At 40.5% G+C, this 922,746-nt stretch carries 924 protein-coding genes, 24 tRNA genes, 3 rRNA genes, 1 other RNA gene, 5 pseudogenes, 6 riboswitches and 12 other annotated features (2 of these 975 running past the window's edge); of the genes and pseudogenes, 176 read left to right on the forward strand and 781 right to left on the reverse strand.

Annotated features, from left to right (window positions below):
- The 15 genes from K7887_RS12925 to K7887_RS12995 form a co-directional block, all read right to left on the reverse strand.
- Positions 1-167, reverse strand: partial view of a stage V sporulation protein AB gene (locus tag K7887_RS12925; protein ID WP_223493647.1) — the 5' end (the start) only. Its footprint begins 256 nt before the window's first position; the window shows 167 of its 423 coding nt (coding positions 1-167); the start codon lies at positions 165-167; its stop codon lies off the left edge, out of view.
- Positions 157-777 (reverse strand): stage V sporulation protein AA, encoded by a 621-nt coding sequence (locus tag K7887_RS12930; protein ID WP_223489695.1) that lies wholly within the window; start codon positions 775-777, stop codon positions 157-159. Before K7887_RS12930 ends, K7887_RS12925 begins: the two co-directional genes overlap by 11 nt.
- Positions 778-904: 127 nt before the next feature.
- A complete protein-coding gene (gene sigF, locus K7887_RS12935) occupies positions 905-1,660 on the reverse strand; it encodes an RNA polymerase sporulation sigma factor SigF (RefSeq protein WP_010194391.1) in 756 nt (251 codons plus the stop codon).
- A 12-nt stretch (positions 1,661-1,672) separates the two neighbouring features.
- Positions 1,673-2,113 carry an anti-sigma F factor gene (spoIIAB, locus tag K7887_RS12940; protein ID WP_223489696.1) on the reverse strand — a complete coding sequence of 147 codons (441 nt, stop codon included), beginning with the start codon at positions 2,111-2,113 and terminating at the stop codon, positions 1,673-1,675.
- A complete protein-coding gene (gene spoIIAA / locus K7887_RS12945) occupies positions 2,113-2,463 on the reverse strand; it encodes an anti-sigma F factor antagonist (RefSeq protein ID WP_060667032.1) in 351 nt (116 codons plus the stop codon). The genes spoIIAB and spoIIAA overlap by 1 nt, the downstream gene beginning before the upstream one ends.
- A 130-nt stretch (positions 2,464-2,593) precedes the next feature.
- Positions 2,594-3,757, reverse strand: a complete 1,164-nt coding sequence (locus K7887_RS12950) for a D-alanyl-D-alanine carboxypeptidase family protein (RefSeq protein WP_223489698.1) — start codon at positions 3,755-3,757, stop codon at positions 2,594-2,596.
- Between the two features lie 145 nt (positions 3,758-3,902).
- Entirely contained in the window at positions 3,903-5,207 is a 1,305-nt protein-coding gene (locus K7887_RS12955; RefSeq protein WP_223489700.1) for a pyrimidine-nucleoside phosphorylase, read from the reverse strand.
- Between the two features lie 32 nt (positions 5,208-5,239).
- Positions 5,240-6,055 (reverse strand): purine-nucleoside phosphorylase, encoded by an 816-nt coding sequence (locus K7887_RS12960; RefSeq protein ID WP_223489702.1) that lies wholly within the window; start codon positions 6,053-6,055, stop codon positions 5,240-5,242.
- 13 nt (positions 6,056-6,068) lie between these two features.
- The gene (gene deoB / locus K7887_RS12965; RefSeq protein ID WP_223489703.1) at positions 6,069-7,253 is read right to left on the reverse strand and encodes a phosphopentomutase; all 1,185 of its coding nucleotides are present in this window, start codon (positions 7,251-7,253) and stop codon (positions 6,069-6,071) included.
- A gap of 219 nt (positions 7,254-7,472) precedes the next feature.
- Entirely contained in the window at positions 7,473-8,363 is an 891-nt protein-coding gene (xerD, locus tag K7887_RS12970; protein WP_223489705.1) for a site-specific tyrosine recombinase XerD, read from the reverse strand.
- Between the two features lie 6 nt (positions 8,364-8,369).
- Positions 8,370-8,597: a YqzK family protein gene (locus tag K7887_RS12975; protein ID WP_010194376.1), complete on the reverse strand. Its 228-nt coding sequence runs from the start codon at positions 8,595-8,597 to the stop codon at positions 8,370-8,372.
- A 127-nt stretch (positions 8,598-8,724) separates the two neighbouring features.
- Positions 8,725-9,192: a ferric iron uptake transcriptional regulator gene (fur, locus tag K7887_RS12980; RefSeq protein WP_223489707.1), complete on the reverse strand. Its 468-nt coding sequence runs from the start codon at positions 9,190-9,192 to the stop codon at positions 8,725-8,727.
- 109 nt (positions 9,193-9,301) lie between these two features.
- Complete coding sequence (gene spoIIM / locus K7887_RS12985; RefSeq protein ID WP_223489709.1) at positions 9,302-9,943, reverse strand: stage II sporulation protein M; 642 nt, start codon at positions 9,941-9,943, stop codon at positions 9,302-9,304.
- Between the two features lie 98 nt (positions 9,944-10,041).
- On the reverse strand, positions 10,042-11,208 hold the full coding sequence (locus K7887_RS12990) for an endonuclease Q family protein (protein ID WP_223489710.1): 1,167 nt from the start codon (positions 11,206-11,208) through the stop codon (positions 10,042-10,044).
- Positions 11,209-11,217: 9 nt separating this feature from the next.
- Positions 11,218-11,769, reverse strand: coding sequence for an NUDIX hydrolase (locus K7887_RS12995; protein ID WP_223493648.1), 552 nt, complete (start codon positions 11,767-11,769; stop codon positions 11,218-11,220).
- Positions 11,770-11,842: 73 nt separating this feature from the next.
- Here K7887_RS12995 and mciZ point away from each other — a divergent pair, with 73 nt between their 5' ends.
- The 3 genes from mciZ to K7887_RS13010 all read left to right on the forward strand — a co-directional run bounded on the left by mciZ (position 11,843) and on the right by K7887_RS13010 (position 13,375).
- Positions 11,843-11,974: a Z-ring formation inhibitor MciZ gene (gene mciZ, locus K7887_RS13000; protein ID WP_223489712.1), complete on the forward strand. Its 132-nt coding sequence runs from the start codon at positions 11,843-11,845 to the stop codon at positions 11,972-11,974.
- Positions 11,975-12,089: 115 nt separating this feature from the next.
- On the forward strand, positions 12,090-12,950 hold the full coding sequence (locus tag K7887_RS13005) for an aldo/keto reductase (RefSeq protein ID WP_263290355.1): 861 nt from the start codon (positions 12,090-12,092) through the stop codon (positions 12,948-12,950).
- 110 nt (positions 12,951-13,060) lie between these two features.
- On the forward strand, positions 13,061-13,375 hold the full coding sequence (locus K7887_RS13010; RefSeq protein WP_223489717.1) for a hypothetical protein: 315 nt from the start codon (positions 13,061-13,063) through the stop codon (positions 13,373-13,375).
- A gap of 57 nt (positions 13,376-13,432) precedes the next feature.
- On the opposite strand, the gene K7887_RS13015 is transcribed toward K7887_RS13010, so the two are convergent.
- Positions 13,433-13,687, reverse strand: a complete 255-nt coding sequence (locus tag K7887_RS13015) for a YqkE family protein (RefSeq protein WP_223489718.1) — start codon at positions 13,685-13,687, stop codon at positions 13,433-13,435.
- A gap of 198 nt (positions 13,688-13,885) precedes the next feature.
- Here K7887_RS13015 and katA point away from each other — a divergent pair, with 198 nt between their 5' ends.
- Positions 13,886-15,343, forward strand: coding sequence for a catalase KatA (katA, locus tag K7887_RS13020; RefSeq protein ID WP_223489719.1), 1,458 nt, complete (start codon positions 13,886-13,888; stop codon positions 15,341-15,343).
- 107 nt (positions 15,344-15,450) lie between these two features.
- On the opposite strand, the gene K7887_RS13025 is transcribed toward katA, so the two are convergent.
- The 6 genes from K7887_RS13025 to K7887_RS13050 form a co-directional block, all read right to left on the reverse strand.
- Entirely contained in the window at positions 15,451-15,765 is a 315-nt protein-coding gene (locus tag K7887_RS13025) for a hypothetical protein (RefSeq protein WP_223489720.1), read from the reverse strand.
- A 175-nt stretch (positions 15,766-15,940) separates the two neighbouring features.
- Positions 15,941-17,662, reverse strand: a complete 1,722-nt coding sequence (locus K7887_RS13030) for a WG repeat-containing protein (protein WP_223489721.1) — start codon at positions 17,660-17,662, stop codon at positions 15,941-15,943.
- A 61-nt stretch (positions 17,663-17,723) separates the two neighbouring features.
- Positions 17,724-18,236: an NUDIX hydrolase gene (locus K7887_RS13035; RefSeq protein WP_223489722.1), complete on the reverse strand. Its 513-nt coding sequence runs from the start codon at positions 18,234-18,236 to the stop codon at positions 17,724-17,726.
- 15 nt (positions 18,237-18,251) lie between these two features.
- Entirely contained in the window at positions 18,252-19,385 is a 1,134-nt protein-coding gene (locus K7887_RS13040; RefSeq protein ID WP_223489723.1) for an SMP-30/gluconolactonase/LRE family protein, read from the reverse strand.
- A 231-nt stretch (positions 19,386-19,616) separates the two neighbouring features.
- Complete coding sequence (locus K7887_RS13045) at positions 19,617-20,171, reverse strand: dihydrofolate reductase family protein (protein WP_223489724.1); 555 nt, start codon at positions 20,169-20,171, stop codon at positions 19,617-19,619.
- Positions 20,172-20,251: 80 nt separating this feature from the next.
- Complete coding sequence (locus K7887_RS13050) at positions 20,252-20,785, reverse strand: C40 family peptidase (protein ID WP_223489725.1); 534 nt, start codon at positions 20,783-20,785, stop codon at positions 20,252-20,254.
- Positions 20,786-20,962: 177 nt separating this feature from the next.
- On the opposite strand from K7887_RS13050, the gene K7887_RS13055 reads away from it, so the two are divergent.
- On the forward strand, positions 20,963-21,265 hold the full coding sequence (locus K7887_RS13055; protein ID WP_223489726.1) for a hypothetical protein: 303 nt from the start codon (positions 20,963-20,965) through the stop codon (positions 21,263-21,265).
- A gap of 26 nt (positions 21,266-21,291) precedes the next feature.
- Here the strand turns inward: K7887_RS13055 and K7887_RS13060 are convergent, their stop codons facing one another.
- Entirely contained in the window at positions 21,292-22,587 is a 1,296-nt protein-coding gene (locus K7887_RS13060; RefSeq protein WP_223489728.1) for an MFS transporter, read from the reverse strand.
- A 139-nt stretch (positions 22,588-22,726) separates the two neighbouring features.
- Here K7887_RS13060 and K7887_RS13065 point away from each other — a divergent pair, with 139 nt between their 5' ends.
- The gene (locus K7887_RS13065; RefSeq protein ID WP_223489730.1) at positions 22,727-23,437 is read left to right on the forward strand and encodes a vanadium-dependent haloperoxidase; all 711 of its coding nucleotides are present in this window, start codon (positions 22,727-22,729) and stop codon (positions 23,435-23,437) included.
- A 63-nt stretch (positions 23,438-23,500) separates the two neighbouring features.
- On the opposite strand, the gene K7887_RS13070 is transcribed toward K7887_RS13065, so the two are convergent.
- Entirely contained in the window at positions 23,501-24,328 is an 828-nt protein-coding gene (locus tag K7887_RS13070; RefSeq protein WP_223489731.1) for an EcsC family protein, read from the reverse strand.
- A gap of 108 nt (positions 24,329-24,436) precedes the next feature.
- On the opposite strand from K7887_RS13070, the gene K7887_RS13075 reads away from it, so the two are divergent.
- Positions 24,437-24,748 carry a hypothetical protein gene (locus tag K7887_RS13075; RefSeq protein WP_223489732.1) on the forward strand — a complete coding sequence of 104 codons (312 nt, stop codon included), beginning with the start codon at positions 24,437-24,439 and terminating at the stop codon, positions 24,746-24,748.
- 12 nt (positions 24,749-24,760) lie between these two features.
- Here the strand turns inward: K7887_RS13075 and K7887_RS23105 are convergent, their stop codons facing one another.
- The 11 genes and pseudogenes from K7887_RS23105 to K7887_RS13125 all read right to left on the reverse strand — a co-directional run bounded on the left by K7887_RS23105 (position 24,761) and on the right by K7887_RS13125 (position 32,928).
- Positions 24,761-25,195 (reverse strand): YunG family protein, encoded by a 435-nt coding sequence (locus K7887_RS23105; protein ID WP_455755443.1) that lies wholly within the window; start codon positions 25,193-25,195, stop codon positions 24,761-24,763.
- Positions 25,175-25,891 (reverse strand): annotated as a pseudogene (locus K7887_RS13080) (alpha/beta fold hydrolase); the annotation flags it as partial. The pseudogene K7887_RS13080 and the gene K7887_RS23105, both read right to left, overlap by 21 nt.
- Positions 25,892-25,902: 11 nt before the next feature.
- Positions 25,903-26,727, reverse strand: a complete 825-nt coding sequence (locus K7887_RS13085) for a DUF4037 domain-containing protein (protein ID WP_223489733.1) — start codon at positions 26,725-26,727, stop codon at positions 25,903-25,905.
- A gap of 53 nt (positions 26,728-26,780) precedes the next feature.
- Positions 26,781-27,218: a pyridoxamine 5'-phosphate oxidase family protein gene (locus tag K7887_RS13090; RefSeq protein ID WP_223489734.1), complete on the reverse strand. Its 438-nt coding sequence runs from the start codon at positions 27,216-27,218 to the stop codon at positions 26,781-26,783.
- 12 nt (positions 27,219-27,230) lie between these two features.
- Positions 27,231-27,713, reverse strand: a complete 483-nt coding sequence (locus K7887_RS13095; RefSeq protein ID WP_223493649.1) for an NUDIX domain-containing protein — start codon at positions 27,711-27,713, stop codon at positions 27,231-27,233.
- A 26-nt stretch (positions 27,714-27,739) separates the two neighbouring features.
- The gene (locus tag K7887_RS13100) at positions 27,740-28,549 is read right to left on the reverse strand and encodes a PP2C family serine/threonine-protein phosphatase (protein WP_223489735.1); all 810 of its coding nucleotides are present in this window, start codon (positions 28,547-28,549) and stop codon (positions 27,740-27,742) included.
- A 15-nt stretch (positions 28,550-28,564) separates the two neighbouring features.
- Positions 28,565-29,260, reverse strand: a complete 696-nt coding sequence (locus K7887_RS13105; protein WP_223489736.1) for a Type 1 glutamine amidotransferase-like domain-containing protein — start codon at positions 29,258-29,260, stop codon at positions 28,565-28,567.
- 222 nt (positions 29,261-29,482) lie between these two features.
- Entirely contained in the window at positions 29,483-29,716 is a 234-nt protein-coding gene (locus K7887_RS13110; protein ID WP_223489737.1) for a hypothetical protein, read from the reverse strand.
- A gap of 636 nt (positions 29,717-30,352) precedes the next feature.
- Positions 30,353-31,015, reverse strand: coding sequence for a CoA transferase subunit B (locus tag K7887_RS13115; protein WP_223489738.1), 663 nt, complete (start codon positions 31,013-31,015; stop codon positions 30,353-30,355).
- An 18-nt stretch (positions 31,016-31,033) separates the two neighbouring features.
- Positions 31,034-31,723, reverse strand: a complete 690-nt coding sequence (locus K7887_RS13120) for a CoA transferase subunit A (RefSeq protein ID WP_223489739.1) — start codon at positions 31,721-31,723, stop codon at positions 31,034-31,036.
- A 20-nt stretch (positions 31,724-31,743) separates the two neighbouring features.
- Positions 31,744-32,928, reverse strand: coding sequence for an acetyl-CoA C-acetyltransferase (locus K7887_RS13125; protein WP_223489741.1), 1,185 nt, complete (start codon positions 32,926-32,928; stop codon positions 31,744-31,746).
- A gap of 147 nt (positions 32,929-33,075) precedes the next feature.
- Here K7887_RS13125 and K7887_RS13130 point away from each other — a divergent pair, with 147 nt between their 5' ends.
- Positions 33,076-33,996, forward strand: coding sequence for a hydroxymethylglutaryl-CoA lyase (locus K7887_RS13130; protein ID WP_223489743.1), 921 nt, complete (start codon positions 33,076-33,078; stop codon positions 33,994-33,996).
- 408 nt (positions 33,997-34,404) lie between these two features.
- On the opposite strand, the gene K7887_RS13135 is transcribed toward K7887_RS13130, so the two are convergent.
- Positions 34,405-34,731, reverse strand: a complete 327-nt coding sequence (locus tag K7887_RS13135; protein ID WP_223489745.1) for a YnfA family protein — start codon at positions 34,729-34,731, stop codon at positions 34,405-34,407.
- 146 nt (positions 34,732-34,877) lie between these two features.
- On the opposite strand from K7887_RS13135, the gene K7887_RS13140 reads away from it, so the two are divergent.
- On the forward strand, positions 34,878-35,093 hold the full coding sequence (locus K7887_RS13140) for a hypothetical protein (protein WP_223489746.1): 216 nt from the start codon (positions 34,878-34,880) through the stop codon (positions 35,091-35,093).
- 205 nt (positions 35,094-35,298) lie between these two features.
- Here the strand turns inward: K7887_RS13140 and K7887_RS13145 are convergent, their stop codons facing one another.
- Both K7887_RS13145 and K7887_RS13150 read right to left on the reverse strand, forming a co-directional pair.
- Positions 35,299-36,207, reverse strand: a complete 909-nt coding sequence (locus tag K7887_RS13145; RefSeq protein ID WP_223489747.1) for an aminoglycoside phosphotransferase family protein — start codon at positions 36,205-36,207, stop codon at positions 35,299-35,301.
- Positions 36,208-36,275: 68 nt separating this feature from the next.
- Complete coding sequence (locus K7887_RS13150) at positions 36,276-36,827, reverse strand: hypothetical protein (protein WP_223489749.1); 552 nt, start codon at positions 36,825-36,827, stop codon at positions 36,276-36,278.
- A gap of 164 nt (positions 36,828-36,991) precedes the next feature.
- On the opposite strand from K7887_RS13150, the gene K7887_RS13155 reads away from it, so the two are divergent.
- Both K7887_RS13155 and K7887_RS13160 read left to right on the forward strand, forming a co-directional pair.
- A complete protein-coding gene (locus tag K7887_RS13155) occupies positions 36,992-37,327 on the forward strand; it encodes a hypothetical protein (RefSeq protein ID WP_223489751.1) in 336 nt (111 codons plus the stop codon).
- 37 nt (positions 37,328-37,364) lie between these two features.
- The gene (locus K7887_RS13160) at positions 37,365-37,550 is read left to right on the forward strand and encodes a hypothetical protein (protein ID WP_223489752.1); all 186 of its coding nucleotides are present in this window, start codon (positions 37,365-37,367) and stop codon (positions 37,548-37,550) included.
- Positions 37,551-37,604: 54 nt separating this feature from the next.
- Here K7887_RS13160 and K7887_RS13165 read toward each other — a convergent pair whose 3' ends face one another.
- A complete protein-coding gene (locus K7887_RS13165; RefSeq protein ID WP_223489753.1) occupies positions 37,605-37,976 on the reverse strand; it encodes a VOC family protein in 372 nt (123 codons plus the stop codon).
- Between the two features lie 131 nt (positions 37,977-38,107).
- Between K7887_RS13165 and K7887_RS13170 the strand changes: the two genes are divergently transcribed.
- Together K7887_RS13170 and K7887_RS13175 are read left to right on the forward strand one after the other, a co-directional pair.
- Positions 38,108-38,653: a GNAT family N-acetyltransferase gene (locus K7887_RS13170; RefSeq protein WP_223489754.1), complete on the forward strand. Its 546-nt coding sequence runs from the start codon at positions 38,108-38,110 to the stop codon at positions 38,651-38,653.
- The gene (locus tag K7887_RS13175; protein ID WP_223489755.1) at positions 38,646-39,407 is read left to right on the forward strand and encodes a class I SAM-dependent methyltransferase; all 762 of its coding nucleotides are present in this window, start codon (positions 38,646-38,648) and stop codon (positions 39,405-39,407) included. The genes K7887_RS13170 and K7887_RS13175 overlap by 8 nt, the downstream gene beginning before the upstream one ends.
- 29 nt (positions 39,408-39,436) lie before the next feature.
- Here the strand turns inward: K7887_RS13175 and K7887_RS13180 are convergent, their stop codons facing one another.
- Positions 39,437-39,835, reverse strand: a complete 399-nt coding sequence (locus tag K7887_RS13180) for a VOC family protein (RefSeq protein ID WP_223489756.1) — start codon at positions 39,833-39,835, stop codon at positions 39,437-39,439.
- 45 nt (positions 39,836-39,880) lie between these two features.
- Complete coding sequence (locus K7887_RS13185; RefSeq protein ID WP_223489757.1) at positions 39,881-40,618, reverse strand: nucleotidyltransferase domain-containing protein; 738 nt, start codon at positions 40,616-40,618, stop codon at positions 39,881-39,883.
- 175 nt (positions 40,619-40,793) lie between these two features.
- On the opposite strand from K7887_RS13185, the gene K7887_RS13190 reads away from it, so the two are divergent.
- The 3 genes from K7887_RS13190 (at position 40,794) to K7887_RS13200 (ending at position 43,121) form a co-directional block, all read left to right on the forward strand.
- Positions 40,794-41,690, forward strand: a complete 897-nt coding sequence (locus K7887_RS13190) for an alpha/beta hydrolase (RefSeq protein WP_223493650.1) — start codon at positions 40,794-40,796, stop codon at positions 41,688-41,690.
- 108 nt (positions 41,691-41,798) lie between these two features.
- On the forward strand, positions 41,799-42,221 hold the full coding sequence (locus tag K7887_RS13195; protein WP_223489758.1) for a ferritin-like domain-containing protein: 423 nt from the start codon (positions 41,799-41,801) through the stop codon (positions 42,219-42,221).
- A 129-nt stretch (positions 42,222-42,350) separates the two neighbouring features.
- Positions 42,351-43,121 (forward strand): alpha/beta hydrolase, encoded by a 771-nt coding sequence (locus K7887_RS13200; protein ID WP_223489760.1) that lies wholly within the window; start codon positions 42,351-42,353, stop codon positions 43,119-43,121.
- A 51-nt stretch (positions 43,122-43,172) separates the two neighbouring features.
- Here the strand turns inward: K7887_RS13200 and K7887_RS13205 are convergent, their stop codons facing one another.
- Both K7887_RS13205 and K7887_RS13210 read right to left on the reverse strand, forming a co-directional pair.
- Positions 43,173-43,799, reverse strand: a complete 627-nt coding sequence (locus tag K7887_RS13205) for a nitroreductase family protein (protein WP_223489762.1) — start codon at positions 43,797-43,799, stop codon at positions 43,173-43,175.
- A 201-nt stretch (positions 43,800-44,000) separates the two neighbouring features.
- Entirely contained in the window at positions 44,001-45,077 is a 1,077-nt protein-coding gene (locus tag K7887_RS13210; RefSeq protein WP_223489764.1) for a YqcI/YcgG family protein, read from the reverse strand.
- Positions 45,078-45,205: 128 nt separating this feature from the next.
- On the opposite strand from K7887_RS13210, the gene K7887_RS13215 reads away from it, so the two are divergent.
- Positions 45,206-45,835 carry a LysE family translocator gene (locus K7887_RS13215; RefSeq protein ID WP_223489766.1) on the forward strand — a complete coding sequence of 210 codons (630 nt, stop codon included), beginning with the start codon at positions 45,206-45,208 and terminating at the stop codon, positions 45,833-45,835.
- Positions 45,836-46,187: 352 nt separating this feature from the next.
- On the opposite strand, the gene K7887_RS13220 is transcribed toward K7887_RS13215, so the two are convergent.
- Entirely contained in the window at positions 46,188-46,643 is a 456-nt protein-coding gene (locus tag K7887_RS13220; protein WP_223489767.1) for a GNAT family N-acetyltransferase, read from the reverse strand.
- Positions 46,644-46,687: 44 nt separating this feature from the next.
- Positions 46,688-47,023, reverse strand: a complete 336-nt coding sequence (locus K7887_RS13225) for a zinc ribbon domain-containing protein YjdM (protein ID WP_223489768.1) — start codon at positions 47,021-47,023, stop codon at positions 46,688-46,690.
- Positions 47,024-47,165: 142 nt separating this feature from the next.
- Here K7887_RS13225 and K7887_RS13230 point away from each other — a divergent pair, with 142 nt between their 5' ends.
- The 3 genes from K7887_RS13230 (at position 47,166) to K7887_RS13240 (ending at position 48,870) form a co-directional block, all read left to right on the forward strand.
- Entirely contained in the window at positions 47,166-47,786 is a 621-nt protein-coding gene (locus K7887_RS13230) for an alpha/beta hydrolase (protein WP_223489769.1), read from the forward strand.
- 123 nt (positions 47,787-47,909) lie between these two features.
- On the forward strand, positions 47,910-48,125 hold the full coding sequence (locus K7887_RS13235) for a helix-turn-helix transcriptional regulator (protein WP_010194276.1): 216 nt from the start codon (positions 47,910-47,912) through the stop codon (positions 48,123-48,125).
- Positions 48,118-48,870 (forward strand): hypothetical protein, encoded by a 753-nt coding sequence (locus K7887_RS13240; RefSeq protein WP_223489770.1) that lies wholly within the window; start codon positions 48,118-48,120, stop codon positions 48,868-48,870. The genes K7887_RS13235 and K7887_RS13240 overlap by 8 nt, the downstream gene beginning before the upstream one ends.
- Positions 48,871-48,889: 19 nt before the next feature.
- Here the strand turns inward: K7887_RS13240 and K7887_RS13245 are convergent, their stop codons facing one another.
- Genes K7887_RS13245 through K7887_RS13255 form a run of 3 tightly spaced genes read right to left on the reverse strand, consistent with a single transcriptional unit; the run spans position 48,890 to position 50,299 of the window.
- On the reverse strand, positions 48,890-49,585 hold the full coding sequence (locus tag K7887_RS13245) for a hypothetical protein (protein WP_223489771.1): 696 nt from the start codon (positions 49,583-49,585) through the stop codon (positions 48,890-48,892).
- Positions 49,586-49,609: 24 nt separating this feature from the next.
- The gene (locus tag K7887_RS13250; RefSeq protein ID WP_223489772.1) at positions 49,610-50,002 is read right to left on the reverse strand and encodes a DUF2085 domain-containing protein; all 393 of its coding nucleotides are present in this window, start codon (positions 50,000-50,002) and stop codon (positions 49,610-49,612) included.
- Positions 50,003-50,014: 12 nt separating this feature from the next.
- Positions 50,015-50,299 (reverse strand): hypothetical protein, encoded by a 285-nt coding sequence (locus K7887_RS13255; protein ID WP_223489773.1) that lies wholly within the window; start codon positions 50,297-50,299, stop codon positions 50,015-50,017.
- Positions 50,300-50,523: 224 nt separating this feature from the next.
- On the opposite strand from K7887_RS13255, the gene K7887_RS13260 reads away from it, so the two are divergent.
- Positions 50,524-52,005 (forward strand): esterase/lipase family protein, encoded by a 1,482-nt coding sequence (locus K7887_RS13260; RefSeq protein ID WP_223489774.1) that lies wholly within the window; start codon positions 50,524-50,526, stop codon positions 52,003-52,005.
- Between the two features lie 42 nt (positions 52,006-52,047).
- Here K7887_RS13260 and K7887_RS13265 read toward each other — a convergent pair whose 3' ends face one another.
- Entirely contained in the window at positions 52,048-52,512 is a 465-nt protein-coding gene (locus K7887_RS13265; RefSeq protein WP_223489776.1) for a YjdJ family protein, read from the reverse strand.
- Positions 52,513-52,635: 123 nt separating this feature from the next.
- Between K7887_RS13265 and K7887_RS13270 the strand changes: the two genes are divergently transcribed.
- Positions 52,636-53,355, forward strand: a complete 720-nt coding sequence (locus K7887_RS13270; protein WP_223489778.1) for a DUF459 domain-containing protein — start codon at positions 52,636-52,638, stop codon at positions 53,353-53,355.
- Between the two features lie 29 nt (positions 53,356-53,384).
- Here K7887_RS13270 and K7887_RS13275 read toward each other — a convergent pair whose 3' ends face one another.
- The 6 genes from K7887_RS13275 to K7887_RS13300 all read right to left on the reverse strand — a co-directional run bounded on the left by K7887_RS13275 (position 53,385) and on the right by K7887_RS13300 (position 59,928).
- The gene (locus K7887_RS13275) at positions 53,385-54,140 is read right to left on the reverse strand and encodes a DUF5694 domain-containing protein (RefSeq protein WP_223489780.1); all 756 of its coding nucleotides are present in this window, start codon (positions 54,138-54,140) and stop codon (positions 53,385-53,387) included.
- 54 nt (positions 54,141-54,194) lie between these two features.
- Complete coding sequence (locus tag K7887_RS13280) at positions 54,195-54,956, reverse strand: Nif3-like dinuclear metal center hexameric protein (protein ID WP_223489781.1); 762 nt, start codon at positions 54,954-54,956, stop codon at positions 54,195-54,197.
- Positions 54,957-55,378: 422 nt separating this feature from the next.
- On the reverse strand, positions 55,379-57,361 hold the full coding sequence (locus K7887_RS13285) for an ABC transporter permease (protein ID WP_223489782.1): 1,983 nt from the start codon (positions 57,359-57,361) through the stop codon (positions 55,379-55,381).
- Positions 57,351-58,121 carry an ABC transporter ATP-binding protein gene (locus K7887_RS13290; protein WP_223489783.1) on the reverse strand — a complete coding sequence of 257 codons (771 nt, stop codon included), beginning with the start codon at positions 58,119-58,121 and terminating at the stop codon, positions 57,351-57,353. Before K7887_RS13290 ends, K7887_RS13285 begins: the two co-directional genes overlap by 11 nt.
- Before the next feature lie 105 nt (positions 58,122-58,226).
- Entirely contained in the window at positions 58,227-59,228 is a 1,002-nt protein-coding gene (locus tag K7887_RS13295; protein WP_223489784.1) for a sensor histidine kinase, read from the reverse strand.
- The gene (locus tag K7887_RS13300) at positions 59,221-59,928 is read right to left on the reverse strand and encodes a response regulator transcription factor (RefSeq protein ID WP_223489785.1); all 708 of its coding nucleotides are present in this window, start codon (positions 59,926-59,928) and stop codon (positions 59,221-59,223) included. Before K7887_RS13300 ends, K7887_RS13295 begins: the two co-directional genes overlap by 8 nt.
- Before the next feature lie 221 nt (positions 59,929-60,149).
- Here K7887_RS13300 and K7887_RS13305 point away from each other — a divergent pair, with 221 nt between their 5' ends.
- Positions 60,150-62,087: a S8 family serine peptidase gene (locus K7887_RS13305; protein ID WP_223489786.1), complete on the forward strand. Its 1,938-nt coding sequence runs from the start codon at positions 60,150-60,152 to the stop codon at positions 62,085-62,087.
- 171 nt (positions 62,088-62,258) lie between these two features.
- Here the strand turns inward: K7887_RS13305 and K7887_RS13310 are convergent, their stop codons facing one another.
- The 15 genes from K7887_RS13310 to K7887_RS13380 form a co-directional block, all read right to left on the reverse strand.
- Positions 62,259-62,405, reverse strand: a complete 147-nt coding sequence (locus K7887_RS13310; RefSeq protein ID WP_223489787.1) for a hypothetical protein — start codon at positions 62,403-62,405, stop codon at positions 62,259-62,261.
- A 142-nt stretch (positions 62,406-62,547) separates the two neighbouring features.
- Entirely contained in the window at positions 62,548-64,479 is a 1,932-nt protein-coding gene (locus tag K7887_RS13315; RefSeq protein ID WP_223489788.1) for an endonuclease MutS2, read from the reverse strand.
- 412 nt (positions 64,480-64,891) lie between these two features.
- Entirely contained in the window at positions 64,892-65,563 is a 672-nt protein-coding gene (locus K7887_RS13320; RefSeq protein WP_223489790.1) for a DUF421 domain-containing protein, read from the reverse strand.
- 63 nt (positions 65,564-65,626) lie between these two features.
- Positions 65,627-66,091: an NUDIX hydrolase gene (locus K7887_RS13325; RefSeq protein ID WP_223489792.1), complete on the reverse strand. Its 465-nt coding sequence runs from the start codon at positions 66,089-66,091 to the stop codon at positions 65,627-65,629.
- A gap of 1 nt (position 66,092) precedes the next feature.
- Positions 66,093-66,542, reverse strand: coding sequence for a hypothetical protein (locus K7887_RS13330; protein ID WP_223493735.1), 450 nt, complete (start codon positions 66,540-66,542; stop codon positions 66,093-66,095).
- Positions 66,526-67,020 (reverse strand): GNAT family N-acetyltransferase, encoded by a 495-nt coding sequence (locus K7887_RS13335; protein WP_223489794.1) that lies wholly within the window; start codon positions 67,018-67,020, stop codon positions 66,526-66,528. Before K7887_RS13335 ends, K7887_RS13330 begins: the two co-directional genes overlap by 17 nt.
- Positions 67,017-67,796: an aminoglycoside adenylyltransferase domain-containing protein gene (locus K7887_RS13340; RefSeq protein ID WP_223493651.1), complete on the reverse strand. Its 780-nt coding sequence runs from the start codon at positions 67,794-67,796 to the stop codon at positions 67,017-67,019. The genes K7887_RS13335 and K7887_RS13340 overlap by 4 nt, the downstream gene beginning before the upstream one ends.
- Position 67,797: 1 nt before the next feature.
- On the reverse strand, positions 67,798-68,418 hold the full coding sequence (gene lepB, locus K7887_RS13345) for a signal peptidase I (RefSeq protein WP_223489796.1): 621 nt from the start codon (positions 68,416-68,418) through the stop codon (positions 67,798-67,800).
- A gap of 82 nt (positions 68,419-68,500) precedes the next feature.
- Positions 68,501-69,166 (reverse strand): HAD hydrolase-like protein, encoded by a 666-nt coding sequence (locus K7887_RS13350; RefSeq protein ID WP_223489798.1) that lies wholly within the window; start codon positions 69,164-69,166, stop codon positions 68,501-68,503.
- A 24-nt stretch (positions 69,167-69,190) separates the two neighbouring features.
- Entirely contained in the window at positions 69,191-69,544 is a 354-nt protein-coding gene (locus tag K7887_RS13355; RefSeq protein WP_223489800.1) for a cupin domain-containing protein, read from the reverse strand.
- Between the two features lie 18 nt (positions 69,545-69,562).
- Positions 69,563-70,348 carry an ABC transporter permease gene (locus K7887_RS13360; RefSeq protein ID WP_223489802.1) on the reverse strand — a complete coding sequence of 262 codons (786 nt, stop codon included), beginning with the start codon at positions 70,346-70,348 and terminating at the stop codon, positions 69,563-69,565.
- Complete coding sequence (locus K7887_RS13365; RefSeq protein ID WP_223489804.1) at positions 70,349-71,113, reverse strand: ABC transporter permease; 765 nt, start codon at positions 71,111-71,113, stop codon at positions 70,349-70,351. It lies immediately after the preceding gene.
- A 5-nt stretch (positions 71,114-71,118) separates the two neighbouring features.
- The gene (locus K7887_RS13370) at positions 71,119-72,069 is read right to left on the reverse strand and encodes an ABC transporter ATP-binding protein (protein ID WP_223489806.1); all 951 of its coding nucleotides are present in this window, start codon (positions 72,067-72,069) and stop codon (positions 71,119-71,121) included.
- A gap of 182 nt (positions 72,070-72,251) precedes the next feature.
- Complete coding sequence (locus K7887_RS13375) at positions 72,252-72,500, reverse strand: DUF2552 family protein (RefSeq protein WP_223489808.1); 249 nt, start codon at positions 72,498-72,500, stop codon at positions 72,252-72,254.
- Positions 72,497-72,832: an iron-sulfur cluster biosynthesis family protein gene (locus K7887_RS13380; protein ID WP_223489809.1), complete on the reverse strand. Its 336-nt coding sequence runs from the start codon at positions 72,830-72,832 to the stop codon at positions 72,497-72,499. The genes K7887_RS13375 and K7887_RS13380 overlap by 4 nt, the downstream gene beginning before the upstream one ends.
- 166 nt (positions 72,833-72,998) lie before the next feature.
- On the opposite strand from K7887_RS13380, the gene K7887_RS13385 reads away from it, so the two are divergent.
- Positions 72,999-73,211 (forward strand): CDGSH iron-sulfur domain-containing protein, encoded by a 213-nt coding sequence (locus K7887_RS13385; RefSeq protein ID WP_063560517.1) that lies wholly within the window; start codon positions 72,999-73,001, stop codon positions 73,209-73,211.
- Between the two features lie 82 nt (positions 73,212-73,293).
- Here K7887_RS13385 and K7887_RS13390 read toward each other — a convergent pair whose 3' ends face one another.
- On the reverse strand, positions 73,294-73,911 hold the full coding sequence (locus K7887_RS13390; RefSeq protein ID WP_223489811.1) for an HAD family hydrolase: 618 nt from the start codon (positions 73,909-73,911) through the stop codon (positions 73,294-73,296).
- Between the two features lie 144 nt (positions 73,912-74,055).
- Here K7887_RS13390 and K7887_RS13395 point away from each other — a divergent pair, with 144 nt between their 5' ends.
- The gene (locus tag K7887_RS13395; protein WP_223489813.1) at positions 74,056-74,571 is read left to right on the forward strand and encodes a hypothetical protein; all 516 of its coding nucleotides are present in this window, start codon (positions 74,056-74,058) and stop codon (positions 74,569-74,571) included.
- Between the two features lie 65 nt (positions 74,572-74,636).
- Here K7887_RS13395 and K7887_RS13400 read toward each other — a convergent pair whose 3' ends face one another.
- Positions 74,637-75,464, reverse strand: a complete 828-nt coding sequence (locus K7887_RS13400) for an SPL family radical SAM protein (RefSeq protein WP_223489815.1) — start codon at positions 75,462-75,464, stop codon at positions 74,637-74,639.
- A gap of 100 nt (positions 75,465-75,564) precedes the next feature.
- On the opposite strand from K7887_RS13400, the gene K7887_RS13405 reads away from it, so the two are divergent.
- Positions 75,565-75,804: an HPr family phosphocarrier protein gene (locus K7887_RS13405; RefSeq protein WP_010194213.1), complete on the forward strand. Its 240-nt coding sequence runs from the start codon at positions 75,565-75,567 to the stop codon at positions 75,802-75,804.
- A 47-nt stretch (positions 75,805-75,851) separates the two neighbouring features.
- Here the strand turns inward: K7887_RS13405 and K7887_RS13410 are convergent, their stop codons facing one another.
- Both K7887_RS13410 and K7887_RS13415 read right to left on the reverse strand, forming a co-directional pair.
- Positions 75,852-76,175 carry a YolD-like family protein gene (locus K7887_RS13410; protein WP_010194209.1) on the reverse strand — a complete coding sequence of 108 codons (324 nt, stop codon included), beginning with the start codon at positions 76,173-76,175 and terminating at the stop codon, positions 75,852-75,854.
- A 41-nt stretch (positions 76,176-76,216) separates the two neighbouring features.
- The gene (locus K7887_RS13415) at positions 76,217-77,473 is read right to left on the reverse strand and encodes a Y-family DNA polymerase (protein WP_223493652.1); all 1,257 of its coding nucleotides are present in this window, start codon (positions 77,471-77,473) and stop codon (positions 76,217-76,219) included.
- A gap of 184 nt (positions 77,474-77,657) precedes the next feature.
- On the opposite strand from K7887_RS13415, the gene K7887_RS13420 reads away from it, so the two are divergent.
- Together K7887_RS13420 and K7887_RS13425 are read left to right on the forward strand one after the other, a co-directional pair.
- Positions 77,658-77,855: a YqzH family protein gene (locus tag K7887_RS13420; RefSeq protein WP_223489817.1), complete on the forward strand. Its 198-nt coding sequence runs from the start codon at positions 77,658-77,660 to the stop codon at positions 77,853-77,855.
- Positions 77,856-77,936: 81 nt separating this feature from the next.
- Positions 77,937-78,452, forward strand: a complete 516-nt coding sequence (locus K7887_RS13425; RefSeq protein WP_223489819.1) for a hypothetical protein — start codon at positions 77,937-77,939, stop codon at positions 78,450-78,452.
- Here K7887_RS13425 and K7887_RS13430 read toward each other — a convergent pair.
- From K7887_RS13430 to K7887_RS13445, 4 genes are all read right to left on the reverse strand, one after another.
- Positions 78,428-79,186 (reverse strand): ankyrin repeat domain-containing protein, encoded by a 759-nt coding sequence (locus K7887_RS13430; RefSeq protein WP_223489820.1) that lies wholly within the window; start codon positions 79,184-79,186, stop codon positions 78,428-78,430. The genes K7887_RS13425 and K7887_RS13430 overlap by 25 nt on opposite strands.
- A gap of 82 nt (positions 79,187-79,268) precedes the next feature.
- Positions 79,269-79,871: a DUF3221 domain-containing protein gene (locus K7887_RS13435; RefSeq protein ID WP_223489822.1), complete on the reverse strand. Its 603-nt coding sequence runs from the start codon at positions 79,869-79,871 to the stop codon at positions 79,269-79,271.
- Between the two features lie 51 nt (positions 79,872-79,922).
- Positions 79,923-80,714, reverse strand: a complete 792-nt coding sequence (locus tag K7887_RS13440) for an SDR family NAD(P)-dependent oxidoreductase (protein ID WP_223489824.1) — start codon at positions 80,712-80,714, stop codon at positions 79,923-79,925.
- Between the two features lie 3 nt (positions 80,715-80,717).
- The gene (locus tag K7887_RS13445) at positions 80,718-81,695 is read right to left on the reverse strand and encodes an MBL fold metallo-hydrolase (protein WP_223489825.1); all 978 of its coding nucleotides are present in this window, start codon (positions 81,693-81,695) and stop codon (positions 80,718-80,720) included.
- A gap of 551 nt (positions 81,696-82,246) precedes the next feature.
- Between K7887_RS13445 and proC the strand changes: the two genes are divergently transcribed.
- Complete coding sequence (gene proC, locus K7887_RS13450) at positions 82,247-83,095, forward strand: pyrroline-5-carboxylate reductase (protein ID WP_399208375.1); 849 nt, start codon at positions 82,247-82,249, stop codon at positions 83,093-83,095.
- Positions 83,096-83,166: 71 nt separating this feature from the next.
- On the opposite strand, the gene K7887_RS13455 is transcribed toward proC, so the two are convergent.
- The 3 genes from K7887_RS13455 to K7887_RS13465 form a co-directional block, all read right to left on the reverse strand.
- Positions 83,167-83,490, reverse strand: coding sequence for a hypothetical protein (locus tag K7887_RS13455; protein WP_223489829.1), 324 nt, complete (start codon positions 83,488-83,490; stop codon positions 83,167-83,169).
- A gap of 297 nt (positions 83,491-83,787) precedes the next feature.
- Positions 83,788-84,300, reverse strand: a complete 513-nt coding sequence (locus K7887_RS13460; protein ID WP_223489831.1) for an NUDIX hydrolase — start codon at positions 84,298-84,300, stop codon at positions 83,788-83,790.
- Between the two features lie 508 nt (positions 84,301-84,808).
- On the reverse strand, positions 84,809-86,410 hold the full coding sequence (locus tag K7887_RS13465; RefSeq protein ID WP_223489833.1) for a M20/M25/M40 family metallo-hydrolase: 1,602 nt from the start codon (positions 86,408-86,410) through the stop codon (positions 84,809-84,811).
- Positions 86,411-86,548: 138 nt separating this feature from the next.
- Here K7887_RS13465 and namA point away from each other — a divergent pair, with 138 nt between their 5' ends.
- Entirely contained in the window at positions 86,549-87,565 is a 1,017-nt protein-coding gene (gene namA, locus K7887_RS13470) for an NADPH dehydrogenase NamA (RefSeq protein WP_223489835.1), read from the forward strand.
- Positions 87,566-87,601: 36 nt separating this feature from the next.
- On the opposite strand, the gene K7887_RS13475 is transcribed toward namA, so the two are convergent.
- The 3 genes from K7887_RS13475 to rnz all read right to left on the reverse strand — a co-directional run bounded on the left by K7887_RS13475 (position 87,602) and on the right by rnz (position 90,580).
- Positions 87,602-88,543: a hypothetical protein gene (locus tag K7887_RS13475; RefSeq protein WP_223489836.1), complete on the reverse strand. Its 942-nt coding sequence runs from the start codon at positions 88,541-88,543 to the stop codon at positions 87,602-87,604.
- Between the two features lie 74 nt (positions 88,544-88,617).
- The gene (locus tag K7887_RS13480) at positions 88,618-89,319 is read right to left on the reverse strand and encodes a class I SAM-dependent methyltransferase (RefSeq protein WP_223489838.1); all 702 of its coding nucleotides are present in this window, start codon (positions 89,317-89,319) and stop codon (positions 88,618-88,620) included.
- Positions 89,320-89,659: 340 nt separating this feature from the next.
- A complete protein-coding gene (gene rnz, locus K7887_RS13485) occupies positions 89,660-90,580 on the reverse strand; it encodes a ribonuclease Z (RefSeq protein WP_223489840.1) in 921 nt (306 codons plus the stop codon).
- Between the two features lie 107 nt (positions 90,581-90,687).
- On the opposite strand from rnz, the gene K7887_RS13490 reads away from it, so the two are divergent.
- The 3 genes from K7887_RS13490 (at position 90,688) to K7887_RS13500 (ending at position 92,024) form a co-directional block, all read left to right on the forward strand.
- Complete coding sequence (locus K7887_RS13490; protein ID WP_223489842.1) at positions 90,688-91,524, forward strand: HAD family hydrolase; 837 nt, start codon at positions 90,688-90,690, stop codon at positions 91,522-91,524.
- 106 nt (positions 91,525-91,630) lie between these two features.
- Positions 91,631-91,837 carry a hypothetical protein gene (locus K7887_RS13495; RefSeq protein WP_060666442.1) on the forward strand — a complete coding sequence of 69 codons (207 nt, stop codon included), beginning with the start codon at positions 91,631-91,633 and terminating at the stop codon, positions 91,835-91,837.
- A complete protein-coding gene (locus K7887_RS13500) occupies positions 91,827-92,024 on the forward strand; it encodes a hypothetical protein (protein WP_223489844.1) in 198 nt (65 codons plus the stop codon). The genes K7887_RS13495 and K7887_RS13500 overlap by 11 nt, the downstream gene beginning before the upstream one ends.
- Here the strand turns inward: K7887_RS13500 and yunB are convergent, their stop codons facing one another.
- The 3 genes from yunB to K7887_RS13515 all read right to left on the reverse strand — a co-directional run bounded on the left by yunB (position 92,025) and on the right by K7887_RS13515 (position 94,829).
- Positions 92,025-92,822 carry a sporulation protein YunB gene (gene yunB, locus K7887_RS13505; RefSeq protein WP_223489846.1) on the reverse strand — a complete coding sequence of 266 codons (798 nt, stop codon included), beginning with the start codon at positions 92,820-92,822 and terminating at the stop codon, positions 92,025-92,027.
- A 304-nt stretch (positions 92,823-93,126) separates the two neighbouring features.
- Positions 93,127-94,380 (reverse strand): DNA polymerase IV, encoded by a 1,254-nt coding sequence (locus K7887_RS13510; RefSeq protein ID WP_223489848.1) that lies wholly within the window; start codon positions 94,378-94,380, stop codon positions 93,127-93,129.
- Positions 94,381-94,409: 29 nt separating this feature from the next.
- Entirely contained in the window at positions 94,410-94,829 is a 420-nt protein-coding gene (locus K7887_RS13515; RefSeq protein WP_223489850.1) for a MarR family winged helix-turn-helix transcriptional regulator, read from the reverse strand.
- Between the two features lie 171 nt (positions 94,830-95,000).
- Between K7887_RS13515 and K7887_RS13520 the strand changes: the two genes are divergently transcribed.
- A complete protein-coding gene (locus K7887_RS13520) occupies positions 95,001-95,423 on the forward strand; it encodes an organic hydroperoxide resistance protein (RefSeq protein WP_223489852.1) in 423 nt (140 codons plus the stop codon).
- 73 nt (positions 95,424-95,496) lie between these two features.
- Here the strand turns inward: K7887_RS13520 and K7887_RS13525 are convergent, their stop codons facing one another.
- From K7887_RS13525 to mce, 5 genes are all read right to left on the reverse strand, one after another.
- Positions 95,497-95,964 carry a chemotaxis protein CheW gene (locus K7887_RS13525; RefSeq protein ID WP_223489854.1) on the reverse strand — a complete coding sequence of 156 codons (468 nt, stop codon included), beginning with the start codon at positions 95,962-95,964 and terminating at the stop codon, positions 95,497-95,499.
- A gap of 82 nt (positions 95,965-96,046) precedes the next feature.
- Entirely contained in the window at positions 96,047-97,165 is a 1,119-nt protein-coding gene (locus K7887_RS13530; RefSeq protein WP_010194167.1) for a tripeptidase T, read from the reverse strand.
- Between the two features lie 74 nt (positions 97,166-97,239).
- The gene (locus tag K7887_RS13535; protein WP_223489856.1) at positions 97,240-97,728 is read right to left on the reverse strand and encodes a GNAT family N-acetyltransferase; all 489 of its coding nucleotides are present in this window, start codon (positions 97,726-97,728) and stop codon (positions 97,240-97,242) included.
- Between the two features lie 66 nt (positions 97,729-97,794).
- On the reverse strand, positions 97,795-99,342 hold the full coding sequence (locus K7887_RS13540; protein ID WP_399209707.1) for an acyl-CoA carboxylase subunit beta: 1,548 nt from the start codon (positions 99,340-99,342) through the stop codon (positions 97,795-97,797).
- Positions 99,338-99,757 carry a methylmalonyl-CoA epimerase gene (gene mce, locus K7887_RS13545; protein ID WP_223489860.1) on the reverse strand — a complete coding sequence of 140 codons (420 nt, stop codon included), beginning with the start codon at positions 99,755-99,757 and terminating at the stop codon, positions 99,338-99,340. Before mce ends, K7887_RS13540 begins: the two co-directional genes overlap by 5 nt.
- A gap of 160 nt (positions 99,758-99,917) precedes the next feature.
- On the opposite strand from mce, the gene prli42 reads away from it, so the two are divergent.
- Positions 99,918-100,013, forward strand: coding sequence for a stressosome-associated protein Prli42 (gene prli42, locus K7887_RS13550; protein ID WP_223489862.1), 96 nt, complete (start codon positions 99,918-99,920; stop codon positions 100,011-100,013).
- Between the two features lie 48 nt (positions 100,014-100,061).
- On the opposite strand, the gene K7887_RS13555 is transcribed toward prli42, so the two are convergent.
- The 23 genes and pseudogenes from K7887_RS13555 to K7887_RS13665 form a co-directional block, all read right to left on the reverse strand.
- The gene (locus K7887_RS13555) at positions 100,062-100,427 is read right to left on the reverse strand and encodes a DUF4181 domain-containing protein (protein WP_223489864.1); all 366 of its coding nucleotides are present in this window, start codon (positions 100,425-100,427) and stop codon (positions 100,062-100,064) included.
- Positions 100,428-100,442: 15 nt separating this feature from the next.
- Positions 100,443-100,976, reverse strand: coding sequence for a hypothetical protein (locus K7887_RS13560; protein WP_223489865.1), 534 nt, complete (start codon positions 100,974-100,976; stop codon positions 100,443-100,445).
- A 115-nt stretch (positions 100,977-101,091) separates the two neighbouring features.
- Positions 101,092-102,372, reverse strand: coding sequence for a TRAP transporter large permease (locus tag K7887_RS13565; RefSeq protein WP_223489867.1), 1,281 nt, complete (start codon positions 102,370-102,372; stop codon positions 101,092-101,094).
- The gene (locus K7887_RS13570) at positions 102,369-102,848 is read right to left on the reverse strand and encodes a TRAP transporter small permease (protein WP_223489869.1); all 480 of its coding nucleotides are present in this window, start codon (positions 102,846-102,848) and stop codon (positions 102,369-102,371) included. The genes K7887_RS13565 and K7887_RS13570 overlap by 4 nt, the downstream gene beginning before the upstream one ends.
- A 24-nt stretch (positions 102,849-102,872) precedes the next feature.
- Positions 102,873-103,880 (reverse strand): TRAP transporter substrate-binding protein, encoded by a 1,008-nt coding sequence (locus K7887_RS13575; protein WP_223489871.1) that lies wholly within the window; start codon positions 103,878-103,880, stop codon positions 102,873-102,875.
- Between the two features lie 21 nt (positions 103,881-103,901).
- Positions 103,902-104,093, reverse strand: a complete 192-nt coding sequence (locus tag K7887_RS13580; RefSeq protein WP_223489872.1) for a 2-hydroxymuconate tautomerase — start codon at positions 104,091-104,093, stop codon at positions 103,902-103,904.
- Between the two features lie 12 nt (positions 104,094-104,105).
- Positions 104,106-104,879: a 2-keto-4-pentenoate hydratase gene (locus K7887_RS13585; RefSeq protein ID WP_223489874.1), complete on the reverse strand. Its 774-nt coding sequence runs from the start codon at positions 104,877-104,879 to the stop codon at positions 104,106-104,108.
- Positions 104,880-104,893: 14 nt separating this feature from the next.
- Positions 104,894-105,907 carry a 4-hydroxy-2-oxovalerate aldolase gene (gene dmpG / locus K7887_RS13590; RefSeq protein ID WP_223489876.1) on the reverse strand — a complete coding sequence of 338 codons (1,014 nt, stop codon included), beginning with the start codon at positions 105,905-105,907 and terminating at the stop codon, positions 104,894-104,896.
- A gap of 19 nt (positions 105,908-105,926) precedes the next feature.
- A complete protein-coding gene (locus K7887_RS13595) occupies positions 105,927-106,826 on the reverse strand; it encodes an acetaldehyde dehydrogenase (acetylating) (RefSeq protein ID WP_223489878.1) in 900 nt (299 codons plus the stop codon).
- An 18-nt stretch (positions 106,827-106,844) separates the two neighbouring features.
- Positions 106,845-107,588 carry a 2-keto-4-pentenoate hydratase gene (locus K7887_RS13600; RefSeq protein WP_223493653.1) on the reverse strand — a complete coding sequence of 248 codons (744 nt, stop codon included), beginning with the start codon at positions 107,586-107,588 and terminating at the stop codon, positions 106,845-106,847.
- 58 nt (positions 107,589-107,646) lie between these two features.
- Positions 107,647-109,122, reverse strand: coding sequence for an aldehyde dehydrogenase (locus K7887_RS13605; protein ID WP_223489880.1), 1,476 nt, complete (start codon positions 109,120-109,122; stop codon positions 107,647-107,649).
- A 61-nt stretch (positions 109,123-109,183) separates the two neighbouring features.
- Positions 109,184-109,645, reverse strand: coding sequence for a RidA family protein (locus K7887_RS13610; protein WP_223489881.1), 462 nt, complete (start codon positions 109,643-109,645; stop codon positions 109,184-109,186).
- Entirely contained in the window at positions 109,563-110,642 is a 1,080-nt protein-coding gene (locus K7887_RS13615) for an amidohydrolase family protein (protein ID WP_223493654.1), read from the reverse strand. The genes K7887_RS13610 and K7887_RS13615 overlap by 83 nt, the downstream gene beginning before the upstream one ends.
- Complete coding sequence (locus tag K7887_RS13620) at positions 110,633-111,172, reverse strand: 3-hydroxyanthranilate 3,4-dioxygenase (protein WP_088018722.1); 540 nt, start codon at positions 111,170-111,172, stop codon at positions 110,633-110,635. The genes K7887_RS13615 and K7887_RS13620 overlap by 10 nt, the downstream gene beginning before the upstream one ends.
- A 33-nt stretch (positions 111,173-111,205) precedes the next feature.
- Positions 111,206-111,955, reverse strand: a complete 750-nt coding sequence (locus tag K7887_RS13625; protein ID WP_088018723.1) for an IclR family transcriptional regulator — start codon at positions 111,953-111,955, stop codon at positions 111,206-111,208.
- A 93-nt stretch (positions 111,956-112,048) separates the two neighbouring features.
- Positions 112,049-113,524: a 4-hydroxyphenylacetate 3-hydroxylase family protein gene (locus K7887_RS13630; protein WP_223489883.1), complete on the reverse strand. Its 1,476-nt coding sequence runs from the start codon at positions 113,522-113,524 to the stop codon at positions 112,049-112,051.
- Between the two features lie 221 nt (positions 113,525-113,745).
- Complete coding sequence (locus K7887_RS13635; RefSeq protein ID WP_399209709.1) at positions 113,746-114,246, reverse strand: L,D-transpeptidase; 501 nt, start codon at positions 114,244-114,246, stop codon at positions 113,746-113,748.
- 63 nt (positions 114,247-114,309) lie between these two features.
- Positions 114,310-115,275 (reverse strand): aromatic acid exporter family protein, encoded by a 966-nt coding sequence (locus K7887_RS13640; protein WP_223489887.1) that lies wholly within the window; start codon positions 115,273-115,275, stop codon positions 114,310-114,312.
- A 94-nt stretch (positions 115,276-115,369) separates the two neighbouring features.
- Complete coding sequence (gene pepF / locus K7887_RS13645) at positions 115,370-117,247, reverse strand: oligoendopeptidase F (RefSeq protein ID WP_223489889.1); 1,878 nt, start codon at positions 117,245-117,247, stop codon at positions 115,370-115,372.
- Positions 117,248-117,988: 741 nt separating this feature from the next.
- Positions 117,989-118,558: pseudogene (locus K7887_RS13650) on the reverse strand (peptide-methionine (S)-S-oxide reductase MsrA); the annotation flags it as partial.
- Between the two features lie 174 nt (positions 118,559-118,732).
- Positions 118,733-119,455 (reverse strand): amino acid ABC transporter ATP-binding protein, encoded by a 723-nt coding sequence (locus K7887_RS13655; protein ID WP_223489891.1) that lies wholly within the window; start codon positions 119,453-119,455, stop codon positions 118,733-118,735.
- Complete coding sequence (locus K7887_RS13660) at positions 119,448-120,074, reverse strand: amino acid ABC transporter permease (RefSeq protein WP_223493656.1); 627 nt, start codon at positions 120,072-120,074, stop codon at positions 119,448-119,450. Before K7887_RS13660 ends, K7887_RS13655 begins: the two co-directional genes overlap by 8 nt.
- 118 nt (positions 120,075-120,192) lie before the next feature.
- Positions 120,193-120,984 carry a transporter substrate-binding domain-containing protein gene (locus K7887_RS13665; protein WP_223489892.1) on the reverse strand — a complete coding sequence of 264 codons (792 nt, stop codon included), beginning with the start codon at positions 120,982-120,984 and terminating at the stop codon, positions 120,193-120,195.
- A gap of 267 nt (positions 120,985-121,251) precedes the next feature.
- Here K7887_RS13665 and K7887_RS13670 point away from each other — a divergent pair, with 267 nt between their 5' ends.
- On the forward strand, positions 121,252-122,091 hold the full coding sequence (locus K7887_RS13670; RefSeq protein ID WP_223489894.1) for a hypothetical protein: 840 nt from the start codon (positions 121,252-121,254) through the stop codon (positions 122,089-122,091).
- A gap of 133 nt (positions 122,092-122,224) precedes the next feature.
- Here K7887_RS13670 and K7887_RS13675 read toward each other — a convergent pair whose 3' ends face one another.
- The 8 genes from K7887_RS13675 to K7887_RS13710 form a co-directional block, all read right to left on the reverse strand.
- Positions 122,225-122,731, reverse strand: coding sequence for an RNA polymerase sigma factor (locus K7887_RS13675; RefSeq protein WP_223489896.1), 507 nt, complete (start codon positions 122,729-122,731; stop codon positions 122,225-122,227).
- Positions 122,732-124,972, reverse strand: coding sequence for a sensor histidine kinase (locus K7887_RS13680; protein ID WP_223489899.1), 2,241 nt, complete (start codon positions 124,970-124,972; stop codon positions 122,732-122,734).
- Entirely contained in the window at positions 124,950-125,642 is a 693-nt protein-coding gene (locus K7887_RS13685) for a response regulator transcription factor (protein ID WP_223489901.1), read from the reverse strand. The genes K7887_RS13680 and K7887_RS13685 overlap by 23 nt, the downstream gene beginning before the upstream one ends.
- Positions 125,643-125,848: 206 nt before the next feature.
- Positions 125,849-127,363, reverse strand: coding sequence for a glycosyl hydrolase family 18 protein (locus tag K7887_RS13690; protein ID WP_223489903.1), 1,515 nt, complete (start codon positions 127,361-127,363; stop codon positions 125,849-125,851).
- A gap of 486 nt (positions 127,364-127,849) precedes the next feature.
- The gene (locus tag K7887_RS13695) at positions 127,850-128,287 is read right to left on the reverse strand and encodes a BrxA/BrxB family bacilliredoxin (RefSeq protein WP_223489905.1); all 438 of its coding nucleotides are present in this window, start codon (positions 128,285-128,287) and stop codon (positions 127,850-127,852) included.
- A 175-nt stretch (positions 128,288-128,462) separates the two neighbouring features.
- Positions 128,463-129,488 carry a methylmalonyl Co-A mutase-associated GTPase MeaB gene (meaB, locus tag K7887_RS13700; protein ID WP_223489907.1) on the reverse strand — a complete coding sequence of 342 codons (1,026 nt, stop codon included), beginning with the start codon at positions 129,486-129,488 and terminating at the stop codon, positions 128,463-128,465.
- Complete coding sequence (gene scpA / locus K7887_RS13705; protein ID WP_223489908.1) at positions 129,481-131,661, reverse strand: methylmalonyl-CoA mutase; 2,181 nt, start codon at positions 131,659-131,661, stop codon at positions 129,481-129,483. The genes meaB and scpA overlap by 8 nt, the downstream gene beginning before the upstream one ends.
- The gene (locus K7887_RS13710) at positions 131,651-133,510 is read right to left on the reverse strand and encodes a methylmalonyl-CoA mutase family protein (RefSeq protein ID WP_223489910.1); all 1,860 of its coding nucleotides are present in this window, start codon (positions 133,508-133,510) and stop codon (positions 131,651-131,653) included. Before K7887_RS13710 ends, scpA begins: the two co-directional genes overlap by 11 nt.
- A gap of 205 nt (positions 133,511-133,715) precedes the next feature.
- Here K7887_RS13710 and K7887_RS13715 point away from each other — a divergent pair, with 205 nt between their 5' ends.
- Positions 133,716-134,144 (forward strand): hypothetical protein, encoded by a 429-nt coding sequence (locus K7887_RS13715; protein ID WP_223489912.1) that lies wholly within the window; start codon positions 133,716-133,718, stop codon positions 134,142-134,144.
- A gap of 64 nt (positions 134,145-134,208) precedes the next feature.
- Here K7887_RS13715 and K7887_RS13720 read toward each other — a convergent pair whose 3' ends face one another.
- The 9 genes from K7887_RS13720 to K7887_RS13760 all read right to left on the reverse strand — a co-directional run bounded on the left by K7887_RS13720 (position 134,209) and on the right by K7887_RS13760 (position 145,943).
- Positions 134,209-135,183: an NAD(P)-dependent alcohol dehydrogenase gene (locus tag K7887_RS13720; protein WP_223489914.1), complete on the reverse strand. Its 975-nt coding sequence runs from the start codon at positions 135,181-135,183 to the stop codon at positions 134,209-134,211.
- A 283-nt stretch (positions 135,184-135,466) separates the two neighbouring features.
- Complete coding sequence (locus K7887_RS13725; RefSeq protein ID WP_223489916.1) at positions 135,467-136,813, reverse strand: dihydrolipoamide acetyltransferase family protein; 1,347 nt, start codon at positions 136,811-136,813, stop codon at positions 135,467-135,469.
- 45 nt (positions 136,814-136,858) lie between these two features.
- A complete protein-coding gene (locus K7887_RS13730) occupies positions 136,859-137,842 on the reverse strand; it encodes an alpha-ketoacid dehydrogenase subunit beta (RefSeq protein WP_010194911.1) in 984 nt (327 codons plus the stop codon).
- A gap of 12 nt (positions 137,843-137,854) precedes the next feature.
- The gene (locus tag K7887_RS13735; RefSeq protein ID WP_010194908.1) at positions 137,855-138,847 is read right to left on the reverse strand and encodes a thiamine pyrophosphate-dependent dehydrogenase E1 component subunit alpha; all 993 of its coding nucleotides are present in this window, start codon (positions 138,845-138,847) and stop codon (positions 137,855-137,857) included.
- A gap of 217 nt (positions 138,848-139,064) precedes the next feature.
- A complete protein-coding gene (gene lpdA, locus K7887_RS13740) occupies positions 139,065-140,489 on the reverse strand; it encodes a dihydrolipoyl dehydrogenase (protein WP_223489918.1) in 1,425 nt (474 codons plus the stop codon).
- A gap of 16 nt (positions 140,490-140,505) precedes the next feature.
- Positions 140,506-141,633, reverse strand: a complete 1,128-nt coding sequence (gene buk / locus K7887_RS13745) for a butyrate kinase (protein WP_399208396.1) — start codon at positions 141,631-141,633, stop codon at positions 140,506-140,508.
- 77 nt (positions 141,634-141,710) lie between these two features.
- The gene (bcd, locus tag K7887_RS13750) at positions 141,711-142,814 is read right to left on the reverse strand and encodes a branched-chain amino acid dehydrogenase (RefSeq protein ID WP_223489922.1); all 1,104 of its coding nucleotides are present in this window, start codon (positions 142,812-142,814) and stop codon (positions 141,711-141,713) included.
- 42 nt (positions 142,815-142,856) lie between these two features.
- Positions 142,857-143,756: a phosphate butyryltransferase gene (gene yqiS / locus K7887_RS13755; RefSeq protein WP_223489924.1), complete on the reverse strand. Its 900-nt coding sequence runs from the start codon at positions 143,754-143,756 to the stop codon at positions 142,857-142,859.
- Between the two features lie 135 nt (positions 143,757-143,891).
- Complete coding sequence (locus tag K7887_RS13760) at positions 143,892-145,943, reverse strand: sigma 54-interacting transcriptional regulator (protein WP_223489926.1); 2,052 nt, start codon at positions 145,941-145,943, stop codon at positions 143,892-143,894.
- Between the two features lie 189 nt (positions 145,944-146,132).
- Between K7887_RS13760 and K7887_RS13765 the strand changes: the two genes are divergently transcribed.
- Complete coding sequence (locus K7887_RS13765; RefSeq protein ID WP_223489928.1) at positions 146,133-146,375, forward strand: DUF2627 domain-containing protein; 243 nt, start codon at positions 146,133-146,135, stop codon at positions 146,373-146,375.
- Between the two features lie 28 nt (positions 146,376-146,403).
- Here K7887_RS13765 and K7887_RS13770 read toward each other — a convergent pair whose 3' ends face one another.
- Positions 146,404-147,129 carry a glycerophosphodiester phosphodiesterase gene (locus K7887_RS13770; protein WP_223489930.1) on the reverse strand — a complete coding sequence of 242 codons (726 nt, stop codon included), beginning with the start codon at positions 147,127-147,129 and terminating at the stop codon, positions 146,404-146,406.
- Between the two features lie 92 nt (positions 147,130-147,221).
- Here K7887_RS13770 and K7887_RS13775 point away from each other — a divergent pair, with 92 nt between their 5' ends.
- A complete protein-coding gene (locus K7887_RS13775) occupies positions 147,222-147,377 on the forward strand; it encodes a YycC family protein (protein WP_010194889.1) in 156 nt (51 codons plus the stop codon).
- Between the two features lie 95 nt (positions 147,378-147,472).
- Here the strand turns inward: K7887_RS13775 and spo0A are convergent, their stop codons facing one another.
- The 25 genes from spo0A to K7887_RS13900 all read right to left on the reverse strand — a co-directional run bounded on the left by spo0A (position 147,473) and on the right by K7887_RS13900 (position 169,638).
- Positions 147,473-148,264 (reverse strand): sporulation transcription factor Spo0A, encoded by a 792-nt coding sequence (gene spo0A / locus K7887_RS13780; RefSeq protein ID WP_088018747.1) that lies wholly within the window; start codon positions 148,262-148,264, stop codon positions 147,473-147,475.
- 273 nt (positions 148,265-148,537) lie between these two features.
- Complete coding sequence (gene spoIVB, locus K7887_RS13785) at positions 148,538-149,833, reverse strand: SpoIVB peptidase (RefSeq protein ID WP_223489932.1); 1,296 nt, start codon at positions 149,831-149,833, stop codon at positions 148,538-148,540.
- A 393-nt stretch (positions 149,834-150,226) separates the two neighbouring features.
- Positions 150,227-150,418 (reverse strand): hypothetical protein, encoded by a 192-nt coding sequence (locus K7887_RS13790; protein ID WP_223489934.1) that lies wholly within the window; start codon positions 150,416-150,418, stop codon positions 150,227-150,229.
- Between the two features lie 108 nt (positions 150,419-150,526).
- Positions 150,527-152,233, reverse strand: coding sequence for a DNA repair protein RecN (gene recN, locus K7887_RS13795; protein WP_223489936.1), 1,707 nt, complete (start codon positions 152,231-152,233; stop codon positions 150,527-150,529).
- A gap of 22 nt (positions 152,234-152,255) precedes the next feature.
- On the reverse strand, positions 152,256-152,705 hold the full coding sequence (gene ahrC, locus K7887_RS13800) for a transcriptional regulator AhrC/ArgR (RefSeq protein ID WP_010194884.1): 450 nt from the start codon (positions 152,703-152,705) through the stop codon (positions 152,256-152,258).
- A gap of 92 nt (positions 152,706-152,797) precedes the next feature.
- The gene (locus K7887_RS13805; RefSeq protein ID WP_223489938.1) at positions 152,798-153,634 is read right to left on the reverse strand and encodes a TlyA family RNA methyltransferase; all 837 of its coding nucleotides are present in this window, start codon (positions 153,632-153,634) and stop codon (positions 152,798-152,800) included.
- A 6-nt stretch (positions 153,635-153,640) separates the two neighbouring features.
- Positions 153,641-155,533 (reverse strand): 1-deoxy-D-xylulose-5-phosphate synthase, encoded by a 1,893-nt coding sequence (gene dxs, locus K7887_RS13810; RefSeq protein WP_223489940.1) that lies wholly within the window; start codon positions 155,531-155,533, stop codon positions 153,641-153,643.
- A 22-nt stretch (positions 155,534-155,555) separates the two neighbouring features.
- The gene (locus K7887_RS13815; protein WP_223489942.1) at positions 155,556-156,155 is read right to left on the reverse strand and encodes a hypothetical protein; all 600 of its coding nucleotides are present in this window, start codon (positions 156,153-156,155) and stop codon (positions 155,556-155,558) included.
- Between the two features lie 768 nt (positions 156,156-156,923).
- The gene (locus tag K7887_RS13820; RefSeq protein ID WP_223493657.1) at positions 156,924-157,808 is read right to left on the reverse strand and encodes a polyprenyl synthetase family protein; all 885 of its coding nucleotides are present in this window, start codon (positions 157,806-157,808) and stop codon (positions 156,924-156,926) included.
- A 12-nt stretch (positions 157,809-157,820) separates the two neighbouring features.
- Positions 157,821-158,057: an exodeoxyribonuclease VII small subunit gene (locus K7887_RS13825; protein ID WP_223489944.1), complete on the reverse strand. Its 237-nt coding sequence runs from the start codon at positions 158,055-158,057 to the stop codon at positions 157,821-157,823.
- Positions 158,050-159,405, reverse strand: coding sequence for an exodeoxyribonuclease VII large subunit (xseA, locus tag K7887_RS13830; RefSeq protein WP_223489946.1), 1,356 nt, complete (start codon positions 159,403-159,405; stop codon positions 158,050-158,052). The genes K7887_RS13825 and xseA overlap by 8 nt, the downstream gene beginning before the upstream one ends.
- Positions 159,406-159,489: 84 nt before the next feature.
- Positions 159,490-160,365, reverse strand: coding sequence for a bifunctional methylenetetrahydrofolate dehydrogenase/methenyltetrahydrofolate cyclohydrolase FolD (gene folD, locus K7887_RS13835; protein ID WP_223489948.1), 876 nt, complete (start codon positions 160,363-160,365; stop codon positions 159,490-159,492).
- Positions 160,366-160,392: 27 nt separating this feature from the next.
- The gene (nusB, locus tag K7887_RS13840) at positions 160,393-160,794 is read right to left on the reverse strand and encodes a transcription antitermination factor NusB (protein WP_223489950.1); all 402 of its coding nucleotides are present in this window, start codon (positions 160,792-160,794) and stop codon (positions 160,393-160,395) included.
- A 379-nt stretch (positions 160,795-161,173) separates the two neighbouring features.
- Positions 161,174-161,578 (reverse strand): Asp23/Gls24 family envelope stress response protein, encoded by a 405-nt coding sequence (locus K7887_RS13845; RefSeq protein ID WP_223489952.1) that lies wholly within the window; start codon positions 161,576-161,578, stop codon positions 161,174-161,176.
- A gap of 21 nt (positions 161,579-161,599) precedes the next feature.
- Entirely contained in the window at positions 161,600-162,952 is a 1,353-nt protein-coding gene (gene accC, locus K7887_RS13850) for an acetyl-CoA carboxylase biotin carboxylase subunit (protein WP_223489954.1), read from the reverse strand.
- A 16-nt stretch (positions 162,953-162,968) separates the two neighbouring features.
- Positions 162,969-163,475: an acetyl-CoA carboxylase biotin carboxyl carrier protein gene (gene accB / locus K7887_RS13855; RefSeq protein ID WP_223489956.1), complete on the reverse strand. Its 507-nt coding sequence runs from the start codon at positions 163,473-163,475 to the stop codon at positions 162,969-162,971.
- Between the two features lie 356 nt (positions 163,476-163,831).
- Positions 163,832-164,494, reverse strand: a complete 663-nt coding sequence (locus K7887_RS13860; protein WP_223489958.1) for a SpoIIIAH-like family protein — start codon at positions 164,492-164,494, stop codon at positions 163,832-163,834.
- A 3-nt stretch (positions 164,495-164,497) separates the two neighbouring features.
- Positions 164,498-165,166, reverse strand: coding sequence for a stage III sporulation protein AG (gene spoIIIAG, locus K7887_RS13865; protein ID WP_223489959.1), 669 nt, complete (start codon positions 165,164-165,166; stop codon positions 164,498-164,500).
- Positions 165,167-165,172: 6 nt separating this feature from the next.
- Entirely contained in the window at positions 165,173-165,793 is a 621-nt protein-coding gene (spoIIIAF, locus tag K7887_RS13870) for a stage III sporulation protein AF (RefSeq protein ID WP_223489960.1), read from the reverse strand.
- Positions 165,794-165,805: 12 nt separating this feature from the next.
- Entirely contained in the window at positions 165,806-166,978 is a 1,173-nt protein-coding gene (gene spoIIIAE, locus K7887_RS13875; protein WP_223489961.1) for a stage III sporulation protein AE, read from the reverse strand.
- Between the two features lie 27 nt (positions 166,979-167,005).
- On the reverse strand, positions 167,006-167,395 hold the full coding sequence (gene spoIIIAD, locus K7887_RS13880) for a stage III sporulation protein AD (protein WP_083800911.1): 390 nt from the start codon (positions 167,393-167,395) through the stop codon (positions 167,006-167,008).
- A 16-nt stretch (positions 167,396-167,411) separates the two neighbouring features.
- A complete protein-coding gene (gene spoIIIAC / locus K7887_RS13885) occupies positions 167,412-167,615 on the reverse strand; it encodes a stage III sporulation protein AC (RefSeq protein WP_010194848.1) in 204 nt (67 codons plus the stop codon).
- 219 nt (positions 167,616-167,834) lie between these two features.
- On the reverse strand, positions 167,835-168,350 hold the full coding sequence (spoIIIAB, locus tag K7887_RS13890) for a stage III sporulation protein SpoIIIAB (protein WP_223489962.1): 516 nt from the start codon (positions 168,348-168,350) through the stop codon (positions 167,835-167,837).
- Positions 168,347-169,279: a stage III sporulation protein AA gene (gene spoIIIAA / locus K7887_RS13895; RefSeq protein ID WP_223489963.1), complete on the reverse strand. Its 933-nt coding sequence runs from the start codon at positions 169,277-169,279 to the stop codon at positions 168,347-168,349. Before spoIIIAA ends, spoIIIAB begins: the two co-directional genes overlap by 4 nt.
- Before the next feature lie 77 nt (positions 169,280-169,356).
- Positions 169,357-169,638, reverse strand: coding sequence for a YqhV family protein (locus K7887_RS13900; RefSeq protein WP_223489964.1), 282 nt, complete (start codon positions 169,636-169,638; stop codon positions 169,357-169,359).
- Between the two features lie 153 nt (positions 169,639-169,791).
- Here K7887_RS13900 and K7887_RS13905 point away from each other — a divergent pair, with 153 nt between their 5' ends.
- Together K7887_RS13905 and K7887_RS13910 are read left to right on the forward strand one after the other, a co-directional pair.
- Positions 169,792-171,297: a glycine betaine uptake BCCT transporter gene (locus K7887_RS13905; RefSeq protein WP_223489966.1), complete on the forward strand. Its 1,506-nt coding sequence runs from the start codon at positions 169,792-169,794 to the stop codon at positions 171,295-171,297.
- A gap of 39 nt (positions 171,298-171,336) precedes the next feature.
- On the forward strand, positions 171,337-171,510 hold the full coding sequence (locus K7887_RS13910) for a hypothetical protein (RefSeq protein ID WP_223489968.1): 174 nt from the start codon (positions 171,337-171,339) through the stop codon (positions 171,508-171,510).
- A 50-nt stretch (positions 171,511-171,560) separates the two neighbouring features.
- Here K7887_RS13910 and K7887_RS13915 read toward each other — a convergent pair whose 3' ends face one another.
- The 3 genes from K7887_RS13915 to K7887_RS13925 form a co-directional block, all read right to left on the reverse strand.
- Positions 171,561-172,268 (reverse strand): nitroreductase family protein, encoded by a 708-nt coding sequence (locus K7887_RS13915; RefSeq protein ID WP_223489969.1) that lies wholly within the window; start codon positions 172,266-172,268, stop codon positions 171,561-171,563.
- Between the two features lie 110 nt (positions 172,269-172,378).
- Positions 172,379-172,792, reverse strand: coding sequence for an RrF2 family transcriptional regulator (locus tag K7887_RS13920; RefSeq protein ID WP_223489970.1), 414 nt, complete (start codon positions 172,790-172,792; stop codon positions 172,379-172,381).
- Between the two features lie 426 nt (positions 172,793-173,218).
- Positions 173,219-173,647: a hypothetical protein gene (locus K7887_RS13925; RefSeq protein WP_223489971.1), complete on the reverse strand. Its 429-nt coding sequence runs from the start codon at positions 173,645-173,647 to the stop codon at positions 173,219-173,221.
- A gap of 74 nt (positions 173,648-173,721) precedes the next feature.
- Here K7887_RS13925 and K7887_RS13930 point away from each other — a divergent pair, with 74 nt between their 5' ends.
- Positions 173,722-174,045, forward strand: a complete 324-nt coding sequence (locus K7887_RS13930) for a hypothetical protein (protein WP_223489972.1) — start codon at positions 173,722-173,724, stop codon at positions 174,043-174,045.
- Between the two features lie 61 nt (positions 174,046-174,106).
- Here the strand turns inward: K7887_RS13930 and K7887_RS13935 are convergent, their stop codons facing one another.
- Positions 174,107-174,691, reverse strand: a complete 585-nt coding sequence (locus K7887_RS13935) for an NAD(P)H-dependent oxidoreductase (RefSeq protein ID WP_223493658.1) — start codon at positions 174,689-174,691, stop codon at positions 174,107-174,109.
- Between the two features lie 82 nt (positions 174,692-174,773).
- Here K7887_RS13935 and K7887_RS13940 point away from each other — a divergent pair, with 82 nt between their 5' ends.
- A complete protein-coding gene (locus tag K7887_RS13940) occupies positions 174,774-175,844 on the forward strand; it encodes an AraC family transcriptional regulator (RefSeq protein WP_223489973.1) in 1,071 nt (356 codons plus the stop codon).
- A 449-nt stretch (positions 175,845-176,293) separates the two neighbouring features.
- Here the strand turns inward: K7887_RS13940 and K7887_RS13945 are convergent, their stop codons facing one another.
- The 8 genes from K7887_RS13945 to lysS form a co-directional block, all read right to left on the reverse strand.
- On the reverse strand, positions 176,294-176,530 hold the full coding sequence (locus K7887_RS13945; protein ID WP_223489974.1) for a hypothetical protein: 237 nt from the start codon (positions 176,528-176,530) through the stop codon (positions 176,294-176,296).
- Positions 176,531-176,816: 286 nt separating this feature from the next.
- Positions 176,817-177,278, reverse strand: a complete 462-nt coding sequence (locus K7887_RS13950) for a DUF4871 domain-containing protein (protein WP_223489976.1) — start codon at positions 177,276-177,278, stop codon at positions 176,817-176,819.
- Positions 177,279-177,406: 128 nt separating this feature from the next.
- Entirely contained in the window at positions 177,407-177,805 is a 399-nt protein-coding gene (locus K7887_RS13955; protein WP_223489978.1) for a hypothetical protein, read from the reverse strand.
- A gap of 176 nt (positions 177,806-177,981) precedes the next feature.
- Positions 177,982-178,713, reverse strand: a complete 732-nt coding sequence (locus tag K7887_RS13960; RefSeq protein ID WP_223489980.1) for a class I SAM-dependent methyltransferase — start codon at positions 178,711-178,713, stop codon at positions 177,982-177,984.
- Positions 178,714-178,727: 14 nt separating this feature from the next.
- Positions 178,728-179,435 (reverse strand): DUF2711 family protein, encoded by a 708-nt coding sequence (locus K7887_RS13965; RefSeq protein WP_223489982.1) that lies wholly within the window; start codon positions 179,433-179,435, stop codon positions 178,728-178,730.
- 27 nt (positions 179,436-179,462) lie between these two features.
- Positions 179,463-179,918, reverse strand: a complete 456-nt coding sequence (locus K7887_RS13970; RefSeq protein WP_223489984.1) for a GNAT family N-acetyltransferase — start codon at positions 179,916-179,918, stop codon at positions 179,463-179,465.
- 24 nt (positions 179,919-179,942) lie between these two features.
- Positions 179,943-180,155: a hypothetical protein gene (locus K7887_RS13975; protein WP_223489985.1), complete on the reverse strand. Its 213-nt coding sequence runs from the start codon at positions 180,153-180,155 to the stop codon at positions 179,943-179,945.
- A 493-nt stretch (positions 180,156-180,648) separates the two neighbouring features.
- A complete protein-coding gene (gene lysS / locus K7887_RS13980; RefSeq protein WP_223489987.1) occupies positions 180,649-182,106 on the reverse strand; it encodes a lysine--tRNA ligase in 1,458 nt (485 codons plus the stop codon).
- Between the two features lie 90 nt (positions 182,107-182,196).
- Positions 182,197-182,462: a binding site (T-box leader), on the reverse strand.
- Between the two features lie 150 nt (positions 182,463-182,612).
- Here lysS and mraY point away from each other — a divergent pair.
- The gene (gene mraY / locus K7887_RS13985; RefSeq protein WP_223489989.1) at positions 182,613-183,569 is read left to right on the forward strand and encodes a phospho-N-acetylmuramoyl-pentapeptide-transferase; all 957 of its coding nucleotides are present in this window, start codon (positions 182,613-182,615) and stop codon (positions 183,567-183,569) included.
- 511 nt (positions 183,570-184,080) lie between these two features.
- Here the strand turns inward: mraY and K7887_RS13990 are convergent.
- The 23 genes from K7887_RS13990 to K7887_RS14100 form a co-directional block, all read right to left on the reverse strand.
- Positions 184,081-184,542: a DIP1984 family protein gene (locus K7887_RS13990; RefSeq protein ID WP_223489991.1), complete on the reverse strand. Its 462-nt coding sequence runs from the start codon at positions 184,540-184,542 to the stop codon at positions 184,081-184,083.
- Between the two features lie 32 nt (positions 184,543-184,574).
- Positions 184,575-184,940, reverse strand: a complete 366-nt coding sequence (locus K7887_RS13995) for a hypothetical protein (RefSeq protein ID WP_223489992.1) — start codon at positions 184,938-184,940, stop codon at positions 184,575-184,577.
- A 127-nt stretch (positions 184,941-185,067) separates the two neighbouring features.
- Positions 185,068-185,415, reverse strand: coding sequence for a hypothetical protein (locus K7887_RS14000; RefSeq protein WP_223489994.1), 348 nt, complete (start codon positions 185,413-185,415; stop codon positions 185,068-185,070).
- Positions 185,416-185,451: 36 nt separating this feature from the next.
- Entirely contained in the window at positions 185,452-186,417 is a 966-nt protein-coding gene (locus tag K7887_RS14005) for a quinone oxidoreductase family protein (RefSeq protein WP_223489995.1), read from the reverse strand.
- A gap of 24 nt (positions 186,418-186,441) precedes the next feature.
- A complete protein-coding gene (locus tag K7887_RS14010; RefSeq protein WP_223489997.1) occupies positions 186,442-187,164 on the reverse strand; it encodes an alpha/beta fold hydrolase in 723 nt (240 codons plus the stop codon).
- Positions 187,165-187,526: 362 nt separating this feature from the next.
- Entirely contained in the window at positions 187,527-187,943 is a 417-nt protein-coding gene (locus K7887_RS14015; protein ID WP_223489998.1) for a flavoprotein, read from the reverse strand.
- Between the two features lie 31 nt (positions 187,944-187,974).
- Complete coding sequence (locus tag K7887_RS14020; protein WP_223490000.1) at positions 187,975-188,193, reverse strand: hypothetical protein; 219 nt, start codon at positions 188,191-188,193, stop codon at positions 187,975-187,977.
- Between the two features lie 61 nt (positions 188,194-188,254).
- Positions 188,255-188,704 (reverse strand): hypothetical protein, encoded by a 450-nt coding sequence (locus K7887_RS14025; protein WP_223490002.1) that lies wholly within the window; start codon positions 188,702-188,704, stop codon positions 188,255-188,257.
- Positions 188,705-189,004: 300 nt separating this feature from the next.
- Complete coding sequence (locus K7887_RS14030; RefSeq protein ID WP_223490004.1) at positions 189,005-189,466, reverse strand: SRPBCC family protein; 462 nt, start codon at positions 189,464-189,466, stop codon at positions 189,005-189,007.
- 242 nt (positions 189,467-189,708) lie between these two features.
- Positions 189,709-190,140, reverse strand: coding sequence for a hypothetical protein (locus tag K7887_RS14035; RefSeq protein WP_223490005.1), 432 nt, complete (start codon positions 190,138-190,140; stop codon positions 189,709-189,711).
- 25 nt (positions 190,141-190,165) lie between these two features.
- The gene (locus tag K7887_RS14040; protein WP_223490007.1) at positions 190,166-190,888 is read right to left on the reverse strand and encodes a hypothetical protein; all 723 of its coding nucleotides are present in this window, start codon (positions 190,886-190,888) and stop codon (positions 190,166-190,168) included.
- A gap of 53 nt (positions 190,889-190,941) precedes the next feature.
- Positions 190,942-191,478: a DUF3267 domain-containing protein gene (locus K7887_RS14045; RefSeq protein WP_223493659.1), complete on the reverse strand. Its 537-nt coding sequence runs from the start codon at positions 191,476-191,478 to the stop codon at positions 190,942-190,944.
- A gap of 260 nt (positions 191,479-191,738) precedes the next feature.
- Positions 191,739-192,209, reverse strand: a complete 471-nt coding sequence (locus K7887_RS14050) for a hypothetical protein (protein WP_223490009.1) — start codon at positions 192,207-192,209, stop codon at positions 191,739-191,741.
- Between the two features lie 50 nt (positions 192,210-192,259).
- Positions 192,260-192,865: a lysozyme inhibitor LprI family protein gene (locus tag K7887_RS14055; protein WP_223490011.1), complete on the reverse strand. Its 606-nt coding sequence runs from the start codon at positions 192,863-192,865 to the stop codon at positions 192,260-192,262.
- Between the two features lie 42 nt (positions 192,866-192,907).
- Entirely contained in the window at positions 192,908-193,465 is a 558-nt protein-coding gene (locus K7887_RS14060) for a hypothetical protein (protein ID WP_223490013.1), read from the reverse strand.
- A gap of 38 nt (positions 193,466-193,503) precedes the next feature.
- Positions 193,504-194,034, reverse strand: coding sequence for a hypothetical protein (locus K7887_RS14065; RefSeq protein WP_223490015.1), 531 nt, complete (start codon positions 194,032-194,034; stop codon positions 193,504-193,506).
- A gap of 67 nt (positions 194,035-194,101) precedes the next feature.
- Positions 194,102-194,284 carry a hypothetical protein gene (locus tag K7887_RS14070; RefSeq protein WP_223490017.1) on the reverse strand — a complete coding sequence of 61 codons (183 nt, stop codon included), beginning with the start codon at positions 194,282-194,284 and terminating at the stop codon, positions 194,102-194,104.
- Between the two features lie 183 nt (positions 194,285-194,467).
- Positions 194,468-194,776 (reverse strand): DUF4190 domain-containing protein, encoded by a 309-nt coding sequence (locus tag K7887_RS14075; protein WP_223490019.1) that lies wholly within the window; start codon positions 194,774-194,776, stop codon positions 194,468-194,470.
- A 46-nt stretch (positions 194,777-194,822) separates the two neighbouring features.
- On the reverse strand, positions 194,823-195,479 hold the full coding sequence (locus K7887_RS14080) for a Type 1 glutamine amidotransferase-like domain-containing protein (RefSeq protein WP_223493660.1): 657 nt from the start codon (positions 195,477-195,479) through the stop codon (positions 194,823-194,825).
- A gap of 517 nt (positions 195,480-195,996) precedes the next feature.
- Positions 195,997-196,209, reverse strand: coding sequence for a PF20097 family protein (locus tag K7887_RS14085; RefSeq protein WP_223490022.1), 213 nt, complete (start codon positions 196,207-196,209; stop codon positions 195,997-195,999).
- Between the two features lie 237 nt (positions 196,210-196,446).
- On the reverse strand, positions 196,447-197,001 hold the full coding sequence (locus K7887_RS14090; protein ID WP_223490024.1) for a hypothetical protein: 555 nt from the start codon (positions 196,999-197,001) through the stop codon (positions 196,447-196,449).
- Positions 196,970-197,296, reverse strand: coding sequence for a hypothetical protein (locus tag K7887_RS14095; RefSeq protein WP_223490026.1), 327 nt, complete (start codon positions 197,294-197,296; stop codon positions 196,970-196,972). Before K7887_RS14095 ends, K7887_RS14090 begins: the two co-directional genes overlap by 32 nt.
- A gap of 339 nt (positions 197,297-197,635) precedes the next feature.
- Positions 197,636-198,133 carry a DinB family protein gene (locus tag K7887_RS14100; RefSeq protein ID WP_223490028.1) on the reverse strand — a complete coding sequence of 166 codons (498 nt, stop codon included), beginning with the start codon at positions 198,131-198,133 and terminating at the stop codon, positions 197,636-197,638.
- A 303-nt stretch (positions 198,134-198,436) separates the two neighbouring features.
- Between K7887_RS14100 and K7887_RS14105 the strand changes: the two genes are divergently transcribed.
- A complete protein-coding gene (locus tag K7887_RS14105; protein WP_223490030.1) occupies positions 198,437-198,643 on the forward strand; it encodes a hypothetical protein in 207 nt (68 codons plus the stop codon).
- A 25-nt stretch (positions 198,644-198,668) separates the two neighbouring features.
- Here K7887_RS14105 and K7887_RS14110 read toward each other — a convergent pair whose 3' ends face one another.
- From K7887_RS14110 to K7887_RS14150, 9 genes are all read right to left on the reverse strand, one after another.
- Positions 198,669-199,166: a GNAT family N-acetyltransferase gene (locus tag K7887_RS14110; RefSeq protein WP_223490032.1), complete on the reverse strand. Its 498-nt coding sequence runs from the start codon at positions 199,164-199,166 to the stop codon at positions 198,669-198,671.
- A 119-nt stretch (positions 199,167-199,285) separates the two neighbouring features.
- Positions 199,286-199,570 (reverse strand): hypothetical protein, encoded by a 285-nt coding sequence (locus tag K7887_RS14115; protein WP_223490034.1) that lies wholly within the window; start codon positions 199,568-199,570, stop codon positions 199,286-199,288.
- 259 nt (positions 199,571-199,829) lie between these two features.
- Positions 199,830-200,498 (reverse strand): DNA alkylation repair protein, encoded by a 669-nt coding sequence (locus tag K7887_RS14120; RefSeq protein ID WP_223490037.1) that lies wholly within the window; start codon positions 200,496-200,498, stop codon positions 199,830-199,832.
- A gap of 225 nt (positions 200,499-200,723) precedes the next feature.
- Positions 200,724-201,008: a hypothetical protein gene (locus K7887_RS14125; RefSeq protein WP_223490039.1), complete on the reverse strand. Its 285-nt coding sequence runs from the start codon at positions 201,006-201,008 to the stop codon at positions 200,724-200,726.
- A gap of 983 nt (positions 201,009-201,991) precedes the next feature.
- The gene (locus K7887_RS14130) at positions 201,992-202,462 is read right to left on the reverse strand and encodes an RNA-binding protein (RefSeq protein WP_223490041.1); all 471 of its coding nucleotides are present in this window, start codon (positions 202,460-202,462) and stop codon (positions 201,992-201,994) included.
- A 90-nt stretch (positions 202,463-202,552) separates the two neighbouring features.
- Positions 202,553-203,485, reverse strand: a complete 933-nt coding sequence (locus tag K7887_RS14135) for a hypothetical protein (protein ID WP_223490043.1) — start codon at positions 203,483-203,485, stop codon at positions 202,553-202,555.
- An 81-nt stretch (positions 203,486-203,566) separates the two neighbouring features.
- A complete protein-coding gene (locus K7887_RS14140) occupies positions 203,567-204,001 on the reverse strand; it encodes a hypothetical protein (protein WP_223490045.1) in 435 nt (144 codons plus the stop codon).
- 139 nt (positions 204,002-204,140) lie between these two features.
- Positions 204,141-204,458: a hypothetical protein gene (locus tag K7887_RS14145; protein ID WP_223490047.1), complete on the reverse strand. Its 318-nt coding sequence runs from the start codon at positions 204,456-204,458 to the stop codon at positions 204,141-204,143.
- A gap of 461 nt (positions 204,459-204,919) precedes the next feature.
- Positions 204,920-209,053: a S8 family serine peptidase gene (locus K7887_RS14150; RefSeq protein ID WP_223490049.1), complete on the reverse strand. Its 4,134-nt coding sequence runs from the start codon at positions 209,051-209,053 to the stop codon at positions 204,920-204,922.
- Positions 209,054-209,242: 189 nt separating this feature from the next.
- On the opposite strand from K7887_RS14150, the gene K7887_RS14155 reads away from it, so the two are divergent.
- Positions 209,243-209,776 carry a hypothetical protein gene (locus K7887_RS14155; RefSeq protein WP_223490050.1) on the forward strand — a complete coding sequence of 178 codons (534 nt, stop codon included), beginning with the start codon at positions 209,243-209,245 and terminating at the stop codon, positions 209,774-209,776.
- A gap of 76 nt (positions 209,777-209,852) precedes the next feature.
- On the opposite strand, the pseudogene K7887_RS23080 reads toward K7887_RS14155, so the two are convergent.
- From K7887_RS23080 to K7887_RS14190, 8 genes and pseudogenes are all read right to left on the reverse strand, one after another.
- Positions 209,853-209,955: pseudogene (locus tag K7887_RS23080) on the reverse strand (SAM-dependent methyltransferase); the annotation flags it as partial.
- A 2-nt stretch (positions 209,956-209,957) separates the two neighbouring features.
- Positions 209,958-210,248 carry an RNA polymerase alpha subunit C-terminal domain-containing protein gene (locus K7887_RS14160; RefSeq protein WP_223490051.1) on the reverse strand — a complete coding sequence of 97 codons (291 nt, stop codon included), beginning with the start codon at positions 210,246-210,248 and terminating at the stop codon, positions 209,958-209,960.
- Positions 210,249-210,306: 58 nt separating this feature from the next.
- On the reverse strand, positions 210,307-211,179 hold the full coding sequence (locus K7887_RS14165) for an alpha/beta fold hydrolase (protein ID WP_223490052.1): 873 nt from the start codon (positions 211,177-211,179) through the stop codon (positions 210,307-210,309).
- A 239-nt stretch (positions 211,180-211,418) separates the two neighbouring features.
- On the reverse strand, positions 211,419-212,633 hold the full coding sequence (gene tyrS / locus K7887_RS14170) for a tyrosine--tRNA ligase (protein WP_223490053.1): 1,215 nt from the start codon (positions 212,631-212,633) through the stop codon (positions 211,419-211,421).
- A gap of 86 nt (positions 212,634-212,719) precedes the next feature.
- Positions 212,720-212,972 (reverse strand) — a binding site (T-box leader).
- 87 nt (positions 212,973-213,059) lie between these two features.
- Complete coding sequence (locus K7887_RS14175; RefSeq protein ID WP_223490054.1) at positions 213,060-214,061, reverse strand: ABC transporter permease; 1,002 nt, start codon at positions 214,059-214,061, stop codon at positions 213,060-213,062.
- Positions 214,051-215,565: a sugar ABC transporter ATP-binding protein gene (locus K7887_RS14180; RefSeq protein ID WP_223490055.1), complete on the reverse strand. Its 1,515-nt coding sequence runs from the start codon at positions 215,563-215,565 to the stop codon at positions 214,051-214,053. Before K7887_RS14180 ends, K7887_RS14175 begins: the two co-directional genes overlap by 11 nt.
- 60 nt (positions 215,566-215,625) lie before the next feature.
- Positions 215,626-216,738 carry a sugar ABC transporter substrate-binding protein gene (locus K7887_RS14185; RefSeq protein WP_223490056.1) on the reverse strand — a complete coding sequence of 371 codons (1,113 nt, stop codon included), beginning with the start codon at positions 216,736-216,738 and terminating at the stop codon, positions 215,626-215,628.
- 102 nt (positions 216,739-216,840) lie between these two features.
- Positions 216,841-216,946, reverse strand: a riboswitch (SAM riboswitch).
- 136 nt (positions 216,947-217,082) lie between these two features.
- Positions 217,083-218,753, reverse strand: coding sequence for a glycoside hydrolase family 13 protein (locus K7887_RS14190; RefSeq protein WP_223490058.1), 1,671 nt, complete (start codon positions 218,751-218,753; stop codon positions 217,083-217,085).
- A 228-nt stretch (positions 218,754-218,981) separates the two neighbouring features.
- Between K7887_RS14190 and K7887_RS14195 the strand changes: the two genes are divergently transcribed.
- Entirely contained in the window at positions 218,982-220,229 is a 1,248-nt protein-coding gene (locus K7887_RS14195; RefSeq protein ID WP_223490060.1) for a TolB-like translocation protein, read from the forward strand.
- Positions 220,230-220,871: 642 nt separating this feature from the next.
- Here the strand turns inward: K7887_RS14195 and efp are convergent.
- The 4 genes from efp to K7887_RS14215 all read right to left on the reverse strand — a co-directional run bounded on the left by efp (position 220,872) and on the right by K7887_RS14215 (position 223,783).
- Positions 220,872-221,429, reverse strand: a complete 558-nt coding sequence (efp, locus tag K7887_RS14200) for an elongation factor P (protein ID WP_060664926.1) — start codon at positions 221,427-221,429, stop codon at positions 220,872-220,874.
- A 94-nt stretch (positions 221,430-221,523) separates the two neighbouring features.
- The gene (locus K7887_RS14205; RefSeq protein ID WP_223490062.1) at positions 221,524-222,585 is read right to left on the reverse strand and encodes a M24 family metallopeptidase; all 1,062 of its coding nucleotides are present in this window, start codon (positions 222,583-222,585) and stop codon (positions 221,524-221,526) included.
- A gap of 4 nt (positions 222,586-222,589) precedes the next feature.
- Entirely contained in the window at positions 222,590-223,027 is a 438-nt protein-coding gene (aroQ, locus tag K7887_RS14210) for a type II 3-dehydroquinate dehydratase (protein ID WP_223490064.1), read from the reverse strand.
- A 225-nt stretch (positions 223,028-223,252) separates the two neighbouring features.
- Complete coding sequence (locus K7887_RS14215) at positions 223,253-223,783, reverse strand: YqhR family membrane protein (RefSeq protein WP_223490066.1); 531 nt, start codon at positions 223,781-223,783, stop codon at positions 223,253-223,255.
- Positions 223,784-223,962: 179 nt separating this feature from the next.
- On the opposite strand from K7887_RS14215, the gene K7887_RS14220 reads away from it, so the two are divergent.
- Together K7887_RS14220 and K7887_RS14225 are read left to right on the forward strand one after the other, a co-directional pair.
- Positions 223,963-224,910, forward strand: coding sequence for a DUF1385 domain-containing protein (locus K7887_RS14220; protein ID WP_010194737.1), 948 nt, complete (start codon positions 223,963-223,965; stop codon positions 224,908-224,910).
- Positions 224,911-225,010: 100 nt separating this feature from the next.
- Positions 225,011-225,403 carry an SA1362 family protein gene (locus tag K7887_RS14225; protein ID WP_223490068.1) on the forward strand — a complete coding sequence of 131 codons (393 nt, stop codon included), beginning with the start codon at positions 225,011-225,013 and terminating at the stop codon, positions 225,401-225,403.
- A gap of 24 nt (positions 225,404-225,427) precedes the next feature.
- Here K7887_RS14225 and K7887_RS14230 read toward each other — a convergent pair whose 3' ends face one another.
- From K7887_RS14230 to K7887_RS14260, 7 genes are all read right to left on the reverse strand, one after another.
- The gene (locus K7887_RS14230; protein WP_223490070.1) at positions 225,428-226,312 is read right to left on the reverse strand and encodes a patatin-like phospholipase family protein; all 885 of its coding nucleotides are present in this window, start codon (positions 226,310-226,312) and stop codon (positions 225,428-225,430) included.
- A 136-nt stretch (positions 226,313-226,448) separates the two neighbouring features.
- Entirely contained in the window at positions 226,449-226,874 is a 426-nt protein-coding gene (gene mntR / locus K7887_RS14235) for a transcriptional regulator MntR (protein ID WP_223490072.1), read from the reverse strand.
- 110 nt (positions 226,875-226,984) lie between these two features.
- Positions 226,985-228,130 (reverse strand): Ger(x)C family spore germination protein, encoded by a 1,146-nt coding sequence (locus K7887_RS14240; protein WP_223490074.1) that lies wholly within the window; start codon positions 228,128-228,130, stop codon positions 226,985-226,987.
- On the reverse strand, positions 228,127-229,311 hold the full coding sequence (locus K7887_RS14245) for a spore germination protein (RefSeq protein ID WP_223490076.1): 1,185 nt from the start codon (positions 229,309-229,311) through the stop codon (positions 228,127-228,129). Before K7887_RS14245 ends, K7887_RS14240 begins: the two co-directional genes overlap by 4 nt.
- 238 nt (positions 229,312-229,549) lie before the next feature.
- Positions 229,550-230,671: a GerAB/ArcD/ProY family transporter gene (locus tag K7887_RS14250; RefSeq protein WP_223490078.1), complete on the reverse strand. Its 1,122-nt coding sequence runs from the start codon at positions 230,669-230,671 to the stop codon at positions 229,550-229,552.
- Positions 230,672-231,179: 508 nt separating this feature from the next.
- Positions 231,180-233,747: a vitamin B12-dependent ribonucleotide reductase gene (locus K7887_RS14255; protein ID WP_223490080.1), complete on the reverse strand. Its 2,568-nt coding sequence runs from the start codon at positions 233,745-233,747 to the stop codon at positions 231,180-231,182.
- 434 nt (positions 233,748-234,181) lie between these two features.
- Positions 234,182-235,018 (reverse strand): lipoate--protein ligase family protein, encoded by an 837-nt coding sequence (locus K7887_RS14260; RefSeq protein ID WP_223490082.1) that lies wholly within the window; start codon positions 235,016-235,018, stop codon positions 234,182-234,184.
- Between the two features lie 229 nt (positions 235,019-235,247).
- Between K7887_RS14260 and K7887_RS14265 the strand changes: the two genes are divergently transcribed.
- Positions 235,248-235,571 carry a rhodanese-like domain-containing protein gene (locus tag K7887_RS14265; protein ID WP_399209713.1) on the forward strand — a complete coding sequence of 108 codons (324 nt, stop codon included), beginning with the start codon at positions 235,248-235,250 and terminating at the stop codon, positions 235,569-235,571.
- A 47-nt stretch (positions 235,572-235,618) separates the two neighbouring features.
- Here K7887_RS14265 and K7887_RS14270 read toward each other — a convergent pair whose 3' ends face one another.
- From K7887_RS14270 to gcvT, 4 genes are all read right to left on the reverse strand, one after another.
- Positions 235,619-236,113: a DinB family protein gene (locus K7887_RS14270; protein ID WP_223490086.1), complete on the reverse strand. Its 495-nt coding sequence runs from the start codon at positions 236,111-236,113 to the stop codon at positions 235,619-235,621.
- 326 nt (positions 236,114-236,439) lie between these two features.
- Positions 236,440-237,906 carry an aminomethyl-transferring glycine dehydrogenase subunit GcvPB gene (gene gcvPB / locus K7887_RS14275; protein ID WP_223490087.1) on the reverse strand — a complete coding sequence of 489 codons (1,467 nt, stop codon included), beginning with the start codon at positions 237,904-237,906 and terminating at the stop codon, positions 236,440-236,442.
- Positions 237,903-239,249: an aminomethyl-transferring glycine dehydrogenase subunit GcvPA gene (gene gcvPA, locus K7887_RS14280; RefSeq protein ID WP_223490089.1), complete on the reverse strand. Its 1,347-nt coding sequence runs from the start codon at positions 239,247-239,249 to the stop codon at positions 237,903-237,905. The genes gcvPB and gcvPA overlap by 4 nt, the downstream gene beginning before the upstream one ends.
- A gap of 18 nt (positions 239,250-239,267) precedes the next feature.
- Entirely contained in the window at positions 239,268-240,371 is a 1,104-nt protein-coding gene (gcvT, locus tag K7887_RS14285) for a glycine cleavage system aminomethyltransferase GcvT (protein WP_223490091.1), read from the reverse strand.
- A gap of 103 nt (positions 240,372-240,474) precedes the next feature.
- Positions 240,475-240,567: riboswitch (glycine riboswitch) on the reverse strand.
- 3 nt (positions 240,568-240,570) lie between these two features.
- A riboswitch (glycine riboswitch) is annotated at positions 240,571-240,670 on the reverse strand.
- Between the two features lie 268 nt (positions 240,671-240,938).
- Here gcvT and K7887_RS14290 point away from each other — a divergent pair.
- The gene (locus tag K7887_RS14290) at positions 240,939-242,636 is read left to right on the forward strand and encodes a DEAD/DEAH box helicase (RefSeq protein WP_223490093.1); all 1,698 of its coding nucleotides are present in this window, start codon (positions 240,939-240,941) and stop codon (positions 242,634-242,636) included.
- Positions 242,614-243,432, forward strand: a complete 819-nt coding sequence (locus K7887_RS14295) for a YqhG family protein (protein ID WP_223490095.1) — start codon at positions 242,614-242,616, stop codon at positions 243,430-243,432. The genes K7887_RS14290 and K7887_RS14295 overlap by 23 nt, the downstream gene beginning before the upstream one ends.
- A 21-nt stretch (positions 243,433-243,453) precedes the next feature.
- Here the strand turns inward: K7887_RS14295 and K7887_RS14300 are convergent, their stop codons facing one another.
- The 35 genes and pseudogenes from K7887_RS14300 to K7887_RS14470 form a co-directional block, all read right to left on the reverse strand.
- Positions 243,454-243,756, reverse strand: coding sequence for a DUF5658 family protein (locus K7887_RS14300; protein WP_223490097.1), 303 nt, complete (start codon positions 243,754-243,756; stop codon positions 243,454-243,456).
- Positions 243,757-243,989: 233 nt separating this feature from the next.
- A complete protein-coding gene (locus K7887_RS14305; RefSeq protein ID WP_223490099.1) occupies positions 243,990-244,211 on the reverse strand; it encodes a hypothetical protein in 222 nt (73 codons plus the stop codon).
- 68 nt (positions 244,212-244,279) lie between these two features.
- Positions 244,280-244,525 carry a cytoplasmic protein gene (locus K7887_RS14310; protein ID WP_223490101.1) on the reverse strand — a complete coding sequence of 82 codons (246 nt, stop codon included), beginning with the start codon at positions 244,523-244,525 and terminating at the stop codon, positions 244,280-244,282.
- A gap of 73 nt (positions 244,526-244,598) precedes the next feature.
- Complete coding sequence (locus K7887_RS14315; RefSeq protein ID WP_223490103.1) at positions 244,599-245,465, reverse strand: AraC family transcriptional regulator; 867 nt, start codon at positions 245,463-245,465, stop codon at positions 244,599-244,601.
- A gap of 28 nt (positions 245,466-245,493) precedes the next feature.
- Positions 245,494-245,961: an NUDIX hydrolase gene (locus tag K7887_RS14320; RefSeq protein ID WP_223490105.1), complete on the reverse strand. Its 468-nt coding sequence runs from the start codon at positions 245,959-245,961 to the stop codon at positions 245,494-245,496.
- Positions 245,962-245,972: 11 nt separating this feature from the next.
- On the reverse strand, positions 245,973-246,725 hold the full coding sequence (locus tag K7887_RS14325) for a class I SAM-dependent methyltransferase (protein WP_223490107.1): 753 nt from the start codon (positions 246,723-246,725) through the stop codon (positions 245,973-245,975).
- Between the two features lie 7 nt (positions 246,726-246,732).
- Positions 246,733-247,209, reverse strand: coding sequence for an aminoglycoside 6'-N-acetyltransferase (aac(6'), locus tag K7887_RS14330; protein ID WP_399209715.1), 477 nt, complete (start codon positions 247,207-247,209; stop codon positions 246,733-246,735).
- A pseudogene (locus K7887_RS14335) lies at positions 247,201-247,650 on the reverse strand (GNAT family N-acetyltransferase); the annotation flags it as partial. The pseudogene K7887_RS14335 and the gene aac(6'), both read right to left, overlap by 9 nt.
- Positions 247,647-248,111, reverse strand: a complete 465-nt coding sequence (locus tag K7887_RS14340) for a hypothetical protein (RefSeq protein WP_223490109.1) — start codon at positions 248,109-248,111, stop codon at positions 247,647-247,649. The gene K7887_RS14340 and the pseudogene K7887_RS14335, both read right to left, overlap by 4 nt.
- Before the next feature lie 209 nt (positions 248,112-248,320).
- Positions 248,321-249,547, reverse strand: coding sequence for an aminopeptidase (locus tag K7887_RS14345; RefSeq protein WP_223490111.1), 1,227 nt, complete (start codon positions 249,545-249,547; stop codon positions 248,321-248,323).
- A 275-nt stretch (positions 249,548-249,822) separates the two neighbouring features.
- Positions 249,823-251,541 carry a phosphoenolpyruvate--protein phosphotransferase gene (ptsP, locus tag K7887_RS14350; RefSeq protein WP_223490113.1) on the reverse strand — a complete coding sequence of 573 codons (1,719 nt, stop codon included), beginning with the start codon at positions 251,539-251,541 and terminating at the stop codon, positions 249,823-249,825.
- Positions 251,541-251,807, reverse strand: a complete 267-nt coding sequence (locus K7887_RS14355) for a phosphocarrier protein HPr (RefSeq protein WP_204415634.1) — start codon at positions 251,805-251,807, stop codon at positions 251,541-251,543. The genes ptsP and K7887_RS14355 overlap by 1 nt, the downstream gene beginning before the upstream one ends.
- 410 nt (positions 251,808-252,217) lie before the next feature.
- Positions 252,218-252,406, reverse strand: coding sequence for a YqzE family protein (locus K7887_RS14360; protein WP_223490115.1), 189 nt, complete (start codon positions 252,404-252,406; stop codon positions 252,218-252,220).
- Positions 252,407-252,437: 31 nt separating this feature from the next.
- Positions 252,438-252,953: a shikimate kinase gene (locus tag K7887_RS14365; RefSeq protein ID WP_223490117.1), complete on the reverse strand. Its 516-nt coding sequence runs from the start codon at positions 252,951-252,953 to the stop codon at positions 252,438-252,440.
- Positions 252,954-253,065: 112 nt separating this feature from the next.
- Complete coding sequence (locus tag K7887_RS14370) at positions 253,066-253,296, reverse strand: YuzF family protein (protein ID WP_223490119.1); 231 nt, start codon at positions 253,294-253,296, stop codon at positions 253,066-253,068.
- Between the two features lie 62 nt (positions 253,297-253,358).
- Positions 253,359-253,787: a competence type IV pilus minor pilin ComGG gene (gene comGG, locus K7887_RS14375; RefSeq protein ID WP_223490121.1), complete on the reverse strand. Its 429-nt coding sequence runs from the start codon at positions 253,785-253,787 to the stop codon at positions 253,359-253,361.
- Entirely contained in the window at positions 253,741-254,187 is a 447-nt protein-coding gene (gene comGF / locus K7887_RS14380) for a competence type IV pilus minor pilin ComGF (RefSeq protein WP_223490123.1), read from the reverse strand. The genes comGG and comGF overlap by 47 nt, the downstream gene beginning before the upstream one ends.
- Positions 254,171-254,506: a prepilin-type N-terminal cleavage/methylation domain-containing protein gene (locus K7887_RS14385; protein ID WP_223490125.1), complete on the reverse strand. Its 336-nt coding sequence runs from the start codon at positions 254,504-254,506 to the stop codon at positions 254,171-254,173. The genes comGF and K7887_RS14385 overlap by 17 nt, the downstream gene beginning before the upstream one ends.
- Positions 254,490-254,948 (reverse strand): competence type IV pilus minor pilin ComGD, encoded by a 459-nt coding sequence (gene comGD, locus K7887_RS14390; RefSeq protein WP_223490126.1) that lies wholly within the window; start codon positions 254,946-254,948, stop codon positions 254,490-254,492. The genes K7887_RS14385 and comGD overlap by 17 nt, the downstream gene beginning before the upstream one ends.
- Entirely contained in the window at positions 254,935-255,270 is a 336-nt protein-coding gene (comGC, locus tag K7887_RS14395) for a competence type IV pilus major pilin ComGC (RefSeq protein WP_223490128.1), read from the reverse strand. The genes comGD and comGC overlap by 14 nt, the downstream gene beginning before the upstream one ends.
- A complete protein-coding gene (gene comGB / locus K7887_RS14400) occupies positions 255,271-256,308 on the reverse strand; it encodes a competence type IV pilus assembly protein ComGB (RefSeq protein ID WP_223490130.1) in 1,038 nt (345 codons plus the stop codon).
- A complete protein-coding gene (gene comGA, locus K7887_RS14405) occupies positions 256,292-257,362 on the reverse strand; it encodes a competence type IV pilus ATPase ComGA (protein WP_223490131.1) in 1,071 nt (356 codons plus the stop codon). The genes comGB and comGA overlap by 17 nt, the downstream gene beginning before the upstream one ends.
- A gap of 227 nt (positions 257,363-257,589) precedes the next feature.
- Positions 257,590-258,417, reverse strand: a complete 828-nt coding sequence (locus K7887_RS14410; RefSeq protein ID WP_223490133.1) for a serine hydrolase — start codon at positions 258,415-258,417, stop codon at positions 257,590-257,592.
- A complete protein-coding gene (locus K7887_RS14415) occupies positions 258,404-259,423 on the reverse strand; it encodes an ABC transporter ATP-binding protein (RefSeq protein ID WP_223490135.1) in 1,020 nt (339 codons plus the stop codon). The genes K7887_RS14410 and K7887_RS14415 overlap by 14 nt, the downstream gene beginning before the upstream one ends.
- A gap of 2 nt (positions 259,424-259,425) precedes the next feature.
- Complete coding sequence (locus K7887_RS14420; RefSeq protein WP_223490137.1) at positions 259,426-260,349, reverse strand: C40 family peptidase; 924 nt, start codon at positions 260,347-260,349, stop codon at positions 259,426-259,428.
- The gene (locus K7887_RS14425) at positions 260,342-261,442 is read right to left on the reverse strand and encodes a dipeptide epimerase (RefSeq protein WP_223490139.1); all 1,101 of its coding nucleotides are present in this window, start codon (positions 261,440-261,442) and stop codon (positions 260,342-260,344) included. Before K7887_RS14425 ends, K7887_RS14420 begins: the two co-directional genes overlap by 8 nt.
- Before the next feature lie 14 nt (positions 261,443-261,456).
- Positions 261,457-262,401, reverse strand: coding sequence for a S66 peptidase family protein (locus tag K7887_RS14430; protein ID WP_399209717.1), 945 nt, complete (start codon positions 262,399-262,401; stop codon positions 261,457-261,459).
- Positions 262,402-262,507: 106 nt separating this feature from the next.
- The gene (locus tag K7887_RS14435; RefSeq protein ID WP_223490142.1) at positions 262,508-264,136 is read right to left on the reverse strand and encodes a peptide ABC transporter substrate-binding protein; all 1,629 of its coding nucleotides are present in this window, start codon (positions 264,134-264,136) and stop codon (positions 262,508-262,510) included.
- 194 nt (positions 264,137-264,330) lie between these two features.
- On the reverse strand, positions 264,331-265,341 hold the full coding sequence (locus K7887_RS14440; protein WP_223490143.1) for an ABC transporter ATP-binding protein: 1,011 nt from the start codon (positions 265,339-265,341) through the stop codon (positions 264,331-264,333).
- Between the two features lie 8 nt (positions 265,342-265,349).
- The gene (locus K7887_RS14445; RefSeq protein ID WP_223490145.1) at positions 265,350-266,300 is read right to left on the reverse strand and encodes an ABC transporter permease; all 951 of its coding nucleotides are present in this window, start codon (positions 266,298-266,300) and stop codon (positions 265,350-265,352) included.
- A gap of 1 nt (position 266,301) precedes the next feature.
- Positions 266,302-267,234 (reverse strand): ABC transporter permease, encoded by a 933-nt coding sequence (locus K7887_RS14450; RefSeq protein ID WP_223490147.1) that lies wholly within the window; start codon positions 267,232-267,234, stop codon positions 266,302-266,304.
- A 57-nt stretch (positions 267,235-267,291) separates the two neighbouring features.
- On the reverse strand, positions 267,292-268,116 hold the full coding sequence (locus K7887_RS14455; protein WP_223490149.1) for a M55 family metallopeptidase: 825 nt from the start codon (positions 268,114-268,116) through the stop codon (positions 267,292-267,294).
- Between the two features lie 160 nt (positions 268,117-268,276).
- Positions 268,277-268,792 carry a type 1 glutamine amidotransferase domain-containing protein gene (locus tag K7887_RS14460; protein WP_223490150.1) on the reverse strand — a complete coding sequence of 172 codons (516 nt, stop codon included), beginning with the start codon at positions 268,790-268,792 and terminating at the stop codon, positions 268,277-268,279.
- 191 nt (positions 268,793-268,983) lie between these two features.
- On the reverse strand, positions 268,984-270,276 hold the full coding sequence (locus K7887_RS14465; RefSeq protein ID WP_223490152.1) for a lysine N(6)-hydroxylase/L-ornithine N(5)-oxygenase family protein: 1,293 nt from the start codon (positions 270,274-270,276) through the stop codon (positions 268,984-268,986).
- 216 nt (positions 270,277-270,492) lie between these two features.
- Positions 270,493-271,761 (reverse strand): ATP-binding protein, encoded by a 1,269-nt coding sequence (locus tag K7887_RS14470; protein ID WP_223490153.1) that lies wholly within the window; start codon positions 271,759-271,761, stop codon positions 270,493-270,495.
- A gap of 292 nt (positions 271,762-272,053) precedes the next feature.
- On the opposite strand from K7887_RS14470, the gene K7887_RS14475 reads away from it, so the two are divergent.
- The gene (locus K7887_RS14475; protein WP_223490155.1) at positions 272,054-272,206 is read left to right on the forward strand and encodes a hypothetical protein; all 153 of its coding nucleotides are present in this window, start codon (positions 272,054-272,056) and stop codon (positions 272,204-272,206) included.
- A 52-nt stretch (positions 272,207-272,258) separates the two neighbouring features.
- On the opposite strand, the gene K7887_RS14480 is transcribed toward K7887_RS14475, so the two are convergent.
- The 7 genes from K7887_RS14480 to K7887_RS14510 all read right to left on the reverse strand — a co-directional run bounded on the left by K7887_RS14480 (position 272,259) and on the right by K7887_RS14510 (position 277,822).
- Positions 272,259-273,308 carry a TolB-like translocation protein gene (locus K7887_RS14480; RefSeq protein WP_223490157.1) on the reverse strand — a complete coding sequence of 350 codons (1,050 nt, stop codon included), beginning with the start codon at positions 273,306-273,308 and terminating at the stop codon, positions 272,259-272,261.
- Positions 273,309-273,834: 526 nt separating this feature from the next.
- Positions 273,835-275,192, reverse strand: a protein-coding gene (locus tag K7887_RS14485) for an IS3 family transposase (RefSeq protein ID WP_223490159.1) whose coding sequence is annotated in 2 segments (ribosomal slippage) — positions 273,835-274,721 and positions 274,721-275,192 — 1,359 coding nt in all. Because the reading frame shifts where the segments join, the coding sequence is not laid out codon by codon here.
- A 178-nt stretch (positions 275,193-275,370) separates the two neighbouring features.
- Positions 275,371-276,441 (reverse strand): undecaprenyldiphospho-muramoylpentapeptide beta-N-acetylglucosaminyltransferase, encoded by a 1,071-nt coding sequence (locus tag K7887_RS14490; protein ID WP_223490161.1) that lies wholly within the window; start codon positions 276,439-276,441, stop codon positions 275,371-275,373.
- A 157-nt stretch (positions 276,442-276,598) separates the two neighbouring features.
- Positions 276,599-276,763: a YvrJ family protein gene (locus K7887_RS14495; RefSeq protein WP_223490163.1), complete on the reverse strand. Its 165-nt coding sequence runs from the start codon at positions 276,761-276,763 to the stop codon at positions 276,599-276,601.
- Positions 276,764-276,830: 67 nt separating this feature from the next.
- The gene (locus K7887_RS14500) at positions 276,831-277,046 is read right to left on the reverse strand and encodes a DUF2922 domain-containing protein (RefSeq protein WP_223490164.1); all 216 of its coding nucleotides are present in this window, start codon (positions 277,044-277,046) and stop codon (positions 276,831-276,833) included.
- A gap of 38 nt (positions 277,047-277,084) precedes the next feature.
- Complete coding sequence (locus tag K7887_RS14505; protein WP_223490165.1) at positions 277,085-277,300, reverse strand: DUF1659 domain-containing protein; 216 nt, start codon at positions 277,298-277,300, stop codon at positions 277,085-277,087.
- A gap of 132 nt (positions 277,301-277,432) precedes the next feature.
- The gene (locus K7887_RS14510) at positions 277,433-277,822 is read right to left on the reverse strand and encodes a Spx/MgsR family RNA polymerase-binding regulatory protein (RefSeq protein ID WP_317849256.1); all 390 of its coding nucleotides are present in this window, start codon (positions 277,820-277,822) and stop codon (positions 277,433-277,435) included.
- Positions 277,823-278,163: 341 nt separating this feature from the next.
- Between K7887_RS14510 and K7887_RS14515 the strand changes: the two genes are divergently transcribed.
- Positions 278,164-278,409: a DUF2626 domain-containing protein gene (locus K7887_RS14515; protein ID WP_010194612.1), complete on the forward strand. Its 246-nt coding sequence runs from the start codon at positions 278,164-278,166 to the stop codon at positions 278,407-278,409.
- A 48-nt stretch (positions 278,410-278,457) separates the two neighbouring features.
- Here K7887_RS14515 and K7887_RS14520 read toward each other — a convergent pair whose 3' ends face one another.
- Positions 278,458-279,573, reverse strand: coding sequence for a class I SAM-dependent methyltransferase (locus K7887_RS14520; RefSeq protein ID WP_223490167.1), 1,116 nt, complete (start codon positions 279,571-279,573; stop codon positions 278,458-278,460).
- 2 nt (positions 279,574-279,575) lie between these two features.
- Positions 279,576-280,208 carry an MBL fold metallo-hydrolase gene (locus K7887_RS14525; RefSeq protein ID WP_223490168.1) on the reverse strand — a complete coding sequence of 211 codons (633 nt, stop codon included), beginning with the start codon at positions 280,206-280,208 and terminating at the stop codon, positions 279,576-279,578.
- An 83-nt stretch (positions 280,209-280,291) separates the two neighbouring features.
- Here K7887_RS14525 and K7887_RS14530 point away from each other — a divergent pair, with 83 nt between their 5' ends.
- Positions 280,292-280,777, forward strand: coding sequence for a hypothetical protein (locus K7887_RS14530; protein WP_223490169.1), 486 nt, complete (start codon positions 280,292-280,294; stop codon positions 280,775-280,777).
- A 113-nt stretch (positions 280,778-280,890) separates the two neighbouring features.
- Complete coding sequence (locus tag K7887_RS14535; RefSeq protein ID WP_010194607.1) at positions 280,891-281,064, forward strand: DUF2759 domain-containing protein; 174 nt, start codon at positions 280,891-280,893, stop codon at positions 281,062-281,064.
- A gap of 374 nt (positions 281,065-281,438) precedes the next feature.
- Here the strand turns inward: K7887_RS14535 and K7887_RS14540 are convergent, their stop codons facing one another.
- The 13 genes from K7887_RS14540 to K7887_RS14600 all read right to left on the reverse strand — a co-directional run bounded on the left by K7887_RS14540 (position 281,439) and on the right by K7887_RS14600 (position 296,319).
- Positions 281,439-281,753: an MTH1187 family thiamine-binding protein gene (locus K7887_RS14540; protein ID WP_223490170.1), complete on the reverse strand. Its 315-nt coding sequence runs from the start codon at positions 281,751-281,753 to the stop codon at positions 281,439-281,441.
- Positions 281,754-281,770: 17 nt separating this feature from the next.
- A complete protein-coding gene (locus tag K7887_RS14545; RefSeq protein ID WP_223490171.1) occupies positions 281,771-282,901 on the reverse strand; it encodes a YqgU-like beta propeller domain-containing protein in 1,131 nt (376 codons plus the stop codon).
- Between the two features lie 131 nt (positions 282,902-283,032).
- A complete protein-coding gene (locus K7887_RS14550; RefSeq protein ID WP_223490173.1) occupies positions 283,033-284,232 on the reverse strand; it encodes a M14 family metallopeptidase in 1,200 nt (399 codons plus the stop codon).
- A 120-nt stretch (positions 284,233-284,352) separates the two neighbouring features.
- Positions 284,353-286,248 carry an LTA synthase family protein gene (locus K7887_RS14555; RefSeq protein WP_223490175.1) on the reverse strand — a complete coding sequence of 632 codons (1,896 nt, stop codon included), beginning with the start codon at positions 286,246-286,248 and terminating at the stop codon, positions 284,353-284,355.
- A gap of 382 nt (positions 286,249-286,630) precedes the next feature.
- Positions 286,631-287,590 (reverse strand): ROK family glucokinase, encoded by a 960-nt coding sequence (locus K7887_RS14560; RefSeq protein WP_223490176.1) that lies wholly within the window; start codon positions 287,588-287,590, stop codon positions 286,631-286,633.
- 16 nt (positions 287,591-287,606) lie between these two features.
- Positions 287,607-287,798 (reverse strand): YqgQ family protein, encoded by a 192-nt coding sequence (locus K7887_RS14565; protein ID WP_223490178.1) that lies wholly within the window; start codon positions 287,796-287,798, stop codon positions 287,607-287,609.
- Between the two features lie 846 nt (positions 287,799-288,644).
- Positions 288,645-290,081 carry a spore germination protein gene (locus tag K7887_RS14570; protein WP_223493662.1) on the reverse strand — a complete coding sequence of 479 codons (1,437 nt, stop codon included), beginning with the start codon at positions 290,079-290,081 and terminating at the stop codon, positions 288,645-288,647.
- Positions 290,082-290,264: 183 nt separating this feature from the next.
- Complete coding sequence (locus K7887_RS14575) at positions 290,265-291,776, reverse strand: rhomboid family protein (RefSeq protein WP_223490179.1); 1,512 nt, start codon at positions 291,774-291,776, stop codon at positions 290,265-290,267.
- A gap of 74 nt (positions 291,777-291,850) precedes the next feature.
- Positions 291,851-293,569 carry a methyl-accepting chemotaxis protein gene (locus K7887_RS14580; protein WP_223490180.1) on the reverse strand — a complete coding sequence of 573 codons (1,719 nt, stop codon included), beginning with the start codon at positions 293,567-293,569 and terminating at the stop codon, positions 291,851-291,853.
- Between the two features lie 125 nt (positions 293,570-293,694).
- A complete protein-coding gene (locus tag K7887_RS14585; protein ID WP_223490181.1) occupies positions 293,695-293,874 on the reverse strand; it encodes a hypothetical protein in 180 nt (59 codons plus the stop codon).
- Positions 293,875-293,938: 64 nt separating this feature from the next.
- Positions 293,939-294,883 carry an L-lactate dehydrogenase gene (locus tag K7887_RS14590; protein WP_223490182.1) on the reverse strand — a complete coding sequence of 315 codons (945 nt, stop codon included), beginning with the start codon at positions 294,881-294,883 and terminating at the stop codon, positions 293,939-293,941.
- A gap of 88 nt (positions 294,884-294,971) precedes the next feature.
- On the reverse strand, positions 294,972-295,766 hold the full coding sequence (locus tag K7887_RS14595) for a DUF92 domain-containing protein (RefSeq protein WP_223490183.1): 795 nt from the start codon (positions 295,764-295,766) through the stop codon (positions 294,972-294,974).
- Positions 295,744-296,319, reverse strand: a complete 576-nt coding sequence (locus K7887_RS14600) for a 5-formyltetrahydrofolate cyclo-ligase (RefSeq protein ID WP_223490184.1) — start codon at positions 296,317-296,319, stop codon at positions 295,744-295,746. The genes K7887_RS14595 and K7887_RS14600 overlap by 23 nt, the downstream gene beginning before the upstream one ends.
- A 200-nt stretch (positions 296,320-296,519) precedes the next feature.
- Between K7887_RS14600 and rpmG the strand changes: the two genes are divergently transcribed.
- Positions 296,520-296,669: a 50S ribosomal protein L33 gene (rpmG, locus tag K7887_RS14605; protein WP_010194590.1), complete on the forward strand. Its 150-nt coding sequence runs from the start codon at positions 296,520-296,522 to the stop codon at positions 296,667-296,669.
- Between the two features lie 38 nt (positions 296,670-296,707).
- Here the strand turns inward: rpmG and K7887_RS14610 are convergent, their stop codons facing one another.
- Positions 296,708-297,769 carry a nucleotidyltransferase family protein gene (locus tag K7887_RS14610; protein ID WP_223490186.1) on the reverse strand — a complete coding sequence of 354 codons (1,062 nt, stop codon included), beginning with the start codon at positions 297,767-297,769 and terminating at the stop codon, positions 296,708-296,710.
- Positions 297,770-297,783: 14 nt separating this feature from the next.
- Positions 297,784-299,520: a glycosyltransferase family 4 protein gene (locus K7887_RS14615; RefSeq protein WP_223490188.1), complete on the reverse strand. Its 1,737-nt coding sequence runs from the start codon at positions 299,518-299,520 to the stop codon at positions 297,784-297,786.
- A gap of 235 nt (positions 299,521-299,755) precedes the next feature.
- Here K7887_RS14615 and K7887_RS14620 point away from each other — a divergent pair, with 235 nt between their 5' ends.
- Both K7887_RS14620 and K7887_RS14625 read left to right on the forward strand, forming a co-directional pair.
- The gene (locus K7887_RS14620) at positions 299,756-300,136 is read left to right on the forward strand and encodes a hypothetical protein (RefSeq protein ID WP_168864076.1); all 381 of its coding nucleotides are present in this window, start codon (positions 299,756-299,758) and stop codon (positions 300,134-300,136) included.
- Positions 300,126-300,632 (forward strand): endolytic transglycosylase MltG, encoded by a 507-nt coding sequence (locus tag K7887_RS14625; protein ID WP_223490190.1) that lies wholly within the window; start codon positions 300,126-300,128, stop codon positions 300,630-300,632. The genes K7887_RS14620 and K7887_RS14625 overlap by 11 nt, the downstream gene beginning before the upstream one ends.
- 316 nt (positions 300,633-300,948) lie before the next feature.
- Here K7887_RS14625 and K7887_RS14630 read toward each other — a convergent pair whose 3' ends face one another.
- The 12 genes from K7887_RS14630 to K7887_RS14685 form a co-directional block, all read right to left on the reverse strand.
- A complete protein-coding gene (locus K7887_RS14630; RefSeq protein ID WP_223490192.1) occupies positions 300,949-303,072 on the reverse strand; it encodes a heavy metal translocating P-type ATPase in 2,124 nt (707 codons plus the stop codon).
- Positions 303,062-303,457: an ArsR/SmtB family transcription factor gene (locus K7887_RS14635; protein WP_317849211.1), complete on the reverse strand. Its 396-nt coding sequence runs from the start codon at positions 303,455-303,457 to the stop codon at positions 303,062-303,064. Before K7887_RS14635 ends, K7887_RS14630 begins: the two co-directional genes overlap by 11 nt.
- Before the next feature lie 85 nt (positions 303,458-303,542).
- The gene (locus tag K7887_RS14640) at positions 303,543-304,409 is read right to left on the reverse strand and encodes a permease (RefSeq protein WP_223490194.1); all 867 of its coding nucleotides are present in this window, start codon (positions 304,407-304,409) and stop codon (positions 303,543-303,545) included.
- A 72-nt stretch (positions 304,410-304,481) separates the two neighbouring features.
- Positions 304,482-304,928, reverse strand: coding sequence for a MarR family winged helix-turn-helix transcriptional regulator (locus K7887_RS14645; protein ID WP_223490196.1), 447 nt, complete (start codon positions 304,926-304,928; stop codon positions 304,482-304,484).
- Positions 304,929-305,032: 104 nt separating this feature from the next.
- Entirely contained in the window at positions 305,033-306,073 is a 1,041-nt protein-coding gene (locus K7887_RS14650) for a zinc-binding dehydrogenase (RefSeq protein ID WP_223490198.1), read from the reverse strand.
- A gap of 138 nt (positions 306,074-306,211) precedes the next feature.
- Complete coding sequence (locus K7887_RS14655; protein WP_223490200.1) at positions 306,212-306,385, reverse strand: hypothetical protein; 174 nt, start codon at positions 306,383-306,385, stop codon at positions 306,212-306,214.
- Positions 306,386-306,531: 146 nt separating this feature from the next.
- The gene (locus K7887_RS14660) at positions 306,532-306,960 is read right to left on the reverse strand and encodes a protein-tyrosine phosphatase family protein (protein WP_223490202.1); all 429 of its coding nucleotides are present in this window, start codon (positions 306,958-306,960) and stop codon (positions 306,532-306,534) included.
- A 13-nt stretch (positions 306,961-306,973) separates the two neighbouring features.
- The gene (gene arsA, locus K7887_RS14665; RefSeq protein ID WP_223490204.1) at positions 306,974-308,716 is read right to left on the reverse strand and encodes an arsenical pump-driving ATPase; all 1,743 of its coding nucleotides are present in this window, start codon (positions 308,714-308,716) and stop codon (positions 306,974-306,976) included.
- 12 nt (positions 308,717-308,728) lie between these two features.
- A complete protein-coding gene (gene arsD / locus K7887_RS14670) occupies positions 308,729-309,097 on the reverse strand; it encodes an arsenite efflux transporter metallochaperone ArsD (RefSeq protein ID WP_223490205.1) in 369 nt (122 codons plus the stop codon).
- Positions 309,098-309,168: 71 nt separating this feature from the next.
- Complete coding sequence (arsC, locus tag K7887_RS14675; protein WP_223490206.1) at positions 309,169-309,588, reverse strand: arsenate reductase (thioredoxin); 420 nt, start codon at positions 309,586-309,588, stop codon at positions 309,169-309,171.
- Positions 309,589-309,617: 29 nt separating this feature from the next.
- Entirely contained in the window at positions 309,618-310,916 is a 1,299-nt protein-coding gene (locus K7887_RS14680) for an arsenic transporter (RefSeq protein ID WP_317849212.1), read from the reverse strand.
- 16 nt (positions 310,917-310,932) lie between these two features.
- Complete coding sequence (locus tag K7887_RS14685; protein WP_223490207.1) at positions 310,933-311,274, reverse strand: ArsR/SmtB family transcription factor; 342 nt, start codon at positions 311,272-311,274, stop codon at positions 310,933-310,935.
- Between the two features lie 208 nt (positions 311,275-311,482).
- Between K7887_RS14685 and K7887_RS14690 the strand changes: the two genes are divergently transcribed.
- Entirely contained in the window at positions 311,483-311,635 is a 153-nt protein-coding gene (locus tag K7887_RS14690; protein WP_223490209.1) for a hypothetical protein, read from the forward strand.
- A gap of 83 nt (positions 311,636-311,718) precedes the next feature.
- On the opposite strand, the gene K7887_RS14695 is transcribed toward K7887_RS14690, so the two are convergent.
- The 12 genes from K7887_RS14695 to K7887_RS14750 all read right to left on the reverse strand — a co-directional run bounded on the left by K7887_RS14695 (position 311,719) and on the right by K7887_RS14750 (position 326,018).
- Positions 311,719-313,173, reverse strand: a complete 1,455-nt coding sequence (locus K7887_RS14695; RefSeq protein WP_223490211.1) for a SulP family inorganic anion transporter — start codon at positions 313,171-313,173, stop codon at positions 311,719-311,721.
- A gap of 291 nt (positions 313,174-313,464) precedes the next feature.
- On the reverse strand, positions 313,465-314,124 hold the full coding sequence (phoU, locus tag K7887_RS14700; protein ID WP_223490212.1) for a phosphate signaling complex protein PhoU: 660 nt from the start codon (positions 314,122-314,124) through the stop codon (positions 313,465-313,467).
- A 24-nt stretch (positions 314,125-314,148) separates the two neighbouring features.
- Complete coding sequence (gene pstB / locus K7887_RS14705) at positions 314,149-314,973, reverse strand: phosphate ABC transporter ATP-binding protein PstB (protein WP_223490215.1); 825 nt, start codon at positions 314,971-314,973, stop codon at positions 314,149-314,151.
- 18 nt (positions 314,974-314,991) lie between these two features.
- Entirely contained in the window at positions 314,992-315,876 is an 885-nt protein-coding gene (gene pstA, locus K7887_RS14710) for a phosphate ABC transporter permease PstA (RefSeq protein WP_223490217.1), read from the reverse strand.
- A gap of 1 nt (position 315,877) precedes the next feature.
- The gene (gene pstC / locus K7887_RS14715) at positions 315,878-316,837 is read right to left on the reverse strand and encodes a phosphate ABC transporter permease subunit PstC (protein WP_223490219.1); all 960 of its coding nucleotides are present in this window, start codon (positions 316,835-316,837) and stop codon (positions 315,878-315,880) included.
- Positions 316,838-316,933: 96 nt separating this feature from the next.
- Positions 316,934-317,905, reverse strand: coding sequence for a PstS family phosphate ABC transporter substrate-binding protein (locus K7887_RS14720; protein ID WP_223490221.1), 972 nt, complete (start codon positions 317,903-317,905; stop codon positions 316,934-316,936).
- Positions 317,906-318,148: 243 nt separating this feature from the next.
- Positions 318,149-320,314, reverse strand: a complete 2,166-nt coding sequence (locus K7887_RS14725) for a peptidoglycan D,D-transpeptidase FtsI family protein (RefSeq protein WP_223490222.1) — start codon at positions 320,312-320,314, stop codon at positions 318,149-318,151.
- Positions 320,315-320,464: 150 nt separating this feature from the next.
- Positions 320,465-321,751 (reverse strand): MFS transporter, encoded by a 1,287-nt coding sequence (locus K7887_RS14730; protein WP_223490223.1) that lies wholly within the window; start codon positions 321,749-321,751, stop codon positions 320,465-320,467.
- 284 nt (positions 321,752-322,035) lie between these two features.
- Positions 322,036-322,644, reverse strand: a complete 609-nt coding sequence (locus K7887_RS14735) for a superoxide dismutase (RefSeq protein WP_148987616.1) — start codon at positions 322,642-322,644, stop codon at positions 322,036-322,038.
- A gap of 141 nt (positions 322,645-322,785) precedes the next feature.
- The gene (gene pfkA, locus K7887_RS14740; protein ID WP_223490224.1) at positions 322,786-323,745 is read right to left on the reverse strand and encodes a 6-phosphofructokinase; all 960 of its coding nucleotides are present in this window, start codon (positions 323,743-323,745) and stop codon (positions 322,786-322,788) included.
- Positions 323,746-323,823: 78 nt separating this feature from the next.
- The gene (locus tag K7887_RS14745) at positions 323,824-324,303 is read right to left on the reverse strand and encodes a DUF456 domain-containing protein (protein ID WP_223490225.1); all 480 of its coding nucleotides are present in this window, start codon (positions 324,301-324,303) and stop codon (positions 323,824-323,826) included.
- Between the two features lie 74 nt (positions 324,304-324,377).
- Positions 324,378-326,018 (reverse strand): Na/Pi cotransporter family protein, encoded by a 1,641-nt coding sequence (locus K7887_RS14750; RefSeq protein ID WP_223490226.1) that lies wholly within the window; start codon positions 326,016-326,018, stop codon positions 324,378-324,380.
- Positions 326,019-326,255: 237 nt separating this feature from the next.
- On the opposite strand from K7887_RS14750, the gene K7887_RS14755 reads away from it, so the two are divergent.
- From K7887_RS14755 to ispG, 3 genes are all read left to right on the forward strand, one after another.
- Complete coding sequence (locus K7887_RS14755) at positions 326,256-327,041, forward strand: DUF1189 domain-containing protein (protein WP_223490227.1); 786 nt, start codon at positions 326,256-326,258, stop codon at positions 327,039-327,041.
- A 109-nt stretch (positions 327,042-327,150) separates the two neighbouring features.
- A complete protein-coding gene (locus tag K7887_RS14760; RefSeq protein WP_223490228.1) occupies positions 327,151-327,501 on the forward strand; it encodes a hypothetical protein in 351 nt (116 codons plus the stop codon).
- A 345-nt stretch (positions 327,502-327,846) separates the two neighbouring features.
- Positions 327,847-328,953, forward strand: coding sequence for a flavodoxin-dependent (E)-4-hydroxy-3-methylbut-2-enyl-diphosphate synthase (ispG, locus tag K7887_RS14765; RefSeq protein ID WP_148987621.1), 1,107 nt, complete (start codon positions 327,847-327,849; stop codon positions 328,951-328,953).
- 58 nt (positions 328,954-329,011) lie between these two features.
- On the opposite strand, the gene K7887_RS14770 is transcribed toward ispG, so the two are convergent.
- On the reverse strand, positions 329,012-329,422 hold the full coding sequence (locus tag K7887_RS14770; RefSeq protein ID WP_223490229.1) for a DUF4190 domain-containing protein: 411 nt from the start codon (positions 329,420-329,422) through the stop codon (positions 329,012-329,014).
- 183 nt (positions 329,423-329,605) lie between these two features.
- On the opposite strand from K7887_RS14770, the gene K7887_RS14775 reads away from it, so the two are divergent.
- Positions 329,606-330,187 (forward strand): hypothetical protein, encoded by a 582-nt coding sequence (locus tag K7887_RS14775; protein WP_223490231.1) that lies wholly within the window; start codon positions 329,606-329,608, stop codon positions 330,185-330,187.
- Between the two features lie 50 nt (positions 330,188-330,237).
- Here K7887_RS14775 and K7887_RS14780 read toward each other — a convergent pair whose 3' ends face one another.
- From K7887_RS14780 to K7887_RS14800, 5 genes are all read right to left on the reverse strand, one after another.
- The gene (locus K7887_RS14780; protein ID WP_223490232.1) at positions 330,238-330,402 is read right to left on the reverse strand and encodes a hypothetical protein; all 165 of its coding nucleotides are present in this window, start codon (positions 330,400-330,402) and stop codon (positions 330,238-330,240) included.
- Positions 330,403-330,522: 120 nt separating this feature from the next.
- Positions 330,523-330,933 carry a Fur family transcriptional regulator gene (locus tag K7887_RS14785; protein WP_010194526.1) on the reverse strand — a complete coding sequence of 137 codons (411 nt, stop codon included), beginning with the start codon at positions 330,931-330,933 and terminating at the stop codon, positions 330,523-330,525.
- Positions 330,930-331,769 (reverse strand): metal ABC transporter permease, encoded by an 840-nt coding sequence (locus tag K7887_RS14790; protein WP_223490233.1) that lies wholly within the window; start codon positions 331,767-331,769, stop codon positions 330,930-330,932. Before K7887_RS14790 ends, K7887_RS14785 begins: the two co-directional genes overlap by 4 nt.
- On the reverse strand, positions 331,769-332,545 hold the full coding sequence (locus K7887_RS14795; RefSeq protein WP_223490234.1) for a metal ABC transporter ATP-binding protein: 777 nt from the start codon (positions 332,543-332,545) through the stop codon (positions 331,769-331,771). The genes K7887_RS14790 and K7887_RS14795 overlap by 1 nt, the downstream gene beginning before the upstream one ends.
- A 111-nt stretch (positions 332,546-332,656) precedes the next feature.
- Complete coding sequence (locus K7887_RS14800) at positions 332,657-334,066, reverse strand: two-component system sensor histidine kinase NtrB (RefSeq protein ID WP_223490235.1); 1,410 nt, start codon at positions 334,064-334,066, stop codon at positions 332,657-332,659.
- Between the two features lie 142 nt (positions 334,067-334,208).
- Here K7887_RS14800 and K7887_RS14805 point away from each other — a divergent pair, with 142 nt between their 5' ends.
- Both K7887_RS14805 and K7887_RS14810 read left to right on the forward strand, forming a co-directional pair.
- Positions 334,209-334,466, forward strand: coding sequence for a DUF2624 domain-containing protein (locus tag K7887_RS14805; protein ID WP_223490236.1), 258 nt, complete (start codon positions 334,209-334,211; stop codon positions 334,464-334,466).
- Between the two features lie 371 nt (positions 334,467-334,837).
- A protein-coding gene (locus tag K7887_RS14810; protein ID WP_223490159.1) for an IS3 family transposase occupies positions 334,838-336,195 on the forward strand; the annotation gives its coding sequence in 2 pieces (ribosomal slippage) (positions 334,838-335,309 and positions 335,309-336,195; 1,359 coding nt in all).
- A gap of 166 nt (positions 336,196-336,361) precedes the next feature.
- Here K7887_RS14810 and K7887_RS14815 read toward each other — a convergent pair.
- Both K7887_RS14815 and K7887_RS14820 read right to left on the reverse strand, forming a co-directional pair.
- Entirely contained in the window at positions 336,362-337,261 is a 900-nt protein-coding gene (locus K7887_RS14815) for a deoxyribonuclease IV (protein ID WP_223490237.1), read from the reverse strand.
- A gap of 72 nt (positions 337,262-337,333) precedes the next feature.
- Positions 337,334-338,641 carry a DEAD/DEAH box helicase gene (locus K7887_RS14820; protein WP_223490238.1) on the reverse strand — a complete coding sequence of 436 codons (1,308 nt, stop codon included), beginning with the start codon at positions 338,639-338,641 and terminating at the stop codon, positions 337,334-337,336.
- A 293-nt stretch (positions 338,642-338,934) separates the two neighbouring features.
- Here K7887_RS14820 and K7887_RS14825 point away from each other — a divergent pair, with 293 nt between their 5' ends.
- Positions 338,935-339,657: a YqfQ family protein gene (locus tag K7887_RS14825; protein WP_223490240.1), complete on the forward strand. Its 723-nt coding sequence runs from the start codon at positions 338,935-338,937 to the stop codon at positions 339,655-339,657.
- Positions 339,658-339,769: 112 nt separating this feature from the next.
- On the forward strand, positions 339,770-340,720 hold the full coding sequence (locus K7887_RS14830) for a 4-hydroxy-3-methylbut-2-enyl diphosphate reductase (protein ID WP_223490242.1): 951 nt from the start codon (positions 339,770-339,772) through the stop codon (positions 340,718-340,720).
- A 199-nt stretch (positions 340,721-340,919) separates the two neighbouring features.
- On the opposite strand, the gene K7887_RS14835 is transcribed toward K7887_RS14830, so the two are convergent.
- The 29 genes from K7887_RS14835 to K7887_RS14975 form a co-directional block, all read right to left on the reverse strand.
- Positions 340,920-341,144 carry a hypothetical protein gene (locus K7887_RS14835; RefSeq protein ID WP_223490244.1) on the reverse strand — a complete coding sequence of 75 codons (225 nt, stop codon included), beginning with the start codon at positions 341,142-341,144 and terminating at the stop codon, positions 340,920-340,922.
- Between the two features lie 66 nt (positions 341,145-341,210).
- The gene (locus tag K7887_RS14840) at positions 341,211-342,332 is read right to left on the reverse strand and encodes a Nif3-like dinuclear metal center hexameric protein (RefSeq protein ID WP_223493665.1); all 1,122 of its coding nucleotides are present in this window, start codon (positions 342,330-342,332) and stop codon (positions 341,211-341,213) included.
- Positions 342,316-343,035, reverse strand: coding sequence for a tRNA (adenine(22)-N(1))-methyltransferase (locus K7887_RS14845; RefSeq protein ID WP_223490246.1), 720 nt, complete (start codon positions 343,033-343,035; stop codon positions 342,316-342,318). The genes K7887_RS14840 and K7887_RS14845 overlap by 17 nt, the downstream gene beginning before the upstream one ends.
- 115 nt (positions 343,036-343,150) lie before the next feature.
- Complete coding sequence (gene cccA, locus K7887_RS14850) at positions 343,151-343,522, reverse strand: cytochrome c550 (RefSeq protein WP_010196297.1); 372 nt, start codon at positions 343,520-343,522, stop codon at positions 343,151-343,153.
- 387 nt (positions 343,523-343,909) lie between these two features.
- A complete protein-coding gene (locus tag K7887_RS14855; RefSeq protein ID WP_223490248.1) occupies positions 343,910-345,049 on the reverse strand; it encodes an acyl-CoA dehydrogenase family protein in 1,140 nt (379 codons plus the stop codon).
- 148 nt (positions 345,050-345,197) lie between these two features.
- On the reverse strand, positions 345,198-345,725 hold the full coding sequence (locus tag K7887_RS14860; protein ID WP_223490249.1) for a hypothetical protein: 528 nt from the start codon (positions 345,723-345,725) through the stop codon (positions 345,198-345,200).
- 126 nt (positions 345,726-345,851) lie between these two features.
- Positions 345,852-346,976 (reverse strand): RNA polymerase sigma factor RpoD, encoded by a 1,125-nt coding sequence (gene rpoD, locus K7887_RS14865; protein ID WP_010196287.1) that lies wholly within the window; start codon positions 346,974-346,976, stop codon positions 345,852-345,854.
- Positions 346,977-347,021: 45 nt separating this feature from the next.
- Positions 347,022-348,836 (reverse strand): DNA primase, encoded by a 1,815-nt coding sequence (gene dnaG / locus K7887_RS14870; protein WP_223490250.1) that lies wholly within the window; start codon positions 348,834-348,836, stop codon positions 347,022-347,024.
- A 31-nt stretch (positions 348,837-348,867) separates the two neighbouring features.
- A complete protein-coding gene (locus K7887_RS14875) occupies positions 348,868-349,338 on the reverse strand; it encodes a YaiI/YqxD family protein (protein ID WP_010196275.1) in 471 nt (156 codons plus the stop codon).
- Between the two features lie 669 nt (positions 349,339-350,007).
- Positions 350,008-350,817 (reverse strand): pyruvate, water dikinase regulatory protein, encoded by an 810-nt coding sequence (locus tag K7887_RS14880; protein WP_223490251.1) that lies wholly within the window; start codon positions 350,815-350,817, stop codon positions 350,008-350,010.
- Between the two features lie 14 nt (positions 350,818-350,831).
- Entirely contained in the window at positions 350,832-351,461 is a 630-nt protein-coding gene (locus K7887_RS14885) for a transcriptional regulator CcpN (RefSeq protein WP_223493666.1), read from the reverse strand.
- Between the two features lie 193 nt (positions 351,462-351,654).
- Positions 351,655-353,736, reverse strand: coding sequence for a glycine--tRNA ligase subunit beta (glyS, locus tag K7887_RS14890; RefSeq protein ID WP_223490252.1), 2,082 nt, complete (start codon positions 353,734-353,736; stop codon positions 351,655-351,657).
- Entirely contained in the window at positions 353,729-354,616 is an 888-nt protein-coding gene (gene glyQ / locus K7887_RS14895) for a glycine--tRNA ligase subunit alpha (RefSeq protein ID WP_148987640.1), read from the reverse strand. Before glyQ ends, glyS begins: the two co-directional genes overlap by 8 nt.
- A gap of 266 nt (positions 354,617-354,882) precedes the next feature.
- Positions 354,883-355,060 (reverse strand) — a binding site (T-box leader).
- 40 nt (positions 355,061-355,100) lie between these two features.
- Positions 355,101-355,877 carry a DNA repair protein RecO gene (recO, locus tag K7887_RS14900; RefSeq protein ID WP_223490253.1) on the reverse strand — a complete coding sequence of 259 codons (777 nt, stop codon included), beginning with the start codon at positions 355,875-355,877 and terminating at the stop codon, positions 355,101-355,103.
- A 111-nt stretch (positions 355,878-355,988) separates the two neighbouring features.
- Positions 355,989-356,129 (reverse strand): YqzL family protein, encoded by a 141-nt coding sequence (locus tag K7887_RS14905; protein ID WP_082380828.1) that lies wholly within the window; start codon positions 356,127-356,129, stop codon positions 355,989-355,991.
- A gap of 146 nt (positions 356,130-356,275) precedes the next feature.
- Positions 356,276-357,193 carry a GTPase Era gene (gene era / locus K7887_RS14910; protein ID WP_223490254.1) on the reverse strand — a complete coding sequence of 306 codons (918 nt, stop codon included), beginning with the start codon at positions 357,191-357,193 and terminating at the stop codon, positions 356,276-356,278.
- Entirely contained in the window at positions 357,186-357,584 is a 399-nt protein-coding gene (locus tag K7887_RS14915; protein WP_223490256.1) for a cytidine deaminase, read from the reverse strand. Before K7887_RS14915 ends, era begins: the two co-directional genes overlap by 8 nt.
- Positions 357,585-357,694: 110 nt before the next feature.
- Positions 357,695-358,090 carry a diacylglycerol kinase family protein gene (locus K7887_RS14920; protein ID WP_223490257.1) on the reverse strand — a complete coding sequence of 132 codons (396 nt, stop codon included), beginning with the start codon at positions 358,088-358,090 and terminating at the stop codon, positions 357,695-357,697.
- Positions 358,065-358,538, reverse strand: a complete 474-nt coding sequence (gene ybeY, locus K7887_RS14925; RefSeq protein WP_399208470.1) for an rRNA maturation RNase YbeY — start codon at positions 358,536-358,538, stop codon at positions 358,065-358,067. Before ybeY ends, K7887_RS14920 begins: the two co-directional genes overlap by 26 nt.
- Positions 358,535-360,748 carry an HD family phosphohydrolase gene (locus K7887_RS14930; RefSeq protein ID WP_223490258.1) on the reverse strand — a complete coding sequence of 738 codons (2,214 nt, stop codon included), beginning with the start codon at positions 360,746-360,748 and terminating at the stop codon, positions 358,535-358,537. The genes ybeY and K7887_RS14930 overlap by 4 nt, the downstream gene beginning before the upstream one ends.
- Positions 360,749-360,826: 78 nt before the next feature.
- Positions 360,827-361,792 carry a PhoH family protein gene (locus K7887_RS14935; RefSeq protein ID WP_168864381.1) on the reverse strand — a complete coding sequence of 322 codons (966 nt, stop codon included), beginning with the start codon at positions 361,790-361,792 and terminating at the stop codon, positions 360,827-360,829.
- Between the two features lie 3 nt (positions 361,793-361,795).
- Positions 361,796-362,983: a sporulation protein YqfD gene (gene yqfD / locus K7887_RS14940; protein WP_223490259.1), complete on the reverse strand. Its 1,188-nt coding sequence runs from the start codon at positions 362,981-362,983 to the stop codon at positions 361,796-361,798.
- Between the two features lie 15 nt (positions 362,984-362,998).
- The gene (gene yqfC / locus K7887_RS14945; protein WP_010196237.1) at positions 362,999-363,283 is read right to left on the reverse strand and encodes a sporulation protein YqfC; all 285 of its coding nucleotides are present in this window, start codon (positions 363,281-363,283) and stop codon (positions 362,999-363,001) included.
- A 565-nt stretch (positions 363,284-363,848) separates the two neighbouring features.
- The gene (locus K7887_RS14950) at positions 363,849-364,466 is read right to left on the reverse strand and encodes a hypothetical protein (protein ID WP_223490260.1); all 618 of its coding nucleotides are present in this window, start codon (positions 364,464-364,466) and stop codon (positions 363,849-363,851) included.
- 75 nt (positions 364,467-364,541) lie between these two features.
- Positions 364,542-365,531 carry a flotillin-like protein FloA gene (gene floA, locus K7887_RS14955; protein ID WP_223490261.1) on the reverse strand — a complete coding sequence of 330 codons (990 nt, stop codon included), beginning with the start codon at positions 365,529-365,531 and terminating at the stop codon, positions 364,542-364,544.
- Positions 365,532-365,551: 20 nt separating this feature from the next.
- The gene (locus K7887_RS14960) at positions 365,552-366,889 is read right to left on the reverse strand and encodes an NfeD family protein (protein WP_399208476.1); all 1,338 of its coding nucleotides are present in this window, start codon (positions 366,887-366,889) and stop codon (positions 365,552-365,554) included.
- A 228-nt stretch (positions 366,890-367,117) separates the two neighbouring features.
- Complete coding sequence (locus K7887_RS14965; protein WP_010196220.1) at positions 367,118-367,561, reverse strand: GatB/YqeY domain-containing protein; 444 nt, start codon at positions 367,559-367,561, stop codon at positions 367,118-367,120.
- A 15-nt stretch (positions 367,562-367,576) separates the two neighbouring features.
- Positions 367,577-367,750, reverse strand: coding sequence for a 30S ribosomal protein S21 (rpsU, locus tag K7887_RS14970; RefSeq protein ID WP_010196218.1), 174 nt, complete (start codon positions 367,748-367,750; stop codon positions 367,577-367,579).
- 156 nt (positions 367,751-367,906) lie between these two features.
- The gene (locus tag K7887_RS14975; RefSeq protein ID WP_223490262.1) at positions 367,907-368,470 is read right to left on the reverse strand and encodes a flavin reductase family protein; all 564 of its coding nucleotides are present in this window, start codon (positions 368,468-368,470) and stop codon (positions 367,907-367,909) included.
- A 68-nt stretch (positions 368,471-368,538) separates the two neighbouring features.
- Between K7887_RS14975 and K7887_RS14980 the strand changes: the two genes are divergently transcribed.
- Entirely contained in the window at positions 368,539-369,465 is a 927-nt protein-coding gene (locus K7887_RS14980; RefSeq protein WP_223490264.1) for a Na/Pi symporter, read from the forward strand.
- A 527-nt stretch (positions 369,466-369,992) separates the two neighbouring features.
- On the opposite strand, the gene deoC is transcribed toward K7887_RS14980, so the two are convergent.
- The 13 genes from deoC to gpr form a co-directional block, all read right to left on the reverse strand.
- Entirely contained in the window at positions 369,993-370,664 is a 672-nt protein-coding gene (gene deoC / locus K7887_RS14985; protein ID WP_148987651.1) for a deoxyribose-phosphate aldolase, read from the reverse strand.
- A gap of 150 nt (positions 370,665-370,814) precedes the next feature.
- Complete coding sequence (gene mtaB, locus K7887_RS14990; RefSeq protein WP_223490265.1) at positions 370,815-372,179, reverse strand: tRNA (N(6)-L-threonylcarbamoyladenosine(37)-C(2))-methylthiotransferase MtaB; 1,365 nt, start codon at positions 372,177-372,179, stop codon at positions 370,815-370,817.
- Between the two features lie 10 nt (positions 372,180-372,189).
- Positions 372,190-372,942 carry a 16S rRNA (uracil(1498)-N(3))-methyltransferase gene (locus tag K7887_RS14995; protein ID WP_223490266.1) on the reverse strand — a complete coding sequence of 251 codons (753 nt, stop codon included), beginning with the start codon at positions 372,940-372,942 and terminating at the stop codon, positions 372,190-372,192.
- Positions 372,943-372,957: 15 nt separating this feature from the next.
- Positions 372,958-373,899, reverse strand: a complete 942-nt coding sequence (gene prmA / locus K7887_RS15000) for a 50S ribosomal protein L11 methyltransferase (protein WP_010196205.1) — start codon at positions 373,897-373,899, stop codon at positions 372,958-372,960.
- A gap of 45 nt (positions 373,900-373,944) precedes the next feature.
- Complete coding sequence (gene dnaJ, locus K7887_RS15005; RefSeq protein WP_223490267.1) at positions 373,945-375,072, reverse strand: molecular chaperone DnaJ; 1,128 nt, start codon at positions 375,070-375,072, stop codon at positions 373,945-373,947.
- Positions 375,073-375,392: 320 nt separating this feature from the next.
- On the reverse strand, positions 375,393-377,231 hold the full coding sequence (dnaK, locus tag K7887_RS15010; protein ID WP_223490268.1) for a molecular chaperone DnaK: 1,839 nt from the start codon (positions 377,229-377,231) through the stop codon (positions 375,393-375,395).
- 188 nt (positions 377,232-377,419) lie between these two features.
- Positions 377,420-378,022 carry a nucleotide exchange factor GrpE gene (gene grpE / locus K7887_RS15015; RefSeq protein ID WP_223493669.1) on the reverse strand — a complete coding sequence of 201 codons (603 nt, stop codon included), beginning with the start codon at positions 378,020-378,022 and terminating at the stop codon, positions 377,420-377,422.
- 48 nt (positions 378,023-378,070) lie between these two features.
- Positions 378,071-379,102 carry a heat-inducible transcriptional repressor HrcA gene (gene hrcA / locus K7887_RS15020; protein ID WP_223490269.1) on the reverse strand — a complete coding sequence of 344 codons (1,032 nt, stop codon included), beginning with the start codon at positions 379,100-379,102 and terminating at the stop codon, positions 378,071-378,073.
- 81 nt (positions 379,103-379,183) lie between these two features.
- The gene (gene hemW, locus K7887_RS15025; RefSeq protein ID WP_223490270.1) at positions 379,184-380,323 is read right to left on the reverse strand and encodes a radical SAM family heme chaperone HemW; all 1,140 of its coding nucleotides are present in this window, start codon (positions 380,321-380,323) and stop codon (positions 379,184-379,186) included.
- A gap of 108 nt (positions 380,324-380,431) precedes the next feature.
- Entirely contained in the window at positions 380,432-382,267 is a 1,836-nt protein-coding gene (gene lepA, locus K7887_RS15030) for a translation elongation factor 4 (RefSeq protein ID WP_223490272.1), read from the reverse strand.
- A 168-nt stretch (positions 382,268-382,435) separates the two neighbouring features.
- Positions 382,436-382,786, reverse strand: a complete 351-nt coding sequence (locus K7887_RS15035; protein ID WP_223490273.1) for a DUF3679 domain-containing protein — start codon at positions 382,784-382,786, stop codon at positions 382,436-382,438.
- 25 nt (positions 382,787-382,811) lie between these two features.
- Positions 382,812-384,002, reverse strand: a complete 1,191-nt coding sequence (gene spoIIP, locus K7887_RS15040) for a stage II sporulation protein P (protein WP_223490274.1) — start codon at positions 384,000-384,002, stop codon at positions 382,812-382,814.
- A gap of 69 nt (positions 384,003-384,071) precedes the next feature.
- Complete coding sequence (gene gpr, locus K7887_RS15045) at positions 384,072-385,268, reverse strand: GPR endopeptidase (RefSeq protein ID WP_223490275.1); 1,197 nt, start codon at positions 385,266-385,268, stop codon at positions 384,072-384,074.
- Between the two features lie 219 nt (positions 385,269-385,487).
- On the opposite strand from gpr, the gene rpsT reads away from it, so the two are divergent.
- Positions 385,488-385,754: a 30S ribosomal protein S20 gene (rpsT, locus tag K7887_RS15050; protein WP_010196181.1), complete on the forward strand. Its 267-nt coding sequence runs from the start codon at positions 385,488-385,490 to the stop codon at positions 385,752-385,754.
- A gap of 152 nt (positions 385,755-385,906) precedes the next feature.
- On the opposite strand, the gene holA is transcribed toward rpsT, so the two are convergent.
- Entirely contained in the window at positions 385,907-386,932 is a 1,026-nt protein-coding gene (gene holA / locus K7887_RS15055; protein ID WP_223490276.1) for a DNA polymerase III subunit delta, read from the reverse strand.
- A 322-nt stretch (positions 386,933-387,254) separates the two neighbouring features.
- Between holA and K7887_RS15060 the strand changes: the two genes are divergently transcribed.
- Positions 387,255-387,389, forward strand: coding sequence for a YqzM family protein (locus K7887_RS15060; protein WP_010196171.1), 135 nt, complete (start codon positions 387,255-387,257; stop codon positions 387,387-387,389).
- Positions 387,390-387,528: 139 nt separating this feature from the next.
- On the opposite strand, the gene K7887_RS15065 is transcribed toward K7887_RS15060, so the two are convergent.
- From K7887_RS15065 to K7887_RS15075, 3 genes are all read right to left on the reverse strand, one after another.
- The gene (locus tag K7887_RS15065) at positions 387,529-389,838 is read right to left on the reverse strand and encodes a DNA internalization-related competence protein ComEC/Rec2 (RefSeq protein WP_223490277.1); all 2,310 of its coding nucleotides are present in this window, start codon (positions 389,836-389,838) and stop codon (positions 387,529-387,531) included.
- 6 nt (positions 389,839-389,844) lie between these two features.
- Positions 389,845-390,417: a ComE operon protein 2 gene (locus tag K7887_RS15070; RefSeq protein ID WP_223490278.1), complete on the reverse strand. Its 573-nt coding sequence runs from the start codon at positions 390,415-390,417 to the stop codon at positions 389,845-389,847.
- A gap of 72 nt (positions 390,418-390,489) precedes the next feature.
- Positions 390,490-391,152, reverse strand: coding sequence for a helix-hairpin-helix domain-containing protein (locus K7887_RS15075; RefSeq protein ID WP_223490280.1), 663 nt, complete (start codon positions 391,150-391,152; stop codon positions 390,490-390,492).
- Positions 391,153-391,234: 82 nt separating this feature from the next.
- Between K7887_RS15075 and comER the strand changes: the two genes are divergently transcribed.
- On the forward strand, positions 391,235-392,053 hold the full coding sequence (comER, locus tag K7887_RS15080; RefSeq protein WP_088018914.1) for a late competence protein ComER: 819 nt from the start codon (positions 391,235-391,237) through the stop codon (positions 392,051-392,053).
- A 137-nt stretch (positions 392,054-392,190) separates the two neighbouring features.
- Here comER and ltrA read toward each other — a convergent pair whose 3' ends face one another.
- From ltrA to K7887_RS15125, 9 genes are all read right to left on the reverse strand, one after another.
- On the reverse strand, positions 392,191-393,465 hold the full coding sequence (gene ltrA / locus K7887_RS15085) for a group II intron reverse transcriptase/maturase (RefSeq protein ID WP_223489544.1): 1,275 nt from the start codon (positions 393,463-393,465) through the stop codon (positions 392,191-392,193).
- A 527-nt stretch (positions 393,466-393,992) separates the two neighbouring features.
- Positions 393,993-394,745 (reverse strand): class I SAM-dependent DNA methyltransferase, encoded by a 753-nt coding sequence (locus tag K7887_RS15090; protein WP_223490281.1) that lies wholly within the window; start codon positions 394,743-394,745, stop codon positions 393,993-393,995.
- Between the two features lies 1 nt (position 394,746).
- Positions 394,747-395,097, reverse strand: coding sequence for a ribosome silencing factor (gene rsfS, locus K7887_RS15095; protein WP_010196154.1), 351 nt, complete (start codon positions 395,095-395,097; stop codon positions 394,747-394,749).
- On the reverse strand, positions 395,098-395,676 hold the full coding sequence (yqeK, locus tag K7887_RS15100; RefSeq protein WP_223490282.1) for a bis(5'-nucleosyl)-tetraphosphatase (symmetrical) YqeK: 579 nt from the start codon (positions 395,674-395,676) through the stop codon (positions 395,098-395,100).
- Positions 395,669-396,235: a nicotinate-nucleotide adenylyltransferase gene (locus K7887_RS15105; RefSeq protein ID WP_317849213.1), complete on the reverse strand. Its 567-nt coding sequence runs from the start codon at positions 396,233-396,235 to the stop codon at positions 395,669-395,671. The genes yqeK and K7887_RS15105 overlap by 8 nt, the downstream gene beginning before the upstream one ends.
- Before the next feature lie 18 nt (positions 396,236-396,253).
- Positions 396,254-396,547 (reverse strand): ribosome assembly RNA-binding protein YhbY, encoded by a 294-nt coding sequence (yhbY, locus tag K7887_RS15110; RefSeq protein WP_223490283.1) that lies wholly within the window; start codon positions 396,545-396,547, stop codon positions 396,254-396,256.
- Positions 396,541-397,377, reverse strand: coding sequence for a shikimate dehydrogenase (gene aroE, locus K7887_RS15115; RefSeq protein WP_223490284.1), 837 nt, complete (start codon positions 397,375-397,377; stop codon positions 396,541-396,543). The genes yhbY and aroE overlap by 7 nt, the downstream gene beginning before the upstream one ends.
- A 16-nt stretch (positions 397,378-397,393) precedes the next feature.
- On the reverse strand, positions 397,394-398,497 hold the full coding sequence (gene yqeH / locus K7887_RS15120) for a ribosome biogenesis GTPase YqeH (protein WP_223490285.1): 1,104 nt from the start codon (positions 398,495-398,497) through the stop codon (positions 397,394-397,396).
- Between the two features lie 5 nt (positions 398,498-398,502).
- Positions 398,503-399,018, reverse strand: coding sequence for a YqeG family HAD IIIA-type phosphatase (locus tag K7887_RS15125; protein WP_223490286.1), 516 nt, complete (start codon positions 399,016-399,018; stop codon positions 398,503-398,505).
- Positions 399,019-399,494: 476 nt separating this feature from the next.
- Here K7887_RS15125 and sda point away from each other — a divergent pair, with 476 nt between their 5' ends.
- A complete protein-coding gene (gene sda / locus K7887_RS15130) occupies positions 399,495-399,635 on the forward strand; it encodes a sporulation histidine kinase inhibitor Sda (RefSeq protein ID WP_010196138.1) in 141 nt (46 codons plus the stop codon).
- A 203-nt stretch (positions 399,636-399,838) separates the two neighbouring features.
- Here sda and K7887_RS15135 read toward each other — a convergent pair whose 3' ends face one another.
- The 5 genes from K7887_RS15135 to K7887_RS15160 all read right to left on the reverse strand — a co-directional run bounded on the left by K7887_RS15135 (position 399,839) and on the right by K7887_RS15160 (position 404,589).
- On the reverse strand, positions 399,839-400,621 hold the full coding sequence (locus tag K7887_RS15135) for a phosphatidylserine decarboxylase (RefSeq protein ID WP_223490288.1): 783 nt from the start codon (positions 400,619-400,621) through the stop codon (positions 399,839-399,841).
- Positions 400,622-400,765: 144 nt separating this feature from the next.
- A complete protein-coding gene (locus K7887_RS15140; protein WP_223490289.1) occupies positions 400,766-402,541 on the reverse strand; it encodes a M3 family oligoendopeptidase in 1,776 nt (591 codons plus the stop codon).
- Positions 402,542-403,093: 552 nt separating this feature from the next.
- Positions 403,094-403,807, reverse strand: coding sequence for an RNA polymerase sporulation sigma factor SigK (sigK, locus tag K7887_RS15150; protein ID WP_010196129.1), 714 nt, complete (start codon positions 403,805-403,807; stop codon positions 403,094-403,096).
- 229 nt (positions 403,808-404,036) lie between these two features.
- Positions 404,037-404,273: a hypothetical protein gene (locus tag K7887_RS15155; RefSeq protein ID WP_223490291.1), complete on the reverse strand. Its 237-nt coding sequence runs from the start codon at positions 404,271-404,273 to the stop codon at positions 404,037-404,039.
- Positions 404,274-404,325: 52 nt separating this feature from the next.
- The gene (locus K7887_RS15160) at positions 404,326-404,589 is read right to left on the reverse strand and encodes a hypothetical protein (protein WP_223490292.1); all 264 of its coding nucleotides are present in this window, start codon (positions 404,587-404,589) and stop codon (positions 404,326-404,328) included.
- A 414-nt stretch (positions 404,590-405,003) separates the two neighbouring features.
- Between K7887_RS15160 and K7887_RS15165 the strand changes: the two genes are divergently transcribed.
- Entirely contained in the window at positions 405,004-405,891 is an 888-nt protein-coding gene (locus K7887_RS15165) for a helix-turn-helix domain-containing protein (RefSeq protein ID WP_223490293.1), read from the forward strand.
- Positions 405,892-405,928: 37 nt separating this feature from the next.
- Here K7887_RS15165 and K7887_RS15170 read toward each other — a convergent pair whose 3' ends face one another.
- Together K7887_RS15170 and K7887_RS15175 are read right to left on the reverse strand one after the other, a co-directional pair.
- Entirely contained in the window at positions 405,929-407,452 is a 1,524-nt protein-coding gene (locus tag K7887_RS15170; RefSeq protein ID WP_223490294.1) for an ABC transporter permease/substrate-binding protein, read from the reverse strand.
- Positions 407,452-408,405, reverse strand: a complete 954-nt coding sequence (locus K7887_RS15175; protein WP_223490295.1) for an ABC transporter ATP-binding protein — start codon at positions 408,403-408,405, stop codon at positions 407,452-407,454. The genes K7887_RS15170 and K7887_RS15175 overlap by 1 nt, the downstream gene beginning before the upstream one ends.
- A gap of 159 nt (positions 408,406-408,564) precedes the next feature.
- On the opposite strand from K7887_RS15175, the gene K7887_RS15180 reads away from it, so the two are divergent.
- Complete coding sequence (locus tag K7887_RS15180; protein ID WP_223490296.1) at positions 408,565-409,404, forward strand: thermonuclease family protein; 840 nt, start codon at positions 408,565-408,567, stop codon at positions 409,402-409,404.
- Between the two features lie 189 nt (positions 409,405-409,593).
- Here K7887_RS15180 and K7887_RS15185 read toward each other — a convergent pair whose 3' ends face one another.
- The gene (locus K7887_RS15185; RefSeq protein ID WP_223490298.1) at positions 409,594-409,827 is read right to left on the reverse strand and encodes a YrhC family protein; all 234 of its coding nucleotides are present in this window, start codon (positions 409,825-409,827) and stop codon (positions 409,594-409,596) included.
- 251 nt (positions 409,828-410,078) lie between these two features.
- Here K7887_RS15185 and K7887_RS15190 point away from each other — a divergent pair, with 251 nt between their 5' ends.
- Positions 410,079-410,261 carry a putative periplasmic lipoprotein gene (locus tag K7887_RS15190; protein WP_223490299.1) on the forward strand — a complete coding sequence of 61 codons (183 nt, stop codon included), beginning with the start codon at positions 410,079-410,081 and terminating at the stop codon, positions 410,259-410,261.
- A 46-nt stretch (positions 410,262-410,307) separates the two neighbouring features.
- Here K7887_RS15190 and K7887_RS15195 read toward each other — a convergent pair whose 3' ends face one another.
- From K7887_RS15195 to K7887_RS15215, 5 genes are all read right to left on the reverse strand, one after another.
- On the reverse strand, positions 410,308-411,843 hold the full coding sequence (locus K7887_RS15195) for a carboxypeptidase M32 (RefSeq protein WP_223490300.1): 1,536 nt from the start codon (positions 411,841-411,843) through the stop codon (positions 410,308-410,310).
- 140 nt (positions 411,844-411,983) lie between these two features.
- Positions 411,984-413,120, reverse strand: a complete 1,137-nt coding sequence (locus K7887_RS15200) for a bifunctional cystathionine gamma-lyase/homocysteine desulfhydrase (protein ID WP_223490301.1) — start codon at positions 413,118-413,120, stop codon at positions 411,984-411,986.
- Position 413,121: 1 nt separating this feature from the next.
- Complete coding sequence (locus tag K7887_RS15205) at positions 413,122-414,045, reverse strand: PLP-dependent cysteine synthase family protein (protein WP_223490302.1); 924 nt, start codon at positions 414,043-414,045, stop codon at positions 413,122-413,124.
- A gap of 33 nt (positions 414,046-414,078) precedes the next feature.
- Positions 414,079-414,780: a 5'-methylthioadenosine/S-adenosylhomocysteine nucleosidase gene (mtnN, locus tag K7887_RS15210; RefSeq protein ID WP_223490303.1), complete on the reverse strand. Its 702-nt coding sequence runs from the start codon at positions 414,778-414,780 to the stop codon at positions 414,079-414,081.
- An 80-nt stretch (positions 414,781-414,860) separates the two neighbouring features.
- Positions 414,861-415,502, reverse strand: a complete 642-nt coding sequence (locus K7887_RS15215; RefSeq protein WP_223490304.1) for a class I SAM-dependent methyltransferase — start codon at positions 415,500-415,502, stop codon at positions 414,861-414,863.
- A gap of 213 nt (positions 415,503-415,715) precedes the next feature.
- Here K7887_RS15215 and K7887_RS15220 point away from each other — a divergent pair, with 213 nt between their 5' ends.
- Positions 415,716-415,928 (forward strand): YrzA family protein, encoded by a 213-nt coding sequence (locus K7887_RS15220; protein ID WP_010196105.1) that lies wholly within the window; start codon positions 415,716-415,718, stop codon positions 415,926-415,928.
- A gap of 193 nt (positions 415,929-416,121) precedes the next feature.
- Here K7887_RS15220 and K7887_RS15225 read toward each other — a convergent pair whose 3' ends face one another.
- From K7887_RS15225 to mltG, 8 genes are all read right to left on the reverse strand, one after another.
- Complete coding sequence (locus K7887_RS15225; RefSeq protein ID WP_223490306.1) at positions 416,122-416,841, reverse strand: YrrS family protein; 720 nt, start codon at positions 416,839-416,841, stop codon at positions 416,122-416,124.
- A 93-nt stretch (positions 416,842-416,934) separates the two neighbouring features.
- Complete coding sequence (locus K7887_RS15230) at positions 416,935-418,710, reverse strand: peptidoglycan D,D-transpeptidase FtsI family protein (RefSeq protein ID WP_223490307.1); 1,776 nt, start codon at positions 418,708-418,710, stop codon at positions 416,935-416,937.
- A 53-nt stretch (positions 418,711-418,763) separates the two neighbouring features.
- Positions 418,764-419,237 (reverse strand): transcription elongation factor GreA, encoded by a 474-nt coding sequence (gene greA, locus K7887_RS15235; RefSeq protein ID WP_010196096.1) that lies wholly within the window; start codon positions 419,235-419,237, stop codon positions 418,764-418,766.
- Positions 419,238-419,399: 162 nt separating this feature from the next.
- On the reverse strand, positions 419,400-420,035 hold the full coding sequence (gene udk, locus K7887_RS15240) for a uridine kinase (protein ID WP_223490308.1): 636 nt from the start codon (positions 420,033-420,035) through the stop codon (positions 419,400-419,402).
- Positions 420,036-420,039: 4 nt separating this feature from the next.
- Positions 420,040-421,311 carry a peptidase U32 family protein gene (locus tag K7887_RS15245; protein WP_223490309.1) on the reverse strand — a complete coding sequence of 424 codons (1,272 nt, stop codon included), beginning with the start codon at positions 421,309-421,311 and terminating at the stop codon, positions 420,040-420,042.
- A gap of 22 nt (positions 421,312-421,333) precedes the next feature.
- On the reverse strand, positions 421,334-422,260 hold the full coding sequence (locus K7887_RS15250; protein WP_223490310.1) for a peptidase U32 family protein: 927 nt from the start codon (positions 422,258-422,260) through the stop codon (positions 421,334-421,336).
- Positions 422,257-422,919, reverse strand: a complete 663-nt coding sequence (locus K7887_RS15255) for an O-methyltransferase (RefSeq protein ID WP_223490311.1) — start codon at positions 422,917-422,919, stop codon at positions 422,257-422,259. The genes K7887_RS15250 and K7887_RS15255 overlap by 4 nt, the downstream gene beginning before the upstream one ends.
- A 164-nt stretch (positions 422,920-423,083) precedes the next feature.
- Positions 423,084-424,223: an endolytic transglycosylase MltG gene (mltG, locus tag K7887_RS15260; protein WP_223490312.1), complete on the reverse strand. Its 1,140-nt coding sequence runs from the start codon at positions 424,221-424,223 to the stop codon at positions 423,084-423,086.
- A 244-nt stretch (positions 424,224-424,467) separates the two neighbouring features.
- Here mltG and K7887_RS15265 point away from each other — a divergent pair, with 244 nt between their 5' ends.
- A complete protein-coding gene (locus K7887_RS15265) occupies positions 424,468-424,944 on the forward strand; it encodes an RrF2 family transcriptional regulator (RefSeq protein WP_223490313.1) in 477 nt (158 codons plus the stop codon).
- A gap of 20 nt (positions 424,945-424,964) precedes the next feature.
- Here K7887_RS15265 and K7887_RS15270 read toward each other — a convergent pair whose 3' ends face one another.
- The 18 genes from K7887_RS15270 to K7887_RS15355 all read right to left on the reverse strand — a co-directional run bounded on the left by K7887_RS15270 (position 424,965) and on the right by K7887_RS15355 (position 443,914).
- Positions 424,965-425,249 carry a DUF1292 domain-containing protein gene (locus K7887_RS15270; RefSeq protein ID WP_223490314.1) on the reverse strand — a complete coding sequence of 95 codons (285 nt, stop codon included), beginning with the start codon at positions 425,247-425,249 and terminating at the stop codon, positions 424,965-424,967.
- Positions 425,250-425,265: 16 nt separating this feature from the next.
- Positions 425,266-425,682 (reverse strand): Holliday junction resolvase RuvX, encoded by a 417-nt coding sequence (gene ruvX, locus K7887_RS15275; RefSeq protein WP_223490315.1) that lies wholly within the window; start codon positions 425,680-425,682, stop codon positions 425,266-425,268.
- Positions 425,683-425,685: 3 nt separating this feature from the next.
- Positions 425,686-425,952, reverse strand: a complete 267-nt coding sequence (locus K7887_RS15280) for an IreB family regulatory phosphoprotein (RefSeq protein ID WP_223493670.1) — start codon at positions 425,950-425,952, stop codon at positions 425,686-425,688.
- A gap of 82 nt (positions 425,953-426,034) precedes the next feature.
- The gene (gene alaS / locus K7887_RS15285; RefSeq protein WP_223490317.1) at positions 426,035-428,668 is read right to left on the reverse strand and encodes an alanine--tRNA ligase; all 2,634 of its coding nucleotides are present in this window, start codon (positions 428,666-428,668) and stop codon (positions 426,035-426,037) included.
- A 198-nt stretch (positions 428,669-428,866) separates the two neighbouring features.
- Positions 428,867-429,079 (reverse strand) — a binding site (T-box leader).
- 46 nt (positions 429,080-429,125) lie between these two features.
- Entirely contained in the window at positions 429,126-430,184 is a 1,059-nt protein-coding gene (locus K7887_RS15290) for an AI-2E family transporter (RefSeq protein WP_223490318.1), read from the reverse strand.
- A 57-nt stretch (positions 430,185-430,241) separates the two neighbouring features.
- Complete coding sequence (locus K7887_RS15295; RefSeq protein ID WP_223490319.1) at positions 430,242-431,603, reverse strand: aspartate aminotransferase family protein; 1,362 nt, start codon at positions 431,601-431,603, stop codon at positions 430,242-430,244.
- Between the two features lie 186 nt (positions 431,604-431,789).
- The gene (locus tag K7887_RS15300) at positions 431,790-433,256 is read right to left on the reverse strand and encodes a CoA-acylating methylmalonate-semialdehyde dehydrogenase (RefSeq protein ID WP_223490320.1); all 1,467 of its coding nucleotides are present in this window, start codon (positions 433,254-433,256) and stop codon (positions 431,790-431,792) included.
- Between the two features lie 165 nt (positions 433,257-433,421).
- Positions 433,422-435,029: a PucR family transcriptional regulator gene (locus tag K7887_RS15305; protein ID WP_223490321.1), complete on the reverse strand. Its 1,608-nt coding sequence runs from the start codon at positions 435,027-435,029 to the stop codon at positions 433,422-433,424.
- Positions 435,030-435,196: 167 nt separating this feature from the next.
- Positions 435,197-435,430 (reverse strand): hypothetical protein, encoded by a 234-nt coding sequence (locus tag K7887_RS15310; protein WP_010196066.1) that lies wholly within the window; start codon positions 435,428-435,430, stop codon positions 435,197-435,199.
- 72 nt (positions 435,431-435,502) lie between these two features.
- Entirely contained in the window at positions 435,503-435,733 is a 231-nt protein-coding gene (locus tag K7887_RS15315) for a hypothetical protein (protein ID WP_010196064.1), read from the reverse strand.
- Positions 435,734-435,754: 21 nt separating this feature from the next.
- Positions 435,755-437,218, reverse strand: a complete 1,464-nt coding sequence (locus tag K7887_RS15320; RefSeq protein ID WP_223490322.1) for an NCS1 family transporter — start codon at positions 437,216-437,218, stop codon at positions 435,755-435,757.
- Between the two features lie 172 nt (positions 437,219-437,390).
- Positions 437,391-438,815 (reverse strand): dihydropyrimidinase, encoded by a 1,425-nt coding sequence (gene hydA, locus K7887_RS15325; protein WP_223490324.1) that lies wholly within the window; start codon positions 438,813-438,815, stop codon positions 437,391-437,393.
- Between the two features lie 15 nt (positions 438,816-438,830).
- The gene (gene preA, locus K7887_RS15330) at positions 438,831-440,117 is read right to left on the reverse strand and encodes an NAD-dependent dihydropyrimidine dehydrogenase subunit PreA (RefSeq protein ID WP_223490326.1); all 1,287 of its coding nucleotides are present in this window, start codon (positions 440,115-440,117) and stop codon (positions 438,831-438,833) included.
- Positions 440,118-440,141: 24 nt separating this feature from the next.
- Positions 440,142-441,500: an NAD(P)-dependent oxidoreductase gene (locus K7887_RS15335; RefSeq protein ID WP_223493671.1), complete on the reverse strand. Its 1,359-nt coding sequence runs from the start codon at positions 441,498-441,500 to the stop codon at positions 440,142-440,144.
- A 131-nt stretch (positions 441,501-441,631) separates the two neighbouring features.
- Positions 441,632-442,522 (reverse strand): nitrilase-related carbon-nitrogen hydrolase, encoded by an 891-nt coding sequence (locus K7887_RS15340; protein ID WP_223490328.1) that lies wholly within the window; start codon positions 442,520-442,522, stop codon positions 441,632-441,634.
- Between the two features lie 530 nt (positions 442,523-443,052).
- Positions 443,053-443,208: a YrzQ family protein gene (locus K7887_RS15345; protein ID WP_010196047.1), complete on the reverse strand. Its 156-nt coding sequence runs from the start codon at positions 443,206-443,208 to the stop codon at positions 443,053-443,055.
- 22 nt (positions 443,209-443,230) lie between these two features.
- Positions 443,231-443,425: a hypothetical protein gene (locus K7887_RS15350; RefSeq protein ID WP_047969446.1), complete on the reverse strand. Its 195-nt coding sequence runs from the start codon at positions 443,423-443,425 to the stop codon at positions 443,231-443,233.
- A gap of 15 nt (positions 443,426-443,440) precedes the next feature.
- Entirely contained in the window at positions 443,441-443,914 is a 474-nt protein-coding gene (locus K7887_RS15355) for a PRC-barrel domain-containing protein (RefSeq protein ID WP_223490330.1), read from the reverse strand.
- Positions 443,915-444,100: 186 nt separating this feature from the next.
- Between K7887_RS15355 and K7887_RS15360 the strand changes: the two genes are divergently transcribed.
- Positions 444,101-444,727 (forward strand): hypothetical protein, encoded by a 627-nt coding sequence (locus tag K7887_RS15360; RefSeq protein ID WP_223490331.1) that lies wholly within the window; start codon positions 444,101-444,103, stop codon positions 444,725-444,727.
- 85 nt (positions 444,728-444,812) lie between these two features.
- Here K7887_RS15360 and recD2 read toward each other — a convergent pair whose 3' ends face one another.
- From recD2 to K7887_RS15390, 6 genes are all read right to left on the reverse strand, one after another.
- Positions 444,813-447,215 carry an SF1B family DNA helicase RecD2 gene (recD2, locus tag K7887_RS15365; RefSeq protein WP_223490333.1) on the reverse strand — a complete coding sequence of 801 codons (2,403 nt, stop codon included), beginning with the start codon at positions 447,213-447,215 and terminating at the stop codon, positions 444,813-444,815.
- Between the two features lie 18 nt (positions 447,216-447,233).
- Positions 447,234-447,890 carry a tetratricopeptide repeat protein gene (locus K7887_RS15370; protein WP_223490335.1) on the reverse strand — a complete coding sequence of 219 codons (657 nt, stop codon included), beginning with the start codon at positions 447,888-447,890 and terminating at the stop codon, positions 447,234-447,236.
- An 87-nt stretch (positions 447,891-447,977) separates the two neighbouring features.
- A complete protein-coding gene (gene mnmA, locus K7887_RS15375) occupies positions 447,978-449,093 on the reverse strand; it encodes a tRNA 2-thiouridine(34) synthase MnmA (protein WP_223490337.1) in 1,116 nt (371 codons plus the stop codon).
- Between the two features lie 238 nt (positions 449,094-449,331).
- Positions 449,332-450,483 (reverse strand): cysteine desulfurase family protein, encoded by a 1,152-nt coding sequence (locus K7887_RS15380; protein ID WP_223490339.1) that lies wholly within the window; start codon positions 450,481-450,483, stop codon positions 449,332-449,334.
- Positions 450,484-450,530: 47 nt separating this feature from the next.
- Positions 450,531-450,947 carry a cysteine metabolism transcriptional regulator CymR gene (cymR, locus tag K7887_RS15385; RefSeq protein ID WP_088018959.1) on the reverse strand — a complete coding sequence of 139 codons (417 nt, stop codon included), beginning with the start codon at positions 450,945-450,947 and terminating at the stop codon, positions 450,531-450,533.
- 32 nt (positions 450,948-450,979) lie between these two features.
- Complete coding sequence (locus tag K7887_RS15390) at positions 450,980-451,654, reverse strand: YczE/YyaS/YitT family protein (protein ID WP_223490341.1); 675 nt, start codon at positions 451,652-451,654, stop codon at positions 450,980-450,982.
- Positions 451,655-451,826: 172 nt separating this feature from the next.
- Between K7887_RS15390 and K7887_RS15395 the strand changes: the two genes are divergently transcribed.
- Positions 451,827-453,098: a replication-associated recombination protein A gene (locus K7887_RS15395; RefSeq protein ID WP_223490343.1), complete on the forward strand. Its 1,272-nt coding sequence runs from the start codon at positions 451,827-451,829 to the stop codon at positions 453,096-453,098.
- A 17-nt stretch (positions 453,099-453,115) separates the two neighbouring features.
- On the opposite strand, the gene K7887_RS15400 is transcribed toward K7887_RS15395, so the two are convergent.
- Complete coding sequence (locus K7887_RS15400) at positions 453,116-453,457, reverse strand: VOC family protein (protein WP_223490345.1); 342 nt, start codon at positions 453,455-453,457, stop codon at positions 453,116-453,118.
- A gap of 147 nt (positions 453,458-453,604) precedes the next feature.
- Here K7887_RS15400 and K7887_RS15405 point away from each other — a divergent pair, with 147 nt between their 5' ends.
- Positions 453,605-454,297, forward strand: a complete 693-nt coding sequence (locus tag K7887_RS15405; RefSeq protein ID WP_223490347.1) for an RsfA family transcriptional regulator — start codon at positions 453,605-453,607, stop codon at positions 454,295-454,297.
- A 49-nt stretch (positions 454,298-454,346) separates the two neighbouring features.
- Here K7887_RS15405 and K7887_RS15410 read toward each other — a convergent pair whose 3' ends face one another.
- Positions 454,347-455,114, reverse strand: coding sequence for a tRNA threonylcarbamoyladenosine dehydratase (locus K7887_RS15410; RefSeq protein ID WP_060665145.1), 768 nt, complete (start codon positions 455,112-455,114; stop codon positions 454,347-454,349).
- 200 nt (positions 455,115-455,314) lie between these two features.
- On the opposite strand from K7887_RS15410, the gene K7887_RS15415 reads away from it, so the two are divergent.
- Positions 455,315-455,770 carry a sunset domain-containing protein gene (locus K7887_RS15415; RefSeq protein ID WP_223490349.1) on the forward strand — a complete coding sequence of 152 codons (456 nt, stop codon included), beginning with the start codon at positions 455,315-455,317 and terminating at the stop codon, positions 455,768-455,770.
- 118 nt (positions 455,771-455,888) lie between these two features.
- Here the strand turns inward: K7887_RS15415 and ssrS are convergent.
- From ssrS to K7887_RS15435, 4 genes are all read right to left on the reverse strand, one after another.
- Positions 455,889-456,078, reverse strand: a non-coding RNA gene (gene ssrS / locus K7887_RS15420) — 6S RNA.
- Between the two features lie 64 nt (positions 456,079-456,142).
- Positions 456,143-457,915, reverse strand: coding sequence for an aspartate--tRNA ligase (gene aspS, locus K7887_RS15425; protein WP_223493672.1), 1,773 nt, complete (start codon positions 457,913-457,915; stop codon positions 456,143-456,145).
- A 3-nt stretch (positions 457,916-457,918) separates the two neighbouring features.
- Positions 457,919-459,199 carry a histidine--tRNA ligase gene (gene hisS / locus K7887_RS15430; RefSeq protein ID WP_223490350.1) on the reverse strand — a complete coding sequence of 427 codons (1,281 nt, stop codon included), beginning with the start codon at positions 459,197-459,199 and terminating at the stop codon, positions 457,919-457,921.
- Positions 459,200-459,344: 145 nt separating this feature from the next.
- Positions 459,345-459,618, reverse strand: a binding site (T-box leader).
- 81 nt (positions 459,619-459,699) lie between these two features.
- Positions 459,700-459,876: a hypothetical protein gene (locus K7887_RS15435; protein WP_010196002.1), complete on the reverse strand. Its 177-nt coding sequence runs from the start codon at positions 459,874-459,876 to the stop codon at positions 459,700-459,702.
- A gap of 133 nt (positions 459,877-460,009) precedes the next feature.
- Here K7887_RS15435 and K7887_RS15440 point away from each other — a divergent pair, with 133 nt between their 5' ends.
- A complete protein-coding gene (locus tag K7887_RS15440; RefSeq protein ID WP_223490351.1) occupies positions 460,010-461,791 on the forward strand; it encodes an N-acetylmuramoyl-L-alanine amidase family protein in 1,782 nt (593 codons plus the stop codon).
- A gap of 281 nt (positions 461,792-462,072) precedes the next feature.
- Here K7887_RS15440 and dtd read toward each other — a convergent pair whose 3' ends face one another.
- The 8 genes from dtd to K7887_RS15480 form a co-directional block, all read right to left on the reverse strand.
- Positions 462,073-462,513, reverse strand: coding sequence for a D-aminoacyl-tRNA deacylase (gene dtd, locus K7887_RS15445; RefSeq protein WP_223490352.1), 441 nt, complete (start codon positions 462,511-462,513; stop codon positions 462,073-462,075).
- Positions 462,514-462,529: 16 nt separating this feature from the next.
- Complete coding sequence (locus tag K7887_RS15450; protein ID WP_223490353.1) at positions 462,530-464,728, reverse strand: RelA/SpoT family protein; 2,199 nt, start codon at positions 464,726-464,728, stop codon at positions 462,530-462,532.
- Positions 464,729-465,108: 380 nt separating this feature from the next.
- Positions 465,109-465,621 carry an adenine phosphoribosyltransferase gene (locus K7887_RS15455; RefSeq protein ID WP_010195994.1) on the reverse strand — a complete coding sequence of 171 codons (513 nt, stop codon included), beginning with the start codon at positions 465,619-465,621 and terminating at the stop codon, positions 465,109-465,111.
- A 14-nt stretch (positions 465,622-465,635) separates the two neighbouring features.
- On the reverse strand, positions 465,636-467,981 hold the full coding sequence (recJ, locus tag K7887_RS15460; protein WP_223490354.1) for a single-stranded-DNA-specific exonuclease RecJ: 2,346 nt from the start codon (positions 467,979-467,981) through the stop codon (positions 465,636-465,638).
- 176 nt (positions 467,982-468,157) lie between these two features.
- Entirely contained in the window at positions 468,158-468,481 is a 324-nt protein-coding gene (locus tag K7887_RS15465; RefSeq protein WP_223490355.1) for a LapA family protein, read from the reverse strand.
- Positions 468,482-468,498: 17 nt separating this feature from the next.
- Positions 468,499-469,389 (reverse strand): cation diffusion facilitator family transporter, encoded by an 891-nt coding sequence (locus K7887_RS15470; RefSeq protein ID WP_223490356.1) that lies wholly within the window; start codon positions 469,387-469,389, stop codon positions 468,499-468,501.
- Positions 469,390-469,506: 117 nt separating this feature from the next.
- Positions 469,507-471,756 (reverse strand): protein translocase subunit SecDF, encoded by a 2,250-nt coding sequence (gene secDF, locus K7887_RS15475; protein ID WP_223490358.1) that lies wholly within the window; start codon positions 471,754-471,756, stop codon positions 469,507-469,509.
- 177 nt (positions 471,757-471,933) lie between these two features.
- A complete protein-coding gene (locus K7887_RS15480; protein ID WP_169292471.1) occupies positions 471,934-472,215 on the reverse strand; it encodes a post-transcriptional regulator in 282 nt (93 codons plus the stop codon).
- Positions 472,216-472,380: 165 nt separating this feature from the next.
- On the opposite strand from K7887_RS15480, the gene spoVB reads away from it, so the two are divergent.
- The gene (gene spoVB / locus K7887_RS15485) at positions 472,381-473,937 is read left to right on the forward strand and encodes a stage V sporulation protein B (RefSeq protein WP_223490360.1); all 1,557 of its coding nucleotides are present in this window, start codon (positions 472,381-472,383) and stop codon (positions 473,935-473,937) included.
- Positions 473,938-473,986: 49 nt separating this feature from the next.
- Here spoVB and K7887_RS15490 read toward each other — a convergent pair whose 3' ends face one another.
- Positions 473,987-474,649, reverse strand: a complete 663-nt coding sequence (locus K7887_RS15490; protein ID WP_223490362.1) for a DUF421 domain-containing protein — start codon at positions 474,647-474,649, stop codon at positions 473,987-473,989.
- A 131-nt stretch (positions 474,650-474,780) separates the two neighbouring features.
- Between K7887_RS15490 and K7887_RS15495 the strand changes: the two genes are divergently transcribed.
- Positions 474,781-475,170 (forward strand): TIGR04086 family membrane protein, encoded by a 390-nt coding sequence (locus K7887_RS15495; RefSeq protein WP_223490364.1) that lies wholly within the window; start codon positions 474,781-474,783, stop codon positions 475,168-475,170.
- Between the two features lie 46 nt (positions 475,171-475,216).
- Here K7887_RS15495 and yajC read toward each other — a convergent pair whose 3' ends face one another.
- The 14 genes from yajC to nadB form a co-directional block, all read right to left on the reverse strand.
- Positions 475,217-475,480: a preprotein translocase subunit YajC gene (gene yajC, locus K7887_RS15500; protein WP_010195975.1), complete on the reverse strand. Its 264-nt coding sequence runs from the start codon at positions 475,478-475,480 to the stop codon at positions 475,217-475,219.
- Positions 475,481-475,524: 44 nt separating this feature from the next.
- A complete protein-coding gene (gene tgt, locus K7887_RS15505) occupies positions 475,525-476,664 on the reverse strand; it encodes a tRNA guanosine(34) transglycosylase Tgt (protein ID WP_223490366.1) in 1,140 nt (379 codons plus the stop codon).
- A 215-nt stretch (positions 476,665-476,879) separates the two neighbouring features.
- The gene (queA, locus tag K7887_RS15510) at positions 476,880-477,908 is read right to left on the reverse strand and encodes a tRNA preQ1(34) S-adenosylmethionine ribosyltransferase-isomerase QueA (RefSeq protein ID WP_223490368.1); all 1,029 of its coding nucleotides are present in this window, start codon (positions 477,906-477,908) and stop codon (positions 476,880-476,882) included.
- Between the two features lie 180 nt (positions 477,909-478,088).
- Entirely contained in the window at positions 478,089-478,289 is a 201-nt protein-coding gene (locus K7887_RS15515) for a DUF2905 domain-containing protein (protein ID WP_034774776.1), read from the reverse strand.
- On the reverse strand, positions 478,286-479,287 hold the full coding sequence (ruvB, locus tag K7887_RS15520) for a Holliday junction branch migration DNA helicase RuvB (RefSeq protein ID WP_223493673.1): 1,002 nt from the start codon (positions 479,285-479,287) through the stop codon (positions 478,286-478,288). The genes K7887_RS15515 and ruvB overlap by 4 nt, the downstream gene beginning before the upstream one ends.
- 43 nt (positions 479,288-479,330) lie before the next feature.
- The gene (gene ruvA, locus K7887_RS15525; RefSeq protein WP_223490370.1) at positions 479,331-479,942 is read right to left on the reverse strand and encodes a Holliday junction branch migration protein RuvA; all 612 of its coding nucleotides are present in this window, start codon (positions 479,940-479,942) and stop codon (positions 479,331-479,333) included.
- A 166-nt stretch (positions 479,943-480,108) separates the two neighbouring features.
- Positions 480,109-480,675, reverse strand: coding sequence for an intercompartmental signaling factor BofC (locus tag K7887_RS15530; protein ID WP_223490373.1), 567 nt, complete (start codon positions 480,673-480,675; stop codon positions 480,109-480,111).
- 170 nt (positions 480,676-480,845) lie between these two features.
- Entirely contained in the window at positions 480,846-481,598 is a 753-nt protein-coding gene (locus K7887_RS15535; RefSeq protein ID WP_223490375.1) for a YhcN/YlaJ family sporulation lipoprotein, read from the reverse strand.
- A 100-nt stretch (positions 481,599-481,698) separates the two neighbouring features.
- Entirely contained in the window at positions 481,699-482,439 is a 741-nt protein-coding gene (gene nadE / locus K7887_RS15540; protein ID WP_088018981.1) for an NAD(+) synthase, read from the reverse strand.
- 32 nt (positions 482,440-482,471) lie between these two features.
- On the reverse strand, positions 482,472-483,494 hold the full coding sequence (locus tag K7887_RS15545) for a phosphotransferase (RefSeq protein WP_223490377.1): 1,023 nt from the start codon (positions 483,492-483,494) through the stop codon (positions 482,472-482,474).
- A complete protein-coding gene (safA, locus tag K7887_RS15550; protein ID WP_223490378.1) occupies positions 483,436-484,917 on the reverse strand; it encodes a SafA/ExsA family spore coat assembly protein in 1,482 nt (493 codons plus the stop codon). The genes K7887_RS15545 and safA overlap by 59 nt, the downstream gene beginning before the upstream one ends.
- 172 nt (positions 484,918-485,089) lie before the next feature.
- Complete coding sequence (gene nadA / locus K7887_RS15555; RefSeq protein WP_223490380.1) at positions 485,090-486,193, reverse strand: quinolinate synthase NadA; 1,104 nt, start codon at positions 486,191-486,193, stop codon at positions 485,090-485,092.
- 4 nt (positions 486,194-486,197) lie between these two features.
- The gene (gene nadC / locus K7887_RS15560) at positions 486,198-487,040 is read right to left on the reverse strand and encodes a carboxylating nicotinate-nucleotide diphosphorylase (RefSeq protein ID WP_223490382.1); all 843 of its coding nucleotides are present in this window, start codon (positions 487,038-487,040) and stop codon (positions 486,198-486,200) included.
- Positions 486,997-488,628, reverse strand: a complete 1,632-nt coding sequence (gene nadB / locus K7887_RS15565; protein WP_223490383.1) for an L-aspartate oxidase — start codon at positions 488,626-488,628, stop codon at positions 486,997-486,999. The genes nadC and nadB overlap by 44 nt, the downstream gene beginning before the upstream one ends.
- Before the next feature lie 133 nt (positions 488,629-488,761).
- Between nadB and K7887_RS15570 the strand changes: the two genes are divergently transcribed.
- Positions 488,762-489,904 (forward strand): IscS subfamily cysteine desulfurase, encoded by a 1,143-nt coding sequence (locus tag K7887_RS15570; RefSeq protein ID WP_223490385.1) that lies wholly within the window; start codon positions 488,762-488,764, stop codon positions 489,902-489,904.
- Positions 489,905-489,908: 4 nt separating this feature from the next.
- A complete protein-coding gene (locus tag K7887_RS15575) occupies positions 489,909-490,445 on the forward strand; it encodes a transcription repressor NadR (protein ID WP_223490387.1) in 537 nt (178 codons plus the stop codon).
- A gap of 593 nt (positions 490,446-491,038) precedes the next feature.
- Here the strand turns inward: K7887_RS15575 and pheA are convergent.
- The 12 genes from pheA to K7887_RS15635 form a co-directional block, all read right to left on the reverse strand.
- Complete coding sequence (pheA, locus tag K7887_RS15580; RefSeq protein WP_223490389.1) at positions 491,039-491,899, reverse strand: prephenate dehydratase; 861 nt, start codon at positions 491,897-491,899, stop codon at positions 491,039-491,041.
- 56 nt (positions 491,900-491,955) lie between these two features.
- Positions 491,956-492,399, reverse strand: coding sequence for an ACT domain-containing protein (locus K7887_RS15585; RefSeq protein WP_010195933.1), 444 nt, complete (start codon positions 492,397-492,399; stop codon positions 491,956-491,958).
- Between the two features lie 69 nt (positions 492,400-492,468).
- A complete protein-coding gene (gene obgE / locus K7887_RS15590; RefSeq protein WP_223490391.1) occupies positions 492,469-493,752 on the reverse strand; it encodes a GTPase ObgE in 1,284 nt (427 codons plus the stop codon).
- 56 nt (positions 493,753-493,808) lie between these two features.
- Entirely contained in the window at positions 493,809-494,339 is a 531-nt protein-coding gene (locus tag K7887_RS15595) for a Spo0B C-terminal domain-containing protein (RefSeq protein ID WP_223490393.1), read from the reverse strand.
- A gap of 207 nt (positions 494,340-494,546) precedes the next feature.
- A complete protein-coding gene (gene rpmA, locus K7887_RS15600; protein ID WP_010195927.1) occupies positions 494,547-494,837 on the reverse strand; it encodes a 50S ribosomal protein L27 in 291 nt (96 codons plus the stop codon).
- Positions 494,838-494,849: 12 nt separating this feature from the next.
- On the reverse strand, positions 494,850-495,176 hold the full coding sequence (locus K7887_RS15605; protein WP_223490395.1) for a ribosomal-processing cysteine protease Prp: 327 nt from the start codon (positions 495,174-495,176) through the stop codon (positions 494,850-494,852).
- Positions 495,177-495,191: 15 nt separating this feature from the next.
- The gene (gene rplU, locus K7887_RS15610) at positions 495,192-495,500 is read right to left on the reverse strand and encodes a 50S ribosomal protein L21 (protein WP_010195925.1); all 309 of its coding nucleotides are present in this window, start codon (positions 495,498-495,500) and stop codon (positions 495,192-495,194) included.
- A gap of 15 nt (positions 495,501-495,515) precedes the next feature.
- Positions 495,516-495,604, reverse strand: a sequence feature (ribosomal protein L21 leader region).
- 58 nt (positions 495,605-495,662) lie between these two features.
- Positions 495,663-497,114, reverse strand: coding sequence for an Rne/Rng family ribonuclease (locus tag K7887_RS15615; protein ID WP_223490397.1), 1,452 nt, complete (start codon positions 497,112-497,114; stop codon positions 495,663-495,665).
- Positions 497,115-497,145: 31 nt separating this feature from the next.
- Positions 497,146-498,015 (reverse strand): M50 family metallopeptidase, encoded by an 870-nt coding sequence (locus tag K7887_RS15620; RefSeq protein ID WP_223490399.1) that lies wholly within the window; start codon positions 498,013-498,015, stop codon positions 497,146-497,148.
- Complete coding sequence (locus K7887_RS15625) at positions 498,008-498,790, reverse strand: M23 family metallopeptidase (RefSeq protein WP_223490400.1); 783 nt, start codon at positions 498,788-498,790, stop codon at positions 498,008-498,010. The genes K7887_RS15620 and K7887_RS15625 overlap by 8 nt, the downstream gene beginning before the upstream one ends.
- A gap of 102 nt (positions 498,791-498,892) precedes the next feature.
- Positions 498,893-499,852: a hypothetical protein gene (locus K7887_RS15630; protein ID WP_223490401.1), complete on the reverse strand. Its 960-nt coding sequence runs from the start codon at positions 499,850-499,852 to the stop codon at positions 498,893-498,895.
- 17 nt (positions 499,853-499,869) lie between these two features.
- Positions 499,870-500,355, reverse strand: a complete 486-nt coding sequence (locus K7887_RS15635; RefSeq protein ID WP_223490402.1) for a prepilin-type N-terminal cleavage/methylation domain-containing protein — start codon at positions 500,353-500,355, stop codon at positions 499,870-499,872.
- A gap of 71 nt (positions 500,356-500,426) precedes the next feature.
- Between K7887_RS15635 and K7887_RS15640 the strand changes: the two genes are divergently transcribed.
- On the forward strand, positions 500,427-501,704 hold the full coding sequence (locus K7887_RS15640; protein ID WP_223490403.1) for a PulJ/GspJ family protein: 1,278 nt from the start codon (positions 500,427-500,429) through the stop codon (positions 501,702-501,704).
- Between the two features lie 292 nt (positions 501,705-501,996).
- Here K7887_RS15640 and K7887_RS15645 read toward each other — a convergent pair whose 3' ends face one another.
- The 18 genes from K7887_RS15645 to K7887_RS15730 all read right to left on the reverse strand — a co-directional run bounded on the left by K7887_RS15645 (position 501,997) and on the right by K7887_RS15730 (position 519,134).
- On the reverse strand, positions 501,997-502,965 hold the full coding sequence (locus tag K7887_RS15645) for a glycerophosphodiester phosphodiesterase family protein (RefSeq protein WP_223490404.1): 969 nt from the start codon (positions 502,963-502,965) through the stop codon (positions 501,997-501,999).
- A gap of 64 nt (positions 502,966-503,029) precedes the next feature.
- Positions 503,030-503,830 (reverse strand): septum site-determining protein MinD, encoded by an 801-nt coding sequence (gene minD, locus K7887_RS15650; protein ID WP_010195909.1) that lies wholly within the window; start codon positions 503,828-503,830, stop codon positions 503,030-503,032.
- 3 nt (positions 503,831-503,833) lie between these two features.
- On the reverse strand, positions 503,834-504,553 hold the full coding sequence (minC, locus tag K7887_RS15655; RefSeq protein ID WP_317849214.1) for a septum site-determining protein MinC: 720 nt from the start codon (positions 504,551-504,553) through the stop codon (positions 503,834-503,836).
- A gap of 98 nt (positions 504,554-504,651) precedes the next feature.
- Entirely contained in the window at positions 504,652-505,176 is a 525-nt protein-coding gene (gene mreD / locus K7887_RS15660; RefSeq protein ID WP_223490406.1) for a rod shape-determining protein MreD, read from the reverse strand.
- Positions 505,173-506,066: a rod shape-determining protein MreC gene (gene mreC / locus K7887_RS15665; RefSeq protein WP_223490408.1), complete on the reverse strand. Its 894-nt coding sequence runs from the start codon at positions 506,064-506,066 to the stop codon at positions 505,173-505,175. The genes mreD and mreC overlap by 4 nt, the downstream gene beginning before the upstream one ends.
- 14 nt (positions 506,067-506,080) lie before the next feature.
- The gene (locus tag K7887_RS15670; RefSeq protein WP_223490410.1) at positions 506,081-507,097 is read right to left on the reverse strand and encodes a rod shape-determining protein; all 1,017 of its coding nucleotides are present in this window, start codon (positions 507,095-507,097) and stop codon (positions 506,081-506,083) included.
- Positions 507,098-507,290: 193 nt separating this feature from the next.
- Positions 507,291-507,989, reverse strand: coding sequence for a RadC family protein (radC, locus tag K7887_RS15675; RefSeq protein WP_223490412.1), 699 nt, complete (start codon positions 507,987-507,989; stop codon positions 507,291-507,293).
- 49 nt (positions 507,990-508,038) lie between these two features.
- Positions 508,039-508,596, reverse strand: a complete 558-nt coding sequence (locus K7887_RS15680; RefSeq protein WP_223490414.1) for a Maf family protein — start codon at positions 508,594-508,596, stop codon at positions 508,039-508,041.
- A gap of 162 nt (positions 508,597-508,758) precedes the next feature.
- Positions 508,759-509,877: a hypothetical protein gene (locus K7887_RS15685; RefSeq protein ID WP_223490416.1), complete on the reverse strand. Its 1,119-nt coding sequence runs from the start codon at positions 509,875-509,877 to the stop codon at positions 508,759-508,761.
- A 165-nt stretch (positions 509,878-510,042) separates the two neighbouring features.
- Entirely contained in the window at positions 510,043-510,753 is a 711-nt protein-coding gene (locus K7887_RS15690; protein WP_223490418.1) for a pilus assembly protein PilO, read from the reverse strand.
- Positions 510,750-511,403, reverse strand: a complete 654-nt coding sequence (locus K7887_RS15695) for a PilN domain-containing protein (RefSeq protein WP_223490420.1) — start codon at positions 511,401-511,403, stop codon at positions 510,750-510,752. Before K7887_RS15695 ends, K7887_RS15690 begins: the two co-directional genes overlap by 4 nt.
- Complete coding sequence (gene pilM / locus K7887_RS15700) at positions 511,400-512,383, reverse strand: type IV pilus biogenesis protein PilM (RefSeq protein ID WP_223490422.1); 984 nt, start codon at positions 512,381-512,383, stop codon at positions 511,400-511,402. The genes K7887_RS15695 and pilM overlap by 4 nt, the downstream gene beginning before the upstream one ends.
- 29 nt (positions 512,384-512,412) lie before the next feature.
- Positions 512,413-513,165, reverse strand: a complete 753-nt coding sequence (locus K7887_RS15705) for a prepilin peptidase (RefSeq protein ID WP_223490424.1) — start codon at positions 513,163-513,165, stop codon at positions 512,413-512,415.
- Between the two features lie 35 nt (positions 513,166-513,200).
- Complete coding sequence (locus K7887_RS15710) at positions 513,201-513,611, reverse strand: type II secretion system protein (protein WP_223490426.1); 411 nt, start codon at positions 513,609-513,611, stop codon at positions 513,201-513,203.
- Between the two features lie 96 nt (positions 513,612-513,707).
- A complete protein-coding gene (locus K7887_RS15715) occupies positions 513,708-514,916 on the reverse strand; it encodes a type II secretion system F family protein (RefSeq protein ID WP_223490428.1) in 1,209 nt (402 codons plus the stop codon).
- Positions 514,909-515,955 carry a type IV pilus twitching motility protein PilT gene (locus tag K7887_RS15720; protein ID WP_223490430.1) on the reverse strand — a complete coding sequence of 349 codons (1,047 nt, stop codon included), beginning with the start codon at positions 515,953-515,955 and terminating at the stop codon, positions 514,909-514,911. Before K7887_RS15720 ends, K7887_RS15715 begins: the two co-directional genes overlap by 8 nt.
- A gap of 10 nt (positions 515,956-515,965) precedes the next feature.
- The gene (locus K7887_RS15725) at positions 515,966-517,633 is read right to left on the reverse strand and encodes a GspE/PulE family protein (protein WP_223490432.1); all 1,668 of its coding nucleotides are present in this window, start codon (positions 517,631-517,633) and stop codon (positions 515,966-515,968) included.
- Between the two features lie 22 nt (positions 517,634-517,655).
- A complete protein-coding gene (locus K7887_RS15730; protein ID WP_223490434.1) occupies positions 517,656-519,134 on the reverse strand; it encodes a VanW family protein in 1,479 nt (492 codons plus the stop codon).
- Between the two features lie 229 nt (positions 519,135-519,363).
- On the opposite strand from K7887_RS15730, the gene K7887_RS22980 reads away from it, so the two are divergent.
- From K7887_RS22980 to K7887_RS15740, 3 genes are all read left to right on the forward strand, one after another.
- A complete protein-coding gene (locus K7887_RS22980; RefSeq protein WP_263290306.1) occupies positions 519,364-519,495 on the forward strand; it encodes a hypothetical protein in 132 nt (43 codons plus the stop codon).
- A gap of 378 nt (positions 519,496-519,873) precedes the next feature.
- Positions 519,874-520,380 (forward strand): sigma-70 family RNA polymerase sigma factor, encoded by a 507-nt coding sequence (locus K7887_RS15735; protein ID WP_223490437.1) that lies wholly within the window; start codon positions 519,874-519,876, stop codon positions 520,378-520,380.
- On the forward strand, positions 520,373-521,497 hold the full coding sequence (locus K7887_RS15740; RefSeq protein ID WP_223490439.1) for an anti-sigma factor: 1,125 nt from the start codon (positions 520,373-520,375) through the stop codon (positions 521,495-521,497). The genes K7887_RS15735 and K7887_RS15740 overlap by 8 nt, the downstream gene beginning before the upstream one ends.
- A gap of 69 nt (positions 521,498-521,566) precedes the next feature.
- Here K7887_RS15740 and K7887_RS15745 read toward each other — a convergent pair whose 3' ends face one another.
- Entirely contained in the window at positions 521,567-523,300 is a 1,734-nt protein-coding gene (locus K7887_RS15745) for a sensor domain-containing diguanylate cyclase (RefSeq protein ID WP_223493674.1), read from the reverse strand.
- Between the two features lie 126 nt (positions 523,301-523,426).
- Entirely contained in the window at positions 523,427-524,689 is a 1,263-nt protein-coding gene (locus K7887_RS15750; protein ID WP_223490441.1) for a bifunctional folylpolyglutamate synthase/dihydrofolate synthase, read from the reverse strand.
- A 65-nt stretch (positions 524,690-524,754) separates the two neighbouring features.
- Between K7887_RS15750 and K7887_RS15755 the strand changes: the two genes are divergently transcribed.
- Genes K7887_RS15755 through K7887_RS15775 form a run of 5 tightly spaced genes read left to right on the forward strand, consistent with a single transcriptional unit; the run spans position 524,755 to position 530,387 of the window.
- On the forward strand, positions 524,755-526,599 hold the full coding sequence (locus K7887_RS15755) for a hypothetical protein (RefSeq protein ID WP_223490443.1): 1,845 nt from the start codon (positions 524,755-524,757) through the stop codon (positions 526,597-526,599).
- A 21-nt stretch (positions 526,600-526,620) separates the two neighbouring features.
- Positions 526,621-527,277, forward strand: coding sequence for a hypothetical protein (locus K7887_RS15760; RefSeq protein ID WP_223490444.1), 657 nt, complete (start codon positions 526,621-526,623; stop codon positions 527,275-527,277).
- Positions 527,274-528,185 (forward strand): ATP-grasp domain-containing protein, encoded by a 912-nt coding sequence (locus K7887_RS15765; RefSeq protein WP_223490446.1) that lies wholly within the window; start codon positions 527,274-527,276, stop codon positions 528,183-528,185. Before K7887_RS15760 ends, K7887_RS15765 begins: the two co-directional genes overlap by 4 nt.
- Positions 528,175-529,056: an ATP-grasp domain-containing protein gene (locus K7887_RS15770; RefSeq protein ID WP_223490448.1), complete on the forward strand. Its 882-nt coding sequence runs from the start codon at positions 528,175-528,177 to the stop codon at positions 529,054-529,056. The genes K7887_RS15765 and K7887_RS15770 overlap by 11 nt, the downstream gene beginning before the upstream one ends.
- A complete protein-coding gene (locus tag K7887_RS15775) occupies positions 529,053-530,387 on the forward strand; it encodes a bifunctional folylpolyglutamate synthase/dihydrofolate synthase (protein ID WP_223490450.1) in 1,335 nt (444 codons plus the stop codon). Before K7887_RS15770 ends, K7887_RS15775 begins: the two co-directional genes overlap by 4 nt.
- Positions 530,388-530,431: 44 nt before the next feature.
- Here the strand turns inward: K7887_RS15775 and K7887_RS15780 are convergent, their stop codons facing one another.
- Positions 530,432-530,605, reverse strand: a complete 174-nt coding sequence (locus K7887_RS15780; protein ID WP_223490451.1) for a hypothetical protein — start codon at positions 530,603-530,605, stop codon at positions 530,432-530,434.
- Positions 530,606-530,775: 170 nt separating this feature from the next.
- A complete protein-coding gene (locus K7887_RS15785; protein ID WP_223490453.1) occupies positions 530,776-533,424 on the reverse strand; it encodes a valine--tRNA ligase in 2,649 nt (882 codons plus the stop codon).
- A gap of 50 nt (positions 533,425-533,474) precedes the next feature.
- Positions 533,475-533,720, reverse strand: a binding site (T-box leader).
- Between the two features lie 181 nt (positions 533,721-533,901).
- Here K7887_RS15785 and K7887_RS15790 point away from each other — a divergent pair.
- Together K7887_RS15790 and K7887_RS15795 are read left to right on the forward strand one after the other, a co-directional pair.
- On the forward strand, positions 533,902-534,090 hold the full coding sequence (locus K7887_RS15790; RefSeq protein ID WP_010195840.1) for a hypothetical protein: 189 nt from the start codon (positions 533,902-533,904) through the stop codon (positions 534,088-534,090).
- 148 nt (positions 534,091-534,238) lie between these two features.
- Entirely contained in the window at positions 534,239-535,546 is a 1,308-nt protein-coding gene (locus K7887_RS15795) for a globin-coupled sensor protein (protein WP_223490455.1), read from the forward strand.
- Positions 535,547-535,566: 20 nt separating this feature from the next.
- Here the strand turns inward: K7887_RS15795 and ysxE are convergent, their stop codons facing one another.
- The 8 genes from ysxE to hemA form a co-directional block, all read right to left on the reverse strand.
- On the reverse strand, positions 535,567-536,607 hold the full coding sequence (ysxE, locus tag K7887_RS15800; RefSeq protein ID WP_223490456.1) for a spore coat protein YsxE: 1,041 nt from the start codon (positions 536,605-536,607) through the stop codon (positions 535,567-535,569).
- 83 nt (positions 536,608-536,690) lie between these two features.
- A complete protein-coding gene (spoVID, locus tag K7887_RS15805) occupies positions 536,691-537,950 on the reverse strand; it encodes a stage VI sporulation protein D (RefSeq protein ID WP_223490458.1) in 1,260 nt (419 codons plus the stop codon).
- 447 nt (positions 537,951-538,397) lie between these two features.
- Complete coding sequence (gene hemL, locus K7887_RS15810) at positions 538,398-539,687, reverse strand: glutamate-1-semialdehyde 2,1-aminomutase (protein WP_223490460.1); 1,290 nt, start codon at positions 539,685-539,687, stop codon at positions 538,398-538,400.
- Positions 539,688-539,871: 184 nt separating this feature from the next.
- Positions 539,872-540,852 (reverse strand): porphobilinogen synthase, encoded by a 981-nt coding sequence (gene hemB, locus K7887_RS15815; protein WP_088019025.1) that lies wholly within the window; start codon positions 540,850-540,852, stop codon positions 539,872-539,874.
- A 1-nt stretch (position 540,853) separates the two neighbouring features.
- Positions 540,854-541,600: a uroporphyrinogen-III synthase gene (locus tag K7887_RS15820; RefSeq protein WP_223490462.1), complete on the reverse strand. Its 747-nt coding sequence runs from the start codon at positions 541,598-541,600 to the stop codon at positions 540,854-540,856.
- Entirely contained in the window at positions 541,600-542,532 is a 933-nt protein-coding gene (gene hemC, locus K7887_RS15825) for a hydroxymethylbilane synthase (RefSeq protein WP_223490464.1), read from the reverse strand. Before hemC ends, K7887_RS15820 begins: the two co-directional genes overlap by 1 nt.
- A 38-nt stretch (positions 542,533-542,570) precedes the next feature.
- Positions 542,571-543,404 carry a cytochrome C assembly family protein gene (locus K7887_RS15830; RefSeq protein WP_010195815.1) on the reverse strand — a complete coding sequence of 278 codons (834 nt, stop codon included), beginning with the start codon at positions 543,402-543,404 and terminating at the stop codon, positions 542,571-542,573.
- Between the two features lie 15 nt (positions 543,405-543,419).
- The gene (hemA, locus tag K7887_RS15835; protein WP_223490466.1) at positions 543,420-544,790 is read right to left on the reverse strand and encodes a glutamyl-tRNA reductase; all 1,371 of its coding nucleotides are present in this window, start codon (positions 544,788-544,790) and stop codon (positions 543,420-543,422) included.
- A gap of 250 nt (positions 544,791-545,040) precedes the next feature.
- Here hemA and K7887_RS15840 point away from each other — a divergent pair, with 250 nt between their 5' ends.
- Entirely contained in the window at positions 545,041-545,523 is a 483-nt protein-coding gene (locus tag K7887_RS15840; protein ID WP_223490468.1) for a LiaF transmembrane domain-containing protein, read from the forward strand.
- Between the two features lie 271 nt (positions 545,524-545,794).
- Here the strand turns inward: K7887_RS15840 and K7887_RS15845 are convergent, their stop codons facing one another.
- The 22 genes from K7887_RS15845 to K7887_RS15950 all read right to left on the reverse strand — a co-directional run bounded on the left by K7887_RS15845 (position 545,795) and on the right by K7887_RS15950 (position 568,625).
- Positions 545,795-546,526: an amino acid ABC transporter ATP-binding protein gene (locus tag K7887_RS15845; RefSeq protein WP_223490470.1), complete on the reverse strand. Its 732-nt coding sequence runs from the start codon at positions 546,524-546,526 to the stop codon at positions 545,795-545,797.
- An 11-nt stretch (positions 546,527-546,537) separates the two neighbouring features.
- Positions 546,538-547,200, reverse strand: coding sequence for an amino acid ABC transporter permease (locus K7887_RS15850; RefSeq protein ID WP_223490472.1), 663 nt, complete (start codon positions 547,198-547,200; stop codon positions 546,538-546,540).
- Between the two features lie 119 nt (positions 547,201-547,319).
- Complete coding sequence (locus tag K7887_RS15855; RefSeq protein WP_223490473.1) at positions 547,320-548,099, reverse strand: transporter substrate-binding domain-containing protein; 780 nt, start codon at positions 548,097-548,099, stop codon at positions 547,320-547,322.
- 297 nt (positions 548,100-548,396) lie between these two features.
- Positions 548,397-549,599, reverse strand: a complete 1,203-nt coding sequence (locus K7887_RS15860; RefSeq protein WP_223490474.1) for an alanyl-tRNA editing protein — start codon at positions 549,597-549,599, stop codon at positions 548,397-548,399.
- Between the two features lie 73 nt (positions 549,600-549,672).
- Entirely contained in the window at positions 549,673-550,257 is a 585-nt protein-coding gene (gene yihA / locus K7887_RS15865; RefSeq protein ID WP_064100159.1) for a ribosome biogenesis GTP-binding protein YihA/YsxC, read from the reverse strand.
- A complete protein-coding gene (gene lon / locus K7887_RS15870) occupies positions 550,254-552,578 on the reverse strand; it encodes an endopeptidase La (RefSeq protein WP_223490475.1) in 2,325 nt (774 codons plus the stop codon). The genes yihA and lon overlap by 4 nt, the downstream gene beginning before the upstream one ends.
- A 244-nt stretch (positions 552,579-552,822) precedes the next feature.
- The gene (gene lonB / locus K7887_RS15875) at positions 552,823-554,508 is read right to left on the reverse strand and encodes an ATP-dependent protease LonB (RefSeq protein ID WP_223490476.1); all 1,686 of its coding nucleotides are present in this window, start codon (positions 554,506-554,508) and stop codon (positions 552,823-552,825) included.
- A gap of 160 nt (positions 554,509-554,668) precedes the next feature.
- Positions 554,669-555,937 carry an ATP-dependent protease ATP-binding subunit ClpX gene (clpX, locus tag K7887_RS15880; protein ID WP_148979770.1) on the reverse strand — a complete coding sequence of 423 codons (1,269 nt, stop codon included), beginning with the start codon at positions 555,935-555,937 and terminating at the stop codon, positions 554,669-554,671.
- Between the two features lie 306 nt (positions 555,938-556,243).
- Complete coding sequence (gene tig, locus K7887_RS15885; protein WP_223490477.1) at positions 556,244-557,530, reverse strand: trigger factor; 1,287 nt, start codon at positions 557,528-557,530, stop codon at positions 556,244-556,246.
- 219 nt (positions 557,531-557,749) lie between these two features.
- Positions 557,750-558,766 carry a tetratricopeptide repeat protein gene (locus K7887_RS15890; RefSeq protein WP_223490478.1) on the reverse strand — a complete coding sequence of 339 codons (1,017 nt, stop codon included), beginning with the start codon at positions 558,764-558,766 and terminating at the stop codon, positions 557,750-557,752.
- A 501-nt stretch (positions 558,767-559,267) separates the two neighbouring features.
- Positions 559,268-559,344, reverse strand: a tRNA-Arg gene (locus tag K7887_RS15895).
- Between the two features lie 181 nt (positions 559,345-559,525).
- Complete coding sequence (locus K7887_RS15900; protein WP_223490479.1) at positions 559,526-560,029, reverse strand: metallophosphoesterase; 504 nt, start codon at positions 560,027-560,029, stop codon at positions 559,526-559,528.
- A 10-nt stretch (positions 560,030-560,039) separates the two neighbouring features.
- A complete protein-coding gene (locus K7887_RS15905) occupies positions 560,040-560,642 on the reverse strand; it encodes an XTP/dITP diphosphatase (RefSeq protein WP_223490481.1) in 603 nt (200 codons plus the stop codon).
- A gap of 1 nt (position 560,643) precedes the next feature.
- A complete protein-coding gene (rph, locus tag K7887_RS15910; protein WP_223490483.1) occupies positions 560,644-561,405 on the reverse strand; it encodes a ribonuclease PH in 762 nt (253 codons plus the stop codon).
- Positions 561,406-561,500: 95 nt separating this feature from the next.
- A complete protein-coding gene (locus K7887_RS15915; RefSeq protein ID WP_223490485.1) occupies positions 561,501-562,592 on the reverse strand; it encodes a GerMN domain-containing protein in 1,092 nt (363 codons plus the stop codon).
- A gap of 142 nt (positions 562,593-562,734) precedes the next feature.
- A complete protein-coding gene (racE, locus tag K7887_RS15920; RefSeq protein ID WP_223490488.1) occupies positions 562,735-563,544 on the reverse strand; it encodes a glutamate racemase in 810 nt (269 codons plus the stop codon).
- Between the two features lie 9 nt (positions 563,545-563,553).
- Complete coding sequence (locus K7887_RS15925) at positions 563,554-564,009, reverse strand: MarR family winged helix-turn-helix transcriptional regulator (protein ID WP_063560031.1); 456 nt, start codon at positions 564,007-564,009, stop codon at positions 563,554-563,556.
- 215 nt (positions 564,010-564,224) lie between these two features.
- A complete protein-coding gene (gerE, locus tag K7887_RS15930; protein WP_047972062.1) occupies positions 564,225-564,449 on the reverse strand; it encodes a spore germination transcription factor GerE in 225 nt (74 codons plus the stop codon).
- 117 nt (positions 564,450-564,566) lie between these two features.
- Positions 564,567-565,031, reverse strand: a complete 465-nt coding sequence (locus K7887_RS15935; protein ID WP_223490490.1) for an acyl-CoA thioesterase — start codon at positions 565,029-565,031, stop codon at positions 564,567-564,569.
- A gap of 432 nt (positions 565,032-565,463) precedes the next feature.
- The gene (gene sdhB / locus K7887_RS15940) at positions 565,464-566,231 is read right to left on the reverse strand and encodes a succinate dehydrogenase iron-sulfur subunit (protein WP_223490492.1); all 768 of its coding nucleotides are present in this window, start codon (positions 566,229-566,231) and stop codon (positions 565,464-565,466) included.
- Positions 566,228-567,988 carry a succinate dehydrogenase flavoprotein subunit gene (sdhA, locus tag K7887_RS15945; protein WP_223490493.1) on the reverse strand — a complete coding sequence of 587 codons (1,761 nt, stop codon included), beginning with the start codon at positions 567,986-567,988 and terminating at the stop codon, positions 566,228-566,230. The genes sdhB and sdhA overlap by 4 nt, the downstream gene beginning before the upstream one ends.
- A gap of 28 nt (positions 567,989-568,016) precedes the next feature.
- Positions 568,017-568,625 carry a succinate dehydrogenase cytochrome b558 subunit gene (locus K7887_RS15950; RefSeq protein WP_223490495.1) on the reverse strand — a complete coding sequence of 203 codons (609 nt, stop codon included), beginning with the start codon at positions 568,623-568,625 and terminating at the stop codon, positions 568,017-568,019.
- 352 nt (positions 568,626-568,977) lie between these two features.
- Here K7887_RS15950 and K7887_RS15955 point away from each other — a divergent pair, with 352 nt between their 5' ends.
- Positions 568,978-569,409, forward strand: coding sequence for a YslB family protein (locus tag K7887_RS15955; RefSeq protein ID WP_223490497.1), 432 nt, complete (start codon positions 568,978-568,980; stop codon positions 569,407-569,409).
- A 317-nt stretch (positions 569,410-569,726) separates the two neighbouring features.
- Here the strand turns inward: K7887_RS15955 and K7887_RS15960 are convergent, their stop codons facing one another.
- The 15 genes from K7887_RS15960 to zapA all read right to left on the reverse strand — a co-directional run bounded on the left by K7887_RS15960 (position 569,727) and on the right by zapA (position 587,397).
- Positions 569,727-570,968: an aspartate kinase gene (locus tag K7887_RS15960; RefSeq protein WP_223490499.1), complete on the reverse strand. Its 1,242-nt coding sequence runs from the start codon at positions 570,966-570,968 to the stop codon at positions 569,727-569,729.
- A 152-nt stretch (positions 570,969-571,120) separates the two neighbouring features.
- A riboswitch (Lysine riboswitch) is annotated at positions 571,121-571,307 on the reverse strand.
- A gap of 70 nt (positions 571,308-571,377) precedes the next feature.
- Entirely contained in the window at positions 571,378-573,150 is a 1,773-nt protein-coding gene (gene uvrC / locus K7887_RS15965) for an excinuclease ABC subunit UvrC (RefSeq protein WP_223490502.1), read from the reverse strand.
- Between the two features lie 345 nt (positions 573,151-573,495).
- A complete protein-coding gene (trxA, locus tag K7887_RS15970; protein ID WP_010195744.1) occupies positions 573,496-573,810 on the reverse strand; it encodes a thioredoxin in 315 nt (104 codons plus the stop codon).
- A gap of 399 nt (positions 573,811-574,209) precedes the next feature.
- On the reverse strand, positions 574,210-575,187 hold the full coding sequence (locus K7887_RS15975; protein WP_010195742.1) for an electron transfer flavoprotein subunit alpha/FixB family protein: 978 nt from the start codon (positions 575,185-575,187) through the stop codon (positions 574,210-574,212).
- 195 nt (positions 575,188-575,382) lie between these two features.
- Complete coding sequence (locus K7887_RS15980) at positions 575,383-576,156, reverse strand: electron transfer flavoprotein subunit beta/FixA family protein (protein WP_223490505.1); 774 nt, start codon at positions 576,154-576,156, stop codon at positions 575,383-575,385.
- A 65-nt stretch (positions 576,157-576,221) separates the two neighbouring features.
- Positions 576,222-576,995 carry an enoyl-CoA hydratase gene (locus K7887_RS15985; protein WP_223490507.1) on the reverse strand — a complete coding sequence of 258 codons (774 nt, stop codon included), beginning with the start codon at positions 576,993-576,995 and terminating at the stop codon, positions 576,222-576,224.
- 33 nt (positions 576,996-577,028) lie between these two features.
- Positions 577,029-577,616 carry a fatty acid metabolism transcriptional regulator FadR gene (locus tag K7887_RS15990; protein ID WP_060664841.1) on the reverse strand — a complete coding sequence of 196 codons (588 nt, stop codon included), beginning with the start codon at positions 577,614-577,616 and terminating at the stop codon, positions 577,029-577,031.
- Between the two features lie 157 nt (positions 577,617-577,773).
- On the reverse strand, positions 577,774-579,462 hold the full coding sequence (locus K7887_RS15995) for a long-chain-fatty-acid--CoA ligase (protein WP_223490509.1): 1,689 nt from the start codon (positions 579,460-579,462) through the stop codon (positions 577,774-577,776).
- Between the two features lie 132 nt (positions 579,463-579,594).
- Positions 579,595-580,773 (reverse strand): cation:proton antiporter, encoded by a 1,179-nt coding sequence (locus tag K7887_RS16000; protein ID WP_223490511.1) that lies wholly within the window; start codon positions 580,771-580,773, stop codon positions 579,595-579,597.
- Complete coding sequence (locus K7887_RS16005) at positions 580,773-581,267, reverse strand: cation:proton antiporter regulatory subunit (RefSeq protein ID WP_223490513.1); 495 nt, start codon at positions 581,265-581,267, stop codon at positions 580,773-580,775. Before K7887_RS16005 ends, K7887_RS16000 begins: the two co-directional genes overlap by 1 nt.
- A 652-nt stretch (positions 581,268-581,919) precedes the next feature.
- Positions 581,920-582,327, reverse strand: coding sequence for a DUF350 domain-containing protein (locus K7887_RS16010; protein WP_223490515.1), 408 nt, complete (start codon positions 582,325-582,327; stop codon positions 581,920-581,922).
- A 14-nt stretch (positions 582,328-582,341) separates the two neighbouring features.
- Positions 582,342-584,699 carry an endonuclease MutS2 gene (locus K7887_RS16015; RefSeq protein WP_223490517.1) on the reverse strand — a complete coding sequence of 786 codons (2,358 nt, stop codon included), beginning with the start codon at positions 584,697-584,699 and terminating at the stop codon, positions 582,342-582,344.
- Between the two features lie 28 nt (positions 584,700-584,727).
- The gene (gene polX / locus K7887_RS16020) at positions 584,728-586,449 is read right to left on the reverse strand and encodes a DNA polymerase/3'-5' exonuclease PolX (RefSeq protein WP_223490519.1); all 1,722 of its coding nucleotides are present in this window, start codon (positions 586,447-586,449) and stop codon (positions 584,728-584,730) included.
- Between the two features lie 127 nt (positions 586,450-586,576).
- Positions 586,577-587,122, reverse strand: a complete 546-nt coding sequence (locus tag K7887_RS16025; RefSeq protein ID WP_223490521.1) for a CvpA family protein — start codon at positions 587,120-587,122, stop codon at positions 586,577-586,579.
- Between the two features lie 5 nt (positions 587,123-587,127).
- The gene (gene zapA, locus K7887_RS16030; protein WP_399208543.1) at positions 587,128-587,397 is read right to left on the reverse strand and encodes a cell division protein ZapA; all 270 of its coding nucleotides are present in this window, start codon (positions 587,395-587,397) and stop codon (positions 587,128-587,130) included.
- Between the two features lie 94 nt (positions 587,398-587,491).
- Between zapA and rnhC the strand changes: the two genes are divergently transcribed.
- Positions 587,492-588,448 (forward strand): ribonuclease HIII, encoded by a 957-nt coding sequence (gene rnhC, locus K7887_RS16035; protein ID WP_223490524.1) that lies wholly within the window; start codon positions 587,492-587,494, stop codon positions 588,446-588,448.
- Positions 588,449-589,070: 622 nt separating this feature from the next.
- On the opposite strand, the gene pheT is transcribed toward rnhC, so the two are convergent.
- The 3 genes from pheT to K7887_RS16050 form a co-directional block, all read right to left on the reverse strand.
- Positions 589,071-591,485: a phenylalanine--tRNA ligase subunit beta gene (pheT, locus tag K7887_RS16040; RefSeq protein ID WP_223490526.1), complete on the reverse strand. Its 2,415-nt coding sequence runs from the start codon at positions 591,483-591,485 to the stop codon at positions 589,071-589,073.
- A gap of 14 nt (positions 591,486-591,499) precedes the next feature.
- Complete coding sequence (pheS, locus tag K7887_RS16045; protein ID WP_223490528.1) at positions 591,500-592,534, reverse strand: phenylalanine--tRNA ligase subunit alpha; 1,035 nt, start codon at positions 592,532-592,534, stop codon at positions 591,500-591,502.
- A 230-nt stretch (positions 592,535-592,764) separates the two neighbouring features.
- Positions 592,765-593,009, reverse strand: a binding site (T-box leader).
- A gap of 51 nt (positions 593,010-593,060) precedes the next feature.
- Positions 593,061-593,819, reverse strand: coding sequence for a TrmH family RNA methyltransferase (locus tag K7887_RS16050; protein ID WP_223490529.1), 759 nt, complete (start codon positions 593,817-593,819; stop codon positions 593,061-593,063).
- A gap of 118 nt (positions 593,820-593,937) precedes the next feature.
- Between K7887_RS16050 and sspI the strand changes: the two genes are divergently transcribed.
- Complete coding sequence (gene sspI / locus K7887_RS16055) at positions 593,938-594,144, forward strand: small acid-soluble spore protein SspI (RefSeq protein WP_010195705.1); 207 nt, start codon at positions 593,938-593,940, stop codon at positions 594,142-594,144.
- A 240-nt stretch (positions 594,145-594,384) separates the two neighbouring features.
- Here sspI and K7887_RS16060 read toward each other — a convergent pair whose 3' ends face one another.
- Both K7887_RS16060 and K7887_RS16065 read right to left on the reverse strand, forming a co-directional pair.
- Positions 594,385-595,470: a M42 family metallopeptidase gene (locus tag K7887_RS16060; protein WP_148965736.1), complete on the reverse strand. Its 1,086-nt coding sequence runs from the start codon at positions 595,468-595,470 to the stop codon at positions 594,385-594,387.
- A gap of 72 nt (positions 595,471-595,542) precedes the next feature.
- Positions 595,543-596,031: a dUTP diphosphatase gene (locus tag K7887_RS16065; RefSeq protein ID WP_223490531.1), complete on the reverse strand. Its 489-nt coding sequence runs from the start codon at positions 596,029-596,031 to the stop codon at positions 595,543-595,545.
- 114 nt (positions 596,032-596,145) lie between these two features.
- On the opposite strand from K7887_RS16065, the gene K7887_RS16070 reads away from it, so the two are divergent.
- Positions 596,146-596,538 (forward strand): hypothetical protein, encoded by a 393-nt coding sequence (locus tag K7887_RS16070; RefSeq protein WP_060664827.1) that lies wholly within the window; start codon positions 596,146-596,148, stop codon positions 596,536-596,538.
- 76 nt (positions 596,539-596,614) lie between these two features.
- On the opposite strand, the gene K7887_RS16075 is transcribed toward K7887_RS16070, so the two are convergent.
- From K7887_RS16075 to nagE, 3 genes are read right to left on the reverse strand one after another with little or no spacing between them, the layout of a single operon-like run.
- Positions 596,615-596,827 carry a DUF6440 family protein gene (locus K7887_RS16075; RefSeq protein ID WP_223490533.1) on the reverse strand — a complete coding sequence of 71 codons (213 nt, stop codon included), beginning with the start codon at positions 596,825-596,827 and terminating at the stop codon, positions 596,615-596,617.
- 20 nt (positions 596,828-596,847) lie between these two features.
- Positions 596,848-597,051, reverse strand: coding sequence for a hypothetical protein (locus K7887_RS16080; protein WP_223490535.1), 204 nt, complete (start codon positions 597,049-597,051; stop codon positions 596,848-596,850).
- A 12-nt stretch (positions 597,052-597,063) separates the two neighbouring features.
- On the reverse strand, positions 597,064-598,419 hold the full coding sequence (gene nagE, locus K7887_RS16085) for an N-acetylglucosamine-specific PTS transporter subunit IIBC (protein ID WP_223490537.1): 1,356 nt from the start codon (positions 598,417-598,419) through the stop codon (positions 597,064-597,066).
- A 201-nt stretch (positions 598,420-598,620) separates the two neighbouring features.
- Here nagE and nagA point away from each other — a divergent pair, with 201 nt between their 5' ends.
- The 4 genes from nagA to K7887_RS16105 are packed head-to-tail and all read left to right on the forward strand — an operon-like array spanning position 598,621 to position 602,053.
- Complete coding sequence (gene nagA / locus K7887_RS16090) at positions 598,621-599,811, forward strand: N-acetylglucosamine-6-phosphate deacetylase (protein WP_223490539.1); 1,191 nt, start codon at positions 598,621-598,623, stop codon at positions 599,809-599,811.
- A gap of 6 nt (positions 599,812-599,817) precedes the next feature.
- Positions 599,818-600,555, forward strand: a complete 738-nt coding sequence (gene nagB, locus K7887_RS16095; RefSeq protein WP_223490541.1) for a glucosamine-6-phosphate deaminase — start codon at positions 599,818-599,820, stop codon at positions 600,553-600,555.
- Between the two features lie 19 nt (positions 600,556-600,574).
- A complete protein-coding gene (locus K7887_RS16100) occupies positions 600,575-601,303 on the forward strand; it encodes a GntR family transcriptional regulator (RefSeq protein WP_223490543.1) in 729 nt (242 codons plus the stop codon).
- A gap of 15 nt (positions 601,304-601,318) precedes the next feature.
- Positions 601,319-602,053, forward strand: coding sequence for a sugar isomerase domain-containing protein (locus K7887_RS16105; RefSeq protein WP_223490545.1), 735 nt, complete (start codon positions 601,319-601,321; stop codon positions 602,051-602,053).
- 64 nt (positions 602,054-602,117) lie between these two features.
- On the opposite strand, the gene K7887_RS16110 is transcribed toward K7887_RS16105, so the two are convergent.
- From K7887_RS16110 to K7887_RS16125, 4 genes are all read right to left on the reverse strand, one after another.
- Positions 602,118-602,351 (reverse strand): DUF6440 family protein, encoded by a 234-nt coding sequence (locus K7887_RS16110; RefSeq protein WP_223490547.1) that lies wholly within the window; start codon positions 602,349-602,351, stop codon positions 602,118-602,120.
- 134 nt (positions 602,352-602,485) lie between these two features.
- Positions 602,486-602,776, reverse strand: a complete 291-nt coding sequence (locus tag K7887_RS16115) for an RNA polymerase alpha subunit C-terminal domain-containing protein (protein ID WP_223490549.1) — start codon at positions 602,774-602,776, stop codon at positions 602,486-602,488.
- A 225-nt stretch (positions 602,777-603,001) separates the two neighbouring features.
- Complete coding sequence (locus K7887_RS16120) at positions 603,002-604,438, reverse strand: spore germination protein (protein ID WP_223490551.1); 1,437 nt, start codon at positions 604,436-604,438, stop codon at positions 603,002-603,004.
- A 217-nt stretch (positions 604,439-604,655) separates the two neighbouring features.
- Positions 604,656-605,942 carry a helix-turn-helix domain-containing protein gene (locus K7887_RS16125; protein ID WP_223490553.1) on the reverse strand — a complete coding sequence of 429 codons (1,287 nt, stop codon included), beginning with the start codon at positions 605,940-605,942 and terminating at the stop codon, positions 604,656-604,658.
- Between the two features lie 218 nt (positions 605,943-606,160).
- Here K7887_RS16125 and K7887_RS16130 point away from each other — a divergent pair, with 218 nt between their 5' ends.
- Complete coding sequence (locus K7887_RS16130; RefSeq protein WP_223490555.1) at positions 606,161-607,390, forward strand: helix-turn-helix domain-containing protein; 1,230 nt, start codon at positions 606,161-606,163, stop codon at positions 607,388-607,390.
- A gap of 291 nt (positions 607,391-607,681) precedes the next feature.
- Here the strand turns inward: K7887_RS16130 and K7887_RS16135 are convergent, their stop codons facing one another.
- The 5 genes from K7887_RS16135 to K7887_RS23020 all read right to left on the reverse strand — a co-directional run bounded on the left by K7887_RS16135 (position 607,682) and on the right by K7887_RS23020 (position 619,591).
- Positions 607,682-611,857 (reverse strand): S8 family serine peptidase, encoded by a 4,176-nt coding sequence (locus K7887_RS16135; protein ID WP_223490557.1) that lies wholly within the window; start codon positions 611,855-611,857, stop codon positions 607,682-607,684.
- Positions 611,858-612,332: 475 nt separating this feature from the next.
- Entirely contained in the window at positions 612,333-613,052 is a 720-nt protein-coding gene (locus K7887_RS16140; protein WP_223490559.1) for a hypothetical protein, read from the reverse strand.
- Positions 613,053-613,070: 18 nt separating this feature from the next.
- Positions 613,071-613,610, reverse strand: coding sequence for a signal peptidase I (locus K7887_RS16145; RefSeq protein WP_223490560.1), 540 nt, complete (start codon positions 613,608-613,610; stop codon positions 613,071-613,073).
- Between the two features lie 422 nt (positions 613,611-614,032).
- Positions 614,033-615,268, reverse strand: a complete 1,236-nt coding sequence (locus K7887_RS16150; protein WP_223490562.1) for a helix-turn-helix domain-containing protein — start codon at positions 615,266-615,268, stop codon at positions 614,033-614,035.
- A gap of 222 nt (positions 615,269-615,490) precedes the next feature.
- A complete protein-coding gene (locus K7887_RS23020) occupies positions 615,491-619,591 on the reverse strand; it encodes a S8 family serine peptidase (protein ID WP_317849215.1) in 4,101 nt (1,366 codons plus the stop codon).
- Positions 619,592-620,073: 482 nt separating this feature from the next.
- Here K7887_RS23020 and K7887_RS16170 point away from each other — a divergent pair, with 482 nt between their 5' ends.
- Positions 620,074-624,141: a S8 family serine peptidase gene (locus K7887_RS16170; protein ID WP_223490564.1), complete on the forward strand. Its 4,068-nt coding sequence runs from the start codon at positions 620,074-620,076 to the stop codon at positions 624,139-624,141.
- Between the two features lie 124 nt (positions 624,142-624,265).
- Here K7887_RS16170 and K7887_RS23025 read toward each other — a convergent pair whose 3' ends face one another.
- From K7887_RS23025 to K7887_RS16245, 11 genes are all read right to left on the reverse strand, one after another.
- Positions 624,266-628,294 carry a S8 family serine peptidase gene (locus K7887_RS23025; protein ID WP_317849216.1) on the reverse strand — a complete coding sequence of 1,343 codons (4,029 nt, stop codon included), beginning with the start codon at positions 628,292-628,294 and terminating at the stop codon, positions 624,266-624,268.
- Between the two features lie 222 nt (positions 628,295-628,516).
- The gene (locus K7887_RS23030) at positions 628,517-632,629 is read right to left on the reverse strand and encodes a S8 family serine peptidase (protein ID WP_317849217.1); all 4,113 of its coding nucleotides are present in this window, start codon (positions 632,627-632,629) and stop codon (positions 628,517-628,519) included.
- Positions 632,630-633,137: 508 nt separating this feature from the next.
- Positions 633,138-633,974, reverse strand: a complete 837-nt coding sequence (locus K7887_RS16205; RefSeq protein ID WP_223490565.1) for a tyrosine-type recombinase/integrase — start codon at positions 633,972-633,974, stop codon at positions 633,138-633,140.
- A 14-nt stretch (positions 633,975-633,988) separates the two neighbouring features.
- The gene (gene xerA / locus K7887_RS16210; RefSeq protein WP_223490567.1) at positions 633,989-634,870 is read right to left on the reverse strand and encodes a site-specific tyrosine recombinase/integron integrase; all 882 of its coding nucleotides are present in this window, start codon (positions 634,868-634,870) and stop codon (positions 633,989-633,991) included.
- Positions 634,871-634,882: 12 nt separating this feature from the next.
- Positions 634,883-635,713, reverse strand: coding sequence for a tyrosine-type recombinase/integrase (locus tag K7887_RS16215; protein ID WP_223490568.1), 831 nt, complete (start codon positions 635,711-635,713; stop codon positions 634,883-634,885).
- Positions 635,714-635,719: 6 nt separating this feature from the next.
- The gene (locus tag K7887_RS16220; protein WP_223490570.1) at positions 635,720-636,598 is read right to left on the reverse strand and encodes a tyrosine-type recombinase/integrase; all 879 of its coding nucleotides are present in this window, start codon (positions 636,596-636,598) and stop codon (positions 635,720-635,722) included.
- A 413-nt stretch (positions 636,599-637,011) separates the two neighbouring features.
- Positions 637,012-640,695, reverse strand: coding sequence for a YobI family P-loop NTPase (locus K7887_RS16225; RefSeq protein WP_223490572.1), 3,684 nt, complete (start codon positions 640,693-640,695; stop codon positions 637,012-637,014).
- A gap of 1,016 nt (positions 640,696-641,711) precedes the next feature.
- Complete coding sequence (locus tag K7887_RS16230) at positions 641,712-642,275, reverse strand: hypothetical protein (protein WP_223490574.1); 564 nt, start codon at positions 642,273-642,275, stop codon at positions 641,712-641,714.
- A 60-nt stretch (positions 642,276-642,335) separates the two neighbouring features.
- Positions 642,336-642,527, reverse strand: coding sequence for a hypothetical protein (locus K7887_RS16235; protein WP_223490576.1), 192 nt, complete (start codon positions 642,525-642,527; stop codon positions 642,336-642,338).
- Positions 642,528-642,562: 35 nt separating this feature from the next.
- Complete coding sequence (locus K7887_RS16240) at positions 642,563-642,778, reverse strand: hypothetical protein (protein ID WP_223490578.1); 216 nt, start codon at positions 642,776-642,778, stop codon at positions 642,563-642,565.
- A gap of 146 nt (positions 642,779-642,924) precedes the next feature.
- Complete coding sequence (locus tag K7887_RS16245; RefSeq protein WP_148966328.1) at positions 642,925-643,194, reverse strand: hypothetical protein; 270 nt, start codon at positions 643,192-643,194, stop codon at positions 642,925-642,927.
- Positions 643,195-643,481: 287 nt separating this feature from the next.
- On the opposite strand from K7887_RS16245, the gene lepB (K7887_RS16250) reads away from it, so the two are divergent.
- Positions 643,482-644,093 carry a signal peptidase I gene (gene lepB, locus K7887_RS16250; protein ID WP_223490580.1) on the forward strand — a complete coding sequence of 204 codons (612 nt, stop codon included), beginning with the start codon at positions 643,482-643,484 and terminating at the stop codon, positions 644,091-644,093.
- Positions 644,094-644,612: 519 nt separating this feature from the next.
- Here lepB (K7887_RS16250) and K7887_RS16255 read toward each other — a convergent pair.
- The 16 genes from K7887_RS16255 to K7887_RS16330 all read right to left on the reverse strand — a co-directional run bounded on the left by K7887_RS16255 (position 644,613) and on the right by K7887_RS16330 (position 660,071).
- On the reverse strand, positions 644,613-645,173 hold the full coding sequence (locus K7887_RS16255; protein WP_223490583.1) for a hypothetical protein: 561 nt from the start codon (positions 645,171-645,173) through the stop codon (positions 644,613-644,615).
- 213 nt (positions 645,174-645,386) lie between these two features.
- Positions 645,387-645,848, reverse strand: coding sequence for a DUF4871 domain-containing protein (locus K7887_RS16260; protein ID WP_223489976.1), 462 nt, complete (start codon positions 645,846-645,848; stop codon positions 645,387-645,389).
- 282 nt (positions 645,849-646,130) lie between these two features.
- A complete protein-coding gene (locus K7887_RS16265; RefSeq protein ID WP_223490584.1) occupies positions 646,131-647,240 on the reverse strand; it encodes an SAVED domain-containing protein in 1,110 nt (369 codons plus the stop codon).
- On the reverse strand, positions 647,237-647,713 hold the full coding sequence (locus K7887_RS16270; protein WP_223490585.1) for a Mov34/MPN/PAD-1 family protein: 477 nt from the start codon (positions 647,711-647,713) through the stop codon (positions 647,237-647,239). Before K7887_RS16270 ends, K7887_RS16265 begins: the two co-directional genes overlap by 4 nt.
- A complete protein-coding gene (locus K7887_RS16275; protein ID WP_223490586.1) occupies positions 647,710-649,524 on the reverse strand; it encodes an E2/UBC family protein in 1,815 nt (604 codons plus the stop codon). Before K7887_RS16275 ends, K7887_RS16270 begins: the two co-directional genes overlap by 4 nt.
- 9 nt (positions 649,525-649,533) lie before the next feature.
- A complete protein-coding gene (locus K7887_RS16280; protein ID WP_223490587.1) occupies positions 649,534-650,571 on the reverse strand; it encodes a nucleotidyltransferase domain-containing protein in 1,038 nt (345 codons plus the stop codon).
- A 249-nt stretch (positions 650,572-650,820) separates the two neighbouring features.
- Positions 650,821-652,011 carry an ABC transporter permease gene (locus tag K7887_RS16285; RefSeq protein WP_223490588.1) on the reverse strand — a complete coding sequence of 397 codons (1,191 nt, stop codon included), beginning with the start codon at positions 652,009-652,011 and terminating at the stop codon, positions 650,821-650,823.
- Between the two features lie 304 nt (positions 652,012-652,315).
- Positions 652,316-652,867: a nucleoside/nucleotide kinase family protein gene (locus K7887_RS16290; protein WP_223490589.1), complete on the reverse strand. Its 552-nt coding sequence runs from the start codon at positions 652,865-652,867 to the stop codon at positions 652,316-652,318.
- Positions 652,857-653,663, reverse strand: coding sequence for an alpha/beta hydrolase (locus tag K7887_RS16295; protein WP_223490590.1), 807 nt, complete (start codon positions 653,661-653,663; stop codon positions 652,857-652,859). The genes K7887_RS16290 and K7887_RS16295 overlap by 11 nt, the downstream gene beginning before the upstream one ends.
- Before the next feature lie 86 nt (positions 653,664-653,749).
- The gene (locus K7887_RS16300) at positions 653,750-654,508 is read right to left on the reverse strand and encodes a serine hydrolase (protein ID WP_223490592.1); all 759 of its coding nucleotides are present in this window, start codon (positions 654,506-654,508) and stop codon (positions 653,750-653,752) included.
- 21 nt (positions 654,509-654,529) lie between these two features.
- Entirely contained in the window at positions 654,530-655,153 is a 624-nt protein-coding gene (locus K7887_RS16305) for a nucleotidyltransferase domain-containing protein (RefSeq protein ID WP_223490594.1), read from the reverse strand.
- Between the two features lie 181 nt (positions 655,154-655,334).
- Positions 655,335-656,531 carry an MFS transporter gene (locus K7887_RS16310; RefSeq protein WP_081728169.1) on the reverse strand — a complete coding sequence of 399 codons (1,197 nt, stop codon included), beginning with the start codon at positions 656,529-656,531 and terminating at the stop codon, positions 655,335-655,337.
- Between the two features lie 697 nt (positions 656,532-657,228).
- On the reverse strand, positions 657,229-657,483 hold the full coding sequence (locus K7887_RS16315) for a hypothetical protein (protein ID WP_223490596.1): 255 nt from the start codon (positions 657,481-657,483) through the stop codon (positions 657,229-657,231).
- A gap of 189 nt (positions 657,484-657,672) precedes the next feature.
- Positions 657,673-658,428, reverse strand: coding sequence for a hypothetical protein (locus K7887_RS16320; RefSeq protein ID WP_223490597.1), 756 nt, complete (start codon positions 658,426-658,428; stop codon positions 657,673-657,675).
- Between the two features lie 241 nt (positions 658,429-658,669).
- The gene (locus tag K7887_RS16325) at positions 658,670-659,119 is read right to left on the reverse strand and encodes a hypothetical protein (RefSeq protein ID WP_223490599.1); all 450 of its coding nucleotides are present in this window, start codon (positions 659,117-659,119) and stop codon (positions 658,670-658,672) included.
- A gap of 448 nt (positions 659,120-659,567) precedes the next feature.
- Entirely contained in the window at positions 659,568-660,071 is a 504-nt protein-coding gene (locus K7887_RS16330) for a GNAT family N-acetyltransferase (protein ID WP_223490601.1), read from the reverse strand.
- Positions 660,072-660,374: 303 nt separating this feature from the next.
- On the opposite strand from K7887_RS16330, the gene K7887_RS16335 reads away from it, so the two are divergent.
- Both K7887_RS16335 and K7887_RS16340 read left to right on the forward strand, forming a co-directional pair.
- Positions 660,375-660,971: a winged helix-turn-helix domain-containing protein gene (locus K7887_RS16335; protein WP_223490602.1), complete on the forward strand. Its 597-nt coding sequence runs from the start codon at positions 660,375-660,377 to the stop codon at positions 660,969-660,971.
- Between the two features lies 1 nt (position 660,972).
- Complete coding sequence (locus K7887_RS16340) at positions 660,973-662,262, forward strand: MFS transporter (protein ID WP_223490604.1); 1,290 nt, start codon at positions 660,973-660,975, stop codon at positions 662,260-662,262.
- A gap of 478 nt (positions 662,263-662,740) precedes the next feature.
- Here K7887_RS16340 and K7887_RS16345 read toward each other — a convergent pair.
- From K7887_RS16345 to K7887_RS16380, 7 genes and pseudogenes are all read right to left on the reverse strand, one after another.
- Positions 662,741-663,222 (reverse strand): annotated as a pseudogene (locus K7887_RS16345) (DinB family protein).
- A gap of 659 nt (positions 663,223-663,881) precedes the next feature.
- Positions 663,882-664,400 (reverse strand): DUF2269 domain-containing protein, encoded by a 519-nt coding sequence (locus K7887_RS16355; protein WP_205825355.1) that lies wholly within the window; start codon positions 664,398-664,400, stop codon positions 663,882-663,884.
- Positions 664,400-664,597, reverse strand: coding sequence for a hypothetical protein (locus K7887_RS16360; RefSeq protein WP_168865123.1), 198 nt, complete (start codon positions 664,595-664,597; stop codon positions 664,400-664,402). Before K7887_RS16360 ends, K7887_RS16355 begins: the two co-directional genes overlap by 1 nt.
- A gap of 298 nt (positions 664,598-664,895) precedes the next feature.
- Positions 664,896-665,657 carry an HNH endonuclease signature motif containing protein gene (locus K7887_RS16365; RefSeq protein ID WP_205825350.1) on the reverse strand — a complete coding sequence of 254 codons (762 nt, stop codon included), beginning with the start codon at positions 665,655-665,657 and terminating at the stop codon, positions 664,896-664,898.
- A 419-nt stretch (positions 665,658-666,076) separates the two neighbouring features.
- Positions 666,077-667,027 (reverse strand): metal ABC transporter solute-binding protein, Zn/Mn family, encoded by a 951-nt coding sequence (locus K7887_RS16370; protein ID WP_168865124.1) that lies wholly within the window; start codon positions 667,025-667,027, stop codon positions 666,077-666,079.
- An 83-nt stretch (positions 667,028-667,110) separates the two neighbouring features.
- Complete coding sequence (locus K7887_RS16375) at positions 667,111-667,845, reverse strand: urease accessory protein UreH domain-containing protein (protein ID WP_168865125.1); 735 nt, start codon at positions 667,843-667,845, stop codon at positions 667,111-667,113.
- A gap of 78 nt (positions 667,846-667,923) precedes the next feature.
- A complete protein-coding gene (locus K7887_RS16380) occupies positions 667,924-668,823 on the reverse strand; it encodes a cupredoxin domain-containing protein (protein WP_168865126.1) in 900 nt (299 codons plus the stop codon).
- A 217-nt stretch (positions 668,824-669,040) separates the two neighbouring features.
- On the opposite strand from K7887_RS16380, the gene K7887_RS16385 reads away from it, so the two are divergent.
- The 6 genes from K7887_RS16385 to K7887_RS16410 all read left to right on the forward strand — a co-directional run bounded on the left by K7887_RS16385 (position 669,041) and on the right by K7887_RS16410 (position 674,846).
- Positions 669,041-669,325 carry a four-helix bundle copper-binding protein gene (locus tag K7887_RS16385; protein ID WP_168865249.1) on the forward strand — a complete coding sequence of 95 codons (285 nt, stop codon included), beginning with the start codon at positions 669,041-669,043 and terminating at the stop codon, positions 669,323-669,325.
- A gap of 184 nt (positions 669,326-669,509) precedes the next feature.
- Positions 669,510-670,865 carry a sensor histidine kinase gene (locus K7887_RS16390; protein ID WP_223490606.1) on the forward strand — a complete coding sequence of 452 codons (1,356 nt, stop codon included), beginning with the start codon at positions 669,510-669,512 and terminating at the stop codon, positions 670,863-670,865.
- A complete protein-coding gene (locus K7887_RS16395; RefSeq protein ID WP_168865128.1) occupies positions 670,866-671,561 on the forward strand; it encodes a response regulator transcription factor in 696 nt (231 codons plus the stop codon).
- A gap of 21 nt (positions 671,562-671,582) precedes the next feature.
- A complete protein-coding gene (locus tag K7887_RS16400; RefSeq protein WP_168865129.1) occupies positions 671,583-672,515 on the forward strand; it encodes a F510_1955 family glycosylhydrolase in 933 nt (310 codons plus the stop codon).
- Entirely contained in the window at positions 672,508-673,158 is a 651-nt protein-coding gene (locus tag K7887_RS16405; RefSeq protein ID WP_168865130.1) for a hypothetical protein, read from the forward strand. The genes K7887_RS16400 and K7887_RS16405 overlap by 8 nt, the downstream gene beginning before the upstream one ends.
- A gap of 122 nt (positions 673,159-673,280) precedes the next feature.
- Entirely contained in the window at positions 673,281-674,846 is a 1,566-nt protein-coding gene (locus K7887_RS16410) for a multicopper oxidase family protein (RefSeq protein ID WP_168865131.1), read from the forward strand.
- Positions 674,847-674,948: 102 nt separating this feature from the next.
- Here K7887_RS16410 and K7887_RS16415 read toward each other — a convergent pair whose 3' ends face one another.
- The gene (locus tag K7887_RS16415; protein ID WP_223493679.1) at positions 674,949-675,665 is read right to left on the reverse strand and encodes a YwmB family TATA-box binding protein; all 717 of its coding nucleotides are present in this window, start codon (positions 675,663-675,665) and stop codon (positions 674,949-674,951) included.
- A 160-nt stretch (positions 675,666-675,825) separates the two neighbouring features.
- Between K7887_RS16415 and lgt the strand changes: the two genes are divergently transcribed.
- On the forward strand, positions 675,826-676,644 hold the full coding sequence (gene lgt, locus K7887_RS16420; protein WP_168865133.1) for a prolipoprotein diacylglyceryl transferase: 819 nt from the start codon (positions 675,826-675,828) through the stop codon (positions 676,642-676,644).
- A 54-nt stretch (positions 676,645-676,698) separates the two neighbouring features.
- Here the strand turns inward: lgt and K7887_RS16425 are convergent, their stop codons facing one another.
- The 7 genes from K7887_RS16425 to K7887_RS16455 all read right to left on the reverse strand — a co-directional run bounded on the left by K7887_RS16425 (position 676,699) and on the right by K7887_RS16455 (position 683,744).
- Positions 676,699-677,283, reverse strand: a complete 585-nt coding sequence (locus K7887_RS16425; protein WP_168865134.1) for a YdhK family protein — start codon at positions 677,281-677,283, stop codon at positions 676,699-676,701.
- Positions 677,284-677,420: 137 nt separating this feature from the next.
- Complete coding sequence (locus K7887_RS16430) at positions 677,421-678,728, reverse strand: murein hydrolase activator EnvC family protein (RefSeq protein ID WP_168865135.1); 1,308 nt, start codon at positions 678,726-678,728, stop codon at positions 677,421-677,423.
- Positions 678,729-679,072: 344 nt separating this feature from the next.
- The gene (gene spoIIP, locus K7887_RS16435) at positions 679,073-680,230 is read right to left on the reverse strand and encodes a stage II sporulation protein P (protein WP_223490608.1); all 1,158 of its coding nucleotides are present in this window, start codon (positions 680,228-680,230) and stop codon (positions 679,073-679,075) included.
- A gap of 173 nt (positions 680,231-680,403) precedes the next feature.
- On the reverse strand, positions 680,404-680,745 hold the full coding sequence (locus K7887_RS16440) for a hypothetical protein (RefSeq protein ID WP_223490609.1): 342 nt from the start codon (positions 680,743-680,745) through the stop codon (positions 680,404-680,406).
- Between the two features lie 74 nt (positions 680,746-680,819).
- The gene (locus K7887_RS16445; RefSeq protein ID WP_223490611.1) at positions 680,820-682,253 is read right to left on the reverse strand and encodes an MATE family efflux transporter; all 1,434 of its coding nucleotides are present in this window, start codon (positions 682,251-682,253) and stop codon (positions 680,820-680,822) included.
- A 72-nt stretch (positions 682,254-682,325) separates the two neighbouring features.
- On the reverse strand, positions 682,326-683,204 hold the full coding sequence (locus K7887_RS16450) for a hypothetical protein (RefSeq protein WP_223490613.1): 879 nt from the start codon (positions 683,202-683,204) through the stop codon (positions 682,326-682,328).
- A 156-nt stretch (positions 683,205-683,360) separates the two neighbouring features.
- Positions 683,361-683,744, reverse strand: coding sequence for a hypothetical protein (locus tag K7887_RS16455; protein ID WP_168865138.1), 384 nt, complete (start codon positions 683,742-683,744; stop codon positions 683,361-683,363).
- Between the two features lie 204 nt (positions 683,745-683,948).
- Here K7887_RS16455 and K7887_RS16460 point away from each other — a divergent pair, with 204 nt between their 5' ends.
- Positions 683,949-684,632 (forward strand): multicopper oxidase domain-containing protein, encoded by a 684-nt coding sequence (locus tag K7887_RS16460; protein ID WP_223490615.1) that lies wholly within the window; start codon positions 683,949-683,951, stop codon positions 684,630-684,632.
- Here the strand turns inward: K7887_RS16460 and K7887_RS16465 are convergent.
- The 27 genes from K7887_RS16465 to K7887_RS16595 all read right to left on the reverse strand — a co-directional run bounded on the left by K7887_RS16465 (position 684,543) and on the right by K7887_RS16595 (position 712,492).
- Positions 684,543-685,295, reverse strand: coding sequence for a C39 family peptidase (locus tag K7887_RS16465; RefSeq protein ID WP_223490616.1), 753 nt, complete (start codon positions 685,293-685,295; stop codon positions 684,543-684,545). The two genes, K7887_RS16460 and K7887_RS16465, sit on opposite strands and share 90 nt — an antisense overlap.
- A 486-nt stretch (positions 685,296-685,781) precedes the next feature.
- Entirely contained in the window at positions 685,782-686,369 is a 588-nt protein-coding gene (locus tag K7887_RS16470; RefSeq protein ID WP_223490618.1) for a TVP38/TMEM64 family protein, read from the reverse strand.
- A gap of 64 nt (positions 686,370-686,433) precedes the next feature.
- Positions 686,434-686,700: a DUF1294 domain-containing protein gene (locus K7887_RS16475; protein ID WP_223490620.1), complete on the reverse strand. Its 267-nt coding sequence runs from the start codon at positions 686,698-686,700 to the stop codon at positions 686,434-686,436.
- A gap of 120 nt (positions 686,701-686,820) precedes the next feature.
- The gene (gene rplT / locus K7887_RS16480; protein WP_010195693.1) at positions 686,821-687,180 is read right to left on the reverse strand and encodes a 50S ribosomal protein L20; all 360 of its coding nucleotides are present in this window, start codon (positions 687,178-687,180) and stop codon (positions 686,821-686,823) included.
- Between the two features lie 23 nt (positions 687,181-687,203).
- Positions 687,204-687,404, reverse strand: coding sequence for a 50S ribosomal protein L35 (gene rpmI / locus K7887_RS16485; protein WP_010195692.1), 201 nt, complete (start codon positions 687,402-687,404; stop codon positions 687,204-687,206).
- A 21-nt stretch (positions 687,405-687,425) separates the two neighbouring features.
- The gene (gene infC / locus K7887_RS16490; RefSeq protein WP_083800939.1) at positions 687,426-687,944 is read right to left on the reverse strand and encodes a translation initiation factor IF-3; all 519 of its coding nucleotides are present in this window, start codon (positions 687,942-687,944) and stop codon (positions 687,426-687,428) included.
- Between the two features lie 56 nt (positions 687,945-688,000).
- Positions 688,001-688,139 (reverse strand) — a sequence feature (ribosomal protein L20 leader region).
- A gap of 290 nt (positions 688,140-688,429) precedes the next feature.
- Positions 688,430-690,361, reverse strand: coding sequence for a threonine--tRNA ligase (thrS, locus tag K7887_RS16495; protein WP_223490622.1), 1,932 nt, complete (start codon positions 690,359-690,361; stop codon positions 688,430-688,432).
- Between the two features lie 218 nt (positions 690,362-690,579).
- Positions 690,580-690,813 (reverse strand) — a binding site (T-box leader).
- A 69-nt stretch (positions 690,814-690,882) separates the two neighbouring features.
- A complete protein-coding gene (gene ytxC / locus K7887_RS16500; RefSeq protein ID WP_223490624.1) occupies positions 690,883-691,719 on the reverse strand; it encodes a sporulation protein YtxC in 837 nt (278 codons plus the stop codon).
- Positions 691,720-691,841: 122 nt separating this feature from the next.
- Positions 691,842-692,741: a diacylglycerol/lipid kinase family protein gene (locus K7887_RS16505; RefSeq protein ID WP_223490625.1), complete on the reverse strand. Its 900-nt coding sequence runs from the start codon at positions 692,739-692,741 to the stop codon at positions 691,842-691,844.
- A 129-nt stretch (positions 692,742-692,870) separates the two neighbouring features.
- A complete protein-coding gene (locus K7887_RS16510) occupies positions 692,871-694,325 on the reverse strand; it encodes a replication initiation and membrane attachment family protein (protein WP_223490627.1) in 1,455 nt (484 codons plus the stop codon).
- A gap of 90 nt (positions 694,326-694,415) precedes the next feature.
- Positions 694,416-694,877, reverse strand: a complete 462-nt coding sequence (gene nrdR / locus K7887_RS16515; protein ID WP_223490629.1) for a transcriptional regulator NrdR — start codon at positions 694,875-694,877, stop codon at positions 694,416-694,418.
- A gap of 24 nt (positions 694,878-694,901) precedes the next feature.
- On the reverse strand, positions 694,902-695,306 hold the full coding sequence (locus K7887_RS16520; RefSeq protein WP_060664818.1) for a hypothetical protein: 405 nt from the start codon (positions 695,304-695,306) through the stop codon (positions 694,902-694,904).
- A gap of 114 nt (positions 695,307-695,420) precedes the next feature.
- On the reverse strand, positions 695,421-695,795 hold the full coding sequence (speD, locus tag K7887_RS16525) for an adenosylmethionine decarboxylase (RefSeq protein ID WP_010195679.1): 375 nt from the start codon (positions 695,793-695,795) through the stop codon (positions 695,421-695,423).
- A gap of 325 nt (positions 695,796-696,120) precedes the next feature.
- Entirely contained in the window at positions 696,121-697,152 is a 1,032-nt protein-coding gene (locus K7887_RS16530; protein ID WP_223490631.1) for a glyceraldehyde-3-phosphate dehydrogenase, read from the reverse strand.
- A 112-nt stretch (positions 697,153-697,264) separates the two neighbouring features.
- Entirely contained in the window at positions 697,265-697,867 is a 603-nt protein-coding gene (coaE, locus tag K7887_RS16535) for a dephospho-CoA kinase (protein ID WP_223490633.1), read from the reverse strand.
- A gap of 56 nt (positions 697,868-697,923) precedes the next feature.
- Entirely contained in the window at positions 697,924-698,565 is a 642-nt protein-coding gene (gene ytaF, locus K7887_RS16540) for a sporulation membrane protein YtaF (RefSeq protein ID WP_223490634.1), read from the reverse strand.
- A gap of 83 nt (positions 698,566-698,648) precedes the next feature.
- The gene (gene mutM / locus K7887_RS16545) at positions 698,649-699,479 is read right to left on the reverse strand and encodes a DNA-formamidopyrimidine glycosylase (protein WP_223490636.1); all 831 of its coding nucleotides are present in this window, start codon (positions 699,477-699,479) and stop codon (positions 698,649-698,651) included.
- Positions 699,480-699,503: 24 nt separating this feature from the next.
- Positions 699,504-702,137: a DNA polymerase I gene (polA, locus tag K7887_RS16550; RefSeq protein ID WP_223490638.1), complete on the reverse strand. Its 2,634-nt coding sequence runs from the start codon at positions 702,135-702,137 to the stop codon at positions 699,504-699,506.
- 145 nt (positions 702,138-702,282) lie between these two features.
- The gene (gene hflC, locus K7887_RS16555) at positions 702,283-703,215 is read right to left on the reverse strand and encodes a protease modulator HflC (protein ID WP_223490640.1); all 933 of its coding nucleotides are present in this window, start codon (positions 703,213-703,215) and stop codon (positions 702,283-702,285) included.
- Positions 703,208-704,176: an FtsH protease activity modulator HflK gene (gene hflK, locus K7887_RS16560; RefSeq protein ID WP_223490642.1), complete on the reverse strand. Its 969-nt coding sequence runs from the start codon at positions 704,174-704,176 to the stop codon at positions 703,208-703,210. The genes hflC and hflK overlap by 8 nt, the downstream gene beginning before the upstream one ends.
- 634 nt (positions 704,177-704,810) lie before the next feature.
- Positions 704,811-706,580, reverse strand: coding sequence for a two-component system histidine kinase PnpS (pnpS, locus tag K7887_RS16565; RefSeq protein ID WP_223490643.1), 1,770 nt, complete (start codon positions 706,578-706,580; stop codon positions 704,811-704,813).
- Positions 706,573-707,298 carry a response regulator transcription factor gene (locus tag K7887_RS16570; protein WP_223490644.1) on the reverse strand — a complete coding sequence of 242 codons (726 nt, stop codon included), beginning with the start codon at positions 707,296-707,298 and terminating at the stop codon, positions 706,573-706,575. Before K7887_RS16570 ends, pnpS begins: the two co-directional genes overlap by 8 nt.
- Before the next feature lie 127 nt (positions 707,299-707,425).
- Complete coding sequence (locus K7887_RS16575; protein WP_223490646.1) at positions 707,426-707,902, reverse strand: MaoC/PaaZ C-terminal domain-containing protein; 477 nt, start codon at positions 707,900-707,902, stop codon at positions 707,426-707,428.
- 103 nt (positions 707,903-708,005) lie between these two features.
- Positions 708,006-708,944 carry a malate dehydrogenase gene (gene mdh / locus K7887_RS16580; protein WP_223490648.1) on the reverse strand — a complete coding sequence of 313 codons (939 nt, stop codon included), beginning with the start codon at positions 708,942-708,944 and terminating at the stop codon, positions 708,006-708,008.
- A 230-nt stretch (positions 708,945-709,174) separates the two neighbouring features.
- Positions 709,175-710,443, reverse strand: a complete 1,269-nt coding sequence (icd, locus tag K7887_RS16585) for an NADP-dependent isocitrate dehydrogenase (RefSeq protein WP_060664806.1) — start codon at positions 710,441-710,443, stop codon at positions 709,175-709,177.
- Between the two features lie 115 nt (positions 710,444-710,558).
- On the reverse strand, positions 710,559-711,677 hold the full coding sequence (gene citZ, locus K7887_RS16590; RefSeq protein WP_223490650.1) for a citrate synthase: 1,119 nt from the start codon (positions 711,675-711,677) through the stop codon (positions 710,559-710,561).
- Between the two features lie 353 nt (positions 711,678-712,030).
- A complete protein-coding gene (locus tag K7887_RS16595) occupies positions 712,031-712,492 on the reverse strand; it encodes a DUF441 domain-containing protein (RefSeq protein ID WP_060664804.1) in 462 nt (153 codons plus the stop codon).
- A 179-nt stretch (positions 712,493-712,671) separates the two neighbouring features.
- On the opposite strand from K7887_RS16595, the gene ytvI reads away from it, so the two are divergent.
- Positions 712,672-713,793: a sporulation integral membrane protein YtvI gene (ytvI, locus tag K7887_RS16600; RefSeq protein ID WP_223490652.1), complete on the forward strand. Its 1,122-nt coding sequence runs from the start codon at positions 712,672-712,674 to the stop codon at positions 713,791-713,793.
- A 411-nt stretch (positions 713,794-714,204) separates the two neighbouring features.
- Here the strand turns inward: ytvI and K7887_RS16605 are convergent, their stop codons facing one another.
- From K7887_RS16605 to dnaE, 16 genes are all read right to left on the reverse strand, one after another.
- Complete coding sequence (locus tag K7887_RS16605; protein WP_223490654.1) at positions 714,205-714,492, reverse strand: hypothetical protein; 288 nt, start codon at positions 714,490-714,492, stop codon at positions 714,205-714,207.
- Between the two features lie 402 nt (positions 714,493-714,894).
- Positions 714,895-715,452 carry a YdcF family protein gene (locus K7887_RS16610; RefSeq protein ID WP_223490656.1) on the reverse strand — a complete coding sequence of 186 codons (558 nt, stop codon included), beginning with the start codon at positions 715,450-715,452 and terminating at the stop codon, positions 714,895-714,897.
- 409 nt (positions 715,453-715,861) lie between these two features.
- Positions 715,862-716,293 carry an NUDIX hydrolase gene (locus K7887_RS16615; RefSeq protein ID WP_223490658.1) on the reverse strand — a complete coding sequence of 144 codons (432 nt, stop codon included), beginning with the start codon at positions 716,291-716,293 and terminating at the stop codon, positions 715,862-715,864.
- Positions 716,294-716,404: 111 nt separating this feature from the next.
- A complete protein-coding gene (locus K7887_RS16620) occupies positions 716,405-716,863 on the reverse strand; it encodes an NUDIX hydrolase (protein WP_223490659.1) in 459 nt (152 codons plus the stop codon).
- A gap of 93 nt (positions 716,864-716,956) precedes the next feature.
- On the reverse strand, positions 716,957-717,424 hold the full coding sequence (locus K7887_RS16625; RefSeq protein ID WP_223490661.1) for an SMI1/KNR4 family protein: 468 nt from the start codon (positions 717,422-717,424) through the stop codon (positions 716,957-716,959).
- A 146-nt stretch (positions 717,425-717,570) separates the two neighbouring features.
- The gene (locus tag K7887_RS16630) at positions 717,571-717,804 is read right to left on the reverse strand and encodes a hypothetical protein (RefSeq protein ID WP_223490663.1); all 234 of its coding nucleotides are present in this window, start codon (positions 717,802-717,804) and stop codon (positions 717,571-717,573) included.
- A 181-nt stretch (positions 717,805-717,985) separates the two neighbouring features.
- The gene (locus K7887_RS16635; RefSeq protein ID WP_223490665.1) at positions 717,986-718,291 is read right to left on the reverse strand and encodes an immunity 53 family protein; all 306 of its coding nucleotides are present in this window, start codon (positions 718,289-718,291) and stop codon (positions 717,986-717,988) included.
- Positions 718,292-718,657: 366 nt separating this feature from the next.
- Positions 718,658-719,572: a DUF1002 domain-containing protein gene (locus K7887_RS16640; RefSeq protein ID WP_223490666.1), complete on the reverse strand. Its 915-nt coding sequence runs from the start codon at positions 719,570-719,572 to the stop codon at positions 718,658-718,660.
- Between the two features lie 38 nt (positions 719,573-719,610).
- A complete protein-coding gene (locus K7887_RS16645; protein WP_223490668.1) occupies positions 719,611-720,006 on the reverse strand; it encodes an FxsA family protein in 396 nt (131 codons plus the stop codon).
- 125 nt (positions 720,007-720,131) lie between these two features.
- The gene (gene pyk, locus K7887_RS16650; RefSeq protein WP_223490670.1) at positions 720,132-721,886 is read right to left on the reverse strand and encodes a pyruvate kinase; all 1,755 of its coding nucleotides are present in this window, start codon (positions 721,884-721,886) and stop codon (positions 720,132-720,134) included.
- Between the two features lie 133 nt (positions 721,887-722,019).
- Positions 722,020-722,979: a 6-phosphofructokinase gene (gene pfkA, locus K7887_RS16655; RefSeq protein ID WP_223490672.1), complete on the reverse strand. Its 960-nt coding sequence runs from the start codon at positions 722,977-722,979 to the stop codon at positions 722,020-722,022.
- A 350-nt stretch (positions 722,980-723,329) separates the two neighbouring features.
- The gene (gene accA / locus K7887_RS16660) at positions 723,330-724,316 is read right to left on the reverse strand and encodes an acetyl-CoA carboxylase carboxyl transferase subunit alpha (protein ID WP_223490674.1); all 987 of its coding nucleotides are present in this window, start codon (positions 724,314-724,316) and stop codon (positions 723,330-723,332) included.
- Positions 724,310-725,173, reverse strand: coding sequence for an acetyl-CoA carboxylase, carboxyltransferase subunit beta (gene accD / locus K7887_RS16665; protein ID WP_223490676.1), 864 nt, complete (start codon positions 725,171-725,173; stop codon positions 724,310-724,312). Before accD ends, accA begins: the two co-directional genes overlap by 7 nt.
- A gap of 186 nt (positions 725,174-725,359) precedes the next feature.
- The gene (locus K7887_RS16670) at positions 725,360-725,974 is read right to left on the reverse strand and encodes a FadR/GntR family transcriptional regulator (RefSeq protein WP_317849218.1); all 615 of its coding nucleotides are present in this window, start codon (positions 725,972-725,974) and stop codon (positions 725,360-725,362) included.
- Between the two features lie 3 nt (positions 725,975-725,977).
- The gene (locus K7887_RS16675; protein ID WP_010195629.1) at positions 725,978-727,216 is read right to left on the reverse strand and encodes an NADP-dependent malic enzyme; all 1,239 of its coding nucleotides are present in this window, start codon (positions 727,214-727,216) and stop codon (positions 725,978-725,980) included.
- 120 nt (positions 727,217-727,336) lie between these two features.
- Positions 727,337-730,663 carry a DNA polymerase III subunit alpha gene (gene dnaE, locus K7887_RS16680; protein WP_223490678.1) on the reverse strand — a complete coding sequence of 1,109 codons (3,327 nt, stop codon included), beginning with the start codon at positions 730,661-730,663 and terminating at the stop codon, positions 727,337-727,339.
- Positions 730,664-730,814: 151 nt separating this feature from the next.
- Between dnaE and K7887_RS16685 the strand changes: the two genes are divergently transcribed.
- Together K7887_RS16685 and ytrI are read left to right on the forward strand one after the other, a co-directional pair.
- Positions 730,815-731,150 (forward strand): sporulation membrane protein YtrH, encoded by a 336-nt coding sequence (locus K7887_RS16685; RefSeq protein WP_010195627.1) that lies wholly within the window; start codon positions 730,815-730,817, stop codon positions 731,148-731,150.
- Between the two features lies 1 nt (position 731,151).
- The gene (gene ytrI / locus K7887_RS16690) at positions 731,152-731,652 is read left to right on the forward strand and encodes a sporulation membrane protein YtrI (protein ID WP_223490680.1); all 501 of its coding nucleotides are present in this window, start codon (positions 731,152-731,154) and stop codon (positions 731,650-731,652) included.
- Positions 731,653-731,701: 49 nt separating this feature from the next.
- On the opposite strand, the gene K7887_RS16695 is transcribed toward ytrI, so the two are convergent.
- On the reverse strand, positions 731,702-732,652 hold the full coding sequence (locus tag K7887_RS16695) for a DHH family phosphoesterase (protein ID WP_223490682.1): 951 nt from the start codon (positions 732,650-732,652) through the stop codon (positions 731,702-731,704).
- A gap of 181 nt (positions 732,653-732,833) precedes the next feature.
- Between K7887_RS16695 and K7887_RS16700 the strand changes: the two genes are divergently transcribed.
- On the forward strand, positions 732,834-733,166 hold the full coding sequence (locus K7887_RS16700; RefSeq protein ID WP_223490683.1) for a YtpI family protein: 333 nt from the start codon (positions 732,834-732,836) through the stop codon (positions 733,164-733,166).
- A gap of 50 nt (positions 733,167-733,216) precedes the next feature.
- On the opposite strand, the gene K7887_RS16705 is transcribed toward K7887_RS16700, so the two are convergent.
- The 4 genes from K7887_RS16705 to K7887_RS16720 form a co-directional block, all read right to left on the reverse strand.
- Entirely contained in the window at positions 733,217-734,185 is a 969-nt protein-coding gene (locus K7887_RS16705; RefSeq protein ID WP_223490685.1) for a nuclease-related domain-containing protein, read from the reverse strand.
- 383 nt (positions 734,186-734,568) lie between these two features.
- A complete protein-coding gene (locus K7887_RS16710; RefSeq protein ID WP_223490686.1) occupies positions 734,569-735,876 on the reverse strand; it encodes a CBS domain-containing protein in 1,308 nt (435 codons plus the stop codon).
- A gap of 69 nt (positions 735,877-735,945) precedes the next feature.
- Positions 735,946-736,188, reverse strand: coding sequence for a hypothetical protein (locus K7887_RS16715; RefSeq protein WP_399208588.1), 243 nt, complete (start codon positions 736,186-736,188; stop codon positions 735,946-735,948).
- A 94-nt stretch (positions 736,189-736,282) separates the two neighbouring features.
- Entirely contained in the window at positions 736,283-736,966 is a 684-nt protein-coding gene (locus K7887_RS16720) for a metal-dependent hydrolase (protein WP_223490689.1), read from the reverse strand.
- 172 nt (positions 736,967-737,138) lie between these two features.
- Between K7887_RS16720 and K7887_RS16725 the strand changes: the two genes are divergently transcribed.
- The gene (locus K7887_RS16725) at positions 737,139-738,242 is read left to right on the forward strand and encodes a M24 family metallopeptidase (protein ID WP_223490691.1); all 1,104 of its coding nucleotides are present in this window, start codon (positions 737,139-737,141) and stop codon (positions 738,240-738,242) included.
- Positions 738,243-738,297: 55 nt separating this feature from the next.
- On the opposite strand, the gene ald is transcribed toward K7887_RS16725, so the two are convergent.
- Both ald and K7887_RS16735 read right to left on the reverse strand, forming a co-directional pair.
- Positions 738,298-739,419, reverse strand: a complete 1,122-nt coding sequence (gene ald / locus K7887_RS16730; protein WP_010195501.1) for an alanine dehydrogenase — start codon at positions 739,417-739,419, stop codon at positions 738,298-738,300.
- A 161-nt stretch (positions 739,420-739,580) separates the two neighbouring features.
- Positions 739,581-740,345, reverse strand: a complete 765-nt coding sequence (locus K7887_RS16735) for an SDR family oxidoreductase (RefSeq protein WP_223490693.1) — start codon at positions 740,343-740,345, stop codon at positions 739,581-739,583.
- A gap of 132 nt (positions 740,346-740,477) precedes the next feature.
- Between K7887_RS16735 and K7887_RS16740 the strand changes: the two genes are divergently transcribed.
- Positions 740,478-741,782: a purine-cytosine permease family protein gene (locus K7887_RS16740; RefSeq protein WP_223490695.1), complete on the forward strand. Its 1,305-nt coding sequence runs from the start codon at positions 740,478-740,480 to the stop codon at positions 741,780-741,782.
- 29 nt (positions 741,783-741,811) lie between these two features.
- On the opposite strand, the gene K7887_RS16745 is transcribed toward K7887_RS16740, so the two are convergent.
- Complete coding sequence (locus tag K7887_RS16745; protein ID WP_010195497.1) at positions 741,812-741,979, reverse strand: hypothetical protein; 168 nt, start codon at positions 741,977-741,979, stop codon at positions 741,812-741,814.
- A 152-nt stretch (positions 741,980-742,131) separates the two neighbouring features.
- On the opposite strand from K7887_RS16745, the gene K7887_RS16750 reads away from it, so the two are divergent.
- Positions 742,132-742,446, forward strand: a complete 315-nt coding sequence (locus K7887_RS16750; RefSeq protein ID WP_223490697.1) for a hypothetical protein — start codon at positions 742,132-742,134, stop codon at positions 742,444-742,446.
- A gap of 35 nt (positions 742,447-742,481) precedes the next feature.
- On the opposite strand, the gene K7887_RS16755 is transcribed toward K7887_RS16750, so the two are convergent.
- From K7887_RS16755 to sppA, 8 genes are all read right to left on the reverse strand, one after another.
- A complete protein-coding gene (locus tag K7887_RS16755) occupies positions 742,482-743,342 on the reverse strand; it encodes an EcsC family protein (RefSeq protein ID WP_223490699.1) in 861 nt (286 codons plus the stop codon).
- Between the two features lie 113 nt (positions 743,343-743,455).
- Positions 743,456-744,643: an acetate kinase gene (locus tag K7887_RS16760; RefSeq protein WP_223490701.1), complete on the reverse strand. Its 1,188-nt coding sequence runs from the start codon at positions 744,641-744,643 to the stop codon at positions 743,456-743,458.
- Between the two features lie 429 nt (positions 744,644-745,072).
- Complete coding sequence (locus K7887_RS16765; RefSeq protein ID WP_223490702.1) at positions 745,073-746,068, reverse strand: class I SAM-dependent methyltransferase; 996 nt, start codon at positions 746,066-746,068, stop codon at positions 745,073-745,075.
- Positions 746,069-746,192: 124 nt separating this feature from the next.
- The gene (tpx, locus tag K7887_RS16770) at positions 746,193-746,693 is read right to left on the reverse strand and encodes a thiol peroxidase (protein WP_223490704.1); all 501 of its coding nucleotides are present in this window, start codon (positions 746,691-746,693) and stop codon (positions 746,193-746,195) included.
- A gap of 351 nt (positions 746,694-747,044) precedes the next feature.
- The gene (gene ytfJ / locus K7887_RS16775) at positions 747,045-747,524 is read right to left on the reverse strand and encodes a GerW family sporulation protein (protein WP_223490706.1); all 480 of its coding nucleotides are present in this window, start codon (positions 747,522-747,524) and stop codon (positions 747,045-747,047) included.
- A 20-nt stretch (positions 747,525-747,544) separates the two neighbouring features.
- Positions 747,545-748,246 carry a DUF2953 domain-containing protein gene (locus K7887_RS16780; RefSeq protein WP_223490708.1) on the reverse strand — a complete coding sequence of 234 codons (702 nt, stop codon included), beginning with the start codon at positions 748,244-748,246 and terminating at the stop codon, positions 747,545-747,547.
- 86 nt (positions 748,247-748,332) lie between these two features.
- Positions 748,333-748,878 carry an RDD family protein gene (locus K7887_RS16785; RefSeq protein ID WP_223490710.1) on the reverse strand — a complete coding sequence of 182 codons (546 nt, stop codon included), beginning with the start codon at positions 748,876-748,878 and terminating at the stop codon, positions 748,333-748,335.
- Positions 748,879-748,890: 12 nt separating this feature from the next.
- A complete protein-coding gene (gene sppA, locus K7887_RS16790) occupies positions 748,891-749,901 on the reverse strand; it encodes a signal peptide peptidase SppA (protein ID WP_223490712.1) in 1,011 nt (336 codons plus the stop codon).
- Between the two features lie 177 nt (positions 749,902-750,078).
- On the opposite strand from sppA, the gene K7887_RS16795 reads away from it, so the two are divergent.
- Complete coding sequence (locus K7887_RS16795; RefSeq protein ID WP_223490714.1) at positions 750,079-750,879, forward strand: NAD kinase; 801 nt, start codon at positions 750,079-750,081, stop codon at positions 750,877-750,879.
- A 223-nt stretch (positions 750,880-751,102) separates the two neighbouring features.
- Here the strand turns inward: K7887_RS16795 and K7887_RS16800 are convergent, their stop codons facing one another.
- The 5 genes from K7887_RS16800 to K7887_RS16820 all read right to left on the reverse strand — a co-directional run bounded on the left by K7887_RS16800 (position 751,103) and on the right by K7887_RS16820 (position 757,373).
- On the reverse strand, positions 751,103-752,695 hold the full coding sequence (locus K7887_RS16800) for an amidohydrolase (protein WP_223490716.1): 1,593 nt from the start codon (positions 752,693-752,695) through the stop codon (positions 751,103-751,105).
- A gap of 148 nt (positions 752,696-752,843) precedes the next feature.
- Entirely contained in the window at positions 752,844-754,436 is a 1,593-nt protein-coding gene (gene mbcS / locus K7887_RS16805) for an acyl-CoA synthetase MbcS (RefSeq protein ID WP_223490717.1), read from the reverse strand.
- Between the two features lie 291 nt (positions 754,437-754,727).
- Complete coding sequence (locus tag K7887_RS16810) at positions 754,728-754,931, reverse strand: alpha/beta-type small acid-soluble spore protein (RefSeq protein WP_010195477.1); 204 nt, start codon at positions 754,929-754,931, stop codon at positions 754,728-754,730.
- 91 nt (positions 754,932-755,022) lie between these two features.
- Positions 755,023-756,231, reverse strand: a complete 1,209-nt coding sequence (thiI, locus tag K7887_RS16815) for a tRNA uracil 4-sulfurtransferase ThiI (RefSeq protein ID WP_223490719.1) — start codon at positions 756,229-756,231, stop codon at positions 755,023-755,025.
- A gap of 5 nt (positions 756,232-756,236) precedes the next feature.
- A complete protein-coding gene (locus tag K7887_RS16820; RefSeq protein WP_223490721.1) occupies positions 756,237-757,373 on the reverse strand; it encodes a cysteine desulfurase family protein in 1,137 nt (378 codons plus the stop codon).
- 312 nt (positions 757,374-757,685) lie between these two features.
- On the opposite strand from K7887_RS16820, the gene brnQ reads away from it, so the two are divergent.
- On the forward strand, positions 757,686-759,020 hold the full coding sequence (gene brnQ, locus K7887_RS16825) for a branched-chain amino acid transport system II carrier protein (protein ID WP_223490723.1): 1,335 nt from the start codon (positions 757,686-757,688) through the stop codon (positions 759,018-759,020).
- Between the two features lie 44 nt (positions 759,021-759,064).
- Here the strand turns inward: brnQ and K7887_RS16830 are convergent, their stop codons facing one another.
- A complete protein-coding gene (locus K7887_RS16830) occupies positions 759,065-759,373 on the reverse strand; it encodes a hypothetical protein (protein ID WP_223490725.1) in 309 nt (102 codons plus the stop codon).
- 3 nt (positions 759,374-759,376) lie between these two features.
- Positions 759,377-761,068 carry a septation ring formation regulator EzrA gene (ezrA, locus tag K7887_RS16835; RefSeq protein ID WP_223490726.1) on the reverse strand — a complete coding sequence of 564 codons (1,692 nt, stop codon included), beginning with the start codon at positions 761,066-761,068 and terminating at the stop codon, positions 759,377-759,379.
- A gap of 220 nt (positions 761,069-761,288) precedes the next feature.
- Here ezrA and hisJ point away from each other — a divergent pair, with 220 nt between their 5' ends.
- Positions 761,289-762,092 (forward strand): histidinol-phosphatase HisJ, encoded by an 804-nt coding sequence (hisJ, locus tag K7887_RS16840; protein ID WP_223490728.1) that lies wholly within the window; start codon positions 761,289-761,291, stop codon positions 762,090-762,092.
- Between the two features lie 261 nt (positions 762,093-762,353).
- Here hisJ and refZ read toward each other — a convergent pair whose 3' ends face one another.
- Entirely contained in the window at positions 762,354-762,983 is a 630-nt protein-coding gene (gene refZ / locus K7887_RS16845) for a forespore capture DNA-binding protein RefZ (RefSeq protein WP_223490730.1), read from the reverse strand.
- 152 nt (positions 762,984-763,135) lie between these two features.
- On the opposite strand from refZ, the gene K7887_RS16850 reads away from it, so the two are divergent.
- The gene (locus K7887_RS16850) at positions 763,136-763,624 is read left to right on the forward strand and encodes a GAF domain-containing protein (RefSeq protein WP_223493681.1); all 489 of its coding nucleotides are present in this window, start codon (positions 763,136-763,138) and stop codon (positions 763,622-763,624) included.
- 50 nt (positions 763,625-763,674) lie between these two features.
- On the opposite strand, the gene megL is transcribed toward K7887_RS16850, so the two are convergent.
- The 3 genes from megL to K7887_RS16865 all read right to left on the reverse strand — a co-directional run bounded on the left by megL (position 763,675) and on the right by K7887_RS16865 (position 767,510).
- Positions 763,675-764,862, reverse strand: a complete 1,188-nt coding sequence (gene megL, locus K7887_RS16855) for a methionine gamma-lyase (RefSeq protein WP_223490731.1) — start codon at positions 764,860-764,862, stop codon at positions 763,675-763,677.
- A 151-nt stretch (positions 764,863-765,013) separates the two neighbouring features.
- Positions 765,014-766,819, reverse strand: a complete 1,806-nt coding sequence (locus tag K7887_RS16860; RefSeq protein ID WP_223490733.1) for a sensor domain-containing diguanylate cyclase — start codon at positions 766,817-766,819, stop codon at positions 765,014-765,016.
- A 70-nt stretch (positions 766,820-766,889) separates the two neighbouring features.
- Positions 766,890-767,510: a hypothetical protein gene (locus K7887_RS16865; RefSeq protein WP_223490735.1), complete on the reverse strand. Its 621-nt coding sequence runs from the start codon at positions 767,508-767,510 to the stop codon at positions 766,890-766,892.
- Between the two features lie 336 nt (positions 767,511-767,846).
- Here K7887_RS16865 and rpsD point away from each other — a divergent pair, with 336 nt between their 5' ends.
- Positions 767,847-768,449 carry a 30S ribosomal protein S4 gene (gene rpsD, locus K7887_RS16870; protein ID WP_223490737.1) on the forward strand — a complete coding sequence of 201 codons (603 nt, stop codon included), beginning with the start codon at positions 767,847-767,849 and terminating at the stop codon, positions 768,447-768,449.
- A gap of 45 nt (positions 768,450-768,494) precedes the next feature.
- Here the strand turns inward: rpsD and K7887_RS16875 are convergent, their stop codons facing one another.
- Both K7887_RS16875 and tyrS (K7887_RS16880) read right to left on the reverse strand, forming a co-directional pair.
- Positions 768,495-769,160 carry a GNAT family N-acetyltransferase gene (locus K7887_RS16875; RefSeq protein WP_223490739.1) on the reverse strand — a complete coding sequence of 222 codons (666 nt, stop codon included), beginning with the start codon at positions 769,158-769,160 and terminating at the stop codon, positions 768,495-768,497.
- A gap of 334 nt (positions 769,161-769,494) precedes the next feature.
- Positions 769,495-770,754, reverse strand: a complete 1,260-nt coding sequence (gene tyrS, locus K7887_RS16880) for a tyrosine--tRNA ligase (RefSeq protein WP_223490741.1) — start codon at positions 770,752-770,754, stop codon at positions 769,495-769,497.
- Positions 770,755-770,983: 229 nt separating this feature from the next.
- Positions 770,984-771,216: a binding site (T-box leader), on the reverse strand.
- Between the two features lie 158 nt (positions 771,217-771,374).
- Between tyrS (K7887_RS16880) and K7887_RS16885 the strand changes: the two genes are divergently transcribed.
- The gene (locus K7887_RS16885) at positions 771,375-774,335 is read left to right on the forward strand and encodes a transglycosylase domain-containing protein (RefSeq protein WP_223490743.1); all 2,961 of its coding nucleotides are present in this window, start codon (positions 771,375-771,377) and stop codon (positions 774,333-774,335) included.
- A 61-nt stretch (positions 774,336-774,396) separates the two neighbouring features.
- Here the strand turns inward: K7887_RS16885 and K7887_RS16890 are convergent, their stop codons facing one another.
- Complete coding sequence (locus K7887_RS16890; RefSeq protein ID WP_223490744.1) at positions 774,397-775,620, reverse strand: MFS transporter; 1,224 nt, start codon at positions 775,618-775,620, stop codon at positions 774,397-774,399.
- A gap of 387 nt (positions 775,621-776,007) precedes the next feature.
- Positions 776,008-777,726 (reverse strand): acetate--CoA ligase, encoded by a 1,719-nt coding sequence (gene acsA, locus K7887_RS16895; RefSeq protein ID WP_223490745.1) that lies wholly within the window; start codon positions 777,724-777,726, stop codon positions 776,008-776,010.
- Between the two features lie 231 nt (positions 777,727-777,957).
- Here acsA and K7887_RS16900 point away from each other — a divergent pair, with 231 nt between their 5' ends.
- From K7887_RS16900 to K7887_RS16910, 3 genes are read left to right on the forward strand one after another with little or no spacing between them, the layout of a single operon-like run.
- Positions 777,958-778,590, forward strand: coding sequence for a GNAT family N-acetyltransferase (locus K7887_RS16900; protein WP_223490746.1), 633 nt, complete (start codon positions 777,958-777,960; stop codon positions 778,588-778,590).
- A 45-nt stretch (positions 778,591-778,635) separates the two neighbouring features.
- Entirely contained in the window at positions 778,636-779,280 is a 645-nt protein-coding gene (locus K7887_RS16905; protein ID WP_223490747.1) for an acetoin utilization AcuB family protein, read from the forward strand.
- On the forward strand, positions 779,250-780,455 hold the full coding sequence (locus K7887_RS16910) for an acetoin utilization protein AcuC (RefSeq protein ID WP_317849219.1): 1,206 nt from the start codon (positions 779,250-779,252) through the stop codon (positions 780,453-780,455). The genes K7887_RS16905 and K7887_RS16910 overlap by 31 nt, the downstream gene beginning before the upstream one ends.
- A 50-nt stretch (positions 780,456-780,505) precedes the next feature.
- Here the strand turns inward: K7887_RS16910 and motS are convergent, their stop codons facing one another.
- From motS to K7887_RS16930, 4 genes are all read right to left on the reverse strand, one after another.
- Entirely contained in the window at positions 780,506-781,270 is a 765-nt protein-coding gene (motS, locus tag K7887_RS16915; protein ID WP_223490749.1) for a flagellar motor protein MotS, read from the reverse strand.
- Positions 781,267-782,082 carry a flagellar motor protein MotP gene (gene motP, locus K7887_RS16920; protein ID WP_223490750.1) on the reverse strand — a complete coding sequence of 272 codons (816 nt, stop codon included), beginning with the start codon at positions 782,080-782,082 and terminating at the stop codon, positions 781,267-781,269. Before motP ends, motS begins: the two co-directional genes overlap by 4 nt.
- A 293-nt stretch (positions 782,083-782,375) precedes the next feature.
- Positions 782,376-783,374, reverse strand: a complete 999-nt coding sequence (gene ccpA, locus K7887_RS16925) for a catabolite control protein A (protein WP_088019215.1) — start codon at positions 783,372-783,374, stop codon at positions 782,376-782,378.
- 229 nt (positions 783,375-783,603) lie between these two features.
- Positions 783,604-784,680: a bifunctional 3-deoxy-7-phosphoheptulonate synthase/chorismate mutase gene (locus tag K7887_RS16930; protein ID WP_223490751.1), complete on the reverse strand. Its 1,077-nt coding sequence runs from the start codon at positions 784,678-784,680 to the stop codon at positions 783,604-783,606.
- A gap of 139 nt (positions 784,681-784,819) precedes the next feature.
- Here K7887_RS16930 and K7887_RS16935 point away from each other — a divergent pair, with 139 nt between their 5' ends.
- Positions 784,820-787,012 (forward strand): cell division protein FtsA, encoded by a 2,193-nt coding sequence (locus K7887_RS16935; protein WP_223490752.1) that lies wholly within the window; start codon positions 784,820-784,822, stop codon positions 787,010-787,012.
- 38 nt (positions 787,013-787,050) lie between these two features.
- On the opposite strand, the gene ytxJ is transcribed toward K7887_RS16935, so the two are convergent.
- The 3 genes from ytxJ to K7887_RS16950 form a co-directional block, all read right to left on the reverse strand.
- Complete coding sequence (ytxJ, locus tag K7887_RS16940) at positions 787,051-787,377, reverse strand: bacillithiol system redox-active protein YtxJ (protein ID WP_223490754.1); 327 nt, start codon at positions 787,375-787,377, stop codon at positions 787,051-787,053.
- Between the two features lie 251 nt (positions 787,378-787,628).
- Positions 787,629-788,141: a YtxH domain-containing protein gene (locus K7887_RS16945; RefSeq protein ID WP_223490756.1), complete on the reverse strand. Its 513-nt coding sequence runs from the start codon at positions 788,139-788,141 to the stop codon at positions 787,629-787,631.
- Positions 788,142-788,154: 13 nt separating this feature from the next.
- On the reverse strand, positions 788,155-788,589 hold the full coding sequence (locus tag K7887_RS16950; RefSeq protein WP_010195430.1) for a DUF948 domain-containing protein: 435 nt from the start codon (positions 788,587-788,589) through the stop codon (positions 788,155-788,157).
- A gap of 225 nt (positions 788,590-788,814) precedes the next feature.
- Here K7887_RS16950 and K7887_RS16955 point away from each other — a divergent pair, with 225 nt between their 5' ends.
- Positions 788,815-789,930 (forward strand): aminopeptidase, encoded by a 1,116-nt coding sequence (locus K7887_RS16955; protein WP_223490758.1) that lies wholly within the window; start codon positions 788,815-788,817, stop codon positions 789,928-789,930.
- Positions 789,931-790,333: 403 nt separating this feature from the next.
- Here K7887_RS16955 and murC read toward each other — a convergent pair whose 3' ends face one another.
- The 5 genes from murC to K7887_RS16980 all read right to left on the reverse strand — a co-directional run bounded on the left by murC (position 790,334) and on the right by K7887_RS16980 (position 797,336).
- Positions 790,334-791,644, reverse strand: a complete 1,311-nt coding sequence (gene murC / locus K7887_RS16960) for a UDP-N-acetylmuramate--L-alanine ligase (protein WP_223490760.1) — start codon at positions 791,642-791,644, stop codon at positions 790,334-790,336.
- Positions 791,645-791,968: 324 nt separating this feature from the next.
- Positions 791,969-793,054, reverse strand: a complete 1,086-nt coding sequence (locus K7887_RS16965; RefSeq protein WP_223490761.1) for a nicotinate phosphoribosyltransferase — start codon at positions 793,052-793,054, stop codon at positions 791,969-791,971.
- 129 nt (positions 793,055-793,183) lie between these two features.
- Positions 793,184-795,610 (reverse strand): DNA translocase FtsK, encoded by a 2,427-nt coding sequence (locus K7887_RS16970; RefSeq protein ID WP_223490762.1) that lies wholly within the window; start codon positions 795,608-795,610, stop codon positions 793,184-793,186.
- Positions 795,611-795,718: 108 nt separating this feature from the next.
- Positions 795,719-796,330, reverse strand: a complete 612-nt coding sequence (gene ytpR / locus K7887_RS16975) for a YtpR family tRNA-binding protein (RefSeq protein WP_223493682.1) — start codon at positions 796,328-796,330, stop codon at positions 795,719-795,721.
- Positions 796,331-796,526: 196 nt separating this feature from the next.
- Positions 796,527-797,336 (reverse strand): DUF1444 domain-containing protein, encoded by an 810-nt coding sequence (locus tag K7887_RS16980; protein ID WP_223490763.1) that lies wholly within the window; start codon positions 797,334-797,336, stop codon positions 796,527-796,529.
- Between the two features lie 659 nt (positions 797,337-797,995).
- On the opposite strand from K7887_RS16980, the gene K7887_RS16985 reads away from it, so the two are divergent.
- Positions 797,996-802,375 carry a S8 family peptidase gene (locus K7887_RS16985; RefSeq protein WP_223490764.1) on the forward strand — a complete coding sequence of 1,460 codons (4,380 nt, stop codon included), beginning with the start codon at positions 797,996-797,998 and terminating at the stop codon, positions 802,373-802,375.
- A 57-nt stretch (positions 802,376-802,432) separates the two neighbouring features.
- Here K7887_RS16985 and K7887_RS16990 read toward each other — a convergent pair whose 3' ends face one another.
- Together K7887_RS16990 and K7887_RS16995 are read right to left on the reverse strand one after the other, a co-directional pair.
- Positions 802,433-802,744: a thioredoxin family protein gene (locus tag K7887_RS16990; protein ID WP_223493683.1), complete on the reverse strand. Its 312-nt coding sequence runs from the start codon at positions 802,742-802,744 to the stop codon at positions 802,433-802,435.
- 7 nt (positions 802,745-802,751) lie between these two features.
- A complete protein-coding gene (locus K7887_RS16995) occupies positions 802,752-803,765 on the reverse strand; it encodes a PTS sugar transporter subunit IIC (protein WP_223490765.1) in 1,014 nt (337 codons plus the stop codon).
- Positions 803,766-803,968: 203 nt separating this feature from the next.
- On the opposite strand from K7887_RS16995, the gene K7887_RS17000 reads away from it, so the two are divergent.
- Positions 803,969-806,134 carry a methyl-accepting chemotaxis protein gene (locus tag K7887_RS17000; protein WP_223490766.1) on the forward strand — a complete coding sequence of 722 codons (2,166 nt, stop codon included), beginning with the start codon at positions 803,969-803,971 and terminating at the stop codon, positions 806,132-806,134.
- A gap of 481 nt (positions 806,135-806,615) precedes the next feature.
- Here the strand turns inward: K7887_RS17000 and K7887_RS17005 are convergent, their stop codons facing one another.
- Positions 806,616-807,134, reverse strand: coding sequence for a hypothetical protein (locus tag K7887_RS17005; RefSeq protein WP_223490767.1), 519 nt, complete (start codon positions 807,132-807,134; stop codon positions 806,616-806,618).
- Between the two features lie 169 nt (positions 807,135-807,303).
- Between K7887_RS17005 and K7887_RS17010 the strand changes: the two genes are divergently transcribed.
- Positions 807,304-807,744 (forward strand): YtoQ family protein, encoded by a 441-nt coding sequence (locus tag K7887_RS17010; protein WP_223490768.1) that lies wholly within the window; start codon positions 807,304-807,306, stop codon positions 807,742-807,744.
- An 11-nt stretch (positions 807,745-807,755) separates the two neighbouring features.
- On the opposite strand, the gene K7887_RS17015 is transcribed toward K7887_RS17010, so the two are convergent.
- Together K7887_RS17015 and K7887_RS17020 are read right to left on the reverse strand one after the other, a co-directional pair.
- Positions 807,756-808,295: a DUF84 family protein gene (locus K7887_RS17015; RefSeq protein ID WP_223490769.1), complete on the reverse strand. Its 540-nt coding sequence runs from the start codon at positions 808,293-808,295 to the stop codon at positions 807,756-807,758.
- 469 nt (positions 808,296-808,764) lie between these two features.
- Positions 808,765-809,835 (reverse strand): M42 family metallopeptidase, encoded by a 1,071-nt coding sequence (locus K7887_RS17020; RefSeq protein WP_223490771.1) that lies wholly within the window; start codon positions 809,833-809,835, stop codon positions 808,765-808,767.
- A 244-nt stretch (positions 809,836-810,079) separates the two neighbouring features.
- Here K7887_RS17020 and K7887_RS17025 point away from each other — a divergent pair, with 244 nt between their 5' ends.
- Entirely contained in the window at positions 810,080-810,391 is a 312-nt protein-coding gene (locus K7887_RS17025) for a PepSY domain-containing protein (protein WP_223490772.1), read from the forward strand.
- 37 nt (positions 810,392-810,428) lie between these two features.
- Here the strand turns inward: K7887_RS17025 and K7887_RS17030 are convergent, their stop codons facing one another.
- Positions 810,429-811,277: a YtnP family quorum-quenching lactonase gene (locus tag K7887_RS17030; protein ID WP_223490773.1), complete on the reverse strand. Its 849-nt coding sequence runs from the start codon at positions 811,275-811,277 to the stop codon at positions 810,429-810,431.
- A gap of 94 nt (positions 811,278-811,371) precedes the next feature.
- Entirely contained in the window at positions 811,372-812,013 is a 642-nt protein-coding gene (trmB, locus tag K7887_RS17035; protein WP_223490774.1) for a tRNA (guanosine(46)-N7)-methyltransferase TrmB, read from the reverse strand.
- Between the two features lie 143 nt (positions 812,014-812,156).
- Between trmB and K7887_RS17040 the strand changes: the two genes are divergently transcribed.
- Positions 812,157-812,435: a YtzH-like family protein gene (locus K7887_RS17040; RefSeq protein WP_010195396.1), complete on the forward strand. Its 279-nt coding sequence runs from the start codon at positions 812,157-812,159 to the stop codon at positions 812,433-812,435.
- On the opposite strand, the gene K7887_RS17045 is transcribed toward K7887_RS17040, so the two are convergent.
- From K7887_RS17045 to thpR, 6 genes are all read right to left on the reverse strand, one after another.
- Entirely contained in the window at positions 812,430-813,230 is an 801-nt protein-coding gene (locus tag K7887_RS17045; protein ID WP_223490775.1) for a phosphotransferase family protein, read from the reverse strand. The genes K7887_RS17040 and K7887_RS17045 overlap by 6 nt on opposite strands.
- A gap of 170 nt (positions 813,231-813,400) precedes the next feature.
- Entirely contained in the window at positions 813,401-815,551 is a 2,151-nt protein-coding gene (gene pulA, locus K7887_RS17050; protein WP_223490776.1) for a type I pullulanase, read from the reverse strand.
- A gap of 105 nt (positions 815,552-815,656) precedes the next feature.
- A complete protein-coding gene (locus K7887_RS17055; RefSeq protein WP_223490777.1) occupies positions 815,657-816,592 on the reverse strand; it encodes an NERD domain-containing protein in 936 nt (311 codons plus the stop codon).
- Between the two features lie 16 nt (positions 816,593-816,608).
- On the reverse strand, positions 816,609-817,298 hold the full coding sequence (locus tag K7887_RS17060; protein ID WP_223490789.1) for an LrgB family protein: 690 nt from the start codon (positions 817,296-817,298) through the stop codon (positions 816,609-816,611).
- Positions 817,288-817,674 (reverse strand): CidA/LrgA family protein, encoded by a 387-nt coding sequence (locus K7887_RS17065; RefSeq protein WP_223490790.1) that lies wholly within the window; start codon positions 817,672-817,674, stop codon positions 817,288-817,290. Before K7887_RS17065 ends, K7887_RS17060 begins: the two co-directional genes overlap by 11 nt.
- A 24-nt stretch (positions 817,675-817,698) precedes the next feature.
- Positions 817,699-818,256 carry an RNA 2',3'-cyclic phosphodiesterase gene (thpR, locus tag K7887_RS17070; RefSeq protein WP_223490792.1) on the reverse strand — a complete coding sequence of 186 codons (558 nt, stop codon included), beginning with the start codon at positions 818,254-818,256 and terminating at the stop codon, positions 817,699-817,701.
- 182 nt (positions 818,257-818,438) lie between these two features.
- On the opposite strand from thpR, the gene cysK reads away from it, so the two are divergent.
- Positions 818,439-819,377, forward strand: coding sequence for a cysteine synthase A (gene cysK, locus K7887_RS17075; protein ID WP_223490794.1), 939 nt, complete (start codon positions 818,439-818,441; stop codon positions 819,375-819,377).
- 47 nt (positions 819,378-819,424) lie between these two features.
- On the opposite strand, the gene K7887_RS17080 is transcribed toward cysK, so the two are convergent.
- The 4 genes from K7887_RS17080 to K7887_RS17095 form a co-directional block, all read right to left on the reverse strand.
- On the reverse strand, positions 819,425-820,603 hold the full coding sequence (locus tag K7887_RS17080) for an MFS transporter (protein WP_223490796.1): 1,179 nt from the start codon (positions 820,601-820,603) through the stop codon (positions 819,425-819,427).
- A gap of 107 nt (positions 820,604-820,710) precedes the next feature.
- A complete protein-coding gene (pepV, locus tag K7887_RS17085; RefSeq protein WP_223490798.1) occupies positions 820,711-822,126 on the reverse strand; it encodes a dipeptidase PepV in 1,416 nt (471 codons plus the stop codon).
- Positions 822,127-822,138: 12 nt separating this feature from the next.
- Positions 822,139-823,269, reverse strand: coding sequence for an ABC transporter permease (locus K7887_RS17090; protein ID WP_223490800.1), 1,131 nt, complete (start codon positions 823,267-823,269; stop codon positions 822,139-822,141).
- Complete coding sequence (locus K7887_RS17095; RefSeq protein ID WP_223490802.1) at positions 823,266-823,979, reverse strand: ABC transporter ATP-binding protein; 714 nt, start codon at positions 823,977-823,979, stop codon at positions 823,266-823,268. Before K7887_RS17095 ends, K7887_RS17090 begins: the two co-directional genes overlap by 4 nt.
- 297 nt (positions 823,980-824,276) lie before the next feature.
- Here K7887_RS17095 and K7887_RS17100 point away from each other — a divergent pair, with 297 nt between their 5' ends.
- Entirely contained in the window at positions 824,277-824,498 is a 222-nt protein-coding gene (locus tag K7887_RS17100; protein WP_010195377.1) for a DeoR family transcriptional regulator, read from the forward strand.
- Positions 824,499-824,571: 73 nt separating this feature from the next.
- Here the strand turns inward: K7887_RS17100 and K7887_RS17105 are convergent, their stop codons facing one another.
- The 3 genes from K7887_RS17105 to K7887_RS17115 all read right to left on the reverse strand — a co-directional run bounded on the left by K7887_RS17105 (position 824,572) and on the right by K7887_RS17115 (position 827,407).
- The gene (locus K7887_RS17105; protein WP_223490804.1) at positions 824,572-825,282 is read right to left on the reverse strand and encodes a pseudouridine synthase; all 711 of its coding nucleotides are present in this window, start codon (positions 825,280-825,282) and stop codon (positions 824,572-824,574) included.
- 50 nt (positions 825,283-825,332) lie between these two features.
- Positions 825,333-826,949 carry a putative polysaccharide biosynthesis protein gene (locus K7887_RS17110; RefSeq protein ID WP_223490806.1) on the reverse strand — a complete coding sequence of 539 codons (1,617 nt, stop codon included), beginning with the start codon at positions 826,947-826,949 and terminating at the stop codon, positions 825,333-825,335.
- 77 nt (positions 826,950-827,026) lie between these two features.
- The gene (locus K7887_RS17115) at positions 827,027-827,407 is read right to left on the reverse strand and encodes a hypothetical protein (RefSeq protein ID WP_223490808.1); all 381 of its coding nucleotides are present in this window, start codon (positions 827,405-827,407) and stop codon (positions 827,027-827,029) included.
- Positions 827,408-827,535: 128 nt separating this feature from the next.
- On the opposite strand from K7887_RS17115, the gene K7887_RS17120 reads away from it, so the two are divergent.
- Positions 827,536-828,813, forward strand: coding sequence for a BaiN/RdsA family NAD(P)/FAD-dependent oxidoreductase (locus tag K7887_RS17120; RefSeq protein WP_223490809.1), 1,278 nt, complete (start codon positions 827,536-827,538; stop codon positions 828,811-828,813).
- Here the strand turns inward: K7887_RS17120 and K7887_RS22985 are convergent.
- Both K7887_RS22985 and K7887_RS17125 read right to left on the reverse strand, forming a co-directional pair.
- Positions 828,799-828,921, reverse strand: a complete 123-nt coding sequence (locus K7887_RS22985) for a hypothetical protein (protein WP_262372513.1) — start codon at positions 828,919-828,921, stop codon at positions 828,799-828,801. The genes K7887_RS17120 and K7887_RS22985 overlap by 15 nt on opposite strands.
- A 157-nt stretch (positions 828,922-829,078) precedes the next feature.
- A complete protein-coding gene (locus tag K7887_RS17125) occupies positions 829,079-829,258 on the reverse strand; it encodes a sporulation protein Cse60 (RefSeq protein ID WP_010195371.1) in 180 nt (59 codons plus the stop codon).
- A 205-nt stretch (positions 829,259-829,463) separates the two neighbouring features.
- Between K7887_RS17125 and K7887_RS17130 the strand changes: the two genes are divergently transcribed.
- Together K7887_RS17130 and K7887_RS17135 are read left to right on the forward strand one after the other, a co-directional pair.
- Entirely contained in the window at positions 829,464-829,925 is a 462-nt protein-coding gene (locus tag K7887_RS17130; protein WP_223490810.1) for a hypothetical protein, read from the forward strand.
- 16 nt (positions 829,926-829,941) lie between these two features.
- Positions 829,942-830,553: a hypothetical protein gene (locus K7887_RS17135; protein WP_223490811.1), complete on the forward strand. Its 612-nt coding sequence runs from the start codon at positions 829,942-829,944 to the stop codon at positions 830,551-830,553.
- Positions 830,554-830,592: 39 nt separating this feature from the next.
- Here K7887_RS17135 and K7887_RS17140 read toward each other — a convergent pair whose 3' ends face one another.
- The 29 genes from K7887_RS17140 to K7887_RS17280 form a co-directional block, all read right to left on the reverse strand.
- Entirely contained in the window at positions 830,593-831,231 is a 639-nt protein-coding gene (locus K7887_RS17140) for a hypothetical protein (RefSeq protein WP_223490812.1), read from the reverse strand.
- Positions 831,232-831,306: 75 nt separating this feature from the next.
- On the reverse strand, positions 831,307-832,245 hold the full coding sequence (locus K7887_RS17145; RefSeq protein ID WP_223490813.1) for a nuclease-related domain-containing protein: 939 nt from the start codon (positions 832,243-832,245) through the stop codon (positions 831,307-831,309).
- A 497-nt stretch (positions 832,246-832,742) separates the two neighbouring features.
- On the reverse strand, positions 832,743-833,048 hold the full coding sequence (locus tag K7887_RS17150; protein WP_223490814.1) for a rhodanese-like domain-containing protein: 306 nt from the start codon (positions 833,046-833,048) through the stop codon (positions 832,743-832,745).
- Between the two features lie 107 nt (positions 833,049-833,155).
- Positions 833,156-835,573, reverse strand: coding sequence for a leucine--tRNA ligase (leuS, locus tag K7887_RS17155; protein ID WP_223490815.1), 2,418 nt, complete (start codon positions 835,571-835,573; stop codon positions 833,156-833,158).
- 51 nt (positions 835,574-835,624) lie between these two features.
- Positions 835,625-835,872, reverse strand: a binding site (T-box leader).
- 100 nt (positions 835,873-835,972) lie between these two features.
- The gene (locus K7887_RS17160; protein WP_223490817.1) at positions 835,973-836,113 is read right to left on the reverse strand and encodes a hypothetical protein; all 141 of its coding nucleotides are present in this window, start codon (positions 836,111-836,113) and stop codon (positions 835,973-835,975) included.
- A 49-nt stretch (positions 836,114-836,162) separates the two neighbouring features.
- On the reverse strand, positions 836,163-836,354 hold the full coding sequence (locus tag K7887_RS17165) for a hypothetical protein (protein WP_223490819.1): 192 nt from the start codon (positions 836,352-836,354) through the stop codon (positions 836,163-836,165).
- A gap of 178 nt (positions 836,355-836,532) precedes the next feature.
- Positions 836,533-837,309: a 3-hydroxybutyrate dehydrogenase gene (locus K7887_RS17170; RefSeq protein WP_223490821.1), complete on the reverse strand. Its 777-nt coding sequence runs from the start codon at positions 837,307-837,309 to the stop codon at positions 836,533-836,535.
- 27 nt (positions 837,310-837,336) lie between these two features.
- Positions 837,337-838,659, reverse strand: a complete 1,323-nt coding sequence (locus K7887_RS17175; protein ID WP_223490823.1) for a GntP family permease — start codon at positions 838,657-838,659, stop codon at positions 837,337-837,339.
- Positions 838,660-838,912: 253 nt separating this feature from the next.
- Positions 838,913-840,280, reverse strand: coding sequence for a sigma-54 interaction domain-containing protein (locus K7887_RS17180; RefSeq protein WP_223490825.1), 1,368 nt, complete (start codon positions 840,278-840,280; stop codon positions 838,913-838,915).
- Between the two features lie 160 nt (positions 840,281-840,440).
- Positions 840,441-840,836, reverse strand: a complete 396-nt coding sequence (gene gvpU / locus K7887_RS17185; protein ID WP_223490827.1) for a gas vesicle accessory protein GvpU — start codon at positions 840,834-840,836, stop codon at positions 840,441-840,443.
- Positions 840,837-840,893: 57 nt separating this feature from the next.
- Complete coding sequence (gene gvpU, locus K7887_RS17190; RefSeq protein ID WP_223490828.1) at positions 840,894-841,583, reverse strand: gas vesicle accessory protein GvpU; 690 nt, start codon at positions 841,581-841,583, stop codon at positions 840,894-840,896.
- A 21-nt stretch (positions 841,584-841,604) separates the two neighbouring features.
- Positions 841,605-842,405, reverse strand: a complete 801-nt coding sequence (locus K7887_RS17195; protein ID WP_223490829.1) for a YtxH domain-containing protein — start codon at positions 842,403-842,405, stop codon at positions 841,605-841,607.
- Positions 842,406-842,432: 27 nt separating this feature from the next.
- On the reverse strand, positions 842,433-842,765 hold the full coding sequence (gene gvpJ, locus K7887_RS17200; protein WP_223490830.1) for a gas vesicle protein: 333 nt from the start codon (positions 842,763-842,765) through the stop codon (positions 842,433-842,435).
- Positions 842,766-842,796: 31 nt separating this feature from the next.
- Positions 842,797-843,081: a gas vesicle protein K gene (locus K7887_RS17205; protein WP_047971041.1), complete on the reverse strand. Its 285-nt coding sequence runs from the start codon at positions 843,079-843,081 to the stop codon at positions 842,797-842,799.
- The gene (locus K7887_RS17210) at positions 843,047-843,322 is read right to left on the reverse strand and encodes a gas vesicle protein (RefSeq protein ID WP_223490831.1); all 276 of its coding nucleotides are present in this window, start codon (positions 843,320-843,322) and stop codon (positions 843,047-843,049) included. Before K7887_RS17210 ends, K7887_RS17205 begins: the two co-directional genes overlap by 35 nt.
- A gap of 16 nt (positions 843,323-843,338) precedes the next feature.
- A complete protein-coding gene (locus tag K7887_RS17215) occupies positions 843,339-844,145 on the reverse strand; it encodes a GvpL/GvpF family gas vesicle protein (RefSeq protein WP_223490832.1) in 807 nt (268 codons plus the stop codon).
- A 10-nt stretch (positions 844,146-844,155) separates the two neighbouring features.
- A complete protein-coding gene (locus K7887_RS17220; RefSeq protein ID WP_063559820.1) occupies positions 844,156-844,410 on the reverse strand; it encodes a gas vesicle protein GvpG in 255 nt (84 codons plus the stop codon).
- The gene (locus K7887_RS17225; protein ID WP_223493684.1) at positions 844,411-845,178 is read right to left on the reverse strand and encodes a GvpL/GvpF family gas vesicle protein; all 768 of its coding nucleotides are present in this window, start codon (positions 845,176-845,178) and stop codon (positions 844,411-844,413) included.
- Between the two features lie 17 nt (positions 845,179-845,195).
- Positions 845,196-846,110, reverse strand: a complete 915-nt coding sequence (gene gvpN, locus K7887_RS17230; RefSeq protein ID WP_223490833.1) for a gas vesicle protein GvpN — start codon at positions 846,108-846,110, stop codon at positions 845,196-845,198.
- A gap of 25 nt (positions 846,111-846,135) precedes the next feature.
- On the reverse strand, positions 846,136-846,402 hold the full coding sequence (gene gvpO / locus K7887_RS17235) for a gas vesicle protein GvpO (protein ID WP_223490834.1): 267 nt from the start codon (positions 846,400-846,402) through the stop codon (positions 846,136-846,138).
- Between the two features lie 67 nt (positions 846,403-846,469).
- The gene (gene gvpA / locus K7887_RS17240) at positions 846,470-846,730 is read right to left on the reverse strand and encodes a gas vesicle structural protein GvpA (RefSeq protein WP_010195314.1); all 261 of its coding nucleotides are present in this window, start codon (positions 846,728-846,730) and stop codon (positions 846,470-846,472) included.
- Positions 846,731-846,755: 25 nt separating this feature from the next.
- Positions 846,756-847,202, reverse strand: coding sequence for a gas vesicle protein GvpQ (gvpQ, locus tag K7887_RS17245; protein WP_223490835.1), 447 nt, complete (start codon positions 847,200-847,202; stop codon positions 846,756-846,758).
- Between the two features lie 37 nt (positions 847,203-847,239).
- The gene (gene gvpT, locus K7887_RS17250; protein WP_223490837.1) at positions 847,240-847,710 is read right to left on the reverse strand and encodes a GvpT/GvpP family gas vesicle accessory protein; all 471 of its coding nucleotides are present in this window, start codon (positions 847,708-847,710) and stop codon (positions 847,240-847,242) included.
- 40 nt (positions 847,711-847,750) lie between these two features.
- Entirely contained in the window at positions 847,751-848,005 is a 255-nt protein-coding gene (gene gvpA / locus K7887_RS17255; protein WP_010195308.1) for a gas vesicle structural protein GvpA, read from the reverse strand.
- A 391-nt stretch (positions 848,006-848,396) separates the two neighbouring features.
- Positions 848,397-848,777 carry a VOC family protein gene (locus K7887_RS17260; RefSeq protein WP_223490839.1) on the reverse strand — a complete coding sequence of 127 codons (381 nt, stop codon included), beginning with the start codon at positions 848,775-848,777 and terminating at the stop codon, positions 848,397-848,399.
- A 183-nt stretch (positions 848,778-848,960) separates the two neighbouring features.
- Positions 848,961-850,841, reverse strand: a complete 1,881-nt coding sequence (htpG, locus tag K7887_RS17265; protein WP_223490841.1) for a molecular chaperone HtpG — start codon at positions 850,839-850,841, stop codon at positions 848,961-848,963.
- A gap of 170 nt (positions 850,842-851,011) precedes the next feature.
- Positions 851,012-852,211, reverse strand: coding sequence for an MDR family MFS transporter (locus K7887_RS17270; RefSeq protein WP_223493685.1), 1,200 nt, complete (start codon positions 852,209-852,211; stop codon positions 851,012-851,014).
- Between the two features lie 161 nt (positions 852,212-852,372).
- Complete coding sequence (locus K7887_RS17275; protein ID WP_148966909.1) at positions 852,373-852,537, reverse strand: glycogen biosynthesis protein GlgD; 165 nt, start codon at positions 852,535-852,537, stop codon at positions 852,373-852,375.
- A gap of 15 nt (positions 852,538-852,552) precedes the next feature.
- Positions 852,553-852,816 (reverse strand): YtzC family protein, encoded by a 264-nt coding sequence (locus K7887_RS17280; RefSeq protein WP_010195299.1) that lies wholly within the window; start codon positions 852,814-852,816, stop codon positions 852,553-852,555.
- A gap of 158 nt (positions 852,817-852,974) precedes the next feature.
- On the opposite strand from K7887_RS17280, the gene K7887_RS17285 reads away from it, so the two are divergent.
- Together K7887_RS17285 and K7887_RS17290 are read left to right on the forward strand one after the other, a co-directional pair.
- Positions 852,975-853,943 carry a tRNA modification radical SAM protein MnmL/YtqA gene (locus tag K7887_RS17285; protein WP_223490843.1) on the forward strand — a complete coding sequence of 323 codons (969 nt, stop codon included), beginning with the start codon at positions 852,975-852,977 and terminating at the stop codon, positions 853,941-853,943.
- Positions 853,940-854,512: a tRNA 5-(aminomethyl)-2-thiouridylate-methyltransferase MnmM gene (locus K7887_RS17290; RefSeq protein WP_223490844.1), complete on the forward strand. Its 573-nt coding sequence runs from the start codon at positions 853,940-853,942 to the stop codon at positions 854,510-854,512. Before K7887_RS17285 ends, K7887_RS17290 begins: the two co-directional genes overlap by 4 nt.
- Before the next feature lie 98 nt (positions 854,513-854,610).
- On the opposite strand, the gene K7887_RS17295 is transcribed toward K7887_RS17290, so the two are convergent.
- Together K7887_RS17295 and K7887_RS17300 are read right to left on the reverse strand one after the other, a co-directional pair.
- Complete coding sequence (locus K7887_RS17295; protein WP_223490846.1) at positions 854,611-855,681, reverse strand: tetraprenyl-beta-curcumene synthase family protein; 1,071 nt, start codon at positions 855,679-855,681, stop codon at positions 854,611-854,613.
- 2 nt (positions 855,682-855,683) lie between these two features.
- Positions 855,684-856,475 (reverse strand): alpha/beta hydrolase, encoded by a 792-nt coding sequence (locus K7887_RS17300; protein ID WP_223490848.1) that lies wholly within the window; start codon positions 856,473-856,475, stop codon positions 855,684-855,686.
- A gap of 81 nt (positions 856,476-856,556) precedes the next feature.
- Between K7887_RS17300 and K7887_RS17305 the strand changes: the two genes are divergently transcribed.
- The 5 genes from K7887_RS17305 to abc-f all read left to right on the forward strand — a co-directional run bounded on the left by K7887_RS17305 (position 856,557) and on the right by abc-f (position 861,381).
- Positions 856,557-857,075, forward strand: a complete 519-nt coding sequence (locus K7887_RS17305; protein WP_223490850.1) for a gamma carbonic anhydrase — start codon at positions 856,557-856,559, stop codon at positions 857,073-857,075.
- A gap of 344 nt (positions 857,076-857,419) precedes the next feature.
- Entirely contained in the window at positions 857,420-857,959 is a 540-nt protein-coding gene (locus tag K7887_RS17310; protein ID WP_399208625.1) for a phosphatase PAP2 family protein, read from the forward strand.
- 20 nt (positions 857,960-857,979) lie between these two features.
- The gene (locus K7887_RS17315) at positions 857,980-859,122 is read left to right on the forward strand and encodes a glycosyltransferase family 4 protein (protein ID WP_223490852.1); all 1,143 of its coding nucleotides are present in this window, start codon (positions 857,980-857,982) and stop codon (positions 859,120-859,122) included.
- 89 nt (positions 859,123-859,211) lie between these two features.
- A complete protein-coding gene (locus tag K7887_RS22990) occupies positions 859,212-859,343 on the forward strand; it encodes an RAxF-45 family protein (protein WP_263290307.1) in 132 nt (43 codons plus the stop codon).
- A 151-nt stretch (positions 859,344-859,494) separates the two neighbouring features.
- Positions 859,495-861,381, forward strand: a complete 1,887-nt coding sequence (gene abc-f / locus K7887_RS17320) for a ribosomal protection-like ABC-F family protein (protein ID WP_223490854.1) — start codon at positions 859,495-859,497, stop codon at positions 861,379-861,381.
- Positions 861,382-861,451: 70 nt separating this feature from the next.
- Here the strand turns inward: abc-f and metK are convergent, their stop codons facing one another.
- A complete protein-coding gene (gene metK / locus K7887_RS17325; RefSeq protein WP_223490856.1) occupies positions 861,452-862,651 on the reverse strand; it encodes a methionine adenosyltransferase in 1,200 nt (399 codons plus the stop codon).
- 177 nt (positions 862,652-862,828) lie between these two features.
- A riboswitch (SAM riboswitch) is annotated at positions 862,829-862,996 on the reverse strand.
- A 408-nt stretch (positions 862,997-863,404) separates the two neighbouring features.
- Here metK and pckA point away from each other — a divergent pair.
- Positions 863,405-864,991 (forward strand): phosphoenolpyruvate carboxykinase (ATP), encoded by a 1,587-nt coding sequence (gene pckA / locus K7887_RS17330; protein WP_223493687.1) that lies wholly within the window; start codon positions 863,405-863,407, stop codon positions 864,989-864,991.
- Between the two features lie 516 nt (positions 864,992-865,507).
- On the opposite strand, the gene K7887_RS17335 is transcribed toward pckA, so the two are convergent.
- Positions 865,508-866,278: an alpha/beta hydrolase family protein gene (locus K7887_RS17335; RefSeq protein ID WP_223493688.1), complete on the reverse strand. Its 771-nt coding sequence runs from the start codon at positions 866,276-866,278 to the stop codon at positions 865,508-865,510.
- A gap of 123 nt (positions 866,279-866,401) precedes the next feature.
- Here K7887_RS17335 and K7887_RS17340 point away from each other — a divergent pair, with 123 nt between their 5' ends.
- From K7887_RS17340 to K7887_RS17350, 3 genes are read left to right on the forward strand one after another with little or no spacing between them, the layout of a single operon-like run.
- Positions 866,402-867,397 carry an ABC transporter substrate-binding protein gene (locus K7887_RS17340; RefSeq protein ID WP_223490858.1) on the forward strand — a complete coding sequence of 332 codons (996 nt, stop codon included), beginning with the start codon at positions 866,402-866,404 and terminating at the stop codon, positions 867,395-867,397.
- Between the two features lie 11 nt (positions 867,398-867,408).
- The gene (locus K7887_RS17345; protein WP_223490861.1) at positions 867,409-868,188 is read left to right on the forward strand and encodes an ABC transporter ATP-binding protein; all 780 of its coding nucleotides are present in this window, start codon (positions 867,409-867,411) and stop codon (positions 868,186-868,188) included.
- Entirely contained in the window at positions 868,166-868,972 is an 807-nt protein-coding gene (locus tag K7887_RS17350; protein WP_223490863.1) for an ABC transporter permease, read from the forward strand. Before K7887_RS17345 ends, K7887_RS17350 begins: the two co-directional genes overlap by 23 nt.
- A gap of 17 nt (positions 868,973-868,989) precedes the next feature.
- Here K7887_RS17350 and ytkD read toward each other — a convergent pair whose 3' ends face one another.
- The 3 genes from ytkD to K7887_RS17365 form a co-directional block, all read right to left on the reverse strand.
- Complete coding sequence (gene ytkD / locus K7887_RS17355) at positions 868,990-869,463, reverse strand: RNA deprotection pyrophosphohydrolase (RefSeq protein ID WP_223490865.1); 474 nt, start codon at positions 869,461-869,463, stop codon at positions 868,990-868,992.
- A 104-nt stretch (positions 869,464-869,567) separates the two neighbouring features.
- Positions 869,568-869,888, reverse strand: coding sequence for a hydrolase (locus K7887_RS17360; RefSeq protein WP_223490866.1), 321 nt, complete (start codon positions 869,886-869,888; stop codon positions 869,568-869,570).
- Positions 869,889-869,960: 72 nt separating this feature from the next.
- On the reverse strand, positions 869,961-870,359 hold the full coding sequence (locus K7887_RS17365) for a phage holin family protein (protein ID WP_223490868.1): 399 nt from the start codon (positions 870,357-870,359) through the stop codon (positions 869,961-869,963).
- A gap of 147 nt (positions 870,360-870,506) precedes the next feature.
- Here K7887_RS17365 and K7887_RS17370 point away from each other — a divergent pair, with 147 nt between their 5' ends.
- Positions 870,507-870,743 carry a DUF6154 family protein gene (locus tag K7887_RS17370; RefSeq protein ID WP_223490869.1) on the forward strand — a complete coding sequence of 79 codons (237 nt, stop codon included), beginning with the start codon at positions 870,507-870,509 and terminating at the stop codon, positions 870,741-870,743.
- Between the two features lie 64 nt (positions 870,744-870,807).
- Here the strand turns inward: K7887_RS17370 and K7887_RS17375 are convergent, their stop codons facing one another.
- Positions 870,808-871,248, reverse strand: a complete 441-nt coding sequence (locus K7887_RS17375) for a Dps family protein (protein ID WP_223490871.1) — start codon at positions 871,246-871,248, stop codon at positions 870,808-870,810.
- A 166-nt stretch (positions 871,249-871,414) separates the two neighbouring features.
- Between K7887_RS17375 and ytzI the strand changes: the two genes are divergently transcribed.
- A complete protein-coding gene (gene ytzI, locus K7887_RS17380; protein WP_223490872.1) occupies positions 871,415-871,570 on the forward strand; it encodes a YtzI protein in 156 nt (51 codons plus the stop codon).
- 124 nt (positions 871,571-871,694) lie between these two features.
- Here ytzI and K7887_RS17385 read toward each other — a convergent pair whose 3' ends face one another.
- Positions 871,695-872,693, reverse strand: a complete 999-nt coding sequence (locus K7887_RS17385) for a TIGR03943 family putative permease subunit (RefSeq protein WP_223490873.1) — start codon at positions 872,691-872,693, stop codon at positions 871,695-871,697.
- Between the two features lie 18 nt (positions 872,694-872,711).
- Complete coding sequence (locus K7887_RS17390) at positions 872,712-873,722, reverse strand: permease (protein WP_223490874.1); 1,011 nt, start codon at positions 873,720-873,722, stop codon at positions 872,712-872,714.
- Between the two features lie 225 nt (positions 873,723-873,947).
- Here K7887_RS17390 and K7887_RS17395 point away from each other — a divergent pair, with 225 nt between their 5' ends.
- Positions 873,948-875,123 carry an FAD-dependent oxidoreductase gene (locus K7887_RS17395; RefSeq protein WP_223490875.1) on the forward strand — a complete coding sequence of 392 codons (1,176 nt, stop codon included), beginning with the start codon at positions 873,948-873,950 and terminating at the stop codon, positions 875,121-875,123.
- A 53-nt stretch (positions 875,124-875,176) separates the two neighbouring features.
- Here K7887_RS17395 and K7887_RS17400 read toward each other — a convergent pair whose 3' ends face one another.
- The 3 genes from K7887_RS17400 to K7887_RS17410 form a co-directional block, all read right to left on the reverse strand.
- Positions 875,177-876,565 (reverse strand): MATE family efflux transporter, encoded by a 1,389-nt coding sequence (locus K7887_RS17400; protein ID WP_223490876.1) that lies wholly within the window; start codon positions 876,563-876,565, stop codon positions 875,177-875,179.
- Positions 876,566-876,578: 13 nt separating this feature from the next.
- On the reverse strand, positions 876,579-876,884 hold the full coding sequence (locus tag K7887_RS17405; protein WP_223490877.1) for a metal-sensing transcriptional repressor: 306 nt from the start codon (positions 876,882-876,884) through the stop codon (positions 876,579-876,581).
- A gap of 80 nt (positions 876,885-876,964) precedes the next feature.
- Positions 876,965-877,438: an S-ribosylhomocysteine lyase gene (locus K7887_RS17410; RefSeq protein WP_010195244.1), complete on the reverse strand. Its 474-nt coding sequence runs from the start codon at positions 877,436-877,438 to the stop codon at positions 876,965-876,967.
- Positions 877,439-877,578: 140 nt separating this feature from the next.
- Between K7887_RS17410 and yidD the strand changes: the two genes are divergently transcribed.
- A complete protein-coding gene (gene yidD, locus K7887_RS17415) occupies positions 877,579-877,806 on the forward strand; it encodes a membrane protein insertion efficiency factor YidD (protein WP_223490878.1) in 228 nt (75 codons plus the stop codon).
- On the opposite strand, the gene K7887_RS17420 is transcribed toward yidD, so the two are convergent.
- Positions 877,803-878,369 (reverse strand): beta-class carbonic anhydrase, encoded by a 567-nt coding sequence (locus tag K7887_RS17420; protein WP_223490880.1) that lies wholly within the window; start codon positions 878,367-878,369, stop codon positions 877,803-877,805. The genes yidD and K7887_RS17420 overlap by 4 nt on opposite strands.
- 169 nt (positions 878,370-878,538) lie before the next feature.
- On the opposite strand from K7887_RS17420, the gene K7887_RS17425 reads away from it, so the two are divergent.
- Entirely contained in the window at positions 878,539-879,723 is a 1,185-nt protein-coding gene (locus K7887_RS17425) for a GTP-binding protein (RefSeq protein ID WP_223490881.1), read from the forward strand.
- 93 nt (positions 879,724-879,816) lie between these two features.
- Entirely contained in the window at positions 879,817-881,052 is a 1,236-nt protein-coding gene (locus K7887_RS17430) for a metal ABC transporter solute-binding protein, Zn/Mn family (protein WP_223490883.1), read from the forward strand.
- A gap of 79 nt (positions 881,053-881,131) precedes the next feature.
- Here the strand turns inward: K7887_RS17430 and K7887_RS17435 are convergent, their stop codons facing one another.
- Positions 881,132-882,097 carry a CobW family GTP-binding protein gene (locus K7887_RS17435; protein ID WP_223490885.1) on the reverse strand — a complete coding sequence of 322 codons (966 nt, stop codon included), beginning with the start codon at positions 882,095-882,097 and terminating at the stop codon, positions 881,132-881,134.
- A gap of 269 nt (positions 882,098-882,366) precedes the next feature.
- Between K7887_RS17435 and K7887_RS17440 the strand changes: the two genes are divergently transcribed.
- Together K7887_RS17440 and K7887_RS17445 are read left to right on the forward strand one after the other, a co-directional pair.
- The gene (locus K7887_RS17440) at positions 882,367-883,719 is read left to right on the forward strand and encodes a cytochrome ubiquinol oxidase subunit I (RefSeq protein WP_223490887.1); all 1,353 of its coding nucleotides are present in this window, start codon (positions 882,367-882,369) and stop codon (positions 883,717-883,719) included.
- Positions 883,720-883,733: 14 nt separating this feature from the next.
- Positions 883,734-884,762, forward strand: coding sequence for a cytochrome d ubiquinol oxidase subunit II (locus tag K7887_RS17445; RefSeq protein WP_223490888.1), 1,029 nt, complete (start codon positions 883,734-883,736; stop codon positions 884,760-884,762).
- A 29-nt stretch (positions 884,763-884,791) separates the two neighbouring features.
- Here the strand turns inward: K7887_RS17445 and K7887_RS17450 are convergent, their stop codons facing one another.
- Positions 884,792-885,076 carry a DUF2325 domain-containing protein gene (locus K7887_RS17450; RefSeq protein WP_010195229.1) on the reverse strand — a complete coding sequence of 95 codons (285 nt, stop codon included), beginning with the start codon at positions 885,074-885,076 and terminating at the stop codon, positions 884,792-884,794.
- Positions 885,077-885,262: 186 nt separating this feature from the next.
- On the opposite strand from K7887_RS17450, the gene K7887_RS17455 reads away from it, so the two are divergent.
- A complete protein-coding gene (locus tag K7887_RS17455; protein WP_223490889.1) occupies positions 885,263-885,418 on the forward strand; it encodes a DUF1540 domain-containing protein in 156 nt (51 codons plus the stop codon).
- Positions 885,419-885,888: 470 nt separating this feature from the next.
- On the opposite strand, the gene K7887_RS17460 is transcribed toward K7887_RS17455, so the two are convergent.
- The 10 genes from K7887_RS17460 to K7887_RS17505 all read right to left on the reverse strand — a co-directional run bounded on the left by K7887_RS17460 (position 885,889) and on the right by K7887_RS17505 (position 897,783).
- Positions 885,889-886,782: a metal ABC transporter permease gene (locus K7887_RS17460; RefSeq protein WP_223490890.1), complete on the reverse strand. Its 894-nt coding sequence runs from the start codon at positions 886,780-886,782 to the stop codon at positions 885,889-885,891.
- Positions 886,782-888,137 carry a metal ABC transporter permease gene (locus K7887_RS17465; RefSeq protein ID WP_223490891.1) on the reverse strand — a complete coding sequence of 452 codons (1,356 nt, stop codon included), beginning with the start codon at positions 888,135-888,137 and terminating at the stop codon, positions 886,782-886,784. Before K7887_RS17465 ends, K7887_RS17460 begins: the two co-directional genes overlap by 1 nt.
- 10 nt (positions 888,138-888,147) lie before the next feature.
- Positions 888,148-888,894, reverse strand: coding sequence for a metal ABC transporter ATP-binding protein (locus K7887_RS17470; RefSeq protein WP_223490892.1), 747 nt, complete (start codon positions 888,892-888,894; stop codon positions 888,148-888,150).
- A 47-nt stretch (positions 888,895-888,941) separates the two neighbouring features.
- Entirely contained in the window at positions 888,942-889,868 is a 927-nt protein-coding gene (locus K7887_RS17475) for a metal ABC transporter solute-binding protein, Zn/Mn family (protein WP_223490893.1), read from the reverse strand.
- A gap of 400 nt (positions 889,869-890,268) precedes the next feature.
- Positions 890,269-891,393 (reverse strand): o-succinylbenzoate synthase, encoded by a 1,125-nt coding sequence (menC, locus tag K7887_RS17480; protein WP_223490895.1) that lies wholly within the window; start codon positions 891,391-891,393, stop codon positions 890,269-890,271.
- The gene (locus K7887_RS17485; protein WP_223490896.1) at positions 891,380-892,876 is read right to left on the reverse strand and encodes an o-succinylbenzoate--CoA ligase; all 1,497 of its coding nucleotides are present in this window, start codon (positions 892,874-892,876) and stop codon (positions 891,380-891,382) included. The genes menC and K7887_RS17485 overlap by 14 nt, the downstream gene beginning before the upstream one ends.
- A 97-nt stretch (positions 892,877-892,973) precedes the next feature.
- Entirely contained in the window at positions 892,974-893,795 is an 822-nt protein-coding gene (menB, locus tag K7887_RS17490) for a 1,4-dihydroxy-2-naphthoyl-CoA synthase (RefSeq protein ID WP_148988000.1), read from the reverse strand.
- Between the two features lie 24 nt (positions 893,796-893,819).
- Positions 893,820-894,629, reverse strand: coding sequence for a 2-succinyl-6-hydroxy-2,4-cyclohexadiene-1-carboxylate synthase (menH, locus tag K7887_RS17495; protein ID WP_223493689.1), 810 nt, complete (start codon positions 894,627-894,629; stop codon positions 893,820-893,822).
- Positions 894,629-896,392 (reverse strand): 2-succinyl-5-enolpyruvyl-6-hydroxy-3-cyclohexene-1-carboxylic-acid synthase, encoded by a 1,764-nt coding sequence (gene menD, locus K7887_RS17500; RefSeq protein ID WP_223490898.1) that lies wholly within the window; start codon positions 896,390-896,392, stop codon positions 894,629-894,631. The genes menH and menD overlap by 1 nt, the downstream gene beginning before the upstream one ends.
- Positions 896,389-897,783 (reverse strand): isochorismate synthase, encoded by a 1,395-nt coding sequence (locus K7887_RS17505; RefSeq protein WP_223490899.1) that lies wholly within the window; start codon positions 897,781-897,783, stop codon positions 896,389-896,391. The genes menD and K7887_RS17505 overlap by 4 nt, the downstream gene beginning before the upstream one ends.
- A 264-nt stretch (positions 897,784-898,047) precedes the next feature.
- On the opposite strand from K7887_RS17505, the gene K7887_RS17510 reads away from it, so the two are divergent.
- Together K7887_RS17510 and K7887_RS17515 are read left to right on the forward strand one after the other, a co-directional pair.
- Positions 898,048-898,986 carry a 1,4-dihydroxy-2-naphthoate polyprenyltransferase gene (locus tag K7887_RS17510; protein ID WP_223490901.1) on the forward strand — a complete coding sequence of 313 codons (939 nt, stop codon included), beginning with the start codon at positions 898,048-898,050 and terminating at the stop codon, positions 898,984-898,986.
- 111 nt (positions 898,987-899,097) lie between these two features.
- Positions 899,098-899,841 carry a TraR/DksA C4-type zinc finger protein gene (locus K7887_RS17515; RefSeq protein ID WP_223490903.1) on the forward strand — a complete coding sequence of 248 codons (744 nt, stop codon included), beginning with the start codon at positions 899,098-899,100 and terminating at the stop codon, positions 899,839-899,841.
- 47 nt (positions 899,842-899,888) lie between these two features.
- Here K7887_RS17515 and K7887_RS17520 read toward each other — a convergent pair whose 3' ends face one another.
- Positions 899,889-900,314, reverse strand: a complete 426-nt coding sequence (locus K7887_RS17520; protein ID WP_223490904.1) for a DUF1801 domain-containing protein — start codon at positions 900,312-900,314, stop codon at positions 899,889-899,891.
- A 163-nt stretch (positions 900,315-900,477) separates the two neighbouring features.
- Here K7887_RS17520 and K7887_RS17525 point away from each other — a divergent pair, with 163 nt between their 5' ends.
- Positions 900,478-901,215 (forward strand): lipase family protein, encoded by a 738-nt coding sequence (locus tag K7887_RS17525; RefSeq protein WP_223490906.1) that lies wholly within the window; start codon positions 900,478-900,480, stop codon positions 901,213-901,215.
- A 444-nt stretch (positions 901,216-901,659) separates the two neighbouring features.
- Here the strand turns inward: K7887_RS17525 and K7887_RS17530 are convergent, their stop codons facing one another.
- The 30 genes from K7887_RS17530 to K7887_RS17675 form a co-directional block, all read right to left on the reverse strand.
- Positions 901,660-904,065, reverse strand: coding sequence for a glycogen/starch/alpha-glucan phosphorylase (locus K7887_RS17530; protein WP_223490907.1), 2,406 nt, complete (start codon positions 904,063-904,065; stop codon positions 901,660-901,662).
- On the reverse strand, positions 904,055-905,506 hold the full coding sequence (glgA, locus tag K7887_RS17535) for a glycogen synthase GlgA (RefSeq protein ID WP_223490909.1): 1,452 nt from the start codon (positions 905,504-905,506) through the stop codon (positions 904,055-904,057). Before glgA ends, K7887_RS17530 begins: the two co-directional genes overlap by 11 nt.
- Positions 905,503-906,519 carry a GlgC family sugar phosphate nucleotidyltransferase gene (locus K7887_RS17540; protein ID WP_223490910.1) on the reverse strand — a complete coding sequence of 339 codons (1,017 nt, stop codon included), beginning with the start codon at positions 906,517-906,519 and terminating at the stop codon, positions 905,503-905,505. The genes glgA and K7887_RS17540 overlap by 4 nt, the downstream gene beginning before the upstream one ends.
- Before the next feature lie 36 nt (positions 906,520-906,555).
- Positions 906,556-907,713, reverse strand: coding sequence for a glucose-1-phosphate adenylyltransferase (locus K7887_RS17545; protein ID WP_223490912.1), 1,158 nt, complete (start codon positions 907,711-907,713; stop codon positions 906,556-906,558).
- A gap of 4 nt (positions 907,714-907,717) precedes the next feature.
- Complete coding sequence (gene glgB, locus K7887_RS17550) at positions 907,718-909,601, reverse strand: 1,4-alpha-glucan branching enzyme (protein ID WP_223493690.1); 1,884 nt, start codon at positions 909,599-909,601, stop codon at positions 907,718-907,720.
- 539 nt (positions 909,602-910,140) lie between these two features.
- A tRNA-Glu gene (locus K7887_RS17555) sits at positions 910,141-910,212 on the reverse strand.
- An 8-nt stretch (positions 910,213-910,220) separates the two neighbouring features.
- A tRNA-Ser gene (locus tag K7887_RS17560) sits at positions 910,221-910,311 on the reverse strand.
- Positions 910,312-910,316: 5 nt separating this feature from the next.
- Positions 910,317-910,391 (reverse strand) — tRNA-Asn (locus K7887_RS17565).
- Between the two features lie 16 nt (positions 910,392-910,407).
- Positions 910,408-910,484 (reverse strand) — tRNA-Ile (locus K7887_RS17570).
- Positions 910,485-910,491: 7 nt separating this feature from the next.
- Positions 910,492-910,565, reverse strand: a tRNA-Gly gene (locus K7887_RS17575).
- Positions 910,566-910,572: 7 nt separating this feature from the next.
- Positions 910,573-910,645, reverse strand: a tRNA-His gene (locus K7887_RS17580).
- Positions 910,646-910,670: 25 nt separating this feature from the next.
- Positions 910,671-910,746, reverse strand: a tRNA-Thr gene (locus K7887_RS17585).
- Positions 910,747-910,773: 27 nt separating this feature from the next.
- A tRNA-Phe gene (locus tag K7887_RS17590) sits at positions 910,774-910,846 on the reverse strand.
- Between the two features lie 17 nt (positions 910,847-910,863).
- A tRNA-Asp gene (locus K7887_RS17595) sits at positions 910,864-910,939 on the reverse strand.
- Between the two features lie 3 nt (positions 910,940-910,942).
- Positions 910,943-911,019: transfer RNA gene (locus tag K7887_RS17600), tRNA-Met, on the reverse strand.
- Between the two features lie 47 nt (positions 911,020-911,066).
- A tRNA-Ser gene (locus K7887_RS17605) sits at positions 911,067-911,159 on the reverse strand.
- Between the two features lie 15 nt (positions 911,160-911,174).
- Positions 911,175-911,251, reverse strand: a tRNA-Ile gene (locus K7887_RS17610).
- A 4-nt stretch (positions 911,252-911,255) separates the two neighbouring features.
- Positions 911,256-911,332: transfer RNA gene (locus tag K7887_RS17615), tRNA-Met, on the reverse strand.
- A 23-nt stretch (positions 911,333-911,355) separates the two neighbouring features.
- A tRNA-Ala gene (locus tag K7887_RS17620) sits at positions 911,356-911,428 on the reverse strand.
- Positions 911,429-911,448: 20 nt separating this feature from the next.
- Positions 911,449-911,525 (reverse strand) — tRNA-Pro (locus tag K7887_RS17625).
- Positions 911,526-911,529: 4 nt separating this feature from the next.
- Positions 911,530-911,606, reverse strand: a tRNA-Arg gene (locus tag K7887_RS17630).
- A gap of 37 nt (positions 911,607-911,643) precedes the next feature.
- Positions 911,644-911,732, reverse strand: a tRNA-Leu gene (locus tag K7887_RS17635).
- 8 nt (positions 911,733-911,740) lie between these two features.
- Positions 911,741-911,815: transfer RNA gene (locus K7887_RS17640), tRNA-Gly, on the reverse strand.
- A gap of 16 nt (positions 911,816-911,831) precedes the next feature.
- Positions 911,832-911,912 (reverse strand) — tRNA-Leu (locus K7887_RS17645).
- Between the two features lie 8 nt (positions 911,913-911,920).
- Positions 911,921-911,996, reverse strand: a tRNA-Lys gene (locus K7887_RS17650).
- A gap of 5 nt (positions 911,997-912,001) precedes the next feature.
- Positions 912,002-912,077 (reverse strand) — tRNA-Thr (locus K7887_RS17655).
- A gap of 38 nt (positions 912,078-912,115) precedes the next feature.
- A tRNA-Val gene (locus K7887_RS17660) sits at positions 912,116-912,191 on the reverse strand.
- Positions 912,192-912,199: 8 nt separating this feature from the next.
- Positions 912,200-912,316 (reverse strand): 5S ribosomal RNA (rrf, locus tag K7887_RS17665).
- Between the two features lie 124 nt (positions 912,317-912,440).
- A 23S ribosomal RNA gene (locus tag K7887_RS17670) occupies positions 912,441-915,372 on the reverse strand.
- A gap of 224 nt (positions 915,373-915,596) precedes the next feature.
- A 16S ribosomal RNA gene (locus K7887_RS17675) occupies positions 915,597-917,148 on the reverse strand.
- The 16S, 23S and 5S rRNA genes sit together here with 22 tRNA genes alongside, the layout of an rRNA operon.
- A 405-nt stretch (positions 917,149-917,553) precedes the next feature.
- A riboswitch (TPP riboswitch) is annotated at positions 917,554-917,655 on the forward strand.
- A 62-nt stretch (positions 917,656-917,717) separates the two neighbouring features.
- On the opposite strand from K7887_RS17675, the gene thiT reads away from it, so the two are divergent.
- Both thiT and K7887_RS17685 read left to right on the forward strand, forming a co-directional pair.
- The gene (thiT, locus tag K7887_RS17680; protein WP_223490914.1) at positions 917,718-918,305 is read left to right on the forward strand and encodes an energy-coupled thiamine transporter ThiT; all 588 of its coding nucleotides are present in this window, start codon (positions 917,718-917,720) and stop codon (positions 918,303-918,305) included.
- Between the two features lie 101 nt (positions 918,306-918,406).
- Positions 918,407-918,589: a hypothetical protein gene (locus K7887_RS17685; RefSeq protein WP_223490915.1), complete on the forward strand. Its 183-nt coding sequence runs from the start codon at positions 918,407-918,409 to the stop codon at positions 918,587-918,589.
- A 40-nt stretch (positions 918,590-918,629) separates the two neighbouring features.
- Here K7887_RS17685 and K7887_RS17690 read toward each other — a convergent pair whose 3' ends face one another.
- Entirely contained in the window at positions 918,630-919,511 is an 882-nt protein-coding gene (locus tag K7887_RS17690) for a DMT family transporter (RefSeq protein WP_223490917.1), read from the reverse strand.
- A 124-nt stretch (positions 919,512-919,635) separates the two neighbouring features.
- Between K7887_RS17690 and K7887_RS17695 the strand changes: the two genes are divergently transcribed.
- Positions 919,636-920,337: an MgtC/SapB family protein gene (locus tag K7887_RS17695; RefSeq protein ID WP_223490918.1), complete on the forward strand. Its 702-nt coding sequence runs from the start codon at positions 919,636-919,638 to the stop codon at positions 920,335-920,337.
- 62 nt (positions 920,338-920,399) lie between these two features.
- Positions 920,400-920,471, forward strand: a tRNA-Ala gene (locus K7887_RS17700).
- A 126-nt stretch (positions 920,472-920,597) separates the two neighbouring features.
- On the opposite strand, the gene K7887_RS17705 is transcribed toward K7887_RS17700, so the two are convergent.
- Positions 920,598-920,795: a ChaB family protein gene (locus K7887_RS17705; RefSeq protein WP_223490920.1), complete on the reverse strand. Its 198-nt coding sequence runs from the start codon at positions 920,793-920,795 to the stop codon at positions 920,598-920,600.
- Positions 920,796-920,922: 127 nt separating this feature from the next.
- Here K7887_RS17705 and K7887_RS17710 point away from each other — a divergent pair, with 127 nt between their 5' ends.
- Entirely contained in the window at positions 920,923-921,618 is a 696-nt protein-coding gene (locus tag K7887_RS17710; RefSeq protein WP_223490922.1) for an N-acetylmuramoyl-L-alanine amidase, read from the forward strand.
- A gap of 42 nt (positions 921,619-921,660) precedes the next feature.
- Here the strand turns inward: K7887_RS17710 and K7887_RS17715 are convergent, their stop codons facing one another.
- Both K7887_RS17715 and K7887_RS17720 read right to left on the reverse strand, forming a co-directional pair.
- Positions 921,661-922,611: a TRM11 family SAM-dependent methyltransferase gene (locus K7887_RS17715; protein ID WP_223490923.1), complete on the reverse strand. Its 951-nt coding sequence runs from the start codon at positions 922,609-922,611 to the stop codon at positions 921,661-921,663.
- A gap of 29 nt (positions 922,612-922,640) precedes the next feature.
- Positions 922,641-922,746: the final stretch of a glutaredoxin family protein gene (locus tag K7887_RS17720; RefSeq protein WP_223490925.1), read on the reverse strand. 134 nt of this gene lie beyond the right edge of the window; the window shows 106 of its 240 coding nt (coding positions 135-240); its start codon lies beyond the right edge, outside the window; the stop codon is at positions 922,641-922,643.

Genomic DNA, 922,746 nt, shown 5'->3' on the forward strand with positions numbered 1-922,746 from the left:
CCTCCAATCACTCCCCATTCATAGCCATAGACAAATTTCGTTGTCTTGGTCAATTGTGTTAACCTCGGAATGATTCCCAGTACAGCAAGAAACGCAACAAAACCTGAACCAACAGCAAGCCCCCCGGCCAAACCGAGAAATACGACAAAAACAATATTAATCGTCATCAATTTTCTTCGAGCTCTCCTTGTTTTCATGCATGATTACATATTGATCCAAATCCTGTTGATAGTTGAACATTTCTACTTCTAGGGGGCTGGGCTCTTCATTAATTCGTTTACGGAAAACATGATTGAAGAATAAAATCATCCCTAAGCCCAAACCAATGGAATAAGGAATCTGGAGAAGAAGCGGCTTGTCATCCTCAAGGCCAGTGATGGTTTTGAAAATCTTCTGATGGACGATCCGCATGCTGACATCTTCATGAAAATTCATGATGGCCAATGCTGCACCTAAAAATAATAGAAGCCAAACACCGATAAAAAACATCGGGCGGAATCGTCTCTTTTTATACACAACCTCCACAATAGTCTGAGCAGGCCCAAAGGTTTGGATATCCAGTTCTCCATCTACTTTCCTAATCTCTTTAATCATCCGCATTACATCCAACACGACGATGGATTTATCACTCATGTTTATTTGATGTATAGAAATGTTTCGAACTTTATCTAAAATCTCCGTATCTGCAACTAACTGTGCGATATCTTCTATTTTTATCATTTGATTTGGACGAGCTTGAATCCGGTGACGAAGGCGAACATATAGTGATTTATCCATCTTCCAAACACATCCTGGCAAAAGATATTGTATATGTAGTATGGATTAGTGGGAGATTTACCATGCAAAGGAAAAAAGAACACCAAGAATTACCACGTTTTCTCCAACAAAAAAAACCGTACGGACATCATTCATCCATACGGTCTTTCATTTGTTGCAATATTTTCTTTTCCAGTCGACTCACCTGCACTTGGGAGATACCAAGACGCTGGGCAACTTCGGTTTGAGTCTGGTCTTTATAGTAACGTAGATATACAATCAGCTTTTCCCGTTCATCCAGCTCTTCAATAGCCTCTTTCAAGGCAATCTTATCAAACCAGCGATGCTCGGAATGATCAGCGATTTGATCCAATAGGGTAATAGGGTCTCCATCATTTTCATAGACGGTTTCATGGATAGAGGAAGGTGCACGTGCAGCCTCTTGCGCAAGCACCACTTCTTCTGCCGTGATCTCCAAAAATTCCGCTATTTCATTAATGGTCGGTACTCTTCCATACCTTTTGGATAACTCATCTTTCGCTTTCCTGATTTTGTTTGCCACTTCCTTCAACGAGCGGCTAACCTTCACACTTCCGTCATCCCGGATGAATCGCTGAATTTCCCCAATGATCATCGGAACGGCGTAGGTTGAAAATTTCACGTCATAAGAAAGGTCAAACTTATCGACTGATTTTAAAAGGCCGATGCAGCCTATCTGAAACAGGTCGTCAGGTTCATAGCCCCGGTTCATAAAGCGCTGAACCACAGACCAGACAAGCCTCATGTTTTTTTGCACAATCGTATCCCGTGCTTCTTGTTCGCCGGATTGACTTCTTTTTATCAGTTCTTTCACTTCATGATCTTTTAGGTATGTTTGTGTTTGGTTCTTGACCTCAACATCCATAGGCTTAGCTCCTTAATTACAAAGCGCTTTGCTCTTAGCTAAATACTTGGTCATACGGATTGAGGTGCCTGTTTCTCTAGATGAATGAATTTCTACATAATCCATAAAGTTTTCCATGATGGTAAACCCCATACCAGAACGCTCGAGCTCAGGCTTAGTAGTGTATAACGGCTGTCTAGCTTCCTCTACATCATCAATTCCCATACCTTCATCCCTGATGGTGATATGGACAGCTCCGTCTTCTAGTTCAACAGAGATGTAAACTGTGGCCTTAGGGTCATTGTCATAACCATGAATGATAGCATTTGTCACTGCCTCTGAAACGACTGTTTTGATTTCAGTCAATTCATCCATAGTCGGGTCCAATTGCATGATGAAAGCCGCTACTGTTACCCTTGCGAACGATTCATTTTGGCTAAGGGCAGAAAATTGAAGATTCATGTGATTTTTCATTATGCCACCCCCAATTTTTGCAGGGCGTTTTCTTCACTTTCTTCTAAACGGATAATTTTAAATAGCCCGGACATTTCAAACAGACGCTTAACAGCAGGTGAAATGGAACAAACCACCATTTCTCCCCCATTATTTTTAATTTGTTTATAACGCCCCAATATAACACCGAGCCCTGAGCTGTCCATGAAAGACAATTGCTCCAAATTTAAAATAATATGAGTGATCTGATGTTTTTCGATTATAGCTGTAGCTTGATTACGCAAATTTTCAGCTGTATGGTGATCCAATTCACCTGCTAAACGTACACAAAGAACATTTTGTTTGACTTCCAAATCAACGGTAAGACTCACTGCACTTTCCCCCTTGTGGAAACTTTGTTCAGTGAGTCAATTTCTATATTTGATTTCCGTTTTCCTGCCTGCAGACAAAACTAGTGTTTATTCGCTAAAAAAACAGGTTCTATACTTGTGATTATTTAAATCAACCTAGTTTGGAGAAGTGACCCATGGAACGTTTGAAAAGTTGCCACCAGCTTGCTTCCATACTGTCTTTTGCAGCTACCAGGTCACTTTCCGAAAGAACCTTTCCGCCTTTTTTAAGGACAATCTTACCTACTTTGTCTCCTTTTTTAACTGGCGCCTTCACATTTTCATCTACAGTGATTATTTTCTCCACATCATCTGTATTTTCACCTTTCTTCGTTAAAACAGAAATCGGTTCGCTTGTTACGGCATCTACTTCTTTTTCAGAACCTTTACTGATTTCCACTCTTCCTACTGCTACGTTTCGTTCATACATCGGGTGTGTTTTATACTGACTGAATGCAAAATCCAACATATTCGTAATCTGAGCATTTCGGTCTTTCGGTGTCGGTGCACCAAATACTACAGCTATCACACGCATATTGTCTTTTTTGGCAGTAGCAGTCAAACAATACTTTGCTTCTTGTGTAAATCCTGTTTTCACTCCATCCACACCAGGATAGAATCTAACAAGTTTGTTTGTATTAACCAACCAGAATTTCTTCTCTGAATCTTGTCGGAGATAGTCTTCATATTGGCCTGTATATTTAGTAATTCCTTCATATTTCAACAGTTCTTTTGCCATCACAGCCATGTCGTTTGCAGTGCTGTAATGATTTTTAGCCGGTAAACCTGTTGGGTTTTGGAATAGTGTGTTTTCTAGACCAAGGTCTTTCGCTTTGGCATTCATTCTATCTACAAATGCAGCTTCAGATCCTGCGATACGTTCAGCCATTGCGACAGAAGCATCATTACCTGATGCGATCGCAATACCGCGAAGCATTTCATCTGTCGTCATTTCTTCACCAGGCTCGAGAAAAATTTGCGATCCTCCCATAGAGGCAGCATATTCACTTGTCCTGATTTTTTCATCCCACGTAAGTTCACCTTTATCAATAGCTTCCATAATCAAGAGCATCGTCATGATTTTTGTCATACTCGCCGGGGGCAATTTTTCGTGTCCGTTTTTTTCATACAGTACTTGACCAGTGTCGCGTTCAATCAATATAGCAGATCTAGCATTTTCAGTAAGTTGAACACTTTTTTCTTCCGCCCCTACAACAGGACTAAATGCGGAAAAAGTAAAAGCAATTGCAATTATTGCGGTGATTAACTTTTTCATCCTTAGACCTCCATTCATATTCCTACTTCACATTTTTTCCAAAATGTTAATTTTTATACTAAGTATTGGTAATGGAGGGAAATAATTTTGCATAGTAAAAACAGCCCTACCAAAAAGGCAGGGCTGCTCTCAACGCAATTCATTATTATTCAGAAATCGTATCATAAACAAGTGGGGGAACTTTCACTTCGCCACTTACCACTTTAATGCTCTCATATAATGCTTCTTTTACTTTTGTAAGATCTTCTTGGTTACTGTGGATTGTTGCAAGTGACTCGCCTGCTTCCACTTTGTCACCAATCTTTTTGCGCAGAACAATTCCTACTGCAAGATCGATCTCAGAGTCTTTAGTTGCACGGCCAGCACCAAGCAACATCGCAGCAGTTCCAACAGAATCAGCCACAATCTCAGATACTACACCAGCTTCTTTTGCTTCAAGCTCCACCACATGCTTAGCTTGAGGTAATTTCTCAGGGTTATCGACAACAGAAGCGTCTCCACCTTGTGCTTCCAAGAATGTCTTTAATGTTTCGATTGCTGCGCCAGAGCGGATAACTTCTTCCAGCATTCCGCGTGCTTCTTCCAATGTAGAAGCTTTTTCTGCTAAAAGAACCATGTAGCTACCTAGCTCCAAGCAAAGCTCTTCTAAATCTTTTGGACCTTCGCCACGCAAAGTGTCGATAGCTTCTTTAATCTCTAATGCGTTACCGATTGCAAATCCAAGTGGCTGGCTCATATCAGAGATGACTGCCATTGTTCTGCGGCCAACATTGTTTCCGATATCAACCATTGCTTTTGCAAGCTTTTTCGCTTCGTCCAAGTCTTTCATGAATGCACCGGCGCCAGTTTTTACATCCAATACGATTGCGTCTGCTCCAGCGGCAATCTTTTTGCTCATGATGGAGCTTGCAATCAACGGAATGCTGTTTACAGTAGCTGTTACATCACGCAAAGCATAAAGCTTTTTGTCAGCAGGAGTCAGGTTACCACTTTGGCCGATAACGGCAACTTTATTTTTGTTTACATAGTCGATGAATTCTTGGTTGTCGATTTCTACGTGGAAGCCTGGTACAGACTCAAGTTTATCGATTGTCCCACCAGTGTGACCAAGGCCACGGCCACTCATTTTAGCAACCGGAACTCCAACAGCCGCTACAAGTGGTGCCAACACTAATGTTGTAGTGTCGCCAACTCCGCCAGTACTGTGTTTATCAACTTTGATACCTTCGATAGCAGATAGGTCAATGGTGTCTCCAGAGTGAACCATTGCCATTGTTAGGTCTGCGCGTTCTTGGTCACTCATTCCTTGGAAGAAGATGGCCATGGAGAAAGCGCTCATCTGATAGTCAGGAATGGATCCGTCTGTGAATCCGTTTACGATGAATTGGATTTCTTCTGTTGTTAGTTCTTTTCCGTCACGTTTCTTTTGTATAAGGTCTACCATTCTCATGCCGAAACACCTCTTATTTTCTATAAAATAAATTACATACCTTTAACAATTGTTTTTACGAATTGAAGGAAGTTTGCTTTTACCATTTCTGTTGTTTCCATTACTTCGTCGTGTGTTAATGGCTGGTCAAGGATTCCCGCTGCCATGTTGGAGATGCAAGAGATTCCAAGCACTTTCATGCCGCAATGACGGGCAACGATAACTTCCGGTACAGTGGACATTCCCACTGCGTCTCCACCAAGAGTACGAAGCATTCTAACTTCAGCTGGTGTTTCATAGGAAGGTCCTGTGTTCCCTACATACACACCCTCTTGAACTTTAAGACCGATTTCTGCTGCTACATCTTTAGCCAATTTACGAAGCTGTTTGCAATATGGCTCTGACATGTCAGGGAAACGTGCGCCAAGCTCATTGTTATTTGGTCCAATTAGCGGATTCGTTCCCATGTTATTGATGTGATCAGTTAAAATCATTAAATCTCCTGCTTCGAAGCTTTCGTTCACGCCTCCAGCAGCATTTGTTACGATTAATTTCTCTACACCGATATACTTCATAACACGAACTGGGAACGTCACTTTTTCCATGGCATAGCCTTCATAGAAGTGAAAGCGTCCTTGCATGGCAATTACAGTTTTCCCTTCTAATTCACCAATCACCAGTTGGCCTGCATGGCCCTCGACAGTTGAAACAGGGAATTCAGGAATCTCTGCGTATGGAATCACGACAGGGTTTTGAATTTCTTCTGCTAACACACCAAGTCCAGATCCAAGGATTAGGCCGATTTCTGGTTTGTTAGATAATTTCGCATTAATATATTCAGCTGATTTTTTAATAGCTTCTAAATTCATTTAATAACTCCTCCTAGTTCAAATCTTGTAAAAAGCTTTTTCCGTGCTTAGGCATTCTTGTATTAAAGTTGTCTGCAATCGTTGCGCCGATATCTGCAAATGTTTTACGGATATCTAACTGCTTTCCTTCTTTATGCTGAGGAGAGTAAGCTAATAATGGCACATATTCTCTAGTATGATCTGTTCCTGGTGCTGTTGGATCGTTTCCATGGTCAGCAGTAATGATTAATAGATCATCTTCTTTTAAGTTGGCAAACACATCAGGAAGGCGTGCATCATATTCTTCCAATGCTTTTCCATAACCTTCAGGATCTCTTCTGTGACCATATACTGCGTCAAAATCAACCAGGTTTAAGAAACTGATACCTGTAAAGTCCATAGCTGTTGTTTCCACCAATTTGTCCATTCCATCCATGTTAGAGACAGTGCGGAGTGATTTCGTCACTCCCTCCCCATCATAGATATCGGAAATTTTCCCAATGGAAATAACATCATAGCCACTGTCTTTCAGTTCATTCATTACTGTACGTTCAAATGGTTTTAATGCATAATCATGACGGTTGGATGTACGTTTCCAGTTACCTGCTTCACCAACAAACGGACGTGCAATAATTCGTCCCACCATGTACTTTTCATCTAAAGTTAATTCACGTGCAATTTTACAAATGTCATATAATTCTTCAATAGGAACAACATCTTCGTGTGCTGCAATTTGAAGAACGGAATCTGCAGAAGTATAAACAATCAATGCTCCTGAATCTACGTGTTCCTGCCCTAGTTGATCAAGAATCTCCGTTCCGCTCGCAGGAATGTTCCCGATGATTTTACGGCCTGTACGTTCTTCCAACTCTTGAATAAGCTCATTTGGAAATCCGTCAGGAAATACACGGAAAGGTGTATCGATTCGCAAGCCCATGATCTCCCAGTGACCTGTCATGGTATCTTTTCCGCTTGAAGATTCTTCCATTTTCGTGAAGAATGCTAGGGGCTTTTCTGCTTTTGGAACACCCTTTACTTCTTCAATATTGCTAAGACCAAGCTTTGCCATATTTGGCATGTTCAGCCCGTTCATGTGTTCAGCTATATGTCCTAAAGTATCGGCACCCTTATCACCGAATTTTTCAGCATCCGGTGCTTCTCCGATTCCAACAGAATCCATTACTACTAGAAACACTCTTTTATATGTATAAGAACTCATTTTATAACCTCCTACTAACTTTCGATCTGATTTTACCTCTTGTATTTTCCCCTTTTTTACTTAGGATAGTCATACAAGACCACACTTCTACTTGTCAGAAGTCTGACATCTGATTCTAGTATAAACAAGCGCTTTCAAAGTTGCAATTAAAATGATAAAAAAAGACTGTTCAGATAGTTCGAACAGCCCTACTCCTGTTCCCGCTATAAGAATCTAACTTTATGCTCTTGGGTGGAACATCGAGTAAACATCCTTCATGCGGGTTTTCGTGACATGCGTGTAAATTTGGGTGGTAGAAATATCGGCGTGTCCAAGCATTTCTTGGACTGCACGAAGATCTGCCCCATTTTCTAAAAGATGTGTGGCAAAAGAATGTCGCAACGTATGCGGAGTCAATTCCTTTTCAATACCGGCTTCCTTTGTCAACTTTTTTAGGATTTTCCAAAAACCCTGTCTTGTTAAGCGGTTACCATAAAGATTCACAAACAACGCATCCGTGGTCTTCTTTTTTAACAGTTGACTTCGACTTTCTTCTATATAAGTGGTGATGGCATTTTGGGCCATTGTTCCAAGCGGAATGATTCTTTCTTTGTTTCCTTTTCCTACGCAACGAACAAACCCCATGGTTAAATGTACATCGCTGAGATTCAGGGATATCAGCTCGGAGACACGCATTCCTGTAGCATATAATAGTTCTAGCATCGCTTTATCACGCATGCCAAACACTTTACTCGTATCAGGCGAATCTAGTAATGCTTGCACCTCTTCTACAGACATAACCTGTGGAAGCTTTTGTTCTTGTTTAGGACGGTCAATATGTACTGTCGGGTCTTGAGTTGTGACCTTTTCCCTTAATAAAAATTGATGAAATGAGCGTATGGAGGCAATATGTCTGGCTATTGTTTTGGACGACTTTCCATTTTCCGTCAGAAACTTTAAAAACTGTATAATGGTAGACCGTGAAACTGCATCCAACGAAGATATTTCCTCTACTTTACTTACATACAAAAGATAAGACTTTAAGTCTCGCTCGTAGGAAACTACCGTGTTTGACGCCAGGCCTTTTTCGACTACTAAAAAATGAATAAAATCTTTTAATTGATCCTGCAATACCCTCTACTCCCCGTAATGATAAAAGAATACCAAGCGCTGCAGCCAGCCCTCATCCCTTTCTTCTACCATTTTTGTCACTTTCACCGCTGCCCCTTCAGGCTCGTCATAACGATGATAATTCTGATACTCTTGATTAATCCACATAATTCCATAGTAAAATAAGACCGTACAACCAGTGAATAAAATAAAAACTTTAAATGTATTATAGCATGAATCTATAATATTCTTCATAAAAGTCAACCTCCAAATATGCAAGTTATCCCAATAAACTTGTCTTATTAGAAGGTATGACAAATTAAAGCAGAATTATACCTTTAAAACCAAAATAAAAACCTTTCCCATCTTTATTGGAAAAGGTTTATGTATTCTCTTCTTCCGTTTGATCATCAGGATCTTGGCATCGATGACAAACTCCATGAAAGGTTAAACGGTGGTCCTTTATTTTGAAGTTCCAATCACGTTCTACGATTGCTTCCACATCTTCTAGTAGGTCGTCTTGAATCTCATCAACCGCCCCACACTCTATGCAAACTAAGTGATGATGGAAATGCTTGGCACCTTCTTGACGAAGATCATAGCGTGATACTCCATCGCCAAAATTTATTTTATCGACAATTTTCAATTCCGTCAGTAATTCCAATGTTCGATATACAGTAGCCAGTCCAATCTCAGGTGACTTTTCTTTCACGAGGAGGTATACATCTTCCGCGCTCAAATGGTCCTCTTCATGTTCCAGCAAGACTCGGACTGTTGATTCTCGCTGAGGAGTTAGCTTATAGCTTGCGGAATGCAGTAGCTTTTTTATGCGGTCTATCCTATTTTCCATTTCGTTCCCTCCCTCGCTTTACCACTTTATTTTATCGAAAGCGCAGGGAACTGTCAAAGAAAAAAATAATCATTATAAATAAGTGAAAATAATCATTATTATATTGGTTTTATTCTAATATGGAAATAACAGATTTCATGAACACTGGAGATGCCAATGCTTCTATTAATGAAGCTCCCACAAGCAGTAAGCAAATGAATCCCATCGCGACCGTATATCTCATAAACTGTTGAAAAAACGGCTCCTGTATTCTTTTTACAAACTGCTGCCTGATCATCTTCAAGGAAAAAGCCACCGATAAAGTTCCAATGATAATGTATGCAGGAATCGCAATCATATTTTGTGGAAGGATGGCCACAAAGGAAAAAAGGAACCCTTTCCAGCTTAGTTGATTTACTAAGAATCCCACCGTAAATCCAACTACCACTCCTTTTAAGAACAGTAGTATTAAAATTACCGGAAGTCCAATAATGGATATACCAAGCACCCACATTAAAAGAACGTATTTAATATTATGGAAATAACTCTGAAAGAATATGTCTTTCGAGCTTGCAAACTGTCCTTCTTCCACCTGACCAAAGAAGCGGCTCAGATAGACAAACAGATCCTGTTTTTGTGAAAAGTTCATACTATTGACCACGATGGCCCCGAAGATAACTCCCATAAAAAAAAGCACCACTATAAACAAATATAGAGAGGAGTGTTCTTTTATATGCCCTAGTAAAATAGTAAACCGCGACTGTTTTTTCATCCCTCTTCCTCCTATCACTCTCTTACTAGAGTGTATGATAGAGGAGGGGAAGTATGACTTGTTTTAGGATAGAAATTTCAAAGGGTGGGTTTTCCATATTATTCATCACTTACCTTACCAAACCTGCCCCCACCGCCAGCTTTAAACGCCAACCTTCCGCTTCGAGCAGCCACAATCAGAGACGCGACCTTCTCACCTACGACTTCCACCAATTCTTCGTGACTTGCATCATGGAGGATTCCCATTTCGGTTCCGAACACTCCTCGTAATTTGATCAATGTTTTCGGCCCTACACCAGGTATGAAGTCCAATGGGACCTGATGTATATATGGCGGGCGGTTTCTTAACGGTTCCTGATTATCAGCTAATTCTTCAATCCGATCAGAAACACCTTTAATAAATTTGGTGTGGGCACAACTGTTACAACTATTATCCTCCTGTACGAAAGGAGTAAAGCACTTTTCGCAAACTGTCGTATAGTACTTTCCTAACTGTGGACTCAAGCCGTAATTACTAACCACGCCTCGCCCATCCACTTCCCTCAAGGCTAGACGCAACTCTTCAAAACTTGGTTCCTTCATGTGTATCTTTTGATACTCTCTCGCTATTTTACCAACGGAATGAGCATCAGAATTTGAAAGAAATGTATACCCGCCCAACTCACTTAATCGACTGGCCATAGATGTATCCGCACTTAACCCAAGCTCGATTGCATCAATTAGGTCTGGATCGAATACTTCCGACAAACTCTTTTTCACTCCCTTGCCATACAGACTCTTAAACGGTGTAAAAACATGTGCGGGGATGAGCAAGCCGCCAAGCCGGTTTACCTCACGCTGAATAGCAACCGCATTCTCATACACACGCTGAGTGGACAAGGTGACATTTTTCATACGCTTGCTTAGCCAGTTTGAGAACTCCACCATTTTCTCCACTGTCTTCATATAACAAAGTGCATGTATTAAGCCCTGACAGTTCTCATCATAAATTTCGATTTCCGCACCAAGAATCAATGTAATATCTCCCATGCGTACACCGCCGTCTTCGAGCTCCACCAACTCACCAGCTGCAATACGATTACGAAGACCGATAAGCACTTCAGGTACCTGGCAATCGATGACACCTACCATATCTAAGCCCTTTTTAAAGCGCGCCTCTTCCAAAACAGCCTCCAAAGTTAACTTATTGGAGGCTGTAATTTTTACCGGCTTACCACTGGCTGTCCGGCCCAAATGTATATGTAAATCAACAAAAAATTCTTGCATGGCCGTCCCCTACTTTCGAAGCAATGTTTGCATTTGCAAATACTGCACGGCATAAGCAGTCTTCGCATCATAAATTTCCTTCTTTTCAATAAGTTCGAGTGCCTCATCTAATGATACTTCCAATAGGTCCACAAACTCATCCTCATCTAAGTGATGTTCTTCCGTGTCTTTGCGCAACCCCTTTGCAATAAATAAGTGAACCAATTCATCTGCAAAACCAGGTGAAGTGTAAAAAGAAATCAAAGGTTGCAATTCATCACAAGTATAGCCAGTTTCCTCTTGAAGTTCCCGTTTTGCGGTGACAATCGGCTCTTCCCCTTTTTCTAGCTTTCCAGCTGGAATCTCGACCAATACACGTTCCATCGCCTTTCGGTATTGACGGACCATGATTATCTTATTTTCGTCCGTTACTGCTATTACCGCCACTGCACCAGGGTGTTTAACAATCTCCCTTTTACTTGTTTTTCCATTTGGAAGTTCCACATCCTCTAAATATAAATCAATGATTCTTCCAGAGAACAATTTTTCACTATGTAAAGTTTTTTCTTTTAAATGATTCATCCCGACCGCTCCTTGTTCTGTAGTCATCCATTTCTTCATACATTCTACCATACAAGGGTTAGGAGGGAGCAAATTGAAGGTCTATGTCCGCCCAAACAATATCGTATTGGTAGGAAAGGCTTGGGAAATCCGAAACAAGCTTAGGGAATATTCCCTTCATCACGTGTATGTAAAAACATGGATTAATTCTTTAAAAGATGAATGATTTGTAGCAGAACCCTCCTTTTCGGTAAAATGGGGAAAAAGGAGGGTTTTTCTTGTTACCTAAAAACCGACTTGGCAAATCAGATTTATATGTAAGTAAATTGGGACTTGGTTGTATGTCCCTTGGTACGGAAGAAACGAAAGCAATAGATATTGTGAAAAGAGCGCTTGATTTAGGTATCAATTATTTAGATACTGCAGATCTGTACGATTTTGGACAAAATGAGGAACTGGTAGGAAGAGCTTTAAAGGGGCAACGCGACAAAGTAGTGCTTGCCACAAAAGCCGGGAACAAATGGACTCAAGGAAAAGAAGGCTGGGAATGGGACCCTTCTAAACAGCATATTCAATCAGCAGTAAAAGATAGCCTGCGTCGCCTACAAACAGATTACATCGATTTATATCAGCTTCACGGCGGTACGATAGAGGACCCGACCGAAGAAACGATTGAGGCATTTGAGGAGTTAAAAAAAGAAGGGTACATCCGAGAATACGGGATCTCTTCCATTAGACCGAACGTTATTAAGCGGTTTGTAGAAAACTCCTCGATCGTATCGGTTATGATGCAATACAGTCTTCTCGATACACGACCGGAAGAATGGTTGGATTATCTCCACGAAAACAATGTTAGTGTAATAGCTCGAGGCCCACTAGCAAAAGGACTATTGTCCGACAATGCTCTCAATAAGCTTCAAGACAAGTTTAAAGGAAAAGATTTTCTTGATTATAGTCACGAGGAGTTGGAGAATCTCTTACCAAAACTTATGGATTTTACTGGTGAGAAGCCGCTTCAAACAACTGCTATCCACTATTGTTTTGCACACCCTGCCGTCGCAGCAGTTATCCCTGGTGCAAGCTCCATTGAACAATTGGAAGCGAACGTCCAAGCCATGAAGAAAAATGCACTTTCAGAAGAAGAATACGCAACAATAAAAGAAATCGTCAAGCAGTCTACTTACGTCGCACATCGCGACTAACACCATGCAGTCTCCCGCTTAGGGATACTGCTTTTTTATTTCGAAAATTTGAAACTTATTCCATTTTGTTACGTAGAATAATTTATCTATGTACCGAAGGGGGAAACTTGATGATTAAATACCTTATGACATTAATCATTGTGCTGGCAGTAGAAATCGGAATCCTACTCGGAATCTCCACCTACTTTGACTTTAACCTCTTAAGCACCATGTTTTTCGGCTCTCTTGTCTTTGTCTTCCTTGCATTCTTCACAAGCTCTTCTGGAGACATTTTCACGAAAAATTCAGAAGCAGCCGTTTTTGATTCCATGGCTGGTCGATACACCCCGCAACAACAAAAACCAACATTACATATCGGTCCATTTTTGCTTGGATCCCTACTATGTTTGGCTGTCTACTTCATCATGGCATTCTTCCTCTCATAAAAAAAAAGAGAATGGTTATGTTAGCGGACCATTCTCTCTTTTATTTCCTCTCCATTCTTACTTGAATTCTTTCCAATTTTGATTACTTTCTTCAAACAGTTCTTCAAAGGATTTATTCTTCTCTTTTAATCGTTTTTCTTCTTTTTTTCTTTCCGCTTCTTCCGCTTTTTGTTTTTGTTCTGTTTGAACAAGTTGATCTTTCATCGACTTTAATTTCGAATAAACATCCCCCTCTAACTGATCTTTTAATGATACTTTCTCTTCCTTCTTATTCGTCAAAGGCCTTTGATTATTCTTATGCTTTTTCTTCACGGCAAGCACACTCCCATAAACACGTTTTCTAGTAGTATAGCAAATTACGATTTATCCATAAACAATCATTAAAAATATATTTGTTTCTTAAAGATAAATATTATTACTTTATAATTATTATAAAAAAGTATTGATTTTCGTCTAATAACTGTTATTATTATAAACGTAATCTTACTTTTTAATTTGAGGTGAAGGATTTTGACAACTAATAATAGACTCACAACTAGCTGGGGGGCTCCTGTTGGAGATAACCAGAATTCCATGACTGCCGGTTCCAGAGGACCTACTCTCATACAAGATGTACATCTACTAGAGAAACTCGCACATTTCAACCGAGAACGTGTACCTGAACGTGTTGTTCACGCAAAAGGTGCAGGTGCACACGGGTATTTCGAGGTAACCAATGATGTAAAAAAATACACCAAGGCAAAATTTCTTTCCGAAGTAGGAAAACGCACGCCACTTTTTGTCCGATTTTCCACGGTAGCTGGTGAGAACGGGTCTGCAGATTCAGTTCGTGATCCACGTGGTTTTGCGGTGAAATTTTATACAGAAGACGGCAATTATGATCTTGTCGGAAACAATACACCGGTTTTCTTCATCAGAGATGCCATTAAGTTTCCTGACTTTATTCATACACAAAAACGTCATCCTAAAACACATCTGAAAAATCCTAATGCCGTTTGGGATTTCTGGTCACTTTCACCTGAATCCCTGCATCAAGTGACCATCCTGATGTCTGATCGTGGTATTCCTGCTACTTACCGTCATATGCATGGGTTTGGTAGCCATACGTTCAAATGGGTAAATGAAGATGGTGATGGTGTTTGGATCAAGTATCATTTTAAAACAGAACAAGGCATCAAGAATCTGACTGAAGAGGTTGGAACGAAGATTGCAGGTGAAAACTCTGATTATCATACAGAGGATCTGTTTAATGCCATTGATAAAGGCGATTATCCGGCATGGAAGGTTTATGTACAGATCATGCCGATGGAGGATGCTGATACTTACCGATTTGATCCATTTGATGTGACCAAAGTATGGTCTCAAAAAGATTATCCTTTGATGGAAGTTGGACGAATGGTATTGGATCGAAATCCGGAGAATTATTTTGCAGAGGTAGAGCAGGCAACTTTCTCTCCAGGCACACTTGTCCCTGGGATTGATGTCTCTCCAGACAAAATGCTGCAGGGACGCCTTTTTGCCTACCATGACGCGCATCGCTACCGTGTTGGAGCGAACCACCAGGCTCTACCTATAAACCGAGCACGAAATGAAGTGCACAACTATCAAAGGGATGGCCAAATGAGGTTTGACAACAATGGTGGAGATTCCGTCTATTATGAACCGAACAGCTTTAATGGTCCAACTGAAACGGCTGAAAATAAACCAGCTTCCTTTGCTGTTTCTGGAATGGCAGACAGTGTATCTTTTGATCATCATGATCACTATACACAAGCTGGAGATTTATATCGCCTGCTTAGTGAGGAAGAACGTTCCCGCTTGGTTAAAAATATCGTGGCGGCGATGATGCCGGTTGAAAACGAGGAAATCAAGCTTCGCCAAATCGGACACTTCTATAAAGCTGAACCGGAATACGGTATTCGCGTTGCAGAAGGACTTGGGTTGCAAGTCCCTCAGAAAGTACGCTAGTTATATAGTTTACTAACTTTACATTTCTCTTTTATTCTCACTTCTGTCAAGCAGGCACTGATTATTGGTGCCTGCCTTTAATAAACATTCAATCAGTTTCCAATGGCTTAACTCCCTACCTTCTCCAGATAAACGAATTTATTCTCTTTTGACATGGAAACAGAAGATAAAAGGATCCTCCATCCTTTTAAGGGACTTCCACATTTAAAGTGCATCGTATCTGTTCCCCCAAGTTCCACTGTGTAGGTTCTACTAACGCACCAGTCCACTTTAATTTGGAAGGTGTATGTTCCAGGCTCCAGCTCGATAGTTTCTTTGCCCCCATTTGCAATTTCACCGATAATTTTTTCATTAGCTAGGATCTGATAGTTTCTCATTTTGTTTGCAAATTGATCTTCTCGCTCGAAAACTACTTTTGCCATCTCTCTTCCTCCTAATCTTTCCAAAAATTCACACCAGAATTTTTCTACCCGTTTACTAAATTTTACAAACCTATCCACCGACTGGCTGAATATTAATATCAAAATGAAAAAAAGGCAGCCTGTATGAAAGCTACCTTACTTTTCTACATTTATTAATGTATTTCCTTGCCTCATCCTAGTGAAAAGAACGCCAAAAAGCTCCTTTTTTATCAATGATACTGTTAATCTCTTTAAAAGGTATTTCAAAAGTCGGAAACCCTGCTGCATATGGCGCTATTTCATATGGCGTAAAATACAAGAATAACGCATCACTCGACACATAGAAGGGCTGATCAGGTTGAATCCCCTTAAAAGAATCCGGGAAGTAGTTGTCAGGGTTTTCCTGTATTTGTTTCGCCACCAAATCGCTTAACACCTTGACATAGTCACTGTCCGCCTTGAATAAATCTTTTAACGTGTAGATTCTACCGGAATCAATATCTATCGGCACCATGATTTGTGTCGGCATCCCGTGTGCTGCTCCAAACGGGTAGTTGTAGCCGTTAAGCTCTAAGATTAGTAAGTTCTTTTTATAAAATTGTACAGAAAAATCACCTGTGTAATTATAATCGAGCTGTTTATCCGGCGGAATGGGAATAATTTGAGATTGAGTGCGTAACACCTCGTTCACTTTTTTCTCTGCTTCTTTATTCTTCATTCCTTGTATCTGTGGAAAATACACCAGATAATCCTTGTTCGGCCGGTACTTTTCCTCCCGGATAGAAACATTTCTGTTTACCGGAATAACCGAATTTTGTGCATAGACCAGGTTCCCGCTTTTGTCGTAATAAGATAATCTTTGATCTACAAATGCTTTTACCAACTGCCCTTCGATGGACAGCGTTCCAACCCCATCTATAACCGGAAGTTCTTTTGCCTGTCTGCCACTTTTGTTGATAAAGAAGCTTTTAAGCCCTTGCGTCACAGAGCTATATTCTCCCTTATAGTTGTTAACTGCATCATATTGAAAATCCGTGATCATCTGCCCGCTCACCGTATCTGCAATGGCATATGTGGAGCCTGTGTATGGCTCTTCAGGGTTAATTGCTCTACCGACTGCTGCCCTGTTCCCACCAAGTTGGTTAATATCATTGTATCTTGGTGGAATAATATAGTTTCCACTCTTATCAATTAAACCGTATTTATTTCTATAGTCACTTGAAGCATTGACAACAGCCCTTCCTCCTTGAAAAGGTAAAGCCATCCCAAATTGGGGTTTAATAACGACATTCCCCAACTCATCTACATACCCTGCTTTATCCTGGTAGGTTCTCTTGAAAGAAATTAGCCCTTCACTTAACCCATTCATCTGTTCATATGGATAAGTTTGGAGCTGAGTTCCTGTTGAATTTAACAAAGCATACAAGCTATCTTTTACCTGAACAAGTGCTTTTCCCTCACTCATATCAAAGGCATATTGATATTGGGGAGGTATCGCTACATTTCCGTTAAGATCTAAGTATCCATAAAGTGTGGTACCATCATTTTTGGAATCTTGGAAAACCGCACGGCCTCCCTGATAAGGACTGATGAATGAGTACGGTCTTTGCGTCAATACTTTTCCCTTCTCATTAATGACAACGGAACCACCCTCATTTAACATAGCAATGGCACGGCCCTCTGTAAAAGGGAAAATGGAGCTGTACTTAGGGCGAACCACAAATTTACCGGTTTGTGTAATAACTCCTGCCCCACCCTTGCGAACAATCGCCAGCCCATTTTGCTGGAATTCACCGGCATCTTCAAAGGTTGGCTTTAACACAAACTTCCCTTTTTCATCTATATATCCCCACTTTGTTCCTTCAACTGTTCTAACGGAAGCAGGAAACAAACGCGGTTTAATTATTCTTCCGAACATATATGTGGTCACCCCATTAGTTTTTGATATCTTATGGGGGAATGCCTTGATGGGTGAAGACCTAGCTTCCTCTTTTACTAAACTTCATTAAATTACGTAATACGTAGGTCTCCCTCTCGATCCAACCATTGTGGCCACTTAGTTTTTGTGCACGCTCGTTTTGCGATATAGCATCTTCTATCAAAATCCATTTAGCGGTAAAACCCTGTTCTATCTCATATCCCTCTAACTGTTGAGCAACTGTTTCTCCCCTGCACTCACACAGGTAATAATGGGAGTTCATTTCAAACAGAATATCTTGATTGAAAACATCCTCTCTTCTTTCCACAAACACACCGAATTTTTCTCCTACAGTCGTATCCACATAGCCCGTTTCTTCTAATACTTCTCGAATGAGGCCTTGTTTATGGGGTTCTCCAGATTCGACACCCCCACCCGGAAATTTGAAATCTCCTTTGTTGGAGTGGAGCATCAATATTTTCCCGTCGCGGATAACGACAGCCCTAACCACTTCCCTTACTTTTACATGTTTGTTTTCTACTTTCTCTATCCCTATAAATTTATTGAAATACATATTTAACACCTTTCTTTAATCTTCTTTTATTAACCATCCAATGGCATTTATATCATTAAGATGGTGGAAAAACAGAGCATCCTCTGTCTCCATTACTCCCGTTATATTCGTAAATGGTATGGAATCACTTTGCATATCTTCTAGTACTTCGCCTGATTTATTAATCGCGATAACGTGGGAGTAACCTGCCCCTTTAGGCAACATTTTAGCTGGAAGGCGCATTGCCATTTTCCTTAATAACGGCTTATCGGAACTAAATTCTAAGAAATCATTTCTGGGCATGATTAGTCCAATCCAGAATTTTCCGTTCTCTCCTGCCATCATATTATCCGGTAATCCAGGTAGATTATCTAGGAGAACTTCTGCAAATTCACTTTCTTCTTTTGTAGTTAGTGTCTGATCTGTTTCGAGGTTTAACTTCCAGACGCGGTATTTTCCCGTTTCATTTATTAGGAGATATTTTTCGTCAGTACTTAGTGCTATTCCGTTTGCAAAGCTAATATCTTTCATTAGAACTCTAGTTTTTTTCGTAGCCGGATTATACTCCAATACTCTACCTGTGCTTCTATTTTCAAGAATATCTATTTCTCCAGCGCGGCCAACATCACCGATTTCTTTCGCTTTTGTCCTTTGAGAAGCATCCGTAAAATAAATGGTTCCATTATTAGAAACTACTACCGCATCAATAAAATTTAAGGGTTTCTCTTCCACGGTGTCTGTTAAAAGATCAATCTCCCCGTCACCATCTTCATAATTGCTTATTTTAAGTAACCCGCCATGGTTACCATAAAGTGGGTCAGCAACTATGATTGATCCTTCGTTATCAAAGTCAAAGCCTAAAGGCCTGCCTTTCGTATTTGCGATTTCTTGTAATCCTGTACCATCCTCACGTACACGAATGATTGCACCAGTTTTTGTGGCTGCGTACAACCATCCTTCACGATAGACGATATGCTCCGGCTCTGCATATTCTCCAATAGACAGATATTCCATCCCACTTAATCTATTATTTTTCTCAAAGGTACCTGTATATCCATGGGATTTTGGAGATTCCCATGCAACAGGATCAATGGAGACAGGCCAAAATAATAGATATAATATTAATACTGTACAGAGAAATGCAAGCACTTTGATGATTTTGAGTTTCATAGTTATTCCTCGACCTCCAATAAATACCATATATTACTTATTATCTACTAAAAAATTGCAACAGTCTATGCGAAATTGTAGAAGGTTAGAGATTAATGGTAGAAGTTCGTCTGGGAAATGTAGAAGGTGGTCCGGGAAATGTAGAAGTAAGCATTTAAACAGTCGAAGCGGACGTATTTATGGTAGAAGCTCCTATTTTCCAAACAAAAAACAGGTGCACTCTCCAAAGAGTTACACCTGCTTATCTTCCTCTCTTACCACTATATATCGATTTTGAACAAGTCCGGTTGGGAACGAGTTGCTCTCAACAAGCTCAAGCTTATTTTCTCGTTCTGATCCTTTAAATAATCTTACGCCATTCCCTATTAGAATCGGAACGGTGGAAATAACATACTCGTCAATCAGATCTTGTCTGACAAATTCTTTTATTACTTCTGCTCCTCCATCAACAAAAATATGCTTCCCACTAGTTGACCGAATGTTATTAATTAACTCTTTTACATCGCCAGAATAGTATTCAACATTTTCATCTGAACCTTCTTTAGAATTGGAGAGCACATAGGTTTTTCTTTCCTTGTGAGGGAACTCCATGCCAAAAGACAGGACTTTCTCATAAGTTCTCCTACCCATAATTACTGTATCGACACTTTCTACAAATTCCATATATCCATAATCTTCTCCGGGAGTATCCACTATGGAAAGCCAGCTGATATCATCATCTTTCTTTGCTATAAATCCGTCCACACTCTGGGCTATGTATACAATTACTTTTCTTGAGTTTCTCATTTGTTTTGCTCCTCTATCACATCATTTATTTCTTGATAGTAGCATTTTAACAAAACAGGAACAAGCACCTGGATATAGTCTCATCCGCTTTTTTTAAAACTCCCTTTTTCTATCAGGGAATCCTTGATTCTATATATGGAAGAGACGAATTCAATACGTTCCGATCTCATAATATCTATTGGTGTTACGTCCCCTGTAACCAAATCCTCGACCAAATCTATGCCAATATGCTGAAATGCTTTGTCAATTATTTCAGAACAGATGTAACGATCCTGTTCATGAATAATGATGTTCCAACGAAAATAACGTTTCACGCATAATGAAATAAGCCGCCACCAATCGTACCCTTTAGAGGTGGAAACTTTTTTATGAAGAAAATGAAGTAATTCTTTTTGTTGGTCTTCCGTCAAATTCACTTTTAGTCTATATAAGTCGTATTCTTTGTACGGATTCTTCATGATCTCCATTTTACGATATAAATCAACTTCACAAATTTGCTCTTCATCCACTGCTATGGTCACATGGGTGTATTCAGATTTCAGAAAAAAACGGATAAAAGGACTGAAATTGCAATTTCCTTTGACAAAAAGTAAATCACCGACTGCCATTTTCATCGTTCCACCCCACTAACTTTAAAATCAGGTAAAATATCCCTATATGTACTTACCTTATTATATAACAAACTCTATGTCTTTTTTACTAATTCTTCAAATTCTTTAAAAAGAACGAGTTGGTTCAAAAGTGGAATTAGATTATAATGAGAGTACTAGAATTAAAGGAGTTAAAAGGCAATGGAGAAAAAAGATTTGGAACAAGCAATCATACAAAACTACCAAAAAGAAGAAAATATGATGATATTGGTCTTTGCTCAATGGTGTATCAATCATGACCTCGATCCATTTACTCTTTATACAAAGGCATACCCTGATCAGGCAAATAACCCAGCACTTGCTCAAGCCTTGGAATTGACAGTGTCGAAGGAAGAGGCCGGGGATATTTCAAATGATACGGTATTAGGGGTGTTAGCTATGTTTGGGAATGATGACTTAGCATTTGTCGTGTCTGAAGAGATAGAAAAAACAAAAGGAAAATAAGAAAAACGGCGTTTGCATATTTCTGCTTACGCCGTTTTTTTATTTTTCTCCCGTTTGACAGCTACGTTACCTCTACTTGCCCAGATAATCAAAGGCAATAATAAAAGAGACAAGAGACCGCCACCTATAGAAAGCATAGAATAACTTGTATGAGAGACTACCATTCCTGACAACATGCCCCCAGTTGCTCCTGATAATGCGACCAACACATCCATAGAGCCTTGAACCTTTGCGCGTGTGGAAGGAGTCGTGGCATCCACGATTGTTGCCGTGCCACTTATCAAACCGAAGTTCCAGCCTAGGCCGAGTAGTGCCAAAGCCAAGATCAATACAAATAAATTATCACCAGGAGCAGTCGCCGCCACAATCCCCGCAAGCAGCAATGTTACACCCGCTGCTGAAGCCATAGCCGTACGCCCGACCTTATCGACCAGAACCCCCGTAACTAATGAGGGTAGATACATGGCACCAATGTGAATTCCGATTACAAGTCCAATAGCATCCAGGCCGTGTCCATGGTGACCCATATGAATCGGTGTCATCGTCATGATTGCGACCATCACCATCTGAGTCAACACCATTACAGATCCACCGATGATGATTCCTCGGTTATTCTTTACATTGGTTGGAGTAGGTGTTGTAACTGAATCCGCCCATTCCTCAATTTCCAACGCTTTAGAAACCATTAAAGGATCTGGTCTCATGAAGACAAGTAATATCAGCCCAGCCGTAATGAAAGCTGCCGCTCCTAAAATAAAGGGACCAGCCAATGATGGTACACCTATTGAAACTGCAAAATCTCCCATAACACCCACTAGATTGGGTCCCGCTACTGCTCCAACTGTAGTCGAAACTAGTGCAATACTAATTGCTTTACCTCGTTGTTTAGCAGATGCCAGGTCTGTACCGGCATATCTTGCTTGAAGATTAGATGCCGTACCTGCCCCATAGAATAGGAGGGAGAAAAACAGCAACCACACATTGTCGGTGACTGCCGCAAGCACAACACCCAGGGCACTAATTCCTCCGGTTAGGAATCCTCCTGCCAAGCCAATCCGGCGACCAAAATTTTGCGATACACGACCAATCAAGTAAGCCGCTCCTGCTGAACCTAACGTCAATAACGCTACAGGAACACCAGAATATGCATCAGTACCAAGCATATCTTGAGCCAGCAAGGCGCCTACTGTAACACCAGCTGCTAGACCTGCCCCACCAAAAATTTGTGAAAGAACGACAATAATAAGTGTTCGTCGATATAATTGATTTATTTTTTCAGGGGAAGCGTCTATCTCTTCTGAAACCCTTTTTTGTTCGTTCATTTTACTCTCCCCTTCATTCATTAAAAAACATTTATTCCTATTTTAGCATGCTTCCATCAAGAGAGCTTTTTATTTTTTAACATATATTTGATTAACTAATCATAAAAAATTTAGAAGAACACTATGAGGGGTTGAAAACATGCGGACAGAATATAGGCGATGGTCCCAGTATCCATATCAAGGAGAGCGAACTCCCCCAGTTGGAAATCCTAATGCTGGCTTTTGGCCAATGTTTTTTATCAGGCGAGAAGGAGCCAACAGATTCCTAGATCCTTTCGGGAAAGAAATTACTTGGCAAATAAGAGAACCTTTATCCATAGATTGGAGCAACGAATTACAGATCGTAGAACAAACGATGAGTGTTCTAACCCCACAACAGATACAAAGCGCGCAATATTGGGCTACCGGTGAAATTGCGGAAAGATTTTCAACCATGCTGTATGATTTCGCTGAGCAATATCCGATGGGATCACCAAACTGTGCCCGCATGCAGGGATTTTTCCATGCAACCATGAATGACGTTTTTGTCGTTTGCTGGTATTTAAAGTATTTATGGGATGTTGCCCGCCCCAACCAATATGGGAGAAATATTAGAAGGCTGATGGATACACCCAGATTTCCTGCATACCCCTCTGCACACGCAACCTTAGCAGGAGCAGCTCAAGAAATAATGACGTACTATTTTCCGCAAGAACAAGCCCGAATTAATTCTACTACTGAGGCTTCTGCTCAATCCCGATTGTATGCGGGGGTTCATTTTAAAGTGGACAATGATGAAGGGTTAAGACTTGGTCGGCAAATTGGCAGGATGATCGTGGCAGTGTTAAAGGTTCAGAATGTGAAGCAATGATAATTCATCGAAAGCCTACTGACTTATACGACAAAGTTAGTAGGCTTAAAATTCGCAAAAGGTTTACAATCCTTTTGATTCCTCGGTTTGAATTTCTAAACGTTCTACTCTTTCCATAATCCTTCTTTTTTGATAGAGCATAGTGCCAGCTTCCGTTAGATCGCTTACCATAGTACGATTGGCGAACGCTCCAAAAAGTATCCCTGCTACCGGTACCAATTGGAAAAGCTTCTTCCAACCAAAGGACTCTGTGAATGTCACGGTTACTTCTCTCCATCCTTGTAGTTGGGAGAATACCTCTTTAGATTTCATTTCTTCATTCGAAAAATCAGCCAGTTCATTCAAAATTGCCTGCTTCCCAACAATATCTGCCGATGTAAATTGCAAGCATTTCAGGATAAATATCCTCTCCGTTTTTTCTTTCGGATCATATCCATGCAGAATCGCTATTTCCTGTAATGTTTTTAAAGATATAGCCAAGATGGCAGGAATATCAATAACTAAAGTGAAGATCCCCCCGATACCAGTACTTGCTCCTTGGAGGGTAGCTGCGTTTTTACGTGTACTGCCCAATGCGAGAGAAGCTTCTTTCATTTCAACTACAGGTACATCTTGAAAATCTTTTAATTCAGTAATTGTTCTGCCGGTTTTTTTCTCAAAATAATGAAACACACTCTTCTCGTTTGAGAGATAACTCCCTCCGTTCTGAATAAAGCTCCCCAGTTCATCAAGCAGGCTTCCTATCTTCCCTTGAATAAATTTTGGAGTCAATCTATCAAGCAATTTAAAAGGGATGCGGCCAATCCGTTCCCAAAACCATAGCCCCTTCTGATCCTTTTCCCATTTTTCTATTACTTTCAGTTCATTTTGCAGTGTTTCTTTTGTTTCCACGTGAGTTTCTCCTTTGGATTTATGAGGTTGGGTTATCTTCTGTTTATTTTTGAAACTTTTACTTTCAGCATACGTAAAGAGATTACCATAACTATTCAGGAGGCAACGATGAAAAAAGAATTAACTATGAAACGTTTATTAAATATCATAGGACTCTTTATTTTTCTAGGCATGATTATCATGGCCCTTACAAACCCATTAACTATAGATCCAAACTTAGGAATCTATCAAATTGATAAGGCTGTTATTAAAGGAAAAGAGCTATACAACTTTGCAATTTTTCTACTAATATCTAGCATCACTTATTTTCTTCTGGTTCAATTATACTTTTCATCTGCTATAGGACGAAAGGTATTTTTCATTGTTCTTTCTGTTTTAGCCATCGCGGCACCAATGGTTGCTATCTACCTTGAAAGTTGATTATTTGTTAGATCACTTTTTTTGACATTGAGAATGTGTTCTTTTATTTTCCAAGCCTTTTATCGCTTTTGAAACATTTTCTTTTAATTTTAGATACTGATTTAAGTTTGTATCTTGAAATGCTTCTGCTCTGTTGGAAAAAATATCGGAATATTGTATATCATTTTCAAATTGTGAAACTGTAAAATCATAGCGAATTCCATTTACCCTGTTATAAAAATGCCACCCTTCTGGCATTCGGGTCTTTAGTATTTCTCCGCCTAAAAAATCTTGTACTATTAGGGAAGTAACTCCACATTGCCCTTTTGCAGGATTTTCTGGACTCCACTTTGAGCTTGTACTATTAGACCAAGATTTTAATAAAGCATCTATTAATGTATCTTTGTCGATAATTTCTTGTTCATTTGCGTAATCAATAGCCGGCAGTGATTTTATCAATCTCTCCATTGTGTTTATTACTAGTTGCGGTTCATCATTCTGTATGTAATGGGCACTATTTTCAGCAAGTATAAATTGACCATTTGTTGTAAATCTTAGTATCTCCTCTTGCATACTATTCCATAAAGCTTGAGATTCCTTGGAGTAATGCGCTTTTTTCCCTGCTGACACCACGAGTGTTGGTGTATCTAAAATTCTATTACTTATTTTAAGTTGGTCCAAACTCTCCATAAACTCTTGGAAGTCCCCTTCATGAGTGAACTGTTTACTATAGGCTTCTTTGAATTCTTCAGACATCGTGGGGAGAAACCTTTCCGGATATTCTTCGGGAGTAGAATCTATGAAAACTAATCCAGCTACCTCATGAGGGTACATATTATTAAATAAACGCATGTTCACACCACCGTATGAATGACCAACGAGAATATAGGGTGGCAAGACATTCTTTCTCTTTAGGAGTTCTCTTAGTTCCTCTACCATAAATAGGCTGGTCCTGGGATTAGAGCTTCTTTCGCTTTTCCCAAGGCCAGCTCTGTCATATAGAATGACCTGAGTTAATTTAGAGATAGCAGGATAGATTGATTTCCAGGATTTTGAATAATCTCCATAACCAGCGTCCATGATAACAGTTGGAAATTCACTTATTTCCCCATAGATTTTACAATTCAAGTGAAAATTGTTAGTAATTAATGGACCTATATTCATTTCAAATCCCCTTACTTTGCATAGCTAATATTGTGCTTTTGTTTTTCGATATTAATTTTGGGCTGATAAAGTTCCACCAGTTTAATAACCTCGTCTACTAATTGTTCTAAACTCGAAAGACTTTCACTCGGATTCCCTAGTAAGATGTTATTCATTCTTGAAAGAAAGTCATCGGGTTTTATATGCATTTCTTTTATTTTATGCGACATCCACTTATATGCGGGGTGATGCATATATATGGAGTTTAATCCAAACAGAACCCCCATCAACTTCTTTTGCACCTCACACAGTACATTGTAAAGCATAAGCCAATCCTTTCGTTCTATGAGAGCACGGCGGTTATTCCACCTGGCTCCAAGATCAAGATTGTCTGAAATCATCTTGGCTGCGAGTTCACTTGGATATTTAACCACACTTTTCTTAAACACATCTATTACACTATGGCCATACAAACCTACCCCATTTTGAATGGAAGCAATTAGACACTGTTTATCAAAACTAACGTCAGATTTCACCATTACATCTTCTATGTGAGATTGTATGGATGAGGTTAGAAAACTACTAATCTCCAATTTAACTCCATCCTGTGTTACATATGACTCTGACCATTCTTCGTCTTCATAAGGATGGTAGGTAAGTATTCTCCCTTCTACAGATTGGATAGGCACTTTTCTATCGTCATCAGTAGGAGCTTCTTTCCAAATAATATGTAATTCAATATCTGAAAACTCATCTTCCCAACCTAACGCCACGGACCCGGCCAGGAGGATCGCATCTACCTTTGAGTTTGTTTTATAAATGGTTGCCATTTCTATGGCTTTTTGTTTCAAGTCCATTAATATTTACCCCAATCAGTTTTTTTCTATTTCATCTTACATGTTCCCCTTGCCTAAATATGATAGGACTGATCCCTGACCACAACTGTTTTAGGTTGAAATCTAATTAACACATTAGACGAATCTAGGTTTTGAAACCTCTGGTTCCATTTAGTTTCATCTTCCCCAAGATATTTCGAAATGATTTTATATGCTATAACTGAGTTAAAAGGCTCTAGAATACCATTTCCGCGGAATCCTGCATGGTGCACTTTACCGGTAGTAAAATCAAAGTCAACTATCCCTATTGCACACTTTGAGTTATTCTGAATTCTTTTCGGAAAAGTATCCTTGGCAGTTCCAATTATCCATAATTCATTTTTCTCCCAATGAAACCAAACAGGAGAATCTTTAGGAATATCCCCCTCAACAGTTGCCAGATGAGCAAACAAAGGTTTTCCTAGCATTGCTTCAAGGTCAAAGCTTCTCTTTTTATCTCGGATAATTTGCAAATCTACCGACTCCTATTTATCTTTTAGGTACTCCTCCAAATCTTGCTCTTCTATAATTTCAACGCTGCGTTTATTCTCTGCATAAGCAAGAATGTGTTCCTTAATATTCGGATATAGAATCACTTTATCCAATTCGGTTAAAGGAATCCATTTTACTCCTGTCTGATTAGGATCTGGGTCAGCTGGCATTCTTGGTTTACAACCTTCTTTTATATTGCATTCAAACATCAATCCCAAAGAATGCGTGTCTCCATACTTATTATTGTTTAAGTGAGGGGCATATTCATAAACAAAGGCCAATGGGCCAACTTCCACATCTAAGGACGCCTCCTCTTTCGCTTCTCTTCTTACAGCTTCCTTTACCGTCTCCCCTGGCTCTGTACCTCCAGCAGGCAAATTATAATGCAATCCATTTTCATCATGAAATTCAATCAATAAAATAGAGTCGTCCTGTATTATCAAAGCGCCAGCTCTTACTCTAATATGAAATGACATCAATGAAGTACCTACCTTTTTTAATATTATTTTAAGTCGCTTGGAATGGTTGCCATTAGATTGTTATGTATAATCCAAGAAACAATTGTTGTACTATCTCTAACGTTTTTTGATTGAATATCCTCCAGTAGTTTCCTGACTCCTATCTCACATGTAGCGACACCTTGAAATATGCGGTAAATATTTTCGGGGCTGCTATAGGAAGTATTTGGGCATTCCACTAACCCGTCAGTAGTCATGAAAATATGATTTTCACCAGTTCGCAGTTCCTTCACACCCGTGCTATAGCAAGGAACGTCCTTGTTGAATGTACTTTCTCTACCCACCCATTCATAAAAGCTGCGGTGGTTCTGTTGGTATTCGCCTAACTCTTCAAGTTCAGGATGATGTAAAAGCAACAGACAGTCCCCTATTGAGAACCACCATAAATACTTCTCTTTGCGCAATGCAAATAAACAAGCTGTCTCTCCCTGAACATTCTCACACTCCAGTATGAAACTCTCGCTTTGAAAGATATCCAAGATCAAAGCATTCAGACTTGTAAATAAACGTTTTACTGGCAATGTAAAAATGTCCAAAAACCTTTGTTCATTCTTTTCAATTGTTGAAATAACCAACTCAGAACTTTCCGCTGTAAAATGAGCATCTAGTAAAATCACAAACTCCCAATCTTGTTTATCATCACACCAGATTAAACACCCATCCTCATTTTTGTATTGTCCTGCGGTGGAATTCCCGCCAAAACGACCGAGAACTACCTTTTCACCAACTTTCGATACATTAATTTCGTCCACGAAATGTTTATTGCTTCCTACCCAACTCAGTTTGTTTACCACTGTTGCATCCCTCTCTTAACTCCCTAAATACTTTGTTGGAAGCTCTTCTTCAATAAGTTTTTCATTGAAAAAAACTTTGTATGCTTTTGCACTTGGTCTTGAACTAACAATATGCTCGAGTTTATTGTTCACATAATGAAGGGCAACACCATCATCGGTTGCAATACCTGGAATGATTTTTTTACTTGCCACCAATTCTTGATAAGACGGTTTCCTTTTAACTTCCCGATCATAATGAGGACAATTGCTACCTTCTAAGAGGCCTAAGCACTGAATAGGTTCTAATACATCCCCAAAGGAATCAGTCACACCTTCTTGAAACCAACAAATGGACCCTGCACTAATACCGGCAAGTAAGACACCTTTGTCATATGCCTTTTTCAGAATGACGTCTAGTCTCCATTCTTTCCACAGTATTAATAGATTTCGAGTGTTGCCACCTCCGACATAGATAATATCTTTTTCTAATAAAAAAGTTTCAAAGTCTCTCGTAGGAGGGTTAAAAAGAGAAAGATGGGACGGTTCACATACCTGCTTCTCAAAAAACTGATAAAACCTAGCAATATAATTATCCGCGTCACCGCTTGCAGTGGGAATAAAGCATATCTTAGGTGTGGGCTTACCTGATTGTTGGAGGATATAACGATCTAACAATGGGTTCTCAGGTTCCATTGAAAAGCCTCCTCCACCGAGGGCGATCAGTTGTTTCATAATCAATTCTCTCCTTTGAAAGTGTTCCGAGTCATTTATGGTATATTGTACCATATAGTAAACCTAGATAATTTAGAATTATCTCATTATAGAGCAATGTGCGCAAAAAAACACCGAAACTATGTCCGGTGTTCTAACTAGTTAAATGATATTTTGTGCTAATGAAGATATTATGCTAGAGGTGTAATTTTTAGGGGGGGATGTTAAGAAGCTTTTTGATGGTTATCTTACTTTGGCGTTCTTCTCAATTAGAAGATCTGTATCAAATTTAAATGAATCAAGTCTTTCGTTTGTGGCATTAAGACGTAAATCGATCTTTTTCATATCACGACGGTATTCATCTTTATAATCTTTGAACTCAGTTTTTAACGTATCAACGTCATTCTTTAACGTGCTTATGTCTACCTTCATCTCATTGATTCCTTGCAGGATTTGTTTCAAAAGTTCATTTTCCACTTTAGCTCACCTCCCTTTTTGTTATTATAGCATGTCTATAAGATATCATGTACAAATCATCATTATTTTATAGGTGAAAAGACCCGAATGCAACTTTCAGAATAATACAAGATCAAGTTAACATAGTGTTTTATAAGGAGTTATTCCTTCCTAATCATTACCCAAGCTTCAACCAAGGGGCTGATTGCTTTGTACAAGAATAATCATAATCAAATTATCCTATTGTTAGGTGTAATCTTATTGCTATTCGTTGTTGTTAATGTTGTACGTCACGTTAGGATTTATGTTGTTTATAGTTCTGGTGTAGGTCCATTCTTTATAGGAGGACTAATAATTTTGGCCATAGTGGTTCTTTATGCTAGAAGATGGAGGTATTAATTCAAGAACAATATAGCTAACGGGACCCAAAACCTTGTCCTAAGTAAGATTTTAATCTCTTGGGACGATTTTGAGGACCTCTCTCCTCCTGATCTCTTGTCAGTGAAGTCTTCATAACAGCTATGAGGACTTCTCTTCTCCTTTTTCCTCGTCACCGAGGTCTTCATCCCAACGAATCCAGCATTGCACCATCTAATATTTCTCAAACAATAAAAAAACAGGAAGGATTTGTGCTCCCTCCTGTTTATGTTATAAATCTTAAAAAGCCTCAAGTTTCACATGCTCATCCACAATCAACGTAGGCTCCGTCGTGTTCTGGATATCCTCGACAGTATAGCCGCTTGCGACTTCCACAAGCTTTAAACCTTGCTCGGTTACATCCATTACTGCCCGGTCTGTGATGATACGGTCCACCACACCTTTACCGGTCAAAGGCAATGTGCACTCTTTTAAGATTTTTGCTTCTCCTGCTTTGTTGACGTGATCCATAATGACGATGATACGCTCGGCACCATGCACAAGGTCCATTGCGCCTCCCATGCCTTTGATCATTTTGCCTGGGATCATCCAGTTGGCAAGGTCACCGTTTTCGCTCACTTCCATGCCACCTAAGATTGCGATATTAACATGGCCCCCACGAATCATTGCGAATGATTCTGCGCTATCAAAATAGGCTGCTCCAGGGATAGCCGTTACGGTTTCTTTTCCGGCATTGATTAGATCTGCATCCACATTTTCCTTTGTCGGGTATGGACCGATGCCTAAAAGGCCGTTTTCTGATTGCAGGACTACCTGTTTGTTATCGGATATGTAATTCGCCACAAGAGTGGGCATTCCGATTCCAAGGTTCACATAGTAGCCGTTCTCTATTTCTTTTTCTGCTCTTTTTGCTATTTTTTCGCGGTTATTAATAGTTGTCATCGTTTGTTCCCCTCCTTGCTAGTCTCTTGTGGTAACACGTTCGATTTTCTTTTCTTGCTGACCTACTATTAGTCGTTGAACATAAATACTTGGTGTCTGTATTAAGTTTGGATCTAAGTCACCGATTTCTACAAGCTCTTCCACTTCAGCAATGGTCACTTTTCCTGCTGCAGCAATCATCGGGTTAAAGTTGCGAGCCGTTTTGTTATAGATGAGGTTCCCCATTTTGTCTGCTTTGGTTGCTCTCACTAAACTAAAATCAGCGCTGTATGCTTCTTCAAGTAAGTATTCTTTTCCGTTGAATTCACGGACTTCCTTGCCTTCCGCAATCGGTGTTCCAACTCCTGCTGGTGTGTAGAATGCAGGTATTCCCGCTCCGCCCGCTCTTATTTTCTCCGCAAGTGTACCTTGTGGTGTTAGCTCTACTTCAAGCTCACCAGACAATACTTGACGCTCAAATTCTTTGTTTTCGCCAACATAGGAGCCGATCATTTTTTTAATTTGTTTGTTTTTCAATAGGAGTCCTAGACCCCATTCATCAACACCGCAGTTATTGGAAATGACCGTTAAATCTTTTACTCCTGTTTCCACAAGTGCAAGAATTAAGTTTTCCGGTATGCCGCATAATCCAAATCCTCCGACCATGATGGTAGCCCCATCATGGATGTCTTTCACCGCTTCCGTAAAGGATGTATAAACTGGTTTCATCTTAAGTTGCACCTCTCTCTTTATATGTTTTCTACTATGGTAGCGACACCTTGTCCGCCGCCGATACATAATGTTGCAAGACCTTTTTTCGCTTCACGGCGTTTCATTTCATGGATAAGTGTTACCAAGATTCTTGTCCCGCTTGCACCAATCGGGTGACCTAAGGCAATTGCACCGCCATTAACATTCAGCTTTTCTGGATCAAACTGCAATTCTTTTCCTACCGCCAGTGCTTGAGCTGCGAAAGCTTCATTTGCTTCCACCAGGTCCATTTCTTCCATGGACTGGCCGCCTTTTTCCATCGCTTTTTTTACGGCAGTAACAGGACCGATTCCCATGATGCTTGGATCCACCCCACTGCTTGCATTTGCAACGATTTTTACGAGTGGTTTAATTCCAAGCTCTTCTGCTTTTTCCTTGCTCATTACCACTACTGCCGCAGCTCCGTCATTTATCCCGGATGCGTTACCAGCTGTAACAGAACCATCCTTTTTAAAAGCAGGACGCAATCCGCCAAGCTTTTCTGCTGTGGTTCCTTTTCTAGGATATTCGTCTGTATCTATCGTCAGAATTTCTTTTTTCTTTTTCACTTCTACAGGAACAATCTCGTCTTTGAACTTGCCGTCTTCGATTGCTTGAACTGCTTTCTGTTGGCTGTTTGCAGCAAATTCATCTTGTTCTTCACGCGTTAATTCGTATTGAGTGCAGAGGTTTTCAGCTGTCACTCCCATATGGTAATCATTAAATGCGCAAGTCAATCCATCCGCCACCATGGTGTCGACTAACTTCTGATCGCCCATTTTGAACCCATCACGAGCACCTTTTAATAAGTAAGGAGCTTGAGACATATTTTCCATCCCACCGGCAATGACAATATCTGCATCCCCAGCTAGGATTGCTTGTGTGGCAAGGTGAACTGCTTTCAACCCCGATCCACAGACTTTATTGATTGTCATGGAAGATACTTCTTGAGGAAGGCCAGCTGCCATCGCCGCTTGTCTTGCAGGATTCTGACCAAGACCTGCCTGCAGAACATTTCCCATGATTACTTCATCTACACTATCTGGTGCAAGCCCGGCTTTCGCGAGCGCTTCTTTAATGACAACGGATCCTAACTGTGGAGCGGAAACATCTTTAAATGCCCCACCAAAACTTCCAATCGCTGTTCTGACAGCGCTTACAATAACTACTTCTTTATTCGACATAATTTCCTCTCCTCTCGACTGATTAATTTCTAGATTCATGTCGAAAATCCTTCTTTTTTTATAAAATTTCTATTATTCTTGCTTTTAGTACCCTCTATTCCATAAAATTAAAGATGGGAGAAATTATTCGTGAAGGGGGAAACAACTATGAACTTGCCGTCCAAAGCCACAATTATCGAAGTCGGCCCTCGTGATGGGTTACAAAATTTGAAAACATTTGTACCAACGGATGCGAAAATTGAATTCATAAGAGAATTGAAAAAAGCAGGAATTCCGGAGATGGAGCTAACCTCCTTTGTCTCTCCAATGTGGGTACCACAAATGTCAGATGCCGCTACTATCATTGAAAGTTGCAATGACAGTGAGACCAGAAATTTTGTGTTAGTACCAAACCAGAAAGGGATTGAGAGATTAAGAAGCACTTCATGTAAAAATGCCGCTGTTTTTGTAGGGGTAAGCGATACATTTAATAAAAAAAATATTAATAAAACTACCGAGGAAAGCTTGGTGGAATTGGAACCTTTAGTAAAAGAATTAAAAGATCAAGGGTATTTTGTGCGTGCATGTATTTCAACTTCATTTTATTGTCCTTATGAAGGGAAAGTAGCCATGGAGGATGTCCTTGCTTTGTGTAAGCGCTTTGTTGCTTTTGGTGTGGATGAATTGAGCGTTGCAGATACAGTTGGAATGGCGAATCCAAAGGAATCTTTTGACCTTTTCACTTTGTTAAAAGAAGTACTTGAAGAGGTAATGTTAACCGCCCATTTCCATAACACGCGTGGTATGGCTCTGGCAAATATTTTTGCTGCGCTTCAAGCTGGTGTGAACCGTTTTGACACCTCAGCAGGCGGGCTTGGTGGCTGTCCTTTTGCACCGGGAGCATCCGGAAATGTGGCAACAGAGGACGTCGTCTATATGCTTGAGCATATGGGCATTGAAACTGGGATCAACTTGAAGCGTGTCGTAAGAGCATTAGAGAACCTCTTACCACATTTAGATAAGCAATATGAAAGCCAATATTATAAACTTGTACAAGCAAATGGAACAGCTGTCCCTCCTGGTGTATAAATTTTTGCTCCCTTACTCACATTAATTAGGGAGAATAAGGAAGGGAGAGTCCTATATGTCCAAGCATAATAACCATAATGGTCCCAGCCAAAAGGGTCAGCCTAACGCTGAGAGCGCGAAGCAAGTTGTTTCTGCTGAAGAAGTGGAACGCGCGAGCCATCCGACTAAGCGTCAGAATTCGGAGCAATAATTTTTTGAAGGAAACTGCAGCGGTTTTTTTGCTAGCAGTTTCTTTTTTTGGATATTTACTATGTATAAATAACGCTGATTGAATTTTAATAGGAACATTGTCTTCATAGACTCTCTATGAACCCTGGTAACTCAGAATTTAACCAACATTGTCCTCATTGAACTGCTATGAACCCCTCTAAGTCAGAATCCCCCCAAACATTGTCCCCATACCAATCCTCAACTCCTAGGTGCAAATAACATGACACCCACTCCGACCAAACAAAACGCCGCTCCAACCCAATCATAAAAATCTGGTGTCTTCCTATCAACGCCCCATCCCCACAGTACCGAAAGAATAATGAACACTCCTCCATATGCAGCATATACCCTACCAAATGAAGGGAAACTTTGAAACGTTGCTAAGACACCGTATAGAGCTAGGGCAATCCCTCCAGCCAATCCCAAATAAGCAGATTTCCCTTCCCTCAGCCAAAGCCATATTAAATAGCCACCACCTATTTCAGCTATTCCAGCCCCAATAAACAAAGCAAAAGCATGTATCAATCTAAACACTCCCTAAGTAATCAATTCAATTCTATTTACCATACTTCCAAATGAGGTCTAAATCAATGCACACAAACATATTTTGTAAAAAGCGTTATAAGAGCGAACTCCTATAACCCATTCTAAATGAAACAGGTGAGATCTCTATGTATTTCGTTTATTTTATGGAAAATAAGAACGTTGTATTAAGTCAGTACCGGAAAGAGTTTCCGAATGTGGATGAGGAATTAAGGATAAAGGGAAGAAAAGGGAGAGTCTTAAGTGTGACTCATGTTGATGACCGTCACATTAATGTTCATGTAGCCTTAGAGAAAGTAGTGAAAAAAGGATTTGTAGACTTATCAAAAAAGAAGAAGAAATAAGTTCAAAACATGGAGGTTCTCAATGGAAGAACCTCTTTTTTGATACTATTTGACCGAAGCACCTTCCGATCATGTTGAATTGTCCTATAGAAGCGTTCTATTCGACCGAAGCATCACCAAAACGTAGCGTTCTGTCCAATAGAAGCGCCCTATACGACCGAAGCACGACCTGAACCTAATACTCTGTCTAATAGAACCTCTCTCCCTACCTCATATCCCTATACCAACGAGGCATATTCTCCCTAAAATCATCATGATCCCCCAAGACATCCATCGCATATCGGGACAATAGATCATACTGCTCGTCTCCCATCTTCTTTCCCCACACGAATGATGAAACTACATGCATCGCACTATAAAGAGCAAATAGCTGCCAAAACTCCTCACTAATTTTCTCTCCACCATTATATCCATCAAGGGCACCAATGGAAAAAGGAACACTAACCTTTATTCCAAAGAAGCCTAGTTTCTGTAAGTCATGTATGGGGTCTCCCCAGTCCATTCTCTGAAAATCAATAAACCCATTGAATTCCTTCCTCTCTACAATAATATTACTAGGGTGAAAATCATCATGCTGGAATCTGTTAGGGCGGCCTTCCATTAAGTACTCATTTAATTTTATATAGCTTATGAGTTTATTGACAACTCTCGTGTCTAAATCCTCTAGTAGCTTTAATTCTTCTATGTATCTGTCACTTTTTCTTTTCTTATGTATGTTCCATGGTTCGGTTCCTTCAGGAGCAGGATATTCATGCAATTTTTTTAGTTCATTCCCCGCTTGAAAGCCAACATGATACTGCTCGCTTTCTGACAAACTACTTAACGCCTCTTCTCCATCTTTACCTGGCAGATATGACAATACCATATAAGCTAATCCTAGGGCTTCCTGTACACCAAATTCTATTGCTTCTGGCACCAAATCCGAGAGTGAGGATAACATAGAGATTGTTTCAAATTCTTTCCTTCTATGATTAGCATCTTCTATAGGAAAAAGACGGATAAGGTACTTATCATCAATTACGAACTTCTGATCATCAGAAAACCCCTTGGTAAGTTGCTGTACACTGTTTGCTTCTCTCATGAACGGAATTTCTTGCTCAATAATTTTAACCAATTAGCCACATCCCCTTTAATAACGCGTATGGACATTATATTATCCCTTATAACTTTATATCGGTCCCCTTATTCCTTCTCCCATTCTAAATCCCGTTCCAACTCTTTGATTGTCTTTAGATGATCCTTGTCGCTCACTATTTGATAATAATCATCAATATACTCTTCTCCTACTGTAATCTGGATATTGCTTGTTTCAATCAAATTATCTTTTGGATTAGATACCAGCAAATTTAGCACATACTCCGCTCCACCTGGTTCCATGTTGAGTTCCTTTTTTAACTCCAGACCTGACAAGTCTTTTAATATCTCTCGAATCGTCTCCTCTTCTTCAATCAGAATCCTTTTCTTGAATGAATATGTACTTGTCTCAAATTCTAGCTTTCTAATTTCCAAATGCCGTATCTCACTATCCTCATGAACTTCGTCAAGCACCGTAGCATCAGACGTAGTGGATATCATTTGGTCATACAGATAGTAACCTCCTACAAGTGTTACCAAAGCTACAGATATTGGTCCGAACCGGCTTTTGCGTAGTAGTAGCTTAACCGCACCGACTAGTAATACTCCAAATACAATCAAACTAATTAGAAACTTTAAGGTAAGAACACCGTCAACCATCCAAACTCCCCTTTTTAATTCTTTTTCTATTAATCTATAACAATTTTAACATAAAATTACATATTTTTTTATTTTCACGACAGTCTTCTTCTGATATTGCCTTCTGCATTTTATGGGAGTAAAATTATCCTTAAATAAAAATTAACCTAACAAGGAAAGTGATTATGATGGAAAAACGCCTTTACATAATTATAGCTATCTTATTTCTATCCTTTCCTTGTTTGGCGTATGGAGAAGTTGCACACTCTTTTCCTTTATCCAGTGACACCATTTCCGCTCATAATGATATGCAAATTGAACCAGCAGTTCAGGCTCCTAGTACAAATGGCTGGCAAAAAAAGAAGAAGGACATTACCTCTGAATCCTCATCTTCTTTTTCAATAGATATTCATCATTTTCCATACAAGCATTCAATCAGAGAAGATATTTCGGCAAAACCCCACCTATTCCTTACGCCATACTTTTACCAAGGTGGCTATCTCTCTTTTACAGTGATTTAGATATTTATTAGACACTAAATCACAGAGAAGAGGAAAGATGATGAATCAGAAAACTGAGTTACAAAAATCCTTAGAAACTTATGCGTTTTTAATTGTAATAACAGGTTTCTTTTTAACGTCAATTGTAGTTGCAGCCATGGTAACCGACCAAAATATATTTTCAACGTTGCCGAAATTTTCTTGGGATATGGTAAATAGTTGGGACGAAATTTTTAATCGGTAAAATAACAAAGTCGACTTGTTTGAGGGATAAACTCTCCATACAAGTCGACCTTTTTTATCTATGCTGATCAATTAAGATAGGGTTGCCATCTGGATCTTCTATTGTGAGGCTGGCCGGTCCCTTAGTTGATTCATCTGCTTCTGTCAGGATTTTAATTCCTTTTTCCTTAAGGTTCTTTTGAAGGACTCTGACATCTGTAAATTCATCCAAGTTCTCTGCATTTTGATTCCAGCCTGGATTAAATGTCAAAATATTTTTCTCAAACATCCCTTGGAAAAGCCCAATCACACAACTTTCATTCTTCATAATCAACCAATTTTGGCTGATTTCCCCTCCCAATACTTCAAAGCCGAGACACTCATAGAATTCTTTTGATTTATGGATGTCTTTAACTGTTAAACTAACTGAAAATGCGCCTAGTTTCATCGTTCCTCCCCCTGGATAGGAATATCCTAGCCGTTTAAGATTTTCCACTCTATTATATCAATAATACGGAAAGAGAAAGTAGAGAATTTTCATTTAATTTATTTTATAATAATCTATAGGGGGAGATATAGATGAATTTTACATATGAAGAAGTACCTAGTGATAGATTAGAAATTTGCAAAGAAATATGTAATGAGTTAATGGTATACCAGAAATCATTGGCGTATATTACACCTGAACGTTTCGATAACATGACATATGAAACTAGGTTAGTTCCCTCTGTAGAAAAAGCTCAACACAATTTTGTGTTAGTAGTCAAAGATGAGGATGAAGTCATTGGCTATGTTTATTCAAACATTTCTCCAAAAGAGGTCTATTCCTCTGATTTCGCCACTTTTTTTGACATGAATACTGTTAAAAAAACTCATGTTGGATGTTTGTCTCAATTCTACATTAAGGATAAATATCGCCAATACGGAATTGGTTCAAAGCTGTTTTCAATGTCCATGGATTGGCTACAAAACTTTGATCAAGTAGAAGATTATTTTATTTTTGTTTCAAATGGGAATGAGCAGGCACTTGAGTTTTATAAGCGAAAGGGCTTTTTTGTAAGTCATGAGATTTTAGATGGGTTTATTACAGTTTTAAGAAACAAAAAGGCGGAAAACAATGAATAATATTTACAGTGATAATCTGGAAAAATATGCAGATGCAAATGAATATGACCATAAACACGAGAATTTTTTAATAGACTTACCTTTAATTCTTGAATGGGCACCTGCAGATGGACCGATAGTTGAATTAGCGTGCGGAACGGGTAGATTGACAGTTCCAATAGCAGAACTAGGGCATGAAATGATAGGAGTGGACATTCATGCAGGCATGCTCGAACAGGCAAAGGCCAAGGCTATTGATAAAAATTTAACCATTCAATGGTTCTTACAGGATTGCACTCAGTTATCTCTTAAACAATCCACTAAGTTAATGTTCATGTGTGGTAACTCCTTTCAACATTTCTTGACCAATGAGGTACAAGATGCACTTTTCCAATCCGTCCACCGACACCTAGAAGATGGAGCGATATTCATTTTTGATACAAGAAATCCGATTATGGAGGAGTTATCAAAAGTGGATGAGTATGAAGAGCATTTTAAGCATTCTAATGGTTTGCGGGTGAGAGAGTATCATAAAGAAACGTATAATCCTATGACACAGATACTTCACTGCGAGACAGAAAGAAGATTTTTCAAAGGCACAAATGTAGCATCGGTAGAGAACGATAAAATATCATTGCGTTATGTTTTCCCATTGGAAATGCGACGTCTTATTAATGTGCATGGATTTAGGATATTACATGAATATGGGGACTGGAAGAAGGGTTCATTAACTCCTAAAAGTCCCCAAATGATCTATGTTTGCCGAAAAATATAGTTTAAAAAGGAGTAGCAACTAATCGTTGGCTACTCCTTCTCCGTAAGGTCTTTCTGGTCTACATTAAATTCAATTAAATTATTGGAAGGATCCATACAAAAGATTTGTGCAAAACCGCTTTTGCTATGAGGTTTTTGTACTATTTCAATGCCTTTACTTTCAAGGAATTCCACCGTTTGATAATAATCTTCTACTCTGATGGCAAAATGACCATCTCTACTGTCGATATGATCTTTGTGCCTCAAGGTTTCTGCCTGTTTATTTTCTATTAAATGAAGCTGAGAATTCCCAACCTCATACCATGCACCAGGAAAGTCAAAGTCTGGTCTTTTTAACTCAGGAAACCCAAGGAGTGTTCCGTAGAAGTTTTTTGCTTCTTCCACATCATTTACTGCAAGGCTGACATGATGTAAGTCTGATATTTTCATCTTGGTTACACGACCTCTCTAATGTAATTTAGCACTAGTATATCACTAGTTGTCTGAGCTTCCCTTTCCTAAAGAGAACCCAGCAAAAAACCTACCACCTTGAGGTTCCAATATTTCCTCTACAATATGTATAACTTTGCTCTTATCATTGGTGGTATAAAATAAATCAAACGCTTCCGTAAATGCTCCTGCAAAGTCAACATCAAATTCTACAAGAGAACGATGAATCCATTTGGAAGAACCGATCCATCTATTATTAGTTCTTAAAACAAATTCTGCTGCAAGTTCAGCAAGTGTTCCGGCTATAAATACTCCCTCAGACCGATTCGTAGTCCCTATAAAGTCATCTAAAACATCGGTAAGGAAATATCGTTTCAACTTAATTGTTGATACGTCCCATTTTTCTGGTCCAGCATGTAAAAGTGTTTTTGCCTCTTGTTTTATATCATCTAAAATACCCTTATCCTTTAGAACAATCCCCTCTGCAATCATTCTTGGCAAGCATGGTCGTGCCCTTTCGCAATCGCTTTTAAGAAATGCTTGATAGGACTCTAGGTTATGGCAGAATAACTCAACCGGCCATCCTAATTCTTCGAAGGATTCCCTGTATGAAGCGGGTAACTTTTGATCAAAGACCACAATATCCAAGTCTGACGTGGGACTCTCCTGTCGACGGACCACGCTACCCGCGAGTATCGCCCCATTACAATCAGGAAAAAATTTTTTTATGATTTTCTTTGCAGCTTCCATTGCAGGTAATCGTTGTAGATGATCTACTTTCATCCTTTAATCACCTCTTTTCCCAAAAGCATATCATAAAAATACATCCATTATTAGATAAAATTTCTCTCTCTTCTCCCCTCTCATTTCCCATCCGGCTTATCCAAATGTTAAACTATGGTTATATATCCTTTTGGAGGTTTTTACGGTGAAACAGCTAAAACGCGTATTGATTGTTATGGGCATTTTACTTTCCTATATCCTGTTTGTCGGTATTTTTTTCACCAATAAAGTAATGTACATTCGTAAAAAAACAAACGAAGAAATTCTCCAGCGTGAAAAACTGCTCGGCCACTTTAAAGAAGATGTTTATTTGAAGTTACCTAAAAGAGAACTTACCATCCCCTCCCCACTTGGATACAATATTTACGGGGAAATGTTTGATGTACCAGGTTCAACCCGTTATATGATTTTCAGTCATGGTGTTACACAGAACACCCTCAATTCGATTAAATACATGAATATCTTCCTTGAAAGAGGCTGGAATGTCGTATTATATGATCATCGTAGACATGGTAAATCCGGTGGGAAGACAACAAGCTATGGCTTTTATGAAAAGCATGATTTAAAAGCGGTCGTAGATTGGGTTCGGGAACATGCAGGAAGTGAAGCAACCATCGGGATCCATGGGGAATCCATGGGTGCTGCAACACTGCTCATGTATGCTGGAGGAATTGAAGACGGTGCAGATTTCTACATCGCTGATTGTCCTTTTTCTGATCTTGAGGAACAGCTGACCTACCGTTTGAAAGCAGATTTCAAAATTCCCAAGCAGCTTGTCATGCCAATTGCCAATACTTTTTTACGCATAAGAGATAAGTACTCCATCCGGGATGTCTCACCCATCAATGTTATTGAAAACATCGAGAATCCAGTCTTATTTATCCACAGTGAACCTGATGACTTTATTCCGATTATGATGACACAGCAACTTTTTGAAAAGAAAAAAGGCAAAAAGCAGTTGTATGTTGCTAGAAACGGAATGCATGCGATGAGCTACACGGAAAATCGCGAGGAATACGAAAAAGCGATTGATGAATTTTTGGAGGAAATTGGTTTTGGCATGAAAGAGTAATACGTAAGGAGCAACCATACCGGTGGTTGTTCCTTTTTTGTTCTTAGAATAATTTCCTATTGTTAATTGAATCATAAAGATAGCGACAATTTTGAAGGAGTGAAAGGAATGGACGAGCAAATCAAGGAATTAAACGCCTTTTTGGAAGGTGAATTCATGGGCATTCATGCGTATGAACATTATATTAAAAACACACAGGATGAAGCGATAAAGAAAGATTTGCAAACGATCCAGCAAAACCATAAGATGCATGCCATATTTGTTGCAGAAAGAATTCAAAACTTGGGTGGCGAAGCGATCGATGATGTAGGCCTGGTAGGAGCTTTTCAGGAGAGAGTACAACAGGTAAAGGGCTACCCGAAGGATTCTCGAGCCATTATTGAAGGCGCTATCCATGGCGAGGAATTCGGCTCCGATATGATGGCAGAGTTTGTGAAGGGTGACCTTGATTTGGAGAGTAAGAATATGGTCCAGTCCATATTGAAGGAGCATATGCAGCATATTGAATTATTGAAAAAACACTTGAAATAGGGAACGAACGAGGACGGTGCGGTTGCGACTGTCCTCTAATTTTTTAGAAATCTGTTTTAAAATCCCCTACCCTACTCCAATATTTACTAATATAATAAAAGAAATAAAAATATGAAGGAGTAGTTAAGCATGCTGGAATATTTCACCGTAACTATCACCCCTTTTCAATCAGAGCGACGAGTAAGTGTCCTGTTACCAAAAGGTTATGAAAAAACGGACAAGCGATATCCTGTATTGTATATGCACGATGGACAAAATTTGTTTATCGATAGCGAAGCAAGCTTTGGGGTCAGCTGGGGGATCAAAGACTTTTTAGAACAAGAGTCAGATCTTGAGATTATTGTGGTGGGTATAGATTGCAACCATGAAGGTTTTGAACGTTTCAACGAATATGCACCATGGGAAAATAGAGAGTTGGGACAAAAGCTCCTCAATGATGAGAACCTTACAGGTGGTAAAGGAAAAGAATATATTGATTACTTAACTTTTGAGTTAAAGCCTTTGATTGATGAAAAATACCGTACACTACCAGAAGAAACGGCAATGGCCGGAAGTTCCATGGGTGGACTTATTTCAACATATGCGGCATGCAAATACCCTCATATCTACAAACGGATTGCATCCCTGTCCTCTGCCTATTGGATTAATCAACGTGAAATAGAAGCATACATACGAGAAAGTGATTTAAATGAGGTTGAACGATTTTATTTAGATGTCGGAACGAAAGAAGATACTTCTTTTATCAATCATCAAATATATATCGACTCCAGTCAAAGTGTATTTGATTTATTGGTAAAGAAGGTCGGGAAGGTACGCTTTGATGTGGTAGAGGATGCAGTTCATAACGAGGCTGCTTGGCGCAAGAGGCTTCCTGCCATGTTTGAGTTTTTGTATAACTAAAACGAAAAGGACTCAACCGGTGAGTCCTTTTTGTCCTTTTCATATTGTTATTTAAAATGTTTCATACGTTACAACTTCATCTAATGGGAAACGTAATGTTCCATGTGCCTCTGCAGCTGAATTACCAACAGAGATTAACATAATAGGGACATAACGCTCAGGGATGTTAAATTCTTTTCTGAAAGCTACTTTATCAAATCCACCCATTGGCACTGAGTCATAGCCTTTTTCTTTGGCTGCAAGCATCAATTGCATAGAGGCTAGCGACGCGTTCATTACCGCTTCATCACGTGCAAACTGGTCATTTGTATAAGCACCGTGAATCTGGTTTGTTAATATTTCTTTTACCTCAGGAGTCATAAATCCTTTGTTCACCACTTCCCCATACACTCTTTCCGCGTTGTGGTTTGCTTCAAGATCACCTAACACCGCAATTGTGACGGAACTGTCGACTACTTGTTGCTGGTTGTAGGCAATTGGTAAAAGCTTCTCTTTCTGACTGTCAGATTGAATGACAAGGAATTTCCAATGCTGCAGATTCCATGAAGATGGTGCAGTAATGGTTGCCTCTAATATGTCTTGAAGATCCTTTTGAGGCATATCGTATTGCGTGTATTTACGCACAGAATGACGTTCTTTCATCGTTTCGATTGCTGATTTAGTAGTTGTGTTATTCATGAAGAAATCACTCCTTCTTCTAGTTGAGTTTGATTACTTTATATTTTTATCACAAGAATATCTCAATGTCAAAATGTATGCATTCGAGATAACTGGAAGTTTCATCTACCATTTGAAAGTAATGGAATAACTCCAATCATTTTATATTTTTCCCCTTTCAACAAAAAAAACTCCATCCCGAAAAAAGAATGGAGTTAGCGATTATTTTAATACTGCAATGACATACAAACATCCATCAATGCCGGCTAAAGATCCGTGTAACGTTTCTTTTGGTAAGTAAATCCGGTCCCCTTCCTGACAGGTAATAAGCTCGCCTCCCACTTCCATTGATACACTCCCACTCAAAATATGTAAGACCTCATTTGTTGGGTGGGTATGAGTAGGATGGGCTTTGAACGGTTCGTCTTTCTGTACTTCCACATATCCTGTTCCCTTGATCGGTAATAGTTCCATTGTTATTTTTTCAAGACTACCTCCTACCCCTCTTTCTACTCGAAACTCTTTAAAGTCTGAAGGGAATGAATAAGTAACCCCTGACGTATTATTATTCTCCTTTTCCAACGACGCGTGAAATGGGCATTTTGATGTCTCCACATTATTATCATCCATTAAGAAGTACTGCCTCCATTCTCTCGTTTCTGTTTTACCATACCAGTTAAGCGAAGGATGAGCCGATACACTATCATACACTTCCAAACGATCCCTGACTGTTTTTTGAAATAACTTACCAATTTGCGTCTCGCCATTTATACCGTCAAACACCCATCTAGGCTGGAAAGTGATCATAAACGTTGAAGCTCTCCTACTTGCTCGTTTTTCATGTGCAGGAGTGTTGCAAACAACGAATATTGGTTCATCATGAAAAGAAAATTCCCATAGATAATGATTTGGATCTGTTGGGATATTTTCCGGCCATTCCTTTTCATCCAGCTGATGTAAGTGTTGGAGTATATTCCAAAATTGTATTTCATACTGTTCTAACGTTTTTTTCTCCTCCGGCTTAAAGAATGCAACAAACGATGTATTCTTCCCGAGTTCCCTCGCTTCTTCAAGATATAATTTTAAAGCATCTGCCAAGTCCTCCATTGCATTTGAACTTGTTGGACTTTCAATAAAAGCAAAACGAAGCGAGCCCTGTTTAAACCCTTCTACCCCGAATACACATGGAAACGGCCGGGTTTCAGACAACATATCGTTTGAGAATTCCGAGAAAACTTGCCTCCCCCATGGAGGAACATTCTTTAATGAATAAAGTACTTCCAGGTCTAATTGCTGCATCCATTCTCCCCCCTTTAGTTAAGCAAAGACTAATTATAAATACGAACAAATCTCTCCATCTATGCATGAAACTGCTCTTCTTCTACATATAAATTTATGGACAAGTCTTGTTGTTAGGAGTAATTAACATGGAAATAATATGGATAATCCTTCACTTTATTGTACTTGGTATCAGTTTGGCTGCTCCGGTGGGTCCAATAAATTTAGAAATGATCAAACGAGGAATTTCTTCTGGGTTTTATGCCTCCTGGCTGGTAGGACTGGGGGGAATGACTGCTGATATTATATTTTTATTAATCATCTTAATTGGAATGGCACCTTATCTTCAACTCCAATGGGTGGAAATATGCATGTATGGAATAGGTGGTACTCTATTGCTATACCTTGGGATAACGACTATCTACAGCTCTTTTACAAAGAGGAAAATTCTCGAGATTGGACAACCTATTCAGAGGAATTCATATGTGGTTGGATTTAGCATTGCTGCTTTTAATCCAATCAATTTTGTTTTCTGGTTCGGCATTTTCGGTTCCTCTATTCACGCTCTTTCCGAGAAAAGTTGGATAGTTGCATTACTAGGTTGCTTCTCCTTATTACTCGGGATTTTTTTGTGGAACTTGAATATCGCCTTTACGGTTCACTTTGCACGCGCGTTTATTAAAGAAAAAATCCTTAAAACCGTTAATCTTGGGGCAGGGATATTTTTGACGGTATCTGCTTTTCCGTTTTTGTTTAGGTTTCTGAAGCTGATTTTATAAAGATGGTGATGGCCCTCTGGGGAATAGGGGGATGATTGGGGGATGCGGGTTTTTCCTGCATACAAAAGAGGTGTTCTACCGTTTGGTGGAGACCTTCTACAACTTTGAGCTTATGTTCTACCCTTTAGTGCCGACCTTCTACATTTCCCAGACTACCTTCTACATTTCCCAAGTCAACTTCGACAATTAAAGCAATTTACCACAAAAAAAACACTCCCCGTTTAAAGATTTTAAAGCAGGTGAGTGTGTATGACAGTACTATACAACTATTCAAGATTTTTTTACAATAACAGTTTCCGTTCTATGTACTCTCGATATATGCGCAATTGCCCCTTTCCTATTATTTCTAAATTTATAATTTCTTCATCATGAAAACACAATTAGGATCTTCTTCGTAATCGGCAAACGGCTCACAATAGTCAAATCCAAAACTTTTATAGAGTTTCTGCGCAGGATAAAAAGCCTCCATGGAACCTGTTTCAAGATATAAATTCTGATAACCACGTTCTTTTCCAGCTTGAATAATGGATTGAAGGATTTGCGCGCCTATACCTTTTCTTAAATGCAACGCTGAAGTTCTCATGGATTTCACCTCACCACTCTTGGCGTCCAACTCCTTAAGCGCTCCACAACCAACAACCTCAGTTCCTTCCCACACGCTCCAAAAAGTAACATCCGGTTTTCTCAAAGCATCTAAGTCCAAATAATGGTTGCTTTCTGGTGGAGAGAGCAGATTTAAATTTCTCATATGCTCCTCAACAAACGCTATGACCGCTGGGTGTGTAACATCATCAATCTTAATTTTCATTTATTATCGCTCCTCTAAAAAAATGAACCCCAAAAGGATTCACTTTACACTTTTTTAACAAACTCCGTCTTTAGCTGCATAGCACCAAACCCATCAATTTTACAATCAATATCATGATCGCCTTCAACAAGACGGATATTTTTCACTTTTGTTCCCTGTTTCACAACAGAAGAACTACCTTTTACTTTTAGGTCCTTTATGACTGTGACCGTATCTCCGTCATTAAGGATATTTCCATTTGCATCCTTGTACACTTTTTCTTCTTCCATTCCCTCCGAACCAGGCGTCCATTCGTAAGCACATTCCGGGCAGACTAGTTGGTTTCCATCTTCATATGTATATTCAGAATTACATTTTGGACAGTTTGGTAATGTTGACATTTATAGGGTTCCTCCATTTACGTTCAATTTTCCGCTCACTATAGAATAGCATAAATTATTCTTAAAATTAATTATACATTTTTTCCCTTTATTGATAATTTACATGATATAATTCTTTAAAATTCATTTCCGGGGTGAAACCATGATAAACCAGAAATCAGAAGTTAAAATGTTTCTTACTAATTTAATGAAACAAAAAGCCACCACTACTAAACTTGCCATCATTCTTCCTGGAGCCGGCTACACATCTCAAGGTCCTTTGTTGCATTTTTCTTCAGGACACTATTACAAACAGGGATTTGATGTCCTTCAAGTCAATTACCGGTTTAGCGATGCGGAACTTAATCCCTTTGATGCAGAAGGGTTTTCTGCAAATGTTTTACATACGTTGGAAGAAACTCTAAAAGAAACAGCTTATGATCAATGTTTTATTGTGGCAAAATCAATCGGGACCATAGCATTTGCAAATCTATTGAAACACCCCACCTTCCATAATGCTTCTGCCATATGGTTGACTCCACTGCTGCATCGGGATGATGTGTATCAAGCAATGCTAAAGAGTGAAAATAATTCATTCTGTATAATTGGAGATAAAGATTTCTGTTATCGTGAAGACCGATTTGCAAACCTAGAATCTAATCCATCATTAAAAACACTACTTATACCAAATGGAGATCACAGTCTTGAAAATAAAGAGGATATACTAGGTTCTATTGATATGCTTAAGAATGTTATAGATGGTGTAATCCAATTTTCAAACTAAATACCTCACAGTACAAGGCGCTTCTTGTGCTGTTTTTTTATGAGAAACTAGTAAAGTATTATTGACACTATGTTAATAATACTTTACATTTAGTATATAAAATTTAACACAGAGGAGAACCATATGCTTTGTAATCGGGTGAAGGAATTAAGGGCTAGACACGGCTTTTCTCAATCAGATTTAGGTAGCTTAGTCGGCGTAACTAGGCAAACAATCGGTTTTATTGAAAAAGGAGAATTTTCGCCATCCATTGCTTTGTCTTTAAGGCTTGCCAAGCATTTGAAAGTAAAAGTGGATGAGTTATTTTGGTTAGAAGGAGAGGATGAAGAAAATGAATAAAGATTTACGGATACAGCTTCCACTTTGGACAATCGCATTTTGCATTCTTTTGATGCCTTTAACATTTAGTCTGGTTCATTTAATTGATTTAATGATAAATAATTTTGATGCTTTTTTCGTTGTAAACGGCTCAGAAACTTCCTTTAATTGGGGCTTATTTTCCATTCAACTCTTCATGGTCAGTATCTTATTAGTTATCTTCTTCTATATTGCATTTTATCGTAGGTATAGAAAACATAATAAGGAGAATCCTAGTGAAAAACTGTCCTTCTTTGTTTTATATAAACCTGGTGAGATACTTGAAGATGATGAAATGCTTCAACAAGTATCCAAAAATGCAACGAAAAAGGTATACATACTTTTTGCAAATGCACTTCCGATACTTGCCTTTCTGATGGTTATCCCTCTTCACCGATCTGTATTCATTATGGCGATCTTGCTTGTTATTATCTTTCAGAACCTTCTTTTTTACAATGAAATCAATCAATACTATTCTGGCAATTATACATTCGGCAAAAAAGATAAAAAGACAGATCAAGAACTCTCGAAAGCGAATAAAAGAGTTGTTCGAGGGATTGCGATTGTTAGTCTTACTATTGTAGCTTTATCTATAGGCAGAATAGCTCAAATTCATTCTAATTCTCAAAGTATCCTACCTCAGATGGAAGCTTGTATGGATGAAGGTGGCACCGCTGTTGTTGAAAGTGGCAGCATATGGAGCCTAACGAAATTCACATGCGAATAGGCATTGCTCAGCGCAAAGCCTATTTTCTTTCCAATATGCTTTTTATTTGATCTGTATACATTCTATCTAAACTTTCCGTTGTGTAATGGAAATTCTCCATGCTTGATTCTTTAGTAATCCCCATTTTTATTAAACGGGTATCAAGCTTATTCAGAACAAAGGTCGGATGTTCATCTTCATTGTCATAACCGCCGGCTTCATCATTTAAATCTATTATTTTTCCATCCATTAACTCAACCTTGTAATAGAAATCACCTCTATTGTGTGTGAAAGGAAGGTAAAATTTATACCCTCGAACGCCAGCATCTATTTTCACTACATCACTAAAATCATACTTCTTGCCTTGTGGGTGCAGGAATGAATAATCAATGATATTCTCCTCTGTTATTACGGTGACTGAGGAAAAAACAATATAGAAACCTATAATATTAGTTGCAATGAAACCAATCCTTAGAGCCTTACGTTTTCGTGTGATCTGGGTCTTTTTCCTATGTTTTCTAAAGAAAAAATAGAAGAATACTAGAAATAGATAAAGGACTATAATAATGATAAATCTAGAGTATGGATATTTAAAAATCCATAAAATATAGTTATCAGGTACAAAAATTGTGTATTGAAGAAATCCTATTAAGATAAATATAGAAAAACTTAAAAATAGAACCAATATAAATCCTAATATGTATACTAAAACTCCACCCGCTACTTTCAATTTCATTTCCCCATTCTAAAAAAATCAATATCAACCAATAAAGGAACCAATAAAATTAGCCAACCCCTGAATCCCCCGATGAAATTGAATAGAACCTGCTACGATGATACAAGACATACCTATGCCACTCATCAGGCCCGTAAATATTCGGAGGAAATTGTTGCTTACTCTCCAGCCCCGGACCTGTGAGGAACCATCCACAACCATTGGAATGTTCAGTAAAATACCGAATAGAATCATTTTAAAAAATGCGATGTCTGCTGCTAGCCATAGTAATGGAATCACAGCAAGGTAACCGAGCAATATCGACATACACCTGTAGCACATAGGGAATTGCCTGCCCCCTATGACAAGTGAGCGATCTTTTCTTTTATGGCACGGAAAAAAACGCAAAGTGATAACTGCATGAATGTATTCATTCATATGCTTTAACCCTTAATTAAATGGATTGCAATCACAGTCTGTGCAATCCAACCCGCTTGATTTGCCTGAAGACGTTGGAAATGGAATATCACAATAGAGACAATCCCATACCCCGCCACTTTTCTTTTTCTTATCTCGTCTTTTCATATAGTAATGGATGCTCGCAAACAGTCCGATCATACTAAGTACAAGAAAAATGATACTAGCTATCATCTCTGCTGTTGAACTGGCTACAACAATGCCATAAATACTACCAATTGAAGTTATACTTAATAAAGCCCATAGAATAAAAATCATCTGCAACCCTCTTTTTGTAATTAGTTGAACCCCACTCCATACAATTCTTTTCTTATCTTGAAAATCCTGCTTCTATTTGTCGAATATGTATCTTTCTTCCTATTATTTTAGTTCGTACTCCAAGTCCTTCCGCTCATTTTTTGAAAATCTATTCTGAAAGCGTTCCCTTTTCAGATAGAATAGATGGGGAGATATCTCCTAATTTATTCAAAAGGAGTGTTGAAATGAGAAGGTTGGTGATTTTATTGTTAGTAGCATTGCTAGTTGTACCAATATCCGTGAATGCTGGCACGATTGGTGGGAAAGACAATCCAGGTGGTGTGCCAGGTCAGTGGTATGTGGGGGATACACCAAGTAACGTCGATCCAAACAAACCGGTTCTTGTATTTGTTCACGGAATTAACAGCTCATCAAAGACTTGGTGGGAAAACAATAATATGTATAAAACAGCCTTGAATAACGGATATGAAACGGCGTTCATTGATGTTCATCCTGATAAGAATATGTGGGACAATGGTGCCATCATTAATAGTCGAATCCGTGATATATCCAATCATTTCAACCAAAAGAAGATAGTGATAGTTGCGCATAGCAAAGGCGGAATTGATGCTCAGAACGCCCTTGTTCATTATGGAGCGCATCCTTATGTTTCGAACCTCATCACTCTGTCCACCCCTCATTATGGCTCACAGCTTGCAGACCTCGCTTACAGTGGCTGGGCTGGTTGGCTTGCAAGTATTCTTGGAAGTAAAAATGATGCAACCTACTCGCTTCAGACCGGTTATATGAATAGCTACCGACCTCAAATGGATAATCATGCAAATAGAAACCGAAATAAAATTTATACCCTAGCAGGAACTAGTTGGGGCGGGTTCGGATCTGCTCTTTATTGGGGTGGATTATACTTAAGTTCATATGGATCTAATGATGGTGCTGTCACAGTTAATAATTCCCGTTTAACCTATAGCACACAAGTCAGGGTAAGCAACTGGAACCATACCACAGTCCGTGAAGGAGGTACCTTCCAATACTTCCGCCCGTATTTGACTACTACACAAACAGCCGGCTTTGCACTTGGAGAGGCAGCGGCAACAGTCGAACCGATGGAACAGGAGCCAATCAACATAAGTGCCCTTCACCGTGGCGGCCAGTTCCAAAAAGAAGTGAAACAAACCTTTACAGTGGAGGAAAATGTACAAAAAATCGACCTAGATTGGCTGAGCGACAAGCAGACGAAAGATATTGAGGTGATTAGTCCCTCAGGAAAGGTGTATTCGACCTTTGTACATTCCATCGATCAGGAAATTTTCAAGGGTGGCCACCACCACACTTTCCAAATCCCATCACCTGAAAAAGGACAATGGACCGTTAAAGCTAAAAAAGATAAAGCTGCCTATTTAATGACTGTTGGCTTCCATACAGATCTTAATGAGGAAGTAGTACTAGAAGATTCTACCTTTGAACTGAAGAATAAAGGGCAGAAAGTGAAAAATATGAATGTGGATGTCAAAATCAATAAAGACGGGAAGGCTAAAGCAGAATTCGGGATGAAGGTTGCCAATAAAGGGAAGGTTGATGTGGACTTTAAAGAAGAAGGTGTCTACACTATCACGCTTGATGTCAAAGGTACCACAAAAGACGGAAATCCATTTGAACGGACAATCGTGAAATCTGTTTATGTTGATAAGAACGGCAATCGATATTGATTTGACAAAGTGCTCTTCCTCATTGGGAGAGCACTTTTTACATTAATCTAATTGTACTTTTCGAAATTGATGGAAGACTGCTAGACCAATAAGTAAGATCCCCACCAATAATTGTGACATCATAAAAACCTTTGCACCAGAGGTTGGAGATCCGGATAGTAACCCTGCTCCGACAAGTAAAATAACGCCTAGGATACTAACAAATAAATTCTGTTTTAATCCGGGCTTGAGCAAATTCTGACCAATTGCAAAAATCATATAAATAAAACTTACCATCATGATTATTGGAAAAATCGGCTTGAATTTAATAGAGTATACAAAGTAATCTAGTTGAGAAATATTTCCCCTCTCCACTTCCCCATCATGTATCCAAGAGGTAAATACTGCAGTGTGTTTCCATTCAAAAGAATTATCTACCAACTCGCTCCCTTCATACCATGAAGCAAAAATCGCGATACAAAAAAACATTATTGCTAAACCAAATGGAATGGTTCTTTTATAACTCATAAACATCCCCCTTTTTTCAAATGTTCCTATAAAAATAAACGAATCTGATAATGAAAAAGTTCAATTGTGCTGTTTAATTATTTTTGCGATAGGGAACTACTACAACATTGAGGAGGTTCACCTATGAAGAAAACAATCATCTATGCTGCCGCCTTAATTGTGGTTGCTCTTATCGGGGTAGATTTTTATAGTGGCTATCAAGAAAATACAGAAACAAACGAACCTGATCATTCACCAAAGACGATGGTCACTCTAGGTGACTCATTAACATATGGAGTCGGGGACAAGTCCGGTGAAGGATACGTGGATAATTTGGAGAAGCTAATCCAGGAAGAGAAAGACGCAAACGTTAAAGTGAAAAACTACGGAATCCCGGGTCAAGAGTCAGACGGTGTTGTAAAACAAGTGAAACTTACAAACATTCAAAAGGACATTCGCAATGCTGATTATATTATTCTCTTTATTGGCACCAATGATCTAATTCAAAGCAATGGCGGTGACTTAAAAGGAATCAATGAGGAAAAAATCAAAGAAGGCGCTGTAAAATACGAAAAGAATGTTAAAGAAATACTAAAATCAATTCGTCAAGAAAACAAAGACGTTCCGATATTATTTCTCGGGCTATATAACTCCTATCCAGATTCTACTGAACATGAAAATATCATTGTCAAGTGGAATGAAAATAGCCAAAAGATGGTCGATGACTATGAACGCATTAAATTCATTTCCACCAATGATCTTTTCAAGGAAAAATCAAAAGAATATTACAGTGATTCCTTGCATCCTAACAAAAAGGGATATGATTTAATTACTAAAAAGATTATTGATGAATATGACTTTTAAGATTGAAAACGCTCAGGATTGAGCGTTTTTTAATTAGTGCTCATACAGACTAAGTAATCCCTCACATTTGCAATAGTGAAGCTGTCCCCTTCAAGAACTAATTGATTTAACAGGTGAACATGCCCTACCCCATATATGACTAATAAAAGATCATTATCGCAAGCTAGACTTTTTATGTTTTTATAGATTAGTAAATTGCGATAATACCAGTAATTGGCGACCCACTTAGCGCCAATTGGATTGTCATTCTCTCCTATCATCGCAATATCCATATATAATTGATGATTGTTTCTCACTTGTTGAGTTTCATTCAAAAATAAAAGATATTCCCTTATTGTTGTAGTATGAGATTTTTCATTGGCTTTCGCTATCATTTTTTCTATATCTCTGAATATTTGCTTAGAACTATGCGTTTCATGCTTTTGCATGTATCCGAATATATCTAGACCACTTTCCTCTTCGTTCCAATCTACTGCAAATACATTTGAGTGACCTAACTCTTTTGCTAGTTGAAACCCGATTTGATGTCGTTCATTAGCCGATAATTCAAAGTTTCCAGCTAAGTATTCTCGATACTCTTCTGTTAATTTAAAGTGGTGTTTTAACGGATACTCTAATACTATTTTGGTAGGAGAGTATCCTTTAAGGCAAGTTATAACGTTACCTATCTCCAGTTGTTTACGTTGGGAGAAAATGTCCAACTCTTCCGTTTTTCCATAATCATGTACAGCAGACTTTTCAAAATGATCGGTTCCTAATATCATGATTGAAGGTTTATTGACCATTAACTTTCTCCTTTACCTGTTTTAGTTTCATTGCTATTAAATAAAGCTTTATCACTATCCGTGATTCAATTCAAAGTGTTCTTCATGTAGCTGAATGAGGGTTAAATCTTTGTTTAGCTCCTTAATCTTTAATGCTAAACTTTCCACCCCAAATATCTCAGTAAAGGTATGGCTTCCAACAAGTAGATTTACACCTGCAAACTTGGCATATTGAATGGTATATAAACTTGACTCTCCAGTTATGTATGTATCGCAACCATAATCAAGGGCAAATTTTATATGGTCAGTTGAATGACCTGCGCCAGTTAACACCCCTACTTTCTTTACCTTATCCTCATGATTTTTCCACGCTCTTACAGGCTCGTCCAACTCCGTGCTCATTCTTTCTACAAGGCACTCAAAACTTTTAGCTTCGTTAAACTCACCGATACCAGGTACACTAAAATTCTTGTACTCGGAAAAACGAATGATGTTATCAATACCAATTTTATTCATCAATGAAGTGCATGTACCAAAATCAATGTAATCCAGTGGACCATGGATCCAGAAATGGCTGATGTTATACTCTTTTAATCTCTTTATACATTCCTCTTTTAACCCATATATAAAGTCCCATGTGTCATGGTGAGTTATGATTAAATAGACCTTTGCGGCTTTTGCCTGTTCAATCACTTCGATTGAAAGATTGGTCGAATACCCAATTGTCTTTATTAAGGTATTGGAGGTATTAGTGAATCCGTAATCGTCATCAAACTCCTCCAATAACTCTCTAGGAAAAAGCTCATGAATCATAGTTTTAAATTTTGTGATTTCCATAAAATCCCTCCCTCTGCATATACCAATTATTTCAAATTATAGTCATTAACTCAATACTAATTTCCCAAAATCATAATCTCTTGTCATTAATTGTCATTCGGATTTTCATATTGGCGATGAGGACCTCTCTCCTCCTTATTTTTCTTCACCGAGGTCTTCATAACGTCAATGAGGACCTCTCTCCTCCTAATTTATCGTCACTGAAGTCTTCATAACGGCGATGAGGACCTTTCTCTTCCTAATTCCTTGTCACTGAGGTCTTCATTACCGCGATGAGGGACCTTTCTCCTCCTGATTTCTTGTCACCAAGGTCATCATCGCGTCGATCCAGTATTACCTTGAAGACTAACCACTATTAAACAATTAAAAATTTAAAAGCAGGCTTCATTCGTAATGGAATAAAACCTGCCACGATCATTATTTTAAATTTCTAACTCACGTAACATCTTTTTCCTTGAATAAAAGTAATACACCGTCTGTATTAGTAAGTAAACTCCAGAGATGCTTGCAAAATGAACTAGAAATTGCGGATTCTCCATGATTCCACCAATATCCTGTGCAAAGGAGAAAACATAAACATACGCCAAACTGCATCCTAGTAGCGGAGTAAAGAAGAACAGCACACTCATTTCCTTTGAAACAAGCTTCCTTATCTCTCTTTTAGTTATCCCAATCTTAAATAGCTTTTTATATTTGGCTTTCTCCTCTTCTGTGTTGGAGAAGATGTTCAGGTATAAAAGGATGAAGGATCCAAAGAAGAAAAGAATGCTGATGAAGGTGGTGACAAAGAACATGATTTTCGAAGAGCTTCTAAGGTGATTGTAATCTACCACTTTGGATACTGGCTTCAAAATCTGTTTTGTTTCTTCCACATCATAGACCTCTCGTACACTTTCCAATGGAGGGGTAGACTTGTTGATTTCCTCCAATCTGTTTTCCAAGTCCTCTGAAATTGCTTCTGTTAATTTCCAGTCGGCAAAGTTTAAAAGATGCATCTTAACCTCATCTCCAATTAGATCCTTGCTTAACTGTTGAAACACCGTATCATTGACAACCAATATGGAATAAGGTGTATATCTATGAAAGTTTAACTGCTTATCAATGATAGTTTTTTTAAGAGAATATTTAAACTGAGCATCTCCATCTTTAAATTCAAGACCGTTATCATATATGCTATCGCCTGAAGTAGCTCTTGAATCCATATTAATCCAATCAATGAACTGATCCTTATTTAGCACCTCTTTGGTTCCAATAATTCTATTAAAATCAGATACTGGCATAAAGGTATGTTCATAATAAGCATCATCCAAGTATGGGTCATCCTGATAGTAAATGTACATTTCCACCGTGTCATATTTTTTGACTGGGTTTTCAGGCTTATTCACTATTTCATACAATGCTTCTTTGGAGAGTTTATTTTTTGTTTCTGTTTCAACATACGCCATATCATATGGATGGTCATCCATCACCTGCTGCTCTCCCATGGAATTAATGATCAATATGGTCGTGCTGTAAAAGATGGTAACCATGCTCATAATTGTCACAAGAAGCATGATGGCCGTAAGCTGTTTGAATTTATATTCCAAACTACTTAAAGTAAGGAGCTCATTGTAATAATAAGGTTTACGCTTCCTTGCTAACTTCATAAAGAAACTCATTCCTTGAGACAGTGCTACATAAAGGCCCATTAGTATGCCTAAGGTACTCATGAGAAGGTATCCACCCGCATCCACAGACATGGATGGTATGGAAAATGTACAATAAAGCAGCACAGCACTGCCACTCACCATAATTACTCCCAGCAGACCAAACACCGGACTCCGATGCTTGATGGTGTCTGCCACTCGATTACTTTTCATAATTTGGGATAACGTCTTTGTTAGTGTCAGGTAAAGCGTGATGAAAACCGAAATGAGGAAAATACCAAGGTAAGCACCGATCGAATAAATAAACATATCCACCGAAAGATTAAATGGGATCTCGCCTAATCCGGTTATATTTATGAAAAGCAAAAAAATCAATCGAGAAAACACCATCCCAGATACAATTCCAGTAACGATGGAAGCAACGGCAATCAAAGCGTTCTCTAATAATAAAAGCCTGGCTATATCCCATTTCGACATTCCAAGTGTCATCAGAAGACCAAATTCTTTCTTCCGTCTACGTGTAAAAATCCGATGGGCATAGGTAATGAAAAATACGGTAAACAATACAAGTCCCACACCAGGGATAGTGAGAATATCTCTTATACCTTCCATTACTTTAACCCCTTCATTCGCTTGATTAAAATAAATGGTGGAATACATGAAAAAGAACAACACCGCAAAGCTGTTACACAAGTAATAAAATAAGTACTTGCCCCTGTTACCTTTTGCCATTTTCCAAACGAGTTGATTAAATGTCATGGCTCCTTCCTCCCAATACGGCAAGATTGTCCATGATTTGGTTTAAAAATTCTTTTCTGTCCCCTTTTCTTACTATATAGGAATCTATTTTTCCGTCTTTAATAAAGACAACCTTCCGGCAATAGCTTGCAGCGAATACATCATGCGTTACCACAACGACTGTCGTTTGTAACTCGGCAACAATCTTTTCGAAGCACTCCATAATAACAGTGGAAGATTTGGAATCTAAGTTACCAGTAGGTTCATCTGCGAAAATGATGGTTGGGTCATTCACTAGTGCACGGCTGACTGCCGTCCTTTGCTGCTGCCCGCCTGAAATATTAAATGGATATTTGTTTAAAATACTTTTAATGCCAAACAACTCGGACAATCCCTTAACCTGTTCCTCCATTTCCACCACTGATTTCTTTTCCAACACCATTGGAACAAGCATGTTTTCTTTTACGGTCAAACTGTCTAATAGGTTGAATTCTTGAAAGACAAACCCCAGTTGTTTTCTTCTGAATAGGGCTAATTCATCTCCGTTCATTTCACCAATTTCTTTTCCAGAAATATGAACCTTCCCAGATGTTGGGGCGTCTATTCCACTCATCATATGAAGCAGAGTCGTTTTCCCGCTACCCGACGGACCCATGATGGCTATGAATTCCCCCTTGTTTATGGAAAGGTTTACACCATCGATTGCAGTTGTTGCTCCTTCCGCACCGGCATCCCCATATATTTTCACTAATTTACTAGCTTCTAAAATTGTTTCCCCCATATTAAACCCTCCAAAAATCAAATAAGGATGTAAACTCATCCCTTTCTATATCTCAATTTTACTGAGTACCCAAAACATTTGCCTTAGAACAATACGAAAAATACCTTACATTTTTGTAAGGTATCGAATCGTGACGGTTGTGCCTTTTGATACTTCCGATTCTATCGTAATCCGGTGGTTCAAGCGGTCTGCAATTCTCTTGCAAAGGTATAGCCCAATTCCCGATGAATTCTGATAGTCCCTTCCGTTTTCACCAGTAAAAAATGCCTCCAACACTCTTTCCAAATCATATGACGGAATCCCGACCCCTTCATCTGTAATAGAAAGAATGGTAACCTCTTCTTCTTGTTTTACATGAAATCTTATCTTTTTGCTTCCGTCTTTTCCGCTACAGTATTTAATGGCATTGGAAATGATTTGATCAAGCATGGTTTCATTCCATTTCTGATCCGTAATAATGAAAGCAGCTTCTTCCTCACTATCAAGAACTGGGAAAGCAGATTGATAGATAAACTCACTTTTTCGATTATTGATCAACTTCCGTAATGTTGAGATAAGGTTCATTGTTTTTATATCCAAATCATTCTCAAAGCTGTCCATTCGAATCATGGTCAATCCTTGTTCAATGGCTGAATGAAGTCGTTTATTTTCATGTTGTAACTTTTGGAAGACTTCTCGATCACCTTGTAACTTCTTCTCATTCTGAATGATTAAATCCGTGACAGATACTGGAGTCTTCAGATGGTGCATCCAGTGGGATAAGAAATACAGCCTTTCCTTATTCTTTTCGTTCTGCTCATTTTTTTCTCTGGTATGTTCATGGTTTAGTTTCTTAATCCACTTATAAAAAGCCCTTTGTTCTTCTGTGTATATTTTAAACTCAGCATGCTGGTTTTCTATCGCTCCATTTACCTGATAATAGCGGGATCCATCAATGAGAAGGTAAACAATTAGAAGAAATATCCCTACAGAAAAAGGATACAGGATCTCTGTGTTTGCTGGCTCACTCAAATGAAAAAAAGTGATGACAGAAGCCATATTAAAGAGATAGAACGAAATCAGCAGCGATCTATCTTTGAAGAATCTCTTTAGTATCCTCTTATCCATTTGTTTTGCCTAACCGGGACGGAATACTCAGCATATAGCCAACGCCTCTTTTACTTGTAATGACATTTGGAAGTCCAAGAGAAGCAAGTTTTTGTTTGATTCGCGTAATATTAACCGTCAATGTGTTGTCATCGACAAAGGTTAACGAGTCCCATACTGCTTCTATCAGTGCTTCTCTAGGGATATAGGTATTGTGTTGTTCCATTAATTTTTTCAACAATATGTATTCATTTTTACTCAACTCTTGCCTCTTCCCTTCAAATTGGACTGCAAGAGTTTGACTATCTAGTTTCAAGCCATCAATAGATAATTCACCTGTATCTGTTGCTGCGTATTCTCCGTACACCCTTCTAATCGTTGCTTTTACTTTTGAATGTAACAGTTCGAATGTAAAGGGTTTTGTTATGTAATCATCCGCTCCAAGTTCCATCGCCATAATTTGATCCATCTCAGTACTTCTTGCAGAAATGATAATGATTGGCACAGTCGATTGTTGGCGGATGCTTCTGCACAAAAAATAGCCGTCATAGTATGGTAGATTGATATCTAATAAAACAAGGTCGGGCTGTGCTGTCGCAAAACTTTCCATAATACGTTGGAAATCTGTCGGCTGGTCTATCGTGTAGCCATATCTCTCCAAATGGTCTCCTACAAGCTCACTTAACTGCCTATCGTCTTCAATAAGCATGATCTTATGCATATTTCAAAATCCCCTTTTATTTAGCTGTAGCTATTTTATCTATATTTTACCATAGAAAATATCAGCGGCTCGTTTTATAAAGAATCTACATTTCTTTCCATTGGGAAAATGAATGCTTTTTTCTATTATAATTGCAGTCTTTTATTCTGAATTTTCCCAATATAAATTCTTCTTTTAATATGCTAAATTATTCTTGTGTTACCAATTGAGAGGAGATGAGCATGAGGATGAAGAAAAAGAATCAATCCAAGAAAGTATTTTTATCCGTTTTATCAGCAGCAACTATTCTATCAACTGTTGCGCTAAGCAGTCCATCAACTGGGGGAGCTAGCAGCTTTGAACTAGATTTCAAGGGAGTCAGCAAGATAACAGAAATCAAGTCGGTTTCTAAAAACGGCAAAACTGGTGAAGCTTCTTTTCTAGCAGATACTGAGAGTGTCAAAATACCAAAAGGTCTTCAAAAGAAATTAGAAGTGGTGCCGAAAGACAATAGTCTTTATATTGTTCAGTTTGATGGTCCTATTTTAGAAGAGACAAAAAAAGAGTTGGAGTCTACTGGAGCTACAATCGTTGATTACATACCAGACTATGCTTACATTGTGGAATATAAAGGTGATGTTGCAAAGGCAACAAACGGCATCGCTCATTTAGAATCGGTAGAGCCGTATCTTCCTCTTTATAAAGTAGATCCACTATTGTTCACGAAAGGCGCTTCTGCTTTAGTAAAAGCTGTGGCACTTGATGCAAAACAAAACAATAAAGAAATCAACTTTAAAGGCATAGACGAAATTGTAGAATACGCTGCTAACAATAATGTTCTTTATATCTCTCCTAAGCCGGAGTATAAGGTGATGAATGATGTCGCGAGAGGGATTGTTAAAGCCGATGTTGCCCAGAGCAGCTATGGATTATATGGACAAGGACAAACCGTCGCGGTGGCCGATACAGGTCTTGATACCGGTCGTAACGACAGCTCTATGCATGAGGCTTTCCGCGGAAAAATTACCGCTTTATATGCATTAGGAAGATCCAATAACTCCAACGATCCAAATGGTCATGGAACGCACGTTGCCGGATCCGTACTTGGAAACGGTACAAGCAATAAAGGGATGGCACCGCAAGCAAATCTAGTATTCCAGTCCATCATGGATAGTAGTGGCGGATTGGGCGGCCTTCCATCCAACCTGAGCACATTGTTTAGCCAAGCGTACAGTGCCGGAGCAAGAATTCATACGAACTCATGGGGTGCTGCGGTAAACGGCGCTTACACGACAGATTCTAGAAATGTCGATGACTATGTTCGTAAAAATGACATGGCCGTTCTTTTTGCAGCTGGAAATGAAGGGCCAAACAGCGGGACTATCAGTGCACCGGGTACTGCGAAAAACGCAATCACAGTCGGAGCTACAGAAAATTATCGTCCAAGCTTCGGATCTTATGCAGACAACATCAATCATGTGGCACAATTCTCTTCCCGAGGACCTACTCGTGACGGTCGTATCAAGCCGGACGTAATGGCGCCAGGAACATTTATTTTATCCGCACGTTCTTCCCTTGCACCGGACTCCTCGTTCTGGGCAAACCATGACAGCAAATATGCCTACATGGGCGGAACTTCCATGGCAACACCGATTGTAGCTGGAAACGTGGCTCAATTACGTGAACACTTTATTAAAAACAGAGGCATCACACCTAAGCCGTCTTTATTGAAGGCAGCTCTTATCGCTGGTGCAACCGATGTGGGTCTTGGATTCCCGAATGGCAACCAAGGTTGGGGACGTGTAACGCTGGATAAGTCTTTAAACACAGCATTTGTGAATGAGACAAGCTCCCTGTCGACAAGCCAAAAGGCAACCTATTCTTTCACAGCAACTGCAGGCAAGCCACTTAAGATCTCTCTAGTATGGTCTGATGCTCCTGCAAGTACATCCGCTTCTGTGACGCTAGTAAATGACCTTGACTTGGTGATTACTGCTCCGAACGGAACGCAATATGTAGGAAACGACTTTACGGCTCCTTACAATAATAATTGGGACGGCCGTAATAACGTAGAAAATGTGTTTATCAATGCTCCACAAAGTGGAACATACACGGTAGAGGTTCAGGCATATAATGTACCTCAAGGACCACAGGCGTTTTCATTGGCGATTGTGAACTAAATTTGAAATTCTGGGTAGACCACTGCGACCGAGAGGCTAAGGACTTTCGGTTGCGGTGGTTTTTTCGATTTTTCTTTCACTAACACCATCTACCAAAATAAAAAAGCACCTGGGAGCATGACGACTCCTAATAAAAGAGCCGCTCCTCCCAGATACTTTCATTCAATCAACCTATTCTTCGTTTGATTCCTCAGTATTCGTTTCGTTTTGTTCCATATTCGTTTCGTTGTTGTTCATTTCTTCATTCTCAGCGGCGCATCCAGTTGCAAGAGCTAGTAATAAAACGGAAGATGATAAAGCCAATAACATTTTTTTCATGATTGAACTTCCTCCTTGAGCTATGCTTGTTTTAGTGGACTACAAGATTAATCTTACAAGAAATCCGAACAAAAGGAAGTTAATTTACCAATAATTCACAACAATTAAACATTGTTTACGCACGCTTTACATCCCCTAAATATCAGTCGTCTGACTCCTCTAAAATCACCTCGTCCACATGATGTTTCTTCATTTTATTTCGAAGCTTGCGATTTTCTTTGGATTCAAACACTATGTCCATATCATAGTCTTCTGTATATAAATCCTCCGCTTTGATATAGAGGGAAAGTCGCTTATGGTTAAAGGTTTCTAAGCGTCCTTTTACCATTACTTGCACATCCCCTTTCTCATCAGCAGGTTTATAGACGATACCGAACTCACCAATAGATGGGATCTTTACATTGTCTCCTTTCTTAAAAATGATTTCCGGTTTTGTTTTTTCTTTTTCTGGATGCTTCATTTTTCTCACATACTTTTGATTCATCGCTAGTTGTCTGTCTAGCTCATGTCTTGACCTATCCGATTTGTCGCTGTAATTTTTTGTTTCTTTATACGTTATTTGGTGTGCCCGTTCAATCAACTTGGGATGCATGCCGAGACGCAATGCAATGGCAAATGCCTGACTTTCCCCACCTTTTCCAACGATAAGTCGATAGGTTGGTTTAAGTGTCTCTACATTAAATTCCATCGAACCGTTGCAGAAACCTTCCTGTTCATTCGCAAACTCCTTGATTTCACTATAGTGGGTGGTGGCTAGCATCGTGGTCCCTTTGTTATATAGCTCTTCTAAAATAGAGGTTGCAAGACCCATCCCTTCTGCCGGGTCTGTTCCGGAACCGAGTTCATCAAGCAACACTAATGTCTGAGGTGTAGACTCTGCCAAAATTCCAATGATGTTTTTCACCCTGGATGAAAAGGTACTTAAAGACTGTTCAATACTCTGTCCGTCCCCGATATCAACCAACACTTTATGAAAAATTGCTATCTCGCTCCCTTTTTCAGCAGGGATATGCATGCCACATTGGGCCATTAGCGTCAAAAGTCCAACAGTTTTAATCGTCACCGTTTTTCCGCCAGTATTGGGACCTGTAATAACGAGCGCATCGTAATCCTCACCAATCACTAAGTTTAAAGGTACTGCATTTTTTCCTAGTAACGGATGTCTCGCGCCTTCCAAGCGAATTACATGGTGTTCATTTATCTGCGGTGCTGTTCCGTCAAGCATTAAGCTGTGCTTCGCTTTGGCAAAAATCACATCATAGCTGACCATTAAATCCATCGCCAATTTAATTTCTTTTTCATGCTCATGGACCAATCCAGTCAGCGCAAAAAGGATTTGCTCTTCTTCTGCCTCTTCTTGGAACTTCAGCATACTGATCGAATCTTGGATGATGCTGATTTCTTCTGGCTCCATATACACGGTGGAACCGGAAGCAGATACATCGAGAACCGAGCCCTTTATATTGTTTTTGTACTCTTTTCTTACCGGTATGACATACCTGCCGTTCCTGGTACTTACCAGGTTTTCTTGTAGGTACTTACTGTATTTGATCGACTTGACAAGCTGCTCGATGCGGCTCTTAATGCGCTCTTCCAAAGTAGCTATCTGCTTTCTTACTTTCAGCAGCTCCTTACTCGCATAATCGTCTACCCTTCCATTTCGAATGCATCGGATTATTTCTTCTGCTACATGAGTGAGCTCGGTAACAGAGTAAATGTAACTTGTGATGACTGGGGCTGCGTACTCCTTGTCTTTCATAAAACGTTTGAGTTTTTCAATGGTATCCAGGAAATCATGTAGACCCATCAGCTGATCTGGCCTGAATGCAATTCCCTTGTGAAGATTTTTAAGAATATACTCAATTCCATGAAGACCGTGAATGGGTACGCTTGAACTAATGGCAAGTATCTTCTTTCCTTCTGTTACTTCGTTCAACCATGCTTCAATCTGTCTTTTATTTATGGATGGTTCCAATCCCAAGACAGCGTTTTTCCCAGGCTCTGATATTGCAAAGGATGCCACGTCTTTCTTTAAATCTGTAAATTGTAAAGCTTTCATTGTTTCGTTATTCACTGTTTTTTTCCTCCTAGTAATTAGTAAGCAGTTTGGTGGATGTAGCCACTAAAACCGTGCGAGGAAATGATAAGAGCAGGGCTATAACTATTTTTGCATATAAAAAACACAAAGAACAACACTCGTCCTTTGCGTTTTGAATGGTAGTTTTTAAAATTGAATGCACGATAGGTAGAAAAATACCTATACTGATGCTGTAACTATCATTTTATGGAGCAGGCGCAAACCCGTGTTCTTAACATTTCGCTATGAGAAAAAAAGCGTACTCAAACAGAGCTCGACGCTGTCGAACTTTTCTCTCATATCGCACGTATTTGATTACGTTTAGTTAAGAACTACCTTTTCCATAAAACAAACTCCTTCTTGTTTGAAGATACTTCCATTATAATGGATGCGCTTTTGAAAGTCACGCCTAATTTTGTATGTCGTTCCGCTTATTAATGATCAATTTCTTTGTTTTCTCATTAACATAGGCGTAGAGGATGTCCTTGACATCAATTTGTCGAATCGTTAAATGGTCGATCAGCCACTCCTTGGATCTCTCCAGTAGCTTTAGATTTTTATCTTGAATTTTCCCATCAATGATAACCGAAATAGGTAATCCCTCATCATCAATAGATATTTCAAGATGCTGGACTGTCACAGGAGTGTTTTCCGGCTTTGGAATAATGCTTATCTCTCCAATCGGTTCTAAAATAGCATAGTCAATGTCAGAGATTTTCGGATACCCTTTACTTCTTAGGATGGAAAGCATCTGGGCGATGGAAACCATTGATTTTTCCATATTATCCTCTACTATTTGTCCGTGCTTAATCAGGATTGTCGGCTCTCCCAGAAAGAAACGGTTGCCCCATTGCCAAAGTGTCAGCTTCGAAAAAACTATGTGAATGGTAACGAGCACAGCAAGAGCACCGAGCGTCGGTAGGTATTCTGTACTGATTAGTGGTTCTGATGCTACCGTTCCCACGATAATAATCGCTACCAGGTCATACGGAGTCATCTGTACGATCGTGGATTTCCCCATTAATCTCATAATGGCAATCGTAATTATGTATATCGTCAATATTTTCAAGATTAAAATCATGGTTAACTCCTCATATCTCTTTTCGAAATATGATGTCCTGATTTCCTGATAATATCCTCGGATTTAGTTGCTTACTATAAGATGTTCCGTGGTTTCAGGTATTTCTTTTAACGCCTTCTTCAAAAATTCGGGGTATAAGAGTACATCTTCTAGCTCAGAGATTGGTACCCATTCATAAACCAATCTTTCTCCTTCTATCCCATGAAACTGCCCTTTAGTAAGGTCTTGTTTATCCTCGGTTGAAACAAGATAGTAAAGGCCTATTTCGTGCACTTTTTTCTCGCGGTATTCAAAGAAATTTTCAACGATCCAAACCAATCTTTCAATATTTACGGATAGATCCAGTTCTTCTTTAAATTCGCGTTGCAGACTGAGGGGGGATGCTTCGTTCATTTCCACTCTTCCTCCTGGCAGCGACCAAATTTTGTCCCCGCTTGCTCTGTGCACGAGGATATGTCCGTCCTGTATCCAGACTCCTGCCACTCTGTAATTGAAAACAGCTTTTTCTGTATGGAAAACAACATCCATTCTATTCGCCTCCTTTGAGATCATTTATTATGGTTGCAATTTGTTCAGTCAGTGTTACTTGGCTACTAATAATCCAAACCAAAAATGCGATTAAAACAATTGAATAGAATGTTACGTACCTTTTCCAGTTATTTTCAGGTCTAAATGACTTATAAGCGTTTTTGAATAACAACGCAAAAAACACCAAGCAAAATACATAGGTCACATTCCAATAAGCATCTGCTTTTGATATCAGCTCAATTGCTTGTATTGCTTCATTGGTAGGAGTGTTTATTACTTGATCCTTTATTAGGTATCCTTTTTCAATGGTCAGTTCTTCATTTTCATGGAATTGATACGAATATCCTGTTAAATTGAAGTTGGTCACTGTAGTAAATAGTATGAGGCTAAGGGAACTAAGTATATATACAATAAAAATATGTTTGATTTTAATTTTAGTAATGAGTATCACTCCAAGTTTCTAATGGCTTAACGAATACCACCCGATCCTGCCCGAGCCCATCATAGTTCTGATGAATGGGAATTCCGTTCATTACCACATCCCCATCCTTCATGGTAAAACCCATTTTTGTATGGAATTTAATGGAGGCGGTATTCACAGGCGAGGTCACACAGCTCACTTGTGTACAGCCTTTTTCCTTAACCTTCTGAAAAAAATGTTGATAGAGCGTTCTTCCTATATTTCTCTTTCGAACTTTGGGGTTCACCCCCACAAAATGTATGTATGCTTGGTGTGGATTGGATGGAGAAATAAAGCCTATAACAAATCCGATTGTCTCTCCATTTTCTTCTATAATAAAACTCGTGTTTTTAAAATGATGAATGAATAATCGTGGCAGCATGTCGACCATATCCCGACCGCCCCACCATGTGTTAAGATTTGTGGATAGGCGGAGAAAATCTTCGTCTTGTATGTTTCTTATTTTCATACGCTTGATCCTCCCACTCGTTTTTCTACCTCACTTTGTATGTAATCTCGTATACTCGTTAACTCTTCCTTGTGAAATTCCCTTACTCTATTACCCTGATAGCTCTCTACCACTTTTCGGATGGTCTCCTTGTACTCCTGTGGAAAGGAAGTCAGCCCATATTCTCCTGCTTCTAGTTTGGAAGAAATCACTTCCTCTTTTACGTACCAATACACTCTTATCAAGTTCAGCACACAATAAACCGGCTCCGCCTCCACATTTTTTAAACAATCCTGAAAGTCTGCGAGGATAGAAGATAAATAGTGAGTTGGCGGAATGACAGGAAAAACATCATCTATCGGAGGACCTTCCCAGCGGATGCCTCTATGATTGAGTATTGTTAGATGGGCTGCCAGATCAGGGTCCACTTTATGATCATTATTAATTGCTTCATATTGATCCGTTAACAGTTGCTGCTCAAAGCTTTGCCTCCACCCTTCACTATAGTGGAATTCATAAGGACTTGGATGAGTCCAGTTTTCAAGTTGCTTCTGTGTTAAAAAACTGACTTCAATCGGATATGGGTCGTAAGAAATGGCAAGCAGAAATTTTGCTAACTTGCATTGCGTAGCGATGTCCAGCGAATCTTTCACTACTACCAATAGGTCTACATCACTTCGATCCGGATTAAAGCCACCCATTGCCCAAGAACCATGAATATAAAGGCCAAGGAAGTTTTCTTTTGTGATGTTTCTGAACTTATTTGTTAGCTTGTTAAAATAGTTATCCATATGCATATTATTCAACTGTATCAACCCGATTGAATGGGTAATATCTCAGGACCACTTTTCCCATCACGTTTTCTTTCGGAATAGAGCCAATCTCACGGCTATCTCTGCTTTCATTGCGGTTATCTCCCATCACAAAAACATGTCCTTCTGGAACCGTCACTTCTTCAAACGGATAAAGCATTTCTTCTTGTATGTACTCTTCTACCAGTGCTTCCCCATTCCGATAAACGGTTCCTCCGCGATATTCCAACTTGTCGCCCTCTACACCAATTACTCGCTTAATCCAGTAATTCTTTCCTTGTGTTTCATTTAACACAGCGTTTACTAATGGACTTTCCTTAAAATTATCCGTCAAGCTTCTTTCTCGCTCCACCCTACTATCAATGACAACGATATCATTATACTTTGGATCGATCCCCACCATATACCCGCTTTTAAAGATTAAAACTTTATCCCCATCATCCTTGCTGGTCCAGATATCCTCCCCATCTAACGTGGGCTCCATGGAACTCCCTTTTACGGTAAATGGCTGCACAACCAATGCACTGACAAGAAATGCGAAAAAGAGTCCGATAACGCAGGCCTTCCCCCAACTAAACAATTCTTTTTTAATTTTTTCTGTTTTCATATGTATCACCCTTATTTTCTTAGAGATGTTGCCTGTCCTAGTACTACGTTTTTAAAGGGAAAAAGGTTCCAATTTCCAATGATTACTTCACTGCTTTTTCAACTATTACATTGTTCAACTCTTCAAAACTACTAATCACAAAATCCGCTTGTGCAAGCTCTTCTTCCTGTGCAAAATCAAACCTGCATCCGATTGCCGTCAATCCATTTCCTTTTGCCGCATTAATATCCGATAGTCGATCCCCAACAACCGCACCATGTTGTATGGAGTACTTCTTCACTATTTTGCCCACTAGCTCTGTCTTGTCTAAGGATTCAATTTGGTCGATACTGAACACCTCTGTTATCCACTGCATTAAATCATACTGTTCCACTATCGCACGTAGATAAGGCGTCTGCCCGTTGCTTGCTATGTAAAGTTCCATTTTTTGTTCCTTCAAATCCCTTAGTACATCCTGCACTTTTGGGTACAGAGCCCCTTTGCCACGCTTAATGTTGTGTATTAATTTTTCATGGAAAATCTTGTTTGCCGCGTTCCTCTCTTCAAGTGAATGGGAAGGTAAAAGTGTTTCCCACACTACTGGCAGGGGAACTCCCATAATTCTTCTGTAGGTATCAATTGGAGTAGGCTTTTCTTTCTCCCAAACATTCATTTCCGCTAAAAGCTTGAATGTATCATCTAAAGCCAACTCTAATATTCTATCTGTTTGAAAAAGAGTTCCATCCATGTCAAAGATTATTGCTTGCATTGTTTTGCTCCTTTATCTTGTTGTTTATTTTTCTTGAAGAAGGGAGGTATCGATTGTTTCGGATTCAACTACCAAAGCAAGCATCCCGCTCTTGCTTCCAGATTCATGCCATTCACCCTTATCCCACATGACTCCCTCTCCACTTTTAATAGAGATTCGTTCCCTGTCTGTTCCAGTTACCCACCCTTCCCCTTGGACAACAATGTACAACTGCTCTACGGTTGCCTGATGATATCCAACTTCACCGCCTGCATCCAATTGAATAAATCCGATACTATTCTCCTGCTGGTTTCTACATACTTTCATAAAATGGGCAGCCTGTGAATCGTATTGTTTTATTGGGAAACCTACTTCTTTATCAAATCGAAAAAATTTCATTGCTTACTCCTCTCTCACTTACACATTTTTAAATAGTGCTCCCTGCCTTCTTGCAAGCCGCTCCATCACATTGACCAGTATGAGGGCAATGATGAAATACACGGCACCTACCATTAACTCATTTAACAAGAGCGGACTTATCGCGTTGTATTCCAGCTGATAAATGGACCGAATTGCTTCTATGCTATTAGTAAGCGGCAATACTCTTGCCACCGCCTCCATCGGTCCAGGAAGTAGACTGACAGAAAAGTTCACTCCACAGAAAACCTGAAACGAAGCGATCATGAAATTCAAGAACAGGTTTACATTGGAAAACAATAAACTGACACATGCAAAAAGCAGCGAAAAGCTCAAAAGAGAAAACATGGTTACCACAAATAGAAGTAACAAATGACCAAACTGCTCCACCGGAAGTTCAATTCCAAACAAAAGTCTCGCGATGATGAGCCCTACTATAAAAACAAACAACCCATCCAGTAGAGGAACTATCGCTTTTCTTGAGATGATGACAAACGTTGAAGTTGGTGAAGCAATATTCAACTCCAATGTTCCATATTGCCTCTCCCCCCTGAACATAGACATAAAATTAATCATCATCGTCCGCCCGGTATAGAAAACAACGTTACCGAGTACAACATAGGACAAATACTCAGGACCTGCAATCGCACTTACTAATGTGGCAAAAAATAAATAGTGCATGAAAGGATCCAAAATCCTGAAGAGAATAAACAATCTCAGTGTCTGAAAAGAATAAAGAGCTTTATAAGATAGATAAGTAAAACCAAATTTATTGAGAAGTATCATTTATATGGCCCCCAGACTGCCATGATTTCTTAGTACCATTTCCATTCGTTTGATGATGAGAACGGAAAGGAGAAAATACACAACACTTACCAGTAAAGCGATTATCATGGTAGTAAACATTTGCGGTGACAATGCAAGGGTTTCATATACCCCCTGAATACCCCAAGTCATCGGAATAACATAGGCAATCGCTCTAAAAATCCATGGCAAACTGTCCACTGGCACAAATAGCCCACATATTAAAAGTACCGGGATCAAAATTAAGTTCTGATAATCAAATACATTTTGAAACGTAACAAATACGATGGCAAGTATCATACCGACGACACTCAAGGAGAACAATAGAACCAGAACGGAAAGAAAAAAGAGTCCATAATTTTGAATTCCAACCGGTAATTGAAAAATGAATCTTGCATATACGAAACTAAGAATCATTGATAATAGAGCGATAAATGCATTGCTGATGGCCTTGGTTAGAATCACTTGGAATAAGGATACAGGCGCTGCAATCAAAAGCTTCAGCGTGTCGCTCCACTTTTGAGAAATCAAAGCCGAACCAGAGGAGTAAAGTACATAGCTCCACATACTAATTAAAGCAGACGCCACCACAAATTTCTCAACATTCACGCCACCGCGCATCTGCTGCAGAAAATAGACAATTGCCAAGAACATTAACGGTTGAAAAAACAGTAAAAACTGATACATTTTGTTTTGAAAGTTAGTAAAATATTTGAGCTCTCTCACTAGTAAGAAGAAAAAATTCATGCCCGTCACCCCACATCCTTCATGTGGTGAACATACGCATCTTCTAACGATATCTCACGTCGTTCAAGCTTAATGACATCGCCATACTTTGCGAGATATTCTTTCAATTGATTCAAATTGGCTTCTTCCTCTTCCACCTGAAACATAACAGAGTAATAAGGCTCTTTAATTTCTGTCACTTCTACCTGTTGCAGGAACTTATCCTCTTTCAGTTTGGCAGTATCATAGACTTGCATCGTAGCTTCAAACAACTTTAGGTGGTTGCAACTCTCTTTTATATGTGTCGGATCCCCAATCATACTGATTTCCCCATTTTTGATAAAAGCAATTCGATCACACAGCTCATCTGCTTCCTGCATGTAGTGTGTCGTTAAAATGATGGTAATACCTTTTTGGGCAAGTTCTTTCACAATATCGCGGAGAAGTCTTGCTCCAATCGGATCGAGCCCTATTGTTGGTTCATCAAGGAAAATGATTTTCGGGTCATTGATCAAGCATCTTGCAATATGTAGTCGCTGTACCATTCCTTTAGAATACGTATGTATTTTCTGGTTTTCTGCGTCTGTTAACCCTACTAATTCAAGTAACTGGGAGATAAGTTGGGATTGATCTTTGTTAGGAATCTTATATAAGGTGCAAAAATAGTGCATATACTCTTTGGCTGTAAGACGCCCGTAAACTCCGCGCTCCCCTCCGTAGACGAAGTTTATTTTGGCTCTGATTTTACTGCTTTCTTTTACCACATCATACCCGAGCACTTTCACGCTTCCTGCTGACGGTAAAAGCAACGTCGTCAAAATCTTTATCGTCGTGGTTTTTCCTGCTCCATTTGGTCCCAGAAGTCCAAACACTTCCCCTTCCATGACCTCGAAGTTTACTTGATTAAGTGCCGTCTTTTTTTCACCCTTCATTTTGTACGTTCTTAATAAACTCTCTACCTCAATTACTTTTTTCATATTTTTGGCCCCATTCTGAAAATTATAACTGTTATTATAGAGAAGATTGGGTGAGGTGTAAATAATTGGTTTTATCTTTCCCGAGAATATAGGAGAATTTTATCAATTAATAGTTCTTCATCTCCCGCCGATATACAAAAAAGCCGAAGAACAAAGTTCCCCGACTTTTTAGCTTAATCCACTTACCCTAACACATCCGTAATCCCGTCCATATTTTTCGAAATCCATTCCACTGCCACATCCAGGTTCTCAAATTCTTGAACCTCGAATGTTACTTCATCCTGAAGCAGCCATACATCTTTGTCTTCATGATTGATGCCACCTATCGACCAGTGCAACAGGCTGTAAGGGTGATTATGATTTAAAAATGAAGCCCAAGTTTTCGATTGGGCCACATTTTTCAATGAGTTGATTTTGCCCCCATTGCTCATTTTGCTCCCTCCACTACCAATAAACTCATTCGTGGATTTAGTATCTGGCTTGGACATTTCAGCATGTAGCAGTTTGCACTTTCCACAAAATCAACTGTCATGTCTTCATCAAAAAAGACTAGCTTGGACTTTTCCATTAATAATGGACCTATGTTTGTTTCTAGCTCTACATCGTCATCGTCTTTTTCCGGTGTGATCCATAGGGCGGAAACTCCGCTAACGACGCACCCACATCCATCTGTATCATATTTTAGCTTCAACCATTTTCCTTCTTGGTTTTCAAGCTTTGCTTTTACTCTTTCTGCTGCTTTCTCTGTAAACGTTACTTTCACGTTTCATGCCTCCAACTGTTTCATTGTTAGCCTGATTGTACCATATATTGCTCATTAGTATAACTAGAAGGCATTTGGAAAGGATGGTAGTGGATAAGTTCTTGTTGTCAAAATGGATAATTGTAGGTACGATACTAATATCTTTATTAGAAGGAGGGGATTACCAATGTCAAAAGTAACAATTAAAGTGATGGATAACGGAGGCTTCCGTGTAACAGGTGATGTAGAGTTAATTGATGCAGAAGGAAACAAGTTTGAGGACAAGCCTGCATTCACTCTGTGCCGTTGCGGCCTATCTAAAAAGCTACCATACTGTGACGCTTCCCATAAAGGGAATTTTGAATCCTGTGTGCGCGCTGCCCAAGTATTGAACGACTAATTTGGCGCAGCATTAAAATTAATGCAAAGGAGCTGCATCTATGATTGCAGCTCCTTTCTTCATTACTGGTTATTAGCTAATACTAGAAAATCTTCTTAAGATCGTTAAGTGAATGAAGAATATAATCATATTCTTCCACTTCCCCAAATCCATAACTAGCGTAAACAAACGGAATACCCGCTACCTTCGCTGCTTGCTGGTCTCCAAGCGTATCCCCTACATAGACAGGGCTCTCAAGTTGATTGCGTTCCATAATTAATTTTATATTTTCACCTTTTGAAAGTCCTGTTCTCCCGGGATTCTCATAGTCAATAAAATGTGTCTCCAATTGATGGTATTTATAAAAAGCTTCTATGTATCCTTCTTGGCAATTACTCACGATAAAAAGTTTGTATTTTTGAGATAAGCTCTCTAACACTTCTTCTAATTGTTCGTAAAGCCGACCTCCTTTTTGCTCTAGAAGCACTCTCTCCGCTTCGCAACATTTGCTAGACAATTGAGTACGATACGTTTCTTCCATATCCGGAAAGAGAATTTTCTCTATTTCATGCATTTGAAGCCCCATGGTAGCTTTCAAATCATCACTTGTTAACTCCTTCTCAATCTTTTTATCATTTTTCAGAATTTCATTCCAAGCCACCAGTACTGTTTCGCTTGAATCCCATAACGTACCATCTAAATCAAAAATAATGCTGTCCATTTGTTACCCTCCTTTATTCTATTTCCAATCTTAGCCCATTTACCATATTACTATTTTTCTATTGTAACGTATTTTTGCTTTTTTCTGTGAACAACAGTAACTTTATTCCAATTTTATCGTCTATAAAGAAGAGGTGGTTATTGCATGAAGCGCATTTATATTATATTGTTACCAATCTTATTCTTACTTTCCTCTTGCAGTTCTGATGAAGATGTAAGTGCTCCAATTCTGTCTGATGTTAGTACTCCCGTCATGCCTGCTGATTTTGAATTCAGCCTTACATATGGTACCTACGGTAAACAAAAAGTGGATACTTTTAATGACACGATAATTAAAGATCTAGTGATAGACGGAACCATAGAAGCTAAGATATCTTTTACAGCCGAAGAAAAAAACCTCATCTATGATGAAATGTTGAAAATAAACATAATGGGAGATTTGGCCATTGATAGAGAGCTTCAGTGTGCAATTGAACCTCCTTCATTCACTTCTTGGCACATCCAAATGAACGGGGAAACGAAGGAGTTTTCATATACTAATTTTTGCGAGTATAATGGAGACGCTAAAAATCTGAGGAACTTGGAGAACCTTATACATAAATTAGTTGCAGCCAAGGAGGCGTATCAGGAGTTACCTGATTTAAATGGCGGGTATGAATAAAATGAAACTTCCCTCTACACCCGCAAAAGCTTAGGATTCTTGCCACCCTAAGCTTTTGCGTCCCACTATACTTTAGGCGGAAAGAACCCCTCTGGACTCATCATAACTTGTTCTTCAGGAAATACCGTTCGCATTACCTCAAAGACCTCCTGTTGCACATTTCCTTCCACCCACTTCGCCTTTTCTCCTGTTTCATATTTCTTATATACACCTAAACGGGCCGTCCGTTTGCCTCCACTTCCGTCCCCTGTAAAATCATCCACACACACCCTATCCACTATTCCTTTTAGTTTTAACGCAAATTCTTCGGAAAACGGCAAGGCTGGTGCAATAGCCACTTGGGTTGGAATTCCCTCTTTATGCAATATTTTTAATGCTTTAAGTCTTGCAGCTATTGGTGGAGCTGAGGGTGAAAACCTTTTGCGTACCTCTTCTAGGTCTGTTTCTATTGTGATGCTTACCATCACGCGGTCTCCTAATTTCTTTAGGAGGTCGATGTCTCTTGTTACTAATGGGCTTCTTGTTTGAACAAAAAGAAAGTCAGGCGGCTCTTCTGCCATTACTTCTAAAAGGGTTCGGGTAACCTCTTCCTTTTGTTCTACCGGTTGATAAGGATCCGTACTGGATGACATAAAAATGCTGATGGGTTGCTCTTTTTTTCTCAAAAGCCGTATTTCTTTGGAGAGCTTTTCTTTTACATCCTTCTTCACATCCACCCATGTGCCCCATTCTTGCTTGCGGAACAAACCAACCGGGCTTTGTCTCACATAACAATAGGAACAACCAAAGGCACAACCGATATAGGGGTTGAGGGTGTGGGTATAGCCTTTCAGAAAGCCACTTGCTTTCGTCAAAAGTTTTTGTGGTGTCTTCTCTGTTACTTCAACTCTCATCCTTTTTCTCCCTACTTCCATCATATCAATATTTTTCTCTTGTTGTTTCCATCATTTTCTTTATACTTAAAGTATTACAATACAAAAGGGGTAGATACATATGGTACTTACAGTTTTAAAACCTATTTTTGCAGAGTCTGCAAGCAATCTAGTGAATACAATCAGTTCTTATTCCGGAACGGTTTTATTTAAAAAGGAGCATTGGGTAGTTGATGCAAAAAGTTTGCTTGGTGTCTTGGCGCTTGCCCTTCAGCCAGGCCAGGAAGTAGAAGTTACTTCTGATGAAGGCGAAGAAGTATTTGAGGCGATTTTGGCTCTTGGGTACTTTGAAAAGAAATAATAATGGAGCATCCTTCCTCATTTATTGGGAAGGATGTTTTTGTTTTATCAGGAAATATCCAAAATATCATCTACACATAAACAGCCTGCTTCGCCAAACTTATCCACCACATGCAAGCGCCTCTGATAGGCATCGAGATGATGCACCGCTCCTACAAACAGATGGTATCTTCTTTTTTCATAATAGGTAATGGTTACTTCCTTACCCGTTTCCATCGCTTCGCAAAACAGTTCATTCATTTCCTCAAGCCGCTGCTCATCAATCTCCGGCTTGGTTTGGTATAAATCCTCTTTGGTCCAATCGCGCAGCATTTTGACATGCTCCGGCAGCATCATGGACGTCCATTTAATGGTTCCGCGATCTCGTATCATCCTTAACATCCTTTCTTACGTTTCTTGCTATAACAAATTCTCTACGCCTTATGCCCACCAACCAATCTGCTTCGATGAACTGCAGTTCCGGCGTTGGTATAGGACACAGCCCGCAATAGTGCATTGGTTCCGTATTTTCCGCGGATGGTGTCCATTACATAGCCTAGTTCGCGTTTTTTTGGCTGTTCGAGTTCAAACAGGCTCAGTTGCATTTCACTGTCCTCCACGATGTTAGAGAGGGAGACGGCAATTTTCCGGACGGTTTTTGGTTCATAATTTTCGTCAAACAGTTCGAGGCAGGTACGGTATAAGTCCATTGTGACGTTGCTTGCTCGTTCCATCGTTCGGGAGCGATAGAATCCTCCGCCAAGTTCATCGCGGCTGTAGCCGATTCCAAGGCTGATGGTACGGCCGGCTTTTCGGTGATGCCGTGTTCTTCTGGCGACTTCCTCACAGATTTCCAAGATGACTTGTTTCACTTCTTTCGGGTCTGTATAGTCGCGCATTAAAATCTGACTTTTGCCGAAGCTGATCTGCCCCTGAATAATGGGGGCGCCAAGCTCTGATAAATCAATCCCCCAGGCATGATAGTACAGTTGATTTCCCATCACGCCGAATTTTTTCTCCAGCAGCTCGAGGGGGTAATTTGCGAGCTGTCCAACATTGAAAATTCCCATTCGATTTAACGTTTTTTGTACTCTGGATCCAATTCCCCACATTTCACTGAGAGGGGAAAGCGGCCAAAGTTTGGTTTTTACATCGTCATAGGTCCATTCCGCTATGCCCTTCTTTTTTGCTTCAAGATCCAGACAAAGCTTTGACATGAGCATGTTTGGGCCAATTCCGATGGCGCATGGAAGCTGAAATTCCCGCTCCATGTCCTCTTTGATTTTTTCAGCAATCGTGGTTGCATCTCCCCAAAGTGCCTCTACCCCGTCGACTTGCAGGAAGCTTTCGTCGACACTATAGGTATGGATGGCGTCCTTTGGGACATATCGGTTGAAGAGTCTGGTGATTTCTGTGGAGATGCGCAGATAAGTTGCCATCTTTGGGTTTACAATATGGATACGTTCATCATTTGGAATCTCAAATCGGCGGGAACCTGTCTTGATTCCAAATTCCTTTTTCAGCATGGGAGAGGCCGCAAGTACGACGCTCCCCTGTCGTTCCGTATCTCCAACCACTGCCAAATAGCAGGTGAGCGGATCGAGTCCCATCATCACTGCAGAGCAGCTGGCATAAAAGCTTTTCATATCTACACATAAAATCTTGTTGTTTGGCATCTTGCTGTAATCCATGTCCACGAACCTTCACACCTCACTAAACAGAAAGTATGTTCGCATTAGTAGTATATACCCAATAATAAGCGAATATACGTTCGGTTTCAATGGTAAATTCCACTACATATTTCGACAAATGCCTTTTCCATGTGCTTGTTAAGTGGGTAAAACCTTTATAATAAAGGAAATGAGGTGAGCGAAAATGGAGAGAAATTTAGTAAAAAAAATGATTCGAAATTGTTTTATTCAATATCAGCATGATTTTGAATCTGTTCCGCTTAATGAGGAAGAGTATGAAAAAATGGCAAGTGAAGTAAATCAACTAACTTCCGAAGATCCTGCATTGGATGTGTTTGAAGTGGTCCAGGATGTGGTGTATGAGTATTTAAGTAAATGGTAAGAGCACATGGCAAAATAATTCATAAATCCGGTGTAATTACACAAGATAAAAGAAGAGTTCATCTAGAAAAGGAGCGACATCATGAAGAAAAAGCCTGTGCTCGTATTATGGATAATGGTATTCATCTCCATTCTGACACTCCCTTTTCTTGGGTGGAAGCACTTTAAACGTTTTTTGCCCGGAACATTATTTATGTCTATATTAATTGCATTAGAGAGCATTGTGGCGGAAAAGTATAAATGGTGGACCATCTATAAAAAAATCCCGCCCTATTTTGTGAATGAATTTGCCTTTATAGTTGGTCCGTTCTTTGCTGGTTCCCTGTGGATATTACGCCTTACATACGGAAGATTCTATTTGTATTTCCTTTTGAATGCATTTGTGGATGCCGTTTTCGTTTATCCCATTAATGTTCTATTTGAAAATATAGGGATATTTAAGATGAAAAAGATGAACCGTCATCAACTATATGGGCTATTTTTAATAAAATCCATATTGATGTATGGTTTCCAAGGTATGTGGGAGAAGTATGTTCGTAAGAGTTCAACCAAAAAGCCTGAACAAGAAGGACCTTACCCGATTTCCCCTGCAGAGTAAGCGCCTTTCCCACGGAGCCACTCGATTAGCTTCACATCTGTATTATTGCGAACTGCAGCATCAAGTGGAGTAAGGTGGTCATAACCAATCCAGTTGAGATCCGCTCCTTGGCCGAAAAGGTATTCTGCCGCCATCAATTGACCACCATGGCATGCCAACCAAAAGGCTTGAGTGGTTTCAAATGCGGAAGGAAGCTGATCACCTTCATAGTATGCTTTCACTTCATCGAGCATCCCCAGTGCCGCGGCATTCCAGAGATTTGTCTGTGCTCCACTTTCTACTAGAAGGCGGGCTGCCTCCCATTGCCCAAATGCTACCGCATCGTCTAGTGGAGTTCCTTCTGCGATTACTGCCCCTGTGGCATTTATGTCCGCACCAGCTTCAAGAAGCGTCTGACTCACTTCCACATCATTGCTGCTCGCAGCCCAATGAAGAGGTGTTTCTGTGTGATGACCAGTAAATCTAGCATCTACTTCTGCTCCCGCCTCCACTAATGTGCGTACAACGGTTGCTCCGTTCGGAAAGTGACCAGGCCAGTCGGTCGCCACATGAAGCAAAGTGCGGGATACTCCGAACGCGTCAGATTTTTCATCATGATAGCCTTTGGGGATAATTCTTGCCGTGGCAAGGTGGGGATGAGCAGCAAGTAAACGCTCAAGAGCTGGAACATCACCTGTTTGTACTGCTTTAATGACCTCGATACCTAAATCCTCGTCTTCTAAGATAAAATTCATATGTACGTTGCCTCCATTTCATGTGTAGAACAAAAAAACGCCCTGCACCAATCATACAAGACGTCTCTCATAAGAACCACTATCACTCTTTCACTTCCACCTCAATATCCACTGGCTCGCTGTCATCCAACAGGTTCTTCAAGGTTACCTTATACAAGCCCTCACCCTGTTCCGTCACTTCCTCGACGTGCCATGGATACCCGGCTTCCACTTCTTCTAATGCCTTGGCAATAGCCTTTTGTTCTAATTCATCCTGCTCTTCATCCACCACCACTTTAATGGCGCCAGACTGGGCTGGAAAGGATTCTGCTACAATGCCAGAGTTCCAAACAGTCACTTTCATTCCGACCATAATATTAGCTGCTTCCAACGGCTCACCTGCAGAGTTTTCCACTTTTGTGCTTTCTTCAAGGGTATACATAGTTGCAGAGGTGCCTGAACCGCCGCTACTAGGGTGCTGACCTGTCACTAAAATACGTGTTTGACCTTCATTTGAAATTGAAACGATATAGCCTGTTAAGTCCTCCACTGCCTGATCATCAACATCCACCGGTTCTTCATTAGGCGCTTCTTCATCAGAACCAGGATTGGATCCTGAACTGCTATTGTCGTTTCCACCTGTTGTTCCACAACCGAATAAAAGAAGGAAACAAGCCAGCAATGACATGAATTTTATTGTTTTCATCCTCTTTTCACCTCTTGCTCAATTGGACGGATAAGACAATGAAAGGTTACACTATTTTTGTCGAAAGGCCTTGCCGCCGAATTTTTCCACCACACCAGGAAACACCTGATACAGTTTGCTGGCCATGTTCATCCAACCAGGAAGATTAATTTCCCGGGTACGAGTGAACATCGCATCTGCTATCCGTTTGGCCACATATTCAGGCTCAAGCATCCACTTATCCACCTTTTGCTTATAGCTACCAGATGAATCGGCGATATCAAAAAACTCCGTCCGAATTGGACCAGGATTAACGGATGTTACAAAAATATTCGTATCATAAAGCTCCATTCGCATGCTATTAGTGAAACCCAGAACCGCATGCTTCGTTGCTGCATATACACTTGATTTAGGGGTCGCAATTTTCCCCGCCTGTGAAGCAATATTGATGATATGACCTTGATTTTGCTCGAGCATGGACGGCAAAACCATCTTCGTACAGGCAATTAATCCATACACATTGACCTCAAACATCCCACTCATGTCATCAAGGGAAAGATCAGCAATATCATCAAATTTCCCGTACCCAGCATTGTTCACCAACACATCCACAGCAGGAATATCGGTCATCAATCGCTTGAAAGTATGCTCGATATCTGCCTGTTTTCGAACATCAAGTTGATAAAAAGGAGCCTCTATTTGATGGTTCAACTTTATTTGAGCTGCCACTTGCTCCAACTTATCCAAGGATCGTGCCATGAGTACCGGTGTCGCCCCTCGCTTGGCAACCTCAAGAGCAAGTGCTTTTCCAATTCCACCTGAAGCACCAGTAATAACGATATATTTACCTTGAAGACTAGCCATCGTTTACTTCCCTCCTGCTGTATATGTATAGGGCTTTGATGTTGCATCTTCTACAATCAAACCCTTATCAAGAAGATAATCAACCTGGCCGATCGTTTCAGAAAGTGTCAGTAGCAATTGTTTTTCATAGACAGATTTGAAAAGGTACTGACAGATTTCATAGACAGTTGCAGGTTGATTTTGAAGAAATTTCAATACCTTGTTGGCACGTTTATCTTGTTGTTTCAATCGGGTCTCTAATAACTCGGGTGCATTTCCCACAATATCACCATGTCCTGGCAGTACCCGTTTAATCGGCAAACGTCTCATTTTTTCAATAGAGTGTATGTATTCAAGCATTGCTTTTTTCCGTTCCGTTTCATCCACATAAGGAGGCTCTACCAATGGATTTGGTGAGATATCCGCTAAAATCAAATCTCCACCGATTAATGTTCCACTCTTTTCATCAAATAGAACAAGATGGCTGCTTGCATGTCCTGGTGTTTCCATGATGCGCCAATTTGCCAAACCGTCCAGGCGGTCACCTTCTCCAACGAAAGAAGTGAGCCCCCTGTGGCAAGCAAAGCGTAAAGGCTTATCAATGGCATCCAATACAGGATAAAAGCGTTCCTCTACCCCCATTCGCTCAAACAGCTCTTTATAGTAAGCTTCATGAGTGGAAAAGTAACGATGATCCTGCGTCATCCAAGGATGTGCACGCTTGTGCCCGTAAACAGGAATATTGGAAGGAAAATAATCAAGCAAACCAACATGATCTGGGTGGTGATGCGTCACAACTACTTGATCAATGTCTAAAACCTTCAGTCCATGACTGCTCAACTCGCGCTGAAAAACTTCCCAAGCTTCCATCGTTTTCACACCAGCGTCCACTAAAGTCACTTTATCAGTAATGATAATGTAAGTATGTACGTCCCCAACCGCAAACGGAGTCGGGATTGTAATTTGTTTGATCTCTTGCTTACAAGAAACGTCGTTCATCATAATCCCCTTTTAATTCGTTTTAGTATTTATATATGTAAGTAATGTACAATAAAATTATAACGGAATAATAGACCCAAAACAGCAATTGAATAACCATTCAATTATAGAATGCACTAAATAAGGGAAAAAAGAAAGGGGTATTCCTGAATAACTAATAAAATTTCCCAGTTCATTTTTTTGAAATAACGTCAACGGCTGCATAGGAATTTCGGTTCAGCTTTCTCCAAAAAAAATTAAACAATCGTGACAAATATCCCCTTGACTTTCCCCCCCTTCCGATGGATAATGTATAAAATTACAAATGATAACGTGACGAATGGGACCAATAGAATGCTGCAAGATGAAAAGAGATGGAGGTTCACCGGCTGAAAGGCCTCCTCATCCCCTGCACTTTTGAACCTACCCAGGAACAATCAGGCAAACCTGATCGCCCTCCCACGATACGGGAATTAAAGTTGGGTTCAACTAACCAATTAAGGTGGTACCGCGGATAAGACCTATCCGTCCTTTTCTATAGGACAGATAGGTCTTTTTTCTATTCTTAAAGGAGCGTGTTAACGATGAAGATAGCATTTATAGGGGCGGGATCCATGGCTGAAGCGATTATGGCCGGACTGCTGAAACAGGAAATCTGCACAAAAGAGAATATAAGGGTGACAAATAAACAAGATCAACAACGGCTTGAAAGCCTTAAAAATAAATATGGCGTATCCACTATGGAAAATAAAGAAGCAGCTGTAAAAGATGCAAATGTAATTTTCTTGGCCATGAAACCTAAAGACGCAAAAGATGGGATACAATCCATTAAATCGTATGTAACAAAAGACCAGCTTATTGTTTCTGTACTGGCAGGCATCTCAACTGACGTCATCCAAGATCTTTTCGAACAAGAGTTACGTGTCATCCGCTCCATGCCAAATACGTCAGCAGCCATTGGACTATCTGCGACTGCCATTGCAAAAGGCTCCTTTGCTACTGAAAGCGACCTGGCGCTAGTACAATCGTTGTTCTCAGCAATCGGTCTATGCACCATTGTGGAAGAAGACCAACTTCATGCCGTCACAGGCGTTTCCGGAAGCGGTCCTGCCTATATCTATTACATTGCAGAAGCGATGGAAAAAGCAGCATTGGCTCAAGGTTTGGATATAGATGTTGCCAAAAAACTTGTCAGTCAGACCTTGATTGGAGCTGCTCATATGCTTCAAGAAACAGATAAAGATGCAGAAGTCTTAAGAAAAGAAGTAACAAGTCCAGGCGGAACGACACAGCGAGGGATTTCATTGCTAGATGAACGAAAAGTCTCCGAGGCATTCGAGAGCTGTATTGAAGGAGCGACAGAGCGATCCAGAGAGATGGGAGAGGAAATGGCTGAGAAGTTGAAGGAGAAAGCGTCGAAATAAGTCCATGAAAAAACATAGCACTTTGAAAGGTTACTCCAACTTTTCAAAGTGCTGTGTTTTAATTGCCCAATCTAAAAACTATCATTCTCGCTTCTGATAAGAACTCCGGATGACGCATCATAAATCTCTTTATAGATAAATGAACATTCGTCCTTATCAGAACAATCAATGTAAATGTACTCTAAAGTTAATGCAGGACTTCTAGTACCGCTCATATTCCCGGCATTAATATTGGTGTGATAAGGCTCTGTAAAATATGTCCGCTTTAGTGTTATATCACCCTCAGTGATGGATTGTAATCGTTCAAAGCTCCGAGCCACATGCTTGTCCCACCCCTCAGGGAAAATACGTTCTTTTACAATGGAATTAGAGATTTGCGCATGCGTCATCATCACACCTAAAAGCACCAAATATGCCGAGCAAATATAAAGAATTAGTCGAAGAGGCTTCCAACGGACGGACTTATTTCGAAAGGCATGCAAAGCATTCCAAATAGGAATAAGTATCCACATTAATAAAGGTAGGCCAAAAAAAGAACCGATAATGGTTACTTGGCCGTATGTATCTAATGGGTGAGCAGGATTAAAGATAATAAAAATAAAGTAATATATCCAAATATATATGGTGGCCTTAAAACACAGTGATAACTCGTTTCCTATAAAACGCACGTGAAATCCTCAACTTTATAAAATTTAACGATTTCCTCCACATACACTCCCCATTTCCAGACAATTCTCTAAAACCGCTTGATACACTTTGTTCCACCCTCCATAATAATTCGATACCTCTGCAGGCTTAATAAATAGCCTTTCCGTAGATTCATGTTCTGCCCTAAAACTATGAAACTTCGTAATATCCATTCTATAAAAAACCTGATATCCAACTTTCGGATAAGGACTGTCCTCGTTCCAGTTTGGGTTATTATGATGATCGACCACTATGGAACCAAGCAAGCTGCAATCTCCTTCCACATATCCCTCCTCCATTGCTTCTCTTTGAAAACACATTTCTGGGGTTTCATTGAGTTCGATATGTCCACCAGGAAAGTCCCACCCTCTATCTATGAGGTTGACCAGCATCAACTTATCCTGATAAAAGCAATAGCCGTGAACGCTAGTAATCAGATTTCTTGGCGGAAGTTGAGACTGCTTTTCCCAGGTTAATTGAACGATTGAATCGCCCCACGTTACTCGAATAGATGTCATGCGTCATACCCCTATCATTAATCATATATATAAATTTTAACATAATTAACCAATAAATAATGGTTATTTACACAAAAACGCAGTTACCAAGGTCTTCATCTCGGCGGTGAAGACCTCTCTTCTCCTTTTTTCTCGTGACTGAGGTCTTCATCATGACCATGAGGACCTCTCTTCTCTTTTTAACTTGTCACTGAGGTCTTCATCACGACTATGAGGACCTCTCTTCCTCCTTTTCCTCGTCACCGAGGTCTTCATCATGACCATGAGGACCTCTCTTCTCTTTTTAACTTGTCACTGAGGTCTTCATCACGACTATGAGGACCTCTCTTCCTCCTTTTCCTCGTCACCGAGGTCTTCATCACGACTATGAGGACCTCTCTTCTCTTTTTCCCTCGTCACTCACGTCTTCATCCCGACTATCAAGAATTATCCAAACAACCATTTCACAATTCCGAAGAATAAAAAGCCTGTCCAGAAAGACTAAGGCTCTCCAAACAGGCTTACACCATTATAAATTCTTCACAAAATCAGCCAATATCGGCGGGAATTCTTCAAAAGAAAATTTCACATTCAATCTTTCCGTCCATTGATGAGGGTCTTTCCCAACCGGCCCCAAATTGAACACCGGCATCTGCAATGCTTCCATCTCTGCAAAAGGTAACGAGTATGTCGTCCCATACACTGGAATATTATATGGAAGTCGATCTTTTGCAGAAAAGTCCCCCTTACCTATGAAACTCAAATCGCATAAGCCTGAGAAATAGCGCTGTTCATTAAATTCAACATCCGCATCTACTTTCCACTTCTGAATAAACTCTCGGGCAGAATCCAATAACTCCTTATTGTCCGTTGCCACAGCAGGATAATATGGTGGTGCAAAAAACAGAATGATCATCGGCCCTAAATCCTTGCATAAGGAGGCCACTTCTTCTACAACTTTGATGGACTGCTCTCTTTCATCTAAATGTGAGTTGGATACAATTACCGAAGAAATTCTCATATCCATTTCCTGATCCCCATGAATGGCCTTTGCTTTTTCCAGAATTTCTTCATAGGTATATACCGCTACGTCCACAGGCATTTCCGTAAAAGATGTGAACCGTTTAAATTGCTCGGCTTTCCCTTTGCAAAATTCATTGATATTCTTAGCGGCCTGCTTTGCTATACGAAGGAAATCTGCTTCCCAACTGGTGAGCGATTTTTCCATAAACAAGACATTATATAACGTCACAGCGGTGTGAGGAATTTGGACGGAATACTCCGTTTTCAAATCCTTTTGGATCAAGCTAGTAGGAGGTGGTGTCACTTCCGCACCCACCTGTTCACACAAATCTGTATTCCACTCCATCAGTTTTTGTATCTCTGAAACCATTAAATTAGCATTCAGACCAGCCAAGGGTTCTCCAACATGCGTTTCTTTTCCGTAGCAGAAAAATCCCGGCAAGATCTTTCCGATGGCACCGGTATAAAGATAAAGGTTGTTATCTCCAGGGTATTTTTGAAACATCGGTTCAGAATTGACGCATGCTTTATAGTTCAGTCCGTGTCTGGAAGCGAGTTCCGTTAAAGATGGCAAAGCCTGAAGCATCCCTTGTGAGTTCACTTCTTCATCCGGAACAGCCAATAGGAGCAGGTTTACATCCCATTTCTCCTCAATCGCTTTTTCGAGGAGAGACATTTGAAGAGCCAGTCCCGCTTTCATATCCATGACCCCTCTACCAAACAACCAATCTCCTGATAGAAGGTGTTCCTTTGCTTCAGCAGGAAGCGCATCTACATTGTTCTCAAGTTCACGCGTCAGCTCAACCGGTTGGAATGCCAAATCCTTTAGAAAGCCGTAATCCTCCACTCCTACCACATCAAAATGACTGACAAGCACAATCGTTTCTTTCTTTTCAGATTGCTTCATTAAAGCGGTTACAAAAGAACGCCCATCCTCCATACGATGAAGCTCCAGATTACCAGGGTTCTCTTGGAAATAATCCAGATGATTCAGTTGATAATAAATAAAGGAAGCTAAGCGCTTCTCTTCCCCGGATAATGTCACACTTCCGTGCTGGACAAGGGATACAAGTAGATTTGTCAACTGCTCTTTCGTTTGCCAGTGCATCTCCCATCCTCCTCTAGATAGTAGTATTTTGCTCCTATCATACTACTATTTTCAAGAATTGAACACCTATCTTTTGGTGGCAGCAAAAACGTTTGATATAATATTTTAGGAACTCGAAATATATAGGAGGAATCATTTATGAAATCAGCATTATTTTCCCCATATACAGTAAAAGGTGTCACACTGAAAAATCGGATCGTCATGTCCCCCATGTGCATGTATTCCAGTCATAATGAAGACGGGCATGTTCAAGATTGGCATATGACTCACTATGTATCACGCGCAGTCGGCCAAGTAGGACTGATTATGGTAGAAGCAACAGCTGTCCAGCCACAAGGAAGAATTTCTCCACAAGACCTTGGAATTTGGAATGACGAACATATTCAAGGCTTCCAAGAACTAAATAGGCAAATCAAGGTCCATGGATCCAAAACGGCCATCCAGCTTGCTCATGCCGGCAGAAAAGCAATGGTAGACGGCGATATTTATGCACCAACCGCGTTGGCATTTAACGAAAAAATGAAAACTCCGTTGGAAATGTCTACAGAAGATATAAAAGAAACGATCGCTGCATTTGTCGAAGGCGCAAAGCGTTCTAAGGAAGCAGGATTTGATATTATTGAACTTCACGGTGCTCATGGATATTTAATCAATGAATTCCTATCACCTCTTACGAACAAACGTAAAGATGAATACGGTGGAAGTACAGAAAATCGCTATCGCTTCCTTCGTGACATCATTGATGGCGTAAATGAAGTATGGGACGGACCATTATTTGTCCGTGTATCAGCTAATGACTATCACTCTGAAGGCTTAACAGCAGAAGACTATGTAACATATGCAAAATGGATGAAGGAGCAAGGAGTGGACCTTGTAGATGTCAGCTCAGGTGCGGTGGTGCCGGCAGCGATTGATGTGTACCCTGGCTACCAGGTTGGTTTTGCAGAAACGATCAAGTCCGGTGCTGCTATTGATGCAGGTGCGGTTGGACTGATCACTTCTGGTTTACAAGCGGAAGAAATATTAAGAAATAACCGTGCAGATTTAATCTTTGTTGCAAGGGAACTATTGCGTGACCCTTACTGGCCAAGAACAGCTGCAAAAGAACTTGGTGTTGAGATTGAATCTCCAAAACAATATGATCGTTCTTGGTAATAGAAACGGCCACTCTTCGTGAGTGGCCGCTTTCTTTTAATTTGATGACTCAAGCAGGTTTTTCTTTTCTTCTTTAACAGAAAGCAACTCTTCTTCCATTTGATCTCGCTGGCCTTTCAAGCTTCCAAGCAGCCTGGAAACTCTTCCGATTATTTGAGACGTCTGGTCATAGCTGTCCGTAATTTTCCCGTGCACCATCCAATCGACAATCAGCCCGTCAAAGAAGTAATCAGCAAAAGTCAGCATCCCGCCTACTTCAATCGTGGAATCAAAGTGATGCTTGATATCAAGTAACTCATCTTGGAACACTCTCAATTTATTCTGAGCCTGATGAATATGTTTTTTTGCTTCATCCAAACGGCTATGCTTCATCGCAGTGGAAACCATTCCGCCACCGAACATATCGAACGTGGACCAGCCTTTTGCAGAATCTAAGGAAGATAACGCCCGCTCCAAAGCATGCAATGCCAATTGACCGGCAGCTATTGCCTCATCGTATTCATTCAGGTTCGTTTGCAGGTCTGCTTCTTTATCCGCAAGATCAAATAATTTTACACTCCATACCGAGTTGGAGTCGTGAATAAGCTTTTCCTTCTCCCGAATAATATTATCATATCTAACTGGAGCGTTTGCCACTGGTGCGAGTACCGCTTGAAATTCAGCCAGTTCCCGTTCTACATCCTGTATCGTTTCAACAGCTTCGGTATATTTTAGTTTTGCAGCTAGAGCTTCTTTCTGTTCTTGATCAAGCTTCTCTAGTTTTTTGCCAATCATCGAATAGAAAACACTCGTCAGTGTAAAGCCTTCAAGACGTGCCACATCGTCTTCTTCTTTTTCTAGAAGCGACTCCAACTGAATTTTTTTACGCTGTTCTTCTGCCAAATATGTATTCAGTCTTTCAATATGCTCTTCGTACTTTGCTTTCTTACGCAGGTTATCTTTAACTTCTAGCAACTCCTGATTTAAATCTGTAAACAAAATAAATCCCCCTTTAATTAAAACTCTCCTATTCTATTTACGAATGAAAGCTCCATTAGTTTCAGATTCTTAAATCATTGTTTAACCTGCATCAAACACGTCCACAGAAAGTCTTCACCAAATATGTCATTTGCTTGCGGAATTTTTACCATTTCCCTGAATTCCTTTATCTCAAAGTCTTTTGAAAAAAGACGCTTCAATCTTTCTTCGGTATAACCAATTCCACCGTTCATGCTTCCTTGTTCATAAACATCCCAGTCAGCAGTTTCTGCAGCCGCTTTTGTATTAAAGCAGACCAGACCGAAGTGACCATCTTTTTTAAGAGCTTTTTTTATTGTATCTACATAGCTCAACCTGCGATGTGGAGCAAGATGATGGAACATGCCACTGTCATAAACAAAATCATAAGTGTTGAGTTCGAATTCGTAATTAAAAAGGGAGGCATGGTGAAAATTAATACCCACCTTTTCAGAAAGAGCCCTTTCTCTCGCCCAAGTCAATGCATTTTCCGAAATGTCAATAGCATCTACTGTACAACCCATTTTTGCTAGATAAATTGCATTCCTCCCCGGACCGCATCCTATCTCTAATACTCGGTTAGGTGACAGGCCCTTCTCCAAATAGGAAACTAGATTTTCATCTGGACCTTGCACTTGAAAGAATGGTATTTTTTTATTTCTATCTTCATAAAATTCATTCCAAAAAGCCCCCGGATCTCGTAGAAGTCCGTCTAACATTTCGTAAAGATCTTCATTATTTATAATTTCTTTAGCCATCTTATCTCCCCCTTACCTTATATGTAATATTGTACCAACCCCCTATCCTTCTATTGTTACAACACCTTTAAAGTTAGGTGAAATAGCTAAAATCGGTATCCGTTATTCTCTATTAAATCTCTTTCTACCGCAATTCTAGCATCCCTATTTTCCATTTAATAACACTAATTGACCCATAGGATAGGAACACTTTAAATCTTGTTCCACCACACCTAAAATCATTCAGGCTAATGATGTATAATCCACACACTCTCCACCTTTGTAACATTCGTAATGAAAATGTAACAAACCAAAAAGAGGACGATTACCTCGAAAGCAATCGTCCTCTCCCTAATGATTTTTATTTAATCGTAATTACATCAAAGTCGTTTACCACTACTGTGTTAGAAAATACCTCTTTCGCTTCTCCCAGTAAAGGTTCAACATCCTCTTTCTGGTACCTCGCACTTATGTGTGTTAAGAGCAATTGTATCACTGCTGCCTCCTTGGCAACCTGTGCCGCCTGGACAGTAGTGGAATGGAAATACTCTTTTGCAAGCAATTCGTCTTTCGCTGCAAAAGTCGCCTCATGGATAAGAACATCCGCAGCTTCCGCCAATTCAACAGAAACAGGAGTATACCTTGTATCTCCAAGTATGGTGATCACCTTCCCCCTTTTCGGAGGACCGATATAATCTATTCCTTCTACTATTCTACCGTCAGACAGGGTAACACTTTTCCCCTCTTTTAGCTCTTGGAGGTGTGGCCCTGATGGAATATTACTTTGCTTGACTTTGTCCATTAATAACGCACCTGGCAAGTCTTTCTGAACAATTCGAAAGCCAAACGAAGGAATTCCATGGACAAGTTTTTTCCCTTTTATGGTGAAATCCTCTTCTTCCAAATATAATCCGTCTTCTTCAAACTCTTCAATAATTAATGGATACTTCACATGCGTCATACTCACTCGCAATGAGGTTTCAATATATTCTTTTATCCCTACTGGCCCGTAAACCGTCAAAGGTGTTTCCCCACCTTGAAAAGAACGGCTGCTTAAAAAACCAGGCAAGCCAAAGATATGATCTCCGTGTAAGTGGGTGATAAATATTTTGGTAATCTTTCTTGGTTTTAATGATGTATGTAAAATTTGGTGCTGTGTTGCTTCCCCACAATCAAAGAGCCACACAGAACCCTCTTTATCATCTATATGTAATGCCAGCGAGGATACATTTCGGTGCTTTGCTGGAACACCAGAACCTGTACCTAAAAAAGTTAGTTTCATATTCATCCGCTCCTCTTGTTCCATTATACTCAAAAAAGAAATTTTCCATAATATAAACAATGAATATAGTACAATGATAATATCACGGATAAAGGAGAATGGACGCTATGGATAACATTTCTACAATCGTATTTGACCTAGATGGTACGCTTTATGAGGACACACACCACTTTCAGTATTACGCCGATCTTCTCAAAAACAAGTTGCCTGCGGAAAAACAGACAAAGTTTGAAGAAGACTATAAAACTATTGAGGCAGGGACACATACGCTTAAAATGGGTAGGGTGTATGATGCTAAAAAAGATTTAATCTTGGCACACAATGATGGGAATGTATCCAGAGGCTGGTCATGGGATGGAGTGGAAGTAGCACAAGTTGAACTCACCTCCCTATATCCTGACACGCTTCAATTTGACCTTTTCGAGATGCTCAGTATCGGTGATCTTTGGTGGGTACCGGTTTCCATTGCCAAGCACTACGGAGTAAGCAGCGAAGAAGCATATGCGGCATTCCTGCAAACAAGAGAACATATGATGACAGATGAATTCCTATTAGAACCATTAGCAGAGTTTGCTGATGTATTAGAAAAACTCCATAAAAAATATACATTAATTCTGATGACAAATAGCCCACAGACAGACAGCGATGTCATATTGAAGAAACTTGGCTTCACTTCTTACTTTCATGATAAAATCTATGAAGCCAATAAACCGGTAAATACAGCAGATCGTCTTTCCTACATATCTCAACAACACCATGTTCCTTACAGTCAAATGCTGAGCGTGGGTGATAACTATATAAATGAAATTCTTCCTGCCGCATTATTAGGTTGCAGTACAATTTGTATCGATCCTTTTGAACTATTTAAAGAAAGTGAAGCAACCTATACAGTCTCAGGTTTAACAGAGCTTTCAATACTATTAGAAAAATCCTTTTTGAAATAACACTTCACGGTGTTATTTTTTTTGCATAAAACGCTTGCTTTTAGAACACTTGTTCGATTATAATAAAAACAGAACAAACGTTCTAATAACTAATGAGGTGATACTAATGAAATTAATCCAACAATCTTTCTACGTCATTTTAAAACTATTGGCTGTTTCCGGTTTTGCCATTCTTTTTTATGTCATGATGACAGATAAGACAAGCAATGCCCCAATGTTCATGCTCAGCCTGATGACTTCCCTTAGTTTAATTGCAATCCCTGGTATGAAGAATGTTATTAATAACTACGAAGAGACTCATCATGAATCCTGACTCTTCTTCCGTATCCAAGGAAACTGCCCTCAAAATTGCAAAAAGATTGATTCATTATAATGTTACTAATGACCTGGATATTATTAGTTCCGTGGTGGATGTTTGTAAAGAAGATGTCGTATCCTATCTGAAAAATCCGCCTAAAATAAAAAAAGCCCTGCAATCGAACATTACAGGACCGGGTTAATCAGTTATTATTCTTTTGTTCTTCTACTGGAATCTCAGGAATAATAACTGGTGCTATCCCACCACCACCGCTTCCACTCTCATGATAATACATCGGAACTTTTCCTGGAATCACTAAATCTCCTATTTTAACAGAGTTATTAATCTCCATCGGCTGTTCTACCAACGGAATGATAATGTTCATCTTCACACTCACATTTACATAAACCTCAATAACTGTATTATTTATTCCTGTTTCAATCACTTTTGTCTCCACATTCGAGATAACATCACCCAGTATCTCAAACCGCACCGGTATTTTCGGACCAAGATTGGAAAAGAGGGTTGTTTTGGTCGCCATCCCTAACGGTACCTTATACACGATACCATTCTGCTTTTTTGATTCTTCGTAATCTATGTTCAAATCATTTTTGTATGATTCCATTCCTTCCAGATTGCCTTCTTCAAGGAAGTCCAAATACCTTTGGACTCTTAACGTAGTTTCAGAAATCACCGTGTTGACTACTTTATGATTTGTACTAAAAGCCACATGATCCGTACCTTCATTTAATACAATAATTAATTCCTCTGGATTTAAACTGTTTGCTATCTTCTTTGAGACGGCATCATTAATAGCTTGTGTTGCAATCTGACGGGCTTTCGTTTCAGCTATACTCCTTAAACTCGGCTCCAGATTTTTATTGATGATGATCAAACTAAATACCGTCAAAATATTAAATAAGATAAACGTAATTAAAAAAACGTACTTTAATGGCAGTGGTCCACTTTTCAATAGGGAAGTCCGACGCATTCTTCTCATAGTTGCAATCCTCCTCCCCTTATATATATAAGTTTATAGGACAGATTATTAATCATTTTTTTAGTAATATCTGTTAAAGAGGACTGTGATATTATAAGTTTTTCTAGCTGCTGATTGGAGCAAAAGGCGTAGACTCCTGCGGGGGAGTAGCGACATTGTTGAGACCCCGCAACGAAGTGAGGAGGCTCAAGGTCGCCCCGAGGAAAGCGAAGCCATTTGCGGAAATCAGCAGCGGTGTTACAACGCCACACTTTTTTGACATAAAAAAACTGTAAACCAATATGGCCTACAGATTAGAAATTTCTTATTCTAAAAAATCCTTCTGAAAACTAGTCGTTATTTTAGCCTTTGAGCTCGCATCCGCAGTATTCTTATTCTTTATACCTCTTTTGATAATCCCCTTCCCAAATTTATCTTCTAAATCCTGAAGGGTTTTATGCAACGGTTCTTTTTTGGCATCCTCTTGAAACGTAAAAAGATCAAGCTGTTTCACGGAATCATCTTTTTCTACAAGGTTATGAGCAGTTACACCCAATAAGCGTACGGGTTCCCCGTCCCAATGCTTTCTAAGCAAAAACATGGCAGCTTCTTTGATATCACTTTCCCGCTCTATCGGATTAGATAGTTTTCGGCTTCTTGTCACCGTATGATGAATGCCATATCTGATCATTAGCTGAATGTTATGGCTGAGCACTGACTTTCTTTTCATTCTGGCACTCACGGAAGATGACAGCTTTTCGATGGTCTTTTCTAACAAACGTTCATCGTCCGAATCCTTTGGTAAAGTAGTTGAGTTTCCAATACTCTTAAATTCAGAGACACTATCGGGATCAACAGGGCGAGTATCAATACCATTTGCTCGTTTTTTCAGCCTCTCTCCATTAATACCAAGGAGATGTTTTAATTGATAATCATTTCCTTTTGCCAATTCACCTATTGTAGTGATATTGATTGTCTTCAATTTTTCAGCAGTCTTGGCCCCTACACCATGCATTTCCCCCACGTTCATGGGCCAAAGAATTTTCTCAATTTCTCTTTTCCTTAGGATAGTAATTCCCATGGGCTTTTTCATATCCGATGCCATCTTCGCCAAAAATTTATTCGGGGCAATTCCTATGCTGCACGGCAACAAAAGTTCTTTTTGTAGTCTCAGCTGGATTTCTTCCGCGATTTGTATGGATGTTAATCGTCCTGCATAATCTGTCACATCCATATAACCTTCATCGATGGAAACCGGTTCAACCTGGTCTGTATACTCCCTTAGCAAATCAAACATGGCTTGAGAACTTTTCCTGTACCGGTCAAAATTAGGCTTTCGCACAATAAGCTGGGGGCATTTCTGTCTTGCTTCCCATAATGGCATTGTTGTTTTCACACCGAAGGCTCTTGCCTCATAACTACAAGTGACGATAATCCCTTTTCGTTCTTCTACATTACCCGCAATTGCTACTGGCTTTCCCTTAAGCAAAGGATCATAGGCCATTTCAACAGATGCGTAGAAACTATTCATATCTACATGAAAGATTACTCGATGTCCTTTTGTGATTTTTTCATTCATACCATTCACCCTAAACTTCTCTGCCTATTTTATTTAACAACCAGCTTTGTCAGAAGTTCGCTTAATGCTTTTAGTTCATCCGTATTTAATGATATTTTTTCTAGGAACTTGTTTGGGATACACTCTACCTCTTTGTTTAAGGCTTTTCCTTTCGAGGTAAGGGTTATCACAACACTTCGTTCATCTTTTTTGGAGCGACTTCTTGTAATTAATTGATTTGTTTCCATACGCTTTAGCATGGGAGTTAAAGTACCAGAGTCCAAAATCAGTTTCTCACCTAACTCCTTTACTGAAATAGCATCCCTTTCCCACAGTACCAATAGTACTAGGTATTGAGAATAAGTTATTCCCAGCTCATCTAAGTACGCTCTATATAATTTCATCATTTTCTTTTCTGCTGAGTAAATTTTAAAACAAAGTTGATTATCTAGTTTTAAGTTGCTTTCCATACATAAATCTCCTTCAAGTTTCAATAATACTATTGTACAACTCACTTCCCTTATACACAAATACCTTTCACACAACTTATTAGTTGACTAAATAATTAATGCACGATAAGATAGTGGAGAATTAAGTTTTGCACAATATAATTTTACACAATTAAAAGGAGTGGATTTCACATGGATGCATTATATACAGCGAAAGTAACAGCTTCAGGTGGTAGAGCAGGAAAAATTCGAAGCGCAGATGGAACTTTGGATCTTGCACTTGCAATGCCAAAATCATTAGGTGGAACAGAAAAAGAAGGCGCAACTAATCCAGAACAACTATTTGCTGCCGGGTATTCCGCTTGTTTTGACAGTGCACTAAACCTTGTTGCACGTCAGGCGCGCCAAAAAATTGAATCAGAAGTTATTGCAGAGGTTTCTATTGGTAAAGATACTGATGGTGGCTTTAAACTGGCTGTTGTGTTAAACGTTAGCATAAATGGCGTTACTCAAGAGGAAGCAGAGAAGCTTGTTAAACAAGCACATGAAGTTTGCCCTTATTCTAGAGCTACAAGAGGAAATATTGAAGTAGAACTAGTAACAAAAGCACAATAATACAAAACAAGACCACCCGCTAAATAAAGCTGGTGGTCTTGTTTTGTATAAAAAAACTTAATATGTATTTTTCCTACATAGTAGAAGCTTCTACCGCATCCTTGATATGGTTAACTTTTTCAAGGCTCCCCACTAGGTTACTCGGCTCAATAATTGCAATCAATCTACTATCAAGATTAACCATCCCACTTATATACGGAGATGACTGAAACGCCAACACATTTAAATCTTTAATAGCCTCTTTTTTTACATCCAGGATTTCCTTTGCATCTTCCACTAATAACCCTACAGAAAGTTCTGATGTTTGCACCACAATTAAACGTGTTTTATCGTTCACTTCAATCGGGTCAGAAAATAATATTTGTTTTACATCAAGAACTGGTATTAGTTGTCCCCTTACTTTCATAAGGCCCTTTAAATAAGCGTCCATCTCAGGTAATGCCGTAACGGTTCCAAGCTTTTCAATGGACACCACATGTTCAACTGCTAGGCCATACTCTTCTTCCTTTGCTTCAAAAATCACAAGTTTTTGGGATTCCATGACTTTTCTCCTATTCGCCTTTTTCTCTATTATAAAACAAGGTATTAAAAAAAGCTTGGCAATTTCACCAAGCTTTCCCATTTTATTTTGCTACTTCCTTCATGATACTGACAACCAGTTCTGTAGTTTTAATCAATTCTTCAATTGGCATTCTTTCATTTGTCGTATGAATTTCTTCATATCCAACTGCAAGATTGACCGTTGGAACGCCAAATCCTGCGATAACATTGGCATCACTACCGCCGCCGCTGCGTTGTAACTCAGGCGTTCTTCCGATTTCAGTAACGGCACGCTTAGCCACTTCCACCACATGATCGCCATCAGCAAATTTGAAGCCTGGGTACATAACGTCTACTGTTACTTCTGCACGGCCACCCATGTCTGCTGCAACAGTTTCAAATGCATCCTTCATTTTCGCTACTTGTGCTTCCATTTTTTCTGGAACCAAGGAACGAGCTTCTGCTAGGATATCCACACGATCACAGACGATGTTTGTCGGTCCGCCGCCTTCAAAACGTCCAATGTTTGCAGTTGTTTCTTCGTCAATCCGGCCTAATGGCATTTTTGCAATGGATTTTGCTGCAATCGTAATCGCAGAAATTCCTTTTTCCGGTGCAACTCCAGCATGAGCTGTCTTCCCGTAAATAGTTGCTTTTACTTTTGCTTGTGTTGGTGCTGCTACAATGATGTTTCCAACTGTTCCGTCGCTATCAAGAGCAAAACCGAATTTTGCAGTTACTAAAGCTGGATCTAGAGCTTTTGCTCCTACAAGACCAGATTCTTCACCAACTGTGATAACGAACTCGATTTTTCCGTGTTCAATATTATTTTCTTTTAATACTTTTACCGCTTCAAGCATGGCAGCAAGGCCTGCTTTATCATCAGCTCCAAGGATAGTTGTACCGTCTGTCACTATGTAGCCGTCTTTAATGGATGGTTTGATTCCCTTACCAGGAACCACTGTGTCCATATGGGACGTGAAATAAATAGTATCCACACCATCTTTCGTACCTTCAAGTGTACAGATTAAGTTACCTGCACCATGTCCCGTTTCATTCATGGTATCATCTTCTACTACTTGGACACCAAGAGCGGAGAATTTCTCTTTTAATACTTTGCAAATTTCTGCTTCGAATTTTGTTTCTGAGTCTACCTGTACAAGCTCTAAAAATTCTTCGACAAGTCTGTCTCTGTTAATCATATGTATGTTCCTCCTACTACTTTTTGAATCCCATCCTATTATAACCTATTCATGCGATTTTTTCCTTGATCAACCTAATTATTCGACAAAGTAGCGGTATCAAATTCTTGTATAGACCTTCTATATTCATCGTAACGCTCCGTGAAGGTATTACTTGTATATTCCTTGATTGTTTTTCTCCAAAAAGCCTGAGCCGGATAGTTATTTTCAATCTGGAAAATTTGCCATTTACCAGGGAACAGAGCAAACAGCTGCTGAGAAGCTATTGTTCCCACCCCTTTTCCATGAAACTTTCTCAGGACAAAGAACTCTTCTATAACATTTGGTGAATCTCCTTGTCCCTCTTCCACCAAGGCAAACCCGGCAAGTTCTTCTCCAGATTTAATAAAAAATGCATGATACTCATTGTTATTCCAATACTTGTCCAAATCAAATGGTTTATACTTTCCATCCGTTTCTAATGAAATTTGTTTATTAAATCTTGTGAACTCGTAAATATAAAACTGAATAATATTATGAAGAACCTCTTCCTCATTTTGGTTTACTTTCACCAAATTAATCATGTCATTCTTCCCCTTTTTAGTTGAAAAAGATAGCAGGCTTTTCCACCTACTATCTTTCCTAATGAATTATAGTGGGATATTCCCGTGTTTTTTATATGGTCTTGTTTCCTTTTTATTGCGGAGCATTTCTAGTGATTGTATCAATTTAATCCTTGTTTCTCTTGGATCAATCACGTCATCTACCATACCTTGGCTTGCGGCGACATATGGGTTGGCAAACTTTTCACGATACTCTTCAATCTTCTGTGCGCGTGTTTCTTCGGGATTATCGCTCTCATTGATTTCACGGGCAAAGATGATGTTTGCAGCTCCTTGAGGTCCCATAACTGCAATTTCCGCATTCGGCCATGCAAATACTAGGTCGGCACCAATGGATTTACTGTTAAGGGCTACATATGCCCCACCATAAGCTTTACGCAAAATCACGGTCAGCTTTGGTACAGTTGCTTCCGAATATGCGTAAAGAATCTTCGCACCATGACGAATAATTCCGCCGTGCTCCTGTTTAACGCCCGGGAAGAATCCAGTAACATCCTCAAACGTAATCAACGGAATATTGAAGGAGTCACAGAATCGAATAAATCTGGATGCTTTATCAGAGGAATCGATGTCAAGGCCGCCTGCCATCACTTTTGGCTGGTTACAAACAAGTCCTACGACTTCTCCCTTCAGCCTCGCCAATCCAACTACGATATTTTTGGCAAAATCTTTATGAACTTCCATGAACGACCCTTCATCCACCACCTGGTCGATGACAATTCGAACATCATAAGGTCTAATGGCGTCAAACGGGATGGCATCCGCTAAATCAGGACGATAGTCATCACCTTGTTCACAAGAAATACGTTCCGGCTTTTCTTCATTGTTTTGAGGAAGGTAACTTAGCAGGTTTCGCACCTGTGCCAGTACCTCTTCCTCCGAAGAACTGGAGAAGTGGGCATTACCGCTTATCGCGTTATGTACTTTTGCACCACCGAGGCCTTCTGAACTGATTTTCTCTCCTGTTACCGTTTCAATTACCTTTGGTCCCGTAATAAACATTTGACTCGTCTTTTCCACCATGAAGACAAAATCGGTAATGGCCGGGGAATAGACCGCCCCACCTGCACATGGTCCCATAATGACTGATATTTGTGGAATCACTCCTGAATAGATAGAGTTTCTGTAAAAGATGTGACCATATCCATCTAATGAAAGAACACCTTCCTGGATTCGTGCTCCCCCTGAATCATTCAAGCCGACAATCGGGGCACCATTTTTCGCTGCCATATCCATGACATTGGCGATTTTCTTTGCATGCATTTCCCCTAGGGCTCCACCAAATACAGTGAAATCTTGGGAAAATAGATAGATTGGTTTGCCGTTCACTTTTCCATAACCTGTAACGACCCCATCTCCGGGACCTTTTTTCCCCTGCAGGCCAAAGTCATTGCAACGGTGTTCGATAAATGGATTAAGTTCTACAAAAGTCCCTTCATCCACCAAAAGTTCGATTCGCTCTCTTGCAGTCAATTTTCCTTTTTCATGCTGCTTGTCAATGCGATCGTCTCCACCGCCAAGTTCTACTTCGCGACGTTTGTCATAAAGCTCGTTTATTTTTTCATAGATATCAATTGTCATGTTGTTTCGCCGCCTTTTCGCAGAATTCTACCAGTACGCCATTGCTTGCTTTTGGGTGCATGAAAGCGATATTCGCCCCGCCTGCCCCGATTCGGGATTGCTTGTCGATCATCGGGATTCCTTTTTCAATCATTTCTTGAATTCTATCTTCTATTGATTCTACACTTAAGGCTACATGGTGAATGCCTTCCCCACGCTTTTCGATAAACTTGGCAACCGGACTATCAGGAGAAGTCGGTTCCAATAACTCCAGCTTACAATTCCCGGCATTGATGAATGCCACTCTTACCCTTTGCTCCGCTACATGTTCCACAGCTTCAAAGGTCAAACCTAAAGTCTCTGTATAAAATGGAAGCGCTGTCTCAATTGAGTTTACAGCAATCCCAATATGATTTACATTTTTAATCATGCCAATCCCCCTTGTTGTATGTCCCCTAACTATGACTCTATAACAATTCGACTTTTTGTGCAAAATTCCTTCCTTTTTCGTCTAGAATCCTAACTTGAGAAAGAATCGAAATCCATGTAAAATAGGGATAGTAGAATAAATGGGGAGTGAATGAACTCAAATGATGAACCGCAAATTCCAAAAGATTGTCGTATATTTAATGATTGGCGTTATGCTAATAACTACACTATTAGCTGGAGCGTCCATGTTTTTTTAATAGATTAGCAGACAAAAACGAGCCAGGAATCTCTGGCTCGTTTTTTTATTAACTGTATAGATTTAATAGAAAGTTGATATTGAACAGAAAGATCACAAACACTACATTCATAATCAGTGTAATGATAAATTCTTTAGATTCCTTAATATAAATATATTGGACGACTGCCTGAAAGCAAAATAGAACTGTAAATAAAATGATAAAAAGATAATTCATTTCTAGTACTTCTGTTTCAATAAAGGCAGGATACATAATAAATGCTAAAATGACACAAATAATCCTTCCAAGCAAATCAATTTTCTTCCCTTTTGGATCTGTAAGCTTCGCACGTTTTATACCCAGTAACTTTCTCACTGCTACATCCACTATTACAAGCGCTACAGCTATTGTTAACATCAACCACACAAAAGTCATGCAAACACCTCTCTCCTATAGAACTTTGCGAAATTCCGCAATAAGTATCAACATAACAATTTCCATTATGATTAAGAAAATAACTGCAATAATCAATAAGAATCCTAATATCTCTCCCAGCGGAAAGCCTACTAAAGCAAAAATACTAAGACCTACATACAATGTCAGTCTGGTCCTAGCCTTTTGTGATATCTCAAATTGCCCTTTGCTTTCTGCCGCTTTAATCAACCTACTGATGATGAGATACATCAAGATTAAGTGCAACACTCCAAGTAGACTATAATAAAGAGAATTTAAAAAGTAATCTCCATTGTAACTCATCGGATCTGCACCATTGGCTTTCGGTATGAAAAAAGCGGGAAAAGATATGATTACAATACCAACCGCCCAACTTCGCTCCCTCTCAAAATCAAGTTGCATCAACCCATATGCGATCATGGCATAGCCCACAAAATCCGGTATGATATCTACATACTCAATGTTAATGTCAATTAATACAAAAAGAAATCCCCATAAAATTTTTGTAAGCCCTCTATATGTATCATGCATATTATCCCCCCTCAAACAAGAAATTTTATTCTCTTAATAATACGTATGAAAACACCTGGAGTTTCATTTATTTTCCACAAATTAAAAAACCGAACCAATTCGGTCCGGCTAATTTTTAAAAACCAAGCATCCTTGGAATGAATAACACAGCGTCTGCCCAATATGTGATAATCATCAAGATGAAAATTCCCATTAATAGAAATGGGGTGGTAGCCTTTATCAGCTTCTCGATTTTCACATCCGCAATCGAGGAGACAACAAACAATCCAGTACCGACAGGGGGTGTTAAAAGTCCAATGGTTAAATTGATACAGATGATAACACCGAAGTGGATTGGATCTATACCAAATGCAACAACAAGGGGCATCAATACAGGAATCAAAATAATTAATGCGGCAATACCGTCTAAAACCGCCCCAAGCAATAAAAGCATCAAATTAACCATCAATAAGAAAACTAGCGGGTTTTCTGAAATACTTAACATGCCGTCAGCAACAAGTTGTGGAATTTGTTCGAAGGCAATCATCCAACCAAAGATGTTTGCCATGGCAATAAGAAACGTCACAGTGGCGGTACTTATCACCGTATTCATCAATAGCTTTGGAATGTTCTTCAGTTTCAATTCCTTGTAGAGGAACATACCTACTATCAAAGCGACGAAACATGCAACGGCAGCCGATTCGGTCGGAGTAAATGCACCGCTTAAAATACCGAAGATAATGATAAATGGAACACTCAAAGCAGGAATAACGTACAAACCATGTCGGACAATTTCCCGAATCGACGCACGATCACTTTTAGGGAAATTATACTTATAACCCATAAAGGCAATGAGACCAATAAAACCTACGCCATATATGATGCCGGGAATTATTCCCGCCATGAACAATCCACCTATGGAGGTGCCTGAGAGAGTCCCATAAATGATGAATATCATACTTGGAGGAATGATGGGGGCGACAATGGAGGAGGCAAGAGTAAGCGCGGAGGAAAACTCTCTTGTGTACCCTTCTCTTTCCATTTCCGGGACCATGACTTTACTCATCATTGCAGCCTGAGCATTTGCTGAACCTAATATGGACGCAATAAACATATTGGATATAATCGTAACGTATGCCAGGCCACCCCTCACGTGACCAATTAATGTTTTAGAAAACTTCACAAGCCTTGTCGTGATCCCACCACTATTCATCAATTCTCCTGCGAGCATGAAGAGTGGAATTGCTAAGAGCCCGAAATTCTCAAGCCCTGAATATAAACGCATAGGTGTAGATTCCAGCAACACTGGGCTTCCTACAAGTAAGAAGTACAAAACAGTTGTCATACCTAATACGAGAGAGATAGGAATACCAATCAGTAAAAATACAAAAAACAAGACTATTACTAGTATCGTCATTCTACTTCCCCCTCCCGGAAAACAACTAGAAAGTTAGTCAAAATATGAAACGCTGCACACGTAAGACCAATTGGGACTGCGCTATATGGTATCCACATGGGTAACAGAATACCACTGGATTTTTGCAAAGCTACATTGGGAGATAAAATCCAAGTGTAGGTATAATAAAGAATGACGAGAAGAAATAACAGCATACATATATGACCGATTAAGGTTAATACCTTGCTTATATTTGTTGGCACATACTCCAGGAATATCGAAACAGAAGCCTGGGACTTATATTTCAGTCCCAAGCTACCTCCAATAAAGCTGATCCAGATTAATAGAAAGATAGATACTTCTCCGGCCCATGACAAGGGGGAGTTCAGGAAGTATCGGAAGGCTACTGATAATGTTATGATAACTGCCATGCATAACATTAAGAATGCACCGAGAAATTTCTCGACTTTGGCTATTCCGTCACTGATTTTCATCATTCTTGTGACTTCCCCCTTCAAATCTTATTTTCTATACGTATCAATAAATTCTTTAATTAGAGGATCTGAATCTTTGTATTTTGCATCGAACTCTGCAATCTGGTCTGCAAAAGCATCTGCAGGGATATCATAAATCTTCATTCCATTGTCGCTTAATGTTTGCCTGAACTCTTCCTCTTGACCAGAGCGAGTGTTTACCGCAAAATCGGTGGCTACTGTCAGTGCATCACGAACTATCTTTTGGTCTGCTTCAGACATGCCCTCAAATGTGGATTTATTTACAATGGCAACGGATGGCCAAACCATATGGTTGGTAACGGCTCCATATTTTACAACCTCATAATATTTATTAGTGATTGCCGCATCCAAGTCCATGTCCATCCCATCAATTACGCCAGTTTGAACGGCTGCATAAACTTCAGGAAGGGGCAATCCTTCAGGCGAGGCACCTGCGGAACGATAAAAATCTTGCATCGGCGGACTTGGCGTTACACGTAACTTTAAACCGGCCATATCTTCTGGAGAAGTCACTTCCTTGTCTTTGAAAAGCATGACACGTTGACCGGCAAACAGATAATCCAATCCAATAAGGCCTTGCTCATCCAATGTAGCCAAAATCTTCTTAGAAACATCAGATGTCCTAGCTTCATGCGCTGCATTGATGTCTTCAAATGCATATGGCATAAACCATGCGGCAAAAGAAGGAGAACGGGAACTCATATAAGCTGCCGTGATTAGTCCAAAGTCTACAGATCCTGCCTCAATCTGTTGAACCATATCTGCCTCTGTACCAAGCTGACTTGCTGGATAGATTTCCACTTTCATTCTTCCATCGGATTTGCTTTCCAGTTCTTCTGCAAATTTTTCTGCAGCCTGATGCCACATATGGTTGGTTGGGGTAATATGTGCTAATTTAAAGGAATATGTCTTACCTGATTCATTTCCGCTTGTTTCATCCCCTCCACATGCTGCGAGCAACAAAACCATTGACATGACCATCATCATCACTATTCCTTGCTTCACCTTTTTCATCGTTCTCCCCCTTTATTTTCCTTATTCATCAAGTTGTGCCTTTGTAACACCGCCTGTTCCCCAATTTTCCTTGGGTATTTCCATGAGCAACACCCTCACTTGTTGCGGAGTAGTTCCAAGCGTATGGGTGATGGCCTGGGTGACATTTTGAATCAGTTCTTGTTTTTGCTCAACACTTCTTCCTTCCAGTAAATGAATGTGAGTAATCGGCATATAAGAACTCCTTTACAACTCGACGTTCAATTTCAATGTTCCTAATTGATCGTAGTGAACCTCTACCACATCCCCGTTGTAGACATTGATTGCTTCTGTTATTCCACCAGCAAGCACTACCATTCCAGGTTTGACAGAAAGCCCTTCACGGTCCAGCATTTTCACCAATTCCACAATAGACTTCACAGGATGATCCAATACTGCCGCTCCGACTCCTGATTGTACCGTCTCTCCGTTTCTCGCCATTGATACTCCAACCTTATCCCAAGAAGTGAAATATGGAGAGAATGCTTGATTCCCTAGAATGAACTTAGAAGATGATGCATTGTCTGCCACAACATCCTCTAGAGTAAAGGAGAAGTTACGATACCTGCTGTCAATGACCTCTATGGCAGGGAAGATGCATTCTGTTGCCATCCAGACATCACGAACGGTAATTTGATCTCCTTTCAATTCTTTGTTGAGAATAAACGCAAACTCAGGCTCCACTCGCGGATGAATGAGATTGCCAATATGTAAGGTAGGTTCCGTCAATTCCATAGAAGATGTTAATCTACCATAAATGGCCTCCTCGACTCCCACCGACAATTGTTTTGCCTTACTAGTCAATCCCATCTTCCAACCAATTAATCTGTCTCCATTATTTATTGCCTGGTCCATGCTCAGTTTTTGAATTTCATAAGCATGCTCCACATTCATATCAGGATGAGATAGAGTAATTTTATCCATCTCTTGTCCATTTTTTTGGTGATCTGCCACATGTTTTGCAATTTGAAGTAAGTCCAATATAGATCCTCCTCTTAAGCCTTCACGGTCTTTTTGGCCATCTCAGCTGCAATATCGACAATCATGTCTTCTTGTCCGCCAACTACTTTTCGTTTGCCTAATTCTATTAATATATCTTTTGCATCTACCTTAAACTGTTGTGCCGCTTTGTTGGCATGAACCAAGAAACTAGAGTATACGCCTGCATATCCAAGTAGTAGGCCTTCCCTTGTGATTTCTTGCGGCTTCTGCAAAATAGGGGCGACAATTTCCTCCGCCACATCCATCATTTTATAAATATCAATACCAGTTTGAATATTCAGCCTGTCAAGGACCGATACCAGCACTTCCGTTTGTGTATTACCAGCCCCTGCCCCAAGGCAACGAATGCTTCCATCTATTCTGGTTGCCCCTTGTTCAATAGCTACTAACGAATTGGCCACCGCCAATGAGAGATTGTTGTGGGCATGGAACCCAATTGCTATATCCAAACTGTTTCGCAAACAATGAACTCTTTCTTTTACTTGATGTGGTAAAAGGGCCCCTGCTGAATCAACTACATAAACGACATCCGCTCCATAGCTTTCCATCAAGCTTGCCTGTTCGAGCAACTTTTCTGTTGGCGCCATATGAGACATCATCAGAAAACCAACGGCTTCTAAACCAAGCTCCTTTGCAAAAGAAATATGCTGCTTGGAGACATCCGCCTCTGTTACATGGGTAGCAATTCGGGCTATTTTTGCGCCACGGCTTGCCGCTTCTTTTAAGTGTTGAACTGTCCCTATTCCGGGAAGCAACAAGACGGCTATTTTTGCTTTCGTAACAACTTCTGTTGCAGCGCTAATGAGGTCCATTTCATTTGTATGGGACAATCCATATTGAAGGGAAGATCCTCCAAGTCCATCACCATGGGACACTTCAATGACAGGGACATTCGCATCATCCAATGCTTTGGCAACACTTCTCACTTGATCAACGGTAAATTGATGACTGATAGCATGACTGCCATCCCTTAAAGCAACCTCTGTAATCCATACATCACGTTTCAACCTTTTTCCCTCCCTTCTCTTAAGTAGCTTTAACTGCTTTTGCTCTTTTTCCTACCAACCTATTTGCTTTTTCTTCTCCTACTTTTACGGCTGCTGCAGTCATGATATCCAGATTACCTGAGTACTCTGGCAGGTAATCCCCTGCGCCCTTCACTTCTATGAAAATACTGATCTTATCTCCATCGAATATCGGTTCCGTGCGAAGTCTATAACCTGGTACATACTCTTGAATTTCCTCTACACGTCTAGCTATCGCGGCACTTATTTGTTCTTCTTTTCCTTTCAAATTTTGCACTTGGCAGTAAACCGTATCTCTCATTAAAATTGGTGGTTCTGCAGGATTAAGAATAATGATCGCTTTTCCATTTTTAGCTCCGCCTATTTTTTCAATGGCACGGGCTGTAGTGGTAGTAAATTCATCTATGTTCATGCGTGTCCCAGGACCGGCACTTTTACTTGCAATGGTTGCAACGATTTCGGCATACTCCACTTCACACACTTGACTGACAGCATGAATGATTGGTATGGTTGCCTGTCCACCGCAAGTAACCATGTTCACGACAGGTTCATTCATGTGTTCCAGCAGGTTTACTGTCGGGACGACAAACGGACCGACAGCGGCAGGAGTGAGATCGATCAGATGTTTTCCCGTTTTTCTCAGAGCCTCTGAATGTTTGTAATGGGCTTTGGCAGAAGTTGCATCAAAAAGGATATCTGCAAGATCCGATTTTTCTAGAAAACCATCTATTCCATTCATGATAATGGTATGTCCGTATGCCTTTGCACGTCTGAGGCCATCTGAGTTAGGGTCTATGCCAATCATGGTGGTCAGTTCCAAGGATTTGGAACGATGAAGTTTAAGCATTAAATCTGTACCGATGTTTCCTGAACCTATGATCGCTACTTTCACTTTCCCCAATGGGTCCTCCCCCTTTCTTTATTCAAAGTTTACTTTTACTTCTCCGAGTGTTTGAAATTTTGCTGCGAATTTATCACCCTCTTCTGCATTAACTGCCGCAGACAAAGCACCTGAGAGGATTACTTCATTGGCTTTCAATGTAATTCCAAACTCAGATAGTTTATTAGCAAGCCAAGCGACACAATAAGCTGGATCTCCTAAAGCCGCTTTCCCGACACCTTCATTGATTAGTTGCTCATTTTTATAAAAGGACATCTTCTCTTCCTTAAGATCAAGTTGATGCGGAGAGATCTTTTTATCCCCTAGGACATATAAACCCGAAGAAGCATTATCCGCTATCGTGTCACACAGTTTGATTTTCCATCCGGCTACCCGACTGTCGACAATCTCCAATGCAGCAACTACATATTCTGTAGCATCCAATACGTCCTCCACCGTCACATTAGGTCCGCACAAATCCTTTTTTAAAAAGAATGCTATTTCTCCTTCCACTTTCGGTTCAAGAAGCCGCTGGCGTGAAATAACCCCATTGTTATGCACTTCCATTGATTGAAGGAGATGACCATAGTCGGGTTCATTCACCCCAAGTAGCTGCTGCATGGCCAGTGAAGTTAGTCCAATTTTTTTCCCACTAATTGTTTCCCCATTGTCTAGCTTCACCTGAATGTTATCCAGTTGAATATTATATGCTTCTTCCACCGTTAAGCCTGGATTCATTTCGGTTAAAGGAGTGATGCCTTTTCTTGATTTTTCTGCGTTCATTAACAGGTCAGAAAGTTTTTTCGTTTGAATCGTCAATTTCAGGAACTCCTTTCTGCTACTAAAGTTTTATCGTCACATTCGATAATTCACTGTAAAAATCAAAGCTGTGCATGCCGCCTTCCCTTCCAATACCGCTTTGCTTCATACCACCGAACGGAGTTCTTAAGTCTCTTAAATACCAAGTGTTAATCCAGATGATTCCCGCTTCAATCTCCCTTGCCACCCGATGCGCACGGCGAAGATCATTTGTCCAAATCGTTGCCCCCAGCCCATAATGTGTATCATTTGCCTGTTCCAATACCTCTTCTTCTGTTTCAAACGGGATAACGGTGACGACCGGCCCGAAGATTTCTTCTTTGACACATCTTGCGTGTCTATCCAATCCAACGACGATAGTCGGTTCAATGAAGTACCCTTTATCAACAGAGTCCGGGCGACCTCCACCTGTCAAAATGGTCCCGCCTTCTTCTTTAGCAATGTCAATATAGGAGAGGACCCGTTCATAGTGTTCCTTACTGATTACAGCGCCTACTTTGGTTTCAGGATTAAAAGGATCCCCGGTTTGTAGTTCTTTGGTTCTGGCAGTGAACTTTTCAAGAAACGATTCGTAAATCGAACTCTCCACATAGATCCTTGAACCACAAAGACATACTTCCCCTTGATTCATGAAACTCGACTTAAGTGTGGTATCAATCACTTCATCTAAATTTGAATCCGCAAAAATAATATTCGGATTTTTCCCACCGAGCTCATAGGATAATTTCTTTAGTGTAGGAGCTGCCGCTTTCATTATGGCTGAACCCGTTTTAGTTTCCCCTGTAAAAGTTATCGCATCAACACCTGGATGCTCGGTTAATGCAGAACCGGCTGAATTCGCTCCAAAACCATGTACAAGATTAATAACCCCATCCGGTACACCTGCATTCTTGCAAATTTCCACCAGAACAGTAGCTGTCATTGGTGACCATTCCGCAGGCTTCATGACCGCAGTATTCCCTGCCGCAAGACATGGGGCCAATTTCCATGTCAATAAGAGTAATGGTAGATTCCAAGGATTGATCATCCCAACGACTCCAACCGGTCTTCTAATAGAATAATGAAGCGCAACATTATCCTGTTGGTAGGATTCTCCGCCCATTGATGTTAAAAAATCAGCGAAAAAATAAAAGTTGTAGGCAGATCTGGTGATGTCCATTTCAAGTGCCAATTCGTATGGCTTGCCTGTATCCATGGCCTCCAAGACAGCCAGTTCTTCTTTTCTCTGTAAAATTCCATCACCAATTTTTCTTAATACCTCTGATCGCTCCTTGGTTGTATACTTTTTCCAAGGACCTTTTAACGCTTTTCTTGCAGCAGTAACCGCTCGATCAACTTCTTCTTTGCCGCCTTCTGCCACTTTTCCAATCACTTCTTCTGTTGCAGGATTTATATTATCGAAGGTTTTCAAATTAATAGAATCGATGTAATCGCCATCGATAAAGTGGCGACAATCGATTGGTTTTATTTTTCCAGGAATAAACTCTTTTACTTGCATGAGAACAACCCTTCCTTTCCAAAATGAAGACTCCCTCTCATCCAAGAGAGAGAAGGAGTCGTTACTCTGCAATTTCAACAATCAGTTCTATTTCAATAGCCGTATTGTTAGGAAGCTGTGCCATGCCTACTGCAGAACGGGCATGTCTTCCTCTATCACCGAATACCTCAACCAATAAGTCTGATGCCCCGTTCATCACCTTAGGCTGATCAGTGAAATTCTCTGTACTATTGACAAAACCCAACATCTTCACGATTCTTTTCACCCTGCTTAATTCACCTAGCTCATGCTTTAATACACTTAACAAATTAAGCATCGACTGGCGGGAAGCAAGATACCCTTCCTCAATCGTAAATTCCCTGCCCAATTTGCCATGATATTGATCCACTCCCTGGCCAGCGGTGAAAATTAAATTCCCAACTCTGACATGACTGACATAGTTACCGACTGACGGCCGAACATCTCTCAACGCAAGACCTAATTGTTTCAGCTTTTCCTCTGGAGTCATCAGCTTTTGTTCCATAGTCGGTCTCCTTTATATTCAAAAATTCCAACGCATTCTTCCCTAACAGCAAGTTTTTCTCCGATTCAGACAAGTCCTCCATTGCATCGATCACTTTCCCTGGTGCAATTTCTCGTAACAGGAAAGGATAATCAGAACCCATAATCACTTTATCGATACCAAATCGTTCGATCAGATACTTCATGGTCAGCGAATCATAGTTCAAGGAGTCAAAATAGAACTTCTTTGCATAATGACTCGGAGGGTGTGTCGTAAGCCTGAGGTGTGGCCATACCTCCCACCCCTTGTCCAAGCGCGATAATATATATGGGAAAGAACCCCCACCATGGGCAAAACAGATTTTAAGGTTCGGGAACTTTTCCATTACCCCGCTCCAAATTAAACTTGCGGCAGCAAGAGCTGTCTCACTTGGCATTCCGATTGTATACATGAAATTGTGTCTTGGGGTACGGCCTTTCGCCATCGTTTCCCAAGGATGAATAAAAAGAGGTACATTCCACTCTTCTGCCATCTTAAAGAACTCTGTCAAATGGGGGGAATCGAGATTTTCCCCGTTTACATTTGTTCCGATTTCTATTCCAGCAAGCTTCAGGTCATGCATACACCGGTCCATTTCCTGAATGGCAACTACCGTATCTTGAAGAGGTACGGTTCCTAGACCAATGAATCGTTTAGGATATTCTTTTACCGTATCTGCGATAAAATCATTTTGAAGCTTCGCCATTTCAAGAGCCGCCTCTTTATCCGCCCAGTATGAAAATGTCACGGGAATTGGGGATAGTACTTGTATGTCCACACCCTCTCTGTCCATGTCCTGAATGCGCTTATGGGGACACCAAACTTGATCGGTCACTTCCCGAAAAACCTTTCCTGCAACCATAATATTTGCTCCACACGTACAAGTCTGATCTAGTGTCGGCCAGCGGTCCCCGCCATATTTTTCTGCAAAGTCCGGAAACTCCTTTGGAATGATGTGAGTGTGAAAATCTATTCGCATTTCCACACATCTACTTCCTCTGGCATTACATGGCCACAATGATCACATGTGCGCAGTTCTTCGCTTCCATTGAACTCCTCTATCGCTCCCTTAACTTGTGTCTCGATATTAGTTAATTGAACCGTCACCCGGTGCATTTCCTCATTACAGTTGTCACAGAACCAAACAAAGTCCTCAAGCTCCCCTTTGTCCCGTTTCCGTTCTAAAACTATTCCGTACGTGTCCGCCACACGGTGAGGGGAATGTGGTACATTTGCCGGCAGCATAAACATTTCTCCTTCTTTAACCGTTACCACTTCACGCTCTCCATTTTCATTGATGCATTCTACGTAACAGTCACCCTTTACCTGATAAAAGAATTCGTCTGATGGATCAACATGGAAGTCCCTTCTTCTGTTCGGTCCGCCAAGCAGCATCGCGATAAATTCAGAATCCTCCCAAAGAACTTTATTATTAACCGGTGGCTTCAGTAGGTGCTTATTGTCCTCGATCACTTTCATAATGTTCATAGATCTCGTTTTCAATGCCATAGCTAATTCCTCCTCATTATTTTGTAAGCGCTGTCAAATTGCGCTAATATAACCAAGCTCTTTTGAAATTTGCCTGGATGTCCGCAAAACACTTTGAATGATGGCCTGTTTTTGCTCCCCTTGCATATAAGAAATGGGACCAACCATATTCAGAGCGGCTACAGTTTGCCCTGTATAAGAATGGATTGGAGCTGCAATTCCGTATAACCCCAGCTCATTTTCATTATTACTGATGGCGTAACCTTGTTCTCTTATTTCATCCAATTCTTTTTTTAATTTTTTCACACAAGTAATGGTATTTGGCGCTCTTTGTAACAGGCCTTTAGAAATAGTAGGCTGGATGAATGATGGATTGAAAGACAATAATATCTTCCCTGTACTCGTACAATAAGCAGGCTTGCGGGCACCGACAAAAGTCGGAACAGGCACTGAATTCTTGGCAGAGACCTTCAGGACAAAACGCACCTCCCCAGCATCAAACATACCGATATGGACTGTTCCATTATACTGTCGGACAAGATCCTCTACGATGGGTATGGCTTCGCTGTATATGTCCTGCTGATACATGACATGGTTACTCCACTCAAGTAATTTCCAGCCGAGCCGATATTTTTTTCTGCTGTCCTGTATCAAAATCCCTTCATGGCAAAGTGTACTGACAATATGATGGACCGTACTTACATTCATCCCTAACTTCTCCGCAATTTCCTGGTTACCCAAAACTGGCTCATTCCCTGTAAAACAGTCCAGAATCTTTGCTACTTTCAGCACAGAGGATATCATGTCTTCGCCCCTTTTTCATCAAAGTTCTACAATAAATATCAGAATATAACTAATATTCTAATATTTATACAAAGAACGCTATTTCCCTTTATTTTAAATGAGATTTTTTTCTGGTTTGGTTGTATCCTTCAGAGCTTGTTCAGCCATTTCGAATTTGCTCTTCCGCTTGTATTGATTATAAAAAATAGCTCTCTTTCTGATTGGATCCCCGGTATAATAGCGTTCATATTGCAATAAGCGCTGCCCGAATGCTTCTCCGCAAAGGTCCCATGCCAGCTTAAATATGCGAACACGTTCTTCTGCGGACACTCCTTCTCGTCCTCCAAAATACTTGTCTAAATCAGGACGCAATTCCGCATTTTCAAAGTCGGCACCTGTAGGAGACATCAGTAAACCACCCGCACCAATAATTTGCATCACTTCAATTGCCCGTGGGTACATCTTCGGTAAAAGACCTCTGATGGTTTCAAGTGGTGCCGGTGCCGGACGATATTCGCCATCCTTGGTCACTTCATATTCATATTCGGATACACGCAATAGAGCTCGAATTGTTTCTACCGCCTGAACCAGCTCTCCAAGATCATTTTGCACATTCAAAAATCCGTCCACTCCAATGGAATCCGCTACTTTACACGCGACCTCCGTTGCAAAGGCTAGCTTCACATACCCTCTGACCCCTGACTGATGCGCAGGTTGCTGAGCAATTCCTGTCATTGGATATAAGGAATTGGCTGCTTCCACATTGTTATACATAAACACCCTGTCCCACGGAACCGATACATCGTCGAACGCAAGGATAGCATCCATTTCTTCGTACCTAGATGCCAATGGATGATCGAATACAGAGCGTTTTCCATCCTGCATCGGCTCACGGCAAATAATCCGTAATCCTGGGGTATCAATAGGAATCGCAAATGCAAGGGCATATCGCTCATCACCCGGTTGGAAGCCCGGGAAAGAATAGATAATCACTTCATCTGTAATTGGAGCTAATGTTGCCAACATTTTGGCACCTCTAACAACTAACCCATCCTTCGTTTCTTTTACCGTCCCTAAATGGGTAAACAAATCCTTTTGTTCATAGGAAGCTTTACTTCGATCATTTTGCGGATTTATGATTGCATGTGTTAAAAATAAATCATTATCCCTGATTTGACGATAATAGTTTCGTATATTTACAGACCAATCCGGATTGTATTTATCCAAAAACCAAGAATTGCTTGCCATGGAGGTGACCACTACATTGAGGAAATCCGGAGTTCTTCCCATCAGTCCGAATGTTGCACGGGCATAAGCCTCAAACAATCTGCTGCGGGCCATAAGGTCTTCATGGGACCTTGGTACAAGAAACGCATTGTTCACCCGTTCCCCCGTTTCTTCACACACATGCGTAATCTTATCTTGATACTCGGGATCAAACTGCATATCATAAAGTTTCGCAATTTCATGAATCGGCTGCTTGAACACATCTTCGTTATATAAATCCTCCACTTTCCGGCCACCGAGCCAGACTTCAGGCTTTCTTGCCCTTAAAGAGTTAATGTATTGCTCACCTGTCCTGATTCCCATTCCATTTCCCCCTTTTATTGAAATCGCTTTCATTTTATTGCGCTCTGTCTCCAAAGATATGTAGTTTCACCTCCATACAAACTCTCTTTCTAAACTATAGGACGAAAGGTTTATCTAAACAATCAGAAAATTTCAAATAGTGAAATCTCAACAAAAAAAGCCAATTCTTTTTGTTAAGAAAGAACTGACTCTTGTTTATAGCAATGTACCTACTTTCTACCTCACTTCAATACACCTTTCTCTCTCCCAAGTTCCTCAAAAGTTTTCCCTGTCTTCACTATCCATATTTTAGTCCCCACAGGCACCCTGTCGAATAGTGCCTCCACATTCTTATTTTCCAATCGAATGCAGCCTTGGGTCACATATCCCCCTATTGAATATGGATTGTTTGTCCCGTGAACACCATAGGTACGCCCATCCGTATCTGCTGCGTCAAAACCAATCCACCTTGTTCCTAGCGGATTTTTCGGATCGCCGCCAGCGATGTCTTTTTTGCGATAATATGGGTTAATTGCTTTTACGGTGATCGTGAACTCCCCCTCAGGAGTAAGCTCTTTAGATTTACCGGTGGCGACGGTATGGACCTCTTTCAATTCTTCTCCTTGAAAGTAGGCAAGTTGATTTGTCTGTTTATTAACGATAATATATGGATCGCCTGGAAGAGGATTTGGTCCAAGCGGCCAAAGTGGTGATGTCACCAATGCGAATATCAATGAAAAAATGAACACCTTTCATCCACCTGCCTTTTAGGTATAGTGTGGTTGAAAGATGTTCATTCCATTCGTTTACTTCTTCGTTTTCAATCCAATAAAATCACTTTTAAGTATTAGGTATTGTTCAAATTCTTTAAGGAGATGACGAAGGGCCGCTCTTGTCTCAAACTCTTCACGGTATTGTGGCAACGGCATTTCTTGAAATGCTTCGTGCATATCGCGCAAACGCTGTAAGAAAAGATAAGCTGTATTGCCTGCATGAATGGCATGCTCAAGGTCCTCTATGAAGTCTGCCACCATATGTGCTTGTTCCACATCTTGTTCTATCGTAGCTACAATAGGAAGCATCCGTTCCATAACATCCAGCTGTTTTTCCCTCATTTTAAAATAAAAATAATAATGATTTTCTTCACGTCTGAAGTGGTTCTCGACATCACGAAAGGCCAAACTTTTCGCTTCTTTCAGTATCTTATTGGTTTCCGGTATCTCTTGCCCACCCCAACCTCGATCTCCGTGTCGAAGAAAATAGGCTATCTCGGAAAACACCTTATGAAAGTTTTCTTCCACCTGCAGCTGGTAACTTTTTAGTTCTTTTTCTACACTCGGCATGTATGTATTCATAATTAGAGCTACACCGATTCCGATGGAGATGATACTTAACTCATTGACTACCAGCCCTAATGAATAAGCCTCAACTGAATAGACGTGAAGAAGAATAACCGAACTGGTTGCTATCCCCTCTGTTATCCTGAGCATAACAGTAACCGGTATGAAAAATAACAACAACAATGCTATGGATACCGGATTGTACCCTAACAGCTCAAAAAACACGAAGCCGAATAAAAGGCTTAAGGAGCATGCGATAAAGCGAGCAGTTGCCACTTTCCAAGACTTCCTAACTGTATTTTGAATACAGAGGATTGCAATGATCCCGGCGGATGCGTAAAAGTCCAGGTTCAGCAGCTGGGCAATACTGATTGCAATCCCTGTACCGAGGGCCGTCTTTGCTGTTCGGTATCCGATTTTAAATTTTCTCATACTTAAAACTCTCCCGACTTTCGTTTGTTCAACATATCACATAGTACTACTATACATGAAAATGGTGGGGAGTTGTTTACTTATTTATGAGCTATTATTTTAATAACTCCTCAAATTCATTAACCAGTTCTTCAAACCGTTTTAACGATTCTTCAATCGGTTCTTTTTTACTCATATCCACACCCGACCGCTTCAGAATATCAATCGGCGGTAGACTGCCACCTGAAGAAAATAGTTCTTTTACTATCTTGTTCTGCGCCTCAGCGCCGCCTTCTTCCAGTTGTTCCGCAAGAGCTGCGGAAGCCGCAAAACTTGTTGCATATTGATACGTATAGAAGCTTGAATGGAAGAAGTGCGGCACCCTTGCCCATTCCATCGCAATTTCTTTATCTATTTCCATGTCTTTTCCATAATACTTTTTATTGAGATCATAATAGACCCCTTTAATAGCCTCTGCGTGTAAAGGTTCTTCTTTTTGCCCCATTTCATGAATAATCTTTTCAAACTCTGCAAATTGAGTCTGACGGAATAGCGTTACCCGGAAATCTTCTAAGTATTGATAGAGAGCATGAATCTTTTCTTCCTTCGTCGTTGCTTCATCCATCAATTGCTTATGAAGAAGATGCTCCTGCAAAGTAGAAGAAACCTCCGCCGTAAATGTCACATACCTTGCATCTTGGTAAGGCTGATTTTCATTGGAAAAATAAGAATGCATCGCATGTCCCATCTCATGCGCCAGTGTTAAAACATCACTTGGCAGCCCCTGATAATTCAATAAAACAAATGGATGAGAGTCATATGATCCTATCTGATATGCTCCTGTTGCTTTACCTGGAGTGTTATAGACATCCACCCAATTGGAAGAGAGCCCCTTTGATAATGTTTTGATATAAGCCTCTCCTATCGGCGATAATCCTTTCATAACTATTTGCTTTGCCTCCTCATATGGAATCTTTTCCTCTTTTGTATAAGGAGACGGGGCGGACAAATCGTACATGTGCATAGAGTCATCAATGCCCACATATTTTTCTTTCAATTTAAGGTATCGATGAAATAGCGGAAGTCCTTCTTCTACGGTGTCAATCAGTTGTGTGTATACCTTCGGATCAATATCCTTCCCCTCTAAATGGGCTTCTAGCGAAGAAGGATAGTTCCTCGTTGTAGCAAAAAAGTTATTCGCCTTAACAATATTAGCAAGCATAGAAGCAAAGGTATCCTGATAATTCTCAAGGGTCTGGTAGTAAGTTTGAAAAGCAGCCTTTCTCACTTCCCTGTCCTTGCTTGACATATAGACAGAATATAAAGGTGCGGACATTTCATACACTTTATCCCTTACCGTAAAACTTGGGAGGACAAGGTCTTTAGACATCATTGTAAAAAGCTCGCTCGGTGCGTTAACAATCGGCATAGTTTTGATTAGCATCTTCTCCATTTCTGGAGACAGAGAATGTATTTTATCTTCATACGTATCTTTTAGATGGTTGTAGTATGGTTTGAGTTTTGGGCTTTCGAGGAGCTTCTCCCACTCTTTCTTTTCAATTGCCTGCAATTCATTCGAGAACCATGCTGTCCGCTCCACCACGTAGATCATCATATTTTGACCTTCATCAGATAAGGCCTGAGCAGACGTGTTGCTAATATCCACATCCAGGTTGATTCTGGAATAAACAAAGATTTTTTCCATTAAACGAAACAGCTCAAAGTAGTCTTCTAAAAGGGTGAGAATTTGCTTATCACTGTCTAGCTTTTCTTCTTTTTTCGCAAAACGGTCTGCCAGCTTTTTAGCTTTATACACATCCTGTTTCCATTGCGTTTCATTCTTATATAGAGTCTGAAGGTTCCATTTATATTCGGCTGGAATATCAGCCCGCGATTTGTAGGTTGGGCTTTCTGCGTAGGTTAGAGTTGACGTGAAACTTAGAATGAAGGTTATTAATAGTGATGTAATGATTCGTGTGGTTTTCATTGTCATTATGGTCGTGATCCTCCCTTAGTTTTCTGCTAAGGGTTAGTGTTTGTTTTCCAGCTTTTTCTATACATGGGGATGGGTAATAGTAGTTCTATATTGCAGATAAGTTGGGGGAATGTACATTGTAGAGGATGAAGATATTTTCGAGTTGAATTTTGTGATGGAAGTGTCTTCATGAGGTGGATGGAGGGTTCTATATGACCGAAGGGAGAACTTTTACTTGCGCTTCGGTCGTATAGAAGGGCTCTATTTGACCGAAGGAGAACTTTCTCTTACGCTTCGGTCGTATAGAAGGGCTCTATTTGACCGAAGGGGAACTTTCTCTTGAGCTTCGGTCGTATAGAAGGGCTCTATTTGACCGAAGGGGAACTTTCTCTTGAGCTTCGGTCGTATAGAAGGGCTCTATTTGACCGAAAGGGAACTTTCTCTTGCGCTTCGGTCGTATAGAAGGGCTCTATTTGACCGAAAGGGAACTTTCTCTTGCGCTTCGGTCGTATAGAAGGGCTCTATTTGACTGAAGGGGAACTTTCTCTTGAGTTTCGGTCGTATAGAAGGGCTCTATTTGACTGAAGGGGAACTTTCTCTTGAGTTTCGGTCGTATAGAAGGGCTCTATTTGACTGAAGAGGAGCTTTTACTTGAGCTTCGGTCGTATAGAAGGCTGGATGAAGACTCTTCCGGGTTAAAATCCGCATTAAAAGTGTTTTCATCTATTTATCTAAAGATCATCCTGCATGCAAACCCATCTACCATTTTAACTCATTCACCAACGATATTAACTCGGTTGCGTCTTCCCTCTCCCATTCCATGATCTCTTCTTTCAAGGAAGAAAGTGTACCATATCCTTTTACAAAGCTGTTTAGCCTCGCTACCAAAGTCGCATCTGTAAATGCCTCGTCAGTAAGGAAGTGCTCTCTAAGTTTTTGGGTAGCATTAGAATATCTTTTCAAGTAATACTTCTGATGCCTTTCTTCAGCAAGAGTGAATTGATCAAATGGTGCAATTTCCGTCCCAATTTCTTGAGAGTTTGTATCCTGGGTTTCTTGCTTAATCTTTTCAAGTACTACCTTTTGAAAGCTATCATGAAATAAAAAGATAGACAGATATTGCCTGCCCTTATAGTTTCCTCGATTGGAATTGTGTGAGTTCCAAAAGTGACGGACAATATCTTCAAAAGATATCTGGTTAGGATCAAAGTCAACTTGTAGACATTCGGTATGATCTCCCATTTGTTTGTAAGTAGGCGCAGTAGTGGTTCCACCCGCGTATCCTACCCTTGTGCTTACGATTCCTTTTAAATACCCGAACCGGGCATCGGTTCCCCAGAATCAGCCCATGCCGAGAGTGGCGGTTTGGAGGTTGTGATAGCCATTTGTCATTGTATGTGCTCCTTTCTTTGGTAAGAGTTATTGTTAGTGTAAAGTTAGCATGAATAATTATGTATGTACAACAAAGACCAGCTCCCAAAAAGAGCTGGTCCCACCTCAATCCTACAACATCTTCTCCAAAAACACTTTAGCACGCTCGGACTTTGGTGCCGTAAAAAATTCTGCAGGAGGAGCGTCCTCCACTAACATGCCATCATCAAGGAACAATACGCGGTCAGCAACCTCGCGGGCAAAGCCCATTTCGTGTGTCACAATAGCCATCGTCATTCCTGTATGCGCCAGTGCTTTCATTACTTCAAGCACTTCTTTTACCATCTCAGGATCCAAGGCAGATGTTGGTTCATCAAACAACATAACTTCCGGATCCATTGCAAGTGCACGGGCAATCGCAACACGCTGTTTCTGCCCACCAGACAAGCGGTTAGGATATTCCTTCGCTTTTTCAGCTAGTCCCACTTTTGCAAGCAGATCCATCCCTTTTGATTCCGCTTCCTTTTTCGCAATTCCTTTTACAGAAACAGGTGCATACGTTAAATTTTCAAGAACCGTCTTGTGAGGAAAAAGATGAAAGTGCTGAAACACCATTCCCAAATTCTGACGTACTTTATTGATGTTGGTTTTCTTATTGGCAACATCCTGCTCTTTAATCCAGATGTGACCGGATGTAGGTTCTTCTAATAGGTTCATACAGCGAAGTAAAGTGGATTTACCAGACCCCGAAGGCCCGATGATTGCCACGACTTCCCCTTCTTTAATTTGTGTAGAAATTCCCTTTAACACCTCTAGTTTGCCAAAGGATTTATGCAAATCTTCTATTTTAATCACTGCGTCTCATTCTCCTTTCAATGAGCTTGCCAATGAATGTAAGAATCATTACTAACACGTAATAGATAAGTCCGGCAAACATGAATGCTTCTAAATATGCATAAGTATTCGATGCTGTCATAAAAGAACGTCTCATAACGTCCATTACCCCGATAACTGTAACAATGGCTGATTCTTTTGTAAGTGTAATATATTCATTCATAAGTGCTGGTAAGATATTTTTCAATGCTTGCGGTAAAATGATGTCTTTCATCATTTGGCGATATGGTACGCCAAGGGCCATGGCAGCTTCTCGCTGTCCTTTATCAACAGCCATAATTCCTGCACGGATTACCTCAGAGATATATGCCCCAGAGTTTAGCCCGAATGCAAGAATGGCTGCAGTGACAGGTTCAAACGTTATCCCCGTTGCTTGCGGCAGCCCAAAAAATATTAACATTAATTGAAGAACAAGCGGTGTTCCTCGGAAAATGGATGTATAAACATCCGCAAAAATTCTAAGTAGTTTGATTCTACCAATCTTACATAAAGCCAACAAAGTTCCAATGATAAAACCAATAATCCCAGCTAGTGATACGACTTGAAGTGTTACTTTCACACCAGCAAGGATATAATCCATCGATCCCGTGATGGCACTAAAATCTAAGAAGTCAATCGTCAAGTGCTACCAGTCCTTTCTGTCATATTAACAAGAAAATCAAAAGGGCGGTTAAGCACCCTTTTGATTACAGTAAGACTTATTCTTCTTCTCCACCAAACCATTTGTTAATTAACTTTTCCATCTCACCGTTCTCTTCCATTTCTTTTAGAACACGGTTGAATTCCTCTGTTAATTCGCTGCCTTTAGGAAGGGCAATTGCCGATCCTTCTTCATCAGACTCAAGTGTAAAACCAGTAAGGTCTGCATCTTTTTCCATAAAGCCTTTCATGACTGTATCTTCAATGATTGCTGCATCAAAGCGACCAGTTTTCAAATCTTGCACAATTTGTGGGATACGGTCGCGGTTTTCAATAGTAATATTCACTTCTTCTGCAATTTCTTCTGCTTTATCATACTGGATGGATCCCATTTGAACCCCAACCGTTTTACCTTCTAAATCTTCCAAACTAGCAATATTGCTATCTTTTAATGAAACAATCATGTGATTAGCTGTATAATATACATCTGTGAAATCAACTTGCTTTGCACGGTCTTCTGTCGGTGTCATACCTGCCAGGATAAGATCGATATTACCTGATTTCATGGCAGTAATTAAACTTCCAAAGTCCATATCTTGAACTTTCAATTCATAACCAAGTTCTTCTGTAATAGCTTTTGCAAGATCCACGTCAAAACCGATAATCTCTTCTCCAACTTCTGTATCAATATACTCAAATGGAGGGTAGTCAGCGGAAGTCCCCATGACTAGTACTTTCTTTCCATCTTCACCTTCTCCACTCGTTTCATCCCCATTACCGGATGTTCCACAAGCGGACAACAAGCCTACTACTAAAATACTAATTAATGAATACAAAAACCATTTTTTCACAATAATTTCCCCCTGTTCTTTTTCAGAAAAGTTAAAAATTTAATCTAATTATGAAACAAACCTACATTTAAATCAAGTATTATTATGATGTATGTTTATTCGAATAAATGTATTTTAACACATGTTAATATTTATGCAACATAGTTTATAAAGATAAATAAAGTTTCTATATTTTTATTATTCTGAAATATACCAGTTTTGTTATAGTTCCATTAGACTATGTTCATGTTATAATTACAATGAACTAGAAAAAGGAGGTGATATAAGATGAGTACAGATGCTAAATTGGATTTGATTTTGAATAGGATGTTGGATTTTAAGGATGAAATGAAAAAAGAATTAAGTGATTTGAACGAAAAAACTTCCACTCTTTCTGACAATCAGATTCTAATGAAAGATGAAATTCGCGATCTGAACGAAAAAACTTCCATCCTTTCTGACAATCAGATTATGATGAAAGATGAAATTCGCGGTCTGAACGAAAAAACTTCCATCCTTTCTGACAATCAGATTATGATGAAAGATGAAATTCGCGGTCTGAAAGAAAAAACTTCCATCCTTTCTGACAATCAGATTATGATGAAAGATGAAATTCGCGGTCTGAACGAAAAAACTTCCATCCTTTCTGACAATCAGATTATGATGAAAGATGAAATTCGCGGTCTGAAAGAAAAAACTTCCATCCTTTCTGACAATCAGATTATGATGAAAGATGAAATTCGCGGTCTGAAAGAAAAAACTTCCATCCTTTCTGACAATCAGATTATGATGAAAGATGAAATTCGCGGTCTGAACGAAAAAACTTCCACTCTCTCCGAGAATCAATTGCTTATGAAGGAAGAAATCAGCGGACTTAGTGAAAAGACATTCATACTTTCTGCAGGACACCACCAGATAAAAGAAGAACTGCATTCTTTAACAAATTCAACTAGTACACTTCGCGAGGAATTCTATTTATTCAGGCATGATGTAAACGACCGGTTTAATGAAATCACTGCTACCCTGACTAGGATAGAAGAGGATCAAACGAAGGACATTGAAGCGATACTTGAAGAAATTTCTGCAAAATTGGATGAAAGAGATCAACGTGATTTTGAATCAACTTAATCTATTCCTTTTATGTACCCATTGGAGTTTGTCCCCGTTAAAACTTCTCAAGTAAAACATTTATACAAATTCCTATTCAAAAAAAGTGTAGGGAGCACTTTTTACGAAAAGTGTTTCCTACACCAATAATCCCTTAAGCACTCAATTCTACTGCCATCCGTTCTTTTAACTTCCTTCTTGCCCTATGAATCTTCGACTTAACTGTTGCTGGATTCATCTCTAACGCTTTTGCAATTTCCCGCTCCTTTAGTCCTTTTTCCATTTTTAAAACGAGCAATTTCTTGTCTTCCATTGTAAAGTCTTCCATCTTTTCATCGAAGAGCTCCTTCAACAGTTTCACTTCCACTTCTGCTTCAACGTTATGACCTGCTTCTTTTCCGAGACAATCTAACACCTCTAATACCATTGGACATCCTTTGTTTTTTCTCTCTCGTCTAACAAAATCAATAGCTGTTCTGGTTGCAATCACGCAAAGCCAAGCACCAACTTTATCACTCTCCTGCAAACTATCCAACTTTTTATACGCCTTTATGAAAGTTTCCTGCACATTGTCTTCAGCTAACTGGCGGTCGCGAATAACGGACAAACTCACGTGAAACACTCTGTCATAATGCACATTATATATAGTAGTGAAATCCACTTAATCCACCACTTTCAAACAGATATTCACTTTAAATAAATCGCCGTCAGTTTCGATATCGAGACTGCCATCATGAAGATCGATGATGGATTTTGCAATTGCAAGGCCCAGTCCAGATCCCTCTGTATGTCTAGAGGTATCTCCTCTTTTAAACCGTTCGTATAATTCCTCACTTTGATCATTCAATTCGTATTTTGATACATTCTTAAAGGTAATTTTTGCTTTGTTTTCAAACTGATGAACTTGTATATATACTCGTGAATTTTCTAGGGAATATTTCACGATATTTCCTATTAAGTTATCAAAAACACGCCACATTTTCTGTCCATCCACCATTGCATACAAAGGTTTGTCAGTGTTAGCGACCCGAAATTGCAAATTGGATTCCTTCAATGAACTATCATACTCCGCCAACGCCTGTTGCAGAAGTTGATTAAGGTCCACACGCTCTTTAACAAGCTCGATATTTCCGCTTGCCATTTTGGATACTTCAAATAGATCTTCAATTAACCCTTTTAAACGTTGTGACTTTCTATCAATAATCTCAAGGTACGCCGACCGGTCCTCAGCAGTCAGGTCGTTTTTCTTCAAAAGCTCCGTGTAAGTGATGATGGAGGTTAACGGTGTTCGAAGATCATGGCTGACATTTGTAATCAGCTCCGTTTTCAAGCGCTCACTTTTTGCCTGCTCGTTTAAAGACACCTTTACCCCTCGATTTAATACATTTAGGTTTGCTGCCATTTTAGAAAGAACGGAATTCCCCTTTACTTCTATTGGCTCCCCGAGTTTACCTGATGCCATCTCCTCTGTTTTAATGGAGATCTTATTGAAATAACCGACACTTTTTACTAAAAGAATGAACGTCGGCACTCCTAAGAAAACAGCAAAGAGGAAATATAGCAAGAAGAAAGCTATATCAATAAAAATCATAAAGAAACAAAAGCCTAGTCCAAAGACTATCGAAAGGAGAATGAACACTTGGATGCCTGTAGTTGTATTTAAAAATGCATCCTTTACGATACGGAAGAGCTGTTGATACACTGTTTTACATATTCTTAATGCACTAAGAAGAACACTTTTTTTCCACGCTTGCTTGAAATCCGATAAATCTTTCATCGTTACCAACAAATATCTTATTTGGTAGTAGGTTAGTAAACTCATGCATGCTGCGACTAGAATACTAATTACGAATTCAGTAGCCCATACAGTTGAAAAGCGATACGTTAATTGATTGATACAATCATGCACCCACATTAGACTGAACAGTAATAAAAAGGTAGAGACTCCTGCCGCTGCAATCCTAAAGTCAACCGGAATTTTTTCATATAGGTTTTGCCACTTCTCCGCTCGTTTTGGCAGAGAAATAAATTTTAACATGGTGACAAACCATAATAATAATACAATCAGTGAACTTATCCCCAGTCTCCAAAACCAAATCCTATTCTCTTCATAACTAGTTTTAGCAATCATCAATTCGCTATCGGATGCAAGTTCTAATGGCACACCAATCTTCCCATTAAAATCACCTCTAACATCCGCCAGTGCTTGGTACAGCCAATCCTCATAGGGCCAATTGTATGAATGAAAATACCTATCTCCATGTATCGTGTAATTGGTAACATATTGCATGTTGTTTTCACTGAATAATTGTTCTTTTGAATCGATTTGGGCATCTGTGTTAGTAAAACTTTCTCCATTTTGTTCAAAAAAGTATAAGAAATCCTCGTTGAATCTAGATGAATTAGAATTGAAGTTACCCTCATCCGCAAAGTAGTCTTCTACTACTTTTTCCTTTTCCGCTCTTATTTTCTTCTCCACATGCTCATCACTTGAGAAGTTTTTTTGAATATCTTCTATTTTTGTGTCTCTTTCAGCTATTACCTCTTCTGGATTTTCACTAGATTCCCCATTCTCTGCTAGTTGAATTCTCTCTTCATATTGATAGCGGATGTTATCAAGCTGAGCGTCCAATGAACCGTATTCATATCGATGTTCTTCTATTTCCTCCATAGTAACGGTAATCTTTTCGTTTACACTTCCGACTGACAAAGTTCCTAACTCACCTCTAATTAAATCGTTGGCATATTCGTCAAGCTCATATTGAAACTCATCCGTTTGAAAATAATTTTCCTGTCCAAATCGATCTAAATTATTGATAAAATAAAAGCTTCCACTTAACGCACAAACAAAAACCAGTGCCATTAAAAAAGCTATTATTCTATTTCTCCATCTTGTACCCAATCCCCCATACCACCTTTAAATATCTTGGATTTTTCGGATCTATCTCTATCTTCTCTCTAATTTTTCGAATATGTACCGCCACTGTATTTTCCGCATTGTAGCCAGGTTCTTTCCAAACCCGCTCGTATATATCATTGATGGAAAACACCCGTCCGGCATTGGTCATTAACAATTCCACTATTTTGTATTCAATCGGTGTCAACTTGACCGGATCTCCCTGAACCGTAACTTCCTTCGATTCTTTATCAATGGTTAGTCCGTTTAAATCAATGACTTTCTTGATTCCTTCAAACGTTCCAAGTGTGACATACCTCCTGAGCTGGGATTTCACTCTTGCGACAAGCTCCATCGGATTGAAAGGCTTTGTTACATAATCATCCGCTCCAACCTGCAGCCCAAGGATTTTATCAGTATCCTCACTTTTTGCGCTTAAGATGATAATTGGAATGTTCTTTTCTTCGCGGATCCTGTGTGTTGCAGAAATACCATCGAGCCTTGGCATCATCACATCTAGTAAAATTAAATGCACTTCATTTTCATGAAGCATTTCTAACGCTTCCACCCCATCTTGAGCCTTTAAGACTTTAACACCTTCATTTTTCAAATAAATTTCAATCGCATCTCTTATTTCTTTCTCATCATCCACTACCAACACCGTATAGTTCGCCATCTCTCACCCTTCTCCCACTTACCATTCTTTCTCTATGTACACATCATATATGGTAAATCTTAAGTATTATTGAAGTATTTTCTTAAGAATTTCTTAAGTTACTAACCTATTATATAATTGTTCCGAAGTGGGAAACATAGGTAATCGCAATTTATTCGGCGGAATACAAAAAGGCACGCCATTATTAATTGCGTGCCTTCCATTCCTTATTTATTAAGTTCTTTATAAATTCGATTTAAAAGTACTCTGTCGGGATCTTGACTCAACTCCCACATCATAGCTCCACCAAGATCATTCTTTTTTAAAAAATCTGTCTTCTTCACAATGGATTCCTCGTCATCATAGCTAATGAACGTATCGCCATCATAGAGTACTGGTACTTGTGTCTCTTCTATCCAGTGTCTCTTATATCCGTTCTTACCAATATACTCCGCTGCTAGCTTTCCATAACTTAACGAGGAACCTCCATTAAACGCTTGGTACAACCCATTATTGTCAGCACTAGCTTCATGAAATACCCTTCCGTAAAACGGCATACCCATAACCAGTTTATCGGAAGGCACACCGCTAGCGATATACGTATCAATGCCGTCTTTTACACTCCACTGCCAATGAAACCTACTGTTAGGATCCTGATACAATGGAGCGTTCAATCCTGTCAGCTCATCCCATTCCCCATTGATATCATAGGTCATTAACTGAATATAATCGACATATTGATGCAGCTCTGATAATTCCATGTTTGCAGCATGTGACTCACTCGCTCCCGCTACGATAGTTAGCAAATACTCCTTGCCATCCTTCTTTTCTTGCTCGTTCAAGGTTTCCCTAATCTTTTTAAGTAATAGTGTGTAATTTCGCTTATCCTCAGGGCGGTTTATATTATCAGGATGGCCGCCACTCACCGGATACTCCCAGTCTAAATCCACCCCATCAAACCCATTATCTAAAATAAAGCGTCGAACACTTTCTGCAAATTGGCTTCTAGACTCTTCAGTAGCCGCTGCATCCGAAAAGTTCTTCGACCAAGTCCAACCACCCACAGAAATCATTGTTTTCAGATGAGGATGCATTTTCTTTAGTTGTTGCAGCTGCTTGAAATTTTCGTAGTCGATAGCTGGGTCTCCCACAACTATTTCTCCATCGTCTGATATATTAGCAAACGCATAGTTGATATGTGTCAGTTTACTAGCATCCATTTCGGTGACCTGGAAACCGGAATAGCTGGCCCATCCGGCATAATAACCGACCATTTTGTAGTCCGCTTTCGGTTCTTCTTTATTTTCTACCGTTACCTTTTTCGTTGCTTCCGCCTTTTGTCCAGTGCTATCATACACAACAACTTTCAGTATCTGCTCCCCGTTTTCCACCCAAGGATCGGTGGACCAATTGATAGTGTATGGCGCTTCTGACTTTTCACCAATTAAGTAGTCGCCATTACTTGAATAAAATTCAACTTTAATGATTTCGTTGTCATCTTTTGCTTCTAATTGAAGTTTTACATCCCCTCTAACTACAGAATCTTCCTTCTCCTTTGAAGTATGGGTGAAATTAATAATTTCAGGTGGGTAATCTGTTACTTCCTCCACGACTTCGGGTGTCTTTTCTGGCTTTGAATTAGCTGGTACTGGCTTTGTAAAATTTATCAAATATATAGTTATGGCACTTCCTATAACTAGAAGAGCCAAAAGAATAACCGTAAGTTTCCGTCTAAGTTGCATGTTCTGTTTTTTCCTCCTATTAAACTGCCTAACTATTATTGTAATATGCTATGGATGGAGGATGTAGCGGTAAATATTAGCTTTAGATGTTACAACAAAAAAGCACTTGCCCTTACGCTTCATTCTTGACTGATCCATTATAAATCATTGTCACCAAGCTTTTCATCTCATCTATGAGGACCTCTCTTCTCCTTTTTACTCGTCACTGAAGTCTTCATCACCCCTATGAGGACCTCTCTTCTCCTTTTTACTCGTCACTAAAGTCTTCATCACCCCCATGAGGACCTCTCTTCTCCTTTTTACTTGTCACTGAAGTCTTCATCACCCCCATGAGGACTTCTCTTCTCCTAAATCCTCGTCACTGAAGTCTTCATCACGAGGATTTAGGTTTACCCTAACGATTACTCCATAATTCAATTATTTTATAATCTCTTAAACAACAAAAAAATGCCGATCCCATATTTGGAATCGGCATTTTCTTAAATCTTATAGCTCTTCACAATGCTCTTCGAAATATCCTTGTAGCTTTGTGATAACAGATATTGGCGCATGGCCTTCGATTTCGTGTCTTTCTACCATCGTTACAATCTTACCGTCTTTTAATAATGCAAAAGATGGAGAGGATGGCGGGTAGCCTTCGAAATATTCACGTGCTTTCTCCGTCGCTTCTTTATCTTGACCAGCGAAAACAGTAACTAAGTTGTTCGGGCGCTTGTCATAGTGCACCGCATGCGTTGCAGCTGGGCGTGCAATACCGCCGGCACAACCACAAACAGAGTTCACCATTACAAGTGTCGTCCCTTTACGAGCAAATGCTTCTTCCACATCTTCTACAGTTCTAAGTTGCTCATAGCCAGCGTTATCCATTTCTTCTCTGGCTGTACGAACAACATCATTCATAAACATATTAAAATCGATATTCATGTTGTATCACCTCTTCTTAAACTATCTCTATCATACCAATTTTTTTCAAATAAATAAAATAAAAAAGGTTTATTTTCTAAGTTGGCGGGTATTATATCAGTAACATCTAGATATCCATACCCCTATACTCCCTAGATGAAGGAAAGTGATATGCTCACTTTCCTTTTTTTATGCCCTATAATTTATGTTTGTAACTTCCCACTAACTTCTCCACTGCTAAAGATACAGACACTTCATCTTCCCCAACCTGCTTCTCAAGCACCGGCAACTCTTTTTTCACCTTTTCATCGTCAAAAAACATCCGCTCTATCTGATCCTTTAAAGATGTATAGAACCAAGTCTTCTTTTGTGCATTCCTGCGTTCACTAAAAACTCCGGATTTCTTCGTCACTTGCACAAACTCCTGAACGATCTTCCACGTCTCATCAACATTCACATTATTCAAAGCCGAACAAGTAAACGTCTTCGTTTCCCATCCTTCTGTTGCAGGCTGCAAGAAATGAAGGATTTGTTTGTACTCATGAGCAGTTTTCTCTGCTCTTGTTTTATTGTCTCCATCCGCTTTGTTTACGACAATCGCATCAACAAGCTCCATTATGCCTTTTTTCATGCCTTGAAGCTCATCCCCTGCGCCTGTTAGAACAAGCAGTAAAAAGAAATCGACCATATCGCGCACTATCGCTTCACTTTGTCCGACACCGACTGTCTCTACTAAAATTACATCATACCCTGCTGCTTCACACAAAAGGATGCTTTCACGGGTTTTACGGTGTACCCCGCCAAGCGTGCCACTTGAAGGAGATGGACGGATGAACGCCTGCGGATGCCTTGCGAGTTGTTCCATCCTTGTTTTGTCCCCAAGGATACTGCCACCTGTCTTGGAACTGCTCGGATCGACTGCAAGCACGGCGACTTTGTGGCCTTGTTCGCATAAATACAATCCAAACGCTTCTATAAATGTACTCTTACCTGCACCTGGAACGCCGCTGATCCCTATCCTAACAGAGCGACCAGTGGAAGGCATGATCTCTTGGATGATTTCTTGGCTTTTATGAAAATGTCTTGTTGCGTTGCTTTCCACAAGCGTGATGGCTTGAGCTAGGTCAGAGCGGACTCCTTCATGGATACCTGAAATGATATCTGCTGTACTCCTCTCCTGTTTTTTGAGCACCTTTTTTCGCGGTTTACGCTCTTTAGTCATGCGTCTCTTCCACTTCCTCATAGCCAAGGCGTTCGTAGATTTCCTCCAGAACCTTTTCGGCTGCACGCGGGATGACCGTTCCAGGTCCGAAGATTGCGGAAGCGCCTTTACTATATAGGAATTCATAATCCTGTGCCGGGATTACCCCACCAATTACAACGATGATGTCTTCACGGTTCAATTTTTTCAACTCTTCCACGAGTTGTGGAAGAAGTGTTTTATGCCCGGCAGCGAGGGAGCTGATGCCGATAACATGCACGTCATTTTCCACTGCTTGCAGAGCTGTTTCTGCCGGTGTTTGGAAAAGAGGTCCAATATCCACATCAAATCCAAGGTCGGCGAACGCAGTTGAAATGACTTTTGCACCTCGGTCATGGCCGTCCTGGCCCATTTTCGCAATCATAATCCTCGGTCTTCTTCCTTCGAGCTCGAGGAATTCCTCAATTTTATCCTTCACGGACTTCATCTCCTCCTCATTGGAGAATTCACTGCTGTACACGCCGCTGATAGAACGGATGACAGCACGATGGCGGTTTGCTACCTTTTCAATAGCATCTGAAATCTCACCAAGGCTTGCACGGGCACGGGCAGCGTCCACGGCTAGCTCCAGTAGATTACCCTTCCCTGTACGAGCCGCATCAGTCAGTGCTTCGAGAGCAGAAACAACTTCCGTTTCATCTCTATTTTCACGAAGCTCTTGCAAACGAAGGATTTGTTTTTTTCGCACCTCGGCATTATCAATATCCAAAACATCTATCGCCATATCTTCTTTTTCCAAACGGAATTTGTTCACGCCAATGATAGATTCTTTTCCTGAATCGATCTTTGCCTGACGGCGAGCCGACGCTTCTTCTATTCTCATCTTCGGCAATCCGGTTTCAATCGCTTTTGCCATGCCACCAAGCTCTTCTATTTCTTCAATATGTGTCCAAGCTTTATCAATCAATTCCTTCGTCAATGTTTCCACATAATAAGAACCAGCCCATGGATCAATGACTTTAGTAATCTCCGTTTCCTCCTGCAAATACAACTGCGTATTGCGGGCAATACGGGCGGAAAAGTCTGTAGGTAGTGCGATGGCTTCATCTAGTGCGTTAGTGTGCAAAGATTGCGTATGCCCATTTGCAGCCGCTAATGCTTCAATGCAAGTACGCGTTACATTATTGAATGGATCTTGTTCTGTTAGGCTCCAACCCGACGTTTGAGAATGGGTCCTTAAAGCCATAGACTTTGGATTTTGCGGCAAGAACTCCTTCATCATCTTGGCCCAGATAAATCGAGCGGCCCGCATTTTCGCTACTTCCATGAAAAAGTTCATGCCAATTGCCCAGAAGAACGAAAGTCTCGGCGCAAATTTATCAATATCAATGCCCGCTTCAAGTCCTGTTCTCACATACTCCAGACCATCTGCTAGCGTATAGGCAAGTTCAATATCCGCCGGTGCTCCTGCTTCTTGCATATGATAACCGGAAATACTGATGCTATTAAACTTCGGCATAAGCTGGGACGTGTAAGCAAAAATATCGCCAATAATTCGCATCGACATCTCTGGCGGATAAATATACGTATTACGAACCATATATTCTTTTAAAATATCATTCTGAATCGTCCCGGAAAGCCTCTCCGGACTTACCCCTTGTTCCTCAGCCGTAACGATATAGAAAGCCATAATCGGCAGAACAGCACCATTCATCGTCATTGAAACGGACATTTTATCCAATGGTATACCATCAAAAAGAACCTTCATATCAAGAATAGAATCAATGGCCACACCAGCTTTTCCAACATCCCCTTCTACTCTGGGATGATCAGAATCATAACCACGGTGTGTCGCCAGGTCAAAGGCAACCGACAACCCCTTTTGCCCCATTTCCAGGTTTCTTCTGTAAAATGCATTGCTTTCTTCCGCTGTGGAAAAACCTGCATACTGACGGATCGTCCATGGACGATTCACATACATCGTCGGGTAAGGTCCACGCAGATACGGGGCAATACCAGGAAGAGTTCCTAAATGATCGGCTCCACCCAAGTCGGCCTGTGTGTAATTAGCTTTTAATTTAATCTGTTCATTGGTTTCATAAAAAAGTTCTTCCACAGCTTCGTTGGATAATGGCACAGTTTGTGTGGCTGTAGCTTGTTTATTCAGTGTTCTCGTTGAAAAATCAGGCTTCATTGTCGGTCAACCCCATTTCTTGGTGTATCTTTACTAATTGCTCATAACAATTGGAGCGCAGATGAATAAAATCACTAACCCCTATTTCCTGCAACTCTTTTTGACGTGCTTCTTCAGGCAAGCCAGCAACCAATACTTTTCTGTTAGGTGAATTTACAGCCATAACTGCTGCATGTAACAACTCTTCATAAGTATCATCACTTCCACAAATGCATACATAACCAGTTATGTTTTGATCAGATATCCACTCCACTATTTCTTTCGCATTTTCAAAGCTTGGACTGACAACAGGTTGAAGACCTCCTACCTGGAAAAAGCCTGATGAGAAGTCCGTTCGTGGCTTGTGTGTTGCTAATGAACCAAGATTGATCAAGGTAACTTTTGGCGTTGTTCCCTGTTTTTCCTGATACAACTTTGCTTGGTAACGTAGGCTTTCAAAGGCTTCAGATAATCTTAACGGTTGGATAGCCTGTACTTTTACTGGAGCATGTTCATTTTCTTCGATAGCTGTTGTGCTTATTTGCCACTTTAGCTCCTCTTGAAGATTTGCATACATATTGGTCCCGACCAACACTTTTTTCCTGCCTTGGACGTCCTCAAGTCGCTTTTCTTTTACCTTGGCAATGCGGCCCTGTAAGAAATTCGTTCGCAGAGCTTCCACAATTCCGCCAAGCTTGTCCAGCTCCTGAAATAGCTTCCATGCCTCATCCGCCAATTGATTTGTCAGGTTTTCGACGTAATAAGAGCCTGCCGCAGGATCTACAACTTTGTCTAAGAAACTCTCTTCTTTTAAGATGTAGTGAGTATTCCTTGCAATTCTTCGGGAGAAAGCATCATTACCTTGCTGATAGCTGTCCACATTGATACTGTCTGCTCCACCGATCGCGGCAGAGAATGCCTCGGTTGTGGAACGGAGCATATTGACGTACGGATCAAGATTAGATTTGGTGAACATAGAGGTTGTGGCATGTACCTTCATCCTTTGAGCTTTTTCATCTCCCCCAAAAGCCTCCACGATATTTGCCCATAACACTCTTGCCGCTCTCAGCTTGCTGAGTTCCATGAAGAAGTCACTGCCTACCGGGAATGTGAATGCTATTTCCTGGGAAGCTTCATCAATAGACATGCCTCTATTCATAAGTTCCTGCAAATATTCAACAGCGGTCGCCATCACAGCTGCGAGCTCCTGCACGGCACTGGCTCCCCCGTTATGGTAAGCATTGGACTGGACCCAAACTGTTTTAAGGAACGGAGCATTGTTTTCTTTCCACTCTATATTAGATTTCATTTCGTCATAATATTGCTCCAGTGGCTGATTTAGTGTGCCTGTTACTGCTAGCTCGCCGACAGGATCTGCTCCAATGATTCCTTGCAGGTTCTTTGTTTCCATCCCGCTATCAATCAACGCATTGATGAATGTTGTGGCACTGGATCCAGCATGTATTTGAAGAGTTATGCCATCCATTGCAATATCATTGAATAATATCTTGATGTCAGTTTGGTCTTTTATTACTAATGCATTAGGTTCTGTTGATGGATAAGTGGCAAAATGAATAGATTGCAAGCCACTTCCTAGTTCCTGTTTCAGTTGAGCATTTAGTTCCTCAAATGAAGTACATGCATATAGTAGCTGACTGACTGTCCAATCAGACTTTACTATTAATTGTTTGGATGCATGGTTATTTCTATCGTTTTCTGTATATACCGGTTTACGTGTAATGCCTTCGTATGTAACGGTGTTGAGCTTGGAAACAGGCTTCCCCTTTAACGCTTTCTCTGCCTGCTCAACCCACTCTTCCATTGTCACTTTTGGGAAACTATTGTTCTTCATCTCTTTCAATTTACTCATCTTCATCCCCTCGTTCCCTCAATTGCGTAATCGCTTACAAATTTAAATTTTTCAAAAGTTCATATATTTATTTTAATATAGTTATGTGGGCACGGCAAATAAAGAAAGCATTGGAATTACTTATTTTTCGGTGGTATTCCTTATAGAGAAAAACTATACTTACTATATAAATGATAGTTTCTGAAAAAGGTAGTGATTTGTAGCGATGTTATACACATGGAATATTGAAAACATAATTAAAGAAACATTAGAGGAACTTGGCTTAAATATTAATTTTGAATTTGACAATAACTTAAAAGCACCGATGAGTTTTAACATCTCGACTAACACGATCAAATTCAATTATTTGCAGATTAACGGATACAAAGCGAAGATTAACAATAAAATTAGAGAAACTGATGAAAACTTTGTGAAACTCATACTCTTTCATGAAGTCGGCTATTACCTGGATTTTAAAAAGAATAAGCATGACTTGAGGATATTGATGTATGGTGGAGAAGATGAGAAAGTCATTTTGATGCGTCAAATTGAAAAAAATGCTTGGGTGTTTGGAAGGACGGTCGTACCCGCTCACCTTTTGGAAGCGTATGATAAGATGCGGGAGTTGGATGGGATGTTCTTGACGAACAGATAAACATCCTTACTGTGAAAAAAATTAGAGTGTATGAAAACATAGCGGTTTCATACACTCTTTTCATTTACTTATTGATCGTATCTAAAGTTTCATCAATAATAACCCCAACATTCCCCTTCTTATGTCCCTTTTCCACATAGCTGTGAGCCATTGATAATTGTTCCATCGGATAGCTTTTATCGACAACTGCTTTATACTTGCCTTTTTCAATCAGTTCTCTCAGGAATCTAATATCGTCTTCTTTTTCCAATGCAAGACCTGAAATTATTTTATAGCCGCGTGACAAGCCACTCCAATATCCCTGCACCATCTGAGTAACTCCTGCTCCCCCTAGTATCCAGGTTCCTTTTTTCTTAAGAGTTTTCTTGACTGCTTCATAAGGAATTTTCCCAACTGTATCAAAAATGACATCATAATTATCTCCAGTAATCTCTTCTTTTGTATAGTCAATTACTTTATCTGCCCCTAAAGACTTTACCATTTCTACATTAGCTGTGCTGCATACCCCTGTAACCTCAGCACCGTATAATTTGGCTAGTTGAATGGCTGCGGTACCCACCGCACCTGATGCACCGTAAATAAGAATTTTTTGCCGAGGTTGTATATTTGCTTTTCTTAGAAAATGAATGGCAGTGTGCCCGCCGAACGGAACAGTGGCCGCCTCAACATAGCTTAGATTGAATGGTTTCAATGCGACCACTCCATCTTCAGGCAGACATATGTATTCCGCATACGCACCCATATTCATTCCTGAAGATCCAAAGACCTCGTCCCCTGCTTTCCAACGTTTAACGTCACACCCTACAGATTCCACTATTCCTGCGAGCACACCTCCGAGAATGGGCTTTTTAGGTCGAGTCAGCCCAAAGAACAATTTCACTGCTACCGGGTCCGCCTTTCTTAAACGCCAATCGGCTGCATTGACAGCTGTCGCCACTATTTTAACCAGAATTTCATTATCTTTCGGAACTGGTTTATCGACCTCTTTTAATTGAAGTACCTCTGGTGGACCGTATTTGGTATATACTACAGCTCTCATGGGCTGCCTCCCCTTGGTAAAAGTTTTTTATTTGCCTGCAATCATTGTATGTTGAATCTTTATAAAATAAGTCAGCCTGCGTGTAGAACATTTTTAGAGCATCCAAAACTTTCGGGCGATTCTGAGGGGCTTTCGGGCGATTTTCAGAAAATACGGGCGATTCTTGACTGTTATCGGGCGATAATTTGATTTTACGGGCGATTTTCACGAGTAATCGGGCGAAAACAAAAAAACCGACAAAGCCTTCCATTCAAGGAGGACTTTATCGGTCGGTTCTAAACTATTAATAAATCGAAGTATTCTCTTTAGACATTTTCTCGATGATTTCTTTAACGCGAGCTAGGAAGCGTCCGCATACAAGGCCATCAAGTACTCGGTGGTCAAGTGACATACATAAGTTCACCATATCGCGAACAGCGATCATGCCGTGGTCCATGACTACTGGACGTTTCACGATGGATTCCACTTGCAGGATTGCTGCTTGTGGGTAGTTGATGATGCCTTGTGATTGTACAGATCCAAACGAACCAGTGTTGTTGACAGTAAATGTTCCACCTTGCATTTCTGCAGATGTTAATTTACCAGCGCGAACTTTGTTGGCAAGTTCTGTGATTTCACGCGCGATACCTTTGATAGTTTTTTCATCAGCGTTACGGATAACCGGCACATACAGTGCGTCGTCTGTTGCAACGGCGATGGAGATGTTCATGTCTTTTTTCTGGACGATTTTGTCGCCAGCCCACATGGAGTTGATTTGTGGGAATTCTTTCAATGCTTGCGCAACAGCTTTTACGAAGAATGCGAAGAAAGTAAGGTTGTAGCCTTCTTTTTTCTTGAATTCGCTCTTCAAGGAGTTGCGGTATTCTACAAGGTTTGTAGCGTCCACTTCGATCATCGTCCACGCATGTGGCGCTTCGTGTTTGCTGCGCAGCATGTTTGCAGCGATTGCTTTACGTACACCAGTTACAGGGATTTCGATGTCACCTGCTTCTACTGGTACGTTCACTGGTTGAGCCGCTTTCGGCGCACTTGCTGCTGCCGGTGCAGATGGAGCAGCCGGTGCCGCTTTCGGAGCTTCCGCAGCTGGAGCTTGAGTTGCTGCCGGCTTGGAATCAGCAGTTGGGATGTTACCAGAATCGATCACCGCTTGGATGTCTTTTCTTGTAATACGTCCGCCTGCTCCGCTTCCTTTTACTTGCTCAAGATCTACATTGTTTTCTTGTGCAAGACGAAGAACTGCTGGTGAGTAGCGACGTTTGTTTGGTGCGTCTGCATCCTCTTGTACAGCTGGTGTTGATGGCGCTTCTGCTTCCGCTGAAGGTGCAGGTGCAGCTGCAGGAGCACTTTCCTCTTTAGGAGCGTCGGCAGTTGCTTCTGCTTCTCCGCCACCTTCTGTTTCGATATAGCAGATGATTTCTCCTACTGCTAGTGTGTCACCGTCTTCTGCTACAAGTTCTTTGATTGTTCCTGTAAAAGAAGATGGGATTTCTGCGTTAACTTTATCTGTCATGACCTCTGCTAGAGGGTCGTATTTGTTTACTTTGTCGCCTACGCTTACGATCCAGCGGCTGATTGTTCCTTCAGTTACGCTTTCCCCAAGCTGTGGCATTGTAATTTTTTCTACTGCCATGATGAGAACCTCCTTTAATCACTCTTCCGCTTATAAATTCAGATATTAGTATTGAGCTAGCTCACGCATCGCTTTTTCTACTTTGTCCGGGTTAACCATGAAGTATTTTTCCATCGTTGGTGCATATGGCATTGCAGGTACGTCTGGTCCAGCAAGGCGCATGATTGGTGCATCAAGATCGAATAAGCAGTTCTCAGCAATGATTGCAGATACTTCACTCATGATGCTTCCTTCTTTTGTATCTTCTGTAAGTAGAAGCACTTTTCCTGTTTTAGAAGCGGCTTCCATAATTGCTTCCTTATCAAGCGGGTAAACCGTACGTAAATCCAGAATGTGTGCGGAAATTCCGTCTTGTGCAAGACGCTCTGCTGCTTGCAGTGCAAAATGTACGCATAGACCGTAAGTGATAACCGTGATGTCTTCTCCTTCGCGTTTTACGTCTGCTTTACCGATTGGAAGTACGTAATCATCAGTTGGTACTTCACCTTTGATTAGACGGTATGCACGTTTGTGCTCGAAGAATAGAACTGGATCTTCATCGCGAATTGCCGCTTTCAATAATCCTTTTACATCATACGGAGTAGAAGGCATAACAATTTTAAGACCAGGTTGGTTTGCAAATACTGCTTCTACAGATTGAGAGTGGTAAAGTGCACCGTGAACTCCTCCGCCGTATGGAGCGCGTACAACTAGTGGACAAGTCCAGTCGTTGTTGGAACGGTAACGAATTTTAGCCGCTTCCGAAATAATTTGGTTGACTGCAGGCATGATGAAATCCGCGAACTGCATTTCTGCAATTGGACGCATTCCGTACATTGCTGCACCGATTGCGACACCAGCGATTGCTGATTCTGCAAGAGGAGTGTCGATAACTTTATCTTCACCAAATTGATCGTAAAGGCCGTTAGTCGCTTTGAATACTCCACCTTTTCTTCCTACGTCTTCCCCAAGTACAAATACTTTAGAATCACGTTCCATCTCTTCACGGATGGCCATTGTAACTGCATCTATATAAGAAATAACTGCCATGATAGTTCCCCCTTACTCTGCGTAGACATGCTTCATTGCGGATTCAGCATCTGCATATGGAGCATTTTCTGCGTATTCTGTTGCTTCGTTTACTTCTTTTGCAATTTTATCGTTAATTTCTTTTTCTTTTTCATCTGTTAGAACGCCAACCTCTTTTAAGTAGGCTGCAAAACTGATGATTGGGTCATTCGCTTTAGCTGCTGCCACTTCGTCACGCTCACGGTATGCACGATCATCGTCATCACTGGAGTGAGGTGTCAAACGGTAGGAGATAGCCTCAACAAGTGTAGGGCCTTCGCCACGACGTCCGCGGTCTGCTGCTTCTTTAACCGCTGCATACACTTCAAGCGGGTCGTTTCCGTCAATAGTGATACCAGGCATTCCATATCCTAGTGCACGGTCTGAGATTTTCTCACATGCCACTTGCTTTTCGTAAGGAACAGAAATTGCATATTTGTTGTTTTCGCACATGAAGATAACTGGCAGTTTGTGTACTGCTGCATAGTTAGCTCCTTCATGGAAGTCCCCTTGGTTGGATGAACCTTCACCAAATGTTACAAAGGTACAAAGGTCTTTTCCTTCTAAACGGCCACCAAGTGCCACTCCAACTGCGTGTGGTACTTGTGTTGTTACAGGGGAAGAACCAGTTACGATGCGGTTTTTCTTTTGACCAAAGTGACCTGGCATTTGACGTCCGCCTGAGTTTGGATCTTCCGCTTTTGCGAAACCGGAAAGCATTAATTCAGTTGCTGTCATACCAAAAGTAAGAACAACACCCATGTCGCGGTAGTATGGTAATACGTAGTCTTTTTCACGGTCTAGTGCGAATGCCGCTCCTACTTGAGCTGCTTCTTGACCTTGGCAAGAGATTACGAATGGGATTTTCCCTGCGCGGTTTAGTAACCACATGCGCTCGTCAATACGGCGAGCTAGTAACATTGTTTCAAACATTTCTAATACGTTTTCATCTGTAAGCCCTAGAGCTTGGTGACGATTTTCTGCCATTTAAGTTTACCTCCTATATGTAGAGAGTTGGGAGCGTGTTGCTCCTCTTCCAATTAAATCAATATCAATGTAGGCTGTTGATTTCCGCTGCAGGCACTCGCTTTCCGCGGGCGGTCCGGGAGCCTCCTCAGGCTTCGCCTTCCGGGGTCTCCCATGTCCCTTCCTCCCGCAGGAGTCTCGTGCCTTCCGCTACAATCAACGTTCCTTCTTACAGTTTTTACGAATGTATCGCTTTTCCATCTACCGCAAGGGCTGCTTCGCCGATTGCTTCGGACAAGGATGGATGCGGGTGAATCGTGTGTCCGATTTCCCATGGTGTTGCGTCAAGGACGCGTGCAAGGCCTGCTTCAGAAATCATGTCGGTAACGTGCGGCCCAATCATGTGAACGCCTAGGATGTCATCGTTTTCTTTGTTAACTACAAGTTTCACGAAGCCATCAGATTCGCCGTAAACAAGTGCTTTTCCAATTGCACGGAAGGAGAACTTACCTGTCTTCACGTCGAAGCCTTTTTCTTTTGCTTCTTCTTCCGTGTAACCAACAGAAGCCACTTCAGGACTTGAGTACACACATTTGGAAATCATGGAGTAATCGATTGGAGCCGGGTTTTCGTTTGCCATATGCTCCACTGCTAAGATTCCTTCGTGAGAAGCAACGTGTGCAAGCTGTAAACCGCCGATTACATCACCGATTGCATAGATATGGGACTCTTTTGTTTGGAAGCGATCATTAGTTGTAATGAAGCCTTTTTCCACTTGGATCTCTGTATTTTCAAGACCAATGCCCTCTACGTTAGCTTGGCGGCCAACGGAAACTAGCATTTTTTCCGCAGTAAAGGCTTTCTCTTCTCCTTTGTGCTCCGCTTTGATTGTTACAGAACCATCTGCTTTTTCTAATGTTTCTGAAAGAACCTTCGCACTTGTCACTACTTTAATGCCGCGCTTTTTCAACAGACGTTGCATTTCTTTGGAAACTTCTTTGTCTTCTGTTGGCAATACGCGATCAGCATATTCAAGTACGGTTACTTCTACACCAAAGTCATCTAACATGGATGCCCACTCGATACCGATTACGCCTCCACCTACGATGATGATCGATTTTGGAAGTTCCTCTAAAGATAATGCTTCATCAGAAGTCATGACTTGCGTCCCATCAATCTCAAGTCCTGGAAGAGAACGTGGACGAGATCCTGTTGCTACAATAACGTTCTTTGGAATTAACATTTCGTTCTCGTCACCATTTTCAAACTCAACAGAGATCGTTCCTGGCATTGGAGAGAAAATGGAAGGTCCTAAGATACGGCCTGTTCCGTAAAACACATCTATTTTCCCTTGCTTCATTAGGTGTTGCACGCCGCCGTGAAGCTGGTCGATAATTTTTTGTTTGCGCTCTTGCACTTTGAAGAAGTCCAGTTTCACATCACCAGAGATTACGCCGAACTCTTCACTGTTTTTTGTTTGCGCAAATACTTCTGCACTGCGAAGTAATGCTTTACTTGGGATACAACCTGCATGCAGGCAAGTTCCACCGATTTTCTTCTTTTCTACTACTGCTGTTTTTAAGCCAAGTTGAGATGCACGAATAGCCGCGACATACCCGCCTGTTCCGCCACCTAGGATGACTAAATCATATTCTTGTGCCATTATTCCTTGCTCCCTTCTAGCTCTGTACTACTTTTGTGTCTACGACTGTACCAGGGTATTCTTTTGCTACTTCTTCACCACGTAATACGCGAAGTGCTCCTTCTGTAAGAGCTTGCAATTCATTTTCACCTGGTTGTACGATGACGTCTGCAATCCAGCTGATGCGCTCGGAGATTTGTTTTACAAATCCTTTTCCATAAGCAAGTCCGCCAGTCAAAATGATGGCATCAACTTTACCTGCAAGGACTGCACTTGCTGATCCGATTTCTTTTGCAACCTGATATGCCATTGCATCAAATATTAAAGCGGCATTTTCATCGCCGGCTTCTATCATTTGTTCCACTTTAACTGCATCGTTTGTTCCAAGGTATCCTACAAGACCACCTTGTCCCACTAGTTTCTTCATGATTTCATCACGGTAATAGTCACCTGAGAAGCATAGTGAAACCAGCTCACCTGCAGGCACCGTCCCAGCACGCTCTGGGCTGAATGGACCATCTCCGTGAAGGCCGTTATTTACATCGACTACTTTTCCGCCAATGTGCGTACCGACTGTAATACCTCCACCCATGTGGGTAACAATGAGGTTAAGATCTTCGTACTTTTTGCCAAGATCTTTCGCTACTCTGCGTGCAACCGCTTTTTGATTCAAAGCATGGAAGATACTTTTGCGCTCGATTAGTGAAAATCCTGAAATACGAGCGATATCAGACAGCTCATCCACTACCACCGGGTCCACGATGAAAGACGGGATATTCAAACCAGTAGCAATTTCGTAAGCGATGATTCCACCAAGGTTAGATGCGTGTTGACCTGCATAACCAATTTTTAAATCATGAAGCATTTCTTTATTAACAGAGTATGTTCCGCCTTCGATTGGACGAAGAAGTCCACCGCGGCCACATACTGCACTGAGTTTTGATATATTGATGCCTTCTTGATCCAATGTTTCAAGAATGGTCGTTTTTCTGAATTCATATTGATCATAGATACTTGCAAAGGAATTAATCGTTTCGCTATCGTGACGTAATGTTTTCTCAAAAACAGAGCGTTCATTATCAAATACGCCGATTTTCGTTGATGTGGATCCTGGATTGATGACAAGTATGCGATATTCCTTTTCTAACACTGTTGAAACCTCCATTTCAGACGGACGGCAAACGTGTGAATAACAAGTTCACCACGTTTGCCCCCTTCTGAGAAACTTAATATTAATTTATATTAGCGTCCGTTACGACGGCTTAAAATATGATGTCCGTTTTGTAAAAATTGACTGCGGGAGTTTTTCATTCTTTCAATACGCTCTTCAGCAAGACGATCTGCTGCACGGTAAGTCGGGATACCGTCGCGTTTCGCAATCTCGATAACTCTTTCAATGTTGTCGTAGATTCCTTCTACTTTTTTCATTGCACGCTCACGGTTGTAACCGTATAGCTCATCCGCAACGTTAATTACCCCACCAGCATTGATTACATAGTCTGGCGCATAAACGATACCCATTTCATGGATGATATCGCCGTGCTTTGTATCAAGCAATTGGTTGTTCGCTGCACCAGCGATAACTTTTGCTTTTAATTGAGGAATTGTTTCGTCATTGATTGTAGCTCCAAGTGCACATGGAGCGTAGATATCACAATCAACACTGTAGATGTCGTTGATGTCTACCGCTCTTGCACCGAACTCTTCTACTGCACGGTTAACCGCTTCTTTGTTGATATCCGTTACGACTAGCTGCGCGCCTTCTTCGTGTAGATGACGGCAAAGGTTGAACGCCACGTTACCTACACCTTGTACTGCTACCACTTTACCTTCTAATGAATCTGTTCCAAATGCTTCTTTCGCTGCAGCTTTCATTCCGCGGTACACACCAAATGCTGTTACTGGAGATGGGTTACCGGAAGATCCGAATGCAGGAGATACACCTGTTACATAGTCTGTTTCTTCATAGATCAAGTCCATGTCAGCAACAGTTGTTCCAACATCTTCTGCTGTGATGTAGCGTCCGTTTAATCCTTGGATGTAACGGCCGAAAGCGCGGAACATTTCTTCGTTTTTGTCTGTGCGTGGGTCACCGATGATAACTGTTTTACCGCCACCAAGGTTTAATCCAGCTGCTGCGTTTTTGTAAGTCATCCCTTTTGCAAGGCGAAGTGCATCTTCAATTGCTGCACCTTCGTTTGCGTAAGTCCACATGCGTGTTCCACCAAGTGCTGGTCCAAGTGTTGTATCGTGAATCGCAATGATTGCTTTTAGTCCTGATTGTTTGTCTTGGCAGATCACCAGTTGCTCGTAGTCGTAAGTCTCCATATATTTGAAAATTTCCATGATTAAATTCCTCCCCAAGATAGTTATAAAATGTATGAGTATTTATTTAACAGAACAAACTGCAAGTGCGAGTGAGTTTAATTTACTCTCTGCTGAGTCGGCTCTGGATGTTAATACGATTGGTGCTTTTGCGCCGGCGATGATTGCGCCGACTTTTGCTTTTGCAAAATAGATCAATGATTTATATAGGACATTCCCGGCTTCAATGGTAGGAACAAACAGGATGTCTGCATGTCCTGCCACTTCACTTTGAATTCCTTTGTGCTCAGCAGCAAGTGCTGATACGGCGTTGTCCAAAGCCAGCGGACCATCTATGATGCAGTCCTTTATTTGACCTCTATTATTCATTTGTGTAAGAAGCGCTGCGTCAACTGTTGCTTGCATAGCTGGATTCACTACCTCCACTGCCGCGAGTGGCGCCACTTTCGGGAGTTCTATTCCTAGTGCTCTAGCAACATGAACAGAGTTTTGAACGATTTGTACCTTCTGCTGAAGATCAGGTGCTACATTCATTGCTGCATCGGTTACAAAGATTAATTGTTCATACCCTGGAACTTCAAATGCTGCAACATGTGATAAGACATTCCCGGTACGCAAACCATATTCTTTATTTAATACTTCTTTTAGAATGGTGGCCGTTGGGACATTTCCTTTCATCAAAACATCTGCTTCGCCGCTAGATACAGCTTTCACAGCAAGTTCTGATGCCTTTTTTGCACCATCAGCAGCTACTATCTTCAATGCCGCGTGTGATGCTTCCACATTATGTTCTTTCAGTAATGCAATAATTTTTTCCTCATGTCCAAACAATATAAAGGAAGCCAACTGTTTGTCTAAGGCATGAGAAACCGCTTCGATCACTTCTTCATCTTCAGCTGCAGCAATTGCTACAACTTTAGAAGTGAGCTGGGTTGCTTTGGTGATAAGTTCCTCTAGTTTCATTTTCTCAACCCTTCCTTTCTACTCCAATATTATCTATGCAAGAACCGTGCCAACTTTAATTTTGTGAAAACGCTTTATTTTATTGATCACTTCTAAGCAAGTTTTTTCATGGTGTGCAGATTTTTGCATGCATGTTCATTCAATCATGAACTTCTCCATTTTATAATAAAGATTTCTGATGGATACCCCAAGCTCTTTAGCTGTCTTTGTTTTATTGCCCTTATTCTTCTTCAATGTCTTCTGAATTATTTTCGCTTCATACCCTTCCAACATTTCTGCCAGCGTGTAATCACTTGCAACAGCTTCGGTAGAATCCTGAACAACCTTTTCTCCGCTCGTTGCCAAATCCGGAATGTGATCCGTATCAATAAACACTTCATTGAATTTCATAAAAATAATGGCCCGCCCAAGGACATTTTCAAGCTCCCTAACATTGCCCGGCCAATCGTATGCTGCAAGGTGATTGATGGCACGCGGAGTCAATCCTTCCACGTTTCTTCCATAGTCTTGATTAATTTTTCTTATAAGATGTTCGCTTAATGCCTCTATATCTTCTTTTCTTTTGCGAAGAGGCGGGATGTGAATCGGCATTCTATTTAAACGATAATAGAGATCCTCACGGAAAGAGCCATCTGCAATCCCTTTTTCAAGATTAACATTTGTGGCAGCAATGACACGGACGTTAATAGATACTGACTTGGTGCCACCCACCCTTATAATTTCATTTTCTTGTAAAACCCTTAATAGTTTTGCTTGAGTATTGGCAGATAATTCCCCAATCTCATCAAGGAAAATACTACCGTTGTTCGCTTCTTCAAAAAGTCCTTTTTTTCCGCCTCGCTTAGCACCAGAAAATGCACCTTCTTCATATCCAAACAATTCACTTTCCAATAGAGATTCAGAGAGGGCTGCACAATTCACTCTGATAAATTTGTTATATTTACGGCTGCTTGCATTATGGATCGCATGGGCAAAAAGTTCTTTCCCAGTACCAGACTCCCCACGTAACAGAACGGTTGCCGGCGTTTTCGCTCCAAGTTTGGCCTGTTCAATTGCAAGGCTCATTTCTTCTGACGATCCGATGATATCTTCAAAAGAATACTTGGCTTCAAGCGTCCTGATAATCTGTCTTGCCCTATCCAATTCAGTGGTAAGCGTTTGTATTTCAGAGACATCGTGGATAACTCCCACACTTCCCTTTAACTTGCCGTCCACAATGATTGGTGCAACGTTTACAATGACTTCTTTCTTTGAAGGACCAACTTTCAAGTTTACACCGCGTACAGCTCTTCTGGTTTCCAGTACTTTCATATGCATACTGTCACCTTCATAAATGTCTGCTGTAGCAGGCTTGCCGATGATTTGTTGCTCTTCCAATCCTGTAAGCCTTGAGTATGCAGGATTGATCATCAATCCCCTGCCAAATTCATCCACGACAGAAATAGCTTCATCGGACGATTGAATGATTGCCTCAAGCATGGTCTGGATACCTTTTAGGTTTGTTACTTCCTCTGCAAGGTTCATCACTTCTGTAATATCTTTGAAAACAGCGAAAGCTCCAATTACCTTTCCATCTTCATCAATTAAAGGAGATCTTGTTGTAATAATCTTTTTGCCGTTCTCCAGCAGCATTTCTTTATTCTTTTCTACTTTTTGCGTATGTATCACATCTTGCAGTCTGCTTGTCGGCACATTTTCTAAAATATGTTCACCAAGCATATGCGCTTTTTTTATTCCTACTATTTTTTCAGCACTTTTATTGTAGATAATGACCTTACCGTGTTGATCAACCACCATCAATCCATCATGAAGAAGATTGAAAATGAGGTCACGCTTATGGGATTCATATTTCATTTTTGCAATCAGTTGTTCTTTTTCTTCTACCAAAGTCGCGGTAATGTGAGCTACTGTTCCAGGTACGAGTACCGTTTTGGGGTTCTTCGCCTCACGAATCTCGCGAAACACTTCGTCTGAACCAGTCGCTTCAATAATGATGTCAATCTTCTCAGATAGGAAGTCCTTCCAATCTTGTCCGACTGTAATCCCCATATCTTTAGCAAGCCCTAAGCCAGGTGCCGCCTGGTTAATATCGACTACAGCAAGCAAATCAAACATTCCTGAATGCGTTAACATTTTTAAAATCGCAGAGCCACCTTTACCAGCACCAACTACTAATACAGTCTGCATAAAAAACCCCTCTACACCTGATACTTATCTTTCTCTTAAAATAAATAAATTGAAAGAAAATTCACAGTCTTCTTTAAAAGGTATGAAATTTCTTGCACACTTTTATCTTAAATCTTTTTTCTCTTCTATGCAAGATTATTTCTGCTATAATGGAAACCGAAAGCTTTGAAAGTGAGGCCAACAATTGATATGCAACGTATTATCGCTTTAATTATTTTATTAATTCCTGGAATAATTGCTGTATATGGAATAAAACTGATGCGTGACATGGTGTTTAACATTGCACACCCATTCATTCCTTCATTAACCTTACAATTCATCATCGGACTTCTATTCTTCTTAATCGGATTGTGGTTTGTCGCTGGTTTTATTTTTCATCGCGACCGCAAGCGGAACAATGTCCAAAAAAGGTTTCAAAAGAGAGAGAAATAAGAAAACCGGCTGTTCATGGCAGCCGGTTTTAATTTTGATATTTTAATTGCACAGCTTTCTTTGGGTAGTCCGTGAAAAAGCCTGCACAGCCTTCTTCAAACAACCTTTTCATCGTTTTCTCGTCATTAACCGTAAATGGTCTGACAGGCACTCCCGATTGTTGAGAACGGAGAATGATACTGGCAGTTGCTGCCTTGATATGGGGATGAATCCCACTTCCGCCAACCCATTTCGTATAATCCCACGGCTTATAAATACCTTCCATATACAAAACAGCTTTTTCTATTTTTGGCGCTAACGTATTTAAACGAGCTATGCTGTAATGGTTAAAGCTCGAAAAAATAATCAAGTGATCCATTTTATATTTGTCTATTAGCTCAAGTACTTTCTCCTCCATGCCCGCGTATGGCAGAATACTGTTCTTTAGCTCAATATTGACAATCGTCTGCTTTCTGGAAGCCCACTCGAGCACTTCCTCTAATGTAGGTATTTCTGCATGTTTATATTGTTTTTTGAATTTATGTACAGCGTTAAGTTTTTTCAATTCACTTAAGGTTAAATCTTGGACAAATCCTTTACTGTCAGTTGTCCGATTCACTTTTTCATCATGTATGACAACAGGAATGCCGTCTTTGCTTAATTGCACATCTAGTTCAATGCCATCTGCTCCGTCTTTGTATGCTTGTTCAAAGCTAATCATCGTATTTTCCGGATGAGTACCCGCAGAACCCCTGTGGCCAAAGATTTTCGTCATTTTTACACACCTTTCTATTTCTTTCTTGTCAGAAATAATTGTAAACGTACGTATTATTTAGTAAAATTTTTAGATGAAGTGAGGTGAACAGAATGCGCCCATTACAAATATCCGCTGAAACCGCTCAAAAACTTGCTGAGGCTTTGGATGTGCCTATCGAACAAGTCATGCATCTTCCTCAACATATCCTTGTTCAAAAGCTTGTAGAATTGGAACGAAATGAATCCGGAAACAGCAATAATGAGTAATATTAATTATTTGATATATGTAACATAAACAAACCCAACATACAAATATGCATGTTGGGTTTTCATTTTGCTCGTATTTCTTATTTCTAACCCTCTCAAGAAGCTCTGTGCTCTAGTCTTAACTTATCCGCAACCATCGCAATGAACTCACTATTTGTAGGTTTTGCTTTTGACATAGATACTGTATAACCGAACAGAGAAGAGATGCTGTCGATATTTCCGCGCGACCATGCAACTTCAATCGCATGGCGAATGGCACGTTCTACACGACTCGCTGTGGTATTGTACTTTTTAGCGATATCAGGATATAGAACCTTCGTAATGGATCCTAACAATTCAATATCATTGTACACCATCGAGATTGCTTCGCGTAAGTATAGGTAACCTTTAATATGAGCAGGTACGCCGATTTCATGAATGATGCTTGTAATGTTGGCATCAAGGTTTCTACCTTTATTTTCTGGGCTGGAGGAACGAACAGATGATGAACTAGATCTCTTAAGGATAGGTGATGCTTTTCCGCTTACTTGACGAATGTTGCCAACAAGGTTTTCCATATCAAACGGTTTTAGGATGAAATAGGAGGCACCCAAGTCTACCGCTTTCTTCGTCACATCTTCCTGTCCAAAAGCAGTTAACATGATAACATTAGGAGATTTCTCAAGGTTCAGGCCACGCATCTTTTCTAGTACTCCCAAGCCGTCAAGGTGAGGCATAATGATATCAAGCACTAATACGTCCGGATTTTTATCTTGAAGCAACTGAAGACATTCTTGACCATTGTGAGCTACCCCTACAACTTCCATGTCCTCTTGCGCTGAAATATACTCTTCCAAAAGACCGACTAATTCGCGGTTATCATCTACAACACATACTTTAATTTTCATATAACTAGTTTCCTCCTCAGTCCCTATACTTTCTAAAAAGCATGAAGCATTTAATTTTATTCTAATTGTTAAATTCGACAATGCAACCTCTTTTCCTTTAAAAAATTTGAAAAACCGTAAATTTTATATAAAATCTTTATTTTTCTCCAGAATACTCTCAAATTCGACGTAAACCGCAATCTATTACATTTATTGGATGATATGTCGAATAATCTTTATATTTTTCATTTTAACGTAAATTATCGTAAAACAAAAGAAAAAAAGTGAGCTGTGTTAGCCCACTTTCTTCTCTTTGTCCTTTTTATAAATATCAATTCCAGCTTCATTCAGCATCCATTCAATATGAACGCCATATCCGCTTGTAGGGTCATTTACAAAAACATGCGTTACCGCCCCGATTACTTTTCCGTTCTGTATGATCGGACTTCCGCTCATTCCTTGAACGATTCCCCCCGTTTTCTCCAAAAGGGCAGGGTCCGTAATCTTTATGACCATCCCCTTTGTAGCAGGGAATTTCTGAGGAATGCTGCTTAATACCTCTACATCAAACTCTTCTACCTTGTCACCTTCGACCACGGTCAAGATCTTGGCAGGGCCTTCTTTTACTTCAGTGGATAAAGCAATCGGCAATGCTTTATCTCTAATACCGTTTTCAATATCTTTATGCAAGGTTCCAAATATCCCGAAAGGACTATTTCTAGAGATATCACCAATGGCCGAACGGTCGCTAGAGAATCGCGCAAGCTTCTCTCCCGGAACTCCATTACTGCCTTTATCAATGGAAGTTACCGTGGATCGTACGATTTGTCCATCTTGAACAATAATTGGTTTTTTCGTATCCATATCAGATATTACGTGTCCTAACGCTCCATATTTCATGGTAATGGGGTCATAAAAAGTCATGGTTCCAATACCTGCTGCAGAATCCCGTATATATAATCCAATTCTGAAGGAGCTTTCTTGCTTGTCTTTTAAAGGAATAAGTTTCGTTTCAATGGTTTCTTTTTCTCGTGTGATGACAACATCAAGGGGGTTTCCGGTTTTGCCGGACTCTTGTACGAAAGGAGCAACGTCACTCATTTGTTCAATGGTTTTCCCATTAATCTTCGTGATGATATCGCCAACCTGAATGCCCGCTATTTCTCCAGGTGATTTTTTCCCATCTGCTGTGTCCACTTGGTGATGACCCACTACCAGTACACCTAAAGTATTTAACTTTACGCCGATCGATTGACCGCCAGGATACACTTTATATTCAGGTATGACATCTACATTGACTTGCTTAACCGGGATACCTGCCAGATGTAAAACAACCTGACCTTCCCCGGATTGTTTGCCTTGGAACGCTAACGTTTTATCGTTTGCCTCAATCCCGAGAGAGGAGGAAGAATCTTCATTCACCTTGGCAGTCACAGGAACAGATGACTGGAAATGTAACCCTTGCCCTTCAAACATCGTTATTTTATTTGGGATTTGGACATACTCTTTAAATGGTTGACTTACACATAATACCATGACTGAAACAAGGAGAAATACACCAACAATTTTTCTAATTATATCTTCTCTCAAACATTTTCACTCTCCTCGGTCCTATCCCACACCATTCATGGCTACATTATATAATTTTGCCTTGTCCGGCTACATTTATAACAACGATATTAATTTAAATGCTACCCATTATGGATAGTTATGTTATATGAGGAGAATGGGGATAATAATTGGGAGTAGTGATGGGGAATATTATGTAAATATGGGTTGGCTTCGGAGGCGTCATTGTTGAATTTTTGCGAGTGACTTCGCATTTTAAGGAGCGCGAGGGGCAAATGTGGTCATTTCTACAGCTTCTGGAGAGAAAGTAGCTTCGCTTTTTGCGGCTCGAGGGCAAATACTTGGCCGGATCTGGCCTTTGCGCTTCATCTTTGACCATTTCAATGAAAATTCATTGTCACCAAGGTCTTCATATCAGTGATGAGGACCTCTCTCCTCCTTTTTCCTCGTCACTGAGGTCTTCATGACGGCGATGAGGACCCTCTCTCCTTCTTTTTCCTTGTCACTAAGGTCTTCATAACGGCGATGAGGACTTCTCTCCTCCTTTTTCCTCGTCACTGAGGTCTTCATATCGACGATGAGGACTTTCTCCTCCTTTTCGAACAAGAATGACTCTGCAGACTATTCCAGCATTTCATTATTTTATAATTTCTTAAACAACAAAAAAACCGTCCACATCTTAAATGCGAACGGCCTTCTCTAAATGTAAAATGCCTACCCCTGCTTAATACTCCCGGCAATCTCCAACAACTCGCGTGCATGCTCCTTCGTCAACGAAGTAATCTCCACGCCAGAAATCATCCGGCCGATTTCACGCACCTTTTCGTCCTGATCCAGTCCGCGCACTTTGGTTTTCGTGCGTTCACCGGAGACTTCCTTGCTGATGAATAGATGGGTGTCTGACATCGCAGCAACTTGAGGTAAGTGGGAGATACAAAGGACTTGTGAATCAACCGAGACCTGATAAATCTTCTCGGCGATAGCCTGTGCCACCCTGCCGCTGACTCCTGTATCGACTTCATCAAAAATGATGGAAGTGATCCCTTGGTGTCTTGAGAAGATACTCTTCAATGCAAGCATGATCCTCGAAAGTTCCCCGCCTGAAGCTACTTTTGCCATCGGCTTCAATGGTTCCCCCGGGTTTGTTGTAAGGTAGAACTCCACAACATCCACGCCGTTTTTACTAAACACCGCATCACCTGACGCCTTTTCCTTTTTCACGTCCATGTTCACATCAAAAATAGCTTTTTCCAAGTACAGGTCTTTGAGCTCTTTATGAATGCTCTTCATTAGTTTCTCTGAGGCTTTTCTACGGGCATCAGTAAGCGATTTTGCTTCAAGTGCAAGATCTTGTTTAAGCGACTCAAGAGACTCCTGCAGCTGGTGAATGTGCGAATCACGGTTTTGCAGCGTCTCTAGCTCCTCTTCTATTTTCGAAGCATATTCTAAGACTTCAGCAACCGTAGTTCCGTATTTCCGTTTCAATTGTTTGATTTCATTCAGTCTTCCTTCAATAAAATCAAGGCGGTTTGGATCAAACTCAAGCTGATCTATTTCATCTCTAATACGATAAGATAGTTCTTCTAATTGATAATAAGAATTGGAAATGATTTCGTGAACATCTTTAAGGTTTTTATCGATTTCTTCGAGACCCTCGGATTCAGACATGGCTTGTCCGACCCAATCAAGTCCCTTTTGTTCGCCGTGCATCGCATGGTAACAGTTGTTGAGCGATTGGTAAAGTCGTTCATAGTTACTGATTTTATTCCGTTCCTCGAGCAGCTCGTCTTCTTCATTGACGGTTAATTGCACATTGCTGATTTCTTCTGCTTGGAACTGCAACAAATCAAGTCGATGTGCAACCTTTTGTTCATTTTCCGTGAGTTCAAGCAGCCTTTTTTCTACATCCTTAAAAGATGAATAAATGTTCCTATACTCTTTAAGTTCCTTTTGAACAGCCGCTCCTCCAAACTGATCTAAAAGCGAAAGATGCAAGTCCGGGTCCATCAGTTCCTGGTGTTCGTGCTGCCCATGAATGTCCACCAATGTCTGACCGACTTCCCGTAACAGGGCTATGGTGACAAGCTTTCCATTAACACGGCAAACACTTTTGCCTGTAGCATGAATTTCCCGTCTCAAGACAACCATCTCGTCTTCTATCTCAATACCAAGCTCCTGACAAACTCTATAGGCAGGATGCTTCTCATCTTCAAGAAGGAACAAGCCTTCGAGTTCCGCTCGTTTTTCACCGAAACGGACGAACTCATGTGAACCACGTCCACCCGCCAGCAAGTGGATGGCATCAATGATAATGGATTTACCCGCTCCGGTCTCCCCGGTTAAAACCGTTAACCCTTTGTCAAAAGAAACAGAAAGGGATTCAATAATAGCAAAATTTTTAATGGTTAATTCAGCAATCATACCATCACATCCTCGCGTGATTTTATAGCATATTAATAAAGCGGTCGGATAGCTCTTTTGCATCCTCCGGTGTGCGGCAAATAATCAAACATGTATCGTCACCGCAAATGGTCCCCAGAATTTCCGACCAATCCAGATTATCAATTAAAACACCGATGGCATTTGCATTGCCCGGCATCGTTTTCATCACAATCATATGACCTGCTATATCTATTTTCACAAACGCATCCATCAAAGAACGTTTCAGTTTTTGCAGAGGATTAAAGCGTTGATCTGCTGGGAGGCTGTATTTATATCTGCCGTCTAGAAGCGGAACTTTTACAAGATGAAGCTCTTTAATATCCCTTGAAACAGTTGCTTGGGTTACATTGAAACCTAAGCTTTTCAGACGATCGACAAGCTCGTCTTGCGTTTCGATCTCGCTGTTTGTAATTAATTCTCTAATTTTTATGTGTCTTTGGCCCTTTGTCATGTTGGCACCCCTTAATAATCTATATAACCTAGCTTTATGTTAATGGAAACCTTTCAATATGTAAAAGAAAAAAGGAACAACCATCGTAATAGTTATTCCCCTTTTTCGACCTTCAATTGTAGGTGCGCATCTGCAACTAGAGCGGATATGGAAGTTTCGAGATTATTTTCTGCGGTTTCTTCTGTATGTCCGTTCCATTGCAAATGAAGGAGGAACTCAATGTTTCCCTCTCCTCCCTTAATAGGTGAGTAAGAGGCATTCATCACTTCATACCCTTCCTTCAAGCTGAAGTCAATAATCTTATCCATCACCGCTTCATGTATCTTCGGGTCGCGGACAATACCTTTCTTGCCGACCTGCTCTCTTCCTGCCTCAAACTGAGGCTTAACAAGCGCAACTACGTCGCTGCCAGATACGAGCAAGCTCTTTAAGACTGGTAAAATTAATTTCAGTGAGATAAATGATACATCAATGCTCGCAAAATCCGGCATACCTTCATTTAAATCAACCGGTGTAACGTATCTGAAGTTGGTTCGCTCCATCACGACAACTCGTTCATCTTGACGGAGTTTCCATGCAAGTTGATTGTATCCTACATCAAGTGCGTAGCTTAACTTTGCACCATTTTGAAGGGCACAATCGGTGAATCCGCCTGTAGAAGCACCGATATCAAGCAATATCTTATCCTTCACGTCCAAGTCAAAGACTTTAAGCGCTTTTTCCAGTTTTAAACCGCCTCGACTTACATATGGCAACACATTGCCTTTGACAGTCAGAGGTGCATCCATTGCTACTTTTTCACCTGGCTTGTCCAGCCGTTGTTCATTTGAATATACAAGTCCTGCCATAATGGAGCGCTTCGCTTTTTCGCGTGTTTCCACAAGACCGCGCTCCACCAAAAGGACATCTACTCGTTCTTTTTTCGCCATATATCCTTAAGCCCTTTTTTGTTTTCTTCTAGCTGCAATTAATTTAACGTTTTCCACGACTTTTTCTGTTGTTAAATCTATTTCCTGTAGCAGCTCCTTCACACTTCCATGTTCAATGAAGCGATCTGGAATTCCCATTCTTACCACACGGTTTGTGTACCCATTATCGCTTGCAAATTCAACAACCGCACTGCCGAATCCACCTTGAAGGACCGCTTCTTCAATCGTTACAAAAGGCATGCCTGATTTGAAGAGGTCATGCAATAACGCCTCATCCATCGGTTTGATGAATCTTGCATTGACTACTTTTACCGACAAGTTTTCTTTTTTCAGATATTCAGCAGCTTCAAGTGCCATTCCGATTGTCGTTCCGAATGTCAAGATGACAGCGTCTGTTCCTTCTTTCAAAACTTCCCATGAACCAATCGGAATTTCTTTTAATTCCTCGTCCATTTTAACACCCAATCCGTTACCGCGTGGATAGCGAAGTGCAATTGGACCGTCATTATACTTATTTGCCGTATACACCATGTGCTGGCCTTCATTCTCGTCTTTTGGCATCATAAGAACCATGTTCGGTAGATGCCTTAAAAATGCGATGTCAAAAACACCTTGATGCGTTTCACCATCTTCCCCAACCAAACCGGAACGGTCAATTCCAAAGAAGACATTCAAGTTTTGACGGCAGACATCATGCACTACTTGGTCGTACCCTCGTTGGAGGAAGGTAGAATAAATGGCCAGGAACGGTTTCATTCCTTGCGTTGCAAGCCCTGCTGCCATGGTGACAGCATGCTGCTCGGCGATTCCCACATCAAACATGCGGTCTGGGAATTCTTTTGCAAAACCTTCAAGCTTAGATCCTACAGGCATTGCAGGTGTCAGAGCGACAATACGCTCGTCTTCGCGCGCCAATTTTCGTACTGTTTCACTAACTACACTGCTCCACGCCGGCGGTCCGCCAACAGGCTTCAGGAAGTCACCAGTTTCGATTTTATATGGCCCTGTTCCATGCCACGTACCGATCGTGTCCAGTTCAGCCGGTTCATAGCCTTTTCCTTTTTTCGTTACAACATGGATCAGGACCGGCCCTTCTGTTTTCTTCGCATATTTAAGATTTTCAATTAAATCGTTGTAGTTATGTCCATCAATAGGTCCCAAGTAAGTAAAACCAAGTTCTTCGAAAAACATGCCGCTTACAACAAGGTACTTCAAACTGTCTTTGATGCGCTCAGCCGTTGACGCCAGTTTCCCGCCAACTGCAGGTATTTTCTTAAGAAGCACTTCCAGTTCGTCTTTTACCCAATTGTATTTACCGGCCGTACGCATTCTTCCAAGCGCGCTGTGCAAGGCACCAACATTCGGCGCAATCGACATTTCATTATCATTCAAGATGACAATCATGTCTTTCTTTTCGTGTCCAATATGATTGAGGGCTTCCAGAGCCATTCCGCCAGTCAAAGCACCATCGCCGATGATCGGAATAACATACTCATCTGTTCCTTTAATGTCTCTTGCAGCAGCCATACCCATCGCTCCGGAAAGAGAAGTGGAAGAATGTCCAGTCTCCCAAGCGTCATGCTCGCTCTCATTCCTTTTCGGAAACCCACATAGACCTTTATATTTACGCAACGTACCAAAATCACAGGCTCTACCTGTCAAAATTTTATGAACGTAAGCCTGGTGCCCAACATCCCATAAAAACTTGTCTTTAGGGCTATCAAATACTTTGTGCAGTGCAACAGTAAGTTCAACTACCCCAAGGTTTGGCCCGATATGGCCGCCTGATGTGGAGAGCTGCTCAATCAAAAAACGTCTGATATCCTCACTAAGGCTCTCCAATTCATCTATTGACATTTTCTTTAAAAATTGCGGATTTTCAATCTTTGTAAGATCCAAAAGGGATCACTCTCTTTCCTTGCTAATTTCGCTTATTTTTACGCTTTTTATTATCTTTCAAAACCACGATATTGAACTTGTCTTCTAGTATATAAAACAGTCTTCCCACTTGAAACAGTATTGGCGTGGAATACCGGATTGCCATGGACTTTCCGAAAGCCTTTCCACCAACTGTAACAGCTGCCACTACGCTTGTGAATACAACTGCGACAATATAGTGGAACAGTGAGTCCTCTCTTTGCCCGACTGATAGGGTAAAGGAAATGACAACTATAGCAGATGCGGTCCCGCTGATGATCCCAGAAATATCGCCGATAACGTCATTACAAAAACTTGCAAACCTATCGGCATTCCTGACAATTTGTATAGCTTGCTTGGAACCGTTTACCCTTTCTGCTGCCATGGCATGAAAAGGTATTTCATCTGCTGCTGTGGATGCAATACCCAGCATATCGAAGAATATTCCGATAAAAACGATGATAAACACGATGACCATTCCCACTGCCCATGTTACTCCTGAGAGCAGATAAGTAGAAACGATTGAAAAAATAGCCGCTAACACGAGTGTGATAACGGCGATAGCTAAACTCCAATTTATTGCATCTTTCCATTTATTAACCATAGTATAAAATCCCAACTCTATATAAGTAAGCTTTTGTAGTTATCCTACATTTTATTATAGACAATTATTATTAATCCACCAAACTTCAATGTTTATTATGTAAAAGTGGTCATGCATTGAGTAAAAACTGCGGCTTAGGTCCAGTAGGTTTTCCCAAGCAAGTACCAGATGTCGCCATACTGGCGGTTTCCCTTTAAACCTGCCTTAGCCGTGTCGCCAGCGACTAGACTGGATTACCACTTAGTCCGCACTATAATCCCCAATACATGTCTTAATTTCAGAACAGTCTAGGAGTTTTCCTCTACAGCCCTTAACCAGATCTTAGCCTCTTTTGCAGAACGGATTTCATATGGAATACATAGATAGATTCACCGGCCTAGTGAATAGATCCCATACCATAATCCCCTCCGACTCCACTCAAGGCAGGCTACGCTGTATATGCCTAACCCAGTTAGACATATAGCAGGTTTATCACCATTCCACTACTTGCTCCCCTAGGGGAATAACAAGAGTAAGAATGGGCCTCCACGGAAGTAGGGTCTTCGCCCACATGCCATTGTGGATCGCCCTACTACCTTAACTCCCAGCATCAACCCAAGGCTGGGCGCCTCAAGCCGACACAAGGAACTTCATCGATGTGCCCTTTAGCGGATTTTTAGGCCCGCCTTCAGAAAAGGTGGACTGACTAGAATACTGCACCACTCATTTGTACCATATACTATACCACAAAAAGAGGAAATGCTCAATTTTGACCGCTACTTTTGTCGATTAATGGTCCCTTTTGGCAATCAAGTCGCAAAGTTGCACTAAAAGATCAGATTCTAACGGAATGTCAGCTAGTATATGTTTTGCTTCATTAATATGATATTCCAGTTTTTCTTTCGCGCCATTCATCGTGAGAAGAGAAGGATAGGTCGTTTTTTCGTTCTGGGTGTCTGAACCTACCGGCTTGCCAATTTTGGATGCATCTCCTTCAATATCAAGAATGTCATCCCTGATCTGGAATGCAAGACCAAGGTGGTCGCCGAATTGCTCCAACTTGGAAATCTGTTCTTCTGTTGCATCCCCCAGTATCGCACCTGCCACAATGCTATATCCGAGAAGTTTTCCGGTTTTGTTTCTATGTATATACTCAAGGTCCTGAAGCGAGAGCTGTGCTCCTTCACCCTCCATATCCGCAACTTGTCCTCCGACCATCCCTCTTGGCCCTGCAGCTTTGGCTAACTCTTTCATTAGAGTGACAACTTTCATTGGCTTGACGTCTAGATTCAATAGATCTTCCATAACCTCAAAGCTATGCGTAAGCAAGGCGTCACCGGCCAATATTGCCATCGCTTCACCATACACTTTATGATTAGTCGGCTTTCCGCGTCTAAAGTCGTCATCATCCATGCTTGGCAGATCATCGTGAACCAAAGAATAGGTGTGTATCATCTCCACTGCACATGCTACTGGGATTCCAAATTCTTCAGGTTTCCCAAAAGATTTCAACGTAGCAAGCACTAATAAAGGGCGAAGTCTTTTCCCTCCTGCTTTCAAGGAATAGTTCATGGATTCAAGTAGAACTTCTGGTGCTTCAACAGATTTCATATAAGAAAAAAGTGCGTCCTCCACCAACTTCTTTCTATCTTTCATAAAAGTTTGCAAATCCATCACCTGTGACAATTAAGCTTCATCCTCCTGTACTTGGAATGACTCCAATTCGCCGTTTTCTTTTAGGATCTGTTCCATTTCTGCCTCTACGTGAGAAAGTTTGTCATGACAAAGCTTGGACAATTTCATCCCTTCTTTGTAAAAAGAAATGGCTTCTTCTAATGGAACATCTCCTTCTTCAAGCTTTTCCACAATATTTTCTAAACCTTTCATTGCTTCTTCAAATGTAACGTCCTTTTTTTCAGTCATTTCCTTTTCGCTCCTTTACATCTTGTACTTCACATTCTAACCGGCCATCTTGAAGGTGAACCTGAATGGTATCTCCTTTTTCTGCCTGATTCACATTTTTAATAATGGTGCCATCTTCTTGGTAAGCAAGGCTATATCCTCTGTTCATGATTTTAAGAGGGCTTAAGGCATCCATCTTGGATATTTTATGTTGGAATTCCCATTGTTTCTTTTGTAGTGTCTGCTGCATTTGCTTTGTAAGTAATTTTGTCTGCTGTTCTAGTGTAAGCTTTTCTGCTTCCCATTGCTTTTTCGGATGGTTTCTAGCGAGTAATCCAGCGAGTTGCTCCCATTTTACATGCTTTCGTTCCACCATTCTTTTCATGGCCGCCTCGAGATCATCCATGGTCCGATCAAGATCCTGCTGCTTTTGTGCATATAGATTTTTAGGAAACCTGAACGCATACGATTTCTGCAGTGCTGTCAACCTGTCCTTATAATGCTGCATCAATTTGTTGGAAGCACTGTGCAATCGGAATTTACGATCTGACAAGCGCTCCATCAGTTCATTGATATGGGGGACAGCCAATTCCGCCGCAGCAGTTGGTGTCGGCGCGCGCATATCCGCTACAAAGTCTGCTATCGTAAAGTCCGTTTCATGACCAACGGCTGAAATAATCGGTAGCTTTGAAGCGAAAATTTCTCTAGCTACCACTTCTTCATTAAAGGCCCATAACTCTTCAATGGATCCTCCGCCACGGCCCACGATAAGCACATCAAGATCAGGCATTTTGTTAGCGGTTTGAATGGCCTTCACAATGGATGGAGCAGCATTCACGCCTTGTACTAGAGCAGGAATAACGATTATTTTTGTTAGTGGATATCTTCTTTTCAAGGTGGTGATGATATCCCTGACCGCCGCTCCTGTTGGCGAGGTGATCACGCCTACAGCACACGGGTATTTGGGCAGCGTTTTTTTGTATTCAGATGAAAACAAACCTTCCTGGGAAAGCTTCTTTTTCAACTCCTCATAGGCTAAAAACAGGCTGCCGACACCATCAGGCTGCATTTCTTTTATGTACATCTGATAGGACCCGTTTGCTTCATAGACCGTAACTTCTCCACGAACAAGGACCTTCATTCCTTCTTGCGGCTTGAAGGCAAGGTTGCGATTTTGCCCTGCAAACATGACAACCTGGAGTCGTGCGTTTTGGTCTTTCAGGGTAAAGTACATATGCCCTCTGCTATGTTGCTTGAAATTGGATATTTCCCCTTTCAGCCATACATCTTGCAAATGAGGGTCCACATCAAATTTTCTTTTTATGTATTTCGTTAGAGCAGTAACCGTTAAGTATCTGCGTTCACTCATATTCGTTAACTCCTTTTTGAAGCATGGTCATACGAAAAAAAGACGGAAGAACCTTAAGTCCCATCCATCTTCTAAGATACCATATTAACTGGAAAACGTCTTGTTTTCACTCGCCTCATTTTGTGCTGATTGTAGCGTATTGTGCAGCAACATCGTAATCGTCATTGGACCGACCCCTCCAGGAACAGGTGTGATAAAGCTTGCTTTTTCTTTCACCGATTCAAAGTCCACATCTCCACACAGTTTTCCGGTCTCAAGTCTATTGACCCCGACATCAATCACGATTGCGCCATCTTTCACATATTCAGGACCAATTAGCTTTGCACGACCAACTGCCGCAATCAAAATATCGGCCTGCTTGGTAATGGAAGCCAAATCCTTTGTACGAGAATGACAATAAGTGACGGTAGCATCTTCTTTTAAAAGCAATTGGCCAACCGGCTTGCCTACTATATTACTTCTTCCGATTACCACAACATGCTTACCGGAAATAGAAACATCAAGGGATTTAATCATTTCCACTATTCCATAAGGCGTACAAGGAAGGAATGATTTCTGATCAATCATCATTCTGCCGATATTGACAGGATGAAACCCATCTACATCTTTATTAGGGGAAATATGTTCAATAACAGCCAGTTCATCAATATGATCAGGCAAAGGCAGCTGTACCAAAATGCCATGCACGGAAGCATCTCCGTTAAAATGGCTTATTCTATCCAACAATTCTTGTTGCGTAATAGAACTTGGGTACTCTTCCAATATGCTTCGAATTCCAGCTTCCTCGCATGCTTTCTGTTTTGCTCTAACATAGGATTGTGAAGCAGGGTCCTGCCCTACCAAAATCACAGCCAAGCTTGGTTGGATATTCTTTTCCTTATGTAGCTCAGAAACCTTCTCTTTAATAAAAGCTCTTTTCTCCACTGCAAGATCTTTACCTGATACTATAACTGCTGACATGAATAGCTCCCCCTTTTATGCTACTACTTATGCATTATTTTCAATGGTAGTTTTTACTTTAGAAAGGACTGCGTTAATAAATCCGCTTGATTTGTCATCACCAAATGTTTTCGCAAGTTCGATTGCTTCATTCATGCTGACATTAACCGGAATCTCTTCGACAAACATCATTTCAAAAACTGTCATGCGAAGAATGGTACGGTCCACTGTTCCCAGACGATCTAGTGACCATTTTTCCAAGTGGGATTTCAACGTGGAATCGATTTCTTCCTGATGCTCTTTCGTGCCAAACACGATACTGCTTAGGAAATCATCCGGCTTTTCCCCTTCTTCTAATACATTTGTGATTGCTTCATCAGGCGCAATATCACTTAAATCCATTTGAAAAATGGCTTGAAGCGCCTTTTCTCTTGATACACTACGTTTCATTGTTCGATCTCCTTATCGTGCCTATACTAGTATAAAAAGATAATAGCACATTTTTATCAAAAAACACATGTTTTTCATTCGTTTTTTAGCTAAATTACATACAAACTGATTATGTTTTCATTAAATGTTCGGAATTAACCGTTTTCACATTTGCTCTGGGGGAGCTCAAAAGGTCTCATTCTTCTATTTAATAATGTCAGTTTCATCTTTACCGAGATAATACTCTACTATACTTTTCAAGAAAGTCTAGTTAAAAGTAGCGACTAAAATTGTACCCTAATTATGTGGGGGAACACAAGGGAAACTTAGGTGGAACCTTACTTAAACAAAAAAATTGTAGACACCCTTCTAATGAGAGTGCCTACAAGGTGACGTCATATTAAATTTCTTGCTCTACTTCTACTTCATTTTTTTGAGTTTCAAACTGCACTCCTACTACATGAATATTCACTTCTGTAATTTCTAAAGCAGTCATATTCAATAATGCTTGGCGGATGTTATCTTGTACTTTTTGGGCAACTGTAGGAATGGAGATGCCGAACTGCATCACACAAAATACATCCACTTTAATGCCTTCTTCGGAAAGATCGACTTTTACACCTTTACCGTGATTCTTTTTCCCAAGTCTCTCTACCACACCTGCAGCGAAGTTACCACGCATCGACATGACCCCTTCTACTTCGGAAGCAGCAATGCCGGCAATAACTTCAATGACTTCAGGAGCAATTTCGACTTTGCCTAGTGAGTTGTTGTTTTCCATTTCCAATAAGTTTCTTTCGCTCATAATTAACCCTCCTAAATATAGTTAAGAATTCATGACATCATATTTCTCAAGAAATTTCGTATTAAAATCCCCATCTTTGAACTTTTCGTGATCCATTAATTTCAGATGGAAAGGTATCGTAGTATGAACGCCTTCAATAATAAATTCGCTTAATGCACGTTTCATTCGTGAGACAGCTTCTTCACGTGTTGCTCCATAAGTGATTAGCTTTGCCACCATGGAATCGTAATATGGCGGTATGCTGTAACCAGGGTAAACTGCCGAATCCACTCGAACGCCAAGACCACCTGGAGGAAGGTACATTTCAATCTTCCCAGGGGAAGGCATAAAGTTCTTTTCTGGATTTTCAGCATTAATACGGCACTCAATCGACCAGCCGTTGAACACGACATCTTCTTGCTTAAGAGATAATGTTTCACCAGATGCAACCCGAATCATTTCCTTAATTAGATCCACCCCTGTCACCATTTCCGTAACAGGATGCTCTACTTGGATACGGGTGTTCATTTCCATGAAGTAGAATTTTCTATTTTGATAGTCATAAATAAATTCTATCGTACCTGCACCCATATAGTCCACTGCTTCAGCAGCTTTTACTGCCGCGTCACCCATTTGAGCGCGAATTTCTTCATCCAGCACAGGTGAAGGTGTTTCCTCTACAAGCTTCTGCAGACGACGTTGGATAGAGCAATCACGCTCACCAAGGTGGATCGTATTACCATGACCATCTGCCATTACTTGAATTTCTACGTGACGGAAATCTTCAATGAATTTTTCCAAGTACACGCCAGGATTACCGAAAGCAGTTGCCGCTTCCTGTTGCGTGATGGAGATACCCTTTTTCAGTTCCTCTTCATTTCTCGCAACACGGATACCTTTTCCGCCTCCGCCTGCCGTTGCTTTGATGATAACAGGATATCCGATGTCATTAGCAATGGAGATACCATCATTGATGTTCTCAATGATCCCTTGTGAACCGGGAACAATCGGCACGCCAGCTTTACGCATCGTTTCACGCGCAACATCTTTCGTCCCCATCTTGCTGATCGCTTCAGGACTCGGACCTACAAATGTAATGTTACACTCTCGGCAAAGCTCTGCAAAGTCCGCATTCTCCGCAAGGAATCCATATCCAGGGTGGATAGCATCTGACGCCGTAAGCTTTGCTACGCTAATGATGTTCGTAAAATTAAGGTAGCTGTCTTTTGACGTTTTTGGGCCGACACAATACGCTTCGTCTGCCAACTGTACATGAAGGGATTCTTTATCCGCCTCCGAATACACAGCAACTGTTTCTATATCCATTTCTTTACATGCACGAATGATTCGTACCGCAATTTCTCCTCTATTGGCAATCAATAATTTTTTAATCATGAGTGTCGCCCCCTCCTTATACTGTTTTTACAAGGAATAAAGGTTGACCGTATTCTACTAATTGGCCATTATCAACCAGAACCTCGACAATTTCGCCCTTGACTTCTGCTTCAATCTCATTGAACAATTTCATCGCTTCTACGATACAAACGACAGAGTTTTCTCCAACTTTATCGCCTTCTTGTACATATGCCGCTTGATCCGGTGAAGGAGAAGCATAGAACGTTCCAACCATCGGGGATGTGATTTTATGTAGGTTCGCGTCTTCTTGTTTTGGTGCTGCTTCTTGTTTCGTTTCTGCAGCTGGTGTTTGAACTTGTTGAGCAGGCGCTTGTGGTGCTTGTGCCTGTTGTTGCGGTGCCGCTTGTGGTGCTGGTGCAGCTACTTGTTGTGTGCTCACGACAGTTTGCGCCGCATGCTTCTTCATTTTGATTTTGGAACCTTCATTTTCATACGTGAATTCATCTATATTGGATTGGTCAATCAACTTAATAATTTCTCTGATTTCTTGGATCTTTAACATATTTCGTTCACTCCTCGGTCCTTTTGATGATTAGTTGCTGCGTTGATGTTGCTAGTGTTGCTTAGATGTAGCTTAGTTATAGCTTAGATGTTGCTATGTACATTTTAACAAAATAGTTCATATTCATCATACGATACAAGCTCCTGAAATTCAACTAAAAATAGTAATAGATATTATTACCTAGTGCTAAATTTGGGTAGTTGGGCGAATTTAGGGTGCGTGTTGCTTTGTCAGGATGATGAAAACGCTTTAGTTATTATTATAGGGGATTTTGTGTGTGGTGGATAGGGGGAGTGTAAACGAAAAAACCGAAGCCCCCACTATTCCCAGGGCTTCGGCACTTTGTATAACTTATATTATTCGCCGCCTTCTTCTGTTACTGGTGGGAAGTCGAATGCGATGTCTTCGTTACGTACATCTTTGAATTCTTGGCGCACCATGTGGTAGATGTCGTTTGCCATTTGTGGCGAGTGTGCTGCTGTTTTGACTGTTACTCGGATTTTGCCGTCTGTTACGCGTACAAGTGCATCATCTACGTCCTTGTGGGAGCGGATGGTGGATTCTAGAATTAGTTCTTTTTCAGAGATTTGGGCAAGTTCGTTGTATTGGTCAACTGCTTTGGAGATTTCTTCTGCTGGTAGATCTGTGCTTGCCATCATTTCTTTTAATTCTGCACGATGAACGCTGCGAAGGTTTTCTAGTTCATAGCGCATTTCTGCTAATGTCTCGTCTGAAGAGATGTATTTTACTACAGCACTGCCGTCTTCCTCTGCAGCTTCTTCCCCTTCAACCGCTTCCTCACCTTCAGTTCCTTCTGTTCCTTCTTCGCCATCAGTTCCAGCTGTTTCGCCTTCTTCACCGCCGTGATTTTCAGCGGTTTCCGTTGCTGCAGGCTGTTCTGTGGCGTCATTTGCCAGTTGTTCGCCGGCTTGTTGATCACCGATAAAGTAGTAAGCGGATAAGACGAAAACGAGACTTAACATCGTTAGTAACCAAACGGTTTGTTTTTTTAATAACATGGATTATTCCCCCTCAGATTTTTTTGGAAGTACTGCTACTTTGTGCTGTGGTACGTCTAGCACTCTTGTGACAGCGTCCAAAATCATTTGTTTTACATGTATATTTTCAGCGCCCTTTGCTACAATCAGAACTCCGCGTATGACCGGTTTTTTGGTTTCGGTTACGACCGGAATTTCTTGTTCATTTTTCCTGATGACGAGGACTTGTTCTTCTTCTGAGGTATCAGTGACATCGCGTTTCCCACCTTGCTGGTCAGTTTCGACGGTTGTTTGCTGTGAGGTGGTTTTGTTTGTCTGAAAGACTTTCTTTTCGGAAGCATCGATATTTACGACGACAGATACGTCATTAACTCCTGTGATTGCCTCCAGTGCATCTTTCAACTGATTCTCAAAGCTTGCCTCGTAATCAGAGATAGTAGAAGGTGCGTTGGCATCGTCATTTTGTCCAAATACCGGTTCATCTTCCGGTTCTTGCTGCTTCATGGCTGGCAGGACGCCGCCACCTGGAGAGCTTGCACTGTCTTCTCCAAAGAACAGATTTCCGAATAAAATGAATCCTACACCAAGGACGAGTATGACCGTCATGTATTGGTATTTTGCTTTTTTATCTTTTGACTGATTGGTAAGCAGAGATTTTAGCCATGGAATGAATGCTTGGTTTTTCTTTTCCACCTTGTACTAATCCCCCCCTTCGACTGCTACTGAAATATTGGTTGGTTGTAGTTGCCATCGATCTGCTAGGAAATTTGCTATTTTCCCTTCTTCTCTCGAGGAAGGAGCTGGTTCCTTTTGTCTGGAGGTGTCAATTTGAACAGGTTTTACAACTTGAATGGCTGTCTCTTCTGCTTGCTCGAGTAGAATCACAACGGACTCTATATTTTCTTCTATTGGCATTTCGGTAAGCTGGTCCTCATTTTTCACGACAATTTGCAAGTCTTTCACTGTTAAACCATAGCTTTCTCTCAACTCCTCCTCCACATCTTCTTTCATTAGGACAGCCGCTTTATTTAAAATGTATGCAGCATGGGAGGCTTGTATTTCTTTTTTCTTCATTTCTATTAAATTTTCTGTGTTTTCTTTTGATGTGTAGGAAGAATGTGTGGTCATTTTGGCAAAAAGTTCATCCATATCTGTGGAAAGCAACTTCAAGATGGGGGTAAGGATGACGACAATCAGCAGAAGGCCAATCACTAGTTTTGTGTATTTTTGCATCGAAGAATTCGGGAGCAACATTTCAACGACGGTTGCTAAAAGGATAAATAGAATGATACTGGTGATCCATTCTGTTAGGTAACTCATTTACTCTCCCCCTTACCTGACCATCACGGTTATATTTCCTGCTGCAATGATGACCGTGATGCTTAAAAAGAACATGAAGGAGACAATAGCCAAGGCAGCAAAAATATAAATGATGCTTTTGCTGATAATATCCAGACATTTTATGACGGTACCGCCTCCTAGAGGTTGAAGGAGGGCTGCGGCAAGTTTATAGATAATAGCAATGGAAAGTATTTTCACTGCCGGGAAAGCAGCGAGTAAAATCAATGTGGCAACACCCAGGATCCCGACTGTATTTTTTAATAACACAGATGCTGTAATTACTGTATCGGTGGCATCTGTAAACATTCTGCCGATAACAGGGATAAAGTTACCGGTTACGAATTTGGCGGTACGAATGGCAATTCCATCTGTCACCGCTGCGGTTGCACCTTGTACGGAGATGACACCAAGGAATACCGTTAAGTAGATTCCTAGAATTCCTATGCTTACGTTTCGAAGTAATGCCGCCAGTTGCGTCACCTTGTAATGTTCACTTAGCGTACTGACAATGCTTAAGATTGCCGAAAGAAACAATAGCGGAAGTACGACATATTGAATGAGCAGACCGCTTGTGTTCATCAAGAATAAAATGATGGGATGAAAAAAAGCTGCCGATACCAGTCCACCTGATGAGGCAATAAGAGCGATAAGCAGTGGAACTAAGGCAATGATGAACCCTGTCATGGCGGTTATTGCTTCGAGTGTGTAAGAGATAACGATATGAAAACTGTTGAGTGCGATGATAATCAGGACCATGAACACGACACTATAGGCCACTTTACTGACTGTTTTTTGCTCGAAAGCATTTTGAAGCGTTTGTAGGAACATGCTGAAGATGGTAAGTAAGATCAGACTGCCGAGTAGTTTTCCGTTTGCCAGCAGTTCATGAAATAGATATTTCAGAAAGCCTTTTGACCATTCTTCCAAGGAAAAGGACTTGTCTCCTTTTACAAATTCCATGAATGTCCCTTTTTGACTTTCTGGCAAAAACCCGCCATACTCCTCCATTACTTCTTCCCAGTACACCTTGATTTCTTCTACATCAATTCCTTCTATTTGATCTGTTACTAGTTCTGACGGCGAAGAGGGTGAGGCTTGTACTATTTCAAATGGAAGGAACAGTAGGATTAACAAGGCTGCAATGATTGCGAGAATGAATTTCATAGGATTGCTCCCCTCTGCTTTTTCATTTTAAGAAGGAATAAGATTAATGATGGTTTCGATAATAACGGTCAAGATCGGAATGGCCATCGCGAGTATTAATATTTTTCCGGCCAATTCGATTTTGGATGCGATCGCTCCCTGGCCTGCGTCTTTTGTGATTTGCGCACCGAATTCTGCGATATAGGCGATCCCGACAATCTTGAGAATGGTTTCTACATAGATTAAGTTCACATTGGCGTTAATCGCGATCCTCTCAAGCATCCTGATGACATCAAATATTTGCTCTACTAAAAATAAGAAAATAGCACAACCGACAAATACGACTAGCATGAAGGCAAATGTCGGTTTTTGCTCTTTTACCACTAATGCAAGAAAGGTGGCGATTAAGCCAAGACCTACTATTTGGAGAATCTCGATAGGTCAACACCCCTTATCATTGGAACAGGAATACCGATTTGATTCTTTTGAATAGATCGTCGACGATGCTTGCTACCATAAATAGAATGTAGATAAATCCGAGTAGGGTTACCCAGTGTGCGTATTCTTCTTTGCCTAGTTGTTTTAAGACGGTGTGCAGGAAGGCTACAACGATACCGATGCCGGCGATTTTGAATATTACGTCTACTTCAATGCCCATGGACGCTCCTCCTATTTTTTACGGTTTGCTTTTGGGATTTCTTTTTAAGTTTAGCCGTTGATTTCCGTTGCAGCGGCTCGCTTTCCACGGGCGGTCCGGAAGCCTCCTCGACATTCGCCTGCGGGGTCTTCCCTGTCCCTTCCTCCCGTAGGAGTCTCGCCGCTTCCACTACAATCAACTTGTTCTTTCACCCTTGGTAACTGTAGCCATACTATCAATCTAAATCAGCAAAATCACCAGCAGTAATCCTGATAGGACGCCGAGGCTTTTTACCATTCGTTCGTAGCGGTTTTGTTTGTCGCGGGCATCTAGTTCTTCGCGTTCAAGGTGGGTTAATGCCAGTTGTATGTGTTTTTGTTGGGTATAGCGGTCATGCTGTCCGAGCGTTTCTCCGAATTGCTTCATGATTTCGAGTTCTGCCGTTTTATAGGCGGTGTTTTTCCACACATCATCCAAACTTTCTTGCCAGGCTTCTTTTACGGACAGACTGGCTTTTTCTAACTTATTAGCAAAGCTTTCAAAAAACCATGAGAGTGGTTTTTCCAATTGCTTGGAGATGTTTTTAGTGGCATCCGCAAGAGGAGTGTGACCATACATGATTTCAGCTTCAAGAGATTGCAAGGCTACCTTTAATTGCCTTAATTGTCTTGGCCTTTCTGTCAGATGCCTTGCCGCTTCAAATCCTGCCCAGGAAGTTGCCACTAGTATTAAAACTGCCCCTATAAGTTTGATCATCTCTTCACACCCTCTTCCCGGTAGATCTCCTCTCCCATTTCATTTACGATTCTCTTGATGGACCCTGGGCCATTCGATCTGGTTAATTCCACGAACCGTTTTACTGCCCGGTACGATAAGATTTCACGAAGACTTGGCCTGCTTTTTAGCTCATCAAAAGAAAAAGCATGAACCGACATGAGAAGCCCCACCCCTGCATTGACGGCTTCCATCACTGCCTCGCTGTCTTCCATCCTTCCAATCTCATCCACGACGATAACATCCGGGCTCATGGAGCGGATCATCATCATCATGCCTTCTGCCTTTGGACAGCCATCAAGTACATCTACCCTTTGTCCCAAATCATGCTGAGGAATTCCATGTACACAACCAGCGATTTCAGAGCGTTCATCCACAATTCCTACCTTGCATGACGCCACTCGTTTATCCTCACACCCTGAGCTCATTATCCTGGCGAGGTCCCTTAACAGCGTTGTCTTTCCTGTTTGTGGGGGTCCAATTACCATCGTGCTTAGCCATCTGCCTTTTTCGTACAGATAAGGCATTAATGGTGTAGCAACTCCAATTTTCTGTTTGGCAATACGGATGTTAAAGGAGGATACGTCCCGGATCGCCTTCACCTTTCCCTGTTCTGTGATTACTTTTCCAGCTAGTCCAACACGATGTCCACCGGTTATCGTGATATATCCACTTTTGAGTTCTTCTTCCAGTGCATAAATGGAATGCTTGCTAATTTTGTTTAAAATGTGAATCGCATCTGTTGGCGTCACAATATACGATGGAAAATAGGGACTCCCGTCTATTATCAATTCTAGGGGTCGATTTACCCGAACTCGTATTTCTTCCATTCTCTCCAGTAACGGTGGTGAAAGTGTATCAATAACACCGGTAATATCCGGTGGCAACACGGTAGTAATACTCGAAAGCATACATATCCCCTTCTTGTCCTATTATTACTTACAATGTATGCGCGGTCGTACAATATATAACAACGGAATACAATTTCTCACTTATAGATACCAAATAAGATAAAGCCCAATCCAATGGCGATATAAATCATTTTTGAAAAGGATATCTCATCTGCCATGCTAATCAGCCCAATCATCATGGTGGAAATGAAAATCAAAGGCCCCACCACCGCTAACATCGAGTTCACAACAACAGCTTTTTTCACATCATTTAAGCTGAGCATAATAATTGCAGCAGTAATTTCTAATAACCCTGAAAAGATTCGAATCCCTGCCATCGATAGAACGGCCGGGTCGAAGTGGCTTAATAATTTTCTCATTAGAATTTGTCCTCCCTCTTGCAGCTGCACATTAGAGCATCTTGTACAACCTATGCGGAGGAGATTGAAAGAAGAAGTAAATTTAGTTTGAAAGGAATGATGTAATTTAGGGAATGCTAGCGAAAGGATTAAATTGGGAAAGGCGTGGATGTTATGAAAGGTATCGGTAAAGTATTTTGGATTTCCGTTATCATTGCTGCTTTGTTTGTATTGATCGGGGTTATTTTTCCTGAGCCGTTTAGTAAAGGAATGGATCAGGCAAACTCATTCATTCTAAATGTTTTTGGCTGGTTTTATCAGCTGGCGGCTACTTTCTTTCTTTTATTTGCTTTATTTCTCATCTTTAGTAAATACGGCAAAATAAAGCTTGGAAAAGACAAAGATCTCCCGGATTACTCTACCTTGACCTGGTTTGCGATGCTATTCAGCGCTGGGATGGGGATTGGACTCGTTTTCTACGGAGTCGCAGAGCCTATCTCTCACTTCGCCACTCCTCCGCTTGGTGAAGGCGGAACTGCAGCATCTGCAAAATTAGGTCTTCGTTACACCTTTTTACACTGGGGATTTCATGCATGGGCCATCTATGCAACCATTGCCCTTTCCATCGCGTATTTCAAATTCAGAAAAGACGCTCCAGGATTGATGAGTGCCACTTTGTACCCTATATTGGGGGAGAAAACAAAAGGAGCTTTCGGAAAAACGGTGGATATTGTTGCAGTTTTTGCGACTGTTTTCGGGGTTTGTGCATCACTTGGTTTAGGTGCACAACAAATAAACGGCGGACTCAACTATTTGTTCGGCATTCCGAATAACTTCACTGTACAGCTGACCATAATGGCGATTGTGACCGTTCTATTTATCATTTCAGCAGGGACGGGCCTCTCCAAGGGAATTAAATACTTAAGTAACACGAACATGATACTTGCTACACTTCTATTATTTGCTGTCCTTTTTATAGGACCAACAACCTTCTTATTGAATTTATTTACGACAACACTTGGAGATTATATTCAAAACCTCCCAAGCATGGGGCTCCGTCTTGCTCCATTCAGTAATGAAAATGCCGAATGGATTGAAGGTTGGACGATTTTCTACTGGGCTTGGTGGATTTCCTGGTCACCTTTTGTCGGGACGTTCATCGCGAGGGTATCTAAAGGACGGACAGTAAGAGAGTTTGTTATTGCGGTGTTATTGGTGCCGACACTTGTGTGTGCATTTTGGTTCAGTGTCTTCGGGGGAACTGGGATTCATATGGAATTATTTGAAGGGGCTCAAGTTTCCGCCCAAAGTTTTGAAACGGGACTATTTTATGTCTATAAACTTCTGCCATTCGGAACCGTTTTATCTATTATCACGATACTGCTTATTGCGACTTTCTTTATTACTAGTGCGGATTCCGCTACGTTTGTACTTGGTATGCAAACAACTAACGGAGATATTGATCCACCATTTTTCGTAAAATTGACTTGGGGATTAATTCTTTCTGCTTCTGCGATTGTGTTGATGTATACGGGGGGATTGGAGGGTCTTCAAACCGCCATCATTGTTAGCGCTTTTCCTTTGACCTTTGTTTTGCTGATGATGGCCTTCGCGATTGTCAAAGCCTTTCGACTGGAAGTTAAGGGTAAGGTTCCTTTGAAGAAAACAAAGGAGCATTGATTGGGAAAAAATACAGTCGGATAGAAGGGACGATAAGTTATGAACTTTAAAAGTGAATTACAAGAAGCTCAAGATATCATTCATAAAGCACACCATCATTTAAAACAAGTTAGTTCCAACACTCCAGAATCAGAAGCTTGTTATTTTGCAATAGGAGAACTTGAGAAGGCTCAACAGAAGATTCAACAGGTTCAACAACAAATCAACGAATAGTAAATAAAAAAGAGTACGCACCCTCCAATGAGAATGCGTACTTCTTTTTATTAGTATCTATTCCAATTTACAACCTCATCAAGTGGAAGGCGTGTCTTTTCAAATCCTGCTTTAGAACCTTTACCTAGAGAAATCAACATAATAGCCTCATAGTTTTCTGGAACATTGAATGCTTGTAAGAATTGGGCTTCATCGTAACCGCCCATTGGAACGGTATCATAGCCTTTTGCCTTTGCTGTCAGCATTAATTGCATAGCAACAAGTCCACCATCAATGTGAGCAATTTTCGCTAAGCGTTCTTTAGAAAAGTTCCCGTAACCATCAAGAATGCTGTTAACATACATGTTTTTAACGTCTTCTGGCATTCTTCCCTTTTCAGCGATTGCACTATAGATTCGGTCAGCATTTTTGTATGCTTCTCTATCTCCAAGTATAGCGATGACAACGGAAGCATCGACGATTTGTTGCTGATTATTGGCGATTGGCAACAAACGCTCTTTTTCTTTTAGATCCTCAATAACTAGAAATCTCCATGGTTGAAGGTTGCTAGATGATGGTGCTAACGTAGCTGTTTCTAGAATCTCCAGAATTTCACTTTTTTCCATTTTGAATTCAGGATCATATTGTCTTACTGAACGGCGTTCTTTTGCGACTGTCAGAAAATCTGTGTCCTCTAATTGTTTTGGAGCTTCTTTTGTTGTATCTATTTCTTTTACTTTATTTAAATACTCTTCTTTACTCATTGTTTTTTCAGACATATTCATTCCCCTTTAACTGTATTTTCTACAAGAACAGTATATGTCGTTAACTGTTCCTTTGTCAACTACAGTTAACCGAAACAAAATAAAAAAAGCGAAACATCTAAGTTTCACTTTTTCATTAAATCAGCTATGGTCTTTTGTTCCAAGCCAGCTACGACCCAACCTTCCATTTCATCACGCAAGGTACAAAGGGATTCTCGCGTAGTGGGAGCAAAGCAACCTTTACTTTCTACATTAAAGAACCCTTTTGGAAATGTTTCTGCTTTCATTGCATCATACACTTCGGACAATTTGATTTCGCTCGGGTCTTTTACAAGAAAATAGCCACCGTCCCGGCCTTCTTTCGCCTGGATTAATTCCGTTTTAACTAGATGCCTTAATATTTTTCTTAAAAAGACAGATTTAGAATTAAGTTTCTCTGCTAATTCTCCGCTCGGACATCGGCCTTCATTATTAGCAAGCACCACGAGTGCCTGAATGGCCACACTGAACCACTTTGTACTCGTTACCTTTTCAGTCATTGTTTCACCTCTTCATCTACACTTTATTCTGAAACATCTCCCATAAAAAGTCAAAGTGTTTAGGAAGGTTGGAAGGTGACGGAGGACACGAAATCAAAGGAGCTGCCTTTACGACAGCTCCCACTCTTTCGTTCTAGCGCCCTTTTCTGGAATAACTCTATTGTCAATCAACAGTTACTTTAGATAACTATATCTAAAGGGGTAAAACGGTGTAACTTTTTTATAAACGGTTCTTCTTTTTTCAAAACGATGTAACTTTTTTCAGAGCCACATTTGGTGCTCATACAACTAACTTGATCCATTTTGCTGTTCTTAGTCCATTATATAGGTCTCTTCGACAAAAAACTTATAGGTATCAAAGTATCAGATTCTATCTGAAATTTTAAAACTTTCAGCGAAGTGGATTCCAATTCAAAACGAAATAGGCTAAACCCACCCCGGCCTCCTCTTTTTTGCATCCTTGTAAACAAGTGCCGAAGCCGCTGCAACAACTACCGTAAAAACAATGTAATCAAACGCTTCCTTAAAACCGATCGAGAAAGTCATGCTCAATAGGAATACCAAAAGCTGGGCAAGACTAGCTAAAGCCGCCTCTTTTAAGCGAATACCACTCACCAATAAAACACCAAGCACAACTTCTAAGAAGGTTACAAAATAACCTAGGATATCAGACACTATTCTTGGGAACCAAGGGTTCAAAGTAGCTGTATACTCCAAAAAGTGATCAAAGTTTCCCCAGACCACACCTAGATTTCCAACTGGACCCAAGATACCTAAACGGTCAGCAACTACCCATAAATACATCAACCCCAAAAAAATTCTTATAAAGGTAAAGCTTCCTGTTTTCAGAGTCATAAAGCCCTCCGTCCAATTAATTATTCTTTACTTTTATTGAACCTCTCATGACTAAAAGTCACGAGATTCCTGTGTTGAACGCTCCAACGAGCGAAGATAAGCAGGCTATCCCCGCAGCTTGGGTTCGTTTTTTTACAGGTCTCGAAGGATTTCACGTTCCCATGCCTGTTCAGCATACAGCTTTTTCAATTTCTCATGTTCCTTTTCAAGCGCTGCATAATCAGACGCTGAAGGAACAAAGGCCGCTTGCTTATAGCGTCTTCCATCTAACTGATCGAGATTTACACGCGCTAATTCTCTGGCCCATCAAAGCTCCATCTTGGGATCCAGTTCATATTCCCGTGCTGGAGCGGTCATATTGCTTTCTTGTCATGGCGTTCTCCTCCGTCTTGGTTTAATTGTATCGGAATAAGGGGGGTGTATTGTCCAAGTTCGGGGGCTAAATAGCATACATGAAAATCAGGAGAGTTTGGCACCAAGCTCTCGAACGTGAGCAATCCATTTATCCCGCTGGCCAGATGTAGATGGTCTGATAGGACCAATCTCGGTTATGCGTACTGGTTTGATACCGCAGAAATGAAGTACGTTTCGCTTCATGACATTCAGCCCGGCCCGATGGTACACGAGTCGATTGTACCAGGCAGGGGTGTCGGACGTAACGATCAGGTGCGCAGATTTACCCAATAGAAGCTTATCCCATAAAGGTGATTGCTGCCTGTATTTGAATGCGAAGCCGGGCAAGAATACCCGATCGATAAAGCCCTTCAGAACAGCCGGCGTGCTCCCCCACCATATCGGATAAACAAATATCAGGTGATCTGCCCATCGAATCATCTCCTGTGCTTCAAGAAGTTCCTTTTCCAGTTCTGTCCGCTTACTGTATCCATGTTGCAGATTCAAGTCAAAGGAGATTGAGCTTAAGTCGATATTTCGGACTTGGGCTTTGCTGTTCTCTTGAACTCCTTCCGTATATGCTTTGGCCAAGGTTGCACAATAGCTCTGTGCATCCGGATGGCCGTTAATGACAAGCATTTTCGATTTCATTGCTTTTACCTCCCCGGTAATTTCATTGTGATATAATAGTAAAAAAGCAACCTTAGTATATACCGGCAACTGGCGGAATGAAATGATCAACAACGTACTTTTACTTGATAAATCACGCAAAGGGGCGAATTCGGTGATCGATTCGGGTGTTTCTGTTACCATGCTGTATCCAATCATGAAGTCGCTTGTCCATAAGGGCGTGGACACAGATTCGTTTTTCCGGTATGTATCGTTTGACAGCACAGTTTTGAAGCAACAAGATGCTCGTATCCCAACAATGGAGTTAGAGAGAATGACAAACGCGGCGGCGGTCTATACACAGGATGATTATTTCGGATTGCAGATGGGGGCGTTTACGGAATTTGCCGATTTGGGCGTGCTCGGATACGTCATGATGCATTGTAATAACATAGAAGCTGCACTTAAGTCGTTTCAGACTTACAATGAAGTGTTATGCAGCGGATTCAATCTGGATTGGGAGATCGTAGATGAAGATGTGAGAATACGCATGTTTACCCAATCTAACTGGAATTTTCCCCGCCATTGTGCAGAGGGTATGGCCTCTTCGCTCTACCGTCTGATCGGAATTCTGTGTAATCGAACGGTTCCGTTGCATGAAGTCAGGTTTATGCATGAGTCATTGGGAGGAATACATCCATATGAAACAGTGTTCGGAGTGATTCCCACATTTGGAGACAATTCCACAATGCTGTGTATGAGTAAGTACTTGTTGGAGAATCCGGTTCTGTATTCCGATACAAGATTGTTATTCGTATTCGAAACGATTGCCAAAGAAGCCATTGAGAAGTTACAAGTGACAGGATCGTTCTCGGATGAAGTATTGCAATGGTTGGAACACTGTCTTCCGACCCATTATCCGACCGTACGGCAAACTGCGGAACACTTTCAAATGAGTGTGCGAACGTTACAACTTCGTTTGAAAGAGGAGAACACTTCTTATAACGAATTGTCTATTTGTGTGCGAAAGCAATTGTCCATCGGTTATTTGGAACAATTGCATATATCTATAGGTGAAATTGCATATGCTCTCCATTTCTCGGAACCGAGCGCATTCAGTAACGCCTTCAAGAAATGGACGGGGGTAACCCCGTTACAATATAGGGATAACCTGAAATGCAAAACTGTAGATTAAGGGTCATTTCGGAGTCCTATCAACAAAACGCGGAAAACATACGCTAAGAGAATAACATCAGAAAAAAAATTGGTTTACAACGGTAAGGAAATCCAAATAAAAAAAGCCTATTTTCTATCTTTGTTTACTTGATATATAGTTCATAATTATTGTTTCCAACGTAAACAACGAAAGGAATTTACTTGGAGGCGTGGGTATGGATAGGCTAGCTTGCCTGCTGAAAAACCTGCTTCAGTCTTTCAGAACCAATAATACCCACAGAGGCTCCAAGTCAAGTCCTAAACCTCTTATCTATGATTAAATATAAAAAAAGGGTAAAGGTGCACCATATCAATATTTGATTGGATACTATATATTAGCCCCCTTGGAGTAACTGAATAAATTCAATTAGCTATATAGTGAACTTAATTACAAATTACTTTGTGTATATTTTTTATACAGTCACGACCCTAAGGCCAATCCTTTTCAATACCGTCTTCAAATACACTTAAAAAATAGTTCAAGGCGATTTCATCACTTGAAACAATGTTTTTAAATTCTTCTGAATGAGTTGTTCTGTAGTCATATGGATTAGAACTTGCTTTTTTGACGAGTTTTGAGCTGAGGATTATATTTAAGTCTTTTTCAATTTGTTGAATTACTTCTTTATCTTCACTAAAAGAACTACAACCCACAGTTAATAACATTAAAATACTAGTAAGAATAATTTTTTTATCTCTATCCCCCCAATGTCACTTAATAGTTCTATTATATTGCTGCCTAACCCCTTGCTACTATCCTGCCCTACTGCTTAATAACAACTATTTCAAATGTTGACTATTTACTCAATATATATCACATACAAAAGAAGCTTACCTTGTAACAGATAAGCGCCCGGTCGGTGATAGAAAGGATGGCTGCACTTTTACTCTTGAAAAGCCCTAGATAGTGGAATAAGCAAATAGATTCACAAATTACTACTACCAGTCTTCACTAATTTACATCAACTATAAAATCTCCTATATGGTTGCCATCGGTATAAACGGAAACTTCCCAGAATCCTGGTTTGTCGAATCCAATATAGGATGGCATCGTCTTCGTTGCTCCTAGGTTTGGTTGAGTAAATCCGTGGTCAAACTCCCAGGTTGCATAATCGAAACTATGCCCATCTAATAATAATGGGGTTTTTTCTCCTGTTTCTAAATGAGTCCCTTCAACCCTCACAGCCCCATTTATATCTTCAGATGGTCCCCAAAAATGCCATAAAGTCTTTCGGGGTTCATTTGCAATATAAACACCATCTAAAAAACCTACTTTACCCTCTACTCCAACAAATTCCTCCGTTTCAGAAACAAAAGTTGGAGTGGCTTCGTAAACAATTGTTTCTTTCTCACATCCTAAAACAAACAATGCCAAACCTAATCCAATGAAGACTAAACGAAAAGTACCTAGCAAAGTAATCATCACCTCAACTAAAATTTTGTTCTGAATTCTTATTCAATTATCCTGCCCGTTAATGGAACAAGAAAACATCTTAAGTATCAGAACAGTTGTACAACTATTGCAACCGTTAGTGAAAAAAATTATTGTGATAATTCAAGAAAGTAATCCCTTATTTCTGTTGGTAACTCTTCAACTGCAAGTACTTTTAACTTTCGGATACCTTGTGTACCTGGTGAAGTCATAATCAGATAAGATTTTTCATCATATTCAAACAAGGTAAATTGACTTATTCTGTTTGCTCGTGTATCCGTTCCATTGATAAATTCAAAATCTTCTTCCTTAAAATTAGCCTCGTATCCTTCCAACACTAAACTTTGTGCCTCTTCAAAATCATCTGCAAAAGACATTGATTGATATAGGTCTACTGAATTTTTAGGTTTGAAAAGATGTATATAATAACTAACCGAAATTAAGACAACAAAAATCATTATGCCCGTTATTAACCTACTTTTTAACGACATTTTCTTCAACCGCCCCATTGGTCGACCTCACTTTTTACCTGATTTACTCATAAAAAATATGAACTCTACTTTCACTAAACTGCCCTATTCCTTAAATGTTTACATCAACTTTATCCATTATAGCTATACCTAATGCAGAAAGAGTAAACTGTAACGATATTGTGTTCCACCAATCTATTTGCTATTCCAGAGGTTCACTTCCCGCAAGCAAACGCCAAAACCACCGGTATTCGCTGCCTCCTAACAAATTCTTCTTCACTACTAAAATGTTCGCGTTTTGGTGTACCTTCGCGTAAATCTTGTATGGTAAATCCAGCTTGTCTGAGTGCTGTGAAATATTGTTCGATCGTACGATGATACTTAACCACTACTTGATTAATCCAAGGCTCTTTCCTTTCACCATCACGGAAGTAATCATCTACAATCCAACTCCCACGTTTATCTCCAGCTTCCTTACTGGCAAAAGATGAAGTTGTAAGTGGATGTTGAATGCTAAATACAAATCTGCCGTCCTCTTTTAGGGTTTGATAAACATTTTGAAACAGGCGGTTAATGTCTGATACATAATGAATGGCGAAACGAGAGGTTACGAGATCATAAGACTCACTAGGATAATCATACGATTCCATCGTTTCATTGAATATAGTGGCGTCTAATTCAAGTAAGTTAGAGCGAGCTGCTTCTATCATTTGTTCAGAACCTTCGACTCCTGTGTAATGCCTTGCCCCTAATTGCATTAGTTCTTTACCAAACGAGGCATCTCCACACCCTAAATCTAAGATGGTCTTATTTTGAATGTTCCCTACTAGTTCGGACATAATTGGACCTTCAATTGCATTGTTGGGACTGTCTTGTCTATTTCTTCTTTTCATATAATTTGCATAAAAATCCGATTGATCGTAAACACTAGATCCTCTGAATTCCATTGAAAAACATCTCCCTACCCTTTGTACGTATTACGAACACTCCAATATATTTCGGTATCATCATCACAATAAAAGCCTTCAAGATTACACCGCTCAATTATTCTATCTATCTTCTTTTTGTCATCTGAACAAATCATAGAAAAATGGCTATCCCAATGAGTGGTAATAAGGATGGAGTTATCATGAGTAAAAAGGTTATGTCTTGCTAAAGTATCTTGATTGATTAAGTCATCTATGTACTCTAACTTTCTTTCTGCACCAAATTCATCTCCTACCCAAATCCAATCATACTTCTCCTGTTTTATTGCACCTAACAGTTTATTTATCAAAAGAGCCGGCAGCATTCCCTCTGTTGGTGGCACAAGATTGTCTTTCTCACTGACAGTGTTGATTTTCTCTTTAAATTCCTTATTCTCAAACTCCTTATTTAAACCAAGTATTCGTGTGCGAAGTCCAATATCTAACTCTTCATAACTTTTCAATCCACTAAGAGCTATGAATTCTTTCCACGTTACAATTTCACAATGATTTATAATTTGAAATTTGTCTGGGTTTGTTTCTGAATTAAACAGTTCTGTATCTATGTTGACTGGTTTAATAAAGGGATGGAAGAAGATATAAACATCATTAAAAACCCCTTTATAAAATGCCTTGATTGATACGTCCTCATAGGCACAAACTGCAAATCTATGAGGTTCTGGAAGGACTCTATCTGCTTTCAAATGTAACACTCCTTATTCTAAATCACTCTACCTATGCCCATCTCTCCTAGCTTGAATATATCCATAATACGCACAAGTCCCATTTTGGGTTAAGTCTTTTACCTCAAAACCGCACTTCTCATAGAAACTGAAATTATTAGCGGAGGTGTGTGCAAACCAATCACCGTGAGGCAGTTTTTGAACACAAAGTTCTACAATTTTCTTCCCGATACCTTTCCCACGATATTCCGATAAAACAACTAAATCTACTATGTTAGCAACCATTATTTGGTCTGAGATAACCCTAACCATCCCAATCATCTTGTTTTGGTCCCACACCGTAAATGCCCACGTAGAGTTTTTAAAGATAAGCGAGAACTTCTCTTTTTGCCAAGCCGGGGTATTCCTTGCCCATCCCGCATCCTCAAAAAGAGCTTCTACATATTCAGAAGGAACCCCTTCTGTTCCTTCCCTTATTACTAAACCGTTGTAATATTGGTACATATTTAACACCCCCTTATAATTAAATCATTTTCCTTCCCTTACAACTTTAAAAGACAAACTCGACAGAACAAAAGCCAATATTATTAGCAAAGGCGCCACCACAAATAATCCTATTAAATCCGTTGTAAGATTCCAAGGTACGAAAGCATTCCAGAATATCCCCATAACCTTCCATAATAGAACAAATATAATCACAGTAAATACAAGATATAATATTTTTTCTAATCCTTTTTTCAATATATACAATCCCTTCCCCTCTTATTGGCGGCTATTATCAGCGTATTTAAGGCCCATAAACAATCATAAAGACTATTAGACACAGGTTAAATAAAATCAATATCTTTCCAAAGATATTCCTGAAGGCTAGAACAGAAAAAAACATAGAAACTACAAATGATGGAATCGCTACTTTTGAGGGGAAATAGGTGAAATCTAAAATTCCTACCATGGGAAATAGTAAGATAAGGATGCATACGCCTGTAAATATGCACGAGAAAAGACATGCAAGACTGAGGTAACTAAATGTAGCCATACTTCTTATGTGTTGTTTTTCAGAAATATTATTAGACATCTTTATCTCCTTTTTATATAAATTTTTATTAAACGTTGCTTGGTGGGCAACTTCCATAATGTATAATACCAATTATTTCAAATTTTTAATATTTACACAATATGAATTTCATAAAAAATGAAGCTTACCTTTTTTCAGATAAGCTTCCACAGGTATAATTTATTTTCTAGTTAACGGAAACAATACGCAGTCTTTAATCGTTTCACAATCCGTAAGTACCATTAGTAATCGTTCAATCCCAAATCCCCACCCCGAAATTGGTGGCATTCCATACTCCATAGCCAATAAGTAATCTTCATCCATTTCCATGGCTTCTGTATCACCGCCATTTTTCAAGATGGCTTGGGCCTCTAATCGTTTTCTCTGTTCAACAGGGTCTACTAATTCTGAATAGGCATTGATGATTTCAGAACCATTTACTACTAATTGAAAACGGTCTGTAATTGCTGGATTGTCATCTTTTGCTCTGGCTAAAGGTGATAAATCAATTGGATGGTTAATTAAAAAGGTTGGTTCTATTAAATATGGGCGACACACTTTTTTGTATAGAAGGTCAATGAAATTCCCTCTTCCCAATGTCTCGATATCCTCGGCTTCTAAATAAATATTTCTTCGTTTTGTTTCCTCATGTAATCTTTTCACATCTGGATACAAATCAATATCTATGCCTGTATCTTTTAAAATTAATTCTCTAAACGACACTACATTCCACTCTAATGAAAAATCAATCGATTGTCCTTTTATCCTAATAACTGTTGAGTCAAATGTTTGTTTTAGGACATATACAATCATTTCACGCATGAGCTTCATCGTATCTTCATAATTCCAATAAGCTGCATAGCCTTCCACCATGGTGAATTCTTGAAGATGTTGAGGGCTAATCCCTTCATTTCTAAAGCATTTTGCAAATTCGAATACTTTTGTAAAGCCTCCTACAATAAGCCTTTTCAAATAAGTCTCTGGAGCAATTCGTAAATTTAGTTCCGTATCTAGCGAGTTATGATACGTTTTAAACGGGCGTGCTAACGCACCTGAGGAAGTATGTTGCAATACAGGGGTTTCCACCTCCAAGAAGTCTTTTTCCTCTAAAAATCTACGAACAGCACGCACTAATTTTGTTCGCATTAACATACGATTTTTTGTTTCTTTTGTCATCATCAAATCTATATATCGTTGTCTATACCGTGTGTCTATGTTGCTTAATCCATGCCATTTATCCGGTAGTGTGTGTAACGCTTTCCCAAGCAGTTCATATTTTTCAATACGCAGCGTTTTTTCATTTGTTTTCGTAGAATACATCTTCCCTTCTACACCGATAAAATCGCCTATATCCAAATAATCGAGGAAATCATTCAAAGCCTGCTCCCCAACCTCTTCTTTTTTTAGAAGAAGTTGCAACTTACCTTGTATGTCTGAAATAGTGATAAAACTGAATTTACTAAACTGACGAATCCCCATGATTCTTCCTGCAACTCGAACACCTGCTGTTCCATCCTCAAGTGTAGAGGATTCGTAAAGTTCGTAATTTGTCTGGAACCTTTCAGGATATACTGGAATCCCCTTTGATCTTAAAGCCAATAATTTCTCTATTCTGAGGGCTGTTTGTTCTTGACTCATTTTTATCAACTCCAATTTTTCATTTATCTAATTTCCAGCTGCCATACTATTTTAAAAAACAAAAAAACTCCCACCCCCAAGATTATTCATCTTGAGGACGAGAGTTGTTAACTTCGTGGTACCACCCCAGTTTGTTGACATGTTACCATATCAACCTCTTTAGGTACTTCTGTTTTTAACAAACAAGTATACCCTATCTCTATAACGGGAGATCCCGTCGCAGTATCACTAAGAAATCTTAGATCCGTGCAAAGGCTCCGAGGCTTTTTTCATTAAAATCATTATTGCTTCTTCTCACCTACCGAAGCTCTCTGGAAACAATGAATCTTAATTACTCTTCTCTTCACAGCCGTACATTCCGTATGTTTTTTAGAATATTAGCACAAATAAATACTTTAGGCAATCTCCTACCCCAATTTATTTCACTATTTGGGTTGAAATAGAGGAAATGATTAAATTGTTTAGAATTTATTATAGATGACAAAGAATAAAGGAGTAATGGAAGAGTGATTGATCAAATAATTCCAGCGCTAATTGCTTTTATTATTGTTGCAATTTTATCTCCGCTATTTATTGACGCCTTGAGGAAGCTTAAATTGATACAACCAATAAGAAAAGAACTTCCTTCCGATCATCAATTAAAGAAAGGCACTCCGTTAATGTTCGGTATTATTCTGTTTGTAGGAATTATACTATCGATTCTTTTTTCACCTACTCCCTTGATGTACTTTTTGTGTATTACGTACATTCTATTTAGTTTTATTGGGTTTTTGGACGATTTTTGGAAGGCTTCGCGTCAAGATCCAGGGGGAGTATCAGGCAAGACTAAACTTATTCTTCAATTTACTTTCACAGGTACTTTGCTTTATTACGTAATTGTCGAACTAGGCATAGGCACCCAGATTAATATTTTTAAAGACATTACTTTAGATTTACCGATGGTGTTATATGTCATTGTCATTACCTTATTTGTTGTGGGATCTGCAAACGCCATCAATTTCACTGATGGATTAGACGGTCTTTTAGGAGTAGTAGCAATCCCTACATACTTTTTCTTTTTTGTGGTTTCAGACAGACCAGAGGTTCAACTTTTTAGTTTAATTATGATTGGATGTTTACTGGGCTTTCTCATCTATAATATATACCCTGCAAAAGCTTTTATGGGTGATACAGGATCATTAGCTATAGGTGGTTCCTTATCCTTTCTTGCCGTTCTCGAAAAGGTTGAAATTCTAATTCCCATTTTGTTTTTCATATATTTTGCTGAGCAACTGTCGGTTATTTTACAGGTTTCCTCGTTTAAACTTACGCATAAACGCATCTTCAGAATGACACCGATTCACTATCACTTTGGCTTAAAATATGGTTGGTCCGAAACGACTATTGTCACAGTGTTTGGATTAATATCTTGGATTTGCGTTTTTATTTGTTTAGCTTATTGGAGATTTCTTCTATATCCATAATTGAACTTAAAGCTATTCCAATGATTATTAGAGGTAACCAGGCAACGCAAAATGCAACGCAGAAATACCAAGGGCAAAAATCTCCCACAAGATAAATGGAAGTACTAATCAATACCCCGATGATCACATAAATGGTGATAATCTCCATTTTGCCATCGAACTCCTTTTTACTAGTATAAAAAGGTGTACTTGCAAGGGTTCTTCAATTAGGCGAAACAACTTGGAAATTCACAAAAAAATAAATCCAGCCCCTTTTTTAGTGGCTGGATTCTTTACTATTACTCTTACATTAGTTCATAAGAAACTCCCCTACTCCACCCTCACGAATATGAAAATCAATACCAGGTTGTAAGTTGTTTATGTAAATTGTTCTGGTGTAACATTAATGGGTATAAATTTTGACGGAGGACTCGAACCTCTTGGGGTCACCCCGAAACCCGTACCATTAATGACAACTTTGACCTGTTGCAAGGTTCGGTATTCGCCTTTTCATTTTCGCTACCAGCTTATCTTATGAAGAAAGTAAATCGGTTTTCCAATTAAGCTCCTGGATCTTCACATCATATAATCGATATTTCTGTGACAGTTCATCCACATGCTTTTGCATTTCTTTTACACTGATAGTTGTGATGTATTTGATTTCTGCCCGTGAATAACGCTCAAGTTTCATGGATGCTTGGTCAAGAAGTTCGCTATGAATCTTCCGTTCCTGGCCAATCAAATCACGAGATGCCAATGCATCTGCAAGTGACTCCATTTTATCAAATTTCGTTTTTAAATTGGTCTTGTTTATTTGCTGGATCAGAAGTCTTAACTTCTCTAATAGCTCCGTTAATTCCTTTAACAATATCTTTGGATCTTCGTTTGGTTCGTCCCCTTCCTGCACCCTCACATTCTGCAGCAACCTATTCTTCAATTGCTCCACACGCTTTTGATAATCTGCCCGTAGTATTAATGCCTCAGCTAATTTCATTAAGATCTCCTCCTAGTCTACAAAAATAGTGATTAATGCCAATAAGGTTGTTTCATCTCAATTACTTCACCAGTGCGAGGATTTACTAAAAAGAACCTATCGTCTGCCTCATAATGATAATCCCGATTATTAATGAAAAAGCGTATTTTTTCCGTATATATTGGCACCGTATTTCGATAGCTCTTTTCTTTGTATTCCACAATAGTAGATACATTATGGCTTTCATAAACCAATTGTTTCGCTTGATCGTAAGTATAGGTTGGCTTCCCTATCAAAAACAAAAGTATTGGTACGATAAAAAACAATCCTATAGCCTTCTTCTCCCACTGTTTCTTTAACTTTCCCTTCGTGTAGGTATAGACAACTACCATTCGAACGGTCATTACAGGGATTATCATACCTAAATTAAATACTCCCTTATAAAAGTGTGAGTTAAGCCAAATTATAATACCAAATTCTAAGAGGGTTGCACCTAGGGTGAAGAGGAAAAACTTATTCGACTTGGTCATTTATTTTCTCCTAAAATCAATCTTCCTTGTTTAAAAGTATCTCTGCATGGGATTTAATCATCGCTATGTAGTGCCCTTTATCAAAGGGTTTTGTTATATGAGATATACCTCTCAGACTGCCTTTTACAATTGTCTTATTCAACCCAACATCAACAGTCACTGTGAGATAAACCCTGTCATTATATTTAACAACACCAGTAACTTGTTTATTCTCTAAATCTATATTTGTATACTCCGGTGCAATTCTCAAAGGGGCAAAGTTAGTATACCCTTTACTTGGCTTGTTACCTAAACGGAATATTATATGTCTAACAAACTCTTTTGTTTTGGTAAACACACTACTTCTCCCTTCATCCTTTTTCAAAGCCCCTTACTACTTGAAGGAATTCTTCATCCAAAATCATACCTTAATCAAAATCTTCCCTTCATAGTTACGACTCTCGATTAGTTTGTGCGCCTGTGCTGCTTCCTCTAAATCAAACACCCGGGCAATAGGAAGCGTGATTTTTTCTGAAGCAAAAAGTTCTAAGACTTTCTCTGCTACACCAGCTAATCTTGCCGGATCATGTTTTCTTGTAGTGCCTAAGCTAAATCCTTTAATATTTCTACAACTGCTATGAACATCACTTGTTTTAAAGTTTCCTGGTTTGCCGCTGCTATTCCCAAATTGAACAAGAGTGCCATAGAGGGCTAAACACTCTAAGCTTTTACTTGTAACCTCACCAGCAACAGAATCAAAAATCACATTAGCTCCTAAATTACCGGTTAACTTTAAAATTTCCTCTACAAACGTTTCATAGGTACACACAACGTCTGCACCTAGATTTTTCACGTAATCTTCTTTATTAAGATTTCCAACTGTTCCGATAATTTTCTTCACACCAGCTAGCTTGGCTAATTGTACTAACATGGAACCTACTCCACCTGCTGCACTATGTATCACAATGGTATCCGTTTTTTTCACTTGGCCAATTTCATGGATTAGTATATAAGCTAAAATAGATACGGTGGGTGCTGTTGCAACTTGCTTAAAAGAAAGACTATCTGGAATTTTAAAAACTAATTGTTCATTTGCTACTACATACTCCGCATAGGAACCCGCTTTCGGAAAAGCTATAACCCGATCACCCTTTGAGAATGGTGAATCACCGGAAACTTCTTCAATTGTCCCAGCAACATCCAATCCAAGTGTTAATGGAAAATCACCTGCCCCTTTATTCCCCATGCGTTGTTTAATATCTGCATAATTTACACTCGTATATTCTGTTTTAATTAAAACTTCTTTTTCGTGAATCTTTGGTAATTCGACTTCCGTATATAAAAGTACATCTGAATTACCGAATTCATTTTGAATGACTGCTTTCATTTTACTCCCCCTTTCAAATTCACTTTAGGCATGCAGCCGATCCAACTTCACTAAAAAATCAGTGACAGTCTTAATGAATCTATTATAATCAGGTTTCCATAATTCGTGACCTGAATCTGAGAACTCAACCACGCTCACATTACTCAAATGATTCTTGTACTTTTCTGTAGCATTTTCTTTTAATAGAGAGTTGTTTGTCCCTCCCTTTATAATAAGAACCGGACACTGTATCTGCTGTAGATCCTCCCATAATTCAACTTCTTTTGAGTCTCTTAGGATTGCTCTAACGACGTATTGACGATCTTCCTTAATAAATCCGTTTGATAAAACCGTATCAACCCATGACTCTGGAATGGAAGGATACTTAGCTGGATAATCGCATAAGATCATTCCTTTTATATGGTCAGGGGAATTAGATGCATAATGAATGGCGTATGGTACTCCCATAGAGTACGCCATTAAACAATAGTCTTTAAGATGACTTTCTTTTATGACTGCTTCTATGTCTGAAGCGTGATCTTCCAAACTATAAGCTGAAAGCGGAGCATCGCTTTTGCCATTTCCCCTGAGACTTAGTGATAAACAGTGTCTAGGTGATAGAATGCTCATCTCATCTTCAAAATGTTCTGCAAATCCCAAAGCTCCAGGAACATATACTAATGGTGTCAGGTCAGGAGAGTAATCAGTCGATTCTAGGTAATGAATAGATATATCTTTGTTTTTAGCATAACGATCCTTCACAGGCATATTATCTCCCCTTGTAATTTAGAAGTTCTTCTAAGAGCTCAGCAATAAGGTTTCCCATTTTAGATTTAGTAACCACTATAATCAAGTAGATAGGAAGCGCCAAAACCATTGGTAACCCCAAAATAGTAATACGGATAATGTTAAACCTCCACCTATTGAAGAGGAGATTAACACTAAATACTTACTAAAATTTATTTCTTCTTTTTTGTAGGCTATTGTAAATAATCTAGTAAGATAGAAAACGGTCATAAAAATAATTAGGGTCGTCACAAAAGATACAAACACCACTTCCATAATAAAACACATCCTTTGCTCCAAAAATGAAACATACTTTCTCCATCGATTTCTTAGAACGGCACCGTTTAGGTGAATTGTATATTCCTTAAGTTATCTAATGAGATCCCTGCTTCTATATGACTTCTTATAAGTTTCCATTTTCCAAAGCTTTCTTTCCTAAAGGTTTGGAAAAATAAGTGTGCAGAATTTATACTTTTACCTTTTAAAGTCATAGTTGCAGATATAATTACCATTATTTCGTCTGTCCTCAAAGGAATAATAGAAACCTTTTTTAATTCCCACTTTGCATTATTTTCTTCTGCAAAAAGGAAGCCTTGTTCCCACCCATTTATTGATTCTTCAAATCCAAAATCAATAATGTTTCCATCTCTAATCTCTCTAGCTTTATAATCTTTTGATATTAAATCCCTCATCCTATTTATAGACGAAGAACGCCACGCTTCTAAATATAAATCCAGGAACTTTCTAAATTGATTATCCATAAAAAAACCCCTACCAGTTTGTAAAGTAATATTATTTCTTAAGCATGTAAACACCTATTAGAGCTGTTGCTAAAATAAGCAGTGATGGTATAAGAGGAAGACTTGTTTCGCTTACACTCAAAGATCCACCTGCTTTAATAAAACTTGCAGATTCTATTATTGAATTAGACAGTTGATTGAATCCAAAAACAAGTGCTGCTGTTAAAGAAGCTAAACCTATCAGTAGTAGTCCGGATATTTTATTACTCATATAAACACCTTTCCCTAAGTCCAGAAGTAAATTAGTTCATTCTCTCGTCCAATCTTAAAATCTAGAATTCAATCTCAAATTCCTCTCTTAGAACACCGCCATAGCCTGATGCAGAACTAATTTGAATTTCATACTTTCCCTTTGGAATATTAGTTATCAATAATCTATATTCAAATTTCTCATTTGGTTCTAATAGTAATAATCTACCGTTTCTGTTTTCCTCGTTTAAATCCAAGTGCTTCATTATAATTTCGCCAGATTCAATCTCTTTGTTGTCTAAATTAGAAATACTCACATTGTATTCTAACCAAGTAGGAAATGTTAAGGTTGTCTCTTCTTTACCGACATTAGTAATACTAAAAATAAACTCTCTTTTTCCCTTCTCATTTTCTTTACTCTCCAGTTGAGAAAGGATCTTTGGTTCTTCTGGTTTTTGGCTAACAAAAAAGTATATATAGAGTAGACCGCTAGCTAGAATTATTCCAAAAGCAATCAAAAGAACCTTTTTCAAATTTCTCCCTCCACTCGCAAATAGAATAGCTATACCGCTTTTATACTCCATTATCTTATTGCTGAACTTTAATCTTTCTCGTGAACTTTCACAAATACCGAACCAAATAGGTTATCACTTACATACGCGTCTAATTTCCACATCCTACTTTAGTTGCCCCACCTACAGTGCACTTTCTTTCCAATCTGTCTCTGTTTCTATTGCACAACCTAGCAGAGAAGTGGCAAATACAACAATTAAGCTAAGTAACAAAAATTGTTTTCTTTTCATCTGATACCTCCAATTTTCTAACCTTTTGGTTTAATTTTGATTCAACTTTTCAGCAATCTTTTTTAATTCCTTTGCACGCGAAACAATGAATTCTCTCATATATCTCTCTAAAAACAACTTGTCGGCAGCAACTCCAATCAGACCGAAAGGCGACTTGTATTGGAAATTGTCTATCATTATGGTCCCACCATCTGCTTCCAAAAATTGATGAGTGTGGGTAAAAGACTGGAAAGCTCCCTTCACCATAACATCCACAAACTTATGAGGTGGTTCCATTAATGTCACTTTAGCTGTCAACCTTTGTTTAATACCAAAGTGAATAGCTTCCCATGTGACAGTTTCTCCCTGTTCTAGTAACCCTTTTGTCACTCCACCAACAGCTCTTTCCTTTGTTTTCGAAGTAGTCTGAGTATGAATATCTACATTCCTTGCTAGATCAAAACATATCCCAACAGGTGCTTTGATATATTGACGATGCTCAATCAGAGGCATTAAACCTTCTCCTTTTTGCAAGTATTCACAAACACTATAATTTCATTTTATGTTTTTAATTCTTGTTAAAATCTCTGAAACACACATTGCTATACTTGCATTCAACATTATTAACACAGAACCTATCATTGCTGTACTGTCATAATCAGTAAAAAAATTCATTATAAAGAATATAAAACTAAAGAAAAATACGATGATGCCAAATACAAATAAAAGCCTTTCCATAAACTCACTCCAGCTAATCAATCTTCGTTTTTCACTTCAACCACAAACAAATAATTCCTTGCGACCCTTGAATTCCATTTAGTAGCTATTTTATAGACATATACCCCGTCAGTATCAGGCGCAGTAAGTTCAACATTACTCAACACTACATTCTCTTCCTGAAGAATTTCATCCTTCCAATACGATAAATAAACCTTCTTTGGCATGTCTTCATAATTTATGTTGATGATTTGTTTTGGCTTTACAACCACCCGATCTAAATCTTTATAAATTTCAGGAGGTTTGTTAGTGTCTATCTCCTCTATTGGTATACCAGAAAAACCTATGTAATCTATATTTTCACCATCAATGGTTATATCTGAACTTACACTAATATCCGAATTACATCCTATCAAGTTGATAAAAATAACAAGTAATAAAAAGATCCGAAGAAAAGAAGATATTCTCATTCACTTCCCTCATTTTGTAAAGAGTTTACTTCCCAGTAGTTATAGCCGTTTCACTTATAATGGAACTAAGTTTTAAACGCCCCATCCACTTTTCCGATTCACTTATACTTCTTGTAATTCCGTTTATTTCTTCGCAGTACTCTAAACCTTCAACTGGAGCGTAACCGATTTCTAGTTTTGCGATTCTATGAACAATCATTACCCATTCAGCATCCGTCATTTTTTCTTTCGAATAGTCATTTATATATTCTGCACTTTCTCTAGAAAACAAGCAGGAACCAGCTGTTATATCAACGTTCATCCCCAACTCAAGGGAACAAATTTTGTTTGTAATTTTTTCTGTTTCAATCCATGCCTCTGGGTGTGTGTTCATTGCTCTTTCTGAACGCCCTAAAATAAGGTAGTCGCAACTCGGTAGACTAGAGGTTAATAATTTCAGTTCATCAATATGATTTTTCCCCCAAGTTAGAAGTCTGTCCAGGTCGCAATAATGATAGTAATAACTATGACCAGATAGTCCTAAGCTGACCACTTCTCTTCTTGCTGAAGCCGCTCCTTTTTTTGGGATTACTTTTACTTTAAATTTGCTTTTTTGAATTTGTTCCAAAAGTGTTAGGGAGGATTCATCACTTATAGTGATATATAGTTCTGTATAGATATTCTCAAATTGTTTTTGTAATTCCTTAAACAGCTTAATATTTTTCCCAGATGGATCATGTGTAACTGTTAGAAGTCCTATATTTGGCAATTTGTTCACCTCAATTTTTTAACTAATCAGCCCGTTCATGTTATAAAAAGCCCTTACCCTACTCTCACATACCCTCTGCAAAAAAGCGTGTTCTTTGGTTTAAGTGCAATAAGAAATGAATTGATGATATCTGAGGCAGAAATCAACGTGTTGAACCAACTAATAAATAATAAGATTAACTTCAAATCTCCTGAAACATAGAACGATAGAATGAAAGGAACAACTGATAACACAATAAAAGGCAAGCTCATAAAGACCCAAAACCTACTTTTAGAGAGGATGGCATTTGTATTGATCCAAAAAAATATACCGCTAAAAGTTAGGCTTATATCGCCTTTATTATTTATGACAAATATGTGGAGAAATTCATGAAGGATAAATACTAAGATGCCTGTTAAGATGAGTGCAAAAGTATGTAAATGAGAGAATCGTGTACTGAAGATAGTTGGTATGATTAAAAGGCTTACCTGAAGCAGGTATACAAATTTCATATAATGCTCTCGGAACCAAGTGTTTTTTATAAAAGGAGTCCATACTGTCGAATCTAAACTAACTTGTGGTAATTGTTTAAACCATATCATCATAGATATCTACTTCCTCGCCGCATTATGTAAATTTGATAAAATGTTCATTAGCAATAGTTAAACTTGATTTTTCTTTTCTTTATTCTGGATATAGATTTGTTGTAATGTTAGATGAATGTCATTCAAAATGAAAAATATAAACAACAACATAACAAACGTAATGATCTCACCAGTAAAAAAAGAAACTGCCCCAATAATTATAAAGAAAACTCTATACATCCAATTAATTTCCATAACCAATCCCCTTTATATAGTAAGAAACTTAGTCATTCTTTATCCTTCTGTTCTTCTTGATTATGTTTCTCTAATTCTAGCTCCTTTTTATTTTCTTCCTCTATTTCTTCTTTTGTCTTAGGAGAAGCTGAAGTAAGTGGAACATTTGGTAAGGAGATGTCAACCTTGTATCTAATGCTGTTTTCATAATCCATAAAATGAGCCTCATCTTTAGTTTGGTCAAAACCCAATTCCAATATTGTTTCTTCTTTGTTTTTGAAATGAGCTTTATACGGCAGCATTGCAATATCTGCCGTGTCGGATATCTTTTCGCCGTTTGCCTTATTTAACTTAGTAACCAGGTCTTCAATGAAGGAAGCATCCTCAATAGTATGTATAAGGTCCTTATTCTCCCAATTATAAATATCAATTTGGGTTGCGCCCCCCAAATCCAGCTTATTGTGTCCGCATCCTATTAACACAAACGTTATTAAAAGTGCCAGAGAAATCATTTTTATTTTCATGATCCCCCCTCCTACCTTAACAGTCATTTTATTGAGGCTAGAGGTTACAGTCACTTCACATAATTTGCAACCAACTCATAGCATCTTTCTTCTGTTAAATTTGCCAGCACAGCCACGTATTCCAGATGTTCTTGGGTACCACCTTTAAATTTGTGCGATGCTTCCAATGCACTATCATCTCTAAATTTTATCCAGTTCCGCTGTTTCTCTCTTAATTCGACCATCTCTTCTGTAGACAGTTGTTCCTCTAATACGCCATAAATCTCATTTAATAATTCATCCCAAAGTTCCCATCTGTCATTTTCCACTTTTTTCAAAGCATATGTAGATGAATCTGTTGGTTCCAATTCTTCCGATTCTTTTTTAGTATCATCTAATTGTTGAAGATACTTTTCTTTTAAACTAGTAGAAGCTTCTTCTTTTACTTCAGCTGGCTCACTGGTTGATGTATCCTCTTTTTCGTTTGGTTCCTTATTGTCTTGAATGTCTGTCTCAACACTGTCATTATTATTTTCCTTTTCGGTTGTTACTTCATTTGAAGAATTGCCATGTGTGTTTTGAATAGCACCTGCTTCATCAGATGTGTTTCCACAAGCAGCCATTAAAAGCATTCCAACTGTAATCATTGCTGTACATAACTGTTTATTTTTTTTCAATTTTTAAATCCTCCTATTTTTACAAGAAATCACTTGAATCTGTTAATCTTCGTTTTCAATCAACTTACCATTCTTATCGTAGTATTTATAATCGAATGAAAAATTCTTTTCCTCGTTAGGCATCTCTGTCCAAGTTGCTGAGTTTTTGTATAAAGCAAACTCTTCAACGAATAAGTGTTGATTGGCAAGCAACTCCATTTTTGAGATTTCGTTATCATAAGTAGCAATGGTAAGAATAAATAGATTGGTATGATTGTCCATCCTAATACTTAAGGGGATTAAAAAGTGAGATAGCGGCTCTTCTCTTTTTTCTGCAGAACTCCATTTATAATTGCCATACTTATCTTTTATAAAATGAATGTATGCTGAAAGGTTATTGCTTAAAAATGCAACTAACCTCTCATCTCCTACATCTTCGATATCTATAATTTCTATCGAAGTCTTCTTAAACATATCTATCGACTGGATTGTTTGGACAATCGATTCCTCGTCATTTCCATTTATGTAAAAGGAACTATTAAGGTAGCTAAAAGCTAAGAAGATTACTCCAATCACCAAGGCCAAAAACCATAAAGAAAGCTTTCTATTTTTAATTTGCATGTTGCTCCCCCTAAAAATAACAAACCCATAATAATTTTTTAGCGATTAATTTCATTGATTGAAATAAATATTCTTGAATACATTGCTTTAAGATGCTCATCACTCTTTATGTCATTGTGCAGACCAAACCCCCAATGTTTCAAAGTATCATCTTCTTTTGAGGTAAGAACACCAACCGCATAACTCATGCCAGCTGTCCATTCTGATGTATTGTCGTACTCCAAATCTTTTTCCGTAAAAGGGACAAAATTATCCGTTCCTATAAAGTAAAATGGAATATTAGAATCTGAGTAAACGTCTGCAAATTGGTCTGCAGCAGCCTCTGAAAGATTATTCTCTCTAATAAATACTGCATCATAAGAGGTCAGATCTTCAGGTGTCATTTCATCAAAAGAAATTTCCGTAAATATTACTTGTTCTTCTTTTACTTCTGGTGGTTCTCCTACCACTGCTATGTCTAACGTTCTTCCTTCATACGATTTAATAACTGAATTTTGTTTACAAGCTGTTAGTGCAAATACTAGTACTAGCAAAATCAAACAATATGATTTCATTTTATCTTTACTCACCTTCAATCTCCTTTGCTGTAAATACTCCATTCATCCCATACTTCATGGCTTCCACCAATAAACCTCCTTATTTAACCTCCCTCTTTTTTATGGTTATAAGTTTTGCCATGACAAAATGAATCACTGCAATAGTAAGTAAAAAGTCTCTATAGGCCTCGTTTGTCCCTTCGAATAAATGAACAACCGTATAAAAAAATATAAACGAAACCGTTATTAACATAAGGACATAGTACTCCATTTTCAGTTCCATTTTACTTCCCCCTAGAAACAGCTTTAAGTTAAATTCATAACAATCATCTCAAATTCCCAGTATTTCCACAATAAGTAATTAATTATATGGCCCAAAAATAAAAATGAGCACTCATCCCGGTTCTAGGATTGCACCCATCTTTAAAATATAAGTATTTAATTAAAGCTGCCTTTAATCATTACACTAACTTACTTCCATAATGAATTCAGATGGTGTGAATAGAAGAATGGTGATAATAAAAATAATTATTGGTAAAATGAGGCCCAAAAAACTGCATATTAGCCCTGCCAAAGCCAGAGATCCTCCAGGCTGGTTGGTAGTACTAGTTTTTCTAAGCCCTATTATTCCAAGAATAAATCCAGGTAAAGCAAAAACAATACCAAATATCAAAGTAAACATCATTCCCAGAAGCGACATTATCCCGAAAATCAGAGATAAGATTGCTTGAGTATTAGTTTCTTCCCGTTTGGTGGTTATGATATTTTCGTTCATCTGGGTTTCCCCCTTTCCTGTTTTAATAAATAGCGATTCACTTCAACTAGAGTGTCACATCCAATTTCCGAATCTCTGAGTGGGAAATTAAATATACATTACCAAAAATGTCGACTTTGCCTCCCTTTACACGGACAGCGCAATCTTTGTTTGATGCGTAAATATTGATTTCTTCCGATAAAGGAGATAATTCGTTTTGAACCTGCGCAATGTTATTTTCAAGATCAAAATGAGACAAGACAGAAAAGTCGTCAAGACCGATTCCTTTGTATACAGAGCTTGTTTCAACTTTAAATCCAAGTTTTTTTGAGCATAACCATTTTGCGGACATATTGATCGCACCAGCGCTTGCTCCCATCACAACGGCTCTGCTTTTTTTAATCAAATCCGACAATTCAAATTCCATCAAAAGATCATTTTGTTTAAGCGTATTTCCACCCAATAAGAAAATGGCTGAAGCATTTTGAATTAAATTGTGGGTATCTTCCTTCTGTACGCGATAATTAATTAGATGGTATTCATCAAATATAATGCCGGCCCGTTCAAGCCACGAGCGTTCAATAGCGCCATCATCTTCATATATAGAAGGATTTGAGCTAATCATAACTAGCGATTTTCTATCTGTAATATCCTCCTGTAAAACCCTGCCCAGATTCTCAGGAAAAAACTTGCTGAACCAACCTAAATAATAGTGAGTTTTCATAGCCCCCCGTAGCAAAATAAAATAACATTCAATTTCTGCGTTAATCATTCTGTATCCTTGTTACCAACACAATTCTCTCAATATGGGATATAACTCTATTAAAGAATACCTCCATTTTACGGAATGAATAGCTAATTCCTTTTTTTTATCAACAAAAAGAGAATGGTTCCACTTAAAGTGAAGATAATTGTACCAACAATAACCTTTACCAATGATACACCTACATCAACAGTATCTTCAGTTTTATGTTTTATGTCATTGACTGTCCACCAGTCATTTATTGAAGATTCATATATTGCAAGATATAGCCATGTTAAATAACAAAAAAAAATCAATAAAAAAAGGCTAATTATTCTATTCATAGAATCTCCTTTTCACTATGGGCATTTATGCAAAAAGCTAACTTTTCTTTATCTCAACTGCCCTATACTTATGTAAGGAACAATCCATTATGCTGCAATCGCTCCAGATTGTTTAAGATAGTAAGGTTATTAAGAACTGCTTATTTATATCATTATTATTTATATATAAAAATAACTAAATTACAGTTTTCACATCTAAATGCTGGAGTTTTACTAATTTTGAAGATTGCATCTTTTATTAATATTTCACTTTCTAAATCAGCGATGATTGAATCAGCCGAATCTGACCAACAAATTCTGCGAGGAGAAAAAATATATCCCTGCTTCCCCTCATTACTGCATTTAGGACATTTAACAATTTCGTTCATAATTGGTCCCCCATTTTCTCTCTTATGTATTCCTTATCGAAGCAACTTGCCCCATTAGCACAATAAGAGAACTGCCTTCTTCTACAATAGCTCCTATTTTATGGAATAAGCCGGTAATAATTTTTCTATCTTCTCTTCTGTTGCTTGTGAAAGCTCTGGTTCAATTTCAACAATTTTTGAGTAGCATTATACACTAAATAGAAAGAAATCTAGAGTGCGATAGAAATTCTACTAATACTAATAGGTAAATTCGATTGGAGAGTTTATTTTCTCTTCTGTAACAATATAAAAAATTGTGTAATTCTCGAAATCTAAGTGAAGAAATTTCATATCATTATTGGATAATCCCACTGGAACCTCTTCGTTTTCATGAACAATCCCCCATACATGGGAATCACCTTCTATTTCTGTTCCAGCAGTCCACCAAATACCTTCCTTATCAACAAGCTCTAAAAAAATCCTATGATGGTTTCTTAACGTATTATCCAAAAAGTAAAAGAAGTAAATTGTCTCATCCACCTCATATATAATAACTTCACTATTGTCTTTTGATTGAGTTTTTAATACGTTTTCTTCTGAATATTTACTGTTTATAATGTTTTCTATATCTTCAACATTATCTTCTACATTTGATGTACAGCCAAGAAGTAGAGTAATACAAAATAACTGAATAATTGTTTTTTTAAATTTGATAATAACTCCTCCTGTTAGAGATACAGACCTACTTATTCCGTTAAAGCTCCTAGATTCTTGAAGAAAGCTATTCTTTAGTAATTTTAATTTTTTTCGCAATGTACTGCCCTTCAAATACTTCTATCCAAACTTTAATCTCTTGTTTTTCATCCAAATCTTTAATGCTACTTATTTTTCCTGATACTTTAGTATTCTTCAAAAAATAAATTTCAGGAGTAAACGGTTCCTCGTCTGGATTTACTTTCGTAGGGTATAAGATGAATTTATTCTCTTCTAATTCTCCTACTATACCATGATGATCTGGTTTAATTACATACCATCCTGATAGGAAAGAAACAACAACAATTAAGAATATGGAAAGTGAAATTAATTCTTTTTTCACTCTGTTTGTCATCGCATTCTCCCTCCCTTATTCTTGAAACCTTCCCTATTCTTAAGTATGTAAAAAGCGTTTACATTGGAAATATGCTTCCTATTGCTTCCTACCAATTATTTCATATTCTAAAAATTCCTACAATAAGTTATTTATCATTCAGGTCCGAAATAAAAATGAGCACTGACCCTTGAAAGGATCGCGCCCTACTGTTGAGCAATGAAACACGCTCTGTATATACGTTCTAATTTATTTATACACACGTTGCCATGCATTAAGCAGCAAGATAACCCTTTTCACTCTGGAGAATGAAAATGAATGCACACCCTAATGCTTGAAAGGTCGATGAAGTATGATGTTTCAAGACCAATCAACGCCACCCCAAGAGGATTGCAATTTTCGCAACAGGACAATTTGGCCGATATGGTACGTATCGTGCATCATAATATTACTTAGTAAACGCTCAGTAGAGGAGCTGTTAGTTGCATACGGAGCTTTTAACTTTTCATCGTCAAGGTCCTCAATGACCCTTTTTAATTTATTTATGACTTCATTAAGACGCTGCACTGTCTGGGTCCACCCAACTTCGTCTTCTGGATCCCCCTGACTCCCAAAGGTTTCTTCATTGTCTTTTGCCTTATGAGGATTCTCTGTGCCCTTCATTCGATGGATTACATCTTCATTCCAAAATATCAAGTGGTTGACAATCTGCCAAATCGAATTGCTGATTCCAGAACTTGTCCATGATGCCTCTGCTGCAGTGACTCCTTGAAGTGCCTGATCCATAGACGCAAACCACTCATTCTCATGGCAATGCATGTCCAGTTGTTCTAAAAACATTTTGCTTACAACTTGCATACAACCAATCCCCTCACTGTTTAATTGCTTCCCAAGGAAAAAAAACCATTCTTTATTTTGAAAATACAACCAATCACGCACTATGAATTATTCGACTTAACCACCGTTGATTCCTTCATAATGATAAGCAGCAACTTATAGGCAGGGAATTTTTCATTAAAAAGAGAACCTCCCAAATAGTTAATGACTTAAAATCGCGATACCAAAAAGATTAGATAGAACATTGACAGCCCTTTCAATTTCCGATATCCTTTATTATTCTGAATTTAAAAATACATTAAGTTATAAAGGGGATGTACTCCGATGGATATTAACGTATCTGACTTGGTTGAAGCAAAACGTCAAATTGACTCTACACTTAACAAATTAAGAGAAACTGTAAAAACTCTTGAAACTAAAGAGAATCCTAATAGATATAAATCTCAGATTACTTTAGCCAAAAGAAGAATTGAAGCATTTGAGATTTCAGTGTTTCTTATTGAAAGAAAAATAATTGATCTTGGTGAATAAGATGATTTTCAAGAATAAAAAGAAGCTATAATAACTTTGACATATAATACTCATCATAAGCTCTATTATTTATCATAAGTGAGTTTCTTTTCGTTCCTTCTATATCAAAACCACTTTTCTTGTAAAGTGCTACACCTGACTCATTTTCGGTGACAACTGTTAACTCTAATCGTGAAATGTTATGCTTTGAAGCCCAATTTGTAGCATGATTAAACAGTTTTGTACCTACTCCTTTCCCTCTATAATCCTGTAAAATACCTATTACAAGATAAGCGGAGTGCTTTGTTCTTTTAACGCTTCCACCTATAACAAATAAGTATCCAATTAATTTGCCATTTTCTTCTGCTACAAATACCGTTGAATTTTTTTGCTTGTCTATTATTTCTATCCGTTTTTGCTGTTGTTCAAGAGTCATTTCTCGTTCCCCTGGCTCCATAAGCATAAAAGCAGATGTACTCTCAACTTCCTTTATTAGGAGTAGTAAATTTTCTGCATCTTCCATTCTAATTTCTCTAATTAGCATTCCAAAAACTCCTCATCCCTAGTCCAGTCCAATTCTTATGTATGCAGCAATCCATCGCGCTGCAATCACTCCTAGTTATTAATATTAAAAGACTTATTAAGTGATTTAATACTAAGTCATTATTTCTTACCTCTTCGTTCTAAAAATATAGGTGCTATATTTAGTAAGATAGAAACAATTGTCAAAAACCATAATGCCCTTTCCATACCAGGTACTACATCCATTAACGCAGCCCAATCTTCCACTTCTACCCACATCGATACAAGACTGTATTCTGCACAGAGTGTTAATGCTGTAAATGATAACCCCATTGCCATAGCGAGCTTATAATCCTTTCCTGCCGCATACATATAAAGATTTATAAAAGTTACAACTATTGCAATAATCCCTAATATTACCCACATAACTATTCCTCCATATATTTTAATAAAATAATGCGAAATTGCTTTATGTCAATTTCTTTGCAGTTTGCATAATTCCAATTATTTCATATTCTAAAAATTCCTTCAATAAGATATTTTCCTTGACCAATATAAAAACGAGCGCTAATCCTTGTTAAAGGGTAGCGCCCAATTTCTTTCGGTCCAAGCCTATTACAATTTTCATATTGAGGTTTAATTCCTTTATTTTCACATTAAACCATTATGATTTTTTCAATGGAAACTAATTGGTAATTCGTTTGTTAACTTCAATCGTAATGAATTCCGGCAAATAATTTGGTGTACATCCTTTTGATACCATTTCATCTTTGTAGAGTCCCGTTTTCTCACCAAGTTTAATACAACGTGCTCGATACTTTTCATCATAGACGCCTATCCAGCCTGCAGTGAAATTCATAGCCCATTGAACTTCGGGTTCTTCCTGCTTAATATTAGCTTCAATTGCAGATAGTAAGTCTGCTGTGTTAACAGGCGGTGTTTGTCCAGTCCATCTCAATCTCCCTTGATAATACCAGAAAGCACGCCTTTGAAGTGCAGAAGGGCTATTTTCCCATGACACCATCAATGCAATGTTCTTCTTGTCTTTGGTGAGTTGATTAGCCATTAACCAATCCATTAGGTTATTTCGCTCATCAAAAGTGTGAATCTGCATATCCTTATCAAGCTTATTTAGCACATCTTGTGAAAGAAGTTTTTTGTCCATAAGTAAGATTGCTAATAGTCTGGGCAGAAACTCTTCGGTTGACCAAAGTTCCATAGCTAGTTCGTGATCTTTTTTAATGTCCTTTGCGATTTTTCGTAAATCGCCTAGCTTAGTTTTACTATTGATCTGCAGTAGAATGTTTTCTGATTTTGAAGTGCGTTTTATTTTTGTTTCTTTTTTTTCATCCATTTTATACAACTCCTTTTTTGAAGAATGTATCTGTTTTGAAAATTAGATGCTAGTTCTTGTTCCAGGATAGCGCACTTAAGTGGAATAACTAACATATTGCCTTGATTGAATTTCTTTTTCACTTTTTGTCACCTGCTAGTCCCCTCCAATTGACGTACGAAACCAGAAAAAAACTATGGAAAAAATGCCCCTAGTTTAAGAAAGGACCAATTATATTCTTTAAGCCTAACAATTTGATTCCTCAGCTTCGAGCAACTCACCATTTTGGTCATCTACTTGAATATTTCCAAACTCACAAGACTCGTCGATTTTCCATTCAACGATGTACTTCCCAAAACTTTGGCTCACCGATTTTATTTTAATTTGATCTTTGTCCTTGTTGAGGTCTTCGATTAGATGTTGTAAAACAATAGACTCTGCTTCCACTTGAGTAATTTCAGAGTCAGAATTCCCACAAGCAGCCAATATTAAAAGTAGTAAAACAGGTAACATAGAGCCTATCTTTTGCATATTCCCCCACCTTTTTCAATTTAAATTTTTTTATGTAAACTAATATACTATTAAACAGAAGCTCCCATTTGATAAAATAAACCTTACTCTGTTGGGACATATCCTATAACTTCTTTTTCCAGAAGGTCAACAAATATCTGAGGTAACTCATTGGTAAGGTTTTCTTTAGACTCAAAAGTAACCATTAACACTTTAACTCTGTGAGGTTCGCCCTCAAGCATATGACCAAAACTAGTGTCCGTAACCTCCACTGAAGCATTTCTCCAATCCCCTTTAGCTAACTCATCCCATCCTTCTTTCTTAACGAATTCCCAAGCAACCTTTTTTAAAGATTCGTATTCTTCATTTTTAACGATTTCTTCTTCAAATTCAGCACTCTCTTCAGCTTGAGGTGAACAAGCGATTAATCCACAACATAAAATAGTGATAGTTACACCGATTGTTATTCTGTTAATAGCAAGAACCTCCTAATATATATTTAGAAGATTAGACGGATTATTTCCTGTCTTGTTTCAATTTTTATAAATCAAAACTAACGGGTCTCTGGTTATTCCATTTAACTGCCCTTAATTTGAACAAAGGTGACCTGCCATTCAGCAAACGCTCTTGTTAGCTTAACAACGAGGTTATATAAACTGTTCCCCAATAAAGAAAACTCATAGTTAAAAACACAGATCCAAATACAGTGATTGCTTTTGGTATTTTTCCATACAAATAAATTATTGCTATTCCTATAAATATATGAAAAATTATAAAAAGAAAAATACTCACTCACTTCACCTCTACCAAATAAATTATAAGATTTTGTATTCAATAAACTGCCCAATCATAATACCAATTATTTCATAAACTGAAAATTCCTACAATGAAATATTCCTCATCATGCATAATATAAAACGAGCGCTGATCCCTGTTCGAGGATAGCGCTCTAATGATAAATAAAATTAACATATTCCCTTTCTCTATTTGAGTGAACGCAGGATTTAGAGACAGAAAAAACCTCTATAATCAAACTCGTACGGAGGTACTGACTTTACTTCTCTAATATCAACTTTTATCCACTTTTTTTCTGTCTTAATTACTTTTTCCATATTATTGTTGCCGTTTTTGTCTTTGAAGACAATGTAACCTTCAGTCTGATTTTTGTTAATGTATACAAATTTCACACCGTAGTATTCACCTACAAACATATCCGTTAAACCAGAAGTTCTTTTATCGGAACTACCTAAATCTTGATAAAGTTTTTCAGTATCATCATGGGAATTATATTCACTATAATTAGATACATCCAAATTAAAGCTTTTGATTAAATCTTGTTTAATTTCATTAATGTATTGATCTCTGAACTTATTGGAAATTTCTATACAAGTGTCACTGGCTTTAAACTCCAAAGCATTTGTACCACCTGGATCTAATACATTCAATAAGGAAAAAAACATCACTAAATGAATCATTTAATCCCCCCCTATATATTTATAGGGTTATCTTGTCACAAGAGATAAATAACAATACTTTACTTGGACTAGCTTCTAAAATCGCACAAGTTAATTAAGACATTGGTAAGGATCAATTCTGATGGATTCCCAGATTCCTTCAGCACTCTTTTTGTATTGAGAAATTAATACATCTGTATCGTTTGTTAATTGATAAAAGATGAAGCGATAATCGGCTCCATCCGTACCGATATAATCAATCGTTTTAACGTAACCTTCTTGTTTTGCAGGTAGCTGTTTTTTTATTAATTTACACCATTCTCCATACATAATAGCAACCACGGCTTCCGCATCATGCTGCCAGAGATGATAGGCTGCACAGAGGAAGTCCTCTCCATACAATTTCATCTGGTCAATTTTATACAGGTTTTGTTCTTTTTTTAATTGGACATAGCCATAATAATAAGCAAAATAGGTAACACCTTTTGATGAACCTTCGATGCTTTCCAACTCAATGAAATAAGGACCCATGCCGTTTTCATCTGGCAGTCTGTTCATCTTAATTAAATTTAGATGTCCAATTCCAGCAAACGATTGAAGATATTCATTATAGGAAACCCTTCTTTGATAGTCTTTAGTAAAAAAGTTATAAGCAATTGGAAATGGCAATTTTGCCATCCCTACAGTTCCGCACCCACCCAACTGGTTTTGGTTGAGGTTTTCTGCCTCTCTTAAAATACTAAAGTAGTTTAAAATAGTTTCGTCAGGATTCCGGGTTAATGTTGCAGGCAGTTTTATCTCTTTGTAGTTTAATTCATAATAGGGATCAAAAAATTGGGTGTTCTCGAAAAGGGTGTTTTTTATAGGGAGGGAGGAAGGACGAAAATATTTTTCGGCATCACTGTTAGTTATTAAAGAGGTTTGGTTGCGTTCAACTGGCTGTCCAAATGTTTGCGGTTCGTAATGGGATCCCATAAGGAGAGTCATTTCTTTTCTTGGATATTGTTTGAATGCCCTATTTAACCACTTTGTAAAGTGTTTCAATTAGTCTCCCCCTACAAGAATATACTGTTTTACCTTATTCACTTTCTTGTAGGTTTATTAACATTCATTTTTGTATAAAGACTATTTGACCTCTATTACAAACGCGTAGAACGAGTCAGCTTCTAAATTCTCATAGTTCCATCTTGCATCTATTTCATAATAGTATACACCTTGTTCAGAAGGCGTTACCAAAGACTGGTTATACAATTTCTCTTCACCTTGTTTCATTCTAGCTATTGAAATATTGCTTGGTCTAGGCGTGTAATGAAAACTGATGTTAAATTTAGAATTTCCAGGAACTACTGTTGGTTCTATTTCTTCAACAATTTCTGGAATAGAAGGATAGTCAGCACATTCATACCAACAATACGTCCCCCTTACAACAGGAATATCGACTGAATCTATATAAATTTCAGGAATTGGTGGTTTAGTTCCCTCTAACTTGTTGTTCCCTGAACAACTTGCAGTTATTGTAAGAGTATTAATCGCTAACATTAACAACATTATCTTTCTCATTCACCAACCCCCTATCAACATGCCAAAAATGTAAAACTCCTCGATAATCCTACCCTAAAGCTCAATACCAATTATTTCAACCAAAAAAGTAGCCTACCTTATTCCAGATAAACCCCTGTTTATTAAATCACGACGATCACTAAAAGACAGCCCATACATTCTTCTTAATGTAATCTTCTTCGCTTATCTCCTTTCCATTTACCATAAGTGACTGGAACTCATCAAATAGCTTCTTCATTTCTTCCTCTTTGTTGATTAAAGTAATACTTTTGTTATACTCCACCTCGTTCCTATAAGTTGATATTTCCATCCATTTCGTATTATCATCTTTACTCTGAAGATATACCGTATTAACCTCCAAATACTTTCTATATATGTATGAAGCTCTTTTTTGAATACTTATATACTCAGCAACTTTATCACTTTGAATATGATATTGATAAACCTTTACAAACATAAAGTTCACTCCAATTAAAAACAAATTCATTGAATTATTTCACCGACTTAATAAGATGTTTTATAATCCCACTAAACTAACCGTAACTAATATCGATGAAGAAGCCCAAATAATAAACAGAATAGCTACGAGATGATGAGATACTTCGTCTTTCATAGCTTTTAATAATGATAGGATAAAGAAATAACCAAACAATAAAAACAAAATTGCAAATAAGAAAAACACAAGAACCTTCCTTTCAATTAACAAAAAATCACTTTAATATATTCAGTCACAATTTATTATTTCAAATGAAAGACATTTACTCAAGGTGTATTTCCCATAAAAAAGGAAGCGTACCTTAGTTGAATTCAAGCCATAATCGTGGTTGATATCAATAAATATTTTATTTGATGGAGTGGCTGAATAGTAAATGACCCCGGTCCAGTACCGGGGTCATTTACTTTTTCATAAGTTAAAAATCAATGATTATGCCCATGCCCTTCTTCTTCCAGCAAGTGCGTTAGTCCTAATTCCTCTAGAATGCTTAGTAGGTTTACACCATCTACTTCTTCTTTGGGTTCAGGTGCATTTTTCAACAACGTATTTTGTTCTAAATAGTTTCTTACGACGAACCTCATGTCGTTTTCACCCACAGTACCGTCGTGGTCAAGATCGGCTGGACGTTCATTTAAGCCGTAATGCTTCTTTATTTCTAGAGCATCGATGATATCAATGACTCCATCCTGATTTACATCTCCAGCAAGTGTCATGGCATAGAAGATGTATGTCATTCTACCGACGTCTACTCCGTTGAACTCATCTCCAAGGTGGCTTATTTCCACTACACGCTCAAAGTGACCTGGTAGTTTAACAGAAAGTGTATATGGTTCATCTGTAGTTGGAAGGCCTTTGAAGATATATCTTGCTGCACTATTTACAGTACCTTCATATACGGTTCCATCTTTTGAAGTCAGAGTAGCTGTAATTCCTGCGCTAAGCATGTCTTTCGTATAATCTAACCAAACACCGCTCATAAATGCTTCCGGTAGAATTCCGCCTTCAAGTTGCGAAACAGTTGGCAAGATGTTGAATCCTTGACCAAACCTTTGCACATCACTAGAACCGTTTTCATCATGAACGGTTGCCTTAGTTATATTCATATTCTGGATCCACTTTGCATAAGAAGTGTGATTTTCCTTTACACTAAGTGAAAGATCAAGTAAAGGCATTTCATGAATACCTTCTATTTGACTATTTAATTCAAGCTGAATTCCTAACACTGCATTTGTACCAATGGTAGAAGAAGTAGTACTGATTATCCCATCTACTCCTTTGTCATCTAGTAATTGTTGCAATTCACTACTAATCTTCACATCTTCAAGCGTAAAAATATTTTGTGGGAATCGCAATTCGAAATTTGCTTTTTGCATCTGTTCTATATGTTGTGCAGATAGCTTAACAGAAACATCATCTCCATATTTTACATCAATATTTTCAGAAGCAAGCTTTACGTAAGGTATGCCTGCTTTAATTAAATGATACGTTGAGTGCGGATGCTCTTGCATACCATTCATCGCTAAGTCTAATGTTCTAAGTGTAAACCTTGTCATATTCGTTCCTTCATTCAACTTCAAATCCGTAGTAAAACTTCCGTCAGCTGCTACCTCTAAATTTTTCGCGTTATAACGTGTAAGGTTTAAAAGTGTTACTTCGTTAGAAGCTTGGGATGTTTCCATACCATATTGATTTAATACATCTACGTGTTCATCAAATACTTTCCCAGAAATAGTTAGCCCGTTCTCATCTACTTCATATACTCCACCAAGATTGCTCATTTTTAATCCTGGCAATGTATTTTCAATAAATAATGGCTGGCTTTTACTGAATACTTTCCCATTTTCAGCTCTTGAAATTGCCTCAATCTCATAATTCCCAGGAGGTGCTAATTGTTTTGCATATTCTACCGGATGATCTTGATCACCGGTAAACGGGAAGTATAATCCCACAAATCCAAATTCCATCCCGAATAATGTGTCTTCGTTTATATCTCCTTGATAGGATTCAATAATGCCTAACGCCTTACCAGTATCTCTTTCTTTAAGAACCAGGTCTAGGGCTACCATCGGGCTATTAAACGAGAATAAGACAGGAGTATAACCCATATAGCCATGATTATAGTCTCTTCGCGTTGTAAAACTCGTGTATGGAACAATTAATTCTTTAATCCCTTGTTTCATTAAAACAGTACCAAATGGCACATAATATTGTTCGTTCTCGTCTTCCCTATTTGTCAAAACAACCATTCCTTCATAGTAACCAGGCTCTGCATCTTTAGAAAATTCGAGCGTCACATCTCTTGTCATTGATTTTTTATGAGGCACAGTAATGTTGTTAGGTAAAGTTAGTTTCACTCCGTTTTCATCTAGTTTCTTTGAACCATTTGTATGGTTTTCTATAAAAGAAACCGAGTATTTCTTAACCTTGTTACTATTGTTGGAAACTGTAATTGGCAACTTATATTTCATTTCCTTTTCAGATGTATAGTAACTGCCAAAGCTTAAGCTGCCGCCATTTTCTACTAAAAGCTCTCCTTGGTGATTTTTTGTTTCCTGCCTAACTGAAATTGAGGTTTCAGTTTGTACCGCTTCATAAATATTGATTCTACCGGCACCACTTTCCCAAACACTTGTATTTCCATTCAATTTTTCTGAGGTATTCATCAATGTTGCTTTTACTTGCTCTGGAGTAAGATCTGGTTTAGCTTGAAGTAGTAGGGCAACTGCGCCAGCTACATGCGGTGCCGCCATAGAAGTACCTGATGCTCTTCTATAGGAAGAGGTATAATCTTCTGTGTTAGTTGGATCCACTGTAAAGGCAGGAACCGTAGAGAAAACGTCCACTCCTGGAGCTACCACTTCCGGCTTGATGTCGTAAGTAAGTCGACTTGGCCCTTTTGAACTGAATCCTGCAAGTACGTCCCCATCGGTTTTCACTGAAGCTTCATCATGAAAAGATAGTTTTGTTGTCTCTTTTTCTAGTAGCTGTTTAATGATCAAACCTTGGTCATACGTTAATGAAAAACTAGGAATATAAGCATTTGCTTCTCCTAAGTAAAACGGTATATGGCCTTCTTCCTGGTTGTTATTGTACATAATAACTGACTTGGCACCATTTTCTTTCGCAAAAACAACCTTGTCATGTAGCGCAAAATCACCTCTGGCTACTAAAACAACTTTTCCTTGCACATCTTTCCCTTCATAATCTTGCCTTGTCCCCTTTTGCACATAAACTATTTCTGTAGGGCTTTTCAAGAAGGACTGTAAATCTGTCGTATAATCTTTACCTAGTAAAGGTAATTGTGAAAAAGTGTCCATGGCTGTTCCAGACTCATATGTTGCGTCCATTGTCGGCCTTGTGATGGAGTAGCTGGATGCACCAACTGCTATTCCCAGCGTGGAAGTCGCTGGAGAACCAATAGAGAACGAGCCTAATGAACCCGAATTCCCGGAAGCTATTACTGCTACAACGCCCGCTTTTACCGCATTATCAATTGCCACTGCACTAGGATCAAATGGGTGATTAGCTGTAGAACCTAATGATAGATTTATAACGTCCATTCCATCTTCTACAGCTTTCTCAATACCATCAATGACAATTGACATCATTCCTGATCCATATGGCCCTAAAACTCTATAACCATATAAATCTACTTCTGGTGCCACCCCTGTTACAGCGTATTCCGATTCATTTGCCCCGTTTCCTGCTATTGAACCTGCAACATGTGTTCCATGGGATGTATAATATGTGGAATCCGACATCGGGTTTCTTTCCGGTTGACCTGAATTCAGCCAATCTTCATATGTTGTTTCCATTGGATCGGCCTCATTGTCAATTAAGTCATAGCCTCCTTTGTACACTTCACGCAAATCAGGGTGGTTATAGTCAATTCCTGTGTCAAGGACCCCTACCTTGATTCCTTTACCTGTAATTCCTTCTTCATGTAATCTGTCTGCATCGATTTGTTTAATACTATCAAGGGCAGGAGATTCATTCGAAACTTCGGGAGATGCTACCGGCTCTATCTTCACCTCAAAATCTTCCCAAATCGCTTTTACGTATCCTAACTCCGATATTTTTTGTACATCTTTAGAAGGTAAAGTCATCGAAACTCCATTAAAAGTTAAATCATAATTTCTTTTAATCTTCACTTCCGAAAATTTAGCTTTTCCGACATTTTTTTGAACGAAGCTTTTAAATTTATGATGTGTTTTACTTATTTTTTCTCTTTCTTTACTTAAGGTTGTAGAAATTCCTTTTGCTTTCTTATTTTCGACTTCAACGATTGATGGCTCATCAGTGAATTGAACAATAATATTCACATCTTGGTCAGAGTGAATATTCAAATCAGGAAATAATATTTTAGACTGAATACCTGTTGTTCCAGAGACTTCTCTCATTTTTTCACGTTCATAACCTGTTACATTTTTTAAGTATTCTTCCACATCATCAATCTGTTCACTTGTTGCTCTAACTTCATGTTGTCCAGGAAATACACTGCTAATTACCAATAAACATACGAATAAAACGGATAATAGATACCTAAACCTTCTCACTCATTATGACCTCCTAGTTTTCGAAATCTTCTTTCTACTTAAGGCTATAATAGAGAAGTTTTTTTGTCAGTTGGGGTTTTTAATTAATTCTTAAGACCTAATCATTGAAAATTTCCCATATGGAATATCGTTGTAAGAAAACGGTAGAAACGTTACACTTTAGGAAGAAATTTGAGTGAGGTGAATGATATGAAGAAATGGTGGATTCTAGTGCTCGCTTCATTAGTTGCACTAACTGTTTATTTTACACTTGAAAGAAATGATTTATTTTATGTCGAGGTAACCATTCCTTCGTCATTATTTATTAGTGATATTAATGAGGAGGAGCTAATTTCCAGCTCAGAAAAAGAAGGAATCCTGGTTACCAAACATGAGGATGGATCCATGACATATAGAATGAATAGATTAAAACATTACGAGAAAAAGGCTGAATATAAAAATATCATTTTACATACCATCCAAGACATCATAGCCGACGATGAGTACTATGAACCTATATATGATGTGACCCATAATAAATCCCTTAACCAATTTACCTTTTTTATAGACAAATCCAAGAGTGAGGGGAGTCTTGGTTTAGATAGAATTGTATCTTTGTTAATTGGAATGAATGCTGCTCTGTACCAATTGTACAATGGAGCCTCACTGGACAATTATCACGTAAATGTCCGCCTGCAAGACAAGGACACGGATGAAATCATTAGTGAAACAACTCTTCCATAGAGTGGACTGTTCTCTACTTGAACATACTTAGTCCGTAATAGTCAAGCTCCCCTGTGTGCTAGAATTAAAGAATCACTTAGTTTTTTTGTGACTTAATAATAATAAAAGACGGTCTTTTCATTAATTAAATCTGGCATTTTTTCTATACCTGTCAAAGTTGATTCAGGTTCGATAATCTTAATTATTCTTTAAATTCTAAACCAGCCTCTTCTAATGATTTTTTCATAGTTGGTAAAGAAGCGGGTCCAATACCGTGGAGCTTTAGTATTTCTTTTTCGGTGTACATAGAGAGTTTTTGTAAAGTATTTATCCCTTCGTGAACTAAGGCGCTTCTAGCAGGTGAACTTAATTTTGTTAAGAAGCCGCTACCGGGTTTATTCTCTTTATTGCAAGTAGGGCAACTTGGGCATTCGCTACTTTTGAAATATTTATGCCCTTTTTCACAAACTCTTAAAGTTTTTACTGCTTTCAAGGTAATCCCTCCTATGTAATTCCAACAAATTTATAATGATTATAATATTTGGTCAGGTTCAAGCGATACAAAATGTACGTGATTTAAGGAACCTAATAAGTATTTCATCTGTCTCTTTTGATGATTTACCTAGCCAAATTAGATGTCCCCATGTATCGAGGAGACATAATTCAGAAGTAGGGATTTTTTCATGAGCAAGATAAGGGTGTTCTAATGGTACAGAGCCATCATGTTTACTGTGCATAATAAGCGTTGGACAACTTATAGCTTGTAAATTTTCAATAGCTACCTCATTAATCTGTGCTAAGTCGATAAAAAAACCTTCCCCTGATCGTTGTCGATTATTCATTTTTCTTATTGCTTCCACATCATCCTTACTTAACATTTTCTTTGCTTCATTATGTGTTAATTTACTAAAGGAAGGAAACATTTGATTAAAGATAAATCGTGGAAATAGATTATTCATAAAAGATATTAACTTCCATGTGTATTTTTCTGTTTTAGGACGAAATAATACCCTTGCCGCTTTTAATTCTTTATCCTTGGGAGTGAGCCATTCTTTCGTAACAGCAGATTGTAAAGTCAGCGAGCAAACCTTTTCAGGATACTTAGAAGCAAAATATATACCACTTGGACCACCTGCGGATATTGCCACAAGGTGGACCTTTTTTATATTCAAATGATTTAATAGCTTCATATAATGCTCACAGGCAGTAGATAGACTTTCTCCTATTTCTTTCGACGTACCTCCATACCCTGCTCTTGAAGGAGTAATAATAGAAAACCCATTTTCTATTAATGCTTTATACCCGAACTCTTCTTTACAATTTGAATGTCCTCCATGCATGACAAATATAGGTTCACCGTCACCCATAATAGAATATTCTAGCGTTAACCCATTTGTAGAAAATTTCTCTATTCTTCTCTCCATAAAACAGCCTCCTTTTTCACAGAAAAAAATCCTATTCAGATAATCTTCTAGTTCAATAAAAAATAGCCGTTAGCCTAATACCAATTATTTCATAATCCTAAAACCCCTACAACATTAATTTCATTCTAAAAAAATAAAATGAGCGCTGATCGATTCCAGTTATAGGTGTGAAAGTTAAGTCAACGAAAGAAGAAGCGATAACTTCAAACTCAAGTTAACGCTTCTCAACATAGTTAAAATTATTTTATGAACCTAATAAATCTCTTTTTACCAATTTGCAGTACTTCATCGTTCATTAATACCCGGTCCAGTTCATCAATGCTTAGTTTTTCTTTGTTGAGCTGGACTCCTTTTTGCTTGATTAAGCGCATGAATTCGCTTTTGCTTTTAACAAAGCCTTGCTCGACTAATTGTGGAATGATAGCTAAAACTGTTTCCGCTCCGATTTCGATCAATAACTCTGGGATGTCATCTGGTATTTCTTTTTTGCTAAAGGCCGTTTCGTAGAATGTGATGGCTCTTTTCGTTTCTTCCTCTCCACAGTATAGATTCGTAATGATTCTAGCCAAATCAAGTTTGATATCTCTAGGATTTGCTCCCTGTTCTAACTGTTGGATCCACTTCTGAATCTCTTTTGGATGTTCATCCGTTGCCAGTTCAAAGTATTTGATAATGAGTTCGTCTGGAACCTCCATCACTTTTTTGAACATTACTTCAGCTGGCTCATTGACACCGATGTAATTACCAAGGCTCTTACTCATTTTTTCTACTCCGTCCAACCCTTCAAGCAATGGCATGAAAATGGCAACTTGCTTTTCTAATCCCCATTGTTTTTGGAGAGTGCGTCCCATGAGAATATTAAATGTTTGGTCTGTTCCACCTAGTTCAATATCTGCTTTTATTTCGACGGAATCGTATGCTTGCATTAATGGGTAGAAAAATTCATGAATGCCGATCGGCACTTGGTTATTGTATCTCTTTTGGAAATCGTCACGCTCTAGTATTCTTGCTACAGATGTGCTGGCTGCTAGTTTGATTACTTCCTCAAATGTTAGTTTAAATAGCCACTCACTATTGAATCGGACAGTCGTTTTTTCTGCATCTAACACTTTAAAGATTTGCTCACAGTATGTTTGTGCATTCAGTTTTACCTGCTCATCACTTAACGGTTTTCTCCCCTTTGCTTTTCCAGTCGGATCTCCGATACGCCCTGTGAAATCCCCAATGATGATAACGATTTTATGGCCTAGGTCTTGCATTTGCTTCATTTTTCTAAGCACCACTGCATGACCCAGATGAATATCAGGTGCGGAAGGGTCAAGCCCTAGTTTAACAATCAGAGGTGTCTTTGATTCATAGGACTTCTCCAATTTTGCCAATAGCTCTTCTTTGTTTACTATTTCTTGAGCACCTTTCATGATAATGGTCAATTGTTCTTCTGGTTTTACTAACATACTAACATCTCCTTGGAATATTATTTCTAATATTGCAAGCTCTATAAGAACCAAAGGGAATAAAAAAAACGCCCTTTTGGATTAACCAAAAGGACGATTATCTCGTGTTACCACCTTTAATTCATAAGCAATTCACATTGCCTACCTTTGAAAGTACAGTCATATGACGATACTCCAGCACATGATTACGGGTGCTTCACCGGCGTAGCCTACTCAAGTCTTCACTTTTCGGTACACAGCTCCAAGACGTATTCACAATCGTTCAACATGCACCTCTCATCAGCCGGTAACTTTCTGTCTGTTTACGTGATTGCTACTCTTTCTTATCATAGCCTTTGTTCTTATACTCCGAAATGTTTATAACAAATCTTCGTTATGCAGATATTACTAGTTATTTTATCTATTTCATTCCAAATGTCAATAGTTTTATTTTTGCTTATAATACGTAATCCCCAACGCAAAGGCAAGCACAAGGCCTTTGACAATATCCATCGCATAATAAGGAACGGACATCATGACGAGGCCATTTTGAAGGATCCCGATTAATACTGCACCGATAAATGTGCCGAATGCATTCGGTTTTCCTGCTCCAAGGACGGCAAAACCAATGAATGCTGCCGCAACTGAATCCATTAAGTATGGTGTGCCCGCATTTATTTCTGCTGTCATAATCCGTGAAGCAAGGACCATCCCTCCGATTGCTGCTAATAAGGCGGAAAATAAATAAGCCGCTACTTTGTATTTGTTCACCGCTATTCCCGAAAGCTTGGCCGCTTCAGCATTTCCTCCAATGATGTACATGAATCTTCCGTGCTTGGTGTAGGTGAGGAAAATATGAACCACCACCACAATCGTTAACATGATGACGATGATCCATGGGACCTGTCCAAATTTCTGAAATAGCGGGCTGATGGTTCCCGTTGCAAACGTTCCATCAGCCATGACCATATTTTGCGAAATTGTAGAGCCTTTTGTATAAGTCAATGCAATGCCCTGGATGATGAACATGGTCGCAAGAGTCATCAGCATATCAGGAATTTTCAGTTTTACAATCATAAAAGAGTTGAAAGCCCCGACTACCAGTGCTGCCGCTATTGCTGAAAAGATTGCCACTGCAGTATTTTGCGAAAACCAGACAAACATGGAGATAACGATAGCATTGGACAGGGATGCAACAGACCCCACGGATAAGTCGAAGCCGTTTACTGTTAGGGAGATGGTGATGCCGATTGCGATAATCGTAACGATCGAGATCGACCTTAAAATATTGATGACATTATTAGATTGGATGAATGCTGGGTTTGCAAGGGCAAACACGGCAATCAACACAAAAATGGTAATGATGGTCCCGTATTTATATAAAAAATCGAACAGTTCAAAGCGGAAGGCCTGTTTGGCGTTCTCCTGCACTGGTATGTCAGTTTTCATTTCCTTGTCCCCCTGTTGAAAAGTATAGAAGCTCTTGTTCGTCTGTATCTGCGGTGGATAGTTCTTTTGTAACCTTGCCGTCGTAAAGGACATACACCCTATTGGTCAGGCCGACAATCTCTGAAAGCTCAGATGATGCGTAAAGGATGGCCTTACCGCGTTTCGCAAGGGCGGCAATCAGTTCAAAAATGTCCCTTTTAGCGCCAACATCGACCCCTTTTGTTGGCTCATCAAAAATGTAGATATCCGCTTCAGAGACCAGCCATTTGCCTATGGCGATTTTTTGCTGATTTCCTCCTGAAAGTGTGTGGACACTTGTGTCAGGTGATGGCGTTTTAATGCCCAGTGCTTGGATGATCTCTTGTGATTTGCTTTTCTGTGCTTTGTTATCAAGGAAATGCAGGGCCTTTGTGAATGCATGGAGATTAGCGGAAACCAAATTAGTTTGCACGGATTCGTGGAGGATGAGACCTTCCTTTCTCCGCTCCTCTGGAATAAATGCCAGCCCGTTTTGTACTGCTACATGGGGTGTTTTTACTTTGACTGTATTTCCTTTGATTTTTATTGTCCCTGTCGTTTTAGATGACCCAAACAATGCCTTGCAGAGCTCCGTTTTCCCCGCTCCAACAAGACCGGCTATTCCCACTACTTCACCAGCTTTTACGTGGAGACTTACATCTTTCACTATAGTGTTGTCGCTGAGTCCTTCTACTTCTAGCAGGGACTCACCTATGGTTGGATTGTGTTCCGGAAACTGCTGTTCTAGTTTCTGACCTAGCATCCACTCTACTATCTTTTCAGGAGTAAGGTTTGCCACGTTGTCCCGATTGACTACCTGTCCATTTCTCATAATCGTTATTTCATCACAGATTTCCACGATTTCAGGAATCCTATGGGAGATAAAGATGACCCCTACCCCTTCCTCTTTCAATCTTTTGATGACAGAAAACAGTTTTTCTGTCTCTCTGTTGCTAAGAGGCGCTGTTGGTTCATCTAAAATCAAAAACTTACAATCTGTTGAAATAGCTCTTGCCAAGAGGACCATTTGCTTCTCTGCTAATGTCAGCGAGCTTACTAGACGCTTGGTAGAAATATTACTATTCAATTTTTTCAAGTGTTCGGCCGCTTTCTTATGTACATTTCTCCAACGAATCCACTGCTTGCTTCCGGAGTGCTGCACCGTCTCTTGAAGCATGATATTCTCCGCTACCGTCAGTGTCGGAATCAATGCTGCATCCACTTCCTGATAAACGATTTGTACGCCTGCCTGTTGGGAGTCAGTTGGATTAGAAATAGAAAGTGGATTTCCTCCGAGTTTGATTTCCCCGCTAAAATGATCGTACGCTCCAGCCAGTACTTTCATCAACGTCGATTTCCCAGCACCATTGGCTCCTATTAAAGCATGGACACTTCCGGGTTTTGCGGTAAATGTTACTTGGTCAAGAGCCTTTACCCCAGGGAATTCGATGGATATATCTTTCATTTCAAGTGTTGTGTTTGTCATTCTGCTCCCCCTCTCTTCAAAAATACAAACACTCTCTCCTGATGAAGAGAGTGCCGTCTATTATTTTTTGTAATGCTCTTTCAATGTGTTCATCCACTCTTCTAAGAAGGAGTCAGATTCACCCCAGCCCTCCACGACTGATGAAAGGTTGCCCATGTTTACCGCTTCGTTTGATTGTTTTAAATCTTCTTGAGAGATTAAGGAAGCTTCCAAGTCATAAGTTTGCGGCGTTTCTTCCCCTGCAAGCTTTTTAGCAAGTAAACGCAGATTTACAGCACCGATCAATTTCGGATCCACAGCTGCTGTGTATTTCCAAGGGCTTCCTTCCGTACTGATTTCCTGAAGGTCGGCATTGGAAACATCGATTCCGTATATCTTGATTTCTTCTCGACCTGCCTCTTTTAAAGCACGAGCCGCTCCTACTGCGAATGCATCCCATGTTGCAAAGATAGCATCAATGCTTCCTTTAGGGTGCTTGTTCAACATTGCCGCAACCGCGTTCTGTGTTTGAACGGAAGTATCTGCCGCTGCAACTCCAAAGCGTTCCACTTCATTCAGTCCGGGATTGTTTTCTAATGTCTCCTTATAAACATTGTTACGTCGAACCATCGGAGGGAAACCGTCAACCCACAGATACACCACATTTGCTTCCCCATTGAAATCGTTAACGAGTTGGTCAAGTGCCAACTTTGCCAGCTCCTCATCATCTTGAGAAGTTAGTGTAACTCCTTCAATGTTCGCTAAATCTCCGTTGGAATCGAATGTCACCACTTCTTTGCCGCTGTCGACAAGCTGCTGAACCCCTCCCACTGTTGCCGAATCATCACCGTGTGAAATAATCACTCCGTCATAATCTTGGTTAACCGTCTGGTTGATAGCATCATGAAATTTGGCACTGTCACCATTTGCAGTAAACACATCCACTGTAAACCCTAGTGACTCCCCTTCCTCTTTAGCCCCAGCTAAAAATTGAGCCGTATGATCATCTCCGCCAATCTTTCGTATCACCTTAATTTTTGCACCTTCTCCATCAGCAAACTTCTCTGGTACGTTCTCAATCGGCCCAGTCGGCTTACTGCTCGCCGCAGAATCGCCTCCTCCACTACAACCTGTCAATAATAAAGTCGCTGTTGTTAATGCCACAATTCCTTTTTTAAAAATGTTTTTAGTCATTCTTTTTACTCCCCTTTTTGCTTTATTGCTTTAATAAAATAAAAAAACCTCTCCAAGAAAGAGAGGTTTGAGCGCTAATTGAAAACAAAAAGACTTGTCCCTCTCTTATCTTTCAAAACATCACTGTTTTGCAGGATTTAGCACCAATTCCAAACGGAACGGTTGCTGGGCGTCATAGGGCCAGTCCCTCTGCCACTCTTGATAAGAGATCGAAATATTTAGTTTATTAAAAGAATTAAGTATTACTTTACCGCCTTAAAGGGGAAGTGTCAATGACTTTTTCGAAATTTTTTTGTCAAAAAGAAAAAGCCCCACCCTTAAGTGAGACTTTCCCAACATATATATTACTTCGCAACTACATAAACACGAGTTTCATAAGGCTTTAATGTCAATTCAGACACACCTTCATGTGCAGCAACTTCATAGTTTTGAAGACGAAGGTCTGCAGAAGCTACCTCAAGATCTTCAAGCTCTACTGTTACTTCTTCCTCACTCAAGTTACATAATACAACCGCCACTTTGTTATCAAGTGTTCTTGTATAACCGTAAACTTGTGTGTCATCTTCAAGAATCAGATTGTATTCGCCATAGACAAATACTTCCTCTTCTTTACGAATTTTGATCATGTCGCGATAGAAGCTTAATACGGAATTCGGGTCATTCCATTGCTTTTCCACATTGATGGTTTTGTAGTTTTCATTCACGCCCATCCATGGAGTACCAGTGGTGAAGCCTCCGTTTGGCTCGTCGTTCCACTGCATAGGAGTACGGGAGTTGTCACGGCCTTTAGCCCAGATGATTTCCATCACTTTTTGAGCATGCTCTTCCCCTTTGGCACTCTCAATGTCGTAAAGGTTTTTCATGCCAACATCATCATAATCGTTAATGCTGTCAAACTTCACATTTGTCATACCAAGTTCTTGACCTTGGTAGATGAAAGGAGTTCCTTGCATTAAGAAATACAATGCACCAAGCGATTTCGCACTTTCCACTAGGTACTCTTTATCATTTCCCCATGTAGAAACAGAACGAGCCTGGTCATGGTTTTCAAGGAATAAGGCATTCCAGCCATTCCCTTCCAACCCTTTTTGCCATTTCGTCAATGTTTTCTTCAGTTGAAGAAGGTCTACGCCGCCTTCTGTTCCTTTTTCCCAAAGACCAAGATGTTCAAATTGGAAAATCATATTGAACTTCCCGTTCTCTTCGCCAACCCACTCATCTGCTTGGTTCAGCTTCACACCATTTGCTTCCCCGACCGTCATGATGTCGTAACGCGCAAACGTTTGCTCTTTCAATTCCTCAAGATGCTTTTGAATTCCTTCAACATTCATCATGTAGTCAAAAGATGGAACATAATCTAAACCTTTTGGATTCGGCAAGTCCGGGAATCCAGGCTCTTTTTTGATATGAGAAATAGCATCCACACGGAATCCGTCAATTCCTTTGTCCAACCACCAGTTGATCATGTCGTACAACGCAAAGCGAACATCTTTATTTTCCCAGTTTAAGTCAGGCTGTTCTGTTGCAAAGATGTGCATGTAATACTGGCCAGTCTTCTCGTCCAACTTCCAAGCAGGACCATTGAAAATACTTTCCCAGTTGTTCGGCTCTTTGCCAGCTTTTCCATCTTTCCAAATGTACCAATCACGTTTTGGATTGTCTTTAGAAGATGCAGATTCAATGAACCACTCATGCTGATCAGAAGTATGATTGATTACCAAATCAATGATAAGCTTCATGTCGCGGTTATGCACTTCTTCTAGTAACTCATCAAAATCCGCCATGTTCCCGAAGTCTTCCATGATATCTTGATAATCACTGATGTCATAGCCATTATCAACATTCGGAGACTTATACATCGGACAGATCCAAATAACATCTATACCCATATCTTTTAAATAATCTAATTTAGAAATAACTCCTCGTAAATCACCAATACCGTCCCCATTGGAATCCATGAAACTTCTAGGATATACCTGATAGGCAACTGCTTCTTTCCACCATATCTTTTTCAATCTTGATACACTCCCTTATTAACGACGCTCTTTGCTATGATAACGGTTGCACGATTTTGCGTAACCGTTTGCACAAATCTACAAAAAAAATATAACTTGGAATAATTCCACTACTTTACTATACCATCTTTTTCACTAATTTCAACTCAAATTCTGATTTTGTTTTATTCATGAAATGGTGGTAGCTGGTAACACTAAAGGGTAGGAATATTTTAGGAGGATTTTACCATGAAATATTTATTGATATGCCTATTGGCTGCATCCGTTGTTTTCTCCCCACTATCTAGTTACGCTACAACCACGGAACAACCAAAAGCGGCTTTTACGAGGTACCATTCTTTATGGATGTTTGATGGTACCAAGGAAGTTCCCTTGCATGAGAACATTGAAGTGGGAAAATTCAGTTGGTCAAGTGATGGCAAGTGGCTTGTTTATGAAGCCAAGCAGGTGGATACGCCATCAGAATTAGAAGAATATGACATTTGGTTATATAATACCGAAACAATGAGTTCTACCAAACTAAAGATTGCGGGACATGATCCACAGTGGAATCCCGTTGACCGTTCATTTGGATTTCTGACTGGTTCCATACTTTGTGTTGTGGAACTTGCTTCTGGAACTCCGATCATTCACCAGCTTACAGGTGGTGTTTCTAATTTCACTTGGGATGCAGAAGGTGTCAACTTAATTGCCTCTGCCAGTGCGACTTTGTTTCCGGATGGTTGGAGCCACCCAAGACTTTACGAGGTTCATTGGGGGATAGAAAAGGAAGCTCATGAGATGGATGTAAAAGTAACACCGCTTCACACGGTTTCGTCTCCTCTAAAATACGAGGACATATCCATTCTAGCAGTAGATGTAGATGATTTCTCCTGGTCACATGACGGAAAAAGCTTATCAATGGTGGTTGCGCCAACTGCTTCGTGGTCTGCTGACAGCAATATGCTGAGTGTCTATGTAAAAGAGAACAAGCTTTTTATTCCACTTGGGGAAATGTTGCTTGATCCCAACTGGATAAAGTGGGCCCCGACTAAGCCTCTCCTTGCCTCCATTCAGGGTGGCGGCAGGATGACCAGTGGCGGAGTTAAAAATAAAGTACTGACGACAAGTACCATTATCCCAAATTATAAAAAGACGCATACGCCTAAAGGGTTTGCGGATGTGGATTTTGATTGGGTGGATGATGAGAAGATTGTAGTGGCGCGTGGTCGGGAAACAAGTGGTGAGAATCAGGATAAATTTAAGTCGTCTTTGTATTTGGTAGGTTTGAAGGAAAAAGAGGCTGTTATGATTGTGGAAACGCCTGAGGGTTCTTCTGATGGTGAGCCTGTGGTTTTGAAAGAGGGTTCTGAGTTGATGGCTTGGGTTCGGGTGGATGCGGATGGAAGAAGGCATATTTGGATGAGTAAGGTGGATGGATCTGACGGTAGAATGGTAGTGGAGAATGTGTTTGATGTGGTTTGGTTTGGGGACTGAGGTTGGGTGAGATTGTATTGGATAGTTTGAGTGAATTTGATTGCTGTTTGGGTGGAGAGAGGGCTTCTCTTTGACCGTTTTTATGATTTTGTTTGCTGTTCGGGTGTAGAGAGGGCTTCTCTTTGAGCGTTTTTATGAATTTGCTCGCTGTTTGGGCGTAGAGAGGGCTTCTCTTTGACCGTTTTTATGAATTTGCTCGCTGTTTGGGCGTAGAGAGGGCTTCTCTTTGACCGTTTTCATGAATCTGTTCGATGTTCGGGTGTAGAGAGGGCTTCTCTTTGACCGTTTTCATGAATCTGTTCGCTGTTTGGGTGGAGAGATTCCTTTTATTTCCTTCTATTGAACAGTTCATTCGGATTTTGTTGCCGTTCGGGCGTATAGAACCCTTCTATTGGACAGTTCACTCGGATTTTGTTGCCGTTCGGGCGTATAGAACGCTTCTATTAGACATTTCACCACGATTTCTCTGGTGTTCGGGCGTATAGAACCCTTCTATTAGACAATTCACACCGTTCTCCCTACCGTTCGGGCATATAGAATCCTTATATTGGAAACCGTACACTCCCCCCCCGCTCACCCAACAACAAAAAGGAGAAGCTCCCCCACCAACAAGGGAACTTCTCCTATTTTTAAAAAATCAAATCAAGCTCTTGAAACGTAAGAAGAATCAGTTGTATTGATGATCAATACGTCTCCTTCATTTACGAAGAACGGTACGTTAACTGTTACACCAGTTTCCATCACTGCTGGCTTAGATCCGCCGGAAGCTGTGTCGCCTTTGATTCCTGGCTCTGTTTCAGCTACTTTTAGTTCTACTGTATTTGGAAGCTCGACTCCAAGCGTCTCGCTTTGGTACATCATGATGGCAACTTCCATGTTTTCTTTCAAGAATTTCAATTCGTATTCGATTTGAGCAGATGGAAGCTCCAACTGGTCATAGGACTCGTTGTCCATGAATACGTGCATGTCGCCGTTTGCATAAAGGTACTGCATTTTGCGGTTGTCGATCTGTGCTTTTGCTACTTTTTCGCCAGCACGGAACGTTTTTTCTTGGATAGCACCATTACGTAGGTTACGTAATTTAGAACGTACGAATGCTGCTCCTTTTCCCGGCTTAACGTGTTGGAAATCCATTACACGCCAAATGCCGTTGTCTACTTCGATTGTTAAACCTGTACGAAAATCGTTTACTGAAATCATTTATTAGTTCCTCCTAAAGCTATGTAAAATAATGCCCTACACGTATTGTATCCTTGAGTGACTTACTCTAGTCTACACCACGCTAGATACATTTTTACAGTATAATAAGTTCTTTGGTAGAGAAGGAAAGTGTTTCGTTACCTGTTTCTGTAACGATTGTATCGTCTTCGATACGCACTCCGCCTAATCCGGCAACATAAATACCAGGCTCTACTGTTACAATCATTCCCGGTTCTAAAACTGTTTCTGATTTCACAGATAGAGAAGGACCTTCATGCACTTCCATTCCAAGTCCGTGACCTGTAGAATGTCCGAAGTACTCTCCATATCCTTTTTCCGTAATGTAATCACGAGTCAGCGCATCAGCTTCACGGCCGGTAATACCTGCCTTGATGCCTCTCATGCCTCGTAACTGTGCTTCCAATACGATATCATAGATCGTTTTCAGCTCATCGCTTGGCTCACCTACAGCTAGTGTTCTTGTAATATCAGAGTTGTAGCCTTTATAGTAAGCTCCAAAATCAAGTGTTACAAACTCACCTTTTTCAATCACTTTATCGGAAGCGACGCCATGAGGCAGGGCTGAGCGGTAACCAGAAGCGACGATAATGTCAAAGGATGAAGAAACAGCGCCTTGCTTTCTCATGAAGAATTCCAACTCATTGGAAACATCCAATTCTGTCAGACCTGGCTTGATGTATGTAAGAATATGTTCAAAAGCTGCGTCAGCAATCTGTGTAGCTTCCTTTAATATCTTAATCTCTTGTTCACTCTTAATCAAGCGTAACTTTTCAATAACGCCAGAAACAGGGACAAGATCTGCTTTTATCGTTGTTTTGTAGTTTAAGTAAGTAGAAAAAGTAACATGATCTTGCTCGAAACCAAGCTTTGCTACTCCGAGGTCTTTTACGACATTTGCAATTTCATCTACTAGTCCACCTTTGTGTTGGACGATTTCAAAGCCTTCACACTGTTTGGCAGCTTGTTCGGTGTAACGGAAGTCCGTGATGAATACTGCTTTGTCTTCTGTTACGACTGCCACACCTGCTGAACCGGTGAAACCTGTGATGTATTGGCGGTTTTTGCCGCTTGTAATTAGTAAAGCATCGATACCTGAAGCTTGAAAGCTCTCTCTAAGTTTTGTTAATTTTGTCATCTTACTATTCCCCCTTGTTCTGATTCAATAAAGCTTGTAGTGCCAGTTCGTATCCGTAAAAGCCAAGGCCTACAATCTGGCCTATTGTTACAGGTGCGGTGACGGATGTATGTCTGAATTCTTCCCGCTTATGTATGTTGGAAATGTGCACTTCCATTACCGGTACAGTTATGCTTGCAATCGCATCGCGGATCGCATAGCTGTAGTGGGTGAAGGCCCCCGGGTTTATGACAATCCCGTCAAAACTGCCTTCCGCATCGTGAAGCTTATCGATAAGCTCTCCTTCGTGGTTGCTTTGGAAACAAGTTAGTTCACACGAATTTTTGCCTGCGAATGCTTGAAGTTGCGCTTCTAGGTCCTGCAATGTTTGACTGCCGTATACTGCGGGTTCCCTAAGTCCTAATCGGTTTAGGTTAGGGCCGTTGAGAACAAGTAAGCGCATTCTGCGATCTCCTCTTTTTTTACTCTTGTCAATTTCCGTTACAGGTGCTCGCTTTCCGCGGGCGGTCCGGAAGCCTCCTCGGCTTGCGCCTGTGGGGTCTTCCCTGTCCCTTCCTCCCGCAGGAGTCTCACACCTTGCACTACAATCGACAAGGAAAACACTCCAATTCAATAAGAAAAAGAATGTCCAATTACTGAACATTCTATCACATTCTGCTATTCCCTACTACTCATTCGATGAGGATTGTGTTTGTTGTTTTTTGTGCTGATTCTGGTGTTGCATTTCATTGTGCTCAAAGGATATGGAATAGCCCACAAAAACGCCGAACAATATGTATAAGCATACATTTGTCACATTTGTATCAAGGGTTAGTTCGCCGACAGTTTTTATGGAAGGAAACATTGGATTCAATAAAAAGAAAACAAGACCCCACAGGGCAATTCCGTAAACAATCCCTATCCAGAACTGTTGAAACTTCTTTAATATGGCTGCATATATGAGTGCAGCGCCTATGCCAAACAAACCAAGTAAGATGATACTAATAATATGACCCAGCCATCCTTTTTTCCAATCTCCAAGCGCCCATGGCTGAAGCACAACATTCGGGCTGATTTCAGTGAAGCTGAAGATGTAGGCGAAATATCCGATTAAACTCCATAGCACCCCACCGACAAACCCGGTAACGATAACTTTAGTCATAAACCCCATCGGTTGTTCTCTTTGGTCCTGCTCCAATTTCTTTTTGTCACTCATCATTTGGCTTCCTTTCTTCTGCATCTTTACACATATCTTTCCATAAGAACGACAGAACCATACAAAACTAACCAACTTTTTAAAACAAAGAATCTCAGGGAGTAGAGGTTTTTTGAAGATTCGGGTAGAATATTAAGTAATAGAAATTTTTTCTTCTTAGAAAAGTTAGGTTGGTGCTATTTATGTCAAAAGATTCGAAACCTGTTTATGGTGGGCAGGCTGTGGTAGAAGGTGTGATGTTTGGCGGAAAACGCCATTATGTTACAGCAATCCGCAGAAAAGATGACTCCATTGAATATCTTCATGTACCAAGAAAAGTAAATCCGACATTACAGTCTTTAAAGAAGATTCCTTTTATTCGAGGAATTGTTGCTATAGTGGAAGCAGCCGGGAATGGATCTAAGCACTTAAATTTTTCCACAGAGAGATACGATGTAGATCCTAGTCAAGATGAGGAAGAGATCTATAACAAAAAAGAGCCTTCCAAGCTTGAAATGATTCTTAGTGTAGCAGCAGTTGGGGTTTTATCCTTTATTTTCGGGAAATTCATCTTTACGCTAGTGCCTGTTTTTTTGGCAGAACTCACAAAGCCCATTTTCCCGAGTGATTTTGCTCAAGTTTTAGTAGAAACTGTTTTTAAATTGATGCTTTTGTTGGCATACATATATTTCATCTCTTTTACCCCGATCATTAAAAGGGTATTTCAATATCATGGTGCGGAACATAAAGTGATTAACGCTTATGAAAACGGGAAAGAATTAACTGTAAGCAATATTCAAGCTCAATCGAGATTGCATTATAGATGTGGCAGCAGTTTTATCCTGTTCACAGTTGTTGTAGGCTTCTTTGTATACCTTCTTGTACCGACAGATCCTTTATGGGTGCGTGTACTGAACCGTTTAGCACTCATTCCTGTTGTTTTAGGTATCTCTTTTGAAGTATTACAGCTTACGAACAAAGTCCGCGATATTCCTGTTTTAAAAGTTTTAGGGTATCCCGGCCTATGGTTGCAACTGCTAACCACGAAGGAACCAACGGACGACCAAGTAGAGGTCGCTATCCTTTCCTTCAACAGACTATTGGAGCTAGAACAAGATTCAGAGAAAAAGATTACCGAAGAAATAGTATAAAAATCCGCAACAAGCCTTATCCTAGAAAATATACTATTAAAACAATCAGTGGTGGTAACCATCGAAAACAAGCATACTGGTTACCTGGGAGGTGGCGAAGATGAAAAGAAGCTATCGAAAACTAATTTTTTATGCACTCGTTTCCTTAGCAGCTTTTTATTTGATCATTCAATTATTTACTAATCCTGGAGGGTTATTTACGAGTCTACTATTAATTGTAGGGGGCGCAACCGTATTTTATCTGATTTTCCGCTATTTTATCCAAGGGAAAATCGGAGCAAAAACGGATGCCCGGTATAGTAAAGCTGTGAAACAGTCTAAAAAGAAATACGCAGCTACAGGAAACGCAAAACCAACCATCAGTCCTATTACCAGCAGAGACCGCGCAAGCTCTAAGCCGTCAAAACCGGCGGTACCAAAACGCAAAGCCCCATCCCATTTGACCGTCATTGAAGGGAAAAAGGGCAAAAAGAAAAACCGTGCTTTCTTTTAAATAAGGAAGCTCGGTTTTTCTATTTTAGTAACACCACTTCATCAGAAATGCCTCTGCTCTTTTTCTCCCAATTTCCACTAGTCCCCTCTTCCTCTCCTCTGTTAACGCAAATTCCGTCACAGCAATATGATCCATCGGGATAAAGATAACATCCTTCTCATGACGGCTTGAGATATGTTTGGCATCATGGGCATCCTTCATCGTTTCAAACAACGCACCAAACATCGTGATGGCATTATTGATCTTGTTGACCGGCCGATCCTCTTGCTTTGCACTTAATTGGATACCAAGAACAGGGCGCACTTTTGGAATACGATCATTATCAAATAACCAAATAGGAAAGTTGCTCAATACCCCGCCGTCCACAAATAGGAAGGTCACTCCCTTCCCCTTGATTTTGACAGGTTCAAAAAAATACGGAATGCTGCAGCTCATCCGGACCGCCTTGGCAACCGAAAATTTCTTCGAATCCATATTATATTTGGGAAGGTCATCAGGAAGGATGGCAATGGTTCCACTTGTTAGATCGGAGGCAATGATTCTAAGATGGTCCTTAGGAAGATCTCCAAATGTCCTTATCCCCTTTTCAGCAAGTTTCTTTTCTAGCCACTTCTCCAACACGTCTCCCTTATACAAACCAAGTCTCCAATATAAAAGCAGCCATTTGGTAATGGGTGATGGCAGCATTGTTCTCCTCTGGTCCAAAAAATTCATGATATCTGTCTCATCAAGCATGTTACGGATTTCATTTGCCGTGTATCCTGCCGCTGTAAACGCAGCTACAATAGAGCCCGCACTTGTCCCTGCCAGCCGTTGGAACTTTAATCCCCTTTCCTCCACAGCTTGCAGCGCTCCGATAAGCGCAAATCCTTTAATTCCGCCTCCCGAAAATACACCATCTATCTTCAATGGAACCCCTCCATCACATTGAACCGGATAACTTCCTTTTACATCTTTAATAAGGAAGAAGGGGAAATATACCGTTTTCCTTGTTGAGAGCAAAAAAAGAGACAGACCTCATCGCCAAATGGCAAGGTCTATCTCTTTACTGATTATCTTCATTCTGCTTTTGAATGGTTTGTAATGCTTCCACTCTTTCTTTTTCTTCTTCAAAATATTGAACAAGATCACCAATGCGATCGATAGCATTCCAACTCAAGTGATGTTCAATACCTTCCACATCTTCATAAATATTTTCCTCATCTACACCTATCACACGCAAAAACTGCTCGAGTAATTCATGTCGATATACTAATCGCTTGCCGATTTTCTTTCCTTTAGAAGTAAGGACTAGGCCGCGATATTTTTCATAGATTAAGTACTGGTCCTTATCAAGTTTCTGGACCATTTTAGTTACAGAAGAGGGATGTACCGCCAATGCTTCGGCAATGTCTGATACCCGTGCATATCCTTTATCTTCAATCAACATGTAAATCTGTTCTATGTAATCTTCCATACTTGGGGTAGGCATAATATCCCTCCGTTTCCAATCCACGTTCTAAGCCGTCATATAAAATGATACCCTAACTCATTAGGGATGACAAGTTAGGGTTTTGTTACACTAAAAGAGGAACAAAACATTTAATTCTTTTCGTATTCATAGCTATTAAAATGGAAGATTTGAATATCGACTTTGACTTTTTTTAAGGAATCTTTTTTGAGATAAAAATGTTTGGAGTCTTCTAATTCCTTAAAAGCCTCTCGATCTTTTCGGTACCATTTCTCTCCTGCATTTAATAAATCAAGTTTGCTATCTACCCCTTTTTCATAGAGATGTATGATTTGCTTTTTTAAATCTTCTTCCAATAGTGTTTTTAGCTCGTCTGCAGATATATCCCTTAATTTTTCCAGCAAATCGGCTCGGGCAGAAATTTCTAGGGAGAAGACGGGTTCGGATTTATCTTTTTCGTAAGTAATCTTCATTTTCGGACTGGATAGCTTTACTGCCGCGATTAATTCTTCCTTATCTTTAACAGGTCGATTTAAAGCTATATTCTTTTCCACCATCCAATCGAGAAGTACGGCATCTTCCAAAGGAATATTTTTAACAAACGATTGCTGTTGAAAAACTGAGTATCCATCATAAAAAAGAACAGGAAATTCCTTTTCTGATACCCATGAGCTTGTATCGATGGTTACAGTAGGTATTTTCGCCACTCCCATTGGTTCATAATAGGACCTTAAGAAAAGTAAAAGTGAGGTTGGTTGCAACTCATCCTGTGCCAACCCATTTGCCTTATCTTTAAAAAGAACTGTATAAACTGCGGGATAATTGAAAAGTGCTTTTATGTTAAAAATTTCTTCAATACTCTCTTCTGTCGTTACAATCCTCAATCTATGTCTAAGTGATCTGTTTCTGGCAACCTCCTCTAAAACTTCCTTTGATTTGCTATTTATTAATCGTTGACTAAGAACGAGTGTTTTCACATGACCGAAATAGATAGGAGGATCGGACTTACTATATAACTCACTAACAGCAAGATTTAACGTTTTACCTCTTGCCGTTCCAACAAAGCTAGGAATTTTTTCAACAGGCTTCCCTCCTTCTTGCTTTGCCACATTTGCAAAGTTCAGCCCTTGAAGATACACGATATACTCCTCTTCCACTTCATCATAGTCCATTCCAATTGCCACAATGTAAGTTAGATCTTGGATATTTTTTATGCCCCCACACCCCGTTAGCAAAAATATACACAACAAAATGGAGATTGCTCCTTTACAGTTCAATTATGATCCCCCCTTGTTGCATCATCAGGACTAGTTGAGGCAGTTCTTGATTTGTAGAATTGGACCGGTGCCTTTAAAAAGGATTTCACGATCTCTGTCATGCTAATAGGTGCCAACGATCCAAAGTATGGTGCCCCAAATGAATTTAAGGTGGAAAAATAGAAAACAGTCAATATAAAGCTTAAGATCACTCCAAATAACCCAAAAAATGTACTTATCAAAATAACACCAAATCGAATGATGGTAATGGCTGAACTTAAAGACTGGTTCACTAATGTAAAGGAAGCAATATATGTGGTAGCAGCAACCACCAACATGGTTGGGGATGTCAAACCTGCTCTAATAGCGGCATCTCCGACAATTAAACCTCCAAGTACCGCTACCGTCTGACCAATGGCTCGTGGAAGGCGTACTCCTGCTTCATTAAATAATTCAAACAGGAATAAGATGATAAACATTTCAATGGGAGCAGACAATGGCAACCCAAAACGTGAAACCGATATGGTAGCAACAAGTAAATATGGTATTTGCTCAATATTAAAAGCGGAAAAAGCAATCCAAATACCAGGCAAAAAACCCGAAACCATAATCCCAAACATTCTTATTAACCGCTCAATCGAAACAAAAGCATAACTTATATAGGTATCTTCTGGAGATTTTGTTTGCAATAACAAATTTACCGGTGCAAACGAAACAGTCGGGTTTCCGTCCACTAATAATGCAAATCTCCCTTGATTCAAGACTTGTACAACAAAGTCAGGCCTTCCCGAAAAGTCCATCGTCGGAAAGACGGAGTAAGGACGATCACGAACAGAAGATTCCAATTCATAAGCACTTGTTAAAATGTCCAGTTCAACTCCATTTAGTCTAGTTCTTATTTCATGAAGAACCTTCTTATCAATAACATCATCAAGATACATCAATACTACTTTTGTCTTGCTCCTTTTCCCTATCGTAAATTTCTCCATGCATAATGACGGGGTATTGAGTCTCCTTCTTATCAACGAAACATTTGTTTTAATGTCCTCTACAAACCCGTCTTTGGGTCCTCTGATTGAAGTTTCTAATGCTGATTCTTCTGGTTGACGCTTTGGAAACTCACCAGCCTTAAGACTTAGTAAACTATCCTCTGCATTGAAAATTACATTTCCTTCAAAAAGCAAAGAAGCCACATCTTCCATCGATTTGGAGGTGACCTCTTCTATCTGAAACAATGCCTACAAGTGTGACTTGATGGAGACATCCTTACATTCGCTAAGCTTAGGTAAAATATATTGATCCAAATATTGTAAGTTAATAAGGCTGTCTATGTATAGTAATTCAAATAATTCGCCGTCGTTTTTATGTTCTTTGTAAACAAAATCCTGGCTTTGACTGAATAAAGTTTTAATTTGTTCCACTTTCTCACAGATATTTTCCTTACAATCCAGGTGTGTTTTGTTTTCCATGTGAATCCTCTCTTTTCCTCATAACTAGTATCAGTAAGGCTGATATTAGTATTTGGAAAAGAAAAAATGCCATACATGCTGGTAAAAAATAACGATAGATAAACTCATAGAAATAAAAAGTCTCGATTTCCATCCACATCACACCGAAGAAAATAAGGTAAATTCCTATAACTAAAATAGTATTTAACTTATAATGCTTTTTCTTTTTGGTAAAGAAAGCAGCTGCCAGATAAATAAATAAGCCTATTCTTATAATTGCCCCACTAAGCCATTGATAGAGGGCAAAAAAATCCATGTGTGAAATATAATCACCTATGTTCAAGACCCGCCATTGTTCATAGGCAGGATAGCGGAAATTTGCCGATTCAACAGGGCCAAACTCCATAATTGCAGCAGTCAATGGACCAAGGATTAATCCCATTAGTAAGGTGAGTAAAATGAAAAGATGCCTGAATTTAATTGGAGATTGTGAATAAGGTTGCAATAAAACGATAAGGTAGATTTCAAGAAGTCCTGAAAGAGAATAAATAATCGCTTCTATCACAGGTGTGTATCCTTCACTAAACAACGGAAACAACAAGCTTGGGTCTTTAATGGAAGTATTGGTAATGGCGATGAAAATGCCAAAAATCATCACTAATGGAAGCAAAAAACCGCTAGAAATAGCCATATATTTTATTCCACCAAGTGTCACTACACAGCAGACTAATATCATAATGAAATTAATCATCGTAACCGAAGCATCAGCTAGAAAGTAAGCATTAAGCCAAATCATTAAATCTCTAAAGGTGACGTAAGCACTCAAAAATAAATAAAGAACGACCGGCAGTGAAATGATTGCAGATACAACTTTTCCAAATCGCTTTTCAACCATTGAGAAAAATCCCTTATCAGAGCAGTTTTTCGTTATAAAATAAACTAACCATAAAAAGAAGAGGGCGATTGGGTAAGCTATAAGCACACCTAACCAGCTGTCCCTGCCTGCAGCATTTAATAGATTCGGAATCAGGATAACGTGGTTGAGTAACCCAGTTGATAATATCAGCATCATGAACAGCTGTCTTGGGATTAGGATTTTCGTAACGTTCTGCATGGGTCATCTCCAGGTTCATAAAGGTATTTTTATGATGACCATAATTTGATAAAATATGCCAATTTGACTTTTTATATAAAGGGTTCTTGGTTATGGGAGTGGTTATGGATTGTGAGAAGTGGTCTCTGTTACCGTTTTGATTTCTCCTGAGGGGTTTTGGGCGTAGAGGGGAATTCTCTCTTACCATTTTTGAATTTCCTTAGTCGTTTCGGGCATAGAGAGGCCTTCTCTCTTACCGTTTTTGCTTTTCCTGAGTCGTTTCGGGCGTAGTGAGGCCTTCTCTCTTACCATTTTGGAATTTCCTTAGTCGTTTCGGGCGTAGAGAGGCCTTCTCTCTTACCGTTTTGACCTTTCCGGAATCATTTCGGGCGTAGAGAGGCTTTCTCTCTTACCGTTTTGACCTTTCCGGAATCATTTCGGGCGTAGAGAGGCTTTCTCTCCTAATATACACCGAGACAAACTAAACGAGTATGGAATAAACTAATATTCCATACTCGTTACATTTACATTATAATCCGCACTTCAACTGCGCACCGCAATCGGTGCAAGTGTTGCAGCCGCCAATCTCTTTAACCGTACCGATTCGGCATACTGGGCAGGTGTTCCCTACTTCTGATCCGTATTGAACATTGGTAGAGCGTAAATCGTTGATTGTTTCAACGAGGACTACCGGCTTTTTTACCACATCTTCCATTTGAATCTGTTCGCCTTCATCCATCGTGTTCTCTTCTGCTTTTAACGTTAGTACCTGGGAGTCTCGACTACCGTCTACATAAACGGTTCCGCCTTTTGCTCCACCTTTGTAAAGGCGTTCGTACACTTTTTTCACTTGATCAACTGTATATCCTTTCGGTGCGTTTACCGTTTTGGAAATGGAGCTGTCAATCCAGTTTTGGATGATGCATTGAACATCTGCATGTGCTTCAGGAGCAAGTTCCATTGCGGAGATGAACCAGTTTGGAAGGTTCTCTGCATTAGCTTCTGGGTTAGCATCCAAGTACTCTTGTACGATGTCTGCTTTTACTTCAATGAACTTCCCTAGACGTCCACTGCGGAAGTAGGAGAAGGAGAAGTAAGGCTCAAGTCCAGTTGATACCCCTACCATTGTTCCTGTAGATCCAGTTGGAGCTACTGTTAACAGGTGAGAGTTACGGAGACCTGACGTCATAATGCCTTCTTTAATATCTTCCGGCATTTTGCTCATGAAGCCTGTTTTCGTGAATGCTTCACGAAGGCGATTCGTTTCCTCTTCTGTTGCACCTTCTAAGAACGGGAAGCTTCCTTTTTCTTTTCCAAGTTCCACAGATGCACGATATGCAGTAACCGCAATCGTTTCAAATACTTTATCTACAAGCTCATTTCCTTTTGCAGAGCCGTATTCTGTTTCACAATAGATTAGTAGGTCGTGAAGGCCCATAACACCTAAACCAACACGGCGCTCTCCTAGTGCTTGTTTTTTATTTTCTTCTAAGAAGTAAGGCGTCGCATCGATAACGTTATCTTGCATTCTAACGCCAACTTCTACTGTTTGTTTTAGTTTTTCAAAGTTTACTGTTTTCGTTTCCTTGTCTGCAAATTGAGCCAAGTTAACGGCTGCTAAGTTACAGACAGAGAATGGTGCGAGGGGTTGTTCCCCACATGGGTTGGTTGCTACAACCTTTTGTCCGTATGCTTTGGCATTTGTCATATCGTTGGCATTGTCGATGAAGAAGATTCCAGGCTCGGCTGAGTATGTTGCACAGATATTGACTAGGTTCCAAAGTTCTTTTGCCTTAATTTTTCTGTACACTCTTACCTTGTGACCAAGTTTCTCCCACTCTCGCACGTCTCCAACTTCTGACCATTGTTCATTATAGATGGCCATTTCATCTTTATCGTATGCTTCCACATCAGGGAAACGAAGATCAAAGTCTGCGTCGTTTTCAACAGCTTCCATAAACTCTTTCGTTAGAGTAATAGAGATGTTGGCTCCTGTTAGGAACTCTGAATTATGAACTGTGTAAGTTCCGCCTACTTTCAATTTCTGCTCTGCATCCTTGATGATGGCTTCTGTAAATCCGCCGTATCCAGGGATGTGTTTGAAGTTTGTAACAGATTGGTACATCGTGATTTCTTGATCTGTTAATGGTGTAAACTTCAGCTTATCCTCTGCCGCTTTTTTGATGCTTTCGTCATTTGTATTTTCAATGAGGTAGCGCAGAATTCTAGGGTTTTGCATTTTGGAGATGATGAATTCTACGATATCAGGATGCCAGTCTGCTAGCATAATCATTTGAGCTCCACGTCTTGATCCACCTTGTTCCACAAGATGCGTCAATTTTGCAATGTCATCCAACCAGGAGACACTTCCAGAGGATTTACCGTTAACCCCTCTTGCAAGCGCGTTTCGTGGACGAAGTGTTGATCCGTTTGTACCAACTCCGCCTCCGCGGCTCATGATTTCCATCACTTGCTTACGGTGTTCCGAAATTCCTTCACGGGAATCTTGTACAAAAGGCATCACATAACAGTTGAAGTAGGTTACATCTGTGTCTGCCCCAGCTCCATACAACACGCGTCCTGCCGGTACGAAATTCATGTTTACCAATTCATGATAGAACTTTTCAAACCATTCCTGGCGCTTCTCTTCTGTCGTTTCTACTGCTGCCAAGCCTTTTGCGTTACGTTTGGCAATTTGCTCGTAGAAGACTTCTAGAGGCTTCTCAATAACATCCAGGGAACGAACGACAACGCCCGTTTCGGCTTCACCTTGCTTTGTCAAAACTCCACGATACTCTTCTTCAATTAGTACAGAAGCCTTCTTGGTAGACCAGTCTATATCTTGTATAAAACCAAGACCTCTTGCAGGGAATTTAGGATCTTCTTTTATCGTTAATACAACAAAATCTCCAGCTGTAAGGGTTACTTTCTCTGTATCTTTGAATGCGTAACGATCAAGCATGACCAGGCGGGAAACACCTTTATGTGTGGTGGTCATGTCCTCTGTGATGGGGTGTACTTGAGGAAACAAGCCGATGTCCTTGTTCAAGCGTTCTACATTGATTTTCAATTTGGATTCATTAATTGCGATCGTCATTATTACAACTCCTCTAAAACTAGTAGTTCTACCAAAAATTACTTCTGTAAAATTTGTTTGTACAGATAAGGTAACATATCTCACACCAAAGTATCAACATATAGTATATGAAATATTTTCGACACTACTATATATTGATTTTCTGCAGAATGAATCTAAATTTGTCAAATTGTAAAAGCGTCAAATTAAGGAGGAATATCAAGAGAAACGAAGATTATAATCTATTTTCAAGGCAGAATGACTTTTTTTGTCGCTTGCGCATTTTTACGAAATATAGCGAGCCTATTATACCAACGTTTTAAGAAAATCCTTCCTTTTTGACGAAAAAAATTTTTTTATTTCCGATTCTTGACTTTTACATATCTAGTCGACTCTTTACACTACCCTACTACATGTAGTGCAAAACAAAAAGATAACGAGAATTTACATCCTCGTTATCTTTTATAATTCCACTCATCTGTGGAATATTTCTTTTCCATTATGGCATAAACTTCAGCCAGTTCCGCTTCCGTCAGCTCATGTGGTTCTAGCGTAATGTTTAATCCTTTTTCAAATCCTTCATAAAATGCTCTCTTTGCTTCTTCGATGGTAACCGGAGTTTCGCGCAGGGCATTGATCGCCACTGCTTTATTCTTGAAATTCTTCTGCATCCGTTCTTTCACTCGTTCACTTGGATAATTGAACAGACTAAAAAGCAAGTCCTCATCAATATCTAGGAGAATGGAACCGTGCTGCAAGATTACACCCTTTTGGCGTGTCTGTGCACTGCCGGCAACCTTTCTTCCCTCCACTACAAGTTCATACCATGATGGGGCATCAAAACATACGGAAGAACGTGGATTCTTCAACCCTTGCTTTTCCTCTTCTGTTCTTGGAATCGCAAAGTATGCATCAAGTCCTAGTGCCTTGAAACCTTCCAAAATGCCTTCTGAAATAACTCGGTAAGCCTCTGTGACAGTTTGAGGCATTTCTGGATGTTCTTCTGAAACGATGACACTATATGTTAGTTCCTTGTCATGAAAGACTCCACGTCCGCCTGTGGGTCTTCTAACAAAACCCAAGCCTAGTTCTTTTACACGATCCAGATTTATTTCTTTTTCTACTTTTTGAAAATAACCGACAGATAGAGTCGCAGGATTCCATCCGTAAAAGCGGATCGTCGGTGGAATTAACCCTTCACTGTGCCATTCTAATAATTTTTCATCAAGCGCCATATTAAATGCTGGAGATTGATTTTGTGAATCAATAAATCTCCAAGTTTCCTTCGTCATATTATGTACCTCATTTATCTTTATATGATGAATTAGTCTACCAAAAGTGGACGAGGATTTCAAAGTTAAAGCTTGGCAGTTTTTTATGATGAATAGTAGAAAAGGATGACATTTCTCTTAACCTTTTATATAATATACTTTGGTATAAAAAGAAAAAGAGGGGTTGTCTAGTTTGGTTTTATACGTAACATTAGGAATTTTGGCAGCATTTATTGTCTATTCAGTGATCATGTTCATTTACCAACGTAAAATTCTAACAACCTTAACGGAAGAAGAATTTCGCGCAGGTTATCGTAAAGCGCAACTGATCGATGTCCGTGAACCAAAAGAGTATGAAGGCGGACACATCCTTGGCGCAAGAAACATTCCTCTTTCTCAAATGAAAATGAGAATTAGAGAGGTTCGTCAAGACCAACCTGTCTATATTTATTGCCAGAACACCATGCGCAGTGGTCGTGCAGCTCAAATGTTAAAGCGTAAAGGGTATACTCAGCTTTATCAACTTAAGGGCGGCTTCAAGCAATGGGGCGGTAAAATTAGAACAAAGAATTAATAGATAAGAGCACTTGCGGTGTGAGTAACTGCAAGTGCTCTTTTGTGTTATTGAACGGTATTGTTTAATGTTTGGTTGATCTGCTCAATGTGACGCCGCTCATGGAATCCAATCAATTGTACCCATTGTTGTGCGGAAAGGTCCCCGATCCAACGATGATTGAATCCGTATTTATGTAGTGCTTCATCGTCCACTTCTTGGATGAATGTGTTCAAGTTGTTTCTGGATTGCTCCAACAGCTCAACTAATTCTGCTTTCGTGTAGGGATGTTCGGATGGTACGATGTCCTCTGGCGCTTCCACTTTATATGTTCTATTGGCAAGCATTTTTGAAAGTGGCAATTCTTTTTCTTCTACTTCGTTTTTCACTTCAATCGCTTTTCTTAGGCCGTTGGTGATTTTGTTTTCAATTAGGTATAAGTGCTCTACGTTTTGAGAGACGGTCCAGAGGTTTTCGTGCTTTTGGTGCAGTTGTTCTTCTGAGATTCCCTTTAGTAGTTCAAGTAGTTCTTCTCTTGCTTTGTAGGTTTGCTCATAGTACATTTGCGTTCCCTCCCTTTGGTTCTAATTATATCTTAAGGGTTTTTGGGGAGTTTGAGAAGTGATAAGCGGTCATGTGTGCTGAATTAGGGCACTATTGCGATAGAATGGAGTCGGCATGCTGCGGATATCAATAAAAAATGAAATATATCAAGAAAAATTTCGGTATATCAATAAAATCTGGGATATATCAATAATTTTCGAGATATATCAAGAAAAAACAGATTATATCAAGAAATCTACATACCTCGTCAAAATCCGACACCCCCACCCACACCACAAAAAAGAGAACAGGTCGCCCTGTTCTCTCTCCAATCAAATCCTAATAATCAAGCTTCCTTCTTATAACGCAACACTGGCTTACGCGCTGCCAACGTCTCATCCAATCTCTTAATCACGGTTGTATGAGGTGCTTCTTGCACCACTTCCGGATTTTCTTCCGCTTCACGTGCAATCTGGATCATCGCTTCAATGAAGGAATCCAACGTTTCTTTTGATTCCGTTTCTGTCGGCTCAATCATGATGCACTCTTCTACATTCAATGGGAAGTAGATCGTTGGCGGATGGTAGCCGAAGTCAAGCAGGCGTTTGGCGATATCCAAAGTACGGACGCCAAGTTTCTTCTGACGCTTACCGCTCAATACGAATTCATGCTTACAATGTCTGTCAAACGGCAGGTCATAGTGCTCTGCCAGACGGCGCATCATGTAATTCGCATTCAGTACAGCATATTCCGTTACTGCTTTCAATCCATCTGGACCCATAGAACGGATATAGGTGTAAGCACGAACATTAATGCCGAAGTTACCGTAGAATGGCTTCACGCGGCCGATAGATTCTGGACGGTCGTAATCAAATCCGAACGTGCCGTCTTCTTTTTTCACCACAAGTGGTTTTGGCAAATAAGGAATTAAATCAGCTTTTACGCCGACTGGACCGGAACCTGGGCCACCGCCACCGTGAGGGCCTGTAAATGTTTTGTGCAAGTTCAAGTGAACCACATCAAAGCCCATGTCACCAGGACGCGCTTTGCTTAGTACAGCATTCAGGTTCGCTCCATCATAATAAAGTTTTCCGCCTGCATCGTGGACAATGCGGGCCATTTCTAAAATATTCTCTTCAAAAAGACCAAGTGTGTTCGGGTTCGTCAGCATCAAGGCAGCTGTGTCTTCCCCTACCACTCTGCGAAGATCCTCTAAATCTACCAAGCCGTTTTCGTCCGATTTTACCGTAATGGTTTCAAGTCCAGCTACCGTTGCAGATGCCGGATTTGTTCCGTGTGCGGAGTCAGGAACGATAACTTTTGTACGGTTATGGTCATTGTTTGCCTCATGGAAAGCACGAATCATCATTAAACCTGTCCACTCACCATGTGCTCCCGCAGCGGGTTGCAAGGTTACTTCGTCCATTCCCGTAATTTCAATCAAATGCTCTTGCAAGTCGTGCATCAATTCCAACGCACCTTGGACAGTTGACTCATCTTGCAACGGGTGAATATGTGCAAAGCCTGGGAAGCGTGCTACGTTTTCATTGATTTTCGGGTTGTATTTCATCGTACAAGAACCTAGCGGGTAAAAACCAGAGTCCACACCGTGGTTACGATTACTTAATGCTGTATAGTGACGCATAATATCAAGCTCAGAAACTTCCGGAAGTTCCGGTGCTTCCTCGCGGATGTATTCAGCCGGGAAAAGTTCTGCTAAATCTACTTCTGGTACATCGTTTTCAGGCAGGCTGTATCCGATACGACCTTCTCTGGACATTTCAAAAATGAGTGGTTGATTTTGCTTTTTCATTGTTGATGAGCCCCCATTTCTCTCGCTAGTGTGTCGATTTCCTCTTTCGTGCGCAGTTCCGTAACCGCAAGCAGCATATGGTTTTCAAGTTCTGGATAGTACGTTCCTAAGTCGTAGCCACCAATCAATCCTTTTTCAAGAAGCTTGCGATTGACTTCCTTGATTGGAGTGGAAAGCTTTACAACAAATTCGTTGAAGAATGGACCGCTGAATGTTACTTCAAGTCCGGCCGCTTCCAATGAACGCTTCGCATATTGCGCTTTTTGGATATTTTGTACTGCCATCTCTTTGACACCCTTTTTACCAAGTGCAGTCATGGCAACAGAAGCAGCCAGTGCATTCAATGCCTGATTGGAACAAATGTTGGAAGTTGCTTTGTCGCGGCGAATATGTTGTTCACGCGCTTGAAGCGTCAGAACGAATCCGCGTTGGCCTTCTTCATCCACCGTCTGACCTACTAATCTACCAGGAACTTTACGCATTAATTTAGATGTGACAGCAAAATAACCACAATGCGGTCCGCCGAATTGTGTCGGGATACCGAATGGCTGTGCATCACCTGTTACGATATCAGCTCCAAATTTACCCGGAGGAGTCAAAGCACCAAGAGCCATTGGATTAGAAGATACGACGAACATTCCTTTGTCTGTATGTGCTAATTTTTCAATTTCTTGTAGAGGCTCGATCTGACCAAAGAAATTTGGATATTGAACCATAACTGCCGCAACGTCAGATGACATCATTTCTTCTAGTGCAGCTACATCGGTTACGCCGTTTTTCGTTGGAATTTCCACCACTTCGACATATTGACCTTTCGCATAAGAAGTTACAACTGCTTTTGCTTCAGGATGTACAGCCCCTGAGATAAGCACTTTTTTCTTTTTCGTATGACCGCATGCAAGCATCGCTGCTTCTGCAAAGGCTGTTGGGCCATCATACATAGAGGAGTTTGCAACGTCCATGCCTGTTAGTTCACATATCATTGTCTGGAATTCAAAGATTGCTTGCAGTTCCCCTTGTGAGATCTCAGGCTGGTATGGTGTGTATGCTGTATAAAATTCTGAACGGGAGATAACATGGTCTACAATGACCGGCATGTAATGATCGTAAACTCCAGCTCCCAAGAAGGAAGCGTGCTTTCGTAAGTCTTTATTTTTAGCAGCAAGCTCACTTAACTCGCGCATCAATTCTGATTCGGATTTTGCTTGTTTGATTTTCAGTTCTCCATCAAAACGTACGCTTTCCGGGATGTCTGAAAATAGTTCGTCAATATTTTGTACTCCTATTACTTGCAGCATTTCCTGAATGTCTTGATCTGTCATCGGTAAATAACGATGTTTCATGTGAGTTCCCCTCTCCGGTTAGTTTTTCGGACGTTGATAGAATGGTGCTTTGACCACTTTTGCTTTCAGACGTTTTTTACGAACTTGCACTTCCACTTCTGTATCAAGTTCCGTGAATTCTTTCTTTAAAAGTGCCAGGCCGATATTTTTCTTTAGCGTTGGAGATTGAGTACCTGTTGTAACTTCCCCTACTTGCTCGTCACCAACAAATACTTCATAGCCATGTCGCGGGATTCCTTTGTCTATCATTTCAATCCCAACGATGCTGCGTGGTGCTCCGTTCTCTTTCTGCTCTTTTAGTACTTCTTTTCCAAAGAAATCTTCTTCTTTGTTCGTTTTTACCGCGAAACCGATACCAGCTTCAATTGGCGTAATGTCTTTTGAAAGTTCTTGTCCGTATAGAGCAAGTTTTGCTTCAAAGCGCAAGGTGTCACGGGAACCTAATCCGCATGGAACTAGCCCGTCTTCTTTTCCAGCTTCAAGCAGCGTGTTCCAAAGCTGAACCGCATCTTCCTGTTGGCAATAGATTTCAAAACCGTCTTCCCCTGTGTAGCCGGTTCTGGAAACCAGTGCAGAGACTCCATCGATATCTACATTTTCTTTAAATTTGAAAAACTTAATCTCTGAAAGGTCCGTGCTTGTTAGCTTTTGCAAAACTTTCTCCGCTACTGGGCCTTGAATAGCCAGTTGTGCAATGCTTTCAGAGATATTTGTTACTTCTACTTCTTCTATAGCATGGCTTTTTAACCAGTCAAAATCTTTTTCAATATTGGATGCATTGACAACAAGCAGGTAATCCTCATCTGCTTTTTTGTATACAAGCAAATCGTCTACCGTCCCGCCGTCTGGATAGCACATAGCTGTATATTGTGCGCCACCGTCTTTGAGTTTGGAAACGTCATTTGTCATCATTTTCTGTAGGTAAGCAAGACTGTCTTTTCCTTTCACTTCAATTTCTCCCATATGAGAAACATCGAATAATCCAGCTTTCGTACGAACCGCTTCGTGCTCTTCTTTGATGCTTGAAAATTGAACAGGCAGATCCCATCCGCCAAAATCGATTGTTTTCGCACCATGTTCTTTGTACACATCATATAATGGTGTTTTTTTAAGTTCAGTCATTACTTTTTTCTCCTCCTTTTACTAACCAAAAGAATGTCAACCTACTCTTTTCCCTTTTCGCTCCAAAAAAGGACAGAGAAACTCCTTTTTTAAAAAAAGAGTTCTCTGTCCTTTGCACCTGAAAGTTTACCTTATGTAGAAGGCTTTCCCCTTTGGTGGTTTATTCTAAAATAATTGGAATAAACACTCTCCAGAGTTGCGTCCAACAAGAGTCTTTTTGCCTGAGAGATTCACAGTCATTCTGCTTGCTCCTTCGGCGCTGCCGTATTCTAGATGGCAGTCTCTCCCCTTGTTCTCATTCGCAATATAATATTTTCTTCAAACATGGTCATACTAATAGGAAGCTACAACATTCATGTTCATATTGCCAGGCAAACTGCCTTAAAAAGCTCACTATTATCCTACCATTAGACAAAGGATTCTGGCAATACAAAAACACTTATCATTATTATTTTTATATAGCTAAACGTTCGTGTTTAAACAAGTAGATTATCAATATTTTCTAATGAAAACGCTATCCTTTTTCAACATACTATAAATTGGATAATTCAGAAAGGATGCACAACAATGAATGTAGAGGTTGTTTTTGATAATGAATGGCAGGACGAACTGCTTAAAAGGATGACGGATGATGGCCCTTGGGCTAATTACGAATTATTCAAGCTTGCATTAGAAGTGGAGAACCATCTTAGCATCCCAGAATTTGAAGGCTTGCTTGCTCCATCCCATCTGCCGCAACTCACTCCACTTCCCCATCAGTTGGAAGTTGCCAGAAACGTGGTCGAAGAGATGAATGGAAAAGCGATACTTGCCGATGAGGTGGGTCTTGGTAAAACCATTGAAGCAGGGCTAATTCTTAAAGAATATATGATTCGCGGACTAGTGAAGAAGGTTTTGATATTGGTTCCAGCATCCCTTGTTTCACAATGGGCCATTGAATTGAACCAAAAATTCTATATCCCTGCCATCGGTCAGAAAAAGAGTTATGTATGGGAGCAATGCGATGTAGTGGTTTCTTCTATCGATACGGCAAAAAGGAGCCCGCACCGCGAGATCATCAATAGCTTGGAATATGACATGGTCATCATTGATGAGGCTCATAAACTGAAAAATAACAAAACCAAAAACTATGAATTTGTACAGAATTTAAAGAAAAAGTTTTGTCTTTTGTTAACGGCCACTCCCATTCAAAATAAAGTGGAAGAGATTTTCAACCTGGTGTCCCTTCTTAAACCAGGCCACCTTGGCAGCGAAAGCAATTTCACCGAGGTGTTTCGTGCAAAAAACCGAAAGCTTGAAAATGATGATTATTTAAAAGAACTTGTCAATAAAGTGATGATTCGAAACAGGCGCGGGGACACGGGAATCGATTGGCCAAAACGGAATGTGGAGTCTTGTATCATTGAATTTTCAAAAGAGGAACAAGATCTTTATGATGCCATTAATGAGCTAAAGACAGATCCTTACCTGCCGATTACGAGTCAGTTCTCCATCATGACTTTGCAGCGAGAAGCATGCAGCAGCAGAGAAGCCGTCTATTATACCGTTAAAAATATGATTGAACGGAAGCAGCAGGAAAATCCACATTATCAGCCTTCACAGGGGCTGTTGAACATTTTTGAAAAGATTGATTTGGTTGGACGGAACTCTAAGGCAGAGAAAGTGCTAGAGCTGATCCAAAAAGTAGGTGATAAGGTCATTGTTTTCACCGAATATAGAGCAACACAAATGTATTTGCAATGGTTCTTAAAGCAAAATGGTATTACCTCCGTTCCATTTCGCGGCGGGTTCAAGCGAGGGAAAAAGGATTGGATGAGGGAACTGTTTAAAAACCATGTTCAAGTGCTTATCGCCACAGAAGCCGGGGGCGAGGGGATCAACCTGCAGTTCTGTAACCATATTATAAACTACGATCTTCCATGGAATCCCATGAGACTTGAACAGAGGATTGGCCGAATTCACAGACTTGGGCAAGAACGAGATGTTAATATCTATAATTTCGCCACAAGCAACACGGTCGAGGAACATATCCTGAAGTTGCTTTATGAGAAGATCAACCTGTTTGAACGAGTCATCGGGGAGCTTGATGATATCTTGACAAAGATGGAGATCAAGAATCTAGAAGAGCATATTCAAGACATCATGCTTCATTCTAAATCGGAGGGTGAAATGAAGATAAAGATGGAGAACCTCTCCTCTATTATCGAATTTGCCGATCAGATGAAAAAGGAGGACGGCCCACATGCAGCAGCGGGAAATTCATAGATTTTTGGAGCGATATTTTACGGCAAACAGCTGTGAAATAGTCGAGAACACGAACAGCCATCTTGCCGTCCAATTGACCATAGATATGGACAAAGAACTGATGAACCGCCCTTTCTACTGGCATTATCTCGAAAAAACAGGGGGTGTGCCAAATCCCATGAAAATGACACTGATTACGGACAGCAACAAGGCACAGGAAGATTTAAAAGGAGATCATGTCCACTTTGGCTCTCCGAGGATGCACCAAATTTTCGAATCCACCAAAAGTCTTGCAGGTTATATACGGTTGTATGAAAATATCCCGTCTCATCCAGGTGGGGGCCATCTTCCTCTTCACCCGTGGCTGAACGTAAATATGAAGGTAAGCTATCGGTGTGATCGCAAGAAGGATGTCATTATGTCTCTAGGAATTCACCTGATTACAGGGACGATTCTGGAAAAGTTTCAAGATGAAGTGGAAAAGATCAATCTGACACCAAAGATTCCTGATTTTTGTTTCACCATGACTCCCATCATCAAGCCGGCGAGCGGACTTTCTAGGCTTGAACATTATGTAAATGGATTTATCTCAAGCCAAGATCATCAATGGGCAGAAGACGCGAGGAAAAGATGGGATCAGGATCTTCAGCTTTTGAAGCATTTTTATGAAGATGATGAAGAAAAACCGGAAGCTTACGAAACGGAGATGAAGGCCCTTCAAGAGCAATATGAGCCAAAAATTCATGTAACGATTATTAATGGAGGACTTTTCTATTTGGGTCCATCTTTTATCAATAACATACACAGTGGTAGATGAAAACTACCATTGTGTATGTTTTTAAGTTATATAGTAGTAAATCCAGTACATATGCATTATTGTGACCATGCTGTAGCCGCAGACGGCGGTCAGGCAGACAACTTTAAGAATGGCTGATTTGAGTTTCAGATTATTTTTTATGAAGAACAGTAGAAGTATGGAGATGCCAAGTTTTATGAGTAAAAATAAGGCCGGGCTTGTTTCATAGAGGGATTTCATCAGTGGGTTGCCTTCGTTAATTAACTGGAAGTGCAGGCCAAAATATGTGGCAACTCCGTCAAAAATATTCAGTAGCAACAGCGCAATCAATAGTTTTTTGACCATCCCACACCTCCTACTTTAGTTCTTTAATAAGAACAATTATACCTTTTCATATTACCTTTAAGCAAGAATGTTGTTCTTTTTTAAGAACTTTAAGCCGGTATTATTTCTCCATTGTGTCCATTTTTAGTGGAATTATAAGGTGAAAGGCGTTGTAATGATTTACGCTGACGGACTTCGGGGGAATATGTTTTTTCTGGTGTGGTGTGGGTTTTTAGATGACAGACTTTGTGAGATTACGCTTTTTTTGGCATCGTTTCACTTCTTAGATGCCAGTCTTTTTGAGATTCTGTTGTTTTTGGCATCGTTAGGCCCCTTAGATGCCAGTCTTTGTGAGATTCTGCTTTTTCTGGCATCGTTAGGCCCCTTAGATGCCAGTCTTTGTGGGATTCTGCTTTTTCTGGCATCGTTCCGCTTCTTAGATGCCAGACTTTGTGGGATTCTGCTTTTTCTGGCATCGTTCCGCTTCTTAGATGCCAGACTTTAAGAATTTCTGCTTTTTCTGGCATCTATAGAGATTTTAGTATTAAAACCAAGCTTGATTCATTTTCTCCAAAAACTCTTTAGTAATAGGATACACCGAACTTTCCCCTATAACAGAATCAATTCCACAATGGGGGCATATTGCAGTTTGACCTTGATCAATCCATTCAGTAATTAGAGAGGGATTGTAAATTTCCAGGCAAAAGAAACACCCACATACCTTATCCTTTTCTAATTCTTTTTTATGATGACTGCTGAATTTGTGCGCATTAGCAATATAATCTTCCATTCTAATATCTCCTCTCTATTTTCCAAAAAAATAAGAAGTCCACCTCTTCACGACAAGGTGGACAATCTACTATCTATTTTATCGGTATCCATATCTCCGAGTAAAGGTCCGGACTCGAAGGATCCTCATCTGTGTACAACTCAAAATCCGGAGCTCCGGAATGCTCGTAGCTGTTAGATGGGAACCACTCCGAGAAGATGCGCTTCCACGTATCTTGCATGGCATTCGGCATTGGGCCGTGCACTTCAAAGACTACCCATTTTGAAGCAGGGATCTCCAACTTCTCCAACTCTTCCGGAATCTCCCCTTCTATCGCTGCAGCCACCCAATAGTCCATCACTTGCTCCGACTTCATTTCTTCCGTTGTTCCTTCACACACACCAAGAACCCCTTTGATGGCACCATTATTTAATGCAAACAGCTTATCTGTAAAACCTTCTGCATTTACATCCTGCCAAAACTTCGGTATCTCTCTGGACTGCTCATCATTTGCACATGAAAATCTTCTCTTTTTTCCTGCCACTGTAAATGCTTCTTTGTTCACTACACTATACTTCATCGGTTCTGCCCCTTCCAATGTCACCTGGATGACCAGGCGGTTATACGTTTGCAACTTCCCTTCATGCCTCCGCACTTCTGTCGGAGAAGTGCCGTGTTGCCTGCGGAATGCCTTCGTGAAAGCCTCGGGAGTATCGTAACCATATTTGCAGGCGATATCGATAATCTTGTTGTCCGTTGTAATCAATTCCTGTGCAGCAAGTGTCAATCTTCTTCTTCTTAAATATTCTGCCACCGATGTATCCGTCAACAATCCGAATGTACGTTGAAAATGAAAGGAAGAAACATTTGCATGTCTAGCTATATCCTCGATTGTAATGTCTTCTGTCAAATTCTTTTCCATAAATTCGATTGCACGCTGAATCGATTCCACCATCGCCATATTGCCCTCACCCCTTATGTCTATCCTATCAGCGTGAACGATAGGTTTCCTGTTTGTTTGTGCTTTGTTTTGGCAGGTTTCTTAATCGCTCTGCTTCCCTAATATTGTCATGTAAATAGGATTCCGTCTGTGGATGACTCACTATTTCTTCTGTCGTCATCCAATGAAAAGCCTCTACCTCATCCGGACTCTTGGGAAATGGTTCGCCACTTTTCCATTCACACAGGAATACGATGTCTACAACTTCCCGGCCATCCGGTAAAACGAAAGAAGTATTGCGGACATACGTCATGTTATCATGAACACTGATACCCACTTCCTCCATCAGCTCACGTCTCAAAGTCCGCTCCAAAATATCAGATGAAGCACCTTCCCGATCAACCGTCCCGCCAACAAAGGAAAGCATCCCTCCTGCATGCTCGTCTTTGTGACTCCGCTCTATCATCAACCATTTATCCCCTCTGTACACAGCACCTTCCACATTAATGAAAAACATCCTAATCCCCCTTATTTTCTGGCTTTAATAATTAGTGTCGATGGAAACCTGCGAGTTTTGTAAAGAGAATAGTAGCGGTCTGATACCGGTGCATCCTCATCTTTAAAACGTTCTCCCGCCTCACTTTCCACCACCTTCTCAATCGTAAAGCCCGCTAGAATAAGTTCATTTATGTAGGTTGCCAGTTTTCTTGTGTGGACCGTCATCGGTGCATCTTCCCCTTTGAATTTTTCAAAGGTGTGCAGTCCTTCTTGCTGATAGGAACCTTCTAAAGTCATGACACCATTCTCGCTACTAATATGAGCATATAAAGGATGATCCCAGCTGAAAAGGAAGCTTCCTCCTTGTTTTAAATAAGAATGAATCAGCTTCAAGGTTGCCTTTAAATCTGTGGTCCACCCCAACGCATAGATGGAATAAACACAATCAAAATAATCTTTCGGAAGATTGATTTCTTGTTCCATCGGCGCACAAAACAAGCGGGGTTCCAGCCCTTGAAGAGTCTTTTCTGCAGCTGATTTTTGCTCGGCGGAAAGATCCACTCCCCACAGTTCACTCGCGCCTTTTTCCTCCGCCATATATTTTAGAGAATGACCACTTCCAAACCCGATATCCAACACCTTTTTATTTTGAAGATTATCTAGCAGTTTCAATTCATCTTCCGTTTGAGTAAAAGGCCCGTAACTCGGAAGAGCGTCCACCCCGTTGAAATAATGAGCGACCTTGTCCCAGCTTTTGCGATTGCTTTCCAATAATTGATTCATATGACTATTACCCCTTTATGTCTTTAATAAATGCAATTAATCTACTTGCTTCCTTAAACCCCATCCCTATGTGAAAATCATAGCTTACATGGTTGTCCAAATGGATGTCCGATCCGATTTGCTTGCAGCCCTTCTTTCTCAACCATTGTTCCCCTACTTCAACTAGCTTTGCAGAGTATCCTTTTCTTCTGTGTTGCGGCTTTACATATATCCCTTCTATATAGCCGGTTGGAGTGGACTCTGTTCCTTCCACATAATCGACTCTGATAGAAAGGTGGATGAAGGAAACAAACTCCGTACCTAAGCGGTAAAATAAAATTTTGTCCCGATCGGAAGCCATAATTTCATAAAAAGACTCATGAAGTTCCTCATCCGTGCTTTCCGGCCAGAGATCTAACGCCATTTCGGTGTAATAAACTAAATCACTGTTTGAAGCAAAAACAACGTTTTCATCAGTACTCTCTTCTGAGGTTATAAGCTCCAGCCTAGCAAGCTGCTCCCCCCACGAAGCCATCTCCGTTTCTACAAAACCAGCATTCTCATACATCTTTTTCGCTAGATGGTTGTTCGGTTCATAGCCTAGCAGGACAAACGGAATGGCTGTTGAGTTTGTGTTTCTAATGTCCTTCAGCACCTCATCAAGTGCTGCTTTTCCAAATCCTTTCCCCTGTGACTTTTCATCTATCATCAATCGGTAGATCCAGTAATTGCCGTCATCAGGATCAATCCCATACATCGCAAAACCGACCATCTCCTCTTCCGCATAAACACCCATCGCCTTAAATTCCGGTAAGAACTGCACTTGTGCAAGGGAATAAAGGTTGGATGCCACGAAGTTTTGTTGGTCCTCTGATACTTTTAATTGAATAGCTTTCTCCCAATTTTGAGCTGTTATTTGTCGTAGTGTTACTGATTTAGTTTTCATTTAATAATACCTCTTCTATTTTCTTTATTATTTTGCTCTTTTTTACTTGCATACCTGAGTGAGATTACTACAAAACAAACAAGTGCAATAAATCCGAGAATATAATAAGGGAACATATTCATCCAATGAAATGGGGCTTTATAAAGATAGACTGCTTTTATCCACCCATTGTTATCTTCTACTGCTATGGCAGAAATCGGATCAACACTAGTTATTTCAAAATACTTTGTTCCTCTTTCATAGTGGTTGGATGCATCCCCGTAATAGTTGCCTGAATAGTCATCTGCTTTTCTTTTGACTTCGCCGATCTCTTTACCAATATCTTCTTGCAGGAGGCTCTCATCAGTCACCTCGTATACTCCACCTTTATAAACTACAAATGGATAAGCCCAGTCCAAGGCAAATACCTGATTTGAAGCAAGAAATGTGAAAATGAGACAAAAGATTAATTTACTTTTCAAATATTCATCTCCCAGAAAAATTACTTTATTAATAGTTCTATTCTTTATCGCCCAAAACCTTCTCCATATTCTTTCAACTAGCAAATCCGTTTTAGAGCTTAATTTACTATTACGCTACTCTTGAAAATATTGGAAAATCTTTCTTTTATTTTACCAAAAGAAAAAAGCAGGTGAACTTCTTTTCGAAAAGAAATTCTCCTGCTCTATGTTTAGATGGCCCATTCGCCATCAGTCATAATTGTTTCTTTAATTCCATCTTCCGTCTCCCCTTGTATGCTCAGCTCTTCTGAACCAATCATGAAGTCGACGTGGATCATGCTAGTGTTGATTCCCTTAGCTTCTAACTCTTCCTTGCTCATTTTTGCTCCGCCCTCGATATTAATTGGGTATGCGGAACCCAACGCCAAGTGGCAGGAAGCATTTTCATCAAACAGTGTGTTATAGAAAATCACTTCTTGCTTGGAAACTGGTGAACTGTGTGGGACAAGTGCCACTTCCCCTAAATGGAGTGCACCTTCATCGGTTTCCAAAAGCTTTTTCAACACTTCATATCCTTGCTCTGCAGTGAACTCCACCACTTTACCTTCTTTAAATGCAAGGCTGAAGTTGTCTACCAGATTTCCGTTCAGATTTAGCGGCTTGGTGGAAGATACGACTCCGTTAACTCCGGTTTTAACAGGCGCGGTGAACACTTCTTCTGTTGGAAGGTTCGGAACAAAATAAGTACCTTGATCATTGTTCATCCCGCCGCCAAGCCAAACCTGTTCGTTTGGAAGCTCGATAGTCAGGTCTGTTCCTGGTGCTTTGTAATGAAGCTTTTTGTATTTTTTCGTGTTAAGGACTTGTAGCTTTTCTTGTAAAATTTCAATATGCTTATTCCACGCTTCAACAGGGTCGTTTTCATTGACGCGGGTTACTTGGAAAATGTTTTCCCATAGGCTTGCAACCTGATCTTCAGGAGATTTTTCAGGGTAAAGCTTAGCTGCCCATTCTTGAGATGGCACGGAAACAATCGCCCAGCTGACTTTCGCTGTTTGGATGTATTTTCGATAGTTCTGCATTGCTTTTGCCTGCGCTTTGTTAGAAATGGATACCCGCTCAGGATCAACGTCTTTTAGAAGGTCTGGGTTGGACGCAACGATGGACATAAATGCCGCACCTTCTTCTGCCATCTCTTCCATCCCTTTTATTTTCCACTCACGAACAGTCTGGAGGGAGTCGGTCGAAGCCGTTTCATATGTAATCTTTGTTAGTTGTTCGTCGTTCCATTCGGTATGTACGTATTTGGCACCCAGCTTGTAAGCGATTTTTGCAACTTCTCTTACAAATGGTGCTGCTGATATCGGGGCATTGATGACAAGAGGTTGATTCTTTTGCAGGTTGATCCCAACTTTTAGCGCAAGTTGTGCGTATTTGGTCAATTTTTCTTGTATCACTATGTTTTTCCTCCTTTTGGTTGATGAGAATATTGTATCATAGGATGCCGGTTTGTAGGTTTAGGGGGATTTTATATATTTTCACGCGGGGAACTTCACTGGTCCAAGGGGGATTGTAACTTTTTTGAGGTTGATTGTGACTTTTTCATCGGTCATTGTAACTTTTACAGGGCTCATTGTAACTTTTCTCACCGTCATTGTAACTTTTCCACCAACCACCAACAAAAAAGACCAACTCCCCGAATAAGGAAAGTTGGCCTCGCTTTATTCAATGTTTACACATTAAACTTCTCTTTCACAAACTCCACAACTTCTTCTGCTGTGCTCATGCTAAGGATCTCTTCACGGTAGGAAGCAGCTTCCTCTTTAGAGATGCCACGCAATTGGCTTCTTGCAGGAAGAATGGATGTTGCGCTCATGCTGAACTCGTCAAGTCCCAGTCCAAGAAGGATTGGAATCGCGATTGGGTCGCCAGCCATTTCTCCACACATGCCGGCCCATTTGCCGTTTTTGTGTGCAGCTTGAATGACATTGTCCACTAGGCGCAAGATTGCCGGGTTGTATGGTTGATACAGGTAGGAAACCTGCTCGTTCATACGGTCCGCTGCCATCGTGTATTGAATCAAGTCGTTCGTTCCGATGCTGAAGAAGTCTACTTCTTTCGCGAAAATATCAGCCATGACCGCTGTTGATGGAATTTCCACCATGATGCCAATCTCAATATTCTCGTTAACAGTTGTACCGTTCTTCACAAGCTCTTCTTTTTCTTCCATAAGAATAGCTTTTGCTTGGCGGAACTCGTCCAATGTCGCAATCATCGGGAACATGATTTTCAAGTTTCCGTAAGAGCTAGCACGCAATAAAGCGCGAAGCTGTGTACGGAAAATATCTTGTTCCTCTAGGCAAAGGCGAATTGCACGGAAGCCTAGGAATGGGTTCATTTCTTTTGGAAGGTTTAAATAAGGAAGTTCCTTATCTCCGCCGATGTCCAATGTGCGGACAACAACCGGTTTGCCTTCCATGCTTTCAAGAACCTCTTTATAGGCTTTGTACTGCTCGTCCTCTGTTGGAAGTTCGGTTCTGCCCATGTAAAGGAATTCTGTACGGTAAAGACCGACACCTTCTCCTCCATTTGCAAGAACGCCCTTCACATCTTTAGGAGTACCGATGTTTGCAGCAAGCTCGACTTCTTGTCCGTCAGAAGAAAGACTCTTCTCGTTTACAAGCTTAGCCCACTCTTTTTTCTGCTCTTCGTACTTTTCTTGCTTTTCTTTATAAGTAGCAATTTCTTCTTCTGTTGGATCGACGATTACCACACCGTCCAAACCATCAATAATAACCATCGCGTCATTTTGAATGGTTTCCATGACGTTCTTTGTTCCAACTACCGCTGGAATTTCCATAGAACGAGCCATGATAGCAGAGTGAGACGTACGTCCACCGATATCAGTCGTAAATGCTTTTACATACTGACGATTAAGTTGTGCAGTGTCAGAAGGAGTCAAGTCTTCTGCGATGATGATGACTTCTTCAGAAATAAGTGCCGGATTGGAAACTGTCACACCTAAAAGGTGCGCAAGAACACGTTTCGTTACGTCGCGGATATCCGCTGCACGCTCCTTCATGTACTCATTGTCCATTTGTTCAAACATGTTGATGAACATTCCTGCTGTTTCATCCAAAGCATACTCAGCGTTGACACTGTCGCTTTTAATTTTATCTTTAATTGGATTTAATAGTTCAGGGTCACTTAAAACAAGAAGGTGTGCAGAAAAGATTTCAGCCTTGTCTGCTCCAAGCTCCTTATGTGCGTGCTCCTTGATCTTTTCCAATTCAGTTTTAGAGATTTCTACTGCTTTTTCGAATCTTTCTACTTCTGTTTGGGCATTGTCAATCGTCTTTTTTTCCACAGACAGCTCTGGGTTTTCAAGACGATATGCTTTCGCAATGGCAATCCCGCTAGAAGCAGGTATACCTTGAATCGTGTTTGACATTATTCCCCTAACCCTTCTGATTTCAAAGTTTCTTCAATTGCAGAAATTGCCTCGCTCTCATCAGAACCTTCTGCAACAATCTTGATTTCCGCTCCTTGAGGAATTCCTAGAGACATAACACCCATGATGGATTTCAAGTTTACAGATTTACCGTTGTACTCAAGGTTTACTTCTGCATCGAATTTACCTGCAGTTTGTACCAATTGAGTTGCCGGACGTGCGTGAATTCCTGAATCTGCTGTTACTTTAAATGTTTTTTCTGCCATTGTAATCAAACTCCTTTGGGATATGTGTATTTTTTTGATAGTACATAATGTACATGGTTTTTCACACTGTTTCAACCGATAGGTGTACAGAGAAAAACCTGATTAGAAACTATTCAACTAAAAGAACTTTGTTTCCCTTTATTCCTATACCCTGTAGCTTTCACCAGTAATCGCGGTGAATATGTAGGAAAGAATATAGAAAAAGGCATGAGTGAAGGCTTGTCTCTATAAAAGGGTACACTCGTCCCCTTAGTATGGATCAAAACCTCTTCACTCATGCCTGATCGTATCAGTAACACGTAAAGTTCTTATCTATGTTGAAAGCATTTGCATGAACATTTAGTTGAACGCTTCTTAACTGTCCGATGAGATTGTAGCATAAAAAACAAAAGCTTGGCAATACTTTTGACTCAGCCTTCACTCTTTTTCTTTTTAAAAAGCATCATGATCGCATAAGGAATAACGCCGAACAGCTGAAAGGCGATTGGAGAGCGCTCTTGCTTTTTCAATTGCCTTTGCTCACGCTTAACTTCTTTCGGCTGATCCATATAGGTTACAAGCTGCTGTGTCACATACTTGACGTAATCATTTGTTTTCATTTCATCCACCACCAAAGAAATTCTTTTGTCTTTAGTGTTGACGGTTACTCCATGTTTTAACCGCGTTATGTACGGCACCTGCAGCAGCTTCCAAGGTCAGCCCAGTTGTATCAACTGTAATATGGGCTTGTTTATAAAGTGGTAATCGCTTCATGAAAAGTTCTGTAACCTCTTCTTTCTTTTTTTGTTGAACAAGAGGCCTGGTCGTATCATTTTCTAAACGCTCCCAAATAACTTCCGGGTCTGCGTAAAGAAAGATCATACAGCCGTTTTCTCTCATCCAATCAATGTTTTTCTGAGCTGTTACGATCCCTCCGCCAGTTGTCACCAACGTATTATTCACTGGGAGGCCTTGTAGAGTCTTTGTTTCCAGCTCGCGAAAAAAGCTCTCTCCATGTTGTTCGAAAATATCCTTAATTGCCATTTTCGTGTTCTGTTCAATCAGTGTGTCTGTATCAACGACAGGGAGACTCAGTTTGGCTGCCAACGCCTGTCCGATTGTGGTTTTCCCCGCTCCCATAAAACCTGTAAGGTAGATGCTCTTCATTTTCATGCCTCTCTTTCTTTAGGGATGCCTAGTTTTATTATAGAGGAAACCTAGTCCTCCCTCCACTTTAAAAAAGTGCCTCCACCTCAGGAGGCACTTTTGGCTAGTATGCCTATTCGTTATCAGGCATGACCCAGATAACTTCTGCAGTTCGAATGAAAAAGCTAGAATCTCCGGCAACTAAAACGACATGATCTGGTTTAACATCCTTCAGGTTACCTCTGATGGATCCACGCGTTGTTTCAATGACCACTTCTGTTCCAACGATACTTCTTAAAGTATGGTACACATAGGGTTCTATCACCATATATTGAATGGGCATCCCATTGTCCGCTTGATTCATTAGGTATTTACCTCCTTTGTTACACGGTACATTTATATGATTGGGACAATGGGATGGTGAGTTTATGTGATTAATTTAATTGTTTCATACCAGGCAAGCACCTTTTTTTCTTCCATATCGTAAAGGATGGTTGCTTTGTACTCCCTCGCCATCCTGGTTGTGCAGACAATGACAATCTCCCGCTCTGTACCAAGTTCCTTTACCGTAACCGTAGCCTCTCCCCTTGGCATTTCAAAAGACGAACTAATTTCCCCTCTTTCCTCTTTCAGCTGTTCCTCCACTATGTCCCATGCATATTTCATCATCACTTCCAGCTCAAATTGTTGATCCGATTCATGATAAAACATTTTCTCCAGCCGGTAGTTTTCGATTTGATGGAGCAAAAAGGAGGAGACTATTACACTTATGATAAGTGTGACAGGAAAAATATACCCTTTGTCCTGTTTAGTCCGAAGTCCAGCTTGTACGGATTGCCCCCACTTTGAATTCATGGATTATTTCATCCTTCCCCTTCACATTCACTATGGCGCCATTTCTCTCTTCTTTAAAGGAAATACTTTCTACTCCGTGCAAGAGTAATTCGTGTCCAGTTCCATTAACTCTCCGTCTGACATTTCTTTGATAAAATTCATATGTCACTCTTTGATCATTTTGATTGATGATGACCATCGTATTTCCCTCCACCGAAACTCTCTTTGCATTTCGAACCTCCCTCGTAGCCTGCTGAATAAACACCTCAAGCTCCAAAGGATGAATTCCATCCCCCTTTTCTGTCAAAAGCGAGAGACTTTTAAGCAGGAGAGGGAAAAACGCGGTGAGAATAAGAATGATCGAAAAACTGACCAAGACCTCCAATAGGGTAAAACCGCCATTTTTACGGAAGATGGACATAAATACACCTTTCCTCCTCCAACGATCTATAATTCATATAGGAAATACATAACACTGGAGGCAAGGTTTCTTCCTCCAATGTCAGGTAATATGCGGTGCCGTTTCTAATTAAAGTCTTACTCTCCCATATCTGTGCTTCCGTACGGATTTGTTCCAATTCCATTGTTAAAATGAACCTTGCTTGCTGATCGAGGATAAATCCCTTACGCTCTTGATTCATTCGTACCAGCCCAGGAAGCAGAACGGAGGCAATTACCATCCAAATAACTAAAGCACCTAATACCTCCAGTAATGTAAATCCTTTAGAGCTTTTCCACATAAAAACGGCCTTTTCCTAAGGTGAAAACATATCGATAGTTTTCTATTTCGTCCACATAGATACCGATTGCGCCAGCTTTATTAATGCTTCCATTGCCATTGTAAATCAGTCTTTCTCCCATGGTGCGTGTATCTATTCTTACATCACGATGGTATTCCCGATATACCATTTCGTTGATATGAAAAGTGCCTTGGTGTATACGGTAAATATTTTTTTGTGGTGTGAAAATGATACTTACACTTGTTTTCGTACTTAATGCATACTGTTGCGCAAACAAGAGATCATTGCTTAATTGATCGCTAAATTGTTCTGCAATCTTATTTTTATTGTTCGCATTAAGATTAAGGACGGTCACCGATAGAATGATGGAAATGAGAGAAAGAACCAGCATGGATTCCAAAAGAGAATATCCCTTGGAATCTAAGGGTCTATAAACCACCATTAGCTTCCGCTTTGCTATTGACTATCGTAACGGTACTTCCGTTTGGACACTTTAATGTGCCGTCCACATCAAAATGGTCTTCAAGGTATTCTGGAGAGTCCAAATCATCAATGGTTGCAGGCTCGCTGCCTGTATCCAATCGATATGTCTGAATTTGGGCATCGACCATGCTAAGCAGCGCCTCACACCCTTTAGCCCCGATGATGCTAGAATTCTTTGTCACGTTTGGAATCATGATTAAGAGCAACACGGTAATAACCAACATAACTAAAAGCATTTCCACCAATGTAAATCCACGATCATCATTTAATAGTTTTTTCATCTATAACCCTCCTAATAATTGAAACATCGGAATGAAGATACAAAGATATAACACAAAAACAAATGAACCGATTCCTAAAAATAAGACAGGCTGGATTTTACCTAGCAGCTTTTCGCTTTTTTCTTGCATCTTCACTAACAGCAGCTTGCTGTATTGCTCCAATTCCTGCGCTAACTTTCCATTCTTTTGTCCATGCACAATAACCACATCCAGCCCCTTCACAAATACCTTCTCGCTTCCAACCAACTTCTCCAATTTCTCTCCTTCTACTAAACGCTTACGAAATTCTTTTGCTTTAGAATGGAAAAAAGAATGGTAGCGTTGCTGCTCGAACACAGCTATGGCCTCATTGATTGTTAATCCACTTAAAAGCAAGCTGCTTAATTGTTGCGTGAAATAATGGGAAAAGTGAAGGGAGAGAAAGGTTTTGACAAGAGGAAGTTTCAACAGCAGATCCACCCTTTGAGACGGATTCAATTTTCTTTCATAAATTTTATAAAACAGATAGGCTGCAAAAATTCCTAGTACACACCACATTAATAAAATGGGTATTTGAACAACCAGAAAGAAAAATACGGAGATAATCGGACTCAAAGAAATGTTCATCTGGGTAAAGAGTAGATGAAACTGCGGCAAAAGCACCAATTGAACAAAAACAAGCATGATCGTTACAAGAAAGAGAAGCATGATTGGATACCTGAGAATAGAGAAGATTTTATCCCGGTAATATCTCTTTCGTTCAAGCAGTGCTCCCCCTGAGCTAAATGCCTGTCCTAAGTTTCCATGCTTCTGTGAGAAGAATAGCAAGGACAAAATATCCTGATTGAAATGCAGATTTTCTAAAACTTGATGTACACTGTACCCTTTTTTTAGCTCCTCAATGGCCTCCAGTAAGCTTCTTTTCTTTTCCGCTTCGAAGTGAATACTCATCAACTCCAGTGCTTCTAAAAGAGAATAACCATTTGTATAGAGGTCCCCCATCCTTTTAAGGAAATCCTCCTGAACTTTGAGCGACCAGCCCCTATTGCCCCTTGCCATCGTTCACCCACTTTTCATATTCCTTTTGATGAATAAAGCCCAGTGCTATCCCCTTTTTAATCACTTCCTTTAGTGTGGGATAGCGTAATTCCACCTTTGCCCCTTTACACTCTTCCATCACCTTGGACAGTTCCCGCCCATATAAAAGTTCATATACACTGGCCAATCGATGTTGCCTGTACTTTCTGCAAAAAGATGTGCAATCCCCATGGCAATATGGACATTTCAACTCCACAAGCCTTTGTGCCGAAATAGCGATTAATGTTTGTTCCAATTCCTGTTGCGTGACCCCAAACTCCAACAGCCGATGCACAGCACCTTTAGCATCGCGCGTATGCAACGTGCTTAATACTAAATGACCCGTTAACGATGCCCTTATAGCGATCTTCGCCGTTTCTTCATCCCTGATTTCCCCGACCATAATTATGTCTGGATCATGTCGGAGGATAGCCTTCAAACCTGTCGCATAGGTGATCCCCGCCTTTTCATTCACCTGCACCTGAAGCACATTTTTGCTTCTCCGCTCCACCGGGTCCTCAAGTGTAATAATATTTCGTTGCAGCATCCCCTTAGACTCTTCCAAAATCGAATACAGAGTGGTGGTTTTGCCAGAGCCGGTCGGACCAGTGAACAGAACAAGCCCGTGGGAGTGCTTCATTAATGAAAATAGTTTTCTTGTGGAGTTCGGAAACAGGGATAAACGTTTTAAAGGGAATTGGTTGTCATCATGCGGCAGTATTCTGATGACTAGACTTTCTTGATTAACAGTGGGCAAGGTCGAGAGTCGCAGATTGATATGTTTGGAGTCGATAAAAAGGTTTAATGCGCCATTCTGGGGCTTTCTTGTTTCACCTATGTCCATTTCGGCTTGGAATTTAAGGTGAGATAAAATCCGTTCATAGATTTCTAGTGGGAGATCTTCTTGATCATAGAGGTAGTGGTCCAAACGGAAAAGTACTTTGGCGGACGTTTCATGTGGTTTGATGTGAATATCTGATACACGCAAACGGATAGCTTGGCGAATGATCTCTTCACACTTTTTTTCAATATTCATTTGTCACCTCAATTTGTGCTGATTTGGTTGTTGGGTGGGAGAGAGTGAGCTTTCTCGTCTTGAGGAAAGGAATAATAGATGGATGGGGGACTGAGTGCTATTTTTGCAGGCAGTACAATGTTCCAACTCCTTTCAGAAGATTTCCTGCCTTTATAGTTTTCTACATAAATTGACAGATTCCTTCAAGGTTTTTATTTTTTTCAAAAAAAATTGAGGACCTCATCTTTTCATTGAAAAGATATGGTCCCCTTTAAATATTCCTCCACTAACTTGCCTATCTCCTGTATCGCCCTTTTGCCAATCGAGTTATCAACCAAGTCGTCAATCAGAACCGTTACTATCAGTTTTTCTGCTTTATAGGTAACAACTCCGCAATCATGCTCCACACCCGGAAGCTCCCCTGTTTTATTGGCAATATTAACTGAATCAAGATCCATGTAAAACGGAAGCTTATCTAGTAGCTGCTGACCTCCAAGAATTCGCAGCATATTTTGCCTGCTCACATCCGAAAATACAGTCCTCTCGTCGTCTTCCATATGCAAAAATTTTAAACACTCTACCATTTCTTGGGCACTTGTCCTGTTTTCTAAACCGGCAGCCGCGGCTTTAAAATCCATCATTTTCCGCTCAAGTCTCGTATTAGTTAAACCATGCTTTTTACAGAAACCATCCACCGCACTCCAGCCGACAATGTCAATAATCTTATTGGTCGCGGTATTATCCGAAACTACAATCATCAACGTCAACAAGTCCCATAACGTAAAACTTGTGTCACCATCCATAAATTGAATGACACCAGCTCCACCGACTACATTTTCTGCATCTATTGAATACCTGTCAGATAGATTCAATCTGCCTGCTTCTACTTGTTTAAAGGCTGCCATCATTATTGGGATCTTTATGAGACTGGCCGCTTTTTTCGTAACAACAGCATCTTTTTCCAGACGCAGGCCACTGCCGTCTTCTATTACAAAACTAACGTGTCCCGCAGTGGAATCTACTACTGCCTGGACACGTTCCTTCAATATTTGTAAATTAGTTTCAGTTCCCATCATGCGCACTTGCCACCATTTCCCTTACCTTATCTGGCCCGACAATCTTTTCATTATATAAATGACAGGCTACATAATGACGTTCTTCTACTTCTTGCCACTCTGGAACCGATTGGCTGCAAGCTTCCATTGCATGTGGACAGCGCGTACGGAAGACACAGCCACTTGGTGGGTTAATCGGACTTGGAATTTCCCCTTGAACAATTTGCCTTTCCCGCTTGTCCTCTATATCTGGATCTGGTATTGGTATGGCAGATAATAAGGCTTGTGTGTAGGGATGCAGCGGCTTTTTGTAAAGCGCCTTACTCTCGGTCAGTTCCATCATTTTCCCGAGATACATAACCCCTATCCGGTCACTGATATGTTTGACCATGGAAAGATCATGGGCGATAAACAGGTAGGTCAATCCTTTTTCTTTTTGAAGACGTTTCATTAAGTTCACAACTTGCGCTTGCACGGATACATCCAATGCGGATATTGGTTCATCGGCAATGATAAAATCAGGATCTAATGCCAAGGCGCGCGCAATACCGATTCGCTGTCTTTGTCCCCCGCTGAATTCATGCGGATAACGGTTCGCATGCTCACGGTTCAACCCCACATCTTCCAAAAGCTGATAGACACGTTCTGTGCGTTCTTTACTATTTTTGTAGATTCCGTGTACTTCCATCGGTTCTGAAATGATTTCTTTTACCGTGGAACGCGGATTTAGCGATGCATAAGGGTCTTGAAAGATCATTTGCATGTTTCGGTGGAAAACAAACTTCTCTTTTTCCGTTAGTTTATGAACATCTTTCCCGTTAAAGTTAACTTCCCCCGCCGTTTTGCCATAGAGTCCGATGATGGTCCTTCCTGTAGTGGATTTACCGCATCCAGACTCTCCAACCAGTCCAAAGGTTTCCCCCTGGTATATATCAAATGAAACATCGTCTACTGCTTTTAGTGTTTGATTTTTCCCCAGAAAAAAATATTTTTGCAAGTTTTTCACTTGAAGTAGTTTCTTTTGCATGATTATTCCCCGTCCTTCTGCCAGTACCTTCTTGCTGCACATAGTTCTTTTTCATAAATGGTGTTTTCCATAGGGAGGATTTCAATATCTCTCCCGGTTTTTGGTGAGTGCAACAGTTTCCCGTCTCCATAATAAATTCCCACGTGATGAATCTTGCCCTTGCCTTCTTCATAAGCAAAGAACAAAAGGTCCCCAGGTTCCATGGCGTTTAGCGGCACTTCCACACCCTCTTTAGCCTGGTCATGGGCATCGCGCGGAATGATATAGCCATTAGCTTTACACATCGTGTAGCTGAATCCCGAGCAATCCATGCCGTATCCGCTCATGCCTCCCCATAAATATGATAGGCCGAGGAATCTTTCCCCGCTCCTAACAATATCCGTTCCAGATCCTTTTGGGATGGAAGTAAGATCATCGTACACCGAAGTGTCAGCAGGGTTCAGCAGCCCTAAAGTTCCATCAGGAAGGTGAACCTTCACCTTTTCTTTCCCATTCTCCACCACCGGCAAAATGGTTTGAAAACTCAGCTCCAGTAACTCCTTTTCCTCGGTTGAGAATAAAGGAGCCAAGTTGCTCGTTACAACAGCAACCTGACCATTGTTAAGCTTCCAGTCCGCTGCTTTGGTGACTTGGCATTTCGGCACCCAACCAGGATATCCCCTGTCATCCTTGGACGAGCCTTGAGTCAATGCAATAATATGATAATAATTTTCCTTTTCCTCTAAAACGAGTACTTCCTGCCCGTAAAGTAATTGAGATTGAATGAGGTTGGCATCACAAAGTTCCAGCCTTGTTTCAAAATTCAGCGAATCCAGCCAGCTTCTAATATCGGTAGGATTCGAGGTGGCTTTTTCATCTAGCACTCTTGCTGAATCATAAGAGGTCCAGATGGTAGCTACAGGTACATTTATGACATATTTACTCAATGCTGACTCCTCCTTTGACATTAACATCACTAATTCCTAATCCATGAGCATCTGGAAAACTAATTGTACGGCCGTTATACATGATACCGCCTGATACGATATCTTCTGCCAGCATAAGCGGTGCATCAAAATCAAATCGTGTGATATTGCGCTTACTCGCGGCAAAATGGGCGGCAGCCGTGATGCCTAGTCTCGTTTCAATCATGCTCCCTACCATGCACTCGACTCCAAAGGCCTCTGCGATACTATTAATCTTTTCCGCCTGGAAAATGCCACCTGATTTCATTAATTTAATATTGATCAGGTCGGCACTGCGCGTTTTAAGTACTTGAAGTGCATCCTCAGAAGTAAAGACACTCTCATCCGCCATGATTGGCGTTTCCACTGCGTCGGTTACCTGTTTCAATCCTTCCATATCATGGGCGATGACAGGTTGTTCCACAAGTTCGATATTTAATCCCAGATCTTCCATTTTGCGAATCCCGCGTATGGCTTCCTTAGCTGTCCATCCTTGGTTTGCGTCAAGGCGAATCTCAACTGTGTCTCCTACACGGTTTCTGATTTCTCTTATTCTAGCAATATCTGTCACCATATCGTCTTTCCCGACTTTTACCTTTAGGACACGGAAACCTCTCTCAACATAACCAATAGCGTCCTCTCCCATTTCCTTCGGGGAATTGACGCTGACGGTGAAATCTGTTTCAAGCTCGCTTTTGTCCCCTCCCAAATATTGATACAGAGGCAGCCTGCTATGTTGGGCCAAGCAATCATAGATGGCCATATCGACTGCAGCCTTTGCACTTGAATTTCGGACAAGCGATTTATGTAATTTCTGCAACAAGGGTTCATAGTTTACGAGATTCTCGTTTAAAAGAACCGGTTTCAAAATTTGTTGAATGGCGTATTCAATACTATCGAGGCTATCCCCTGTGATGACATGTGTAGGTGGTGCCTCTCCCCAACCAACCAGACCGTTGTCACATGTGATCTTCACCACCACTGCTTCCGCTACACATACGGTACGCAAGGCTGTTTTGAATGGTTTTGACAGAGGTACTGCGGTACGGAACGTCTCAACGTGCTGTATTTTCATGGTTCCTTCTCCTTTCACTCCACTCCTGCTTGGATGGTCAATGTCTTGTTGTATGTGTTCAATTCCGCTTTTGCCCCGTGTGGAATGGCGATATTTGGAGAGCAATGCCCAAATTGGAACCCGCTCATTGTCGGTTTTCCTGCATCTTTTACGTGTTGAGAAATAACTTCCTCAAGCGTCAAGGATGCCTTTCCCTCATCCGGCACACAATTATGGAAGTCCCCAATAACAATACCTTCCGCGTCGGCGAACTTACCGGCCATTTTCAACTGGTTGAGCATTCTGTCCACTTTGTATGGCTGTTCATCAATATCTTCAAAAAAGAGGATTTTGCCCTTCGTCTGCAATTCAAACGGGGTTCCAAGTGAACTTACAAGCAAAGTTAAGTTCCCGCCAACAAGCTCTCCTGTTGCAACTCCCTCGTTCATCACTTCAAGTGGAGAGAATTTTTCAGTATATACTATTTCCGTTGGGTCAAATAACTGTTGAAAATAAGCTTTTGATAGAGGGTGGATGCTATCAAGCCCGATATCCGAGCTCAACATTGGCCCATGAAAGGAAGTTAATCCGGCCTGCTGGTAAAATGCCTGATGTAAAAAAGTGATATCACTGTAACCCCAGAAGATTTTGGGATTATTTTTTATAATGTCATAATCTATGTTGGACGCGATCCTTGCCGTCCCAAATCCCCCGCATGCACAGAAAATCGCCTTTACCTCATCATCCTGAAACATGGCATGGAGATCCTCTAGTTTTTCTTCGTCCTTGGATGCAAGGTAGCCGTAGGGAGCATCCACATATTTACCCATCTTTATTTTTAGTCCCAGTTCCTCTTCCAAAAAAGGAAGTGCCCGTTGCAACTTCTCTTGTTTTGGTGGACTTGCAGGGGCGATGACACCAACCGTGTCTCCTTTTTTCAAACGCAGCGGCTTCATGTTTTCCCACTCCTCTCCTTTAATAATTCCCATCAAACTATGTATATGTATGGTGTTACGTGATTCAGTATGTATTATTATTTCAATAAAAAGGGTGTTCAGTGAACACCCTTTTCCACCTTATAACCCGTTACTCTTTGTCCGCCCATTTAAGTTCGATGTATCCAACAGGGTGACGAACAATTCCTTTTACTGCTTCGTTTTGAAGATATACGTGGTTATAGAAATACAACGGAATGATAGGCATGTCTTCGAACAACACTTTCTCCGCTTCGTACATTTGCTCATAGCGAGCTGCTTCATCTGTTTCATTCAACGCAGATTGAATTAGTTCATCATAGTTCGAGTTACTCCAACCTGTACGGTTCATGGAATGACCAGTTTGGAAGTTCTCTAGGAAGTTGATAGGGTCAGCATAATCCGCTAAGAATGAGCTGCGGGAAAATTGGAATTCAAGTGCCGTTTGCATATCAAGGAACACGTTCCATTCCATGTTGGCAAGCTTCACATCGACTCCAAGATTGTCCTTGAACATTTGTTGCATCGTTTCAGCGATACGTTTATGCTCATCACTTGTGTTATACGTTAAAGTTACTTCAGGTAATGTTTCATACCCTTCTTCTTCCATTCCTTTTTCCAATAATGCTTTTGCTTCTTCCGCATTAAATGTAACAAGGTCTCCATTTGCTTCACGGAAATCTTTTCCGGATGGATCTGTGAATCCTGAAGAGACAAATCCTTTAGCCGCTTCTTCTCCACGCTTTGTCACATAATCAACAATATCCTTCTGATTGACTGCCATTGCGAATGCCTTTCTGATGTTTGCATTTTGGAATGGCTCTTTGTCTACTCCAAATCGGAAGAAGTACGTACCAGCCTGCTCGCCAATATTTACTTTTCCTTCTGCAAATAATGCTTCACTTGCATCAGCCGGCACTCCTGAAGTATCCAGATCACCCGCTTGGTACATTTGATATTCTGTATTCGTATCATTTACAATCGCCCAATGAACTTTATCCAACTTTACCGTGTCTGCATCCCAATATTGGTCATTCTTAGCCATAACAAAGTGGCTTTCATGCTCCCACTCAGCAAGGTTAAACGGACCATTTCCTACAAAAGATTCCGCTTCAGCAAACCACTCTGGATTTTCAGTAGCAACCTTCTCATTAATTGGGAAGAAGGCTGGATTAGTGATAACGCTTAGGAAATATGTTTGTGGAGCAACAAGTGTCACTTCCAATGTTTTTTCGTCAACTGCTTTAACTTTCACGTCGTCAGCAGAGCCTTCTCCGTTGTTGTAAGCTTCCCCACCCTCGATGAAGTAACCAAGGAAGGCAGCTGGAGATGCTGTTTCAGGGTTTAAAAGACGCTTCCATGCGAATTCAAAGTCACCCGCAGTCACATCGTCCCCGTTCGACCATTTTGCATTGTCACGGATATAGAACGTGTACGTTTTGCCGTCTTCGGACACATCCCATTTCTCCGCTGTCGCTTCTTGTGGCAGGTGCTCGTCATTTAAGCGAGTCAGACCTTCCATCAAGTTGTTTAGTGCGTTCCAGGAATAGGAGTCAAAGCCGATTGGCGGATCAAGTGATGTTGGTTCGGATCCGTTGTTCAGGCGAAGTACCTTTTCTCCTGATGCGCTGTCGTTGTTTGAGTTATCGCTTGTGTCGGTGCCTGCGTTGTTGCTTGCTGTACATGCAGCTAAGACGAATACTAGCATGGCGGTCATTAGTAATGACAATACCTTTTTCATGTGTTACTCCCCCTTTTTCATACTTAAATGTGTAAGACGCCGCTGTTGATTGCCGCACTGGGCTACGCTTTCCTAGGGGCGGTGCTTGAGCCTCCTCACAACGCTTCAGGGATCTCAACCTACCGCTATCTCCCTCAGGAGTCTTCGCCCTGTGCTCCAATCAACAGCTAGGAAATTCTATTTCACTATAAGTCTTACCTTATAGTAGAAATCACTGTTTTTACTGGCTTAGAGGCTCGTGGGTCCTGGAGCCAGCAGTCGACGTGATGTTCCTCGGACAGATGTGTCTTCATCGGATATACTCTTTCGCACACTTCCATGGCATACTCGCATCTTGCTGCGAATGCACAGCCTGTCGGTGGTGAAAATAGGTCAGGCGGAGATCCAATAATAGGGACCAGCTCTTCGTCTTCTAAATCGAGACGGGGAACGGAGTTTAATAGACCTTTCGTATATGGATGCTCTCCCCTGTAGAAGATTTCTCTCCTATTTCCAGACTCCACTATCTTCCCTGCATACATGACGGCCACACGGTCTGCCACTTGCGCTACCACTCCTAAATCATGCGTGATAATGATGATGGAAACCCCGGTTTTCCTTTGAATATCCTTGAATAGATTTAAGATCTGAGCTTGGATCGTCACATCAAGCGCCGTTGTAGGTTCATCTGCTATCAGAACTTCCGGCTGGCAGACAAGCGCCATCGCAATCACGATACGTTGTCTCATACCTCCACTGAACTGGTGCGGATATTGTTTCAACCGTTCAGTTGGACTTGGTATCCCGACAAGATTCAGCATATCCACCGCCTGTTTCTTCGCTTCTGCTTTAGAAACTTTCTTATGCTGGATGATCCCTTCCATGATCTGATCCCCAACCGTCAAGGTAGGGTTCAATGCTGTCATGGGGTCTTGGAAAATCATCGAGATATCTGCCCCCCGAATTTTCCTCATTTCCGGTTCGGATACTTTAGTCAGGTCTTTTCCTTTGAAAAGAACAGATCCTTGCGTGATTCGTCCTGGCGGTTGTGGAATCAAGCGCATAATACTTTGGGACGTCACACTTTTCCCGCAGCCCGACTCTCCAACAATTGCGAGCGTCTCTCCTTTATGCAAATCAAAACTCACTCCCCGGACCGCTTTTACCTCTCCCCCATACGTCGTAAAGGAAACATGTAAGTCTTTTACTTCCAGTACTTTTTCCATGATGTCGCTTACCTCCTCAGCTTTGGATCTAGTGCGTCTTGTAATCCGTCTCCAAACACGTTAAATGCAAACATGGTCATGGAGATGAAAAATGCCGGGAAGAACAGGCGCCACCAATGTCCTGAAATAATAGTTGATAAACCATCATTGGCCATCACACCCCAACTGGCATATGGGGCACTAACACCTAGACCAAGAAAGCTTAAAAATGCTTCTGCGAAAATTGCAGCCGGTACCGTCAATGTCATTTGGACAATGATGGGTCCCATCGTATTAGGAAGAAGATTTTTTCTGATTATCCGGGAAGTCTTCGTTCCAAATGTTTTGGACGCAAGCACAAACTCATAATTTTTTATTTGCAGTACCTGCCCCCGGACAATCCTTGCCATTCCAACCCATCCGGTTACGGTTAGTGCGATGATAATAGTTAATAATCCCGGACCCATTACAACCATTAATAGAATTACGACCAATAGATACGGAAGACCGTATAAAACTTCCACCACACGCATCATTGCATTATCGGTTCTGCCACCCTTGTATCCCGCGATTCCCCCGTAAATAACACCAATGATAAAGTCAATCAATGCAGCCATTAAACCGACAAACAAGGAAATCCTTGCACCATACCAGGTACGAGTGAAAACATCTCTCCCCAATTCATCTGTACCAAAGAAATGGGTGGATGACGGGGGCTGATTTTGGTTTGGTAAATTTGTCTGCATGACACTATAAGGCGAAAAAATCGGACCGAAGATGGCAATGATGGTCAAGAATAAAAGAAAGACCAACCCTGCCATCGCGAGTTTGTTCTTAACCAATCGGCGCCAAGCATCCTGCCAATAAGACAGACTCGGACGGACTACAGCTTCTGCCTCTCCCTTGTTTTTATCAACGGGTTTGAACCATTCATCTGGAACAGGATTTTGGTTGTTTTCTTGAAGTTTACGCTGCGCCATATTAGTTCCCCTCCTTTTTATGAAGCTTAATACGAGGGTCTAATATCCCGTAAGCTATATCTACAAGAAAAAGCATCAAAATCAAGAATGCACTATAAAATACTGTCGTGCCCATAATGACTGGATAGTCACGGGTATTGATGCTTTCCACAAAATATTTGCCCATGCCTGGAATGGCAAATATTTTCTCGATAACAAATGTACCGGTCAAAATCCCCGCGGCAAGGGTACCCAGAATGGTGACAACCGGCAATAATGCGTTACGAAGCGCATGTTTGAATACTATTTTCACCGGCGACAGGCCCTTTGCTTTTGCAGTCCGAATGTAATCTTGTGTTAACACTTCCATCATGCTGGCTCTCGTCAATCTCGCAATGATTGCCATCGGACCTGTTGAAAGAGCTAATGTCGGCAAAATCATATGCTTCCAGCTTGACCAAGTGGCAGGCGGAAGCCAGCCCCAGTTGACAGCAACATGTTGGATCAACACGGTTGCAAGGACAAAATTGGGTATGGAAATTCCGAAAACGGCAAAAGTCATCGCCAGATAATCAATAACGCCATTGCGTTTAAGTGCTGCTATCACTCCAAGAAAAATGCCTGAAATAACGGCAATCGTTAAGGTGATCATCCCAAGCTCGAAAGAAATTGGGAAACCTCTCCCCAACATATCATTCACTGTCTGGGACGGTTGTTTAATGGACGGACCAAAATCCAGGGTCACTAACGTTTTTAAATACATCACATACTGAACTGGTACCGGCTTGTCCAAATGATAGTGCGCTTCAAGGTTACGTTGGACTACATCGCTTGTAGAGCGCTCTTCATTGAGCGGAGAACCCGGTATGGCATGCATCAAGAAGAACGTCAACGTGATGATGACCCATAAAGTAATGAGCATTGCTAGTAATCGTTTTGCTATAAATGTTCCCATTCTCCCACTCACACTTTCTTAACTATTGAGTTTTTATGTATGTACCAAGTAAACCTATCAACAGAATGTCGTTCTCATTGCCAATTCTGTCATTACAAGCATGGCTTGATAGGCTTCTTTGATATCTTTTGCCTGAAACTTGACGACGGTCGTCCCAGGCTCTATTTCCGTTCCTGGCATCAGGTTTGCCCATTCCGCTTGTCCGTAATTGGCAAATTCAATGCGAAGTGTTGGATGCTCAGGCGGTATCAACGGTTTTATATTATGTATGTCATCCAATGCCTTTGACGTTCTTTCTTTAATTAGCTCTTGTGCTTTAATCGGAGTAAGTGATTTCGCAGCGGAACGTGAAGCCGCTTCCTTGACAACCGCACAATGTATTCCAGGGATGAGGCTTTCGGCTTCAAGTGCCGTTTGGTCATCTCCTGCCACCATGATGACCGGTACACCATAATAGCCAGCTACATAGGCATTAAATCCTAATTCTCCCACTTGCACATCATTTATGTACATATTTCTCACACCAAAAATCATGGAGTGAGTCATGACACCTTTCATGGATGCCCTGGCATGGTATCCTACAAAAATAACTGCATCGAAGCTGTCATCCAACCCCTGAACCATGGAATACGGCTTTACATCACCAGTTATCAGCTTTGTTTCGGGATGAAGTTCTTCAATCAATATGTTATTCATTTTGGAATGACTGTCATTGATGACGACCTCCTTAAAGCCCTTATCAAAAGCTGTCGTCACGACTGCATTCGCTTCCTGGGTCATTATTTTTCGACCTCGCTCATAATTATGCAATCTGGAGTCTACGTGGGTATGATCCACCAGTCCACTAATCCCTTCCATATCAACCGAAATATATAAATTCACCCAATACCCCCCTTCTGTTTTAATATTCTTAATATTATAACAGTATTATTTTATTGCCACAATGGAACTTGAAGAATATGGGTCTAATTATTCAGAAAATTTAAAACGCAAAAAAATCATGCTGTCCATTTGGTGTAGGACAACATGATTTTTTGTATTTCTATTTTAGAAGCTTCAACGATTCTCGGATGAATGCAGGAATGTCGTCTGGTGTCCGGCTTGAAACTAATTGGTCATGACAGACAACTACTTCTTTGTCGTGATAGTGAGCGCCTCCATTTTGCAGATCTACTTTTATGGAAGTAAATCCGGTGATGTCTCTTCCTTTCAGCGCTTCTGCTGTAATAAGTAATTGTGGTCCATGGCAGATGGCAAAAACAGGCTTTTGATCATCCATGAACGTTTTAGTAAATGAAACAAATCGATCATCTGCTCTGAGGATGTCTGGGGAGAACCCTCCAGGTATTAATAGTGCATCGAAGTCTCCTGGAGTTACATCATCAATTCCGGCATCTGTTGTAATTTCGACTCCATCTGTTTTCCCTTTTATTGTTTCACCTTTTGATTTTTCGATTACGGTTAATTCATGTCCTGCTTCTTTAAAGGCTTTTGCGGGTTCTGTGTACTCGGAGTCTTCAAATTCATTTGTTAGTAGTACTGCGATTTTTTTACTCATTATGAAACATCTCCTTTTTAAGTTAATGGCTGTGTTTGTTTTAACACCGCTGTTGATTTCCGCAAATGGCTTCGCTTTCCTAGGGGCGTCTGCTGGAGCCTCAGGAGTCTTCGCCTTTTGCTCCAATCAACAGCTATGAGCCACTTTTATATATGTTCTTGTACCCGTCAGAGGGTATATTAAACGTAAATTTACGCATCGGGCATGAATTGCTGGAAGACGGCATCTTTTTGGATTGGATATATTTCTCTTTTGGCCACATCATTGATTATCGTCTGGTTTCTCATAACGGCAAGGCTCAAATTGGTGGCTGCTGTACCATGTGAGTGTTCAAGGTTAGTGGAGATATACATATGATGACTTCTCGGTTCCTTCCAAACTAAACGGTACATTTCATCGACTTTAAATTCTTTTTCATTTTCCCACACCAGTTCTTCCTTCTTATCCCAGATCCATTGTGGGATATGCGGTTTATAGCCTGTTGCCAATACCACATAATCTGCTTTCACCTTGAAGTCCATTTCTTTCTCCCACTGCTTGCATGACACTTCTAATACTCCATTACTCTCGTTTATTGACTTCACTTCCGTTAACGGCTGAATGGTGATTTTTTCATCTCGCCCTTCGACAGATCTGTTATAAAGCAAGTCATAGATTTTGACCAATGTTTCTTTGTCTACCCCATTACGGACAGTATCCAGTCGATTTAATGCCTCTTTTCTTTTTTCATAAGAAAGTCCTTGAAAATACTGCACATAATCAGGCGAAAAGACTTCCTGTCCAAGCTTTGCACTTTCAAGCTGAGAAAATATAGAGGAACGTGTATACCATTTTAACGAATACTTATTATGCTTTTGTTCCTCCAATAGTTCATAGAAAACCTCCGCTGCACTTTGTCCTGATCCAACAACCACTATTGAGTTAGAAGCCTTCATTTCTTTTTCTTTATGTAAATATTCACTTGTATGCACAATCTGTTCATTTTTCTCGATGCCATCCGGTATGAATGGGATACTTCCTGTCCCTACTACTACATGTTTGGCATAGTAAATGCTGACTTCTCCTGTATCGGTTCGCTTTACTTTTACACCATACATATCGTTTGTATATTCTACTGAAATTACCTCGGATTGAAAGTGACAGTTCTGCAGGTTCTCCGATACCCATTTAGCATATAAATTGTATTCTCTCCTTGGAATGTCAAAGCGGCGGTAAAAGAAGAATTGAAATAATCGATTTTGCTTATGTACATAGTTTAAAAAGCTGTACTTATTTGTTGGATCAGCAAATGAAACCAAATCTGCAAGAAAAGGGACCTGCAAGTCAGATTGTTCAATAAGCATACCTGGATGCCAGTTGAATGCTTCTTCTTTATCAAAAAAGATAGTTGAAATACTTGGTACACCATCAACTAATGCCGCTAACCCCAAATTAAATGGCCCTATCCCAATACCAATAAGGTCATAGGTTCTATTCTCGGACATTTTCATTCCCCCCACTTTTATCTCTAATGTCTTATTTATACCCTTTTTCCACACATTTTCTCCCTTCATTTTTAATCTTTCACATAAAAAGGGACAGAGACTGAGTCTCTGTCCAAAAATCCCGTGTACGAAAGGAGAAGGAAGCTGCACACGATATATTCTATGCATGAATCTATGAACTGCTTGGTCATCTATCTCTTATCAAACGCACATTTTTTATTGTGTTGGAAGATCAATAGTGACAGTTGTACCTTTTCCTTCCTTGCTATCGATATGAATAGTTCCTTGATGTTCTTCGATGATTTTTTTCGTTATCGTCAACCCAAGTCCCATCCCTTTTTCCTTGGAAGTGAAGAAGGGATTGCCGATATTATCCATGTTAGAGGATGAAATTCCTATCCCGTCATCTTTGACTTGAATACTTTTTCTACCATCATTCTCCGGCAACCCGGTAATCATTATCGTTCCCCCGTCAGGCATCGCTTCCATGGAGTTTTTGATAAGGTTGATGAAAACTTGCTTCAGGTTATTCTTATCCCCTCTAACCATCGTATCAGGGCCAATATCTTCAATGGAAAAAGAAATATTATTAATAACAGCCTCATTTTCCACCAATTTTATTACATATTGTAGAACTTCCAATATTGGAATAAGCTTCAGTTCTTTTGTTTGAGGTTTCGATAGAACTAGCAGCTCCGATACAATATCATTTATTCTATCAATTTCAGATAGCACCATTTCCACATGATTTTTGTTTGCTTTTCCTGATCGTTGGATTAATTGAATAAATCCTTTAATAGACGTTAATGGATTTTTTATTTCATGGGCAATACCTGCAGATAGTTCGCCAACTACCGATAATTTTTCTTTTGTTACCAGCAGTTGTTCTGTTCTTTTCAGAGATGATATGTCCCTGCCTATAGTAACAAGTGCTTTTCTTCGTCCATCGGCATAAAACAAAGGCACCTTAATCACATCAAACGTCTTCCTCTCCCCGTCTTCAAGGCAGAAAGATTCCTCTTCCCGTGAAATCTTCCCTTCCTTCCAAGTTTGCTCGTCTGTTTTCATACAGTATTCAAAAGCCTCCATGAAATGTGGAGAAAAGACTCCTAATTCTATATCTGTCTTCCCTTTATAATCTACATCTTGTAAGTCATAAAGAGCCAGCCCATATTCATTTGTTTGCAACCATCTACCTTGTCCATCTTTAAAGCAAACAAAGTCAGGCATATTGTTTATTAAAGTTGAAAGTTCTTGTTCCTTTTGTTCAAGTTCTTTCAATGCAGCATGCTTTTTCAACATCAAATATAATAATAGTGTAGTGATCAGTATAAAAAGCCAACCTTTTAACAGGTTGATATATTCTGCTATATCGTTATTGTTATTTTGCTTTAAAACGTATATCCAATAATCTGTCAGCCCGATCCATACGATTCCAAAAAACAGATAGATTAAAGGTATAAACTTCAGCCATTTCCTCTTCATAAAATACCTCTTATATCCTTAAAAATAATTGAATTCCATTAAAATCCATATGTATATGTATTCAGTACTTTCATTATATCTTTTAACGGTAAATATAGATATAAAGTCCCGCTTGGGAAAGTCAGATGAAAATTCATTGAATTACACCCGAAAATCATTATACACTTTCCCAACCTGTAATTTCTAGTTACTTTAGCAGTATAGTTTCCTTTTCTATATATAATAGGAAAGGTTTAACCTGTTTCCAACAGGGTATATATTGGTAAACAAAGCTTTACAGGGAGGAATTCACATGGAAGATAGAGATGTAAGAGTGGATAAAAGGGAAACAAAAGAAGATCGTGGTCTAGTTGCTTCTACATTCATTAAATACACTGCCTACCTTATTATTTTTTTCGGAATCATCTGGTTCATTATCAGTTATCTTCTACCAATGCTCCAATAAGGCAATCAAAGCCCAAGTCGATATAGACTTGGGCTTTGTTTTTTTATTTTAACTAAAGAATGGTTCCAGAAAACTGTGGCATTTGCAAGGTAATGGATTTAATTTTCTCCCCATTGATATCCACAGCCCACAATTTATAGTTCGGTTTTCCCCTCAACCAACTCTGATCCTGGATAAATAATACCCTCTCTTTGTCCCGGAAAAATACCGGTTCTGTAATCAAGGTACGAAAGCTTGTAATAGGTTGTACTTCCTTCCCACTTGTACTCATTGTGTACATTTCATAGATGAATTGCGATTTTTCACGAGGATTTTCGCTTGCTGCAGAAAACGCAATAAGGTCCCCAGTTGGAGAGAGTTTGCCACTATAGATAATATTTGTATTAAAATCCGGGTTTACGTACTCTCTCTCCATAGTCTCAGTGTCCATTACAATAAAAGATGAATGAAGACCTTTTTCTTCATCTTTACTCCATTCCACAAAGCCAAGTTTACTCCCGTCCTCTGTGAGTGAGAGGCTCCGCTTTTTTAAACTTTCATCATGAGTGAGACGCTCCTTTTTATCTCCTGTAATAGAAATAGAGTACAAATCAATGTTAGTTGGGCCTTCCTCTATTTCATTGCCTTCCTGATAACGCTTTGCTGCTAAATAATAGATGGATTGATCGTCCTGTGAAAAAATAGCATCCGTTATTAATTCATCTTCTTGCGAAAGGCGGATAAGTTCACTTCCATCATTGTTCATTATGTAAAGTGATCTAGTTAGTGTGTTCTCGCCCTTTTCTTGCGATAAAAAGAGGATCTTATCGCCTTTGGATGAATAGCGAGGATGCACATGGCTTTCTTCCTGCCTTGGATAGGTTAGTTGATTAACATTGCTCCCATCAACATTTGCTTTATAGAGTGCTCCATCCCCACTTTGATAAAATGGAAAAACAATGGACTTGTCATCAGGTGACAAGGTGACTGTTTCCCCGAATCCGTTATCAATAGGGAGCCATGAGCGGGTAAATCGTTCTGAGAAGAAATATAAAAGGACGGATATGATGATGACAAATCCTATAAGGGAGATGGTGAATAGTTTTAATGTTTGTTTTTTCATCGGTATCGGCCTCTTTCTTATAGATGGAATTAATACTATGGTAGTTTACCCTCTAATGGAAAATCCTACTTATTAAACTTAGAAATTATTTTACAAGAAAAACCGGGCAAATTCCGCCCGGTCTTTTTATAGCGTAAACCATTAGTTAGTGGTTAATCGCCGCTGTTCCTTTCCGCAAATGGCTACGCTTTCCACGGGGCGACCTTGAGCCTCCTCGCTTCACTGCGGGGTCTCAACATTGCCGCTACTCCCCCGTAGGACAAGGAAGGCTTCGACAGCGATACTTCGCACGAAGAAAATGCGTAGCATTTTCGAGGAGTCTTCGCCATTTGCTCCAATACACAGCTAGAAATTTAGTTAAAGTAACGTTATTGGTTTTGCAGTAACTCGGTTAGTTTTTGACTAAAGTGAATGCAGTCACCTTGTTGATTGAAGTGGAAGGCGCGCAGACGCCCGCGGGAGGAAGGGACAGGTGAGACCCCACAGGCGCAAGTGAACTGAACCCTTAAAACTGGACACATATATTCTAAGCAGCTTGCTCAAAACTAGCTCGATAAGCTACTGGACTTTTCCGTTTTAACCTTGATTTTATTCTCAAGTGGTTGTAGTAATGGATGTACTCTTCTAGCTCCTCCTTAAAATGGGCGACGCTATCAAATTCTTGTAAGTACAATAATTCAGATTTTAAAATTCCGAAAAAGTTCTCCATTACTGCATTGTCATAACAGTTTCCTTTTCTAGACATACTTTGGGTAATATTATGTTGGTTTAAAGTCCTTTTGTATTTTGGCATTCTGTAATGCCACCCTTGGTCAGAGTGAAGGATAAGATTATCGTCTTCATTTAGCCGTTCTAATCCTTGTTTTAACATGTTTCCTACTAAATCATAAGTGGGCCTTGATTGAATAGTGTACGTTATGATCTCGCCGTTAAACAAATCAAGTATAGGAGAAAGATATAATTCCTGACCAAACAACTTAAACTCTGTCACGTCAGTGACCCATTTCTGATTCGGCCTATCGGCCTTAAAATTACGGTCTAAGATGTTTGCGGCAGCTTTTCCTATTTCTCCTTTATAAGACTTGTACTTCTTCATCCTTACGATGCATTGAAGTCCTAGTTCTCTCATAATACGGTACACTTTCTTTTTATTGATTATATAGCCTTTTTCCTGTAGGACATCGGTAATACGACGATAACCAAAACGGCCTTGATGCTTACGGTATATGAACGCAATACGTCTTTTCCACTTACGATCAGGGTCAGGTTGTTCCCAGCTTTGAACAATGAAATAGTAGGTACTTCTAGATATATTAGCTACCTTCGCCAATTGATTTACAGGGAATGCATGCCTTAGTTCATATATTACTTTCGCTTTAATTTCTTTGGTAATTTCTCTTCCTGAACTAAGGCTTTCAGCTTTTTTAAATACGCATTCTCCATACGAAGATATTCTAATTCTTTTTTCAACTCTTCCATGGAAGGGTTGGTAGCTTTGTCGTTATTGGATATTTTATTGTGTTTGGAAGTCATAGTAGATAGCCCCTTTTCTTTTGGGTTAAAGGCGGCATCTCCACATGTCTCCCACTTACGTTTCCACCTACGAACCATACACGGATCTGGGATGTGGAAAATCGCCGACGCCTCTCGAATGGAATAATTCGATTCCTTTATAGTTTGAATTACCCTCAGTTTAAAGGCTGGCGAATAGTTTGTATAGGGAAACACAAATGCTTGGTCACCGTGGTGCTTTACTAACATCACCCAATATCGGAGTACAGAGTCGTCTACTCCAAGTTGTTTAGCTAATTCACGGTAACTATATAATTCATCCAAGTAACGTCTTGCGGCAAGGAGTTTTTCCTCCTTAGTGAATATAGTCATTCGGACTACACCTCCTATTGTTAGATCGTGTGTCCAACAATAGGGGTGCAGTGTACAAGCCGAGGAGGCTGACGGACTGCCCGCAGACAAGCGAAGCGCCTGGAACGGAAATCAACAGCATTACATATTTTCTTCACTTACCAAAAAAGCAACCTACTAATAGATTGCTTTTTTTGTATTATTTTGCTGTGTTTATGATTTCTTTTAGGATAATTTCCAGTGTGTTTGGTGCACTGTCTTCTGACATGTTTTTTTGAAGGTGATCTTTATCATTCTTGAGTGCCTCTAGTTGAATTAACAGGGTTTCAGTAGTGAGATCTTCTTCGAACAAAACCTTCGCAAACCCTTTCTTCTCAAATGATTGAGCATTCAAGATTTGATCTCCCCTGCTTGCATTCCTAGAAAGTGGGATCAACAGCATCGGTTTACGCAATGCCAGAAATTCAAAAATGGAATTCGCACCAGCTCTTGAGATGATAAACTCGGACGCTGCTAAAACATCTGGAAGCTCTTGATTGATATATTCAAATTGTTTATAGCCTTTTACGCCTTCAAGGGAACGATCCATGTTTCCTTTTCCGCATAAGTGGACAATTTGATATTGCTCTGTTAATGGAGTTAAGACTTGACGTAAGGTTTCATTGATTTTTTTCGCCCCGAGACTTCCTCCCATAATGGTTAGGATCGGTTTTTTCTCATGAAATCCAAGCCATGCTCTACCTTCTTGAGCTTTTCCTTTGAATAACTCTTCTCTGATCGGTGAACCGGTAAATAATACTTTATCAGACGGAAAGTGCTTCAATGTCTCGTCAAATGTGACAAATACTCTTGTCGCAAATTTGGTTGCAATTTTATTAGCAAGCCCCGGTGTAATGTCTGATTCATGAATGATAACAGGTATTTTTAACATTTTTGCTGCCATCACTACAGGAACAGTGACAAATCCACCCTTGGAAAATACGACTTTAGGCTTCACTTTTCTTAAAATCAATAGTGCTTCCATTGCCCCTTTAATGATTCTGAGTGGATCGGAAAAATTCTTCCAGTCAAAATAGCGTCTGAGCTTACCACTTGAAATCCCGTGAAAAGGGATATCTTCTTTACCGATAATATCTTCTTCAATTCCTTTTCTTGAACCGATATATGTAATATCCCAACCTGATGCTTTTAGTTTATTCATGATTGCAATATTGGGAGTTACATGGCCTGCAGAGCCACCGCCTGTGAAGACGATTTTTTTATTAGTCATTGTATCAACATCCTTCATGTCATTCTCTCTCTTCTTATTATTATCGAAATAAGGTATAAAGGCAAAAAATTTATGTATCCATAGACGTTACCATAAAGAATATTCTACGTAAAACAGGCTATTGAACCATATTGCTCGTTCAATAGCCTGTTTTTCTTTATTTAATGTTCCTTTTAGGCAGTGCTTCCCTGGATAATTGATATGGAAGTTGTTGCAACGTTTTTGTTACATTTTCTAGTTTTTGTTCTATTCGATGCAACAAGTAGAACGTGATCACAATCGGGAAACCAACTTCACTTATCCATGTCCACCACTGGTCCATGACTCCTCCCCCTTCCTGTTCAAATAAGAAGGGCCTACTTATATAGAGTAGACCCTTCCAGAGTTCGTTAAGCTATTTCATATTCCGTAACATTACGTTCCACAATTCTTGCACTATCTTTTGTGACAAAATTCCCACCTTTGGACGTAAAAACATTGGCAGCAATAATGGTATCCATCGCCTCTTCGATTTCCACCTGTGTTAAATCCGCTCTAGGATCATCAACGGACACCTTCACCTTTGTGCCTTCTTCATTCAGGAAAAATAATTCTAGTGTAAACATGCACCCACCTCCTTTCTATAATGAACTAGTCGGACTTATTAGCCTAGATAGTGCAACTCACTACGTCTAACATTTGATACAGGTGTTGTCTGAAGGCCAGAAATTGCTCCTGCTGCTTGTAATAGCGCTGTCGCCTCTGCATCCACTTTAATGTTGTTGTAGTTTTTGGAACGGAACAATAAATTCCCTTTGTCATCCTCCCCTAATTCATACATTAGACGAAGTTGGACATTTTCTACTGCGTAATCTGCCATGTTCTCACCCCCTTTCACCTTCTATATAAAAAGTTAAAGGAGAAAAGTAGTGAACAGATTAAAACTTTCTTAAAAACATAAAAAAGCCATTCCATCTACAAGGTAAATGGAGTGGCTGAATTTGAATTTATTTTATGAAACAGATTGCTTTAGTTCAAACTTAGATTTCTGTCTGGAAAGCTTTTGCAACTCAGATTCGTTATAGCCAACAATCAACTTTTTCCCACTAGTGATGATTGGTCTTCTAAGCAGCTTTGGCTCCTCAATGATTAATTCAATTAGTTGGGAAAGAGATAATTCATTTACATCAATCCCCAGGTCTTTGAAAGTTTGGCTTCTAGTTGCTAATATCTCATCAATTCCTTCTGTTGTTAACGAAAGGATCTTCATCATCTCTTTTTTGTTAGGAGTTTCCCGAAAAATATGCTTCTCCTGGAATTGAATATTGTTACCTTTCAACCACTTCTTCGTCTTTCTACATGACGTACAACTTGGGTAACTGTAAAAAATGATTTCATTCATCATGCTTACCTCCCCGTTATTTTTTCTTCAGTATTTTATGTTAATCTCATTGTATACCACTTGTATAACTTTTGTACAGTAAAAAGATAACTAATTTATGAACAAATTACGACAACATATTTTCTTTATCAAAAAATAAGGCTTTCTGTTTAACTTTGCACTATAATGGAAATAGGTATGATAGAAAAATAGTTGCATAATCATTATGGATATGGTTAAAAATGTACTTATCTTGTAATCGTCACAAACTAGAAACAAACGCTTATTTACAAGTAAAGTATTGGTACATTATAATAGGAAAGTGACAAGCATAAGGATTAGTGCGTAAGGAGGGGATACATATGGATCGTATGTACCGTGTAATGGGTTTCTGGACTGGGATTTTCGCGGTTATGTTTTATCTTGGCCACATGACTCAAACGTCTTTACTTTTCTTCGGACAAACGGTATTCTTCATTTTATTAAGTTATCTTAAGCTATCTGAACGTATGTACATCTATATTTTCGGAGCATATTTAACAATTTTCTTTGTTGCCTTCTCGTATTGGACAACATTTATGATGGTGCCTGGATCTGGTGGTCATTAAACATACGTAGCTGAACAATAAAAAGCGATTGACATATGTCATCGCTTTTTATTGTGGTTCCGGATTTATTAGCTTTTTCCATTTATTCGTTCCCTTTTCATGTATAAGTACATGAAAAGAGTTACTCCAGCTTCCGTCCATAATCAGGGTTCTTATCGCTCGGTTCTGTTTGCTTTTTTCCGAAAACGGATTTGGATCCTGATTGTCTTGAAGGTAATCAAGTATGCCTGCTGCCACCAGAAATTCCCCTTGCCTCATCGTTCCTGCATGACTGAACCCCAAGCCTTCAAAGCGCCCCTCTAACGTATCCAAGTGGATATGTGAGGTTAAATCCATCTCAGCAGGGTATTTCAGGGGATCCTTTATCAGTTGATGCTGATAATAACCTCGAAGACTGCCCTCCATTAAATCCTGACTAGCTAATTCAGAAAAACGGTAGCCATAATCAACCGTTATAATGGTACCTGCCAGCAGCCATTCTCCGATTATGTTCGCATAATCCACCATTGCTAAAGGGATTTCCATTCGCTGTCCTTCTGAAAAGGTCAATTTATATTTAGAAATGTAAGCCTGAATTTCCACATTCTCAAGCTGAATGCTTTTTTCAGTTAAACCCTCTTCTTCTATCGTTACAAATACTTCCTTTAAGGTTCCATTTGTGTATTCAATAACATGAACAGGCAAAGCATCGAATAATTCATTGGAAAACAGTACACCCTTCCTAAAGCTCTCAGGGACATCTTCTAAAGAAGTAAAGTAGCTAACAGGTTCAGAATCTGGGATAGTGGTTTTCTGCAAATGAATGTGATAGGAGCTTGTCTCCACCATGACATAGGTCAAGCGGCCATAGAGCGGTCCATCTAGGAGTTTAAACTCCTCCAATAGATGCTTTGCAAACCTGCCATTTCCGCCGCCAACCTCGATGATTACCGGTGGAATCTCCGTTTCATTAAAATACTTTACCAACAGTTTAGCAAATAGCTTTCCGTAGACATTATGAACATTGCTGGTTGTGATAAAATCCCCTTTTGTACCTACCTTGTTCTTAGGTTTCATATAATACCCTTCGAAAGGATGGTAGAGAACAGCCATCATATATTCGGCAAAATCCAATTTTTCTCCCGGTGCCTTCTCTATCTGTTCTTGGAGAAATGTTGGGATCATAGTTAAAATCCATTAAGAAATGGGTTACTATCCATTTCCTTCTCTATGGTAGTAGTCATTCCATGGCCAGATAGAACAGTTGTTTCTTCCGGCAGGGTCAACAGCTTGTTGTGTATGCTTTGTATAAGCTGATCATGATTGCCGCCTGGAAGATCAGTTCTTCCGATGCTACCTGCAAAAAGTGCATCACCTGCAAATACCACTTTGCTAGCTTCATGATAAAAGCTCACACTGCCTGGCGAATGGCCTGGAGTAAACAATACTTCTAGTTCGAAATTGGAAATGACTAATTTATCTTCTGATTGAATTAGATGATCTGCAGAATTCGCCGTAATGGGGCCAAGTTGGAAGAACTGCGAGCCATTTAGGCTTGGATCTCCTAGCCAATTCTTTTCTTTCTTATGTACATAAACAGGAACATCCCAATGTTTACGAACGGCATCTACTGCTCCTATGTGATCAAAGTGAGCATGTGTCAATAATATAGCTAAAGGTTTAAGCGCATTTTCTTCCAAGTAGGAATTGAATGCTTGCCCTTCACTTCCCGGGTCGAAAATGAGGCATTCTTTTCTTTCATTTATGAGGAGGTACGCATTTGTTTGCAGCGGACCTAGTGGCAGCTGTTTCCATTTCATATCTTTCCACACCTTTCCTTGAACTATCTATCCATCTATTTTACACTAAGAAGTAGAACTTGAGAAACGAAAGGAAATTGCCTATGAAGTCGATGTTCGGTTTGGAAATACAATGTGCAGATGATAAACCGCAATACTTTCAGAACCTTCTCTTGCAGCTTAAACAGATAGCCAGTATTTTTGATTCAGATGACAGTATGCTTATTACCGATTCTGCCATGGAGGCGAAGGTTGTAAAAAACATGTTGATGGACCGATCGATCTTAGAGGAAACCTATTCACTTTCCTTAATAGAAAACCCGGTTGCCTCAAGCCTTTTCACCGACTATGGTTTTGTTTCAGAAAAAAACAATCATTATTTATATCAAGACATGATATCCATATTTCGAATTGAAAGCGGTAAACAAGCTGATATTGAAATGTTTCTTATTCAAATGGAAGAATCAATAATTGCTATTGAGGAACAATATAAAAAATCCTATATTATTGATAAAGAAAATAAAGAATTTATGGTGAAAGTAGCTCGAGCTTATGACATAGAAGTGTCAATTTTTGACCTCGACAAATAGTGAGAAAACATTTAAAATGTAAATGGAGTGTATTGTAATGTTCCATTACATACTTATTTTATGGAATTTCTTTTAAATAGAAATGGAAATGATCTCTGAAAGGGGCGTTAACCTTGCCATTAGTTATTATTTTTGGACTTGTAACACTTTTATGCGTATTTGCACTTGTCCGTTCCCTTAAAGAAAAAAACTTCCTAGGAGTTCTTTTCGCATTTGGAACTGTTGCAGTGTTTGGTTGGTTTACAGTAATGACTGTCATTGAACACGGTTATCCGGTAGCACACTAAGTTGCTATTGCTTGCATGAAAAAGAGTATTCTTCCCGAATTGGGAGGGATACTCTTTTTTTGTTGATTTAAATATTTCAAGCAAATATCGAATTTGTGAATATACTGATAGCAAAGTTCAACAGCTATATATTTGGTTGTTATAGGAAATACTATTTGTTAATGAATAGTAGGAGGGTGATATGGTTGGCATTAAGGACATTATGTGGGAGTTGCAGTGGGACAGGGAGAAAAAAGCTCTTTATGCTGCCCTTCTATAAAAAGTGTACGAAGTGTAAAGGGCACGGCCGCTTAACAAAGAGTTTCTATATTTAGTGCAAAAAATATAAAAATGCCAGGCACTCCCGTAACGAGGCACCTGGCATTTCATTTTTTTTATATGGAGCGTTTGGACTCTACTGCACGAAGTTTATCATCCATTTGTACGCTTTTGTCTCTGCGATCATCTATCCTTATGTTGGTTGCTACACGATGAAGGCCTTTTTGAAACGGCGCTTCATGGATAACCTGTACCACGTGCATTAACGTTGGGAGTTCTCCCTCGATAATCGTACTCATTGGAGTTAATTTATAGTTGATTTTTCCTTCTTTTTTAAATCCCTCTAAGATATCTTGTATATCTGCAACATAGTCACTTACACTTGGCCCGTTCGTTCCTATAGGAATAACCGTAACATCGACGATTGCCATTCTTTTTGCCCCCTCTTTTAGGATAATTCCACTAGATTTACTATTTCCTTTGTTGAAGGAATTATTATTTGCTCCAACTGGTAACCATACAAACAATAAACTCCACTTGGAGAGCATTTCAATGGCGTGTTCTCTAAATCTTTTGCCAGCACCTTCTTTTCCCCGCTTGTGCTGTCAAATGATATTAATTGAAAGCCATCAGAATATCCATCTGCATTCCCTGCGCGAGTTGACTCGAATGTATAGAACATCTTTGTGTTATCTACAAAATCATAATAAGGAATAAAGTAATTCGAATATGACGTTAGTAGTGGCGCTTTATAGGTCTGAATTTCTTTCAATTCCGGAAAACCATAAAATGAATAAGAAGCTATTCCCACATCATCCACTGACCCTACGGTAATTAGCAGGTTGTCATAGGTATGGAACATCACGACGCTTTCCTTTAGCTCCCTTTTTTCTTCCGTCCCTAAGTTCTCTGCATATAACGGAGCTTCCAAGTCTGGCATCTCATGATTCCAATCTATAAAACCTATCTCTTCATTTGGCAGCCATTGCACAAACGGATCTGCTACATCTTTTTTTACCATACTTTTATCATGGACATCAAGCAGGAAGGTATCATAAGACCAGTCCTCTTTAAAAGATGATACAACCAGCTGCTGCACAGAAAAGGGATTCCAGGAATAGACAAGATCTATGGAATTATCAAAAGTCCATTCAGCAAGTTCTTCTCCTTTGTCTGATAGAACTCTTAATTTCCCTTCGGTTGCGGAAACTGCAGAGCGAACAAGAAACATGTCATACGTCTTATTAGCTTCCACTGACATAATCAATTCTTCAGATTTATAAAACACATCTGTTTCACCTGAAATCAGATGAAAGGAATGGACAACAGAACCGGTGCCTTCGTTAGCTATATATAATATGGTTTCATCATTCAACCATTCTGAAACCGTAGTGAATTGATCAAATGGTAATGAGAGCTTTTTAAGTGGTTCATTATGAAAGTTTGATGGATTGAAAGGTTTTTGTTTTTCCTGATTTGAGAGTGCAGGCGCATTGCTAACTTCCTTGGGGTGAGGAGGAGATTGACATCCTATCAAAAAACAACTGATGATACAGACTACCCAAAAAACCCTTTTCATTGCACCCCTCCTTTTTTCCTATCTTAATAACGATTATGAGGCAGGAAAGGTTTCAATACAAGCTAAAAAAAATTATATTCTTACAGGAATAATTTTTCCAATAAAAAAACGGCAAGTCGGGAACTTTGCCGTTAAAGGTATAGAGAGGCCAGAAAAATACCGAGGGTTTTTTGGTAGATCGTGTCGTATTGGGACAAGGGAAGTGGGTTAATTCCTTTACCAAGTTCCAACGTGAATCCAGGCTTTTTATATTCCTGAATGAACCAATCTTTGAATCCGGCGTGACTGTCAACATAGCGAACGCTTTTATAGGTACTGACCCTTTCAAATTCCTCTGCGATCGCTTCACTCTCCACAGGTTCCAATCCTTCATAACCCCAGTAGAACTCTTCCCCTTGGGTATGGACTGCAATCACTTTATCAAAATTTTCTTTATCGGCCAAGCCGGCCATCGCTAATGCTTCAGGCTCAGTCAATGGCAAGTCCCCAGGATAATCCCGTGGAGAAGGAACTTTCTCTTCTTTTCTTGTCTTCTCTATTTTCCAATTGGCAGGAAAATGCTTATTTAAATCAATACCCCTGATGTTTGCTTTCCACCCTAAATAATCAAGACGATCCTGATTAATATTTTCCACTAGTTTCTTAAAAGGAGTTTCAGACGGCGGCCCGTTCAGCACAAGATCCACTCCATCAGGGTTGACCATCGGAACAATGGAGAGCTCAGCTTGATCATATAAAGGTATACAAGGAATACCTCTTAATGGTGTAAAGTTCGTTAAGCATCTTAGGTAATCGTTAATTAGATTCATAATTACCGCACTGGTAATCCACTCGTTTGCATGAAAGCTGCCATTCCAATGTATTTTCTTCTTTCCTTTACCTAATCGTATGTGATGCAGGGACTTTCCCATTACAGATTGTCCTATTGAAGTGCATTGAATGAATGGGTAAATTTCCTTTAACCTATCAATGTCTTTTACCAATGTATCGTAATCGTATGGTTTTTTCGGGTTAACAATATTTCGTGTTTTCCGAATAGGCACTTGCAGGACATCTCCGGCCTTTATTTGGGCAAAATCTTTATCTTGATTCACCAACAATATACAATCCGCCGAGAAATTTAGTTTTTGAGCGATTGTTTGAATGGTTTCCACTTTTAAGATTTTATGATCTCTATGGGTAAAACCCGGGATAGCTATCTCTTTACCAATTTTAAGGGGTTCTGAGCCAGAGGGTATCTCTGGGTTGGAATCGCATAATAATTGCAAGGGCAGCCCAAATAATTGACTATAGTACCATAAGGAATCCCCTCTTCTTGCAAAGACCTTCATTCTAAATCACCGCCCACCATAAGCATTTATACTAACCATATGGTGAAGAGGTAAGATTTAGAACGTTGTCTCAAAAGGAAAAAACACCGAAAGCAAGTAAGCTGCTTTCGGTGTTTTGTATTATTCCTCTATTTTGCTTTCGTCCACTTGAATGGAAGTTCCATCATAAAAACGAAGCAGATCTCCGTATACAATCTCATCAGAGTATTGAAGTTCTTTTTTCGCTTTTTCCATATAAGGCTCACAAGCTGATTGATCTGTCTCTTGTTCTGTTTCCTTATCATAACAAGCGTTTTTAGTATATACCACTTTATCTGTTACAAAGCTGCCGTCACGGAATACGACAAAGTCATTTCTGTCTTCGGAGAAAAGATCTGCACCGAATTGGATATCATTTTTCGTTTCCATTCCCAGTAAGTGTTTGATAGTAGGTTTAAGGTCAATCTGTCCACTAACTGTATCAAATTCTTTCGGGTTTTTATCTGTCACACCTGGGATGTGAACAAACATTGGAACGCGTTGCAATTGAGCATTTTCAAAAGGAGTAATCTCTTTTCCTAAATACTGGCTCATTGCTTCATTATGGTTTTCAGAAATACCATAGTGATCTCCATAAAGGATAATGACGGAATCTTCATAAAGACCTGATTTCTTTAACTCATCAAACAATACTTTAATTGATTCATCACTATATCTTACAGTAGGGAAATAACGGTTCAATGTACGACTGTTAGAATCAAATTCATCGACAAATCTGTCTTCTTCATCCAATACGAATGGGAAGTGATTAGTCAGCGTGATAAATTTAGCATAGAAAGGTTTTTCTAAATCCTGCATGTATGGGATGGATTGTTGGAAAAACTCAATATCCTTTAAGCCCCAACCTACAGAATTTTCTTCATTTACATCATAACTTTCAATATCAAAGAATTGGTCATATCCTAGAGATTTATACATTACATCGCGGTTCCAGAAACTTTTATTGTTTGCATGGAACGTTACCGGAGTATAACCTTCTTCTTTAATTGCATTAGGCGTAGCTGTATGGAAATCATTTGTTCCATGAGTAAAGAACACGGCACCGCGTCCTACAGGATATAAGGAATTATCTAATAAGAATTCAGAATCTGACGTTTTCCCTTGACCTGTTTGGTGGTAGAAGTTATTGAAATAATAACTTTGATCTTTCAATTCATTTAAGAACGGAGTAATCGGTTCGCCGTTAATTTCTTTGTCAATTACAAAGCTTTGCATAGATTCCAATTTCACTACAATGACATTCTTACCTTTTGCAGCACCATAAAGATCGTCATTAGGTGCCTTATAGCTAGCATTGATATAGTTCTGGATCTCAGCAAGTTCACTTCCATCAGCCATTGCACGCTGCGCACGTGTTTTGGACTGAATGACAGCATCATAAACATGGTAGTTATAAGTTCCTAAGTTTTTCACAAGAATTTCACGGTCGAATGTACGAGTCAATAATTGCGGTCTTTCTGTTTCTGCCAAACCTAAGTTGAAAAGGAAAATACCAACAATAGATAAGAAGTACATTTTGCGAACTTTCGGTCTCCATGTACTCATGCTCACAAATGATGGCGTCCATTTCGCGATTGCAATAAGAATGATTACATCAGTGAACATCAATAAGTCAACTGGTGTCATTAGTTCTGTAATACTACCGCCAAGGTCACTCATGTTACCTGATTGAAATAGTAACGGGATCGTGATGAAATCATTAAAGAAACGGTAATAGACTGCATTTGCATAAAGGACAAACGAAACGATAAAACTTGAAATGATCAGATATCGCTTCATTCCCTTTTCTTTAAAGAAGAGGGCAAAACCGGCAATAAGCAATATAAAGCTTAACGGGTTAATAAATAAAATAAATTCTTGTTTCAGGGATTCAATTGTAATGTTAAAACTTGTTTTATATACGATATATGTTTTTATCCAGAGCAGAACAACTGCAATCAAGATAAAAGGCACTTTTGATTTAAAGGCTTGCTTCATCTTTTTTTACCTCCTTATAGCAAAGACAGGGAAGCTCTTTATTTTAGTATTGTTAAAAAAACTTTTTAGATGTATTCATGACCAACTTTTCATTACCCTAAAAATTTGGCTACGACATATCTTAAAACTTTTTTTACAAAAAATCAATGGATAATTAATACTGTATTTATATTAAAGAGCTAGAATAATAGTCTTGGCGTTGTTTGCAACTATATATAATAGACGCAGTACAAGCCAAAAAGTTTCAATAAATATAGATGTTTTTTTATTCTAAATAGTCAAACAAAAAGGAGACTTCTGCTAAGAAGCCTCCATAACGCACTATTCTTGCTTCTTTCTATCTTTTTACCCAAGAGAAAGAAAGAATAAACTATACACTTTTTTACAATTTTGTTTTTGCCAAATACGCCGCTCCGATTACTCCTGCATCATTTCCTAAAGTTGCTTCAGCAATCTTCACGCCAACCTTTGTTCTTGGAAATAAGTATTTTACAAAATGATTACGTACAGGATCTAATAACTTGTCCCCTGCTTTTGATACCCCACCACCGATAACGATTTTCTCGGGGTTCATCGCATTTGCCAAGTTCGCAAGAGCCAGTCCTAAATAAGAAGCGACTTTATCGACTACAAATTGCGAAATTTCTTCTTTTGTATCAGCTTGCTCAAATATTAATTTTGCTGTCAATCCTTCTTGTTTCGCTAACTCTTCCAGCTTACTGCCTGGAGTTTTTTCCATTGCTTCTTTAGCTAAACGAACGATTCCCGTAGCAGATGCAATCGTTTCCAGACATCCTGTTTTTCCACAATTACATGGAGCTCCACCTTCCGGAAGTATCGTGATATGTCCAATTTCGCCGCCAGCTCCGTTAATACCGTGAACAATCTCCCCATTTGTGATAATGCCTCCGCCTACTCCTGTCCCGAGGGTAACGCAAATGAGATCTTTGGATCCTTCACCAGCACCTTTCCACATCTCACCGATTGCTGCAAGGTTCGCATCATTATCAACTACTACAGGCAATCCTGTTTCTACCTCCAATAAGTCTTTTAACGGGTAGTTTTCCCAGCCCAAGTTAACTGCTTCATAAATTAGTCCTGTTGCCATATTGACTGGACCTGGCGCACCCATTCCCAGTGCTTTTAGTTTTGATTTTGACTCGCCCAGTTCCTCTAATTTACTATCTATGGCTTTAGCAATATCTGTAGTGATATTTTTACCTTTTTCACTTATATCAGTGATGATTTCCCATTTGTGAGCGATTTCACCGTACTGTGTAATAAATGCCATTTTAATAGTTGTGCCACCTAAGTCGACACCAACTAACCATTTGTTTTCCATTTGTTTCACCTTTTCTTTATCTTAATTTGGATAATTCTTGTCGCAGGATGATCATGGCGGATTGGAATACACTTGCGTCCAATACCCCCGAACGGTAGAGCTCCCTTATTTCGTCTTCCATTAGCTCTAAGTCTGCTATTTTGTCACCTGTATAGATAAAGGCTCCAAAACCTTTTAAAAGTTGTCTTATGTCAAAAATTGTTTTCATGACTTCACCTTTTCTTCTTTACTAGCTGAAAGGGTTTGCGCTCCATTTTTAGTATAAAGGATTCACTTCGGACGTCAAGCAAGAAAATATAAGAAAACCGGGAATACCCTCCCGGTTCTTTTAATCCTAAATTACTTTAGCTGGATGGTTAACCGCCGCTGTTCCTTTCCGCAAATGGCTGCGCTTTCCACGGGGCGACCTTGAGCCTCCTCACTTCGTTGCGGGGTCTCAACATTGCCGCTACTCCCCCGTAGGAGTCTCCGCCATTTGCTCCAATTCACAGCTAGAAATAACTTGAACCAAACATAAATGCTTTTTCAGTTAACTCATTTAGTTTTAAACGCCTTTTAAAAAGCCCCTTAATAAATTTCCATTGTCACCAAGATCTTCATATTGCGATGAGGACCTCTCTCCTCCTTTTTCCTCGTCACTGAGGTTTTCATAACCGCGATGAAGACCTCTCTACTCCTCTTTCCTTGTTACTGAGGTCTTCATAACGACGATGAGGAGCTCTCTCCTCCTCTTTCCTTGTCACTGAAGTCTTCATAACCGCGATGAAGACCTCTCTACTCCTCTTTCCTTGTCACTGAGGTCTTCATACCGACGATGAGGACCTCTCTCCTCCTCTTTCCTTGTCACTGAAGTCTTCATAACAGCGATGAGGACCTTTCTCCTCCTCTTTCCTTGTCACTGAAGTCTTCATAACCGCGATGAGGACCTTTCTCCTCCTTTTTCCTCGTTACTGAGGTCTTCATCCCAACGAACAAGAGTGACCTCTGAAGAGACAACAAAAAACGGATGGAGTGTTGGCCATCCGTTTTCCATTTACGATATTTAAATTGCTTTTTATCTATCCGGGTCTTCCGGGTGCAGGATTGTCGGCCTTCTGTTTTTCAATGGAATTGGAGATCGTATTAACACATCTCGGAACCCTCTGTAATTGAATGGGATAAATGGCCACAAGTATGGAACATTGTAGGACTTCATCATCATCAGGAACAGAACGAGTATAACGAGCCCGGCCATAAATCCAATGACTCCAAACATGTACGTCAATAGGAGCAGTGCAATCCTAAATAACCTGTTTGCCAAGCTGAGTTCATAACTTGGGGTTGAGAATGTTCCAATTGCTGCAATGGCAAGGTATAGAATAATCTCTGGTACAAAAAGCCCTACTTTTACCGCTACATCCCCAATGAGAATTGCCGCCACAAGTCCAAGTGCGGTGCCTAAAGAGGTTGGCGTATGAATGGCTGCCATTCGGAGCATATCCATACCTATTTCAATTATGAGTATCTGGGCTATTAAGGGCACTTCTCCGGATTCGGTTGGACCGATATAAGCTAATTGTTCAGGCAGTAACTGTGTATTCGTTGCCAGCAGAAACCATAATGGCAAAATAAATATGGACGCCCACACTGCCATAAATCGGACAAGCCTTAAGTAGGCTCCAACCACCGGTTTGTTTCTGTACTCTTCAGCATGTTGCAGATGATGCCAAAATGTAGCGGGAGTTATGATGACACTTGGGGAACCATCCACTATGACTAGAACATGTCCTTCATATAAATGAGCTGCCGCTGTATCTGGCCTTTCTGTGTACCTGACTGTAGGATAGGGATTCCAGTGACGTCCGCCAACAAACTCCTCCAGTGTCTTTTCTGCCATTGGCAGACCATCTGTATCAATATTTTGTAAGGATTCTTTAATTTCCTTCACTAGATCAGGATCTGCAAGTTCGTCCAAATAACAAAGACTTATATCTGTCTTTGATCTTCTTCCAACTTGCAAATATTCCATTCTGAGTGAACTGTCTCTTACTCTTCTGCGGATTAAAGCGCAGTTGAAAATCAATGTCTCTACGAATCCATCTCTCGAACCGCGAACCACTCTTTCCATGTCAGGCTCTTCGGGGCCTCTGACAGGATAGGTTCTTGAGTCAATAATAATCGCTTCCTCAAGTCCTTCTACAATCATAACAGTTGGACCTGCAAGGACCTGATCTACAACGGTTTCTAAATCATCTGTTTTATCAATTTCCACGTATGGTATATATGTCTTTAAAAGTTTATCCAGAGGTTTTTCATCTAGATCTTCTGGCAAAAGATCGGACAAAAATTTCATTAAAAAGAGCATGATATCATCTTTACCGAAACCATCCACTAGGAACATTCCTATTTTTCTACCTGCATAATGGAGATCTAGAAAGATTAAATCAAAACTTTTATCCACTGCCATTCTTTCTTTTAAATATTCAACATCCTCATCGAAGTTTCCCGACATTTTTCTCGTTGGTTTATGCCAAGTCAAAATGAGTTCCTCCTAATTCTTAATGTATTAGGTATGAAATATTTATCATCTTTTCATTTTCTGCTATAACTAGCAAAAAAATACAAGAATACACAAAAAAACAGCAGGAATCGCCATCCCCCAGGAACGGCAATCCTTGCTGTTTTATTAGGAAGTTTATTCTAACCCCTCTATTTCTGTGCGTAAGTTATTATAGGCTTCTACAGTAGAATCAAGTTCTATAGCTTTATCTATGGAACTTGATGCCTTTTCGGTTTCATTCAACTCTAGATAGACTAATGCTAAGTTATAGTGTGCTTCATGAAAACTTGGCTGTAGAGTAGTAAGTCTTTCTAACCGATTTTTCGCATCCTCTATTTTGCCTTCTTGGATATCAATATAGGAAAGATAGAAAAGGACCTCTGGAAATTCTTCGTCCCTATCTTCAAGATTAATAAGAAGATTATATGCTTCTTCATATTGTTCTTGCTGAACTAACGTTTCCGCTTGTTTAATTTGGGCAGTTGGATTCTCTCCATTGTAACCTTCTTGCAGCAAAAAGTATGTTAATACAGCGGCTACTGCTAATCCAAGTATTCTTTGGACGAATTTTTTATGGTTCGGTAAATGCACCACAGCTGATGCTAAGAAGCCACCAATCAACCCGCCAATATGCCCGGCATTATCAATGCCTGGGATGGTAAATCCGATAGCTAAATTTATTCCTATCAATACCAGTATGTTCGTACCCATTGTGCGGAAGAACAATTTTGGATGGATGATTCCAACAAACAGGAGCGCACCAAAGCAACCAAAAATTGCGCCGGAAGCACCTGCAGATAGCGATGAGGTGAATACGAAACTAGCTAATGAACCGGCAAATCCGGCAAACAAATAAATCCCTAAGAAACGGATGTTTCCATATATTCTCTCAACAGCAGCACCCAGGTAAAATATGGCCATTGTATTGAGCAATAGATGCAAAAACCCAATATGGAGGACTATCGGGGTAAAGAAACGCCACCACTCCCCTTCCAGGATGGCTGGGTTATATTTAGCACCGTACTTTACCAATGTCTCTGGATTTTGGCTTCCTCCATTTGTCTCCAGTAAATAAAACATTACTAAGTGTAAAAAGATAAAAAGGTAGGTAAAAAGGGGTTTTCCGTGTTGAAATAAGGACCTTTCCTTTTTATCTCTTTGAGAAGAAGCATTTAGGACGGTCTGTTTAAGATGGTATAGGCCTAAATCGTCTAGTTCAGCATCTTCCTTTATGGTGACCTCATCCCCAGTTACATGTGAAATTCTATTTAAGGCATTTTGTGTATTTCCTTCATGCAGCACGATAGAATGAAGCTCCGTTTTTTCATTTTCAAAAGGTTCTTCCACCCTGAATTCCCAATCATCCACCGGCGGGTATGATGAAACATAAATATTGAACGCATGTAAACGGCGTTTTCTCAACTGTTGTTTGAAATTAACGACATGACTGGATGCATTTTCAATATCACGTTGAAGCCACGTGCTCCAATCCAAATCATGTCGATAGATTCTGATAATTGGTGCTTTTTTATGTGTAAGGTTTTCTAGCCAAAGTTCGTTTTGATCTGGAGAGATATGTAAAATTCGATATTCTTTACTTACTACGAAATGTTGAACAAGCTGCCAAAATAAGATATCTTGCTTCAAACGCCCACCTCCTCGTCCCTATATTTTAAATGGTCTAAGGAGAAAAGTAAAAAAATAACTATAATAATGTCCGTTCATTTACCAATTTCAAATCTTGCTGCAATGACAGAAAGGGATTTAGAAAGGGCGTTCAATTTCTTTCCTATTTCATTTGTATATTCCATCTGCATGACTTGATTTTCACTGGCTGATAGCATTTCCTCTGAACTTGCGGAGGTTTCTTGGGAGACGGAGAGCAAACTGTCAGTAGCAGACTCCAAATTCGGTAAAAACTCTTGCCAACCTTTTATATCTCCATTAATGACAGTTAGGTTCTCGCTCACTTCTTCCATTTCAGACATCAACTCATCAAAAGTGACTTTAGAAAGGTTTGCCGTGTGTAAGTTATCTTTAATCTTATCATGCATATTTTCAAATTCATTAACTGCATTTGCAGTTACGTCTTCCATACGCCCGATGGAACTCGTAATCTCCTCTGCGGCAGATGTTGATTGTTCGGCAAGATTCCTTACTTCGTTAGCTACAACAGCAAATCCCTTACCTGCATCACCTGCACGGGCTGCTTCAATGGTTGCATTCAGTGCCAATAGTTTCGTTTGTTCGGCAATCCCTTTAATTAACACTACTAACCCGGTAATGGATACAGAATAGTCTTTAACATTTTTCACCGTGTTGGACAGTTCTTCAAAATCCTTTTCAAATTGTATAATCGTCGTGATGAGCGTATTCATGTGTTTTTTTCCTATCTCTGCGGATTCATCCATTCTGTTGGAACTAGAAAAAACCCGTGACATATTGTTTTGCATTTCTCCAATAATGTCTTTCATTTCTTTAATACTTTGAACACTGCTCTCAGAACTAGAAGCAGTCTGCACAGCCCCTTCTTTCACCAAATTAATGGAACTTATTAATTGATGAGTGGAAACCATGGAATCTTCTGATGAAAGTCCAAGATGGTTTCCTGTCTCTTCTAACTCTTTTGTTGTTTGCTTTATCTCTTTTAGCACTTGAGTCATATTATGAATCATTGAATTATAGCTTTTGGTTAGTGACACAATTTCTGGTATGGATGTTTTTATGTTTTTTGCAGGCCTAAGATTCCCTTCTCTTTCTTCTCTCATCGCTTCCCTAAGAACAGATAAAGGCTTGGTTAAGGTTCGAACGAATATAATGGTGATGCATGTGAAAAGAACAACACTACCAAGAATGACCATTAGCGTGAAGAAACCCATATCATGGACAGGACTTAAATAAGATTTAGTCGGAACAATTAAACCATATATTCCATCCAGCTCTTTCATCTCTTTATAGGTGATCGTATACTCCTCCCCGTCAATGGATTCTTTTAAAATCCCTTTTTTTCTGCTGACCATCGTTTCCACCATGTTAAGTGTCATTGACGGAAGATTATCTTCACTTACCTTGAATGGCTGAATGTCGTTATTGGATATGTAAAAAAACTCCGGAAGGATACCATCTTCTTTCAAAGTATCCCTTTGAGCGCGAATATTCACCTCTAACTGCTGCATAAAATACGCTTCATCACTGATGTATGTAAACTTTAAAGGTTCTGCAATGTATCCCATAAGCTCTACTTCTCTAACAAGGCGATTTTCTATACTATCAATGGTCATTTCTTTAGATTTAGTATAAGAAACCAGTCCCACTGCCGTTATTGACGCTAACATCAATGTTATAAAGAGAATGAATAGTCTAGTCCCAAGGTTTATTTTTCCTAGGTAATGTTGAACATTCTCTGCAATTCGCGTTTTATATTTTACTAGTTGTTTCATCCCGTTGTTCCTCCTGTAACTCCTATTCGTCTAACAGGATAAATTATAGAGGAAAAATATTAATGTAATGTTAATTTTATGTAATATTAACAACAAAAGAAAAACCACCAGCATCCACTGGTAGTTTATCCTCGAAATACGGTTTGTAAAAAGCGGTCGCGTACAAATGGAATGTCCATTCCGAACGCTACAACAAATCTCCTAAGGCTGCCGATTCCCAAAATGTAATTTAGGATTTTATAACGACTTTGGTAAATGGCATATGTACCGACGCCAATCAGAAAAATTCTTAGTAAGAATCCCATCATCATCCCTCCTATCTATATCTTGCTTAAAAATAAAAAAAACATGCCCACAAAAAGGCATGTTTTAGAATACTTTATCTTTTATTTCTGATAGAACTTTAACAGAGTGTTGAAACTGCTCCGTCTCTTTATCACTCAAATCAAGTTCAAGTATGTCTCTAATTCCGTTTCGGTTAACGATAGCAGGAACTCCGATGTAAATATCCTCACTATCATACTCTCCATCCAAATAGGCAGAAACGGTCAAAATGGAGTTTTCGTTCTGAAGGATCGCTTTTGTCAGCCGTACAAGCCCCATGGCAATTCCATAATAAGTTGCACCTTTTCTCTCAATAATATGGTAGGCTGCATCTCTTACACTGACAAAAAGATCATTTAAATCTTCCTCTTTGTATTTTTCCTGTTTTGCCATCAGTTCTAAGATTGGTTTTCCGCCAATATCGGCTTTACTCCATACAGGCAGTTCCGTATCTCCATGTTCCCCAATGATATAAGCATGCACATTACGCGCATCCACTTGAAAATAATCACCGAGCACATATCGAAATCTTGCTGTATCAAGAATGGTTCCAGATCCTATTACCCTTTCTTTAGGCAGACCTGAGAATTTCCAAGTTGCGTATGTTAAGATATCCACCGGATTCGTTGCGACAAGAAAAATGCCGTCAAACCCATTTCCCATCACTTCATCTACTATGCTCTTAAATATCTTCGTATTCTTTTCGACAAGATCCAATCTAGTTTCACCTGGTTTTTGATTGGCACCTGCACAAATCACCACAATGTCTGCATCCTGACAATCTTTGTAATCACCATACCAGATCTTCGTTGGTGTTGGGGCAAATGCTATTCCATGATTCAAGTCCATTGCATCGCCCTCTGATTTTTCCTTATTCAGATCGATCAATACAAGCTCTTCTGTCACACCTTGATTCAATAAGGCAAATGCATAACTAGACCCGACAAACCCTGTTCCTATTAAAGCAACACGACTAATTCCGTTTCTCATGGTATCTCCTCTTTTCACCTAGGTTACGTTTACAAGATTATTATATCAAAAAAGATTGTGAAACACTGAGCAATTTATAACTATTTTGTTACATTAGAATCAAGACAGTGATGACACTTGCTATTAATATGGATGAAATGTTCACAACATCATTATTTATCCAAGCTCTTCCTTTTACTAATAGTGCTTGTTGTTGACAGTGTTCCTTCTTTTCCACGTGTTTTCCGCACACTTTACACCTGTAGGCAGATTGCACGGTTGCCCCTAAAAAGGTATCAATAAAGCAACCAACCACTCCCATTGTGGTAACGACGAAAACTAGTGCTATAGTTATTTCATTCCATAAAAAGTAGGATGCAACACTGATTAACGCAGAACCAGCGACTGCAGCTAAGGTTCCTAGTACTGAAATAGCTCCGGAAGTTCCTGCTTCCACAGTTTCCATTTTCATGATGGAGAATGGTCGCTTCTTACTTAGTGACCCTATCTCGGATGCCCAAGTATCTGAATTTGCGACGGCAATCGAGGCGATAAATCCGTATATCCAAAAGTCTGCCGGAAACACGTATGCTAAAATTCCAATCAGGGCCGGCACGCCACCATTAGCGAAAACTTGCACCATATCACGTTGCGATCCCTTTTCATGCATATCCGTTATCTTTTCCTTCTGCTTACGGTTGTATTTGCTCCATAAACTAGAGGTCACAAAAAACAGTCCAATCAATAGGAGACCATACCCTTTAAATCCTAAAGCAATAAAAATCCCAACAAGGAAGGTCGCTACTGCACCGGACGCAGCCAATGCCTTTAGTTTATACCCTCCCCAAGCCAACGCAACAATCCCGACTATTAATAGAATCTCATTTTCTAATAGTGCAGTCATACACGACCTCATTTGTCACAATTTTATGTACTGGGATATCATAATGATCGGTCGGGACTTTTTTAACCATCTGCTGTGAAAATGCCAATGATACTTTGTAGCCAGTATAATCAACCAGGTAACGGTCGAAATAACCACCGCCAAACCCGATTCGATACCCTTCCTCATCAAAAATCAGACCAGGAACCAACATTAATTCCAGCTTGTCTTTCGGGCACATTTCCACTTCTGTGACGATGGGCTCTTTTAGTCTAAAATAGACGGACTCTAGCTGGTTGAAGTTTTCTAAATAATAGAAGTGCATGCTTTTATCCTTTGGGAAACATTTCGGCACGGCCACTTTCTTCTCTTCGTCCCATGCACGCGTGATGATGGCTTCTGTGTCCACTTCCGGAAAGCGGGAAATGGTCACAGCAATTGTTTGTGCATCCTGCCATTCTGTTGAAGAAAATAGTCTATCCTGGATTTCTTTGCTCTGCATGTCATGGCTTGATCTGTCCATGCCCCCTAGTATTTTTTTCATCTCTTCCCTTAACAGACTCTTCTCTTTCATAACCTTGCCTCCTATGACAATCTTACTCTTACCATACCAAATTTTTTTTAGAGCTACACCCATAACGAAAGAAAACAGGGAGTTTTAATGACCTCTAAACTTTATTTTCCCCTGCCCGAAAAAAAACTGGCATTATAAAAAAAATAATGATATTATAGTAAGGTCTGAATTGAATGCACTATATGTTTGGAGGGATAACGATGCGCGTAAACGTAACTTTAGCTTGTACTGAAACTGGTGATCGTAACTATATCACTACTAAAAATAAACGTAACAACCCAGATCGTCTTGAGCTTAAAAAATACAGCCCAAGATTGAAAAAAGTAACTGTACACCGTGAAACAAAATAAGCAGCAGGATTTTCCTGTCTGCTTATTTTTTTTGCCCATTAACCTGCTTCTACCGGGCTAATATTCTTTTTGTTTTTGACCTTCACAGATGTATTCGCTTTATATCCCTCGCTGATTTGATACCTTGGAGCGATCGTTACATTTCTTATCGATGATGGAGAGGTTTGCTCGATGGTGACATCATCCCAAACAATGCTCCTGCTTAACTCACAGTCCTTTGTTATTTTGGAACTCTTCCCGATGATGGTGTACTTGCCAATCACCACATGATCTCCTAAATAAGAGTCGTTCCCGATATAAGCAGGCCGATTGATGGTCACATTGTCTTCCATTTTTACATTTGAACCGACCCATAAGTTAGGTAATACCTCTTCTGCAGCTATATTGACACGTACTTTTTTATCGAGCATATCGTATTGTGCCTGCCGGTAATCCTCATGACTGCCAATATCCTTCCAATATCCATTAGCGTGGTATCCATAGAGGCTCATACCGTTTTTAATAAGCCTTGGAAAAATGTCTTTGCTGAAATCGTACGCTTTTCCTTTTTCCATCATACATAACACAAACGGATCTACCACATATATACCGGTATTTACGACCTTACTGAATTCTTCGTCTTTCTGAGGTTTTTCCACAAATCTCCTGATATGTCCTTGTTCATCTGTATCGACAATTCCGAACTTATTCGGCTTTTTGACTTCCTTCGTAAAAATAGTGAATAGGGAATGTTTTTGCATATGATAGCGCACTCCGGCCATCAGATCGAAATCAGTCAATGCATCCCCGCTTATAACTAGAAAAGGTTCATCAAGCAGGTGCTCTGCATTTTTAACGCTCCCGGCGGTTCCGAGCGGAAGGTTTTCCTGCAGATAGGTTATTTGAACGCCCCATTGGGAACCATCTCCAAAGTAGCTCCTGATTTTATCGCTCAAGTATTGGAGGGTGATGATGATTTCTGTAATTCCATGTTCTTTTAAGAGTTCAATGCTATATTCCATGACAGGTTTATTTAGCAATGGCACCAATGGTTTTGGGAGTTTTTGCGTTAACGGCAACAGCCGGGTACCTTTCCCCCCAGCCAATATGACTGCTTTCATAAGCTTTATCCCTCCTACTGGACGGAAGAAGTAGTAACTGTTGTCTCATAAACCGCCTCTGTCTGCTCTCTTACATCTTCCCAGTTATATTTTTGCTTCACTTCATTCGATGCCTTTTCCCCAAGCTTTTCACATAAGGTTGGGTCCTCAATCAAAGTAGATATCTTCTCACTCAAATTCGAGACATTCTCTGGTTCAAACAAAATACCGGTTTCTCCGTCATTAATGATAGAAGAAAGCCCCCCAGTCCTAGCAGCTATAACAGGTTTACCCGCTGCCATTCCTTCTATGGCCACAATTCCAAATGGCTCATAACTGCTCGGTACAACAAGCATGTCGCATCGCTTTAGTAATGTTGCTTTTTCACGTTCATTTACATAACCGATGAACAGCATGTGTTTCTCCAGCCCTTCTTTCCTAACTAATGCTTTATAGTCAGACAAATAAGGACCTTTTCCAGCTAGTATAAAAAGACATTCAGGGTACGTTTCATGTATTTTTTTTGCAGCATCTATCAGAGTGGTTATTCCTTTTTCAGGTACCATTCTTCCCAAAAAAAGAACAAGGTGAGAAAATGATCTCCGGTTTATAAAGTCCTGCACACTGCTACTTTCTTCATCTGAAAGATCAACCCCATTAGGGATAATATATACTTTCTTTTCACCGCTAATCCTTTTCTCCACTTCCTTCTTCATATACATGCTACAAACAATTAATACGTCGGAATGCTGAATCAGCAACTCTTCCCATTTAGCAGTTTGAATCTGCATTGGGGATTCAAGATTGCTTCTACCTTCTTCAAGCGCATGAATCGTTGATACTATAGGAAGCTTCATACTATTTTGCAGAGCCCTTGCAGCAAATCCAACAAGCCAATCATGGGCGTGTATGATAGTAACCATATTGTGACTAGATATGTTTCGCACTCGTTCTACCAAATTCATATTGGTTTGGGCGACAAATAGATGAAAATCATCATATGAGATATCTACTTCTTTGGCCCTGTAAACTTTTATCCCTTCCACTGTTTCCGTCTCTGGTGCTCCAAGACTATGCGGGGTCACAACCGACACATCGTGGCCGGCTTTAGCCAACTGTCTTGATAATTGCCATACGTGCTGCCCAAGGCCGCCTATAACCGCAGGAGGGAACTCCCAAGACAACATGACAATATGATATTTATGTTTTATTTCTTCATGTAACAAAAGATTATGTGATGAATGAACAGAATAGAATACATCAGAAGTAACAGTTTCCTGAAATGTTCCAGAATTTAACTGACGTGCTTTTTGAAGTACAGGTGAGGGTTTTTCATAATAGGTATAGCCGGCAGCCAACTCTGGCCACTTACCAATCATGTTTATCGGTGTCCATACAGCTCCAGTTTTTGAGCGCTCGTGCTTGTTAGTGCCCTCTACTTTCAGCCTGTTGCTTTGAAAAAAAGGAAAAAATCCGTCCGCTTTTCCTATACCAATTTCCGCCCGAATAGAATAGTATCCGCTGATTTCTGGAAGTGAAATGCTGCCATCATTCATTTCAGTTATTATATCCAAAAAGAAGACATCATTTCTACTAACCTGTGAGCTTCCTTTCCAACCTATCAGTCTGATAACCAGTCCTTCCTCCTCTAATGACTGATAGGACTTAACAAAATCCTTCCTCCATTGGTGCACAACCCACTCTGCTTTCAGAACTCCGTCATGGTTTAAAATTAACCTAATAAATTCCTTATTTGACTCGATGCTGCTCATGGTTTAAACCTCTTCCCCCACGAATCTATCTTTTCTTTCATCTTATCATGTGAATTTTCTTTTCCACAACAGCCGGTTTTTGTCGTCTTTTGTGATAAAGCGTAAATTTTTATGTCCGTTGATAAAAAACGTTCACAAAACCGTCATATGTTTCTGAGGAATTTGTCGAAAGACTATTTTTCCATCTCTACTCCTATGATATAAAAAAGAGAGAAACTTTTATTGAGGTGAAAAAATGTTAATCGCAAGTATAAGTTTGATCATTATTGCAGTCGCTGTGATTGTAATTTCCTTCTTTGTGGATGACAAGTTTGCTGATCTAGAAAAGGAAATGGAACAGTTATCCTTTGATGTTGTTCAGGACAAATATAAGTTGGAAAGAAAAATGAAAGTATTAGAAGAAGAACTATTGGGTGGAACTACTCCTATACATAAGGTTAAGACGAAAAGACAAGCAAGCCACCAAAATGTAAGCGAAGAAGATGTTGCTATTTCCCTTTACCAAAAAGGATACACGCCTTCTCAAATCTCTCAATTCACTTCCACCTCCATGGACAAAGTGGAACAGATCCTTCAATCTGCCAACCTAAAAGGGAATGTAGCCAATGAGAACTAATCTTAGAGCTTTCGCAATCGGCATTCTCTTAGCTACAGGTGTAATGGGAGTTGCCTATTCTATTGTCAGCGCCGGAGCAACTACATTAAATGAAGAAAGTGTTCAGGCATACGCAGCAGAAAATGACCTTCATCTTTTGTCAAAGGAAGAGTATGACGAGTTATTGCCTGAAGTAGTACCGGTAGAGGAAACAAAGACAGAACAAAAAGAAGAAGTGAAAGAAGAGAGTAAGAACAACGAAGAAACAAAAGAAGAAGAGACAGAAGAAGCGGAAGAAAAAGAAGAAACGAATGAACCTTTTGAAATTGTAATTCCGGATGGAATGGCAACTTATGAAATCACCGCGTTACTCGCACGCGAAGGGATCATTGAGGATGACAAGAAGTTTGACGCTTACCTTGAAGACAAAAACATTGCCACCAAGGTCCGATCTGGTACGTTTACAATGAAAAAAGGCATGAGTTACGAAGAAGCCGCAGATGTATTGATAAAATAGTTTTCGTAGTGAAAGCACCGCTCCACTTGGGGCGGTGCTTTTTTGTGTAGTTTTCACCGGGGAAACAGAGGGTTCGCACCATAAGGAAATGCGCTGAAATAGCCCCTAAACCGAATCGGGCGATAATAAAATTTTACGGGCGATTTTTCAAAATTACGGGCGAAAAATGACCCATTTCGGGCGATAATTTAAAAAAACGGGCGATTCCCTATATATCCCAAATCAACTTTGCAGCACTCTCCTCATAAAAAAGCAGCAGCCTTCCCCCGCCCTAACATTCCAACGGGCGGGAAAGCTGCTACTATCTGCTAGCTTTTTATTTATCTTTATCTTTTACCTCTAGAAGCCTCAAACTATTTAACGTCACAAGCAGTGTTGCTCCCATATCTGCAAAGATCGCAATCCATAAGGTGAGCCAGCCTGGAATCACCAGCAGAAGCGCCAAAATCTTCAGCCCCAACGAGAAAGCAATATTCTGCTTGATGATAGTCAATGCTTTCCGGCTTAGTCTGATGGTGAACGGAAGTTTGCGCAGGTCATCTCCCATCAATGCTACATCTGCTGTTTCCAGCGCGGTATCGGTTCCCGCTCCTCCCATTGCCACTCCCACTGAGGAAGCTGCAAGGGCAGGCGCATCGTTAATACCGTCCCCCACCATCATTATGCTATCGTGCTTTTCACGTAAATCTTTGATATATCGAAGCTTATCTTCCGGCAGCAGGCTGGATTTAACATGGTCTATCTCCACCTCGTGTCCTATTGCTTCGGCAGTCCTATCGTTATCTCCTGTAAGCATGTATAAGTGAGGGATACCCATTTCCTTCAGGTTCTTCACGCTGGAGGCACTACTTTCTCTTATCTCATCGCGGATCCCAAGAACACCCAAGATCCTGTCAGAAGTCCCGACTACAATCACTGTTTTTCCTGCATTCTGTAAGAGATGGATACTTTCGGCCAGCCCTTCCACTTTCGGATGCTTTTGACTCAAGAACCAATTCGGACTTCCTGCCTGATAAAGAGTACCATTTATAGACCCTTTTATCCCTTTACCTGCAACAGATTCAAAATGTTCCATAGTATAATCATTAACAGCTACTCCAACCTCTTCCGCTTTTTGAAGAATGGCTGAAGCTAATGGATGGGTGGAACCACCTTCAAGTGTTGCAATGATTCTTAACAATTCTTCCTCTTTTAAATGAAAGGCCTGAACATCTGTCACTTCTGGTGCGCCTCGAGTTAAAGTCCCAGTCTTATCAAAAGCAATTGCCTTGATTCGACCCACTTCTTCAAGGAAAACACCACCCTTGATAAGGACTCCATTTCGAGCTGCATTCCCTATTGCTGTCACAATGGCAATCGGAGTGGAAATAACAAGTGCACATGGGCAACCTACAACGAGAACCGCAAGGCCTTGATAGATCCAAGTATTCCAATCCAATCCCATGAACAGTGGAGGGACTGTAGCTACGAGAAAAGCAATAACAATGATTAGCGGTGTATAATATTTCGCGAACTTATCCACAAATGCCTGAGAAGGTGCCCTTTCCGCTTGAGCCTCTTCGACTAGATGAATGATTTTAGAGATGGTTGTGTCCTCGACCCTCTTGGTGACTTCCACTTCCAACAGTCCATCTTCATTAAAGGTTCCTGCAAATACCTCATCATTCACGCCTTTAGATACAGGAATACTCTCCCCTGTAATCGCAGCTTCACTGATAGATGCTCCACCTTTGATAATGATGCCGTCCATTGCGATTTTTTGCCCTGGTTTTACAACCATCCGGTCGCCTATCTGAACATCTTTAACAGAAATCTGTTTTTCAATTCCTTCTATTAATATAGTCGCTTGTTTAGGAGAAACATTCATTAGCGAGCGAATCGAAGCTCGTGCTTTTTCCATCGAATAAGATTCCAAAGCTTCGCTGATTGCGAAAAGAATGACGACAGTGGCACCCTCTCCCCATTCTCCGATTATTGCGGCTCCAATTATGGCAATAGTCATGAGGGTCTTCATGTCAAATTGAAGCCTAATCAGATTATTAAGTCCAGTGAAGAACAGTCTGTAACCGCCTATTACAATGGAAGCAGCGAAAAGAATAATGGTAGATATATGATCTTCTCCTTGCTGAAAAAATGCTACCCAGCCTGCGACAAGAAAAAGGAATGAGAGAAGGACGGTCGCATGTTTCCGATAAAAGGGAACAGGCGGTTCTTCCGGTAGATCCTCTTTTTCTGAAGAGACCTTCAGTTTGTCAAACGCCCCTGCTTTTTCTATATCAGTGATGCTTGCAGATCCACTAACAGAAATTTTAGATGCACCGAAGTTAACTCTTGCTTCTGTTACACCTTCTATCTTTTTAACATTATTCTCGAATTTTTGAGCGCAGTTTGCACAAGTTAATCCTTGAATGCGGTAAGTTTGCTCCACTTTATTTTTCACGTGTCTTCACCTCTTTTTGATGGGTAAAGGCAATATCAATTAATTGTCTGACATGATCATCATCCAAGGAATAATATACAAGCTTTCCTTCTTTTCTGAACTTTGCCAATCCGAGATCCCTTAACAGTCTAAGATGATGGGAAGCCGTTGCGACGGTGGATTCCGTAATGGTTGCAACATCATGCACACAGAGTTCCTCGGCTAAATTTAACGCCTGCGCTATTTTCAACCTCGTTGGATCAGACAGCGCCCGGTATATCTTTGCCACATCATTTGTCATCGCTTCATCTATTTGTTTCTTCACATTTTTCACTTTTGTTTCATTTGCACATTCTTCTTGACACTGTTGCACGGTCAAAACTTCTGAATTAGACTTGATCGACATAAAAGGCTCCCCTTTACATTCAAACGTTCATTTGAATATTAGTATATGCCAATCTAGCTAAAATAGTCAATACATTCAACCTGATTCAGATAAGATAAAACAAGAACCCAGAAATGGTGGACATACTTATGACAGAAACAACAAATGCCACCACCAGTTTTTTCTTAAAAATGCTATTCAATAATGCGACTTCAGGCAGACTCGCCCCAGCTGAACTGATAAGCAATGCCATCACAGGTCCCAAGGCCATTCCTTTGGCTATCATCATCTGAGATATGGGAATCATTGTAGAAAGTCTGATGTACAAAGGAATCCCGATAATTGCAGCGATTGGCACGAGCCACCAATTGTCTCCTCCGAGATATTGTGTGATAAAGGACGTTGGTACCGCTCCATGTATTAGTGCACCGATTGCTGCGCCAAATAGTAAGAAAGGATAAACGGTTTTCATAAGCGTAAGCGTTTCTGCAACGGACCTTTTTAGATCAATTCCTTTGTTCTCCGGCTGATAATTTTTCAGCAGTACATTTTTCAATTGCTTCTCAAAACCAAACTTAGCTAGCGACAACCCAATTATTATGGAGAGAACAGTCGTGGTAAGGGTATAGATAAGTGCCACCTTCCACCCAAGTAATGCTGTCATAATAGTTAGGATGGTCGGATCGAGTACAGGCGATGCAAAAAGAAAAACCATCACGATTCCAAAAGGTACCTTTTTCCTCAGCAAGGTGACCACCATTGGGATAGTGGAACACGAACAAAACGGGGTAATAAATGCGAACAAGACAGCAAATAACGCACTTAGAATCGTATTTCCCTTGTTTAACCATTTCTCCATTTTATGAAACGGAACAATAGATTGGATAATGGAAACCAGAAAGGTAATGAGAACAAAAAGGACCGTTAACTCCAAGGCGATATACAAAAAGCTTGTAACTATTTCTTTAAACATATTAAACACTCCCTCATTTTATTTGCATTTTGCAACTATTATTTCTATAAAAAAGCAAGCATTATAACTTGCTCAATATAACGGTTTACAGCACATATTGCTTTTACTCATCGCTGCATTCAATACCTTTAAGGACTCTACCACTTTTTCGCTTTCTTTTTCGCTTAAATGTGTAAACACGTTTGTTAAGTAGTGAAGCATTTGTTGATTAATTTCTCGTTCTACTTTTTTACCGTTTTCAGTGAGGTATAGGTGATATACTCTTTTGTCTTCAGCTGATTGTCTTTTTTCCACTAATTCAAGTTTCACTAAAGTTTGAATCTGTCTGCTAAAAGTCGTGATGTCCATGCCAATTGTTTCGGCAACCTGTTGCATGGATGGCCCTTCTGCTCTGGCCAATTCGTAAAGAATATGACTTTGCACTTGAGATATATCGTGATCTCCTACCGAGCAGCAGTTTTTATTCAACATACCGAACCGTCGCATCGTCACCTGGAGTATCGCTCTTACATCTTCCATTATTTTCACCTCTTTCTTTTTATTATAATCAATTATTTGCATTTTGCAACTATTTTTTCATAATATCAGCGCTAATTCATTTCAATTAGCGCTGTCTATATATATTATTCTTCCGGCAATAACAAAATTTTCCCTAACTTCCCCTTTTCCTTAAAGTATATTTGGGCCTCTTTCGCTTTCTCTAATGGAAATGCTTTATCAATGACAGGCTTAATTTTACCTTCAGCTATCGCCTGAAGCATATCTTTAAATTCTTCTCTCGTCCCTAACACCGAGCCATACATTGTAATATGTTTAAGATACAACGTTCTAAAGTCTAGTTTTGTCTTCTGACCACCAGCAGAGCCTGATATGCAGAACTTCCCGCCTTTCTTTAACACTTGAAGGGATGTAGGGAATAAAGCATCGCCTACTACATCTAAAACCGAGTCTATTGGTCCCCCATTCACTTCAAGGATTTCTTCAGAAAGATTCTCGGATTTATAAGATAAAACATGGGTCGCACCTAATTCCTTCATTCTTTCCTCACCATTTAGGTCCCCTACAATTGCAATCACTTTCGCGCCGAAGACTTTGGAAGCGATTTGTACATTTAACGAACCAACCCCGCCGTTTGCACCAGTTACCATTATAGTTTCGCCAGGTTGAATATGTATTTGTTTGACCATATGCCATGCAGTTAATCCGCTTACGGAAAATACTGCACTTTCCTCATAACTTGGAAGAGGCATATCTAAACATAGCTCAGCAGGCCACACGACGTATTCCGCATATCCACCATCATATTCCGAACCTATAAAGGACATATCTTCTGAAATATGTTCCTCTCCTTCTTTTCCACTAGAGGTAAAAGGGAACAAGACAACATCTTTTCCAACCATAGATTCTTCCACCAAAGCTCCAACTTTCACTATCGTTCCAGATATGTCGGATCCAGGTGTACGTGGGAATTGCACTCCTTCTGGCCTCCATCCGGACTTAGAACCAGTACCGTAGGCTCCTTCTCTCATCCAGATTTCTGTATTATTAATCGCACAGGCTTTCACTTTAACAAGCACTTCATTTTCTTTTGGATCAGGTATGGGTATGTCTACTACTTCCAACATATCAACATCCCCATATCCTGTTACTTGGACCGCTTTCATATAATCAACACCTTCACTTTCTTTTAACCTCTAATATAGTATTAACAAATTATTTTCCCATTTACTTATGAAATAAAAATGATAACCGCTTGACTAAAAAAGAGCAAACGCATCTTCACGCTTACTCTTTTTTTCATTTTAACAACAATCGCTATCCTTCATCCCCAACAACACAAGTCCTTTTCCTTGCGGAGTTTCTTGAACATCCAGGACAAGTTCCGTTGTCATGCTTTCGATTTTCGGATCGATTGCGACTTTTATTGTATTTAATGTTTCCACTTTATCATCTGCTTTTGCCTCATCCAGAGACAATCCTAATTGTGGGCTTCCTCAGCCCCAGCCTGCAAAGTAGACACGTATATTGCTTGCCCCGTTTTCACGCAGGACATCAGTTAGCACGTCTCTTGCTTCGTTTGAAACCTTCACGGCCAGTCACCTACCTTCTTCTTATTTTGCTATTAGTGTTTTTCATACATGTTCTGAAGCACTTCTTTTAACTCTGGCTTTACATTAATGACAGGTCGGATGGAAGTTGCAAGCTTTTCCGCTTCTTCCACAGTACTAGCTTTCCCCATGTGAAGCAAGGTACCCATGGCAACGGTGCCTGTTCTGTTACGCCCGCCAGAGCAATGGAAGTACACTTTCTTTCCTTCTTGTTGGGCCTGTACCACATATTCAATGGCATCCTTCACTGATTCATCCTGTTTTGCTGCATCGTCCACGATTGGCATGTGGATTCGAGGAAGATTGTCTTCCACATTATCCGTTTCGGCACGCAAGTCTATGATAACATCTAGGTTTTCATTTGTGTGAGCGTCTTTAGCTTGATCTGCTCCTCCGATAAAAACATTCTCCAATAATGCCTGATAATTTTTTTCGTTTGTCATATTCCTTCACTCCTTATAACAGGTTCTCTTTTTCCCATGGTAGAATGGCGCACTTGTCTTTCGAATCATTCACTCTCTCGATCCATGGCAGTTCATGTTTACCTCTACCTGATAACAATGGATCATTTGTTTCTGTAAAGGCAAAACTCTGATTGATGATCCACCACCGAGGGGTTATTGATGCTCGCTCCAGGTCAGCATGTAACCTTTCTGCCTCGAGAACAGGTGTTGCTTCGGGAAGGGTTACAATGAGTACCGCTGTCTCTTCGGGATTTCTTAGGCGCGGAAGAAGGTTTTGCACTTCTTTTGGAACCTCGCCTGTAGAGCGCAGTAATTCCTTTTGATAGGATTGGGCCGCATCGAGAAGCAGCAAAGTATGACCGGTTGGTGCTGTATCGATGATAACCACTTCCTGGTCCGCCTTGCCAACTATGTTCGCAAACTTCTGGAATACCGCTATTTCCTCGGTACATGGTGAATTAAGATCTTCCTCAAGGTATGCAAGTTGCTCCTCGGTTAATCCATCTCCTGCCTGTTGTAGCACTTGCTTTTTATATGCTTCCACTTCAGCTTTTGGGTCCACTTTACTGACCGTTATATGCTCAAGCATAGATTTGTCATTTAATGCATGTTCCAAATGGGCTGCAGGATCTGTCGTAGTGAGATGAACTTTCATCTCTTTTTCCGCGAGTTTCACAGCAAGTTTTGCTGCAAGGGTTGTTTTTCCTACGCCGCCTTTCCCCATTGTGAATATCACACGCAGATTCTGATTTATGATATCCTCAGCCACTTGGTCAAAATTGGAGAGTACTGTAAGCATTTCAGCGTTGACCTTACCCATTTCGTCCACTTGAACCGTTTCTCCATTTAACCAGGCTTTTAACGGACCTATCCCTGTTAATGAATACGATATATATGGTAGATAGGTCATCGGTATCTCTTTGAATTGGTTCATAGCAATACCCATTGCTTTCTGTTGCTTTTCAAAAAACGCCAAGGATACCTCATCATTCATAACTGGTTTTTCCATTAGACCATTAACGATCAGCTTTTGATTGTCCAGGCCAATCTCCTTTAACTCTTTGGAAGCACGTGCAGCTTCTATGATGGGGGATTCATCAGGTCGCGTTACCAGAAACAATTGAGTCTGTGATGGATTGGATAGTGCTTTTACTGTCCGTTCATACAGCTCCTTTTTGGCAGCAAGCCCTGAAAGAGGTCCTAAACACGAAGCTCCATGGGTACTTTCCTCGAGAAAATTGTTCCAAGCAGACGGCAAGGACAATAACCTAAGGGTATGCCCGGTTGGTGCTGTATCAAATATAATCACATCAAATTTTTCGGTAATCTCTTTTTGTGTAAGTAAAGTGGAAAACTGATCAAAGGCTGCTATTTCTACCGTGCAGGCCCCAGATAACTGTTCCTCCATGGTTGCTACAACCGATTCAGGGAGTTTTCCCTTATAAGGACCAATTACATTTTCACGGTACTCTCTTGCCGCTTCCTCAGGATCGAGATTGCAAGCATAGAGCCTTTCAACACCTGGTATTTCAGAAATATCATTCGTCAATTCGATTCCAAATACATCTTGCAGGTTAGAGGCTGGGTCCGTACTTACAATCAACACTTGCTTGCCTTGTTCTGCAAGAGCGATAGAAGTGGCACAGGCTGTGGACGTTTTTCCCACCCCACCTTTACCTGTAAAAAATAAATATGGAGTCTCTATGTCTTTTGCGGGTTGAAATGTTGGGAGCATAAAGCCACCTTCCTAGTTAATAGAGTTTAAAGTGATATTCAGTTTTTTCTTCGGCTTTTCATGAGCCAATTCATCTACTTTCACACCAGACCATTCTGCAAATTCCTCATTGGTAGGATAATCAGCCACCTTCATCACTTCACCATTTACAAGCACAATCGGAAGGCATTCAGGTCCCTTTTCCATCAGTAGATCATTCACCTTTTGGTTCGTTACAAACGGTTCAGGCTCTGAGCCTAAATTATAGCGGATGACTTCCATTCCTTTTTGCTGTAAGGAAAAAACAGCACTTGCAAATCTTGTCAGTTCAGGGTCGACACTTGGACCACATACTCCTGTTGCGCAACACATTGCCGGGTCAAAAATTTCAATTTTAGCCATTTCTCATTTCCCCTTTCCAAACTTATTGATATAGAAAAAATAGCCGAGGATATTACACTCGGCCATTTTTATTATTTTCCTGTCTCAGCAAACGTCTTGATTCTGTCGCCGATTTCGTCACGTACACGTTGGAAGAATTTCCACTTCTCTTCCTCTGTTCCTTCTGCTTTGGCAGGGTCATCAAAGCCCCAGTGTACTCTCTCTTTGTTTGGTGGTGTTGCCGGACAAACATCTGCTGCATGACCGCAAAGTGTTACGACTAGATCTGCTTTTTTCAAGATTTCAGGATCGATTGTGTCAGAAGTTTGGTTGGTGATGTCCACGTCCACTTCATTCATTGCTTTTACTGCTTTTGGGTTCACACCGTGTGCTTCGATACCTGCGGAGTATACGTCCCACTCGTCACTTAGATATTTTTTTCCCCAGCCTTCTGCCATTTGGCTGCGGCAAGAGTTACCTGTGCATAGGAAGTAGATTGTTTTTTTAGTCATGTTGAAAAACTCCTTTTTGTTTTAGTTAGTTAACCAATTATTAAAAGCCAGAAGTATAGGCCTAATAGCGTGATGAATAGGGTTGGTATGGTGAGGATGATACCTACTTTGAAGTAGTATCCCCAACTGATTTTTACACCTTTCAGGCTTAATACATGTAACCATAAAAGGGTTGCCAAGGAACCGATTGGCGTTATTTTTGGACCAAGGTCAGATCCGATGACATTGGCATAGATCAATGCTTCTCGGATGGTTCCAGTTGTTGCTGTATCTTTGATTGCAATAGCGTCAATCATGACAGTTGGCATGTTATTCATGAAGGATGAAAGGATAGCTGCAATGAAACCCATTGATATGGTTGCAACGAACAGCCCTTCATCTGCTGCCATTTGGATAACGTCTGTTAATATATTGGTCAAGCCTACATTTCTTAGGCCATACACCACCACGTACATCCCAATCGAGAAGAATACGATTGCCCATGGCGCACCTTTCAAAATTTGTTTCGTATGAATAACAGGGCTGTTTCTGCTTATTAATAGAAAAATGATAGCGACAGATGCTGCTACGAACGAAACCGGAATGCCTGCAAATTCACTTGCGAAGTATCCGACAAGTAGGACCGTAAGTACAATCCATGATAAATTAAAAAGCTTTACATCTTTAATCGCTTCTCTAGGTGCTTTCAATACGGACAAATCATAATTTTCCGGAATGCTTTTACGGAAGAACAAGTAAAGCACCACGATACTTGCACCAAGCGCAAAGAAGTTCGGAACAATCATTCGTGAAGCATATTCCACAAACCCTATATCAAAGAAGTCTGCTGAAACGATGTTCACAAGGTTACTAACCACTAGTGGTAACGAAGTAGTGTCCGCGATAAATCCACTAGCCATGATAAACGGTAAAATCATCTTCTCTTTAAACTGTAAATTCCTCACCATTGCCAGAACAATCGGTGTCAGAATAAGTGCGGCACCATCATTTGCGAAGAATGCTGCAACAATCGCTCCAAGCAAGGTGATGTAGATGAACATCCTTACTCCGCTACCTTTGGCAAATCTCGCCATGTGCAGCGCCGACCATTCAAAGAAGCCGACTTCATCTAAAATGAGGGATATGATAATCAAAGCCACAAACGTCAATGTTGCATTCCAAACAATGCTTGTCACATCAATGACGTCTGTAAAAGTTACAACACCAAAAAGCAATGCCAGTAGTGCCCCCCCACAGGCTGACCACCCGATAGACAATCCTTTAGGTTGCCAGATAACAAAAACTAATGTAAGTAAAAAAATCACAGATGCCAAAATAATATCCAGCAAATAAATCCCCCCTAAACTAACAACAAGTAATTCTAAGTCCTTTTTCCTCCAGCTCTTTCATCTTCTCTTCAAGCGAAGGAACATGCGCCAGAATCGAAGTGATTAATCCATAGTGTGGATGTTCCGTATTAATGGAATACATGATCCACTGACCTTTTCTTGATTCTTTCACCAGGGCAACTTCTTTTAATTTCTTCACATGCTGGCTGATGGAAGGTTGGCTCATTTGAAAAATCTCGACAAACTCACAAACGCAACAATCGTGATCTTGTAGAAGTGCCAACATGGAAAGCCTTGTTTTATCACCTAAAATTTTCAGCGTGCCTGCCGCTTCTTCCATTTTCAATACATGTTGCATACGTACACCTGCCTTTGGAAAAGATAAGTAATATAAACAAACACTTATATAACAATATGCTTATATAATAAAACACTTATATGTTGGTTTCAACCTTTCTTTTGTAAAGAAATTGTGAAGAATAATTGCAGAATTATCTGTCAATTGATATAATCTACTTAAGAAAACGCTTCCAAAAACATATGAGTTGGAAAGGTGATGCTGTGTTATGATGGACTATCAGTACAGACGACGAGCTTTTCAGAACCTTCATGTGGAACAAGAAGAAGCAAAAATAGACCTAAAACAAAAAGTTAAAAAATCCAAATCAATGATGGCTTCGATAGCCGCGTTCTTTTCTTTTTTTCATCACACTTCATAGGGCCAAAGAGGTCCCTTTTTATTATGTCTTTATTACGCACAAAAAACGGGACAAAATGAATTGTCCCGTCAATTATTTATTAATTAATGTCCAGATGTAGCGGATAAACCTACTCTGTCTATAAGTGTTTTACTTTCATCATTTAGGCCCACGATGTTGACATTTTTACCAAGCCTTTGATATTTTTGTACCGTTTTGGAAATTGCGGTTACTGCAGATTGATCCCAAATATGAGTGTTACTGAAATCAATGACAATTTCTTTTGGATCATTGTTGTAATCGAATAAATCGACAAAGTGACTCATTGTTCCAAAAAACATTTGTCCAGTAATTTGATAATGCATGACGTCTTCTTTCAACGTCATCGTTGCTTTGATTTTGGCCATCTTCCAACCGAAGATTAATGCACTCAGCACAACCCCAGCTGCTACACCCTTTGCAAGGTCATGTGTATAAACTACAATGGCAACTGTAACAATCATTACTACTGCATCAGCGCGAGGTATTTTATGAAGTTCGCGGATGGACTGCCAGTCAAATGTACCGATGGAAACCATGATCATTACTCCAACAAGTGCGGCCATTGGTATTTGAACAACTACATCACCTAGTACCATAATCAGGAATAATAGGAATGTACCTGCGACTAGGGCAGAAAGCCTTCCACGTCCACCTGATTTAACGTTAATAACAGATTGTCCAATCATCGCACAACCAGCCATACCACCGAAGAAGCCAGTTATGACGTTTGCAATACCTTGACCCTTCATTTCTCGGTTCTTGTTGCTCTTTGTATCTGTCATTTCATCTACAATTGTTGCAGTTAGTAGGGACTCAAGGTTACCTACGATTGCCAGTGTAAATGCATAAGGCAAGATGATCATGAATGTTTCCCACGATAACTCAACCATAGGGATACTGAAGATTGGCAATGCTCTTGTAATCTCCCCTTGATCACCAACCGTTGAAAGTCCGAATCCTCCACCAAATACGACCACTGCAGTAATTACTACAATCGCAAATAATGCAGAAGGAATTGCTTTTGTAAGTCGAGGTAAGATATAGATGATAGCAAGTGTTGCTGCTACAAAAGCATACATTACCCAAGTTACACCTTTAAATTGCTCCAACTGAGCCATAAAGATTAAGATTGCTAGAGCATTAACAAATCCGATGATTACCGCTTGAGGTAAAAAGGATAAATATTTGCCCAGCTTAAAGATACCCATTAGTATTTGAATGATACCGGTAAGGATGGTGGCAGCGAATAGATACTGCACTCCGTGATCAGCTACCAATGTAATCATCAGTAATGCCATCGCTCCGGTTGCAGCTGAAATCATCCCTGGTCTTCCACCAGTAAAGGCGATAACCACAGCAATACAGAAGGACGCATATAACCCTACCATCGGGTCTACACCCGCAATGATGGAGAATGCGATAGCTTCTGGAATGAGGGCTAATGCTACGGTCATACCGGCAAGTACGTCACCACGCACGTTACCAAACCATTCTTGTTTTAAGTTTGCTACGTTCATAGCACACCTCTTTCTTTGTTATTTAGTTTTGTGACTCTCTACTCTCAAGAAAGTCGGGTCCGTTTGCAACAGAAAGAATCATACCACATATTTCGAAACCTGAAAATTAGCTTGAAAACGGAAACATAGGAATTTATCTCTCTTAATCTCTTTAATTCTCTTCATTTCTCTTGTTTTCGTATATTCTTCATAAAAAAGACAAATTCTTGAAGTCTATTTATTCTGACAATAAGAACCTGTTCAATAAAAAAATAAGAAAGCTCTGTTCAATTAAGAACAAAGCTCCCTTCATCAGTCATTCAATTCATAGTGGCTACCTTTTACAAGGTAGAAGATATTCTCTGAAATATTGGTTGTGTGATCTGCCATACGCTCAATATAACGGCAAATGAAACTCAATTGTGTAATCTCAGGGATCATGTCCGGATGATCTTTTGTAAGCTGTAATAGTTCACGAATGTTTTGACCGTATAGCTCGTCCACTTGATCATCCATGTCTGCTACTTTTTTGGCAAGTACTACATCTTCATCATAGTAAGCCTTTAAAGCAAGTGATAGCATTTCTGTTGCGATGCTATGCATTTTTTCTATCTTTTCAATCTGTATTAATGGTTGCGTATTTTTTCCAATTCTTATCGTCGACTTTGCAATATTTACAGCAAAGTCTGCGATACGTTCTACATCAGTGGAGATTTTAATCGCCACAAAGATTCGTCTCAAATCAATTGCCACCGGCTGTTGCTTGGCTATAAGCAGAATGGCAAAGTCATTGATTTCTTCATCCAAACGGTCTGCCTTGTTGTCCTCTTCAATAATCTGAAGTGCTAAATCTACATTTTGATTTGTTAAGGCATCAATGGATTTTCCCATTGCGATTTCAGCTAAACTTCCGAGTTCCAATAATTTGTCTCTTAACGTTTCTAAATCTACATGAAATTGACGTAATACCACCTTACTCTTCCTCTCTACCTTATATTATCCGAAACGGCCAGTAATATAGTCTTCTGTACGCTTATCTGCTGGATTGGAGAATAATTTATCTGTTTCTGAGTATTCCACAACTTCCCCATTTAAGAAGAAAGCCGTTCTGTCGGATATACGAGCAGCCTGTTGCATGTTGTGCGTTACAATGACAATACTGTAGTCTTTTTTCAATTCCTGAACAAGCTCTTCCACTTTCAGGGTAGAGATCGGGTCAAGTGCAGATGTTGGTTCATCCATTAAGATGACATCCGGCTCGATAGCCAAGCAACGTGCAATACATAAACGCTGCTGTTGCCCACCAGATAGCCCATAGGCATTTTCTTTTAGACGGTCCTTCACTTCATCCCAGATAGCTGCTCCTCGCAAACTCTTTTCTACAATTTCATCAAGGATTTTTTTGTTTCGGATTCCATGAATTCTTGGTCCATAAGCAATATTGTCATAAATGGATTTAGGGAACGGGTTTGGCTTTTGGAATACCATCCCTACATTGGTTCTTAGTTCTTCCACTTTATACGATTTCCCTAAAATGTTCTTTTCACGATATAGGATATCACCAGAAACTTTTACGCTTGGTACTAATTCCACCATACGATTTAATGTTTTAATATAAGTTGATTTACCGCAACCGGATGGTCCGATGATCGCCGTCACTTCATTTTCGTAAATTGGCAAGTTGATATTTTTCAATGCCAGGTTTTCACCGTACCAAAGGTTTAAATCTTTTGTATCATAAACAATTTTTTTGTCTTTTGGGGTGTTGGTTGTAAAAGAAGTATTGTTCTTCGTTTCACGTTCAGGCACTGCAATTTGCATAGATGATTCCTCCTAGGATTAAAATCTTCTTTGAAATTTATTTCGAATAATGACTGCAATGGAATTCATGACTAATAAGATGAAAAGTAATACCACGATAGTTGCGGCGGCAAGGTTCGCATATTCTGCCACAAGAGCTGCGTCAATCGTCCAATAGTAGATTTGCATTGGAAGGACCGTGAATTTATCAAAAATCCCTTCAGGTAACGGGATCAATAGTGCCGGAATACCCAATACAACTAGTGGAGCAGTTTCCCCAATCGCACGGGATAACGCTAGAATAACTCCTGTTAAAATACCAGGTAATGAAGCAGGCAAAACGATATTCTTGATTGTCTGCCATTTTGTCGCACCCATTCCATAAGATGCTTCTCTCAGGTAACCTGGTACAGAACGAATCGCTTCTTGACTTGCTACAACTACGATAGGAAGAACTAATAGTGCCATTGTAAGTCCACCGGCTAAAACGATGTTTCCAAGTCCTGCTGCCCTTACAAAAATAGTTAATCCCAAGATACCAAATACAATCGAAGGTACACCCGCTAAGTTAGAAATATTCGTCTGTAAAAAGCGTTGAAGGCGGCCTTTTTTTGCATACTCTTCTAAATAGATAGCCGTACCGACACCAAGAAACAAAGTAACTGGTGCAACCACTATCATCAGCCATAAAGTACCCGTGATGGCACCCATGATTCCAGCTCGATCTGCCATGGTAGACAGTTTACTCGTTATAAATTGAAGATCGACCCAACCCATACTTTGCGAAATAACACGGTAAAATAAGATCACCAGTACAACAAGACCAATTAATGTGGCTGCTAAAAATAATGATTTAGCAATATTGTTCACTGTTAGTCTAGAATTCATCTTCTTTCGTACTTGTGCTGCATCAACATACTTCATCTTAATATTCCTCCCTATACTTGCGAGAGATATACTGGGCGATCAGGTTCATGATAAGAGTAAACACGAACAAGGTCATCGCAACAGCATACAAGCTATAATATAAAGTTGAACCAGCTGGTGCATCTCCACCGGTTACTTCCACAATGTATGCAGTCATCGTTTGCATAGATTGTGTGACGTCAAACGTAAAATTCTTCGTACTTCCGCTCGCAATCGTTACGATCATCGTTTCACCGATTGCACGGGAAATAGCCAGAACAAATGATGCGATAATTCCAGACATAGCTGCAGGAACGACTACTTTCCAAGCTACCTCAAGTTTCGTTGATCCAAGTGCTAACGCTCCCTCTCTCATTGCATTAGGAACGGAGCTCATCGCATCTTCTGATAAAGAGGCAACCATTGGAATAATCATGATTCCCATTACTATTCCTGGACTGAGGATATTGGTTGGTTCTAAACCAGGGATGATTTGTCTTAATAGAGGTGTTACGAAAGTGAATGCAAAGAATCCGTAAACGATTGTCGGAATACCAGCTAGCACCTCTAAGATTGGTTTTAACGTTCTTCTTACTCTATCTGAGGCATATTCGCTTAAGAATACTGCACTCATTAAACCGATCGGGATTGCAACTACCATGGCTATAACAGAGGAAATAATTGTACCTGTCAACAATGGCAGTACACCAAATTGCGCATTATCCCCTAAAGGCTTTAATTGTGTACCTGTAAAGAAATCAAGAAACGGAACTCTAGAAAAGAATTCTACTGTCTCAAATAATAAAGTAAATATGATACCTAGCGTTGTAAAAATTGAAATCGTCGCGATACCTAAAAGAAATTTTGGCACAAACGCTTCAATAAATCTATTGGTATTCAGAGTAGTCTTTTTCTCATTGATCAACTCTCTGACATTGATGCTATCTTTCTGATTAGCCAATTTGAAATCCCCTTTCATCCTTTACCCTAACGTAACAAGGACCATCCAAAGCCTATTTTTCAAAATACATAGAGGAAGATGAGCAGCAAGGAGCCCCTCATCTTCCCTGATAACTTACTTTAAACCTTCAAGCTCTTCTACAGAAGCTTTGATCTCTTCATCTGTCAACGGAGCAAACCCTGTTTCACTTGCAACAGTTTGTGCATTTTCCATTGTGTAGATTGCGTAGTCTAGTACTTGAGGCTTTTCTTTCGCCATACCAACGTTCAAGTAAGTGAATACTGGACGAGTAAAGTTTGCGTAGTCGCCATCTTCAGCAATTGTATCAAGTGATGGTTCTACAGGTCCGTTACCAAAGTCGACTTTCACAGCTGTTAATTTATCTGTGTTGCTTGCATAGTAACCATAACCGAAGAATCCGATTGCGTTTTTATCTTTAGAAACAAGGTCTACTAGTGTAGAGTATTCTTGTTGTAAGTTAACACCTTCAACTAAATCTTTTTCTTCAAGGATAGTTTCCCAGAAGAACTCATATGTTCCGTGGTTTTCATTTGGACCATAAGCTTTAATTGGCTCATTTGGGAAGTCCGGGTTGATATCAGACCAGTTTTTAATATTGCCTTCAGCTAAGAAGATTTTTTTAATGTCTTCTTCTGTTAATTCTGTAGCCCAGTCGTTTTCTTTATTGATGACGATTGTTAAACCGTCAAGTGCAACTTTCATTTCTTTAACTTCCATACCAAGTTCGTCAGCTTGTGCTGTTTCTTCTTCTTTAATTTCGCGAGATGCGTTGTTGAAATCCGTTCCGTTTTCCACAAGGAATTTCTTAAATCCTGCAGATGTACCAGCACGACTTACTTCAACAGATACACCTTCTTGAGCTTCTGTCATGTATTTTTCAGCCATTAATGACATGAAAGGAAATACTGTACCAGATCCATCAATTACTACACTACCTTCAAGTTCTTCTCCACCTTCAGCAGATGCTCCATCTGAAGATCCGTTGTTTGAGTTTCCACATGCTGCAGCGAATACTGCAAGTGATGCAACGATTGCTAGTAATAAAAAACGTTTGAAGCTTTTCATTTCTTAATTCCCCCTAAGGTTTCTGTTTTAGTTGATGTTTCTGTTTATCTTGCCCTACGAGTAATAGAATATAACTTGTGTGTTAACTGGGTATGAATCAAGTGTAAAGGTTTTGTAAATGTCGTTTTTTTTGTAGTTTTATCGGGAATAATGGGGGAATTTAGTGAGAGTTTCTTATTGAAAATTGATTATAAGAGTAATTCGACACAAAAAAGCACCCCGGATTGGAGTGCTTTTGTACTATTATTCTGCATCTTCTTCGTTATTTTGTTCTGTATCTTCATCTGATTGTACATCTTCTGGTTTCTCTTTTGCACGTTCTTTCTTTAGGTTGAAGTAAGCATCCATAACAGCATCACCAATTCGGGTACTTATTCCACCTGTTACATTAAAGTCAGTAGAGGCATAAGGCACCATGATGGCAAAAGCGATCTCTGGATCGTCATAAGGAGCATAACCTACTAGATTAAAGTTAAGCGTTTCATAAGAGCGTCGTTCTCCATTAGGAAGGTACTCTATATACCTTGACTCTGCTGTTCCAGATTTTCCTGCAGGTTTATATTGCTTCATTTTCGAACTGCTCGCAGTTCCTCTTGATCCATGATAAACCCTTATAAAGCCGTCTTGAACTCTTTTAATATGGCTATCTGACATATCTACTCTGTTCAACACTTGTGGCTGGAAGGGTTCGACCAAACGTCCCAAACCTTCTCCATCATTATTAGGTTCTCTTATTTCTCTGACCAATTGTGGCTTCATTCTATAGCCACCGTTGGCAATAGTAGAAACATATTGGGCTAATTGCAAAGTAGTATAAGTATCATACTGTCCAATTGATAAATCCAGAAGTAAACCTGGGATACTAGTATCTGTGCCTTCAACTCCCGAAGATTCCCTAGGAAGGTCAATGCCAGTTTCCACCCCTAATCCAAATTGGGCTAAATATGATCTGAATGTATCATAGGCTGCTGGAGGAATAAATAATGGCTGCCTTGGCTGGTAATTGGCACCAGCGATAGCCATTGCAATTCTAAACATATACACGTTTGAAGACCTTTCAAGAGCAGTTAAATCATTAATGCTCCCCATATTCGTGTAAGAAGCTTTTTTCAGTGCATCATTTCCACGACCGATATATACTGGCGCGTCATATAGATAAGAATCGGGTTGTATGACCCCATGCTGGAAACCGGCAAGAACTGAGGCTCCTTTGACAGTTGAACCTGGCTCATATGCTTCTTGAATCGCACCTAATGCATTGTCATAAACTTTTAATTGCCCATCTTCTTCATCTCGAATTAACTGCTTTCCTGCTAGTGACAAAACTTCACCAGTTTTTGGGTTCATCACAACAACAAAAGCGCGATCTAAAAATCTTGCTTTGGCGCTTGGAGTTGCTCGTGTTTGAAGCATTTCTTCTACTAATATTTCTTCAACTTTCTGCTGGAATTCCATATCAACAGACAAGATTAAATCTTTACCACGTTGCCCATCATAAATTTTTTCTTGATGAAGCAGGTTTCCACCTGTGTCTGTCACATTCCGAACTCTAGCCTTTTGTCCTTGTAAGACATTTTCGTATTGAGCTTCAAGTTGACTTGTCCCAATTCGATCATTTCTACTATAACCACGTGCAAGGAATTCATCTACTTTCTCACTTGGTATCCCAGACTCTGAAGTAGAAACCTTTCCAAAAACAGAATCCAAAGTTGATCCATATGCGTAAGACCGGATGAAATCTGTTGTTATATCCACACCCGGTAAGTCTGTCAGCATTTCACTAACCATTGCAAATTCCTTCGCAGTTACGTCTTGGTTCTTAACAATCTGTGGCGTCAGTGCATAACCTTTATTAAATTCACGAAAGATTGCCAGTACCTCTTTTTCTTCTTCTGTTATTTCAGCTAATTGCTCTTTCGTTATTCTATCTAATTGCAAATCATATAACTCACTTTCTTCCATATCACCATCGGCAATTTTTTTTCGGTCTTCATCCGTTATCAATTTTGCCGCTTCTTCCGGACGAGTCAGGATCCAATAATCTTTTTTATCCCTCTCCTGAACCTTTTCCGTATCCATTGTAATAATCTCAGAAAGTTTTTTTGCAACCTCCAATTGTTCCTTTGGGCTTGTTGATTGCATACGAGTATATGTAATTGCATTTAATGGCGTGTTATCCACTACAACATTACCATTTCGATCATAAATTTTCCCTCTCGGTACCAAGGTATTCACCGTAACGTTTTCCGTCCGATCGACTTCTTTTCTGTAATCTTCTCCAAAAACGATTTGGACGAATCCAAGTCTAAGTATGAGAGCTGAGAACAGTAAAAAAACCGCAAAAAACAAGAGGTTTAAGCGCGAGGGGACATAATTCTTCTTTTTCTTTTTTTGCTTTTGATTGGTCATACTTTACACCTTTTCATTAATTATTTCGATAGGCTTATTAAGCAACATGTTTTATAAAAAGTAAGAGACACCTACGTTAGTCTGTATAGGTGTCTGTGTCTTTATCTATTGTATAGGAAATCGCAATAAATTTCTATTATTAAATCCCTTTTAAGGAGTTGATTCTCCTTCCCCGTCTCTCAAAGTTGTCACAATTGGATGTGGTTCTTCCTTTGGAGCAGGTACGGGTTCAAGTTCTACTTTTCGGACGAAAGGATAAATCAAGGCATGTCCTGCACCAATTACACAAATAAGAATAGGGATACTCTTTTGGGTATCGAAAAAAATAACGGCAATCAAAAACAAAATAATAGAAGTTATACGTCCTAAGTTCAAGAATATTTCCCTTACAACAATATATTCAATCCGCATTTCTGCCGCTTTCCATCCTCTACCGATCACATCGTATGTTAAAGATACATATGGAACAAGTAACAATGGATAGGCAATTGCAATGGTAACTGCATACATCAGCAGCTTCACATAAGTTAGTTCAAAGATTAGAAAGAAAATAGAGCCGTATAATATAAGTCCTCCAAGGAGGATGGCTTTCTTCCGGAACTCTTTCTTGATAAGCCTTGTCGCCAGATAATAACAGACAAATGCCACCGCTGAATTAAGCAGTCCAAATGTTCCAAGTGCCAATTCACTATTGGTTGTGATAAATACCAAAACGGAGATGGCAAAAAGGAACGTACCTTCTCGTAACCCTTGGAAGAAGTGTGCATTTGTTATGTATCCCCAGTTTGCGTTGTTTTTTCTTTCCTGCAAGATGCGTCGGAGTTCAAAGCTTCCTTCTGCCCCGCGTCTTTGTAAAAATAAACTTAAAATCACCGCAGCAAAAAACAATATAAGGGAAATGGTGAAGATCACGGTGTATCCTGTGAATTTTTCTAATGTCGAAATAATATAACCAGCCGCAATGGGTCCTATCATCCCACCTACTGAAGTTAGAATTCCTAAAAATCCATTAAAGAAGTCTCTGGTTTCTGGCTCTGTAATTTCAAAGGTTAGTACATTGAAAGCAAGCCAGTAAAAGCCATAACCTATTCCAAGAAGTGCTCCAAGAAGTAATAAATAAGTGGAAGCCTTGTCTCCAATGAACAAAACAAACAAATAAAAAAGTGCTAAGAATACGACTCCTAAACGTAGCACAATGACGCGATCAATTTTTTTTGCCCATCTGCCTGCCAGTATGAATGTTAATGGCTGAAAGACGACTATTGCTAAATTATAGAAGCCCAGGTCGCTGAATTCACCTGATTGCTTCCATAGGTAGACATTTACGAATGTATTGGATAGAGCGATGCTGAGAGAGTAGAGTCCACCGATGATTAAGAGTAGCATCAGGTCTTTGTTGACTTCGACATCGCCGATTAGTTTTTTTAGTGCTGCCATTATTACCCCGCTCCTTTATCTACGTTTATTGTGGCTTAAAGGAGTGGGAGTTATGTACTTTGATTTTCGAACTTCTTAGGAAGGTCTTTTTGAACGTCGCCGTTCCTTTCAGCTGCAGGCACTCGCTTTCCGCGGGACGGTGCTTGAGCCTCCTCACTTCGTTGCGGGGTCTCAATCTACCGTTACTCCCCCGCTGGAGTCGAGTGCCTTCCGCTCCAATCCACTCATCACTTTTAACAAAAAAACTCCCATCCACTTAGGGATGAGAGTTTTTGGTTTGGAAATTATTTTGCTTCGTTGTAAAGTTTTCCTACTACATCCCAGTTGATTACGTTGAAGAATGCGTTGATGTAGTCAGGACGACGGTTTTGGTAGTTTAGGTAGTAAGCGTGCTCCCAAACGTCAAGGCCTAGAACTGGAGTCTTGCCTTCCATTAATGGAGAGTCTTGGTTTGGTGTGCTTGTGATTTCAAGTTCACCGTTGTTTACTACTAACCATGCCCAACCAGATCCGAAACGAGTAGCTGCTGCTTTAGCGAATTCGTCTTTGAAGTTGTCAAAGCTTCCGAATTTGCTAGTAAGAGCGTCTGCTAATTCACCGTTTGGAGAAGTAGCACCACCTGGAGTCAAGATGTTCCAGAATAGGCTGTGGTTCGCATGTCCGCCACCGTGGTTGCGTACAGCTGTTTTAATGTTTTCAGGAACAGCGTCCATGTTGGAGATTAACTCCTCTACACTTTTACCTTGAAGTTCAGCTTGTCCTTCAAGTGCAGCGTTAATACCTGTTACGTAAGTATTGTGATGCTTCGTGTGGTGAATGTTCATTGTTTCTTTGTCGATGTGAGGCTCCAATGCGTCGTATGCATAAGGTAATTGTGGTAGTTCGTATGCCATAATTATCTCCTCCTAATTGTTATGTATTAATAAACTTGAATCAAAAAAGCATGACCCTTTTGATCCGTTAGTTTCAGATTACCAAAACTTGTACAATCTTTCAATTAATCTGCTTGCCTTCATTAAATTATTTATTATGGGCTAGATAGATAACTCCTGCGACAAGCGATACATACTTTCATCAATGTTGTGAGGCATGGAGAATACTTCATCAAATGAATAATCAACAATCTGATTTTTTTCCATTCCCACTGCCCTGCCAGCTTTTCCGTCCATTAATAACTCAACAGCACGTCCGCCTAGACGACTTGAAAGAACTCGGTCAAATGCAGTTGGTGTTCCGCCTCTTTGGATATGGCCGAGAACAGACACCCTCGTTTCTAATTGTGTTTCTCTTTCAATCAGTTTAGCAAAATCCACTCCACTGCTAACGCCTTCTGCAAGGACAATGATGGTATGCTTTTTACCTCGTTTTTGTCCGCTCTTGATTCGGCCTACTACATCTTCCAGTTTAAACCCTATCTCTGGAATGATAATGGTTTCTGCTCCACCTGCAAGACCAGCCCATAATGCGATGTCCCCTGCATGGCGCCCCATTACTTCAATAATGAATGTACGTTCATGGGAGGTTGCCGTATCTCTAATTTTATCTATTGCATCTATCACAGTGTGAAGTGCCGTATTGAAGCCAATGGTATAATCTGTTCCCGCAATATCATTGTCAATGGTTCCTGGTAAACCAATGCATGGAAAGCCATGTTCTGTAAGCTTCTGAGCTCCACGGTAAGAACCATCTCCTCCAATAACCACAAGCCCTTCTATTCCATGTTTTTTCAACTGTTCTATTCCTTTTTGCTGACCTTCAAGTGTTTTGAATTCTTCACTTCTAGCCGTATATAGTATAGTTCCACCACGGTGGATGATATCCCCTACAGATCCAAGCTCCAATTTTTTGATGTTACCAGCCATAAGACCAGCATACCCTTGATAGATACCATATACATTTAAGTTGTGGTAAATTGCTTTTCTTACTACAGCCCTGACAGCCGCATTCATTCCAGGCGAGTCACCGCCACTTGTTAAGACTCCAATCGTTTTCAAGCCACCCACTCCTTCTTCGCACATATTATTGCTATAACACAAATGTATCTCTTTCAAACACTTCTAGTATAACCTTGTTTAGATGAAAATAAAGAATACAATGATCATAATCCCCTGGATGATCCCCTTAACAAATGCACTGCTGAACAGGCCGACCACAGATCCAAAACCGGCTTTCATGGATGCTTTAAAACCATTTTTATTAAATAGAAGCTCGCCGATAACCGCTCCCAAGAATGGTCCTAGAATGATACCTGCTATTGGTATAACAAACGGCCCAATCAATAATCCGATGGTACTGCCCCAAATAGATGCGTTGCTTCCGCCAAACTTTTTCACACCTAAAAGGTTCGCAAAATAGTCTGCGACAAATAGCAAAATGACAAATAACACGGTGATGGTCCAGAATAGAAAAGTCAACTCTTCAAAAGAGAAAAACACTCCATAAAGGAGAAAACCGCCTACTAAAAAGAGTACACTTGGAATGATTGGGTAGACCAACCCAACAAAAGCAATGACAAATAATGCAATGATTAAAGCCCAATATAGGATTTCCATCCCTAAACCTCCTTCAAAAATTTTAAAAAAACCAGACCCCTAAGAGTCTGGTTTTAATTATACGTTATATTCTATTATAAAGTTTCGTGATCTTCTCCAAGAACTGCTTCCGCAATATTTACAGCATGGTCCCCGATACGCTCAAGGTTACTGATAATATCAACAAACACAATTCCAGCTTGACCTGAACATAATCCCTCATTCATACGCAAGATATGTTTCTTACGAAGTGAGCGTTCCATTTTATCGATTTTGTCTTCTTTCAATCTAACTTCATTCGCTAAATCTTTATTATTCGTTCTTAAAGCTTCAATAGCTTCTTTGACAGTTGATTGAGTCAGCGTAAACATTTCTTCAAGATCTGTTTCAGCAGCTTCTGTTAACTCCACTTTATTGGCTATTTGATAATCCACCAATTCCACGATGTTTTCGAAGTGGTCACCGATTCTCTCAATGTCACGGACTGTGTCCATTAAAGCAGAATGTTCTTCTGACTCATTATCGGATAGTGAGGCCGAAGAAAGTTTTACAAGGTAATCAGTGATTTTTCTATCTAGGTTGTTGATAGCATCTTCAATAGAGTAAGCTTGTTCTGAATATTTAGATGTACCAGTTTTTAAATAATTGTGCGTGGACTCTAGACCCACTATAGAGAACTCACCCATTCTTAATACTTCTTCTTTTGCTTGTCCTAAAGCAAGAGATGGAGATTGTTCAATGAAAATCGGATCCAGATGTTTCGCTTTGTATTCCACAATCGCATCTTCACCAGGGATGATTTTCGTTACAATAAGTGCAAGTAAGCCGATAAACGGAAATTGAATGATTACATTGGCTAAGTTAAAGGAACCATGCGCAAATGCAATTGTCATTTCAGGATTTAAGTTTAACGTACTTTGTAAGAACAAAATGAACTTTTCAAAAGGTATTAACAGCACTAGAACAATGGCTGTCCCTAGGAGGTTAAACACAACATGTGATAATGCAGCACGTCTTGCCGCAACAGATGCCCCAATTGCAGCCAGTATAGCTGTGATGGTTGTTCCGATGTTGTCTCCGAAAAGAACCGGCAAGGCCGCATCTAAGCTTATTGCCCCTTGACCATATAATTCCTGTAGAATTCCAATCGTTGCACTGGAACTTTGTACTATTACTGTAAACACCGTACCAACAACAACCCCAAGAATAGGATTATCACTCATTGTTACAGTTAAATCAGTAAACGTTTGAAGTTCACGTAATGGTTTTAATCCATCACCCATCGTTTTAAGTCCGTAGAACAAAGCTCCGAATCCGAAAACGATTTGCCCGAAATATTGAATTTTTTGTTTTTTGAAGAAGAATAGCATTACAGCACCAACTGCAATGATAGGTAATGCATACTCGTCTATCTTAATACCGATGATAAACGCTGTTACAGTAGTACCTATGTTGGCACCCATAATTACACCAATTGCTTGGCGCAATGTCATAAAACCTGCACTAACAAGACCTACCGTTAGGGCAGTTGTTCCAGAACTAGTTTGAAGTAAGATCGTTACAAGAATACCCGCTAATACACCCATAAACGGATTTGTTGTAAAACGATCCAAAATATCTCTCAGCTTATCTCCAGCTGATTTTTGCAGTCCGTCACCCATGTATTTAATTCCGAAAAGGAAAATACCCAGACCACCAACAAATTCAAATATTAACCTCTGAACATCCAAGTCCAATACATTCAACCCCTTAATCAAAAACAATTTAGTATCGACAAAAATCTACAAAACCAAATACAATTATTAACCTAATATGATTCTAATGTAAATAGAATTTATGATAAATTTACATTATCTTTACAAACCGTAACTTGAAATTTACATTAGTGACTGTTAAGCAATAAATTATTGTTCGCATACGCCATTTAAGGTAACATGAAATTGGTATATTAATTTAAAAAGGACTGATAGGAATTGAATATTTTCTCTCAATTTGTAAAGAGCTTGTATTCCCCGAAAGCAATGGCCTCCTTTCGCTTTCAAGGAATAGGCAAAACCATCCTGTACGTATTTTTTCTCGTTCTTATCACTTCTATTCCCATGTTTATCACTTTTGGAACTAGTGCAGTGAAATTAGTAAATAGTACAGAAGAATTTTTGCAAAACGAAACCCCAGACTTTTATATACAGGACGGAGAATTTTTTGCAGATGTAGATGAACCTTTTATTGCTGATGAGCAAGGCTTCACCATTATATTGGATCCTGAAAATAAGTTATCGTTAGATGAGATTAGCTCTTACGGTGAAGTTGTCGCCATCCAATCAAAGGAGATTATTTTTAAGGGGGCTGGACAGACAGACTTTGTTCCTCTCAGTGATTTTCAAGGAACAGAAGTAACAAAAGAGAATTTGTTACAGTTCATGGATTCTGTGGGAAGTGCATTCCCTATTATCATTACTGTTTTATTGATAGTAGGTTTTCTGTTCTTTGCGGCTACTAAATTTGTTCAGATTTCTATTTTAGGTTTGTTTGGATTACTCCTTAAAAATGTGTTAAAAAGAGATAAATTGCAATATCGCCATACATGGGTCTTAGCTGCTTATGCAGTCACACTTCCTACGTTAATTTTCACCATTATGCAGGCGAGCGGTTTAGTTCTTCCTTTTTCATCATTAATAAGTTTTGCAGTGTCACTTTTTGTTCTCTATCTTATTATTAAGGAAGTTAAAGTTAAGAAACCGACTCCTCCAATTAATTAATTAATTAATGGCACCGACATATTGCACATAATTTGTCGGTGTTTTTTTGTTATTTTTTTCTCGGACAAGCATATAGTTAAGTAAGCTTGACTGAGGAGGAAAAATAAACATGATCCGATTATTCATTGCAGCTCTAATTCTCGTCACCATATACAGCATCTATTATGATTTATCATCCGGCACCATTCCTGAGCCTGCTGCTCCAGTTGCCGCTACTGTTCCAGCAACAAACACTGATACAGAAACGGAAAGTTCCGCCCTATCCTCACCTACTAACAACCTTTACATAGAAGTAGAAATCAAAGCTGGCGATACGGTATTGACTGTCGCAGAGAAAATCGCAAACAAACCAATTCCCGTCTCCATCACACAACTAATAGAAGACTTCCAAAACCTAAACGAAGGCATCACCCCAGAAAAAATTCAAATCGGTAAAACATACAAGTTTCCTGTCTACTAACAGCCAGGAAACTTTTTCATTGCATTTATTGTGAAATAAACAACCGGTTGATTGAAGTGGAAGGCGCGCAGACGCCCGCGGGAGGAAGGGACGGGTGAGACCCCGCAACGCAGTGAGGAGGCTCACGGACCGCCCGCAGGCAAGCGAAGCGCCTGGAACGGAAATCTACAGTTAGCCCCAGTCTCCTGAGAGTCAGGAAACTTTTTCACTTGTCATATGTGGTTACGATTGTTAAAATATGTTGGGAGTTAGTGGATAATACTAGCTTTTTCTCTCATTACAAGCTACTCTTATGAAAGAAAGATGTTTTGATCTGTAGATCATTCCTAAAGGAGCGATTCACTCGTGAATGAAATAATACATCGTACAAAAACCCGCCCCGTTAAAGTTGGAGATATAACAATCGGCGGCAGTAACGAACTATTTATCCAAAGTATGACAACCACCAAAACACATGATGTTGAGGCAACGGTTGCAGAAATAAAGCGATTGGAAGAAGCAGGCTGTCAGGTAGTCCGTGTTGCATGTCCGGATGAGCGCGCAGCAAATGCCATCGCTGATATAAAAAAACAAATAAACATTCCGCTAGTTGTAGATATCCATTTTGATTACAAGCTTGCTCTTAAAGCTATTGAAGGCGGAGCGGATAAAATCCGTATCAACCCTGGTAACATCGGTCGCCGCGAAAAGGTTGAAGCGGTTGTAAAAGCATGTAAAGAAAAAGGGATACCAATCCGCATCGGCGTAAACGCAGGTTCCTTGGAAAAACGTATTATTGAAAAATACGGCTACCCTACTGCAGACGGCATGGTGGAAAGTGCTCTTCACCACATTAAAATTTTAGAAGACCTTGATTTTCACGATATCATTGTTTCCATGAAGGCTTCAGATGTGAACCTTGCCATTGAGGCATACGAAAAAGCAGCAAAAGCTTTTGACTATCCACTTCATTTAGGAATCACAGAATCTGGTACCCTTTTTGCAGGTACAGTGAAAAGTGCTGCCGGCTTAGGAGCGATTTTAAGCAAGGGAATCGGTAACACATTGCGTATTTCTTTAAGCGCAGATCCTGTGGAGGAAGTAAAGGTTGCTCGTGAATTATTGAAGTCATTTGGCTTATCCTCTAACGCAGCTACACTTATTTCTTGTCCTACATGCGGACGAATTGAAATTGACTTGATCAGTATTGCCAATGAAGTTGAAGAATACATCTCTACAATAAAGGCGCCAATTAAAGTTGCCGTACTTGGTTGTGCGGTAAACGGACCTGGTGAAGCACGTGAAGCAGATATCGGGATCGCAGGTGCCCGAAACGAAGGATTACTTTTCCGCAAAGGAGAAATTGTCCGTAAAGTGCCTGAAGCTACCATGGTTGACGAATTGAAGAAAGAAATCGATAAAATTGCAGAAGAATATTTTGCAAAGCAAGAAGAAGAAAAGGCAAAAGCTTGACACCAATTGGTGCCAAGCTTTTTTGCTGCCTTTAAATGGACGAACCATTTAGGTGGTGTTAAAACAATGGTAATACAAAAATCCCAACAACAATGGAAACGACACCGATTCCGATTGCCCATGCTCCTAACCCTGCTGCCCCACGCTTGCGGGCAATAAAGCCGACGATAATACCGGCAGCTCCCATAATGATTGGCAGAAAGAACAACGACAGGATTGATAAGGCTAACCCTAGAATCCCTAGTCCTCGTCCACTCATTCCCATTACGTCACTGCGCTCTTCTTCAAAAATTGCTTCTCGTTCCCTGCTTCTATCTGATTGTACAACAGGAGGCACTGCAACCTCAGCTGCATGCTCTTCTAAAAAGTCCCGATGTCCCTTCGCTCTAGAAACATGAGGTTCTTCATAAGCCAAGTCTGAATCAAAACGGTCAAGTTTCTCTTCGTTTTTCTCAAATTCACTTGCCATTCGTATCCCTCGCTTTCTTAAGAAGTTAGGAGCATTATTTAGTATGAGCCAGACAAGGTAAAATCATGGTTGTCAATCTTTGTTAAGTTTTGTTATCTCCGCTTTTGCAAATCAATCAACAAAATAACAGATTAAAGGACAAAATATGATAAAATAAATGTAGCAATAGGACTGGAGGCAATTATGAGAAAAAGATTTGGAATAGATATTGACGGGACGTTAACTTGCCCTTCGACTTTTGTACCCTTCATCAATAAAACATTGAAAAAAAATATAACCCTTGAAGACATGAAACAATATGACTTGACCCCTCTTATGGGCCTAGATGAAGCTGGCTTTTGGAAATGGATGGATGAAATGGAGCCAATCATTTACAAAGATGCCCCTCTTGCCACGGGAGCAAAATCAATTGTTCAACGTTGGAAGGATGAATTTGATCTTTATTTTATCAGCGCCCGCAGAAACCACCTTCTTGAAGTAACAGAGAACTGGTTTTCCAAACAAGAGATTGATTACGACCACTTAGAATTAATCGGTACACACAATAAAATTGCTGCAGTTAAAAAACATGAGATAGAGTTATTCTTTGAAGATAAACATGATAACGCTTGTGATATAAGCGAAGAATGTAACATACCTGTCATTTTATTTGATACCCCGTACAACAGGGAACCAATACCTGCAAATGTCCATAGAGTTTCGAATTGGAAAGAAGCAGACCAAAAGGTGCAGTCATTGCTCCATACCATTAGCTGGGCAAGATAAACCCATAAAAAAAGGAGAGTGGTATCAGTAGTTGATATCCACTCTCCTTATTATTTTGACCTAGACATCGCCAGCAGAAGTTCGCTTTCAATCGCCTTCACAAAATCTTCTGTGCTAATATCTGTTCTTTTTGATCCCATTTCTCGAATCAAAATCATAATGTCAACAAGATCCTCTCTTCTTAAAGAGGAAAGCTGTCCACTCTTCGCTGTCATCTCATACACCCTTACGCATCTTTTAGAACATGTTTCGTGTATAACCGCCCATTTTCAGAGGGCACACATGTAAAAATGGGTGGTAATTACTATATATGAGATAAACACAAATTTGTTACTTTAGACACATTCCGGGCACTTTCCGTAGATCTCAAATTTATGACCTGTGATATCATAACCTTTTAAGTTCTCCTCAAGGTCCTGCATCGGACATGTTTCAATTTCCTTTGTCTTTCCACACAACATGCAGATAAAATGATGGTGATGATGTTTTGTGGAGCATGTAAAACGGAAGTGTTTTTCACCAGAAAGCTCTGTACTTTCTAATATCCCCAACTCCACAAAAACTCCAAGATTACGATAGATCGTGTCAAAACTTAAACCAGGATAATTGTCCTTCATTGAATCAAGGACATCTTTTGCAGTCAAATACTTATCTTCAGTAGCAAACAATTCAAGCATTTCCTGTCTTTTGCCTGTATATTTATATCCTTTATCTTTCATTAGCGTGAGTGCCTGTGTTACATTCATTTTTTTACACCCCTTACCTTATTCCAAAGAATGGTGACAATCAAAATGAGAACCGACAAGATGACAATGGTCCCGCCAGGAGCAAGATCAAAATAAAAAGATGAGATTAATCCCCCAATCACTGCAATTTCTCCAAAAATTATAGCCAATACAATGGTTTGCTTGAACCCTCTGCTCAATCGCATACTTGCAGCTACTGGCAAAGTCATAAGAGATGAAACTAAGAGAATACCGACAATGCGCATAGACGCTGCAATAACAAGCGCCACCATAATGATGAAGATTAGATGAAACATTCTTGCGTTCACACCGGAAACCTTGGCATGCTCTTCATCAAAAGAAAGGACAAAGAACTCTTTGTAAAACAGAATAATGGTTAGCAGTACCCCAATAGTAACGATAAAGACCGTCCAAAAATCAGAAGATGTTACGGCACTGACACTTCCAAATAAAAAGTTGAAAAGATCTGTGTTAAATCCATCGGCAAGCGAAATAAAGATTACACCAAGCCCAATACCTGATGACAAGATGATTGGAATAGCTAGCTCTTGGTAGTGTTTATATACACCACGCAGTTTTTCAATAAACAATGCACCTGTCACTGAAAACGCCATCCCGAAATAAATAGGGCTCACTCCGACCATCAATCCAAACCGCTTTTCCACAAGCAAGCTTGCTGCAATCCCTGCCAAGGTCACATGGCTTAAAGCATCCGCAATCAATGAAAGTCTCCTTACCACCACAAAAACACCTAATAGAGGTGCCAAGAAGCCAATTAAAATCCCTGTATAAAATGCATTTCGTAAAAATTCAAATTGCATAAAAGCTGATATCATTACATATGCCCTCCATCATGGTGATGGTGATCATGACTTAAAACATGCACATCATGCCCATAAAACTGTGAGAGGTCATTTGTGCGTAATTTTTCAAACTCATCTGTCACACCGTGAAAATGTAGATTTTTGTTCAAGCAGGCCACATGCGTCACTTTTTCCGTGATCGTTCCAACGTCATGTGTTACCAAGATCAACGTGATACCTAGTTTTTTGTTGAGGTGGGAGAGCATGGAGTAAAAATTCTGTACGTTTTTTATATCTACTCCAACAGTAGGCTCATCCAAAATCAGTAGTTCCGGTTCACTCACCAGCGCCCTTGCTATAAAGACTCGTTGTTGTTGCCCACCGGATAGATCGCCAATATTTCTATCCGTAAAGTCCTCCATCCCAACCGCTCGAATAGCTTCTAAGATTTGCTTTTTGTGTTCTTTGTTAAAAAAACGCAATAAGCCGACCTTTGAAACCAAACCAGTGGAGACTACTTCAAACACGGTTGCTGGAAAACCGGAATTGAAACTGTTTGCCTTTTGGGAGACGAAGCCAATCTTGCTCCACTCCTTAAACTTACGGATATCTTTCCCAAACAGTTCGATGGTTCCCTTTTGAGGGCGCAACAGTCCGAGGATGCACTTTAAAAGTGTCGATTTCCCAGAGCCATTCGGTCCGACAAGCCCGAGAAATGCACCTTTTGGTATGCTTAAATTTATATTTTCAATGACGTTTTGCTTTTCATATTTATAAGAGAGTCCCTTGATTTCTAGTACTTTTTCCAACTTTATCACACCTTAAAAGATAAGAATCATTACGATTTTATAACAATAAATTAGTATACAACAGCTGAGAGTAAAAGTAAATAAAGAGGCTTTACCGCAACAAAAAAAGCCCTATTCAGGCTTTTCCTTAAGCAGAGGCAAGCGGTAGAAAAAGGTGGATCCTTCTCCTAATTTGCTGTCGATAAATAACTCGCCATCATGATCTTCAATTATCTTTTTACATAGTGGAATGCCCAGTCCATTCCCCTTTTCTTTTGTGGTGAAAAACGGTTTGCCAATTCGGTCTAAGACATCTTCAGCCATGCCTTTCCCATTGTCTACGACGGTAATTTCATAGAAGGTATCTGTCTTCTTGGCGCGCAAAAGAAACAGTTTGTTTTTCTGTTCCGGCGAGAAGGCTTCAATGGCATTCCTTAAGAAATTCAGCATGACTTGTTTGATCATTGCCTCATTGACCAACACCTGCTCATCTACTTCTTCAATTTCAAAGTCAAAATCTATATTATGTAATAAGCATTCTGATTGAAAAATATACACCAATGACTGAAAGATATGCTGTGGCATAATAAGCTGCTTTTTCACTTTTTTTCTGGAAACAGATAAAAAGTCCTCGATGATGGAATTCATCCGATTTATTTCAGCCATGATAGTGTCGTAGTATTTACTCCAATTATTCGTAATCTGGGAAAGTTGAATGAACCCCTTGATGACAGATAAAGGATTTCTTAATTCATGTGCCATCCCTGCAGAGATTTGAGAGACAGACTCCATCTGTTGTTTGTAAACAAGAAGATTTTCAAATTTCTGCTGATAAGAGCGGTCATGGATGATAAAGAATACCTTCTCTGCTCGTTCAAATAAGATGCCTTGGATCTGATATAACACTTCATCGTCATAACAGATTCGCTCTTTGAACTTCTTATTTTGGATAACTTCTTCGTAAATCTCAAATAACTTATCTTTCAAAAAGACAGGAGTTAACAGATCATCGAATTCAAGATTGATATAGTCCTCCCCAACATCAAGCTCCAATAATGTTAAACACCGGTTATTGATGTATTCAATCTTCCCCCCCTTTGAGAGGACCAATATGGCTATATCCAATGAGTTGGTCATAAATTCATTGACCTTCAATGATTGTTCAATGGTGCCATAATGGAGTGGAAGAACGACGGAACTGTCCTTATTTTCAATTAAGTGCCCTGACAAATAAATACGCTCTTCAGAAAGGATGCCTGTATAAATGACTTCATAGAAGCTGCCATTTATACGGTGAAACAAAATCCTTTTTATCTCTTTCCCGGGCGATTCAGAAATATCCTTTAAGTATGTATAGACCTCTTGGCGATAGCTTGATGGAAAGCTTAGAAAAAAAGAGCGGTTCTCCTCCAAAATGGAAAGAAACGTGCTTGCTCTCTCATTCCACTCTTCAATAAAGCCATTCGCATTCAAGATAAGTCTGAGGTCTGAGCTTAAATGCTGAAATATATCTTGTTCTTTTTTATCTATAATAAACGACAAGGTTACTCCCCCTCGTTACCCTTTGAATATCAATTGTTTATGGAATATTTTAATTATACAATAATTTCCCAACAGTTGTCATATTATTTCGTAAAGGTAGCCTTTTTGTTTTTCCAACATAGGCTAAAATGGGAGGGATAATATGATGAATATTTATCAACAAATCGTAAATAAGAAACTTCATAACATTACGGCGGAAGAATTGATGAAGTATAGCGGGGAATATAACATTTCCATGACACCTGACCAGGCAAAAAAGGTATCTGCTCTTTTGAATTCCAAAAAAGTGAATGTATTTAACACGTCTGAGAGAATTCAATTGATGAAAGAAGTTGCAAAAATAACCGGACATGAGACAGCTAAAAAAGTTAATCAGTTATTTTTAGAGTTTACAAAGTAAGAACTTAAACAGTAAAACTTTTTTAACCACCGCTGTTCCTTTACGCAAATGGCTTCGCTTTCCGCGGGACGGTGCTTGAGCCTCCTCGGCTTTGCCTGCGGGGTCTCAACCAACCGTTACTCCCCCACTGGAGTCTACGCCATTTGCTCCAATCCACAGCTGAATATCACATAAATGCTACGTTAATGCCTATTCAGTTAAAACAGTTAGATTGCTTTTCATAAACCCTTGATTGAATGAAGCAACCTTGTTGATTGGAGTGGAAGGCGCGCAGACGCCCGCGGGAGGAAGGGACAGGTGAGACCCCACAGGCTGCTACACTGCACCCCTATTGTTGGACACACGATCTAACAATAGGAGGTGTAGTCCGAATGACTATATTCACTAAGGAGGAAAAACTCCTTGCCGCAAGACGTTACTTGGATGAATTATATAGTTACCGTGAATTAGCTAAACAACTTGGAGTAGACGACTCTGTACTCCGATATTGGGTGATGTTAGTAAAGCACCACGGTGACCAAGCATTTGTGTTTCCCTATACAAACTATTCGCCAGCCTTTAAACTGAGGGTAATTCAAACTATAAAGGAATCGAATTATTCCATTCGAGAGGCGTCGGCGATTTTCCACATCCCAGATCCGTGTATGGTTCGTAGGTGGAAACGTAAGTGGGAGACATGTGGAGATGCCGCCTTTAACCCAAAAGAAAAGGGGCTATCTACTATGACTTCCAAACACAATAAAATATCCAATAACGACAAAGCTACCAACCCTTCCATGGAAGAGTTGAAAAAAGAATTAGAATATCTTCGTATGGAGAATGCGTATTTAAAAAAGCTGAAAGCCTTAGTTCAGGAAGAGAAATTACCAAAGAAATTAAAGCGAAAGTAATATATGAACTAAGGCATGCATTCCCTGTAAATCAATTGGCGAAGGTAGCTAATATATCTAGAAGTACCTACTATTTCATTGTTCAAAGCTGGGAACAACCTGACCCTGATCGTAAGTGGAAAAGACGTATTGCGTTCATATACCGTAAGCATCAAGGCCGTTTTGGTTATCGTCGTATTACCGATGTCCTACAGGAAAAAGGCTATATAATCAATAAAAAGAAAGTGTACCGTATTATGAGAGAACTAGGACTTCAATGCATCGTAAGGATGAAGAAGTACAAGTCTTATAAAGGAGAAATAGGAAAAGCTGCCGCAAACATCTTAGACCGTAATTTTAAGGCCGATAGGCCGAATCAGAAATGGGTCACTGACGTGACAGAGTTTAAGTTGTTTGGTCAGGAATTATATCTTTCTCCTATACTTGATTTGTTTAACGGCGAGATCATAACGTACACTATTCAATCAAGGCCCACTTATGATTTAGTAGGAAACATGTTAAAACAAGGATTAGAACGGCTAAATGAAGACGATAATCTTATCCTTCACTCTGACCAAGGGTGGCATTACAGAATGCCAAAATACAAAAGGACTTTAAACCAACATAATATTACCCAAAGTATGTCTAGAAAAGGAAACTGTTATGACAATGCAGTAATGGAGAACTTTTTCGGAATTTTAAAATCTGAATTATTGTACTTACAAGAATTTGATAGCGTCGCCCATTTTAAGGAGGAGCTAGAAGAGTACATCCATTACTACAACCACTTGAGAATAAAATCAAGGTTAAAACGGAAAAGTCCAGTAGCTTATCGAGCTAGTTTTGAGCAAGCTGCTTAGAAAATATGTGTCCAGTTTTAAGGGTTCAGTTCATGCAAGCCGAGGAGGCTCACGGACCGCCCGCAGGCAAGCGAAGCGCCTGGAACGGAAATTAACTTTGTTTTATATTTTCTAATTCTTCAAAAAAAGAAGCAAGGGCATTTTTCTGGCCCTTGCTTCTTTCTTATTAGTCATTCACGATTTTCGTCAGTAATTCTTCATCAAACTGCTTGTTTTTAAGCATAGCGATTTCATGCTTGTATGGCGGTTTACGGTCTTTCTTATCTTCGCCGACATATGGTGTCTCCAAAATTTTCGGAATATGTTTTAATTGATCATGATGAACAATATAATTGATTGCATCAAAGCCAATATGACCAAACCCGATGTTTTCATGTCGGTCTTTACTAGCACCACATGCATTTTTACTGTCATTTATATGAAGGACTTTCAGGCGGTCTAAACCAATGATATCGTCAAACTGCTTCAATACTCCATCAAAGTCATTCACAATATCGTATCCTGCATCATGTATGTGACAAGTGTCCAGGCAAATGGAAAGCTTTTCGTTCAAATGGACACCATCAATGATGGCAGCAAGTTCTTCAAAAGTTCGCCCACATTCAGAACCCTTCCCTGCCATTGTCTCCAATGCGATTTGAACATTTTGCTCTTTTGTCAGTGCCTCATTCAACCCTTTAATAATTTGGCTGATACCCGCTTCCGTCCCTGCACCAACATGCGCACCTGGGTGGAGGACAATCTGCTTTGCCCCGATAGCATCCGTTCTTCTTACTTCTTCAGCCAGAAAATTCACTCCAAGCTCGTAAGTTTCAGGTTTCTGGGAGTTACCAATATTAATAATATATGGAGCATGTACAATAATCTCTTTCAAACCATGCTCTTTCATATGTGCAAGACCCGCTTCTATGTTAAGGTCTTCTATTTTTTTTCTTCGCGTATTTTGAGGAGCCCCTGTATAGATCATAAATACGTTCGAACCGTAGGATGCAGCCTCTTCACTTGCTGCCAATAGCATCTTTTTCCCACTCATGGATACATGAGAGCCAATTAGTAAGTTTTCCACAACATCACCTCTTTTAAAATCAGTCTTTATTTTAACATAAGGATGCCGTGAAAGGTTATCCAGTTGCTCTTATTATCTCTTTTTCAAGCGACGTTGTCTTTTTTTGAATTGCTCTACTTCGTATTTGTGTTTCTTTTTATAACCTGGCTTAACTTTTGTTGATTTTTTTACAGCAGTTTTCGCAGCAACATCGATTTCGTTGATCTGCTTTTTACGGTTTTGACGTTTGTTACGTGGGCCGATTTCAACCAATTCCCCATTTTTTAAGTCCATCTGTGTGAACTCAATTCCCAACTTCTCTACCTGAGCTAATGCGTTCTCGTCTGTTGGTTCATATAGAGTAATGGCATTACCAGAGTAATCGGCACGTGCAGTACGTCCAACACGGTGTATATAGAAGTCAAGGTCTGATGGAAGTTCATAGTTGATAACATGACTGACTCCCTCGATGTCAATCCCTCTTGCAGCCAAATCTGTCGCCACCACATATTGATATTCCAAGTCATTGATTTGCTTCATCATCTTTTTGCGTTCACGAGGATTAAGGTCTCCATGAATTCTACCAACTTTTAATCCTTGTTCAAGCAATGCATCTGCCACTTCATCTGCTTTTTTCTTCGTGTTGGTAAAAACAATCGCAAGATAAGGGTTATATTGCACTAGAACATCATGCAATAATTTCGTTTTGCTTTTGGATTTAACCGGAATAAGCAAGTGCTTGATTTTCGCTGCAGTTACCTGTTTAGGAGCAACATGTGTATATTTTGGGTTGTCCATGTACTTGCGCAAGAAAGGTTTCAGCTTTTCAGGAATCGTAGCGGAAAATACCATAATCTGAAGATTTTTCGGCATTGCCGCAGCAACCTTATCAATATCTTCAATGAATCCCATATCAAGCATAAGGTCCGCTTCATCCACAACGATTGTTCTGGCAGTATGAACTAAAAGCGCATTTTCCACCATCAAATCTTTAATACGGCCAGGTGTTCCTACTACAATATGCGGCTGTTGTTTAAGACGGTCAATCGTACGTTGTTTGTCCGTACCGCCAATATAACAACGTGCCGTGATCATGTCTTCACCAGAACAAAACTTAGTGATTTTTAATACTTCTTGGTAAATTTGGTTAGCAAGCTCCCTTGTTGGAGCTGTGATCACTGCTTGTACTTCCTGTAGGGAAGGATCAATTTTACTCAAGATTGGAATCAGGTAAGCATGTGTTTTCCCTGTTCCTGTTTGAGACTGCCCGATGGCACTTTCTCCATTTAATAAGGAAGGAATCATTCTTTCTTGGACTTCTGTCGGTTTTTGAAATCTAAGTTCTTTAACCGCTTCTAAAATGAACGGCTTTACATTAAATTTTTCAAACGTTGTATTCATTTATTTACCTCCACTTTTAAAATCATGCATGGAATATGTATCTATGTCATTATTTTAAAGTTTCTATTTTCATTTATGAGTTATTCATTCGCGTTCCGTTACGTTCTATTTAACCCCAAACAACTATTATAAAGCAGTTTTGACTTTTTGGCTACACTACGGTTGTGCCCAATCTTTCCAGACAATAAACATGCCAAGCACTATCCGCATAAATTATAGGAGACCAGAAAAGCTTCTTAAATTCCGGCAAGTATCTAAAAAGATTACTTTTCAAGAAAGAAAGGAGGATTACCATGTTTTTTGGACCAAATCGATCAATGCCACCAATGCAGCAACCGATGCGGCCTTCCCCATTCCGTATGGGTCCAGGTCCCTCACCTTTTATGCAACAGCCGCCGAATAACATGTTCAATATGTTTAATATGCCCAATTCACCTATGTCCAATATGCCTAATCCAATGTTAAGAAACCCTTCGTCATTTATGGGTGGAGCTGGGCGAGGAATGGGCTTAGGTGGAAACAGCGGTGGAGGTGGCGGCGGACTGCTTGCCAAACTCCTCGGAAGAACAGGAGCCAGAAGCATCGGGAACATGGGCGGACTCGGTCAACTTGCCAATACAGGCGCAGGTGGAGGACTCGGTCAACTCGCGAACGCAGGAACCCTTCAACAACTAATCAATCCAAACAACCTAACAGGCATGCTTGGAAATGTTCAAAAAGCGTTAAAAATGGCAGAGGGTGTCATGCCGATGGTTCAGCAATATGGACCTCTTGTAAGAAATATGCCAGCCATGCTTAAGCTATACAATGAACTTAAAAATGTCGATGATGACGATGAAACTGATAACGAGTCCACTGAGGAATCCCCAGAAGGAACAAAAACGGGAGAAGTTGAAAGTGATAGTGCAGCAGAAAGCAACACCAAGAAAAAAATAAAGAAGAAAAAGGCAAAGCCTAAAGCCACTGAGGACGAGGAAAAACCAGCAGGCAGTTCCGCTCCTAAGCTTTATATCTGAAGTTCCTAATATCTTCTTTTGTACTAACCTTCTTATTTATACTATAATAGACTGTAAGTAGTGAGAGAGTGTTTATCACTCTCTTATTTGATGTAAGGAGGGTTATCCCTATATGGAACTAATTAAAATCGCCCCTCGTGGCTACTGCTATGGTGTAGTGGATGCAATGGTGATTGCAAGAAATGCAGCATTAGATAAAACATTGCCAAGACCAATCTATATCTTAGGTATGATTGTTCATAATAAACATGTTACAGACGCATTTGAAGAAGAAGGGATCATCACATTGGACGGGGCGAACCGCCTGGAGATCCTTGATCAGATTAACGAAGGTACCGTTATTTTCACTGCCCACGGTGTCTCACCGGAAGTGAAGGTCCGCGCGAAAGAAAAAGGTTTAACCACCATTGACGCAACATGCCCGGATGTTACCCGTACACATGACCTGATCCGCATGAAAGAAGCACAAGGTTATGAAGTAATTTATATCGGAAAAAAAGGACATCCAGAGCCAGAAGGTGCTGTAGGAGTTGCTCCTTCCATCGTGCATCTAGTAGAGACGGCCGAGGATGTTGCAGCGTTATCCATTGAAAGCGAAAAGATTATTGTTACCAACCAAACTACCATGAGTCAATGGGATGTAGCCGACATCATGGTGAAGGTTCAGGAAAAATACCCGCATGTCGAACAACACAAAGAAATTTGCCTTGCTACACAAGTCAGACAAGAAGCCGTGGCAGAACAAGCAGGACAAGCAGATGTAACGATTGTTGTTGGGGACCCAAAAAGCAACAACTCCAACAGACTTGCTCAAGTTTCCCAAGAAATCGCAGGCACTCCTGCCTATCGTATTTCCGATATCAGTGAATTGAATGTAGAGTGGTTGATGAATGCTAGCACGGTGGCCGTTACAGCAGGTGCTTCTACACCTACTCCGATTACTAAAGAAGTTATTCAGTTCGTTGAGCAGTTTGATCCGCTGAATCAAGATACTTGGAAGACAACTAAAAACGTACCTTTGCAAAAGATTTTGCCGAAAGTGAAGAAGGCGAAAACTTCGTAAGGTTGACTGCACCCTCTTTTTGGAGGGTGTTTTTTTATGGACGTCGAGGGATTAGGATTATTGGGAGGAGAGATTGGGATTATTTAGGTTCTATGTTACGTTTGAGGCTTTTGTGGAGGGGCTTCGGGCGTATAGAACGCTTCTATGTTACCTTTGGGGCTTTTGCGGAGGGGCTTCGGGCGTATAGAACGCTTCTATGTTACCTTTGGGGCTTTTGCGGAGAGGCTTCGGGCGTATAGAGGGCTTCTATGTTACCTTTGGGGCTTTTACCGAGGGGCTTCGGGCGTATAGGAGCTTCTCTCCTCCCCTTCTTCCTTTCCCCGAACCTTTTCGGGCGCAGAGACACCTTCTCTCCTCCCCTTTTTCCTTTCCCCGAACCTTTTCGGGCGCAGAGACACCTTCCCTCCTCCCTTTTCACCTTCATCTCAATCCAAACTCCCCCTCACCAACAAAAAAAGAAACGACCCAAAAAGGATCGTATCTCCAAACATCACATAAAAGTAAATGGATCTGTATTCGTTTCAGAAACTAAAACCTCAAGCTCCCAATTCTTCTCCTGCACGGCCTTTTCCAACAGCTGCGCTACACCTTTTTTCATAATCTTTTCAGCATAGTGCCCAGGGTCGACCACGTTCAATCCGATTGCCATGGCATCGTGTGCGGTATGGAAATAAAGATCTCCTGTCACATACACATCCGCTCCGGCGAATTTTGCAGCATGGATATATTTATTCCCGTCTCCACCTAATACCGCTACCTTCTTAATCTCACTGTTCAAATCTCCGACCACACGGACATTTTCCACTTCAAGTCCTTTTTTTACATGAGAGACAAAATCAGCTAACGACATTCCTTCTTTCAACTTTCCGATCCGCCCCAAGCCAAGTGATTCCATTTCATTTTCAAGCTTGTATACATCATAAGCTACTTCCTCATATGGGTGAGCTTTAAACAAAGCCTTCAAGACACGTTTCTCAATAGAGATTGGATATACAGTTTCCACCTTCATCTCTTCGACTTTTTCAAGCTGTCCTTTTTTTCCTATGAAAGGGTCTGTCCCATCTAGAGGAAGAAAACGCCCTTCCCCTTCCGTCGTGAAAGAGCAGTGACTGTAGTTTCCGATATGTCCTGCTCCTGCTTCACCTAGAGCCTCTAAAAGCGTTTCTGCGTGAGACACCGGAACAAATACGCTCAGTTTGCGAAGTTCTTCTTGGTAAGTCGGCACCAATACGTTTACATCCTCAAGCTCTAGAGCGTCAGCTATCAGGTCGTTGACGCCTCCTTGGGCCACGTCAAGGTTCGTATGCGCCACATACACGCTGATATCATTCTTGATGCATTTCGTGACGATTTTCCCGGCAGCTGAGTTATCAGTGACAGTGGGAAGCGCCCGGAAGATTGGCGGATGATGAGCGATAATCAAATTAACATTTTGGTCTATTGCCTCGTCCACCACCTCTTCAAGAACATCAAGCGTCACCATTACTTTATGGATTGGTTTATTTAAAGTACCAATTTGAAGACCGATTTTATCCCCTTCGACTGCATATTTTTTAGGGGAAAACTGTTCGAACCACTCGATAACCTGTAACCCGTTAACTGTTTTCAAAATCCAGTTCCTCCTCTACCAGTCTAATTTTTTCGATAAGTTCTTTTCTTTTTTGTTCATTCGCCTCTGTTTGTCCGGCTGCGTCGAGCTGAGCGACTATTTTTTTCCAATGCGCAAGCTCATGTGTCCATTTTTGTACAAAAACATCATTACGCTCCTTCGCAAGAAACGGTCCTACAAGCAAATACGCATCTTTTTTTTCTGAGTAAGGCTTTTCACTCTCGCCACGTTCTGCCACTAGAATCTCATAGATTCTTCCGTCATCAAGTAAAATTTGTTCTGCAACAAGTTCCCATCCATTTTCAAGCAGCCATTCTCTGATCTTTTTTGCACCTATATTCGGTTGAAGAATAAGCGTTTGAACTCCTGCCAGTTTATCCTTACCCTTTTCAAGAATAGATTGAATCAGGGTTCCACCCATTCCGGCAATGGTGATACAAGTAACTTCATTGGGAGAGATTACTTCTAACCCATCCCCTTTCCTTACTTCGATGACCTTATCTAATTCTGTTTTACGAACCTGCTGGATGGCAGATTGAAATGGACCTTCTACCACTTCTCCGGCAATTCCTCTTTCAATCATTCCCTGCAAATAAGCATAACAAGGCAGATATGCATGATCTGAGCCGATGTCTGCCAATATACTGCTTTTGGGGATAAAAGAAGCTACTGCTTCTAAACGTTTTGAGAGTTTTAATTCATTCATGTCTGTTTCCTCTTTACTTATGTATTTGAATTCCTTTGTAACAAGTATAAAAAAAAATCCTTCACAAATGCAAAGGATCTTTTATATGTGTAACATTTTGCTAAAAAAACAAATCTTACTCTTCGCCCTCTTCACTTTGAGCGCCGTTTGCCAGCCACTCAGCTAGAACTTCAGCTTCTTTAGGTGTAGCCAGGTTAGCAGGCATAGAGCCTTGTCCATTAACAATAACGTTTTGGATCTCTTCTTGGGATAGACGGTCACCAACATCTGTCAATGCAGGTGCAGCTCCTGCCCCTTCCAAGTTACCGCCGTGACAGCCGATACAAGAGTTTTGTTGGTAAAGCTCTTCTGCAGACAATTCTACAGTTTCATCTTCACCGGATGCAATTTTTTCAGCCTGATCAAGTCCAACGAAAGATAATAGGAACATTAGTCCAAGACCTAATACCGCGATAAATGCAAAAGGAATAAGCGGATTACGATTCATGCTATTCAAACCTCCTTATGTACATGTACGTGTGTCTTATCTTATACAAGCACTCTCTATTTTACTTTATATTTTACTATAGGAAAAGACTTAAATGCCAACTTCTCTCTTAAATTCACAGTTTAGACAAAAACCTTCATCATGAAAGATGAAGGTTTATATGTTTGGTGATTATATTGTACCTCAAAATATGAAAAGTGATGTGTTTTTGGGAAAATAATTTTGTTGCTGTTATGACTCCGTTGTTGATTTCCGCAAATGGCTTCGCTTTCCTAGGGGCGCTGCTGGAGCCTCCTCGGCTACGCCTGCGGGGTCTCCACCTAGCACTATCTCCCTCAGGAGTCTTCGCCTTTTGCTCCAATCAACAACTAGAATGTCTCAGCTACATTAAATCCCCAAAGACCTTGCGATGACCATTCTTTGTACTTCGGAGGTTCCTTCGCCGATTTCTAGGAGTTTTCCGTCGCGCATGAAGCGTTCTACGTGGTATTCTTTCATGTATCCGTAGCCGCCATGGAGTTGAACAGCTTGATCTGCTATTTCCATGCACACTTCAGATGCATATAGTTTACACATGGATGCTTCTTTGGAGAATGGCCTTCCTTGATCCTTTAACCAGGCAGCTTTGTAAACCATGGTTCTAGCAAGTTCGAGTTTCATGGCCATGTCCGCCAGTTTGAATTGGTTAATCTGAAAACTTGATAAGGATCTACCAAATTGTTTTCTTTCTTGAGAGTAAGCGAGCGCTCGCTCAAAAGCAGCCTGAGCAATCCCTACAGCCATTGCACCAATTCCGATGCGGCCTCCATCAAGGGTAATTAAGAACTGTCTGAACCCTTCTCCGCGTTTTCCTAGAAGGTTTTCCTGTGGTACACGCACATCTTCAAGAACTAGTTCTGTCGTATTGGAAGCGTTAAGGCCCATTTTTTCATAGTTATCAATCACTTGAAACCCTTTGGCATCTGTTGGAACGATGACCGCAGAGATTTCTTTTTCATTGCCTTTTTGTGCAGTAATAGCCGTTAAAGCCAGATGCTTTGCGTAAGAAGCATTGGTAATGAAACACTTGTTGCCATTGATGATGAAATCTTCACCGTCTTCTACAGCAGTTGTTTTAGTACCTCCTGCATCAGAACCGGCATTGGGTTCGGTCAATCCGAAAGCACCGAGTGATTCGCCTGTACAAATAGGTACAAGGTAATTACGCTTTTGCTCTTCCGTACCGAATAGGTTAAGCGGTGCCCCGCCTAATGATACGTGTGCGGAGTAAGTAATACCAGTTGACCCACAGGCTCTGCTCAGCTCTTCCACCACAATGGCAAAGCTAACCGTATCCGCCCCTGCTCCTTCATATTCTTCTGGGAACGGAAGTCCCATCATTCCTAATTGTGACAACTGTTGAAAAACTTCAACAGGGAATTTTTTATCCCGATCTCGTTGGAGAGCCCCTGGTGCAACTACTTCATCTGAAAACTCCCTAATTGTTTTCTTAATCATCGCTTGTTCTGACGTTAAATCAAAGTTCAAAATCTTTCCCCCCTTGTTGTTTGGAAAACATTAGCAAGAGCTAGTTTTTCTCTTCCATCCTATTACGTATTGAATACGCTTTCATTTTTATTATAATGGATATGAGGGAATTTTCACAACTTTTAAAAATGCCGAAATTATCAAGAAGTTACACCAGTATAATATTTGCAACAAATAAAACCAACGTTACAATGGCTGAAATATTCAAATAGTACCATTTTTTCATGTAACCGATAATAAACCACAAAACCGTCTGAAAAGTGATGACAATAAAGGTTAACGGCAACTGAAACGATAAAATTTCAAGGGATTTTATGGAAAGAATAAGTATAAGCAAAGCAGTTACAAAGACTGGTATATGTATGAAAAATTCTTCTTTTCGAAAAACAAAATATCCGAATAAGGAAAGAAGAACAAAAAAAGTTACCAGGAGCATTTGCAAATGAACTGGCATTTCAGTAAAATAAATGACAAGAAATGTTATTGGAACTAGTAAAGAAATCAGACATGCAAATAAGAAAGAAAATACCTTTCTTCTTCCTTTAGAAGTATGTTTCTCGCCTTCTCCTTCTGTGTAGAGCGCCATCAAATAATCACAATATTGATCTGGCAGGAGACGATTTCTTTTCCAATACTCGATTTCCTGGATAATGGTTTCTTTTCGCTGTTTATTCACTAGGTTAACACTCCAATTACAGGTGTAAATATTAATAACTGAATATTATAAAAGTATTGAATTGCAAAAAAAGAGAAATAGCTTACTCTTTTTAAGAAAAAGCAAACTATTTCCATATGCCTGATTCTATTCAAGAAAATCTTTCAGACGTTTGCTGCGACTAGGGTGTCTCAGCTTACGAAGTGCTTTAGCTTCGATTTGTCGGATACGCTCTCTTGTTACTCCAAAAACTTTCCCTACTTCTTCAAGAGTGCGAGTACGTCCGTCGTCTAAGCCAAAACGCAGTCTTAATACATTTTCTTCACGGTCTGTGAGTGTATCAAGAACATCTTCCAATTGTTCTTTCAACAATTCGTATGCCGCATGATCGGAAGGCGAAGTTGCATCTTGGTCTTCGATAAAGTCTCCAAGATGAGAATCATCCTCTTCACCGATCGGCGTTTCAAGTGAAACAGGTTCCTGGGCAATCTTAAGTATTTCACGTACTTTGTCCGGTGTTAGATCCATGTCTTCTGCAATTTCTTCCGGAGATGGTTCGCGCCCTAAGTCTTGTAACAATTGGCGTTGAACACGGATAAGTTTGTTGATGGTTTCCACCATATGCACTGGGATACGAATCGTTCTCGCTTGGTCAGCAATTGCACGGGTTATAGCTTGGCGAATCCACCAAGTTGCATATGTAGAAAACTTGAACCCTTTACGATAATCAAATTTTTCTACCGCTTTAATCAGACCCATATTACCTTCTTGAATCAAATCGAGAAACAGCATTCCGCGTCCAACATAACGCTTGGCTATACTTACAACTAGACGAAGGTTGGCTTCTGCAAGTCGACGTTTCGCCTCTTCGTCACCTTCTTCGATTCGGTTTGCAAGACTGATCTCTTCCTCAGCGGATAGCAGATCCACACGTCCGATTTCCTTTAGGTACATTCTAACCGGGTCATTAATCTTCACACCAGGCGGTACAGTTAGATCATTCAGGTCAAACTCTTCTTCCTTAGCTAGTTGCTGCGTGTTCGGGTCATCATCAGATCCTGCTTCACCGATGATTTCCACACCCTGCTCACCAAGGTATTCGTAGTATTCATCCATCTGATCGGACTCTATTTCAAAGCCAGCCATTTTCTCGGCTATCTCCTCATAGGTTAGGACACCACGCTTTTTACCTACTTCGGTTAGTTGTTCTTTTACTTGTTCGATGGTCAATTCTGTTTCCATCTCTTTTGATTGTGCTGATTTTTCAGCCATCAACTGTCCCCTCCTTCCAACATTGAACGCGATAAAGAGGTATATTTATTGTTTTAACTCTTTTTTCATTTGGATTATTTCCATCGCGATTTGTGCAGCACCAAGATAATCATTTTGTGCTTCTGCTTGTTTCTTATCTTGCTCTTTTTCTTTTATTGTTAACAATTTTGGATAATTAAACACCTGTTTCATATAATCATGTAGCACTGCATCACTTAATTCTTCCTCAAGTGTAAGCATCCCCAGTTCAGAAATGATCTTCTTGAGCGATTGCTCAGGGATACGCTCCATGAATATACTGATATTCGGCTCATAGCCTTCTTCGTAGAAAGCATACAGATAGGTTGCAATCGCACGATGCTCTTCAATGATAAAGGAGCCTTCAATCGAAGCTTGCACCTTTTCGGATACTGCCCTATCTTTGAGCATATGTGCCAGCAAATAGCGTTCTGCATTTAAATAAGCCGGTTTTAACGCTTGCGTGAAGATTTTGGGCTTGTTAGGTATATTTATTCTATTCTGGTCGTTATAATCCTTTTTTTGCATTAAAGATTTATACACTTGAAACTGCTGCTGCTTTAAAGCGTCCAAGGAGATGGAAAATTCATCAGCTAATTGACGAAGATAATGATCCCGTTCCACCGCTTTGGTCAGCATGCTGATCTCTTTCAGAACATCTTCTACATACCGCATCCGTTCGCCTTCGTCTTTCATGTTCCTGCCTTTACGTAAGTACCTGAGCTTAAATGCCATGAACGTTAAACTTGCCCCTATTACATCCTGCTTAAATGAGTCTGATCCTTTACTACGGATATAGTCATCAGGGTCCATTTTATCTGGCATCATGGCAATTCTTACGTAACATCCATGTTGAATAAGGATGTTCGCTGCCCTGTAAGCCGCTTCTATCCCGGCATTATCACCGTCATAACAGATGGTGACATTTTCAACATGCCTCCTAATAATGCGGGCTTGATCTTCTGTTAAAGATGTTCCCATCGTTGCAATTCCATTAGGCAACCCCGCTCCATCCGCAGCGATGACGTCGGCAAATCCTTCAAAAAGGATCACCTGTTCCTGCTTTCTTATATGGGGACGGGCCTGATGGAAATTGTAAAGAATTTTACTTTTATTAAAAAGTGGGGTCTCTGGTGAATTCAAGTACTTCGGTTCACCTTCTCCGAGCACTCTCCCAGAAAAGGCAATAACATTTCCTTTATGGTCATGTATCGGAAACATGATTCGGTTTCTGAAACGGTCAAAATATTCAGCTGTATGCTCCTTCTCAATCAAAAGACCAGCCTTCTCCAGCAGCTGCTGGTTGTAGCCCCTTTTCGTAAGGAATTTCAAAGCAAAGTCCCAACTGTTAAGTGCATAGCCAACACCGAATTTCTTTAACGTTTCGTCGGTGAAACCTCTACCTGTCACATAATCATATGCTTCCTGGCCTTCTTTTGTATTTAACAGTAAATGATGGTAAAATTTATGCAATAGCAAATGTGCATCCATCATCCATTTCGTTTCTTTCGACTGGCCTGTTTGTTCTGTTGCAGTATATTCTGGCACTTCCACTTCCACATTGGAGGACTTGGCAAGTTTTTGAGCAGCTTCCACAAAACTGACGCCATCGATCTCCATGATGAAATTGAAAGCATTCCCACCTGCACCACAACCGAAGCAGTGATAGATTTGCTTGTCTGGGGAAACAGAGAAAGAAGGAGTACTTTCACCATGGAAAGGGCAAAGTCCGAAATAATTACGACCTTGCTTTTTCAATTGCACATATTCACTTATTACATCAACAATGTCGGTAGACTGTCTGATTTGATCAATTGTTTGTTCAGGAATTCGATAATTCATAACAACACTCCGTGACTTACTATTTCTATCTCTATTCGGGAATTCCTGCAATTTTCGACAAAGTTTTTTTAAGTGATTGAACAAATCTTTCTCTGTCTTTCATCGAGAAAGCTTTCGGGCCCTTGGAATAGTTCCCTTTTCTCCGTTCTTTCGCAGATAGAAATCTCATATGCAAGCTCAACTCCATTTCACTCTCTTCATACTGTTTTCCACGAGGAGTGAGAACATAAACGTTTTTGGACACAAGCATGCTTGCTAGACCAATATCTTGAGTGACTACTACATCATCCTTCTTTGCATGATTCAAAATATAAAGATCTGCAGATTCTTTTTCATCATCCACATAGACCCAATTTCCTTCAGTTTTATTGGTCATGACATGGGAGTAAGAAGCTACGTAGCACACATCAACTTTATATGTATGACTAATTCTACTTATTTCTTCTTTAACAGGACACGCATCTGCATCCACCAAAATAATAGGTTTGCGATTATTTTGCATGTTAAATGGTTTCTACATCCCTTCCCAAAAACCTTCTTTTTTCGATATGTTTTTTGTAGTTGTCGAACGAAACTGTTATATTGCCCTTGACTTATAGCTATTTTTAGTTTATTCGATAATCCATCACTCTAAACCCTATCGAGGAATTTTTTATCACAATTTTTTATTATAATATAAACTATCCAAATTGACTACTGTTTCACATCGAATAATAAGTAATCAAAAGTCATAAAAAAAACTGGGCAAAAAACCGCCCGGTCCTATAGTTGATTGTTTAATCGTCGCTGTTGATTTCCGCAAATGGCTTCGCTTTCCTAGGGGCGCTGCTGGAGCCTCCTCGGCAAGCCTGCGGGGTCTCCACCTAGCGCTATCTCCCTCAGGAGTCTTCGCCCTTTGCTCCAATCAACAGCTATAAATTACGAGAACGAAAAGTTAGCTTTTCCAACTAACCTGTTTAAATGCCTTTTATAACCTTAAGTGAATAAAGAAACTTTGTTGATTGGAGTGTAAGGCGCGCAGACGCCCGCGGGAGGAAGGGACAGGTGAGACCCCGCAACGAAGTGAGGAGGCTCACGGACCGCCCGCAGGCAAGCGAAGCGCCTGGAACGGAAATCAACAGGCTTTTATGCTTTCTTACCCCTAGAAAAAGAGCACTCCTAAAAGCGCTCTTTACTTTAAACGGTTATTATAAATGTTAGAGATAAGATTAGCCGTTTCTTCTACGGCCTTATTCGTAACATCTATCACGTCACAACCTATTTTATTTACGACTGTTTCAAAAAATGCCAACTCTTCTTTTATTCTTTCAAGATTGGCATAGGCAGCTTTATCATTTAGCCCCAATGCTTTCAATCTTTCTTTCCGAATGTCATTTAGCTTTTCGGGCGAGATCTTCAGACCGAAGCATTTTTCAGGATTCACTTTAAAAAGTTCTTCTGGTGGATCTACCTCAGGAACGATTGGTACATTGGCCACCTTCAGGCGTTTATGGGCCAAGTACTGTGATAAAGGCGTTTTAGACGTTCTAGAAACCCCCACTAACACGATATCCGCTTTTATGATTCCCCTTGGATCTCTTCCATCATCATATTTTACCGCAAATTCCACTGCTTCAATTTTTTTGAAATAATCATCATCCAACTGTCTTACCAATCCAGGTTGGTACTTAGGCTTAACGCCGTATTCCTTCTCCATTAAGTCCACAAGCGGTCCGATGATGTCATAGACCTGGACGCCTTCCTTCATGGCCAGTTCCAAAAGATGCTTCCTCATTTCAGGGACAACGAGTGTAAAAGCGATGAGACCCTGATTAAGTTTTGCGATCGAGACTACTTCTGAAAGTGTTGCAATGTCTTCTACGTAAGGAATCCTTTTGAGATGGAAGTTAGCCCCATTAAATTGGCTGATCGCCGCTTTTACTGCCAACTCTGCAGTTTCTCCGACTGAATCAGATACGATATATACGGTACGTTTCTCCATGATTCTCCTCCAATCTAGATAATTTCATCGTGTGCCAAGGCAACCAGCACTTTTGTAATATTCGTTTTTGTAATTCTACCGACTACTTCATAGCCTTTATCCGTTTGCTTAACGACTGGAAGAGCATCTATTTGTTTTTCAATCAGTTTTTTTGCTACATCAATAATCAAGTCTTCTTTAAAGCAGTACGTTACATTAGGCATTCGGGTCATTATTATATTAACCGGTATGGAAGTCAGCTCCTGCTTTCCGATGCTGGCCCTTAAAAGGTCCTTTCTCGAGAGCACTCCCACAATGATGGAGAAGTTGTCCACTACAAAAAGGGTTCCCACGTCTTCTAGGAACATGGTGCAGATTGCATCATAAACGGAAACACTCTCATGGACAACAACCGGTATGGATTGGTGGTCATTCACCTGAATCTTATTTATCTTGTCGGATAACAATTGCGATCCTGTTTTTCCGGTATAGAAATAGCCGACACGGGGGCGGGCATCTAAATAGCCGGCCATGGTTAAAATAGCTAAATCGGGACGAAGGGTTGCCCGTGTCAAGTTTAGTTGATCGGCTATCGCTTCTCCGGTAATCGGTCCTTGTTCTTTGACTATTTGCAAAATAGTTTCTTGCCGCTTATTCAGTTCGATTTTTGTTCACCACCTATTGGGTTAATAGATAACTCTATTGTGTTATACTTTATGTATAAATAATATATACTAATTATACTGATAAACAGAAGAATTGGAAAGAGGCTGACTAAATATTGTGAGGATTGCATTAGTCAGCCTCTTTCGTGTGTTTAACTATTTTACCATAGGGTTATAGGTTTGTCTTTTTTAATCACTTAACGATGATTCCATTAACGTTTCCGAAAATGGAGATAACCTTAGCCATATCGTCCATAAGGGCAAGGCGATTTGTTTTGATTGCTTCATCATCTGTCATGACCATGATGTTATCAAAGAATGCATCAATGTCAGGCTTCAAGGAAGCAAGTTCTTCATACGCTAAGGAGAAATCTTGGTCTGACGCAGCACGGAGTACAAGATCTTTTTTGTTGTTATATTGTTTATAAAGCTCTTGTTCTTCCGCTTGGCTTAGCAAGTTCTCTTGTACTTCTGCAGAAGCAGTTGCCTTCTTGGCAATATTGCATACACGACTCAATGATTCCATCGTTTCTTTAAAGCCTGCTTCGTTTTTCTTCGATTCAAGCGTTTCTGCTTTTTTAACAGTGGAGCAAACATTTTCAAGCGGAAGCTCTAAAATCGCCTCCACAATATCGTAACGTACGCCGCGCTCGGAAAGATTGTTCTTCAGTCGTAATTTAAAGAACACTAACAGATCTTCCATGATTGCATTTGCGTCTTTCTTTGCGATTCCTGCTTCTGCATAGCGCTCTACTACTGAGTGCATGAACGTTTCTAATGAAAAACTCCACTTTTTGTTCAAGATTGTTTGAATGATTCCAGATGCCTGGCGTCTTAACGCATAAGGATCCTGTGAGCCTGTAGGGATAACACCAATAGCAAAGAACCCTACAATGGTATCCATCTTTTCAGCAATACTAAGGATTGCACCTACATCAGAGGAAGCTGTTTGGTCTTCTGCAGAACGAGGCATATAGTGCTCATTGATCGCCTTCGCAACGATTGGGCTTTCACCCTTGGCCAACGCATACTTTTCCCCCATGATTCCTTGAAGTTCCGGGAATTCATAAACCATATGGGATACTAAATCAAACTTGTAAATGGAAGCTGCACGTTTTACATGCTTTTGCGTTTCATTGTTCACATTCACACCGTTCGCCAGTTCTGTAGCAATGGTCTGAACACGCCTCACTTTATCTCCGGTTGTTCCGATTTCTTCATGGAATACGATTTTATCCAGCTTTTTAATTGCATCTTCGATAACAAGCTTCTCGTCTTCCTTGGAGAAAAATGCTGCATCAGAAAGCCTTGCACGCAATACTTTTTCATTCCCTCTTGCAACATTATCCAAATTCTCGTGGTTACCATTTCGTACAGTTACGAAATAAGGCAGAAGAGTTCCCTCTTCACTCTTAACAGGGAAATAACGTTGATGCTCTTTCATAGATGTAATCAGTACTTCTTCCGGCAGAGTGAGATATTCTGATTCGAACGTTCCGAACAATGCCGTTGGATATTCCACCAGGTTGTTCACTTCTTCTAGCAAGTCTTCATCCACAGGGATGTTCCAACCATTTTCTTCCCCAATTATCGACAGTTGTTTTCTGATTGCTTCTTTTCGTTCCGTTGCATTGACTATGACATAGTTAGACAGCAGCTCTTCCACATAACTGCCGGCGTCTTTTAATTCCACTTGCCCCCCAAGGAAACGGTGCCCAGTAGATACTCGGTCCGATTTTACCTTTGCAATCTCAACGGGAATAACTTCTTCACCGAATAGAGCAATCAACCATTTAATTGGTCGAACATATCTTAAATCTTCATCAGCCCAACGCATATTTTTTGGAAAATGAAGGCTTGTAGCCACAGAGGCGATAGTACTTAAAATTTCTTTCGTCTCTTTCCCTTCTACATGTTTCTTAACATGCACATATTCCACTCCGTTGATCTCTTTAAAATAGATATCTTCAACTGTCAGTCCTTGACCTCTTGTAAAGCCTTGGGCAGCCTTTGACCACTCACCGTCCGCTGACAGGGCAACCTTTTTGGCAGGTCCTTTTGCTTCTAGAGTAACATCTTCTTGTCGTTCTACAAGGCCTTCAATTAATACTGCAAGCCTTCTTGGAGTAGAGTAAGCATGAATGTCATCATAGGCCAACTGGTTTGTTTCCAGCCAAGATTTCACTTTGTCCTGAAGCTGATTCATGGAATCCGTTACAAAACGGGCTGGCATCTCTTCTAGACCGATTTCAAATAAAAAGTCTCTCTTACTCATTGGTGCTCTCCTCCTTTTTCAAAATTGGGAAACCTAGCTTTTCTCTTTCCTCATAGAAGGTTCTTGCCACTTTACGCGCTAGATTTCTTACACGACCGATATAACCAGTTCGTTCGGTAACACTTATAGCGCCGCGTGCGTCCAATTGGTTGAATGTATGGGAGCATTTTAATACATAATCATATGCCGGGTGGACGAGACCATGGTCCATCTGGCGGTGCGCTTCTTTTTCATAGATATCAAACAAAGAGAACAGCATATCCGGATCGGATGTTTCAAATGTATATTTAGAGTGTTCATATTCCGGTTGAAGGAAAATATCACGAACGGTGAATCCTTCTGTCCATTCTAGGTCAAATACATTTTCTTTGTCTTGGATGTATGATGCAAGTCGCTCAATACCATATGTGATTTCTACAGAAACCGGTTTGCATTCAATTCCACCGACCTGTTGGAAGTATGTGAATTGGGTGATTTCCATTCCGTCCAGCCAAACTTCCCAGCCAAGTCCTGCTGCCCCAAGCGTTGGAGCTTCCCAGTTATCTTCTACAAAGCGGATGTCATGTTTTAGCGGGTCTATTCCAAGTTTCTTGAGTGATTCCAAGTATAGTTCTTGGATGTTGTCTGGTGATGGTTTCATGATTACTTGAAATTGGTGATGTTGGTACAGGCGGTTTGGGTTTTCGCCGTAACGGCCGTCTACCGGTCTTCTGGATGGTTCGACGTATGCTACGTTCCATGGCTCTGGGCCGATGCTTCTTAGGAATGTATATGGGCTCATTGTTCCGGCACCTTTTTCTACGTCGTAGGCTTGCATGAGGATACAGCCTTGTTCTGACCAGTGGTTTTGCAGGGTCAGGATCATGTTTTGGATGTTCATTTTGACACCTTCCTTTTTTAGTTGTTGCTGGTGACTCCTTTCGATTTCCGTTCCAGGTGTTCGCTTTCCGCGGGACGGTGCTTGAGCCTCCTCACTTCGTTGCGGGGTCTCAACCAACCGTTATCCCCCGCAGGAGTCTCACACCTTGCACTCCAATCTACAGGGAAACTTATTCAACTTTAAAGCCACCACTAATTCTGATTTTCATTTGTTGGCTGGAGGACGAAAAGGAGAACCTCTTGTCTCTATGCCAACTGTGTTGTCAGCATAGGGACGAGAGGTTCTCCCGCGGTTCCACCCTATTTGTAAAAAGGAATAGCCTTTTTACCACTTTATCCGTATTGCTCCAGAACGCCTTCCTTATCTCTTGATTCCCTAGCTCACACCATCCTAGGTTCGCTTTAATCGAGTTGGATAAGTACTACTTTCCTTCAACGCAATCTTTATAGATGTAATTGGATAATAAATGATTTTTTTTGCAAAGTCAATCAGGTTTATCTTTTTTTTCAGGAAGATTCGCTTTTAAAGAGCCTATTTGCTTTAGAAAGCGTTTGGATTTTAACATTATCCCAGAATATGCTTCATAATATTCGTCGATAATGAATCGCAGCTCTTTTCTCGTTTCTTCTTTTAACGAAAGGTTCCCTATTCTATTCAAGTCATAGTAGTAAAATGTCCGTAGAAGCCGTAGCGTAGCAGGGGAAACTTTAATTAGATAGGGGTCTTTATGAAAGCATCTGTTGCAAAGGAAGCCGCCCTCTTTTATGGAAAAGGCAAAGCTCCCTTCTGTTGCACCGCAAGAAGCACAACGATTTAGTTCGGGTGTAATGCCGATAACATCACACATTTTCATTTCAAAAATGAATGTCAATATTTCAGCATCAAAGCCATCGTTGATATAATGCAACACCTGATAGAGCAGGTCATATAGTGCTGGATTTCGTTTTCCTTCATCTGTCGTCCTGTCCATTAATTCCACAATGAAAGAAGCATAGGCTGTCAGGAAGATATCCTCTCTGATCGATCTCATGGAGTCCATGATTTCACCTTGCTGGAGACTTCCGAGTCCCGTTCCCCTTTGGAAGACGAAGGTGGCATGGGAAAACAGCTGAGAGACAGCGGTAAATCGGCTGCTTGGCTTGTTGGCACCTCTTGCCATTACCCCTACTTTCCCCAGCTCCTTTGAGTAAATGGTAACAATCTTATTATTTTCACCATAGGCATTTGTTCGAATGACAATGCCTTCACATTTATGTAGCAAATCGTACACCGTCCATTTTTCTGGCTTTTATTAATTGTACGGTTTACAAAATAAAAAGGCAATCTACAACACTTACGTGTGTAAACTGCCTATATTATTGGTCATCTGTCATTATGAAATTGGTAAGTCACGATTAGCTAGTTCTTCTGTCTGTTCGGGTAAATCGCCATTCTCTTTCTCAAGCTCTTTGAAAAGAAGATAGGTATCAATATTACCTGTTTCTTTAAAGACCTTCCAGGTAAAATCCAACATTGTAAACTCCACCCTTTCTGTAGTAAAGACCAGCATGCCTATTCCAATTCCTATATGACTATGATGACCGTAGAAGGGTCAAAACATGTTAGATAAATTTTGTAAATTAAATGCTACGAATTGACTATTCCCGCTCGTCTTCCCGATTAGTATTCGTTCTCATTAAAACCAAAATCTCTAAGTTGCGACTGCTTGTTACGCCAATCTTTCTGGACTTTCACCCACAATTCCAAAAACACTTTGGACCCCAGTAATGCTTCAATGTCCACTCTGGCTTTTTGTCCCACTTCTTTTAAGACTTTTCCTTGTTTTCCAATGACTATCCCTTTTTGTGAATCACGCTCCACTACAACTGTAGCCTGGATATCGACCATATCCTTATTTTCGCGCTTCTTCATGGAATCAATTGTTACAGCAATGGAGTGAGGAACTTCTTCTCTTGTTAAGTGAAGCACTTTCTCCCTGATCAGCTCAGCAACAATAAAACGTTCCGGATGGTCTGTAACTTGGTCGGCCGGATAATACTGGGGACCTTCTGGTAGGAATTTCTTAATTTGATCTAGTAAAACTTCTACATTGTTACCTTGCAAAGCAGAAATCGGAACTATTTCTTTGAATGGATACAACGCTTTATAAGTTTCCATCAAGGGTAGCAGGTCATCTGGATGTACTTCGTCAATTTTATTTATTACCAAGTATACCGGGGTTGAAGTTTCCTTCAGCTTCTCAATAATAAATTCATCGCCTTTTCCTAAACCTTCTTTTGCATTGATCATAAAAAGAACTAGATCGACTTCTTTTAACGTATTTTGCGCCACCTTCATCATAAAATCGCCAAGCTTATGCTTTGGTTTATGGATGCCTGGTGTGTCGATGAAAACGATTTGTGCATCGTCTTGCGTATATACACCCTGAATTTTATTTCGAGTTGTTTGTGGTTTGTCACTCATTATCGCAATTTTTTGGCCGATTACCCTGTTCAAAAACGTTGATTTTCCAACATTCGGCCTGCCAATGATGGAGACAAACCCTGATTTATAGTTTGTAGTAGTGTTGTTATGCATCTAAATCCTCCGGTGAAAAGGCTCCAGGCAGTAGTTCTGCTACTGTCAATTCCTGAATATCACCGTGAAGGTTTGTCAGGATCACTTTCGTTTCAGGTGCACACAGCTCCGATATAACTTGACGGCAAGCTCCACAAGGTGGAACAGGTCTTTTCGTGTCAGCTACAACAGCAATTGCATCAAATTGTTTGATACCTTCTGAATACGCTTTAAATAGCGCTGTTCTTTCTGCACAGTTAGTCATACTATATGCAGCGTTTTCAATGTTGCATCCGCGATAGACCTTACCGTCTTTTCCTAATAATGCCGCGCCTACTTTAAACTTGGAGTAGGGTACATAAGCCATTTCTCTTGCTGCTTTTGCTTCTTGGATTAAAGCTTCGATGTTCACAGTTACTCTTCCTTTCTTCTGTAAGCTTCGGGTGCGCGTACTTATATTTTACCTTAATTCGCTTCTTAAATCACCCTTAAATTTTAAAAAATTTTAAATTTTCAATTTATTTATAGATAAGCCACAATATAAGGGCCAAATAAGATTACACCAATTATAACAGAGATACAAGCAAAAACTAAGGCCGCAGAAGCAGCCACATCTTTTGCCGTTTTTGCAAGAGGGTGAAACTCCTCTGTTACAAGATCCACCACATTTTCAATCGCAGTATTGATAATTTCAATGACAAACATTCCGCCAATGACGAGAAAAAGAATGAGCCACTCTACTTTTGTAATCTGAAAAAACAAGGACATGCTTATCATCACGACAGCTGTGAAAACATGGAATTTAATGTTTCTTTCCGTTCGAAGGACAAACCTTAATCCCTCAAAAGCATATAAAAAACTAGAAGTAAATGAACCTCGATATCCTTTACGATTACGATCGCGTGAGTCCATAGGCATCTAAGATTTCTTTCTGTTTATCAAACATTATTTTTTCATCTGTTTCATTTTCATGATCATAACCCAGCAGGTGCAACAGACCATGCAGAGCAAGAAAACCGAGCTCGCGTTTCACAGAATGACCATATTCTTCCGCTTGTTCTTCCGCTTTTGGAATGGAGATGATGATATCTCCAAGCATACGAGGTGCATCTTCGTCATAATGGATTTCGATTTCTCCCTCACCCATCTCCTCCATAGCGAAAGAAATGACATCTGTAGGACGGTCCTTATCACGGTATTCACGATTGATTTCCTGAATTCTTTCATTATCCACGAAGGTAACGGAGAGTTCAGCACCGGCTTGAATAGACTCTTTATCAGCAGCAAATTTCAATAAATCTTTAATATCTTCCCACTGCTCATCTGTCAGTCTTGATGTTTCATCTAACATATCGATTTCGATCATGATTCTTCTTCCTCTCCTTTCGGGTACTCAATTCTTGAATGGAAAATACCTTGTAACGTTTCACAGAAGGACTTGCCTATTTCTTCAAGTTCTTTAAAAGTTAAATCACAGTCACTGTATTGTCCATCCTGAAGACGGTCTTTAATGATAGCCTTTACAATTGTCTCAATTTTATCGGGAGTTGGGTTATTCAATGACCTTACCGCCGCTTCAATGCTGTCGGCAGTCCCTACTATCGCCGCTTCTTTAGAAGTAGCTTTTGGTCCAGGGTAGCGATATTCTTCTTCTTTAATATTTTCGTTTTGTTCTTTGGCTTTATGATAAAAGAATTTCAATAGTGTTGTACCGTGATGTTGTGCTGCAATATCAACAATCTCTTTTGGCATATTATGATCCCGGAGGATTTGAGCCCCGTCGGTTGCATGGGCAATAATAATATTTTTACTCGTCTGAGGTGGAAGTTTATCATGAGGATTCGCCCGGCCCATTTGATTCTCAATAAAATAATGCGGCCTTTTTGTTTTGCCTATATCATGATAATAAGATGCAACCCTTGCAAGCAATCCATTCGCACCGACTGCCTCACAAGCTGATTCTGATAAATTGGCCACCATTACACTATGGTGATAAGTCCCTGGTGTCTCCATTAAGATCTTCCTCAGCAATGGATGATTCGGATTGGACAGCTCAAGCAACTTCATCGTTGAGAGCATTCCAAAGCCCACCTCAAAGAATGGAAGAATCCCAATAGTCAGAACCGCTGAAACAACGCCAGACCCGACTGCCATTGTACCATTGATACCAAGGTCCAATAATTCATTCATTCCAGTGAGGTCCCTGTTGGTCAATAGTACTAACGCAATGACCGTCACCACATTAATAAAGGATACAAACAGGCCTGTCTGAAGGATGGTAAGTCGTCTGTTATGCTGGTTCAAAAATAATACCGATGCTACTGCTGAAATAATCAAGTATGACCCTACTGTATAGTTCATAGTCCCTGGAACCATATTAAAAATAAAACTTCCACAAATCCCAAATATGATACTTGAAAAGATGGCAATTCGATCGTTAATCAGCATTTTTATAAGCATGGCACCCATCGCAACCGGTGCAATATAGCCGATTTCCGTCGTATTCAAAGTTTGAAAGAAACTAAAGATTTTCAATAAGATTAATGTAATAGAAAAGATTAATAAATACATCGTCAAATACGTATTTTTGCTGTGGATCGTTGTATCGATGTTTTTAAATAAGTAAACCAGAGCAAAGATCATCAACCCAATGATGATAATTAAACCCGCATACGGTGCAAGATTGTCTGATTGATTGACAAATCCTGCTACAGTAAGAAGCCTATAAATTTCTCGGTCAATAAATTGGCCGGCCTTTACAAGTGTATCCCCCTGTGATACCCGTACAGGTTCAACCGCATCGATTGCCTGCTGCCTCTTTTCCTGTGTTTGAGCGGAATCATAAATAACATTTGGGATAACAGAAATACTCGAAATATTAATGATAACACTTGGAACATTTCCTGATTGTGAAAGCTCTGTTCTTGCAAGGTTCTTTGCTTCACTCGCATCTTCGACTGTATGTATATCCCGAGACATCGCATTATTAATTGCCGTGACTGATGCATTTTTATACCTAGTGAGGTCTGCTTCCTTTGAACCAAGTAAGAATAGCAGATTTTCATCTTTCAGTTCATCTTCCCAACGGTCTGGAACTTGTCCTTCAAGCGCTTCTTCTAGGAGCTTCAACTTTTCCGCATCTGTAAGCATTATAGGCTCAGGGTCTTCTTGTGACTCCGCGGAGTCCCCTTCTTCCTCAGCGGGAGGCGAAGTTTCCGGAACCTTTTCAAGTTCCGCTATTTTATTTTTAGTTTCAATCAGCACTTCAAAGAAGTTTTCGACCCTTGCAATTTGCTGATATGCTTTATCCTTGTCCCTGATAAATTGATCGGGCACTTTATCTGCCGCTTCTTTTCTGAGCAGTTCCGTGGCTTCTCTATCTTCAAAGCTATGAGGTGCCACAATTGTTTTTTCCGCATTGCTGAATAGTTGTACATTTATCTTCTCGGGCTTCACATTACTGAACATAATGCCAAACATGATAAGTCCCAACAGTACATAAATAATGACATGGTAAAACTTAAAGGCCTTCAAGTGTTGAAAAGAAATTTTCCAGGATTTCGATTTCTTTTTCACTGTTAATTGGCTCCCTCCTTAAACGACATCCCCAAAAATAAAATCCTCTACAAGTGAAAGAGCCCCATTTAAGGGGCCTTATTTTGATTCTAACTTTTCGTAGGCATCGATAATTCTCGCTACCAATGGATGACGGACTACATCTGATTGTTCGAGTTCGATAAATTGGATGCCTGATGTATTTTTCAAGATATCCCGCACCACTGCCAGGCCTGACTTCATCCCTTTTGGCAAATCCACTTGGGAGATGTCACCTGTAATGACCATTTTCGACCCGAAACCAAGCCTTGTCAGGAACATCTTCATCTGGGCGGCAGTAGTATTCTGCGCTTCATCCAAAATGACGAATGCATCGTCCAATGTACGGCCCCTCATATATGCCAAGGGAGCAATTTCAATGGTCCCTCTTTCAATTAACCGTTGGGTATGTTCAGAACCAAATACATCGTGCAGTGCATCATACAATGGGCGTAAATATGGGTCCACTTTCTCTTTCAAATCTCCCGGAAGAAAACCCAAGCTCTCCCCGGCTTCTACAGCAGGACGAGTAAGGATTATCCGTTTCACCTGACCATTTTTTAAAGCGGTAACGGCCATAACCACGGCTAAATATGTTTTCCCCGTTCCTGCAGGACCAATCCCGAAAACAAGATCTTTTTTCCGTATTGCAGAAACATACTGTCTTTGCCCTAATGTCTTAACTCGAATGGATTTACCTTTTACGTTCTTTGTTAACTCTTCATCATATAATTCTTGGAAAGAGTGCATCTTGTCTTCTTTAGCAAGTTGTATGGCATAGATGACGTCTCTCTCACTTATTGTGATGCCTTTTCGAATGACTTCCAGTAAATTCTGAATGACGCTATCCACCATTTCCACCTGTTTGACGTCACCGGATACGTTGACCGTTTCGCCGCGAGTCACAATGGATACATTCAATTCTTCTTCAATTCTCTTCAGGTTGACATCTTGGTTCCCGAAAAGAGCAATTGCTTCATTTGGATTATTTAGTTGTTGATTCATCATCACTAGTTCTTCTGACATTCATTAGTCTCCTTGAATAATTGGTTCGATTTTTACAATATTTTCAATGACTTGGTAATGTATATCTACACTTACTTTACCATTCTCCTTATGAGTGCGCAAAACTTTTTCACCTTTTATCTCTGCATCTTCACCCAGATTGGAAAGTACCTGATCTCTACCGATCTCCAAAGCCTGCTCGATGACTTCTTCGTCATCGTAAATCCGCTCCACAATTTCTTGTTCATGTACGGTTTTTCCAACATAGGATATAGGCAATTTCCATTTCCAGAAATAAAATGGCCGCTCCGCTTCATATTCCTCCTGCCGTTCGAACTCCTCTTGGAAGAAACCCCAAACCGGAATCTTCACGCTACCCACTTTCATATAGTGCTTATTGTTAGCTTCTCCGGTCAAGACCGGGAGAGTGGTCTTAATAGGTACATCCACACTAGTAAGATACCATGTTTCCCCAAGTACCTCTCCTATGGCTGCTATCGATCGTTTGTTGTCTTCTCTGCCGATTAACCCTGAAACAAGTACTTGTCCTTTATCAACATAGTCATTTACCTGAACGAGTGGTTGTCCTTTTTCCACATAAATTTTTGCAACCATTGCCTTTTTCTTTGCCACCAAGCTTCTTGGGCTTAATGATTCCAACTTTTCAGGTTCATTCTTTTCTACAACTTCAAAATGGTAGGATGTCCCATTTAAAACAACACCAATCCAAGTAATTTCACTTATTGTGTCCGTTAAATAGCGTTGAATACTTTCCACATCTTGAATGAAAAATTGAAACTTTCCTTTTTTGACACCAAGCTTGTCTAATTCTTGCATAATCTTATGCTCTGTAGCTGGCTCTGCACCTTTAATTTCAATACTCCAGACCATATTAGATAATAGAAAAACGGTAAGGAAAGCCGCGATAATCCCAACGATCAATCCACTGTTTTTTAGTGAATATTGAGTCAAAAAAGGCAATCCTTTTCTCGTAAGAAAACGAAATTTGCAATCCTGCTTCTTTATCAATTGCCTTAGTCTACGGACATCCTTTAAAAGCACATGACATGTATAAGCTTCTTCTCCCATTTTCTTCACTTGCCATACCTGTATGCCGTTTCTTGTGCAGTCATTGAGAAATCTCTCCACACCATTACCATGAATAATAATTTTTACGGTACCAGAAAAAAAGTTCATCCATTGATTTTTCATGCGTATCCTCCTAATTTATTCTTCCAGATACATCACTTGACTTATTTTCCCTTCAAGTAAAATTTCTTCTGGCAGGATGGTCCTGATTACAAAGGAATCTCCTTTAACAAGTAATTGACCCTGCTTTAAAAGCAAGCGAATTTCCTTATCGCTAAACGTTAATAAACCTCGGTGATTTTCAATATATATATGTATTTGTCCAATCATTGTAATTCTCGGCAGATCCATCATGACATCTGCGGGTAATTCCATATTGTTGGTGATCCAATTATTCATGCGGGAACGAAACTTCTTGAGCATGGAAAAACCCCCTTTCCTTTCATATGTATGAAGAAGGAAGAGGGTTTAACACAGAATTTTTCAGGGGCGAGAGGGTGAGGAGATAATAAGAATAACCCGGTAAAACCATCCGGTCCTTTTTGACTTAAAACATTTGTTATTGGTTAATAGCCGCTGTTCCTTTCCGCAAATGGCTTCGCTTTCCGTGGGGCGACCTTGAGCCTCCTCGCTTCGCTGCGGGGTCTCAACATTGCCGCTACTCCCCCACAGGAGTCTCCGCCATTTGCTCCAATCCACAGCTGAAAAACAAGAATTCTTAACGTTAATGCTTTATCAGTTAACCCAGTTAGATGCCATTACACAAACCCTTTAGTGAATGAAGTCACCTTGTTGATTGGAGTGGAAGGCGCGTAGACGCCCGCGGGAGGAAGGGACAGGTGAGACCCCGGAGGCGCAAGCCGAGGAGGCTCACGGACCGCCCGCAGGCAAGCGAAGCGTCTGGAACGGAAATCGACTGTACTTTCTGCTTTCTTAATATAAAAAATCCCTGCACAAAGTATCCTTTATGCAGGGATTATCAAATCGCTTATTTTCTTTTTGAAAAATGTTCTGTATAAACAGGACGATGTGGGTTCCTTGAGCGAGGTTGGCCCAGAATTTCTGACCACATGACCCCTTCCACCACTCTGTTTGGCTTTATGCGGTGACGGGAAGAAACAACTTTCCCTTCTGAAAGTTGAAGTTCCTGTTTTAGAATCGGACTGTCCTTGGAAATTTCTTGTCCTTTTATAGACAGTTCCTTTACTTCATCTTTCATTTGCTTCTGAATCGTGGTAACTTGTTCTTTATTTTGCTCCACTTTTTCGAGATATGGGTTCACTTTTTCCCGGACTTTTTGCTCCAGTTCTTCAAGCTTCCCTTCTCCAAAGATGTCTATATCCCAATCGAAACGAGGCTTATCTTCCCGCTTAGGGGCTGGAGCGCTCTCTCTCCGATAATCTTCATAATCTTCTTGCCTTTGGGATGCCTGTGTGACAGTTTGCTGGCGTTGGCGTTGTTTTTGCCTTTGTTGTTGCTGCTGTTTTTGCTGCTGTTTTTGCTGCTGTTCTTCTTTTTTGTCCCCTTTAAAAAGGGTGGAGAAGATACCAAGCAGCACAAAAATTAGCCAAGGCGCCTGCTGAAGGATATCAAAAATCCATTCCATTTGCACATCATCCTCCCTTCCTTAAAAGGAGTTGCAGGAAAAGAGCTAATTCTTTTCCTGCTTATTCTTTCTTGCTTACTTTTCACCGTCTTCTGGGCTATCTGTCAGTTTGCCGATAGAATCTCTCATATCCGTATCAGCTGTAATGTTCTTGATATTCATATAGTCCATTACTCCGATGTTGCCAGAACGTAATGCTTCTGCCATCGCAAGTGGTACTTCTGCTTCTGCTTCCACAACTTTTGCACGCATTTCTTCTACGCGAGCACGCATTTCTTGTTCTTGTGCAACGGCCATTGCACGACGTTCTTCTGCTTTTGCTTGTGCAATTTTCTTATCCGCTTCCGCTTGGTCAGTTTGTAATTCTGCTCCAATGTTTTTCCCGATATCAATGTCCGCAATATCAATGGACAGGATTTCAAATGCTGTACCTGCATCCAAACCTTTTGATAAAACAGTTTGGGAGATCATATCAGGGTTTTCAAGCACTTTCTTATGATCTTTAGCAGAACCGATTGTACTTACAATACCTTCACCTACACGGGCGATAACTGTTTCTTCACCAGCACCACCGACAAGGCGTTCAATGTTTGCACGAACAGTAATACGAGCTTTTGCTTTCACTTCAATTCCGTCCATCGCCACACCGGCAATGAAAGGTGTCTCAATAACTTTAGGGTTAACAGACATCTGTACTGCTTCTAATACGTCACGGCCTGCTAAATCAATCGCTGCCGCACGCTCGAAAGTCAATTCGATGTTCGCACGTTGTGCCGCAATAAGTGCGTTTACTACACGGTCAACATTACCACCTGCTAAGTAATGACTCTCTAATTGGTTCGTTGAAACCGCTAAACCTGCTTTATGCGCTTTAATTAACGGGTTGATTACACGACTAGGAATAACACGTCTTAATCTCATCCCTACAAGCGTGAAAATACTTACTCTAACCCCAGCTGCCAATGCAGAAATCCACAGCATAACTGGTACAAATGTAAGTAATACAGATAAAAAGATAATCCCAAGAACAACTGCTAATAAAATAATTAAAGTACCTGGATCCATAATAAAATTCCTCCTAAATATTATTCAACAGAATGGATTTCCCGTACGACAATACGAGAGCCTTCCGCTTTTACAATTCTCACTTTTTTGTTTGCTCCTATAAAGTTCCCCTCTGTGACAACATCAATTCTTTCTTCGTTGATAACAGCGGTTCCTGCAGGCCTTAGCGGTGTCATTGTGACGCCTTCCTGCCCTACCAATTCAATCCTGGATACATTTGATACATATCCTTGCTCTGTATTGGTGGAATCACGGAGTACTATCCGGTCAAACAATCGAATCTTCTTACCAAATACCGTAAACAACAATACCATCGCAATAATCGTTACAAGCATAGCAATCAATAAGGATAACCCCATTCCTGCAATATCATCTGTTGCCAAAAAGAAACTCGTCACTACAGCACCAAGGCCAAGTATTCCAAGTATCCCTCCCGGCACAAAGAGCTCTAAGACAATGAGCACGACTCCTACCACAAATAGAATGATTGTTTCCATTCCTGCAAGCCCTGCCACCATGTGTCCGTAAAAGAATAACAATAAGGCACTGATTCCCATCGCACCAGGAATGCCGAATCCCGGGGAGTACAGTTCAAGTACCAATCCAAGTGATCCTATTGATAAAAGGATTGGAACAACAACGGGATTGGTCAAAAATCTTGCTACATTTTCGGCAAATGTAACTTCTGAGGTAACAACCTCGGCATCCTCATAGCCTAATTCATTTAGTAAGGCTTCCAGATTAGCTACAGTTCCTTCTGAATATCCTACTTCAAGCGCAGAAGACGCTCCAAGCGTAACAAGGTCCCCTTTAGGTGCCCCAACGTCAGGAAGATCTAAGTCTTTATCTGCCATCCCAATCGCATATTTGGGATCACGATCATTAGATTCCGCTGCATTTTGCATTTCTCTTAACCAAAAGGATTGTGCTTTATCTTCTGCTGCACTTCCATCTCCGGTAATAACAGCCGCTGCTCCCATGGAAGCGTTCGGTGTCATGTAGATTTCGTCAGCATATAAAGCCAAATAAGCTCCTGCAGACAATGCCTGACTGTTGACAAATGCAACTGTCGGGACGGATGTCCCTTCGAATTTATTCGCTATCTCCGTGGCTGCATCGACCAATCCACCCGGTGTATGGATATCAAAGACTATCAAGTCTGCTCCATCGTCCTCAGCAGTTTGTATGGACCTGTTAATAAAAGACAAAAGTCCCTTTTCAACCGTTCCATTTACCGGTATAACATGAACAAGCTTCTCGGCACTGCTCGTGTGTGATGGTAAAAGCGGTAATGCCGATAAAATAAGTGCAAGTACAAACGCGCTAACATAACTAATTCGAAGAACTTTTTTCATCATGTCCTCCTCTCCAAAACCTTTTCATATTTTATAATCACCGTATCCAGTATGTAATACGCACGAAAAACCTTAAAGTTTCACTATGGTGAATTTTTTTTGAATGTAAATTTAAAAGTGTGGCGGATATGTGAACAAAAATGAATGTGAAGGAGTTGAAAGGGATTTTCTAAACAACTTGCTTTACTTAAAAAATAGCACCTTACATAGGTAAGGTGCTATTTTGGGTTTTTATGAAAGATGTTGTTGTACAAGTTTGTTAACAAGGCTACCGTCCGCTTTGCCTTTAACTTTAGGCATAAGTGCTCCCATTACTTTACCCATGTCAGCTTTCGAAGTAGCGTTCACATCAGCAATCGTCTGTTGGACGATTGCTGATAGTTCGTCTTCTGATAACTGCTCAGGCATATAATGTTCAACTATTGCAATTTCACCCTGTAATTTATGAACCAAGTCTTCACGACCGGCTTTATCAAATTCTTGGAGGGAGTCTTTACGTTGCTTTAATTCACGAGACAATACGGTAAGTTCTTCCTCTTCAGATAAGTCTCTGCCGTGCTTGATCGATTCGTTCTGAATCGAAGACTTAACCATTCGGAGTACGGAAAGCTTCTCTTTGTCCTTATCCTTCATAGCTTGCTTAATATCGGTATTTAAACGCTCGAGAAGACTCATTCTTACACCCTCTTGTTAAAATTTACGCTTTCTAGCAGCTTCAGACTTCTTCTTGCGTCTTACGCTTGGTTTTTCATAGAATTCACGCTTTCTTGCTTCTTGCAACGTTCCAGTCTTTGAAACTGAACGTTTGAAACGGCGAAGAGCATCTTCAAGCGATTCGTTTTTACGAACAACTGTTTTTGACATTCTAATTCCCTCCCTCCAGAACAACCACTAACATTTTCAGAAAAAACATGATCCCATAAATGCAAAAAAGCATGTATAGAACATGTACTTACCAATTATAATATATTCACTATAGCTGGTCAACAATTATAAGGAAATGCTTTAAAACATTCTACTTTAACTATTATTCCGATATAGGTTTATCACCTTAGAATCCTTGCCTGCCAACATGTATTGCGATCTTCCCAGATAGAGGGGGATCGAAAGTTTTTCCCAGTCAGGCAGCCCATTTTCGGCAAATAGTCCTTTATCCTTGTAAAATCCGGTCATCTCCCCCACAAACCAGTCATGATCTCCATATGTTTGCTGGTCCATCAATTTGCATTCATAGGCAATGTACGCTTCTTTTAGGATAGGTGCGGAAACTGTTTTTCCTTGTTCGAATTCTATATTCAGTTCTTCGAATTTATTATGCTCTTTTCCTGTAAGCATACCAGACTGTTGTATGTAATGTGCGAACTTTTCCGGCACAAAGTTAATCGCGAACTCTTTAGAGTTTTGGATTAAATAATGGGTGTATCTCTCCTTTGCAATTGCAACTCCATAGATAGGCGGTTCATATGATATGTAGCTATGCCAACCTGCAGCCATGATATTTTGTTCTCCGTTCCATTTAGCAGTTACCAGGGCTACCATGCCTGGATAGCTATGCATTACGGTATTTGTCGTCCACTCTCTCATATGTACAATCTCCCCTCTTCTTTTCTGGTCATTCTTGTCCACCACCAGCATATATTGTGATAGAGGTGATGGGCTTGTTTTCTATTATAACGTTATTGGCTGTTTACTTAGCGATTTTTTTAATTGGAATGACCGTTATGAGGTCAGGGCTGCTTCAACTGTCCGAGGAGAGAACAAAAGGCTATCTCACCAAGTTCACGGATATGCCTTGGAAAGGCTTGTTGATTGGGATATTGATTACAGGCCTTTTGCAGAGTAGCTCTGCTGTTATGGTTATTACTGTCGGTTTGGTGGCTGCTGGCTATTTAACCTTCTATCAGTCCATTGGCATCATGCTTGGCAGCAACATCGGGTCCACTTTCATTACAGAGCTCATTACTATAGATATTTCACAGCTGATCTTCCCGATGCTGATTATCGGATTTTTATTTTTATTTTCTAAAAAGAAATTACCCTTTAGTTTCGGTTCTACGTTGTTTGGTCTCGGTTGCTTATTTGTCGCGATGAACGGGTTCGAATCATTAGCGATACCTCTGGCAGGCTTTCCGTCTGTGCAGGATATGCTTGCGATGACCAATGACCACCACCTATTCGGGGTAGGGATTGGGACGCTGCTTACAGCCATCATCCAGTCAAGCTCTGCTACAACCGGTATCAGCATGAGCTTTTTAAATAATGACCTGTTATCTCTTCCTGCAGGGATTGCGATTATGCTTGGTGCTAATATCGGAACGTGTGTGACTGCTTATTTGGCTAGTATTGGTTCGATCCGGGAGGCCAAGTTAACAGCTTATGCACATATTTGGTTGAATGTAATTGGGGTGGCGGTGTTTTTCCCTTTGATTCCTTTGTTGGGTGGACTTGTGGAGTTGCTTGCTTCCAGTGCTGACGTTCAGTTGGCTCATTCGAGTTTGATCTTTAATGTGATAAGTTCTGCTTTGGTGTTGCCGTTTGTGCGGCCTTTTGCGCGGTTTGTGGAGAGGTTGCATGGTTGAATTTTTAGACTGTTTGGTGGGGCTGGTGGTTGGTGGGGGCATTGGGGGCCGTTTTCTACGACCGTTTGCGGAGATTTGTTGCCTGTTTGGGCTTAGAGAGGCGTTCTCTACGTCCGTTTTCTGATATTTGTTGCCTGTTCGGGCTTAGAGAGGTGTTCTCTACGACCGTTTGTAGTGATTTGTTGCCTGTTCGGGCTTATAGATTCCTTTTATTTACTTCTATACGACCATTTGCCAAGTTTTGTACCTTATTCGAGCTTATAGAACCGCTCTATACGACCGTTTGCCATGATTTCTAACTTGTTCGGGCTTATAGAACCCTTCTATACGACCGTTTGCTAAGATATCTAACCTATTCGGGCTTATAGAACCCTTCTATACGACCGTTTTCCATGATTTCTAACTTGTTCGGGCTTATAGGTTCCTTTTATCCTCCTACACAACCATTCCCTACTATTAGGTCACATAGAACAATCAAAAAAAAGCACTCCCCCAAGCAGAAATGCTCTAGAGAGTGCTTTTATCATCTAATAATCAGTATCAGCTGTTAATCCTTTAACAATAGCGATACCAGAGCTTGCTCCGATACGTGTAGCTCCAGCTGCGATCATTTCTTCTGCACCTTTTGCATCACGAACACCACCGGAAGCTTTTACTCCGATTTCAGGTCCTACAGTTTGTCTCATTAGAGCTATGTCTGCAACAGTTGCTCCTCCAGTAGAGAAACCAGTGGAAGTTTTCACATAGTCAGCTCCAGCTTTTACAGCCAACTGGCATGCTCTTACTTTTTCTTCGTTTGTTAGCAGGCAAGTTTCGATGATGACTTTAGTCAAAGCGCGGCCTTTAGCTGCGTCTACAACTGCACGGATGTCACGTTCTACTAGCTCATCGTCACCGTCTTTAAGAGCGCTGATGTTGATAACCATGTCCACTTCAGTGGCACCGTTTTCAATCGCATTAGTTGTTTCGAATGCCTTCACTTCTGGAGTGTTAGCTCCTAGAGGGAATCCAATTACTGTACAAACTTTAACATTGCTTCCTTCTAAAAGTTCTGCAGATGTCTTTACCCAAGTCGGGTTAACACAGACAGATGCAAAGTTATATTCTCTTGCTTCTTGGCAAAGTACTTCTACTTGTTCTTTTTTTGTATCGGCTTTCAATAATGTATGATCAATCATTTCTCCAATGTTTGTATGCATGTTCATACTCCTTTCAATTTAAGAGGTCTGACCTCTAACATCATAACATGATTCCATTATTTTGGCGAGTACAATGTTAGTATTGCCTGCAACTTTTTCTTCACGACAAAAAAGTGACTCCATAATAATGGAATCACTCTCTTTATTTTCTTATGAACTTAAACGAATATTCTCTTCTTCAATTCGTGGCGCATCTTCAAGCACGCGAACGAATTGCCCTTCGTTGTAAGGATATCCAGCTTTAGCAATTTTTACTTTAACAAGCTTTCCAACCATTTCTTCTGTTGCAGGAAAAACAACTTTTAGATAGTTGTCTGTGTAACCTACATATAAGCCTTGGTCTGGTGCTTCTTTGTAGATTTCTTCCGGAATGACTTCTAATACTTCATCTTCAAAAGTGGAAGCATATTCTTTTGCCAGTTGATCAGAGAGTGCAATTAGGCGATGAACTCGCTCATTTTTCACTTCTTCATCTACTTGGTCCGTCATTCTTGCCGCTGGCGTTCCAGTACGTTTGGAGTACGGGAATACATGCAGCTCAGAGAATTTATGTTCTTTGATGAAGTTATATGTTTCCATGAACTCTTCTTCTGTTTCACCAGGGAAGCCGACGATAACATCGGATGTGATTGCAAGTCCAGGTAATGCTTCTTTCAATCGGTCCAAACGCTCTGCAAAGAATTCCATCGTGTATTTACGACGCATTCTTTTTAGAACCGTATTAGATGCAGATTGGATTGGAATATGAAGGTGGCGAACAATTTTATCGGAGTTGTTCAGCACTTCAATTACTTCATCCGTGATTTGGCTTGCCTCAATGGATGAGATACGGATACGCTTTAAGCCTTCCACTTTTTCATCCAATTCACGAAGAAGCATTGCGAAGTTGTAATCCTTCATGTCTTCTCCGTAACCGCCTGTGTGAATTCCAGTCAAGACAATTTCTTTATATCCTGCATCGACCAATTGTTGTGCTTGTGTCACAACTTCTTGCGGGTCACGGGAACGCATAAGTCCACGAGCCCAAGGGATGATACAGAAGGTACAGAAATTGTTGCAGCCTTCTTGGATCTTTAGGGAAGCACGTGTGCGGTCAGTAAATGCCGGCACGTCCAACTCTTCATAGACACGAGCCTTCATGATGTTTCCTACGCCGTTAATAGGTTGACGCTCTTGCTTGAACTGCTCGATGTAATCAAGCATTTTCACGCGGTCCTGCGTTCCAACGACGACATCGACTCCGGGAATCGCCATGATTTCTGCAGGAGAAGTTTGTGCGTAACATCCAGTTACACAAATAACTGCATCAGGATTTTTACGGATCGCACGACGGATCACCTGACGACTCTTTTTATCCCCAGTATTCGTAACAGTACAGGTATTGATGACATACACATCTGCCGTACCTTCGAATTCTGTACGTTCATAATTATTTGCTTTGAAAAGCTGCCAGATCGCTTCTGTTTCATAATGGTTCACTTTACACCCTAGTGTGTGAAAGGCAACAGTTGGCATGTTTTCCACCTCACATTAATTCAAAATGATACGAAATCGCGGCAAGCACATATAGCGGTGCCGTTTCCGTTCTTAATATTCTTGGCCCAAGCGCGCAAGGAACAAAGCCATGTTCCACCAGTTTATCGATTTCTTTTTCGGTGAGGCCCCCTTCAGGACCGAACACACAAAGAACCGATTCACCGTGCTTCATGTTTTTTAGGGTGTTCGCAAATGCGGAACTTTCCCCTTCCTTGGCACTCTCTTCATAGGCAACAATTTTATAAGTATAGTCTTTGCTCTTCTCTATAAGTTTGGCTAGTGTAGCAGGTTCCTCTACTACAGGTACCATCGAACGATGAGATTGCTCCGCTGCTTCCTTTGCAATCTTATTCCAGCGTTCTACTTTCTTTTTGCCTTTTTTTTCATCCCACTTCACAATCGAACGAGCAGCATTAAAAGGGATAAACGACTCTGCTCCGAGTTCTGTTCCCTTTTGTATCACTAACTCCAATTTATCCCCTTTAGGCAACCCGTTCGCAATCGTAACACGAACCGGAATTTCTGTTTCAGCCTTTATCCATTCTACAATATCTGCCACTACCATATCATTGGTAATTTCAGCAATTTTGCAAAGGGCCGTTTGCCTGGTTTCCGAACAGCTGCATAGGAGTTGATCGTCCTCGTTCATCCTCATAACTCGAATGATATGATGTACATCTTCCCCTGTGATGGTGATGGATGTTTCATCTATTTGATTGGAGTTAACAAAATAACGTTGCACGATCTTCACCCTCGCTTATTCTTCTTTTTTGGCGATAAATGCCACCCAGTCTTCCATCATCATCGTTTCTTCAATCTTGAAGCCTGATTTGATGAGGGCGTCTTTCACTTCTTGCTTTTTCATGCTGATGATTCCAGAAGAAATAAATGTTCCTCCGTTTTCCAACACGCGATAAACATCATCCGTAAAACGGACGATAACTTCTGCCAAAATATTAGCAACAACAACATCGACTGGTCCTTCTACATTTTTAAGCAAGTTGTTTTGTTTCACCGTCACTGTTGGATGTACTTTATTTAGCTTGATATTCAGTTTTGCAGATTCCACTGCCACATCATCTAGATCCAAAGCGAGTACTTCCTTTGCATCTAGCATGGCTGCCGCAATACTTAAAACCCCGGAACCTGTACCTACATCAATCACTTTATCTTGAGGTTTGACGGTTCTTTCGATCGCTTGAATGCAGAGTACCGTCGTTGGGTGTGTCCCTGTTCCGAAAGCCATCCCTGGGTCAAGTTCAATGATTTTCTCATCAGAGCTGACTGGTTCATACGTTTCCCAAGTTGGGACGATGGTGAACTTTTCGGAAATTTTCACGGGATTGTAGTACTTTTTCCATGCCGTTGCCCATTCTTCTTCGTTCACTTCACTGATGGAAATATTGTTTAGGCCAAGATCGATATCATAGACCAAAAGGTTATTGATTGCATCCTTTATACCTTCCACCGTTTCACCTAAAAAGCTGTTAACAGGAAGGTATGCTTTCATTACGACGCCTTCTTCCGGGTAATCATCTGGATTGAGTTGGTATATCTCTCCGAATTGATCTTCTCGTTCTTTAGTTAGTTCAAATGGATCCTCTATTACCACCCCGCTTGCACCTGCTTCGTGAAGAATATGGGATATCGGTTCCACTGCCTCATTTGTTGTATGGATACTAATTTCTGACCATTTCATACATACCAACTCCAATCCTAGCTTAATGAAAGCTATTGATACTTTTTATTCACCTTTTAGGACACGTTTCACTTTTGAGAAAAAGCTATCTTCTTGTTCGTCCGGAGCTTGCCCGCTAGTTTCAGCAAATTCACGGATTAATTGTTTTTGTTTCTCTGATAGTTTTGTAGGGGTGATCACTCTGATCTTGATATGTTGATCCCCTTGACCATAACCACGAACATTGGCAATTCCCTTGCCTTTTAGGCGGAAGTTAGTGCCAGTTTGTGTTCCGGCCGGTACTTTCAGCTTCACTTTACCATGCAGCGTTGGAACTTCTACTTCATCCCCAAGTGCAGCCTGCGCAAAAGTAATCGGCATTTCGCAATATACATCATCGCCGTCACGCTCAAAGAATTCGTGTCTACGAACATGGAAGACTACATACAAGTCTCCGGCAGGTCCGCCGTTCACTCCAGCTTCCCCTTTACCTGCTACGCGCAATTGTTGTCCTTCGTCCACACCTGCAGGGATGTTGACTTTGATTGTATTGCGTTTTTTCACACGGCCTGCGCCATGGCACGTTGTACATTTGTTAGGGATGGATTTCCCGGAGCCATTACATTTGGAACAAGTTCTTCTGTTAACGATTCGTCCAAACGGCGTGTTTTGTTCTACACTTTCCTGACCTGTTCCACGACATTGAGAACAAGTTTCTACTTTCGTACCAGGCTTTGCACCTGTTCCTGTACAAGTATCACATGTTTCTTCCACAGGAATCTCAATGGTTGTTTCTTTTCCGAATGCTGCTTCTTCAAAAGAAAGGGTCATTGTATATTGAAGATCTGCACCTTGTCTTGGAGCGTTTGGATCACGACGTCTTCTTCCGCCGCCTTGACCGCCGAAAAATGTTTCAAAAATATCCTCAAATCCGAAGCCGCCTTCAAATCCACCGCCGCCTCCAAAGCCTTGGTTAGGATCAGTATGTCCAAATTGGTCATAGTGCGCTTTCTTTTGGTCGTCGCTTAGTACTTCGTAAGCTTCTTTGATTTCTTTAAATTTGTCCGCTGCATCGTCTGCTTTATTGATGTCCGGATGGTATTGTTTGGATAGCTTTCTGTAAGCTTTCTTTATTTCATCTTTCGACGCGCTTTTACTGACGCCAAGCACTTCATAGTAATCGCGTTTACTCATTAAATACCCACTCCCGTTTCATTCACATAAAGGTTATTGTATCACCTGAAAGAGGGAAAAAGCAATAAAAGTTATATGCTTTAACCTCCGATAACTCCTTGGCACCTTCCGTTTCAGGTGGTCGCTTTCCGCGGGGCGGTGCTTGAGCCTCCTCACTTCGTTGCGGGGTCTCAAGCTACCGCTACTTCCCCGCAGGAGTCGACCACCTTACACTCCAGGCACCAAGGGATGATTCCTTTTCCTCCTTACATAAAAAGAAAGCCAAAGCCATGGCTTCGACTTTCTTTTTATCTTTATCAGAAAAGCCCTAGGACTTTATCTTACTTTTTATCGTCGTTTACTTCTTCGTATTCTGCGTCGACTACGTTGTCATCGTTGTTTGCAGCGCCTTCTGCACCTTCTGCTCCTTGAGCCGCTTGTTGTGCTTGTGCAGCCTGCTCATAAAGCTTCATGGAAAGCTGTTGGACGATTTCTTGAAGTACATCCTTTTTCGTGCGGATTTCTTCTAGGTCGCCTTTTTCGATCGCAGCTTTCAATTCTTCTTTCGCGTCTTCTGCTTTTTTCACTTCTGCTTCTTCCACTTTGCCTTCTACTTCTTTAAGTGTTTTTTCAGTTGTGAATACAAGCTGATCTGCTTCATTGCGTAATTCTACTTCTTCTTTACGCTTTTTGTCTGCATCCGCATTTTCTTCCGCTTCTTGTACCATGCGGTTGATTTCGTCTTCAGATAGACCAGAAGAAGATTTGATTGTGATTGCTTGCTCTTTGTTTGTTCCAAGGTCTTTCGCACGAACGTTTACGATACCGTTTTTGTCGATGTCAAAAGAAACCTCGATTTGCGGCACGCCACGCGGTGCTGGCGGGATATCAGTCAATTGGAAACGACCTAGAGTTTTGTTGTCGCTCGCCATTGGACGCTCCCCTTGAAGTACGTGAATGTCTACCGCTGTTTGGTTGTCAGCAGCTGTAGAGAACACTTGTGACTTACTTGTAGGAATAGTTGTGTTTCTTTCAATAAGCTTCGTGAACACGCTGCCCATTGTTTCGATTCCTAAAGAAAGTGGTGTTACGTCAAGAAGTACTACGTCTTTCACATCACCAGTTAGTACTCCACCTTGAATAGCTGCACCTAAAGCAACTACTTCATCAGGGTTAACCCCTTTGTGTGGATCTTTACCAGTTTCTTTCTTGATTGCATCTTGAACGGCAGGGATACGAGTAGATCCACCTACAAGGATAACTTTGTCAAGTTCAGAAGCAGAGATGCCTGCATCTTGCAATGCTTGACGAACAGGACCCATTGTACGTTCTACAAGTCCAGCAGTAAGATCATCAAATTTCGCACGGGACATGCTTACTTCTAAGTGAAGTGGTCCAGCTTCTCCAGCTGTGATGAATGGTAGAGAAATTTGTGTGTTTGTTACACCAGAAAGGTCTTTTTTTGCTTTTTCCGCTGCGTCTTTCAAGCGTTGTAATGCCATTTTATCTTTAGAAAGGTCAATGCCGTTCTCTTTTTTGAATTCTGCTACAAGGTAGTCAATGATAACTTGGTCAAAGTCATCTCCGCCAAGACGGTTGTCACCAGCTGTAGAACGTACTTCGAATACGCCATCTCCAAGCTCTAGTACAGATACGTCAAACGTTCCGCCACCAAGGTCATAAACAAGGATTGTTTGATCTTCGTCCATTTTATCAAGACCGTATGCTAATGCTGCTGCAGTTGGCTCGTTGATGATACGTTCTACTTCAAGTCCAGCGATTTTACCAGCATCTTTCGTTGCTTGACGCTCTGCATCATTGAAGTATGCAGGAACTGTGATAACAGCTTTTGTAACTGTTTCTCCAAGATATTCTTCTGCATATCCTTTTAAGTGTTGAAGGATGATTGCAGATACTTCTTGTGGAGAGTACTCTTTTCCTTCTACTTCCACTTTGTAGTCTGTACCCATGTGGCGTTTAACAGACATGATTGTGTTAGGGTTTGTGATGGATTGGCGTTTTGCCACTTCCCCTACTTGGCGTTCGCCGTTTTTGAAAGCAACAACAGATGGAGTTGTTCTGTTACCTTCTGGATTAGGGATTACTTTTGGTTCGCCGCCTTCAAGCACAGCTACACATGAGTTTGTTGTACCTAAGTCAATACCGATGATTTTACTCATTTTGTTTTTCCTCCTATTGCAACTTACATTAATATGTAGTTATTTTTAGATTCGTGTTAACTGTTGATTTCCGTTGCAGGCACTCGCTTTCCGCGGGGCGACCTTGAGCCTCCTCGTTTCACTGCGGGGTCTCAACATTGTCGCTACTCCCCCGCAGGAGTCTCGTGCCTTCCACTACAATCAACAAGTTACTGCTTTACTTTTACCATGGATGGGCGGATGACGCGGTCTTTGAGCTTATACCCTTTTTGGAATTCTTCTAAAACAGTGTTGGATTCCGCTTCTCCCTCTTCCACCTGCATGACTGCCTGGTGTAGGTGTGGATCGAATGACTGTCCAACTGCTTCAATGGATTCTAGCCCTTCAGATTTTAGTGCTTCCACTAACTGACGGTGCACCATTTCCATGCCTTGTAAAAATGTTTTGATTTTCTCATCCTCTGATTCTACTTTAAGCGCACGCTCAAAGTTATCAAGAGCAGGAAGTATATCTGTAACAAGATTTTGTGCACGGTATTTCTGTGCAGCCTCTTGGTCAAGTCTCACACGACGACGGTAGTTATCAAAATCGGCTTGTAAGCGAAGCAGGCGGTTTTCCGACTCCTCAAGCTTAGCTTCTAATTCAGAAATTTTTTGTTGTTCTGCAGAAACTTCAACTTCTTCTACTTTTTCCGTCGTTTCTTCTGTTTCCTCTGTTGATACTTCTTCATTTTCAACTGTTGCTTGTTCGTTGTTCTCGTTTACCAATGGTTTCACCTCCCTCAAAGTGTAAAAATCATGATGTTTTTGCATGGTGATAGGACGGAGCAAGAACTCCATCCTCTAACAATATTTCCATGCTCAGTCCTTTTGATACAGTTTATTGACCGCCTGTGATAGGTCAGAACTGACAAGTTGCAAGAGACTGACCACACGCGAATATTCCATTCTGGTCGGACCAAGCAAAGCGATCGTGCCAAGCTGTTCGGGTCCGATGGAATAACTGGCTGAAATGATGCTGCAGCCCTCCATCCCAGGAATATTATTCTCACTGCCTATCTTTATATGGATGCCAGCTTCTTTTGCACGAATATGCTGAGACAAATCCTTGCCTTGGTCTATCAATAACATCAATGAACGAATCTTGTTGATGTCATTAAATTCGGGTTGGGCAAGCATGTTCGTTTTGCCCCCGAAAAACACCCTATCCTTTTCTTCCATGTAAAGAGTGGAACTTAAGGATTGCAGTATATTTTCGTAGTTTCCGATATGAGACCTTAACAAGGTTGCCACTTCTTTATAAAGCTTGTTGATAAGCTCTGAGAGAGGCACTCCGACTAAGCGTTCATTTAAAATATTGACCATTTTTTGTATATCGGATGAGTCCATGGTGGCAGGAAACGAAAACATTCGATTTTCCACATGGCCTGTATCCGTCACAATGATGGCAACTGCCTGTTCTGCATTAATTGGGATAATTTGAAGGTTTTTAAGCCTGTGATCCCGTACACCCGGTCCAAGGACAATGGATGTGTATTTGGTCAGATCAGAAAGAATCTGGGCTGATTTTTGAACAGTTTTTTCTAGTTCATATATTTGCTCACGAAAGATGGATTTAATTTCAAATACATCCCTTTTTGTCAGCCTTTCAGGAGAAAGCAGGTGATCCACATAATAGCGGTACCCTTTTTCTGACGGGACTCTTCCTGAGGAAGTATGAGTTTTTTCAATAAATCCTAATTCCTCCAAATCTGCCATCTCGTTTCGGATAGTGGCTGAACTGAACGAAATTTCATCTTTCTTCGAGAGCGTTCTGGAGCCAACAGGTTGTGCAGATCGGATAAAGTCGTCAATTATGACTTGCAATACTAACAACTGTCGTTCTGTAAGCACTCAGCATCACCTCTGTTAGCACTCCTATTCATCGAGTGCTAATTCTATAAATAAATTACCAAATACCTATTCACATGTCAATCAGATCGCACCAATAAAAGCTTGAAAAACTTCATTCCCAAGAAATTTCCCTTTTTTTGTTAAACGGATAAAGTCTCCTCGCTGTTCCAAAAGCCCTTTTTGAATGTTTTCTTCAATCGGCCCTTTAAGAATATTTAGCATCTCTGCGTCGAATTTTCGTTCAAATCTAGAGATAGAAACTCCTTGTGTCTTGCGTAAGCCTAAGAACATCTCTTCTTCGATTCTTTCTTCTCTTGTCACCACATGTTCCTCTTTATAAGGAAATCCAGTCTCACTGATGGAATCCATATATTTCTTCAGTGGTCCATGGTTTGCACGGCGAACACCTTCTGTATAACTGTGAGCACCCGCTCCGATTCCGTAATAGGACTCATTATCCCAGTATGTGAGATTGTGCTTGCTCTCATAACCTTCCTTGGCAAAATTTGATATTTCATACTGGTGGTACCCATGCTTTTCCATTTCATTCAAAAGAACATCATACATGCTGGTTTCTTCCTCTTGAGTCGGAAGCGGGAGTTTCCCCTTACTCATCAGATTATAGAACACCGTTTTCGGTTCAATAATCAACGAGTAGGCAGAGTAGTGTTCCATTCCAAGGGAAAATGCCGTATAAAGGGTATCCTGAAAATCCTCCACCGTTTGATCGGGAAGGCTGTATATGAGATCCACACTAATATTATCAAAGCCAGCTTCTCTGGCATGCTCGATCGATTTAAAAACATCCGTTTTACGATGAGATCTTCCTATTCTTTTCAAGAGGTCATCATTAAAGCTTTGAACGCCAAAACTTAGGCGATTTACCCCGCCCTCTTTTAATAACCGCAGCTTCTCAAGAGATAAATCTCCAGGATTTGCTTCAAAGGTATATTCTATGTCAGGCACCACATCAAAGTTTCGTTGAATGGATTCCAATAGGTAGGATAACTGCTTTTGGTTTAAAGCCGTCGGAGTTCCACCTCCAACAAAGATGGTTTCCAAATGTTGAGTCGGAAAACGATCTATTGTATTTTTCATTTCCACATCCATGAACTCCAAATAGGCATCCACTGGCTGATTTTTTAGAAAAACTTTATTAAAATCGCAATAATGACAAATATGCTCACAAAATGGAATATGGATATAGGCTGATTTAATCACAACAATCACACTTTCATTAAATAGTATCTAAACTATAGCACAGGCATTTCCATTATGAAAAAATACCGCATCTCTGCGGTATTTTTCGACTATAGCTTAATTAATCTATCACTTTTTCTTCGCTGCATCGTCCATTTTCAGGACCGCCATGAACGCTTCTTGTGGCACTTCAACAGAACCAACCTGTTTCATACGTTTTTTACCTTCTTTTTGCTTATCTAAAAGCTTACGTTTACGTGAAATATCTCCACCGTAACATTTGGCAAGAACGTTCTTCCCCATCGATTTAATCGTTGACCTAGCGATAATTTTTTGACCTACTGCAGCTTGGATTGGAACCTCAAACTGTTGTCTTGGTATAAGTTCCTTTAATTTCTCCACGATTATTTTTCCGCGGTCGTAGGCAGAATCGTTATGAACAATAAAGGATAGTGCATCCACTTTTTCAGCATTTAGAAGAATATCCATCTTCACAAGTTTGGAAGGCTTGTACCCAATCAACTCATAATCAAAGGAGGCATACCCTTTTGTATTCGATTTTAATTGGTCAAAAAAGTCATATACGATTTCAGCTAATGGAATTTCATAAACGATACTCACTCGAATATCATCGAGATATTGCATATCAATAAAGTTTCCACGCTTATCCTGGCAAAGCTCCATAACTGCTCCAACATATTCGTTTGGAACCATCACTGTTGCTTTCACATAAGGCTCTTCCACACGATCAATCGTTTGTGGATCAGGCATATTTGATGGATTATCTACACTCAGCTCTGTTCCATCCGTTAAATGTACCTGGTAAATAACAGACGGGGCTGTCGTAATTAAATCAATATTAAATTCTCGCTCGATACGTTCCTGAATGATTTCCATATGAAGCAATCCCAAGAAGCCACAACGGAAACCAAAGCCTAACGCTTGTGATGTTTCAGGTTCGTATTGTAGTGCAGAATCATTAAGTTCCAGTTTTTCCAATGCATCACGAAGATCATTGAATTTAGCTGAATCAATTGGGTAAAGTCCGCAGTATACCATTGGATTTAATTTTCGGTAACCTGGAAGCGGTGTAACAGCACCATTCTTCGCACTCGTGATTGTATCACCAACACGAGTATCGCCAACGTTTTTGATAGCAGCAGTTAAGAAGCCTACATCACCGACTGTCAGTTCATCCAGCATCACCGCTTTCGGTGTGAATACACCTACTTCGTTAACCTCGAACTCTTTTCCCGTTGCCATCATTTTGATTTTATCGCCAATCTTAACTGTACCATGCATTACCCTAATGTAAGCGACAACTCCACGGTATGGGTCAAATAAGCTATCAAAAATAAGTGCTTGCAAAGGTGCATCAGGATCACCTTGTGGCGCAGGAATCCTCTCGACAGCCTGCTCTAAAATATCTTCAATACCAATGCCTGCCTTCGCACTAGCTAAAACTGCATCAGATGCATCCAAGCCAATAACATCCTCTATTTCTTGGCGAACACGCTCTGGCTCTGCACTAGGCAAGTCTATCTTATTAATAACTGGCATAATTTCCAGATTGTTGTCTAATGCCAAATAAACGTTTGCAAGCGTTTGGGCTTCAATACCTTGCGCTGCATCTACCACTAGAATGGCACCTTCACATGCGGCTAAACTACGGGAAACCTCATATGTAAAATCGACGTGTCCAGGCGTATCAATAAGATGGAAAATATATTCTTCGCCATCATTTGCTTTATATCGTAATTGAACGGCATTCAATTTAATGGTAATCCCGCGTTCACGTTCAAGGTCCATGGAATCAAGCAATTGATTCTTCATTTCCCTTTGTGTCAATGCAGACGTTTTTTCTAAAATACGGTCTGCTAATGTTGATTTCCCATGGTCAATATGGGCGATGATGGAAAAGTTTCTTATCTTTGATTGTCGTTTTAACCGTTCTTCTCTGTTCATTATCTGTTTCACTCCTACACTTTCGGCAACGTACACTATTTCTGATTATATCAATACAGACAAGAAGATTCAATGAAATTTGAAGGGTTTGGTTTTTCACAGATAAAAAGAAGCTCCCACCTAGGATGTTGGAGGACTCCTGAATGATGGAAGCTTTTACTTTTTATATTATCCCGTTTTCTCTTCTACCGTATCTTGAACTTTGTTGAAAAGTCCGCTCATTAGACCAGAGACTCCGTCTGCTAGTTTTTTCCCAGCAGATGAGAAAACGTTGTATGCTTTGATGCCTTCAAGCTTTTCTTGTTTTTCTTTCATATCCTGAGAATCCAGTTGACGACCCAAGATGGTTCCATTATAGCCTTCAGCCGTTTCCGCTACACGAAAGGCTTCTCCTTGAAAGGCGGGGTCATCATATCCCTTCATTTTCCGCATCCCATCATTGGCCTGTTGCATTCCCAAAAGCACTCCAAGAAATAGCACAAGGGAAATGAATAAACATTTTACCATAAACCTCTTCATCGCACTTTCAGCTCCTATCTATTTATCATTGTGCGTCCCCTTCAGGCTCTCCGTCTACCTTTTCTGCCTGCCAGTAGATTTCACCGAAAACTTCAGCAAAAATCTCCAGGGTACGGTTCATCTCTTCAAACGTATTATCTACTCCCCCAACCTCTATCAGCATGGAATTAGGAGATAAATCTTGATTATAGATGCCATTACGAGTTTCGACAGCCGGAGGTACAAATATACCTTTACTTAAACCAGGGTGCAGCTTCTCTAATTTATTGTGGATCTGTTCAGCCAAGTATTGGTTCTTTTCATAGTTTTGATTTTTCTTCCCTATGACAAAATAAAGTCGGGCATGCGGGACGCCGTTAATATCCATAGTGGTACTTTTCCTTCTACCGGAGTCTCGGTGAACGTCAATCAGGTAATTGATGTCTTGGTTGCCTGCCATTGCCTCTTCCACAATTGGACGGGTCACATCATAGGACTGTCCATACACCCAACCTCTATTTTTTAAAGCCAAAGCCGTATCGGTAGTATCTATGTCCGTTCCGATTCCGCGCTGAATCAATTCTTCCTGAAGCTTTTTGCCAAGCCTCGTTACATTGACTTCAGGGTGACTCGCAGCATTCGGACTTGTCACGCCTTCCAAATACGGCAAAAACGATTCCCTTGAGTGAGAATGATAGATAAAAACGGTCCGCTTATCTCCCGTTGTCTGCGCAGGAGGCGGCGTATCCTCACCCTCTTCTTCCTCCTCTAACTCAATGATGGAAGCTTGTCTCTCTTCTAGCAACACTTCCATGGGAGGCGATGATTCCACTGGCATATCTGTATAATTGACTCCAGATCCTGCTACAAGAATTTCTCCGTCATAATGAGCAAAACCCGGGATTTCGTTTCGAATAAGGCTTCGCGGGTCATCAAGGTTGAGACTTGTCGTGAGTTCAAACAAAGCGGAAGCATAGTTCGGCGCCTTTGCCTCACTTGAAAGACCTTGTGTAAAATAAGCATTTGTATAACCGAATATATGTAACAGCGACTCCCCTGAGAATCGTTTGGAGAACTCATGGATGGAGCTTGAGCTGACTCGATATTCTGGTTTAAGAGAGGTCATGACACCGGATACCGCAAAGACGAGTATAAATCCTAAGATCACTGCTACGACTGATTTTTTTAAGCTTGTCCCATTTAATATTACGATGCGTGAGGAGCGGTAGCCCTTCATTTTCTCACCCTTTCACATACTTGTTGCTACTATATGTATGCGAAAGGGGGAAAAGTAGAACTATGACTCTTAGTGTGTATATGCATCTACATTATCCTGGTTCACATGATAATGCAGGGCAGCATTCAAACCTTCTGCCACGACATTTGCCATATCTTCTATAAAATCATCTACTTCTTTTGGTGTTACCATCAGATTATGACCTAGCGGAGAGAGAACTTCGTGAATTAATCTACGCTTCTCCTCTTCCTCAAGCGTCCCCACGATTCCAAGGAAGTTTTTGCGATGTTCTTCCCCTGGCAGGTCCTCTTCCGTAAGCGTCCTTTTTTCCCCGAACGTCATCCCTGCAGGCGCAAGGGACCTTGAAGGACTGTCTCCTTCTCTCATTTCTTTACCAAAATGCTTCAAGATGAAATCAATCGTATCACTGGCCATCGAAACTGCGTCTACCACCGTTGGAATACCAATAGCAATCACCGGAATTCCTAGTGTTTCTATACTAAGCTCTTTACGTTTGTTGCCCACCCCTGATCCGGGATGAATGCCTGAATCGGAAATCTGGATGGTCGCATTTACTCGTTCAATGGACCTTGCAGCCAATGCATCAATGGCAATGACAAAATCAGGTTTTGATTGCTCCACCACACCGACGATGATGTCACTTGTTTCAATACCTGTAATCCCCATTACACCAGGGATAATCGCACTTACCGGCCTAAACCCATCTTGTACCGACTCAGGCTGAAGCTTGAAAAGATGTCTCGTTATTAATAAATTTTCACAAACTAAAGGACCAAGGGCATCAGGGGTAACATTGGTATTTCCCAGTCCTACTACTAAACAGCTTGCATCCTTGGAAATATTAAGCGAGTTCAAAAACGCACTAAATTCTTTTGCAAAAACCTCTTCTACTTTCTTTTGAAGGTCACTGTCCTTCTGGCGGATACCCACAGTTTCAAGTGTGAGGTAGTTTCCCGGCTTCTTTCCAGTCATCTCTGCCCCTTTGTCAGAGATAGTGACGGTCGTGATATTCACTCCATCTGTTTGCCTTTCCTTTACCACTACGCCTTCAATCGCTGAAACTGGTTGTGCTGATTTTTGGTTGTTTTCGTTGGTTTGATTGTTTGCATTTGTTTGGTTTTGTGCATTCTGATTCGTTCCATTTTGACGATTTTGTTTTTCTATAGCCATCTGGTTGGCTTCAATTGCCAAATCCGTTCTTACTTCATATTTACTTAAATCCAAAGGTTGTTGTGGTTGAGTCATCTCTTCATGCCTCCAGCATTGCCAAATTTTAGTTTTATTTTGACCTTACAATCTTTTTTCATGCATAAAAAAACCCGTGAAAATAACATTCAAGAAAATTCCCTTGACTCCCTATTGCATAATGTTTATGGATTTGATAAAATATCACTTGTTCTCATAAGTAAAGAAATGTCGAGTTTTATATATTCTCGATCGTTGAATTGTATGGAGGTGAAAGATATGCCAAACATTAAATCTGCTATCAAACGTGTAAAAACTAACGATGTACGTCGTGCTCATAACGCTACTATCAAGTCTTCTATGCGTACTGCTGTGAAGAAAGTAGAAGCTTTTGTTGCTAACAACGATGTTGAAGGTGCAAAAACTGCTTACCTAGAAGCTGCTAAACGTTTAGACAAAGCTGCGCAAAACGGTATCATCCACAAAAATGCAGCAAACCGTCAAAAATCTCGCCTAGCGAAAAAAGTAAACGGAGCTACTGCATAATAAAAGGGCGATCCGGACGGGTCGTTTTTTTATTTTTTGTCCTTTGGGGGTCAGACCCCCAAAGGATTTTTTTGATTTATGTCGAATACTAATATAAAAAACCACCGAACCTCTTATGTTCGGCGGCTAGAAAGTCTTCTTATTTAGTTATTTCATTTCACCGGGGCAAGTTTGATCAGCAGCATTTCCATCGCCAGCTGTTTATCTATTTTCCCGCTTTTCATCAAATAATCAGCCTCAGCTAGGTCGTCCACCATTTTCATTAGTTCCGCTCGCTCAAAATACCTGCCTTGTTGGGATGCTAATTTTACACGGTATGGATGCACTCGTAAAATACCCGCCATCTTTTGCTGACTATATCCTTGTTCACTTAAATCTTTTACTTGATACAACAGGCGGAACTGATTTGCAATCAACGCGTGTAGTTTGATTGGCTCTTCATTGTTGCGCACCAAATCATAAAACAGCTCCAATGCTTCGTCCACTCGCCTATGTACCATTTTTTCAATCAACTCAAACACCGAATGTTCTATGGATTTCGCCGCCAACAGCTTAACTGTATCAACGGAAATTTCCGGTTCAGAAACGCCGATATACATCGCCATTTTATTGATTTCCTGTGAAAGGACGGACAGGTTGACACCTGCGATTTTCAGCAGTTCTTCTGCAGCCGCATCACTTAGATCGGCTCCGTTTTGCATGGCTTTTTCCTTCATCCACGTCTTAAGGTCCCGCTCACCCAATGGTTGAACTTCAATGACCTCGGCCTGCTTTTTTAACTGTTTCACTACCTTTTTCCGCTCGTCCAACTTTTCATATGAGGCCTGTATGACAAATATGGTATATGGTGCAGCTTCTTGTATGTATGCAAGAAATCGGTCTGTATTATGTTCTACTTTGCTTTTACTTTTTTCTGCAGTCAGAAAGAATGGATTTGATAAAACCACCACTCGTCTTTCTCCCATAAAAGGCAATGTTTCTGCATCTTCAATGGCTATATCCACTGGCTGTTCTTCCATATCATAAAAGGAAAGATTGAAATCATGCTCCTCTTCATCGAGTGCATGCTCTATGATGGAATCTCTAATTTCTTTCATTAGAAATGCTTCCGTTCCCAATAATAAGTATATTGGCGCAAAATGTTTGGCCTTTATTTTTTTCAATGCTTCGATTCCCATTTTTTTGCTCCCGTCATCTGTTTCTTTACTTCCTTATCGTACATGAGAATTATGTAGATTGACAAGCATCAAAACAGTAGCAAAATGCAAAGGAGACTAGTTCTCACCTACAAAGAACTAATCTCCATTTTATATAAACGTTAACGATGCGAGCCCCAGGTAACTCGCCCGTCAACGATTGCCCCGTTTGGGTGTAATACTATGTTCTCCTCGAATTTCCGAACTATTTGTGACAACTCTTGTCAATGGAGGAAAAGCAAAAATGACTGGTGGATTTTTTTTGTTGTATAGCTTATACTAATGTGTGATAGGAGGGATACTTATGAACGAATTTGAGAAAAGCGTCCAAAGTAAACGAAACGATGCAGTAGATTCTGGTGTCGGTTTTATCGTATCCTTCGGTTTTTTCGCAACAATCTTTGCAATGGCAACATTGATTCAGTACCTAGGATCTTAATGACGGCATAATGTTACATACCGTCGTGATTCTTTTCCAAAGCCAGTTGTGAAAAGAATGAGGATAACTCAAAAAGCTTCGCTATAAAAGAGACTGCGTCTACATGGTGCAGTCTCTTTTTCATTTTTGATACTGTATCCTATGGGATTAGGGTGGAAAACGTTCCTCCCTGATGTGTAAATCTAAAGATAATTGCACCTTGAAGGTCTGTCCTATATATTTCTGCATCAACTTGTGTCAAACGCTCCAATACATCTTGATGCGGGTGGCCAAAACGATTGTTCCTTCCTGCTGAAATGATGGCAACATCAGGTTTTATAGCCCCAAGAAAACGGTCCGTAGAAGAAGTCTTACTTCCGTGATGCCCCACTTTCAATACATCCACATTCAGATTTGGGTAATGGTGCAATAAATCACGTTCCCCCTCCTCTTCCATATCTCCTGTAAACAGCCATTTTTTATTACCCAGCACGGCCAAAAGCACAATAGAGCCCTCATTTTTACTCTCATAAAATTTAGTGGGATGCAGATATACAAAGCTCGCCTTCCCTTCCTGCCAACCCGTGTTGGAAACAGCAACCTGAGTCCTTACTCCCCTACGCTTCGCTTCCTTTATGATCTCCTTCTCCACCTCACCCACGCCAAACCCCTGAGGCACAATGACCTCCTCTATTTCCATTTCCCCCCAAAGACTTTCCACATTTCCTATATGATCAAAATCACCATGCGTAAGTATCAATTTATCAAGTCGCCTGACTCCTTCTGCTTTTAAAAACGGTACCAATACATCTGCACCGCTATGAAATTCCTTCTCCCTCTCCTTCCACTTTTCTTGTGGAAATGTAAAAGCGCCGCCCGTATCAATTAAATAATCCCCTTTATTAAAAGGCAGTCTTATATAAATCCCATCACCTTGACCTATATCCAACACCACTACTTTTCCAAAAAAATTAACATAATTAATGTTCCAGTGAAATACCATGCACATCAGCAAGATAATCACACCATACCTTCTTCTATTTATTTCCCACATGTAAAAAAAGAAGATCACAGATAAACAATAGGCCGCCATTAAAGGGATGGAAGGTTTTCCGAACACCATTGTCCCTATTGGATATTCAGCAATTCGGACTGCAAAGGAGTTCATAAATTCCAACGGGTAGGATAAAAGCGGGACTAAAAATGAGACGTGATAAGGAGAAAGCAAAAGGACAAAAAAGAGCAGAAAGGAAATAGGAAGCACATAAAGGGAATAGAAAGGAACAAAAATGACATTAAGAAGTGGACTCCAAATGGAGAACTGATAAAAGTGATAAAGAAGTAAAGGCAAAGAGGCAACTTGGGCAATCATGGAGACGATAAATAGTTGAGCGATCCCATTTTGCACTTTTTGAAGGATACCAGAAGCTAAAAGTAAGGACAAACTGACCGAAAACGATAATTGAAATCCGATATGATAAAGATAATATGGGTTTAGGAGCAGAACAAATATGCATGCCAAACCAATGGTATCAATGGAGAACACCTTCTTTTTCATCAGCATTAAGGTGAGTGCCACCCCTGTCATCGTTGCTGCCCTCATCACAGAAGGGGCACCGCCTGCCACCAAGACGTATAGGGGCAATAGAAAGATCAATATTAAATTCATCCACTGCCTGGTAAAACCGATCCTGATTCCTATGTAAAATGTCGCCGCAGTGATGATTCCAACGTGCAGCCCAGAAATTGCCAACAGATGCACAAGTCCCAATTGCTGATAAGCATCAAGTATGCCATCGTCAAGCCTGCTACGGTCGCCAAAAATTAAAGAAATCATAAAACTTGCATTGGGCTGCTCAACATGGTCGCTAATTAAATTTATCCCTTGTTGCCTGTATTGTTTTATGGATGTTAAGAAGGTTGTTTGGGGTGGGGAGAGGCATGCTTCTGGAAGTGAATCCAAAGTCAGTATCCAGTGGATTTTCTGTTCGTATAAGTAGTTTTTGTAGTCAAAGGCGTGAAGGTTGCTTGCTTGTTGGGGCTGTTTCAATACTCCTGACCAGTTGCAGCTGTCGCCAAGAGTTAGTTCTCTAATTTGAACTGTTTCTTCCTCCAATTTCATATAATATTCCACCATTAACACTTCATTTTGCATGCTTTTTATTTGAAAGCTGGCTTTATTTCCATCTATTATCACCGGAGAGTAAACAGTGCCCGGGAATTGAGATTCACTTTCATGATGCAAGGAGATATTATTATGGTCAACATACGTCATATAGCCGGAGAAACCTGCCGTGAAGAGAATGGTCAGATAAAAAAGCAATCGGGATTTATCATCAAGACGGTAGATCATATAAAGAAACAAAAGAGAAAGGGTGAGCAGCCCCCAATGGAAATTTGACCTGGAGACTGCAATGCCCATACAGCTTGCAATCGCTAAATAGGCATAAAAGCCTTTCCTAAGCTTCATCGCACGCTATCCTTTTTTGCTGAATAAATCGGTAGAACGCTCGTACCAGCTTTTTATTTCTTCATCACTTGCACCGGACTCCTCCAGTCTTTCAATCAGACTGTTTATGAATCCTATTTTTTCAGGGTCATTCAAACTAACTGCCATCTCATCTAGTTCCACTTGTTCCACTCTTACATCGGCTTGCTCAAACATTTCCAACGCATATGGATGGTTTTTGTATTCCATTGCGAAATAGACAGTTTTGATTCCTGCTTGAATGATGGCTTTACAACAGTGCAGGCATGGAAAGTGTGTGACATAAATTTCTGCACCAGTTGTAGGAACACCAAACTTGGAGCATTGTAGCAACGCATTCATTTCAGCATGAATGGTGCGTACACAATGGTTGTCAATGACATAACATCCTTCATCAATGCAATGAACACCGCCTGCTATGGAACCGTTATAACCCCCGGCGATAATTCGTTTGTCGCGGACAATGGTTGCTCCAACGGCAAGTCTTGTACAAGTACTGCGTAATGCAAGCAAATGGCTTTGTGCCATAAAGTATTGATCCCATGATATTCTCGTCGTCATCCATCAGTCCTCCAGTTTCTAAAAACATATACAATACCTCTAGTGTATCGGCTATCCTTTCATTTCGTCAATTCAATTAGCAACCGTTATTTCATTTCTTAATTTTTCAAAAGACTTTTGTCCGATGCCGGTAACCTGCATGATATCTTCTTCTTTTTTAAACAACCCATTTTCGGTTCTGTAGTCAACAATTGCTTTCGCTTTGGAAGGACCAATTCCAGTTAAGCTTGTCAGCTCCTCCTCGGATGCTGTATTAATATTGACAAGCCCACCTGAGGTACCAGAATGGCCGCTTTCATTCGTCACCGGTTGTTGAACTACTTCCTCAATCACTTCGCCCTCTTTGGGAACAATAATCACCATTTCATCAGCTAACAACGCTGCCAAGTTCACCTTATCTGAATCGGCTCCCTCCAAAAAACCTCCTGCCTTTTCTACCGCATCGATAATCCTGTCCCCTGTTTTCATTTTGTAAACGCCAGGCTGCATGACATGACCTTTTATATCAATGAGAACCTCTTGATTGGCAACTTCTGCTTCCTCCAGCTTCTCTATTTCTTCTGAGCTATTTTCTTCCATTTCCTCCCCTTGCACTTCTTCTATAAGACTTATCTGTTGCATAGGAGTATCCGCTTCTCCTTTACTCATACTGGACCAACCGAGGATGGAGATCACCGCAATTACACTGATAGATACCAATACTTTCATTTTATGGACTGACCATAATTCTTTCATTGATTTCACCTTCTATTCATATTAGTAAGCCTGAAAACATATAGTGTATGAGAAACTTTTTTGGATGGAGGAGGGAATAAACATGAAGATTGGAATGATCGGCACAGGCAACATGGGGAGAATCTTGGTTGAATCATTTGTCGACTCGAAGGCAGTACCTCCTGAAAATATAACAATAACGAATCGCTCAATAGAGAAGGCGTTTAAAATACAAAGCAAATACCCTGATCTACATGTTGCGGAGACCGCCGAAGAGGTGGTTAGAGCTTCTGATATTATTTTTTTATGTGTAAAGCCATTGGATATTCACCCCCTTTTAACAAAGATTAATAAAAACCTTACGTCTGATAAATGTGTCATTTCCATCACAAGCCCGGTTTCTGTCACACAACTTCAAACATTGGTCACGTGCCAAGTGGCAAGAATTATCCCGAGCATTACCAACCGTGCACTAGCGGGAGTCACTTTAGTGACATTCGGAGATAATGTTGAGGAGGACTACCGAGAATTTCTGCTTTCGATCTGTTCGAAAATCTCTACACCGATTCATATTAAAGAAAATGTTACGAGAGTTGCCTCTGACATTGTGAGCTGCGGACCTGCATTTTTCAGTTATATTTTACAAAGGTTCATTGACGGAGCTGTAAGTGAGACGGCCATTTCCAAGGAACAGGCGACAGATTTGGCAAGCCAGATGATCATCGGCATGGGAAAGTTGATTGAAAAGGATATTTATACGTTACAGACTTTGCAAGAAAAGGTTTGTGTAAAGGGCGGTGTCACCGGAGAAGGCATTAAGGTGTTAGAAAATGAGCTGGGCGATGTGTTCCATCATGTTATCCAGAAGACCCATGAGAAGTTTGATGAAGACATTACAGAGGTGAAAAAACAGTTTCATTAATTTAGGTATTCGCTATTAATCGACATATTCCTTTAAATTTTTATAAATTTCTTCAATCGAGTAGAGGGAAAATAACTTAAATTATTTTCGCCCCTCTCACACCACCGTACATACGGTTCCGTATACGGCGGTTCAATTTATATTACAGTGTGTACTTTTAGATAATGTTCTAAAGCAGAGGGGAATCCCCTCTGCTTTAATCTTTTGTTTGAGATAGCTCTATGAATAACTTTTGATAGTCCGATGAACCGGTAACCTCTCCGACAGAAAGTTAACCCTTTCGCTTCTTCCTTCGGAATTCCTAGTTGGACAAGCGATTTGATTTGTTTTTTCGGTACCTTCCATTGCTTCCAAATGATAACTCTGATTCTGGAGCGAAGCTTCTGGTCTATCTCAGTCATTGCTGTTTTCATATTTGAAGTTCTAAAGTAATTAACCCATCCGATTATGACTTGTTTTAGTTTTATTATTCGATAGTCCAACCGTATACTCCAATTTCGCTTTGTTAATTTCCGAAGCTTCCGTTGGAATTTTTGAATGGAGTCAGGATGAGGTCGTACTTGATATTTCTTACTTTTACTATCGTAGTAGTAACCAAAACCTAAGAATTTCAAGTCATTGGGACGAGAGATTTTACTCTTTTCCATGTTGACTATCAGTCCTAATTTCTTTTCTATGAACCGTACAATTGAATCCATCACTCTATTAGCCGCTTTCTCACTCTTCACAAAAATTAGGGCGTCATCTGCATATCTTACAAATTGGAGTCCTCTACTTTCTAGTTCCTTATCCAATTCGTTCAACATAATATTACTCAGAAGTGGACTTAGGTTTCCTCCTTGCGGAGTCCCAACTGGTGTGGTCTCATATCTTCCATTCACCATCACTCCACTGACGAGATATTTTCTTATTAGAGAGATGACATCTCCATCATCTATTGTGTTAGAGATGATTCGCATGAGTTTATCATGGTGGACTGTATCGAAAAACCTTTCAAGATCAATGTCCACAACCCAGTTATGTCCATCATTTAGAAATTCAAGGCTTTTAATAATTGCCATCTCACAGCTTCTTTTGGGTCTGAAGCCATAACTAAATTCGCTGAACTGCTTTTCAAATATCGGGCTGAGTATTTGATGGATGGCTTGTTGAACTACCCTATCCACTACTGTTGGTATTCCCAATTTGCGCATCTTGCCATTTTCTTTTGGGATTTCCACTCTTAAGGCAGCTTGTGGTTGGTATTTTCTTGTTCTGATGCGCTGACGCAGCTCGTCTTTGTGCTCTTTCAGATATTGCTTTAATTCATCGACCGTTATTCCGTCGACCCCACTCGCACCTTTGTTTTTATAGACACGAAGGTAAGCTTCATTCATGTTTTGATTACTTAGTATTTGTTCTAAAAGTTCCACACTCGTTTCTCCTATCCGTTCACGTAGTAAGTGATTATTCCATTTTGGTTATCCTCTGAGATACGCTCATACGTTCACCATTAACACATTCGGAACACTTCACTTACGCATTCGTGGTGTCGAAACACTATAAATTGTTCAGCCCTTCATGGAATAATTCCACTACTATGGCTTCGGCTGACTTCTTGCGGCAAACCTTTTTCGACTGTACCTTGGTACATCCGCAAGACCTCCCAGGGTAAGACAACTATCTTTCCTCTTTTACTCGCCTGATTTACCCTACAAAGTTACGCACATCTTTTGGACTTTGACTTGTTGAGGAGCCTCATCCCTTTGAAGAGCCTTAGTATCAGATTTCTGTTCGTCGAGCCAAGATTTTATTCCACGCTTCCTCCCGCCCTTACCTCACGGTAAGTACCTTGCGCTTCCTTAGTGGTTGGTCGATGTGTACCCCCACAGTGGACTTTCACCACCTAGATAGATGCCATGCCTGGCACACTCAAAAAAGGCGCCCTATAAAAGGACGCCTATTTTTGTGCGACAAAGAACACTCTTTCTGTGTGTTCAGCCATATGTTCGGTAGAATAATCGCCAGTTATGGACCTGACGGAGAATCCTGCTTCTTCTAACCACTTTTTGTATATTTCCACATCGAAAGTCCGTTGGAAATGCAACTCGTCAAAACGCAAATAGCGGTCTGTTTCTTCTTCTTTTACAAAAAAGGACAACTCATGTTCCACACTATTTGGATGCTCTCCAGGGAAACTGTTCCAAATATAAGATACATCTTCTTCTACACTCGTAAAAGTATTGTTCATAAACACTTGTGTCATTTTATAAAGAGAGTGAACATCAAAAAGCAGCAGTCCGCCCTTTTTCAGCTGGTTGAAAGCGGATTTAAACGTGTTTTTTACGTCTTCTTCTGACTCCAAATAGTTCAACGAGTCACAGAAAATCGTGATACAATCCACATCTTTAAATCCTTCAAGTTCTGCCATGTTTTGTTCGAAGAGTGGGATGGAAAGGCCGGTAGTCGAAGCTTTCTCATGAGCAATGGCCAACATGCTTTCCGAAAGATCGACACCTGAAACTTCCCATCCTTCTTGAGCAAAACGAATCGCAAGCTCTCCTGTCCCACAACCAACATCGACGACGGAAAAACGATTAGAATCATCAGCCATATACCTTTGTTTAACGGTTTGGACAAAGGAGACCCACTTGTCATAAGGAACATCTTGCATTAATTGATCATAAATATAGGCAAATTGACCGTAAGCCATATTACGTTAACTCAAGTTGAATATCTTCACGAGGAGCGTCTCCCCAAAGACGTTCTAGATTGTAATAGCCACGCTCATCTTTATGGAACACATGGGCAACGACATCTCCTAAGTCCACAAGAATCCAGCGGGCTTCATCAAAGCCTTCCATTCTGCGTACATGTTGACCGTTTTCTTCGGCAACTTCTTTGATGGCACGGGCAATAGCCTGAACTTGTTTGTCTGAGTTACCGTGGCAAATTAAGAAATAATCCGAAACAAGGGAAATCCCTTGCATATTCAAAGCTACTAATTCTTCTGCACGTTTATCATCTGCAGCCTTTGCTGCAAGCTGTAATAATTCGTTTGACATTTATGTTAACTTCCTTTCTTTTACCTTCATAGTCATATCGTTATAAGCATGGAATGTATCGGGATAGATCGGTTGATTTCGTTTTAATAAGTATGTGATCGTATTTTTCATGGCCTGAATAACGGCTATATCAAGTGAACTATTGGCAGAATCCCGAACCTGTTCAACACCTGGAAAGTCCCGGCCTGGTTCGACATAATCTGCAACATACAAAACTTTGTCAAGCGTACTCATGTTTATTTTACCCGAAGTATGGCAGCGTATTGCTTCAAGAACTTCGGCATCCGAAATCCCTGCTTCTTTTTCCACAAGATACGCACCCACTGGGGCATGCCATAGTTCATCATGAAACTGCAGTAAATCCTGTGGCATCTTCTGATCGATGATGATCCTGCGCATTTCTTCTTTATCGCGAAACTTGGCGTAATCATGGAAGATGGCTGCAAGCTCTGCCTTTTCTTTATCCACACCAAATCGTTCCGCAAGTTCTATCGCAGTTTCCATGACACCGATTGTATGAACATAACGCCGCTCTGTTAATTGTTCTTTAACCAGTCTTAACGCTTTCTCTCTATTCATATAGGCGTTTCTCCTCTATGATTTCTTTTACCGAATCAGGCACTAAATATTGAGAAGTCCATCCTTCTTGCATACGCTTCCTTATCAAGGTAGAACTAATATCCATTTGCGGGGTTTCCACCTCGAGCACTGGGTATTCTGATGAAAAAGTATAACCAGGACGCTTCACCCCAACAAATGTGATGATTTCAAGCAGTTTTTCTATGTTGTGCCATTTAGGCAGGTATTCGACCATATCTGCCCCTATTATAAAATAGAAGCGGGTATCTGGATACTTTTTTGCTAACAACAACATTGTATCATATGTATAGGAGGGACCCTCCCTTTGAAGCTCAATGGTTTCCACCCGGAAGCTGCTGTTTGACGCAACAGCAGCTTGGATCATTTCAACCCTGATGGGTGTGGGGGTTACGGATTTATTTTGCTTATGGGGGGGGATATGATTTGGCATAAACCAGATTTCATCTAATGAAAGCTTCTGCCGAACATCGTTTGCAATCAGAAGATGACCGACATGGGGCGGATCAAATGTCCCGCCGATTATGCCCACTTTATTCATGATGATCCCTCCATCCATTTATCTTGGTAATACGATTTGTTTGTTTTCTTTCGATTCTTTGTAAAGAATGATCGTACTTCCGATAACTTGTACTAGTTCTGCCTTCGTACCGGCAACAAGTTCTTGAGCCACCTCTTTGCGGTCTTCATCACAGTTTTGCAGCACACTGACCTTCAGCAGTTCCCTTACTTCTAAAGCTTCTGAAATCTGCTTTGTCATATTCTCATTTACTCCGCCTTTTCCTACTTGAAAGATCGGATCAAGATGATGTGCTTCTGCTCGTAAAAATCTCTTTTGTTTACCTGTTAACATGTTTTTCCTCCTAGATGTTCTTCTACTATTTTTTTCATTCTATCTGTATCCGGGAACTTCCCTGTCCAGATTTTAAACGCTAAAGCTGCCTGATAGGCAAACATATGGACCCCATTTTGAGTGACAGCTCCAAGCGCTTTGGCTTCTCGCAATAACTTGGTTTCTATCGGGTTATAAATGATATCACTGAATACAGCATTGTTTTTAACTGAAACCAGTTGCAATGGAGTATCATTGATTTGAGGGAACATTCCCACCGAAGTGGTCTGAACTACTACATCATAATTTTGGATTTCTTTCGCGGCTTGATCGACCGTTATACTTCGTGCAATCCGCTCCAATGAGAATTCTTTAATTAAATCCTCCGACTTGGATACGGTCCGATTACAAATATCGAGTTGTATTCCTTCTTCCAAAGCCAATGTGTAAAATATAGCCCTGGCAGCCCCACCGGCACCGATAATAAGTACCTGCTTACCTTTGAGCTCCACCACTTCTTTTAAAGCCTCTACAAACCCTCTGCCGTCGGTATTGTAACCGATGAGCTTTCCATCTTTATTTACCACCGTGTTAACAGCGCCAATTTGAAGCGAAGCATCTTCCACACTATCTAACAATGGAATAATCGCTTCTTTATGAGGAATGGTTACATTGAATCCAGTGACACCAAGAGCACGCATACCTGCTACTGCCGTCTCTAACTGATCAGGTTCCACATGGAATGCATGATAATGTGCGTCCATCCCATTTTGAAGAAAGGCGTCATTATGGATGAGTGGAGACATCGAATGTGCAATGGGAGACCCGATTACTCCGTATAGTCTCTTCATCAGCCTTTCCCCCTTTTTAGATTAATGATTTTCTTACCATGACTCCTACGCCTTTTGGTACGTGAGCAACCACTTTAATTCCAGGCTCATTGATTGTTACCCAGCCGAGTCCTGAAAAGACAATATCCGTTTTCTCCTCTTTGATCGTAAATTCATGTGCAACAAGTTCCGGGAACGATTCTACAAAATCTTTACCAGGCGGCTGCAACAAATCTCCGAGGTGCTCCTTGTAGACATTGTCTGCATTCTCAAGTTTAGTACGATGGATATAAAGATCATTGGAAACGTAGCATGTAAAAGAATTACGACCGCCTTTTACAAAATCAAATCGTGCTAAACCGCCAAAGAATAATGTTTGACCTTCATTTAATTGAAAAATCTTCGGTTTGATTTCCTTTTTAGGGGAAATGACTTTCAATTCTTTTTTATCTATAAAATGCGCCATTTGATGACGATTGATAATCCCAGGTGTATCAAACAATGATGCTCCGTTATCCAATGGAATGTCAATCATATCAAGCGTCGTTCCAGGAAATTGGGATGTTGTTATAACATCTTCCTCGCCGGAGAACTCGCGGATAATGCGGTTGATGAAAGTCGATTTTCCGACGTTGGTACAGCCAACCACATATACATCCTTCTCGTCACGATATTCTTCAATAGCCTGTGCCAATTCTTTAACGCCAGTTCCTTTGTCCGCACTGATCAGGAAAACATCTTCTGGTTTCAAGCCAAGCTCTTTTGCTGCTTGCTTCATCCAATTGATCACCTTATTAGGCTTTACTGACTTTGGCAGCAAGTCCACTTTGTTTCCAACAAGTAATACTTTGTTATTTCCGACAAATCGGTGTAAGCCTGGTAACCAACTGCCGTCAAAATCAAATATATCGACAATCTTGACCACTAGCCCTTGTGTGTGACCGATGGAATTTAAAATACGAATAAAATCATCATCTGTCAGGGAAACATCTTGAATTTCATTGTAATGTTTCAGGCGAAAGCACCTTTTACAGATAACCGCTTCCTTATTTAATGAGGAAGGTGGCGCATAACCCAATCCTTCTGGGTTTTCTGTCTGAATAGCGACTCCACACCCGTAACATACTATTTGTTCTTCCATATTCGTTAATCCTCCCAGTTAATCATGCCTTTTCGTTTCATCCACGAAAGGATTCGTCTTTCTACACGTCGGTTGAATTTTGTAATAAAACCGTCCGTTTGCGCAACGGGAACAACAAGGATTGTATGTAACCCAATCCGATTGCCTCCAAGAACGTCTGTTAGAAGCTGGTCCCCGATCACTACCACTTCTTCTTTTTTAAGTTTCATATCTTTTAACGCTCTTCTAAACGCACGTCGCATCGGCTTTCTTGCTCCATAAATATAGTTGATACCAAGCGGGTCAGAAAACATCTTCACTCTTTTTAACTTATTATTGGAAACAATCGTCACTAAGATGCCTACCTCTTGCATTTCTTTAAACCATTCAATCAATGCAGGTGTCGCTTCCGGTCGATCCCATTCGACAAGCGTATTGTCTAAGTCTGTAATGATTCCTTTGATTCCTTTTTCTTTCAAATCCATTGGCTTTATTTCAAACACGCTCTTTACGTGTTGTGCAGGCAGAAAATACTTAATCATTTAATCACCCTCAATTTGTTTCTATAGTAGATACTGTAAACATATTTAAATGGACGTTTCACGGTCAAAATTAACACTTTACCATCTTACCTAAATATCTTCTCCGTGTTAAGCATAATATTGATATTTATAGTGTTAGCATGCTTCTATTTTCTAATAAAAAGTAATAAAAATAAAAAGTTTTCGACAAATTCCTGTCGCTTTCAACACCTGTGGATAAACTTATCTACATTATACAGTGTGCCCCACAACGTTTACTGGTAATTATAAACAATATACCCACATGTTATCCACTGTTAACTGTGGATAACAGAACGGTTGTTCTAAAAAAAGATACGTGGTAGAGTAATCGTACAACCTAACAGAACTTACAATTATATGCACATCAAATAAAGAAAAGAACTTCTCATAAACATAATACTTACAACCATACATAGTGACGGAATAATAGGAGGTGTAGGGCAGAGGCCAATCTGATGAGAAAACTTTCTGATGAACTTTTACTAGAATCCTATCACAAAGCGACCGAATTGAAATTAAGCACAGATTTTATCCTACTGATCGAATTAGAAATCAAACGCCGTTCCCTAAGCTACAAAATAAAAGCAACTTCCTAAAAGAGCCGGTCTTCTGGCTCTTTTTTTGTATAAAAAATTTTTCAGCTGTTGATTGGAGCAAAAGGCGAAGACTCCAGCGGGGGAGTAGCGACAATGTTGAGACCCCTGAAGCGTTGTGAGGATGCTCAAGGTCGCCCCGCGGAAAGCGAAGTCATTTGCGGAAATCAACAGCGGCATAAAAAGAAAGAAAGCTAGTGCTCTCACTAGCTTAGCCAAGTACCGATTCTTTGACCAACCTTTACCTCTTCCTTCTCTTTCAACGATTCCTCCATCATAAAGCCGTCTTTCTCAAACAACAAGATAACCGTGGACCCAAATGAGAAGTATGCCATTTCTTCCCCTTTTACAAGCTGCTCGCTCTCATGCGTCAACTCAATGCTATTAACAAACATTGCCCCGACTTTTACCACCACCACGTGTTTACCATCGTGTTCGATTTCTGTTAACCTGCGATAGTTTTTGGCAAGCGGTTCCTTTCCGTACTTTAATCCCATTTGATTAACAGGATAGGATTTTCCACCTAGCGTCCACTGTTTCGTAACTTTCCCGGATATAGGTGTATGGATTTTATGATAGTGGCTTGGACTTAAATAAAGGACCATGTAGGAACCACCCATATATTTTTTTGCTAATTCCGGATCTGAAAGCATTTCCCCAACAGAGTAATCGATCCCTTTTGCTCTTAATTGAAGAGAATCGGTAATTTCCCCTTTCTTTTCAATGACCGCATCAACCGGGCTTACCACGGAATTCTTACCGGAATCGATCGGCCTAACATGGGGCTTTAAGTTTCGGATGAAGAATTGTTGCAGGGTAGGGAATGTATCCATTTTCTCCTGCATTTCTTCTGTATTAATATTGTATACCTTCGCAAACGAGGGGATAAACCGCTTGCTAAGCTTCGAACTGGCAAAATGCTTAACAGCCATTGAAGAGAACTTATGATTGGTCAATTCAATAGCAAGTCTGTATATACTTTTCAACAAAATGCATTCCTCCAAGATAATATTTCTTCTATATAAATGAGATAATCTGTCGTGTGCGTTGTTCTGCTAAACTCCATGAGTGATATTATAACATTCCAATACAAGAAAAGGCATCCCCATATTCAGGAATGCCTTTTTGTCTACCTATTTGCTTGTAAGTTGTAAAAACTCTTCCACATCTTCAAGCGATTTTTTGACTGCCTTTTCCCAGAAGTCTCTTTGTGTCAAGTCGACACCCAAATGCTTCATCGCTAAATCTTCCACCGTCATGGAAGCAGTATCTTTTAATAAGGCAATGTACTTTTCTTCGTAGTTGGTTCCTTCTTCTAAAGCTTGGGAATAGATGCCTAATGAGAACAAGTACCCAAACGTATAAGGGAAGTTATAGAAAGGAACCTGAGTAATAAAGAAGTGCATTTTGGAAGCCCAGAATGTTGGATCGTACTCCCCTAAAGCGTCGCAATATGCTTCTTTTTGCGCTTCTACCATCAGTTCATTTAACTTTTCAACACTTACCAAACCGTTTTTGCGTTCTTCATAGAATCTAGTCTCGAATATGAAACGAGCATGTATATTCATATAAAATGCCACACTGCGTTGAATCTTGTCTTCTAGAAGAGAGATTTTCTCCTGCTCATCTTTTGCATATTTAACAGCAGCATCTGCCACAATCATTTCAGCAAAAGTGGAAGCTGTTTCTGCAACATTACTTGCGTAAAAACGGTTCAACGTTGGAACTCCGTGCATAGCATGCTGGTGGAAAGCGTGTCCCAATTCATGTGCCAATGTGGAGACATTTGACAGGGTACCAGAGTACGTCATGAAAATTCTTGATTGACCGGAGACTGGAAAACTTGTGCAGAATCCACCAGGTCGCTTTCCTGCTCTGTCCTCTGCCTCAATCCAGCGGTCTTCAAATGATTTCTTTGTAAATTCTGTTAGCTCCGGGCCGAATTTAGAGAACTGTTCTATGATGAAATCAGCGCCTTCCTGATAGGAAAGGATGGTTTCTTCTGAAGAAAGAGGGGCAGAAACGTCATACATGTTCAATTTCTCAAGTCCCAAAAGCTCTGCCTTGCGTTCAAGATACTTCTTCAATGTGCCTTTATGGTCAGTGATGACCTGCCACATGGTATCTAACGTTTCTTGCTTCATTCTATTATTCTCAAGCGGTTCCTTTAGGACAGAGTCCCAGCCTCTTTGCTCATATACCTGCAAACGGAAGCCTGCAAGATGGTTTAAAGCAGCTGCGATTGTTTCTGCTTGGCCTTCCCACGCCTTTTTCCATGCATCAGAAACTTTCTTTCGAACACTGCGGTCACCATTTGAAAAACGATTATGGGCTTGTCCAACAGATAGCTCCTTCACTTCTCCGTTTTCTTCCACCGGTATCTTAATAGTACCAACGATAGAGTTATATAATTTACCCCAAGCATGATATCCGTCCACAGCTAATGACGTTACCAGTTTCTCTTGTGCAGCCGGTAATTTATCACCAGCTCTACGTCTTCTCTCATTTAAAACATATTCTAATGGTTGAAACACATCTCTTTGAATAAGACTTGCCCATGACGCTTCGTCAACTTCAACGAGCTTCTCATCCAATGCACCAAGTTGCACCTGTAATTTTGCATGCAGTTGTGCTACTTTACCTTGAAGCTGTGAAGCAGCCTTATCCTTTACATCCTGTGCAAGCAGACAGCTGATGAAAGCGGAAGCCTGTACCACTTTTTTAACGACATTCTCATAGGAAACTAAGATTTCCTCAAGATTTTCAGTGGAGAACGCTTCTATTTGTTGTTCAAATTTATTAAGATCTGATTGTATTTCTGTTAGATATGTATGAAATTCTACTGAATTGCTTCCTCCTTGGAAAAAAACATCTAAATCCCAAGTTTCACTATATGTTTTTGTTGTCACGTTGTAATTCCCCCTTTTAGCTTTATGAGTCTATTATATACGAAGAGTGTAAATATTTCTACAATTCCAAACTATTTGATTGGCGAAAGTTTCGTATTACGAAGTTATTATTTGTAAATGGTGAGCAAAAAAAAGCCTATGCCGGAAAGCATAAGCTTATCTGTATAAGTGGTTTTTGCAATAATAAGCGCCGCCAATAAGCAACAAGATAAACAAAATTACTAGAAGCCCATATAACCATCCACCATAATATCCAGGTCCACATGGTCCAGGATAAGGAGGAGGACAACACCCAAAACCTCCAGGGTATCCGTACATACCAACAACCCCCTTCTCAAACTAGGTATCTACACTACTACCATATGCACATCCCACAAAAGAGACAGGGCAAACGCGGAGAAAACCCAAATTAATTTCGGGAAAGTTCATTATGTTTTTGTTACAGGAAGATTAAATTCCTGTGTGGGGGTCAGACCCCCACAGGAATTTCCCCCTCCATGTCGAAACCCCTTGGCAGGTTTGATAGCCAAGGGGTTCGTTTAAGTTATTGGGTTATTGTTTTTTCTTTTCTTTTTCGGCACGGTAGAATTCGTGGAACATTTTCATGAGGGCACGCTTTTCGATCCGTGATACATAGCTTCTGGAAATGCCTAGTTCTTTTGCTATTTCACGCTGTGTCTTTTCATCTTTAAGATCAAGTCCAAATCGGCCGACAATGACCTCGCGTTCCCTTTCATCAAGCACATCAATATATACTTTTATCTTTTCCAATTCCATATTAAGCTGGATGGTATCGATGACATCCTCAGATTCTGATTTCAGCACATCTATTAAACTGATTTCGTTCCCTTCCTTATCTTGACCAATGGGATCATGTAAAGAAACATCCTTTTTCGTTTTCTTTAGCGCCCTTAAATGCATCAAGATTTCGTTTTCAATACAACGGGCAGCATAGGTTGCTAGCTTCGTCCCCTTTCCAGAGTGGAAGCTTTCAATCGCTTTTATCAACCCAATTGTCCCGATCGAAATCAGATCTTCTGAATCCTCCCCGGTATTTTCGAACTTTTTCACAATATGTGCCACAAGTCTCAAGTTATGCTCAATAAGTAGATTCCTTGCCTCTTCATTCCCTTCTGCCATCAATTTCAGGTATTTCGCTTCATCCCCTGATGACAATGGTTGTGGAAATGCATTGTTCTTGACGTAAGAAACTAGGAAAACAAGTTCTTTGATTAAGTATCCTACCGATGCTAATATGCTTGACACACTTTCACCTCCATAGAAATGCTTAGGCAAGAGCCTAGTAATAATTCTTATGTAGGAAAGGGCATTCATGTGCAAGTACACTTTAAAATTAATCCAAATAAAAATGTCATATTAACACGGCATCAAAATGTTATATTTATGTTACAATTCTGACGATTAATGGTACAATTTGAGTAAGAAGAACAAATGTTCAAGAAATAAAAAAATCTCCCTATTAAATAGGAAGATTTTAATACTTAATATAAGGATACTTTTTCAACTTTGAAGGTATGGTACCTTTGCCGACTTTCACCACACTGTACTCTTGAAACAATGTTTCAAACCACTTAGAAACTTCTGCATATGTTTTATTTTTGTAATCTACAAGCTGGGCAACACGGTAATGCCTACGCGCCTTTTGCTCACGATCAACAACGATAAACCAAAAGCATGTAAGCTCAAAAGTGTTTGTACTAGCAGCTGACATGGTATCAACCTTCCTTTTTATATTAGGATTTATTACTTTAAAAATCTTAGATTTACATATGAATAGGTGGCAGTTCCTTCTGATGAATAGAAGGTAACTCGGCTGTTAACTCTTTCATATGAATTGGCGGTAGTTCCATGTGAATTGGTGGTAGCTCACTCATATGGATTGGCGGCAATTCCATATGGATAGGTGGTAATTCACTCATATGGATTGGTGGCAACTCTTTTGCAGCCGAAGTTTCTGCATGAGATACCGCACTTGCACCTAAGCTAACTACAGAGAATGCTAATAAGGAGATAAAATACTTTTTCATCTTCATTACCTCTTTCTAATTTTATTTAATTAGATTACCAATAAACTTATTCATACTAATTGTTGACAATACATTATCTGTGGAGCTTAAAATTAATGTATTGATGGTAATTCATTTGTTTTAACATCATCCAAAGTGGTTATATGAGAAGATACTGTACTAGCTCCAAATAAAGTGATAGTAACTACCAAAAATGTGAATAAAAATCTTTTCATCATCATAACCTCTTTCTACTATTTTTTCTGTTATTATCAAACTATGTTTATATAAGTATTTTACACTATTTTAAAAAATCAGTATTTCTTCATTATTAAAGATTTACTGTACGAAAGACATGTTTTTCTTCTGTTTTCTACGTTTTTTAATTCAAATTATAACTCTAGGAATATTTTATTAGATAGGATGTGATATATTGTGGATTTTTCATTAATTGGAAAAGAGATAAAAATCCTACGATCTGCACTAAACTTATCACAAGCGGAGCTGAGTGAAGGGATTTGCACACAATCACAAATCAGTAAAATTGAAAAAGGAGAGGTCTTTCCTCTTGCTAACACTTTATATTATATAGCAGAAAGACTCGGCGTGGATATAAATTATTTTTATGATTTAGCAACTAATCCACAATTATCCTATGTTGAAGAGGTGTTCACACAAGTAAGAGAGTTGTTACATCGTAATGAGTACGAGGAAGTTTTTAATATTGTTGAAAATGAAAAGAAGAATCCATTGTTTATAAATAATCGCAAGAATAAGCAATTTCTCCTATGGACTGAAGGCATATGCATCTACCATCTTAAACGAAATAAACGAGATGCGTTAAAACTTTTACAATCTGCTCTTGAATTAACGAAAATGACCTCTAAACTAATGGGAGAAAGAGAAATAGAAATACTAAATAGCCTTGCCATTATCCACTTTGAAACTAAATCTTATGAAGATGCTTTAGAAATTTACAACTATGCAATAAAGAATTACATGAAAATCCCATATCATCAGGACCCCACTATTAAGATAAAAATTTTGTATAACAAATCTAAAACTCTCACCAGATTAAATATGATAGAAGAGTCTACTCAAGCATGTAAAGAAGCAATAAAGTGGTGTGTTAAACATAATAGTATGTATGCTCTTGGCAGCCTTTACTATCATATAGGCTACAATTATAGTCTATTACACAGTCACGACATTGCCATCGAATATTACAACAAGTCCATTCAAATCTTCATGATTCAAGAGAACAAGGTTTTCGTCAAGCATATTAAAGAAAAAATAGATGAACTATCCGTCTTAATTGACTAATAAAAAAACTAGGCCTCGCAGCCTAGTTTTTTTGTGTCTATTCCCCTAACAAGCCTTTTTTCTCTAAAAACTCCTTGGCCACTTCATATGTGGTCTTTCCTTCAACGGTTACCTGGTAGTTCATGTCACGCATTTCGTCATCATTAATTTGGTTTTCCAATTCATTTAGGATTTCTTCTAGTTCTGGATGCTCATCAAGGGTTTCTTTTCTGAGCAATGCCGCTCCTTGATATGGAGGGAAAAGGTTTTTGTCATCTTCCAATACCCGTAAATCGAATTGCTTGATTTCGGCATCTGTCGAGTATGCGTCCACTAAGTTTACATCACCATTTTCCACTGCCTGATAGCGCAGTTTTGCTTGCATGGTGGTCAGGTTAGGGAAAGTGATGCCGTACACTTCTTGAATCCCTAAATATCCGTCTTCACGGTCGGAGAACTCTAAAGTGAATCCTGCTTTTATTTCATTTTTCGCACCGTTCAGATCAGAAATTGTATTAATGTCGTTTTGTTCAGCAAAGTCTTCAGGGATAGCTAAAGCATATGTGTTATTAAAGCCCATTGGCTCTAGGAACACAAGCTCATCCTGTTCCATCAGTCCTTTTTTCGCCTGTTCGAAAACTTCTTCATCATCAATGCTGACCGGTTCTTCTTCCAGTAAGGTGACAATGGCCGTTCCAGAGTACTCTGGATAGATGTCGATATCTTTATTTTTCAGCGCTCGGTACACAAAGCTCGTGTTCCCAAGTGACGGACGTAATTCAACTCGCAGATTTGTCTCTTCTTCAATCAAGAGTTTATACATGTTGATGATAATATCAGGCTCTGCACCAATTTTTCCACTGATAACTAAATCTGCTTCTGTTGCTTTCATCACCGCAAAAGGAGATAAGAAAAGAAGGACGACAACAATTCCTATGATAAGGGCTTTCTTACCAGATCCTTTTCTTGCTGCCGTTTCAATCATTCGTAAAATGATATCAAATAAAATTGCAAGAAGTGCCGCCGGGATTGCTCCTAGCAAAATTAACGCATTGTCGTTTCGGTCAATTCCAAGAAGAATGAGACTCCCTAATCCTCCGGCTCCAATTAAAGCCACAATGGTTGCTGTACCGATAATCAAGACCATGGCAGTCCGGATACCAGCCATGATAACCGGCAATGCAAGCGGCAACTCCACACGAAATAATCTTTTCATGGAAGTCATCCCCATTGCTTTTGCCGCCTCACGCAAGGACGGATCCACTTCTTTTATTCCTGTATAGGTATTTCTTAAGATTGGAAGCAAAGCATAAAGAAATAGTGCAATGACTGCCGGAACAAATCCAATTCCAACGAGAGGTATCAATAGACCCAGTAATGCAAGGGAAGGAATGGTTTGCATTACTGCGGTAATTCCAATAATCGGCTCTGCGATTCGTTCTTTTCTTGTTAATAGCACACCTAGTGGTACAGATATGAAGACTGCTATCGCCAGTGCAATGACCGATATTTGTATATGTTCTAATAGCGCTGTCCAAAGTTGATCGCCACGGGCTGCATATAGTTCTTGAAGGAATGTCATTATACAAGCCCCCCTTCTTGACTCTGCTCATGAAGGAAGTGCAGTACATCTTTCCGTAAAAGGACGCCCAAAGGTTCAGTTGCTTGCATGACCGTAACAGCCTCTTCTTCTGCCAAAATTGCAAGAATCTCGCCAAGTGTCAGTTTACTGTCTACTTCTCGGAAAGGCGTAACAGGAGGATCCATTTTCAAATCTTCTTGTAATTCTTCAATCGTTTTCTGAAGAACGCTGCGTCTATTTCCGATAAAGGACTTCACAAAATCGTTTTTCGGGTTATTCACAAACTCTTCCGGGGTTCCAACTTGGACTGCCTCCCCGTCTTTCATCAGGCAAATCCGATCGCCTAGCGTTAATGCTTCGTTCATATCATGTGTGACAAACACGATGGTTTTTTGGATTTTCTTTTTTAAGCTCAGGAAATCTTGTTGCAGTTGTTCCCTGCTAAGCGGATCAAGGGCACTAAATGGCTCGTCCATCAGGATGATAGGTGGATTGGCAGCCAACGCTCTAGCCACTCCGACTCTTTGTTGTTGACCTCCTGATAATTCAGACGGCTTTCGTTTTTTATATGTAGACGGTTCTAATCCTACCAGCTCCAGCAACTCGTCCACTCTTTTGGAAATGTCTCCTTTTTTCCAAGATTTAAGCTCTGGGACGATGGATATATTCTCCTCGATGGTCATATGTGGAAACAGTGCAATTTGCTGGAGAACATAGCCAATATTCCAGCGAAGTTCATGGATATTATGGTCAGAGATACTCTTCCCATCAATAAGGATATCCCCATTTGTTACATTATGTAATCGGTTGATCATTTTTAATGTGGTTGTTTTTCCACATCCACTCGGTCCTATCAGAACAAAGAATTCTCCCTCTTTTATTTCGAGATTAAAGGATTGGACGGCGGTCGTCCCGTCTTCATACGTTTTTGTTACATCTTGAAAGGTTATCAAAACCTTCTCACTCCCCATACAATTATTATTTCTCTACAGTATTTCCTAAAAGCACAAACTATAAATACCCCACTTTCAACAGTGTCAAACTTTGTTTTAAAAAACACCGTATTTGCATGGTATAATGAGTAATACTTTTTGCATGCAAAGGAGACATCCATGAAAATAAAATTTTATAGTTTGTTTTTAATTCTTGTTCTACTATTGGCAGGTTGTTCTTTAGATGAAAGCTCTGCCCCTGTAACCGAGAATGATTCACCTAAGACAGAACAAGAACAGGTCAAACCACAACAAGTAGATGATGAAGATTCAGCAGAGAATAATAAAGAAACCTTTGGAATAGAGGACACCGAATATGAAAGGGCAGAGGTTCCTCTCGTTCGTGTCATTGACGGTGATACGATAAAAGTGATAATTAATGATAAAGAAGAGAATATCCGGTTCTTGCTTGTAGACACTCCGGAAACAAATCACCCTAGAATGGACGGTCCCCAGCCGTTTGGTCACGATGCGAAGAACTTCATGGAAGAGTTCATGAAAGGCGGAAAAGTAGAAATAGAACTGGATGTAAGCGAACGCGACCACTATGGACGAATTTTAGCCTATGTATATGTGAATGGTGTGTCAGCACAGGAGGAGCTTCTAAAGCGCGGGTTGGCACGAGTAGCTTATATTTTCCCACCTAACACCCGCTATGTAGATACTTATCAAGCGATTCAAGAGAAGGCTCAAGCAGAAGGTATCGGCATTTGGAGTGTGGAGAACTATGCGCAGGAAGATGGCTTTTACCCTGAATTTGTGGAGGATCCTGAGCTTAAAGCTCCCGCCGAGGAAAATCCTGTTACAGACAACTGCACAGTAAAAGGTAATATCAGCTCAAGCGGAGAAAAAATCTATCACGTGGAAACCGGAGCCTACTATGACCGCACCATTCCAGAAGAGTGCTTCAACACCGAAGAAGAAGCAGAAAAAGCCGGATACCGGAAGTCTATGAGATAAGATGCTAAGGTGAAAGTAGTCCCTTGTTGATTGGAGTGGAAGGCGCGCAGACGCCCGCGGGAGGAAGGGACAGGTGAGCCCCCTGAAGCGTTGTGAGGAGGCTCACGGACCGCCCGCAGGCAAGCGAAGCGCCTGGAACGGAAATCAACAAATTAAAAGAAGAGGAACCTTCAACGAGGGCTCCTCTTCTTATTGTTCATCCTGCTCTTGCAACAACTTCTTCAACTTTCTCGCTCTCAATACAAAAAACACAGCCCCACCAAGCAACACAACAGTGGCCCCCATCATCGTAAAGATCTGCAAAGCTTCTTTCCCTGCATGCTGAAAAGCTACTCCAATATATAAAAACACACTGACGGTCGTTAAAATTATGGCATATCTAGTATAATCCTGAATCTTCGCTTGTAAAACCTTCGTATTCATCTAGATTCCCCCCATCTATTATTCACTTTAACATAGATTGCTAGGTTTTCCGGTATGTAATTTCTTCCTTACGGTGAGGAAAGTAGCTATGTATTGCCGTATTATTCCTGTGTGGCGACCATATTCCCTATTACACCATACTAACTATATAGGCACTTCCTATCAATATCCTTTTTTTCGCCACCTAAACTTTTTTCCTTCAGGATATCCCGTTATAATGGAACAATAACTTGTGAGCGAGGAGGAACGCAATGAAAAAATTAGTCATAGCCTTTTGCCTTTTAACCTTTCTGACAGCATGTTCCTCTGGAAGTGAGAGCACAGAGGAAATCATCATTGTCGATAATCCAGACACTTCTAACAGTACCGATGAAAATGTGAAAGACGGCACTCTTTATACGAAGAAGAATGAGGACAAAGAAAATAACGAATGACCACGTAAAAAGCCTTCTGCAGTTAAACAGAAGGCTTTTCCTTTTATTAAAATTGATAGATTGCTGAATACTTCTCTTCTAAGTATCTCACCAAAAATTTTGCATCCAATTCTTCCCCTGTGACTTTCACAATCAATTCGTTTGGAGAATAAAGTTTTCCATATTGATGGATATTCTCTCTTAACCACCCGCGAATTGCCATGAAATCACCCTGCTCGATTTTGTCATAGAAATCTGGCATTTCCTTGATAAACGTATAAAGGATTTGCGCTGCGTAAAGATTCCCCAATGAATAGGAAGGGAAATAACCGAACCCACCAAAGGACCAGTGCACATCCTGAAGGACACCAAGCGTGTCTGTTGGTGGTGTGATTCCCAGGTACTCCTCTATCTTTTCATTCCAGACCTTCGGAAGATCCTTTACTTCATATTCCCCGGCAAATAAACCTTTTTCAATTTCATAGCGAATCATGATATGAAGATTATAAGTCAGCTCATCCGCTTCCACCCTGATAAAGGATGGTTCCACCCTGTTTGTTGCAGCATAGAAATCTTCGAGTGAAACATTTTGCAGCTGCTTCGGAAAGTGCTCTTGTAAATCTTTATAAAAATAAATCCAAAATTCCTTACTGCGCCCCACCATATTCTCTAAGAAACGAGATTGAGATTCGTGGATACCAAAGGATGTCCCACGACGAATCACTCTTCCTTCATATGCAGGATTAACTCCCTGTTCATACATTCCGTGTCCTGCCTCATGGATGGTGCCAAAAATTGCAGAACGGACATTATCTTTTAAATAACGGGTTGTGATACGAACATCGCCCGTATTGACAGAAGAAGCAAAAGGATGCACCGTTTCGTCCAAACGACCGCCTTCCATATCAAAGCCGATAAGCGGCAAAATATATTGGTTGAATTTCTTTTGCGCTTCTATATCGTATTCCTGTGCGAAAATATCTTCACGAGGTTGAGACTGTGAAGCTTTAATTTTATTCAATAATTCTACACTTTTTTCTCTAAGCACTTTAAACAATGGATCTAGCTTTTCAACGGTCAATCCCGGTTCAAACTCATTCAGCATCGCATTGTAAGGATGCCCCTCATAACCATAATATTTACCAAACTTCTTCTTGAACGCCAATACTTTTTCCAGTACAGGGGCGTAAGAAGCGAAATCATTCTTTTCACGCGCTTCCTCCCATGCCTCATTCGCGTCATTAACAAGAATGACATACTCCTGATACTCATCTGCCGGGATTTTTATGGACTTGTCGTAGTTATTTTTTCTCTCGTTGACACATGCCTTTGTTGCTTCATCCAACTGCTCCCAAACCTTTTCTTCTGTTAAGAAAGTCAGCAATTCTCCCATTTCTTCTGAGATTGCTAGCTTGAAAGCTTCTGTTGACAATGTCCCTCGAGCTTTTCCAAACAAGGAACGCCCTTTTTTAGGGGCTTTCGTTTTGGAGTCCCAGCTAAGTAGGCCCAACACATCATTATAATGGCACAGTTTTTCGTCTAATCTGTTGAATGCATCCACCTTTTCTTGAACATTCTTTTCTAATACAGGTACTGTAGACATGATAATCCTCCTAGTAAAAATAGTATGAAAATTATGTATTATTTTTATATTATATCAGATTTTTACTAGAACGCTAAACAAGAGTCACAAAAAAAAAGGCCCTATAAGAGCTATTCTCTCATAGGACCTTAAGTCTCGGATTAACCTTCAATTGCCTGCTTCAGATCTGCAATAAGATCTTCCACATCTTCAATACCAACGGAGATACGCACTAAACCATCCACAATTCCAAGTTCCGCACGTCGCTCTGCCGGAATGGATGCATGTGTCATACGTGCAGGAACGGAAATCAAACTTTCCACCGCCCCTAGACTTTCCGCCAACGTGAAATACTTAATTCTCGCTAACAGCTGATCCGCTTTCTCGGCACTTCCGATGTCAAAGGACACCATGCCGCCAAATCCACCGGCTTGCTGCTTGGCAACCTCGTGGTTCGGATGATCTTCTAATCCAGGATAGTATACTTTCCCAACAAAAGGATGGCTTTCTAGGAAATCCACAATGCGACGAGTGTTCTTTTCCGTCGCCTCCATGCGCAATCCAAGCGTCTTGATTCCTCGCATCAATAACCAAGAATCCTGTGGCCCTAAGATGCCTCCAGTTGAGTTCTGAACGAAATGCAGCTCTTCTGCCAATTTCTCTGAATTGACGACAACAAGACCTGCCACCACATCACTGTGACCACCAATATATTTGGTCGCACTATGAAGCACAATGTCTGCTCCAAGATTGATTGGAGTCTGCCAATATGGTGTGCTGAATGTGTTATCAACGATTGTTAAGAGATTATGTTTTTTCGCAACTAGGCTAGCTTTTTGAATGTCTGTCACTTTTAACAATGGATTAGTAGGTGTTTCAATGAAAAGCGCCTTCGTATTCTCTTGAATGGCTGCCTCAATATTTTCCACCTTGCTAGTATCCACAAAAGTGGAGCTGATTCCCATTCTGTTTAACACCTTCGTCATGACACGGTATGTTCCGCCGTACACATCATCCGTTAAAACAACATGGTCTCCACTGTCAAACAACATCATAACGGCCGTGATCGCGGCCATTCCAGAACCGAATGCAAATCCTGCTTTTCCGTTCTCTAAGTCTTTTATCAATTCTTCCAATGCATGGCGTGTAGGATTACCTGTTCTGGAGTACTCATACCCTTTGAAGTTTCCTACACTCTCCTGTTTATATGTGCTTACTTGATAGATTGGTGTAGACACGGCACCTGTGTGTGGGTCACCGAAGATCCCGCCATGTATCAATTTTGTTTTCTTATGCATATTAAATGCCTCCTTCATAAATCTTTTTGCTTAAATAGCGTTCGCTGCTATCGGCAAAAATCATCACAATGTTGGTTCCGGTTGGTGCGTTTTTTGCTTCTGCCAAGGCTGCATGCAGCGCTGCCCCTGATGAGCTACCGACCAACAACCCCTCTTTTTGCGCCAATTCCTTGACGCGGTCAAATGCATCCACATCATACACCGTGTGAATCGCGTTAAAATACGTTTCATCCATATAACCTGGAAGGAACTCCATTCCAATGCCCTCTGTTTTATGCGGGCCGGACTCACCACCGTTTAAGATAGATCCTTCTGGTTCCACGATGACCGTCTTCACTTCTGGGTTCTTTTCTTTTAAAAACTTAGCCGTACCCATGAAGGTTCCACCAGTTCCCGCTCCTGCTACAAACACATCCACCTGTCCATCCAACTGCTCCCAAAGCTCAGGACCTAATGTTTTGTAATAGGTTTCTGGATTGGCAGGGTTGCCGAACTGCTGCGGACAATAGGAATTGGGGATCTCCTTGTTAAGCTCTTTCGCCTTCTCGATCGCACCCTTCATCCCTAGCGGTGTTGGGGTGTGAACAATCGTTGCACCAAGCGCCTTCATTAGCTCCTGTTTTTCCACACTGAATTTTTCCGGCATACATACCATCACTTTGTAGCTCGTGCCTACTGCAGCAAGCGCAAGGCCGATGCCTGTATTACCAGCCGTCGGTTCGATAATGGTTCCGCCTTCTTTCAGCTTTCCTGAACGGACCGCATCTTCCAATAACTCTTTTCCTAGGCGGTCTTTAATGCTTCCGCCCGGATTATAAAATTCAAGTTTTGCAAAGAGTCGGACCCCTTCTGGCACCTCAAAATTACTCAATTCCACGACAGGCGTATTGCCAATCAAGCCATGGACATTTTTAAAAACGTTCATCCTTTATCCCCCCGCAGACATTACATCTTTGTGTTAAGCGTTTTTCAGCTCACTCAGCATATTTTCGATTAACATGGAAGAATGCAATGCTGCTTTGCTTAAGAATTGATCGAAACTGATATTGGATTCTTTTCCAGCGATATCAGACAGTGCGCGAATTACCACAAACGGTACCTCAAACGCATGGCACACCTGTGCAATTGCCGCCGCTTCCATTTCCGCAGCCTGCAACTCAGGCATCTTTTCACGAACCGCTTCTACGCGTACCGGATCATTCATAAAAGAATCCCCTGTCGCGATAAGTCCTTCCACAACCTGCATCCCACTCACATTTTCAGCAGCTTTTTTCGCCACAGCCATAAGCTTCGCATCTGCTTCAAATGCTGCCGGCAAGCCCGGAACTTGTCCGTATTCATATCCAAAAGCCGTCACATCCACATCATGGTGACGAACTTCCGTTGAAATGACAACATCACCTACATTCAAGGATGGCGAGAACCCGCCGGCGGATCCAGTATTAATAACTACTTCCGGCTTGAAACGCTCTAAAAGTAAAGACGTACTAAGTGCCGCATTTACTTTTCCAATCCCTGATTTTGAAAGAATAACATTCACGCCATTCAATGTTCCTGTATAATATTCACAACATGCAACAGTTGTCGTTTCCATACCTTCAATCTTTTCACGCATGATGGTTACTTCTTCTTCCATTGCTCCGATAATTGCTACTTTCATTATGAAAATCCCTCTTTTCTTAATATTAGCGGACGGACCGACTCACTTTTTCGAAAAGAGAGAGTGTGAATGCCCGCCTGCTACTGTTTTGTCGCTTCCATTACCCAGACAAAATGATTAAAACGCTGGTACTCCACTTCAAACCCATGTTTTTCAAAAATATCGGTGAGTACGTTTAACGTTGTATAGTATTCCGTTTTCAAATCGTTCGCCAAGTTTAAAAACGTATGCTTTTCTGCCTGTTCAATTGTCGCTCTGTACGCATCATCATTTTCAAAGACCGTATCAGCAAATACTATTTTACCACCTTTATCAAGCAACTTTCCATAGTGCGCCACTGCTTCTTCCTTTTCTGCATCTGTCAGATGATGAAACGCATAGGTGCTGACGATCGATTGGATGGTTTCCGTTGGCACAGGAAAGCTTAAAAAGTCACCATCCTCAAGGCTGACCGTTTGCGGGAGCTTTTCTGCCGCCTTTTCTCTCATCGTTTTAGAAGGCTCGATCGCATACACTTTTTTGCCTTTTTTCAAAAGTTCAGCAGTGAGATTCCCAGTTCCTACACCAAATTCTACGACAGGACTCAACGCCTTAGAGGCCACATCCTTCAATATATCATCGTAGCCACGGAAAACCTCGGCATATTCTTGGTCCTTGCCGCTAACCGTCGCATCATAATAGTTTGCCCAATCATTAAACAGTTCGACGAATTCACGTCCCATTGATGATCACTCCACCTACAATTTATATAATTCCTATAAGTATAGTATGTTTTAAAAAAATAACTGTTCTCAATCTAACACATCTTTCTATTTTCTTCAACGAAAATGTTTGGTACGATGTAGTTGGACAGTTGATAGAAAAGGAGTTGGAGCGATTTCATGCGCTCTGACAACTAGGAGAAATAAACCCGATGAAAGGACTTGGAATTATTAATGAGGAACTTTGAATTTAGTTTATTAGAAGATAAAGTGGAGTTTTTTGAAGCTCTTGATTTAAAAACCTTAGAAAAGAAGATCAATGAACAGATTGACCATAACCGCGCCATTATGTTGGGCGTCCACTCCGTTTCTCATCAAATGCATGTGGATGAGGAAGGCAGACGGTTTTATAGTGCAGTGGTGCATTTTAGGTTGAAGGGGAAATAATAGGAATGGATGAGAACGCTCGGGATGGGGCGTTTTTTGTTTGGTTACACAAGTTATCTTGGTGGTGAAACAGATCACCCACCAAAAGCCCTTCAACACTTCAATCCCTTGACCTTCCCCAAAGCACAAGCCCACAACACAAAAAAGACCCACCCCAATGGGATAGGTCCGCCACCATTATTATCATTTAAAGTTACAACGACTTAACCTGCTCCACCTTTGTCGGTTTCCAACCTTTGTTGGTCACCCACTCCAAATAGACTTTGAAGTTCTCGCCGGTGGATTTGTTTTTGATAGAAGCTACAGATAAGTGCTCACTGCCGCCATTGCCTAAAAAGATCAATGTGTAATCGCCGCTTTTCAAACGGGTAGCTGCTTCCACAGCTTTTAACTTTTCATTCCAGTCAACATGGCCTTCGTCATAGACGGATGTATGTGGCTCGGATTGAGAGGTTCCAACAGGTCCCCAGCCTGGATTAGTCATTGTTTTGATGACATTAGGGTCATCGGAGTTTTCGGAAACCTCTGTTTCGGAATCGTCAGCTTCGTTGGACTCTTCCTCTTTTTCTTTATCTTCTTCTTTGTCTTTTTCTTTTTCTTTCTCTTCTTCCGCGTCTTTCTCAGCGGATTCTTCCGCTTCCTCAGATGCAGCCTCTTCCTCGTCAGTAGGAGCAGCTTCTTCTGATTCTTGCTCTGCTTCGTTCTCTTCTGTTTCACTTAATTCTTGTTCGCCTGTAGCCAGCTGGTTTTCATTATCTGTAGCTGGGTCATTTTTTCCGAAGAACAAGGAAGAAGCAAGAACGACGATAAATATGAATACAACACCAATCAGGATATTCAAGATCATGTTTGTTTTTTTGCGTTTGGTTGTTCGGCCGTAACGTGAGCCACCTTTGTTAAAGTCTAAAGACACGACAGTCCCTCCTAGTCAAAGCCATATATAGTATAATTACAATAGCTTATTGTACCATCAATACTATAAAAAGCACAGTGAAAAGGATTGCCATTATCTTTCTTGGTTTTCCCAGTTGTATATTTCTTCGACCATTTCCACGTAACCAGATGAGACATTGTTCTCATCCACAACATCTAATTCGACCATGACCATCGCATATTTAGGACTTTTGATAGGAAAATAACCTGCAAACCACCTATTCAATAATTCCCGTCCGTCTTCTGTAAATTTCCCCGTCTGTGCCGTACCGCTTTTACCCGCAACTTCGTAAGAGAGGCCTTTCATTCTCCACCCAGTCCCCGTATCTCCCTCCACTACTTCTCTTAAAAGATGCTGAAGCTGCATGACTGTGTAGGAAGAAAGCTTCTCTACTTCTCTTTCATGTTCTGGGAATGTAAACAAGGTCGTCCCATTTTTGTATAGTATGTCACTGACCAATTTAACTTCCCTTGACTCTCCCCCACGTGCTATCGTTGCCATCATGTTTGCCACGGCAAGCGGCGTTACTTTTACATCTTTTTGTCCTATTGATGTCTGCGCTACAGCGAGGGGCACGCCTTTATCTTCATCGTTATCCCAAACCATATTCTCTTTTTCACCAGGGATCTGCACAAAATCATCAAAACCAAACATATCCCCCTTCCATCCAACGGTTCCCGTTAGACCAAGCATTGCTGCATACTTTTCCAATGCGTCCTTATCTTTTTGCGCCAATTGCTTTCCAATCTCGCCAAAAGTATAGTTACAACTTTGGGCAAAGCTTTTTTCGAGGTTGATCGCACCCATACGCTTCTTTTCATCCTCGAGAAGATTCCCTCTAATATCGAGATCACAGTTAAACACCATTTCATTGTCCACAACGTTCTCCTCAATCGCTGCTGCCGTTACAACCGTTTTGAAAACAGAGCCAGGAAAATGCGTTTCTAGCATGAAATTATGTGCACCCGCTCCTTTGGAAGGATTTTCAGGGTCGAGGGATGGTTTGGATACCATTGCGACCACTTCATTTGTTTCTATATCAATGACTACCAGCCCACCCTTTTTAACTTGATAGTCATGAAGGGTTTTCTCAGCCAGTTGCTGGATGTTCCTGTCAAGGGTCGTTTGGACCGTAAGAGGGTAATAGGGATTGGACGGCGACATATACCGTACATCGATCCCGAATAACGGACCGCCAAAACGATCAACATGGTAGAGTAATTTAGTAGAGCCTTCCGGTAAAATAATTTCATCGAAAGCCTCTTCTAAGCCGGAAACCCCGATCGGTGTATGTGGCGAATAATTTTCTTTTTCCACTTTATCGGAATAACGTTTCATAAATGTATCAGCGTCTTCCCCAGTCACACCTATGACGTGTTCTGCTATTTTTTCGTCGAGTTCAAACTGGCGATACAATGCTACAATTCCAGGATAATCAAGCTCGTTAATTTGTTCCATTTTCTCATCTGTTAAACTTTCTGATAAAACGACGGGTTTTTCCGCACCAGCAAGAAGTCTGTCAATCTCGGATGCATTCATCCCCATAATACGAGCGAGCTCATCTTTCGGCCAATCGAGCCCGTTCAGGAAAGGAAATAAGATGACACTTGGAAAATAGTCATGAGTCAGGGGAAGTCCATTACGGTCGATGAACCTGCCACGGCCTTCATCAATCACAAGTGACTGCGTTCGCTGTTTGACGCTTGCTTCAATTAAGTTTATATGTTGATCTGTGAAGGATTCTGTGCTGATGAGCTGCACTTGAACAAGCCTCCCGACAAGGAGGCTTAAGAGCAGTACCACACAGATTCCGAGTTTATTGATTCTCCCTTTGATTAACCGTTGCATAAAAAACACCTCATCAACATTGTTGACGAGGTGAGATCTTTTTAATCAATTGCTTATTTTACGGAAACGATCTTCACGTTCATTTCTCCGCCTGGAGTTTGGATGGTTACTTCATCGTTGACGCGTTTGCCCATTAGGGAGCTTCCCATTGGAGATTCGTTAGAGATGTTGCCTTCGAACGGATCAGCTTCGGCGCTACCTACAATGGTGTAAGTTTCTTCTTCGCCGTCTGGCAGCTCAACAAACGTTACCGTTTTACCAAGGCCGACTGCGTCTGTATCCTTGTCTTCTTGGATGATTTTTGCGTTGCGGACCATTTGCTCAAGTAGCGTGATGCGTCCTTCAACGAATGCTTGCTCTTCTTTTGCAGAATCGTACTCAGAGTTCTCAGAAAGGTCTCCGAAGCTACGTGCTATTTTAATACGCTCTACCACTTCTTTACGTCTTACGGATTTCAGGTTCTCTAATTCTTGTACAAGCTTGTCTTTCCCTGCTTGTGTCATTGGATATACTTTCTCTTGTGCCATGACATTTCACTCCTTCTGTAATTGCATTCCCCAATTTACGTTGTATCTTTATGGCAATAAAGTTCAAAGCGTATGTAAATGTGGAAAAAGATGTACCCACTAAATGGAATACATCGTTCGCTCCTTCCACAATTGGAAAATTCTCTAGCTTCTCATATGTTATTACAAAATCTCTTTTTGTTCAAGAATTGTTTGAATTTTTGTTACCATTAAGTCAATGGCAACATGATTTTGTCCACCTTCTGGGATGATGATATCTGCATATCGTTTTGTTGGTTCAATGAACTGATTGTGCATTGGACGGACAACCGTCACATATTGCTCGATGACAGAGTCAATCGTACGTCCGCGCTCTTTAATGTCACGCAGCATGCGACGGATAATACGCAAGTCTGCATCTGTATCTACAAAAAGCTTTATATCCATTAAGTTACGCAAACGTTCATCTTCTAATACCAAAATTCCTTCCACAATGATAACATCTTTCGGTTCTACTTCAATGACTTGTGTTGATCTTGTATGAAGGGTGTAATCATAGACAGGTTTATTGACTGTGTCGTAGTTTAATAAGTGCTGAATGTGTTCAATCAATAAATCGTTATCAAATGCCAAAGGATGGTCATAGTTTGTGTTTAATCTCTCCTCCATTGGCACGTCTGTCTGGTCTTTATAGTAATAATCTTGTTCCAACATTAAGATGGACTTCTCTGTAAAATGATCAAAGATAGCTTTTGTTACACTCGTTTTTCCTGAGCCAGATCCTCCGGCTACACCGATTACGATCGGTTTTTTCCCCATGGTATTACTGCCCCTTTCGCATCATGTTGTTCGGATGAATCGGCTTTTCCACTTTAAATTTCACGATTTGTAATGGATGGCGGGCAGCATCTAGTTCATTGCCTTTCTCATCCCAAACCTTCTCTATTTTTTGTGTGAAGTTTTCAATTTCCGGACCGAAAAATTCCACTTCATCGCCTGGTTTAAAAAAGTTTCTTTGTTGTAAGGTCACCATTTGAGTTTCCTTATCATAATCTAGCACCAATCCAACGAAGTCAAAGTCTGTCTTCTTGCTATGGTTGCCAAACATTTGCTCTTTATACCCTGGAACACCTTCAAAGAAAGCAGGTGCCGTCTCGCGGTTTGCACATTTATCAAGCTCTTCCAGCCATTCTTGTTGGATTGTGAAGCTCTCAGGATCGGCACAATAAGCATCGATTACTTTACGGTACACACTTACTACTGTTGCTACATAGTGAATGGATTTCATGCGGCCTTCAATTTTCAAGCTGTCAATTCCAAGTTCAATCATTCTAGGAATGGATTCAATCAGCTTTAAATCTTTCGGACTCATCGCAAATGGTGAATCACCTTCTGCAAATAGCGGCTTTTCTTGGCCACCATCCAATTCGTACAAGTCATAATCCCAACGGCAAGATTGGCAGCAGCCTCCACGGTTAGAATCTCGTGCTGTCATATGATTACTTAGCGTACAGCGTCCAGAGTATGCGATACACATTGCACCGTGAATGAAAGTCTCAATCTCGATGTCCACTTTCTCTTTCATCTCACGAATTTCCTCTGCACTTGTTTCACGGGCAAGCACAACACGCTCCAAGCCTTCCTCTTTCCAGAACTGGACTGCTTTCCAGTTGGACAGGGATTGTTGTGTACTTAAGTGCACTTCAAGCTTAGGTGCGACTCTTCTGCATGTTTCAATGATGAGCGGGTCAGCAACGATGATTCCATGTACCCCTGCACCTTCAATGCCGCGAAGGTAATCATCTAACCCGTCCATGTTTTCATTGTGTGCAAAAATATTGGTGGTAACATAGATGCGTGCGCCAAATTTTTCAGCAAATTGAACACCTTCAGCCATTTCTTCAAAGGTGAAATTTCCGGCATTGGAACGTAATCCGTATTCTTGACCACCGATGAAAACGGCGTCTGCACCATATTGAACAGCTATTTTTAATTTCTCCAGGTTACCTGCCGGTGCAAGTAGTTCTGGTTTTTTGACAATCACTCGTTTTCCGTCAACTATCTTTGATATCTTATCATTTACATAGGTTGTCATAAAAGGCTACCTCCTTTTCTTGTTAATAGACTGTCTCTTTAAAGAAGAACCCAGTGTCTAGAGGACGGTGGTCTTGTTGGAGTTCTTCCATTTCACTTAACAAGTCTTCTTTACTATCTTCATAGGCTTCTCTGTCATCGGCACAGAGGTCTATTGCTTTTCTATATCTTTTTGTTACTTCGACGATATATTCAGGTGTTTGAAGCACACCGTCAATTTTAAAACTGTCCACTTCTGCATCCATCATTTCTTCCAGTTCGTCAATGATGCACATGTCATTTGGACTCATGATATGTGTGCCGTTTTCATCTTCATAGACAGGATATTTATTGCTTCGTTCCTTATCATGAAGGATCATGGCGCGTTCCTTGCCTTTTTCCACTTCCATCTGTTTGCCTTGGTATTCAAAATAATGCCCAAGTAATGACCGTTTGGATTGGAACATACAGGTCATGCCGTGGACTTGGACTTCTATTTCCACTTCTGCGTTTTCCTTGATTTCAACAATGGCATCCATGTTGATTTCTCGAGCCAATACCGCACGTTTGGAGCCTTTTCTGCCCCAATAATTACAAGTGTAGTAGTTGGTTGCCGTTGTCTCCGTATTCCAATGTAACGGCATGTTTGGAGCAACTTCTTTAGCTGCCATTAAAACAGCAGGATCTCCGAAGATAACTGCATCTGCGCCAGCTTCACTCAAGAATTGAAGATAGTCGGATAACTCGTCCACTTTTTCATTATGAAACAGGGCGTTCATTGCCACATACACTTTTTTCCCGTGCTTATGTGAAAGTTCAATGGCCGCTTTTACTTCGTCCTTTTTGAATTCTCCCGCCAAGCGCAAACCATAGCGCTCTTCTCCAATAACAAATGCATCTGCACCTGCATCTATCAGGTCCTTCAAATTCGTTAAGTCTAGTGGTGTCACCAATAACTCAGGTTTTTTCAATGTTCTTCACCTCTTTTTTTACTGATTGCTATCCCATCACCAACAGGCAAGATCGTGGTGATATAGTCTGGGTGCTCCATCAACCATCTATTGTATCGGTCAATTTTTTTGACAAGATTTCTGATTCTTTTCGGTTCGATCAGCTCGTGGTCCTCTGCTACCATTCCACGAAACAGGACGTTATCGGTGATGATGATGCCCGCTTCGTTTAACAGGGTTTCATACATGGTAAAGAACCGTTCGTATTGCCCTTTTGCTGCATCAACAAAAATGAAATCAAACGGCGCTTCTTTTTCCACTTGGGCGAGTACTTCCAACGCGTCCCCTAAAATCAGTTGGATCCTATCTTGGAGCCCGGCTTGTTCTATATGCGCTTTTGCTTGCAAGTATCTGTGCTCATCCCGCTCTATTGTCACAATGGTCACTTCTGGTAAAGCTTGTGACATCCTGATTGCGGAATATCCGATAGCAGCGCCAATTTCAAGGATCCTTTTTGGTGTGGAAAGCCTTAAGAGCTGAAGGAGTGTTTCCATTCCGACCAGGTCCATAATTGGCACGTTTTCTTTTTCAGCAAGCTTTTCCATTTTGCTGACAAGCTCATTCCTTTGTGGAGTGAGTGTATTTAAGTAGGTGATTATTTTATTTTCATTGGCTTCCAACGTTGGACGCCTCCTTTATTCTTGCTAAAAACAAAGAAAATAGAGGTGACCTCAATGGAGGAACCCTCTTTTAAAATTTCAATCATTTTAGTTCAAAACAACTCGATATATTTTACCACAAAAAAATAGGGAATGCGAATTAATTTCGCACTTCCCTATTAGTCTTATCCGTTGTCCTGACTTGTGATATGTTCATTTTTATCAATGTTGTGCTCTTCCAACGTTTCATTGAACAACACTTCGCCATCTGGTGTTGCCAAGAAATAGTAATACTCGGTTTCTGCAGGATTCAATGCGGCTTGAATGGATGTAAGACCGGCATTGGCGATAGGACCCGGTGGCAGACCTTGGTTCTTATACGTATTGTAAGGTGAATCCACTTCAAGATCTTCATATAATGTTCGATCTTTATGTTCACCTAGCGCATATAACACAGTCGGATCGGTCTGAAGCGGCATTCCTACGTCAAGACGGTTATAGAAAACACTTGAAATGTAATCACGGTCTGTTTGCATGGTTGCTTCCGCTTCTATCAAACTTGCCATCGTCAGCAATTGATGTGGAGTTAAATCCATATTACCCATGCCTATTCTTACTTCGTCATCCTGAAGAATCTCATCCGTCTTTTGAAGCATGGTATCAATAACTTCTTCTGCCGTTGGATTTTCCACATAGAAAGGATAGGTAGCAGGGAACAAGTAACCCTCTAAAGCATACTTTACATCTTCTTCAAACATTTCATCTGTGATAACATTCGGATATTTCTCCCTCATTTTTTCGAGGAATTTTTTGTCATTTGCTGTTTCTAGAAACTCCTTTTCTGAAAGGTCCATTCTATTTTCCAGAATTACAGCAATTTGTTCCAATTGACGACCTTCTGGAATGGTAATTTGGAAAAGTGCCTCTTGTTGCACTTTCCCCTCTTTTAAGTGACCAATTATCTCGTCAAGGTTCATAGAAGGACTTAGCTCGTATTCCCCAGCCATAAATCCTGATTCGTTCTTAAACTTTGCGTAATAACGAAATATTTTCCCATTATTAATGATGCCATTTTCCTCTAAAATACGACCGATGGATGTCGGGGATGATCCTATAGGAATATCTACTTTTTCTGTTTTGGTATCTTCTTCATTTACAGGCTGCAATGCATTTTTTATATAAAAATAACCGCCGCCAATAACTCCAGTCAGGGCTAGCATGAGTATGACAAATACTGTAAAGACAATGCGGCGCACAATCTTTGCTTCAAAATGTTTTTCTTTCAATTTTTCTTGAATATAGTCTTTGTTATTTTTTTCAGACAAAAAAATACCCCCTCTCGTACAACTAACAATTATACAACAAATTCATTATTTTTTTGACAAAAAACATGTATTTTCTCTTTTCCGACACATTCCCACATCATATTTTACCATTTTTTTCGCAATAATCATTACTTTTTTCCTAAATATTTTGAATTTATTAGGGTGATTGGCATACAGTCATTTAGTAGTTTTACCATTTTCATTCAGAATAAAGGGTATGGTAAAATAAAATTGGAGGTAGATTATGAAACTTACACTATACACTGACTACTCATTACGAGTTCTACTATATTTAGCAAGTGCACCTGAGAACAACAAACTAATTCAAATAAAAGAAATAGCCGAAGCTTATGATATTTCTAAAAATCATCTTATGAAGGTTACCTTTCATCTTGGAAAGTTAGGGTATGTGGAGACAATTCGCGGCCGTAATGGGGGTTTGATGTTAGCCAAAGAACCCAAGGAAGTGAATATTGGCGAATTGGTACGGCAAACGGAGGAAGATTTTCATATTGTTGAGTGTTTTCAAGATCATGCATCTTGTGTCATATCACCACACTGCAAGTTAAAAGGGGTATTATATCAAGCGACACAAGCGTTTATTTCCGTATTGGATCAATATACCTTAGCCGATTTGATTATTAATAAAGAGCAATTGACCACTCTATTGTTTACAGATGTAAAAAGCGTGGACAAAAATAAAGAGAGCAAGCAGGAGTAACCTGTTTGCTCTCTTTTTTCTTACTCTTCTTCTTCAGCCAAGAAAGTGTTTAACATTTCTTCAATCATGTCCCACTCTTCATCCGTTTCAACCGGTTGAAGGTCGCCACCTTGTTCTGATTCGCTAGGGACGAAGCTTGATGCATGGATTTCGATGTCATCCTGGTCATCATTTTCAGCTCCTACCGGGTAATAAAGTACATAGGACTTTCCAAATTCCTCAGAATCAAATGTGAAAAGCACCTCACATAATTGCTCATTCCCGTTTTCGTCTACTACTGTAATATTTTGTTCTCCGTGTTCCATTATGCTCACCTCTAATTTATTGTTGGCTGTCTAGATATCCTTGTAAAATGACAACGGCAGCCATCTTGTCTATTACTTGCTTTCTTTTTTTTCTACTTACGTCAGCAGAAAGCAGAATTCTTTCTGCTGCTACAGTAGATAGCCTTTCATCCCAATAGATGACCGGCAGTCCCGTTTTGGCAGTCAGCATGTCACCATAATGCTTGCTGGCTTCGCCGCGGGGACCGATGGAACCGTTCATATTCTTAGGGAAGCCAATGACGACTTTTTCAGGCTTATATTCAGCGATGATCTGCTTCAATCGCTTGAAACCTAAATTTTTTATTGCTTCATCAATTTTTATCGTTTCCAACCCTTGTGCTGTCCATCCCATTTCATCACTGATGGCAACACCGACTGTTTTGGAACCGACGTCTAAGCCCAAAATGCGCATGTACTACTCCTTGCGGTGCTGTTCTAGGTAAGACTTCACTAATTCTTCAATTAGCTCGTCTCTTTCAATTTTCCGAATAAGCGTTCTTGCTTCTTTATGACGCGGAATGTATGCTGGGTCTCCAGATAGCAGATAACCGACAATCTGGTTGATAGGGTTGTACCCCTTTTCCTGCAACGCCTCATAAACTGTTATTAATACGTCATCCACATTAGCTTCCATTGCATCTTCCGGAAAGTTAAACTTCATTGTTTTGTCAAAGGAGCTCATCATTTGCACCTCTCTCTTAGACTTCTTTTTTTCTATCTGCTTGTCAATTGTTACCTTTATTGTACACCAAATGTCGGCAATGTTAAACGGATTTTATCCAATCTTCAACAGATTCTAATGCAGAATCGACTTGTTCCGGGTTTTTTCCGCCTGCTTGTGCCATATCTGGACGACCTCCACCGCCGCCGCCGCAACGTGTAGCCACTTCTTTTACAACCTTGCCGGCATGGTAACCTTTTTCAATAAGATCTTTTGTTACCCCTGCAGAAATATTCACTTTACCATCTTGAACGCTTGCAAGTACTATGATACCAGAACCTAGCTTATTTTTTAAATCATCCACCATTGTACGCAGGTTATTCATGTCTGTACCTGCTACCTTGCTCACAAGCATCGTTACGCCATTAACGTCTTTTGCTTTAGAAGAAAGGTTGGATGCTTCAATGTTTCCAAGCTTTGAAGCCAAGGATTGGTTCTCTCTTTGTAGTTCTTTCATATCTGATAAAAGAACATCGATTCTTGTTCCAACTTCCTGTGGTTTCGTTTTAAGCTTTGCCGCTGCATCTTTTAACAATTGAACTTGATCATTCAATAGACGGTAAGCCCCTTCGCCTGTAACAGCTTCCATACGGCGTGTTCCTGCTCCGATTCCAGACTCAGAAACGATCTTGAATAAACCGATTTCAGATGTATTAGGAACATGACAACCACCGCAAAGCTCAAGGCTGTATTCTCCAACTTGGACAACACGAACGATATCTCCGTACTTTTCGCCAAACAATGCCATTGCACCCATTGCTTTTGCTTCTGAGATAGATTTGTTTTCAATGACAACATTGATGCTTGCCCATATCTTTTCATTAACAATCGCTTCAATCTTCTCGATTTCCTCTTGTGTCACTTGGCCAAAATGAGAGAAGTCAAATCGTAGACGATCAGCCGTCACTTGAGATCCAGCTTGGTTTACATGAGTGCCTAGCACGTCTTTCAATGCTTGGTGCAGAATGTGTGTAGCTGTGTGGTTTTTAATGATCTGTGCACGGTTTTTCGCGTGCACTTCTGCTTTAACGGTCTGTTCTCTATTTAACACGCCTTCTTCCACTACAATAGTATGAAGGTTTTGGCCGTTTGGAGCTTTTTGAACATCCTTTACAAATCCTCTGCCTGATTCGGTTACGATGTATCCGTGGTCAGCAATCTGACCTCCGCTTTCCGCGTAAAAAGGTGTCTCTGCCAAAATTACTTGAACCTCATCACCTGTAACAGCTGAATCTGCCAGCTCGCCATTTTTAACAATGACAGATAAAGTCGTTTCTGCTGCAAGCTGGTCATATCCGACGAAACTGCTCTCTGTACGGATTTCACCAAGCACACCTGATTGAACTTGCATGGAATTGGAATCTTGACGCGCGGAACGAGCACGGTCACGTTGCATTTCCATTTCCTTTTCGAAACCAGCGTGATCAAGCTCCATACCCTGTTCTTCCACATATTCCTCCGTCAGTTCAACAGGGAAACCATACGTATCATACAGTCGGAATGCATCTGCTCCGGAAACTACTGTACTTCCATCCTCTTTAGCTTTTGCAATGACAGTGGAAAGGATCGCCAAACCGTCATTCAGTGTTTCATGGAAACGCTCTTCTTCGGTTTTCACTACTCGTTGGATGAAGTCTTGTTTTTCCTTTACCTCTGGGTAGAAATCGACCATGATTTCTGCTACAACCGGCACAAGTTCAAACATGAACGGACGGTTAATGCCAAGTTGTTTAGCGTAACGAACAGCTCTTCTTAAAAGTCTGCGAAGTACATAACCACGACCTTCATTAGAAGGCAGAGCACCATCCCCGACTGCAAATGTCACCGTACGGATATGGTCGGCGATTACTTTAAATGCCGTATCTTTTTCTACGTTTGTGCGGTATTTTTCACCAGACACATTTTCAGTCGCTTCGATGATCGGAATGAAAAGGTCTGTATCAAAGTTCGTCGGTACATCCTGAATAACGGAAACCATACGTTCAAGGCCCATACCTGTATCAATGTTTTTCTTAGGAAGCGGTGTGTAAGTATGATCTGGGTTATGGTTAAACTCAGAAAATACAAGGTTCCAAATTTCAAGGTAGCGTTCGTTCTCTCCACCTGGATACAGTTCTGGGTCATTCAGGTCGTTGCCATAGCTTTCACCACGGTCATAGAAAATTTCTGTATTTGGTCCACTTGGGCCTTCTCCGATATCCCAGAAGTTACCCTCTAAGCGGATAATTCTTTCAGCAGGAACGCCAATTACTTCATTCCAGTACTTATATGCTTCTTCATCTTCTGGATGAATGGTGACGGATAGCTTTTCCGGGTCAAAACCAATCCATTTTTCGCTCGTAAGGAATTCCCAAGCCCAGTCGATTGCTTCTTTTTTGAAGTACTCTCCAATGGAAAAGTTACCAAGCATTTCAAAGAAAGTATGGTGACGGGCAGTTTTCCCTACGTTTTCAATATCATTAGTACGGATGGATTTTTGTGCATTGCAAATACGGGGATTTGCTGGAATGACACGGCCATCGAAGTATTTTTTTAATGTTGCAACGCCACTGTTGATCCATAATAGGGATGGATCTTCGTGTGGGACAAGGGATGCGCTAGGTTCAACAGCATGTCCTTTTTCTTTGAAGAAGTCCAGGAACATTTGTCGAACTTGAGCGGATGTTAAATATTTCATTTGATTTTCCTCCTTAGGTGTTACTGATTAAACTCCAGTTTCCTTTCGTTCCAGGTGTTCGCTTTCCGCGGGGCGGTGCTTGAGCCTCCTCGCTGCGCTGTGGGGTCTCAAGTCTACCGCTACCTCCCGCCGGAGTCTCACACCTTGCACTTCAGTCAACAGGGAAATTTGAAGAAAACAAAAAACTCCCGTCCCTAAAACAGGGACGAGAGTGTTCTCGCGGTACCACCCTGATTATGACAGAATAGTTCTGCCATCTCTCAGATTGCTTTAACGGTGCAAGCCGGCAGGATTTTACCCTGCTCTCCGGATTAGCTTTCCACTACCCTTCACCCTGGAATTCTTTCAGCCGTGGAATTCCTCTCTTATCAGGATGGTCTGTAACGTACTCAGATCCTTCTTTGAATTAGTTTATGTAGCTAGTATGCTTCGATTATATGCAACAGAAAGACCGTTGTCAATGTTTGATAAAATGAGCTGTAAGATGAGTTAAAGTAACCTTCATCACAGCGAATACAGGTACTGCCAAAATCAATCCTACCACCCCTGCCACCTCTCCACCAATCAATAAAGCCAAAATGATGAAAACCGGATGTATATGGAGACTTTTCCCCACAATCAACGGCGATAAGATGTTCCCCTCTATAAATTGCAGACCAAATATAATGATGATTACCAGCAGGACCATCTTCACTGAAATAGTCGCAGCGATAATCACTGCCGGAAACGCTCCGATAATCGGTCCAAAATAAGGGATGATGTTGGTGATTCCTATGATTACACCAAGCACAAGGGGATATTTCATCCCGGTCAACCAGAGGCTTGCAGTAGCCAATATGCCAATAATTAAACATACCGTCAACTGGCCCCTTATATAACTGCCAAGTGAAATGTCTACATCCTTTAAAAAGGCGATTCCAGGCTCCCTCCATTTTCGAGGGGTCAAGTACCAGATCGTTTTTTTCACTTGATCATAATCCTTTAAAAGATAAAACACGATAAAAGGAATGACGATCAAGATAAAAAAGGAGTTTAACAAACCTTTCAACCCTGCTACAACTTTTGTCATGAGAATTGTCAGCATGGCTTCGAATTCACTAAAGGTCTGGTCCACCCTCTCATGAATCCCATCCGGCCAACTAGAAGTGGAACTATGAATCTGCTTGATCCAACCGCTATATGTTTGAGCCAATCGCGGGAAGTTTTCTGACAGCTCCCATAGCTGATCAATGATGACCGGTATCCCCTTGTAAGCTATGAGACCGATTCCACCAAAAAATAAGAGATAAATGATAAGTATAGCAATTGGTCTTGGCAACCCTCGGTTGTGTGTGTATTCTACAACAGGATGCAACAGGTATGTAATGAAAATACTGATGAAAAATGGGATGCTGATGATGAACAAAACCCTCAAAACCGGCGCCCACAATGGACTCAGTTTCATAAAGACATACAAAATAATCATAACGAGTAGAAGTGTACCTAGGCGTAACAGCCATTTCTTCTGATTTTCCAAGAGAAACGCCTCCTACTCGTTATTCTCTATTTAGTTATCACTATTTATACAAGCCTTTTAATTCAACTCAGATATAGAATCGGCCACCGTGTTAATAATAAATTGCAGGTCTTCATCACTGATGGAGAGAGGTGGTGACAGGGTCAGGACATTATTAAAGCCCGCTACGGTCGCTCCGTTTTTCCCAACTATTAAGCCCTTCTTTTTACATGAGGCAATGACTCCGTTAATTCTATCTATTTCGATTGGCTCTTTTGTTTCCTTGTTTTTAACAAGCTCGATTCCTATTAACAGCCCTTTTCCACGAACATCGCCAACAAAGGGATGATCGGACAGACGGGATTTGAGTTCGCTTAATAATACTGCCCCTTTTTCGGCAGAGCGCTCTATCAGCTTTTCATTTTCCATGATCTCAAGGTTTTTTAATGCCAAGGCACATGATGCCGGACTGCCCCCAAATGTATTCACATGTCGTAAGTAGTCGTACTCCTCAGAACCCTTGAATTGGTCATAGATCTCCTTTTTTACAGCAGTGGCTGAGAGTGGCAGATAAGCACTTGTAATACCTTTGGCCATGGTGATGATGTCTGGTTTCACGCCATAATTCATGAACCCAAATGGTTTTCCGGTTCTCCCAAAACCGCAGATTACTTCATCTACGATTAAAAGGGCACCGTGTTTTTTACAAATTTCTGAGACTGCTCCCATGTAGCTGTCTGGCGGTGTAAGGATCCCTCCACCTGTAATGATTGGTTCCATGATCATCGCTGCAATAGTTTCACTGAGCTCCCAGGTCATCACTTGATCCACATCTTTCACACATCGCATTTTCATCGGATTTTCTGTTAGCGCATCTTCCATTCTGTACGTGTCAGGAGGCGGGATATGCACAAACCCTGGAGCGAGCGGTTCGTATTTATATTTTCGTTGCGCCTGGCCTGTTGCTGCCAAGGACCCCATCGTGTTACCGTGATAAGACCGGTATCTTGATACAATTTTATAACGGTTGCTCTCCCCACGTTGAGCATGATACTGTCTTGCAATTTTAAAGGCTGTTTCGTTTGCTTCCGACCCGCTGTTGGAAAAGAAAATGACGTATTCTTCTCCAAGCCACTCATTTAGCTTTTCAGCAAGTTTGATTGCTGGGACGTGACTTTGTGTTAGTGGAAAATAAGCCAGTTCTTTCAGCTGTTCGTAAGCGGCTTCTGCTAGTTCCGTTCTGCCATAGCCGACGTTGACACACCAAAGCCCTGACATACCGTCCAAATAGCGGTTGCCATCGATATCAGTGATCCAAGCGCCTTTGGCTTCTTTTACGACCATGGTGGAGGATGGGCTATAGGGTTTCATGGAATGCCATAGATAGCGGTCATCTTGAGCCAATAAATTTTGTTCTTGCGTTTGATTTATTTTACCCAACGGAAACACCCTTTCTTCTTCATTACACCGCTGGTGATTTCCGCAAAATGGCTTCGCTTTCCGCGGGGCGACCTTGAGCCTCCTCGGTTCCCTGCGGGGTCTCAACATTGTCGCTACTCCCCCGCAGGATTCTACGCCTTTTGCTCCAATCACCAGCTAGAAATTTCTTTTACTCTACACCTTATTTTAGAAATCGAATCTTGATGTGATCATTTTTTTGCGGGTGAAGAAGTTGACCCCGTCTTTTCCGTTTACATGAAGGTCGCCGTAGAAGGAATCTTTCCAGCCGGAGAATGGGAAAAATGCCATGGTTGCAGGAACTCCTACATTGACACCGATCATTCCAGCATCGGCTTCTTCCCTGAACTGCCTTACCGCCTTGGCATCTTTTGTATAGATGGTTGCGCCATTGCCGAAGCGGGATTTCTCGATATGAGCAAGCGCCTCGTCAAGGTCTTTTGCACGCAAGAGGCTAAGAACCGGTGCAAAAATCTCTTCCTTGGCAATCGTCATTTCTGGGGTCACATGATCAAAGATGGTTGGCCCAAGATAAATGCCTTCTGTCATTTCATCCATTTCTTTTCGGCCATCGCGAATCAGAGACGCTCCCTCGGAAACTCCCTGTTTAATATAGCCTAGTACTTTTTCTCTGTGGCTTTCCCTAATAACAGGGGTCAACAATACGTCTTCATCCATACCGTTTCCGATTGTCAGGGAGTTTGCTTTGTTTTTCAGCTCTTCTACAAATTGATCGTTATCTCCGACTACCACTACTGCACTGCATGCCATGCAACGCTGTCCCGCACTTCCAAATGCAGATGTCAAAATATGCTGTGCTGCTTTTTCTATATTGGCATCCGGCATAACGACATGATGGTTTTTCGCACCAGATAATGCCTGAACCCGCTTTCCATTTTTGGCGGCAGTCTCATACACATATTTTGCAACCGGCTGGGAACCGACAAAGGAAATTGCTTTAACATCCTCATGATCTAGTAAACCGTTTACCACATCATGTGCACCATGGACGATGTTCAACACCCCGTCCGGCGCTCCCGCTTCTGCAAACAGCTCGACTAAGCGATTGGCAAGCATCGGCGTCCGTTCAGAAGGCTTTAACACAAATGTATTTCCGCATGCGATGGCGAGTGGGAACATCCATAACGGAACCATCATCGGGAAGTTAAAGGGAGTTATCCCGCCGACCACTCCCAGCGGATATCTGTACATGCTAGAATCAATATCTTCCGCAATATTTGATAAGGTCTCTCCCATCATCAATGTTGGAGCACCTGCTGCAAATTCCACACACTCCAACCCTCTTTGTACTTCTCCATGTGCTTCCTTGAAGGCTTTTCCATTCTCAAGCACAATCAACTTTGCCAGTTCGTCATGATTTTCTGTTAAAAGGTGATGGTAGGCATACATGATGCGTGCACGTTTAGGTACAGGCATATCCTTCCATGTTTTAAATGCCAGTTTGGCTGCCTTAACCGCTTCCTCTACATCTTCTTTGGTTGATATCGGGACCTTTGCCAAACATTCTTTTGTCGCCGGGTTAATGACTTCCATCTTCTCTGAGCCTTTGGAATCCACCCATTTTCCATCTATGAAATTTTGCAATACCCTTGTGTCTTTTGAAGTAATTGTCATGCTATTGTCCTCCCATTCGTTAATAGAATATTTAGAACTTATGACTATTATCTGACAAAATAGAAAGGCTTTCATTAGACAAAATGTAAAATGGATAAGGTTTTACTCCTGACATTTTGGCAGAAAAAAAGTTGGTCCCTTTAGGAAACCAACTTTGTCATCATCTTAAAGACTATAGGTTTTGCTATCTCCGTCCAAATACGAATTGGTGGTATTCAAATATTCATAGACCATTACCATGAACTCGATCACAAGTCTCTTTTCAGAAGTCATGAAATCCTCCCCTAGTAAGCTTTCAAGTTTTTGAATGCGATGATAGAGAGTCTGCCTGACAATATAGAGCTTACTTGCCGTTTCTTTTTTTGAACCATTGCAGGAGAGATAAATTTTTAATGTTTCAAGAAGCTTCCCATTATGCTTTTGATCATAAATAATGACAGGTTCCAAATACTCCATGACAAAATCACGAAGATCATGATGTTTTTGCATGAACGAAATCAAGCGGTAAATATGAAGGTCCTCGAAAAAGGAGAAATGTTCATCCTTTAATAGCTGCTCCTGAATTTGCATAGCCTCCCATGAAGACTGATAACTTTTGGAAAGTTGATCAAGCGGGAGAACATATTTCCCTACCGCAAAACGGAGTGAATAATTGCCTTTGGAGTCCTTTTGTTTGCCGAGAATGTTGGCTACCCCTTCAGATAGCCTATCCTTCCAGCCTTTCTCCTCTCTTCTGTTAATAAGAATGACCGTTAGCGTATTTTTCATTTCCGTAAAGAACACAGAGAAACCTTGCTGTTCAAAGATGGAGCGAAATAAAAGGGTGAGATAAGTTTTGTCCAACGCCGGAGCCTGTTGGTTTTTCTTTTTACAAAGAAGGACCACTCCGCCTTTATGAAAAACAGCCTCATTGCGACCAAGGAAATCCCGGATGGATTCTTTGCTTTGACCACCCTCAAGCCAACTGCGAAGCCACTCACTTTCTTCCAGTCTCCTTTTCTCCTCCACATACAACCCTCTTAAAATATGCTGAGCAAGCGCTGTGATGGTTCGATCCAATAGTAAATGATCAAACTCGCTCAGTGCGCGGTCGTGAGAAAGAATATGAATGACACCATGTTGCTTGTCCAGTACCTGAACAGACTCCTTCAAGTACCTTTCTTTTAAAAGATCAGAATTCATTGAGCATACGATTTTTTTCCGCTCGTGAATAGGAACGTCAGGTATGAAGAACCTCTCTCCTGACTTATTTTCGTATATTATTTGAGTTTCCAAGTGTTCTTGCAGATAGTGTAGTATTTGCATTTCGTGGGTAATGGTCAATAGTTTCTTGTTCAACGTTTGAGAGTAACTTTCGAGTTGAGAGATCATTTGATATTGCTGGTTAATTAACACAGAATGAATATCTTGCGTAATATCTACAAATGACACTTCCTGATGAAAGAGGATGAGAGGGAATGCTTGTGCATTAGCTAAGTCAATGATTTCCTGTGGGATGAAGGGGATATAGGCACCTTTTTCAATACATAAACCGGCAGCCTGACAGTTTATGAGCTGCTGAACAAATGACTTGAATTTCTCCATATTATTTCCAAAAGAAACTCCAGTGGATAAAATTAATTCTTGTCCATTTAACAGCTTTTCTATATTGGTTATCTCAACGACATGTACCCATTTTACTTGGCGGTGGATACCTTGTTCCCCTGCGATTACTTCCGATTTTTCAAATTGTTTCCGCTTCATGATCTCTTGCAGCGACAACATGGTTTTCATGGATTCACCTCTTTTTCTTGAATTGGTTGTTACCTTTATGTATGACTAGGTCCTAAAACGATACTTTCATTATAACGTAATAAGAGATGTTATTTAATTAAATATTCTGACAAAAACACACAAAAGATGACATGTTGGCCTTTAATCAACATGTCATCCATTTTCACTTAATTATTTATCGGAAAATATAACTGAATCTCCTGTACCATTTCTTGAAATTCACCTTCATCATTAAAGTCGCTTGAATCCCAGTTTTCCAAAATCCAATTTACCAGTTCTTCAGGTGAATTAAAAAACTCGCCACTGGAATCTGCTTTGCGGATGGTGAACCTGTTGTTGTCTTCATCAATTGTTACCTCGCAAGGGTAGGCGCTCTCTTTGCATTTCAATTGATATTCCATATAAAGGATACTCCTTTCACGATGCAGTTTACATGATTTTATTCGCAGCAAGATGAAACTATGAAGGTTTCGTTAATTTTCTTGCCGTTGTTGCTTAATCAAAAGGGAGGCAAAGTACTTCCTGGAATCTGCATGCTTAATGTGTAGGGTCTCTTCATGGGAAATTTCTTTCTTGCCATCGTTTCGTTCCAGGACAAGAAAGGAACCTTCTAAGTTCTCTTCTACATCTTTAATACGAAACCCTTTATTTATGAAAAAGTCGATCTTTTCTTTTTCTGCTATATATTGTTGATAATCACTCAAATTATATTCCTCCTGACTGATTTAACTTGAAAGCTCTTTTGGTTCCTCATAGATATCATCTTCCACAATAACCCAGTCTCTTCCGACTGTAATACCGAGATACTTTTCATCATCCGGATCCTCTATTTCGGCTTGCTGGTATTTTTTAAAGTACCAATATTTTGCGAGAATGTAGTATAATCCTCCACCTACAACAAAACCGACGATGAAAGAGTAGTTTGCAAGATAGTATGCTGCCGCTCCACCTACAAACCACGAAATAAATCCTGCCAAATTGAATCCTTTTGTATATTTGAACTGACCTTCGTTCTCATAAAGATCATGAACATTCACACGTCGTTTTCTTAATAGATAGTAATCTGCAAACAATATCCCCACAATGGCAGAAAGGATTCCTCCTACAATCAATAGAACCGGAATCAATATTCCAAATAAGTTCCACGGTTGAACAACAGAACCGACAATTCCTGCGATGACAACCCCCGCCCAGAACGGAACTTTCGGACCTCCAACATTGGAAAAAATGGTTGCAGCCGGAATAAGATTTGCCGAAGCATTGGTGGACCACTGAGCAAAAATGATCATTAATAAAAGAACACCTAGAACAATTCCACTGGCTGCTTCCTGCAATGCGACAACAGGATCATAGTTTGATACGGCAATATAAGAAACACCGCCGATGGCTACCATAAAAGTTTGAGTAATAGGCAAGGCAATCACGCTTCCGACAATGCTGGATTTATTCCGTTTCAACCAATTTCGTTCATATTTAGGCGCTTTAATAAAACGTGAGATAGATGGAATATCTGCTGCCAACGTCGCCCAGAATCCCATGTTACTGAAAATGACGATCAGGAAAGCTGTTACAGCAGCTCCTCCTGTTACAGGACTTTCAATCCACGACCATACTTCCCGGCCTTGTTCCAACGCTCTGTCAGAAAGGGTGGTGTACATCCAGGCAGAAATGATGATAATGATTGGTGCTGCAAGATCAGCAAAGCGCTCAACCGCTTTAATGCCAAGTGCGGTATTAAGAAGTTGAACAGCAGCAAAAATGAGAAAGCATACAAACCAGTTATCAAAACCTGTTAGTGTAAAAAGGATGGCATTCATAGCTGTGGCACCGAAGTAGGTATTGATACCAAACCAGAAGGATGCCGCCAAGCCCCGGATAATGGAAGGGATATGTGTCCCTATCGTTCCAAATGGTGCGCGCATGTAAACGGGGAAGGAGAGTCCATGTTCGATACCTATATCACCTGTAATGGTCATGAACAATCCGATGGCTACGCTTCCGATGATGGTAGCAACGATTACCCAACCTAGCGATAAGCTTTGGACGCCTGCTCCTCCGATTGCAAAGGCAGCGAGTACGACTGCCATTCCGACCCACATGACTGCAAACCCGAGTGTGCCGATTTTCCGGTTAGCGTGAGAGATCGGTAGCAGGTCTGGCGATTTTAAATAACTTTCATTCTTTTTCATCACAACACCCCATTATAAAAATTTATGATATCTATCAACTTTTGCAGATCTCCGTTCCGGGTGATCTGCAAAGGAATATCGCTTTTTCTGATATAACAAATGCTTGACCTAGTGTGATTGTGTAGGTCAAGCATACGGAGGTTGGTTGAATAGAATTGTTAGGTTAGTTGGGTTAGATAGACAAGGTCTCGTTCTGTTTTAGTTGGGATGTTGCTCCATATTTGTTGCGTTTGATATATTGCCCGCTTCCTGCTTTACCGACAAATTGCTTATCACGAACGACAAAGTCACCTCGCACCAAGACAGAAACTGGTTCACCGGTTATTTTCATTCCTTCAAATGCATTATAATCAACGGCCATATGGTGGGTCGAAGCGGATATCACCCTTTCATGGTTCGGGTCAAAAATGACGATATCTGCATCGGCTCCAACAGAAATGGTTCCTTTTTTCGGAAACATACCAAAAAGTTTTGCGACACGTGTAGATACGATGTCGACGAACTGATTGATGGATATTCTTCCTTTTTTCACCCCTTCTGAAAACAAAATGCTGACTCTGTCTTCGATCATCGGTCCTCCATTTGGTATTTTAGTAAAGTCACCTTTGCCCAACGTTTTTTGGCCTTCAAAGTCAAACGAGCATTGATCAGAGCCAAGCGTCTGAAGCTGACCGCTTTTTAAGGCATTCCATAAAACATCTTGATGCCATTTATCACGCAATGGCGGAGACCAGACATATTTGGCGCCTTCAAAGTTCGGTTTTTCTAAATAGCTTTTATCAAGAGCCAGATATTGCGGACAGGTCTCTCCCCAAATTTCCACTCCTTTGTTTCTTGCTTCGGCAATCTTTTCTACCGCTTCTGCACAAGATACATGAACCACATAAAGCTGAGAATCTGCAAGCGAAGTAAGTTGGGCTGCCCTTCCAGTCGCTTCCCCTTCCACCTCAGGAGGCCTTGTTAAAGCATGGTAAATTGGGTCGGTATTTCCGTTTTCCAACGCTTCTTTTGTTAAGTAATCAATAACATCTCCATTTTCTGCGTGAACCATAACAAGAGCACCAAGGTCCTTCGCTGCCTTTAGAGTACGGAAAAGGGTGGCATCATCTGCCTGAAACACATTTTTATAGGCCATAAATACTTTAAAAGATGTGATTCCTTCTTTTTCGATTACTTGTGGAAGCTCCTTCATGACGGTTTCATTCATTTCACCAATCATCAAATGAAAGCTATAGTCAATAACCGCTTTATCCTTTGACTTGTCATGCCAAGTTTTAATCGCATCTTGAAGCGGTCGGCCCTTTTCTGTCAGACAGAAATCAATGATGGATGTCGTTCCTCCAAAAGCTGCCGCCATTGTTCCACTTTCAAAATCATCCTTTGTTACAGTGCCACCGAATGGCATATCCAAATGAGTATGTGGATCAATCGCACCAGGGAAGATATAACAGCCTTTTGCATCTATCACTTCCGCATCAGCTGATGAAAGGTTGAGGCCGATAGAAGAGATTGTTTCCCCTTCGATCAAAATGTCTGCTTCATACTGGTCGCTTGCTGTCACAATAATACCGTTCTTTATTAGTTTTTTTGCTGCCATTTGTTCCATTCCCCCTTATTTAACCGTATCCACTTCGAATTGTTTCAATAAACCAAGAGCAGACTGCCTGTCATTCCATGTCATAGGCGGTTGTTCATGGGGCAGCTCCACCATGGTGATCGCGTCGTCCACTGGGCAGACAATAGAACAAAGATTACAACCAACACAATCTTCTTCTCTTACCTGCAAATAGGATTTCCCTGAGGAATCCTTCAGCATATCAATACACTGATGGGAAGTGTCCTCACAGGCGATATGGCATTTATTGCAGTTAATACAGGTATCCTGATTGATTCTTGCTACAATTTTGTAGTTCAAATCGAGGTTGCCCCAGTCGGAATATTTAGGTACAGATTTTCCTACAAGGTCCATCACCTTGGCAATCCCTTTCTCATCTAGGTAATTGTTCAAACCATCCAACATGTCTTCCACAATTCGAAACCCATGATGCATAGCTGCCGTACAAATTTGAACACCTGTTGCCCCCATCAGCATGAACTCTACGGCATTTTGCCAATTAGAGACGCCGCCCATACCGGAAATAGGTACATTTATTCTAGGGTTTCTTGCACATTCTCCCACCATATTGAGGGCTATCGGCTTTACAGCAGGTCCGCAATATCCGCCATGGGCACCTTTACCTCCTACATGTGGTATCGTGTTCCAACTGTCAATATCCACACCAGCGAGGCTGTTAATCGTATTGATCATACTGACAGCATCAGCTCCTCCTCTGACTGCTGCCTCTGCCGTCACAGTGATGTCTGTTATATTTGGTGTCAATTTAACAATGACAGGTGTAGTTGCCGCTTCTTTCGCCCAATACGTTTGCTTTTCCACAAGTTCCGGAACCTGGCCAGATGCAGAACCCATTCCCCTTTCAGCCATTCCATGAGGACAGCCGAAGTTCAACTCAAGTCCATCCACACCTACCGCTTCCACCTTTTTCACTATTTCATGCCATTTTTCTTGTTTGGGTTCTACCATTAAAGAGGCAATGACCGCCCGATCTGGAAACTTCTTTTTTGTTTCTTCAATTTCTCTTAAGTTTATTTCCAAAGGTCTGTCGGTTATAAGCTCAATATTGTTGAAGCCTGCTACTCGCTGTCCATTAAAACTGACTGCCGCAAACCGAGAAGACACATTAATAATGGGATCTCCAAGAGTTTTCCATACAGCGCCTCCCCACCCTGCTTCAAAAGCACGCTGTACTTGATATCCAGAATTAGTAGGCGGTGCTGAAGCAAGCCAGAATGGATTCGGTGCTTTAATACCTGCCAAATTTATTGATAGATCTGCCAAATGCTTTCCCCCTCACTCTAAGTTTTAAGCTGTCTCCACCTTGTTCTTTACGAGTTTTTCGTACAGAGCATATGCGGTAAGTTTTCCTTGTTCCGCAGCAGTCACCACCATTGCCTCTCCTTGCCCCTTACCAAACACAACATCACCACAGGCAAATACTTTTTCATTGGAGGTTTGATGTGTATGCTTATCTATTTTCACTACTCCATCGTCGTGAATAAGACCGAATTGTTCAATAAGGTTGGTATATCTCGTCTGACCGATTGCCTTGATTACAACGTCTACTTGTAATGTGTGTTCGGAACCTTCCACTTTAACAGGTCTCCTTCTACCATCAGCACCAGGGGCTCCAAGCTCCATCTTTATGCATTCAATAGCCGCTACTTCGCCTCTTTCATTGCCGATAATTTTACTTGGCGCTGTAAGCCAGCGGAACTCTACACCGTCCTGCTTTGCAAACTCATATTCAAAGTCATAAGCCGTCATCTCTTCTTGCGTTCTGCGATAGAGAATCTTTACATTTTCAGCGCCGAGCCGGACGGAACAGGTTGCGCCATCGATGGCAGTATTCCCAGCACCAATGACCACGACATTTTTGCCTTTAAATTTATCTGTAATGCTGTTCGTTTTTGTTTCTTTTACAAAATCAATGGCGTCATATACTCCATTCAGATCTTCTCCATCAATTCCAAGCATCGGAACACTAGCCATTCCAATTGCTAAAATAACCCCATCATATTGAGTCAGAATATCATCTACGGAAATGTCAACTCCCACTCGTGTATTTGTTCGTATCTCCACATCCAAGCTTTTAACCTGCTCCACTTCCCAAAAAGAAACACTTTTAGGTAGGCGGAAGGAGACAATGCCATACGTATTAAGACCGCCTGCTTCTTGCTCTGCTTCAAAAATAGTGACTTGAAATCCAAGTAAAGCCAATTCACGAGCTGCAGAAAGCCCTGCTGGCCCCCCGCCGACAATCGCTACCTTTTTACCGTTGGATTTCCCTTTTTGGAAGAGAACCTGCTCGTTTCTGATGGCCCAATCTGTTGCATACCGTTGAAGATCGCCTATGACAATCGGTTTTGTATGATGATTAAGTACGCACGCCCCTTCACACAACTCTTCCGTCGGGCATACCCTCGAACAGCTTGCTCCGACAGGGTTGGCACTCATGATCGTTTTGGCTGAACCTTTTAAGTTACCAGAAGCAATTTTTTTGATGAAAGAAGGAATATCAATACTAGTAGGGCACGCTACAATACAAGGTGCGTCGTAGCAATATAGACAGCGATTAGCCTCCTCCAATGCTTCCCGATCTGTTAAACCAGGTTTTGCTTCCATAAAATTCACAACTAAATTTTCTAAATCGATTCGTTTCATTGCCCCTTTCACATACCCACTCCCCTTTATCCATTCTCGCAAGAAAAAAAGGTAACTCATATCGACGGATGTGCCCAATATTAAATACTGGAATCAGGTTCACAAACTGCGAATGAATTACCTCTTGTCCTTTACGGCAAAAGTGCGGTCATTTCTTCATATGTCTCCGGTCTTCTGTCACGGTAAAACTGCCACACATCTCTCACTTCACGAATTAATTTTTTGTTCATTTCACCAATGATTACTTCATCTTGATCTCTGCTACCTATGGAAACAAAGGACCCTCTTGGATCAACCAGATAGGACTGTCCATAAAACTCGCCCATTTTCCATGGACCTTCCACCCCGACCCTGTTGATGGCACCAACATAATAGCCATTTGCCACTGCATGTGCAGGTTGCTCCAGTTTCCATAAGTATTCCGAGAGACCGGCCACTGTAGCGGAAGGGTTAAAGACGATTTCAGCACCTTTTAAACCAAGCAGTCTTGCACCCTCAGGAAAATGTCTGTCATAGCATATGTACACGCCGACTTTTGCATATGCTGTATCAAAAATTGGATAACCAAGGTTGCCCGGTTTGAAATAAAATTTTTCCCAGAAGCCGTGGCCTTGGTCTCCTACCCCAACTTGAGGAATATGTTGTTTACGGTACTTGCCGAGATACTTGCCATCCGCATCAATCACTGCTGCGGTGTTGTAATACGTGGCAATGCCCTCTCTCTCATAAATGGGAAGGACAATAACTACACCAAGTTCCTTAGCAAGGTCTTGGAACAGTTTTGTTGTCGGACCATTCGGGATTTCCTCGGCAGCCTCGTACCACTTGGCATTCTGTTCACTGCAAAAGTATGGCCCATAAAAGATTTCCTGAAGACAAATAATCTGTGCGCCTTTTGCCTTCGCTTCCCTAACAAGATTGATATGCTTTTCAATGGCCGCCTTTTTATGGACCTCCACGGCCTCCGAACCATCCACATCATTGGATGCCTGAATTAAACCTATCATCACTTTGTCGGACATATAAGAACCTCCTTTTGATGATTGCATGCGAAAAATAAATTATTAGAATAATTAGAACTTTATGTATATTCTACTGTCTTTAGGCTTGTATTTCACTATACATAATGTCAAATCATACAGGGCAAAGACTGTCCAAAATGTAAAACGACAGTATCCTAGTTGATTGTAGTGGAAGGCGCGCAGACGCCCGCGGGAGGAAGGAAAGCCAATGAAAACGGAACTATCATGTGTTTAGTGATTTCTAGCTGTTGATTGGAGCAAAAGGCGAAGACTCCTGAGGGAGATAGCGCTTGGTGGAGACCCCACAGGCGTAGCCGAGGAGGCTCCAGCAGCGCCCCTAGGAAAGCGAAGCCATTTGCGGAAATCAACAGCGGTGTTTAAACAACATTTTAAATCAATGGTATTTTCGTTGGGCTTTTAACGAAGTGAGGAGGTTCACGGACCGCCCGCAGGCAAGCGAAGCGCCTGGAACGGAAATCAACTGTTTAAACGTAAAAAACCCCGCTCCTGTAAAAGGAACGGGCTTCACATTAAGAAAACAATTTCTTTGCTTGCTTTCTCATTTTCTTCATATTGCGTTTGGAAGTCATATCTCCCAAAAAGTTTTGCACATCATTATTTCGGCTAAGTCGAGTGGCAGCGGCTCCAAGGCCAATCATTAACAAGGATGTCATAGCTCTGTTCATGCGACTCACTCCCAAGTTTTAGTTACATACTAATTTGTCGATCGTCTTCATGAAACAAATCATCCAAAGAACTCAACGTCCCATCCTCTTCCACCTGATGAGTATGGACCATCCCTTTGGATACGGAAAGCTCAATAAAACAACCCCAACAATAATACTGATTCACACCGATTTTACCGATATCTTTACTTTTGCAATTAGGACAACAAAGGACCATCATTGACACCTCGCGTTAGGATAGTACAGAAACGACGACGGTATCTTTTCCGATGACAAGATCTGAAGGATTCTTTACAATTTTCTTTCCTTCTGACAAATCTGCGAAAAAACCGTCCGTTACCTCATATCCTACGATTGTGCCCGTTTCCTCTTCGAAATATACATCATCCAACAGCCCGAGCTTATCTCCTTCTCCCGTTATAAAAGACTTTCCTTTTATACCATGAAAGTGGTGATAATACACTTGTCCGTCCTTTTTGGCAATGGGTGTAAGAGCGTGTTCTCCCACCATGATTCCTTCCTCGCCAAAAGAATGAATGTATTCAAAGGGTAGAAACTTGGCTCGATGGAACAGGCCTTTTCCATCGATGATCAGTCCTTTGATATGCCCTGGTTCTTCAATGCAAAGATCTTTTACCCGGCCAATCTTATTCCCTGATGCCATATCGTAAATTAGCATCCCAATCACTCGAGAAAATGTTCTCAAAGAATCCACCTCTTTTCGAACATTACTAGCTTTTGTCTGATTGGTTCACCTGATACCGCGAAAGGTTTTCCATTTTAAAATAGGTGTTTAAATTCAAAAACAGGCCAATTTACTCCACCTTTGACCAAGCAGTATTTCGCAAGTCGAATAGTATGTATAGAATTCAATGGAAGGAGGTGAAAATATATGTCTAAATATTATTATTACTACAAAAGTGAACACAAAATGGCTATTGAAGAAGATGCAGCAGAATTTGACTATAAGAAGCATGATAAGAAGGACCATTGTGAGAAACATGATAAGAAGGACCATTGTGAGAAACATGATAAGAAGAATCATTGTGACAAGCATGATAAAAAAGACCACAAGAAGGAAAGTTCAAAATTAGTGGAATTTGCTTATCAAACATTCGATCCCATTACACCACTAGTATTACCTCTAAACTTCCCGCTAAGCACGCAACCACAAGCAATTGCTACAGTCACTCTAACGGATGTCGAAAAAGGGAATGTCGTATGGCTAAATGGACTTTACCATGTGAACAACAACTCGCCGGAATTCGCAGATGTAATTACAAGAATTTATCGTGGCAACATCTCTCCAGGAAATCTCATTTATCAAAGTATTGTAGAAATTGATGCAGAAGGAAACGATGATGCAACAGAATCTGTTTCTCAGTTCGTGGATGTAATCCCTGCTGATGCAAAGAATGTGACCTATTATCTGACAGCCCAAAAAGGTCAGTTTGCCGAAGACTTAAATGTGTTTGCTTACGGCCCTATCACTTTCACTGCTGCAGAAATCAAACAGTAAGAATAACTTGTAAAATCCAAAGAAGCTTGCCCATTGGTGGACAAGCTTCTTTCCTATTGATATTTATCCTATTGATCATAGGAACTTATTCTTCATCCATAAAATCATATGGACTGACATTCTCCATGCCGATGTTAGCGTCTTTCCAAAAAGGAACTTCTTGAAGTACAGGATCAATGACTTCCTCGTCTGGTAAAGTTCCGGACTCTTTTGTTTGAAGCCTTTCTTTCAAGGATGTTTGCCTTGCCATCTCATCCGCGCGTTGCACGCCAAGCTTTAATGCTTCTTCTTCGCCGCAAAGAATTAAAAATCTCTTCGCTCTTGTAACAGCTGTGTAAAGTAGATTTCGTCGTAACATCCTGTAATAGCTCTTTACTACAGGCAATACCACAATCGGAAACTCACTTCCTTGAGACTTATGTATAGAACAACAATATGCATGGGTTATCTGCCCGAGATCTTGCTTCGTATAAGTAACTTCATTGCCATCAAAGGATACGATGACCATGTCCTGTTTTTCGGTATTTTCTTTCGCATAAAAGATGGAAACCACTTCACCTATGTCACCGTTGAACACATGACTTTCCGGTTGATTGACAAGCTGCAGCACTTTATCTCCGGTCCTGTATACAACATTGCCGAAGCTTAATTCACGCCGCTGGTCACTTTTAGGATTGAAAAGCTCCTGAAGCATTTCATTAAGTTTATCTATTCCCGCTGTCCCTCTGTACATTGGTGCAAGCACCTGGATATCGCGGGCAGTATAGCCCTTGCTTTGCGCGTTGGCACATACTTTTTTTACTACATCCAATATTTGCGACTGTCCGCATTTGATAAAAGAACGGTCCTTCTGTCCGGATGATATGTCTGCTGGCACTGTACCATCCTTCATATCGTGGGCCAACTCAATGATGGATGAACCATCTGCCTGTCTGTAGATATCAGTCAATTGAACGGTAGGAATGACTTTGGATGCGAGTAAGTCCTTTAACACTTGGCCTGGACCAACGGAAGGAAGCTGATCTTCATCCCCCACTAATACGACTTGTATATCCTCAGGAAGAGATTTAAACAGTTGATTGGCAAGCCAAATATCCACCATTGACACTTCATCCACAATCAAAAGCTTACCTGAGATGGGGTTTTCTTCGTCATGTTGAAACCCTTCCGAACCATTCCAACCGAGTAGCCTATGAATAGTAAGAGAAGGAAGGCCAGTCGCCTCGCTCATGCGTTTGGCAGCACGGCCTGTTGGGGCGACAAGCATAATCGGAAAAGGATCATCTTTGCTGTAATCATTAGGTTCCAATGAACAACCATGAAGGTCTGCGTACAGTTCAACGATTCCTTTAATAACGGTCGTTTTACCTGTCCCTGGCCCACCTGTCAAAAGAAGCATGGGAGTCATTAATGCTTGCTGTATGGCTTCTTTTTGCGAAGGAGCATATTGAACCTTCAATCTGTCTTCTAATTCACCTAAGGCAAGAAGGAATTCTGACTCAGGAAACTGGTCGGCATATTGAGTTTGCTCCAGCACCCTTTTGATATTGGTTACCACACCTTGCTCTGAAAAATAGAGACTAGGTAAATAGACTTTCCCTTCTTCCGCTTTAACCTTTCCTTCTTCAGTCAATTGCATAATTTCCCGAGAAATGTCAGACTCTGCAACAAGGCCATGCTGCTTTTCGTTTAATAGTCTGACGACCGCTTCAGTAAGCTGGTCTTCAACCACGTAACAGTGACCCTCCTGCATGGAATGCTGTTCTAGCATATACAGGCAGCCTGCCCTAATGCGGTCTGGATGATTTCCGGATATCCCGAAGTGATTTCCAAGTTCATCTGCTCTGGCAAAGCCAATACCCTCTACTGTTTCCACAAGTTCGTACGGGTTCTTTTGGAGCGTTTCAATCGTTTGATCTTTATAGGCCTGATAAATTTTCATGGACAATTGCGGACCAAAACCAAACTGCGACAAGGCAATCATTACTTGTTCCAACCCTTGATGTTCCATCAACGTGTCATATAACGATTTCGCTTTATCACCGGCAAGCTTTGGGATGGAATCCAACACAGAAGGATTCTCAAGTATTTTGGAAATGGCATTTTCACCAAGTGCATCTGCAATTTTTTCAGCCGTTTTTCTTCCGATTCCTGAAAACAAATCGCTTGATAGATATTGGACAATACCGTGTCGTGTTTGTGGAATGTCCTTACGAAAGTGCTCAACATGAAATTGAAGCCCAAAACGAGGATGTTCCTTCATCTGTCCAAAAAATATGTATGTCTCGTCTTCATGAATGCGAGGGAAATAACCAGTAACGACCGCTTCTTTTTCATCATACGCAACATTCGTCTCCGTCACTCGGATCCGCACCACTGAATACATATTGGATTCATTATGGAAGATGGTGACAAGATGCGATCCTTTAATAAACTTTTCATTTTCCTCGAACAAATCGAGTGAGGATTGCTGCTTTTGGTCCTTCATGGGATTTCCCTCCGTTCCCTAGTTTTCTTCTGTGAGAATTTTTCTCGCATGGGCCGCTAGCATATGATCTGCTTGAACGTCCAATGCTTTATCCAGATTCTCCAACGCTTTTTCCCTGTTTTCTTGGTAGGCATATGCAACTCCTAAGTTATAAAAAGCATCTGCGTGCATAAGATCTGCTTCTACCACCTTTTCAAACTCCGTTGTCGCTTCTTTAATGAGCCCTTGTCCTGCTAAACACAACCCATACTGGAATCTTGCTTCTGCATCTTCAGGCTTTAGTTCGACTGCACGTTGAAAATAAGGAAGGGCAAGCTTTGGCTGTTCAAATTGTAATAAAGTCATTCCTAACATGAAGAAGATATCACTGTCATTAACACCCTTCTTCATCGCAAGTTCAAACTGATCTTTTGCTTCATTCCATTTTTCAAGCTGATAATAGACATTTCCAAGGCCATAATGAGCAGTTCCGATGGTGTCGTCTTTTTCTAACGCACGTTCAAAAAACTTCATTGCTTTTTCCAGCTCACCAACAGCACTAAGTACGTTTCCAAAGTTCACATATGCTACTGCATTTTCAGGATTCTCTTCAATTTCTTTTGAAAAAGCTGCAAGCGCCTCTTCGTATTTTCCTTCTTGAAGGTATTGAATACCTAACGCATTATTGTCTTTCATCTATACGTACACCTCATCCATTTTTTAAGTCTTTTTAGTATATCATAGAGAAAACCTCCATTCCTTATGGAATCGAGGTTTTCACTTTTATCCTACATACCAAAGTTTTTCGTTATTCTTGAACACATGATCAATCGTTCCCCCGCCAAGACACTCGTCACCATTATAAAAAACCACGGCTTGTCCAGGAGTGATTGCTCGTACTGGCTCATCAAAGATAACCTTCACTTTGTTATCTTCCATATGCTGTATCGTCACCTTGTTATCTGCTTGACGATAACGGAATTTAGCCGTGCATTCTGTACCATCGGCCGGCGGGTTGTCAGACACCCAACTGATATCTGTAGCAGTGATGGAATCTGAGTATAACAATTCGTTATGGAAGCTTTGTCCAACATAAAGGACGTTCTGATCCAAATCTTTTCCGATAACAAACCAGGGATCCCCGCTTCCACCAATTCCAAGACCGTGACGCTGTCCGATCGTATAATACATCAATCCATCGTGCTTCCCTTTCACTTCTCCATCCATGGTCAACATGTTTCCAGGTTGAGCTGGAAGGTAACCGCTCAGGAACTCTTTAAAATTGCGTTCGCCGATAAAGCAGATACCCGTACTGTCTTTTTTCGTTGCTGTAGCAAGACCAGCACGTTTGGCAATTTCACGCACTTCTGATTTTTCGATATTACCGATTGGGAACATTACTTTTGAAAGTTGTTCTTGACCCAGTTGATTCAAGAAATAGGTTTGATCTTTGTTGTCATCAAGGCCTCGGAGCATTTTGTATTCTCCGTCGCGGAACTCCACTTGTGCATAGTGGCCTGTTGCCAAATAGTCTGCTCCAAGGTCCAATGCATGCTCAAGGAAAGCTTTGAATTTGATTTCTTTATTACACATAACATCAGGATTTGGTGTGCGTCCTGCTTTGTACTCATCTAAGAAATATTGGAACACTTTGTCCCAGTATTGTTTTTCAAAATTTACCGCGTAATAAGGGATTCCAATTTGGTTGCAGACACGGATTACGTCGTTGTAGTCCTCTGTTGCCGTACATACACCATTTTCATCGGTGTCGTCCCAGTTTTTCATGAAAATACCGATTACATCGTAGCCTTGTTCTTTTAGGAGAAGGGCTGCTACGGATGAATCTACTCCACCAGACATTCCTATTACTACACGGGTATCTTTTGGTGCTTTTGTCATCTTGATCACCCCGTATTTAATTAATTTATTTATTCCGTTTACCTCTGTAGATTTCCGTTCCAGGTGTTCGCTTTCCTAGGGACGGTGCTTGAGCCTCCTCGGCTGCGCCTGCGGGGTCTCAACCTACCGTTATCTCCCTCAGGACAAGGAACGCTTCGGCAGCGACTCATCGCACGAAGAAAATGCGCTAGCATTTTCGAGGAGTCTCACACCTTGCACTTCAATCTACAGGGGGATCTTATCTACTTTTTCGTGTTAGTCTTTTTACGACTTTGGCTGTTTCTTTGGCTGCTTGTGTGATGTCTTCGATTGTGTTTCCAAGGCCAAAGCTGAATCGGATGGAGGAAGCGATTTTGTCTGAGTCTTTTCCGAACATGGCGACCAGGACATGGGACGGGTCGATGGATCCTGCTGTGCATGCCGATCCGCTGGACACCGCGATACCTGCCAAATCCATGTTGACCAATAAGGACTCTACATTCGTCCCTGGAAAATAAACATTCAGGACATGCGGCAATATTTCTTCTGAACCGCTGTTAACCTGAAACGAGACATCTTCTTCGTGCCAAACTTGAAGCATCGTTTCTTTAAAGCTCTTATACAATGCCACTTTTTCTTTTGCTTGTTCCATGCTTAATTCAATTGCTGTTTTCAACCCGACGATCCCAGCGACATTCTCTGTACCTGCACGGCGTTTCCGTTCTTGTTCGCCGCCATAGGTTAAGGTAGAGAAGGTTGCTCCAGCTCTTGCATATAAGAAGCCAACTCCCTTAGGACCATTGATTTTATGGGAAGACATAGAGAGAAAATCAATGCCTTGTTCCTCCACATTGATTGGAAGAACCCCAAAAGCTTGTACAGCATCAGTATGAAAATAAGCTGGATGTTCTTTAACGATTTCTCCGATTTCCTTGATAGGCTGAATCGTTCCTACCTCATTATTTCCATACATGATGGTGACAAGAATGGTTTGGTCGGTAAGTGCATCCTTTAAATCATCTAGATTGATCTGGCCGTGCTCATCCACAGGCAAATATGTTACTTCGAAGCCTTCTTTTTCAAGTTGTTCACATGTATGAAGGACAGCATGATGCTCAATTTGTGTTGTGATGATATTATTTCCACGAAATTTGTTGGCGCGAGCGACCCCGATAATGGCTAAGTTGTCCGCTTCTGTCCCGCCGCTTGTAAAAATGATTTCTGTTTCTTTCGCACCAATGGAAGTGGCTGCCACATGTCTGGCCTCATCCACAAGGTGCCTTGTTTTTCTTCCAAATCCATGAATACTGGAAGGATTGCCGAAATCCTCCCTCATAACAGGAAGCATACTATCGAGGACAGCTGGATGCATGGGTGAGGTTGCTGCATGATCTAAATATATCTGTTTCAATGAGGACGCCTCCTTTCCTACTTGTTAATGTTCCCCTGTTCCACCGCTTAGATGTAGAACATATATGCTTCTTGATCTCCACCTTCATAATTGGCAAGGTCATCAAGCGTTGTACTATCCAATACGTCTTTCACTGCATCACGGATTCTGATCCACAGTTCTCGTTTTGCTGGTTCCTCATCGTCGATCACTTCAACCGGGCTGATTGGTCCTTCTAGTACACGAATAATATCTCCAGCTGTAATTTTCGCCGGTTCATCTGCTAAAATATAACCACCATATGCTCCTCTTATACTTTTTACAAGTCCTGCATTACGAAGGGGTGCAATTAATTGCTCTAAATAATGCTCTGATAGGTCATGCGTTTGTGCAATCGTTTTTAACGAAAGAGGACCTTCTCCCACATTTTTTGCAAGTTCAATCATGATGGTCAATCCGTAACGTCCTTTGGTTGAAATTTTCATCTCCGAACACCTCTACTTTTTCTATTCTGTTTCTATATTTGAAAAGTTACCTTTTTTTCTTTTTTATGTTGAATTTTATCAAGTAATGAGTCCGTTGCCTTTTGACAGGCAGGCAGCGTCAGACCAACGATGCTCCCGATAGTAAGACTGAATAGTATGGTACCGATAAAGACCGGACCACCTAAAAGCCAACCTAAACATAATACTACTAATTCCATTCCTAATCTAATATATTGCACTTTCCATCCTGTCACTTCCGTCAGGGCAATCATCAGGCTGTCCCTTGGTCCCGCACCACAACGTGAGGAAATGTAGACGCCTATTCCGATCCCGATGACCATGACACCTAATAAGAGCATGATCAGCTTCCCGACAAACAGGTCAGGCGTGTGCAACTGCGGAATCATCATATACAAATCAATAAAAATCCCGACCATCAGCATATTCAAAAAAGCACCTAATGGCGGCAGCTTTTTCGTAATCATGGTAGAGATCATCAAAATAAAAAAGCCCACAATGATGGACCAAGTACCAATCGTGAGCCCGACTTGGTAGAAGAGTCCGATATGAAAGACATCCCATGGCGCACTGCCCAAGTCAGCACGTATCATTAAGACAATTCCAAAGGCCATGATCAATAACCCAATAAAATAGATGGCCCATTTTGCCAAAAACAACCTTCTTCCTATACTCCGCTCTTCTAGCATGCAGCCTCTACCCTTCTGTCTTTACTCGTTTCTGTCTCTAATTAAAATCTATCCCATTATAGCATAATTTCAAAGGTTTTACATTTTGTCTGTTTTGTTTTAATGCATGATAATAATTGTGGTACAGTGGGTATGGGACACTAGATGTCATTGTATGCAGGAAGGTGTTTAAATGAACAATAAACCACTGGCCTTTCGGATGAGGCCGCGCACCATAGATGAAATGGTAGGACAGGAGCATCTTGTAGGAGAAGGCAAAATCATTCAAAGAATGGTAAAGGCAAAACATCTCTCCTCGATGATTCTCTACGGTCCTCCTGGTATAGGAAAAACGTCCATCGCAACTGCCATTGCAGGCAGTACACAATATGCGTTCCGGACATTGAATGCTGTCGTACACAATAAAAAAGATATGGAAATAGTAGCAGAAGAAGCAAAAATGTCAGGCAAGGTCATTCTTATTTTGGATGAAGTGCATCGACTTGATAAGGCTAAACAGGACTTTCTGTTGCCTCACCTTGAAAATGGTCGAATAGTTCTGATTGGAGCTACCACAAGCAACCCTTATCATGCGATTAACCCTGCTATTCGGAGCAGATGCCAAATTTTCGAGCTTCATCCTTTGTCTGTTGCGGAAATCAAACATGTCATCATGCAAGCATTGGAAGATACGGAACGAGGTTTAGGTGAATACCAAGTGGATCTTGATGAAGATGCCTTGGAGCATTTCGCAAATGGATGCGGCGGGGATGTTCGTTCTGCGTTAAATGCATTGGAGCTTGCGGTACTTTCCACCACCCCGAATGACGAAGGAAAAATAACGATTGGTGTGGAAACTGCTGAAGAATGCCTGCAAAAGAAAAGCTTCTATCATGACAAAGACGGTGATGGTCATTATGACGTACTGTCCGCATTCCAAAAATCCATTCGCGGCAGTGACGTGGATGCAGCTCTTCATTATTTAGGACGCTTGATTGAAGCCGGCGACCTTGTGAGCATTGGAAGGCGGCTGCTTGTAATCGCTTATGAAGATATCAGCCTTGCCAATCCACAAGCCGGTGCACGCACATTATCTGCCATTGAAGCCGCGGAGAGACTTGGTTTTCCAGAGGCGAGGATTCCGCTTGCAAATGCAGTTATTGAACTTTGTCTGTCTCCTAAGTCTAACTCAGCCTATAAAGCGTTGGATGAGGCTTTGGCGGACATCAGAAAAGGACTTTTCGGCGAAGTTCCTGCCCACTTAAAGGACGCACACTATAAAGGCGCAGCATCACTTGGCCGAGGGGTTGAGTATAAATATCCGCATGACTACCCAAGCGGATGGGTAGCTCAACAATACTTACCGGACAAGCTGAAGCATAAATCCTATTACAAGCCCAAAGATACAAGCAAATTTGAAACAGCACTCGGGCAAATATATGAAAAAACGAAGAAGAAAAGATAAGGGGTGGTGTTTCCCCCTTATTTCTTTTCGATAAGACCTATGCCATTACCAGTGGGATCTACTAAATATGCTAGAAAGAAAGTCTCAAACTCCATCTTCTCCCTCACCACCATCGCTCCGCTTGCCTTTGCTTTTTCCATAGCTGTTTCGATGCAATCTACCTCAATCTGAATGCGTGTACCATGCGGAAAATCATTTGGACCTTTTGCAATCCCGCCACCAATGCTGTTCTGGCCGGTACTGACAGGCCAATAATCCCAATTTTCTTCTCCAATCTTCCAACCGAAAACATCTTGATAAAACTTTGTCGCCTCTTTCGGACTTTGGCTGCTAATCTCGAACCCTACCACTTTTCCCATTTTCATTCCTCCAGTTGTTAAAATAAGCACTATAGTGTCTTCTCTTAAACTAACGGCTTTCCTTCTTTTTTCTAGTAAACTTTCGTATATTCTTCCTCTTTTCTGGAAAAGATGATAGAAAACGACCGTTTTAAGGAGTGGATTTGAATGAAAGTTAGACAAGACGCATGGTCTCATGAAGATGATCTATTACTTGCAGAGACTGTTTTGCGATACATAAGAGATGGTGGCACCCAGCTTGCAGCTTTTGAAGAAGTCGGGGATGCGTTAAATCGCACATCAGCTGCATGTGGATTCAGGTGGAATGCAGAAGTCAGGAAAAAATATGAACCTGCCGTTGCCATAGCCAAAAAACAACGAAAAGAGAAAAAGCGTGCGCAAGAAAAGATAGCAAAAATGCAACAAAAAAGTGAGTCAGTTCCAGCCAAAAAAGCTACCAATCAACCATTGGAGATGGAATGGCTACCTGCACCAAAAGTAGCTTCTGACGAAAAAGTCAGCCTGCCATTTGAATATGATATGGAAGATGAAGAGTATGCACCGCTTCCAGTGCGAAATGCAACAGCGACTGTTGAATCTTCTATTACCCTTGACGACTGCATTCACTTTTTGCAAAACTTCCAACAGAACCAGAATTCCGATTATCGCTTGCAGTTGGAAAGTGAAAGATTACAAAAGGAAAACCAGTTACTTAAACAGAAAAACCAGGCCCTTGAAAAGCAACTTAAGAATTTAGAAGAACAACAAGTTGCCATAAACGAAGACTATGAAATGCTTGTCCAAATCATGGACCGTGCCAGAAGATTGACTGGCAGCAGCATGCAGGATGAAGTGATGTAAAACGGAAAAAGAAGGCCTCGTCCTAAGTTGACGAGGCCTTCTTTATTGATTATTGCTTTCCACCGACACGTTGAATTTTAACATCTTTCAAAATATCATTGATGACATATCCACCAAGGATAAGTCCCGCTACAGACGGCACAAATGCATTGGAGGAAGGTGGCATTTTTGCTTTGCGAATTTCTGCATTATCATTTCCGACCGTTTTACGAACATCTTCACGAATGACAATTGGGCTCTCATCAGAGAATACCACTTTAATGCCACGGTGAATCCCTTCTTTACGAAGTCGAGTTCGGATGACTTTTGCGATAGGATCTGTGTGCGTTTTGGAAATGTCCGCCATTTTGAAACGGGTTGGATCCATCTTATTTGCCGCACCCATACTGGAAACCATCGGAATCTTGCGCTTTAGACACTCTTTCATTAAATGAATTTTATAGGAAATCGTATCAGAAGCATCAATCACATAATCCAATCCATAGCTGAAGAACTCTTCGTACGTTTCTTCTGTGTAGAACATTTTAAGGGCAATTACTTCACAGTCAGGATTGATGTCCTGGATTCGCGCTTTCATCAGATCTGCTTTTGGTTGACCAACTGTGGACATAAGTGCATGAATCTGACGGTTAACATTTGTAATGTCCACATCATCTTTATCCACTAAAATAAGGCGGCCGACGCCGGAACGTGCTAAAGCTTCTGCTGAGAAAGAACCTACCCCGCCTATTCCTAATACTGCAACCGTGCTATTTTTAAGGGTTTCTAGACCTTCTTTACCTATTGCCAATTCGTTTCGTGAAAATTGGTGTAACACTGCATATCAACTCCATTTATCGCTTGTTTCATTTTTAATGTCTTTTAAAGATTGTACCCGAAATCGAATATAACATACTTTGGGTGAAAAGCAAGTAGTCGGATAGGAATTTTTCTTTTTTACGAATTGGGTTTCAATACCTTATAATGAAGGGAATAGTAACTGAATATTATTTTTTTATTGAAAGCGGGGAGTTTGTATTGAAAAATCTTTTGAAGGCCTTATCTTACTTCTTAGTTATTGGCAGTGGTTTAGTAACAATCTTTCGCTTGAACAAAACGAATAAACAGTTAATGGCACGGGAAACAACTTCGTTTCAGGTGAAACAGACACTTGAAGCGATTGCTGCGACGTTGGAGAAGACGCAAAACAATGAGCGTTCTACCTCAGCGGAAAGCAAGCAACAAACCTTGGAGCTTGCTAGAGATGAGGGTTCGAGCGTAATGACTTCCGACATGGAAGTTCAGGAGAATGATCAAGAAATTGCTGAAGAACAACAAGAAGCCCCCCCTTTGATAAAAGCGAACAAGAATGCGCGTGGCGAGTATATTTATCACGTTCCAGGTGGTGTTTTCTATAACCGGACGACTCCAGTGGAATGGTTTCATACTGAAGAAGAGGCGCAGGCAAAAGGGTATCGGAAGTCTGCGAGGTAATGATTATTTGTGCGACAACCTTCATTTTGAGTGAGGGTTGTTTTTTTGTAATGATTTTTGCATAAAAAAACCGGCATTCCGCAATAATGCGAAATACCGGTTTTTGATCCGTATGTAGGCAAGTCCCAATCGTGCCGTCGTTGATGCCTTCGTTTTGATCCCCGCTCACAGCAGGTGGGTGCTCTGTTTCATGCATGTAGTAAGTCCTCACGAGGAAGGCATGTACGCAGCAACGAAAACTCTGAGCTCCCGTATAATCTATTGTTCGGTCAAAACAATAGGTTATACGACGAACACATCAGGACTTGCGACTTCTTGAAGTAATCTTAACACACAGGGTATTTGTTTTCAACTATCACCGTATGGGAAAATCTACTCTTTTTTGACAGCTAGCGACAAATGTAACTCGTCTAATTGCCCACCTGCAACTGGACTTGGCGCTTCTGTCAGGATGCAGCTTGCGCTTGCCGTTTTAGGGAATGCGATGGTGTCACGCAAGTTCGTTCTGCCTGCCAACAGCATAACTAAACGGTCTAATCCAAGAGCAATCCCACCATGTGGAGGAGTTCCGTATTCGAATGCTTCCAGTAGGAAACCGAACTGTTCCGTTGCCTCTTCTTTACTGAAACCAAGCACTTCAAACATTTTTTCCTGGATGTCACGTTCGTAAATACGTAAAGAACCTCCGCCTAGCTCATAACCGTTCAATACTAAGTCGTATGCTTGAGCACGGACTTCTCCTGGGTTTGTTTCCAGTAATGGAAGATCTTCACGAACAGGCATCGTGAATGGATGGTGAGCAGCAAAATAGCGGCCTGCTTCTTCATCGTACTCAAGTAATGGCCAGTCCGTTACCCATAAGAAGTTGTATTTGCTTTCGTCGATTAGACCAAGTTCTTTTCCAAGTTTTAAACGAAGAGCACCTAGAGCATCTGCCACAACAGATTTTTTATCTGCCACGAATAGGATCAAGTCCCCTTCAACAGCATCTAGAGATTGGATGAAGCCTTGTTGTTCTTCTTCATTGAAGAATTTTGCGATCGGCCCTTTCAATCCTTCTGTTTCTACCTTTAACCAAGCTAATCCTTTTGCTCCGTATACAGCAACAAATTCAGTCAGGGCATCGATATCCTTACGGGAGTACTTGCTTGCCGCAACTTTTACATTGATTGCTTTTACTTGACCGCCATTGTTAACAGCTGCGCTGAATACTTTGAATCCACAGTCAGCAACTTGCTCGGACAGGTCCACAAGTTCCATTTCAAAACGAGTGTCTGGCTTGTCGGAACCGTATCTGTTCATGGCATCTTGATAAGTGATACGAGGGAACGTTTCTGGTACATCCACACTCTTTGTATTTTTCATCACCATTCTCATCATGTCTTCCATCATGCCGATAATTTCTTCTTGTGACAAAAAGGAAGTCTCGATGTCGACTTGTGTGAACTCAGGCTGTCTGTCTGCACGAAGGTCCTCGTCACGGAAGCAACGAGCGATTTGATAATAGCGCTCCACACCGGAAACCATCAACAGCTGCTTGAAGATTTGCGGAGACTGTGGCAATGCGTAAAATTCACCTGCGTGTACACGGCTTGGTACTAGATAGTCACGTGCACCTTCTGGCGTGCTTTTCGTTAAGATAGGCGTTTCCACTTCCATGAACTGTTGGTCGTTCAAAAATTCACGGATGGAACGCGTTACGTCATGACGCATCTTCAATGTGTCAAACATAACCGGACGGCGAAGGTCCAGGTAACGGTATTTCAGACGGATATCTTCATTTACTTCTGTCTTGCTGTCCAATACGAATGGTGGTGTTTTTGCCGCATTCAAGACTTCAATGGCTTCTGCCTGTACTTCGATTGCACCTGTTTTCAGGTTAGGGTTTACTGTTGCCTCATCACGGGCAACCACTTTTCCTTTAATATATAAAACGTACTCGTTACGTACACTTTCAGCTGTTTTTAAAGCTTCTGCAGAAACATCTGGATTGAAGACAATCTGCACAAGTCCTGTACGGTCACGAAGGTCTAAGAAAATAAGTCCTCCCAGGTCACGGCGCTTTTGCACCCAGCCTTTTAATTCTATTGTTTCTCCGATGGATGATTGTGGGACTTCGCCACAGTTATATGTTCTACCTTGCATCATTTACCTCTCCCCACTTTTCTTTTCTGTGATGTATGCTACTGCTTCTTCAAAAGAAACTTCCTGTTGCTCGCCTGTTTCCATTTCTTTGATGGATACAACGCCTTTATCTAACTCATCATCACCAAAAACGATGGTGTATTTTGCTTGCAGGCGGTCGGCTGCTTTGAACTGGGCTTTCATTTTTTTATCCTGATAATCTTTTTCAGCAACAATTCCAGCTTTTCTTAGATCAAAAAGTAGCTTTACTGCTGTTTCTTTCGCCTTGTCTCCAAGTGCGACCACATAGCAATCGATGGAATCTTCAAATGGAAACTTTACATTTTCTGCTTCCATAGCAGATATAAGGCGCTCAATACTTAGAGCAAATCCGATACCAGGTGTTTCCGGCCCTCCGATTTCTTGGACCAGCCCGTTGTAGCGTCCTCCACCACATAGGGTTGTGATGGCACCGAAACCTTCTGACGTGCTCATGATCTCAAATGCTGTGTGGTAATAGTAATCAAGTCCGCGCACCAAGTTCGGATCAATTTCATATTGAATGCCTAGAGCAGAAAGATAAGCTACCACTTTATCAAAATAAGCTTTGGACTCTTCATTCAAGTAATCAAGGATGGATGGCGCGGTTGCCATCAATTCGTGATCGCGATCTTTCTTGCAATCAAGGATTCTGAGAGGATTTTTCTCTAAACGTCCTTGGCAATCGCCGCAAAACTCGTTGATTCTCGGTTGGAAGTGATTGATCAACGCATCTCTGTGTGCTTGACGGCTTTCCTTATCCCCTAAGCTGTTAATGACAACTTTTAAGTTATTAAGGCCTAAGCTTTTATATAATTCCACTGCCAGAGCAATTACTTCTGCATCTATGGATGGATCATTGCTCCCAAGAGCTTCAATTCCGAACTGAACGAACTGACGGAAGCGCCCTGCCTGTGGACGTTCGTAACGGAACATTTGGCCGATATAGTAAAGCTTCGTCGGTTGCGTCGGTGAACCGAACATTTTGTTGTTCACATAAGAACGCGCTACGGAAGCAGTTCCTTCTGGACGAAGTGTAAGACTTCTGCCGCCTCGGTCTTCAAATGTGTACATCTCCTTCTGCACCACATCCGTTGTATCCCCCACACCTCTTAAAAACAACTCCGTGCTCTCAAAAATCGGCGTCCTAATCTCCTTATAATTATATAACTCACAAATCTCCTTCGCCTTCGCCTCAATATACTGCCACTTCTCCACCGTACCAGGTAAAATATCCTGCGTACCACGCGGTATCTGAATCGCCATTTACGGTTCCTCCTTATAAAGGGGTCAGACCCCTCTTTCGTTATTTAAAGTGGTAAAGAGGGGTCTGACCCTCTCTACGTTAATTCGTTAAAGTAAATCACCTTTTTTACATATAAAAAACTCCCGTCCCTTGTTTATTAACTAAACAAGGGACGGGAGTTGTATGTCCCGTGGTGCCACCCTAATTGAAGTAGTTTGAAGGCAGGTAAGCATGATGCTTTGTGCCTTTGGTTACTTCCACTCAAGCAGTTAACGCCTGCAACGTCCATCTCCTAGTAGAGCATTTTCAACATGCTGTTTCAGAGCGGATCCTACGGAGTGTTCATTCATTGAGTCATCAAGGGGAAATGCTTTCAGCCCGGGGCATTTCTTCTCTTTCCATGTGGTTCTCAACTACTGTTCTCCATCATCGGTATCTTGTATTTTAGTCCATTAACGCGACTAGTTGTTATGTAAGATACTTGCTAGTATATATACTTTCAAATCTAATTGTCAAGGCTTTATTGAATTCGATTCAATTGTTTTTTTAACGATTTTACATCACGCATCGTAATTCCGAACTCAGATGCCAGTTCCACGTAGGTGGAATCCTTCTCTTTTTCAATGAAATCATGAAAACTTACCCCAAAAACATCTCTACTTCCGTATGCACGATTATGTTTATCACTAAATTTCATCTTTTTACGCTCCTTTTTTGCTACACTAGTATCTATCCTGTCCCTTTTTTGCCTGTTTCTTTCAAAAATAGCAGGAATTTTTTTCACTTTTGTAGAAAAAGAAAGTTTGAACAAAAAATAAGGAGGACAAAATTTGGGTCACAAAGTACATATTTTTCTTATCGCCCTTTTATTATTTTCTACCATTTTTTCCTTTTTGGACCCTTCCACTGTGCAGGCGAATAGAACTGTCGTAGTGGCAACTGATGTATTGAACGTGAGGGAGACTCCGGATGCAAATGGCATCATCATTTCTAAAGTCCAACGAGGGGAATCCTATCCTGTTGTAGAGAGCCAAGGAGAATGGCTGAAGATACAAGTCACTTCCTCTAAGGCCGGATGGGTGGCGTCATTCCTAGTCACAGAAAGCAGCGAGGGGGCTCGTTCCACTGCATCAAGATCAGGCGATGGTGCCAATGTTGAAATTCTGACCGATGACCTACGTGTTCGATCAGGTCCAGGTACAAACTTTTCAGTTGTAGGTTTTCTACATGCAAGCGCGACATCAGTGCAATACCTGGAGGAAAATGAAAACTGGGTAAAAGTTCATTCCGACGGAGTAGAAGGTTGGGTCGCGAAAGAATTTGTGACGATTCTTGCTAAAAAGAAGAAGAAGTCACAGCCTGAACCTACCGAGTCCACCGAAGAAACCGAAGGACAAAGTGCCACTATCACAACGGACGGCTTGAACATCCGGAGTGAACCATCAACACAAAGCGAAGTTCTTGGCTCTTTATCAAGTGGTCAACAGGTAGAGGTTCTTGCGATTCGCGGAGAATGGCTGAATATTTCTTATGACGGAACAGTTGGCTGGATACATAGCGATTACGCGAATATTATTAAATCCCCTTCTGATTCTGGCACACAAGGCTCAGATTCACCAAAAGCCGAAGCAACTATAAAAGTGGCCGGGCTAAATGTAAGAAGCGAACCGACACTTAACGGGAAAGTATTAGAACAACTTTCTGCAGGTACCGTTGTCATGATCATCAGTGAGAGAAACAACTGGTGTGAAATAGAATATGACAATGGGAAAACGGGATGGATCGCTGGGTGGTTTCTAGAAAAAAGCGGTGTTTCATCTTCAACTCCATCCCAAAGCAATGATGGAACAATCGTAATCGTTGATGATGCAACCAATATCAGAAGTGCACCTTCCACCGATTCCAAAGTGATATTGCGTGCAGACGAAGGTGAAGAATTCTCCATTGTAGCTGTGGAAGACAACTGGTATAAAATAAAGCTGCATGACGGATCAGAAGGCTTTGTTGCCGGCTGGATAGTCGCAACGAAAGGAAACGCAACCAGCATAAAAAGAGCTGGTGCGGAACAATATTTATCTAATAAGGTAATAGTCATCGACCCTGGTCATGGCGGCAGAGATGTCGGAGCTATCGGTGCACAAGGAACCTTTGAAAAGGATCTAACCCTTAGAACTTCCCTGCTACTGCAAGACAAATTGAAAGCTGCAGGTGCAACAGTCTACATGACTAGAATGTCCGATACATCGGTCCCTTTGCACTCAAGACCGCAAATGGCGAACTATCATGGCGCAGACGCTTTCCTGAGCCTCCATTATGATAGTATTGATGATACGAGCGTTACCGGGACCACTACTTACTATTATGGTCCTTCTGATAAGAACTTGGCAGACAGTGTGCATTCCTCCCTTGTACAATTTACAAATTTACGAGACAGAGAAGTACGCCAAGAAAACTACTTAGTATTGAGAGAAAGCATGCAACCTTCCCTGCTTTTAGAACTTGGGTATATCAGTAACCGCGGAGAGGAAATAACCGTCCTTTCAGGTGACTTCCAGGAACGGGCATCCACTGCAATATATCAGGGGTTGGCTCAGTATTTTAGAGGGAATTAATTAGCTGAAAAGAATGTAGAGGACCTATGAAGTTTCAGGTCCTCTTTTTTGTGATTGTGATGGGGCTATTTTCGTTATTGTGACATTTTAAGCGTCTATTGTAACTTTTTCGGAGGTTATTGTGACTTTTACAGAAGCTATTGTAACTTTTTCATAACTTATTGTGACTTTTTCATCGGTTATTGTGACATTTGTACAACATGACCAACTCCCCCCCACTCCTTCACAAAAAAAGCCAGCCACACACCTCCAATTAAAGGCATGCAACCAGCTTCAAAAAATCATTTACTTTCCACAATCAACGTAACAGGTCCATCATTGACAAAATCCACGTCCATCATGGCACCGAACCGGCCTGTCTCAACAACTATACCTTTTCCGCGCAACTCTTCGTTAAACGCTTCATAAATGGTTTCTGCATGTTCAGGCTTTGCAGCGTCCATAAAATTAGGACGGCGGCCCTTGCGGCAGTCGCCATATAAGGTGAACTGAGATACAGACAAAATCTGCCCCTTCACATCAAGTAATGAAAGGTTCATTTTATCCTGCTCGTCTTCAAAAATACGGAGGTTTGATACTTTTTCCGCAACATAGGCTGCATCTTCAATCGTATCCTCATGAGTGACGCCAACAAGTAACATCAGTCCACGATCAATTTTCCCCACTACATCACCAGACACACGAACTTCCGCTCTCTTCGCTCTCTGTAATACAACTCTCATGTCAAAAGAACCTCTCTTACTGCATTATTCTTCGAACAGCATAAATATCGGAAATCTGTTTGATCCGCTCCACGACTTTATGCAAATGATTGATATTATGAATAGCAATTGCCATATGAATCGTTGCCATCTTATTACGATCAGAACGGCCGGAAACTGCCGTAATATCGGTCTTCGTTTCGTTAACCGCCTGCAACACTTCATTTAACAAGCCTCTGCGATCATAGCCTGTTATTTCTATTTCCACATTGTACTCGCGGTTGTCTTTAACATCACTTTCCCAGTCTACATCAATAAGACGGTCATTCGTGCCTTCAGCTTCAACGTTTGCACAATCTGCACGGTGGACGGACACACCACGCCCTCTTGTGATGAAACCTACAATCTCATCCCCAGGTACAGGATTACAGCACTTAGAAAGACGAACAAGCAAGCTGTCAATTCCTTGCACGACTACACCAGCATCTTTGCGCTTTTTGACTGGAGCTGTTTTCTTTTTCTCTGCATTTTCAGTGATATCTGTAATTTGTTGTTCTTTATCACGCTGACGACGCTGCTTTTCAGTCAAACGGTTTGCCACTTGTAGAGCGGTGATTCCGTTATACCCGACTGCGGCAAACATATCATCTGCTGTCATGAAGTTAAACTTTTCCGAAACGCGGGTAATGTTTTCTGTATTCAGAATTTCCTTTAAGTCAAAGTCCATTCCCTTGATTTCTTTTTCAACAAGGTCACGGCCTTTTTCCACATTTTCCTCACGACGCTGTTTCTTGAAGAACTGTCGGATTCTATTTTTCGCCTGGGAGGTTTGAGCAAGCTTCAACCAGTCCTGACTCGGCCCATAGGAATGCTTGGACGTCAGGATCTCAATGATATCACCAGTTTTCAATTTATAATCCAATGTGACCATTTTACCGTTCACTTTGGCGCCAATCGTTTTATTTCCGATCTCGGAGTGAATACGATAAGAAAAATCAATCGGCACAGATCCGCTAGGAAGCTCGATAACATCGCCTTTTGGTGTGAAAACGAACACCATATCAGAGAACAGGTCAATTTTTAACGACTCCATGAATTCTTCTGCATTTGTCGCATCATTTTGCCACTCAAGAATTTCACGGAACCATGTTAATTTTTCTTCAAAAGATGCACGGTCATCTGCTTCTTTGTCCTCTTTATAGGCCCAGTGTGCAGCGATTCCGTATTCTGCAATCTGGTGCATCTCACTTGTACGGATCTGCACTTCCAAAGGATCTCCCTTTGGTCCGATCACAGTTGTATGCAGGGACTGGTACATATTCGGTTTTGGCATGGCAATATAATCTTTAAAGCGACCAGGCATCGGTTTCCAGCATGTGTGAATGATTCCAAGAACCGCATAACAGTCTTTGATACTGTTAACAATGATGCGGACAGCTAATAGATCGTAAATCTCGCTAAACTGCTTGTTCTGTTTAGCCATTTTACGATAGATGCTATAAATATGCTTAGGGCGACCGGAAAGCTCCGCAGTGATTTCCACTTCTTCAAGACGGTCGTTTACTTCATTCATAACCTCGGAAATATACTGCTCACGCTCTGCACGCTTACGCTTCATCAGGTTAACGATGCGATAGTATTGTTGTGGATTTAGATACCGTAATGCTGTATCCTCAAGCTCCCACTTAATTTTACTGATCCCCAGTCGGTGGGCAAGCGGTGCAAAAATTTCAAGAGTTTCGTTCGAAATCCGACGTTGTTTTTCTTGCGGAAGATGCTTCAATGTCCTCATATTATGAAGACGGTCTGCAAGCTTAATTAATATGACGCGGATATCCTGAGCCATCGCCACGAACATTTTTCGATGGTTTTCTGCTTGTTGCTCTTCCTGGGACTTGTACTTAATTTTCCCAAGCTTCGTCACACCGTCCACAAGCATCGCCACTTCGGCATTAAAGGCTTCCTTGATCTCCTCCAAGGTAACGGACGTATCTTCCACTACATCATGAAGAAACCCAGCCGCAATGGTGGATGGATCTAGATCAAGGTCCACAAGGATTCCTGCGACCTGTATTGGATGTATGATATAAGGCTCACCGGATTTTCGATATTGTTCTGCATGAGCGTTTTTCGCAAACTCATACGCTCTTTCCAAAAAGGCAATGTCCTCACCCTTTAGATAGCGCCTCGCATTATCTATCACCTGGTCTGCAGTTAATACTTGCTCATTTGCCATATTTCTACTCACCTTTTTGACTTTCTTTTTTTATTTTACTAGACATATCCTATTAAAAAAGCGCAAGCGCCTATGATCTTTATTTTAATTTCTTACCATTATGGACAGAAATCTTTCGTTCTTTACTTGAATAGAACAAAAAAGTATATTGTTTTTATTATCGTGAAATTTTATGTAGATGTAAAGAGATTATGAGGGAAAAATAAAGATTTGTCGACAGATTTTTCAGGAATTGGTGTAAAAAATATACTTTTCTAATAAAAGCGGCCTTTTTACCTATCATTTCATTTTATTTATGTTAGCAGGAAATAGTACTAGGCCGTTATCATCATATATGAAAAAAACTAGAGCAATCCGATTGCCCTAGTTCTTTTTAAAAATTAATATTTCATTAATGTAAGAATATCGAATCCGTCTAGTTTGCTGCGTCCATCCAAGTAGGATAGCTCGATAAGGAATGCAATACCTGCAACTACTCCGCCAAGCTCTTCAACAAGCTTGATTGTCGCTTCGATTGTACCACCTGTTGCAAGTAGATCATCTGTAATCAATACGCGTTGACCAGGCTTGATCGCATCTCTATGGATAGTCAGTACATCTTTACCGTACTCCAAACCGTATTCAACACGAGCTACTTCACGTGGAAGTTTCCCTTCTTTACGAACCGGCGCAAAACCAACTCCTAAAGAGTAAGCTACCGGACAACCAATGATGAATCCACGTGCTTCCGGTCCAACAATTAGATCTACTTCTTTATCGCGAGCATATTCAACGATTTGGTCTGTTGCATAACGGTATGCATCACCATTGTCCATTAACGTTGTAATATCCTTGAACTGTATACCAGGTTTTGGCCAATCAGGAACGATTGTTACGAATTTCTTTAAATCCATCTTCTATTTTCCTCCTATGAATGAACAGTGCATTGCTTGGTTAGATGCTGATCAAACCACACTTTTAATTGTTTATATGAAGAATATAAAAACAAGTTTTCAAGCATCACTTGCTGTTGCTTTTTACGATAAGTTGGAGACTCTTCAAAGTCCCTTTTTTTCGCTGCATGGTTTAATGCGATAAAACCCTTGTCTATTGTAACAAATTCTAAGTCAAAAAACACCTGTGATATGAAATCCACTGTTTCTTTTGACCAGCCTCGGTGTTTGGCGATATCTTCTGCATGCTTTCTGAGGTCAAAGGAACCTTTTTTAGCAAGTAATGCGTAAAACCATTTAAAGTGCTCTCTCGTCGGGATGGTAGAAAAGAAATGGTTCTCCTTTTGATAAAAGGACGCATAGATTCGCTCAGGCGTACTATTTTCTAATAAATTTGATAGGAGCGCTTCTTCAGAAGGGATATCCAGTATGACAACATACTTTCCTGTCAAATCTTCTTTAGTATCATTTGTTACCATATTTGCATATGGTCGTAAATCAGCATGCAGATTAATTTCTTCCAAAGTAGATTCATTAAAATATAGGATGTGGAGTTTTGTTTTATCTATTCCATTTAGCGTTTGATTTAACTGTTTAATGGAACGGATATCAAAAAGCTGCCAATCTGTCACTCTGATATCTTTCAAAAAAAGTTGAGGCTTGCGGAAATTGTTCCATTCATTGATAGAGAGTTCTCCCAAAACGTCAAGAGATGCCCCAGGGGAGACGTGATGATACGTTTCTCCAAAGCCAAAGCCTACACAATCTAGTGAACTGCCATCCTGTTCAATGACCAGTTTCAAATGATTGCTTTTGTTTCCGATTTGGCGAATTTGTTGTGGCAAGACACCTTTTACCAGCACTTTTGGTTTTGGATTGGACACTCCGAATGGAGCAAGCATTTCCAACTGCTCTATTGTTGCAAGTGTTACCTCTTCCACTTTGCATTCAATATCAACGTCCGTAATAGGAGTGAAATCTTCATCTGTCAGAATTTCTAACGCCTTTTGATTCATTCTTTGTCTGAGCTCATTTACATCTTCTATTTTCAACGTCATTCCGGCCGCCATTGGATGTCCACCGAAATGAGGCAAAATATCCCGGCATTCCGAAAGGTTTTCAAAGAGATCAAATCCGGCAATGGAACGCGCAGAACCTTTTGCCAACCCTTTATCCTCATCAAGGCTAAGCACGATGGTTGGTCGGTAAAAACGGTCCACAAGGCGTGATGCCACAATCCCGATCACTCCTGCATTCCAATTATTTCCCTCCACAATAATAAAACCATTATCCTCTGGCGGGTATTTCTCTTCCACCTGTTGAATGGCTTCTTCGGTAATCTGGGTCACAATTTGCTGTCTCTCTTTGTTGTAACTTTCCATTTCCTCTGCAAGCATTTTGGCTTCTTCAGGATCATTTGTCATAAGAAGATGAACTGCCGGGTCTGCATTGTCCAGTCGCCCTACCGCATTGATTCTCGGTCCGATCGAAAACCCTACTGTCTCTTCTGTTACCGTATGCAATTCCACTCCGCATTTTTGAAGAAGCGCCTTTAAACCGACACGTGTGGTCTGTTGCATCTTTTTGATTCCTTTAGAGGCAAGCAGTCTGTTCTCCCCGACTAACGGGACCAAATCGGCAATGGTTCCGATGGCTGCCACATCAAGGAGGTGCTCCGGATTTTTTCCGAGGAGTGCATGTGCGACCTTGTAGGCAACACCAACACCAGCAAGGTCATCAAACGGGTAAGAGCAAGTTTCTTTTTTCGGGTGAATGATCGCAAAAGCATCAGGCAATTCTGGTCCAGGCTCATGGTGATCGGTGATGATAAGGTCCAACCCTAGTTCTTTTGCCACTTTTGCTTCATTGATGGCAGAGATTCCTGTGTCGACTGTGATAATAACAGAATATCCATTTTCTTTTGCTTGTTTGAAGGCATTTTCATTTGGCCCATAGCCCTCTGTAAAACGGTTTGGGATATAAAAATCAACCAGTGCACCGATTTCTCGTAACGCAGTCACCATAACGGTGGTACTGCTGACTCCATCTGCATCATAGTCGCCAAACACAAGGATCTTCTCTTCCTTTGCAATCGCTTGATTTACTCTCTCCACGAGCTTGTCCATATCCTCCATTAAAAAAGGATCATGAAACTCTTGATCATTTGTATATAAAAATTCTTTTGCTGCATCTATCGTGTCAAACCCTCTGTTTACCAAAAGGGAAGCAATAAGAGGGGCAATATCTAAAGACTGCGCTAATTGCTCAACCTGTTCCATACTCGATTCATTTACATTCCATCTTGATTTAGAAGCTAACAAACTAATTCCTCCCTTAGCGTTTCTTATTATACTAGAGAGTTATAGTAGCTTCAATAACCACCGCAGAGGTACCTGACCCCAAAAACAAACAAACTATATACTTACCACACCCAATGCTGGGGTCTGGTACCGCACTTATGCTCTTCTACCCTTCTCAACAAAAAAACACAGGCCCACTACCGCGACCTGCGTCTCTCCCCAACTGTTTCCACCGTATTCTTATCCTTATCCTCAACCACCGGCTCTACTCCAGCCTGTTCCCCAGAAACTCCTTTATGCTTCTGCTGCATCTGCCGTTTAACCTTAACCACCTGATAAATTCCAATAGACCCGGCAATAACAATGCCCATCAAAGTCGAAAATAATATGACTAACACCAACGGCCATTCCGCTGTGCCGAATAAATAGTTCACCTCAACAGGTGCCACATTTAATACTGCGAAAATGGCTACAACGATGGTGAAAAGAACTCCCGCCAATAGATACCATTGCGTCTTCATATAAATCTCCCCCTCAATTATTCAGAGTATGGATTGATATGCACAAACACATCCTGAACTTCTCTATTTTCAACGAGTTTTGCCTTCACGTTTTTACCTATTTTATGACCATCTTCCACCGTAATGTATGGATCAACGGAAATTTTTAAATCAATGATGACATAATGACCATGTTCCCTTGCATGCAAACTGTCAATTTTCATCACACCAGGCACAGTTAAAACAACCTCACGAAATTCTTCCGTATCTTCCTCATGCATGACATGGTCCATCGTATTGTGAATGGACTCTGAACCAAGCTGCCAAGAAATCTTTATAATCATGAGAGCTACCACTATCCCTGCAACAGGGTCAAGATATACTAACCAGTCAACTCCGATATACCCTCCCAAGACAGCACCGGCAATACCTATTAGAGCTGCGATGGAAGAGAAGACGTCTGATCTATGTTCATATGCATTGACGATGATGGCGTCACTCTTTATTCTTTTTCCCAAATTGTACTTATATCGAAACATTATTTCTTTAACGATGATGGAAAAGACAACTACATAAATGGCTAAAGCTTTTGGTGCCTGGATCGGTTCAAAGAAAGCCTGAAAAGACGATTTGCCAATTTCAAACCCGACGATCAATAAAAGAACCGCAACAATAATGGCAGCAATATTCTCTGCCTTGCCATGTCCATATGGATGATCTTCATCAGGAGGCTGCTTGGCTGCCCTCAAACCTATGTATACTGCCAAAGATCCTGCAACATCAGATGCAGAGTGAACAGCGTCCGCTACAAGTGCCCGACTGTTGGCAACTACACCAGCCCAAGCTTTTAGTCCGGCCAACACGATGTTTCCGACCACTCCTACCAACGCTGCAAATTCGGCCTTCTTAAATCGCTCATTATGTTCCATTACGACACCCCTTTGCATTCTCTACTTTCTATTGTACCCGAAATAAGGCAAATCCTTCTAAAAATCATACAAATAAAAATGTCACAGCGCGTGTATCAACCGCTGTGACATTTCTCATTATACTTCTGGCTCCGGATCTTCTACAGGAGCTTTTCTAGGTTTAGTAATTTGTTTGTATTTCCAATTCATCCACAGCTGTGCTGCGATGAACAGGGAAGAATACGTACCTACAATCAATCCAACTAATAAGGCAATGGAGAAATTAGTAATCGACTCACTGCCGAAAATAAGCAAAGCAATGACTGCAATAACTACCGTTCCAACCGTATTAAGGGATCTGACGAAAGTTTGCTGTAAACTTTTGTTCACGATTTCTTTTAAATCTTCATATGTTTTAACCCGCTTTTTCTTTTTCAAGTTTTCACGGATCCGGTCAAACGTAACAATCGTATCATTGATCGAGTAACCGACAATGGTCAACAAGGCTGCAATGAATGTGATATCCACTTCCAGTCTTGTTAAACTGAAGAACGCAACGATAAAGAAGGCGTCATGGAACAATGCCACAATGGCAGCAAGTGCAAACATCCATTCAAATCGGATGGTTACATAGATGATGATTCCAACAGCAGCAATCAGAATGGCAAAGAACGCATTCCTTGCAAGTTCTTGACCAACTGTTGGGGAAACCGTACTAACACTTGGTTCCGAGCCGTATTTATTTTGTACATACTCTTTCACTTCTGCTATTTCTGTCTGTGAAAAATCATCCACATATCTAGCAACAGCAATTTCGTTATTATTTCCTGCAAGAACCACATCTTTCGGCTCCAACCCAATGGAACCTAATTCTTCTGTAATCTCTTCAGCTGTCAGGCTTGTTTCACTTAAGATTTCCACCCTTGTACCACTGGCAAAATCAATACCAAGGTTTAAGCGGAAGACAGCAAGTACTATAATGCCGGCAACAATCAAAGCTCCTGAAAGCATAAAGAACTTCTTGCGATGCTTCAAGAAATCCCAGTTATCAAATCGGTTTGGAGCTTCCGTCTGCTCATCCGTCATATTGATATCAAGGATATCCTCTTTTTTCACACCAAATAGATGCGGCTTATTATTCATGAATCTGCTGTTCACCCACAGGCCAAGCAATAGTCTTGATCCGAAAACAGCTGTAATAAAGCTCAATAGGATACTGACAATCAACATAGTTGCAAACCCTTTTACAGAGCTTGTTCCGTACACGAACATTACCCCTGCTGCAAGAAGCGTTGTTAAGTTGGCATCCAAAATGGTTGAAAACGAGTTTCTGCTACCTGCTCGGAATGCGGACATCGCAGATCTTCCAAGCTTTAATTCTTCTTTAATCCGTTCATAGGTGATGATATTGGCGTCTACTGCCATCCCTACACCAAGAATCAACGCGGCTATACCTGGTAGTGTAAGAACCCCATTCATCAATTCGAACACAAGCAAGATTAAGAAAATATACGTACTTAATGTTACAACCGCCACCAAGCCAGGCAAACGGTAGTATACAAGCATGAAAATAAGGATAACACTAATCCCTATAATACCGGCAAGGACCGTTTTCTGAAGTGCAGTTTCCCCGAATTTAGCTCCTACAGACGTGGAATAGATTTCTTCCAACTCAACAGGTAAGGATCCTGCATTCAGTAGGTCTGCTAACTCCTTCGCAGATTCAATCGAAAAGTTCCCTGTAATCTGCACGTTTGTTTCATTTAACACACGATCTACACCAGCAGCAGAAAGGTATTTAGGATCCTCTTTGCCAGCTTCCGCTTCATAAGAATCCACGCCTTCTTCAAAATCCAGCCAAATAACCATCAAGTTGCGCCCAACACCCATATCACGAACTTGACGTGTGATGTCCCCAAATTCTGAAGCAGAACGAAGCGTCAGAGCCACACTTGGAGCATTGTTTTGGTCAAAGGACTGACTTGCTCCTCTCTCTGCGAGGGCCGAACCATCCATTAATAAGTTGTCATCCACATCACGGAAGGTTAATTTTGCTTCTGTGGACAACAGTTCCCTTGCCTTGGACTGGTCTTCCACTCCGGCAAGCTGGACACGAATACGATTATCGCCCTCGATTTGGATGTTCGGTTCACTGATACCTAACACATTTACCCTTTTATAAAGGGCACTGACCGTACTTACAAGCAAATCACGATCCACTTCACTATTTTCATTGATAGGTTTTACTTCATACAGGACCTCAAAGCCCCCTTGAAGATCAAGACCAAGTTTAATATCTTTTGTAATTGGATTCGTAAACACTCCAATTGTGCTTCCAATTAGAATAAGAAGTAAAAAGAATGCTACTATCCGTCCTCTTTTGACCATTCGTGAAAAATCCTCCTTCTGCACTTACAATCGATGAAATAACTTCCGCTTTTATGGACACTTGGCTTCTTACATGCTTCACGTATAATTATGTAAAATAGTTAATTAAAGCCGTTTCAATGCCATCATGTACCATTATGATTCATCCATTAATGCCTGTCAATTTTTGCTGAAAATTTAATCTTTTTGTGAGGTAAAATAGTTTGGTGCTTTGTACGCTTCGATGGTGATGTAACTCATATAGTCGGTGACTGATAAACTGTACACATCATTGACCAGTTCAAACAGTCTTTTGGTTTCGGGGCGCTTCCATTTCTTTTTCGTCAAGCATTCCCACAATTCATCCTCTGAGACGGTGTCATAGCCGAAAAGCTGAAATTCTTCCAGCTTGCTCTGCAAAATTGGACCCAGGTCGTACCGGAAAAGGTCATAAGCATGTTCATTGGTTTCTTTTTTCATTGTTGATTGAACCCCCATTCAATTCACTCTCTCATTTTATGCTTATTTCTAATAACCTTCTTTCCTTTCACTAGCACCTTGATAATACTTGTCATGCTTGGCCCACTCTTGTGCATATAGATAATTGTATATGATAAGTCAGTAATTGAGAAGGCAGGGAATGGCATGACAAAGCAAACATTTTTAAGAGGGACCTTAATTTTAATTATTGCCGGTTTGATCACAAGGGTTTTAGGGTTTGTCAACCGGATCGTGGTAGCAAGGTTTATCGGGGAAGAAGGCGTGGGACTATACATGATGGCAGTTCCTACACTTGTACTTACCATAACCATTACCCAACTTGGCTTGCCTGTTGCCATTTCCAAATTGGTTGCCGAGGCAGAAGCCCAGGGCAATCACCGGAAAATCAAAAAGATTTTGGTCGTATCCCTTGCCACGACTGGAGCGCTCAGTATTATCTTCACTCCCGCCATGATTCTCCTCGCTCCTTACTTATCCAATAACCTATTTACAGATCCTAGAACCTATTATCCATTAATGGCAATTGCACCTGTAGTTCCGATTATCGCGATCTCTTCTGTCCTTCGCGGCTATTTCCAAGGAAGACAGAATATGAAACCATCCGCCATTTCACAGGTCATCGAACAAGTGGTTAGGATTTCTTTGGTTGCCGCTTGTACAAAAGCATTGCTTCCATATGGTATTGAATATGCAGCAGCAGGCGCCATGCTTTCCGCAGTCGTTGGAGAACTGATGTCCTTGCTTTATATGCTTTTTATTTTTAAAAATAAAAAATCTTTCCGTTTGCGTCGAAAGTTCTTTAACTATGTTGGGGAAGGAAAAGAGACATTCCGTGATTTGATGCGGATTGCCCTTCCAACTACGGGAAGCCGAATGATAGGTTCTGTTGCCTGGTTTTTCGAACCAATCGTCGTTGCCCAAAGCTTAGCTATTGCCGGTGTGGCTACTGCCATGGCCACCAAACAATACGGTGAACTTGTTGGATTTGCGCTTCCATTGATGATGTTGCCGTCCTTTATTACTTATTCCTTATCCACCGCCCTCGTTCCTGCCATAAGTGAAGCAGCAGCGAAAAAAAATAGCATCCTTATTGAACATCGTCTTCAACAAGCATTAAGGCTTTCCTTTGTCACAGGCGGACTGGCAGTGGTACTTCTCTTCGTTTATGCAGAGCCTATCATGTTATTAATGTATGGCAGCAGCAAAGCGGCCATCTATATAAAAGTCATGGCACCATTCTTTTTGTTCTATTATTTTCAGGGACCGCTGCAGGCAACATTGCAGGCATTGGATCTTGCGAAAGCAGCCATGATCAATAGCTTTATTGGTGCCGCAGTGAAAACAGCTGTGATCTTTGTTTTGGCGAGCAAGCCTGCTTTTGGGATCATGGGAGCGGCACTTGGAATTGTGATCGGAATGATGCTAGTTACCTTGTTGCATATGGCCACCATCATGAAGGCCCTTAATTACTCGCTGTATATTCGTGATTATGTAAAAAGCTTCATTACCATGGGGATTTGCGTAGTTGCAGGGATGTGGATGGTCGACCATTTCCTGCTGGGTCTTGGGGTTGGGCAACGGAGCGGATTGATGATTATTTTGACATGCCTTCTGTATCTCGTTCTATTATTAGTCTTTGGATTAGTAAAAAGAGAAGAACTTGCAAGGCTGCCTTTCTTGAAAAAGTGGCTGGCGAGGTAGTGAGTTTGCCAATCGGGGTGTTTAGAATTATCAACTTCTAAACACCCTTTTATTCATCAATCAAATCGATAAAAAACACTCCGTTATCATAGCTGCAATAAGAAATCTTATGTAAATCTTTATATCCAATAGCTCTTAATTGCTGCCTAAGCCAAAGATTGGTTTTACCGATTCGTTTTAAATGATCTTCTTGAATGACTCCGTCCATCACAAGCGGCAGGTTCATGGAATCCTCTTCATCAACAGGAATTCCCTCTTCCTTCTTTTTCTCAAATACCGATAGTTTTCCTGAAGGTTCCAAAATCGCAAACTCTACATCGGCCACATTTTTCACATTCTTTTCCCTGAGCTGGACAAGCAGGTCATCGAAGTTATAGCGTTGTTTTTTCATTGCCTCTTCATCTATTTTCCCATTATTGATGATGACAGTAGGTTTTCCATCAATCAGAACTCGGAATCGTTGGCTTTTAAGTGATACAAAGGCAAGCAAGATCTGAATTCCCATTAACAAAAACATCGGAAGCAGCGAATGAATCAGTGGGTCTTTCGGGTTTTCAATCGCCATGACAGCCATTTCGGCAATCATGATAAAGACGACCAAGTCCAAGACACTCAATTCCCCTATTTCTCTCTTCCCCATGACACGAAAGATCATGAGAATAAGGAAATATAGAAAAAGGGTTCTCGCGATAATCAACACGTATTCTTCCATTACACCCACCTCTTCCGAACAAGACAATTATATGTTTAGCTTTCACCCAAAAAATATTTATATTCTATTATGTCTTTCTTGTGAATATGCTTGTATTACTTAGCATGTACTACGAAAGGGGAAAAGTACGCATGGAATCAAAACGACTTAGTTTAGCTATCATGTATGGCTTAATTACCGTTTTTATGTTGGCTATTGTCATCAGTTTTATATTTTCCTTACTTCTGCGGTTCACGTCACTTCAAGAAACTAGTGTGGCATGGATCATTGTGACTTTATCATTTATAACGCTGTTTATCGGTGGATTTATCTCCGGCGGGCGTGGAAAAGAAAAAGGGTGGCTGCTTGGCGGAGCAACAGGTGGTGCATACACACTTGTCATTTTTCTTTTTCAATACTTGGGAAATGACGCCCTGTTCACCATGCAACAAATGTTGTTTCATCTTGGATTTATCGGAATCGCCGCTCTTGGGGGAATTATCGGAGTGAATGTTGGCGGTGGTTATACTTCCAAAGCCTAATGAAAAAGAGCATGAACCCCAAATGGGAACATGCTCTTTTTTCACATTAGTCTTGAACTACATCTCTAACCGCTTGGCGGTCGTATGTAAGACGAGATCCGTCTCCTGCTTTGATGACAATCTTGTCCTCATCCAATGCATCCACGATACCGTGTAATCCACCGATTGTAACAACTTTGTCCCCTTTTTGCAGGCTAGTCTGCATTTCACGAACTTGCTTTTGACGCTTTTGTTGTGGGCGAATTAACAAGAAGTAGAAAATAGCAAACATTAATACTAAAGGTAAAATAGCACCAGCCATTCCTTCCATGTTGTAACGCCTCCTTTCTCATCAGTCATGTATGGGAAGAGATTTTAGAAGTTCTTTGCATTCGGTTTATTGAATCCATATTTCTCAAAAAACTCTTCTTTGAAGTCCCCCAGACGATCTTCGCGGATCGCTTGTCTGACATCCTCCATTAATTTTACCAGAAAATAAAGGTTATGGTAAGTTGTTAGCCTAATTCCCAAAGTTTCGTCACATTTGATTAGGTGACGGATGTAAGCTCTGGAATAATTTGTGCAAGTATAGCAGTCGCACTCTGGATCAAGTGGTCCAAAGTCACGTGCAAACTTCGCATTTTTAACCACCAATCGGCCTTCACTTGTCATTAATGTCCCATTTCGTGCAATTCTAGTCGGCAATACGCAGTCAAACATATCAACCCCGCGAATCGCTCCGTCAATCAGGGAATCAGGAGATCCAACACCCATCAGGTAACGCGGTTTGTCTGTCGGCAACCAAGGCGTCGTGAATTCAAGCGTGCGGTTCATGACATCTTTAGGCTCTCCTACAGATAAGCCCCCGACTGCATACCCAGGGAAGTCCATAGATACTAGGTCTTGTGCACTTAACTTACGTAGATCCTCATATTCCCCACCTTGAACGATTCCGAACAGGCCTTGGTCTTGTGGACGCTGATGTGCCTCTAGGCAGCGTTCAGCCCAGCGTGAAGTACGTTCCACTGATTTTTTCATATATTCATGTGTTGCAGGATATGGAGGACACTCGTCAAATGCCATCATGATATCAGAGCCAAGGTCGTTTTGGATGTGCATCGCTTTTTCTGGTGATAGGAAAAGCTTGTCTCCGTTCATATGGTTGCGGAAGTGTACTCCTTCTTCTTCGATTTTACGAAGGTCGCTCAGACTGAACACTTGGAAACCGCCTGAGTCCGTAAGGATGGCGCGATCCCAGTTCATGAATTTGTGGAGTCCGCCTGCTTCTTTGACGATTTCGTTACCTGGACGCAGCCATAGGTGGTATGTGTTGCTCAGGATGATTCCTGCTCCCATTGCTTTGACGTCTTCTGGTGACATTGTTTTTACTGTGGCAAGTGTTCCTACAGGCATGAATACTGGTGTTTCAAAGCTTCCGTGTGGTGTGTGGACGATTCCAAGGCGTGCGCCTGTTTGTTTACATGTTTTGATTAGTTCGTATCTGATTGCTGTCATTGTATTCTCCTTAGGATTTCTATAAAGCATTTCATTGATTTGGCAAACTCCTGTAGATTTCCGTTCCGGGTGTTCGCTTTCCGCGGGACGGTGCTTGAGCCTCCTCGGCTTCGCCTGTGGGGTCTCAAGCTACCGTTTCCCCCCGCCGGAGTCTCACACTCTGCACTTCAATCTACAGGGGGACCTTTATTACAAAGAAACAGCCTCTTTCATTTTTATAAAATTAGCATGGCGTCGCCGAAGCTGAAGAAGCGGTATTTTTGGTTGACAGCTTCTTCGTAGGCGTGCATGACGTTTTCGCGGCCGGCAAGTGCGCTGACAAGCATGATTAGCGTTGATTTTGGCAGGTGGAAGTTTGTGATCATGCCATCAATGGCAGCAAACTTGTAACCTGGGTATATGAATATGTTTGTCCATCCGCTCGCCTCTTTAAACTCGCCATGATCACGTGCGATCGTTTCAAGTGTTCGTGTAGAAGTGGTGCCGACTGTGATGATTCTTCCGCCATTGCTGCGAACATCATTCAAAAGTCGCGCAGTGCCCTCTGACATCTGGTAAAACTCTGCATGCATATCGTGTTCTTCAACGGAATCCACGCTCACCGGGCGGAATGTTCCAAGTCCAACATGAAGGGTAATGAAAGCAGTATGTACGCCTTTATCCTTCAATGCATCTAGCAGTTCTTCTGTAAAATGAAGACCGGCAGTCGGAGCCGCTGCTGAACCAGTTTCCCTTGCAAAAACGGTTTGATAGCGGTCGCGGTCTTCTAATTGTTCTTTTATATATGGCGGCAGGGGCATTTCTCCCAAACTATCTAACACTTCATAAAAAATGCCTTCATAGCGGAAATCAAGCTTTCTGCCGCCATGCTCGCTTTCGCCTGTGCAAATGGCAGTTAAACGACCGTCACCAAAGGAGACAACAGTGCCTTCTTTTACACGTTTAGCAGGCTTGATGAGGGTTTCCCATGTGTCGCCTTCTAATTGTTTCAATAGAAGTACTTCAATTTTTGCTCCTGTTTCACTTTTCACGCCAAAAAGTCTGGCCGGCAGTACTCTTGTGTCGTTCAGGACAAGGCAGTCGCCTTCTTTTACGTAGTCCAAGATGGAACGAAAAGTGGGTTCGTGTGTTAGGTTGCCTGTTTCTTTGTTGAGTACCATTAGGCGTGATGCTTCTCTTTGTTCTAGTGGTGTTTGTGCGATCAGTTCTTCTGGTAAGTGGAAATCAAATAAATCTATCTTCATAGTGTCACCTTTTCTTGTTTGCTATCTTAGTATCTCGTTAACTCCTGTATCCTTGCGTTCCAGGTGTTCGCTTTCCGCGGGACGGTGCTTGAGCCTCCTCGGCTTCGCCTGCGGGGTCTCAAGCTACCGTTGCCCCCCGCAGGAGTCTCACACCTTGCACTCCAGTCTACAGGAATATTCCTATCTAAATCGGCCAATAAAATAAAATATTAGACTGAGTACGATGCTGATGATGATGGAGGTTACGATTGGGAAGAAGAAGGTTACATTCCCTTTTTTTACGACGATGTCTCCTGGGATTTTTCCGACCACTTGCCAGAGGAATCCTACGATTAAAAGTACTGCTCCGACTACCATCAGCATTTTAGGCAGTTCCATTATTCTTTTGGCACCTCCATATTGAAATGACGGTACACCAAGTCTGTCACTACCCGACCACGTGGAGTCCGTTGCAAAAATCCAATTTGAAGAAGGTATGGTTCATACACATCTTCAATGGTATGTGATTCTTCTCCGATCGTTGCTGCGATCGTATCCACTCCAACAGGACCACCACGGAATTTTTCAATGATGCCCATCAAGAGCTTTTGGTCGATGTGGTCTAATCCAAGTTTATCAACCTGCAAGCGATCTAACGCCTCTTTTGCAAGAGAAGCACTAATCGTATCTTTTCCTAAAACTTGGGCAAAATCCCTCACCCTGCGTAATAGTCGATTGGCGATACGCGGAGTTCCCCTTGCTCTTCTGCTTATCTCTGTGGCTGCGTCTTGCTCAAGGCCAATCTCCAGAATTTGTGCCGTGCGCAGACAGATTTCTGTTAGCTGCTCTTCGTTATAATATTCCAGCCTGCTCAGTACCCCAAAACGGTCTCTAAGCGGTGCCGTCAATAAGCCCACTCTTGTGGTAGCCCCAACGAGCGTGAAAGGAGGAAGATCCAGACGAACAGACTTTGAGGTTGGTCCCTTTCCTATCACGATATCTAAACAATAGTCCTCCATTGCAGGATAAAGAACTTCTTCAATGGACCGGTGAAGACGGTGAATTTCATCAATAAAAAGAACATCACCCGGTTCTAAGGCAGAAAGTATTGCGGCAAGATCTCCTGGCCGCTCAATGGCAGGTCCAGCTGTGGTGCGAAGTTGAACCCCCATCTCATTTGCTATGATGGCTGCAAGTGTCGTTTTCCCGAGTCCTGGAGGGCCGTAAAGCAGAACATGATCCAATGTTTCCTGGCGCATTTTTGCCGCTTGGATGAATACTTCCAGGTTCTCCTTCACTTTATCTTGGCCAATATATTGCTGCAGGGTTTGTGGCCGTAAGCTAAATTCTAAAGAATGCTCCTCTAAGGTTGCATCCTGCGATACCATGCGATCGTCCATCATGTGGTTCCCCCTTTCTTAAAACAGTGTTTAAAGTCCCCTATTATTTCAAGAGCAGCTGCAATGCCCTTTTTACATATTGATCTGTAGATAGGTCTTCCTTTTTCAAGGCGGGAACAATTTTTTTGATTTCCCGGTCGCCATAGCCCAGTACTTTCAAAGCCTCTAAAGCTTCGTCCAAAGCAGAGCTGGTAGCTGTAGTGACATTCACCTCTACATCAGGCTGAAATAGATCTGGAAAGGCACTTGGAACAAGGTCGTTCAGTTTTCCTTTTAGATCTAGTATGATTTGTCTTGCTGTTTTCTTTCCCACACCCGGGAATTTTACGAGGAATTTTTCGTCCTCATTTTCTATCGCATGGACCACCTGTGCTGGCTGACCCGATGCTAAAATGGCAAGTGCGCCTTTTGGACCGATGCCTGTAACGTTCAAAAGCTTCATAAACAAATTCTTATCTTCTCTTGTTTTGAAACCATATAGGGCCAAAATATCTTCCCTGACATGTTGATATGTATAAATGGTCACTTCTTTGTCGCGGTCCACCTGATAGATGAAAGGGTTTGGTGCATTCACCTGATAACCCACTCCCATCACTTCCACCACGACGTATTCCGGTGACACGTATTCGACAAATCCTCTAATAAAATCGATCAACGTAAAAATACTCCCCTTTTCGTTCAGCTTCTACTCTTCATTTTACCATGAATAGAAGAAACAATCGGCTCAAAAGAAAAAGATAGCATATTTTAGTACAATTGTTAAGGTATTTCACCTTGTCTCAGACCAACGCGAAAAACAGACCAGCAGAACGCCGGCCTGTTTATTGTTTTTTTGTCGTATACGGCTTGAATGTCTCCAGAACCTGTACGTAATCATCTTTGGTTCCCACCTTAATTCCACCCTTTAATTGCTCGTGTTGGTGGCTTTCCAGTTTCCCTACATCAATCTGGAAAAAGGATTGGATGATCTTAGATGCCTCTGTCGGCTTTCCTTCATAGATAGTGAGGATCCCCTCTTCTGAAATTCCAAAGTATCCATTGGATTTCAATAAAGGTGATATGTCATCAATGTATTGTTGGAACACAACTTGTTCCCCGTCTAGGTCAATAACTTGCCAGCCCTCGTATTGAGCCCAAAAGTCCTCCATTGCCCACACTGTCTGGTCCACAATCTCCTCACTTACTTCGCCATCCAAGTAAATTCGCTCCAACACAACCTTCACCGTTAATGGACCGTTTACTTCAAACGCATCCTCAAGTACTTCTTCATCCACATATTCATTCTCATCTGCTGCACCTTCATAAGTGGCAAACGTATAAAGCAATCCAGACGCGGCAACGAACACTACTACCAGAAGGATCCACTTTTTAAGTATGATGGGTTTCATTGTTACATTGCCCCCTCACATTCTCATTAGTTTAATTTCTATTCCAATAATTTATTGTTCTTATCTTTTTTAGTTTGACCATATTTAGGAATATTAACCATGAGTATAAGGGAAATTTTCAACATAGAAAAAAACAGCCCCTAAACTGTAAGAGGCTGTTCGTAAAAAGGTTACCTTGTCATCGTACGATAAATCCCACGCATCGTGTCATCCAAATCACGCAAATGCCATTCTCCATTACGCAAGTCATTGTCCACACTTCGGACTGTACTGTACACACTTGGATCAGCGGCAACGCGCAGCTCTTTATTTTTCAAAAGAGGTTCAACCGCATCCCGTACCTCACGTTTTAATTGACGTGTATCATTTGTCCCATCTTCCGGGTTAATCGCAACAAGAACTTCATCCCCATTAATTAATACACGAGCATCATCGACTCCATCTACCTTCGAAGCACGTTTCACGATTCGATCTGCCAGTTTTCCATCATAATTGTTGTAATAGGATGGATTTCCGACATTTTCGATTCCGTTAAGATGTCCATGATAGTTCTTGTCTGTACGACTGTAATGCGGAGTATCGTATCCGATATCCATCATACCGCCATTATTACGGTTTGTTGCATTTCTGACTCCATTATCTTTGTTACGTCTTACTCTGCTTTCGTCATAGACAACAGAACGGTCCAAAATTTCGTTCAAAGGACCATCATTATCTTCCAGAAGACGGGCATTGCCCCTTTCTTCCGGTTCACGACGTGTACGGTCATTGTTTACATAAGGATTGTGTTCGCTTGTATAATACCCAATAGGTCTTGTTTCCTCATAATACCTATTGTCTGTTGCACTTTCGTTTTGGCCGCATCCTGCTAGACCGCCAACTAATAGTGCCGCAGAGGTTACAGTGAATAGTGACTTCCTCAATGTAAAAACCCCCTAACGAGTCAGTTGAGTACAATAGATGTACTCTCCATTAGGGTGACAAGTTAAGGGGTGTTTTATTTTGTTAGTTCTCTCCAAGCTTTTAAAATTTTGGAGGTCCGTATGCCAGTTGACGTTTATGTTCTGTGCGTTTGTGCATTCTATCAATGATTTGCTTATCTTTTTCGGGAATTTCCTCACCCTTCAGATAGCTGTCAATCATATTGTAAGTTGTACCCATTTCATTTTCATCGGTTTGGCCTTCCCACAGTCCCGCACTTGGCGGCTTATTAATGATGCTGTCCGGTACTCCAAGCACTTTCGCCATTTCACGAACTTCGCCTTTGGTAAAATTCACAAGTGGAACCAGGTCTACTCCACCGTCTCCATATTTTGTAAAATAGCCTGTATGCCATTCTGCTGCATTATCTGTACCAACCACCAAATAACCATAGTTGTTGGCCACAGCATAAAGGGTCGTCATACGAAGGCGCGCACGCGTATTTGCATCACCAAGGCGGGATGTTTCTTCGTTCCATTCGCCTTTTTCCTTCAACTGTTTTTCCATTGCCGAAAATAAAACAGTATGTGTCTCAGAAAGATCAATCGTGGTATGGGAAATTCCACAGCTTTCGATGACCTCCAGTGCGTATTCCTGATCTTTCGGGTCACTTTTACAAGGCATAATAACTCCAAGGGAATCTTCAGGGAATGCTCTTTTAATTAGATGGGCGACAACAGCGGAATCGATTCCTCCACTGACTCCAACAATTGCTCCATTTAGTCCAGAATCTTTTACTTTTTCTTGTATCCATTGTACCAACTTGGCAATTTTTTCTTCCATTACGTATTCTTCCCTCCATTTAGCAATATTGATTATTGTATCAGATTGTTGTAATTCGTCAAAAATTGTTTGCGCAATTCCCAAGTAGAAATGAAGTAGGAAAGATTGGCAAAGCTGTTTGGCATCCTTTCATCGCCGACCGATTTGGAAAAATGGTTCCCTTCTCGTAATATATCCATTGGGAATGCCAGCGCCGTCCGAAACCACGGATGGTCTTTGCCCATTTCCATTAGATTGGAATGAAGTTGAAACAAGCTACCATTCCATTTTATAAAAGGAAGAATTCTGCTTGCATATTGAACAAAATCCCATTCCGCACTTCCAACTGAAAGCAAGTCATAATCAATTAAATACACTTTATTATCTGCAGCCCTAATAAAATTATGACTTGCCACATCACCGTGAAGAACGACTTCCTCTGTTTCCACATAGTCTTTCGCCAGCTTATTCAATGAAAGATGACTATAGTATACAATTTCACCAATTACATTAGGGTTAAACCACTTTGCTAAAAATGGGGCATGACTTTCGAAAATTCGAAGCCGGTTTTGCCATTTCGAAACCGTATTTTCATTTGGAAGATCAGGAAGGAGGTTTGGCAGGAGAGTTTTACTGTGCTGATGGAATTTCCGCAAAATAATCAGTCCATCTTCCCTGTCCTTTTCCTTTGCAAAACTAAACTTTCTCTTAGGGGCAATATACTTTAACAGTACCCAAACTAACCCTTGTTCAAATAGAAGAAATTGACCATCCGTAAACTTCTCGTACATAAGCCCCGTATGAAAACCGCTCTTATGTAAAAGTTGGCTAAAACGGATGATGGAGTCAAGATTACCTGGTTCCGTGTAGCCCTTTAAAATATACTGTCCTTCTTCTGTTTGAATTTTATAGAGATTATTTTTTATTTTACTGTAGGAATGGATGATTAGCCTTGTTTCCTGTGCGAGACGAAAGAAAAGACGATTTCGATTGAAATCGTCTCTAAAGATCGGATGATCAGTTTTCATCATCAATTTCTGGACCTTCAAAATCTGATCCTTCATTTCGCTCTTCATTGGAAACCCCGTATCCATAACCTTGAGGGTTATAATAGCCCGGAGCAATAGGATAGCCATAAGGTGCATAACCATAAGGAACATCATTTCGATAACCTTGAGGTGCTCCACAGCCACAATCTCCACCGGAGCTAGCTCCTGCGACTTGTTGCTGGTCACCGCCATCCATTTGTCCGAATCCAGAACCTGGAGCTGCCGGCCCCATCGGATAACATGGATAGCCTCCCATTGGTCCCATCGGCATTCCTTGTGGCATCATTTGCGGCATGCCCATTCCTTGCATTCCTGGCATCATTTGCGGCATACCCATTCCTTGCATCCCTGGCATCATCTGTGGCATGCCCATTCCTTGCATCCCATTTTGAGCCATTTGATCTTGAACACCCATTACGGCGCTCTCCATCTCTTCATTGCTCATGTTCGGCATTTGCCCCATTTGTTGCAGCTGTTGCATTTGCTGCATCATTTGTTGTTGCATTTGACCGTAATCGACATCAGGAGATTCTTCACCTTGTTGAACTCCCATTACTTGTGATCCTTGCATTCCTGGCATCATTTGTGGCATACCCATTCCTTGCATTCCTGGCATCATCTGTGGCATGCCCATTCCTTGCATTCCTGGCATCATCCCTGGCATACCCATTCCTTGCATTCCTGGCATCATCCCCGGCATGCCCATTCCTTGCATTCCTGGCATCATCCCTGGCATGCCCATTCCTGGACCACCCCAGCCTGGTCCCCATCCGTGGTGATGGTGATGGTGTTTAGGAGGACAAGGAGGAGGACATAAACCGCTTCCTGGCATTACAGGTGATACAGGATAGCACTCTTCCATTGCTGGTTGTTGCACACCCATCACTTGTTCCGGACTTTCAGGACTTTCCTCTTTTGGTTTTGGTATGTTCACAGGCATGTTTTCATTTGCCATGCCAAGATTCGGCATATTCACATTTGGCATCTTTATGTTAGGCATTTTCGCATTTGGCATTTTGATGTTTGGCATCTTCGGCATCTTTTCATTAGGCTGCTTGTGAGGAACATTAACCGTTAAATAATTATTTACGTCCACTTCAGGAAAATACGGCTTTAATTGCGGCATTTTCGGTTTATATGGAGTTTTTTGAGCTTCTTTTACCGGTTGCTCTTTAACCGCAGGTTTTTTCGGCATCTCCTTATAAGGATGCTGCGCTTTAGGCGCCTGTACTCCCATTACTTGCTTTGGTGCTTCTTTCGTCACACCCATCACTTGGCTTTCTTTCTTGACAGGTACCCCTGCCATCGGCACTTTTATTTTCATTCCAGGCATAATCATGTCAGGATTGCTTAGTTGTGAATTCGATTTCTTTAGTTCTTCGAAATTCACATTGTATTTCTGGGCAATCTTCCACAATGTATCCCCTTTTTGGACAATATGGATTTTCAAGGATTTTCCCTCCTTAGCAAAGTCTTTACAGTCTATGAGTTGTGTAGGCATTTTGCCACTATTCTTCAACTCAACTTATGCTTCAAAAGGGGAGTTTATGATAAAAAACATGGACACCGCAGGGGAAAAATAAATTTTTCCTGCGGTGCCCATTTTTAATATTATTTTACTATTAAGCGTGTTCAAGCATTTTGTTTAGTGCGGATATTGCTTGTTGTGCTACTTCTTGTTCCACTTGGATCCTATTGATGACTTCGCCGTTTTCGATGGATTCAAGTGCCCATAAAAGGTGGGGAAGGTCAATCCGGTTCATGGTAAGGCAAGGACACATATTTGGATTAAGCGAGACAATTTCCTTGTCGGGGTGTTGTTGAATGATTCTGTTGACCAAGTTCATCTCTGTCCCGATGGCCCACTGGCTGCCGGCGTCTGCCTTTTCAATTGTTTCGATGATATATTTTGTGCTTCCAGCGAGGTCACTTTTTTGCACCACTTCCCACGTACATTCCGGATGCACGAGAATGTTCATCTCGGGTTTATCCACTCTCAGTTGCTCGATATTGCCAAGCGTGAATTTTTCATGAACGGAACAATGCCCTTTCCAAAGAATCACTTTCACATTTGAAGGATCACCGTCGTATTCCAGTTCATCTGTTATCGGATTCCAAACTGCCATTTCCTCAAGCGGTATCCCTAAATCAAAGGCAGTGTTTCTGCCAAGGTGTTGGTCTGGCAAGAATAAGATTCTTTCTTTTTGCGTGAATGCCCATTCTACCATCTTATGAGCATTGGAAGAAGTAACGGTGGCCCCTCCCCTTTTTCCACAAAAGGCTTTAATGGCTGCGGTGGAATTCACATAAGTTAACGGTAGCATCGTGTCTCCAAAAACCTTTTCAAGTTTTTCCCATGCACGCTCGGTTTGATGGATATCTGCCATATCCGCCATCGAACAGCCTGCTCTCATATCCGGCAATACTACCACTTGACTTTCATTAGTCAAAATATCTGCCGTCTCGGCCATAAAATGCACGCCGCAAAAAACGATATAGCTTGCTGTCGTCTCCGCTGCTGCCTGTGCGAGCTGCAAGGAATCCCCTGTCGCATCCGCAAATTCAATGACTTCATCTTTTTGATAATGATGCCCGGGAATAAACAGATCATCACCAAGCTTCTCTTTTATCTCTCTCACTCTTGCTCTCATTTCATCTGTTGTCATATCACGATATTTGGAAGGCAACAGCCCGTTATCTTTTTTCACCATGTCTAGTATATTCATCCTGTTAAACTCCTTTCGCTCCAACGTTAAAGCTGATATCTAGTGATTTTGCTGAGTGGGTAAGCAGCCCAAGCGAAATATAATCAACACCAGTGTCCCGGTAGGTGGCTATATTGGTAAGGTTGATGCCTCCCGAAGCCTCTGTAATAATATGTTTTGGTACATGTTGAATGTAGTCTTTTGTTTCATCTGGTGTCCGGTTATCAAACATAATGACGTCTGCACCCGCCTCGACAGCTTCCTGCACTTGAGACAACGATTCCGTTTCCACCTCGATTTTGACCATATGTCCGACTTTTTCCCGCACACGTTGCACGGCGTTTGTGATGCTCCCCGCAAACTCGATATGATTATCCTTAATCATCACACCATCATACAATCCAAAACGGTGATTATACCCACCCCCGCATGTGACAGCGTATTTTTCCAACATCCTTAATCCCGGAGTTGTTTTTCTTGTATCACAGATTTTTGTATGATTGCTATCAAGCACTGAAACGGCAGAAGCAGTCAGCGTGGCAATTCCGCTCATGCGCTGAATCAAATTCAGGGTCACTCTTTCGGCACCAAGTAACGCCCGCATTTTCCCATCTGCTCTTGCAATGACTTCCCCTTTTTCGAGCCTGTCACCATCTTTTTTGAAAAGAGTCACATGGACGTCTGGATCCAGTAAACGCATTGCCTCCTGCACAATCTGTTCCCCTACAAAAATACCGTTTTCTTTTGCTATAAAAGTCCCTGAACCTCTTTCTTTTTCATCAAAGAGCGCCTCAGAAGTTAAATCCTTTTCACCAATATCCTCTTTATAAAAATGACGCAGCATCTCTTGCAGCATGATTGTATTCATCTAGTTCTTTCTCCTTTCCCAATGTGCTTCCTTCCTTTTGAACATGCAAAATCCGGACCTGTCGCCAAGATTCTTTTGCTATAGGAAAATCAGAACGAAAATGAGCTCCGCGACTTTCCTTTCGTTGCAAGGCCGCTTCTGTAATCAGATAGCATAATTGAAGCATGTGAATGGTTTCTATTTCTTCGATTCCAAATATATCTGTAAGATGAGTTATCGCTTTGCAGTAAGGCTGGTAGAGCTCAAGCCAATTTTTTAACTCTAATAACCCTTCCTCATGACGCACAATTCCTGCATGCTTCATCATCATGTGTTGAATTTCTTCTTTTGATGGAAGTGGCACAGCCCGTTGTTGAAGCAAATCCATATCCAATTGCTCGGGGGGCTGTTTGTGCCAAAGCAAATGATGGCTTAAGATTTTTTCTTTTAAAAGATGATCCGCCAGAGCCTTTGAAAAAACGATGGTCTCAAGCAATGAGTTGCTTGCTAACCGATTTGCCCCATGCACCCCATTGCAGGCAGCTTCTCCAACAGCGTACAACCCTTTTAGCGATGTTTCTCCATGAACGTTTGTATAAATGCCGCCCATATAAAAGTGAGCCCCCGGCACAACCGGAATCAGATTGGCCTTCAAGTCGACACCGTGCTTTGTACATAGCTTAGTGATTGCAGGAAATCTTTTTTCAAATTGCTCCACCTTGGAGATATTAAGATAAACCTTTTCGCCATTGTCGAGTTCTTGAAAGATTGCCCGTGACACAACATCTCTTGGTGCCAGATCTTTCATTGGATGTACATATTCCATAAACCTTTGAGCTTTCCCGTTTTGAAGAAATGCCCCTTCCCCACGAACGGCTTCAGAAACAAGCCCGACCGCTTTACCATTTACAGAAAGCATTGTTGGGTGAAATTGCATGAATTCTAAATCTGTTAGTGTCGCTCCAGCCTGATACGCAAGCGACAACGCCATGCCTGTAATGCTTTCGTTATTGGAGGTATAAGGATAGAGAGACCCCGCCCCACCTGTAGCCAAAATCACTTTAGAAGCAAAATAGTTTGTCCGTTCTCCATTAGAATTGAGGGTTTGCACGCCACAACAATGGTCGTTTTGGACATGCAATTTGATAACGGTTTCATGTTCCACCATGAGAACTTTTTTTGACAGCCTCGATTGAAGCCATTCCATCAATTCCTTGCCTGTTTGATCTCCACCGGCATGTAGAATTCTTCGTTTGGAATGGGCACCTTCCATGCCAAGTGAGTATTCACCAAGACCGTCCCGATCAAATTGCATCCCATTTTGAATCAAAGCTTGCAGCTCGCCTGGTCCACATTTTGTAAGCAATTCCACCGCATCTTCCTCGTTGTGATAACACCCGGCTGAAAGCGTGTCTTCATAATGCAATTGCCAAGAATCTGTATGTTCGATGGCACAAGCAACTCCTCCTTGTGCAAGAAAAGAATTATTATCATTTTTGCTAGACTTTGTGAAAATAATCACATTCATATGTTCACTTAAATAATTTGCAGTCAACAAAGCGGATAGTCCACTTCCGACTACAATGACATCTCGCTGTATACTAGACACAAAAAAACCTCCTGTGTATATAAGTGTCTTGACACCTATATTTACATATTTCTATACTAATGACAAGAGATTTTTTACAAGAACGAGAGTTTGCTAGTTTTAGCAGTCTATTTAGGGGAAGGAGTATTCAAACATGATATATCTCGATTACGCAGCTACTACCCCAATGAGCAATGAAGCCTTGGAGGCCTACCAGCATGTGGCACGCAATTATTATGGAAACAGCAGCAGTTTACACGACACCGGCACCACAGCATCTGATTTGTTAGAAACCTGCCGTGGCGAGCTTGCACGGATTATTTCAGGAAAAAAGGAAGGAATTTTTTTTACAAGCGGCGGAAGTGAAGCAAACTTACTGGCCATACGCACACTTTTGAAAGGATGCGGACATACAGGAAAACACATCATCACAACCGCAACAGAGCATGCGTCCATTCATACACTATGCAAGACATTAGAGAAAGAAGGCTATGAGGTCACCTGGTTGCCCGTGGACTCCAATGGAATCATTGCACTTTCACAATTAAAAGCAGCATTACGGGAGGACACTTGTCTTGTATCCATCCACCATGCCAATTCCGAAACGGGAATCTTGCAGCCGCTTGAAGCGATAGGCGCACTCCTAAAGGAGAAAAATATCCACTTTCATAGCGATTGTGTCCAGACATTTGGTAAAATACCAATAGACGTGGAGAAGCTCCACCTTACAAGCCTTTCAATATCCTCCCATAAAATTTATGGACCAAAGGGTGTCGGAGCGCTATATATCGACCCAAAAGCAAATTGGAAATCCATTTATGAAGGAGCAAGTCACGAAAAAGGCATGCGTCCCGGTACAGTAGATGTCCCAGGAATCGCTTCTTTCCTGACTGCTGCCCAACAAATGGAGTCCTCCATGCATGATATAAAAGAAAAGTTTGAAACGATGCGCATCCATTTTCTGAGACTGATTCAGCAATCTTGGCTTCCAATTGAAGTGGAAGGAGAACAGGTTCAGGGACTGCCACATATTCTCGGCTTGAGACTATCCGGTGTCGAAGGACAGCACGTGATGCTGGAATGCAACCGAAAAGGTATTGCTATTTCTACAGGAAGCGCCTGTCAAATGGGATCCCAATCCCCTTCCAGGACAATGATTGCCACCGGAAAAACACCGGATGAAGCACGAGAATTCATTCGCATATCATTTGGAAAACACACCACCCTCAGAGATCTTGACCTTGCTGTAGAGGCTCTAAAGGAAATTATAGAAGAATGGATGAAAAGGAGCGGCTAAACTTATGACGCAAGAAAAGAAAGTACTAGGAGAAGAACGCAGAAACCTCCTTTTGCACTGGCTGCAAACCGAAGATAAACCATTAACCGGCGGAGAGCTGGCAGGACGAACCAATGTAAGCAGACAAGTCATCGTCCAGGACATCTCCCTCTTAAAGGCAAAAAACGAACCGATTCTTGCAACAAGTCAAGGCTACGTTTACATGAAGCCGTTCGGCGAACAGGTAAAAAAAGAGCGAATCATCGTGTCCTTCCATGAGCCACACCGGACGAAGGAAGAACTGTATATTCTCGTGGATCACGGCGTGACAGTGAAAGACGTAAGGATCGAGCACCCTGTCTATGGCGATTTACATGCCTCTGTCATGGTGTCCAGCCGCGCGGAGGTGGACGCTTTTATTCGCAAAATAAAGCAAACTAATGCATCATACTTGTCGCAGTTGACCGATGGTACGCATTTGCATACGATTGAGGCGGATTCTGAGGAGAAGCTTGATGCAGCATGTGCGGCGTTGAAAGAAGCTGGGATGGTTGTGGAGTAGGGTAGTGGTTTCGGAAGTTTGTTGAGACCAGTTCTCTACTACCGTTTGGAGGAGTGCGGGGGGGGGGTTCAGGCGTTGAGACCTCCTCTCTGTTACCGTTTGGCGAAGGGAGGGGTGAATTTGGGCTTAGAGACGGCCTCTCTGCTACCGTTTGGCGATGGACGAAAGATTTTCTGGCTTAGAGACACCCTCTCTGTTACCGTTTGGCGAAGAACGAGGGGAGTTCGGGCTTAGAGAGAGCTTTTCTGTTACCGTTTTACGGAGGACGAGGCGGTTTCGGGCTTAGAGTCAAGTTTAGAGTCAAGTCTATTAGACTTTTCAGCAATCTTCCACATCGCTTCGGGCGTATAGAGCCCTTCTATTAGACTTTTCAACAACCTTCCACTCCGCTTCGGGCGTATAGAACGCCTCTATTAGACTTTTCAACAATCTTCCACATCGCTTCGGGCGTATAGAGCCCTTCTATTAGACTTTTCAACAACCTTCCGCTCCACTTCGGGCGTATAGAACTCCCTTCTCACCCAAAAGACAAAAAACCCACCCAAAGATGTCCTTTACTTCTGCACCCCTGGACAGGTTACCTCAACATAACACTACCTCAGCAAATAACTATTATATCTCCCCAACACTTTCACCGAACATCCCAATGCCTCAAGCTCCTCAATTGCCGGCGGGATCAACGGATGTTCCACTTCCTCATTAATATCAATAATGAAAAAATAATTACCTAAACCCGTTTTCATTGGGCGGGATTCGATTTTCGACAGGTTCAGTTTTCTCCATGCAAATACGGATAAAACTTGATGAAGGGCACCGGATTGGTCAGTGGGAAGCGACACCATCAGGGTAGTCTTTTCACCAACATTATCGTAAACCTCGTTATGTAGCATCACCGTTTCATCACGATGCAGAATAATAAATTTGGTGTGATTGTTGTCATAGTCGTGGATATTTTCCTGCAACACACTTAAGTTATATTCTTTAGCAGCAAGCGAATTTGCAATGCAGGCTGCCTTTTGGGAAAGTCTGTGGTCTGAAATCAGTTTTGCGGCAGCTGCAGTGGAAGAAGTGGTTTCATAAACTGCGTTTGGATATTTCTTATGTAAAAATTTATGGCATTGGGCGATCGCATGGGAATGGGAATAGATCACTTCCAGCTCTCCGCCATTTTTTATATGATCAGGATGTACTAATAAATGCTGGCTGATTGGAATGGTCAGCTCCCCCACTATTGGCAAGGGACAATCGTGAATAAGGTAATCAAGCGTCACATTTACTGACCCCTCAATTGCGTTTTCAAGCGGGACGACCGCCATGTCGACTTTTCCCTCTAACACTGCATCCATGCATTCAGGAATGGTAGAAAATGCCTTTTTAAAAGACTCTGGAAAAAATTTTGTTACCGCCATGTCGGTAAAAGTTGCTTTCGGTCCTAAAAATCCAATTCTTGTCATGCTCTCTACTCCCCTATCTCCTCTATGCTTCCTTAGGGTTCCACTTGTTCTAAAACTTAAGCGCCTGTCCCTAAGATCTCTACTTTATCTACAAATTCTAATCGCTTCAGCATCGAAAGTAAAGCGTTGATATCCCCTTTTAGCCCAGACATATCAAGCGAAAGGGTCACGTTTGCCTTCCCTTGCAACGGGATAGTCTGGTGAATGGTCAACACGTTGCAGCCGACCGTTGCAACTGTTGCAAGAAGTTGTGATAACGCTCCTGTTTGATCTTCCAGGTGAAAAAATAAAGTCATGATTTTTTCTTTTACCATCGTGTGAAACGGAAAAACGGTATCGCGATATTTGTAAAAGGCACTGCGGCTGAGGTCTACCTTTTGAACAGCTTCCGCAATAGAATCCACTTTCCCGCGTGCAAGCATTTCTTTTACTTCAATCGACTTTTTCATCGCTTCTGGCAGGACATCCTCCCGCACTAAAAAGAACTTCTCCTCTAACATCGGATTTCTCTCCTTTTTTTCGTATATGTAAAGAAGAGAGGATAAAATGAATTATCCCCTCCGGCCAATCTATTCAACAAATTCGAATTCGTATTTCAGTAGACGAACGATGTCGCCGTCTCTTGCACCGCGTTCGCGCAATGCCTCATCTACACCCAAACCACGTAGTTGACGCGCAAAACGCTTGATGGATTCTTCATGGTTGAAGTTAGTCATGATAAACAGTTTTTCAAGTTTTTCACCTGAAAGAACAAATGCACCGTCTGGATCACGTGAAATCATGAATGGAAGTTCTTCTTTCTCATGCGTGTAAACAACACGTTGCTCGATTGCTTCCTCTTCATACAATGGATATTCTGGTGCTGTTTCAAGCTCGTCTGCCACTGCATATAAAAGATCACGAAGACCGCTGCGAGTTAGAGCAGAGATTGGGAACACCTTTACATCATCGCCAAGCTGCTGCTTGAATACTTCAAGGTTTTCCTCGGCATCAGGCATGTCCATTTTGTTTGCTACAACAAGTTGTGCACGCTCTGTCAGACGCATGTTGTATTCTTTCAACTCTTCGTTGATGGTCTTGTAATCCTCATAAGGATCGCGGCCTTCTAATCCGCCCATATCCACAACATGGATGATGACCCTTGTACGCTCGATGTGACGAAGGAATTGATGTCCCAGTCCCACACCTTCATGCGCACCTTGAATTAGACCTGGCAGATCGGCCATGACAAAGCTGCGGCCGTCTTCAGTTTCTACTACTCCAAGGTTAGGTACGATAGTCGTGAAATGGTATTCCGCGATTTTTGGTTTTGCTGCAGAAACAACGGAAAGAAGTGTTGATTTCCCTACACTTGGGAATCCTACAAGTCCTACATCCGCAAGCACTTTCAACTCAAGCACAACATAGCGCTCTTGACCTGGTTCCCCGTTCTCCGCAACTTCCGGAGCCGGGTTTCGCGGTGTTGCAAAACGTGAGTTACCGCGACCTCCGCGGCCACCTTTTGCTACAACATATTGTTGGCCGTGCTCAGTTAAGTCAGCCAATGTTTCTTTCGTATCGTCGTCCATGACAACAGTTCCCGGTGGAACCTTGACAATCATGGCTTCAGAGTTTCTTCCGTGCTGGTTTTTGGACATTCCGTGTTCTCCACGTGTCGCTTTAAAGTGACGTTTGTAACGGAAATCCATCAGTGTGCGCAAGCCTTCTTCTACTTGAAGAATAACGTCCGCTCCTTTTCCGCCATCACCGCCGGCTGGTCCACCATCCGGTACATATTTTTCACGACGAAAGGCAACCATTCCGTTCCCGCCGTCGCCACCTTTTACATAAATCTTGACCTGATCGACAAACATTGATTATTCACTCCGATATGTCAAAAGGTATATAAAACACCTTTTGCGTTCATTTTTTATAGCTTGTAAGACACTTGGATAGAACTCTGTTCAGGACTTATTTCTTGTCCAATCACTGAGAAACCATCCGGCTGTACTTGCAGCCACTCCGTTAAAAAGTTTGTATCTTCTAGTATTCCATTTATATCAAAAAAGAAACGAATTTCTGCTTCTTCTATATGCAAACTTAAAAACAAATGGTTATCTGCTTTTTTGTTAACCGCTTTTTCCAGGTCGGTAAACAAAGAAGAAATCCATTTGCACAATAGCTCATCCGCTTTTGACAGATTTACAGGCTCTCCGATTATCTCGTACTCCATCGAAAATAGTCTCGGCTCCCAATGGAAAGTAATCAGATGTTCTGCAAATGCAGGGGCTTGTAAATTCGTCAAGTTGGATTCATGATTGGCTTCAAGCACAATCTCCTCTATCAAATTATTCACTCGCTCCAAACGTCCAAGCGACAAATTCGCCTTAATCAACTGAATCCGATTAAGCCAATCATGCCTCGAATGACGCAACACATCCAACGTCCCTCTATTTCTCATAATCCCGTACTCCTAGTCCCAACTTTAATTCCAATACCTTCTTAACTATGTCGATTATAGCACAAAAAAAGAAGAAAAGGGGGTCAGACCCCTAAAGGATTTTAGACCTTTATGTCGAAGGGGGCTCAAAGCGCTGCATATAAATCGCTTATAATCACTTGCATTAAAAAAACTCTAACCTAAACATAGGCTAGAGTTCCTTTGGAATTATGCTTCTTGAGCAACAGGATATACGCTAACTTGTTTGCGGTCACGGCCTAGGCGCTCGAAACGAACGATTCCGTCAACCTTCGCGAACAATGTATCGTCGCCACCACGTCCAACGTTTGCTCCTGGGTAAATTTTAGTACCGCGTTGACGGTATAAAATAGAACCACCAGAAACTTGTTGACCGTCTGCACGCTTAGCGCCAAGACGCTTGGACTGAGAGTCACGACCGTTTTTAGTACTACCTACTCCCTTTTTGGAAGCAAAGAACTGAAGATCTAATCTTAACATGTATTCCACCTCCTACTTAGAAATGGTTATATAATTTCCATAGTCACGTTCAATCGTCTCTAAAGACACAACCATACCTTCTAGCAACAGTTGCACTTTCTCATGTGTCGACTCATCCAAGTTGGATGGGACCGAACATTTTAAAAATCCATCTGCCCCTTGCTCAATATCAGGAGTGACCTGACATAATGACATGACCGCGTTCACCGCACCGAAAGATACGGCCGAAACACCGGCACACACAATGTCTGCACCCTTTTTGGCAAAGTTAGCATGTCCAGTTATGGTAAACGATTGGATCAGCTTGTAATCGTCTCGTTTAATTGTAACTTTAATCATCCGATCACCTTTAAATTACAGGTTGATTGCATCAACAGTAACTTTTGTGTAAGGTTGACGATGACCTTGTTTTTTACGGTAGTTTTTCTTCGCTTTGTACTTGAATACAGTAAGCTTCTTCGCACGACCTTGTTTTTCAACTTTAGCCGTTACAGTTGCTCCCGCTACTAGTGGGCTACCAACTTTAACATCGTCGCCACCAACGAAAAGAACCTTGTCGAAAGTTACTACATCTCCAGCAGCACCATCAAGTTTTTCGATGTAGATCGTTTGACCTGCTTCAACCTTGATTTGTTTACCACCTGTTTCAATAATTGCGTACATTCTCTTGCACCTCCTCAATAGACTCAGACTCGCCAGTATCAGGTATATGTAACGAATTCACGCCCATATTTCACGGAACCTGGACTGCGCGGTTGTAGCACGGGTGCTACAAACTAACAAAGAACATCTTAGCATATTCCAAACCCTTATGTCAATAAGGTTTCACAGCGTTTTTACCCTTTCTTTCGCATCCTCGACAGATCCGGCAAAACGTATGTCAAAACGTGGTATCCCGTCTTTTTTTATAAAATAAATCTGAAGACCACTTCGTTCCATTATATCAGAAAACCCCATCAGTTTGTCCACCACTTCCGGACTTGCTTCGACAACAACCGCGTCCACATCGCTTCCTTTAAACTCCAACAGTTCTCGCTCTAGCTGAAAGGTGACGGTATCCAAAGAGAATACCACACCTTTCCCGTCGCACGGCGAACACGGCTGCAACAACATCTTCGTTAACGGCTCCCGAACTTTCTTGCGCGTTAACTGCAACAAATTTAATTCCGTAAATCCAATCACTCTGACATGGGAGCGATCTTTCCGAGCCGCATCCTTCACCTTGCGCAACACCTGCTCCCGCTCACCATCACTGGCCATATCAATGAAGTCAACAATAATGATCCCACCGATCTGCCTTAGTCGCAGCTGTCTGGCAATCTCGACTGCAGCCTCCAGGTTGGTTTTCAACACGGTCTCTTGCAACCCTGTCTTGCCTATGTATTTACCGGTATTCACATCAATGACCGTCATCGCTTCGGTATGTTCAATAATAATGTATCCTCCGCTTGGCAGCCACACAATCCGCTTCAAAGCTTTCTCAAGCTCCTGCTCCATCCCTCTTCTTTTAAAAATGCCTTCCTTGCCTTGATAAAAGCGAACAGGATAGCCTTTCTTTTTTAAAAATTGCGAGGTCCTCGCATCATCCACTTCCACAAGTTTCACTTCAGCCGGTGGAATCTCCCGTACTATTTTCGATAAGAAATGATCCTCTTCATGGACAAGCGAAGGCACCTTGACTGTCTGGCTCTGTTTCTCCTGCACCTCTAGGAACTGTCGCTGCAATTCAAGCAGCTCCGCCTCTACCACATCTGAGGCAACATGCTCGCTTGCTGTTCGTAAAATAACCCCTTCATCCGAAGTCAGCCATTCCTGCAGGAGCTTTCGCCATTCCTGCCTTTTGGCATCCGACATTTTCTTGGAAATGGCTTTGTACTTCCCGTAAGGTTGGTACACAATATGGGTTCCCGGAAACTCTAACAGCCCGGTCAACTTGGCACCTTTCGTCCCCTCGCCCTCCTTCACAACCTGCACAAGAATTGCTTCTCCCTGGTGGACAAAATGGGAAATCCCTTTCTGTTCCTTTTCCGCTTTAGGAAGCGTGGAGGTCTGATAAGAACATAAATGGTCGCGATGAAGATATCCTGGCTTCTTTTGCCCAAAATCAACAAAAGCGGCTTGCATGCCTGGCAGGACATTCACAACGCGACCAATATAAATATTCCCTTCTATCGGATGCGTTGTCGGCCGGTCAATCAAGAGCTCGACAATTTTATCATCCTCTTTTATCGCGACTCTTTTTTCCGTCGCCTTCATATCCATAATTAACTCTATCAATGAATTAGCCTCAGCTTTCGAAGTGAAGTTTTTAGTATGAATACAGGATATCTCCTATATCAATTGTCGTCAACTTCTCCTTGAAATAAGCATGAAGCAGTTCATTTTCATCCAGTGGAGGCTGTTTGTCCTTCCCCTTCATCACAATGATATTGTGTTTGCAGTCTCGCTTAAATTTCTGAAGCACCTGATGAATCTTCTCTTTTTCATCCACCACAATCGGCGTTATCGTAGAAAACGTAGTATTCTTTCCATAATACCTCTCCATCAGAAAACGCATAACGACAAAGTGCCGCTGCTTCCACTCTGTATATAAGGAAAAAAACAGGAAAACGGTGATAATCCATATATTGATGTGTAACGGGTCAATGACCAGATAGGTTGCAAAAAAAAGTGCTAAGAAAATAAAGGAAGCTTGCAATGTTCGCTCGTGCGCCTGAGCAAAAGCGGACGTACGACTGAACAGCAACCCCATGATTTTCCCGCCATCCAACGGCCAGATCGGCAACAGGTTCACAAGGAAAATCATGATGTTAAAAGTAAAGAACATTTCCCACATGCCTGCTGATAGATAGCCAAGCTTGAAAAGAAGGAATGCACCCGCTGAAAGCCATACATGCTGCAACGGACCGGCAAGCGTTACAACCAACTCCTCTTTCAACGGACGGTTGCCATGCTCCTCCATCTCGGCAACCCCACCAAATGGCAGCAACAACACTTGTTTGATGCGCCAGTTGTAATGCGTTGCCGCAACTCCATGGCCCAATTCATGGATAAAGACAATGAAAAATAAGATAAGCAACTCCCGGAAATTTGCTGTTAGGATGGCCAACCCGGCGAGAAACCACATAAGGGGATGTACATGAATCTTTTGTAAAAGCCTTAGCCATTTATTATTCAAATGAGATCACCTGCATAGGGTCGATAAATTCATTATCTTTTTGGATGGCAAAATAAAACATCCCTTTTGAACCGTCCTCAAGCACCGTCGTTTTGCCAAGTACGTCGCCTGTTTCAATAAAATCAAAAAGCTTCACTTCTACTTCTCCAAGCTGCCCATACCACGTATAGCTATCATCAGGGTGCTGGATGATGATCGTCTTGCCTGTGTCCTCCCTGTTTCCAACAAACGACACAAACCCACCATTCATGGCCTCTACATTGGAATGAGCCAGCGTTTCCACCATCACGCCTTGCCCATTCACCTCAAAGCTTTCGAAAACTCGTCCAGAAGCCGGGATGACATAATCATCAGCATTAATGTTTGACTGATCTGTGTTTTTCGGCAATGGCAATAACGCCAATGATTTTCCGAATTTCTCCTCATACCATGAGGTGAATGCTGCAAATTGAAAACTCTGCTCCATTGTTTCTGAAACAAACTGACGAGGCTTTTCAAAAGCACTCGTAGGATTTTGGAACATGATGGCTACCACCAGCACAAGAATCGCCGATGCCAAGATTTTAAACAGGAAAAGCTCCTTGTTGAACAGCGGATGCCCGCCACCTCCATCAGGTCCCCTTTCATAAGAAGTGTAACTAGAACCCCCATACTTTTCCTCATCCCTCACAAGCTGTTGCATTGCTCCTTTGTTATTCTGTTTCGGCAACTGATTCTGCCGCTGCCGTCTTCTCTTTGCGGCCCTTCTTCTTATTTCCTCTATCCGATCATTCATACAAACACCCTTCCCGCAAATAGGTTTGTACCATTTTATGACTTGTCCGGGGAGGATATGACGGGGCAAAAAAGAAAATAGACCTCCCCTTAAAGAGAAAGTCTATCTATATTCGGAATTATTTATTTTTACACTACCATTCCCACTTATAGTAGGTTCTTTAATGAACCTAGCACTTCCATGAATATCTATCAAACCGTTCCCTTTTACACTAACATTTTGCTGGAAATCCCCAGACCCTTTTATTCGAACTTCATTACTACCACCAATATCTAATGACCTATTAAAAACACCAGGCCCTTCAATTAATAAATAGCCTTTATGGGATCCTTTTAGATCTACATTTCCATTAAAAATAACTGAACCATATATTTCTAGTTTTGCTTGAGCTTTTATATCTACATGCTCATTTATTACAAAGCTGCCTCTTAAAATACAATGATCTTTTGCTTTTAGAGTAATAGTTCCATTTTTCTTTTTATTTAACAAACAACTTTCTCCCTCGTTAACAACTGGAGGAGTAGATGGATTTTCATCTTCCGGATCAGGGTCAGGATTGGGGTCTGGTATTACTTCCGGATCAGGATTTTGATTTTCAGGATTCGGGTTTAAACCACTTGAATTGTTTTTAATCTGGACAACTTCTTTTTCTTCGTAAACTTTCCCATCAATTATTGCTCTACTAGTGTATTCAATACGATAGTACCCTTTCTCTTCCGAAATAGAACTAAAGCCAACTTGAAAAGATTGATCACTTGATTCAGCAGGTAATAAGATTGGTGGGGATTCTTCAATTGATATTAGCCTATTACGTATTTCATTAAGACTCATCGTTGTTTCCCCATTTAACTCTCCAACTTTAGTTGCAATTTCATTTCTAAAAAAATGTTTCCCCATATCCAAAAGATTTTCTGATTGAATAATCGTTTCTGATTTTTTATTTTGCATGGTACTGTTCATGACGCCGCTGACTAATGGTGGAGTAATTAATCCAATAATTACTATCAGTAATAAAGCTAATAGAAGTGTATATCCTGATTCGTTCCTGAATATCTCTTTCAATTACAAATCCCCTCCTCTTAATCTTTCCTGTTAATATAGTGAAATGTGTCATAAATAAATCGTTCTGATTCATTTTTCAACGGTTGACTTATTCGAATATGAAGGCGGTATAAATTTAGAGTTTCTTCGCTAGCAGTTTGGCAAATATCAATATATGTAAAATAATCTTTGTTATTAATATTAAAAACTAATTTTTCAGGGTCTGATGCATCTGGTTGCATTTGTAAATCATCAGAGAGGTATGAACTAATTGAGAGTGGAGAAAGACATGAGAAATTACGGTTAGGGTTTTCTTCTAATAGGTCTATTATACTACTTTTATCTACACTATACAAAATAGTATCAGCAATATTCATGCTAGTTAAATTATCTTCTTCTCGGACAGAATGCAATAACGCTTGTGAAAAAAAGCTCAAAAATGATAGAATTATAATACTAAGTATAACAATGGATAATAAAACCTCCAGTAAAGTAAATCCTTTTTCTTCTTTGAAATTTTCCATTATTACCTACCTACTTTTCTACAGCTAACTTTAATTCATGTTACTAATTACCCAAAAAAGATGGTGAAAATGTGTCTACAAAAAGAATACTCAATGATCATGGCCTTACACTGATTGAATTACTGGCGACAATTGTCATTAGCTCCATGATTATCAGCTTGATAACAAGTGTCTTCATTTCAAGCTTTAAGCAAAATGAACTAGTTAATAGCCATAATTACTTGAGACAGGAAGCTAATCTTATTATTAGCAAATTGAGGCAAAATCATCAAGATAATTCTTACAATCTCTGTTATGAAACAAATAATCAACTATATTTAGACAATCAATTATCAAATCAACTTGCTTTAGATAAATACTATTTTACCAATGTTGTCATTGAGAACTTGAATAAGTCTATTGAGAGAAGTGGGCAATGCATAGAAAACGTGGATGTATTAGCTCCTTTGTTTATACAATTTACTCTACATAACGAGAATGGGCAAAAATTTGAAATGAATACAGTTATTAATAGATTAAAACCGGTTGAGCTTACCCAACCGCCTGTAGAAGATGAGGATGTTGAGGAAGAGATAGACGATAATCCAGATAACTATCAAGGTGATACCGCCGGAAGATGTACATATGAAGGTAACACTAAAACTAATGCTACAACATTCGCGCCAACTTGGGGGACAAATTGTCCCGTTACAAAAGTTAATAATGGCAGTTTAATGTTATTGAAGGATGCTACTGTCTTTTCCCAAATAAATGTTGACCATGATTTTATTGCCACAAGATCGTATAGAATGGATAACACCGCTGAACTGTATGTTGGACAAAATGCAAATTTCAAAAACAATATTAGTCTTTTCACAGGCACTTCCGCATACATTACGAGTAACATGCATGTCGAAAGAAATGTTGAGCTACATAATAATAGTAATCTAACTATAGGAAGAGATGTCACCATTCTCGAAGAACTAAATATGTATACTAATTCAGAGTTGCATATCGGAAGAAACTTTACTGTTCATAAACCAGTAACTTTAGAGAATAGTAGCGTTATAAACGTAGGTAAAGATGCTTTCATAAATGATTCACTTGATATAAAAGGAAACACCGTTGTGGAAATAAACGGAAACTATAATATCAAGGGGTCAACAAAACTTCAACATAACACACAATTAGAAATTTTTGGTGATGCAGTTTTTCAATCACCCATTGAACTTAGTGGAGGTCATGGAGGTAGAGTATGTATTCGTGGTACAGCTAGCTTCTCCCCTTCGCAAAATACTAGCAGAATTTATACTATGTCTTCTTGCCAAGGACAGCCAGAAGGTAGTATATACGTTTTAAATAACCAATAAAACATAGTGTTTTCTAATTGAACCCTTATCTGATGTTCCCAAGTTTGTCTTTTCTCTTTATATATCAAAATAGACCTGTCTTTTTTTAAATCTGTACCCCTTGTGAAGAACATTTTAAAAAATAGTTAGGCTCCTTTTATAAGATGATCCACTGAACAGGGGTCATCTTTTTATATTCCACCAATCACACTTTTTTATCTATTTTTCATAAAAAACCTGTGCAGTGGACTTTTTTATAGTGTCTCCTACACAGGGTACAGTTTATTTTCGAGCAAGCTTTTCTTAATTTATTTTATTTATCATGTACAACTTCAATCCGATTCGTCCAAATATACCCCGTGAAATTCTCCGGAACCCGCTCCATATCCTCCTCTGAATCAAAGCCTTCTGAAAACCCACCATCACCAGCTACAATGATTACTCTTGTATCCACGTTATCCATTCTCTGCTGGAATTTACCTGACCATCCCCATAAGAACGGACCTATCTTTTCAGGAATATGTAGTTGAGTTTCTTCACAGGCTTCAGGTACATAACCGGTCCAACCAATTGCGATATATGGAATTAGGCAGCTTTTGATTGTACCTTTGGACATCACCCTTACATCAGGCATCTCTTCTTTAAAACTAGAAATAGGTTGATCACCACCATATACAGCTAAGCTTTGCATATTGCTTTGAGGATTGTTTTTCAAATAATCTGCCAACAGAACACCTTCTTCTGGGTCGTCGCTCTTTATGTGAATCAGAAGTTCCTTATCAGGGAATTGTTCCAATACTTCCCCAAGCGTCGGAATAAGTCCTACCCCTTTTCCCCTAAATGGATACGTCTTGCCTCCATCTGCAGTATAACCGTATCCGACATCCAATTGTCGCAGTTCTTCCATCGTGTGTTCACGGGTCACGCCTTCTCCGTCTGTTCTACACTCTAATGTCCAGTCATGAAAAACGGCGAACTCACCATCTGTTGTAGGATGCACGTCTAGCTCCACCACATCTGCTCCAAGGCGGAAAGCTTCTTCCATCGACGAGACCGTGTTTTCGATATAAGAATGCTCCGGTTCGTAAATTCTCTCCGCTGTACATGAATCCCACTTAATTTCGTCCATTGAGAACGTTTGATGAACACCCCTATGAGCCAGTAGTTTAGGTTCACTATTCTCCTTATCCATGAAGAGAGAGGTGTTATTCAAGAACATAAAACCAACCAATAATACCATGCCTATGCAAATATATTTGAGTGCCTTTTTAATTTTTTTCATTTCATCATGACCTCTTTTCCCAAAACAAAGCCGCCCCTAAAAAAGAGGCGGCCTCATCATTTCCTTAGCGTACACCAAAGAATTTTTTAATTTTAAACATAACTCCCTTGTTTTCGTCTTCAAGGGATTGTAGTGGAACGGATTCACCAAGGATTCGCCTTGCGATGTTGCGGTAGGCGATGGATGCTCTGCTTGTTGTATCCATGACGATTGGTTCGCCGCTGTTGGAAGCGCGGATGACACTGTCATCATCTGCAACGATTCCGATGATATCAATTGCCAAGATGGATACAATTTCATCTACATCCAGCATCTCACCGTTCTTCACCATATGGTTGCGGATACGGTTGACGACAAGTCTTGGTGGTTCCATGTTTTCTTCTTTTTCAAGCAGGCCGATAATTCGGTCTGCGTCTCTAACAGAAGAAACTTCAGGTGTGGTCACGACAATGGCTCTGTCTGCGCCGGCAATGGCGTTTTGGAAGCCTTGTTCGATTCCTGCAGGACAATCTATAATAATATAATCATAGTCTTGCTTTAACTCTGCAACTAGTTTTTTCATCTGTTCAGGTTTTACTGCCGATTTGTCACTCGTTTGAGCGGCCGGCAGGAGCTTTAAGCATTCAAAGCGTTTATCATTGATTAGAGCCTGGTGTGTTTTGCAACGTCCTTCGATAACGTCCACTAGGTCATAGATAATACGGTTTTCAAGCCCCATGACAACATCGAGGTTGCGAAGCCCGATATCTGTATCTACTAAACATACTCTTTTTCCTTGTAAGGCAAGAGCCGTTCCGATATTTGCAGAAGTTGTTGTCTTGCCGACTCCACCTTTACCAGAAGTAATTACGATAGCCTCTCCCACTTGTTACATTCTCCTTTCAAGCCGTGTTAACATCGGTCTTAGTTGTGAAAGCAATTGTAAGCGGTCTATGACAATTTGATCTGAATCATTTATATAGGCGCACTCCATTTCACTGCTTCCTTCTAGTTGCTCACTTAAATCTGGAGCGCGGTTTATCGTGTTATCGATAGAAAGCAAGGTTGGCTTCATCAAGCTGGCTGCAATGACGGCATCTTTTTTGCCTTGAAGCCCTGCATATGCGCTTCCGCGTAATGCGCCAAGCACAAAGACATTGCCTCCTGCCTTCACTGTTCCACCAGGATTGACATCGCCGATGAGAAGGAGGTCGCCTTCTACCTCAAGCACCTGTCCTGAACGGATCATCCGTGCAACAGGAACGATTTCTGATTCCTTTTTCCACTGGATAGCCTGTTCTTTTGTGACGACATTGCTTTCGATGTCTTCCACGATAAAGTTTTTCTTGCTTCGTATTACATCTCGCAGTTTTTCTTGCTGCTTATTGGTTAGAAAACGATTCCCTACTTTTAAACGTACTCCAAGGAGCGGGGATTCGTCTGGATTGCTATTCGACGTTAGTTTTGCTTCTATTTCAGCTAAAAGCTCTTGAAATGAGCATGTATCATCGAGATGCAGGGTTAGCCCCTCTTTTGTGCCCTTAATGGTTACATACTGTTGTTTTTGTCTATTCACGACGTTCACCTCAACAAGTATATAATTCGACATCGTCCTTCTATTTCCTTTTTCCTATACTCATAAAATAAAAAAAGATTGCTAGAATTAGTATGTAATGGAAAAGCCCGTCCCAATAAATGGGATTGGGCTTAAGTTAACTCATCTTTCTGCTCAATTGCTAGGCGTTCCATGAAAAGTTTGATTGGGAAGAGCAGGATCAATGCGATGATGGCATTGAAGATGAGTGTTGGTATCATGCGTATGGATAGGAAGTCGGAATGTGTCAGTTCGGTAGTCCCGATAAGTGAGTGAATGCCAAATACGAGATGCTCTGTAATGGAGATGGAGACCAATACCATTAGGAATGAAATTAAGTAATTTGTATTCACAAAACGTAAAATGCTAGACACAATGTAGACCGATATTCCAAATGCAAACAGGTAGACACCCAGTATTTCTGTGTAAACCACATCGTACAAAAAGCCGAATAGCATCGCACAGATTAAGCCAACATATGGACTTGTGTAAATGGCACACAGTACAATGACAATCAGCATAAATCTTGGCACAATGATCCAATCTTCATGAAAATTATGCAGTCCAAAGAAATCGACACTCATACTTTCCAGGATAAACAAGAAAAGAAGCAGGGCTGGTAAGACGTATTTTCTCACTCAGAGCCCCCCTCTTCAGATGCTTCTTCTTCTGATTCGACTGGTTCATCACCTGATATTAGTGTTCGTTTGACTATCATCACTTGGTTGATGTCATAGAAATCCGCTGCAGGCTTAACATAAGCCATTTGCGTTAATCCATACTCATCTGCCACTACTTCGGTTACTTCTCCGATCATTAATCCTTCAGGGAATACACCACCAAGACCTGATGAAAGAACGGTTTCCCCTTCTTTTACTTCCGCTTGGTGAGGGATCCGTTTTAATAGCAGGGCACCTTTTTCTTCATCATATCCTTCAATCAATCCGAAGATATCTTCTTCTCCTTGTATGTAGGCAGAGATTCGATTCTTAGGATCCAATGAACTCAACAATTGCACAGTGGAAGTGAAAGCATTGGCCTGTTTGATTTTACCGATCAGTCCGCCTGATGTGATGACGGCCATGTCTTTTTCAACGCCATTTTGCTTACCCTTGTTCACTGTAATTTGTTCGACCCATTGGTCTGGGTTTCTGCCAATGACAGTGGCTGGTTTTGGCTCATAATCGCTCAATGAATCGAGCTCGCCGATCACTTCACGGAATTCTTCATTTTCTTGTTCTAGCTTTTGGACTTTCGTTTCTAAAAGAGCATATTCTTCTAGTCTAGCACGCAGCAGTTTATTCTCTTCATACGTATCCTTTAGATATCCTACATTATCAAAGAAACCCGCGACAACATGTGCGGGCCTATAAAAGATAGATTGGACAAAGCCTGTGGAGTCCTTTACGAACTGTTCAGGCCATGTCAAATCGTCCCGTTCTTTTAAAGAGAAACCAATCAATGCCACCAGAAAAATTAAGCTCACCAACAAAATAATCAACCTTTTATTGAGGAAAAATTGTGGCATGACTTAACACCTACTTAGCGATAATCTCTTGATTTCTTTTTAAACTCATCAATATAATCCAGTGCTTTCCCTGTTCCGATGGCAACACAATCCAATGGGTTTTCAGCAATGATGACTGGCATTTTTGTTTCTTCACTAATTACTTTATCTAAGTTGCGAAGTAAAGCTCCGCCACCGGTAAGTACAATTCCACGGTCCATAATATCAGAAGCTAATTCTGGTGGAGTGCGTTCTAATGTCGCTTTTACAGAATCTACAATGGCAGTTACTGTATCTTTAAGCGCTTCTCCCACTTCTTTAGCAGTGATTTCTACCGTTTTCGGTAAACCTGTTAACAGGTCACGGCCACGGATATCCATTGGTTCAATGCCCTCTGGATCTCCTGCTGAACCTACTTCAAGCTTCAATGCTTCCGCTGTACGCTCACCAATCATCAGGTTGTAATGCTTGCGGATATACGCGATGATCGCATCATCCATTTCATCCCCGGCAACACGGATAGATTGGCTGGTAACAATTCCACCTAGGGAAATGATCGCAACTTCTGTCGTACCGCCACCGATATCAACTACCATACTTCCTGTTGGTTCCCAAACCGGAAGATTGGCACCGATTGCTGCTGCAAAAGGTTCTTCGATTGGGTATGCATCACGTGCACCTGCTTGGCGAGTCGCATCGATTACTGCTCTCTCTTCTACCGCTGTGATTCCAGATGGTACACATACCATCACATAAGGCTTGCGGGAGAAGGAGCTTTTGTTTTTCAACGCTTGTTTAATATAATATTTCATCATCGTTGCCGTTGTTTCGTAATCAGCAATAACCCCGTCTTTCATCGGACGCAATGCGACAACATTTCCCGGCGTACGACCGATCATGTTCTTTGCATCGTTCCCGACAGCAACAATGGCTCTTGTGTCAGTTTGCAGCGCCACAACAGACGGCTCACGGACAACAATCCCTTTTCCTTTAATAAAAACTAATGTATTGGCTGTTCCCAAGTCAATACCAAGATCTCTCGTTCCAAACATATAAGTGTATCTCCCTTTCTGATACTAATGCGTAATAGTGGTAAATGAAAAGTGATTAAACGGACGAAGCATGCCCATATATTTTCATCAACATGTGGATAACGTTTATTGTAGAAATTTGATGGATTAAGAAGGTTGTCCTTCCAAACTCATGAGTAATATTATAGCGTAGGATATGAAAAAAGCATAGTACTTACACGTAGCCTTTTTCTTTCAAACTGATGAATTTCTGATCGCCGATGATTAAATGGTCCAAAAGCTCTATGCCGATAAGCTTTCCGCACTCACTCAAACGTTTCGTCACATCTATGTCCTCACGACTTGGTGCCGGGTCACCGGATGGATGATTATGGATACAAATGAAGGAGGCTGCAGAACGCCTGAAGGCTTCCTTAAACACCTCACGCGGATGGACGATGCTTGCATTCAAGCTCCCAATGAAGACGGTCTGCTGATGAAGAACCTGATTTTTCGTATTTAAGTAGAGACAGACAAAATGCTCTTGTGATAAAAAGCGCATATCTTCCATGACGAAATTTGCTGCATCTTCTGGTGATCGGATGACATACCTGTCCTCATATTGCAGTCGGTGAATTCTTCTCCCAAGCTCCACCGCTGCCATTAATTGAACAGCCTTTACCTTTCCTATACCTTTTGTATCTGTAATCTCTTCGATGGAAGCGTCCTTTAACAATCGCAACCCTTCAAAATTCACCAATAACTTGTTTGCAAGCTGCAAGACCGATTCTTCTTTTGATCCTGTACGAAGCAGGATTGCTAAAAGCTCATGATTGGACAGGCTTTTTGGCCCATCCTGAATCATTCTCTCTCTTGGCCGTTGATCTTCAGGGTAATCTTTAATCATCAGTGCCGTGGATTTAGTGGATTCCATTTCGCTCTTCCTCCTCTTATTACAGATGGAGGGTCATGCAACGACCATTTTATCGAAAGCTTTTCAGTTCACGAACCGTTCTTGAAAGGGGAAGTCCCACAATAGAAAAGTAATCTCCTTTAATTTCTTTTACAAAAAGAGCTCCTACTTCTTGGATACCATAAGAACCTGCCTTGTCCATCGGTTCTCCTGATCTAATGTAGAAATTAATATCTTCATCTGTCAGTTCCCAAAACGTAACAGACGTCTTTTCATAAAAAGTTACTTCTTTTTCCTGACTTAGAATAGCCACCCCACTGATGACATGGTGTGTGTTTCCACTTAATGTTCGCAATGTGGCTCTTGCCTCTTCTTCACTTTCAGGTTTCCCAAGCACTTTATCGCCAAGAACGACTATCGTATCAGAGCCGATCACAACGGCTTCTTGATTTTCTTGATAAACGCTTTGAGCTTTTTGATAGGCAAGAGAAGTGGCGATTTCTTCTGGTGATAATTCTGGGTCAAAGGTTTCTTCAATGTTACTTACCTTTACTGTAAATGGGAGATGTACTTGTTGGAGAAGTTCCTTTCTTCTGGGGGATCCTGAGGCTAAAATAAGAGGTTTCATGTTTTATCACCTTCCGCTAGTAGTCAAAAATTTTCGAGAGATACAGGTTAATCCTATCACAAAAAAACTTGTAAGAACAAATATCTTTTAGCGTTTTGAAAAGATTGTTTTTTGGACAGAAAAAAAGCCTCAAAATTGGTTTTTGAGGCTTGAATCTACTCTTTAATACAAAAACGCGGTTGCGTCTAATAGTTTTTGCTGGGCATTCCATAAGGTTTCTGCACTATTGGATTCTTGGTATGACTTAATGTCTTCGAAGGCGCCGGCAAGTGATGTTTTCCATCCTTTTGTTACGTCTGTTAGTTCTGTATCTTTAATGGCTGCCACTTTTTCAAAGGAGGCATTTAGGCTTTCCACGGTAGCGCTGTCAAGCGAGCTGCCTTGTAAAAGTTGAGCTGTTGCAACAGTCAGCTGATTGTACAGCACTTGTCCTTCTTGAATTAAAAGTGCGTCCTGTTCCGTAAGAGAGTCTATTGTTTTTTCTGATAGAGTCAGTTCTTTTGCAAAAGGTTCAAAGCCTTTAGCCTGGACCCCCGTTGCAATTTGTTTCATTCCATCGACACTATGTCCTACTGCCATCAAAACAAAGGTAGGTTCAGATCCGACTGCGACTGCAGGGAAACCTGCAGCTTTCAATCTGTCCATTTCCGCATTGGCACCATCCATTGTGGAAAAAGCACCAGCTTGAAGAACAGATATACTTTGAGCAGGGATCGTCGCAGTTCCATCTCCATTGACTGCTGCAGGGGTCTCTGGTACTTCATTTGTATCTGTTGGAGCCGGTGCAGCAGTTGGTACAGAAGGATTTACTGGTGATTCTGACATGTTCATCACTCCAAGAATGAGAAAGCCGAGACAAGTACCAATTCCAATAGCCATACCAATGGATACTAATAACTGTTTTGAGAAGGATGGAGGGACCAACTTTTTCTTTTTACCAAATGGGGCTGGACGCACTTTGGAACCTTTTCCTTTTTCCTTATTAAGCTGGCGGAGATCTTCAATATAAGAGGGCGTAGTTGAAGTATCTTTACTATCTTTTGATGGTGTTGGTGTTTCTTCTGGAAGGACCCATTCAAATTCTTCTTCCTTTTTCTCTGCTGCCGCAGCGGACTCATCCACAATGATAATCGGCAGTTCCTCTTCTGGGAGATCTTCCTTTACTGGGACTTCTTTTTGTTTAGGTTGGACACTTTCCTTTCTGTTCTTTTTTTTCTTTTTACTGTGGCCGTATGAACTTTCTTTCCCGTTAATTTTTATTTTCAGCTGGTGATTGTCCACTTTTCCCACCTCCGTGTACATTTGACAATTTTTGTCTTGGTCAGATTTGTTTCATCCTATCATAGGCCATAAAAAAAAGAACAAGACTTTTGTCGTCTTGTCCTAATTCTTTTCCGACACTTTCTTTGAAGGTCTTTTTATTTCGACCATTTCCACGGAAATAATTTAGTTATTGTCGATAAATGGATTTACTTTGTTTCCTGGTTCCGGAACGGATAAAGGCGGCAGTTCCTCTATTAGGTCTTCCAACTCTGGATGGTAGAAAGCTGAAAGCGTAACAGAATACGTTAATGGTTGCAGTTCCTGTTCTGTTGATGTCACTTCCGGCTGTCCAGTGAAGCTGACCGATTCAATCTGGGTAATTCTAGTCAAGCTCTCCAAGGAAGTAAGAAACGTAGACAGGTCTTCATATACTTCCGATTCAACAGACAGATTGACCGTCACTTTTTTCAACCCTTCTGGAAGATAGGCCTCTTCTTGAACGGCCTCATCTTCTTCATCATGCATCGTCTCATACTCTTCTAAAGTAGTAGAAGCCGGAATAAACTCCCCTTCTCCAAAAGACATATTCACAATGGTGCTGTCAGATAGCACTTCTGCTTTTTCCAATTCTAAAATCAGCTGTTCTAAAAAAGGAGTAACCGGGATCTTACGCTGTAATTCTACCGTTGTGTTCCCGTTAGCCTGCGCGGTTTCCTCTTGTTGTTCTAACACTTGAATAAGCTGCTCTTCAATTGCTTTTTCCTGTTGAAGCTGTTCAGCTCGTACTTCCTTTGGTGCATAGGACAAATAATAGAAACCTGCTATTCCTAATACAATGAGGAGAACACAAGAGCTTAGAAGAACATAATGTTTTCGTTGTAGTTCAATCATCATAGTTCTTCGCCTCCATCCTCATTGGTTTCAGTTTCAGTCTCAGTTTCCGTCCCGTCCTCTGTTTCTTCCTCTTCTAATTCATTCATTGACTGAAATGCAGCCCGGTCAAAACCAAGCGTGTATTGACCTACATACCTAGGCAGGACATTCACCGAATCTTCGTCCCCTACCTCAACAGTTGAGATGGATGAAAGATCAATAGAGTGATATAGAGGAGATTCATTTAAATGATAGAGAAAGTAAGCTGCATCCCTTGATTCGTCAAACTGAACGGAAAGGTTTAAAAGACCTGTTTCATCATAGGAAAAACTTTGAATGAAACCTCGCTCTGGTAAGAGCCTGATTAAATCCTGCATCACTGGGACCATTTCCAGCGGATACTCCTCCGCCCAAGCTACCGTATCTTCCAGACGCTGCGCGGAAGAAGAATTTTGCGGACGGTTCATCGCCTCTTCTTTTGCAATCCTTAATTGCTGTACCATCTCAAGATCCTGTTCAGCCGTTTCCACATCATTAGTCACCATATTAGAAAAAGTAAAAAGAATGATTGCCACAAACAATAGGAAAAAGGCACAAATGCCATACACAAGAGGTGTGGTGATATTACGTGATTTTCTCTTTGGTAATAAATCGATATCAACTAGCATCATTGCACCTCTTTTAATGCCAACCCTAAAGAATAGTAGTATTTTGGGTCAACCGTCTCTTGGTCTTGTGTATAAACATCCTGCTCAAACGTATCTACTTTTACAGAAATTTTTTCTCGTAGCTTTGATAATATTAACGGGAAGTTTGGATGGTCGCCATGAAGGAGAACACGATTGATCTCTTCATTCCCTTGATTTAAGGAGTAACGGAAAAAGTTCATAATCCGCTCCACTTCGACGATAAAATCCTCTAAGAAGACATTAAATTGAACAATATCCCCTGCCCATTCTAACTGTGTATTGGTAACCGATACTTCCCAGACCTTCATGTCCTGAGGAAAGGCAACGGTCCGCATAAACACAGGAACATGGTTCACGAAGATGCTCAGAGTAATACAGCTCACGTCAAAATGAACGACTAATAGATGATCCTGTTCATTACGCTGACCAAATTCATAATAAAGGCGATACAGACAAAGTGCAGAAACATCTGCTGCAGCCGGCTTAAGTTTACTTTCTTCAAGTAAATTGGACATCTGTGTTACCACTTCTTCAGGAGACGCAAAGAGCACAAGCTCCGTCTTTTCCGAGCGATGAAGAACATGAACATCAAATACCGGATCCTCAAAAGGCAAGTGAATGGTGGAACCTAACTCCAAATACAAGTGACCAATGATCTCGTCGTCCATAATGTTAGACGGAATGGTCAATTTTCGAGTGACGACATATTGATCTGGAACGACAAATCGGACATGCTTGCGTTTCAGTCCCCAGTCTTCCACACATTCCTCTAAAATTAGACGAAATATATTTTCATCGACAATCTTTCCATCACGGACAATATTTGGCGGCAAAAACCTTTCATTTGTGCGTTTAACGATGAGAGGATCTAAACTCTTCAACTCTACCATTCGAATGACATGGTCACGGATAATAATATTTATGAAGTTGTTTTGCTTTGGTTGCAGAAACGAAAATTCCATCCAGAAAGCTCCTTATGTAAGATGATTTACTAGAAGAGTAAGCTAAAATACCAATGCAGTATCTGTTCCCCTTTAAAATAAGTGATAAATGCTGCCAGTGCGATAGAAGGTCCAAATGGAAACGGGACACCTCTTTTCACTTTTCCTAACAGCATTCCTATAAGTGCAGCAATCATGCCAATTAGCGAAGAGAGAAAAAATGTCAGAATCACTAATTCCCACCCTAAAACAAAACCTAAGACAGCGAATAGCTTTACGTCCCCTCCACCCATACCACCTTTAGAGAGGACGGCAACTAAAAATGGAATTAGGAATCCTACAGCCATTCCAATCAGATGATCCGGGATTGTTTGGAACGGAATGAAGATGCGTTCTATAATAAAAAGTCCTAGGAAAAACAGCAGAATCTTATTTGGGATAATCATATAATGTAAGTCAGATATGACGATGATGATAAGCATGGAAATGAAGGTCCATGCAACAATCAGTTCATAGGTCCATCCCATCAAAAGCGGAGCTAGGACAAATAGCACAGCCGTAAAAAGCTCGAATAATGGATAAATAGGAGACACGGACTTTTGACAGTGCCGACATCTCCCTTTAAGAAATACATATGAAAGGACGGGAACTAAATCTAGTCCCGTCAATGTGGTCTTGCAATTCGTACAATGTGATCTAGGTGTGACTATTGACTCACCCTTTGGAATCCTAAGGCCTACTACGTTGTAGAATGAGCCTAGGAGGAGGGCTGAAATTATTATATATAGATATATATTTATCATAACGATGTTACAGGAGATTAGCCTTTATAAATCCCTTATTCTTCATCATCTTCATCCTCTTCAACTACTGGTTTCCCATTTTCGTCAAGAGTAATTGGATTTCCACCTGTACGAGTAACAGTTACTCCAGTAACTTTTTTATCATCTCCAAAAGTTACACTAACAGAATATTCATCGGAATCGAAGTTTTCCAAATAACTTGCTAAATCTTCTTCATCAGCAGGACTTGTCAAAGAGTTTGAATCGTCTAGTAATGCTAAACGAGCTGCATTCATAGCTTGCTGTCCTACTGCAATTTGGGCATCGTTTCTACTATTTTCAATAATATTCCCAATACTCGGTATAGCAATCGCAGCAATAATCCCTAATATAACAACAACAGCAAGTAACTCAATCAATGTTAACCCTTTTTCGTTCCGAAGCATTTTTCTACATTTTTGTAACATGGTAATTTTCCTCCCTAAATGGAAATATGTAGTATTTATTTCTATTTATAATTCTATTATACTATCTTTCAAATTTCAATAAGATTTTACACGTTTCTACATTTGAATATGGTTAAAAATATCGAACATTGGAACTAGAATAGATGTGACTATAGTCCCTACTATGACAGCGAGCACGACAATCATTAATGGCTCTATCAGACTTTTCAATCTGTCGGTTGCATAGTCTACTTCTTTTTCATAGAACTCAGCGATTTTATCGAGCATGGAATCCAGTGATCCTGTGCTTTCTCCGATGGTAATCATCTGCGTGACAAGCGGTGGAAATGCCCAATGTTCTTTCATCGGACCTGTTAGCGACTCCCCTTTTTCTAGTTCTATTTTACTAGCTGCTAGAACGCGAGCAATGACTTCGTTCTCGACAATTTTCTCCACAATGGAGATGGCCTGCAGAATAGGTACCGAACTGGAGAATAAGGAACTGAGAGTCCTTGTTAACCTCGCAATAACCGCCTTTTGTAACAGCGGCCCGAAGATAGGAATACGCAGTAATGCATAGTCGATATAGTACTTTGTCTGCTTCTGTTTATTCATCGCCATCAGTCCCATGACTGCAGCTAAGACAATTAATAAAAACAACCACCAAAAACTCTGCATCCATTCACTCGCCCCGAGAACGAATCGTGTAATCAATGGCAGGTCCGCTCCAAAGTCACTAAACATCGCAACGAATGTTGGCACTACCCCTACAAGTAAAAAGATAACAACGCCAATGGCAATAACCCCGAGCACTAGTGGGTAGGTTAATGCCGAGACAATCTTTTGTCTTGTTTCGTTCTGCTTTTCAAACTGTGTTGCGAGGCGGTCTAACGTATCATCCAGCGCCCCACTTGCTTCCCCGGCTTTGATCATGTTGATGAACATGGTGGAGAATACTTTTGGATGCTTGGCTGTCGCTTCTGAAAGCGGGTTACCCTGCTTCAGCTCTTCCTCTACATCAAACAGTACACGTTTCAATGCTTTGCTTGAAGTTTGTTGGGCAAGGACATTTGTTGCGTCTACCACTGAAATTCCCGCTCGAATCAATGTGGAAAATTGGCGAAGAAAGATAACAAAGTCACGAAGCTTGACTGGGTTTCCGATGGTGATTTCTTTTGTGAAAATAGATTCGGGAACTTCCTCTAAATTCATTACTCGAATTCCTTTTTCTTTTAGCGTCACAATCGCTTCCCGGCGTGAGCTGCTTGTGATGCTTCCTGTTTGCTTGCCGGCTGTATTTCTGCCGGTATAGGTGAATCTAGGCATGGTGCATCGACTCCTGTAGGAAGCTTTCGGCTGACAGTCTGCTTATATCGCCTTGTTGGATGAGTCTTTTAATGCTCATATCAAGTGTGTGCATCCCTTGTGCTTTGCTAGTTTGCATCACGTTTTGAATTTGATGGATCTTTTCGTTGCGGATAAGATTGGCCACTGCCGGTGTATTGATTAATATTTCGGTGGCTACCTTTCTGCCCTGGCGATCAATGGTTGGAAATAGTCGTTGGGAAATGATAGAAACCAATACAGAAGCAAGTTGAATGCGAATTTGCGCCTGCTGCGGGCCAGGAAACACATCAATAATACGGTCAATGGTGGAAGGTGCACTTGTCGTATGTAGGGTACCTAATACAAGATGTCCCGTTTCTGCTGCCGTAATCGCTGTCTGTATCGTCTCCAAATCTCGTAATTCTCCAACTAGAATGATATCGGGATCTTGTCGCAGGGAAGCACGTAATCCTGATGCGAAACTGTTTGTATCAATTCCAACCTCACGCTGATCGATCATACATTGATTATGGCGATGCAAATATTCAATTGGATCTTCCAATGTAATGACATGTTTCTTCTGCATCTTGTTCATAAAATCAATCATGGATGCCAGCGTGGTTGATTTACCGCTTCCTGTTGGGCCTGTTACAAGAATCAATCCTTGTGGCTTGTCCATAAGAGTTTGCAGAATGGATGGCAATTGCAGTTCTTCCAATGAAGGAATTCTTGTTGGTATGATTCGTATCGCTATCGCTACAGAGTTTCGTTGCCTGTATGCATTAACACGGAAACGCGAGATTCCAGGGACACTGTAGGAAAAGTCCAAATCGCCTTTTTCCTCAAAACGTTCCAGCATGAATTCAGGAATCATTTGTTTCGCAAGTGTTTCCGTGTCTTCAGGAGAAAGCGTTTCTTCTCCATATCGCTTCAACTCTCCATTGATACGGAAAACAGGTGGCACCCCGACAGAAAGATGAATGTCTGATGCTTTGAATTCATATGCGGCATGTAGCCAATTGTTTATTTTTTCAATCATAGTCATTCACCTACTCTGATAAAGCGACACGCAAAATTTCCTCTGTTGTCGTTAATCCCATTTTTACTTTTTCCAATCCATCGTCTATTAAAAAGATGGTATCTTGTTCATATGCAAGTTCCCGAATGGTCGATACGGATTCGTTGTTCATGATCATTTTTTTCATTTTGTCATTGATGACTAATAGCTCATGGATAGCAAGGCGACCTTTGTATCCCGTCATATTGCAAGTCCCGCAGCCTTTTCCGCGCGGTACCTTTTCGACTGTTAAGCCGCGTTTCGCAAATATTTCAATCTCCCTTGCCGTCGGCTCCTCCATCTTCGCGCAATCACGGCATACTTTTCTCACTAAACGCTGTGCAAGCACACCATTGATGGAAGATGCCACAAGGAATGGCTCTACTTTCATATCAATCAATCTCGTAATGGTACTGATAGAATCATTGGTATGTAGTGTACTTAGGACAAGGTGACCTGTTAAGGAAGCACGAATGGCCACTTCTGCTGTCTCTCTGTCACGAATTTCCCCTACCATGATCACATTCGGATCCTGCCGGAGAATGGCACGCAGCCCTTTTGCAAAGGTCATTCCGACATTCGTATTAACCTGAATTTGATTGATTCCTTCGAGCTGATACTCGACTGGATCTTCGACGGTAATAATGTTGATCTCTTCACTGTTTAAGTGATTTAATGCTGCATAAAGCGTCGAGGATTTTCCGGAACCCGTCGGACCTGTAATTAAAATGATACCGGTCGGTCGATGAATCAGGTCCATAAAGCGTTCGTTGTTCTTTTTATTGAACCCTAGCTGAGAAATATCGTTCAAAGCGCTGCTCATATCGAGGATACGCATCACAATTTTCTCTCCAAAAACTGTAGGCAAGGTGGATACACGGACATCAACAGGATGAAAATCAAAATTCGTTTTGATTCTACCGTCCTGCGGTACGCGGTGTTCGGTAATATCCATTTTTCCAAGTATCTTAATTCTTGCTATCAATACGTTCTGTGTATGTTTTGGTAAAGTCCTCTCGGTTCGAAGCACCCCGTCAATACGGTAGCGCACGACCACCTTCGTCTCATGAGGATCAATATGAATGTCACTTGCCCTTTGCTGTACTGCATTTTGCAGGAGCTGATTCACAATCCGTACAATGGGAGAATCATCTTCGGTGATACTTTCTTCCTGCACCTTCATTTCTACATTTGCTTCAAAACCATCCAACAGCTCGTCCATGGAGTCGGTAGTTTCATAATATTTATTGATGGAGCGCAGGATATCATCCTTTGTTGCAATAACTGGCTCCACTTCAAAACCTGTGGATAAACGCAAGTCATCCATGGCGAAGAAATCCATCGGATCTGCCATTGCGACAAACAGTTTATCCTGTTCCTTTTTCAACGGAATAATCAGGTTTCTTTTTGCGAAATCCTTGGAGATTAAATGAATCAGTTTTTCATCGAGCGGGTAACGGTACAAGCTGACATGGGGAATTCCTAATTGAAATTCCAATACCTCTATCAGCTGCTGTTCTGTTATATATCCTTTTTGAAGCAGGACATCTCCAATTTTCTGTTCGCGAGTTTTTTCTTTTAATGCACTTTGCAACTGACTTTCTGTGATGATCCCGGCATCAACTAGCAGGTCACCAAGTCTTTTTCTGATTTGTACCATTGGATTCATCCTTTTGCGTCACTTATTTGCCGATATAGCCACTTCCAGATCCCGGGTCTTCGTTGTCATCATCGTTCGTATTCCCGTTTCCTGAGCCTGTGTTATTGTTGTTCGTTCCGCCTGTGTTGGAGTTATTATTCGAATTCGTCCCACCGGTGTTCGTATTTTGGTTGCCGGATGTATTGTTTGTATTGGTATTTGTACCGGAAGTGTTTGTGTTGGTATTAGTATTTGTGTTGCCGATATTTGTGTTGGTTCCTGTATTTATGTTTGTTCCGTTGTTCGTGTTGGTATTTGTGTTCGTTCCAGTATTATTTCCGATCGTATTCGGATTGGTTGGATCTGTTGTAACAACAGGCTGGGTTAATGCATGTAGTTCCACACGCTGAATTGGAGCATAATAATCTTCACTGTAAACAATGGTTTCTGTAATCTGTCCGGAAGCATCTGTTGCCGTTCGAACGAGCTGAACATAGGAACCATTTTTGCCCGTCTCTTTTACACGCGATCCTGAGCCTGGAATTGTTGCAGAATACTGAATAACGGTTTTAGGTGAGAGTGTCTGCATCTCCACTTTATTCACTTCATAGGTAAATGGAAGTGGACCACCCTTTAATTCGCCTGTTAGGGATGCACCATTGACTGTAATGGTGATGGTATATTCACTCGTATTTGGATTGGTAAAAGCGAAATCCATCTTTTCTTGTTGAAAACGCGCTTCATATCCCTCTGATGCCCAAGTAGGAAGCTCTTTGGAAATATGCCGCTCTACTACAGCGAAATTGGTAGGTGCGATTAATTCAAATAGCATGGACGCAAACATGCTAGCAGCCTCATCAGATAAAGTAAGCTCTTCTTTCTCCAGCCATGTTTCAACAGAGAAAGCTTCACTTCCCCGAAGTTTAATTTCCTTCCCATTTAAAACTTCCTGAAGCTCTTTCATAGCCGTTTGACCTGCAATGTTCATTGAAATTTGAAGATTTGTCTGATCCATCACTTCATCATCAACAAGGTAATCTGAAAATGAAAAAGTATGGTCTCCTTCTTTAAGATGAGAAGCTACTTCTTCCAGATCTTTTTTCAATTTCTCCGTATCCATGGCAGAAAAAATATCAGATGTTTGAGAGAGCAATTCGATTTGTTCCAACAATGTTCCATTTGGGAGCTCTACTTTTAATGGATTTTGAGAACTGTCTTCCGCAAGTTCTACCGATTCAGGAATGTAAAAAGTAAAAGCTTCTTTCGGGAAAGGTTGAAGTTCTCCAGCCCACTCTAAATAAATTGTTCCATTGGTTATCCAACTGTTTTTAGCCTTTTCCACCTTTTCCAATGCATCTGTTTTAGATGTATTGCTCACTTCCGCATTTGCGATAAGAGTGGATTCAGAAAATGAATTGGTGTGCGGCAGCCACTGATTGGTGACCAGGGTTCCCACTTGTGAAAAACAAAAAATAAATAATGTACAGACTAGCAAAGCTGCCAATAGTTTTAAACTTTGCATCCCTTTCCCTCCAAACAATCACCTAATCATTTTTATATTAATCTATAATATCTGCGTACTTTTCTAGAAACCTTTGGATGAGCCGTTTGTTATGCTGTTTTTTTGTTTCATTGTGTGTTGTTTTTCAGATGAAGATATGAATAATGGCAATCTTTGAAGAAGAATAGCAGTAAGCAGCAGGAGAAGTATCATCAATAATATGCTATGCCATAAGGTGAGAAGGTCGAATATGTATATACCTAACGTGCTGACCACAAATGCTATTGTGGGAATGACCCATTTCCCTGTTTTGGAAAATTTCATCGGAAATAAAAAGAATAGTGCCAACAGTAGTAGAAGTGCCAGACCGGCAAATAGATAGTCCCCCAACTCGTCACCGCTTTCTATGTATTTTTACGTATATTGTAGAAGTAAGTAGACTATTGTAATTGTATAATAAAGCCAGGTATTTTGAAATAGTAGATTACAAGATAAAACATTTTATTGAAAAAATTGTTTATTTGAGATAACTCGTATACATTCTGTTTCCTTTCGTTTCAGGTGTTCGCTTTCCGCGGGACGATGCTTGAGCCTCCTCACTTCGTTGCGGGGTCTCAACCAACCGTTATCCCCCGCAGGAGTCTCACACCTTGCACTTCAGTCAACAGGGGAAGTCTTTATTACTTTTATTATTAAAATTTTTACATATCCTTGAAACATTTTTGAATCTCGGCCGTTAGTGTTGTGAAAGGGGGGCCAGATGAAACAATCTATTGATGATATTTACGAAGAGCATATGCAGGATATTTTCCGGTACCTCCTTTCTTTATGCAGGGAGCACCACCTTGCGGAAGATCTTGTACAGGAAACTTTTTTGCGTGCATATTTATATTTGGAGAATTATCAGGGTGAGGACGTCAAGCCTTGGTTGTTCCGGATCGCTCACAATGCCTTTATCGATCACTATCGAAAGCATAAGCGGACCATCGTGAAGGAACAAGGCTTTTTCCAACGGCTATTTGGCAAAGGAAAAGGAACCGAGCAGGAAGTGCTTTTGAAAACTGAGGTTGCCGAGGTTATGGATGTGATTAACACGCTCAATGAGCAACAGGCGCAAGCGATCCTTCTCTATGATTATCACAGTTTCACCTATAAAGAAGCTGCCGAAGCTCTAGGCGTAACAGATACATATTTTAAAGTACTGCTTTATCGTGCACGCCAAAAAGTTAGAAGTATTCAAGGAAAGGAGAACGAAAGGAATGAATGATGACTTTAAGAAAAAATTAGAACGTTATGATAAAGACGAAATGACACCCGAAGAAAAGATAGAGTTTGAAAAAGAAATGAGCGCTCAGGAAGAACAGTGGATGAAGCCCACCCTGGAAAAAACGAAGCAACGGAAAATATTGCGGGCAAGCAAGTGGAAGGCGAGGATAAATACTGCACTAACAGTTATTCCTCTCTTACTATTGATTGTCATGATTTCTTCTTTTTTAACAAACTTCTATTATTACGGTTTTTCGGATGAGTATAGCCGGTCGCAAAAATTAAGTGATGTGATTAATTTTTCACAGGTCATTACGGATCCATACGCAAACAAGTACACTGCCGATACCAAAGTAGGAATGTTCTTGAATATGAGCGCAACAAAGGAACTTCGTAAAACAGTAGGGAAAGAATCATACCCTATTGGCGAAATGGAAGTTAATTTTCTATTCTCAAAGATGGGAATTGTAGATAAGAAGTTTTATGGGAAAGACGACCAACTCCCAGAGATCCATCACCCTTCCTTGTTGTCAAAGCACGGAATAGATTCGTCCTCTGAGTGGGAAAGGCTTGAAATGCTTCCAGAGGGAACTGTTTCAACCGCTTTCGTGACATTTGATGAGGTTCTTTCGACAGAACAGGTATTTGAACTTTTTAAGGCAAAAGATTTGGATGTACTCTGGTTTCCCGTCGTAACATCTGAGGAAGCAAGGGACCATTATCCAATATCGAACATTGGTTTTCCAAACTATCCAATTTTCCACAGCGATGATTGGAAGCTCATCTCTAAAACAGAAGAGAAATCATTCTTAAGTTCTTCAAGCTCTGAAACTCGTGCCGCACCAAATTATGTGGAAGGCGATACAGAAATGCTGCACACATACTTTGAAAAGACCCTTCGTTTCTTAGCTGACTATCAAGAAGAATTCGATGAGATTCAACAGATGCATGGCAATATTCAAATAAAAGAGGCTCTCTCCTACTTAGAAGATCATGGCATCTCCCATCATGGTGTAGTCATTACCGGACCAACAAAGGAAGTACTCTCATTGAAGGAAGAAGAATGGATAGGAGCCATTCAAGTTGATGAAGTGGCTCTATGGAATTGGAGCGATTAATTAAGTCCAGTCAGGAAATCACCAGTGACTCAAAAAAACTCTCGCCATCAATGGACGAGAGTTTTTCTTTTATGAAGTTTTCCGATACTCCGCTACTTTATTCCTGCCAGCTTTTTTCGCCCCCACATACATCGCTCTGTCTGCGTGGCGGATCAAGTCAAGCGTGTCCTCGGCATCGTCTGGTGCTGTCGCGAAGCCGATGCTTGCGGTTACCTTCACCATTTGAGCTCCTTGCGTTTCACGAATATGCTGCTTAAGAGCAAAGGATCTTGTAGCTAGGTGCACCCTGATGCGTTCGGCGAGTTCAAAGCATTGTCCGCGTTCCATATCAGGAAGTAAAATAACGAATTCCTCTCCACCATAACGGGCAACTGTTCCTTTATTGCCGACAAGGGCAGTGAGCCTATCAGCAACCTGCATGAGAATTTCGTTACCACTTTGATGTCCATACACATCGTTCACTTTCTTGAAGTGATCAAGATCTAGCATGATGAGTGAGAGAGATTTCGAATGACCTTTGTTCAATTTATCGTATTCTTTATCTAATACACTTTCAAAAAAGCGATAGTTGTATAGTTTAGTTAATGCACAGCGTTCACTTTTTTGTTTAGTCTCCTGATAGTGTCGTGCTTTTTCCATTGCCACTCCAAAGTATGAGCAAAGGATATCAACAATCATTAATTGAGATTTATCATAAGTCCGCTTTGATGTGCTTGCTAACAACACGAGCCCCTCAATCTTGTGATTTCGGATAACCGGAACACACATAAGACTCTCCATTTTTGCAGGGAGATGTGTTTTGGACATATGCTTCCACTCTTTTTTAGTAAAATAGCAGACGCTTTTTCCACGTTTCAGCATATAGGCCAAAAGCTCTTCATCATCTGTATGCAAAATAGCATTGGCTTCCACACTGTTTTCCTTGTCCATGACGCGAAGGACTTTCATGATTTTTTCCCCGTTCACATCAATAATCGCAGCATAATCCACCTTAAAAAGCGTCGAAATTTTATCTAAGAAGACATCCAGAACGCCTTGTGTATCAAGCCTTTCCGTCAACTGATGTCCGACATCCGCTGCTTGCTGAAGGTAAACATTAACCTTCTGACTGGAATGGTAGAGTTGAAGAATGAGCGTAAGGATGACAAACGGTAATCCAACATACAGTAGTGCTACCGGACCAACCTGCTCATATAGCATGTAGAGAATCAAACCTACAGGCAATACCATAATGCTTGTTACAGCGTCCCATTTGGTGTCAGGTGTGATGAATTTACTTTTACGTTCATAGATTTGCACTTGGATAAAATAAAGAGCTACTGTATTAAGGGTGAAATAAACAAATTCATGTGCAAGAATCGGTGTAATGACACCTATATTGAGAAGTCTCGTATCACCGGGTGTCCCTCCAAGTAGATAAAAGACGAACCCGGCAATTAAGGATATACCGGAAAACATGAGCATATTGATAGGAATCCTGAGTCTATTGTCACTGTTGAAGCGCATATAAGCCATCAATGCGAGAACGGAGACTAAGGTCACGATCATTTCAATGAATAAACCGAAGGATAAGAGGGCCGCCAAGGAAACACCCTGCGCCAGAAATAATGGTACCTCTCCGACGACGATTGGAATAAGGGCGAGTATGATAGCTAACACCAGAAATCCAACTATGTGCCACATCGGCAAATCTTCTATCACAACAGGAGAAAGCTGATATCCTAGCCACAAAAAGATGGGTACCATGACAACAAAGCTTGTCCAAATTACCGCTTCTTTTTGGCGACTTACTGCTTGAACCACCAAACTTACCCCTCCCTTCTTTACCCTTTTTTTCGACAGACTTTTGCAATAATTAAATATTATCAAATTTTCTAACATTTGTCACAACAAAAATAGGATAATTATCCCTTATTTCTTTTCCCCACATTATGTGAGTATAGTCCTAATATCAGAAATGAAATATAAAGAGCCGGTTATCAGCAACACAGAATTGTCATCAATCCTTGATATAGCAGTCTGTAACGCTGTTTTCCAATTCTCTTCAAACTCTTTTTTCTGAAGTTCGCACACCTGAAAAACATCTTCCGCACGTGCTGCCCTAGGAAAATTAAAAGAAGTAAAAATTATTTCATCTGCAATAGTTTCCAATTTACGGACCATCATTTCAATTGGTTTGTCTTTTAAAGCGCTGAATAAGACAACTACCCTTTTATTAGAAAAACTCATTTTTATCGTATTCACTAACGCGTCAACGGCTTCTTCATTATGGGCGCCATCGAGAATAATAGGCGGTTCTTTTTGAATCAATTCAAATCGACCAGGATGTTCCGCCTTCATTAGCCCAGCTTTTAACACTCGCTCATCAAATTCCATACCCCATTTATCCGTTAAAAGTAAATAAGCCATGATAGCCAATGATGCATTGGCTGTCTGATGCTCTCCCTGTAAAGATAACTCCAGTTCCTCCATGTTTTTCTTTGCAGACCGAAAAGAAAGCTTTCCATCTTCCATCTGATAAGAAAATTCTTCTTCCATAAAATAGACCGGACTTTCTTTCATGAAAGCTTCTTTTTGAATGACGTCTTTTGCCGCAAGCTTTTGTTCCCCGGAAATAACGGGAACTCCCCTTTTGATGATCCCTGCTTTATGATGGGCTATCTCCTCCACAGACGACCCAAGAAATCCTATATGATCATGTCCAACGTTCGTGATGATGCTGAGTGCTGGTGTCATTATATTCGTGGAGTCCTCTCTCCCGCCGAGCCCTACTTCAATCAACGTGATATCCACCTTTTTGATCGTGGCAAAATAATAAAACGCCATCGCCGTCTGCAGTTCAAATTCCGTTAACCCGGCTTCTTCTAACCCATGATTAGTAAACACGTGGATGATTTCCACCATTTCTTCATCTGTTATATATGTTCCATTGACAGACAGTTGGTCATTGATGAAACGATACGCAGGTGAATGGAAAACCCCTACCGCAAGTCCCGACTCTCTTAATACACTCTCTAAGAAGCGCAAGGTAGAACCCTTCCCGTTTGTCCCACCAATATGTACAATCTGTAATTGATTTTGAGGATTACCCACTTTTTCTAAAAACTGAAGAATCCTGTCCAGACCAAGGTTTATTTCATTTTTTATCGTAAAATTAACTCTTTCTTGTAGATCTTTAAATGACAAAAACATATTAATCTCCTTTTTACTTATCTGTTAGGTTAAAATGAAAAGTATTAATAACTTGAGGTGGAACTATGATTAATAAACTTCCAAATGCCTTCTCTGTTCCAGAAAACATACGGACAGATTTCTCGAAAAATAAGAGTATGCTGGTTAAACGGTCCATCATGTCGCCATTAAGACAATTAAAACTGTATAAGGGAACCTCTCCTATCTTAATGGTCATTCCCTCCACAGACATCAACTTGCTGGCTCTCGGGATAACTTTGCAAGAAGTCTCTAATTGTCACTTAATGATAATAAAAAGATTGACTCCAAAGCTAGAAATCAAGATACAACGATATATCTCCCAATACAATATCCGCGGATTGATTGGCGTGGAAGAGAAAGAAAACAACGGGTATGAATATATGTACAATGATCATTTTCATCCCCTCATAAACTATATAACACAAAAATACATAGACACAACTGTTCCCAATACCATCACAACGGAAGAGGATTATTGCCTCAAAGAAAATAAGCCGTCTGTGAAGTTTTTCATCAATAAAAACGATGCACCTTCTTTTTTGCCTGTACTTCTTTCCTTATTAAAAGTGTTGCCAACCCAAATCGAGCATAACCAAGAACCTTGGACCACCGCTTCTGTGTCGGAGGCCTTTAAGGTCAGTATGATTACCCCTTTTAACCGGTTGGAACTGACAAGGGAAACGAAAGATCAATGGGGACTTAATGAACATGATTATGTTTTTGTTTTGAATCCCATTACAGGCTCTTTTCGTAAATGCATTGTCTATGAAACGAAGAAGAATTTAGGTGTTAATGAAGTCATCCTAAGTACTGGTGTTAAGAAAAGTTTGTTCGGTTCATCAGCTGTCGAGCCTATCCTTATCCAAAAGGCGGCAAGATTTCCCGTTCATCATATTCAAACACAGAGCGCCAGTGATGTTCAGTTAAATCGAATTGTTGTATCAGATAGCATGATGAATAAATTGAAGGCAACGGAATCGCCTTACATCGAATTAATGAATCCTCATACCGGAGCATCTTTTGATTTTCATATTTCTCAGTTAGCCCATCACCCAGGACTATCGGACGACAAAACGATCAAGCTGAACTACATTCAAAGACAGTTCTTAGAGTACGAACAGCCACCTGACTTTGTCCCACCTACTGTCTTGAAGGATCTTTTTCTGAATTTGAGTTTGACAGAGCCCGAACAACTTTTACTAAAGAGTACATATGGTGAAGGAAAAGTTTTGGAGCGAATCAGCTATCAAGAATCACTTAACCTCAAAAAAGCACTGAAAAATGCGGGTTATTATCATACATTTATGTATCCTGTTAACCATTATTATAAGGAAGCTAATAAACTATCCGTAAAAAAGCGAATCACTAACAAATTGCTTACTGCTTTTATCGGAAACAAGCAGCTTTCATTAAAGGTGATCAGGCCGTATACATCAGATGAGACAAGCAACATCATCCGCTTGACGAAAAGCACCATGACCTTGCTTGGAATTGAAGAGGCCGATACGGTAATCTTATCTTATCGTAATAAAACCGCAAAAGCGCAAGTTCTGGAGATGAATGATCTGGAGTTGATTAAAGAAACGAACATCATGTCTTCTAGCAGCATGATGAATATATCCGTTGCGGTTCCTTCCACGATCAGGACTCACTTAGGACTGAACAATATCGGAAAAGTCATCCTGGTGGAACGTGATATGACCTTTCTTTTGAAGAAAAATTGGAACATTCAATTTGTCCCGATTATCGCGGTTATGTTCACCGTATTATCAGTTTCCATTTTTACTACATGGACACGAATCTTATTGCTCTTACTTTTCGTCCCATTATCGATGTATGTTACGCTATCAAGAGTTCGCTATAGCATCTCCAATAAAAAACAGAGTTAATACCAAAAGGATGGAGCCCTCATGAATTTTAATCTATGGGAAAAAACATTCATTGAAGAAAGCTTTCAAGGCAATCAAGAAGGCTTTCATTATATCGAAGGCGACCTGCCGATTCTTTTATCTGCTCCCCACAGCGTTACGCAGCAACGTAACGGAAAAGAGAAACAGGGAGAATTCCTGACTGGCCCAATGGTCATGCACCTTCAGCAACAATTAAACTGCCATGCCATCTTTAAAACGAATAATCTGATGGATGATGCCAACTATGATCCTATAAGCACGTATCGTGATTTTATAAAGCAATTAGTACTGGAGCATTCTATTCTCTTCCTTTTGGATTTTCATATTATGGCCCCTACAAGACCCTATAATATCGACCTTGGCACCGGTAGAGGAAAAAACATCCGACACAATCAAGGTCCGAAAATTGTTAACCATATACAACAAACGCTTATAGACCATGGCATCAATGATGTGCTTATTGATAATATCTTTACTGCAGGCTACCCACATACGGTATCTGCCGATGTTTCAAAAAGCTGCAATATCTTTTGTTTGCAAATTGAAATGAATTGGAAGCTACTTGAAGGCGCATCCGATTCCCTTTACTTTAAAAAAATTCTTAAAGCAATAGAGACCATCATTCACTATCTCGCATCAATGGAGGATCACACATGAAACACTTAGTATGCTGGATTATTTATAACGGAAACCTTCCTCAGCAAAAATTTATTGAACTAGCTGAATGGTTTGATACGGAAGCTAAAAAACATAATATCTCAACTAAGCTCATGAAAAATAATGACCTGTTTCCAAGCGTGACGGATGGGAAGGCAACATTGGAAGGAATTCATCACAACCACGAGATGCCAGATTTCGTTTTTTTCCTTGATAAAGATGTGTTACTTGCCCGCCACCTAGAAAAGATGGGCATTTCCGTCTATAACAGTGCTTCCTGCATTGAAATTTGTGATAATAAATCGCTCACATTTCAAACCCTCTCAGATCACGGAATACCGATGCCAAAAACCCTTTTAGCTCCAATGGTATTTCATGCTCATGAGAATCTCGAACCCTTTTACCATGCTGCAGAAATTCTAGGTTTTCCGCTTGTTGTAAAAGAAGCATATGGTTCATTTGGGATGCAGGTTTATTTGATTGAAACATTAGAAGAATTGCTTGCGAAAGTGAAGGAAATAGGAAACAGACCTTTTCTGCTGCAAGAATTCATCTCATCTAGCAAAGGCAAAGATATCCGTTTAAATGTCGTAGGAGACGAGGTTGTTGCCTCGATGATGCGAATATCGGAAACTGATTTCCGGGCAAACGTGAGTAATGGGGGAAAAATGTTGAAGTATGAACCTACATCCTATGAAAAAGAAGTCGCCATCCGTAGCGCAAAACTTGTTGGGGCAGATTTTGCCGGGGTAGATCTCCTATTTACTGAAGACGGCTCCCCGCTTGTTTGTGAAATCAACTCCAATGCCCACATCAAAAATATCTTTGATTGCACTGGAATCAATGTTGCAACATATATCGTCCCACATATTTTGAAGAAGTGGAAAGAGACCCAACATGAAAACTAAAGGCTGGCTTATTTACGAAGAAGAACACGCCAAAAAGAATAAAGCTTTTATTGATTGGTTTTTGGATGAAGCCAAGGAATTACATATTAAACTGGATTTCATCTTGCAAGACCGTATTTCTTTTGGTGTTCAAAACAATGAGTTGGTCATTTTATTGGATGAGGCACCATTGATTGAAACACCAGACTTTGTCATCATGCGAAATATTGATCCACTTTTTAATGAACAGCTAGAACGCATGAAGATTCCTTGCTTCAACTCCCACCACGTTTCGGCCATCTGTAATGATAAAGCAAAAACCCATCAATACTTGGCAGGCAAAGGGATACCAATGTTGGATACATATTTCACCACAGCTGACGAACTCCTCACAGGAAACCTCCCTCTCCCATTTCCGTTTGTCATTAAAACGCGGACAGGCAGAGGCGGCGGCGATGTCTTTATGGTGGAGAATACCGAACAATTGGAAGCGATACATGACCAACTTTCCAATCGTTTCATTATCCTTCAGCCACTTGCCAGATCACTTGGAAAAGACTTGCGAGTGTATGTATTGGGAGAAGAAATCGTTGGCGCTGTGCTTCGCTCCAATCAAAAGAGCTTTAAAGCCAACTACACTCTTGGTGGACAGGCAGAAACTTATGTATTGAATGAGGCTGAACTTACTGTCGTAAATAAAATAATTCAGCAGTTTGAATTTGGCCTTGTTGGCATTGACTTTTTATTTGATGAAGATGGTAGCCTGCTTTTCAATGAAATCGAGGACGTTGTCGGCTGCCGGACATTGTGCTTAACAAGCGACATCAATATTGTAAAAAGATACTTAGAATTTATTTTACAAAAGCTTGCAACAGGAGAGAAATCAATATGACATTTCAAACTATGAAAGAAGCTGTTCCTTATATTTATTCCTCCCTACTGAAAGCAAAGCCTTTTCAAGCCGAGGAGAACGATGCGGTTACACGTGCTCCCCACTTAACGAAGGAATTATTGAGTTGTCTTGACCTTATCCCTTCCGGTGACAAAGTGATTCTTGTCACCGGAAGTAAGGGCAAAGGCTCCACATCCCGCATGATGGCTGCCATCCTCCGCAAGATGGGGTTGAAGGTTGGATTATTTACTTCACCACATCTGATTGATTATAATGAGCGAATTCGGGTGAATGGAAAAGCGATTTCAGATGAAGCGTTTCTCACTTATTTGAATGAGCATGCGCAGACCATTGATAAGATTACAGCTTCCATTACGAATCCTCAACATTATCTTGGACCGACCGGAATCCTGCTTTCTGTCGCACTTGCCCACTTTCAATCAGAAGCAACCGACATCAATGTCATTGAAATTGGCCGGGGCGGCGCATATGATGACACAAATGTTTTGGAAAATAAATGGGCCGTACTGTCAAAGGTTATGGAAGAACATCTAGGATTCCTTGGGCATTCATTGGAGGATATTGTCCGACATAAAGTAGGAATTGTAAAAGAATGTACGGACTATTCTGTAGTTGGTAAGCAGTCTGAGGAAGCGTTGGAAATGATGAAAGAAATGATTGGGAAGTCAGCGGCTTTTTATGGTGAGGATTACATGCCTGCAAACGTAGTTGCTAGCTTGAGTGGAAGTATTTTTACATTACAGACCAAGTTTGGAAGATACGACGATTTGTCCGTCCCATTATTGGGATCCTTTCAAGTGGAAAACGCAGCACTTGCAATTCAAGCCTGTGAAACTGTGATGGGTGAAGCACTTCCGAGGGACATTTTGAAGGAAGCACTACGAGAATTAAGGTGGCCTGGTAGATTAGAAGTAGTTGCCGGGAACCCGACTGTTGTGTTGGACGGTTCCATTAATCGAGTTTCCGCAGCTTATTTAATAGAGGTTTTGCCACTCGTGGATTCCAGGAAGGTTGCTACTATCATTTCCGTTCCTTCGAATAAAGATTATGAAGGGGTAATGGAGGTTTGCAGTGAGTTTTCCGATATTTTGGTGGTGACGAGACCTGATAACTCGCATAAGTTGTTTCCGGAAGATGCACTTGCTGTTGCTCGGAAATACCACTCGAATGCTGTGGAAGTCGGGTTGCTGTCAGAGGCAGTTGCGCTGGTTAGGACGTTGGAGCCTACTCTCATCTTTGTTGTGGGAACGCAGTCGATGATTGGCAGTGCCAAGGAAATTTGGAAAGATTCATTGATGGATATTGGATAGATTGACGCTTCGGTCACCACTCCTTGTGGTGGCTGGAGCTATTTTTAATTTTTGGGGAGGTTTTGTGTTTGGTTTTTCTGAAATTCTTTTAGGAAATTGGTTTTGGAACTAAGTTTTGGAGGAGGTTCTACATTTCCAGGATGACCTTCTACAATTCCCAGAGCAGCTTCTACCGTTTTAATGAAACCTTCTACCTTAATCGAGCGAGCTTCTACCATTTTCTCACCACCTTCGACCTTTCGTCATTTTTCGACACACCAAACCAACACCGATGACCGTACTGAACCACTGGCAAATCAAATCCCCCAGCCTCCCCAAAACAAAAAAATCCCAAGCAGACATCCCCATTAAAAGGACATCCACCCAGGATCTATTTTACAAAAAGCTCTTATCCCTTCAGCTCATCAATGCGAGCTTGAACGGCATCACGCTTTTCTACATAATCTTTTTCTTTCGCTTTTTCTTCTTCAATAACATTTGCAGGTGCTTTCGCGATGAAGCCTTGGTTGGAAAGCTTCTTCTGAACGCGCTCCACTTCCTTATCCAGCTTAGCAAGCTCCTTGTTCAGACGGGCAATCTCTTCGTCAATGTTGATCAATCCAAGCAACGGAAGGATCAATTCCGCTCCAGTTACCACTGCTGTCATCGCCTTTTCGCCGCCATCTAACGCAACATCTGTTCCGATCAACAGTTCACTTGGGTTACAGAAGCGCTCGAGGTAAGAACGGTTGCTTTCAAGCTTCCCGGCAATCTCAGAAGTTTTCGCTTTTACAAGCAATTTAACTTGCTTGCTCATTGGCGTGTTCACTTCTGCGCGAACGTTACGTACGCTGCGGATGATGTCCACAAGTAAACGCATATCCGCTGCCGCTTCTTTGTCTGTCAGCTCGTCGCGAACTTCCGGCCATTTTGCAAGCGTAATGGACTCGCCTTCGTGAGGAAGCTGCTGCCAGATCTCCTCTGTGATGAATGGCATGAATGGGTGCAACAGGCGCATGGTATTATCCAGTACGTAAGCTAAAATAGAGCGTGTTGTCTTTTTCGCGGCTTCATCTTCGCTGTACAATGGAATCTTCGCCATTTCGATATACCAGTCACAGAAATCATCCCAGATGAAGTTGTAAAGGGCACGGCCCACTTCACCGAACTCATATTTTTCAGCAAGCTTTGTTACGGTCTCGATTGTTTCGTTCAGACGAGTCAGAATCCACTTGTCTGCAACGGACTTCTCGCCGCTCAAATCGATATCTTCAAACTTCATATCGCCCATATTCATCAAAGCAAAACGGGATGCGTTCCAGATCTTGTTGGCAAAGTTCCAAGTGGACTCTACTTTTTCATAGCTGAAACGTAGGTCCTGACCTGGTGAGCTTCCAGTTGAAAGGAAATAACGCAAGGAATCCGCTCCGTACTTTTCGATAACTTCCATTGGATCTACACCGTTACCAAGGGATTTACTCATCTTGCGGCCTTGCTCGTCACGAACAAGTCCGTGGATGAGAACATCTTTAAATGGACGCTCGCCTGTAAATTCTAAGCCTTGGAAAATCATACGAGAAACCCAGAAGAAAATGATATCATACCCTGTTACTAAGGTACTTGTTGGGTAGTAACGTTGATAATCCAGTGATTCTGTTTCCGGCCAGCCCATTGTGGAGAACGGCCATAATGCAGAACTGAACCATGTATCAAGTACATCTGTATCTTGCTCCCAGTTTTCGATATCTTCCGGTGGGTTGTGGTCAACATGGATTTCTCCTGTTTCTTTGTTATACCAAGCCGGAATTCGGTGGCCCCACCATAGTTGACGGGAGATACACCAGTCGCGGATGTTTTCCATCCAACGCATGTAGGTGTTCTCAAAACGGTTCGGTACAAAATTAACTTTGTCTTCTTGAGATTGAAGGTCAATCGCCTTGTCCGCAAGCGGCTGCATTTTTACAAACCATTGAGTAGAAAGATATGGCTCAACAACCGCTCCACTACGCTCACTGTGACCAACAGAGTGCATATGCTCTTCAATTTTGAAAAGAACGCCACTTTCCTGCAAGTCTTTTACAAGCTGCTTACGGCATTCGAAACGATCCATCCCATTGTATTTACCAGCTTTCTCGTTCATGCTGCCGTCTTCATGCATAACCAAAATACGCTCCAGGTTATGACGGTTACCGATCTCAAAGTCGTTCGGGTCGTGAGCAGGAGTGATTTTAACTGCACCGGAACCGAATTCCATGTCTACATAATCATCTGCAACAATTGGAATCTCACGGCCAGTGATAGGCAGTGTTACCATTTTTCCGATTAAGTGCTTGTAGCGCTCGTCTTCTGGATGAACCGCAACCGCTGTATCTCCAAGCATCGTTTCAGGACGCGTTGTCGCGATCTCGATGGAACCAGAACCATCTGTTAGTGGGTATCTCATATGATAGAAAGCACCTTGAACATCTTGGTGAATTACCTCGATATCAGAAAGAGCCGTTTTTGTAGCAGGGTCCCAGTTGATGATGTATTCCCCGCGGTAGATAAGGCCTTTTTTATAAAGCGATACGAACACTTCGTTAACTGCTTTGGATAGCCCTTCGTCCAATGTGAAACGCTCGCGGCTGTAATCCAGGCCAAGACCCAGCTTGGACCATTGTTGGCGGATATGTTGCGCGTACTCGTCTTTCCACTTCCACGCTTCTTCCATGAACTTTTCACGGCCAAGTTCATAGCGGTTGATTCCTTGGTTGCGTAGCTTTTCGTCTACTTTTGCTTGTGTTGCGATTCCCGCGTGGTCCATTCCCGGTAACCATAGAACGTCAAAGCCTTGCATACGCTTCATGCGTGTGATGATGTCTTGCAGGGTGGTGTCCCATGCGTGGCCAAGGTGAAGGCGGCCTGTTACGTTTGGCGGTGGGATAACGATTGTGTATGGTGTTTTGTCCTGGTCGTTTGTCGCTTCGAAAAAGCGGCCGTCCAGCCAGTATTGATAACGGTTTTTTTCGATTGTTTGTGGATCGTATTTTGTCGGAAGGTTTACTTCATTCATTTCCATCCTTCTTCTCCTCCTATTTGTTACAAAATAAAAAACTCCCTTCATCCAAATAAAAGGACGAAAGGAGTTAAGTTTCGCGGTACCACCTTTTTTTACAGGGTGAAAAAGATAGACTTTTCCCTGTACTCTCAAATCTGTTAACGGCTCTCCACCGGTTTCAACTACTGAACACAATGCGTTCGCTGAAACTACTCGAGGGCGACCTTCCAATCCGACTTTCCTGAGAAACCTTTCAGCTGATGGTTTCTCTCTCTAAAGGGGTCTGCAATTGTACTCTTCCCTGTCACTGTATTTGATCGTTATCTTATTACCTTACTATGTTACATAAAGGATATGCTAATAGTCAATAAGCTTCTCCAATTTTTTATTAAGTTATGCACAAAATCAAATAATTGTTCCAAATTGGGCACTATTTTCTGCACACAATCATATCTTAGGTATATATACATCGAGAAAAGTGTCTTAAGGAGGTACCTTATGCGAAAATATAACCCTTATTCCTTGCCGCCATGGTTGAGACAGGTTCGAGGTGTATGCGCGCAATTTATTATTCCTATTTGTGTGTTTCAAGGAATACGTACCATCTTTCTTCCCACAACCTTCGACGTTCTCATTCTTGCCATTTGCATCGTGGTTGCCATTTGCTTTCATTTGGAATGGATCTAGGCAACCTGAAACTGCCTCCTGATCTTTTGGGGGCAGTTTTTATTTGGTCATTCGACACATTATCTATAGCTTATTTCCTAAAAATCATCCATAATACTACATAAAGATATGAATTTTCTACCAATTTCGACTTTAAAAGGAGACACTCATGATTTCATTTATGCAAAAACCTAAAAAGGTTCCTTATACTGCTGATATGCAGTTTCCAGAAAGACAGGCTGTTGTAGGTCATTCAGAAGATGCGGATTTGGCAAGCCGCCTTTACTATATGGGCTTCACAAAGGAACATCTGCAAGCTTTACAAAATGCAAAACCGGTCATATTTGAAATACTAGATGAAGTACTAGAAAAAGTGCTGGAACATTTATATAAACAACCACCGATGAAGCGGGTTGCTACAAGCAATTCCAGTAAGGAAAGACTCAAGGCAGTTTTTGTTCGCTATTTTCAAAGTCTGTTAAGCGGAAAGCTTGATGGGGAATTTTATAAAATGCGAAAAAAAATCGGACAAACTCATAATGGTGTCCACCTGCCCGTAACTTGGTTTTTGGCGACCTATTCCGCCATGCAGACCCTACTGCTTCCAAAAGTAGTGGAATTGCTTCAGGACAGTCCTAAAGATTTGGTTACCACGTTAACTGCACTGACGCATATCATTAATCTTGACTCCCAACTTGTAGTCGAAGAGTATATTCATGTTCGTATAGAGTTGCTTGAACAGGCAAATGAAGCAAACCGTACGTTGCAGGCAGAGCTTACCAAGATTAGTGAAGAAGTTGCAGGCACCGTGACGGAGACGGAAGAGACAATTCAAACCGTCACACTAAAAGCGGAAGAAGTTTTAAAAGATACCAATCTCACTCAAAAAAGCAGTCAAAATTTGTTGCATTTAACTAATGACAACGAAATGCAGATGGAGAAGATGGTAGGTAATTTTGAAGAGGTCATGAAAGAAGTCAGTCAATCACTAGAAGAAATGCACACATTGAAATCTGTTTCTGAAGAAATCATCACGATGACACAAGGTATTGATAATATTGCCGATCAAACGAACCTTTTGGCTCTTAACGCTTCCATTGAAGCAGCCCGCGCAGGTGATGAAGGCCGTGGTTTCGCCGTTGTCGCCAGCGAAGTACGGAAACTTGCCGAAAGCTCAAAGGAACTTAGCAGTAAAATCAAAGTACTTATCGACAAGAGTGACCAGCAAATCACCAATGTGACGAGCATGATGTCTTCCATGCACAAAGTAACCGCACAGTCTCAACAGAATATCGTCCAAGTGAAGGGTGGCATTGTCACCGTCAAAATGGAGATGGATAACTATCTGGACCGTTTCAACAAAAATAAAGCAGACTTGGATATCATCGTTAATTCTTTTAAAGAAATCAATCAATCGGCTGTCAGCTTGTCGCTGTTAACTGATACATTGTTAGAAAAAGCAGTTCATAAGGCATAAAAAAGCAGGCCCATCCCAGGTTAACTGGTTTGGGCCTCTTTGTTTTTGTTTTGCTCTTCAATCTGATTGATCCTGCCTGCCACATATTCAATATTTTTGGCTAGCCAGTAGCTTCCCTGAATTTTTTTCACCAATTCCCGTTCCGAATGGGCGTTTCTTTGGTTTGGGTTCGGAGGCTGTTGAAACTGCCCTACTGCCTGCATAAACGATGCGGGATGGGAAAGATAACTTAGTGTAAGATCTTTTTCATAATCTTGCAGACTAAATCCCTTTTGATATTCATAGAACCAGTCAATACAATCATCGCAGAAAAGTGGATACGTTCTTAAATATCGTTGATAAAAAGAGATAATGTCGTTGGCAGGTGCCGCTTGTTTTGCTCGCTCCCAGCTTATAAAATAACCCCTGCCCTCTGAATCCTTTACAAAATGATGAAACGAGACCCTTCCATGTGTCATGGCCACACGATGTTTCTTCGTTTCCTTTACCGCCTCTTGCCAGTTTTCCAGCTTTTGCAGGGAAAATTTCTGGGCAAGCGATACTTCATGGGCGTATGTGCAAACTTGGAGCTCAAAAGGAGACATATATAGCTTCTTCTCACATACATCCACAAACTTTTCTAAGTCCTGTTGCTCTTTCGTCCATTCTTCTGAAACTCGGTCGTAAAAGGCTGTAATCTCTTCTTCAGGGTACTCTTTCTCTTGAACTGTCATGCTATGAAGTTTGGCCAGTTCTTTAAACATCATACTGTCTTTAAAGTCCAGTTCCCTCTCTTCATTATCCTCAATCCACGGCATCAAGTAGTAGGCATCCGAATAACTCTCAATAAAATAATAACCCTGCCTTGTTTGATAGATGGGAACAACCGTTTTAATACCACGCTGGAACAGGGAATGAATATTACGGAACAAAGGATATGCCTGCTCTTTTTTTATTTTTTTGAGGGCAAATGCACCTTTATTCGTCGCAACCCTCCATACTCCACTATGCTGCTCTATATATTCAGGTACGATGCCATATTGATACACTAGCTCTTCTACGCTTTGCTCATTTGTCTGCATCGCGATAACTCACTTCCTCTAATATTTTCAGGTAAAAAAGAAGTGAGAAAGGTCACCCCCTCCTCACTTTCCTCTAAAGCCGGTTATTGACTCTTAGAGGAAGCCTTTACCGGAATATATAACAATTGCCCTTCATTGATGTGATCATCTGTGGAAAGCCTATTGACCCTAATCAACTGCTGAATGGACACATCATATCGTTCAGCAATATGGTCCATGGACTCCCCTTGCTGCACAATACAAATTTTTAATTTAGTGAAATCTTCTCCACCTTCATCAGCAAAGATTTTGGTGAGAGATAAATCATTTTCATCTCGTGGCTCATCGGAATAATCCTCATGGTCATATTGCTGTGGATCTGCAACCGCCTGTTGGCCCTTCCTTTTATCAAAGAAGGAAACAACATTTGATGCCTCTTCCTCGTTCTGGTGGTGATTACCTGCATGCAAGGAATGTAGCGGAGCATAAGCATCCTCCGCATTATTCTGATAAATATAGTCTGCAGGATTATATGGCGCTTCTTCTTCTACCGCCGGAGCTTTTCTTGCCTCCACTTCAAACGGGGCGTACTCGCCATCGTCGTCATAATTGTATTGCATGTTTCTATCTATCTCATCTTGATTGAGGATTTCTTCTTCCTCGTCTTCATCGTCCTCAGTATAGTACTGGTAGGTATCTTCTTCGTACTCATTATCGGAGTTTGCACTGCGATACATTGGTTCGTACTCGAATACTTCTTCCTCTTCTTCTGCTTCTGCTGCTTGAGGTTGTGCTGGTGCTGGTGCTTCTTGCTCATATTGCGGTGCTTGATTTTGTGAAGCATATGCTTCTTCATGGTCCCGGTTAGGTTCCACTTCATATTCAAACGATTCTTCTACACTTTCTTGCTCCTCTTCCCAGGCCGGTGCGCTTTGTTGGTGGCCGTAAATACCAGAGATAGACAGCTCCGCATCCAATTGCAGGCAACCACGAGTTGGGACGCTGTAATCAAATGACTCAATGGCCACATAAATATCGTCTAAACTCTGGATCCTGTTCAAAGGTATCGTAATATCCACCGGAAAGCGATGGTTTAATACGCAGACGCCATCCTCCCGCTGCTCTACTTCCTGTACAACACGGGCTTGAGGTTGATACTCCTCCTCATCGTCCGACTCTGCATTCACATGATATTCCCCCGTTAATAATAAAGCTCCACGTATGGAAACGTATTGGTCCTGCTCATAAATTTGTATATCAGGATCTAACGCAATGGAGATGAGCTCAGATACTTCCTGTCCCTTTTGAAACCATATAGATTCCTCAACTGAAAACCGCAAGCACGATTGCTGATCTGAAGACAAAGGGGTTCCTCCTTTCACACCTATCAAAAATTTACTATATCAATAAAGATGTATGATGAGATTTCGGAGAATATGAATGGTTGGAAGAAATTTATGAAGGGGGGTCAGACCCTTGCAGGAGATTTGAGGTGTATGTCGAAGGGGACTTTGAATTTAGAGGTGGTTAGTAGATTGTATGATTTTGTGTTGAATTTGATGTTAAGTTGTTTGGTTTTGGGGGTATTTTGGTTGGGGGTTTTAGGGTTAAGTGTAGAAGGTTTCTTTTGAACGGTAGAAGTGAGGCTGGGAAATGTAGAAGGTAATCCGGGAAATGTAGAAGCTCGCTTTGGAATTGCACAACCAGCCCCTACTCCGCATCCTCAACCCCCTCCCACCAAAACCAAATGTAAAAACCCGCCCATATGCATGTTAACCATGCATAAGAGCGGGCAGATAAAACAAATCTCATTATCCCTTAATCGCAGCAAACGATTTTTCAATCGCATCCAATGTCTTTTCAATATCCTCATCTGTATGAGCTGTGGACAAGAACAAACCTTCAAACTGGGAAGGTGGCAGGAATACTCCGTTGTTTGCCATCTCGCGGAAGAACTTCGCGAAATAACTTAAATCGGAAGACTTTGCCACATCATAGTTTACAACTTCCTCACTATTAAAGAAGAAACCAATCATGGAACCTGCACGGTTTACAGATACAGGGACATCGTACTTCTTACCTAGCGCGACAATCCCCTCTTCTAAGCGATCCGCTTTTTTGCCGAATTCTTTATATGTTTCAGGAGTCAGTTGTGCCAAGGTTTCATATCCAGCTGTCATGGCAAGCGGGTTACCGGACAATGTTCCAGCCTGGTAGATCGGGCCGCTTGGAGCAATCTGCGCCATGATTTCTGCTTTACCGCCGTATGCACCAACAGGTAGTCCTCCGCCGATTACCTTACCAAGACATGTTAAGTCAGGTGTTACGCCGTAATATCCTTGAGCACAATGGTAATCCACGCGGAAACCAGTCATTACCTCATCAAAGATCAACACTGCGCCATATTCAGTCGTTACCTCACGTAAGCCTTCCAAGAAACCTGGTTGTGGCGGAACCACTCCCATGTTACCTGCAACAGGCTCTACAATGACACCAGCGATATCGTCTCCGAATTCCTTGAATGCATAACGGATGCTCTCCAAGTCATTGTAAGGCACGGTGATTGTGTTTTGCGCGACACCCTCAGGAACACCAGGGCTGTCTGGCAAACCAAGTGTAGCGACGCCAGAACCGGCTTTAATCAGCAGGGAATCACCATGGCCGTGGTAGCAGCCTTCAAACTTGATAATCTTGTTGCGTCCAGTGTATCCACGCGCCAAACGAAGCGCACTCATGGTTGCTTCCGTACCGGAGCTTACCATACGCACTACTTCGATGGAAGGTACTCTTTCAATTACAAGCTTTGCGAGTTCGTTCTCAATAAGTGTCGGAGCGCCAAAGCTTGTCCCTGATTCTGTTACCTTTTTGATTGCTTCCACTACGCGGTCATTGGAGTGGCCGTGAATTAGTGGTCCCCAAGAAAGGACATAATCTATGTATTCGTTACCGTCTACATCGTATATTTTGGAGCCTTTTCCTCGCTCCATGAAGATTGGGTCCATATCGACTGATTTAAAGGCACGTACTGGGCTGTTTACGCCGCCTGGCATCAGCTTTGATGCTTCTATAAAAGCTTCTTTAGACTTTTCATAACTTCTCATTCTTCTATCATCCTTTCTTTTATCTGAAATGGATCACAACTTATTTTAACCGTTCCTTTACGCTGCAGGCACTTGCTTTCCGCGGGCGGTCCGGAAGCCTCCTCGGCTGCGCCTGTGGGGTCTTCCCTGTCCCTTCCTCCCGCAGGAGTCAAGTGCCTTCCGCTCCAATCCACTCATTCTATTGTTACTTCTCATCCAACCATCGTGCAACATCTTTTGCATAGTAGGTAATAATTAAGTCAACACCAGCGCGTTTCATGCCGATTAGTTTTTCCATTACAACTTCTCGTTCGTTGATCCAACCGTTCATTGCTGCCGCTTTGATCATGGAGTATTCTCCGCTCACATTGTAGGCTACAACTGGTACGTTGAAGTTGTTTTTTACATCACGGATGATGTCCAAGTATGCCAAGGCAGGTTTCACAATCAGGAAGTCCGCTCCTTCAAGCATGTCAGACTCTGCTTCACGTAGTGCTTCTTGACGGTTGGCAGGATCCATTTGATAGGTTTTTCTGTCTCCGAATTGAGGAGAGCTGTGCGCTGCATCACGGAAAGGACCGTAGAATGCAGAGGAGTATTTAACTGCATAGGACATGATTGGAACATCTTCAAAGCCGTTCTCATCCAAGCCTGCGCGGATTGCGGCAACGAAGCCGTCCATCATGTTTGACGGCGCAATGATATCCGCTCCTGCTCGCGCTTGGCTCACTGCTGTGCGAGCAAGCAAGTCCAATGTTGGATCGTTTAAGATTTTACCCTCTTCCACAATGCCACAGTGCCCGTGGGACGTATATTGGCATAGGCATGTGTCTGCAATGACAACAAGTTCCGGGAAGTGCACTTTGATTTGAGTGATCGCCTGTTGCACAATCCCATGTTCATGGTAGGCTTGCGTTCCCACTTCATCTTTTTCTTTCGGCACACCGAAAACAATAACTGATTTAATGCCCAGTTCCGTCACTTCTGCCATTTCTGCATTTAACAGATCCAAGGAAAGATGGAACACGCCTGGCATGGAAGGAACTTCATTTCGGATATTTTCCCCTTCTACCACGAAGATTGGGTAGATAAAATCTTCCTTATGTAAATATGTTTCACGCACAAGTGAGCGCATGTTATCTGAATTTCTTAATCTGCGATGACGATTAAATTGCAAGTCTTTCATATTATGTATCCTCCCTTTTAAAATATTGCACGATTTCTTCTAGCAGACCGTCCATTGTGTACTCAGATGGACTGATTGCCACATTTATTCCCGCCTTTTCGGCAGCATTTCTTGTTATCGGACCAATGGTTGCTACCGGACCATCTGGCAGTCCGAATAGTTCCATAAAGTTATGTACGGTAGAAGGACTGGTAAATGTGTATAGGTCAACCTTTCCCTCTTTTAACCATTTCCATTCGTTTTCTTCTGGTACTCGAATCACATTTTCATATACGACTATCTGCTTAACATTGTACCCTATTCTACTAAGTTCTTCACGCAAAAGGGGTCGTGCAAGATTGCCCTGAATGAGCAAGACAGAACTTATGGTTTCTTTTTCAAAACTCTCTATTAAATCTTCGGCTGAAAAACGTTTCGGTACTAGGTCCACTTTATAACCGAGCGACTCTAATGCTTGTTTTGTTTTTACTCCAACCACTGCAATCTTGTTTGGCAAGCGCCCTTGATAGACTTCAAAAAAGTACTTCACACCATTTACACTAGTGAACACAATCCACTCAAAGTCTTCTATGTAAGATTCAATATCAGCTGTGACCTTTTTAGTATCCGAAACATGCTGAAATTGAATAAGAGGGACTTCAAGCGAGGTCCCTCCGAGTGCTGCGATCTGCTTGGAAAAATACCTTGCCTGCTCTTTGCTTCTTGTAATAAGAATGCGTTTATCGGCTAAAGGCAAAGTACGATCCATTACTGATTCAGCTCCTTTTTTACATCATCAATTAATTTCTTTCCGCCCTGCGCAGTAAGACTCTCCGCAGCTTCCAATCCAACCTTCACAGGATCTGTTCCTGTGATTCTCTCTTTATATAAAACAGAACCATCTGGAGCACCTACGAGAACCGTCAGGGTGGTGTTGTCATCCTGGCCAACAGATGCATATCCCGCAATCGGCACCTGGCATCCGCCTTCCATTTTATGAAGGAAAGCACGCTCGGCGATTACCGCTTTTTGTGTAACAGAATCTGTGAAAAGTGCTAGAGTCTCTAGTAATTCTGCATCATCTTCACGGCATTCTATGGAAAGAGCCCCTTGTCCTACAGCTGGCAAGCATAGATCTTCATCAAGGAATTCTGTCACAACATCTTTTGACCATCCCATTCGTGCAAGGCCTGCTGCTGCTAAAATAATGGCATCATAGTCTTCGTTTTGAAGCTTTGCAAGGCGTGTATCAATATTTCCGCGAATCCATTTGATCTCAAGATCAGGACGTTTTGCAAGTAGTTGTGCACCACGGCGCAGACTGCTTGTTCCGACAATGGAACCGCTCGGCAGATCAGCAAATTTCACATGGTCCTTAGAGATGAACGCATCGCGGTGATCTTCACGGAAAGGAATGCATCCGATTGTCAACCCTTCCGGTAAAACTGCAGGCATATCTTTCATGCTGTGGACGGCCATGTCTATTTCTTTATCTAGCATTGCTTGTTCGATCTCTTTTACAAAAAGGCCTTTCCCTCCAACCTTTGATAAGGTTACATCAAGGATTTGGTCTCCCTTTGTTACGATTTCCTTTACTTCAAAATCGAAAGGCGCACCTAATGCCTTCAATTGATCGATGACCCAGTTCGTTTGGGTTAAAGCAAGCTTACTTCTTCTAGAACCTACAATTATTTTTCTCATATTTCCTCCTTACCCAAAGCCAATGGGATTCCTATATCCTATAAAATCCAAAAATGAAAATTTGATAATCTACCGAACAGGAAAAAGTTGATGAGGACGACTAGAAACGCAGCGATATTCCAGCTCGCAATAGCCTTCCCGCTTATTCCTTTGGCAAGTCTTTGATAAAAATAATAACTGTATGCGGTAATGACAATGAAAGAGCCAATCACTTTCATGTCATACCATTGAAATTCGGACAATTTTACAGACGCCCAAATGCTTCCTAAAATTAACGACAGCAATAGCATCGGTACTCCGATTACATTCAATACATAGGACATATGATCAAGTTTCGCCAAATCCTGAATGCGTAATAACCGCTTGCCCCACTTTTTCTCCTTCAACAGTCGATATTGAATGACATAAAGCAAGGAAAAAGCGAAAGAAAGGGAGAAGGCACCATAGGATAAGATTGCCATCGTAATATGTATGATAAGTAATTCAGATACCAACGCTTGTGCCACCACTTGTGATTCATGTTGAATCGGTGTGAATGTGTGCAGGGCCAATACAAGGAATCCTATCACATTTGTAAAAAATACAATAAAGTCCACCCGTAAAATTCTGTTAATGACAAGCGAAAAGGTAATCAATACCCATGTATAGAAATACATTCCCTCATAAAGCGTCAATATTGGAAATCGTCCGGTATCAAGCATTCGTAAAAATAAGAAAACCGTTTGCAATACCCATACAATTGCAAGTAACCAGAAGGCTGTTTTATTTGCCTTCTGGTTATGTTGAAGAAAATCAATAAAATATAAGAGCACGCTTAAGGCATATAGAAGAATCGTTAATTCGTACAGCCTTGCGATTGTCATCTCTAGCATAGTTAACAGCCTCTCTTACGACCTGTATGTCGCAGCTTGAGGAAGCGGAATTCCTACAGGAGCAGAAGAACTCTTCTCCTTTTTCACAGCATAGTACTGTGTTTGAACTTCTTGTTGAACCGCCTCTTCAATATTAAAGATTTTAGTGAACAGTTCTAGAGATTCTTTTGCGTCAGATTCTGCTGAAAGTTCTTTCGCTCGTAAAATCGGGTCACGCAGCATCTGATTGATGATGCTTTTCGTATGTTTATTTAAGACCTTAATCTCACGTTCCGATAGATGAGGAAGTTTTCGTTGGATACTTTGCATCGTTTCGGATTGAATATCCAGCGCCTTTTGACGTAATGCGGAAATGACCGGAACCACACCAAGTGTGTTCAACCAATGTTTAAATTCCACAATTTCCTCTTCTATGAACAGCTCAATCTCATCTGCCGCTTTTTTGCGTTCTGCTAAGTTGGCATTGACGATTCCCTCAAGATCATCAATATCGTATAAGAAGACGCTCTCTAGCTTATCCAATTCCGGGTCCAAATCACGTGGAACCGCAATATCCACCATGAAGAGTGGACGCCCTTTTCTCATACGCTCGACATAGGTCATATCGTCTTTAGTTAGAACATAGTCTTTGGCACCGGTAGAAGAGATAAGAATATCCGCTTCTACCAACGCACAGGAAAGCTCCTGCATGGACTTTGCCTGGCCTGCGAAACGATTCGCCAGGTTTGTTGCTTTTTCTAAGGTACGGTTAATGACCGTAACCTTTTCTACCCCGTTGCTGTGAAGATTCTGGACGGCGAGTTCTCCCATTTTCCCTGCGCCTAAAATTAATACATGCTTGTTCTTTAAATCCCCGAAAATCTTTTTAGCAAGCTCCACTGCTGCATAGCTGACAGAAACCGCATTGGATCCGATATCTGTTTCGGAATGCGCACGTTTAGCTAAAGTGATAGCTTGTTTAAATAATTGATTAAAAATGGTTCCGACCGTTTTATGTTCTTGTGCGGCAAGAAAACTTGTACGGATCTGACCAAGGATTTGCGTTTCCCCAAGCACCATGGAATCCAATCCACAGGACACCCGGTACAAATGCTCGATTGCCCCGTCATGTTCGTATATGTTCAAGTAAGGAGAAAACTCTTCCTTGTCCAGACCGAACCAGTCTGCAAGGAAAGCTTTAATATAATAACGTCCAGTATGCAACTGATCGACTACTGCATAGACTTCCGTTCGGTTGCAGGTAGAAACAATGATGTTTTCCAAGATGGACTTTTGGTCCTTCAGAGCTACCATTGCTTTATTCAGATCAGCTGGATTAAATGTCAATTTTTCACGTATTTCAACAGGGGCCGTTTTATAATTAACACCGACTACTATGATATGCACTTGTTCGTACACCCCCACAAAAAATAATATCATCTACTAAAATTATAACATGACTAATGCTAGATACTTTTGTTAAAATGTGAACAAATAGTTTCCAATTAAGTAATTAGGATACAAGAAAATACACCGTTTTCATTGTTTCTCTTAGTTATATATTACAAACATTACAATTCTTTTATTCACCAACTTGTACATTAACAGAATTTCATTGTAGAATCAAGGTTTCAGCCTCAATCTCAAGGAGGAAAATATGAAGAAAAATAGCTTTCTACCTGGTTTGCTTTTATTATTTTTTGGTGCATATTTCCTGTTACAACAATTAAACATTGTGTTGTGGGAAGGGATGCTGCACTGGTCCACTATTCTTGTTATTACAGGAATTGCACTTTTATTACAAGCTTATAAACAGAGTGATTATCCTAATATACTTCCTGGGTTTGTACTATTAGGAATTGGGTTGCATTTTCAGCTTAAAGATAAGGTAGATGTTTGGCCTGATCATTTTGCGGTTATCATTTTGATTATTGGTGTTGGCTTTATTCTCCGTTCGCAGAAAACGAAGGGCGGGATGTTTGAAGGAGTTCTGTTATGTATTCTTGCCAGTTTCTTTCTTTTCTACGATACGTTTATGGAGATGTTGGGTGTGGTAGAGACTGGTGTTGCTAGTTTACATACTTTTTGGCCGGTTTTGTTGATTTTGATTGGTGCGTTTTTTGTCTTTAAGAAGAAATAAGAGAAGACCTACAAGCAATGGAGTGTTATTCCGTTGTTGTAGGTCTTTTTTGTTGAATTGTTGTTTCGACACCGCTGTTGATTTCCGCAAACGGCAAGTTCCTTTTGTACTCCCTGTTTCCTTTCGTTCCAGGTGTTCGCTTTCCGCGGGACGGTGCTTGAGCCTCCTCACTGAGTTGCGGGGTCTCAAGCTACCGTTATCCCCCGCAGGAGTCTCACACCTTGCACTCCAGGAAACAGGGGAAATCTACTTCACCCAATTGTTTTTGTAGTTACAGAACAGCCTCCAAGAAGTCTCTTGTTCGTTGGTTTTTTGGGTTGTTGAAGAGGTCCTGTGGGGGGCCTTCTTCGACGATTTTGCCGTCGTGCATGTAGATAACACGGTCGGCGACTTCTTGTGCGAATCCCATTTCGTGGGTGACGACGACCATGGTCATGCCTTCTTCGGCAAGTTCTTTCATGGTTTTAAGAACCTCTCCTACCAGTTCAGGGTCAAGGGCGGATGTTGGTTCGTCAAAGAGCATTACATCCGGTCTCATGGCAAGGGCACGGGCGATTGCCACACGCTGCTTTTGTCCGCCTGAGAGCTTTTCGGGATATACATTCTCTTTGTCTGACAAACCTACTTTTGCCAAAAGGTCAGATGCAATTTTCCTGGCTTCCTCTTTTTTTAACTTTTCGACCTGGACAGGAGCTTCCATAACATTCTCCAAAACTGTTTTGTGAGGAAAAAGATGAAAATGCTGAAACACCATACCGACTTTTTGACGGACTTTATTTAAATTGTCCTTTTCTACATCCACTTCCTTACCATCTATGACCACTGTGCCACTATCCTTCATCTCAAGAAAGTTCAAGCAGCGGAGGATAGTACTTTTACCTGATCCGCTGGCACCAATCAGGCAGACAACTTCTTTATTCTTTACCGTCAAGGAAATATCTTTTAAAACATGTAGGTCTCCGAACGATTTATTTAAGTTTACGACTTCAATTTTATTACTCATTACCCTACCTCCTATCTATCACTTACTGAGAATTTTCTTTCCAACAGATTAACAAAGATTCCAATCAACCCTACAAGGAATAAGTAGTAAACAGAAACTACCAACAGATAAGTCATATAGTCAAAGCTGTTAGCACCTTGTGTTTGCGCTACATTGAACAGTTCGTAGAAGCCGATGAATGCTGCTAAGGATGAATCCTTTAAACAGATGATAAATTGATTTCCAAGTGGCGGTAGTGCCCTTCTGAAAGCCTGTGGTAAAATAATTCTTCTCATCGCCAGATTGCGGGTCATACCCAAAGATCGTCCGGCTTCCATTTGTCCTTTGTCAATCGATTGAATGGTTCCCCTGAAAATCTCGGCAATATAGGCCCCATTATGGAAGGCCAGAGCCAATGTGACGGACCAGAATGCAGTGATTCCCATCTGCACCAATCCATAGTAGAAAACAAAGATTTGAACAATTAACGGAGTTCCACGTACAAGATATATGTAAGTATTGGCGATCCATTCAAGTACTTTAATCTTGGATATTTTAAGAAAGGCGAAAAATAACCCGACAAAAAGTGCAATAACAATTGAAATGGCTGTAATTTGAAGGGTTTTCAGCATCCCTCTTAAAAACATATCGTATGTACTGAAGAAAACATCAATAAAATGTGCTAAACTGGGCATACTTTGCTTCACTCCTTTATTCTGTTGTGTGATAAGTGATGGTTCAAGCTGATAAAAAATGTGTGGTGAATGAACACCACACATTTCAGAGACAGGATTATTTATTCACTGATCTGCTATTACTCACCCGGGTCTGAAGTAATGTCTTCACCAAAGTACTTTTCACTTATCTCTTTTAGTTTTCCGTTTTCACGTAATGTTTCAAGCGCTTCATTAATAGCTTCCAATAAGGCTTCATTACCTTTTGCTACTGCTACAGCCTGTTCACTGCGATCCAATAGTTCGCGAGCTTCCAGTTCCATTCCGGATCCGATTGCTTCACGACCGGTAACAAAATCCGTTACCACTGCATCATGACGGCCATTGTTAAGTGCCTCTAATGCAACAACATCGCTATCATAGTTTACGATATTATCAGATACACCCTCCACTAAATCTGCATAAGTGGAGCCTCTGGAAACGGCGATTTCCATTCCCTCTAGGTCATCCATGGTTTGGATGTCGCTGTCAGGACGCACGAAAATCTGAGCGCCAGAATAATAGTACGGTGTGGAGAAGTCCACTTCTTTTAATCTTTCTTCCGTAATCGTATGACTCGCAACCGCAGCATCAAAGCGGCCATTCTTTACTCCTTCAACAATACTCGCAAAAGTGTACTTTTCCTGCTCTGGTTCCAACCCAAGCTCAGCTGCAATAGCTTCCCCGACCTCGATATCAAAACCGGTCATATTTCCGGAACCGTCTGTAACACTAAATGGCGCAAATTCTCCTGAAGAAGCAAATGTAAACTTGTCTTCCTTTACTAATTCGTACCCTTCACTTGTTGTCGTTTTACCACCGCATGCTGCAAGAATGGTAGACAACAAAAATAACGTGACTAACAATACCCTTTTTTTCAATTTCCAAAATCCCCCTTAGTGTCCATTTTTTCGTCTCCCTTTTATGTTAACAATTACGGAAAACTACCACAAATAAGCTTAAATTTCATATTTGTTAATAATTCTGTAAATTCCAACTTCAGAAGACCTGGCTACCTATGTACCGTATGTATGCTCGGAATTGCTCCTTGTACATCCTATTCCCTAATGTTTCAATCTAATAAACATATTTTTCGAAATTTTTCTTACTTTTTTAAAAACAAAAAAATAGATTCCATAGCCTTTATCTCATGTAAGCTATGAAATCTATTTTAATCTTTAAACGTTTGATATAATTCTCGAAATTTCTTCTATCAATTTGTCCCCTGTGACTGTTGTTTCTCCCCCGCCTTGGACGAAGTTTTCCCTGCCGCCTCCCTTTCCATTTATGAAAGCAAAGACTTCTTTGGCGATAGACTTCATGTTCATATTAGATTTGCTTCCTCTAGCTCCAACAAATTGCAGCTTGCCTGCATTTTCAGCTACAAGAAACACGTTGATGTCATCTCTAGCAGAAACTAATTTCCGTGCGATACTTTGGAGTTCTGCCATTTCCTTATTTTGAAACACAGACTTTAATATTGTCCGACCTGAAATTACTTCCGTTTTGGAAAAAAGAGCAGCTGCCTCGTATTCCAGAAGCCTTTCTTTCATCTCTTTTAGTTCTTTTGCCTGTTCTTTACTTTGCCCCAACATTCTTGTGACTGCTTCTGCCATACCATTTTGAGGAGCATTCAATAATGAAGATAACTCTAGAACTACCTGCTGTTTCTCATGGAGTTGCTTCAACACACGATTTCCTGCAACAAAGGATACACGGATCATGTCCTTTTGTTTTTCTAATGAAAGAACTTTAAGAGAAGCTACTCCGCCTGTTGAATGAGGGTGTGTTCCTCCACAACCGTTGTAGTCAAATTCCGGTATGATGACAATTCGGATATTTTCAGAAACGGATAGCTCTTTTCTTAGCCGGTAATTCAATAGCTCATCCTGTGTGACCCATTTGCACTCTATCTTACGGTTCTCAAGGATAATTCTATTAACGAGTGTTTCAGCCTCCAGAACTTCTTGTTCCGTTAACTCATTAATATCGAGGTCAATGGTGGACACTTCTTTGCCCAGGTGAAAGCTTTTGGTTTTGTATGAAAATAGTTCTTCAAAAGCAGCAGATAATAGGTGCTGTCCTGCATGCTGCTGCATATGGTCATATCGTCTTTCCCAATCGATATTTCCCTTAACATCCTTTGTTATTTGTGGAAGTGGGTGCTCCATGTAATGCCTGATTTCCCCTTTGATCTCTTGTACCTCGATGACTTTATTGTCATTCAGTGTTCCTGTGTCATATGGCTGCCCGCCGCCTTCTGGGTAAAATGCGGTCTGTTGGAGTATGGCATACCATTTTCCGGATTCGTCTTGTGATTGTTCTATTAATGTGGTGGTGAATGTCTGTATGTAAGGGTCTTGATAAAATAACTTTTCCATCAATATCACTCCTGGCTTTAAACCAAAAAACTGCGTTCAGAGTAGTTTTTACTCTGATGCGCAGTTTCGGTTTTTACTTCATTCTTTTTTGCAACATACCCCAGACTTCATCTTTGCCTTGTCCGGTTTCGGAAGAGAAGAGGATTAGTTCGTCCCCTTTTTCCATTCCGAGGGTTTCTTTTATTACTTTTAAGTGCTTTTGCCATTTCCCTTTAGGGATTTTATCCGCTTTCGTCGCAATGACGACAACTGGAAGCTCATAGTGCTTCAAGTATTCGTACATCGTGACATCATCCTTGGATGGGGGATGGCGAAGGTCCACTATTTGCAGGACTGCACGTAGCTGTTCTCTGCTTGTTAAATAGGTTTCCATCATTCTGCCCCATGCATCTCGCTCGGATTTTGGTACTTTAGCGAATCCGTAACCAGGTACATCAACGAAATGCAGCATTTCATTGATCAGATAAAAGTTCAATGTCTGCGTTTTTCCTGGTTTGGAGGATGTTCTCGCAAGGTTTTTACGGTTGATCATCTTATTGATAAAAGATGATTTTCCTACATTGGAACGGCCCGCCAAGGCGAATTCCGGTAAAAGTTCACTTGGGTATTGCTCTGGTTTAACGGCACTTATTACTATTTCTGCTTGTGTTACTTTCATTTTTTCTCTCCTGCTAATGCGTGTTCTAACACTTGATCTAAATGTGATACTAAAACAAACGTTAAATCTTTGCGCACACTTTCTGGAATATCATCCAAATCTTTTTCATTCTCTTTAGGTAGTATAACCTTTTTTAAGCCGGCGCGGTGTGCACTTAGGGATTTTTCTTTCAAACCGCCGATTGGCAGCACACGCCCTCTTAAAGTTATTTCACCTGTCATACCAACATCTCTTCTGACCGGTCTGCCAGTTAATGCTGAGATCAAGGCAGTGGCCATCGTAATTCCCGCGGAAGGACCGTCTTTTGGAACAGCACCTTCTGGGACATGTATATGAATATCATTTTTCTCATTGAAATCAGGGTCAATATTCAATTCGTCCGCTCTTGAACGGATAAAACTAAATGCTGCATGTGCAGACTCTTTCATGACATCCCCAAGTTTACCGGTCAACATAAGTTTTCCTTTACCTGGTGATAGAGACACTTCAATCGATAGTGTATCGCCACCGACGGTTGTATATGCAAGGCCTGTCGCCACACCAACCTGGTCTTCCTCTTCTGCTTGTCCATAACGGAATTTAGGCTTACCAAGGAAATCGGCAAGGTTTTTATCTGTGATAACTACCCTTTTCTTTTCACCGGAAACGATAAGTTTGGCTGCTTTTCTGCAAATAGAAGCAAGCTGTCTTTCCAAACTACGGACTCCCGCTTCACGGGTATGGTGACGGATGATGGACATTAATGCCTCATCTCTTATTTGCAACAGGTTCTTCTGTAATCCATGCTCCTTTGCCTGACGAGGAAGCAGATGGTCTTTTCCAATGTTTAACTTTTCTATTTCCGTGTAACCAGCAATTGTGATGATTTCCATTCTGTCTCGTAACGGTCCAGGAATGGTAGCCAAATTGTTTGCCGTTGCAATGAACATGACATTAGAAAGATCATATGGTTCTTCAATATAGTGGTCACTGAAATTAAAGTTTTGTTCAGGATCTAATACTTCCAATAACGCAGAGGAAGGGTCTCCCCTGAAATCATTGGACATCTTGTCAATTTCATCTAAAAGGAAAACAGGGTTGATGGTTCCCGCTTTTTTCATTCCTTGGATGATTCGACCTGGCATAGCTCCTACATAGGTTCTTCTATGGCCTCGGATTTCTGATTCATCCCGAACTCCACCAAGGGAGACGCGGACAAATTTGCGATCCAATGATTTTGCAATCGAACGTGCCAGAGAGGTTTTACCGACACCAGGAGGTCCTGCCAAACAAAGAATCGGGCCTTTTAAGGACTTCGTCAGCTGTTGAACAGCTAAGTATTCCAAGACGCGTTCTTTCACTTTTTCCAATCCAAAGTGATCTTCGTTAAGAATCTCTTCCGCTCTGATAATATTCAATTGGTCTTCTGTCGCTTCCGTCCATGGAAGGTTCAACAGCCAGTCAATATAATTGCGAATAACAGAGCTTTCTGCAGAACTGGATGGAATTTTTTCATAGCGGTCGATTTCCTTCAATGCGGTCTTTTTCACATTTTCCGGCATTCCGATCTTTTCAAGCTTCTCTTTCAGATCCTCGATTTCGCCGCCTTTTCCTTCTTTGTCCCCAAGCTCTTTCTGGATTGCTTTCATCTGTTCGCGAAGATAATATTCCTTTTGTGTACGTTCCATGGAACGCTTCACTCGGAGGCCGATTTTCTTCTCAAGTTGCAGTACTTCCTTCTCATTGTTCACATGCTTGATTACTTTGTTCAGACGTTCTTTTACATCTCGTGTTTCCAGGATATCCTGTTTTTCTTTCATGTTGACAGGTAAATGAGATGTAATGATATCGGCCATTCTTCCAGGCTCTGTTATATCAGAAACGGTATGATATGTTTCGATTGTTGTCTTCTTGGAGAGCTTTGTGTATGTATGGAAATAGTCCAGCAAAGTTCTCATCAAGGCTTCATCTTCCGGGTCTTTCTCTTCTGTATCCGGATAGGTCAATAGTTTGGCTTCCCAGTGTGTATCTTTTTCGATAAACTCTTCAATTTTCGCACGTTCCAGTCCTTCTACCAGGACACGGACCGTACCATTTGGAAGTTTTAACATTTGTTTTACTTTTGTTAAAGTACCCCAAGTATATAGGTCTTCTTTTGCGGGATTGTCGGTTCCCACTTCTTTCTGTGTAGAAAGAACGACAATATCGTCCCCAAGCATTGCTTGTTCTAACGCTTCTATTGACTTTTCCCTTCCGACATCCAAATGTAAAACCATTGTCGGAAAGACCATCAGTCCTCTTAAAGGCAATAATGGAACATGATATTCCTTGTTTGTTGCCATGGTAACACCCCCGTACGCTCTTCCTTTATGTATCTTTGTTCAATTCTATCCTAATTAAATTGCCCTGTCTAATTAAAGAGACAGTTTAACCTGCAAAAGAAGTATTGTTCTATTATCTTTTACAAGTTTGCCTTAGTTAATAAAGAAACGGTAGTAAAAATTTTACCTTTTTCAAGACCTGAGTGCAATAAGTAAGCCTTAGTATATGTAAAACAGGCAGACCGTCACAAGGCCTGCCCACCCTTTACATGGATTCTGTTTTTGGGATGCTGATTGGTGCGTGTAAAATGCTTTCTACGTTTGTTTCGGTAATCTTTTCTCGTAATAAGGCTAAATCCAAAACTTCTTGGAATTCATTTACCGGGATGACTTCAATACCGTCAATTTCTTTTATAATCGATTGCATGTTATCAGCTGGAATGATGACTCTCTTGGCACCAGCCTGTTTTGCCGCTTTAATTTTCGGAATGACTCCGCCGATTGGTTTGACTGTTCCGTGGATGCTGATTTCTCCTGTCATTGCTACTAGGTTGCTGACTGGAATTTTGAAAATGGCAGAATAGATTCCCGTTGCCATCGCAATTCCTGCAGAAGGCCCGTCAATTGGGATTCCCCCGGGAAAATTCACATGGATATCGTAATCAGCAGCAGGAACCCCAAGCTTTCTTAATACGGTTATGACGTTCTCGATAGAACCTTTTGCCATACTCTTTCTGCGGATGGATTTGCCACCTTGGTTGCCCATGCTTTCTTCTTCCACAATTCCTGTGATGTTTACAGTCCCCTTTTTCTCTTCGGTTGGGATTGCCGTCACTTCTATTTCAAGAAGAGCGCCTGAGTTTGGTCCAAATACCGCCAAGCCGTTGACAAGTCCAGGTTGTGCCGCTTCTTTGATCTTATTTTCATATTTCGGTGCTAATTGACTGGAGTGGATCACCCATTCAATGTCAGCCACCTTTACAGTATCACGGTCTTCTGTGATAGCCAGTCCACATGCAATCTGCATCATGTTTACCACCTCACGCCCGTTTCTTGTATAAGAGGCAAGGAGACTGATACCTTCTTCTTCCACCAGCATATTGATTTTGGAAGCTGCATTTCTTGCAACTGCCTCCAACTCCTCTTGATCTAACTCACGGAAGAAAACTTCCATACATCTGGACCTAATGGCAGGTGGAATTTCGTTAGGTGTTCTTGTGGTTGCCCCGACAAGACGGAAATCTGCCGGCAGGCCATTTTGGAAAATGTCATGAATATGGGTTGGAATTTGATTATTCTCTTCGCTGTAGTATGCGCTGTCTAAGTACACTTTTCTGTCTTCTAACACTTTAAGTAATTTGTTCATTTGAATGGAATGAAGTTCACCAATTTCATCAATGAAAAGCATCCCTCCATGAGCATGGGTTACAGCTCCTTGCTTTGGCTGCGGTATTCCAGCTTGCCCCATTGCTCCGGCACCTTGGTAGATTGGATCATGCACAGAACCAATTAGCGGATCTGCAATCCCTCTTTCATCAAATCGGGCTGTTGTAGCATCTAACTCGATAAAAACGGCCGATCCTCTGAATGGCGACTTTGGATTCTTTTTTGCTTCTTCAAGAACAAGTCTTGCTGCGGCAGTTTTCCCTACCCCAGGAGGTCCATAAATGATGACATGCTGCGGGTTCGGTCCACAAATAGCAGCTTTTAAGGCCTTAATGCCGTCTTCTTGTCCCACGATTTCTTTAAAGCTTGTTGGTCTTACTTTCTCTGCGAGTGGTTCTGATAATGAAATGCTTCTCATCTTCCTTAGCTGTTCCATTTCCTTTTTTGATTCTTTATCAATCGTTACTTTTTGCGTCCGTTGGTTTTTGAGCAGGTTCCAGAAATAAAGACCGATGATGACCCCGAAGAAAAGCTGTATGAACAGTGCTATACCTGTAAAAGACATAGAAACCCTCCTGCATTCTTGATGTGATTATATGGTAGTATCTCCGTGGGATTGGGTAATAATCCAATAAAAAATATTTGGATAAAATAGGCTTCTCGCGGAAAGATTGGAGGGTATAATAATAAAGAGCACTCTCCCAAAGGAAAGTGCTCTTTTATCATTATGCAGAAGTCTTTTCGTCTTGTTTCAACTCAGACCCATCATCTAAAATTAACTTCGGCGCCACATTGTCAGCAACCGTTTCAGCTGTAATCACACACTTCTTGATATCTTCACGAGAAGGAAGCTCATACATCACATCTAGCATGATTCCTTCAATGATAGATCTCAATCCACGCGCACCAGTTTTTCTTTCGATTGCTTTTTTCGCAATCTCAGATAATGCACCCTCTTCAAACTCCAGTTCCACATTATCAAGATCAAGCATTTTTTGATATTGCTTCACAAGTGCATTCTTAGGCTTTGTAAGGATTTCAATTAGCGCATCTTCATCAAGCGGCATTAAGCTTGCTGTAACAGGAAGACGTCCGATGAATTCCGGAATCAAACCGAAACGAAGTAAATCTTCCGGCAATACTTTGCCAAGCAATTCTTTTTGCTCTAGATCATCCGCTTTCGTTTCAGCAGTACCGAAACCGATAACTTTCTTACCTAGACGGCGTTTGATGATTTGCTCGATTCCGTCAAATGCTCCCCCGCAAATAAATAGGATGTTCGTCGTATCGATTTGGATGAATTCTTGATGCGGATGCTTACGTCCACCTTGAGGAGGAACGCTTGCAACTGTACCTTCAAGAATTTTCAATAGTGCTTGCTGTACACCTTCACCGGATACATCGCGAGTGATGGATGGATTTTCAGATTTACGCGCTACTTTATCAATTTCATCGATGTAGATGATTCCTTTTTCAGCTTTCTCCACATCATAATCAGCAGCTTGAATCAGTTTTAACAGAATGTTTTCCACGTCTTCCCCAACATAACCAGCTTCTGTTAAGGAAGTCGCATCTGCAATGGCAAATGGTACATTCAGAATTCTTGCAAGTGTTTGAGCAAGAAGAGTTTTACCGCTACCAGTTGGTCCGATCATGGCAATATTACTCTTGGCAAGCTCTACATCATCAATCTTACTGTTGGAATTAATACGCTTATAGTGGTTATAAACGGCTACAGATAAAGATTTCTTCGCCGACTCCTGACCAATAACATATTCGTCTAAAATATCGCGAATTTCTTTTGGTTTTGGAACGTCTTTAAATTCTACTTCTTCCTCTGTACCCAACTCTTCTTCTACGATTTCCGTACAAAGTTCAATACATTCATCACATATGTATACGCCTGGACCTGCTACAAGTTTACGAACTTGATCTTGTGTCTTTCCACAGAAAGAACACTTTAATTGTCCTTTTTCGTCATTAAATTTAAACAAATTGTTTCACCCCTTATCATTTCTCTCTTTTCCCATCCATCGGCTGGTTCCTAAAAAATGAGAAAAACTCATCACTTTTAAAAAATAGTTATGTACTGCATTTTACCACATTTTTGCCTAACATTTCTAATAATAATACTTTGGTTATGTATGGATATTTTAGAAGATGGGTCCGTACTATTGTATCCATGAATTCATTTTACTAACACAGTGATGAATGGAAAAAGCGGAAAACTTTACTTTTAAAAAGGTCAAAATGGTACAAAACAAGGCACGATCAAGTCGCGCCTTGTCTCTTATACTCTATTATGCAACATCTTTGCTATTTTCTACAAGGAAATCAATTGCTTTTCTGATTTTCAAATCTTCTTTAAGACCTTCCAAGCTACCTAATGCTTGCTTGATTTGGTCAACAGACATGTTGTACATGCCAGCCATTTTTTCGATTTCTTCGTTTGCTTCCTCATCTGTTACTTCGATGTTTTCAGCTTTAGAGATCGCTTCAAGCGTAAGGTTCATTTTCACACGCTTTTCTGCATCTTCTTTCATTTGAGTGCGAAGAGCTTCTTCATCTTGACCGGAGAACTGGAAGTAAAGCTCCATGTTCATGCCTTGCATTTGAAGGCGCTGTTCGAATTCACGAACCATGCGGTCAGTTTCAGTTTTCACCATCGCTTCAGGAATTTCCACTTCTGCGTTAGCAGCAGCTTTGTCCACTAGCGTGTCGCGTAGGTGGTTGTCAGCTTCCGTTTTCTTCGCTTCTTCTAGGCGAGCTTTTGTTTTTGCTTTAAGCTCTTCAAGCGTTTCAACTTCTTCGTCTACATCTTTCGCGAACTCATCGTCAAGTGCAGGAAGTTCTTTTGTTTTGATTTCGTGTACAGTTACTTTAAAAACTGCAGGCTTACCAGCAAGCTCTTCAGCATGGTACTCTTCAGGGAAAGAAACTTCTACTTCTTTCTCCGCTCCAGCTGCAAGACCTACTAATTGCTCTTCGAAACCTGGGATGAAAGTGTTAGAACCGATTTCTAAAGAATAGTTCTCTGCTTTTCCGCCTTCGAATGCTTCGCCGTTAACGAATCCTTCAAAATCCATAACAACAGTATCGCCGTTCTCTACAGTTCCTTCTTCTTTCACTGCAAGCTCAGCTTGACGCTCTTGAAGGCCTTTCAAGTCAGCTTCTACATCTTCGTCAGTAACGTTAGCGTCTAGACGCTCAACTTCTAACCCTTTGTATTCGCCAAGTTTAACTTCAGGCTTAACAATCACTTTCGCAGTGAAAACAAGCTTTTCGTTTTTAGCGATTGTTTCGATGTCGATTTCTGGTTGATCAACAGGCTCGATTCCAGTTTCAACAACTGCGTTAGAGTATGCAGTTGGAAGAATGATATCAAGAGCATCTTGATATAAAGATTCTACACCAAAACGTTGTTCGAACATTCCACGAGGAATTTTCCCTTTACGGAAACCTGGCACGTTTACTTTTGTAACTACTTTTTTGAATGCTGCGTCAAGACCTTTATTAACTGTTTCCGCATCAACTTCAACTGTTAATACGCCTTGATTACCTTCTAACTTTTCCCATTTAGCAGACATAATTTTCCCTCCAACATCTATTTTCAAAAAAGATAATGATTTTCACACCATCTAATCTGATGAACCACACATGGTGGTTGTTGTTTTCTACATTTTTGCTGCAAGTACACAGTCTTAAACACCCCTTGTTACAAGAGGTTAATCTAAGAACCTATTTCGTATATACAGTTTACAACCCTTACATTATAACATAATCCCAGATGAGTTCAACACATAGCCTCATAATCGTAAATATGAAAAATCTTCAAGCTTATTGATTTCCCTTGTGACCGACTTTACTTCCAGAGCTGACACATTATATTCCGCTGCAATTTCTTCATCGCTTGCTTCCAAACCAAACAATCCCACCCCGGCACTATGCAGCCCAGCAGCCCATACTTCTGGTTTATCCGGTGTGAATGGCAATGGAAACTGAACCGTATGTATTCGGACGAGCATCTCTTTCAATCCTTCAAAAAGAGATGGATTATCACTTTCCACTGTATCTTCTAGTATAGAAATGACTTTATTTAAGAAAGGATCCTCTTCGCCACTGTTTAATTCAGTGGGAACTATGGTAATTCTCTGTCCCATTTTAATCACTTCTGTTTCCTTGTCCCAGCCTTGTTCTTTAAGAATGTGGAGCAAGAAGGTTTTCAGGACCGGATGCTTCCGTTCATCCTCTAAGTACTTTTGAATATCAGGGATGAGCGGACGTATGTTACGGTGCTTCAACGATTGAATGAGTTCATATTGTTTTTGAATCGGTCCGTCATGAAGCATATTTAACTCATCTATATCGTCGGTCGCCTGCCCATATTCAGGTTCAAACTGTTCTGCATTCTCATCTGAAGGCAGCATCTTTCTAGCAAACTCGAGAAGCTGATAGAAATTTTGCGCATACTGTGCCGGCAACTTGTCTTCTTCTAAGATAGCTTCAATGGTCGTTTTGACTTCGTCATACTCCTTTAATTGGATAAGGATTGTTATGTATATCTGAAGCACATGAAAATAATCGCCGATATCTTCGCGCAGCATTTTCTTGCAGCGATTTCTTGCCTCTGTTAACTGGCCAAGTTCCATGTAGCAAACAACCATGCCAAGCTCTACTTCTGCATAGGCATACTCATTTTCACGAGCTTGTTCAAAAAGCTCTAACGCTTCGGAAAACTTCTTTTCTTTCATGGTCTGCATGGCTTTTTCCAGCAGTCTTTGTTTTAGATTGGGGAACTCTACTATCTTTTTCTCTTTTTTCATATGTAGGTAGCCGTCCTATTTTTATTGTTGTGAAATATTTGAAACAAGTTTATCAGTGTTTGGAGGGGAGCACAAGTAATAGGGGGGGATGATACACTTTGTAGATTGTCTATTTGACCGAACTATTTGTGATCGCTGCTGTTTTGTCTAATAGAAGCAGTTCTATTCGACCGAACAGGGATTAACCGCTGCTGTTTTGTCTAATAGAAGCGGTCTATTCGACCGAACGGGGATTAACCACTGCTGTTTTGTCTAATAGAAGCGGTCTATTCGACCGAACGGGGATTAACCACTGCTGTTTTGTCTAATAGAAGCGGTCTATTCGACCGAACAAGGATTAGCCGCTGCTGTTTTGTCTAATAGAAGCGGTCTATTCGACCGAACAACGTGTGGTTGCTGTTATCTTGTCTATTAGAAACAAAAAAACACCATGCCATCATTTTCATCAACACTCTTCATAAAAGTGTTCATAAAAATGCACATAGTGTTTATTAGGTAAAATGGCGTCCCAGGAGGGATTCGAACCCCCGACACACGCCTTAGAAGGGCGTTGCTCTATCCAGCTGAGCTACTGGGACATTATTGTTCAATATGTATTGCTTGCTACTTTTGATAAGAAATATTTACTAATTATCATCAGCGACAAGATTTATTATATGAGATATAGAATTTAAAGTCAACACTTTTTAAAAACTTTTCTCAAATAATTTTAACTCACTTGTCTCTTCTATAAAAGAGAGGGGTAATCCCTCTCTCCTATCACTTCTCAAATGTATGGGAAGAAAGTTTTTCTCCCTTTTCATTATAGTAGTGTACAAAATAACAGGCATCTTTTGCATCTAGTATAGCATACGTTTTATTCCGTGTCATACGTGGAAGTTCAATGCTGCCGGGGTTGATGAAGAGGATCCCGTCCAAATATTCCACACCTGCAATATGTGAATGGCCGAAACACGCGATATTCGCATTTTCCTCTTCAGCAGCGTATTTTATTGGCAGTAAAGAAGATTTCACCTGATAAAGGTGACCGTGTGTAGCAAAAAGTCGATGGTTGCCAATTTCCTTGGTTAATTGTTGAGGATAATCATCGTCAAAATCGCAGTTTCCTCTTACTCCATAAAAGCCTTTCATTTCTTCACTTGATGAAGGAAGTTCAGAATCCCCGCAATGGATGAATAAATCCACTTCCCCTTGATGACGGGCTTTTATTTGCCGCAGTACCTCTGCTTGTCCGTGATTGTCACTAACAATTAAAACTTTCATGCTTCCACTCCTAGTTTTTGCGGGAGAGCATCTCCCACTGATTGGTTAACTGACTGATGGCATTTCCTCTGTGACTGATTTCACTTTTTTCCTCTTTGGATAGCTGGGCCATCGTTCTCTGCTTCTCTTTTACATAAAAAATAGGGTCATAGCCGAAGCCATTCTCTCCTATTGGCTCTTGAGAGATGATTCCTTCACATGTCCCGCGAACGGTAAACTTTTCTCCTTCAGGATCCACTACTGCAAGGACACATACAAACCGTGCCGTACGTTTTTCATCCGAAACGTCTTTTAATCCATCAAGTACCTTTTGAATATTTTTTCTATCATCCTTTTCCATACCCGCATATCGTGCAGAGTACACACCAGGTTCACCATTTAATGCATCTACCTCCAGGCCAGAATCATCTGCAAGCACGATCTTCCCAAGGTGTGCCGCCACTGCTTCAGCCTTCAACAAAGCATTTTCTTCAAAAGTGGTGCCTGTTTCCTCCACGTCAGGTATTTCAGGAAAGTCAGCAAGAGATTTCACATGGAATCCTTTTGGTTCCAAAATTACTTTAAAATCTTTTACCTTTCCCGGGTTATTCGTCGCAATAATTATTTCCGTCATCTTAATATTCTCCTTTTCTACTAGCGATGATACCCTCAGCCAATGTTCCCAACGCTTTCTTTTGTTCCTCTACCAAATGTAAAATACCTTCTTCAGCCAGGTCCAACATTTCATTAAGCTGTTTTCTTGTAAAAGTTGCCTCTTCGCCAGTACCCTGCAATTCCACCAGATCCAACGACCCGGTCATGATGACGTTCATATCCACTTGGGCAGTGGAATCTTCTATGTAGTTTAAATCTAGCAATGGTTGACCATCTTCCATCACGCCAACGGATGTTGCTGCTAAAAAGTCCGTAACAGGGAGACTTGTTATCTTCTTTGCTTCGACGAGTTTTTGAAAAGCGAGGACCATCGCCACAAAGGCTCCGGTGATGGAAGCGGTTCTCGTTCCCCCGTCCGCCTGAATGACATCACAGTCTATCCATATTGTTTTTTCGCCTATTTTATCTAGCTCTACAACCGAACGGAGAGCACGGCCGATCAGCCGCTGAATTTCCATTGTCCTCCCGGTTACCTTGCCCTTGGTGGACTCTCGTATCGTTCTTTTTTCGGTTGCCCGCGGAAGCATGGAATACTCTGCTGTGATCCACCCTTTTCCCCCACCGCGCATAAATGGCGGCACTCTGTCTTCTATGGTGGCGGAACAGATTACTTTCGTGTTTCCAACACAAATCAAAACAGATCCTTCAGGATGAGTGATGTAGTCTGTAATAATTTCAATTTTCCTTAATTGATTAAGCTCTCTACCATCTGTTCTTGACATACTTACAAGCTCCTTTTATCTCCAATAAAAATAAAGAAGAGGCAGCATAGCACCTCTTCTAATCATTCTTCCCTTAGTATAACAAATTTCAGACGTTAAAACCTGCCTGTGTTTACTTTTTCAGGGCGTGCGACAGGCTCAGAAATGTTTGTTCCATCCGTTGCCATCAAATCGCCTTCCCCATCAACCGTAATCGCAATGCTTTCAACCCCTGTTTGTTCGGTTAATGTCAGAACCAGTGAATCAACAATGGATTTCGATACAATTCTTCCTTCTAAGCCAAGGATAGCCTCATTGAAATTCAATACCAGATTTCCATCGGCCAGGACCGGTTCATCCAGGAGTGCCACTTCATTTGACAAATCATTGGTTAAACCTGAAGTATGGGATGGACCATTGATCAGCGCATCTACAATCGCGGAAAACTTATCTTTCCCTTCCAAGTTTAAACGTGTGGTAACAGGAACATAGTAAGGGTCTCCGTTACTGCTTTCTGCCATAAAGTACAACGTTACAGCACGAGAACTCATTAGATCCACCGCTTCAGCAGTATTAAAATTGATTCCATTCGCTCTGCTCACACCATCACCAATCGGCGTTTGATTGACCGGCATCACTGTTTGCTCATGGCCGTTCACCATGATTTGCACTTTCTCCACATTTTCAAACTGTGTCAGTGTCCAAGTGATGGCTTGTAGAATTCTTTCTTCATCTGCTTTATCATAATTAGTGAATTCTTTGGAAAAGTCGGCTACGATCGTTCCGTCCTCTTTAAGGTTAACGTCCACTGCCGTTCCAGCCGGTAAGACAGCTCTAAACCCGTTCGGAAGCAACTCATCAACCGGACCTCCGGCAACTAAGTATTCTAATGCCTGTTTCGCCACTTCATCTGTTCTTGGAAGCTCCAACGTCTGCGAAACAACGTATCCATTGCTATCAATTAAGTATAATTCTCTTTGCACTTTTTCTGAAACTGCAGCCTCTTCTCCATCTGTTTCTTCTCCTGCGGTTTCATTCTCACTCTCTGCACCAGTTTCACTTGCGGCATCATCTACATATGAAACATCTTGCGGAATATCCTCTTCTTTTCCTGCCTGCTCGTCACCTCCAAATAATCCACATCCAGATAATAATACAGAAGAAGCAAGCACGGCAGCAGCAGTCAATTTCACTTTTTTATGAGACATAGGTTTCCCTCCTAAGACGGTTTGTACTACTATGTATACGAGCTATTCCAAAAAATAGACCGAGCTTTGGAAAAAGTTTTGTCCCATAAAAATGAACGAAAAAAAACAGGCCGGAAAGCTTCCGTCCTGTTTTCATCGTTCTTTATATCCCAATCGGATCCAACACAATCGTCTTTACATTCTCGACAGGCTGTTCAAAAAGCTTGCTTGCTATCTTTTCAAAAAGCTCTTTTGAACCGGTTGTGTAAAATTGATGGTCTTCTGTACGCTGTTTTTTATTTAACAGTTTTTTGAAGTTGAGGATGGTACTTACTTCTCGAGCCGTTTCATCCCCAGAACTGATCAGTTGAATGCCTTCCCCCATTACGGCCTGGATGGTAGTCGTTAAAAGCGGATAATGCGTGCAGCCAAGAATTAGTGTATCTATTTTCGATCCTTTAAAAAGGTGAAGGGTATCTTCCACTATTTCTTTCGCACGCTCTCCTTCAAATTCGCCGCTTTCCACTAATGGTACGAAGTTTGGACATGCCAAGCTTTCTACCTTTACTTCATTGTTAATGGATTTCAAGGCATTGGCATATGCACCACTGTTTATCGTCCCTACAGTTCCGATGACACCCACCTGATAATTGGATGTAACCTTCAAGGCCGTTCTGGCCCCAGGGTCCACCACTCCTATTACCGGTATGTCCAACTGCTCCCGTATCTCTTCCAATACAACAGCCGTTGCTGTGTTACAGGCGATAACAAGCATTTTTATATCATGAGTCAATAAATATCTTGTCATCTCCCATGTATATAGACGAACTTCATCAACAGGCCGTGGTCCATAAGGGCAACGCGCTGTATCTCCTAAGTAAATAATGCGCTCTTTCGGCAACTGACGCATAATTTCCTTCGCAACGGTCAACCCGCCAACGCCAGAATCAATAACTCCAATTGGTCTTTGCAACTAAATCCCTCATTCTTTCATTTCTAGATGTAATCGTGCTAAACACTTTTCTAACATGAAAATTTCATCTTTGGAATAGTTCTTTAGTATGTTTTGCAAATAGTCCTGACGTTTTTTCACCACTTCCGCAATGATACGCTCTCCTTCTTCTAAAAGGTGGATGCGAACCACACGGCGGTCGTTAGGATCCTTCACACGTTGAACCAGTTCATTCTTTTCCATACGGTCCACAAGGTCTGTGGTCGTACTGCAAGCTAAATACATCTTTGTGGACAATTCACCGATTGTCATATCTCCACCTTCAAGAAGCCATTGCAACGCAACAAACTGCGGAGGAGTAATGGTGTAATTGCTTAAAATTTCGCGACCCTTTTGTTTTACTAAAGTCGCTATGTATCTTAACGATTTCTCAATATCTGCTACTAACTGCGGATCCTGCAATACTGCTTCATTCTGATTCGTCATTCTCGACCCTCTTTCTTCCCTTTTTCTTTTTATCTGAACATAGATGTCATGTAGTCTGTGTCTAGTATGTTTATTTTCTTATGTTTTCATATAAAATGCAAGATGTAAAGGCTTATAAACATATTTGCCCACATAGAAATACTTGGGTTTATTCAAAGGTAAATAACCGACTACCACTCATAACTGTTTTGTCAGAAGATAGTCGGCAGTTTAAGTTAAAGCTCTAATTCTCCCATGCGAAGAAGCTCGACAACTGCTTGGGAACGCCCCTTTACTCCCAGCTTTTGCATAGCATTTGAAATGTGGTTCCGAACTGTCTTTTCACTGATAAACAACTCACCAGCAATCTCTTTGGTCGTCTTATCCTGAACTAACAGCTCAAATACTTCTCTTTCTCTTTTGGTAAGCAATGGCTTTGGTTGAAACTCTTTCTCCTTCAATAATTGTAACCCTCCTTGCCTTAGCCAGAGCTGAACTAGCGGATGGGTGTATATTTAGTCATGGTATAATATGTTAGAAGGAGGGCGGGAGTTACATGTATTTAGACGTATTTTATATTATTTTTTCAATGTTTCTCGGGAAAGAAAGAGATTTCGTTGTTCTTCACTCCAAGCTTCCCCTTTTCCAGTGTGCTTGTTGAGTTGTACCATACGTCCTCTTCCGACAAAACACGGCTCTCCATTCCCCTTTCTACCTAGGTAATGCAGATCAACGGAAGATGTTCCTACTTGATGTGCTTTCACGCATACATTAAGTTCTTCTCCAAAATAAACCTGCTGAAGGAAATCGCATTGCAGGTCCGCAACGACTGGAATGGTGTTGCTTCCCTGTTGTGTCCAGTCTTGCATAAAGCCAAGGCTTTTGAAGAATTCGATTCTGGCTTCTTCAAAATAAACGAATGGGACTGTGTTATTTAAATGACCGAACATGTCAGTTTCGGAAAATCTCACTCTCACGTCGTGACTGAATGAGAACTCATTCATCCATTGTTGCAAATCTTCTATATAAGCTGGTTTTTTCATAACCTAGTCCTCCCTAATTGAGTATATTTATATGTTGGTTATAACTCCCTGTTTCCTTTCGTTCCAGGTGTTCGCTTATCCAGAGGACGGTGCTTGAGCCTCCTCGGCTTCGCCTGCGGGGTCTCAAGCTACCGTTATCCCCCGCAGGAGTCTCACACCTTGCACTTCAGTCAACAGGGGGAACTGCATTAGTAATTATAGAAATTGAATGGAACAACCTAGTTGATTGTAGTGGAAGGCGCGCAGACTTCCGCGGGAGGAAGGGACAGGGGAGACCCCGCAGGCTTGCCGAGGAGGCTCCCGGACCGCCCGCAGAAAAGCGAAGCGCCTGGAACGGAAATCAACGGTGGTTTAAATCATTCTGAATTTTCTAACATGCGCTTTTGTAAAAAAACGCCCCTTTTAGGTAAGAGGCGTTCTGTTGGTTGTTTATTAGCCTTGGTCGGAACCAAAGAAGTTTCTGAACATCTGAACTGTCGTGTCGCGGTTAAGTGCTGCGATAGATGTTGTAAGAGGGATACCTTTCGGGCAAGACTGCACACAGTTCTGTGAGTTACCGCAGTTTGCAAGGCCTCCGTCTCCCATGATTGCTTCAAGACGTTCGGATTTGTTCATTTCCCCAGTTGGATGCGCGTTGAATAGACGCACTTGGGAAAGTGGTGCAGGACCGATGAACTCGGACTTGCTGTTTACGTTAGGGCAAGCTTCCAGGCAAACACCACATGTCATACATTTGGAAAGCTCATACGCCCATTGTCGTTTTTTCTCAGGCATACGTGGACCAGGTCCAAGATCGTATGTGCCATCGATTGGAATCCATGCTTTTACCTTTTTCAAGGAATCGAACATGCGGCTTCTATCGACTTGAAGGTCACGAACGACAGGGAATGTGCTCATTGGTTCAAGAACGATCGGTTGCTCCAATTGGTCGACAAGCGCCGTACAGGATTGACGCGGCTTGCCATTGATGACCATTGAACATGCACCACACACTTCCTCCAAACAGTTCATATCCCAGTTTACAGGAGTTGTCTCTTTTCCATCTTTATTGACAGGGTTACGACGAACTTCCATTAGTGCAGAGATTACGTTCATGTTCGGGCGGTATGCCAATTCAAAAGTTTCATAGTAAGGGGTTCCCTCGGGACCATCTTGACGCTTCACTTTAAACGTTACAGTTTTAGTTTGTTCAGCCATCATTCTTTACCCCCTTTTTTCTTAGAGTAGTCACGCTTACGCGGCGGAATCAAGCTTACGTCTACATCTTCGTAATGGAACTCTGGTGCAGATTTAGGGCCTGTGAATTTCGCCATTGTAGTTTTTAGGAATTCCTCGTCATTACGCTCTGGGAAGTCCGGTTTATAGTGCGCTCCACGGCTCTCATTACGGTTGTATGCACCGATTGTGATAACACGGGCTAACTGAAGCATATGTTGCAGCTGACGCGTGAACGCCGCACCTTGGTTGCTCCATTTTGCCGTATCGTGGATGTTGATATTATCATAACGCTCAAGAAGCTCTTGGATTTTCTCATCCGTTTGCTTCAGCTTGTCGTTGTAACGAACAACTGTTACGTTGTCTGTCATCCACTCTCCAAGCTCTTTATGAAGCACATAGGCATTCTCTGTACCGTTCATTGTCATGATCTTGTTCCACTTTGCTTCTTCTTCTTTTACATAGCGATCGAAAAGAGACGTTCCAAGAGAATCTGTGGATTTTTCTAATCCATTCATGTATTCTACCGCTTTTGGACCAGCTACCATACCACCGTAGATTGCAGATAGTAAGGAGTTCGCTCCAAGTCGGTTTGCACCATGCTGGGAATAATCACACTCACCTGCAGCAAATAGTCCAGGGATGTTTGTCATTTGGTCATAATCGACCCAGATTCCGCCCATGGAATAGTGAACAGCAGGGAAGATTTTCATTGGTACTTTACGCGGATCATCACCCATGAATTTTTCATAGATTTCAATGATACCACCAAGTTTGACATCCAATTCTTTCGGATCTTTATGAGAAAGATCCAGGTATACCATGTTTTCACCGTTGACACCAAGCTTCTGGTTAACACACACATCAAAGATTTCACGTGTTGCGATGTCACGTGGTACAAGGTTACCGTAAGCTGGGTATTTTTCCTCAAGGAAGTACCAAGGCTTACCGTCTTTATATGTCCAAACACGTCCGCCCTCTCCACGAGCTGACTCACTCATTAGACGAAGCTTGTCATCTCCAGGAATTGCTGTCGGGTGAATCTGAATGAACTCACCGTTCGCATAATAAGCACCTTGCTGATACACGATCGATGCTGCAGAACCTGTGTTGATAACAGAGTTTGTTGATTTTCCGAAGATGATACCAGGTCCACCAGTTGCCATGATTACAGCATCTGCAGGGAATGATACGATCTCCATGCTTGTAAGGTTTTGTGCGACAACTCCGCGGCAAACGCCATCTTCATCGATAACAGAACCTAAGAATTCCCAGCCTTCATATTTTGTTACAAGACCGGATACTTCGTGACGGCGAACTTGCTCGTCTAGTGCGTATAACAACTGCTGACCTGTTGTTGCTCCAGCAAATGCTGTACGGTGATGCTGTGTTCCACCAAAGCGACGGAAGTCTAGTAATCCCTCAGGAGTACGGTTGAACATAACTCCCATACGGTCCAATAGATGGATGATTCCTGGTGCCGCTTCACACATAGCTTTTACAGGAGGCTGATTCGCTAGGAAATCTCCCCCGTATACGGAATCGTCAAAGTGTTCCCATGGAGAATCCCCTTCTCCTTTAGTGTTTACTGCCCCGTTAATTCCACCCTGGGCACAAACTGAGTGAGAACGTTTAACTGGTACTAATGAAAATAGATCAACTGGTACACCGGCTTCAGCGACTTTGATGGTTGCCATCAATCCCGCAAGTCCACCGCCGACCACGATAACTTTTTTACTCATATGTAACTCACTCCTTAATAGTTGCTGTTTAGACGAATGCTAGAATTGCACGTACCCCTACGAAAGATAATGCAAAGAAAATCCCGATTGTTACGTAGGTTGCAATAAGTTGAGAACGAGGAGTTACTGTAATTCCCCAGCTTACACAGAAAGACCAAAGTCCATTTGCAAAGTGGAAGATTGTTGCAATTACCCCAACAATGTAGAACCAGAACATGAACGGACTGGACAGGATGTCTGCCATCATGTTGTAGTTAACGTCCGCACCTAGTGCAGCTGCGATTCTCGTTTCCCATACATGCCATACGATAAAAATTAATGTAACGATTCCTGTAAAGCGTTGAAGCATAAACATCCAGTTACGAACAAATCCATACTTGCTTACATTGTTTTTTGCTGTAAAAGCAATATATAAGCCATAGATAGCGTGGAATAGGATTGGAAGAAAGATTACAAAAATTTCTAGTGCATAACGGAACGGCAAGCTTTCCATAAAATGTGCCGCTTTGTTGAATGATTCTGGCCCTTTTGTCGCAAAGTGGTTGATAACCAAATGCTGAACCAAGAAAAGACCAACAGGAATGACTCCTAGTAACGAGTGGAGCCTACGAAGTAAAAATTCACGTTCAGTTGCCATCACTTAACCCCCTTTTTCAAGTAAGAAAATAGATTAGATGTTTTGTAAGTTCTGCTTTTCACTATCTATTATAGTAAAAAATCATTGAACTCTCCATCTCGTTTTTTAAACTTTCAATATAATGAAAGCCTTTACAGATTTATCGACAAATATGTGACATATTTATTTTACTCCCCTATATGTGTAGCGTCAAGAAAACGCGACCAAAAATTGCACTTTTAAAAATACTTTTACCATCGGATAATTATCAGAAAAATATAAAAATATATTAATAGAATAAAATACTCCATACGTTTCATTTATTAACCCGGTTGGATGGTATATAATGAACATAGAGAAAGAGGGGAACTAAATGACTGAATCGAACAACCAACAACAAGTGATGGACACACAAATTCAAGTCCCTATCTTCGGGTACGAACTGATCCGCGATATGCTTTTACCTGACCTATTGGGGAAAGATCATACCCAGGTCATCTATTGGGCAGGAAAGCAGCTCGCACGCAAGTTTACCATTGATACTCAAGAGGGAATCGGCGAGTTTTTTAAAGAAGCAGGCTGGGGAGAACTTGAATTATTGGAACAGAACAAGCATGAAGTTAAGTACGTGATCCGCGGGGAAATGGTGACGCGCCGCCTTGACTTGAATAAAGACGCGACATTCCAACTTGAAGCAGGATTTCTTGCTGAACAGACTCAACGTCTTAAAGGCAAAACTGCGGAAGCGATTGAGGAACAGAAAAAGAAAAAAGAGATACTGATAACAGTGCAGTGGGATAAATAATGATGTTGCTGCCTCAAGGGTGGTTGGCCTGAACTTAATCGGTGGGTTCACACTGCCTTACGGGTGGCAATTTGATAGAACATGTCGTTCCTTGTCGAACGGCATGTATTTTTTATTTACGGACAGTATTTGGGCGAGTTTGGCTCGTATTTGCATGAGTTTGGCTCGTATTTCTTTTTTATGGACAGTATTTTGCTCCGTTTGGCTCGTATTTTTATTTTACGGACCGTAATTAACCCGCCGCACTCCCTATTTCCATAAAAAAGCACCCTCTCCACCAGGAAAAGGGCACTCCACAATCAAAAACTACTATTCTTTTAGCTTAAAACTCTCTCAACAGACTCTTCTCCGAGCTTGAATGCCACATGAAGTGCCTCCACTGCACGAACCATCTCTGCTACATCAACCACAGTAGAAACTTTGATTTCTGATGTGCTGACCATTTTGACATGGATGCCTTCAGTGGCAAGGACCTGGAACATTTCCGCCGCAACCCCTGGATTTGAAACCATACCGGATCCAACGATGGAAACCTTCGCTAAACCGCTCTCCTGCTCGATTCCCGTGAATCCTAAACGGCCTTGATGCTGCTCTAACACTTCAATCGTTTCTTTTACGTCTACTGTTTTAACAGAGAACGAAATGTTTGTTGTATCTTTATCCATGCTCGTTTGAATGATGATATCCACATTCAAACTGTGCTGAGCTAATGTCGTGAAGATGGTGGATAAGGTATGTAGTTCATTTGGCAAGCCACATACGGTAATGCGGGTGATTTGGTCTTCGAATGCTATTCCTCTGACAACTAGATTTTTTTCCATGGATACTTCCTCCTCAATAATCGTTCCTTCTTCCTCTTCCATACTGGATCGCACAACCAGCTGTACGCCATAATTTTTTGCAAATTCAACCGCACGTGGGTGAAGCACACCTGCCCCTAAGTTTGCCAGTTCCAGCATTTCATCGTACGCAATTGCAGCAAGCTTTCTTGCACCTTTTACATAACGAGGGTCTGTCGTGAATACTCCCGTCACATCTGTATAAATATCACACTTCTCCGCTTGTAAAGCAGCCGCTAATGCAACCGCAGTTGTATCGGAACCGCCTCTGCCCAGTGTGGTAATCTCGTTATTAGCAGTAATTCCTTGGAAGCCCGCAACAATGACAATCTTACCTGCATCCAAATAACTTTTTAATAGATCTGTCTCAATATGCGTAATTCTAGCGTTTCCGTGTACAGGCTCTGTTCGAATTCCTGCCTGCCAGCCTGTCAATGATACTGCTTCATGGCCTCTAACTTGCAATGCCATTGCCAATAAGGAGATGGTAATTTGTTCACCTGTTGTCAAAAGCATATCCATGTCGCGCTTGCTTGGATGGGGGTTGATTGCATTTGCTAAAGTTAACAGTTCGTCTGTTGTTTTGCCCATTGCCGATACGACGACAACCACTTTGTTTCCGTTTTCCACTTCATTGATGACTCGACTTGCAACGTGCTGAATTCGTTCAACCGAGCCCACTGATGTTCCTCCGAATTTCTGTACAACAATCGTTGACATGTGCACCATTCCCTTTTCATTGATTAGTCTCATCATAATGTTAGATAGTTCTCAGTACGCATTTAGCCATGGCAGCTTTTTTTGGATATAAAAAAACAGCAATGAGCTAATGTCTCATTGCTGTGATTGGTAAAATAAAGAATCCGTTCACGCGGTGAGATAGCTCTCCAGGCAGCACAAAGACAACCTGACAGTCCTACATTTCTTAAACGCAGAACCAGTAAAAAAAAGAAAAAGAGACTTTTTTTTACTTCGGCGATCCTCCCCTTTCCGTAATCATCTCGGAAGCTCTTTCTTCTCCGATTACATACTTTTGAAGTTCGCACCTCTATCATCACTTCATCGATTTGAAGTGGCACATTATGAAATTAATAGTGATTATATCAGACAATAAGATTCCTTACAACACCTATTCACGAAGTTTTTTAAAAATTTCTTCAGCTATCGGCTTCGGTATTTTGGCAACTTGTATTTCTTCGACAGTAGCTTCTTTCATCTTTGCAACAGAACCGAAGTGTTTCATAAGGGCCTTTTTCCTGGTTGCCCCAACCCCTGTGATTTCATCAAGTATGGATTGGAACACGCTTTTGCTTCTAATTTGACGATGGAAAGTAATCGCAAATCTGTGGACTTCATCTTGAATTCGTTGCAGAAGATAGAACTCTTGACTCGTTCTCTCAAGCGGAACGATCATGGCATCTTCGCCGGCAAGAAGGTTACTCGTTCTATGTTTATCATCTTTGGCAAGGCCGACAATCGGAACAAATAAATCCAATTCATTTTCAAGGACGTCCCTTACAGCACTCATATGGCCTTTGGCACCATCGATCACGATCAGGTCCGGGAGCGGTAATGATTCTTTCAAAACACGTGTGTACCTTCTTCTGACTACTTCCCTCATGGATTCATAGTCATCAGGTCCTTGGACGCTTTTGGTTTTATATTTACGGTATTCTCGTTTCTCGGGTTTTCCATCGATGAATACAACCATGGCAGAAACAGGATCCGTTCCTTGGATATTCGAGTTATCAAATGCTTCTATGCGGTGTGGAGTCATGATGCCCAGTATTTCCCCAAGGTTCTCCACAGCTTTTATCGTTCGGCTTTCATCACGTTCAATCAAGGAGAACTTTTCACCGAGGGCAACTTTTGCATTTTTGTTTGCCAGATCAACAAGCTGCTTTTTTTTCCCACGTTGCGGCTGTAGCACATTGGTTTGTAATAGTTCTTGTGCTAGCGGCAGGTCAATTTGACTAGGAAGCATCACTTCTTTTGGGACAAAATGATTTTGCTTGGAATAGAACTGCCCAAGGAATGTCAGGAAATCCTCTCCCGGTTCATTGTAAATCGGGAATAGTGATACATCTCGTTCAATCAATTTCCCCTGACGGATGAAAAAGACCTGCACACACATCCAGCCCTTGTCAAAAGCAAATCCGAAAACATCCCTGTCGACAAAGTCGTTCATCTCCATTTTCTGCTTTTCCATTGTCGCTTCAATGTTGATGATTTGGTCCCGGAATTCCTGTGCACGTTCAAATTCCAGGTTCTCTGAGGCTTTCATCATTTTATCCGTTAGCTCGTTTTTGACTTCTTTATAACCTCCGTTAAGAAACCGGACAATTCCATCAACCATTTGTTTGTTCGTTTCCTCAGATACATGTTCCACACATGGAGCAAGGCATTGACCCATGTGATAGTAAAGGCAAACCCTGTCTGGCAGCGTCATGCATTTTCTAAGTGGGTAGATACGATCGAGCAGCTTTTTCGTTTCATTTGCCGCTTGAACATTTGGGTATGGTCCAAAGTATTTCCCTTTATCCTTTTGCACTTTACGAGTGATTAATAAACGCGGGTGCTTTTCCGCTGTAATTTTTATAAAAGGATAACGTTTGTCATCTTTCAGCATGACATTATATTTAGGGTTGTGTTTTTTTATAAGATTCAGTTCCAGTATTAACGCTTCGATATTGGAGGAAGTCACGATATATTCAAAGTCCACAATTTCATTTACAAGTCGGAGCGTTTTCCCGTCATGACTCCCTGTAAAATAAGAGCGGACACGATTTTTGAGCACCTTCGCCTTTCCGACATAGATGATGGTTCCTTGACGATCCTTCATCAGGTAACATCCCGGTTGGTCAGGCAGTATGGCAAGTTTTTCTTTTAATGATTCATTCAACGTTTTCTCCTCCCAACCAAAGATTTTTTCATATGTAACTATTATACCTTGTTTCGTACGTATGTTCCATTTGGAAGTATTAGGTTAGTCGGAGAGGATGATGGGACAGGGGCGGGGACTCTGGCGATGACGATTTTATTGATATATCCCGATATTTCTTGATAAAACCCTAAGTTTTCTTGATATAATTCATTTTTTCTTGATATAATCGCAAATTTATTGATATATCCTAAATTTTCTCGATATATCCCAAATTTTTCTCGATATCCGCCGACTCGGCATCCTGATTCTGTCACTTTACACGCAAAAAGCCCGGTCACAGGACCGGGCTTTCTCCAAAACGCATTAAGCGTGCTTGTTTAATAGTTCAGCCAAAGCTTCTTTCGGTTGGAAACCTACTGCTTTGTCTACTACTTCACCATTTTTGATAACAAGTAAAGTTGGGATGCTCATAACGCCGAACTTGCCAGCAGTTTCTTGGTTCTCATCCACATCAACTTTAACGATTTTCACTTTGTCGCCCATGTCTTGATCTAGTTCTTCAAGAACTGGAGCGATCATTTTACAAGGTCCGCACCATGGCGCCCAGAAATCTGCAAGAACTAGGCCTTCGCCAGTTTCTTGTGTGAAGTTTTGGTCAGTTGCATTTGTAATTGCCATAATAAATTCCTCCTAAGCCTTTTATCTCACAGTTAACAATATATGCTGTTAATGTGTTCTCTGACAGATGGAAAATCTTTCAGAGTTTTACTATAGCTAAAGTATAGCATTTAGCGCATAGTGTTGCTAATTATTTGCTTCGTTATAGGTTTACCCGTTTTCGATCATTTTATTTCATACTAAGATTCCCCGACACGCCGCTGGTGATTTCCGCACTGGGCTTAGCTTTCCTAGGGGCGCTGCTGGAGCCTCCTCGCTTCGCTGCGGGGTCTCAACATTGTCGCTACTCCCCCGCTGGAGTCTTCGCCTTTTGCTCCAATCACCAGCTAGGTTATCTCTAATCCATCACACCAAAACAGCCAAGCACCCAAAAGTGCCTGGCTGTTTAATGATTCAAACTTAGTTTGTTACCAATAGCTTTTTGAATTCAGCTGTTAACATTGGTACTACTTCGAACAGGTCACCTACGATACCGTAGTCAGCTACTTTGAAAATGTTTGCTTCTGGGTCTTTGTTGATTGCGACGATTACTTTGGAGTTGGACATACCAGCAAGATGCTGAATAGCTCCGGAAATACCGCATGCAATGTAAAGGTCAGGTGTTACTACCTTACCTGTTTGACCGATTTGTAAGGAGTAATCGCAATAGTCTGCGTCACACGCTCCACGGGATGCACCAACTGCAGCTCCAAGTACGTCTGCCAATTCTTTTAATGGCTCGAAACCATCTTCAGATTTTACTCCACGGCCTCCAGCTACTACTACTTTCGCCTCGGAAAGGTCTACACCTTCCGTTGCTTTGCGAACAACTTCTTTAATGATTGTGCGAAGATCTTTTACATCCACATCTAGGGAAGATACGTCACCTGAACGAGACTCATCTTTTTCAAGAGATGCGATGTTGTTTGGACGTACCGTTGCAAAAATGACGCCGTCTGTTACGATTTTCTTTTCAAATGCTTTACCAGAGTAGATTGGTCTTGTGAATACAAGGTTTCCGCCAACCTCTTCCACTTCAGTCGCATCAGAAATTAAGCCAGAGTTCAATTTGGATGCCAATTTAGGAGATAAGTCTTTTCCTAAAGCTGTATGTCCAAAGATGATTCCTTCTGGGTTTTCGGATTCAATTACCGCCATCAATGCTTGAGAGTAGCCATCAGATGTGTACGCTTTCAAGTTTGCGTGTTCAATTGTGACAACGCGGTCTGCACCGTAAGCGATGAGTTCTTGAGCAAGTGAACCTACGCCTTCCCCAACTAGTACAGAAACTACTTCTCCACCTTCTGCTACTGTTTTTCCTGCTGCAATTGCTTCAAATGATACATTACGCAATGCGGAATCACGCACTTCTGCTAATGTTAATACTTTTCTTGCCATGTTTGTCTCCTCCTGTCCATGTATCTATCTAAAGTACTTGTTTAACGACGCTTTTGATTTCCGCAGCTGGCTTCGCTTTCCGCGGGGCACTTGCTGAGCCTCCTCGGCAAGCCTGCGGGGTCTCACCTAAGCGCTACCTCCCGCCGGAGTCTACGCCATCTGCTCCAATCAAACGCTAAATGTTTATATGACGTATTAGATTACTTTCGCTTCGTTTCTTAATGCGGAAACTAGTTCTTTTACTTGAGCATCTAATTCTCCCTGAAGCACGCGACCTGCTTCTTTTTTCGGTGGAAGGTAGATTTCCAACGTTTTTGTCTTTGCTTCTACATCGTCCTCATCAAGGTCTAGATCGTCTAGTTCTAGCTCTTCAAGAGGCTTTTTCTTTGCCTTCATGATCCCTGGAAGAGATGGATAGCGCGGGTCGTTTAAACCTTGTTGCGCTGTTACAAGCAACGGAAGGGAAGTTTCAAGAACTTCGGAATCGCCTTCCACATCACGAACGATCGTAGCTTTTCCGCCCTCAATTTCTAGCTTCGTGATAGTTGTCACGTAAGGAATATCCAATAATTCCGCTACACGAGGTCCCACTTGACCAGAACCGCCGTCAATTGCTACGTTACCGCCGATAATTAAATCTGCATCCTTATCTTTTAAGAATTCAGCCAGGATTTTCGCCGTAGTAAATTGGTCTCCATTTTCTACATCATCTTCCGTGTTGATCAGGACAGCTTTGTCCGCACCCATTGCAAGTGCCGTACGAAGTTCTTTTTCTGCTTCTTCAGACCCTACTGTCACGACTGTTACTTCTCCGCCATGCGTGTCTCTGACTTGAATTGCTTCCTCTACCGCATACTCGTCGTATGGGTTAATAATGAATTCTGCACCATCTTCATTTATGCTGCCATTTGAAACCGTTAGTCTTTCCTCCGTATCAAATGTTCTTTTTAATAAAACAAAAATATTCATCACAGTACCTCCTGTTTAAACATTATTTTTATTAGTAATATTCAGATTTTATATTATAAAAAAAATTACTTCCCTTTAAATTCGGGAGCTCTTTTTTCCATAAACGCTGTAATACCTTCCTTGCCATCTTCTGATGTGAAGACTTTACCAAATAATTGTGCCTCTCTGTCTACCCCTTGATAAAATTCTTCATGTTTTGCGTATCGGGACAATTCAATAACAGAAGCAACCGATATAGGTCCTTTTTGTGCTATCTTTTTCGCCATCTTCAAAGCTTCATCCATTAAAACTTCTTCATCGACGGCCTTATTGGCAAGTCCCCATTGAACTGCTTCTTCCCCAGTCAATGTGTCGCTTGTGAACAGCATTTCAAATGCCTTTGCGGAACCAACCAGTTTAGGTAAACGCTGTGTTCCGGCAAATCCGGGGATCAAGCCCAATTGCAACTCCGGCAGACCAAGTTTGGCTGTTTTTGTTACCAAGCGGATATGACAACCCATTGCAAGCTCAAGGCCACCGCCTAGGGCTGCACCGTGGATGGCTGCGATGATCGGTTTTGGGAAGTTCTCCATTCTTTCAAAAAGATCCTGACCAAATTTTGCAAGCTCAGCAAATTCTTCCCCAGTTTCCACCGTGGTGAATTCTTTGATATCGGCACCAGCTGAGAAGAATCTACCTTCTCCGTGAAGCAGGACAACTCTTACCTCTTCTTGGTTTTCCAGGTCATCCATCAATAATGAAAGCTCTTTCAAAACTGCGGATGACAAAGCATTCGCCGGGGCTTTGTTGATGGTGATGAGAGCAATTCGATCTTCTACTTTCATTTGTAAGAATTCCATTATTAACCCTCCTTATGTAAAACGGAGAGCTACTTAAGGGGTAGCTCCAAACCCTTTGATTAATAATTCATGTACTCTTGGTGCGATGGATGTCAGGTCGTATTTTTGATCATTCATGACCCAAGTGGTGATTGTTTCATCAATCGTCCCGAAAACCATTTGCCTTGCAAGACGGACATCTAAGTCGGAACGAAGCTCACCGTTCTGGGTACCAGCCAGTAAAATTTCATCCACAACATGTAGATACCCTTTTAGCACCTCGTTAATCTTCAATCGAAGCTCTAAATTGGATTGTCTTAATTCCAACTGCGTTACAATTGCAAGATGGTGATCTTCAGCCAGCATAGAAAAGTGTTTTTCTATCAACGTTAATAATTTCTCTGTTGATGTCGATTTTCCTGCAATTTCTTGACGAATCTTTTCGACGAAGAGTCCCATTTTTTCTTGAAACAGTGAAATAAGGATGTCTTCTTTATTTTTAAAATAAAGATAGATGGTCCCGTCTGCTACTCCAGCTTGTTTTGCAATCTTGGAAACTTGTGCTTGGTGGTAGCCGTTTTCCGCAATGACAATGACTGCGGCATCTATTATTTGTTTATATTTAGGCTTTTGTTGTTTCAAGCTTTTCGCTCCTTTTTGAAAATGAATGAATAATCATTCATATTTTCATGATACTGTACCATGAATGAACTGTCAATCATTATCTTATCATAATTTTAATGCTCGTTACTATACAAAAAAGAGAGAGAGGCTACTTTCATCTCCCTCTCTTTACCTATTACTTTGCGATTTTTTGCTTTTCTTCTTCCACCAATGCTCTTCTGAGGATTTTTCCAACAGCGGTTTTTGGCAGTTCATCTCTGAATTCATAGTATCTTGGCACTTTGTAGGCAGCAAGATGTTTACGCGTATATTGGTCCAATTCTTCTTCTGTCAGCTTGGATCCAGACTTTTTCACGATATAGGCTTTAACGGTTTCACCGCGATAGGCATCTGGAATTCCTGCGACTACTACTTCCTGAATTTCTTCATGTTCATAGAGTACTTCTTCGATTTCTCGAGGGTAGATATTGAACCCGCCGGCAATAATCATATCTTTTTTACGATCCACCACATAGAAATAACCGCGCTCATCCATATAACCTAAATCTCCGGTTAGAAGCCAGCCATCTTTTAAGACAGCTTCGGTCTCTTCTTTTCGGTTCCAGTACCCTTTCATGATTTGTGGGCCTCTTACAGCAATTTCTCCTATTTCACCGGTCGGAGCCAGTTCTCCATTTTCCATGGAAAGAATGACGGATTCAGTATTTGGCCAAGGTATCCCGATACTTCCTGATACCCTTTCATCCCAAAGGAAATTGGCATGTGTCACAGGAGAGGCTTCTGAGAGTCCATAGCCTTCCACCAGTTTTCCTCCTGTTACACGTTCAAACTGCTCTTGCACCTCAACAGGAAGTGCAGCGGATCCACTGATACAAGAATCTATGGAAGATAAATCATACTTTTTAATATCAGGATGATTTAAAAGGGCAATATAGATGGTCGGTGCCCCAGGAAATAAGGTTGGCTTTTCCTTTTGAATGGCTTTCAAAGTGGTTTCAGGGTCGAACTTTGGTAAAAGGACCATTTCAAATGCCTGCATGATAGAAAGGTTCATCACCGCTGTCATGCCGTACACATGGAAGAACGGCAGAATACCAATCACCTTTTCTTGCGCACGTTTGCATCGATACATCCATTTCACGCTCATCATTGTGTTAGAAACAAGATTCATATGTGTCAACATAACGCCTTTCGGAAATCCGGTGGTACCGCCTGTATATTGCAACAACGCAAGGTCTTCCTTCGGATCAATAGGTACATCAATGGTTTGTGCGTCTGATTGTTTAATAATTTCGGTAAACAAGTGATTTTGTCCACTATGCTCCACCTTCACCACAATTCCGTACTGTTTTTTCTGAACAAAAGGATAAAGCATATTTTTAGGGAACGGGAGATAGTCCTTTATTCCCGTTACGATGACATGCTTCAACTTTGTTAACGCTTTCACTTTTGATACTCTGGGATATAAAATATCTAACGTGATAATGACCTCGGAGCCGGAGTCATTGACCTGGTATTCGAGTTCACGTTCCATGTATAGTGGATTTGTCTGCACCACAATGCCCCCGGCAAATAAGACGCCATAATAGCTGATGACAGCTTGAGGACAGTTTGGGAGCATGATTGACACTCTGTCGCCTTTTTCAATTCCAAGTCCTTTTAAGTAGTTTGCCAGTTTTAAAGATTGATCATACACTTCTTCAAATGTTAACTTTTTGCCGAGGAAGCTGATAGCCGTTTTTGTTGGATATTCTTCCGCCGCTTGTTTCAAATAAGACTGCAGTGTTCGCTCTTCGAAGTTGATCTCATGAGGTATTTCTTCTGGATAAAGTGATAGCCACGGCTTATTCACTACTTGCTCCATTCTATTCCCTCCTCTTTATCGGCCTGTACTACTACAAAAGGCCCATATCTGTTTGTTATAGTATATCAGCAATTCCTTAAAAATTATAACATTTTTTTGATTTTTGCAAAAAATGATGAAAGATGGCATTACTTACCCAGGAACTTTCAGCTTTATGTTCTTTTTTATTCTTTTCTTTTCATAAAATAGATTCGTCAATTTTGGCGCTAAAATAAAAATCAAAATCCCCAGTATCGCTGAGGCCAGGATAAACACACTGCTAAAAACCTTGGTCGCTCCAGTGGCAATAGATGCAATGACAACGGAAAATTCTCCTCTAGGGGTTAAGGAAAATCCAGCTCTCAAAGCAACCCGTTTTGTGAGCCCGTACCATCTTCCACCAAGCATTCCGACGAAAATCTTTCCAAGCAAAGCCCATCCAATCAATGTTAGCAATAATCCTACATACGGCACTCCTTCTCCAAGGTCGATCGTCGTCCCGAAATGCATAAAAAATATAGGCAATAGCAAATCTCTCACCGGCAAGGTAACCTGCTCTATATCTCCTGAGCGCTTCGTTTCGGCAAGCATGATACCTGCCAAGAATGCTCCTAATACTTCTGACAACCCCAATAACAACGCTAGCCCTGCATAACTAAGGGCAATCCCGACTGTTAGAATGATGAAGATATCACTTCCAACCAACCGCTCAAAGAATTTCTCCAAGCGAGTGAAACCGAAACGACCGATGACCATTGCCCCAACAGTAAGCAACAAGATTTTACCCAAAAGCATAATAAAATCAGTCCCTGTTATTCCAGTGTCCGAAGCTAATCCAATTAAGACTGCAACAATGACTGGTGCGACAATATCTTCAAAGATGAGGATCGCGAGGATATATTCTGACTCTGCATTTGCCAACCGTTTCGTACTTTCCAACAGTTTGGCAGAAATTGAGGAGCTTGTAGCATAAAGGACCCCGCCTATTAAAAAGGAGGTCAGTAGATCCAGTCCAAAGAATAGACAAATGACAGTAGATATTCCAAAGTTTAAAGCTACATCCAATAAACCAGGTTTCCAAACCTTGATTGCCATATTCTTTAATTTTTTTAGGGGAAATTCTAAACCTAGTAAAAAAAACAATAAAACAATTCCTATTTCACTAGCAGTATACAATAATTCGTTTTCTGAGATGAATGTTCCGATGCCTAGTCCTAAAAATATATATAGTATGATGCCAGGAATTTTCACTTTTCCTCCGACATACCCCATAACAAATAGAACGAGTAGTATGACTCCTATGCTTAAAAGTATTGGAGTACCTCCATGCATCAGGTAGCAGTCCCTCCCTCGCAAAGCTTGGTGAGCTTTTCAATTTGCGCTTGTTTGCCACAAACCATCAGAACATCCGCTTCATGAAGCTTTACATCGACGTCCGGTACAGCGATGTTATCTTCTCCCTTTACAATACCGATTATGGATGCACCTGTTTTGGTTCTTATTTTCGATTCTCCGATGGATTTTCCAATTAAGGAGGAAGCTTTTTTCACTTCAATCCACTCTATGATGATTTGTTTCTTAAATATTTTCATTTTATCCATATCCACAGGTTGATAGATAGCACCCAGCAGCTGGGCCCCAAGTTCCCTTGTTTCGTCTGAGGTCAAGGAAATCGAGAAATCCGCTTCATCTTGATCTGGGTCTTCAAAAAAATACATCTCTCGTTTTCCGGAATGGTGAACAACCAAAACCACCATATTTCCTTCAGCCGTAACAAATGATAGCTTCTTCCCAATCCCCGGTAGTTCCGTAGTTTTAAACTGCATCTTAAGAACCCCTCCCATACCACCTATATTCTCTAAAACTACCTACTCTCCCTGCTCAACAATTTATCAGGGGTAAGAAAAACCGCCCCGTCTTTTTTGAAAAAAACATTTGTTTGTGGTTAAGCGCCGCTGTTCCTTTCCGCAAATGGCTTCGCTTTCCGCGGGACGATGCTTGAGCCTCCTCACTTCGTTGCGGGGTCTCAACCAACCGTTATCCCCCGCAGGAGTCTACGCCATTTGCTCCAATCCACAGCTAAAGTATTTATAAAACGAAATTTTATAAATGTAACTCTATTATTTTTATTTAATAGCTTTTAAATGACCAACTGTATATGAAATTACCCAGTTGATTGAAGTGGAAGGCGCGCAGACGCCCGCGGGAGGAAGGGACAGGTGAGACCCCGGAAGGCGAAGCCTGAGGAGGCTCACGGACCGCCCGCAGGCAAGCGAAGCGCCTGGAACGGAAATCAACAGTATTTTATACTTTATTATCCTTTTTAAAAAAAGGAAGAATCAGCAATGTAAACTTGCTTCTTCTTCCTCACTGTTATTAACTCTTTATGCTACTAAAAGATAAATAATTCCAATAATCACAAACACAATACAGCATCCGATCAATACTTTTGCTAAAGTTTCCAAAATCCCCTACTCCTTATCCAATACTTGCCCCGATAATAAACGATAACCCGACAGAAATGACAAAGGAAATAAACCCAACAGCCCAATTTCCCTTTCGTATTTCCTCATCAATGTTAAAGCTTGGCGTTAAAAACTCAAAGATAAAATAAGCAAACAACAACAAGACAAACCCGGCCGCTCCCCAGCCGATCATCGTCAACAACGAATCATGATCGCTTATAGAATACCTAAAAATGTTAGCGATACCCAGTATTTTACCGCCTGTTGCCATTGCAACTGCAAAATTACCTTTTTTAATTTCTTCCATGTTTTTATATTTTGTCACCAGTTCAAAAATAGCCAGAAACAATACAAGACATAGAACCACCACACTAAAATTGGCAGCCGTTCTGACTAAGTCATTTTCCCAAAAAGCAGACATATCAGGCTCCCCTCTTATTTCAGTTCGACGACGGTAACACCAGTGCCACCTTCAGACGCCTCACCAAATCGATAGTTTTTGACCGAACGATGGTTCTTCAGGTAATTCTGCACCCCGACACGCAATGCTCCTGTTCCTTTACCATGAATGATAGAAACTCGGTGATAGCCTGCTAAAATGGCGTCGTCTAAGTATTTCTCCACTCTCATCAGTGCATTTTCAAAACGTTCACCACGAAGGTCAAGCTCTATGCTTACATGATAGTCTTTTCCTTTAATGGTTGCGAGTGGCTTTGTTTCCACCGGCTTTGGCCTGCTCACATATTGAATGTCCTTTGTTTTTACTTTCATTTTCATGATGCCGATTTGAACTTGCCATTCTTTATCTCCCGTTTTTTGCACGAGATGCCCTTTTTGATTTAGACTCATAACCTTCACTTCGTCACCTGGCTCAAGTGTTTGGTTGCTAACTTCCTGTTTTTTCGTAGCAGCAGATTTTTTAACGGTAGGCACAGCGCCTTCCAATCGTTTTTTCGCATCAATTAACTCATGCTCTTTTACATTGGCGTGCTGCTCCATGCGCATTTTACGCAATTCGCGGATGACTTTTTCCGCTTCTTCTTTTGCATCCTCCACCATCTTCTCTGCTTTTGCGGCTGCTTTTTCGTACAGCTTATCTCGCTGTTCGTTAAGCTCCTGCATTTGCTGTTCAAGGTCTTCATGCAGCTGTTGTGATGTTTTTCTTATTTTTTCTGCCTCTTTCCATTCTTCTTCCGCTCGTTTTTGGGAAGCTTCCAAAGAAGCGATCATATTTTCCACTTTGTTGCTATCCTCACTGACAAAGCCTTTAGCCCGGTCAATGACTTCCATGCCCAATCCTAGACGTTTAGAAATCTCAAAAGCATTACTTCTGCCAGGTACCCCAATAAGCAAACGATACGTAGGACTTAATGTATCCACATCAAATTCGACACTTGCGTTTACTACCCCTTCCCTGTTATACCCATAGGCTTTCAGTTCAGGGTAATGGGTGGTCGCAATAACACAGGCACCACGTTGATAGACTTCATCCAAGATGGAAATAGCAAGTGCTGCCCCCTCTTGAGGGTCTGTTCCTGCTCCAAGCTCATCAAAAAGAACAAGGCTGTCATGATCGACCTTTTTAAGGATATCCACAATATTAACCATGTGGGAAGAAAATGTACTTAAACTTTGTTCGATAGATTGCTCATCACCGATGTCTGCATAAACTGCGTTGAACACTCCCACTTCCGATCCGTCTTGAGCAGGTACATGCAACCCGGATTGCGCCATAATCGTTAACAGACCAAGTGTTTTCAACGTTACCGTCTTACCACCTGTATTTGGACCGGTTATAACGATCGAGGTATAGTCTTTTCCGAGCTCAATTGTGTTCGGGACCACCTCATCCTCATTGATCAGAGGGTGTCTTGCCTGAACAAGCCTGATATATTTTTCGTTATTGATTTCAGGCTTTGTTCCGCGAATATGCTTTCCATACTTAGCCTTAGCAAACATAAAATCTATTTCCGCCAAAATATGAACATTTCCAAGAAGATCGCGGGCAACTTCTGCCACTTCGGCTGAAAGTTCGGCAAGTATACGATCTATTTCTAGCTTCTCTTTTACTTTCGCTTCTTGAAGGACATTGTTAAGGTCTACCACCTGCTGGGGCTCGATGAACAAAGTCGCACCAGATGAAGATTGATCATGAACAATTCCGCCATAAGAGCCGCGATATTCTTGTTTCACCGGTATCACATATCGCTCGTTACGAATGGTGACGATTGCATCTGACAACATTTTTTGGGCGTTGGAAGAACGAATCATGCTCTCTAATTTCTCTCGCACCCTGGATTCAGTCGACCTTAATTGCTGACGTATTCCTCGCAGTTTATCACTAGCCCCGTCGAGAACTTCCCCGTATTCGTCTATACAGTTTTTGATATTGCGTTCAAGTTCAGGATAGATGATTAACTGTTCCATATATTCTTTTAAAATAGGAATGGATATATCTTCTTCTACTACAGATTCCACAAATCGGTCCAGCTTTCTTGCCGCATAGATAGTACCCGCGATATCCAATAGTTCATGGGTGTTCAATGTCCCGCCTATTTCAGCGCGTTTCACATGTGCACGGATATCGGTGATTCCTCCAAGCGGAACTTCCCCTTTTAATCGGAGAACAGTTGCTGCCTCATCTGTTTGCAGCTGTCTCTTTACCACCTCATCATAATTGGTGGCAGGTGTCAGTTGGGACACTTTTTCTTTTCCTAATGAGGAGGCGGAAAAAGTAGCCAATTTATCTTTTACTTTATTAAATTCCAATACCTTTAAAACCCTCGGTTGCACGTTACCATAACTCCCTTCTTTTCTTACATTACGTATGGTGTCGTGTTAAAAATTTCTTTAACTCGTCCAGTGACCATGTATTGATCACATTGTCTTTTTTAATCCAGCCTTTTCTTGCCGCAGCCACTCCGACTTCCATATGATCAAGCATGTCAATACTATGGGCATCTGTGTTAATGACAAGCTTCACTCCTGCATCCTGTGCAAGTCGGACATAATGGCTTGCAAGGTCCAAGCGGTTCGGATTGGCATTGAGCTCAAGCGCTGTATCTGTTTCTTTTGCCAGCTGAATCAACATTTCCACGTCCACATCATACCCTTCCCTGCGTCCAATCAGGCGTCCTGTTGGATGTGCGATAATGTCTACATGATTATTTTCCAACGCTTTTCTCAAGCGGTCCATGATAACTTCCCTTTTTTGTGAAAAGCTTGAATGAATCGATGCGATGACAATATCCATTTCCTCCATTAACTCGTCATCATAATCAAGAGAGCCGTCTGGGAGAATGTCCATTTCCACACCGGAAAGAATCGTGATATCATCATACTTTTCATTAAGCTTCTTAATTTCTTCCTTTTGCTGTCTAAGACGTTCTGGCGTCAACCCATTTGCTACTTTCAGATATTGAGAATGATCCGTTATCGCCATATATTTATACCCTTTTGCACGGTTTGCTTCTATCATCTCTTCAATTGTGTAAGCACCATCACTGTAGGTGGAGTGCATATGAAGATCTCCTCGTATGTCATCCAGTGACACCAATGGTATCTCTCCATGCTCCAATGCATAATCCACTTCTGTACCATCTTCTCTTATTTCGGGCGGAATGAATGGCAGATTAAAATGACGGAAAAAAGCTTCTTCCGTTTTGAAATGCTGCATTTCACCCGTTTCTACATTTTCCACACCGTACTCACTAATTTTTTCTCCGCGGTCTTTAGCAAGCTGGCGCATACGGACATTATGATCCTTCGAGCCGGTAAAATGATGAAGTGTTGTCGGAAAACTTAATGGCTCCACCATGCGGAAATCAACCGAAACATCATAATCATATTTTAAAATGATGGATACTTTCGTATCACCATTTGCAATAATTTCTGTCACCCTGTCCATTTTCACAAGCTGCTCTCTTACTTTTGTAGGTTCTGTTGTGGAAATGATAAAGTCCAAATCTTTAATTGTTTCCCTGTATCTGCGTAAGCTTCCTGCACGGGAGTATTCTTCAATACCATCCACGGTTGCAAGGAATTCTTCTATCTGCTCTGCAATTGGCGTCATAAAAGAAATAGGCAAACGATCTGGACGTTTTCCCACTTCCTCGATTGCAGCAAGGATTTTCTCTTCTGTCTTTTTTCCAAATCCGGCAAGCGCCTGCACTTTTTCTGCTTCACAAGCTTCTTTCAAGCTTGTCATATCTACTACGTTTAGCTCTTGATAAAGTTTCGCTATTTTTTTGCCGCCAAGTCCAGGCAATTTTAATAGAGGAATCAATCCTTCTGGAACCTCTTGTTGAAGCTCCTCTAAAACGGATGATTTCCCTGTTTCCAAGATTTCCTGGATGACAGCAGCCGTTCCTTTTCCAATCCCGCTTAACTTAGTAAAATCCTCTATTTGACTTAAACTTCTCTCATCATTTTCAAGAGCCAGCGCCGCTTTACGGAACGCCGAAACTTTAAAGCCGTTCTCGCCCTTCAATTCCATATATGTCGCAATCGTTTCAAGCCATTTCACGATTTGTTTTTTATTCACGTTTCTTCACCTGACCTTATGTAGACTTATCTTATTAAATCATACAAATAAATGAGGCAAATGTACAATCGAACAAACTGCATCCATAAAAAAACAGGCCCAAGGAAGGCCTGTTTTATCGTTTGTATTATTGCTTGCTTGCCATATACCCAGACCATAACTCTTGTAGCTTTTCTGAGAATATCGGCGTATTTTCCACAATACCCTTCGCCATGGAAGAATCACTGATGGATGACTGCACCATCTCCAGAGGAACCAATGCTCCTATGTATAAGAAGATAAAGACAATCAAATAAACTTCCACAAATCCCAATACCGCACCAGCCCAGCTGTTCACCTGCTTCAATATCGGCAAGTGGGAAAGGAAATCCAGCATCGAACCGATAATTTGTGCCGCAATCCTGGTCCCGAAGAAAAGAATCGCAAAAGCAACAGCTCTATAATAGGCTGTATCAAGACTGATTGTCTCAAAGAACATGGAAAACTCTGCGTTTCCAAAACTCGGCATCGGCACCCAAAGCTTCAATTTCGGCGCTAAATCAGCATAAAACATATATGCAACCACAAAAGCTGCTATAAAGCCGGAAAGATGGACAATCTGCATAATGAATCCTCTGCGGATCCCAACAATCAGTCCCATAATAAATAGAAAGATAATAATCAAGTCTAACATCGTACTCAACCCTTTTTCTTTAATTCTCTCTCAAGCATATCGTATTCGTCTTTTAATTTGATATAATCATGTACAACGTTTACTGCAGTCAGAACTGCCAGTTTACTGATGTCCAAGTGTGAATTTTTACTATTGATTTCTCTCATTTTTTCATCGACAATGGAAGCAACAAGTCGTATGTGACTTATACTTTCCGTACCAACAATCGAGTATTGTTGTCCATATATGTCGACAGTTGTGCGAGTTTTATGCTCTGACAACGTGTATGCCCCCATTCATTAAAATCCTAATCTTTATAATACCACGAAACTTTCTAAAGTGGAAAAGAAACATGGAAAAATGTAAAAATTTGTAGTAGGAGTGAATTAATTGTCATATCAAGTCATCCAGGTATCTGGAACTATTTTAAACAAAATTGAAAGTTTCTATAAGGATCATAAGATAGATAAACTTCCAACAGGGGCTGTTTTTGTCGCAAAATCTCCCACTTGCAATATTACGGCATACAAGTCGGGAAAAGTGTTGTTCCAAGGAAAAGGGGCCGAAGAGGAAGCGAACATTTGGAAGGGCTTCGGAGCAACCGATGCTCCATCTAAATCCGGCAAGAAGGCGACCACCGTTTCATCATCAGGAAACAAAGTGAAATCCTCCCTGCCTGCCGGCTTTGCGTCCCTTTCTGTCATCGGATCTGATGAAGTAGGGACAGGAGATTATTTTGGTCCGATTACTGTTTGTGCCGCTTATGTAAAAAAAGAGCATATGGCTAAGTTGAAAGATCTGGGTGTTCAAGATTCAAAGGCATTGAATGATGAAAAGATTGTACGAATTGCCAAAGCAATCTTGCCGCATGTTCCTTACAGCCTATTAGTTTTACATAATGAAAAATATAATGAACTGCAACAGAGTGGAATGAGTCAGGGGAAAATCAAGGCTTTGCTGCATAATAAAGCCTTGCAACATGTTTTAGATAAGATCGCTCCAGAGAAACCTGATGCCATATTGATTGACCAGTTTGCGGAATCTGGGATCTACTATCGCCATGTGGCTCAACAGAAGAATATTGTCCGTGAAAATGTTTATTTTCATACAAAAGCAGAAGGCCTTCATCTATCAGTGGCAGCTGCGTCCATCATTGCGAGGTATTCTTTCTTGAAAGAGATGGATAAGCTTAGCGAACTTGCAGGTATCACGATACCAAAAGGTGCGGGTTCAAAAGTGGATTCTGCGGCTGCAAGGGTGATTGAAAAGCATGGAGAAGAATTTTTGAACAAAGTGGCGAAAGTGCATTTTGCCAACACGTTGAAGGCAAAAAAGCTGGTCAGATAACTTTACCAATGGAAAGTTCGTTTACAGTTGGTTGTCTTGTGCTATAATTTGTGTATACACATGATTGAAGAAGCCAAAGTGTTGGACGCACTTTGACTTAACAGTATAAGTTCCGCAGAAGCACGGCTACTGTGGAGTCGAACGTAATAAGTAACTCACCCGACTGCCTAACAGCGAATTAGAAGTCACGGGTGGGTTATTTTTTTGTCATTTCTTTTATTAGCACGATTACTAGATTTACAAACGCAAAGAGGAATAGTCCTGATGTGAGGAAAAGCTGCATGTCGCTCATACGGTCACCCCCGTTCTCCACAGGGATTCACCGCACCACCCGTTCCTATTATACTGTCCACTCTATTATACCATTCTATCAGAAAAACAGAACACACGTTCTTATAAATCCTTCGAAATACCTAGTTTTTGCATTAACGGTTGATTTCCGTTACAGGCGCTTCGCTTTTCTGCGGGCGGTCCGGGAGCCTCCTCGGCAAGCCTGCGGGGTCTCCCCTGTCCCTTCCTCCCGCGGAAGTCTGCGCGCCTTTCACTGCGATCAACTAGGGGTTTGCATTTTCAGTTAAACCAGAAAAAAGGGATCCCGGCTGGAATCCCTTTTTCATCTATATTAGCTTCTTAATACAGCTTCGAATTTTTCTTCGACTGCTTGAAGCACTTTTGTGTGGACTTTTGTTACTTCTTCGTCCGTTAGTGTGTGTTCTGGGTGGTAGTAACGTAAGGCAAAAGCGACTGATTTTTTCGATGAGTCGATTTTGTCGCCCTCGTACACGTCAAATACCTGTACTTCTTTTAGTAAGGAGCCACCTGTCGTCTTGATGACTGCTTCTAGTTCACCTGCTGGAGTTTCACGATCCACTACAAGCGCGATATCGCGGCTGATCGATGGGAAGCGTGGAATTGCTTCGTATTGGATTTCTCCGATACTTTCTCCAAGAAGTGCTGTTAAGGAAAGCTCGAATACATATGTTTCTGGCAGGTCTAATTCATTTAATTTCTCTGGATGAAGTTGACCAATGAATCCGATGCTTTCTCCGTTCAGTAAGATTTCCGCAGTACGTCCTGGGTGCAAACCGTCTTTTTCAGAGCGAGTGTAAGTGATCGTTTCACTCACTCCAAGCATAGAGAACACGCCTTCTAAGATTCCTTTTGCTACAAAGAAATCAACCGCTTTTTTCTCTCCCTGCCATGGATGTTGCTGCCATAGACCTGTTAAGGCACCAGCAAGTCGCTCTTTTTCTTCTGGTAACACTTCGCCATCTTTTCCAATGAAAACAGAACCAATTTCATAAACAGCATTTGCTTGCAAGGAACGAGCGATATTGTGCTGAAGCGCTTCTAGAAGGTGCGGAACTAAGCTTAGTCGCAGCGTACTTCTTTCTTCACTCATCGGCATCGCAAGGCGAATCGCTTTTCCATCTTCAAGGGCGAATTGCTTCGCGCGCTCAACGCTTGTCAGGGAGTAGGTGATATTTTGAATCAAACCTGCACCCTCAAGGTAACGGCGAACTTTACGACGCTTCGCTTGATAGGCAGTCAACACGCCAGGTGTTGCAGCACTTACAGGCAATGTCGTTGGAATATTGTCGTATCCGTAAAGACGAGCCACTTCCTCTACAAGATCCTCTTCAATCGTGATATCCCCACGACGAGTAGGTACGGTTACTGTGAAACTCCCATTATCTTCTGAAACTTCAAATTGCAGCTTTGTGAAAATATCTTTTACTTCCGCAGCGGTGATGGAAGTACCTAAAACAGAATTAATCTTTTCTACAGTAGTAGTCACAACTGCTGGTTCTACTTTTAATGTGTTCACTTCGACAGAACCGCCGACCACTTCACCGCCAGCATATTCTGCCATAAGAGCAACTGCTCTTTCTGCCGCTTCATGTGTACGGTTCGGATCGATTCCTTTTTCATAGCGGGCACTTGCTTCACTACGAAGACCGTGGTCTTTAGAAGCTTTTCTTACAGTAACTCCGTTAAAGTATGCGGACTCCAATAGGATAGTCGTTGTGTCAGATTGAACTTCTGAATTTGCTCCACCCATTACACCGGCAAGCGCAACAGGCTCTGAGCCATTTGTGATCACAAGGTGGTCTTCTGTTAACGTACGTTCTGCATCATCAAGCGTTGTTATTTTCTCATCCTTGCGGGCACGGCGTACAAGGATTTCTTTGCTGCCAAGGCGATCATAATCGAACGCATGCAGTGGTTGACCGTATTCTAGTAAAATGTAGTTCGTGATGTCGACCACATTGTTGTGTGGGCGGATACCCGCTGCCATCAGACGAGCTTGCATCCAAAGCGGTGACGGACCGATCTTCACGTTTTTCACTACTTTCGCTACATATAACGGGTTGTCTTCAGAAGCGTCCACATTTACGGAAATATAGTCAGAAGCTTCTTCGCTGTTTGCTTCATATTCAGTAGATGGCCATTTTACATCACGCCCAAGGATTGCGCCAACTTCATAAGCCACACCAAGCATGCTTAATGCATCAGAACGGTTTGGTGTAAGACCAAGCTCCATCACTTTGTCATTGCGGTTTAAGTATTCTAATGCATCTGTACCAACTTCCACATCATTCGGGAATACGAAAATTCCTTCAGAAAATTCTTTGGCAACAAGCTTAGAACCGATACCTAATTCCTGCAGAGAACAAATCATTCCATTGGATTCTTCGCCACGAAGCTTAGCACGCTTTATTTTAAAATTACCAGGAAGCACTGCCCCAACTGTTGCCACTGCCACTTTCTGTCCTTTGTCTACATTCTTAGCTCCACAGACAATTTGTACAGTCTCTCCGTTTCCAAGGTCCACTTGGCATTTGTTCAATTTATCCGCATTTGGATGTTGTTCCTTTTCTAAAACGTGACCGACCACGACACCTTTAATACCGTCGTTCAGCACTTCCACGCCTTCTACTTCAATACCGCTTCTTGTAATCTTCTCTGCCAAATCTTCAGCAGAAATATCATCTATATTTACGTAATCTTTTAACCAATTGTAAGATACTAACATGGTTTCCCCTCCTCTTAAACTCGATTGAATTGCTTCACAAAACGTTGATCGTTCGTGTAGAAATGGCGGATATCGTCAATGCCGTAACGAAGCATTGCAATACGCTCAGGTCCCATTCCAAAAGCAAATCCTTGATATTTTTTCGGATCATATCCGGACATTTCAAGCACGCGCGGATGAACCATACCAGCTCCAAGAATTTCAATCCAGCCAGTTCCTTTACACATGCTGCAACCTTTACCTCCACATTTCGCACATGTCACGTCAATCTCAACAGACGGCTCTGTGAACGGGAAGAAGCTAGGACGGAGACGGATTTCACGGTCTTCACCGAACATCTTTTTCGCAAATGTTTCAAGCGTACCCTTAAGGTCGCTCATGCTGATGTTCTCGTCAATCACAAGTCCTTCAATCTGTGTGAACTGGTGGGAGTGAGTCGCATCGTCATCATCACGGCGATACACTTTACCAGGACAGATGATTTTGATAGGTCCCTTTTCCTTATTCGCTTCCATCGTTCTTGCTTGAACAGGTGAAGTTTGCGTTCTTAAAAGCACCTCATCTGTAATGTAGAAAGAATCCTGCATATCTCGTGCTGGATGATCCTTCGGTAGGTTTAATGCTTCAAAGTTGTAGTAATCTGTTTCCACTTCTGGTCCTTCTGTGATTGTGTAGCCCATCCCTAAGAACAGGTCTTCGATTTCTTCAATGACTTTTGTCAGGGGATGAGGATTACCAGTTGGTGCCGGACGGCCAGGTAATGTTACATCAATCGTTTCAGATGCAAGCTTCTTCGCTACCTCTGCTTTTTCAAGCTCAGCTTGTTTCGCTTCAATTTTCTCAGCAACATTTCCACGAACGACGTTAGCCAGTGCTCCCATTTTCGGACGCTCTTCTGCTGAAAGCTTACCCATTCCTTTTAAAATTTCCGTAATCGGACCTTTTTTTCCAAGGTACGCCACACGGACTTCATTCAGTTGCTTCAAGTCTTGTGCTTGTTCTACCTGCTCAATGGCAAGCGTCTCTAATTCCTTCAATCGTTGTTCCACATCTATTCCTCCTTGGTTCATTTTTGAATGTGCAAATGATTAGGGTGTTAAGATTTCCAGCTGTTGATTGGAGCACAGGGCGGAGACTCCGGAGGGAGGTAGCGGTAGGTTGAGACCCCGCAACGGAGTGAGGAGGCTCAAGCACCGCCCCTCGGAAAGCGAAGCCCAGTGCGTAAATCAACAGCGGCGTTTAACAGAGCCTATAAAAAAACAAAAAAACTCGCCCCTCAAAAAGGGACGAGATATTCGCGGTACCACCCTAGTTAACAAAAGAAAAACACTCTTTGTTCGCTCTGTTCCAGATAACGGCTATCTAACCGGTCCACCTTTACAGCATCGCTTTTTCGCTGCTGGTCCAAGTGTCACTCAAGAGGTGAAATATTCACTCATTCTTCCTTTAAGATGCTTTCAGTCTGCGGCACCTTTTCCCTGGTAAGGTCTGAAATGAGCTACTTGCCTCTCTCATTGCTTTGTTCAGTATGTAACTATTGTTATATTATATTGAAAACACGTGCCGGATGCAACTCTATCCACGTAAATAATACATTAAAATTCCGGCTGCAACGCCGACATTCAACGATTCGCTCTGACCATGAATCGGGATGTATAGATTCCGGTCTGTCATGTCCAGATGTTCCTGGGCCATTCCTTTTCCTTCATTGCCAAGAATCAGCGCGAAAGTATTGGATGGTTGAACTTCTTGAAATGGTACACCGTTTTGTAAGGAGGTTCCGTAAACAGGTGTGTTTAGTTCTTTACACTGCTTGATGTAGCTTTTGAGTTCGCCTCTAAGTATTGGCAGGTGAAAAATCGATCCTTGTGTGGAGCGAATCACTTTGGAGCTGTAAAGATCAGCGCACCCTTCTCCTAAAATAACCATGTCCATACCGGCAGCGTCCGCTGTTCTTATCATTGTGCCCACATTTCCCGGGTCTTGAACATTATCGAGCAAAAGAATTTTTTGGTTAGGTTGTATTAGGTATTCATTTTCTTCTTGAATGCGGCAAATCGCTGCTACTCCCTGAGGCGTTTCTGTTTCACTTATTTCCTTTAGCACATTCGGAACGGCATAAATTAGTTCCACATGGTTCAGATCCCATTCTTTTGGGATGGATCGGTCTTCAGAAATGATGATTTCTTCCACAAGGTTGTCCACTTTCAGTGCCTCTTCCACCAAGTGAAACCCTTCAATGATAAATGTTCCGGATTGTTCACGTTCTTTCTTTTTCTGCAGTTTTTTCCACTGCTTCACTTTATTATTCTTTACGGATTCTATATGTTTCAATGCTTGTTTCTCCTTTTCCGCTACTCAATACTGCTATTATACGCATTTTGGACACATAATTAAACTATCTATTGGACATGATATGTGTTGATACTATTTTTCCTACGAGGTGATAAGGATGAATTTAAATTTACGTCATGCGATCCGTCAGAATGTGGAAGGAAATTCTCAAGACCAGCTTAGAGAGACAATCTTAGATGCCATCAATAAAGGCGAAGAAAAAATGCTTCCAGGTTTAGGCGTGTTGTTTGAAGTAATTTGGGAGAATTCTTCTGAGCAGGACAAAGCTGAAATGCTCTCAACTTTAGAGGATGGACTGAAATAGTATTGGATTAAGGCAGCTCCTTTGAGGGGCTGTTTTTTTAATCTGTCTACTTAAAAGTGAGCATATCATCTTTTTATTAAGACCTCTCTCCATGGATTTTCACCTGACAGAGGTCTTCATACCCTCCATCAAGACCTCTCTCCTTGCTTTTTCATCCAACAGAGGTCTTCATTGACCTTGCCAGTCCTCAAACAAGAAAAAACCGCCCACAAAACGTGAGCGGCGGACCTTCCAAAACTATCAATCAAACGTCAATCTACTTACAGTATCCGCATCCAACTTCTTGATCACTTCTGCAATCAATTTCACCGCGTTTTCGTAGTCATCGCGGTGCAACATTGCTGCGTGAGAGTGGATGTAGCGTGTTGCGATGGTAATGGACAGTGCAGGTACACCTTGAGCTGTCAGGTGAATCGCGCCGGAATCTGTTCCGCCTCCTGCAACAGAGTCGAACTGATATGGAATTTCCATTTCGTCGGCTACACCTGTAACGAAATCGCGTAAACCTTTGTGGGAGACCATGGATGCATCATAAAGGATGATTTGCGGGCCTTTCCCCATTTTGCTTAGAGCTTCTTTTTCTGTAACTCCTGGAGTATCTCCTGCAATTCCTACGTCTACACCGAATCCGATGTCAGGTTGGATCAGGTTTGCAGACGTTTTTGCACCACGCAAGCCAACTTCCTCCTGTACAGTACCTACTCCGTACACCACGTTTGGATGGTCAGCACCCTTCAACTGTTTCAACACATCAATCGCGATGGCGCAGCCGATACGGTTATCCCAAGCTTTTGCTAGAAGCATTTTTTCGTTGTTCATGACTGTGAATTCGAAGTAAGGAACAACTTGGTCGCCAGGGCGAACTCCCCATTCTTGTGCTTCTTCACGGCTGGATGCACCGATATCAATGAACATGTCTTTGATGTCTACCGGTTTTTTGCGTGCTTCTGGAGGCAGGATGTGTGGTGGCTTAGAACCGATCACACCTGTAACGTCTCCTTTAGAAGTTACGATTGTTACGCGTTGTGCCAGCATTACTTGGGACCACCAGCCGCCAACCGTTTGGAAACGTAAGAATCCGCGGTCATCGATATGTGTAATCATGAAGCCCACTTCGTCCAAGTGACCTGCTACCATTACTTTTGGTCCGTCTGCTTTACCGACTTTTTTAGCGATTAAGCTTCCCAATCCGTCTGTGAATACTTCATCAGCGAATGGCGTTATGTATTTTTTCATTACGTCGCGTGGTTCTTTTTCGTTGCCTGGAATACCCTTGGCATCTGTTAGATCTTTCAACATTGTTAATGTTTCATCTAGCTTTGTCATGTATTTCGACCCCCTTAATAAATATCAATCCAACAATTATTATACAGAAAACTCTTACTAATGTAAAAAGGATTAGTAACCTTGCTGTTGTCTTTCGTGATTCACCTGGTTCTTTTCCAAGTATGCCTGCTCTACTTCCGCCCACTCAAATCCAAGCATTTCACCTAATTGAATATAGGAATCCAGTAATAGATAATAATTTTCTTCAGACAAATCGTCTTTAAAAATAGAGACTATCTGATAAACTCTATTGAATTGCTCTGTTAGCGAGGCTGCCTCCTCCGCAAGCCCTCTAGAAGCTTCGGGACCGTACCCAAAGGTCAATCCAAGGGATAGTATAAAATGGACCCCGTCCACATACTCTTCAAGAATGACTCCGCGTTCAGCAGGAGGCTTCACACTCCAGAATTTAAAGCAGCGAGTTTCATTCGCCAATTCACCAAGCTCTACAAGCAAAGCCAATACTTTTTCGTCAACCAAATCCTCTTTTCTCAACCCGTGTTGTGATTCGATTTTTGTATCAAGCTCTCTTTGCATGTCGTATAAACGTCGTAAATTCAAAAATATCGCCTTCTTTTTTAAAAATTTTATAAAAAAATGAAACCTTATGATACCTACACCCGTATATAAGGTATTTTATAACACAATCTGTATTTTTGCGAAGGAGTAGCAAATATGTTTATGATTCTCATTCGTCTTGCTTTACTTGCACTTTTTGCTTTTATTATTTATTCCATTTTTAAGTACCTCCTGAATCCTAAAAGGAAGCTGGAGATTGCGCATGAACAGAAGAATTTCTACCTTCTTGATCAAAAAAGCAATGTAAGGAAGAATTTTCTCCTGACCTATAAAGGGGTCATGTTTGAAGGGGAAAAATATTTGGGGACCACTGACAGAGCGTTCGAGGTCATTTCCATTTTCATCTGGCCGAAGAATCCCGAAAAGTTGCAAGGATTGAAAAAGCATGACTTTGAATTTATTCAAAAAGAGGTACGAAAGCAATACCCGGATGCTTTGATTGATTGGAAAAGTCCCATAAAAGAGTTTTTAAAAGATGAAAGAGGTTAATGCTTAGTGGCGTTAACCTCTTTCTTTTAACCTTAAAAAGCAATCCTTCTTAAATGAAGGATTGCACCTACAATTATTAATTAGTTTCTCCTATCTGTGCCACAATTACTTTACCATTCTCGTCTAATAAAGGGGTGAGTGCGCACCCTTGCGCACTCCATGTGTATAAATAATTAACACCTGTTTGACGATCAACCCATATAGATATTAGGCTACCCTGTTGAGAAGTTTGTACCAACTTTTCATCAAAACGTTTATCATCATTTTTATCTTTTTTATTGAACATCATTTACCACTCCTTATAAATACTTAATCTAATTTCACATTGATAAATATTATTGCATGTTCGTCTCTTCTGGTAAAAGCGAAAGTGGAGCCCAGCTGATTTGTCAGAAGCCAGCCATCTGTTTCAATGAGGGAAAGTCCCCCCTGAAAACCTGCCCCTTCATCCATCCTGGCCAATACTGTCACAGTCTCATTTTCAGTGGAGATGGTAATAAAAAAACCAGCCATACTAGACTGGTCTTATCCTTTCATTTTATCCCCTACAAATTGAACATCTGTTCCAACAATTACTTGCAGGTTTGTTTGGTTTACTTTTATAACCCCTTTGGCACCATGTTGTTTTAAAGAATTTTCTTGTACTTTACTCATATCCTTGATCGTTAATCTGAGTCTTGTTGTACAGTAATCAACAGTAGTAATATTTTCCTTACCACCAATATCATAAATAAAATTACGAGCCATTACAGAATATTTATCTTCACCTGTTCCTTTTTCTTCTATTATATCTTCTTCATCTTCCCGACCTGGTGTTTTTAAATTAAATGTCCTAATAAGAAAATAGAAAACAAAGAAATAGACTGCACCATATGTTAAACCGATGATTAAAAGTAACAACGGCTGTTGTGCTATCCCCCAATTCAGGAAAAAGTCGATGGCACCGGCAGAGAATCCGAAACCATGCTTAATATCCAATAAGTAAACAATAACCATGGAACTTGCTGTTAATAATGCATGTATGACATATAAAAACGGAGCCAGGAACATGAAAGTAAACTCAATCGGCTCTGTAATACCAGTTAAAAATGAAGTAAAGGCGATACCAATCAGCATTCCCGATACAGCTTTACGGCGATGTTTTTTTGCTGTTGCAACCATCGCTAGCGCTGCAGCAGGCAAACCGAACATCATGACAGGGAAGAAACCGGCCATAAAAATACCAGCTGTCGGGTCACCTGCAAAAAATCGATTTAAATCCCCAGTTGCACCATTATATTCTCCAAATACAAACCATACTAAACTATTGAGTACATGGTGCAAGCCTATTGGAATGAGAAGACGGTTCAAGAATCCGAAGATACCAACTCCTACTGCTCCTGCATCTATTATCCACTGACCGATGTTGTTAATTAATTCTTGGATTGGAGCCCAAATGACTCCAAATATTCCCGCTAAGATTACCATCACAGTAGCGGTAATAATAGGAACAAAACGTCTTCCGGCGAAAAACCCAAGCCAATCAGGCATTTTAATATCATGAAATCTGTTATAAAGCAATCCTGCTACAACCCCTGATATTATTCCTCCTAGTATGGCCATATCAATCTCTTCATTAATTGCTTGGGTACCACTTACTAATACTAGGTAACCTATTGCAGCAGCCAAGGCCGCAGATCCATTATTGTCTTTGGCGAAACCAATCGCTATCCCAATAGCAAATAAAAGCGCAAGATTAGCAAACACTGCGTTCCCTGCGTTTGCAATAAACTCAATATTCAATAAGTCCTCTTGTCCAATTCTTAATAATATTGCTGCAGCGGGAAGCACAGCAATCGGCAACATTAGTGACTTTCCGATTTTTTGTAAAAAACCAATCATTTTTATCAATTCTCCTTAATCTTTTGTAAGTGCTTGCAACGAAGTAATACTAGCACATATCACAAATAGTTGTCTATACCAATATTTCCGGGGAACACTTATATTATATAATACTAAACAATCAACAAAGTAAAAGTGGTATATACAACTATACATCATTCTGTTAGAATTAACATATAATAATCGTGAAAGGAGACTTACATGAGTACTTTCTTAAATAGTTATTCCCTGCTTTCCGTCAATCTAATAAAAGAGAAAACAATTCAACAAACTGGATTTATTAAAGTTAAAGAAGGAAAAATTTTCGAAATCGGAGTTATGGATCACTATCAAAACACTGAAAATCTGCAGGAAATTCGATTTTCCTCCGATCTGTATGCTGCCCCAGGCTTCATAGACATCCATATACACGGTTTAAACGGAGCTGACACGATGGATGCTTCTGAAAAGTCATTGAAAACAATGGCAGCAACATTGCCACAGGAAGGTACAACTAGCTATTTAGCAACATCAATTACGCAAGAGCGATCTGATATTGAAGCAGCCTTACGCACAGTAAATAACTATTTAAAAAAAGAGAAGAATGATTCAATAGGCAGTGAATTGCTTGGAATACATTTGGAGGGTCCATTTATATCCCCAAAGCGTGCAGGGGCACAGCCATTAGAACATATTGTGAATCCAGATATCCAATTATTTGAAAGCTGGCAGGTTGAGTCCGGAAACCAAATTAAAGTGGTTACCATGGCACCCGAGCAGCCTAACGGAATAGAATTTGTCCATCATTTAACGAAAAATAAGGTCATCACTTCCATCGGACACTCTGATGCTGTTTATGATGAAATGCTCGTCGCTATGGAAGCAGGTGCAGAACACGTTACACATTTTTACAACGGGATGCGCGGCAGCCACCATCGTGAACCAGGTGTTGTAGGTGCTGGACTTGCCCATGATGACCTGTTTGTCGAAATGATAGCTGACGGTATTCACGTTCATCCTGCAGTCGTAAAAGCAACCTATCTTGCCAAGGGAGCAGATAGAATTCTTTTAATAACAGATTCCATGAGAGCAAAGTGGTTGGAAGATGGAGAATATGAATTGGGTGGCCAAAAAGTCTCAGTGGCAAACAATACTGCACTACTTGAAAATGGCACACTTGCAGGAAGTGTTCTAAAAATGAATGAAGCATTAAGAAATATGAAAAAATTCACAGGCTGTACACTAGTAGAAGCCGTTAAAATGGCTTCTACTACCCCTGCAAAAAGACTCAATGTTTGGGAAAGAAAAGGAAGTATCGAAGTTGGTAAAGATGCTGATATTGTAATCATGAATCAAAATTGCGAAGTCAAGATGACCTTTTGTAAGGGTCAATTAGTTTATAGAGGAGAGTAGGCCCAAATGGATATTATCACCGCTAATACTTATGATGACCTAAGTCAAGTAGCTGCTGAAATTATTATTAAAAAAGTTAAACAGAATCCTAACCTTGTAATTGGAATGGCAACAGGAAGCACACCAACAAAACTCTACAAATTTTTGATAAAAGACTATAAGGAAAACGGTACCTCCTATCAAGGTATAACTACTTTTAATCTGGATGAATATGTTGGTTTAGATAAAAATGATTTGAACAGTTATTACGAATATATGAATAGAAACTTGTTCAAACATATCAACATCAGTATAGAAAATACTCATATTCCGAACGGAAAAGCAGAAGACCTCGAAATAGAATGCAGAAATTATGAACAGAAACTCCATAACAAAGGTCCTATAGATATCCAAATCTTAGGTTTAGGAGAAAATGGACATATTGGTTTTAATGAACCTGGAACCCGTTTTGACAGCAGAACTCATGTTGTAAAACTTACAGAATCGACTAGAAAAGCGAATGCACGTTTTTTTGAAACGATGGAAGATGTTCCCTCTCACGCTATCACAATGGGTATAGATTCCATTATGAATGCGAAAGAAATACTACTTTTAGTTTCTGGAAAAAACAAAGGCAAAGCTTATGAACAACTGATGAATGGCAGCCTTTCAGACTTCTTTCCTGCATCTATCCTAAAAAAGCATCCTTGTGTTAGAATTATTGCAGACAATACGGTTCTTCAAAACTCCAACATTATTGCTTGAAAGGAGATAAACAGGGTAAATGATAGATAAAAGTTCCCCCATACCATTTTATTACCAGCTAGAATCATTCATTAAGGATCAAATTAACTCAGGAAATCTTGTTCCTGGAGATACTATACCTTCAGAGAGAGAATATGCCAAAGCTTACGGAATAAGCAGGATGACCGTCAGGCAAGCCATTAATTCACTGGTAACCGAAGGGCTTCTCTATCGTAAAAAAGGAAGCGGCACTTTTGTTGCAAATAAAAAAATCGAACAGCCACTTCAAGGCTTGACCTCCTTTACAGAGGATATGAAAAAACGAGGGATGAACCCTACAAGTGAATTGATTCATTTTGAAATAGTACCAGCCTCCATTAATATAGCTGAGGAACTTCATATCAAGGAACATGCACCTGTATATGAGATCAAAAGGATACGTTTAGCTGATGGTGAACCGATGGCACTTGAGACAAATTACCTCTCTGCCAATTTAGTCAAAGGACTAACGGAAGAAGTCGTAAACACTTCCATCTATGCTTATATCGAAGAGAAGCTGAACCTTGAAATTGCCCATGCAGAACAGATGATTGAATCCATACAAGCTTCCAGTGAAGATGCCAAACTTTTAAAAATTAATAAAGATTATCCAATGTTATACATTAAGCGAAACACTTTTCTACAAAACGGGACTCCTCTGGAACTAGTAAAATCCCACTATAGGGGTGACCGATATAAATTCTACATCAAAATGAAGAGATTCGAATAGTAAGGGAGAGGTATCATGGATACGAGTTATTTATCAGCTGTTCAACAGCTCCTGACAAAAGTGGAGAAAAAAAACAATATGGAGATAGAGCAGTCATCCTCTCTCCTTGCTGACTGCTTTGGAAATGAAGGTATACTACATGTTTTTGGATGCGGCCACTCCCACATGATCGCCGAAGAAGTATTTTATAGAGCTGGTGGAATTGTCCCAATCAGACCTTTATTTGTGGAAGATCTCATGCTGCATAAGGGGGCTCTACGTTCCTCTGATTTCGAGAAAGATCCCTTGTTCGCACAAACCTTTCTCCCCTCACAACCATTCCAACCAAATGATGTTTTATTGGTTGTCTCCACATCTGGAAGAAACCCTGTTCCGATAGATGTTGCACAGTATGGGAAAAAAATGGGACTGAGGGTCGTGACTATATCATCTCATGCCTACCACACCCTTTCTTCTCGTCATTCTACCGGTTTACATTTAGCGGCTGCAGCTGATATCGCTCTTGATAATCTTATCCCTGTAGGAGATGCCTTGATAACTTTACATAATCATCATTCAACCAATAGTATAGGACCAGGATCCACTATCATAAATGTAGCCATCCTGAATCAAATAATTGTTAATTCCGTTGAACTTCTTATTAAAAAAGGAATGGAGATTCCTATATTTAAAAGTGGGAATGTTGACGGTTCTGAGGAGCACAATAACCAATTGATAAATAAGTATGGAAAGAGAATTGAATTCTTTTAAAAGTACTACCACTTCGTGTGCAATAGGAAAAGAGCCGGGCTATCATGATCCGGCTCTTTTCCATTTAACAGTTCTGAAAATTAGCTTCTCCTATCTGCGTCACTATTACTTTCCCATTCTCGTCTAATAAAGGGGTGAGTGCGCACCCTTGCGCACTCCATGTGTATAAATAATTAACACCAGTTTGACGATCAATCCATATAGATATTAGGCTACCTTGTTGAGAAGTTTGTACCAACTTTTCATCAAAACGTTTATCATCATTTTTATCTTTTTTATCTTTTTTATTGAACATCATTTACCACTCCTTATAAATAAAGTGGAATAACTAACATATTTTCTTGATCCTAAAATCACTCTACTTCTACTATTCCAATCGTTAGTTGAAAGTACATCATTTCACAAACTTGTTTAAGTTGGAAGAAATAATGTTTATTTTTTAAATGATAATCCTTCTTCTTTTAATGAAGTTCTCATAATTGGAAAGGAAGCAGGTCCAATACCATGGATTTTTAAAATTTCTTTTTCGGTATACTTTGAAAGTTTTTGTAAAGTATCAATCCCTTCATGCACTAAGGCATTTCTTGCAGGTGAACTTAGTTTGGATAGGAAGCCACTTTCAGGTTTATTCTCTTTATCACAGGTAGGACAACTTTGACAATCACTGCTTTTGTAAAACTTATGACCTTTTTCACAAACCCTTAATTTTTTTTCAGATGTCAAAATAAACCCTCCAAACAAATTCTATATGTGCAACACCTTGTCCATAATATCAACTACTCTATAAAAGTCCAATAACTTATATTTCTTATTTGAATGCAACAGTCAAGTAAACAATATGTTATGTCCTCCTCTTTAGCTATATGAAGAAACCGGCGTTTTAAATTTTCACTTTAAGAGCAAACAAGGCCGTACCTCGCTCAGAGAGTTTGTTCTTTCTATTAATAACTAGTTATCCTCTGGGTATGAGTGCTTGCTATTAATTAAGGTTTTTAAATCACCTCTATAGAGCGTATCTTTTAATTCTTCGTATCTAAAGGGAATTAGTGGAGTAAGATAGGGAACACCTGCAGACTTGAGGTTTGTCATATACAATATCAGAATTGTCGTGCCCACAATTAAACCAGAAAACCCCCAAAAAACAGCAATTAGCAAAAAGATGAAACGAAGTGTCGCCATTGAATCAGCTAATCCTCTGTAAACAATAAGAAAACTTGCTAAAAATGTAATTCCTATGGTGATTAAACTTGCAGGATGAATAATTTTTGCTGTCACAGCAGTTTCACCAATAACAATTGTAGCAACTAACGATATAAGAATGATGGCACTTTTAGGAATTCTAAAAGAAGCGTCTGTAAGCATTTTTAATAATATAATTAAAAATAACATTTCCCAAAAGGCTGGTAATAACTCACCATCTGAGAACAAGGATTTTACTATTTTTTTGGAGTACTCATCTTGATGGAATTTTTCTAATGTGACATATATTGCAGGTAGATACACTGATAAGAAAAAACCCATTAATCGAATGATTCTGGTTGTAAATCGGCCTGCTTTAAAGTAATAATCATCTGGTGTTTGAAAAGCGTCGATAAATAGTGACGGTGTAATAATAGCAAAAGGAGTACCATCTACAATAACCCCCACCTTTCCTTCATACAACGCGGAAGCAAGAACATCTGGCCGTTCTGTTGTTTTATTTAAATTAAAGATACTTTTCTGCCCTTCAATTACCTCGTCTATAATTCTTGCTTCTAAAATGTATTTTACGGATAGATTACTTAAACGAGATTGAACTTTCTCTAATACACCTTTTTCCACAATCCCATTCATATAAATGATGGATACTTTCGTCTTGGAAATAAGTCCCATTTCCGTATTTTCTACGCATAGCATTGGAGATTTAATAATGGAACGTAAAATATTTATATTTGACTTGAGTTTTTCTGTTAAACCAATCGTAGGTCCTACAGGTATACGTTCACCGTGGGCTTCTTCAATACTTCGCTCATTCCACATAGGAGTATCGACTATTATTCCAATGTCATGGCCTTCAATTAGAATAGCAGTTTTTCCGTTAACTATTGCATCTACTATATCTTGAAATTCAGAATTTGTTTTTACATTAACCGATTCAATAACTTCACTGACTAAATTAATTAAATTGTTTTTCACTTCCACTGTTTCTTCAAAATAAAGGATTGGCTTAATTACAACGTCCTGAATTATTTTTGTATCAATAATGCCATCAATATACAAAATGGCAGCATTCTCTGATTTTTCATTTCCAAACTTTAAGTTTCTCACAACTAAATCAGATGTTTGATTAAATAAGTACTGTATATATTGTATATTATCATCAAGTTTTTTTTGAATATTTTTCACTATAAGTCTCCTCAAGGCTAAAGAATTTAGACTTATTATGTGAGGAGATTATTTCTTTATTCCTTTTACTATTTGACAAAAAAGTGAGTGTCAATCCTTATTCTAAAAATTTTTCATATTCATCTGCCAGAGGTTATTGGGAGGAATGGTGGTAAATCGAAATTAAACACAGCAGGAAGGAGAACACCTCATTGGTTTTTCCTTCCTGCTGTTCCCTTTAACACTCTACTTTTTCTAGTTTATATTCCTTATGTCTGTTCTCTGTTCTCAATAATTTGATATATTTCTCTTCATGCTCCGAAGTAGCATAGATTCTATACTGCCAAAACGCTAACAGACATTTTTTAAATCGCTCCATATTTCCTATCCTATTAGATAATTCCGCCACCTCTAAAAGAACTATCATACCCTCTTCAAATTGACTGCATTTACATTGAAACAAAGCATAAGCATAGCGAAAATCTAAATACATTTTTTCTTTTAACCAAGGTTCCTTACTTACAGCCATATCATCAATAATATGTTTATATTTTTTTATTAACCCTTTAGCATCATCTATCCGATCTAATCGAACATACGTCTCTAATAATCTAGGCAAACCCACATACAAATCTTCTCTCCCCTCAAGCCAAGAGAGATATTCATCAACATATTCTGAGTGTCCAAAGTCCAATAGGGCAACATATCTATTACCAACTGATGTATCCGCAAAAAAACCGTTTATATGGGCATACTGCTTTATAAGATCTAGCACTTCTTCAAGCGAGGCCCCTAATCTAGTCAAAGCAAAGCTCTTATACATTAGAGCCCGCCCATAGTACTCGCCTTCAGATGCCAATTTCTCTAATTTTTCAGCGTAATTCAGTACCTGGCTCCAATCTTCACGCCGATAGTAATCTGCCATGATCCACATGAATGCTTCCTTCCTATTTTCAATTGGCATATTTGCCAGTTGATCTAGTAAATGAGTTAGTGCATGCTGGCCCTCATCTGTCATTCTTACGATATAAAACTTCCGAAAATAGCTAACCGATATTTTTTCAGAGAAGCGATCCAACTCATTATCAATAATTACCTCATAAAGAGGTAGTGCTTGCTTTTCTTTACCTTCATGAAAAAGCTTTTCCGCCACTGAAAAGATGTATAGTAAGTTTTTCTTTCTAATTGTTTTCGAATTTTCTTCCAACATAAAACTTAATAAATCATTACAATGCTTTATATGCCCTTTGGCTGCGCACTTATATAAGAACTGAGTACTTCGGCGCTTATCGATACGGTTTCCTTCGTTCAAGCATTCTTCTATATAGTGTGAATAGAGTGTACCTTCAGCTAGTCCGAAAGCACTTGTAATGGCATCTAAATTTTGCAAAGAAAGTGGCTGTCTATGATTGAGAATACGACTTATTTCACTTATATGGATCCCGGAATTTTTCGAAAGCTCCGTTTTATTCCATTCTTTCCATTGCATATATTTTTGTATCTCTTGAAAAAGTACAACATTCATAATTCATATTCACCCTATTCTTATGATGAGATTAACATATTTCATTATAAAAATTTGATAGAATTTTTCAAAAATAATATTCTATCAAATCTAATTATAATGAAAAGAATAAGGTTATTAAAGGTGCACGAAGCAAATTTTCATACTTCAAAAAATACCATTTTTTTAAATACTTTTGAATATACTTAGAAACTAACTTTGGTAGGGGAGAAATTATCATGCATGAAGGAAGAATAATCAAATATTTTCGCAAGAAAGCTAAATTAACACAACAGCAACTTGGGGATGGCATTTGTTCTGACACTCATGTAAGTAAAATCGAACGTGGGATGACAGAATATTCCCCAGAGGTTACATTCCTGCTATCTAAACGACTTGGAATAAATATCGAAGAGGAGCTAAGCCGTTTTCATAACTTAAAGAAAATTCTCGCTCGTTGGCATGATGCTATCATCATGCAACGGTCCGAAGTTATTGAAACAATAAAAGAAGAACTAGATAAAGAAGAACTAATCAAAATCAGTGAATATCAAATTCTTTATGATTTACTTAGAGCGAGATATCACCTTCTACGTAATAATTTAATAGAAGCAGACATAATCATAAAAAATATACAAAAAGCTCAAAGAAAGTTGCCACCATATGAGAGTAATCTACTAAAGCACATATTAGGGATGTATTACCTCGCTAATAAAGATATGATAAAGGCAGTCAATATTTTACGATCGATTAACAGTGATGATTATAATAATCCAGAGTATTATCTAACATTATCAACCGCTTATCTTGCAGTGAATTCAAAGATAATGGCTTATTACTATGCAGAACTATCTTTGCAATTTTTCCTCAAAACCAATAATTACTTAAGGGGTATAGATGCAGAAATGATTATGCTAATAACTAGGGAAGGTGAGGGACAACGTGATTTTCAAAAAATAGTCGAGCAGTATGAAGCTTTAATCCAAATCTGTGACCTTTGCCATGCCCATGATAAAAAGGCAAAGGTTCTTCATAACTTAGCAGAGGAGCATTATTGTAGAAAAGATTATAAAGCATCTAGTCGGTTGTTTCATAAATCTATGTTATTAAAAGAAAAAAAATCAGCTGAGTACTTAATTTCTTTGGAGGCTTTCATACTGTGTTGCTTTGAAGGAAGTATTCTATCAAAAGATAAATTAGAAAAGCTTGGAAACGAAGGATTAGTGATTGCAAGAGAGATTAACCAGGGTCTACATTCAATAAATCTACAGCTTCTTCTCCTTCGGATCAACAACCAACATACGGAATACTATCATTTCTTAAGTACTAAAGCCTTACCTTACTATAAAAAATGTGGTTATGTAACTATAGTAAAGCAGTATGAAAAGGAACTTTTTAACTATCATTTAAAAACCCGCCAAATCGACGATGCTCTAAAACTTGCGGATTTATTAATTAATAATGGTTAAAGAATGTAAAGTATGTTCGCTAAATAAATGGCGGCCACTGAAAAGTACTTTATTTTAGGTTTTATTCGGCACCGCTGTTGATTTCCGCAAATGGCTTCGCTTTCCGTTGGGTGACCAAGAGCCTCCTCGGGCTGCGCCCTGTTGGGTCTCAACATTGTCGCTACTCCCCCGCAGGAGTCTACGCCATTTGCTCCAATCATCAGCTAGAAACCATCAATAACAATAGGTTTTCAGTTTTAAGTTATCTCGATAAATGCCAGGGATTTCTCCCTGGCATTTCCTACTGTTTATTTAGTTTTTCAATTCAAGCCCTATTGATCGGAATAATTTTTCCAATGTTACCTTACCTGATTTTTCTTTAGGTTTCTTATTTCCTTTAACATCTGGGCCTACTTTCAAGAAATTCTTCTCGATGTAACGGAGGTCTTTTTCATCTACTTTACCATCTTGATTGATATCTCCCTTGTTTACACCTACATTCTCTTTCCCATAGGAGAAAACAGCGATAATCGCATCGTCAATATCAATTATTTTATCCCCATTTACGTCACCCGCATAGCCTGTTTCTATTTGGGCAATATGTCGTGTCCCTGCTATCTCACCATCAATGTACGTCCCTACAGTCTCAGTCGATCTGCTCGTAAGGTGACCAGGTACTTGCACATAGATGTCATACTCTTGTTCTGTAGTTGGTAGTTTATCTATTGTATAGTATGCATTACTATGAATAATCGATGCTTCAAAGGTTTTTCCATTCTTATTTTTCGCATATACCTTCGCTCCAAGCTTAGAGAAATCAACTGTATTATCCCATTGACCATTTTCCCTCAAGAATGCTTCTGGTTTCATACTTCCATTTACGATCGAGTATTTTGCTAGAATTATAAATGACTGGTCTTTATATACTCGAATCGTAGTAGCATTAGAATCTGATGTTTTCTTATATTTAAAGGCTGTAGTATCAAATGATAATGATAATCCCTCTTGGTAATTGTAGTTTTCATCGTTTATAACTTTGAATGTGACATCCAAGAAAGGTAAGTTCTGATCGATAGCTAAATCATCTTCCTCCATCGAAGCACCAACTTTGACATTACTAGCATTTAATGTTGGTTCATCTAATATAACGTTAACACCCTTTTCCTCCGTGTACTTTTTAAAGGCCTCATTGACTTTAACATTCAGAAATTCAAAGTGTTTATTATAGAAAGGTACAGTGAATTCTCCAGAGGCAAGTTGCTTAACATTGTTCAAATTCAACGTCATCGTAATTTCGTCCCCAAGACGCACCTTTTCTTTATCATAACTTGGAACCGCGTATTCCGTTCCTTCTTTTATGAACAGGTAACGATTTATGCCTTGCGGATATCCTACTGAAGCTGTTGCGTTATCAAATACAAATAAATTGGAGTCTAAATAAGACATTTGGTCAATTCTTTCCTTCGTTGCAGGGAATCTAAAGTTCCCTTCGCTATCCACCGCAAGGAAATAATGATTATAGTAGTTATACTCCCACCAAAGTACACCATTCACAGATTGATCGATTGCCATTCCTTTCTGTTTTAGAACATCGACTGTCGAATCATATACGTTTCCGTGAATCCATACTGCAGGGCCGTCATATCCTTCTTCTATCGTGTACATCGAATCATCCACTTCATAAATACCAGGATCCATGGATACCTCTACTTCCGGAGGCGTATTATCAATCATCACCATTGCGCCTTTACTTCGGGGTGTACCTTGCTCATCATACCCAATCATTTCAAAAGTATAGTCACCTTCCGGCAGTTTCACCTCTTTATCAGAAATTGGCTGCGAAGGATCATTGGTGAATGGGTACACTTTTCCTTTAAAAATAGCATCTGCCCAATAATCAATACCTGTCATTAAATGGCTTGCATTGATGGTTGCAATAAATCCAATTGCTTCTCCTGATTCTCCATCTCTCACCAATACATCAATCGTCTTTAATGGTGTTGATAATTTTACGATTGCATTGGTATATGGCGTGTAATACGGATGTGCTTTCGAATCATTCGCAATCATTGGTCTTGTCAATATCATCTTCTCAAATCCTTTTTCTGTTACTCGGATGGAAAAAGGTATTCGGTAATTTTCTTCACTATTTCCGGAATTAATAAGGTTAACATATCCTTCATACCGCCCGAATTCCGCATCTTGTGAAACGCGTATAGTCGGCTCAACCTCTGCAGATTTTCCTGCTTCAATTGAAACTGTATTTGGTATTAATACTTCTACGCCATTTTTATCGGCATCCCGAACTTCTCCCTTAGCTGGCAAGAATTCAACATTTGTGTTATATTCCTTTACATCTTTTTCATTGAAGTTCCGTATAACTATTTTCCTGCTGTCTTCAATAGGTCCATCTTCCTCTTTAAAGTGACTGCCGAAAGCAATTGAACCCGTTTCTTCATCAATTTCGATGAAATTCCCATCCTGTTCATGTATGGTTTTGTCCATAACTTTTATAAGTGTTTCTGTATGGACCGCCTCATACGCATTAATTCTGCCTGAGCCGATTTCATTGACGGAGTATTCGCCATTCATTTTATCTGCCGTATTCATTAAGACCGCTTTCACATCAAAAGGTGTATATTCAGGATTGGCTTGCAAGATAAGCGCTGCCGTCCCAGCTACATGCGGAGCAGCCATGGATGTTCCTTGGAGACGAGCATATGCGGTATCGTAATTTTCTCCGTCCTGTGGATCATTGATGAACTCAGGAATAGTAGAAAAGATTGCCACTCCCGGTCCGACGACATCTGGTTTAATGTCATCATTCCCGTTAACGGGACCTCTTGAACTAAATTCAGCTAAGCGGTCTCCTTCTGTCTTCACGCTACCAAAAGATTCAAAGGTGATTTCTGATTGTGAAAGCAACTGTTCTCCGTCAGCTTTTGTAATATGGAAAGCAGGAATATAATTCATCCCTTCCCCAAGATAAGCTTCTATTTCACCATCAACATTGTTGTAAACAATTACAGCTTTAGCACCTGCCGCTCTAGCATTTTGAATTTTTTCATCAAATGTAATATTACCTCGTTGAATGACTGCTACCTTACCAGCTACATCTTTATTATTAAAGTCGCTTTTAGTTCCTATTCCCACATCGATAGTAGGCAAGGTTTTATTTTCGAGATCTTTTAAGTTATCTGTAAAGTTTTGCGCCAATAACTTCATGTCAGTGATGCTGGATTCCCCTGCACTTGCAGTAATCGTTGGAATGGTTACCGAAACATCACTGGCCCCTACCGTAATTCCTAATGCAGCTGCTCCAGGAGATCCTAGCGTTTTTTCACCAGGTCCTGCGTTTCCTGACGCAACGACAGTCACAACGCCTGAGAGCATCGCATTATTAACCGCTATAGATGTTGGATTTAGAGGATCATTAATACTTGATCCCAACGATAAGTTGATAACATCCATCTCATCTTGGACCGCCCTGTCAATACCTGCAATGACCGCACCAAGCGATCCTCTCCCATAAGAACCCAACACACGATACATATATAGATCGACATCAGGAGCTACTCCCTTTACTGCAGATGCCGAGCTGTTTTTCTTTTGTGCTGCGATAGAGCCAGCTACGTGTGTTCCATGTAACGTATAGTAACTGGAACCACCTTCAAATTCAGGCCTTCCGGAATCCTTCCACTCCTGATAAGTTGCCTCCATTGGATCCGAATCATTATCAACAAAATCGTATCCGCCTTTATAAGAATCTTTTAAATCTGGGTGATTATAGTCAATACCTGTATCAATAACCCCCACTTTTACTCCCGAACCGGAAATATTCTCTTGATGAAGCTTGTCTGCACCGATTTGTACAAGGCTATCATCTACCTTTGATGAAGTTGATGATTTCATCATTTCACTTGCTTCTTCTGGCAGATCAAGCTTCACTTCATCATCTTTCCAAATACGTTTGACAACTCCTGTACTAAGTAACTCTTGCACCGCCGTTCCCGGTAATGTCATCGCTACTCCATTGAATGCCTCATGGTATTCTCTCGTAATCTTGGAGTCTTTCATCTTTTCTTCATTTGGTCTATTTAAGCTTTTGATAGTTTTCCATTCTTTTTGAAACGTATCGTGATCTTTTTTCACTTTACTTTTTGCCGAAGAAAGAGTCATTCTTTTTCCTTTTACAGCATTCTTTGCCACTTCCACCTCTGCGGGGTTAGAATTAAATTCTACAATTACGTTGACTAATTCTGAACTCTCTTTGTTAATATCTGGTGAAACAACAAATCCTGGTGTGATTTCAAGTTCTTTGAGCGCTTTCCTTTGCTGCTCCGTTAAATTAACTAACATCTGCTCCACACTTTTTTTATTATTCTGAGAATTATCTTCAGCAATAGCTTTATACGAAGTCCCTGTGGAAAATAACAAACTAGCAACTAATGTTCCTGTAATTATATGTTTTATTTTTCCAATACTCATACCGTTCCTCCTAGAAAAATTATTCAAAAATAATCAAATCCAAGTTTCAACAATTGTCGCGTCATCACCGGGTGATTTTTTTATCAGAGAAAATCCCTTGGGTATTTCCTTTCTAATAGCTTCTAAATTTGTTCTCATCAAGATATAGTTAGTAGGTTTATTGACATCGAATACCCTTGCTATATACATGTCCTGATAATCTGTCGGACTAGAAAATATAACTATGATCGGCATTTTATATTTTGTAAAATTAATCTCACTAAATGAATTTATCAATCTGTCCTGGTTGACCATCATAATTCTCCCTTTTAGTACAATTTCATTGCATGTAGTACATGATGACAAAAAGAAAGCCAAGAATATCGAACACTGAGGATATTCTTGACTCTTAACACTGGTGTTTATCTTTGATTGTTTAGTAGAGAAAAGGATTATCTCGAAGGTTGGTATTTAATACTTGTAATATCTTCTATTTTCAATATTTAGCCCCATCAACCATTTGCTTTGCTTGAATATTTAAGTTGGAAGAGTAGGTCACGCCTTGGTATTCGTTCCCTGCTGTATGATCCAATTTAATTGCAAAGGAAAGGTCGATATATTGATTATCGTTCAATTGCCAGAACTCATGCTTCTCCCCTTCTTTTGACCCCTCGCCTAATACCATCTTCGCTTTTCCACTACTGCTTTTCGCTGCTCCTGCTTGTTGAATTTCCTCTTCTTCTACAAATCCAACTACCATTTCAACTCCAGGAGTAATCTCTTTGGATAAAGTCTTGGCTTCATTTGTTGGACCATTGAAGAGTTGATCCAAGTAGATTCTTGATTCTTCCAAGATGTCATCCGTCATTTCTTCTCCTTCAGAGAACTTATAGGCAATATATCCTATTTTATAAGCATCAAGAGAAACATCAGCATCTACAGACTGGTTATACGTTGCTTTAAGATAAACATCCATATCCCCAGTGTTTTCGATTGTTAACCATTCACCATAAACTAATTGGGATGGGGCAAAGCCTGCTTGATCAACTATCATGCTCTCCATGTCTTGGCCGTTATTAATTTCTAGTAAGCCGTTTGTTATTTGTCCTGTAGCATTTGTCTCAGATGTAAACCAAGAATATGTACCGAAACTTACCGACACCACCATCGTTCCTACCAACGCACTACCTAGAAACGCATTTTTCAATTTAAACATGTGAATCCCCCTTATTCATTATGATTGTTTAATCTCTTTCTTCCTCTTTGGCTTCATTTTTTCAAATGCCACTATACATACATAGCCTGTTAAAGGTAGAGCTATGAACAGTAAGAAACCTAGTGGGCCCTTTATAAACTGAGAAAAGTAGCCTAAGAATGGAATCAGAAATATTTTTTTTCCTACAATCTCATTAGCTGTTGTGACATTCTCGTCTGCTGAATTGTTGTTATCACCTTTCGTATAAAAATGTCTCCCCCCATCTGTTTCAACAATGGACGTGATTCTATGAGTGACTAATAGTTGCTCTTCGTTGTAAAAAGAAATAATGTCACCCTTGCTAAGATCACCTGGATCAACCTCTCGAGTAATAATGACATCCCCAGCCTCAAAAACTGGTGCCATACTATTCGATAATACGGTGAGAGGCTTTATCCCCAAAACGCTTAGTGGTTTGTTACTGTTTAGGCTAGCGAAAATGGAAAATAGGATGACCATGATGAATAAGATGATTGTGATCGTTAAACCTTTTTTTACGAATGTTGTAGCCTTTTCCATTTCTCACCCTCGTTTCTAGTTGTTGTACCAATAAGGTTTATTGTTGAAGGATAAAAATTCGCTTTCATTCAGAATACTATTTAATATTCTGATTTTTACTTCTATTAAAATTATTGCACAGTTAAGAGGGGAAGGGTATTGGGGGAATTAATAGTATTCAGCTCTGCAAATCCGCTGACTTTTGATCAAAAAATCCTCTCTAAGTTCGATAGAATAGGAATACATTAATAGAAAAAGAAGAAGGGTGAAAAAACAACCAGTACAATAATCCTAGTGCATTCCCCCAACTTTCACTCTTTATTAAATGAAAAACAAAAAAAGCTGTCCAATACTATTGGAACAGCAACCATTTATTATAAGTATAGAAATTCTTTAATCGTGTGTGTCACACTGGGGAGATTAACAGTAGACTCCGCACCCTACTAATTGTTAAGGAGTCTGCTAGCATACTTGTTAGCAGACTCATGCTTGCCTTGATCTAGGTAGTATTGAAACATCGTTTTTTCATACGTATGCAACTGATGATATTTCCCGTTTTTGTTAAGCATAGGGATGATTTTTTCCTCAATAAATTGATAATAAAGCTCTTTTTCATCATCGTGCAGTAAACGAAGCATTTGAAAGAATGCTAAGCTACTATGATCTTTAATTTCCTTTGATATTTCCATACCCGTTTGAATCAATTGCGTCAGCATACTATCCACATTATTTTCTTTTATCTGTAAGCAACAGTAAATATATCCTATAAGGTTATTCAAGTAATTAGAAGATTTTTTATTACCTTTAAGTAGGTCCAATGTCTTTTTATAGTATATTCTAGCGTTTTCATTATCCCCAGAATAAGAATATTCATAAGCTAAATTACTTAGCAAGTTGGCTTTTTTTGAAGTATCATTTATTATTTCGCATTGCGCAATCAATTGGTTATATCGATTGACAAGATTGTCAAAATCCCAAAGCTCGTTTCTTCCTTCATTGATTAATTTGATAGTTTCTGCATCGATAATTTTTTTGAAATTATTTGTCTTTTGAAAATATTCAAGTGAAAGTTCACTATAATAGTAAGCTTTTACTTTAAATTGAAGATTGTGATAGGCAATTGCAATCTGATAATAGAATTCCAGGTTCTCATATTCTTTTTCATTAATTTTAAGAAGATATTCCAGTGCTTTTTTGAAGTTACCTTTTTGAAGTTCTGTTATTCCTAATAGATGGTGGAGTAAGTGAGTTTCGTACGTATTTAAATCTTTGCGGACGTTATATATTTTATCAATAAGTGCTTCGGCATTCGTTATGTCTCCTTGCAATAGAAAATACCTTGCTTGCAAAAGAAAATATTTATTTTTCACCGATTGGATTAAAAACAGAGAATTCTTTTCAATTTGATTTTTGAGTCGTTCAATTTCATTGTTTTGTTGCAAGACCATACAATCGTGCCATTGATGCAGAAGTTTTTCAAATTTCTGAAGCGATTGTAATTCTGCTTCCATATTAATTCCCAGCTTCTCACTTAATAGATTGGTGATCTCTGATGAAAACTGAGTCGTTCCCCGCTCAATTTTACTTACATGAGTTACAGAACAGACCCCTTTTCCCAGTTCTTCTTGTGTCAGGCCATTTTTTTCCCTATGGAATTTAATTAGGATTCCTAAACTCAATGCAACACACTCCCAACTATTTTATATCCTATATACTGAATGGAGCTTTTTCTTATCATACCTTTTATTTGCATTCAGATGTAGTAGTATTATTAGTTTTTTGCGATAATTTAGAATCTAATATTCATATCCACTTTTAAATGATGCAATAGAACAAGGGCAGCCTAAAAGTTTAGGACTACCCTTGTTCATCGTTGTAAGTGTATGTCAGAGCCTTTTACGTCAAGGTGTCATTCCTAGCTCTAGTTTAATCTTTTCAATAGTCTTGCCATTCGCTTCAGATTGAGGTTCTGGAGTATCGAGAACAAAGTCGTTATCTGATAGATAATACTTTTCAAGAAGTTGAAAATCCAACTCATCTGTCGCACCATCAAAGTTTATATCTGTATTTCTATTTTCCGTTCCCCAATACTCATGAAGTAATAAGGCATCATAGATATCTACAACATTGTCTTTATTTATATCACCTGGTTTTGATACTGCTGTTCTATAGGAAATCCATTCTCCCATATCAATCCCATTTACTTCGTAACCAATTTCTAATGGTGTGTACGTCGTATAATGTCCTGGAACATCGATAATCATCGTATAGTTCTTTACTGTTACAGGGAGATTATCCACATAAATTCGACCATTAGTTTCTAATCTCGCAGGATAAGAGGTTCCTTCTAGATCTTTCAAATGAATAGTTGCTCCCACTTTTGAGTAATCTCTACTATAATCAAATCCACCTTTATCTGTTAACAATCCTTCAGCGCCTAAATATCCGGCATCCACCTGTGAAATTGTTGGATAAATTGGATGGATTCCGATTTTTGTCGTTATTCGTGGGCCTTTATTTATCTGCATAGTCGTAGGACTGAACAGAGGTGAATAAGCATGTCTGAATTCATCTGATTTTGTATCGGCAATCATTTCAAATAATGCTACATCCCCGGAAACGCCTTCATCAGGAATAGTTATTTCAATCATTGTCCTGGTTGTACCTGGCTTAGTAGTTGTTTCAATTAATTCTGAACCTTCGGGCAGCTGGTCTCCTAATCGGAAATCAATAGATTCATCAAAGAACTTATCTTGATAGTTTAAAGTCATTGAGAAATCCTTAGCATTTTGTAGATTATGTGCATAGAACGTGTACTTGATTTTATCTCCCATTCGATAGGACTCTTTATCTGGTTTTGCAAAAATAAACTGAGATCCTTCTTTTGCATAATAAACGATTTTTGGTATAGCTGTATTACCTGCATAGTCAGCTCCAACGTATTGAATTTCTCTTATAGAGTTGGTTGCAACATTGAGCTCTTGTGAGAACCTACCATTTTCATCTACTTCAAGGCGAACGTTTGGACCGTTTTGACCATACCAAAGATTGTTATCAGCTTGACTCAGTGAAATGCCTGCTTGTTGTGCTTCATTTAGTTCTTGATCGATCAAAGTACCTGATAATGTTACGCTGTCTTGACCTTCTGGCACCACTACAATTGGATTATCGCCTTTAGGCATGGCATTTGTCTCGTCAAAGATCACTTTGGGTTCACTATTATCAAGGCTTATGGTCGAGGTTTTGGCAAATTGCCTGCCATCCTTTGTCGTTCCAATCATCTTGACTTCATATATGCCATCTTCTGCTCTAATTCTTGTGTAGCTAATAGGCTTCTTCTCGTGTCCGGTAAATGGAAAATAATAGCCCGCAAATCCATCATCAATGAAATAGTCATAGTCAATTGCTGCTCCCGTCGCGTTTACTCCTGTAATCCAACCTAATTCTTCTTTCGTATCCGGATCCACCAATATCCAGTCCAATGTTTCCATTGGGGAATTTAATCTAAAGTCAAGATCTGTAGCTTTCCTGCTGTAAGGATTTTTCACCCGGTTAGTAGAAATACTTGGTGTATATACTTCAAAGTAACCGATCCCTTCTTCCACTACCTTTGCTCCAAAAGGAATACGGTAGATTTCATCTCTATCCTTTTGGTTTTTAATGACAATATACCCTTCATAGGTTCCATTTTGGGCGGATTTCGGAATCGTGAGGAAAGCATTGAAGCGTTCCTCTTTATTCTTCTTCACTTGAATCGCCTTTGGAATATTCAGTCTTACACCATTTTTCTCTGCATCCAGCGACCCTGATGCCTTCGCTCCAATATTATACTCAACGGTGATATCGTACTTTTTGTTTTTCTTACTATTATTTGTAATCGATAGATTCGTTGTTTTAGTGATATGTTCATCCCCCATTGGAATGAAACCGTAACTTAAGCCACCAGTTTGTTCTGGGATAAGTATTTCTTCTCCGTTTTCAATAAATGGCGTTTCATCCAGCACGGAAATTAACGTATCTGAGTGAAGTGCCTGCATTGGATCGACTCGCCCCGCTCCTACTTCAAACACACTATATTGATTTTTTAATGGATCTGCTGTATTCATGATGACAGATTTAATATCACTTGGTGTGTAATCCGGATGTGCTTGTAATAATAACGCGGCAATCCCGGCAACTTGAGGAGATGCCATGGATGTGCCTGATAATCGTTGGTAAGCAAATGAATAATCAGTAGAATCTTCTTTATTATGCATATATGCTGGGACGGTGGATAAAATATTTACGCCCGGTGCTGTTACATCTGGCTTGATATCATATAATGTGCCTGATGGACCCTTTGAACTGAAAGAAGCAAGCTCGTCTCCACTAATTTCCGCTTCACCGATTTCCCCAATTGTGATAGTTGGTGTACCCTCTTTAAATAATTCTTTTACTGCTAAACCATCTTGATTTGATAGAGAAAAAGTAGGGATATTTTCGTTGTTTTCTCCTAGATAGTGTGGAATATGGCCGTCGTCTGAAATATTATTATAAATCACAACACCAACAGCGCCATTTTGTTTAGCATAATTCATTTTTTCAATAAGGGCATAGGTGCCTCTGGCTACGAATGCAACCTTTCCATTTACATCTTTCCCGTTGTAATCAGCAGGTCCTCCTTCTCCAACTTCGACCATTTCGTAATTTTGTCCCTCGAGCTTCCTAAAATCATCCGTCCATTTGTTGGTCATTAATTGCAAGGTACCGTTCGACTCCTTTCCATCTGCAGAAAACATACCGTTATAAGTTGTGACGAAAGAGGGGGCAGAACTGGCTCCTACCGTCAAAGCAAGTGCAGCAGCTCCAGGGGAACCTAATGTACTATTCCCTAAATCTCCTGAGTTTCCAGCAGCAACGACTGCCGTCACCCCACTTAAGACGGCATTATTGACCGTTAAGCTAGCAGCATCTAGTGGATTGTTCGTTTGTGCTCCCAGTGATAGATTAATGACATCCATATCGTCTGCAACTGCACGATCTATGCCGGCAATAATCGCGCTATTCGATCCGCTTCCATAAGGGCCCAATACACGATAAGCATACAAATCGGCTTCCGGAGCAACACCTATGACCTTATAATCCGAATCATTCTCAGCTTGTCCAATAATTGTCCCTGATACATGTGTTCCATGATTTGTATAGTAGGTGTTACCTTGGTTCACTTCAGGATACCCAGGAGCTGCTTTCCAATCCTCATAAGTGGCTTCCATCGGATCATCATCATTGTCTACAAAGTCATATCCTCCTTTGTAAGCATCTTTTATATCTGGATGATTATAATCAACCCCTGTGTCTATAACGCCAACCTTTACTCCTTTACCTGTAAACCCTTCTTTATGTAACTGATCAATATTCATAAATAGGATACTGTCCACTTTGGTTGTTGCCTCTTCTTCCTCTGTTAATTTTGGTGGAGGAGTAAGCTGGACTTCCAATTCGCTGTACACTGCTTTAACCACATCAGAGTCTAATAGATTTTCAACCTTGTTGGCCGGCAAGGACAGGGTAATGCCATTAAAAGCATTTTTATAAGAGTGCTTTACTTTGTAGTTCGCTTTCCCGGATTTCGCCTTTGGCACAAGCTTGTCATCTAATTCTTTTTTGAATTTTTTATGTGAGTCTTCCACCATTTTTTTCGCCTTTTCAAGAGGAACCTCTTCCCCTTTTAGTGACTTGTAGACTGTCTCTGCCTTCGCAGGTAATTGCTCGAATTCAACAATGACGGTCACATTCTCCTCACTCTTTAAATCAATGTCCCTTGATAATTGAAGGCCTCTAATCGAGCGGTTTGTCTCTAATTTATCGAGTGCTTCCCGTTGTTCTTTTGTAAGACTCGCAAGAATACTCATGGCATTCTGCGTTGATTCTGCATGGACAACTGGTTCTGAACTGATTGGCAAAGCAGAGCCTAAAAGTATTCCAACACTTAGCACAATCTTCGGCAACTTACTACTTTTCATCCTTTTTACCCCCTGTGTCATTCTACTAATAATTTTAGTGTCGAATTGTTTTCATGTCATTGGGGGGAATTTAGTTAAATGAAGAAAGGAAAAGCAAAGAATATATTTATAGTAACTAAAACCTAAACATTGAATTATCAAACTTTTCACAGATTTTCATTTTTATTCGCATCCATAGTCCCAGTACTAAATACTCATAAAAATTGGGGGATTTTAAAATAGTTTCAAAGAGTTATATTTTACAAAATTTATAACTTGGGAAAACCAAACCATTCTAAAGACCTATACCGTTATATCGCCAGCTTAAAAATCCCTGAATATCACTATAAATATAACAATTTACCTAAGCCATAAGTTTCATTATTACTGAGTGTACTCTCCCATGTTCCCCCCATACATTCTTCAAATAGTATGTGAGATTATTTACTTTATTAGGAATATTTTGTTTTCTTAATAAACTAATTGCAGAAGGAGTGTATCACTTGGACAAAAGTAAGTTATTTAAAAGTGTCACTGTAGTCGGATTGTCATTAAGTTTGCTTTTCAGTACTATATCTTATTCTCCTGAAAAGGTATCTGGGGAAACATTAGGAAAAACAACCTCTTCTAGTATGGAAATACTAAACAATCTAACAGATGCACAAAGAAAAGCCATGAAGTATTTAGAATTAAACGATAAAACTGGGCTGCAATTGCCTCCTGCAGTTAACTTGGACACCGATGAAGAGATCTCTGTCATCTTAGAATTTCATCAAAAGCCAGTTAAGGTTGCACAACTAATAGCAAGTTTGAAGGGGGAAGAAGTATCGGAATCAAAAGCCAAAAGCAATATTAACCTCGAACAGAAAAAATTCAAAGAAGAGTTAAGTGGCATTTTTAAAGACAGTGGGAAAAGTGACTCTTATTCCATTAAATATCAATACTCAGAAATATTTAACGGAATGGCGATTACATTGCCGGCAAACAAGATCAAAACAGTCCTGCAAACCGGGACCGTAAAAACGATTTGGGGAAATGAAACAATCAACATTAATCCACCAGATTTAAGCGAAGTGGCTAATCTCGGAATAACTACTCAAATGGCAGACAGCAACCCTCACCTAGGAATTGACCGACTGCATGAAGAAGGCTTGACCGGAAAAGGGATAAAAATTGGTGTAATCGATACTGGAATAGATTATAATCATCCTGACTTAAGAGATGCCTACAAAGGTGGATATGACTTTGTAGATAACGATGAAGATCCAATGGAAACAACTTATGAAAACTGGAAATCCACTTACAAACCAGAATTTTCAGGGGGGAATTCTTATTATACCAATCATGGTACGCATGTCTCTGGAATTATTGCTGGACAAGGTTCCAATAACAGTGATTATGCAACGAATGGAGTGGCTCCAGATGCAGACATTTATGCATATAGAGTACTCGGTCCATATGGTAGCGGTGCAACCGAAAATGTGTTAAAAGGAATTGATCAAGCGGTCGAAGATGGGATGGACATCATAAACCTGTCTTTAGGTGCTTCCATTAATGATCCATATTTCCCGACTAGTGTCGCCGTTAACAATGCAGTCCTTAGTGGAGTAACAGCCGTTGTAGCTGCGGGAAATACAGGGGATGCATCTTATACTCTTGGCTCGCCAGCTTCTTCAGCACTAGCATTGACGGTTGGGGCAAGTGATACTCCCTTGGAAATCCTTACATACGAAGGGAAGTTATCCTCACAACCTATTAGTCTACAATTACTAGGAAAACATTATAGTGATAAAGCAGAAGACTTTAAAGGTCAGACACTACCAATCACAGATGTGGGGTTAGGACGATCAGAGGATTATTCAGGGAAAGATGTTAAGGATAAGATTGTTCTTGTTAGACGTGGAGAGATTTCGCTAAATGACAAAATTAAACATGCACAACTAAACGAGGCTAAAGCTATCTTTATGTACAACAATGAAGAGGACGGGCATATCCCTTACTTCCTGGGTGAAAATAAAGACTTCATTCCAACATTCAGTTTGACAAAAAAAGATGGAGAAATATTACTGGAAGAAATGGAACTTTCAGAGGAATTCATTTTCGGAGAACTTGGCACCGTTCAAACGGAGGGAGATCGTTTAGCTGACTTCAGTTCACGAGGACCTTCCAAATTTAATTATGATATTAAGCCTGAAGTGATAGCGCCTGGAGTCGGTATTCAATCCACAGTCCCATCGTACATGGTAAACCCTGAGAATGTGGATAATTATGAATATGCGTATCAACGATTATCAGGCACATCCATGGCCGCTCCTCAAGTAGCTGGTATTGCCGCTCTCTTATTAGAATCCAATCAGGAATTGCAACCAGAGGACATAAAAACAATTCTAATGAACACGGCAGATCCGTTAAATGGGGATTACAGCGTATTTGAAGTTGGGGCGGGACGAGTGGACCCGTATGAAGCAGTCCATTCTACCATGCTATTCCAGGTGATCGATGAAACAACTAACATATCTGATGGAGATAGTATGATCATTGATGAAAAGACAGGCTCCATCAGCTTTGGCCTACAATACAACGACGGAAAACACATTCGCGATCATCGCACAATGGAAGTGAGTAATCATGACAAAGATAAGAAATCGTTTGTGGGAAAAGTTGAATTTACAAATCAATCGCTTGATGCAAAAAAGAATGGTGTACAAGTTCAATTTGATAAGAAAATTTCCATTAATCCTGGAAAATCGAAAAAAACCAATGCGTTTGTCCTGATTCCCAAAACAGCAGAATCAGGGTTTTATGAAGGATATATCACTTATGAGAATATAAACGACTCAAATGAAACCTTTCAAGTCCCATTCTCTATCCGTGTTGCAGAAGAAGGGTTTGACTTCTTGGCAATTGACAAACAAGTCCTAACAACCAATCCAGGAGGCTCCTATTTCGGTTCATTTCCTGTTGCGACCTTCAGTTTCCAGCTTAACTCTAACGTAGAGCAAGTGGATGTAGTTTTAGCAGATGGAAAAACAGGTGAAGATATTGGTTATGTCGGATATTTCAATGGAAGTGACTTACAAGTCGGTGTCCCTTACGGTCTATATGGATACGGAGGCAATTATTATCCATTTACAGGAGATGAGGACTATCCAGTTCATTTAAAGGAAACGTTCGCAGAACAGGGACACTATAAATTGAAATTTATTGCTACAAATGAAAAAGGCAATACTTTCACTGAAGTAGATGACATATTTGTCGATAATAATAAACCAGAATTTAATACGAGTATTGATGATCAGCTAGTTTATGAATTTTCTGAAGGACAAGAAACCTACCCAGTAAGTGGAACATTGATTGACAATGAAGTAGGAGATATTCAAGCCGCAGGTATCAATATTAGTCAGGCAGATAATTTCATTTATGAATATTTGTACACGATGTTACCTGATTATCGTATTTTCCCAGAAGAAGATGGCACTTTTGAAATGGAAGTCCCTCTTGTTAGACCAACAAATAATATAGCAAGTTTGGATGCCCTAGATGCTGCGACGAACAAAACTGTGAAAAGAACGTATCATTTTGTTCCCGAAGGTACTTCCTATATGATAGGAGTCTACAGTAAAAAGTCCGCGAAACCTGGAGACATTGTTACGTTTACGATGACTGCCAATAATGTTAGACAATTAAAAGAAGCAAAATTCACGTTATATTTTACAGATTCAATGGAAATTCTCGATATTAAGGAAAATGATGCATTATCCAATTATGATGTAGACCTACAAACTGATTTGTCTATTGGCTCCACCTCCAATGCAAAAGTGGATCTTATCCTGACTGGAGATCAAGAAATCACAGGGGAAATGCCATTGTTAGATGTTACATTTAAAGTAACCGATAAGAGATGGACGGACTTCGCAGGATTTAACTTTACAAGCAATCGATACATTGACACAAATGGAGACACCATTACAGCACAAGGATATATGGAAGGACTTAAATTGCTTAATCAAACAGGAATCATCAGTGGTGGCTTTGTTGGGCAAGGATTCTTAAAACCGGATACATCCGTTGATTTTTCCCGAGACTATACAAAAGTCGGTGCTTCCGTTGAACTAATAAGTCCGGACGGAACCAAATCTACGGCTAATGTTACTACAAGAGCAGGTTTCAGCTTCCATAACATACCGATAAATGCCGAGCCATATACGTTAAAGGTGAATATTCCCGGTCACTTCCCTTATTTTAAAGATATTATGGTGAATAAAGAGGAAGATGGAGAAATTACAGGATCTTTAACTTCCATTACTGCGTTTACGTATGCAGGTGATGTGAATCAAGACGATGTAATTGATATTTTTGATGTTCTATATCTAAAAGAAAAATGGCAGTCTGGTGATCGTTCTGCAGATATCAACTTAGATGGCATTGTGGATGAGAAGGATTGGAGTTATGTGGAAGAGAACTACCTCATGCGAAATCACACTTTAGATGAATTAAAGGATGTTGTTCTGAGCCATGAAGGCATGACCCTTGAGAAAGTGAAAAAGGAATTAGGGATTACTAATCCGTAACCCAAATCAAAAATACGCTAGGCTCTCCTAGTAAAAGATGACCTCTGTAATGAACAGGGGTCATCTTTTTTAATTTCTATTCCTATTAACCCCCCCCCACATAAGCTTCGTGGGGGGACATTAGTTAATTTAAATCAGCTAATATATCATCTAGTGTTCTTCCGGACTCAATTTCTGATGGTTCTCTGGAAGCTTCCACAGTCGGATTTTTCAGTAAATAATTCTTTTGGATGAAGCTCATATCTTTGTGATCCACTACACCATCAAAGTTGATATCTGCGTTTCTGTCATTAGATCCCCATTGCTCTTCGAGATAGACAGCATCCAAGATATCGATGACGCCATCCTTATTCACGTCTCCTGCAATTGCCCCAAGAAAATTCAAGAATTTTTTCTCTCCTAAATGCCTAGTTTCTCTACCGATGGTAAAACTCTTCTTAACAGTAAAGTGTCCTGGTATATCAAGAAGGAGGAACATTTTTTCCTGAGTGGAGGGTAATCCTAGGATGCTAAATTGAGCATCCTCTTTAATTTCAGCGGGATATTCATTACCTTCGTTATCCAATACCCGAATATTCGCCCCTAATGCAAAATAGTCGATATGTGTAGAGAGTAAATTTCCAAACCCATTCCTTTCATATACCGCTTCTCCATTAATATTCCCCTGCAATTCAGAGTAGCTTGACCAAACTTTAACTGGTGGTGAAATAGAAGAAACGGATACCTTTGAGTTATCTGCTTTTGTTAATGATACCGAGTTTGCGATAAGTGGAAAATAATCACTTACAAACGCATCATCCTTAATAGTTACATTAACGTTTAATAAGGTGGTTACGTCTTCTAGGTTAGGTTCAGTCGTCGTTAATGTGATAAAGGTGCCATTATCTGAATCAGTGGTTTCAAGGTGAACCTTTTCCTTCCATTCCTCCACTACAGAGATTTCTTTGATATCTATCACATCTTTATTGTATTGGTAGGAAAAGCTTAGGTTCTTCCACGGATCAAGATTATTTGTACGGAATGCAAAATCCATGTTATCACCTGACAAGGTTTCTTTTTGCGTCGGAATACTAGCAACGTATGGTGCTCCTTTTCTTACAAGGTGGTAGTTTTTTTGTAAAGATGCAATACCTGCTCGGTCTCTTCCTAGGATACTTAAGTTCATTACGTTTAAGTGACTCGGAAAAGAAGCATTGATAGCAAATTCACCATCATCACTTAAAGGAGTATTTTGCCAAAAACTGCTACTCTTATATCTTACCGAGTTATTTCCTTGATTTACATCAATGCCTGTTGTCTTAGCTGATTCAACTTGATTATCATGGATGCTTCCTTCCAATAGATAAGTGGTATTTTCAGGTTCCACTTCAATAATTTCTGTTTCTACATCCATTTCTAATGTTGGCATTTCTTTATCAATGATAATTGGCATATTCATCAAAAGCTCATCTCCATCATCTTTGATAAAAATAAATTTTAAATAATACGACCCTGGAGTTGCTTTAATCGTTTCATAAGTAATCGGTGAGTTAGCATCATTGGTAAAAGGGTAATATTCCCCGTTGGAGAACGCGTAAAATGAATACGGCCTTTCCACTTGTAGAAAAGCTCCATCCATGCTTCCTACAAAACCTAATTCATCCCCAGTATTTGCGTCCGTTAAATATACATCAATATTTCTCATGTGTGAATAGAGGGAAAACTTGGCATTCAGGGCAGTCGGACCACCACTATAGTTTTCTCTAATGGTTGATAAGGTGTCATTCGCCGTTAAGTACTCTATACCATCTTTCGAGAGTCTAAATGCGAAAGGAACTTGGTATCTATTTGATTCATCTTCCACATTTGTGAAGGTAATAGTACCTTCATAAACTCCTTCACCCGCCGTCTTCGGTATAGTTAAGAATATATTATTTGTTACTTGTTTATTAGCTGCAATACTAACTGATTTTTTTGTATTCACTTTTACTCCATTTTTCGCACCATCCTTTGAACCGCGAATTCCTACATGGAATTGTGAATCAATATTAAAAGTCACTTTCTTATCTAGATGATTAGTAATGGTAATACTTGCATCCTCTCGATGGTGAGAATCATTAGTAATAAGTGTTCCTAAAGCTAATGCACCCGTTACGGATGGAACCCATTTTTTCTTACCATCTACGAATGTCTCGGTTTTATCCATCACTTTAATGGTCACAGAAGCTGTTTCTGCCTTCCAAGCATTGACTCTACCAGCCCCGATATCAAAGACACTGTTCGAACCATTAATTGGCTCTGCTGAATTCATTAAAAGCGCTTTGATATCTCCAGGAGTTAGAGAAGGGTTTGCTTCTAATAACAAAGCAGCAATCCCTGCGACATAAGGGGTTGCCATTGATGTGCCAGATAATTTCGCATATGCCGAGGAATAATCTTTTTCTTTCCCACCATAGAAATGTGGTACAGTGGATAATATATTTCCGCCAGGCGCAACAATTTCTGGTTTTATATCATACGTAAGTCTGGCTGGCCCACGTGAACTGAAAGAAGACAGCGTATCATCTTGAACAACCACAGTTGGAACTAATTTAGTAAAAGTAAAAGTCATATCATCTACTGCTAGAATTTGTTTAATTTTATCTCCTTGCACCCCTCGCAAATGATAGGTAGGTACAAAGTTTTCATTTTCGCGATATACACCCCCATTAAAATTCCCGTTACCTGGCGTATAACTGAACACTACTGCTGCACCATGTTCTTTAGCAATCGCAATTTTCTCATCTGTACGAATAGAACCCGTTTTTATCAAGACTATTTTTCCATTTACATCTATATTTTCATAATCGCTTTGCATTCCATTCCCAGCATCTATTACCTCGTAGGTTTTCCCTTCTAATGACCCAGGTGAATCCTCCACTCCAGCAGTTGCATATTGAACTTCACTCGACTCTTTGCCTTCCTCATATAAGAATTCTCCTTCAAAATCTGGATATGCAACCATCGTGTCAGTAGACCCAACGGTAATATTCAAAGCAGAAGCAGCAGGAGATCCGATCGAATATAACGAAGAACCAGTATTCCCTGCAGCGGAAACGGTTGTAACGCCTGCAAGTACGGCATTATTAAGGGCCACGGAAAAGGGAGATAGTGGATCATTTATGTTATTCCCTAACGATAAATTGATAATATCCATTTCTGCTCGAACAGAATATTCAATTCCTGCTAATATGTCTTCCATTGTCCCTGTTCCATATGGCCCTAAAACACGGTAAGCATATAATTCCACTCCCGGTGCTACACCCAATACGGATAAAGGCGAATCATTTTTATTCTGACCTGCTATGATTCCGGCAACATGTGTACCATGGGAAGTATAATAGGCGTTAGAGCCGAGAGTTTCTGGAAAGCCCGATTCATGCCAATCTGAATAGGTAGCCTCCATTGGATCATCATCTTCATCAACGAAGTCATACCCGCCATGATATACATCCTGTAAATCTGGGTGATGATAATCTATACCCGTATCTAGTACAGCTACTTTAACCCCTTTGCCAGTTAGCCCTTTTTCATGTAATTTGTTTACTCCTGTCAATTCAAGTGGATGCTTCCCGTCATATGCTTGTCGTGTTACATTCTCCTTGTTTTCAGGTAAATCTAATTGAATTGTTTCGTTTTCCCAAATGTTTTTTATCACTTTCGATTTTAATAGTTTTGGAATATCAGAGGTTGGTAAATGAACGGTCACCCCATTAAACGCTTCTTTATAGCTTTTTGTAACTTCTCCGTCGATATTTAATTCTACTAGATCTTCAGCAAATATTTTGTGATCTTTCTCCACTAACTGCTGCCCTTCCTCAATGGAGGCAGTCTCCCCCTCTGCTTCTTTAATAGCTACTGCTGTTTTTGGAGTGAAATGGTTGAATTCCACAATAATGGAGATTTCTTCATCACTGGAATAATCAAGGTCACCAGGAAGGTTCACTTCTGAAGTTACCGAAGACGTTAAATCGTTAATGGCCCTTCTTTTTTCTGGTGATAGTGATGTCATCGCATCCTCTATCCCTATATTCCCCTCTGCTACAACTGTGTTAGGATTCGAAATGGCTGGTGTAATACTACTTATGAATAATGCACCAACCAACATCAATCCTACGATTTTTTTCCTTTTCAAATGCCTCTCCCCCAACTTGTTCGTACTGATTACCTCAGTCATTACTAGTAATTCGTCGAAATTTGAATGATTCCTATTGGGGGAATTTTTTAGGTGAAAAGTATGAAGAGGGGATTAATGATTATAAAAACGAGCTGAAAAGTCGCAAGTGATTTTCCCAACAAAAAAACCACACCCGAATTTCATCGTGTGTGGTTTATATTTTATTTTATTCGTACTTCCTTATTGAATATTCAGCTCGTTTAAGATCTTTTCTAACGTTTGTCCTTTATAATTTTTCTTAGGTTTTGGCGCATTTTGGATGGTCGGATTTTGCATGGAGTAGTTGTTCACAACAAATGCGATATCCTTTTCATCTACGATGCCGTCATAGTTAATATCGGCTTCGCGCTTATTAGTACCCCAATGCGTTTGGATGTACACTGCGTCCATGACATCGATGACATCATCTTTATTGACATCCCCAGCGATCGCAGTTTTGTAAGGCAGATATTTTCTTTGGCTGGTTACTTTGCCATCATCATGGAATCCAACGTTAAATGTATTGTGCACAGTAAAATGCCCAGGGACATCAAGCTCGAACTGGAATTCTTCATCTGTTAATGGTAAATGCGGAATATCATAGCCTGTTGATTGAGATGCAAATTTTCCTAGATACACCTTGTCGTCCTTACCTGTTGCCTGAACTTTGACACCGGCCTTCTTGTAATCTTTCAAGTTTGGAGTTCCACTCGGATTCATAAATGCTTCTGCAGCAACAGGACCGTAAACCATTGAATACGTTGTTTTGACAAAGATCATCGGATTTGCACTCAATGCTTCCTTCTTTTCATTATTCGTATCGGTGTAAGAGGCAGTCATATATCTGGCATAAAAAATAGGAGCTTGCGAATAGTTGTCGTCTTTCATCTTAAACTCAATATTCGCTAATGAAAGGTCACCAGACAATGCCGGCATTCCTTCCTTCGTTGTTACTGTGACGATCAGTTTGTTGTAATCCCCAAATACCTTTTGATCTTCTACTTTTATATCAACTGCATCACTAACGCTGCTGTGCGACGTTACAATCGGTTCAGTCAAGGTAGTATTATACTGAACCAACGTGTACACAGCTTCTCTTACATTCTTTACATTATCTAGAGTTAAAGTCGTTTGTACAGACTCTCCCATATTTGCAAATATTTTTTCAGCCTGCATATTTGCGTGCGGCTCTCCTTCACGGATAAAGTAGATCATTCTACTATTATTCCATGTTTGATTGGAGGCAGCATCTCTCCCGTAAAACCAAAGTTGCATAGGTCTTGTTTGATTGATAGGAATATCAACAGAGAAAGTGCCATCTTCATTAACTGGAATCTGTACCGGTCGGCCACCAAGTTGATCATGATAAAACATTTCGTTACTTCCTTGTGAAACATCAAATCCTGCGGCCTTCATATCTTCCGTTTCTTTATCGAAAATAGAACCCGTCACGTTTATCGTAGTTTCTTCAGTGGTGTATTCATATACATCCTCTTTTATATTAAGATCAAGTTCCGGTGCGATACTCTCAATATAAATGGTAGATTCTTTAGAGAAAGCTTTTCCTGAATCATTCGTCCCTACGAATTTCAATTTATAAGATCCTTGCTTAGCTAATTTCGGGTTATAAGCGATTGGCTTGTCCACATCACCAGTAAATGGATAGTAATACCCTTCAAATACATGCTTAATGCCAAGATCAACCTTCTCATTCATCAACATACCATCATATGTTCCGATAAATCCTAACTCTTCATTCGTTTTTCCATCCACTAAAAACACATCGAGTGTACGCATATGGGATGTTAAATTCAAATATACATCTGTGTACCGTCTTGCCGCATTATAATCTTTCGTAGTTGTAATTTCTTTATTAAGTATTTCTACAAACTCGATTCCTTCCTTTGTCGTGCGGATAGCAAACGGGACTTGATATGTCTCTTCCGGATTTACTTGGTTTGTATAGGTAATATAGCCTTCATACGTTCCTAGCGCTGCCGTTTTGGGAATCGTAATGAACACATTCGTTTTCTTTTTCCCATTTCCATTCACTTTTACTTTCTTATCTGTTGAAATTTGAACACCGTTAGCATCTGCGTCGTTTGATGTTCGATAATCGTTTTGGAATCGTCCTTCCAATACTTGAAACTCTATATTTACATCAAATGTTTTTGCTTGTTTACTATTGTTGTAGATAGTAAGAGAACGTTGATCTGTCAAATTGGTTCCATCCGGTGCAAAGGTTCCAAAACTGATTGCCCCCGTTTTATCTTTTACCATCTTATAATTACCTTTTTTATCTAATTGCCCTTGTGTTTCATCGCTTACTTCGATTCGGCTTTGAGAATGAATTGCTTCGTAAGGATTCACTACACCTGCTCCCACTTCATATACGCTATATTCTCCGTTTAGTGGATCTGCCGTGTTCATCAATACTTGCTTCACTTGTTCAGGAGTGAAATCTGGGTTCGCTTGTAATAATAATGCCGCTACCCCAGCCACATTCGGGCTTGCCATCGATGTTCCTGATAGTCTTTTATAGGCATATTGATAGTTTCCTATTTGGTCTTCCCCATGCATATACGAAGGTACTGTAGAGAAAACAGATACGCCTGGTGCTATTACTTCCGGCTTGATATCATATGTCGTACGAGCCGGTCCACGGGAACTAAAGGATGCAAGCTTGTTTCCTTCCGTCACTACTTCCCCTATTTCATCAAAGGAGAATTCCGAAGTGCCATTTGCTTTTTGTTTCAACATCGTTCCTTGTTCATAGGAAAGGGAAAATGTCGGGATCATTCCGTACCCTTCTCCTAGATACGAGGGAATGAATCCTTCTCCTTGAATGTTATTAGCCATTAAAACTGCTTTTGCTCCATGTTTTTGCGCTTCTTTAATCTTGGCATCCAATGTGAGGATTCCTCTATCGACTAGGACAATCTTTCCATTCACATCTTTGTTGTTAAAATCAGAAGCAGCCCCAAATCCAGCGTATATGATTGGAAGACTATGACCTTTTAGCTCTTCTACTTTATCATCTAGACTTTTTGCCAGAAGTTTAAGGTCTGCCGTTACATCTTCTAATGTACCTTTAGACGTTTCAATCGTTTCTGGTGTATCGCTTGCTCCAACTGTAATCGCTAAAGCAGCAGTACCTGGAGACCCCAGTGTGTACATACTGTCACCGCTGTTACCTGCAGAAACAACTGACGTCACTCCCGCCATCACTGCATGGTTCAATGCCATACTAGTAACATAGAGAGGGTCATTGTAGGATCGACCCAGAGAAAGGTTGATTACATCCATTCCATCTAGCACAGCCCGGTCAATTGCTGCCAGTATAGCTTCCGTTGAACCAGAACCATATTGCCCTAATACACGGTACGCATAAATATCCGCTTCCGGTGCTACACCAGTCACGGCGTAATCTGCATTATTTTTACCTTGTCCTGCAATAATACCCGCTACATGGGTTCCATGCTGCGTATAATAAGTGGAACCTGTCAAAGGATTAATTTCTGCGTATCCCGATTTTTTCCAATCATCATATGTTGTCTCCATCGGGTCATTATCGTTATCGACAAAATCATAGCCGCCTTTATAAGCATCCTTTAAATCAGGATGATTATAATCAATTCCTGTATCGATAACTCCTACCTTAATCCCTTTACCTGTTAATCCTTCGTGGTGCAATTGATCCACACCAGGGAATGTCAATCTTTTGGTTTCTGTCGTATTATCAGATGATTTTTGTTCCACAGGAGGCTCTACTTGCACTGTTTCATTACTCCAAACTGCTTTTACTACCTTGGACTGTAATAATGCCTCCACTTTATTAGAAGGTAATTCCATAGATACCCCGTTAAGAGAGTGCTTATACGATCTTTTAATTTTATAGAAATCTTTCTTCTTTTTTACATCTTCTTGATAAATGCTCTGTAAGTCTTTCTTGAACGTCTCATGAGCAGCATCGGCCTTTTGCTCTGCATCAGCTAACGACACTTTTTTCCCTTTTGCGGCCTCTTCTACAACTGCCGTTTTAGCAGGCTTGTCCTTGAATTCAACGATAACGGAAACTTTATCATCGCTCTCCAAATTCACTTCAGGCGTTAATTGCAAACCAGACTGATCGCTGATTTGTAATTTATTCAACGCTTCACGTTGGGCTGGTGTTAGATTTGTCAAAACCTGGTTAATGCTTGATGGTGTTTCAGCATGGACGTTTAATGGATTGTTAACCGGCGCAAATGCACTGAACATAAGGCCAGTTGCCAATGCCAAGGTTGTGGCCTTCTTGAAAACTTTCTTTTTCATTTTTCTTTTCCCCTCTTTCTCTCCTTTGATAGTTTCATTGTATCGACATTTTACGAGATATTATTTTTGCAAAATTCCATCAAGTCACTTTTTTTAGAGAAACGAAATATACATTCATTTGAGACATAAATAAAAACAAGGGGGTCAGAATATCAATGCTCATGACATGTGGACATCCTTGTTTATACGCAGTACAGCACTATCCACTATATTTAATTAAATTGTTTAATATACAGGAGCATCAATTGCCTCCGTTCTTCTTGGTTTTAAATAGAGTTTGTATTCAAATAAAAAAGCCGACTATCTGCACCTGCAGGTAGTCGACTTTTTAATCGTATTTAAGAGCAGTTTATTTACTCCATCTTTTTTCCAAAATAAGCAAGCGTTAACCTCTTTTAACGTTAACTATGATATAATTAAATAAACGCCCAACCCCTTATATACCAAGGGATTGAACGTTTTCCAGGCGCTATTTGATAAGCGTTAAATTGTCTTTCACGCATACTACTTACATCCATTCATCGTACATATCTTTTCGTGCTTGATGATAAAGCCGTGTATATAAATGGGTTTGATGAGGACTATTATGACCTAGCAGTGTTTGAATGGCCATAAAGGGCATCCCTCTTCTTGCTAAATGTGCCGCGAATGTATGCCGTAACGTATGTGGAGAAACATGTTTCCCCAGCTTTTTAGAATAATTATCGAATCTGGATTGAATTGTGCGAGCACACATTTCACCTGTTCTCGAATAGTTTACAAAGACAAATGGAAGCTCATCCACACGTGCATCTAAATAGGCTTTTAAATGTTCTGCAGCCTCTCTTGTAAATAAGACAATCCTTTCTTTTTTACGTTTCCCTTTAGGAATGGTAATCATGCGATCTGGCCAATAAATATCTTCCTTTTTCATTGAAACTAACTCCATTAATCGGACACCTGTTGCATAAAACATCTCCATTACTGCCCTTTCCTCTATTCGTCCCTTCACGATCGTTCGCAATTGCCCTAGTTCATTCATTTTTAAGTAACGTGGCAATGTATCATTTACTTCTGGATACGGTATGGAACTAACAGGATTCTTGGAAAGAATTCCTTCTTCCACACAGAACTTGAAAAATAACTTAATGCCGGCTAGTTTTGTTTTTAAGGTGACCGGTTTATATCCACGTGCGTCTAAAAAAGACAACCAACTCCTAATATCACTAGATGTGATTTCATGAAGTGGTTTCTTACCATATTCAATGAGTTGATTAACCGCTAGCAGATAACCATACAAAGTGGTTTCTTCCAATCGAAACCCATACTCATCTCTAAACTGCGACAAACATGTTTGGAGCGTCATCAAGGAAGCCCCTCCTATCCCATATATTTTCGATATAGCACCATTATTTCTCTTTTCGGAAGTCGGGCATAGATTTGGGTAGTCCTAATATCACGATGACCCAATTCGTCTCCAATAAAGGACAACTCTGCTCCCTTCGCTAGTAATTCTGTGGCAAATGTATGGCGCAATCGATGTGGGTGCAAACTGGAGGACAACCCCGCTTCCACTCCGATTTTCCTGATAATATCTTGGATAGTTCGAACACTTAACCGTTGTCCTTTCCAAGATATAAAAAGACTGTTAGGCAACTTAGGTCTCACAGAAAAATACCGTTCCAAAAGATAGGCACACTTTTCGGTAAAATGAACATAACGAATTTTCTGTCCTTTCCCCATCACACGTGCCGTACGGTTTTCTAGATCCACATCCTCTTTATTTAATTCACTTACTTCACTAACTCTACATCCCGTCGTGAGCATAAATTCTACTAACACCTGATTTCTTAAGGACATTTGCTCACTTTGCCTTCGCGTTTTAGCAATTTCCTCCTTTTCCAAATACTTGGGGAGGGATTGAGGAAGGCGAGGAAACCATCTACTCTTAACAGGAGAAACATCCATTAACTCTTCTTCTACACAAAATTTATAGAAGGAAGAAAGGATACTTAATCTTAGCCTTAATGTTGCCTCACTTTGATGCGCTTCATTATGTTGAAACCATTCAAGGATTGTATGGGAGGGTATCAATGTAAATGGCTCTTCCATCTCACCAAAAAATCGTTCTAGAAAAGAGCGATATACCTTAATCGTGTTTTTACTTCTGTTTAATATTTTTAAACTCATTAAAAACTCTTTTACGATGTCTTGATTGACTTTTATAGGTATTGGTTTCGTTAATTCCCAGTAATTACTCATGCTCTCACCTCATTAATTGTAAAGGTCATATTGTTTTTTTCGTGCATGTTCCATCAGTCTTGTATAAATGCGGGTACTATTAATATCAACATGTCCCAGAAGTTCCTGAATGTAACTTTGTGGCATATTCTTTTCCGCTAAATGGGCAGCAAATGTATGACGCAAAGTATGTGGGGTAATTTTAAAACCAAGTGTTTGGGAGAAGCTACGAAAATTTTTTTGAATATATTCTCGGTGTAACGGCATCCCTCTTCGATTACAAAATAAATACTCGCTATAGACTTGCCGCTTGTCGAGATACCCCTTTAGCCGTTCTGCACAATCATGGGTAAAAAGGACAAAACGTTCTTTATTTCCTTTTCCTTTTTGTATCCATATTTGGCGTGTTTCCCACTTTACTTCTTCTAGTTTGATGTGTAATAGCTCACTAACCCTCACTCCTGTGGCATAGAGGGTTTCAATAATGGGGCGGAACTGGTAATCCCCCTTTGTTAATTCTTGAAGTTGTGCGACTTGGCGCCTGCTTAGATAGTAGGGCAGAGAATCATCTTTTTTAAGAGCTTTTACAGTTAGCGTAGGAGGTTTTTTCAAGATATTTTCTTCTATACAATAGTGGTAAAAGGATTTTAAACCTGCTAGTTTAATATGAATCGTATTTTTACTCAGACCTTCTTCCAGCATAGAAGCAAGCCATGCCCTTATATCTGTTGCTTTCACGTCATCGTAATTTTTCCTGCAAAATGAAAAGAATTGATGGAGGGAAAGTTTATAACTTCTTAATGTCTCCGCGCTATAGCGGGAGCGGTTATCTTCTAGAAACGTTTGGATTATATCTGTTTTCATGGTTCACTACCCCATTTTATTTTGATAAGCGGAAATAATATCTTCCGATAAAATACGTGCATAAATACGTGTCGTATTCAAATTTACATGTCCCAATTCATCCGCTATTAATTCCAGGGTTGCTCCCCTTGCTAACATGTTCGTTGCAAACGTATGGCGACAACAATGCGGATGTAACGTTTTTGGAAGTCCGGCCTTAGAACCAATTTTTCTAGTAATGGAATAAATAGTGTAGGTGGTTAAAGGTTGACCTGTTTGAGATATAAATAGCGGTTCCTCCTTCTTATAGGGTCTGGTGTGAAGATATTCGTTCAGAGCGATGGAACATTCCTCAGAATAGTGTACGTTTCGAATTCTCTTTCCTTTTCCTGTTACCTCTGCTGTTCTTTTTTCTAGATTGACATCTTGGATTAATAGGGTAGAAACTTCTGAACTCCTGCAACCAGACGAAAATAAAAATAGAATTAACGCACGATCACGAGGAGCCAAATTCTCCGCCACAATTTTCACCTTAGAGTATTCCATTTCATTTAAATACTTGGGCAAGGACTGTGGGATTTTAGGTCTCCATCTTTTTTTGATTACTACATTTTCTAGGTACTCTTCAGCTAGACAAAATTGAAAAAATGAAGTCAGTGCGGATAAGTAAGCGTCTACTGTCCGTTCCTTTTTTCCCTGAGTAAACTGTTTCAAATGCTTTCTCACTTCTTCAGCTGTTAATAGTTTTAAAGGAACTGTACACTCTGCGAAAAATCGTTCTAAAAACCAACGATAATTTCTGATAGTCTTTTCTGATTTGTTGGCCAGTTTTAAACCTAGCAAATATTCATTCATAATCGTCCTCGTTGATTCTTCCTTAATCTCACTCTTCCAATACTCTCTCATCCATAAACCTCCTTCTCTATCAAGAGCTTACTTATGATAATCTTTAACTAATAATCTCTTTTTTATACGCTGAATCCATGCAGACCTTGGCTTGGAAATTAAACACTAATCATATCTCCATGTCGATTAAGATAAAGATTATATAGGCTTGTTCAATAAATTTCGTCCGAAAATGAAAAATGAGCGCTAATCCTTGTTTGAGGATAGCGCTCTTTAAATGCATGTTGAATAAGTTCTAATTATTCATCTCTATATCTAAAAAATGACCATTCTGTTTTATTACCAAGTTTTAAAAAGCAAGTTAAAAAGGTAACTTGGAGGCTGTTCGCATACTTAAAACATTAAGAGATTTGAACAACAAACCTGGCAACTAGTTAGTTAGCCCAGTATGTTAGCTGAAAAATGGAAGTCCTCTAAACCTCCTCCATTTTTAACCTGGTGTTAATCCTGATATTTCTTCCATTTACTCGAGATGAAGATATATAGTGTTTATCCTCAAGAGCCTGAACAAATTTTCGGTGCACTTCATTATTCCTAATTTGAGGACGCTTTCCATTTTCAGCTATCTCCGCATAGGGATCACCCAATTTTGTTAACAATTCTGTAATAGTAACAAAATCAAACTCTTCTATTCGCTTACTGATTAGAATGAGCTTATTCTCAACACGCATATCAACAGCCATTAGAAAGTCAAAAACTTCCTTGGATACTTGCACATGATTTTCGAGGATAAAGTCAGCCAATCCCTCAAAAAATGCTGTATCTTCTTTTGATAAGCCAGCTACGCCAAGTCCCTCAATCAAACTGATTTTATACTTTTCCGGGACGCGCTCTGAATGGAATAGCTGTACCACACTATCATGTTCCAACGGATAGTTATCCATATTTTCAATAAATTGATCTATATTTTCCTCCAGGTATAAGCAAATAAGGTTGTTGTAATTTGCTTTCAATGATTGAAAGTTCTCATTACTCAGTTTTAGCACACCCTGAATAATCATTGTTTCTAATCTTTTCAAAGGTATGGAATCAACTGGAAAGTAGCTGAATTTTGAGATGCTGCTTGTTAATACCTCAAAGGACTCTTCTGTAATCTCCTGATTTTTTATAATTGCTTCAGATACTTTTTCCACAGTATCTATATCAAACTTCTCTGCATCCCCTATATAATGCTTAGATAGCTCGCTTGCAACTTCTGTGTTATTGAGAAAGTCAACCAAATCCCCATCCAAGCTTTCTCCTTCTTGGAAATAAGCAACCACATTTGACCAAGTTATCTTGATTTTTTTGAAACTAACAAGCACTGGCCAAACTGCATGGTTTACTTTGGTAATATCTGTTATTACTACCGGTTGCTCTACAATAACTTCTTCTTTTAGATTCATTGAGACGTCTTTACGATTCAATAAATCAATCAGCGCATGCTCTGTTTCCTCCTTGATCGCCACTTTTAAAAGCACTTGATGCACGTATATTTCTATATTTGAATCAATATAATTTTGGACATCTTGTCGATCCGTTTGCTTAATGAAAGAATAAGATAATTGTTCCGTAGTTACTCCAAGGATGGTTGCTAATGTACTTGGATTAATTTTATATAACTCCTTTTCAACCACATTATCGATAAGCTCCTGATCGCTCGATAGTTTTTCCAAGGCCAGAAATTTCACATCCAGTTCTAGTAATATCTGCATCCGTTTGTTGTTATCTGTTGGTGCTATTGTTAGAAAATCATGATGTCTCGCGATAAAGTCTGATAGTTCCTCTCCTTTGTTAATCTTTATAATATCGTCTATGTTGGCAAAGGCTAGGATGTCAGATACATAACTATCCTTTTCTTCCGCTGAGAAATTAGATTCCTTCTCGATAAAATGCCATATATTGTCCCATTTTCTACAGATGGATTGGACAAACCGTTTTTTGTGCGTCGCTGTTCGCCTGAACCCGTCAATAAAATCGATGGATTCTTTCTTTTCGTTGGCTAGCTGGGTAATAATGGTGTCGTAATAAGTTTGGTAAGTTTCACGATGACTATTTTCCATCAGATGGTTAAGTAAATAATAATTGAGGATTTCCACCTGTTTAAATTCATTACCATTCAAACGTTCGATAATTTTATCGATATTGAACAGGGAGTGATGTGCTTCTAACGGTTCATGATTTTTGACACTAAAAATGAATTTCATATCTGCTTCGGTTAAGCTACCGGGATGGAAGTAAGTGAGATAGTGGTTATACATTTCATCAATATATCCATGGCGCAGCAGGTAAATTAACAGCTTTTTATCATTAATACCATCTGAGAAAACGTCTTGTGGGTCACTTTCTTCGATTAATTCTTTCAAGGATTTGGCGCTTGCTTCTGCTTTTTGCTGTTTTAGCTCGGCTAGTTCTTCCTTAATGCGCTCTATTCTGTCTTCTTCACGTATATTTATATATTCCTCTCGCTCAAAGTAGTTTTGCTTAGTGCCGAAGACAGTCGCGATTTGCTCGGCTTTTTCTGTTTGTTTTCTACCATGTTTGGGTAAGAAATAGTTGACTATATCTGTTTTTTTTAGATTATCGAAAAAATTCTGTGCGTTAGAATCGCTGTTAGAGTAATAAGTTGTCCCTCCAAAGGCAATATAATAGTTGTGGTGGGACTGACTCGGTTTGTAAATCCCTAACTCATCTAAATAACTCACTTGCAATTCTTTTAATGAAGTCAGTGTTTCTTGCTCTGTCCCTTTAATCTTTACCTCTAGCGTCTCAATTTCCGTTTCTAGCGTGTGCGTTCGAGTGCGAATAATCGCTGATTTATTTTGCAAAACATCGTAGACAAGTCCCTTCTTATATTGCAATTGCGAGAAGTCAAACGGATAGATGTTTTTATAGATGACCATAGCTAAGAGTTTATTCAAATCAAGGTCGATGCCCCCGAGCTTGTCCTTGTAAATAATAAATTCGTTAAAAACATTTTTTAAAATCCTCATATCATCTATGTAAATCGTCACATCGTTTAAGAAACTCCTGTCTATTTTGTCAGTGTACGTTAATTTGTCAATTTTCTCCGTTAATTTATCTATCGAATTTGAGGAGTTAATAATCGGGATGACAGGAATGATAAAATCAAAAAATTTCGTGCGATTTTTGCTGAAGTCAATCGTATCTTGCATCTTGCTGCTGTCCTTATCGACGACACCGAAGATTTCATCCTTAACGGCATATATAAACACAACCCTCCGTTTGATTTGCTCGGAGTTGTTGATAAGCGCATTCAACTCTCGTAAGCTCTCAAATATAACTAAGTTATCAAATCGGTCCAAATCCTCGAAAATTACAACATCATACTTAGTAGCTTCAAAGAAATAAAGAATTTCATCGAGGTATTTATCAAAGATGGATTGAGCATCCACGTTATTTTTTTCAATCGTCGCATTGGCTATTGTCACTTTATTAAAGTTTAGATTGCCGCGGACCAAGCTGTAAATATTTTTTAAAAAGACAAATGGAAACAATAAGGTGACTGTAATCAGAAAAAAGGTCCATAAGATGTTTAAAGGTTGTCCACTAGTGAAATTTTGTTGAAGTAGAGTCCCCTGAAAGTTGTCTTTTAGGTATGTTGGTTGAAATAGATAGATACTAGCTGTCACTGAGGCTACCAATAATGTGAGAAAAAGAATAATACTGCGATTTTTCACATGCTTAATGCGCTTGAATCGCGAAAAGGGAATGGTTCGATCCTTGACGCGATATATCATTTGTTGGAGGATGCTTTTCTCTAGGTCATCCTCTTCGTTTTTCCCTTCTTGTGGCTGAAAAGTTGCTAACGAGATATTTAAAAAATGGTACGTATTTCCATGATTTTTTTCATACGTCTTAAGTACACTACTCTTTCCTGAACCGTATGGCCCAGTCAATGCAATGTTCTTCACATTGTCATTCTCCAAGCCCCAAGATATTGCCTCTGCATATTTACCATTTTCATCAATGTCAGTGCTTGGCGTTAAGTCCTCGAACAAACTTTTAGGCTTGTTTTCACCGGTAGCTAGTTTGGTCTGGAGCTTGGTAAGGCTGTTGGTTAGTTTCGTTAACGCTTGGATAATCCATTTTTTCATTAGTACACCTACTATACTATTATTTATTAGGTTCGCTTTACGATGCTTTGCATACAGAGTCATTATTTTTATTAATTTAATAATAACATTTGTAAAAATTTAGTGTGATTAATAAATATATTTACTCAATCAAATGGTCCAAAAATGAAAACAAGCACATATCCTTATATGGATTGCGCTCGAGCGTATTATTAGGTCAGCCTCTTCTCCTCTTATTCTGGTTGACCTTTTTTGAAAGGTCTTATGATAGCGGTAGTCGGGGTAGAGCGTAGCGCTTGTGGGATTTGATTCCGTCAGCAAAACTGTTCGCCCCCTACTTGTATAAACATGTTTTAGCTGGTTGAGACATGGATCCCATTAACCAAGCGAACTTATGGCATTACAAGGAGCTTAGGGGTTACCGACTAATTACCTTATTATAGGAGCAGATTGGTAGATGAACCCAGTGATTGTTCTGGATGTTTCAAAAGGAGACAGTCGGGTACAAGCCTTTTTCACGATGAGCTCTATTTTATCTTAATTAAGCTCCCAGATTGTTGAAGATCTTATAATATTATCTTATTAAAGAAAAGCTCCTAGATTGTTGAGTAATCCTAATTCAAAAATCAACTATTGGTAAATACATTCATTCATTTCAGTTGTAGATTAGTTTTTTATCCAAGTTATTAATCGTAAAACTTGAAATGGGTCACTCCAGGTAATAGCGAAACTCAAAATAAAAAATGCTCCAACCGATAAGAATTTCCAAACGCCCTTTTCCCTTTAAACATAGCCTCAAAACAAAATAATGATCCGATAACTAAAAAAACAAACCCCATAATCATAAGAAACTCAAATGATTCCGAAAAAACATAGGAGCAACTAAACAAAATAACACCGATAATCGCAAATACAATAGACCATATACTTAGATGTTTCATTGACTACTCCCCTCTGTCACATATTTAATTTTCTAGGAGCAAACCATTATGCTGCAATCGCTCCTAGATTGCTGAGCAAAGACCATATTCGAAAAGTTATACATCACTACTATCAATATTAAGGAAGTAATCATTGGGTATGTAGGTTGGGATTTTTTCAGGAGAGTCAAATAAACTACTTCTAGTAAATATGGTGAAGCCCACCTCTCCAATATCTAGAAAGGTTTCGAGTTTATTAACATCAAGGTTTTTAAATACTAAAGGTTTATCCACCCAATGTTTTGGGGGAATTAAATCTTGCTCTGATAAATCTATCCCGTGAAAAATGAACACACTCAGACCATTACAAACTAGGTCTTCTGCAAGCTTACTTATAAGATGTAATTTATCTATTGAGTCTACTTTTATAACTGCTCCATCTGACGAAAATTCATAAAATGGAATATTATTTGATATTAAAGTCTCTTTCTCGTATCCAAAAATCATTGAGTTCAAAACAAAGAAAACAGGAAGACCGAACATTTTATGGACTAACGAAATTATTAAATCATTTGTGATGTCAGTCATTCCAATTGAGATAGATGCAAAAGCATCTTTTGGAAAGTCAATACTATTAATTATGTTTTGGTCTGAATATTGTACAAAATATTCTTTTTTCAACTTCAGTCCTCCTTCAAATTTTCAGTTCCTTATGTTCTCCATTTAGCTGAATAAGAAAATTCATTTTTTGAGATATAAATACAATACTTCATTTGCATCAGGAGTTTTTAATAATAATTGAGAGTATTTGATTAGGCATACTCCAATAAACTCTTCTTCATCACTTGTATCCACTTTTGCATTGAATTCTTCAGGCAAAAACAAAATATAATCCCCACCAGTTTTTTCCCATAAACCCTGTAAATATTTCAAATCATCTTTGCTAATGATTTTAGTATATGGATTTCTTATGTTTTTACCATTAATGCAGCTTGGTTCATACCACCAAAGAATCGTGATTTTTCGGATCCATAAATACTTGTTATGCAGTCAAATAAGCCTATTAACAAGTCTTTTTTTGGTTGTGCTAATGGGAATTCAATTAATGTCTTTAACTCAGCTTTTTGTCTTGTATCTTGATTTAAATCAATTATATCTAAAAATCCTTCCCAAGAGCCTTCCATACTCTGCCTCCTTAGCTTGGTTAAAATTTAGAAAATGCTATAGATTATTTTTCTCGTTTGAGAAAAGCGACTGTCCCTTTTCCACAAAAGAGCATATATAAATAAGATGACTTATAGTTAGAATAGTATGATTTCTTTCTTTTCTCCTAAATAGACATTACAATTAAAACACCCAATAAAATAATTGCTAATCCGAATAAAATTAGAACTCCCCTCATTAACCAGTATGGTAGATATTTTAATAATAGAGAAATCAAAAATAATACGAGCGTTTCTACTACTCCAGAGTTATAAGCAGCAGTATCATCGAAATATTTTTCCTTTTTATGCTTATCTTTTGTTAGTCTTATCCCCCAAATAATTATTGAAACACCAATCAAAAAAAGAATTGTTACTCCAACATAAACCCAAATCATTGTGCCACCTATTTTCGTAAATTCTATTACCTCTATCTATTTTTCCGTATATCAAGACAAATATTACTTACTCAATAATCCTGCCCTAAATTACTTAATACCTATTAATTCAACCCTCGACCATTAACTCAATAATTAATTTCACATAAAAGAAGCTTACCTTGAACCAGATAAGCTAAATTTAGTTGAATTGAAAGGGAATGATTTTCAAAATTCAAAAAATATACATAAATAACATTAGTGTTTTCCTTTTTCTTCCGTACAATATATACAAAGGGGGAATAGTTTTGAAATATGGCGTTTTTTTAATTATGTTATTGATACTTATGGGGTGCTCTTCTAATTCACCAGCTGGAACCTTGTCGGACAAGGATACAAACCCTAATGTAAATATTATTAAAGAAGTCGAACCCGACTGGCTAAAACATCATTATCTGTCTGATAATATGGATCGAGGAAACCACGATTACTATGATCAGGTTCTCGTGATTGATCCAACCGTAATACCATCAAGCTACACTCGAGGAGATATTGTATTTTTTAGCAATAGTACGAATGACCAAATGATCTCCAGAGTGATTGCACTTCCAGGAGAAAAAGTCAGTATTTCAGATGGGCAGATTTTTATTAATAACAAGAAATTAGATGCTTTTTATGGGAAAGCACATCGGCTCGGTTTTGATAAAAACAGTTACTTTCCAGCAATGGATAAGGCAGGAGTAGAGTACAATAAGGAAGGGATGATGGATACCTTTAATACCAGTATGAAAGAACGGGAATTATCCGAAAACGAGTATTTTGTGGTTAGTGACGATTGGATGCGAGGAACTATGCAGCCCCTTGAACAAGGCGACATAATCGGTAAAGTGCTTGGCTACCAATATGGCTACAAGAACTAACTATTGGTTGAATTTTAATCTTAGTCACAGAAATGAATAATTTTACACCAGACTTAATAACGAGGCTATTAATATAGTTGGATAAAAAATTTCAGAGATTACTTAAAGGGTTTGCTTGTGACTTGCAAACAATAAAACCTTATGAAAGACGCAATGTATATAGCAGCATTTTTCAAACTAGAAGGCTTAGAGGTTTTTTCCTCTAAGCCAATTTTTTATTTCGATATTCTATAAAAGCTCCTAGTTTGCTGAATAATGGTCATCCGTATTTTTTGGTGAAGAGTCGACCAGGTTTAAATTAAGATACTCTCTACATTCACTCCAAGCTTTCATATAGCTACTTAAGTCCCTGAAGGTGAACTTTAATACATACACCAATACCGGGATGCAGTTTAAAAATCAACTCTTAAATGAGGCCCTTTTAGCGTAATAAGGAATTCAACAAATAAGGCCATTAATCCTTCTTAGATTAACGCTGATCCTATCTTTTAAATTTAGTAATTCACATACTATTTAAAGTTATAAAGTTACCATTGTTTTTAAGCGTTTTTTAAAAGGGAATGTGTCACCCTCTAATTTTGCTTCTATGATGATTTTTTTAGTAATTTTTAACAGATGGATGTCAGTAGAACTAAAATAAATCTTTAATTCTTTCTTAGCTAACTCTTTTGGTTTACAGTTAAGAAAAGTAAATGAGTCATATCGATATGCTCCAGCAACCATTCTTCCTGTTTCAATATCATTCAACTTACCAGTATGAATAATTGTATTTGTATCATCAATTAACTGAAATTGTATATCGTTAATTGTTTTAACATTTTCTGCTGAATTATAGATATCAATTTCAAAGTGTAAATCTGCTGAATCAGCTTCATCAAGCATATCAATAGATGCTGGTACACCGTAATCAGACTTATAATACTGGAAGTCATATCCTTTTAATTTTAACGATACTTTACCTATATTCTTCAGCCAATGTGTAACAAGTAAAGTACTAATAGAACCTAAAACTGTTCCAAGAACAGCTCCAATTACACCATCGTATTCCTTCAATACATAGAGTACTTGATTAACTGTCACCTAAAACATTCCCCTTCATCAAACTTTACTCCTTTCGCTTTGCTCCGATGTGATATATCTTTGAATACTTTACGGAAGTTCTGTACCTTTGCTTTTCCATCACACACCACTGTGCGGCAATGACTTTGACATTTTTTATCTTTGCTTATTCTATATAAGCCCTAGATAGTGGAATAAGCAAATAGATTCACAAATTACTACTACCAGTCTTCACTAATTTACATCAACTATAAAATCTCCTATATGGTTGCCATCGGTATAAACGGAAACTTCCCAGAATCCTGGTTTGTCGAATCCAATATAGGATGGCATCGTCTTCGTTGCTCCTAGGTTTGGTTGAGTAAATCCGTGGTCAAACTCCCAGGTTGCATAATCGAAACTATGCCCATCTAATAATAATGGGGTTTTTTCTCCTGTTTCTAAATGAGTCCCTTCAACCCTCACAGCCCCATTTATATCTTCAGATGGTCCCCAAAAATGCCATAAAGTCTTTCGGGGTTCATTTGCAATATAAACACCATCTAAAAAACCTACTTTACCCTCTACTCCAACAAATTCCTCCGTTTCAGAAACAAAAGTTGGAGTGGCTTCGTAAACAATTGTTTCTTTCTCACATCCTAAAACAAACAATGCCAAACCTAATCCAATGAAGACTAAACGAAAAGTACCTAGCAAAGTAATCATCACCTCAACTAAAATTTTGTTCTGAATTCTTATTCAATTATCCTGCCCTTTAATTGAATATCCTTATTTATACAGAAATCTCCTTATTTTTCCGATAATTTTTCACTAGTACAAAAATCAAGTATGAAATCTCTTTTGATAACGTGCTACAAAACCATCTGACCCAGTAACTGAGATTGTACATTGTACAAAAGAAAGGAGCTGATTCAGATTAAGCTCCTTTCTTAACCATATTCGTTTTTTGATATGGCTCCCAAGAACTCTATATTCTTCTCAAATCGTTATTGCTCTTTGATATTTTGCATTAGTAGCACGAATATTATATTCATACAAATGAACGGGCGGCAGCATGTTTTGATTAATGCAGCGACCAAGTTCCACAGCCAATCCTGCTGGACCGAAATAGAACAAGTGAATTTCGGAAAACTGATTTTCACTTTGTAAGCGGTATATTTCTTTTCGGAACACACTCTTCAGAACTTCAACATCATCCTCATATAAAACGGCATTTAGTTTTGGCTCGTCAATTTTGATGTTCAACCTTTGGAACGGACCTTCTACCGCATCTGTTATATCCCGTTCATGAATGGTTCCGCTGACTTGTAAGCTGACCACAAGCTTTTTATGAACTTCTTCTGAAACCTTTACTTCTGGCAGCCCCACATTCTTATCAGGGTTCACATTTTCGTGACACCACATTTGTGTATCCCTATCAAATTGATGAACAACAGCGGCTGTTGTATCCGATATCAGACTTCCCAAATGAATTAATAACGGAATCGGAGAAAGCGGGAAAACAAAAAGATACGTCCCCTCATGTTCCTTCTTTGACTTCACCACTTTACGGAAGAAATCCTCATTTTCTTTCTTGGCAGCAGTCCAGCCTTCTTCTGTGAAATCAGTAAATTCCTCCTGTAAAGAAACAGCATCCAACAATAAACAGTTGGTTTCCTTAGATAAAAGGATGGAATCGACAGGCATGAGGTTTTTTCGCTTATGAACCACCACGATTGCCTTATTTTTCTTAGAAAGCTGTTCACTGACCCAGCTTTCATGTTTTTCTTTCATGTCAAACAAATCTTGAGGAGGGTGCTCCTTATGATTCGTGTCAATGGTATGGTGACACGGACTGCACATCAGCATCAAATTCTCAAGGGAATCGATATTCTCATCGGTTATGTCGAAATCGTCAGCAAATTCTCGCCTCGGTCCACCCTTCTTTCCCTTTGCCTTCCCAATGATATGAGCTCTCTCTCCAATATTTACTTTTGCATTAACATCATCCAAGATTAATGGCGTCTTACACCTAGCACACAATCCACCTGAACTAATCCATAACGAACGGTCTTCAGTCGTAGATAATTTAAAAGGGTCCCTGCTCATGGATTCCACACCTCTAACTTATTTATTTTTACAGTCTTCCGATTTCCTACCCACGCTCCGATGGATTCGGTGCCGATAATAAAGAAAAAAAGAAAGGATGACTCACACTGCGTCTTTTTCAACACTTTCTTCCACTCTCTTCTATCGTGAAAAGAAGGGGAAGGATGTTTCTCTGGATGAGTGTGCCACTCCCCCACATAATTACAGGTACCTTCACTTTCTTCCCAAATCTTATCAACGAGTTCCTGATGAGTTTCCAGGTGCTTTTTAAAGAAGCACCTTTCACGTCTGTCTTTTTCCGTTGGTTCGGTGATTAAATCAATGATGATGTCATCCGAGCCCTCTATGAACCTTCCCATTAAAACTCCGCCCGCTTCCGTATCACGGCTTTCTAACTGACGATAGGTACGGAACTTTTCCAGGACATCATCGTTTATCTTCAACTTCGAGGTTGGACCGAACGAGAAAATCATGGTGTTTCACCCGCCTGACATATTACACAATTTTCGTTCTTATATAAATAACGGGTATCAAACAATAAGTCGGAAGGAAATCCATACCTCGGACTTAACTGATATCCTTGACTGAGAAGTGCCGTGGAATCACCCTTCCAGGACATAAGCGGGCTATCCCTTTCCTCACCTGACAGAATCCTTACAGACAATCTAGTGGCCATGACCGCTGTCTCAAGAGCATCGATTGAACCGTACGGAGTGTAAACAGATTGACAGCCTGCCAACGTTTTTCGGAAATTTTGACCAGGAGCTGCAAATGACGCCTGGTTGGCTATTAAGCGCTTCGGTTCATCAGGTTGAGTGAACAGGCACTGAAAGCAGCCTGGTGTCCCTTTCTTCGTTGATAAAGCATGCCCGCCTAACCCAATGGGGTCTAGCCAAGTAAAAAGAATCGGCGGCGCCCCGTCCATTTGGCGCAGCATTTCATTCACGTACAGCTCTTCGGTCGGGGATCCGAGAGCGATGATGACCAAATCCGATTCAAGCAGTAGCCCTGGTTCTCCTTGGATGATGTCCAAAATATCGGAGGTTTCATATTCCACCTCAACGAACGGAAACTTTATCTCCATGGCTCTTTTCATCGCCTCTGTCTTAGGAAAATGGTAATAGCAAGCACTATCTTTAAAATAAACATCACTGATTCCCAATTCATGCCGATAGACGTTATCGATATTCAAGGCATCGTTATCAATCAAAGTAAACCTTTCAATTCCCGCACGTGCCAGTTCAAAGCATATCCTGCTTCCCAGTGACCCCAGTCCAACGACCGTCACTTTCTTATCTGCAATTCGGTTATGTCCCTGCGTTCTATTCAGCAAATACTCCTTATCATGCCGTTTGATATCCAATGGCATCATTTCAAATGCAGCCTGGTTTTTCCTTATAGGATGAAGAAAAGGAAAATGCTTTCCTTTTCCCTGTTCTGCACGGAAATCAGAAAGCTTTAAGCCTATAAGAGCTCTTTGCCCCATGGGGATAGGGATGCCAAGCACGATATACTCCTCATCCCCCTTTTGGATGAACTTCCTCTTCAAATATTGATTCAGTTTATTCTTGGTTGAAGCCGTAATGTTGTGCTTGATAAGCTGTCGATAATTCCTGATATCCCATGTCTCCCAAAATGCAGGTGGTTTAATAGTAGAAGACTTCCTCAAAGGGATATAAATTCCATTGCTCCTATCAAACTCATCCAGCACATTGCGGCTGCTATATAAACGGTTCAAATAATAAACCTTGCTTTCATTAATACTGTCCAACAATATGGATTTATTTCGATTCTCATCATGAAAAACAACTATCTCTTTGAAGCGGTCTTCTGGTGTGAGGATAGCATCCACTCGGGTAATCCCTTCTTGCCTTGACCACAGAGCTTCAAACTCCACTAGGAAGTCCTCTGAGTTCAGCTTAAGCACACCCTCTTCAAGCGTTCTTTTCGCGCGTTGAAACGATTCATGGATAATGCCCTTCGGGTTGTTCCTGTCGAGCAGTACCCCTTCATCATGCGAGTAGCAGATAAATCCGTCAGGCTCTATGTGAGGAATGAACCCAGCTTCTTGACGGTTTTTCAGGAAGTACATCGGTTTTTTCAAAGGAAAAAGTGAAGGAAGAGCAAGTTGGATCGTGAATTGCTCTTCCGCCACACTCATCTTCCCCTCAAATGCATGAAGAAATTGACTACGCTCACTTTTTACTTGGTGAACATCGATTGCCTGTACTTCGGCAAACAGCTCGTCCAAGTTCAGGCTATCTATCGTAAAATCATCAGCCATACACACACCTCATGCTGAAGAATGGTCTACCATGATGGCAGGCCCCCTCTGCTGAGCGGACTCCTTTTGGGTCGGAACAGGGAAGTCTTCCCCGAACTCTTTTTGCAGCATTTCACATGCTTTTACTGAGTCCGTTTCAACTCTTGCTTCTTTCAACCTGTCACGCATGGATTCTAGCTTAGACTTGAAATTCTTCATTTGGCTGCCTGTCAGTTTCTCGTAAATATCATTATAGGGAGGGGTAGGCAGATTCACCTCTAGCCGGTCTTCCCATTCACCGTCATCATTGAACTTATAGCTGAATGAGTTAATCATATTTTGAACAAACGATTCCAATGCACCCAAGTCATCGTATGTCTTTGTGAAGGCGTTATAAGAATAACTCGGATGAAAATGAGTCAATCCAGCTACTGTTAACCCAATCCCAGATGGACGGTTCACGACACCCTTAAACTTCAAATCTTTCCAGCGCTTCAAATAACGGATGACCCTTCTGAATTGCTTGCGGTCTTCTTTATCCATCAGATTTTCTTTGATGGTTCTCACCAACTCTTTGGGGTCAGAATGCTCCCATGTTCTGCTGTCACTCCCGCTGCCGAGCTTCCCTTTCGCAAGGTACGTTTTGCCATCATCATTTTCATTCGAATATATCGTGAAGTCCACATGGTAATTACGGTCGTCATTATCTACTTCTCCTTCGAACCTTACCGACACACACGGGTACTTCATCTCTGTGTCCTCGTAATCATCCTTCAATGCGTTATACACTAACTTCTTTGCTGTAACTGGATTAGGATAATCCTCGGTGGAGATGTTAAACAAAAGGCCGACATCAATATCATAGTCACCGCCTTCTAAAGGCTTAATGCCTGTGTGCATCGTATAGCTGCCTTGATGAAAAATATCATACTTGCCCTCTTCAAGGTCGATGTTTTCCTTTAGGACATCAAGCAGTTCCTCTCGCTTGTCTCGAAGGACTTGATTATCATCGATTTCCAATTTGATTGCATCATGAAAATCAAGGAAATATGATTGCAGATTCCCCATCCCTTTGTACCTCCTTATATTTAAGTAACATAGTAGTGTTTATCCAAATGAACCCAATTTTTATCTAAACTTCTATTAACCAATTCTACCTGATAACTTAATACCAATTATTTCATAATTTAAATATTCCTACAATATGTTATTCTTCATCCTTGCCAAAATAAAAAGAGCGCTGATCCTTGTTTCCTAGATCGCGCCCGATTGCGTAAGAACGTTATGAAGTAATGCAACCGTTAGTTAAATAACATGCTATTCTTTTAAGGCACTCCCTGAGATATTGACTCTCTTTGATACAAAGTAATATACGAATACATAAACAAATAAACTACCAATTACAAGAAAGTATATTTTAGCAGTAGAAGCATTAATGAACATTGTGAAATATAGAATAATAAATTGGGCATATAGTATGACCAAGACAAACTTTAAGAAAGAATCTTTTATCTGAGATTTTGAAATAGGATAAAGTAATAAACTTTGTTTCATTTCATGTTGTAAAGGAATTACTTGAAATCCAGTCATAAATAAAATGAGGAGATTAAAGATCCAACCATTTGTTGGCATAGCATAATTAACAAACATGCCAATTACAGTTAGCCTTAAATAAAGGTAAAAATAATCATTATATCTTACAAACAAGTGTGAGTATAAATATACGAATGTACTACTCTGACCATATGGGATACACCTTTTCAGAATAAAAGTGAGCAAACGTCTATTTCGAAAAGAGCGTTTAAGATTAGGTACATCTATGAAGTAATTAATGAATTTAAAATTCTTTAATAAGGCACTTTCTTCTTCTATTAGCCTCTGCCAATTCAAAATTCTTTTTCTTTCTATAAAATAAATTAAATAGACGAAATTTACACTGATTAAAAGAAACGCAAAAATCCAGTCGTTTTTAAACAAAAAATAATTCATTAAATATATTGAAAAAAACCTATTTATCCTATGTAACACTAATTGTACATGGTTCTCTAACCATTGTTCATCCCACTTCATTAAAATGTTATAAGCAATAATCCCAACTATAAAAAAAAGGATGGGAAGATCTATATAAATTGTTTTTAAAAATAGAGATAAGAAAACAGCAATGAAACTAAGTAATTTAATTGCATCAATAACAAAACTATATACAAGTGATTTAATAAAATACGGCTTTAATTTCGATTCTAATGGCAACAAAAAGACAATATCTGCTCTTTTAATAAATGTACGAACTTTTGTCTGTATTAAAATGAAGGCTACAAATAGTGATAAGATTCCTTCTACTGGTATTTGAGGAGGTATCCATTGAAGAAATAAATTAAAATAATATATAAAGATACTACTAATGATCAACAAAAAATAAAAAACATTCGCACCAATTATTGAATAGTATTTGAAAATTTTTCTATAAAATTCCTGAACCCTTAAACCCCATAATGATTTTATATCCATTAGTACACCATACTTTCATTGAATACTAATTTAATTGCACTATTGTATATCTCAATTAGCTATTTTCTTTTTGCCCTGCGTTAATTGCTCCAATACCTACTTATAAATGAATATTCTCCATTTCAATTGTATAACCCTTCTTTCACTATTCTGCTCCTTTACTTTAAGTACAATCCTTCACAATCTCTAATTATCTTAACATAAATATCCAATTTTACTGCATAGTCTTATTCCATTATCTGGAACTAAAATAAAAAATGAGCCCCAATTCTTGTTCCAGAATGGCGCCCTTTTGTTGAAGATATTATAAACCCCTATCTCTTAATTCTTTGATTATCAGTTCAACAATTTTATCTGGTGGTAGAGTTCCGTCAATCACTATATCTGAAATAGGTTTAATACTGTTCTCCATTTCTAGATAGGCCACTCTTCCATATTGCAAATAAAATTTCACTTCATTACGAACATCGTTAATAGTGCTATCCGCGTGATCTCTAAGTATTCGCCTGGCCATTGCTACGTCTAAAGAAGTGTCAATATAAATAGATAGGTCAATGTATTTCTTCATCTTATCGTTCATATATGAAAACGGATAGTCTAGTAATATGTATGTAGGTACTTCTCTAGACGATTTTAACCTCTCAATATCTGAAATCAATGGGTCTAAATTCCAAAGGTTATAATCTGCTCCCTGATCCACCCACTGAACAATGTCTTGTGGTGCGTTTTCAAAGTCATAATCATCAAAAAACAACTCTTTTGTATCTTCTAGTACTAAACTCAATTTTTTTGTTATGGTAGTTTTTCCTCCACCTGAAACAGCTGCAATTGAAATAATCGTTGGCTTAATACTCATTCATATAATGCTCCTTATTTATTACTTTTTTATAAGAGAGAAACAACTCTCGCTTTCTTCTTTTGAAGAAGCTATAAGAATGTTCAGCATCTGGAATAACCACAAATCTAGTATTTGGGATTTTATCTTTTAACTTCCTGTAAATGATTTGATTAGACTTTATAAATTCATCACTTAATTGGGTGCCTTGACCAGCCTCATTTGTTCCACAGTCTAAATAAATGGATTCAACGAGAGTAAGATCACTTTCATCAATAAGTTTTTCTATTTCCTCCTGATTGGACCAAAAGGAAGAAGATAAACAAATTATAGTACGGAATAAATGAGGATATTTACAGGCAGCGTAAATCGTGATTAATCCACCAAGTGATATTCCTGCCATCAGGCTATTATCGCTAATAGTGCGGTAATTACTATCAATGGTAGGTTTCAATTCTTGGACTATAAACTCGATATATTGCTCTCCTTTTCCGCCATAAGAATCACTATTACCAGTTAATTCTCTTACAAACTCTCCACTTACCCATGGACAATACTCATTTTTACGTTCTTCAACGACTTGGTCAATAGCTACTATAATTACATCTATATCATTCTTTTCTACATATTCTTCTAGCCCTAACGAAATACCACCAATTGCATCCTTATCTTGAAACACATTTTGACCATCGTGCATATATAAAACTGGATATCGCTTGCTTTCTGATTTTGAATAACTCTTGGGAAGATATACCCGAACAAATCTACTGTTCTTTAATATTGAACTAACTATTTGAAAAGACTCCAGTTCAACCAACACCTTTTCACCTTATTTTCAATCCATAATCCTGTCTGATTCTTAAACATGTAAAAAGCTTTCTCTCTATAATTAAGTACGGCACTTTATTGCTTTAAATATTCCTCATAAAGCAAATTCATAGCTTCCATAATTTTATTGTCAGCAGCCTGATTGGTAAATCTATTAGATAAATTAATAGCCCCTACTGCATAAATAAAAGGATCTTTATTGAAGTCTCCGATCATACCGATATCAATTACAACATTGTCTAAGCCACCTGTCATATGATTTAGATAGTGTGGTGGAATGTGGTTTACATCACCTTTTTGTCTAACCAGGCCATTAATGATTGGTGCCCAAAGGAGAGGATGTGCTTTGTAGCCTTGAAAGATTTGAATCAATATTTCAAGAATTTGGTTTAGCTGACCCTTGTTTTCAATATCTCTTGGGTTTTCAGTAATATTTATTGACGGAAAATAAGATTGGAGAGAATTGTTTAACTTTTCCCAGCCACCACAATAATTCACAATACATTTTGCTACATAGCTATCATGACAAGCAATCATAACTTCAATCGCCTCCCTTAAAGGAAGTGATTTTCTATTTTGTAGATGAGGATAAAGTTCCTTGCTATCTTCTTCTGGATTAAATGAAATCTCATTAATTAGGTCTTCCCAATTATATGTATTTTCCTCTACCCATTTTGCTACACAATATGCTATTGCCACTTTTGCTGCTGATGCAAGGGGGACTGTAAGTTCACTATTTAAAGAGGTCTCATACCTTTGTTCTTTGCTGGAAAATAATATGACACCTATTTCTCCGGTATCTATTTCTTTTAGTTTATCAATAATTTTATTCAAGCATATTCACCTTACCTAATTTTAAACTTTGGCATAAGAATCTATTAGTTCAATCCATTTATGTCCATGAGGGTACTGTATTTTCAAGGATTTTTTTAACCAATCACGGTTGCTAACATTTAATTTAGGTAATATATTTCCTAAATCAATAACGTCTTTCTCTCTAATGACAGAACTTCCACCTTTATAAAGAAGTTGTATTTCTGGTTTTAAAAATGGTATTCCAGATAAAGATACTAACCCAATATCTTCAAGTGACTTTCTTATTGTGTTGTTTCGTTTGTAGATCCAATTCTTCTCCTCTATATCCAATAACATTACTTGGAAAGCCCATGTTGATTCATCTTTTTTCTTAACCCAGATATTATCATAATGAGAGTCTAGCAATTGATTCTTGTTCCAGGGTATTAACTGCCCTTTAAATGCTATAAACATTTCCCAATCTCTACCCAGATGTCTTTGTAAAATTAAGTGATCTGGTCTTAGGATAACTATGTCAATATACTCATGAGCCCTTGTGACTTTTCGTAAATAAATATCTAAAGCCCACCCACCAGCAATCCACCATTGGATAGGAATTATGCTGAAGATACTATGAATTTCAGTAATAGAAAGAGGTCTCCAGACTTCTTCATTATCTCCCAACTTTTCACCCCATTTTTATTTACGAGCAATCCATTACAGACATTCACCTTAATACCAATTATTTCATAATCTATAAATTCCTACAATAAGCTATTCTTCATCCAGTCCCAATAAAAATGAGCGCTAATCCTGTTCATGGATCGCGCCCGATTGTTGAACATTCAACCTACGTTTTTGGCTTTTATGTATTTACTTCCTTCTGCATATTTTTACCACTATCTATCCTCGCGCTCTTAAAACTCCATGTACCAATGATAGTTGAAATGAATAATAAAGCTCCTGAAAACATATAGGCAAACTGTGCTCCAAACAAGTCAACGATTAAACCTATAAGAAAAATAGAAATAGAAAAGATTATTTGGTTTAATGTCGCACGTGAGGCAAAAACAGATGCTAATTCTTCTTTTTCTATTTCCTGTTGAATATAGCTTCTAGTAGAGATGCTCATTAGTTGGAAAAATGGCCCCATTATTACTACTAATACCAACCCTATAAACGAAATAGGAATGATACCGTAAGAGATTGTAAGAATAGCTAAACTAAATGAACTAATCAATATAGCTTTAATATAATTATTCTGTATTCGGTTTGCTACTTTCCATATGAATAGCCCACCAAGAATAGTTCCTGTAAAGTATGCGGCGTTAATATACCCCCACCATGACTCTCCCAGATTATAGACTTCTGTAACAAAAGCAAGAGTGACTGCACCTATCCAAACAGTACCTCCAAAACCATGAGTTATATCCATCAAAGTTATGGTTCTTAATTTGGGATGGGTGAACAAAACAGTCCAAGTCTTATAAAACACAGCATATCTCTTGGATTTTTTTAATGATCTCGTATCGGAGGGTATATTTGTTAATTTCAGAGAAATTAGAGAAATGGTTAAAAGGACAAATGAAATCATTAATAAAATGGTATCACCTAATTTGGCAATTAATACTCCCCCAAGTGTCCACCCAATTAATAGCAAAGTTTGGTCAGAGGTAGCTAAGAATGTATTAGCACGTACTAGAACGTTATTCTCTATTATTCTTGGGACAATTGCATTTTTAATAGGATTCGTTGCTGCATAGAATAATCCTAAAAAGAAATTGAGAACAAACAACAATACAATTGTGAAATTTGACAAATCTAGGTTAAAGAAAATAACCAATAATATAAAGATGATTAACTGGGATATTTGACTGAAATATAAGATTGCTTTTGATGAATAAAGCTTAGTTAACCCAGGTAAGAAAATCCCACATACAATCTGTGCAACAGTTGTAGTTAAAGTAACAGTGGAAGCGAGTGTTGCTGAGCCTGTTTCACTATATAGTATTGTAATGAACGTCATGGTGAAGAACGCAAAGCTTAACCTGCTGGAAGACATACTAATAACTAAATTATAAAATGATCGTGGCAGAAGACTACCTCCTTTACTCTCACTTCTATTTTAAAATCATTTTTTAAATACCAATTATTTCATAATATTTAAATTCCTACAATAGTTCATCCTACTCCCCAAAAAAGATAGCTGATCCTTGTTACAGGATTGCGCCCGATAATGGAGGATCTTTTTTGTATGATTTTTATTTTCAGTACCTACTCTCGTACTGTCTCAACTCTTTATCAGTAACCAACTTAAATAATAAGGTGGACTCCTCCTCTTTCAATTTTTTGTACATACTTTCTCCTTCTACTTTATTTCAATTCTGTTCTTATTAGGTGTTACCCAAATAGAAAAAAATCCAGCATCTGTTATGAAACGAATGTGCGGAGGTACACTCATTTCTACTTCTGCTCTTTCCCATTCTACACTACTAAGGATATCTTCTATTTGCCTCAATTCAGCTGAATCCTCTACAACCTTTAATTTTCTATAACCTGCACTTGTATTTTCTTCCACATTAATAGTGTTTTGACATTCGAAATTTCAGACTTTACAAAGTTGCAACCTACTATTATGTTTGTGCAAAGCAGAATACCAAGAAAACACTGTTCCCTACTCTAGTAACGTAACGGATTGTTGATGTGCGGTGGTATAGAATATTCATGAGTAAAGTACTACTCTCAATTTTTAAAGCTAATTATTTTGTTTCTTTTCTAACAAAAATTGAAAGCAAAATTCCTAACAATATAAAAAACCCTGAACCGATTAATACCTTTATTGGCGAGGTCGAAAAATGATGTGGAATCATTTTAATATCGTTGTTTTCTGTATGGGTTTTCCTTATATGTTTTACAGTCCACCAATCCTCAGGAGTAGAGTGATTAGAAGCGACATACAACCATAGTAAATAACTAAATAAAGTAAATAAAAAGACTCCCACTAACCTATTCATAATCCCTCCCCCTATACAACCCTGTCCCATTGCTTAATACCAATTATTTCATAATATGAAAATTCCTACAATATGTTATTTTTCGCCCCGGTGAAATAAAAAAGCACAAATCCCTATTACAAGATCGCGCCCGTTGTGGAAGATCCAAAAGTTTGAAGAAAAAAGGGTCGCCCGTAGCAACCCTTAGTTTTAGAACATTGAATTAGCAATTTTAAGTAAATCCTCCACTGTAATCTCTTTTTTCGTTGTTTTACTTATACAAATTGAATACCTTGAATTCTTATGTTGAAAGATAAGTTGATGGGCAGAAGGAACATTCTGATACAGTGCTTTCGTACCGCTCTTCAATGTATAATATTCATCATTTTCACCTTCTAACTTCTTTAAATCAGTATCACTTGGTACTATTTTCACCTGAACTAATCCTTTTAAATCAGCATTCCTATACCTCAACATTAGTGTATCTTTATTAAAATCTGCGTCAATATGGGTAATGTCAAAAGGAAACTCGGAGGCTGCAAGTATAGGAGTATTCATTTTATCTTGATACTCTTGAATTGCTTTTGCTTCATCTATAAATGGATTAGAACCATCGAACACAACTCTTATATCCGTAACTTTTTCTTTATTAGATGTTACTTCCCATATAAACGCAATTCTTTCTGGTTCATTCTCTCCACTTTCAAAGTAGCCAATTATTACTCTTACATTTTCATTAGGGGAATTTAATCCAGAAAACCCGGTGATTGGTGTTTTTTCTCGAATTTCAGGTATTTTAACATCAGGAACTGTAAATGACCTTGCTTCTTTTTCACCGTTTCTAACTAACGTATGTATAAAGTTACTAACTACATTACCCTCTTTAAAAGGTGGTGTGGCCATCCCTGTTTGTGCTGATAAAAATAAAATGCCTAAAGTAATTATTGTTATCATAATTCTTTTCATTTTTAGCACCTCCAAGGTTATCTTTTCCTCGGATGTAAGTTTTATGTAATCTATAGTAATTGACTTTTTAGCGTAATAAGTCAAAGGAGCTGTCATAAAGGCAGCTCCCACTCTTTCGTACTAGCGCCCGATAGCGGAAGACTTTAATTCGAGATAATTTGTAATACGATCTACGATTAAAGCTCCAGATTGCTGAATAGGGATGTTATTATATTTATGCCGCCCCTGGGCTTTCTTAAATTTATTTCTTTGTCAGTTTAAATGTTTCAGTCTTACCATTCCACTCAACTGTTACCTCAACTTCAGTATGTTCACTAACTTGGGCATTAGTTGTGTTCGCTTCACTATAATCTTCAACAGTCCCATTTTCCTGTAATTTATCCCTAGTTCCGCCAAAACTACCGACACTATCGACTTTATAGGTAATTGGACCAATCGACTTTACATCTTCTCCCTGAAATTTCAGTAAAAGTCCCTGCTTTTCAAAACCGCTAGACTGGTGCACCTTTAAATCTGCTTGCCAATTATTTGATTCACCTGAATATGCAAAGTCTTTAGAGCCGCAAGCCGACAACAATAAAACAGTTATAAATAATGTTATCACTATTCGAAACATACTTTCTCCCCCCTCTATATTTACTTGCTTGTTTTTTACAATGTCACTTAAGTCAGAAGAGCCTTTATTTTTCAAATTGCTCTCCCTTGTTATACCTTGCATTAACTTTATAATAAAAACTGAAGCAGATTATTGCAGTTAATAGGGCTGTTCCTAGTACAACACATACTCCATCCCAGTAAACGGAACTCCCAGCTAAAACCCAAACTTGGTAAGAGGTGATTAAATACCCAGCTACGGCTACCCCTCCCAAAAGTAAAGAAATGAGGTTCGACCTCGCTTCTTTTAATATGGAGTCATTTTTTGAATACTTGATCTTTGTCAATTTTGACATACTAAACAACAATAGGAAAATTGAGAAAACGAGTAATAAAAAGTTAATCTTTTTGCCTCCCCACACAATATCTTTATCAAACTAATCACCAAGGTCTAAATGTATCCTGAAACAGTTATTCCGTTAAACTCCCTCTTTCTTAAGTATAGAGCTCTCCCGCTATGCTGTATTCACTCCTAAATAATTGAGTTAAAATGTTAATAACTTTGACATATAAAACTCATCATAAAAGCTTCCATCTATCATAAGAGAATTTCTTTTTGTACCTTCTATTTCAAATCCGCTCTTTTTATATAGAGCTACACCTGCTTCAATGTTAGTAACCGATGTGTGTTCCAATCGTGATATGTGGTGATTTTTCGCCCACTCATCAACACGTTTAAATAAAGCAGTTCCAATCCCTTGTCCTCTGTTTTGTTCTAAAATCCCTACAACAATGTAAGCTGAGTGTTTAGTTCTTTTTACACTTCCGCCAATAGCAATCAAATAACCTATTAAATTTCCTTCTTTTTCTGCTACAAAGATTGTTGAATTGTTTTGCTGTCCTAGACGTTCTAAATGTTTTCGTTGCTGTTCATGAGTAGTTTTTCTTTCTCCAGCTTCCATTAGCATAAAATTTGATTTTGCTTCTACTTCCTTAATGAGATTTATCAAATTCTCAGCATCCTCAATTTCTATCTCTCTAATTAACATAAAATACTCCTTCCCCTTCTTTCTTCTGCTATACTGCCTGTTTGCTTAATTCCAATTATTTACTTATTAGGAGTTAACAGTTAAGTGGACCAATGGGACGGTTCTCACGGTTCATGCTCATCCTATGCAAGAGGTGAAGGATAAAACTGGGGATGAGAACCAAAGATGAGGCAATATATTGTCTTATCATTGATTCTTTAGACCTTAGTTTAAAGAAGTTATCATTAATCTAAATGAAATAATTGTAAAACAAAAAATTTTATGATAACATTTTAATAAATTTGAACGTTAAAGGAGTGTTGAATGATGTCCTCTACAAATTTATTATTGATTAAATCTTTCGATCAATTAAAAGCGATTAGTGATCCCTTAAGAATAAGAATTTTTTCTCAAATAACTAACCAATCAAAAACGGGGAAACAAATTGGGGATATTTTAAATATCCCAGCCCCTAAAGTACATTATCATTTAAAAGAACTTGAAAAAGTTAAGATCATATTTATTGAAAAAACTGAATTACTAAATGGGATTGCACAGAAATTTTACAAAACTTATGGAACAGATATTGTTATCGACCAGAAGCTTTTTCCTCACCTCAATGAAATGAATGAATCAATTAGAACTTCAATATATTCAATTTTGTTAAATGCAAAAAATGAGGCAATCGCTGCTCCCGAGGATTCATTTTCAATTTCTTCAGGAGAATATATGGATTGGCCTTTAATTTCTATTCAAACAAAAGTTAATATCAAACGACCACAGTTTATGCAGTGGAAAAAAAAGTATCATAATCTTTTAAATGAATTAGCAAATATGGAAAATACAGACCAAGAAGATGTAAGTACTTTTTATATTTCAAGTGTAGGTTTTGAAGTCAAAAAGGACAGAGGGGAATTCTAAAATGATATCCTTATTTAAAAACTGGAGGTTTACACGATTATTTTCCGGAAGAATTATAACTAATATGGCAGACAGTATCTATTATATTGCAGCAATGTGGTTAGTATATGAATTAGGAGGATCAGCATTTCACACTGGATTAGCAGGTTTTTTAGTCTTGTTACCACAAGCAATACAATTTTTAGCAGGTCCATTGGTTGATCGTTGGTCTTTAAGAAAAACCCTATTTTTTACTCAGCTTGTTCAAGGCATACTTATAGCTATTATTCCAATCGCATATCAATTCAATTATTTAAATATAACTACAGTACTCATAATAATCCCATTGATATCTTTGCTAAATCAATTCGCTTACCCAGCTCAAACGGCTGCTTTACCTTTGATATTAAAAAAGGATGAATTAGTTAAAGGTAATTCATTATTTAGTTTTGCTTATCAAGGTATTGATATGGCTTTTAATGCAATTGCGGGTATACTAATTTCATTATTAGGAGTAGTAACGTTATTCATTATAGATTCCGTTATATTTTTTATTGCTGCCGTACTATTTTTATCAATTAGAATTCCTGTAAATGAGGATACGGATGACTTAATACCAGATAATAAACATAGAAAGCTGAAACAATTACTTAAGAATTATTTGTTAGAATTAACTGATGGATTTAAATTTGTTTTTGGATCTATCATTGCTAAATTATTTGTAGCGATAATTGTTGCAAATTTTGCAATTGGAGCAACCCTTGCTATTTTACCAGTATACGGTGACTACCTTGGTGGTTCTGATACATATGGATATTTAATGGCAGCATTATCGGCTGGAACATTAATAGGAGCTCTGTTGGGTAGTATTATGGGAAGGTTCCCCTTAGGTACTCTGACAATTATAGCATTTCTTATTGGATTTTGTTTTTGGATTAGTTCCATCTTTATGCCTTCAAAAACTTTAACAATTATATTGTTTGGTTTTGCTTGGATACCTTTAGGTGTAACTAATGTTGTAATGAATTCAGCTATATTAGGAATGATTCCACAGAAATTTGTTGCGAGAACTATTACTGTGGCAGCTAGTATTGGGACTTTAATGATGCCTATCGGTTCCCTTCTAGGAGGTTACGTTGCTACAGTTCTTGATATTACCCTGGTTTTTGGATTATTAAGTTCTGGATTTTTATTCATTTCAATTTTTTGGGTTTTGAATTCTACATTAAGAAAATTACCACAGCCCGTTAAAATGAATGCTGAAGATTATGGATTACATATAAACAATCAAAAATCAGCTCAGGCTAATTAAAAAAAGTTAAGCTTATAGAAGCCCCTAGTAGTATTTGAAAAATCACTTTTTGTGGATCCTTTTTACTTTCTTTTTCGATTGCCACTTAAAAAGTATAGTAAGTTGAGATAAAATAAGACATACCTGTATCGAACAGATATGCCTCTTCCTTATTTAAATATGATCTCCAGCAGATACATCAGCTTATGTGGACCACTTTACTTGATGGACGGAAAGACAACGATGTGCTTGGAATCCTGCTTTTTACGTATACTTTCATTTGTTAATTTCGAAAAATGGTGCTGCGAAGACGAGACAATATGGTGTTTCATCTTTTTTTATATTTTATAGATTTGGTATCTGGCCCTTTTCATGAAGAAAGACTTCCTTATTTCAGAAAAGCGCCCTTTAATGGAATAACTAAAATCTGACCTTATTCATAAAATCACTTAATTCTTATTAAACTAACACCAGTTAATACCAAATGATCTATTTTACATTAATTATTCAAATGAGATGAAAGACCCCGTCCAATAAGGTTTGCAGACACAGGCTTTTTCCCTACTTCCCTTGCCCAAATTGATAATTGTCCTATATGGTGAATTTCATGAGCAATGAAATGGCGTATAACCTCACCCCAGGTATCCGTTACAATTCTTCCATCTTGTAAGGTATCGTAAAATAATTGATTTTCCTACTATCATCCCAGATGTTCACAAAGTTCTCCACTTCCGTTCGAAATTCAGCGTCCAATTTTCGTACCTGATTCAAGCTCTTATAATCATTGAAACTCTCCTCAAAGTCTGTTTTACCTTGTAAAAGGCGTATCCAACTCCATTCTACATAAACTATATGGAAGAGTGTATGTAGTATACTACCTACACCGCCAGTTCGGTTGCGTAAAAGATCTTCTTCACTTAACTCCTCACACCACCGATACCATTCTTCTCTGACCATCCAGTTATATTGAAATGTTTGCAATGAAACCCCTCCATACTTCAAGAATATGACAACTGATAAAACACTTCACTTCTGAGAATAAAACAAAGCAAACTCGGATTCCTTCTTAAACATGCCCTCAGTTTCGGTGGAATTTTCACAATCTTGATACTTACAAAATCTTATAGCCATGCGTTCATCAACCATCTGGCCCATATAAAACGATCGCTGTCCATTTTTTAGATGAACAAGACTATGTGTATATTATGGGGGGAACTGTAGATGCGTATCAACTTTGCGAGCTATTCTACACTGAAGAGTTGAAGCCTCATAGAAAAAGAGGAAATCAGTTATTAAAACTGAGAAGCCTCATAGAAAAAGAGGAAATCAGTTATTAAAACTGAGAAACCTCACCAGACAGCAGGAAGCAATTGTAAGTGTTTCATCTCAAACAAAATTACAATCACAAATTCTATTGGATCAGGTATTTCCTGAGTATCGAGGTGTTTTTGGAAATCTATATTCTAAAGTCTCTTTAATGTATTCCACTATCCTGTAGATAAGGAGCAGAATAGTTGAATAAATTAAACAAGAACAACCACATCTATGACTGTTCCTGTTGTTTTGGTTTTGGATTCTTTGTTGTTTTAAATGAATTTCTAACCTTATAAACATGATAATTGTAATTGAGTTTTCTTTACCTACTTATCCATTCTTACTATGTTCTGCTTTCGCCAACCATAGTGAGTCATTCCACGAGGTTTGTATACCGATAACCCTGTGACCACAAGTAATACCAATAATCCACCAACAGCGTGTATAACAAGGGACAGTCTTAACTCACGGAGGTCGGTGCTGAATAATATCGTCTCTGCTGCTACATTTGCAATATAACTAATTGGCTCCAGTTGTAAGTACAAGACGATAGTTGCAACCAGCGTTAACAATAATTTTATTAAAACCCAATAATGACGGAACAATCCCCACTTTGTGCCTAACGATTGAATGAGACCGCTTAACAAAGAGAATATACTCAACGGAACAATGACAAGCAACGTAATTAATTCCAGCGATAGGTAAGATGCTCTAACCACCTGTTCATTCTCACTATTCAAACCGACAATAGAAAGAACAAGAAAACAAGCAATAGCTCCAATCCAGCCAAGAGTAGAAACGATATGTATCAAAAGTGCAAACTTTCGGATGCGTGGTGTCATCATCACGATTCGATAATACCTTGTTTTATTATCGAAACATCGTTGCCAACTCCATTAAGTGAAAAGTGGCGATTGGGTCCATGTTCTCCACCGATACCTGTAACTTTCATAATTACAAATAATAAAACTAAAACAATAACAATTATCCCAAAGACTTTTACCCACCGTGGGGTACTTGGTGGTCCTTCTTGTTTAGTCATGAAATCCTCCCAATTTTATGCTTTTAAATATATTTAATTATAACAAAGTTTATAAGCCCTCTTACAGTATGAGGCTGGTAGCATTAGAACATTTTTTCACAAGCACTTTAGAAATATAGTGTTGTGTTGCACAGTATTACGTCTACTCCGCATATAATGAGTTGTTATAGTGATAGGTAAGCTTTTGACGTTATCTCCAGCTTTTCCCCCACTTCACACCGTACAGGCGAGTTTCCCAGCATACGGCGTTCCAACTAATCCAATTCATTCAAGATTTTTATGATTATGCAAAGGAGAATCAGATTGCTTCGTTCAGACATTGCTTTCGCAATTTATTGACTTCTATGAGTTGCTTTTCATTTAACTTAAGTGAGTTTAAAAGCACTTGTATTTTCTCTAAATCTCTCAAATGTATAAGGAGATGTACAGATTTATGCAATATCATTAAGTTTCCGTATGAATCATCTTTGGTGAGATGGTACGGTGTCTTATGGTGGCAATGCCATTCATCGAGTCCTAATTCAACCCCTGTAACAGCACATTTCCCATATTGTGCAATAAATCTACTAATTCGGTTATCGTTGTATTCGATGGAACGGCTCGGTATGAACTGTTTCATCACACGAGTAAGCGTTTGTTTATTGATTGCTCGCAAGTTTTTATGAATTTTGTCCCTACCTACGGTAGTGTAGTTACAAATAGTTTGAGAGAAGTTCAGATTTACCTTGCAACGTTGGGCATGAATTGGGATAAGTACCATTTCTTTTATTTTGAAGAGCTTACACTCATATCCCTTGTACCGTTTCTGTAAGGATTTTGGAAAGTCCTGAAACGTAGCTTCTTTTCTCAATTCTTTTAAACGATTAAACAATGCTTTATGAAGACGATAGTTCAGCTCGGTTAAATCATCAGTGATGTGTGAAGCTGCTGAATAATAATTTTGGATTCCCATTATAACTGTATTAAAGCGCCAAACATTCTCAACCGATTGGTGTTTCTGAATCTCTTTGATTGTTTGTCTTACTTTTATCTGTGCATTTTTGAGCGCATTCTTTGTCATGTGTGAGCGAGCGACATAGAGGGTTCAGTAATCGTTTTAAACAACACTGTATAGACAAAGAATATTCCGATGTAACGGTGGGTCATTATTTCAAACAGTCAGCCAGGTTTATGGACTACCTTTCTTCTCAGAAAGTTATGGATTGTAAAGGTATTAATCTACAATACTCCTAAATTTTCAGCAGCTTATTATTTGAATCCTACTAGTAGATTTTTTTCGTGATTACCATAAAATTGTGAATATTTAATGAAAAACTAGCAATTGTAGATTCATTCGACAGTAAATATCTACATTTTGCTAGTTTTAATTATTAAATGCATTCTCTCTCTAATTGTTATTTATATATGCTTTGATCGAAATATTTTCATAATAACATTATTTCGGGTTTAAATATGAATTTTAAATTTGTGTACTTCTATTCAATCCAAACCTTCACCTAACACCTTAATATTATTTTTCATTATTGAAAGATAATCCTCTTTTGCTTCACGTCTGTCTTCAGAAAGTGACTCTAAATTGTGCAAGAAAAGCGGACTTGTTCCAGTTTCATTTTGGACAGTTTTGGCAACTTTATTGTTCAAATTTTCCTCGAAGAATAAATGCGTAAGTCCTTCTTCTCCCATTAAGTTAATGATTTCAATCAACTGTTGTTGTGAAGGTTCATCACTTGGTGATATTCCACTGATGCCTATTTGCTCAAGACCATATCTTTCTTCCCAATATCCGTAAGCAGAATGGGATACAATAAATTTCTTTTTTTCGGCACTTTTTATCATTTCATTGAATTCTGCATCCAGCTTTTCTAAATCCCTTTTCAAAGAAATAAAGTTTGCCTCAAAAATCTCTTTTTCTTCTGGATATAATTCTACTAGTGATTTTTTGATATTGTCAGCTACTTCTATTGAACGTATAGGGTCTAGCCAAAAATGAGGGTCCACTTCACTCTTTTCATTTTCATGTTTTTTTTCATCATCGCTATGTTGATCTTTTGCTGAGCTTTTTAATAGCGTAATATTTTCAGTTGCATTTACAATCATTACCTGCTCATCCTCTAAAGATTCAATAATAGACATGGCAAAACCTTCTAAACCTGTACCTGAATAAATAAAGGCATCTCCTTTTGCCACTTTCACCATCTCACTAGGCGATAAATCAATGGAGTGTGCATCGGAGCCAGGAGGTACTATATTCTCAATGGAAACCAAACTGCCACCAATCCTTTTTGTAAAATACTCTAATGGATAAATTGTTGTAAATATTGTAAGTTGTTTGTATTCCTTATCTTCATTTATTGATTGATCTGCAATACACCCACTAATTAAACTGATAATGATAAAAGATATCATCAAAAATTTTATTCTCTTATACATGACATTACTCCTCTAAATGATGTATTTCCATAAGTAATCATTACGATTTATAAATTATTTCTACTTAACCATAAACTTAATATTTATATGGTCCAATAAGTTAAAGTATCCCATATCCCTAAAACAACTAAAAATGCACCGGCAACTTTTTGTATTATACTTCCCACACGTTTTCCTTTCTTCATTACCATGCCACCAGCTTCGAAAAACCATATTAGAAACATTAATATAAGTATTGGCACCGTAGTTCCTATCGCGAATACGGAAGGAAGAACCATACCATATGATTCCGTTAATGCAACCGGCATAAGGCTTAAAAAGAATAGGACGAACATGGTCGGACAAAATCCTAAGGAAAAACTGAAGCCTAACAAAAAAGATCCCCATTTTTTTGATTTAATATTTTCACCAGCAATATTGAGTATAGGGAGGTGCCAATTCATTTTTAGATATCCTAATAAAAATAGTCCTACCGCAATCAACAGCGGTCCAGTCAATTTCCGTATCCAGGGAAAATAAAGGGTCAGTGAAGACTGAATTTCTCGACCAAATAACCAAATTAAAAGCCCAAGAGATGTAAAGGCTACAATTTTACCTAAAGTGAATAATATGACATCCCCCCAAGCCACTTGTTTATCAAGCGACTTTTTTCCAAAAAGGGTTATTGCCCCAATATTCCCAGTCAATTGGCAAGGAACCATCGATCCCACAATACCTAACAAAAAGGCATATAAAAGTGTAACCTCTTTAAATGAAATCGCAACATTCGAAAGTGGGACTGTAATGGAGTTTGTAATCCCATTCATAATTTCGTACATTAAACCACACCATTTCATACTGTTTTTATCTTAATTGTAAGATAAAAATGTGCAGATATTATGAAGAAACACACTTATTCATTTATTTGTAACTATTACCTTTCCTACCATCCCAGCTTTCTTATGACCTGGAACCGTGCAATAAAATTCATATTCCCCTATCTCAAGAGGGGTGAAACGAATCTCATTTTTACTATTTGCAAGAGCGTGCAGATGCAAAGGTCCCTTTAAATTATGATGACTACTTTCCATTGTTTTTACTGATAAGCCTTTTATCTCTATATCATGTTCCACTCCATCCATGTTGTTTAATTGAAGAATGATTTCCTCTCCTACTTTTGCCACAAAAGATGCAGGTGTGTAAGCATTGTTTACCGCCTGAACAGAAACTACCTTTGGATCTTTTGTGCCAGTAGCACGATGCTGATGTCCATGATCTGCTGATGGTTTTACTGCACCATGACTTAATTGAAAACCAAGAATCAGGTATGCACTAATTCCTACCATTGAGAAAAGTGGCTTTAAATACCACGATTTATTAAACTTATTTTGATCTTGGTTAGATTGACAAAACACAAAAAACAATAATAACGAACAAACACTTATCGTTAACAATAGGATTATCAAGAAGAATACATCCTTAGTTGAAATCATTTCTCCCAGCATAGCACCCATCATACCACCCATTAAACCTGACATGGCTCCTTCAATAGACGTAAGTAATCCGAGTCCTACACCCGCGAGTATACCAGCAACCATACCTAAAAATAGTGCAATTATTGTGGAGCTGAATAAGTCCCCTTGGTACATTACGCCAAATGTCAATCCAACTATCAAACTTATGGTCATTGCATAAGTCATGGATAAAATCATTCCCGCCATGGAAGGCAATCGTTTCTTCAATATTCTTGAAAGTACTAGGATTATACCTATTTCCATAATCAATGTTAATAAAATATACCAATAAAATACATGCATCGCGTACCCCTCCCCTCTAACATATCTATGCAAATGATGGTGGGACATGTATGCTGTAGTTTTACAATACTGTGCAGATAATAAGGATTTTTATTTTTAAGTATTAGGAAGTTAGCTGGAGGGGTACACCATTAATGTTTAATAAATCTTGAAAGGAGTTTTTCCATTGTTAATTAAAAATGAATATCAAGAATGTTTGGACGCCTGCTTGGCCTGTATGGAAGCCTGTAATTTTTGTTTTAATGCTTGTTTAAACGAGAATGATGTAAAAATGATGGCTGCCTGTATCCGACTAGATCGCTTATGTGCAGATACTTGTAGTCTTGCAGCGACAGCTATTCAATCAGATAGCCCATTCAAGGAAGAAATCTGCAGATTATGTGCCGAAATCTGTGCTGCCTGTGGAGAAGAATGTAGTAAACACACACACGAACATTGCCAAATTTGTGCGGACGCATGTTTTCGATGTGCAGAAGCTTGCAGAAGAATGATTACTGCATAATGTACTTTTTAAGACACGCCACTTATTGGCGTGTTTTTAATTTTGTTTTTTCCACTCACTACCCCTATAATACATACATCCAATTCAGTTAATAATGACAATTTTTTTGTTGCTTTCTGTCAATCTGCAAACTTTCTCGATAATTTCCGGATATTCTAAAACTATTACAAAGTAGGTGATGTACTTGAAGTTCTCAACCAAGCTAGGGCTTTGGTTCTTCTTTTGTATTTTAATTATTGAAACTGGTTCCATGCTTTTCCTTCATCAAAATGTCGTTCAATCCCTCGTTGATAATGAATTGAAGTCATTATCGGCAAGAGGAGATAGCCATCGAGATGTTCTGGAAGAATCTTTTATCGACAATACACTTCAACATATCGTATTAATGGAATCGAAAACCGATACGGAAGTGGTGATAACAGACCAAAGTGGAAATGTTATCGAATCTTCCATTGCCATCAATGACGAAATCACCTCCATTATTTTGCCAAGTACGCATGAAGATATGATCATTGAAGCAGATTGGGAGTCACAATCCTATATAGCCACTGCATCCCCATTCAGTTCGAATAGTGGGGTTAGGGGAACTGTCTTTATGCTAAAAAGCACTAACCAAATGAAAAGCTTGATTACCAACTTAAACCACCATTTCGGGATTGCTGTTATCATTATTTTATTTTTCCTGGTAATTACGAACCTCATCTTAGTGAAGCTTTTAACCAAACCCTTAGTATCCATGAAAGAAGCAACAAAGCGAATCAATGAAGGAGACTTCACGGTAACCCTTCCTGTGAAATCCAAAGATGAAATTGGAGAGTTGGCGAAATCCATTAAAACATTGGCAAGTAACCTAAACTACTTGCAACAGGAGCGAAAAGAATTTTTGGCAAGTATATCCCATGAGCTACGGACTCCACTCACCTATATCATCGGTTATGCTGATATTGGTCAAAAGCATAATTTAACGGATACTCAAAGGAATGAATATCTGAAGATTATTCATGAAGAATCGATTCGAGTATCAAACCTACTTGAGGATTTGTTCGAATTAGCCAATATGGATCAGAATTCTTTTTCGATTGCAAAGGAAGAAATCCAACTAGGGAAATTCTTGCAGACTATTTTTGAGAAGACTTATCCCGTATTCTCCAATTCCGGCATTGGTCTAAAGTTTAACTGCAAACAGAACTGCTTCGTGAATATAGATCCTTTGCGATTTGAACAAGTAGTACAGAATATATTGGACAATGCACTGAAGTATTCAGACAGAGGGACCACAACCATCGAATTAAGCAAAAAGGATAATATCTGCATACTCTCCATCTCTGACGAAGGTAAAGGAATTCCTGATGATCAAATCCCATATATATTTGATCGCTTATTCCGAGTGGAAAAATCCCGATCTCGCCTTACAGGTGGAGTTGGTCTTGGGTTATCCATCGTAAAGGAAATTGTAGATGCCCATGATGGGGAGCTGAAGGTGAACAGTGAAATTGGTGTAGGTACAACTGTATCGATTCTATTAAAGGAGGCAAAATAGATGAAACAAATACTACTGATAGATGACGAACAAAGAATGCTAGACCTTTTATCCCTCTATTTAACCCCGCACGGGTTTACCTGCATCAAAAAGACTACTGCTTTGGAGGGGATTCTGTTTCTGAGTGATCATGAAGTGGACCTCATTATTCTTGATGTCATGATGCCAACCATGGACGGTTGGGAAGCATTAGCTGCAATCCGAGACTTTAGTAAAACACCTATAATCATGCTCACAGCTAGAAATGATGACACCGATATGATAAAGGGCTTAAAGAACGGTGCAGACGATTACATTTCCAAGCCATTTAATGAAGATGTGCTTGTAGCAAGGATTGGAGCTGTGCTCCGTCGATCGGCCACAGAAGGGCCAACGGAAAAGCCATTACACTTCAAAGGTTTATCACTTGACTCTCTTTCTTACAAATTATCATATAATGGACAGCCTATTTCCATTACACCAAAAGAATTTGCCTTACTGGAGCTATTTTTAAAGTATCCGGATAAGGTCTTTTCACGGGACCATTTACTTTCTACACTTTGGGAATTGAAAGCAGAGACGGAAAACCGCACCATTGACTCCCATATTCGGAATCTTAGAGAAAAACTGCGACAAGTTGGTTTTAATGTGGACAGGCATTTAAAAACCATTTGGGGAGTTGGGTATAGGTGGAATGATAAATTTGAATCGAATTAGTAAATCCATGGAGGTTTAGAGATGAACAAGATAAAGAATTTTATTATGATAACAGTTATAAGTATGCTAGTTGTTGGATGTTCAACTAAAGAGCAAAATAAAAATAATGACTACTTTATAGAGGCAAAGGAAGAAACCATAAATCATATCCACGGGATTGGTTACTTGGGTGATGAGAAAGACTTAATTCTAGCAACCCATCATGGCCTTTTACGCTTTTCTGAAGGAAAATGGTACAAGACTAGTAAAAATAATCATGATTATATGGGATTCCAAGCAACAGATGAGCAATTTTTTTCCAGCGGCCACCCTGAGCTAGATTCCGACTTAAAAAATCCCTTAGGGCTTATTAAAAGTAGTGATCAAGGTGCTACCTTAGAAAGAATTGCTTTTTATGGGGAAATTGACTTCCACTATCTTGCGGCCGGATATAAGAGTCAAACATTGTACGTTTTTAATGAGCACGAAAATTCCCTGAAACAAGGTCTTCATTATTCGGTAGATCAAGGGGAAACATGGGAAGCTAGTTCCATGAAAGGAATATCTGCCAATGCCATCGGAAATATAGCTGCACACCCTACTTCTTCAGAGGATGTTGCTATCTCCACCAATAAAGGATTATTTATTTCTTCTAACTTTGGTAATGAATTCAAGTTGCTAACCAGCTCAAATTCTGTGACAACAGTGGAATATCAGGAGGACAGTCTGATTTACTTTATCCTAGAAAATAATGAAACCAAATTAGTAAAGTACAATTTTAAAAATGAAATAACTGACGAGTTGTCCCTACCTGAAGGGATTTCCAGTAAAAATCCCATTATGTTCATTGCCACTAATCCAGAGAATAGGTCAGAAATAACAGCCATCTCCTTGAATAATGACATTTATCAGTCCAACAATACTGGAGAAAGCTGGAATACATTAGTTGAAAAAGGTAACGTCTCTAATGAATAGAAGCCGTAAGCATATTGTTATCGGAGTCTGTTCCTTTTTGCTAAGTTATCTGATCGTACAAACCAGAAATGAATGGGCTCCCCTGCATGCTTGGAACCGTGCATTCGCAGATGTATCCTTATTCATGCTTGGACTTGTCATGGTTATAGGGCCAATCGTACGTATCCTCCCAGTCTTGAAGGGGCTGGTTGCATGGCGAAGATCGTTAGGGGTATGGTCTGGAATTCTTGCGCTTATTCATACGATTATCATTCTAGATGGATGGGTTGAATGGGATTTTACACGATTGTTTTTCATTTTCACTCCATTTGGTCAAGAATGGGTATTGCATCCTGGTTTCGCACTCGCTAATGCAATCGGAATAATTGCGGTGCTATACTACCTTATACTAATGATTACATCGAACAATCTGAGTATTAAAGTATTAGGTAATTCAGCCTGGAATTATTTACAGAGTAAAACAAGCACTCTTTATCTTTTGGTTTTGTTGCATACTCTTTATTTTTTGTATTTTCACAAACCGGAAAATCCTAACTGGATGAAAGGTCCTTTTATAGCCATTATTGTTTTGATTTTCTTATTTCAAATAGCAGGATTTGCATGGACCATTCGAAATAGAATCAAAAAAAAAGTAAACAAATAAAACTTGTTTACTTTTTTTATTGGACTGTCACAAATTGTTACTTTTTCTAATAATGGAATTCCATAATTTCTGCAATCATTTTTGATAACATTCTCCTTGAAACTACTTAAGGAGGAATAATCATGAAACTAAAGCTGATAGCTTTACTATCTTTTACGGTAATATTTTTGGCGGCATGTTCGGATATGAGTAACATGGATCATGGTGAAATGAATATGAGTGATTCTTCAACTGAACAAGAGAAAGAAAAACTCCCTGAAACAAAAACTACCTCAACTGAAGTATTCTCTGAGAATGAAATAACATTGGTTGCAAAAGAGGCAGCTCATCAATTAAACAATAGTACAGTGGTAAACGCCTGGACCTTTAATGGTTCTGTTCCTGGTTCTCAAATACGTGTTCAGGAGGGCGAAGATATAACAATTCATCTAAAAAACGAACTTAAAGATCCTGTTTCCATTCATTGGCATGGCCTTCCTATCCCAAATGCAATGGATGGAATTCCCGGTGTGACCCAAAACGCTGTTCAGCCTGGCGAGACCTTTACCTATAACTTTACTGCCACAGTTACCGGGACATACATGTACCATACACATCAAGACGGTGTCAATCAACTTGATAAGGGCCTATACGGTTCTTTCATTGTAGAACCTGCTAATAAGACATATGACAGAGATTACTCATTAATGTTGGACGAGTGGATGAGTGACCCTAAAGGCTCTTCCATGAGTGATATGGAAGACATGGACCATGGAAAAATGAATGATAAAGAAAAAGAAAATCAGGACAGTTCAATGTCCATGGAGGGCATGGGCCATAACATGGACGGCTACGACATCTTCACCATTAACGGAAAAAGCGAAGATTTGATTGAGCCGTTAAAAGTGAAAGAAGGGGAAAAAGTTCGAATACGGCTTGCGAACATAGGGTTCATGTCACATAAAATACACCTTCATGGGCATCAATTTAAAGTAGTAGCAATTGATGGTCAGGAACTGAACGCTCCACAAGAACTAGAAAATCAATTATTGTCTATTGCACCTGGTGAGAGGTACGATATTGAATTCATTGCTGACAATCCAGGTGTTTGGTACCTTGAATGCCATGGGGAAATGACAGGAACAGAAGGAATGAAAACAAAAATACAATACGAAGGATATACGGAATCCAAAGATAAGCCAAATCCAAAAGAAAAACTACCTGAGTTTAACTTTAATGACTATGGTGAAGCAAAAAGTGGATTTTTTGAGATGAACCAACAGTACGATCTGGAGTACACGATGAATTTAGATACCGAGATGGAAAAGAAGGAGATGGTGTATACCATCAACGGAAAAACTTTTCCTGAAACAGAGAATATCATAGTAAAAGAAGGAGACAATGTCAAAGTGAAATTGGTCAACAATTCAGCCACAGATGACCATCCTATGCACCTTCATGGCCAATTTTTCCAAGTACTAAGCAAAAACGGAAAACCAATAGAAGGATCTCCAGTCATTAAAGACACCATCAATGTAAAACCCGGTGAAGAATATGAAATCGCATTTAAAGCAGATAATCCAGGAAACTGGCTCTTCCATTGCCATGATTTGCACCATGCCGCAGCTGGAATGGTGACTCAAGTAAAATATGAGGGTTTTAAACCTGATTTCAATCCAGATCCAGAAGCGAATAATAAACCAGAGTAAAATTACCACAACTCATAAGGATACCAAAGCCTCTTTCACCACGAAAGAGGCTTTGGTTATGCCTGTCTGGCGGAAAACTAGATGTAAAAATATATTTTTCTCCTAGTATTCTTCTGTAATGATAGGAATTCCGATTGTAATTTGTAAGTTTGAATTGGACGGTTCCCTTCTTAAAGCCACTTGAAGATTAAATCGCTTATTGTTGGTGGAAGGTAAACTGAAAGCCCAATCCTTGTTAAAGGCTGACACCGAAACAAGGTTTTTTTCTTCAAGCCCTTCCACTTTATCAGCAGATAGGTTTTCCAAAAGTAAATTTGCTTTTACATTTAAATCCGAGTTGATATCAACATCTAATAAACTTCCCTTCACTGTAAAGTATATACTGTTCTTCAATTCAATATCATTAACGAAGCTTCTATAATCCTTTTCTGACCATCCTCCTCTTGTATAACTGTAAGTCTGTACTACTTGATATGAATGATCCTCCTTATAAGCCGTAACCGTTATTCTTTCCCTTTCGATGTCACTCTTCATATTAGTTCCTACAATTAAATAATGATGATCCTGTTCCATGTCGGTGGACCATTCGAATTTTGTGTAATCTTTCTTTAACTTCGCTTCTATTTCCTTGATTACATCCAAATTATTTACATTAAGTTCCTCACGGGAATAAATCGTCCACTCATGTATTATTACTCCCTGATTTTTAAGTATGTTAATAGTAGATAATAACTTATCCTTTTCATCCATGGATTCCCTATATTGACTATCTATTACCATGAAACCAGCTATAAAAATAAGAATAATGTATAAAAGCATTTTCACGATTCCATTTCACCTCCCGATTATAACCCTGCTTATAAATAAATTTAAGCAGATAAATATTCGTTGAATTTCTGTTACAAATAATGCACAAATTCTGGACAAGTTTTCGCTAAACTTAATTGATTAAATCTTGATAGAATAGGAGCTTCCAGATATGAATTCTTTACAGGCTATAGATAGAGTAGCATTCGAAATTGGACCATTTACAATCTATTGGTACGGAATAATTATTGGGATTGGAGTACTTCTAGGTTGGTACCTTGCAACCCAAGAGGCAAAGAAATTAGGGTTGAGTAAGGAAATATTTTCAGATCTACTAATTTGGGCAATTCCTATCGCAATTGTCAGTGCAAGATTATATTATGTCGCATTCAATTTGGATTATTATTTAGATAATCCAGGAGATATCTTTGCGATATGGCAAGGTGGTATCGCCATACATGGTGCTCTGCTTGGAGGTGTCATAGTTGCTTATATATACACCCGAAAAAAGCGTGTTTCCTTTTGGCAATTAGCAGATATAGCAGCCCCTAGCATCATTTTAGGTCAAGCAATTGGAAGGTGGGGGAACTTTATTAACCAAGAAGCACACGGTACTGAAGTTTCACGATCCTTTTTGGAGGGGTTATATCTCCCTAATGTCATCACGAATCAAATGTTTATTGCGGGAGCCTACTACCATCCCACATTTTTGTATGAATCACTTTGGAATTTAGCTGGATTTGGTGTTTTGTTATTTTTGAGAAGACTCCCCATCAAAAGAGGTGAAATTTTTCTCTCTTACTTGATTTGGTACTCATTCGGAAGATTCTTTGTTGAGGGTTTAAGGACAGATAGCCTTATGATAGGAGAGGTCCTAAGGACAGCCCAGATTCTTTCCTTATTAATCATTCTTCTTGCCATTTTTCTAATTTGGTTCAGAAGAAAAAGTGGCTATGCAAAAATTCTTTATCTTAATGATTACAGAAAATAACTTTTTCCATAAAAAATAGCTTGTAGTATAACGCTACAAGCTATTTTTATGGCTTTATTCTTCTGATGATAATTCACTTTCTGTTACCCACTTATGATTGGTTACTTCCTCTCCACTGTCTTTCAAAGTGAAGTCTACCATATAAACGGTGGTTTGTTCCGCTGAATCAATAACTGCAGTTGCACCCTCCATACCTTCCATATGTTCAGCTTCTACCTTTACTTCAGCACCAGCTTCATAAGGTTCTTCCTGTCTATCCGCTATCTCTTCGTGGATGATCCATTTATGATCTTCGACTCTTTCTCCACCATCGGTTGGGTCATAAGATATGGTATATACCGTTGTATCATATGCTCCAACAATCGTAGCTTCTGCACCTTCCATACCTGGCATGTGAGCCTCAGTAATAACCGCTGTACTTCCAACTGGGAATGCAGGACTTTCTGCTTCCTCCAGTCCTTCAGGGACTTCACCGGAACCGGACATATCCATTCCGGAATGGTCCATTCCGGAGTGTTCACCTTCTGAATTTTTCTCTTCATTTTCGTTTGAAGCTGTATCGTTTCCGTTATTCGAGCATGCAGATAATACTAGCAATCCAGCAAGAGCACCAAACAATATTAGCTTTTTCCAACTCATTTTTGTTTCCTCCTCCAAAATTAATATAATTATTATACCCAGAAAATTTGCAGAAATTATGGACTTACTCGATTTCATTCTATATTTCACAAAAAATTAAAGATCCAGTTAAGCAACCTTTAACTTCTTCCATAAACTTAGAAAGAAATGTATTTCCTCGGGTTCACCGCATTCGATTTGGCATTATTCCAATTACCTTCATGCAGCTCGAAGTGAAGGTGGTTTCCAAAAGAATAACCTGTGTTGCCCATTCCTCCTAGATACTCCCCTTTTTCCACATATTGTCCTTGACTGACAGAAAGATTATCCATATGAGCATACACGGAAGTATAAGTCTGTCCATTAACACTATGTGTAATGATTACCCAATTTCCATAAGAACTACTATAAGATGCATTTGTTACATAGCCATCAGCAACAGCTACAATTGAAGTTCCTCTTGGTGCAGCAATATCTATTCCATAATGGTAACGGGGTTGACCATTTAATACATCATATCCAAATTCAGTAGTAAATACCCCATTTGTAGGGGCAGTCCATACTCCTTCACTGACAGGAATATGAACTGGGCTATTTACCTGTTGTGGTTTAGAAGTTGCTACTTTTTGCTTTTGTTCTTCTGCAGCTTTCCTTTCTCGTTCCTTTTGCCTTGCTAATTCAACTAATCGCTCCTGCTCAGCTATAATGCTCTCTTCAATACCTTTCTCTAACTCGTACAATTCATTGCTCTTTTCTTCAAGGTCAACCTGCATTTGTTCTATTTTTTTCTGTTGAGCTGTAAGACTGTTGATAAGTTCATTTTTTTGTTCCTTTTGTGAACCTAAACTTGCAATAAACTTATCTAGTTCTTTCTTTTGAGTTTCCAAATTTACTAATTCTTCCCGTACTTCTTTTTCTTTTTGTGTTAATGAATCCTGTTCTTTCTTTTGTTCGTCAATTATATCGCGGTCTGCCTGTACGAGTGTACTTACTGCTGTTAATCGATTTATGAGGTCAGCAAAGTTCTCAGAATTCAAAATAACTTCTAGATAGTTATTATATCCTCCGTTTGTTTGAAAGGCACGAGCCCGATCTTCTAATAACGCTGCCCTCTTTTCCAGCTTTTCTTTCAGTACCTCTATGTCTTTTGTCAACTTTAAAATATTTTCATTCGTTTCTTTAATATTTCCATTTACGGATTTTATTTCTTTATCCGTATTGGATATTTCCATGTCTAACTTTTTAATTTGGGCTGTCAAGTCATTTTGTTGAGCTATAATACTATCAATTTTTTTATTATTGTTCTCGATACTTCTATCAATTGACTGACGTTCTTGCTGAACATCCTGTTTTTTCTGCTTTAAACTATCAATCTCTTCAGCTGAAGTGGAGTGAGGAAAAAAAGCATTACTAACTGACAATAATGCAACTACAAAATATCCAAGAAACCTTTTATTTTTATTCATTTGAAAACTCCTGTTATAATTATTTCCTCTTCCTATGTATGGATAGCAAATTAATGAGGATTCGAATGCATTTTGTGTCGAAAAACAGAATCTATTATCGAACTTCCTTATCTTAACACTGTCTAGTGCTTAGTAGATAACCGTTGTCTTACAAATTCTTCTCATGCTAGTAACATTTTCTAGCATTTTTTGTGCAGAAAAAAACAGTCTCTTAGCGCAGGCTAAAAAACTGTTGTCTCTATCATAAATTTCCTATATATATTTTCTCAGTTTAAACTAGTATATATTAGAATACATTATCAGCAAACATATACTATACTCAATTCTTGGTATACCTTCGTATGTTAAAAATCACCAACATCTTTATCTTCCCAAACCAGTTCACTAAAATACTTAGCAAATACTTCCACAGAATTATCTAACTCCACCATAGTATTATCTACTCCCCCTACTTCTAGTAGAATAGATCTATCGGATAAATCTTGGTTATAAATCCCGTCACCTTCGGATTTATTCTTTATAACTACACCTCTACTTAAACCCGGAAAGTGTTCTTCTATAGCATAGTGGAGATTACTTGCGAAATCCAGATTCTCCTTGAAATTTTTATTCTCTTCTCCAACAATAAACAATAGTTTAGCGTAATCTTTACCATTTATTTTAATATGAGTTTTATCTTTTCTTACAGAATCTCTGTGAATATCAATCAAATATTTCAGTTCATTATTGGAACTTAATACTTCTTCAACCACCTCTCTTGAGTACTGATATGAGTTATAATAATTCCAGCCCCGTGAAAGTAATTGTTCAGTTACATTAGTAGTGTTATGTTTGGCGACTATTCCATGACTTAATAACTTCCCTTTTAGCATATTTCCTACAGCTATAACGTTAACTTTAGAATTATTACTTGTTGCCTCATCAGGTGTTTTGGCACCCTTTAACAAAGGTAAAAATGATTCCCAACTATGCGATTGATAAATGTAAACTAATTCCTTTTCATTCGTTTTTTCTGGTGCAGGAGGTGGAGATATTTCTTCTTCTATTTCTTCTAATTGTTCATGTGCAATTTCCCTCTCCTTCAATAATACTTCCATGGGAGGAGAGGATTCATGTGGAAGAGTAGTATAGTTCGTCCCTTCTCCTGCAATATGTATCCTGTAGTCAAATGCATAAAAGCCTGGAATTTCATTTCCTAACAAACTCCTGACATCATTAGGTTTAATATTAGTGGCTAATTGAAATATCATACTTTGAATCGGTATTTTATCTACCTCTACTCCTTTTCCAATCATATAATGATTTTGGCTTTGAAGTGCACTTAAAAAAATATTTGTATTATTTATCTTGTATAACCAAGTGCCAATAATTTCTGAAGAAAGCTTATTTGTAAAAGCAGTACTTATTACAGTTACCAATAAAAGCGATATGATGATAGACAAAAAAGTACTATTTAAATAGAAGACCAAAATATTATTAGATGAACGTTTAGTAGAATTCATTTTAGCTCCCTCCTCATTCTAGTATTTATCCTATGAATGAAGCAGTTAAAATAGAAGGAGATAATGTATGCTTAGGAAAATAGTTACTATATACTGAAAAGGATGATACGATTAAAGTATCTTTACCTTTAATCGTATCATCCTGATATTTATTCATGACAAGTTGAGAACTATTAATAATTATTAACTGACTTAGAAAGTTGAGCATTACGGGTTCTCGGATCGCAATCTGCAACTTTATCTTTTGTGCTAGATACCCAGCGGTCTTTGTTAAAACGAGTCCATAGAACAATTGCTCTAAAGACTATATCAATTCCAATAGCTATCCAAACGCCTGCCAAGCCCATTTCTAGCACTATCGCAAGAAGGTAGACTGTCCCAGTTCTTATAAGCCACATGCCTATGATGGTCAGATACATAGGATACTTTGTGTTGTTTGCACCTTGATATGCACCTGTTAATATTTCCTGCAATTTGGTGAACAGCAAAAGTATTAGTTCCAAGTGCAAAAACACTTGCAAAAGCTGCCCCGACAATTCCATATGCAGGAATGAACCAGAATCCAACTATTAAGAAGACTGTATGCTTGTTAATAGTTATTTGCGCAAGCTGACATGGTTTCTTTTGTTGTTTGAGGGTGACAGTGCGATTCTGGTTCTGGTGCCTTTTCGAGTGCCATCCATTTTCCCCGTTTAAATTGTATTGCCAATACTATTGCACGAAATGCTATATCTGCTCCTATCGCTATCCAAACTCCCGCGAGTCCCCAGCCCAGCTTGATTCCAAGAAGATAGACAAGTACGGTTCGTACCGCCCACATCCCGAATCCAGTAAGGTACATCGGGAATTTCGTGTTGTTTGCCCCCTGGAATGCTCCTGTAAGCACCATTAATACAGCGAGGAATGGCTGGAACATACCCGAAATCTTTAGTGCGGTACCTATATCATCAATAACTTGCTGTTCGTCGGTAAAAAATCTGCCAGCCCAGTCACCGAGGAAGAAGAGCAAGGCACCGAGCAGGGTCATCGCTCCTACTGTGAGATAGGTGGATAGTTTGGCATAATGCCTGGCTTCTTCAAGATTGCCCGCACCGATTTGCTGGCCAACCAAAATTGTGGCTGCTGTAGCAAATCCATATCCAATCATATAGGAAAATACTTCGACATTGCCGGCAATCTGGTGGGCGGCAAATGCATTGGTACCAAGGGCAACAACGAAACCGAAATAAACAATTTGGCCGGCACGCATGACCAGTCTCTCGCCTGCAGCCGGTGCTCCAAGGGTAGTCAGTTCCATCAGATGTGTCCTGTCAATACGCCAGTAATCTCTTCTGAAGGTAAGAGTTGCTGTTCTATTGACATAGTAAAATAATGCAATGCTGCCGATTAATCTAGAAATGACGGTTGCGATCCCTGCTCCAACGATGCCCATTTCAGGTATGAACAAAAATCCGAATATGAGGACATAATCCAGAACGGCATTCACAATATTGATGACAATACTGACCTTCATTGGGGATTTTGTATCGCCTGCTCCTCTAAGAATAGCGCTTAATACAAACATGAAACTCATCACAATCGACGGGATTCCAACAATCCTAAAATATAGAGCCCCTGCCTCTAAAACTTCCGCTTCTATCCCCATCAGTTTTAGCAGCGGTTCAGCGAAAATCCAGGTAATAATTCCTGTTAAGATGCCAAATATGGCAGCAAGAACGATTGATTGCTGTGAAATATGCCTTGCTTTTTCCGGAAGGTTAGCACCAAGGAAGTTTGCAATCCTTACATTGGCTGCTACCCCAATTGCCATAAATAACGCAAAATATATCGCAAGAACTGCATTGGTGACCCCTACCGCCGAAACTTCTGCCAGACCGATTTTTGATACAAAGTATGTATCGACAAAGCCGAGGACCGTCTGGAAAAAATTTTCGATGACTGCTGGAATAGCCAGTATCGTAATGATTTTCAGTCGTCCTTTGTTCGTTTGCGGCCTGTCAATTTTCCCTTCAATCTCCTTCACGTTTGTACCTCCTTTCTAGAAAATTGAACAATAGCACACAATCCTGTGTGCCATTGCTGAAACTGATGCCTATTACTTGACTTCAATCACAAAAGGCACCGTATAAAGTTTTTGTTTGTACTTGAACTGCCCCCAAATTTTATACAATCCACCTTGGGGAAAGCTGGTCATATACTCGACATTTGGTCCTTTTTCGTTTTCATCTACTGGGTGAACATGGAGAAATTCATTCATATCCTCACTGACAATCACGACATGTCCTGCAGAACCAAGATAGGGTTCAAGTTCAGTAATTGGGTTTCCTTCCTTATCATTTAGGGTGAAAATCAAACTTATATGCTCATCTACTTGCGCTTCTGGGAGAATCAGCTCGATTGTCAGGTCGTCTATCTCCTTTTTCAAAAGCTTATCAGGAACCACCTCTTCCATTGTTTCCGAACCGTTTACGACAAGCTCATGAGACGCAAGCTGCTGATTTGCCCCCTCCGGCAGGAAATCTGCATATAATTTATATTCCCCTGCCTTTGGGAAGGTTGTCTTTACCTGAAATTTGCCTTTCCCACGATAATGCGGATGAAGATGCTGAAAAACAGACAAATCCTTTTTGATTGCCAGTAGGTGCATTTCTTTTTCATGCACAGCTAAAAAAGCCTCGATAACCTCCCCGGAGAAATCTTTGATGTTAATAAGAATTTCTGTTTCTTGACCAACTTTGACCGTAAGAGGGTTCGAGGTCCAATCAACCTGTATTTTTGATGACGTTGCCCCACCTTTAGGTTTGTTCTCGTGATGGTCGGTGTGGTCTTGATAGGAATCCACCATGCTATGTCCTTGATGATGTTCATAACTGACATGTGGTGCTCGACTAGTCTGGCTACTATCTCTTGTCATTCTTGCGGTCTGCCTGTTGTCATGATTGTTTACAGTACTATGATCATTTTTAGGATTCATCTCCCGACCTCCAATCAAAATCTATTCTTCCATCATATAACTGAAATGATTCATGACTTTCTTTTGTTCATCTGGCGTACCCATAGGCGTTACATCTGCTTCAATCTCTTTCAGGAATTCAGTAACCATATTTAGCAGTTGCCCTTGCTGAAGTGCCTATTCAATATGAGTCTGTTTGACCTGATGGTCCTTCATTTTAAGAGCTGAGAAGAAGTTCTCCTTCGCCATTGCCTCTGTTGAAACCTTAATCTCTAATGCGATATGCTTGTCCATCAGCTGTGACCCTCTAGATGTAGTTTCGAGCTGACCCTCCGGAAGCTCATCGAAATCCGGAAGCTTCTCAAAATCACTTTTGTCAGGATCGAGCATATCCATCATGATACGCACATGGCTTCTTAAAATCCCTACCTTAGTATTTAGCAATTCAAGTAATTTTTCTTCTTTTACTTCTCTTGCCATAAGCTTTACTTTCAATATCATGCCGTCATGGTTAGGTAGGTGAGTTGCTAGTAACCCTAAGTCAGATGCAGGTAATAGCATATTTTTATTCCTCCCTAATTTCTTTGGCTTTACTAGTTTCTACCCCAGGTTTCTTGAACTAAACTCCATAGAAAATGCATATTTGACTACAGTGAGCAGTATTGTTTGTAATTATAAACCGGCGCTTATAAAATACACAGCGAGGAATTGTGTATTTAAAAATAATGTCATGTAAAAGCTAGATAAGAATTAAAGGAGGTAAAAATGGTGAAAAAAATTGTTATGCCCGCACTTATCTTATTGATTCTGCTCATTGTGGGCGGCTGGTTTTTTATGAGGGTTTTTGGCGGCATGAACGGCAACATGCCTGGACAAGGGGGAGGAATGATGGATGATGGTATGATAGGTAACGATAACGGAGAGGTTGAAGATATGAAGAATGACTCATTCGCTGATGGAGGAACCTCTCTTCCCATTCCCCCCATCCTAAAAGATGAGAATCCGGACCCAGGAAAAGCAGAGTTCACTCTTGTTGCCCAAAAAGGAACCATGGAGTTTATAGAAGGCAAACCAACAGATACGTTTGGATATAATGGCGATTACCTAGGACCCGTGATTCGTGTAAAAACTGGAGATGATGTTTCGATCAAGGTGAAAAATGAGATTGATGAAGCAACCACTGTCCATTGGCATGGACTAGAAGTTGACGGCGACCAGGATGAAGGCCCTCATTCCGGTATCCAGCCTGGAACCACGTGGAATCCGCAATTCAAAATTGAACAAAATGCTGCTACATTATGGTATCATCCCCATCTGCTCCATGAAACTGGCGAACATGTATATAAAGGACTTGCTGGTCTATTTATAATTGATGATGAAGATAGTGAGAACCTGGACTATGACCTGCTTGCCCATTTGCTCCCAGTTCTTCTTAAAACTTCTGTATGATTCTTTCCTGTTTTTTATACCAGTGATAGGATCGTTAAAATATATATGGTCATCGTTGTATCCAGTAATTAGCACGGAATGTTCTTTGTAAGTGATTGATTCAGGTCCTAATGGCGTTATCCATTCCTCAAAATAAGATGCCGGCAGCTTTTTATAGGTTGTATTAATGATCACCCATATGGGAAGGTCCAAGGATAAATAGGTTTTAATTTCGGAAAAGTCAGCTCCCGTTATATCCTTTACTTTACCAGGTAAGTATTTTTCTGCCAGCTCAGCTATTGGTCTATGATAAACACCAAATCCGGGTTTCTTATAGGTATACATATCCCCAATATAGCCATCGTTTGGATGTCCCCAGTTAGGTACACCCTCTCTTTTCTCGAGCAACACCGGATTCTTCTTAATGCCTGAAGCTAATTCCATTTTATCCACATCAATATCATTGTATTGAAGTAACATTGCAAGACTAGTTACTTCACATTCTCGTGGAAGTTTGGGAAATTGTTTAACCACTGGTGCGTAAAGAAGCACTTTATCCTTTATTCTTATAATCAAATTTACCTTTATTGAGCCTTCATTTTCATTGCTTGGCCTACAACATTCCCCCCACACTTCATTTTCTTTGTTTATAATAAAAGTGACGGCCAATTGTCTTAGCTTCAAAAAATCGACCCCTTTCATTTTCGCTTCAAAATCCTACCTGTATACTGACTTAACTTATAATTCCAGATGTGGCCTTACGATTCCTACCTTATTCCAGAATCTGGCCCGATTGCGGAATAAGCATGACTAGACAATTTGATTATAGAACCAGCGGCCTCAAATAGGATTTAAGACTAAATACTCGCTATAGGATCTTGAGAAACGTTCTATAGCAAATTTCATTGAAAGTCCCACTTTGGTCGTCTTAAATCCTTATACACAGTACATTATGTTTATATCCCCTATAGAAACAACAGCTTCTTTTATTCCTAGTTTTCAATCAGAGTGTGAATCCAAAAAAAAGCCTATTATCTGCACCCTGTAGGTAGTAGGCTTTTTAAATTTAAGAATTATTTTAGTAAGTTAATCGGATTCCCATCATTATTTAAGAACAGTCTATTTACTTCCTCTTTTATCCAAAATAAGCGTTAATCCTCTAAATAAGCGTTAACCTCTTTTATATTGCTTTTCTTTATGAAAGAATTGTTCCCACTTCATGACGACGACTTTTTGTCTCATTACCAGCATGAGGAGTAAGAGTCCTATAAGCACAACAAGCATGGCAGTTGGGGAAAATTCCGTGATGAATTGGCCAAAGACGGTATAGATGATTGCGAGAGGAATATTAGTCAGGAGAGAAGCTTTTGCATAGTGAGAGAAGCTTTTTGTCGTTTCAATCAAGCAGAGAGAAAGTAAGTGGAAGTGGATGAATGGGATCAAACGCATGACAGTGATCTGTCCAACCGAGAAATTTGCCCGGTTGCCAAAGAGCCTTTCTTTCATTCTTAAAATTTTCCCGAATATGCCGGGAAACTGCTGGTATAGAAAGTAGAAAAATAAACTGGATAATGTTAAGCCTGCCACAGAGTAGATGCTGCCGATTACCCCGCCGAACAAGGCTCCACCTGCAATGCAGATGATGACTACCGGAATAAACAAAACTTGTCTTAATATATGGAAAAGAATAAAACCAAGAGAAGCCAGCCACCAGTGACTTTCAATCACGACAAAGAGTACGTTCATTTTTTCGTCCATTTTGGCTTGCCTCCTAGTTTTAATATTAAAGCTTATTCAACTATCAATATTTTATGTTAACTTATCAGGCTATGAGAAAATACCCCCAAAACCCGATATGTAAAAATGTTATGAATGGTAGACCTATCCGGAATAACAGACGCTTTGTTTTATGGCGGAAGGTTTGCATCCCCATCCACGTACCAAGGGCACCGCCAAGCAAGGCAATTCCCCATAGATGTAATTCAGGTATTCTCCAGCGATGTTCGATGGCTCTTTGTTTATCTACTTTCATAATAATGAAGCCTACAATGTTTATAAAGATATAATAACCGACGAGTACTTCCATCATATCCTCCGACGTTCGAATGTGTGCACACATTTTGTAGACTGACTTCCCTATCAGTCTCGATATTATTTTATCAAAACACAAAAGAGGCTACCAAATTGTTAGCCTCTTTTGTTTGGATAATTATTTATTTAAGCTGTTTTTCGCAGCAGTTGCCAATTCAGCAAATGCTTTTTCGTCGCTAACTGCTAGCTCAGCTAACATTTTGCGGTTTACTTCGATTCCAGCTACTTTCAAACCGTGCATTAGACGGCTGTAAGAAAGACCGTTCATGCGAGCCGCTGCGTTGATACGAGCGATCCAAAGCTTACGGAAGTCGCGTTTTTTCTGGCGACGATCGCGATAAGCGTACATTAGGGATTTCATTACTTGTTGGTTAGCTACTTTATATAAAGTGTGTTTAGAACCGTAATAACCTTTGGCTAATTTAATGACTTTTTTACGACGTTGGCGTGTTACTGTACCGCCTTTAACTCTTGGCATTATGAATACCTCCTATAAAAATATTATCTTAAGTTGTCTAACATGTGACGGATGCGTTTGAAATCACCTTTGCTTACCATAGCTGATTTACGCAATTTACGCTTTTGCTTTTGAGACTTGTTAGCGAATAAGTGACTTGTGTATGCGTGAGAACGCTTTAAGCTACCAGATCCAGTTTTCTTGAATCTTTTCGCTGATCCGCGATGAGTTTTCATTTTAGGCATTGGAGTTCCTCCTCATATGAATTACTTTTCGTTTTTAGGTGCCAGTATTAAGAACATGCTACGCCCATCCATTTTTGGATGAGACTCAATTGTTGAAACTTCTGCACAAGCTGCAGAGAAACGATCTAGCACACGCTGACCGATTTCTTTATGCGTAATCGCACGTCCTTTGAATCGGATCGATGCTTTTACTTTGTCTCCTTTTTCAAGGAACTTGATTGCATTGCGAAGTTTCGTATTGAAGTCATGCTCATCAATAGTAGGACTTAAACGAACTTCCTTTAAGCTGATTACTTTTTGGTTTTTACGCGCTTCTTTATCTTTCTTCTGTTGCTCGAAACGGAACTTTCCGTAGTCCATAATTCGGCATACAGGAGGTTTCGCATTAGGCGCAACCATTACTAAGTCAAGGTTAGCACGTGCTGCAATTTCCAGCGCTTCTACTTTTGACTTAATTCCTAGCTGGTCTCCATTTTGACCGATTAGACGTACTTCGCGGGCACGAATGCCATCGTTTACCATCATGTCCTTGCTAATAATTAGCCACCTCCAAGGTTTATTCCGAATACCGTTTGACGAACAATTTACTCTTTTGTACAAACAAAAAAGTGTGGGTATACACATACACCCACACTTTACGATTACGTAAGTAAAAGATAGAATCTTTCTCGTAAAACCTGCCAACTGCATGAGATGCGTCAATCAGGTGAGAAGCGGGTGCTTCTTCTTGTCCTCAAACAAGTATTCAATTTGACCTTGTATAATATATCATTAATGATGATTGATTGTCAAGAATTCGTATCAAATGAAACAACGTTTTAAATGATATCAGATAAATTGCGATTGTGCAATAGTTTTTTTCTTTATGGTTAAACTCCCTGTCTCCTTTCGTTCCGGGTGGTCGCTTTCCGCGGGACGGTGCTTGAGCCTCCTCACTTCGTTGCGGGGTCTCAAGCTACCGCTACTCCCCCGCTGGAGTCGACCACCCTGCACTTCAGTCGACAGGGGGAATTATAAAGCTTAGCTTATCTCTTCGCTTCTTTCACCAGTTCTTCCACAAATTTCTCTAGTGAGATTGTTTCGGATTTTTGTTCGCCGTATTTACGGACGTTTACTGCGCGTTCTTGGATTTCATTGTCTCCCAGCACTAGCATGTATGGAATCTTTTGCATTTGTGCTTCACGGATTTTGTAGCCGATCTTTTCGTTTCTTTCGTCAATTTCTACGCGAATTCCTTTTGATTTTAGAAGGTCTTGCACTTCTTTTGCATAATCAAAATGCGCATCTGGTGATACAGGGATCACTTGGACTTGTACTGGCGCCAACCAAGTAGGGAATGCACCTTTGTACTCTTCGATCAGGAATGCCACAAAGCGTTCCATTGTCGATACGACACCGCGGTGGATAACAACCGGACGGTGCTGCTTGCCGTCTTCCCCAACATAAGTCAGGTCGAATTTCTCTGGCAATAGGAAGTCAAGCTGTACAGTGGAAAGAGTCTCTTCTTTTCCAAGGGCAGTACGTACTTGAACGTCTAACTTAGGACCATAGAATGCCGCTTCGTCGATTGCTTCGAAATAATCAAGACCAAGCTCATCCATTGCTTCCTTCAGCATGCCCTGTGCTTTTTCCCACATTGCATCGTCATCGAAATACTTCTCTTTATTTTCAGGATCACGGTAGGATAGACGGAAAGAATAGTCATCCAGGCCGAAATCTTTATATACTTCAAGAACCAGGTTCACAACACGCTTCAGCTCATCCTTGATTTGATCAGGGCGGACGAAGATGTGTGCATCGTTCAGAGTCATGCCACGTACACGCTGTAGTCCTGCCAATGCACCTGACATTTCATAGCGGTGCATTGTTCCAAGCTCAGCAATACGTACAGGAAGCTGACGGTAACTGTGGATGCTGTTTTTGTACACCATCATATGATGAGGACAGTTCATTGGACGAAGAACAAGTTGCTCGTTATCCATTTCCATTGGAGGGAACATGCCGTCCTGATAGTGATCCCAGTGCCCGGAAGTTTTATAAAGCTCCACGCTTCCCATTACAGGAGTATAAACGTGGTCATAGCCAAGCTCTACTTCTTTGTCGACGATATAGCGCTCGATTACACGGCGGATTGTTGCACCCTTCGGTAACCATAGAGGTAAACCTTGCCCCACTTTTTGGGAGTTGAAGAAAAGGTCCAGCTCTTTCCCGATTTTACGGTGATCGCGCTCTTTTGCTTCTTCCAACAGGCGAAGGTGCTCATCAAGCTCTGCTTTTTTAAAGAAAGCTGTTCCGTAGATACGTTGCAGCATTTTGTTTTTGCTGTCGCCTCTCCAGTATGCACCTGCAATGCTTAGCAATTTAAATTCTTTAATTTTCCCAGTGGATGGTACATGGATTCCACGGCAAAGGTCAAAGAACTCACCTTGTTCATAAATGGAGATAGTTTCTCCTTCAGGCAGTTCGCGAATCAATTCAAGCTTCAACTCATCATTCAGCTCTACGTAGCGGCGCAGCGCTTCTTCTCTGCTCACTTCCACACGAACAACATCCAAGTTTTCGCTGACGATTTTCTTCATTTCTTTTTCGATTTTTTGAAGGTCTTCTGGAGTTAAAGACTCCTCCATGTCTATATCGTAGTAGAATCCGTTCTCGATTACCGGACCGATTCCTAGTTTCACGTTGCCGTATAGGCGTTTGATCGCTTGTGCCATCAAGTGGGCAGTACTGTGTCGCATGATTCCAAGCGCTTCGTCGGAGTCTTGCATGATGATGCTGATTTCTCCGTCTATTTTAATCGGGGAACGCAGGTCAATGAGTTCTCCGTTCAGTTTTCCAGCGATTGCTTTCTTTTTCAGACCCGGACTGATGGATGCAGCGATATCTTCTGTTGTCGTACCACGTTCAAACTCCTTTACCGCTCCGTCTGGAAATGTGATCTTCATTAATTCCGACATCTCTGTCACCTCTTCTTTAGAATTTTTTAGGTTCGGTTTGACACCGCTGTTAATTTCCTCAAATGGCTTCGCTTTCCTAGGGGCGCTGCTGGAGCCTCCTCGGCAAGCCTGCGGGGTCTCCACCTAGCGCTATCTCCCTCAGGAGTCTTCGCCTTTTGCTCCAATCAACAGCTAGAGATTAACTGAACCAAAATAAAAAAACCCGCCCCTCATATAATATAAGGGACGAGTTTAATATCCGTGTTTCCACCCAAGTTCCCATCTTTTAAAAAGACTAAAAGACGGCTTCATTATTAGATAACGAGGGATTTCCCCGTCAACAGCTACTGCGATGTTCACCGTTGAAGTTCAGAGGTGGTTAGGGTTTTAATCGTGATAGGAAGCTTACAGCCGGTGACTTCCCTCTCTAAAATCCGTTTTTAAAACACTCATGTCCTCATCGATACTTTTTGAGCTATGAAGTTAAAATTGATTATGTAGGTTATTATATTCTCCTGTTACAGGAAAATCAAGTGGTCACTTTAATCAATTTTACTTTTATTTTGCCCAAAATAGTGAAAAGGTAAAACAACGGCACGTTCTTCAAATATATTGCGTATGGTCTCCACAAGCTGATGTTCCGTATTATCCGTGTAGAGAAACAGTTTTTTCGGCGCGATAGAAACCAAGGGTGCAAGTACGACCGAGTCTATATAATACGAATAATTATTAAAATGAGTTCTGTTCATAAACTTGATGAGCTGGTTTTTTGGTATATGCGAGAAAGACTTATCATAAAAATCGAATTGATATTGATAGACAAGGTGCAATTCTTCAAGCTTTGAATCTGTTGTCGTCAGCAATTCCCGCAGCTGATGGACGAACGATTGGTATTCCTGTTCCAGCTTATACTCATCAATCGCCGCTTCTACAAATACCTGCAACCCTTCAAAGTATTCTTTCAACCTGAATGTGATAAAGGAATCAAATGAAAACGATATGGGCTTTTGAAAAAAGGACTGCATGACAGACTCCAACTGGGCATCACGCTGTTCTATAGCCGGAAGATTTGGAATATCAGCCCGTTCTCCGAGAAGGATTGATTGCAGAATACAGAGAATCTGTTCTTGTTCTTCTTCCTCTTTATAATAAAACGTATTTTCCAATACCGACAATATCCATTCTTTTTCTTTGGTACGGTGAATGTAATACTTCAGCACCGGAACAATGGTGTTTCTGTAAAAATGAACATCCTTTGATTCCACGACGATTTTTTCTTTATGTAAAGAAAGGATAGAATCACTCTCAGGATTTTTTTCTAATACATTCATATATATCGCATTTGCGTCCGATTCATTTCGAAAGGAAATCTCAAACAAGTTTGTCCCCCCTTTGATACACCTAATTCAATGTATATGGGCAGGAGGATGGAAAAATGAATAAATATAAAAAAATATGCGCCGGCCCATCTAGAGAAAGGACTAGCGCATATTATTATTCTTCACTCAAATGGATAATCGCCAATGATTACTTCTAGATGTCCTGGAAGAATGGAGACAGTAGAAGGGGTATGGTAGGTCTTTTCTCCGTCTGTATCGATTTCTTGATTGGGAGTGGCTTTGATTTTCAGTTCCTTTGCTCTGAAATAAACTAAATCGTCGTTCCCTTCTGCTGGAAGCTCCTTTTGAAGTCTTGTTTGCATCCATGTCCAAAGCTGGGCAATGGAGGTCTGCTTGATAATCATTACATCCAGTTCCCCGTCCTGTACGCTGGAAGAGGGGAAAAACGACTGAATACCGCCCAGAAAAGAACCATTACCTATCAGAAGCATGACAGCATCCCCTTCATAAGATTGTGTTTCACTTTCTATGGTAAGCTGAAACGGCTCCTCTTCCATTACCGTTTGTCCGGCGCTAATGTAATAGGACAGTTTTCCAAGCAGCTGTTTCGTCCCGCTGTCGATGTTATCTGAAACCTTTGATACCAATCCAATTCCCCAAAAATTCAAGAAGTATTGATTATCACTTTTTCCGACATCCACCGTTTCTGTACGCTTCTCCATGATCTGTTCCACTGCTTTGATAGGATGCTGATTGATTCCAAGCGTTCGTGAAAAATCATTACAGGTTCCGCCTGGTATGATGGCAAAAACAGGTCTCTTTTCCAAAGGAGCCAAAGCGTTGATTAATTCAAAGATGGTACCGTCCCCGCCGGCACCGATTAGAAGATCCACATGGTTCGCCAGTTTCTCCACGAGTCTGGCACCATCACCTTCTTTTTGGGTTGGATGAATGGTTACTTCATCAAATGTACTTAAGAGCTTTTCTTCTATCTGTTCAATGGAATTGATCAACTTTTTGTTCCCGGCATTGGGATTAACGATCACCGCTACTCTCTTCAAAGGTTATTTCCCCTTTTCTTTAGTCTTATAGTAGACGATACCCTTTTTTGGTAGTATTAACATCTTTTTGAGAAATAGCATCAATAAAAGAAGGCAGCATCCCTAAAAAAGGTATATGCAGCCTCTACACTATGGATCTAACCTTATCTTTTTCTCTTTCATTTTCGCCAATCGTTCCATCAGCTTCTGTTTTTCGTCCTCTTCTACTTCCTTGAACTTGTCGGACTGACTGCCTGCAGCATCTGTTTCAGTTGCCGCTCCGTCCGAACTGACAAAACGGTTGCGCACCACTTTCCCTGTTTTCGCTTTAGAGGCGCTTCCTCCACCAGCACTCTTATCAGCCTGCTTTGTATCCGCCCAGTTCTGATACTGGCGATGCTCCTCTTTGGCAAGTTCCATCGCTTCACTGACGGTTTTCACTTGTTTACGCGCCCAATGACTTGCAATCTTCTCCACGTATTTGCGGTTCAGCTTCATATCTGTTTTCAACAACACATAATAAAGCAACACATTCACGACTCCAGGTGTTAATTGTTGTTTGAACATGACGTCTTCCACAATTCGGAGGTCTGAAGCAGAAGGTTCCGAGCCACCAGAAAGATCTGTGAGCATTTGCTTTGGAGAGACATTCTCCAGCTGTTGGATGAGCTGTTCATCTTTTGTTGCTGGCTTTTTATCCGTAAACTGCCTCAAGTTCAGCGGCTGTGTTTTCTCCACAAGGCCCGGCAATGTATCTTGGTATTCCAGCTGATACCAATCCCTTGCTGCCTTACGCAGTTTCTCTAAATCCACTTTTTCATCAACATCAATCACATTCATCATCAAATCGCGCATAGATATCGGATCGATGGTATAGATGAAGGACAGTTTCACAATCGCTTCCTTCACTTTGGCGGTGATTGATTTTTTCGGGATGACTACCTCAGATAGCCCTGCAAAAAACAGATCAAAGTCAAAGATTTCTTGACTTACCTTTGGATCGCTTCCCTTTTTGCGCTCCAGCCACTCTTCTCCCTCTTCTAGTGGCAATTCCTCCATCATCTCTTCATTCGCGGCATATGCCATGTTTTCTGACTGAACAGATTGGAAGACATCACTGAAACTTCTTGTCACTTCCTGGTATTCATCCACAGGGATAACCTTATCGGAAAAGTATTTCTTCACACTTGCGTATTTATTTTTCCCTAGTCGATTATATAAATAAATGGTTAGCATTGGTTCTGAAAAGAATGCTTCCGGGGAGAGTGGAGGTTGAAGTTCATAAATGAAGGTGCGAAGCTGATCATCTTCCTTGACCCACGTTTTTAAAAGACCGATGCCTTCAAGTTTTATTCTTTCCTGATGGATATCCTTTAGGTTGCATTGCATCGTCGTCATAATGCCATGATGCGTCGTCTCCCCGCCCCACAAGCGATCTTGGTCCAGCTCACTCCAGAGGGTCATATATAAACTGTATCCCCTGAATCCGAGCAAAGGTTGATATAGCATTGTTAGGAGTTTACGGTCAAACTGTTGGAGCACTCCATTTGAACGGACAATATACCGGTCTACAGGGACCAGCTCTTTCCAATGGCGATCAGACATGAAACATCCAAACCTTTCTCTTTTTAAAATAATGGAAAGAGAGAGGCATATAAATTCCTCTCTCACTTAGGGTTCCTTATTGCAGCCTACTTATTTTCTTTCTTTTTCAATGATTTCTTTTAATTCATCCAAAAAGACATTGATATCTTTGAATTGACGGTAAACAGAGGCAAATCGGACATATGCCACTTCATCTATTTTAGATAGTCTCTCCATTACCATTTCTCCGACCATATCGCTTTTCACTTCGGATATGCCGATATTTCTTAATTCTTTTTCCACTTCCATCACAATGTCTTCGAGTTGTTTTAGGGCAACTGGTCTTTTTTCACAGGCCCGAATTAAACCTCTCAGCACTTTTTCCCTGCTGAACTCTTCTCGTATTCCTTCCTTTTTCACGACGATAAGCGGCATTTCTTCCACTTTCTCAAACGTCGTAAAACGATAGGAACAAGACTCGCATTCTCTTCTTCTTCTGATGGATTTTCCCTCTTCTACAGGGCGTGAATCTAATACCTTCGTCCCATTATGGTGACAGGCAGGACATTTCATGATGGTTTCCACTCCGTTTCCAATCTACTTTTTCCCCGAATTCAGCCCGGATCCAATATAGATCATCGATTTATCAATCCGTTCATACATCTGTTTGATCAGTTGACGACTGTATCCAAAATCGAAAGGTAGTTTGGTTTCTGTTGTAACGGAAAAATCAACCGCTGTTTCAAAAGGTCGGACAGAGATAACTGTGACAATGACAAACGCTTTTCGGCCTTTGTTCACTTGCAATGCCATTTCTCCGTGCTCCTCAGAAACAGATTTAACCGTTACCCCTTCCATCTTGTTAAACAATTCTTGCAAGGCTTTCATTGCATTCTTATTGGTAGTTTTATAATAACGACTGCGCAAGGATTCTTCTGTATGGTTTTCCCGCGTTTCCGAGTGATTGGTCAATATACCTTTCAGCTTTTGTATCGCTCCCACTTTAGCCTGACAACCCCTTAATTTGTTGTTTTTTATGTATAATATATTTTGAGTATAATAAAAAGAGGTGCATGCTATACACCTCTCTTTATTTTAATGCATTTAGTTATAATTTTAAAGAGCTTTTGCTTTGTTTACTTGAACAGGACCCATTCCACGTGGAAGTTCGATTGTTTCACGCGTCTGAGCATTTAAAGCAGTCGCAATATAGTCAGCTGAAATATTAGGATCTAATTCTCCGCATGTATAAACATCGATACTAGCATATCCGTGCTCTGGGAAGCTATGAATGGTTAAGTGGGATTCGGAAATAATGACTACTCCGCTTACCCCTTGAGGAGCAAATTTATGAAAAGCTACCTCTCTTACTTCTGCACCTGATTTTAATGCAGCATCGACAAATGTTTTTTCGATGTAATCCATATCATTCAATTTGTCAAAATCGCAACCCCATAGTTCTGAAATAACGTGACGACCTACTGTTTCCATCTCACGTTCCCCCTTTTCATTTTTTAAAATACATGAATTCCTCAAAGGTGAAGAGTGATTGATGTATTACTACCACGGGGGAAAGTTAGTCCAAAGAGGTCCTAACCCTTTAAGTAGCCACATAATCGTTTCAAGAAGTTCACGAAAAATAGTATAATGCTTTTATATTAGTTTTGCAACAGGCATTTATGACTTTTTTTCTTGTAAGCTATTAAATTATGAAAAAGGTGAAAGTAATTCCACTTTGCGACAAAAGCAAAAAAGCGATTAACACAAAATGTTAACCGCTTACATTTATTTCACTATAGCATTACCTTAGGCTAAATTAACCAGCCATTACTTCTTTTGCTTCTACCATTTTTTCTGCTACGAATTGAACAAGATCTACCACTCGGCAAGAATAACCCCACTCGTTGTCATACCATGCTAATACTTTTACCTTTGTATCGCCCATCACCATTGTGGATAATCCATCAATGACAGCCGAATGCGGATTTGTGTTAAAGTCCACAGACACAAGCGGTTCCATTGTAACTCCTAATATACCATCCATAGAACCGATGGAAGCACTTTGGAACGCATCATTCACGTCGTCTACCGTAACCGGCTTTTTCAGGTCCACCACTAGGTCAACAAGAGATACGTTAGGTGTTGGAACACGAAGCGCCATTCCATGCAGTTTACCCTTTAGGTGTGGAAGTACTAAAGATAGTGCTTTTGCCGCACCTGTAGAGGTTGGGATGATGGACTGACCGCAAGCTCTTGCTCTGCGCAAATCTTTATGGGGGTTGTCAATATTCTTTTGGTCATTTGTATAAGCATGAACGGTTGTCATTAATCCATTCTCAATACCAAACTGTTGATCTAACACTTTTACAACTGGCGCTAAGCAGTTTGTCGTACAAGAAGCGTTTGAAATGACAAAGTGCTCATTCATATCAAGTACTTCTTCATTTACTCCCATTACAATCGTTACATCTTCGTTTTTACCTGGAGCTGTCAGTACAACACGTTTAGCACCAGCTTGAAGATGAAGCGCCGCTTTGTCGCGAGAATTAAACTTTCCTGTCGCTTCAATTACGATATCTATATTCATTTCTTTCCAAGGAAGCTCTTCTGGATTACGGTTATTTACTAATTGAATACGCTTACCATTTACGATTAACGCATTGTCTTCTGCGTAAACATCCGCATCGAAGCGTCCATGGTTTGTGTCATATTTAATAAGGTGAGCTAGCGTTTCCGCTGGGTAGCTCGCATTGATTGCAACGATATTTAAACCTTCTTCTTGGATGGCGCGTCTGAATACCATTCTCCCAATTCGTCCAAACCCGTTAATTGCAACCTTTGCCTTCATGTAAATTCCCCATTTCTGTATATATGTTATACTTATTAATCTTTTATCCTGCAATTAGTATAACATAATTAAATTCTATATGTCATGTAAAAAATATAAAAAGGGCATATCCCTATTTTTGGATATGCCAGTTGGTTAAGATGTCATTTAGTTGTTGTTCTGTTTTCGCAAGAGATCCGTTGTTGTCTATGACAGCATGGGAGAGTTTAACTTTTTCCGTAAGTGGCATCTGGGACTTTATTCTGTCTGTTGCTTCCTTTTCGGATAGATCGTTTCGCTCCATCAAGCGCTTTAGTTGGGTTTTCTCGGTTACAAAGACGAGTAAGGTTTTGTCCACAAGATGGGTAAGCTTGCTTTCGAACAGTAAGGGGATATCCATTACTACCACATCATGGCCCTCTTCTATGTATTTCTGCGTCTTCTCTTTCATACTGGTTCTGATACTTGGATGCATGATGCTATTGAGCTTTTCCCGTTTTTCCTGATTTTGAAAAATAATGCTTCCGAGCTTAGGTCGGTTCAGTGTTTTGTCGTCATTTAGTATTTCCTGTCCAAATTCACTGACCAACTTTTTATATGTATCTGTACCAATTTCCACGACTTCCCGAGCCACGATATCAGCATCTACAATCGGTATGTTTTTATCGCGCAGCATATTGGCCACTGTGCTTTTACCGCTTGCTATTCCTCCGGTTAGTCCTATAACCAATGGCATGTCCCTTCCTCCTTTTCAAAAGAGAGGCTGCGCTACACAACCTCTAGTGTTTCCTCTTACATTTTAATAATTCCGATAACAATAAGTAATACGCCTGGTAAAAAAGAGAACTTATTAATCCACGAAACGGTGGAAAACACTCTTCCCAATTTTATCCCGGTAATCACAAATAACGAACTCATCACAGCTACTGAAACCGCCATTACCCCAGGAGAGTAGCCAAGCAAGGCTGCACCGATTCCCGCTCCAAAAGCATCCAGGGACAGGGCAATGCCAAGAAAAAAAGCTTCTAACCCAGTGATGGAACCGGAACGGTCAAAGTCGGCTTCTGTTGGCTTTCTCAAAATGTTGATGACAACACCGAGTGATTTGATTTCAAGATTGAACAAGATGCGTTCATCTGCAAAAGAGGTACTGTCTTCGGCTGTACTGGCACGAAAAAACTGATAGAGAACCCACATTCCTAATAGTATCAGAATGCTTCCACCAATTGTCTCTGCAAAAGCAGGGGAGAGAAATTTCATAAGTATGGTGCCTACTAACATGGCAAGCAAAAGCGAGACGGCCGAACAACACGCAATGATACTGATTGATTTAAGCGGCATATGCATTTTTCTTAGGCCATATGTCAAGCCAACACTGAAGCTATCCAGACTAACAGCAAAGGCTAGTAGGATAAGTGAGATGTATGGAATCATTAAGAGCTCCTCCCTAACTATCACTAGGATAGTATATGGCAGGAGCCCATTCGATGTGTTCTATTTATTTTTCACTCTAACTATTATGGCTTTGGCTGACATTTTGGGCAGGTGTGGGTTCCTCTGCCGGCTACGACTGTTTTTTCGATTTCATGGCCGCATTTTCTGCATGGTTCTCCTTTACGGCCGTAGACGAATAGTTCGAGCTGGAACATGCCGATTTGACCTTGGGAGTTTACATAGGATCGAATCGTGCTCCCACCTTTGTCGACGGCTTCCTGAAGAGTGAGGACTATTTCGCGTTGTAGCTCGATAAGCTCCTCTTCGTTCAGACTGCTTGCCGTTCTTTCTGGATGAATGCCCGCTCTGAATAATGCCTCATCCACATATATGTTTCCTAAACCAACTACAACCGTTTGATCTAAAAGCACCGACTTAATATTCCGGTTTGTTTTAGCAAGTCTCTCTTGAAGGAGATCAAGGTTGAACTCGTCTTCAAAAGGTTCTGGCCCTAAACTGGCAAGCGATTTTGCTGCAAGTTCCTCGCCTTTTTTATAAAGATGAAGCGTGCCGAACTTGCGAACGTCCTGGTAGCGAAGTTCGGTGCCGTCCTCAAAATAGAAGAACACGTGGGTATGCTTGTTCGCTGGCTCCTCTTTCTGATAGAGTCCGTATTTCCCTTCCATTCTCAAATGAGAAACCATGCAATAATCGTTAAGGTAGAAGAGGAGGAATTTTCCCCTTCTTCCGATTTTCACAATCTCCTGCCCAATGAGCATTTCTTCAAAAAGAGCGGCATCATCCGGCTCTTTAATCATTTTGGGCCATAAGACTTTCACTTGTTTGATTTTTTTACCTTGTACAAGCTGAACCAGTGTTTTTCTGACCGTCTCAACCTCAGGAAGTTCTGGCATGGTCACACATCCTCATAGAAACAATTATTTCGCGTCGTACCATGTAGAGCCGTAAGAATAATCCACCTTCAGCGGGACCTTCAATTCCACTGCTTGCTCCATTACTTCTGGTACAATCTTCTTTAATTTTTCGATTTCATCTTTAGGGGCCTCAAATACAAGTTCATCATGTACTTGCAGGAGGACTTTAGATTGCATATTTTCTTCTTCAAGCCTGTATGCCATATCAATCATAGCTTTTTTGATAATATCAGCGGCACTTCCTTGGATCGGTGTATTCATCGCTGTTCTTTCAGCAAAGCTTCTCAGGTTGAAGTTACTGCTTGTTATCTCAGGCAAGTAACGGCGGCGATGAAGAAGGGTTGTAACGTATCCCTTATCCTTTGCATCAAGGACGCTGTCTTCCATGTATTCTTTCACGCCAGGGAAGCTTTCCAAGTATCGGTCAATAAATGTTTTCGCATCTTTTCTAGTAATGCCCAAGCTCTGTGAAAGACCGTAATCACTGATGCCATAAACAATTCCGAAGTTTACCGCCTTTGCTTGACGACGCATATTGGAAGTGACTTCATCTTCTGAAACATGGAACACATCCATTGCGGTTTTTGTGTGAATATCCGCATCCTCTTTAAAAGCTTCAATCAGTTTTTCGTCATTTGCAATATGTGCTAGAACCCTTAGTTCGATTTGAGAATAGTCGGCAGCAAAGATGACCCAGTCTTCATGGGAAGGAATAAATGCTTCCCTAATCTTTCTACCTTCCTCTAGGCGAACAGGGATATTCTGCAGGTTTGGATCAATGGAACTTAAACGCCCTGTTTGGGTTAAAGCTTGGTTAAAGCGAGTGTGTATTTTATGGGAATCCTCATGGATCACCTTTAGTAATCCTTCAATATACGTCGATTTCAGTTTGCCTAATTGACGATAGTGTAAGATTTGCTGAATTACTTCATGCTTTTCAGCCAGCTTTTCCAATACGTCGGCAGAAGTCGAGTAGCCTGTTTTTGTTTTCTTAACAGGGGGTAGTCCCAGCTTTTCAAAAAGAATGACACCAAGCTGCTTTGGAGAGTTAATATTGAACTTTTCACCTGCAAGTTCAAAAATCTTCTCTTCAATTTTTTCCAGCTTCTCACCAAGATCTGTTCCCATTTCTTCTAATCGTGCTTTATCCACTTTAATACCGAGTGCTTCCATTTCGGCTAACACCAATGTCAGAGGCATCTCCAGCTCTTCAAATAACTCCAACTGTTCATTGTCCTTTAACTCGTGGATAAATGACTCTTTCATCTCCTGCATCGCAAAAGTCTTTCTCACCAAATGGTCTGCAACTGTTTGCTGATCAGGGACGGCACGCTTTGCACCTTTTCCGTACACAGCTTCATCGGTTTCGATCTGATAATAGCCTTTTTTACGGGCAATTTCTGCAAGGTCCGTAGACGTCTCGGAAGGATTAACGATATAAGATGCAATGATAAAATCAAAATCAATTCCGTTCAGTTCGATTCCCTTCCACTTCAATGCCACGATTGCTCTTTTGGCATCAAAAACCGTCTTTCTTCTTTTATGATCTGAAGCAAATGCAGCGAACTCCTCTGACTGCATGGCTACTTCTGTTGGGATAAAATAATTTCCGGTCTCATTCACAAGTGCAATTCCCTGAATATCTGCACGGTGATAATTTTCATCCAGCACTTCCACCATAAAAAAGTTTTCTTTTGCAAAGTGATCCTCTTTTACTTCTTCCAGTATTTCAAAGGAAATATCCTCAAGATCCTCTGTCACCGTTTCTCCATCTTCTCCAAGCTTGTCTAAAAGGGAGTTGAAACTAAGTTCTTTGAAGATGTTGACCACTTTCTTTTTATCGAAGCCTTCATAAAGTAGTTCTTCTACGGTAACTTCTACAGGTGCTTCGGTCATGATGGTGGCAAGTTGCTTGCTCATGATTGCCTGCTCTTTATTATCTTCTAGTTTCTCTTTCAGTTTCTTTCCACTAACCTTATCAATGGATTCAAGAAGTGTTTCAATGTTACCAAATTCCTTTAACAGTTTGATGGCAGTTTTTTCTCCAACACCAGGAACACCCGGGATGTTATCCGAAGAATCTCCCATAAGACCTTTCATGTCGATAATTTGGTCCACATTCAATCCATATTTTTCTTCAATGAAAGCAGGTGTGTAGGAATCTACATCAGTAATACCTTTTTTGGTGATATCAACCGTGATTTTATCTGTTGCAAGCTGTGTTAAATCTTTGTCGCCTGAAATGATTTTCACTTCATAATCATCTTTGGCAGCTTGTTGAGCGAGTGTCCCAATAATATCATCCGCTTCATATTCAGGCAGTTCGTATCTTTTTATGTTATATGCATCCAGCAGTTCTCGAAGGAAGGAGAATTGTTCGGATAGTTCAGGTGGCGTTTTTTGTCGTCCTCCTTTGTATTCTCCAAACGTTTTATGGCGGAATGTTGTTTTGCCTGCATCAAATGCCACAAGCATATGTGTTGGCTTTTCTTCTTCTAAAATGCGCATTAGCATCATGGTAAACCCGTAAATGGCGTTGGTATGTATTCCTTTTTCATTACTCAATAGCGGAAGTGCAAAGAATGCACGATAGGCGATGGAGTTTCCGTCGATCAATACTAGTTTGTTTTTTGCCATGTTTGCTACTCCTCCTTTGTTTCTTTTGTTTTTTCGTATGTATAATCCCAACTATAAAAAGCCACAATTCTTCTTCTATTCTATCATGGATAAGAACAGAAACAAAAATTGTGGCTTTGTTGTTATGAGTGGAGCTTCACTCTTTTTATTCCATTCCGCCCATTAGGAGTTTGGCGTATGGGGAGTCGGATGGAAGGACGATGACGGTTTCTCCATCGATTGTCTTTTTATAGGATTCTAGTGTGCGGTATAGCTCGTAGAATTCTGCATCTTTAGAGAATGCGTCATTGTAGACTTTAGCCGCTTCTCCTTCTCCTTGACCGCGGATTGTATCAGCATCGGCTTCGGCTTTTGCAAGTATTTCTTTCACTTCACGGTCTGTATTTGCCATGATTCTGTTTTTGTCGGCATCTCCACGAGAAAGGTATTCTTGGGCAGTAGACTGACGTTCTGAAATCATTCGTGTGAACACGGCAGCTTCATTTTCTGGCGGCAAATCCGTTCTTCTCATACGGACATCCGTCACGATAATTCCATATTCATCTCTTGCCAACAGTTCATTTACTCTATCTGTTACTCTGTCATTCAAGCTTCCTCTTGATGACTTTTCATCATTGATGATATCATCATAGTTCAATTGTCCGAGTTCTGTTCTGACAACAGAAAATACGAACTCTGACATTTTTGTTTCTGCATTCACAAGGCTTGCTAAGTTACTGATCATTAATTCAGGATCTTCTACTCGCCACACTACATAATTATCAATAAGCATTCGTTTTTTATCACGAGTGTTAATTTCTGCACTTGCTTCATCGTATAGCATTTGATATTTTGGCACAGTCGTTACTGACTGGATGAAAGGTGTTTTGAAATTCAAGCCAGGCTCTTCTACAATTTTCACTACTTCTCCAAATTGTCTAACAACCTTATATTCTCCTTCTTTTACAACAAATACATTTGCAAGGATTACTCCAAGAACGATAAGAATCACTGCTCCAAATAATCCTCCGCGGATAATGGTTTTCCATTGCAGATCAGGTTTTTTCTTTTCTAGATTGATAATATTTTGATCACTCATTGTTCCCACTTCCTTCCGGGTTCGCTGGTGGTTTTGGTGCTGGGTTTTCGGTTCGGAGCGGGAAATATTTCATTGTATTGCCATCATCATTCATAATGTAGATTTCGGCATACGGTAATACTTCTTCCATCGTTTCTAAAATAAGACGCTTCCTTGTTAATTCCGGCGCATTCACGTATTCGTTATACAAGGAATTGAATTTTGCTACGTCACCACGTGCGCGCTCAATTCTTTCTGCCTTTTCTCCTTCTGCTTTGGAGATGATGGCATCCTTTTCCCCTTCCGCCTCATTCATGCGTTGGTTTTGGTATCTTTTCGCTTCATTGTTCTTCGTGTTTTCCATTTCACGTGCATCTGTTACATCTGTAAAGGCTTTACGAACCTCTTCATTTGGTAATTCCACATCCTGAAGGTTGACAGATGTAATAGAAATACCAATATCATAGGTTTCCATTAGAGATGTAAGCAGGTCAAAAACCTCTACTTCAATTTGTGCTTTTCCTGAAGTCAATGCTTCATCGATTTGGGTGCTTCCGATAATACTACGTAAAGATGCGGAAGTTGCATTGTAGAGGACAGCCTGAGGATCATCACTATTGAATAAGTATTTTCCCGGGTCGCTTATTTTCCACATGACAACCATATCTGCCAAAACGATATTTTCGTCACCTGTAATCATTTTTGTATCATTGGTGAATTCAACTATCTCTCCATCTTTTTCTTCATAGCCGAATTGTAAACTGAATGTCTCCTTGGACATTGTCTCTACTGTTTGAATAGGCCAAGGCATCTTAAAATGCAGTCCTGGTTCACTGATTCCTTCTTCTACTTTTCCAAATGTCATAATCACAGCTTGTTCTGATTGATCTACCGTGTACCATGACGTTAAAGCAACTGACCCTATGACAGCAGCAAGTATTACAAGAAAAACGGTCGTGTAAATTCGCTTTAAACTCATCAAAGTTGTATTCTCCCCTTTTTATGTTCTCCATAACTAATACGTATGAAGAAAGGGAAGGTTTCATTATTTATATGTATTTAGGAAAACCGTGCAAAAATCGTTCGGTCCTTTTAATGTAAAAAACTAAGTAAATTGAATAGCTCCCGCTGTTCCTTTCCGCAAATGACTTCGCTTTCCGTGGGGCGACCTTGAGCCTCCTCGCTGCGCTGCGGGGTCTCAACATTGCCGCTACTCCCCCACAGGAGTCTTCGCCATTTGCTCCAATCCACAGCTAGAAATTACTTAAATGAAATGTTAATCCTTATTCAGTTAACTCAGTTAGAAGCCTTTTCACAAACCCTTAAGTAAATGAAGACACCCTGTTGATTGGAGTGGAAGGCGCGCAGACGCCCGCGGGAGGAAGGGACAGGGGAGACCCCGCAACGGAGTGAGGAGGCTCCCGGACCGCCCGCAGGCAAGCGAAGCGCCTGGAACGGAAATCAACTGAAATATATACTTCCTTAATCTTTAAACAAAAAAGAAGGAGAGAGCAGGGTGGGCTCTCTCCTCTTCCAAAATTGGCTCCTTGGATGAAGGGGTTTTCATAGATTATATTAACAAAGGTTTGTAAAGGAGCTATGAAAGACATGTAAAGCTATTGTAAATCTTCATTTTCTTTAGACAATTTCACCGTAAAGGCAGTCCCCTTATTCAACTCGCTCGTAACAGAAATACTGCCATGATGGGCTTCCACGATATGCTTGACAATCGCAAGCCCTAACCCGGTTCCACCTGAATTGCGGCTCCTTGCCTTATCCACACGGTAAAAACGCTCAAAAATCCTTGGTATCTCATCCTGCTCCATACCAATACCAGTATCGGACACAACGATGACTACCTCTTTTCCTACCTCTTCCACTTTCACCTTTACTTCTCCACCGGCTGGTGTATATGCGATGGCATTGTTAATAAGATTAATGAAAACCTGTTTAATCCTGGAGGCATCTGCGAATAAATACAACTCTTTTTTAGGTTTGGATAAAACAAGGTTTATTTCTTTCTCCCTTGCCTTGCCTTCCAATATTACAAATATCTCTTCTAACAGATCGTTTATTTCTAAATACTCTGGGTTTAATCTGAATCCTTGTTTCTCGATTTTAGAAAGGTCAAGCAGGTCCTCAATAAGTGATTGAAGCCTGTCACTTTCTTTTAAAATGATGGAAAGAAAATACTCCAACGTATCTTTATCATTCATCGCTCCATCCAACAAGGTTTCTGAGAACCCTTTGATGGATGTGATTGGCGTTTTTAATTCATGCGACACATTGGCGACAAAATCTTTTCTCATTTGTTCAAGCTTCTTCAATTCTGTAATGTCATGGAAAACAAGGACAATCCCTTTCCACTCATCGTTAACGCCAATGATTGGCGCTCCATACACTTCAAAGTGTCTGCGTTCAATTGTTAACGGAAGCAAGATCTGCTTTCGAACACTTACCTCAGTCATGAAGATCTCTTCAATCAATGTGACAACTTCTTTTTGTTCAATGGCTTCATAGTAAAGCCTGTATAAATATTCTCCAGGATCTGCATCAAATGTTTCTTTATAAGCGCGGTTGATGAGGTTCACATAGCCTCTACCATCAATTAATATCAACCCGCTCCCCATGCTCTCAATTAGAGTCCGGAGGCGATCTTGCTGCATTTCTTGAGCTTTCGTCATATCCTGAAGGTTTCGTGCCAATATGTTGATGGATTGACTTAACATTCCTGTTTCATCAACATGTTCCTCAAAGGTTCTAGCTTTATAGTTACCTTTCGCGAGCTCCGTTGCCACTTTGGTTGCTGCTTCAATCGGTCTAGTGTATTGGGAAGTGATCCTCACCCCAAGTAGCAAAATAACCACAAACGCAGCACCAAGGCTTGCAATCAATAATCCCCAAATCTGTTGATTGACCCTTTGGAGAGAATCTATCGGCGTACTTAGCATTAGAAACCCATCTCGAACTCCATTCCTGGATATGGAATTGCCGTAATAATACATTTCATTGTTCTGCTCATAAAATATTCTGTCACGGTCCTTATTTTTTTGAACTGCCTCTTTTATGATCTCCTGATGGGAGTCCACGCCAGAAACAGTCGGGCCTGTGGTTTCATATACCACCGTCCCATCCTTATCGGTAATGCTAATTCTTGCCGCTAAGGTCTTACTAACATCTTCTAAATGCTTTTGCAGAATAGGTGTCACACTGGTCTCCTCTTCCACCAGCATCGTGACAAGTTCTGTTTCTTTGATGAGCCTCTGATTAAACGTGTTTAAATAAAAGGTTTTAAAGAGCTGGCCAAGCAACAGCCCTAAGCACACAAGCACCACGATAATTAGGGTGATTAGTGCAAACAGCAGTCTTGAGCGAAACCTATTCATGTACTTTCGGTTCCTCCATCTTGTACCCTAAGCCTCTAATTGTTTTTATATATGTAGGTTTTTTTGTATCTGTCTCTATTTTTTCTCTCAAATGACTGATATGAACATCCACAATACGTGTATCCCCTGCAAAATCATAGTTCCACACTGCGCTCAAAAGTTGATCGCGCGTCAACACTCTACCCTTATTCTTAGATAAATAGACCAAAAGCTCAAATTCCTTTGGTGTAAGTTCCAATCGTTCCTCACGGAAATAAGCTTCATAGTGTTCCGGCAATATTTTAACATCCCCGATTACAATCTTTTCAGAAGGGTCTTCTTCGACTTTTGGCGTCTCTGTGTTCCCTGTCATTTGTTGCATTCTTCGGAGAATGGCCTTTACTCTGGCAACAACTTCTCTTGGACTAAAAGGTTTGGTCATATAATCATCGGCACCCAGCTCTAATCCAAGCACCTTGTCAAACTCATCATCCTTTGCAGTAAGCATCAGGATTGGCGTATGGATTTTGTGCTGCCTTAACTCTTTACATACTTCGATTCCATCTTTTTTCGGAAGCATAAGATCAAGAACAATCATATCAAATTGATTTTCCATCGCCTTATTTAAGCCTTCTTCTCCGTCCATCGCAACGGAAACATCATAGCCTGCTTGCTGTAAATTATACTGTAACAATGTCACGATTGATTGTTCGTCATCTACAATAAGAATCTTTTTCATTCTTTTCCTCCACCAACTGTTTTGGAAAACCCTTTTTATTCACCCAATTACCAATTCTATATTATCTCTATCATTACTTTTACATTTTACACAATAAAGCAAAATAAAAAAAGAGCCTAAGCTCTTCTTAAAAGTTTTCCATTGCGCTGCTCTCCATCGGTTCAAGACGATGAGGAGGACAGACTGTAATGGAGCCTTTGGCAACTGTATGATTTTCTTCATTTGTACCGTGAACACTCATTACGATACAATGATCTTTTTCGTTAATTTCCACCACTTCAAAAAGGAATTGAACGCTACCATAGTGATAGACCGGTTTTGGAAAAGAAATATCTTGGTGGACAACATGACTTCCCGGACCAGGTAAATACTTGGATACGGCTGACGTAATGATACCTGTTAACATGATGCTAGGTACAATAGGTTTTTTAAATGGTGTTTGGGACGCGTAGTCGTGCTGAATATAGAGAGGGTTCGCGTCGTTTGTTAACCCAAGGTATAGTAATAGGTCTTTGTCTTCTATTTTTTCGGTCAGCTCTAGTTTTTCACCAACTTGAATTTCCGCGAGTTTTCTTCCGAGTTTTCTCTTTTTGCCTAGTAACATACATACACCCCCTGATGATGTTGGAAAATACCCCTTGTGTTTTGAGAACGTTTACAATAGTGTGGTAAAAATTCGGGGAAACAATTCCCCGAATTATTTTATATTAGGTTAGGACATTCATGACATTTTTGACGGATTCGACGGATTTGGTAAGTGCTGCTTTTTCTTCTTCTGTCAATTCTAGTTCGATAATTTTCTCGATGCCGCCCGCACCTAGGATTGTCGGTACGCCGAGGTAGATTCCGTCGTGTCCGTACTCACCTTCAAGATAAGCGATGGACGGAAGGATTCGGCGTTGATCTTTCAGTATCGCTTCCACCATCTCCACCATTGATGCTGCAGGAGCGTAATAGGCACTACCGTTACCAAGCAGATTGACGATTTCGCCGCCACCTTTTCTTGTTCTTTCCACAATCGCATCCAAGCGATCTTTCGGCAGTAATGTTTCAAGCGGGATTCCGCCTGCATAGGAGTAGCGAACAAGTGGCACCATGTCATCTCCATGACCACCTAAAACGAACCCTGTTACATCTTTAACAGAAAGATTGAGTTCCTGAGAAACAAATGTACGGAAGCGGGCTGTATCCAGCACGCCTGATTGACCGATAACACGGTTTTTAGGGAACCCCGACTCCTTGAATACAGTGTATGTCATGGCATCTACCGGGTTGGTCAACACGATGATATAACAATCAGGAGAGTGTTTCACAATCTCACGCGTTACGCTTTTCATGATGTTTTGATTTGTCGTAACCAAATCATCACGGCTCATACCTGGTTTACGGGCGATCCCGGCTGTAATGACAACGATGTCGGAATTGGCTGTATCTTCATAGTTGGATGTTCCTGTGATGTTTGCATCAAATCCTTGGACTGGACCTGCTTCTAACATGTCTAAAGCTTTTCCTTTAGTAGGATTCTCCATTTGCGGGATGTCTACAAGTACAACGTCTGCGAGTTCTTTTTGCGCGAGTAAGAATGCAGTGGTTGCGCCTGTGAAACCTCCACCGATTACCGATACCTTTTTACGTCTCATTGTCATATTCATTCCTCCCTAACCTATTAATGAACAACTCTTACACCGCTGTTGATTTCCGCACTGGGCTTCGCTTTCCTAGGGGCGGTGCTTGAGCCTCCTCGGCTTCGCCTGCGGGGTCTCAACCTACCGCTATCTCCCTCAGGAGTCTTCGCCCTGTGCTCCAATCAACAGCTAGAGTGCTGGTTTATTTTCAAAAAGCAAAAACCCTTCAAGAGTTTTTGCTTTTTTTGAAATTACATGTTTTTGATTAGTTCGTCGCCAAACTCGGAGCATTTTACTTCTGTTGCACCGTCCATTAGACGAGCAAAGTCGTAAGTTACTACTTTAGAAGCGATGGATTTTTCCATAGCATCTACTACAAGTTTAGCAGCTTCTGTCCAGCCAAGGTGCTCAAGCATTAATACCCCGGAAAGGATAACAGAAGATGGGTTTACTTTATCAAGACCAGCATATTTCGGAGCAGTACCATGTGTAGCTTCGAAAATTGCGTGACCAGTTTCATAGTTAATGTTCGCTCCAGGAGCGATTCCGATTCCACCTACTTGTGCAGCAAGTGCATCAGAGATGTAGTCACCGTTCAGGTTCATTGTTGCAACAACATCAAACTCTTTTGGACGAGTAAGGATTTGTTGTAAGAAGATATCAGCAATGGAATCCTTCACTAGGATCTTGCCTTCTGCTTCTGCAGCTTCTTGAGCTTTGTTTGCAGCATCTTTACCTTCCGCTTCCGCGATACGGTCATATTGTGCCCAAGTAAATACTTTATCGCCGAATTCTTTTTCAGCTAGCTCGTAACCCCAGTTTTTGAAAGCACCCTCAGTGAACTTCATGATGTTTCCTTTGTGAACTAGTGTTACAGATTTGCGGCCATGCTCGATCGCATAGTTGATGGCACCACGAACAAGACGGGAAGTACCTTCTTCAGATACAGGCTTAATTCCGATACCGGAAGTTTCAGGGAAACGGATTTTGTTAACTCCCATTTCAGTTTGAAGGAAGTTGATTAACTTTTCTACTTCCTCAGAGCCTTTTGCATACTCGATTCCAGCATAGATATCTTCTGTGTTTTCACGGAAAATAACCATGTCAGTATCTTCTGGGCGTTTAATAGGAGAAGGAACTCCTTGGAAATAACGAACAGGACGTAAGCATGTGAAAAGGTCCAACTCTTGACGTAAAGCAACGTTAAGAGAACGGATTCCGCCACCGACTGGAGTAGTCAGAGGTCCTTTGATTGCAATTATGTACTCGCGGATATCATCAAGTGTTTGACTTGGTAACCATTCACCAGTTTGGTTGAATGCTTTTTCTCCAGCCAATACTTCTTTCCAGACAATTTCCTTTTCACCATTATATGCTTTTTCAACAGCTGCTTCTAAAACACGGGATGCAGATGCCCAAATATCAGGACCAATTCCGTCTCCCTCGATGAATGGAATAATTGGGTTGTTAGGTACGTTTAGTACGCCATCTGTAACTGTAATTTTTGTTCCTTGTGTCAAAGTAAAAACCTCCTAAGAAATATGATGACATTAGATGTTTGGGAAAGGGAATTCCCCTCCCCTTGTATTATAGCAAAAATTCAATCAATGTATCTTGTTGTAGCATCAAGCCAGATTAGCTGCGCTTTTCAATTGGTACATAATCTTGCTTGCCAGGGCCAGTATAATCTGCACGAGGGCGGATTAGGCGGTTGTTGGAATACTGCTCAAGAATATGCGCCAACCAACCGGATACACGGCTCACAGCAAAGATTGGTGTGAATAAGTCATGATCGATTCCTAAAGAGTGATACACAGACGCACTGTAGAAATCAACGTTCGGCGGAAGTGGCTTCTCGGAAGTCACAACTTCTTCCACTTTCACGGACATTTCATACCATTTAGGTTGTCCTGTCAGATGTGTAAGCTTCTCGGACATTTCACGCAAATGCTTCGCACGAGGATCTCCTTGGCGATATACACGGTGACCGAAGCCCATGATTTTTTCTTTATTTGCAAGTTTTTCACGGATATAGCTTTCCGCATTTTCCACTTCACCGATTTCAGAAAGCATCTTCATAACCGCTTCGTTTGCTCCACCGTGCAATGGACCTTTTAATGCTCCGATTGCAGCAGTAACACCAGAGTAAACATCCGACAATGTCGCTACACATACACGTGCAGTGAAAGTAGATGCATTTAACTCATGGTCAGCATGAAGAACTAATGCCTTATTGAATGCTTCAATTGCAACCTCAGACGGCTCTTCTCCAGTTAACATGTATAAGAAGTTCGCTGCCATGCCAAGATCTGTTCTCGGAGCAATCGGATCCAATCCTTTACGGATTCTTGAGAACGCTGTCACAATTGTCGGCATTTTAGCTTGCAAACGAACAGCCTTGTGGTAGTTTACTTCGGGATCCATGTTATCTGCTTCCCCATCGTATAAACCTAGTAATGATACTGCCGTACGTAAAGCAGCCATAGGGTGAACTTTATCAATTGGATAAGTTTTAAAGTGATTGATGACTTCATCAGGAAGAGCAGCATTTTCAGCTAATTCTTTCTTTAGGGAAGCCAATTCTTCCTTGTTAGGCAATTTTTGATGCCATAAAAGATAGATTACCTCTTCGAAGCTAGCATAGTCTGCTAAGTCATCAATGTTGTAGCCAACATACGTTAGTGTGTCGTCAATAATGGAACTAATAGCGGAAGTTGTTGCTACAATTCCTTCTAGACCTTTAGTTGTTGTCATTTCAAACCTCTCCTTTATGTGAAAATTTCTTCAAATCCTTATCTACCATTGCCCACCCGAACGCTTGCTCACCATAATGATAAAAATCAATGCTCTGTATAAATATTTAGAGTAATTCATTAATTCAGAATCTAGCAAACTAAGAAAATGCTTACATTTCCATTCAAAAAAATAAGCGCCTTATCCATTATATTATGGGGGTGCGCGCATTTTCGGCGAACAATGTTTCTCTTGCTTAGTAGGAAGGAAGTGTCCTTGTCCCTATTATAAACAATTATCTGACTTTTGTGAATGAAAAGAACGAAAGTCCTGCAAAAAATATTATTACGAAAAAATAATTTGTGAAAAATCCCCTATGTGAAATACTCCACTACCTTCATTGCAAGATAAGCTATTCCTGCCCCAATCAGTGGGCCTACAGCCACACCATTGAACAAGGAAACCGCCAGGATCGTACCAAATACCAGTGCTGTCGTTATATGCGGATCATTGGCAAGCAATGTCAACCCGCTTTTTGCAATCAGCGCAACAGCTATACCAGCTCCGAGCGCCACCCAGGCATAGGAAGACTTTAACGCTTCCTGTAATTGCTTGAATCCTATATCTCCTGTTGCAATCGGTACTAAAACCGCAATAGTGATAATCGTTACTCCCCAATTGATTCCTTTAGATTGCAGATAAGGGAATACTTTATTATCCAGACCAATAACTTTAATAACAAGCAATACTGCCACAGCAAACATCAAGGATGGATTCTTTGCAATAAAGCCGATCAATAGAAGTATCAGTAAAAACACGGTTGCTTGACTTATCATTCTGTTTCATCCTTCCAAAACCAGACCCTTTTTCCATACTACCATAATAAAAAGCGAAATAAAAAGAATTGAGTTCGTACAGAATTTTCCTAATTTTTAAATATAAAACTATGAAAACAATATGGCAGGTTGTAAAATATGAAGTAAGGGAATTCCGGTACTCATAAGGGGTGTTATGCTTGAATTGGAATTATGTACATATCGTTTTTCGACTCCTGCTTGTGCTTCTCATCATCACGATTGGTCTTTTTTCGTTTTTTTATCTCTTCTCCATTGCCTATCCTTTCATCATCGCATTAGTTCTAGCGTTTTTAATAAACCCGCTCGTCAATTTACTTGAGAAGAATGGACGGCTTCCGAGAAGTTTGGCCGTTTTTCTATCAATTATGGCCTTGTTCGCGACTGTAGTTGGGGTCGTCACATTGCTAATTGTTGAAATTGTGTCCGGTACCGAGTACTTGGCAAAAGTAGTGCCTGGTCATTTTGAAACCTTGGTCGTCTATATGGAGCAGTTTGTCGTAACTAAAATACTTCCATTGTTTAATCAGGTAAGTACGATGTTTCATAGTTTAGAGGAGGGGCAACAACAATCCCTCTTGACAAATATTGAAAATATCGGCGGAACGGTTGCCAGCACAGTCGGCGAGTTCATCCAATCCTTCTTAACCAACCTTCCTAAACTCATTACATGGATCCCAAGTGTTGCTACAGTATTGATTTTCTCCTTACTGGCCACCTTCTTCATCAGCAAAGACTGGTACAAACTTAGAGGAAGATTAAAAAAGATTACTCCTGTCAAGGCACAAGGAAGTCTTACAAAAGTGTTTGTTAGCTTAAAGAAAGCTTTCTTCGGTTTTATGCGAGCACAGGCAACTCTCATTTCAATCACTACCATCATCGTATTAATAGGATTATTGATTTTACGGGTCGAATACGCGATTACCGTTGCTTTAATCATCGGATTGGTAGATTTGATCCCTTATCTTGGAACAGGGTTGATTTTTGTTCCGTGGATTATCTTTTTAGCCATAAGCGGGAATTTGCCATTAGCTATTGGACTTGGAGTACTTTATTTGATTGTGATCGTACAGCGTCAGTTGATGGAGCCAAAGATTTTATCGTCGAGTATCGGTCTTGATCCTTTGGCGACTTTGGTAAGTTTATTTGTCGGCTTCCAGCTGATAGGATTTCTTGGGTTGATTGTCGGGCCGGTGACAGTAGTTATTTTTAATACACTGTGGAATGCGGGAGTTATTAAAGACATTTACCTTTTCATAGTCGGGAAGAATAGGGCGGTTTAAAATTTGGGTTATTGGGTTAATCACCGCTGTTCCTTTCCGCAAATGGCGTCGCTTTCCGCGGGACGGTGCTTGAGCCTCCTCGCTACGCTGCGGGGTCTCAATCTACCATTACTCCCCCGCTGGAGTCTTTGCCATTTGCTCCAATCCTCAGCTAGAAATTACTTTTAAGAAACGTTAGTGCATTTTCAGATAACTCGATTAGATCAACGGGTTCTGATACTTAACACTAAAAAAGAAGATGCATAATTAATTGATTAACAGGTTTACTTGTGAGGTGCAAACAACCAAATTACAGGACAAATCTTTCACGACATGTTCCACACCAAAAAGGCTTAGAGAGTTTTCCCCTCTAAGCCTTTTTACTTTATTTCATTATTCAACAATCGCTCCTAGTTTGTTGAGGAAGTAAAGTTACTCTACACCAAAAATGTGAGACATAATAATGCCTGTTATTAATCCAGCAATAATAAAAGTTGGAATAGAAAGTAAAATCTTATTTCTTGATGAAATGGTATAAAACTGTTTATACAATTTACCCAACAGAGTAAAAAAAATCGCAAAAATAGATAAAGTTATTATACCTGCTATGAAATCAACTTTTGTAAAGGGAGGATTGAGATAACCATCCAAATAATAATTTATAATAATCAACATACTAACTAATATAAATTCATAAAAAAGAAATTTAAAATAATGCACTTTAACTCCCCCTTTAATCCACACTGTTACAAACTCTTACTACAGGGAATGCTGCCCTATTTTTTTGTAAGAAGCGACCCACTATGCTGCTATCGCGCCGAGTATGTTGAAGATGATTGTTTGCTTTTTTCGTTCTTACCCCTAACTATAAAACCAGCTATAATAAAACATCCAAACCCTATAATTTTCATAAATAAATGACTTATTTTTCCCATTTCATCAATAGTCAGTGAGAGCAAAAAAGCTCCAAATAAAATAATGGGAATAGCAAAAAACCACCTCAATTTATGTATCCCCCTTTATATGAATCAAACATTCTTATCGAACAATCCTACCCAATTCTTAAGTAAGGAGCGATCCGCTATGCTACAATCGCCCCTAGACTGCGAAAGAATAACTAAATTATTTTCCACTCCAACTTGGAATAATTTCACTAAAATATGTACCAATTTTCTTAACTTCATTCATTACACGATTTATGCCTACTTCTGTTAAGTACCAATTTTCCTTTGTTATCCCATATCTATCAACACAAGGCGAAACTAAGAACTTACAATCTATTGGGAATTCAGCTTGATAACATAATAATGAACGACGAGCGTGGCCTGCTTTACAAACCACTATCGCTTTTTGGGGAACTATATTCTTCCGTTGAAGAACTTCTAGAGAGAAACGGGCATTTTCTAATGTATGTTGTGCTTTATCTTCTTTTAATATCGATTCTTCTGGTATTCCATTTTCTATGCCTATTCTTTTTAAATACTCCCATTCAGTAGTTCCAACGTGTGATTTAAAACCACCAGATGGCAGAATATAAGGAGCTAATCCTTGCTTATATAATTCTACCGCCTTTTCCATAAGCTGCGGATGATCAGCACCAGGAACCAAGATTACATCTGCTGGAGAAACTGCGGTTTCCACAAAAATAAACTCAGTAATACAATCAAACGGGTTAGACATCTGATAAACTCTCCTTGTACTTATAGTTTTCTATTGGAGTTGGCTTCACTATGCAACAATCGCTCCTAGGTTGCGGAAAAACGAGATTATCTCGAACTCCTTATAACTTTAAAAGACAAGCTTGTTAAAATAAATGATACTCCTATTAGTATTGGTGTTACCACAAAAAGTCCTAATAGGTCAGTTTTATAATTCCAAGGCACAAAAGTGTCCCACAAAATAGACATCAATTTCCATAATACGATAAAAATTAGTAGAGCAAAAATAAAATATATTACTTTTTCAAAGACTCGTTTCACTTTTATTTAATCTTCTCCCATATGAAATTCTTAGTTGTAAATTATTAATAATAAATCCTTATCCAACAATCGCCCTAGTTTGTTGAAGATTAGTTCTAATAATGAATGTACTATTCAAGCGAGTCTTCATCAGAGAATAGCCTATCTTTAACATAATTCACTTGCTCTACCATATGACCTATATTCCCTTCTCCAGCATATAAGGACATATCAAAAAAGTTATTATCTAAATTAGACCAATAAAGAATATTTTCATCTCCAGAAACCAATATATCCCGTTTTAATCTACCAACATATACTTCAACATAACAATTTTGTAGATAGTATGTAAAATCCATTAAGTGATGAAGATTTATGTCTTTATTGGAAATATTAGTTTCCTCATGGAGTTCTCTATAAGCAGCATCTATACCTTTTTCTCCATCTTCAATTTTCCCGCCTACTAAATTACTTAAGCCTTTATAAGGGTTTTTCAACCTTTCACACATTAACAACTTGTTCATATCTTTGTTATAAACCATCAATACATTATAACCTTGCATATCATCACTTCCCTATTGAGGTTAGACTGCTCAATTTTTAAGTAAGGAGCAATCCACTATGCTTTAATCGCTCCTATTTAATGGAAGAACATAATTAAGGTAAAGCACCAATTAGATTTCACTAATGAATTTCTTAAAATCTTCAATGAAAGGTTTGTTAGTGGGAGAAATATTTTCAGGTAATTCATCTATGTTATAAAACTTTATTTCGGCACTTTCTATTCCGTCAGCTTTAAAATGCCCACTAAAAGTTGAGGATAAAAATACTACATTAACAAAGTAAACCTCGTCACCATTTGGATAAATGTGATGTTGCTGCCCGCCAGAGTAAACATTTAACAACTTCATTTCATCAATATTTATATTTGTTTCTTCAAATACTTCTCTTTTTGCGGTTTCTTGAATACTTTCTCCTACATCCATTACACCACCAGGTATGCACCAGTTTCCATCATCACTTCTTTTGATCAAGAGAATTTTATTATCTGGATCCGTAACAATAACACCTGCTGCACATATTATCAGTGGCATATTCCCTACTGCCTGGCGTAAAGTTTTTATATATTCCATCTAATTCACCTTCTTTATATGTTAGGAAGCCTGTTTACTACGCTATTGCTCCAGATTGTTATTGTAGGTAGTATAGATTGGATTTTTGAGGGTTCAACTCTCTATTGAGTCTTCAAATGTTCTTAGTAAAAATTCTCCGAAGCTTGGAAACTCAGTTTCAAACTTTTGTGCTTCTATTGGTAATCCACGTAAATATGAAACAACAGCAGCGTTATCATCGTTTTCATCCTTCACATTAGAGCAATCTAAACAATAATACATATTGTCATAACCAGCAAAGTAGAAACAAACCAGGTGTTCGGGGAATCCTTCTTCTTGTCTAAAGTGTTTAGTAATCCAAACCATACTTGGAACTCCACCTTCTTCAATTCCAAGGCCGTATATTTCTTCTCCAAAAATGTCACCAACACCATATCTTTTTAGAAATAGTCTATAACTACTAGGTAATTTGACGTTTAGCGTTTCTTCAGCAGAATAAATTAAATCTTCCTGAATTTCACCAATAAAATCTCCCTCATCCGAATGCTTCTCAATGATTTCAAATGCCTTTTTAATAACCAATTAATTTCTCCCCTAGTAAAAAAATTTAAAATAGCTCTCTTAAGGTAAACTGCCCATTCTTATGTAAGGAGCGATCCACTATGCAACAATCGCTCCTAGATTGCGGAATAGTTGTATTGAACTAACGCCACCCGCTTTAATAAGAGTTAACTTTGTTTTATGTTGTTGGCTTTGCGATTTGCGTAATAACCTGCTTTAACCAGTCCAACTACAATAGCAGATATAGCTCCGTTAATGAAAATAACAACAAATAAGGCAAGGACAGATAGTTCAAAAGCTACCGAGTAAACAAATCCTATTAACATACATAGCAATACTGTAAAGATAAAATGAACTTTCTTGAAAAGAAATGTAATAAGTAAACTCAATATCATTACCAAAGAAACCATACCCATAAAGTAAAAGGAAAATACAAGTAAAAACTCCATACAATACCCCTTTCTTCTCTATGCTATATTATGCTTTTTATTGTTTTAACTTGTTGAATTATTCTGCCCTATTCCTACATAAGGAGCAATCCATTGTGCTGCAATCGCTCCTAGTTACTTCAACAAGTATTTATTATCTTTCAACCCATTCTTTAAAAACATCTAAAATTTCCTCTAAGTTTTCAGGACCACCAAACCCAACAAAGTGAAAACCATCCCATTCTGGAATATAGTCAGTTTTACAAAAAATCCAGTCACTGTTAGTCCTTTCAATATCAGTTCTTTTAAAGGGTTTATGCCTTAAATCAGTATCTTCTATACTAATCTTTACACTCCATCCAGGGTTATCTATTGTATCAATTCGTATACCATATCTATTTTCCCAGTCACCATTACATTGTTCAAAATACCATTTTTGAATCCAACTTAATGTCCGCATAACACCCTCCGTTACAAATGACCTTCTTCCATTATCCTGCCCTTTAATGGAATAACATCTTTATCTTTATATTAACATAAAATTCCATAATTATTTTAATAATTAAAAAATACAATATTTAGAAACAAGCATTTTTGTTATTAACATATAAAAAGCACTGCAACATTAACCTTAGTCGAATGAAGTCACCTTGTTGATTGGAGTGGAAGGCGCGCAGACGCCCGCGGGAGGAAGGGACAGGTGAGACCCCGCAACGGAGTGAGGAGACTCACGGACCGCCCGCAGGCAAGCGAAGCGCCTGGAACGGAAATCAACTAGTATATCCAATACACAAAAAAGGCTGCCCACAATGGACAGCCTTTTTCATTATTTAAACAAATCAGCAATGGATTGGAACAGGTTACGGAAAAAGTCTTGAACACCCTGCCAGAAACCTTCATTTCCTACCACTTCATCAATTTTATTCTTAATGTCAGTAGAAATTTGCTCTAGCTGATTCTTCACATTATCAAAATTGATATTCAACTCACGCATTTTTTCAAAAAGATCAATCAACAGTTGTCTATCTTCTTCACTTAACTCGATATTCAACTTTGCTAATTGCTCTTCCACAATCTTCTCAACATCTTCTCTTGTTGCTGGATTTTGCTCTGCAATTTGCTTTTTGATTTCCGTCAGCAACTCACTGACTTTTTCACTGTCCATGCCTTCTTCTTCTGCAAGCTTTGTTGCAATGGACAATTCTTCGTTTGCCACTTCCATGCGGTCTTTATTAAGCGCTTCTCCGCTTACTTCATATGCTTTATATATACCCACAAGCGCAGAATGACCACTAACCTTCACTGGTGATGCAACGATAACTTCCGCATCCTCAATTCCTGCAGTTAAAAGGGCGTTGGCATACATATCATCTGTCACTTGAGTGATATTTTCAGGAGTGGCTCTTGTAATAACAAGCCCTTCCCCTTTTTCTTTTCTGGTAATTTTAGCAGAGGAGAACATACGGGCGTTTCTGTCTTCTCCCTCAATATAGGTAACAAGGTCTTCTCCTGTTACTGTGATTTCCTCGACCATTTCAGGGTTCTTTACATTTAGATGCTCGCGCACTTCCTGCTTTTGATCATCATTCAAGGTCCCGCCGTATACGACAATAGGAAGGCCAAACTTTTCATTGATGCTCTCTTCCTCATCTTCTCCGCCAGCAGCTTGTACAACATTTGATAATGTAAGGCCAGATAAAACCAAGGTCAACACTAGCAACAATTTAAACCAATGCTTCATTACATTTCCCCCAAACTAATATTATCAATTGCTTCTCTTTATCTTCTGTTAATGACAATAAATTGTCCGCGGTCCATTCTGTTTCTGATTGCGCGCATAATGGAAGGCTTAATCAAATTCCTTGTCGGTGGTAAAAGCAAAGCAAAACCAATAGCATCTGTAATAAATCCGGGTGTTAATAGAACCACACCGCCAATTAGAATACATAAGCCATCAATAATGACATCACCTGGCATCTGCCCGCTGTTCATTTTTTGCTGAGCATTTCTGAGAGCGGTAACTCCCTGATATTTCGCAAGCCATGCTCCCAATACACCAGTAAGGATGATCAACATGATCGTCGGAATCGCCCCAATCAGCTTACCAGCTGTAATGAGAAGCCATATTTCCAGTGCAGGTACTACTATAATTAAAGCTAATAAAATTCTGAACATAAGAGGACAACCCCATTTCTTTTAAAACAAGCTACCAGTTAATTATAGCAAATGTGAAAGAATTACTCTAATATAAATAAACCCCTCTTCCAGCATATGCCAGACAGAGGGGTTCATGTCTTAAATTATAATACGTTTGCGTGACCAGTGTAAATCGTACCACGGGAAGAATCAACCGTAATTTCTTGGCCGTCATTTAGGATGGAAGTAGCTTCTTCTACTCCAACAATAACTGGAATTCCAAGGCTTAAACCGACAACTGCAGCGTGACTTGTCAGACCGCCTTCTTCTGTGATAAGAGCAGATGCTTTTTCTAATGAAGGCATCATGTCTTTATCAGTGCCTGTTGTTACGAAGATAGCTCCGTGCGTCATTTTTTCTGCAGCTTCTTCTGCAGTCTTGGCAACAACCACTTTTCCGTAAGCAGATTTTCTGCCGATGCCTTGTCCGCTTGCAAGAACGTCACCAACAACGTGGATTTTCATCAAGTTTGTAGTACCTTTTTCTCCAACCGGAACACCTGCTGTAATAACAATTAGGTCACCGTGAGAAACGATACCAGTGTTCAAGGATTCTTCTACTGCTACTTCTAGCATTTCATCCGTAGAAGTTGCTTCACGACCGATGCGTGGGTAAACACCCCATACTAGTGCAAGTTTACGGGATACCGCTTCACAAGAAGTAACTGCAACAATCGGTGCTTTTGGACGGTATTTGGAAATCATGCGTGCAGTATGTCCACTTTCTGTTGGTGTTACGATTGCAGAAACATCTAAGCTGATTGCTGTGTAAGCAACAGATTGTCCAATGGAATCCGTTACAGTTAGTGCAGCTTGCTTGCTGTGCTTTGTAAGGATCTCTCCGTATGCTAGTGCTTGTTCTGCACGGGAAGCGATGTTGTGCATCGTTTGAACAGCTTCGATAGGGTATGAACCAGCAGCTGTTTCACCAGAAAGCATGATAGCGTCTGTTCCGTCAAAGATAGCGTTCGCTACGTCACTTGCTTCTGCGCGAGTTGGACGCGGGTTGCGTTGCATGGAATCAAGCATTTGAGTTGCCGTGATGACAGGCTTTCCAGCAAGATTACATTTTTTGATAAGATCCTTCTGTACAAGAGGTACTTCTTCTGCAGGGATTTCTACACCAAGGTCTCCACGTGCCACCATCAAGCCGTCAGATACTTCCAAGATTTCGTTGATGTTGTCAACACCCTCTTGGTTTTCAATTTTAGGGATGATTTGAATGTCTGTAGCGTTATGTGCTTCCAGTAATTCACGGATTTCAAGTACATCAGACGCACGGCGTACGAAAGATGCCGCAATGAAGTCTACTCCTTGTTCAATACCAAAGCGAATGTCGTTTGCATCTTTTTCGGTGATTCCAGGAAGGTTCACTTTTACACCAGGAACGTTAACGCCTTTTTTGTTTTTCAACGTACCGGAGTTTAAGATCTTCGTTCTGATTTCGTTATCTCCTACTTCAAGAACTTCTAGTCCAATAAGACCGTCATCCAAAAGAATGCGGGAACCTGGATGCACGTCTTCCATAAGTCCAGGATAAGTAATGGAGAACTTTTCAGTTGTTCCAATCACTTCTTCCATGGAGATGGTGATTTCGTTTCCTTGTACTAATTCAATCGCACCATCTTGCATCGTGTGCGTTCTGATTTCTGGTCCTTTTGTATCCAAAAGAATCGCTACATTTTTCCCAGTGCGTTCTACCGCTTCACGAATATTACGGATACGAGCTCCATGTTCTTCATAGTCACCGTGTGAAAAGTTCAAACGTGTAACATTCATTCCTGCTTCCATCAGTTGGATAAGTGTTTCTACACTTTCACTGGCTGGTCCAATCGTACAAACAATCTTGGTTTTTTTCATGTAAAATTTCCTCCTAGTTATATACCGTTCTTTTCACTTCGTCCTTTTATATTATAAAGCAACAGAGTGGGATTACACCACCAATAGCCTAAGGTAACCTGGTAATGAAAACGATTCCAATGTGTTTATAACACTAAATGGAAAGCTCTTTTGAAAGGTCGTACATTTTGCTATCAATCGTATGTGTTCTAGATAGTGCCTCGATAATATCATGGTCCACTAACACATTACTTTGAATACCTACACATCTGCCGCCTTTGCCATCCATAAGTAGTTCCACTGCTCGTGCGCCTAGTCGACTAGCCAAAACTCTATCAAATGCAGTTGGTGATCCACCGCGCTGGATGTGACCAAGTACACTTACTCGCGTTTCGAAATTTGTCTCGTCTTCGATTTTCTTACCAAATTCGACCCCGCTGCCTACTCCTTCGGCAACGACGATGATACTATGCTTTTTCCCACGCTCTGTTCCGCGTTTCAATCTTGCAATTACTTCTTCCATTTCATCCTTCGCTTCCGGGATAAGAATGGTTTCTGCACCACCAGCAAGACCTGCCCAAAGTGCGATATCTCCCGCATGGCGTCCCATCACTTCAATCACGTATGTACGCTCATGAGATGTTGCTGTATCACGAATTTTATCTATGGAATCGATCACTGTATTTAGCGCAGTATCAAAGCCGATTGTAAAATCAGTACCCGGGATGTCGTTGTCAATCGTACCTGGCACACCAATACATGGAAAACCGTGCTCCGTTAATTTTTTCGCTCCTTGATAAGAACCGTCCCCACCAATTACAACCAAAGCTTCAATGCCATGCTTTTTCAGGTTTTCAATTCCCTTAAGCTGACCTTCTATTGTTTTAAATTCTTCACATCTCGCAGAATATAACATGGTTCCACCACGATGGATGATATCTCCAACAGAACCGATTTCAAGTTTTTTGATATCTCCATCAATCAATCCAGCATATCCGCGATAGATTCCGAATACTTCGATGTCATGAAAAATAGCCTTTCTTACTACTGCACGGACCGCAGCATTCATACCTGGTGCATCTCCACCACTTGTCAGAACGCCTATTCGTTTCATTCTATATTCACCTCTTGAGCTAATTTACCTATAAACGTATACCCAAACATATATTTTATTAGAAAAATGAGTGCTATGTAAAGCCTCTTTATTAAAAATTAACATGAAGGTATGTCGAAAACAATAGAAAACTGTCGATGAAAAGTTTTGGATGCGCTATCATTTTCCATTGTTGACAATTTGGTCAATTTTATTATGTATATCTCTTCAAGGCAGTCGGCGTTCGAACTTGTAGCTCTTCCTTTAAGATACCCACCTTATTCCTTACTATCCAAAAGAAAACAGGAGGAAAATGTCTCATTCCCTCCTGCTGAAAGTTCTTTGTGTAGTATATGGAATAACTAGATCGTCTATTGGTTAATTTTTTCCGGCTTAAATTGTTCTTTAAAAGAGAACGCACCAATTCGTTTATATTTTGCATAGCGGTGTTCAATTAGTTCCTCCGCAGTCAGCGGCATGAGATCTTGAAGGGACTCTTTTAATATTTCTTTTATTCCCTTTGCTTGAACATCCACATTTTTATGGGCACCGCCCTTTGCTTCCGGAATGATTTTATCAATGATTCCTAAATCATGCAGATCAGGTGCAGTAATCCTCATGGATTCTGCGGCTTTCTTGGCGAGACTGGCATCCTTCCATAGGATAGCAGCCGCCCCTTCTGGAGAAATAACAGAATAAGTGGAGTTCTCTAGCATATGCACATGATTTCCAACACCAAGTGCAAGGGCTCCCCCGCTTCCACCTTCACCGATGACGATGCAAATTACCGGCACTTTCAAACCTGCCATCTCGAAAAGGTTTTTGGCAATGGCTTCACTTTGTCCGCGCTCTTCCGCAGCCTTCCCAGGGTAAGCACCTTTCGTATCAATGAAACAAACAATAGGACGATTGAATTTTTCAGCCTGATACATCAATCTTAATGCTTTGCGATATCCTTCCGGATGAGGCATGCCGAAGTTTCTGCGGATATTTTCTTTCGTATCTTTCCCACGTTGATGCCCGATGATCGTGACAGGTAAGCCGTCAAACTTACCAATTCCACCTACTATTGCTTCATCGTCTCCATAATATCTGTCTCCATGCAATTCTAAGAAGTTCGTAAAAACACGTTCTATATAGTCCAATGTGGTGGGGCGCTCGGGATGTCTGGCAATTTGGACGCGATCCCACGGGCTCAAGTTTCCATAGATATCTGTTTCTAGTTTTTCTAGTCTTGCTTCTAGCTTTTCAATTTCACTAGTAAGATCCATGTCGCTATTTTTCGTGAACTCTTTTAATTCACCTATCTTTTTGCGAAGCTCTACAACCGGTTTTTCGAATTCCATTTCTCCTACCATCTCGTCTCCCCTCCTCCCTGGTGTATATCTAATACGTTCGTTAAGGTTTCTTTTAACTCAAGACGAGGAATGACCGCATCTAGTTGACCGCATTTTAATAAAAATTCGGCAGTTTGAAAGTCTTCCGGAAGGTCCTCCCGAATGGTTTGTTCGATGATACGTCTGCCGGCAAACCCTATCAAGGCTTTCGGTTCTGCAAAATTATAATCTCCTAATGATGCAAAACTTGCAGAAACACCACCAGTAGTCGGATGAGTCATCACGGAAATGATCAACCCGCCACTTTCACTATGCAACTTCAAGGCACTACTAGTTTTGGCCATTTGCATCAAACTTAAAACACCTTCCTGCATTCTTGCACCGCCAGAAGCTGTGAAAATGAGGAATGGCACTCTCTTTTCTTTTGCCTTTTCAATAGCACGGGTGATTTTTTCCCCCACTACCGATCCCATGCTTCCCATTCGGAAAGTTGAATCCATAACAGCAACTACAAGAGGAAAACTATTAATGGTCCCCTCACCGGTTACAACCGCCTCATTGATTCCTGTTTTCTTCTGGTCACCTTCTAGCTTTTCCAAATAGTTTGGGAAATTAAGAGGATTTTCAGAAACCATATCCTCATCATATGCAATAAAGCTGCCTTTATCTAGCAAGCTTTGAAGCCTTTCTTTTGCATTCATGGGATGGTGATGGCCGCAGTGTAGACAGACCTTTAGATTCTTCATTAACTCTTTTGTATACATTATTTTTTTACAGCTCGGACACTTGGTCATAATTCCTTCTGGTACATCTTGATTTGCTTGTTCCGATGGAATGGATGCGTATTTTTTCTTCTTTGTGAACAAATCCTTCAACAAAACAACAGAACCTCCCTTAATTACAGAAACTTGTTACTTAGTTTTGGTATTTGGTACTAATAACAGGTCAAAATATAGGTAAGTAAGGCTGTTAACATTATTTCAATAAACAAATTCCTTTACTTACCTTTATACTCATACAATTAATGTAACGGAAACTCCACGAAGGATGTTGTAGATTCTTGTCTACTTTTTATCGACAATTTCCGTAAAATGTTTTTCATATAGCTTTATTACTTGTTCCGCCTGCTTTTCTCTCATCGCCTCTAGTAACTCTTCCAATACACCACTCTCTATCATATTATCCTCAGTGATAATACGTGCATAACTATTTACAAGCGTCCATATTCTTAGCATCAAACTGTTATCCACTATCGTCACTATTGCTTTGAAAAGTTCTGTCCTAGAAGTAGGAGCTGAGAGCATTTCTCTCAAATTCTCATAATCTGTAACAGAAGCTTTTTTCATAAATAGCTGGATACATGATTTTTCTATCTCCAGTTTGGTTTCTAACAGATCGTTTTTGGTCTTGTCCTGCTCCAAAATGAACGTTCCCAATAGTTCTACCAGGTGATGTTCCTTGAAATCTTTTATGAATGTTCCTTCTCCGCGCCTTGTCTCGATAAGCCCCAAGAGCTCCAGTGCCCGAAGTGCTTCTCGAACAGAGGACCGCCCGACATTCAATCTGTCGGACAGTTCACGCTCGGAAGGAATCTTGTCTCCTGCTTTCAAGCCGTCCGCTACAATGATGGCCCGAATTTTTTTGACAATCTCTAGATACATTTTCGTAGGTGTAGTCATAGACTATTCACTTTTTCCAATAATAGCGGTCCGTCTGGTTTTTTCTGCTACTTCTTCCGGATCGACCTTGATACGGGCAACTCCGGTTTCCATTGCAGCCTTTGCTACAGCTGCTGCCACAGCAGGTGCTACACGCGGATCAAAAGGAGCTGGAATGACATAATCATCACTTAGCTCATCAGCAGAAACCAGGCTTGCAATTGCTTCGACCGCAGCTATTTTCATTTGTTCATTAATGTGGGTCGCTCTAACATCAAGTGCACCGCGGAAAATCCCCGGAAACGCCAAGACATTGTTTACTTGGTTAGGGAAATCGGAACGTCCTGTACCAACCACACTGGCACCTGCAAGCTTTGCTTCTGCCGGCATGATTTCCGGGTTCGGGTTCGCCATAGCAAAGATGATGGAATCTTTGTTCATGCTTTCTACCATCGCTTGCGTTAATGCTCCTTCTACAGATACCCCGATAAATACATCAGCGTCTTTCATTACATCAGCCAATGTACCTTCGACTTTGTTACGGTTTGTATAGGTAGCCACTTCCGCTTTTACACTATTCATTCCATAGGGACGCCCTTCATAGATGGCACCTTTTGAATCGCACATCGTAATATCCCTTACACCATATCGGTATAATAATTTGATAATGGCAATTCCTGCTGCGCCTGCACCATTGGCCACCACTTTAATTTCTCCGATATTCTTTTTCACTAGTTTGAGGGCATTAACAAGGCCTGCAACTGTTACAATAGCTGTACCGTGTTGATCGTCATGGAAAATAGGGATATTTGTTTCTTTCTTCAGACGCTCTTCCACAACAAAACAGTTTGGAGCCGCGATATCCTCAAGATTAACCCCTCCGAAAGTAGGCTCCAAAAGCTTCACAGTTTCCACGATTTTATCTACATCTGTCGTGTTTAAGCAAATCGGAAATGCATCCACTCCAGCAAAGCTTTTGAACAATACCGCTTTTCCTTCCATTACCGGCAATGCTGCTTCAGGACCAATGTTTCCAAGTCCCAATACTGCTGTACCATCTGAAACGACTGCTACCATATTGCCCTTCATCGTATAATCATAGACTTTGTTTTTATCATCATAAATCGCTTTACAAGGCTCAGCCACTCCAGGAGAATATGCCAGACTTAAATCTTTGGCATTCCTTACAGGTACTTTTGATTTGGACTCCAATTTCCCTTGGTGGATCTTGTGCATATGTAATGCTTCTTCTTTTAAAGACATGATACATGTCCCCCCTGCTATTTTTGTCATCCCATTAATATATTTTCCATTTCATTATACTAAAAAAAACAAGGAAAAGGTGGTCTGACCACCTCCTTGTTAACTATATCATAATATTAATCATTGTAAAGATTTTTTGAATACGACGTTCTCATCTCCGAGGATCGTTTTAAGCTTCAGCAGACACTCTTCTGATGGTGTGACATACAAGGCAGGCTGCAGTTTTATCGTCTTTTTCGCCTGTGTATAATGGACATAAACCGTTGATGGACCATGATGCGTTCTCAGCACTTTTTGAAGGTGTTGAAACACTTCTTGCTCATGTTTTTCTTCGTCTATTTGCAGAAAAAGATCGCCAATCAGATGTGCATATTGTTCTATCAATGTATCAATTTCGATGATATTTTTGATAATCAGTTGAACTTTCCCTTCCCGTTCTTCCAGATTTCCTTCCACCATTATCGTTTCCCCAGTCTTCAATACATGTGAAAAACGTTTATAAAGTTCTGGAAACGCCACGGCTTCCAGGTCCCCTGATTGATCGGAGAGTGTGAGAAATGCCATGAGGTCTCCCTTTTTCGTTCGAATTACTCGTTCATTAGATATGAAACTACCGACTCTCGCCTTTTTTAGGCCCGCAGATGGAAGATCCAGAATTAAGGTGGACCCACCTAGTTGAAAATATGCGGCAAAAGGTTCTGTCGGATGTTTGGATAGATAAAAGCCCAGCGCCTCTTTTTCCATTTGCAATTGTTCTGTCAGCTGTAACGGCTCGACTTTCACATACTTCGGCTTAATATTGAATTCTTCTTCCATGAAAAAGTCAATTTGATTGTCATCGGACGGCATAACAAGCTCTGCATGCTGCATGGCGACATCTAAAGTAGCAAGAAGCGTCGCCCTGTCCTCTCCAAACTCATCCATGCTCCCTCCAAAGATAAGCATTTCGATTGTCTTTCGATTGATCTTAGAAGAAGCCCTGTTACAAAAATCAAACAAATCACTAAATGGCTTTTTCTTCCGCTCTTCCATTAGAGCTTTTATTGCCTGTACCCCTACCCCTTTAATCGTTAACAAACTAAAGCGGATGCCTGTTTCTTCAACTTGAAATACAATTCCACTTTTATTGATAGAGGGTGGCAGGATTTGTATGCCCTTACGCTTCGTCTCTGTGATATATTGAGAGAGTTTCTGCTCACTCCCCATCACACTGGAAAGAAGGGTCGCCATGAAAATTTTTGGGTGGTTTGCCTTTAGATAGGCTAACTCATAGGAAATCATACTGTAGGCAACGGCATGGCTTCGGTTAAATCCATAGTCGGCAAATCGTACAATAAGATCATAGACAGCGTTGGCAACCTTCTCGTCATAGCCTTTCTTTAAACACCCTTCCACAAAATGCGCACGTTCTTTGGCAAGCACTTCTTTCTTTTTCTTCCCAACCGCTCTTCTTAATAAATCCGCTTCGCCCAACGAGAATCCTGCCATCACCGCTGCGATTTGCATGATTTGCTCTTGATACACAATAACCCCAAACGTCTTCTCCAAAATAGGGATCAGGTCCGGATGCGGATATTCCACTTTTTTCAGCCCGTGCTTGCGTTCAATAAACAAAGGGATTTGTTCCATTGGACCCGGACGGTACAGGGCGTTGACTGCCACGATATCTTCTAGATTCGAAGGCTTAAGCTTTGTCAGCACCTTTTTCATCCCAGGGGACTCTAACTGAAAGATCCCGGACGTGTCCCCTTCACTTAAAAGACGGAAGGTTGCTGCATCATCGAGTGGTATCTCTTCTATATGTTGTTTTGTTTCTTTTTTTACTTGATGGCGGATGCTTTGAATCATCGTTAAGTTTCGCAATCCAAGGAAATCCATCTTCAGCAGACCAAGCTCCTCAAGGGTTTCCATCGTGTATTGAGTAAGGTAAATGTCTTGTTGTCCTGCTTGGATTGGAATTAATTCCGTTAGAGGCTTATGGGTAATGACCACCCCTGCAGCATGTGTGGAGGAATGTCGTGGAAGCCCCTCAATTTTTTGCGCTGTTTGAAAGGCACGCTTTCTTTCCTTTGTCTCGTTAATCGCGCTTTGCAATTTATCATTCTCTTGATATGCCGCTTCAAGGGTAATTCCTGGTCGCGATGGAATCATCTTAGAAATCATCTCCAGCTCTTTCCCCGATAGGTTTAAGGCTTTTGCAACATCACGCCAAGCAGCCTTTGCAGCCAACGTACCAAATGTGATGATTTGGGCAACATGAAGCTGACCGTACTTTTCAGCCACATAACGGATGACTTCATCTCGCTTATTATCTTGAAAATCAATATCAATATCGGGCATCGTAATCCGTTCAGGATTAAGGAATCTTTCAAACAACAGGTCATGCTCTATCGGGTCCACATCCGTAATAAAAAGGGAATAAGCGACCAATGAACCTGCGGCGGAACCACGTCCAGGACCGGTCAAGATCCCTGCATTCCGTGCATAATACATAAAGTCCCAGACAATTAAGAAGTAGTCACTGAACTTCATCCCTTTAATGACTTGAATTTCATATGTCAGGCGGTCTTTATATTCAGAAGATGGTTCTCCGATTCTCTTATGCAGCCCTTCCCAACAGACTTTCTCTAAATAGTCGTCTGCATTTTCCCCCTCCGGCACCGGATAACTTGGAAGAGCCGCTTGTCCAAACTCCAGTTCCACATGACATTGGTTACTGATCTTCCATGTATTCTCCAACGCATCCGGAATATCTTCAAACAACTGTGTCATTTCATTTGTTGCCCTTAAATAATCAGGCGCCTCTTTTGGCAGGGATTCCAGTTTAGTGCCCTGTTTAATGTTGCGTAAACACTCATAAACAAAGACATCTTCCTGGAGAAGATAATGCACCTTGCTCAAGGCCACGATCGGTAACTCACTATGCCGTTTTCGGGTCGTTTCAGATCGTTCCCGTGACTCGGCGGAATTTCGATCAATCCCAAGATACACGCTATCTTGCTCGAACATTTCCAGGTAAGCTTCCGCGGTTTGTCCTTCATTTTGCGCAAGTTCAGATTCAGAGCCAGATAATATCGCAATCAGCCCTTTTGTATAATGCTTCAGCCATCTTTTCGGAACCCCTTGTGTCGATTTGGTCTGAACCACACTCGATAACTTCATAAGGTTCGTAAATCCATGGTTATTTTTCGCCAAAAGAATGACAGGATATCTTGACTCCTCGTCTTCCTCATCTGATAGGACCGATAGCGTCAGCCCGATGATCGGCTTGATGTTTGCCGCTTTACAAGCTTTGTAAAAATCGACGGCCCCGTACATCACATCTTCATCTGTAAGCGCAAGGGAACTTAAACCAAGCTCATTGGCACGTTCAACAAGCTTAGAAAAACGGACAGAACTGTTCAGCAGACTGTAACTGCTTTTTATATGTAAATGAACTACACTCATTAATCATCACACCTTATTTAACGCTTCCATTTTATATATTCATTATAGGGGCTATTGAGTTCCAAACACAATGAAGAAACTTCTCCATTAACATCACATACTTACCACATCCTGTCCATATATATGAATAAGGACAGAAAGGATGATGAAAATGGACGTAAAAGATCCATTCGTCGCTACCCTTATTTTCAGTTTTTTCATTGCTGTCGGGGTAATACTTGGAGGAGCAATCATTGGCGGAATTGCCGCTTTTCTAGTAGGGGACCCACCTTTGACTAGAATGTGGAGCTTGGCCAAAAGTTTGAAGATATGGGCAATCGTCGCTGCCATTGGAGGTACCTTTGACACCTTTTATAATTTGGAAAAGGGGCTGTTTAACGGCGAAACAAAATTTTTAGTAAAGCAATTGCTTTTAATCATCTCAGCCACGGGAGGCGCCCAAACCGGTGCACTCATCATCAGCTGGCTTACACAGGAGACCTTATAACATGAGGGTTCCTCCTTATAACCGCGATCCCGGGTGGCAACGTTTTTTTTCCGGGGTGGTATTGGGTGCAATAGTAGGCTGGTTGATATTCATGCTTATGTACGGCGTCACATTGGAGAAGAATATTGGCGATCTTATAAAATATAAGGAAGAAGTGAAAAGCTATAAAAACAGAATTCATATTCTGACAGAGGACAATGATAAATTAAAAGAGGAGAAAGATCAGTTAAAAATAGAAGACTTTAAAATATCCATCATCAATCACGAAAAATACATGCTCAACTCGTTCAGCCGTTCCTCCATCATTGCGAGAATTACAGAGGATCTCAACGACCAGGTTTCAAAAGATGTCGCAAGCATTAAAGACAATCGTCAATTGCTTATAAAAGTCATCGAAAACAAAAGCTACACACTTGATGACAAGCGCTACTACTTCGAGGTCGACTTTCTTTATATAGACACAACGATCGAAATGGACTTGTTGATTGTGAAAATGGAATGAGAAGAGGAAGCGTCTGCCATATAGTGCCGTCACTTCCTCTTTTTCGTTCCTACTCCCCTTGCAATTGTGCCCGGGAAGCTTCAATCAGGTCAGCAAGAACATGGTCCGCTTCTTCCCATTTATAGATAGATGCCCCAGACGCCAACGGATGACCTCCACCGTTGTACTTTTTGGCAATTTCATTGACGATGGTCCCTTTCGAACGAAGCCTCACCCTAATCTGATCCGCTTCTTCTATAAAGAATACCCACGCCTTAATGCCTTCAATATTACCAAGCATCCCCACCAACTGCGATGCCTCAGAAGGAAGAGCATTATATCGCTGCAAAATATCAGGTGTAATCTTCATGGAAGCAATCCCATTCTCATGCATAGAGAAATTCTCCAGTACATATCCGCTAAGCTTGGCAATGTGCAATTTGGTGCGGTACAGCTCATCATAAAGATCCGTCATCGAGAAACCGTAGCTCAACAGTTCACTCGCATATTGGAATGTCTTCGTATTTGTGCTTTGGAAAAGAAATCTTCCCGTATCTCCAATGATTCCTGCGAAAATAAGTCGTGCAGCTTCCTTTGTCATGACCCAACCCTGATTTTTCCCGGCAAGGTACAATTCGTATATCATTTCACTCGTCGAACTGGCATCCGTATCCACCCACATCATATCCCCGTATCGGTCCTCATTAGGATGATGGTCGATTTTTATCCACTTAGCCGCCAGCTTGTAGCGCTTATCACAAATCCGATCCGTATTGGCCGTATCACAGACAATCACAAGAGCTCCATCGTAACTGGAGTCCGGTATCTCATCAAGCTTGCTCAAGAAATTTAAAGACTCCTCCGCTTCTCCCACGCGATACACCTTTTTCTCCGGATAACTTTCCTTGATCAGCTCAGCCAATCCGCACTGTGACCCATATGCATCCGGGTCCGGCCTGACATGACGGTGAATGATGACCGTATCATGCGCCTTAATTTCATCTATTATCTGTTGCCTCATCGTATGTAACCCTCTTTCACCTGATTCTTTTCTTTTATTTAATCACAGTTTGCCTTGTTCTCAAAGGAATATCATTTTAGTGGAAAAGTAGAATTTTGTTCACGAACACGTTACAATATAGCTTGTATGCGTATGATAAAATGATAAATATCATGTTTGAAATATAAAGGAGTGTGTCCTTTTGGCTATTTTTGTTTTTCTCATTATCTTTTCATTAATGTTCTACTTGATGTATAAAGTAAAGTACTTCCGCACCCAATTACCTGCCGAAAAGAAATGGCTGAGCGCAAAATCCAGCATCGCTTTAGGAAGTTTCGTTTTCTTTTTTGGCGTAAATTCTCTTATTAACCCACTATCCACGGTTGCCATCGTGGTGGGAATTATTTTGTTACTTGTAGGATTGGGCAGCATCTGGGCCGGCTACAAAGCCTACCGATTCTACCTGCCGTTCGCAATCGAAGAAGCAGAAGCAGTTAAGGAAGCTGAAATGAAAGAGAAGACAGTTACGGATTGAAGATTAGTAGAGAGAGTCGTTCCTTTTGGGGAGCGGCTTTTTTGTTTTGCTTATAATTCGAACTGAGTCAAAAGATATTTGCGGCCTTTGTTTGTCCCCTCGGTTGGGAGGTGCATGGAATTTAAAAGATAGTTTGCTACACTTGGTGAAGGAAGAAGAAGAAAATCTCTTATAATTTTGTTAGTAATAATATTACCAATCAATAACTTGTAGTCCATTAGATTCTCTAAGTGAGCCGTTTTAGAGTACATTCCGCAATTCCTACAAATCCAATTCCCACGTTTCTGTAACATAGGCAGGTATGAGCATTCTGGACAAATAACTCCCTTCCTAAGTTCATGATAATGAATTCCATAGAATCGTAACAAAGAAAATTCATCAGGTGTATGTTTTTTAATAAGCACCTTGGCGAGTTTTCGAAAGTTGGAATTATCTAGTAATGGAGGACGTTTAATATCATCTATAGATTGCAGCTTATTCGGAAGGTTAGTATGGAAGGTGACTTTTCTCATTAGCGATGCGGTTGCTTTGGTTAAGGTGGCGCTCGAGTGAGTAAGAACTACCTGGCTAGCAACCGGTAACGGTGGAAAATTATGTTTATCTAACCACAATGTGAGTTGATATTTTTGCCGCTCAATCTGAGAGAGCGGGTCTCCAAACTTTTCTTTCTCTTCCCCTCTATGCCTAATCAATTGTTTTGTCGTCTCATCAAACTCCAACGTACCAGAAATATACTTCGAGTCTAAAATAAGGCAGTATTCAGGAGTTATTAGAAGTGTGTCCATCTGAAAAAAGCGGTTTAGGGGATCCTCTATACGAAGTCCGTGCAATAATTGGGAGTTTTTATTGGGAAGGAATGTGAGGAAATAATCAAGTGCTTTCTCTCCAATAAATCCGTAATGCAATCTGGCGTGTTCTTTCTCTATAAATCTAAATTGTGGATGCTCCGGAGGTACTCTTCTCATCGCAGCTTCCAATGTTAATAATCTTACGGACTTTTCTCGTGGTTTCTTTATCATTTATTCTCTCCTTTACATGGCTTGTTGGATATAATTCGATAAGGAGGCATGAAATCCTTCAAAAGTATTGGAATTTGCAAAGGGATATTTGGGATATCAAGAAAATTTGAATTTTATCGAGAATTTCAGGGATATATCAAGAATTTTTAAGATATATCAATAATTTTCGGCTTTTATCAAGAAAAAATCACATATATCAAGAAATCGGGAAGTAACGACAAAATTCGCACCCTCCCACCAGCCACCCCCACCAAAAGCCCTTCAACACATCAGCCTTTGCTTTTGACCTTAGTTCCCCCAAGCACCGCCGTACCCCCAACAACCAACACCCCAAAAAACGCCCCCACCCCAAAAGGTGAGAGCGTCTCTCTACAACCAATCCACTACTGTATCAACTGCACCATCATCATCGCCTTGCCGACGACATTGCCTTCGTGGTACACTTCCACGTCCACTTTACCAAACTTGCGGCCGACTTCAAGCACCTTTGGCCGGATCTCGATCGTGCTGTCAATCTGCACAGGCCTAATAAAATAGATCGTAATGTTCTCCACGACCATATCACTCTTTTTCACATTGCGGATCACACGCTTAGCCGCTTCTGTCACGATCGTTGTAAATACGCCATAGGATATCGTTCCGACGGAGTTTGTCATCTGCGGGGTCACTTCACTTTGGTAAGCCTCTTCCCCTTTTGATTCTGTAACATCCATAAATTGATTGGTCACGATGTCATCCAGCGTTTCGCCGACTTGCGGCTGCCTTTGGATCATTTGCAACGCCTTCAATACGTCCTGACGGCTGATGATTCCAAGAAGACGATGATTCGGGTCGACCACCGGCAGCATCTCGATTCCTTCCCATACCATAATATGGGCAGCAGATGCGACCGACGTTTTGCCATTAACAGTGATCGGATTTTTGGTCATCACTTTTTCAATCAAAGTCCCGGAGTCCTTCCCAAGCACGTCCTTGGAAGTGACCACACCCTGCACCTTCAAGTTTTTATCGATGATTGGAAAGCGGCTATGCTTGATTTCTTCATTCACCTTATACCATTCTGCAATGGTATCTTCTGTCGTTAAGTAAGTCGTCGCTTCAATTGGAGTCAAGATGTCTTCCACCAATACGATTTCCTTTTTGATCAACTGGTCATAGATCGCACGGTTGATCAACGTCGCAACAGTGAACGTGTCATAACTGCTCGAGATGATCGGAAGCTTCATTTCATCGGCTAACTTCTTTACCTCTTCGTCCGTGTCAAATCCACCAGTTATCAGCACCGCAGCACCTGCTTCAATGGCAAGCTTATGCGCGTTGTAACGGTTACCAACAATCAACAGATTACCTGCTTCTGTATAGCGCATCATCGCTTCCAGTTTCATCGCACCGATAACAAACTTGTTCAACGTTTTATGAAGGCCTTCTCTGCCGCCTAGAACTTGTCCATCCACAATGTTGACCACTTCGGCAAATGTCAGCTTTTCGATATTTTCTTTCTTTTTCCGCTCAATACGAATAGTACCAACGCGTTCGATGGTACTAACATATCCTTTATTTTCGGCATCTTTGATCGCTCTGTATGCCGTACCTTCACTCACCGTGAGCGCCTTGGCGATTTGTCGTACTGATATTTTTTCTCCAATAGGAAGTTCTTCAATATAATGGAGAATCTGTTCATGCTTTGTCACACTCTTCACCCGTCCACATAGTTATTTGTACCTTTATTATACGGGTGTTAGAGCTTGTATTCAATGTGTTTACTGATATTGACGCAATCGGACCTGTTTGACCTCTGCCAATTTCGCTTTTCGCACCATCCGCTTTCGCTTTGGCAAATACATGATTGCTGCAATATTTCCCCCGACTGCCATTAAGGCAAGCACCAGCCATGCGATTCCAAACCATCCTGCAAGTCCATCTTCTGTCACCGGCAATCGCGGTACGGCGACGTATAACATTGCACCAATACATAATAGCGATAATAAAAGTCTATTCTTCAACACATGACACTCCTTTCAAACTCTATAGCTTGTATCATGTATATTCCGCACAACAAAAAAAAGAAGCAAATCCGCTTCTTTTCTTTGCACAACTCTATAAATCAATAACCTCTCCCACTTCCAGCACTTTCCCGACACCTTCAGGAAGTTTGGAAACGAACTCCTGTGGATTTTGTTCAATGACAGGGAACGTATTAAAGTGGATCGGCACCACAGTGCATGCATTTAACCATTTCGCAGCGAGAACCGCATCATCTGGCCCCATTGTGAAATTATCCCCAATCGGCAGGAAGGCCACATCAATATCATTTAACTCGCCAATCATTTTCATATCAGAAAATAATGCTGTGTCTCCGGCATGGAAAATTGTCTTCCCGTCGATAGTTAGCAAGATTCCACTAGGCATTCCTGTATAGACAATCGTTTTTGTTTCATAGTCCGTATAACTAGAGCCATGAAAAGCTTGCGTCAATTTCACCTTGCCAAAATCAAATTCATGGGCTCCGCCGATATGCATTTCATGAACCTTCACACCTTGCCACCCTAAGTATTCAGCAAGCTCAAATGGCGCAATAACTAATGCGTCATTTTTCAAAGCAAGGTCTACCGTATCCCCAACATGGTCATTGTGACCGTGCGTTAAAAGAATAACATCCACTTTTACATCGTCTGCTTTTAAATCTGTTAAACCATTCCCCGTAATAAACGGATCAAAAAGAATGGTCTTTCCTTTAGCCTCAACTTTTACTACGGAATGTCCATGATAGGAAACTTTCATTTTAACAACCTCTCCTTCTCCAGCTCAAATTCTTCATACCCGTTAATCTTCTCTTTTTTAATCAAAAATCCTTCTAATAAAATTTACACAAGTATGATTCCCTGATACTCTTAATGTAAACGTATTAAACTTCGTAACTAGAAGTATTTTACCCAATAAAGGAGTGGCTGATTTGAAAGAACATCGTCTGCAACAACTAGTAGAATGGCTGAAACAGGAGGACTTGTCCGGTTGTTTCTTAACTTCTACCCCGAACGTTTTCTACATAAGCGGTTTTTACACAGATCCACACGAAAGACTACTAGGACTTCTCGCTTTTCCAAACAGCGAACCTGCGATTGTCTGCCCTAATATGGAAGTCGAACAGGTAAAGAAAACTGGCTGGGCTTACGGAATAGTCGGGTACAATGATACGGATGATCCTTGGCAAAAGGTTCAAGAGTATGTGAAATTACAGGGAATTAAAGTTGAAAAGCTAGCTGTTGAGAAAGAACATATGACTGTCGCTCGTTTACATAAGTTAGAGGAGATCTTCCCGGGCGTAAAACTTGCTGCTGCAGAAGATAAAATGTATCAACTGCGCTTGGTGAAAGATGAAGAGGAAGTTTCCATTTTGAGAGAAGCAGCCAAACTTGCCGATTTCGGAGTGGAAGTTGGGGTGCATCACCTGAAAAAAGGTGTGACAGAGCAGGAGCTTGTTGCAACGATTGAGTATGAGCTTAAGAAGAAAGGCATCAGCCAAATGTCTTTTTCAACGATGGCGCTGACAGGATTAAAGACTGCCGCTCCTCATGGAAAGCCTGGCTTGGATCAAGTGAAAGAAGGCGACCTTGTGTTATTTGACCTTGGGGTTGTCTTGAATGGATACTGCTCAGATATCACAAGAACCGTTGCCTTTGGAAATGTGGATGAGCAGCAACAGGAAATCTATGAAACGGTATTGAAAGCGCAGCTTGCTGCTGTGGATATCTGTAAACCTGGTGTAGAAATCGGGCAGATTGATCGCACAGCCCGCTCGATCATAACAGAAAGTGGCTATGGAGAATTCTTTACACACCGCATCGGCCATGGCCTTGGCATTGAAGTGCACGAGTATCCATCCATGAATGAAACGAACACGATGAAACTGCAAAAAGGGATGGCATTTACGATTGAACCTGGAATCTACAAACCAGGAGTAGGCGGCGTACGTATCGAGGATGATATTTTGGTAACGGACAGCGGAATCGAATTGTTGACAAGCTACCCGAAAGATTTACAGATCATTAAGTCATAAATAAAAAACAGGTATCCATGTCTCTCATGGGTACCTGTTTTTTTATAAAAGTCAATTAGCTTTTTACTAAAAGATTGCTTGCACTCTCATACGCCAATCCGTGAGACTCAGCTACTGCCGCATATGTTACATATCCGTCCAGCGTGTTGATTCCCTTTAGGATTGCTTCATTATCCAAGGAAGCTTGTTTGTAGCCTTTGTTGGCAATTTGCACCGCATAAGGTACCGTTACATTCGTCAATGCGATTGTAGATGTACGTGGAACAGCACCCGGCATGTTTGCAACGGCATAGTGAACTACTTCATGCTTCACATAAGTAGGGTCATCATGCGTGGTGATGCGATCTGTTGTTTCAAAAATTCCACCCTGGTCAATTGCGATATCCACCACAACAGAACCTGCACCCATGGATTGAATCATTTCCTCTGTTACAAGTTTTGGCGCTTTAGCACCTGGAATAAGAACCGCACCAATAACAAGGTCTGATTCTTTTACTGCGATTTCAAGGTTTAACGGGTTACTCATAAGTGTCTGGATGTCTTTTCCGAAAATATCATCCAGCTGACGAAGACGGTCCGGGTTCAAGTCAAGGATTGTCACGTCTGCGCCAAGTCCGATTGCCATCTTGGCAGCATTCGTACCAGCGACACCTCCACCGATTATCGTTACCTTCCCGCGGCGAACACCAGGAACACCTCCTAGAAGAATCCCTTTACCGCCCTTGATTTTTTCAAGGAACTGAGCACCAATTTGCGTTGCCATACGTCCAGCTACTTCACTCATCGGCGTCAACAATGGCAGGGAACCGTTTGGAAGTTGTACCGTTTCATAGGCAATACCCACCACTTTGTTATCAATCAAAGCCTTTGTTAATTCCGGTTCTGGAGCAAGGTGCAGATAAGTGAAAAGGATTAACCCCTCACGGAAATAGCTATATTCAGAAGGAAGCGGCTCTTTCACCTTCATGACCATATCCATGGACCATGCTTCTTCTGCTGTTTCCACCATTTTCGCACCAGCTTGTACATATTGCTCATCCGTAAAGCCAGATCCGATACCAGCTTCTTTTTCTATGTATACTTCATGTCCGAAGCCAACAAGGTTCACTACACCTGCAGGCGTCATCGCAACACGGTTTTCGTTGTTTTTTATCTCTCTAGGTACTCCAATTCTCATGGAACAAATACCTCCCTCTTCATAATCACAAAGCGTTAAGACGTAACTAATATAACATTAAACTAGAAAATGTAAAATAGTTTTTTATGCATTTTTGTAAGCGCTTTAAAACAGGCGGAATTATCTATATTATCTAAATTTAGAGGTAAAAATTCCTTGGGTTATCGGAAACGGTTGATAACCTCTACTCCCCCTGTTACTTCCAGCACTGCTCCTGTGATCATATCAGAGTTTTCTTCACATAAAAATTCAATGGCCCTTGCAATATCTTCACCTGTCCCAGATCGTCCGACCGGGGTATTCTTGGAGTCGTCCAAGCCTCTCGCATGTTCAATTGTCGACTCTTTCATCTCCCCCACAATATTACCAGGGCAGATCATATTGGCTGTGATTCCATGTTCGGCTTCTTCAATCGCGATGGACTTTGTCAACGATACAAGTCCAACCTTCGCAGCTGCAAATGCAGATCGATATATCCAACCTGGAGACGATTCCGCTCCTTGAAAACCGTATGTGATAATGCGCCCGAATCGCTGTTCTCTCATGAAAGGGATTGTTTTACGGAAAAGATGAAAAACGGCACTAAGATTGCCTTCTATCATTTCATACCACTCTTCATCTGAGTAGTCAGCTAATTTCTTTCGTTCAAAAATATAAGGTCCTGCGTTATTAATTAAATAATCAATCCTTCCGAAGCGTTCTACCACTTCGTCTATGAATTGTTGCATCTGTTCTTTTTTCGTTACGTCACCTTGAAAGAAGTGTAGTCTGCTTTCTCCAAAGTGATTCCATTCCTTTTTAAGTTTTTCGATTGTTTCCGTATCATTTCTATAATTTATCGAAACGGAACATCCTTTGTTCAACAACTGTTCCGTCACTTTTTTTCCAAGTCCTTTGGAACCAGCTGTAATTACGGCATGTCTCAAACTGGATTCCCCCTTAATAGAATTGCTTACCTCTATATTTTCTTGTAAATCGATAAAATTTACAACATATAACCCGTTAAGATACGATAAAATGATTGTTAGGTACACGAAAGAAAGGAGTATGACCTTTTTATGGCTAAAGCACAAACGGTGGCATTGCCTCCTCGAAGCCGGATAGAGCGGTTCGGTTTAGAAGCCGTTCCACAAGAATTAAGAAAAACACGTTGGTATGAATATGTCATCATCCAGGTTGCATTTTCGGTGAATGCAGGGAACTTCCTTGTCCCGGCGCTTGCTGTCATTCAAGGGGGACTCAACTTTTACGCAGCCTTTCTCTCCACTATTTTTGGTGCAACACTCGCCTTTTTATTTGTTTCCTATTTATCATTACCTGGTGCCGAGCGGGGAATTCCCTCTCAATTTGCCATCCGGTCCATTATCGGCATAAAGGGATCAAGATACATTTCCTCCCCGATTCGTACCATTACATCCCTCTACTGGTTTTCTGTCCAGACCATAGGTGGTACGTTGGTGGTTCAATTTATTCTTGAAAGAGCCTTTCAGTTCTCTATGCCATTTTACATAATCGCGATGATTTTAGCATTGATCATGAGCGGACTTGCACTTGTGGGATTTGTTGCGGTAAAAAGGGCGACCAAGTACTTTATGCCATGGCTGATTCTTGGACAGCTAGTGATGCTCTATCTTTTACTCACTAAAGGAATGAGTATAGATCCTGCTGTAAAAATGGACGGTGGCTGGAACCTTCCCGTCATGGGCTTTTTTGCAAGTCTTGCTTTTGTTCAATATGTATCTGGTGTGTCCTCATCAGCAGATGTGACAAGGTACGCCGTTACTTCCAGACAAGGGTTCTGGGGGTTATTCAGCGGAAATGTTTTAGGCTTTATTCTTACTGCTTTTTTCGGAGCTTACACAGCCAGCCTGACAGGAAATCTGAATCCGTTTATTGCAACAAGCGAAATGACCAACTCCGGCCTATTTACCGCGATCATTTTAGGTGCGGCCATCTTATCGATGGTTTCCATTAACTTGAGCAATGCCTATACCGGTGGATTTAGTCTGTTGAATTCTTTACCGCAACTTGGGAGGGTGAAAAGTTCCATGCTTTTCGGGGCTGCGGGAATACTATTATCCTTGTCACCTGCCTTAGTGGAGGAAGCAGAACGGTATATTTCCTTGATTGGAGCATTTGTCATACCTTTATCTGCTGTCATTATCACTGATTTTCTTTTTATAAAAAAGAGGCAGATTGAAGTTAGTGAGGGATTACCTTCTTATAATAAAATTGCGTTTGTTTGTATTGGGATTGGGATAGGCATTTATTTGCTCTTGCCGGAAGGCTTATCTCCTGGTTTCTTGGCTTTCCTTATCACAGGGGCCGTTTATTTCTTTTCTATAAAAAAATCACAAAAATAGGTGCCTGTAGATGGCACCTGTTTTTGTGTTTATTCATGGGAAGTTTGTTCGCTCTCGCCTTCTACCGGTTGGTATGCATTGGAGCTGTATTGCTCGCCGACTACTCCGCTTGAGTATGCATCAGTAATTTGATTGTGAACCTCATTCACAGCATTATCATCATAAGAAAAAATTTCCTTTGGGTCTTTTTTCTTCATAGTGGGTTCCACCTTTCAACTAAGTATCCATCCTAGTTTGTGTTGAGTGACACTCATTTAAAGGTGGTAAAAATTACAGGGTGAATGGATAGAATGTTTATCACAGTTGTTATACAATGAGTTAAAACAGGGAGCAAAGGAAGGAAGTAGCGATGTTTTCTTTTGTAAAAGATCCAAGGCTTGGAATATCATTGCCGCGGTTGGATTTAGATTGGAATGAATACAACAAAGAAACACAGCAGGATATTTTATTGAAATGGGAAAAGATACGCGGGAGCATTCCGGACCGTATTAAAGAGTTAGAAGAAGAGATTAATTTTAAGCAGGCTCAATTGAATGATGAAGCAGATTTTGAACGGTCTTGCGAGTTGAATTCCGAAATTGCAGATCATGCTAGCGTTATTAATGATTTATGGTTGTGGTATCGTATGAATCAACATGTATCATCATCTAAAGTACATTCATAAAAGGCGAATATCCGTTGTGGATATTCGCCTTTTCCTTAAAACATTTCGCATTCTGATTCGTCTAGTTCTCCGTTTTCTACTAGGTGTCTCATCATGTAGTAGTAATGGGAGAATTCTGAGACTTCTTTGGTCCAGTAATAATTTGTTCCAGCAGCTGTTATCATGCCGAGAAGTGGGACGTTATTTACTTTTTGACGGCCAATCACAGCGACAAATAGCAGCTTGATCAGGTGCATTAAAGGCTGTTGAAGCCAAACAGTCGGGTGATCTTTGTCTGTCAATACGTCAAAATAATGATCGATATCCTGTCCAAGCTCACCTTTCAATGTTTCCCAACGTTCATGCTGATATTTTTTCGGTATGGTCGCACCATAAAATAATTGTAATGACTTTACCATTTCTAACGGCGTACTTGCCCTGTAGCCGTAAGACATCGCAACAAGCTGCGTGGTCCGGATGTTTAGTGCTGCAAAAGCCGGGATGTCTATAGCAAGGGTGGATAGTTTCGCCGTCCCTGTCATTCCACCTTGGATCACCGAATAAAGCTTTTGTTTGGCAATCTGTTGTTCCGCGATGAATGCCTTTTGTGATAGAGGCAGTTCGCGTATATCTTCAATTTTTTCAATATCTTCCCTATAGCTTCTTGCCATATTGACAATCCGTTCTTCTGCTTGCTGTTGGAAGGAGGACTGCTGGATGATACCGTGCAAATGAAATAACCATGTGTCAATTTGAGCAAAAAATAATTGCTTTTTATCGTCTGACAGCAGATCAAATGCCTTGTCCACCCAATGGTCCAATGTATCTGAAAATTGGGTTGGTTCGTATGTATACAGTTTTTCTTCCCAATGTGAAAGTTTATGTTTCCATTGTTCTTCCCTACTTATATTGGACACAGCTCTTCCCCTCACTTTTCCATCTGCTAGTTTTCTCCATTATACCATAGCGGTTCCGCACAAAAAAACAGTCCCCAACCTGTTGTCGTATTAAACAGGTTGGGGACTGTAGCTTATAATGCTATTTTCATTACGTCTCTAGCAATCATCACTTCTTCATTCGTAGGAATGATGATGACTTTTACTGGAGAGTGCGGGTAGTTAATAAATGCTTCTTTACCACGAACTTTGTTCAAAGCAGGATCCCAGTATACACCCATGAATTCAAGTCCTTGTAGAACTCTTGCACGGATTACATCACTGTTCTCACCAATACCTGCAGTAAAGATGATCGCATCCACTCCATACATTCTCGCAGCATAAGAGCCAATATATTTATGGATACGGCTTGCGAATACTTCTAGAGCAAGCTCTGCACGTTCGTTTCCTTCTTTGGCAGCAGATTCAATATCACGAAGGTCACTGGAGAAACCAGATACTCCAAGGATACCACTGCGCTTGTTCAAGACTTCTAATACTTCGTCGGCTGTCTTGCCTGTTTTCTCCATGATAAATGGAATCAAAGCAGGGTCAATATTACCAGAGCGAGTTCCCATTGCTACACCCGCAAGTGGTGTGAAGCCCATGGAGGTATCGATGGATTTTCCGCCTTCGATTGCCGCAATACTTGCACCGTTTCCTAGGTGACAAGAGATCAGGCGAAGTTGTTCAACCGGTCTGCCAAGCAATTCTGCAGCACGCTCGGAAACGTACTTATGGGATGTACCATGGAAACCGTATTTACGGATGCCATAGTCCTCATAGTACTCATAAGGCAAGCTGTAAAGGAAAGATTTTTCCGGCATCGATTGGTGAAATGCCGTATCAAAAACAGCGACAGCCGGTACACTTGGAAGAATTTCCTTGAATGCTTTGATCCCAACGATGTTTGCCGGGTTATGAAGTGGAGCAAGCTCTGAAAGTTCTTCTAATTCGCCTAAGATTTCATCTGTAATCAGGACAGAATCATTGAACTTTTCCCCACCATGAACAACACGGTGGCCGATTCCTGTGATTTCATCGAAGCTTTGAATGATGTCTAGATCGATCAGTTTTTTTAATAAGATTTTAACAGCTACTCCATGTTCTGGAATGTCTGTGATTTCTGTTACTTTTTCGCCGTTCACAGAGATGGTGAAAACTGCATCGTTTAATCCGATACGTTCCACTAATCCTTTTGTAATAACATTTTCACTAGGCATTTCGAACAATTGGAATTTAAGAGAAGAGCTTCCTGCATTAATTGCAATAACTTTTGACATGACGATACGTACAACTCCTTTTATATGGTCACACTTGGATGGATGATTAAATGTTTTTACACTCTACCTATCTTGTGCAAAGTTCCGATATTATATATACCTTTTTCATTTAAACACCGTCATACTGCATTTGCAAGAGGCTTCCCTATATGGTAACGCTTACCTTATATATTCGTTATTTTCTGAAGAATAGCATAGTTATTATGGACTGTTAATTCTACACTTACGGTTGATCTTCGTTGCAGGAGCTTCGCTTTCCGCGGGCGGGTCCGGAAGCCTCCTCGGGCTACGCCCTGCGGGGTCTTCCCTGTCCCTTCCTCCCGCAGGACAAGGAAGGCTTCGGCAGCGATTCATCGCACGAAGAAAATGCGCTAGCATTTTTGAGGAGTCTCCGCTCCTTCCACTACGATCAACTAGGTTATCCTATTACTATTTATTCTTTTTCTGCTCAGAAAACCAGTGGTTGATTTGGCCCATGATTTTTTCCATTGCCTGCATGTTGGAGAAGCTTGGCAGGTTTACTAATAGAGCTTCTTTGGGAGGTTCAACGCCTATTCCTTTTTTCTGCAGAACAAGGATGCTTTTTGCATGATTTTTGTTTTGGAACATGGTTTCCGGAAGCTGAAGCATTCCTTGAATATACGCTTCATCCTTTATTAGAGCGTTGACTCTTTTTGCTTCCTCTTCTTCAAACATAGAGTTTGGAACCAAGAATAACAGATGTCCTCCTGGTTTTGTGTAACGCAACCCTTGTTCGATGAAAAGATAATGTGCATAGGAATGTCCTTCTTCCGCTTTTAGCTTGAAGTTGGTTGCATTGTTGTCGTCAGGATAATAGCCAACCGGCAGATCACTCACTACCACATCGACTGGTTCTACAAATAGGTTGCTTAAGCCATCTTGGTTGAATAAACTGATTGCCTGCTCTTGCAGGTTGGCGTTATTATAAGCAAGTTTCACTAAAAGGTCATCCACATCCACACCAAACGCCTCCAGCTTTTTATTAGGCTGGTGGTTAAGGACAGCTGTAAGAAGGTTTCCAGTACCGATAGCAGGATCAAGCATAGTCAGCTGTTGCAGATGTGAGGTGTATTTTCCAACGAGGTATCCCATAAACATGGCGATCGCATCTGGAGTCATTTGATGGTTGGCTTGAACTGCATCTTTCATTCCTTTTAAGATTGCAAGCTGAAATCCTTTTCTGATTTCTTCTTTCTGTAGGGAAGAGATCGTTTGTTTGCTGTACTCTTTTTCAAGTCTTCGTTTAGTTACTTCAGACACTTCTTCTTGGATCACTGCTCCGTGGAAGAGATTTTCTGCGGTTTCTGCAAGTGCCTCTAAGTATGTACAGTCTAGTTCTTCTTGTAGGATTTGTGCTGTTGTATCAAATAAAGTAAATGTATTTTCTAATTTCGTAATGGACATTATGCCACTCCTTTTCTTTCTCCAATTTTCAGTATTCCTATTTTACATGGAGATGGGGCAAAAATAAAGCAGACTGCTATTATCACAGTCTGCTCGTCTTGGTGCAATGGGGTTGAGTAAGGTATTATTCTGCAGATTTTACTGCTTCAATCGCCGCTTCATAGTTAGGGTGGTCAGTACCTTCCCCTACGTATTCTACGTATGTTACTTTGTCGTTGGAGTCCACAACAAACGTAGAGCGTGCTAGTAGACGCAGCTCTTGCATTAATACGCCATATGCTTCACCGAAAGAAGCATCACGGTGGTCAGATACTACCTCAACATTATCAAGTCCACTAGCTGCACACCAGCGTTTTTGAGCGAAAGGCAAGTCCATGCTTACTGTAATAACTTTTACGTTATCAAGCTTCGCTGCCTCTTCGTTAAATTTGCGAGTTTGTTGATCGCATACTCCTGTATCAATGGAAGGAACTACGCTGATTAGTTTCTTGAATCCTTTGTAGTTTTCCAATGTTACTGGAGATAGGTCATTTGCAAGAACAGAGAAGTTTGGAGCCTGGTCGCCCACTTTCACTTCGCTTCCGATTAGTGTCATTGGGTTGCCTTTAAATGTTACGTTTGCCATGTTAATTTCCCTCCTCAAATTGTATGTACACTTGTAATAATAGCTATGTTTTGGAAGTTTTGCAATTAATCAAACTTTGTTGTTATGGTGGGGGAAGTGGCGGCTTCCTTCCATGATCAAAGTTTGTCGAAGTGTGTAGATTTCTTGATATATCTTCGTTTTTCTTGATATATTGCAAAATTTCTCGATATCCACTCGGAATTTCTTGATATATCGCAAAATTTATTGATATCCGCCCGAAATTCTTGATATCCCCGCAAAATTTCTTGGAATCCACCCGAATTTCATAGTTTCCACCTACCTCCACCCCATGCCAAATAAAAAAGCCAACTGCAGTGCAGCCGGCGATTTTTAGAAGTCCAAATCCTGCTTATGGTCATTGTAGGAATGATCAGAGTGATTCGCTCTGTTATGCTTGTTGTTATTCAACATATGTTGCACTTTCTCGACCGCCTGTGGAGCCAAGTCCAGTAGTCTTTCATAGATACTTGTGCTTTCATCAAGATGTAGCATTTTCACTCCTTGTGAATTGACAATCAAGAAGGCGATTGGAGTGATGGACACGCCACCTCCACTACCTCCACCAAACGGCAGCTTATGCCCTTGGCTTTGGTGATTGCCACCGCCATCGTGTTTCTCAGGTCCTGATGCACTCCCGCCTTGGAACTCACTTCCTCCTGCCGCAAACCCAAAGCCGACTTTAGAAACAGTCAAAATGACACTCCCATCCGGCGTTTCTACCGGATCACCAATGATCGTGTTAACATCAATCATATCTTTTAGATTTTCCATAGCTGTTGTCATGAGACTCTTAATTGGATGTTCAGACATATTGATCCTCCTTATTGCTGTTACATGGATTTGTGATTGTCCTCTTTGGACAACACGGATAAAGGACGGGTTTTAAACTTAGGTCTACCGCCCTTCCAATATTTAACGATTCTTATTCCTGCCAACATAGCATGCCCGATTCGAAACCGAATAATACACTTAAACATTGTCTGAGAGACAGCTTGCTGGAAAAAAGGTGTGATGGAGAGTTCCGGCCGAGCTCGGAAATCTGTATAATTGCTTATAAACCCAACAATTCCCCCTTTAATAGACCAACCTGCCCCAACAAACATTCCAGTATGGGCTGCATCCCCAAGTCCTATGTTGCTATGCCATTCCAGGTGTTTCACTTCCATTCTCGAAAGCAATCTCCTAACTATCTCATGCATCCCCACAACATGACGCACCAGTTCATATGTATCTTCAAAACTCTGCCATATCTCTTTTGGAGAAAAATCTTTCTCTTTTTGTTTCCCTTTAGACGGATCTCCGCCTCCAACCTTGGTTTTTTCCTCGACATGAATGGATGCTGTGTCTGTGTCCACACTGATCAACGGGACATCGATGGTGTACCGCAACAACCCGTACCATGCACTAAGCTTCACTGTCATCTGATCATTATCTTGTTGATGATGGTAATAAAAATGGATGGTAATTCTAGTGACGAGAACCATGATTAAGAGAAGAATTATGATGGCAACGATAACGGCGGTCCAAATCACACTTTCACATCCTTTCTTCCCCCTTCCATTATCTCCTAGCACAAAAAAAATAAACCTAAAGTCACGAAGGACTTCAGGTTTACTACTTATTTTTCATGAACCACGGTTGTGTCTGCAATAAAGTCGTGCACGCCTTGCTTTTTGCTCGTGAAGGCCGCAACAAGAAATACGATATAAGTGATAGGAGCATAGACTAACGCAATATAACGCCCGACACCTTCTCTAAAGAGAATCGTTTTCCATGAAAGGTCATTAGCTTTAAGATCTACCACTCGCAAACCAAACACCATCTTACCCAATGTCTGTTTGAAATACTTCGTCATAAGAATGAAATACCCATATAGCACAATGGTTGTGGCAATGGTTGCAGGTGAGAACATGAAGCTTTGACTAGTGGATATCCCTAATAGTCTAAAAATCGGAAATATCACGATAGCTCCGATGCTCCAGATGATTAATAGATCCAATAAAAATGCCCAAAGTCTCATCCAAAACCCTGCATAGCGATATTCGGTGACCGCTACTTCCTTCGTAGAAAACATCATATCATTGCTTGTTCTGTCTTCCGCTACGTTCACGTCTTCATGTATTACGTTTTCGTTTGTATACTCATTATTCTGCTCATCTCTCATTTTATCTCCCTCCTACTCTGCATACAAGTACATTAGTCTTGGAGAATTAGGTTGATTGATAAGCTTTGCTAACATCTGCATTTCAGATTCTGGCTTTAATAGGGATTGAACATTCATGCTGAATAAGGAACCCCAGCCCAGGTTTTCTGTGTATTGAACCACTTGGACGTTACCCATATCATGGTCTTTCTTCATTGCCTCAATAACATCCTCAAAATACCCCAGCTCGTCGACTATGTTAATGTCCTTGGCTTGTTGGCCGTCATAGATTCTTCCGTCAGCAATTCTTCTGACTTCTGATTCACTCATGCCCCGGCCTTCCACAATAACTTCTACAAATTGATCATACATATTGTCTACCATTGATTGAAGTATTTGACGCTCTTCATCAGACATGTCTTTCGTTGGGGACATAATATCTTTATAAGGTCCACTCTTGATGGTATCGAATTTCACGCCATACTTTTCAGCAAGCTCACTGTAATTAATCCCCTGCATGATGACACCGATAGAACCAGTGATCGTCTCAGGTGCTGCGAAAATTTTGTTTGCAGGTGCTGCTATATAGTATCCACCTGAAGCAGCCATCGTTCCCATGGAAATGTATATCGGTTTTTCTGTTTCTTCTTTAATTTCCACCAGTCTCTTATGTATCTCGGCACTTTCAGATACACCGCCACCTGGTGTATTTACACGCACGATAATTCCTTGAACAGAATCATCCTCTTTTGCTTGATCAAGCATTCTTAAAAATTGTCGATGGTTATATCCGGGAGATTGGAATACAGATGTTACATCGCTTCCTGTGTCCTGAATAACACCGTTAACTTCTAGAACTAGAATCTTACGGTTTGGACTACCGTCTTCAATTACTTCCTCAATAAACTCTTCTTCCCCGCCAAAAATATCTGAAAAAGAATCAGATGTGGAGCTTTCCGCAGGTTTTGTTGCCAGACTTGTAATAATCGACACAAAAAATAATAATGCCGCAATGCCTAATGCGGCCCAACGCTTTCCACTCATATCTAAACCTCCTAGTTGTTCGTACAGTACCTATACGTTAAATCGTTTCAAAAAGTTTCATCAAAATGGTAAACTTATCACAATATAGAATTGTACTAAAATTTTTTCCAAAAGGATAATGTTTTTGGATATTTTTTGTTTAAGTTCCATTTTTTATTATAAAGAGGAGGAAAAACAATGACAGAACGCCGTAAAATATTTTTCTTTTATAAAAGGGAAGAAGAGCTTGTTGCAAAGGTGGAAAAACTGGAACAATTAGCGGTACAAAATAATTTTGAAATATTAAGTGATCACCACAATGCCAATATTATCGTAGCAGTCGGAGGAGATGGCACATTCCTACAGGCTGTTCAGAAAACAGGTTTCAAGGATGATTGCCTTTATGCAGGGATCAATGCTGGAGAAACTTCTAGCTTTTATTGCGACTTTCATATCGATGATACAGAAAAAATGGTCGAAGCGATGACGTTTGAACAAATTGAGGTAAGAAAATATCCTACCATTGAAGTAACGATTGACGGCATTTCTTCTTTTCAATGTTTGAATGAGTGCTCCATCCGCTCTGCCATCATAAAAACCTTTGCGATAGATGTCTACATAGATGATCTGCACTTTGAAACATTCCGTGGGGATGGGATGATTGTATCCACCCCGACTGGTAGCACTGCATACAATAAGTCAGTTCAGGGTGCTGTGGTAGATCCGATGCTTCCTTGCTTTCAGGTAAGTGAACTTGCTTCCATTAACAATAACAGCTACCGTACCCTTGGTTCACCTTTTATTATGGCTGGTTCTAGGAAGCTGACTTTGAAAGTAATTCAGGATGGAAATGATTATCCAACGATTGGTATTGATAACGAGGCTCTTAGCATCAAGCATGTGGAGCGGTTGGATATTCAGCTGACAGATAAGAAAATTAAGACTGTGAAGTTGAAGGATAATTCGTTTTGGGAGAAGGTCAAACGGACATTTTTATAAAGTCCCCACTTTCATAACTAAAGGACACCGCATGAACGCGGTGTCCTTTTTGTATTCTGTATAACTCCGCTGTTGATTTCCGCAAATGGCTTCGCTTTCCGCGGGGCGACCTTGAGCCTCCTCACTTCGTTGCGGGGTCTCAACAATGTCGCTACTTCCCCCGCTGGAGTCTACGCCATTTGCTCCAATCACCAGCTATAAATCATCATTTACTGTGGCTTTCTTAATTTCTTTGATATACTATCGTACCGTCGACGATTGTCATTTGTACGTTTGTTTCTAGGATAGCATCTTCGGTTGCTTTAAAAAGGTCGGTATCCAGCACTGTGAAGTCTGCGTAGTAGCCTGTATCGATGATTCCTTGTTTATGTTCTTCGGAGATAGCTTGGGCGCTGCCTTTGGTGAAGAGTCCGATTGCCTCATACATGGTAAGACGTTGTTCTGGTTGATAGACCGTTTTGTTTGTATCCCCAGGGGTTTGCCTAGTAACAGCAGCGTGAATGCCTAGCAGCGGGTCAACCGGCTCGATAGGAGCATCGGATCCGCCTGCACATATCAGTCCTTCATCCATTAGCGTTTTCCAAGCATACGAATAGTTCAGCCTTTCTTCTCCAAGGCGTTCGATTATCCACGGAAAGTCGGTTGCCACAAATCGCGGTTGGATATCTAGTATAAGCGGCAGCTTTTTGGCGCGATCAATAAGATCCTTAGTTAATATTTGAGCATGGATGAGCCTGTCTCTTTCCCCTTTTGGAGCAGGATATTTTTCAAGGGCATCAATCATATACTCAAACGCAAGATCGCCAATTGTATGGACTGCAACCGTCATTCCGTATTCTCTTGCTTTTTTTACTAGGCCATCAAGCTGTTCTTGTGTATGAATGGCCACCCCGGATGTTTCAGGCGCATCATTATAAGGTCGACTTAAAAGAGCGGTCCTTCCACCGAGTGCTCCATCAGCAAAGATCTTCATGGCACCAAGGGTTATGAAGCCTGTTGTCTCCTTAAATGTATGTCCCTCTTCATGCATATCATCCACTACTTCATGATGAACAAGTAAATGGGCACGATATTTTAAATGATCCCTTTCAATCACATTTTCAAATGCTCCAAATGTTTTCGTAAAACTGCCATAATAGCTCAGGTCTTCGCTATGACTCCCTACCAAACCAAGGCTCAGGCAATCTTCAATAGAAGTTTTCAAAGCATGATACAAGTAGCTCTCACTCGCTTTTGGAATCTTCTTTTTTACTAATTCCTGTGCTTGGTCAAGTAAGTATCCAGTCGGTTCCCCATCGATATCTTTTATAATGACGCCTCCAGGAGGGTTTTCTGTTTCTTTTGTAATGCCGGCAAGCTCCAAAGCTTTACTGTTGACTAGTACTGCATGGCGACAAACTCTTGACAGGATCATGGGGTGATTCGATGTAATTTCGTCGAGCTCTGTTCTGTGAAAAATTTTTCGGTCGACAAAGTTATTCTCATTCCAGCCTTCCCCGAAAATCCATTCTCCTTCAGGGGTTTCTTTTACTTTTCTAATTAATGCATGTTTCACATCTTGGGGTGATGTGTAATTTGATAAATCCAGTCGCAGTAATTTTTCTCCGTGCCCAATCAGGTGCATATGACTGTCTGTAAAACCTGGGTACATGACTGCCCCTTGTAAATCTTGCTTTTGTGCATTCGGATATGTAGAGAAAAGGTTTTCTTGAGGGCCGATGTCTTTAATGATTCCATCTTCCGTATAAACAGCTTCGACTTTTTCCATTTCTGCTTTCATTGTATAGATTGTTCCGCCGTACCAAATTTCTCCCATGGTGATCTTTCTCCTTCTTTTTGTAAAATTACATTTAGATTATCATTTGTGAAGGTCAGGCACAAAAAAATTGCATTAAAAAAGGCAGTATAGGTGGAGTCAAGGAATCTGATCCCCACCAGCCTGCCTTTCCTTTGTAGTATCTTTATCAGGATTGTGCCGCTTGAGCCAATTCTTGCTGCCTTAGTTCTATTCTTCTTATTTTTCCAGAAGTAGTTTTCGGAAGTTCTGCAACGTATTCGATTTTCCGTGGATACTTATATGGCGCCGTCAATTCCTTGACATGCTCTTGCAACATTTTAGTCACCTTATCTTCTTCCTGCTCTACTCCGTCCTGCAGCACAACAAAGGCTTTAACAATGTTCCCTCTTATTTCATCAGGACTCGCCACAACGGCGCATTCACGTACCATAGGGTGCTTTACCAATGCATCTTCCACTTCAAACGGTCCAATCGTGTAGCCTGAACTGATAATAATGTCATCACTTCTGCCCTCAAACCAAAAATATCCGTCCTCGTCCTTTTTGGCTTTATCACCTGTAATATAGTAATCCCCTCTAAATTGTCTGGAAGTACGCTCAGGATCTTTGTAATAGTGCTTGAATAGGGCCGGCGTCTCTACATGTACTGCGATGTCCCCGACTTCCCCTACTGCACATTCTTCGGCATCCTCATTGATGATGGTTACCCTGTTGCCAGGTGTCGGTTTACCCATTGAACCAGATTTGATTTCCATTCCTTTTAATACGCCAAGTAACAGTGTATTCTCCGTTTGTCCATAGCCGTCTCGGACATCGACTTGGAAATGTTTTCGGAAGGTGTCAATCACTTCACGGTTTAACGGTTCCCCGGCTGATACTGCACTGTGAAGATGTGGCAGCTGATAAGCGTTTAAGTTATCCACTTTCGCCATCAGACGATACTCTGTCGGTGTGCAGCAAAGGACATTCACTTCATGTTTTTCCAAAAGCTTCAAGTATGTGTTAGGGTCGAACTTGCCATGATAGACAAATCCCGTTGCCCCAGAACCGAGTGTCGATAGGAATGGACTCCATATCCACTTCTGCCAGCCAGGACTTGCAGTTGCCCAAACTACATCATTTTCTTCAATCCCAAGCCAGTTCTTGGAAGTCGTGCGTAGGTGCGCGTACGCCCATCCATGCGTGTGGACAACTCCCTTAGGATTACCTGTTGTTCCAGATGTGTAGGATAGAAATGCCATGTCATCTTTTGAAGTCGTGGCAAATTCAAGTTTGTCTGATTGTTTTTCCATCGCTTCATGCAGGTTTGTCCAGCCTTTTTCTGCTAGTCCACCAACACTGAATCTTACCAGGTTGCCCACTTCCTCTAATTTATCTGCCTGTTCCACAAATGGTTGATATGTAATAATCCCTTTAACATCTCCGTGTTCAATTCGGTATGCAAGGTCTTTTTCCCTTAACATTTCAGAGCAAGGAATAACGACAATACCCGCTTTGAGTGCACCTAAATACACTTGATACGAGTCAATAAGCCTTGGCATCATGACAAGAACTACATCCCCTTTTTGCAGTCCTTCCGAAAGTAAAGCGTTTCCAATTTTATTTGCAGCTTTCATTAATTGTTGATATGTTACTTGTTCTTTCTCCCCTTGCTCGCTTTCCCAAATGAGTGCGAGCCTTTCGCTGTCTTGTTGTGAGTACTTTTCCACTTCTTCAACCAGATTGTACTTTTGCGGTGCTAAAAGTTCTTCTCTTTTCATATGAAGTCATCCCCTTTGTAATAGTACTACCTCTATCTTACAAAATTTTTAAAATAATTTGAATTATTTTGCGGGATTTTATATAAAATAAAAACACCTTCCCAAAAGAAGGTGCCCTAACATCATTTATTGCTCATTCGATTTAACCGCATGTTTTGGCTCGTTGCGGCGTTTTCTTCCCTGTTTCTTCTGTTGTTTTTCCACTTGATTTTGCTCCTTCATAAAAAAGCACCTCCAAGATTAGAATAGAAGAAAGGTGGGGTTTCCCCCACCTCGTAGCCATTTTATATATTATTTTTGGTAACCGCCACTGAAGCTTTGTTCAGCCATTTGAACTAAGCGTTTAGTGATTTCTCCACCAACGGAACCGTTAGCGCGAGCAGTTGCATCAGGACCAAGTTGAACTCCGAATTCAGAAGCGATTTCGTATTTCATTTGGTCAAGAGCTTGTTGTACACCAGGTACAACTAGTTGGTTTGAACTGTTGTTTGCCATGTGTTTTCACCTCCTTGTGAATATAGAATGTGTAAAAACACATGGCATCATTCATGTTTTAAATATGGTAATTCTTCACAATATCCAACAGTTAAAATAAATCGTTGATTACATTATCTTCTTCTTGCTTTTTCCCTGTTATTAATAGCTTTTCTGTCCGATCAACTGCATCGTTCACCATCTTATCTATATCAAAAAAGCTTTCGTAGAAATTGATTTTTTCCTTTTTCGGCTTTGTTTTAGGTGAAGAAGGGGTGAAAATGGTACAACAATCTTCATAAGGCCGGTTGGAAATTTCCAACGTGTCAATTTGTTTGGCAATATCCATAATTTCTATTTTGTCCATCGTAATGAGCGGACGAATGATCGGTGTGGAAGTTACCTCATTAATAGTGGACATGCTTTGTAAAGTCTGACTGGCCACCTGTCCCAAGCTTTCTCCAGTTATGATGGCAAGCCCTTGCTCTTTTTCACAAATTTTGTCGGCTATCTTTAACATAAATCTTCTGGTGGATGTCATCGTATAGTTTTCCGGCACTTGCTTTTGTATCGCCACTTGGATATCTGTGAAGGGAACAATATGCAAATTAATGGAGTGTCCGAAATCTGTCAGTCTTTCTGTGAGTTCTACTACTTTCTGTTTCGCACGCTCGCTTGTATACGGTGGGCTGAAGAAGTGGACAACCTCTAATCTGATGCCACGTTTCATCGCCAAGTAACCTGCTACTGGGCTGTCTATCCCGCCAGAAAGCATAAGCACACCTGTACCGCTTGTTCCAACCGGAAGACCTCCTGCTCCTGCAATATCCTTACAAGTAATGTAGGTCGCGTCCTCTCTCACTTCAACCCTGACATTAATATCCGGTTGCTTAACATTCACCGTCAAATCTTCCGTATTACGCAAAAGATGGGATCCAATAGCATGGTTCAATTCATTTGTATCAAGCTCAAAATTTTTGTAAGCTCGCTTGGCAGTCACTTTGAAAGTTTTTCCTTTATAAGGTAATGCTTCCAGCGCGAATAATGCCCCATTTTTTATTTCTTCTAATTCTGTTTTCGTTTTGACTGCAAGGCTAAAAGAGTGAATGCCAAAAATACTCTGCAGGCGATCTAGAATCTGTTCATGAGGCTCTCCATTTAATTTAATGAACATTCTATCTCTGCTTTTTTCGATCTTGACATTTGGAAAGTCTTTAATTTTCTCTAAAATATTGAAACTAAGACGTTGGACAAACTGCTTTCTGTTTCTTCCTTTGGTAGACAGTTCTCCAAATCGTATTAATATGTGATCATAGTTCATGGTTTTTACCTCGTTACTTCTTTTATTGTGGTGATGGCTTGGATAAGCTCTTGTAAAAATAAGCGTATTTCTTCTTTCGTAGTACTGTAGGTCATACTTATCCTGATAGCACTTTCCGCCTGTGCCCTTGTCACTCCCATTGCCGTTAAAGTCTTGCTAGGTGCTTTTCGCTTGGACGAACAGGCAGAGGTTGTGGAAACATAAATATCTTTTGTGCTTAATGCATGGACAAGAACTTCTGACTTTACGCCCGGAACGGAAAAATTGACAATATGCGGAGCGCTGTGACTTCTGGAAGTGTGGATATATACTCCATTTATCTGCTCCAACTCATCAAAAAGATATTGTTTTAATGCAGATAAATTAGATAAGTAATTTTCACTTTTCTCCAAGGTCATTCGCAGCGCTTTCGTCATGGCAACAATCCCCGCCACATTCTCTGTTCCTGATCGTAACGTCCATTCCTGATCTCCTCCGCTGAGGATTGGGTGAAGCTTAACTCCATTTCTGGCAATCAGGATCCCGTTTCCTTTTAATCCGTGAAACTTATGAGCCGAAAGCGAGCAAAGGTCTATTGTGTCCATTCGTAATGGAACCTTGCCGATTCCTTGTATATGGTCAACATGAAAGCTTGCATTTGGGTGGTTCTTGAGAATGCAGCCGATCTCTTCTACAGGTTGGATTGCCCCAGTTTCATTATTTACATGAATGATGGAAACCAACACCGTCTCTTTTCTCAACGCATCCTCTACTTGTGTTTTCGTGATTCTACCTTCCTTATTAACAGGAAGGACGGTCACTTCAAATCCCTCTTTTTCCAAATCATTTATCGCATTCGTTACGGAAGGATGCTCGATCGCGGTTGTGATGATATGTTTACCGATATTTCTTTTGCTTAAGGCACACCCTTTTACCGCCAAGTTGTTGCTTTCTGTTCCACCTGAAGTAAAAATGACTTCCTTATGATGTACATGCAGCAAAGATGAAATTGTCTCCCTTGAACGGTGCAGCAGCATTTCTGCTTCACCGCCAAGCGAATGAAGCGAGGATGGGTTTCCAAAATATTCTGTGGACACCTTAAGGAAAGAATCCAACACTTCTTTATATGGTTTAGTAGTGGCGCTGTTGTCTAAATAGATCATGGTCATCCTCCATAGTTCTGATGAGGAATTTGAATCATCAATTAATATAGATAATATTTTCTTCTAAGCGAATATTAATGTTAGCACATTTTATATCCGTGGAAAAGAAATGCCTTCCTATATATGACCACGAAAGAGGTATTTATTAGAAATATCACCTTTTCTCTTTCTAAACATGTATAGACATGTTAAACTAGTAATTGTTTTTCTAATATATTGAATTGTTGAACTTTTATGTTATTCGACAAATTTCATCAAAATTATGATAGGATGAAAACGTATTCATTTCATTTTCTCATCAGGAGGATTTTCATGCATAAAAACGTATATACAAATAAGGACATATTGGTATTGGGACTAATGCTGTTTGCCTTATTTTTAGGTGCTGGGAATATGATTTTCCCTCCATTACTTGGGCAAGCAGCCGGTGATAATGTAGGGATATCTGTAATAGGCTTCTTGATTACAGGAGTTGGCCTGCCGCTCCTTGGAGTAATGGCCATTGCTTATACAGGTGGCGACCTTCAAACACTTGCTAATCGTGTACACCCAATTTTCGGAATTATTTTTACTATTATTATGTACTTAGCGATTGGGCCATTCTTTGGAATACCGCGTACAGGTACTGTAGCCTTTGAAATTGGTGCAACACCTTTCTTGCCTGAATCGGTTAACCCACAAGGATGGGCACTCTTTCTGTTTACATTAGTATTCTTTGCTATTACGTATTATCTTGCTTTAAATCCAGCAAAACTTGTTGATCGAATCGGGAAAATCTTGACCCCCATTTTGTTACTCGTTATCGGTATTCTTGTTGTGAAGAGTATCGTCACTCCGATGGGTTCTATTGGTGCTCCAACAGAGCCTTACCAAAACTCACCTTTCTTTAAGGGCTTCCTTGAAGGCTATCTGACAATGGACACCATTGCCGCTTTAGTTTTCGGAATTGTTGTAATATCTGCTATAAAAGATAAAGGTGTAACAGATAAAAAAACGATTACTTCTCTTTGCTTAAAAGCAGGGTTTATTGCCGCGATAGGTCTTACCATCGTTTACGGCGGTTTATCCTATCTTGGGGCAACCAGTCTTGATGCAGTTGGAGCTGCAGGAAATGGTGGGCAAATATTATCTGGCGCTGCCAATTATCTGTTTGGTTCTATCGGAGCGGTTATTTTGGGGCTTGCCATTACGTTCGCTTGCTTGACAACATCTGTAGGACTTGTTTCTGCGACAAGTAAATTCTTTGCTAAGATTATGCCATCTGTATCTTATAAGGTATTTGTTGCAATCTTATCCATCTTTAGTTTGGTTGTGTCAAATGTCGGCCTTGAGCAATTGATTACGATTTCGTTGCCTGTATTGATTATGATATATCCATTAGCAATTGTACTGATTCTCCTTTCGTTCTATCGTTGGAGAAATGAATCGTTTGTGTATGGGTTTGCCTTACTATTCACAGGTATTGTAAGTTTTGTGGATGGACTGGCTATGGCTGAGATTGATATCACATTTTTACAAGATATCTTCGGCATACTTCCTTTCTATAATGAAGGGGTAGGTTGGTTGGTACCGGCAGTGATTGGTGTGATTATCGGACTGGTCGTTGGGGCAGTCACCTCGAAGCAATCTAATGAGAGCATTGCTTAATATCTATAAACAAAAGGCTTGGATGTGAGTATCCAAGCCTTTTGTTATGGTTTATTTTTTTCTAGAAGGGAAAGCAGTTGGTCGATACTGATTCGTTCATCCTCAATATTCCACTCTTTGACCATTTGTTGAGTGAGCCCATCTTGATGAATGTGTGGGATCGTAATTATCTCTTCCCTATCTTGGTCTACAGATGGAGGAGAGCCTGTTTCTTCTTCCTGGGAAGGGGAAGAGATTGCAGGTTGTTGTGCAGCCTCTTCTTTCTTTTCCTGAAAGGAAGCGTAAAAACTGTACCATATAAAGGTCCCACTGATGAGCAGGATGGCTACAAGGACACTTTGCGCGTACTTCACTTGTTAACTTTCCTTTTCAAGTACTTTTTCTATTTTCTTCAATACACCTGGTTCTACCTTTTCTAGCGAAGTAGCCGCTTCTTCCAAAGCATTCTTATATTCATAATTTCTGAATAACTGCTCTGCCTCTACCAAACTTTCATGAATGGAAGGATGTTTGCTTCGATATCGATTTCCATACTGTATGACACTTTCCGCCAAGTAGGCATGATCAAGGATTTCCAGTGCTTCTTCATGGCATTTTCCAACACTTGTCACAGCTTCATAAAGCACCGTATTCACTTCCACGATATTTAACGGTTTTTCTTCCAATTTCCCCGTTACAGCCTTCAACTGATCATTGGCCAAAGATAGCTCTTGATATACGCTTTTTGGCAACCCAGGGATATTACTTTTCTCTATGGAACGTTTTACTTCAAACAACATTTTTCTTAAGGAGTTCAACTGCTCTCTTGCCGCCATTTCATCCTTACGCAATGCCATCAAACTTTCTGTATATTGTTGATGGATTTCCTGAAGAGAGTTGATTTGCTCACAGATGTCCTCCAACTCTTCTTTCAATATGCTGAAGGCAATGGTCTGATCAAGAAGGTGGCCACTGAGTTTCTCATAACGATCATTGAGTGCGAGCATGGATTCTTCTATTTTCTGTTGCGTTTGAATGTCTTCCTGTTGAAGCTGATAGCTTTCCTGCACCACATAGGTTTCTTGCTTTGTCTTTTCACTCGCAGATGATAAAGCGATTAGGATAGCTTCAACAGATGGAAGTTCTTTTACGACATAGTGTTTTGCCAAGACTTCTTTTTCAATCTGATCATATAGCTCATCCATTTCCGCTTTAATAAGTTCAATTCCTTCTTTTGCCTCTAAAGCTTTAGTTTCCATGAGCAACTTCGTAGACTGCTTCAGTTTATCTTGGAGGCTAGCAATGCTTTTTTCCAGGTTTACATGATCAAGGATGTACCCTTCCGCAAGCATTTCCTTATAGCCCGTTTCCACTTCGGCAAGCTGACTAGGAATGACAGACTGACATTCAATCAAGAGTCCTGGAATATTTTCTAGCTTTATTTCAAAACCTTCTAATTCCTTTTCAATTCTCGCAATTAACTCTCTGGCAACTAAATAATCCCCGTTGGATATCGATTGATTAAATTCTGCGAAAAGCTGTTGAATCTGTTCCAGTTCTTTCTCCAATAAAGGGGTGGTGCTTCCATATTGATGGCGTTGATTCAGCAGCTGCTTTTTAAAATCAGAATATTTCCCTTCCAATTTTTCATTTTCTTCAGCACTTTTTGCTTGGCTGCCGATCAGTTCATCCAACTCGTCATAAATAGCTTTAATTTTCAATTCAATATCTTGAAGTTTGCTGTCAGCAATCGACAACACATCTTTTGCTTTTTTGAAACGATATTTATCTACGAAATCTTCTGCATCAAAGAGGTATTCTTCGATATTTACAAGTTCTGTCGATAAAATATTGTCCCATTGATAGCGCCAGTTCTCAAAAAGCTGTTCTGTCTGACCAGTCATGTTCAAATCTTTCACTTTGGAAAGTTCTTCTGATACTGGTTTGTTCATGATCGATATTTTCCAGTTTTCTAAGCGGTCCACTTCTTGATAAATTTTCTTTCTCCTAACAAAACTGATGCTGATAAAAATAACTACTAGTGCTAAAATCCCAATAATATATTCCATACCTAGTCCCCTTCTACCCGGATGGTGGTTCCTGTCTTCTATGTACATTTTTCATCTTAATCCATGATTCATATATGTATAAAAAAGCTAAATGGGTCGATATATATTCCACGCCCATTTTATTTATATTTCAATGTTTTTATGATACCATGTAAACGACATTTTTTGACCAATATTTTTAATTTTTTTACATATTTCTTCTAGTATCGGAGGGTTTTTCTTGATTATCGACAAACATGTCCATACCCCCTATTGTCCGCATGGTAGCACAGATACGATAGAAAAGTATATTAAACAAGCTTTACAACTAAAATACAAAGAAATTTCCTTTACAGAACATGCCCCACTACCGAAGTCTTTTATCGACCCAGCCCCTGACAGGGATAGTGCAATGGAGTGGGTAAGCATTCCTGCCTATATGGAAGAATTGAAGAAATTGAAATCCTATTACTCATCTGCCATAAAAATCAACATCGGACTGGAAGTTGACTATATTGATGGATATGAAAAAGAAACAAGTGAAATGTTAGGAGAACTGGGACCGCTTTTGGATGACAGCATATTGTCTGTTCACTTTCTGAAAAAAGAAGAGTCGTATTATTGCTTGGATTTCAGTGAAGATGAGTTTGAAAGAATTATCGGGGTTTTCGGAGGCCTTTCCGCTGTTTATGAATCTTATTTCTCTACTCTCTTAACATCTATTAACTGTGACCTAGGCCCATACAAACCGAAAAGAATCGGTCATATTACGCTGGTGGAAAAGTTCAAAAAACGCTTTCCTCACACGAAACCGATTCAGGAGTATACCGACCCTATCTTAGATGCCATCGCCCTAAAGGGGTACGAACTGGACTATAATGGAGCAGGATTTGTCAAACCTTTATGTGAAGATTCCTATCCCCCATTATCCATTGCAAAACAAGCCAAAAAAAGAAAAATCCCCCTCGTGTTCGGATCCGACGCACACACAGCAAAGGGATTGGGCCAAGGGTATGAATTCATTGATAAAGAGTTATTGACTTGATTAAATAACCATGTTGATCTGAGCGGAAGGCGCGAAGACTCCTTGAAAATGATGATTTCGAGCTGTGGATTGGAGCAAAAGGCGAAGACTCCAGCGGGGGAGTAGCGACAATGTTGAGACCCCGCAGGGCGTAGCCCGAGGAGGCTCAAGGTCGCCCCGCGGAAAGCGAAGCCATTTGCGGAAATCAACAGCGGTGTCTAAACGCTATCCGCCCGTGGAAAGCGAAGCGCCTGCAGCGAAGATCAACAGTCAGTGGGAATTTTATAATGCAATTTTCTCCAGCTGCTCCTGCTCCACAAAAACAGACTGCTCCAACCACTGAACAATCACCTTCTCATACTGATCCACAGCCGACGTCTCATACGGCATAATATGCCAAACCTCCGCCAAATACTGACACTGCAAAAAAGGCGTACTAATCATGCTCTTTAATTGCATCACAGACATCAAAACAGAAGGAACATGAAACTCCTTCTTTTTATGCCCTTTTTCCAATATCGCTTTAAAGTAATACTTCTCCTTCGTTAAATACGTAGACATGATTTCCCTGACAAGGGTAGTGTCAAATGTTAGTTCCCTATAAACGTATCTTGCCAATTGACGATTCTCTCGATGAAACTGCATGGATCTCTCCACACACTCCAACAGGCATTCCTTTGCAGTGTATGTGGACATTTTTTTGTAGACTTTTTCTAATATGGAAACGTACTGATCAAAGAAGCTGGATAAGAGATGTTCTTGCAGACCTGCTTTATTATCAAAATAATAGGAGATGTGCCCCACGTTCACATTCGCTTTCTTAGCAAGTTCCCGTACAGAGGTTCCATCATACCCTTTTGTATTAAATAGAATGATTGCGGCATCAATGATTCTTTGCTTTGTCTTTTCCATCTTCTTCACCCTTTCTGGTGATTTCGATTCTTAATTATTGATTTCGTGAAGATGAACGTATATCCTTTTATTAAATGTCGACAACTTCATTAGGTATTCTACTTTTGTTGTTGTTTTTCCACAATTAGTCATGAAAATGCGAGGGGATTATGATGTTTCAAGTCGAAAACTATAAAGGTACAAGGGAAGAAAATTACGAACTTGTGCTAAAACAATTGCAAGCTCTCATTGCCGATGAGCCTAATTTCATTGCCAACCTTTCCAACGCGTCCGCTTTGTTAAATGTCTTTTTAACAGAAGTGAATTGGGTGGGCTTTTACTTAACAGATGAAACGAAACAAGACATGTTGGTATTAGGGCCGTTCCAAGGTCTACCTGCATGTGTAAGAATTCCATTTGGACGTGGTGTATGCGGAACAGCTGCATCATCCATGGAAACACAGCTTGTAGCAGATGTGCATGCTTTCCCGGGTCATATCGCTTGTGATGCAGCATCACAGTCTGAGATTGTTGTTCCTATGGTAGTAAATGGGAAGGTTATTGGGGTTCTTGATATTGACAGTCCGATCAAGGATCGTTTTGATGAGCTGGATAAAGTATATTTAGAGAAGTTTGTTTCTATTTTGCTTGCTGATGCATGATAAAAAGCGTCTAACCTTTAACACAGGGTTAGACGCTTTTTCTATGTTTCTTATAAACTATCTAATGCTTGTTTGAGATCTTGCCAGATGTCTTCTTTGCCTTCCAGGCCGACAGATAGGCGTAGTAGACTTTCTGTGATCCCCATCAGTTCTCGGTTTTCTTTTGGTACAACCGCATGGGTCATGGTAGCAGGGTGTTGAATCAATGTTTCGGCATCTCCTAAACTTACTGCAATTTTAATCAGCTGCAATTCATTTAATAGCCTTTGTGCTTCTTCTTTTCCACCTTTAATGGTAAAAGAAATAAGCCCCCCGCCCTTTTTCATCTGTTTTTGCATGATAGGGTATGCTTCACTCTTTTTATCACCGGGATAGTAAACCTTCTCTACCATTGGATGTGCCTCTAATTGTTCAAAAACATATTCGGCATTATCACAATGACGGTCCAAGCGGACATGCAATGTTTTCAGGCCGCGAATGAGCAGCCACGCATCAAATGGAGACATGACGCCACCAATATCTTTCAAAGTTGTCATGGAGATTTCAGAAATCATCTCTTTGGAACCTACAATCAGTCCAGCGATAACATCCCCATGACCGCCGATGTATTTCGTCGCACTGTGGATAACAATATCACAACCAAGATCTAGTGGCTTCTGCAAATATGGAGAGCAGAATGTGTTATCAACAACTACCTTAATATTTTTCTCTTTAGCTATGGAAACAATAAGTTCCAAATCTATTAATGCCATGGTTGGATTAATCGGTGTTTCCACATAGATGCAAGTCGTCTCCGGTTGGATGGCTTCTCTGATTTCAGATTCTGTCTGCATCGTACAAAAGCTATGTGACACATTATATTTATCTTTCAATAATTGTAATAAGCCAAAAGTACATCCATAAATTCCTTGTGAACAAAGAATATGGTCGTTACTTTTCGTTAATGCAATCAATACAGCGGACACTGCTGCCATTCCCGATCCGAAGGCAAGGCCCGCTTCTCCGTTTTCAAGGGCCGCTATCCGCTCTTCCAGCATTTTTACCGTTGGATTTCCAAGTCTTGAATAAATGTAGCCTTCTTCTTCCCCTGCAAACCTGTTTTCCCCTTGTTGTGCCGTTTGAAAGGAAAAGGTAGAAGTTTGAAAGATTGGCGGTGCCAAGCTTCCCTGATAAATGGAACTATCATATCCATGATGTATAACTTCCGTCTCAAACTGCTGTTTATTCTGCTTATCCATAAAAAATTCTCCCTTCCAATTTCCCATCCATTACTAGCATATGGCAAACAACAGAAAAATGAAAGCGTTTTCTTTAAAGGGTAGTAAAATTAGTTATAGGATAAAGAACCCTTCATCTGTGACAGGTGAAGGGCTTGGAAATAGATTAATATCAGCTTTTGACTTTTTGACTTATTTCAGAAGAATCTTCTATACACAATTGATCTTTCCCTTGATCCTTCGCTTTATAAAGGGCATAATCTGCTCTGTGAAAAAGATCCCTCGGCGAATCCTGTGTATTCTTGCTCCAAAAGGAAATGCCGCAGGAAACCGTAACTCCTGGGTCAGTCTCTTCTCTAATCTTTTCTATGATTCTAACGACTATACTCTCCCCCAGATTTATATCTACTTTCGGTAAATATATTGCGAGCTCTTCTCCACCCCATCTTGCTCCGATATCGGTCTCTCTGATATTTGCTTTAATAATATTGGCAACCTGAATGAGGATTTTATCACCTATTTGATGACCATATGTATCGTTCACAATTTTAAAGTCATCGATATCCAAGAGGATGAATGTACCAAAGGAGTCATTTTTCATCGATTTCTTAATTTTATCATCCAAATATTTTCGGGAATAAAGTTTTGTCAGATAATCCGTTATCACGTATTTCTCCAACTCTTCTCGTAACATGGAGTTATTAAATGCCAAAGTCGAATGGTGAATAAGTGACTGCAACAGCTTAAATTGTTCAAAGCTGAAAAAATACGGCAAGGGATGTGTCACTACACAGGCTCCTTTGCCTCCATTAGGTATGAGCATGGGGATCACCATACAAGAACAGAAAGGAAGGTCCGATAAACGTTTATGTACTCGAAGATCTCCGATAAAGAGCGGCTCCCCATCAGAATATAAAAACTCTTTCATATGTGTAAGATACTCTTTCATATCGCTTTGCTGAAAAAATTCTGTTGAACCTGGCAAAATCTCCATGCCTTTCTCTTGATAAAAGACAAATGCTACTTCTTTTGCCTGAAAGGACTGGAGAATCTTTTTGACCATAAAAGAGGTCACTTCGGTCAGCCTTAAGTTCGTATTCAATTGGTGGGAGGTCTCGTTAATCAGTTGCAAATCGGTTATAACCTGCTTGGATTGCTCATAAAGTTGCGTATTCTCAAGCGCTGCTCCGGTCGCATCCGCTAGTAATTTAATAAACTTTATTTCTGATTCAGGAAGTGTAGCAGCATCTAAAGAGATAATTTGCATGACACCATATACCCCTTGCCCACCTTTTATAGGGATATAGATATTTGCTCTTCTATCTTTGATGCAGTTCTCATATTGAACCTCGCCTGTCACATAGGCATTCATCGCACACATATTGGTATCATCAAAATCCAATTTTTTTATGGGCAAGTGTTTTAAGTCATCATTATCTGAAGTTAACAAGAGGAGATAAGAAAAGTCCTCATACATTCTTTGCAACAGTTTAATCACTTCAGATAAGATCGCGTCCACCTTCATCGCCGAATGAAACTTCGAAGTGATGGTATACAATTCCTCATATTGTTTTTCTTCGTATCTTTTGTGTATGTATTGATTATAATGTTGAAATATAATTGAGAGTTCTTTTGACATTTGATTGAAGCTATCTAATGGAAGAGGTACAGGAGAAAGAAAATGCAGGTCGATTTTGCCGATTGCATATTCCTCATCAAAAAGAGGAATGACCACATTTTCCATGTTACTACCTTCACTTGAAGAGATAGTATAGGAAACTGCCTGCTCACAAATAAGAGATTGCTTTTGTGAAAGAAGGTTTCCTTCCAACGTTACAATTGCCTGCTCTGCTTGAAGTTCTTCTTTCAATAACAGTTGTAACTGTGTGAGAAAGGTAGTTTGTGTAAGATTGGAAGACGAAAGGAAAAAATCAAATATTCTGCTCTTAATTTCTAGCATTTTGTTATTGGATTCCATTTTTTTCACCTTTTACATTACTTATTACCTATATTATAACGGTAACAGGTAACAATTTCCTAGTATTATTTTACGGAACTAATAAAATCGTGTCTTTTTCAAACATAACAAACCAAAGATCTTTTTGTTCAGAAAGCCGAACAACGGATATGGGTTCTTCATTAAGTTCCTTTTTTAGCACTGTACCATCTTCATTATGAATCTGTAGTTCATACTGTTTTGAATCAACTTCATTTATATCTACTGAAAATGTTGGCTGTTCCTTGCTGATATTTTTTTCTTCCCGTTTTACTTGCTCTAGTTGTGAATCATAATAAGTCCAGCTGTTATCTTCGGTCTTCAACCAAACTCCATCCGAGACTTCATCTCGCTTTATATCGGTTGGAGCATCTTCTAAATTCATGGCGAACTGGGTTTCAAAGCGATAGTTACTCGCTACGTCTACTTCATATATAATCAGCATTGGTTGACTTTCATGTTCTTTCACCATGGCTAGCTTTGGTGCGTTATGTTGTTCATTGATTTCTTGGAGAACGACAGCCATCTGTTTCACCTGATTCTTTTCTGGTTGAACAATAGCCTGCTCGTCGGTTGGAGTATATTGACTTACAAATAGATAAAGCGTTACCGCGGCAATCGCTGAAATAATGCTGAATCGGATCATTTTTTCCTTGCCTGTTTCTTTATACATCTTCATTCCACCTTGATATAATTCTGAAAAAATTATATCATAAACATCTGCTACTTTATCCTATTTAATAGTCCGCAATTTTTTAAAGTCCCCAACCTTTTCTAAACTATCCTTGACTTCTTATCCATTTTTCCGATATAATAGCCTTTGTGTAAAATATTGCAGCCTATGTGGTATGCTATGTTGATTCATTCTGTTCCCCGTAACACGTTTACGGAGGTGTATCGTGTAACTCTTTGCTGCAGAGCGAGGATACATGAAAACAAAATGGTCAAGTAGATGAGTCGCATCTGTTATTATTTTACAACAAATAATAACACGAAGGAGGAGTCATTCATGGCTCGTTATACAGGTCCAAGTTGGAAACTCTCTCGCCGTCTAGGCATTTCATTAAGCGGTACAGGTAAAGAATTAGAAAAGCGTCCTTACGCACCAGGACAACACGGTCCTAACCAACGTAAAAAGCTTTCTGAGTACGGCTTACAATTACAAGAAAAACAAAAATTACGTCACATGTACGGCGTAAATGAGCGTCAATTCCGTAGCATTTTCGATGCTGCTGGTAAAATGCAAGGTAAACACGGTGAAAACTTCATGATTCTTTTAGAATCTCGTTTAGACAACCTAGTTTACCGTTTAGGTCTTGCTCGCACTCGTCGTGGAGCTCGTCAATTAGTTAACCACGGTCACATCACGGTTGATGGATCTCGCGTAGACATCCCATCTTTCCGCGTTAAGCCTGGTCAAGTAATCGGAGTTCGCGAAAAGTCTCGCAACCTAAGCTCTGTTAAGGAATCTGTAGAAGTAAACAACTTCGTACCAGAATACCTAACTTTCACTGCTGACGCTTTAGAAGGTACGTTCACTCGTTTACCTGAGCGCTCTGAATTAGCTGCTGAAATCAATGAAGCACTAATCGTTGAGTTCTACTCTCGTTAATAGTGATGACCTAGAAAACAGGACGGAATTTTCCGTCCTGTTTTTTTATTGCCTAAAAGGGTTTTTCCATTCCATCAAGGTGGCATGGTTGCGTGAGTCTGCGTCTTCGAGATAGTTTTTGACCACTTTTACAGGGGTTCGTCCACAGTGTAAGAGGAATGTAATGACGGGATCTTTGATGTCGCCGTTAACCACTTTTTCCAGGTAGCCTTCTGCTGACATCTCATCCTCATATTTATGGTAGTGCGGCATTCTTCCTCCACCCAGTAAGCGGTCCATCTTATGCTGAATAACCACTTCAAACATAGATTGCATCAACCACTTCCCAAGTCCAAGCTTCCTGTAAGTTGGACTTACGCTAATATCCACCACATACAAAGTATTGCCATCGGGTACGTGGTTTCGGATGTAGCCGTTATCCGTAATTTGTTCCCAGCTATGGTCTGGTTCCCCTGGAGTGTAATTCACACGCAAACCTGTCATGGATCCAGCAATTTTCCCAGCAATTTCTACACACAGTGCCCCTTCCGGAAACAAATCCACATGATTCTTCAGCTGTTCCTCACTCCACCACAGCTCTGACGGAAATGGTGGTGGAAAACATTCCTGCTGTACGCGGATCAGTTGTGCAAAGTCCTTTTCCTGATAATTTCGGATAACAGCTTTAACCGGCCTGTCTTGATCAAAAACATAAACTTCTTTTTGGAACAATACTAATCCCTCCTATCCACTATACAACTAAGTTTACCACCAATTTTTTCACGTTAGCTACCCCTGATGCCTTTAATGAGGACTCCTTTCACTTCATTTCCACGTCACGGATGTCTTCATATCGTCCATGAGGACCTCTCTCACTCCATTTCCACTTCACAGAGGTCTTCATCCCGTCTATGATGACGTCTCTCACTCCATTTCCACTTCACAGAGGTCTTCATCCCGTCTATGAAGACCACTCTCATCCGTTTCCAACCTCAATAAGGTCTTTACCTTGAAAGTTTGCACATGTAAAAAAAAGACTGCCCAAACGGACAGTCCTCACAAAAGATTAGTATTTAATAAGGAAGTATTTTTTCTTTCCTCTTCTTACAACAGTAAATTGCCCCTCAATGCGGTCGCTCTCACCTAACACATAAGCAAGTTCCTGAACCTTCTCTCCATTAATGGAAATAGCACCGTTCGTAATATCCTCACGCGCTTGACGCTTGGAAGGTGCAATTTTACTTGCAACCAGCAGTTCCACTAATGCAAGTTGCTCGTCATTTTCCACTGTAAAAGAAGGCACATCTGCAAAGCCTTGTTTAATTTCATCAGCAGAAAGTTCAGAGATGGATCCGCTGAACAATGCTTTAGAAATGCGGATTGCCTGCTCTAAAGCAGCCTCTCCATGCACCAACTTCGTAACTTCTTCTGCAAGACGTTTATGTGCAGAACGTTTTTCCGGTGCTTCTTGCAGTTCTTTTTCAAGCTCCAAGATCTCAACGCGCGACAAGAACGTAAAGAATTTCAAGTATTTCACCACGTCACGGTCATCTGTATTGATCCAGAATTGGTAGAACTCGTATGGAGAAGTTTTCTCGCGATCTAACCAGATTGCGCCGCCTTCTGTTTTACCAAATTTCGTGCCATCCGCTTTTGTCACAAGTGGAATCGTCAGACCAAATGCTTTGGCATTTTCCTCAGATTTACGGATTAGCTCCATTCCTGCAGTGATATTCCCCCATTGGTCGCTTCCACCAATTTGAAGCTTACAATTTTGACCTCTGTATAAATGCAAGAAGTCCAAGGATTGAAGAATCATGTAACTGAATTCCGTGTAAGAGATACCAGATTCAATTCGAGATTGTACGGAATCTTTTGCAAGCATGTAATTAAGACCAAAGTTCTTTCCAACATCACGGAGGAAAGAGATAACATTCATTTCCCCAATCCAGTCATGGTTGTTCGCAATCACTGCTGGGTTTTCTGTGGCTGTGAAATCCAAGAACTGAGAAAGCTGTCCTTTGATTCGGTTGGACCATTCGACAACGATGTCGGATGTATTCAAAGTACGTTCCGCTTTCTTTCCACTTGGATCTCCGATTAATCCAGTTGCTCCCCCAACCAACGCAATTGGATGGTGACCTGCCTGCTGGAATCTTCTCAAAGTAAGAATCGGCAGCAGATGTCCGATATGCAAACTGTCCCCTGTCGGATCAAAACCAGAGTACAACTTCACCTTTTCCTCCGATAAAAGCTTCGTTAATCCCTCTTCATCCGTAACCTGATTCACTAACCCTCTAAACTGCAAATCCTCTAATAAACTCATAGTAATATCTCCTTTTTATGGTTATTGATTAAATAAAATTAAATAGATTTCGCAGCTGATGCTCGGAGCAAACGGCGTAGACTCCAGCGGGAGAGTAGCGACAATGTTGAGACCCCGCAGGCTTGCCGAGGAGGCTCAAGGTCGCCCCGCGGAAAGCGAAGCCATTTGCGGAGAGCATCAGCGGTGTTAAGCAGTAACTAAACACAAAAAAACCCATCCCTCCTGTAAAAGAAGGGACGAGTTTATACGCGGTACCACCCTAATTGAAAAGCAACACAAAGCTGCTTTCCCACTCAAAAATGTAACGGTTCTCACCGTCTCCTGCTACTAAGCCCAAATGCGGCTGTTCCCAAAAGATGCTCGAGGAGGTAATTCATCCAAACAGGTGTACTGATTCTCACCAACCATCAGCTCTCTTTAAGCATGCCTATTTGTACTACTTATTCCTGTCTTAGCGCATTCTATAACTAATCAAAAATTTATATAAAGTCTTTTTACCATAAAAAAGAGTAACATGTCAACATAAACATGAAGAAAATTTTGGAAGAAAACAAAAAGTTTGTCGCTATAAAACCTCAATATGCTATAATTAGTATGATTTGCCGGGGGGTAGATAAAATATGTCAAACTACGACAAGTTCAAAGAAAAATCACAGACCTTTTTTCAATTTTTCATAAATAATAAGACGAAAAAAGGCGCCAACATTACATATTTAGTAGTGTGGAATCTCATTCTTGTTTTTCTCGTTATCGGCGTGATCGGCGTATCATTCGCTGGCGGTGCAGGTGCAGGTTATTTCGCAGCACTAGTCAAAGAAGAACCGGTTCGTTCTTACGAAGATTTGAGAAAAAACATTTACAACTACGAAGAATCTACAGAAATGTATTTTGCAAACGACGTTTATTTAGGAAAATATCGTGCAGATCTACTTCGTGAAGAAGTGTCCCTGGATAACGTTTCTGAGCATTTAATTAACGCACTAGTTTCAACTGAAGATGAGTACTTCTATGAACATGAAGGAGTCGTTCCAAAAGCGATTGTCCGTGCCGTTGTTCAAGAAGTAACAAACTCCGCCAACCAAACGGGTGGTAGTACGTTGACTCAACAGTTGATCAAGAATCAAATTTTAACAAATGATGTTTCTTTTGACCGAAAAGCAAAGGAAATTCTCCTTGCCCTACGATTAGAGAACTATTTCTCTAAAGAAGAAATACTTGAAGCCTACCTAAATGTTTCTCCTTTTGGTAGAGATTCAAACGGCAGAAATATTGCCGGAGCTCAAACTGCAGCAGAAGGGATCTTCGGCGTGGATATCAGCGAATTGTCCATTCCACAAGCTGCCTTTATAGCCGGACTCCCACAAAGTCCTTTTGCCTATACTCCTTTTACTCGTGCAGCAGAAGTGAAAACTCCAGAAGGACTGGAACCAGGTCTGGATAGAATGCGATATGTACTTCACCGAATGCATGAAATGGGGCATATTGATGATAAACAGTATGAAGAAGCTCTTGCTTATGACATCACAAAAGATCTAGCAGAGCCTACCAGTAGTGCCATTGAAGAATACCCTTATGTTGCATTTGAAATTGAAGAACGCGCACAAGAAATTATCGCAGAGCAACTGGCGCTTAACGACGGTTATGAGCAAGAAGAATTGGATAACAATGAAGAGTTGCTTAGAGAATATTTACAGTTGGCCGATACAACGCTTAGACAAAAAGGCTATGTTATTAAGACAACGATAGATAAAGAAATTTATTCAAAAATGAGACAGATTACTCAGGAGTTTCCTTACTTCGACAGAACTCTTCAATATTCATATGAAGAAGAAATAGATCCAGATACCAATGAGTTAGTAAAAAGAAATGCTGAGCAAGTTGGTGCCTTATTAATGGATAACAAAACTGGTGCAATTATCAGTTTTGTTGGAGGACGAGACTTCACACTGAAGGATCTGAACTTTGCAACCAACACATGGCGTCATAACGGTTCTACGATGAAGCCTTTACTTGGATATGCACCTGCATATGAAATGGGAACACTGCAACCGGGTAGTATACTTGCAGATACACCGTTAACTGTAAATATACCTGGTCAAAGACCGTGGTCACCGAACAACTGGAATAACACATTCAATGGACTTCAAACAGTTCGTGAATCTGTAGCATTATCACACAACTTAGCTGCAATACGAGGTTATATGGAAATACTTCCACAAAGACCGATGGAATATTTATACAAACAAAACTTTAAAAAACTGACACAAGGAGACGCTGAAAATATTTCAGCAGTTCTTGGTTCACCGTCTGTCGGTGTTAGTGTAGAAGAAAATACAGCAGGCTACGTAACATTCGCAAATGGTGGAAATTACGTTGAACCATATCTAATCGAGAGTATTAAAACGAAAGACGGCGAGGTCATCTATGAGCATAAAGTGGAACCTAAGGAAATTTATTCTCCACAAACAGCTTATTTAATGATTGATACTATGCGCGATACTTTTAGAAAAGGTACTGCTGGTCCAGCAAGAGACTACTTGCAATTCAGCTCAGACTGGGCAGGGAAAACTGGTACAACACAGGACACCCATGATATTTGGATGATGGGATCTAACCCGAATATTACCTTTGGGCTATGGATGGGTTATGATGAACGAGTAGAATTAAGAACCCTTACTGATTATCGAACCCCTACCAAGAGAAGTCAATTACTATGGGCACAGCTTCTAAACGGTGCCTATGATATCAACCCTGAATTAATTGGCCCTTCCGGACAGTTCCAAATGCCAGGCGGAATCGTTCGCCGCAGCTATTGTAAGCTGTCAGGATTGCTACCATCCGCTCTTTGCCAAAAAGCAGGACTAGTTGGAGAAGATATTTTCAATGCAAAATATGCTCCAACGAAAACAGATGATAGCTTAACAACAGGTAAATATGTTCGAATTGGGGACGTTGCTTATGCACCTTTAAGTTCAACTCCATCCGAATTTGTTAAAGAAGGTCCGATGATTAAGCCGGATTTCTTGAAGAAACTTCAACTGGATAGTTTGGAAGAACTCGCTAAGTATATGAAAGATAAAAGCATCTTTGATGGACTAACGGTGCTTTCAGACGATCCTCTTCCAGCTAACGGTTCGGCACCAAAACAAGTTGGTGGTGTCAACGTATCCGGTTCCACTTTAACGTGGTCCTCAAGCTCAGAAAGAGATGTGATTGGATATTACGTTTACTATAAAGCCAACAGCTCGAGTTCCGCTCGAAAAATTGCATCCGTGCAAGCTGGTGATAGCATGAGCACCAAGATCTCTCAAAAATCCGGTTTCTTCTATGTTACAGCCGTAAATGCTAGTGGAAAAGAATCATCTCCATCCAGCTCAGCTAAACTTGGAGATCCGGATAAAAAAGAAGAACCAAAACCTAAGCCAAAGCCAGACCCTAAGCCTAAGCCACCTTCCAATGGTGGGGGTAATGGAAACGGCAGTGGAAACGATGGTGGAGGTAATGACGACGGAGATGACGACGGCGACGATAACTCTACAGACCCACCACCAGATGATAGTGGAGACGACGGGGAAGATTGATTTTCGCTCCTAAACCACTTAAAAAGGCACTTGACCCTCGAAGGTCAAGTGCCTTTTACATTTACATCAATGCTTCTGCCTGCTTCTTTTTACTACTCCATATGGTTGCCGCAATAAGGACCGCAAGTGAAGTTGTGATAAGCGTTCCATGCAATATCCAAACCATTTGTGGCATAGTAAGAGCTTTTAACAGGATTGGTGCAACGATAAACCCAAGTGCAAAACCTAATGATTTCAGCAACATCCCTACCGCAAATACTCTTCCTCTTATGTAATTATCCGACTTCTGCAGTATGCTTGCATGTAAAGTGGTAAAACAAGCATCAAATATTCCTGTTAAAAAAGCAAAAAATAAAACAATGCTAACAAATGTATTTGATAAGAAGATTATAAAGCCAAGTGACATGAACATGGCCGATACGAAAAATACGGAATAGATTTTCTCACTTCTAATAATTTTTAGTTTAGGTATGGTGTACGTCGCAAGGACGGAACCGATTCCCCAAACTCCCCAAATCATTCCGTAATAGAAGCTTTGACGCTCCCCATCAATCTGTTCAGCCAATAAAGGAATCCCCAGATTATGCGAACTACCTGCAAAAGAACCAACCAGAAATACAACATTGATCGTGAGAAGCATTGGGGCTAACTTCAGGTAACGGTACACTTCTTTTGTATCCGTGAAAACAGACAAAATATTATTTCTAAACCCACTGACTAGCTCCCTGCTTTTCTTAGCTGTTGTAGCATCCCACTTCATTCTCCAAAGCACAAAACCAGATAACAAATATGTACCCGCATCAATCATCAACGTATACTTATATCCTAAAACTTCCGTAATAACCCCTGCACCAATAAAGCCAGTAACAAGGCTGATGGATGTCAATCTTGCAATAAGCGAGTTCGTTTCAATGATTTTGTCCTGGCCGAATATTTGCGGAACCTCCGCACTAAAACTAACCATAAAAAAGCTATTAATAAAACCAATTAAAGCTGATACCACAAGGATCATCATTGGATCTGGAAAAGGTATCAGTAACAGAATCAGCCCCGCCCTCAAGATATCCGTCACAAGCATGATGGTTTTTCTGTTCCACTTATCTGCCGCCACACCACTCACTAAACTTGCCAGAACTCCTCCGATTGTTCTAGCTGCCATCGTTGCAGCCAACCAGACAGGGCTCCCCGTCGCTGCATAAACCACGACATTTAATACAATTAAGTCCATAAAAGAACCAAAGTCGGATAATGCTTTTGTGTATAAAAATAATTTATGTTTTCCCATTGTGGTTTCCCCTAATCTCTATGTTCTGTATCTATAGTACTCTTGTTGGGGTTTATTTCGCAATACGAAATTTTAATAAGTCGGATATTTCTTTTATTTTTACCTTTCAACAGAAATGTTCGGTTTTTTACAGGTAGAGCTTCTACCACTTTTGTGAGACCTTCTACCATTTTGAGATAACCTTCTACAGCTTTTACGCTAGCTTCTACCTTTTAGAGCTAACCTTCTACCACTTTCACGAAATCTTCTACCTTTCAACAAAATTCGACACAATATGCCAACACACCAACATACCTGCCTCCCTCCCAATTTCCCAAAATCAAAATAAAAAACAACAACCCACCGCAAAACAAAACGGCAGGTTGCTGTTTATCCAAACTAAGCTCATTAATCTTCCATCGTCGACAAATCACCAGTAGGCAGGTCCAACTCCCACGCTTTCAACACGCGACGCATGATCTTCCCACTACGAGTCTTCGGAAGCTTGTCACGGAATTCGATTTCACGAGGTGCTGCATGTGCTGCAAGCCCGCGTTTAACGAACTGACGAATCTCTTCTTTGAGCTCGTCACTTGCTGTATATCCATCACGAAGCGCAACAAAAGCTTTAATGATCTCCCCGCGCACCGGGTCCGGTTTCCCAATAACTCCGGCTTCTGCAACAGCAGGGTGTTCGACAAGTTTGCTTTCCACTTCGAATGGTCCGACACGTTCACCGGATGTCATGATAACGTCATCGATGCGGCCTTGGAACCAGAAGTAGCCTTCTTCATCCATATAAGCTGAATCACCTGAAACATACCAATCTCCAGGCATAAAGTAGGACTCATACTTCTCTTTGTTGTTCCAGATTGTGTGCATCATGGACGGCCAACCTTTTTTGATAGCAAGATTACCCATGCGGTATGGAGGAAGTTCGTTTCCTTGATCGTCCACAATCGCCGCCTCTACTCCAGGAATAGGTTTGCCCATGGAGCCCGGCTTGATTTCCATTGCTGGATAGTTACAAATCAATTGTGCTCCTGTCTCGGTCATCCACCACGTATCATGGACACGCAAGTTGAACACTTTTACACCCCAACGGATTACTTCAGGATTTAATGGTTCGCCGACACTTAGAATATGACGAAGAGAAGATAGATCATACTTTTTCACTACTTCATCCCCTGCTCCCATCAACATACGAAATGCTGTTGGTGCACTGTACCATACAGATACGCCATAATCTTCAATGGTCTCATACCAAGCTTCTGGTCTGAAACGACCGCCAACGATAACATTGGATGCTCCTACAAGCCAAGGACCGAAGATACCGTATGCCGTTCCTGTTACCCAACCTGGGTCAGCGGTGCACCAGTACACATCTTCTTCTTTAAGGTCCAATACCCATTTAGCTGTTTGATAGTGCTGAACCATGGCATTATGGACATGCAGCACTCCTTTTGGCTTGCCAGTGGATCCGCTTGTATAATGAAGCACCAAGCCATCCGTCTTTTCCACCCATTCCACTTGAAGCTTTCTGCTTGCTTCCTTCATACGGGAGTTGAAATCGATGAAAGGTCCTTCTTCTTTCACATTTTCCCCTACTAGTACCACATGCTTCAGTGCAGGCAGGTCATCAAGAGGGATACGGTTTAGCAGTTCTGGTGTGGTGATGATTACTTTTGCTTCACTGTCTTCTAGGCGGTCTTTTACAGCGCCTTCCATGAATGCCTCAAACAATGGTCCGACAATCGCCCCAAGCTTGATCGCTCCAAGTGCTGCAAAATACAACTCAGGTGAACGCGGCATGAAAATAAAGACGCGGTCTCCCTTTTCCACATCGCAAGTCTGTTTCAAAATGTTACCTGCTTTGTTGGACATATCTTTCATTTCCTTGAACGTATATTTTTCATCACGTTCCGGATCACGGTAATATAGTGCTACTTTATTTTTTCGTGCTGATTCTGCGTGACGATCGATGGCTTCATGAGCAACATTCACTCTCCCCGTTTCGGAAAAACTGAAGTTCTTTTCTACCTCTGACCAGTCAAAATTTCGGTAGGTTTGTTCATAGTCTTCTAGATTGTAGTTCCCCTTCGTTACTGGTAACGCTTCCACTTTCATCCACAAACACCCCTTATGTATATTTCTACAGTTCTATTATAGTACAGATAGAATTTTTTCTCAATTTTTTAAAAATTAATAGTATTGCATGAATAATTTTGTTTTTTCTAGTAGACTAGAGGTAGAGTGAGATGAAAGCGTTTTAATTCACTTGTGTTTTTCTAGTTAAATGAGAAAATATAATTAGAAGATTACTAATATTCTTGTAGGTAAAAGTAGGTGGAGAGTTAGATGGAACACAGAAAAACGTATAATGCAAAGGAAATTAGAACGAAAAATAGCCGCTTGATCATTGAAGGACCAGTAACACCAGAGAAGCTGGCAAGCTATGAGTTTCATAAAGACCTTGTTGCATTTAGACCTCCGGAACAACAGCGTAAGGCCTTGATTGAAATTGCGGGCCTTCCAGAGGGAAGAATCATCATCGCAAGAACACACGATACAATTGTTGGCTATGTTACCTATCTCTATCCTGATCCGATGGAAAGATGGTCCGAGGGGAAAATGGAAAACCTTGTTGAACTTGGCGCCATTGAAGTAGTACCGGAAGTTCGCGGTAGTTCGGTTGGCAAATCGTTGCTTCAAGTTTCCATGATGGATGACATGATGGAAAACTATATTGTCATAACAACAGAATATTATTGGCACTGGGACCTAAAGGGAACAGGACTTAATGTTTGGGAGTATAGAAAGATAATGGAGAAAATGATGAATGCCGGCGGTTTGGAATATTATGCAACTGATGATCCTGAAATCAGTTCCCATCCTGCCAACTGTCTGATGGCCAGAATCGGTAAAAACATTGACCAGGAATCTATCCAGAGATTTGATCAACTGCGCTTTCACAACCGCTTTATGTACTAGCATATAATGTTTTAAACGGAACTTCTTTTACAAGGAGGAAAGACCATGATTGTAGAAAGAATTATGAAGAAAAATGTCCATACATTACTTCCAACAGATACAGTGGAGCATGCCCTTCTTCTTATGGAAGAAAAGAACATCCGACATATCCCTATTGTAAATAGTAATCAACAGTTGGTTGGGATTATATCGGACAGAGATGTACGTAACGGATTGCAGGCAGCATTATATGAAAACAGTGCGCAAGAGGACTTGCAGCAGCCTCTTACCAAAGTAATGAAAACAAATCTATTAACAGGGCACCCCCTAGATTTCGTGGAGGAAGTTGCTGCAACTTTTTACGAATATAAGATTGGTTGCCTTCCGATCATACAGGACTCCAAACTCGTAGGAATTGTGACAGAGACGGACCTTCTCTATACATTCGTACAATTAACAGGAGCAAACCAGCCCGCATCACAATTTGAAGTGAAAGTCGAAAATATTTCCGGCAAGCTTGCGGAAGTGACCTCCATATTAAAAAAACGCAAATTAAATATACTCAGTGTGCTTGTCTACCCTCATCAGGATGAGCAGTTTAAAATCCTTGTCTTCCGGGTTCAAACGATGAATCCCACAGGTGTCATCCATGACCTGCAGGAAGAAGGCTATGAAGTGTTATGGCCGAATTTGCCGGGTGTGACCTCATGAAAAAAGCGGTCTTTGTGTATTCGGATGATTTTCAGACCTATAAGTTCAGTGAAAACCATCCATTCAATCAACTAAGAGTCAAGCTCACTTATGATTTGCTTCAAAAGAGCAATCTTCTTTCTGCTCAAGATATTGTTCCACCGAGAATGGCTACTGATGAGGAATTAGCGCTTATTCATGATCCGCGCTATATAGAGGCTGTTAAATTGGCGGGAAAAGGGGTATTACCAAAAGAGAAAGCAAACAACTATGGGCTTGGCACCGAAGATACGCCTATTTTTCCTAATATGCATGAGGCAAGTGCCCTGCTTGTTGGTGGAACATTAACAGCTGTTGACCAAGTAATGACAGGAAAATCCGAACATGCCCTAAATCTTGGTGGTGGCCTACATCATGGTTTCCGTGGGAAGGCATCTGGATTTTGTATTTATAATGACACTGCTGTGGCCATTAAGTATCTTCAAGAGAAGTATGGAGCCCGGGTTCTATATGTAGATACGGATGCCCATCATGGCGACGGTGTTCAGTGGGCTTTTTACGAGGATCCCAACGTCTGTACCCTTTCTATACATGAAACAGGGCGGTATCTATTCCCTGGGACAGGCAATGTGAATGAACGAGGTCAAGGAGATGGATATGGGTATTCTTTCAATATTCCGATCGATGCCTTTACAGAAGATGAGTCCTTCTTGGAGGTTTATGAACAGTCACTTACAGAAGTGGCCAATTTCTTTAAACCGGATGTCATTTTGACGCAAAATGGTGCTGACGCCCATTACTATGATCCTCTTACACATCTGTCCACTTCTATTAAAGTGTACCGAGAGATTCCGAAGCTTGCTCATAAAATTGCCCATCAATATTGTAAAGGGCGATGGATTGGTGTTGGAGGAGGAGGCTATGATATTTGGAGAGTCGTTCCACGGGCATGGTCTCATGTTTGGTTAGAGATGATGGAAACGAACAATGTGCACGGTTCATTGTCAGAAGATTGGATAAACGAATGGAAAGACAAGGCACCTGTAGAACTGCCTGCTGAGTGGGAAGACCAGGAAGATTTGTATAAACCGATTCCACGAAAACAGGAAATCACGGAGAAAAATAAACAGCTTCTCTCAAAAGCTTTATACCCTATAAGCCATCTGCGCACTGATAGTAATTCACAGATTGGCTAAAGAAAAACCAGCACTACGCCGTTTAGCGTGAAGAGCTGGTTTTTCGCATTTTAGTTCACTATTTCTTCTTTTTGAGGATCGGAAATGACTATTTCTACTCTTCTATTCTTTTGATAGTTTGCATTTGAAGTGTTCTCTACAATCGGTCTTGTATCGCCATAACCTACTGCAATAAATCGCTCAGGATCTAAGTCATGGGAGTCAACCAGATATCGAATAACACTACTAGCCCGGGCTGCAGATAATTCCCAGTTGGAAGGGAACTTTTCTGTTGAGATCGGTCTGTTATCGGTATGTCCTTCTACTTTGACCAGGTTCGGAATTTTCGTTAATAATGTTCCGACTTTATCGAGAAAAGGATGTGCAATTGGAAGGATTCTGGCTTCAGCCGTTTCATACAAAACCTTTTCTTCTAGCACGAGGACAATACCACGCTCTGTTCTGTTAGCAACCACAACATCCTCGAGGTCATTTTCGGCTAAAAACGTTTGTACTTCCACAAGCAGCTCTTGCAAACTGTCCTCGTTCTCTTGCGTTTGTTCCTCGTTTTCTGCTACATCGTCTTGGTTATTGGTCGACTCCGTATTTACAGAGAAATCTGTCGGGTGCTCAAAAGGAACGGCAGATGGATTATAATCTAAAATATTCACTTGCTTGAACGACTCTGCTACAGCTTTAAATTTCACCAAGTCTATTTGTGACATGGAGAATAATAATATGAAAAATACTAAGACAAGCATAAAGAGGTCGGAAAACGTGACCATCCACTTTGGTGCACCACTTTCAACAGACACCTTCTTCTTACGGCGCTTCATTGGAAGTTCTCCTCCAATGTTTCAGCTACCGCTTCATCTTTTCTTTCCCGATCTTGATTAGAAAGGAATGCAGATAGTTTTTCTTCCAAAATCTTTGGATTCTGACCTGACTGAACGCCGATTACACCTTCAATAATAATTTGTTTTAAAAATACTTCTTTTTCTGTTTTATTTGCAAGTTTACTAGCCATCGGGAGAAACACAAGGTTTGCTAAAAGGGTGCCATACAACGTTGTCAGAATAGCAATGGCCATATTTGGTCCGAGGGTAGTTGGATCGTTTAAGTTTTTCAACATCAGGACCAACCCGATCAGCGTACCGATCATCCCCCATGAAGGAGCGTAATCTCCTGCTTTTTCCAGAATGCTTCTTCCCTTCATATGTCTTTCTTCCATTGCTGAAATTTCTGCATTCATGATGTCATGAATTACTTCCGGTTCCACACCATCCACCGCGAGCAGTACGCCTTTTTTAATAAAATCATCCTCTACATCTTCTAATTCCGCTTCCAGAGCTAATAGCCCTTCTCTTCTGGCTCGGTCTGACAATCGGACAAATGTTTGGATTAAGTTGGGCAGTTCATTTTCTTGCCGGGAAAATGCCGCTTTTATTACAGTAGGCATTACTTTCATCTCTTTTAAGTTAAAGGTTATTAATAGCGCTCCCAGGGTTCCTCCGATTACGATTAGAAAAGAAGGAAAATGCAAGAAGCTGCTTGCACCGCTTAATCCAGAGTTGTTGATGATGCCGAATAAAATCATTGCTAGACCGAGAATGAGACCTATTGGTGTTAACATATCAAACTTTTTCATACTTTCTCCCCTGACCTTAAACGCTCTTGTTTGTTTTTTAATTGACTTATTACACTAACTCCCAGTTTCCTTCCGTTTCAGGTGGTCGCTTTCCGCGGGACGGTGCTTGAGCCTCCTCGGCTTCGCCTGTGGGGTCTCAAGCTACCGTTACTCCCCCGCAGGAGTCTCCCACCTTACACGCCAGTCAACTGGGGATAGTTGATTAATCAATTGATTGACATTTTTAGATAAAGAAAGAGGACAAACTTTTTGGTGGTTGTCCTCTTCTTTTACTATCTATATCGACAGTATTTTTATTTTGTTGAGCGTCTAAATTCAATTCTATGTGGAAGTACGACAGTTTGGTCTTCTACTTTCTCTTTGTTCATGAATTTCGTTAATAGTCTCATGGCTACTGCTCCGATGTCATACATCGGTTGTACAACTGTGGAAAGCTGCGGACGGACCATTGTAGCCAGTCTAGTGTTATCAAACCCGATTACTTCAATGTCTTCTGGGATGTTCAATCCGTTGTCCTGAGCACCATGAATGACTCCCAAAGCCATTTCATCCGTTCCAACAAAAATCGCTGTTGGACGGTCTTTCATTCCGATAAGTTTTTCCACAGCTTCGATACCGGAATCGTAAGAATAGTCACCTTCTATCACGATCTCCTCGTCATAAGAAAGACCTGCTTCTTCTAGTGCACGTTTATAGCCAGTCAGTTTTTTCTCACCGTTGATTGGTTCTTCAAAAAGACCTGACACATATCCAACTCGTTTATGCCCTTTTTCAATTAATGCCGTTACAGCGTCAAAAGAGGCCTGAACATAATCAATGGTTACGGATGGCACTTTATTGTCTTTTTCGATCGATGCAGCTAATACAATAGGAACTGGGGATCTTTCAAATTCTGCAGCCAATTCTTCTGTAATATTACCACTCATGAAAACAATTCCATCTACTTGTTTGCCAAGCATCGTGTTTAACAGGTGCAACTCCTTGTCCACATTTTGGTCGGAGTTGCTTAAGATGATATTGTATTTATACATCGTTGCAATATCTTCAATCCCGCGAGCAAGCTCTGCATAGAAGATATTGGAGATATCAGGGATGATAACTCCTACCGTTGTTGTTTTTTTGCTTGCAAGTCCTCTAGCTACTGCATTAGGGCGATAACCAAGACGTTCAATTGCTTCCAATACTTTTTTTCTTGTGGTTGGTTTTACATTCGGGTTTCCATTTACTACACGGGAAACGGTTGCCATCGAAACATTCGCTTCTCTTGCAACATCATAAATCGTTACATTCATTCACACACACTCTCCTTCTATATACATGCATCTATGTAGGGCAATAATTAATAAGATAATTTTGGCAAAATAACGCATTTATCTAATAATCATACGTTATTCTAAGCAGACAAGCAATGAATTTACTATACTCCTGCTTATATCTTTTGCTAAATGTAAACTTTTTATGAAAACTTATGAAAACAGACAAAGACGAGCGTTCTGCCCGCTCGTCTTTGGTGAAATCTTATTATGATTTGTATGCGTAGTGACTGCGCAATTCAGTGATGAACTCATTGAACTCTTCGATATCCATCTGCTGGGCCGCGTCAGAAAGTGCTACTGCCGGATCAGGATGAACTTCAGCCATCACTCCATCTGCACCGATTGCAAGGGCTGCTTTTGCAGTAGGCAATAGAAGATCTTTTCTGCCTGTGGAATGTGTTACATCCACAAATACAGGTAAATGAGTTTCTTTCTTTAAAATTGGTACAGCAGAGATATCTAATGTATTACGTGTAGCTTTCTCGTAAGTTCTGATTCCACGCTCACATAAAATGATTTGGTCATTACCTTGAGAGATAATGTACTCAGCTGCATTGATGAACTCATCAATCGTTGCTGCAAGTCCTCTTTTTAGAAGAACTGGCTTTTTCACTGCACCAGCAGCTTTCAGTAGTTCAAAGTTTTGCATGTTACGTGCACCGATTTGGATGACATCTACATAATCGCATGCGACTTCAATATCAGCAGGGTTGATGATTTCACTGATGATTGCCATATCAAACTCATCACCAACACGTTTTAATATCTTTAAACCTTCTAATCCAAGTCCTTGGAAGTCGTATGGAGATGTTCTTGGCTTGAATGCCCCACCACGCAGAAGTTTAATTCCTTGCGCTTTTGCTGCTTGGGCAACTTGGGCAACCTGTTCATAACTTTCAACTGCGCAAGGACCGACGATGAAGTTTTGAGATCCATCACCAATTTTTACTCCTTTTACTTCAACAACCGTATCTTCCGGTTTTTTCTTACGGGATACCAGCAAAGCTTTTCTATGATCATCTTTTTGCAGTTCAAGACCAGCTTTGAAAATCTCTTTGAATAAATGCTGTAAAGTGGAAGTTTCGAAAGGTCCATCGTTATGTTCCGTGATCAGGTCCAACATTTTTCTCTCACGGACAGGGTCATATCGATTTACACCTTGCGCCTCTTTAAGCTTTCCAATTTCTTGGACAAGCTCACCGCGCTTGTTGATAACCTCTAATAGTTGTAAGTTTAGTTCTTCGACTTGTTTTCGCAAGGCATCTAATTCGTTATGACTCATATAATTTCATCCTTTCTGTATTTATAACAGTACCGAGTTGTGGTACATTTCTATTAATTAGTTATTATAAACGATGACTTTCTGATTGTCACGGATTTTTTCTTTATTAATTAAACGCTTTTAAGCGGTAAAGTATTATATGATGCTACATAGGGATGGTGAATCTTTTTTGATTTTCGCATTGGATATTGGAACAAGGTCAGTGGTAGGACTACTGTTAGAACAAGATAAGAGCAAGTTCCGCATCAAGGATATAGTAGTAAAAGAGCACGAAGAACGCGCCATGTTGGATGGTCAAATTCATGATATTTTGGCAGTCTCCAAAGTAATTACATATGTAAAAGAGAAATTAGAAGAAAAACATGGACCATTAAAGAAAGTATGCGTCGCTGCTGCAGGAAGGGCTTTAAAAACACAGACGGCCTATGCGATCCAAGATATTAAAGGGAAAGCTCTTTTTACCGAAGACGATATATTTTTATTAGAACTTTCCGCTGTTCAAGAAGCGCAAAGGAAACTACTTCAAGAAAATGAAATTGATTCTGCTAATCAATATTTTTGTGTGGGATATTCCGTTCTAAGGTATTACTTAGATGAAGAAGAAATAGGCAGCCTGCTCGACCAAAGAGGAGAAAAAGCATCTGTTGAAATCATTTCAACCTTTTTACCAAAAATCGTAGTAGAATCATTGATTTCCGCCCTACAACGGTCCGATCTTCAACTTGAAGCCCTGACACTTGAACCGATTGCAGCTATAAATGCTCTCATACCACCTTCTATGAGAAGATTGAATGTTGCCTTAGTAGATATCGGGGCTGGTACTTCTGACGTGGCAATCTCTATGGATGGGACTGTCACTGCATACGGAATGGTCCCTGTTGCCGGAGATGAAATTACAGAAGGTTTGAGTGATGCTTTTCTACTTGACTTTCCACAGGCGGAACAGGCCAAACGAGACTTGCTCCATCATGAGGAAATTACTTTTACAGATATTCTTGGCTTTGAACAAACTCTATCTAAACAAGAAATGGTAGATCAGATTTACTCCTCTATAGAGAAACTCGCCTCGTCTATCACAAAGGAGATTAAGAGGCAAAATAACCAGAAAGCACCCAAAGCTGTCATGCTGGTGGGAGGTGGAAGCCTTACCCCTTCTCTGCCCTTCCTCATTGCAGAGCAACTAGGTTTATCTGAAAATCGTGTGGCAATTCGAGGAGTAGACGCGATTCAGCAATTGGATCAAACAGACCTTCCTGTAAAAGGACCTGAATTTATCACGCCTATCGGAATTGCCATTGCTGCAAAGGAAAAACCAATTGAATACGTTTCTGTCACCGTTAATGAGCTTCCCGTTCGTTTATTTGATGTGAAAAAACTGACCATTGGAGACAGCCTTTTAGCTGCCGGGATTAGCATCAACAAATTGGTTGGAAAGCCAGGCCTGGCATTAATGGTAGAAGTGAATGGAAAAGGGATTACATGTCCAGGAAGTTTTGGAGAGGCACCGAAGATTTTAAAAAATGGACAGCCGGCTCAAAGTTTTGATCCTATTGAAAATGGCGATGTCATTATGGTGGAAAAAGGCGTGGATGGGAAATCAGCCGCTATAACTGTCCGGGAGGTAGTAGGAACAGCGTTACCTGTCATTTCAGTTACTGTAAACGGCAAAGCTAAAGCTGTCAATCCAAGCTTACTCCTTAACGGTCATCCTGCCGCATTAGACCAACAACTCGCAGACCGTGATAAGGTTACTTTCACCTACCCGGAGACCATAGGGGACCTCCTTGTGCAGAGCAGCGAAGTTGCAGGAAAGGATCTTGAGCCATTTCACTTATTTATAAACGATGAGAAAACAACCCTATCAGCCTTTTCTGTCCTAGTGAAGAAGAATGGAAAACAAGTCTCTTTACAAGACCATTTTTCCAATGAAGACAAGATTGTCTGGGAAAAGGGAAGCACACCTACAGTAAAAATGCTTTCTATCAATCAACAGTATGAAACAAAACAAGAAATAGCAGTAACTTATAAAGGAAAAAAAGTTGTTTTGAGCAAGGTCTTGCTTGAATTTTACCGAAATGGGAAGTTGCTTGGAGATGAGGATGTCCTAAATAGAGATGACCATCTGCAAGTGATGGTCCGACGCAAGGAGCCATTCATTTTCCAAGATATGTTCCGCTTCGTGGACATAGACAGACCACAAGGGGCCGGTTCCTTTATGTTAAAGAAAAATGGAATGGAAGCCTCTTTCTACGACTTTATCGATCATGGAGATGACTTAGACATAGAGTGGAAAAGTAAAGTCCTAGAAGCCAACTTGGAAGACAAGGCTTGATCCAAAATAAAACGAACGTGCATAGTCGCACGTTCGTTTTATTTTACGTTCTCTTGAAGAGAAGAATAGGTAATCTTCCAGTGGGTTGCACTCCAAGCAACTTTTCCGTCTTTAAATAATAACGCTTGTGGGGATTCATGCTTTATATCAAATGTCTCCGCGATATGATTGGAGAGCGGTCTAGCTTCTTGGACATTTAGATAATAGCATGGAACCTGGTTTTGTTCTGCTACAAAGTTTTCGAATTCTTCAAATGCTGCATGGCTGATTGGACATGTTGTGCTGTTTTTGAAGAATAAAAAGGTCTCATTTTCTTGGACGATTTGATCGAACTCTTCTACAGATTGTACGTTGGTTTTGCTCATATTTCTACACCCTTTTCTGCTTGTTATTAAGAATTGTCTGCTGACACCGCTATTGATTTCCGCAAATGGCTTCGCTTTCCGCGGGGCGACCTTGAGCCTCCTCACTTCGTTGCGGGGTCTCAACATTGCCGCTATCCCCCGCAGGAGTCTTCGCCTTTTGCTCCAATCAACAGCTATAAATCTCTCAGGAAATTAAAAACGGCGAAGTTATCATACCACTTCGCCGTTTTATTCTCAAGTTATGAGATTGTTTATTTTTCTTCTTTGTCTTCTTCGCTTGCAGATAGCTTTTTCTCTACGTCTTCTAACGCAGCTTTTGTATCTTCAAGGCGCTTTTTCACTTCATCTGTCATTTCATCAGATTCCGTTTCAATTGCAGTAGCGGCTTCTGAAATGATATCTTGAACCTGCTCTTGCAGTTCCATGGATATATCGCCATTTTTTTCGCGCAATTGTTTTACTTTATCCATCACTTGTTGTGTTTGATCCGTAATGGCTTTAGTCAATTGGTTTTTCTTATCTTTTGCAGTTTCAGCTAACTCAGTTGTATATTCAGTAGCTTGAACCTTCCAGTTATCCGTTCTTTCTTTTAATTGAGTCGCCTGGTCCGTGATATCTTCACGAAGCTCTCTACCGGATTTAGGAGCCAGGAACAATGCAGTTGTAGCTCCCACAATTCCACCAATTAATGTACCGATTAAAAAGTCTTTCGTGTTAATACCGTCAGTGTTCGTGTTCATCTCTTTCTTGTTCTCTTCGCTCATTTCCGATTCCTCCTCAAATTTTGTTGATTTTGTTTTTCTGTTTTCTCTCATTCCATTTGTCGACAATTTCCATGGCCACATTAGACCATTGAACAACTTGCGACACCTTATCCTGGTTTTGATCTAGTTGATGTGCAACATTATTAGATAAACGTGATACGGAATGATTAAATCCTTGAATGGAAGTTCCAACATCCTTTACAGCAGTTACAACCGTATTAAGTTGTTGCGACTTATCTTGAATGTCGTCCATTAATACATTGGTTTTATGTAGGATCTGCTCTGTCTCGGATGTGATCCCTTGCATCTGTTTTTCAATACCACCTAATGTACCGGCAACTTGATTTAAAGTGCCTTGCACGGAAAGAAGTGTTTTCGAAACAAATATAACCAATATTAAAAAAGCAATAGCTACAATAATTGCGCTAATGTAAAGCAATTCACTCAACGCGACACCTCCTGGCTGCTGACGTACATACTTACTATTTACCCCACATACTACAGTTTAAACATTCTATACTCTGTTTTATTCTAGGACAAAAGGAAAATCCCTTCAAAAATTAAAAGAAATTTAAAAAATATTACTAATATTTTTAGACAAAAAATTCAACAAAATACGCGTAATCGGTTACAATAATGATGATACATAACCATTTTCATAGGGGGCAAAACAATGAAGGATCCTCGGATTCAAACACTTGCAAAAAATTTAATCAACTATTCTGTTCGTCTTCAAAAAGGCGAGAAGGTATTAATCGAAAACTTTGGACTGCAAAGAGAACTTGTAGTAGCACTTGTCGATGAAGCTTATAAAGCTGGCGGATATCCATTCGTTTCATTAAAAGATGTTCAGGTAGACCGCGCCCTTTTAATGGGAGCTCAAGAAGAACAATATAGCATGAAAGCAGATTTTGAAGCAAATGTCATGAAAAACATGGATGCCTATATCGGACTTCGTTCTGGCGACAACATCGCTGAATTGTCCGATGTTCCTGATGACAAACAAAAAATCCAGGGCAGCACGGTTGGAAAGAAAGTTCACCGTGACATCCGTGTTCCAAAAACAAAATGGGTGGTTCTGCGCTATCCGAATGCCAGCATGGCACAGCTTGCAAAAATGAGCACGGAAGGTTTTGAGAACTTCTATTTCGATGTATGTAATCTTGATTATGGGAAAATGAGCAATGCGATGGATGCTCTTGTTGAGTTGATGAATAAAGCCGACAAGGTCAGAATCACAGGAGAAGGAACAGATCTAACATTCTCCATTAAAGATATTCCTGCCATTAAATGCGCAGGTGAAATGAATATTCCTGACGGTGAGGTATACACTGCACCTGTTAAGGATTCTGTTAACGGTACAATTACTTACAATACACCATCTCCATACCAGGGCTTCACATATGAAAATGTAAAATTGACTTTCCGCGACGGAAAAATCGTGGAAGCAACAGCCAATGATTCCGACCGTATCAATAAAATTTTCGATACAGATGAAGGTGCACGTTTTATCGGAGAGTTTGCAATCGGTGTTAACCCTTATATTCAACATCCAATGCAGGATATCTTATTTGACGAAAAGATTGACGGAAGCTTCCATTTCACACCTGGTCAGGCATATGAGGATGCTTGGAACGGCAACAACTCTGATATTCATTGGGATATGGTAATGATTCAACGTCCTGAATATGGCGGAGGAGAAATCTATTTTGATGATGTATTGATCAGAAAAGATGGGAAGTTTGTTGTTTCAGAGCTTGAGGGATTAAATCCGGAGAATTTGAAGTAAGGTATAGTTTGAACCATCCGCAAGTGAATTGTGGGTGGTTTTTTAATTGTTGCGTTAGACATCTTTAATGCTTTGCACCCTATTCAAGACCTCTCTCTATCTATTTTTGCGCTACTGAAGTCTTCATAACTCTTCTCAAGACCTCTCTCTACCCGTTTTCACGCAACTGAAGTCTTCATACCTCTTCTCAAGACCTCTCACTATCCATTTTCACGTAACTGAAGTCTTCATACCTCTTTTCAAGACCTCTCTCTACCCGTTTTCACGCTACTGAAGTCTTCATAACCCTTCTCAAGACCTCTCTCTACCCGTTTTCATGCTACTGAGGTCTTCATTTCCATTCGCCAAAATAAAAAACCGGCTTCCCCTCTACCTGAAGGAAAGCCGGTTCTTTTATACATTACTATTCCACTTCGTGTTGAAGGGATTTCTCATATGCTTCTTGGAACTTGGTGACATCACCGGCTCCCATGAAAATAATGACGCTATTCTCATGCTTAGACAACAATGCAGTTCCTTCTTCTGTCAAAATTTCTGCACGGTCTATTTTCTCGAGCAGATCATTGATTGTGAGCTTCCCTTGATTCTCGCGGGCAGAACCGAAAATATCACATAGGTAAACATGATCCGCTCCGCTTAAGCTTTCCGCAAATTCATTTAAGAATGTTTGAGTTCTTGTAAAGGTATGCGGTTGAAATACAGCAATCACGTCGCGTTCAGGATATTTCTGGTTGGCTGCATCAATAGTTGCACGGATCTCCGTTGGGTGATGCGCATAATCATCAATCAATACTTGAGAGCCTATTACTTTTTCGGAAAATCTACGTTTAACTCCTTCAAATGTAAGCAACTGGCTTTGAATCACTTCTACAGGTATTTCCTCGTAGTGACATAGCGCGATGACAGCCAAGGAGTTCATGATGTTGTGGTCACCATACCCATTGATTTTAAATGTAGCATAATGGTTGTTTCGTACATATACATCAAATGTGGTACCTTCTGTCGACTTTTCCACGTGACGTGCTTGAAAATCATTTTCTTCGCCAAAGCCGTAGTAAATCACGGGAACTTTTGCTTGGATTTTTTGCAGATATTCATCATCTCCACAAGCGATGATTCCCTTTTTCACTTGCATAGCCATCTCCTGGAATGCGGAGAATACATCATCGATACTGCCGAAATAATCCGGGTGATCGAAGTCGATGTTTGTCATGATCGTGTAATCAGGATAGTAAGACAAGAAGTGTCTCTTGTACTCACATGCTTCAAATACAAAATATTCACTATCTTCTACCCCACGGCCAGTGCCATCTCCAATAAGATATGAAGTAGGCTTTGCTCCTTGAATGACATGGGAGAGCAATCCAGTTGTAGAAGTCTTTCCGTGTGCTCCCGTAACGGCAATACTGGTGTACTTCTCCATAAACTGACCCAGGAATTGCGGATAGCGAATAACTGGTATGTTAAGTTCTTTTGCCGCTTCTATCTCCTCATGTGTGTCAGGAAATGCATTACCGGCAATAACCGTCATATCTTCCTTAATATTGTCCTTATCAAAAGGAAGGATGGCGATCCCTTTTTCTTCGAGACCCTTTTGTGTAAAGAACCTCTTTTCAATATCTGAACCTTGTACTTGAAAGTGCATATCGTCCAATATTCCGGCAAGGGCACTCATTCCTGATCCTTTAATACCAACAAAATGATAAATGGTCATGAAAAAACCTCCAACATTTATCTATATATAATTCGCTTATCTTTCTGCAAACGAACTGAATAATAGTTTTTATTTTTGTACCAAACGTAGTTTTCTCCGCATAGATAATCCATTATATGATTAGCGTCTAAAAATGCTAATTCCCTTATTCCCTTAAGTTTAAGGATTCAAACCATATGTAGAAAAGACTTTTCTTAACAACGACCTATTATAGCACTAATTCGAAATTTCCTCTACCGTACCGTCATGAATCGGAAATTCATAGGAAAAAACTGATAGATCTTTCTCCTACCAGTTTCTCCATAAATCACTTACTGCTATACTCTAATCCACTTTTTCTAGTCGTTCATTGAAGCGGTATTTTCTTCCGGCTTTCGCTTGAGGTTCCCCGTTTAACACAACGTTATCTCCAGTAAAGCCTATATGGATTTTCAGCAGGCTTCCACCCACACCATAAATATCGACCGGCACGTTCTGCTCTTCGAATTCCCTGATGCGTTGCTCACTGAAACCACCGCTTACCACAATCTTCACATGTTGGAAACCTTCTTTATCCAATGCTTCACGCAGTGCGAAAACAAGCGGGGCATTTACCCCTCGTGGGTCAAAGGTTCCCAGTACATCCTGATGGCGGATGAAATGCTGATCGATCATCGTTCTGGATGTATCGACCCGTACTCCCTTCAGCTTATCACCGAATTCTCTTGCCACTCTCAATGCATCTGTAATGACATCATTGTTATAGTCTACAAGCACCAACAGTTCATCCTCGGGGAACTTCGAATGGTAAGCTTTAGAAGCCTCTACAACATCCCCATTGAATAGCTGGATGAGGGCATGCGGCATGGTACCCATCCCTTTTTTCCCCCACCATTCATTCATTGCATGGGTTGCTTGCGCTGTGGAGCCTCCGATATGCGCGGCATATCCGTCTCCGGCTTGTTGCGTATAATGATCATCACGATCTCCCATGAAAATGACTGGCTTTTGCCCTGCAGCTTTCACTACATTATAAACATTCGTAGACACCGACGTTCTTCTGGCCAGAATCCCATCAATTACTCCTTCTAAAAATCCAAAATTCTGATAAGGGCCTGTTATAGTCATAACCGTTTCAAACGGCGCAATTTTGTCCCCATCCTTTAAGGAATAAATCTCAAGTGATTCCGGATCATCAGCGAAAGTCTTGATCAATGCAATGACTTCATCTGTACCGCATAGCACTGCATGATCTTTTTGAAAAAATTGCATCGTCACAATATTATCTGGTTTAAACTCTCTCACGATTTCTCGTGTTTTTAAAAAATATACAGCTGAGAACCATCCTTCTTTTACACGCTCGTCAAATTTGAACGTGCGATTGGTCAGCCTTTTAATTTTTCCTTGCAGCTTCAACTCAATTTCTTTCATCCTCTTAAAAGCTCCTTAAGACCCTGTTTTCGGGTTACTGTCTTGCCGGATATGCCGACTCCTATTGTTTACTAGTATTAATAATAATAGAAGATTGTATCCATTTACAACAACTTCAGTCAAGGAGCATTAAAAGTCAGAATCTTGCATACTGACAAGCTCCTCCTCTGAAACAAGTACATCTCTTGGTTTACTACCCTTTGGACCTGATATCACACCATGAGCCTGCATCATATCAATAAGGCGGGCGGCCCTGTTATAGCCGATACGGAATCTTCTTTGCAAACTGGAAGTGGATGCCCCATTTTGATCAATTACATATTGGCATGCTTCTATAAAGAGCTCATCTTCCTCTTGTATGGTGCTATCTTTTAGCAATTCGCTTTGTTCAAACAAATAATTGGGCTTTTGTTCTTTACGTACATGAGCAACCGCTCTCTCTATCTCCTCATCTGATACGAAGTTTCCTTGTACCCTAATCGGTTTCGGAGCGCCATTTTCAAGAAGCAGCATATCACCTCGCCCAAGAAGACGCTCGGCCCCTCCGATATCTATGATAGTCCTGGAATCGACTTGAGATGAAACAGAGAAGGCAATCCTTGTAGGAATATTAGCCTTAATCAGCCCTGTAATAACATCAACGGAAGGACGCTGAGTGGCAATCAGTAAATGCATCCCGCAGGCACGTGCTTTTTGGGCAATCCGACAGATTGCTTCCTCTACATCACTTGGAGCAACCATCATCAGGTCGGCCAATTCATCTATGATAATGACCATATATGGCAATGTTTCTTGGTTATGCTTTTTCGCCGTTTCATTGTATTTTGCAATGTCTCTAACGCCTGCATGAACAAACAACTCATAACGGCGCTCCATCTCTTCCACTGCCCATTTCAACGCAGCCGTTGCTGCCTTTACATCTGTGATAACCGGGCTTACGAGATGGGGAATATGGTTGTAAGGTGTAAGTTCCACCATTTTTGGATCAATCAATAAAAGTTTCACTTCATCTGGTGTACTTTTGTACAACAAACTCATAATGATAGAGTTCACACAAACACTTTTTCCGGATCCCGTAGCACCGGCAATCAATCCGTGCGGCATTTTCTGTAAGTCCAAGACAACAGGTTGACCTGAAATATCCAACCCTAAAGCTACAGTCAAGGGTGAAGTATTTTGTATAAAAGATGGATGTCGAATAATTTCTCTAATAAATACAGGCTTGCTTACACGATTCGGCACTTCTATTCCAATCGTGTTTTTCCCTGGAATAGGCGCCTCCATACGTATATCCCGTGCTGACAGACTCAATTTAATGTCATCACTTAAGTTGGTGATTTTGTTTACCTTTACTCCAGGCTCTGGCTGCACTTCAAATTGGGTAACAGATGGCCCTTGTGTTGCTTTTACCACTTTCGCACCGACCCTGAAATGATGTAAAGTTTCATCCAGCAATTGCTTTTGCGCTTCTACCCAGTCCTGGTCTCCTTGAGAATGCTGTGGTGGGATGGCAAGCATTGTAATAGGCGGTTTTCTGTAATACGGTTGCGTCACTTCTTCTTTGGAAGATATTTGCTGTTTTCTTTCTAATGAACGTTTATCCTGTTTAAGCATAATGACATTAAACGGTATGTTCTGTTTGGAGGAAGTCTCCTTAGTTCTGTTCACTTCCGTGTTTTGCTTTTCTTTCGGTTTCTCTATAGGCTCGCTGTACTCTAGAGTTGCTGCGGATTCCTGTTGATAAGCAGTAGCATCTTCTTCAACTTCGTTAACTTCCACAATTTCTTCTTTTTCCTCAAAAGCTTTTATATCTTCTATTTCTGTTATTTCTTCTATTTCTGTTATTTCTTCTTTTTCATCTTCTTTTACCAATTGTACTTCGTTAATAGCACTGTCTATCAATGAAGTTATTGGATTTTCGTCTTCCATGATGTCTCCTGAAGAATCATTTTCTTCTTCTATTAACTCATCACTAAAAGCCTGTACCTTTGATTCATCTTTGTACGTAATTTCTTCAAAATTTGCACTAGAGTAGCCTTCAAGTGGACTCAGTTCAGCTATTTCATTTGAAATTGATTCTCTACTGAGCAGCTCGATCTCAGGTATATATTCTTCTTTCTTTTCCGGAAATGGTCGTGATTTATATCCATAAATCGGGGACACCACTTCAGTAGGATGGAAAGGTTGTTTATTTTTATTTGTTACTTTTTCAAAGGCTCTAGGCGTGATTTTTTTCTTTGTCGGTTCTTGCTTTTTCACTGGCTCTTCAGTCGCTGCTTTTTCTTGTTCTACTTTTATAGATTCAGCCTTGGTTTTTTCTGCCGGTTTACTGGGTTGTTGAACTTTTGACTTTTTTCTTTTTTCCTGTCTTGGCTGTTGTTCTTTTTTACCTTCATCTGGTATAAGAGGAAAGCGAAATTTCCCTGTAGGATACTGATAAGCGACTTTTGCTGTTAGTTGTTTTTGCTTATTTTCCGGTTTCTTAGCGTAATCTTGCTCAATGGTTCTTTCTTCCTCGTCACTTAGCTGAGCAAACAGCTTTTTAAACCAGTTCACATTCATCACACTCTTTCTTTGTTGTTCGTAACCTGCTTTTTAACAGGTTCAGTAGGCAAAAAACCACTAGAGAGCATCTAGTGGTGAAAAATAAAAGGCATCTCGGAATTAACTTAAAAACGGTTGTCCCGCTTCATATTTTCCAGCTTCTAAAACAAGGATGCCTTTTTCAGCCGGTGCGTCGGGAAGATCGAGTTCTTTCGCCGAACAAATCATTCCTGAGGATGCAACGCCTCTCAGTTCTGCATCTTTAATGACAAGTCCGCTAGGCATCACTGCTCCGACCTTTGCCACTACGACATATTGCCCGCTATCCACATTGGGGGCACCACAAACAATCTGAAGTACTTCTGTCCCTACATCCACTTTACATACGCTTAGTTTGTCTGCATTTGGGTGTTTCTCCTTTTCCGTCACATGTCCTACGACAAATTTGGGGCTGAGGTCGGGATTAAGTGTTTCCTTTACACCATTTTCGTTCAACGCTTTATTAAGTTCTGCAATCAGGTCTTCTGTCAGGTTAACTGGGCCTTTGAAGTCGTTGACTGCTACATATTTGGATGCATTGAAAAGGTTGTATCCTGCTATTTCTTTTGTTTCTTTATCTATAATCTTCGCAATGTCTCCGGTTTTTTCTACCATTCGATTGTTTAAATTGATTTCTTTTATGTAGATTAGTAGTGTGTCGCCTATGCCTTCTTGGTTATAGTACACGTTAATGGTCATGTTTTTCTTCCTTTCTTATATAAGATAAGAGTAGCTTTGACTTCCAGTTTCCTTGCGTTCCAGGTGTTCGCTTTCTGCGGGAAGGTGCTTGAGCCTCCTCACTTCGTTGCGGGGTCTCAACCAACCTTTTCTCCCCCGCTGGAGTCTCACACCTTGCACTTCAGTCAACTGGGGGTATATATTTACTTACTTATTTATTTTTTTTGTTGTCTTTTCCCAGGATGAATATTGGTTCTAGTTCTCCTTCTTCATAAAGGAAGGACAGGGCGGTTATCGGGATTTTGCCGTTTACGAAAAAGCTCATGGTCAGTTCGGCAAGGATATCATAGCCTACTTCGTTTTGAATATCTGAAAGTATCAAAACATCCTGATGAGGAACAGATACAGTCATCGTTCCAGATACTTGCTTCTTAAAGGAATCTAAGAAAGAGTCGTTTAATATTCTGCTTGCATCGTATCCATCATTGGAACGAACAAAATAAAAGGTATTTCCTGCGACCACATCTTCTTTCATATTTGTCGGAAGCGATCTAACATTAAACATGGCCATTTCTTTAATGGTGTTCTTGGTTAAATTCTCTCTTTGAAGAAGTTGCTCATCAATTAATTTATAGGACTTTCCCAAATCTACCGCATAGTAAATTCTAGTTTCCGCTGTATGGTCATCATAAACCAACGGAATGTCATTACTTGTCGTTGGAAATGAGGTAGAGCGGATAACAGGATAGATATGGCGTTCCGCACCATTCAATTGAACAGGCATCTTCATGCTTGTTAGAGCTTCTTTGACATAATACACATATTCTTCAATCGCATTTAAATCATTTGATTGTTCGTATTTTGATAGCACACCCTGCAGTGAGATAGAGATTCCCTTTTGCGTTTCCTTATCTTCAACCCGTAAGGATTCTTTTTCTCGATCATATGTAAATACCCAGTTTGGATGGGATAATTTCTCTTCCATTAATCTTTTAATTTTAAGTACTGTCATTTTTTCCATGAGAAACAATCCTTTCTCTCTATTGCTTACCCTTTATTGTACAACAAATCAATGAAAGAATGTAATTGTCGAAGTCTGTTTTATAAAAAGAAGTCTAACATGTCATGTTCCATCTTCATTTTCTTTACTTATTGACTACATACCCCTTTCTACCTGTACTTCATCCTCCAAAAGGCCTTAAACACCTGTTGATTGTCTGAAACTTAGTGCTCAAATTGACATCCTTTATTCTTTTAGGAATAGAGAGGCTAGTAGATTTTGCTTGTTTTTCAGTAGAGTGTAAAATATTGGAGGCTTCTAGGACATTCCCACTATTAACCATCCCTCTGTTAAATAATGACTATATATAACGTTAACCCTTATTACATAGAATTATTTTACAATTTTACTTCGTTTTGTCACTTTTTATCCAACCTCTACCAATTCCCTATATTGAAAAACGTGTCTCTTACTAACGGACTATTTTTAGAATATTCTGATACTTTTCCTCTTATTTCGACACTATTCTTCTACACACTTTATTAATCTTTAATTGTCACCGAGATTACTCCTACATAGCGCAAGACTCTACCTTCTCAATTGGCAGGTAGACATTTTCTAAAGGAAAAGGGGGGAGATTCATCGGTTTTTTTGTATTTAATTTTAAAGGGGGATGTTGAATGAGTAGGAAGAACAAACGTAATTTTGCTAGAGTATTCAGTATCATTATGTGTTTATTACTGATCGCCCCAAGCTTTATCCCTGGTACAGCTTCTGCACAAGGGACCAAAGCTTCCGTCTCTTTGGGTGAATCTAAAGAAGTGATGGCAAGTAAAATAACGGATCGCTTATCGACCCAGTTTTCCAAAGATGGGGAAAAGGTTACCTTCCTTATCAAATTTAAAGAACAGGTAGATACGCAGGCAGTAGCTGCTAAAGCTGTGGAAGCAGCAAAGGCACAAAAAGCTTCTGCTGGACAAGAAAAACTGATGAAACGTAATGCTGTTGTCTCTGAGTTAAGAGCAACATCAATCGAAACCCAAGCAAATGTAAAAGAGTATCTTGAAAAAGCGGTAGCAGATGGAAAAGCAAAGGACATCCAATCCTTCTATGTAGTAAACGGTATGGCCGTTACTGCTACGAAAGAAGTAATGGAAGAGCTTGCTAGATTCCCAGAAATCGAAAAGCTTCTACCAAACGAAGTACGTCAGTTAGACCCAGCGGCAGAAGCAGCTGCTACAACTGAAATTGAAGTAGAAGAAAAGCCTGCTGCAGGCCTTGAGAACATTGAGTGGGGCGTTGCCCAAATCGGTGCTCCTCAAGCATGGGAAATGGGTGTTGACGGTCAAGGCACTGTAGTTGCAAGCATTGATACTGGTGTTCAGTGGGATCACCCGGCATTAATGGAAAAATATCGCGGCTACAATGGCGGTAGTGCAAACCATGAGTACAACTGGTTTGATGCTACTCCTGCAAACCAATCCACTCCTTACGATGATGACGGTCACGGTACGCACGTAACAGGTACGATGGTCGGTGCTGAGCCGAACGGATCCAACCAAGTTGGTGTTGCTCCTGGAGCAAAATGGATCGGCGTTAAAGCATTTACTCCATCCGGTGGTACGGACGTTGCCCTTCTTGCAGCTGGTGAATGGATTCTAGCTCCTAAAGATGCTAGCGGAACTCCAAACCCTGCAATGGCTCCGGACGTTGTTAACAACTCTTGGGGCGGCGGACCTGGTTTAGATGAGTGGTACCGTCCAATGGTTCAAGCATGGGTTGCAGCTGATATCTTCCCTGCATTCGCAGCTGGAAATACGCGTATCGGAAACCCTGGTGGTCCTGGATCTGTTTCCACACCTGGTAACTATCCAGAATCTTTTGCAACTGGTGCAACGGATGTAAACATGAACCTTGCTAGCTTCTCTTTACAAGGTCCATCTCCTTACGATGAAATCAAGCCTGAAGTATCCGCACCTGGAGTTGGAGTTCGTTCTTCCTTCCCTGGAAACGAGTATGGCGCTGCTAGTGGAACTTCCATGGCAAGCCCGCACGTAGCTGGTGTGGTTGCATTACTAAAGCAAGTTAACTCTAACTTGACTGTGGCAGACATTGAGGAAATCTTAATGACTACTGCAACGGAAAGAACAGATTCCAACTTCCCTGACTCTCCAAACAACGGATATGGCCATGGTATCATCAATGCATTTGATGCTGTATCTTCCATCATTTCCGGTCTTGGAAAAATCAAAGGGCAAGTTGCAAAGGATGGAGAAGATAGCGAAGCTCCAACTTTTGAACATACAGCACCTGCTGAAACTTATGCTGGCATGAATTTGCCTCTAAGCATTCACGTTCAGGATAATGTAAGTATTTCTTCTGTAACACTGCAATATCAAAACACTGCTGGTGAGTGGGTTGACCTTGCTGCAGAGCGTGCATCTGGCTCTTACAATGACGCTACTTACACAGCATCCATTCCTGGTGATGACATTGATGAACCTTCCGTATCTTATCGTTGGCACATTGTTGACTTCGGTGGCAATGAAGTAACATCTGATACGTACGAAGTAAGTGTTCAACCAGGTATTACACTAGGGTATTCTACTGATTTTGAATCAGATCCTGTAGGTTGGTATTCTTTCGGAGCTAATGACGTTTGGGAATGGGGTGTACCAACAAGTGGCCCTGAATCCGCAAACTCAGGCGAAAAAGTATTTGCTACAAATCTTGCGGATAACTATGGTAATAGCGCAAACATGACACTAGTAATGCCTCCTGTTGATCTTCCTGCTGACAGCCCGGCTTACTTGCAGTTCATGAATTGGCATAACCTTGAAACTCGATATGATTTTGGTCATGTGTTTGTATCCACAGACCAAGAAAACTGGACTCAGTTATTGCGCTTTGACGGTGCAACTACAGAATGGCAAGCACGCGAAGTCGACCTTTCTGAATATGCTGGACAGCGAATTTATATCGGCTTCAATGTAACAACTGACGGAAGTGTTGTACGACCTGGCTGGTACATTGACGATGTAGCATTATCTGCAGAATCTAATGCAACAGAGTCTGCTTCCACTCAGCTTGAAGTAACGAAAGAAGAGAAAGTTGAAGTAAAAGAGGAGCAAGTAAATCCTGATAAAATTCATCCGGTTGCTACTCCTGAAAAAGAAGAAGCTGTGAAAGATGAGGTTAACCCGGCGGCACTTCCATTACATGCTCAAGTGACTGTATTGGAAACAAACCGTTCTGTTAACACAAATCCCGCGAACGGCTATTACGAGCTTTTACATGCTGCAGGCACATTCACTGTAGAAGCTGCAGCTTATGGATATCATCCAGCTCAACAAACAGTTGAAATCGCTCCTGACGGTGAGGCTACTGCAAACTTCGTCTTAGACGAAATTGCAAAAGGAACCGTTACTGGTACGGTAACAAACAGCGCTACAGGTGAACCTGTTGCCAACGCAACCTTGATGCTTGTTGAAGATGCAGCTATTGCACCTGTAACAACTGATGAGAACGGAAACTTCTCTATTACTGCTTATGAAGGCGACTACACGCTACGTGTTATGGCTCCTTCTTATTACAGTGAAAATGTGGAGATTTCCATTGAAGGAGACGCTACAACAGAACTTGACATCGAATTACGCCCATTCATCGGATATCCTGGTGAAATCAGCTATGACGATGGCACTGCTGAAAATGCCCGTGCTTTCTACGATGCCGGAAACGGTTGGGCAGTAAAAATGTCCCTACCTGAAGGTCAAAACAGTGCACTTGTCACTGGTGGATTATTCCGATTCTGGGATACTACATGGCCAACTCCTGGTGGTACAGACTTTAAAGTAGAGGTTTGGGATGCATCTGGTACTGATGGAGCTCCTGGATCCAAGCTTGCTGGACCATTTGATGGAACAGCACTTCGTACAGGCGAATGGACGACAGTTGACTTAGCTGAGCATGGAATCATTGTAGATCAAGACTTCTACATGGTTTACATCCAGTCTCAACCAAATCCGAATGCTCCTGGACTTGGAACTGATGAAGATGGACCAAACGCTGGCCGCAGCTGGCAATATGTAGGTGGTGCATGGTCTCCTGCCCCTGAGGAAGAAGGGAACTACATGATCCGTGCATTGGTTAACTTTGAAGTAACAGCACCTACCATTACTTCTCCTGCTGATGGAACTTACACAAATGAATCGACTGTAACGGTGGAAGGTAACGCATCCCCGACAACAACGGTTCATGTAATGAACAACGGCGAAGAAGTTGCAACAGCTACAGCTTCTGAAGAAGGAACGTTTGCAGTGGATATTGAGCTTGCTAACGGAGAAAACGTGTTAACAGCTAAATCTTCCACTGAAACAGGCGAGACAGAAGAATCTGCACCTGTAACAGTTGTTCTTGATCAGGACAAACCTGAGCTTGCCATTACTAGCCCTGAAGATGGTTCCAAAACGAACCGTGAAACAGTTACTGTAACAGGAACTGTAGCAGATGAAAATCTTGATTTTGTAAAAGTCAACGGAAAGAAAGCTTCTGTTGAAGATGGCACATACTCTCTAAGAGTAATGCTTGAAAATGGAGAAAATAACATTCGTGTTGTTGCTCAGGACTTAGCCGGCAACCGTAAACGACAAGATGTAACGGTTTATGCTAACTACGATGCGCCTGAAATCACCAACCTGAAGCCAGAAGAAGATAAGCACTTAAGCGCCGGTGAATCTGTGAAGATTGAATTCAACAGTGAAGAAGGCCTTCGTGCTACATTCTCTATCCGTATGCCATTAACAAATGCTTCCATGATGATGCAAGGAAACGATGTAAACAACACAGTAAGCAATGCAGTTGAACTTCCATTGATGGAACAATCTCCTGGCTATTATGTAGGATATTGGACTGCTACTTCTAGCGTCGTGGCAAGTGGAGCAGAAATCGAGGTTAAAGTATCTGATGACTTCGGTAATGTGACTCGTGCAATTGCAGACGGTAAGCTGTTCATCAATGATGGAAATGATGGTAGTAAAAAAGGTAAAAAGAAAAAGAACTAAGTAAAAGAAGAGGAGCAGGCACCCACGGGACACCGTGATTGCCTGCTCCTTTGTGAATTATAACGAAGCAACAAATGCTTCAATTTCTTCTTGCGTTTTACGGTCTTTGCTCACAAATCGGCCTGCTTCTTCTCCCTTTTTAAAACCAACAAAGCTCGGAATTCCAAATACGCTCAATTCAGCACAAAGATCAATAAATTCATCTCTATCCACGTAAATAAACGTATATTCATTAAACTTCTCCATGATTTCAGGCAAAACTGGTTCAATGACGCGGCAGTCCGGACACCAGTCCGCAGAAAACATAAACACCACATTTTTCTCACTTTTTAATTGGTTGAATTGCTCCAAGGATTGTAGCTTTTCCATCAAAACATCACCCTCCAATATTTATTTTCATATCGCCTTCTTTAATGAAAGCTTTCTTTCTCATCCATTCAGATATTGCTAAACTTACCACAGCAGGACCTAAAATGTGAAGTAACACGACTTTAATAAGAACGGACACAGAGAACCCCATAGCCGTAAAAGTCATAATCTGACCAACCAATCCGCTCGTCCCCATCCCAGCCCCTTCTTTTACATTTGTCATTTGAAATATTGTCGTACCGAGTGGAGCAAATATCATACCCGCAATGGTAGGCGGGATGATGATCAGCGGATTTCTGATAACATTTGGCACTTGCAGCATGGAAGTACCTATTCCTAACGCCAGCAGACCTGCCATTTTATTTTCGCGATAACTGCTTACTGCAAATCCAACCATTTGAGCTGCACATCCAATGGTTGCCGCCCCCGCTGCAATGCCTTCAAGTCCCAACATCAAAGCAATGGCCGCACTTGATATAGGTGCTGTCAAAGCCCACCCCATCAGAACCGCTACCAAAATCCCCATCACTATTGGCTGCTGTTCAGTGGCCCACATGATTAAAGAGCCTAGTGAATTCATGCCAGCATTAATCGGAGGACCAATAAAGGTTGCAACAAGGAATCCCGTCGTTATCGTTACAAATGGCGTAACTAAAATATCCACTTTCGTCTCTTTTGAAACCATCTTCCCCACTTCCGTTGCCAATAAAGCTGCAACGAAACTTCCTGCAGGTCCCCCTAATTGAGCACCGGCAGCTCCTGCAATAAGGGCAGAAAACAGCACCAATGGAGGCGCCTTCAAACCATAGGCTACAGCTGCCCCTATCGCCGGGCCCATCAAACTCATTGCCAAGATACCCATGTCTGTGAAGAATGTCCATCCTGCCTGATCCCCGATCGTTTTGATAATCAGACCGATGATCAGCGAGGAGAACAGCCCGAGCGCCATAAAGCTCAGACCATCAATAAAGTAAACCCTTGGCGATAGTGATACTCCTTTTTTATGTAGAAAAGATCTCATATTCTCACTCTCTCCTTATATATTTCCTACCTGCTTTACATTAATAATACCGAATCGTTGTCGATATATACTAGTAGATATTCAAGCTTTTGTTAAAAGGTTGTTGTGAATTTTGTAGAATTATGTCTATAATTACTTTAAAATATCAGACTTTTAACAAAACATATAAAATTCGAAAGTCTTTTATGTTTTAGGGGGGTAACATGAAAACTATTAGAGGTAGAGTTAGATTTATTTTATTGACTGCCATTACAGGACTGATCATTGTACTATTATTCAATTTCTTTTTCTACTTTACGCAATCTGCTGAAAAAGAGCAAGAAGCAGCGTTGTTTGAAGCGGTAAATGGAAGCAAAGAAATTAAGTTCGCTTTTTCAGATACTCGAAAGAATGAACAAGAGTTTTTAAGAATACCAAGTGACGAAACATCCGTTGCAATAAAAGAAAACTTGGAAAACATTAAGCAGGATGCATCCAGGTTGCAACAACAATTCGCAGAATATGAGGAAATTGCCACTCGATTTGAACAAATCGAAGCAGCAGCTACTAACTATTTGACCGAATTTGTACCACTAGAAGAATTATATAAAGAAATAGGTTATACAGAGTTTACAGGACTTCAAGGAGAAATGAACGGAAACGTTCGAAATTTGGTTATCAATGTGCGCGGTGCCAATCGGGAAGAATTAAATGCAACATTGATGAACCTTCGATTATATGAACAACAATACTTAGCCACAAAACAAGAAGCAAGATATAGAGATTTTATGAAAAGTTCCGAAACGTTCAAAGAGCAATTGGCTGAAACCGATTTGCCCGATTCACAAAAGAACGGACTTTTGGAGCTTTACAACCCATACGTTCAGGCTATGACAGATTTATACAATAACTACAATTCCTCTTACGGCTTCGTTAGGAATTTTGAAGAAATAAGTAATGGCGTGGAGCAAAGTGTGAATGAAGTAGAAGCTGCGGTAACAGATTTGCAGTCTACCATACAAGCAGAAGCAAATCAGAAATTGCAGACGATCATGTTGCTAACACTAATAATTAGCGTACTACTTTTGGTTTTCTTAAGCACCACTGGCTATTTCTTAAATAGAAAAATAGCCTCCTCTATTCGTTCGTTAAAGGATGGTGCATCAAAAATCGGAGAAGGCAATTTCGCCTACAGGGTACCTATCACAACGAAAGATGAAATGGCGGACTTAGCGGTAACCTTCAATGCAATGGCCGAAAAGGTGCAAGTTTCACTTTTAAAAGTGATGGAAGCGACAGATAAGCTGCAGTCCTCCTCACAAAACCTTGCCGCGATTTCAGAAGAGACGACTGCCCAATCCACAGAAGTGAACGAGGCCATAAAACAAGTGGCCATTGGTTCAAGTGAACAGGCACTTCATCTCGATGAAAGTACGGATATCCTGAAGCGAGTGAAAGCTGCAGTAGAACAGGCAAACCAATTGAGTATCGACATTAAGACAAAGGCCGATCATGCAAGAACAATGGGAGAAGATGGGCTAACAGTGGTAAAGGATTTATATAACTCTTCCGAACAATTCCTTGAACTTGCCAACCATCTAACAGAACGAGTGCAACAAGCTACAAAGCAGTCACAACAAATTAATTCCATCGTTGGCACCATCCAGGAAATTGCAGAAAACACGGACCTTCTTGCACTGAATGCTGCAATCGAATCTGCACGTGCAGGTGAAGCCGGCAGAGGTTTTGCAGTGGTGGCACAAGAGGTTAGAAAATTGGCTGAACGCTCCAAACATGAAGCATTGTCCATTAAAAAGTTAGTAACAGAAATGGGCAAGCAAATGGGCAAGCTTTCAGACGATGCACTACAATTCAATGAATACAGGGATCTCCAACAGGAATCCGTCAATCAAACGAAAACATCTTTTGAAAAAATTGCCGGAAATGTCATGGAGATAAACCATAAAGTAGATGATGTGCAGGAAGCAATTGTCCATGTAACAGAATCAAACAAACAGCTGGAAGAAAAATTATCAGAAGTACATTATATTTCCGAAGAGGCAGCCGCAACTTCCGAACAGGTAAGTGCTTCAAGCGAACACCAAATAATTGCAATCGAACAAGTCAACGAAGCAGCAATCTCCTTATCGGATATTGCCAATGAACTTCAAGAAGAAGTCAGTCAGTTTACTGTGGAAGATGATAACGCACTGTTTGAAGAAGAAACAGATCACGTCGAGGAAAAACTTGATTCGGAAGAGTTAGAAGAAGACACTTCAACCAATTATTCTGATGACGAAGAAGACCTAAAAGAAAAATGGATACACGAAGAAGCTGCAGCCTCAATCGAACAAACCGCAGCAACTGAGGAAAAAGAAAATAAACAATAAAACGAACAAAAGGTTTGCCTTCTAAATAGAGGCAAACCTTTTTTATTAGTGAACAAAATCGCTAACGCAACCTAAAACCACGTCCCAAGATCTTAATCTCTTGGGACGTTTTCACGCTTTTTTCATAGCTTTTAAATATTGCCTTGGCCGGATCTTTTCTTTGCTCTCATCTTTGACTGTTTCATTAAAATCCCTTGTCACCCATGGCTTCATAATGGCGATGAGGACCTCTCTCCTCCTTATTTCTCGTCACTGATGTCTTCATAACGGCAATCAGGACCTCTCTCCCCCTGATTTTACGTCACCGAGGTCTTCATAACGGCAATCAGGACCTCTCTCCCCCTGATTTTACGTCACCGAGGTCTTCATAACGGCGATCAAGAATTATTCTGAAGACTATTCACAATTTGATTATTTTAAAATTCACTAAACAATAAAAAAAGAATACTCCAGGTTTCCCCTTCGTATTCTTTACTTACACTTATTTAATTTCCACAGAAGAAATAATCTCCATCATGCTCTTCGTACTCGCTTCCATATTGCTTGTATCTGTTACCGTTGTCATCTTCACGCCGCCTAATCCTACTGTCACCTCATAAAACTCTTCCTCTTCCCCATCAACCGGAGAAATCAGCAAGTAACTTAAACGATCGTCCTCTGCAACTGTATGATCTACCAATAAATCAGAAAGGTTCACCTTTGTAGAATCATATAATACCTCTGAATCTTTTGGTTCAAAAGGGTTTACAAATAAAAGGTAGGTTTGCTCGTCCTGTGTAAAAACAATATTGTTCTCCGATTCCGAATCAATGGAAAACCCAGTGGGCAAATGATAAGCAAATATATCTGTATCCTCAGTAGTCTCTAGTGGTTGCGCCTTAAATGTTCCCTCAAAAGTATCAACAGATTTTTGTGTGGCGTCTTCAATTGAGACAGAACATCCGGTTAAAAATAGTAATGATAAAAATAAAATAGAAATAATGGCTCTTCCAAAACTCAAACTCTCCACTCCCCTTAGTACAATAAGACTAGAAAACACACACTAAACCTATCATACCTATAAATCTTTACCCTTGACAAGGATAAGTTGGAATTATCACTTAATTCCCCTATTTATGATAGACTAGAAAATAGTAAAATAACAAGAGGTACTATTTGGAGGGATTGTCATGAAATTTACTGTTTACCTTGCTGGTGAAATCCATACTAGTTGGAGAGAAGAGTTAATAGACAAAGCACAGGCACTGGATCTTCCGTTAAAATTCGTTGGACCAATGACAGACCACGAGCGCTCAGACAACATAGGAGAAGCGGTTATGGGTACGCAGCCAAGCTCTATTGCGAAGGACGAAGCAGCTTCTCAAATTAATAATCTTCGTACAGAACTCTTAATGAAAAAGTCTGATCTTGTCATTGCTTTATTTGGAGAAAAATATAAACAATGGAACACCGCAATGGACGCAAGTGCAGCTATCAGTCTTCAAAAGCCACTTATCTTAATTCGTCCGGAAAACCTTCATCATCCATTAAAAGAGTTATCCAATAAAGCAAATGTAACGGTTGAAACAGTCAATCAAGCCCTAAAAGTACTTACCTATGTATTAGAGTAGAAGCAGGCCCTTTATGCCTGCTTTTTCTCATTAAATCTCCATTGTCCCATCAACAGCTTACTAACATGCTGGAACATTTCCATCCTTGAAACAGCACCGTCTGTAAAGATTCCCAATGCTCCTTCATGTTTCCTGATGTCTTTCCGCTTACAGTACTCATCCATTAAGTCACCAAGCTCTTTTCCTGCTAGGAGCTCCTCTTTGAAGGCATCAGGTAAAGGTATTCTAGCACCACCAGCTATGTACTCCCTGCCGTCTTTAGACACAAGCGCTCCCCAATTACAGACCATTACTTCTGAGGATGGTGTGGAACCAAGAACAACGCCACCTTCAAGTCCGATGGCAAAGTCTGCATCCACACTATTTTCTAGTGCATTTCTCGCTCGTTGCAATGCACCATTGACAGTTTCTTCATCTGACAGCGGCTGATTACTTACCCCTGAATCTACCTCCAAAGCAACGGTCTCCCAGTCCTCAAATCCAAGATTAATCAGTTCCTGTTGAACCGCCTTATATTTAGCAGGGTTACTTGATCCCACTATTACTTTCATCTTTATCTCACCTTTCAATTTCACCATCTAATAATGACTTTAGTTGTTTGTTTAATCTACGCTGTTCCTTTCCGCAAATGGCTTCGCTTTCCTAGGGACGCCGCTGGAGCCTCCTCGGCTTTGCCTGCGGGGTCTCCACCTTGCGTTATCCCCCTCAGGAGTCTTCGCCATTTGCTCCAATTCACAGCTAGGAATTACTTAAAACATTGATATTTTTCAGTTATCTAGTTTAGATAATCTTCGTTAACCTTTATGTGAATGAAGTCACCTTGTTGATTGGAGTGGAAGGCGCGCAGACGCCCGCGGGAGGAAGGGACAGGTGAGACCCCACAAGCTGCAAGCCGAGGAGGCTCACGGACCGCCCGCAGGCAAGCGAAGCGCCTGGAACGGAAATCAACGTATTTATACTTTCATCTCTTTTAAAAAGAAAAACGATGAGGTTTCCCCATCGCTTCCCTACATTATATAATTATCGGCTTCTGATTGAGTCTACTGTGGATTGATCTGCAGATTTTACTAGTTTGACAATAAGCTCTCTTGCTGCAGCATAATCATCCACATGGACCATGGAAGCATGTGTGTGGATATAGCGTGAACAAATTCCCACCACCGCTGAAGGTACTCCCTCATTGGAGGTGTGAACACGACCTGCGTCTGTGCCACCTTGAGAAATAAAATACTGGTAAGGAATACTGTTAGACTCTGCAGTATCCAATACGAAATCTCTCATACCAGTGTGTGTCACCATGGAACGGTCATAAATGCGCAATAATGCACCTTTGCCTAAATGGCCGAATTCCTTTTTATCACCAGTCATATCGTTTGCAGGTGAAGCGTCCAGTGCAAAGAAGATATCAGGCTTGATCATGTTCGCAGCCGTCTGTGCTCCACGTAAACCTACTTCTTCCTGAACAGTAGCTCCCGAGTAAAGGATATTTGGTAAGGTCTCACCTTGAAGATCTTTCAATAATTCAACAGCAAGTCCGCAGCCATAACGGTTATCCCAGGCTTTAGCCAGAATCTTCTTCTCATTTGCCATTGGTGTGAATGGACAGATAGGAACAATCTGTTGGCCTGGTTTGATACCGATGTTAATCGCGTCCTCTTTATTGTCGGCACCGATATCAATTAGCATATTTTTAATGTCCATTGGCTTGGCACGTTTCGCTTCATCCAAAAGATGCGGAGGAATCGATCCAATAACTCCGACAACTGGACCATTGTCTGTCATTACTTGCACACGTTGAGCAAGCAAGACTTGGCTCCACCAGCCTCCAAGCGTTTGGAATCTTAACATTCCGTTTTCTGTAATGGAAGTGACCATAAAGCCTACTTCATCCATGTGGCCTGCGACCATGACAGTTGGGCCGGTTTCGTCGCCTTTTTTCACTCCGAATATACCGCCAAGACGATCTTGTACCACTTCATCCGAGTACTTTTCCAATTCACTGCGCATAAATCGGCGAACATCATGCTCAAATCCAGGTGCACCTTGCAGCTCCGTTAACGTTTTAAATAAAGTCAATGTTTCCTGATTCAACTAAGTCAGCTCCTTTTTCCAAACCTATATGTAGAATTATCCATTATACTTCGTTAGATTATCGAAATATTTTAACTATATTGTATCGAACTTTCTCTATTGTTTCCAGCTTTAGCATGACATTTATTTGTTTTACAAGTTATACTATTAGTAAGATAGGCAGAATCAATTCAATTCATCAGCTACTCCCATTTGAAAAGGCTTACGTAAAATAAGAGTATGATATTCGGAAGGATGATACGATATGAAATGGAAAGCACTTCTAATCGGTGCTGGAATTGGTGCAGCAGCCGCATATCTATTTACTGAAGCATCAAAGCAGCAAGCCATAAAACCTGAAAAAGCTTTAAAAATTGCCAAGGCAGCTTTTAAAAAGCGCGGCCCTGTTGATGGCTCCTGGATCCAGATGGTGCCTGAAACGATTATACGAAATGATATGTCCTACTCCATCTACAGAGGCGGAATTTCCCGTAGAATAGACGACGTATTGGAGCAGTATGAATTTATCGTCGACAAGAATACGGGCGTCATATTGGATGTTAATCAATTAAAATGACCACATGCCTGGCAGCTAAAAAACTGCCAGGCCTTTTTTATCTTTTCCGTTCTACTTTTTCTTGTATTTCATAAGATTCATTCCATTTTACTGCGCGGTAATATGCATCATGATAAAAGGTAAACCACGCATTACGTCTTATTCCCTCTTTGATCCACTTCTCTTTTGCTTCAATAGACGTCATTGGATAATCATCATAAGCAAGGACCCATAAAGACGGGGAATGGGCGTGGGTAGGCATGAGATCTGCCATATGAATAAGGCTTTCCTCCCCTTGTGTCATTTCAATGATGGCATGTCCATCACTATGCCCGCCGGTATGTATCATTTTGATTCCGTTGATGATGGTTATCTCTTCTTGAAATGTTTTTACCTGTTCTTCAATGCCTTGCCAGTTCATTTCCCAATAGGTATTTCTTGAACGAATATTAGGGTTTCTCATTTCATTCCATTCGACCTCAGAGGCATAGATGGTTGCATTCGAAAATACAGATACATACTTATTTTGTGCCGCATCCCATTTTGTAAGTCCGCATACATGGTCAAAGTGCAGATGAGTCATGATGATGGTATCTATGTCTTCTGGCCTTAACCCGAGTTTTTGCAGGTCTCCTTCTACAGACGACTCTTCCGTTGCCCCGAAATTGCGTCTTTGTTTGTCGGAAAGCTTTCCTTTACCAAGTCCTGCCTCAATCAGGATATTGCCTTCCCCCGTTTGAATAAGGATCGGGTCCGTTCTTAGCTCTATTTGATTTTTATCATTTACAGGATACCTTTTTGACCATAAAGCCTTTGGTACCACACCGAACATTGCTCCACCATCAAGGTGAGTCACTCCACCGTTCAACCAAGTCAGCTTCCACTTACCAAATGTTAGCGTTTCCATTTTACGTCTCTCTCCCTTTATGAAAAGTTATATGTATGAGTTTATTGTAACAAAAAAAGCGCCTTCTCACTAACGGAAAAGGACGCTTCGTTATTTATTCAGGATATTTAACCTCACAACGATAAATAGGGAATCCCTTGTTAGAGAACTTCTCCTCATATTCCGTCATGATATTGCCTTCAAACTCACTATTATGAAGATCTAGACTAACATACTTTAACAGTAACCCGTACTCAGAAAAGCTCATCAATGAATACTCAAAAAGACCACGGTTATCTGTTTTAAAGTGAATCTCTCCTTGTGGAACCAAAACTTCTTTATACAGATCCAAGAATCCTTTGTAGGTTAATCTTCTCTTTTCATGTCGAGTTTTCGGCCAAGGATCAGAGAAGTTCAAATAAACTCTGTCCACTTCACCGGCCTCAAAATATTCAGCTAGCTTTTGCGCATTAACATTCAACAGTTTAACGTTAGGGATATCAGCCTCTACTGCTTTTTCCAATGCTTTGACAATGACACTTTCAAATAATTCTATGCCTATATAATTTATAGTCGGATTTGCTTTTGCCATTTCCGTAACAAATGTTCCTTTTCCCGTTCCCACTTCAATGTGAATCGGGTTGTTATTGCCAAAAATTTCACTCCACTTTCCTTTGTGGCTTTCAGGATTTGGAATGCAATAAAAGGAATTTTCAGCAATAAAATCTGCTGCCCACGGTTTGTTTCTGAATCTCATGTCGTATGGTCACCTCGGCGTTTTAATAGTTTAAAGTCGATGACAGAAAAAAACCGATCGCGATGGACCGATTCTTTTGTCGTGTATAAGAATGATAAATAAACAAAGGCTAGTACATATATAAAATAAAGGAGTGCTGACAAATGCCGTTAAATTATCATGATCAAATACATCTTCTAAAGGATATTTTGGCGGATCATCAAATTGATTGTTGCGGTTCTGTTGCTGAATATGAGCAGTTGGAGCGAGTCATCAAATCATTAATGGTCAATAATGAAATTGATCAGAATGTAAAAAACATTCTACAGGACATCTATTCCTACAGCCAAGCTGGCATCAATTCCAGTAATGACCATGATCACAATCAACTTCATCAATCAAAATTCACCAATTGGATCGATAGCATCGACCAATACTCATAGTTCAACCGGTAAAAGTCTTTCCAGATAGTTCAACCAGTTTTGTTTCTCTTTTTCAATATCTTTATGGTGATACCATTGTACGGAAAGAATAGTCTGTGCTATCACGTACCAATGCATACGGTGGCGCAAATCGTCTGTCAATGGTATCCCATATGTGGAAAGCCAGTCATTCCACTCTTGTTCTGGGATATACCAATATAATAACATGCATAAGTCAATGGCCGGATCCGCTATAACAGCCCCATCCCAATCAATTAAGAAAAGTTCCTGATTATCGGAAAGCAACCAATTGTTATGATTAAGATCACAATGACAGACAACCTTATCTTTGAACTGGACATTTTTAATTTCCTTCGTTAGGAAATCGAGTGATTTTTGAATCACATCCAAAGAAAAGAGTTCTAAAGCCATCCCATTTTTTATGTCTTCCAATATTGTCGATGGCTCCACAGGTTCTTTTCCCAATCGAGTCAGCATATCAAGCAACTCTTTGGAGTGGTGAATCTTGTGAAGAAGCTGAGCCACTGTTTCCATATTCATGTCGTTTGGTTTAAGCTCTCTCGCACTTATCCAATGCTGAGCCGTAATGACATCTCCATTTTCCAGGCGTTTTGTCCAGACCAATTTCGGGACAATCCCCTCTGCTGAAAGAACAGCCAAAAATGGCGATGAATTTCTTTTAAGGAAGAGCTTTTTCCCTTCATTTTGAGCGAAATACGCATCTCCCGTCAAACCACCCGCAGGACTGATTTTCCACTCATCACCTAATAAATGTTCCAACCATTTCACCTTCAATTTCAACACAACTTTTCATTATCAAATATTAGAAAAGCGCAAGCGCTATATAAGAATTTTCATATTAACATCTTTTTTTAAGCAAAAAAACAGCTATTGAACAATTTCACAATAGCTATCTTTTAAATTTTATCGTTATTTCCCAATTAAATCAAGTCCTTGTGTAACAATTAATATTGTGCCAACACAACAGTGCTGATAGGTGGCACTTGTATTTCTTTGTTTACTTTGCGGATTGGCGAATCGCCTGCTGTACTGCCTTCAACAAGAACTTCCCACTCTCCTGACAATGGAAGGGAGACGTTTTCTGTATTCGTCCCGTTATGGAAAACAATGAGGAAATGGTTGTACTTTCCATACTGTTTCACGTCACTGAGATGATACATGAGCATACTTCCTTTTTCATAAGGAAAGCGCACATGTTTTTTTATTTCCGTAACTGTCGATAAGCGTAAAGCTTTATGTGCCTTTCGAAGCGAGATGAGACCACTCACATAGTCCACATTCTCTTCGTACCGCTTTTTTCTTTCCCAATCCAAGCTATTGACGGAATCAGGGGATTTATAACTGTTTTCCTCTCCGCCTTTTGTCCGGAAAAATTCTTGCCCTGCATGAAGAAACGGTATACCTTGAGACAAGAGAATGACCGAAGTGGCAAGGCGATGACGCTTAATTCTCGTTTCTTCATCTTCATGACTATTACAGACAGCCATTTTATCCCACATGGTGTGGTTGTCATGGGATTCAATATAGTTGATTGATTGCGTAGGCTCAAGGAAAAGTCCTTTATGGTTCGGCTCAATTTGCACACTACCTGCAAGCGATTGTTTCAATAGAGTTGTTTTGTGGGTATTGCCAAGCGCAAATCCCCTGTCAAACAAGTTAAACGTACTACCTTTTATTGAATCACGAACCATATCATTAAAGAATGAGATCCCCGGCATCTTCTTTGCATTGAGAATCATTGCTTTACGGTCAGCCGCTAAAGGGGTGTTCAGCTCCCACCCTTCCCCAAGGATTATGGCTCCTGGTTTGATGATGGATACCGCCTCTTTTACTGCATTCATTGTCTGAACATCTAATATTCCCATCAAGTCGAATCGAAAACCATCTACATCATATTCCTGCAACCAATATCGGATGGAATCCAGGATAAACTTGCGAACCATTTTTCGTTCAGATGCAATGTCATTTCCTACTCCAGTTCCATTTGAAGGCATACCGTGCTCATCATGGCGAAAATAATAACCAGGCACTATTTTTTCAAAAGAGGAGTCTTCTCGGACATACACGTGATTATAGACGACATCCATAATCACCCTCAAGTCTTTATGGTGCAAGGTATTAATTAGATTTTTAAGTTCCAAAATTCTAGAGTAGGGATCATTCGCATCTAGCGCATAGCTTCCTTCTGGCACATTGAAGAGAAGAGGATTATAGCCCCAGTTATAGTCCTTGTCAGGTTCTGCCTCGTCCACTCCACCAAAATCATTTAATGGCAATAACTCAATATGAGTAACTCCAAGACTTTGGAGATAAGAAACGCCTGTAATACCAATATCAGACTCTTCTATTTGATCTTCTGTAAAAGCGGCATATTTACCTTTATGTATCATTCCGCTTTTTGGATGAGAGGAAAAGTCTCGTACATGCAACTCATAGATAATGGCATCTGTTGCATCCATAAAAGGAAGCATTGGCACTTTTGGAACGTTTATTCTTTCTTTATCAATAATCACGGCCGCCTCACTATTTATCGTGGAGGCAATTGCATAGGGATCAACCGCTTCCCTCCATACAAGGTTTACGCAAACAAGGTAGGTGTAATGAAAACCTTCTAAATCTCCCTGCACCGTAATCCGCCATATCCCCTTCTCCTCACGTATAAGGCTATAGAAGATGCCTTCTTTACTTTTGGGAGCTACAAGTTTTATTTTCACTGCAGAGGCCGTCGGTGCCCATAGGGTAAATGAAGTTTCCCCTTTTTGGTATAGCGCTCCAAGATCATCCTTTTCATAAAAGAATGCTTCATCAAAGGCTTCCGAGCGAATAACCGCTCCTATTTGCAAATCAGTCTTTCTGCCATGTTCATCTAAAATCATATATTTAGAACCGATGGAGATTGGTGTATTTGTTTTACATATATATTTAACCGAGTTCTGGAGTGTTTTTCTATCTATAATCTCAAGCGGGTAGGTAGATTCTTGGTTTGTTAGGGTAAAGAAAGCTGATTCTCCGTTATAACTTCCGCTAGGCAAAAGAATAGTGATCTTATCCATTTCATCTAAATAGGCGTCAAATTCTCTTTTGATGAAAATCATGCATTTCCCTCCCTGTCTTTTAACGTTTGTTTCTTCTCAAAATGACCGTTTTCTATACTATTCAAGCATAGTCGCAAGCTTGACATCTATTCATATAATTCTCCATTATTGCCATTCCGGTCTGTCAATATAAGTGGACTGACAATGAGAAAGCAAAGCCCCAGCCGCTTTTAGCTGACTATGTTTCAAAGGGAGTTTGTTAGCCCGCATTTTCTCAAACCATTTGGTATATGTACGTTTATCTACCACTTGTACATCTGTTGGCCCATCCGTTATGTCAATATATCCTTTAGGGTGCAACAAAAGCTTGGTAACAGGCAGGCTTACATCGTACAACGGAAGGATATTTTTAATAATAGATCCCATCCGGTTCAAACTGATTGTGGGATTTACTATTTTTCTTTCCTTCTCCTTCTCACGGATGGACCAGAAGCGCTCATTATTTCCTAAAACCACACTCTCTTCTTGCTCCTCCATATAAAAAAGAGCAAAGATTTCGTTTGGGGTAACGAGGATAATTTCGAGTTCCACTGGCGCATGTTTTACTAGAAAGATAGGTTTATACATAACAAAAAACGTATCGGGAAACCTCTGCAAAAAGTACTTCAGTAACGTTTCTCGTTTATAATTCTTTTGCAGATAAGACATTTCCCGGATGGTCGAACTTGCCCATTTTAGCTGTAGCGGAAGAATGGAATCAAGAAATTGCTGCTTTCTCTCCTCAGGTGTCTTACTGCCGGTGATACTCGGAAGTTCCCATTCTTCGTCATGGTTGGCATCAATGGTACCTGTGAACAGCTCTTCCGCTTGTTCCTTTTTCTTGAAAGACTTCATGAGGCTGATCAGCTTATTATCTTTTGAGGAAGAGGTATCTTCCGTTAGAGCAATATGGGAAGGACTCTGTGCATCAACCGGATTTCTCAACATCTCTTCATATGTCTTCCATTGTTGCTTTTTCAACCTGATATATTGATTAGGATAGCGATATATATCGGCTTCATAACGTGTGATATAATCTTGTAATTTTATTAGTTGTGCCAATGGGGGTCACTCTTTTCTATAATAAATAATGAATTGCAACAGGCAGTATCAAAGCGTAAAGGATTGCGGAAAGTGTCATGCTGATGGAACTGAATGCCGCCTCTTCTTCCCCATATTCCATCGCTTTAGCAGTACCAATCCCATGTGCAGCACAGCCAAGTCCCACTCCAACCCCTAAATAATGCGTTATCCCAAGAAACCTCATTAAGGTGGGACCGAACAGTGCACCTAAGATACCGCTTAATATAACAAGTGCTGCAGCTAAGCTTGGTATTCCACCGGTAAGATCTGCAATTTCCATTGCTATGGGGGAAGTCACAGACTTTGGAAGGAATGAAGAAGAGTACATAGAAGGTAGGCTTGCCACCTTTACATAAATAAACCCAGTAATCATTCCGACAACTATTCCAGAAGATAATCCTGCAATTAACGGGATCCGATAACGTAAAATTTTTGCACGTTGGTGGTAAAGCGGGTATGCAAGTGCGACAACCGCAGGTCCGAGCAATTCCTGGATCCACCAGCCTCCCAGCATATATGTATCATAAGATATATCAGTCAAAAGCAATCCTATAATGATTAATAGAGTCGTAGTGGCGACAGGATTGAATAATGGCATACGGAATCGATCATAAACATGCCTCATTGCGAGAAAAACCAGGTAGGTGATAAGGATGAACAAGAAACCGTACCAACTATTCATCATCCATCACTCCCGTTGCTTCTGTCTTATTATCGACGGATGCTGCCGCTTTTTGAGCAATCAACCCCGAACTTACCAGAACCATAATTGTGCCAACTAAAAGGGCAAGCAACATGATTAGCCCTTCTATTTGTGATAGAAATCCAAAATGATTCATGACTCCTACTGTGGCCGGGACAAAAAACAACGGGAGATATACTAGCAGTACATTCGCTCCACCCTGCAAATATTTCTCCTTTACAAGGCCTGTTAAAAGCAAGATAAGCAATAAAACCATTCCGATAATACTACCCGGAACGGGGATATCGAAAGTATTCTGTAACACTACACCAATTTGATAAAACAAATAAAAAACTGCTACTTGAATTAATAGTTTCATTCCCCTCATTTTCTAATCCTACTCCTATACTAATGAAAAAATTTCCTTTTCTTCATATTTTGGCAATCTGTTTAGATGGGTTTCATACAAAATGATATCGTTCACCTCAAAAGTCTCTTTCTGCGAACTGTGTACAGGAAGCAGATTATGATCTATGGATCCTGGTCCCTTCCACTTTCTTGCTACGGTTATATGAGGATGAAAAGGCCGTGTGTCGAGTTGAAGTCCAACCATTTCACAGGCATCATATACTGATTTTCGCAGTAGATTCAGCTCGGTTGACTTTTCAATACCGTACCAAAAAATCCGTGGCGACTGGGGGTTTCCAAATGTTCCAAGATCACTTAAGGTGAGCGAAAAACGTTGATGATTTGTGACTGTTTCCTTAAGCAGTGTTGTCAGCTTATCCTTTTGACCTTCTTCCAAATCACCTAAAAATGCGAGCGTGATATGAAGGTCTTCCGGATGCACCCATCTTGTAAATGGAAAGTGGCTTTTTAATTCTTTCTTATATAAATGAAACGCTTCCTTTAACGGTTGTGGAAGTGGTACAGCAACAAAATAATGAGTCTGTGTAGTCATTTTCTCACCCTTCTTATTTTACCAGATATCTTCTATTGTCTTGCATATTATCTTAGCACCAAACAGACGATATAGTTAGTTTAATCTTAATCCCATGATAAGCCATGTGCTTAGTCCGTTTTTATATTTTATGATACAATACGTTTTATTAGAGTCATGAAAGAGAAAGGTTGTGCGTAGTAGTGAAGGTTGTTTCAAATATGGCTGATTTAATTGGAGATACTCCACTTGTCAAGTTGAACCGCATTGTGCCTGAAGGAGCGGCAACAGTATATCTAAAATTGGAATTCCAAAACCCCAGCGGCAGCGTAAAAGACAGAGCTGCGTTTAATATGATCATCCAGGCGGAAAAGGATGGCCTTATCAAGCCTGGAGCAACCATCATTGAACCAACTAGCGGTAATACCGGAATTGGTTTGGCGATGAATGCCGCAGCAAGGGGATATAAGGCAATATTAATCATGCCAGATACCATGTCAAAAGAGCGGATTAATTTACTAAAAGCATATGGTGCAGAGGTAGTATTGACACCGGGTGATGAAAAAATGCCAGGTGCTATTAAAAAAGCGCAGGAATTGGTGAAAGAAATTCCAAACAGCTTCATGCCGATGCAGTTTGAAAACCATGCCAATTCAGATGCTCACAGAAAGTCTACGGCACTCGAAATCATTGATGGGATGGAACAAATCGGCAAGCCGTTATCCGCTTTTGTCGCAACTGCTGGTACGGGCGGGACCATTACCGGAACTGGAGAAGAGTTGAAAAAGCATTATGAAGGATTGACGGTTCATGTCGTGGAACCTGCAGGATCACCTGTCCTTTCCGGCGGTAAGCCCGGAAAACATAAGCTTGTTGGAACTAGCCCTGGGTTCATTCCAGATATCTTGAATCAGGAAGTATACGATGAGATTTTCAAGATTAAAGATGAAGACGCATATGAAATCACTCGTAAGCTCGCTCGTCATGAGGGCATATTGGTTGGGCCGTCTTCAGGTGCTGCTTGCTATTCTGCGATTGAAGTGGCCAAAAGGTTGACTCCTGATGATGTAGTGGTATGTATCGCATGCGATACGGGGGAAAGATATTTGTCTACGGACCTTTTTGAATTTGAAAATGAATAAACGAAAAGACAAGACCCTTGGCTGTAGTAGCTAAGGGTCTTTTACACTTATGATGCTTGTGCGAGTTGTTTTTTATCGGCTTGGTTGATCATCATGATGAAGACGAGTCCGCACATTGTTAGTAGGCCGAAGAACAAATATACGTGCGCAACGGAATAGTATTCTGCAATAAAGCCGCCAAAGAAAGTACAGAACCAGCTACCCAGCCCGTTACCAACAGCAGTATAAAGAGAAACCGCCGTAGCACGCGCCGAAGTTGGGGCAATATCCCGTACAAACTGAAGCGCTGCAGGAATGAATAGCCCGACAGAGAAACCTTGTGCAATTGTAGTCGCATATACCACATACAACGGTGGCTCAAAGAAATATAGCACCCACCGTATCATGGCAATGGAAGCAGCACTAATCATGATAGTGTGAAGACCAAAGCGGGCGATCCACTTGCCTGCCACCCTCATAAATGGCGCCTCACTACCGGCAGCGAGCAAGAAGGCAATTCCGACTCCCGTAACGGTCCCCCCAATATCTGTTATGAACAGGCCAAAGTAAAAATTATTGGCGAATACAGGACCGAATATTAGAAACGTTGTCACAAGGAACATGACAAACTTAGGCAGTTTCATGAGCGTTCCAATGCCGTCACGGACATTCACACTGATTGTCTGACTTTCTTTCGGTAGAAAAACCGACACCATCGCGCCTAGCAATAAAGCGATCGCAAAGGTAAAGAAGATTACTTTTAAAGAAAAGAAATCAGAAAGCCAGCCCGCAACAAGCACGGCCACAGCAAAACCTATCGCTCCCCATAATCTGATGGAACCATAATTTCCTTTTGTCCTTTGAACATAATTAAGGGTAATGCTGTCTGAGATGGGAACAAGGGCACTTTGTGTAACAGCCAACAAAAACGCAACGGCAAGTAAGGCTCCATAGCTCTCCATAAATGAAAAGGCAATCCCTGTTACCGCTGTTAGAAACAGCGTCCACAGCAAGATTTGTTTTGGTCTTTGGGTATAGTCACTAAAGACTCCCCACAAAGGCTGGACGAATATCATCACAACAGGACTTATCGACATGATCATCCCAATTTGTGATCCGCTCAATCCAACATCTTCTTTCAAATATACGGTCAGCAAAGGGAATAGAGCCCCAAAGCTGAAAAATGTTAAAAAGTAAAAACTGTAAAAATAGCGAGATGTTTTGTCTTCCATAGAGGCAGTACTCATGATATATCCTTCTTTCTTCTCGTCAAGTAAAGGAAAAAATAAAAGGCTACCGCCCCTTGGGGAAGTAACCTTTACATTCTACCACATTTATATTTCGGATAAATATGTTATTTCGCTAATTCATAGATAGCATGTGCATAGATGGCAGTCGCCTTGATGAGATCCTCAATGAAAATATGCTCATCTTTTTGATGCGCTACATCCTCCCTGCCAGGGAAAAGCGGACCAAAAGCCACCCCTGCTTCAAGCGATCTCGCATATGTTCCACCACCGATGGACAATAACTCCGCCTTTTCTCCAGTTTGTTCTTCATATACCTTTTGCAACGACTGAATTAGTTCGTGATCCTGCGGCACATGGTGTGCAGGAGAAACATTGAACTTATTCACGTCAAAGCCATACGCCTCTGCCTCTTTACGCAACTTCGCTTCCGCTTCCTTTGTATCGCAAGTTACAGGAAAACGGATATTTACTCCTAAAGAGCCAACAGACGCTTCGCGGTCAAAACGGAACACACCTGTATTGATGGTCAGGTCGTCGGTAATCTCGTCGTGGAAGTTGATGTTTAGTTTCTTACCGCGAGAATCAAATGCAAGCTTTTTACTAATAAAGCCGACATAGGATGTTCCTCTTGCATCCAGCTCAACAGAATGGAGGAAGGACGCCAAATGGTATCCTGCATTTGTCCCGTTATCCGGCTCCATCGCGTGAGCAGACACACCTTTAATGTTAAGGAACAATGCATTTCCTTCCTTCGTATAGCCGCCCTCGATTCCATTTTCTGAAATGTATTCATTAAAGGCGTGACTGATTGCGTCCATTTCTTCGGTCACTTCAAGTGATGCTTTTGCATGATCTGGCACCATGTTTAACCGGCGACCTGAATCAAACGTTAACAAGGTGTTCTTTGCAGGTGCCGTCTCAACTTTGAAATCAAGACGGAGTTGGATATCCCCTATTCCTTTTTCCGCATAAATGATTGGGAAATCCGCATCAGGTGCAAACCCCATTGTAGGCATTTCTTCGTGTTTAAAATAATGGTCGACGCACTGCCAGTTGCTTTCCTCGTCTGTACCAATAATGATGCGCACACGTTTAGATAGAGGCAGATCTAACTCTTTCACTATTTTCAGAGCATAATAAGCCGCCATTGTAGGGCCTTTGTCATCCATTGCACCGCGTGCGAAAATTTTCCCGTCACGGATGGTCGCACTGAACGGTTCATCTGTCCAGCCATCACCCTCTGGCACTACATCAACATGACATAGGATACCAACAAGTTCTTCTCCTTGGCCATGTTCGATATGACCGGCATAATGGTCGACATTTTTTGCAAGAAAGCCGTCTGCTTCCCCTTTATGTAATAAATATTGGAGCGCCTCTTCTATTCCTTTTCCAAAAGGAGTTTCCATGCTTGCTTCCTCTTCATTCAAGACACTATTGATTTGTAAGAATTCCTGTGTATCTTTTATTAAGGAATCTTTTCTTTTCTCTACTTCTTCTAACCAATTGATATTTCCCATTTAATCATCACCTCATAGAAAATGAAATAGCGTATTCAACATAAGCACAATTCCGACCAATCCTACAGCTGGATAGTACAGCCATCTTGTTACAAGATCTTGATAGTGCTCTTGAATCAGCTTCTTTCCCTTATGCATATTCAAAAAGGGATGTCCCACCAATTCATCATATACTATATTTAACCACTCTTTTAGAAAAAAGAAAAACGCCATAAACAAGCCGAATGTCATCCACAACGGTAGATACCCCATGACAACCATGGTGATCCCAATCAATTTTAAATACGAGAAAATATGGCGGGAATTCCGCAGCAAATATTTAAAGAACAATTCCGTCAAGGCACTATGCGGACTCCTGTCTTCAATTATCCTTTGCGAACGCTTGAAAAATAAAGGCTTGGTCCTCTCTGAGGAACGAGGAACATGCACATATTCCGAAGCATAGAAAATCATCCCGACATACTTTTGCCGGATTTTTTCATTGTTTGCCATATCCACCATAAAACTCTCTGTGCGTAAATAAAACATAAAAAAGACTACCGAACCAAGCATAAGAAGAACAGTTGATATAATCCACATCGATTTATCGACCGTTATATAGGCAAGCAGTCCAAGTAATAGAAACACGGTGAAATTAATTACTTTCCGCTTCCATCCTGACCAGTGTAAATCTATCATTTTTCCCAGCATCGTAATGAATAGGAACAGCACAAGATAAAACGTTATCCATTCAAGCAACGGAAGAGTAGACGGGCTAATTGCCTCCATTAGCAAATATGTAAGAATAGCAATTAGCACCGCTTTTATAATATTCAGTCCCGTACTCGTTATAACACCCCACTTTTTCAACCCGATCAATAAATCTCTTCGGTGGATAAAAAAGTACGTATCCGCCTGCTGATAAAACACTCGAATTGTACCCGTCCAAGCCAGATAATAGATAACAAAAAGGGTTAAACCGTATGGAAGTTTCTGAAGCAATGCAATGAAACTCGGAAACATATCATAAATCATGGCTGCAACGAATAATAATGTAAGGATAATATAGACCAGGATCGTCCAATCAATTACAGCTTTTGTGTTCTTCCACTGATACTGACGCTCTTGTTTAAGTCGTTCCTTGTATAAGTGGAATGCCGTCATTTTTCCTGCTCCCTTGCGGATAAGGTGTAGAAACAATCTAGCAATGAAGCACCAGGAAGTTGGCAATTTGTTTGAATGTCTTGTAGGGTCCCTTCTGCTTTCTTGCGCCCGTCAGCCAAAAGAATAAACCTGTCGCAAATCTTTTCCGCCGTATCCAGAACATGCGTACACAACAAGATGCCTACACCCCTAGCCTGTTCCTGATGAAAAAGCTGTAGAAGCTTCTTCGTTGCAATGGGATCAAGCCCAATAAACGGTTCATCCACAATATATAAAGAAGGTTTAGACATGATGGCAAATATCAACATCGCTTTTTGCTGCATCCCTTTTGAAAAGGTAGCCGGAGATTCATGGATGACTTTTTCCAAATCAAACAACTTCAATAGGTCCTCCACTCGCTCTTTCCACACCTTTTCATCTATCTCTAGTAAAGACGCCATCAAATCTATATGCTCCCATAATGTCATATCATAATAAAATACAGGTTTCTCAGGAATATAGGCATATGATTTATCGGAAGGAAGTGATATCTCCCCTTCATAAAAATGATTTAAGCCTAGCAAGGTTTTGATAGTCGTACTTTTACCAGCGCCGTTTGGGCCAATCAGTCCCACCATCTCACCTTTTGAAACCGTAAAATCAATATTCTGCACGACAGACATCTCATCATCATATCCTGCTTTTTCTAAATGTAAAGTTAGTAATTCCATATGAGCTCTCTCCTCTCACCTTTCTAATACGAATTTTCAGGTAGAAAGTTTCATATTTTTCAAATAATTACTAGCAGAATATTGTCGAGTAGTGTAAAATAATGTATATAGACTCATAATTTATTCATTTTCTCTTAACACATCCAAGACTAAATGTTAATATTGTGTAAATTGCATCATTATTCTAGAATTTTTTCCACAAAATCGTGTACAATATAAACTAACTTAATACCTAACACCTATCATCAAGAATTTAGCGAGTAGTACCATGTTAAATACCGGATAAGGAGTGGTTTTTTGAAGCCTTCAACTAACCGTATGCTAACCCGTATTAAAGCCGTCTACATGTTTATTCATGAAAAGGGAACTGTCTCTACACAGCAGTTGGTCGATGAATTTGGGATTACACCCCGAACCGTCCAACGTGATTTAAATGTGCTGGCATTTAATGACCTGGTTCAAAGTCCAACGAAAGGTAAGTGGACTACTACGCAGAAAAAAGTTAGGTTGACTTCATAAGACTACATATACAATTAATGACACCATAATAAAGCCCCATTCCTTTTTACTTTGGAATGGGGCTCTTCGTTATCTATCTTCGCTGCAAAAGTTCTAATTCTTCATCTGTCAGTTCACGGTACTCCCCAAGTTCAAGGTCTTCATCAAGCTTCAGTTCTCCCATGCTCAGACGCTTCAAGTAAGTTACTGTCTTTTCAACCGCTTGGAACATCCTTTTCACCTGATGGAATTTCCCTTCAACGATGGTTATCTCGATTTGTGATTCTGGTCCTGCTTCAAGAATTACTAGTTCAGCAGGCAACGTTTCGTACCCGTCATCCAAGGTAACACCTTTTTTGAACGCTTCAATATCCTCTGTCGTCACTTCGCCATCAATTTTGGCATAATAGGTTTTCGGCACATGCTTTTTTGGTGACAAAAGCTGGTGCGCAAGCTGACCGTCATTTGTTAAAAGAAGCAGCCCTTCTGTATCTTTATCAAGGCGGCCAACCGGAAACGGCTCAAAAATCTTATCCTCTTCCTGCAGGATGTCCACAACAGTCTCCTGACGGTGATCTTCCGTTGCTGATAACAATCCAGGAGGCTTGTGCATCATCAGGTAAATGAACTCACGGTATTCCACGATATCATCATGTACCGTTACCTCCTGCACCTCCGGATCCACATGCACCTTCGCATCCTTCACCACATTTCCATCCACTTTTACCACACCCGTTTTCAGAAGCTTTTTCACTTCTTTACGCGTTCCAAAACCACTGTTGGCAAGCATTTTATCCAATCTCATATTCACGCTGCTCCTTTCATAGGGAAAGAGGCCCCTTTGACCCGAGACCTCTATCCTCTTTCTTTTCTATTTAAAAACGAAAAACGATTTCCGAACAAATACATTAAAAGGTTACTTCTGTAGCTGAGGAAGAAGTAGATGCCGGCTCCGACTAGACCGCTGACAGCTACAACAATGATGGCTTGAAGACGGCCTTCGCTGTAAGGGATGAAGCCTTCTAATAGCTGAAGGACTACTAGGACTGCAGCAATCATGATGGCGTTGAAGATGGTCATCAACATTCCTCTACGCAACACAATAGAATAACTGAATCCCGTGAATTTCTGAATAGCCCAAAGGTTGATAACAACACTTGCCATATAACCGATAGCTGTTGCCACAATAGACCCTTCCGCCTCCATGAAAAAGATTAATGGATAATTCAGGATCAGTTTTAAAGCAACCCCTATCGCAAGCCCATACACCGTGTATTTTTGTTTATTGATTCCCTGAAGTACAGATGCTGTTACCGTAAATATCGCCAAAGGTATTGCTGTTGGTGCATACCAAGTAAGCAAATATCCACCAAGTTCATCATAAGAATAGAAAGCTGCGTATGCGGGACCACCCAATATTGCCAATCCGATACATGCTGGAACTGTCAAGAACATCAATATTTGAAAGGTAGTACTTAATTGACGTTGCAGGACATCTGATTCATTGTTTATGAATGATTTCGTTACAGCCGGAAGCAAGGAAAGGGCAAACGCCGTTGCAAGTGTCACTGGGATGATCACGAGCTTCTGACCATACGTGTTGATGATAGCAAATGCATCTCCGGATGTATCACTATCAACACCTGCAAGTAACATTGCCTTATTAAATGTGAACGTGTCCACTAATTGATATAGAGGCATAGCAAGTCCAACAAAAACAAATGGAGCGGCATATAAAAGTATTTCTTTATACATTTCCTTATAAGAAATCTCTACATTGCCTTTATCTTGTTCTAAAAGGGTGTCCAAGTGCCTTTTTCGGCTGAACCAATACCAGATCAATATTCCCAAGCCAGCCAGAGCACCAATAAATGCACCAAATGTGGCATAACCGATCGCTGTGGGCAAGCTGCCTTCCGTCACATTAATAATGATATAAACACTGCCCAACAAGAATATAATCCTTGCAATTTGCTCTACAACCTGTGATACAGCAGTAGGCCCCATTGATTCATGGCCTTGGAAAAAGCCTCTGATCAAACTCATAACTGGAACTAACAGTAGTGCAAAACTCACCATACGAATTACAAGTGTAACATCGTCAAATGAATGCTTACTGCTTTCATTTATTATCATCGGAGAAAATACCGGCGCCATTATATAAAGTATCAAGAAAGACACAATTCCAGTAATACTCATCAACAATAAACCGGAACTAAATAATTTTCTCCCTACCGCATATTCCTCAAGCGCATTATATTTTGCTACAAACTTTGAAACTGCCAGTGGTACTCCCATTGTAGCTATACTTAATACAACCGAATAAAGGACATAGGCATATGTATATAGTTCCCCTCCAGATTTGCCTACTAAAGCATAAAAAGGAAAAATATAAACAAGACCCAGAACTCTGGAAATCATGGTACCAAGCGTTAAAATAAAGGTACCTCTCAATATATTTGATGTTGACATAAAATCCCTACCTACTATTTGTAACTTTTTGTCTAACCTTTGTATTTTAGCATACTTCTTATTGCAGAAGCACTATTTTACCATCCCGCCAGTAAACTTCTAGTTAGTGAAATCTTTGGAAAAGATAGAAATGGTGTATCGTCTTTCAAGTCTTCCAGTTGCTCTTTTGTTACGACTACCGTGAATTCGCCATATGCATCCGCCTCCAGTAAGAGCACGCCTGCTTCTTTCTGACTGAAGATAAGCCCGAATTCTTCTTGACTATTTAGTAGGATGCAAAGAACATAGGCATTCATTTCTTTTTCAAAGAGCCATGTATAAGAAAACTTATGTATATCGGTGGTCATTTCTATGGGAATTGTCGGGACAGAAAGCAGCAGGACTGGGGTTCCATTTTCCTCTGTCCAACCACCGTCATATGGAATATGTGCTTCTGAAAGTTTTGGTGAATATGTCATGGGATACCCCTTTTCTTTGATTTGTAATCTAATTAAAAATCATACGGAATGTTGCTCTTTTTGTCCAACAAGAGAATAGAGGGTATAATAGGCAACATGTAAGCAAAATATAGTTGGTTGGTGAAAAAATGAAATACGATGTGATTATCATAGGCGGCGGTCCATCAGGGCTAATGGCCTCCATCGCTGCAGCAGAACAAAATGCAAGAGTATTACTGATTGATAAAGGAAATAAACTGGGGCGAAAGCTGGCCATTTCAGGAGGCGGTCGCTGCAATGTGACGAACAGGCTACCTGTAGACGAAATCATCAAACATATCCCGGGTAACGGGAGATTCCTATATAGTGCATTTTCTGAGTTTAATAATGAAGACATTATCAAGTTTTTTGAAAAGCTGGGGATACAGTTGAAGGAAGAAGATCACGGTCGGATGTTTCCTGTTTCAGATAAAGCACAGAGTGTGGTTGACGCGTTGTTGAATAGGATGAAAGAGTTGCGGGTGGAGATGCGGACCAATACTTCTGTGGAAACGGTGGAATATGATGAGGAGCGCACCAAGGGAATCTTGTTAAAAACAGGCGAGTTTTTGGAATGTTCTTGTGTAGTCATTGCTGTTGGTGGAAAATCCGTACCACATACCGGTTCCACAGGAGATGGATATCCTTGGGCACGCAAAGCTGGGCATACCATTACAGATTTATTCCCGACAGAGGTTCCTTTGAATTCACAAGAAAAATTCATCCGTGAGAAAAGATTGCAAGGACTGTCCCTGCGCGATGTAGCTTTGAGCGTTTTGAACCCTAAAGGGAAAATAGTAAAAACACATCAAATGGATATGATTTTCACCCACTTTGGGATATCAGGTCCTGCTGTATTGCGATGCAGCCAGTATGTTGTGAAAACGATGAAGAAATTCGGTGTGGATCGAGTGACAATGAATTTGGATGTTATGCCTTCATTGAATGAAGAGCAAGTATTTCAACAGCTTAACAATGCTTTGAAAGACGAACCAAAAAAAGCCATTAAGAATGTGCTTAAAGGGCTTGTACCTGAGAGATATTTATTGTTTTTGTTGGAAGTTTGCGGAATTGATGAACAGGAGATCGGCGCGACTTTGGCACACGAAAAAATAAGGGAACTTGCGAAAATGTGCAAACAGTTCCGTTTTGAAGTTTCCGGCACCCTTTCCATTGAAAAGGCATTTGTAACCGGAGGCGGTGTTTCCGTGAAAGAAGTTCACCCGAAAGAGATGTCCTCCAAAATGAAAGACGGATTATACTTTTGTGGAGAAGTACTTGATATCCATGGATATACTGGTGGTTATAATATCACCTCGGCCTTGGTGACAGGAAGACTCGCAGGCTTAAACGCCGGGAAAAAGGCGGCAAGCCTACGTCGTTACTAGTAATACGAAAGACATTACAAATGCTAGTCCTACTCCATACATGCCAAACTCGTTGATAAATGATTTACTTTCTTCTTGAAGTACCTCGTTTTGTGTGTGGTGGTTCATAATGAATACATCCTTTCTTTTTTTAGTTTCTGTTTATATGACCTGTTACTAATTAGACGTATGGTGTTACGAAAATGTTTCAATTATTTATAATTTGTTTCGGATAATTATCTATACCCACAAAAAAGAACCTGATAAACATCTTTAAGGGAAGTTTTCAGGTTCTAAATATTACCATTGCAGAGAAGCAATAAATCTGTTCTTCCTCATCGTTAATACACCCGACTTGATACTTAATGTCAATCACATCCCTGTCAGACAACCCCTTTAGAAAATCATTAACTGCATCCTCGAGGTCCCGCTCATGCTCCTCATCAAACACCCTAATCTGCACCAACCCCGACACCCTCCTTCTAACAAAGTTTGCTTCTATTCTATTATTATGTATAGGAGGAAATATCGAGTTTTATACTTTGATTCAAAAAAAACCCTTTGGGGGTCAGACCCCCAAAGGGTTTTTGCTCTTTACGTTGAATATAATAGAGTTGGAGATTCGGGTAAGGATGTGATTGGGTTTGTTGAAGGTTTTGCGGAGGAAGCCTATGGTGGTTGGCGTGTTAGTGATTTTGTGTATGGCATGTGCGGTTGCGTATCATGGGGTGAGCTGGGAATTAACGAAGAAGTATAATGAGGAGCTCGATGCTTATTTTTTTGCCGAGGATGATGGGGAGTACTTGAACATAACGGTTCGTTTGGATGACATCTTAAGAGATGAGCGGAACTTTCTTGTCATTGATCATCCGTATGATGATTTGTATATCGATTACCGTAGCTTGATTTCCTCCAACATAACTCTAGACTCTGAGCGTTCCTCTCACGGCAGCCTAGTGTTTGAGATAAATGATTACAAGAATCGCACTTATTCGTTTCGCTTTTTACATAAAACAATCACAGAAAACGATTATGATAAAGCCTTGCCAATAATCTACATTTACTCAGAAAAGGATTGGACGGTAATGAAGGAAACTTCAACTATTCCTGTAAGGTATATTGAGCAAGAGTAAGTAAGGAGGAATTAAGATGAAAGAGGTTTGGATTTCAGAAGAGGGAGACTTTAGTGAAATAGAGGATGATGGGTTTTATCATTTTTATCTTTATAAATTTGAAGAGGTGGACTATCAGGAAGAAAATAAACAGTTGCTTTTAGACTTTCTCGGGAAGCTTGATATTTTTCCTTTATATGTAATCGTTGAGGGGCATGATGAGGAAGAAGAGATGCGGCAGATTTTTGATAGCTTAGGTTATTCCTATTCTGTGGACTATTTTACCGATAAGCGAATGTACTCTACTGGAGGAAAGAATTTAACCTACCATCCGCCATTTTTTCAAATCAAAGCATCTTCCATGGAAGAGTTGCAATTAATCATGAGCGAAACCTACCACCTTGCAACACAAAATCAATTTTACGGAATATCATTTATAAATAATGTTCAACTTACATCACGAGATGGTTATTCTTTTCCTAAGTTAAGTAGAAACAAGGATATTGCCGCGTTAAAGGTCGGCCATGACGGGCAAGGATTTTATTTTTATTCAAATATGAACTCTCTTCAAAATATAGGACAAGCAATTTCCATGCTGCCTGAAGGATATGTAGTAACCCAAATTAATGATTGTGTATTAGAAAAATAAAAGGAGCTTCGTTGTTAATGAGCGAGGCTCCTTTAATATTTAGAATCCAAGCAACTGCATGCTTCCAATGTATATGGCGATTGCTGCGATAATCAGTGAAATTTTGTTGAATTTAAAGAATGAGATAGGCGGCCTTTCCTCACGAAGGTCCCCCACCACTTCCTTAATGAAATCCTTATCGGCAAAATTCTGGAACTCCACCTCTAAACCACTTGTTTCAAGGTCCTTCCACTTTATTTTGATAGTTTGATTAGAAGCCTCTAAATAATACATATTGATATAGTTGCTGCTCATATAATCTTCATTAGCTATGACATCTTTTTTATAAGAATACCTTTTGTCATCAAGATTCTTCTCTAAAATATCCATGACGTCTTGTGGTACATATTTCTTGATATGTATTTCGTCTTTTTTTCTTTGTATAATCATCATGAAAAATGGCACAAGTACGGGAATTAGCGCCAAAAAGAGCGAGTTAATGTCCCAATTTTCATTAGAAGTCGTGTACACTAATAGACCAAGTGTTATGACACCTGTCATCAGTATCCCTTGAAATCTATTACCAGTGGAAATCGTCGAAACTCCTTTTTGTTGGAAATTTGTAATTGCGTCCATGATGAGTAATGCCCCTATCATAAGTAGAAAAAGTGGAAAGATGTTTTGGTCGATGTAGTCCATGTTGAGGTGGCCTCCTTTCTGGTTTTTCCGGATGAGAGTCTTGTAATAATTATACGGTTGAGATTGGGAATGGTTTCAAGTTTTTGTAAGGAGTGGGGTGAGGTTGTAGGTGCGGGATTTAGTATTGCCGGTCCCTTGTAAATTCATATTCCTTATAAGGACTCTGATGATGTGATTATTTTCAATGCGTAAAAACCTCTTTAATTCAGACATCGTTATTTCCGTATTGATTAACAAAGCGTAATCTAAAAGAGCTTGAATATGGGCATCAACTGAAAGCAGGAAACAATTTGGACATTTCCATTTCCCATGGATTCTTTGCATCACTACATTCGGTTTGCAATCTGGACATAATACTCCAGTATTTACGTCTGACGGGAAGACTTTGTATTTTGCTATTGGTGAGCTTTGTAGAGGTGTATGGTCTTTAATTAGTAATTTTGAGATTTTATTGACAGTTTTTTTATCGTAATAGCTGTTAGAGTGCTTTCTCAAGAGAGGAACTACTTTCCCTGATAATGCTGGACTTTTTATCACATGTTTTTCTAAGAAACTTGGGGAGGATAGGACCTTAACAATTACTTTAGGGTTTGTTAACACAACCAACTTTTCAAAAGGTGCAGTAGGTAGATTTTTAAGTTTCACCCATGTTTCCAATTTATAACACTGATTGCTAACTTGAAGAATGGGATCCTGTAATGCTTTTAATGGTTTATCCTCCACTTCTTGTATGAGTTGATGATTTTTCGGATCAAAGTGAATGATGCCTCGTAAGTATTTCACCTCGAGGAGTAAATAGAAGTTAGAGAATAAAATGAGAGTATCTATTTGGAAATGACTGTCTCTGTATGGAAGCCTTAAATCATGGAAGATGTAATAAGGGGTGTCTGTTTCTGGGAGCAGTTTAAGATAATAGTCTAGAGCCTGTTCACCATAAATACCTGCTTCTTTTATTCCTAATTCACTTAGTATTTCTTCATACTTTTCGTGATTAGGGCGCACTCTTCTCTTCATCGCCCTCAGAATCTGAACTCTTAAGGGAGTTTTTCTATGTTTTTTTATCAAAAGATCACCTCTACTTTGGGATGTTTATATTATTAGACATCATTCTACAGAATTCCTCCTTTTTCTTAGTGGGAATTTCGGTGATTGCGCGCTCATAAGGTATAGCAATTTGTTCTCCAAAGAGGATTGTGAGTTTTTGGAGAGTTATTGTGAGTTTTTTGGTGGTGATTGTGACTTTTCAGGACACTATTGTGACTTTTTCACCTGTTATTGTGATATTTCGGATTTCGGCAGAAATATCATCCAGTCCCTTCTCTCAATTACCTACTTTTAGAAAAACCTAACTACCTCCTTCTAGTAAAACCCAACCCCCAGTTACCTACTTTTGAAAAGTGCCAAAATCAAGAGCAGCAACCCACAGTTAACCTACTTTCCCAAAAACCAAAAAAACCACCAACCAGCGGCCCATTTCTCGCCCACTGGTCAGTGGTCTCACGTAACTTAATTTATTCTGTTTCGCCTTCCCACTCTAGCATGCCGCCGACCATGTTGCGGACTTTGTAGCCTTGGTCTTGCAGGTAGTGGCAGACGTTTTCGCTGCGGCGTCCGGAGCGGCAGATAATGATGTATTCTTTGTCTTTGTCGAGCTTGTTCAGGTTTTCTGGGACATCGCCCATGCGGATGTGTTCTGCTTGTTTGATTTTGCCCATTTCGATTTCTTCGTCTTCGCGGACGTCAACTAGGTGAAGCTCTTCGCCAGCGTCAAGTTTCTTTTTCAGCTCATCAGTGGAAATTGTTTGGATTTCGGACATGTGTGAAAACCTCGCTTTTATGTAGTGTAATGCTAATTACCTCTATTTTAACAAAAAGAAAACAAGACTGCCAATTCGGACGTTGACAGTCTTGCAGTCCATGCTATTTAGTTCGCAACGATGTTCACAAGTTTCCCTGGAACAGCAATGACTTTGCGTACTGTCTTGCCTTCGATGCTTTCTTTTACAGCGTCATCGGCAAGTGCTATTTCTTCCATTTTTTCGCGGGTAGCGTCAGATGGAACATAAAGTTTCGCTTTTAGTTTACCGTTCACTTGGACAACGATTTCGACTTCATCTTCGACTAGTTTGGATTCATCGAATGTTGGCCAAGCAGCGTATGTGATAGTTCCTTCGTTGCCAAGTTTCTCCCAAAGCTCCTCAGCGATGTGCGGGCAGACTGGGGAAAGCATTTTAACGAAGCCTTCTACGTAATCTTTCGCAATGGTGTCCGCTTTGTAAGCTTCGTTGATGAAGACCATCATTTGAGAGATAGCCGTGTTGAAACGTAGGCCTTCATAGTCTTCTGTCACTTTTTTCACAGTAGCATGATATGTTTTTTCAAGTGTATCTTCTTCCGTTACTTCGGCAACTTTGGAGCTTAGTTTGCCGTTTTCTTCAACAAACAATCTCCAGACGCGATCCAAGAAGCGGCGAGATCCGTCTAGTCCGTTGGTGGACCATGCGATGGATGCTTCAAGTGGTCCCATGAACATTTCGTATAGACGAAGGGTGTCCGCACCATGGGATTCCACGATGTGGTCAGGGTTTACGACATTCCCTTTGGATTTACTCATTTTTTCGTTATTTTCGCCAAGGATCATTCCTTGGTTGAAAAGCTTTTGGAATGGCTCTTTTGTTGGAACCACACCGATATCATATAAGAATTTGTGCCAGAAGCGTGCGTATAGTAAGTGAAGTACCGCGTGCTCTGCGCCACCGATGTAGATGTCAACCGGCAACCATTCTTTTAGTTTTTCAGGATCTGCAAGCTGTTCGCTGTTTTTCGGGTCGATATAGCGCAAGTAGTACCAGCAGCTTCCGCCCCATTGCGGCATCGTGTTTGTTTCACGGCGACCTTTTTTGCCTGTTTCAGGGTCTACTACATTCACCCAGTCCTCAATGGCAGCAAGCGGGGATTCGCCTGTACCGGATGGACGGATTTCCGTTGTTTTTGGTAGTACGAGTGGAAGCTGATCTTCCGGAACCGCTGTGGTCGTGCCATCTTCCCAATGGATGATTGGAATCGGCTCGCCCCAGTAACGCTGACGACTGAACAACCAGTCACGAAGACGGTAGGATACTTTCTTTTCGCCTTTTTCATTGGCAGCTAACCATTCGATCATGTTGGAGATAGCTTCTTCTTTTCCAAGGCCGTTTAAGAAATCAGAGTTAACGTGTTCGCCGTCACCAGTGTAAGCTTCTTTGGAAACATCGCCACCTGCCACTACTTCTACAATTGGAAGGTCGAATTTCGTTGCGAATTCCCAGTCGCGCTCGTCATGCGCAGGTACTGCCATGATAGCACCAGTTCCGTAGCTCATTAATACGTAGTCGGCAATCCAGATTGGCAATTTCTCACCATTTGCTGGGTTTACTGCGAATGCACCAGTGAACTCGCCTGACTTTTCTTTGGAAAGTTCTGTACGTTCAAGGTCGCTTTTGCTTTGAACTTTTGTGATATACGCTTCAACTGCATCACGTTGTTCATCAGTTGTGATTTTTTTCACTAATGGATGCTCAGGAGCCAAAACTGCATAAGTTGCACCGAAAAGCGTGTCTGGACGTGTCGTGAAAACGGTGAAGTTCTCATCTGTACCGTCAATGCTGAAATGTACATTTGCACCTTCTGAACGACCGATCCAGTTGCGTTGCATATCCTTTAAGCTTTCCGGCCAATCCAATTCGTTCAAGTCTTCCAATAGGCGATCTGCGTATTCAGTTATTCTAAGAATCCATTGTCGCATCGGACGGCGTTCTACTGGGTGTCCGCCACGTTCGGATTTCCCGTCGATTACTTCTTCATTCGCTAAAACTGTACCAAGTGCAGGGCACCAGTTCACAGGTACTTCATCCACATATGCCAAGCCTTTTTCGTAAAGCTTTAAGAAAATCCATTGTGTCCACTTATAGTACTCAGGATCTGTTGTGTTTACTTCGCGATCCCAGTCATAGGAGAAGCCCAGGGACTTGATTTGTCTGCGGAAAGTGTTGATGTTTTGTTCCGTGAATTCCGCTGGGTCGTTTCCTGTGTCCAAAGCATATTGCTCTGCTGGTAGACCGAATGCATCCCAACCCATTGGATGAAGGACATTTTGCCCTTGCATACGCTTCATGCGGGAAAGGATATCTGTTGCTGTGTAACCTTCCGGGTGACCTACGTGAAGGCCTGCTCCGGATGGATAAGGGAACATGTCTAATGCGTAGAATTTTTCTTTCCCTTTTTCTTCATGCGTTTTGAATGTTTTGTTTTCTTCCCAATACTTTTGCCATTTTTGTTCAATGGACTGATGTTGAAATGACATCTTTTCTTCCTCCTGTTAACTCAAATAAATACAAAAAACCCCTCATCCCAATAAAGGGACGAGAGGTTTGAATATACTTAACCTACCGCGGTACCACCCAGATTATTATCACAGAATAATTGTGATAATCACTCGAATCCTTAACGCGGATGATACGGCGAAATATTACTTCCTTCTGAATGAAGGGTTCACACTTGCTACTCCAAGGCGAGTTCATGTCCGACCGTTTGTTGACTTCCACCACCCGTCAACTCTCTATGCTCGTTTCGTCCACTACTAATCCTTTTCAACGTATAAGTTTTAGTTGTTAGTTTGTATTGTAATGAATTTGCTTAAAAACTGCAAGGGGTATTTTCACTAATAATCATTATGGACGTTTTTCTAAAATGTATTCATTTGTTAGCAGCAAGATGATGTTGCTTCGTCGCAACAATTTTCAAGTTCTGCTTCCTTGCAGCACGCCTGATTTTGTTCTTCCTTTACCTCTACAATTTCCACTCCACAACAAGTTGAATCTTTTTTCTTTAAAAATGAAAACATAACTATTCCTCCTCTGTCATTAAATCAATTTTTTTTGATTAAAATATCATTAATTTTGCGGGCAGCATGGATCTTGCTGGTGGTTCTGATTGTGTGAAGAAACTTTAGCGTATAACTTTTGAAGTTTGCTGATAATGCTTTTTCTTCTGCCATTGGAAGCGATGCTGAATTGATTGTCATTTTGCAAACTAGCTAATTTCTGTTCATTCAATTTGGAAAGTGTATAAGGATGTGTATTCATGTTCAAGCCTCCTTTACATCAAAAAATATTGATTAATTAATTTCATTATATGTGCGAAGGAAAAATTATGCAACTATTAAATCAAAAATATTTGATTTTTCATTCGACATTATACACAATAAGCCCCAGGCCCTCTCATTATAGGAGAGAGAAACCTGAGACTTAGCTTCACAAAGACTTATTGCACAGTGTAGCCACCATCGATTACGACTGCCTGACCTGTTACGCCTCCAGCTGCATCGCTGCTTAAAAACATTGCATAATCGGCAATTTCCTTCACTTCCAGTAGTCTGCGCTGCGGTACCAATGGGTAGATGACTTCTTCCAATACTTTTTCCAATGGTACTTTTCTTGTTTCTGCAAGATCTTTTAACTGCCCGCGGACAAGCGGTGTATCCACGTAGCCAGGACAGAGTGCATTGACGGTGATTCCATCTGCGGCTCCCTCTAAGGCTGAGACCTTCGTCAACCCGATTACTCCGTGTTTAGCGCTGTTATATGCGGCTTTTCCGGCAAATCCAACCAAGCCATTGATGGAAGCCATATTCAAAATCCTTCCGAATCCTTGAGCTTTCATCACAGGAAAAGCATACTTTGTCGCGACAAAAGGAGCTACAAGCATCACCCGAGTAAGGAGCTCGAACTTTTCAGTCGGAAAGTCCTCCAACATGGATACATATTGTAGGCCTGCATTATTAATCAGTACATCCAGTCGTCCGAATTCAGAAACCGTTGCATCAATCGCGGATTTCAACTCTTCCTCGGATGTTACATCACAACGCAGCCCTCTGGCAGTCAACCCAAGGCGGTTCAAGCCTTCTCCCGCCTCTACTACATTCTCCTCATGCAAATCCGTTAGCACGACCTTTGCACCTGCTTCGGCAAATTGTTTTCCTATTTCGTATCCTATTCCTTGGGCTGCCCCCGTGATGAGAACAACTTTATCTTTAACCACTGCTTTAATCTCCCTTCACAACTGTTATTAGATTCCTAGTCCCATAGAGAACAATGCGATAGCAATTGCCAATCCAATCAACGGAACGATGACCGTCACTGCTGCAACAGGGCCATATGCCGCCTGATGCGTTTCTCCACAGATTGCACGGACAGTTGTTACAACATAACCGTTATGCGGCAAGGAATCGAGCGCACCGGAAGAAATGGCAACTGTACGATGAAGCGCTTCAGGATTGACGCCCATGTCCATATAATGCGGCGCAATCAATGGCAAGGCGATAACCTGACCGCCAGAAGCAGATCCCGTCATACCTGCGATCACACTGACTGCAATTGCCGCCCCGATAAGCGGGCTTCCCGGGATATTGGTCATTGCCTCAACGACCGTTCCGAAAGCTGGCACCGCCTTGGCAACTCCACCGAATCCAACGACCGCCGCCGTGTTACCGATGGCAATCAAAGCCCCCATCGTCCCTTCTGAGATTGCATTCCAGAAGTTCTTGAAGTATTTTCTTCCAAGTATATAAGTCGTGATGATACCACCTAGTAATGCGATAATTAGCGCAGATTGCTTTAAATCATCATGGAAAATATACGAGATTACTAGTACAACAATCAATGGAATAAAACTCAAAAACGGATTAGGCAATGGCCTCTCACTATCCATTGTAGGATCGCTATCTCTCGAAACAAACGTTTCACCACGTCCTACTGCCTTTGAAATCATACGCTTCAACCACCAATAACCGAATATCATCATAAACACGGCAACTATTGCACTTACTTCCGCTCCTGCATATGGACTTGTGCCTAGATATTCAATCGGAATCCAATTCTGGATCTCCGGAGACCCGGCAGACGTCATGGTAAAAGTTACAGAACCGAATGCCAATGCTGCCGGAATGAATCGGCGTGGCAGGTTAGCCTGTTTGAACAAGCTGATTGCCATCGGATAAACGGAGAATGCAACAACGAACAAGCTTACTCCCCCGTAAGTCAAAATGGCACAAGCTGCAACAATGGCCAGGACAGCAAATTTCATGCCAAGCTTATCAACTACCAACTTGGAAACGGAATCTGCCGCTCCGCTATCTTCCATTACTTTTCCAAAAATGGCACCAAGTAAGAACATAAGGTACCAGGAAGTCACAAAGGACGAGAAGCCGCCCATATAACTGCTGACAAAGTTTACTTCCCCTTCAGCGACCAGTTGTGGAAATAACGGCATTCCACTTAAAAGTGCTACAAATAGTGCGGACAATGGACCTACTACAAGAAGGTTCATGCCTCTCATCGTTAAAAAAATTAATAATGCCAAACCGCCGATAAGACCAATCATACTCCACATGTTTCTTTCCCCCTCTATTATGGTAACCGCTTACAAAAATATGAAAGCAAATACCATCGTGTATTTTGTCTTCCGAACTTAATGATGCAAGAAGCGTGCCAACTTGCAAAGTTAATTGTTTCAATATTTTGAACAAAAAGTTTTTCCGGTTTTCTGGACAAAAGTAGACAGACTGGCACGAAACAAAGGATTCCAGAAATCTGGAACATTTTCCGGTTTTCTGGAATCCTAATCGTGATATCCTATAACTTGTTTAGATGGAGTACTTTTTCAACTTTTCATAAAGACTTGATTTACTGATGCCGAGTTGCTTTGCGGCCATTAATTTATCATTTTGATATTTTTCTAACGTCTGAATGATAGCTTGCTTCTCTGCATCTTCCAATGTTTCTTTTAACGGTTTGGATCCAATCGGAATGGAAAACGTATCTGTCAGGTAATCCGGGAGTGCTTCCAATGTCAGCTTTTCGCCTGTTGATAAGTGAACGGCTGCCTGAATCACATTCTCAAGCTCCCGGATATTTCCCGGCCAGCGATATCGTGATAATGCCACTAGAGCATCATCTGCTACTGAAGTGACTCTTCTTCCAGTACGCTTGCAGATTTTATGAATAAAATGCTCCACAAGCTGCGGAATATCCTCCGTTCTTTCACTTAAAGCCGGAATATGAAATGGGATGACATGAATTCGGTAATATAGGTCATCCCGGAACCGCTTCTCCTCCATCATCTTTTCCAATGGACGGTTGGTCGCCGCAATGACACGAACGTTCACCTGTATCGGCTTTATCGCACCAACCGGTTCCACTTCCCCTTCCTGCAAGGCACGCAACAGCTTAATTTGCATCGGCAGGGACATGTCTCCGATTTCATCCAGAAAAAGCGTGCCGCCGTCTGCTAGAAGGAACTTTCCTTTTTTTCCACCTTTCTTCGCCCCTGTAAATGCCCCTTCTTCATACCCAAACAATTCGGATTCAAGAAGGTGTTCAGGTATAGCCGCACAATTCAGCTTAATAAAAGGCATCTGACTGCGGTTGCTTAATTGGTGGATGCTGTGTGCAAATAATTCCTTCCCTGTCCCACTCTCTCCCCTGATCAGGACGGAAACGTCACTGGCAGCAATCTGTTTTACCTTGTCTTTCAATAATTTGATGAGCTTAGAATTGCCGATAATATCCTCTAGCGTGTATTTCACTCCGGTTTGTCGCTCATATTCCTGCAGATAGTTTCTAATCCGCCCAAGCATGCTTTTGACATGACTGTTCATCTTGTCCCATTCACTCGTATCCCGGAAAATGACCGTTCCGTAAGCTCCAATAACTTCTTCTTTCTTATTAAAAATCGGCACACGGTTGGCAATCATATAATTGCCTTTGATATATTGAAGATCGGCCAGCTCTTCCTTCCCTGTCTTCACTACTTCATGCATACGAGTATTCTCTATCACTTCCGTCACATGCTTGCCAATCACCTCTTTATTATCCACCCCAATAAACTCGCAATAACTATCATTCATATAGATTATATTGCCTTCATGATTGACTACCACTATCCACTCAAACGCATTTGCAATGATAGTATCCATCATTTCTTCTGTTAGTAAGCTTTCTTTTACTCCCATCCTATACCCCTCCTGCATAACTAAACTAAATATATCACAAAAGTCTGACGGTTATGAGAGCGATTACATAATCATCTTTAGTACATTTTGACAAACTAAAAAGCAGCTGTCGGAATGATTTCTACTGACAGCTGCTTTTTCTGACCAAATTTTATTAAGTTTAAGAACCACTATCTGATATCCTTCCTAAGAAAAACCCGTCAACTTCGCTTAATTTCCCTCTCCAGAGAATCTTCCCTTCTGAGGGAGTGGGTTTACTGTCTCCACAATAAACCTTTGTATTTTTCAAATGGATGAAATTTGCTTCGGCACCTTTGCTAGATTCAAAGCTTTCTCCTGTAGCTGCAAGTTGTTCACTGATTTTTTGGGCTATTTCATTTCCATCTTCAAATGTCTCACTCATTGCTTCAAAATAATCTTTAGCTGATATAAGAGTACCCGATATAACAGCACCGTTTACATTCAAGCTAATATCCAGGGAAAAATCATAACTATTGGCTGCTTGCACAAAAAACTCTAAAATACTGTCTTTTCTGGCACCAAGCTCATTACTCATTTACACTTCTCCTTTCATCAACAGAAAAGAAAGCCTAACTATTCTCTACGTCTTGCCTTATTCGGATTTGGCTGTCTTTTTAGCAGAAGCTTTCTTTTTGGTTTTGGTAGAACCAGATTTAGTCCCTGAACGTTTTTTCTGACTCTTTTCTTTCTCTTCATCATCATTGGATGTATCTTCGCTTGAATCCTGCTTTTCATCGGATTCTGTCTCATCTTCAGACTTATCCTCATTTTTATTATCAGGGCTAAGTTTAGCTATCATCTCTTCTAATTTTCCGATTCGGTCTGTCAGTTTACTATTCTTCTCTTTCAATGATTGGTAATCGCCATTGTCTGATTCCTCATCATCATCTTCTGCGCTGTCCGGGATATTATCTAAATAGAAACCGTTAATATCACTAAGTGCCCCTCTCCAAAGAGCTACTCCCTTGGAAGGTGTCGATTTTCTGCTACCACAAAATACTTTTGCATCCTTTAGATGGATGAAGCTCGCTTCACCACCATCTTCTGAATCGATGGCTTCACCTGCTTGTGCGAACTTTTCACTAAGTTGTTGAGCGACTTCACTTCCATCCTCAAATGTTTCGCTCAAGCTAACAAAATACTCCTTGGCTGAAACGATAGTTCCTGTAACAATGGCTCCATTTACATTTAATGTGATATCGATAGACAGATTATGTTTATTCGTTGCCTGGACAAGGAAAGCAAGAATGTTGTCTTTCCCTGCCGCCTGTTCTTTAGTCATTTTAAAAGCTCCCTTCATTCATTAAGATGAAGTATCGTCATCACTGGAAAGAGTGGTTTCATTGCTCTCTTCATCTTTTTTCTTCTTAGAAGATTTTTTAGCTGTAGAACGTTTCTTTTTCGGTTTACTTTTCTTTCCCTTTTCATCATCGTTACTATCATCTTTCTCTTCTGAATCGTCTTCCTCTTCGTCCTCTGTTTCTTCTTCGCTGTCTTCCTCTGATTCTTCCTCGCTATCTTCATCTTTTTCCTCTTCGTTGTCTTCTTTACTGTCTTCTTCGCTATCCTCATCTTTTTCCTCTTCGCTGTCTTCTTCTGATCTATCGCCAGCTTCTTTATCTTCTGATAGTTTTGTCAGCATTTCTTCCAATTTCCCTAATCGGTCGGTAAGGTTCTTATTTTCTTCTTTCAATGATTCGTAATCCTCATTGGTGGAATCCTTTGTAGATTCTTTAGTTGCAGCTACTTCTTTTTCATTTGAAGCATCTTCATTGGAAGCTTCATTTTCAGACTCATCCTCACTTGTTTCCTCCTTTTCTTTATTAAATAAACCTTTTGCTGAACCTTTAATAGAATCATAAGCTTTCTTGGATTTTTCCTTGGCTGTTTCTCCAAAACTGGAGCTTTTTGTTTTAAGAGCCTCTGTATCAATACTATTCATTAGTTTTTTTCCGTTTTCAGCAGTAGCTAAATAACCGACTGTTGCCCCGATGATCCCTCCTGTAATGGAACGAGTGATCGGACCTGCAAATGACGTTTCTTCCTTATTGGTGTTTTGTTCCTCTGTTTGATTTTCTGTAGTGTTTGTTTTGTTTTCTGACATAATAAAAACCTCCTATTTTTAGTTGAATTAGTAGTTGAATTCAGTTGAATTTATTCGGTTGGGACTTAGCTTTTTTTCGAGAGATTCAAGTCTCTCCAATAACATTTTATTTTCCTCTTCCAACGCCTTGGTGTTGTTGTCTACCGCTTTAGAGCTTAGATAAGGATCCGTTTCCCACCAATCCATGCCAATCTCTTTTGCTTTATCAACGGAAGCGACAATAAGTCGTATCTTGATGGTCAATAGCTCTACATCTGCGATACCCACTGTAATGTCACCTGCGATTACGACACCTTTGTCTAAAATTTTCTCAAGCACATCCACTATCGTACTTGATTGTCCAGTCGTTTGAACTGCCATTATATGAACCCTCCTTAGAGTAACGATGTATTTATAGCAAGCTTCCTAGAGGTCCAAGGTCAAGATTCAAGTCGTCTGCATCAAGGCCGAAGATTTCTTTTAGTTCTTCCATCTTTTCCTCAAGATTCATCAAAGCTTCACCTAAATCTTCGATCTGCTCATCGGTCAAGGTTCCGCCTTCCACGCGTCGCATGGCATGGCGTTCCACGATTTGCCTCAACAGTTCCACCACAGTCAGGACAAGCTGAGCTAATCCATGTTCCGCTTTATCGGGATCTAAATTAATTCTTCCACTTGTCGGGTTGGCCGGTTGCATGTATTAATCCCTCCCTTTGATGATCAAATTCTACGGAAGATACCGTCTTGCCATTTCCCTGCTGTGCCTGAACTAAGGACTCTACAGATGCAATCAGGACACGAAGATCCAAGTAAACTAGATCGACACCCGCTATGGAAATGACCAAATCAGCTTTTATTGCCACACCTTTATCAAGTATGACGTCTAGAATATCTATTAAAGCTATATCCTTATTTTCTATCGAATCTCTATGGGACATAATTAGTCATCCTCACTTATGAAAAACTTGAAAAGTGATAAGCAGGCCATGGTCCGGTCGGTTCAAACTGCCAGCCCATATCCCCCATTTTCTTTTCAAATTGCTGGATTTCTTCCAAAAACTGTTCCACTTTTGAGGAAGAAATAAGATAGACGCTATTCCAGGTCATGTTTTCTTTCCTACCTGTTACATCTTTGCTCCAATTCCGCTTTACATTGCCTTGCAAAACAAAGTCCTTAAGATGTGTATGAATTCTTTCACTCACACGATCCTTTTCGTTCTCTACTTCATCATCAATCAATTTATCAAGTTTTTTCTTTTCGAAAAATTGTTTCCCTTTAGATAGTTGACTGATTTCTTCTCTACGCTGCTCTATTGCAGGATTGTTCTGGCTTACTTGCTTCTTTAATAGTTCATCATTGCAATATATTTTAAGATTCCATTCCTCATTGCCTTCTAGAAGCGCAAAGGTGTCTGTCATCTTGGAATGATTTTGCTGCACAGTATCTGTTAAACTAGTTTCATTTTTATATAACGTACAAAACTTTAAAGGAATTACAGTATATAATTTGGATAATGCCATTACTGTCTCATGATGATGAAATGCTTTTTCTTGCAGCCATTCCATATCACTATTGATTTTTTCTTTAATGATTTCCTCTGAATACTCATTTGCATCCAGTGAACATACAATAGCGGTTATTTCCCCTATTGGTATGGTGTATATATCACCTTTTCCATCAAAACCTTTTATGGATGGAACAGGCTGGCTTACTGATTCATTAGTTGGGATCAGCCCATATAAATAAATTAATTCCCCCATACTCTAACCCTCACTTCTTTTTGGTCAAATGCTCCCATTGTTCCATTTCCAAATTCTTGGCTACTTCGTAACGGTGCAACAGTTCTGCTTCCTTCTCTTTGTATGCTTCATCCGGAATTTCACCCAGTTCATACATCATCTGCAATTGAATGAGCTTTTTTTGAATGGTTGGAAGGTCGTACAGTTCTTTGTCCGCTTCCTCTTTCACTTTCTCGCCGATTTTAATGACAAGATTGATAGGTGCCGCTACAATTTTGTGGAGCATTTAAGCATCCTCAACTGTTAGTCTGATATTGACAAAGTTATAAGCCGGCCATGGACCACTGTAATTAAAATCAACCTTATCCTTCCATTTATCATGTGCTTCATTCACTTTCTGATCAAACTCTTCTTCTTTATCCCTATCAATAAGAAAAGAGGCGTTTAACAGCATCTTCTCCCCAATAGGGTCATTCACTTTCGATGCTTCTGCTGTATCCTTCAATGGTTGGAAGATTTCAGCCTGCATCTCTTCTTGGAGGGAAACGAATAGTTTTTGAGCAGCCTCACCCAATTGGATTCGCTCATAGTAACTTGCTGCTTCCGATTTCCCTCGGACCTTCTCTGCCATTTTTCCCATTTTTTCATTTCCGCCAGCAAGTTCTTCCAGCCATTCTTTTTTACCAATTACTTTTAAGCCCAATTCGATTTTTCCTTTGATAGCTGGGAAAAGTTTTTCGAATTGAGGATACAAGTTTTCAAGCAGGACGGCTACATCTTCTTTTGAATGAAAAACATTACCGAAACTTACAGGAATGACGGTATCATTTTGTTTCATTACAAGAGAAATCGCTTGCTGATGCATCATCAGGTTTTCTTTATTCGGATGGTAGATTTTCATTGGCACTTCTGCAGCTACCATGGCAGAATCTTTATACGAAATAGTAAAGAGTTCTCTTTTCTCCCCTTCCAATTCAATATGACCAAATTCCTCTTCCGTTTCTGTTTGAATTCCACAAATGATATATATACCCATTTTTTCTTCTTGGCTCATCATAAGACTCTCCTTTATTACTCAGTGACCTTCATATTTTCACAGGCCGTTAAGATCATTTCTTCTGCTTCTTTCAGCGGCTGTTCGCTATCCAGACAACGACTTAATGGATGTCCGAGGATATCTTTACAGAGCAGCTTGAAATCTTCATTTCTCCCGTTAACCGGAATATCTCCCTCTGATGCCAGCTTTGCAATCATCAGGGAAGCCCTTAAGCTCGGACCGTTCTTATTGCATGCTTTACGAAGCTCTGCTACAAGACCAGTTATGGCTTTCGCTTCTTCTTCTTTCATATCTACTTTCTGCGAAACAATCTTTGCCTCCCTATCCACCTCTTTATAATCAACATGGATAGTTATTAACCGGTCTAGCAAAGCGTCCTGTGTATGAAAAACGCCTGCATATTCATCTGGATTGCTTGTGAAAATCACTGCGAAATCCGGATGAACGGGCACGAAAGGTTCCGTCAACTTTGATCCATACAATGGAAGGATACCTTCCTCCAAAATGGATAGAAAGATATTATTTGTCGTTGGTTGAGACCGGGTAAATTCATCATACACAAGCGTGTATCCGTTCTTCACAGCCTCTAACAAACGTCCGTCCCTCCAAGTTTCAGTCACATTTTCCTCTTTCTTATAGACAGAACGGATATAGTTATCTACAACCTTTTTCCTTGTATACCCTGTAAAGTCACCAATTAGATCCTTATTGTTCAACTCATGGTTTCCGTGAATGAGCATGACAGGCTTTTTCCTCTTCTTTGCAAGAGCAAGTGCCATGGAAGTTTTACCTGCACCAGATGGGCCTGTAAAATGAATAGGGTATCCGGCCTTAAGATAATGCAGTGAGCGAGAAAGCAAATCCTTCGTTTCTGAATCTTGAATTAGTGCCCGTGAATCTTTCTTGATTTTTTCTTTTAAAACCGTCACTCCATTCCCTCCTACTCACCGCGTACTAACCCTCGTGTTTAATGGAACTTCTATACCTGATATCACGCCTTTTATATGAAATGACCTCTTTGTCCTTATTTAAAAGGACGTCATATATACCCAGCATTTCATCTTTTGCGTACTTTTTCATATATTCCTTTTCTTCAATCACTTCCACTGTAAGCTTCCAGCCTTCGTTGTCACTTTGTTCAACGGAGGTGATTTTATGAAGGGGGGCAACGAACTCGTTGAAGAAATCAGCGACATTTCCCATGATTTTTTTAATTTCCATATGGACCTCCTGCATAAATAGAAGGGAAAGTCTAGGAAGAATTCCCTGGCTTTTCCCATTCTAATATCTAAATACTAAAGCGTGGGCTTCGTTCATTTTGCTGTTCAGGAAGCCCGTTTTCTTCTACTTCGTCACGAAGTAATCCAACTGCTTCTGCGTATCGTAACCATGTATCTACGCTGGCAATTACCACTCTTGCCTCTACCGTCAGAATTTCAATACCAACCACAGAAACCCTTACAAAGGCATCAATGACAATCCCTTTATCCAGTATGCGGTCAATAACCTCTGCTAAACTTGAACTGTCTGTACTCTTTTGAACGGACATACACCATTTCTCCTTTCATCAATCATTAAGATCCCATTGTCTTAATGTCATTTGAGGATTTGATATTTTTAGAGCTTTTTATCTTGCTTGCACCCTTCATATCTGTATAGCTCTTGATGCTATTTACACCTTTGACTTTGCGGTCATCATCGTCTTTAGTCGAGGATATCTTTTCTTGGAAGTCCTCTCCCGCTTCGACAACTTTACCTATTTTGTCGCGGACAGATAATAAGGCATCTTGTGCTTTTTCTTTTCCTTTTTCTGCTTTATCTTCGAACTGTTCAGCTTTTTCTTCGGTCGCTTCTTTAAGGTTGTCTGTAGCATCCTCAGCCTTATCTTGAACACCTTCAACGAATTTTTCTTTCGCTTTTTCTTTAACTTTATCTTTGATTTCCTCTTTAATAGGCTCCGGAGTGTGTTCAAACACCTTCTTTGCCGCCTTGCCTAAGGTCTTTTTTATTTCATTGCCCATCCAATTACCACCTTTGGGTTCATCGAAAGAGGACTGATTATTTCTTGGAATCTACTAATTCACCCAGCATGTTTTCGATTTTATCAAGTCGGTTATTAATGCTTTTGTTTTCTTCCTTGATTTCGTCCAATTCAGAAGAAGCGTCATTTTTTGATTTCTTTTTCTCGTCACTTTTTAATGGACTCAAAAGGCTTACCACATTTTTTCCCATATACCCGGAAGCCAGCTGTTTGATTCCACTTTGCGCCTGTGCGGCCAGCATTTCTTGTGCTGATCTTCTTAGTTGGTTACCGGCAACCTTCACCACTTCTGATTGGCTAATGTTTTGATAAAGTTTTTTACTTGTGCCTGGGCTGGAAAGTAGACCAATTCCTGCACCTACCACTCCTCCCACAATTGCTAAATTGATAGAGTAATTGCCATTATTGTTCTTCTCTTCTTGTTGTTCATTCTTTTCTTTTTGTTCGTTCTTTTCTTCTTGTTGTTCGTTCTTTTCTTTCACTGCCATGTAAATCAACCTCATCCCTTCTGTGTGTGTTCTTTATTGATTAAAAACTGAATTGGCCTTCTTGATTTCTATTAGCTAGACCTTCTTCCTGGACTTCATCACGTAAAAGACCAACCGCTTCTGCGTACCTTAACCATGTATCCACACTTGCAATTACCACACGTGCTTCTACTGTAAGAATTTCAATTCCTACCAATGAAACTCTTACAAATGCGTCAATCACGATTCCTTTATCAAGAATCCGATCAATTACTTCTGCTAGACTTGAACTGTCTGTACTTTTTTGAACACTCATTTACGTATTGCTCCTTTCCACTTTTAAATGTAGTCATATGATAGAAGTTTTCTTATTTAATTAGCTTAGTAGGTATATAACCCATTAACCTTTGTCTAAAACGGGGCTTAAGTTGTGATGTCTATAAAAATGCCAAGATATTCATTTTTTATTTCCCAAATCAACATTCATGTAATATCAAAAAGTAATAGGTATCCATATATCTTGAATTTATAGGAAAATATTTGAAGTTATATTACAATAACAATACATTTCAAAAAAAAGAGTTTTGAACAACAAAAAGAGAACATGGCAATACCACATTCTCTCTTAATTAAATATTTAGTTTTTGGTTTCACTTATTCACATGGGGTAACTTGGTACCTTTTGAGGAGAACCCTCTACTTTTTTATCAGCAATTACAGATCATCACCACGTTTCGGTCAGGATCCTTAATATTGAACCATGCCGTTTCCCCCACCCTTTCTATTTCACGTACCACTTCAATCCCTTTTTTCTGAATAAATTGATATGCCTCGTCAATGTCTGGTGTGTACAAATTAAACAATGGTGCGGTACTTGGTTCATGCTTAAACGTAGGATCAAATGTATGATCATCAAGTGTCAGAGAAGTGGTTCCCTTCAAGGGGATGTTATACACAGGAGACTCGACAGTATCAAGGTCCACTTCTAACCCCAACAGGTTGATGTACCATTCTGCGGATTTTTTGAGATTTGCAACATGGATAAATACACCGTTCATTTGATTTTTTATTGGAATTGTTTTTTGCATCTTTCTATTCTCCCTCCTTCAAGTTTCCTTCTTTTATGTATTCTTGATTGAAGAAAGATTTCCTTTAAGAAAATTCTTTCGGGAAAATTACTGTTCATGGCATACCATTAACCACTCCAAAATACAAAAAAGACCAACCCTACTCGTTACCGAGCAGAATTGGCCCTTCCCTATAACTATTACTTACACCATCACTTTACATACATCATTGGTAAACTCAACAGGATCCTCTAACGGCAATCCTTCAATCAGCAATGCTTGGCTGTATAGTAAGTTCGTGTACAACGCAAGTTTCTCACGGTCACCTTCATGCGCATTCTTCAATGACGCAAACACGTCATGAGTTGTATTGATTTCCAGCACCTTATTCGCTTTGATATTTTGATTATCAGGCATCGCGCTTAGAATTTTCTCCATCTCAATGGTTACTTCCCCTTCAGTTGAAAGACAGACTGGATGTGTTTTTAAGCGTTTAGATACCTTAACCGCTGAAACTTTATCAGCAAGGATTTCCTTCATCGCTTGGAACATTTCCTTGTTTGCTTCCTGCTCGGATTCCGTTTGCTTGTCATCTTCTTCTGAATCAATACCAAGATCTCCGCTTGATACATTTTTGAATTCTTTTTCTTTGTAATTCATCAGCATCTTGATAGCAAATTCATCAATGTCCTCCGTGAAGTAAAGCATTTCGTATCCTTTATCAGATACAAGCTCCGTTTGTGGAAGCTTTTCTATTCTTTCTTTGGACTCACCAGTTGCATAATAAATGTACTTTTGGTCCTCTTTCATGCGGGAGATATACTCATCCAACGTCACCAGCTTCTTCTCTGTGGAAGAATAGAACATCAGCAAGTCTTGCAACTGCTCTTTGTTAGCGCCATATTCAGCATAAACCCCATACTTCAATTGACGGCCGAATGCCTCGAAGAATTTCTCGTATTTCTCGCGCTCGTCCTTCATCATGCCAAGCAAGGAACTCTTGATTTTCTTCGCGAGATTCTTCGCGATGAACTTCAGCTGACGATCTTGCTGCAGCATTTCACGAGAGATGTTAAGGGACAGGTCCTCAGAATCCACCAGCCCTTTCACAAAACTGAAATGATCAGGCAGTAAGTCGGCACACTTGTTCATGATCAATACGCCACTGGAATATAGCTCCAATCCTTTTTCAAATTCCTTGGAGTAGTAATCAAATGGAATGCTCTCCGGGATATACAGAATAGAATTATAGCGAATCGTACCATCTACGCTTATATGAAGATGCTTTAACGGTTTGTCAAAACCATAGTGCTTTTCATTATAAAATTTCTCATAATCTTCATCTATTAGCTCAGATTTATTTTTACGCCAGATTGGGATCATGCTGTTAATGGTCTGCTCTTCTGTCACTTCTTCTAGTTCTTCTTCATTGTCCGCTTTCGGTTTGGAAGTTGTAACATCCATCTTAATTGGGTAGCGGATGAAGTCGGAATACTTTTTGATGATGGACTTTAATCTGTACTCTTCTAAGTACTCGTCGTAGCTTTCGTCTTCTGTATTCTCTTTTATTTTCAGAACGATTTCCGTACCGACAGAATCTTTCTCGGCAGGTACGATTGTGTAGCCATCTGCACCTTCTGATTCCCATCTATACGCCTCATCGTTGCCAAGGGCTCTACTTGTCACGGTTACTACATCCGCAACCATGAATGCCGCATAGAAGCCGACACCAAATTGGCCGATGATGTCATGTCCGTCCTTGATTTCGTTTTCTTTTTTAAACGCCAGGGAACCACTTCTTGCAATAACTCCAAGGTTTGCTTCTAGTTCCTCTTTTGTCATCCCAATACCTGTATCCACAATGGTTAAGGTTCTATTTTCTTTATTTGGGATCACTTTTACAAAGTAGTTGTCTTTATCGAATGTAAGAGAATCATCTGTCAATGCGCGATAATAAATTTTGTCCATCGCATCACTTGCATTGGAAATAAGCTCTCGTAGAAAAACCTCACGCTGGGAGTAGATGGAGTTGATCATCATTTCTAGCAGTCGTTTTGATTCAGCTTGGAATTCTTTCTTTGTCATGTTCTGATTTCTCCTTCCAAATATGTATGACTATATTTTAGCACTCTCAAACCAAGAGTGCTAATGCTCTATAAAATAATTATCATATTTGGATATTTTATGTCAATAGGAACGGACGAAAAAACGGTGCGATTCATATAAAAGAATCGCACCGTTTAGGTTGCTGGTTTTTAGGATGCACTTTTCGATAGTTCAGGTGCATTTGAAGCCGTTACTTTTAATTTCCGATCATAAATGGACGTGGTGAAAATGGCGATTAACATGAAGCCCATCAGCACTCCAAACAGCATCCCCATCCCGGAAAGGTCCACTAAAACTCCACCCATGAAAGGTCCAAGCATCCTTCCACCTGTTGCCGTTGAGTTAACAATTCCTTGATAGAATCCTTCACGCCCCTTTGGCGCAAGCTGGTTCGCGACAGTCGGCACGGCCGGCCAAACGAACATTTCACCGATTGTAATGATAATCATGGCTGCAACGAAAGCTGTGTACTGCTCCGCAACTCCCACTACCGCAAAGGAAATAATGAAAATGACCAATCCTACGATAATCTGTGTTTTCAGCGTTTTTGTGTACTTTTTTACAATCCACGAAATGATAGGTTGTGCCATCACTATCATTGCCCCGTTGATCGTCCACAAAATGCTATATTGTTTAAGCGATATGCCAAGCGATTGAGTATGTGTCGCGATGGTCGTCTGCCACTGTACATAGCCCATCCAGCAAAGCAAATAACCGATACATACTGTTAACAGAGCATACAATTTCGTGTGGTCTTTTACTTTCTTCTTCTGATCCAGAATAGAAGTCTGGCTTGTCGGGTTTGCCTGGATTTTTCGATACCCGAATAGAGCTATTGTAAAAAACACCGCATATGTGACCGTATTCGCAAGGAATATGTAGTCAAAACGGATGTCTGCAACAAGTCCTCCCAGTGCCGCACCAATCGCCACTCCGAGATTCTGGGACACATACATGGCATTAAATGCTTTGCGCCCACCTTCCTTCCAGACAGAACCAGCCATTGCGTACATGGAGGGAAAGACAATTCCGGATCCAAACCCAATGATGGTGAGGTAGACCACATAGAAGGTCCAAGAGTGATTAATGGTCATCCCGATCAGTGCTGTGATGGTGATGGAAATGCCTAATAAAATAGACCGGTAGCCGCCGATTTTATCAAAAAGGATCCCACCGATCAGGTTGCCGATGACACTTGCTCCAGCATTGACCATCAAGACAAGTCCCGCTACAGATAGGGATTTTCCGAGTATGTCATGAATGTATATTGTATTTAACGGCCATAAAAAAGAAGCCCCTGTTACGTTTATTGCCATTCCAATAACTAATAACCAAAGGGCTCTGGGCATTTTTAGCATAACTGCATGCCCTCCTTCAACCAAATTATTTCGAAATCCAAAATAATTGTAATCCGTTTTGAAGGGAGTTTCAATATAAAAAACTTTAATTTTGAAAGTGTATGTATTCTGACTTTTGGGACGAACAAAAAAGCAGCGCTTAGGCTGCTCTTTTACTCGTTTTCGCTATGATTTTTTGAGCGGACAGGCTGGGACTTTTTAAGATTCTTTTGCTTTACTTCCTTCACCGGATTGTATTCTGCACCCATTTCGACTGCAGTATTTTCCGCATTTCTCGTTTTTTGTTCTGGGTTATTTTGCTTAGAGCGTTTTTTCATAAATGGAAGCCTCCCTTAATGTCTCAATAGAGTCATTTCATTTTGCAGGTTTTGCAATTGAAGACGCATACGGTTCAATTGCTCCCGTTGCTGTGCATTACAACTTTGGGAAAGGTGCATCAAGTCATTATAAGTTGCCTCAATCTGCTCTTGAGCGCTCGTAAACTCTGTATCATTGTAGTGTTCCAATTGTTTTGCTTCTGTGTACTGTGCATGTGCATTGCGCAGTGCATCTTCACATTGCTGGATAAACTGTTCAACAGATTCTCTAGTTGCCATGATTCCATTTCACCCCACATTTTTTCTGTGTACTCGGCTTTATTTTGCTCATTTTTCTATAGTCCATGCTAAAAAAATGAGCAGCATTGAAGCAAAAGCAATTTACATGCTAAAATGGTTTGTTAGCAATAATGGATAAAAAAAGAGGAGGAGTACGGATGAACAACAAAAGTGCGCAAAATCCGTTTCCATATTCCGTTGAAGATAAACGATATCACACTTGGAATTATCATCTTCGCAATCATTTTGGACATAAGGTATTTAAGGTTGCGTTAGATGGCGGCTTTGATTGTCCGAACCGTGATGGCACAGTGGCACATGGCGGCTGTACTTTCTGCAGTGCCGCGGGTTCTGGTGACTTTGCCGGAAATCGAGCTGATGATTTGGTTACACAGTTTAATGAGATAAAAAATAAAATGCATCACAAATGGAAAGACGGCAAATATATGGCCTATTTTCAGGCTTTCACCAATACTCATGCGCCTGTTGAAGTTCTTAGGGAAAAGTACGAAACTGTGCTTAAGCAAGAAGGTGTAGTCGGACTTTCCATCGGGACACGCCCAGATTGCTTGCCGGATGATGTGGTCGAATATTTGGCAGAACTGAATGAGCGCACGTATTTATGGGTGGAGCTTGGCCTTCAGACCGTTCATGAGCGTACCGCGCTTTTGATTAACCGTGCCCACGACTTTGAAACATATGTAGAAGGCGTCAATAAGCTGCGCAAACACGGTATCCGTGTATGTTCCCATATCATAGACGGACTGCCGCTTGAAGATAACAAAATGATGATGGAGACGGCAGAGGCTGTGGCAAAGCTAGATGTCCAGGGTATCAAGATTCACTTGTTGCACCTTCTGAAGGGTACGCCGATGGTGAAGCAATATGAAAAAGGGATGCTTGAATTTCTGTCCTTTGAAGATTACATCCAACTTGTTTGTGACCAGCTTGAGATCTTACCACCAGAGATGATTGTTCACCGCATTACAGGAGACGGTCCGATTGACATTATGATTGGACCAATGTGGAGTGTTGACAAGTGGTCGGTATTGAATGCCATAGATGCAGAGTTGAAAAAACGTGATAGCTGGCAGGGGAAATTTTATAACAGTGGTGATGGACGATGAAATTAGAACGAGTATTACCTTATAGTAAAAAAATAATGAAGCTCGCCTTATCTGAAGGGGATATAGCGGTGGATTGTACAGTCGGAAACGGCCATGACACCCTCTTCCTTTCTGAGCTTGTAGGAGAAACCGGCCATGTGTACGGCTTTGATATTCAGGCGGAAGCACTTGCGAATACAAAAACACTGCTAGCAAAACATGGTGTGGAGTCACGGGCCACCCTTTTTGAAGACAGTCATGCTGAAGTTTTGCAGCGCATTCCATCAGAAAAACATCATCTGATCAGGGGAGCTATTTTTAACCTTGGCTATCTGCCCGGGGGCGACAAAGAAATCGTGACGGTTCCAGAAAGCACGATTAGAGCAGTAGACAACCTATTATCTGTGATGGAAAAAGAGGCAGTAATTGTCCTTGTCATTTATCATGGACATCCAGAAGGCCAAGTCGAACGCGATGCCCTGCTTGACTACGTCACCAAACTAGACCAGAAAAAAGCACACGTCCTCCAATACCGCTTCATGAACCAAATCAACAACCCACCATTCATCATCGCAATCGAAAAAAAATAAAGAAACCGGCATTGGTGGATGCCGGTTCCTTTATTGCATTAACGCATTGAGGGTCAGACCCCTCTTCTGTTCTCTAAATCACTAAAGCCCCCTCTTCTTTATGCGCCGCGCCAGCTTTGGAATTTGCGGTAGGCCCTTCCATTCATGTAGAAGAAGTAGGCTGTACCGCCGCTTGCTTTGATGATGCTTTTGGCCATGGAGGAGATGTCTTTGCAGTCATGGACTTTACGGTCTGAAAGGTAGACGCCGAGGAGACCACGATTAATCAGGCGGTGAAACTTCTCATATGGCAAACCGGCTGTATAAACGTCCGCCTGCTCCATAAAATGTCTCAATCTGTCCATTAACACAGACTCACTTTCATAATAGGTACAGAAATTGAGGTCCCCGCCATCTATGTCCTCTTCCTGATCAATGAAATAATCCAAAAGTATATGTAATCCCTGAATATACGGGAAATACCCACCTACTATCTTCTCGGCATGTTGGGAAGTAAAGGATTCGCGGTATGCTTGAGAAACCAAACAGAATATTCCGAGAGTGGAACCTGTAAACGCAGAGAATTCATACCACTCCATTGGGGGGAGCTCCTCTTTATAAAGAGCAAACCATTCTTCAAGCCTTGGCACCCGTTCTTCCTCGATTACATGCTTATGTACTTGCAAGTCACAATAATAACCAGCAAGCCTTACTAAGTGCGGAGCTATTAATTCATAATTTCGATGGGACTTTAGCACTTCTTGACAGGTCGTCACTAAGCTCGCAAGGTACCCTCCATCATCCTGCTCTTCCCGAAACTGATAATACTCTTTCAAAGGAGCTCCTACAGTCAACGCGTCCGGCATGGATTCATGCAGAGCTGCAAAGTCTTCAGGATCCAAAGATGTACTTCTGTCGCAAAGATTATCCAAATAATCACTTATGGTCTGATAAGCAACGATAAACTTGACCGCTTCACGAAAATCGACACCAGCAAGCAACGATAGAATACCGCCTCCTTCACAATGGAAAGCTTTAGTCTCAATACTAGCCAGCGCCTGCTTGCGAAGCTCCTCATCTGGAATTGCAGAAGCTCTCATCTTCCAATGCTCCAACTCTTCATAAACAACCGGAAACACATCTCGATACACTCTTTTCATCAAAGAAAAAGGATGGGTCGGTACCTTCAAATTCAGTCACTTCCTTCTAATTGTAAGTCCACAAAAGCTTTGGCATAGCGAAATACACGAGCACGCTCTGGTTCATTGAATATTTCATGGTAAAGTCCTTCCCACTCCTTATACGTTTTCTCTTTTGCAGAAAGGGAATTAAACCATGTTTCTGATGCAAATTTATCGACAATCAAATCATCTCCTGCCTGCATAAGCAAAACAGGAACTTCCGGGAATTTCTCGATGCCGGTAAAAGCTTGGTTCATTGATTGGACAAGTTCACGATACCATCTAACAGACACTTTCGTGATGTATAGCTCATCTCCTGCAGCACTTTTTCTTATTTCTTCATTTCTTGTCGCTTTATCTATCGTCAAACCTGTCTTAAACTTTGTTTTCGGCAGGATAAAGTTAAGCCCCTTGGAAAGAACGTCGAGCCCTTTAGTTGGATGATGCAACAGTTTTAAACACGGTGAGGATAAAATAACACCATCCACCATCAATGGTTTCTTTTCCTGAAGTGTACGGATAACTGCAAGCCCTCCCATACTATGGCCAATAACAAAGACCGGCGGCTTCAAGAGGTAAGCTTCTTTGATCCACTTTTCCACTTCTTCTATATATTCATCAAAATTATCAATATGTCCTCTTCTTCGTGTGGAAAGACCTTGCCCGGGCAAATCCCCCATGATGACATTAAAACCGTTTGTTTTCCACTGATCCAACAGCCATGTGTATCTTCCATGATGCTCCTGAGCTCCGTGGACTATGACAATGGTGCCCTTTGGATTTTCAGCCTCCCATTTCCACATTTCAAACACTCCCTTAAAAATATAAAATTCTTTCTGATATAATAAAATAAAACATTCATCTCTTACAAGCTGGAGGAACTTATGTATAAAATATACCCATATCTCGATAAAAAACCACAAATTGACTCAACGGCCTATCTGGCAGACTTCTCCGTCATCACCGGTGATGTGACCATTGGAAAAGAAAGCAGTATATGGTTTCATACCGTCATTCGCGGCGATGTTGCACCGACCATTATCGGAGACAGAGTAAACATTCAAGATCAATCCCTGCTTCATCAAAGTCCAAATAAGCCTTTGATAATAGAAGATGATGTCACAGTTGGGCATCAATGTACACTACATAGCGCATTTGTTCGCAAAAACGCCTTAATTGGCATGGGTTCCATCATTTTAGATGGAGCGGAAATTGGTGAAGGAGCCTTCATCGGAGCCGGCAGCCTTGTTCCTCCTGGAAAGCGCATTCCCCCAAACACTCTCGCATTTGGCCGCCCCGCCAAAGTAGTCCGAGAACTAACAGAAGAAGACAAACTAGACATGGCCCGCATACGCAGAGAATACGTCGAAAAAGGCCAATTCTACAAATCCGTACAGAACTGATAATAAGTATTTTTGATTAAGTTATACCCAAGTTGATCGCAGTGAAAGGCGCGAAGACGCCCACGGGAGGAAGGGACTGGTGAGACCCCGCAGGGCGCAGCCCGAGGAGGCTCACGGACCGCCCGCAGGCAAGCGAAGCGCCTGGAACGGAGATCAACTGTTAATGTTATTTTTTCCAAACACCACCCCAAATTCCCGGGTGGTGTTTTTTATTCTAAAATTTCTGTAAATTTTCCAACACCAAATTCTTACCCTTTCTTTACATAGACTTATAACTTCCTAAATATTTTCCATCTAAAATAAAAATAAGAATATGAATAAAACCTAGCTAAAAAGGAGCCCTGATGATGGTCAAATTACTAGCTAATTTCTACGAATTCGAATGCAATCTGTTTCGCAGTGTAAATCGTCATTTTGACAGAAAGTATGTAAATTTCTTTTTCCGCAACATCACACATATAGGCGGAGCCACTTTCACCATTTGCAGCCTCTTATTTTTGATTATCTTCAGCAATCATTCCCTTAAACATACAGCAATTGCAGCGGGCCTATCATTGGCTCTGAGTCATATTCCAGTAGCCATTGCAAAGAAACTTTATCCAAGACGCCGCCCATACCTTGCACTTGCTGAGATAAAAGTGGCCACTAACCCGCTCAAAGATCATTCCTTTCCATCCGGTCATACAACTGCCATTTTCTCAAGTATTATTCCTTTTGCCTTATTTTTTCCACCTCTGGCAATCCTTTTAGTTCCACTGGCTCTATGTGTAGGTATCTCAAGGATTTATCTAGGACTTCACTATCCATCTGATGTTGCCGTCGGAATGATACTCGGAAGCAGCACAGGAATCTTATCCTATCTATTAGTTGTTCCCCTATTCTAATAAAAAGAAGGAGGCCCACTATGAAAATTGCCATTTTCACAGACACTTTTGCACCAGATGTCAATGGTGTCGCCAAAACGTTAAAGCGATTCACCAATTACTTGGACATCAAAGGACTGGAATACCGCGTATTTGCACCAGAAAGTACGAACAAAGACCTTTTTTCAAGTCAAGTCCATCGCTTTGCAAGTCTGCCATTCTTTCTTTATCCCGAGTGCCGTCTTGCATTGCCGAATATGCTGTCCGTGAAGGCCGAGCTTTTAAAATTTAAGCCAGACCTCATTCATGTTGCAACTCCCTTTAATATCGGCCTTTGCGGACTTCACTATGCAAAAAAACTCGACATTCCGGTAGTTGGGTCTTACCACACTGACTTTGACAAATACCTCGAATACTACGATCTTCAATTTCTGACAAAAGTGCTTTGGAGTTATATGCGCTGGTTCCATCGACCATTGCGGAAAATTTTCGTTCCATCCACCGACACCCAGAATCACCTCAACAAACACGGATTCACCAATACTGCTATCTGGCCTAGAGGGGTGGACTGTTCCGTATTTTACCCACGGACATCCTCTCAACTTTTAAAAAACAAATTCAATATTAAAGAAAAACATATCCTTACCTACGTGGGTAGGCTTGCACCTGAAAAAGATGTAGCCTTGCTTCCCAAAATTCAATCTTCCCTGCCCTCATCCATACGTCATGACGTGCACTGGCTAATAGTTGGTGATGGCCCATTAAAACAAGAATTGCATAAAAATGCCCCCGACAATATGAGTTTCGCTGGCTTTCAGTCTGGACAAAACCTGGCAGAAATCTATGCCGGATCTGATATATTTGTCTTCCCTTCTGCTACCGAAACCTTTGGGAATGTTGTGTTAGAATCTTTGGCATCTGGGACCCCAGTTGTTGGTGCAAATGCAGGTGGTGTCAAGACAATCATTAAACAAGGGGTGACAGGCCATCTGTGCAACCAAAATGATGCCGTTTCGTTCGCTTCTGCCATTACCAGCCTTTTAGAAGACGATGAAAAGAGAGAACAAATGGGATATGCCGGCCGTCAATATGCCTTAGAGCAATCTTGGGACTCTATTTTCGAAAGGCTCCTCCACGACTACCAAAGCGCTTTAGCACCAGAGAAAATACAAATACTTGCGTAAGAAAAGGAAGAATTGCAAAAAGATTTGCAACATTAAAATGGAATATTATATAATATATCTATCTTACTTGTTCGGAAGGAGGGAAAAAGATGTTACTATCTGTTAATGCTCGCACACAATACATGGCATACTTGCATATTTGTCGTGCAATTTTTCATGATTCAGCTATCAACGGGACACGTATGTCCATTTTCAGACAGCTGAATAGAAAAGACAGATAGTAAGAATCTTTTACCCAACAGCACACCATTTGCATAAGTGTACTCACTTTTCGTTGTGTACACTTGTGACTAGATAAAAACCATGGGAAAGAAGGCTTCTTCTTACTCATGGTTTTTTTGTGCGTTTAAATTCTGAAGGAGTGAACAAAACATGATGATATGTACATTAAATAATATAAGTAAAAGCTTTGCAGGCACGACGATTTTTGAGAATGTTTCCATGGAAATTCAGGCAAACGACCGCATTGGACTTGTTGGTAGAAACGGAAGTGGCAAGACGACAATGTTTCAACTGATCAGTGGGTTGGAAGCACCTGATAAAGGAGCTATTCATATAAAAAAGGGCGCTAAAATTGGATACCTTGCTCAAATCCCCTCCTACTCTGAGGGGACAACAGGAGAAGATGTCTTGCTTTTGGCTTTCAAGGAAACTGTGGAACTGCAACAAAAGCTTCGGGCATTAGAAAACCAAATGGCGGAGGTTGCTGAAGAAGACCACTTAAACAAGATTATGCAGGAATACGGCGTATTGCAAGAACGCTTCGGTTTTATGGGAGGTTACGAAATGGATGCCTCCATTCAGCGGATTGCAAACGGCCTGAAAATTACACATCTGCTCCCTCAGCCCTTCTCAAGCTTGAGTGGCGGAGAGCAAACAAAGATATGCTTAGGGTTTATCCTGTTACAAAACCCGGATGTTTTATTGCTTGATGAACCGACCAACCATCTTGATATCTTTTCTGTAGAGTGGCTGGAGCAATATCTTAAAGATTATGATGGGACAGTTGTTGCCATCTCCCATGACCGCTATTTCCTTGATGAAGTAGCAACAAAGATAATTGATTTAGAGGACGGGGAGATTTACACTTACCACACCAATTACAGTGGTTTCCTTAAGGAAAAAGAAGAACGTCTGCTGTTGGAATTCTCGGCCTATCAAGAACAGCAGAAAAAAATGAAAAAGATGAAAGAAGCAATCAAACGTTTGAAAGAATGGGCGAATCAGAGCAATCCGCCCAATGCTGCCATGCACCGCCGCGCGAAAAGCATGGAAAAAGCATTAAATAGAATGGAAAAGTTAAAACGTCCTATTCTTGAAAGAAAGGCAATGGGCCTTCAATTTGATGCCACAGATCGCAGTGGAAAAAATGTTGTCATAATGGAAAAGGTAAGTAAAGCTTTTGGTACGAAAACTCTTTTCCAAGACATTGATCTTGCGGTTTATTTTAGAGAACGGGCTGCCATTGTTGGTCAGAATGGTACGGGGAAATCTACTCTGTTAAAGATTTTACTTGGAGAACTAGACGTGGATAGTGGTTTAGTGAAACTTGGCAGTAATGCAAAAGTCGGCTATCTTTCTCAGCACATCAAGGCCAGTAACCCAAAACAAACATTAATAGAAGCTTTCCGTGAGGACATTTCCATCACCTTGGAACAAGCAAGACATGTATTAGCAAAATTCTTATTCTATGGACCTGCTGTATTCAAGAAGGTGGAAAATTTAAGCGGCGGCGAAAAAATGCGCTTGCGTCTGGCACAGCTCATGCACCAAGACATCAATCTGCTAATATTAGATGAGCCGACAAACCACCTGGACATAGATTCCCGCGAAGTGCTAGAAGAAGCATTGGAGGAGTTCGACGGCACCATCCTCGCTGTCTCCCATGACCGGTACTTCTTAAATAAGTATTTTGAGAAAACATGCTGGTTAGAAGATGGGGAGATCGTTACCTTTGAAGGGAACTATCAGTATGCGCGGGAGAAGCGGGAGGAATTGGAGAGGAAAAAGGTTGTGGAACTACCTGAAATCACCAAAATTGAGCAAAAGAAAAAGCACTTGGTTTATGAAGCGAGCGAAAAAAGATGCTACGAAGAATTTGAAAAGCAATTAGAAGATTTGGAAACAGAGATAGTTAAGTTGGAAACTCTGATGAACAATGAAGAGGATTTACTTACACTTCAAAGGCTGCAAGATGAACTAACCGTCTTAGAAACAGAAAGAGACTCTTTATATATAAAATTAGAAGAAATCCTTTAGAATTAAAAACCGCCTAAGAATAGAGCTCTCAAAGAGCCTCATTCTCGGGCGGTTTTCTTTATTAACTATATTAAGCGTTCGCTTGTTCTTTCAAAGCATCTGCTTTGTCTGTTTGCTCCCAAGGAAGATCCAGATCATTACGTCCGAAGTGGCCGTAAGCTGCAGTTTGCTTGTAGATAGGACGACGAAGGTCTAGCATTTTGATGATTCCTGCTGGACGAAGGTCGAAGTTATTGCGAACCAATTCAACTAATTTTTCTTCAGAAACTTTACCAGTTCCGAAAGTATCAACTGCGATGGATACCGGTTGTGCAACACCGATCGCGTAAGCCAATTGAACTTCACACTTGTCAGCAAGTCCGCTTGCTACGATGTTTTTAGCCACATAACGTGCAGCATATGCACCAGAGCGGTCTACTTTCGTTGCATCTTTACCGGAGAATGCTCCACCACCGTGGCGAGCGTATCCACCGTAAGTATCAACGATGATCTTACGTCCTGTAAGACCCGCATCCCCTTGTGGTCCACCGATTACGAAACGGCCAGTCGGGTTGATGAAGTATTTTGTGTTCTCGTCGATCAATTCAGCAGGAACTACCGGCTTGATTACGTATTCCTTGATGTTGCGTTGGATACGCTCCAAGGAAACCTCTGGGTGATGTTGAGTTGAAATTACGATTGTATCAATACGAACTGGTTGGTCGTTCTCATCATATTCCACTGTCACTTGCGTTTTACCGTCTGGACGTAAGTAAGGAAGAACCTCATCTTTTCTCACTTCTGTTAAACGGCGAGAAAGCTTGTGCGCCAGTGAAATAGGTAATGGCATTAATTCTTTTGTTTCATTACAAGCATATCCGAACATTAGACCTTGGTCTCCAGCTCCGATTGCTTCGATTTCTGCATCTGACATTTGACCTTCGCGAGCTTCTAACGCTTGGTCAACACCCATTGCGATGTCAGCAGACTGCTCATCGATGGAAGTAAGTACCGCACAAGTTTCCGCATCAAAACCGTACTTTGCACGAGTATAACCGATGCCTTGGATTGTTTCACGAACAATTTTAGGAATATCTACATAAGTGGAAGTTGTAATTTCTCCAGCTACCAATACCAATCCAGTAGTAACGGATGTTTCACACGCTACACGTGCATTCGGATCATTTGTTAGGATTGCATCCAGGATAGAATCGGAAATTTGGTCACAAATTTTATCCGGATGGCCTTCCGTTACGGACTCAGAAGTAAATAAACGACGTTGTTTAGTCATTAAAAAAAGTTCCTCCTTTTTGTTTATGAAAAGCGTTTGACTTCTCTTCACGTACAGCAGTTATATTTGATACGGATCTCAGTTCCTATTGTGATGTTCTATGTTATCTTGTGTAAAAATAGAAAAAACCTTCCCACAAAATTGAGGAAAGGTTTGATGTCGAGAATTAGCCTTTCACTCTTATCGGTCAAGGTCATAGCCTTGCTCAGGTTTAGCACCTTTTCTCAAGCGACCAATAACATTGGCCTAATACAAAACAGCGGCGTGCTTTTTCGCGCTCGCTCATCCTTTGAGCAGGTTGCTGGGTTTCATAGGGCCTGTCCCTCCACCAGCTCGGAATAAGAGTATCCGTTCAAGGTTCTATATTAGCGTACTAAAACCTTTCATGTCAACAAAAAAGAGAAATAATTCGACATCAATTTACAGGAAATAATTACTTCCTTTTATGTAGATCTTTTATCTTGAAAAATCTCATTATCATTTTCTTTTACTTCTGGTTGGCAAGGTTTATAATGGGAGAGGACATTTGGTGAAAATTTTAGTGGACAAGCTTAGAAATGACAACGCTTTCAATCAGTTAATCTAATGCTATTCCACTTGGATAAGCCTCTTTTTCACAAAATGTTAACGAATTCCTATAAATTTTCATAAAATAAGCTAATTAGTATGGACTATTAAGTTAAATGTGTTATACTTTTTAACAGATGAGAAAATAAATAAGCAAATTATATAATCAAAGGAGAGTTATCCATGATGAAAACGGTTGGGATTGATAATGGGTTAACAAAATTAATTTACGGAAGCAACACGCATGTTCAACTGTCTGTTCCTCAATTGGTAGAAAAGATATTAAACCGTAACGAAGGCTGCCTGACCTCAACTGGTGCAGTACTCGCAACGACTGGCAAATACACGGGTCGCTCCCCTAAAGATAAATTTATTGTAGAAGAAGAAATCAGCAAAGATAAAATTGACTGGGGTACCGTCAACGCGCCTATCTCTGAAGAAGTATTTGATCGCCTATATAACAAAGTTCTCACATACTTAGAAAACAAAGAAGAAGTATTTGTATTCAAAGGCTTCGCTGGCGCCGATGAAAAATATCAATTGCCAATCCAAGTAATCAACGAATTCGCATGGCACAACCTTTTTGCACAACAGTTATTTATTAAGCCAAATGAAGAGCAATTGGCAAAACATGAAACCGCATTCAGCATTGTTTCTGCTCCGAATTTCAAAGCAGATCCTGTCATAGACGGAACAAATTCAGAAGCATTCATCATTATTTCCTTCAGCAAACGCATTGTTCTGATCGGTGGTACAGAATATGCCGGAGAAATGAAAAAGTCCATTTTCTCTGTAATGAATTATCTTCTTCCGGAAAACGGAATTATGCCAATGCACTGCTCGGCAAACGTAGGACGCGAAGGCGATGTAGCATTATTCTTCGGTCTTTCCGGTACAGGTAAAACAACGCTATCTGCTGACCCGAACCGTAAACTTATCGGAGACGACGAGCACGGCTGGTCTAACACAGGCGTATTTAACATTGAAGGCGGATGCTATGCTAAATGCATCGGTCTGACTCGTGAAAAAGAACCGCAAATCTTTGACGCAATCCGTTTTGGCTCAGTCCTTGAAAATGTGGTCATTGATGGTCAATCAAGAATTGCTGACTATGAAAACTCCACGTTAACAGAAAATACACGTGCAGCTTACTCATTGGATGCAATGGACAATATCGTTCAACCAAGCATTGCCGGTCACCCAAATACCATCGTCTTTTTAACAGCCGATGCAACTGGCGTATTGCCTCCAATCTCTAAGCTATCAAAAGAACAGGCAATGTTCCACTTCCTAAGTGGTTACACAAGTAAACTTGCAGGCACAGAGCGTGGAATCACATCACCACAAGCAACTTTCTCTACTTGCTTTGGTTCACCATTCCTGCCGCTTCCTGCTACTACTTATGCGGAGATGCTTGGCAAGAAAATTGATGAGCACAACGTACAGGTTTACCTTGTTAACACAGGCTGGACTGGCGGGGAGTATGGCGTTGGAAGCCGCATGAAGCTTTCTTACACAAGAGCTATGGTACAGGCGGCACTTGAAGGCGACCTGACAAATGTGGAAGTAGAAACCGATCCATACTTCGGCGTTTCCATTCCAGTACATGTTCCAGGTGTACCTGACGAAGTGTTACAACCGAAGAAAACATGGCATAACGAAGAAAAATACGACCAGTTTGCTCGCGAGCTCGCAGGAAAGTTCAAAGCGAACTTCAAGAAGTTTGAAAATGTACCTGCGGAAGTCCTTGAGTTGGGCGGACCTACGGTATAATAATTATAAATGTTTTAGGCCAACCAAGGCTTTGAGAGACTTGGTTGGCCTTCTAGTTTATGGGGGGACGTTTAGAAGAACCCCCTATATGACTGTTTTCATGTTTTTAGTGGGGGTTCGGGCGTATAGAGCTGTCCTATTTAACCGTTTCCCTCTTTCTCTTGGGTGTTCGGGCATATAGAGCCGTTCTATTTGACTGTTTCCCTCTTTCTCATCGGCGTTCGGGCGTATAGAGCCGTTCTATTTGACCGTTTCCTTCTTTCTCATCGGCGTTCGGGCGTATAGAGCCGTTCTATTTGACCGTTTCCTTCTTTCTCATCGGCGTTCGGGCGTATAGGATGTTCCCTCTACAACCGTTTTCCCTTTCCACACCGCGTTTCGGGCGTTGAGAAGCTCCCTCTACTACCGTTTTCCCTTTCCACACCGCGTTTCGGGCGTTGAGAAGCTCCCTCTACTACCGTTTTCCCTTTCCACACCGCGTTTCGGGCGTTGAGAAGCTCCCTCTCCCCCTATCAGTCACTGTTCCTTCATCCATCTTGTCAACCGCGCCACTATCCTCCGATTCTCCTGCGGAGGAAAATAATGCGTGTACTCCGAATAATACCACGCTTCCACCTTCTTCCCCATCTCCTTTGCACACTTTTCCAACCTATAAGAATGCTCAATAGAAACGTTCTTATCCTGCTCCCCATGAATAATCAATATTGGTGCATCCAGCCGCTCAAGCTCCAACAGAGGTGTCCGCCATTCATATCGCTCAGGATATTTATTCGGAGTCCCACCTATTACCCGTTTCATCATACGTCGCAAGTCCACTCTCTCCTCGTAAGTCAAAAACATATCAGACACTCCGCCCCAGGATACAACCGAACACACTTCAGGAAATTCAATTCCTGTCATCAAAGCCATCACACCGCCACGAGAGAAACCGAACACATGAATACGATCAGCTTTCACTTTTTCATGGCCCGCTAACAACTTAAAAGCAGAAAACGCATCCTCCCTGTCATCCCCAGCAAAGTCCTCATTTCCCTCTCCGCCTTGATTGCCACGGTAAAATGGCGCCATCACCACAAAGCCTTCTGAAGCAAATTGAACGATGCGGCCAACACGAACCTGTCCGACATTTTTAATGCCGCCTCTTAAATATAGAAATCCATCATACTCCCCTTCCGCTTTCGGTTCTGCCATCAAACCCTTTACCTTTAGGCCGCTGCTATAATAGGTGACCGTAAAGACATTGATATGCGGACTAGGTGATGGATATGGAGTTTTTTCAACAATCATCCCGTCTTGCAAAATATTGCCCCCTTTTGACGCACTAGGCATTCACACATATTTAGCCCAAATCATACGCTAATCTATAAAAACATACAAAGCATATGCCCACAATTTCTGAGGAGGTAGAACATGAAAGGTTTACGTTTAACGTTAAGTATTTTATTATCTTTTGCTTTAATTGCTGCCCTTGCAGCTTGCGGTGGAGGCAAAACAGAGAAGGTCCGGATTGCAGAAGTTACCCGCTCTATTTTTTATGCTCCCCAATATGTTGCGATTGAAAAAGGATTTTTTGAAGAAGAAGGCTTGGAGGTTGAATTAACGACCACTTGGGGCGGAGACAAAACGATGACCACCTTATTGGCTGATGGTGCAGATGTGGCATTGGTGGGATCTGAGACGTCCATCTATGTGTATGCGCAAGGCTCCAATGACCCGATCATCAACTTTGCCCAACTAACCCAAACAGATGGAACTTTTTTAGTGTCCAGAGAAAAGCTTGATAATTTTGCGTGGGATGATTTAAAAGGCAGTACATTCCTGGGCCAGCGTAAAGGCGGCATGCCTCAAATGGCAGGGGAATTCGTCCTCAAAAAACACGGCATTGACCCACAAAATGATTTGAACCTCATCCAAAACGTTGACTTTGCCAACATCCCTAGTGCTTTCGCTTCCGGCACAGGTGAATTCGTTCAGCTATTTGAACCACAAGCAAGTATTTTTGAAGCGGAAGGCATCGGATATATCGTCGCTTCCTTTGGGGAAGAGTCGGGTCATCTGCCATATACGACCTTTATGGCGAAAGAAAGCTATCTAAAAGAGAACCCTGAGACAGCAGAGAAATTCACCCGTGCGCTTTATAAAGCTCAACAATGGGTCGAAAATAACCCGGCATCTGAGACTGCCAAAGTCATTCTCCCGTATTTCGAGGATACATCGGTAGAGTTGATCGCAACCGTTATTGACCGCTATAAGAGTCAAGGTTCTTTCGCCACTGACCCTATCCTGGATCAAGAAGAGTGGGATAACCTACAAAACATCATGGATACAGCCGGGGAACTTCCACAATACGTGGAATACGATACGTTAGTAAATACAACCATTGCAGAAGAGGTAATGGAAGAATAGGATGATGAACGATGAGTTTATTATCAATCAATAATATAGAACACATCTATTTTACACCGGAACGGGCTACAAAGGTGCTTGAAGACATCTCCATCACTATCGAGGAAGGGGAATTCATCTCCTTTCTCGGCCCTAGCGGCTGTGGGAAGACGACACTTCTGTCGATCATTGCAGGCCTCCTTAAACCAACAGAGGGGTCTGTACTTTTAGGCGGCAGGCCTTCCAAGGACTGCGTAGCGGACATCGGCTATATGCTGCAGCAGGATTATCTTTTCCCATGGAAGACCATTGAGGAGAATGTACTGCTGGGGTTGAATATCGCCAACAAACGGTCAAAACCAAATATAGACAAAACCTTGCAACTCTTAAAAGACATGGGACTGCCGGATGTTGAAAAGTTGTATCCACCTCAGTTATCAGGTGGAATGAGGCAACGTGCAGCACTTGTCCGAACGCTTGCCACCGACCCTCAGCTCCTTCTTCTCGACGAACCATTTTCAGCACTGGACTATCAGACAAAGCTAAAGCTTGAGGATTTAGTCTTTACCACACTCAAATCATTTAAAAAAACCGCGCTGCTCGTCACCCATGATATCGGTGAAGCGATAGCAATGAGTGACCGAATCTTTCTGTTAAAAGCGAATCCTGGTCGATTGGCGAAAACGTTTATAGTCCCGGAAGAATTAAAAAACATGATCCCATTTGAAGCAAGGCAGCATCCGGATTTCTCCTCCTTGTTCCAAAAGATTTGGAAGGAGTTGGAGCAACTTGAACAAGAAAGCGAACATTGATCTCCTTCATCAAGGATATTTAAAACAGCGTAAAAAGGTGACCTATCAGGTAAGACTGTATCAGTTGATTATCTTCATCGTCTTTTTTTCCTCTTGGGAAATTGCCGGAAAAAACAGCTGGATCAATCCATTGCTGTTCAGTTATCCAAGTCGAATCTGGAATCTGTTCATGGAGAAAATAAAAGATGGTACGCTGCTTTCCAATATCAGCATCACCGTTACCGAAACCATCTTCGGGTTTATTCTGGGGACACTCATCGGTACCATCATGGCTGCCATCCTTTGGTGGTCGCCGATGATTTCCAGAGTGCTTGAGCCATATCTAGTCATTCTGAATGCCATGCCTAAAGTCGCACTTGGCCCTATTTTAATTGTTGCCATTGGCCCTAATATGGGATCGATTATCACAATGGGAGCCATCATTTCTGTTATCATCACAACCATCGTCGTTTATACCGCCTTTAAAGAAGTGGATGATAACTATCTAAAAGTACTGAGGACCTTCGGAGCAACCCGCAGGCAGCTTTTTCAGCAAGCAGTCCTCCCAGCGTCCTACCCTACTATTATTTCCACACTTAAGGTGAACGTTGGTTTGGCTTGGGTCGGAGTCATTGTCGGAGAATTTCTGGTCAGCTCCAAAGGACTAGGCTATATGATTATTTATGGGTTTCAAGTATTCAATTTCACCCTCGTCCTATTGAGCTTATTGATTATCGCAGTGTTTGCGACAATCATGTATCAACTAGTAGAGTACCTTGAAAAAAAACTTGTTAAACATTCGTAAAAATAAAGAGCAACCCCTTAAATGGAGTTGCTCCTCTTTATTTTATCGAGACAATGTGTCAGTACATCATCTTTCATAATGAAACTATATCGATTATCTTTTCTTATGTTTGCTGGTATCTCCTTCATGAGGACAGGCCCATTGGTTTCAAAATATGTAGACTGCTTTTCCAACTTATCGATTACGGCAAAATAAACATTCTTAATAATGACTTTTTCTCTTCCATCCACTTTATACTGACCTATGTATTTCAACTGGGACACATGTCCACCTGTTTCTTCCTTTACTTCCCTGATTGCACCTTGATCGGCAGTTTCCCCGTCTTCCACTTTTCCCCCTGGAAACTCCATTCCCCTGTTCTTATGACTTGTCAACAGCCACTGATCTTGGTAACGGCAAATTACCCAGACGTGTTTGGGGTCTCGAGAAAAAGGATGGTCTTCAAAGGATAACATCACTCGGTTGTTATAAATATCTTCAAACTCATACATACTATCGAAACTCCAATATCTCTTTTTTCTTATTTATCTTATCATAGTAGCATCGAAAATGTGAGAGTCAAGTACCCCATTTAGACCATCATTTCTAAAAAAAATTATTCAATAATATCATCCATAAGCCCCTGATCTTTAATATGGGCCTTTGTTGCTTCATCACCAAGCTCATAGATCATCTTGAACGCCTGCTGCAATCCGTTATCATAGGCATCATTCTCGCGGTCATAATGATATTGAACAAACGGGATATGAGCCCGCCAAAAACCCTGCCAATCTGAAGAATAATTCTGATCAAATATTTCCCTTAATTGCGTTATTTCATCATCTGTTGCCTGTATTTGATAATCCCAAGAAGATGCTGTACTAACTTGTGAGATTGAACCCTCTGCCAGTGAAATGTAGTATGTTTTACGCTCCATGTATCTTCACCCTTTCCAGTATCTTCTCTTATTTTCACACAAAATCGCTGCTTTATTCTTTAGTTTCTGTTGTTACGGATCCGCCTTTTTCTTAATGGCATCTATTACTTTCTTCAAAATGTTAGGTATCGGCACACCAATGCGTGATGCATTTTCCATAATGGAAATGAATTCATTGACCAAATAAAATAAAATCGTAACGTCTTTTATCAAATTAGTACCTAAAATAATGTCCAACACATGCGCGATGCTGACCAATGCGAAAATAAATACCTTTTGTGCGATCCCCTTAAAACCCACTCGACTTGACAATCGCTTTTCCACATACGCAGCCATGATTCCTGTTACATAATCTACGACGACAAACATAATTAAAAACATCAATAGTGAGCTGAAGCCTCCATACAAAAACGAAGCCATGGAGCCCACAAATGATACAGACCCAAGATAGATTAAGTTGTACTTGTCCATGACAAATCCCCCTACACACTCATTTTTTTCTATATTGCATTGTATGCAAATTGCTAACTTCCCGTTACGAATTAGTAGAGTTTTGTGTATGAACTTATTAAATTTGAGGAAACTAATCATTATTTTACTAGAGGAGATAGAAGTGATATGAAATCATTTGAGACGTTCGTAAACAAATATCATAAAAAATGGATCAGAGATGATGAGGATATTGATGCAGTGGCGTATTCGATCGTTAACAGTTTCACACGGGAGCAATGTATCGATCTTATAGCGGAATTATCAGATGAAGATCTTCATCAAGTGGTTGCGGAATTGGTGATGGAACAGGTGAAGGAATTATTGATAAGCGGAGATAACGGGGACCAGGGACTGCTTCATTGACTTTCCTCATTAATAAAGCCTGATGCAAGGACTCCGTACAAGTCCTAGCACCAGGCTATTTGTTTTATTTACCTAAGAATGCATGCAACATCCAGTTGTGTTTCTCCACGCTCTGGTGGATCGCAAGAAGCATGTCCCCAGTGGTTTCATCTCCCACTTGGTCCGCAATCTCCATGCCTTCTTTTAACTCTTCTATCAGCGTTGAAAAGTCACTTGCAATGGATTGTACCATCTGTTCTGCCGTTTCTTTCCCTTCAGCTTCATGGATGGTGGCTATCTCCAAGATCTCTTTCATCGTTCCAACTGGAGTTCCCTCAATTGCTAATAGTCGCTCTGCCAATTCATCAATATGTGTGGCAGCCTCCCCGTACAACTCTTCAAACTTTTCATGAAGTGTGAAGAATTCCGGCCCTTTAACAAACCAATGATAATTATGTAACTTAATAAAAAGAACACTCCAGTTTGCTACTTGCTTATTTACTACATCTGTTAATTGATTAGACATTTTGTTCATTTACCTCCTTCAAATATAACAACATCTATATAGGTTTTTTACCCCTTATAGCGTCCCCCTAAACAATGGACTTATGCCTAAACAAAAGCTTTTTATAAGATAGAATATTAGTGATAAACTGTATATAATGATTTTCTTTAAGGAGGTATACAACAACATGATGACCATCTTAATCATCTGCATCATCATCGTATTAGTCGTGCTTTTCCTAACCCTACTCTCCACCAACAAAGCCTACAAATACGAACACACCATAGACCCAATCGACCCAACCAAAAACGAAACGGACCCTGCTGAAGAGGAGAAGAAATAAAAAAGTTAAAAAAATTTAAAAAAGGGGTCAGACCCCTAAAGGTATTTTGCATTAAATGTCGAAACCCCCTGAGCGCTTAGCTCAGGGGGTTAATTTAAATTCACTATCATTGTTTGTATGTCGGTTAGTAGTATTCGTAGATGTAAGGTGAATCTGGTTGTTCTACTTTTTCAAGTGTATCTACTTCAACATATGGAAGCGTCCAGTTGTTGTATTGGGTGGTGGTCAGTGTTCCACTCACTTTCACCCAGTCATCATTCTGAAGGTCTCCTCCCCCGCTCATAGTGGACAATGTCCCATAAACACTGGCATCCGCTACACAGCAAGACAATCCAAAACGTGCGACAACAAACTGATTCTCTGTAAAGTCTGCTTCTCGGTATACAAATCCAACCATTTCTATTTTCTTGCCGACAAATTCATCAATGCTCATATCAATGATGTTCATCATCGGAATATACCTTTCATCATCCACGACAATAGTATCCATCTCAAGCATTTCGGCCTTCAGTTCTTCATAATATCCTTCTGGAGGTTCCTGTAGTTCAAACCCTTCCGGATGTTCTAATGGTGCATCCGCTAACTGTTCATCAATGGTAGGTTCCCCATTCTCCTGATCTTCCATATACCCTTCAGGATCATCCAAGTAAGCTTCCGCCCTGGATGTTTCAGATTCCCCACTTGCGCCGTCAGCACCACCAGATGGCCCATCAAATGCACCCGCCTGCTCACGTTGTTCCACAATCACCTTAGAATTCGTAAATCCGCGCTTATCGATAATTGAGCTGTCCAAAATATTATCTGGGAACATGAAACCTGTCACAACAGGCAACACAAACATCGAATAAATCAATATAGATTGAATGGGAGTAGAAGACTCCCCGTGGTCAAATCCACAATTACACACTAATTCGTCCTTATTTTTGGATCCGCTGCGCCAAATCTGCACAATTCCAAGAATAAACAAAGTTCCTGCTGCAAAATACATGAACGGCATCATCCGCGGAGCAATGAAATTTGTGATATCCCCTGTGGCCAGAAGTTTAAAAAACAAGAGAGTAAATCCTAGCAATATGATTCCACGCAAGTAAATGTGGAACCCATAATCACGATTGCTTTCCATCAATTATCATCCTCTCTCCTACAGCACAAGCTGCTGGAAAATAAGTATGGCGGCGAACACAACAATCGTCACAACTGCCATAAATACAAGTACAAATTTTGTACGGAAATAAGCAAAAAGCATAAAAGTATTTTTTAAATCTAGCATAGGTCCATATACCATGAATGCTAACAACGATCCGACTGTAAAGGTTGAGCCAAATGATGCGGCAACAAAGGCATCTGCTTCAGAACATAGAGAAAGCACAAATGCAAAAGCCATCATGACTGCTGGAGATAATACCTCATTTTGACCAAGCGCCATCAATACACTGCGGTCAAGGAATGTCTGGAATAAACTCGCAATAAACGCACCGGCGATCAAGTATTTCCCCATGTCAAAAAACTCATCGCTAGCATGGTAAAATGTTGCTTTCCATTTGTTCTGCTGAAGTACCGGCTGCTCAAGCTCTAAGTCTTGTCTTCCTTGCAACTCACTTTTCGTCCAGCGAAGCTGATTTTTATTATCAAAAAGCAATAACATCAAAAATCCAATAACAATACACAAAATAAAGGCAAGTCCGAATCTACCGTATAAAATGGTAGGGTCCCCGTTGAATGCAAAGTATGTAGAAGCTACAACCACCGGGTTAAGAATAGGTGCACCTACAAGCAAGACTACTCCTACGTGAAGCGGCATCCCTTTTTTAATTAATCTACGAACAACCGGAATAATCGCACATTCACAGATTGGTAGAATGACCCCAAGTAACGCTGCCGGAATAATGGCACCAATGGGACTCTTAGGTAAGTATTTTTTTATTTTTTCCTCTGAAACAAATGTTTGAATCAACGCAGAGGCGAATACACCAAGTAAAATAAACGGTATGGCTTCAATGACGATACTAAGGAAAATTGTATTTACATTCAGCCATGAGCTTGGAATATCAAGAGAGATCTCCTTGAAATCTATAAAAAAGAATAGGTATAGGAAAACCCCAATCAAAGCAAGCCCGATTAAATCTTTCAAAAGACTACTGCTTTTCCTCATTCTTCTACTCCTATCATATTTTCTATTTTGTATTATAACATATCAAACTTTTAAAACTTTATCTTTGTTACTAGCAATATATGTCTAATCTATTAACAGTATGATAGAAATGTTTGGAAAGCTTTTTCGTGTTTCTGCTTCTTGATTCCTCCTGCACATTCCTATACTATATGTAATATCTATAATCGTAATGATTACTATTTGCAAGAAAGAGGAGTGTTCACTATGCATCAATGGGTTATCATCGGTGGTGGCATCCAAGGTTTAACCGTTGCCACGTTTTTGCTTAAAAAGAATAAAACTACCATCAACCAATTAAGAATAGTTGATCCAAATCACAAGCCATTGGAAAATTGGAAAAGGTGTACCTCCACTATTTCCATGCCATACTTGAGATCGCCCTCTGTACATCATTTAGATACAGATCCATTTAGTTTGCAGTCTTTTTCCAAGAAAGAACCAAACTATCAATCAAACAATGATTTTTACGGAAGATATAAAAGACCTTCCTTACATATGTTTAATGATCATTGTGATCACCTGGTTGATGAATTGGAAATCCTGCAAGCTTATGTCACATCAAAGGTTAGTCATATAGAAAAGCATGATGGGTATTGGATAGTGGACCTTGAAAATGGAGAAAAATTAAAATCGGAAAAAGTCGTGATAGCCATCGGAATCAGTGAGCAGTTGCACCTCCCAGAATGGGCAAAAAATTTAAAACAGACCAATCCTAACTCATTATTCCATGTGTTTGACAAGGATCTTCCGAGCTTTGAAAAAATGAATGCCCCGTTTGTAGTGGTGGGTGGTGGAATTACCGCCACTCATCTAGCAATCAAACTGGCTTCTTTGTTCCCTGGTGAAGTAACCATGCTAAAACGCCATCCATTCAGGGTTCATGATTTTGACAGTAATCCTGAATGGCTTGGTCCTAAAAAACGGCAGCCTTTTGTCAAAATGAAAGACTATGAAAAAAGACGCGATGCCATAAGGTCAGCAAGGCATAAAGGCTCCATCCCATCGGAATTACGGAACAGACTCAGCCATCTAGTTCGAACAGAGAAATTAATTATTAAAGATGGAATGGTAACAGAATATCAAGTCCGTCCTAAGGAAGTACAACTTTCACTTGATACAGGAGAATTTGTAAAAGCTGGCTCCATCCTTATGGCAACTGGTTTTGAACAGAACCTTCCTGGCAAGGACTGGCTAGAACCTGTCATCAAACAAGAAAAGCTTCCATGTGCCAAGTGCGGTTATCCCATTGTTAACCACATGTTAGAATGGGCACCAAACCTCTATGTGAGTGGAGCACTAGCAGAACTTGAAGTTGGCCCAATTGCCCGAAATATATCAGGAGCAAGAGTAGCAGCGTCCATCATTTCATCAGCAAATTAAAACAGAACAAGGAGTATAAACTAACTTGTCTATACTCCCTTTTGTTCGAGCTATCAGTTTACAGCCTTTTGGGTGAATTCTTCTACTTCCTTGGACTGTAATTTCATCCAACTATTATTCTTGTATTTTAAACCCAATAAAACAGCTCTAAATAGATTATCCAGACCAATGGCAATCCAAACACCCGCTATTCCTAAACCAATATAAATACCGAGAAGATAGACCCCTACTGTTCGAATCAACCATATTCCAATGGCAGTTACATACATTGGGAATCTAGTATTTTCACCCCCATGGAAAACTCCCGTCAATATTAAGACAACAGCAAGAATAGGTTGGATAAAGGCATCTATTTGAAGAGCAATGGTAATCTGTTGTATAACTTGTATATCTTTAGTGAAAAAGCCAGCTGCCCATTCAGCTAAGAAAAATAACATCAAACCTAGAATCGTCATCGCACCGACACCAATCAGAACGCAAAAATCCGCATACTTTTTTGCCCCTGCCAAATCATTGGCACCAAGCCTTTGTCCTACCAAGGTAGTAGCGGCAGTTGCAAAACCATAGCCGATCATATATGAAAATATTTCAATGTTCCCTGCTATCTGGTGTGCTGCAAATGTATTGGTCCCTAAAGCTACTATCATTCCAAAGTAACGGACCTGACCGATTCTCATTACAAGCCTTTCGCCTGCTGCAGGAGTGCCTAACGCCAGCAACTGATACTGGACTTCTTTATCAGGGCGCCAATAAGACAGACTGAACTTCATATCGTTTGATCTTCCTAAATACCACAACAGACCGGCAACTCCCACCAACCTTGCAATCAAAGTGGCATATGCTGCCCCTTCCAAACCAAGTGCTGGAACAAAGAACCAACCAAAAATTAGAATGTAGTCCAAAGCAATGTTTAGTAGATTAATAAAAATACTTATTTTCATTGGTGATTTAGTATCACCAGCTCCTCTTAAAATACTGCTGAGGACAAACATTAACGAAATAAATACAGATGGCACTGCCACAATCCTAAAATAACTGGCTGCAGGAGTGAGGACTTCCTCTGAGACTCCCATTAACTTTAATAGTGACTCAGCAAATAAAAGTGAAATCAAGCCAAATAATATACCTATTATAACCGCAAGCAGGATGGATTGTTGCGCTACCTTTCCTGCTTTTTTGTCATTACCTGCCCCTGTATTTTTTGCGATAAAGACGTTTGCTGCCACCCCGATAGACATGAATACCGCAAAATAAACTGCAAGGATTGCATTTGTAACTCCTACAGCAGATACCTCAATCAAACCTAATTGGGAAACAAATAATGTATCCACAAATCCTAAGATCGTCTGAAAAAAATTATCGATAACTGCAGGAATGGAAAGTAGAAGAATCGTTTTTACTATCTGCCTGTTCGTTTCTGATGAATGCAATGGCTTTGTCATGTTTCCCCCTATTTTATCTAATGAATTTGTCAATCGCCTCATTCAATTTTTCTACTACTTTTTCATCCCCTTCCTTAATTGCTTCTACCACACAGCCTTCAAGGTGGTCTTTAAGGATCAGCTTCCCGCAATTGTCTAATGCCGATCTAATTGCAGCTATTTGGATCAAAAGATCACCACAATCTCTTTCATTACTCGCCATCTCTTTTACCGAACGGACATGACCTTCAATTCTTGCCAGCCTGTTCACTATACTTTTGCGATGCTTATGGTGGTCTCCCACTTTACCGCCACCTTCCATAAATAATACTTCTATCATAACCCCCCCTAGGGGATATTTTAAAGAAAAAAATTCCAAAAAAAACCCAGAGTATAGGAACTCTGGGTTTTACCATTATTTTATCCAAAAACTTTTTTCAAATCTTCTTTATCCTGCTCTAACCAGAACTTCATCAATCGTTTTGCACCTTCGAGATCATGAAGCTTTGCTTGACCGCACTGTTTTTCATTGGAAGCCGGAATCTCTTCCACTTGGATACCATCTTTTAATGTGTCTTCCATTAAGTCTACAATTTCATCTACTGTCGGCTCGCCGCTTACCACTAGGTAGTAGCCAGTTTGGCAGCCCATTGGAGATATATCGATGATATCAAAATGGCTGTATTTTTCCGCATGTGTACGGATGTTGAATGCCAATAAGTGCTCTAGAGTATGAATAGCGTCCGGCTTCATCGCCTGTTTGTTTGGTTGGCAAAAACGAATATCATATTTATTAACAACACCGTCTGTTCCTACCTTGTGAACTCCACAATGACGAACATAAGGAGCTTTAACCGCATTATGATCTAGTTCAAAACTTTCTACTGAAGGCATAATTGCACTCTCCCTTTATTTAAAAGTTAAATACAGTATAACACAGATTCAATTCCAATTAAATTCATCTGATTTATACGAATTTAATAAATTTTTGGTTTCCCAAACTTTCGATTATAATTTACTTGAGGTGACAGTAAATGAAACATGTCTTATTATCCATTATACGTTTTTATCGAAAATTCATATCCCCATTAACCCCGCCAACCTGCCGATTTTATCCGACATGCTCCCATTATGGCATGGAGGCAATCGGACGTTTTGGAGCTATCAAGGGCGGTTGGCTTACAATAAAGAGAATTCTTAAATGCCATCCTTTCCATCCAGGCGGCATCGATCATGTCCCGGAAAAGAAAGAAAAGAATTAATTTTGCTCATATCCATTTACAACAAGATCTAATTTACCTGTGTGCGGATCAATGACCAATCCATGCACAGGTACCCCGTCTGGCATAAGTGGATGGTTTGCAATCATATCTACACTCTCACGAACGCTTTCCTCCACGCTATCGAACCCTTTTAAGAAGCCTTTTACATCAATGCCTGCATATTTCAAGTCATCAATTGTTTCTTTCGTTACTCCCCTTGCTTCCATCTTTTCACGCATGCCTACCGGATTGATTTTGCCCATTCCGCAATCGTGATGGCCAACAACCAATACTTCATCTGCATTAAGTTCAAATACTGCAACCAAGATACTTCTCATGATACTTCCAAATGGATGAGATACAATCGCTCCGGCATTTTTTACAATTTTCATATCGCCATGTTTCAGGTTCATCGCCTTTGGTAACAAGTCCATCAGCCTTGTATCCATGCATGATAACACCACTAATTTCTTGTCAGGAAATTTGGTGGTCTGGTATTGAATATACTCCTCTTTTTCAACAAAACCCGTATTATGTTCTAAAATTTCATCCAGTAATTTCATCTGTTTTACCCTCTTTCTGAATAATAATTTAGATTCCCTTCTTTCAATATGACAAACTCAAACCAAAATGACAATAAAAATAGCTTGTTTTCTTGCTAAGTTTTTAGTACTATTCAATATGTAAATCGTAAAGATTACGCTTTAAACGAGAAAGGAAGTTAATATTTTTATGAAAAAGAAAATACCTGTAACAGTACTAAGCGGTTACCTTGGTGCCGGAAAAACAACATTGTTGAACCATATTTTATCAAATAGAGAAGGTTTGAAGATTGCTGTAATTGTAAACGATATGAGTGAAGTGAATGTCGATGCCGCACTTATCCAGCAAGGCGGATTTTCCAGAACCGAAGAAAAGTTGGTAGAAATGCAGAATGGCTGCATTTGTTGCACCTTGCGTGATGATTTAATGAAGGAAGTAGAGCGTCTAGTAGACGAAGGCAACATCGACTACATCGTTATCGAATCCTCCGGAATAAGTGAGCCAATACCTGTTGCCCAAACTTTTACTTACTTAGATGAAGAATTTGATATTGATCTCACTGAAAAGTGCCGCTTAGATGCGATGATTACTGTGGTTGATGGGTTCCGCTTCTATGACGACTATCAATCCGGCGAAAGTCTCTTAGATCGTAAACAGGGAACAGACGAATCGGATATCCGTGAGATTTCTGATCTACTAATCGACCAAATTGAATTCGCTGACATTCTTTTATTAAATAAAACTGATTTACTAGAACCAGAAAATGTAGTGGAATTAGAGGCACTATTGAAGAAATTGAATCCTGATGCAAAAATAATCCAAACGGTAAACAGCCAAGTAGAGTTGGAAGCCATTTTGAACACAGGATTGTTCGATTTTGAAAAAGCGAGCCAAGCAGCGGGTTGGATCAAGGAATTGAACGAAGAGCACATCCCTGAAACAGAGGAATATGGAATATCTTCCTTCGTTTATCGTCGCAGAAAGCCATTTCATCCTGAGAGATTTAAAGCTTGGCTAGATAATTGGCCTAACGAGATTGTCCGTGCCAAAGGATTCTTCTGGCTTGCTTCAAGAAATGATATGGCTGGTTTGATTTCCCAAGCTGGTGCATCTATTATGATTCAAGGTGCAGGTGAATGGGTTGCAAGCTACAGCGAAGAGGAGAAAAGACAAACATTAGAAGAAGAACCAGAATTATTGGAAAGATGGGACGAAACTTATGGAGACAGAATGACAGAACTTGTTTTTATCGGCATTGAAATGGAACAAAAACAGATTGAACGCTCACTAGACACCTGTCTTCTTACTGAAAAAGAAATGAATGAGGACTGGTCCAAGCTTGCTGATCCTGTTCCCGCTTTTATCATAGAGTAATTGTAAAAATTTTATAACATTAATCTTTTTGGTTCTCAAATCGTAACAGTTACGATATAATGTGTGAGGATATATAAACGAGAGGAGAAAACAATGAAAACTAAATCTATTTTTATCGCAATGATGTTAGTAGTTTTTACATTCCTTGTTGGATGTAATTCAGATAATCAGGCTTCTGACGGCAGTGAAAAGTTGACTGTCTATACGACCATCTTCCCTTTGGAGGACTTCACAAAGAAAATTGGAGGGGATCATGTTGATGTGAAATCTGTCTTTCCTGCTGGTGCAGATGCACATACTTTTGAGCCATCTACCAAAACAATGAGTGAAATGGCTTCTGCCGATGCTTTCATTTATACAGGTGTTGGCGTTGAAGGCTTTGCGGATAAAGCCAAAGAAGTCCTAGGAAACGAGGACGTAAAGATTGTTGGAGCTGCAGAAGGAATTGAGCTACGACCAGAGGGTGGAGAATCTGAACACGAAGAACACGGGGATGAGCACTCCGACGAAGCTCATGACGAAGAGCACGGTGATGAGCATTCCGACGAAGCTCATGATGAAGAGCACGGTGATGAGCACTCCGACGAAGCTCATGACGAAGAACACGGTGATGAACACTCCGACGAAGCTCATGACGAAGAGCACGGTGATGAACACTCCGACGAAGCTCATGACGAAGAACACGGTGATGAACACTCCGACGAAGCTCATGACGAAGAACACGGTGATGAGCACTCCGACGAAGCTCATGATGAAGAGCACGGCGATGAGCATGCAGAAGATGGACATGAAGGACATGACCATTCTAATGGAGATCCACACGTGTGGTTAGACCCTACTCTTTCTATCACACTTGCTGAAAATGTGAAAAATGCACTTGTTGAATTAAAACCAGAAGCAAAAGAAGATTTTGAAGCAAACTTTGAAACAGTGAAAGCTGACTTAGAAAAATTAGATACAGAATTCAAAGAAACAGTAGATAGCGCGAAAACAAATAAGATATTAGTTTCCCATGCAGCATACGGTTACTGGGAGAACCGTTATGGATTGGAGCAAATCAGCGTAACTGGTTTATCTCCAACTCAAGAGCCTTCACAGAAACAACTGACTGAAATTATTAACACCGCAAAAGAAAATGAAATCCAATATGTTATTTTTGATCAGAACATCAGCGGAAAGATTGCTGAAGTGGTGAAAAATGAAATCAAAGCAGAGGCTCTAGTCCTGCATAACCTAGAGGCAGCAACAGAAGAAGACGTAGAAAATGAAGAAGATTACTTCAGCTTGATGCGTCAAAACTTAGAAACGTTGAAGAAGGCGTTGAATTAAATAGAAATGGAAAGAGGCAGCCGTTGTTGGGCTGCCTCTTTTTTTGAATTTCCGTATTCGCTTAAGAAACAGCCCTTCCCTACTCTCCTCTTCCTCTCAACGCCTCACAAAACCCTTCCACTTTCTTATCATCAATATCTTTTCCTATCAGAATAATGGAAGGCTCTACGTCGATTTTCTCGACTCTGTTCAACACCAAAGTGGAAGCAGCATACTGAAACTCGTACAAGCCTGGAGTTTCATCAAGCCGCACAATCCCCTTGGACCTTACCACCTGTTTAGAAAGTTTCTTCAATTGTTTCTCTAATACCACTCGATTTACAGGCTCGAAAAACGCGACTTTCACTGCTTCAATGTGGTGGTGATGGTGGTGATGGTGGTGATGACTATCATGGCCATGTCCATCCCCTTCCACTCTCACTTCTCTCATTTGCATTCTCTTTTCCAAAAGAATCTCCAGTGGAACCTCCCCATAACTCGTCCGGTAGACAGGAATGTGATCCTCTAACTCATCAGCAAGCTTGGACTCCACTTTAATCAACTCTTTTTCGGAGACAAGATCCATTTTATTCAACACCAACAAATGGGCAGATGTGACTTGCTCCTTCAACAGGCCTCGTATTTCTTTGGAACTGTTGAAAAAGCTTTGATACTCCAGATAATGACTTGCATCTACAAGACTGATCATGGACTGCAATTCAAAATGTTCCATGTACGTGGGGGTCAACAAGACATCTTTAATTTCAAGTGGATTGGCGACACCAGTTCCTTCAATAATTAGGACGTCCACCTTTTCACCCACATATTGATCTAGCGTGGATTTCAAATCAACTTGAATGGTACAGCAGATGCATCCATTCAGAAGCTCCACCACCCTCTCTCCCTGAAAAAGGTGATTTTCCACATTTTCATCACCAAGTTCATTTAGAATGATTCCGGGCTTTAATCCTTCATTTTTAAAATGTTCTAGCATATGTAAAAGCACGGTTGTTTTGCCGCTCCCTAAAAATCCGCTTATAACGTAAACTGGTACCTTTTTTGACATTTTATTAGCACTCCTAACGTTTCTTCTTCTTATAATCCTAATACCCATTATACATTTGCTCTAAAAGCAAATAAAACCATTATCAAATCGTAATCATTACGCTTTTAATTTTATAGTTTATACAGCATCCTTTCAAGTAATTTAAATTACCATTTTACTTATCATTCTGACAGCTTTATGGTCTTACTTTTTCTTTAGCAAATTATGCATATTTTGTGGAAAAATGTGGACTCTAACGGTATATAACAGCTTGAAGGGACGTAGCCAAAATGGAAGATGTAGTAATTGCACGGTCATTGTTTGGAACCACGATGGGATTTCATATCATTTTTGCGACACTTGGCGTTGGGATTCCTTTAATGATTTTAATTGCCGAATTAATGTATCAGAAAACGAAAAACCGTGAATACGCTATTATGGCAAAAAGATGGACGAAAGCTAAAGCGGTGTTACTTGGTGTCGCAATTCCTACAGGGACGATCGCCGGAGTTCAGCTTTCCCTTTTGTGGCCTGGTTTTATGGAGGTCATCGGTAAGGTTATGGCCCTCCCTTTTCAGATTGAAATATATGCTTTTTTCATTGAAGCATTGTTTATTTCCATTTACGTGTATGCAGCGGACCGCATTTCACCGTGGATGCGAATATTGAGTGTGACGCTTGTGACCATCGGTGCGGCGGCGTCAGCGGTCTTGATAACAAACGTCCATGCTTTTGAAGGAACACCGGCAGGATTCCGAATTGAAAATGGCCAGATAGTCGATGTCGACCCTTGGGCTGCTTTTTTTAACCCAAGTTTCGTCGTTACTGCTGCCCATGTGGCAGTATCTGCATTTATGACTGGTGCGTTTGTCATTGCCTCTGTTGCAGCTTATAAAATGTTACGAAACAAGCATGATGAGCGAGTATATAAATTTCACCGAAAGGCTCTGATCATGGGGCTTGTTGTGGGAGGAATATTTTCGTTTATGACGGCCATTAACGGTCATGAATCTGCGCAACTTTTGCATCAATACCAGCCAGAAAAATTGGCGGCAGCAGAAGGACTCTTTGAAACACAGTCACATGCTCCACTTGCAGTCGGAGGATTCACCGACCGTGAAACAAAGGAAGTGAAATGGGGCATTGAAATACCGTGGGCTTTGAGCTTTTTAGCGGATGACCGTTTTGACACGGTCGTGGTCGGACTCGATGATTTCCCTGAGGAGTATTGGCCTCCATTATTTGTCCATACCCTTTTCAACGCAATGGTTGGAATAGGTTCACTTTTAATCATGCTCTCTTTGGTTGGCTTCTTTTGGAGCAAGGTTCTCAAAAAAACAACCTATCCAAAATGGCTTATGTGGCTCTTTGTAGCAGCGGGTCCTCTTTCGGTGATGGCTATCGAGTTTGGATGGATTTTCGCATGTACGGGTAGACAGCCTTGGGTTATTTATCGAGTGATGTTAACGGAGGATGCTGTAACAGGCAACCAAAATCTTGCCGCATTATTCATCGCGTTTGCAGGGATCTATGTACTTCTCGGGGTTGCAGTGGTATTAGTCCTTCGCTATTACTTTAAGCGCCATCCAATTGAGGACGAGTTGAACGATATTCCCCCATCATCTAACGGGGTTCAAGCATAAGGAGGATTACCTTCATGACAGATGTAATATTGGCAATTACCGTCCTATGGGGCTTCATTTTCATATACGCCGTCATGGCGACGATGGATTTTGGAGCCGGTTTCTGGTCCATGCTCTATATCAAGAATGAAAAAACAAATGCCACCAATATCGCTAACCGGTATTTATCGCCAACATGGGAAGTTACCAATGTCTTTGTTGTTGCTGTAGTGGTGGCTATATACAGTTTCTTTCCAAGCGCTGCCTATACGCTAGGGACTGTTCTTTTAATCCCGGGAAGCATCATTCTTCTGTTGCTTGCAGTGCGAAGCGGGTTCCTTGTGTTCTCTCATATCGTGGATGATTACCATAAACCTTTAACATACGTTTCGGGTATCAGCGGTATTATCATCCCAGCTTTTTTAATACTCGTATTGCCGATTACTCATGGCGGGTTTGTGGACAATATTGACGGCGTGGATACATTAATGCTTGGCCGTTTATTGACAAGTCCCAACGCACTCTCTTTCATCCTTTTTGCAATTAGCAGTACGTTGTTTTTGTCTTCTTTGTTGCTTGCTGACTTTTCTAAAGTTGCAAATGACAGACATGCGTATGCTATTTATAGAAGAGATGCACTAATACTAGGTCCAGTTTCATTATTGGGAGCCCTGTTAATCATGGTCACCATGCGATATGAAGCAACATGGCTCTTTAATGGAATGATGGACTATATTGTATGGTTATTCATTTCTGCGGGTATGTTTGTCGTAACAGGCGTTGCACTTGTTATTCCAGGAAAGAATGGCTGGACCGGCCTGCCGAGATTAGGGGTTGTTTCTGCTTTTATCCAGTACGCGTTGGCAAGTTACGCATACGGCCGGGCACATCTTCCCTATATCATCTATCCTAATGTCACAATCCAAAACGCATTTACAGACCCTGCTTCCTTTCGGGCACTTTTCATCACGTATATTGTCGGTTTTATCATTTTATTTCCAGGCTTTATCTACTTCTGGCGATTGTTTATGAAGGATGAAAAATACATCAGAAGTGAAAATTAAGGTCAGGAGTAATGTGCTCCTGGCTTTTCTTATTTTGAAAAATTACACAGTACTTTCTGGATCGAACTCCATGAACGCTTACAGTAGAAAACAGGTTTGTTGCTCTCTTTTGCTTTTTGCTTGATCACTTTAGCAAGATTGTGGTTGATATAATCGGTTAGAACCAAAATAATATCAATATGCTCAGGAATGCTTCTCTTCACTACTTGTACCTTTCTTCCGTCAATATGTAAGACATTTTCAAATCCCTGTGTAACAAGTTTTTCTTGAATATTGCCTAAATGATCTGCGCCAACTACCATTAATGAAGCCATAATATTCTACTTCCCTTCTATCGCTTAATTGAGAATCGTTCTCTTTTATAACTACATAATAATTGAGAATGATTCTCTTTGTCAATAAAATTATAAATTATACCTATTTTTTATAATCAAGTATGAAAATTTTTTTATGGCTAACAATAAAAACGTATCTTCTGTACAAAAAAGGAGGACGTAACATTGGCAAAAGAAGTATTATGTGAAGTGGAAAACTGTAACTATTGGGGACAAGGCAACCTTTGCCAAGCCGATGCTATCTATGTGGTGAGCCACAAAGGGAACACTGCACACAATTCAAAGGATACCGACTGTAAAACATTCAAGCCTGCTCATTAAAAAACAAAGAGCCCAAGAGCTACCTGGCAGGTAACTCTTGGGCTTTTCTATGCAATAAAGCCGGTTCTTTAGTTGATTGGTTAATCGCCGCTGTTCCTTTCCGCAAATGGCTTCGCTTTCCTAGGGGCTGACGAGAGCCTCCTCGGCTTCGCCTGCGGGGTCTCCACCTAGCGCTATCTCCCTCAGGAGTCTTCGCCTTTTGCTCCAATCCACAGCTAGAAACTACAAGAACGAAAAGTTTATTTTTTTCAGTGGTTAACTCAAATACCTCTTCATAAACCCTATATTGAATGAAGTAACCTTGTTGATTGGAGTGGAAGGCGCGTAGACGCCCGCGGGAGGAAGGGACAGGTGAGACCCCGCAACGGAGTGAGGAGGCTCACGGACCGCCCGCAGGCAAGCGAAGCGCCTGGAACGGAAATCAACCGTATTTTGTAATTTCCTTTTTTTATAAAAATAAAAGCCCCCAATTACTGGAGGCCGTTGCTTCCCTTTGATAGACTTCTTCTAAAGAACCACTTCATAACTAATCCGTGCTTTGGCGACAAGAAAAAGGTTAAAACAAACAATAACCCAGCCATCGAAGCCATCATACCTGATATCGAAACGTTAAACATGGATGCCGCATAATATCCAAGAACTGCCGAGGCAACCCCGATACCGGCACTTAATAAAAGCATGATACTCAATTTATCAGTCAGGAGATAAGCACTTGCCCCCGGAGCAATAAGCATCGCTACAACTAATATCGCCCCTACACTATCAAAAGAGGCAACTGTAGTGATGGAGAGCATCCCCATCAATAAATAGTGCATGAACATGACCGGTATCCCAATGGCAAGGGCCATTTCAGGATCAAACGAGCAAATTTTCAATTCTTTATAAAAGAGCAGAATGACTGCCAGATTAATGATCAGAACAGCTCCAAGCATCCATACTGCCCTTGGTCCGAGATCCATTCCTGCAATAATCAATGTGTCCCAAGGAACAAAGGCTATTTCCCCCATCAGCGCATGATCCACATCTAAATGAATTCTTCCTGCGTATAACGATACTAAAATAACGCCTAGCGCAAAAAGAGAAGTAAATACAACACCGATTGCCGCATCTGACTGCACGCCTGAGGAATGGAGCAGCTGAATGAAAAATGCGGTCAATAACCCCACAACTAATGCGCCTGCAAACATATATATACCGTCTAAGCTGCTTGAGACAAGGTATGCTCCAACGATACCAAGTAATACAGTATGACTAATCGCATCCGCAAGCATCGCCATTCTTCTTAGGATAAGAAAACATCCAGTAAGACCGCAAGTAATGCCGACTAATGATCCAGTTAAAATAATCCATCCTTCATAACTCATCAGCCTTCACTCCCTTCTACTGCAGAATGGAAGCCTTTGTTTCCTATTTTTCTTTTCTTTTTATATAAAAATAAACCATTGGGTTCCCTGCCGAAATCTTTGAGCAAAGCCCGTAGCTCATCAATTATTTCTTTCGGTCCATTTAAAAGGTCCATACTGCCTTCTCGCCAATTTGAGACAGGGAATTTGCTTTCAAACATAAGATACATATCCAATAACCTGTTTTTCAGAACAATTTCATGGGCCAACTCAAGCCCTTTTTCCGTTAGCATCAATTGTTTATTAGCTTGCTCTTCTGCTAATAATCCTTCTTTTTTCAAGTCCTTAACCACACCGAGAAGTGTAAAAGTGGAAACCGGCCGTAATTCCACCACTTGTTGGAAGGAATAGCTTCCGATTTCTTTCCCTTCTGACTCTTTCAACGTGGTTTCACTCAACTCATACAGACTTGATAATACATTCTCCCTTGTGACTAAGCGTTTGACCTTCCATTGCTTCACCATTTTAGGCAATAACCCTTTTTTGGTACCAAATATAAGCGAGATTAAAAATAATATCGTTGCTGCTAAAATTATTAAAGGTCCTGTTGGCATTCCTCGTGAAAGTGTACTGAGCAATGTCCCAACAATCCCAGATATTCCTCCGACCAGCCCAGCCAGCACTACCATGTGATCAAGTCGTTCAGTCCAATATCTTGCAGCGATGGCAGGCGTGATTAACATCGCTGCCATTAAAATAACCCCAACCGCTTGAAGGCCAATGACAACTGCTCCGACAATCATCGTCATCAACAGCCCATTCAGCCACTTTATTGGTAACCCTATCCCTTGCGCAAATTGAGGGTCAAAGGTAATCAATTTCAATTCCTTGAAAAGGATGAACGTGATGAAAATCAACACAAAGGCGATCACACTGATAATTTGAACATCCAATCCGACAATCGCTGCCGCTTGCCCGAAAATAAAGGAATCAAGCCCCGCCTGATTGCCACTCCCATTTTGCTGAATGTACGTTAACAGGACAATACCGAAGCCAAAGAATACCGAAAGAACGAGACCGATTGCTGTATCTTCTTTTATTCGAGAATGTTTAATAATGGCTTGAATACAATAAGTCCCGATTAGCCCAGAAATAGATGCCCCAATTAGTAACCATGACATCGATTTCGCACCATATAGTAGGAAAGCAATACAAATACCCGGCAGGGCAGCATGTGCCATGGCATCACCAAGAAGGCTTTGCTTCCTTAATAAAGCGAAACTTCCGATGACACCACTTGCTATTCCAAGCAGAATCGTTCCTAGCAGCACCCACTGCACGTTCGGATCTTGTAGCATATTGAGAACTGTTTCCATACTCTCACTCCTATTGTTCGACAATGGCATGTGTTTGGTCTAAAAATGCCAACCGTCCACCATACGTTTTTTGCAAATTATCTATCGTGAATACTTCTTCTGTTGGACCTATCGCAATTTTTCTAAGATTAAGTAACAGAACCCAGTCAAAATACTCCTTCACTGTCTGGAGATCATGATGTACTACGAGCACCGTTTTCCCTTGTGCTTTCAGTTCATTGAGTATAGTAATAATCGCTTTCTCCGTTGCTGCATCCACCCCGACAAATGGTTCATCCATGAAATAAACACTTGCGTCCTGAGCAAGTGCTCTTGCTAAGAATACTCGCTGTTGTTGTCCACCTGAAAGTTGGCTGATCTGGCGGGTGGCATATTCCTTCATCCCCACTTTATCAAGGCACTCAAAAGCAAACTCCACATCTTTTTTATTAGGCCTTTTCAGCCAACCAATATGACCGTATCTTCCCATTAGGACAACATCGAGTGCATTTGTTGGAAAGTCCCAATCAACAGATCCACGTTGTGGCACATAGCCGATTAATTTACGTTGTGATCTGTATGATTTTCCATAGATTGATATAGTGCCAGACGCCTTTGGTATTAATTCCAAAGCCGCCTTTATTAACGTGGATTTACCGGCACCATTCGGCCCAATAATCCCGATAAGTTTTCCTTCCGGTACGCTGAAACTAATTTCTTTTAATACAGGTTTACGATGATAAGCTACTGTTAAATTTTCTATTTTGACCGGCTCCATATTCGTTCACCTTACTTTCTAATTTGCTTTTTCATATATAAAATATTTTATTTTAACGAATTAACGATTGTTTCGATATTATGTCGGAACATTCCTAAATATGTTCCCGTTTCTGTTCCTGCAGCCCCCATTGCATCAGAGTACAACTCCCCGCCAATTTCAACCGTGTGCCCTCTGCTTTCTGCACCTTGAACTACTGCATTAATGGAGTCTTCAGAAATACTGCTTTCCACGAAAACTGCTTTTATGTTTCTTTCCACCAGTAGATCTACAATGGACCGCACATCATTCAAACCAAACTCCGCATCCGTACTTAAACCTTGAAGTCCTGTCACTTCCATATCGTATGCTTCTCCAAAATATTTAAATGCATCATGAGCTGTCACAAGCACTCTGCTCTCTTGTGGGATTGTTGCTATTTGTTCCTTCGCATATGCATCCAGTTCTTCCAATTCCTCAATATAAGCAGCTGCGTTCTCTTCATAATAGTCTGCATTTTCTTCATCTTGTTCAATAAGTGTATCTTTCACCTCTTCTACAGCATACAACCAAAGGGAGATATCAAACCAAACATGCGGATCCGTCTTATCTGCTTCCCCTTCTGCAACTAAAAGCATTTCAGTTGGTACAGATTCCGCGACCGCAATTGTCGGCTTTTCTTCTGTCATCTTATTCAGGATTTCGCCCATTCTCCCCTCTAGTCTAAGCCCATTATAAAAAATGATATCTGCATCATTCAGTTTGCTTAAATCACCTTGGGATGCTTGGTACAAGTGAGGGTCGATTCCAGGTCCCATCAAACTTTGTACTTCCACTTTATCTCCACCTATGTTTTCCACAATATCAGCTATCTGAGCAATTGTGGTGGTAACTTGAATGGTTTCCTTTTCATCACTGTTCGCTCCGGAAGAACAAGCTGTCAACCCAAACCCAAGTGCTCCTACTAGTAACAATTTCCCCAAAAGGTTTTTCATTTTCATCTCTCTCCTTTTACAATAAGTATTTGTACTAAGTAACAAAAGTTTCTCTTATGCAAATTTTATGGTAAAAAAATACACATTCTCACCTATCTCCTAGACCACTTTATGCAGAAGAAAATAAAAATGTGATTCAAAACTTGACCAATGACAGTAATTTAAGCCTTAACCTAAAAAGTTGCCCTCATACAAAACTTAAACCCTAAGCAAACTTTTGTCAAGAACAAAAAAGCGCGAAAAAAGTGAAAAAAAAGAAAGAAAGGGGGTCAGACCCCTCTAGGAATTTCGCTATCCGCGTCGAATATAAATAAGTTAACGTAAAAAGGCCCTGCAGGGATGGTGCTGCAGGGCCTTTTGTCATCTTTTTTTATTCGTTTATTATTTGGTCGCATTTTTTTTAGTGGTCTTTTTTCTTTGCAGGGAAGGTTGCTTTTCGTTTACTGATTTGTTCTACATACGGCTCATCCACTTCAAAGCCGATGCCCGGTCCTTTTGGTACTTTCACTTTTCCATCCTCCACTACCACTTCCGGTATAATGACATCCTTTTCCCAATAACGGCTTGAGGCAGAAAGGTCGCCCGGGATAGTAAAGTTGGGCAAAGAAGCCAGTGCGATATGAAAGGCTCTCGAAATCCCCGTCTCCAACATACCTCCACACCAGACAGGAATGTCATGCTCCTTACATAAGTCATGGATGTCGATGGCGTTAGCCAGTCCACCCACCCTGCCGATCTTAATACTCATCACTTTGCAGCTTCCAAGCTTTACAGAGTTTCTTACATCTTGAAGGCTCACGATACTTTCATCCAAGCAAACAGGAGTGGTTAAATGCTTTTGCAGTTCCGCATGCTCCACAATATCATCCGCCGCAAGTGGCTGTTCAATCATCAGCAAATTCAACGAATCTAATCTTTTTAGCCGCTCCACATCCATAAGCGTGTAGGCAGAGTTTGCATCTACTAATAAAGCTATATCCGGATAAGCATCCCTTATCACTTTAAGCATCTGGTAGTCGTTTGCCGGATCTATTTTCACCTTAATGCGTTCATAACCTTCTTTTATTCTATTCTCAATAGTGGAAAGCATCGCCTCTGGAGAATCCATGCTCACTACCACTCCAGCTTTCACGTCTTTACGGACACCACCAATATACTCTGCCAAAGAGATACCAGCCCGCTTTGCGAATAGATCCCACATGGCCATCTCTATACCTGCCTTAGCCATCTGATTTCGCATCCAATGTGAAAGAGCATCATTCACTTCCCACGGCGACTTCCAATCCCCTTGAATAATCGTTGGGATAAAAAACTCAGTCAACATATGCCAGGCAGTTTCAATCGTTTCCTCTGTATACCATGGAGAAGAAAATGCAACCACTTCCCCCCATCCAGAATGCCCTTCGTCATCAGTGACTTTAACTAAAATGCTCTCCCTGTCTGTGACTGTTTCCTGATGAGTTCGAAATGGTTGAACTAATTTCATAGAAGTCAGGAATAAATCAACCTTCTCAATTTTCATCATTGTCCTCCCAACCAGGCAACATTTTTAATAGCTCTCTGCGCATTAACTTATTCGACGCATTTCTCGGCAACCGTTCCACAACATATATTTGTTTAGGTACTTTATATCCTGCCAACCGCTCGCGCACAAACGAAAGTAAAGCTTCTTCCAACAGCTCTTCTTCCCTATCGGTAACAACAAATGCCACTGGAACTTGTCCCCACCGATCATCCGGCATGCCAGTAACCCCTGCGTCTTTTATAGAAGGGTGGGAAATAAGAACCGCTTCAATTTCTGCAGGGTAGACGTTCTCCCCACCTGAAATGACTAAGTCGCTTCTTCTGTCCACGACAAACAAAAAACCGTCCTCATCTACATAACCTAAATCCCCTGTGTACAACCATCCATCTTTTATTGCCTCAGACGTGCTCTCTTCCCGGTTGTAATACCCAGTTGTTACGTTCGGACCTTTCACAACGATTTCCCCTGTTTTCATTGGAGCAGCTTCCACTCCATCAAGCATTATCTTTAACTGGCATGGAAATAGCGGTTTCCCAGCTGAACCTACCTTCGACATGGCAAAGTCAGGCGAGAGGGTGACAATTTGCGAGCATGTTTCTGTCATCCCATAAGTCTGGTAGACCGGAATAGATTTTCTCTTGCACTCCTCCAATACGGATTTAGGTACAGGCCCGCCCCCAACAAGCATGCACCGAAACGATGGTGGATAGGATGTTGAACCAAGTTGCTCCAACAAACCGCTTAACATAGTCGTGACAACCGATACTATGCTAACTTGTCGTTCCATCAAATCCTGATGTACTGCCTCCGCTTCAAAACGTCGATGAATAATCACTCTCATTCCATAAATCACGCTTCTCATTAAGATCGACAATCCACTTATATGAAAAATAGGCACTGCTAACAGCCAGCAGTCCTCTTCATGCAATCCCATATTCAAAGCAGAGCCTGTAGCACTCCAAAAGTGATTGCCATAGGTCTGTTTCACTCCCTTAGGAAAACCCGTAGTACCACTTGTGTACATAATGGTATCAATCTCTTCCAGAGAAAATTCCTCTACTAGCGGCAATTCACTGCCTTTTAGCTGAACAACCTTTGAAAAGGGCACGATTTTCTGCGTTCCCATAAACTCTTTACTTTCCTTGAGCCCTAGTTCTCTTTCGTCATCCACCAAAATGAAACGGGATGCTGCGTCTTCTACTTGATAAGACAGCTCTTTTGAAGTTAACCTCAAATTATGTAATACAGTTATTGCACCAATATTTTTCAGTGCGAACAACAATTCTACCAGTTCCATGCTGTTGGCCATAAAAATGGAAACCCGGTCCCCACGCTTTACGCCCAGCTCTACTAATTTGCCGCCAAAGTTCAATGAATTACTGTATAACTCTGAGAAAGTAACCCTCTTACCTTCCATCTCTAGTGCTATTCGATCCGGCGTCAAGGCAGCACGTTTCATCAAAAAGTTCGGCAATACTGTCATAGCTTTTACCTCCTCACACCAATTTCCCCATAAAAAGAAGAGCAATCCAAAAGCCAAAAGCTCTTAGATTGCCCTCCAATCACCAAAAGTGTAATTATTAAGGGAAACGAGGGAATTGTCCAAAGTCCGGCTTTCTTTTTTCTTTAAAAGCATCTCGACCTTCTTTTGCCTCTTCCGTAGTGTAATACAATAATGTAGCATCTCCAGCGAATTGTTGGATACCAGCCAAGCCATCAGTATCCGCGTTCATGGCAGCTTTCAAGAAACGTAGAGCAGTAGGACTGTTTTCTAACATCTCTTCACACCATTGTACTGTTTCATCTTCTAAACGCTCTAAAGGAACAACCGTGTTCACTAGACCCATATCCAATGCTTCCTTCGCATCATATTGACGGCATAGGTACCAGATTTCACGAGCTTTCTTATGCCCAACGATACGCGCAAGGTATCCGGAACCGTAACCAGCATCAAAGCTTCCCACTTTAGGGCCCGTTTGTCCAAAGCGTGCATTGTCAGCAGCAATGGTTAAATCACATACTACATGCAATACATGTCCGCCACCAATTGCCCAGCCTGCAACCATTGCCACTACAGGTTTTGGAGTTACACGGATTAAACGTTGAAGGTCAAGTACGTTCAAACGAGGAATCTCATCTTCTCCAACATAACCGCCATGTCCGCGAACCTTTTGGTCTCCTCCGGAACAGAACGCTTTGTCTCCAGCACCAGTTAAAATAATGACGCCAACACTAGAATCATCACGTGCATACGCGAACGCTTCAATTAATTCCATTACTGTCTTCGGACGGAAAGCATTATGTACTTCCGGACGGTTGATCGTAATTTTTGCGATCCCGTTATATGTTTCATATAAAATGTCTTCAAATTGTTTTGGTCCTGCTATCCATTCTCGTGCCATGTTTTATTTCCTCCCTAACATAAATTAGTTCGACAAAAACTCACTTACTATTTTACCAAACTTTCGCGGTTGTTCCACATGAATTGCATGTCCAGCACCACTTATTTTGAAAAAAACCGATTTTTCTATCCTTTTTTTCATTTCCTGAGCAATAAGGACAAACTTTTCATCCCATTCCCCTGCGGCCAAAAGTACAGGACAATCGATTTTATCAAGATAATTCCAATTAGATGGTTGCATTCCGGTACCAAGACCACGCAAGCTATTTGCCAGTCCTACAGGTGAATTACTCACCCGTTGCTGATAAATAGCCCCTTGCTTTATTACAGGCAATGACTTTTGTGATTGGAAAAGAGGGATGTTGGTCCAAAAATCAACGAAGGATTTTACCCCGTCTTTTTCTATTCGCTCTGCAAGCCTCTCATCCGCTTTTATCCTCGCGCTCCTGTCCTCCATCTTTTCCAAGCCGGGAGACGCACTTTCTAGCACTAATTTCGATACCAGCTTGGGATAAGCCACCGCAAAAGAAAGTGCCACCCTTCCCCCCATAGAATATCCATAAATAGATACCGATGAAATACTTAATCTATCCAAAATAGATTTCAAGTCAACAAGCACCTTTTCCATCCTATAGCGCTCATGGTGAGCCGGTGCATCAGTTTTTCCATGCCCAAGCTGATCTACCAATATAAAAGTATAGTCTTCCCTATTTTCAAAACCTGCTATTATGTCTTGAAAACTTCTTCCGCTCCCAGTAAAACCGTGCAGCATAAGAAGATGGTGGGCACCATCACCAATTGTTTCTACATGATAGTATACCCCGTTAATCTCCATCATTCTTCTTTCTCCAAGATCGAAATCATTTCCTGGGAAACATTTTTCCACAATTTCCGATGAATCTCTTCATTCTCTGCACGATTTGTCGGAACTTCAATCACTTTTAAACCTTTATTGTTAATGGAGTATGTCACTGCTTTTTGGAAGTCCGGCCAATTTTCCGCTCTCATGTAATCGCCTTCGTATAATTTTACCGCGTGTTCAAAATCCATCCCTGTCGGAGTGCCAAACAACGCTTCAAAATGCTTTTCCACTTTTGACTGCGGAAGGAAAGAGAAGATTCCCCCTCCATTATTATTTACAAGCACAATGGTAACGTTAAGCTTTAGTAACTTGGCGGCAAGCAGCCCATTCATATCATGATAGAAAGATAAATCTCCAATTACTAGCACTAGATTTTCATAAGCTTTACTTGCTGCAAGTGCCGTGGAAACAACTCCATCAATCCCATTGGCTCCCCTGTTTGCAAGCACCGTCAGTTTTTTATCATCTGTATACAAAAAGGTATCCACATCACGAATAGGCATACTGTTTCCTACAAAAATAGCCGAACTGTCAGGTAACATTACTTGAAGTTCGGAAATGATTCTTCCCTCGAACATACCGCTCAGGTTGTCTTCCTCTGAAAGTATCTTCTTTGTCACGTCATTTAAAGATTTGATACCATCTAACCATTCAAAGGAATCACGCGCTGTGAGACTTTCCAATACCTTGTGGCAGAAAAGCGTTTCTTCGGCATGAACCATATAGCTTGCTTGAAGCGTCGGATCTCTCCACCCGCCGTCTCCATCTACGACAATCTGTATCGCATTACTGGACTTGCTTATGTATTGCATCAAAAATTTCGATACTGGCATTGCTCCAAAACGGATGATGATCTCAGGTTCTAAGTTCTTCTTCACGTCATCTGAACGCAAAAAGGCATCATAACCTTCTAATATGGAGTCTTTTTCATGTGTTCCCGTTCTAAGCCCTGATAAAGGATCTGCAAAAATTGGATATTGCAAGGTTTGTGAGAGTTCCGTAACCGCCTTAGAAAATGCATCGACCTTTGACTGCGCCATTTCTCCACAAACAATGATTCCTTTTTTTCGTTCACTCATTAGCATTGCAAAGAAGCGAGCCTGATCATCGGAAATGGAGTATTCGCCTACATTTACCTCTATAATTGATTCATTGCTCTCTATGTACTTGGACCAAAGCTCATTTGCTTCAAGGTCTGGGATCAAAGGTTCACGTAGAGGAAAGTTAAGATGAACTGGTCCTTTAGGAGCGCTAAGGGAAGTACCCGCAGCTCGAGCAGCCATCGTCCGCGCATATCGGATCATGCTCCTAGTATCTTCAGGCAATGACATCTCAACGAACCATTTCACATAGTCTCCGTACATTTTCAATTGATCAATCGCTTGAGGTGCGCCAACATCACGTAGCTCATGTGGGCGATCTGCTGTTAAGACAATGAGTGGAATTCTGGATTGATAGGCCTCCACAATGGCAGGATAATAATTGGTTGCTGCAGTACCTGACGTACAGAGAATAACAACCGGCTTACCTTTTGTCTTTGCTAGTCCCAGGGCATAAAAAGCCGCAGATCGCTCATCAATTAGGACCGTACTATTTACCGCTGGATGTTCTGCCAACAGAAGAGCTATTGGAGTGGAACGGGAGCCGGGGCTTATTACCGCGTCCTCCAGTCCACTTTTTACTAATTCATCTACAAATGCTGCAAGATAATAGGTCATGTCATTCGTTGAATTCATTGTGATGAGTTGCCCCCTAGTGCTGATAACATTGGACGGAATTTAATCTGTGTTTCCTGATATTCGCTTTCCGGATCGGAATCTCCGACAATTCCACATCCAGCAAACAAGGACGCCTCTCTTTCCTGAAGCAAACCTGAACGAATAGCCACCACAAACTCTCCATCTTCTTTCCAGTCCATCCAGCCAAGTGGACCAGCATACCAACCTCTGTCCAGTCTTTCCACTTCCCTTATGGTTTGAAGGGAAATTTCTTGCGGAAACCCGCCTAGTGCCGGTGTTGGGTGTAGTAATTTTATTAGATCTGAAAGGCTGCAATCATCGGTAGATTCCGCCGTTACAGGTGTGTGTAGATGCTGGATATGTTTCATTTTGTAAAGGTTAGGTTCTGATGGTGTACGCACATTTTCACAAACCTTCTCTAACGAAGCACGTATCATTTGCACAACAAGGTCATGTTCATGCATGTTTTTCTCATCCGTAAGTAAAGCACTGCCTAGCTGTGCGTCTTCTTCCACCGATTCCCCTCTGGCGATCGACCCTGCTAAACACATGGACTGAACCTTCGTGCCTTGTTTCTTCACTAACTGTTCCGGTGTTGCACCAAGGAAGCAATCGGTCCCTCTTTCTACCGTAAATAAATAACTGTTCGCCTGCTCTTCCATCAGGTTTTCCAATACAGGAGCTACATTCACCTTATCTTGGAATAGGACTCGTAACTCCCTTGCCAAAACCACTTTATCCATCTGTCCGTCTGTTATTTTCTCCGTAACTTTAGAGATGGACTCCTTCCATTCCATTGGATCCATTTCTAGACACTTTACAATAGAAGTAGTGTTAACATGCTTAATAGAAGAGCCACTTAGAAGCTGCTCTTCAAGACTAACCAATTCTTTCAATACACTTTCATCACAATCACTCAGAAAATTGATTGTGATATACGTGTTTCCTTCTACCTTTGTAAGCATAAAGGTTGGTAAAATAAATAACGCGTCTGCAAATTGGTCCCATAGCTTTGTTTTCTTCTTTTTTGGATCAAAGGAAAAGCCTCCATACATAACAGGACCAACCGAATGTGTATCTTGGTTGCAAACCGCCTGCCGGGTAAAACGCTTCCATTGCGTTTCAATAGCATGATACCTGTCATCTTCTCCATCTGCAGTGAATTCCGCTGTCACACCTGCACCGACCATCATATGGGAATGATCAGGGTTTGACCAAAAGAACCTTTGTCCTTCAAAGAATTGCTCACTTTTTCGAAAAAAATGCAGGGGATCTAGCTGCTCTATTTTTTTAGTATAACTAATTAAGACCGACTGGTTTATCGAGGCTGCTTTTACTTTCGCTTCCTCCCATAAACTCACTATATGATGAAATGGTATTGTAATCATGTAAGACTCCCCCCGAGGCCTTGTTACCGCAAGACTTTGTCTCGAAATTGCTTCCTTAAAGATACACCTCAAAACCTTTTTATGTCAACAAAATGAGCCGTTTTCTTTCGCGTTTCTTCCTTATATATAGATACATGTAAAATCTTCCTGTGTTTCTTCTGAAAAACCGTTGACACCTTTTGTCCCTTTACATACACTTATATTGTATTTATAATATATTGTTTTCGTTTTTTATTTCGCCATAATAGATGGAGGGGTCACATAATGCAACCTCAGACAATTCAAACAGAGACAAGCTTTCAAGCACCTACAAAAAAAAGATGGAAGGTGTGGTGGAATCTACTGCGTCCACATACTTTAACTGCTGCGTTTGTTCCTGTATTTATCGGGACAGCACTTGCTCTTTATGACACCAGCATTGACTGGCCTTTATTTTTCGCCATGTTATTGGCCAGCCTGTTAATTCAGGCAGCGACTAATATGATCAATGAGTATTACGATTATAAAAAGGGACTCGATAATGAAAATTCAGTGGGCATCGGCGGTGCCATCGTAAGGCACGGCGTAAAACCGTCCACTGTACTTCAACTGGCATTCGCGTTCTTCGGCATCGCTACATTACTTGGTGTGTATATTTGTATGAATAGCACATGGTGGTTGGCCGCCATCGGAACAGCCTGTATGGCAGCAGGGTATTTCTACACAGGAGGTCCCTACCCTATTGCATATACCCCATTTGGAGAAATTGTAGCAGGATTCTTTATGGGTTTTGTTATTATTCTAATTTCTTTCTACATCCAAACAGGTACCATTTCAGATACTGCGATGTTAATTTCCATCCCGATCTCCATTCTTGTCGGAGCTATTTTATTAGCAAATAACATTCGCGATATTGTGGGCGACAAAGAGAACGGCCGGAAAACAGTGGCGATTTTACTTGGCAGAAAGAATGCCATCCTGCTTTTAGCTGCCATGTTCATTGTGTCTTATGCACTTATTGTACTCTTTATTGCACTCGGTTACGCGTCATTTTGGTTATTATTAGTTTTCTTATCTGTTGCTAAACCACTTTCTGCGATCAAAGGCTTCACAAACAATAACAGCAATGTGACGATGATGCCGGCAATGGTGGCAACCGCAAAAACGAATACTATTTTCGGCTTTTTACTCGGAATCGGTCTTGTAATTGGTTACTTTGCATAATTTTTAAAAACTGACTCTCATGATGGAGTCAGTTTTTTTAATTGGCAATCATGATTTTTAGAATGAACGCTCATAATACAAATAGACAGGATTTGAAAGGAGTCTATCTGTATGCTATCCCCTGATAAAATAAATGTGTTACGACAACAACTAGAAGCTACAAAACAAACGCTTCAAGCACACTTGGACCAGAATGATCATTACCAGATGGAGCAGGAGCATCCATATGAAACAGTAAGTGAGCTCTCCGCTTACGATAACCATCCCGGTGACCTTGGAACCGAATTATACGAAAGAGAAAAAGACTTAGCATTAAATGAACATGCCGAAAAAGAAATGAAAGACATCAATCATGCACTTCAAGCCATGGCATCTGGCACGTATGGAGTTTGTGAGGTTTGTGGAAAAGAAATAGCCGAAGAGCGTCTGGATGCTATCCCGACCACCACTTATTGTAAAGAGCACAGTCCAGATCAGGTTGTTTCCCATGATCGACCTGTAGAAGAAAAAGTATTGATGCCTCCGTATGGGAGGTTTGAATACGATGAATCAGAAGGCGTGGCCTTTGACGCGGAAGACACATGGCAAATTGTTCAAAGATACGGTACATCAGAGAGTCCTTCCGACTTTTCAGATGATGTGGAGAATTATGACCGCACATATGTGGAAAGCGAAGAGAATGAAGGTTATGTAGAGGATTACGAAAATTTTGTAGGAACAGATATGTATGGTCAAAATGTTACTGTATATCCATCCATTAAACATGAGGCCTATGAAGATGCCCTTGATGAGGAAGGTATTATGACTTCCTTTGGTGACTTACATGGATATGAGAAAGATCCTTATACTGAATAACTAAAAAGGAAGCCTTAAAGCAATTTTGCAACTAGGCTTCCTTTTGTTTATTTAGACGGATACATGTCTTGCAAAAATGTCACAGACTGCTGGATTAACTCCTTTAATACCTCTACGTCAATATCTGCTACTTTATTTATGTATACACATGCCTTCCCTGTCGTATGCTTGCCGAAACGCTCCAACAATTCTTCCCTTTTTGAATCACCTGTTGCAAAATATAAGCTTATTTTCGCCTTTCTAGGGGAAAACCCGACAAGCATGAAATCTCCTTCATGGCCTGTAGGATATTTATAATGATAAGAACCAAATCCGATAATACTTGGTCCCCACATTTTCGCCTCATAACCCGTCGTTTCTGTGAAAATCTCTAACAATCGATAAGCATCCTCCCGCTTTTTTGGACTTTCCACCGTTTCAATAAATTCAATGACACTATTGTCCGTTTCCTTTGTTTTCAATTCATATCCCATATGGTATTTACTCCTCCTTTCTTAAAATATCATCCCTTATTAGTTCCACATTTCTACTTGTTTCCCCTTTCCCTTTTATCAAATAAGCACCACTTTATTGCCGAGTCCATACATTATCATAGGCCTTTATCACGATTTATCATAAAAGTGAGGGATATGATACATGTACACTAGAGATATTTTCTCCAAGGATTGGGCAGTATTCCTAGCAGAATGCTGTCAGTTCGCATATGATCAGTATCATCAAAATGGCATTTTTTCTATACCTAACGGCTTTAATTTGGTAAAAGAATTCAAAGGTGTATCTTTTCATAGCCTGGAATGGTTCGGATTTATTTTAGAATCAGAGGACGCGATTGTCGTCAGCTTCCGCGGAACCCAAACAGATCCTGACTGGATTTCTGATGCGGAAATCTTCCAGCAGCCTTTTCCTTATTGTGACACGGGTAACCAGCTCCTTGTACATGGTGGTTTCCTTTCGGTATATGAGTCAATGAGAGAAGAGTTATTGCAGTGCCTCCAGCAAGAGCTATCCGCTTCCAAGACATTATTCATCACCGGTCACAGCCTCGGAGGAGCACTGGCTGCCCTATTTTCACTAGATTGTGCTATCAATACAAAATTCACCTCGCTATATATGTATAGTTATGGTGCCCCGCGTGTAGGGAATGAAGCTTTTGCAAACCTGTACAACGAGTATGTCCCGGGTTCCATCCGCTTCGTCAACCTTGCCGATCTCGTCCCTTTTGTACCACCAACAAAAGTCGTAGCACCCATAAGCAAAAGAACATGGCACTACAAACACACCATGACCCCCTCACGCTTCCTACTAACAGAAGGCTCCATCATCAAAAACCACAGCATCGAAACATACATCAAAGCTATGAGGGAAAAGTTTTGAAGCGACAAAAAAACCGGGCAATAAATGCTCGGTCATTTTTCATTAGTATAGTTTATTGGTGAATGGCCGCTGTTCCTTTCCGCAAATGGCTCGCTTTCCGCGGGGCGACCTTGAGCCTTCTCGGGCTGCGCCCTGCGGGGTCTCAACATTGTCGCTACTCCCCCGCAGGAGTCTTCGCCATTTGCTCCAATCCACAGCTGAAAATTACGAGAACGATATGTTAGTGCTTTTTCAGTAAGTCAATTAAATTCTTTTTTACAAACCCTTAGGTGAACACAGTCACCTTGTTGATTGTAGTGGAAGGCGCGCAGACGCCCGCGGGAGGAAGGGACAGGTGAGACCCCGCAACGGAGTGAGGAGGCTCACGGACCGCCCGCAGGCAAGCGAAGCGCCTGGAACGGAAATCAACAGTTTTTATACTTTCTTACCTTGCCCCTCTTTCGGTCATCGTTTGCTGTAGCTTGGTTCTAGGCCCCAGATTTCGTTGGCGTATTGTCTGATGGTGCGGTCGCTTGAGAAGAAGCCTGAGTGAGCGATGTTTTTGGCGCTCATGGTTAGCCAGTGGTTTCGGTCACGATAGGCTGCATCCACACGCTCTTGTGCATCAATATAGGACGCAAAATCCTTCAAGACGAAATACTCATCGTTTTGCATAAGCAAGGAATCGTGAATTGGTTCAAAGTGGTCATCCACGTCCGGGAAGAATCCGTTGATAAGCTGTTCCAAAACCTGCTGGATCCGCTTATCATGATGGTAATACTCACTCGATCTATATCCACCATTTTGATAATAATTCAGGACCTGCTCTGCAGTAAGACCGAAAATGAACATGTTCTCTTCTCCGACCTCTTCTTTAATCTCGATGTTGGCACCGTCAAGCGTGCCAATCGTCAAGGCCCCATTCATCATGAACTTCATATTACCAGTACCTGAAGCTTCCTTACTGGCAGTGGAAATTTGTTCACTTACATCCGCTGCCGGGAAAATATCCTCAGCCAATGAAACTCGATAGTTTTCTAGAAAGATAACCTTTAAGCGTCCATTAATGGAAGGATCAGTATTCACCTTATCCGCGAGAGAGTTTATTAATTTGATTACTCTTTTAGCATAATAATAACCAGGGGAAGCTTTGGCTCCAAAAATAAAAGTCCTAGGATGTATATCAAAACTACTGTCCTCTTTTAATCGGTTATATAAGTACATAATATGAAAAACATTTAACAGTTGACGTTTGTAAGCATGCAGTCTTTTCACCTGTACATCAAAAATACTGTCAGAATCGATGACGATCCCTGTTTGTTTTCTAATACGTTCTCCAAGAATCTGCTTCCGTTCCCGTTTCACCTGGTCTAACTTCTCCAAAAAAGCGGAATCGTTTGCATATACATCAAGCTGTCGAAGTTGTGTCGTATCCTTCATCCACCCATAACCAATCGTATCCTGGATAAGTGATGTTAATTGTGGATTTGCTTTCAATAACCATCTGCGGTGGGTAATACCATTTGTTTTATTATTAAATTTATCAGGAAAAGCCTCATAAAATAAACGCATCTCTCGATTTTTTAATATCTCCGTGTGTATCTTTGCCACCCCGTTGACACTGAAGCTACCAACCACTGCAAGATGAGCCATCTTAACTAATCCATGCGCAAGGATTGCCATCTCTTCAATTCGACCCCATTGTCCAGGATACTTTTTCCATAAGTCTGCACAGAAGCGTTCATTGATCTCTTCTACAATCATATATATACGAGGCAGCAACGGCTGAAAAATATTGACCGGCCACTTTTCCAATGCTTCAGAAAGAGTTGTATGGTTGGTGTAAGAAATCGTATGAGAGGTGATTTCCCAAGCCTGTTCCCAGCTCATATCTTCTTCATCCAAAAGAACCCGCATCAGTTCCGGAATTGCCAGCACTGGATGGGTATCATTAATGTGAATGGTCACTTTTTTATGGAAATCTATCAGACTACCATTCTTCTTCCGATAAGACCGGATAATGCTTCCGATACTTGCCGCAACAAGGAAGTATTGTTGCTTTAAACGCAGTATCTTTCCTTCATCATGGGTATCATCCGGATAAAGAAATTCAGAAACTGCCTCTGTATCCCTTTTGTATTGCATGATATCCTTGTTTGTCGGAAAAGGAGCAGGCTCTGCACTCCAAAGCCTTAACATGTTGACCGTATCCGTTTGATATCCGACAACCGGCATATCATATGGAACCGCTGTGATTGCCTCTCCTTTTGCATGCCTGAACTTCTCTTTTCCATCTTCCTTATAAGACTCCACCTTGCCCCAGAAATTGATTTCTACAGCCTGGTCCGGCTTTCTCACTTCCCAAACGTTTCCGTGTCTAAGCCATTGCTCTGGCAGTTCCACTTGGTAGCCGTCCACAAATTTCTGGTCGAATAAACCATGTTTATAGCGAATACCACATCCATGACCAGGAAGGTCTAGAGAAGCAAGTGAATCTAAGAAACAGGCTGCAAGACGGCCAAGTCCACCATTCCCAAGACCTGCATCCGCTTCGATTTCCTCAATGGCTGAGAAATCAAGCCCCAGTTCTTTCAGGCCCTCTTCCACCACCTCTTGAATTCCAAGATTCAGAAGATTACTTCCCAATAATCTCCCCAATAAGAATTCGATAGAAAGATAGTACACTTGTTTTTCATCAGCAGCTCGATTTCGCTCGTTGGTGGCAATCCAGTTGGCGCTGATATATTCTCTTACCATGTTTCCGAGTGTATGATAATGATCTCTTGAGGTTGATTCCTGGAAGCTCTTTCCGTACATACTCTCCAATTTCCTTAAAAAAGCAGCCTTGAATTTTTCTTTATTAGAGAACATGCACTCCACTCCTAGCCATTAGTGTTGAATATAATTGATTGTATTTAAACGCGGATTTAGCCCAGCTATAATCCCGCTCCATTGCTTCTTTCATAATACCGTTCCAAACTTCTGGCTGCTCATACATGCTTATAGCACGCCTGATGGTATGAAGCATATCATGGGCGTTAAAATTGGTGAAGGAAAATCCGTTTCCTTCCAACGTCGTTTCGTCATAAGAATGAACCGTATCATTCAGTCCACCGGTTTCGCGTACAATCGGAATGGTGCCGTAGCGCAAGGCTATCAGCTGACCAAGTCCGCACGGTTCAAACTTTGACGGCATTAAAAACATATCTGCCCCTGCATAAATCTGATGAGCAAGCGGTTCATCAAAACCAATGAACGTCTTCACCTTTTCAGGATATCGATAAGCTAACTCCCGGAAATAATGTTCAAACTGAGGTTCACCTGTTCCAAGCACGACGATCTGTACATCCTCATTCAATACTTCATGCAGCACACATGTAACAAGGTCCAACCCTTTTTGCTTTGTCAACCTGCTTACCATAGCAATGATCGGTGTTTCCTCTTTTACAGGTAATCCGCATAGTTTTTGCAGGGCTGCTTTATTCAACTTTTTATTTCCCATTTTACTTACGGAATAATTTGCTTCAATGTACTCGTTCGTTTCAGGACTATACAAATCATCATCAATCCCGTTAATGATTCCTACTAACGCATCATTTCTATGACGGAGAACTCCATCCAGCTTTTCGCCGAAATAAGCGGTCTGAATCTCATCTTTATAAGTGGGACTTACCGTCGTAATATAACCGGATGATACCAATGCTGCCTTCATGAAATTCACATTCCCGTAAAACTCCAGCTCATCAGCATGGAAATGTTTACTGTCAATCCGCAACAAATCATGCAGGATACTTGGCGGAAACACACCTTGAAATTGAAGGTTATGGATCGTAAATACACTTTGAATATGCTCAAACCTTGGGTTCTGCTTGTATTCCCGCTCCAAGATAAAATTGACCATCCCTGTGTGCCAGTCATGACAGTGAATGACATCTGGAATAAAATCAATGGCTGTCATGCTTTCCAATACGGCACGACAGAAAAAGGAAAAGCGTTCCCCGTCATCAAAGTGACCGTACAGGGAATCGCGGTTAAAGTAGTATTCGTTATCGATAAAATAATAGGTTACATTATCATGTACCAATTTTTCGACACCACAGTATTGATGACGCCAGCCCACATCTACAAAAGTGGTCTGCACTCTTTTCATTTTGTTTTTAAACATTTCGGGGATTTGCCCATATTTCGGCAAAATAACCCGTACATCCGTTCCAAGTTTCTTTAACTCCTTAGGCAATGCACCCGCAACATCGCCTAAGCCTCCAGACTTCACAAACGGGACACATTCTGATACGACAAACAATACTTTCACGAATTCATCAGAGCTCCTTGTACCGATCCTTTTTTCACTAAATACGGGGAATCTGTTTTACCTGTTAAACTTGTACCGTCTTCTACCTTTACATCTTTGTCTAAGATGACGGAATCTAAAACACAATTCTCTCCAATAACACCTTTTTGCATGACAATACTGTTTTTGACTACCGTACCTTTCCCGATCTTGACACCGCGGAAAATAATACTGTTCTCCACATGCCCTTCAATGATGGCACCGTTTGCAATCATTGAATTCTTGACAAAGGCATCTTTGGAATAACTTGTTGGAGGCTCGTCTTTAACCTTCGTGAAGACAGGATGATCCTTCACAAACACCTGCTTCCAAACAACAGGATCCAACAGCTCCAAGCTATGCTCATAATAACTTTCCAGCGAATCAATCACTGCGGCATAATTGGTATATTCATAGTTACAAATTTTATATCCGCTTGTAATATCCTCTACCACATCCATGATACTTCTATACCCCGTTTGTTCATGATTCATGAATAATTTCACAAGCAGGTCCTTCTCCAGGACATACATATCCAACGTTTCATCTTCTTTTACCACATGGGTTATATCGCATCTGTTTTGGATATGGCGATCTAGAATCAATTTGTAATTCATATTGGATACGGTAAAACTATTTGCAATCACGACATATTTTTGATTGCTGCGCCCGAAAAAGTCCACATTTTCTTTGAAATGTTGGAACGAACCTGTGTTTTCATTCTCGGAACTTGGGAAAAAGAACAAGCCATCGCGTTTACGATCCAGATCCCACTGCTTCCCGGATCCCAGGTGATCCATCAGAGAGCGATACTGATAACGGGGGAAGATCGCGACATTTTGGATACCCGAATTGACCATGTTGGAAAGGACAAAATCAATCAGTCTATAGCGTCCCCCAAAAGGAACTGCTGCTATGGAACGCTTTAAAGTTAACTCCTGCATTTCTTCATTATGGATTGTTGCATCGATGATTCCTAACATTGATTTATTCATAAATGGACACCCTTCCTGTGTTTGATTTTCCGTCTTTTATCGGGTTGTAGAGAAAATCCCTTTATCCATCATTTCCTCTGTTACTAAAATAATCTCGTCTTCATTTTTCTCTGGACAGATGACAGCACCATCCGGAATTTTTATCCCTGAAGGAATGATTGCCTTGTTTACATAGACATTTTCACCAATGATGGCATCCGGCATGATTACTGAGTTTTGGATGACTGAATTTCTCCCCACATTCACACCTTGGAATAATACGGAGTGATCAATTTTCCCTTCAATGAAACATCCTTCATTAACAAGAGAGTCTTTCACGTCTGCATATGGTGCAATAAACTGAGGAGGCTGATTTGGATTTACAGAATAGATGCGCCAGTCATATTCAAAAAGATTCAATTCACAATCCTCTTTTAGCAAATCCATATTTGCTTCCCACAAGCTCTTTACAGTTCCAACATCCTTCCAATATCCCTTAAATGGATATGCTACCAATCTCTTATTCTCTTCCAATAACAAAGGAATGACATCCTTCCCAAAGTCATGGCTGGACTCAGGGTTTCTATCATCCATTTCCAGATATTCCTTTAAGACAGACCACTTGAAAATATAGATTCCCATGGAAGCCAGATTACTCTTTGGAAGCGCCGGCTTTTCATCAAACTCTACCACTTCAAGCTTCTCGTTCGTATTCATGATTCCGAATCTGCTTGCTTCTTCCCAAGGAACTTCCACAACTGAAATGGATACATCCGCATCCTTCTTAATATGGTAATCTAGCATTTCCTCGTAATTCATTTTGTAAATATGGTCTCCAGACAGGATAAGGACATATTCAGGATCATATTGAGTGAGATAGTTGATATTCTGGTAGATGGCACTTGCTGTCCCTGTATACCACTTCACACCAGAGGATTCCGTGTAAGGAGGCAATACCGTCACCCCTCCATTTTTCCGATCCAGATCCCACGTGCTGCCAATGCCGATATAAGAGTTTAATACTAATGGTTGATATTGGGTCAGGACTCCCACTGTAGTAATTCCTGAGTTTGTGCAGTTACTTAATGCAAAATCAATGATTCTATACTTTCCTCCAAAAGGAACAGCCGGCTTTGCCAACGTTTTTGTTAACGAACTGAGCCTGCTCCCTTTTCCCCCTGCCAATAACATTGCTACACATTTATTTTTCGCCATCGCGTTATCTCTCCCCTCTAATTTTCTTCGGACGCCATATACTTACACCAAATGATGCAACATTGACCATCATATGATAGTCCTTTCCGTGATATGCTCCCTCTTCGGCACTAACTTCCTGCTCATTTATCCGGCCGCTTCCACCGAATTCTTTTGCATCAGAACTAAAAACCTCTTCATATTCTGTAAAATAAGGCACACCTATTTTAAATCCTTCATAGGAAGCTCCTGTAAAATTACAAATCACTATTAGTGTATCTGCAGGTTTTTTTCCTTTTCGGATAAAAGAAAAGACACTTTGCTCTCGGTTATCTGCATCAATCCATTCAAAACCACTCGGATCATGGTCTAGTTCATACAAAGCTTTAAACTGCTGATAAAAAGCCAACAGTTCCTTGAAGTAATGATGCATCTGTTGATGGGATTCATACTGGTTCACTAAAAACCAATCCAACTGTTCAAGGTCCTTCCATTCATCAAACTGCCCAAACTCCCCGCCCATGTAGAGGAGCTTCTTTCCTGGGTGTGTCAAGAAGAAGCCGTACAGTAAACGTAATTGAGCAAACTTATCTTCATATTCACCAGGCATTTTGTTTAACAGCGACTTCTTGCCATGAACCACTTCATCATGGGAGAAAGGCAAAATGAAATTCTCGGAAAATGCATATACGATGGAGAAAGTCACTTTATCGTGTAGATGTTTTCTTTGCTCTGGAGTAGCCTCCATATATCGCAAAATGTCATTCATCCAACCCATATTCCACTTGTAATTGAATCCCAGTCCTCCACTTGAGGTTGGAGAGGTAACTAATGGCCAATCTGTTGAATCTTCCGCAATCATAAGTGCACTGTAATCTTGTTCAAATACCGCTTCATTCAGTTTTTGCAAAAATTGTTGTGCAAAGGGGTTCGCATGCTCTTCCTTCGAATTTGGCCAATAAAGCATGTTGGCCACCGCATCCACTCTAAAGCCATCAACATGGAAATATTCCATCCAGAACAATGCATTTGATATTAAAAAGCTCCTTACTTCAGGCTTTCCTAAATCAAAGTTCGCCGTTCCCCATACTTCATTCTCCCGGTCATGATAGTTCTTATATTCAAAGACGGGAGCCCCATCAAACATATATAACCCGTGGGCATCTTTACAGAAATGTCCCGGTACCCAGTCTAATATCACACCTATGTCCTCTTGATGACATGCATCAATAAACGCCATTAACTCTTTAGGATTTCCATATCTGCTTGTCGCAGCATAATACCCCGTACCTTGATAGCCCCATGAACGGTCATATGGATGCTCCACCAATGGCAGCAATTCTATATGCGTAAAACCATGCTCCTTAATATAAGGGATTAATTCCGTGATCAACTCTATATAGGAGTAAAGTTCTCCATCATTCTTTTTCTTCCATGAACCAAGGTGCAGTTCATAAATAAACATCGGTTTTTCATAAACCAATTTTCGTTTCTTTTTCCTGCGCCAGTTTTGATCCTTCCATTTGAACCCTTCTAAGTCATATACAATGGATGCTGTATTAGGTCTTACTTCTGCATGAAAAGCAAATGGATCCGCTTTATGTAATATTTCACCGGATTGTGTAACAATCTCGTATTTATATAAGTGTCCGGATAAGTCCTCATCTATTTGGATACTCCAAACACCTTCGTTATTTAATTTCTCTAGTGGATGCACCTCTCCATTCCACTCATTAAAAGAACCCATTACGCGCACCTTCTTGGCATTAGGGGCCCACACAGTGAACCTGGTTCCTAACACTTTCTTACGATGCCGTACTAAATGAGAGCCAAAAAGCTCATAACTTTTATACAATGTTCCCTCATGAAAAAGGTGCAGCTGAAAATCCGTCGCACTCGTAGCAATCAATTTTTTCACCCTTCCATCATTCCTTATAAAAAAGAATATTGTTATACACTACTATTCTCTTTTTTATAATATTCTCCTTTATCCGACAAGTCGAAATCGTATGACATAAATCAACAATATTTAATTTTACAGATTATTATGTAATAAATAAGCAATTTAAGGAAACCGTTTTCATTGTTGCTCTGCTTGAAATTGCGGTATAACAGCATTTTTGGAAGGGTTTACATTATGAGAAGTTTCGACTAAAAATTAGGAGGAGGAATGTTGTTTTTTGTCGAAAAGTTTTTCCGTTCAACATAGTCTACAAGCATAAATGTACACGCTTACAAGAATAGATTATTTTAATATAATAATTTTACTTTTCGAAATGGGGTTTTGTTTGTCTTGCAGAAGGGTATTGTATGAGTTGAGAATATCTTAATTTATTGTTAAGATGCAAACTTACTTTTTACTTGGAATAGAAATTTCGAGGCACTTTTCGAGAGAATTTTGGACAAATAAAAAAAGCCATAGTATTTATAAAATACCACAACTTTTGATGACCCGTACGGGATTCGAACCCGTGTTACCGCCGTGAAAGGGCGGTGTCTTAACCGCTTGACCAACGGGCCAGATAATCTGGCGGAGAAGGAGGGATTTGAACCCTCGCGCCGCTTACACGACCTACACCCTTAGCAGGGGCGCCTCTTCAGCCACTTGAGTACTTCCCCAGATATGGCTCCACCAGTAGGATTCGAACCTACGACCCTTCGGTTAACAGCCGAATGCTCTACCGCTGAGCTATGGTGGAACGGTACATAAAAAAATGGTGGGCCTAAGTGGACTCGAACCACCGACCTCACGCTTATCAGGCGTGCGCTCTAACCAGCTGAGCTATAGGCCCACAAAAATGGAGCGGGTGATGGGAATCGAACCCACGACATCAGCTTGGAAGGCTGAGGTTTTACCATTAAACTACACCCGCTAAAAAGGGCGACTGATGGGAATCGAACCCACGAATGCCTGAACCACAATCAGGTGCGTTAACCACTTCGCCACAACCGCCATAATAATATTTACTTAGTAAAGATGGTGCCGGCGATAGGAGTCGAACCCACGACCTACTGATTACAAGTCAGTTGCTCTACCAACTGAGCTACACCGGCATTAAAAGATCATTAGAAAAATCAAAGTGGCTCGGGACGGAATCGAACCGCCGACACATGGATTTTCAGTCCATTGCTCTACCAACTGAGCTACCGAGCCAAACTATTAGTTAAAAATGGCGGTCCCGACCGGGATCGAACCGGCGATCTCCTGCGTGACAGGCAGGCATGTTAACCGCTACACCACGGGACCATTTGGTTGCGGGGACAGGATTTGAACCTGCGACCTTCGGGTTATGAGCCCGACGAGCTACCGGACTGCTCCACCCCGCGACAATAAGATATAAGTCTCTATACTCACCATATCATTTAAAATAATATGGCGGAGGAAGAGGGATTCGAACCCCCGCGGGCTTTGACACCCCTGTCGGTTTTCAAGACCGATCCCTTCAGCCGGACTTGGGTATTCCTCCGCGTATAGAAAGAACTGGTGGACCTTGTAGGACTCGAACCTACGACCGGACGGTTATGAGCCGTCTGCTCTAACCAGCTGAGCTAAAGGTCCTTTTTGGTAGCGGCGGAGGGGATCGAACCCCCGACCTCACGGGTATGAACCGTACGCTCTAGCCAGCTGAGCTACACCGCCAAAAAGAAAATAAAGTATTAAAGTGGAGCCTAGCGGGATCGAACCGCTGACCTCCTGCGTGCAAAGCAGGCGCTCTCCCAGCTGAGCTAAGGCCCCAAATTCTAAAAGGGATTTAATGGTCGGGAAGACAGGATTTGAACCTGCGACCCCTTGGTCCCAAACCAAGTGCTCTACCAAGCTGAGCTACTCCCCGATAATGGCGCGCCCGAGAGGACTCGAACCCCTAACCTTTTGATCCGTAGTCAAACGCTCTATCCAATTGAGCTACGGGCGCATATAGATAATAGTTGTTTTACTGCTGTAAAAAACTCTGGTGCCGAGGACCGGAATCGAACCGGTACGGTAGTCACCTACCGCAGGATTTTAAGTCCTGTGCGTCTGCCAGTTCCGCCACCCCGGCAAGTCTGTTGGAGCGGAAGACGGGATTCGAACCCGCGACCCCCACCTTGGCAAGGTGGTGTTCTACCACTGAACTACTTCCGCTAATATAAAATTACAATGCGGGTGAAGGGACTCGAACCCCCACGTCAAAGACACTAGATCCTAAGTCTAGCGCGTCTGCCAATTCCGCCACACCCGCAAGATAAATGGTGTGCCATGAAGGACTCGAACCTTCGACCCTCTGATTAAAAGTCAGATGCTCTACCGACTGAGCTAATGGCACAAAAATGGTGCCGGCGATAGGAGTCGAACCCACGACCTACTGATTACAAGTCAGTTGCTCTACCAACTGAGCTACACCGGCATAATATTGATGGTTAATTCCACTAGGTGAAAAAATATTGGTGGAGGATGACGGGATCGAACCGCCGACCCTCTGCTTGTAAGGCAGATGCTCTCCCAGCTGAGCTAATCCTCCATATAAATGCCTGGCAACGTCCTACTCTCACAGGGGGAGATCCCCCAACTACCATCGGCGCTGAAGAGCTTAACTTCCGTGTTCGGTATGGGAACGGGTGTGACCTCTTCGCCATCATTACCAGACAAATTATATTATACAAAATTGAGAAAGAAAATCAAGATGTTTTTACATCTTTCGTGTTCCTTCAAAACTAGATAATGTGTTCATATCAAGAATTCATATCGTTCACTTATTTCGATACTTATTTGGGTTAAGTCCTCGATCGATTAGTATTCGTCAGCTGCACATGTCACCATGCTTCCACCTCGAACCTATCTACCTGATCATCTTTCAGGGATCTTACTTACCGAAGTAAAAGGAAATCTCATCTTGAGGGGGGCTTCATGCTTAGATGCTTTCAGCACTTATCCCGTCCGCACGTAGCTACCCAGCTATGCCTTTGGCAAGACAACTGGTACACCAGCGGTGCGTCCATCCCGGTCCTCTCGTACTAAGGACAGCTCCTCTCAAATTTCCTGCGCCCACGACGGATAGGGACCGAACTGTCTCACGACGTTCTGAACCCAGCTCGCGTACCGCTTTAATGGGCGAACAGCCCAACCCTTGGGACCGACTACAGCCCCAGGATGCGATGAGCCGACATCGAGGTGCCAAACCTCCCCGTCGATGTGGACTCTTGGGGGAGATAAGCCTGTTATCCCCGGGGTAGCTTTTATCCGTTGAGCGATGGCCCTTCCATGCGGAACCACCGGATCACTAAGCCCGACTTTCGTCCCTGCTCGACTTGTAGGTCTCGCAGTCAAGCTCCCTTGTGCCTTTACACTCTGCGAATGATTTCCAACCATTCTGAGGGAACCTTTGGGCGCCTCCGTTACTCTTTAGGAGGCGACCGCCCCAGTCAAACTGCCCACCTGACACTGTCTCCCAGCCCGATAAGGGCTGCGGGTTAGAATTTCAATACAGCCAGGGTAGTATCCCACCGACGCCTCCACCGAAGCTAGCGCTCCGGCTTCTCAGGCTCCTACCTATCCTGTACAAGCTGTACCAAAATTCAATATCAGGCTACAGTAAAGCTCCACGGGGTCTTTCCGTCCTGTCGCGGGTAACCTGCATCTTCACAGGTACTATAATTTCACCGAGTCTCTGGTTGAGACAGTGCCCAGATCGTTACGCCTTTCGTGCGGGTCGGAACTTACCCGACAAGGAATTTCGCTACCTTAGGACCGTTATAGTTACGGCCGCCGTTTACTGGGGCTTCGGTTCAAAGCTTCGCTTGCGCTAACCTCTCCCCTTAACCTTCCAGCACCGGGCAGGCGTCAGCCCCTATACTTCGCCTTACGGCTTCGCAGAGACCTGTGTTTTTGCTAAACAGTCGCCTGGGCCTATTCACTGCGGCTCTCTCGGGCTTTAACACCCTAACAGAGCACCCCTTCTCCCGAAGTTACGGGGTCATTTTGCCGAGTTCCTTAACCAGAGTTCTCTCGCTCACCTTAGGATTCTCTCCTCGCCTACCTGTGTCGGTTTGCGGTACGGGCACCATACTCCTCGCTAGAGGCTTTTCTTGGCAGTGTGAAATCAGGAACTTCGGTACTATATTTCCCTCGCTATCACAGCTTAGCCTTAATGAGAAGCGGATTTGCCTACTTCTCAGCCTTACTGCTTAGACGCGCATATCCAACAGCGCGCTTACCCTATCCTTCTGCGTCCCCCCATTGCTCAAACGGAGTGGAGGTGGTACAGGAATATCAACCTGTTATCCATCGCCTACGCCTTTCGGCCTCGGCTTAGGTCCCGACTAACCCTGAGCGGACGAGCCTTCCTCAGGAAACCTTAGGCATTCGGTGGAAGGGATTCTCACCCTTCTTTCGCTACTCATACCGGCATTCTCACTTCTAAGCGCTCCACCAGTCCTTACGGTCTAGCTTCAACGCCCTTAGAACGCTCTCCTACCACTGTTCGTAAGAACAGTCCGCAGCTTCGGTGATACGTTTAGCCCCGGTACATTTTCGGCGCAGAGTCACTCGACCAGTGAGCTATTACGCACTCTTTAAATGGTGGCTGCTTCTAAGCCAACATCCTGGTTGTCTAAGCAACTCCACATCCTTTTCCACTTAACGTATACTTGGGGACCTTAGCTGGCGGTCTGGGCTGTTTCCCTCTTGACTACGGATCTTATCACTCGCAGTCTGACTCCCATGGATAAGTCTTTGGCATTCGGAGTTTGACTGAATTCGGTAATCCGATGAGGACCCCTAGTCCAATCAGTGCTCTACCTCCAAGACTCTAACACATGAGGCTAGCCCTAAAGCTATTTCGGAGAGAACCAGCTATCTCCAGGTTCGATTGGCATTTCACCCCTACCCACACCTCATCCGCTCACTTTTCAACGTGAGTCGGTTCGGGCCTCCATTCAGTGTTACCTGAACTTCACCCTGGACATGGGTAGATCACCTGGTTTCGGGTCTACGACCACGTACTCATGCGCCCTATTCAGACTCGCTTTCGCTACGGCTCCGTCTCATCGACTTAACCTTGCACGGGATCGTAACTCGCCGGTTCATTCTACAAAAGGCACGCTATCACCCATTAACGGGCTCTAACTACTTGTAGGCACACGGTTTCAGGATCTATTTCACTCCCCTTCCGGGGTGCTTTTCACCTTTCCCTCACGGTACTGGTTCACTATCGGTCACTAGGGAGTATTTAGCCTTGGGAGATGGTCCTCCCTGCTTCCGACGGGATTTCTCGTGTCCCGCCGTACTCAGGATCCACTCAGGAGGGAACGAAGTTTCAACTACAGGGTTTTTACCTTCTATGACGGACCTTTCCAGATCGCTTCATTTACCCCGTTCCTTTGTAACTCCATGTTGAGTGTCCTACAACCCCAAGAGGCAAGCCTCTTGGTTTGGGCTAATTCCGTTTCGCTCGCCGCTACTCAGGAAATCGCGTTTGCTTTCTCTTCCTCCGGGTACTAAGATGTTTCAGTTCCCCGGGTCTGCCTTCCATACCCTATGTATTCAGATAAGGATACTGCTCCATTACGAGCAGTGGGTTTCCCCATTCGGAAATCTCCGGATCAAAGCTTACTTACAGCTCCCCGAAGCATATCGGTGTTAGTCCCGTCCTTCATCGGCTCCTAGTGCCAAGGCATCCACCGTGCGCCCTTAATAACTTAACCGTTGACCAATATGGTCATGTGTCGATATCAGCGATGATATCTATAAAGAAAATTACTAAGATGAACGATATTTTGTGAATATCTTGATATTAGTTACATTATCTAGTTTTCAAGGAACAACAGAGATAAATCGAATGATTTATCTGCGACAATTCATAAGAACTGTCATTTTTGAGAGAATGCTCTCTCAAAACTAAACAAAACAACAAGCGTACATTCCTTAGAAAGGAGGTGATCCAGCCGCACCTTCCGATACGGCTACCTTGTTACGACTTCACCCCAATCATCTGTCCCACCTTAGGCGGCTGGCTCCAAAAGGTTACCCCACCGACTTCGGGTGTTACAAACTCTCGTGGTGTGACGGGCGGTGTGTACAAGGCCCGGGAACGTATTCACCGCGGCATGCTGATCCGCGATTACTAGCGATTCCGGCTTCATGCAGGCGAGTTGCAGCCTGCAATCCGAACTGAGAACGGTTTTATGGGATTGGCTCGACCTCGCGGTTTTGCTGCCCTTTGTACCGTCCATTGTAGCACGTGTGTAGCCCAGGTCATAAGGGGCATGATGATTTGACGTCATCCCCACCTTCCTCCGGTTTGTCACCGGCAGTCACCTTAGAGTGCCCAACTGAATGCTGGCAACTAAGATCAAGGGTTGCGCTCGTTGCGGGACTTAACCCAACATCTCACGACACGAGCTGACGACAACCATGCACCACCTGTCACTCTGTCCCCCGAAGGGGAACGTCCTATCTCTAGGAGTGTCAGAGGATGTCAAGACCTGGTAAGGTTCTTCGCGTTGCTTCGAATTAAACCACATGCTCCACCGCTTGTGCGGGCCCCCGTCAATTCCTTTGAGTTTCAGTCTTGCGACCGTACTCCCCAGGCGGAGTGCTTAATGCGTTAGCTGCAGCACTAAAGGGCGGAAACCCTCTAACACTTAGCACTCATCGTTTACGGCGTGGACTACCAGGGTATCTAATCCTGTTTGCTCCCCACGCTTTCGCGCCTCAGTGTCAGTTACAGACCAGAAAGTCGCCTTCGCCACTGGTGTTCCTCCAAATCTCTACGCATTTCACCGCTACACTTGGAATTCCACTTTCCTCTTCTGCACTCAAGTCCCCCAGTTTCCAATGACCCTCCACGGTTGAGCCGTGGGCTTTCACATCAGACTTAAAGGACCACCTGCGCGCGCTTTACGCCCAATAATTCCGGACAACGCTTGCCACCTACGTATTACCGCGGCTGCTGGCACGTAGTTAGCCGTGGCTTTCTGGTTAGGTACCGTCAAGGTGCGAGCAGTTACTCTCGCACTTGTTCTTCCCTAACAACAGAGCTTTACGACCCGAAGGCCTTCATCGCTCACGCGGCGTTGCTCCATCAGACTTTCGTCCATTGTGGAAGATTCCCTACTGCTGCCTCCCGTAGGAGTCTGGGCCGTGTCTCAGTCCCAGTGTGGCCGATCACCCTCTCAGGTCGGCTACGCATCGTTGCCTTGGTGAGCCGTTACCTCACCAACTAGCTAATGCGCCGCGGGCCCATCTGTAAGTGATAGCCGAAACCATCTTTCAATAAAGAACCAGGAGGTTCCTTATATTATCCGGTATTAGCTCCGGTTTCCCGAAGTTATCCCAGTCTTACAGGCAGGTTGCCCACGTGTTACTCACCCGTCCGCCGCTGACCTTTCAAAAGCAAGCTTTTGAAAGGTCCGCTCGACTTGCATGTATTAGGCACGCCGCCAGCGTTCGTCCTGAGCCAGGATCAAACTCTCCAATAAAGAGTCTGAGCTTTTGCTCAAAATTTGCTAGCTTGTGTTACTTAAATCATTTTGCCAGTTCCGTAGAACCGACGTTATGACGCTGTTGTTTTGTTTAGTTTTCAAAGATCATTTTCTTACAAGATTCGCTCAAAAGCGACTTCCTAATCATAACAACTTGTCGTTTTAAAGTCAAGCTGTTTTTTGTTTTTTTGAAGTAGCATTTTCACATCTCATCACTGCCCTCGCAGCGACGAAATTAAATATACCACCTCTACAACTATATTGCAATACTTTTTTTCAATATTTTTGATAGAGGTTCTGTTAATGGAATATACACAACTTACTTCTTCTATTATAGTTTGCTTTTGAAAAAACTTGTCGTTTTCTTGTGGGTTATGTATGATGAAGGAAGACAATTGAATTCTTTTCCACGAGGGGGGCCTTAACGGCTGAGAGTGAACTTGATGTTCTGACCCTTTGAACCTGTTAGTTAGTACTATCGTAGGGATGTGGCGGATTTATTACTTATTTCATTTAAGCAATAAAGGGCCTCCTTTATTGCTTTTTTTATGTTAAGGGGGATATTCATGAAGAAGAATAACACATTATTTCTAGTTGAAGTTGCTATTTTTGGAGCTCTTGCTTACTTACTTGACTTATTGGCCGGGGTTTTATCTTTACAGATATGGCCACAAGGTGGCGCAATAACTATCTCAATGGTACCGGTATTTATCATGGCCTTTCGCTGGGGAATAAAAGGCGGAATATTATCTGGTTTTATTCTTGGTCTACTTCAGATAGTAACAGGTACCTTCTGGGGAATCGATCCAGTTCAAATTTTTCTGGATTATATAGTGGCATTTACTTCTCTAGGTTTTGCAGGAGTTGTAGCGAGTCAAGTTGCGACATCCGCTAAGAGAGATGAGATAAAAAAGCTTGTGATGTATGTAAGTATTGCCTCTTTTATAGGTTGCCTTCTAAGATTCTTGGCTCATTATACTGCTGGAATAATCTACTTTGACTATCTGGCACCAGAAGGGCAACCAGTATGGCTATATTCGTTGCTTTATAACGGCTCATTTATGTTACCGAGTTTTGTAATAGCCACAATCGTGACGGTACTCTTGATTAAAACAGTCCCTCGAATATTTACCTTTAATAATTCCGTTGCTTAAGCTGGCCTCTACGGCCAGCTTTTTTTTACGAGAAATTTACTAGAATGTTCTATTAAAGTCCCTCATACAATCTAGTAATAAGTGAAACAGGAGGATAAGATATGGATCTTGTAAAATACGCAGCATTTATTGTAGCATTACTGACTTCAATTGGCTTATTACTGTTTGCATATTTTGAGGGGTTGCGTATAAGTGATGAAGAAGGAAATGTACGCGGAGAAGGGTTCATTGTGAGCCTTTCACTAGGCATCTTTTTTGCAATGATGGCCACCAGACTCCAATGATTTATACATATAATAGATAAAGCCGACAATGTGTCGGCTTTTAGTTTTCATTTTTTTTACGATTATCTCTTAAGAAATAACCAACACTGAGCATCACAAGCAATCCTCCTGTGAATTGGGTCCATGTTACCATTTCGTTTAATACAAAATAAGCGAGTACTGCTGCACCAATCGGTTCAAATAAAATGCTCATGGAAATGACATTGGTGCTGATATATTTAACAGCCCAATTGAAAAAAGAGTGGCCCAGTAATGTTGGAATGATTGCAAGCATTAAGAACCAAAACCAATCTGTGGAAGAATATCCTGTTAGAGACTCCCCAGTTACTAGTACATAGAAAAGCAAAGTAATGCAACAAATCCCATAAACAATAAATGTATAAGTTATTAAAGACAGCCTTTTTCTGACATCTTGTCCGAACAACAGATATGCTGTCACAAGCGCACAGGCCACCAATGCCAATACATCTCCAAATAAAGCCATTCCGCTAATCTGAAAATCACCCCAACTGATGATTACACTACCGGCTATTGCCATCAATCCGCTTACAATAGCTTTTGTGCTGAGCCTTTCTTGGAAAAACAAATAAGTTCCAATAAACGCAAATAAAGGCTGGAGGGTTACGAGCACTGTTGAACTTGCTACACTGGTATAGTTTAAGGATTCAAACCATAGAATAAAATGAAACGCCAAGAATACACCTGCCAACGCAGAGAAGAGCCAATCCCTCTTCGAAATATCCTTTAATTCCCCAACATATTTATATAGAAATATGGGTAGTAGTAGTATTACGGAGAAAAACAACCGGTAGAAGGCTACCACTCCAGCAGGGGCATCCGCTAATTTCACGAAAATGGCGGATGTGGATACAGTAACTACTCCCACCGCGAGAGCCACGTATGGATTAAACCACTTATTCATTTGCCTTCACCCAAACTGTTAGTATTTTTTAATAACTTTCTAATTTTACAGAATATTGTTATAATTTACTAATAACTATTTTTATATAGAATATCATATCTTTTCTAGTTACAGGAGGGGCCTTATGGAATTGTTCATGGAATATTTTGATGAATACGATTTTATTGTAAAACTTGTTTTTGCTTCAATAGCTGGAATAATAATAGGGTTAGAACGCGAATTAAAAGGAAAACCACTCGGACTGAAAACCTGCGTAATCGTCTCCGTGATGGCATGTCTTCTAACCATCGTTTCTTATGAATCTGCTTTTCTCTATTCTAAGGAATACTCAAGACCGATGGATCCTGGACGAATTCCTTCATATGTTATTAGCGGTATTGGATTTTTAGGAGCAGGAGTAATTTTAAGAAGAAGTAACGAGGCTATTTCAGGACTGACAACAGCTGCCCTAGTATTGGCATCCGCTGCACTTGGAATTACTATTGGTGCAGGATTTTTTATTGAAGGAGCTTTTGGTGTCATTTTCATCATTCTTGGTGTGAAAATAATCCCTTCCCTATTTGATAAGATAGGGCCAAAGAAATTGAAGGAAAAAGAAATAAAAGTAAAAATCTTTATCGAAAAAGATATTGACCTGACTATGGTCATGAAAGAGATTCATCACAAAAATCTTTCTATAAAACGAGTGAAGGTTAAAGAGGAAAAAGATGATATCGTGCTTAATTGCATCATCACCACGAAGAAAAGCGTATATACGACAGATGTATATTATGAGCTAAAATCACTTACAGGTGTGATTCAAGCAGAAGTAGAAAACTTGGATTAAGACTTTATAAAAAAAACGTTTGCAAAAGAAAGAATTTTTGATAAAATAAATTCATTCTCACCGGGGCGGTAGTTCAGTGGGAGAATACTTCGCTGGCAGCGAAGGGGTCGTGGGTTCGAATCCCATCCGCTCCATATTAAAAGTGGCTGTTAAAAAGATCGGAATTGATCTTTTTAACAGCCTTTTTCTTATTGATTTCAAATCTGATTTAAGTTAACTAAATGCCTATTAATAAAAATTGACAAGGATTATCTCGAAATCTATTTCTTCTCCCAGTTATCATTATCATTTTTCTTGTACTTTTCCTTGACTGCACTCCATGCCACTTTATGTGCCGTTTCTTCTTTATCATACTGATCTGAGGCTGAATTGAATGCTTCCTTGTAGATTTCCTGGGCATGTTTAGGAAGATTATCCCTCACTCCATCCGGTAGTTCCTTTAGAGAATCATAAGGCATCTTAAACTCCTCCTTTATCAGTTTGTTTTTTAGAATACCCTTTCTTTAACCAATTAAACGAAAAAGGAGGATTTCGAGGCTCCAAAAAGAATTATTGTAAGAGAAGCTTGCATAAAGAGGAGAAAAGATGTTCAAACCTATCTATCTATTAATTTCTATATGTTTATTAATCGGGTGTTCAAAACCGACTGTTCAAACAGAAAGACACCTAGATCAGATCCCCCCTATAACAGAACCTATGGTCGTGGTTCCACCCGAACCATCAAGCTTAGATATGAGAGAATGGCTCCTCCCCAAGAAAAATTCAAGAGTACGAGGTGCCCCGATCACTCACGTCATGCTGCATTTTACAAACAATGCGCTCCGTGATCCACAGAACCCTTATGATATCGAGGAAGTCTACGCACTTTTTGAAGAGTATGAGGTTTCTGCTCATTATTTGATAGACAGGGAAGGAGAAATCTACCTTTTGGTCCCGGAAGAACGTGCAGCCTTTCATGCCGGAAAAGGGCATCTCTTAAACTATCAAGAGTATAAGAGTGGTTTGAATGACTATTCAATTGGGATAGAGTTGTTGGCTGTGGGGACTAGGGAAGAGATGCTTTCAATCATGCCAGCTGATGTATATGATTCCATTTCTCCTGCCGATATCGGGTACACGGATGCTCAGTATGCTTCATTGAAGGAGTTATTGGATGATATATTAAAACGTAATCCTTTAATCAAGAACGACCGGGAACATATCATTGGTCATGACGAATATGCTCCTGTCCGTAAAAGCGACCCTGGTGATTTGTTTGATTGGTCTAGAATAGGATATTAAATTCACAAAAAAGAGACCCGTTTAGTGGTCTCTTTTCAACTTTCATTCACATACTAATATCTCTCTTGTAAAATAGCCCTTTTGGGTTTCACAGCGATCAATTATGGTGAAACCAGCTTCCTGCACCATGTCATCCATCGTCTCGATGGTGATGACGACGACTTTCTTTGCGAAGCGGCGTGCATGCTTCAAAATGGATAATTGGTCTTCCGGAGTGGCATGGGTATAAAGATTGTACGGCATATCGATAACTGCCACATCATAGTTATCCTTTACTTCCGAGATTGGTCCTAGCGTGACATTACCTTTTAGGCCGAAATGTTCAATATTTTCCTTTGAACCGTCTACCACAAGCGGGTTAATGTCTCTTCCATCCATATCAACCCCCATCGATAATGCTTCAACAAGTACCGTTCCTATCCCGCAGCAAGGATCGATGGACTTTATTCCTTCAGGATCTGGGACGGCTATATTGGAGACAGCCCTTGCCACACGGGTACTTAAAGCGGTTGAATATTCCCTGGGCTTTTTTGTATGCTGAAGCCATATCGCTTCACTTTTCAAATAATGACCGAAATACCAGCGTTCACCCACAACCGCCATGCCGAAAATATGATCTGGTTGATGTACATCCGCCTCTCCTTCAATAACCCACCCGATAGCACGTTCGATATCACGACGTTCTTGATATTCAATCGTATTAGGAGCTTTCCTGTCATTTATTTTGGAGAATATAACCTTGAATGTTTGGTCCCCCATCTTTATATCCTTGGCTTGATCCACAAGCTCCTGAAGTGCAGCCCCTTCATAGATCACTTCAATTCTTTCGCGGATAAAAGGACTTCTGTTCGGATTAATCTTTTTGGTACTTTTAATGATATTATCATTTGTTGCCTTGCCGAAAAAAGACCGCATCTCCAAATGACACAGAGAGCGCTCTTCCTTGCTATATGCATACGTATATATAAACGTCGGTTTCTTTTGCTCTGCCAATCATTTTACTCCTCTGTTTGCCCCGACCTTCATTTTACAAGATCTATCAGCCTATTTAATTCCTCTGGGTTAAATCCTTTTACCGCCTGGTCACCCACAGCCGTAACCGGTATGCCCATAAATCCGAATTTTTCT

This window comes from Sutcliffiella horikoshii, from assembly GCF_019931755.1.
Lineage (GTDB): Bacteria > Bacillota > Bacilli > Bacillales > Bacillaceae_I > Sutcliffiella_A > Sutcliffiella_A horikoshii_E.

What these genes read in the sequence shown, in the direction of transcription:
- K7887_RS14450 (WP_223490147.1), bottom strand. Translation starts at nt 267,234, where the DNA reads ATGGGAACATTTATAGCAAAACGATTACTAGCAATGCTCATTACTTTA.
- K7887_RS17210 (WP_223490831.1), bottom strand. Translation starts at nt 843,322, where the DNA reads ATGTCCCATAGAGATTCGATAGAAAATAAGGATATAGCTTTAATAGAT.
- K7887_RS16575 (WP_223490646.1), bottom strand. Translation starts at nt 707,902, where the DNA reads ATGTTACTAGGCAAAAAGAGAAAACTCGGAAGAAAACTCGCGGAAATT.
- tpx (WP_223490704.1), bottom strand. Translation starts at nt 746,693, where the DNA reads ATGGCAAACGTAACATTTAAAGGCAACCCAATGACACTAATCGGAAGC.
- K7887_RS13935 (WP_223493658.1), bottom strand. Translation starts at nt 174,691, where the DNA reads ATGAAATCGAAAATGCTTGTCATTAACGGCCATCCGGATGCACAGAGC.
- K7887_RS13725 (WP_223489916.1), bottom strand. Translation starts at nt 136,813, where the DNA reads ATGGCAGTAGAAAAAATTACAATGCCACAGCTTGGGGAAAGCGTAACT.
- K7887_RS15265 (WP_223490313.1), top strand. Translation starts at nt 424,468, where the DNA reads ATGAAACTTACACTATACACTGACTACTCATTACGAGTTCTACTATAT.
- arsA (WP_223490204.1), bottom strand. Translation starts at nt 308,716, where the DNA reads ATGCTCCCAACATTTCAACCCGCAAAAGACATAGAGACTCCATATTTA.
- K7887_RS14110 (WP_223490032.1), bottom strand. Translation starts at nt 199,166, where the DNA reads ATGCTAATTAGAGAAATTAGAATGGAAGATGCAGAAAATTTACTACTC.
- K7887_RS14015 (WP_223489998.1), bottom strand. Translation starts at nt 187,943, where the DNA reads ATGGATAATCAATTTAGAAAGTTCCTGGATTTATATTTAGAAGCGTGG.
- K7887_RS15570 (WP_223490385.1), top strand. Translation starts at nt 488,762, where the DNA reads ATGATATATCTCGATTACGCAGCTACTACCCCAATGAGCAATGAAGCC.
- K7887_RS16510 (WP_223490627.1), bottom strand. Translation starts at nt 694,325, where the DNA reads ATGTCTGATCGCCATTGGAAAGAGCTGGTCCCTGTAGACCGGTATATT.
- K7887_RS15705 (WP_223490424.1), bottom strand. Translation starts at nt 513,165, where the DNA reads ATGATAAATATATATCTATATATAATAATTTCAGCCCTCCTCCTAGGC.
- speD (WP_010195679.1), bottom strand. Translation starts at nt 695,795, where the DNA reads ATGGAAACAGTAGGTCGTCACGTTATTTCAGAACTATGGGGTTGCGAT.
- K7887_RS13235 (WP_010194276.1), top strand. Translation starts at nt 47,910, where the DNA reads ATGCTTTGTAATCGGGTGAAGGAATTAAGGGCTAGACACGGCTTTTCT.
- mce (WP_223489860.1), bottom strand. Translation starts at nt 99,757, where the DNA reads ATGATTAAAAATGTAAATCATATTGGGATTGCTGTAAACTCAATTGAG.
- K7887_RS15755 (WP_223490443.1), top strand. Translation starts at nt 524,755, where the DNA reads ATGATTAATAAACTTCCAAATGCCTTCTCTGTTCCAGAAAACATACGG.
- K7887_RS15160 (WP_223490292.1), bottom strand. Translation starts at nt 404,589, where the DNA reads ATGAAAAAGTATTTTATCTCCTTATTAGCATTCTCTGTAGTTAGCTTA.
- K7887_RS13200 (WP_223489760.1), top strand. Translation starts at nt 42,351, where the DNA reads ATGCTGGAATATTTCACCGTAACTATCACCCCTTTTCAATCAGAGCGA.
- K7887_RS13325 (WP_223489792.1), bottom strand. Translation starts at nt 66,091, where the DNA reads ATGGATGTTGTTTTCCATACAGAAAAAGCTGTTTTCAATTACAGAGTG.
- accC (WP_223489954.1), bottom strand. Translation starts at nt 162,952, where the DNA reads ATGATTAAAAAATTATTGATTGCCAATAGAGGAGAAATTGCGGTACGA.
- K7887_RS15195 (WP_223490300.1), bottom strand. Translation starts at nt 411,843, where the DNA reads ATGTCTACAGTACCTGTATTAGAAAAGAATGTTCAAGAAAAGGTGGAT.
- K7887_RS13685 (WP_223489901.1), bottom strand. Translation starts at nt 125,642, where the DNA reads ATGGCGAACTATACGGTGTTGGTAGTGGATGATGAGAAAGAAATAAGA.
- K7887_RS14500 (WP_223490164.1), bottom strand. Translation starts at nt 277,046, where the DNA reads ATGTTTACACTAGAATTATTTTTCCTGAATGAAGAAGGCACAAAGGTG.
- K7887_RS14295 (WP_223490095.1), top strand. Translation starts at nt 242,614, where the DNA reads ATGCAGCAGCGGGAAATTCATAGATTTTTGGAGCGATATTTTACGGCA.
- K7887_RS13915 (WP_223489969.1), bottom strand. Translation starts at nt 172,268, where the DNA reads ATGTCTGAAAAAACAATGAGTAAAGAAGAGTATTTAAATAAAGTAAAA.
- K7887_RS13500 (WP_223489844.1), top strand. Translation starts at nt 91,827, where the DNA reads ATGAATCCTGACTCTTCTTCCGTATCCAAGGAAACTGCCCTCAAAATT.
- comGB (WP_223490130.1), bottom strand. Translation starts at nt 256,308, where the DNA reads ATGGCAAGGGGCAATAGGGGCTGGTCGCTCAAAGTTCAGGAGGATTTC.
- motP (WP_223490750.1), bottom strand. Translation starts at nt 782,082, where the DNA reads ATGAAAAAGTTTGATATGTTAACACCAATAGGTCTCATTCTCGGTCTA.
- K7887_RS13205 (WP_223489762.1), bottom strand. Translation starts at nt 43,799, where the DNA reads ATGAATAACACAACTACTAAATCAGCAATCGAAACGATGAAAGAACGT.
- comGD (WP_223490126.1), bottom strand. Translation starts at nt 254,948, where the DNA reads ATGGTGGTTTATAGACCCTTAGATTCCAAGGGATATTCTCTTTTGGAA.
- K7887_RS12955 (WP_223489700.1), bottom strand. Translation starts at nt 5,207, where the DNA reads ATGAGAATGGTAGACCTTATACAAAAGAAACGTGACGGAAAAGAACTA.
- gvpA (WP_010195314.1), bottom strand. Translation starts at nt 846,730, where the DNA reads ATGTCCGTTCAAAAGAGTACAGACAGTTCAAGTTTAGCAGAGGTTATT.
- tgt (WP_223490366.1), bottom strand. Translation starts at nt 476,664, where the DNA reads ATGACAGCAATCAGATACGAACTAATCAAAACATGTAAACAAACAGGC.
- K7887_RS17465 (WP_223490891.1), bottom strand. Translation starts at nt 888,137, where the DNA reads ATGGAAACAGTTCTCAATATGCTACAAGATCCGAACGTGCAGTGGGTG.
- menB (WP_148988000.1), bottom strand. Translation starts at nt 893,795, where the DNA reads ATGGCACGAGAATGGATAGCAGGACCAAAACAATTTGAAGACATTTTA.
- K7887_RS13375 (WP_223489808.1), bottom strand. Translation starts at nt 72,500, where the DNA reads ATGAGCAATGGGGGCAAAATCAACTCATTGAAAAATGTGGCCCAATCG.
- K7887_RS13480 (WP_223489838.1), bottom strand. Translation starts at nt 89,319, where the DNA reads ATGGCTAAAGAAATTATAAATAATGAAGATCTTTACGAAATGTTAGAC.
- pckA (WP_223493687.1), top strand. Translation starts at nt 863,405, where the DNA reads ATGAAAACGGTTGGGATTGATAATGGGTTAACAAAATTAATTTACGGA.
- K7887_RS14270 (WP_223490086.1), bottom strand. Translation starts at nt 236,113, where the DNA reads ATGTACTATGAGCAAACCTACAAAGCAAGAGAAGAACTACTTGAACTA.
- K7887_RS14690 (WP_223490209.1), top strand. Translation starts at nt 311,483, where the DNA reads ATGATGGACTATCAGTACAGACGACGAGCTTTTCAGAACCTTCATGTG.
- K7887_RS17530 (WP_223490907.1), bottom strand. Translation starts at nt 904,065, where the DNA reads ATGTTCTCTAATAAAGAAAAATTCAAGGCTGCTTTTTTAAGGAAATTG.
- K7887_RS17130 (WP_223490810.1), top strand. Translation starts at nt 829,464, where the DNA reads ATGGTGGTTGGCGTGTTAGTGATTTTGTGTATGGCATGTGCGGTTGCG.
- K7887_RS14735 (WP_148987616.1), bottom strand. Translation starts at nt 322,644, where the DNA reads ATGGCATACGAACTACCACAATTACCTTATGCATACGACGCATTGGAG.
- K7887_RS16080 (WP_223490535.1), bottom strand. Translation starts at nt 597,051, where the DNA reads ATGGCTGGTTTTTTTATTACCATCTCCACTGAAAATGAGACTGTGACA.
- K7887_RS17145 (WP_223490813.1), bottom strand. Translation starts at nt 832,245, where the DNA reads ATGAAGAGAAGAGTGCGCCCTAATCACGAAAAGTATGAAGAAATACTA.
- K7887_RS14520 (WP_223490167.1), bottom strand. Translation starts at nt 279,573, where the DNA reads ATGATCCCAACATTTCTCCAAGAACAGATAGAGAAGGCACCGGGAGAA.
- rpsU (WP_010196218.1), bottom strand. Translation starts at nt 367,750, where the DNA reads ATGTCAAAAACAGTTGTTCGTAAAAACGAATCGCTTGAAGATGCTCTT.
- K7887_RS15605 (WP_223490395.1), bottom strand. Translation starts at nt 495,176, where the DNA reads ATGATTAAAGTTACAATTAAACGAGACGATTACAAGCTGATCCAATCG.
- K7887_RS16615 (WP_223490658.1), bottom strand. Translation starts at nt 716,293, where the DNA reads ATGCAAGGTTATAATGTATTGATGGTTTATAACAAAGATATGAACAAG.
- rsfS (WP_010196154.1), bottom strand. Translation starts at nt 395,097, where the DNA reads ATGTCAAACGAATTATTACAGCTTGCAGCAAAGGCTGCAGATGATAAA.
- yqeH (WP_223490285.1), bottom strand. Translation starts at nt 398,497, where the DNA reads ATGGAAGAACAAATAGTATGTTACGGGTGTGGAGTCGCTATTCAGACA.
- K7887_RS17525 (WP_223490906.1), top strand. Translation starts at nt 900,478, where the DNA reads ATGTACACTAGAGATATTTTCTCCAAGGATTGGGCAGTATTCCTAGCA.
- K7887_RS15995 (WP_223490509.1), bottom strand. Translation starts at nt 579,462, where the DNA reads ATGGAGCAAGTAGTGAATAAGCCGTGGCTATCACTTTATCCAGAAGAA.
- K7887_RS14720 (WP_223490221.1), bottom strand. Translation starts at nt 317,905, where the DNA reads ATGAAAAGCTTCAAACGTTTTTTATTACTAGCAATCGTTGCATCACTT.
- K7887_RS13910 (WP_223489968.1), top strand. Translation starts at nt 171,337, where the DNA reads ATGAACTTTAAAAGTGAATTACAAGAAGCTCAAGATATCATTCATAAA.
- recN (WP_223489936.1), bottom strand. Translation starts at nt 152,233, where the DNA reads ATGATTGCTGAATTAACCATTAAAAATTTTGCTATTATTGAATCCCTT.
- K7887_RS16315 (WP_223490596.1), bottom strand. Translation starts at nt 657,483, where the DNA reads ATGAATAGGTTAGTGGGAGTCTTTTTATTTACTTTATTTAGTTATTTA.
- tig (WP_223490477.1), bottom strand. Translation starts at nt 557,530, where the DNA reads ATGTCTGCTAAATGGGAAAAGTTAGAAGGTAATCAAGGCGTATTAACA.
- deoB (WP_223489703.1), bottom strand. Translation starts at nt 7,253, where the DNA reads ATGAGTTCTTATACATATAAAAGAGTGTTTCTAGTAGTAATGGATTCT.
- K7887_RS14445 (WP_223490145.1), bottom strand. Translation starts at nt 266,300, where the DNA reads ATGGCGCAGCGTAAACTTCAAGAAAACAACCAAAATCCTGTTCCAGAT.
- comER (WP_088018914.1), top strand. Translation starts at nt 391,235, where the DNA reads ATGAAGATTGGAATGATCGGCACAGGCAACATGGGGAGAATCTTGGTT.
- ytxJ (WP_223490754.1), bottom strand. Translation starts at nt 787,377, where the DNA reads ATGAGCAAAACCAACGTACAATCTGTAGAAGAGTTCGATCAAATCGTC.
- buk (WP_399208396.1), bottom strand. Translation starts at nt 141,633, where the DNA reads ATGGAGGTTTCAACAGTGTTAGAAAAGGAATATCGCATACTTGTCATC.
- K7887_RS16990 (WP_223493683.1), bottom strand. Translation starts at nt 802,744, where the DNA reads ATGGAAAAGCTACAATCCTTGGAGCAATTCAACCAATTAAAAAGTGAG.
- K7887_RS14020 (WP_223490000.1), bottom strand. Translation starts at nt 188,193, where the DNA reads ATGAGTAATAAAATATCCGGACTACTACTGATAGGTTTAGCTTCTTTA.
- yqiS (WP_223489924.1), bottom strand. Translation starts at nt 143,756, where the DNA reads ATGAAACTAGAGGAACTTATCACCAAAGCAACCCAGCTCACTTCTAAA.
- K7887_RS22985 (WP_262372513.1), bottom strand. Translation starts at nt 828,921, where the DNA reads ATGAACCACCACACACAAAACGAGGTACTTCAAGAAGAAAGTAAATCA.
- rpmA (WP_010195927.1), bottom strand. Translation starts at nt 494,837, where the DNA reads ATGTTAAGATTAGATCTTCAGTTCTTTGCTTCCAAAAAGGGAGTAGGT.
- K7887_RS14120 (WP_223490037.1), bottom strand. Translation starts at nt 200,498, where the DNA reads ATGGATGAAAAAAAAGAAACAAAAATAAAACGCACTTCAAAATCAGAA.
- K7887_RS15820 (WP_223490462.1), bottom strand. Translation starts at nt 541,600, where the DNA reads ATGGATCGTACTTTGCCTTTAGCCGATAAACGCATTCTTATTACAAGA.
- cymR (WP_088018959.1), bottom strand. Translation starts at nt 450,947, where the DNA reads ATGAAAATTTCAACCAAAGGACGTTACGGATTGACCATCATGATTGAA.
- rpmG (WP_010194590.1), top strand. Translation starts at nt 296,520, where the DNA reads ATGCGCGTAAACGTAACTTTAGCTTGTACTGAAACTGGTGATCGTAAC.
- K7887_RS13220 (WP_223489767.1), bottom strand. Translation starts at nt 46,643, where the DNA reads ATGAAAATTAAGATTGATGATGTTACACACCCAGCGGTCATAGCGTTT.
- K7887_RS15370 (WP_223490335.1), bottom strand. Translation starts at nt 447,890, where the DNA reads ATGAAAGACAATAATGCGTTAGGTATTCAATACCTTCAAGAAGGAAAA.
- K7887_RS13365 (WP_223489804.1), bottom strand. Translation starts at nt 71,113, where the DNA reads ATGAATTTTTTCTTCTTACTAGTGAGAGAGCTCAAATATTTTACTAAC.
- K7887_RS15155 (WP_223490291.1), bottom strand. Translation starts at nt 404,273, where the DNA reads ATGTCAGCTGCTAGTACAAACACTTTTGAGCTTACATGCTTTTGGTTT.
- K7887_RS14180 (WP_223490055.1), bottom strand. Translation starts at nt 215,565, where the DNA reads ATGACAAACACAACACTTGAAATGAAAGATATATCCATCGAATTCCCT.
- K7887_RS15340 (WP_223490328.1), bottom strand. Translation starts at nt 442,522, where the DNA reads ATGTCCGACAAAGTGATGATAGGTTTAATTCAGGCATCCAATGATGTG.
- K7887_RS14060 (WP_223490013.1), bottom strand. Translation starts at nt 193,465, where the DNA reads ATGCAAATTAAAAATAGAAAGCTTTCTTTATGGTTTTTGGCCTTGGTG.
- K7887_RS16285 (WP_223490588.1), bottom strand. Translation starts at nt 652,011, where the DNA reads ATGGATATAAAATCATTATGGGGTTTAAGGGTTCAGGAATTTTATAGA.
- K7887_RS14980 (WP_223490264.1), top strand. Translation starts at nt 368,539, where the DNA reads ATGGGCTTGTTTTCTATTATAACGTTATTGGCTGTTTACTTAGCGATT.
- K7887_RS17160 (WP_223490817.1), bottom strand. Translation starts at nt 836,113, where the DNA reads ATGTTTTCATTTTTAAAGAAAAAAGATTCAACTTGTTGTGGAGTGGAA.
- comGG (WP_223490121.1), bottom strand. Translation starts at nt 253,787, where the DNA reads ATGAATTCAAAGTGGGGGCAATCCGTACAAGCTGGACTTCGGACTAAA.
- comGA (WP_223490131.1), bottom strand. Translation starts at nt 257,362, where the DNA reads ATGAATATTGAAAAAAAGTGTGAAGAGATCATTCGCCAAGCTATCCGT.
- K7887_RS16935 (WP_223490752.1), top strand. Translation starts at nt 784,820, where the DNA reads ATGATGCTACATAGGGATGGTGAATCTTTTTTGATTTTCGCATTGGAT.
- K7887_RS16225 (WP_223490572.1), bottom strand. Translation starts at nt 640,695, where the DNA reads ATGAAAAAATGGATTATCCAAGCGTTAACGAAACTAACCAACAGCCTT.
- K7887_RS15710 (WP_223490426.1), bottom strand. Translation starts at nt 513,611, where the DNA reads ATGTTACAAAAATGTAGAAAAATGCTTCGGAACGAAAAAGGGTTAACA.
- megL (WP_223490731.1), bottom strand. Translation starts at nt 764,862, where the DNA reads ATGGATAAGCAGAATAAACAGCAGTTTGAGACGGAAGTTATACATCAT.
- accB (WP_223489956.1), bottom strand. Translation starts at nt 163,475, where the DNA reads ATGTTAAAGATCCAAGAAATCAGAGAAATTATTAAGTTGATTGACCAA.
- menH (WP_223493689.1), bottom strand. Translation starts at nt 894,629, where the DNA reads ATGGAGATTAACGGGGTATACTATCATGTAGAAACAATTGGTGATGGT.
- scpA (WP_223489908.1), bottom strand. Translation starts at nt 131,661, where the DNA reads ATGAAGCCTGATTTTTCAACGAGAACACTGAATAAACAAGCTACAGCC.
- K7887_RS14225 (WP_223490068.1), top strand. Translation starts at nt 225,011, where the DNA reads ATGAAAAGAAGCTATCGAAAACTAATTTTTTATGCACTCGTTTCCTTA.
- rph (WP_223490483.1), bottom strand. Translation starts at nt 561,405, where the DNA reads ATGTCAAGAACAGATGGTAGAGAGCTTAATCAATTAAGGAAAATTGAA.
- K7887_RS13410 (WP_010194209.1), bottom strand. Translation starts at nt 76,175, where the DNA reads ATGATACGAGATCGCGGAACCATTAAATGGACGTCCATGATGCTGCCG.
- K7887_RS15280 (WP_223493670.1), bottom strand. Translation starts at nt 425,952, where the DNA reads ATGAGCTCCTTTGACAAAACAATGAAGTTTAACTTTCCGGAAGATGCA.
- ahrC (WP_010194884.1), bottom strand. Translation starts at nt 152,705, where the DNA reads ATGACAAAGGGCCAAAGACACATAAAAATTAGAGAATTAATTACAAAC.
- K7887_RS17285 (WP_223490843.1), top strand. Translation starts at nt 852,975, where the DNA reads ATGAACAACAAAAGTGCGCAAAATCCGTTTCCATATTCCGTTGAAGAT.
- xerA (WP_223490567.1), bottom strand. Translation starts at nt 634,870, where the DNA reads ATGAGTAATTACTGGGAATTAACGAAACCAATACCTATAAAAGTCAAT.
- K7887_RS16995 (WP_223490765.1), bottom strand. Translation starts at nt 803,765, where the DNA reads ATGAGATCTTTTCTACATAAAAAAGGAGTATCACTATCGCCAAGGGTT.
- K7887_RS17260 (WP_223490839.1), bottom strand. Translation starts at nt 848,777, where the DNA reads ATGCAAAAAACAATTCCAATAAAAAATCAAATGAACGGTGTATTTATC.
- K7887_RS12975 (WP_010194376.1), bottom strand. Translation starts at nt 8,597, where the DNA reads ATGAAGAATATTATAGATTCATGCTATAATACATTTAAAGTTTTTATT.
- K7887_RS13210 (WP_223489764.1), bottom strand. Translation starts at nt 45,077, where the DNA reads ATGCAGCAATTAGACCTGGAAGTACTTTATTCATTAAAGAATGTTCCT.
- rplT (WP_010195693.1), bottom strand. Translation starts at nt 687,180, where the DNA reads ATGCCAAGAGTTAAAGGCGGTACAGTAACACGCCAACGTCGTAAAAAA.
- K7887_RS13195 (WP_223489758.1), top strand. Translation starts at nt 41,799, where the DNA reads ATGGACGAGCAAATCAAGGAATTAAACGCCTTTTTGGAAGGTGAATTC.
- K7887_RS22990 (WP_263290307.1), top strand. Translation starts at nt 859,212, where the DNA reads ATGTTACTATCTGTTAATGCTCGCACACAATACATGGCATACTTGCAT.
- K7887_RS16060 (WP_148965736.1), bottom strand. Translation starts at nt 595,470, where the DNA reads ATGACAAAGCTAGATGAAACATTAACAATGTTGAAAGATCTAACAGAT.
- grpE (WP_223493669.1), bottom strand. Translation starts at nt 378,022, where the DNA reads ATGCAAAAACATCATGATTTTTACACTTTGAGGGAGGTGAAACCATTG.
- K7887_RS15105 (WP_317849213.1), bottom strand. Translation starts at nt 396,235, where the DNA reads ATGAATAAAGTGGGCATAATCGGCGGGACATTTGATCCGCCCCATGTC.
- K7887_RS14265 (WP_399209713.1), top strand. Translation starts at nt 235,248, where the DNA reads ATGTTCATTTACCAACGTAAAATTCTAACAACCTTAACGGAAGAAGAA.
- K7887_RS13340 (WP_223493651.1), bottom strand. Translation starts at nt 67,796, where the DNA reads ATGCATATGGATAACTATTTTAACAAGCTAACAAATAAGTTCAGAAAC.
- K7887_RS16365 (WP_205825350.1), bottom strand. Translation starts at nt 665,657, where the DNA reads ATGACAAAGAATGCGCTCAAAAATGCACAGATAAAAGTAAGACAAACA.
- prmA (WP_010196205.1), bottom strand. Translation starts at nt 373,899, where the DNA reads ATGAAATGGTCAGAAATTAGTATCCATACAACAAATGAGGCAGTGGAA.
- K7887_RS14875 (WP_010196275.1), bottom strand. Translation starts at nt 349,338, where the DNA reads ATGCAAAATAATCGCAAACCTATTATTTTGGTGGATGCAGATGCGTGT.
- K7887_RS14370 (WP_223490119.1), bottom strand. Translation starts at nt 253,296, where the DNA reads ATGAATCAAGCGGACAATGGGATGCCCATTCAATATATGGTGATAGAA.
- K7887_RS16280 (WP_223490587.1), bottom strand. Translation starts at nt 650,571, where the DNA reads ATGGGGAATCTGCAATCATATTTCCTTGATTTTCATGATGCAATCAAA.
- K7887_RS13815 (WP_223489942.1), bottom strand. Translation starts at nt 156,155, where the DNA reads ATGGTTAATAAATGGAAAGATGCAATAAATTGGAGTTTAGCTATCGCC.
- K7887_RS16010 (WP_223490515.1), bottom strand. Translation starts at nt 582,327, where the DNA reads ATGTCTGCTTTTTGGGAAAATGACTTAGTCAGAACGGCTGCCAATTTT.
- mntR (WP_223490072.1), bottom strand. Translation starts at nt 226,874, where the DNA reads ATGCCTACCCCAAGTATGGAAGATTACATAGAACAGATTTACATGTTG.
- hflC (WP_223490640.1), bottom strand. Translation starts at nt 703,215, where the DNA reads ATGAGTGATCAAAATATTATCAATCTAGAAAAGAAAAAACCTGATCTG.
- K7887_RS13525 (WP_223489854.1), bottom strand. Translation starts at nt 95,964, where the DNA reads ATGGAATCCCAAAAACTTGTGATTTTTGAAGCAAAGGAAGAAGAGTAT.
- K7887_RS16330 (WP_223490601.1), bottom strand. Translation starts at nt 660,071, where the DNA reads ATGTTAATTAGAGAGATAGAAATTGAGGATGCTGAGAATTTGATAAAT.
- K7887_RS17315 (WP_223490852.1), top strand. Translation starts at nt 857,980, where the DNA reads ATGAAAATTGCCATTTTCACAGACACTTTTGCACCAGATGTCAATGGT.
- glyQ (WP_148987640.1), bottom strand. Translation starts at nt 354,616, where the DNA reads ATGAACATCCAAAACATGATCCTGACCCTGCAAAACCACTGGTCAGAA.
- refZ (WP_223490730.1), bottom strand. Translation starts at nt 762,983, where the DNA reads ATGGAAAAGACAAAGCAAAGAATCATTGATGCCGCAATCATTCTATTT.
- K7887_RS12995 (WP_223493648.1), bottom strand. Translation starts at nt 11,769, where the DNA reads ATGAATCATTTAAAAGAAAAAACTTTACATAGTGAAAAATTGTTCTCT.
- K7887_RS17010 (WP_223490768.1), top strand. Translation starts at nt 807,304, where the DNA reads ATGAAATTTACTGTTTACCTTGCTGGTGAAATCCATACTAGTTGGAGA.
- K7887_RS13720 (WP_223489914.1), bottom strand. Translation starts at nt 135,183, where the DNA reads ATGAGAGCTGTAGTATATACCAAATACGGTCCACCAGAGGTACTTCAA.
- K7887_RS14075 (WP_223490019.1), bottom strand. Translation starts at nt 194,776, where the DNA reads ATGAACGAAAATATCATAACCACCAAACGGGAAGAAACTAATACTCAA.
- K7887_RS15625 (WP_223490400.1), bottom strand. Translation starts at nt 498,790, where the DNA reads ATGAATGATCGGATAGAGGAAATAAGAAGAAGGGCCGCAAAGAGAAGA.
- K7887_RS16135 (WP_223490557.1), bottom strand. Translation starts at nt 611,857, where the DNA reads ATGAGTATTGGAAAAATAAAACATATAATTACAGGAACATTAGTTGCT.
- K7887_RS14775 (WP_223490231.1), top strand. Translation starts at nt 329,606, where the DNA reads ATGAGAAAAAGATTTGGAATAGATATTGACGGGACGTTAACTTGCCCT.
- K7887_RS13245 (WP_223489771.1), bottom strand. Translation starts at nt 49,585, where the DNA reads ATGAAATTGAAAGTAGCGGGTGGAGTTTTAGTATACATATTAGGATTT.
- K7887_RS15690 (WP_223490418.1), bottom strand. Translation starts at nt 510,753, where the DNA reads ATGATGATTGAACTACAACGAAAACATTATGTTCTTCTAAGCTCTTGT.
- K7887_RS15670 (WP_223490410.1), bottom strand. Translation starts at nt 507,097, where the DNA reads ATGTTTGGAACGAGAGATCTTGGTATTGACTTGGGAACAGCCAATACA.
- K7887_RS14245 (WP_223490076.1), bottom strand. Translation starts at nt 229,311, where the DNA reads ATGGAAGATGTGGCTTCTTTGCTTTTTGAAGGAAATGTAATTTTCAAT.
- spoIIIAF (WP_223489960.1), bottom strand. Translation starts at nt 165,793, where the DNA reads ATGAGTTACCTAACAGAATGGATCACCAGTATCATTCTATTTATCCTT.
- K7887_RS14385 (WP_223490125.1), bottom strand. Translation starts at nt 254,506, where the DNA reads ATGTGGAAAAGCTCTAAAGGATTTACATTACTGGAGGTATTAGGTGCT.
- K7887_RS16145 (WP_223490560.1), bottom strand. Translation starts at nt 613,610, where the DNA reads ATGGAAAAGGCTACAACATTCGTAAAAAAAGGTTTAACGATCACAATC.
- K7887_RS15205 (WP_223490302.1), bottom strand. Translation starts at nt 414,045, where the DNA reads ATGAACGTTTTTAAAAATGTCCATGGCTTGATTGGCAATACGCCTGTC.
- K7887_RS16310 (WP_081728169.1), bottom strand. Translation starts at nt 656,531, where the DNA reads ATGTCTTCCAGCAGGTTAAGCTTTGCGTTCTTCACCATGACGTTCATT.
- K7887_RS13125 (WP_223489741.1), bottom strand. Translation starts at nt 32,928, where the DNA reads ATGTCGAATAAAGAAGTAGTTATTGTAAGCGCTGTCAGAACAGCGATT.
- K7887_RS14635 (WP_317849211.1), bottom strand. Translation starts at nt 303,457, where the DNA reads ATGTCGATCAAGTCTAATTCAGAAGTTTTGACCGTGCAACAGTGTCAA.
- K7887_RS13140 (WP_223489746.1), top strand. Translation starts at nt 34,878, where the DNA reads ATGTATTTCGTTTATTTTATGGAAAATAAGAACGTTGTATTAAGTCAG.
- K7887_RS16980 (WP_223490763.1), bottom strand. Translation starts at nt 797,336, where the DNA reads ATGGAAAAAATGACAGTACTTAAAATTAAAAGATTAATGGAAGAGAAA.
- K7887_RS13055 (WP_223489726.1), top strand. Translation starts at nt 20,963, where the DNA reads ATGGAGAAAAAAGATTTGGAACAAGCAATCATACAAAACTACCAAAAA.
- K7887_RS17040 (WP_010195396.1), top strand. Translation starts at nt 812,157, where the DNA reads ATGCCGTTAAATTATCATGATCAAATACATCTTCTAAAGGATATTTTG.
- lepA (WP_223490272.1), bottom strand. Translation starts at nt 382,267, where the DNA reads ATGAACAGAGAAGAACGGTTAAAACGACAATCAAAGATAAGAAACTTT.
- K7887_RS22980 (WP_263290306.1), top strand. Translation starts at nt 519,364, where the DNA reads ATGTATATACCTAACGTGCTGACCACAAATGCTATTGTGGGAATGACC.
- K7887_RS15305 (WP_223490321.1), bottom strand. Translation starts at nt 435,029, where the DNA reads ATGAAAACCATGTTGTCGCTGCAAGAGATCATGAAGCGGAAACAATTT.
- K7887_RS16635 (WP_223490665.1), bottom strand. Translation starts at nt 718,291, where the DNA reads ATGCGGACATTAAGTTGGATTCAAAAATGGTATTTTGAACAATGTAAT.
- K7887_RS14365 (WP_223490117.1), bottom strand. Translation starts at nt 252,953, where the DNA reads ATGAAGAGCATCTACCTTACAGGTTTTATGGGAGCGGGGAAAACCACA.
- K7887_RS13275 (WP_223489780.1), bottom strand. Translation starts at nt 54,140, where the DNA reads ATGGTCAATAAACCTTCAATCATGATATTAGGAACCGATCATTTTGAA.
- mtaB (WP_223490265.1), bottom strand. Translation starts at nt 372,179, where the DNA reads ATGCCAACTGTTGCCTTTCACACACTAGGGTGTAAAGTGAACCATTAT.
- K7887_RS16130 (WP_223490555.1), top strand. Translation starts at nt 606,161, where the DNA reads ATGCATGAAGGAAGAATAATCAAATATTTTCGCAAGAAAGCTAAATTA.
- K7887_RS17425 (WP_223490881.1), top strand. Translation starts at nt 878,539, where the DNA reads ATGAAAAAGAAAATACCTGTAACAGTACTAAGCGGTTACCTTGGTGCC.
- K7887_RS15495 (WP_223490364.1), top strand. Translation starts at nt 474,781, where the DNA reads ATGGAATCAAAACGACTTAGTTTAGCTATCATGTATGGCTTAATTACC.
- namA (WP_223489835.1), top strand. Translation starts at nt 86,549, where the DNA reads ATGAAATCAGCATTATTTTCCCCATATACAGTAAAAGGTGTCACACTG.
- K7887_RS14495 (WP_223490163.1), bottom strand. Translation starts at nt 276,763, where the DNA reads ATGGACCAGTGGTGGACATGGATAAGTGAAGTTGGTTTCCCGATTGTG.
- dnaE (WP_223490678.1), bottom strand. Translation starts at nt 730,663, where the DNA reads ATGAGTGTAGTTCATTTACATATAAAAAGCAGTTACAGTCTGCTGAAC.
- arsC (WP_223490206.1), bottom strand. Translation starts at nt 309,588, where the DNA reads ATGACTAAAAAAACAATCTACTTCCTATGCACAGGTAACTCTTGCCGC.
- K7887_RS14835 (WP_223490244.1), bottom strand. Translation starts at nt 341,144, where the DNA reads ATGAAGGTGAAAAGGGAGGAGGGAAGGTGTCTCTGCGCCCGAAAAGGT.
- mnmA (WP_223490337.1), bottom strand. Translation starts at nt 449,093, where the DNA reads ATGACAAAAGCACCAAAAGATACCCGTGTAGTAATAGGAATGTCTGGT.
- K7887_RS16125 (WP_223490553.1), bottom strand. Translation starts at nt 605,942, where the DNA reads ATGAATGTTGTACTTTTTCAAGAGATACAAAAATATATGCAATGGAAA.
- K7887_RS14555 (WP_223490175.1), bottom strand. Translation starts at nt 286,248, where the DNA reads ATGAAGCAAGCCTTTAAATCAAAAGTGCCTTTTATCTTGATTGCAGTT.
- K7887_RS13415 (WP_223493652.1), bottom strand. Translation starts at nt 77,473, where the DNA reads ATGGATTACAGCAAGATGCCAAACAACAAGATTTTATGTGTAGATATG.
- K7887_RS15795 (WP_223490455.1), top strand. Translation starts at nt 534,239, where the DNA reads ATGATTTCATTTATGCAAAAACCTAAAAAGGTTCCTTATACTGCTGAT.
- K7887_RS13295 (WP_223489784.1), bottom strand. Translation starts at nt 59,228, where the DNA reads ATGGATAAGAGGATACTAAAGAGATTCTTCAAAGATAGATCGCTGCTG.
- K7887_RS16370 (WP_168865124.1), bottom strand. Translation starts at nt 667,027, where the DNA reads ATGTATAAGAGAATAAAATTTTTGATGATATCTTTTATCATTATCAGT.
- K7887_RS14425 (WP_223490139.1), bottom strand. Translation starts at nt 261,442, where the DNA reads ATGAAAATACAGCACGTTGAGACGTTCCGTACCGCAGTACCTCTGTCA.
- K7887_RS15980 (WP_223490505.1), bottom strand. Translation starts at nt 576,156, where the DNA reads ATGAATATTTTTGTTTTATTAAAAAGAACATTTGATACGGAGGAAAGA.
- zapA (WP_399208543.1), bottom strand. Translation starts at nt 587,397, where the DNA reads ATGGGGGCATACACGTTGTCAGAGCATAAAACTCGCACAACTGTCGAC.
- K7887_RS16430 (WP_168865135.1), bottom strand. Translation starts at nt 678,728, where the DNA reads ATGAATAAAAATAAAAGGTTTCTTGGATATTTTGTAGTTGCATTATTG.
- K7887_RS17275 (WP_148966909.1), bottom strand. Translation starts at nt 852,537, where the DNA reads ATGAAAAAACGCTCTAAGCAAAATAACCCAGAACAAAAAACGAGAAAT.
- K7887_RS16075 (WP_223490533.1), bottom strand. Translation starts at nt 596,827, where the DNA reads ATGATGTTCAATAAAAAAGATAAAAATGATGATAAACGTTTTGATGAA.
- K7887_RS16720 (WP_223490689.1), bottom strand. Translation starts at nt 736,966, where the DNA reads ATGAAAGTTTCCTATCATGGACATTCCGTAGTAAAAGTTGAGGCTAAA.
- K7887_RS16290 (WP_223490589.1), bottom strand. Translation starts at nt 652,867, where the DNA reads ATGAGTATTAAGCCAACGATTATTTCAATTGCAGCTGTTTCAGGTGGA.
- sdhA (WP_223490493.1), bottom strand. Translation starts at nt 567,988, where the DNA reads ATGAGTAAAAAAGTTATCGTGGTCGGCGGTGGACTTGCGGGATTGATG.
- K7887_RS15695 (WP_223490420.1), bottom strand. Translation starts at nt 511,403, where the DNA reads ATGATGCTAGTTGATATCGATTTATTACCAAAGAGAAAATCACGTAAT.
- K7887_RS13920 (WP_223489970.1), bottom strand. Translation starts at nt 172,792, where the DNA reads ATGACTGAAAAGGTAACGAGTACAAAGTGGTTCAGTGTGGCCATTCAG.
- K7887_RS14220 (WP_010194737.1), top strand. Translation starts at nt 223,963, where the DNA reads ATGTCAAAAGATTCGAAACCTGTTTATGGTGGGCAGGCTGTGGTAGAA.
- K7887_RS13155 (WP_223489751.1), top strand. Translation starts at nt 36,992, where the DNA reads ATGATGGAAAAACGCCTTTACATAATTATAGCTATCTTATTTCTATCC.
- K7887_RS15765 (WP_223490446.1), top strand. Translation starts at nt 527,274, where the DNA reads ATGAAACACTTAGTATGCTGGATTATTTATAACGGAAACCTTCCTCAG.
- K7887_RS13860 (WP_223489958.1), bottom strand. Translation starts at nt 164,494, where the DNA reads ATGTTATTAAAAAAACAAACCGTTTGGTTACTAACGATGTTAAGTCTC.
- K7887_RS14745 (WP_223490225.1), bottom strand. Translation starts at nt 324,303, where the DNA reads ATGGAAATCCTATATTGGGCTTTAATCATTGCATTATTTGTCATTGCT.
- K7887_RS15545 (WP_223490377.1), bottom strand. Translation starts at nt 483,494, where the DNA reads ATGAAGAGCGAAATGAAGGATCAGATTTTGAAGGTCCAGAAATTGATG.
- K7887_RS17365 (WP_223490868.1), bottom strand. Translation starts at nt 870,359, where the DNA reads ATGGACAAGTACAACTTAATCTATCTTGGGTCTGTATCATTTGTGGGC.
- K7887_RS13170 (WP_223489754.1), top strand. Translation starts at nt 38,108, where the DNA reads ATGAATTTTACATATGAAGAAGTACCTAGTGATAGATTAGAAATTTGC.
- K7887_RS16320 (WP_223490597.1), bottom strand. Translation starts at nt 658,428, where the DNA reads ATGAAAAGAATTATGATAACAATAATTACTTTAGGCATTTTATTTTTA.
- queA (WP_223490368.1), bottom strand. Translation starts at nt 477,908, where the DNA reads ATGAAGATAGATTTATTTGATTTCCACTTACCAGAAGAACTGATCGCA.
- yhbY (WP_223490283.1), bottom strand. Translation starts at nt 396,547, where the DNA reads ATGTTAACAGGTAAACAAAAGAGATTTTTACGAGCAGAAGCACATCAT.
- K7887_RS16955 (WP_223490758.1), top strand. Translation starts at nt 788,815, where the DNA reads ATGAAGGATCCTCGGATTCAAACACTTGCAAAAAATTTAATCAACTAT.
- K7887_RS13630 (WP_223489883.1), bottom strand. Translation starts at nt 113,524, where the DNA reads ATGGGAATCAGGACAGGTGAGCAATACATTAACTCTTTAAGGGCAAGA.
- K7887_RS15530 (WP_223490373.1), bottom strand. Translation starts at nt 480,675, where the DNA reads ATGAAACCCATCATACTTAAAAAGTGGATCCTTCTGGTAGTAGTGTTC.
- K7887_RS15575 (WP_223490387.1), top strand. Translation starts at nt 489,909, where the DNA reads ATGACGCAAGAAAAGAAAGTACTAGGAGAAGAACGCAGAAACCTCCTT.
- K7887_RS17390 (WP_223490874.1), bottom strand. Translation starts at nt 873,722, where the DNA reads ATGAGGAAAAGCAGTAGTCTTTTGAAAGATTTAATCGGGCTTGCTTTG.
- K7887_RS14530 (WP_223490169.1), top strand. Translation starts at nt 280,292, where the DNA reads ATGAAGTCGATGTTCGGTTTGGAAATACAATGTGCAGATGATAAACCG.
- K7887_RS17430 (WP_223490883.1), top strand. Translation starts at nt 879,817, where the DNA reads ATGAAAACTAAATCTATTTTTATCGCAATGATGTTAGTAGTTTTTACA.
- accA (WP_223490674.1), bottom strand. Translation starts at nt 724,316, where the DNA reads ATGGTAGGAGAAATGGAATTCGAAAAACCGGTTGTAGAGCTTCGCAAA.
- K7887_RS14730 (WP_223490223.1), bottom strand. Translation starts at nt 321,751, where the DNA reads ATGGCAGCACTAAAAAAACTAATCGGCGATGTCGAAGTCAACAAAGAC.
- K7887_RS15395 (WP_223490343.1), top strand. Translation starts at nt 451,827, where the DNA reads ATGAACAATAAACCACTGGCCTTTCGGATGAGGCCGCGCACCATAGAT.
- K7887_RS13165 (WP_223489753.1), bottom strand. Translation starts at nt 37,976, where the DNA reads ATGAAACTAGGCGCATTTTCAGTTAGTTTAACAGTTAAAGACATCCAT.
- K7887_RS14525 (WP_223490168.1), bottom strand. Translation starts at nt 280,208, where the DNA reads ATGAAATGGAAACAGCTGCCACTAGGTCCGCTGCAAACAAATGCGTAC.
- yqfC (WP_010196237.1), bottom strand. Translation starts at nt 363,283, where the DNA reads ATGCTCAAGAAGTTTCGTTCCCGCATGAATAATTGGATCACCAACAAT.
- K7887_RS17545 (WP_223490912.1), bottom strand. Translation starts at nt 907,713, where the DNA reads ATGGCGAAAAATAAATGTGTAGCAATGTTATTGGCAGGGGGAAAAGGG.
- K7887_RS15720 (WP_223490430.1), bottom strand. Translation starts at nt 515,955, where the DNA reads ATGATTGAAAAAATAAACAATTGGCTACATGCCGCATATGAATTCAAA.
- K7887_RS13285 (WP_223489782.1), bottom strand. Translation starts at nt 57,361, where the DNA reads ATGACATTTAATCAACTCGTTTGGAAAATGGCAAAAGGTAACAGGGGC.
- K7887_RS16865 (WP_223490735.1), bottom strand. Translation starts at nt 767,510, where the DNA reads ATGTATAAAGAAACAGGCAAGGAAAAAATGATCCGATTCAGCATTATT.
- K7887_RS13945 (WP_223489974.1), bottom strand. Translation starts at nt 176,530, where the DNA reads ATGTTATTAACTGTGGGTTGTAGTTCTTTTAGTGAAGATAAAGAAGTA.
- K7887_RS16340 (WP_223490604.1), top strand. Translation starts at nt 660,973, where the DNA reads ATGATATCCTTATTTAAAAACTGGAGGTTTACACGATTATTTTCCGGA.
- K7887_RS13045 (WP_223489724.1), bottom strand. Translation starts at nt 20,171, where the DNA reads ATGAGAAACTCAAGAAAAGTAATTGTATACATAGCCCAGAGTGTGGAC.
- K7887_RS23105 (WP_455755443.1), bottom strand. Translation starts at nt 25,195, where the DNA reads ATGGAGAGATTGATAAAATCACTGCCGGCTATTGATTACGCAAATGAA.
- K7887_RS14010 (WP_223489997.1), bottom strand. Translation starts at nt 187,164, where the DNA reads ATGCCTGTGAAGGATCGTTATGCTAAAAACAAAGATATATCTATTCAT.
- K7887_RS13710 (WP_223489910.1), bottom strand. Translation starts at nt 133,510, where the DNA reads ATGAGTAAATTGAAAGAGATGAAGAACAATAGTTTCCCAAAAGTGACA.
- K7887_RS15830 (WP_010195815.1), bottom strand. Translation starts at nt 543,404, where the DNA reads ATGCTAGAGATGACAATCGCAAGGCTGTACGAATTAACGATTCTTCTA.
- K7887_RS13535 (WP_223489856.1), bottom strand. Translation starts at nt 97,728, where the DNA reads ATGATTAATTTGGTGAAAGTAAACCAAAATGAGGAAGAGGTTCTTCAT.
- K7887_RS13990 (WP_223489991.1), bottom strand. Translation starts at nt 184,542, where the DNA reads ATGAAATTAGCTGAGGCATTAATACTACGGGCAGATTATCAAAAGCGT.
- K7887_RS14085 (WP_223490022.1), bottom strand. Translation starts at nt 196,209, where the DNA reads ATGAACGAAATTGTTAAATGTCCTAAATGCAGTAATGAGGGGAAGCAG.
- K7887_RS14290 (WP_223490093.1), top strand. Translation starts at nt 240,939, where the DNA reads ATGAATGTAGAGGTTGTTTTTGATAATGAATGGCAGGACGAACTGCTT.
- K7887_RS17690 (WP_223490917.1), bottom strand. Translation starts at nt 919,511, where the DNA reads ATGAATAAGTGGTTTAATCCATACGTGGCTCTCGCGGTGGGAGTAGTT.
- K7887_RS16450 (WP_223490613.1), bottom strand. Translation starts at nt 683,204, where the DNA reads ATGAATCCTAAAAATGATCATAGTACTGTAAACAATCATGACAACAGG.
- K7887_RS14255 (WP_223490080.1), bottom strand. Translation starts at nt 233,747, where the DNA reads ATGACGATCGCAATTAATGAATCCAAATTGAAAATCAATGTAGAACGC.
- ytaF (WP_223490634.1), bottom strand. Translation starts at nt 698,565, where the DNA reads ATGATTCCATACATCTCACTTATCCTACTAGCCTTTGCTGTTAGTCTG.
- aroQ (WP_223490064.1), bottom strand. Translation starts at nt 223,027, where the DNA reads ATGCGCTTACTTGTTCTCAACGGCCCTAACCTAAACCGATTAGGACTT.
- K7887_RS13510 (WP_223489848.1), bottom strand. Translation starts at nt 94,380, where the DNA reads ATGAATGAAAAAATCACAAAAGGACATCGAGTAATCTTTCATGTAGAT.
- K7887_RS16850 (WP_223493681.1), top strand. Translation starts at nt 763,136, where the DNA reads ATGTTTCAAGTCGAAAACTATAAAGGTACAAGGGAAGAAAATTACGAA.
- arsD (WP_223490205.1), bottom strand. Translation starts at nt 309,097, where the DNA reads ATGGCTAAAATTGAAATTTTTGACCCGGCAATGTGTTGCGCAACAGGA.
- rpmI (WP_010195692.1), bottom strand. Translation starts at nt 687,404, where the DNA reads ATGCCTAAAATGAAAACTCATCGCGGATCAGCGAAAAGATTCAAGAAA.
- lgt (WP_168865133.1), top strand. Translation starts at nt 675,826, where the DNA reads ATGAATTCTTTACAGGCTATAGATAGAGTAGCATTCGAAATTGGACCA.
- comGF (WP_223490123.1), bottom strand. Translation starts at nt 254,187, where the DNA reads ATGTCCATCTTCCGTAAAAATGGCGGTTTTACCCTATTGGAGGTCTTG.
- K7887_RS16745 (WP_010195497.1), bottom strand. Translation starts at nt 741,979, where the DNA reads ATGAAGAAAAAAGACCCAAAGGAAATTTTTTCTTATGATGATAATGCT.
- K7887_RS14805 (WP_223490236.1), top strand. Translation starts at nt 334,209, where the DNA reads ATGATGAATATTTATCAACAAATCGTAAATAAGAAACTTCATAACATT.
- K7887_RS14480 (WP_223490157.1), bottom strand. Translation starts at nt 273,308, where the DNA reads ATGAAAAAACAAACATTAAAACTATTCACCATCTCCCTTATAGGATTT.
- K7887_RS13390 (WP_223489811.1), bottom strand. Translation starts at nt 73,911, where the DNA reads ATGGACAGCATTATTTTTGATTTAGATGGTACGTTATGGGATTCAAGC.
- hisS (WP_223490350.1), bottom strand. Translation starts at nt 459,199, where the DNA reads ATGGCGATTCAGATACCGCGTGGTACGCAGGATATTTTACCTGGTACG.
- K7887_RS15635 (WP_223490402.1), bottom strand. Translation starts at nt 500,355, where the DNA reads ATGGAAAATTTCAAAGAAGAAAAAGGATTTACTTTACTGGAGGTTTTA.
- K7887_RS23020 (WP_317849215.1), bottom strand. Translation starts at nt 619,591, where the DNA reads ATGAAAAGTAGTAAGTTGCCGAAGATTGTGCTAAGTGTTGGAATACTT.
- ruvB (WP_223493673.1), bottom strand. Translation starts at nt 479,287, where the DNA reads ATGGACGATCGCATGGTATCGCAGGATGCAACCTTAGAGGAGCATTCT.
- spoIIAB (WP_223489696.1), bottom strand. Translation starts at nt 2,113, where the DNA reads ATGAAAAATCACATGAATCTTCAATTTTCTGCCCTTAGCCAAAATGAA.
- dnaG (WP_223490250.1), bottom strand. Translation starts at nt 348,836, where the DNA reads ATGAATTATCGAATTCCTGAACAAACAATTGATCAAATCAGACAGTCT.
- K7887_RS13130 (WP_223489743.1), top strand. Translation starts at nt 33,076, where the DNA reads ATGAACTTGCCGTCCAAAGCCACAATTATCGAAGTCGGCCCTCGTGAT.
- K7887_RS16455 (WP_168865138.1), bottom strand. Translation starts at nt 683,744, where the DNA reads ATGCTATTACCTGCATCTGACTTAGGGTTACTAGCAACTCACCTACCT.
- K7887_RS13270 (WP_223489778.1), top strand. Translation starts at nt 52,636, where the DNA reads ATGAAGAAAACAATCATCTATGCTGCCGCCTTAATTGTGGTTGCTCTT.
- K7887_RS13440 (WP_223489824.1), bottom strand. Translation starts at nt 80,714, where the DNA reads ATGGCTAGTCTTCAAGGTAAATATATCGTTATTACTGGTGCTTCAGGT.
- lonB (WP_223490476.1), bottom strand. Translation starts at nt 554,508, where the DNA reads ATGTCTTTTACAGGTATAGCACTGTTCATACAGCTTTTCTTCGGGGTC.
- K7887_RS17470 (WP_223490892.1), bottom strand. Translation starts at nt 888,894, where the DNA reads ATGGAGCCGGTCAAAATAGAAAATTTAACAGTAGCTTATCATCGTAAA.
- K7887_RS13820 (WP_223493657.1), bottom strand. Translation starts at nt 157,808, where the DNA reads ATGGATTTGCAAACTTTTATGAAAGATAGAAAGAAGTTGGTGGAGGAC.
- trxA (WP_010195744.1), bottom strand. Translation starts at nt 573,810, where the DNA reads ATGGCAATTACAAATGCAACTGACCAAAACTTCACACAAGAAACTGGC.
- K7887_RS15125 (WP_223490286.1), bottom strand. Translation starts at nt 399,018, where the DNA reads ATGATTAAGTATTTTCTGCCTGCACAACACGTAAAGAGCGTGTTTGAA.
- K7887_RS17180 (WP_223490825.1), bottom strand. Translation starts at nt 840,280, where the DNA reads ATGGGAGTAAAAGAAAGCTTACTAACAGAAGAAATGATGGATACTATC.
- K7887_RS15090 (WP_223490281.1), bottom strand. Translation starts at nt 394,745, where the DNA reads ATGGCTTACGGTCAATTTGCCTATATTTATGATCAATTAATGCAAGAT.
- K7887_RS17385 (WP_223490873.1), bottom strand. Translation starts at nt 872,693, where the DNA reads ATGGAAAGCAATCGTGATTATGGGTTCCACATTTACTTGCGTGGAATC.
- ezrA (WP_223490726.1), bottom strand. Translation starts at nt 761,068, where the DNA reads ATGGAATATATTATTGGGATTTTAGCACTAGTAGTTATTTTTATCAGC.
- K7887_RS17030 (WP_223490773.1), bottom strand. Translation starts at nt 811,277, where the DNA reads ATGGAAACGCTAACATTTGGTAAGTGGAAGCTGACTTGGTTGAACGGT.
- K7887_RS16360 (WP_168865123.1), bottom strand. Translation starts at nt 664,597, where the DNA reads ATGACTAAACAAGAAGGACCACCAAGTACCCCACGGTGGGTAAAAGTC.
- dnaK (WP_223490268.1), bottom strand. Translation starts at nt 377,231, where the DNA reads ATGAGTAAAATCATCGGTATTGACTTAGGTACAACAAACTCATGTGTA.
- dtd (WP_223490352.1), bottom strand. Translation starts at nt 462,513, where the DNA reads ATGAGAGTTGTATTACAGAGAGCGAAGAGAGCGGAAGTTCGTGTGTCT.
- pnpS (WP_223490643.1), bottom strand. Translation starts at nt 706,580, where the DNA reads ATGAATAGGTTTCGCTCAAGACTGCTGTTTGCACTAATCACCCTAATT.
- K7887_RS14920 (WP_223490257.1), bottom strand. Translation starts at nt 358,090, where the DNA reads ATGCCTATGGACTCACGCGATCGTAATCGTAAAGGATATCGAGGTTCA.
- K7887_RS15735 (WP_223490437.1), top strand. Translation starts at nt 519,874, where the DNA reads ATGAAACAATCTATTGATGATATTTACGAAGAGCATATGCAGGATATT.
- era (WP_223490254.1), bottom strand. Translation starts at nt 357,193, where the DNA reads ATGCATAACAACACTACTACAAACTATAAATCAGGGTTTGTCTCCATC.
- gvpA (WP_010195308.1), bottom strand. Translation starts at nt 848,005, where the DNA reads ATGAGTGTTCAAAAAAGTACAGACAGTTCAAGTCTAGCAGAAGTAATT.
- ybeY (WP_399208470.1), bottom strand. Translation starts at nt 358,538, where the DNA reads ATGATCGAAATCGATATGTTAGATGAAACATCAAGACTGACAGATGAG.
- K7887_RS14460 (WP_223490150.1), bottom strand. Translation starts at nt 268,792, where the DNA reads ATGAGTAAAAAAATCGCAGTACTACTAACAAATGAATTTGAAGACTCC.
- K7887_RS13600 (WP_223493653.1), bottom strand. Translation starts at nt 107,588, where the DNA reads ATGAACGCAGAAAAATCAAGAAAAGGCATCACTCCTTTAACCGAAATG.
- K7887_RS13065 (WP_223489730.1), top strand. Translation starts at nt 22,727, where the DNA reads ATGCGGACAGAATATAGGCGATGGTCCCAGTATCCATATCAAGGAGAG.
- thiT (WP_223490914.1), top strand. Translation starts at nt 917,718, where the DNA reads ATGAAGAAGAATAACACATTATTTCTAGTTGAAGTTGCTATTTTTGGA.
- K7887_RS14935 (WP_168864381.1), bottom strand. Translation starts at nt 361,792, where the DNA reads ATGTCAGAAGAACTAGTGATGATGAATCAACAACTAAATAATCCAAAT.
- K7887_RS14185 (WP_223490056.1), bottom strand. Translation starts at nt 216,738, where the DNA reads ATGACTAAAAACATTTTTAAAAAAGGAATTGTGGCATTAACAACAGCG.
- K7887_RS16885 (WP_223490743.1), top strand. Translation starts at nt 771,375, where the DNA reads ATGTCAAACTACGACAAGTTCAAAGAAAAATCACAGACCTTTTTTCAA.
- K7887_RS13355 (WP_223489800.1), bottom strand. Translation starts at nt 69,544, where the DNA reads ATGAAATTTTTTCGATTTGATAAAGAAGTAGGTTTCCCAATAAAACAA.
- K7887_RS17305 (WP_223490850.1), top strand. Translation starts at nt 856,557, where the DNA reads ATGTATAAAATATACCCATATCTCGATAAAAAACCACAAATTGACTCA.
- K7887_RS15935 (WP_223490490.1), bottom strand. Translation starts at nt 565,031, where the DNA reads ATGAAAAAACCAGCTTATATAGAAGATTTGCAACAATGGATGAATGAG.
- K7887_RS13420 (WP_223489817.1), top strand. Translation starts at nt 77,658, where the DNA reads ATGGAGAGAAATTTAGTAAAAAAAATGATTCGAAATTGTTTTATTCAA.
- K7887_RS17120 (WP_223490809.1), top strand. Translation starts at nt 827,536, where the DNA reads ATGAAATACGATGTGATTATCATAGGCGGCGGTCCATCAGGGCTAATG.
- K7887_RS15465 (WP_223490355.1), bottom strand. Translation starts at nt 468,481, where the DNA reads ATGAAGACGCAATGGTATCTATTGGCGGGAGTTCTTTTCACCATCGTT.
- yihA (WP_064100159.1), bottom strand. Translation starts at nt 550,257, where the DNA reads ATGAAAGTAACACAAGCAGAAATAGTAATAAGTGCCGTTAAACCAGAG.
- K7887_RS15185 (WP_223490298.1), bottom strand. Translation starts at nt 409,827, where the DNA reads ATGAATACGAAGGTTTTACAAGCGAAGATTCAGGATTATACTAGATAT.
- K7887_RS13770 (WP_223489930.1), bottom strand. Translation starts at nt 147,129, where the DNA reads ATGACGAAAATCTTTGGCCACAGGGGTTCTGCGGGTACTCATCCGGAA.
- K7887_RS17520 (WP_223490904.1), bottom strand. Translation starts at nt 900,314, where the DNA reads ATGGGATATGAATTGAAAACAAAGGAAACGGACAATAGTGTCATTGAA.
- K7887_RS16245 (WP_148966328.1), bottom strand. Translation starts at nt 643,194, where the DNA reads ATGATTTGGGTTTATGTTGGAGTAACAATTCTTTTTTTGATTGGTGTT.
- tyrS (WP_223490741.1), bottom strand. Translation starts at nt 770,754, where the DNA reads ATGAGTTTATTAGAGGATTTGCAGTTTAGAGGGTTAGTGAATCAGGTT.
- K7887_RS14545 (WP_223490171.1), bottom strand. Translation starts at nt 282,901, where the DNA reads ATGAAAAGGGTTTTTTGGGTAGTCTGTATCATCAGTTGTTTTTTGATA.
- K7887_RS13940 (WP_223489973.1), top strand. Translation starts at nt 174,774, where the DNA reads ATGATCAACAACGTACTTTTACTTGATAAATCACGCAAAGGGGCGAAT.
- K7887_RS14260 (WP_223490082.1), bottom strand. Translation starts at nt 235,018, where the DNA reads ATGACGAAGGAAACTTGGAGATTTATTGATTCACAAAATCAATCTCCA.
- K7887_RS17705 (WP_223490920.1), bottom strand. Translation starts at nt 920,795, where the DNA reads ATGCCTTATGATTCTCTAAAGGAACTACCGGATGGAGTGAGGGATAAT.
- K7887_RS14585 (WP_223490181.1), bottom strand. Translation starts at nt 293,874, where the DNA reads ATGGGATTCTTACTAAGAATTTTTCTGATTGGCGTCGGTACATATGCC.
- K7887_RS13430 (WP_223489820.1), bottom strand. Translation starts at nt 79,186, where the DNA reads ATGAATTTTATCTTAGAAGACGAGGATTTAGGTATCGAGGTCATTAAA.
- K7887_RS15070 (WP_223490278.1), bottom strand. Translation starts at nt 390,417, where the DNA reads ATGACGACGAGAATATCATGGGATCAATACTTTATGGCACAAAGCCAT.
- K7887_RS14305 (WP_223490099.1), bottom strand. Translation starts at nt 244,211, where the DNA reads ATGCCAGAAAAAGCAGAATCCCACAAAGTCTGGCATCTAAGAAGCGGA.
- K7887_RS14490 (WP_223490161.1), bottom strand. Translation starts at nt 276,441, where the DNA reads ATGACTAATAAAAAAATCGTCTTCACAGGCGGTGGCTCTGCAGGCCAT.
- K7887_RS13300 (WP_223489785.1), bottom strand. Translation starts at nt 59,928, where the DNA reads ATGCATAAGATCATGCTTATTGAAGACGATAGGCAGTTAAGTGAGCTT.
- spoIIIAC (WP_010194848.1), bottom strand. Translation starts at nt 167,615, where the DNA reads ATGGGCATTGAAGTAGACGTAATATTCAAAATCGCCGGCATCGGTATC.
- K7887_RS13350 (WP_223489798.1), bottom strand. Translation starts at nt 69,166, where the DNA reads ATGCAAGCAATAATCTTTGACATGGATGGAACTCTTTTTCAAACAGAT.
- K7887_RS14845 (WP_223490246.1), bottom strand. Translation starts at nt 343,035, where the DNA reads ATGAATGAATTAAAACTCTCAAAACGTTTAGAAGCAGTAGCTTCTTTT.
- lysS (WP_223489987.1), bottom strand. Translation starts at nt 182,106, where the DNA reads ATGAGTCAAGAACAAACAGCCCTCAGAATAGAGAAATTATTGGCTTTA.
- K7887_RS16640 (WP_223490666.1), bottom strand. Translation starts at nt 719,572, where the DNA reads ATGAAGCATTGGTTTAAATTGTTGCTAGTGTTGACCTTGGTTTTATCT.
- gvpU (WP_223490827.1), bottom strand. Translation starts at nt 840,836, where the DNA reads ATGAGTAATGAGCTTGGTGCCAGAAAAGACAGTATTTTAGAGTTTTTT.
- K7887_RS13025 (WP_223489720.1), bottom strand. Translation starts at nt 15,765, where the DNA reads ATGGCAAAAGTAGTTTTCGAGCGAGAAGATCAATTTGCAAACAAAATG.
- K7887_RS14510 (WP_317849256.1), bottom strand. Translation starts at nt 277,822, where the DNA reads ATGAATGAAATCATTTTTTACAGTTACCCAAGTTGTACGTCATGTAGA.
- K7887_RS16785 (WP_223490710.1), bottom strand. Translation starts at nt 748,878, where the DNA reads ATGAGAGATGAGCAGAATAATGAGTATACAAACGAAAACGTAATACAT.
- K7887_RS14695 (WP_223490211.1), bottom strand. Translation starts at nt 313,173, where the DNA reads ATGAACGTAGCAAACTTAAAACAAGAATGGTTTGGTAACGTGCGTGGT.
- secDF (WP_223490358.1), bottom strand. Translation starts at nt 471,756, where the DNA reads ATGGTCAAAAGAGGACGGATAGTAGCATTCTTTTTACTTCTTATTCTA.
- K7887_RS15490 (WP_223490362.1), bottom strand. Translation starts at nt 474,649, where the DNA reads ATGGAAGAATACGTGTTGATTATCGCGAGAACCCTTTTTCTATATTTC.
- citZ (WP_223490650.1), bottom strand. Translation starts at nt 711,677, where the DNA reads ATGACAACAACTAAAGGTCTAGAAGGAATTGTAGCAACAACTTCCGCT.
- K7887_RS13845 (WP_223489952.1), bottom strand. Translation starts at nt 161,578, where the DNA reads ATGAGCGAAAGAAACTTATTGGAAATGGAAAACAACAACTCACTAGGC.
- hydA (WP_223490324.1), bottom strand. Translation starts at nt 438,815, where the DNA reads ATGGCAGCAAAAAAACTAATAAAGAACGGTATTATTGTGACAGCAAGC.
- K7887_RS15750 (WP_223490441.1), bottom strand. Translation starts at nt 524,689, where the DNA reads ATGTTTTTGTCATTTAAAGATCTACAAGAAAGAGTTAATTTTACGATA.
- K7887_RS14550 (WP_223490173.1), bottom strand. Translation starts at nt 284,232, where the DNA reads ATGAAGGTCTTTGCAAGAAGAGGGGATTCCTTATGGTACTATAGTCAA.
- K7887_RS13995 (WP_223489992.1), bottom strand. Translation starts at nt 184,940, where the DNA reads ATGATAATCCCTGTAATGACCGTTCGAATGGTAGTTGTCTATACCTAC.
- K7887_RS13660 (WP_223493656.1), bottom strand. Translation starts at nt 120,074, where the DNA reads ATGGATTATATCCTTGCTGGTGTGAAAGTAACACTTCAAGTCGTATCA.
- folD (WP_223489948.1), bottom strand. Translation starts at nt 160,365, where the DNA reads ATGTCAGCAGTTATAGTATCAGGTAAAGATCTTGCAGTGGAGAAAAGA.
- K7887_RS14595 (WP_223490183.1), bottom strand. Translation starts at nt 295,766, where the DNA reads ATGACTGCACTATTAGAAAATGAGATTCTATTAATAGTCGGGATTGTT.
- K7887_RS13040 (WP_223489723.1), bottom strand. Translation starts at nt 19,385, where the DNA reads ATGAAACTCAAAATCATCAAAGTGCTTGCATTTCTCTGTACAGTATTA.
- deoC (WP_148987651.1), bottom strand. Translation starts at nt 370,664, where the DNA reads ATGCATACAAACATTGGAGAAATGATTGATCATACATTATTGAAAGCC.
- K7887_RS14005 (WP_223489995.1), bottom strand. Translation starts at nt 186,417, where the DNA reads ATGAAAGCAGTCATTCAAAATGAATTCGGTAATTCAGATGTACTTTTA.
- K7887_RS23030 (WP_317849217.1), bottom strand. Translation starts at nt 632,629, where the DNA reads ATGAAAAAGAAAGTTTTCAAGAAGGCCACAACCTTGGCATTGGCAACT.
- mbcS (WP_223490717.1), bottom strand. Translation starts at nt 754,436, where the DNA reads ATGAAAAGAGAAGAACTTTTAGCACCGCAAAAGTACAATCTGGTTGAA.
- abc-f (WP_223490854.1), top strand. Translation starts at nt 859,495, where the DNA reads ATGATGATATGTACATTAAATAATATAAGTAAAAGCTTTGCAGGCACG.
- K7887_RS17505 (WP_223490899.1), bottom strand. Translation starts at nt 897,783, where the DNA reads ATGATTACAATACCATTTCATCATATAGTGAGTTTATGGGAGGAAGCG.
- K7887_RS17280 (WP_010195299.1), bottom strand. Translation starts at nt 852,816, where the DNA reads ATGGCAACTAGAGAATCTGTTGAACAGTTTATCCAGCAATGTGAAGAT.
- K7887_RS16620 (WP_223490659.1), bottom strand. Translation starts at nt 716,863, where the DNA reads ATGGAATATATAAAAACTTTACGCCAGGCAGTAGGGAATATGCCACTG.
- K7887_RS17095 (WP_223490802.1), bottom strand. Translation starts at nt 823,979, where the DNA reads ATGGAATTACTAACTTTACATTTAGAAAAAGCAGGATATGATGATGAG.
- K7887_RS15180 (WP_223490296.1), top strand. Translation starts at nt 408,565, where the DNA reads ATGAAAATAAAATTTTATAGTTTGTTTTTAATTCTTGTTCTACTATTG.
- meaB (WP_223489907.1), bottom strand. Translation starts at nt 129,488, where the DNA reads ATGACTAAAGAGCGTAAACCGCGAAAAAAGGTGCTCAAAAAACAGGAG.
- K7887_RS13495 (WP_060666442.1), top strand. Translation starts at nt 91,631, where the DNA reads ATGAAATTAATCCAACAATCTTTCTACGTCATTTTAAAACTATTGGCT.
- nadE (WP_088018981.1), bottom strand. Translation starts at nt 482,439, where the DNA reads ATGGAAGAAAAAATTGCCAAGTTGGTACAATGGATACAAGAAAAAGTA.
- K7887_RS14760 (WP_223490228.1), top strand. Translation starts at nt 327,151, where the DNA reads ATGATCCGATTATTCATTGCAGCTCTAATTCTCGTCACCATATACAGC.
- K7887_RS15480 (WP_169292471.1), bottom strand. Translation starts at nt 472,215, where the DNA reads ATGAAAAAAGAAACCAATGAACATGCTTATGACCTTTTCCGGTACGAC.
- K7887_RS15975 (WP_010195742.1), bottom strand. Translation starts at nt 575,187, where the DNA reads ATGGCAAGAAAAGTATTAACATTAGCAGAAGTGCGTGATTCCGCATTG.
- K7887_RS17300 (WP_223490848.1), bottom strand. Translation starts at nt 856,475, where the DNA reads ATGTGGAAATGGGAGGCTGAAAATCCAAAGGGCACCATTGTCATAGTC.
- rpoD (WP_010196287.1), bottom strand. Translation starts at nt 346,976, where the DNA reads ATGGCTGAAAAATCAGCACAATCAAAAGAGATGGAAACAGAATTGACC.
- K7887_RS17400 (WP_223490876.1), bottom strand. Translation starts at nt 876,565, where the DNA reads ATGACAAAGCCATTGCATTCATCAGAAACGAACAGGCAGATAGTAAAA.
- K7887_RS16375 (WP_168865125.1), bottom strand. Translation starts at nt 667,845, where the DNA reads ATGTACGAAATTATGAATGGGATTACAAACTCCATTACAGTCCCACTT.
- K7887_RS15740 (WP_223490439.1), top strand. Translation starts at nt 520,373, where the DNA reads ATGAATGATGACTTTAAGAAAAAATTAGAACGTTATGATAAAGACGAA.
- K7887_RS15200 (WP_223490301.1), bottom strand. Translation starts at nt 413,120, where the DNA reads ATGCATAAGAAAACAAAATTGATACATGGCGGGATCTTCGGTGACCCA.
- gcvT (WP_223490091.1), bottom strand. Translation starts at nt 240,371, where the DNA reads ATGACTGAACTTAAAAAAACACCATTATATGATGTGTACAAAGAACAT.
- K7887_RS14560 (WP_223490176.1), bottom strand. Translation starts at nt 287,590, where the DNA reads ATGGAAAACAAATGGTTAGTTGGTGTCGACTTAGGTGGCACAACTATT.
- K7887_RS13105 (WP_223489736.1), bottom strand. Translation starts at nt 29,260, where the DNA reads ATGAAACAACTGATCGCCCTCGGTGGAGGAGGCTTTTCAATGGAACCT.
- pilM (WP_223490422.1), bottom strand. Translation starts at nt 512,383, where the DNA reads ATGGAATTTTCGTTTCTGCAACCAAAGCAAAACAACTTCATAAATATT.
- hemL (WP_223490460.1), bottom strand. Translation starts at nt 539,687, where the DNA reads ATGAGAAGTTATGAAAAGTCTAAAGAAGCTTTTATAGAAGCATCAAAG.
- K7887_RS15915 (WP_223490485.1), bottom strand. Translation starts at nt 562,592, where the DNA reads ATGTCTCATAAAAAAGTGAAATTGACTGCTGCTGCCGTGCTTGCTTCT.
- K7887_RS16795 (WP_223490714.1), top strand. Translation starts at nt 750,079, where the DNA reads ATGACAGAACGCCGTAAAATATTTTTCTTTTATAAAAGGGAAGAAGAG.
- greA (WP_010196096.1), bottom strand. Translation starts at nt 419,237, where the DNA reads ATGGCACAAGAGAAAGTATATCCAATGACACAAGCAGGGAAAGACAAG.
- K7887_RS17345 (WP_223490861.1), top strand. Translation starts at nt 867,409, where the DNA reads ATGAGTTTATTATCAATCAATAATATAGAACACATCTATTTTACACCG.
- K7887_RS14310 (WP_223490101.1), bottom strand. Translation starts at nt 244,525, where the DNA reads ATGGAAGATTATATTGCTAATGCGCACAAATTCAGCAGTCATCATAAA.
- glyS (WP_223490252.1), bottom strand. Translation starts at nt 353,736, where the DNA reads ATGAGTAAGAGAGACTTTTTATTTGAAATCGGTCTAGAAGAGATGCCA.
- K7887_RS17450 (WP_010195229.1), bottom strand. Translation starts at nt 885,076, where the DNA reads ATGGCTTCATTAATGGTAGTTGGCGCAGATCATTTAGGCAATATTCAA.
- comGC (WP_223490128.1), bottom strand. Translation starts at nt 255,270, where the DNA reads ATGAAAAAACTATTAAATGATGATCGTGGATTTACATTGGTGGAAATG.
- K7887_RS17175 (WP_223490823.1), bottom strand. Translation starts at nt 838,659, where the DNA reads ATGTGGAGTATGATTGGTCTTATCGGCGGTTTGGCATTATTAATTTTT.
- K7887_RS14960 (WP_399208476.1), bottom strand. Translation starts at nt 366,889, where the DNA reads ATGATGAAAAAAGTTCTTCGAATTAGTTATGTTAGCGCGTTTGTACTT.
- K7887_RS14465 (WP_223490152.1), bottom strand. Translation starts at nt 270,276, where the DNA reads ATGTCCGAGAATAGAACCTATGACCTTATTGGTATTGGGATAGGGCCA.
- K7887_RS16890 (WP_223490744.1), bottom strand. Translation starts at nt 775,620, where the DNA reads ATGGGAAAACATAAATTATTTTTATACACAAAAGCATTATCCGACTTT.
- K7887_RS14590 (WP_223490182.1), bottom strand. Translation starts at nt 294,883, where the DNA reads ATGAGAAACGGAATTAGTCGTGTTGCTTTAATAGGAACAGGGTTTGTC.
- K7887_RS15890 (WP_223490478.1), bottom strand. Translation starts at nt 558,766, where the DNA reads ATGAAAAAAGAGAAAAAGATAGTAGAGTTCCCCAATCTAAAACAAAGA.
- lpdA (WP_223489918.1), bottom strand. Translation starts at nt 140,489, where the DNA reads ATGGCACAAGAATATGATTTAGTCATCCTAGGTGGCGGAACAGGCGGG.
- K7887_RS17360 (WP_223490866.1), bottom strand. Translation starts at nt 869,888, where the DNA reads ATGGAGCGTAAAACATACTACATTTCACTGGCAGAGGGTTCAATCTCA.
- radC (WP_223490412.1), bottom strand. Translation starts at nt 507,989, where the DNA reads ATGGAATCCACTAAATCCACGGCACTGATGATTAAAGATTACCCTGAA.
- K7887_RS13735 (WP_010194908.1), bottom strand. Translation starts at nt 138,847, where the DNA reads ATGGCAGAAAATCGTCACCAAGCTCTAGGGCTTACAGATGAAAACGTA.
- K7887_RS16645 (WP_223490668.1), bottom strand. Translation starts at nt 720,006, where the DNA reads ATGTTCAGAATTTTATTAGCTTTAATTATAGTAGTACCTGCACTGGAA.
- recD2 (WP_223490333.1), bottom strand. Translation starts at nt 447,215, where the DNA reads ATGAAGGACCAAAAGCAGCAATCCTCACTCGATTTGTTCGAGGAAAAT.
- K7887_RS15320 (WP_223490322.1), bottom strand. Translation starts at nt 437,218, where the DNA reads ATGAAAAAGAATGAAAGTTATTTAAAATCGCCAGACCTGCTACCGATC.
- K7887_RS16240 (WP_223490578.1), bottom strand. Translation starts at nt 642,778, where the DNA reads ATGGAAGGCTCTTGGGAAGGATTTTTAGATATAATTGATTTAAATCAA.
- K7887_RS15335 (WP_223493671.1), bottom strand. Translation starts at nt 441,500, where the DNA reads ATGAAACGAATCGATTTAGAAAATTTAGTTGTGAATTTTATGGAAGCA.
- K7887_RS13610 (WP_223489881.1), bottom strand. Translation starts at nt 109,645, where the DNA reads ATGGAACAAAAGCTGATGACTCCAGAGGAAAAGCTGAAACAATTAGGT.
- bcd (WP_223489922.1), bottom strand. Translation starts at nt 142,814, where the DNA reads ATGGAAATTTTCAAATATATGGAGACTTACGACTACGAGCAACTGGTG.
- K7887_RS14470 (WP_223490153.1), bottom strand. Translation starts at nt 271,761, where the DNA reads ATGAAGAGGAAATGGCTGAAGTTTATACCTTTAATCTATCTGTTTTTT.
- K7887_RS16930 (WP_223490751.1), bottom strand. Translation starts at nt 784,680, where the DNA reads ATGAGTCATAACGAATTAGATGCCTTGCGAAAACAAGTCGAAGAACTA.
- spoIIP (WP_223490608.1), bottom strand. Translation starts at nt 680,230, where the DNA reads ATGAATTCTACTAAACGTTCATCTAATAATATTTTGGTCTTCTATTTA.
- gpr (WP_223490275.1), bottom strand. Translation starts at nt 385,268, where the DNA reads ATGACTCAACCACAACAACCTTTGGATTTAAGTAAATATGAAGTAAGA.
- K7887_RS16765 (WP_223490702.1), bottom strand. Translation starts at nt 746,068, where the DNA reads ATGTCCATTACGAAATTAGAAAATACATTTACTTTATTTGATACAACA.
- K7887_RS17485 (WP_223490896.1), bottom strand. Translation starts at nt 892,876, where the DNA reads ATGACAGTATTGCCGAACTTTTTGATGAAACGTGCTGCCTTGACGCCG.
- K7887_RS17685 (WP_223490915.1), top strand. Translation starts at nt 918,407, where the DNA reads ATGGATCTTGTAAAATACGCAGCATTTATTGTAGCATTACTGACTTCA.
- K7887_RS14580 (WP_223490180.1), bottom strand. Translation starts at nt 293,569, where the DNA reads ATGAAACAACTAGTAAAATATAAAACGCGAATTGCAGAGAATGTTCAA.
- acsA (WP_223490745.1), bottom strand. Translation starts at nt 777,726, where the DNA reads ATGAAAGTGGAAGCGTTACCAGTAACGAAGGGGAACTACAATCTAGAA.
- K7887_RS13690 (WP_223489903.1), bottom strand. Translation starts at nt 127,363, where the DNA reads ATGCAACTTAGACGGAAACTTACGGTTATTCTTTTGGCTCTTCTAGTT.
- K7887_RS13115 (WP_223489738.1), bottom strand. Translation starts at nt 31,015, where the DNA reads ATGACAACTATTAATAACCGCGAAAAAATAGCAAAAAGAGCAGAAAAA.
- K7887_RS15730 (WP_223490434.1), bottom strand. Translation starts at nt 519,134, where the DNA reads ATGCAAAGTTTAAAACTATTGGCAGCTTTGCTAGTCTGTACATTATTT.
- K7887_RS17395 (WP_223490875.1), top strand. Translation starts at nt 873,948, where the DNA reads ATGCATCAATGGGTTATCATCGGTGGTGGCATCCAAGGTTTAACCGTT.
- K7887_RS13050 (WP_223489725.1), bottom strand. Translation starts at nt 20,785, where the DNA reads ATGAAAATGGCAGTCGGTGATTTACTTTTTGTCAAAGGAAATTGCAAT.
- K7887_RS13925 (WP_223489971.1), bottom strand. Translation starts at nt 173,647, where the DNA reads ATGACTCTGAAAACAGGAAGCTTTACCTTTATAAGAATTTTTTTGGGG.
- K7887_RS13075 (WP_223489732.1), top strand. Translation starts at nt 24,437, where the DNA reads ATGAAAAAAGAATTAACTATGAAACGTTTATTAAATATCATAGGACTC.
- K7887_RS13265 (WP_223489776.1), bottom strand. Translation starts at nt 52,512, where the DNA reads ATGAGTTATAAAAGAACCATTCCATTTGGTTTAGCAATAATGTTTTTT.
- K7887_RS16945 (WP_223490756.1), bottom strand. Translation starts at nt 788,141, where the DNA reads ATGAGCGAAGAGAACAAGAAAGAGATGAACACGAACACTGACGGTATT.
- K7887_RS17150 (WP_223490814.1), bottom strand. Translation starts at nt 833,048, where the DNA reads ATGTCCGAAATCCAAACAATTTCCACTGATGAGCTGAAAAAGAAACTT.
- K7887_RS17375 (WP_223490871.1), bottom strand. Translation starts at nt 871,248, where the DNA reads ATGTCTAATCAATTAACAGATGTAGTAAATAAGCAAGTAGCAAACTGG.
- gcvPA (WP_223490089.1), bottom strand. Translation starts at nt 239,249, where the DNA reads ATGAAACATCGTTATTTACCGATGACAGATCAAGACATTCAGGAAATG.
- pstC (WP_223490219.1), bottom strand. Translation starts at nt 316,837, where the DNA reads ATGAAAGGGGATTTCAAATTGGCTAATCAGAAAGATAGCATCAATGTC.
- K7887_RS13900 (WP_223489964.1), bottom strand. Translation starts at nt 169,638, where the DNA reads ATGAGAAAATTATTAAGCCACTTCGACCCGGCCGTTCTATCGATGGCA.
- K7887_RS15245 (WP_223490309.1), bottom strand. Translation starts at nt 421,311, where the DNA reads ATGACAACCTATGTAAATGATAAGATATCAAAGATAGTTGACGGAAAA.
- aspS (WP_223493672.1), bottom strand. Translation starts at nt 457,915, where the DNA reads ATGCAAGGTAGAACATATAACTGTGGCGAAGTCCCACAATCATCCATC.
- K7887_RS17140 (WP_223490812.1), bottom strand. Translation starts at nt 831,231, where the DNA reads ATGGACTACATCGACCAAAACATCTTTCCACTTTTTCTACTTATGATA.
- pepF (WP_223489889.1), bottom strand. Translation starts at nt 117,247, where the DNA reads ATGACAATGAAAACCACACGAATCATTACATCACTATTAATAACCTTC.
- K7887_RS14125 (WP_223490039.1), bottom strand. Translation starts at nt 201,008, where the DNA reads ATGCAAAAGATAGGCTCTATGTTACCTGTTTTACTACTTTTAATATTG.
- nadA (WP_223490380.1), bottom strand. Translation starts at nt 486,193, where the DNA reads ATGAATATACTAGACATGGTGAAAAAAGATAACGGGCTGTTGCCTTCC.
- K7887_RS16220 (WP_223490570.1), bottom strand. Translation starts at nt 636,598, where the DNA reads ATGAGAGAGTATTGGAAGAGTGAGATTAAGGAAGAATCAACGAGGACG.
- K7887_RS17000 (WP_223490766.1), top strand. Translation starts at nt 803,969, where the DNA reads ATGAAAACTATTAGAGGTAGAGTTAGATTTATTTTATTGACTGCCATT.
- K7887_RS14105 (WP_223490030.1), top strand. Translation starts at nt 198,437, where the DNA reads ATGGATATTAACGTATCTGACTTGGTTGAAGCAAAACGTCAAATTGAC.
- K7887_RS16965 (WP_223490761.1), bottom strand. Translation starts at nt 793,054, where the DNA reads ATGAAAGAAATTGAGTTGAAGCTGCAAGGAAAAATTAAAAGGCTGACC.
- K7887_RS17090 (WP_223490800.1), bottom strand. Translation starts at nt 823,269, where the DNA reads ATGACGGCATTCCACTTATACAAGGAACGACTTAAACAAGAGCGTCAG.
- K7887_RS14035 (WP_223490005.1), bottom strand. Translation starts at nt 190,140, where the DNA reads ATGAGAATATCTTCTTTTCTTCGGATCTTTTTATTACTTGTTATTTTT.
- K7887_RS15925 (WP_063560031.1), bottom strand. Translation starts at nt 564,009, where the DNA reads ATGACGAATCAGAATGAAGCAGTATTGCAGGATCCGCAGTTAGTAGCA.
- K7887_RS13305 (WP_223489786.1), top strand. Translation starts at nt 60,150, where the DNA reads ATGAGGATGAAGAAAAAGAATCAATCCAAGAAAGTATTTTTATCCGTT.
- K7887_RS13240 (WP_223489770.1), top strand. Translation starts at nt 48,118, where the DNA reads ATGAATAAAGATTTACGGATACAGCTTCCACTTTGGACAATCGCATTT.
- K7887_RS13160 (WP_223489752.1), top strand. Translation starts at nt 37,365, where the DNA reads ATGATGAATCAGAAAACTGAGTTACAAAAATCCTTAGAAACTTATGCG.
- nagE (WP_223490537.1), bottom strand. Translation starts at nt 598,419, where the DNA reads ATGATTGGTTTTTTACAAAAAATCGGAAAGTCACTAATGTTGCCGATT.
- K7887_RS17205 (WP_047971041.1), bottom strand. Translation starts at nt 843,081, where the DNA reads ATGCAACCGGCCAACCCGACAAGTGGAAGAATTAATTTAGATCCCGAT.
- K7887_RS15780 (WP_223490451.1), bottom strand. Translation starts at nt 530,605, where the DNA reads ATGGTAGAAGCTCGCTCGATTAAGGTAGAAGGTTTCATTAAAACGGTA.
- hemB (WP_088019025.1), bottom strand. Translation starts at nt 540,852, where the DNA reads ATGAAAGACTTGCAATTTAATCGTCATCGCAGATTAAGAAATTCAGAT.
- K7887_RS16900 (WP_223490746.1), top strand. Translation starts at nt 777,958, where the DNA reads ATGGAACACAGAAAAACGTATAATGCAAAGGAAATTAGAACGAAAAAT.
- K7887_RS13030 (WP_223489721.1), bottom strand. Translation starts at nt 17,662, where the DNA reads ATGTTCGGAAGAATAATTAAACCGCGTTTGTTTCCTGCTTCCGTTAGA.
- K7887_RS15390 (WP_223490341.1), bottom strand. Translation starts at nt 451,654, where the DNA reads ATGCTAGAAGAGCGGAGTATAGGAAGAAGGTTGTTTTTGGCAAAATGG.
- K7887_RS17310 (WP_399208625.1), top strand. Translation starts at nt 857,420, where the DNA reads ATGATGGTCAAATTACTAGCTAATTTCTACGAATTCGAATGCAATCTG.
- K7887_RS14130 (WP_223490041.1), bottom strand. Translation starts at nt 202,462, where the DNA reads ATGATTCATTTAGTGATGTTTTTTTCCTTATTGAATGTATTAGATCCA.
- K7887_RS13970 (WP_223489984.1), bottom strand. Translation starts at nt 179,918, where the DNA reads ATGTACCAATATTACAACGGTTTAGTAATAAGGGAAGGAACAGAAGGG.
- htpG (WP_223490841.1), bottom strand. Translation starts at nt 850,841, where the DNA reads ATGACAAAGAAAGAATTCCAAGCTGAATCAAAACGACTGCTAGAAATG.
- K7887_RS14950 (WP_223490260.1), bottom strand. Translation starts at nt 364,466, where the DNA reads ATGGAATGGATTTTTGATATCCTTCAGCAGGCGCCTTGGCTAATTTTT.
- K7887_RS14685 (WP_223490207.1), bottom strand. Translation starts at nt 311,274, where the DNA reads ATGCAACATGTATTGAAAATGGAAGAAGCGGCAGGCACGCTGAAAATT.
- efp (WP_060664926.1), bottom strand. Translation starts at nt 221,429, where the DNA reads ATGATTTCAGTAAACGATTTTCGTACAGGTTTAACAATCGAAGTAGAC.
- K7887_RS13555 (WP_223489864.1), bottom strand. Translation starts at nt 100,427, where the DNA reads ATGACTTTTGTGTGGTTGATGTTAACAATAGCTGTAGCGCTTGTAATA.
- K7887_RS15405 (WP_223490347.1), top strand. Translation starts at nt 453,605, where the DNA reads ATGAAAGTTAGACAAGACGCATGGTCTCATGAAGATGATCTATTACTT.
- K7887_RS15725 (WP_223490432.1), bottom strand. Translation starts at nt 517,633, where the DNA reads ATGGTACAAATCAGAAAAAGACTTGGTGACCTGCTAGTTGATGCCGGG.
- K7887_RS13225 (WP_223489768.1), bottom strand. Translation starts at nt 47,023, where the DNA reads ATGTCAACATTACCAAACTGTCCAAAATGTAATTCTGAATATACATAT.
- K7887_RS13775 (WP_010194889.1), top strand. Translation starts at nt 147,222, where the DNA reads ATGCGCCCATTACAAATATCCGCTGAAACCGCTCAAAAACTTGCTGAG.
- murC (WP_223490760.1), bottom strand. Translation starts at nt 791,644, where the DNA reads ATGACCATTTATCATTTTGTTGGTATTAAAGGATCAGGAATGAGTGCC.
- K7887_RS15950 (WP_223490495.1), bottom strand. Translation starts at nt 568,625, where the DNA reads ATGGCAACTGAACGTGAATTTTTACTTCGTAGGCTCCACTCGTTACTA.
- ptsP (WP_223490113.1), bottom strand. Translation starts at nt 251,541, where the DNA reads ATGTCAAACACGATTCAAGGTATACCTGCTTCTAGCGGGATTGCCATT.
- K7887_RS14325 (WP_223490107.1), bottom strand. Translation starts at nt 246,725, where the DNA reads ATGAATCAATTATTGGAAAGCAATCGCAAAAGCTGGGACAAGGTCGCT.
- K7887_RS17440 (WP_223490887.1), top strand. Translation starts at nt 882,367, where the DNA reads ATGGAAGATGTAGTAATTGCACGGTCATTGTTTGGAACCACGATGGGA.
- nagB (WP_223490541.1), top strand. Translation starts at nt 599,818, where the DNA reads ATGGATATTATCACCGCTAATACTTATGATGACCTAAGTCAAGTAGCT.
- minC (WP_317849214.1), bottom strand. Translation starts at nt 504,553, where the DNA reads ATGTCGAATTATATACTTGTTGAGGTGAACGTCGTGAATAGACAAAAA.
- K7887_RS16105 (WP_223490545.1), top strand. Translation starts at nt 601,319, where the DNA reads ATGGATACGAGTTATTTATCAGCTGTTCAACAGCTCCTGACAAAAGTG.
- brnQ (WP_223490723.1), top strand. Translation starts at nt 757,686, where the DNA reads ATGCATAAAAACGTATATACAAATAAGGACATATTGGTATTGGGACTA.
- K7887_RS17060 (WP_223490789.1), bottom strand. Translation starts at nt 817,298, where the DNA reads ATGATGAATAGTTGGTACGGTTTCTTGTTCATCCTTATCACCTACCTG.
- K7887_RS13085 (WP_223489733.1), bottom strand. Translation starts at nt 26,727, where the DNA reads ATGGACTTGAAACAAAAAGCCATAGAAATGGCAACCATTTATAAAACA.
- K7887_RS17340 (WP_223490858.1), top strand. Translation starts at nt 866,402, where the DNA reads ATGAAAGGTTTACGTTTAACGTTAAGTATTTTATTATCTTTTGCTTTA.
- K7887_RS16100 (WP_223490543.1), top strand. Translation starts at nt 600,575, where the DNA reads ATGATAGATAAAAGTTCCCCCATACCATTTTATTACCAGCTAGAATCA.
- K7887_RS16610 (WP_223490656.1), bottom strand. Translation starts at nt 715,452, where the DNA reads ATGTCTAACCCGTTTGATTGTATTACTGAGTTTATTTTTGTGGAAACC.
- K7887_RS14830 (WP_223490242.1), top strand. Translation starts at nt 339,770, where the DNA reads ATGGAACTAATTAAAATCGCCCCTCGTGGCTACTGCTATGGTGTAGTG.
- K7887_RS15680 (WP_223490414.1), bottom strand. Translation starts at nt 508,596, where the DNA reads ATGAAACCTCTTATTTTAGCCTCAGGATCCCCCAGAAGAAAGGAACTT.
- K7887_RS13580 (WP_223489872.1), bottom strand. Translation starts at nt 104,093, where the DNA reads ATGCCGATTACTCACATTCATTTACTGGAAGGAAGAAGTGTTGAGCAA.
- K7887_RS13320 (WP_223489790.1), bottom strand. Translation starts at nt 65,563, where the DNA reads ATGATTTTAATCTTGAAAATATTGACGATATACATAATTACGATTGCC.
- aroE (WP_223490284.1), bottom strand. Translation starts at nt 397,377, where the DNA reads ATGAAGAGACTATACGGAGTAATCGGGTCTCCCATTGCACATTCGATG.
- K7887_RS13005 (WP_263290355.1), top strand. Translation starts at nt 12,090, where the DNA reads ATGTCCCTTGGTACGGAAGAAACGAAAGCAATAGATATTGTGAAAAGA.
- K7887_RS13575 (WP_223489871.1), bottom strand. Translation starts at nt 103,880, where the DNA reads ATGAAAAAGGTGAAGCAAGGAATAGTGATGATGATGGTCATGTCAATG.
- pfkA (WP_223490672.1), bottom strand. Translation starts at nt 722,979, where the DNA reads ATGAAACGAATAGGCGTTCTGACAAGTGGTGGAGATGCACCAGGTATG.
- K7887_RS13180 (WP_223489756.1), bottom strand. Translation starts at nt 39,835, where the DNA reads ATGAAAATATCAGACTTACATCATGTCAGCCTTGCAGTAAATGATGTG.
- sigF (WP_010194391.1), bottom strand. Translation starts at nt 1,660, where the DNA reads ATGGATGTTGAGGTCAAGAACCAAACACAAACATACCTAAAAGATCAT.
- thiI (WP_223490719.1), bottom strand. Translation starts at nt 756,231, where the DNA reads ATGAACTATGATCACATATTAATACGATTTGGAGAACTGTCTACCAAA.
- K7887_RS14975 (WP_223490262.1), bottom strand. Translation starts at nt 368,470, where the DNA reads ATGAGAGAGTGGACGACAAATACCGTAATGCATAGCTATCCAGGCATG.
- K7887_RS16810 (WP_010195477.1), bottom strand. Translation starts at nt 754,931, where the DNA reads ATGGCAAACAACAGTTCAAACCAACTAGTTGTACCTGGTGTACAACAA.
- K7887_RS15215 (WP_223490304.1), bottom strand. Translation starts at nt 415,502, where the DNA reads ATGGGACGTGAATTCGTCGAACTGTTTAATGATTGGGCAAACTATTAT.
- floA (WP_223490261.1), bottom strand. Translation starts at nt 365,531, where the DNA reads ATGGATCCAGGTACTTTAATTATTTTATTAGCAGTTGTTCTTGGGATT.
- K7887_RS13150 (WP_223489749.1), bottom strand. Translation starts at nt 36,827, where the DNA reads ATGGTTGACGGTGTTCTTACCTTAAAGTTTCTAATTAGTTTGATTGTA.
- K7887_RS14315 (WP_223490103.1), bottom strand. Translation starts at nt 245,465, where the DNA reads ATGGCGATGGTGGAATCGATTCAGCGTGCAATCGAATTTATGGAAAAG.
- K7887_RS17110 (WP_223490806.1), bottom strand. Translation starts at nt 826,949, where the DNA reads ATGTCAACATCAAATATATTGAGAGGTACCTTTATTTTAACGCTTGGT.
- pheA (WP_223490389.1), bottom strand. Translation starts at nt 491,899, where the DNA reads ATGACAAGAATTGGATTTTTAGGACCGAAAGCAACTTTTACCGACATG.
- K7887_RS14360 (WP_223490115.1), bottom strand. Translation starts at nt 252,406, where the DNA reads ATGAAAACAAATGATTACGTCAAGTATGTGACACAGCAGCTTGTAACC.
- pheT (WP_223490526.1), bottom strand. Translation starts at nt 591,485, where the DNA reads ATGTTAGTATCTTACAATTGGTTAAAAGATTACGTAAATATAGATGAT.
- K7887_RS15270 (WP_223490314.1), bottom strand. Translation starts at nt 425,249, where the DNA reads ATGGAACACGGAGAACAAAATATTACAGTAGTAGACGAAAACGGGAAT.
- K7887_RS13310 (WP_223489787.1), bottom strand. Translation starts at nt 62,405, where the DNA reads ATGAAAAAAATGTTATTGGCTTTATCATCTTCCGTTTTATTACTAGCT.
- K7887_RS13570 (WP_223489869.1), bottom strand. Translation starts at nt 102,848, where the DNA reads ATGATGAAAATCAGTGACGGAATAGCCAAAGTCGAGAAATTTCTCGGT.
- K7887_RS17290 (WP_223490844.1), top strand. Translation starts at nt 853,940, where the DNA reads ATGAAATTAGAACGAGTATTACCTTATAGTAAAAAAATAATGAAGCTC.
- K7887_RS14030 (WP_223490004.1), bottom strand. Translation starts at nt 189,466, where the DNA reads ATGCCTCTGATTGAGCATCGTCAATATATCAAAGCACCTGTTGGGATA.
- K7887_RS12960 (WP_223489702.1), bottom strand. Translation starts at nt 6,055, where the DNA reads ATGAATTTAGAAGCTATTAAAAAATCAGCTGAATATATTAATGCGAAA.
- K7887_RS14880 (WP_223490251.1), bottom strand. Translation starts at nt 350,817, where the DNA reads ATGGAGAAACGTACCGTATATATCGTATCTGATTCAGTCGGAGAAACT.
- rpsD (WP_223490737.1), top strand. Translation starts at nt 767,847, where the DNA reads ATGGCTCGTTATACAGGTCCAAGTTGGAAACTCTCTCGCCGTCTAGGC.
- K7887_RS17270 (WP_223493685.1), bottom strand. Translation starts at nt 852,211, where the DNA reads ATGCCCAGAGCCCTTTGGTTATTAGTTATTGGAATGGCAATAAACGTA.
- K7887_RS13120 (WP_223489739.1), bottom strand. Translation starts at nt 31,723, where the DNA reads ATGAAACCAGTTTATACATCCTTTACGGAAGCGGTGAAAGACATCCAT.
- K7887_RS15345 (WP_010196047.1), bottom strand. Translation starts at nt 443,208, where the DNA reads ATGAACAGAGCTATGACATCCTTGTTAATGATTGGCCTTGGAGCCGCT.
- K7887_RS16905 (WP_223490747.1), top strand. Translation starts at nt 778,636, where the DNA reads ATGATTGTAGAAAGAATTATGAAGAAAAATGTCCATACATTACTTCCA.
- K7887_RS14140 (WP_223490045.1), bottom strand. Translation starts at nt 204,001, where the DNA reads ATGAGAAAGATAATGTTGTTAATGTTAGCGATTAATACTCTTACAATA.
- K7887_RS13530 (WP_010194167.1), bottom strand. Translation starts at nt 97,165, where the DNA reads ATGATTAACAGAGACAGACTTGTCGAAGAATTTTTAGAGCTTGTACAG.
- dnaJ (WP_223490267.1), bottom strand. Translation starts at nt 375,072, where the DNA reads ATGAGTAAACGCGATTACTATGAAGTGCTTGGCGTCAGTAAAAGCGCG.
- K7887_RS13290 (WP_223489783.1), bottom strand. Translation starts at nt 58,121, where the DNA reads ATGGGGGAAACAATTTTAGAAGCTAGTAAATTAGTGAAAATATATGGG.
- yqeK (WP_223490282.1), bottom strand. Translation starts at nt 395,676, where the DNA reads ATGAATAGAGAGAAAGCGTTAAGACTGGTTAAAGAACAATTAACAGAG.
- cccA (WP_010196297.1), bottom strand. Translation starts at nt 343,522, where the DNA reads ATGAATCGTAATCCGCTTATTCCTTTTGCATTTATCGCGGTATTAGGT.
- K7887_RS13605 (WP_223489880.1), bottom strand. Translation starts at nt 109,122, where the DNA reads ATGCAAGTAAAAGAGTTTATTCCTGGAAAAATAAAACCAATCGATTGT.
- K7887_RS13435 (WP_223489822.1), bottom strand. Translation starts at nt 79,871, where the DNA reads ATGAAAACAATAAAATTCATGTCATTGCTGGCTTGTTTCCTTCTTTTA.
- K7887_RS15060 (WP_010196171.1), top strand. Translation starts at nt 387,255, where the DNA reads ATGAACGAATTTGAGAAAAGCGTCCAAAGTAAACGAAACGATGCAGTA.
- pulA (WP_223490776.1), bottom strand. Translation starts at nt 815,551, where the DNA reads ATGATTTTCATCAAAAGAGAATTTGACGCCTATTTAGATGAAATGGAT.
- K7887_RS15350 (WP_047969446.1), bottom strand. Translation starts at nt 443,425, where the DNA reads ATGGTCCTTTGTTGTCCTAATTGCAAAAGTAAAGATATCGGTAAAATC.
- gvpQ (WP_223490835.1), bottom strand. Translation starts at nt 847,202, where the DNA reads ATGGGCAATGAAATAAAAAAGACCTTAGGCAAGGCGGCAAAGAAGGTG.
- K7887_RS14790 (WP_223490233.1), bottom strand. Translation starts at nt 331,769, where the DNA reads ATGATATCAGCTTTTATGCAATTTGAATTTTTACGAAATGCATTTTAT.
- K7887_RS16570 (WP_223490644.1), bottom strand. Translation starts at nt 707,298, where the DNA reads ATGAAAAAGATTCTTATTGTAGATGACGAACAATCAATCGTGACATTG.
- K7887_RS13370 (WP_223489806.1), bottom strand. Translation starts at nt 72,069, where the DNA reads ATGAAAAAAGTAATTGAGGTAGAGAGTTTATTAAGAACGTACAAAATG.
- K7887_RS13955 (WP_223489978.1), bottom strand. Translation starts at nt 177,805, where the DNA reads ATGGGGCGGTTGAAGAAAATGTCGTTAAAAAGTAGGTTAATAACGGGC.
- K7887_RS15170 (WP_223490294.1), bottom strand. Translation starts at nt 407,452, where the DNA reads ATGACATTCCTTCAAGAACTATATGCAGCCCGTGGCGATCAACTTTGG.
- K7887_RS16595 (WP_060664804.1), bottom strand. Translation starts at nt 712,492, where the DNA reads ATGATAAGTCAAGCAACCGTGTTTTTACTGATACTTCTATTGATCGGC.
- K7887_RS15035 (WP_223490273.1), bottom strand. Translation starts at nt 382,786, where the DNA reads ATGAAGAGGTTTATGGTAAAATGTTTATTCATTTCCCTTGTGCTATTT.
- K7887_RS12950 (WP_223489698.1), bottom strand. Translation starts at nt 3,757, where the DNA reads ATGAAAAAGTTAATCACCGCAATAATTGCAATTGCTTTTACTTTTTCC.
- K7887_RS14250 (WP_223490078.1), bottom strand. Translation starts at nt 230,671, where the DNA reads ATGCAGAACGTTACGAAAATCCTAATCCCAAGACAGCTGTTCATGATG.
- K7887_RS13625 (WP_088018723.1), bottom strand. Translation starts at nt 111,955, where the DNA reads ATGATATCCTCTGTGCTGAAAGTAGCAAAGATTCTGGACTGTTTTACA.
- K7887_RS13620 (WP_088018722.1), bottom strand. Translation starts at nt 111,172, where the DNA reads ATGGCATTGAAAACGAGATCTATGAACATTATGAAAGTGATCGAGGAC.
- K7887_RS14205 (WP_223490062.1), bottom strand. Translation starts at nt 222,585, where the DNA reads ATGACAAAATTAACAAAACTTAGAGAGAGCTTTCAAGCTTCAGGTATC.
- K7887_RS17445 (WP_223490888.1), top strand. Translation starts at nt 883,734, where the DNA reads ATGACAGATGTAATATTGGCAATTACCGTCCTATGGGGCTTCATTTTC.
- K7887_RS16910 (WP_317849219.1), top strand. Translation starts at nt 779,250, where the DNA reads ATGGCCGAATTTGCCGGGTGTGACCTCATGAAAAAAGCGGTCTTTGTG.
- K7887_RS13230 (WP_223489769.1), top strand. Translation starts at nt 47,166, where the DNA reads ATGATAAACCAGAAATCAGAAGTTAAAATGTTTCTTACTAATTTAATG.
- K7887_RS16025 (WP_223490521.1), bottom strand. Translation starts at nt 587,122, where the DNA reads ATGTTAGACTTGATTATTATCTTTCTATTTATTATGGGACTGATTGTT.
- spoIIP (WP_223490274.1), bottom strand. Translation starts at nt 384,002, where the DNA reads ATGAAGGGCTACCGCTCCTCACGCATCGTAATATTAAATGGGACAAGC.
- K7887_RS17135 (WP_223490811.1), top strand. Translation starts at nt 829,942, where the DNA reads ATGAAAGAGGTTTGGATTTCAGAAGAGGGAGACTTTAGTGAAATAGAG.
- coaE (WP_223490633.1), bottom strand. Translation starts at nt 697,867, where the DNA reads ATGCCATTGGTTATAGGACTAACCGGAGGAATAGCAAGCGGTAAAAGC.
- K7887_RS13395 (WP_223489813.1), top strand. Translation starts at nt 74,056, where the DNA reads ATGAAGCGCATTTATATTATATTGTTACCAATCTTATTCTTACTTTCC.
- K7887_RS16005 (WP_223490513.1), bottom strand. Translation starts at nt 581,267, where the DNA reads ATGCAGTTTAAAACTACGGAACTACCGGGGATTGGGAAGAAGCTATCA.
- K7887_RS14905 (WP_082380828.1), bottom strand. Translation starts at nt 356,129, where the DNA reads ATGTTGGATTTTACCTGGAAGGTCTTTAAAGAAACAGGTAATATTGAT.
- K7887_RS15230 (WP_223490307.1), bottom strand. Translation starts at nt 418,710, where the DNA reads ATGCAACGGTTAATCAAAGGGAGAATCAATAAACTCGGAATCTGTGTG.
- spoVB (WP_223490360.1), top strand. Translation starts at nt 472,381, where the DNA reads ATGACAAAGCAAACATTTTTAAGAGGGACCTTAATTTTAATTATTGCC.
- udk (WP_223490308.1), bottom strand. Translation starts at nt 420,035, where the DNA reads ATGGGGAAAAAACCGATCGTAATCGGTGTAGCCGGAGGATCTGGCTCA.
- K7887_RS15595 (WP_223490393.1), bottom strand. Translation starts at nt 494,339, where the DNA reads ATGAGAAATAGAGGGACGTTGGATGTGTTGCGTCATTCGAGGCATGAT.
- K7887_RS15850 (WP_223490472.1), bottom strand. Translation starts at nt 547,200, where the DNA reads ATGCCCAGTTTAGCACATTTTATTGATGTTTTCTTCAGTACATACGAT.
- K7887_RS13400 (WP_223489815.1), bottom strand. Translation starts at nt 75,464, where the DNA reads ATGAGAGTTGAAGTAACAGAGAAGACACCACAAAAACTTTTGACGAAA.
- K7887_RS14820 (WP_223490238.1), bottom strand. Translation starts at nt 338,641, where the DNA reads ATGAATACAACGTTTGAAAAATTTAATGTAAAGCCGTTCATTTTAGAA.
- K7887_RS14115 (WP_223490034.1), bottom strand. Translation starts at nt 199,570, where the DNA reads ATGTGGGTAATATTAGGGATTATTGCAATAGTTGTAACTTTTATAAAT.
- polA (WP_223490638.1), bottom strand. Translation starts at nt 702,137, where the DNA reads ATGGCAAAAAACAAACTAGTATTGATCGACGGAAACTCCATCGCCTAT.
- K7887_RS13825 (WP_223489944.1), bottom strand. Translation starts at nt 158,057, where the DNA reads ATGACTGAAAAAAAGGACGTTACATTTGAAGAAGCAATGAAAGGTTTA.
- K7887_RS16750 (WP_223490697.1), top strand. Translation starts at nt 742,132, where the DNA reads ATGTTTTCTTTTGTAAAAGATCCAAGGCTTGGAATATCATTGCCGCGG.
- motS (WP_223490749.1), bottom strand. Translation starts at nt 781,270, where the DNA reads ATGAAGCGCCGTAAGAAGAAGGTGTCTGTTGAAAGTGGTGCACCAAAG.
- K7887_RS12990 (WP_223489710.1), bottom strand. Translation starts at nt 11,208, where the DNA reads ATGCAAGAATTTTTTGTTGATTTACATATACATTTGGGCCGGACAGCC.
- K7887_RS13460 (WP_223489831.1), bottom strand. Translation starts at nt 84,300, where the DNA reads ATGACATCTATTCGAGTAACGTGGGGCGATTCAATCGTTCAATTAACC.
- K7887_RS14410 (WP_223490133.1), bottom strand. Translation starts at nt 258,417, where the DNA reads ATGATGGGAACTGAAACTAATTTACAAATATTGAAGGAACGTGTCCAG.
- K7887_RS14780 (WP_223490232.1), bottom strand. Translation starts at nt 330,402, where the DNA reads ATGACAGCGAAGAGTGGACAGCTTTCCTCTTTAAGAAGAGAGGATCTT.
- K7887_RS15585 (WP_010195933.1), bottom strand. Translation starts at nt 492,399, where the DNA reads ATGTTAGAGGAGAAGTTCTTTTTAGTGCGGGAGGATGTCCTGCCAGAA.
- K7887_RS14095 (WP_223490026.1), bottom strand. Translation starts at nt 197,296, where the DNA reads ATGACAAACAGAGTGAAAAAAGAATTAATTTCACTTTCCATATTCTTA.
- K7887_RS14825 (WP_223490240.1), top strand. Translation starts at nt 338,935, where the DNA reads ATGTTTTTTGGACCAAATCGATCAATGCCACCAATGCAGCAACCGATG.
- K7887_RS13560 (WP_223489865.1), bottom strand. Translation starts at nt 100,976, where the DNA reads ATGCATGATACATATAGAGGGCTTACAAAAATTTTATGGGGATTTCTT.
- K7887_RS13280 (WP_223489781.1), bottom strand. Translation starts at nt 54,956, where the DNA reads ATGGAAATCACAAAATTTAAAACTATGATTCATGAGCTTTTTCCTAGA.
- K7887_RS17540 (WP_223490910.1), bottom strand. Translation starts at nt 906,519, where the DNA reads ATGAATAAATCAATGTTAGGAATCATCGATGCAACAATCCATAATGAA.
- K7887_RS15300 (WP_223490320.1), bottom strand. Translation starts at nt 433,256, where the DNA reads ATGACAATTACTTCAAAAGACACAAGGGTATTGCAAAATTTCATAGAT.
- K7887_RS15900 (WP_223490479.1), bottom strand. Translation starts at nt 560,029, where the DNA reads ATGAAAGTTTTAATTGTTAGTGACAATCACGGACAAGCAGAGGTACTG.
- K7887_RS14785 (WP_010194526.1), bottom strand. Translation starts at nt 330,933, where the DNA reads ATGAATGTAACACAGGCACTCACGCTAATGAAAGATAAAGGATATAAA.
- K7887_RS17695 (WP_223490918.1), top strand. Translation starts at nt 919,636, where the DNA reads ATGGAATTGTTCATGGAATATTTTGATGAATACGATTTTATTGTAAAA.
- K7887_RS16705 (WP_223490685.1), bottom strand. Translation starts at nt 734,185, where the DNA reads ATGATAAAGAAACCACGAGAAAAGTCCGTAAGATTATTAACATTGGAA.
- K7887_RS14050 (WP_223490009.1), bottom strand. Translation starts at nt 192,209, where the DNA reads ATGAAAATAAAAATGATTTCTCTGGCACTTTTAATAACGTTTGTGTTA.
- K7887_RS14505 (WP_223490165.1), bottom strand. Translation starts at nt 277,300, where the DNA reads ATGGCAGATTACGCAGTAGAAAATGTCCAACTTCGTCTAATGTATGAA.
- K7887_RS15775 (WP_223490450.1), top strand. Translation starts at nt 529,053, where the DNA reads ATGACATTTCAAACTATGAAAGAAGCTGTTCCTTATATTTATTCCTCC.
- menD (WP_223490898.1), bottom strand. Translation starts at nt 896,392, where the DNA reads ATGAATTCAACGAATGACATGACCTATTATCTTGCAGCATTTGTAGAT.
- K7887_RS17410 (WP_010195244.1), bottom strand. Translation starts at nt 877,438, where the DNA reads ATGCCTTCAGTAGAAAGTTTTGAACTAGATCATAATGCGGTTAAAGCT.
- ald (WP_010195501.1), bottom strand. Translation starts at nt 739,419, where the DNA reads ATGAGAATTGGAGTACCTAGAGAGATAAAAAACAACGAAAACCGTGTT.
- K7887_RS13765 (WP_223489928.1), top strand. Translation starts at nt 146,133, where the DNA reads ATGCAACGTATTATCGCTTTAATTATTTTATTAATTCCTGGAATAATT.
- K7887_RS15065 (WP_223490277.1), bottom strand. Translation starts at nt 389,838, where the DNA reads ATGAAGCTTAGGAAAGGCTTTTATGCCTATTTAGCGATTGCAAGCTGT.
- K7887_RS14615 (WP_223490188.1), bottom strand. Translation starts at nt 299,520, where the DNA reads ATGAGCAGCATCGAGTCAAATAAGGAATTTATTAGGTTAATTTTAAAC.
- K7887_RS16695 (WP_223490682.1), bottom strand. Translation starts at nt 732,652, where the DNA reads ATGAGGCAACAGATAATAGATGAAATTAAGGCGCATGATACGGTCATC.
- K7887_RS14540 (WP_223490170.1), bottom strand. Translation starts at nt 281,753, where the DNA reads ATGGCAATCGTCGATGTTACGGTTATTCCTATAGGAACGAACGGGCCA.
- pstB (WP_223490215.1), bottom strand. Translation starts at nt 314,973, where the DNA reads ATGCAAATTGCAGTGCCTGAACGTGAAACGAAGAACAATACTTCTTTT.
- K7887_RS16395 (WP_168865128.1), top strand. Translation starts at nt 670,866, where the DNA reads ATGAAACAAATACTACTGATAGATGACGAACAAAGAATGCTAGACCTT.
- K7887_RS15840 (WP_223490468.1), top strand. Translation starts at nt 545,041, where the DNA reads ATGAAGAAAAATAGCTTTCTACCTGGTTTGCTTTTATTATTTTTTGGT.
- menC (WP_223490895.1), bottom strand. Translation starts at nt 891,393, where the DNA reads ATGATGAAAATTGAGAAGGTTGATTTATTCCTGACTTCTATGAAATTA.
- K7887_RS13035 (WP_223489722.1), bottom strand. Translation starts at nt 18,236, where the DNA reads ATGTATTTCAATAAATTTATAGGGATAGAGAAAGTAGAAAACAAACAT.
- K7887_RS15955 (WP_223490497.1), top strand. Translation starts at nt 568,978, where the DNA reads ATGACTGAATCGAACAACCAACAACAAGTGATGGACACACAAATTCAA.
- K7887_RS14415 (WP_223490135.1), bottom strand. Translation starts at nt 259,423, where the DNA reads ATGCAAAAGAAACTACTTCAAGTGAAAAACTTGCAAAAATATTTTTTT.
- mtnN (WP_223490303.1), bottom strand. Translation starts at nt 414,780, where the DNA reads ATGAAAGTAGCAATTATCGGAGCAATGGAAGAAGAAGTAACCATCATG.
- K7887_RS14155 (WP_223490050.1), top strand. Translation starts at nt 209,243, where the DNA reads ATGAAGAAATGGTGGATTCTAGTGCTCGCTTCATTAGTTGCACTAACT.
- K7887_RS14070 (WP_223490017.1), bottom strand. Translation starts at nt 194,284, where the DNA reads ATGGAACTGAAAATGGAGTACTATGTCCTTATGTTAATAACGGTTTCG.
- K7887_RS13175 (WP_223489755.1), top strand. Translation starts at nt 38,646, where the DNA reads ATGAATAATATTTACAGTGATAATCTGGAAAAATATGCAGATGCAAAT.
- K7887_RS17080 (WP_223490796.1), bottom strand. Translation starts at nt 820,603, where the DNA reads ATGAGTACTGCCTCTATGGAAGACAAAACATCTCGCTATTTTTACAGT.
- lon (WP_223490475.1), bottom strand. Translation starts at nt 552,578, where the DNA reads ATGGCAACAAACAAGGAATATCATGTTCCATTATTGCCTTTAAGAGGA.
- K7887_RS16415 (WP_223493679.1), bottom strand. Translation starts at nt 675,665, where the DNA reads ATGCTTTTATACATTATTCTTATTTTTATAGCTGGTTTCATGGTAATA.
- K7887_RS13060 (WP_223489728.1), bottom strand. Translation starts at nt 22,587, where the DNA reads ATGAACGAACAAAAAAGGGTTTCAGAAGAGATAGACGCTTCCCCTGAA.
- K7887_RS14300 (WP_223490097.1), bottom strand. Translation starts at nt 243,756, where the DNA reads ATGGTCAAAAAACTATTGATTGCGCTGTTGCTACTGAATATTTTTGAC.
- K7887_RS13905 (WP_223489966.1), top strand. Translation starts at nt 169,792, where the DNA reads ATGAAAGGTATCGGTAAAGTATTTTGGATTTCCGTTATCATTGCTGCT.
- K7887_RS14650 (WP_223490198.1), bottom strand. Translation starts at nt 306,073, where the DNA reads ATGAAAGCGGTCCAAGTAACAGGATATGGGGATGTTGATATGTTGGAA.
- K7887_RS17225 (WP_223493684.1), bottom strand. Translation starts at nt 845,178, where the DNA reads ATGAGCCAAGAAGAAAAAATGGGTATATATATCATTTGTGGAATTCAA.
- K7887_RS14080 (WP_223493660.1), bottom strand. Translation starts at nt 195,479, where the DNA reads ATGAAAACTCACTATTATTTAGGTTGGTTCAGCAAGTTTTTTCCTGAG.
- K7887_RS14515 (WP_010194612.1), top strand. Translation starts at nt 278,164, where the DNA reads ATGGATCGTATGTACCGTGTAATGGGTTTCTGGACTGGGATTTTCGCG.
- K7887_RS14610 (WP_223490186.1), bottom strand. Translation starts at nt 297,769, where the DNA reads ATGAAAGCAGTCATATTGGCTGGGGGGAAAGGTACCCGGCTGTTGCCG.
- spoIIIAA (WP_223489963.1), bottom strand. Translation starts at nt 169,279, where the DNA reads ATGCTTTCGAGTATTACTACCGTGTTGCCACCGGATATTACCGGTGTT.
- K7887_RS14175 (WP_223490054.1), bottom strand. Translation starts at nt 214,061, where the DNA reads ATGAAAACTGACATACCAGTGCAGGAGAACGCCAAACAGGCCTTCCGC.
- K7887_RS15455 (WP_010195994.1), bottom strand. Translation starts at nt 465,621, where the DNA reads ATGGATTTAAAGAAATTCGTAACAATCGTTCCTGATTGGCCAAAACCT.
- K7887_RS13190 (WP_223493650.1), top strand. Translation starts at nt 40,794, where the DNA reads ATGGGCATTTTACTTTCCTATATCCTGTTTGTCGGTATTTTTTTCACC.
- K7887_RS16070 (WP_060664827.1), top strand. Translation starts at nt 596,146, where the DNA reads ATGTTTATGATTCTCATTCGTCTTGCTTTACTTGCACTTTTTGCTTTT.
- K7887_RS15075 (WP_223490280.1), bottom strand. Translation starts at nt 391,152, where the DNA reads ATGAAAGAATTATGGTCAGTCCATAAAATGAAAGTATTGGTATCTATC.
- sda (WP_010196138.1), top strand. Translation starts at nt 399,495, where the DNA reads ATGAGAAAACTTTCTGATGAACTTTTACTAGAATCCTATCACAAAGCG.
- K7887_RS13425 (WP_223489819.1), top strand. Translation starts at nt 77,937, where the DNA reads ATGAAGAAAAAGCCTGTGCTCGTATTATGGATAATGGTATTCATCTCC.
- K7887_RS13670 (WP_223489894.1), top strand. Translation starts at nt 121,252, where the DNA reads ATGAGTACAGATGCTAAATTGGATTTGATTTTGAATAGGATGTTGGAT.
- K7887_RS14625 (WP_223490190.1), top strand. Translation starts at nt 300,126, where the DNA reads ATGAGAACTAATCTTAGAGCTTTCGCAATCGGCATTCTCTTAGCTACA.
- K7887_RS16335 (WP_223490602.1), top strand. Translation starts at nt 660,375, where the DNA reads ATGATGTCCTCTACAAATTTATTATTGATTAAATCTTTCGATCAATTA.
- mutM (WP_223490636.1), bottom strand. Translation starts at nt 699,479, where the DNA reads ATGCCAGAACTTCCTGAGGTTGAGACGGTCAGAAAAACACTGGTTCAG.
- K7887_RS16460 (WP_223490615.1), top strand. Translation starts at nt 683,949, where the DNA reads ATGGTGAAAAAAATTGTTATGCCCGCACTTATCTTATTGATTCTGCTC.
- holA (WP_223490276.1), bottom strand. Translation starts at nt 386,932, where the DNA reads ATGGGAATCGAAGCATTGAAAAAAATAAAGGCCAAACATTTTGCGCCA.
- thrS (WP_223490622.1), bottom strand. Translation starts at nt 690,361, where the DNA reads ATGTCGGAATTAATGAAGATCACATTTCCAGACGGAGCGGTAAAGGAG.
- K7887_RS16355 (WP_205825355.1), bottom strand. Translation starts at nt 664,400, where the DNA reads ATGATGACACCACGCATCCGAAAGTTTGCACTTTTGATACATATCGTT.
- gvpO (WP_223490834.1), bottom strand. Translation starts at nt 846,402, where the DNA reads ATGGAAATTAAAAAAATCATGGGAAATGTCGCTGATTTCTTCAACGAG.
- nagA (WP_223490539.1), top strand. Translation starts at nt 598,621, where the DNA reads ATGAGTACTTTCTTAAATAGTTATTCCCTGCTTTCCGTCAATCTAATA.
- K7887_RS14600 (WP_223490184.1), bottom strand. Translation starts at nt 296,319, where the DNA reads ATGAAAGAGAAGAGTCTGTTAAGGGAAGAGATGAAAAAAATACTAGGG.
- K7887_RS13515 (WP_223489850.1), bottom strand. Translation starts at nt 94,829, where the DNA reads ATGGAAAGCAACTTAAAACTAGATAATCAACTTTGTTTTAAAATTTAC.
- K7887_RS15790 (WP_010195840.1), top strand. Translation starts at nt 533,902, where the DNA reads ATGCGAAAATATAACCCTTATTCCTTGCCGCCATGGTTGAGACAGGTT.
- K7887_RS14570 (WP_223493662.1), bottom strand. Translation starts at nt 290,081, where the DNA reads ATGTCGGGAAACTTCGATGAGGATGTTGAATATTTAAAAGAAAGAATG.
- K7887_RS13615 (WP_223493654.1), bottom strand. Translation starts at nt 110,642, where the DNA reads ATGCGAATAGATTTTCACACTCACATCATTCCAAAGGAGTTTCCGGAC.
- yunB (WP_223489846.1), bottom strand. Translation starts at nt 92,822, where the DNA reads ATGAGAAGAATGCGTCGGACTTCCCTATTGAAAAGTGGACCACTGCCA.
- K7887_RS15400 (WP_223490345.1), bottom strand. Translation starts at nt 453,457, where the DNA reads ATGGGAAAAGTGGTAGGGTTCGAGATTAGCAGCCAAAGTCCGAAAGAG.
- rnz (WP_223489840.1), bottom strand. Translation starts at nt 90,580, where the DNA reads ATGAAACTAACTTTTTTAGGTACAGGTTCTGGTGTTCCAGCAAAGCAC.
- K7887_RS17510 (WP_223490901.1), top strand. Translation starts at nt 898,048, where the DNA reads ATGCAACCTCAGACAATTCAAACAGAGACAAGCTTTCAAGCACCTACA.
- spoIIM (WP_223489709.1), bottom strand. Translation starts at nt 9,943, where the DNA reads ATGAAAAAACAGTCGCGGTTTACTATTTTACTAGGGCATATAAAAGAA.
- K7887_RS14620 (WP_168864076.1), top strand. Translation starts at nt 299,756, where the DNA reads ATGTTAATCGCAAGTATAAGTTTGATCATTATTGCAGTCGCTGTGATT.
- K7887_RS17710 (WP_223490922.1), top strand. Translation starts at nt 920,923, where the DNA reads ATGTTCAAACCTATCTATCTATTAATTTCTATATGTTTATTAATCGGG.
- K7887_RS16270 (WP_223490585.1), bottom strand. Translation starts at nt 647,713, where the DNA reads ATGATTTTCTCGTTCGGTCCAACCTCGAAGTTGAAGATAAACGATGAT.
- K7887_RS15360 (WP_223490331.1), top strand. Translation starts at nt 444,101, where the DNA reads ATGTCTAAATATTATTATTACTACAAAAGTGAACACAAAATGGCTATT.
- K7887_RS16740 (WP_223490695.1), top strand. Translation starts at nt 740,478, where the DNA reads ATGGCTAAAGCACAAACGGTGGCATTGCCTCCTCGAAGCCGGATAGAG.
- K7887_RS13185 (WP_223489757.1), bottom strand. Translation starts at nt 40,618, where the DNA reads ATGAAAGTAGATCATCTACAACGATTACCTGCAATGGAAGCTGCAAAG.
- sspI (WP_010195705.1), top strand. Translation starts at nt 593,938, where the DNA reads ATGAATTTAAATTTACGTCATGCGATCCGTCAGAATGTGGAAGGAAAT.
- K7887_RS16425 (WP_168865134.1), bottom strand. Translation starts at nt 677,283, where the DNA reads ATGAGTTGGAAAAAGCTAATATTGTTTGGTGCTCTTGCTGGATTGCTA.
- K7887_RS17215 (WP_223490832.1), bottom strand. Translation starts at nt 844,145, where the DNA reads ATGGGGGAATTAATTTATTTATATGGGCTGATCCCAACTAATGAATCA.
- K7887_RS13255 (WP_223489773.1), bottom strand. Translation starts at nt 50,299, where the DNA reads ATGATTTTTATTCTATGGGCTTTATTAAGTATAACTTCAATTGGTAGT.
- K7887_RS16530 (WP_223490631.1), bottom strand. Translation starts at nt 697,152, where the DNA reads ATGAAGGCAAAGGTTGCAATTAACGGGTTTGGACGAATTGGGAGAATG.
- nusB (WP_223489950.1), bottom strand. Translation starts at nt 160,794, where the DNA reads ATGAAACGTAGTGTATCAAGAGAAAAGGCGCTTCAAGCCATTTTTCAA.
- rplU (WP_010195925.1), bottom strand. Translation starts at nt 495,500, where the DNA reads ATGTACGCAATTATTGAAACAGGTGGTAAACAAATCAAGGTTGAAGCA.
- yqfD (WP_223490259.1), bottom strand. Translation starts at nt 362,983, where the DNA reads ATGAAAAATCAATGGATGAACTTTTTTTCTGGTACCGTAAAAATTATT.
- fur (WP_223489707.1), bottom strand. Translation starts at nt 9,192, where the DNA reads ATGGAAAATAGGATAGACCGCATAAAAAAGCTACTGCATTCCGCAAGC.
- prli42 (WP_223489862.1), top strand. Translation starts at nt 99,918, where the DNA reads ATGATGAACCGCAAATTCCAAAAGATTGTCGTATATTTAATGATTGGC.
- K7887_RS14440 (WP_223490143.1), bottom strand. Translation starts at nt 265,341, where the DNA reads ATGGAAAAAGTACTGGAAGTAAAAGACTTACATGTTTCCTTTACGACG.
- K7887_RS16670 (WP_317849218.1), bottom strand. Translation starts at nt 725,974, where the DNA reads ATGACTACACCTACGAAAATGTATCTAGAGATTGTCAAAAAAATTCGG.
- mdh (WP_223490648.1), bottom strand. Translation starts at nt 708,944, where the DNA reads ATGACAATGAGACGTAAAAAGGTATCGGTAATCGGTGGAGGTTTCACA.
- K7887_RS17195 (WP_223490829.1), bottom strand. Translation starts at nt 842,405, where the DNA reads ATGTCAGAAAACAAAACAAACACTACAGAAAATCAAACAGAGGAACAA.
- K7887_RS13730 (WP_010194911.1), bottom strand. Translation starts at nt 137,842, where the DNA reads ATGGCAGTTATTTCTTATATAGATGCAGTTACAATGGCCATCCGTGAA.
- K7887_RS16410 (WP_168865131.1), top strand. Translation starts at nt 673,281, where the DNA reads ATGAAACTAAAGCTGATAGCTTTACTATCTTTTACGGTAATATTTTTG.
- obgE (WP_223490391.1), bottom strand. Translation starts at nt 493,752, where the DNA reads ATGTTTGTCGATCAGGTCAAGATTTATGTAAAAGGTGGCGACGGCGGG.
- ytkD (WP_223490865.1), bottom strand. Translation starts at nt 869,463, where the DNA reads ATGTATGAGTTTGAAGATATTTATAACAACCGAGTGATGTTATCCTTT.
- K7887_RS14215 (WP_223490066.1), bottom strand. Translation starts at nt 223,783, where the DNA reads ATGATGAGTGACAAAAAGAAATTGGAGCAGGACCAAAGAGAACAACCG.
- nadC (WP_223490382.1), bottom strand. Translation starts at nt 487,040, where the DNA reads ATGAATACAATCATGCTGCAAGAGATGCTGCGTCATTTTTATAAAGAG.
- ruvX (WP_223490315.1), bottom strand. Translation starts at nt 425,682, where the DNA reads ATGCGCATTTTGGGCTTAGACGTCGGTTCCAAAACAGTCGGTGTTGCC.
- K7887_RS14660 (WP_223490202.1), bottom strand. Translation starts at nt 306,960, where the DNA reads ATGACAAACGAAAAAAATTATCAGGCATTATTGGAGAATGTTTTTATC.
- K7887_RS17370 (WP_223490869.1), top strand. Translation starts at nt 870,507, where the DNA reads ATGAAATCATTTGAGACGTTCGTAAACAAATATCATAAAAAATGGATC.
- rpsT (WP_010196181.1), top strand. Translation starts at nt 385,488, where the DNA reads ATGCCAAACATTAAATCTGCTATCAAACGTGTAAAAACTAACGATGTA.
- K7887_RS13760 (WP_223489926.1), bottom strand. Translation starts at nt 145,943, where the DNA reads ATGCAGACTGTATTAGTAGTTGGTGCTGGTAAAGGTGGCTCTGCGATT.
- K7887_RS17115 (WP_223490808.1), bottom strand. Translation starts at nt 827,407, where the DNA reads ATGACATATTCACCAAAACTTTCAGAAGCACATATTCCATATGACGGT.
- K7887_RS16275 (WP_223490586.1), bottom strand. Translation starts at nt 649,524, where the DNA reads ATGGCTGATGATTTTACGATAGATAGCCTGAACTTGGACGAGCTGTTT.
- K7887_RS13520 (WP_223489852.1), top strand. Translation starts at nt 95,001, where the DNA reads ATGGATGCATTATATACAGCGAAAGTAACAGCTTCAGGTGGTAGAGCA.
- K7887_RS14355 (WP_204415634.1), bottom strand. Translation starts at nt 251,807, where the DNA reads ATGGCAGAAAAAACATTTAAAGTAACAGCAGATTCAGGAATTCACGCA.
- sppA (WP_223490712.1), bottom strand. Translation starts at nt 749,901, where the DNA reads ATGAGTGGAAAGCGTTGGGCCGCATTAGGCATTGCGGCATTATTATTT.
- K7887_RS14195 (WP_223490060.1), top strand. Translation starts at nt 218,982, where the DNA reads ATGAAATATTTATTGATATGCCTATTGGCTGCATCCGTTGTTTTCTCC.
- ysxE (WP_223490456.1), bottom strand. Translation starts at nt 536,607, where the DNA reads ATGCAGACAAATGAGCAAAGCGTAGAAGAGCTAGTGTATCAATATGGC.
- K7887_RS13250 (WP_223489772.1), bottom strand. Translation starts at nt 50,002, where the DNA reads ATGAATGAATACATTCATGCAGTTATCACTTTGCGTTTTTTTCCGTGC.
- K7887_RS16380 (WP_168865126.1), bottom strand. Translation starts at nt 668,823, where the DNA reads ATGCATGTATTTTATTGGTATATTTTATTAACATTGATTATGGAAATA.
- K7887_RS15860 (WP_223490474.1), bottom strand. Translation starts at nt 549,599, where the DNA reads ATGGAAAAGTTATTTTATCAAGACCCTTACATACAGACATTCACCACC.
- K7887_RS17435 (WP_223490885.1), bottom strand. Translation starts at nt 882,097, where the DNA reads ATGTCAAAAAAGGTACCAGTTTACGTTATAAGCGGATTTTTAGGGAGC.
- K7887_RS13095 (WP_223493649.1), bottom strand. Translation starts at nt 27,713, where the DNA reads ATGTCATTTCATATTAGAGTAAGAGCTGGCGCTTTGATAATACAGGAC.
- K7887_RS16675 (WP_010195629.1), bottom strand. Translation starts at nt 727,216, where the DNA reads ATGTCTTTAAAAGAAGAAGCATTACATATGCACAAGATCCACCAAGGG.
- K7887_RS13490 (WP_223489842.1), top strand. Translation starts at nt 90,688, where the DNA reads ATGGATAACATTTCTACAATCGTATTTGACCTAGATGGTACGCTTTAT.
- K7887_RS15985 (WP_223490507.1), bottom strand. Translation starts at nt 576,995, where the DNA reads ATGGAATTCTTACAAATGAAAGTAGAAGATCGAATTGCTCTCATCACC.
- K7887_RS17405 (WP_223490877.1), bottom strand. Translation starts at nt 876,884, where the DNA reads ATGATAGAAGTATTATTTATGGAAGGTGGCGGTAAAGTGGGAGACCAC.
- leuS (WP_223490815.1), bottom strand. Translation starts at nt 835,573, where the DNA reads ATGTCATTTCAACATCAGTCCATTGAACAAAAATGGCAAAAGTATTGG.
- K7887_RS13260 (WP_223489774.1), top strand. Translation starts at nt 50,524, where the DNA reads ATGAGAAGGTTGGTGATTTTATTGTTAGTAGCATTGCTAGTTGTACCA.
- K7887_RS16820 (WP_223490721.1), bottom strand. Translation starts at nt 757,373, where the DNA reads ATGATCTATTTAGACAACAGCGCCACTACTAAACCATATAAAGAAGTG.
- K7887_RS17335 (WP_223493688.1), bottom strand. Translation starts at nt 866,278, where the DNA reads ATGATTGTTGAAAAAACTCCATATCCATCACCTAGTCCGCATATCAAT.
- ytfJ (WP_223490706.1), bottom strand. Translation starts at nt 747,524, where the DNA reads ATGTCTGAACATCCAATTAAGAGTCTCATGACAACAGCTATGGAAAAT.
- ytzI (WP_223490872.1), top strand. Translation starts at nt 871,415, where the DNA reads ATGATGACCATCTTAATCATCTGCATCATCATCGTATTAGTCGTGCTT.
- hemC (WP_223490464.1), bottom strand. Translation starts at nt 542,532, where the DNA reads ATGAGAAAAATAATTGTAGGTTCTAGAAGAAGTAAGCTTGCTTTAACC.
- pstA (WP_223490217.1), bottom strand. Translation starts at nt 315,876, where the DNA reads ATGAAGTATGTTGATGCAGCACAAGTACGAAAGAAGATGAATTCTAGA.
- K7887_RS13360 (WP_223489802.1), bottom strand. Translation starts at nt 70,348, where the DNA reads ATGATACTTCTCAATAAATTTGGTTTTACTTATCTATCTTATAAAGCT.
- K7887_RS16205 (WP_223490565.1), bottom strand. Translation starts at nt 633,974, where the DNA reads ATGACGCTCCAAACATGTTTGTCGCAGTTTAGAGATGAGTATGGGTTT.
- K7887_RS15220 (WP_010196105.1), top strand. Translation starts at nt 415,716, where the DNA reads ATGAGGAACTTTGAATTTAGTTTATTAGAAGATAAAGTGGAGTTTTTT.
- K7887_RS17165 (WP_223490819.1), bottom strand. Translation starts at nt 836,354, where the DNA reads ATGAATACACATCCTTATACACTTTCCAAATTGAATGAACAGAAATTA.
- K7887_RS14435 (WP_223490142.1), bottom strand. Translation starts at nt 264,136, where the DNA reads ATGAAAAAGGTATTGTCATTACTAATGACCGCCATGCTAGTATTCGTC.
- K7887_RS16110 (WP_223490547.1), bottom strand. Translation starts at nt 602,351, where the DNA reads ATGATGTTCAATAAAAAAGATAAAAAAGATAAAAATGATGATAAACGT.
- K7887_RS15960 (WP_223490499.1), bottom strand. Translation starts at nt 570,968, where the DNA reads ATGTCAACGATTGTTGTACAGAAATTCGGAGGAACATCAGTGGGCTCG.
- K7887_RS14645 (WP_223490196.1), bottom strand. Translation starts at nt 304,928, where the DNA reads ATGGAAGATGTAAGAGCGATACTCCAGGTGACGATGCGACGGTTCGGT.
- gvpU (WP_223490828.1), bottom strand. Translation starts at nt 841,583, where the DNA reads ATGACTAAAGAACAGGCGGCAGGGAAAGACAACATTCTTGCTTTCCTT.
- K7887_RS15190 (WP_223490299.1), top strand. Translation starts at nt 410,079, where the DNA reads ATGAAAAAATTAGTCATAGCCTTTTGCCTTTTAACCTTTCTGACAGCA.
- K7887_RS17065 (WP_223490790.1), bottom strand. Translation starts at nt 817,674, where the DNA reads ATGAAACTATTAATTCAAGTAGCAGTTTTTTATTTGTTTTATCAAATT.
- K7887_RS16470 (WP_223490618.1), bottom strand. Translation starts at nt 686,369, where the DNA reads ATGGACGAAAAAATGAACGTACTCTTTGTCGTGATTGAAAGTCACTGG.
- K7887_RS15770 (WP_223490448.1), top strand. Translation starts at nt 528,175, where the DNA reads ATGAAAACTAAAGGCTGGCTTATTTACGAAGAAGAACACGCCAAAAAG.
- K7887_RS14145 (WP_223490047.1), bottom strand. Translation starts at nt 204,458, where the DNA reads ATGTTTGTAAAGGTTTATCAATATCATATTCAAAGTGATAAAGTTGCT.
- K7887_RS16860 (WP_223490733.1), bottom strand. Translation starts at nt 766,819, where the DNA reads ATGGAATCCAATAACAAAATGCTAGAAATTAAGAGCAGAATATTTGAT.
- yidD (WP_223490878.1), top strand. Translation starts at nt 877,579, where the DNA reads ATGAAACATGTCTTATTATCCATTATACGTTTTTATCGAAAATTCATA.
- K7887_RS13960 (WP_223489980.1), bottom strand. Translation starts at nt 178,713, where the DNA reads ATGGAATTCAGAGGATCTAGTGTTTACGATCAATCGGATTTTTATGCA.
- K7887_RS13640 (WP_223489887.1), bottom strand. Translation starts at nt 115,275, where the DNA reads ATGAGAAAATTTAAAATCGGATACCGAACAGCAAAGACGGCCCTCGGT.
- K7887_RS13215 (WP_223489766.1), top strand. Translation starts at nt 45,206, where the DNA reads ATGGAAATAATATGGATAATCCTTCACTTTATTGTACTTGGTATCAGT.
- K7887_RS16400 (WP_168865129.1), top strand. Translation starts at nt 671,583, where the DNA reads ATGAACAAGATAAAGAATTTTATTATGATAACAGTTATAAGTATGCTA.
- sdhB (WP_223490492.1), bottom strand. Translation starts at nt 566,231, where the DNA reads ATGATGGCTGAACAAACTAAAACTGTAACGTTTAAAGTGAAGCGTCAA.
- K7887_RS13405 (WP_010194213.1), top strand. Translation starts at nt 75,565, where the DNA reads ATGGTACTTACAGTTTTAAAACCTATTTTTGCAGAGTCTGCAAGCAAT.
- K7887_RS17105 (WP_223490804.1), bottom strand. Translation starts at nt 825,282, where the DNA reads ATGAGATTGGATAAAATGCTTGCCAACAGTGGTTTTGGAACGCGTAAA.
- K7887_RS12930 (WP_223489695.1), bottom strand. Translation starts at nt 777, where the DNA reads ATGGATAAATCACTATATGTTCGCCTTCGTCACCGGATTCAAGCTCGT.
- K7887_RS15645 (WP_223490404.1), bottom strand. Translation starts at nt 502,965, where the DNA reads ATGAAAAAAATTAAAAAGGCACTCAAATATATTTGCATAGGCATGGTA.
- K7887_RS16385 (WP_168865249.1), top strand. Translation starts at nt 669,041, where the DNA reads ATGGAAGCCTGTAATTTTTGTTTTAATGCTTGTTTAAACGAGAATGAT.
- K7887_RS15435 (WP_010196002.1), bottom strand. Translation starts at nt 459,876, where the DNA reads ATGAAATTTAGTGATAAACATAATCGTGCATACGGAAGTAGAGATGTT.
- K7887_RS14770 (WP_223490229.1), bottom strand. Translation starts at nt 329,422, where the DNA reads ATGGCAAGTGAATTTGAGAAAAACGAAGAGAAACTTGACCGTTTTGAT.
- K7887_RS17420 (WP_223490880.1), bottom strand. Translation starts at nt 878,369, where the DNA reads ATGAAATTACTGGATGAAATTTTAGAACATAATACGGGTTTTGTTGAA.
- K7887_RS15450 (WP_223490353.1), bottom strand. Translation starts at nt 464,728, where the DNA reads ATGGCAAATGAGCAAGTATTAACTGCAGACCAGGTGATAGATAATGCG.
- K7887_RS15310 (WP_010196066.1), bottom strand. Translation starts at nt 435,430, where the DNA reads ATGGAATATCAATTGAAATGCAAAGAGAGCGCCTACCCTTGCGAGGTA.
- spoIIIAB (WP_223489962.1), bottom strand. Translation starts at nt 168,350, where the DNA reads ATGATCAAACTTATAGGGGCAGTTTTAATACTAGTGGCAACTTCCTGG.
- K7887_RS16140 (WP_223490559.1), bottom strand. Translation starts at nt 613,052, where the DNA reads ATGTTTAAATTGAAAAATGCGTTTCTAGGTAGTGCGTTGGTAGGAACG.
- ccpA (WP_088019215.1), bottom strand. Translation starts at nt 783,374, where the DNA reads ATGAATGTAACGATTTATGATGTTGCAAGAGAAGCGAATGTTTCGATG.
- K7887_RS14165 (WP_223490052.1), bottom strand. Translation starts at nt 211,179, where the DNA reads ATGGAGAGAAGAATAGAGAAATTTTCTACAAATGGGTTAACGCTAGAA.
- K7887_RS17460 (WP_223490890.1), bottom strand. Translation starts at nt 886,782, where the DNA reads ATGAGTTATGAAGGATGGATTATTTTAACTGGATCATTAGTCGGCATT.
- trmB (WP_223490774.1), bottom strand. Translation starts at nt 812,013, where the DNA reads ATGAGATTCAGAAACAAACCGTGGGCAGCAGATTTTATTGCTGAAAAT.
- K7887_RS13385 (WP_063560517.1), top strand. Translation starts at nt 72,999, where the DNA reads ATGTCAAAAGTAACAATTAAAGTGATGGATAACGGAGGCTTCCGTGTA.
- gvpJ (WP_223490830.1), bottom strand. Translation starts at nt 842,765, where the DNA reads ATGGCAGTTCAAACGACTGGACAATCAAGTACGATAGTGGATGTGCTT.
- K7887_RS13335 (WP_223489794.1), bottom strand. Translation starts at nt 67,020, where the DNA reads ATGAAAATAAGAAACATACAAGACGAAGATTTTCTCCGCCTATCCACA.
- metK (WP_223490856.1), bottom strand. Translation starts at nt 862,651, where the DNA reads ATGACTAAACAACGTCGTTTATTTACTTCTGAGTCCGTAACGGAAGGC.
- mreC (WP_223490408.1), bottom strand. Translation starts at nt 506,066, where the DNA reads ATGCCACAATTTTTCCTCAATAAAAGGTTGATTATTTTGTTGGTGAGC.
- K7887_RS14640 (WP_223490194.1), bottom strand. Translation starts at nt 304,409, where the DNA reads ATGTTTAAAGAAATAGTTACAAGCTTTTTGTATATCGCCTTGGAGTTA.
- K7887_RS16000 (WP_223490511.1), bottom strand. Translation starts at nt 580,773, where the DNA reads ATGCATGGAGGTACTCCAATACTTTTAAGCATAGGAGTCATACTACTC.
- K7887_RS14475 (WP_223490155.1), top strand. Translation starts at nt 272,054, where the DNA reads ATGGAAGATAGAGATGTAAGAGTGGATAAAAGGGAAACAAAAGAAGAT.
- K7887_RS13805 (WP_223489938.1), bottom strand. Translation starts at nt 153,634, where the DNA reads ATGGCGAAAAAAGAACGAGTAGATGTCCTTTTGGTGGAGCGCGGTCTT.
- K7887_RS16475 (WP_223490620.1), bottom strand. Translation starts at nt 686,700, where the DNA reads ATGATGGAAGTACTCGTCGGTTATTATATCTTTATAAACATTGTAGGC.
- K7887_RS14725 (WP_223490222.1), bottom strand. Translation starts at nt 320,314, where the DNA reads ATGACCAATCAAAAGCAAAAAAAGAAAAAGAAGAATTATGTCCCCTCG.
- K7887_RS15760 (WP_223490444.1), top strand. Translation starts at nt 526,621, where the DNA reads ATGAATTTTAATCTATGGGAAAAAACATTCATTGAAGAAAGCTTTCAA.
- K7887_RS17015 (WP_223490769.1), bottom strand. Translation starts at nt 808,295, where the DNA reads ATGAAAGTAATAGTGGGATCAAGTAACCCTGCTAAATATAAGGCGGTT.
- K7887_RS13445 (WP_223489825.1), bottom strand. Translation starts at nt 81,695, where the DNA reads ATGATGAACGACGTTTCTTGTAAGCAAGAGATCAAACAAATTACAATC.
- K7887_RS16760 (WP_223490701.1), bottom strand. Translation starts at nt 744,643, where the DNA reads ATGTCAAAAGTTATTGCAATTAATGCAGGAAGCTCTTCTCTTAAATTC.
- K7887_RS16405 (WP_168865130.1), top strand. Translation starts at nt 672,508, where the DNA reads ATGAATAGAAGCCGTAAGCATATTGTTATCGGAGTCTGTTCCTTTTTG.
- K7887_RS17025 (WP_223490772.1), top strand. Translation starts at nt 810,080, where the DNA reads ATGAAATGGAAAGCACTTCTAATCGGTGCTGGAATTGGTGCAGCAGCC.
- K7887_RS14320 (WP_223490105.1), bottom strand. Translation starts at nt 245,961, where the DNA reads ATGTTTTTCATTAATGTGGAAGGTGCTGTGTACAGAGGGGATAAATGG.
- K7887_RS14100 (WP_223490028.1), bottom strand. Translation starts at nt 198,133, where the DNA reads ATGCAAGTTGTAAGCAAAATGTTTTTAGAACAACTGGACATGCATTGC.
- K7887_RS15905 (WP_223490481.1), bottom strand. Translation starts at nt 560,642, where the DNA reads ATGACGGAAATAATTATTGCGACGAATAACCCGGGAAAGGTAAAAGAT.
- ytrI (WP_223490680.1), top strand. Translation starts at nt 731,152, where the DNA reads ATGAGGGTTCCTCCTTATAACCGCGATCCCGGGTGGCAACGTTTTTTT.
- K7887_RS16800 (WP_223490716.1), bottom strand. Translation starts at nt 752,695, where the DNA reads ATGGGAGAAATTTGGTACGGCGGAACAATCTATACAATGAAAGCAGAA.
- K7887_RS17515 (WP_223490903.1), top strand. Translation starts at nt 899,098, where the DNA reads ATGCTATCCCCTGATAAAATAAATGTGTTACGACAACAACTAGAAGCT.
- K7887_RS13565 (WP_223489867.1), bottom strand. Translation starts at nt 102,372, where the DNA reads ATGACGATACTAGTAATAGTCTTGTTTTTTGTATTTTTACTGATTGGT.
- K7887_RS14565 (WP_223490178.1), bottom strand. Translation starts at nt 287,798, where the DNA reads ATGAAAACAATTTTTGACATAAGACAACTTTTAAAAGGTTTTGGAGCC.
- K7887_RS13465 (WP_223489833.1), bottom strand. Translation starts at nt 86,410, where the DNA reads ATGCACTGGCAAACGAAAGAGCAGTTGACAAATCTACTTGTATCCCTT.
- thpR (WP_223490792.1), bottom strand. Translation starts at nt 818,256, where the DNA reads ATGACTACACAGACTCATTATTTTGTTGCTGTACCACTTCCACAACCG.
- K7887_RS13695 (WP_223489905.1), bottom strand. Translation starts at nt 128,287, where the DNA reads ATGAATATCGATTTTAATATGTTTATGAATGATGTTGTTCGTACAGCC.
- K7887_RS16985 (WP_223490764.1), top strand. Translation starts at nt 797,996, where the DNA reads ATGAGTAGGAAGAACAAACGTAATTTTGCTAGAGTATTCAGTATCATT.
- K7887_RS17475 (WP_223490893.1), bottom strand. Translation starts at nt 889,868, where the DNA reads ATGAAAAACCTTTTGGGGAAATTGTTACTAGTAGGAGCACTTGGGTTT.
- K7887_RS16265 (WP_223490584.1), bottom strand. Translation starts at nt 647,240, where the DNA reads ATGAGCAGGGACCCTTTTAAATTATCTACGACTGAAGACCGTTCGTTA.
- K7887_RS15470 (WP_223490356.1), bottom strand. Translation starts at nt 469,389, where the DNA reads ATGGAACATAATGAGCGATTTAAGAAGGCCGAATTTGCAGCGTTGGTA.
- alaS (WP_223490317.1), bottom strand. Translation starts at nt 428,668, where the DNA reads ATGAAATATTTAACATCCGCTCAAGTTCGACAAATGTTCCTGGACTTC.
- gvpT (WP_223490837.1), bottom strand. Translation starts at nt 847,710, where the DNA reads ATGGCAGTGAAAGAAAAGAACGAACAACAAGAAGAAAAGAACGAACAA.
- K7887_RS14965 (WP_010196220.1), bottom strand. Translation starts at nt 367,561, where the DNA reads ATGAGTCTTCTCGAGCGTTTAAATACCGATATTAAGCAAGCTATGAAG.
- spoIIIAE (WP_223489961.1), bottom strand. Translation starts at nt 166,978, where the DNA reads ATGAAATTCATTCTCGCAATCATTGCAGCCTTGTTAATCCTACTGTTC.
- gcvPB (WP_223490087.1), bottom strand. Translation starts at nt 237,906, where the DNA reads ATGAAAAAGCAAAATCAACCACTCATTTTTGAAATGTCCAGAGAAGGT.
- yajC (WP_010195975.1), bottom strand. Translation starts at nt 475,480, where the DNA reads ATGGAAGGAATGGCTGGTGCTATTTTACCTTTAGTATTAATGTTTGCT.
- xseA (WP_223489946.1), bottom strand. Translation starts at nt 159,405, where the DNA reads ATGAGTGAACGCAGATACTTAACGGTTACTGCTCTAACGAAATACATA.
- K7887_RS13010 (WP_223489717.1), top strand. Translation starts at nt 13,061, where the DNA reads ATGATTAAATACCTTATGACATTAATCATTGTGCTGGCAGTAGAAATC.
- K7887_RS15785 (WP_223490453.1), bottom strand. Translation starts at nt 533,424, where the DNA reads ATGGAAATGAATGAAGTAAACCTTCCGACAAAATACGATCCACAAACA.
- tyrS (WP_223490053.1), bottom strand. Translation starts at nt 212,633, where the DNA reads ATGTTAGTAAAACCAGAAGAACAATTGACCATTATCATGAAAGGTGCT.
- spo0A (WP_088018747.1), bottom strand. Translation starts at nt 148,264, where the DNA reads ATGAAAATTAAAGTATGTGTTGTAGATGATAACCGCGAATTAGTCGGT.
- K7887_RS15845 (WP_223490470.1), bottom strand. Translation starts at nt 546,526, where the DNA reads ATGAGTAATAAAATTGAAGTCGTAAACTTAAATAAATCGTTCGGAGAC.
- nrdR (WP_223490629.1), bottom strand. Translation starts at nt 694,877, where the DNA reads ATGAAATGTCCTGCCTGTCACCATAATGGGACGAAGGTATTAGATTCA.
- K7887_RS16215 (WP_223490568.1), bottom strand. Translation starts at nt 635,713, where the DNA reads ATGAAAACAGATATAATCCAAACGTTTCTAGAAGATAACCGCTCCCGC.
- pyk (WP_223490670.1), bottom strand. Translation starts at nt 721,886, where the DNA reads ATGAAAAAAACCAAGATTGTTTGTACGATTGGACCAGCCAGTGAAAGT.
- K7887_RS17220 (WP_063559820.1), bottom strand. Translation starts at nt 844,410, where the DNA reads ATGCTCCACAAAATTGTAGCGGCACCTATCAATCTTGTCATTAAAATC.
- K7887_RS15715 (WP_223490428.1), bottom strand. Translation starts at nt 514,916, where the DNA reads ATGCCTAGATTCACCTATACCGGCAGAAATACAGCCGGCAAGCAAACA.
- K7887_RS16685 (WP_010195627.1), top strand. Translation starts at nt 730,815, where the DNA reads ATGGACGTAAAAGATCCATTCGTCGCTACCCTTATTTTCAGTTTTTTC.
- K7887_RS13715 (WP_223489912.1), top strand. Translation starts at nt 133,716, where the DNA reads ATGTTATACACATGGAATATTGAAAACATAATTAAAGAAACATTAGAG.
- pepV (WP_223490798.1), bottom strand. Translation starts at nt 822,126, where the DNA reads ATGGGAAATATCAATTGGTTAGAAGAAGTAGAGAAAAGAAAAGATTCC.
- lepB (WP_223489796.1), bottom strand. Translation starts at nt 68,418, where the DNA reads ATGAAAACAGAAAAAATTAAAAAAGAATTGTTTAGTTGGGGGAAGGCC.